We start from the raw sequence: 785,583 nt of genomic DNA, 5'->3' as shown, positions 1-785,583 counted from the left end.
TCATCTGTGCAAATCTGTGCTATCTGCGGGATAAACAAAATAATTACCCATAAGCAGATACTTTTCTATGGTTTATCCTCAATATTGGATATTCAATAGAACCGGGCTTTAGCCCGGTTTAAAAATAAAATGTTTTCCTTTGGCTTAAGCCAAAACTTAAATAACAAGGTAATTTTCAACAATCATCTGTGCAAATCTGTGCTATCTGCGGGATAAACAAAATAATTACCCATAAGCAGATACTTTTCTATGGTTTATCCTCAATATTGGATATTCAATAGAACCGGGCTTTAGGCCGGTTTAAAAATAAAACGTTTTCCTTTGGCTTAAGCCAAAACTTAAATAACAAGGTCATTTTTAACAATTATCCTTGCAAATCTGTGCTATCTGCGGGATAAACAAAATAATTACCATAAGCAGATACTTTCTATGGTTTAACCTCAATATTGGATATTCAATAGAACCGGGCTTTAGGCCGGTTTAAAAATAAAATGTTTTCCTTTGGCTTAAGCCAAAACTTAAATAACAAGGTAATTTTCAACAATCATCTGTGCAAATCTGTGCTATCTGCGGGATAAACAAAATAATTACCCATAAGCAGATACTTTTCTATGGTTTATCCTCAATATTGGATATTCAATAGAACCGGGCTTTAGCCCGGTTTAAAAATAAAACGTTTCCCTTTGGCTTAAGCCAAAACTTAAATAATAAGGTAATTTTTAACAATTATCCGTGCAATTCCGTATAATCTGCGGTAAAAACTCTGCCATTATAATTAAAGACTATTCCCATCAGGAAATTCCAGCTAATAAAACATAAAAAAGCCAGTACAAAAAGTACCGGCTTATATAATGGATGACTTACATTTTATTTTCTTTGTGGCGGATAATTCTTCATAATCTCAGCCATAATCTCAGGAATCTGTCTTTGTTTTGCTTTCGGAGAATCTACAGAAATTCCGCTTCCGATACCCTGCCAAACTAATTTATTGGTTTTTGCATCAATAAGATCAACAATTAATGCTCCTTCATTATAATTTGTTGTCCATGTTCTGTTCATGCCAACACCCCATCCGAATGGTCCGCCCCATCCCCACATTCCGTAAGGAGAAGACGAGTTGATATCAGTAATCTTTTTATGATTCGCTTTTACATTGATAATCAGATCAGGATTTTCTCCGGACTGAAGTCCTTTGCTCTGAAGCTGTCTGGACAGTTCATTCAATACTCTGTCTTTATCAATATCATTCAGTTTTAGATCATCAATTCTTATTTTATAGGTTTTGTAAGAATTGAAATTGGCGGTTTCAGCATAATCGGAACGTACCTGAAAAGGGCTACAAGAAGTTAAGCCTAAAGTAGCAGATGCCAACAAAATAAAAATATATTTTTTCATTTTATTTATTTTTTTTTATCACTTTTAATGAATGTATCAGTCTTTTTATCGTACCCGTAAGGACAGTGTCTGCAGCCGCTTTTACAGCAATAGCCTCTTTTCAGATGGAATTTTTCTGTAAAAACCTTGTACCCCTGTTCATTATAGTAGAAGTCTTCACCTTCTTTGATGTCATAATGGGCCATAAGTTAAATGCTAGTCAAAAAACTTTTTATATTTGTTACTATGATAATTGTATGCCAAAAGCCTTTAAAAAAATTAAAAATTAATGGCATCGCTCTCTTTCCCTTTATCTTCATTAGGAAACCCGAAGATAAGGAAAATAATGTATTGATCAATCACGAAAAAATCCATCTGCGTCAACAATTGGAAATGCTCATCATTTTTTTTTATATCTTCTATGGTATTGAGTACTATTATTGGTTCTTCAGACTTAAGGACGGTTATCTGGCCTACAGAAGAATTTCCTTTGAAAGGGAAGCATATGCCAATGAAAACAACCTGAATTATCTCAGAAAAAGAAAATTCTGGAGCTTCAGAAAATATCTTTAGAATAAGTGCATGATGCGTCGGAGTTCCGGTTACGAGATTCGGGTTCCGGGTTGTGGATTCTGGCTTCAATATTATCTATAATTCAATAGGAACGGGCTTTAGCCCGTTTATCAAAAAATCCGAATTCATCCGGCTTTAGCCGAAACTTAAATTATAATCCTTATCTTATTATACAAAATTCGCACATTCTTAACACAATCATCTGTGAAAATCCATATTATCTGTGGTAAAAAGAATCTATAAAAACAACAAATTGCCACAACACTAAATCTTTTCCTACTTTTGTAAAGAATAAACCTTTAGTTGTAAAACTGAAATGCTATTAAAACCTCCCACAAAACCTGTTCCTATCCAGGAAATTCCCATTCAGAAAAATATTAGGCTTTTCATTAAAAGGGAAGATCAGATTCATCCGCTGATTTCAGGCAACAAATACTGGAAGCTGTTTCACAATGTCAATAACTATCTTGAAAAAAATCAGGGAAACTCTTATATTATTACTTTCGGAGGCGCCTTTTCCAATCATATTGCAGCGGTTTCAGCCGTAGGGAACCTGGCAGGTATTCCAACATTGGGAATTATCAGAGGAGAAGAATTGCAGCATAAATGGCGGGATAATCCAACCTTACTTTTCGCAAAGAGAAACGGAATGAACCTGAAATTTGTCACCCGGGAAGAATACCGCCACAAAGAAAAACTGACAGAATTCCTTCAGCAGGAGTTCCCGGAAGCATTAATCATTCCTGAAGGAGGAACCAATGAAGAGGCCGTAGAAGGGGTGAGAATGATGCTCAATGAACAAACAAAAGATTTTGACTATCTTTGCACCGCAGTTGGAACCGGCGGTACCGTTGCAGGTATTTCAAAATTTTGTGAAGAGAATCAGAAAGTTATAGGATTTAAAGCCGTTGACGATGCTTCACTCGAAAATAAAATTTTTGAATTAACTTTGAAACAGAATTTTAATCTAATAGATTCATGTTTTGGAGGTTATGGTAAAATAAATGACGGAAACGTCCGTTTTATCAATGATTTTAAAGAGAGGTACGGTATTCCTTTGGAACCGGTTTATACAGGAAAGATGCTGGAGAAGATTTTTGATTTGATTGAAGAAGGATATTTTCCTGAAAACAGTAAGATTTTGTGTTTTCACACTGGTGGATTACAGGGAATTGAAGGAGCAAATCTGCTGTTGGAAAAACAGAATAGAAATTTAATTATATAAGTAAAATTGAAAAACATGAAAAGACTTTTCCTATCCATAAGCCTTTTAGTTTTATCAAAATTTTCAGCCCAGACTTGGGCAACCGAAGATCAGTATATTCAGAAGTTTGCTAAATATGCCGTAGAAGAAATGGAAAAATATAAAATTCCGGCTTCTATTACCCTTGCCCAGGGATTACTGGAAACCGGGGGCGGGCAGAGCAGACTGGCACTGGAAGGTAAAAACCACTTCGGTATAAAATGTAAAGAAGACTGGACCGGTAAAACGATGAAACATACCGATGATGCACCTAACGAATGCTTCCGTGTGTATGAAGATCCAAGACAGTCTTATGAAGACCATTCCATATTTTTATCCACCAGAAAATACTACGCAAACCTTTTCAAGCTGGATATGAAAGATTACAGAGCATGGGCTTATGGTTTGAAAAAAGCAGGCTATGCTACCAATCCCCGTTATGCTTCAATTCTTATCACTAAAATTGAAAAGTACAGACTATACGAATATGACAATACAAATTCCAATGAAGTATTGTACGCCGTTCTTAAAATGTATCCGGATCTGAAGGATGACAGAACGTTCATGGCACAACTGGACCCTTCAAAAGCAGTTAAAAAAGCTAAAGAACCGGTTACTGTAGAAGTCCCTTACAAACAGACTTCGTATGCGCAGCAGCAAAAAAGAGTGGAAAGAATCAAAACGAAAGCTGAAATCCTTAATTCCATTCTTATCAAAAGCCATCCGAATGACGGCCTGAAATATATCATTATTCCTGAAGATACCGATGTAAAATTCATTGCCAATAAATTCAAAGTCAGCGAAAGCAGGCTGATGAAGTGGAATGAACTGGAAAGTGAAACTTTAAAGAAAAATGACATCGTTTTCCTTGAATCTAAAAATTCTACAGGAAATACAGCTACCTATAAAGCCGAATACGGAGAAGATATGCATGATATCGCCCAGAAATTCGGAATCAAATTAAATAAATTATATGCTAAAAACAGAATGGATGAAGGACAGCAGCCATCTGCAGGACAGCTGATTTATTTAATAGATAAAAAACCACGAAACTAATTTAATTCTTTGTTGAGAGACTACCGTTGACAGTATATGCCAACCCGCAGCTGTCAACACCAACTAAATATATATGAAGTATCAAAGAAGTTCGGCTTTGTTTGATGAAGCCTACAAATACATTCCGGGAGGGGTAAACTCTCCGGTAAGAGCATTCAAATCCGTAGGAGGAGTGCCCGTTTTCATGAAATCGGCAAAAGGTGCTTACCTTACTGATGCAGATGACAATACTTACATCGATTATATCAACTCATGGGGCCCGGCCATTTTAGGACATACACATCCTGAAGTACTGGAAGAACTGAAGATACAGGCAGAGAAAGGGTTCTCTTTTGGTGCTCCTACCGAACTGGAAACAGAAATTGCAAAATTTATCATCGAAAATGTTCCTAATATTGACCAGATCAGAATGGTTTCTTCGGGAACGGAAGCGTGTATGAGTGCCATCAGGCTGGCAAGAGGATATACAGGAAGAGATAAAATTGTAAAATTTGAAGGCTGTTATCACGGACATTCAGATTCATTCCTGATTAAAGCCGGAAGTGGTGCCGCTACATTCGGAAATCCAAATTCTCCGGGAGTAACAGCCGGAACCGCCAAAGATACATTACTGGCACGTTACAATGATTTTGAACAGGTCGAGGATTTATTCCGTCACAATCAGGGAGAAATTGCAGCGGTAATTATAGAGCCGGTTGCCGGAAATATGGGATGCGTCCTGCCTGAAAATGACTTCTTACAAAACCTTAGAAAAATCTGTGATGAAAACGGAGCCTTATTGATCTTTGATGAGGTAATGACCGGTTTCAGATTAGCATTCGGAGGAGCTCAGGAGCTTTTCAACGTAAAAGCAGATTTAGTGACTTACGGAAAAGTAATCGGAGGAGGACTTCCGGTAGGAGCTTTCGCCGGAAGAAATGAAATTATGGACCACCTTGCACCAAAAGGAGGAGTTTACCAGGCTGGGACGTTAAGTGGAAATCCTTTGGCCATGAGAGCAGGATTAAAAACACTTCAGCTTATTAAAAACGATCCTGAATTTTTCAACAGATTACATACAACAACAGAAACATTGGATTTCGAGATCGGAAAAATTCTGAATGAAAAAGGAATTGCCCATAAAATCAACAGAAAAGGTTCTATGATGTCTGTATTCTTCCATATCAACAGAGTTTCTAATTTTGATGAGGCTCAGGAAGCTAACCATTCATTGTTTAATAATTTCTTCCACCAGATGCTGCAGAATGGGGTGTATTTACCACCAAGTGGATACGAAACGTATTTCATCAGTGATGCCATCAAGGATAAAGAAATTGATATGACCTTAGAAGCAGTAAGAAAATTTGAATATTCAAATAAATAAATATAAACAAAACCGGATTTTAGATCCGGTTTTTTTTGTAAAAAAATTCAGGTGCTTATGGGTAAATAAAAATGAAAATATACACATAGTTCGTCACTCCGTAGGAGTCTCTGCAACGTAAACAGTAACCTGGATTCCTGCGGAATGATAAGGGAGCCGGTAATACTTTCCGTAAATCTTAAGTGATTTTATTACAAAATATGCGCATAGTTCGTCACTCCGTAGGAGTCTCTGCAACGTAAACAGTAACCTGGATTCCTGCGGAATGACAAGGGAGCCGGTAATACTTTCCGTAAATCTTAAGTGATTTTATTACAAAATATGCGCATAGTTTGTCACTCCTAGGAGTCTCTGCAACGTAAACAGTAACCTGGATTCCTGCGGAATGACAAGGTTGCCGGCAATACTTTCCGTAAATCTTAAGTGATTTTATTACAAAATAGGCGCATAGTTCGTCACTCCGTAGGAGTCTCTGCAACGTAAAACAACATCATTTGTATTCCTGCGGAATGGCAAGGGAGCCGGTAATACTTTCCTTAAATCTTAAGTGATTTTATTACAAAATATGTGCATAGTTCGTCACTCCGTAGGAGTCTCTGCAACGTAGACAGTATAACCTGGATTCCTGCGGAATGGCAAGGGAGCCGGTAATACTTTCCGTAAATCTTAAGTGATTTTATTACAAAATATGTGCATAGTTCGTCACTCCGTAGGAGTCTCTGCAACGTAAACAGTAACCTGGATTCCTGCGGAATGACAAGCGTTATGGTAATACTTTCCGTAAATCTTAAGTGATTTTATTACAAAATATGCGGATAGTTTATCACTCCGTAGGAGTCTCTGCAACGTAGACAGTAACCTGGATTCCTGCGGAATGACAAGGGTGCCGGTAATACTTTCCGTAAATCTTAAGTGATTTTATTACAAAGTAGGCGCATAGTTTGTCACTCCGTAGAAGTCTCTGCAACGTAGACAGTATAACCTGGATTCCTGCGGAATGGCAAGCGTTATGGTAATACTTTCCGTAAATCTTAAGTGATTTTATTACAAAATATGCGCATAGTTCGTCACTCCGTAGGAGTCTCTGCAACGTAGACAGTAACCTGGATTCCTGCGGATGAGAATTACCGTAAAATCTTTTGATCGTGATACAGAAAAGATAAACTTAGCATTTAGAAAGTAATTGCCACAAAGCATAAATCATACAGATTTTGTAATAAACCATACACTTTGTTCAGGACGCTTCTTTTTAATTTTGCCATAAACAGATTGGAAATGAAGACCTCAGACCCTACCATCTCCCGTAAAGACTTTATCCGGAATTCAGCATTGGCTGTAGCGGGATTAACTTTAATGCCTACTATCATGACCGCATCCCCTTTTTTTGATGAAAACAGTATTTCAGCAAAAGGAAAAATGAGCCTTAAAAATGTTCGTCTGGAAACAGGTTTTGAATATCAGGATGGGGAAGTGGCTTCTACCAAAACAGATCTGTTCTGTGTAGAAATTGAAAACGGAAAAATCACAAAGATTTCACCGAATCAGCCCAATGCCAAAGCCATAGATGCAAAAGGATTGTTGATGCTTCCTGCTTTCAGGGATATGCATATTCATCTTGACAAAACTTTTTATGGAGACCGGTGGCAGGCTGTTAGAAAAAGGAACGGAGGAGTCAAGGGAATGATCGAACTGGAGCAGAAAATGCTTCCGGAGATGCTTAAGAATTCAACCTTTAAGGCTGAAAAGCTAATTGAATTGTTACAGTCAAAAGGAACTTCCTTCGCAAGAAGCCATGTAAATATTGAGCCTACTTCCAAGCTTCAGTCATTAAAAAATCTGCAGAAGGCTTTAGAAAATAAAAAGAAAGGTTTTGGAGCCGAGTTGGTGGCTTTTCCACAGCACGGTGTGTTTTATACGGATTCAGTGCCTTATCTGAAAGAAGCGGCAAAAATGGACATCGATTTTATCGGTGGAGTAGATCCGTTCAACATCGATGGAGATATTGAAAAAGTACTGGATTTTACCGTCCAGCTTGCTACAGACCATAAAAAAGGGATTGATATCCACCTGCATGAAACCGGAGATTCCGGATTGAGAACAGTAGAATATCTGATTAAAAAAGTAAATGAAAACCCTTCTCTGAAAGGAAAAACCTATTTGAGCCACTGTTTTGTTCTTGGGAAATTAGAAGCCGTAAAACAGGAAGAAATTGCTGAAAAATTATCTGAAGCTCAAATCGGAATTGTTTCTACAATCCCTTTCGGAAGACTGGTCATGCCAATACCAACGCTTTACAAACATAATGTCACAGTTCTTACAGGGAATGACAGCATTGTGGATCACTGGAATACTTTCGGTACAGGAAGTGTACTTCAGAAAGCTAATTTAATGGCTCAATTGTATGGATATTCAACAGAATTCTTACTATCAAGAAGCTTAAAGCTGGCCACAGGAAATATCCTTCCGCTGGATGACAAAGGACACCAACAGTGGCCTAAAGCCGGAGATAAGGCAGATTTTGTACTGATCAATGCCAGCTGTTCAGCAGAAGCGGTATCAAGAATTTCAGAGGTGGAATCATTGGTACATGATGGAAACGTTGTTTTTTAATTCAAATAAGAGTTGATTAAATAAAGATATAAATATAATCTAGTTGTGTTTTTTGACCACAAAGGGTATAGAAGTGAATGCGGACTGAGACTGAAGTAAGAGTGAAGGTAATGCTTTTATCCTTTTGTGGTTATTTTTAGTTTTCTCTCACAATTTTTAGTAATTTTAGGAGAAAATCAGGCAGAGTGGGTTACCATACAGATCATTTTCCGGTTTTAGGAATTCAGGAATTCAGCGAGAATCAGCTGAAGGGCTGTAATCTGCTGTTTAATGAACTTTACGGAGCGCGTTCTATTGATGAACCCCACAAGCATGACTTTTTTATCATTAATCTTTTTGAGCACGGAGTAGGCTCACATACCATAGATTTTACAGAATATCAGGTAAAAGACTATCAGATTCATCTTGTTTTTCCTGATCAGGTGCATCAGTGGGTCATTGAAAAAGAAACCATAGGATACCAGCTGATGATCAGTAGAGATTGGTTTGAAAGTTTTCTGCCGTCGTTAAGGTTCTCAGCTTCTTATTACCAGAATCATCCGGTGATCAACCTTTCCAAAGAAGTGTTTGACATGTTTCTGTATGAATTCAAAGAAATCCGGAAAGAACTGGGCGAGGAGAAAATATTCTGGGAACTTATTCAAAAAAGAAGCGAATTGATTGGCCTTTTGGTGAGCAAATCTGTGGAAGGGGTTTTTAAGGATTTTGAAGTCTACAACTCAAACCCTATTATTTCAAAGTTTCTGCATCTTATTGACGAACATTTTAAAACGGAAAGATCAGTTTCTTTTTACGCTGAAAAACTGAATATCTCTGCCAATTATCTGAATATTGTCTGCAAGAAAAGTCTCAATGTTTCGGCTTCTTCCCTCATTCAGAACCGTATTTTACTGGAAGCAAAAAGACTCTTAAAAGTTTCTGAAATGTCCGTAAAGGATATTGTATATGACCTGGGTTTCTATGATCATGCCAGCTTTTCCAAATTCTTTAAAGCACAAACGGGAATGACACCTTCCCAGTTCAAAGAATAATCTGTACAAAACAAGACATAATTGATACACCGGTTTTATCCTTAAGCCAGGTTAATTTTGTATTGTTAAAATTTAAATCATGCAATTTCCCTATCAATTAACTGCAAAAGGAAAATATACCCTGAAAAATGTCCGCCTTGAAACAGGTTTTGAATACGAAAATGAAGAGGTTATAGGAACAAAGACCGGCCTTTTCAGTATTGAAATTGAGGACGGAAAAATAAAAACAGTGAAAGCCAATGACCACGCTTCTGAAGCTATAGATGCTAAAGGATATCTGATGCTTCCTGCTTTCAGGGATATGCACATCCATCTTGACAAGACATTATATGGGCTTCCGTGGCAGGCCCTTTCTCCGAAAAGAAAGACTGTAAAAGATATGATCGCTTATGAGCAGCAGATCATTCCTGAGCTGTTGAAAACTTCTGTAAGCAGAGCAGAACAGCTGATCAGCCTGTTGCAGCATTACGGAACTCATTTTGTGAGAACTCATTTCAATATTGATCCTACTTCAGGGTTGAAATCCCTGGAACACCTTGAGCAGGCGCTTGAAAATAAAAAAGAATCCTTCAAAGCGGAGCTGGTTGCCTTCCCGCAGCATGGTGTTTACCATACAGAATCTGCACCTTTGATGAAAGAAGCCGCACAACTGAAAAATGTGAAATTTATTGGAGGGCTGGATCCTTTAAGTATTGACGGAAGCATTGAAAAAGTAATGGATTTTACTGTTCAGCTGGCTTTAGACCATCATAAAGGAATTGATATTCACCTGCATGAAACGGGAGAGTCCGGAATGAAAACAATCAATTACCTGATTGATAAAGCGATCGAAAATCCTGAACTTCAGGGAAAAACATTTGTTAGTCATGCATTTGCTTTAGCTTATCTCTCACCAAAAGAAACGGAGCAGGTTGCAGAAAAACTGGCTGCAGCAAAAGTAGGAATTGCTTCTTCCATACCTTTTAAAGGAAAAGTAATGCCAATTCCAACCTTAAAAAAATACGGGGTAAATGTACTGATCGGAAATGATAATGTGCAGGATTACTGGAGTACATTCGGATCCGGAAATATGTTACAGAAAGCGAATCTGATTGCTGAGCTCTATGGGTACGCCACAGAATACGCGTTGTCGAGAACCTTGCAGTTTGCAACTCAAAGTATTCTTCCTCTGGATGACAAAGGAAATCAGCAATGGCCAAAAGCAGGTGATGACGCTGCGATCGTTCTGACGGATGCTTCCTGTTCTGCGGAAGCCGTTTCCAGAATGTCCGGAATAAAAGCCCTGATGAACGGCGGGAATTTATTCTGGAGAAATTAATTGAAGTATATATATTTTTATACACTTGTTTTTTGTGAATGCCATCGGAGTCTTTCCGGTGGCATTTTTTGTAGCCGCAGGTTTCGAGATTACGCATTTCGAGTTTCGAGTTGATTTCGGGTTTTTAGCCCGTTATGTAAAAACAAATTCATTCCTCTGGCTTTAGCCTGAACTTATCTGTAAACGGCTGTGAAAATCTTTGTCATCTGCTGTAAAAACAACTGTTCAAATTGCTGTTTTCAGTTTTTTTCAATATGAACAGATGTTCATATTGAAACCGGCAGACTTTTGTAAAACCAGGGAATAATGAAGAAAAAAGCCTTCGGAAAATGTTCCGAAGGCTTTTTAAATTTAAATGAAATTAATCTAACTACTATATTGTTTTATAAGTTGAAGTTAGTCCAGCCTGCATACCATGTATCTGTAGCATCCTTTACAGCTCCTTTATAAGTTACCTGTGTAAACCAAGTCGCTAACTTAGGGTTAGTAAAGGCTCCTCCTGTTAATAATGGAGAACCCGCAGTAGGAGTAAAGTTTGGTGTAGTTCCTGCTGGAGCCCATGCGCCGGCAAGTTTTACATCAGCTGTAGAAGCAAGGATTGTGTTTCCTTTAGCATTGAACCATGTTGTAAGATCAGCCAACGTATACGTTGTAGGAGTAGATGTAGATGGTCCGAATTTTAAAGGAGTTGTATTTCCTGCCAATACGTTGTTTTCAAAGAATAGTTTATTACCTACAATATTGTTATCTGTTGGAGAACCTTTTGTAGCATCGATGAATAAACCAACAGGGAATCCTGTAAATACAGAGTTAAATACTGAGATAGAAGAGTTTCTTCTGATCTGTAATGCATTCTGGAATAACGCGTTGATAGACCCCGGAGCCGCAGAGTTGATTGGCCCGATAATCGTCATGTTAGAGAATGTAGCAGATGTCTGAGGCGTTAAAGTAGAACCGTTGGCATCATTATCAGATTCAAATGCGTTGGAGCCTGAAACGTCCGCTACCTGAGAATCTCTTACAGCAATACCAAACTGTACCTTTCCTGAATAACCGTTATCTGTATCGAAATCATCATCTAAACCTTTATAAGAAATAAGGTGAGAACAGTTTACCGTTCCTCCGAACCATTCAAAACTGTCATCATTAGCATAAGCAACTTCTACATAATCTACTGTAGTTCCGCTACCTACACCACCGAAAGTAAGCCCGTTGATTTCTTTATCCGGTAAGAATGCATATCCTGCATATTCAATTCTTACATATTTTAATACACCACTGTTGTCAGCAGCATTTGTTCCACCGTAAAGTCCAAGACCTTCAGAGTTGTTGATTCCTCCTTCAATTTCTCCAACTCCGTTTGCTCCACCGAAAGATGAGTTGGTAGGAGCATTTCCTAAAATTACGACACCTGCCCAGTCTCCTCTTTTTGGACTTGGTTTTTCAGAAGTGAAGATAATAGGATTGGCAGCAGTACCTTCTGCCATGATTTTACTTCCTCTTGTAATGATCAAAGCACCGTTTTTATCAGCTTCACCTACAATCTTTGTACCTGGCTCGATCGTTAAAGTTGCTCCGTTGGTTACATATACCAGTCCTCTCAGCTTATAGATTTTATTGGCTTTAAGTGTTGTATTGGAAGTGATTTTTCCTGAAAGAATAAGGTTTTCAGTTTCTCCGTTTCCGCTACCTCCATTTTGAATAATGGTAGGTCCATCTTCTTCTATATTTCTACATGCGGTAGTTGATACTAGAGCGCCAAGCATTAAAGAATATAAAACGAACTTTTTCATGTTATAAAGAATTAAATTATTTTTATTAGATTATTTGTTGAGTGAATTAAAAATTGTATCCCAGTGTTAAACTGATATTGGTTCCTGTAAGTCTTTCAATAGCAAGAGCATCTTTGCTGTCATACTTACCGTTGTCGTTCAGGTCATGGTAGAATTTGGCACGACGGTTCAGGATATCTGAAACATTCAGCTTGATCTCTCCTTTGTTGCTCCATAATTTTTTAGCAAGCTGGAAATCAAGAAGTGGTCTTGGTGCTTCCCAGATTGGTGGCACCTGGTCATTTCCTACATACAGGATTCTTCTTCCGATCATGTTGAATAATACTGTAGAAGACCATCCTGATTTCTCAGTATCATACTGAAGGCTTACGTTTACCGTATATGGAGACTGCCCCTGCATTGGCCTGTCAATCTTGGTAGCTTCGTCTGTTACTCTGTTTTTGATTAATGCTACGTTTCCACCCAGCGTAAAGTTTTTAAGAGCACTTACAAAATCCAGTTTTTTTCTGGCTTCCACTTCCAATCCGTAAGCATCAGCTTTATCTACGTTAAGATAGTTGAAGGTGTTACTGGTTCCTACCCCTGATTGGTTGAAGTATAATTCGATAGGCTTTTTGAAGTTTTTATAGAAAGCTGCCACTGAGAAGATTTCACCGTTTCTCGGGTAATATTCCCAACGAAGGTCAGCACTCGTGATTTTTGTTCTTTCAATAGATTTGTTACCGATTACGGTTGCTCCAAGATCAAAATCATAATAAGCTAAAGGAGAAACCTCTCTGAATTCCGGTCTTACAACAGTTTGTGAACCGGCAAGACGAATGTTCATTTTAGGATTTACCTTGAATGTTAAGTTAACAGCAGGCAGGAAGTCTGTAACACGTGTATTTACAAAACGGTCATCACTCTTTTTCGTGCTTCCGACCAACTGGTCAAAGTTTTCAACTCTTAATCCCCAAACTGCTCTTAACCAAGGTGTAAAGTTATTGTCAAACTGTAAATACCCTGCGTTAAGGATTGTATTGGCAATATATCTGTACTGGTTTCCTGCAATTTCATCGAATGTAAACCCTCCGTTAGTTCCGAAATTCTGAGGATTGAAGATCGTTTCAAAAGGCTGGGAAAGCAGTCCCTGGTTGAAATTTTCAAGTCTTACAGAGAACGGCCTTGAATTGTATATTCTGTCTTTTACCTGGAATAAATACCCTCCCTTGATCGTTTGCTTTTGTCCGAACATCGTAAATGTCTTGGAAACATCACCTCCGGCATTATATAAATAGTCGCTTAGCGTAGAGTAGAATACACTCCCTGATTTTTGGGAAAGACCATTGGAAATTAATGCCAGATAAGGACTTCCCGGCATGTTGGTGTATTGGTTATACTGTAAACGCTGCAGCAAAGGAATATACTGATCAAGAATTCCGAAGCTTCCGTACCAGTTTATGGTCAATCCGCCAAGAGCATCAATTTTATGGTTACCACTAAGGGTTGAGTTGTAGAAAGTAGTTTCTTTAAACCCTATCTCCCTTGCCATGATGTTTGTTCCGTTGATCGGATCAAATTCAAAGTCCTTTCCTGTTCTGAAGGACATGTGGTTTACCGTATTGTTGGTAATGATATTCTTTAAGGAAATTTTATTGTTGTTGTTCAGCTTTAAAGCAAGGTTCAACATTCCTCCTAAAATAATATCATTGCTGTATTTTTCTGTAAAATAATCGAAATTGGTATCAGCAAGCTGGTCGTTAATGGTAAAGAAACGGTTGGTAGATTCAGTTCTTCTTTTGTTGTTACTGTAGTTTAAAACAGCAATTACCCCTAAATCCTTTCCGAAAACTTTTGTATTGAAACCTCCGTCAAGCTGTAAGCTTAAATTTTCCGGATAACCGATACTGTTGTATCCCAAATTCTTTGTATACCCTTTACCGATCTCCGTTTTTTGTGCCTCGGTCAGAATGCTGAACGCATTTTTTGCAGGCATATTCGAAGGAAGTTTTCTGTAGCCGTCATCTATACCTAAGAAGTCCCATTTTCCGCCTTTCTGCATATGGAATTCCTGTCCCATAGTAGCTGTATTTCCTCCTACACCTACCTGAACGTTGAAGAAGTTTTTATTAGGAATATCCTTTGTATTTACCTGAATCAATGCTCCTCCCCATTCACCGGTATATTCAGGAATGAAAGTTTTGTTGATAACAAGTGTTTCGATAACGTTGGCAGGGAAAAGGTCAAAAGAGAAGGTTTTTCTGTCCGGTTCTGTACTGGATAGCTGAATACCGTTCAGCATCGCCTGGTTATAACGGTCAGATAAACCTCTTACTACGATATATTTTCCGTCAAATAAACTCACCCCCGAAACTCTTTTCAGAACTTCACCGGTGTTTCTGTCCGGACTTCTTTTGATAGCTTCAACACCGATAACCTGAGAAACTACACCGGCATTCTTTTGTAAACCGATGGTAGAAGCTATGGTTTCTTTTCTTGCGTTTGATTTTATGACAACTCCCTCAATTTCTTTTTCTTTGGCAGATGGCTTATCCAGAATGATATCAAGATGCGTATTACCTTCATTTTTGATAACTACCTCGCTGATCTCTTTTCTGTTATACCCGTTGGAGCTTACTGTTACAATGTAATTGGTACCAGGGGAAAGGTTGATAGAGTAGTATCCGGAAATGTCAGTGGTAACTTCCTGACCATTTACTTTTACTTTTACTCCTTCTATAGGAGTGTTGTCTTTCTCGTCCAATACCCTACCTTCCAGAATCTGACTTTGTGCAAAAGCATAGCCAGCAGAAAACAAGGCAAGTAGCATAATGCTCTTGTGGAGTTGTTTTTTCATTTTACTTCTTTTACTTCTTTTTCAAGGGCAAAATAAAGGCTAAGTTTTTAAGAAAACTTTAGGAGAATCTTAATTAATTATGAAGTTTGTATTAACGGCTGAATGAAATTTATACTTATCGATGTTTAATTTATATAATTATAATTTTTGTTTTAATTTCAAATATTATTCCTTATATTTGATTTGTGTATATTTATTTGTTGTTTTTTTTATTGATTTTGTAATTTGGATTTAAAATGTAATTTTTTAATAATTAGTTAACATTTGCCGGATAGATGAAACCAATGGAAATAATTAATTTTGTGGGAATTCTTAAACTAGAAGATGAGCAAAAAAATTCTTTTAATAGACGATGAACTGGACATTTTAGAGATTCTGTCTTACAATTTGGAAAAAGAAGGGTATGATATCTATACTGCTACCAATGGTAATGAAGGTATAGAAAAAGCAAAGGAAATTGTTCCGGACCTTATCTTATTGGATGTCATGATGCCTGAGAAAGATGGTATAGAAACATGTCAGGAACTTCGTAAAGTGAAAGAACTACAAAAAACACTTATCGTGTTCCTTTCTGCAAGAAGCGAAGAATTTTCTCAGTTAGCAGGTTTTCAGGCTGGAGCCAATGATTACATCGTGAAACTGATCAAACCGAAAATCCTTATCTCTAAAGTGAACGCATTATTACAGCTGACCTCTCAGGTTTCAGACAATGCCAAACTCATCGAAATCGGAGACCTTGTTATCGATAAAGATAACTTCAGAGTTTCCAAAAGCGGACAGCAATTTCTTCTTCCTAAAAAAGAGTTTGATCTGCTTTACCTCTTGGCTTCCAATACGGAGAAGGTTTTCAAAAGAGAGGAAATTCTTGAAAAAGTCTGGGGTAATGATGTGATTGTAGGGGAAAGAACGATTGATGTTCATATCAGAAGACTGAGAGAAAAGTTAGGAATCAATACGATTCAGACATTAAAAGGGATTGGGTATAAACTGATCGTTTAATTATTTAAAAACCTTAACTTTACGTTCAATCATTAAAACGTTGTAAAATTGAAATTTTACAGACTTACCCTCGTTGCCTCATGTCTGCTGACACTGGTAATGTTCCTTTTGGTAGTCGTATTCGATTCACTGAAAGATATCTATTATGAGACCCCTTTGTTCAAAACGGGTCTTTTCATCTGTATTGTCCTGATCTTCCTCATCAATTGTGTAGTGCTGGAACTGCTTTTCAATTACTACGGCAGGAAGCAGGTAAAAGGTCTCTCAGGATTTCTTCCGCAGGAAATAGTACAGAATCAGGACGAAAATATCACCATCAAAGAATTAGGGGAAAGGTTTTCAGATCTCAACCAGCAGCAGGTATCAGAGATTGATATGATGAAAGAGATGGAAAGCTACCGTAAAGAATACATCGGAAATGTTTCCCATGAGCTTAAGACTCCCTTATTTTCCATCCAGGGGTATGTGGAAACCTTAAGAGACGGCGGAGTAGACAACCTTACCATCAGAGATAAGTATCTGGAAAGAATTGATAAATCGGTAGAAAGACTGATTGCCATTGTGACAGATCTGGATATGATCAACAGGCTGGAGGCCGGCGAAATCAATCTTACCGTTTCGAAATTTGATGTCAATCTTCTGATCAAAGAGATCTTCGACCTTCTTGACCTTGAAGCCGAAAAAAGAAATACAACATTACAGATCCAGACCCTTCATCCACAGATCTTTGTGGAAGCTGATAAACAGAAAATTTCACAGGTTTTCATTAACCTTATTTCCAATGCCATTCATTATGCCAACAGACAGGAAGCAAAAGTAATTGTAAAAACCAGTATCCTTAAAAATAAGGTGCTGATAGAGGTGATAGACAATGGAATGGGAATCAAATCTGAAATTCTCCCAAGAATCTTTGAAAGATTTTACCGTGTGGAAACCAGCAGAAGCAGGAGAGAGGGCGGCTCCGGACTTGGTCTTGCTATCGTAAAGCACATCCTTGAAGCACACAACGAAAACATTACCGTGGAAAGCGTTTACCTGGAAGGGACGAAGTTCAGTTTTATGCTCGAAAAAAGTAAATAATTCCGGCAAAATGTAAGAAAAAAAAATATTTTAAAAAATCCTGAAATATTTTTTTGTCACATGTCATTTATTATATATTTGCAACAGAGATTTATCATAATTATAAAGGCAAAAAAGTAATTTAAGAAACTGATATGGTTTACAAAATCCGCGTAATATTAGATGCGAAAGAGGATATTTTCCGTGATGTTGAAGTTAAGGGAAAACAAACGTTATGGAACTTACATTTAGGAATTAAAAGTGCATTCAGTCTGCAGGGAGATGAGCTTTCTACTTTTAATCTGTTGGAAGATGACGGAACGATCGTAAAAAGTGTCCCATTGGAAGATATGAGTGATGATGGTGATGGCGAGATCATGTCAGATGTTTACATTGATGAGGCTTTTGAAAATGTAGGTGACAAAGCACAGTTCCAATATGGGCTTCTTGATCTTTGGGAATTCTTCTGTGAGCTTGTAGAAGTGATTGAGGAAACAAAAGGTGTAAACTACCCGATCACAGTATACAGATTTGGAAATGTTCCATTGAAGGCTCCTAGCAAAAACGGAAATTCAGGAGGTAAGAAGAAATCAACATTGCCGTTGGTAGATGATGAGTTCGGTTTTGATGATGATTTCGTAGCAGGAGGAAACTTTGTAGATGAAGACGACAGTTTCGATGACGAGGAAGAAGAAGACTACAATGACGATGTCTTTGATGATGAGGATGACAATGATGATGAAAGATAATCAGCACAATATAGGCCCCGGGTTTTGACCCGGGGCTTTTTTTATGGCTGGTAAAGTGAACAGTCCTTCTGCTCTTAATGATTTTGCCTTTTTTACCCTTTTACCCCAAAAACAATCCTTACTTTTGTTAAAAATAGTTTAATGAAAAAATTAATTTTGTTAGCTGTAATTGGTCTGGGAATTGTTTCCTGTACCACTCAAAAAAATACCAGAAGGATGACAGAACTGCCAAAAGATTGGAAACATAACACAAATATCTACGAAGTAAACATAAGACAATATACTCAGGAAGGAACTTTCAAAGCCTTTGCAAAAGAAATGCCCCGCCTGAAATCTATGGGAGTAAAAACACTTTGGTTTATGCCGGTTACTCCAATTGCCCAGCAGAATAAAAAAGGAAGCCTGGGAAGTCCTTACGCAGCAGCAGATTATACCTCTGTCAATCCGGAATTCGGAACGCTGCAGGATTTTAAAGATATGGTGAATGAGGCCCACAGATTAGGATTTAAGGTGATTCTTGACTGGGTAGCGAACCATACGGGATGGGACCATGTATGGACAAAAACACACCCTGAGTTTTACCTGAAAGATCCGGACGGTAAATTTCATATTGCCTCCGGAATGGATGACATTATCGAACTTGATTACAAAAATCAGGAAATGCGGCAGGCAATGATTGATGCCATGAAATTCTGGGTACAGGAAACCAATATTGATGGCTTCCGATGTGACCTTGCCTCATGGGTGGAAGTAGATTTCTGGGAACAGGCACGTCCTGAAGTGGAAAAAGTGAAGCCGCTTTTCTGGCTGGGAGAGTTTGATGAACTGGAAAGTCCGGAGTACGGAAAAGTATTTGATGCCAGCTATTCCTGGAAATGGATGCATAAATCGGCTGACTATTATAAAAACAATGAGCCTCTTCAGGAGTTGAAGGATCTGTTGAGACAATATTCCAATATCGGAGACGCTTCAATGAGAGCATGGTTTACCACCAATCATGATGAAAACTCATGGAACGGTACCGAATATGAAAAATACGGAGTCATCACAAAGCCTATGGCAGTATTCTCTGCAACATGGAATGGCGTTCCGTTATTATATTCAGGCCAGGAACTTCCGAATATGAAGAGACTGGAATTCTTCGAAAAAGATGCCATCAAATGGACAAATACCTATCAGGTTGCCGATTTCTATAAAACATTATTGGATTTAAAAACATCAAATCCTGCATTGAGAGGAGGAGATTCCAATGTGACCACCTATCTTCTCAATACGACCGCCAATGACAAGATTCTGGCTTATGTAAGAAAAAACGGGAAAGATGAAGTACTGGTAGTCCTGAATATGTCAAAAGAACCCGTTAATTTTTCTATTGAAGATGAGCACCTGTCGGGAATATTCAGAAATGTTTTTGATAAGACCAAAAGGGATTTCAGTAATGGAAAAGACTTTACTTTCAAAGTTTCTGATTATGCTGTATTTGAAAAGTAATATTTAAATTTTCGGCTTATATTTTAATACCTTCATGAATAGTCACTAAGTTGTACGCAATTCCCCTCCGCCGGAGGGGTGTCGAAATCTATGATTTTGACGGGGTGGTTTTATCTGCCCTACAATAAAAATCCACCATTACAATGAACAAACAGGAAATCATCAATATTATTAAAGCGAAAGCCGCTGACAAAATCCAGTATTTCGAAAAACTTATTGCAGAAACCCGGGCTTCCAATAATGATACGAAAAGTTCCATGGGAGACAAATATGAAACCGGCAGGGAAATGCTTCAGCAGGAAATTAATAATCTGCAGAGACAGCTTAACGAAGTCCTGAACCAGCAGGCTGTATTGCAGAAAATAACTTCAGACCCCTCAGAAAAAGTACAGAACGGGGCATTGGTGAAAACCAGTAAAGGATTATTTTATGTGGCTGCTTCCATGGGAGAAATTATGTATGAAAAACAGAAGATTATGACGGTTTCTGCAGAATCTCCCTTGGTAAAGGCAATGTTTGGCAAGAAAATGGGAGAGATATTTACCATCAACAATATCAGTCAGGATATTGAGCATATCTGGTAATCAATCTTTAATAATATGAAATTTAAAAATTTACTTTTCCTTGTCTTTTTATGGGCAGGTCTGGCGGTCAATGCACAGGTTCGTGCCACCGTTTCGTCAAAGACATATGATCTGGAAACAGTTAAATTTACTGTAGATGGTTTTGTATTTACACTTAATGCAGACGGATCAATTGCTGATTTCAATGCTCCAGACCTTAATGGTAAGCTGGAATACTATGATGATCAGGTTTTTGATAAAGTAAAATATGGAAAACTTAAAAGCATTGGAAACGTTAAAATAGATTACTGGGAAGATTCTGCTTTCACAAAGGAAAAAGCCGGTAAGCTGAAAAGTTTAGGAAATATTTCCGTAGACTATTGGGAAGATTCGGCCTTTACTGAAGAAAAAGCAGGTAAAGTAAAGAAAATAGGAAATATTGCTATAGATTATTGGCCTAATGATATACTAGATAACAGCAAAATGGGAAAACTGAAAACAATAGGATCTATTGCTATAGATTATGGAGCAAAAGATGTGATTGATCAGAGTAAATATAAAAAGCTTATAAAATTCGGTCCCGTGAGTCTTGATTATTATACTGATAGCTTTATGGACGAAAGCAGAAACGGACAGCTGAAATCCATTAACGGAAACAGCGAAAAAATCAGTGTCTCTGTATTGTAATCCTTCTGTTGTCTTAAAAGACTGATAGTGTAGGTTATACATTCATTTATCGGAAAAAACATATATCTCTTATAAAAAGTATCCATAGGCTGGATGCTTTTTTTTTACTAAATTTGGTCCATAAATTCCTTATCAAAATGCAAAACTACCTGGACCTTTTACAGCATATTTTAGACAACGGAACTGATAAAACCGATAGAACAGGCACCGGAACAAGAAGTGTTTTCGGATATCAGCTGAGATATGATTTGTCAAAAGGATTTCCTTTGGTAACCACAAAAAAAGTGCATTTAAAATCTATTATTTATGAACTGCTTTGGTTTCTGAAAGGAGATACCAATATCAAATACCTAAAAGATAACGGAGTAAGTATCTGGGATGAATGGGCAGATGAAAACGGAGATCTTGGACCTGTTTACGGGGCACAATGGAGAAGCTGGAACGGCGCTGACGGAAAAGTAGTAGACCAGATCACAGAAGTAATCGACCAGATCAAAAAGAACCCGGATTCCAGAAGACTGATTGTATCAGCATGGAATGTTGCGGAAATCCCGAATATGGCTTTGGCACCTTGTCATGCCTTGTTCCAGTTTTACGTAGCAGACGGTAAATTATCCTTACAGCTGTATCAGAGAAGTGCTGATGTTTTCCTTGGGGTACCGTTCAATATTGCAAGCTATGCATTGCTGCTGATGATGGTAGCACAGGTTTGTGATCTGGAAGTTGGAGATTATGTTCACAGCTTTGGAGATGTCCATATCTATAACAATCACTTTGAGCAGGTAAACAGACAACTTGCCAGAGAACCGAGAGTTCTTCCGACAATGAAACTGAATCCTGATGTTAAAAATATTTTTGATTTCGATTTCGAAGATTTTACCTTAGAAAATTATGATCCCCATCCAGGGATTAAAGCTCCTGTAGCCATTTAATATTCTTATCTCACTTTAATTTTTTATTACTTCTGTTATTTTAACATTAATAGAGGCATTATCTGTGCCCATAAGCTGGGAAATCAGAATATAAATACTTCAGCATACCTTCTTTTCGCAATTGTTTCTTAAATTTGAAAGAAACAAACCCGGTTCATTCGATAAATCCATTGACCGATAAGAGAACATCAATTCAAATGCTTAAACATAAATCATGAGGTATTTAAAAATCAATATAGAAGAACATGCAGATATTGAAGCGCTGAAAAATGCTGTACAGCAGTTGAAAGGAGTTGCTTCAGCAGAAATAGTGGATGACGAAAACCCTGAAAGCGAGCTCAAAAAAGCCTTCGCAAAAACAAAGGAACAGCTTAAAAAGGGAGATTATGAAACTTTAGTCAATGATATTTTCGATATAATCATTAAAAAATAATTCTAAAAAAATAAAGTAGACCGATGAGAAAGGCCATTTTATCAATTGCTGTACTTGGAATTTTAATTTCCGCAAATGTATCAGCACAAACTGAAACTTCAGGAAGGGAAAAAGTATACAGAGCTACCCATACCAAAGTAACAGAACTGAAGCATACCAAACTGAAAGTAAATTTCGATTACCAGAAAGAACAGATGAACGGAGAAGAATGGCTTACCGCCTCACCTTACTTCTATGCAACCAACGAACTTACTCTTGACGCAAAAGGAATGCTGATCCATGAAGTGTCTCTCGATAATAACGGCAAAAAATCTCCTTTAAAATACGAATACAAAGACGATATTCTGAAAATTACTCTGGATAAGACATACCAGAGAAATCAGGATTATACAGTTTATATCAAATACACAGCCCGGCCCAATGAAGTAAAACAACAGGGAAGTATGGCGATCAATGATGCAAAAGGACTGTATTTCATTAATGCTCAGGGAACAGACCCGGATATGCCGACACAGATATGGACACAGGGAGAAACAGAATCTTCTTCTGCATGGTTTCCAACTATCGATAAGCCTAATCAAAAGACCACACAGGAAATTTACATGACAGTTCCTGATAAATACGTTACCCTTTCCAATGGTATTCTGAAAGAATCCAAAAAAGAATCCAACGGACTTAGAACCGATCACTGGATGATGGATAAAAGGCATTCTACCTATCTGTTCTTTATGGGAGTAGGAGAATATGCCGTTGTAAAAGACAAATGGAAAAATATTCCGGTTGATTATTATATTGAAAAAGAATATGAGCCGTATGCTAAGCAGATCTACGGAAATACTCCGGAAATGATCGACTTTTTCTCTAAAAAACTGAACTATGATTATCCGTGGGCAAAATATGCTCAGATTTCCGGAAGAGATTATGTAAGCGGAGCGATGGAAAATACGACTGCAACACTTCACGGAAGCGATATTCTTCAAAAGCCGGGACAGCTTATCGATGAGAATACATGGGAAGATACCATTGCTCACGAATTGTTCCACCATTGGTTTGGAGACCTGGTTACGGCAGAAAGCTGGAGTAATCTTACAGTGAACGAGTCCTTTGCCAACTATTCCGAATACCTTTGGAATGAATACAAATACGGAAAAGACCAGGCAGATTATCACCTGATGACTGATGTGAATAATTATCTTCATAACCCAACCGATTTTAATAAGAACCTGGTAAGATTCAATTACGAATCCCGTGAAGATGTTTTTGACCTCGTAACATACCAGAAAGGAGGAGGAATTCTGAATATGCTGAGAAATTATCTTGGCGATGATGCCTTCTTTGCCGGAATGAATGATTATCTGAAAACCAATGAATATCAGAATGCAGAAGCACATCAATTAAGATTATCTTTTGAAAAAGTATCGGGTAAAGACTTAAACTGGTTCTTTAACCAATGGTATTTTGGAAGCGGAAACCCGAAGATTAATTACTCATCTACATTTGAGCCGGTAAAAAAACAGGTTGCCGTAACCATTAATCAAACTCAGGAAAAACCATTTGAATTTCCTCTGGCTATAGATGTATATGACAATGGAAAACCTAAAAGATACAATGTCTGGGTAAATGCAGAAGCGAAAAACACATTCAGTTTTGATGTTTCTAAAACACCGGATCTCGTTAACATCAATGCAGATGGAGTTTTACTGGCTGATATTACCGATACTAAAACTCCGGAACAGAATCTGATGCAGTTTACCAATGCTAAGGAGTTTAAAAGCAGGTACCTTGCTTTAACCGGAATTAAAGATCAGGCTGGAAAAAGCCCTGCTGCGACAAAATTATTGGCTGCTGCACTGAAAGATCCTTTCTTCAGAGTAAGAATAAAAGCTTTAAACTTAATAGACCTTACCAACCCTGAACAGATGAAAGTACTGGGTGCTGAAGTTGAAAAACTGGCTTCCAATGATCCGAAAACTTTAACCCAGGCTGCCGCTATTACAGCTTTAGGAAAGACAAAAGACAAAAAATACCTTCCATTATTTGAAAAAGGAATAAATGCCGTTTCCAATGCAGTGAGAGGAAGTTCAATGAGTGCAATTCTTACCATCGATCCATCAAGGGCAAACAGCCTGGCTGATAAAATTGATATGAAAGGAGCTTCAGAAGAATTGCAGGCACAATTGCTTCCTGTGATTGTGAAGAACAGAATTACTTCCCAGATAGAAAATATTGCGCCCCTTGCTACTTTTTATCCGTTTATTAAATTCCAGAACCCGGAATTGGGAAAAGCAGCGGAAGACGGTTTCAACTGGATCATGACTTCCGATAATCTGAAAGCTACGGAAAGCATTACGAAAATAGCAGGATATGCCAAAAATCAGATGGCAGATAATCCACAGGCTAAAATGATGATGGTTCAGATGCTGAAAGATGGCTTAAGCAAAAAAATGGAACTGCTGAAACAGAATCCGCAGAACGCAGCAAGCATCAACAAGCAGATAGATGTTCTCAATAAAGCTATTGAAAACTATAAATAAATAAAGAAGCCGGTAGATTACCGGCTTTATTTTTATTGCTTGACATTAAATTGGCGGATTATCATTTAAAATATATTGATTTTTAACGATGTTATAAAAATCAGTACTTTTTCCTGCTGTTTTTTGCGTTATCTTTCATAAATTCGTTCAAAATTTAGACAATTATGAGTTTTGGAATTGAGGCAGCGGGCTATTATGTGCCTGGTTTATATTTGGAGATTAAGGATTTAGCAGAGAAAAGAGGAATAGAACCGGCAAAATTGGAGAAAGGCTTAGGTCTTCATAAAATGGGACTTTCTGATGTCCATGAGGATGCTGCAACCTTTGCAGCAGAAGCATTACTGAAGCTTATACAAGATTATCATATCAATCCGAAAGAAATAGCAAGAGTGTATCTGGGAACAGAAAGTGCTTTGGATGCTGCAAAACCTACAGCTTCCTACGCTGTACAGATGGTGGAAAAAGTCCTGGAAGAAGAATTTGGATCCAGATGTTTCAGAAACTGTGATGTTCTTGATATGACTTTTGCCTGTGTAGGAGGAGTAGATGCATTGCATAATGCTCTGGATTTTATAAGAGTAAACCCTGATAAAAAAGCAGTAGTCATTGCCAGTGATTACGCAAAATATGAACTGGCTTCTTCTGGCGAATATACGCAGGGAGGCGGAGCAGTAGCTCTTTTGGTTTCATCAAAACCAGATCTTCTTGAAATTGAAAATAACTGGGGGGTGGCTTCAGAAAGTGTCTTTGACTTTTTCAAACCCAGAAGATTATATAAAAAGGAGGACCTGAACGGAGCTCCGGAAACATATCCCGAAAAAATTGAAATTTTTACAGATGAACCGGTTTTTGACGGACAATATTCCAACCAATGCTATCAGGACAGAATAAGAGAAGCTTATAATCATTATAAGGAGATAACAGGAAAGGAAAAGCCTTATGAAAACTGGGAATATATTATTTTCCATCTTCCCTATGCTTTCCACGGGAAAAGGGTCTTTACTGAAATTTACAGCCTTGAGAACAATCTTTCCTATGAAACAGCAGATGAGCAGAAAGCGGTTGCCAAATCTGAAAACTATCTGAAATTAATTAATGAGAAGATAGAAAAAACTCAGAGAGCTTCTTCCGAAATAGGAAATATGTACACGGCATCTATATTTATGGCACTTCTTTCTGCGTTGGAGACTGCTTTTAATGAAAATGATGACCTTTCAGGGAAAGAAATTGGTTTTGTAGGGTACGGAAGTGGTTCGAAATCAAAGGTTTTTGCAGGGAAAGTTTCGGCGAACTGGAAAAAGGTAGTGGAAAAATGGGATTTATTCGAAAGTTTGAAACAAAGAACAGCTGTTGATTTTGAAACTTATGAAAAACTCCACAGAAAGCAGTTGAACGCGTCTGTAAACAAAGATTACAAAGGCTTCGGGCTTGTCTCTGTAGAAGCGGAAAATCCTGTTTTAACCGGAGCAAGATATTATAGCTATCAGAAATAAAATGATTGACAGCATCATCATTGTAAAGCATCTCATCCGGGATGCTTTTTTTGTATTTTTCTGTTGATTTTGTTGTTGATTTTATCGTTTTTGTAGGACATGATCTCCTGCAGCTGTTCATATTTTTAATCTGAAATAATGTATCAGTAAAATATTGTACTTTGATTTTAAAACTTTTATGTGATGTTACAATATTTTTAATACCTGCGGAAATTCCGACCGGACTATTTTTTCATTAAATAGTTTAATTTTTAATAATATATCACTTACTGAGATGTATCGTTTTTTTATTTTTTAATAAAATCATTAAGTTTTAAAGTGCTGTTTTATAGTGTTTTGGGTGTTTTATTTGTTGGTTTTTATTTACATCTTTATGGTGATATTCATGTGGAGGCCATGATAGTCTGATAATTATCCCCATTGATGTCCTTCTGTTTTTATATATCAGGCCTTCGGGGAAGAGCTGACGCAGATGATTGACAATACTAACATAAAAACAAATCATATGAAAAATAGCAAAACAAAATTACAGTTTTTATTAATGTTTTTTTTCCTGTTATCATTTTCACTTACCATTGCTCAGATACGGCTTGTAAACCAGAATGTTACAGGCAATCTTGTTTTTAATGCTTTAATACCCAAAGGTTTTGGGATTTTTTATAACAGCAATCCTAGAAACAGCTATAGCTGGATACATCTGTTTGGAGCGTATTCAGCACCCAGCCAACCTGGTATACCGGACATTTTGACTCCTCAGCAAGGATTACTGGCAATGGGGGGTGGATCATTTCAAATATTTGTAAATTCTACAACTAACTCTGTCGGGCAGTCCGCATTGCACATCTCAGAAAATGGAACGATTACTCTGGGTCAAAAAGGTGGGACTATTACAGAATCGGATATTGTGAATATCGATGAACTGAAAGGGTATCAGCATCTGCGCTTCGATGCCAACGGTGATTCAAAGCATGAACTAACCCTGACAAACACAGTTTTTAAAACGGATATCCAGAAAGTGGTCCTGGATAATGGTAGAGATACTGATCTTGCACAGATTTCAATGAATACGGATAAACAAGTCGATCATGCGGTACTTACTGTAGCAGGAGCTACCTATATCGGCCCGAAGGCAGATCTTGCTGCTGCAGGTGCGCTCTCTAAATTTAAATCCGAATATCTCGACAGGTACAGCCTGTGGGTAGAAAAAGGGATCGTTTCTGAGGATTTTGCGTTTGCCAATGTTGCTGCCTGGAAGGATGAAGTATTGGATCCGGAATATCCTCTGATGAATCTGGAGGACCTCAGGGAGCATATTAAACATCATAAACACTTACCTGGTGTTCCTTCAGAGAAAGTCATAAAAGAGAAAGGGTATACAGCGCATCAGATGAATATGATCTTTATGGAGAAAATAGAAGAGCTCACTTTACATACTATTTCTTTGCATGAGAAAATAAAAAAGCTCGAAGAGAAGCTGGAGAGGATAGAAAACAAAAAATAAATAAGGCATAATGAAAAAGTGTTTATTTTTAATGCTCATGCTGGTAAGTGCAACGCTTTTTTTTTCACAGCAAAGAGCGCAGTGGCTGGCGGCCAGCGGTCCGAATTATACTGATAATATTAATCTGGCCTATGCCTGTTCCAATCAAGAATATTCAGAGGGAGCTGTAATCCAAATACCTGTTCAGTCTTCATTCATTGACCTTATTGATTTTTACGGGGAAGGACGAATCGTACATGGGTCTGTGACTACAGGCTTCAAAAATGCTTATAACATTAATCATCAATATCGACTGGTAAACAGTGACGGGCCTGATAAAAACCGCAAAATACCCAACAGGATACCTGTTAAGGACTACAATTATTTAAATCTTTCAAAGTATATTGCAGATGATAAAGTAAGTGCTATTACTTTGATGGGCGTGGGTATTCGGCAAAACACCGCAGAGGAAATGGGCAGAATGATCCGGAAAGACGGGCTTGGAAAAATTATTATATATGGATTTAATGCTACTGATCCGGATGTTCAGAGATTAGAAAACGAATTGCAGAAAATTGGGTTTTATTATAGTCCGAAATATATTCTGGAAGCTCCTTTTAATGAGATCCGGGGCTTTGCGGATGCACCCCGGGTATATACCAGTAAAAAGATGAAGGTAACCGGGGAAAAAGTATTCTATTCTGTTAATGCCAAAACCGATTCCGGAACTTCTGAGGATGATATGGTACACCTTAACTACAGCAGCCTGCTAGCTTTAGGTGCGGATTTGTCAGGGGGAATTAAAGGAACCATTGATAAACCCGGCGGAAAAATTACAGTGGAAGTCTATCCTTATGATGGTAATGAGGCAGATGGATTCCAGAAACTGGTGTCTCTGGATCAGGTTTGGAATCGTAAAAAAATAGTATACAGTACATATAGTGATGAAAGCAATGTTAATAAATACATCGAAAAAACGATTAATGTACCGTATGGTTTTGATGCGAATAACGACAGAAGATTCAAGGTACTCAAAAATACGACCTCTAATAATATAAAACTATTGGGAGGAACTTCTCAAAACAGCTGGTGGAGCTCAACTGCCTGTAGCTGGCTGCCTGTAAGGTATTTTTCATGGATGGCATGGAATATAAAGTCTCTGTTCTGGGAGGTGCCGGACGCCTGCAATGAGGTGGTCACAAAGTTCCGAACGGGAAAGCAGCCTGTCATTTTAAAAATTACCATTAAAGATGCTACTTTATATGATTATAAAATCCCTGGAATAGCAAATAATGTTGCATTTAATTTAAAAAGGCTGGAGGAATACAAAATAATCAAAAAGCTTAAGGTTACCATTTTAGAATCACCTAATGACAGTAAATCAGTAGCTTTTTATAAAGAGATGGTGGAAGACCAGCTCAAAGAAACCAACCGGTATTACTCAGCAAAAACAGGAAATGTTAAACATCCTCTGATGAATGCGGAAGTGGGTAATCCAAGAATTCTTTTTAAAAATGTTGATTTGATTATTAAGAAGGCAAGCAGGGAAAACTACAATCGTGAGGTACCGGCAGAAAATAATCTTTTGGAGTCAGATGCCGGGGTAAACAATAATGATGGTGAGACAATGCAGCTTCTGTTTATCCATTCTTTTTCAATATTTTATCCGCCCGGTACTACCAATACCCGGGTGATACGTGGATATTCAACAAATTTGGAAACCCTGATTCAGAATTCAGATTATACTGTTTGTTCCTACAGCAGATGGAGTGATAACAGTCAGGTGTATGGATCCTTTGGGCTTACTGTGGCTCATGAATTCGGACATTATTTCAGTCTGTATCATACGTTCGGAGGTGGCTGCTCCCAAAGGAATGGTGGAGATCAGGTGGCAGATACCCCTCCTGCTGAAGATGGAATGTGGTACATGTTGGATGCTGGCACCCCCAATGAAAGGGGAATTGATAATCCCTGCCAGAACTTTCCCTCATGCAGCGGAACCAGAAGGCAGGTAGAAAATATTATGGACTACGGACCCTGCAGATGGCTTTTTACCAAAGGCCAGGCTGACCGGATCACTGACCGGATCAATACAAAATCCAGCCTGTTCAGCACTCTGAATGTCTATGATACTGATCCCCGTGTGAATCCGGATGTAATCAACTTTTCTATAACAGATCTGAGGCATGGTGAAATGAGAAGAAAAGCAGCCCCGGAAATTCCCGGTCTTTCTGTCAGAATGATATACCCTTCTTCTAAAAACGGAGATTATATTGTAAAAGTGGTTTCTGATAAGGCAGAAAAAGGAAAAATTGTAATCTTCAATGATAATCGGATTAAAGTTTATGAAAAGGAGATCAGGGTCGAAAAAGGTTCAAATGATTTCGTGATAGAATCAAATCTGTTTGATAGGATAGGTTTATATACGCTATTTTATACCAGTACTTCTGCCAGTCAACAGATTCGGATACTCCCGCTACATCCGTAAGATCCTTTATACATTCACTGGCAAAATAAAAGCATCTCAACCCGGGATGCTTTATTTTTGAGATCTGCAGAGGATTTTTTTATTTGTTTTACCCGTTTTTTGGCAGAACAATCCTTTTGTGCTATTCATGTTATTTATATAAAATGCAATATGAATAAATATTGTTCTATGATTATAAGACTTTTATTTGTGTTGCTGATATTTTTCAATGCTTGTTAATATTCCTGTGATGCCACTTATTTGTTGAATATTTTAATTTTTTAAATCATATTGCTTGGAGATGCAGTTGATAATTTGTTCTTTAAGTGAAATAATTGCTGTTTAATTGGTTGTTTTACAGGTTTTTAAAGATTTGTTTTTTTAGTTTTTATTAACAGATTTACTTCTGATAATTAAAAAACTCTTAAAATGGATATGAAACGAAGTGCATTAGGGGTCGGAGCCCTGTTTTTTTTAGGACAGGCAATCTCGGCACAGAAGGTGAATAACGATACATTGGCTAAAGAGACTAAGATTGATGAAGTTGTATTGATAGGATATGGTACCCAAAAGAAAAAAGAAGTTACAGGTTCTTTGTCATCTGTGAAGGCTTCAGAAATATCTAATATTGCAGCACCAAGTTTTGAGCAACAATTAGCAGGAAGGGCTGCGGGTGTTCAGATTACCAGTAATACAGGTATTTTGGGTGAAGCTCCAAGGGTCAGGATCAGAGGAATAGCCTCTATAAATTCAGGAACTGCTCCGCTTTATATTGTGGATGGTATTCCAATTTTTTCAGGAGATATAGGAGGGCAAACCTCTACAAATGGATTGGCTGATATTAATCCGAATGATATTGAATCTTTTGAAGTTTTAAAAGATGGTGCTGCTACAGCAATTTATGGATCAAGGGCTGCAAATGGAGTCATCCTGATTACAACGAAAAAAGGAAAAGGAGGGAGATTAAGTGTTAATTTTAATCATTACGGAGGATACGCATTGCCCGTAGGATTATATAACTTGCTGCAGACTCCGGAATTTATAATGATTTCCAATGAAAAGAGAGCGAATGCCAACCAATCTCCTATAGCATTTGGGACAGAATATAATACCAATTGGCAAAAAGCTGTTCTAAGATCTGCTGCTTTTCAGACCGATAATGTGCTGTCCGCCTCAGGTGCATTTGGAAAATCTAATTATTATACTTCAGTAGGATATACAAGTCAGGAAGGAGTTGCTATTCCCAACGAGATGAAGAGATTGTCTATCAGGGCCAACGTAGATCATCAGGCTTTTGATTGGCTGAAGATTGGAACGAATTTAAGCTTTACAAAAACAGATTACGACGGGTTGAATACCGGAACAAACTCACTTTCCGGGAATATTTTCAATGCAGCCCGGCAATTGCCTAATACCCCCATTTATAATACCAATCATCCCACAGGATACAATATTGATCTGATTGATCCCAGAATTGTAGGAAGATGGCAGAACGCATTACAGGCGGGAGATAATATTACGAATATCAAATATGTACTTGACCATAATAAATTACAATCCAATGTCAATAGGTTTATCGGAGCTGTATTTTCTGATGTCAGGCTGTTTCCTTTTCTTAGTTACAGAGTGCAGTTCAGTATGGATCAGGCCCAGACCAAAGGGTTTTATTATTATAATCCGGTGCATGGTGACGGAGAAAGAGGGAATGGAGAGATAAGAAATGATTTTTCAGATCTTTTACGAAACAATCTTCAAAATATCCTGACATTTAACAGAACATTTGCTGAAAAACACAATGTCACCTTTGTATTGGTTAATGAGTATCAAAAGCAAAAAATACAAAGTTTCTACGGTGGAGGAAGAGATTTATCACATCCTTTTTTTAACAATGGAATCATAGCAGGATCTATAGGGACCATGCAGGCGGGAGGCAGTATATCAGAGCAGGCAATATTATCATACGGTGGTCGATTGAATTATAACTATCAAGGCAAGTACTTTTTACAAGCGTCCTTAAGAAGGGACGGGCTATCTGCACTCCCATTAAAAAATAAATGGGGTAATTTTCCGGGAATATCTGCAGGCTGGACACTAAGTAAAGAAAACTTCATGCATGCATTTCGTGATGTTATACCGGATCTTAAATTAAGAGTCTCTTATGCAAAAGTAGGAAATACGAATATTGGAAATTATCCTTATATGGGACTGTATAGCAATTCAAAATATGCCGATTATAATGGTATTACCTTTTCACAGATAGGGAATGATGAATTAATCTGGGAAACAAGTGCAAAGACTGATTATGGAGCAGATATGGCCCTGTTCAAAAATAAGTTGAAAATTACTTTTGATTATTTTGAAAATAAGATTTCAGATATGATTCTGGACGCCCCTTTAGCCTCTTCACTCGGAGTTCCCGGTAATAGTATTTCCCGGAATATTGGAGATATGAACAATACGGGACTGGAGTTTTCTGTTGACTATGAACTTTTTAATACCAAAAATTTCGGTTTAGAGATAAATGCCAATCTCACGCTGATGAAAAATAAAGTTCTTGCCCTGGCAAATAATAATGCAGATATGCTTTCAACGAATACGATAATACGGGTTGGCGAATCTTTAAGATCAATTTATGGATTCGAATACTGGGGGGTGAATAGAGCCAATGGTAATCCTGTATATTATAAAGCAGACGGCAGCCTGGTCCAGGGGCTTGTAGGAGTCGGAAAGTATGCGGTGTTTAATCCTTCTGATCCCGAAAATGTATCAAAGGCAGCTGTTTTAGACAACCTTAAAGACCGAAAGATATTAGGAAACTCTTTACCAAAGTATTTTGGAGCATTTAATGTAAAATTTAGATTTTATGATTTTGATTTTGGCACCACTATAAGATTCAGCGGGGGTAATAAAATATTTAATGCCACGAGAAGAGATTTAATGACTTTGAACTTTAATAATAATTCAACAGAAATTTTAGGAAGATGGCAAAGTCCTTCTAACCCAGGGGATGGGAATACTCCTAAACTGTTTTTTGCAGATAATACTCTTAGCAATTTAACCAGTAATGCTTCATCCAGATTCCTTGAAGACGCAAGTTTTATTAAGTTCGATATCATAAGTTTAGGGTATAATTTTCCAAAGAATATTCTTAATTCAATTGGAGTGAAAAGTGCAAGAATTTATTGTCAGGCTCAGAATGCTTTTATTATTACCAGATATAGAGGACTGGACCCTGAGATGGAATCTTCCGGAGTAGACTTGAATGGCACACCACGCCAGAGGGTATTCAGTATGGGCATTAACGTTTCATTATAAAATAATATAACAATGAAAAAAAATAAAATAATACAAAGAGGAGTTTCAATTCTCTCCCTGTCATTACTGACAATAGTTTATTCCTGTTCAGAAGCTGAGGTCTTGGATTTACGGCCTTTTAACAGCATAGATGAAAATTTAGCTTTTTCTACTGCTATGAATATTGACCTCTCTATAATGGGGGTTTACAATGCAGCACAAAATGGGTTTTACAATACTTCACCTTCTGCAGGTAATACTCCTAGAGGATATGTGTTTGGAGCAGCTTATGTAGAACAAAATGACTTGAGGGGTGAGGATATGGTGAATACAGCTACTTTTTATCAGCTTACCTATACAGCAACATATGACGGGGGAACAGCAAATAATGTTTATTACTGGATGAATGCATACGGGTTGATTAATAAAGCCAATATTGCTATTGAAGGACTAAACCAGGCAGGAAATAATGGCGTAATTAGTACAGCTGTGCGGGATCAATATTTAGGAGAAATGTTTTTCTTACGTGGATTGGCACATCTGGAGCTGCTAAAGCATTTTTCACAACCCTATAATTTTACGGCCAATGCCAATCATGCGGGACTTCCTTACCGTATAACAGCTATTAATAGTCCAGGCAAGATTGAGGAAGCGCTCAAAGTAGGGAGAGGAACAGTAGCAGAAACATATACTAAAATTCTTTTGGATTTAGATAAGGCGGAGCAATTATGTGAAAGTGTGGCCGTCAGAAGCGGTAATAGCAAAATTACACGAGCATCTAAGGAAGCAGCCGTAGCTTTGAAGGTTAGAGCATATCTGAATATGAGAAACTGGACCAAAGTACTTGACGAAGGCATAAAACTCAAATCAGCTTATTCACTTACTTCATCTCCGGATACACCGTTTGAATTAGCCAGTAATTATAATAATCCTGAATCAATTTTTTCCATTGAAAATTCGAAGAATACAAATCCCGGAACCAATGCAGGATTAGCAGCTATGTACAATAACAGATTATTAGTATGTATTAGTCCTGTTATCTGGAGAAACCCTAAGTGGTTGCCGGATGATAAGAGAAGAAATCCGGCTATGGTGAGAACTTCCAGTTCTGGGGTTAAATATGTCAATAAATATAAAGATGTCACAAACCTGGCCGATGGTACGCCCATTATAAGATATGCAGAAATTCTTTTATCAATGGCAGAAGCTAATGCGAGGCTTGGTCATACTGCAAATTCGATTAATGATTTAAACAAGGTCAGAAACAGATCTTTAAGCAATGTTGCCTCACAACAATATACTGCTGCTTCATTTAATAATGTGGCATCTTTGTTAGATGCTATTATGACAGAAAGACGGATTGAGTTTCTCGGAGAAGGAATGAGATGGGGAGATATTCACCGATTACTGTATGATGATTGGGTACCTACTCCCGGGATTCCTGCAAAAATGGCCAATGCTACCCCTGCAGGATCAGCTTTTACCTTGGGATCCCCCTATACAGGACCATTGGGCGTTCCTTTGATTCCCAAAACAGATTTCAGGATTTTATGGCCGATTCCTAATGAAGAAGTAATCAATAACCCAACGCTTGCAGCCCAACAAAATCCAGGCTGGTAGCAGTCAATATAACTACCCGATAAAGCAGATATATTATTGTATGAATAATAATGAAACAGTAGAAAAAATTTAATAATATTTATGAAAAAATTAAAAGGTATAAACAGATTAGGAGATATAGTACGTTAACGTTTTTTTAATTTTAATATAAGCAGGACCCTCTTTCAAGAGGGTTTTCTGCTTTTTAGATTGTGTTTTTAATATAAAATTTAAGAAAAAAGGCTAATTTTTTCTCTGTTTTCGCTAAAATTAAGAATTGTTTTTATTTATATTTTTCACTAAAATTAGTTTTAGTATTAATTTTTTTAATTATTTATTTCAAATGAATGAAAGTTGATTTTAATTTTAAAATTTATTAAAATTCTGTTAATACATAAATTGACCTATTTTTTGTTAATTTTTTAAATACAATTAAAATGATTCTCCATCATTTTTTAAGTATCAATGTGAATCTCTCCTTTGTGGAAGCCTGTTTTCAGAGTTTAATGAATTGATGTTACAAATATTTATTGACATATTTGTCGCTTGAATATATTAAAATCTGTTAATATGAATGTGAAATTAAGCGTTTTGACAGTCGGAGTTCTGTTTTTTACAGGACAGACTGTACTAGCTCAGGAAAAGGACTCTAAGAACAGTAAGGACAAAGAGACAAAACTTGAGGAAGTTGTTGTTTTAGGGTATAGTAAAACTGCTACTAAAGCTAAAACTACTACATCATCAGTAACTGTTGGTTCTGAAACCTTAGAAAACAGACCTAATATCTCGGTACTAAACTCGATTCAGGGTACCGCTCCCGGGATTGTAGTAAATTCGGCATCAGGATCTCCAGGTTCCGGAAAATTCAATATTTTGATCAGAGGTGCTAGCTCCCTTAATGGTTCTACAGATCCTCTATACGTTGTGGATGGAGTAATTACTTCCGGTTCTCAGTTCAGAAACCTGAACTCTTATGATATTGATACCTTCAGTATTCTGAAAGATGCTCAGGCAACTGCGATCTATGGTAACAGAGCTGCTAATGGAGTTGTTGTAATTACTACTAAAGGAGGAAAATTCAACTCTGGTTTGAAGGTTTCTTACGATGCATTGACTTCGTTCAGTAAATTACCTACTTCTGACTATAACATGTCAGATGGTAGACAACTTTTACAGATTCAAAAGAATTTACAAACTGGTAAAGGTGGTAGTTTATCACAACAAGAGATTGACAACTGGGCTACTAATACAGACTGGAATAAGCAATTTACCCGTATTGGAATTTCCCAGCAGCACAACCTGTCAATCACAGGTGGTGGAGAAAATATCAATAATTTCTTATCTTTAGGATACCTTGATAGCGAAGGTACTGTAAAATCTACAGATTTTAAGAGATTTACAATGAGAAACAATCTTAATGGTAAATCCAAGGACGGGAAATTATCTTTTGGGGCTATCATGGGGTTAGGATATTCCAGAAGAAACCAGCTTGATGATGAAACAAATACAGGTATTGCAAACAATACTCTTCAGAATCCATTATTCGGAGGTGTTCTTTCAAGACCGTATATCGGACCTTCTCCATATGCAAACGGGCAAGAGTTATATAATGCTATCGGAGCAGATGCATCAAATAACAGACAATGGATCCTTCAGGATAATATCAATGGAGGAATCAGAAACAGATTTACAGAACTAAGCATCTCTGCTAATGCTAACGTAAATTATAAAATTACAGATTATTTAAGCGTTGGAAACAGGACTGGGATTGAGTACAAACAGTACGAAAGAAACTTTGCAAGATCACCACTGGGATATCTTTCAATCAGTGTAGCAAAAGGAGATGGTTCAAAATATGGTGGATTCGAAGACTTCTCAACCACAAGAGATCTGACTTTCAATAGTATTACGAATATTACATTCAATAAATCTTTTGGAGATCACACGATTAGTGCCGGCGCCTACTTAGATTATATCAAAGCTCATGTGAGCTCAACCACTCAAAGACAGAATGGTCTGAACCCATTACAATGGGAATTCGGTGCCGGAACCGGTTATATTCCTTTTAACCCGGATACTCCAAACATCTACAGACCTTCTAACAGTGCTACAAAAGTAACTGCAGGTACTTTAGCTTATTTTGCAACAGCTGACTACGATTACAAAGATAAATATGGAGTAAGTGGAGTTGTGAGAAGAGATGGCTCTTACCGTTTCCTTCCTACCAACAGATGGGAGACTTTCTGGTCAGTTGCAGCAAGATGGAATATCGACAAAGAAGAATTCATGGCTGATTCAGGATTCAGATTGCTTAAATTAAGAGCTTCAATCGGTACTACTGGTAACCAGAACTTAGGAATTGCAACTGATAATGCCAATCCGTTGGCTCTTCTTCCGAATAACTTCCTTGATCTTTATAATGGCTTCTCAGGATATCAGAACTTATTAGGATATAACTTTGTTAATTTATCAAACCCTTACCTAGAATGGGAGCAGGTAAAACAAAGTAACATTGGATTAGACTTTAACTTTAAAGGATTGATCGAAGGTAGTGTTGATTACTACCAGAAAAGAACATCGAGAATGTTCAATGACCTTCAAAGATCATCTGTTACCGGTTACTACTCAATCAGAGGTAATGACGGTGTTCTAGATAATAAAGGTATTGAAGGAACGATCAGATATAATGTGATCAGAAACGAAAATACAAAATTATCCGTTTTCGCAAACGCAGCATACAACTCTAACAAGATTGTTTCTATGAATAGCGAAAATCTTGCAGGGGACGTAGTAAACGCTATTGGTGGGCCAGCTGGTCAGTATCAGCTATATTCATATGTAGGAGTAAACCGCGATAACGGAAACTTACAGTTCCTTGATAAAAACGGAAACATCACTGAAGCTCCAACGTCTGCAGACAGAGTATTGACTGGAAAATCAAGATATGCTAAGTTTACAGGAGGTTTTGGATTCAATTTACAACACAAAGGCTGGTTCCTTGATACTTTGTTCTCTTTCCAACAAGGAGGATGGATCTATGATAACCTACAATCATGGATTATGGACCCAAGTGCTGCGGCAACCAGAAACCTTTCAGCTGACTTATTAAACGCCTGGACTCCTGACAATAGAGATACTGATGTACCTGGATTGAAGGCCAGTAACCTAAGCTTAGGTTCTTCAGACAGATTCTTACACCGATCAGACTTTATCAGACTTAAGAATATTTCTGTAGGATATAATTTCAGCAAAAGTCAGTTAGGTAAACTGCCGGTAAAAGGAATCAAAATATTTATTCAGGCAGAAAACTTGTATACTTGGACAGATTGGAAAGGATTTGATCCGGAGCCAATTACTTCGTATTCACTAAATGTTTACCCTAACCCAAAAACCGTATCTGTAGGTTTAAATGTTGATTTTTAATAGAGAAGAATTATGAAAAGAATTATAAATACAATATTAGTTGTAGCAACCTTATCATCTGCTGCATTTACGCTGAACAGCTGTCAGGACGCATTAGATATAAAGCAGCCGGGAGAATTACAGGAACAGGATCTGTATACAAGTGTTGCTAATTTAGGTGAAGTTTTAAATGGATCCGTTTATGCTCAGTTAGATCCGATTGATGAGGTTTACTTCACAGCTGTTTTTACAGATGAGGTAAAACCTGGATCTGGTAGTGGAGGACAGGAATATTCTCTACACAGATTTTTTCTTGATCCATCCAGTGCTGTTGTAACAGGAGGAACTGTAAGTACAGCTTCAAGTGACGGAATCTGGATGAATAATTATAAAGTAATTAACAGAGTTAACAGACTTCTTGAAGGAGCAAAAAATATTACGCCTTCTAATGCAAAGGAACAAGCGCAATACAATGCGATTCTTGCCCAGGCAAGAGCAATCAGAGCGTATTGTTATGTACAGTTAGAAGCTTATTTTTCTTCTGATATGAAGGATCCTAATGCATTAGGAGTGATTCTTCTAAAAGATGTTCCTGCTACAGATGCTCAGTTACCAAGAGCTAAGAATCAGGAGGTGTATGATTTCATCAACGCTGATTTGGATTACGCAAGAAATATTTTATTATATCCAGGTCAAACAGGTTATCCTGCCGAAGGAAGATATTTGACAGATAAAATTTTTGTAAACGCTGTTTCTGCACGTTTCAATTTGTATAGAGGAAATACTACTTTAGCGAAACAATACGCACAGGAAGTAATAACAAATTCAACTCTATCATTAACTCAGGCGACTCCATCTACTGTTAATGATTTTGCTGTTGGATCTGATGATTGGAATGCCGCATTTTATGGTGTTGCAGGTTCTTTCAATCCATATAGAAACCTTTGGAATGACTCTTCAAGAGGAGAAATAATCTTCTCTCTAAACAGACTTCCTCTAGGTGCCGGAGGGGCAATTGGCTCAAGATGGAATACCAACCAGTCAAACATCACAGGTTCTCCAATGTGGTTCTGGGGAAGAAACTTATATAATTTATTCAAGAGTACTCCAGGAGATATCAGAAGGTATGCTTATGTAGATCCTACATCTAAAGAAAATCCTAACTATGCGAGTGCTACGGCAGGAAATACCAGAAATGATGCATTAGTTATTGACAAATACCCTGGCAAAACAAGTACAGCTACAAGAAACGACGTAAAAGTCTTCAGGTTATCGGAAATGTATTTCATCTTGGCAGAAGCCGAGGTAGCAGCAGGAAATCTTACAGTAGCTCATGATTTGATTCAACAGGTAAGAGCAGCAAGAAATTATCTTGGAACAGCAACAACACCTGCTTACACATCTGCACAGTTTGCTTATGCTGATATTTTGAAAGAGCGTAGAATTGAATTGGCGCTTGAAGGTCACCGTTTCATCGACTTGAAGAGACTTGCTGTGTTAGCTAATGTAAGTATGGACAGAAACCCTACGGATGATATTATCGATGTGAAAAACCTTCCAAATGGGGATTACAGATATACATTACCTATTCCAATCAGAGAAATCTCTGCAAACCCAAATATTAAGCAGAATGCCAATTATTAAGATTTAATTTTAATATATTTTTTAAGAAGAGCCCCAAAAATGGGGCTCTTTTTTATATTATTACTGAACGATCTCATCACCATTCTGTCCTGATAACTTTTCGGAGTTACTCCTTCCAGCTGCTTAAATATTCTAGTGAAATAATTTGTATCTGAAACCCCGGTCTGAAAAGCAATTTCTTTGATGCCGGTCTGGCTCATCCTTTTTTTTCGTTTATGCTCTCCTGAAATACAAGTATTTATCCATGATTGGAACTGATATTGTATGATAAAAAGCTTAGGATTTCAATACAATAATGCAATTTTACGGTGTTGTTATTCTTGATTTTTTTAATCAAGAATAATTTTCTTTATTATTATTTTTTTTGTTTTTCTGTAATTACAATGACATGCCGGATGTTTTTTTAGTAAGATAGAATTCTTCTTATTAAGATATTGAGTTTTATTTTTTTAATTTATTTTGAAATGTCATTATTTTTAGATCATTATTAGCCATTATAAACGGAAATTATACTCTAAGTGGTTGTTGATTAGTGGTTTTGATTCTTTTGTTTAAGTGTTTTTTATTGGCATTTTTGTTTGCAGAACATACAATATGAATCTGAAATTAAACGTGCTAAGTATTGGGGCTGTGTTTTTTATCGGCCAGGCTGTATCGGCACAAACACTAAAAAAAGATACAGCTTCCACCAAAGATATTGAAGGAATTGTCGTCGTAGGATACGGTACAAAATCAGTAAAAAAAGTGACCACTTCCGTGTCCCGGATAAAGGCAGAAGAACTAACCAAGGTTTCTGCTGCCGGGGCAGATGCCTTACTACAAGGTGCTGCTACAGGCTTGCAGGTTTCTCCTACCTCAGGAGCTCCCGGTGCAGGTTTCAATGTAAGACTAAGAGGTGTTTCAAGTATCAGCTCAAGCAATGATCCTCTGTATGTAGTAGATGGAATTCCTGTTTCTTCAAATTCCCCCACCGGTACTACAGGCTATGGAGGACAAACAGTGAACCTGTTGTCTCAGCTGAATTTAGCCGATGTAGAAAGTATAGAGGTCCTGAAGGATGCGGCTGCAGCTGCTATATATGGTTCCAGAGCGGCAAACGGAGTAGTCCTTATCACCACTAAAAAAGGGAAAAAAGGAAGAGTAAACTTTAATCTTAATTCGGTAATAGGTTTTCAAAACCCCATTAAGAAATTTGAAAAAATGAAAGCAGGAGAATATTATCGAATGCTTGATATTGCAGAATTTAATACAAATCCTTCTCATGGCAAAAACTACTGGTCTCTTGCCAATGGAGTATGGAAACCCGGTTCCGGACAGCGTATTGAAGATTTTTATACATCAGATTTCGGAGATGACTATCTGAAGAAAATTTATAGAAATAATCAGCCTGTCTATGAATTAAGCGCCAGTGCTTCCGGCGGAAATGAGCGCGGAAATTTTTATCTTGGTTTTTCCAATTTTGATCAGTCCGGAGCAATTATAGGTCAGGAATATAACAGGCAGACGTTTACATTAAATCTCAGCCAAAAATTACACGAGATCTTTAAAGTGGTTTCTTCGGTGAGAATCTCCAATGAAACCAATAGAAGAATAAATGGTGATAATGACAGATATGCCCCTTTAACTGCAGCTGCGGCTGAAGCACCGGGACAGAACCTGTGGAACCCTGATGGAAGTTATAATACCAAAACATGGCTCTTCTCCAATCCTTTACAAAGTGCAACAGATATTAAAAGTTTAACCAAAACTTTTGGAGTAAATACCTCGCTCGGCCTGGAATCAAGATTTTCTTCCAAATTTAGTATGGAGACAAGGTTCAACCTTGAAAGGATAAATTATGACGAATCACGCCTGTTCCCATTGGATACTTATCAGGGAAGAGGAGCAAATGGAAAGGCCGATTACAATGCACGTTTATACAATACTTTTACCGTATTTAATACGCTGACCTATAAAGGAAAGGTAAGTGCTCAGTTCAGATATACCCTTATGGGAGGGCTGGAATACTTTAACAGAAAAACAACTTTTACTGATATCCAGACCCAAAGCCTGCCTTTAGGGGGGACTTCAGCGGATGCCGGTGCTGTCAAGACAATCGCTTCCTATTATCCCTCGTTGGGAAACAGGACATTTTCCTATTTCTCAAGACTGAGTCTGGAATTATTCAACAAATTGTTTATAGATGGTACCTTCAGGGCAGACTCTTCCTCAAAGCTTTCCTACGCTAACAGGACTGAATTTTTTCCTTCAGTTTCTGCAGGATATATTGTTTCCGATAATAAATGGTTTAAAAATAAAATAGTTAATTTTCTTAAGGTAAAGGCTGGCTGGGGAGAATTGGGAAATCAGTCAGGATTGGGAGATTTTGACTTCTCTCCGTCAGCACAAGTGTATGCGTATGGTCTGCTTCCTGCTTACAACGTGAATCCACTCTACGATTCAGGCTTTCTTGCCAATCCTAACCTGGTCTGGGAAAGAACTTCACAAACAGATACTGGTCTTGAAATAGGTTTTTTAAACAATAGAATCAGTATCACCTATGATTTTTATGATAAAAGATCAAAGAAACTCCTTGTAGGTGCTACAACCTCCCTAGACAATGGGGTTGAGTTCTATAACTCAAATGCAGCCGAGATGTACAACAGAGGACATGAAATTGGTATTAATGCAGTGGTACTTAAAACTTCAGATCTTGACTGGAATTCCCAGTTCAATATTACTTTCAATAAAAATGAGGTGACCAGACTTTTGGGAAATCAACCGGTTCCCATTGATTTTGGCTTCTCTACCAGAATTGACGTGGGACAACCGGTAGGTGCTTTTTTCGGGCTTAAAGCTACAGGCATATACAGATTGGATCAGGAGATTCCTCAGTATTTATACGATCAGGGAATCAGAGCCGGGGACGTAGCGTATGAAGACGTAAACGGGGATGGAAAGATTGATTCCAATGACAGGGTGTTTTTAGGAAAAGCACAACCTGACTTCTTTGGTAATTTCCGTAATTCTTTCAGATACAGAAACCTGGACTTTTCCGCCAATGTGATATTCGTATTTGGACAAGATATGTTTAATGCTTCCAAAAGATTTGCCGGGATTTCCGGAAATCCTCTCTATGGAAAATTATCGGACCAGACAGGATATTGGACTCCGGATAATCCTGATGCAGAGCTGCCTCGCCCCGTTAGAGGATTTGTGCAGTCCTGGAATAATCAGCCTTCGTCACGCTTTGTAGAAAGATCCTCTTATATCAGATTACGGGAAATTCAGCTAGGATATACAATACCCAAAAAAACGCTGGATATAGGTGACATGACCCTGAGATTCTTCATTTCAGCAGATAATCTATGGACCTGGACGAATTATAGCGGACCGGAACCCGAAGTGAATGCTTTTGGACAGTCGAATGTAGCAACAGGAACCGACTTTTTTACACAAGGAATGAACAGGACTGTCAAGTTCGGTATTAATTTAAACTTTTAACGTACAAATGAAAAAAAAAATAGTAAAATATATGTGGCTGTCTTCGGTTTTGTTTACAACGGTAAGCTGTGGAAGAGATATGGTGGGTGTTGAAACATTGGATAACGGAAGGCTCGAAGGGGAAACATTCATACATAATGATGCAGTCGCCAGAGCTGCTGCAGTAGGAATCTATAATGCCATGCAAAACCGGTATGTGTATGGAGGCGAAATGCACTTCTTTGAAGGTCTTTTTGCTGATGATTTTATACATACAGGTACCTATCCCGAATTTGCTGAAGCAGGAGCCAGTAATTTTCTGGATATCAATTTGTCTCTGAGACGCATATTTGGCGGTCATTATGCAGTAATAAGAACATGTAATATTATTATTGATCAGGTAGAAACCAGACCTGTTCCGGAAACTGCAATTACAGAACCTGTGAAAAAACAGGTTTTAGGAGAAGCGTATGCAGGAAGAGCATTAATGCATTTTAATTTAACACGCTTGTTTGGAGATGTGGCTTATGTTACAACTCCGGTTTATAAAGCTGATGAAGTGATAACTCCTGCAAGAGATTCCCAGCATCTGGTGTATGAGTCTATTGTGAAAGATCTGAAAAAATCAGCTGAATTTTTCAAACAAAATGATCATAAGTCTAAAACTTTTTTAAATCTGGATGCCGCCCAGGTCTTACTGGCTAAAGTGTATATGGAAATGAAATTATTTGATGAAGCAAAATTATTACTCGAATCCATTAAAGGCTACTCACTCGCTCCCAGCTATCCAACATTATTTTCCGTCTCAGGTTCACCGGAAGAAGATATTTTCAAAATTAATTTTACCAATACGGACGGCGGAAAACAGGCTTCTTTTTTCTATCCCGCTGCTGTGGGAGGAATTGGAGAAGTCTCTTTGAGGGATACTTTCATTACTATTTTCAGCGCAGATGACAAGCGAAGAATGTTTGCAGCTGCCCAGGGAAGAAACTATTTTACAAAATATAGTAATCCCGGAAGCGGAGCTGATAATGTTCCGGTTATAAGATATGCTGATGTATTGCTTTCTTTGGCAGAATGCAGATTGAAAACCTCCGGTGATGCCTTAGCTCCGGTTAATATGGTTAGAGCAAGAGCTGGAATTGCACCATTAACAACGGTAACACTGGAAGATATTTTACTGGAACGCAGAAAAGAGTTGTATGGTGAGGCAGACAGATGGTTCTCTGTGAAAAGATCAGGAAAAGCAAAACAGGTGATTGAAAGCAAGGGACGTCCTTATTTTAGTCAGAGAATGGATTTATGGCCAATTCCGGCCTGGCAGTTAATCAATAACCCAAAGGTAAAACAAAACCCCGGATATTAAAACAAAATCATTATGCACCTTAATTATGATATGTTATTTACAATGCTTGGTGTTTAGATGTCAAGACCTGCGGCAAAAGTTATAAGGCCGGAAATAATCACAGAAAACACGATGCAGTTTAAGAAATTTTCACTTTCAGAATGTTTTTAGCACATTATACGATACAAATTCCCTATTATGAAAAAAAATATTTTAATTATTCCAGTTCTTGTAGTGGCGCTTGGTAGCGTCATGTTATTCAAAACCTATACCTACAATTTCAGGGGCCATGAGATTCAAACTGTAGCACAAGGGTGGAAACCCCTAAAAAATGATTCGGCAGTCATGCGTTTTTCAGGAGGTTTAAAGATCCCAACAATTTCCGGGGGAGGTCAGGAAAATGCATTTGAACAGTTTAAACAGTATTTAAAAGTAAGGTATCCTCTTGTTTATCATAATACCGAATATGTAGAGGTAAATCAGTACGGTTTGGTATTCATACTTAAAGGAACGAATCCGGGATTACAACCCATTTTATTCCTTTCTCATATGGATGTAGTACCTCCCGGAGATGCAGGTATAAAGAATAATGAAAAAAATATATTCAGAGTGGATGATCAACCACTAAATCCCGTTTCCAAGGTTGCTGAAAATTGGGATTATGCTCCTTTTTCAGGAGCCGTTGCCAACGGTAGAATCTATGGGAGGGGAGCAATAGATATGAAAGGGATGCTTTTTTCTTTAATGGAATCAGTGAACAATCTGATTAAAAACAGGCAAATTCCTCAACGGGATATTTATCTGGCTTTCGGGTTTGATGAAGAATTGGGCGGTAAAAATGGAGCCGCACAGATTGCAGAGTACTTCGGGAAACAAAAGCTGAAATTTGATGCTGTTTATGATGAAGGAGGCCTGATAATGAGAAAAGGCAACATTCCAGGGGTCAATACAGATCTTGCTGTTGTAGGATGTGCTGAAAAGGGTTTTCTTTCAGTCAGAATAAAGGTGAAAGGACTTGGAGGACATTCTTCTATGCCTCCCGCGGAAAGTGCAATGGGAAAAGCTGCAGTCATTATGAAGCGTCTGGAAGACCAACAGATGAAGCCGGTGATCACCCCTTTGATACAGGGGTTTCTCAAAAATACCGGAGGTCAGATGCCTTGGGCTGAGAGATTCATTATCGCCAATCAGTGGCTCCTAAAGTCGATGTTGATCTCAAAGCTCTCTCAAAATAATATAACCAATTCATTGGTAAGAACCACCACTGCTTTAACCATGATGAAAGGTAGCAGCCGGTCCAACATTCTTTCACCGGAAGTTGAATTTGTAGTTAATTTCAGACTTCTTCCCGGAAACAATATTCATGATGTCAGAGACCATATTACAAAGGCGGTAAGGGGTTTTGATGTAGAAATAGAGGATATTGATACGGCAAGAGAGGCATCCGCAGTATCTCCTGTTGACACAAAGGCTTTCAGAATAATAGAAGCAGGGGTAAAAGAAATATACCCCGATGTGGTTGTAACACCCTATCTTACCATGGCTGGCACAGATGCCGTGAAATATGAAAGCCTAAGTAAAAATATCTACCGGTTTTTACCCGTGAAAACCAATAGCGCAGAGCAGCAAAGTATCCACAGTACCAACGAATACCTTAGTATTGAAAATTATCTGAAAATGATACACTACTTTGAGTATGTGATGAAAAACTATGACACCTTGTAATGGATGATGTTGGATTGGAGGTCTGCTCATGAAGGTAAGAAAGATTCGTTTTTAAGGATAAGAATCTTCTCGATATATCATAAAATAAGATCAGAGTTTATCTGCCTGAAGAGACAGGCCTCCATTCTTCATTCGATGTTACCTCACAAGTATCCTGTCTTGATAACTTTTCGGAGTTACACCTTCCAGCTGCTTAAATACCCTTGTAAAATAATTTGTATCTGAAAATCCGGTCTGAAATGCGGTCTCCTTGATGCTGGTCTGGCTGGCCAGCAGCTCTTTTGCCCTATTGATTCTTTCCTGTAAAATAAAATCATTCGGAGAAGTTCCCAACTCATCTTTGAACATTTTAAAGAAATTGGATTTGCTTACATAAGCCAGCTTGGCGATACTGTCGATCGACAATTTCTGGTGCAGATTCCTTTTAATATAATCCACTACAAAACCTATTCTGGATTTATTCTTAACAATATTTTTTTCTACCATGCTTCTTGCCTGGGTCTGCATCAGTCTGATCAGGAGCTCCTTCAATGCAAAATCGGCCATGATATCCTTTTGAGAATTATCATCCATTGCAATTCTCATAATATTGTGGGTAGCAGAAGCAAGAGCTTTATTATTAAACAGAAAATATTCATCCAGCTGAATATTCCATTGTGAGGCTTCATCCACTTTGGGGAGATGATAATTCAGATAGTTGAGAGAATCTTCAATAAAATCGGGATTAAGGCTTAAAGAAATACATTGTGTAGGTATCTCATCAGCCTCCGGAAAATCAATGACCATGGTTTCCCCCGGTGCTACCAGAATGCTTTCTCCCGGATAATAATCAAAATAACTGGTCTTATTATCCAGTTTCATATGTTTTTTCCCTCTCAGCATTGCTGTGAATGCAATATTTTCAAAATGCAGTTTTACATCAAAAGCAGCCTTATGGGTCTCATAAATGCTGAATTCACAATTGTTTAGATTGAATTTTGTCTGGTGTTCAACAAGACTCAATAGCTGGCTTTCCTTACGTAATTCAGGAGTATTTAATAAAATCTTACTATTGTTATTCATTTCTAAATTTTTTTCTGAAGGAGGTAACTCAAATATAGAAAATTTGACAGTACGTTGCTGTTAATAAAATACTAAAATTAACCCCTCTGCACTATTTTACACTTTTTTTATACGATTGTGCTATACTCTTTCAGGCTTCTCAGTGTAATTTGGCATTAACGAAAAAATAAAAACAAACTAATATGAGCACTATTACAGAACCAAGATCTACGACACTTTTACAGCGTCCTCAGTTTAAAAACAGATACGATAACTACATCGATGGAAAGTTTACGCCCCCCGTTAAAGGACAGTACTTTGATGTAGTCTCTCCGGTGGACGGGAAAAATTTTACTCAGGTGGCCCATTCTTCCAGAGAAGATTTGGAATTGGCAGTAGATGCGGCTTCAAAAGCATTTCAGACATGGAAGAATACTTCATCTACAGAAAGAAGTATCATCCTGAATAAAATTGCAGACAGGATGGAACAGAACCTGGAATACCTTGCAACAGTAGAAACCATTGATAACGGTAAAGCTGTAAGAGAAACGCTGGCGGCAGATTTACCTCTGGCAATAGACCATTTCAGATATTTCGCTTCTGTGATCCGCGCCGAAGAGGGATCCCATAACGAGCTGGACAAAGATACTGTATCTTTGATTGTTCATGAACCTCTTGGAGTAATCGCACAGATCATCCCATGGAATTTCCCGATACTAATGGCTGTGTGGAAGCTGGCTCCCGCATTGGCAGCAGGAAACTGCGTAGTTTTAAAACCGGCAGAAAGTACCCCTGTTTCCATTATGGTTTTAATGGAACTCATCGGAGATCTTTTACCGTCAGGAGTAGTTAATATTGTCAACGGATTTGGAGCAGAACTTGGAAGGGCCCTGGTGACCAATCCGAAAGTCGCCAAAGCAGCGTTTACCGGATCTACTGCGACAGGACGTCTGGTAATGCAGTACGCAACAGAAAACATCATTCCTGTAACCCTGGAATTGGGAGGAAAATCCCCTAATGTTTTCTTCAATTCAGTAATGGATGCAGATGATGAATTTTTAGATAAAGCTATAGAGGGAGCTGTTCTTTTCGCCCTTAATCAGGGAGAAATCTGTACGTGTCCTTCAAGGTTACTGGTCCAGGAAGGTATTGCAGATGCCTTTATTGAAAGAGTGATTGAAAGGGTAAAAGCAATCAAAGTAGGAAATCCATTGGACAAAACCGTGATGATGGGTGCACAGGCTTCACAGATTCAGAAAGATAAAATCCTTTCCTATATCCAGCTGGGAAAAGAAGAAGGGGCAGAAGTGCTTGTAGGTGGAGATGTTAATCACCTCGGAGAAGATCTGGAAGACGGATACTATATTCAGCCTACCATCTTCAAAGGAAACAACAGAATGAGAATCTTCCAGGAAGAAATTTTCGGTCCGGTACTGGCATTTACCACTTTCAAAGATGAGGAAGAAGCTGTGAAAGTTGCCAATGATACCATCTACGGACTGGGCGCAGGAGTCTGGACAAGAGACGCTCATCAGCTGTATAATATTCCGCGTCAGATTGAAGCAGGAAGAGTATGGGTGAACCAGTATCATTCTTACCCTGCAGGAGCGCCTTTCGGAGGCTATAAACAGTCAGGAATCGGAAGAGAAAATCATAAAATGATGCTCGACCATTACCGCCAAACCAAAAACATGCTGATTTCTTATAACAAGAATAAGTTAGGTTTCTTTTAATATTATTTAGGACGTGCCCGATTGCCCTGGCTTTTCCCGGGGCGAAACGGTCGGGCTATGCAGGGCTGCACTCCGTTTCGGTGCTCCGTTTCATTCCGCACCGGCTCGTTCCTCGCCGCCCTTACTATCCCTCACGCAGGGAACATTAGCCTTTGATATGATATTGACTCTCATAAGAAACCAACTGAAACCGTCAGCTATAGAGATAAAAGCTAATACTAAAAAAAATAAACTCAATCCAAAAAATAAAATATGATCCCAAAAACAATGAAAGCGGCGGTAGTGCAAGGCTACGGTCAACCCCTGAAAATAGAAGAAGTACCCGTAAGAGAACCCGGCAGATATGAAGTTTTGGTTAAAGTGATTGCCTGTGGTGTCTGCCATACAGACTTACATGCTGTAGATGGCGACTGGCCTGCAAAACCGAAGATGCCTCTTATCCCGGGACATGAAGGAGTAGGTATTGTAGTGGCATGCGGACCCGAAGCTTTTGTAAAAGAAGGAGATGCGGTAGGAGTTCCGTGGCTGTACAGTGCATGCGGATGCTGTGATTACTGTATCACCGGATGGGAAACCCTTTGTGAAGCGCAGAAAAACGGAGGATACAGTGTAGATGGCGGGTTTGCAGAATACGTTATTGCAGATTCAAGATATGTGGGACATCTGAAACCGGATGCCAACTTTCTGGAAATTGCTCCTATTTTATGCGCTGGAGTAACAGTTTATAAAGGATTAAAAGAAACAGAAACGAAACCCGGCGAATGGGTAGCCATTTCAGGAATCGGTGGACTGGGGCATGTGGCGGTTCAGTATGCAAAGGCAATGGGAATGCATGTTGCTGCCATTGATGTAGCAGATGATAAGCTGGAACTGGCAAAAAAATTAGGCGCAGACCTCGTAGTTAATGCAAAAAACACAGATCCCGGAGAATATTTGCATAAAGAAGTCGGCGGAATGCACGGCGCATTAATTACAGCGGTTTCACCTATTGCTTTCAAGCAGGGAATAGATGTGCTGAGAAGAAAAGGAACCATTGCTCTGAATGGGCTGCCTCCCGGCTCTTTTGAACTTCCGATTTTCGAAACGGTCTTAAAAAGGATCACAGTGAGAGGTTCTATTGTAGGAACCAGGAAAGATTTACAGGAAGCTTTGGATTTTGCCAATGAAGGATTGGTAAAAGCTACCGTTACTCCTGCAAAACTGGAAGATATCAATGATGTATTCGATAAAATGAAAAAAGGACAGATAGATGGCAGAATCGTTCTGGATATTGCCGGCTCAAATTAAATGATGAGGTGTTGTGGATCCCGGTAAATATTTTACCGGGATTTTTTATACAGTTTCAAGGCTTTTTTGCCTTTATCAAATTAAATAAAAATGAAAACAAAAATATCAAGACTTTCAGCAACCGAGCAGGCGCTTGAAGTAATTCGTACACTTGAAGATCAATACGGACCTCTTATGTTTTATCAGGCAGGAGGATGCTGTGAAGGTACTCAGCCGCAATGTTTTGAAAAAGGAGGATTCTTTCCCAGAATGAACGATGCAATGATTGGAACTGTCAATGGACATGAGTTCTGGATAGACCGTGATCTTTTTGAATACTGGAAATACTCACATTTTACCCTGGATGTGACAGATGGCTTCGGGCCCGGGGGATTCTCTCTGGAAACTCCGTTAGGAAAAACCTTTAAGGTTCATTACAGACTTTTCACTCCGGACGAATATGAAAACCTGGAGCCCGTAAAGCGTAGTGAATAAGATAAAGATTTAAGGCTTTTGAGCAATATAGATAAGCTCTCTTTCAAATTCATATTTGCCTCTTGAAATTCCTCTTTTTAAAATGAAATATTGGGTAATTCCTATTATCAAAGCGACTAATGTAAACATATGGTCCTGCCTGCTTCCTTGTATATTGGAAAAAAGCAGTCCAAAGCAGAAACACAGGATAACGATCCAGTTAAAGATCTGAAATCCTGATGGGAAAAATTCTATAACTACGGATGATTTACCGTTCTTGTCAGAAATAGTTCCGTGAAATACAGGATTACTCCTGTTCATGTCAAATAGTCTTGCTCTTCTTTTGATTGTAAAGCTGTTGCCATCAATCATTCCCCGGTATTCAAACCGTGTGGGAATTGTAGTATCTTTTTCCAGTGATATGAAAGTAGTATCGGTTTTATAAGTGACTTTCATTAATCTCTGTATGAGTTCAGTGCTGTTGATATTGAGATCAACAGTGAGACTGCTATATAAGCCGATGCTTTTGAAAAATGAATTCATGGGTTAATAGAAAATAGTTAAATGCAATCAGACTTTTACAAACCTGCTTACAAACATAGCCGCGACTATATCTCCCACAGCATTCAGTACTGTTGCCAAAGGATCTACGAGAGTTCCAATGATCATCACAGCAGGAATGGCTTCCTGAGGCAGCTTATACACAGATATCATCAGCATTTCCCCGATATATCCACCATTAGGAATTCCGCCCGCTACAATACTCACAAAAACAGTTATTCCCAAAGCTAAAAGCAGGTTGGCAGGGTCAAAGAAATCTCTTCCGATGATCAGGAAAGCCACATAGATCTTAATGATAGATGACATGGAAGAACCGTTTTTATGCAGGGTGGTCCCAATGGGAATTACCAGATTGGCAATAGAATTCGGAATCCCGATTTTTGAAGCGGCCTGTAAATTGGCCGGCATCGTTGCAAAGCTGCTGCAGGTACTGATAGCGGTAAGGGTAGGATAGATCGCATTCGTCCAGAAGCTTTTCACTCCTTTTTGTCCATTTGCCATAAAAGCATAAATAGAGAAGAATACAAGAAAATAAATAACCCCCGCAATATAATATAGTCCCAAAGGTTTACCATAAAATCCAAAAAGCTGCGGCCCCAAAGTGGCTACCTGATAAGCAAAGTAAGCTCCCAAACCTACTGGTGCAAGCTTCATAACGAGAAGAAGAAGCTCTTTCATCACTTCATATCCCGATGCGATAAAAACCCTGAAAGGCTGTCCCTTTTCTCCTGTTTTCCTGGCTGCAAATCCTGTCAGAAAAGCAAATACCAAAAGAGCCAGCATATTTCTTCTTGAAAAAAGCTCTGTGAATTCCCCTACTGTAAAGAAACTTACGATTCTGTTGCCCCATGTATCCTTATTAGCTGCTTCAGAAATAATCTCAGAACTTCCGGAGACCCCTGAAACCGGGAAAAGATAGACCGCACATATTGTGAAAATAGCTGCTGTTAGAATAAAGAATAAGAAAGTAAGCGCCATCACAAGGATGATCTTTCCGAATTTGGATTGCTGCTCCAGGGAAGCAATGGAATTGGATACTGCAAAAAAGACCAAGGGAACTACACTTACAAAAAGAAGATTAAGAAAAATATCACCTAAAGGCTTTATGTATTGCACAAAGCCGGGAGCAACAATTCCAATGATGCTTCCAACAATGATTCCTAAAAGTAAAAATATGATTCCGGAGTAGTTTTTCAATACATCTTTCATGTAGAGCATTTTATCAAAGATAGGTTTATTTTTAACATTCTGTTATACAATTTTCAAACCTAAATTTCATAAATTTGAGTAAACCTCATTTCTATGGCTTATATAGATTATTATAAAATTTTAGGCGTAGATAAAAACGCAACCCAGGATGATATCAAAAAGGCCTACCGGAAACTGGCCAGAAAACATCATCCTGATTTAAATCCCGGCGATAAAGAAGCGGAAAAAAAATTCAAAGAGCTGAACGAAGCCAATGAAGTCCTCAGTAATCCCGAAAACCGTGCTAAATATGATAAATACGGGGAACACTGGAAACATGGCGAGGAATATGAAAAAGCCCAGCAGCAACAGCAAAGACAATATCAGCAGCAAAACTATAACGGAGGATTTTCCGGTGCTGATTTTGGCGAAGGAGAAGATTTCTCAGATTTCTTCCAGAGTATGTTTGGTGGAGCAGGTGGAGGATTTGGCAGAAGTTCAAGAGGAAGGGCCTCCGGAAAATTCAAAGGACAGGATATACAGGCTGAACTGAACTTAAGCTTAAGAGATGCTGCAGTCACCCATCAGCAGACTTTTGATATCAATGGCAAAAAAGTCAGAATCACCATTCCGGCCGGAGTGTATGACGGACAGCAGATCAAACTGAAAGGACATGGAAGCCCCGGCGTAAACGGAGGCCCTGACGGAGATCTGTATATCACCTTCAATATCCCGGCAGATCCGGATTTTGAAAGAATCGGAGATGATCTGAAAACAAAAGTTGTGATTGATTTATACACCGCTGTTTTAGGTGGTGATGTAAAAGTACATACCCTTACAGGAAGTGTAAATCTTAAAGTGAAGCCGGAAACCCAAAACGGAATTACCGTAAGATTGAAAGGAAAAGGTTTTCCTGTCTATAAAAAAGAAGGTGAACACGGAGATCTTTTTGTAACCTATGAAGTGAAACTGCCAACGAACCTTACTGAAAAGCAGAAAGAACTTTTTGAACAATTAAAAAATTCATAAGCTATGAGTGAAAGAATATCACGGGAAGAACTCGTAAAAATATATAATATAGAAGTCACTTTTTTTGATGAACTTGTAGATTATGGACTGTTGAACATTCAGATTGAAAATAATATTCATTATCTGATGTATGAAGACCTTCCTGATCTGGAAAAATTCGCCAACTGGCATTATGATCTTGAAATAAATCTTCCTGGTCTTGAAGTGATTCATCATATGCTGAAAAAACTTGATGCTCTGAACCGCAAAAACAGGGAACTGATGAATAAACTTTCTGCAATAAGTGACCAATATGAAGATATTTAGTGTAGTTTTGTAGCTTTTTAAAGCAAATCCTACCATTATGAATGAAAAGGTCATTACCCTAAAACCGGACAGAAAGATTTTTGAAGCTATTTATTTTAACGGTAATCAGGGAAGCTTGCTTTTTTCACCGACAACGAAAGGGAAAACCATTACCACTATTGCTGCAGCTGTGATCGTATTTATTGTATTTCTTTTAAAAGATCATCTTACTAAAGAAAGTACGGGTATTTTATACTTTTTAAGCTTTATATTATTGCTTTGTGCTGTTTTTCTGTCGGTAAGTGTTAATAAAGTATCAAGATGGAAAAAACAGGTGAATCATTATTTGAATAACCTGGAAAAATGCCAGGTGTATGAAATCCGGTTTGATAAGAACTTTTTTACGGTAAATATCGATGGGGAAAAAGAAACAAGTGAATGGAAAGATTTTGAGTACTTTGACAGCACTCATGAATTTATTTCCCTTGAAGGAAAATACAGTTATATGTTTCCCAGAAAAGCAATGAGCGAAAGAGAGTACAGCCTTCTCAAAAATACATTGAACGAGAAAGTAAATATGAACCCATAAAATAAAAACGGAGCAATAATCTTGCTCCGTTTATTATTTATAAATAGCTTTTAGCCTTTTAGCAATTTTGCTTATTTATTTTCTTCCAGCCATCCCATTTCCTTCATCCACTCATCATTGTAGATTTTTCCTACATATCTTGAACCGTGGTCATGAAGTAAAACTACAATTACATCATCTTTAGTGAACTGATCTTTCATCTGGACCAGTGAAGCAATGGCACTTCCGGCAGAATATCCACAGAAAATACCTTCTTCTTTAGCCAGTTTTCTTGCATAGATAGCGCCGTCTTTGTCTGTTACTTTTTCAAAGTGATCAATAACAGACATATCATAGTTTTCAGGAATAATATCTTCTCCGATTCCTTCTGTAATATAAGTGTAGGCATGATCGTAATGCAGTTCACCCGTTTCATGGAATTCTTTCAGAATAGAACCGTAAGTGTCAACCCCGATTACTTTAATCTCCGGATTTTTTTCTTTGAAGAAAGTTCCGCATCCTGTAATAGTACCTCCTGTTCCGGCTCCCACTACAAAATGTGTAAGTTTCCCTTCAGTCTGTTCCCAGATTTCCGGTGCTGTAGATTCATAATGAGCTGCTCTGTTGGAAAGGTTGTCATATTGGTTGACATACCATCCGTTTTCCGTTTCTTTAGCCAGTCTTTTTGAAACTGAATAATAGGAACGCGGATCAGTAGGTTTTACATCGGTAGGACAAACGATTACTTCAGCACCTACGGCACGAAGAATATCACATTTTTCTTTTGACTGTTTTGAATTGGTTACAAAAATACATTTGTAGCCTTTGATGATTGCTGCCAGAGCCAGTCCCATTCCTGTATTTCCTGAAGTACCTTCAATAATGGTTCCTCCAGGTTTTAATCTGCCGTCTTTTTCGGCATCTTCTATCATTTTAAGAGCCATTCTGTCCTTTACGGAGTTTCCGGGATTGAAGGTCTCTACTTTCGCCAATACTAATGCCGGGAAATCTTCACCTAACACTTTGTTAAGCTTTACCAGCGGCGTATTACCTATCGTTTCAAGGATATTGTTTGCGTATTTCATAATGTTTTATATGCGGTCCAAAGATAAGGCTTTTAAAATTATCTGCGCTGTGGATAACATGTGGATAAGTTGTGGATAATGCTGAAATCACCTGAGAGACAATGAATAACTTTCAATTATCAATTATAATGTTAGTTGTACTTAATCGCCTTCACCGGAGAAATCTTACTGATCAGGTAGCTCGGAATAATCAAAGCCAGTCCTGAGATAATAAGAATTCCGACTGAAATAGAAATAATGGCAATTGGATTAAGGTCTACCGGAACGGTGCTTACATAATAGTTTTCCGGATTAAGCTTAATGATTCCAAAGAATTTCTGGATTAAAATCAGTCCCAATCCGATAGCATTTCCATACAAAAGCCCAGGAATCATAATAATCAGGGTATAATTGATGAAAGTTGCTCTTATCTGTGAATTGCTTGCGCCTAATGTTTTCAGAAGACCAATAGAATTTGTTCTTTCGATAATAAGGATCAGAAGAACCATAATGATATTGATAACCACTACAATCAGCATAATGATGATGATTAAAGCAATATTGGTATCAAAAATACTGATCCAGTCTGTAATCTGCGGGAATTTCTCAGTCGCTTTTTCAGCATAATTTTTGTAACCGATCAGCTTCTCAATGTCGGGAAAATCTTTGTCGATATCATTGACATTCTTCAGGAAGATATCTATACCACCGATTTCATCAGGCTTCATATCCTGAATTTTTCTTGCGTGATTGATACCGCCGATAACAAATTGTTCGTCAATGAGCTTGATATCAGTTCTGTAAATTCCGATCACTCTGAATTTACGGTAAAGCGGTTTTTGATCGGCTTTTAAAAATACGGTAACAATACTGTCATTTACTTTTAGATGAAGATCATTGGCTACTTTCTGTGAAATCGCAACATCATTGTTGAATCCTTTCTCCGTCACTTTTGGAGTAGTACCGGCAATAAGGAATTTTTTGAACCTTAAACTGTCAAAATCTTTTCCGATCCCTTTAAATATGATTCCGGCAAAATTGTGCTCATTACGCATAATTCCGGTTACTGTTACATACTTCTGGATACTTTCTACATCCGGCAGCTCTTTTATTTTTGCAATGTTCAGTCCCTGATTATCGAGAACAGAAGTATTGTAGGAAGAGTTTGACCGGGTAGATCTTACCGTAATGTGTCCGCTGAAATCTGCCAGCCTCTCTTTGATAGCTTTTTTGGACCCAAAACCGGTGGCCACGGTAATTAAGGAAACGATGATTCCTAATGCTACGGAAAGCCTGCCAATGAAGATGATAACCCTTGAAAGGTTATTTTTGTTATCTTTGGAAAATGCTATTTTTCTAGAGAAATATAAAGGAAATTTCAAGCTTATGAATTTAGATTTCAAAATTAAAAATTTACTTCTGATTTGCCTAATTTTTTTAGGAGTATTCAACCAATATTATTCTCAGACTCAAGTTCAACCGGATTTTAAAACCGGTGCGGATCAGCCTGAAATTTATTTGCCATTGCTGAAAAACAAAACAATAGGGATCGTAACCAATCAGACCGGCTTAATGAATGACAGAACTCATCTGGTGGATTTTCTGGTAAAAAAAGGAATTAAAATAAAGTCTATTTTTGCTCCTGAACACGGGTTCAGAGGTGATGCTGATGCGGGGGCAAAAGTGAAAAACGGAGTTGATGTAAAAACAGGCATTCCTATTGTTTCTCTGTATGGCAATAATAAAAAACCAAAGCCGGAGCAGCTTGCCGGAATTGATATCGTCGTTTTTGATATACAGGATGTAGGAGTGAGGTTCTATACTTATATTTCCACCTTGTCATACCTGATGGAAGCCGGTGCAGAAAATAATGTTGAGATTATGGTGCTGGATCGTCCCAATCCCCATGACGGATATACTGACGGGCCGGTATTAAGGAAAAAATGGTCAAGTTTTGTTGGGCTGCATGAAGTTCCTGTAGTATACGGACTTACCATAGGAGAGTATGGGAAAATGGTCAACGGTGAAAAGTGGCTGAAAAATGGTGTTCAGGCTAAATATACGCTTATCCCGATGAAGAATTATCATAAAAAACAGCGCTATCCGATGCTTGATAAGCCTTCTCCTAATTTACCCAATGATAAAGCCATCAATTTATACCCAAGCCTTTGCTTTTTTGAAGGAACACAAGTTTCTGTAGGAAGGGGGACAGATCTTCCGTTTCAGATTTATGGTTCTCCATGGACGGAGAATCTTCCTTATCAGTTTACACCAAAACCAAGCTATGGTGCTAAAGATCCATTCCTGAACGGGAAATTATGCTATGGTGAAAACCTGTCTAATTATCCTAAAGATTTAAGGGAACTTAATCTTGAATGGGTGATCAAAGCATATAAGAATTACAAAAATCCCCAGCAGGATTTCTTTCTGAAAAACCTATGGTTTGATACCTTATCCGGAACTGATGAATTGAGAAAACAGATCATCGCTGGAAAATCAATTCCGGAAATCAGAAATTCATGGAAAAAAGATCTGGAAAATTTCGAAAAGATCAGAACCAGATATGTGGTCTATGAAGATTAATTAATCAAAATTCTGGGGCGGATTTTTATCATTTCTGCCCTTATTTAATATAAACAAGCCAATAGTCAAGCCGATAACACCTGCAAAAGCAGTCATTAATGCCCTTTCTAATTTATCGGGCAGATCATTCCCGATATAATTCATTAAAAAAAGGATCACAAAAGTGATCACTAAAATAATCATATGATTTTTTCCGAATAGCTTCATTGTCTTATTTTAATTTATAAGAGATCATTACGCCTCCTCTGTACGGAATAATTTCACCACTTTTATTAAAGTCTTTTGCAGCATCATAGCGCTTCCCGGTAGTACGGTCATATCCTTTGTAAAATCCCTGTGAAGTTCCAACAGTTCCATAAATATCAAGATTCCATCGTTCGGATAACTGGAACTGATACCCTGCTGTTACCCCCAGCATGATTGATAAACCTCTTTGGTACAGATTAGAATTGATAAGGGTTTCTCCGTTCCAGTTCTCAAAACTTTTATCATTCCAATAACTCCATTTTTGGAGATTATAAGCTGCGGCACCAATATTTACTCCTAAATACCAGTTTTTAAAAGCTTCTTTAAAATAATACCTTCCTTCCACAGAAAGAGAGTAGATCTGTAATTCATGTCCCGCAAAAGATTTCCATGGCGAAATGAAAACATCTCCCTGAAGGGTATATCTGGGACTAATCTGTTTTTCCAGCCCAAGGTTTAAAATACCTATCGGAGCAAATAAAGCATTTCCTTTTATGTATAAACTTTTATCCTGTCCTCCTTGTTCCTGTTCCTGAGCACTGAATGTACTTACTGACAGGAAAGCTAAAATGCCTGCTGCTAATAATTTATATTTCATCCGGTATTATTTTATTTGCTTTAATAATTCGTCTGCCAGCTGAGAATCCTTATTCCCCTGAACGGCCATATTTTTAGACATCTCAGCATAGTTTTTTGCTGTTTCTTTATTTCCGGTAAGGTAATAGAGTTTGGCAAGAATATAAGTGTTTTCGGAAGTTTCTCCCCTCATAACAGATTTTTCTGCCCATTCAGTTGCTTTTTTCAATGAAGATGGTGTTTTCACATGATCTGCAAATATCCAGGCTGCTCTCAGAAGTTCATTCGGATCAAAAGTATCAGAGTTTTTATAATACTCTAAAGCTGCTTTTTCGTATTCAGGGAAATTGCTGTTTTGCTCATAATAGCTCAGCTTGGTCTGATTAAGTTTTTTAACAGCAGCTTCTTTTCCGACCAATGGTTCGGCAGCTTTCATGAAATAGTCATCATTGATTTTTTTATTTTTATCATCAATGGACTGTTCTACTATTTTTCCCAATTTTAGCTGGGCATCAAATTCATTGTAAGTTTCTTCAGGAAGGAATTTAATAATCTCTGCTTTTCTGGATGTAAAAACAGGATAATTGACATCTTCAGATGATTTTACGAAATAAAGAAGAAAACCAATCTCGTCCTTTGTGAGTTCTTCTGTTTTCTTTTTATTCTGGAAATATCTTTCCGAAGCTTTTTTGGCGAATTCATAATCTGAGTTGGCATTAAGCTTCATGATATTGATAAGAAATTCAGGGTCTTTTTCACCACCGGCAAAGCGGTCTTTAAGAGATCCTTTTTTATTTCCTGGCGAATTGATATCCTGAGCCATTGCTACAAACAGGCTCTCTTCCATATACCCTGTATTTCTGGAAACCAGCTCACCTTCACCGTTCAGGAAAAGATAAGTAGGATAGGACCGTACTCCGAATTTAGAAGCAATATCCCTGCCTTCTCCTTTTTCCATGTCAAATCTTGCATTAATGAAGTTGGTATTGTAGTAATCACTCACGGACTTTTGGGTGAAGACATTTTTTTCCATCATTTTGCACGGTCCGCACCAGGAAGCATAGGCATCAATAAAAACCAGTTTTTTTTCTTTCTTGGCTTTTGCAATGATATCTTTGAACGGCAGTTCCTGAAACTGGATAGATTCCTGAGCAGAGACAGCGATGGCACAAAAAATAGATATCCCGGAGATGATCTTCTTCATTTTCAAATAAGATTTGTAGGCGAAGATAATTAATTTTCAAAATATAGCGGGCCGAATCTGCGGGTTAAACCATGATATTAACTAATTTTAAGACTTACAGATATTTTCTGATATTTCATGCCTTCTTATAAAGTAAACGATACTTATGATATATAAATAATTCACTTTACAGTCCTGGAATCTTTGTTATATCTTTGCAAACGAATAATTTATATGTAGAGGAATCCGTAATTTATAGAATTTGATTATTAATTTTAAGCACGCTTTATCCAAAAAATCCATTTATATTACCGCTTTATCTGCCTGCTTCATTGCAGTGGCAGCATTTGCCGTTTTGAGTCTTCTGATTACCGAAGACAGCCGTAAGAATACCGATGATTTTGCCAAGAAAACATTCTTCCGAAAGTATGAATCTATAGAACATGAATTCAGAAATATTGAAGATTATCAGTATCTCCTTCGTGCATTGATCCGGAAAGACGGATTGAAGAATTATAAAGAGTACTCTTCGGTTTTAAATGACCTGAACAAAAAAAGAAATCTGCTCCCTTACAGCTGGTATTATTATGAAAATGCCGCTTCCGGAAAAACAGAGAGTAATAATCCTTTATCCGGTATTTTTAAGGGTACAAAGGATAAGGAACAACCCATTGTTCTTAAAAATAATGGTTCAGGACACTTCAAAGATCTTCTGACGACTCAAAAAGACAGTATGTATTGGGTAAGCTATGATTCTTTGGTGCTGCCCGATAAAAGCAGATTATATTATGGTTCTACCGTAAGTCTTGACGATCTTCATCAATATTTTATCAATGTTGACAAAAGTTCCAATACATATGCCTACGTTTTTACCAAAGAAGGAATCTGTATCACCCATCCTGAGAAGAAATATATCGGGAAGAATATTTTTGATTTTACAGATATTAAGCCTGACGATACACTGGTGAGTAAAACGGAAACAGGGTACACTAAAGGAACAGCTGTCTCTGAATACCTTGGTGTGGAGGTGACAAGATTCATAAAACCGTTGAAGACCGACAATTTTGACGGATACACAGTCGTGAATCATGTGAATTTTATCATTGATGAAAATATCAGTAAGATAAAAACCTATACTGTTTATATTTTCCTGGCAGCGTTATTCCTTATTGTAACTGTTTTCATTTTATTTCAGAGGGCAACCGGTCTGGCTTATCAGGAAAAAGAGAAAATACAGTCAGAGAAGAATTTACTGTTGATAGAGAATGAGAAAATGCACAAAGCCGAAGTGATCAATCAGCTTCAGCAACTTAAAAATAATATCAATCCACATTTTCTTTTCAATTCACTGAATTCCCTTTATATGCTGATTGGGATCAATAAGGAAAATGCACAGAAATTTACCATGAATCTTTCCAGGATTTACCGGTATCTGATAGTGCCTCCTAAAGAAAATATTGTTCCGGTTTCGCAGGAAATCAAATTTATACAGCAGTATATGGAGCTTCTGAAAAGCAGGTTTGATGAAGAGATGAGGTTTGAACTGATTATTAATGCTCCTGAAAGTATGGAAAAAAGAATTCCGTATTTATCCCTTCAGATCGCCACAGAAAATGCAACCAAACATAATATAGCAACGATAGACCAGCCCCTGGAAATTATCATTATTGTCGATGAAGACGGGATTACGGTAAAGAACACCTGGCAGCCTAAAGCAGATCCGGTACAGGGTGAGAAGTTTGGAATTGATTATTTGAATCAGATTTACGGGTATTTTAAGAATAATCTTCTTCATATTTCTGTAGATGGTGAATATTTCATATGTTTTTTGCCTTTATTGAAGTGAAAATAAAAATCCATTCACTCCCGAAAAATCACCATTCACTCCCTAATATTATTTATATGATTCATGATACCTATAGCTTTGCGGCTGAAACTAAGATATTTACTATTTGGAATGAATCGGACTATTTTAATGAAGAATTACAGGCTGGCACTGTATCTCGGTCTTGCTATGGCCTCACCAATGGCTGTAGCGCAGAAGAAAGATAAGGATACGGTAAAGGTCAACAAAGAAAAAACGGATAAGACAGAGACCTCTTCCTCAAAGAAAACCAAGAAAATTGAGGACCTGATCAAAAAAGGAACCTATAAAAAGGGGCTTTTTAATACCATTCAGGTAAAAACGGATATTTATTTTGAAATTCCGGACAGCTTAATGGGGCGCCAGTTTTTGGTGGTCAACAAACTTTCTCAGGTACCCATGCAGGTGAATGAAGCCGGTTTGAACAAAGGGATGAATTATGAAAATAAGGTCATTTCCTTTTACCGCGATCCTGTAGCTAAAAAAGTATGGGTGAAAACTGTTGTGCCTAAGGTGTCATCCCCAAAAAATGATGCCATTACAAAATCTGTAAAAGATAATTTTTCAGAATCTGTTATTGAAGTATTTGACATTGAAGCACAGAATAATGACTCTACTGCTGTAGCGATTAAAGTCAATAAAGTTTTTGATGGAAATCAGAAAAGCTTTAACGACGTTTTGGCCAATGTAGGATTGGGAGGTTCTGTGAAATCAAGCCTTTCTTATATAGAAGGAGTGAAGACATTTCCAAAGAACTTGGTAGTGAAGTCTCAATTGTCTACTTCTGTCAATGAAGGCGGGGTAGATCTTCCGGTAACATTGGGCGTTACTACCAATCTGGTACTGCTTTCTAAAATACCGATGAAGCCAAGAGTAGCCGATTCAAGAGTAGGATTTTTCTCCGAAAAACACTGGTCGTTTAATGATAACCAGCAGAAAATGGATGAAAAGTTTTTCATTACCAAATGGAATCTTGAACCCAAAGATGAAGATAAAGAAAAATATTTAAGAGGTGAGCTGGTAGAGCCTAAGAAACCGATTGTTTATTATATCGATCCGGCGACACCAAAACAATGGCGTGAAAAGATCATTGCCGGAGTACATGACTGGCAGGCGGCGTTTGAGCAGGCAGGATTTAAAAATGCAGTGATTGCGAAAATGCCGGATGAAAAAGATGAAGATTTTGATATTGATGATGTAAGATATTCTGTAATTACTTACGCCGCATCGCCAAAGTCAAATGCCATGGGGCCATCAGTAGTAGACCCGAGAAGTGGTGAAATTATTGAAGCAGATATTATCTGGTGGCATAATGTGATGACTTCCCTTCATGACTGGATGAGAATTCAGACAGGGCCTATTGATCCTAAAGCAAGAGGAAATAAATTCAGTGATGAACATATGGGAGAAGCCATTCGTTTTGTTTCATCGCATGAGGTGGGTCACACTTTCGGATTGAAGCATAATATGGGAGCATCCTTTGCATTTCCTGTAGAATCGCTTCGTTCCAAAGCGTTTACAGACAAAATGGGTGGTACAGCACCTTCCATTATGGATTATGCCCGTTACAATTACGTAGCTCAGCCGGAAGATGGCGTTACAGCCATCACTCCGAAAATTGGGATTTACGATAAATATGCCATTGAGTGGGGCTACCGTTGGTATCCGGATGAATTCACAGAAAAAAAAGCGCTGAAAAACCTGATTGAAAAACATGAAGATGATCCTATGTATTTCTACGGTGAGCAGCAAAGCTACCTTGAAACCATTGATCCTCGCTCACAATCTGAAGATTTGGGAGATGATGCCATGAAAGCCAGCGAATACGGGATGAAAAACCTGAAAGTGGTTATCAATAATCTTTTACAATGGACTTATGAAGATGGTAAGGATTATACAGATGCCGGAAAACTGTATCTGGGAGTAATCGGGCAGTGGGATCTGTACACAGGTCACGTAATGGCCAATGTAGGCGGGATTTACCTGAACAATACAGTTTTTGGAAACAAAAAGAAAGCTTACGAAGCGGTTCCTGCAGAAATTCAGAGAAGAGCGGTTGATTATCTTGTTAAAAATGCCATCAATCTTCCGGAATGGTTATTCTTTAATCCGATTACAGAAAAAACGTATCCGGTAAAAGATTCACCAATGGGACCATTCGAGCAGACACCGTATACCCTTGCAAGAGGAATGCAGTATGCGAATATCTATTCTTTATTTATGGATGACCGGTTGCTTAGGCTGCTTGAAAATGAGTTGAAACATCAGATGTCCGGCTCAAAAGAAGAGATCTATACGGTTGAGAATTTATTTGATCAGGTGAGAACAGCCATTTTCAGTAAAAAAGGAAGCCTTACAATGCTTGAAAAGATGACTCAGAAAAATTATGTGGATGCCTTAATTGTTTCGGTGAACAAATTATTTGAGAAAACGGCAGTGAAAGGATTGAAAACAGAGGATACCCTGAAAATTCCGACCATTTGTAACTTCCATGAAGATGATCACGGTTTGAGGAATATCAATTATTCATCCATGAAAAGAGTATCTGAGGTCACTACGTATAAGCGAGCGGAACTTCAGAAGGTTCTGGAATTACTGAACAGGACAAGATACAGAGGTGATGATGCTTCCAGAGCACATTACACAGATTTAATCATTCGTATACAAGAGGCTTTAAACAAATAAACGGCAATGAAAAAAACTCTAATACTTTTACCTCTTTTGGCTGCTAATATAGCAATGGCCCAGCAAAAGAAAACCATCACCGGAAAAATAGAAGATGGAAATACTTCCCAGACTATCAGCGGTGCATCTATAAAAATCGAGACCCAGTCGGTGTCTACAAAAACAGAACTGGAAGGAATTATCGAAAGTGTGTCAGTGGGTACTGTAACCGATAAGGACGGAAAATTCATACTGGAAATCCCTGCCGATACAAAATCCGTACTGGTAAGTTTTCCAGGCTATGAATCCAGAGTCATTCAGCTTAATGAAGGACAAACGAATTATACTATCAGACTGACTTCTGAGGTTTCAGATAAAAATAAAATCCAGGAAGTAATCATCACCGGTTACCAGAAAATTGAAAAGCGTAAGCAGACTTCAGCGGTTTCTACTGTGAAAATGGACAACATCAGCCAGGCTGGTGTTGCCAGTGTAGACCAGATGCTGGCAGGGCAGATTGCTGGTGTGGCAGTAACTCCCGAAACCGGTGCTCCTGGTAGCCCTGCAAAGATCAGAATCAGGGGAACAGCTTCTCTTTCCGGTCCCCAGGATCCGCTATGGGTAATCGACGGTCTTCCGTTGGAAGGAAATGATGTGCCTAATTTTACGGATAAAGATAATATTGACCAGCTTCAGAATTTCTCTATCGCAGGTTTGAACCCTAATGATATTGAAGATATTACCATCCTTAAAGATGCGGCTGCAACGGCAATTTACGGAGCAAGAGCTGCAAACGGAGTAATTTCCATCACAACAAAAAAAGGAAAAAAAGGAAGTTTAAAACTGAATTTCTCTGCAGATACCTTCGTTACAGCACGTCCTGATTTTGATAAACTGAATCTTTTAAATGCTTCTGAAAAAGTAGATCTGGAACTGATGCTTGCCAAACGTGCAGATCTTACTTACCGTGCAGATAAAGGAGAAGTCATGAGAATTCTGACTCAGAATAACCAGCTTGATGCATTCAGGAACGGAGGTTTTGACGCGTTGAATTCATTCACACGCCAGCAAATTAACGGTTTAAGAAACAACAATACAGATTGGGGTAAACTGTTGTACAGAAATGCCATCAACAAACAATACGGATTAAGTGTTTCCGGAGGAAGTGACCGTGCAGATTATTATTTCTCTCTTGGATATTATGATGAAGAAGGAACAACTATCGGTACAGGTTTTAAACGATATAACCTGACCTTAAAAAACAATTACAGATTAAGTGATAAGTTAAATGCAGGAATCTCTATTTTCGGAACACAAAGTGAACGTACATCTTTTGTAACGGATGCTGATGCTTCAATAAACCCGGTTAACTATTCAAGAAATGCCAATCCTTATCTTAAGCCATTCAACGCAGACGGAAGCTACAATTATGATAAAGATATAGACGGTTTTGAGGACTTGTATGTGCCTTTTAACTTTCTGGAAGAGAGAGAAAATACAAGCTATACGCTTAAAAATAATTCTTTGAAAGCCATTTTAGATTTAGAATATAAAGCTTCAAAAAGTTTAAGATTTACCTCTCAGTTAGGAATCCAGTATGACGCCAACAAAACAGAGAAATTTGCAGCAGAAAATACCTATTCCACAAGGAAAATGAGACAGGGTACCCGTTACTACAAAGACGGTAAGTATAATTATTTTCTACCTGCAGGTGCTGTAAAACAAAACTGGGATAATGATTTCTTCCAGTACAACTGGAAATTGCAGGCTGCGTACAGCACAAAGATCAGTTCAAAACATGAAATTGATTTGATGGCCGGTACAGAAATCCGTAAAACAGAAGATAATACAACGGTCACCAGGGCTTTCGGATATGATCCGAAGACCAGAAGAGGTACACCAATTGTTTTCCCGAATTCAGATTTTGCATCAGATAAAAAATATGAAACTTATCGTGAAAACCCACCAATAGAGAATGCTTATGCTTCCATGTTTGCTACGGCATCTTATACTTATGATCAGAAGTATACATTCTTCGGAAGTGTAAGATATGACGGAACCAATCTTTTTGGTGTGAATAAAAAGTATAAATATCTTCCGATCTGGGCAGTTTCAGGATCATGGCTGGTAACGAAGGAAGATTTCATGAAAAATATCTCTGCCATATCTAACCTTAGGCTGAGAGCATCTTATGGTCTTCAGGGAAATATAGACAGAAACACATCACCGTTTTTTATCGGAGAATATAATGATGCAACAATTCTTCCAGGTGTAAAAGAAGATATTATTACTGTAATAAGCCCACCGAATGATAAACTGAGATGGGAAAAAACAACCAATACCAACGTTGGTTTTGATTTAGGATTGTTCAATAACCGTATTAGTCTTACTGCCGATGTTTACAGCAGAAAAGGGACAGATATGATCAGCATGAAAGAAACCCCTCTGGAAACAGGGTTCGAATATACCATGATGAACTGGGGAAGTTTGACCAACAAAGGTTTTGAACTGGCATTATCAACCAGAAACATCAACCATGATAACTTCAAATGGACTACTACCATCAACTTTGCTCACAATAAAAGCAGGGTGCTAAGCGAGCAGCCTCGTGACAACGCTTTCCTTCCTTCAAGAGAGGGGCTTCCGGTAAATGCTGTTTTTGCTTTGAAAACCGCAGGAATGGATCAGTACGGAAATCCGCTATTCTGGAAAGGAGACCAAAAGATTTCAGCTGCTGAGTTCTTTAAATTATATGATGTGTATGCAGATTTCCTTCCGGGGCAGCTCGTAGATACGAAACTTTCAAATGCTGAGTTGAGAAGCCTGTTTACCTATGTGGGAGACAGAGATCCGAAATTTACCGGAGGGATTATCAACACCTTTAAAGTAAATAACTTTGATCTTACAATTTCTGCGACATTCAACCTGAAGCAGACCGTAATGAGATCACCTTCTTACAGAGGTATGGATTTGGATAGAGGAAGAAACTATACAAGGGATATTTACGAGGCAGGAGGCGCACTTCCGGGAATTACAAGCCCTGATATGGAGGCTAATCCGTACGGATGGATGGCGAATAAATGGTTTGCCGGAAACAGTTCCAATGCATACAGTTTATTGGATGTGTGGGCAAAAGAGATCAGTTATATCAGAATCAGCAGTATCCGTTTAGGATATACACTGCCTAAAGAATTTACAAATCCTATGGGAATTTCCAGCCTGAGACTGAGTGTTGAAGGACGTAACCTGTTTGTATTCAGTAACGGATACAAAGGATATTTTGATCCGGAAACATATGGTAATATTTATGCACAACCTATCACCAAGTCGGTAACCGTAGGATTTAATGTTTCTTTTTAAAACTTGAGAAAAATGAGAAAAATTACAACAATCATAGCATTTGCTGCAATTAGCTTTGTCAATATAGGATGTGACAGGTTTTTAGATATTCAGCCAGAAGGAAAAGTAATTCCTGTTACTGCCGAAGATTATCGACAGGTACTTACATCAGCCTATTCAAAATACCCCGTTCACAAGTCTCTGGTAGCACTTCGTACCGATGAGGTAAATATTGATGACAATGGAGTAGATTTTGTTTCTTATCGTGAAATGGCAATGTGGAAGGATTCGAATAATGATCCTACATCTACGGAATTTCCATGGCTGAGGTTTTATTCTGTAAACTTCTACCTGAACCAGATTATCAATGAAGGAAGCAAAACCATGCAGGACTCTCCGGAGAAGAATCAGATTTTAGCAGAAGCTTATGCCCTTCGTGCTTACCTGTATTTTGATATGGTGAATTTATACGGAAAACCATACAACAGTGCTACGGCTTCTACAGACAAAGGAGTTCCCATCAACCTTGAAATTGACCTTGAGGCGGTATTGAAACCATCGTCAGTACAGGAAGTGTACAATCAGATTCATGCAGATATGAAAAAAGCAGAAGATCTGATGGTAGAGCAGAAACAGGTGCTGGGAGTCAATTACAGGTTCTCAAAAACAGCATTGCTGGCTTTTGAAGCCAGAACAGCTCTTTACGAAGGAGATTGGAACAAAGCATTGAATTACGCCGATCAGGTGCTGGCGGTAAAAGGAGACTTAGTGAACTTAAATACCGTAAATACTCCGCCCAACCATTATGCTTCCCCGGAATCTATTATGGCTTTGGACAATACATGGGACAATTCTATAAAGAATTTGTCTTTTGCATCTCCAGAACTGATTTCTTCATACAATAATGCTGCAGATAAAAGGTTTGGCATATACTTTGAAAAAAATGGGAATAAGTATAAGGTAATTAAAGGAGGGAGCTTAGAATTCAAAGTGTCTTTCAGAACAGCAGAACAGTACTTTATAAAATCTGAAGCATTATTAAAATTGAATAAACTTAATGAGGCAAAAGAAACAGTTCTTAAAGTAGTAAAAAACAGATACACTCCGGAAGGATTTACTTCAGTACAGAATGCGGTGAACTCAATGGATTCTACAGCATTTATGAAGTTTATCCTGGATGAGAGATTCAGAGAATTTGCTCTTGAAGGGCAAAGATGGTTTGATTTAAGAAGAGCCAATCAGAAAAAAATAAGCCACACCATCAGTGGCAAAGAATATATTCTTCAGCAGAATGATCCGCGATATACCATCGAATATCCAATGAGCGCGAAGAAGAATAATCCTAATCTATAGAACTTCATATCAAATTCAATACAGAGGAAACCGCTTGAACTTAATTGTTTCAGCGGTTTTTTGTACTTTTGCACCGTTATGAAAATTGCCATTATAGAAGATGAACTGCTGGCTGTTAATTATCTGAAAAACCTTTTGGATATACAGAGCATAGTCCCTGTTACAGAGACTGTTATTCTTCGTTCCAAAAAGCAGGCAATTGATTTTTTTGAGAAAGATTCAGCAGATCTTATCTTTATGGATATCCATCTTGGTGACGGAATGAGCCTTGAAATTTTCGAACAGGTGGAACTTTTTACCCCAGTTATTTTCATTACCGCATTTGATGAATATGCCATGAGGGTCTTCAGGCATTTTACGATTGACTATCTTCTCAAGCCTTTTGAAGAAGAAGACCTGCATAAAGCTTTACAGAAATTTATATCCATAAGAAACAATTTTGATCCTGAACCGGTCCTTAAATCTATGTCCTCATTACGCCAGACAGAAGGTGGGGTGATGAAACGTTTTATGGTGAGAGAAGGGAACAAGCTTAAATCAATAGACGAACATAACACAGCTTATTTTTTTGCCTCAGGGAAATACCTTTTCCTGACTACAAAAGATCATCAGACTTATATTTATGATGATACCATTAAAGATATTATCCAGAAGCTGAATCCGGAAATTTTCTTTAAAATTAACCGGAAATTTATTGTTAATAAAAATGCAGTTACGGAAATCATCAAGCATTCAAGCCAGAAGGTAGAATTGAAACTTTCTCCCGAACCTGAAGTGAGCACAGACGTTTTTATCAGTAAACCCCAGATTGCTGAATGTCTTGGCTGGCTGAACAGCTGATTGTAGTCATTTATTAACTTTTTGGATTAATTATTACTTTTAATCAATATTCAGTTGAAAAGTATATACACAAAAAAACCTCTAAAATAAATTAGAGGTTTTGAAGTGGTTTCTCCAGGAATCGAACCAGGGACACATGGATTTTCAATCCATTGCTCTACCAACTGAGCTAAGAAACCATTTATGTTTTTGTTTATTACTTCGTTGTTTTAAAGTGATGCAAAAGTATAACATTTTATGATACCGCGCAAATATTTTGTTTATTTTTTTGAAGAAATATCCTGATGCAACTTGTTTTTGATTTCAATGTGCTGTTCATCAGTGTTTTGATAGATTCTTATTTTTTCGTTTTTTCCTACACTTTACTTTTTCAGATGGGAATAATTTCCCGCTGTATTTTAAACAGGGAACAAAATAAGTTGATTTTCAATAGAGAGAACTGGCAAACAACTGATTTATAATACCTAATAATCCTAACAAGTGTTAGTCGTACTATTACTACAGTTTTTGAAATTTAATAATAAATATCACTTGCTTTTTGTAAATACGTCTATATTTGGTGATATATAAAACGAACAATCACAATATATTAACCATTAAAATTTACTATCATGGCAGAAAGAAATTCAAGAGGAATTTTAAAATTCAACAACGGTGAAGGACAAAAGCTGTTAAAACTTAACTATAGCGTATCAAGATCTACAGACGTATCAGGGCGTGTAGCATCAGATCCTTCCAATGCACTTATCAAAATTACGGTAGAAGCTACTGAAAAATCAGACATCCTTGAAAGCTTACTGAACGGTAAATACAAACCTACCGTAGGAGAAATCACTTTCAACAAATCTCATGAAGAGGGAACTTTAACAACATTAAAGTGGAACAACGGTTATGTTATCCAGCACGAAGTAGACTTTGATGCGGTAGATGACAACAGTATGTATATCAGCTTTGTGGTAAGTGCAGAACAGATAGATCTTGGAAATTCTTCTTATTTCGGAGCGTGGCCTTCCTAAAAATATTCAGAATTTAAATATCAGGGCAGAATAGTACACCCGTTTCAGGGGATACTGTTCTGCCTTTTCTAACCTTATAGAACTCTTGGTTATTAGATAAAGTTCTGAAAAACACCTAATCACTATGAATAAAAATATCTCGAATTCCGATAAGATTTCTGAGAATCATATTCCCGGAATCAACCGTGTGGTGAAGCTGGATATTGTGATTGAAGGGAAAATTATCAAACACTTCAAACATTTCCGTCTGCAGCAAAGTGCAAGGCGGCATCACAATTTTGAACTCATCCTGGCTCACGATTCTCTTGGAGAAGCCCAGAACCATACACTGGAACAGGCACGCCAGTTTCTTGGAAAAAGAATTACCATTGTTTTCAAATACAAAGATTATGAAAGTGAAAGCCCGGAAAGAACTTTTGTAGGAGTTATTACTAAAGCCGCTTTCAGCCAGGAAAAAATGAGTCTGGGAAATATTGTACTGAGAGGGCAAAGCCCAACCATTCTCATGGACGCTGCTCCCCATACTCAGAGTTTTGGAGGAGATCAGGCTGTTAATACAGGAATTATTGCCAACAAAATACTTAAAGAAGCACTGGGATCGGAGAAATTCGATTTCAGAGTAGATACCCAGAATAAAAGCTATATCAATTACAGCTCACAATATAATGAAACCCATTACAATTATCTTGCAAGAACAGCAGAAGCATATGGAGAACAATTTTATTACGATGGTGAAGTTCTTCATTTCGGAAAGCTTCCGCCTTCTGAGAAACCGATCAGGCTTGTATATGGGAGCAATGCAACGGATGTTCAGGTAGAACTGAATGCTGTACATACCCATCCTGAGTTTTTTGGATATAACAGCAGTAGCCATACAAAAATGCTGGGTTCTGAAAATAATATCAGACACTTAGGGGAAATTCCGTCCAAGGCTTATGAACTGAGCAGTACGATCTTTAAAACCCGTTCACTTTCTCCGGCACCTATCAATGCCAATATGTTTGTGGATGTAAGTGATTCCCAGAAAAGTGCTGCAGGAAGTGCTGCCGTAGAAGTATTTACGGTTTCAGGAAATACAACTGTTCCATTTTTGTACCCGGGATGTCTTGCCGATATGGAAATGCGTAAGCCCGATACCAGCCAGACGTCTTACTTTACAAAACTTACGGTTACCGAAGTCTTGCATGAAGTTAATGCAAGAGGGTACTACAGCGGAAGCTTTGAAGCTATTGCTGACGGAACAGGTTTTATGCCCAAACCGGATTTTATACAGCCTAAAGCCGAACCACAGGTTGCTACCGTTATTTCCAATACTGATCCCCTTAATCAGGGGAGAATACAGGTAAGATTTGACTGGCAGCAACATCCTGATACCACTCATTTTATCAGAATGATGAGCCCCGATGCAGGAGGAACAGATGTTATTACACAGAACAGAGGTTTTGTGGCGGTTCCTGAAGTGGGGGACCAGGTAATGGTTGGGTTTGAATATCATCATCCTGATTTTCCGTTTGCCATGGGAGGTATGTTCCATGGGCAGGTGGCACTGGGAGGAAGTATCAACAACCATCTTAAATCTATCCAGACAAGAAGTGGAAATAAGGTGATCTTTAACGATCAGGAAGGAAGTATTTTCATTGAAGACCCTAGCGGAAATACTTATCTCATGGACGGAAAAGGAAATATTGTTGTCAATGCTCCCAAAAACATCACCTTCACTGCCGGAGAAAATGTACAGATCAATGCAGGTAAAAATATCATTGCTTCTGCTCAGAGAAATGTCAATATTATGGCCGGAGAAGATATCACAGAAACAGCCAATGATGACTACAGTCTAACGGCAAGTAATATCATCGAAACGGCAGAAGCGGGAAGAAAATCTACAGCCAAAAATATTACGGAAAATATGGAATCCGGCTCTTACATCAGTACAAAAGATGCGATTAATGTAGAAAGTGCCAGGGAAGTGCTTATCAATAGTGGTAAACAGGTAAAAATGCAGTAATATGGCAGGCGAAGGCGGAAATATTGTTAGGAATGTTTTTGGGAAATCCTATAAAGAAGCAGAACATATCATGAAAGATGCTTCCAAAGGAACTCTGGATTTTAAATCCCCTCAGGAAAATACCTTTTATGGAAAAAAAGGAGGGAAGAAATTTGATGAATACCAGGCGAAAGAGCAAACAAAACCGCTACAGGTAAAAGCGGTAAAATGCTATGAAGATTTTGCATGTACAAAAGAGATTAAAATTATAGAAAAAGGGAAAAGCTATTTTTTTAAAGCCATTCAATACAACAGAACGCCAACAAAATCAGAATTGAAAAGCCTTAAATGGGCTATACAGTATGATGATACAAATATAGCCAATGCACCACAGGTAACCGGTGAAGAAAAGATTTCTTATGCAGTACCGAAAGAAAGAAATATAGCCAAACTGAGAGTATATGCCTTTTTTAAAGAATATAGCCCGAATGTAAAAGCAGAAGTATATTTAATAAAAGAAGAGATAGTAATCATTATAGGTACTGAGCAGCACTCAACAAATATTGCAAATAAACTGATGTTTCCAGGAGAAGCAGTCAGAAAAGTCCGTACCCAATATCCTAATTACCCCTTTGTAAAAGTAGCCCTGTTTACCGACGGATATTCTGAAAATCAGTTGTCAACAATAACCAATGATTTAATTAAGCATAATAATGGCTTAACAGTAATAAGAGTTACTACGATAGATGATGTTATTAATATTATTAATTCTGGAAACAGGGATAGTGCAGCTTTTGATAATAAAAGAAGAGTAAAGGAAATTTTTGCATACTCTCATGGTTATGTAAGAAACGCAACCAATGAGGGAGTAATAGCATTTGGGTATGAGGGTAAAAATGCGGATAAACAAGAACTTGATGCCAAAAGCTTTTCAAAAGTTAATCCGGCTGTTTTTTTAGATGGAAATGCATCTGTATTTTATTCTTATGCGTGCAGAACAGGTATCGGAACAAGTTCGGAGACCACTACAAATGCTTTTAAAGATAAAAGCTTGGCTCAAAAAATGGCTAATCATGGTAAATTAACAGTCTATGGATATATGAGGAGATCACTGTATGAAGATGCATGGGGAACACAGAACCATAGGGATACTTATGCATCAGATCATGATGAAGGAGGATCAGCCTGGGAAAACTTTAAAACAGATTTAAAAGACACGTATCAGTCGGATCCAAAAGATATGGATACTTATAATAAATACAGAAAAAAAGAAATAAAATTAGATAAAGCAATCTGGAATCCGGATGGGGCATATTTGGATGTAAAAGCAGGTACCTGGCCCGTTGGTGTACCGGCAACTTATGAAAAATTTTTACCAAAATAATATTATGAAAATAAAAACTCTTCTCACATTAATTTTTACAGCCCTAATCTTAATAAGCTGTAATAAAAGTAAGGATTTGGGCGGATACAGGGAAAATTATAGTTTAGAAAGTGGTTCTGCCATTATTGATACAACCGCATTTAAAAATTTTGTAGGAGAGATTCCCCGATCATTTAATAAAAATGTACATCAGCTGAGCAAAAAAATAACCTTTAAAATAAACCATTCAGACGGTATTGACCTGAAAGGAAACAGGATATTAATTACTTTGGAAAATGAAAATATTTATTTTGGAGATTATCATCAGGATATAGCAGTCAATGTTGGCTATGATCAGCCTTATTACGCAAGTTTAAGGTTTTATATCATAAATGATAAAAATAAGACCATTAACAAGTTTACTTCAGATCTTCACTATCCGATTTTTAAAAAACAATATAATGAAGCAGATGTTAAGCTTTTGTCTGACTCAAAAAGGATATACAATGATTTACAAACATCATATGAAATTACTAATATCCCGGATGAAATAGCTGAAAAGAAATAAAGCTTTGGATCAGTAGTAATACAATTAATACAATTTTTATTCCGGAAATATGAAGAAAAGAATAGTAACTGCAGGAGGATTTATAGGAATATTATTCTCAATATGGGATTCAGTGATTGATAAAGCAGATTCCGCTTTATCAGAGGATCATTTAGCCGGATTTATTTTCCATTCGGTTTTTAGTATGAAAACATTCGTATATCTGTTGATTGGTGGGGTCTCAGGATGGATAATAAGTTTAATGATTCATAAAATAAATGAGCTGTACCGTGAATGGAATGACTTTTAAACAATGGTAATAACAAAACAGTATGGTAGAAACGAGAGTAAAACCTTTCCAGAAATATATATCAGGCATTCACAATTACCAGGTAGAGAATGCCCTTGAAATACATTTTGGAGAAGCAAAAGGTTTTTATTCATCCTATAAAATCATGCTGGAGGAAAAAATAAACGAAGACCATACAAAAAACTGGCTGATACGAAAGATTGATGATCCTTCTTTTCCTTCTGAAAATAAATTCATGGAAATTCTCCATATTCTGGAACAAAGCTCTTATCCTTTAGAAATAAAAGTAGATGAAAGAGGGAATTTTCTTGGGGCCGCAGATCATCAGAAAAATATAGAGAACTGGAAATTGAAAACAGCTGGTCTTCAGGAAAAATATCAGAATGCTGATGTTTTCAGAAATCAGTATCTGGCTGCGTTTGAAGACGAAGCCGCTTTTTATAAAAATAAATTGAAAGAACCATTCTGGAACCTGTTGTTGTTTGCACCCTACTATGTAGATAACGGAGGGAAAAATAATGAATCCATCATATGGAATATCAAAGGAATCGGTAATGTAGAATGTATAGGAATTATTCATGCAGAGCAGAGAGAATATGGTTTTGAAGCTTTTTTTACTTCAGAGTCCCATGTTCAAGATCATGTAAAAGAAGAATTAGCTAAAAAATACCCTTATCTGGTGGGACAATATCAGGCGAAATTATATATAGAAATGGAATACAGTTCCTCAAAAAAACAGTATTCCAAAAAGAAGGCTGACTTTATATTGTCAGATGGAGAAAAAACAGTATACCGGGAAACGATCACAATGACTTAAACTTTATGAACAAATGACATGGCGGATAAAGGATACATCATTATAGAAGGAGCCACTGCATACTGCAGCAGTTCTGTAACCAATAACTCCAGTGGGACAGCCGTTCCGATGGAAGTGAAAAGCCAGAAAAAGAAGCTGGGCAAAAACAAATATTTTGCGCAAAACAAGCCTGTAGCCACTTACCTTGATGATAAAGCAGACAGCTTCGGAGGGGGAAACGGATTTGGAAACTGTAAAGGCTCAGATGGGAAAACTTACCCATGTAAAGGCAAGTGCAATATCAAATATAAAGACTATTACGAAAATGTAGAATTCAACAAGAGTATGAAAATACTGTTGGATGCTTCCACGGGAAATTGTCCAGGATATGGAGTTCCCGGAACCATCGCTTTTGCAACCACCGGGCAGGCCAATAATGTTTCACAAATTGAAGTGAAAGAAGCTGACGAATTTTCTGTAGCTAATGCTTCACCGCAATGGCCAACATCCTCTGCCGCGGAGACAAGTATTGCTGTATCTTCCATTTCGATGGCAAAACCTGTATTGGCAGACAAACCTGCCGGAAATTATTACTATATCAAAGGAATGAATGGTCCTTTGTTTCCTGTTACAAACCCTTTTGATCATAATGATAACCTGGAATTGAAAGCTCAGTTCAAAGGAGATGAAAAGAAGATTATCTGGGCGCTGTTCAAAGGAGAAGGAACAAAAGATAAAATAAAAACGTTTATCGGGCTGGGCAGCAATTTCAGCCAATCTATGAGTAAGATATTTGATGGTCTCACAGAAGGGAAGTACAGACTGGAAGCTTATGGTAAAAAGGCTGGTGACGCCAAATGCTCAATCAATATAGAAATCATACAGGATTTCGTTAAAAAAATTGTTAGTCCGGGAGCTTCAACATTGATTAATATTCCACTACCATTATCAATTGAGCGGAAACTCAACATTACAACAGATCAGACAAAAATACTGAACAAAGGATTCTTTATGCCTGTAAATACCGTTCAATGGACGGTAAAACAAGGAGCAGCAGTCTTGTATAACAGTTCTTCCGGAGCATCTTCTTCGCATCTTGTTTCCGTGACAGGTGTTGGTGACCGTGTTATTCTTACTTTTAAAAATGCGGGTAAATATACTGTAGAAGCATTTACAGATCCTACAGATCCCAAACCGCAGTCTGTAGAAGTTAAAATTGAAAACAGTCTTGGCGTAATGGGAGTAAAAGGAGAGCCCGGACTGGTAAGATTCAATGATACAATCAAAGTGCAGGCTTCGAAGTTTAATGTTGCTTATATGCCTTCGGGAACTTCAGTATATTGGTATCTTAAAAAAGAGGGGATTGGGAGAGTGGCATTATTTGAAGGTTCACCCTCCTTCAACACTGGCATAATCAATAAAAAAGTCGCTGAACTTTTGTATAATGATGCAAAATTAACCAGTGATCAGTATTTTGGAAAATATGTGCTGGAGGCTTATGCCAATCCGGTTGGAGCTGGAAAACAGCCCGGGTTTTCCGGATCAGACTGTTTCAATTTTGAGGTGATCCAAAATGTTATTGATAAATTCACCCTTCCGGCTGCCAATATTCCGAAAGGAACAAAAATAAAATATACCGCAACGGCAAGAATTGCTACGCTTGTAGGTAATGAAGCTATAAAAATAGAAGCTCCGGATAAAGTTATCAATAACGGAGACGGAACCATAACATTTAACGACCTTGGTGAATATACTATTTCAGCATATTTAACCGGAGATTATACAGACAGTAAAAAAATTGAAGCCAAAGTAAAAGTTTCAGAACCGACTGTCAAAAGAGCGCTTTGGGCTTATGGAACCGGTGTGAAACGTACCGAAACCGGATTTGGAGAAGAGACCTATGGATTCCTTGAAATTGACGGACTTCAGAATCAGGCTTTAAAGATTAAAATCTGGGTTAAAGGAGAAGGTGATGATTTCTATAAAGAGAAAGACAAATACATGCTGGAGGAAAAAACCGTCACGCTTAACAGTGAGGGTAAAGCATCTTTCCTTATTACGACTAATGAGGATTACAAGAAAAAAATGGTGGCTGCCATTCCTAAAATAACTGAAAATCCCAATCCGTCTTACCGTCTGGTATTTACGGTAGAGCTTCAGGCAAGCTCGTCTGCGGATATTGTGCTTCCGGGGAATATTACCATTCAGGGAACTAAACCTGTGGTGGTAGACAACACTACAACTTATCTGGAAGTTTTAGATTCCAATGAAGAGCTGGTGATCACCTCCGAACAGAAAATTGTCTCCATTATGTTCTCCACGGAAGACGGAAAAGATATTCAGCGGATGCAGACTTTCTATGGTAAAACCCATAAACTTTGGGTACATACCGTTAATATGACTGAAGAAGTCCTGAAAATTGATGTTCTGAAAGAGATTCCCAAAGAAGGATTAAATGAGAAAGACCATATTACTTATACTCATGAAAGCAAACAAAGCTATAACGAAGAAAAAACAGGAAAAGACGGTTTGCTGGAAGTTTCCTTCACCGTAAAAGAAGAATGGAAAAATCCGCCTAAAAACTTTGATTACTACATAGCACAGGTCTCACGTCAGGTTCAGGATCCTGCTGATCCCAAAAAGAAAGTCTGGAAAATAGAAAAAAGCCAGTTTACAATTAACAGTACACTTCCTGCAGATCTTGTCCGGACAGAGGATATGGAAAAACTGGGGATTCATGCAAAAAAGAAAGATGGAACCCCTTTTACAAAAGAAGAAATGCTGGAACTGAGAAAACAATTTATTTTTTACGAAAGCGGCTGCCTTAAAGTGTCTCAGAAAGAGACTCCTGAAGCTATTGAGAATGATGTGATGCCGGTGGTTGTGGAAATGGCAGAGGTGAGAAAGCAGAAAACATGTTATTGCAACCGCGGTTTTACAGAAAAAGAAATGGAAGACCTCATTAAAACAATGACAGGAGGTACTGAAATCTGGCAGGGAATAAAGGAAAGCTGTGATATTACGGATAAAACCATCAAAAGCTTAACAAGTGAAGTAAATGCAATGTTTGCGAGTAACGGAATCAACCGCTGCATGCAGAAAATGTCATTTCTGGCAAATGTATCCGAAGAAACCGGCTTTTTTGTCCAGAGTAAAGAAGAAAAAAGTAAATATCTTTCCAGCCAGAGTACTTATAAAGGAAGAGGGATACTTCAGATTACAGGAACTGATGACGGAACAGGATATTACAATAATCCCGGACCCTATAAAAACTATGGAAAAGATAAATATGCTGATGAAAACAAATTTTTGGATGATAATGCAGATCTTATTTCTAAAGACCTTCATAATGCTGTAGATGTAGGAGGCTGGATTTTTAATTTTAAAAAAGTTCCTTTATGGGAGCTTAATCCTAAAAAACCATATTCTAAAGAATTAACAGAAACCCTTGCATGGAAGCGTACATACTTTAGTAAGGGACTGGGAAAAAACCTTACAGAACTTGGAATTCTGATGGAAGAGGAGGAAGAGAAATATTTTTTCCTGCAAGGAAAAATTTTAAATGGATACTCTCCTGAACATAGACTGGAAAAACCTCCAATAGGATGGGAAGGCCGTAAAAAAGCTTTAGAGAAGTTAAAAAAATGGTTTAAGTACGATAAAAAAGTATGTGATGGAGATGTGGCCATGCCAAATCTTGAAGGAAGGGCCCCATGGATGGAACTGGTTTGGAAGGAGGAAGCTAAAAATCTTGTAGAAACGGGAACTAATAAAGAAATCCAGAAGTTTTTTGATGGAACCCCTTATGAAAATGCAATGAATAATGGTACAGAAAATGAAACGACTATTGCATGGTGTGCGGCTTTTGTTAACTGGATTATGAAACACTACGGTTACGAAGGAGTTACTACTGAAAAAGGATATGATGCCGTAAGGGCGTTAAAATGGGCAACGTGGGCAGAAGGGAAAGACCTGAAAAAGCCTGTTTACGGGGCAATTGCTGTGAAAACAAGAACCGGAGGCGGGCATGTAGGTTTTGTTGCTGGAAAAAAAGGAAATAAAGTCGTTATTTTAGGAGGTAATCAATCACAGAAATTGTATTGCGTAGCTTATGAAATTTCTGATTATTATGCCTATGTAGTCCCAACAAATTACGAAATTACAGACGCAGATTATAATTTACCGGAATATAAAGGAAATCCTGGTGCAAAAGGATCTGAACTTTAAATAAAAAAAGAAAATGAAACATAGAATTTTAATGAGCCTGCTTTTTATTTCATCTGCTTTAGTATCATGTCAAGATAAAAAGGCTGAAAGCAATAAGAATGTGACAGCTATTACAGAAAGTTCAGCAGGTCTGCAATTTAATCAAGATGTTAATGCTATGCTAAAAAAACAGTTAGAATACGGAAAACCTTCTTTTGATAATCCATACCTGTATTCTGAAAAAGATCTGGAAGTAACTACCCCAATACTTAATCAATTGTTATTGGATAACGGATATAAATCCTTAAGTAATGAAGAATTTAACAACAAAATTAAACAGATTTTTAACCGCATTATTGATAAAAATTCCAGCAATAAGTTTCTGTATGTCAATTTTATTGATAAGTGTGATAAGGAGCTGCATTTCTTTCCAAATAATGCAGAGAATAATGGGATATTCGTAGTCAAAAATCAGAACTTCATCACTGATCTTTATCCGCTTCCCGCAATTATTGATTATCAAAAAACATATTCCGAAACAGCCCGGGAAGAGAATTCAGCTCCCGGAAGCTATAAAGACGCAAGTGGAAATGAAGTAAAGAAATATTTATGGAAAGACGTTTCCAATCTGAAAGAACAGAGAAAAAAGAATTTGCAAACATTAATCGCTCGAAACTTATATCTATTTAATGAAAACAAAGCTCAGTATAAATGGCTTACCCTTAATGATTCATATTTTATGGATGCTTTGGTAAAGACTTTTGGTTATACACAAGATACTGACTTGCTGAGCTGGGTTATTGAAAGAACAAAATTTGATAAAAAAGATCCATCTGACTACGGTAAATTATTCTGGATAAAAGATTGTGATGAAAATATAAGGCTTCATACCAATACGTTTAAGGTACTCCAAAAACTGTATCTTCCCAATGATTCTTCTGAGAACAGATTTATTCTGGATAATATTAAATCCTATTTAGAGTATCTGGGGAATAATGATAATCCTGAATCAAAAGTTTTAAAAGAAGCTGAAAAGATAAAAATAATGGCTAATCTCGCTTATTTTGCAGAACAGTATAAATATAATCCTTCCTATAATGAAGGAACAAAAATGATGGGCAGGTTACGCTTCTTTTTGGGGGATAGTTCCAAAGAAATCTTGCAGAAAAATAATTACTTTAACCTTCCAAAGTTTAAAGAGTGGTGGGACAATGCAGACTATGACGAATATTTTGTTGAAGAATGTGAATACAATGGTACTTGCGGTCCGGATAATCAGCCCATGAATATTACAGAATGGAGAAAACAGCATCCTAAAAAATAAAAAGAAAAGCACAGTCAGAAATGGCTGTGCTTTTTCAACAGAACATTTCAATCTCTTAAAAACAAAAAAACCTCTGACTAATCAGAGGTTTTAAAGTGGTTTCTCCAGGAATCGAACCAGGGACACATGGATTTTCAATCCATTGCTCTACCAACTGAGCTAAGAAACCATTATATTTTTGTTTGACTTACTTCGTTGTTTTAAAGTGATGCAAAAGTAGTAAGTTTTAGTATACAAAGCAAGTATTCATCGTACTTTTTTTGAATAAAGTTAAAAACTTACTGATTATCAGCCGGATTATTTTCCTGCTCCTTTCTGATCTGTTCGCTCATCTCTTCCAATACCGGTTTTATCGTGTTTTCCGGAAGATCACTGATTCGGATATACATCAATCCATCGATCGCATCATTAAAGTTTGGATCCACATTAAAAGCAATTACTTTTGCATTCTGTTTGATGTATTTTTTGATCAGGACAGGAAGTCTCAATTCAGGTTCAAGATCATCAATAATCTTATCCAGCTTGTTGAGGTCAGATTCCATTTCCTCAAAGAAGATGTTTTTATCCCTGTCACGAAGCTTTACCTTGTATTCATTCCTTGGAGTGATATATTGAGCAACTGCAGAATCAAAATAATTGGAGCGCATAAATTCGATCATCAGTGATTTTGAGAATTCTGAGAATTTATTGGAGATACTTACACCCCCCATAAGAAATTTATGGTCAGGATTTCTCAGGCATACATGGACAATTCCCCTCCATAAAAGGAAAAGAGGAAGAGGTTTCTGCTGATATTCCTGGCAGATGTAGGCACGGCCCATTTCAATTACCTTTTTAAAGAAAGGATGGATGTCCTGCTCAAATTCAAATAAAGAACTCGTATAAAAGCCTTTGATGCCATATTTCTTCATGACCTCTCTACCCAGTGCCATTCTATAGGCTCCAACCAGTTTTTTCTCACCATTATCCCAAAGGAAAAGATGATGGTAATGTTTATCATACTCATCAAGGTCAAAAGGAAGATTACTTCCTTCACCCACAGCACGGAATGTAAGCTCTCTCTGACGTCCGATTTCCCTCATAATAGAAGGAATTTCCTCATAAGTCGTAAAGTAAATCTCATAATTTCCGTTACTGAACAGCATTTTATCTGTCCCTCTCAGTTTATCAACATCCTTGATGATATCTTCAAGAGGCGTTTCATCTATAATATTCTGAACAATATTTTCTTCTTTCAGCAAAGGGAATTTTACCGATAAATTCTGAAGATTGATACTCTGAGCAAGAGATTTTCTTTTTTCATAATAAGATTTCATCATATAAACCTTACGTTTCAGAAACTCGCCCAATTCCTCTATTGTTTCCATATCATCCATTGCCTTTACGGTGATAGGCCGCCCAATTCTGATTCTGATAGGTTTTTCCCTGTCATTCATCATTTCTGCGGGAAGCATCAGAGTCTGTAAATTCGGGTGAAGTTTGGCTACCTGATAAAAAAGCCGGCTGTTTTTGGCATGGAAATACATCGGAACTACAGGGACCTTAGCCATTCTGATAAGCTTAAGTGCTGTTTTTTCCCATTCTTTATCTAAAATTTCTCCGTAAGGATTATTCTTGTTGGAAACTTCTCCTGCCGGAAAAATACCTACGCAACCTCCGTTTTGCAGGTGTTTGAGCGTTTCACGCATTCCCGAAGAGCTGCTGTAAGCTTCTTTTCTGTTTTCAAAAGGATTTACAGCGATTACATACGGTTCCATCGGTTTGATCTTTTCCAAAAGGAAATTACCCATTACCTTGAAATCCGGGCGAACCTCTGTCAGGATCTTGCACATCAGGATTCCGTCAATAGCACCCAGCGGGTGATTGGAAACCAGAATAAACGGCCCCGTTTTCGGAATTTTTGCCAGGTCCTCTTCAAAAGCTACATAGCTTAGGTTTCTTTCTCTCACAAATGAGTCGAAAAAGTCTTTGCCTTCCTTATCTTTTAATTTATCGTATAATTTATTTACTTCATTTATTTTAGCAATGCTCATCACAGCAGATGCTACCGGGTTCTTAAGGAACCCGATTTTATTTAAGCCGGAAGCTTTGATCAGATCGTTTTTCGAAATTAAACTCATGTGTGTTTAGTCGCAATTAATATTATTGTGTTACCATTTGAAGAGTATTCTTGGAAATTTGTTCCAATAATACATTTTTTTCATGGTAAAATTGATCAATGTGATCCTTCTTCGCATTTCTTACTGTGAATAAAGATACATTTTTAATTGCTTCGGTTTTAAAAATTTTTTGAAGCTCTTCGTTGAGCTCATCAATATGATTAAACTTATCTTCCAGGCACAATGCCAGGGAGATTGCAGAATTCTGCATTAAGGAAACTTTGATTTTATATTTGGATAAATATCCGAAAATCAAACTCATATGGTCCTCCGCAATGAAGGAAAAGTCTCTTGTGGAGATTTTCAGAAGGTCCTGGTTTTCTTTCAGAATATAAGTTTCCTCTTGTTGGTTTTTTTCAGAAGCACCTACTTTTGTTCCCTCTTTGGCAGGATCTACGAAAGATTTTACATAAAAAGGAATATTTTTCTGCTGCAGCGGCTGCAATGTCTTCGGGTGAATAACACTTGCACCGTAATAAGCCATCTCAATCGCTTCCTCGTAGGAGATATTGGACAGCAGCTTTACATCACTGAACTTTCTTGGATCTCCCGTCATTACTCCCGGGACATCTTTCCAGATGGTCATCGCTTCTGCATTTAAGCAATAGGCAAAAATGGCAGCGGAGTAGTCAGAGCCTTCTCTGCCTAATGTTACCGTAAAATTATTCTCGTCAGACCCAATGAATCCCTGAGTTACATAGCAGATTTCAGGATTAAGATTTGAAATAAATTCTTCAGTTCTTGTCCAGTCTACTGTACCTTCTCTGTATGAATTATCTGTTTTTATATAATCTCTGGCATCTAACCATTGATTGGTAAACTGGATCTCATTCAGGTACTCACTTACGATTTTCGTAGAAATCATTTCTCCGCAGCTTACTACCTGATCGTATACAAAGTTGTAGTTGGGAGACTTGTTTCTTCTTAAAAAAGAATCAATATCATCAAAAAAGAGATTGATTTCAGCAAAAACCGCATGGTTTTCAGAGAAAAGTCCTTCCGCAATCTCAATATGTTTTCGTTTTATCTTTTCAATTTCAGTTTGATAGGTATCTTTTTTGAAATAAAGCTCTACAACTTTTTCCAACTCGTTGGTCGTTTTGCCCATTGCCGAAATCACCAGCAAACATTTGGCAAACCCCTGGCTTTGTAAAACCCTGGACACGTTTTTAACACTGTCAGCATCTTTTACAGATGCTCCACCAAACTTGAAAATTTTCATTAAATTGTTAAAAATAAAATTGTTAGATAAAAAATTACATGAGTTTTTTACGGACGTCAAAATTATAAATTTACAACGAGATATGAAATAGCCCGGAGGAGAGATAGAATTAAGATTTCCTTAAAATCAACGATTCATGAAATAATCCGACTTTTCATGAGTCTGATGTCACAAATTTGGGCCTGGAATTTTGGGCAGAAACCTTCTGTTATGATATTTTAGTTTTGTATTGTGTTGAAATACAGTTAGTAATGACAGCTGTAATTAAATTTTCTTAATGCGATAAATTTTCCGAAATTTGGGCAAAACGTAAAAAGAAAAATATGTCAAATCAACCATTACAGACTTTAGGAGAATTTCTTATAGATAAACAGGACGATTTTCAGTATTCTACAGGTGAATTCTCTCGTCTTCTAAGTGCAATAAGATTGGCTTCGAAAGTGGTAAACAGAGAAGTAAACAAAGCCGGAATTGTAGATATAACAGGAGCTGCAGGAAATCAGAATATTCAGGGAGAAGAACAGCAGAAACTTGATGTAATCGCCAACGAAATTTTTATTACGGCTTTGTCTCAGAGAGAGGTTGTTTGTGGTATTGCTTCCGAGGAAAATGATGACTTTATTGATATTAAATGTGGTGAGAACGGACATTTAAGTAAATATGTAGTACTTATTGATCCTTTGGACGGATCTTCCAATATTGACGTTAATGTATCGGTAGGAACTATTTTTTCTATCTACAGAAGAGTTACAGAACCCGGAACACCTGTACAGCTGGAAGACTTTTTACAGAAAGGAATCAATCAGATTGCAGCGGGATATGTTATTTACGGTTCATCCACAATGATTGTTTATACAACAGGAAATGGGGTAAACGGATTTACATTAGATCCATCATTAGGAACTTACTATCTTTCTCATCCAAACATGACGTTCCCAAAAACAGGTAAAATTTATTCCATCAACGAAGGAAATTACATCAAGTTTCCTCAGGGAGTAAAGAATTATCTTAAATACTGTCAGATGGAAGAAGGTGACCGTCCTTACACTTCAAGGTATATCGGTTCATTGGTGGCAGACTTTCACAGAAATATGCTGAAAGGAGGAATTTATATTTACCCTTCTTATTCACAGGCTCCAAACGGTAAATTGAGACTTTTATACGAATGCAATCCTATGGCGTTTCTTGCAGAGCAGGCAGGAGGAAAAGCAACAGACGGATTCCGAAGAATTCTTGAAATAGAACCTACTGAACTTCACCAGAGAATCCCGTTCTTCTGCGGAAGCGTAGAGATGGTAGAAAAAGCCGAAGAATTTATGCGAATTGACAGCGTAAAATAAATGGAAGCAACATATCTGAAATATTTATTACAATTTAAACGCCCGAGTGGAACATCTCGCGGCGTTTTGCTTGATAAGGAAACTTTTATCCTGACTGTTTCTGAAGAGGGAAGAAAAGGGATAGGTGAATGTGCTGTTTTCAGAGGATTGAGTTTTGATGACAGACCTGATTATGAAAAAAAACTGGAATGGCTTTGTGAAAATATCAACCTGGATGCAGCTTTTCTGAAAGAAGAACTGAAAGAATTTCCATCGATCTGGTTTGGTTATGAACAGGCTGTTCTGAACCTTAGAAATGGCGGAAACCTTTATTTTCCAAGTGATTTTACCGAAGGAAAATCTTCTATTACCATCAATGGCTTGATATGGATGGGAGATGCAGCGTATATGGAAGAACAAATTCATGAGAAACTGGAAAAAGGTTTTCATTGCATCAAATTAAAAATCGGGGTTGATTGGAAATCTGAACACATTATCCTTCAGCAATTAAGAGAGAAATTTTCCAAAGATCAGTTGGAACTGCGTGTTGATGCCAATGGAGGATTCAGTAAAAACGAAGCGGTAGTTGTTTTAGAACAGCTTTCTGATCTTCATATCCATTCTATTGAACAACCTATCAAAGCCGGAAACTGGAATGATATGGCTGAATTGTGTGCAAAAACTCCCACTCCGATTGCATTGGATGAAGAGCTGATCGGAATTATTGATCCTGAAAAAAAGAAACAGCTTTTAGAAAAAATTAAGCCACAATATATAATTTTAAAACCTGCATTGGTAGGAGGTTTTTCCGGTTCGGATGAATGGATCTCCCTTGCTGAGAATCATAATATCGGTTGGTGGATCACATCAGCTTTGGAAAGCAACATTGGGCTGAATGCTATCGCCCAATATACTTTTACCAAAAAAAATCCAATGCCTCAAGGTTTAGGCACTGGAGCTTTATTTGTTAATAATTTTGAATCCGGTTTAGAACTCAGAAATGAGCTGCTGTGGTTCAAAATATAGCTGATAAAAGTTTAATTAACATAATGGTGGAGTGAATCTGGACATGTAGCTTGTTCACAGTAGTCCGGTGCCCATGATCTGCAGCACATAGCAGCGGGATCCCATTTGTAACATTCAAGCGGGTATGTTCTTTGATTTTAGTTCATTTCATTTATTTTTCATGATAATGAATACGAATCTTTTTTAGTGTATTAAATATGGATTTGGTTGGTTTCAGTTTTTAACCTGCAATCCCTTCCTGTTCAGAACATTTGAATTTTTTTTAATCCGGTCTGTAGGAGGACCTGGCAGTAGTGGATCGAATATTTTGTTGATTTAGAGGTTGTTACACAATTAAATCACATCCTTTACGAAAATAGCTTTCTTGATATAGTTTAATATATTAGAAAACCTTTTTTTAATCTGTCCCATAATTAAAAATTGTAATTCCCTAATAAATGAATTAGCAATCATTGTGCCATACTGGTGGTTTTTAGAGAATTTTTAACGTATAATTCATTTTTTAGGGATTATTTTAATTATTTGTTAAGAAATAATTGTGAAAATGTTTTCACTCTCTTTAGATCTGCCGGTAATAAGATTTCTGTCAATTCCGTATAAATTCTGGAAGATATCATTTTGAACCTGAGAGCTGGAAAGATATCCCCAATGGTTTCCTATTTCATACTTTAAGCTGTTCAGAAGGTCATCTTTTACAAACGTACAGTCGATAACAGAAACAATATCTTTATACTGTTCAATGTCGCTCGGGCCATTTTTACCAAGCCGTGGGGTGAGAATATTTTTTGTAAACTGAGAAGCTCCGAGAATAATATCCTGCCTGTTTAAATAAATGGAAATTCTGTTAGCCAGTAAAGGAAGTTTATTAAATGAATCTTCAGCATCTTCAAATACTTTATAGCTCACATCTGCATTTAACAGGAGAACCTGATCGATAACACGAAGGATATTTTCCCTTTTAAGGCTGTATAACATACTTTGAAGCACTCTGTTTCCCATAGAATGGGCCATAAGATGTATCCTCTGATTACAGGGCGCAAGATCCCTGTTGGAAAAAATATCTTTTAAAAATTGGGTGTAGAAATAAAACAATCTCATCAGAGATGTTCCCGAGTTGATGCTGGAAGCTTTATCATCAAAATAGCTTAATGGGATCATACTGCCGGAAGCCGGCCAGCTTACGAATAAAATATGTTCTACTGGAGATGCCGGATTATCAATGAATATTTTCTTAAGATCGAGAATAGCTTTTAATTCATCATCAAAATCATATAAATAACCATGGATAAATATCAGGACGTCGCTTCTGTCTTTAGTGGAAGACATGTTTTTGTACAGTTCATAAAACATCCTTTGGGTTCCCCCTAGATTATTGGCAGTAAGGGATGATTTTTTAATTCCTTTTTCACTCAACAGAACTTCCAGAACCTCTTCATATCCCTGCTTTTCGGGTTCTGAAAAAAGCTTGTAATTTAAAATATTTCTGTTGGTATAGTCTTTTTTCTTTTTAACCTGCGCTGTAGGCTCCGTATAATTTTCAAAATCACACTTGGCAATTCTGAAATTAGGAATCGAGTATTCTTCATTGGAAAAAGAGTCTACTCTTTCACCTTTATGCCGGATAATTTTCCGGTTGCTTAAGATATAAACAGCCATGATGGTTATTGGTTATAACGGTTTTAGTTTTCCTAAATTAGTGAAAAATATTGAATTTCAGCTAATAACGGTTTTAAACTATGACTTTTACAAAAGCTTATTTTTCCGTAACTTTGTAAAACTTTTTTGCTAAAAACAAAAGCTACTTTAATGGAAGAAGAAAAAAAATCCCTCAATTTTATTGAGCAAATTATTGAAGATGATCTGGCAAACGGTCTGAAAAGAGATCAGATCCGTTTCCGTTTTCCGCCTGAACCCAATGGTTATCTGCATGTAGGTCATACAAAAGCGATCTGCATCAACTTTGGTCTGGGCGAAAAATACAACGCTCCCGTTAACCTTCGTTTCGACGATACGAACCCTGAAAAAGAAGAGCAGGAATTCGTAGATTCTATCAAGAAAGACGTTGAATGGCTTGGGTTCAAATGGGATAAAGAATTGTATGCATCCGACTACTTCCAGCAGCTTTACGAATGGGCAGTACAATTGATTAAAGAAGGAAAGGCGTATGTAGATGAGCAGCCTTCTGAAGTGATTACCGAGCAAAGAAAAAATCCTACAGAACCGGGAGTGGAATCGCCTTACAGAAACCGTCCGGTAGAAGAATCTTTGGACCTGTTTGAAAGAATGAAAAACGGGGAGTTTGAAGAAGGAACAATGTCACTTCGTGCCAAAATCGATATGCTTTCTCCCAATATGAATATGCGTGACCCTGTGATGTACAGAATTCTGAAAAGACCGCACCACAGAACAGGTACCGCTTGGAAAATCTATCCGATGTACGACTGGGCACATGGTGAATCAGATTACCTAGAGCAGGTTTCGCACTCATTGTGTTCATTGGAGTTTGAAAATCACAGACCTCTTTATAACTGGTATCTGGATCAGGTATATGATGAATCTAAGGTAGCTCCCAAGCAGAGAGAATTTGCAAGGATGAATGTTTCCTATATGATTACTTCCAAAAGAAAGCTGCAGAGATTAGTGGCTGAAGGGGTTGTAACCGGATGGGATGATCCCAGGATGCCTACTATTTCCGGAATGAGAAGAAAAGGATTTACTCCGGCTTCTATCAGAAACTTCATTGAGAAAGTAGGGGTGGCAAAAAGAGAGAACCTTATTGAAATTCAGTTGCTTGATTTCTGTGTACGTGAAGACCTTAATAAAGTTGCCAAGCGTGTGATGGCTGTTGTAGATCCGGTGAAATTAGTGATCGAAAACTATCCTGAGGGCAAGGAAGAATGGTTGGAAACTGAAAATAATCCGGAACAGGAAGATGCAGGGACGAGAGAAATTCCGTTCTCAAGGGAGTTATATATTGAAAGAGAAGACTTCAAAGAAGAAGCTAATAATAAATTCTTCAGACTTAAATTAGGTGGGGAAGTCCGTTTAAAATCTGCTTATATCATTAAAGCGGAGAGGGTAGAAAAGGATGAAAATGGGGAGATTACAACCATTTACGCTACTTATGATGAGAAGAGTAAATCAGGAAGCGGAACAGAGGAAAGTTTAAGAAAAGTAAAAGGAACTTTACACTGGGTATCTGCAAAACATGCTATTCCTGTAGAAGTAAGAATCTACAACCAACTGTTTACAGTGGAACAGCCTGATGCGGAAAAAGACGTAGATTTCTTAAACTTCATCAACCCGGAATCTGTAACAACGGTAAAAGGATTTGCGGAACCAGGTCTGAAAGATGTTGCGGTGGGAGAGCCATTACAGTTCCAGAGAATCGGATATTTTACGAAAGATCAGGATTCTACAGATGATACATTGGTATTCAACCGAACAGTAACATTGAAAGATTCTTATAAACCTGAATAATCTTCAGGAAAAGATCATAAACCAAAAGCAGGACTTCATTTGGAGTCCTGCTTTTTTGTTGGAAAACGCAAAGGCGCTAAGAATTTTGTGCATGTGATTATTTTTAAGGCGCGAGAAAATCGAAGATTTCCAGCAAGTGTAATGCCTATCATCACTATTCTTATCTTTAGGAATAAAAGCAGTATACAATTTTATCGAGATAAAATCTTCGCGTCTTAAAAGCGGTTGAAAAAATAACCTTGCGTCCTTGCATTTTACAACATACAATTGATAACCTGAATACTTTAAAAATATTTGATAAACAAAATCAGAACTTCATTGAAGTCCTGATTTTATTTTAATAGTTTAAAATCTGAAATAAGATTCTATTTCAGGAAATCCTTGTCCTGATAGGCGGGGTTTGGGTATTTATAAAATCCTTCTCCAGCCAGTACTCCCAGCTTTCCTTTATCAATATACTCTTCTTTTAATTTCTCAACAGCTTTGATCTTTAGCGGTTCCTGAGTTTCTTCAGCTTCCATCTTATTAATATGATAAGCCGTCGTAATTCCTACAATATCCAGAATTCCAAACGGGCCGGCTGGTGCTCCGGTAGCGACCATCCATGTCTTGTCGATCGTTTCTATATCTGAGACTTCATCTACCCAGAGATTGACTGCAGCGCCAAGCAGCGGAACCAATAATGAGTTGACAATATATCCCGGTTGTTCCTTCAGGATAGGCAGTGCTACCATTCCAATCGCTTTTGCAAAGTTGATAAGCGAATCAAATACTTCCTGCGAAGTTCCGGGATGACGCATTACTTCTCCGGTATTGTGCTTCCAGATTTCATTGGCAAAATGAAGGGCTACAAACTTTTCCGGCCTTCCTGTAGCTTCAGCAAACTGGCTTGGAAGAAGAGTGGAAGAATTCGTTGCAAATACGGTTTTTTCAGGGGCTACCTGCGCCAGCTTATGATAGAATTCCGTTTTAATGGCTGGATCTTCAGGAACAGCTTCTATCAGAAGGTCGGCATCTTTCACTGCTTCAGCAAGATCAGATGAATAGCTGATATTTTTAAATGTGGCATCAAGTTGTTCCTGCGTTGCACCCAGGTCTTTTTTATAAGCTTCACTTAGAGCAGTGAATTTACCTTTGGCTTTTTCCAATATTTCATCATTGATATCATATACGGTAACTTTGAAACCGTGATAGGCAGTCTGGAAGGCGATCTGATATCCCAATACGCCGCTTCCCGCTATCGTTATATTTTTGAAATCCATGTGATTTATTTTTAGTCTTTTATTCCTTTTACCCATTCCTGAAATCTGGTTAAGAAAGATTCATGCTCTTCTTTTTCATCAGGACGGTTTACCAGAATGTGTTCAAAATAAGTTCCTTTTAATATTTTTCTTAATATTCCTTCTCCTAAGAAAGGTTTATAGTCATTCAGAGCCTGAGTCGCTTTTAATAAATGTCGGATATCATACTGTAACGGATTGATGTCAGGAACCTGTTTGTTAAGGTTCAGAAGATTGTAAACGGCTATTCTCGCAGTTCTTACAGAACTTTCCATCGTGAAGACCACATCATTATTGGTTTCTACAAACTGTCCTACAAGACCCAGATTGGTACATCCTTCAGGAACCACTCTCGGGCGGTCTCCCATCGCTCTCGGCATAAACATAGACGTGATATAAGGCATGAATGCTGTACGTACAATTGTATTTTCTGTAACATTATCCAGCTGGTCTGCTATTCCAAGGTGATAACATAACTCCGCAAGAATTTCGTTTCCGGTACATTGAGGCATAGTTTTTTTGATATAATTACCTTCTTTATCCATCAGTAAAGCATATACCCAAACTACAAGGATATCATCAGGCTGAGTAGGGAAGTGTGGTTGTCTGTTGCAGGTAAAACTCATTACCCAATTGGAATCTGTAATGGTAATAATACCTCCTGTAGCGGTTCTTCCTGAATAAGGATCGTTCACACAAAGTTCTTTCAGTTTCTCTGTGAAAGCAGAAGGACGGCATGTTAAGGTTGCGGATTCCCAGGAAGATTTTTCAATATGGCTACAGAATTTTTCAGGTTTTCCGAATACTTGAGATTTTGCGGCAAGGTTTTTCCATAGTTTCCATCCGGCACTTTGTCCTGCACTGCTGTTATCTATTGTTACTTCAGGAACAGTATTGTTATCACCGTAGAAGGTACTTTCGGTCATAGATCCGGTAGTTACAATAACGTAATCCTCTTTACCAACCGGTATTCTTACTTCTTCTCCGTTTTGCTCAGTAATAATTCCTTCTACGGTTTTTCCTTCCGTGTTAATATGAATATCGAGATCTTTTACAAGGGTATTAAACTGAATCTGTACCCCTTTTTCTATCAGGAAGTTTTTTAATGGAGTTACATACGTGTCATACTGGTTGTATTTTGGAAATACCAGACATGAGAAGTCTTTCATTCCGTCAATGGCATGAAGGAACCTGTGCATATAAAGTTTCAGTTCCAGTAAGCTGTGCCAGTTTTCGAAGGCAAACATAGAACGCCAGAAGAACCAGAAATTACTGTTCAGGAAAGATTCAGAAAAATAATCTTCAATAGTAAGATCGTCCAGCTCTTCTTTTTTCTTTAACAGGAGCTTTACAATGGCCAGCTGATCTTTTTTCTCAAGTCCGAACTTACTGAAATCCTTGATCTGTCCCTGATTATGAATGAGTCTTGCTTTAGAATAATTCGGGTCATTGTCATTAACAAGACGGTATTCATCCAATACACTGTAAGGTGCAGGAAGCTCCAAAGCAGGAATATCCTGAAACATATCCCATAAATTTTCATAAGTCATGTCCATTTCCCTTCCCCCGCGGATGATGTAACCATCTTTTGCGTTACCGGCTCCATCCAGAGATCCGCCTTCAACATTCAGCTGGTCAAGGAAAATGATATTTTTGCCGGGTACACGGCCATCACGAATGAAATAGTAAGCGGCTGACATCCCGGCAATTCCGCTTCCTACAATATAGATTTTACTGTTTTCGTAAGACTGTAAAGGAATTCCTTTATTACGTTGATAGTTTCCGATCTGATCGGAGAAAGGCATCGTTTTTTCAGGAGTGTTAATCTGTACTTCTTTGCTTGAATCCGGTTCGTGGTTTACATTTCCAAACTGGTCAGAGGCATTTAAAACTTTATCAAATTTTGAATTGATCGTACTCATCTTTTATTGTTTTTAATTAACAATATAAAGGTACCTCTATTCAGAACGCGATATATATCCTCAAGTTCAGAATTATTATCCCCAAATTCTTATGACTGGATATTTTCTTTAATTCTATATTCTGAAGGAGAAAGTGTAGTGTGCTTTTTGAAAAAGCGGCCGAAAGCCGATGCTGAATTAAACTGAAGTTCAAAGGCGATCTCCGATATGGTGACCTCAGGATTTCCAAGCATGACGTAAGCTTCTTTCAGCAGCGCTTCATCAATAACCTCATGAGGTGTTTTTCCGCTTGCTTTCTTAATGATTTCGATGAGGTATTTATTGGAAACATGAAGTTGATCCGCATAAAACTGAACCGTCCGTTCCCTGGTGATATTTTCACGGATCAGTTTACCGAATTTCAGATAAAGGTCTTTTTTTCCTTCTTCCTTTTCCGGATTTGAAGCATTTTCCTGTTCCATAATCTCAGCAGTCTCCAGCAGGAGATTGAAAATAATGGTACGGATAATTTCTTCAGTGAATTTACCCTGTTTCTTGGATTTTTTGTCAAGATAATCCAGAAGGTTCTGCAGCAATAAAGAATTTTTTGCAGTGGTCTTTACAATGCTGTATGAACCTTTGGAAAAAAGATTCATTTTTTCAATGATAAAAGGATTGGAAATATTTTTAATCAAAAAATTTTTGTCAAAGAATAGCAGTTTCATCGTAAAATCGTCACTTACCTTTCCAAATTTCACAATTGTAGAAGGCGCAGCTATTAAAAAGCTGTGAGCATCTACCCGGTATTTCTGGCGGTCTATCTCAATATTGATTTCCCCTGCAGTACAAATGCACAGGGCATAATAATCCATTCTGAAAGGAGACTTCGGAAATTTGAAAATCGGTTTCCCGGAGGAAATATAGTAGGATTGGCAGCAATCAATACTGTAAAAAGATAAGGTATCATGTAAATTTTCGTAGGTAAGCATTCTTACGTATTGATTAAATTTTTATTGTGTTTTTAATAAGTTTTAGTTTAAAACTTCTGTTATTACTGCAATTTACGTTTTTTATAAAAGTATTTGGGTCTTTATGTGCTAAAAATTATTTCAGACGGTCATGTTAAATGGTTTTATGAATATGTTTATTAAAAAAAGGTTTAAATAAGGGCTTTTGAGTTATTTTATCTAATTTTGCATTTTCAAATTACACCCCAAATATTATTGTGAGATTAATTAGCGTATATACGAGTTCTTTCAAAGGACTCTCGCAGGAGAGTTGGATGCTGGCGTTGGTAATGCTCATCAACAGGGCCGGTTCTATGGTACTTCCGTTTCTGGGAGTTTATATGACGAATCATTTGCATTTCAGTATTGAAAATTCAGGAATTGTACTGAGCTTTTTCGGAATAGGTTCGGTTATCGGATCGTGGCTGGGGGGAATGATCACTGATAAAATCGGTGAGTACAGGGTACAGAGCCTGAGTCTGCTGCTCAGCGTTCCTTTATTCTGCCTGATTCCGCTTTTTACAACAGAAGCTGGTCTGGCAGGAATTATTTTGGCTCAGAGTATTGTAAGTGAAACATTCCGCCCGGCCAACTCGGTAGCCATTACAAAATATGCAAAACCTGAAAATATTACGAGGGCTTTTTCACTGAACCGAATGGCTGTCAATCTGGGATTTTCCATCGGACCCGCATTGGGAGGCATTTTATCGGCTATTTCTTATGAGTTTCTGTTTTTCAGTAATGCACTGGCCGCTTTGCTGGCAGGGCTGATGTACATCTGGTTCTTTAAAGACCGGGCAAGATTAGCTAAACAGAAGGCAAAAAAAGTAAAAGAGGCAATTGTGATTAAAAAAGAAAGCTCTCCATACCGGGATGGTAAATTTTTGATTTACTGTGCCTTCTGTATGCTGTTTTCCATATGCTTTTTCCAGCTGTTCAGCACACTGACAATATTTTATAAGGATACTGCTCATCTTAGCCAGCAGAATATCGGATATATCCTGGGATACAGCGGTTTTCTGATCGTACTGCTTGAAATGGGGCTGGTACAGATTGCTGAGAAGTATTTTACATTAGCTTTTACAATGCTGATAGGAACTTTCCTGTGCGGATTTTCTTATGCCATGCTTGCTTTTGATTACAGTATGATTACACTTGTCCTGTCTATGACCTTACTTTGTGTGGGAGAAATATGGACACTTCCTTTTATGTCAACCATTACAGCATTACGTTCAGGGGAGAACAATAAAGGTGCTTATATGGGGCTGAACGGAATGTCTTTTTCCATTGCATTTATCGTCACCCCTTACATAGGAACACTGATAGCGGAAAAACTAGGCTTCAATGCATTGTGGATTGGAACCGGAGTATTGGCCGTGGCTATTGCCATTGGTTTCTATTTTATTATCCCATGGATGCTTAAAGATAAAAATAAGGAAGAAGAGATGATATAGCGCTTTTATTTTTAAACCAAAAGATGCGGGCAATTTCGTAGAAATTGCCCGCATCTTTTTTACTATTTACAAACCATTTACGATAAAGATTTTGAAAGAATCGTATTGATGATCATATTTGCATGAATTCTGGAGTTTTCAATAAACCATAAATGAGTATCTTTCCCTCCGCAAACAACTCCCGCAAGATAGAGATTGGAAATATTGGTTTCCATGGTTTCAGGATTGTAAAAAGGATTCAGGCAGTCTCCGTTGAGTTCAATTCCTGAGTTTTTAAGAAATTCAAAATCGGGAAGATAGCCTGTCATGGCCAGAACAAAATCATTATCAATTTCATGAATTTCTTCCTTTTCATCTTTAAAAACTACCGTATTTTCTTTAATTTCGATCATTTCTGCATTGAAATGGGCTTTAATACTGCCCTCTGCAATTCTGTTTTCAATATCCGGTTTTACCCAGTATTTTACACTTTTTGAAATCTCAGCATGACGGATGATCATGGTAACTTCAGCTCCTTTTCTGTACGTTTCCAACGCTGCATCTACAGCAGAATTACTGGATCCCACCACCACAATTTTCTGTCTTGCATAAGGGTAAGGTTCGGTATAATAATGTTTGACTTTCGGGAGACTTTCTCCCGGAATATTTATAAGGTTTGGAATATCATAAAACCCGGTAGCGATGACCACATTTTTGGCTCGGTAGGTTGCTTTGGAAGTCCTGATTTCAAATATTTCATCTTTTTTCGAGACATTCAGAACTTTTTCATACAGGTTGATATTCAGTTTTTTTTGCCTGGCAATTCCCTGATAGTATTCCAGTGCTTCCTGCCTTCCTGGTTTGGGAGCGGTAGAAATAAAAGGAATCTCATCAATCTCCAGCTTTTCAGCAGTAGAGAAAAAGCGCATGTACAAAGGATAATTGTAAAGAGAATTGACAATAGTTCCTTTTTCTATGATTACATAATTAAGATTGTTTTTTTGAGCTTCAAGGGCGCAGTTCAAACCTATGGGTCCGGCCCCGATAATCAGAATATCCAACATTTCCATCTAACAAATGTACGATGTAATTTTTAAAATGAGAAGCCGAAACAACTCAACTCTCATAGTCTTTATCTCTTTACATCATCTGCTCCTTGGCATCAGATTTGGTGTTTTCTACCAATTGCAAAATCTTAAATATGAAAAAATTACTGATTGCTGTATTCGTTATGAGTATTGTTGTAGCCTGTAAGAAAGAAGCTGGAAAACCTGTTCCGAACGAAATAGATTCCATCGCACAAAATAAAACAGACAGTGCACGTACGGTTCAGAATAGTGCTGATAAAGAAGCCGCTTTAAAGCAGACCAACGATGAAGCTTTGAAGGCACTGAAGAATAAAGATTACACCGCTTTTGCTTCGTTGATTCACCCACAGAAAGGAATCCGTTTTTCAATGTATGCTTTCGTTAATCTGAAAGAAGACAAACATTTTTCCAAAGCAGATTTTGAAAAATATCAGCCTACCAAAACTTTGTTTACCTGGGGAGCGCACGATGGTTCCGGAGATCCTTATAAGGCAACGATCAATGATTATTTGAGTAAATGGGTTTTTTCTAAAGATTTTACAGTATCACAATATTCATTGAATAAATTCATCGGAAGTGGTAATTCCCTGAATAATTTAAAGGAAATATATCCTAAATATGATTTCACAGAAAATTATATCAAAGGAACCGAAAAATCCGGTAATATGGATTGGAAAACACTACGTTTTGTATTTGAAGAATTTCAGGGTAAATATTATCTGGTTGCTGTTATAAATGACCAGTGGACGGTATAGAAGTTAGAAGTCAGAAGTGGCATGTAAACTTCCGGCTTCCAGCTTCTAACTCCCCCTCTTTTTTATTTATTTCAAAACTTCAGTCAGTTGGCGGGTCAGATTTCTTCTTGAGAACTGATCAATATGCTGAGTGTTTTCAAGAAGAGCGCCACTTTTCCAAAGGTTGAATTTTTCCTGAATAAATCTCTTGACTATTTCTGTGTCCTGATAACCGAAATGTTTTCCTGCCTGGGTTTCTTCCAGGATTTTGGCAACATCAGCCTTGTCCGGACCAAATGAAAGGATCTGCTTTCCGGAAGCCAGGTATTCAAATATCTTTCCGGGGATGATACCTTTTGAAGACTCATTCGGAAAGTTGGTAATAAGAAGCATATCAGAATGCTGCATTTCCTCTACGGCTTTTCCATGAGCAAGATATCCAAGGTTCTCAATATGATTTTTAAGGCTTGTATTTTCGATAGAATGTAATATTTTATCATCTATTCTCCCTACGAATTTCAATTTGAAGTCAGCTGCAAATTCAGTATTTTCCCTGATAAGCTCATCCAGTGCTTTCCAAAGGTTCTCCGGATTTCGGAGCTGCTCAAGAACCCCAATATAACTTAGAGTAAATACTTGTCTAATTTGCAAATTTGCCTTTTCGCTATTTTGTCCTTCTGCTTTTTTACCAGAATCACTTTCATCAAATCCATTGGTGATACAAAAAGCATTGGCTCCCGCTTTCCTGAAGTTTTCGGCATCAGTATAACTTGTCGCTAAGGTAATATCCGCATTCTTAAATACCGCACTTTCCAGCTGACGGTGCTTTTTATCCGAACTTTTGGTTAATTTCAAATGCTTATAATAAGAAATCTCTGTCCATGGATCACGAAAATCAGCAATCCATTTAAGATCCGGTAGTTTATTTTTGAGACCTAAACCAATCAGATGAAGAGAGTGGGGAGGACCTGAGGTTACAATCGTATCGATATTATTTTCTTTCAGGTATTTTTCCAGGAATTTAACGGAAGGTTTTACCCAGAAAACCCTGGCATCAGGAATGAAAAAATTACCTCTTACCCAGATTGAAAGTTTGGATTTCCAGCTTTGGTTTTTTCCGACATCAAACTGTCCGGCCTTAAATTTTTTGTTGCTTTTATTCAGCTTTTCAGCTAGCTGATAAGGCTCCCATATTTTGGTTCTTACGATCTCAATATTTTCAGGAACATCTTTCATCAGGGTTTCATCCAGCAATGGATAACTTGGGTTTTCCGGGGTGTAGATGATAGGTTTCCAGCCGAATTCCGGCAGATATTTTGCAAACTTCAGCCATCTTTGAACACCAGGACCTCCCGCAGGAGGCCAGTAATAGGTGATAATCAGTATTTTTTTCTGTTCCATTTTTAATTTAATGGTCTTTGTTATTCTGAACGCAGCGAAGCGCAGTGAAGAATCTCACTCTATCTCTTCATTGAGAAATTTCCAATCCGGATTGAATCCATTAATTAAGTTTCTGTCCTGTATATAATACTGTTTTTATTTTATCAGTCAGTATATAAACGTAGTAATGATGAGTGCCCAACGTTTTCATTTGAGATTCTCCATTACGCTATGCTTCATCAGAAAGACATTGCGTAACATTATTTTTATTGTTTAAGCGTTTTGTTCAGCAGCAATTTCTTTTTTCCTGTTTTTGTTCATCCAGAAAATTCCAAATGCAGCCAACAGGATAAATAATCCGAATGAAAGAAGAGAAAGCCATTTTCCTTTTTCAATCACTTCAGGTTCAAATACCATTCTGATATGATGGTTTCCTGCAGGAACATGCACGGCACGAAGCAAGTAATCTGCCTTGATGTAAGGAACTTCTTTTTCATCTACAAACATTTTCCATCCGTGAGGATAATACACTTCAGAGAATACTGCCAATTGAGGTGTCTTCGACTGAGATTTAAATTCAAGTTCGTTCGGCTGGTATTTAGTAAGATTGATATATGCTGCAGAATCTGCCTGAACCGGTTTGTTATCAAAATATGATTTGTCAGATGAAGCAATGACAGCTGTTTTTTTGTTATCAATTGTTCCAATAGATTTAATTTCCTGGTTAGGACTATCCACAAACTTTAAATCGCTTACAAACCATGCATTTCCGTTGGCTTTTGGATTAGGAACAACCTGTGGCTGGTCAGGACCTCCGAAAACCATGTACTTAGCATTCAGTAAGTTTAATACATTAGGTGTTTTTACACTGTCGATGCTATTGATATATTCGTTCAGTACGTCATCATATCTTCTTAGTTTTACAGCGTGGTAACCTCCGATAGAGGCTTTAAAATAAGATGTATTGGTTTCACTGGTTACACCCAGCGTCTGGTTGTAAATTCTGTAGTGAGTTTTATCTTTTTCAGCGATGGTTTCCAATGTTTTGTTGATGTTGACATTGGATAAAATAGATTCCAGATTAGGATTTCCCTGCACTTTTTCCGCCAGCAGATCTGAGCTCTCTGTCTGGAAAGGATTTTCAGCAAAGATTTTATCTACGTAATTTTCATCATTTAAATAGCGCTTGTTTACGCTCCAAAGATCAAATAAACTTACAACTCCGATGATAACCAAAGCAATATTCTGATTAAGCTTTTTCTTTAAAGTCAGGAATAATGCAGCAGCAGTAATCGCCACATAAATGAATGCTTTTATCGCATCTATTCTGAACAGTTTATATCTTTCATCTACAAGATAATCGAGCAGGAAAGGAGGGAAATATGTTTTTTCGTTTTCTGTAGCAAAGCCCAGTAATGACTTTCCAAAGATTAAAAGAATCAATAAAAAGCCTAAAGTTCCTCCTCCTACGTAAAGAAGGATTTTCTGTTTGTACTCTTCAGTCAGTTTTTCATCCGTAAAGAATCTGTATAATCCCAGAATGGCAATTAATGGGAATAATAACTCTACTACAACTAAGATTGAAGAAGGAGCTCTGAACTTATTATAGAACGGCACATAGTCGATAAAGAAATCAGACAACGGCATAAAGTTACTTCCCCAGGCCAGTAAAATAGTCAGGATAGAAGCTCCTAGAATCCAGTAACGGTATTTTTTCCAGGCAAAAAAGAATCCTAATAAAGCAAGGAAACACACAATCGCTCCCTGGTAAGCAGGCCCTGATGTTCCCGGCTGGTCTCCCCAGTAAGTTACCCCACTGAAACCTTTGGAAATTCTGTCCATTTCAGCCTGTGACCCTACATTTTCCTGAACCAGTTCCTGCACTCTGTTCATGATTTGTTTTCCCTCAGGCTCCTGGCTTCCACCACCCATTAATCTTGGGATGAATAGGTTTAAAGTTTCCAGTCGTCCATAGCTCCACATCAGCATGCTTTCTTTATCCATTCCGGATTTTCCTGAAGTATGGCTGTCATTATCCAGGATCTGCTTTCCACGAACGGTTTCTTTTACATATTCCGAATTGGCCATAATCCTCTGCGAATTCATACCCACTCCTATAACACATGCTGCCGCAATAATTCCTGATGAAATAAGGAAGTGCTTCATCGGAGTTTTTTTCTGAATGGCTCTGATCAGTTCAGAAAGGAATAAGAATCCCAGAGCAAGGAACAGATAATACGTCATCTGCGGATGATTGGCAGCGATTTGAAGTCCCATAAAAAGGGTCGTTACAATGAATCCCCAGATGTATTGTTTTCTGATATAAACCAGTAAAATTCCGGCCAACAGCGGTGCGAAATATTCAATGGTATTTACTTTACCATTATGTCCGGCTGCGATAATAATATAAAAATAAGTCGAAAGTCCGAAGAATGTAGCTCCCAGGAGAGCGTACTTCCAGTTTCTGACCACTACCATTCCCAAAAGGAAAAAACCTGCAAACAGCAGGAAGAGATAATTGACCGGCCTTGGCATGAAATTCAGATTGCTGTCAATTTTTTTGATGATATCACCCTTGAACTGGCTTCCCATCTGATAAGTTGGCATTCCGCCAAACATGGAGTCACTCCAATAGGTTTCATTTCCGGTATTGGCTCTATAATCAAGCAGTTCTTTTGCGCCTCCTCTGTACTGCACGATGTCATGCTGGAAAAGCTGTTTCCCTGAAAATACAGGAGTGGAATATAAAAATGCTAAAACTATAAATACTACTAATGAAACTGCAATATAAATTAAGTTTTTATTTTTTGCCATGCTGGTTATTATCTTTTATTTCTTGGAATTTTACCTTTTGTCATTACTCTCCTTTACCTCTTCGTAGTCTACAGTTTCTGCATCCCAGTTAAGGTTCTGTTTGCTATTCTTATTCGAGTTGTGTATGTCCTGCTGTCTTTTATTCTGGTTTTCATTGTTGAAGCGATAGCTGTAAAATGTCTTAAAGAAAATTCTTTTCAGGATATTCCAAACAAAGAAAATAATAATGGCAGTGAGTACTAACTCAAGAATGTACTTCATAATTTTTTTGTTTAAAGTTCAGTGTTTAAAAGTTATATTTTAAACACTGAATGTTTATTCAAGTTATTTGGCAGATGGGTTGACCATTACTGAAGAATTGGAAACGCTTTTCATAGACTGAGACTGTTTTCCATCTGAAATGGTTTCTATCTGAGTTGTTTTTACGTTGATATTCTGGTTGGTAATCCATCCTGTGCTTTCGTCAAACTTAATGGTTCCGTTCTGAACCAGTTCACTGCTCAGACTGTGTGTAATTGGTCCCTGAGCTTTCTTTTCTGTCTTCTTGGGAATCCCTCCTGTTACCGCAATTTCTGCAGCTCCGTTTCCTAAGCTTTTCAATACATAATTGGAGGTTACCTTTACTGCTCCGCTAGCGTCAGCATTTTCAGAAGTAGACCACTTTTCTCCGATTTTTACTCCTTTTTTAGGAATAATCATCAGGTTTTTGTGAAATTGATCTTTCAGTACTTTTTCGTTGAATGACTGTTTAAGGCTTGCTACTACACTTGCTTTTTCATTGGCGTCTTTGATCAGTGTACCTACCGCGTTGCCTACTTTTGTGTAAACAGCATCAAATCCTGTAATAGAAATTACATTCCCTTTGGTATCCATCTTCATCTGAAGTTTGTTTCCGGTAAGTGCTTTGTTGACATTCCAGATCATTTTAAGTTCATCTTCTTTAGGAAGAGGAAGTTTAGTATCCACTACTACAGTTTTTCCCTGTGCAGACTGAGAACTTCTCTTGGCTACAAGGTTAAGGGTCATTTCATATACATTTCCTTTAATATCATCCACCACGAAGTTCATCTCATCTGTGGATTCGCTGGTTGCAGTGATAGATTTTCCCTGAGGATCTGTCATTGTTTTTACATCTCTCTGATATGTGGTAAGAGGATATGTCTTTCCTTTTTCCAGCTTAAAAGTCTGTGTGATAACACCTGCAGAATCTTTGATAGCAGGATTTTCTGAAACTTTCGCTACTGAATCAGCAGGAACTTCTACAGTTACCGTTTTTCCTGTTTTAGGATCTACTTTCGTTATTTTTGCTGTTTCTTTTTTACAAGATACAAGAGCTATTGATGATATAAGCGCAAGCGCTGCAATGTTTCTCATTAATTTTAACTTTATTTTTTACTACTGTTTCTTAATAAATTATCTGCAATATCATGCAGTTTTCCCTGTGATTCTGCATCCGACTCATTGGAAAGCACTACGACTCCCATGTTTTTTGACGGATAAATCTGAAGCACACTTGAAAAGCCAAATGTACCTCCTGTATGATAAACGGTTTGGGTTCCGTCTTCATAGGTATGTAATCTCCAATATAATCCAATGGCATCTTCTTCATTTTTTACAAAAGGAGTATGGGATGTTTTCACGTACTTATTACTTTCATCCAGATGGTACTGCATGTATTTCACCAGATCCTCCGTAGTAGATATAATTCCTCCGGCCGGAGCGAAAATAGTGGTGAAATTCCTGGGCATTACCTTTCCTTTTTCGTTGTAACCGGTCAATCGTTGTGCAGAATTCGTACCAACAATAGTCTGATTCATTTTCAAAGGCTTCGTAATATACTCTGAAAGGAGATCTGTATAGCTTTTATGGTATACTTTTTCCAGGATATCTCCTGCAATTTGCGTTCCTGTATTGGAATATTTATACTCTAAGCCCGGAACAAAATCCAATTTTGCCAGATGCAGATCTTCATAAAACTTCTCCTTTGAATAGTTTTTATAAAAATCGGACAGCAGTATCGCCACTGAGTCCATCGGCTTTTGGAAGGTCTGTGACTGATCCGGTAAAAACTGTGGCAGCCCCGAAGAGTGATTGGTAAGGTTGCCAATCGTTATCGGATGCTTTCCAAATTCAAGATTAGGATAATTTCCGCCCAGATATTTACGGATATCATCATTCATTTTGATTTTATTATCCACTAAAGCATGAGCCAGAAGAGTTCCGGTAAATGTTTTGGTGATGGATGCAATCTCGTACAGACTTTTGGAAGTTGGAAGTTCCTGTTTTCCTGTTTCCGTTGTTCCATAATTATAAAAATAACTTTTACCATCTTTGAAAACACCTATTGAAAGACCTACACGTGCAGGATCCTGCATATACGCGAGAGCTTCTTTCTGAACCATCTTATCAAGATCAGTTGTAAGAAGGTTATCTGTGGCTATTTCTTTGGTCTGTGCATTAAAAATAAACGGAGCAAAAAATAAGGGTAAAAGTGATTGTATTTTCATGGTTTATGGATTGGGTATCACAGCCATTTTCTGTCTTACCGCTTCATACAAAATCGCTCCACAAGCTACAGAAACATTCAGAGATTGGGTTTTGCCTTCAATTGGAAGTTTTATTTTTTCATCAGCATGATGCAATACTTCTTTGGAAATTCCGGTTTCTTCATTTCCCATCACGATAGCACAAGGCTCAGTCATATTCACATCATAGATTAATTTCTGAGCTTTTTCACTGGCCGCATACACTGAAATACCGCTTTGCTGAAGGAAATCTACTGTGTGTGCCAGATTGTTTTCCTTACATATTTTGATATTATAGATAGCGCCTGCTGAAGTTTTTATGGCGTCAGAATTAATAGGAGCAGCGCCTTTTTCAGGAATGATCACCGCATCAATACCCACACACTCCGCAGTTCTGCAGATCGCCCCGAAGTTTCTTACATCAGTAAGTCTGTCCAGAATTAAAAGAAAAGGTGTTTTTCCCTGTTCAAATAACTGCGGAACAATATCCTCCACTTTATGAAACGGTACATCCGAAATAAAAGCAACCACACCCTGGTGGTTTTTTCTGGTAAAACGGTTCAGTTTTTCAACCGGAACATAATTGGGACGGATTTTATTTTTCGCTAAAATGGCTTTTAATTCAGCATAAATAGGACCCTGAAGTGCATTCTGCACAAAGATCTTGTCAATCGTTTTTCCCGCTTCAATTGCTTCAATCACGGGACGCAGCCCGAAAATAAAATCGTCTTTCATTGAGTTGTCAAAATTTTATGTTTAAGGATCAATGTTTAAAGTTCAAAATTCAAAGTTTAATGTTTAAAGTTTTGAAATTCAATTTTTGTACTTTGTTCCTTTTAAATCTGTTGTATTTAAATATTTTATAAAAGAGCTGATCTTTTTACTTAACGTTTCAGTTTGCTCAATTAATGTTTCAAATTTTTCCTGCGAAATAAGACTTCTGTCAAAAACCCGATACAGTTGTGATCTGGTTTCTCCACAGAAAGCTTTCGCAATAGAAAGAAATTGTATACATTCTTGTTTCCGTTTCTTTCAAATCCTTCAGCAATATTATCCATTACTGGTCCTGAAGATCCATCGATTTGATTACAAAGTTTAAAATTGTTTTTAAGATTGGTAGATTCAATAATTTCATAAATCTCATGATAAAGTTGTCGGGATAATTTCCGTATCTCTAAATCCTCAAATCTATTAATGGTTCCCATAACCTTAAACCTTAAACTTTAAACTAAGAACTAATACTTCTCTCCTAAAATTGCTCTTTTCTGTGCCATCACATATCCGTAGTGAAGGCTTTCATGCATGTTGTTGAAGATAATGGCATCCTGAATGCTTTTCAGATCCATCCCGAAACTTGTGGTGTAAGGGGTATAATCTGAGAAGAAATCACTGTCATAATCCTTCATTAAAATTTTGGAAGTTTCTGTAAGTAAAAATTCCAGATCTTCCACTTCTGATTTCTGAACATTTAAATTGGGTAAAGTTCCTTTCTTATAGGTTTCAATCCAATATTTATCAATACGGAACGGATTTCCGCTCAGGTAATAGTGCAGCAGCTGCTGTGTGGCAACCGTGTGTGCAATATTCCAGTAAATATTGTTGTTGAAGCCATCCGGAATCAGAATCAGATCTTCATGGGATGTGTTCTGGAGGATATCTAAAAGGTTTTTTCTTACCTGCCTGTGTGCTTGAAAATGATAATTCATTTTGCAGAATTTTTAATCACCAAAAATAGTTTAATAAACTGGAAATGACAATTTTTGAACAGGTGATTAAAGCAAAATTTATATATTTTTATGAAAAAAAAGGATAATCTTATTGAGTTTTAAGCCTTCAGCAATTCGTTACCTTGCATCAATACGGGAATTTTTAACAAACTTTAACTCAAAAATGGCATTTATTATGTTGATTAATGCAAGTATTTATCAGAAATTTACCACTTATTTTAAATCAAGCTATGTCAGAGATATATCAAGCTGAAGATATCCGCCAATTGACGGAAAAAGTAAAAGAAAAAAACTACTTATTTTCTCTTCTGAGACAGGAAATCAATAAAGTTATTATTGGACAGGAATACATGGTAGACCGTCTTTTGGTTGGGCTTTTAGGAAACGGGCACGTTCTTCTTGAAGGGGTACCCGGGCTGGCTAAAACCTTAGCGATAAAAACATTGGCAGATGCTGTTCACGGAGAGTTTTCAAGGATTCAGTTTACACCGGATTTACTTCCTGCGGACGTAGTGGGAACCATGATTTATAATATCAAAGACAATGACTTTTCTATAAAAAAAGGTCCTGTATTCGCGAACTTCGTACTGGCAGATGAGATTAACCGTGCGCCGGCCAAAGTACAGTCGGCACTTCTGGAAGTAATGCAGGAAAAACAGGTAACCATTGGTGATGAAACCATGAAGCTGCCAAAGCCATTTCTGGTACTGGCAACCCAAAACCCGATTGATCAGGAAGGAACTTATCTGCTCCCTGAAGCACAGAGCGACCGTTTCATGCTGAAATGTACGATCGATTATCCTGCTTTTGAAGATGAAAGACAGGTGATGAGAATGGTTTCAACTTCACATCAGCCGACTGTGAAACCGGTTATTTCCCTTCAGGATATTGTAGATGCTAAAGAATTGATCAACCAGATCTATCTGGATGAGAAAATTGAAAAATATATCCTGGATATGGTATTTGCTACACGTTATCCGGAAAACTACGGTCTTTCCGAACTTAAAAATTATATCAGTTTCGGAGCTTCACCAAGGGCATCCATTAATCTTGCTATTGCTTCAAGAGCCTATGCATTCTTAAAAGGAAGAGCATTTGTAATTCCTGAAGATGTAAAGGCGTTGGCAAAAGATGTATTGAGACACAGAATGGGGTTAACATTCGAAGCTGAAGCCGAAGAGATTTCAACAGAAGAAATTATCAACAGAATCTTAGCAAAAATCCAGGCGCCGTAATGAGTGAGGTAATTATCAGAAAAGCAGTCATAGCTGACTGTGCTCCTATGCTGGATTTAATCAGAGAACTGGCAGAATATGAAAAAGCGCTGCATGAGGTGACGGTGACGCTGGACGAATTTATTGAAGATGGTTTTGGTGTTTCTCCGGTTTGGGGAGCTTTTGTGGCCGAATATGAAGGAGAAATAGTCGGGATATCATTGTATTATGACAGATACTCAACATGGAAGGGGAGAAGGCTGTATCTTGAAGACCTTGTAGTAACGGAAAGACTGAGAGGAAAGCAGATCGGAAAGAAACTGTTTGATGCTACACTGGAACATGGAAAATCAAATAATTACAGCGGAATGGTGTTCCAGGTACTGAACTGGAATGAGCCCGCTATCAATTTTTATAAAAAATACAGTACGAAGTTTGACAACGAGTGGTCGAACGTATCCATTGAGTTTAAAGATTAACCCAAAACCCGGATCCCGAAACTCGAATATTAAACTTTGAATGTTAAACCTTAAACTTGTCTATGCAGATAAAAGATATTGTAAAAAAAGTAAAGCAGATTGAAATCCGGACCAGAAAAAAGACGGAAGCTGCTTTGATGGGGCAATATCACAGTGCTTTTAAAGGGCAGGGGATGACTTTTTCTGAAGTGCGTCCTTATCAGTTTGGAGATGAGATCAGAAGAATCGACTGGAATAAAACCGCCCGTTTCCGTGAGCCGTTCGTAAAAGTGATGGAAGAAGAAAGAGAGCTGACGATGATGATTCTCGTTGATATTTCCGCTTCCATGGATTACGGAACGAAAGTTCAGCTCAAAAGAGAATATGTGGCAGAAATTGCCGCCAGTTTAGGATTTTCAGCTGCAGGTAATAATGATAAAGTAGGGTTGATCTTATTTGCTGATAAAGTATATAAAGTAATTCCTCCTCAAAAAGGAAGAAAGCATATTCTTTCCATTATCAGTAATATTCTCACTGCAGATTATGTCCCTGCGGAATCTAAAATAGACAAAGCAATGGAATATATGATGGGAATATTTAAAAGGAAATCTCTGGTATTTTTATTTTCAGACTTTGAAGATGCTTATGATTCCAAAATGCTGAGAGTGGCTTCAAAGAAACACCAGCTGCTGGGAATGAGGATTTATGATGAAAAGGATAATGAAATTCCTGACGTAGGATATGCTCTTTTACATGATGCAGAAACAGGAAAGGAAATCTGGGCCAATACTTCCAGTGCAAGATGGCGGTATACCTTCGCGGAAGCTCAGAAACAAAAACTGAGAGCTCTGGAGGAAGACTTTGCCAACAGTTCTGCAGGTTTTATGAATATCATTACCGGTTCAGATTATTCAAAATTATTGTATAATTACTTTCAGAAAAAATAACATCGGGTTTGACCCATAACTAAAAAAAATGAGGCAGCTGCCTTTATTATTTTAACATTGAAAAAAATACTTTTAATATTATCTTTTCTGGTCTGTGCGAATGTTTTTTCACAGATATTATCCTCTAACGTAGAAAAGAAAACGCTTGCTCTGGGAGAAACCAATCATATTACGATAAAGATTGATAACCTTAGCGGGCAGCAGGTTACTTCAGCTCCGAAAAATGAGCTGCTCCCTTTTCATTTTGAGGAAATCAAAGACAGCATCGGGCAATCTGCCAATAGCTATGAAAGAAAAATAGAATTTGCTGTTTTTGACGAAGGAAAATTTACCATTCCGGAACTGGAATTCAAAGTGGGGGATAAAATCCTTAAAACGATTCCTTATGAAATAGATGTCATTAATACTGCTCAGAAAGCTGATCAGATTAATGATATCATGAAGAATAAGGAGGTGAAGCTTGAACCGCAGGACTATTGGGAGCTTTATAAGTTTTATATTCTGGCAGCATTGGCTGGTATTGCAATAATTATTGCCATTATCATGTTTGTAAAATGGGGCAGGAAATCCAAAAGTTCCCCTGTTGTAGCCACCAATCAGACTTTAAAAGAACTTGACTCGCTTAAAAAGAAAAAATATATTGAAGGCGGAAACTTTCGGTCCTTTTATGTGGAACTGATTGATATTTCCCGAAACTTCATTACAAAACAATACCATCTTCCGGCAGATGTCCTTCTTACAGATGATCTTATTGATGTCATGAAAAAGAATAACACAATCTCCCAGGACAACGAAAAAATTGTGGAAGATGTATTCCAGAGGGGAGATCTTGTGAAATTTGCCAAAACTTTTCCTGATCAGGAGACCATGGAGAGAGATTTTGCCAATATCAGGGATTTTGTGAAAAGATCATCCAAAGATCTTGAATTCGAAAACTTAAGAAAGGATGTTTAATTTTGAGTTTTACAGCCCGTGGTTTTTACTGCTTTTTTTGCTGTTTATCCCGCTTTTGATTAAAGATATCGGGAAAAAGAAAAGAAAAGGCATAAAGGTACCTACGATAAAAAACATGGATCACAGCGGTGGTATCCAGGGTGTACTTTTTTTATTGAAAATCTCGAAGTATATTATTCTTTCAGCTTTGATTATTGCAATGGCAAGGCCGAGAACATTTACGATTTCGCAGGACAGGGATGATACAAAAGGAGTAGATATTATGTTATCTATTGATGTTTCTTTAAGTATGCTCGCAAAGGATTTAAGTCCCGATCGTATCACTGCATTGAAAGATATTGCTGTAAAATTTGTTCAGAAACGTCCCAATGACAGGATAGGAGTTGTAGCGTATGCTGCGGAGGCATTTACCAAAGTTCCTGTTACTTCAGATCATCAGGTTGTTATTGATGAGATTAAAAATCTTAATTCTGCCGGTCTTGAACCAGGTACAGCGATTGGAGAAGGTCTTTCTGTTGCCGTAAACCACCTGGTAAAAAGTAAGGCTAAAAGTAAAGTAGTCATTCTGATGACGGATGGAGTAAGTAATATTCAGAATGCAATTCCTCCGCAGGTAGCTGCCGAACTGGCAAAAAATAATAATATAAAGGTATATGCAATCGGAATCGGGACCAATGGTTATGCCCTGATGCCAACATCGCAGGACATTTTCGGAGATCTTATCTTTACTGAAACAGAGGTAACGATTGATGAAAATACATTGAGAGAGATTGCACAGACTACAGGAGGGAAGTATTTCAGAGCTACCTCAAACAGCAGTCTTGAAGAAGTATACGATGAAATTAACCAGCTGGAAAAATCTGATGTGAAAGTTTCCAAGCTTTACAATTATGAAGAATATTTTAAGATATTTCTCTGGATTGCTTTAGGAATGCTGGTATTGGATGCATTGTTAAGATGGGTGTTTTATAAAATTTTAAGCTGATGAGTTGGTCTTTAGGAAATTATTGGTATTTATTTTTACTGTTGCTTCTGCCGCTGTTAGCTTCCTTTTTGATCCGGTTTTTAAAATGGAGAAATAAAAAAAGAGAAATTTTTGCAGCCAGTCAGTTTCATGAAAACTTATTTGAAAAGAAATCAGGATTTACAAAGTATTTTCCTGCATTGTATTTATTGGCAACATTATTTCTGATATTCTCTATCATTGATCTTCTGAATGGTTCAGAAGAAGTGAAAAGTACCCAGAAACTGAACAATGTGATTTTTATGCTGGATGTATCCAATTCTATGAACGCAGAGGATATAGACCCAAGCCGTCTTGCAGAAGCTAAAAATCTGATGATGGCTGCCATGAAGAAAATGAATAATGACAAAATTGGTATTGTCATTTTTGCCGGAAATGCAATGTCGATAATGCCTCTTACCACAGATTATAATTCAGCAGAAACCTATATCAGCGGTATTGAGACAAGCTCCATGCAGATTCAGGGAACTGATTTTCTGAAGGGAATGCAGGCAGCGGTTGAAAAGTTTAAAAATGTAAGCAAAGGGTCCAGAAAAGTTGTTCTGTTAAGTGATGGTGAGGATAATGAAGGAAATGATAATGCCGCTATACGATTAGCAAATAAAGAAGGAGTGAGCATTACTTCCGTCGGGATTGGTACTGATGAAGGTGCGCCGGTTCCGGAATACGTTTTTGGACAGCTGATGGGTTACAAGACTGATGTTAATGGCGGAACAGTAATTTCAAAGAGGCAGACGGAGGCTTTAAAGAAAATGGCTGAATCTACAGACGGGACTTATATTGACGGAAATAATATCAATGAAGCCCCGGACAGAATAGCAGAAGCTGTAAATAAGAAATCGGCAGGTGCTGAAACCATGGTGAAATCACAGAATGCGAATCATTACTATCAATATTTTCTTGCAGTATCTATGCTGTTTTTCTTTTTAATTTATATTTTTAATCCTAAAAAGGACTTTAATGTGTAGATTTCCTCTTTATATAGAAGAAATTCTACAAGTACTTTAACCGAATTTTAACAAATAAAACTCTGTTTCTTAACATATAAAGGAATAATTTTGCAAGTGATGAATACTAAAATCATATTTTTATCGTTTATTGTTGCCTTCTCTTTCTCAGGCTTCCTGTTTGGGCAGGAAAACTACAGAAATTTAATCCATGAAGGGAACCAGAAATTTGACGGTAAAGACTATGACGGAGCTTCTTCCAAATACATGGAAGCGATAAAATCAAACGACAAAGATTTTACCGCTCATTATAACATGGGGAATGCTCTATATAAAAGTAAAAAATACGAAGAAGCAAAAGCAGAGTTTGAAAAAGCAGAAAAACTTTCACAGACACTTCCTGATAAGACTGCTGCCCTTCATAATTTGGGAAATGCTTATATGCAGATGAACCAGCCGGAAAAAGCTGCTGATTATTATAAGAAGGCCCTGAAGCAGGATCCCTACAGCGAGGTAACCAGAAAAAACTATGAGATTGCCAAGCTGAAAGAAAAAGAAAAACAACAACAAAAAAACGAACAGAACAACTCAGGAAAAGGCGGCGGCGGAAATGATCAGAATAAAGGTGACGATCAGAAAGGCGACAAAGACAAAAAACAGGATCAGGGTAACGGCCCTCAGAATGAAGGCAAAAGTGACCAGGGCGACAATCCTAAGCAGAATCAGAATAACGAAGGCAGAATGCCGAAGAATCTTGAAAATGCGATCTTAGATAAAATAAACGAAAAAGAAAAAGAAACCGCCAGAAGAATTTTAAACAAAAATTCTTATTCGATGCCTGAAAGCAACGAGAAAGATTGGTGATGCAGCACAAATTGATTTACATATTGCTTACCCTAGCGTCCGTAATTACTTACGGACAGGTAAATCTTTCTATGGATGCAGATAAATCTGAGTATGGGGGTAAAGATATCATCAATCTTACTATTGTTCTTGAACTTAACGGAAGTGATCTTGTACAGCAGACAGGTTTACAGCTTCCGGATCTTTCAAAATTTAATATCATAGGGAGCGGATCTGTTACCAATACTGTGATCGATCCGGCCACCAATACGCTCATTACCCAAAAAGTATCCCGAATTGCCCTTGAACCTAAGAAAAAAGGGAAAATAAAAATCGGTTCTGTGCTGGTTACGGTAAACAACAGAATTTATAAAACAGAACCTTTTGATGTCAATATCCGTGATATTGTTGACAAAAGATCATTGGCTGCCAATACATCCAATGATGTTTACCTCAATATGGAGATTGATGACAGGGATGTATATCAGGATCAGCCAACTGTTGCGGTACTGAGAGTATATTCAAAAAACATAGATAACCTGAGAAAGGTGAAAAATATCCATCTTCCGCAACAGGATAATATCAATGTGCATCCCATCAATTTTGATAAATCTGAGATAGATCCGTCAGGATATGGAAATATGCCTTCACAGGTTCTGGCGATGTTCATGGTATTCCCAAATGAAGCAGGATATGTGGAGGTTCCGGGAGTAACAGCATCAGTAAGCACCTATTCAAATAAAACTAAAATTGTTTCCAATAAAGTTAAGATTAATGTAAGAAAGCTTCCTGAAGGAGCTCCTGAATGCTTTAAAAATGCTGTGGGTAACTTTAATGTAAACGTATATAACGCTTCCAAAGAAAAGCCGGAAGCAAGAAAACCTCTGAATGTAGTAGTAAAAGTTTCAGGTGAAGGTAATTTACCGGATATGGAACTTCCAAAAATTGCTGCCTCTCCGGATTATGAAGTCTTTGCTCCTAAAATTACTTCTAACGTTGCTCCCGGAACTGCAGGAATGAAAGGAGAGATCTTAGCTAATTATGTTATCATTCCAAAAAAAGCAGGGGCCATATCCATTAAAACAGAACAGTTTGCCTTCTTCAATCCTGCCAATAAAGAATATGTAGATCTGGGACAAAAAACACTGGATCTGAATGCATTTTCTCACGATCAGATTTTGGAAGCCCGTTCTACCGTAGAAAAGGTAAATGAATATACCAATAACCTTCTCGAGACGGTAAACACACCTGTTTTAAAGACCACTTCATTCAAGGTAAAGGAAAAGAACAAGTTTCACTGGAATATTCTTCTGACAAATATTGCTATTCTGATAAGCTTGTTTGTTGCTTATCTGTTATTTAAAAATTGGCAAAAAAAACGTACATTAGTTAGGGAAAATGTACCATCAAAACCCTTAGGCTCAGTGGCGGAAACAGAAAAAGAAATCCGGGAATTGATGAAAACAGATATCAATGATTATTTCGGATATCTGGAAAATCTTAAAGATAACGGAGAGTATGAGAAGTTCTTTGTTACCCTGGAAGAATTGGATGAAGAAGTGAGAAGCCAATATTTCAAAGGCTCTGCTTCGGAGTTCAGGGCTTTTCTTGAAACACATAAAGGGTCTTCCATAGCAGAAGAATATGGTAAGTTGCAGCAAAAAGTTCAGATGGAAAAATACAATCCTGTAAAATCTTCTGAAGCTCTTGAAGAACTTTTGAAAACAATTGTTAATTTATATTCACAAATTAGCAAATAATCAGTTTATTTTCATATTTTTGCGAAATTTTTAATTACAAAGAGATGGAAATTTTTGATGGTTTCTCTTTTAAAGAGATTGTTACCAGCTTTATGGTTCTTTTTGCCGTTATCGATATTATCGGCTCAGTTCCTATTATAGTAAGCCTTCAGCAGAAATTCGGACAGATTGAAGCCGGAAGGGCTGCAATCACTGCCGGGGCTATTATGATCATTTTCCTTTTCGTAGGAAACAAGATTCTGAAACTTATCGGGGTTGATGTAAATTCCTTTGCTATTGCCGGAGCCTTTGTGATTTTTGTCATAGCCCTGGAAATGATTCTGGGAATTGAAATTAATAAAACAACTGAAGCAAAGGCCGCATCTATCGTACCCATCGCATTTCCGCTGGTTGCAGGGGCAGGAACCCTGACTACCGCACTGTCTCTTAGAGCTGAATTTCATGATATAAATATTATCTGCGGAATTATTCTTAATACAATTTTCGTATATTTGGTGCTGAAATCAGCGAAATGGTTGGAAAGAAAAATCGGGGATGCTACTTTGATGATCCTGCAGAAAGTTTTCGGAATCATCCTTTTGGCAATTTCAATTAAATTATTCACCGCAAATTTTGCCCAGCTGGTGCAGAATTATATTAATTTTTAAGAGTCATGAAGAAGTTTTATAAAGTATTTTTAGTACTGTTTATCGTATTCATCGCCATCAATCTTTATGCTATCAACTGGCAGACAACAGATATCTTAGGAGATGAAGATAACCTGAAGTTTGTATTCTCAGCTGCTGCTGCAGGATTAGGACTTATCCTGCTTTTTGTAATGGATACATGGAGCAGAATCGGTGTAAAGAAATAAATTGAATATTTCAATATAGATATAAACCTCTTTCTTTTGAAGGAGGTTTTTGTTTTGTTAGGCAGCAGGGATTAGGTAATAGGTAATAGGTAATAGGTAATAGGTAATAGGTAATAGGTAATAGGTAATAGGTTGCGATTAGATTTCATTTGTATCAAACCATTAATGTGATTAATTCAATAGAAACGGGCTTTAGCCCGTTTAAACAAAACATATGATTTCAATTGGCTTTAGCCAAAACTTATGAATATCATGCAAGTTCACAAAATTCTATGAAATAACCAGATTTTTTACTATTGCCTCAGATTTCAGCTCCGTTTCTCTCCATTCTTTTTCCGGGGTGCTCTGAGCTGTAATTCCTCCTCCCACGAAAATATGCACAGCGTTTTTATAAAGCCTTGCACAGCGCAGGTTCACAAAGTAGAAGATGCTTTCTTCGGTTTCAACCTTAATATAGCCAGCATAGAATTCCCGTGGAAATTTTTCATACTTACGGATATTCTCGTTACAAAAATCTTTTGGAATTCCACAGACAGCGGGAGTAGGGTGAAGGTCACTGATAATGCTGTCTAGATCTTCAGGCTTTATACTGGTTTTAAAATCTGTCCGTAAATGCTTGATATTTCCTGAAATGTGATCATACGTTTCCGATTGCTTTACATCCTTAGAATAGTTTTTAAGAATGTCCTGAATGTAGGTAGTAACCGGTTTCTGTTCTTCAATTTCTTTTTCAGACCACTCTTCTGATACAGGTAAGGTACCTGCAAGAGCCATGGTCTCGAACTCATAGGTTCTTTTATTAAACTTACCTAATACTTCCGAAAAAGCTCCCATCCATGCATTTTGCCCGTCATTAAACAGATATCTGAAAGCATTGGGATAAGAATCACATACATTTTTAAAACTTTCTTTATAATCGATTACTGTAAAGTCTGTAAATATTTTTCTTCTGGAATAAACAAGCTTAGGCAGATTGTTTTCTTTAATCACTTTAATCACTTCCTGCAATGTTGCGCAGTATTCTTCTTCCGTTTCAGCGGTAAAATTTGTTAAATCGTTTATAAGATCTTCATTTGTAACGGAACTGAGAGAAAATTCCGTAGATGCATCCATAATATCTCCATGGAAGATGATCTGGTCTGAGCCGTTGTAGGAAAAAAAGTTGACTGCATTTTGAGTGTTTTTTTTATCAGCAGTCAGGAGTTTTTCGTCGAAAGGAAGTTTGAAATAAATCATTAGTTATGAAGGATTTTGAAAATCATCAGAGGAAAATGGTATAAGAATTTCCAATGTGGTTTTCCTTTCTGCAAAGGTATTACTAGTCTTAAAGATGTCAAAATAAAAAGGACTTAAATTTATTTTAAGTCCTTTATTTTTTTATGCTGTTGCAACTTATCTGTGAATAATATTATTCGTCATAGTTGTATGATTGATAAGTATTCCTTTTTCGTCACGGATTTCAATTTCAGAAACATGCATCGTTTTGCCTTTTCTGATAAAACGCGCTGTAGCCGTTACAATACCATCTTTTTTACTTCTTAAATGATTGGAATTGATATTGGTTCCCACACCGTAATATTTTTCGCCATCGATAAAGATATTAGACAGGCTTGAACCTAAAGTCTCTGCTAAAACACAGCTCGCTCCTCCATGCATGATCCCAAACGGCTGGTGGGTTCTTGGCAGAACAGGCATTGTAGCAGTAAGGGTTTCATTTTCCAGATCAATATCGATGAACTTTATTTCAAGTGTTTTGGCAAGAGTTACATCTCCCCAGTTATTGATGAATGCTAATATTTCTTCTTTTGTCTGACCTTTCATTTTTCAATTGCTAAATGATGATTGATTAATTTTGTTTTACGCTGTCCGTTTCACTCCCGGTTCCCATAATATTAGGATTCCAGTTGGCCGGAACTTTCGGGACAATATCATTTTTTACATAATAATCCTGGATTTCCTGCATGATCTCTGAAAAAGATACTGATGCTATTCTTTCGTAAGGAATAGTATATCCCAGATAAACAATTTTTCTTTTGAAATCGCCTGCTGCCAGTACAATAGGAACTTTTGCTGCCAAAGCCATGTGGTAAAAACCTTTTCTCCATTTCGGCACCCAGCTTCTTGTTCCTTCGGGGGTAATTACGAGACTGAAGTCTTCTTTAGAAAACTGATTGGCTACAAAATTGACAAGATCGTTTTTCTGGCTTCTGTCGATACCAATACCTCCAAGGCCTTTTACAATACTTCCATACCAGGCTTTGGTGTGGGCATCTTTAATGATAATTTTTAAAGGCTTTTCTAAAGACCAGTAGGCGAAATTTCCTAAAATGTATTCCATGTTATGGGTATGTGGAGCCACTACCAGTATACATCTGTTCAGGTTGTTGACATCGCCCTGCAGAACGACCTTCCAGCCTAATATCTTTAACATTGCTTTGCCTATCAGCTTTTTCATAGATTTCTTGGGTTAAAAACAAAAAAGTATAACCAAACTTTGGTTATACTTTACAAATATATTGAAATATTATCGCTCTTAAAACAAACCGCTAATTAAATCTACGATTTTCATTACGAATTCCATTGCAAATTGTATCATGATGAAGCTGTGTTTTTGTTTGTTTGGTTATTAAATTTTTAGCTTTACGAAATTAAAACATTTTTTTCATATAGGAAACTAAATATTGTTTTATTTTCACTTTTCTGAGAGAAGAAGGGTGTGAATTTCAAACGGTTGCCATCCACTCACACCTTCTACCACTCTCTGAAGTTAATTATTTAGTTTGTATGGAAATTTCGTTTTTTCCGTCTTTGATTTTGATGTCCATGTCCTTGTTTGATTTCTTGATAGTAGACACTGCAGAATCAATTACTTTCTTTGCCTGGCTGTTCGGAACTTTTTTACCGTTTACAATGATACTGTCTTTATCATCAGAGTTGTATTCGATACTGGAACCGTTTACCGTGATTTTATTTTTTTCAATTCGTACATTGTTATTGTCGTCGTCATTATCCTGATCGTTGTCATTGATACCATCTCCATCCAGATCCCCATCCATATTGATGCGGTCTTTTTTCATTGAAATAACCACCATTTTTTGTGGAACTACAAGTTCATAATCTAGGCTATAGTCTCTGAATCTGTGTTCATACGGATATTTTATATAGTTCGGAAGTAATACTTTATTATTTACCACTTCTACAGGAACAGTCATCTGAATAGGGAAGTTATATCCGTTCCCTTCTTTTTTGATGATCAGATAAGGCGTTTTGATATCCGGTTTTCTTGTAACATCTACAGAGATATAATCTTCTTCATAAACGGATCTTTTATCTGAATAAATATTATTGTTGTAAGCTTTGAAGTTTTGAGGGATATTAACCTGTTTTACGTCTACATACACTGTATCTGAAGTAGTATTGATGGCAACATTTTCCACATCTTCCTTGCTTCCTCTGTAGATCATGTCCTTCTTAGCCATGCTTATTCCGAAGTAAGTTCCCAGTCCGATCAGAAGAAGAAATAAACCTCCTACAACCCATCCGATATTTCTCAGTTTTGTTTTTGGAGAGAAGATCTTGATGCTTAATAAGCTGAAAAGGATTGCCGGAATTAAGCTTCCGATAACCATCATGGCTGCCAGTACTTTATCCAGCCCCTGATCATCCATATAGAATCTGATTTCATTGGCACCAGGGAAGTCTGTATCCATCCCGAAAAGACCGAATAATACAAATACTCCTATAATGCTTCCTACAGCCATCAGTACGAAGAATCCTCCTACGATGTACTTAAATACATTCCAGATTCCGCTTCCTGCATTGTTGATATAAGGTTTGTTTTCAGTGTAGATTTCTCCGACCCTCTGAGTAGATTCATTGGCAAATTGTACCAGCTTATTAGACTCATTCTTAAGATTGTCGAAGTTCATAGGCTTTCCCTGCATTTTCAGGAAATCTGCTGCTGTTTCAGCTTTTGGAAGTACGATCCAAAGGATTACATATAAAAGTCCTATTAATGAAGAGGAAATGGCTGCTGTGAAAATTCCTAAGATAAAGATCCCAAGCCAGATTGCTCTCATTGTAGTGATGTCCATTCCCACATATTGAGCTAAACCTGCGCAAACTCCTGCTACTTTTTGTTTTTCCGGATCACGGAAAAGCTGTTTTTTATCTGTATAATAAGTTCCTGAATTATTTTTTCTGGCAGATGTTTTTTCGGAAAAATAAGCCTCTTCCTGCTCTTCGATTTTTTCAGGGCTTCCGATCTGTGCAATTACCTTTTCTACATCGGTGTCATTGATCACTTCACGTTTTCCTAAAGAATCTTTGAAAATTTCCACCATTCTTATTTCTATGTCATGCATTACCTCATCCGCTTCTGAAGCCTCCAGTGAGCTTCTCAGTGCATTCAGGTAATCGCTGAGCTTTATATATGCGTGTTCTTCTATGGTAAAAGAAAAACCTGCGAGTCCTATTGAGAGTGTCTTGTTCATAGCTTTGTTTTTTAATTTTGTTGGGTAATTTGATTTACTGAGGCTGTCAGCTCATTCCATGTATTGAGAAGTTCATCCAGGAAAAGTTTTCCTTTTTCTGTGATCTGATAATATTTTCTGGGCGGGCCTCCAGTAGATTCTTCCCATCTGTAAGAGAGAAACTCTCCGTTTTTAAGTCTTGTAAGAAGAGGGTAGAGGGTCCCTTCCACTACATCCAGTTTTCCTTTTTTCAGTTCGTCAATCAGATCGGAAACATACATTTCACGGTGATTGATGAGACTTAGAATACAGAATTCCAGAATTCCTTTTCGCATTTGCGCTTTGGTATTTTCAGTATTCATCTTTGATAAGTTTTGTTAATTAGTTATATTTTTAGAAAAATGCTCCTAGCTAGCTGAGCCTATTCTAATTTTACATTACAAAGATATGTAAATAAAATGGTATTATGCAATACAAAGTAGTGAAATCTTTAAAATAAATAATTTAATTAATTGATAATCAGCTATATAATTTTTGTGTTGATTTTTTGTTAGAATAAATTTTGGCAAAAAAAGACCAAAAAAACTTTAAATTTTAAGAATTATCTATATAGGCCACTTCCATCTTTTATTTTTACTATTGATCATCTATCACTTATCATTATAAAGAGCCTGGGATTTTGAGATCGGCATAATGATTCGTATTTTTGTTAGGAAAAGACACTTAATCCATTTACAATTACCATGAATATTTTGAACAGCTATAAACACTTGCCGGTATTTCTTTTATTGGGCCCTTTATGCTTTGGGCAATATCAGTTTGAAATAAAAAATGTATCCAAGAAATATAACGCAATCATCCATGTGGAAAATTGTAATGATGGCCAATGTGGAGGAAAAGGAACGGTAGAATTGTTTGACAATAATAACAGCAAGGTACAGAGTTTTGTTTCTGATAACCTTGTTTTAAATCCGGAACATGGACAAAAATTGATTCCGGGGAAACTGATTCCTCTGGCAAATGACCAGCGTTCAGTCATTATAGATGATTTTAATTTTGACGGAACCGAAGATGTGGCGATAAGAAACGGGAATATGGGAAATTACAGCTCGGCTTCTTATGATGTGTATGTATTCAACAGCACAAGAATGGCATTTGTGAAAAGTGAAGAACTTACAGACCTGGGCTCGAGTGGTTTTGATTTTTTTGAAACAGACGCCAAACGCAAACGTCTTATTTCCTACGGTAAGTCCGGTTGCTGCAGGCTTTTTACAACAGAATATGCTGTCATTCCGAACAAAGGGCTGGACAGGGTGCTTGAAAAAGAGGAAGATATGACCAATGAGGATCAGGTAAGGGTAATAACGAAAGAAAAGATCAATAATAAATGGATTACCAAAACCAAGGTATATCCGGCAGATCAGTATAACAAAAATAAAAAGTAAGATGAAAATTCAGAAAGAAATCGATTTTATCCTGGCAGTGGATGCTCTGAAAAATGTGCAGCGAAGAAATTACAATGCTGACGATTCCCGGAGAGAGAATACAGCAGAGCATTCATGGCAGATCATTATCCTGGCTCAGATCCTTTATCCTTATGCCAAAAACCGTGCAGATATTGATTTACTAAGAGTAATAAGGATGCTTTCCATTCATGACCTGGTTGAAATAGAAGCCGGAGATACTTTTATTTTTGATGAAAAAGCAATGGTAGGAAAGTTTGAAAGAGAAAAGGCATCTGCCCAGAAGATCTTTGGGATTCTGGATGAACCTTTACGTACAGAGTTCTTTAATCTATGGCTTGAGTTTGAGGAAGAAAAGACTCCGGATGCTATTTTCGCCTGCGGGATTGACAGAATCATGCCGTTTATCTTAAATTCCCATACTGCGGGAAAAAGCTGGACTGAAGCAGGAGTCACAGAAAGACAAATCAGAAATATGCTTGAAAATGCGATCAGCAGGGCATCAGATGAAATGGGCGAGGCCTTTGAACTTTTACTGAACAGAAGTTTGGAAACGGAAAAGGTTTTGAAATAATTTCAATGAAAAAATTTCGGGCGGCCAGAGGCCGCCCGAAATTTTTAGTATTTATAGTATCTGAATTGGTTTCTTGAATTCATCAATCGCTACAAAAGTAAAATCACCTACAATAGCTTTTTCTCTTTCGTAGGAATACATCTGCTCCGTGTAAATTTCAACATTTACTTTCATACTGGTTTTTCCTACGTATGAAACCTTCCCGATCAGTTCCACAATAGTTCCGGCAGGAATAGGTTTTTTGAAATCGATTTTGTCACTGCTTACCGTTACCACTCTTTTTCTGGCAAAACGGGTTGCTGTGATAAAAGCTACTTCGTCCATCAGCTGCATAGCCGTACCACCGAAAAGGGTATCGTAATGATTGGTTGTGTTAGGGAAAACCGCTTTAAAGATTCTGGTTTCGGATGCTTCAATTCTTTCTTCTGTAGTCATATATCATTATTAATTAAAGCGAAATGAGAGATATCAAAACAACAGAACAATGACAGGAACTTTGGAAATTCCTGAAACAATTCATCAGATCAATACAACTTCAGATCGCGAAAGTTACATGTTAAGAAAAAGGCAGGTCTCCTGACTTGTAACATCATTTATCTCCTTCCCATGCCTCGCACAGTGGATCTTTGATAAAGACTTCAGTTACTTACAGTTGCGCGACAGTCCGTGATTTTCACACGGTTCCCTTTTAATCTGCAGTGATGCAGAACCAATTTCTGTGATGAATAAGTATTAAAACTTTTCGGATGCAAAAATAATGAATTTATTCCGGATTATGGAAAATAATCTGGCTGATTACCCTTCCTTTCTTGATGGTCCACAGCGTTGTATATCTGCTTTCTCCTGAACCGTTGATCATATAAAGAAAAATATTATCGTTATCAAGGGAAGTTACTCCGACGTTCTCAAAATCCATGGTAGGCTGGAACATGTTTTTGATGGCTTCCCTTACAAAAACAGAACCTCTTCCGGGTTGTTGTACCCTGATTGATTTGATTTCAGTCATCCCTTCGGGAAGATCATTTCCGATTCCCCAGGGTTTTACTTTGTCAATGGTAAGGAGCTTTCCTTCCGCATCTTTTTCCTTTTTACGGTATCCTGCATTGGAAGGATAGATATCAATCACCACTTTGCTTCTTTGGGCAGTAGGGATTTTAGGATCGGAATTGTCGGTGAAAATAAGTGATCTTCCGTTTTTAGATTTGGAAGGGGTATAGGCGGGAAGCTGATCAATATAAGCAATACGCTCTTTATTCACCATTCCTTCTTTATCAAGAGTTTCATAACGCACAAACGGCTTGTCATCATCCTGTTTCTCGGGATATTTGATCCAGATCCATTCTGTTTCTCCCGGAGCAGGCTTTACATAAACAAATACATCACCTTTGCGCATACGGATCTTATCTACAATTTTTCTGTAATTGTCTTTATGAACCCGCACATTGGCATATCCCTCTTCAGCTTTTACCACTCCGAAAGGAACTTTATTCTGCCCCTTTACAAAGGCTAAAGAAAAAATACTGAAAGCAGATAAATAGAATGCTTTGTTTATGAAAGTCATCATGAAAATTTTTTGATCCTTCAAATATATAAATTAAATGCTTTTCGGAAGATAATTATACCGCTGCAGTTCATTTAAATCTTGTAATTGTTTCAGATGGCCGTCTGAAAGCAGATACATAAGTTCAGAAATATCCAGAACATCTTTAAAATTATGGTCAGAAATAATAAATCCTTTATGGGCTGACTCCAGAAGTATATTTTTCTTTAGTTCTTCAGTAACCTTAGGAGAAAGACTATGAAATGGCTCGTCCAGTAAAATAAAATCCGCTTCAGAATAAATAATCATCAGGGTTTCAATGATTCTCTGCTCACCCTTGGAAAGGTTTTTAGGTTTTTCATGAAGAAAAGGTTGTACAAACTCTGAATTAAAAAGTAATTCAGTATTCTTTTGGTTACAAAAAAGGGGAATCAGGTTTTTGATTTTTATATATTGGGGTAGAAACAGCTCCTGTGGCAAATAGGAGATCCGGTTTTTTCTGTCGGAAATGTTTTTCAGAATAGTGTTGTCATATTTTATAAACTGAGTATCGCCATATTCAGTGCCGAAAATAATGTTCATCAATGTTGATTTTCCGCTTCCATTTCTGCCTAATAACCCTATAACCTGCCCTGTTTCGCATCCTATATAAATATCCTGCAGAATTTTCCTTTCATGGAAAGATTTTGTTACACTATCAATATGAAGCTTACTCATAAGAACAGTGTTATAGTTTTTACAAGAAATCCTGATAATATCGTTCCTGTCCAAAGAAAAGTTCTTGAAAATCCTGAATTAGCGTAAAAATAATATTCGCTTTTAAACCTTACTTCGTACATAAAGTAATGAAGAACCGGTAAAATTAAAAGAAAACTTAATCCAAATGTTTCAGTTCTGTAGGGGAGCAGAAAAGAAATAAGTAACGAAAACAGCAAGGTAGGAATGAGGGTTTTTTTATAAAAAATCCAAAGAATAGTAAAGTTTCTGACCATGTTCAATACTTTAAGAATAGGTATCCGATATTTAATATATGGAGGTTGGTTGTTTAAACTTTTATAATCGTTATTTAAACCACAAAAGGCACAAAAGTTTTAAACACTTCAGTTTTTTCAGAACCAGACCTTATGCATAATAAGTACACCTAAGTTTTGTGAAAATCTTTGATTTTCATCTTATGTGAACTTTTCTGCGATATCATTTTAAACTTACTTCAGTGAACTCAAGCATTTAGAATGAACCCTTTTGTGACTTTTGCGGTTTTGTAAAGTTTAAACAACTTTATGAATTCAAATATATTAAAAACCTTTATACAAGAGAAAAATTAAAAGATTCATTAAGAAATAAATAAAAAGAGAGAGCACTGAAAAGTGCTCTCTGTATTTGCATACATTAATCCTCAGACTAATTAAATTCTCTCAAGCTCATCCGCGTCAATCGTGGTTTTGAAAGTGCCGTAATTGACGATCACTTTATTACGTGAGATTTTCTCAATGGTACCCACACTGGTGCTTCCTGTAATACGAACACGCTGCCCGACTTTCATCCACACAGCACGGTCGGTTTTACGTTTTTCCTCCAGTTTTTCATTGGTTTCAGCAATTTTTTCAATCACTTCCTCTTTTTTCAGCTGTTGGGTAATTTTTCTCTTAACAACCTGAAGACGTTTGGATTCATCCTTATCGGTACCTAATTTTCTGAATTTTTCCTGTTCAAGGAGCTTTACAAAATCTTTTACAACATCCTTTCTGGATTTTCCTTTGGTATAGCTGTCGATGAATGCCTCAATCTTATTTCCGAACTGAAGTTTACGGTGTTCCTCTTCATACAGCTTCTGGAAATTGAAAAGTTTCTGCTGAAGCTGGTCATTCAGTTTCTGAAGGTTATCACGTTTATCTTCTACAGATTCTTTTCTTTCTGCAAGGTCGGATTTCAGTTTCTCAACCTCAAATTTTTCCTGCTGCAGTTTTACAATCGTTTTATCGAGATTAACAATATCATGTTCTACCTTTTTCTTGGCAGAATGGATGATAAACCTTGGAATTTTATTCTTTTCTGCAACTTCAAAGGTAAATGAACTTCCTGCCTGCCCTACTTCCAGCTTATACATTGGTTCCAAAGTTTCTTCATTGAAGAGCATTGCTGCGTTTTGAGCGTTAGGGAGCTGTTCTATCACCAGTTTGATATTGGTGTAATGGGTGGTGATGATAGCAAAACTCTTTTTGTCATAGAAAAACTCCATGAAACTTTCTGCCAGCGCACCTCCCAGCTCAGGATCAGAACCTGTACCGAATTCATCAATCAGCAAAAGCGTATTGGCATCAGCCTCACGGATGATTCCTGACATTTTTTTCAATCTCGATGAATAGGTCGATAAGTGATTTTCAATGGACTGGTTATCTCCAATATCAGTCATGATTTTCTCAAAGAAAAACATTTCAGACTTTGGATGAACCGGAACCAGGATGCCACTCTGAATCATCAATTGTAATAATCCTACCGTTTTCAGGGTAATCGATTTTCCACCGGCATTCGGACCGGAGATACAGATGATCCTGTTGTGCTCCGTTAAAGTCAGTGTCTGTGGATGAATCGTTTTATTCTCTATTTTGTTTCTTAACCATAAAAGAGGATGATAGGCATCTCTTAATCTCAGCGTTTTATGATGGTTGATTTTTGGAAGAACTCCATTGATCAGTTCACCAAATTTCGCTTTAGCTCTCGTAAGGTCAAGGTCAAAAATATATACCTGATATCTCCATAACTGAGGTTGAAATTCTGCCAGTTCTGCGGTAAGTTTACGGAGAACTTTATCGATCTCTTTTTTCTCTTCCTCTTCACTTTCACGAAGCTTGAAGTAGTGCTTTACAACACTGTCCGGCTGAATGTAAGTAATGGAACCGGTTTTGGAAATTCCTAATGTTCTTCCCGGAACCCTTTTTTTGAATCCTGATTTTACAGCCAAGACCCTCTGGTCATCAATAATGGTTTCCCGTATATCGTCCAGAAAGTCACTCTGACCATATGTGGTAAGCGCGCGGTTGAAGTTTTCCTGGATAGCTTTTTTAGCAAGCTGTATTTCAGTTCTTATCCCTTTCAAAGCTGGGGAAGCTTCATTTTTTACCTCACCAAAACGGTTAAAAACCTTATCTACTTTCTCAATGATCTCTTTTCTGAATTCCAGTACAGAAGCTTCTTCCAATAAAGTAGGAAACGTTTCCGGCATGGTAGGGAAGAACTTCTGCAGTTTTCCGATCTGTTCCGTGATGGTTTTTATTTTGATGAAAGCAGCATTTTCCAGACGGTAGTTCTCAATCAGCATCAATTTCAGCTCACTTTCAATATCTTCATATTCATCAAACGGAATCGCATTTGAACTTTCGAAACTCGACAGGTATTCTGACGTTTTCTTTAATGAAAGTTCTGCCTCGTCTATTTCCATCGGACGAAGTTGAAGAATTTTTTCTCTTGTTTTCGGAGAATACGCAAATGGGGAGATTTCCGCGAGCAATTGCGGAAACTCTAATTCGTCTAAATCTTCTTTATCTATATACACAGTGCAAATTTAGTGAGAATTTTGATTATTACGTATATCTGAGAGATTTACAGAATAAATTAATCGGGATTTAAAGTTTTTACGCTAAAAATAAACCGATAATATTCTTTTATTAAATTTGAAATATGAAACTGGAAACCCAAAGATTATTACTGAGAGATATCAACGAAAGTCATGTTGATGATATTTTGCGAATCCGAAGCAATGAGGTGATCAATCGGTTCGTTATAAGGAAATCTCCTAAAAATAACTACGATGCGCTCCAGTTTATTCTGACGATTAAAGAAAGAACTCAAAATAGCCAAACCATCTATTTGGGAATTTCTTTAAAAGATCAGCCGAATCTTATCGGAACCATCTGTCTCTGGAATTTTTCTGAAGACCGCAAAACAGCAGAAGTTGGCTATGAATTGCTGCCGGAATATCACAGGCAGGGAATTATGTCTGAAGTTTTGAAAGTGGTTTTGGATTTTGGTTTTAATGAATTGAATTTAGAAGAAATTCTGGCTATTACCAATAAATGTAATGAAAATTCAAAAGGGATTCTTTTAAAACATGGTTTTATTGTATGGGAAGGAAAGGAAGATAAAGATTTCCCTGATAATATTATTTTTAGTCTGAAAAGGCTCTCTGCTGGCCATCATTAAAAATCCAAAAGGTTTTCTCTATCTTTATCGCTGATTGAAATTACCTATGAAAAATGAAATAAAATCTTTAACGGGACTTAGAGGAGTTGTCGCATTATGGGTTGCTTTTTTTCATTTTAGTTTTTTCAGGAATGAATTTATTCAGGATATAGTAGGGAAGGGCTATGTAGCTGTTGATATCTTTTTTGTGCTGAGTGCCTTTTTACTAACGGTTTCTTATTCTGAAAAGTTTAGAAATCTGAATTATAAAGTAATAGATGTTTTTTACAAAAAAAGAATCAACAGAATTTATCCTGTTTACATCATATCAGTTGTTTTTATTGTACTGTTTTTAGAAAAAAGCTCTATAGCCGGGTTCCTGATCAATGCCACATTAATACAATGCTTTTTTAATCCCAATTATCTGCTGAATATAGTTTATTGGTCGCTAAGCACAGAATGGATCTGCTATTTGATCTTCCCTTTTATGTTATGGATTATCCTGCGTTATAAGATTCGCAGTGAAATCTTAATTGTATCAAGTCTGATTTTGAGGTGGATGCTTCCCCATCTTCCCGGTCATTTATATATAGGTTCTGAAATTCCACTGAAAGAAGGTGAATCAACAGCATATCTTGATCTTCCATATGGCCTTGTTTCCCTTCTGAGAACGGTTTCTTCCTATTTTCTTGGGATTGGGATTGCCCTTTTAAAGCCATTTAAAACGGAAAAAGAAAATCTCATCATTTATATTATTACTATAATATTTGTCTCTTTGTTGTTTATTGGTAAAGGACCATTGTTTATACCTTTATTATCAGCATTGATGATTAAATGCCTGCATGAAGGAAAACAAAACTATCTGAAGGCATTTCTGGAAACCAAAACAATATATTTTTTAGGCAATATCTCTTATTCGTTGTATATTATCCATTATATGGTGAAGAAGCAGAATTTCGTTATTGTACATAATTATCATCTTAATAATCTGTTATTAATATCATTTTCATTATTGCTGTCTTACTTTTCTTATAGGCTGATTGAAAGAAAAGTGAAGATATTTAAGGTATGATTAATGCTCTTGTTTTATTTTAATATTATTATTTTTGCAGTATGACCTGGACAGAAATTTTAGCCCCGATAAAAAGTACGGAATACTTTAAAACCCTTTGGGATAAAGTGAAGAATGAATATGCAACAACCAAAGTTTTTCCGCCAAAAAATCAGATCTTCAGAGCATTGGAGTTGACTGCTTTTGATGATGTTGAGGTTGTGATTATCGGGCAGGATCCTTACCATAATGACTATCAGGCGAATGGATTATGCTTTTCTGTTTCCGAGCAGGTGGCTGCCCCGCCTTCACTTAAGAATATTTTTATTGAGTTAAAAGATGACTTAGGAGTGGTAAGAACTTCCAAAGAGCTTGATGATTGGGCAAGACAAGGTGTTTTGTTGTTGAATGCTACTTTAACGGTTCGGGCCCATTCACCTAATTCTCATAAAGATCTGGGCTGGGAAAAATTCACTGATTTTATTATTAAAGAAATTTCAGATAAAAAAGAAAATGTGGTATTTGTATTGTGGGGCGCTTTTGCACAAAAAAAAGCCGAACTTATAGATCCGGCTAAACATTTTATACTTAAATCAGCACATCCTTCCCCTTTTTCTGTTCACAGAGGTTTTTTTGGAAGCAAACCTTTCTCAAAAATTAATGAGTATCTTGTTTCCAAAGGGAAGAAGCCTATTTCCTGGTAGAACCAGCAGATTGATCTGCTTTTTTGATCGTAATACCGATTTTGTATTTTCCGGCCAATGCTTTTGCTCCATCCTGTTGTTTCGGATATGGGGCAATATCCTGTAATGTAATCGTATATCCGTTGAACTCTGTTGACTGGTGATAATTTCTTGCAGGAAAATCTCCGCTGGCAAGGTTCAGCATCATCGGTCGGGTAGAAGTTCCCATGACTTCCACCTGAGCAAGAGCCACTCCGGCCCAGATACAATTGACGCCTTCGGGACAGCGGCTGTCTTCAGAAACCCCTTTGAATGTTACATTCATCTGGTATTCCCTTAAAAACTTATTTTCCCCTTCACTAAGGTATATAACACCATCTTGCTGATTATTGGCGCTTGTAGATTTTGTACCTGCTGGCATTTCAGTGGCTTTTGTGTTTATCTTTGATTTCTTTTGGGCATCGCATCCTGTTAATGCAAATATTCCAAGGCTGAGTAGAACAATTTTATGGAACATAGTTTCTATATTTAATTAAATGATGTTAAACATATTAAGTAGTACTACCAAAAACATTGCCACTCCCACTACAAAGCTGAATCCGGTTCCGTAGATGAACCCAACCAGTGCTCCTTTGGTAGATCGTAAGGCTTTATTCATATCCTTACTGTCATGAAGCAATTCACCAATAAATACCCCTGCAAACATTCCTATCAGAAAGCCCAACGGGATTGGAATAAATATTCCAACAATGGTCCCAACCACAGAACCGATACTTCCCCAGCGTGTACCCCCATATTTTCTGTTGGTCTTTGCCGGAATCACATAGCTTAGTACTACAGAAGCAGCAGTAAGAATTCCAAATGCCCAGATATAAATCATCGGAAGATCCGCATCTGTCCCGAATTTATAGATCAGGAGTCCGCAAATGCTTAGCAAAAGACCGGGTAATACCGGAAGAAAAGTTCCCAATATCCCGACAAATAAGAGAATAAGGCAGAAAATATTAATAACCGTTGTATCCATTCTTTTAAAAAATATAGATGCAATATAAAAAAAGTGGCCTTATAAAAAGCCACTTTGAGAACTGAGTTATAAAATTTTATTACAAATTTAAGATTACATATTCCAGGATTGGTCCTGCTTTACCGATATTTCCGCTTGCATGGTTATGGAATGTGGTATAATAGATATTTCCGCTGCTGGAGTTTCCTGTACAAGGTCCCATTGTATCTCCATGTGCCTGATGTGCATTCCAGGCATTTTGGTTGATCGTAATGGTGATATTATTTCCATTGGCCGTATGGTGGCAGATCGTGATGTGGTTATTGTTCAGGGAGGTTCCTACAGGAGTCTGTGGCGCAGAAGGATTGGTATAATGTCCTGTTCTTATCATCAGAGGTTCGTTACCTTTTTGTACCAGAACATCCCAGAATGCCGGATCATAGTTCTGAATTTTTTCCCACGAACCCATATCATACTGAATATCCAATGTATTAAATCCTAATGCAGTTGCCAAAGCCGTGTTTGAAACGTTACAGCCCATATAAGTGGTGGCTGCACCAATATCCTGCAGACAAAGAAGGTTGTCATTGATAAAACCTCCCGGGGCATTACAGCTTACCGTATTTGTATTTCCCCCTACCAGATAAGCCGAAGCCCAGTCTGAGCTGTAAAGGCTTCCTCCATTGGTTACAAAGGTGGAAAGATTGTTATAAACACTGGTGTCATTGGATGGCGTGGAGGTTCCGGTTTGGGTGTAAGTACGGGAGCCGCAATTCAGGAAAATAATATCATATTGAGAGATGGTATTCATATTTTTTAAATCCTGATAAGTAATTTCAGTTGCGGTATATCCAAGAGAACTTATAATCGCTTCAATTTCATCATAACTTCCCTTTACATACGCCATTTTTGCGATCTGGTCTAATTTCGAATCGGTTGCAGACACAGTGACCGTTTCATTTTTCTTAATGGTAACAGGAACTTCGGTTCTGAAATTTTTACCGTCACCAGTCTGAATATGAAGCGTTGTATTGCCCTCAGGTGCGGTTAAACTGAAACTGCCATCAGCATCGGAATAGGTATGGTAAACATTGCTCTGGCCGTCAGTAGTGAATACAAGAGCACCTCCAATGGGTTTGGTTCCGTTTTTTGCAAAAACTTTGCCTTCCACTTTTCCTGTGGAAACCACTTTTACAGGATTTTCATCAGGAGTAGCAGTATCATCTCCTTTACAGTTCACTAAGAGCACGAAGCTGCATAGCATGATCAATAAGTAATTTTGTCTCATATATGTTTGATTTTGATTGGTTTAGTTTTAATCAAATTTAATCATTTTTTAATATTAAAACATTAAATGTGGAAATTTTTTTAATATTTTTCACTTATATCTTTAATTTTTAGTTTATTTTTCAATTGTAATGGTAGCTTGTGGCAGATTAATATTTTTTAAGATATCATTCCATAATTTTTATTAAATATTTTTCCGGTGGTCCCCTTTGGGATGAAAATTGATTGTGAATAGTAAAATGATGATTCTTAATTTCATAAATTTGCTGTAATGAATGACCAGTTACAAGAAACCAAAAACTTTATACAGGAGCTGAGTGAACAGCTCTATATCTATATTACCCGGATTTCACCAGCCGGGCTGGACTGGGTTTTTCATATCATTGTAAAACTGAGTTTACTTCTTATTCTGTTTTTGGTTACTGATTTTGCTTTTAAGTTCATCATCAATTCTGTGTTCAGGTTATTTCATAATGAACAGAAATTTCCGGTCTTAAAATCTGTTTATCAGTCGAAAATCACCAATTCTGTGGCCCACTTTGCTGCGTTGATTGTGGTGGGGGCTATCCAGGGCTCCATATTTCCGGAAAACGCACTGCCAAAAACAACCATCTTCATTATAAGATGTGTCAATTTAGGGCTGGTATTAATACTTGCGGGAATGCTGTACAGATCGCTGACTGCTTTCAGAAATTATTTCAGCATCAAACAGGACTTTTATAAGATCATGGCCCTGAATGCCATCTCGGAAACTGTAAAAATACTAGGAATCTTCATATTTACAGTAGTAGGCATCTGTGTGATTTTCGGGATTAAAGGAACAACAATCGTAGGAAGTCTTGGGGCTATTACTGCTGTGCTGGTATTGGTTTTCAGGGATACAATCCTGGGATTCGTGACAGGTCTTCACGTGGCCACTTCCAAAAATTTAAAAGTGGGAGACTGGGTAAGCATTCCCAAATACAGCATTGAGGGAAACATTACAGAGATCAATCTTTTGACCACCAAAATCACCAATTTTGATAAGACCGTTTCTACCATTCCTACTTATGACCTGATGACTACTGAGATCAGGAATATGCAGGTGATGTCTGAGTCCAACACCAGAAGAATAAAAAAATCAATTTACTTTAACATCAATTCTTTTAAATTCCTGACGGATGAAGATATTGAACGCCTGAAGGAGATTAACCTGATTTCAGGTTATCTTGAAGAAAGGACCACCGAAATTAAAAAAGAAAAAGAAAGCCTGGTACATAAAGATAAAATTGTAAACGGAAGACAGCTTACCAATATTGGCGTGTTCAGATATTACGCACAGAAATATATTGAAAACGATCCTGATATTGACAAAAACGGAACCCGGATGGTACGTCAGCTGGACATCACTCCGCAAGGGCTGCCCCTTGAAGTATACTGTTTTGCCAATGATTCCAAATGGGAACGTTTTGAGCAGATTCAGGCAGATATATTTGACCATCTGCTGGTGGCTTCAAAGGAATTTGAACTTCAGGTAATGCAGGTAAGCGTGAAAGTGTAGAAAAGCGGGAAGCGGGAAGTTCGGCGCCTTTTAAAACAAATTTTAAATTAAATTTTTAAATGATCATGAATGCAGAAGACCCAAGGAAGTACAGTGCCTGGATTTACTTCCAGTCCCAGGCTTCCAGCTTCTATCATTTTATATCTAACATCTAACATAAAAAATGACAAAACTAAGCGTAAACATTAATAAAATTGCGACGTTAAGAAATGCAAGAGGAGGTGAAACCCCAAGTGTTACAGAAGCTGCTGTAAAAATTCAGGAATTCGGAGGACAGGGAATTACCATCCATCCAAGGCCTGATGAAAGACATATCACAAGAAAAGATGTTTATGATCTGAAGCCGTTGGTTACAACTGAGTTTAATATTGAAGGAAATCCGCACCAGAGCTTTATCGATATGGTTTTGGACGTGAAACCTGAACAGGTTACCTTAGTTCCGGATGCTGATGATGCTATTACTTCCAATGCCGGATGGGATACAAAAAAACACCTTGATTATCTTACAGAGATTATTGCAGAATTTAAAAAAGCAGGAATCCGTACCTCGATCTTTCTGGATCCTTTACCGGAATTGGTAGAATATGCCGCAAAGACCGGAGCAGACAGAATAGAACTGTATACCGAAGCATACGCAAAAAACTATCTGACCAATAAGGAACAGGCTATAAAGCCTTATTATGAGACAGCTGTTGAAGCTACTAATTTCGGATTAGGAATTAATGCAGGTCATGACCTGAGCCTGGAGAATCTGAAATACTTTGCAGACAACATTCCAAATCTGTTGGAAGTATCTATCGGACATGCTTTGATTTCTGAAGCACTTTATATGGGATTGGAAAATACAGTTCAGGCTTACCTGAAGAGGCTGGCTAAATGGTAATAAATTATGAGAAATCAGAAGCTGGATGCTGGAAGTTAGTAAAACTTCAAGTGTATTAAAATAGCATAAACAGATTATGCTTGATTTATCTAACTTCTGATTTTTCACCTCTAACTTCTAAAAATATGGAAATCTTAAACTCAAAAATATTCGGCGAAAATTTAACGACCACGCCGCTTCTGGTATTTCACGGATTATTCGGAATGCTTGACAACTGGGGAAGCTTTGGAAAAGATCTCGGAGAATATCTTCCGGTACATCTGATTGACCTTAGAAACCATGGCAGAAGCTTTCACTCAGACAGTATGTCTCATGATGACCTGGCTGATGATATTGCCCGTTATATGGATCATTACGGAATTCAGAAAGCGCATGTTCTGGGGCATTCATTAGGAGGGAAAGCAGTGATGCAGTTTGCTATAAAATATCCTGAACGTGTTGAAAAACTGATTGTTGTGGATATCTCACCTAAAGCATATCCTCCGCATCATCAGGGGATTATCAAAGCATTGGAAACCGTAGACTTCAATACGGTAACTTCAAGAAATGAAGTGGAAGCAGTTCTGAACCAATACATTCCGGAAAGATCTACCGTTCAGTTTCTAACGAAAAACCTCTATTGGGATGACAATAAAAAACTCGGCTGGAGATTTAATCTTAAAACATTATCTGAAAAATATAATGAATTTGTATCCAACGCTGTCAAATTCGGAGTTTTTGAAGGAGATACCCTGTTTATAGCAGGGGCAAAATCCAATTATATTCTACCGCAGGATGAATATGGAATCAGGCAGCAATTTCCTAAAGCTAAAATAGTTACGGTAAAGAATGCCGGACACTGGGTACAGGCTGAAAATCCTGTTGATTTTGCAAATGTTGTAAAGGAATTTCTTGGTTTAAGTTAATATTGTACTTTAATTTTAAATATTGTGTTAAAATTTTATTAAAACGCGCTATTATTTCTCCATGATTTGAATTTTTTGTACTTTGGATTTTCAAAACAAAAAAATATTAACTTATGGAAAACAAAAATTCAAAAAAGAAGCCGTTTTTTGCTACATTCCTGGAAAAACAGGTGAAGGATCCTGAAACAGTAAAAGGAGGAGGTATTACTTCTGTGCTTGCAGATCAGATTACAACATCCCTTCAGGATCAGATCACTACTCCTATTAAGGATAATGTTACTACACCTGATAATGATAATGTAACCATGAAATATCCTTCTGACGGTGATGAGGATGTTTTAGAAGTATGATCATGTGTACAAGCATAAGCTAAATTATATTCAAACCAAAACTAAAACATTATGAAAAGCAACAACTCAAAGAAGAAGCCGTTTTTCGCATCATTCCTGGAAAAACAGGTGAAGGATCCTGAAACAGTAAAAGGAGGAAGTGATATAACACTTGCTGAAACAGATCTGATTACAAAGCCGACAGTAGACACGGTGACATCTCCGAAAGATGATATGATGCAAACCATGAAATATCCATCTGACGGTGATGATGATGTTATCAACCTTCCACTGTAAGATCAGACAGAATATTAAATAAAATAGTAGGGAAACTTAAACATTAAGTTTCCCTTTTTAATAAAACCGGCAAATGATTCTCTGCATCACCCACTCACAGGATTTTTATAATATTGATATTTTTTTCGAATATCTGAGCTCCAAAAATATTCCTTATTTCAGATTGAATTCCGACCGCCTTAACCATCTTCAGAAGATCAGCATCTATGAAAACTCATTTGAACTGACAGATGAATCAGGAAATACAATCCATTCTGATGATATCAGAGGAGTATGGCACAGAAAAGCATGGAGGATCAGTGCTCCTGAAGAGCTGGATCAGGATTATGAAAGGATTTTCCTCAACGAATATGGAAGCCTGAGGTATAATCTGATAACGGCTTTGGAAAATATTCCGTGGATCAACCCTTATGAAAACGAAAAGAAAGTGGATGGAAACAAGATATTTCAGCTGAAAATTGCACAAAGAAATAACTTAACCATTCCCAAAACCATTTTCTCCAATGATGAAGAAAAAATAACGACATTTTTCCATCAGTACTGTCGGGGAAAAGCCATCGCAAAACTTCATGGGGTAACCGCGAAAACAATGTCAGGAGAAAACATGATTTCGACTACGGTTATTGAGGAAGAATCCCTTGAACACCTTTCTGATATTGCATACTGCCCAATGATTTTCCAGCCTTATATTGACAAAGAATATGAACTGAGAATTGTCTATGTAGACGGAGATTTCTTCACAGGAAAGATCAATAACAGTGAAAATGCAGACTGGAGAGTAGCCCGTGAAGGGTATTTCTGGTCAGCCTATGAACTTCCTGAGACTGTAAAAGCCAACCTTAGTTCCATGATGAAAGAAATGGGGCTTTATATAGGAGCTATCGATATGATCAAAGGGAGAGACGGAGCTTACTATTTCCTGGAAGTCAATCCGCAGGGAGAATGGGGAATGCTGCAGAAAGAGCTGGGATTTCCCATTGCAGAAAGAATTGCCGACAATCTTATCAAAAGAATCAATTTCCATGAATAAAATTTTAATTATAACACATACCGCAGATAATTTTTCCATTGAAAAAGTAACAGAATATATTGAAAAAAATAACTGTGAAGTCATCCGGTTTGATGTTGATGTTTACCCTTTACAAAATAAACTTTCCACTATTTTTCAGGATGGAGAATGGGTAAGTTTTCTTGAAACTCCTGAAGCAAAGCACCGTTTGGATGACATTTCTGCCATTTGGTACCGGAGAGCTTACAATATCGGAAAAGGATTGAAAGAAGAAATGGACAGTAAATTTTACGGGGCCGCAATGGGAGAGATCAGGAACACCCTTTTTGGCTTCTTCGAATCGGTGGATGCTTATTCTTTAGGAAAGCCAAGTGTATACCGAAGACTGGACAGCAAGGAAGAACAGTTGAAAATAGCAGACAAATTAGGATTGACAATTCCTGCAACCTGCCTTACCAACAACCCTGATGAAGCCAGAAAATTTATTCTGAAGCATCAGAATGTAGTAGCCAAAATGCAGACCGGTTTTGCCATCTATGAAGACGGTGTAGAAAACGTTGTGTTTACCAATGTTGTAAGCGAAGATAAACTGGAAGAGCTGGATTCACTGCTGTATTGCCCTATGCAGTTTCAGCAGATGATTCAAAAGAAAAAGGAACTTCGTATTACCATTGTGGGAAGAGATGTCTATGCATTTGAAATAGATTCCCAGCAGTCTGAAGATGCAAAAATAGACTGGAGAAAAGATGGAATCAATCTCATTGATAAATGGAACAGAACAGAACTTCCGGCAGATGTAGAAGCAAAATTGCTTGAGCTTCTTGATGTTTACAATGTAGACTACGGAGCCATAGATATGATTGTTTCTCCTGAAGACGAATATTACTTCATCGAGATCAATGCTGCCGGAGAATTCTTCTGGCTGGATAATCTTACAGAAGGAAACCTTATTTCCAAAAGCATTGCAGACGTTTTGTGCGACAAGGCTCCAAGAAGAAATAATGAAGTAATGGCTTAAAAAACAAAGCAATTTTTAATCATAGAAGTCCTGAAAGCTGTCAATTCTTTCAGGGCTTTTATTTTTAATGCTCAGCTGTGATCAAATTTTTTCTGTTTATTGATTTCTGAATGATAATATTGGTTAAATTAAATTGAATTATGCTTTAAAAATCGCAAATTTGCAGAAGCAGTTTTTCTGAGGCGTTTTTATAGATCCGGAAGAATTGCCGGATAGAAAATATTGTTATATTTTAGTCAGCAATCAAGTAAATAATTAATGATTTTTGTAACGGGTGCTACCGGAATCCTGGGAAGAGTAATTGTACTGGAACTTCTTAAAAAGGGGGAAAATGTACGGGCTTCCAAAAGGCCGGGAAGCAATTTAAACGAAGTAAGGCATTCATACGGCTTTTATACGGAGAATCCTGATGATTTTTTTAATAAGATCGAATGGGTAAACGTAGATTTTGATGATCTCGACTCTTTGAAAACTGCATTGCAGGGTGTAGATGAGGTATATCATTGTGCCGCAAAAGTGAGCTTTCATCCGAAAGATGAAAAAGAGATGTACCATACCAACATCAAGGGTACAGAAAACCTGCTGTATGCCTGTGAAGGATCTGACGTTAAAAAATTTCTTCACGTAAGTTCCGTTGCTGTTCTTGATAATTTTAATGAAAAAGGAGAATTAGATGAAGATTCTGACTTTAATCCAAAACTGGAACACTCTGCATATGCTATTTCAAAACACTTATCTGAAATGGAAGCATGGAGAGCTTCGGCAGAAGGTATGAATGTCGTTATTATTAATCCGGGAATGATTGTAGGTAGCGGAAACTGGAACCAAAGCAGCGGAGAACTTTTCTCTACCTTTGAAGACAATGGCTTTACCTTTTCTGGAGGCTCTGCTTATGTTGACGTAAGAGATGTAGCCAATACTGCAATCGGGCTCATGGACAATAATCTTTTTGGAGAGCGGTTTATCATTGTTGCAGAGAATAACAGGTATGCCGACCTTGCAAAACAGATCAGATCCCGTCTTGGACTTAAGGAAGCAAAAATTCTTACCCCAACTCAATTAAACATTGGGAGAATAGCCAACATCCTTTTCGGATGGCTGATTCCAAAACTGAGAATGGTGACCAAATCCAATATCGAAGCCATATCTTCATTCAACACCATTTCCAATCATAAAGTCAAAGAAAAGCTGAACTACCAGTTTATTCCCGTAAATGAAAGTATAGACTTTCACCTGAATAATTATATTAACGACAAAAAGCTGAAGAAATGAATCTTGCAGAGGCAATTATCCTTAAAAATGTAGAAAAACATCCTATAAAAGCGGCTATCGGATTTAAAAAGAAAGATGCAGCCTGGAAAGAGCTGAGCTGGAAAAAATTCAGTGAGATTATTTTTAAAACAGCCAATGCTTTAAAAGAAGCCGGTGTTCAGGAAAATGACAGAGTCGCTATTTATTCAGATAATTCGTCCGAATGGATGATTATGGATCTGGCTTCAATGGCTATCGGAGCTATTACGGTACCTGTTTATTCTACCAATAACGCAGAACAGGCGGAACATATCATCAACGACTCAGGTGCTAAAGTTGTTTTAGTAGGAAACCAGATGCAGTATGACGCCTGCCTGGAACTTTTACATAAAGAGGAAAACAATCTGGAAACGATTATTATTTCCAAAAAAGCAGTATGGATCAAAAAAGAATTCAACAGCTTTTATCTTGAGGATTTCATCGCAAAAGCTTCACCAAAGCTGGAGATCTGCAAGAGAGAATATGATGATACAGCCACATTAATCTATACCTCCGGAACCACCGGAATTCCGAAAGGAGTAATGCTTACCCACGGAAATTTTATCAAAGCGTTCGATTCTCATTTTGAATTTTTTAAGTTTAAAAATTTTGAAGAAGAATTATCGCTGGCATTTTTACCGTTAAGCCATGTGTTTGAAAGAAGCTGGAGCTTACTTTGCTTATATGGCGGGGCGCGTGTTTATTTTCTGGAAGATCCTAAAAATGTAGCTAAAGCACTGGAAGAAGTAAAACCTACAGCGATGTGTGCTGTACCGAGATTTTTCCAGAAAGTATATGCCGGAGTTCTGGAAAAGGCGGAAGAAGGTTCATCTTTGAAAAAGAAAATCTTTGACTGGGCCCTTAAAACCGGATGGGAAACAGCCGAGCTGAGAAGAAATGAAAAACCGGTTCCTTTTGGATTAAAACTGAAAGAATCTGTTGCTGATATCCTGGTCTTCAGTAAAATTAAAGAAAAAATGGGCGGAAGACTTTGGTTTTTACCATGCGGTGGCGCATCCCTTTCTCCGGAAGTTACCCGTTTCTTTGAATCAGTGGGAATTCATGTAACTGTGGGCTATGGGTTAACTGAAACTACCGCTACATTAACGCTATTCCCTTTAACTCATTTTGAACATGGTACCAGCGGAAAACCATTGCCGGGCGTAGAAATGCGTATCGGGGAAAATGATGAGATCCAGGCAAGAGGGAACGGAATTATGAAAGGATATTACAAAAAGCCTGAAGAAACCCAGAAAGTGTTTACCGAAGACGGATGGTTCAAAACCGGTGATGCAGGGAAGTTTGATGATAAAGGAAACCTGATCATTACGGACAGGATCAAAGATCTTATGAAAACGTCCAACGGAAAATATATCGCTCCGCAACAGATTGAAAACCTTTTAACAAACAATAATTTTATTCAGCAGATTATGCTGATTGCAGAAGGGAGACAGTTTGTTTCAGCGTTGATTGTTCCTAACTTTGAGTTTTTGCAGGATTATATCAAAAAGAATAATATCCCTTTTACCAGTTGGGAAGAGGCTGTAAAAAATGAAAAGGTAATAGACTTTTACAAGGAGAAAATTAAAGAATTACAAAGCCACCTGGCAGATTATGAAAAGGTGAAGAAATTTACCTTAATGCCGGCAGAATTTGATATCAATACAGGAGAAATAACCCCTACTTTGAAGGTCAAAAGAAATGTGGTAATTAAGAAATATGCAGATATTATAGAGAAGATGTACTAAACAGTACCTTTAAATTGAAATATGACGACACAAGAATTTACAGGAAAAGAAAATTTCACCATTCATACACAAACGGTTTCAGAGAGCTGCCCGTCTAATATTGCCCTGATTAAATACTGGGGGAAATATGCTGATCAGATGCCAGCCAACCCAAGTATCAGTTATACTTTAAATCATTGTAAAACCAATACTTCAATGGAATTTGTGGCTAATGAACCTTTTTCAGTACAAACTTTCCTTGCCGGAAACGAAGAGGTGAGGTTTGCCGAAAAAATTGAAAAATATTTCAGAAATATAGCGCAATACCTTCCATGGATTTTAAAAGGTAAATATATCATCAGAACAGAAAATACATTTCCGCACAGTTCCGGGATTGCAAGCTCTGCTTCAGGATTTGGAGCGATAGCAAAATGTCTTATGGCTTTGGATGCTTCATTTACAGAAAAAACTTCTGAGGAAGAATCTTTGAGAAAAGCTTCCTTTTTGGCAAGATTGGGAAGTGGAAGTGCATGCAGAAGTCTTTACAATGGGCTTGTAGTGTGGGGAGAAACGGATGAGGTAAAAGGGAGTTCCGATCTGTTCGGGGTGCAGTATCCGGATGCTGAAATTCACGAAGTATTCAAAAACTTTAATGATTGGGTACTGTTGATTCATGAAGGGCAGAAAAGTGTTTCTTCAACCGTAGGACACGGTTTGATGAAGCTGAATCCTTATGCGGAACGAAGATTTCAGGAGGCCAGGGAAAACTTTGTTCCAATGAAAGAAATCCTGAAAAGCGGAGATATGGAGCGTTTTATCAAGCTGGTAGAACACGAAGCGCTTACACTGCATGCTATGATGATGATGAGCGATCCTGCTTTTATCCTGATGAAAACAGGTACCTTGGAAGTCATTAATAAGATCTGGGATTTCAGAAGAGAGACCGGATCCCCTTTATTCTTTACGTTGGATGCAGGAGCCAATGTTCATCTTCTGTTTCCAAACAATGGTTCTGAGGAACAGATCAAAGCGTTCATAGAAGCAGAATTATTACAGCACACCCAGAAGAATGGAGTCGTGAAGGATGTGATGAAATTCTAGTATGAAAAAGAAGAGACTTTATATTCTTGTTGCTGTTGCCATTGCTTTATTACTTATGTTTTTTGCTGAATATGAGGAATGTCCGGTAAAAGTAGCTTTTGGCTGAAACAGGACAATCAATTGGGCTGGAATTTTGGATTCTGATAAAAAATATTTAATAGGAGTGGGCTTTAGCCCACTTTTTTATTAATCTTCAGTAACAACAGCTTCGCGTTCTCCATCTTCTTTCTTTCCTTCCTCAATCATGATTTCTGCTTCTGCTTTTTCTTCAGCGGTCGCTGTTTCAATCAGTCCTTCCTGTTCATCATTGTGATGATCTATGAAAAATTCGCAGTATACCGGAAGGTGATCCGAACCGAAATTATCCAGGGTCTTCAGCTGTTTGATAAAAATATCTTCACTGTGAAACATCAGATCAATAGGAAATCTTAAAAGACGATACTTTGCATGGAAGGTAGAAACGAAAGAATGTCCTACTCTCGGATCTATCAGATGACTGGTTTTCCTGAAAAGAACAGATGATCTTGACCACGCGACGTTATTGAAATCACCTGCCACAATAACTGGCTTTCTGATGTCTTTTATACGTTTGGCAGCACTGAGAAGATCGCCATCCCTTTCCTTTGACGTTTCTTCTTCTGTAGGACTCGGCGGTGGAGGATGTACACCGAAAAAAACAAAAGAGAACCCATCAGCTGTTTTCATATGAATTTCAATGCTTGGAATATCATCAGCCACAAAATAATGAGTCTTGGCTTCTTTAATTTCAACCCTTGAATAGAAATGCATACCATAGGTATTTTCAAGAGTCACTTTATGCTGGTAAGGATATTCTTTTTCCAGTGGTCTCATTGCTTTTTCCCAATCGCCGTTACTTTCCATCGTCATGAAAAAATCCGGATGATGCTTTTTAACAAGGCTGGAGAATCTCTCATATTCCTTATTGAACTGATACACATTAGCTGAAATAAAATGCAGCTTGTCAGAAGACTTGCGAAGCTGTCTGTGTTTTTTTACAGGATACAGAGGAGTATATCTTACGAGAGTCCGGCTGTGATAGACAAACAAGGCCAGTAAAAACCCCTGATAATACCATAGATGTTCTTTCATATCGATGATAAGCCCAAAAAGAAAAGTGAAAAATATAAGATATGTAACCTGTATTTTAGCAAATTCAGGAACCCGGAATATCCAGTGGGAATGCTGAATTCTGGGCAGTATAGTCATGACCAGTAAAAGTATGGCCAGGGTCATATAAATAATCCACATGAGAAACTCTGAAATAATTTGGTTACAATTTAAGGAAAATGAATCTTAAAATTTATTGATCAATGTAAATTTTATTTTATCTATTTTTATTGATCTAAATCTGTTCCATGAATAAAATAGTTGTGTTTTTTCTTCTGATCGGTATTTCAGGCTTCGGTCAGCAGAATAAAGATATTGAAAAACCTGTCCGTAACTTATTTCTCGGCATGAAAAATGCAGATCCGGAGCTGGTAAAATCTGCCTTTACGGAAAATGCGGTCCTTCAAACCATAACAAAAGACGGTACTGTAAAAAGTGACAGTGTACAGGATTTCATTGCTTCAGTCTCAAAATTTCCCAAAGGCGATCTGGATGAAAGAATTATCATAGAAGCTGTTCATACAGACGGAAACCTGGCGAGCGTTTTTACGCCTTATTCCTTTTATTTAAAGGGAAAGTTATCACATTGCGGAGCTAATAGTTTTCAGCTGGTAAAGCAGAATAATGAATGGAAAATTCAGTATATTATTGACACAAGAAGGAAAGATAACTGTAAAGAAATACAATAATAAAGTTGAATTCAGAAATAATTTAAAAGTAAAAAATGAAAATCCATCATATTGCCATTATCTGTTCAGATTATGCTGTTTCAAAGAAGTTTTATACAGAAGTTTTAGATTTAAATATCATTCGGGAGGTATACCGTGAAGAAAGACAGTCTTATAAGCTTGACCTGGCCATCGGAGATCATTATGTGATTGAGCTGTTCTCTTTTCCTGATCCGCCACAGCGCCCTTCACGCCCGGAAGCATGCGGATTAAGGCATCTTGCTTTCTCCGTAGAAAATGTTACAGAAAAACGTAACGAGCTCATCAGAAAAGGGCTTGTTTGTGAAGAAATCCGTATAGACGAGTTCACCGGAAAAGAATTTTTCTTTACCCAGGATCCGGACCAGCTGCCTTTAGAGTTTTATGAAATGTAAAATTAGTGTGCGTAACCGGTAAGGAAACTCACCGCCATAATAGCTAAAACAATAGAGGAAATGACTACATAGACGTAGTCTTTTTCTTTTAAATAGCCTATCAGAGCGAAAACAATCCTCATCAGGGGAGTAATGATCAATAAAAGAATACCCAGCTGAATGATGGCCATACCTTCTCCTTTGCACAGAGAATCCCAGAAGTATCCCCATATCTTTTCAGAAGAAGTACCTACCACAAGGCTGGTGTAGTTTTCAGGCATTTTAAAACCTTCGAAGAACAGCTTGATAAAGCCGATCAGTGATGTAGCCACAGATAGAATAACACCCAGTCTCAGAAGATTTCCTACGGAACGGTTCAGATCTACATCTGTAAAATTCTTTTTCATTATCTGAAACTTTTGTTGATACCGTTATACATCATATAAACCGAAAGGATGGTAATCACAATGGCAAAAAATACTTTTAATTTTTTGGTTTTTGATACCATCAGTGTTTTTGAACCGATGAAACTTCCGATGACCACTCCAATCAGTACCGGAGCTACAATTACCGGAATAATTTCTCCCCGCTGGAAATAGATCAGTGCACTGGCTACTGCCGTTACTCCGATCATGAAGTTACTGGTTGTTGTAGATACTTTGAAAGGCAGTTTCATCATATTATCCATGGCCAATACCTTCAATGCTCCGGAGCCTATTCCTAATAGCCCGGACATGGCACCAGCAAACATCATCATTAAAAATCCGGGAACTGTATTTCTTGCAGAATAGCTTTTCAATACGCCTTTATCCGGAAATGTTCCATATAATTTCAGTTTATCTTCCAGGCTTCCTTTGACCAGTGGCTCCTGATGATCCGGTTTTCCTTTAAGATTTAAAATAACCGTTAAAAGAAGAATACTTGCGAAAATAATTCCGATGGTATTCGGATTAAGCATTCCCGAAACAAGGGCACCGATGATAGCTCCTGCTGTAGTGGCTATCTCGAGAAACATCCCGATTCTCATATTGGTAAAGCCCTCTTTCACGAAAGCTACAGCCGCACCGGAAGAAGTTCCGATCACAGAAATGAGCGAAGCACCGATAGCGTAATGCATTGGAACGCCGAAACCCAGCGTTAATAAAGGAATAATGATAACTCCTCCTCCTAAACCCGTAAGTGAACCTAAAAGACCAGCGGAAATTGCGCCAAGGAAGAGTATGATAATTTCTGACATACTACAAATAATGTTACAAATATAAAATTATTGTGCTTGTCTGCCAAACATTTGAAAAAGATAAATTTAACGTATTTTTGTATGCATGAAAAATCAATTGAAATTATTTTATGTCATTCTGGGGGCAACACCTCAGGGAAGGAATATTGAGCAGCACGATGTTTTCTTCGGAATTGCAGAGAACCTGAAAGACCTGGTACCGGATATGAAAGACTTTTGGAAGGAAGCGGATGGGAAAATCCATGTAGACTGTTATCAGGAAGTACAATTTGCTGACGGATATAAAGTGGAGATTGTAAACAAGGGAGAAAAGTCATCTGAAGACCAGCTGTTTTTTCTCAATTTAGGAGGGTACAAGCCTGGTTTCTTTGAAGAATTTCATGAGCAGCACTTAATGGCAGGGCCATCCATGGGAGAAATCGTAAAAAGAGCAAAAGCTACCGAATTTTATCAGACGATGGGTTTTGAAGGAGCTGTAAGCCACATTGATGATAAGCATGGGGTAGATATCGACGATATTTTTAATGTGAGCGATATTCTTCCTGCCCATATGAAAGAAAAATATTCCATCATTCTTAAAAAATCTGATGCAGAAAATCAGAAAAACCCGATGGGACTTGGTTATTTAAAAATTGATAAGATCCAATAAGAATAAATCTAATAAAAATAAAAAATGAAAATAGGAATTCTGGGAGGCGGGCAGCTGGGAAGAATGCTGATACAGAGTGCACTGAAGTATGATGATGAGTTTTATACTCTGGATCCTGCATCTGATGCACCATGTCACAATATCTCGTATTTTACGCAGGGAAATTTCAATGACTATGACACGGTTTTGAACTTCGGAAAAGATAAAGATGTTGTAACCATTGAAATAGAACACGTAAATGCGGATGCATTGGCAGAACTTGAAAAGCAGGGGATAAAAGTGGTTCCCAATGCCAATATTATCAAAACCATCCAGCAAAAGATCCTTCAGAAAGAATTTTATAAAGCTCACAATATTCCAAGCCCGGAATTCCAGGTGGTATGGAACAGTGATGAAAAGATTATCATGCCGTTACCATTCGTTCAGAAAATGAATACTGGCGGATATGACGGGAAAGGAGTTCAGGTTATCAGGACGGAAGAAGATTACCAGCACATCTGGACAGAAGCTTCGGTTATAGAAAGCCTTGTGGATATTGATAAAGAACTTTCTGTTATTGTTGCAAGAAACGAAAAAGGAGAAACCAATATTTTCCCTGTAACGGAAATGGTGGCAGACCCGAAACTGAATCTTTTGGACTTCAATGTATGCCCGGTACTTTTAACAGAGGATGTGCAGAACCAGATTGATTCCATTACGGAGAAATTTTTAAATGCGGTTAATTCTCCGGGATTATTTGCCATCGAATTATTCCTTGATAAGGAAGGAAAAGTATGGGTGAATGAAACAGCACCAAGACTTCATAATTCAGGACACCAGAGCCAGGAAGGTAATACCAATTCGCAGTTTGAGCAGATGTACCGTGTGGTAAAAAATTTACCCTTAGCTGATACCGATGCCATTACATACAGCGGAATGCTGAATCTTGTAGGAGCTGAAGGATATGCTGGAAAAGTAGTCTATGAAGGAATAGAAGATGTCCTTAGACTGCCTGAAACCTACATCCATTTATACGGAAAAACAGAGACCAAACCGGGAAGAAAAATGGGACATATCAATGTCCTTGCAGATTCCAGAGAAGAGCTTATGGAAAAGCTTGTCATGGTGAAGGGAATGGTAAGAGTGATTGCTGAGTAAATCATTTTTCAAATATAAAAGGAGCGGTTTTATCTTTAAAACCGCTCCTTTTTTGTTGTGTAATTATTCATAAACGGGCTTTAGCCCGTTTATGAATAATTATAATTCAATTGGCTTTAGCCGAAATCTAAATTAAGTTTCGGCTAAAACCAAACGCATTCATGTTGTTTATATCGGGCTAAAGCCCGACCCTATTGATGAGTGAAATTTTTTAATGATCTGATAAAAAATGGTTATTCGCAGATCAGTAACTTCCAGCATCCTTCTTCCAGCTTCCAGCCTATCACCTTTTCTTTTATTTAAAAATCTTCTGAATCACATTCCCAATCTCCACAAAATCCCCATGATTTCCTACAGAACGTACCTCGGGACTGTTTTTATCATATTCAGAGAAGGGGAAAATCAGCAGATAGTTGTTATCACTGAGGTTTCTGTTCAGAAGTTCCGGAATGAGTCTCATTCTTGGAATATAGGATTTCATCCCCCGTTTAGCCATCAGGATAATCAAAGCTTCATCATCCTTTAATCCGGCTGCGGTCCTTTCCCCATCCTGCCATGTGTTCATGATGATAAATTCTGCTTCTATATTGGCTTTTTTGATAATTTTCTGAAGAATGTCAATAATATTTTCCGGGGCATAAAAAACAATGGTAGCTCCGGAGTTTCTGGCAATATTCCATACTCTCAACAGTGCATGGAAGAATCCTGCTTCCTGATGGGCATTTTCCGGAATCATTACGGCATATTTCTTAATGGTGGAAAGAGGCTGTGCTGCATGATATACCAGTACATTCACATCATCATTCTGCAGATAACCGTTGTAGAGATTGTAAACGAAAGAGGGAGAGAATCCTTTTTCATCCTCTAACCCGATGATGAGGTCTGTGATTTTCTGTTCTTTAATCACATTATTGACGCCATTGATCACATCATTGTCGTATCTTTTTAAAGCCTGTAGTGTAACATCTGCCGCGGCAGCTGCATCAGCTGCCTGATGAAGAAGTTTTTCAGCATTTTTCACTGAAGATTCATTCTTATCTTCATTGATCACATTCAGGGCAAACAGGTCTTCTGTATTGGAATGGGCCTTGATCAGGATTCCCAGATTCACCATTCTTTCAACCGTTGCTTCATGATTAATAGCTAACAGGATATTTTCTTCCTCATGTGTATTTCCGGAAACGGTATCTTCATTATCGCTTTCAGCAATTTTCTGGGCACTCGCCATCGAAATGAAAGAGGAAATGGTACATGAAACAAGGATTAAGAGGATACTTCCGTTCAGTACATGTTCATTCAACAATCTTACGGGTTCTCCGGTTTCCGTTTCAGAAAGAATAATATTGTATCCAACCATTACTGAAGCCAGGGTGGCAGCTGCAGAAGCGGAACTTAATCCGAAGATCAGTTTTCCTTCCTCTTTGGTGAGTCTGAATGTTTTTTGAGTAGCAACAGCAGAAAGATATTTCCCTCCGATGGAAGCTGCCAGCATAATAGCAGCTACTTCCAGCGTTTCCCAGCTTTTAAAGAACACTTTAAAATCAATCAGCATTCCTACACTGATCAGGAAGAACGGAATAAAGATCGCATTTCCCACAAACTCAACCCTGTTCATTAAAGAAGAGGTGTGAGGAATAAGTCTGTTTAACGCCAAGCCTGCAAAGAATGCCCCGATAATGGCTTCCACACCGGCCAGCTCAGCAAGCATGGCTGCCAGATAAATCATAACCAGTACAAAAATATACTGAGAGATTTTATCATCCACCCGTTTGAAGAACCAGCGTCCTATGATAGGGAATACAATTAATACAATTAATGCAAAAACCACAAAAGACACAGATAATTTGACCCAGAATTCCGTTCCGACGTCTCCCTGAGACATTCCCACAATCACGGCAAGTACCAGTAAAGCAAGAATATCTGTGATCATGGTACCTCCGACAGTAATATTAACTGCTTTGTTTTTTGCAATTCCCAACTTGCTCACCAGCGGGTAGGCAATAAGGGTATGTGACGAAAAAAGGCTGGCAAACAGGATAGAGGTCAGCATTGAAAAATGAAGAATATAGTATCCTCCCAGATATCCTAATACAAAAGGAACTGTAAAGGTATAAATACCAAAAGTGAGACTTTTCCATTTGTTCTTTTTGAAGTCTCCCATATCAATCTCAAGTCCGGCCAGAAACATAATGTAGAGTAGTCCGGTAGTTCCGGTTACTACAATACTGCTGTCCCTGGACAATACATTGAATCCGTTCGGGCCAATGATCGCACCGGCAATAATAAGTCCCAAAAGATGCGGAACTTTAATTTTATTAAGCAGCAGGGGAGCTGCCAGGATGATGACCAGTACCAAAAGGAATTTCAGCACCGGATCTTCTATGGGTAGACTCAGATTGTGTATACTCAGTAAAATCATAAGTGTTTTATTTTGTGGAACGTACTAATTCAACAGAGAACTTGGCGGTACAGCCATCAGAAGTGATGGTTCTTGTTCCTTTGATCTTGTTGTCCGAAATATCATTAAGAAGAACGTTCATTTCTACATTCTTTTTGGCTGTAGAATCTGTTTTGAAAGACAATCTGATTTCATTATTCTCAAATTTACCCGTATACAGCCTTACCAGATTATTGTTATTGATAATTTTGGTGACAGGCTGGGTAGGATCATTATCAAATTCCCAGATATCGGTACGCTGGTCACCCACAGCATATTCACTGCAGTTGGATTCTGTACAGATCACTTTTCCGTTCCATGGGCCGGAGATCTCAGCTGGCCATGCAGCAATTACCACAGAATCTTTTTTAGCAAAAATACTGTCTCTCATTTTCAGGAGCGACTGGTATTCGGATTCTTTCTTGGCAAAGAGCTTTTCTTTCTCTAATAATTGTTTTTCCCTGTCTGTCAGGTTCTTTTCCTTCTCTTTGTAATCACAGCTTACCAATAGAAGAGAAGCTGCCAGAAATAAAAAAAATGTGTTTTTCAGCATATTGTATCGGTTGGAGTATACAATATAGGAAAAATGAAGGAAATATGAAACCTATCCCACGAAGCTCTGATTTTAAATGTATTTAATAAACTCAAAAACAGAAGAATAGAAAGCCTGATATGCCTGAGTTTATTTTTTCTTACGACTCGATTCTTTGTTTTTTAAACATAGCCGGATTGTAATTAATAACAAAAACCCCCACAATGATCAGTATTGCTGCAATGATGAATTTGGCAGAAATTTTTTCATCAAGAATCAGCCAGCTTAGAAAAATAGAGATGACTGTATTGATATAAGCCAGTATGGATACCTGAACGGGAGAAACTTTGGTAAGTGCATAGTGAAAGGCAAAAAACGCTGCTACAGAACCGAGACAGGATAAATACAGCATGGCAGAAATGCTTTTCAGGCTCCAGTTTCCGAAATTATAATTTTCTGTAAAAAGAAATGCAAAAATGATTTGTATAATGCCTGCAAATGCAAACTGGTAAAAAAGGTTCAGAGAAATATTTCCGCTTTGAATATTAAGCTTTTTCGTGAAAATTGTTCCTGAAGCCCACCCGGCAATGGCAATAAATAAAAACAGAATACCAAGGGCATAATCCGGATTCTTAAGATCATTGATGCCGTCCCAGAATATGAACAGGATTCCGCTAAAGCATAAAACAACTCCTGCAAAAGCCCGCCAGCTGAATTTCTGAAGTCCTAAAGCCATGCTACCGAAAAATACCAGAATAGGAGAGCATGCACTTATCAGCGAGGTCAGGCTGCTTGTCACTTCTTCTTCAGCAACGGTTGTCATTCCGTTGGCTACCACAAGCATTAAAGTTGAAAAGATAAGCTGATATTTCAGGTTGTTCCATCCAATCCATTTAAACTCTTTTTTATAGGTGAGAATAAGAAACATGATCACAGCGGCGAGAGACTGACGTATTCCTGCTACAAACCATGCGGGAATAGTTTCTACCGCAACCCTTATCGATAAAAACGTAGTACCCCAGACAATAGCAACGGTACATACAGCCAGTGTAAGTTTATAATCTTTCAATTTAATGTGGTGTTACAGCAAATATATCCATTTTCAAAGGGATCGTAATGGATACAGATGCTGTTATTTATAGGAGTACAGATGAAAAATTTACGCCAAAAAGATCATTATTAATTATTTAAATAGTAAAAATGCACATCTATTGAAAAAATAAATTGTTTAGGAAAATTGTTGCCTTTCACCTTTACATTTTAATTTTTTATCTTTGGACATCTAATAAAATTGAAGATGGTAGGAATTATTATGGGCAGTCAGAGTGATCTGCCGATCATGGAACAGGCTGCAAATTTTCTTAAAAGCCTTGATATCCCTTATGAATTAACTGTAGTTTCAGCACACAGAACACCGGAAAGAATGTTCGATTATGCAAAAACAGCCCAGGAGAGAGGTTTGAAAGTAATCGTAGCGGGAGCAGGAGGCGCAGCTCATCTTCCGGGAATGGTAGCCAGCTGCACTACACTTCCGGTAATCGGGGTTCCGATCCTTTCCAGTAATTCTATAGACGGTTGGGATTCTGTTTTATCTATCCTTCAGATGCCCGGCGGAATACCGGTTGCTACCGTAGCTCTGAACGGCGCTTTGAATGCAGGGATTCTAGCCGCAAAAATTCTGGGAAGCGGTAATGAAGAAGTGGCAGCCAAACTTCAGAAATATCAGGATTCTTTAAAAGATAAAGTATTGGGAACAGTAGATGATATCAAAGCTCAGCATCCCAATCATTTTGATAAATAGTTTATTTTAAACTTAAGATAGAAGCCTCACTTTACAGCGAGGCTTTTGTTTTACTTTTTAATGAATTTCAGATTTCGGATATCTTGTTTTGAAGAAAGCTGTAAAATATAACTTCCGGGAGTTAAAGACCGGATATTAATCTGTTCATTTACCAGATTTCCGCCTGCAATAATTCTCCCGCTCAAATCAATAATTTTGAAATCTTTTGCATCGGAATTTTTTACATAAATAATATCTGTGGCAGGATTCGGATAAATATTGATTTCCCCTTTTATCTTTACATCAGAAGTTCCAAGAAATGAGTGGCATTCCCCATTGTATGCATCTCCGCTGATTGTCCAGCCTTTACTGTTGATCAAATAATTTCTGGCGGTTACCGCTGCATTGTGAGAATAAGTAAGCGGGGAAACCGAAGAAAGGTTGATGTTATCAGCGGTTAATGGATTCAGGCTCCAGCCATAAAGAGTGCTGTCATAGTTCTGGCAGCTTAATGCTGAATTTTTAAACATATTGGAAGCATTTTGCAGTGAACTGAGATTCCAGCTTCCCAGATTTTGATTAAAAACAATTGCATTGCTGAATATGTTATTCATATTTTTTACGGAACTTACATCCCATTTACCGATATCCTGGTTGAATTTTTTAGCCCCATTAAACATATCCGCCATCCATTCTACTTTTTTGGTATCCCAATTGGAAATATCGCGGTTAAAGTTCTCTGCAGCCTGAAACATATTATGCATAAATTTTACGTTATGGGTATCCCAGCCGCCGATGTTCTGGTCAAATGCTTTTGCGTTAAAAAACATACCATTCATTTCTATAACATTTGAGGTATTCCAGTTTCCTATAGGCTGATTGAATTTCAATGCACCCGCAAACATAAGCTCAGTCTCAAAATTACTTGACATATCCCAATTGCCGATAGGCTGATTAAATTCGGCAGCCCCATTAAACATGGCAGTAGTATAAGTTACTTTAGAAGTATCCCAATTTGCGAGAGGCTGATTAAAAAGTTTGGCCACATTGAAGGTAATGGCCATCATGGTAACATTGGAAGTGTTCCAGTTACCAACCGGCTGATTGAACACAAAGCATCCTGCAAAAGTTCCCAACAGAGTAGTTACTTTAGATGTATTCCAGTCGTTGATAGTAGGATTTCCTATTAAACCATAGCATCCAAAAAACATATAGGACATATCGGTTACCAGCTTCAAGTCAGGAATGTCTGTTGCAGTAAAGTCTAAAATTTTACAAGCCTGAAATGCCTGCTCCATAGAGGACCATTGAATGTTTCCCCACTGTTCAATCAATTGTATCTTATGAACATCTCCTACAATTCCGTTATCATCAAAAATGTCCCAGTCGGCAAACCTTATCTGATGAAAGTTTCCATTTCCGTTACTTACTTTTACACGGTAAGTAGCATCAGATGGATTTGGATTGAGCGGGGTTCCGAAATCTATCAGGATCTGATAGGCAGAAGTTACATTTTCTAGAGTAGCGCTGTGAGACGGATATCCTATTTCTTCCCAATATATCTTGTAATTGGTTCCTCTTCCGGGAAACCAGATCTGATTATTATTTGAGTTAACAGGAATTCCTATATAAGGATAGGATGGCGGAGGAAGGCTGGGCTTCCATACGGTAATAAATTCATTTTGTGCCTTTGCCATGAATATCAGCAAAAGAAAAATGAGTGTAGGAATTTTTTTTGGAATCATGTTTATTATTTTATGGTATTAGTTTATGGTTATTGGATGAATGGATTTTATTCTTGTTTAAAACCTGCAGGTAGCATGGATAAAGCGATAAGAGCGTCCATCATTTTCCAATCCGGCTTTGAGTTTTTGTAAGATGAAATAATAAGATGATATGCTGAGTGAAAAGTAAAAGTTTTGTACATGTCATTAGTTTGTGAAATAAGCAAAGCTAAAATACGAAAAAATCAATATATTTTTAATTTAAATGTAAATTTTATAGAATTTTGTATTATTTAGTAAAGTGGTATAATGAAAAAAACTCCCCGGATTGGAGAGTTTGTTTTATTCCTGAATCATATTGTCCCGGGTGTTTTTCTGAACGGCTATGGCTCCGAAAAGAGCGAGCAAAAAGGCAAAGGCATAAAAACCTTTTTCACTTGGAAGGATGGTGGCATTCCAAAGCCCTATGGCCAGTAAGACAATAGATGATAATGTGGCAAACCAGCAGATTCCATAATAAATATCCGTAACCTGAATGTTTTCTAATCTGTCCCTTACGGCTTTCTGCAAAGAAACAACAGCAAATAGACCATAAAGCAGGATGGTGAAATAATATCCTTTCTCATTCAGCTGCATTTCAGCTCTTGCAAGACCGACAATGAAACCGATCATTCCTGCTCCCAATGCTACCCACGACGCAGCAATAAATGCATTCGACACTCTTTGTTTTTTCATAGTTTAATGTTTTATTTTTTATTTTAAGAGGGCTAAGATATTCATTTTTTATAAATAGAACCTTTAGAAAAAGGAAATATGGGTAGTACGGTGCCATTTGCTTATTATAATAAGTTTCGGCTGAAGCCAATGGATTTTATTCATAGTAAACGGGCTAAAGCCCGTTCCTATTGAGTGGATATTATGATGAATCGAATTTCGTAATTCAAATTTTCCTGCTTCAGTAGCAATGTTCATCTCCCAACGTCTGATAGAATAGGGGAGCTGGATATGGAAAGTCTAAAGTGAGGAGTATGAATAAGTAACGTGTCAGCTTATCAAAAACGCTCCAGAATTGGAGAGCTTACTGTTATTGGGTGATGTATTCGTAATTGTACTGAACGGAAAGACTTCCGTCAGCTTCTTTTCCAACAACCTGAACCGGTAATCCGGAGCTGTTGTATTGTATGGTATAAGTTACAGTCTGGCTTTGCTGCCATACTCCGTTATTTTTAAAGCTTATTTTTTCTACGAGATAATTATTCTTGCTTAAAGTATAAGCCCTTCCCATCATAATTTTAATATATTTATTGATATTGGTGTAAGGATTGAGTTTGTCATCATAAGAAAAATCACTTTTGTTGCTGTAAGTTATAGTTCCTCCCCATGTTGACGTTTCAGATGAAATATTATTTCCATTATACACATACGTATCAGTTCCAGGGTTGGAACATTCAGGATTCTGACAGAGTGTGGAAGAGATCACCTGCCCGTTAGTGTTATAATTATAGGTGACTGTTCTGTTATAATTAGAGTTTGTGTAAATCGCTTTTACATTTGTCAGCTGATCACCATTGTAAGTATAGACTGAATAATAATCTATCGTACCATCAGGCTTATAATAGATTGTTTTTGAAGGTTTTCCGGCATTATCATATTCAAAGGTGGAGGTTCTTCCTTCTGAAATTGTTTTGATTAATTGTCTCTGACTGTTATAACTCAAAGTTGAAACAGTTGTTTCAGGATCGGAAGGATTATCGTAATAAACGGTGGTTACCTTACTCAGTAATAGCTGAGGCTGTTCGGAAGGTGTATGAGCTTCCTCATTATCATCATTACTGCTGCAGCTGTTAAAGGATACGGCAGCACCTATCATTCCCAGAAATAATAATTTTCTCATGGTATTTTTTTTGTGGGCAAAAATAAGGAATACTGTATAATGTTTTATAAAAAAAATCCCACTATCTTAAAAATAGCGGGATCATATCATGTTTAGATTCTCTTAGTATCTGTAATACTCAGGTTTGAATGGCCCTTGTACTTCTACTCCAATGTACGCAGCCTGCTCAGGAGAAAGAGTTTCAAGCTCTACGCTTAATTTCTTAAGGTGTAAAGCAGCTACTTTTTCATCTAAATGCTTAGGAAGTGTATATACTTCGTTTTTATAAGCAGCAGAATTATTCCATAGCTCGATCTGAGCCAAAGTCTGGTTAGAGAAAGAATTAGACATTACAAAACTTGGGTGGCCTGTAGCACAACCTAAGTTTACCAATCTGCCTTCTGCAAGAATGATCACTTCTTTGCCTTCAACAGTATAGATGTCAACCTGAGGTTTCACTTCAGATTTGGTATGACCATAGTTTTTGTTTAACCATGCCATATCGATTTCATTATCGAAGTGACCGATGTTACAAACGATCGCTTTATCTTTCATTTTAAGGAAATGCTCTCCTCTTACGATATTGAAGTTACCTGTTGTAGTAATGATGATATCAGCATTGTCTACCACAGTGTCTAATCTTTTTACTTCATAACCGTCCATAGCAGCCTGAAGTGCACAGATCGGATCAATTTCCGTAACGGTAACGATAGAACCTGCCCCTCTGAACGAAGCTGCAGTACCTTTACCTACGTCTCCGTATCCGCAAACTACCACTCTTTTTCCGGCTAGCATTACGTCTGTAGCTCTTCTTACTGCATCTACAGCAGATTCCTTACATCCGTATTTGTTGTCGAATTTAGATTTAGTTACAGAATCATTTACGTTAATGGCTGGCATTACTAAAGTTCCGTTCTTCATTCTTTCATATAGTCTGTGTACTCCTGTAGTGGTTTCTTCAGAAAGCCCTTTGATATCTTTTGTTAATTCAGGATATTTATCAAAAACCATGTTTGTTAAATCTCCACCATCATCCAGAATCATGTTTAATGGCTTTCTGTCTTCCCCAAAGAATAAAGTCTGCTCAATACACCAGTCAAATTCCTCCTCATTTAATCCTTTCCACGCATACACCGGAATTCCTGCAGCAGCAATTGCAGCAGCAGCGTGATCCTGTGTAGAGAAAATATTACAAGATGACCAGGTAACTTCAGCTCCTAAGGCTACCAGAGTCTCGATAAGCACAGCCGTCTGGATCGTCATGTGAAGACATCCTGCGATTCTTGCTCCTTTCAGTGGCTGAGATGGCCCGTATTCTTCACGGATAGCCATCAGACCCGGCATTTCTGCTTCTGCAAGGGTAATTTCTTTTCTACCCCATTCTGCAAGGGAGATATCCTTAACTTTATAAGGAAGGTATTGTGTTGTAGTACTCATATGTAATGAATAGTTTTTAAATTCAATTGATAACGAAAGGCAAAATTACGATTTATAATTAAGATATAAAAACGGTAGACTAAGTTCACTCTAATGATGAGATATAGTATGAATAGTTATTGTTTTTTTTGAAATAAATAACAATAAAATGGTAATTTTGAGTATATATAATGCTGTATAATAGGAATATAGGATTTAATTTATGAAATTAATTTATATTCTATGTGTTTTTTTTAACTATATACTTTGTTATACTATGTATTTTGTTTATGTTTGCCATATGAATAAGGATTTTATTGATAAGTGGCAATCACAGGTAAAAAAGGGAACTTTATCATTTGTTGTTCTCCTTGTGCTGAAAGAAAATGAACTTTATGGGTACGAACTCATTGAAAAAATAAAGACTTTAACGAATATTGAAATTGCGGAAGGAACACTTTATCCACTCATGAACAGATTAAAAACTGATCACCTTTTAGAATCGAAATGGGTTGAGCAGGAAACCGGAATTCCCAGAAAGTATTATTACCTGTCTGAAACCGGAAATAAAACCCTTGAAGAAATGAAAAATCAATGGAGCGATTTACAAAATGTACTGAATAAATTAATATAAAATGAAATTCGAAAAAATACAATTCAAAAATGCTGATGCTCAAGACATCTATGAGAACTATTTAAAGCAAATACAATCAGCGACAAAGAAACTTAGCCGCGAAGATCATACGGATATCCTGATGGAGTTTAATAGCCATATTTATGAAAGTATGTCTAAAAAGAGTGATGAAAGCAATGAATTAAAAAAACTCATTGATACACTTGACGAGATTGGTATTCCAGGTGAAATTTTGAAACCGTTAATTGCAGATAAAAAACTGATTCAGGCCACGAAAACCTTCAATCCTGTTCACATTTTTCAGGCATTGATTTTAAATTTTTCACATGGAATAATCTATTTTATATTTTTCATTCTGTATTTATTTCTTTTTTCATTTGTGGTTCTGATCTTTGGAAAGCTCTTCTTTCCTGACAATGTTGGTTTTTATTATAAAAAAGGCGAAATCTTTCAATATGGAGGATTTATGGAAAATGAGAAATTGCAGAACTTTGAAATACTTGGAAATGGGTTTATTCCAGTTACAATATTGATGGGAGTCCTGTTTTATTTTTTGATAACACTTTTATTGAAATTAAAAAGGTCATTGAGAACAAAAAATACTGTTGAAAACTTTAGATTTGCCTAAAATAAAAAGAATGATACTTCCTGAAAGGGTGTATCATTCTTCAGAAAAGTTATGTACTGATAAAAGCAAAATGCCTGGTTATAGCCATTGAAAATTTATCCGGGCTTCCCATCTTTTTCCAAATCGTTTCTTTTCACTATTTTTGTCCAATAATAAAAGAATGCCCCTCTACAGAGATTTTTCAGATGATAATGCCACGATTCTGGTTTGGAAATATGATGAAAGTGAAGAACTTGACATCAATGAACTTCTGGAACCTGAAAATGCGGAAAAGGTAAAAGATTATCATCCTAAAAAATTACTGGAAGTTCTGATGGTGCGGAAGCTCCTGAAAGGCCTGAAGCCCGGTTCCAAGATTTTATATAAAGAAAGAGAGCCTTTTCTTTCTCCTTACGATGCGGAAATTTCCATTACCCATTCTTTCCCGTTTGCTGCAATAGCGGTTTCTAAAAATAAAATAGGAATTGATATTGAAAAGTTTAATCCCAAGATTTTAAGGGTAATTGACAAATTCACGTATGAAAATGAACGGGGGTTCATTCCTGAAGACAAAGCGGATACTTTTTATACAATCATATGGAGCGTGAAGGAAAGCATGTACAAAATCCATCACTCAAAATACTGGTCTTTAAAGAAAAACTATGAAGTGAAACCCTTCGGGCTGAAGCATCTTCACAAAATAAGCTGCCGTGTTTATGACGATCAGTTTTCAGATGAGTTCAAGGCCAGGGTAGAGTTTTTTGACGATTACTGCTTTACGATTGTGGAGGAGTAGGAGTAGGATCTGTTTCGTTTCTGTATTTTTCGATTACTTTTCTCTGTTCTTTCGCCACATCATAGATCAGCTCCAGAATATCCTGGATGTTTTTAAGCTCGGTCAGATGGGAAACCTTGTCGGTATCTCTTCTGTCCACGATGTCATTTTCTTCTATCTCTGTTTTTCTTTTCAGCAACATGTCTTCAATGGAAGAATCTTCCGGCTCCAGGCGGCTTTCCATTTTTAATGTTTCATTGATGTCATTTCCGTTGAGAAGGGTAGAGGTCTGCCGCATTTCTGCTTCAATTTTTCTGCTCCAGCTTTCGGCATCTATTTCCGGATACTGCTCATTACTTTTTGCATATTGGGACAGAGAAGCTGTGTAGGCTGTAATCAGATGGGAGGTAGCCACAAACTGATGGACAACTTCCAGTTTTTTCTGTTGATTTTTAGGGTCAGAAATCATTCTCTGGAAATTATCAGAAAGGTTAGCCAAAGAGATAATTGCATTTTTTCGTTTTACTTTATAATCTTCAAGGTCAAAATTTCCCTGTAAAAATTTGGAAATTACACTCTGGAAATAGATAAGGTTGTCTGCTGCAGACTTTTTCATCAGATCCAGATTCTGGGTATGTTCCCAAACGGGCAACACAATATAGGATACTGCAAAAGCAATAATTCCGGCAATGGCTGTATCTACGATTCTGTCTTTAAAAATGATATTGACTTTCCCCGGATTTAAAAAATTAAAACTGAGGAAAACGTAGATTGTCATAAATAATACCGCCCAGAAATACCTTCCTTTCAGAAAACTGAAACACATGATCATACTGATAAGCAGAATGGCAAATAAAATCCCGTTAATATGAATGAAATACAAAATAGCATAAGCAATAGTTGCCCCTGCAATAGTTCCGTATAAACGAAGGAGATTTCTTTGTTTAGTAATAGAATAGGCTGGTTTTAAAATGGCTGTAATCGTAATTAATATCCAGTAAGTATGTCCCAGTCCCAGAAAATCAAACATAGAGAAAAGATATCCTAACAGCAATGCAGTCGTAATTCTGATCGCATGGCGGAAATGGGAGGACGATAGGGAAATATTATTTCTTAATACCTTAGCATTAAGCTTCGGCTCATTAGGCATAAATTTCCTTAAGTCTAATCCTGTAGATAAACTTTTTGCCAGCTTTATATCCTGTGAAAATACCTTATAGATCTCGTTGATTTCTTTAGTGATCTCATAAATACGCATCAGGATCTGGCGCAGGATCATGAAATTTTCGAGATTGTCAGGAGAAAGCTGTTTGTTTCTGAGTTCGAAATAATTATAATTTAAATTCTTTAATTCCAGTTCCAGATTGAACATCGCTTTGGCTCTTGTGCCGCTTTGAAGGGCAATTCCGATATTGGTGATCTCTTCCGCCAAAAGATTAAGGTAATCATGAATATTCACCAGAATCATGCTGTCTTCAAAACTCTGCTGCAGCTTTTGATAATCACTTTCAGAGGTCATCAGCTTTTCATGGAGGTCCATGGAGTTCAGGAACATCAGCATCAATAAACGGCTGGTAGTCGTAGATTCATTGACAATTGTTCTTGTTTTAAACACTGTTTCCCTGGTATCTTCCTGCAGATTTTTTATTTCAATCTGCTTGGCGATAACCTGAGTAGTCAGTTTATTAAAGTCCGGATTCTTCTGATAATAATTGGCTTTAATCTTTAAAAATTCGGCCAGCTGAAGATAATTTTCCCCAATCATCTGACTTGCCAGCTTATAGGGACGGATTGTAGTTACGATAAGGAAGATGAGTAAAAACCATGTACATCCTGAAGCAAATATCAGCAGGCTTTTGAAGATATTACTTCCTGTAAGATGTCCGTCAATAAAGATCGCAAGCACCACAAGAGATAATGAACCTACTGCAGCCAGCCTCTGGCCATAAACCCCGATCAGGGAGAAAAACATCCCGAAAACAATGACTTCCAGGAGGACCAGTATTTTGATATTCATTACAAGACTTGCAATGAGTGCAACAAACACAAAACAGCAGATCGCAAAAGTAAGGGCATTTCTTCTCCGGATAAAAGGTCCGGGCTGATCCGTGAGCGCTACAAAGCTGGTTCCCAGGGGGAAAAGGAAATATTCTTTTAAGATTCCGAAGTGGGCGAGGACTAGACAGGGCAGAACAGTAGCTAATGTAATTCTGATTGCAGAATATACATACTGACTGGTTACGAATTTTTTGAGTTCCGCCGAATAGTTCATACTACAAAAATAGCTATTGAATTTAAGAAAATCGCCATAAAAAAGAGACTTTTCTCAACTTAAATATTATATTTTTTTAAAGTGCTGTCTTGTTATTTAAAATAAACCGGTAAATGAAGCAGATTGATAATTCATAGATCAATGCTGGTCATTTTTAACACAACAGCTAACAAATCTTGTTCCATGAATTCTTACCTTAGCTTATCTCAACTCTTACATAATGGTTTCATGAAAAATACGTTTAAAACTATTCTCATCATATTCTTTTCTTTTTTCCTTCTGAGTTGTGGTTCACAGAACAGAGAAAGTTTCAAAGCAAAGGAAGTTTATAAATCCAAAACGCTGATTATTACCCAGGTTTCAGAAAATTCTTTTATCCATATTTCTTTTAAACAGACCAATGACTTTGGGAATGTACCCTGTAATGGATTGATTGTGAAAGATCATCACGAAGCTGTTGTTTTTGATACTCCTACTAATGATAAAAGTTCAGAAGAGCTGATACAATGGATTAATGAAAAATTAGGTGCAAAAATTAAAGCCGTTATTCCTACTCATTTTCATGATGATAGTTTAGGAGGGCTGATGGCGTTTCATAAAAAGAATATTCCGTCTTATTCATATATTAAAACGATAGAATTAGCCAAAGAAAATAATTTTGTTATTCCTGAAAACAGTTTTGATGATGCTGTTGTTTTGAAGGTAGGAGATAAAGATGTGATTGCAAAATTTTTTGGAGAGGGGCATACAAAGGATAATGTTATAGGATATTTTCCGAGTGAAAATATTTTGTTTGGAGGCTGTTTACTGAAAGAGCTGGAAGCAAGTAAAGGATATTTGGGAGATGCCAATGTTTCAGCATGGTCAGATACCGTTGAAAAAGTCAAAAAAGAATATCCGGATGTCAAAATTGTAGTTCCCGGTCATGGCGATTATGGAGATGGAAAACTTCTTGATTATACGGTTACATTATTTAAAGGTCAAAAGTGAATTTTTACAGAGTAAAAAGTAAATTGACAAGCGAAGAGGATTGACGATTCACCATTGCCTATAAAAAAGCCTCATAACTAATATAGTATGAGGCTTTTTTATATAGCTGTTGCTTTTTTAACGGTCTACGTTGGATGTTTCGTCTCCGATGTTCCAGGTAAGCCCGAAACGAAGCGTGTTATCCAATGCACTGTTGATTTTGGACATATTGATCAGGTAAGAAAGGTCAAGTCCGAAAGAACGGTATTTTAACCCGACACCTGCTGTTGCAAACTGTCTTGCCCCCTGCTCTTCGCTTTCATGGAAGTAACCTCCTCTTACAGAAAATGCATTGTCATAAGAATATTCTAAAGCACCACTGTACATGATACTGTTTTTATTTTTGAAAGATTTTCCGATACCGGCCATTGGTCCTACGTTCGGGATCTGATAAATAGGCTGTCTGGTATTCGGGTCTATTCCGGCATATTCAGATCCGGGAACCAAAAGTTTTGAACCTTCCACAGAAATTCCAATTCTGTTCATATCATCCAGATACATGTCATATCCAACCCCTAATCTTGCCATGGTAGGAAGATAAGATCTTGATTCTTCATTTCCTGTATAATCCAGTTTAGGACCTAAGTTCTGAACAGCTAAACCTGCATTTATTTTACCATCATAGCCGCCAATACTGGAGAATCTTGGAGAGTTATAGTATGCTGAAACGTCTACTGCGAAACTGTTAGCCGCTTTAAGGGTCGTATCTGTGTTGAATCCTCCGGCTAAGTCTGAACGGATGAATCTACCGGTAACAGCTCCTGAGAATGAATCAGAAAGTTTCAAAGCGTAGGCAACGTCAATTGAGAATTCATTTGGTTTTGATGTACCCATTGATGCGATTTCTGTACCTACCAGCTGAGTCAGGTCTACCTGTCCCATATTGAAATAATAGATACTCGCGGAAATTGTAGATCTTTCTTCCTGCCCAAGAAACTTATGGAACGAAGCATATAATAAGAATACATCATTGGTAAGTTTTCCCATATAAGGCGTATAGTTAAGACCTACGGAAGAACTTGACCTGCTGAAAGGGTATTTAGCCGCATTCCAGAATTGTGAAAATGCATCCGGAGAGGTTACCACCCCTTGATCTCCCATACCTCCTGATCTTGCATCAGGTGCGATTCTTAGGAAAGGAGCTCCGGTAAGAACTGGGTTTACTTTACCTAAATCTTGCGAATAGCCTAAAAAACCAGCACTCAAACCAAATCCTAAAAGCAGTTTAGTAGTTAAATTCATATGTTGTCTTTTATATATTATCAGTTTTTTATTAATATTATTGTCTATGTTTTATTTTATTATTTCAAAAGTACCATTTTTTCTACAGCTGTAGCACTTCCTTTGCATTTTTCTTGATTTTGACTTTTTGCAAATATCTTAAAAATATACGTACCTTTTGCTACTGTAGAACCAAAATCATCTCTTCCATCCCATTCTATTGCCTGACGAGGGGTTCTAAAGCCCTGCAGGAACGGTTCTGCAACCACCGGCTGTGATAAAGTTCTTACCAGTCTTCCGGTTATTGTATAAATCTGTACGTTCACATCCAGAATGTCATCACAATTGTGCTCAAACTGAATATAGGTTTTGTTTGTAAATGGATTTGGCCAGTTCAGCGGACGGTTGATCGTCAGGTGCTGGTCAGATTCATCTTTAACTTCAAAATTTAACGTAGCAGTTGTGGAATTATTGTTTATATCCCAAACTTTAAATGTTAATTGATGTTGTCCGACTGCCAGATTTCTGAAAGGGTAGGTTACATTTCCTTTCTGGTACTCGGCAAGACTTGGATTTAAACAGCCGTTTCCTTCTCCCGGAGCATAAAAATCATTCAACACAACCGTATTGATAATCTGCCCGTCAAGATATACTGTAATATCGTGTCCTACTCCGGATCCTGTTGAGTTAATCCCCGTGTCATCGGTAAGACAGGCAAGAAGCATAGGATTCTGGTTGGTAATTCCTCCGTCTGCAAAGTTGGTGTTGTTCATATACAGCTTTACTTTCGGAGGTTGGTTGTCATTGATTCCGTTTGGATTGATATCACCCACCTGTACTGCCTGGTTGTTGAAAACATCCGTTGACTTGTTATCTGCATAGGCTAATATTCTTCCCTGACCTACAGCATAGTTGATGTCTTTAGGTACATAGAACTCAGCAGTAAATACACCATTTACAGCAGTTCCGGCAGACTTTACAATCGCACTTCCTTCTTCGGTATACTCTAAAACCGGGGATAAAACGCCACTGTTATTTAAGGTCTTTTTGTTTAACCTTTTGTCAAAAATATTGATGCTTACCTTTCCGTTAAAAGTATTATTCAATGTTCCGTTTGGATTATTGACGTGTCCTTTTATTTTTACGAAATCCAGACCTCTGATGAGTCCGGGAACCGGAGTTTCAATATTGTCAATCACCAGAAGTCTTTGCGGTCTGCTTAATTTCATAGCAGGATCCCCCAGGAAGTTTACTTTTAAATGGTTACTGTTGGGCCCCTTTTGCTTTTTAGCAAGTAAGTGGGCATTTCCCAACGAATTAAAATCGTCATTGGTCAGTTTAAAAATATTCTGGGTAAACGTATTGGTAAAATCACGTCCGTAATCTACTCCGATAGCACGGCTGGAAGTAATCATTGTAGAGGCTCCTCCCTGCTTCATTTTAATAAACTGTTCTCCCACAGAGTTGGTGGCAGGCTCATCCCATAATGTAAATTCACAGGTGATGGTAGAAACAAACGGAAATCTGCTGTATACATTAGAGAAATTATTGGCATTCTGAACCTCAGAACTTGTAAGGACTCTTTCCTGTGCCCATCCGTTGATTCCTCCATGCCCGAAATAGAACAGATACAGACTGTTTCCGATAGCATTGGAGATCGCCTGATTGACCTGTGGATATCTTCGCCCGCCGGAAGTACTCTGAGCGGTAAAAGCATCCATATATAATTTTTTTACATTATATTCTTTAAGTTCCGACTGACCCGGCTGTTCAAATATACTGGATAATGAGCTGTCCATAACATTGTGGAAAGGGCTTCCACCTTCATTGTTGTCATCCACTACAAAATCAAGCCGCATACGCCAGTCCCCGAAAGGAGTTGACTGTCCCTGAAGGGAATTGTAATAAGCCAGTGTTTTATTCATCATATCTCCGGCTTCACTTGCATTGGCTGCCGGAATTCTGCCAACCGGAAGATCCGGCAGGTTGTTTTCAATTAATAATGTATTTTGTGGCTTGGTCATTACGATATAATCATCCGTCACAAATGATGATACATAATCTGAAGACTGTTCACTCTGGTAGCTGGCAACAACATTTGTATTGTTTGGAACTCTGTTTTTATAATCGTATGAAGCATCCCCGAGAATGAATACATACTGAAGTCTGCCCAGAGGAGTGTTAAGTTTGGTAACGAAATCTCTTATTGCAGTAAGATCTCTGCTTCCGCTGCCATATTCCTCATAGATCTTGTTGATGTCAACAATTTCTACCTTATAGTTATGATTGGTCTGATGGTAGCTGGCAAGTCTTTGTGCCTGGCCCATCATTTCCGGAACGGTAAGGATAAGATAATCTACGTTTTGTATAGCAGAAAGATTCTGGTTGGAAATTCTTCCTACGAACTGCGGACTGAAAGCCGCATCAGCACGGAAAGCCACAAATTCATTATTGAAATTCTGATCAGAAGCAGTATAGGCAAAGTTGAAAGAACCTGCTCCGGCCTTATTCACCCTTCTGTTGGCATTGGTAATATCCGTTACATCCCACACCTGCTCTATAGCAGCCGCATTGCTGATGCTGAAACCATAGTTAGTATTACTTCCGCTTACAATGGAATAATCTCTGAAGTTCATCTGTGAACCATTGAAAGCAAGGTTTTCTTTATACTGAACTTCTACATAATCAAAATAAAAGGTTCCGTTGGGATTCTTGGAAATATCAGGGTTATACACCAATGTAAACTGGTTTCCGGTAAGATTCGTTAATGTTCCGGAGTAGGTGACAGGGTAGAAGGTATACTGGTAACTCGAAGTATCCGAAGGAATCGTCTGTATCGGCTGGGGATTTAAATTGTTGATCTTAAAATCAATGGTATTCTGCTGGGAATTATATGCCACTACCTGAGTTCTGTATCGTATCACATCATTAGCCTGTATTGGTGAATTGGTAGTAAGCGTTACTGTTTTTTCATTGGTGAAAGGAGTATCTTCCACCCAGGTTCTTCCTACCTTTAACAGATTTTTCTGATCTTTGTTGATCACCTGGTAACTGTCATACCTTGTGATCAGCTGGGCAGGGAGATTTCCGTCAACAGTCGGAACTCTCTTTCCCGCACCTTTGTCAAAGTTAATATAGTAATACGAGAAATCCTCATATATATTTTTAACGTTGTTGCTTGGATTGATACGGGTTTCGTGTCTTTTAAAACCGTTTCCGTTGGAAGTGTCATAAAGATTATATCCGTCCGGGCCCTGCGCATAGAAAAGAGCATAATCATTGTCATTCCATACACCGTCATCTTCACCTACCACCTGAATGGCATTTTCCTGTAATGCCCCGTATCTAGGATCCTGGTTGTACTCAGGAAGCATTACGCCGCCGTTTCCGTAAATTCTGAAATTCTTTGGGTTTACAGAAGCAGGATTAATTCCGTTGTCTTTCAAAAACTGTGATGTGATTTTGAATATCCCGGACTTGTCTACTTTTATTTTATAAAAATTGCCGCTGGATAGCGGATTGGCTGTAGTCCCTATTTTATTAACGGTGCCCGTGGTATTAACAAATGCAGAAGCTTCTGAAACATTGAACGAAGATAATCTCTGAACACGGCCTTTTACATTTTTAAATAAAGCAATGCTGATACTGGCATAGCTGTCTCCATCTAATGAATAGTAAGAAACGTCTGCCACATCGTGATCAGGAAGCCTGCCTTTATCCAGCTCAAATAAATCCTGGTTAGAAACGTTCTCCCAGACAAGGTCTGAGATTTTTAACTGCTTTTCTCCGATTTTTTGCTTGGTTACTATAAAAACATTATTTTGGCTGAAAGAAAAACCTTCATTTTTAAAATTAGGAAGAATTAATTTTGTGTCACCAAAATCCTGGATTTTAGAGCCATTCCATTCAATGGTATTTCTTTGGGCGTAAAGTGTTGATGCAAAAGCGATTAAAGATAAAAGCGTAATTTTTCGTTTCATGTTTACTATTGAAATTGCTAAATTACAAAATAAATGAAAATTTTAGAATTAAATTGTGATACAATAAAATTAATTTGTTAACGTTTTTCAAAAAAATCAAATGTTTACTTGATTTATTGAATAATTTATTTTTTCTTTGTACTTTGAAAATATTTATATCGACTATGAAAAAACTAAAGTTGTTTTCATTAATAGCATTAAGTTCTACACTTGCATTAACCAGCTGTGGCGGATCAGGAACCAGCAAAGGTGGCGGTACCAAAAAATTTGTCAGCAAAACAGGTTGGAAACCAAACGAAAAACAGGGTTGGTTTTTTGCAGGAAAGCAACAGAAGCAGAAGGGTTGGCCTGGGATGGTATATGTAGAAGGTGGAACTTTTACAATGGGATTAGTGAAAGATGATGTTATGCACGATTGGAATAACACACCTCGCAGAATGCAGGTAAGTTCATTCTTCATCGGAGAAACAGAAATTACTAACTACGAATACCGCGAATACCTTACATGGTTGAAGTATGTATTCCCACCAAGTGACCCGAGTTTTAAGGAGATCTATAACGGTGCTTTGCCGGATACCTTATTATGGGACAACAAATTAGCTAGAAACGATTATAATGAAACGTATCTGCGTTCTCCGGAATTCGATTACTACCCGGTAGTAGGAGTTTCCTGGACTCAGGCAAACAGATACTGTGAATGGCTGTCAGACAGAGCGAACGAAAAAGCTTTGATGCAGGCTGGTATTATTGCTAAAGATTTATATATCAACGAATCTAACAACCAGGGTGGAACCGCATTCAATATGGATAAATTCAAATCGAATGATCCTGAAATGCAGGGGTACATCAATGAGAAAAGAATGCAGCAGAAAACCGGTATGAAAACCACAAACCAAAGGTTGCTTGCTGCTAACAGAGCTCCTAATGCTGCAATGGTACAGAAGTTCAGACTTCCTACCGAAGTAGAATGGGAATATGCTGCCCTTGGTATGGCTAAAAACAGAGAATATAACCAATACCTTGGTAAAAAGCCTGAAATCGAAAGATTAAGAGGTACTAAAGGAAGAGACAGAGGAATGTTCCTTGAAAACTTCAAAATGGGTAAAGGTGACTATTCCGGTATCGCAGGATGGAAAAACGACGGATCAGCTCAGACTTCTGACGTAAGACAATACCCATCTAACGACTTAGGAATTTACGGGATGTACGGTAACGTGTCTGAATGGACAGCTGACGTTTACAGACCTATCATTGACGAAGATTATAACGACTTCAATTACTACAGAGGAAACATGCCTCAGGCCATCGTAAGAAACGGAGACGGAACTTATAAAATGATCGACGAAGGTAGTATCAAATATGATACATTAGCTGACGGAAGATTAGTTTACAGAGGACTTCCGGGACAATTCGAAAGACAAACTATCGCTGACTACAGAAACTACAGAGATGGGGACAGACAATCTTCTTTAGAATATTACAGAGCATCTGATTCTACTGATTCATATGACATGTACAACTCTCCTAAGAAAAGCTTCGTTGTAGATGCAAACGGTAGAGTGAAGCTGCAGAAGGACACTAAAGAAAGAACTTCAGGTATTTCTAACGATGTTAGAGTAGTAAAAGGAGGTTCCTGGCAGGACACAGCTTACTGGCTGGATCCGGGACAAAGAAGATATAAAAATCAAAACAAGGCTTATGGTTGGATAGGTTTCCGTGTTGCACAGGATGCCAGAACTAACGATAAGAGTAGAACTAGAAGATAATATTTATCAAAAAAATACTTTAAAAAAACCTTCCGGATTTCCGGAAGGTTTTTTTATTTTTGAATCATGAAATCGCTTTGGCTAAAAAGTCTGAAACACTTGTATAGATTTGCGATTCTATCTGACTTCAAAAAATATATATATATTTCCACATGAATATAGAACAGTTTTATCCTTTATTTCTGCAGGCAGCAAAAGTAACCATTGACAGCAGAAAAATAGCAGAGAATGATATTTTCTTTGCCTTTTCCGGTGAGAATTTCAATGCAGCGACCCTGGCGGAAAAAGCCATCGATGACGGAGCTTTGGCCGTAATTGTTGAACTTCCGGAATTTGAAAACAGAGATAAAAATATTTTCTATGTTCCATCAACGCTTGAGTTTTTACAGCAGCTGGCAATTTATCACAGAAGAAAGCTTTCCATTCCTTTTATTGGTCTTACGGGAAGCAATGGAAAGACGACCACAAAAGAGCTGATTCATGCTGTTCTTTCAGAAAAACTTAATGTGCAGTATACATCAGGAAATCTGAATAACCATATCGGAGTTCCGCTCACCATTCTTTCTGTAAAGCCTGAGCATGAGATAGCTGTAATTGAAATGGGAGCCAACCACCAGAAAGAAATTGAATTTCTGTGTACCATCTCACAACCTGATTTCGGATACATTACTAATTTTGGAAAAGCGCATCTGGAGGGATTCGGGGGCTTTGAAGGGGTGATAAAAGGTAAGTCTGAACTGTATGATTATCTTAAAAATAACAACAGAACGATTGTTGTGAATGAAAACGATCCAATCCAGCTGGAGAAAACTGAAAATTATCCTTCTAAAATTACTTTTGGAAAAGAAACTTCCAATTACAATTTTGAATCATTCTCAGAGGAACATTTTGTAGGATTGACTTATCAGGGAGTAAAAGCCGTTTCAAAACTGACAGGAGAATATAATTTTACCAATCTTTGTGCAGCGGCAAGCTTAGGGCTTCATTTTGGAATTGGTTTTGAAAAAATAAAACATGCGCTGGAGCTTTATACACCTACCAATATGAGATCTCAGGTTGTGAAAAAAGAGGGGAGAACTCTGGTTCTGGATACATATAATGCCAATCCGAGTTCTATGACCGCCTCTTTAAATAACTTTATCAGTTTTGAAGGCAGTAAAACCATTATTATCGGAGATATGCTGGAATTGGGTGATGAGAGCGAGAAAGAACATCAGAATATCTTAAAACTGGCTCAGGATCTTCATTTCGATGAGATTATTACTGTCGGAAAACATTTCAAGGCTGTCAATTCTTCAGATCTTGCTTTTGAAAACACAACGGAACTAATAGAATATTTGAAACCGAATAAAATTCAAACTGAAAATATACTGTTGAAAGGTTCCAGAGGAATTGCACTGGAGAAGCTGATCGACTTTATTTAGAGTAAAGAAGCTGGAAGCTGGAAGAGGGAAGTTCCTGAAGACAATCGGAGAGTGTTCTCTTTTATTATTCAACTTTATAAATTTCATTGTTCAATAAATATCATCCAGAAAAGTAAGTGGCCGGATCATAACTTTCAGCCTCCTTCTTCCAGCTTCTGGCTTTTAAGATTTCTTCAAGTCCCAGAATTCTTTTACAATCAGTTTAATATTTTTAAAAGTACTTGGAAAAACTTCATTCTCAATTTCTGATGTCGTTTTCCAGGCTACTTCAGTAATACCTTCTTCTATCTGTGGTTTGGAAGTATCTTCTCCGTCGAAGTTCATTTCAAACCAGTGGGTACATTTCAGGATTTTTTCACCGTTTCTTTCCACATAAATGTGATAAGTCGTATTGATGAATTTTACAAGCTCTACATCACTCAGACCTGTTTCTTCTTCTATTTCCCGAACGGCGGATTCTTCCCTGGATTCACCCTTTTCCATCTTCCCTTTGGGAAGATCCCATTTTCCCAGTCTTCTGATGAAAAGAATTTTACCCTCAGGATTATTAACAAGACCTCCTGCAGCCTCTATAATTCTGAAAAGCTTCTGGAATTCCAGCCAGATTTCGTCCAAATTCTCCCCATACACATTCAGTTCCTGCGCAGAAGTATTCTCCAGAAGATCCAATGCGATCTCTAAAGTTGTATAATTTTCATACCTAAGTTTTTTTTCAAGTTCTTCAGGATGCTTAGATATCAATAATTTTTTTTCGTTGACAAAAACTTTATACATTTGTAATAGTTAAGAATTTAATACAAAAATAAAAAATGAATTTAGAAGGACGAAAGATTATTGTCAATAAATCATCTAAAGAACTTACCGAGTTGCTGAAATCTCCTGAAAATTATAAAGATTTTATGCCGGATGGTCTTCAGAAATTTGAAACAAGAGATAACGGATTTAAATTCGGATTACAGGGAATGCCGGAGATTGCGTTAAAAATTGACGAAGTGGATGACCATAAAGCTGTTTTAAGATCCGCAAGCTCCAGCCTTGATTTCTCATTAACAGCAACATTGAACCCGATCAGCGATAACCAGACAGAGGTTCAGATGTTATTCGAAGGGAAATTTAATCCATTCATCAAAATGATGGTAGAAAAGCCGTTACAAAACTTTATCAATACACTTACTGATAAAATCGAAGCTTATAAATAATAAAAAACCTCCAACGTTGGAGGTTTTTTGTTTTATGTATTTCTATGCTATAACTCCTGAACAATGGTCAGCACTGCTTCCCGTTGCGGAAGACAAAACGTTGATTTCATTATTCATTTTTAAAACTCCCATCAAGGCAAATATCAGAGCTTCCTTATAGTCGATAATCTCTTTTTCAGGGATGATTACTTCGGCTTTTGTTTTGGCTCTTATTTTTTCAATCAGAAACGTGTTGTATGCTCCTCCTCCTGTGATCAGAATATCTTTTATATTGTTTGCATTGATGACGTTAGAGATCTGCTGAGCAGTGTGTTCTGTAAAAGTAGCCAGCGCATCTGTGATTTCAATATGTTCAAGAGCCGGAAATATATGCTGCCTGCACCATTCAACTCCTAATGATTTCGGGTGAGAATGCTGGTAGAAATCTAATGCGTTAAGCTGAATAAGCAGATCTTCATTTATTGTGCCTTTTTCCGCCAATGTTCCGTTTTCATCAAAACTCTTATGGAGCTTCTGAGCCAAATGATTTAAAACAATATTCACCGGAGCGATATCAAAAGCAATTCTCCTTCCTTCTGACCGCAGGGAAATATTGGAAAATCCGCCAAGATTCAGACAGGCGCTGTATCCTGAGAAAAGTAATTCATCACCTATAGGAACCAGAGGTGCTCCGTTTCCTTTCATCAGGACATCCTGACTTCTGAAATCATAGATAACGGGTAATCCGGTTTGCAGTTTTATAGCTCTGCCGTCGCCAATCTGAAGGGTAAATCTTTTCTGTGGCTGATGAAAAACAGTGTGCCCATGAGATGCGATAAGATCGATATTTTCAAGCTGATGCTGATGGATAAATTCTTTAACCTTTTGTCCAAGGTAAAAGCCATATGCTGAATGCAGTTCCAGAAGGTCTTCAGCAGCAAGATGAATTGAATTTCTAAGTTTGTTCTCCCAATCTTCAGAATAAGGGAATGTTTCGGCTTTCAGGATTTGAAAGGTCCATTGGTCTTTTTTTTCAAATTCAGCAAGACAGATATCCAAACCGTCCAGACTTGTCCCGGACATCAGCCCAATAGCCAGCGCTTTCATTATTTTCAGGTTTATTTTTTACTTTCAGAAATTCTTTTCGAACTGAAATCTCCTGAATTGTTATAGAACGTGTACTCGGAAAAATCATCTTTGGCAGTCATTCCATTGGCTCCTACCAATGTAGAGCCGTCCTCCATGGTAACATATACTGTGTCTCTGGTATAAATTCTGTTTTTTTTCTGATCCCAGTAAATACTCTGCATGGCAAATCTCTGTCCTTCGTTGGTTCTTATTCTTACATCGCCTTTGGCTTCATAGAATTTTTTGTATTCAAAAATACGGGCGTACTTCGCTGTAATTCTTCCCGGAACTTTAGGTTTCTTTTTATCGAAAAACTCAATATCAATTCCTTTTCTGGCTACTACATACGGGCTGTCGATCAGCTCATACTTTTCAATAATGGGTGCTTTGGCTTTTAAAGTAACAAAACCGGAGTCGCGCTGTATAATATTGGCATTATTGATAATTTGTGAAGGGAAATTCTTGCTTTGGCTGCCATTAGCTTTGGTAAGGTCCTCTTCACAGGATGTCAGTATAAAAAATATAGCACAACTAAAAAGGCATGCTATATTTTTATATGATATTTTTTCTGAAAAATTCATTTTAGTTATAAAGAGTCTTTCTGAACCATTTGTCAGCAAAATTAAAGCCGATTCTCAGGTTGATGAAATTCTGGTTGATCAGGTTGTTTTGAAGAGTTCCTCTCTTACCAACTTCCAGCCCGATTTCAAGACCGCTCATTCTTGTGATACTGCTGTTTTTGAATGGTAGCATCACACCGGCAGAAATACCGAACTTGTTAATGCTGTTTCCTTCCAGCTTAAGGCTTCCTCTTTCGTAGAATGCTCCATATCTGTAGATCACCCTTGAGAAGTAGCTTCTGAAGTTATTATAGTTAGGAAGATACCATCCTCCTGCAGAAATTCTGTAAGTATCCTGGAAATCAAAAGTTTTACCGAAATAATTGATATCTTCTCCCTTTTTATAATCTATCTGACCAGATACAAACCAATGGTTCTCACTTCCATACCCAACTCCAAGGGAAGCCTGTAACGGAAGAAGATTTTTGGATTTTGTTTCTTTTTGTTCGATAATTGTTTCTGAACCGGTCATCTTTGTAGTTTCCTGAGCATCAGAATATCTGTAGGTACTGTTGATGTACTGTGTCGTCATATTACTTGTATTCCCAAAAGTAGCAGTGGCTCCTACGGTAAACTTCTTGTCAGTACGTGTATTTAAAGTCTGGTAGCTTGTACCAAGCGTAAAATTAAAGTTTCTGATTCTGTTTTTAGTCTCATAACCATTAACATACTCCCCTACATATGTACCAAGGTTACTGTTGTAGGCACGGAATTCGTTAAGGTCATTAAGATCTCCGAAATAAAGATTAGCTTTTGCTCCTACGGATAATTCCTGATTGATCTTATAAGAAACAGCAAGCTGTGCAGTATTCAATGTTCCGCTGCCTTTGAAGCTGTTTTTGTAAAGAGGAGTCGTGTTATCACTAGCAAACTGCTCCGTTACGATGTCGTAGCTTTTGGAACTGTATGGCTGGTAAGAAATTCCCATTTTCACTTTTGAAGATAATGGAAAAGCAATCGAAATATTGGAAAGATACGTAGAATGCTTTGTAGATTTCATATCGTTATAGTTCGATTTGAAATAATTGTTTTCGTTGGTAGCTTCCAGTCTGATACTTGTAAGTTCAAAATTGGCGTTATTTGCCGGGTTGGCAAAATTGAAACTACTGGTAAAATCACTTATAAAAGCAGTAGATATACCTCCCATAGAAGTAGTTTCGATCGTATTATCATATTTCACATCTCCAATTCCATAAGCTGCATAAGGAGAGTTGCTTAGACTCTGTGCATTCAGAAAATATCCAACTGATATGAATGATACTACAAAGATTTTTTTCATTCTTTATTTTTAAAACAATGCGCAAATATCTTAAATATTAATGAATTGTAAAAATTATATGTGGTTAAAGTTTGTTAAGGGCCTTTCTTCAGAAGAAAAATGCAAATTTTCACAGATATAAATAACAATTCTTTATATAAAAAGATTACCCGGCAAGAACGGCTTACTTTATCAGGCTTATTCTGTATTTTATATTTTAAGCAGACTTAATTTTATGAATTGAAATAAGATTTTTTATCTTTGAAACATGAATTGGGAGAATATCGCCGGACAGACGAATCTGAAAAAACTTCTTAGAGAAAGCATTGCTGAAAGCAGAGTGAGCCATGCCCAACTTTTTGTAGGAAAGGAGGGATACGGAACACTTCCGATGGTGCTGGCTTATGCAAGGGAAATCTTCAGCCAGGAAAATGAACATGCTGCTGCAAAGGTAGAGCATCTCAATCATCTGGATCTGCACTTCAGCTTTCCGGTTTTTACGGATAATAAAAACTCTTTAAGTAAGAATAAATTTGATGAATTCAGGGAAATGATCCTGGCTTCCCCATATGCAAGTTATGATGACTGGACTGCTTTTTTGGAGTCAGAAAATAAGCAGTTATTTATTTCTGCAGATGAAATAGATGATCAGAACCAGAAATTTTCTCTGAAAAGTTTTGAAGGAGGAACCAAAATTCTTATTGTCTGGAGAGCAGATAAGATGAATGTTGCCGCTTCAAATAAATTTTTAAAATTCTTGGAAGAGCCGCCGGCAAAAACTGTCATCCTTCTTACTGCTGAAAGTACCAATGACATCCTTCCTACCATCCTTTCCAGAACACAGATTGTAGAGATCCCGAGAATTCATGATGAAGATATTGAAATGTATCTCAGACAGAACTTTTCGGTTTCAGAAGAAAAAATAAGAGAGATTGTTCATGAAGCGCAGGGAGATCTCAACGGGGCCATAAAATTGCTGAATTCGGGTGACAAATCCAATGAGTTTGAAAAGCTCTTTGTGCAATGGGTAAGAGATGCATTTATGGTAAAAAAGAAACCCGAATATCTCAGGAGCATTATTTTCTGGGCAAGAGAAATTGCCGGATGGAACAGGGAAAAACAGAAAAACTTCCTGAATTATTGTTCTGAAATATTCAGGCTGGCATTGCTTCAGAATTACCAGTCCGAAGATCTTGTGTATAAAAAGATCAATGCAAATGGTTTTAATTGGGCAGGATTTTCAAAATTTATAAGTGGTGCCAATATTGAAAGCATCCTGGAAGAAATCAATGCAGCCGACCTGCATCTGACAAGGAACGGGAACCCTAAAATTGTCTGGACGGATCTGGGAATAAAATTATCAAGATATATACATAAAAGCTCATAAATAAACTCCGGTGTCAGCCGGAGTTTTTGTTTTCAACTACAACCGGTTATCATATTGCTTGTAGTTTTCTTCTTTTTTTATCTATTATTTAATGTAAAAGTATTCAGAAAATTCAAATACTGTCATGAGAATTTTTCATTAGTATTAAATAAATATGAACTCTTTTTTAAGTTGCTTTCCATCAAAAACAGCCTTTTCTTCGGTTTTAACATCTATTATAGAAACAGTCTTTTCTTTGCAATAAATTAAATCTATATTAAAAAATCAATCAATCGTTTGATTTGAATAAAAACTTATGTAAATTTGCGCCCTGAAAAATGAATACCAACATGATTTCAAAAGAAGAGAATATATTATTTGCCGCCGAGGAGCTCTTTGCTGAAAAAGGGTTCGAAGGAACCTCTACCCGGGAAATTGCTAAGGCTGCTAATGTAAATATCTCTATGATCTCATATTATTTTGGCTCTAAGGAAAAACTTTATGAGAAATTAGTAGAATACAGAATGAATGAAGGTCAGTTTTTTTCGAAAGATCTTTTGGGAAGAACTGATATCAACGAATGGCAGAAAATTGAAAGAGTAATAGATCAGTTTTCCAACAAAATCCGGACTCAAAAATGCTTTTACAGGATTATGCAGAGAGAGCAGCTGCATACCAAAAATCCACAGATTGTAGAATTTTTGAAGCAGACCAAAATGGGATTCCTTTCCATGTATTCACAGATATTGGAAAGCGGTCTTAAAAATGGGATTTTCACCAAAAAACCACCTATTTATCTGCTTCATTCCACCGTAAGCGGGACTTTATTTTATGCATTCAATGCAAAAGAAATGTATAAAGAATTCCTGAATGAAACAGAAGATGAGGAAGGTTTTGACGAAAAATACTATACAGAACTTAATAAACATATTAAATATTTACTAAAAGACCTTTTAGGTTATGAAGAGAATAAATAACTCAGTGATTGCATTATCACTATTCGTAGGAATAGCCCATGCAAATGCTCAGGAGAAAAAAACACTTTCTCTTGACGAAGCCGTGCAGCTGGGAATCCAGAACAGCAAGAATCTTAAGATTGATGCAGCCAAAATTGAAGAGGCTACAGCTGATCTTCTGGAAGCTAAAAACAGACAGCTACCGGAGCTGAAAGTGTCAGGAAGCTATATGTATCTTCCGATAAAACCGAATATTGATATCAAGCTTCCCGGTGTTTCAGGTGCAGGAGGTCCGGAAGTACATCAGGTGCTTTACGGAACTGCCAATCTGAGCGTTCCGATCTACAGTGGCGGAAGAATCAAATATGGTATTCAGTCGGCTAAATATCTGGTGGAAGCTTCCAAGCTGAGCACTGAGAATGATAAGATTGCTATTGCTTATAATGTAGCTCAGGCTTATAACAACTTATTTAAGGCAAACCAGTCTATTAAGGTTTTTGAAGAAAATCTTGCTGCTTCCCAGAAAAGAGATGAAACGTTCCTGAAAATGGAAAATAACGGTTTGATCGCGAGAAATGACAGATTAAAAGCCAACCTTCAGACTTCAAATATTGAGCTTCAGCTATTGGAGGCAAAAAATAATTACAATATTGCCAATATCAATATGGATCTTCTGCTGGGTCTTCCTGAAACAACAATACTTGAAGTGGATGAAAATTATATTGAAGAAGGATCGGATGTGAAGCCTGTTGATTTTTATGTTAATGAAGCCAGAGAAAACCGTAAGGATTTGCAGGCTTTGGCACAACAGAGAAAAGCAGCAGAATTTGGGACCAGGGCTGCAAAAGCAGAAAATCTTCCTTCTATAGCATTCACCGGAGGTTATGTAGCTGCTGATATTCCTAAGTTTCTTACCGTATATAATGCAATCAACGTAGGAATCGGAGTATCCTACAACTTATCCAACCTTTGGAAAGAAAATTCTTCTTTAAGACAGTCACAGGCCAGAGAAAAACAGCTTGCCGCTACCGATGAATTACTGAACGATAACATTAAGCTTGACGTCAACAGAGAATACCAGAACACAGACTATTCCAAAAAGAGAATTGCTGTTTTCGAAAAATCTGCTGAGCAGGCCAATGAAAATTACAGAATTACAAAAAATAAATACGACAACGGTCTTGCAACCATGACTGAATTGCTGGATGCAGACGCCGCTCAGATTGCTGCCAACGTTGGCGTAATCAATGCTAAGGCAGATGCTGCACTGGCATACAGAAAACTATTACAGACAACAGGAACTTTAACAATTAAATAATCAGATCGAAACCAAAATGGAAAATAATAATACACAGGCAGCTGAACCTAAAAAGAAAAAAAGTTTAGTTTTTCCTATCATTTTAGCGGCAGTAGTAATCGGAGGAGGAATCTACGGTTACAGAGCTTATACTTACGGACAGTATCATGAAGAAACTGACGATGCCCAGATTGCTTCCAATATGGCACCGGTAATTTCTAAAATCTCCGGCTATGTAGCGGAAGTAAAAGTAAAAGACAACCAGTTTGTAAAAAAAGGAGATACGTTGGTGATTTTGGATAACAGAGATCAGAAAATGGCTCTTGAACAGGCTCAGGCAGCATTATCTACAGCTAAAAGTAATATTTCCAATGCAGAAGCAGCTACAACAGCAACTTCGAAAAATATTGGTTCTTCAGAAGCAGCAGTAATCACTGCTAACGCTCAGATAGAAGCTGCAAAAGTAAATGTATGGAAAACATCACAGGACCTGAAAAGATATGCCAATCTTGTAAAAGACCATTCTATTACAGAACAGCAGTATGAGCAGGCACTGGCTGCAAAACAATCTGCAGATAAACAGCTACAGGTATTGGTTGACCAGAGAAATCAAATCGCTCAGCAAACTCATATTGCTTCTTCTCAGACGGCGGCAAGCTCTCAACAGATCAGTGTTGCAGGATCAGTAGCTAAACAGAGAGAAGTAGATGTGGAAAATGCAAGACTGAACTTGTCATATACGGTAATCCTGGCACCTGAAGACGGATATGTAGGAAAAGTACCTACACAGGCAGGACAGTATCTGCAGGCAGGGTCACAGTTGTTTGCTTTGGTGAAAAACGACCAGAAATGGGTAGTGGCCAACTTTAAGGAAACACAGGTAGACAAAATGGTAGAAGGTCAGAAAGTAAAAATTGAGATTGATGCTTTTCCTGACCAGGAATTTGAAGGGGTGGTAAGCTCATTCTCTCCGGCTACAGGAGCTACTTTCTCTATTCTTCCTCCGGATAATGCAAGTGGTAACTTCGTAAAAGTAGTTCAGAGACTTCCTGTAAAAATTGATTTTGTGAATCTTGACAAGAATATTGCAAAAAGATTAAGAACAGGAATGAACGTGAAAGCAGAAGTGGCTTTGAAATAGTATTTATGTACTGACGTAAAATGTATTCATGATGAATTGAAAATCATTAATACATCCTACATTTTACATTAATACAATTATTCGAATAAAAATTATGCAAGATTCATTAGTAGAATATGGAGCGCGGAGAGTGATCATTACGATTACTGCCATCCTTTGTGCCCTTCTTGAAATTGTAGACTCCACGATTGTTAATGTTGCCTTGAATGAAATGAAGGGGAATCTTGGAGCTACGCTTTCAGAAGTGGGTTGGGTGATTACGGCTTATGCTATCGGGAACGTTATTATTGTTCCCATGACAAGCTGGCTTTCACAGCAGTTCGGACGTAGAAATTACTTTGCGGCATCCATCATCATATTTACGGTATTTTCATTTTTATGTGGAAATGCCACCAATATCTGGGAACTTGTTTTCTTCAGATTGATGCAGGGTATCGGAGGAGGAGCCTTACTGGTAACCTCACAGACGATCATTACGGAATCTTATCCGATTGAAAAGAGAAGTATGGCTCAGGCTATTTATGGTCTGGGAGTAATTATCGGTCCTACATTAGGTCCGCCGCTTGGAGGATACATCGTTGATAATTACAGCTGGCCGTATATATTTTATATCAATATACCAATCGGGATTGCAGCCACTTTAATGACATTGCAGTTCGTGAGAAGTCCGAAATATGCTGAAAAGCGTAAAGTTTCAGATGTCGACTGGATCGGTATTGGTTTACTGGCCGTAACGGTTGGTTCATTACAGTTCATTCTGGAAAGAGGGCATGAAGAAGATTGGTTTGAAAGCGGAATGATCGTAGCCTTTACAGTAGCTGCAATATTAGGATTTATATTATTCCTCTGGAGGGAACTTACCTTCAAATATCCGATTGTAGAGCTCCGGGTATTGAAAAATGGAAACTTAAGAATCGGAACGGTGATGTCGTTTGTATTAGGATTTGGGCTGTATGGGTCTACATTCATCGTTCCGCTTTATACTCAGAGTATCCTGGGCTGGACGGCGCTTCAGTCAGGAGCCTTAATGATTCCGGCAGCCTTAACGACTGCTTTCATGATGCCTATCATCGGAAGATTACTGACGAAAGGAGCAAAACAGCAGATTTTAGTTTCCCTGGGATTATTCATCTTCTTTATCTACAGTTTCTGGGGATATAAAATCCTGACACCAGACACCAGTAAAGATGCTTTCTTCTGGATGCTGATTGTGAGGGGAGCAGGTCTGGGACTGCTGTTCATTCCTATTACATCACTGTCATTAAGTACACTGAAAGGCCAGGAGATTGGTCAGGGTGCAGCTTTTACCGGGATGATGAGACAGCTGGGAGGATCTTTCGGGATTGCAGCAATTACAACCTTTATTGCCAATGCAGGCCAGAAATACAGGAATAGCTTAATTTCCCATCTGGACGAAAACAGTTTTGATGTTCAGCAAAGGCTGGCTGCCCTGAAAGCAAACTTTATTGCAAAAGGAATGACTCCTGATGCCGCAATGAATGCTGCTTACAAAATGCTGGATCTTTCCGTAACCAAACAGGCAACCGTTCTTTCCTATATGGACGTATTTCTTTATCTCGGGGTCATATTCCTGATATGTATTCCGTTTATCTTGTTCATAAAAGAAAGAAAGAGCAAAGAAAAAATAGATTTGAGTGAAGCCATGCACTAAATTTTTAAATCAAAACCTTCGGAATTTCCGAAGGTTTTTTTATGTTATTTTTTCGCGTAAAATAGTAGGAAACAATAACTTTCTGTTTTTATTTTGTTAAATAAAAAATAATATCACTTATTGGAGAGTTTATTTATTTTTTCTAGCTTTACATCGTTTTACAACTTAAAATGGCATCCCCAGAATACTAATAACTTATTATATGAATCAAATCCAGCTGCCGGAGACTTACCTGGCATTATCAGATTTCAGAAAAAATGATGTCTATCTCCCTGAAATGAATCAGGCTCAGCTTATTGCAGATTTCTTTCCCGGAACTTTTACAGAGCTTACCCAGCGCCTCTCTGATATTACAGGGGCTTTTTACGGAGGAATGCTCAAACAGATTGGAAAACTTTACGGGGCTGAAGCTATTGAACAGCTTTCCAGCACTTTTATGTACGATCTGGGATCAAGAATGACCCTGAAGAATCTTGAAGCAAAACCCAATCTGCAGCCCGGAATTCCAGCTGTTGCAAAAATATTGATGGGAGCAGTTTTTACATCCAGTCCTGAATATAATTTTGAATTTAAAGAATTAAATGATTACAAATGCGAATTGCTCATTAAAGGAGTAGACCGTTACCACAAAATCACCCATAGCCTGCAAATTGCAGGTCTGTTAAAATGGCCAGTCATCAAACCTTTTATACAGGGCATTTGCGACACTATGGGACTGGATGTTTTACTTGAAATAAAAGTACTCAGACTGGATCCGGACAGCAGGTGCAGTTACCATGTCATTGTTTCTGAAAAATAGAATGAGAATGCCGGGAAATTAACAATGCATTCATGAAATATAACAGAAGCGGACTTTAGTCCGCTTTTACTATTATAAATCGAGAATCAGCTTCAGCCAAAACCTAAAACTGTACCCGCATCCCGTGCCCCGAACTCCTAATCGATCCTTCCTGTCCATTCAATCCCGCTGATATCAATCAATTTTAAGGAATGAATTTCATTTTTCTGAAGAACATCATCAATATTCAGAGCCACATCGGCCTTTGCCCCCAATGGAACTACAAGACTGTATTTCGCCGGTTTCACTTTGGCAACATAATGATTTTGAATATTCTCTTCAGGAATTCCGGCGAGTTCTCTGTGATCAAGCTCCTTTAGAATATTTCCGTTTTTGTCCAGAATATGGATGCCTATCAAGAAAGAGCCGTATACATCGGCACCTTCAGTTCTGTATACCTCAAATTTCAGGTGTGATTGATTATGGGAGATATTTGAAATTTCCAGTTTGGGCTTTACTGATTTATTATGGAGGGTTCCCCATACACCACCATGGAAATACTGATTGGTAAAAAGGGTTAGCCCGAATATGATTAACGATCCTGCCAATACGAAAACTTTAGGTTTTGAGAGGGGGAAACTTCCGGATCCCAGCCATTGAAACCATTTCTTTTGAGTGAAATTTTTATTATTCTTCATAAAATAATAATCCAGTGAATAAGCACCGCTTCCCGAGAGAAAAAGAACAAATCCTCCTGCGATTCCCAGAACACCTATCTGCCATTCATCAAGACAGGTCGTTCCCAGCCAGCCGGAACCCAGTAAAATTCCAAAAGCAAGGCTGAAGATACCGATACTCATCAGGCGGGTAAATAATCCGAAGATAATGAATAATCCGGCAATAGCTTCAATGATGGTGAAGATCATCATAGAGCGCTGTAATGCGTCGGGATGGGTAACCAGATATTCAATAACAGGTTTTATTCCAAGTGCATTAGGTAAAAAATGATTGAATTTTTCCCCGATATATCCCTTGTCATCAGGAATAAGTTTGTTTTCCAGGATAAGTCTGCGCCAGAACGCTGAAAAATAAGTCCATCCGATAACCATGCGGAGGGATAAAGTATATAAGCCGGCCAGGTCCGAAGACTGGCTGTTTACGGTATGTTTCATTGAAATTAATATTGTATTATAAAAAACTGATTTTTAAATTGACTTAAAAAGGTTTTAAATCAGATTAAGTTTCAGTCTTTTAAACAGAATATATTTCGGAGGGCTGTTTCCTGTTGAATGCCCGGAATAGTTATTGAGAAAGATCTTCTCTTCAACGGAACTGACTGCAGCAGGAGTAAAGCCAGATAAGAATTTATTATACTGGTTTTGAATTTTGATTTTTGAAACTGATATGCCTGAAGAAGCAGATGCCATATCGCAGCTGAAAGAAAAAGAGGAGGTGGTTTTTACCTTATTCAACCCGCTGATAAATTCAATATCAAAAATATCAAGAACATTCCTTTTAACAGAGCATGGAGACAATGAAAACACCAATATAAGCATCGTAACGACAGCTTTGTAAGTTTTCATATGGAATCCTGAATGGTGCATGATTACAAAACTACACTTTATTTCAATGTAAGCTTAATAAATTCCAGAAAATGATCCTGCTGATCTACAAATAAATAATGGGAGCAGTTATCAATCAGTTTAAAGTTTTTCTTTCCGACAATATTTTTAAGATCATCAAGTTGTTTTTCTGAAAATATACCGTCATTCTTACCATACACTGCAAAAAGAGGAATTCCTTTTTTTTGGATATTTTTTAAAACTGTGGTATTATCAAGATTATTCAAAGGTTCATTCTGATAAAATGTCAGAGGAGAGTTGGGGTTTCTTATATTGTTTTTATAAAATTCTCCTGCCTGGTATTCCTTTCTCAGCATTTCACTTTCGGGAGTAGGGTTGGGCATGTCAAAGAAGCCAAGTTTTCCAGCCATTTCATAGCATCTTTTTCTGTAAGCCGCGGAATTTTTATCCAGATTTTCTATTGCTGAAATCTCTTTTAGCTGCACAGAATCATTTTTGAAATGTTCTTTTGCCTTTTTAAGAATATGGTCATAGGTTTCCTGCTGAGTAAATAAAGCTCCTGCAAGGGTCAGCGACTTTACCTTTTCAGGAAATTGTGCCGTAAACAAGGTTCCGATAATACCGCCGAAACTGTGGGCAATAATATTGGCTTTTGTGATATTGTATGCGGAATAAATACTTTTTAAATCCTCAAAACTTTCTTTAAATGTCATGGTTGCGCTTTTATCTTTTGAACGTCCTTCACCACGCCTGTCATAGACAATGACATAAAATCCTTTGTCGGCAAGTTTTTGCGCTGTAGTACCTTCAAATAAAGTGGCATTTCCACCCGGTCCGCCATGAATAAAAATGACAGGAGGGTTTTTAGGTTCCCCATAAGCCTTAGAATATAAATTCTGTGCTTTAAAGAACATTGAGCCTATCATAAAAAGAAGGGAAAACAGTACTTTCATATTGGATATTTTGACTCTTCTAAACTACTAAATTTCTCCGGACGGAAATTTATAAAACTGTTTTAATAACTGTTAAATTTAAAAAGTAAAACACTACTGACGGACAGTTGTCACAATCCCGCTTTATCTTTACAGTCTGAAAGTTTTACAAAATAGAAAATATATTGAAATGAGTTATTGTTTGGCAATAGAAGGGATGCAGCCCGAAAGCAGAAAAGAGCTGCACAAGAATTATCATGACAACTATTACGGGTTTCCTATTCATAATGATAATGAATTGTTCGGAAGACTGATCCTTGAAATCAATCAGGCTGGATTAAGCTGGGAAACTGTTCTGAAAAAAGAAGAAAGCTTCAGAAAAGCCTATGACAATTTTGATATTCAGAAAATAGCGGCTTATACGGAAGAAGACCGGGAAAGACTGCTGAGCGATCCGGGAATTATCAGGAATAAGCTAAAAGTAAATGCTGCGATTGAAAATGCAAAAACAATCATTGAATTACAAAAGGAATTCGGTTCTTTCGAAAAATGGCTGGAGCATCATCATCCCAGAACATTGCAGGAATGGATGAAACTGTTCAAAAAAACATTTAAGTTTACAGGCGGGGAAATTGTAAATGAATTTCTGATGAGCACCGGATATCTGAAAGGAGCGCATCATGAAAGCTGTCCCGTTCACTCAAAAGTATTGGCGCAAAAACCTTTGTGGAAGAAGACTGAGGGAAAGTAGAATACGGATTATTCTTCAATTAACAGGCCCGGACTCTTACGGAATGACAAATAGAACTGTTTGACATTATGCACAAACGATGTCATTCTGTAGGAATCTCAATTCTTTTATTCTGACAGAAAGACTCAAAATAAAGGAGATTATTTAAAGTGATGAATTTATTTCATCCCTCTTACCGAAACATCCGGTTTTTCACCTTGCGGCACAATGAAAATAGCATTATCGCTGATGGTATCGCCAGGATCAAAATAATAACTTCCCGTTACAGGAATAGTACTTGTAATGAATTTCCCGGATTTATCATAAGCAGAATAGGTAACATTAATCATTTGAGCCTTCATTTTTAATTCTATTTTTTTAGAAGTCAGCCTGGCTCCGGTTGCATTAATGCAGTCCAGTTCTACAAGGCCAAGGTTGCTTACAATTTGGGGGAAAGCAGATAATCTTATGTTATATGCCTTATCCGAAGTATTTTTAACCGATGCTGAAACTTTATAGCGGTCATAGGATTTTCCACCGGATTCTACACTTTCTTTATTGAGAATATTAAAGGTAACAGCCATACCATTGATTTCAATTGTTTGGCCATCAGAAATTTTTTGTGCATTCAGAAGGTTTCCTAAAAAAGTGAATGCTGTAAAAGAGAGAAAAAAAGCAATGTTTTTCATAAATATAATTTTAAAATTTAATGTGAATTAAATTTACGAAAAAATAATACGATGAAAATCCTTTAACCAAAACCTTTTTATTTGTTTTCCATAATCTGTTTATGTTCGTTACCCCATTTCTCAAACTCAAGAATGATGGGCTTCAGTTTATAACCGATTTCTGTAAGCTCATATTCTACCCGTGGCGGAACTTCGGCATACACTGTTCTTGTAATGATTTTATCCTCTTCCAGTCTGCGGAGCTGAAGCGTAAGCATCCGCTCGGTAATGTTCCGGAGCTTTTTTCTAAGTTCCCCGAATCTCATTTTCCCATTGATCAGATAACAGCAGATTGCCAAAGCCCATTGTCCTCCGATAATATTGGAAGCATAAATTTCCGGGCACTCATCAGCAAGCGCTTTTTTATTGGCATAATTGGTTGAGGTTTCCTTTATTTTAGTCATTACTTACATTTTTTATAGTACCATACAATAGGTTGCTAATGTACGAAATGTAAGGAACGTGTTGTAATTTTGCAACAGAAATTTAAACATAATGAAGACCTTAGTAATTGTGACGCATCCTGATATTGAAAAATCAGTGATCAATAAAAAATGGATTGATGAATTGAAGAAATACCCTGAAAAATATACGGTTCATCAGCTGTATGAGGTTTATCCTGACGGGAAAATTGATGTAGCTCAGGAACAGAAGCTGATGGAATCTTATGATAAAATCGTATTTCAGTTCCCTTTTTACTGGTTCAGCAGCCCGCCGCTTTTAAAACAATGGCTGGATGAAGTGGTTTTGTATGGCTGGGCCTATGGAAGCAACAGCGGTTTCAGGCTGGCCGGAAAGAAAATGTCACTGGCTGTTACCGCAGGAATAGATGAAGAAGGGTACAGCGCATCCGGAGAATATAAATATACGATGAAAGAGCTTTTCCGGCCTTATGAACTGACTTTTGATTATATAAAGGCAGATTACAGAGAACCATTCGTTTATTATGGAATTGAAAGAAATTCTTCCGATGAATGGATCAACAGAAGTGTTCCGATGTATCTGGAATTTCTGGATAATTTATAATAATATGGAAAGTAAGCTGAACTTGAATTAAAATGAGTTCAGCTTACTTTTGTATGTATTCAAAAAAATACAGAGAATAATACTTAAACCCCTTATCCTACCGTAGGAGTATCCTCTTCTTTCAGTATTTTTTTATCCTTCATGGTGAGCATCATTCTTTCATATTTGTACTTTTCCCAATCAAAGCTGTTGAGAAAATCGAGGGCAGCCTGAAATCCTCTGTTGAACAGTTCTTCCTTTTCCTCTCTTTTCATAAAGAAATTCAGCCAGCTGCTGGTCCCACAGTTAACGGTCTGTATGCTGTACAGTTTATAAAAGGTGTGTTTGGTAAGAAATGTTTTATCATTAAATCCTTTCAAGGTGCTGATGATATTTCCGGCGTAGCTGAATGGTGTTTTAAGGATTTCTTCACTGGTTTTCCCTTTTTCCGAAAGGATAGCAGAATCACTTGTGAGCTGCACTCCAAAAAGGGGCATTCTCGGATAAAAAACTTCATCCGCATGAAACAGATCAATAGGGAAGTTGGAAATACTGCCGCCATCAATAAAAACTCCTGCAGGGTTGATATCTTCAGGCTTGGTATTCATCCAGTATCTCCAGGCATATTTTACAGAATCATCATTTTTATTGATTGGTTTCTGAAAAGGCTCAAAGAAAAAAGGAACAGCCATAGAAGCCCGTACAAATTCTGCCGGACTGATGTGCTTCAGTTCCTCTTCAGACCAGTAAAGATTAGCCATCGTGGGAAGTTCTACCTTAATTTTTGCATTGATATCGGTGGTGATGACAACATATTCGGATTTGAGAAGGTAAAACGGGTTATTTTTATAATAATCATTATTCACAGAGCTCTCGTAGAAAATCCGGTATCGTGTCTGGTCAATATGTTCCTGATTTTTGGTTTTAATCTTTTCGATGCTTTGTAAAGCCATCTGATAATATTCCTGTCCGTTTCCATACCGGTAATTGAGGTTGAGTTCTCTTTCTTTCTGAATAAATTTTTTATTGAGATGAGCAACCGTTTTGATCCCGAACTGATCCAGCGCATTCTGCATTGTGTTCTGAAAAGTATTTCCGGGATTCAGTCCGCTGTTTTCTTTTCTGAAATTGTTGTAAAGCTTCCTGATACAGAAAAATAAAATGACGGCTGGTATCAGCGGAATCAGGAACATCAGTTTCGCATTCAGAATCGTTGTTGAAGGTGCCAGAAAAGGAATGCTGATCAGAATAATAAAAAGGATAGCGGCAATAACAGCATTGATCTTAAAAAAATCTTTGTTGTTCAGCATCGCATGAAGGGTGGTTTTTACGTACGTCTTCCCATCCATGAAATCTGAAAAATCCCAGCTGAAAAGGATATCCTTGATCAGCTCACTTTTAGATTCCTCTTTGGTCTTACAGGCTGCAATAAGCATCGTATTAATGGCGCCGGCACTTGTTCCTGCTACTTTCAGAAAACGGATGCCGAATATCTCCAGCCCGTAAAGATAACCTACCAATGCACTTCCCCAGACACCACCACCTTCCTGAACAAATTCCACATACTGATTACCTGATTGATCCAGAAGGTCAGAAAATTCTTTGCCGGAGATATTCTGATGTAAAGCCATCAGCTTTTCTTTGGATGCCTGCGAAAGGGACGGATCTTCCAGGATTTTGTTGAGGTTTTCAGCGGTCATGGTATTTTTGTTTTGTTGGTATGATGGTTAGAGACAACAAGTAATCAACGGATCATATTTTATAGGAGTACACCTTTGTGCCCATATAAAACTAATCACCATTGCTTTCGCCTTACATAAATAAATGTACTGATCACAACCGCAGCCATTGCTCCCAAAGTTATAAAATAGCCATACTTATGATGAAGTTCAGGCATATTATCGAAATTCATCCCGTAAACCCCGGCAATAAAGGTGATTGGTAAGAAGTAAACAGAATAAATGGCTAAAACCTTCATCACCTGGTTGGCCTTCTGATCCGAAAGTGCCAGGAACATGGAAATAAGGTTGGTAATCTGGATATTCAGGTGATCAAAATCCGCCACAACATCTTTATGCTTGTCCTTTAAATCAACAAATTCGGAGTCCTGTAAATTCAAGAGTTTAAATTTATCAATAGCATCCGTAGAGATGACCAGTACCCGTGAATTCAATCCTGATTTGCGTTTCAGTTTATAAAGACGGCGGATCTGGCTGGTATGATTGGTGTTTTTAAGGAAAATCTCATTCTCAATATTATCCATCGTTTCAAATAGGCTTAAAGATTCATCATCAAAACTTTTCATAATCAGGATAGCAATCATCAGGGTGATTTGCTGGGGAGTGACATCTTCCTGGATTAAAGAAACCTTTTTCTTGGTCTCGGTGATACTTCTGGTCTTCATCCTGTGGATGGTAATAATGGTATTTTCAACCAGAAAAATTCCAATCTTGGTGCTGATATCGCTGATGGTATTCAGATTTTTTCTTTCCAGCTCCGTACTTTCACGAAGTAGGAAGAATTTTACGTTCCCGTCTTCTTCATATTTCGGAAGGTGGTTAGGATCCATTGTATCTTCAAGAAGAAGATTGTTGATTTCATATCTTTCATGAAGAAATTTCAGGTCTTCTACAGTAGGAGCCTCTACATCTACCCATTCGCACTGGGAGGTTCTGTATATCGTGTCAATTGGCATAAAGTAAAAATACTAATATTTTGAAAAACTATGTGTTAAATAAGTTTTATCTTTGCCAAAATTAAAAAACTATATGATTAAAAGTACAATAAAAGGTGTGGGATTTTATGTTCCAGATAACGTTGTAACAAATGATGATTTAGCAAAACTGATGACTACCAATGATGAATGGATTACGGAAAGGACAGGCATCAAGGAAAGGAGACACAGAAAAAACAGATACGACTCTCAGGAAACCAGCGCTTATCTGGGGTTTAAAGCGGCAGAAAAAGCCATCCAGAATGCGGGTCTTACCTCAAAAGATATCGATTATATTATCTTTGCCACGCTTTCTCCGGATTATTATTTTCCAGGATGTGGTGTATTGCTTCAGGACATGCTGGGATGTGATACGATAGGAGCTTTGGACGTAAGAAATCAATGTTCAGGATTTGTATATTCAATGAGTGTTGCCAATGCATTTATCAAATCAGGGACTTATAAAAATATTCTTGTGGTAGGAGCTGAGGTTCACTCTTTCGGACTGGATTTTTCTGATGAAGGAAGAGGAGTTTCTGTCATTTTCGGAGATGGGGCAGGAGCTATTGTTCTTTCAGCTACAGAAGATGAAAATGCAGGTGATATTTTAGCCATGAATATGCATTCTGAAGGAAAATATGCAGATGATCTTTGTACTCAGTTCCCGGGTTCAAAGTTCGGATGGAGTGACAGGATGAGAAAAGACCCTGAAAATGTAACAAATAAAGAAGTATACCCGATTATGAACGGTAACTTCGTGTTCAAGCATGCCGTAACAAGATTCCCTGAAACAATGATGGAAGCATTGAACAAAGCAGGAAAAACCATTGAAGACCTCGATATGTTTATCCCTCACCAGGCGAACCTGAGAATTGCCCAGTTTGTACAGGAAAAATTCGGATTACCAGACGATAAAGTGTTCAACAATATCCAGAGATACGGAAACACGACAGCGGCTTCTATTCCGATTGCTTTAAGCGAAGCGATTGAGCAGGGAAAAATCAAAAGAGGAGACCTTGTCCTTCTTTCTGCTTTCGGAAGCGGATTTACGTGGGGAAGTGTCCTGTTTGAATACTAATAGAAGCAATTATTGCTTAGTATCTCATAAAAAACAGAAGGGCAACTTTCACTTATACCACAACTGAAGACGTGAAAATTCCCATCCTTTGGAGGGGTGACGGAAATTCAAAGAATTTTTGACGGGGTGGTTTATACATCATAAAAAACGCAGAACGGAGTTCTGCGTTTTTTTATTTTAGACTTTACATAATTAAAGACTTTTCAGTAATTTTTCCGTGTCAGAAGAATCCTGTCCGGTGCTTTTGGCAAGTTCAATAGACTTTTCAGCCCATATTTTTGCATTTTTCTTATCACCCACCTTATTGTAAAGGTTGGCTAAAGTATCTGTATTGGCAAAGTTCTGATCTTTTTTTACAGATTCCTGCGCCCATGCAATTGCTTTTTCAAGGGACTCCTTATTGCTTACATTTTCAAAGAAGTTCCATGCAAGGGAATTCAGCTCTTCGGAACCTGCTGCAGAATAATCTTTGTAAAGGTCAAGGATTAATTTTTCATATTCAGGAATATTTTTATTCTTTAAAGCTCTGTTGGCTTTCATTCTTTTTAAGATTTTGTCAGCCTCTTCTTTGCTCAGGAATTTCTGGGCTTCTGACATAAAATAGCTGTCATTCCATGTTTTGGCATCTGCATTGTACGCTTTTTTAGAAATAGTATTCAGCTTGATATTTTTATCAAACTTTTCATACTTATCTTCCGGGAAGAATTTAACGATATCGGCTTTTTTATCCTGGAAAATTTTGTACAAAGGACTGTCTGTAGTCTGAACTCCGGAAAGAAGCATCTGAATATCCTGCTGATCTAAACTGGTTTTCTGCTGAAAATAACGGTTCATCACTTTACCGGCGAACTCAGCATCATTATACATGGTAAGCCCTGCAAGATTCTTTAAAAATTCAGGATCTTTTTCTCCGTTTTCAAATTGCTGCTTCAGAGAAGTCAGTCTTTTGTTAGGATCTTCAGCATCTTTTGCAAACTGGATAAAGTCTTTTTCTTCTACATATCCCAAAGTTCTGTGTACAGCTTCACCGTTTCCGTCAATAAAAAGGTAAGTCGGGAATGCTTTTACGTTGTATTTTTTGGCAAGTTCGATTCCTTCCCCTTTTTCCATATCAATTTTAGCATTGATAAAATGAGAATTATAATAATCACCCACAGACTGAAGCGGGAAAATATTTTTAACCATCAGTTTACATGGCCCGCACCATGAGGCATATGCATCAATAAAGACCAGTTTTTTTTCATTTTTCGCTTTGGCAAGGATAGAGGCAAAATTGCCTTCTTCAAATTTAATTCCCTGCGCCCATGCCAGGGCTCCTATAAAGATGGAGGAAAGTATTGCTATTTTTTTCATAAAAACTTTTTATTCCCTACAAATGTAATAAATATGATGACACCTGAGCCGTTCATATTGAAAATAATTATACAGGAACTTTAGCTTAAAAACAGAGATCATGTGATATGAAAGATAATCAGTTATTATTTTAGTCTTATTATTAAAATTAATGTAAATGACTGTTTTAAACGATTAAATTTCAAGATAATATTTTAATAAAAAATAAAATATCACTAGTTTTGTAAAAAACAAAAAGACACTCCGTGAAAATAATGATGAATTATTATAAAATCAAAATAATAATTTGTTTTTTTATGCCTAGAAGTCTTCTGAAATTTTTGTTTTTGCTGATAACAGCAGTTCCTATATTCGCTCAGAAAAAAAATAACTTTGATCTTACCTGTGAAAGGACCTCTTCCGTCACAGCTTATAAGGATTTACCCAAAGCAATCAAAACTGCGGATTCTCTTTATATGTCAGCTCAAGCTCCTGCAGAAAAAATCCAATGTCTCATCCTTTCTTCAGAACTTTATCACCATGCGGGCGAACTTAAAAAAGCAATTTGTTACAGTGAAAATGCACATTCGGTAATCAACCAGATTAATGATCCGCAATGGATGGCTGTAGTAACCAGATTACTTGCGAAACAATATAGACAGGTAGGGTTATACGAAAGATCCAAAAAATACATTCTGAAAGGATTGGACGCTGCCTGCCGGATCACTGATTTTCAGAAGAGTAACGAGGCGGCAGGATTGCTGAATCAGGAAATGGCCTTCTATGAAATGGAGATGGGGAATTATCCCAATGCTATACAGTACATCGAAGCTTCTCTGAAATATTTTGAAAAAATAAACAGTGATAAAGAAAATAAGACAACAGCCGCTTCTTATCAGCTGTTGGGAGATATTTATTTCAAACTTAATGATTATCCTGTTTCTGAAAGCTATTATAGAAAAGCAGAAGGTTTACTTAAAGACGGAAGCTGCACCTTGGGTTTGGTGTATAACGGATTAGGAGGTATCCGTCTTAAGCAGAAAAACTGGAAAGATGCTGAATTCTATCTTAAAAAGGCGGAGAAAATTGCAGATACCTCCCGGAGTCTTAAGCTTAAAAAAGTAGTATATTCCAATATTAATGATTATTATGAAGGGACGGGAGATAATTTTAAAGCTTCATTGTATGCGGTGAAATATGTACGTGCCTATGACAGCATTGCAGCCCGTAATCAGAGTTTTGCAATGAAGTCCATTGAAAACCCAAAGGGAAAGCCTAATAAAAAGAGCGGGCAGATGAACAGAGTAAAGAATGCTGCCATTGTGATTCTCTTTATTTCACTGGTCGGTTTGCTTATTTTTATCAGAAGAAAGCAGAAAAAACAACGTTCAAAGTTACGAAACATGATGAGGGCTCAGTTTAATATGATCGGCGGCAGAAACCATTATCCTTTACAACAGCCAGACTCTGAGTTTTCCAATATATCTGTAGAAGAAATTGATGACAAAGAATCTGAAGCAGACCGGAGAAGAAATGATTCTATGATGACTTCCGAAACAGAATCTAAGCTGCTTGAGCTTCTTGAAGATTTTGAAAAAGGTGATCTTTATAACAATAAAGGCATGTCCCTTTCTTTTCTTGCCGGTGAATTGAACACCAATACAAAATATCTTTCTTATGTCATTAATCAGCATAAAAGCGCAGACTTCAAAACATACATCAACCGTTTAAGGATCAATTATATTGTAGATAAACTGATCAATGATGAGAAATACAGGCAGTACAAAATAAGTATCCTTGCTGATGAATGCGGATTCTCTTCTCACAGTAAATTTGCATCGGTCTTTAAAGCGGTAACGGATTATTCTCCATCTGCCTATATCAAATATCTGGATAATGAAAATAAATCCGATAAAGATGTTCATTTTCCGTAAAATGATTAAAAAGACCTGATTTTTTAATTTCTATCTTATCATTTTCACGAAAATGAACAACCTATTGTTTTAAAGAAACGCCTTTCTATCATATATTTGTCCCAGTTTCACAGAACAGGAGACAATCCTGATACATCTTATCGCTTTTTATTCCGCTTTCTGAATTAAGGTCATTATAAGTGAAACAGTAATTCCCATTTTCATTTTTTAAGGAAATATTCTGTATCAGAATATCACCATATTTATAATCGGGGTTGATTGCCCGGTTTTTTTTCAGTCAAGTTTTTTTAAGTGCAAATCCACAGAAAGTCTGTGGATTTGTGATTTTATTTAACTTTTGTACTGTCAGTCTTTGCTTTTGAAGTATCAGCCGGTGCTGGTGAAGGAATAGAATTGGCAACTGCAGAATCACCCATTCTGTTTCTTAAGGAATCTTTATTATGGGCTTCTTTATATTCCTCTCTTTTTTCTTTGTTTTGAGCACAGCTTCCAAGGAAAAGAAATCCGAGAATGGCTCCTATGAATAATTTTCTCATTGTAATATATTTTAATGTTGGTGTTTATCAAATATAAGGATTTAAAGATAAAAGATAAAAGATAAAAGATAAAAGATAAAAGATAAAAGATAAAAGATAAAAGATAAAAGATAAAAGATAAAAGATACTCTTATTAAACATCTATTATACATTTGGATGTCAAATATCAAAGGGAATTTCTTTGTTTTTAATTTTTCATCAGGTTTTATAGAATTAATAATGGTTAAATTCCTACGGAATGTCAAGGACTGATTGTATCATGTATTTGGTGCTGCTTAATTCTTTTGTCATTCTGCAGGGATCTATATAACATTATTTTCAACAACGTTGAAGAATAAAATGGTTTTTTCATTAAGCTATTTGCCAGGCTATCAATAGAAGTAGGCTTTAGCCACTCTCATTATAGTCAAGCTTCATCCGGCTTTAGCCAAAACCTGATTTTTTCATCCGATAATTAAATTAAACCATTTATCCTTTACCTTTTATCATAAAAAAATCTGCAGCGCTTTCATCTGCAGATTTTCCATGTTAAGTTAAACGTATATAAATACTATTTGACAGGAGACGTTGCCATAGAATCCTTTTTTATCTTGATAGTGTCAGGATTCGTCATTTTTGTAGTCATTGTATCAGTGGTGGTAGGGGGTATACTTTTTTGTGTACTTTCTACTGTTGCTGAATCACGATTACTTGTTGACATTGTCGATTCTTTGGTTCCACAGCTCACTGCAAATATTCCTATTCCGATGGCTGTTAGCAATAACTTTTTCATATTATTTTATTTTGGGGTGTATAATAACGGAAAATCAATAATTATTCCTAACAGGGCATTAAAAATCGTAAAATATCCGTAAAGTTTGTTAAAAGATGTTAGTGAGGGGAGGGTTGCGGCTTCGAGGTATGAGGTGTGAAGAGGGAGAGTTAGAGAGTTAGAGAGTTAGAGAGTGTAGGGGAAGTGAAGAGTATTTTTTCTGGTTATCAGTAACTTTTAATTTTAAAACTAAACTTTGAACTCTTAACACCGCCTCATAACTCGGAATACAACCCCCGAATCCCAAACCCGTATTACTCCACAAAAAAGCCCCGAAACCGAAATTCCGAGGCTGTATGTCAAGAACAGACAATTATTGCTTATTGCCCGTTACTTATTACTTATTACTTATTACTTATTATCCAAGGTATGGATATTTGTAGTTTTTCGGAGAAACAAAAGTTTCTTTTACGCTTCTTACAGAAACCCATCTCAGAAGGTTCATTTTAGAGCCTGCTTTGTCATTTGTTCCTGAAGCTCTGCCTCCACCGAAAGGCTGCTGTCCTACTACAGCACCCGTTGGCTTATCGTTGATGTAGAAGTTACCGGAAGCGTTTTCTAAAGCCTTATAAGCTTCGTTGATTGCGTAACGGTCTTGTGAGAATACAGAACCTGTCAATGAATAAGGAGAAGTAGAATCTACCAGCTTAAGTGTTTCTTTCCAGTCTTTATCTTCATATACATAGATGGATAAGATTGGGCCGAAGATCTCTTCTACCATACTTTCATAGTGAGGATTGGTAGTTTCAATTACCGTTGGGTGTACAAACCATCCTTTAGAATCATCATATTTTCCACCGATTGCAACAGTAGCTTCACCGGAAGCATTGGCTCTGTCGATATATCCTTTACATTTTTCGAAAGAATTTTTGTCGATAACAGCGTTTACAAAGTTAGAAGTATCTTCAGGAGAACCGATTTTGATTGTACTCATCTGATCTTCCATTACTTTTTTCACATCGGCCCAAAGAGATTTAGGAATATACGCTCTTGACGCTGCAGAACATTTTTGCCCCTGATATTCAAAAGCACCCCTTACCAATGCCGTAGCTACAGCTTCTACGTTCGCAGACGGGTGGGCAATTACAAAGTCTTTACCTCCTGTTTCTCCAACAATTCTTGGGTATGTTCTGTAGTTGTGGATATTGTCACCGATCATTTTCCACATTCCCTGAAATACTTTTGTAGAACCGGTAAAGTGAAGACCTGCAAAATCCGGGTGAGCCAATACTTTCTCAGCAGTTTCTTTACCATCAGTAAAGATCATATTGATAACCCCTGCAGGAAGACCTGCTTCTGTTAATACATCCATGATTACTTTTGCAGAATATACCTGCTTGTCAGATGGTTTCCAAACCACTACGTTTCCTAGCATGGCCATACAAGTCGGAAGGTTTCCGGAAATCGCTGTAAAGTTGAAAGGAGTTACTGCAAAGCAGAAGCCTTCTAATGGTCTGTACTCAACACGGTTCCAGATTCCGTTGTCAGAAACCGGCTGTTCAGCATACATTTCTGTCATGAACTCTACGTTGAATCTTAAGAAATCGATAAACTCACAAGCAGAATCAATTTCAGCCTGGTGTACGTTTTTAGACTGTCCGATCATTGTTGCAGCATTGATCACATCTCTGTAAGGACCAGCCAAAAGATCGGCTGCCTTTAAGAAAATTGCTGCACGCTGTTCCCAGCCTAGTTCATTCCATTCTTTTTTAGCTGCCAATGCCGCGTTGATAGCGTCATCCACATGCTGCATACTACCCTGGTAATAGAATCCGAAGTCATGCGTATGATCCTGTGGAGACTGAAGCTGTACTTTTGTATCAGTTTTTACTTCTTTTCCATTGATAATCATTGGGATTTCTACCTTTTCAGCCCACATTTTTTTATAAGTGTCGATAAGGCTTTTAACCTCGGGAGATCCCGGTTCATATGAATTTACCGGCTCGTTTACCGCTAATGGTACTTGCGAAATTGCTTTTGACATATTACGTTTTATTATTTTATTAAATTAAATAAGATGTGTATACAAATTTACGATAATTATAAGGAAAGAAAAAATGCCGACTGATTTTGTGAAATAAGCTTAATTTTTGATTAATCCTTAGTGAATACTATTTTTTGAGCCAATATAATTGATAATAAAACATGTGTTGATCCTGTTTTTTTAATAGAAGGAAAAGAAGAGGTGAATAGTCATAGTTATAGGAATAAGGACAAAAAAATATTTGTCATAGTTTATAGAGGGTTCTTAAGCATTGTAAATAAAGGATTTGTAGCTGAATGTTAAAAATACATAAAATTGCATTTGTTGCGATTTTGAACATTTTAAATAAATTTTTTGATAGCCGGGGCTTTCAGATTGTTCTAATTTTACAGCATTATTAACAGATATGAAAAAAAGAGTCTTATTTTTCTCTTTTGTGATATTTTTCTCAGCGCTGTGTGCAGGTCTTTTTGCACATAAAGGGAAAACTCAGCCATACTCTGATATTCTTTCAAAAATTCATCTTCTTCAGCAGAAATCCGATCAGCAGACCCAGCCTGAAATGTACAGTTTTTCAGATGTGCAGGATGTGCAGGATTCCAATGACTGGGAGAAAGTGAAATTTGATTACTCAGTACTTACGCAGCAGTGGTTATATTACTTCTTTGCCGGCTACACTTACAGTACACGGGTTGCGGCCGTTCAAAACCGTATTTATATTACAGCACCAAGGTACATCCTGTATCATTCCCTGCAGATTGCGGGCTGCTAATCCCTTTTTTAAAATCGTAATGACTTTATGGTTTGTATTGATGTGAATACAGATCCGTAATAATCATTTCCCACATTACATTTTTGAACATTTCTATTTGCCTTTACAAAAAGGTGAACAGAATTCTGTTTGTCCAATTTTAAATAAAAATACTATGCACTTAACACCGAGAGAAACGGAAAAGCTTATGCTGTTTCTGGCAGGCGAACTCGCTCTGAAAAGAAAGGCAAGAGGCCTTAAATTAAATTACCCTGAATCCATAGCACTGATCAGCCACTTCTTGCTTGAAGGTGCAAGAGATGGAAAAAAAGTAGCCGAGCTAATGCAGGAAGGCGCTAATCTTCTTACAAAAGAGGATGTGATGCCCGGCGTGGCAGAAATGATCCACGATGTTCAGATTGAAGCGACGTTTCCGGATGGAACGAAGCTGGTAACCGTACACAATCCAATCCGTTAATACCTACTCATCATGATACCAGGAGAAATTTTTGTAAAAGAAGGTACAATTATCTGCAATGAAGGCAGAGAAACTGTAAAAATAAAAGTAACCAATACAGGAGACCGCCCTATTCAGGTAGGTTCACACTTCCACTTTTTTGAAGTTAATAAAGCGATGGGCTTTGACCGCGAAAAGGCTTTCGGAAAGAGATTGAATATTGTAGCAAGCACTGCAGTACGTTTCGAGCCGGGGGAAGAAAAAGAAGTGGAGCTGGTAGAAATAGGAGGAACAAAAAAAGCAATGGGCTTCAATAATCTTGTGGACGGACAGATAGATTCCGAAGACCAGAAAAGAGAAAGTCTTGCAAAAGTAGAAGAGTTAAACTTTAAAAATCACTAAGATGAGCTTACCCGTAGACAGAAAACAATACGCCAATATATTGGGTCCTACAGCAGGAGACAAAATCAGACTCGGAGACACTGAAATTATCATTGAAATTGAAAAGGATTTCACCCATTACGGTGACGAAGCCGTTTTCGGAGGAGGAAAAACCGTTCGTGACGGGATGGGACAGAATGTTACCGCGAAAAGAGATGAAGGTGTTCTGGATCTTTGCATCACCGGAGCTGTAATTATAGACCACTGGGGAATTGTGAAAGGAGATATCGGAATCAAGGATGGGAAAATTGTAGGAATCGGAAAAGCTGGAAACCCTGATACAATGGATGGTGTATCTCCTGATATGATCATCGGGGCTTCAACTGAAGTTCACGGAGGAAAAGGATATATCGTAACGGCCGGAGGTATCGATACTCACATTCACTACATCTGTCCTCAACAGATTGAAACCTCTTTGTACAGCGGAATCACAACGATGATCGGCGGAGGAACAGGTCCGAATGACGGAACGAATGCCACAACGGTTACTCCTGGAAGATTCAATATGCAAAAAATGCTTGAAGCAGCAGAAGAATATCCAATGAACCTTGGTTTCTTCGGAAAAGGAAACTGTTCAGCAGAAGAACCTATCGAAGAACAGGTGGAAGCAGGAGCTTTGGGAGTGAAAATCCACGAAGACTGGGGAGCAACTCCTGCGACGATTGATGCCGCACTGAAAGTAGCTGATAAATATGATGTTCAGGTTGCCATCCACACTGATACCCTGAATGAAGGAGGATTCCTTGAAGATACGATGAGGGCAATCAATGGAAGAGTAATCCACACCTTCCACACGGAGGGAGCAGGGGGAGGCCACGCACCGGACATCATTAAAGCGGCCATGTATCCCAATGTATTGCCGGCTTCTACAAACCCTACACGCCCTTACACCGTAAATACCATTGATGAACACCTGGATATGCTGATGGTTTGCCACCACCTGAGCAAAAACATTCCTGAAGATGTAGCGTTCGCGGATTCACGTATCCGTCCGGAAACTATTGCAGCGGAAGATATTCTTCATGATATGGGGGTCTTCAGCATCATGAGTTCAGACTCCCAGGCGATGGGAAGACCCGGAGAAGTGATCACCAGAACATGGCAGACCGCAAGCAAAATGAAAGAGCAGAGAGGTGCTTTGGAAGAAGATCAGCATACAGATAACGATAACTACCGTGCCAAAAGATATGTGGCCAAATATACCATAAACCCGGCCATTGCCCATGGTATTTCAGAATATGTGGGATCTGTTGAAAAAGGAAAACTGGCAGATCTGGTGATCTGGAAACCTGCGTTATTTGGAGTGAAACCGGAAATGATTGTAAAAGGAGGATTTGTAATTGCTGCAAAAATGGGCGATCCTAACGCATCTATTCCAACACCTCAGCCGATTATTTACAGAAATATGTTTGGAGCACACGGAAAAGCTAAATTCGGAACTTGTGCCAACTTCGTTTCCCAGATCTCTATCGATAACGGAACTATTGCTTCTTACAAGCTGGAGAAAATGATTCTTCCGGTAAAAAACTGCAGAAATATTGGTAAAAAAGACCTTATCCATAATGATAAGACGCCTTTAATTGAAGTGAATCCTGAAAATTATAAAGTAACGGTAGACGGTGAATACATCACATGTGAACCGGCAGAGAAACTTCCTTTAACACAGTTGTATTATTTGTTCTAAGATAAATTTTATGAATCAAACCTAACAGGTTTCAAAAACCTGTTAGGTTTATTCAACAACGAAAAAATGTATCAGATCATATTTTAAAACAATTATAGAACTACGTTTAGAATGAAATATTTAAATAAAACAGTTTTTTCTGTTGCTGTAGCCGGAATGTTGTTACTTTCCGGTAAGGTAAGTGCTCAGTTTTTAGGAGGGCACAGGCTGAAAAGCGATGAAGAAGGACCAAAAGGCCAGTTTATGATCTATGGTTCCCTGGACTATTCTAAAATTACCACACCGTCAAGCAGCAGCAGTACGGTTTCCAGTGCACCGCTTGGAGTGGGATACTTTATTAATAATAATGATCTTATCGGGGTTAATTATGCCTACTCACAAAATTCTGTTGATCATCATGTGGCTTATAAGCAAAATGAAGCAGGTATCTGGTATAGTCCTTCATTAATGCTTGGGAAATACTTTGTATTGATAGGGCAGGTAGATGCTCATTACGTTTGGGGACAGCAATTGTCAACAGCTGCTGATGCGATGCAGAACTTTAACGGATTCCGCCTTCGTGCTTATCCCCTGATCGGAATATTGTTAGGTGGCGGCTGGGCACTGAAATTCAAGTTTGCAGAACTTTCTATGCTTCAGACCAAAACGAAAGAAGAGGGCTGGACAAAAAGCTATATAGCAGGAATCAGTGGTTCAACATTCGGGGTAGGAATCTCCAAAAACTTAGACTTCAGAAAAAAATCCAACAATGATAATTAATCAAATCATAGGCAATCTTGCTGAAAATCCTACAGGGAAAACCATAGACTATCTTGATCTGGAATGGTTTGAAACGACGAAAAGAATCCAGCGCAAAAAAACCAGACAGGGAACTGATGTCGCGATCAGATTTCTCAGAGAGGGACAGCGCCTGCGTGAAGGGGATATTCTTTTTGAGGATTCAGAAAAAATAATCGCAGTCAGTGTTCTGGAAACAGAAGCTATCGTGATGTCACCCGCTTCATTGCTGGAAATGGGTACCGTATGTTATGAGATCGGAAACAAACATATTCCGCTTTTCATTCAGAATGATAAAGTATTGCTTCCTTTTGAAATGCCGATGTTCAGATGGCTGGAGGCAAGCGGCTTTAATCCGGAAAAACAATCTGTGAAGCTGCTGAATCTTCTGAAATCCAATGTAGAACCTCATGGACATGGCAGTCTTGGCTCCACAATTTTTACCAAAATCTTAAAAATGGCAGCTCCGAAAGATGAATAGCATGAACATAAATTTTCTGTCAGGTTTGCTTCATCTGGCGGATCCTACACTTCCCATCGGAGGCTACACCCATTCCAACGGACTTGAAACTTACGTGCAGGAAAGAATAGTACATAACGTAGAAACTGCAAAAGAATTTGTGCAGAATATGCTTCAGTACAATCTTAAATTCAATGACGGAGCTTTTGCAAAGCTGGCTTATGAAGCAGCAGAAAAGGGAGATTTTCAACAGCTTTTAGAACTGGATAATGAATGTAATGCGATCAAATGTCCGAAGGAAATCCGCCAGGCCAGCCAGAAATTAGGATTAAGGCTGATCAAAATATTCAAAAGAAGAGAGCGTTTTCCTCTAATGGAAGCATTTGAAAAAGCGATTCAAAACAAGGAGGTGAATTCTCATTACTGTATTGTATTTGGTGTGTATGCTTATTTAATGAAAATTCCTTTGTACGAGTCACTTTTAGGGTTCTATTACACTTCAGTGGCAGGAATGATTACCAATGCTGTAAAGCTGGTTCCTCTTGGACAGCTGGACGGACAGGATATCCTTTTTTCTCTTTACCCTGTGATGGAAAAAACAGCTTTAGAAACTATAGAACTGGACAGAGATATGATAGGGCTTTGTAATACTGCCTTTGACATCAGATGTATGCAGCATGAGAGATTGTATTCAAGGCTTTATATGTCCTAAAAGGTAAGAGGTAGAAGAGCAGATTGCCGAATTGTCCTCTGAATAAAACATCCTTGCAGTCAAAAAATATTCACAATTAAAAACTTAGCGCCCATAGCGTTAAAAAATAAAACTTAAAGAAAATGGAAAATAGAAAATATATAAAAGTAGGAGTAGCAGGCCCCGTAGGTTCAGGAAAAACTGCATTACTGGAAAGGTTAAGCAGAAAATTATTTGGTACGTATGATCTTGGAGTGATCACCAACGATATTTATACCAAAGAAGATGCTGAGTTTATGGCAAAAAACAGCCTTCTTCCCCACGACAGAATTATCGGAGTGGAAACAGGAGGATGTCCGCATACTGCCATCCGTGAAGATGCAAGTATGAACCTTGAAGCGGTAGATGAGCTGGCAGCACGTTTCCCTGAGATCGAACTGGTTCTTATTGAAAGTGGAGGAGACAACCTTTCAGCGACATTCAGTCCGGACCTTGCAGACGTTACCATTTTCATTATCGATGTAGCAGAAGGAGAAAAAATCCCCAGAAAAGGAGGACCTGGGATTACAAGATCAGATTTACTGATCATCAATAAAATTGACCTTGCCCCTTACGTAGGAGCCAGCCTTGAAGTCATGGAAAATGATGCCAGAAGAATGAGAAAAGGAAATCCTTTCGTATTCACCAACCTGAAAACGGATGAAGGACTGGACAAAGTAATAGGCTGGATCAAAAAATATGCTCTTCTGGAGGAAATTGAAGAACCGAACCTGGTAAGATAAATGGACAGTCGTTTAAAAATTATTGCAGGATTCAAAGGAGGAGAATCCTATATGAAAGACCTGTATGTCTCGCTCCCTTTCAGAGTAGTTTCTGTAGGACAGCGAAAAAATGACAAAAAGCTCTATCAGATGGTGATGAGCTCCTCCCCGGGAATTCTGGATGGAGACCACTACCATCTGGAAGTTGCTCTTGAAAAAGGAGCCGCACTTCAGCTGCAGTCGCAATCCTATCAGAGGCTTTTCAACATGAAAGATAAAGCAGTTCAGGAGCTTAACGTAACTATGGAAGATGAAACCTCTTTTGCTTATGTTCCTCATCCGATAGTTCCCCATGAAGATTCCAATTTTAAAAGCAAGGCGAAGATTCATATCGGTAAAAACAGCCAGATTATCATCAGTGAGATCATTACCTGCGGAAGAAAACATTATGGGGAAGTCTTTAAACTGAAACGTTTTCAGAATGTAATGGAAATCTATCACAACAATAAGTTGGTTGTAAAAGATAATGTTCTGATTCAACCTGATATGATCCCGATCAGCAGCATCGGAAACCTGGAACAATATACCCACCAGGGAACCCTGATCTTCTACAGTACGAAGGAAAATGTAGACAAAAACGGATTGATTGAAAAAATAGTTGAAGCAGCCGCGCAGCACCATGAAGAGATGGAAACAGGGGTTTCAGCAATGGATGACAACGGTTTTGTGGTAAGAGCTTTGGGATACGGTGGGGAAGTAATGTATAACTTCTTCCTGCATATTCAGGAAATTCTCTGGTCGTTGGAATAAAAGACATCCTTGTCAAGGTTCAAAACCTTGACAAGGATCCTGATATCTTCAATAGAAGCGGGCTTTAGCCCGCTTAGCAAAAGAAATTTTCCATTGGCTTTAGCCAAAACTTAATAAAGAATCTGAAATAACAGAATTAATAAAAATGGATAGTACAGTTTGGGCACTTCTTTTGAGTGCCGTTTCAATAAGTTTTATACACACCGCTTCAGGGCCGGATCACTACCTGCCATTCATCGTGATTTCAAAATCCAAAAAGTGGAGCGGTACGAAAACAGCAATATTAACGGTTGTCTGTGGTTTCGGACACGTATTCAGTTCTCTGATTTTGGGCTTTATCGGGGTTTTTCTCGGATGGCAGCTGAATAAGATCTCCTGGTTTCAGGATATCAGGGGAAACTTCTCAGGATGGGCACTGCTGATTTTCGGAGGTGTTTATCTGGTATATGGTCTCATTCAGGCGATCAGAAACAAGCCTCATAAGCATTTCGATGTGATGGGGGACGATGTCTATGTATACGAACACAATCACAGCGAAGTGGTAATGCCTCAGAAAAGAATAAAAGTAACCCCGCTTGTATTATTTATGATTTTCGTGATGGGACCAAGTGAACCATTGATTCCTTTATTGTTTTATTCAGGAGTAAAACACTCAATGTCTGAAATTGCTGTACTGGTAATTTCTTTCACTGCAACTACAGTCTTAACCATGCTTGGAATGGTTCTTCTGGGACGTTATGGTTACTCAACACTATTTAATACCGAAAAACTGGAAAGATATATGGGTGTGGTAAGCGGGGCTGTGGTAACCGTTTGTGGAGTCGGAATGGTCTTTCTTGGATGGTAAACGGGTTTAAGGGTGCGAGTGGTAGAGTTTGAGGTAAGAGAGTTTGAGAGTGTAAGAATTTTAGAGTAAAGTTCTATTTCCTGTTTCTAACCTCTACTGCCTTATCCAGATCATCAGTACATTTTACATCGTACAAAAAAATACATTATACAAAAAACTATGAACGAATTTTTCAAAAAAATACCTTTTTTAGACAATATATTAAAAGGAATCGGGCAGATTATGCTTCAGGAAAACAGATGGACCGGGATTCTGTTTCTTATAGGGATCTTCCTGGGAAGCTGGCAGTGTGGAGTTGCGGTATTGCTTTCAACAGCAGCCGGAACTTTCACAGCAATGAAGCTTAAATATGATCAATCTGAAATTAATGCGGGACTGTACGGTTTCAGTGCAGCGCTGGTGGGAGTAGCCCTGGCCTTTCTTTTCGAAACTACGGTATTGATCTGGATTTTAATACTATTAGGTGGAGCGTTGGCTGCTGTTATCCAGCATTTTTTTATCCGGAAGAAAATTCCGGTGTTTACTTTTCCTTTTATCATCATTACCTGGGTATTGGTTTTTGCGCTCCATCATTTTACCCATATTCCACCTTCCGTGATGTTGAGCAGTGAAGTAGTTCCTACAGAATATGATGATTTTCTTGCCTGTACCAATGGTTTTGGTGAGGTGATATTCCAGGGTGGAGTTCTTTCAGGAATGATTTTTTTTCTTGCTGTTTTCATCAGCTCTCCGATAGCTGCCTTATACGGACTGGCAGCATCTATTCTTGGTGCCGGATTATCACAGTTGAATGGAGAACCCATCAAAGAAATCCACATGGGATTATTCGGATTCAATGCGGTGCTTTCCGCTATCGTTTTTTCCGGAGTCAAAAAGACAGACGGCCTGTGGGTGCTTATTGCTGTCCTTATTACCATTGCCATTGATGATCTCTTAATAGACAATCATTGCCTGGACAGCGTTGGCGGAGTATTTACTTTCCCATTCGTAGCCGGAACGTGGATTACACTTTTAATTCAGAAGGTATTTCTTAAAGCGAGATCTAATGGTTAGAGAATGGGAGAGTTTGAGGATATGAGAGTTTTTGGAGAGTGGAAGACTGTTTAAAGTTCAATATTTAAAGTTAAAAGTTCTCTGATGATTCACCTGCAAAGCAAAAGTCACCATTTCTCTCTGATTTTTAACTTCTAAAATCATTAATACATCATACATTATACATTATACATTGTACAAAAAAATAAAAAAAAATGAAAATAACAAAAATAGCAGCTGTATTTCTAGTCATGGCATTCAGTGGAAAAATGATGGCGCAGGAAACAGAAAAAAAGTTGCTGATAAAAGATGCAGATGACAAATTTCCCATTGCTGATGCTTTGGTAAAATACGACCACGGAAACAGCCATACCCATACAGGAACAGACGGTACATTTGCCATTCCTGTAAAATCTCTTCCTGATACCCTCGTGATCAGCCGTCAGGGATATGATGAGGTAAAATGGGTGGTGACTAATGATGAAGATAAAAATAAAGTTATTTTTTTACAGCATAAGCCTTTTCAGATTTCAGAAGTAGCTATCAATCACAGTTCATTTCTATCAGCCATTACAAAGGTTGATCTGAATAAATTTCCGGTAAACTCGGCGCAGGATCTGTTGAGAAAAGTTCCGGGACTTTTTATTGCTCAGCATGCCGGAGGAGGAAAGGCGGAACAGCTTTTTTTAAGAGGGTTTGATGCCGATCACGGGACCGATGTAAGCGTGAATGTAGACGGAATGCCTGTAAATATCGTTTCTCATGCCCATGGACAGGGATATTCTGACCTGCACTTTGTGATTCCCGAAACGGTAAACAATATAGACTTTGGAAAAGGGGCATATTACATGGATCGCGGAGACTTTAATACCGCGGGATATGTAGATTTTCAGACGTACAACGGATTGAAAAACAGTATGATTAAACTGGAAGGAGGCTCATTTAATTCAAAAAGAATCTTGGGAATGTTCAATATTCTGCATGATAATCTGGGCAGAAAAAATGCTTATGTGGCAGCAGAATACAACTATACCGACGGCCCTTTCGATGTGAAACAGAATTTTAACAGGGTTAATATTTTCGGAAAATACAATCAATGGCTTACGGATAATGATTATTTCAACATTCAGTTTTCAACATTTAATTCTTCCTGGAATGCTTCCGGACAGATCCCGGAACGTGCCGTAGATGAAGGAATTATTGGCAGATGGGGAAGTATAGATCCTACTGAAGGCGGGAAAACTTCAAGAACGAATCTTCAGATGAATTTTAAGCACATTATTTCTCCTTCCGAACAGATTGATGCAATGGCTTTTTATTCAAAGTATAATTTCAATCTGTATTCTGACTTCACCTTTAATTTAAAAGATAAAGAACATGGGGATGAAATCCAGCAGACTGACGGTAGAAATATTTACGGAGCTGAAGTAAAATATACAAAAACGTTTTCCCTTGCAAACAGCGCTTTAAACTGGACTTCAGGAATAGGCTTAAGAAATGATGATATTAATACCTTACAGCTTAATCATGTTTATCACAGGGATTTATTATTGAACAGAATGTCTGATGTTACCGGAACTGAGACGAATCTCCATGCTTACTCAGGTTTGGTTTGGAAAACAGGAAAATGGACAATTAATCCTGCATTAAGAGTAGATCATTTTATTTTCAATCTGCACAACCTTCTGGATCCTGAACAATTACCTTCCGGACAGTCAGAAGAAGCAACAAGACTAAGTCCAAAATTGAACTTCTCCTACGCTCAGAACGATAATGTGATGTGGTTCCTGAAAACAGGAATGGGCTTTCACTCCAATGATCTGAGAGTGGTAGTTCCCAATAAGAACGAAAATACGCTTCCATATTCTATAGGTGCAGATTTTGGGGTAAGATTGCACCCATTCAAATCATTGATTATAACTCCAACATTATGGTATATGGATCTGCAGCAGGAATTTGTCTACGTAGGAGATGATGCTGTAGTAGAGCCTTCCGGGAAATCAAGACGTTTCGGGGCAGATCTTGGAGTTCGTTTCCAGCCGTTGGAAAATTTTTATCTGAATGCGGATGTCAATTATTCCCACGCCAGATTTACCGAAGAAGAAAAGGGACAGGATTATGTTCCGCTGGCTCCGGTAGTTACCAGTACCGGATCTGTAAACTGGGACTTCCTGAATGGCTTTTCATTAGGGATCCAGTACAGGTATCTTGGGGTAAGACCGGCTGTAGAGGATAACAGTATCAGGACCAAAGCCTATTTTGTCAATGATCTTATGCTTTCCTATAACCGTCAGAAATGGGGTGCCAATCTTCAGGTTAATAACCTTTTCAACGTAAAATGGAACGAAGCCCAGTTTGCAACCGAAACCCAGTTGAAAGGAGAAGCTGAACCTGTTACAGATCTTACCTACACACCGGGAAGTCCTTTTGGAGTGAGAGTAGGAGTGTATTATAAGTTCTAGTGTAATGTAATAATGTATAATGTATAATGTATAATGTATAATGTATAATGTAGCGGCGGTAATTATTTTTTTGATAAAATAAAACGATCGTTCAGATAATGTCATTCTTATACATTGTACATTATACATCCGACATTTTACATCTGACATACATCCGACATTATACAAAAACCTCCCAATAATACAATTTCAGCATTAAATTTGTAACAATCAATTCATTATGGAAGTACTATCCAATTTTCAATACAAGAAGCTCTTTCTTCCGAATATTACGGATAAAATATTGGCTAATAATGCTGATATACAGTTATATCGGATAGAAAATTATCTTAAAGGAATTCTGATGCCGGTAATTCCGTATCGTACAACGTTCAATTTTATTATTTTCGTTACCAATGGCCATATCAGGCAATACCTTGAAAATAAAGAATACCATGCTGAAAAAGGCGGAGTGATCTTTATCAAACAAGGGACGATTACTGCAACCGTTGAGTTATCCGATGATATTGAAGGTTTCTTCCTGGCTTATGAAAACAATATTTTGTCCGAGCAGGAACTGCCCAAACATAAAAGCAGCATCTTTTTCATGACACCCTTCCTGAATCTCGACAGCCTGACATACGGAACCATTACCCAGCTTCTTCCCATCATGGAACAGGAATTGTGGCTGAATAACCTCAATGTGAATGACGTAGTGGTAACAATGCTTCACCTCATATTGATCAAAATGCTGAGCACAGATTCTGATACCCATCATAAATCTGCAACACGTCCCATGGAGCTATCCCTTCAGTTCCGGGATTTACTCTTTAAATATCATGTAGGAGAAAAGAGAGTGGCTTTTTATGCCGACAAGCTGTCTGTAACAGAAAGTTATCTGAACAAATGTGTAAAAGGCGTTACCCAAAAATCCCCGAAACAGTGGATCAATGAGATTGATATCAATTACAGTAAAGCATTACTTCACTCCAGCAAGGATATTGCAGAAATTGCTTACGAGCTGAATTTTCATACTGCCTCGCATTTTACCCAGCTTTTCAAAAAGATTGCAGGCATAACCCCGAAGGAATACAGAATCCAGTTTCTGAACAACAGCAGGATTTCAATATAATAGGGCGGGAAGCGGGAAGTCAGATGCTGGAAGTATTGCAGTAGCCTGATCAAAATAAGTTGAGAATTCAGAAAGTTGTTTTAGGAGTTTCATAACTTCCATCTCCCTGCTTTCATTCTTCCATCTTCTACATCCGCTCGTTTTCCAGAATTTTCAGCACCAGCCTTTCTTCCTTTGTAAGATCGGCTTTTCCGTCGTTTTCTTCAATAACTTCCAGTTCGTCAAGATACTTTTTGATGGTATTGTTTTCGTAAAGGTTAATGACTAAAGGATGGACATAATATTTTCTGCAGACGGCCGATGTATTCCCCAGATTCTCTGCAACGATATCCAGGGCTTCTTTTACTTTCTTTTTATACTGAGTATCATTTTCGGCATACCCGATCTCTTTAAAGGCAATTAAAGCACTTACCGTTCCGGACCATGTTCTGAAATCTTTGGCTGTAAAATCTTCGCCACTGATTTCTTTGATATACTCATTCACCATACCCGAATCTACAGAATGGCGGTTTCCTTCATCATCAAAATATTGAAAAAGCTCTTTCCCGGGAATATCCTTACATTTCTGAACAAGTCTCGCCAATCTTTTACTTCGGAGGTCAACATGATGCATAACCCCTTTTTTTCCTTTAAAAGAAAAAGTAATCTTTTGCCCTTTTACCTGTACATGCTTACCTTTCAAAGTCGTTAAGCCAAAAGATCCATACAGTTTTTCATAGATAGAATTACCGATACGGATGTTGGTTCTTTGCATAAGGCTTACAATTAAGGCAAGGATTTTCCGTTTCTCAAAGTTCCTCAATGCGAGATCCTGTTCTATATGCAGCCGCATTTCTGGTAATGCATATCCGAACTGAAGCATCCTGTAAAATTTCGTGTGATTTCTTAAAGCGCTCCAGAGAGGATGGTAGCGGTATTGCTTTCTCTTTTTGACATCAAAACCTGTTGCCTGCAGATGTCCGTTTTCCAATGCGCAGATCCACACATTTTCCCAGGCCGGCGGAATGACCAGCTTATTGATTCTTGTAATTTCTTCCTTGTCCTTTATTTTCTCACCGTCTTTGTAATAGGAATATTTTTTTCCCGTTTTCTTACGGGTAATTCCGGCGGTTTCTGCATCGGTGGTATATACAAGATGTACCGCCTTTGCAGAAGCTTCCGGGTCCTTCATGATTTTAACAATTTTTGAAGGCTTCAGGTGAGAAATGATTTCCAGGTCTGTATTCTTCTCCATAAAGCATGGTTAAGAGTTTTTACCCCTCGAAAAAATCAGTAAAAGAATTCCTGCTATTACACAGACTAAAAGAATTCCCCACCACATTCCTGCCTTGAAAATTGTTTCTACTGCCTCACAGCTTGTCAGGGTCAACAAGCTAAATATCGTAATACTGTATAAGCTTAATTTTTTCATAATCGTATATTTTGTGATGTTAGACTCTTAAATGATCAGCTCTCCAGTTTTTTATAGATCTTTTAATTTCATCTCCTGAGATGTTTTCATGAAGAGCCCTGTATAAAAGCTCTTTGAACTCATCATCATAAGCAAACCTCAAGGCAGCAATCTGGTCAAACTTCAGTTTTTCAACAGTTTCATCTGATCTTATGTTGAAGATTTCAAAATACCGTTGCTGAAATTCCAGGATCACCATCCGGTTTTGAAGTCCCAGCGCATAATGCTGCCGTGTCATCAATGCAAGGTAGAAAAGCAGAAAAATCACAATAGAAAACAAGATCCAGATCAACCGGTTTTCCGGGTCATCCCAGATTTTATAAATTCCCAAAATCTCCAATAAGATCAGTACCGGGAGATAAATAAAATGATGTGGCGGATAAAATTTCCTGTGGTTATTGTAGTTTTGCTGTTTCATAAGGTAGAATGCTGCAATAATCTTTCCAAAATTTATTATTTTGATATTAAATTGCTATTTGTGGTATGTGTGGTTTATATATTTTGGCTTTTTTGCAATCATTTTCTTTACTGTAAATTTATATTGTTTAAGTTTCACTATTTATGTATATTTTCGTTTGTACCACGAAGAGTGTATTGATTTTAAAAAGTTTAAACAAATTCAATATCAGGATATCAATCTTATTAATAAGAATTCCTTTAAAATAACAGATTATTAAGCAAAATAGCCTGTTGATTTCATCTTCCGACTTTAAATTTTTCGTAACTTTCGGTGGTTAAAAAAGAAAAGAATGACTTCAAAGGAAAAAGTTGCTGCGCTTCGTGAAGAAATGCAGAAAAATAATGTTGATGCATTTATTGTATATTCTGCAGACCCGCATATGAGCGAATATCTTCCTGAAGAATGGCAGGAGAGAGCCTGGCTGTCTGGTTTCTTAGGTTCTGCCGGTTTTGTGGTGGTGACCAAAGATAAGGCCGGACTCTGGACAGACGGAAGATACTTTACACAAGCTGCGATTGAGCTGGAGGGTTCCGGAATTGATCTTTTCAAAGACGGTATGGAAGGAACCCCTAATTATATCGACTGGATTATTTCAGAAATTGCTTCGGGCGATAAAGTGGCAGTAAATGCTTTGGCTGCTTCTAATGCCAACTGGGAGCTGCTTTCTCAAAGATTTAATTCAAAGAATATTACCCTTGTAGATCTTCCGCTTTTAAAAGAAGTATGGAAAGACAGAGGAACTCCATCTGCTAACCCGATTTTTGTACATCCGGTAGAAAGAGCAGGTAAATCCGTATCAGATAAACTTGCTGCCATCCGTCAGAAAATGGAAGAGCAGGAGGCTACCGTACACATCATATCAAGTCTGGATGATGTAGCATGGACATTAAACCTCAGAGGAAGTGATGTAGACAGTAACCCTGTTTTCTTAGGATATGTTGTTATCACTAAAAATGATGCTGTCCTGTTCACAGGATTGGAAAAAATGGAAGTAGAGGCAAGAAAACAAATGGATGATTCCTTTGTGAAAATGATGCCTTACGAAGAATTCTACAATTATCTGAAGAACTTCAAAAATGAAAAAGTCCTGGTTTCTCCAAACAGCAACCAGCTGATTTTTGAAACATTAAAAGCTGATAACCAGTTTATCAAAGCTCCTGTTCCCGGTAACCTAATGAAAGCTCAAAAAAATGAAGCTGAGCTGGAAGGTTTCAGAAAAGTGATGGTGAGAGACGGTGTGGCTATGGTGAAATTCCTTTACTGGTTGACGCACAATGCAGGAAAAGAAGCCATGAACGAATATTCTATCGGTGAGAAACTCAGAAGCTTCCGTGCAGAAGGAGAAAACTTTGTAGGAGAAAGTTTCGGTTCCATTGTAGGATATAAAGATAACGGTGCCATCATGCATTATTCTGCCAAAAAAGAAGGAAGCAAAGAAGTAACCAATGAGGACACTATTCTTTTAGATTCGGGAGGTCAGTACCTTGAAGGAACTACAGATATTACAAGAACTTTCGCTTTAGGAACCCCTTCGGAAGAATTTAAAAGAAACTCAACACTGGTATTACAGGGATTGATCCGATTATCAATGGTGAAATTTCCGAAAGGAACAAAAGGGGTACACTTAGATGCCATCGCAAGACTTCCGTTATGGATGGAAGGTAAAGATTTCAACCACGGAACCGGACACGGAGTAGGAAGCTTCATGAACGTACACGAAGGTCCGCAGAACATCAGAAAAGATCTGAACCCTCAGGAACTTCTGCCGGGAATGGTGCTATCCAATGAACCCGGATATTATCTTGAAGGCCATTACGGAATCCGTCATGAAAACCTTATTGCTGTAAAAGAAGCAGAAAAAACAATTCATGGAACATTCTATGAATTTGAAACATTAACATTCTGCCCATTCTTTAAAGATACAGTGGTAAAGGAAATCCTTTCAGAAGGTGAAATAGCATGGCTGAACAGCTATCACAAAACCTGTGAAGAAAAGCTTGCTCCTCACCTGGATGGAGAGATTAAAGAATGGTTCCTGCAATTGGTAAGCCCCCTTTAATATGATGAATGGTGGAAAGTAGATGACAATCATTGCTTTATCCTTATTTTTAAACCTTAAACAAAAGAATTGTTAGATAAACCAGAGTCCTGTAAGGTATTTCCTGCAGGGCTTTTCTTTTGTACACCACCGTATTTTTACGGATATAATTCTAGGGATTCCACTGAGGGATAAAAACTGAGCCTGGCCTATATTTGTACCAACAAAACATCATTCATATCTTCATAAATAACTCAAGTAAATTCAAAGCGGTAAATCATCTCGTCCTGAGATGATTTTTTTTGTTTATTTTCGTTAAAACTAATTTAATATAATGGAACGGGACTATTTTCGAAGCTTTAATCTGTTTTCTGAAACCGAAATTGAAGCATTTCTGAAGCTTTCCGAGTTCCGGCACATCAGTAAAAATGATTATTTCATACAGGAAGGACAGCAATGTAAAGAAGTTGGACTGGTGAAGTCCGGTATTTTCCGTTCTTTTTATACTTCTGATGATGGAAAGGATATGACGTATTGCTTCAGGTTTCCCAACCATATGATTGCAGCCTATTCATCATTTATTTCAGGATGCCCGAGCAAAGAAAGTATGCAGGCCATTACCAGTGCAGAACTTATTATTCTTAAAAAAGATGCGGTAGATGAACTGGTTCAGAACAGCCTTAACTGGACAAAGTTTTTAAAAATTATCGCGGAGCAGGAATACCTTGAACTTGAAACCCGTTTTTTTCAGCTTCAAAGGGACAGTGCAGTGCAACGGTATAAAGCATTATTAAAGAACCATCCTGATTATATTCAGAAAATCCCACTGCAATATCTTGCTTCCTATCTTGGCATTACACAGCGTCACCTGAGCCGTATCAGAAAGGAAATTTCTTTTTAGACATTTGTCCTGTCTGTTAAAACAGATGCACTATACTTTTGTCAAAAAAAGTTATGGAGCAAAATATTTTAATTATTGGAGGAAACGGATTAGTGGGAAAAGCAATATCCCGGATCCTTACATCCAGAAATCCTCATCTTATTGTTTTCATCGGGGGAAGAAAAGGCGGAAAAACAGACAAAGACCTGAAAATCGACGTTACAGATCCTTCTTCTCTTAAGGTTATTTTGGAAAAGAAAATCCGTCTCATTATTCTTTCTGTAAATGATAAAGAAGATCATGTACTTCGTTTCGCAATGAATCACCAAATAGATTATCTGGATATTACGAAGCCTACCCCGGCTTTGGTAAAGGCTTATGATATTGCCGGAAGGTCAGATATCAACAGCAGAATTGTTTTCAGTTCAGGCTGGATGGGCGGAATTGTTCCTGCGTTGGTTAATACCCTTTCAGATTCAGGTGATATTAATGAGGTGAAGCTCTTTGTCTATTATTCTGTGAAAGATCTGGCAGGGGAGAGCTCAGCTCACTTTATGGCAGAAAATGTAGCGGTTCCTTTTGTGCATTATAAAAATGATAAACCGGTTTCCATCAGACATTTTTTAGATACAGAAGTTTTTAATTTTTCCTTTGGAATAGGAAATAGAAGTGCTTATAATTTCGATGTACCTGATTTGTACATTCTCAACAAAATAGAAAGAATTTCTGATGTGAGCGTGAAAATGACCTATAATTCAAAATTCATTACCTGGCTGTTGGGATCATTTCAATATCTCAGAATTTACAATATTTTATCTTTAAAGGAAAGAAAAATGATTTTTGGATCGAGTGGCAACGGAGATCAGGCTGTCTTTGAAATTGTAGTTGATGATCCTTCGGGACAAAAGGAACTGAGTCTGCAGAGTGAAAAAGGACAGGCAGAACTAACCGCTTTGTCTGCTGTTCTGCACGCCGAAGAACTGTTGAGAAATCCACATGAAAACAATGTATATTTCAGTCATCAGCTGCATGATCCTTTATCATTAATGGAACAGCTTAATGCCTATGATTCTATCAATATCAATGTCACACAATGAAAAAAATAGCAATTATCAACGGACATCCCAATAAAGGCTCTTTCAATTTTGGCATTGCAGAAGCTTATAAAGCGGGAGCAGCAGAATCAGGAGCTGAGGTCAGGGAAATTATCATCAGAGATTTAAATTTCAATCCCAATCTGCAGTTTGGCTACCAGAAAAGGATGGAGCTTGAACAGGATTTGTTAAAGGCCTGGGAAATAATACAATGGGCAGATCATATGGTTTGGGTTCATCCGGTTTGGTGGGGTGGGCTTCCTGCCTTGATGAAAGGATTTATAGACCGGCTGTTTTTACCGGGAATGGCCTATCAGTTCAGAAAAAACTCTGTATGGTGGGATAAACTGCTGAAAGGAAAAACGGCTCATATCCTTACCACATTAGACCAGCCGGGTTGGTATTACCGTTTATTCTTTGGAAGGCCCAGCATTAATCAGCTTAGAAAATCTGTCCTGGAATATTGCGGAGTAAAACCGGTTAAGGTTACTTACATCGGAATCATCCGGAATTCTAAAGATGAGCAGAGGGCTCAGTGGCTGAAAAAAGTGAAGGAATTGGGTAGAAGTTTAAAATGAGTTTTGATTTAGTCCGATAAACTATAGAAAAAATGTTATATCCATTAAGGATAACATTTTTTCTATAGTATTTTTATATCTGTTATTTTAAGTTGCTGCTTCTTTCTGCGGAAAAAGAAGAGATATAAGAACTGAGAGAATGAGTATTCCGGCGACAACTACCAAAGATATGGGTGATGGAATATGAACCCAGGGAGATATCAGCATTTTAACACCAATGAAGCTTAAGATAACAGCCAGCCCGTAAGGCAGTTTGCTAAACATATGAATGAAATTTGCGAGTAAGAAATATAACGATCTTAAGCCCAGAATGGCAAAAATATTAGAGGTATAGAGAATAAAAGGATCTTTTGAAATAGCAAAAATAGCAGGAATGGAATCCACTGCGAATAAAACGTCAGTAAATTCAATAACAGCTACTACAATCAGGAGGGGAGTAGCCATTTTAACGCTGTTCTGAATGGTGAAAAATTGATCCCCGTCATAATTGTCAGAAACTTTCCAGCATTTTTTTATGAGTTTTGCACCAGCAGTATTACTGAAATCTTTTTCATCATCATCATCTCCTTTCCACGACTTGACTCCTGCATATATCAGAAATAGGCCAAACAAAGTCATTACAATATTGATTTGTACTGCTTTACCGAATATATGTATCTCAGGAAGATAAGTTAACTGTATGATTCCGATACCGGCAAATATAAATATAGCTCTGAAAATTAAAGCGCCAATAATTCCCCAGAACAATACTTTATGATGCAGATATTTGGGTACTTTAAAAAAGCTGAAAACAAGGATAAAAACAAACAGATTATCTACGGAAAGTGCTTTTTCTATCCAGTAGGCAGCCTGGAACTGTGTGAATTTTTCAAAGGCCAGCACATTGCCTCCTTCATCCTGATCGAATATCCAGTAGATAACCCCTGAAAAAATCATTGATAGTGAAATCCATATGACTGACCATGCTGTTGCTTCTTTAGTGGAAACTTCATGGGCTTTTTTGTTAAAAACACCCAGATCCAGCAACAGCATTATCATGATAAGTAAGGCAAAGCCGATGATAAGGCCTGGATGTAAATCTATAATATTTTGTTGATCCATAATAAGAATTAATTATGAGTTAAAGTAATATACATCAGTCTTCCTCCTTCTTCGTCTGAAAGCATAATCTTCTTTCCGTCCCTGATTTCGACCATCGAATTAACAGGGATAACCTTATTCTCAGACAGATCTTTCATAGAAGACAGCCCCTGATTGACCAGCATCCATTTGTTTTGGTAAAATGTAAAATAACCAACGGGTTTTTTATCTTCCGGGGTGAGACTTTCATTCCGGATTACTTTTCTGGACGCATGCCATTTAAAAAGATATTGATTATGGTATACCATCAGTCTGTGATTCTCAGGTTTCCATACATTATCTTTAAATTTATAATACAGATCAATAACGGGTAAACTTCCTTTGTAAGGGGTGCCACAAAAAGGGCATCTGGGAGCAGAGGTATTGTCAAAGACATACCATTTTTCATCACAATCCGGATTGCTGCAGGGTTGGATCAGATCTACTGTTTTCAGAAGAGCTGTTTCCCATTCATTGGCAATGGGCCTTAGAATAGGATTGTGCAAACCATCGATAAATGCTTTTTTAAAGAGTTCTGTCAGGTAAGGTCCCGTAATGGTAAAAGGTAATTTCTTAGGGTCTCCCCAGAACATATTCCATTTTTTGAGATGATCTGTTTTGACGCGGTTAATAGGATTTTCAGGATGCTCTATAAAAACAGCTTTTTCTCCCATAGCCAATATTTCATCTTTTTCAGCATCGAGATCCCATATTTTCCCTCCCCTGAAAGGATGCCTCCTTAATAAATACATATAGATAAGCACAGGAAGGGCATGAAGATCTGTTTTTTGATTGGGAAGAATCCTGTTTGGATCTCCGATATTCAAATGTTTGGTCTTTAAAACTTCGGGAGCTATAAAATCTGCAGTCCCTATTACTTTGGCAGGAATAAGTCCCGGTACTACCAGACCATCAATATCTATGATGCATGCTGATTTTGTGACAGGATCTACAAGCACATTATTATAGGAAAGATCAGAATGGGCCAATCCCATTTGATGCATTTTTTTTACCCCTCTGGAAATATTAATGGCAATCTGAAAATAACTTAACCAATCTCCCAGTTCAGAACGGTCAAGGGATAAAGGATATTGTTTGTTTCTGAAGGAGGCAGTTGTAAACCATTTTCCAACTTTTTCACCATTTTTGATCGTTTCATTGGCTGTATATCCTTTTTTAAAGAAAAATTTACCACTATAGAAAGGAACAATTACTCCCCATTTTCCATTTTTTTCAACCGCATCATATGGCCATCTGTAGATTTCATCTAAAAAATATCCAGATGAATTCCCGTTTTTGATATTGTTGTGGTATAAGGTGACAATTTTTTTAATACTTTCTTTATGGTTGAAATCTATAAAATCACGAAAGAAAGCGACTGCATATTTTTTGTCTGGTGAAAAATAGACATCTTTTACACCTCCCACTTTAGGATTTCCATCATCTACGTATTCGTAACTTTTTGATGGATTAATGACTGATTTTACCTTTATAATATTCATATCAGTAAATTATAGCGAGTGTTCTGTCATCGTGATTCCCTTTGCTCCAAAAGTCCATCCAATGAAGGAGTTGGGCTTCGATATCAGAATCTTCTTCAAAGTCAACTTTCACCAGCTCTTCATTCTCCCCATCAAGATCTCTTAGAAATTTTTTCCAGTTGTCAATGTTCTCCAATTTGCTTTCTACCAGGAATTTAGGGTCATATATTCCATCTGTCATCAGGAATAATTTTGAGAAATCTTCAAAACAGTTGATGCCAAAACGTGCTCCCATATCCGGGCTTGAAAATATTTCTCCCATGGTAATAAAACGGGTGGCGCCTCCTACATCACCTACATCAAGAAAATTTAAAAGATGTACTTTTTCATGTTGATCAGTCATGATATTGATAGGACAGTCACCCACTCCAAAACTAAGTATCACATAGCCGAAATCAAATTTTTTTATTAGGGCAAAGATGATTGTAGTATTGAGGTCTTTGATATGTATAGATTCCTGGCCAGCAAAATTTTTAAGCTCATGATGAAGATTTCTTATATTTTTGTAAAGAATATTGATAATGGCTGATTTTTTTTGCAGTCTGCAGTCCTCCTCCGGATTTTCATTTTTATCTTTATTCTCTTGCGGAATATCATCAATTGTATTTTGGGGTTCTGTTTTTTCTGGATCGTTTACTGAGTGTTCACTGAAAAAATCAATGATGTGTTCAGAAAGCTGCTGCAGCAGTTCAGTATCATCAAAGCTTTTTGTGATATATTCGGTTGCTATTTTTGAACCCATTCGTGAATATTGGGCAGATCCCGCTCCATCAGCTACGGCAATGACCGCCCAGTTGTCAGGCAATTCAAGCAGATGAAAATCATCATCTCTGAATGCTCCTGAATGGGCATGTGAACGGCCTCTTTTTGAAGCAATCACAATTTTTTTATCCAGAAATTTTGCAGACAGGGTTGCGGTATCTGATTTGGCGAATCTACTGCCTTTATCACTGGGTTTATCTATCCAAAGATCTTTTGGATCTGCATTGACTACAAATGGAATGATTTTAATGTCATCTGTTTCATTTTTATCATTTATGTTATAAAATACAATTTGGATATCAATAGTATTAGCCATTATGGGAGTTCCTGTAATACAAGATTTTTCATGATCAAACTGCAGTCCTACAATATCCAGATTTTTAATTTCACGGATAACTATATTCGGAAATTCACCTGTATTGAATGAATATTGATATTCTTTTTTTGCATTGGCATTGGGAATAGCAATATATTTTTCTTTAAACTCCTCTTTATCTCTGTACATATTGAAGATTTCTAAAACCTGTTTTTTTATTGAATGCATCGACTTTTCAAGGTCGCTTACTTTTGCATTTTGTCTGAGTTTGGAGATCGTGGTTTCTACAATCTTATTTTCTTCAATCTCAAAATCTTTTAGAATGCCTTTTAAAAATGTTTCCATATTATTCTCATGTTCTGTTATCATCAAATTCATCTTTTGAAACTCAATTCCGGATTTTTTCTGTTTTTCAATGATGCTGAAATCAGTCAGACAATCGTTATATTTTATACAATAATATTGAGCTCTGCTGGTGGAGGAGGCAATACCATTGTTTCGTCGGTTCCCTGAGATTTCCCACCCATTTCAATGGAAGTGCTTACCCACTTAAAGAAAGTAGCCAGTGTACTGGAATCCGTAGATTCAAGTTTAACAACATTACTGGTAAGTTCCTGCAAAAAACTTATTTCTGCTTCAGGACCGGCAGCACAACCTACAATAACTCCGAAATCAAGCTTTTTAACATCGGGGAGTATTTCTCTGTACTTTTGAATATCAGATGGTTTCCCATCCGTAAAAACAAAGAGTAAAGGCTTCCAGTCCCCTTTATGGATCAGGGAGCCTTTTACTATTTCTTTACTGACAAGATCACACATTATAGCAAGAGCTTCCCCTGTATGCGTGGGGCCGCTGTCCGGACATGTTATTTCTACAGGCTGATAACTTGCAAGATCAATAAGAGGCACAATATTGTTCACTTCACGATTATAAGTGATAACACTTATGTAAAGAGATTCCATTGCTTGCGGATCTGAACGAAGCATACTGATAAGCCCGTTGAAGCCATTATTAAGTGCCTGTATCGGTTCTCCTCTCATTGAGCCGGAAGTATCCAGCAGAAAATAAGCCAATAATCTTCTGTTCATATCTAAGCCACAATTATCAGTTCAGATGGTGGTGGAGGCAGCTGATCTATTCCTGCCAGTTCTACTCCTGTTGTTTCCACTTTGGTTGAAGTGGTTGAAATAGATGCTGTTACCCACTGAAAGAATTTTGAAATACTTTCAGAATCTGCATTATCTAATCTTACTGTAGCTTCGGTAATCTGTTTTAACACAGCATCCTCTGCTCCCTGTCCGGCAGCACATCCTACAATCAGCCCTTTATTGACGGATTTCAGTTTCTGATATCCGGTTTGCCAGTTATCAGTAGGTACACCATCGGTCATGATAAAAGTTAAAGGTTTCCAGTCTCCTTTTTGTTCCGTTGTCGTCTTGATGATTTCTGACTGCATTTTATCTGCTAACAGACTTAGGGCAGCTCCTAATGAAGTTGTACCAGAAGCTTTTAGGTCAAGCATTTGAAAAGAGGCTAGATCGGTTAAAGGAATAATTTGATTGGCCTGGCTGTCAAAAGTAATGATACTTACATAAGCTGTTTCTATTGCCTGAGGATTCTGACGGAGCGAATGAAGCATCATTTGAACTCCATTTTTAACGGCTTCAATGGGCTCACCAGTCATCGAGCCCGAGGTATCCAGAAGTAAGTATACAGGAAGTCTTCTCATAGTTTTTATTGTTTTTTGATTATTATTTAGATCCCGGAGCCCATTTCATTCCCCAACGGTACGTTTTATCACAGTCTGCGTGAGAATTATGAAAGGTTACCAGTTTTTTTACTTGCATAGAATGAGGGGAAAAAAGGATTTCAGCAATAGCACAAAATTTTCTTGAGTCATTTTGTTTACCCATTTCAACCTCTATATCAGGATTTCCTGAAACTTTTATATTGATGATCCCATTCGTTTCATTCCATCTGGCAGCACCATCATAAATAAAACAGTAGATCACAATTCTTTTAAGACTGTTGATGCCAACGGGGTTTACAAGTATGTTTTCACCTGATCCGGCATGAGCGCCACGGTCATCTCCGGTATGCCAGACAAAAGGTGCATCGCTGTACCTTCCTTGCCTGGTAAGTTTATCTCTTGAACCTCCTTTGCCATTGGCAAACTGTAATCCATCGATACAATCTTTCTGTCCATTGTTCAGTTCATAAAAACATCCTAGATCCAGATCAATGCTGCTGTTTCCTCCTAATAGACTTGAGAAAAATCCTTTTTTTTGTTGAGGTTGGGACCAGTTGAGATTAATGATAATTTCCTTTTTAGAAATTTCAGGTTTGGTAAGGTCAATAGAATGGATATCTCCCTTTTTTTCAATGGTGATTTTTTGTAGATTAATAGACATGGTTTTTATTTTATAATGTTTCCTTTATAGTACTTTGATAGAAAAAAGGCAAGGTCCTCTCTGTATCCGATGCCGGAAGCTTCAAATTTCCACTGCTCATTCTTTTTGTAAAGGCGTCCGAATTCGATAGCAGTCTCAATAGAAAAGTCTTCACCCAGCTCGTATTTGGCTATTTCCTGTCCGGTAGAATTGTCAACAATTCTGATGTATGAGTTGCGTACCTGTCCGTAGTTCTGTTTTCTTATATCAGCTTCATGAATCGTTACAACAAATAATATCTCAGTGATCCGAGGATCAATTTTTGAAAGATTAACTATGATGGACTCATCATCATCCCCATCACTCGATTTTCCATCAGGGTCATCACCTGTATGTACCAATGCTCCGTCCGGGGATTCTGTATTTCCATAAAAAATAAAAAAAGGGTCTGAAGGGATAAGCCTCTCTTCGTTGATCATAAAAGCGGATGCATCCAAATCAAAGTCATAACCGGTTCCTTCATTAGGATCCCAGCCCAGGCCAATGGTCATATTATTTAATCCGATATTAATTTTCTGACCTTTTTGTAAATTAATTGCCATATAATCTGTTTAAGTTTTATAATTCAAAGTTTGTCTTTATTGAAAAGTTTTTAACTTTCTGATGTGGTAAAAGTAAATACATCATATTAACAATCATTACGGAAAACCGTAACGATATCATAGGCAGGTAAATTTAGAGTGTATGCAGATTATTCATTTTTCATGATAAGATATATAAGAAAAGCACAATAGGGTATACTATCGTGCTTTTCTTAGGTCAGAATATTAATCTGCAAGGGAGGCTTTACATTACAGATATAGAGTTTATAAAAATAGGTGTAAATGATTTTACAACCCTTTTTTCCCCTCAATCCAATACGCCTGCGATTTTATGCATTTCGGGGATACCCCTCTGGCTTTAAGGAATTTCCTGATCAATGACATTCGTCCTCCGTTTCCGGTAAGGTAAAAAATAACTTCATCATCGCTAACAGCTTCTTTTTCTTCTGTCAGAAAATCATTCAGTGCCTCGATCATTCTCATGGTATTGTTTTTAGGACTGTGATAGCCGTACAAATTCAGTTTTTCAAGAGCAGAACCTTCCTCCAGCTCATGAAGGCAGATAAAGACTGAACCACATTCCTCAGTAGCTTCTTTGATGGAGATTGAGCTTCCCAATGATGTTTCATCACCTACAGAAAAATGAATTCTTGCATGAGGGATGTAAAACTGTTTTCCTCTTGGCATCAGCACTTTTATAGAATCTCCTTCACTGAGCCGGGTTACAAAACTGCTTCCCACAGCACCGGCATCATGCAAATGAAACAACACATCGAAAGTTCCGGCCTCCCTGTTGAAGTTGAATGGTGAATAATTCCGGAAATCCCTGTCATTGATCCTTATCCCTATTGCATAACCAGGTTCATAAGGGACATCCTGTAAATCTGTCTCAAAACGTACACGGCGTATATCTTTCGTGATTTTTTCTATACGGTTAACGGTACAGTCTTTAAATTTTGAGGACCAGACACTTTCTACGGTGTCGTTGATCCATTTAGGTAAGCTTGGCATAAGTGATTTTTATTGCAAAGGACGTTGCAAAATCAGAAAATACCGATAGCGGTTTCGGGGAATTAATTGGACTATTCGTGGTTGGGGTTAATGGTTTTGATTCCGGAATTCTGAAGGTGACTGGCTTTCCAGTTTTGAAAATAAACGGCTGAAGTAGGTATGGTCACTATACCCAAGCTCATAAGCCACCTCTTTTACGCTCAGATTGGTAAAAACCAGTAATCTTTTGGCTTCAATTAAAATCTCCTGATGAATCCAGTGCTGGGCAGGCTTTCCAGTTACCTCGCGGACTGTTTCTGTTAAATACCCCCTCGTAATATTCAGGAGTTCTGCGTACTCGGATGGACTTTTCAGGGTTTTGAACTTCTTTCTGACCAGAATCCTGAATGCTCTTGATAGTTGTAAAGCACGGCTTTCGTTAGAAACAGGAAAATTATTTTTCTGGGAATACATCATCGTAAACATTCCCAGGAAGGCATTGAGGAAAGACTGAACAATCAGAAAGCCTTCTTTGGCAGACAGCATTTCATGAGTATACGAACCATGAAGCATCCCTGCTGTTGTGCTGATTTTTTCGATAAGTTTCTTATCAACAGACAGAGGTTGTATTTCAACCAGAGATTCATCAAAAAAAGACCGTACGGCATCGGGAACAAGTTCTGCTTTAACAGCGACAAACCATCCGGTTACATCATTCATTAAAAGCCCCTGATGCACCTGCCCGGGCAATACACAGAAAATAGTGGAATCTTTTGCTTCTATGGTTCTGAAATCCACCATCATTCTTACGTGGCCGCTTTCCATACAGGTGAAAATATAATGGCTGTCCCGGTGTATTCCTTTGTCCATGAGAGCTTCTTCAGGCTTCTCATTCCATTTATCCATTCTTTTGATATGGAATCTGTGGTCGGAAATACCACTCAGATCATAAGTGGGAATTGTCTGTTTCATTGCTGAGCCTGTTGTAATGAGGATAATGCGCAACCACAAAATTACGTATTTTCACTGTTTTATGTTCCGGATATTAATCTCAAATTCGCGGTAAATAATGATCATGTTTTCTTTAGATCAGATTTTATATGAATATACACCGGAATCCGGGACAGAAAGAAACCTGTTCCGGATTTTATTTTGCTTTTGAAAAAGCCATTTTTATAGCCAGATAAGTCAATACACTGGCCATAAACCATTTCTGAACCTTTATCCAGACCGGATTACTGGAAAAGAACAGGGCAACTCTTGCAGCAGTTAATACAATGATAAAGTTAATGCTGAAGCTGATCAGAACCTGAATAACTCCAAGCTCAAGACTCTGCGTGAATACGGAACCATACGCAGGTTTGATGAACTGAGGAAAGAAAGACAAGTAAAAGACGGCTACTTTAGGATTTAATACATTCGTTAAAAAACCTATGGTAAAAAGCTTTTTTGGGCTGTCATGGGCAGTATTTTTATCAACATCAAAAATATTCCTGCTCTTTGGTTTTATAGCCTGACAGGCCAGATATAAAAGGTAAACAGTTCCCACAGCTTTAAGAACGGTGTAAGCCAGCGGAACGGCCAGCAAAACCGCAGTAAGACCAAAAGATACCATGATAATGTGGAATAAAAATCCACACACTACTCCGGCCAGGGAAGTAAACCCGGACTTTTTCCCTTGTGTTATAGACTTTGAAATCAGGTAAATCATATTAGGACCGGGACTGATCACTAAGATCAGTGCAGCCAGGATGAAAAATATAAGTTCGTGAATTGGAATCATAGGTAGTAGTTAAACGGAAGTATCCCCGGCACAAAGATACAGACTGTCTGTGAACCTATATTATAAAAAAGAAATATTAATTTTCACCCAATCAATTTTATTTCCCCGGGATCTTAGATTAATAGGGTTAAGCAGAAAGAAGAGTATCTTCAGTATCCCTTTCAGGCAATTCCTTCCTCTTTCTCCAAAAGAAATAAGCAACAACAGCAGTCGCAATGGGAAGAGCAATGCCAAATTCATCAATATAATAATTGGTATTTCCGGTATCTGCAGTAAGTGGTGTAAAAATAGACTGTATAAACAGGTTATGGCTGGCATGTAAAATAGCTCCGGTCCATAAACTTCCGGATTTTAACCGCAGCCACGTGAAAATAAAGCAAGATGCGAATATCATCACTGTAAAACATAAAAGAGCCAGCCATTTGGGACCGCCCGTGTTATAATTGGAAAACAGGAGAAGAGGATAATGATAGAGAGACCATATAAGTCCCATCCATAAGGAGGTAACGGTATAAGAATTAATCTTGGCCAGCTGCGGAGTGAGAAGGCCCCGCCAGCCTATTTCCTCACCCAATGCCGAGCCTACGGAACGCACCATCCCAAAGCTGCTCATCAGAATAATGTACAGGATCAAAGTCTGGCCATCAGAAAGACTCCAGCCCATACCTTTACCCGCTTCTGCTACAAACTGATGATTATAAAACCCGCCCGCTCCACTGATCCAGATGATGAGGTAAGGAACCAGGCTGTAAAGAACAGGAATGCAGTAAGCCATGATCTGGTATTTCGTAAGACCCCATTTCCAGCCCAGGGAAGAAACAGGTATTTTCCGGATACGGCAGGTAAGAAGTGCCGCAATGGCAGGACACCACATTACAATAGTAGCGTAAGATATAATTCCGCCACCGAGTTTCCCGGTACGGATACACATATAATAGACCGGAAGACAGAAAAGCAGGGTAAGACACAGGTAAGTGGCAATATTCTTCCTGATTTCGGATTTAGATATTGTATTTTCCATAAACTGATCTGGTGTTGAAGTTTATAAATAGTTGAAAAATAGCAGGTTATTTTTTTAATAAAAGTACACTTATTTCTTATATGAATAATAATTTTAGCACTGTTCAGTTTATAAAAAAGATCTTCTGTTTTTTAATAATGGAAAACTGTAAATTAGCCAAAACAATTTTTTCCGAATTACCTTAGAACATGTCCAGACTAAAAGCCATAAGAGAACAAAAAAATCTGACCCAGGAGGAGCTGTCAGAAAAATCAAAGATTTCTGTAAGGACCATTCAGCGTATAGAATCCGGAACAGAGCCCAAAGGACATACTCTGAGAGCGCTGGCGCAGGTTTTGGAAATAGAAGAATCTGAATTACTGCATACCCGGGCACAATCTATCAATGAAAATACTGAGCTTGAAAAAACAGATGAAGAAAACAAGGATCCCCGGATCAATTATTCTTATATCAAAATCATCAACCTTTCATCACTCATCTTCACACTTTTGCCTCCACTGAATATTTTTGTTCCGCTGATCCTGATGTTTACCCTGAAGCAGAACAACAGTCTGGCAAGACAGATCATTTCGGTGCAGATGATCTGGACGGTAATAGCGCCCATTACCTTCATGCTCGGAATCTTTCTAAAGTTCGGAAAACAGTTTACCCTTGTCCTTATGATCCTGATTGTTCTTTCCAATGTATTTATTATCCTTCGTAATGCTGCCGAAATAGACAGGAATAAAAAACTCTTTTTCAGATTGAAATTCAGTATGATATAATCCCTGTCAGGACTTTGTCGGGTTTTTGTCGGGTTAGTTTTTAATGAAAAATCTGTTAAAAATCTAACCTTTGTCAAAAAAATAATAATGACAAAGTCTTCACAATTGATCCTTCCTTTTTTTATTCTGTTGATGAATGTATTGCATGCACAGGTAGAAAAAACAGATCCTCTTTATAAAACTATTATGTCGAAAGACAGCTTGCTTTTTTCAGCAGGTTATAATAAATGTAATATCGGGCAGATGGAAAGTCTGCTAAACGACAGGTTTGAATTTTACCATGATAAAGGCGGTTCTGCCGACAAAAATAAATTTATCAACGATTTTAAAACCGGATTGTGCAAATCTCCGGAGACCTACCAGCTGAAAAGAGTCCTGGTTGATAAAACCACAGAAATCTATCCCATGTATAAAGACGGAAAGATCTATGCTGCTATTCAGAACGGAGATCACCTGTTTTATGAAAAAGCAGGGAATCAGGCTGAAAAATTAGTGGGAGAAGCAAAATTTACCCATTTGTGGATATTGGAAAATGCTGAGTGGAAGCTTAAGAATTCATTGAGCTTTAACCACCATCCAAAGCAAACCACTGATAATGAGGCGATGTTTGATAACGATCAGTCGATGCAGAGCTGGCTGAAAGAAAATAATATTCCTGCTCTGGGATTAGGAATTATAGAAGCAGGAAAGTTGCGGGAGGTAAAAGTTTTTGGTGAAGTTAAAAAAGGTGTTTCAGCGCCTCAAGATGCCTTATTTAATGTGGCATCGCTCACCAAACCTGTAACAGCAATGGTAGCCTTACGCCTTGTAAGTCTTGGCAAATGGAAATTGGATGAACCTCTTGATGTCTATTGGACAGATCCGGATATTGCCAATGATGCGAGACATAAAAAACTGACAACCAGAATTGTTCTCACCCATCAGACAGGATTTCCGAACTGGAGATGGATGAGTGCAGATAAAAAGCTGAACTTCCAGTTTGACCCCGGAACAAAATACCAATACTCAGGAGAAGGTTTCGAATACCTGAGAAAAGCACTGGAAAAGAAATCTGGAAGATCACTGGATCAGCTTGCTACAGAACTCATCTTTCAGCCTCTCAGAATGAATGATACCAACTATATCTGGGATCGGAACACTGATGCATCAAGATTTGTAACAGGATATAATGAAAAAGGAGAGGCTTATCCAATAGAAAAAATTACAAAGGCTAATGCTGCCGATGACCTGCATACCACCATCCGGGATTATGGAAATTTTATGGTAAGCGTCATGAAAGGAAAAAATCTGAAGCCGGAAATATTCCGGGAAATGATAAAAAAACAGGTAAAGGTTAAAGAAAATAAATATTTCGGGTTAGGCTTTGAGATTTATGATCTGGGAAATAATCATTACGCATTATCGCATAGCGGAGCAGACCAGGGAACCCGCTGCATTGCTATCATATTGCCCGATTCAGGAAAGGGAATCGTTATTTTCACCAATGTTGATGACGGGTATAAGGTCTATGAAAAGCTGGTTCTTCATTACCTGGGAGAAGATGGGAAAAAGATTGTAGACATAGAAACCAGATAACTGCCTATACTATAGAAATCTTTGTATATTTAGAGTATTGATCTGAAAATAAGCATGATATCATTAATGTTTTCAGAAAGCAACAGGTATGGGCAGTAATAAAAAGAAAACTATGTGGCAATATTATATCATTCCCGGTGCAGGAATAGCGCTGTTTATTTTTGCATTCTTAAGTTTAAGAAATACGCTTAGGTTCTTAAAAAAAGCAGAAAAGGCAACGGCAACCGTTACCTCACTGCGGATAGATGATTCGGACGGAGAGGTGTATATACCGCTCTTTACTTTCCGTACCCGTAATAATGTTGAATATACTTCCGGAAGGCACTAATCCTTCAGCCTGGTCAGTAGGTGAGACGGAGACTGTTATTTATGATCCGGATGATCCTTCTTCTGTAAGTTTATACACCTATTTCAGAATTTTTGCATGGCCTTTAATACTGATCTCAATAGCACTGCCATTACTGGTGATTGGTAGCGGATATTTTATTGCAGAAAAGTTTTTACAGTAATCAGAATTTTTATTTTACCTTTTCAAGAAGATATAATTTAGCACCGGAAAATCCTAATTTGGGCATCAGGTTGCCTTCCAGAACCATTGTTTTACTGTTGACATCAATAACGGAAATATAGTTGTTGGAATTATACTCTATATAGTTTTCTTTTTCCTTCGTTGAAGGATTCTTTCCGAATTCCATAGAATATTTTACCCAATCTTCATCCTGGGTGCTGCAGTGTACCGGCTTGAATTTGGATTTTTTGGCCTTGAAAACAATCTGGTCAAAACCTTCTGTACATTCTGAGGTAAATGATCCGTCAGGATTCTGATCCTTAGAAAAATCCTCAAAAGAACCACGGTAAACACCCACTACTTTCCAGGTGCCGTCCAAACGGTCTTCATCTATTTTTCCTTTGGCCTTACTTACCGCCCAGCTGATTCCGTTAACCGTTCCCTTTACAGCTTTATATCCCAGATTTACAGCTCCGGATACTACTTTTGTTGCCGTTCTTACCACACATGAATTGAGAACCAGTACAGCCGAAGCCAGAAATAGCATTTTTTTCATTTTGTCAAATTTTATCCTGCGAAGATAGTATTTTAAAAAAGACGTTTGTAATTTTTATCAGGAAGAACCAGGAGAATTTGTTTTATTGAATTGGCCTCCTTTATTTCCCGTCAAAATACTTCTTAAGGTCAGAAATATTTCTGATATGGAGCTCTTCAGCCTGTTTTCTGCGCATCATCAGTGCATAAGCATTATTGAATCCCAAAGGCTGCAGCCATTGAATTCCATATTGTTTTTCAAACGCTGCATTCACATAATGGTATGTTTTATCGGGACTTTGGGAAACCGCTCTGATCATCTCTGCTGAAGGTTTTAAAAGAACCAGAAGGCCGGTTCCTGTATATTCAGGGTAAAAATCAATCGCGTCATTCATTAAGGCATCAAAACAGATTTTCGTTCCCCCTAAACCGGTTTTTGTTTCTACTTTATAGCCGGTATATCCTTCAATAAGCATGGTATACATTTCCGCAAGGATATATTGCTCACCAAAGATTTTTGAGCCAATCCGGATGGTTCCCGAATTTCCTTTCCGGGGACTTTTATACAGGTTATTGCTGATGAGGAAATCCTTTGCGATCCTTTCCGGAGTATGGTTGAGGTGATCAGCTCTGTAATTCAGGTCCGTCATGATGGAATCATTGAATTTTCCGGCCAGCAGATTTAAAGTTTTCTCCAGATCCGGAAATTTTTTCAGTGTTTTTGTTTTGATAATAGGAGCCGCATAATACGGAGGGAATATTTTTTTATCATCATCCAGTACATACAGATCATAAGCTTTGATTCTCCCATCTGTAGAATATCCGCTGATCAGGTCCAGCTCCTTCTCATAAGCTGCTTTATACATAATCGCATCACTGACTACGAGAGGATTAACATTGAGTCCATATACAGAACGAAGTCCGATATCACCATCCTGCCTTCCCATAAATTCCGGGGTAAAACCGGCTTTAATGGTCCGGTGTGACACAGAAGTCAGAAGATAGCCTGTTCCCAGAACAATAAGGCTCACAGGAAGAATATATTTCAGCTTCTGAAAAAATCTGTAGCCTGATTTCTGGATCATCGCAATGATCTGATCCAGTACAACGGCCAGTAATGCTGCCGGAATGGCTCCGGCAAGAATCATATTCGTATTGTTGAGCGAAATCCCTCCGAAGATAAATTCTCCCAGACCACCTGCTGCCACAAAAGAAGCCAGGGTAGCTACCCCCACATTAATAACCGCTGCAGTCCTGATACCTGCAATAATCACCGGCATTGCCAGTGGGAGTTTCACCTTAAAAAGAAGCTGTCTTCTGTTCATTCCCATGGCTTTTGCCGACTCAATCACTGCAGGATCCACTCCCGTAATTCCTGTATAGGTATTCCGGATAATCGGAAGAAGCGCATAGATCAGTAAAGCCGCAATGGCCGGTTTCGGACCAATGCCGAAAACAGGAATCATAAATCCCAGCAGGGCAATACTTGGAATGGTCTGTAAAATACCGGCAGCGCCCAATACCGTGCTGGAAAGTTTCTTTTTCCTGGATATCAGTATGCCTAAAGGGACTCCGATCATAATGGCCAGAAGCAGTGACAAAAAGGCAAGCCCAAGATGCTGAATGATCTGGGCGGTCAGTTTTTCATGCTGGTCAGCAATAAATTGCCAGAGACTCTGCTGCTGTGTCATACCATCTGTGATTTTTTATAATGATTAAACGCTTTCACCACTTCTTCATAAACTTCAGTGTTTTGATGATCAGAACTCAGCTGCTGTAAAACATCCCAGACACTTGTATTGTCTGTACTGTCCGGTCTGTAGTATGAATTTTCAGGAGTAAGAAACGGACTGATATGATGCAGAGCCGCAACTTTATATTCTAACAGAAGCCGGTTTTCAGCAAAAAAATCACGGACAAAATGCGTGGCGGGCTGGTAAAGCATTTCCCTGGGAGTGCCGGTCTGTATGATTTTCCCGTGATCCATCAGACATATCCTGTGCCCCAGTTCAAAAGCTTCCTGCACATCATGGGTAACCAGGATAATGGTTTTACTTTTAAGTTCTTCCAGCGATTTGAATTCGGAATGAATATCAGCTTTGGTAATATTATCAAGTGCTCCGAAAGGTTCATCCATCAGCAAAACAGGGCTGTCTGCAATCAGTGCCCTTGCAATGCCCACCCGTTGTTGCTGCCCGCCGCTTAGCTCATAAGGAAAGCGGGACAGAACCTCTTCAGAAAGATGAAGTTTTGCCAGAAGCTCATGCGTTCTTCTTTCCGTTTTCTTTTTGTCCCATTTCAGAAGTTCAGGAACTACGGCAATATTCTGCTGAATCGTATAATGGGGAAATAACCCGGAATGCTGCATCACAAAGCCTATTCCCATCCTCAAATCCTCGGGTTTCTGATCCCTGATGTTTTTACCGTCAATGAAAATGTTCCCTGAATCTGCTTCTATGAGACGGTTAATCATCTTAAGTGTTGTGGTTTTCCCGCACCCGCTCGTGCCCAAAAGGACAAGGATTTCCTGATCAGATGCCTGAAAAGAAATATGATCTACTGCTTTTTTTCCGTTAAAACTCTTTGAGACTGATTCTACTGTGATCATGAATAAAAAATTACCGGGCAAGCCTGATTCCTGTGAACTGCCATTTTAAATTCGGCTGAAAAAAATTACGGTAGGTCTTTCTGCTGTGTCCCGGAGGCGTCGCTTCTGATGCTCCCCTTAAAACCATCTGATTCACCATGAATTTTCCATTGTATTCACCTACAGCTCCTGCTTCTTTCTTAAAATGTGGATAAGGCAGATAAGCAGAATTCGTCCATTCCCAGCGTGTTCCCCAGTCAAAATAATCTGAAGCAACTTCCCATTCTGCTTCAGTAGGAAGACGCATTCCTTTCCAGGAGGCAAAAGCAGAGGCTTCGTAGAAATTGATATGGCACAGCGGGGCATCGGGATCTGTTTCCTGTAGTCCGTTGAGCGTATAATACATCCACTTGCCTTCAATATAATGCCAGTATAGCGGGGATTTTGCAGAATTCTGTTTCACCCAGTCCCACCCTTCAGCATGCCAGTGCCTGAAATCTTCATACCCGCCGGCCTCCATGAATTCTAAATATTCCCTGTTGGTCACCAGCTGACTGGCAATTTCAAAGTCTGTCAGATATACTTTATGCCTTCCCAGCTCATTATCAAAACAGAACCTCTCTCCTTTAAAACCGATTTCATACACTCCTTCAGAAAAGCTGAGCATTCCGGTAGTTTTTGAATTGTTTTGTACGGATTTTTCTTCTGTATAAGCCGGGAAAAGCGGGTTATGCCCTAAAATATATTTAATATCAGTGATTAATAATTCCTGATGCTGCTGTTCATGGTTAAGTCCCAGGTCCAGAAGGGGTTCAACAGCTTCTGTCAGGAATGAACTTTCAAGAAAAGCCTTCATATGTTCATCTACGTACTTTCTGTATTGGTATACATCTGAAACAGAAGGACGGCTGAGGTTTCCGCGGTCCGTCCGGATTACCCTTGCCCCAATAGTCTCGTAATAGCTGTTAAAAACAAAATTATACTGAGGGTCAAACACTTTGTAATCAGGAAAATGAGGGATAAGGATAAAGGTCTCGAAAAACCAGGTAGTATGACCAAGATGCCACTTCGGCGGGCTTACATCAACAATAGGCTGTACTACATAATCTTCAATTTCCAGTGGGGCACAGATTTCTTCAGAACGTGTGCGGACATCCATATACTTTTTCGTAATATCTTTTGTGGTGGTCTCTGGTGTCATGTCTTTTAGTTTTAATGATTGGTTTTAAATGAAAGAAGCATGATTTATTTTCACTTTGCAGATGCTGTGCAGTCTTTTTTATTGTACCTGCCAGATCACATCCACAAACCATTTTTTAGAATCTCTGATCTCTCCGGTTATGGAAAATCCCGATTTTTCCCCCAGCTCCCTGATCTTTTCAGGAGAAAATTTCTGTGAAATTTCCATATCGATAAGCTCATTTTCTTCAAATGAAATCCTCGTATTACCAATCGTTACCTGCTGGCTGATAAGGCTTACCAGAAAACTTCTGCAGGCTCCCGAGACGGGGTCATAAGTCTGGTAATGCTGAAATTGTTTCAGATCAAAATTACCGCCAAGTTCATTGTTGATACGGCTCAGGAGATTAAGATTAAAGGCTGCGGTAATCCCTTCCTCATCATTATAGGCATTCAGAATAATATGCGGATTTTTCTTCAGGTCAAATCCTGCCAGTACACGGTCTTTGGAAGAAAGACTTTTGTTCAGGTGCACGCAGAAATCTTCAGCTTCTTCCAGGGTCATATTCCCGATATTGCTTCCGAGGAATAAAACCACTTTTCTCCGGGTGGACAATGCAGCTGCTTTTTGGAGCATTCCAAAATAATCACCTTCCAGACAGGTAATTTTCATGTCAGGTAAACGGTTGCTCAGTTTTTCATGAAGTATGGAAAGAATATTTCCTGAGATATCAATCGGCATATAGGTGAAATCAACCCCTTTACTGATCAGCCGCTCAAGCAGATAGGCTGATTTCATCGCGTCTCCCGCTCCTAATTCAATCAGGTCAAAAGATTCGTTTCCGGGAATAAGGAGCTCAATAAGCTCATCTGTTTTATTTTGGAAAATATCCAGTTCGCAACGGGTCAGATAATAAGCAGGCATAGCCATGATTTTCTGAAAAAGATGATCACCGGTTTTATCGTAAAAATATTTTGAAGATAATTTTTTAGGAGTACTCTGCAGTCCGCTCAAAACATCTGAACGAAATATATCTGCAGCATTTTTTTCAGTCTCAGCGTGTGAATCTAACTGTACATTCATAAATCTTATTTTGTGTGGTTTTGTAGATCACTGCAATTATCCTGCCTTTTACAGCATGAAAATTCTTTGCCTTTATCTAATTAAATATAAACAATTTTACTTTTAATAGCATGATTTTCATGATGTTTTTATCAGATGTGGTATTTTTAGCTCGTTATTCAATCAAATAAGCCCGAGTTTGGACATAAGTCAAACAGATTTACAAAGGCCTGTTATTCCTATCATTATCATTGATTCCGTGCAGGATTTCACCACCTTCCAGAGACATTTCAATAGCCTGGTTACTATACATGACCATTTGTTTTTCATAGTCTGCAACAGCTTCCGGAATACTGTTTTTACCTGTCAAATAACTGGTCAGAAGGGAAGCATCTGTAAAGGCTGTATTGGCTCCGACTCCTCCTGCGGGGCTCATCGTATGAACGGCGTCCCCCAGTGCGGTAATATTTCCGGATTTCCACGGTTCCTTTGGTAAAGAAGACCGGATAGGAGTTACGGATAAAGAAGACCTGTCTGCATGCTGAAATAATGCTTTAAGCTGGGGATGCCACTGATGGGTCACTTTATGAACAGCATTTAAAATCTCTTCTGCGGAATGGCTGTAGAAATCGGATTTTACCATTCCAAAAGCCTGAGGGTTGCCTATGAATGCCCAATAAAAATAATCGGAGAACGGGCTGAGAAGATCCCAGGCTGGTTCTTTCCCGGAAAAATCAAAAGACATAAAATCTGTAATTAAAGAAAACCGGTCACCGATAATCACTGAAGTACCTTCCTGTAATTCCTCGGCAATAGCATGCCGGGCTTCTTCAGAATAAAAAGTTCTCCCATAGATGGTAATATTCCCGGTATTGATTTTTCTGTCTCTGCAATACTCCTTTCCGATTCCGGAGTGGACTCCGTCAGCAGCTACTACCAAATCTGCAGTGTAGGTGGAGCCGTCTGAAAATGTAAGTTCCACTTCACTGCTTTCTGTTTCCTGCCAGTCTGTGAGTTCTTTTCCAAAACAGATATTGTCCTGTATGCCCTGAAGCAGAATTTCACGCAATGTCAGGCGGTTGGGTTTCAGGTCAGGCATTTCTTTCACTCCGTCACTCCAGGATTTTACAAGGGGGTTTTGAGATCTTTCAAGAGTTGTTGTTAAAACCTTCATTCCGCTGTAGCTTGCTGCACAGGTAGCCAGAAACAGCCTGTACAAATTTCCGGGAAGGCATTCCTCTAAGGCTTTTCTGCCGGGCTCATTCACCCTGATTCTGTATCCTTGTGAACGGGCGTTTATTGCAGCATCTTTTTCAAATACGGTGCATGGGATTCCATTCTTTTTTAATCCCTGAGCAAGGCACAGACCTCCCAGTCCGGCTCCTATAACAGCAATACGTTTGCTTTTTAATTGTTGTACCATCATAATTGTTGGTCAATCTTTTTATTGTTTCTGATGATTGACGGGACAAAATTAAAGTGTGGAGACAGGACATACGAGAGCTATTTAATGGTGATGATGGGACAAATCATGGTTTTCGGCTCTGAACTGTAAAGCGGTCATTCCTGTTCTTTTTTTAAAGAACCGTGAAAAATAAACAGGATCATCATAGCCCAGCTCAAAGGCAATCTGCTTTACATCCATATGGGTGTAAAACAGCAGACGGCGGGCTTCCCACAGAATTTTCTGATGTATCCAGAAGCTGGCAGGATATCCGGTAACATCTTTTACGGCTTCATTCAGATAGAGTGGAGTAATATTCAGGAAATCTGCATACTGCTTTACCTGTTTGACAGTTTTGAAGTGATCTGTGATCAGCTTTTTAAACTGCCTTGTAATCGAATACCTTTGGCCCCGGTGCTGAAAATTTTCGGTTTCTGTTCCTGAAATTCTTGAAATAATGATTCCAGCCGCAGATTCAGCCAAAGGCCTTGTGATGGAAGGAATATACAGCGCCGGATCCTTTTCTGCTTTTTCAAACAGGGGAGGCAGGTCAAAAATAATGTCATTTTCCGTAACGGCCGAAGACTGGCGGAGCCATTGGCAGAGGTCCAGGATTTCACGGTAAGATTCAGGAATAAGTTCAGCTTCTATGAATAAAAACCATCCCTCATTGTCTTTCTGGTGAATGTACTGATGAATTTGCCCCGGACCGGCAAAACATAAGGAAGGACCTTTTAAATCTATCCTGTTAAAATCTATTTCCATCACAAAGTTTCCTTTCTGCTGAAGAATAAACATATAATGATCATCCCTGTGAATTTCAGCCTGTTTCTCATGAAAGATTGATAAAGGCATCACCCGGACAGCTGAATCTTCCAGTTGATTGTGATGGGAAGGAATTACTTTTTTCATATGACTTACGAAGATACGTGATAAATGATAAATGATAAATGATGGTTGATGGTTGATGGTTGGTGATTGATGCTTGATGCTTGATGCTTGATGCTTGATGCTTGATGCTTGATGCTTGATGCTTGATGCTTGATGCTTGATGTGTAGCCAGATATCTTATGTATGCTGCTGTCTGTTTTAACGTCCGAAAATCAGGATTCACCGCTTAATATGACCTGTTCAAAGTTTTTATACTTCGTTCCGGGGCTGCTTTATTATAATTTTACTCTCATAAAACATCAAAATTATGAATACTACATTGAACTTCAGTAAAAAAATAAGATCCGCTTTATCCCTGATCATTTTGATAGGGACAGGATTATGGACACTGAAAGCACAGGCTCCTTCCACTGGTGAAAATGATCAGGAAAGTGCAGCGGTCAGATCAGCTTTTCAGAATACAAAGAAAGTCAGGGCCGGGCTGCTGGATGTTGGATATGCAGAAGCAGGACCCGCAAACGGAAAACCTGTTATCCTTCTTCACGGATGGCCATATGACATCCATAGCTTTGAACAGTCTTCTGCCATACTTGCTGAAAAAGGGTACCGTGTTCTGGTACCTTATTTAAGAGGGTACGGGACAACAACCTTTGTTTCACCCGATACAAAACGCAACGGCCAGCAGAGTGCTGTGGCATTGGATATCATTGCTTTTATGGATGCGCTGAAAATTGACAAGGCCATTATCGGCGGTTTCGACTGGGGTGCCAGAACTGCAGATATTATGGCGGCATTGTGGCCTGAGCGCTGTTCCGGACTGGTGGCAGTAAGCGGATATCTGATAGGAAGTCCAAAGGCAAACGAAAAGCCTCTGCCTCCAAATGCTGAGCTTTTATGGTGGTATCAGTATTATTTTTCAACTGAAAGAGGGTATAAAGGGTATAAAGCCAATACCGCGGCTTTCAATAAGCTGATATGGAAAACAGCTTCACCCAAATGGACTTTTGACGACCAGACCTACGAGCGTTCTGCAGCAGCATTTGATAATCCTGACCATGTTGATATCGTGATCCACAATTACCGCTGGCGCCTGGGATTGGCGAAAGGGGAGAAGCAATACGATGCGCTTGAAGCCAGACTGGCAAAGTCTCCATCTATCACAGTCCCCACAGTTACCCTGGAAGGTGATGCCAACGGTGCTGCGTTTCCTGCTCCGGAAAGTTATGCTTCAAAATATACAGGTAAATATGCACACCATACGTTAACAGGAGGAATTGGGCATAATTTACCGCAGGAAGCTCCAAAAGCATTTGCAGATGCGATCATAGAAGTAGATGCTATGTCACAAGCCAGATAAAACCTGACGGATTTAGAAAAACCACTGCTCAATGCAGTGGTTTCTATTTTATTTATCTTATCAAAAATGTTATCCCTGAAAATCCTTTTCAGTCTTCAGCTTATTAACCAGAGGATTAGCATACATGGCCAGGAAATATTCCCTGGAAACAGGATCCGACGGATCAATACGCATTTCAAGCCTGCGGACAAATAATTGTTTTTCCTGTTCCGTATATTCGGAAGCGTAGGTATTGGTATTGTGAAGGAGGTCGTAAGCGATGTATTTGGTAGGCCAAAGCTTATAATGACTGATAATGGAGCGGTCAATCACCTGGGCAATTGCCTGTAGCTGCTTATTTTTATTGTCAATAGTAGCAGCAATTTCATCCAGTTCCGTATCAAGTACATCACCGGCATGAAGGTGAATACGTTTCTTCTGTCCCAGAATTCCGCTCAGGATATTGGTAAAATCTTCATTTTTCCCCTTGATGTATTCCTCATCCCTGTGCTGGGCCAGCAGCTGGGGCATCTTTAAAGAATCTGTAGGATCATATTCATAGGAGATAGAGACCGGAACAATCTTTAAGGTTTTAAAATAATCCGTCAAAGACTGGTCACCGGCTGCCATAGCCAGCATTTTCAAAACCCCCTGCTGGGTAGAATCGTTACCGTCTTTGGTACGGCCTTCACGCTGGGCAATCCATACGGAACGGTTTTCATTATACAGCTGTTCCCTGATATATTCGGACATCGTCTGTGAACTGGTGAGCTGCTCACGAAGAGGAAGGCCTCTTTGCACCAGGAAGTTCCGGTTCAGCTTAGCGAGTACGTTTAAAAACTTCTTGCGCACTAGATTATCTCCGATCGCCGAAGCGGTCATAATATAACCACCCTCCAGCAAGACCAGATTAAGCAGTGAAGTATCCAGAACAATATCCCTGTGGTTCGAGACGAAAAGGTAAGGGGTGTTTTTATCCAGCTTATCAAAGCCCGAAGTCGTTAAGCCGTCGGAGCTCTTCGCAAGGATCTGCCGAACGGCAAACGCCACAAACTGATGCTGGAAATCGCTGATAGAATGAACATTTTTGAACTGCTCCAGCCAAACCTGCTCATCTGTATCAGGAAAAGTAAAATTCATCAGTGCTTTCATCATGGGATCACGGGCTATGCTCTGTAATCTCTCATTCACTTCCTGATCATAGAAATACCGGATTTCATCAAACTTAGACATGCGGTTGGGTAAAAATTAAACTTTTTGCAAAAGAACGAAAATTTATCCGGGGATTGGGTATAATGGGTGTTAAAGTATTATGAGGGGCGTAGGAGTTGGGTGAAATAAACGTATTTATAACAAAGCGATCTATGTGCGCGTTCACTTTATAAAAGAAACTATGCCTGGAGCAAATAAGAAACTACGCACGCACAAATACACACTCACCTTGTCATTCCGCAGGAATCTAAACTGTTATTTTATCATTATTTATTATCAGAAAGTTTCTGTGTCTGGATTCCTGCGGAATGACAAACGTTGTGGATAGGCTAGGCGAGCAGTTTGTATTATGTCTGGAGCAAATAAGAAACTACGCACGCACAAATACACACTCACCTTGTCATTCCGTAGGAATCTAAACTGTCATTATCACCACGCATTAAGAAAAACTTTCTGTGTCCGGATTCCTGCGGAATGACAAACGTTGTGGGTATGCTTGGCGAACAGTTTGTATTATGCCTGAATCAGATAAGAAACTATGCACGCACAAATACACACTCACCTTATCATTCCGTAGGAATCTAAACTCTTATTTTATCATTATTTATTATCAGAAAGCTTCTGTGTCCGGATTCCTGCGGAATGACAAACGTTGTGGATAGGCTAGGCGAACAGTTTGTATTATGCCTGAATCAGATAAGAACTATGCACGCACAAATACACACTCACCTTGTCATTCCGCAGGAATCTCGACTCTTATTTTATCATTATTTATTATCAGAAAGCTTCTGTGTCCGGATTCCTGCGGAATGACAAACGTTGTGGGTATGCTTGGCGAACAGTTTGTATTATGCCTGAATCAGATAAGAACTATGCACGCACAAATACGCGCCCACCTTGTCATTCCGTAGGAATCTAAACTGTTATTATCATCACGCATTAAGAAAAACTTTCTGTGTCCGGATTCCTGCGGAATGACAAACGTTGTGGATAGGCTAGGCGAATGGTTGATATTATGTCTGGAGTAAATAAGAAACTACACATTCACACATAAGCGCCCACCTTGTCATTCCGCAGGAATCTCGACTCTTATTTTATCATTATTTATTATCAGAAAGCTTCTGTGTCCGGATTCCTGAGGAATGACAAACGTTGTGGATAGGCTAAGTGAGTAGTTAGTATTATGTATGGAGCAAATAAGACTTTCTTAATCTGACGATATACAATTTTGTCATTCATTTGAATTCCGTATCAAAGCCAATTCTCAAACAAGTAATTCAAAAATTCTAAATTAGGATTTGTGCTCCTTATCAATTCAAGTTTCTTAATTCTTGACCAGTTTTTAATTTCCTTTTCTCTTTCAATGGCATGATGAATCCAATCGTATTTTTCGTAATAAATTAGAAATTCAAGATTGTATCTTGCGGTGAAGCTACCTGGATTTAACTTTGTTTTATGTTGATACAATCTCCTGTGGAGGTTCCCTGTAACACCAGTATAAAGTACTTTTCTGCTTTTATTGGTAAGAATATAGATATAGTAGGTATGGCTTCCTTTTGAAAACTTAATCATTTATGTTTGTTTTACAAAAGTTACAAAAATATCCTACTTGTGTTGCAATAATCTAAACACTTATTTTACTATTACTTATGTCTGGAGCAAATAAGCGACTATACATCAACACTTATGCGCCCACCTTGTCATTCCGCAGGAATCTAAACTGTTATTTTATCATTATTTATTATCAGAAAGCTTCTGTGTCCGGATTCCTGCGGAATGACAAACGTTGTGGATAGGCTAGGCGAATGGTTGATATTATGCCTGAATCAGATAAGAAACTATGCACGCACAAATACGCGTCCACCTTGTCATTCCGCAGGAATCTAAACTGTCATTATCATCACGCATTAAGAAAAACTTTCTGTGTCTGGATTCCTACGGAATGACAAACGTTGCGGAATGACAAACGTTGTGGATAGGCTTGGCGAGCAGTTTGTATTATGCCTGAATCAGATAAGAAACTACGCACGCACAAATACACACTCACCTTGTCATTCCGCAGGAATCTCGACTCTTATTTTATCATTATTTATTATCAGAAAGCTTCTGTGTCCGGATTCCTGAGGAATGACAAATGTTGTGGATAGGCTAGGCGAACAGTTTGTATTATGCCTGGAGCAAATAAGAAACTACACATTCACACGTAAGCACCCACCTTGTCATTCCGCAGGAATCTAAACTGTTATTATCACCACGCATTAAGAAAAACTTTCTGTGTCCGGATTCCTGCGGAATGACAAACGTTGCGGAATGACAAACGTTGTGGGTATGCTAGGCGAAAAAATTATCTTTTACAAATGATACAATATTCCGTTTCCATTGGTTAATATCGTTGTGAGCTGAGATAAAAGCTATTCCACAGGTAAGTTTATCCGTTGTCATATCATTTTCTATAGCTGAATAGTCACCCTTAATCAGTTTACTTTCTTCTCCCGGATATATCAGGGCTGTTTTTGTTGCTTTAAAATACCGGTGATAAGCATACATCTGCCTCAGATCCTCGGGTGACGGAAGATACCTTCCGTTTAAATTTTTCCATTTCGTATCCATAACAATTCTGTTACCATTAACTTCAAGAACAATATCCGGTTTCATTTTGCTGGCTGCGGTTTCTGATCTCCAGAATTCCTTTGATTGTTGGGCTCTTATTTTTACATTAGTATGTTTTATATTTTTCTTTAATACTATATATACAAACTGCTCCCAAAGACGGTTCATATCAAATAGTAAAGCCAATACATTATTTTTTCCTCTCGATACATCAGGATGGTAGTTGAGTAAAAGCAACTTTGCGATCTGCAGAGCTTTTTCATAATGTTGATTTTTTCGATCGAAGTTGATCTTTTCAAACGTTGAATATGTGACTTTGAGATCACTCATCTCGGGAAAATTCAACAATAACGTCCCAATTCTGCTTTTTAGATCAGACTTGCTATTAGTCTGTTCAATAAGTTTCAGAGCTTTGTATAGAATACGATGTATTTCATGATTCACATCATAATGAGAATACTTTACATAGAATCTTTCATGATGAACCAGATTCTGCGATATATGCTTTGAAAACTGCAGAGCTCCTTTTAACGCATGTAGGTTTCCCTCCTTCCTGTTATATCTTTTGATAAGTCCCCGGTGAAGCAGGTACTCTAACTCTTTTATGTACAGTTCATAATAAAGATCCAGAATAGAATTTTTTTTCAATTTTAATGTGGTACTGCTGGAGATTTTTACTTCAAATCCCCATACCGTTCGTATCATATCATACAATAATTGTCTCCATTCATCTTTGCTGTTATGATCTGCTTTTGGAAGAATCTCAATGGTTGTTTGGCCGATCTTTATGACGCCAACGTATTGATTAAATTTTACTCCGTTTTTTATAAGGCTAAAAAATGGTGTCCCATCTCCATAATAATTCTCTAAAGCTTGGTCCAGTTTTAGTTTTTTGTGTTCTTCAGTGAAATAGAGCTTTTCATGCTCAAAAACAACAATAGATTCTATTGGTTTCATTAAATAGAGTGATTTATTAACAAAAGAACTGCTTTTGAGAAAGTCATGTCAGTTTCTCCAATTTTATAATTATGATTTGGTTTTCTGTAATCTATAATTTCATAGGATTCACTTTCTGAATACTCACTTTCATAGTCATCAAATGCTGCAAAAACAGATGATTGGGTAATTTTCTTCTTTACAAATCCTTTCCCTAATACCAATCCTATTTTACCATAATCGCCGAAGAAATATTCCTGTAAAAGAGGAATGATATTTTTATAAAAAGAATCTATAATGGTTGTATTGTCTTTTCCCATAAAATAAGCATGCCCAATAGCGTGGTCTTTATCAATTAGTTTTTCTATTCGATTGTTTATGATAGTCAATAATTTTTCAAAATCGGTTCTTTCATAATCAAACCTTTGAAAATATCCGGATTCTTTGACCGTATTATTTTTTTTATCCTCTTTCATCTGTTCCCAGATATCTTCCTTTTCTTTCTTGAAACCTTCAGAAACACCTAAAATAGAAAATAATTTATTTTCTTCAGCCAGATATTCTTCATCAGTCCATTCATGGTTTTTATATTCCCATAAAAGATTTTCTATCATTGTTGACGGATTCAGAAGCTCAGGTTTAGGAGGCATTTCTTCAAAAGAAAATCTTCTTCTCAATGCTGTATCCAAAGCTTCCACACTTCTGTCTGCTGTATTCATGGTTCCGATAATATATAGATTGGAGGGAACTCCGAATTTATTTTTGCTGTATGGGAGAGTGATCTCCAGAGCTTCATTATTGCCCTGGCGTTTATCCTCTTCAATAAGCGTAATGAGCTCTCCAAAGATTTGAGACACATTTCCACGGTTTATTTCATCAATGATAAGCACGTGAGGAAGTGGAGGAAGAGTTTCTTCTTTTACTTCAGTAACAGATTTTTCTTTTATTTTATTATTGATATAGTTTAAAACAGACCAATAAGCCGTAGAATTGGAACCTCCGATTACTGCTCTGAACTCTTTATTTACATCCTTAATCATTGACAGATCAGGAAATGCCTGCTGTAGTTTTTCAGCTCTGGAATAAGATACCGTATAAATCTTCGAATCTTCAGAATAGATGGGTTTCAGATTTAGATTTCCTTTATCAGAAACATCCACTATTTTCAATCCTAAATCAGGAGTCTGGATGGTTAATACAAGTGGGTTTTCATTTTCCAGGTGTGTATTGACATCCAGAACAAGATCACTCCATGCATCGTCGAAAGTATATGGCTTGGTTGAGTTTTCACTTTTTAATCTTGGTTTTCTGGCTTTATCAGCAATTCTTTTGAAAATACCACTTTCTACCTCGTAAATCACCTTTTTATTGCCGTCCTCATCTTCATCAATTCTGGGTTTTATCCCTTCAATAAAATCCTCATAGCTCATGCTCTGATGGAAGGTGGTAAACACAATTCTTCCTTCATCTACCAGCTTTTTATATTCATCCTTGATTTGCTTTCTGGTATGATCAGACAGCACAAAATCAGGGTTAGCGATCTGAATAGCTTTATTAATGGTATTGTAGGTCTTACCGGTACCTGGAGGCCCGTATAAGATCTGATTAAGAGGATGGAGGACTGTATTATTCATAGTAAGTTCTGATTTCATTGTTTTTATGGTGTCAATTAGCTTTTCTGAAGTGGCATCATAAAGCTCATCTAAGCATTCTACCACCTTTTCTACAAGGTCTTCATCGGAGAGTGTAAATTTCTTAATGTGAGAAACAGAGTTTCCGAAGTGCCATTTTTTCCATTCCAGAAAGGAAGGAAGAGTTCCTAATAACGCTCTCATTATTTCGGCATTCTGATGATCGTCTTCAAAATGCAGGTCAACGGAAATACTTCCCTTTTTAATAATCACTTCATAATGAGCTCTTTTATGATTAAAATACTGTTCCTTATCAAAGATCCATATATTATTTCCTTTAAGATCTCCAAAACCGTACTCTAGCTGGTTTTTCTCAGCATATTCTTTTAGATTGGCAATAAAGGTTTTAAAATCCAATTGTTTTTTATCCCATTCTTTTTTCTGATCATAGATATGGGCAGCTATTAATAATGTTTGATTTTCCGGATTGTTGGTTCTGTCAAGATCTGAGAATTTTTCTTTCAGCTCGGAAACAAAAGTGTCTGGGTTATAAGCATGATTCAGGTAATGGCTGGAGATAAGTTCCCTATGGCTTAATGCTATAGAATTGATATTATCTTCTGGCATGGCCAACATATCTAAGGCATTTTTCACGGTGATATTTACATCATTTTTGTGATACTTGTAATTAAAAGTATTGATGACCCATGGTTTCATTCTGACTCCTGCTTTAGCCAATACTCTTTTATCATCATACTGATTGTAAATAGCTTTGCCACGGGCGTGAATATCACAATAAGAAATGATGCTAAAAAGAATTTCCTTTATCGGAAAGAATTGATGTCCCTCTTTAATTTCAGCAAAAGCAGTATAGTCCTCTAAAAGATGTTGCAGTTCTGCCTGTTCTTCATTGGATAAATAAAGATCCATCCATTTTTTTAATGCATCTTTTCCTTTTTGAAAATAAAACTCATCGGATTGGATAAGGCGTTCAAAATAACTTGTTGCTGTTTCTATTACTGACATTTGGTTTTCGTGGGTGTTTAGTTTATGTGTTTTTCTTAGCGAAAGAACAGATTATTCATTAAAAGAAGCAATAATAATAAAAATTTACAGCTTATGCTTACGGGAAAACGTAAATTTTCTTTAAAAATCCCGCAAATACTGCTCAGAAATACCCTTAGGCCCCTTCAGAAGTGCCTCTAACCCCTTGACCAAGCCCCTGAAGGGACTTCATGAACGGTCTCCACCCCCTTCATGAAGGGGCTGTAACCCGTTGGGTAAGGGGGTAAAGGGGGTTGCATAAGGGTGTACCGGGACTTATATAAGGGGTAGAGACCGTTACTAAAGAGGGTAGAGACCGTTGCTGTACTGCCTGGAGGGGGTTGAGGAAGGAGGTAGGGGAGGAAAACATGGTCTCCAACCAAAATATGATCAACAGGTAACCACAAAAAAAGCACGTTTTCACGTGCTCTCAGAAAAAGTATGTATTCTTACTGATTATTGTTTGGAGGGGTCTCCGTTTGTTCTGAAGCTGGCCCTGCTGCAAAAAACTGCTTCATCCCTTCGTAGATCCCGTTGGTACCGGGTACATTTTCTTTAGAGAGGTATCTGATGCTCCGGTAAAAACTGATGGCGTTATGATAATTATCGTGATCCAGTAACACTTTGGTATCGGAAAGTTGCTCTACCAGGGAATCTAACAGCTGCAGCCTTTGTTCTATCTGCTCTCTGGCGATGTAATCTCTGTCGAATTCTGTCTTATCAAGAAAAACCGGAACATACTGAACATTTTGTTCCATATAGGTTTTGGCTTTATTCACGAAGAGCTTGTTCTGTTCTGCAATTCTACCGTATTGCTGTCTCTGGTCCGGGGTAAGGTTGATGGTTTTCCCGGTAAGGACAGTCTGGATATCCTGAATTGCTTTGTCAATGGTTTGTAAATCGCTTTCTGAAAAGCTTACACTGATTAAATTGTCTAGTGCCATACGCTTGTGTTTTTGATTGTTATGATGATCAAATATAGGAATCATAAAACATAGAAAAACACGCTGTTGTAAGATTTTAAGGCCATGTTCATCAGAAAATGAAAACCGGATAATGAGGTTTGTTCTTTATGGGTTTTTGAAGAAAAAAAGAATGTATAAAGAAGGAAATGGTGAAACAGAAGAGAAGGGGCGCTTCCAGAGCTTTTTATGTCGTTTTTTAGACATGTTTTTTCTAAATATTTTTCTATATTTAAAACTTCATAAATGTTGATTTATCATGGAAAACAAAATACATCAGGGGCGCAATGTAAAACGATTCAGGGAAATGCTGGGCATCAAGCAGGAAGCACTGGCTTTTGACCTTGGGGACGACTGGAACCAGAAGAAAGTTTCTCTGCTGGAACAGAAAGAAATTATCGAAGACCCTTTACTGAAAAGAATTTCTGAAGTAATGAAAATTCCGGTGGAAGCGTTTCAGAATTTTGATGAGGAGCAGGCGGTGAATATTATTTCTAATACGTTTGGGGAACATGCTTTCAGTAATTCGTTCAACTATGGTACAATAAATTTTCACCCTATTGAAAAAATAGTTCAGTTGCATGATGAGAAGATTGCTCTTTACGAGCGTATGTTGAAGGAGAAGGATGAGATGATGGTGAGGCTGGAGAGGTTGATTGAGAAGGGATAACTTAATTTAAGATATACTAAAAAGGTTCAGCACATGCTGAACCTTTTTTATAGTATTTACATTTAACATAAAAGGTATACATTATGTGTTAACATTTTACCATCTTATTGTTTTGGGATTAATTTTAGTAAAAAATGCATTTTTAAATTAGACAAGACATTATTTGAATAAATTTGAGATATAATTTTGAATAATATATTGAGTTATATGAATTTTTTTTGATGGATTATATATGATATTTATTAACATACTAGATTGAGAATAGGTATTTATGTGAAATCATTATATTGTAATTTTACTATAAAGGTAATATTCTGAAAAAAAATATCTATTATTGTTTAAAAACAAATAACCAATTATTTATTTAATGATATACATCGACATGGAATCAAAAAAACAAACTTTTTTTAAAGGAGAGCCAACAAAAGATTTTTTCATTGATTTTCTTACAAAGGATATTGCACTAGATAAAGCTATAATTGACTTAGTTGATAATTCTATTGATGCTGCAAAAAGCCAAAAATCACTAACCGAATCACATTATGATTTTTCTGATAATAAAATTGAATTATTTATTAACGAAGATGAGTTTATTATATCTGATAATTGTGGTGGTTTTTCATTGGATGTTGCAAAAGATTATGCATTAAGAATAGGAAGACCTGACGGAATCGATTTTGCTAAAAACTCAATAGGCAGATTTGGAGTTGGGATGAAACGAGCTGTTTTTAAGTTAGGTAAACAAATCTATATAGAATCTAAATGTCATAATGGTGACCATTTCAAAGTAGAAATTGATGTTGACAAATGGAAGAATAAAACTATTGAGGTTAGTACTACTGAGAATGAAAAGTTTGAAATAATTGATTGGAATTTTGATTTTGAATTAATTGAAAAACAGTCTGAAAGTAGATTAGATAAAAATACTTTTGGGACTTTCATAAGTGTAAAACATCTTCGAGAAGAGGTCAAAGAAGAATTTAGATCAAATGTTAGTATTAAAAAATTAATTGTTGATTTAGAAACAACACTTGCTTATAGCTTAGAGAACGGGTTAAAGATATTTTTAAATAAAATATCTCTTCAACCAAGACCAATTCTATTATTATATTCAGATTTGGTTAAACCGTACGCAATAAACAGAAAATTCGGGGATATTTCTGTTGATATTATTGCCGGAGTAGGAGAACCATCACCAGATGATGCAGGATGGTATATATACTGTAATGATAGAATGATGATTTCTGCAAATAAAGAAAACTTAACCGGTTGGCAAGGTGGAAAAAATTATTTTAGTGATACAGGAGTCCAAAAATATCATAATAAAGTTGCAATGTTTAGAGGGTTAGTTTTTTTTAATGCTGAAGACTCTAAATTATTACCAATGACAACAACTAAAATTGGTATTGATTCTGATTCTAAATTATATAAATCAGTAAGAGAGCTTATGATTGAAGCAATGAAAATAGTGTTATCAAAATTGAATGAAATTGATAGTCATGATGATAGAAAAAATATAGTTGATAATACAGAAAAAAAAGATGTAAAAGATATTTTATCAAATCTTACTCAAAATTTTTATTTTCCTAATCCTGAAACCAACTCAACAGATTCTTCAATTTCAATGAAAAGAATCTCATATCAAGTTGATGGGAAATTATTTGAAAATGTTGCTGAATTTTTGAATACTAAAACTGGTAAAACAATAGGTATTGAAACCTTCAACTATTTTGTTAAAATGAATGATTTAGATGAAATAAATTAATTATTAGGAAATATGGCTAGTAGTAACGATAAGATTAATTATAACCTAAGACCTTCTAAATCAATAGAAAGAAAAATGATTTTAGAAGTATTGAAAGAAATTTGTTCTCCTTTAAAAGCTGCAGATTATCAATATATCGGAATGGGATCAGCTTTCTTTGTAGATTTTAAATTGTTTCATAAATCATTGGGAATAAATGAAATGTTTAGTTTTGAGGGTAAAAAAAGTAATGTAAATAGATGCAATTATAATAAACCTTTTGACTGTATTGAAATAATACCTGAAAGAACAGAAAAAGGATTGACAGAAATTGATTGGGAAACAAAAAAAAGTATAGTTTGGCTAGACTATGAAGATGAACTAAGGGGTTGGATGATTAATGATATAGATACTGTTTCTCAAAATGCAAAAAGTGGGAATGTATTAATTATAACACTTAGGAGAACCTATGAAAAAGATATTGATGATTTAAATAAGGAATTTAGCGATTATATTCTAAACAAAATAACCCTAAATGATATGCATATAAAGAATAGTGCAAACTCCTTAAAAACAATACTATCATCTGCAATTAATAATAAGCTTATTAAAGCTTTTTCTGTGTATCCTGCTGATGAAAAAATAGATTTTTATCCATTATTTGAATTTACTTATGAAGATGGGGCAGCTATGTTTACTTTTGGAGGCATCTTTCTTAATGAAAATGATAAAACTGAATTTCAAAACTATAAATTTCATGACCTTGAATTTATACAAGAGTCTAATCGTCCTTATAGTATATCTTGTCCAATAATAACAGATAAAGAATTTCATTTATTAAATGCAAAATTACCAACATCAGATGTTGAAACATTCAGTACTATTGAGGAATTAGAAATTGTACCAAAAATTCATAGAGAAAATTACTTTAGAACTTATAAGTATTATCCCAATTATTTTGAAATTTGGATATAATTTGAAATATACTTTATTTTAATATCAAATTAAGTACTTACTAAATATTTATTAAATAATTTTTTCTTCAAATTCAATACATTTTTCAACAAGTAATTTTGAGTTAAATACATTAAAAAAAACTGTGGTATTTAAGTAATTCAGAATTCTTTTTCTTTCAAAAATGAGTTTATTTGTTATTTCAGTACTACTAAAAAAGCTCTGTTTTTGACTAACTAGACTATACGGAATAAACATTGTATGAACAGGATCTAATCTATGAAAATTCATATAGTGATTATATCTTGAGGTTTCTCCTTGTTTTTTATACCATTCTTTTCCACACGCACACTGAGCTAGTATTGATAAAAAATTTGGAACACCATCATGAAATGGAATCCATCCTATAAGGTCTAATCCTTTTTCCTGGGTTCCTTTTGAGGAAATTTCACTAAAATTCTCTTGACGAATGCTTATTTTCATATCATTTGCGAGAGCTTCTATCTTCTGGACAGCGGTCCCTGTATAATCTGAGTTTTTCCCAAAAGACTTAACAATTGCGTGTGAAGGTAAAAAATTACGAAGCACCTCTGTACATAGAAGCTCAAATTCTGTTGTTAACTCTGGCTGGAAATCAGCAAATATATTAAGAGAAGATGATAATAATAAATATATATAGATTTTATTACGCTCTGTGATATTAGCTTCTTCTTTAAGAATTATCCTATCCACATGATCTATTCTAAAAGGATAGTCGTCACCGAATATTTGTTTTCTTTCTATTAGTAATCTAAAAATGCTATCAACGAATCGTTCGTTTTCATCGTTGGCTTCAGATTGATCCGCATCAGATTTTCGTTGTCTAATAATTTCTTCATCTTTAAAACGATCTAAAATATCTGAAGTTGTAACATAATTTTGATTTGAAAATAGACTTACTAATTCTATATAATCCGCATAAAGATAGATTAAGTTTCTTGTGGGCGCTGTTCCCATTTCTAAAGAAAAACCTTTAAAGAAATTGGCTATTTTTTTATTAAAGCTCATCCTCATCTTCTTTATCTTGTAATGTACGACCAATTTTCGTAGCTAGTGAGCGTATTTCTTTTATTTGATCAGCAACTTCATAGAATTTTACATTTGCTTTAACAACTAATCTATCAGCATTCTCTAAGTTATTAAGTGCAAAATTAATGAAGTTTACTAATTGGGATTCAGTTTCTCCTGTTAACTCCAATGCATTTTCAAGTGAAACTCCTTTTTCTATGAATGCTGCTTTTGCTGCAGTTACACCTAAGACCGAATTTAATGCCGTTAAACTTGCACTATCACCTATCAATCGAGTTTTTCCTTCTGTATTTTTTTCAAATAGCCATCTTGTCCAGTTTTCCAGATGATTTACATCTATATTTACTTCTTCTATATCATCTATATTTTTTACATTTAAGCCTAAGTAGTCTGCTATATTAGGTTTATTAAGGCTATCAGCAATATAATTGAAGTAAAATGTGGTATCATCTAAACCTGGTATTTTGAAGTATGCTTCGTCCTGTATCTGATCAAAAACCTGATAACCCACAAGAATTCTTTTAACATAATCTCTTCTACTACCAATACTTTTAGCTAATTCTTTAGAAGCTTCATTAAGATCTAAATCAGCATATTGACTTTTCCATAGTTCAAAGAGATAACGTGCTTTTTCTAAAAGTTTCCATTCTTTTATTCCTGTAATGTGTCTGTAACCTAGGTAATTATGGATTTCCTCAGGTGTTTCGAATATTAAGCATGGTATTTCAGTAGGAATGTATTCTGCTTCCTCAACTGCTTGTTTAACTTTAGACTTTTGTACTGTAACCAGCGCAGGATTATTAAGTAGTTTAACGGCAGACAATCTTCTATTACCTTCAATTACAGTATAATCATCTGATTGCTGATTTTTAACTACAAGAAGTTGTTCTCCTGGAAAGAAATCATTTTTTCCAATAGCCAACATTAATTCAATTAATGAGGCGTCCAATAGCATATATTCTAAAATTTGCTTTTCGTCAGAACCTTGTAATGATTTTGGTAAACGGGGGTTATTACTGTCTAAAAATAATTTACTTAGAGAGATAATATCAAATTTTGGTTTTCTATGACTCATAGTCAATATTAGTTTATTTAGTTGTAATAATACAAATACTTTATGTAAAGATTATATTAGAAAAAAATTCATTGAGTCGGATATTTTTTCTACTAAATAATCAAATCCATCAATATTAGTATTTTTTTGAAAATCATCATTAATCAATTTTAAACCATCATCAATATGCAGTTTAATATATTTGGGAAGATCTTTATCTGTTTTGTATATATTATAGTGAATACAAACGAGTCCTATATAAATATCATCATAATCTCCAAATAAAACACTCCTAGAATATTCTTTTCCACCAGAATCTGAAATATTATTTAAATCTAGTTTATGACCTAAAGACAGGGAATAAGAAAATGCCATTCTGGCAATAATATTCTCCGTAACTAAATTTAACTTACGTGTTAATTGAGCAACGACCTCTTTATTACTTTTACTTGTTTTAATTTGAGTGAACATAGTTTTTATCTTTCCTAAATTCGTTAAATAATTGATCTTTGCTATATTCTTTTAAAGATGAAGAACTTTCAGTATTTTCTATCATATATACTTTATTAAGATAAGGTTTAAGGTAGCTGTATTCTATTTCCGATAGCTCTTTTTCCAACAAAGGAAAAAGTACTACTTGCTCTGAAATTACAGGATAAAATTCTCTAATAATGTTCTCTGAATGGAATTTATCAAACTTTTGTAAAGGACTATCAATAAAGATAGGAAAAGCAATACCAGATTCATCGACTAAAGCTTTTAATAGTGCTGTTGCATACAGTTGCTGTTCTCCTTTAGATAGAGATTCTTTGTCAATAATTTTATCATTAATATCTAATAAATCAATATCCATAATGTCCTCTTGTACATTTACTTGCACATTTCTAATGAAATTGTTTTTATGCATAAGTTTTTTTAATCCTAATAATATGGATTTCTGTAAAGAGTATTTTTTCTCTTCTTTTATTCTTTGAATTATGGTATTTACTTTACTAATTAAGTTTTCAGTTACTTCAGCTTTAGCCAAATCAGCCTTAATAAAATTAAGATTTTTCTCAAGCTCAGAAATAATCTTATTATTATTTGCCAATTGTTTCTCAAGAGAATTAAGTTCTTCTAAAAGTCCTCCTTTATCCTGAGTTAATTGTAAAATTCTGTTGTCAATTTTTGTTTTATCTTCTCTAAGCTTTTTAGCTACAGCATTATCCTTTCTAACTTCTGCTTGCTTGATTTTGTAAAAAATTCTGGATAATGAAATACGGTTATTTTTTTCTTCTCGAACAATATTTTTAAACTGTACATTAAACCCATTTTTAATATTATCCAAAACAGCCTTAATAGCTCTTGCCTGTTCAGGAGTATAGTCTAAAAGAACTGGAGTACTTTCATTATTTTTAATTGTGTATTCTTCTAGAGAGTTTTGAAAAAGCTGAATAATCTGTTTACTCTTTAATAAATCAATCTCTAAATCTCCTAATTTTTTTAAAACAATATTATTGAGAATGGGGTTATCCAAAATGTTAATGCTTAAATTAGAATTTGCTAAGCTCTCATTTTCTAATTGAGAAACAAGTTCAATGATTCTCTTACCTGACAATACAAGAGGTACTAAATCCAGCATCTTTTTTAAACGTGCTTTGATTTCGTCAGACTCTTTTTTGAGATGATCTTGTTCTTTTTTTAGTTGAATTAATTCCTCAACGGATATACCATTACCTTCTCTTATTAGTTTATCCTGTAATGCTTCACTTTGGCTACTATACAATGATATTTCTTTTTCTAAATCATTCTTTTTTTCTTTATGAAGCTGTATAAGAGATTGTAATTCTTCCGTTTTATTAATTAATTCCTGAAGCTTATCTTGTTGCAAAGGCTGTGCCCCATTTCGGCGTAATTTTATCAAAAGAGTTTCTAAATTCTTTTTTAAATCTTCATATTTTTTTATACCTAAGACTTCTGAATAAGCATGGCTAAGGCTTTTTAATTCTGATTTAGTTTTTGCCTCTGCAAGGGTTACTATTTTTTCAGCATCAAAAAAGAAAAATTTTGCAACTTCTCTGGGGAGAATAAAATCATTTATAAATATTTCTAGACCAACTTCTTTTGTTAGTTCATTTTCAGATCCATCAATAAAAATTGTTAGTTCCTCATGTCTGTGTTGAAAATTATAGGTTCTCTTAATTAAAATTGATTCACAAGACATTGAGGGAATAGAAAGATCTTGTAGTTCTATTTCAACAGAAAATATAGGATTAATTTCTATTCCTCTTTCAAATTCGGCTTGAATATCACGGTTTAAAAGAGTTACTAAAAAGTTATCATAACCTCCTACATTACGAATATCTTTTTTATATTTTTCCTCGACTTCTATCATCATCTTGCCATAAAAACACCAGATGAGTGAAGTTAGAAAAGTAGTTTTCCCAAAGCCGTTTTTCCCAGCTATTATATTTATGTTATTTGTTGGTTTAGGAGAAAATAAATTAATTTCATTTTCTCCTTTGTATATTCTAAAATTATTGAGTTTTATTTTATGAATTTTCATTATTAAATAGCCTTTCCTGTTGCAAACTTTCCAATTCTTCTTTCAATGTCGTTATGTAACCCATATTTTGTAATCAACAATGTCTTAGTTTCCTGAAGCGATATTAAATTATCTATAAGATCATAATAATTCATATCGTCTTTACAAACTTCTTGAATAATTCTTTTTTCAGTATGATCTAGAGTTTTAATATTATTTGTACTAATATCTCTTCCATATATTTGTTTGTAAGCTTCACTAACAGTATGATCAAAATACATATCTCTATTCCAAATTACTTGGATAGCAATCAGTTCTTGATTATTAATTAGGGTAATGTCCGGTCTCTCTTTTTGAATTTCTTTTTGAATATTTAATAGATCTATTAAAACTTTGTACCGATACTCAATTGTGTAAGTTCCTCTATTTTCGCCATCATCATTTATAGCTTGCTGACCATTTCTTCGTGTATCCATTCTATTTTCTGGAATGTTGCGATTTTCTACTAATCTAATTCTAAAGTCTAACAACGGTTGCATCCAGTTTCTACCATTATTGACTAATGAATTCATAGATTTATCATTTTTTACAACAGTACAGGTCCAACAACCGAAACGACTTTGTCCACATGATCCATGCTTTTTATCAGTAACAACGGTTGGACATTCATAATCATCAGCACTTGCATCAGCATAGATTTGAAATAATATTGCATTATCATATCCCCAAGGAGAGGGAACAGCATTGATAATATACCATATTTCTTCTAACAGCAATTCTTTAATTGGTGCATACACATAAGTATTTGGAGTATTGGAATGTTTCGATAATCTTCGACCTTGAACTTCATTTTTTTTAATAGAACGTTCTCTAGTAGCACTTTCATCATAGCGGGTTCCTAATAATACAATTGCCTCACCCATTTCATTGATTTGTTCTAATAAAAAACTAGAAGTGGGACGGATTTTTAATTTATCTGTACACCATCTAAATGAATTATTTGGAACAGGATAACCCTTTCCAATAATATTGATCCAGAATGTTTCTTCTAATTTTGGCGTTGTCCGTTTAACAAAAACTGGTAAATCTTGATTTCTTGCTTCCTCATCTATTTTTTTCAAAACATCCTGTACATAGTCAGCTAGAATTGGATTTTCCACCATAGTATCATTGCAAACTACATATACTTTTCTTTTTAATTGAAATGGAAATGGTAGTTGTTCCCTAATCCTTTGTAATGCAATCCAAACCAATGTTAATAATACGGTTGAATCTTTACCTCCACTAAAGCCAATTATCCAAGGTCTTTCTGACCTATCTGCATATAAATACTGATCAATAATTTGATCAATAATTCCTTCTATTTTTTTGCTTTTTATATGTTGCATTTTTAATCTCGACAATATTTATCCACGTAAAATTCTTGTCAAATTTAGCAAAATAACATTGAATTATAAGTAACCGAAATCTATAATAAACATAATCTATTAAGAGTAAAGTGTTTGTGTTTTAATTAATTGAAAAGATATAGAAATTATGCAATTATTGTAAAGAGAGCTGAAAAGGTTATTTCATAAATACCAACACTAAAAATAAAATAGTGTCTGTAATGGTATAGGGAGGTTTCATCTCTTTGATAGTATCATATAATACTATCAAAGAGAGAAATTTATATTAAAAATATAGAGATTTATTAAATAAACTATGCATTTAGGTCCACAGTCACAGTCTGCGTCCTCCTACACATCCACCTTCTCAACCTCCAAACCGGCAGATACACAAACACCACAGACAGCACACCTGCCAGCGCACCTACCACCACAGCCATTGCCGTAGCATCCAGCTTATAATCTTTTGAGAAATTGTACTGTCCTATAAAGAGCAGGGATAAAACCAAAGCTCCTGTAATCAGGCCGTGTAAGATGCTTAGCTTGGTCATGAGTTTTTTAATATTCAGCTGTTCGTCTACGGTAAACTCTATGGCTTCCTGGCTGGCGGCATCGGTTACCCTTTTGATGATATCAATGGTGAGGACTACCGGAAGGAAGATAGCCATCGGCAGGGTAAGGCGGGCCAGGTTTTGGGTTCCTGAGAAAAAATGGGTGTAGCCTAGCTCTTTGAAGCTGGCATAGGCGATGATGAAATTAAAAAATACATTGGGAAGGACATAGTAAATCGTACGCTTTATGAGAAAGCGTCTGAGGGTGGTTTTTTTGATGGGTTTTGGCTTTGGAGGCTTTATTTTCAGTTTCATACGGAGGTGGTCAGTAGCTCGATGGCTTTATCTTTTATCTTGTGGGCTTCTTCTTTCGGAAGAAAATTCTCATTGGACATGAAGGTGAAGTCCATCTGCTGGTTGTACGTACTGGTGACTAGGGTATTTGAGTTCAGCCATGGGAAAGCCACGGTAGGACTAAAAACGGTTTCCAGACTGAAGTTTTTATAATCATTCGGGATATTCACCTTTCCCATATTGGATAGGGTCACATCATGGCCGCCTTCGCTGGATTTCAGCATGCTGATCATACGGTCTACGATGGGGTGCATATGTTCTCCCATCCACAGGAGCTCACGGGCTTCCAGCTTATTGATTTTCTCCGTAAGGTCTTTTTTGATCTGTTTGGCATTGCCCAGCACATCCTTGCTGTCTTTTTTGATGGAAAGCTCTACCGTTGGGGCGAAAGCAAATAAATGATCTTCCTTGATTTCGGGAATAAAATGACGCACATCTACCGGACTGATCACCTTCCCTTTGGCACGGTCTCCCTGAACATCACGGAAGGCCTGCATTACGGAAGAACACAGCAAAGCATGTACAGAAATTCCGTTGGCTTTGCATTTTTCTGTGATCAGCTTGGTGTCCTCAGGGGACATTTTCCAGTGAATGGCGTAGTTTTTCCCAAGGTTTCTCTTTTTACTTTTCCGCTGGATAGAAAAGAATACCCTGGCAAACAGCAGGTAAAGGCCGGCTTTATATTTTTTAATGCCTGTATTAAAATCCGAAGGCAGAAAATCATCTACCGATTCAAAAGCAACATAAGGAATCAACGGCAGATAAGGATTGTCCAGCAGGCTCAGAAGCTCCCGCATTAAAGTCACTCCGGTAGTTCCGTCTGAAATGCAGTGGGGCATGATCCAGATGATTTCCGAAGTATCCTTTCCTTTCACCCATACGACTTCAGCCAGTGGTTTTTTAGGTTCTCCAAAAAATCTGAACCATCCTTTCTCGGATTCCTTGAACCAGTCGTCATCTGTTTTTCTTTCTACAATCCGGAGCGGAATAGGTTCAATATCCCTTTGTCCTACAAAAAAGGGATAGCGTCCCTGGTTGTGATCAATATGGGCTCTCAGCATAGGATGTTTCTGCTGGATTTTGAGTAGGGCTGTTTTAAATGTTTCCTCAGCAATCTGCCCGTTGATCTTTGCGGTGTAAACACAGTTTAAAGGCGTTTCAGGATCTACATACATGATCCTTTCCACCATCATTAGAGGTCTTTTGATCATGATACTGCCATTTGTTTTAGTTGTGAATGAATAGTCTGCATAACTTCGTCACGTACTGCCATGGCATCGGTATACGGTAAATAGCCTTCGCTTCCCATGAATGAAAAATCCATTTTGCCACGGTAGGTAGAAACCACCAGGGTAGTGGTATTTCCTAAAGGACCAATGACAGACGGACTGAAGATAGTCTCTACCGTAAACGCTTTGTACTCATGAGGAATCTGAATACGTCCCAGGTTGGAAAACATACAGTCGTTGGAGGATTTCCCGTTCTTTAAAAGCTTGGTGAAATTCTTAAGTGCATCATGCCCGGATTCCATCACCATCATGGTGAGGTAAGGGTTCAGCTTTGAGGTCTTCTGTTCCACAGATTTCTGCATGGCACGGAGATTATCCGTAAAGCTTAGCTTTTCATCAGCAGACACCACAATCATCAGCCCGAAAGCGAAGATGTGGTCTTCTCTGATCTGTTGGGCAAAACGCCTGATGTCTACCGGGCAGGAAACCTTATTGAAGGATTTTTCTCCCCTTACTTTTTTAAATGCCTGCAATACTGCTGCACCCAAAAATGTATTCACTGTTACCCCCTGGGATTTACAGTAAGCGATTAATTCTTTGCTTACCGTTTCATCCAGTTTCCAGTTGATCAGGTAATCACTCTGTCTTTCCACAGCTTTTTTGCCTACCGGAATCCATTTGATCGCGGCAGCAGCCAGCCTTCCGATAAATTTTGCTTTCAGTTTCTGTCTTCTGCTGTTTAGAATATGGGCAGGAACCACATCTTCAATGCCTAAGATCGGGTTTTCTGTCCCGATATCGGCAGCCGGGTTGTCCAGAGCCAATAAAAACTCTTTTAAGAAGGCCATTGCAGAACCACCATCGCAAAGACAATGGTGGAACGCAAACATCATGTCAGAAACGTCTTCCCCTTTGATCCAGATAAACCGGATCAGGGGTAATTTTTCGTAATTAAAGGTGGTGTTCCATTCTTTCCTGGATTCTTCCTGCCACTGATCTTCACTTTGTCTGGGGACGATCCTTACAGGAATGGAAACCGTTTTTTCAGGAACGTTAAACCATGGAATATTTTTTTCATCATGGCTGATCAGTGCTCTGAGCCATGGGTGTTTGTTTTGAATCCGGGCTAAAGCCAGCTGGATCTCTTTTAAGCTAAAAGTTCCTCTCAGCCTGAACGGGATGACCGCGTTAAAAGGTTCTGTTCCGTCCCCTAATAACATACGTTCCCCGAATAGCAATCTTCTTTTTACAGGTGGGTTCATAGGCTACACAGAAGCTAATGTTGAATGTTCGTGTACAAAATTTTCTAACAGTTCTACCGCTTTGTCATTTCCTCCGGCGAGGGTGAATGTGTTCTGGACTTCCCTGGCGGCTTCCCGGTATTTCGGATTTCCCAGCAGTTCAAAAACTGTTTCACGGAGCGCATCTACACGCAGTCTCTTGTAGCGGATGCTGATTCCGCAGCCTGCTTGCTCGATCAGTTTGGCAATATGGAAATGATCGTAGGCAATAGGTGTGATCAGCATCGGTAATCCGTTACGGAAAGTATCGTTTACCGTATTGAAGCCGCCGTGGCAGATCACCATGTCCATCTGCTGCATCACTGCAGATTGGGGAACAAAGCTGTTTACGATAAAATTATCCGGCCATTCTTCAAAGATTTCCGGTGGAGTAGCGGCAACTACTGTAACCGGCTGGTCTTTGAATGCGGCAATGATCTTTTCAAAGAAAGCTTTTCTGATGTCTACCAGCAGCGTTCCCAATGATACGAATATCTTCGGAGTTGTGGAAGCGTTCAGTTTATCCCAGTCGAATGGGGCATCGTTCGGGCGTCCTTTTACCGGCCCTACGAATTTCATGTGAGGGGGAACGGTTTCAAATCCGGCAAAAGCCTGTGAAGTAAACACCATATTCAGTTTGTGAGAATGGATATAAATGCCTTCCTCATGAATGCCTACTTCTTTTTGAAGGTCTCTGATCAGTTTTTGCTGCCATTCCCAGATTTTTGGGGCACTTTTTTCCGTATCTCCCATCACATCCGGCGGAACCGGAGTAGTGGTTACACAGGGAATATTGTTTTTATGGGCGAAAAGAGCGCCTCCGAAAGTGATACAGTCATTCACGATCACATCAGGCATCCAGCTTTCTGTGAGTCTCGTTAATCCCGGCATCATCATTTTAGCAAAAGGAACATAGGTTTCTTCCAGTGCCAGCTTCATCACTTCAGGCCCTGAACATGCGGGGCCGTCATCCTGTCTTTTTAAAATACGGGCAATTTCCTCCTGATACGGAATAAGGTCTTCTTCCGGATAGAAATAAGAGCCTCCTTCAGGAATATGTTTGCTGTCTAAAGGCGTAATTCCGAACCATTTTACTTCGTGGCCACGGGCAATCAGACTTGCTCCCACACTTAAAGTAGGGCTCACATGTCCGAAAAACGGAGGAACTACGAATAAAAACTTAGAGGGTTTTTCAGGTTTTGAAGCCTTTGCTATAGCCTGTTCCAGTAAAGTGGCTGCCGTAGCTGTGCCTCCTGCGTCGGCAAAAGATTGTCCCACTTTCTGAGCGGCTTCACGGTAGCCCGGGTTATTTAAGATCTGCTGTACAGCTTCTCTCAGATGATTGGCTTTAAACCTGTTAAAATTAAGACGTTCACCCGCTTCTGTACGTACCACACGTCCTGCAACGTGTGACTGGTCGTATGCAATCGGAATCACCACCAAAGGGATCCCGTTGGATAAGGTTTCAGAAACCGTATTGTGGCCACCGTGGCACACCACACCGTCAAGATGAGGGAGCAGATCCAGCTGGGGAATCTGCTGATATACCATAAAGTTTTCCGGCCACTGCTCAAAAAGTTGTGGATCAGAAACCACTACAACGGTTAAATCTTCGTCTTTAAAGGCGTCAATGACCTTCTGGAAGAATGCTTTTTTATGATCGTGATCGAAAGTAGTTCCGATGCTTACTAAAATCTTTTTGTTGGCAGCATTTTTCAACCTGTCCCAATCGAATTCACAAGAGATGCGTCTTTCGGTAAGAACAGGGCCCGTGAACTGATATTGAGGCGGCAGATCTTCCATTTCACCAAAAAAATGACCGGAGGTTAACACAAGCGTCAGCAGGTCTGAAGTGGCCAGAGAACGTTCCTCATGGAAACCAAGTTCTTTTTGTAATCCGATGATCTGATTGACCTGCCATTCATGTACCTTTGGCAGTTCATTCATGATCTTGATGGCAGCCGGAGCGGTAACGGATGTGGCATAAGGAATTCCAAGCGCTTTTGCGGCCACCGGGGCTGCAAATAGCTGGTGGTCACCGATAATTAAATCGGGTTGATATGTTTTCAGTAAAGCAACAACTCCGTTATAGCAATGTCTGTTCAGCGGGATAAGAACCTCTTCGTACAGGAACTTTACGCTGTCTATACCATACACTACTTTTTTTGAAATGATATCGAGATATTGTTCACTTTCTCTTTTTTCTTCGTCAGTCTGATCGTATTGGATCAGTAATAATTTTCCTCCCCCGGGAAGTTTGGCCTCTAACGTAGGGTCAAGGCTGATCCAGGCTACTTCATGTCCTCTTTCCAGCAAGGCAGCACCGATGCTTAGGGTAGGATTGACATGTCCTGTGAGTGGCGGAACTATAAATGCAAATTTAGCCATGGTTTTGTGTTAGGATTTTAGATAAAAATTGAGCAATCGTTTCAGCGATAAGCTGAGGTTCCTGGATAGGAATGTTGTGATCGCCCGGGATTAATTCAAGTTCAGACTGGCTGATTTGAGACTGAAGCCACTCACCGGTAGGCCTGCAGTTGGAATCAGCGCCATAAAGCAATAAGGTAGGAGCCGTTAATTCATTGAAACGGGCTTCACCAAGGAAATGCTTTTCCTTGATCATATCTGCTTTAATGCTGGTCTGGTTAAACAGAAATTCATACATACGGTGGTTCTTTTCCATTTGCCTTTTGCCCATCTGCACTTTGGTGGTATCGGTAAAGTTGGCTACGTAATGCTCAAGGAATTCTTTGCTGTATTCATCAATGATGTTACGGGCTTTTTCATCCTGAGGATCCGGTGCCTCCATCACTACCAGTTGATGGATACGTTCAGGATAATCCAAAGCTGTTTTTAACGCAATCAGACCTCCGAAGCTGTAGCCGGCAAGGTGTACTTTTTCCAGTTGAAGGTGATCTGCTAAACCTATTAAATCGGACGACATGTTGTCAAGATCGTACCCATCCGGAAAGCGCTCACTCATACCGTGGCTTTTCAGATCGTACATCACCACATGGAAATGTTTGGCCAGAATGGGGGCAATATTAAAATAATAAACGGACAGGTTGCTGAACATACCGTGGATGAGTACCACGGTTTGTCCGGCTCCTTTGTTGAGTTCCTGTATATGAACTTGTCTGTTATTGACAGTGATTATTGGCATTCGTAGATATAATTGATGATCATACTAAGGTCAAGATTGATCAGCTGGTCCAGATCCATGGAAGACAGCCAGCCTGTAAAGTCGATCTGATCGCCAAAATGCGCTTTGATCTTTTCAGAGAAAGAGACAATCTCTATGCTGTCCATTTCAAGATCTTTGGTGAATGAACTTTCAGGAGTAATATCCATCTCCTCTACAAATTCAGCACCTATCACTTCAGTAATAAAACCTTTTAATAAAGTAAAAAGTTCTTCGTGGTTCATTTTTAATGTTGCGTTTACAGTGTCCATCCGATAATATAATTTTTATGTTTAATAGTTTTTATTTCAATATTGTTGATCCACAGGTGATCGTCTTTTATTTCTTCTACTTCGAAGGCTTTTGGATTTCCTTTCAGTCCGGTTCCTGAGAACTTTCCGTAGGCTTCTTTAGCTACCCAGAAACGGGTGGTCCATTCTGCCTGATCTTTTCCTTTTAATAAGGTTAATTCTTTGTCTGTAAATACCAGGTCATAGAATCCTTCGCTGCGTTCTTCCATGATTTCCATATCAATTCCTACAGGTTTTCCGTACCTCGCAATTCCCACAGCATCTTTTCCTTTGTGAGCCAGCGAAATATGGATATTCTCTGTAAAATCACTGATGAGGTAAGGTTTTCCCGCTTCATTAGAACAGATTTCAAACGTGATCGGGAAGCAGGCATGATTTTTTTCTTTGCGGAGAAGATTTCTTACGGCATCTTTCACGGCTACACGGCTTACCATCCAGTTTTTCTTTTTATTTGGTAATAATTGCTGATGGTGCTGCTTTTCCGTCTGGTTGAAATACCTTTTCAGGATAAAGTCCCATGAAGCTACTCTGGTGTAGGCCTGGTGGAAGAAGAATACTTCAGGAGCAATCTCTTCAGAAAGTCGGTTGTGCAGCGGCGACATGGAAACATTCCATAAAGGGGCATCAATTTCCAGTCTTCTGTTCTGCCAGCCCGTGATGGCGCACCATACTTTTCCGTCTCTTTTCAGGATGATATCTGCGATGGCAAATTCATCATTCAGTTCGGTCAGCATACAGGTACATTCAAAGATACCATCCTGATCGTGCATATCTCCAAAGAATTCAATATCTCTGATTTTTACAGGGAATGCAATACGGTCTTTCACCAAAGTAAGCTGCAGCCAGAGCCCGAATAACTGTCCGGCATTGTCCAGTAATGAACCTTTACCGCCGTTTCCTTTAATTTTTCCGATGATTCCTTTGTCTCCAACGGCTGAAACTTCTGTAATTCCCTGGTATTTTTCTCCATGGAACATGTGCATGTCATAGATTTCTTCAGGTGTTCTTTCGATAGGTAAAAGATTTCCGATGGAAAGATTGAATGCCGGTGCCGGAACAGGGCCTGATTTTAAAATAACTTCTGCGTTGGCAAAGTTTTCAATATCGAGATAAGCATGATTCGGTGAACGCCATTCTCCTCTTACGGTTTTCCCGAAAGGTTGGGCAACGTTCATCCACTGGAAGACACTTACGTTCATGATTTTATGAACCTGTGTTCCCGGAATTTCCGCTTCTGCAATTTCTGCAAGCTGCTCAAAAATCATCGTCATCGGGATGACCGGTTCCATATCTGCGACATGAGCCCATCCTTTCGGCTGTCTCAGTAAGCTGTGGTCGATCAGGTAAGGATGGCTTTCCAGCGTTACGTACAGGTCTTTTGTGAAGGTTGTACTTCCCGGTGCTTTTGGAGCAGCCTGTTGTGCTGCAGGAGGCACCGGAGCAGGACGCCGGATTGTGATTTCCGGACGGTTCTGGAATAAAGTCAATACTTCTTCCTGCATACGGATCATATCGGCAACGTTATCCTGGAATGCCTGTACCAGCGGATGACCGCTTTTGGCAGTCATGGCTGAAGCTGAGGTGGTATATTGTTTTGGCTCATCAAAGGATGAAGCCAAAGCTTTTACTTCTTTGAAGTTACGGATAATAGGAGAACCTAATTCCAGCTTAATGCCTTTTCCTGTTGATTTTTTTGACTGATGCCGGATTTCCAGAAAGTCAAGGGCAACGGTTTTTCCTTCCACAAATAATGAAGCTACCACACGCTGTAACTGAGCCAATGCAGAACGGGTAGGAACGCTGGATGCAATCGTGCTGAATGCTTTTCCTTTTAAGGTATCATCAATAAATCCGATCAGTCCTCCGGTACCGACCTGGATGAATACTCTGGCGCCTTCTTCGTATAATTTATCGGTCAGTTCACGAAAACGGACAGGTTCTACCAAATGCTCGGCACTCAGTTTTCTGATGGCTGCCTGATCTGCAGGATAAGGTTCTAATGTGGTAGCAGACCATAATGGAATTTTCGTCTGCTGAAACTGTGCTTTTTCCATTCCGGCAAGGATCACATCCAGTTTATCCGCGATAAAAGGAGAGTGAAATCCTGACTGGAAAGGCAGCACCTGGTGGAAAATCTGCCTGGCTTTTAACAATGGAACCAGTTCGTCCAAAGCAGCATTGCTTCCGCAGAGAATCACCTGATTAGGACAGTTGTCATTGGAAACATACAGATTTGAAATTTCATCAATAAAAGGTTTTATGGCTTCAATACCTGCTCCTATGGCAATGAATTTTGAATCTTTTAATTCAAATGTTTCAGGATTCAGCACGTCAATTAAAGCTTTTACAGAATTGGCTTCTGCCAGCTCAGACGAATATCCTGCCAGCCATTCTCCCAGGCTGTGCCCGGCATTCATATCGGGAATAACCCCCAGTTTTTTCAATGAATTGTCAAGGATACTGCAGTTGTTGAAGATATTCAAAGCATCGGTCAAAAGGCCTTCTCCTTCCGTTTCAATAGGTGCTGTTAACCCAAAATAACGGCTTACCGTTTCTACTTCACCTTTCGCCAGACCGTCTAAGCCCGGAAATACAAAGGCTACTTTACCGCCATCCTTTAATAATGGGGTAGAAGTGTACCAGATGTCCTGCTTATTTTTCCAGATGATATTCTTGGAAACAATTTTAATGGCTTTTTCTATTCTTGCCGGTGTCGGATCGAAGATGGCTACTCTGAAATCTCCTTCTCCAATGGCTGTTTCATGATTTTGTAAGGCTGAAAGCAGTTCTTCATGGGTAGGTCTTGCCAGTATCAGCACCTGATCTTTTTTCGGCATGTCATACCCTTCAAGAACAACGTGTGCATTGATTCCTCCAAATCCGAAGGCATTTACAGCGGCTACTTTTGGAAGTCCTGTTTTTGACCAGTTTTTGGCTTCCTGTACCGGTTCAAACCTTGTGTTCTGCATCTCTGCAGTTGGATTCTCACAATATAATGTTGGCGGCAGAGTGTCATGGTGTAATGCTAAGCAGGTTTTAATTAATCCTGCAATTCCGGCAGCCGGCATCGCATGTCCGATATTGGACTTCACAGATCCGATACCTGCAGCCGGAGCAGCTTCTTCTTTTCCGAAGAACTGAGCTAACGTCTGAAGTTCTGTTTTATCGCCAAGCGGTGTTCCTGTGCCATGGGCTTCAAGGTAACCGACTTTATTTTTATCTAAATCAGCATTGATCCATGCCTGTTCCAACGCCTTCAGCTGACCTTTTACGGATGGGCTCATCACGCTGGTTCCGGTACCGTCACTGCTGACTCCCACACCTTTGATTACGGCATAGATTTTATCCTGATCGCGAACGGCGTCTTCCAATCGTTTTAAAACAACGAAACCACAGCCTTCACCGATCAGTAAGCCGTCAGCATCACTGCTGAAAGGCTTAATCCGCTGCTGGCGTGACATGGCGCCCAGCTGGGCAAAAATACTCCAGAAAGCAGCATTCTGTCCTGTGTGTACTCCTCCTGCAATCATGATATCGGAACGGCCTCTCTGAAGTTCCTGCACCGCATGGTCTACAGCGATAAGTGCAGAAGCACAGGCTGCGTCTACCGTAAATGCAGCACCTCCTAAATTGAAGCGGTTGGCTACAAGAGAGGCAACCAGATTTGGAATTAACCCCATGGCGGTATCTGCTGCAAAACGGCCTTTACGTTCCTGAAACGCATGTTTTACCTTTTCAATATCGGAAGAAGAAACGTGAGGCAGCAGTTCCTGCAGCAATGAAGAAATCTGTTCACCGGTTCTTACAATTTCGATAGCACGGGTAGCTCCCGGCCCGGTGTAGTTTCCTTTCCCGATGATGATTCCTGCTTTTTCAAGGGAAATATTCTTCTGAAATACACCTGCATCTTCCAGTGCTTTCTGTACCAGATCAAGGGTAAGCAAATGGTCGGGTTCCGTTCCTTCAACAGCCAGTGGCAGGATACCGAATGCTGTAGGATCAAAAGTATAATCAGGGATAAACCCTCCACGCTGGCAGTAAAAACGGTCAACGGGGCTGGTGGCATCACTGAAATGAACCGGATCTATCCGGTCAGCCGGGGCCAACCCGGTAGAATCGACTTTATTGACAATATTCTGCCAAAAAGTGTTGGCATCCTGTGCCCCGGGAAAGACACAGGACAGGCCAATTACGGCAACATCTGTTTTTTTCATACGTTGTTTATGCAGAGTTTTACCAATTATTTCCAGACATGATCAGCACCTGGCTTTCAGTACCGTATTTGATCTCATTTAAGAAGATTTCTTTTCCTTCATCCAATGGGATCATGGAAATTCCTCTGCGTTCGTATTCTGATTCAAGGGTGGAAGAAACCATTCCGGCACCTTTCCATGGCCCCCAGTTGATCGAGATTACTTTTCCTTTTAATCTTTTGTCCAAGGCATTGGCATAATCATCCAGTACACTGTTGGCAGCCGCATAATCTGTCTGCCCTTTATTACCGTATACAGAAGCGATACTTGAGAATAATACCACGAACTGGCAGTCTTCACGAAGCTGTTCTGCCAATACACGAAGCGGTTTCACTTTGGTATCAAATACACGTCCGAAAGAGCTTGTTGTCTTTTGTTTAAACAGTTTATCCTCTAAAAGACCAGCTCCATGAATTACTCCATCCAGGCGGTCATATTTTTCATAGATACTGCTGATTAAACTGCTTAAACCTTCTTCATCACAAAGATCCAATGATTGGTAAATGATGGTATTTCCAAGTTCTTCCATATCACGGATGGTGCGGAGAATCTGATTGTTTTTGAAAATTTTGGTCGTTTCTTTTTCAATCTCTGCCGGAGAAGTGAATTGTCCGGATCTGATCAGAAAACCTCTGATTTCTTCTTTGGTTTTCATTCCTTCAAAATCTTTTGCAGAAATTTCATTTCTCGGGTCTGCAGACCTTCCTACCAGAATGTAGGTACACGGATATGCCTGAGACATGTGTTTTACCAACTCGGCGGTGATTCCCTGTGCCCCTCCAAGTACCAGTACCACAGATTTCTGATCCAGCTGAATGTGGGCTTCACTTAAACTTGTTGACAATGGAGAAGGGATAATGTCTACTTTGTGCCTCTGGCCATTTTTGTAAATGATTTCAGCGGGTTTGTCATTGGTAAGGATTTCCTTTAAGGTAATCTCAGCAATCTGATTTACTTCCTGAGGAGTGCTCAGACTGATCAGTCTGCAGGCCGTATTGTCAAATTCTCTTGCCAGGCTCTTGAAAAGTCCCGGATATCCCTGATGATGACGCAATACGCTTACATCAGTAATTTCCTGAAGATGAGCAGGAATATCTGAAATCAGGTATACCCATTTCGCTTTATCAAAATCCAGTTTTTTGATCAGATCTACATGGTCGATGATGCTTGGTTTATCAGCCGCTGAGAAAAGATCCAGCATAATTAATCCGTCAATGTCTGAAAGATCTTTTCCGGCATCTGCCAGTTCTACAATCGCTCCATGTTTTTCCAGAGCTTCCCGGATTGCTGAAGAATGTTTGCTGCTATCCTGGGTGATTGCAAAACGTTTTCCCTGCAATACCTCTGTATTTTGAACTAAAGAGGTATCAGTAGGCGTAATATCAAAACGGAGACGTGAAAGTACATTTTGAGTCGGTTCCACGGCGTTTGTTTCTTTTGTTTCCTGAGTAGTTCCGTTCGATTCACCATTCATTTCGCTGATCCAGCCTGCCAGACCGCGAAGTGTTTTAATGGCAGCCAGTTTTTCCATCACATCATCCGCCTGTTCAAGGTTTTGGCCGAAACCGATCCTGGTTTTAAGATCACCAATGATTTCCATACGTTTAATGGAATCGATACTCAAGTCTGCTTCAAGATCAAGGTCAAGACCTAACATTTCTTTCGGATATCCTGTTTTTTCACTGACGATATTCAGAATAGCATTTTGAAGATCTTCAAGAGAGATAGCCGGCTGGGTCTGTGTTTGTGAAGCTGCTGGCTCAGCTGCTGATCCGTTTTTTTCAGAAGCAGCAGTTGTTTCAGCCCCTGAGAATTCCGTAAGCCATGAAACAAGACCGCTTAGGGTTTTTATTCCTGCAAGCTGCTCCATAACGGTATCTTCACTGGTGTTTCCGTTACCCAGAGTTCCCAGTTCGTTGCGGAGTGTTCCGATGATTTCTACTCTTTTAATAGAATCGATACTTAGATCCGCCTCAAGATCCATTTCCATACCCAGCATTTCCTGAGGATATCCTGTTTTATCGCTTACCACCTGCAGCAGTAAGGATTTAATATCTTTTGAAGGAGCTTGCTTTACAGGAACTGCATCTACTGGTCTTTCCTGGTAAACAGGCTGAACCGGGATAGCAGATATGGGCTGTTGTGCAGCCACTGGTGCCGGTGAATGGTATACAGGAGCGGGGAATGCCTGCGGATTCTGTCCCATAAAGGAAAGCATCACATCACGCTGTGCCTGTATCATTAATTTCATGCTGTTTAAATATTCCTGCAGCATACGTTCGGCGGTAGATTGCGCTTCAGCTGCCGGTGCCTGGTGATTCGTAGTAAAATTGTTCATGGGAATAGGGTTTATAAGCGGTAATGCACCATTGGATGGCAGATTACCATGGGTTGGATGGGCAGTTTGCCCGTTTACACGCCAGATGGCAGGGCTTTTCTTGTAAAGCTCAGGTTGATTAAGATCAATAACCTTAACGTTGCGTCCATCGAAAAGTTTACTGATATTGAAGCTTCGCCCTGTTCCTAAATATTGCGCCAGCATGCAAAGCAGATGGCTGAATTTATTATGGCTGTTGTCTTCAACATATAAGGTAAGCTGGTCTTTTTCCAGACAGGATTTGGTCAGTCCGGTAAGAACTTTTCCTGGCCCTACTTCGATGAATATTCTTGCTCCATCGTTATACATTGCCTGCAGCTGTTCTACAAATCTTACAGGCTGTACCAGATGATCAGTAAGTCTTTCTTTTATTTCAGATGGATTTTTAGGATATACTTCTGCTGTGGTATTGGACCATACCGGAATCTGCATTTCCCCGAAAGGAACATCTTTCAGTACTTCAGCATATAAATCCTTGGATTTTGCTAATAACGGGCTGTGGAATGCACAGGCAACCTCAAGCTTTTTGGCTGAAATACCTTCCTGTTTAAGAACTTCCAGCAATTTATTGATCGCTTCTGTATTTCCTGCAATGACACATTGTGTAGGAGCATTAAAGTTGACAGGATAGCATCCTTCTACTTTGGCAATGACCGGTTGTAAACGTTCCGGAGTGGCGCTTGCTGCAAGCATTGATCCCGGATCTCCGCCCTCTACCGAGTCTAAAATAGACTGAGCTCTCTGGATACTTAAGTCCACCAGTTTATCTTCTCCAAATACTCCTGCAAAACATAATGCCGGAATTTCACCGTAGCTATGGCCTGCCAGCATATCCGGGATAATGCCCAGTGACTCTAAGAATTTAGCCAATGCAAGATCAACAATTCCTAAAAGCGGTTGAGCTAAACGGGTATCTTTAATGGTTTCTTTTTGTCTTTTTAAATCAGCTTCACTGAATGTTTTGGATGGGAAAACCACTTTTTCAAGTTCAGGATACTCATCAATAATCTTGCGCATAGCCGGGAAGACTACGAATAAATCACGAGCCATATTGATTCTCTGGCTGCCCTGTCCCGGAAATGTGAAGGCTACTTTACCTTCTTTTTTATTAACAGTGAAAGTATCTTTGGTTTCAATGCCCAGCAGTACCAGTTCCAGCTTCATCATCAGGTCTTCAACAGTGTCTGCCACAATGCTGAACTGAATCGGCTTTTCTGAGCTGATGCTTAAGCTGTATGCAATATCCTGTAACGGAATACCATCATTAATTTCTAACAAAGCTTTTACCTGGCCGGACTGTCCTTTTGCTTCTTCATAGGTATCTCCACGGAAAACAAACAATTCTGAAGGCCATGACTGCATTACGATTGAATCATCTTGTTTAGGATGGCTGGCAATGACCGTGTGGAAATTTGTTCCTCCAAATCCGAAAGCACTGATTCCTGCATAACGGTTTTTCTCTGACCATAACCCGCTTTCTGCATGGAATGCAAACGGACTGGTCTCAGCATTATAGTAAGCGTTAGGCTGCTGAAGATGAAGGGTAGGTGGTTTTACCCCGTGATATACAGCAAGGGAGGCTTTGATCAATCCTGCTAATCCTGCAGCACACTTGGTATGTCCGATCTGTGTTTTTACCGAACCTAAATGAGTCTGCCCCGGTAAAGCTCCTGAACGGCTGAACAAATTCGTTAACGCACTGAGTTCTGTTTTGTCACCTACTACCGTTCCTGTGCCGTGTGCTTCTACAAGACCTACGGAAGCCGGGCTTATCCCTGCCTGGGAATAGGCACGTTCCAGGGCTCTTACCTGGCCTATTTTTCTTGGAGCAGTAAGCCCAAGTGCTTTACCGTCGCTGGAGCCTCCGACTCCTTTGATCACAGAATAGATACGGTCACCGTCACGTACAGCATCCTCATATCTTTTTAAAACAAGGATGGCAATCCCTTCTCCAAGGGCAATACCGTCTGCATCACCGTCAAATGTAGCACATCTTCCTTTTCTGGATAAGGCATGTGTACTGGAAAACATCAGGTAATCATTGATTCCGTTATGTAAATCTGCTCCACCTGCAAGAACCATATCAGATTTTCCCAATACAAGTTCCTGGCAGGCAAGGTCAATTGCTGCCAAAGAAGAAGCACAGGCTGCATCTACGGTAAAGTTTCTGCCGCCAAGATCCAGACGGTTTGTTATTCTGCCGGCGATTACATTGGCAAGAATACCCGGGAATGAGTCTTCTGTAGTATGGGGAAAAGCTTCTTTTACTTCTTCATGAAGTTCTCCGAAAACCTGCTTATAGTATCCTCTGAAACTATAGCTGTTGGCAAGGTCGTTACCGCCTTCAGCACCTATAATGACAGAAATGTTTTCTCTGTTGATTTGTTTTTCACCATATCCTGCATCTTCCATTGCGCGTTTTGCAACCAACAACGTCAGCAATTGTGTTGGTTCAATGGCTGCCAGAGATTGTGGCGGAATTCCGAATGTCAGCGGATCAAAATCAATTTTAGGAATAAATCCTCCCCATTTGGAGTGCGATACATCCGGTCCGTCAGAATCCGGATGGTAATACAGTTCTTTATTCCATCTTTCATCCGGTACTTCGGTAACACTGTCTTTTCCTAAAATAATATTTCTCCAGTATTCCTCCAGGTTTTTAGCGCCCGGGAAGATACATTCCATTCCTACAATGGCGATGTCCAGAGGTTTTTCTGTAGAAACCGGTTTTTCAGGCAATGCTGCATTCTGAACATGCTCATCATTGTCCACGATACTTTGGTGAAGGGCTGCCAATGAGATCACACGGTTGTGCATCGTAGCTACCTGGCCAATCATGTACATTCCTAAGTCTAGTTGGTCATCTTTAGGAATGCTGACAAGTTGATCGCCCTGGCGTTCTATACCTTTAGCTGCAATACGCAAGCGGCCGACATTTAATTTTTCAAGCTGTTCCCATACCTCTTTTTTATCCATTCCGGCAGCCAGAAGTTTGGATTTTTCTTGGTTGAAATAATTGGCAAATGCTGTATTTAAGCAACGGGTTTCATGTCCCGGGGCCGTTTCCAGTAAGACTGTATCTTTCGCCTGCATGGCCTGCAGCTGGAATTCTTCCTGAATGGCTCCGGTTTGTACAGCTTCATGGGTATACAGATAAGCTGTTCCCATCAATACTCCGATTTTCACTCCTCTTGCCGCTAATGGTGCTGCCATAATGGATACAAACGCTGTTGAAAATGCGTTATGAATTCCTCCGGCAAAAAAGACACTGATATCTTCCGGGTGATCCTCTTTTAAAATACGCTCAATCTGTTTTTCCCAAAGAACCGTACTGGCCAGTGGTCCTACGTGGCCTCCGCACTCACGTCCTTCAAAAATGAAATTTTTAGCACCTTCTTTCAGGAAAATATCCAGAAGGGCAGGAGAGGGAACATGTAAAAATGATTTTATACCTGCTTTTTCAAATACCTTGGCCTGGGCAGGTCTTCCGCCTGCAATTAAAACCACAGGAGGTTTTGCTTCTAATATATAGGAAGTCTGTTCATCTCTTAATTCCTGTGGGGCAAATCCTAAGATTCCTACCCCCCATGTTTTTTCACCAGCCAGTTTTTTGGTGTCCATGACCAGAGATTTTGCTGATTCTCCTTTTAGTAAGGATAGAGCAACGAAAGGTAAGGCTCCGGCCTCTGCAACTGCATTGGCGAATAAAGGAACATCACTCACACGGGTCATCGGGCCTTGAGCTATAGGATATTGCAGACCAAGATCCCGGGCTAAGGCGTTTTCTTTATCAACTACCTTAAGCGCTTTTGCCTGTTTCAGGTGTCCGTACATGGCTTCTTTGAATCCGAAAACCAGTTTTTTCAGTGTTTTAAAGTCTTCATACAGGTCTGTAGCCAGTGAAATGTCTTGTCCCATTGGGATATAGCATGCATTAAGGTCGAGACCGTAAAAGAATTTTTTCAGCTCTTCAGCAGTAGTATTTTCAGGTAAAACGGGTGAGTTGGGTCTTACCAGTACACGATGGTTGGCGATCACCTTAGTTTCCGTCCCATTCAGTTTTGAGCATACATCTTTCAGCTCCCGGGGAACCGAGCTTTCGGGAAACAGGGCCAGCTGACTGTCCAGTACAACTCCTGCAGCTCCCAATGCCTTAGCCGCCGCTGCGGTATGGGGACCTATTCCTCCCTGTACCCACACCGGAATATTCCGGATTTCATTGATCACACGCTGGAACAATACAAACGTGGATTCATATCCTACCAGTCCGCCTGCTTCATTTCCTTTGATAATGATTCCTTCTGCTCCCGATTGTTCAGCCTGTATGGCTTCTTCCAGGCTGGTTACCTGAGAAATAAGAGGCAGATTGGAAGGGGCAGGCATTCCGGCCGGAAGAATGGCAAATCTTACTTTTTCAGAAATCTGTAGGTCGGAGAAAGGGTCGTTAGAAAAATAAATACCATACGATGGTACGTCTATCTGATCAAGTTGATGTAACGCTTCCTGGGCAGTTGCAAGCTCATCTCCTAAACTCAGGACGGGAAATGCACCCGCCTGATGCAGTTTAAGCATAAGGTTAACGTCCGGTTTTTCAAAAGGCGTTAGTCCAATAATGGTTAATTTTTTCATGGCGTGATAATTATTGAATGATAGCAAGAGTTTTATAATAAAAATGCGGAGCCTTTCGGTAATAAGGCCTGTGCTTTTTATTATGATATAATAAAATTGGTTTTTATCAAATAGTTAACAATATGTATTGTTTGGTGTTGATTATTTAATAATCTTCCGGTTATGGATGGGTTGTAAGTTGTGTTGGTGGCGTCCGGCTTTTCAACGGGCATTAGCCTGATTTTGGTCAAGTTTTTCATAGCATCACGGTATAGAAATAGTTAATGATATCCCATAACAAAAAAACGGATACTGCTGGTATTGATGGTGTTTATCTGTTATGAGTGAATAAAAATAATAAAACTGTATATATTTTTTAAACATAAATGAAATTTGATAATTATTTCTTAACAGAAATGTATCAATTGTTCATGTGTTATTAAAATATAATTATTGTTTATTTATTCTTAGAAACATGCCGGTACAATCTTATTTGCTATAACTATAAATATTTATAGTTAAAGAAATGTTAAGCAAATATAGGAATAAAAAATAAAATATTTCAAAAACAAGAGATTTGTTTTTGCTTATATTACAAAAAGATAATATAGGATGAATCAGGTTCCAGAATGTAAAAATGCCCTTTATCAATCTGATAAAACGGTAAAGCGAATTTAAATAAAATTAATCAATATATTGTGATTTAATTTGAATTATTTATGAATTTTTCCTATCTTTTTGATAAATAAACAGATAGAGAATTTTAAGAATAATTAATATATCTTTCCGGAATTCATAAAAAAAACAGTAAGTGCTTGATTCACTTACTGTTTTTTAAGGTGTAACCGTTAAGGTTTTTTATAAATCAACTTGCTGAAAGTTATATGGCATCAATCCCTAATGCCGATCTGTAGCTGATTAGATTTGAGATTTAAAATATACTTAATCCGTATTGTTTTGCCAGATCCAGAATCATATGGTAACCCGCCAGTGAATTACCATGCTGGTCCAAAGCAGGACTGAATACTCCGATTCCTATTTTGCCGGGTACGCTTACCGTAATGCCGCCGCCTACACCGGATTTACTTGGCAGGCCTACTGTTCTGGAATATTCACCGCTGAACTCATACATGCCGGCCGTCAGCATCTGTGATTCTACCAATTTTGCCATATCGGCATTTTTATAGGTGGAGTCTCCATCAAATCTTACACATTGATTGGCAAAGAAGTATCCGATTTTCGCAAGGTCTTCTGCGGTAAGTTCAATAGAACACTGCTTGAAATAGTTATCCAGCTGATCTTCGTTCCCTGAAATAAGTCCGCTGTTTTTCATGATATAAAACATCCCGCGGTTGCGGTGTCCTGTTGATTTTTCGGATTCGTAAACAGATGTATTGTAATCTATTGAAGGGTTTTTGGTGATGTATCTTACCATATCAAGTATTTTCAGAAATGGTTTTTCTCCATCGCCTGAAATGAGGGAAGTGGTAAGAATTGCTCCCGCATTCATCATAGGATTAAGCGGTTTACCTGTGGTTTCCAGGTTTGAAAAGTGGTTGAAGGGTTTGTCAGAACCGAAATACCCCATTTTATCAAAGATATGGGTTTCTCCTTTTTCATTGACAGCCACCATTAATGATATGATTTTGGATATGCTCTGCATGGTAAATTTCTTATGGACATCACCGGTATTGAATACTTTTCCATTTTTGTCTACCACTGAAAAAGCGATTGCTTTAGCATCCATTTTTCCCAGTTCAGGAATATAATCTGCCACTTTTCCCTGGGTGTAATAAGCTCTGTTTTTCTCCAGGATGGTGTTTAGTGTTTTTTCTGAAATGGTTGAAATATCTGCTGTTTTCTGTGCATAAACAATTGTGCTTAAGGAAATAAGAGCTGCTGTACAGATTCCTTTTGCAGAAAATAAAAAGCGGTTGTTTTTCATATAGAAGATCTTCAAATAAATGGTTTATAATAAGCCTTAAAAAACAAAGATAAAGTATTTTAATCTTGTCAGCAATTCTCATTTGCCGTACCTGCCTGTAACTGGTTTGAATAAGGAATCATTACAGAAAAGACCGGTATTTCTGAAGTCAATGAGAAAATATTGCGGCCGTACAGAATGAATGAAAAGCAGTGTTTTTTTTTTTGCAGTTTTAAATGTGATTAATTTTAATCTAAATGTAATTTATGTAGTATAAAATAAATAAATATGAATTTTTATTGTTGATTTTGTTGTTTTTAGTTATTGAAAATTAGAATTTTATTTGGTTTTAATGTGGGAAATTGATAAAAAATGCATTTTTTCTGAATAACTAATATGACGGTGAAATAGCATATAGACAGTAATTCTTCTATATGTTTGAAATTCAAATGTAAAATATTGTTATTTTTTCACGATTAAATGATTTTTGTATTAAATTTTTTATTAATTTGATAAAAAATTAATAACACTTTTTTAATAACTATGAAAAACAACACCTATTTTGGTAGGCAGCACATCTTCAGATGGCTCCTGCTATGTTGGCTTTTGGTACCCTGGGTACTGCAAGCACAAGCTCGAATTACATGGACCGCTCAGGTCGGATGCCAGGAATTCCGTGGCGAAAAAGAAAATCCGGTCCCCGACAACGGTATCGCTTATTCCTACATCAATTCATCGCAATGTCTCCGTGTCTGTGAGGTATCCAATGTGGTATATGAAGTTCAGGGACCTAATGTTTCTGCCGTTCAATGGACGGTTGCAGGCGGAACCGTAACCACTTCAGGACCTGCTAACACCATAGGTACTGTGGCCTGGGGAACGGCAGGTAACGGATCTTTGCAGGCTGTCATTACGTACAGTGACGGAACTGTAGAAACCCAGACGATCTGTATTGAAAAGATCAACCGGCCGATTGCCAAGTTTGAAATGCTAAATCTGGATGAGGTGGTATGCAGAAATACGACGATCTATTTTGATAACCTTTCTGACCAGAACGGAGGATCGGATATTATCAATTATTTCTGGGACTTTGGTGACGGTACAACTTCTACAGCTTTTGAACCGTCTCACTTATATGCTAATCCAGGAAATTATACGATTCAGCTGACCGTAACCAACAAATGCGGCTGCCAGAGTAAATTTAAAAAGCAGATCAAGGTATTGAAAGCTGATCCTGTACAGATCAACTGTGCTTCCGTAGTGTGTGAAGGCAGTAAAGAAACATACAGTGCTCAGGATGGATGTGGCAAAGGACAATGGAAAGTTATCGGAGGCACAATTGTGGGCACTAACGGTAACGAGATTGAAGTGCTTTGGGATCAGGTAGACCCGCTTGAAGGCTTCGGATATGTAATGTATATGTCAGAATGTGCCTGCCCTGAATGGACTACAATCAAAATTCCTGTAGTTTTAAAGAACGCAAAAGTTAAAGGACAGGCGGTAATATGTTCCGGCAGACAGTATACCTATTCAATTCCTCAGTGGCCTACAACCAAAGTTGAATGGAATGTAACGGGGCCTGCGGGAGGCCAGCTGACCAATACCCAGCAAAGAAATGAAATTGTTTTCTCTGCCAATCAGCCGGGTACTTATCATCTTACAGCTAATTATTTCAATACATTACTGACCTGCGAAGGACAGGCTTCTATTGATATCGTTGTAGAAGCACCGGTACTGGTAAGCGGTGGGGTAGATGAAATCTGTGCAGGAACAAGCCAGGGATTCACGGCTTCACCTAACGTGCCTGTTATCTGGAAAGTAACAACCGGGAATTCTACATATACTTCTCCGGTAATGACAGGAATATTCAACTACAACTTTGCAACAGCAGGAACCTATACTGTGACAGCTACCAAACAGAGTGGAGGTTGTGAAAGCAATGCAAGAATTATCAAGGTACTGCCTATTCCTCAGCCACCTTTAGGAACAATATCCGGAGAGACAAAAGTATGCCCGGGAAGACCTTATGTTTATACCATCAGCTCTGTTGACTCAGGAATGGTACCGGTTTGGAGTGTAACCAACGGAACCGTTCAGGGAAGTAATGCCGGATCTTCTGTAACGGTTATATTTAATGCAGGGGCCACATCATATACGGTGTCTGCTCAGAACAAATCTATCAGTAATGCAGGATGTCTTTCAGCTCCGAAATCCTTTAATGTGACGAAACTGGATCTCAGCACCATTGTAATTAATCCTAACTCAGGTCCTTTCTGCCCCAGCAGCACTCAGACCTTCAGTGCCAATCTGAACGGAATTGTTCCGGATTCTATGGAATGGTCATTTGCGAGTTCTAATTTCGGAAGTGTTGTTGGAGGGCAGGGTACAGCTAATATTACTGTAAACTTCAACGAAATTTCCTCAACGAGTACGACCAATCTGATTCTGAAAGTCGTAAAATGCGGCGTAACACAAACGATTACGATGCCGGTATCATTAATAACGCTTCCGGTAGTAAGCTTTACAAATGTTGGCGGAATCTGTTTAGGTTCAAATCTTACTTTCACAGTAAACCAGGGAACCATTACTTCTGCAACGAATGTGATTTTCACTTTTGCTAACGGAAATATGTTTAATACAGCCTTTAACCCGGCAGGAGTTTACAGCTTCCCGAATACCGGGTATATCCAGAACAATTCAGGAAACAATGTTTCCCAAACGGTTACTGTAACGTACGAAGGTACTAACGGATGTAATTATAAACCTACAGCAAGTGCTAACTTTATTATCTACCCTGAAACCATTATTACAATTTCTCCGGTATATAATATTGCAGTTTGTGATCCTACAACGATGGCACCGTATACGCTAACGGCTAACAGTTCTACAGGGCTTACCAATATTGTTTCCTGGCAATGGTATAAAGACAATACAGTTATATCAGGTGCTACGACTAATTCATATGTTATCTTTGGTGCCGGTGCTTTTGGGACGTATAAGGTACGGGCAGTAGATATCAATGGCTGTGTGGTTTATTCTCAAAATATTAATGTAACACAGTCTTGCCCGAGCAGCGGAAGCTGTACAACAGATCCACAAATTAATTTCATTCCGGCATGGTCAGCCTGTAATAACATTACCGTTTCAGGTTTAAGTTACAACGGAATCCCGGATGAAATTCAATGGTTATCCGATAGTGTACTCACTTTAGTTTCCGGCCAGGGAACAGCTTCTCCGGTATATCAGACTAATCTTGCAGGAGCGCATATTGTTTTTGTACGTTTAAGATACGGATCATGCTGGTACAGCAAGGGAGTGGAAGTAAGAAAACACTATGAGCCTAAATTCAGTATCAGTACAGTTTGTAACGGAAGCGGATATACGGTAACACTTTTCAATACCTCTACTATTTTTGACATCAATCCGGCGTCTGTTACCTATACCTTCACTTCATCAGGACAGCCTACTCAGACAGGACAATCGGCTACTTATAATCTGACGCCAGGTACTTACACCTTTACAATGACAGTATCTGCGCCAGGAAAACCAACGTGTACAACTACACAGACAATTGTATTAGCTCCGGTTCCTGATACAACATTCCTGGTTCCTGCGTGGTTATGTGCACGCTCACCTATTACGTTCAGTCCGATAACATATGTTCCCGGAAATACCTACACATGGATTTTTGATGGTACATCGTATATTACGACAGGTCCGGATGCCACGATAACTTACAATACGGCAGGAACAAAAACAATTCAGCTGAAAATAAGAACCCCGATGGGATGTGAATATACTTCTGCTGTAATCGGTGTTAATGTGAAAGAGGCATCTCTTGATGGTACTATAATGCCTCCTTCTCTTGTAGCCTGTATGGGAAGTGCTCCTAATATCGTATTTACCAGTACGGTTGGAACTCCCAGCCAGTATATCTGGATGAATGGCTCTCAGCCTGTATCAGGAGCACCGAATTCTCCTGTATTCACACCAACGCAGTCCGGCAGCTACTGGCCGGTGCTGGTATCATCAGACGGATGCAGAACCAGTGTTATGAGTGAAGCAGCAGTGCCTGTAACCCTTAAAAATCCACCATATGTCAATATATCAGGAACCGCTAATATCTGTGACGGATCTTCAACAGTACTTACCGGTATTGTAACAGACAACACCCTGGAATATCAATGGAAAAAAGGAAATACGATAGTAACGCCATGGGCTTCAGCTCCTTATCCTATTGCTTTGAGTACGGGGCCGTTAACAGCAGGTACCTATGTTTATACACTGGAAGTAAGAACTCCTGGTACATCAGGATGTACAAGCAGTAAAAGCTTTACCGTTACTGTAAGCAGTCCGCCGGCACCGATTTCGGTAAGCTATAATCTGGTTAACTGCCAGCCTTATGAGATTATGCTGACTGCATCAGGGCCATCCGCCGGAGTCTATAACTGGAGCAACGGAATGACAGGCCAGTCCATCACCGTAAATGAAGGTGGGGCCTACCAGGTGATTTACACTGCGCCAAGCGGCTGTAAAGTTATAGGTAATACACAGGTGCCGTTAAGCCTTGAAAGCCTGATGTGGGTATTCCCTACAGGATGTTATGACGAATGTTTTAGAGAGGGTAAATATATCTTAGGACCAAAAGGCGTTTTCGATCATCATGAATGGCAGCTGTTCGGAAACAATATCCAGAGCGGAAACAATGATTATATCTACCCGCTGTATATCAATTCTGCAGGTACCTATCAGCTTCAGATTGACCATCTGGGATGTCAGTTTACTTCAGGAACCATGAATTATTATCCTGGTAAAGATTGCGGATTCGAAACAGATTGTAAACTGGAAGCGGATATCAAAGGTATGAAGTGGGTTGGAGATCACTATAAAGTTTATGGGGTCATCTACAATACCGGAAGCCAGCCGATAAGCCTTACGGTTTCAAGTCTTAGTGGATTTGGAGTTTATATTCCGTCCATTATTACGATTCCTGCAGGAGGAACATATGATATGAATGCAAATCCACTGGCATTCTATCCCAACTCAGGCTTCCAGGGGGCTGATGAGATCTTATTCTCAAACGATACATGTAAGTTTACTACCAAAGCGGTAGATCCGGACTGGATGGGTATGAGAAGTGCAGGAAGAAATGTAGTTGCGGCTTCAGTTTCTTCTCTGAAAATGATCCCGAACCCTGCGAAGGAAAAAGTGAAAATCTCGTATAATACGGGCGATGAAAAATTACTTGCAAAACAGGTTACAGTTTTTGATGCCATGGGCAATGTCAAATTCCGTAAGGAACTGAAAGCGGCCTCCGGAGAGGTAGACGTGGAAGTTACCAGCTGGCTTCAAGGTGTTTATATCGTTATTGTACAAACGGGAGACACATCATTACAAGGAAAACTAATTAAAAATTAGTAGCTTATAAAGCAGTGTTCTCTTCGGAGAGCACTGTTTTTTTATAGTATTTGATAATTAAATGAATTTTTATGATACAATTAAAAAACAAATTGTGGGGATTACTTCTGATTTTGCCGGCGTTATCTTTCAGCCAGACTTACCAATGGCAATGGGGGAAGCAGGCAGGAGGGCTCACGGGTTCTGCTGATCCGGGATTTCATTATATCTTTGATGAATCCATAAGGGATATTGTAGTAGACAACAACAATAATACCTACTATCTTGCAACAATGCGTGAACAGGGACAAAACCTGAATGGAACACCGGTAACCAGCTACGGGCTCAGTGATCTTTTCCTGTTCTCTACAGACTGTACGGGAAATATAAGATGGTCCAGACCCATAGGAGGTACGGGAAACGGAGAAAATGCGTGGCATATTAAAGTGGATAACAACGGAGGTTTGTACATGGTAGCTACAATCTATAACAATTCCTACGCCGGAGATCCGAATGCTACTCCGGTACATTTTGATGATACCCATACACTGCCTCTTTACACGTATTATGATCAGACGATAGATCCTGCCCACAAAGCAGCTTTTCTTTTAAAATATAATACTTCAGACGGAACATTGGCATGGAGCAAGCCTTTACAGGGAGATGTCAGTTTTTTCTCCCGCATGTGCGATGTTCAGACAATGTATATGGATTCATCCAAAAATATCCATGCTGTCATGGGATTCAGAGCGGGAACGCATTTAAACGGGTTAATTACAGTACCTTCAACCTATACTTCAACCTACCAGTATTATGCGGTTAAGTTCAATTATGATGGTGGTAATATGACACCGGCTGCTCCTTTGCTTCTTCCCATTACAGGAGATGCCATAAATGCTGTGGGAAGAGAAGGAAAAGTTAATCTGGTGTATGATGAAAGTCTGAACCGCTATTATCTTGCGGGTAAAAGAATGGATCCGGGATTCAGTAATCTGATTGATCTTTCCTATAATAATGTTCCGTTTACGAAAGCCGCTTATGTGCTTGCTTTTGATGGTACCACCGGAGCCGAGGTATGGAGAAGGGAGATTAACAATGGTACAACAAGTACGGATGATGAAATTCATTCCATTATAAAAGATCCGGCTACATCAGATATTTATATTTCAGGACGTTATTTTAACGGAATAACAGTACCTGCCACTTTCGGGACTTATACTTTTCCACTGAGAAGCTATGTGGAAGCGGTGCCTTTTGTAATGAAGATCAATGCTTCGGGTACCGTGCAGTGGGCAAGGACTCCGGATGGAATGTCTGGTCTTCAGTTCGGTTATCGTTTTACTAAGGGGACCCTTGCCTTTAATGGAAATGAAATAGCATTTGCCAAAGGAAGCTGGTCTGATATCTGGGGCAGCTATGCTATGGTACGTCCCGATGGAGACCGGTCAGATCCATTACTGGTAAGGCTTAATAAAGATACCGGAGAGGTTTTGGGAACGGGAGAGATCCGCAGTAACTTTTATGTTATCGATGAATTTACAGCAGTAGCTGCAGATCAGGATGGAAACTATGTAGCAGGCGGCTTTTTTCATGATCAATTATTTACAGACCCCAATGATAATGTCAGTACAATGACAGTTAATGTAGCAGGTGGGAAATCTCAGTCTTTTTTTACAAAATTTGCAAAATCAGCATGCAGCCAGATGTCAGTAGAAGAAACGGCTGTTCAGGCAGGAATACAGTTATACCCTAACCCGGTTCAGGATGTACTTACCATCAGAAGCGAAGAACCATTGGTTTCTTATGAGATCTTTGGTGCTGCAGGACAGCTGGTGAAACAGGGAACTTTGACTATGGCGCAGGAACAGGTAGTATTATCTTCTCTTAAGACAGGAGTATATTATATTAAACTTAAAACCAAATCTTCAACAGTAACTGAAAAAATACTGAAGAAGTAAAAAACAAAACTGAAAATTAATAACCTTATATATTGAACAGTGCCTTCCAAAGGACACTGTTTTTTTATGGATATTTTTTTGATTAAAAAAGATTGGCTGTTCGCAATTTTACAATTTTCTGCCTTCGGGAATGCTTTGTTTTGTATAAAATTTTTAAAATGAAAAAATTACTTACCCTGAGCGGATTATTACTATTTACCTTCTGGTGTAATGCTCAAAACACCGATCTTATGAAAACAGTAAGAAAGACCATAGAAGCCAGTAATGAAATCTATGCTGATCTGGCGAATAGAAACGACGGATCTATCCTTACACGGTATACCAGTGATGCATGCCTGCTTCCACCCAATGCTGTCCCGCTATGCGGAAAAGATGCAATACTCGGTTTCTTTAAGAACGGGCCCAAGGTTCATGTTAAGTTTACGATTCAAAATCTGTATGGAGATGGTAAAACTTCGGTCACAGAAGAAAGTTATTATGAAATGACAGATTTGGAAGGTAAAAAGCTGGATGACGGCAAAGTGATTGTGATCTGGAAGAACACAAAAGACGGCTGGAAAATGCATCGTGATATGTTCAGCAGCAATCATCCTTCAAAATAATCAAAAGCCAATATTGACAGCCTGCTGAAGATCCGTATCATTTTTAATCAGGGAATGTCTGGATGCAGAGGGAGTGATACCTGTAAATTTTTTAAACTCTTTGGTAAAATGAGCCTGATCATAATATCCACATTCATAAGCGATACCTGTAAGTGATTCCTGGGTGTTGAGAACCATGCGCAGGCCTTTGTTAAATCTGATTACAGCCGCAAAAGAGGAAGGGCTTATCCCGATATGGGCAAGACAAAGCTTCTGAATATATCTTTCCGATAGCCCTGAAATTTTTGCTGCCGCTGGTAAATCCAACGCGTGCCGGCCCATGAAAAACTGCTGGCTGAGTGCCTGAACTACTGCGGTTTTCTTTATCCGGGATTCATTCTTTTTCAGCTGCTGAAGAAAATACATTTCCAGAACATGGATTTTTGAATAAATATCAGCGGCATGCATGATACGGTCATACAGGTCTCTGCTGTCATTTTTTGTTATATCGTACATATCAGTGGCATAGTTCGTAAACACTGACAAGGGATCAGAAAAAAATAAGTGTCCGGCATGCGGATAGATCCTTGCTATGAGAACTGAAGTTCCCTTTGCTGCACTGAGACGGGTGGGAAGGGTGAGGTGCCCCAGAAATTCTATATCCGGAGTATCTTTTTGCTTGCCATTGATCGTGGTAGCTGCAAAACCACCGGAAATATTGATGATCAGGTCTGCATATCCGCTTGGATAAAACACTTCATCCCTGAGGTCCTCGTCAATCGTAACAATGGTATAACTCTTTATGTAAGGTGCTAAGCGGTCAGATGGTAAAATTTGCATAGCTGTTATGGGTGTTAATTCATTGATGCATCGTTTATTCTAAGTTAGGAATAAATATCATATGAATTAAAAATGATAGCATTAAATTGAAAATTCCAATATCAAAAGATGCCGGAATTTTTATGCTGAAGGTTTTGAATTACCTATTCCGTATTTTTGCAGAGAATTAAACCGCAAAAGGTTTATCTAAAAATATGAGCGATACATTTTCTGGAAATCCTCAGATAGAGGTGGTTTCTTCCTTTTCCGAACTTATAAATACCCGTTTTCAGGGAGTCAGAAATGCAATTTGCTGGCAGAGAAACCTGGCTGGTGATTTTAAAGAAATTGTTTCTAAGCTTCAGTTAAAAGAGAGTATTACCGAAGTTTCTTCCGGTGATCTTCTGGAACTGGATCTGTCAGAAGAAGGAAATAAGGCAAGAGAAATTATTTTAAATGACTTACGCTTATTGACAGATTTTGGAGCTTCTCCGGTTCTTAATTTGCTTAAAAATTATGAACGGGATGAGGAACTCGGCTTTATTTCAACAGATGTCTACTCTTACCATGTGGATCGTTCACCTGTCGGAACCGATACTTTTCTGTGTACTTATTACGGAGCTGCAAGTGATATTATTTCTAATGACCAGGTGGAACAGAAAGTTTTAATTCCTGAAATCCGGGAACAGCTCAAAAAATTACATGATGGTCCGGAAGAAGAATTTGAAGACTTTCTGAAAGACTATTTTTTTGACCTTCATTATCAGCCTGAACCCCATGCAGAACCTGTCAATCTCGGAACAGGGCATCTTTGGAGGATTGCTGTAGATCATCCGGACCAGCAGGCATTGCCATGTGTTCACAGGGCACCTGTAGAAAATGATGGTGAATACCGGTTGCTGCTGATCTGCTAATGCCGGCCTTTCAATGAGAAATTACCAGTTTAAAAAAATCCGGCATCAGAAAAATGCCGGACTTTTTGTGATTGATAAATTATTTCCGCCGGATGGTCTTTACCATTTAATTTTTATTTTAGGAACAACTTTTCTGATCTCCTTCGCTACGTTATTCCCTGCTTTTCCCAGTTCATTGCTTATATTTCTGACCAGTTTTACCGCTTCATGATTTTTCCCGGGGCCATATTGTAAATCGTGAACTGTAGTATTCCATGTTTTAACGATATCGTTTGTGGGGCCAAACTGATCTTTTAGCGCCTCTCCGATTTGGTTCAGTCCTTTAACAATTGTATTGTTTTTTCCAAAACATCCTTTATCACCGCCGACTCCGTTGGTCAAGCATTTACTTAATTCCCGGTAGGTCAATTGTCCACCGGCACAACCCGCAAATGCATAAGGCTGGCCTCCTGTACTTATAGCACACTCTACGGCTATCTGTGCTTCTGTGTTCAGATTAAGCCTGCCTGCGCCGTAGCAGACAGCAGTTCCCATAAAAGATATTTCCCCGCTATTGGCCTGGTCTTTAAAACAGGATACCAGTTGCTTTAATTCAGGGTCATTTACCTTATCAGCAAAACATAACGGATACATTTCGTAATGATCGCCATATTCTTTGTAGCATTTCATCATATCCTGAGTAATCTGCTTCTCTTTAGAACCACCTAGTATACTTAGCATACAAAGGCTTTGTTCCTCCGGGGTGGACGAATTTCTGGCACATTTGTAAATTTCAAGTTCTTTCCTGCCAGCCATATTCGTCACCATACAGTCACCGAATTCCAGCTGGTTTAATGTGCCGTCAAAGTTCAGAGAATTCTTATAACAGTCTACGGCAGCTTGTTCGCTCGTCACCATAACATCTCCGAAAGGTTTTTGCTCATCAACAATCTGTTTGGGTATAGGCCTTACACCGTCAGCAGTTTCAATCCCTGTCTGATTATCATAAATTGGTTTTGGCAGGTGCATAACCGGTGGAGGAGGGACAGGAATATTGGAATACCCAACAACCCGATATCCATATCTGTAATCCAGTTCGATAATATTTTTATTAAAATCCAGGAAAAATGCCTTTTGATAAGGAACAGCTGACGGCAGACATAAATAGTTAATTCCCGTCTGGTCATATACTGCCTGACCTGCATTTCCCGGATTGCCATCCTGAACAATCATCCCCGTGTTGTACATGGTAAAGGACTGACCGTACGTTGTCAAAAAAAACTGGCCGATAGGATAAACCTGTGCAGACAGGAAGGAACAGAAACTAATAAGTGAAACCAGTCCGCTTATAATGAATAATTTTTTGATGATAGTATTCATGGTACTTCTTTTTTGATAAAGTTACCGCAGCAGACAAATACTAAGAAATTACCCGTTTTCGCTATTTTTTAATGAGGAGGAGCTGCAAAATTTCTACTATAATTTATATTCTTGACATTGCCTTAAATTCGGTAGGCCTCATATTGGTCAGCTGGTAAAAATTATTACTGAAAGCTGCAATATTGGAATACCCGATTTCATACGTTATTTCAGTCATATTCAGGTCAGTATCTTTGATAAGTTCCATAGCCCGGATGATCCTCAGCATTTTTATATACTGAATAAAAGTGATATGAAGTTTGGTCTGAAATAATCTTGTCAGGCTTCTCACACTCATCCCTGACTCCTTTGCCGTATTCTCTAAAGTAAGCTTTTCATGTAACTGGTTTCTAAGACGGTCTGTAACAGCATTTAGCCGCTGATCATCCGTTGTAGGAAGCTGAATCGAAAACTTTTTAAGATTTTCCCTCGGTAACAGATCTTTTAACGTGGTCAGAAATTGAAATTCCCAGGAACCTTTATAATAATTTCCCTGCCATTTCTCGCTGAAGGCAAGCATTTCAGATAACAGCTTGCTCACCGGATAAATTCCAAGTTCATTATAAAAACCGTCAGAATTTTTTTCAGGAAAATAGATGTTGATAATATACAGATCCTGAGTATTAAACATCAGGTTATGGGGATATTTTCCCGGTATCCAGATATAATGGCTGGACGGAATATAAAAATCCTTTTCGGCTGTCTGCAGATAGGCAATCCCTCCGAAAACCAGTAGAAGCTGGGCTTTGTCATGTTGATGTGAAGGCAGCTGCTGTTCGGTCTGCTGTCTTACCACAAGGATAGAGTCAGGATTTTCATCTACACTGTCTATGAGCTGCTTAAGAATTTTCATTTGGCCAAATATAACAAATATCAGGCTAATTATATAAAAAGATAATTTATCCTCATGAATAATTTTGGTACATAAAAAATAAGCATAATGAAACATAGCATAGCAAGTTCCGGTCAATCTCCTGAAATGAGAGCAGAGGACAAAATTTTTAACAGTAAAACATCTTATCCGGAAGACCATAGTGAAGTATTTGATTTCTGCCCTTTTACCTGCTCATATCCTTTTATACCGCTGATGGATCTGACCTGGGCTTTTGATGAATTAAGAAGAATAATAAAATACAGGCTTTTTAAAAAAGAGAAAATACAAACAGACACAAAAAATAAAATTCATGAAAATATATAAATCCGTTGCGGTATCAGGGGCTGTATTGCTGCTGTCGGCATCTTTTCTCCGTGCCCAGGATACAGCAGCTTCTCAGGCAACAAGTCTGGAAGAAATGTGGAAAGCTGCCGAAATGAATAACCGCCGGCTGAACCTTTCAGGTTTATATCTTCAGCAAAGTAAATTAGAAGTACTGGAAGCCAGAGACCGGCAGCTGCCGGAGCTTTCGTTGGGTGGAGATATAAAACTTAATTCCAGATTTCTTGTGTATAATGACGGCTTATTCTCCTCTCCACAGGCTGTTCCTGTAAAAAGCTATGGTTACGGAGCGGGGTACAGTCTGAATTTTAACCTCTTCAATGGCGGAAAGGAAAGAATACATATTAAAATGAAGCAGGAAGAAGAAACACGCCGCCAATATGAAGATCAACAACAAAGAAATAATCTGAAATACAATATTGCAGTTGAGTATTTTGATCTGTATAAGTTTCTGTACTTCCGTGATTTTCTCAATGCAGAAATTGCTGCAGAAAACAAACAGCTATCGCTTATTCAAAGCTTACACCAAAACGGAGTGGTGCTAAAAAGCGATGTGTTGCGAACCTCGGTCAAATTATCCCAGCTGAAATTAAACCTGTCTGACATAGAAAAGAAAATTGAGATTAAAAAACAACGCTTGAATGTATTGATGGGACGTAGCCAGGAACAGCCCTTGCTGATAGATTATAAAAACAGTCACGAAACTGAATATATTCAGGACAGTGATTATGAAGGCTATCTGCACACTGCCCTCAATCAGTCCCCTGAATTTAAGATGGCAGACAGTGATATTGAGTGGAGTGAGCTAAACATCAGGCAAACCAAAGCAGCTAGGTTACCCAAAATATCGTTGTATTCAACATATAATTATACCTATCCGCAGATCTCATTTTATCCTTACTCAAATGATTTATGGGGATTCGGACAAACAGGAATCAAAGTACAGTTTTCTATCGATAATTTATACAAAAGTAAACATTCCGTTGCCCGTGCCCGGATTATAAACAGCGAAACTAAAGAAAAAGCCGGGATTAAAGAAGATGAAGTTTCCCTTCAGATAAAAGAAGCCTATCTCCAGCAGGAACAGGCTTTGGAAAGTGTGAAAACTGCAGAAGAGAATATCTTAAAAACAACAGAAACACTTCGGGTGATCAGAAACAGTTACCTCCATCAGGAATCACTGCTGACTGATCTCCTGGAGGCAGAAAATGCTTTGCTGGAAGCAAGATTTAATTTAACCACTGCACAAACAAATGTAAAGCTTGGCCGCATCCGGTTACTGGCTATCGCAGGAATTCTTTAATATAAATATTATGAACAAAAATAAAACAGATAAACTTATTGTCAGCTTAACCCAATGGCTGGGAGCCGCATTATTAGCGGGTATCATTATTTGGGGAGTCCTGTATTTCTTAAAGGAATACCGTTATGAACAAACCAATGATGCACAGGTAGATGCCTATCTGTCTCCTGTTAATGCAAAAGTAGGCGGATATATCAGCCGGATTTACTATAAAGATAATCAGCAGGTTCGTAAAGGAGATACACTCGTGGTGATTGAAGTAGATGAATATGGGCTGAAAAGAGATGCCGCATCAGCAGAACTGGCCGGTTCATATGCCAAATTACCTATTTTGGCAGCTAATGAAGAAACACAGATCAAAAGTATTGAGGTTATAAAAGCACAGCTTTCGGGGGCACAGGCGAGATTAAGCCAGCAGAGGAAAGAGTTTGAACGGTATAAAAATCTCCTGGCAGATGAGTCAGCCACACAACAGAAATTCGACAACGTCAGTACCACATTGTCTATCACACAATCAGATTATGAACAGGCCAGAGCTTCTCTTCAGGTTGCTGAATCCAAACTCAAGGACCTTCATGCACAGCGGAATGCGGCAGAAGCAGAAATACAGATTAAAAAAGCCCTGCTCAAACGTCAGGAACTCGATATTAAATATACTGTAATCACTGCACCTTTTGACGGCCAGATCGGTAAAAAAACCATTCAGGAAGGACAATTGGTACAGCCGGGACAGACGCTGGCATTTCTGGTGAATAAAACGGAAGAAAAATGGGTAATTGCCAACTTTAAAGAAACACAGATCGGAAGCTTCAGGCCGGGCCAGGCTGTAAAAGTAGAAGTAGATGCTTTTCCGGATGAGCAGTTCAACGGGGTTATCGAATCACTTTCTCCAACCACAGGTTCCCGTTATTCTTTATTGCCTCCGGATAACGCCACCGGTAATTTTGTTAAGATTACCCAGCGTATTCCTGTCCGCATCAGGCTGGTGGATACTCCTGAAAAACGGGCAAAACTCTCTGCGGGAATGAATGCGAATGTCTATGTTTTAAAAGAGTAAATGATGCAGGCATATACAATTCCGGTTTTTAAACCCTGGGTTTCCGAATGGATGGCAAGATCCGTCATATTCGCCATTCTTATGACCTGCCTGTTTGGTTTTGCTTATTACGGAAGTCCTGTTTCAGTAATGGGTTTTTACGGCATACAGGCTGCTGATGTTCAATATGGTATGGTCATTCTTTATGGCTCTACCGTAGCTTTTCTGGCACTGGATTTCCGCATTGTAAAATATTTTGCCCCGAGAAAATATCTGTTGGCCGCATTGGCTGCCAATGCCTTATGTTCTGTCATCTGTTTTTATTTCAAAGGCTGGACGTTGTTTCTGATCTGTCAGTTTATACAGGGGATTACCTGTGCGTTGATGTCTGGGATCGTCTTACAGCTTATTTTTCCAAGATTACACTCTGCACGTGCAAGGGTAATTGCCTACAGTCTTTTATATGGAAGCATACAAATTGCCGCCCCGTTCTATTCCGTCTATTCTGGTATACTGCTGTATTTTTATGATTTCAACCGATTGTTTTTGGGATTCATTATTATACTCATTTTACTTGCAGCGGCGGTGCTGATAACAATGAACGGCAAAGCAAGATTTACCAGGAAGATTCCTCTTTATCAGGTGGATTGGGCCGGCTATCTGTTGTATGTATCTTTTATTTTGATTCTGGGGTATATCCTTGTATATGGACGGCTGCTGGGTTGGTATGACAATCCGTTAATTGTTTTGCTCAGTGTCGGTAATCTGGCTGTACTTACGTTTTTTGTGATCAGGGAGTTGAAGCTTAAAAGACCATTGATCAATCTGCAGATTTTCAGGGCGAAGAATTTTATTGCAGGTCTGATGCTGCTCTTTCTGTTTTATATTTTCAAAGGAAGTACCGGGCTTGCTTATGGTTATCTTGAGGTTATTTTAGGAAATGATCCTTTGAACACCATTCCTGTTTGGGTGGCGGTAATTTCAGGAACTGTGCTGAGTATGTTTGTTACCTCCCGTTTTGTACTGATGGGGTTTAATCTGATAAGGATTATTATTGCAGGTTTTGGTATGATGGCCTTATATTATGCCTATATGCTGGCATTTGTTTCTGTACAGGGTGAAACCGCTGACTTTCTTCTGCCCATGTTTATATATGGTGTGGCAACAGGCGTTTTGTTTGTTCCTATTGTTTCATTTACGGCATCCGCTGCACCGCCAGGGATTGCGGTCAATGCTTCGCTGGTCGGCATACTGGCCAGATTTATTGGTTTCACAGCCAGTCTGGCCTTCAATAATGAGCTTCAATTGTTTACAAAATCAGCTGTCAGGGAGAAAATAAGGGAAGCAGTGGCCGAAACGAACCTGCAATTGCCGGTCACTTTGCTGGATATTCAAAATCAGTATATGATTGCCGGTAATGATATGTATACAGCAAAAGGTGCTTCCACAAGCCAGTTTAACACTATGGTCCGGGAACAGATTTTAGCCCGGGCAACCCGGGATTATTATGACTGGATGCTTTTGGGATTGGCTTGCGTTATTATAATACTCTTATTATTTCCCTGCATTCAGCGGGTAATGCTTAGAATAAGGAAAGGAAATATACCTTATTAAAGCATTTTAAAATGCAAGAATTGGTAATGATAAGATTAAAACCCGTCAGCCAATCTGGAAATTTTGACAGCGATCCGGAAAAAATATCATACTGTTTTAACTGGTATTTTTTTTGTTATCCCCTGAAAGCCAGCCAGCTTTATCAGTGAGTATACATTACTGGACACTGCCGTTTAAAAGACGGTTTTTCAGCTTGAATTGTAAGATTGGTAATACGTAAATATAAACAGTTACAGAGATATGCTTTGGACAGTATGTGTTTTGTGTATGACAATTTTAGGACTGATGTTTTTACTGAAAAGACTTCATCAGCCCTATCTTATTGCTTATATCATAGCAGGGGTACTATTGGGACCTTACGGAGTAAAGCTCTTTGACCAGCCTGAAGAAATAGAGGCGGTTGGTGAGGCAGGGATTTTATTACTGATGTTTTTTATCGGGATGGAAATCAATGTTCCCAATAAAAAGAGCCTTATTATTAAACCTGTATTGGCTCAGGGCATCAAAATATTGCTGAGCTTTATGTTCGCTTTTTTGCTTGGAGGGATTCTTAAACTTGATTTTAAAAGTATTTTGCTCATCGCAATCCTCTTTACCTTTAACAGTACAGCTGTGGTTGTGGAGTTTTTGAAGAAGCACGGAACTCTGCATACAGCTTTTGGTATTGTTATCCTTAATATTCTGTTGCTGCAGGATCTTCTCCTGGCCCCGGTTCTGACCCTGCTGAAGTTTTGGAATGGTGAAAAGTTCAATATGCTGAACTTTGTCATTCCCCTGGCTATCTGTATCGGGATTTTTTTAATATTTCGAAAAATAAGGCATCTGAGGGAAATCAGATTTTCAAGTACGTTTCTTGAAAATGACCATGATCTGCAGGTATTTTCCGGTCTTTTTATCTGCCTTGGGTTTGGTCTTGTTGCAGAAGTTGTTGGTTTAAGTGCTGCATTGGGAAGTTTTATTGCCGGAGTCGTAGTAGGAAAGATCAGGGCATTTCACTGGCTTGAACATTCCCTGATGCCCTTCAAGGTTTTCTTTGTGGCACTTTTCTTTGTATCCATTGGTTTGAGGCTGGACCTCCATTATCTGTTTTCCAATTATACGCTTATTACCATAGGTACTTTAGTCGTACTGATCAGCAACAGTGTCATGTCATCTATATTCTTCAGGATATTGAACTTCAGATGGAAAGACAGTTTTTATGGAGGTGCATTGCTGTCCCAGACGGGAGAATTTGGTATCCTTGCCCTTTCCATTGCTTATAAAACAGGAATGGTGGGATATGATCTTTATAAAGCCGGCCTGGGAATTACCTGTTTATCACTTCTGCTGTCTACTATCTGGATCAGTTGTTCTGTTAAGTTCCGTAGAAATAAGGCTGCCTGAAAGTAAAGGAATGAAATGCATGAAAGATTCTATATACAGTTATATGTCAGAAAACTGAAATTTTGACAGGAATGCGGAAAAAATATCACACTTTGTCAACTGGTATTTTTTTTGATCAATTTTTCATATACAGCTGGCCGGCTGACGTGTAATTAAATGATTGTTAAACTTATTTAAAAAGAAATTGCTATGAATAATCTAGTGAGAAGAAACGGAAACAGCAACCTGGCTTTTTCAAACATCTTTGATGATTTTTTTGGTCGTGAACTTTTTAACTGGGGAAATAACAATTACTCTTCTACCAGTACAACGGTACCATCAGTAAATATAAAGGAAAACGGTGAAGCATATGAAGTTCAGGTTGCTGCTCCGGGAATGGATAAAAATGATTTTCAGATCAAACTGGATGGTAACCTGCTGACTATTTCATCCATGAAACAGGACAGCAATGAAACAAAAGAAGAGAATTTTACAAGAAGAGAATTCAGTTATCAGTCCTTCCAGAGAAGTTTTGAGCTTCCGAGAGATGTTGTGGACCAGGATAACATTAATGCAAAATATGAAAACGGGTTGCTTATGCTGACCATTCCTAAAAAAGAGGATGCCAAGCAGAAACCACCTCGAATGATTGAAATATCATAAAACAGAAAATGGCTGCTGCAGGCAGTCATTTTTTATTTTTATACTCTTTTAGTATCGCAGTATTATTTGATAGATCTGATGATGTTTTTATGTAACTTATTGATTTATAGGTTTTAAATAATCAGAGTGGTCCAAAATTTGCATCTAAAAGTAATGCCTGTTTTACTAAGATATTGTTTTTGAAACCATAACAAATAACTGAGTAATATGATCATCGATGAAAATCTTTTACTTGAAAATGGAGCAGTGTATGAGGATTATCAGGCAAAGGAGATTATTTATGAGCTGGGAGGTACTCCCCATTATTATTTCCAGATTGTTGAGGGAACAGTTGAGCTGAATAATTACCATGAAGATGGAAAAGAGTTCACCCTGAATATCATTTCGGAAGGGCAAAGCTTTGGAGAGTCTTTACTTTTCGGAGATAAGAATTATCCGATGAATGCCATTGCAAAAACCGATTGCAGAATCCTTAAACTGCCAAAATCCAATTTTTTGAGTATGCTGAGTGAAAATATGGACCTGGTTTTTACCATGTTCCGCTATCTTTCGGACCGGCTGTTCTATAAATATGTAATGCTGTTTAATAATTCAGCCATAGACCCGGTGCTGAAGATAAAATCTTTAATGGATTATTACAAGGAAAGCTCACTAAACCAAAGACCTTATTCTTACCAGGTCCCGCTCACCAGACAGCAGATTGCCAATTTAACGGGATTACGTGTCGAAACAGTCATACGTACCATTAAAAAGATGGCAGACGATGGAATTCTTAAACTGGATGGACGACGCATTTTTTTCTGAAATCAGATGTCAGGGGTACGTGAAATAATCACAGGCAATCAATTTAAAATCAGAATGTAACAGTTCTTCCATAACAACTGTCTTAATGATAAGGTGAAAAACCCTATAGTTAGCCTTATGCTGCATTATTAATTCTTTAAAAATAATCTCATGAAAGCGTATACAGTTATTCTGATCCTAATGAATTTTTTACTGCCACCAACCGTACAGGCCCAGCAGACATTGTGGGGAAGCCGGCAGGAAAAGGAAAGTATATACAGCATTCAGGACAGCGTAATGATCCGTACAAGAGATGGGGCAGCAATTTCTGCAATGGTAGTACGCAAAAAAAATGATAATGCTCCTCTGCCGGTAGTCCTGCAGTTTACAATTTATGTTCGGGATCAGGGACGGGATATGCAATCGCTTAAAGAAGCTGCAGATAAAGGATACGTAGGGGTTATGGCATATACAAGAGGCAAGCGTTTCAGCCCATCCGGGATTTATCCTTATGAAACTGACGGAAAAGATGCCTATGATGTGATAGACTGGATCAGCAGGCAGCCATGGTGTAATGGTAAAATAGGAATGTACGGAGGAAGTTACAACGGTTTTACGCAATGGGCCGCAGCTAAAAAACTGCATCCCGCATTGAAAACGATTGTCCCATATGTTGCCAATCGCCCGGGAATGGGACTACCTATGGAAAATAATATTTTTATCAATCCTAATTATGAATGGTCTTTTTATGTAGGCAATAATAAATATCTGGATAACAAGACAGGTGACGACCGGAAAAGATTCCGGGATATGATGTTCAGATGGTGGGATACCGGAGCTGCCTATCGTAAAATGGATAGTATTGATGGCACCCCGAACCGCCTTTTTCAGCGTTGGATAAGCCATCCTGCCTTTGATTCCTATTGGCAGAATATGGCTCCGTATAAGAAAGACTTTGCCGGAATTAATATTCCCGTACTGGCATTTGACGGCTATTATAATGATTCTCAGAATTCAGGAATATATTATCTGCGTGAGCTTAATAAATACAGTCCTCAAACACCTGCTTATCTGGTAATTGGCCCTTATGGTCATTTCGGAACACAAATGGGAGGGCAGGAGGTCATCAACGGATATACCGTGAGTAAAAATGCTTTATTTCCCATCAGGGAATACACCTATCAATGGCTGGATTATATTCTGAAAGGTGCTGAAAAGCCTTCTTTTCTGAAAGATAAAATAAACTATCAGGTAATGGGAACAGATGAATGGCGGAGTGCTCCTTCAATCGATGCCATGCACAACAGATATCTGAGATTGTATCTAAGCTCTGCCAAGGTGAAGGATGATAAGTATTTGTTAAGCCTGAATAAACCCGAACCCAAAAAATATTTAGTTCAGAAAGTAGATTTTGCAGACCGTACAACCAGCAATAATGATTATTACCCTGATCCCATTATTCGGGAAAGTGTATCCGGTAACGGTTACGTTTTCATAAGTGAGCCTTTGGATGCTTTGCTGGTAAACGGATCATTCCTTGGGAACATCAAAATCAGCATTAATAAAAAAGATGCAGATATTGGGGTAACACTCTACGAGCTTACTCCTGAAGGTAAATATTTTCATCTTTCTTACTATATCGGCAGAGCAAGCTATGCCAGGGACTATACTAAAAGACAATTACTGACCCCCGGTAAAAAAGAAACCATCGCCTTTGAAAATACTCATCTGGTCAGCAAACAGCTGCAGAAGGGAAGCCGGCTGGTTGTTGTGCTGAATATCAATAAAAACCCGTTCTCAGAACTGAATTATGGAAGCGGAAAGACCGTAACTTCCGAAACCATTGCCGATGCCAAAGAGCCATTGATTATTCATTGGTATAACGATAGTTTTGTTGAGATTCCTGTTTTATAATAGCTGATTTAAGTTCCGGTAATTTGAATTCATCCCCATTTGGACGTCAACAGAAACCGCTAAAACGATTTGAAATCATTCTGAAATTCATATATTTGTTAATATTGCCCCAAGGAAAGGCATCAATTCACCTATCGAAAAATAGATACTCTGTAGTTTCTTTTTTGTTTTCGTATGACCAGCGTCATAATACAGATTTTATTATCCTGGTATATTTGTAACAATAAGATCAAGAAAAATAAAAAATAAGAACAACAAGACCCAAACTAACCGTTGTAAGAAACTTATTTTTAATAAATGGCAGAGAAAGGAGCATATTATTACCTATCGAAAGATGTACCCACAGAACCAGAAATATTACCATTAAAACTCATATGATCACGGTTCTATAGCTAATAATATTGTGGTATTGCCAATTAATGTATAATTGCATTATCTACCAATGATTATGTCGAATATTCCCACAGCGTTACAAAGATTTAAAAGGGAGATAATGATTCCCAATCTGGCCATACTATAACGCTTCATGAGAGTAATTATATTTTCTATACCTCAATCTTTACCTTATTAATACCAACCTGACTTTATACCGATGAGTCAGGAAAATAAATTGGCAGCTATTCGGAATTGAAGATTTACGAAACAATGTTCAGCACCCATGATTTTTATCTTTTGAGAGAAAACCCTGGGTTGCTTAAAATTTGCACTTACAATTACTGCCGATTTTACTGAGATATTCATTCGTAAGCGTAACAAAAAAATTAAATAGTATGATTATCGATGAAGATCTCTTGCTCGAAAATGGAGCAGTTTATGAGGACTATCCCGCAAAGGAAAATATTTATGAAATGGGAAGCACTCCCCATTATTATTTCCAGATTGTTACGGGAACAGTAGAATTGAATAATTATCATGAAGATGGAAAAGAGTTCACCCTGAATATCATTTCGGAAGGGCAAAGCTTCGGGGAATCTTTACTTTTTGGAGATAAGAATTATCCGATGAATGCCATTGCCAGAACCGACTGCAGAATTCTTAAATTACCAAAATCCAGCTTTTTAAATATGCTGAGTGAAAATATAGAACTGGTTTTTACCATGTTCCGCTATCTTTCAGACCGCCTTTTCTATAAATATGTAATGCTGTTCAGTAATTCAGCCATAGATCCTGTGTTGAAGATAAAATCTTTACTGGATTATTACAAAGAAAATTCATCCAGCCAAACGCCTTATTCTTACAAAGTCCCGTTTACCAGACACCAGATTGCCAATTTAACAGGGTTACGTGTCGAAACGGTCATTCGTACCATTAAAAAGATGGCAGAGGATAGTATTCTTAAACTGGATGGGCGACAGATTTTGTACTGATTTAGGAATATTTATCACTCTGTTTAAAGATTTAAAACCGGTGTTCATATTGCTTAAAAATAATTTTGAATAATACTACAATTCTTTCGATCTGGACAATTCATAAAAGGGTTTAAGCAGCGATGAATGAAAACCTGGTTAAATTATGATTTGTCTCATAAAACTTTTGCTATTCAATCCATTACATTTATACTTTACTTCATTTATAATGCAGTGAGATTACACCCATTACAACCTTTCATTATTTGTAAGTGAGGTATCGGGATAGTGGCTTTAATCCCTGACAGCTGACGATCAGTACCCGGCTGGAATGCGCTCTGAATATTGGGAATTTTGCTGCCTGTTTATAATTACAGAATTCTTAAACACCAAATAATTTATATTGATATGGAAAGTAAAATAACAAGAAGAGACGCTATCGGAAAAATAGCCGCAACCGTTGCCATCGCCGCGGTTGCCCCAGGTGCTTTGGCACAGACACAGAGTAGCAATACAAGAAAATCGAATGTTAAAGCGCTTACTGATCCCCGAAACAAATATCCCAAACCACCTTTTAATAAACAGTCGCAACCTTTTCCCGGACTGGCAGGTAAAATGACACCTGTGCCCGATCATGGAGAAAAAAGCTATGTAGGTTCAGGAAGATTGGAAGGAAGAAAAGCATTGATTACGGGCGGTGATTCCGGAATCGGCAGGGCAGCAGCCATTGCTTATGCCAGGGAAGGAGCGGATGTAGCCATTAATTATCTGCCGGCGGAAGAGGAGGATGCCAAACAGGTAATAGAGCTCATCAGGAAAGAAGGTCGTAAAGGAATTGCCATTCCTGGTGATATTCGTAGCGAAGATTTCTGTAAACAATTGGTCAGCCAGGCTGTACAGCAACTCGGAGGACTGGATATTCTCATCAATAATGCAGGACATCAGAAAGCCAATGAATCTATACTTGATCTTAGCTCTGAAGACTTTGACTGGACTATGAAAACAAATATCTATGCCCCTTTTTGGATCATAAAGGCTGCTTTACCTCATCTGAAACCGGGTTCTTCTATTATCGGGCTATCGTCCATTCAAGCCTATGATCCTTCCGCTGATCTTTATGATTATGCACAAACCAAGGCAGCAACAACGAATTATGTGAAATCTCTTGCTAAGCAGCTTGGCCCGAAAGGTATAAGGGTTAATGGTGTTGCACCCGGGCCTGTTTGGACCCCTCTTCAGGTAAGTGGCGGGCAGACACAGGAAAATCTGCAAAAATTTGGCGGCGATACCCCTCTTGGAAGGCCTGGACAGCCAGCAGAGCTGGCTTCTATATTCGTTCAGTTAGCAGCGGATGATGCCAGTTTCGCGACAGGGCAGATTTACGGGGCAGCAGGAGGAAAAGGGCAGCCGTAGTATAATCACAAATAAAAGAGAATTTTTCAATTCCTGACAATTGAAGTTATTGAGATGCTGATGACTCTTCTTTACTAACTTTATATAGTCGGATTGTTTGAAAAATACCCCTTTTAGGTTTTGCTGTGGGTAATATTAAAAATAATAATTATGCTTCTGAGAGGGTAGAGTGAACTGACCCAAACAAACCAATTTCCGAAAATTTCTTACAGTTTTATAAAAATGTAAGTTATTGATTTTAAGAAATTGGTTTGTTGTAATTTGTTCCGATTGGATGAACTACTTTCCAATGCAGAAAGTCAATTGCCTTTATAATGAGGCGCTTGTGTAGTATAAGGGGAAAGTAAGTGCAATTGACTTCTCAACTCTAAATCATCCAAACAAAATTTACAATTAATTTAAAAAACAAAACATATCTGCTTGTTAAAAAAGTGGATTTTTTAATTTATGATTCCCATCACCTTCCACACATCCCCTTTAGAATAATTCCTAAAACGCACTAGTTGAATCGAAAAGGAAAAATAAAAAACCGGATATAGGTACATAGCCTGCTGTTGATAACCTGTTACGATCATCATAATTCTACCTTTTTCAAAAATAAGTTTAAACTTCTGCAGACATCTTCAAGATCATCCAATGCTTATGAAATTCAAATATGCGATAAATAGACTAAGCTGGCGGAAGGCTAAATCGTCTGTAATGTTATAGATATTTGCTGACTTTTTTAGGGTTTTTTAAATATAGATTGATGCGGCGTAATATTAGCCAAAATTTAGTGTTTGATGATTAGTAGTTGCATGGCATAACCAGCATATTAAAAATATTAAGAAAATTAATAAACTATTTTATAAAAAAATGCTAATTTGCTAACAAATTATAACTATTTATAGTTAATAGAAAGCAATATAGTCTAAAAATATAAGCTTTTTTAATCTAATAACCGCGTGAACAATAAATTATGTATGAGACATACACAACTTATCAATTTTCTTAAAAAATATAATACGATATCAGAAGGAGAAAAACAAAATATTGAGAATTATTTTATTCCTATACAAACTAAAAGAAAACAAATTTTAATTGATAAATATTCCTCTTGTAATAAATTATTTTTTGTTAATCATGGCTTATTACGAATTTACTATGTTAATGATAAAGGTAAAGAAGTTACAAGAATGATTGTTGGGGAAAATAATTTTCTGACAAATATGAAAAGTTTTGTTGGTAAAGAGGAAAATCAAGAAATTATTGAGTGTATAGAAGATACGGAGCTATTATTAATCTATAAAAATGATTTTGAAAGATTAATAGAAAATAATCATGTATTTAAAGAAATTTACATTCAACTATTAGAATTATGTAATATTACACATGTTAATCATTTATATATGTTAGGATCCAATGATATTCAGCAAAAGATAAAATATTTGAAAAAATATTTTCCTAATTTAAATAAAAGAGTTAATGATCATATATTAGCTTCATTCTTAGGAGTTTCTAGAGAGTATCTTGTAAAAAATAAAAGACTTTTTTAAGAACCAGAGTAAAATTAAGCTCGAAGCTCTAGAGGTTTACTGTAAATATTATTATTGTGGAAAATAAAAATATCATGATGTTTTCAAATAATTCAAACAAAAAGAACGAACAACCTAAAGTTAAAATTAACCTATCTCTTTTTGACAAAATTTTAGAAATTGTAGGACTTGTTTTATTAATATCTTATTGGTTTATCATTATAAACAGTTATTCCAATCTTCCAGATAATGTTCCAACGCACTTTAATGGAGCTGGGCAACCAGATGGTTATGGATCAAAACTATCAATCTTTGGTCTTCCAGTGATAGGTTTATTTGCATTTGTTCTTTTAACAATATTTAATAAATATCCTGAAAAGTTTACTTATTCTGTTCAAATTACCGATGACAATGCTAAAACACAATATATTTTAGCTACAAGAAGAAATAGAATTATAAAAACAATTATTCTTATTTTATTTATAATCATCGATTTTAGAACGATAGAAATAGCAGTTGGAGATTCTATTTCGTTAGGCAGTTGGTTTTTTTTATTTGTTTTCTGCCTATTTTTTATTCCAGTTGTTTTCTATGTAATAAAACAAAATGTTGATTAGTTATATTCCAAAAATGAATTTTTAATTGTAATAAGGGAAAATTGTGAAATAGTTCACTTTTTTTTAAAAACTAATGTTTGAAATTTGCCAATTAACTTAAATTATTAAATAATGAGAAAAACTAAAACCGCTATTTTAACTGCACTTTTATTAACAAGTTTGGTTATAACTTCTTGTGTTAATAGTAATGGTGACAATGAGATTGAAAATAATTCAACAAACAAAAAAAGTCTGAATGTAGGTACCATGTCAAAAACTATACAAGATTATACTGGAGAAGAATTGTACGCTTCAATTTTCTTTGCGTATGGAGATTTTGCAAAAAACTTATCTATTTACAATGACGATGTTCAGAAGTATGAAAACGGGGGAATGGTAAAGGAAGAACTATTTAAAGAGAGATTTAGCAAATTCGTTTCTGTAGTAAAGTCAGAAAATCCAAATTATTTTGAAAATTTTAAAACTGAAATCGAAAGTAAAGATCACTTAAGAATTCAAAATGCTTTAAAGGATGGCTTTCCATTAATATATGACAATTTGGGTATTATGTATCCAGAATTGGCTGATGCTGTTTCTGGTGTTGAAAACGATCCCGAATTACAAGATATAATTAATAAAGATGGGGATTTAAATGAAGAAGAGATGAGTGTATTAACATCAAAAGCTCAGGCTATGATGGAACAATTATCTCCTTGTAGTCCATTAGTATGTGTAGGATATTTTGCGTTTGCTATTCACAATACGATCGGATTAACAATGAATGTAGGAATTTATATGAACTTTAAATGGTGGGGCCCAAAATTAGAACAATATAATAAAGGAAAATCAGTAGCTGTTTCAGGATCCGATCCTTTAATAATTGATGTATTCGTTAATGATATTGCAACTGCTCCTTAATGGGCGCTAATATATAATCTATGGGGGCTTATAAATATAGCATAACAATGCTATTTTTAATTATTATATCAATAACATTATTTCTTTCATTATTATTTTCAAGCACACCTTTTAACCCTGTTCAAAACAAATTAAAATTTACAAAATATATTTTTAATTTAACACCACAAGGTTGGGCTTTTTTTACTCGTGATGCAAGAGAGGAACAAGTATTTATATACAAAATAGAAAATAGTAAACTTTATAAAATAAATCAGAAGCATTCAAACATAGAAAACTTCTTTGGCATTTCCCGTAAAGTATCTAAAGTTGGAATAGAACTTGAAAATGTTACGGGAAAAATACTAATTAACTCAGCTGCATTAAAAACTACTTGGAACTATAATGAAAACTTAATAGGGAAGATTCCAGATAAATTTATTGCGGTTAAAAATCCAATTGAAGACCCAATAATGTGCGGAGATTATCTTATTGTCTATCATCAACCAGTTCCTTGGGCATGGAGCAAAAACAAAGAAAGAATAAAAATGCCTGCGAAAGTTATTAAACTTAAAATATTATGCCAGAAATGAATATCAATAGCATTGAAGATAAAATCAAGAATTTTGCTGTTGCCAATGCTCCGTATTCAAATGTTATAGGTTTGGGTAGAAGTATTATTGCTTTAGGAACATTGTTAACACTTATTACAAATCCTATTGATGATTTGTTAATGAAGAGGACCTCCGGTGAATTTCTTCTCAACGAGTTATTAAAAGGCGATTTTTCAACAAAATTTAATTTTTTCTTCTTATTTGGCTTCAATAATTTATTTATAGTAAAATGGCTAGCGATAGTTATATTATTAATTACCATTAGTGGCTATTTTCAGAAAATTACATGTATACTACACTGGTGGATAACGTTTAGCTTTTTCCATTCATCTGCTATTATAGATGGAGGAGACCAAATTGGTAGTATTCTTACTTTATTGTTGATTCCTATTTGTTTATTTGATAATAGAAAGAATCATTGGGACCGTAGAATAAAAAGAGAGAGTATTTTAAATTTAATTTCAATATTTTTCCTTTTTTTGATACAATTACAAATGTCAATTGTTTATCTACATGCAGCTGTTGGTAAATTTGAACACAATGAATGGGCAAATGGAACGGCTATATATTATTGGCTAAACCATTCGTATTTCGGTATGCCTGATTATATGAGCTTTTTCAATGGATTTCTTTCGAATTCATATATTGTTACATTTTTAACTTATGGAGTCCTAATTTTGGAACTAGCAATATTTCTGGCATTATTTGCAAAAAAGAGTTATAAATTAACTGTACTTTTTATAGCACTATTTTTTCACTTTATTATAATTTTTTCGCTTGGCATATTTTCATTTTTTTTCGCAATGGCTGGAGGATTAATAATATACTTATGCCCAACAAATATTGACTTGAAATTTTTATTAAAAAATAAAAATCATATTTAATAATATTAGCATGTAGTAATTGTCTATTATGATGATTACTGCATGTTATTTTTTAATGAATAATTATATGAGTAAGATTATAACTCTTTGTTTGATTTTAATATCACTATTTTCATTTGCTCAAAATAAAACGGAAATCGGAAGTCATTTCATTAAAACATTATTGATTGACAAAAATGCTGGAAATGCTCACTTGTTTTTTGATAAAACTGTTTCGGCGCAAATCCCTGTAGAAGTTTTAAAGAATTTACCTGAACAGGTTGAAGGACAGTTTGGTAAATTTAAAAATATTCTTCAAATTAACAGTGAAAGAGATATCTACTATTTTTATTCAGAATTTGAAAAAACAAAAATGGATATTCAAATAAGTTTTAATGGAGAAAATAAAATTATCGGATTTTTTTTATCACCACATAAAAGTTTTGAGAAAACAGATGATGAAACTGCTTTGAATATAAAAAGTGATAATATTGAGTTAAAAGGTACTTTATTAAAATCAAAAGAAAATAATCAAAAAAGGTTGGTTATTTTTGTTCATGGTTCTGGACCACAAGACAGAGACGAAACAATTGGAGGAAATAGACCCTTTAAAGATATTGCTGAATATCTATATATTAATGGGATATCTTCCTATAGGTATGATAAAAGAACTTATTCAAATCCTGAAACCTTTAATGAAGAATCAACAGTAAAAGAAGAGACAATTAATGATGCCGTAAATGTTGCAAATTATTTCAAAAATAATCGAGAGTTTAAAGACTACCAAGTTATTCTTTTAGGACATAGCCAGGGAGCATATTTAATGCCTCAAATAGCTAACGAAGTAAAAGTTTCAAAATATATTTTTCTTGCTGGAAACTCAAGACCATTACAAGATTTAATTCTTGAACAGTTCGGATATATTAATAAGCTTGATTCTTCCATTATTTCAGATGAAGCCTTCACTAATATAAAAAAAGAAGTAGCTTTTCTAAATTCAGATCAATTTAATTTAAACACTAAAAGTTCAGCACTTCCAATGGGATTATCCGCTAAGTACTGGAAATATTTGTTGGATTACAAACCTCTTGATACAGTAAAGCTGATTAAAGCTTCTATGTTTTTTGCACAGGGTGGTAAAGATTACCAAGTAACCGAAGTAGATTTTAATCTTTGGAAAAATCAACTTAAAAGTAACAGAGAAGCAACATTTAAAATATATCCCTACTTAAATCATCTATTTATTAAAAATACAAGCGTAATTCCATCCCCAAAAGATTATGAAGCAGAAGGAAAAGTAGATAAAGTATTTTTAGATGATTTAAAAGAGTTTGTACTGAAATAATGAGACTGTAACGTGAATTGTGTCAGAGAAAAGCTTCGGGCAGTAGCAACCGGCGAAATTGACATAATTTCTCCCTTGTTTAAAAAACTAAGATATTTAGAGTATGAGGGGACAATAGGGGAACAAACGAATAAAAAAACCAAAATTCTAAAAAATCTTACAAAAACATAAAATGTGTAATGTATGTATTTTTAGAATGTTGGTGTCTTTTCGATTGTTTCGACTTGTTTTCTTATTTCCCGATACAAAACTTAGAGAAAATATTCCCCAGCACCTCATCATTGGTCACTTCACCGGAGATTTCCCCAAGATGTTCCAGGGCATTTCTAAGCTCATATGCCAATAGTTCTGTAGAGATCTGGAATGAAATGGCTTCTTTCACTTTATGAACGGCATCCAGAGACTTTCTTAAAGCTTCAAAGTGGCGCTGGTTGGTGATTACCACGTTATTTTCTTCAGATTTTAAATGCTCAACATATGATGAAAGTTCATTCTTGAGATCCTGGATGTTTTGGTTTTCAACCGCGGAAATTTTAATGAAATCAAACTCATGAGAAATGGCATTTCTGAAAATATCTTCTACTGTTTCGTATTTGGTAGGAATCACTTCATCAATTTTTGTAGCGCAGATAATCAGTTTCAGATCTTCTCTCAGTAAGGATTGAATCATTTCAATATCCTCAGAAAAATCTTCAGTGGCAGCATCAGCAAGATAAACAAGAATATTGGCATTTTCTACCTTTTCTTTAGCTTTTTTTACCCCGATTGCTTCTATTTCATCCATTGTTTCACGAAGTCCTGCCGTATCAATCAATCTGAAAGCATGTCCTTTAATATGAAGAACTTCCTCAATGGTATCTCTTGTAGTTCCTGCAATATTACTCACAATGGCTCTTTCTTCCTTTAAAAGCGAATTCAGCAGAGTAGACTTTCCGGCATTGGGTTTTCCGATGATGGCAACGGCTGTTCCGTTTTTAATGGCATTTCCGTATTGGAAGCTCTCAATGAGTGAATTTAATTTCAATTCAATTTTATCCAGTAATCCGCTTAAGGCGCTTCTATCCGCAAACTCCACATCTTCTTCAGCAAAATCAAGTTCCAGCTCGATTAAGGAAACGAAATTCAAAAGATCGGTTCTCAATAGAGAGATTTCATTGGTAATTCCTCCCTTCAATTGATTGATGGCGACTTTTCTCGAAGCCTCATTCTCGGATGCAATCACGTCAGCAATCGCTTCCGCCTGCGAAAGGTCAATTCTGCCGTTGATAAAGGCGCGCAGGGTAAATTCACCGGCTTTAGCCATTCTTGCTCCGTTTTTGATCAGGGTTTCAAGAATACGTTTTCCGATATGCGGTGAGCCGTGAAAAGCAATCTCCACAGAATTTTCAGTGGTGAAGCTTTTCGGGGCCAGGAAAATAGAGAGCATTACTTCATCAATAGCTTCCTCCTCATCCATAAAATAACCGTAATGGAGGGTATGGGATTTTTGTTTTGCCAGGTTTTTAGCCGGAAAACTTTTCTGAACTACAGATAAAGCTTCATTTCCTGAAACTCTGATGATGCCTAAGGCACCTATTCCATTGGCTGTAGCCAAAGCGCATATCGTATCGTTATTCATGCTGCAAATTTACGGTTTTTAATATGAATTTTCGTTGAGGTCTGTTATTCAGATTATCTATTGTTTTATTCAGGTTAAAAAAGAGAGATTTGAAAAGTTGCCTGTGATTTTTGCATTAAACTTACATCCTCACGGGCTGGGAAATACAAAATTTTAGAATTAAATAATGTTGTTAAGTATGGGGCTTTTTAATGGTTGTAATCTGTTGCGGTATAGAATATCGGGGTGGTTTGGATAAAGTTGGAAATGTAGACTCAAGCATATGATTTTATGACAAGAAAAAAATTAAACACTTGTTTGGTATGTTAATTGTTTCTTAGTGCAGCAATGATGTTGAAAATTTAAATATTTTTAAGTTTAATGGTAATAATTCGTTAAAATATTGTAAATGTACATGGATAAATTATTTTTTTTAAATATTAATAAAAAATTGATTTTTTTATTAATGCTTGTTTTCAATGCTTTAGCCTATGCTCAGTGTATTCCTTATACAGGGCAGGCAATGACAGGTGGAAATACCTATTGTCTTAACGGAAACCTTACCGTAAGTACAAATATCAGCGTCCCAAACGGAGCAACGCTTATGATACAATCCGGACAGCTGCAGTCTAACAGTATTCAGGTAGATGGAATCCTGGAAATCAGTGACGGAGCCAGTGTGAAGTCTACAGGAACGGTAAAAGTAGGAACTTTCGGGTCTCAGAAAAATTCAAAAATTAAATTAGGAAACAAATCTTTCCTGTCTCTTGTAGGATCGGTGATTCAGGAAGATCCGACCTTTGGAGGCTTTTACCCGGGAACGACGTCAGTGATAGAAATGGGAACAAACAGTGTGGTGGAGATTTGTGGAACATTTACCCAGCAGTCTACTACTTATCCTTCTGTTGAATATGTAGGTATTCCGGCTGGCAAAGCTTATTGTATTGCAAAAGCAGACGTAAGTGGGGGTGGAGGAGCTTCCATTATCAGTGATGACAGCCAGATCATAACCATTGCCATGGGATCTGTGACAGGATTAGGGATGGGGAATTCAAGTTTCTGCGGACCGAATGCAACAAAGGCCATGTGTCCTGCTCTTTGGCCTGAAGGATTATCAGAAGATAAAACAAGCTGCGGAAATGCCCCGGTTATTATTGATGATATTGACGGGTTTTGTACAAAGCCCGGAATTACCGGTACACCGGATGGATATACCAGATTCGGAATTACTGTACAGCAGAAAAACAATTCCTGGCCGGAAAACATCCCTAACGGATTTTTAGCAATGGAATCAAAAAATAAAGGTTTTGTCATCACCAGAGTTCAGCATGTAAGCCAGACACCGCAACCGGCAGATGCCATTGCAGATCCGAAAGAAGGAATGCTTCTGTATGACATTCAGGATAAATGTGTAAAGCTTTACAATGGGACAGAATGGAAATGCATCCAGAAAAGCTGTAATGATTAATCTAAATGATAACAAAATGAAGAATATAAAAAATATAAGTATAGCGGTTGCTCTGGTTGTCTTTAATTCATTTTTTGCCCAGGTTGCCATCGGTAAACAAACCGTAGACGGCAATAGTACCGTATTAGACTTTGATAACGTACCGGGAAATACCAGAGGTTTGATTCTTCCGGCTACATCAGGTTTTCCCACCGGGAATCTGGCTAACGGAACCCTGATCTTTGATCTTACGGATAACAAAGTGAAAGTATATGAAAATGATACCTGGAAATCTTTGTCAGATACCGGAAATTCAAGTCAGATAACTCTTAATAATTCTGCAGAATCAGGGAAAGGAGTGATTATAGGAAAGGCTGAAAGCACTGCTGACGGCGTATTGGTATTGGAATCCGGGAATAAAGCAATGATACTGCCGAAAATAGAAGCTCCGCATCTTAATGTGAAAAATCCTTATCCGGGAATGATGTGCTATGATACAGCCAGTAAAACACTTGCAGTATTCGACGGTTCAGTCTGGAATTACTGGAAATAGCAATAAAATATTTCTGATTTAAGATAATAAAAGCAGCTGTGTGAAAATATACAGCTGCTTTTTCTTTGGACTTAAACAATCTGGGCACTTTCCTTGATGCTGTTCATCACAAAAATACTTTTGGTCTGGCCGATTCCTTCAATCTCAGATAATTTGTTCACAAAAAACTCATGGAACTCATCCATGTTGGGAGCAAGGATTTTAAGCATAAAATCAAAATCTCCGCTGATGTTATAAAATTCTACAACTTCTTTAAGCCTGCCGACTTCTTCAATAAATTTTCCTGCTGTTTTCTTATTGTGAACATTCAGGGCGATCATACAGATCACCATCATTCCCTTGTTGACCTTTTTACGGTCTACTACAGCAGTGTATTCTTTAATGATTCCCTGTTTTTCCATACGCTTGATACGCTCATGCGTAGGGGTTGGACTTAAATTGATTCTTGCCGAAATATCACGGACACTCATCTTGGCGTCTTTCTGAAGCAGGCGGAGAATAGACAGGTCCTTTTCATCTGGGGTATAATTTTCAGTTGCCATTTTGTTCTGTTTTTACAGGTGATTATTAAATGTGTCAGGTGTTTTGTTCTTGTAGTTGTTTTATATATTTTATTTTGTTCCAAATTTAAGGTTAAATTTTTAAATATGTTCTGTTAATTTTAATTTTGCAGGAAATTTGAAACATGGGTACAAAGAAGAATATCATATTAATTTTAGCATCGGTAGGAACATTTGTGGAGGCTTTGGATATTGCCATTATTAATTTAACTATTCCTTCTATTCAGCAGCAGTTTCAAATTGGAGCAGAGACTGTACAGTGGCTTCAAACGCTTTATGTACTTTTCTTTGGAGGATTCCTGATTATTGGCGGAAAACTTTCGGACCAGATCGGAAGAAAAAAAATGTTTTTACTCGGGGCTTTGATTTTCATGCTGACTTCATTAGGTGCCGGATTGTCGCAAAATTTTGAAGTACTGGCTGTATTCCGTGCTTTACAGGGGCTTGGAGCTGCTTTAGTAATGCCGTCAGCATTATCCATCGTAACCAATACCTTTAGGGAAGAGCAGGAAAGAAACCGGGCTATCGGGATCTTCAGTTCATTTGCAGCCATCGGTTCAGGAAGTGGTCTTTCGGTGGGAGGAATTATCAGTACTTACCTGAGCTGGCACTGGGTTTTTCTGATCAATGTTCCTGTTCTGTTAGTCACACTGGTGCTGTCATATTATTATCTGCCAACAGATGAGAAAGAGGAAGCCGGCAGGAAAACAGATGTGGTATCCGGTATATTAATGGTATTGGGACTTTTGGGCCTGACTTACGGAACACATGAACTGGTTCATATTAAAGAACAGCCTTTTCTGGTAACGGGTTCTTTGGTTATAGCCTTAATACTTCTTGTTACGGTATATTACCGATTGAAGTCTGTTGCCGAACCTTTGGTTGATTTAAAATTATTTAAACACAGATCATTGGTTGTTTCCAATGCTGCATTCTTTACCCTGGGAGCATTTTTTATCGGATTTTTATTCCTGATTTCACTGATGCTTCAGAAAGATATGGGATATAGTGCTGCTTCAGCAGGATTAATGCTTGTTCCGTTCAGTATTATTTCCGCTTTAACGGCAAAGTTTATTCTGCCTCAGGTCTCAAAACGTCTGGGCTCGTCCCAAATGGGTGTTTTAGGATGGCTGTTTATGCTGATGGGAGGCCTGTTATTGCTGATCTCTGTTTACACCGGACATCCGCTGGCAGTTGTTTTGTTCGGAGCCGCTTGTATTTCGGGGGTTGGAATGACGTTCTGTTTTACCGCGCTTTCTGTAATGGGGATTCAGGATGTTGAACCTTCTAACTACGGATTGGCATCAAGCCTGAGTTCTACAAGTTACTTTTTGGGAGCCGGAATAGGATTGTCATTCATGACCTTAATGGGGCAGATTTTCCCATCGGAATTTTCAGTGGGAAGTCTTAACCTGATCATATTGATCGGTTATGCTCTTTTGGCGCTGGGGATGCTATTTTATTTTATATTGAAAAGTTTAAAAATAAAGCAGGCAGAAGTAGCTGTTTCATAGTAAGAAACTTAGAAATACACAAACTATATGAAGAAAGAATCGATGCTTAGGAGGTGTCGGTTCTTTTTTACTCTTTTGTTCTTTTGTCGCTTCATTAATTCACTATATTTGCTGCTTACTGCACATCATGAAAATACAGGTTATCAGCGATCTTCACAGGGAATTTGGAAGTACGGAATTATGTTTTGATCATTCGGATATTGTTGTGCTGGCAGGAGATGTCAATCTCGGAACCAAAGGAATTGAATGGATTAAAGATGCAATTCCTGGCAAACCTGTCATTTATGTTTTAGGCAATCACGAATATTATAAAGGTTCATACCCGAAAACACTGAACAGGATCAGGGAAGCAGCTTTGGGTTCCAATGTTCATGTTCTTGAAGATTCATTTGCTGATATTGAAGGAGTGCGTTTCCATGGGGCAACCTTATGGACGGATTTTTCAATCTTTGGGAATCCTGTTGAGTACGGAATGATCTGTCAGCCTAAAATGAATGACTATAAAATGATCAGGAGAGATCCTTCCTATTCGAAAATGAGAACACTGGATACCTTTAAAATTCATCAGTTTTCAAAGCAATGGCTGATAGAAAGTCTTGAAAATTCAAAAGGATTAAAAAATATAGTCGTTACCCATCATGCACCAAGCATACAATCTGTATCGGGGCCATATAAAGATGATCCGCTGACCTCTGCATATGCTTCAGATCTGGAAAATGTAATCAGAGAATATCAGCCTTTGTACTGGATTCATGGACATATTCATACCCCCTGCAGGTATAAGATTGATGGGACTGAAGTAATTTGCAATCCACATGGGTATATTGATGAGAAATACAACGGCTATGATAAGGAATTGATTATTGTTGTTTAAATACAAATGTTTCCGCAGGTTGCTTTCTTTTTTTGCCTTAAAATGATAAAGTAAAATTAAATCTGTTTCGTCTGTACTGGTGAAGCAGGTTTTTAATCCATTATCATTATGAAGACAAATATACAAGAGGGGATCATTCTTATTCCGGATTTCAGCGGATTTACCGAATTTGTGTTCAATACAAAATTGTATACAGGTGAGTATATTGTGCGCCAGTTATTGTCTACGCTGATTGATGTCAATGATCAGTACTTTGAAATTTCCGAGATTGAGGGAGATGCCATTTTATTTTACCGTTATGATAAAAATCCGTCCTATCAGAGTATTTCAAAAATGCTGTGGAAGATGAGAACGGCCTTCAACAGGAAAATTGAGGAGCTGAGTAAGAGTTTAAGCATTACTATTGACCTCGCTCTCAAATTTATTGTTCATTATGGATCTTTTTCACAATACAATATCGGAAGCTTCAGAAAGCTATATGGAAAAACGATTGTTGAAGCCCATCAGCTTTTAAAGAACGGAGTGGCAGAGCAGCCTTCTTATGCGCTTTTCAGTAATTCTTTTCTTGAAAACAGTAAGAATCAGGAATCTGATTTTAATAAGGATCCGTTTCGGCTGCCTGAAGTAGGGGTTATCCATTATTTTGAAAATTTAAACTAGCGTATATTTTTTAATATCATTCCTTGTAAATTTGCTATTGCTAGCGGCCCGGATGAGATCCGGGTTTTTTATGGGCAGGTCTTTCGAAATGTATTGATGAAGAATTATTTTTGTATGATGTAAAATATTCATGTATTGATAAAATTATTTTATTTTTTTTAATTAAAATTGGAATTATATATAAAATACTTTTTTAAGAATATTTATTATGGAAGCAGTTTGTATTGTGCTGCTTTATTGAAAAATATATATTATTTTCAGTTTTATGTTTAATATTTAATCGGGTATCTTGCTGTAAATTAAGTGTTTATTTTAATTTTTTTTCTTTTTTGATGTAACAAATTTATATTCATAGTGGTCTTATAGGAAAAACTATAATTTCACATGAAAATAATCTTATTTCCAATAGCAGTATTAACAGGCTCACTAGCAATGGCCCAGCAGGCTCAGACACCGGCTGCAAGGGATACTGTAAAAGGAAATGCAAAAGAAATAGAAGCTGTTACCCTGGTTGCCAGAAAGCCGACAGTAGAATCTAAAGTAGACAGAACTGTATTTAATGTAGCGAATAGTGCAATTCTGGCAGGAAATACAACCTGGGATGTTCTTAGAATGACGCCCTTGGTAAGCATTGATAATAACGATGAGGTAAAAGCGGAGGGACAACTGGTTACCGTTTACATTAATGACAGGAAATCTGTTTTTACAGGAAAAGAATTAAAGGAATATCTTAAAACAATTCCTGCTGATAATCTTATGAAAATTGAAGTGATTACCAGCCCTTCTTCCCGCTATGAAACTTCCGGATCTGTCATTAATATTGTTCTTAAAAAAAGAGAAGATGAAGGATTAAAAGGAAGTATATCCCTGAACAACAGGCAAAGTACCAAAAATTCACAATACACGAATTTCAACCTGAACTACCATAAGAAAAAGTTTACCCAAACCCTCATAGGAAGTTACAATAGCGGAAATTATGTACAGAAAACCCAAACCTGGGATAACCGGTATGAAGGAAATAAACTTACCCGGTTCAATCTTGAAAATCTTATGCGAAATGAAAGTCCGTCTCTTTCTTCCACTTCAGAGTTTGAAATCAATGAAAAAAATAACTTCGGTCTTGTCCTGGAATATTCACAGAACAGGAATTTAGTTTCAGCAGAATCGGATGGGATGACTTCAAAAGACGGAGATCCCGGAGAGTCTTTTCACCAAAACCAAAACAACTGGGGATTCAGCCGTAATCTGGGAACTAATGCTTTCTATAAATATTATGACAAAGAAAAGAACCGAATTTTAGATATTAATTTAGGAACCAACTATTCCAGTGATAACAGTGATAATTTAATAGATAAGCAAATTGATAAACAGGGCGTGATAAAAGATCAGCAGCTGGGAGTTGTCAGTTCAAATCAGATGCGTAATTATTATCTGAAAGTTGATTATACACAGCCCTTTGGTAAAACAGGAGGAACAATGGAAGTGGGAGGTAAAACCGAACTGAACAACCATGTCATTCCCAATACGCTCTATGGTTTCAGTATCAATGATCCGGCATCAGAATTTTTTAATTTGTCTAAAAACGACAGGTTCCATTATGAAGATCATCTGAGCTCTTTGTATGCTAACTACAGTAAGACATTTTTCAAAAAACTGGAAACCCGGATCGGGATCCGCTACGAATATATTGATTATAAGGTGCGACAGGATGTGGCAGGTACAGAAAGAAAAGATTCTTATGGTACCTTTTTACCTAATCTGCTGCTGAAATATAGCTTTTCAGAGAAATTTGACCTGAGCCTTACCTATAACCGGAGTATCTGGAGACCGTGGTATTCCGAATTTAATCCCTTTCTGGTGCCTGAAATTAACGGAACCTATTCCAGAGGAAATCTTTATCTGAATCCGAATCCTAATGACCGGCTTTATCTGAAGTTCGGAATTTTGAAAAAGTATTTTATTTCCGCAAGGTATATGCATACCAATCAGGATTACTGGACAACATATGTGACAGAAAACGGAAGAACAGTTTCATTACCCGGAAACTTTGACGGAAAGGTTGAGAAATATTATCTTTTTGCCAATACCAACCAGAATTTCCTGAAAAATAAGCTGAACGTAAATGCCGGATTTGGCTGGTACTATATTAATAATAAAGATTTTAACGAAAAAAATAAATTGGGAGCTAAAGATTATATCAGCTATTGGGGGGCATCTGCGAATATTTCCTATACCAATCTGTTTAATAAAAACATTAATGTAAGTGCATGGATGGAGCTTGCCAATCAGAATAACGGAAATTCCTATGCGAATAACACCAATGTTTTCCATAATATTTCAGTTACCAAAATATTTCCGAAAACACAGATGGAACTTAGCATGCAGCTGATGAATATCTTTAAAAGACCTTATGGGGATAACACAACCTACAGTCCTGACGGAACCTTCAGGGAATATTCAAAATGGGACTGGTACGGTGTTTCACTCACTTTTGTAAAACGTTTCGGAAACCAGAAGGTAAAAGAAAATACCAAAACAGATGTTGAGAAAAACGATGGCGGCGGGAAATAATTCAGGATTTTGTTAGATAAAAATAAAAGCAGGTTTCCAACTGGAATCTGCTTTTTATTTTGGGTTGGAAGCAGGAAGCTGGGAGAGAGAAGTAGTGAGAAACGTCCTTGATTATCTCCAAAAATCTGTGAAATCTCTGTGATCTGTGGGAGAAAAATTAACATAGAACGTTAAAAAATTTTCACAGATCTGACAGCTTTCAAAATCTTGAAAAATAAAAAACAGATCCCAATCTGGAATCTGTTTGCATTCTATCAAATAATTATCAAAATAGAGTTTTGTACTCTTAACGCTTTTTTATTTAAGGGTAAATTTTACTTTCGTTTTAATTGCATCTGAAGAACTTCCAATCATGGCTTCAAAGTCTCCCGGCTCAGCGACCCAGTCATGTTTTTGAGCATCAAAATAACTTAAAGCTGTTTTATCAATCGTGAAAGTAACTTCTTTCTGCTCTCCCGGATTCAGGTATACTTTTTCAAAGCCTTTCAGTTCTTTTGCCGGACGTGGTACAGATGATTTTAAATCACTGATGTAAAGCTGGGCAACTTCAGCACCTGCTTTTTTACCCGTATTTTTAACCGTTACTGTAAAGGTGATCTTACCATCCTGTGATATTGTGGTCTGGTCTGCTTTCGCTTTTCCAAATTCAAAAGTGGTATAGCTCAAACCATGCCCGAAGCTGAACAGAGGTTTTATATTTTTAGTGTCATGCCAGCGGTAACCTACAAAAATGCTTTCGTTGTAAGTAATATTAATCGGATTTTTCTGATCTTTACCTTTTCCTGCCGCCAGTTCATCTTTCTGCCCCGGATATTCTCCAAGCTGGTGTGCTGAATTGTCTTCAAGTTTTACAGGAAAAGTAAACGGAAGTTTTCCTGAAGGGTTAGCGTCTCCTGCAAGAATTGCTGCAATAGAATTTCCCGCTTCAGAACCCAGATACCAGGCCTGTACAACGGTAGGAACTTCTTTAATCCATGGCATGGCCACAGCATTTCCTGATACCAAAACTACTGCAAGGTTTTTATTGGCTTTTGCCAGAGCAGAGATGATCTGATCCTGATTATAAGGCAACCCATAGCTCTTCCTGTCATTTCCTTCGCTGTCCTGGAAATCTGCCTTATTCAGGCCGCCTACAAAAATTACATAATCAGATTTTTTGGCCAGTTCTACAGCTTCATTCAGTAATTCAGCTTCAGAACGGGTATCTTTTAAATCCTGACCGGATTTTACCCCATTATATTCTCCTCCGATATCCCCTACATATCCTCTGGCATACTGCACATCAGCCTGCTTTCCAAATCTGGTTTTGATTCCGTCCAAAGGCAGCGTTTCATATTTCACTTTTAATGATGAAGAGCCGCCGCCAACAGTCATTATTTTGATGGCGTTTTCTCCGATAACTGCTATCTTTTTAGCTTTATTAAGATCAATCGGAAGAACATTTCCCTGATTTTTTAATAAAACGATTCCTTCTTCACCAATTTCTTTGGCAACCGCTTTATGCTCTTCAGAAGCAATATTGCCGAAAGGCTTGTTGCGGTTCATTGTAGTTTTATAGGCGAGGCGGAGTAACCTTGTTACTTTATCATCAAGTTCTTGAGTGCCAACTTTTCCAGCTTTAATTAAATCAAGATAAGGCTTTGCCAGATAATAATTGTCATAGGCATTTTTAGTTCCTGCAGAAAGGCCGTTCGTCCATGATCCGAATTCAAGATCAAGACCATTATGAATAGCCTGTTCCGTATTGTTGACAGCACCCCAGTCAGATACCACAACACCCTTGTAATTCCATTCTTTCTTTAAAATATCATTTAAAAGATATTGGTTCTGGCTGGCATACTGGCCTTTGTACATATCATAAGCTCCCATGATCGTCCATGAATCCCCTTCTGTTACTGCTGCTTTGAATGCAGGAAGGTAAATCTCATAGAGCGCTCTGTCATCTACATTCACATTACTGGTATGACGGAACATTTCCTGGTTGTTCAGGGCAAAATGTTTCACAGAAGTTGCTACACCATTAGACTGTACACCTTTGATATAGGGAACCACCATCTTTGAGGTCAGATAAGGATCTTCTCCCATATATTCGAAATTTCTTCCGTTTAGCGGAGTTCTGTAAATATTAACTCCGGGGCCCAGAAGAATATCTTTCTTTCTGTATCGGGCTTCTTCACCCAGCGCTTTCCCATAGTTCCATGCCATTTTTTTATTCCATGTTGCGGATAAAGCAGTCAGGGCAGGGTAGGCGATGATAGAGTCGTTGGTCCAGCCGGCCTGATCCCATTCGTCCCACATCACTTCAGGACGAACTCCGTGCGGGCCATCCGTAGTCCAGAATTCAGGAATTCCCAACCTTGGAACGCCCGGTGAGCTGAATTTCGACTGTGCATGAAGCATAGCCACTTTTTCTTCCAGTGTCATTCTTGATAATGCATCCTGAATACGCTGTTCTACAGGTTTGGATTCATCTAAATAAACGGGAGTTTGGATATTGGTCTGAGCCATATAAGATGCAGAAATAAAAGTGAGTAAACTTATAATGACGGTTTTCTTTAACATAATGCCTTTCAGTTTGATTAAAAACAAAAGTAAAGAAAATTTTTATTATCTCAAATTGAGAAAATAAAAATTAATGAATAAAAAAACTGCCTGCTTGTTTGCAGACAGCTCATTATAAAGTATTTTTAATTATTAAAAAATGAAGAAAGTTGCTGAATTGACATACAAGTGAAAGAACTAAAAATCGAAATTGCAAATGGTAAAAGACAAATGAAGCTACTCCTATACTTTCACTCAATACCTTGAACCCTACAATACTCCTAACACAGTGCCTGGATTCCTACGGAATGGACAAATTAAGTACTTTATCTATACGTCTACCTTGTCCATTCCGTAGGAATCTACACTCTTATCCTCAAACCCTCTTACTCTCCAGCTTATCAGTCCCATCCTTTCACAGCACCTCCTTTGAAAATTTCCTTAGCTTTCTTTTCCACTTCAGGAGACTCATAGGCTTTTACAAAGTTTTTTACTTTCTGGCTGTTTTTATTGTCTGGTCTTGCTACAACTACATTCACATAAGGAGAATCTTTATCTTCAACAAGAACTCCCTGTTTTTCCTGATCTAAGCCTGCCTGAGCGGCAAAATTGTTATTGATTATCCCTACCACAACATCCCTGTCGTCCAGAACTCTTGGAATCTGTGCGCCTTCAATCTCCATAATTTTCAGCTGTTTAGGATTTTCTGTAATATCAGTTACTTTTGGAAGAAGTCCGACTCCTGCTTTTAATTTCAATAATCCGTTTTTCTGCAGCAGAAGCAATGAACGCCCTCCGTTGGTCGGGTCATTTGGTATAACAATCGTACTGCCATCCTGCAGTTCACCAATATTTTTAATCTTTTTTGAATAAGCTACAATAGGATACACAAATGTATTGCCTACAGACACAAGATTGTAGCCTCTCTGCTTGGACTGTTCCGTTAAGTAAGGAATGTGCTGAAAGGCATTGGCGTCAATATCTCCATTGGTTAACGCTTCATTGGGAACTACATAATCATTGAAAGGAATCAGTTCTACTTCCAGATTGTATCTCTCCTTGGCTACTTTTTTCGCTACCTCAGCAATTTCCTGCTCAGGGCCATAAGTGATCCCGACACGGATAAAATTCGGATCGTCCTTTCTTCCCGAACAAGCACTGAACAGTAATATCCCCGCAGCCAATAAACCAAAAATCTTTATTCTTTTCATTCTATTTTTTATTTAAAATTAAGATGAGAGTAGCTAAATTATGAATGGTAAATTTGAAAATTGGCCAACCCATACTCTCATACCCTCCGATTCTCAAACCCTCAAACCCATATCCGGAACCAACTACCTGTGATCAAATCTTTTTGACAATCTGTCACCCATGAACTGGATAATGAAAACCAAAAGAACCAGTAGAATCAAAACCGTATTCATAATGACAATATCATATCCGATATATCCATACTGGTAGCCCACCTGTCCAAGTCCTCCGGCACCTACAGCACCTCCCATTGCAGAGTAACCTACAAGGGTAATCAGAGTGATGGTTGCGTTGTTGATTAATGAAGGAAGTGCTTCAGGAAGCAAAACTTTTCTGATAATCTGTAACGGAGAAGCTCCCAGCGCTCTCGCTGTCTCTATAAGTCCATGAGGTACTTCAATAAGGCTGTTCTCTACAAGTCTCGCAATAAAAGGTGCTGCTCCCACGCTCAGCGGAACCAAAGCGGCATTCACTCCGATAGATGTCCCCGCCAGAACTCTGGTAAAAGGAATCATCCAGACGATCAGGATAATAAAAGGAATTGCACGGAAAATATTAACGATGATGGAAAGTCCTCTATGATAGAAAGCATTTTCCAGCAGTTGGCCTTTTCTGGTTAAAAACAACAGGATTCCTACCGGAAGCCCCAACACAAAACCGAAAAAGCCGGATAAAAATGTCATGTAAACCGTTTCCCAGGTTCCTTTTGCCAAAAGGGCAATTACCGCGTCACTAAGCATATCCTTTTACTGTATTTTGAATTTTATTTTGATTGAAATAATAGATCGCCTGTTGGTTTTCCTCCGTTTCACCCTGAAGCTGTAGCAGAAGTTTACCAAAATTGGAATCTCCGAAGTATTCCACGTCAGCTTTTAAAAGTTTATAAGGAATTTTATATTGGTTGTATAGTGTTGAAAGAATTTGTTCAACACTGACGTTTTCGTTAAGTTCTATTTCTATCAGCGGAAATAAACCTTCTTTGGGGTCTTTCTGCAGTCTGCTGATGAGTTCCTGTGGCAGGGTCATGATGTCTGAATTTATAAATTGGCGGATGATCGGGTTTTCTCTGTCCGAAATAATCTCGCTTAATGTACCTTTTGTTAATAATTTTCCTTTGTCGATCACAGCAACATGGTTACACACCGATTTGATCACTTCCATTTCGTGGGTAATTAAAAGGATGGTAATTCCCAGTCTTTGGTTGATATCTCTTAAAAGCTGAAGAATAGATTGCGTTGTTGCCGGATCCAGTGCGCTGGTGGCTTCGTCACAAAGCAGAAGGTGAGGATCATTGGCCAGAGCTCTTGCAATAGCTACCCTTTGTTTTTGCCCCCCGGAAAGGCTCTTGGGATAATCGTTGGCTTTATCTTCAAGTCCTACAATCTTCAGTAATTCATTGACCTTTTTGTTAATCTGATCCTTATTGTTGTGATCTAACTCTAAAGGAAGCGCTACATTATCAAAAACCGTTCTTGAAGAAAGAAGGTTGAAATGCTGGAAGATCATTCCGATTTTTTTACGTTCCTCAGCAAGTTGTTTGGAGCTGAGTGCAGTAAAATCTTTTCCGTTAATAATAATCTGTCCCTCATCCGGCCTTTCCAATAGATTCACTGTACGGATCAGGGTACTTTTTCCTGCCCCTGAAAATCCTATAATTCCTACGATATCTCCTTTCTCTATGGTAAGACTCACCTTATCCAGCGCTTTAAAAGACTGTTTTTTCTGGTGAAATGTTTTTGATATGTTTCTGATTTCTATCATTCTGATTTTATATACTGTTTAAATAGGCTGATAGGGTCTGCCTGTTCTGTTTAAAAATCTCCTTACTCTTCTGATTTTGACCTTCGACCGTTTTGAAAGTTTGAAATACTTGGTCACATTCGTTAGAAGTACTCCCAGCAATATGATGAACAAACCATACAGCTGACCTCCATTGATGCTTTGATGGGCAACAATCCAGCCTGCAATCACTGTTACAATAGGATTGATATAGGTGTGAGTGCTTACCAAAGCAGCGGGTTTTACGGACAAGAGCCAAATGTACGACAAATAAGCGACTATCGATCCAAAGAAGATCAAAAATAGCACCCCGGACCATGCAGATAATGGAACTGCAGAAACTGAAAAACCAGTCCATTCTTTTCTGAAAAAAGCGATCAAAAAAGATGCTAATCCTGCTACTATAAGCTGTTGTGCAATATTCATAAAGGTAGATTGGGATGCCGGATTTTTCTTGGAATATAAAGAACCAAGAACCCATGCTATAGAGCTTAATCCCAAAACCACAAATGCCGTTATACGTAGGCTTCCGTCGGCAATTGCATGAGCATTTGAATTTACACTGCCCTTTAAAAATAGAACCAGTCCTACGAAACCAATAATCAATCCTATCGGAATAAATTTATCTGAAAAATAATACTTCCAGTTTTTTCTGTCGATCGCAATAAACCAGAATGGTCCGGTTGCAATAGAAATTGCGGCCTCGGAAGCTGTTACATATTGTTCTCCCCAGGCAACAAGCCCGGTTCCTCCGGTAAGGATAAGAATTCCGGTAATTGCATTTTTTTTCCAGTTGATGAGGGAATTTGCTTTTTCTCCTTTAGAAAGAAGATATCCGATCATCAGAATTCCGGCCACCAGAAATCTTAATCCCGAAAGAATAAATGGCGGAAAACCTTTCAAGCCAAATGAAATAGCTAAAAACGTAATTCCCCATATCACATAGATGTTTGTAAACGCCAATGGAATCAACCATTTGTTTTTAGAATTGCTCATTTTTATGTTTTTAATGTTGTTGTGTTCAATAAAAAAGGCCCTACAACGTGGTAGGGCCTTTACAAAATATGTCTAAATAAAAGTAAGGTCAACCACAGTATTCCCGATATACAGGCATACAGATATGCTTCATCATGTTTTTGATGGTATGTTTCTTCATTGAATTATTTTTTAATTCTGCCTTCATTTTATTTTATTTCCTGAATACGGTTGCAAATATATAATATAATTTTTATTAGTCCACTAAAAAAGTAGACAATTTAAATATTAATTTATTGTTAATAATTTAATTTGTTTAAAATCAATGTTTTGTGGTTTTTATTTTTTAATGTTAAAAAATAATTTACTGATGTTTTTTGACTTTTAATTGAATTTATGCTGAAATCATATCATAGATGAAGTTGTGAAAAACATAAAATAAATTAAATTTTTTGAGAATTGTGTAAAGTTTACTTCCGGGTGGTGAAATTTGATAAAAGTGGAGGAACTGCATTTATTAAACTAGTTAAATGCACAGCATTTCTGTTCACTGTAATTTAGCATCAAAATTAAAAGACATGGACAATAGAATATTAGGTCTGCACCATATTACAGCAATAGCAGACAACGCGAAAAGAAATTTAGATTTTTATACAAAAGTTTTAGGGGTAAGACTGGTAAAGAAAACCGTAAACTTTGACGATCCCGGAACATACCATTTCTATTTCGGAAATGAAAACGGAACACCGGGAACCATTCTTACGTTCTTCCCGTGGGAAGGAATTGGTAAGGGAACCAACGGAAGCGGAATGGCTACCCATATCGGCTATTCAGTACCGAAAGGAAGCCTTGAATTCTGGAAAAGCCGTTTGCAGGATTTTAATGTCAATGTGGAAGAAGGGGAAGTATTTGGTGAAAAGATGATCTCTTTTACGGATCCGGACGGACTTCAGTTACAGTTTATAGAACCTTCGGGTGATGACAACAGAAAAGTGTGGACAACTGATGATATCAAAGACGAATATGCCCTGAAAGGATTTCATAATGTTACTTTAACCCTAAAAAAAGCAGATCCTACGATCAAAGTTCTGACTGGTATTTTAGGATATGATCTGAAAAAACAGGAGGGGGAAAGATACAGATTGGCTACTGATGCCATTGATACCGCTAATCTGGTAGATATTATTGAAAACGATACCATTCCTGCCGGTAGAAATGCTGCCGGAACCAATCACCACATTGCATTCAGGGTAAAAGATGATAATGTTCTGATGGAATACCGCGAAAAAGCATTATCTGCAGGATTGAGCATCACTCCGAAAATCAACAGAGATTATTTCTATTCACTGTATTTCCGTGAGCCGGGCGGTGTTTTATTTGAAATCGCTACTGATAATCCGGGATTCACAGTGGATGAACCTCTGAATGAACTGGGAACCAACCTGAAGCTCCCTGTACAATATGAAGGAATGCGTGAGAAAATAGAAGGAGTGCTTCCGAAATTATCATAGATCATCGGCAGGCTCTGATAAAGATGTTAATTTTGAATTAAGAATTAAAAAACAAACAAAATGGAAAGAACAGAAATAGTGTTGGAAGGGAGAAAAGGAGAAATCCAGCTTTTCTCAGATGATCATAAAGCAGGTAAAATGGATATTTCAGTCATTGGAAAAAAACTGACTGTTTACCATACGGAAGTGAATCCGGAATATGAAGGAAAAGGCTTTGCTAAAATTTTACTGGAGAGGCTGGTATCTTACGCAAGAGAAAATGATTTAAAGATTCTGCCGTTGTGTCCGTATGTTCATGCTCAGTTCAAACGCCATCCGGAAGAATATAATGATGTCTGGCTGAAGGAAGAACTCTAATGAGTTTGAGAGTCGGGTTTCGGGATACGAGTTTTAGAGATTCGGCTGAATATGTTTGAGAGTAAGGGGGGAGTGGGAGTGTAGATTCCTGCGGAATGGACAAACTATGCGTCTTATCTATCCGCCCACTTTGTCATTCCGAATGAATCTAAATATTCTATGTAGCCTTTTAAGATGCGGGATTTTGAAGCTCAGGATACGAGTTTCTAGATTCAAGTATGAGAGTGGAAGGGTAAGAGGGTTTGAGAGTCTCGATCTTATTAACCCAAACCCCCGAATCTCGAACCCATCATAATAACCAATTAATAATTTTATCACTATGAACCTTATCACAGGACTGCATCACGTTACGGCAATTACCGGCAATGCACAGGAAAATATAGACTTTTATACCGGAGTATTAGGACTTCGTTTGGTCAAAAAAACAGTCAATTTCGATTATTCGGATGTTTATCATTTTTATTTCGGTGACGAATACGGAACACCGGGAACAATTATGACTACTTTTCCGTATGGCAAAGATCTGATCAATGGAAGACATGGTAAAGGAATGCTCAATACCACAGCTTTTTCAGTTTCCATAGATGCTCTGGATTATTGGATAAGCCGTCTGGAACAGTTTAATATTCCTTTTAAACAGCCTCAGCAAAGGTTTTCAGATGAAGTTTTTATTTACCTTGAAGATTTTGACGGGCTGGGACTGGAACTGGTTTTTAATGATAAGGATGAAAGAAAAGGCTATTATAATGGTTATATTCCTAAAGATTATGCGGTCAGGGGAATCCATCATGTTGAAATCTGGCAGGATGCCTATGAAAGAACAGCAGCTCTCCTTACCACTCAGATGGATCATAAAGTAATCAAAGAAAGTCCTGACAGACTGAGACTGGGAACAGAAAATCTGCCGGGAAAATATGTAGATCTGCTTTCTACGCCTAATGCCTTAAAAGGATTGGCCGGAAGGGGAACCGTTCACCATGTGGCTTTTGCTACTCCGGATGCGGTATCTCAGCTTGAAATGGTAAAAAGGTTAAATGCATACGGACTGGAACATACCGAAGTAAAAGACAGAAAATATTTTACCTCTGTCTACTTTAAAGAGCCGGGAGGTGTATTGTTTGAAATTGCCACTTCAGGCCCGGGTTTCGATGTAGACGAAGAAGCAGAGTTTTTAGGACAGGATCTGATGTTACCGCAGCAGTTTGAAAAAAGAAGAGAGCGTCTTACAGAAGTCCTTCCTGTAATCCAGTATCCAACAGAAAAATTCAGATAGAAATAATGAGTCATATTTTAAATATAAAAACAGCAGGAATACCATTGAATCAGGCGGAAAAAGCTTTGATTATGGTTCACGGACGTGGGGGAAGTGCTCAGGATGTCTTAAGTTTATCCCAGCATTTGAATGTGAAAGATTATGCGCTGTTAGCACCACAAGCCCTTAATCATACCTGGTATCCTTATTCATTTATGGCACCGGCAGATCAGAACGAACCCTGGCTTTCATCAGCTCTGGAAATGGTGGGAGAAACAGTGAAAGCAGCGGTGGATGCAGGGATTAAGCCAGAAAATATTTACTTTTTCGGATTTTCCCAGGGAGCCTGTCTTACCCTTGAATTTTTAGCCCGTAATGCTCAGAAATACGGTGGGGCAGCAGCCATTATCGGAGGAGTGATAGGAGATAAGATCAACCGTGGAAATTATAAGGGCGATTTTGCCGGAACTCCGGTTTTCCTGGGAACCAGCAACCCTGATTTTCATGTACCTGTGGAAAGAGTATACGCAACAGCCAATATTTTAAGAGACATGAATGCCGAGGTAACAGAAAAGGTATATGACAATTTCGGACACTCTATTAACGGGGAAGAGATTGAATTGTCCAACTCGATTATCTTTAATTAAGTACATTAACTTTGAATTATTTGTAATTTTTAATGATCCTTTAAGTGGTTAGTGAAGATTCCTACGGAATGACAATGTGAGCGGATAGATAATGCGCATACTTTGTCATTCCGTAGGAATCAAACCAAATGTATAAATTAGCATTCAATAGCGGCGGGCTTTAGCGCCAAACAAAAAAATATAAATCACTGGCTTTAGCCAAAACCTAAATAATCCGAACCTGAAAACTAACTTCTGATCTCTAATTTCTAACTTCTGAAAAACATGCATGAACAACTACTTTTAATACTGGGGCTTTTATTGCTGGTGATGATGCTGGTGATGCTGGCACAGCGGATTAAAATTGCTTATCCGATTTTTCTGGTGCTGGCCGGATTAGGGATCAGTATGATTCCTGGCGTACCCATTTTAAAACTGGATCCGGATATTATATTTTTAATTTTCCTGCCGCCTCTTTTATATGAAGCGGCCTGGTATACCTCATGGAATGATTTCTGGAAATGGAAACGCACTATTAGTCTGCTGGCTTTTGGTCTCGTATTTCTCACTTCTCTGGTGGTGGCCTGTACTTCACAGATGCTGATTCCGGGGTTTACACTGGCATTGGGCTTTTTGTTGGGAGGAATTGTTTCGCCGCCGGATGCAATTGCAGCCACTACTGTTTTAAAAGGACTGAAGGTTCCCAGGCGTACCATCGCTATACTCGAAGGGGAAAGCCTGATTAATGATGCTTCATCATTGATTGTTTTCAGGTTTGCGCTGGCTGCCGTTATGACAGGTGCTTTCTCAATGCATGAAGCAACAGGGCAGTTTTTTCTGGTGGCAGGAATGGGAGTCGTGGTAGGAATCGCAGGGGCTCATATCTTCTACGCCATACACCGTTTTTTACCTACAACACCGGCGATTGACGCTGCTATAACAGTGATTACTCCCTATATCCTGTTCCTTTCTGCGGAGCATTTTCATTTTTCCGGGGTGATGGCTGTGGTGAGCGGAGGACTGTTCATGTCTTTCCGTGCGCATGAAATTTTCAAAACAGGAACCACAAGAATCAACATGACAGGAGTCTGGAATACCCTGATTTTTGTAATGAACGCCCTGGTTTTTGTATTGATAGGCCTTGAACTTCCGGATATTATCAATGGATTGGGAGAAACCTCATTAATGGAAGGAATAAAGTATGGATTAATCATAAGCCTGATCGTTATTGCAGTACGTCTGCTGTGGATCTATCCTGTAGCTCATCTTCCAAGATGGCTCAGTGAAAAAGTCCGTCAGGATCCAAGTCCGGGATGGAAAAACCCTTTGATTATAGGATGGGCAGGCATGAGAGGAGTAGTTTCCCTGGCAACAGCACTCTCAATTCCGGTGATGATGAACAGCCAGGAAGAATTCCCTATGAGAAACCTTATTATTTTTATCACATTTGTTGTGATTTTTGTGACCCTGGTATTTCAGGGGTTGACATTACCTTTAATCATTAAACTGACAAAAATCGGGGAAATAGACCCTATTCTTCCTTCCCATGAACAACAGGCAGGAATTCAGATCAGGTTGGATAAGCTGGCAGTAGACCAGCTTGATAAGAAGTATACTGAAATCCTGAACAGCAATAGTCTTCTGATCAACTTAAAAAAAACGCTGGAAAATGATATTAAAATTCACCAGAATCATTTAAGTTCCCTTGAGATGTGTACCAACAGGCAGAATGATATGGCAGAATACCACAAAGTGATGCTGGATATATTTGCATTGCAGAGAAACGAATTGTTTAAAATGAAACGTGAAAAACTCTTCAGCGATGATGAAATCCGAAAAGCAGAATCACAGCTGGACCTGAATGAGCTGAAAATTACAGGGAACAGGCATTTGTAGAATGACGAGGGATGCGGTTTTTGAGTTGGAGAGTCGGAGGGTTTGAGAGCTAGTAGGGGTGGAGGCAGGTTTCGAGGTTCGGTTACTGAGTGGGAGCATTTGGGAGTAAAAGTGTTTAGATCTCTACTGAATGGACAAACTAAGCACTTTATTTATCCACACACTATGTCATTCCGCAGGAATCTGAATCGTCATTTTACCTTTTACGTAAACAATATAAACATTAAACCCTGAACCTTGAACTTGAATTTTAAACCTTAAACAAAATGAAAACATTACATTTTTTAGTGATTGGAAAGAATCAGGAAATTCTTGATACTTTAAAAAGAGTTATAGAGAATAATGAAGGCTGGACGGCAGAAATACACAGTGATGAAAATTTCTGCTATGACTATATAAAAAATAATACCGTAGATATTGTCCTTTTAAGCTCCGGCTTAGAAGATGATTTTGAGAAAGATATAAAAGTTTTTTGTGACGGTTTAGACAAAGATGTGAAAGTAATTGACCATTATGGAGGAGGAAGTGGACTTTTAAAGAACGAAGTTTACAGTCTTTTTCCTAATTTGCAGGGGTAAATCCTGCGCTATGTTTGAAAATATCATCAAAAATATTACCCGGTTCATCACAATCACTCCGGAAGAAGAGAAAGTTTTTACAGATCTGCTGGTATGTCAGTCTTTCCCCAAGAAAACAGTTTTGTTGAGGGAAGGAGAAGTCTGCCAGTTTGAAGGGTATATTCAGAAAGGATGTTTGAGAATGTATTGTCTGGATGATGATGGCACGGAAGTTACACTTCTGTTTGCCATTGAAGACTGGTGGATCAGTGATATTGCCTCATTTCAGGAACAGAAACCTTCTAAGGTTTTTATCGAAACACTGGAAGACTCGGAAATCTATATGCTGAATCCGGCGACAAAAGAAAAACTGCTGCAGGAAGTTCCCAAATTCGAAAGAGTTTTCAGAATGCTGGTGCAGCGAAATCTTGCCACCCTTCAGGGCAGGTTGGTAGACACTATTTCCAAAACCGCATCTGACAGATACCTTGAATTTATCAAACTATATCCTTCGGTCCCGCAAAGAGTTGCACAGTATTATATCGCTTCTTACCTTGGGGTTTCAAAAGAATTTGTAAGCACCATCAGAAAACGTCTTGCTTCAAAAGAGAAATAAAACTTTGAAAATGTTTTATCCGCAGATTTACCGGATAACTAAACAAATTTTTGCTCTTGATGACTTTACGTTTGAAACCACCCCGTCAAAAATTCTCTGAATTTTCGCCACCCCTCTGGAGAAGAGGAATTTTTACATCTTCATTTGTGGAATTTGTGAATAGGGTAAAGATCGTGATTGAATAGGAAATTGCAAGACTGGATTCCTACGGACTGACAAATAAGACGTTTTAGTTTATCCGTATAGCTTGTCATTCCATAGCAATCTAAATAAAGTTATTCTTTAAAATATCTATAAAATTAAACAGGTTTAAGAGTAAAACATACTTGTGTTTTTCCAAAAACAACAATCCAATATAACCACACTCCCGGATACAAAAAGTTTCCTGAATTTTTTTTGCTGCAAAGTCATTTATTAAACTAGTTAAATGTGCAGGACTTCCAACATCTCTAAATTTGTCCTATCAAACAAGAACAAATAACAATCTGATATGGACAGAAAAGATTTTTTAAAGAAAGGATTATTGGGAACAGGAATGTTTGTAGCGTCAGCCTCTCTGGCAAGTGCTATGAAAAATGACATCGATGAGATCGAACCATTAGAACCGATCGGATACAATCATCTTCCCAATACAGAATCAAAAATAAAAGAAAACTCTGTGATCCACAGAGCTGACACAAGAGGAAAAGCAGATCACGGCTGGCTGCTAAGCAATCATACTTTCAGTTTTGCCAATTACTATAATCCTGAAAGAATGCACTTCGGAGTACTGAGAGTCCTGAATGACGATAAAGTGGAAGCAGGAAGAGGTTTCGGAACGCATCCTCACGATAATATGGAGATCATCAGCATTCCTTTGGAGGGCGATCTTGAGCACAAAGACAGTATGGGAAATACAGCTGTGATCAGAAGCGGAGATATCCAGGTAATGAGTGCTGGTACCGGAATTATGCACAGCGAGTTCAATAAAAACAGTGATAAGCTTGTAAAATTCCTTCAGATCTGGATTTACCCTAAAAAAAGGAATGTGACACCGAGATATGACCAGATCACTTTAGACAAAACAAAAGGTCACAATCAGTTTCAGCAGATCCTTTCTCCCAATGCAGATGATGAAGGGGTATGGATCCATCAGGATGCATGGTTTCATTTGGGAACCTTTGATCAGAATACAGAAACCGGCTATCAGATCAGAAAAAAAGGAAACGGAGTCTATGCTTTCATCTTGAAAGGAAGCGCAGAAATAGGCGGTGAGACTTTGGAAGAACGTGACGGCTTCGGGGTATGGGATATCCAGGGTCTCAATATCAAAGCCCTTAAAGAAGGTACGGAAATCCTTCTGATGGAAGTGCCCATGACGCTTTAAGATTAGTGAATGTCTTTTTAATGGCCAATGCCATTTTAAAATAAAAGAAATAATGAACCTGGTTTCATTACATTGTTGATACGGCCTCCTTTTTTTAAGGGGGCTTTTTTATAAAAAATATGGTAACGATTACATATCTGACAAGCAATTTATTTAAATAAATTTTGTGAAACTTTATATCTTTTGAACAAACCCAATCTAATTTCCTCTCCTTCAACTCTAAGACCTCAATCCTCAACGAAATTTGAAAAGTCAAAAAAAATCCCGATTTTTGCACTCCTTCAATAAACCCGAGTTCATGAAATTATGTATTGCCGAGAAACCCAGTGTTGCCAGAGATATCGCCAAAGTATTGGGCGCTACCACGCCTAAACAAGGCTATATGGAAGGCAACGGCTATTGCGTAACATGGACGTTCGGACACCTTTGCACCCTGAAGGAACCTCATGACTACGGTCCGCAGTACAAATCCTGGAATCTTTTTTCACTGCCGATTATTCCCAACAGTTTTGGAATTAAGCTGATCCCGAATAAAGGAGTGGAAACCCAGTTTAAAGTCATTGAGAAATTGGTAGAAGAATGTGATGAGGTCATTAACTGCGGGGATGCCGGGCAGGAGGGAGAACTCATTCAGCGCTGGGTATTGCAGAAGGCAAAATGCAACAAACCGGTTCAGCGTTTATGGATTTCTTCCCTGACGGAAGATGCTATTAAAGAAGGATTTGCAAGTTTAAAACCTGCAGAAGATTATAAAAATCTGTATTTGGCCGGAAACGCCAGAGCGATAGGAGATTGGCTATTGGGAATCAATGCTACAAGGCTTTTTACGAAGAAATTCGGAGGTAATAAAGCAGTTTTATCCATTGGAAGGGTACAGACTCCCACACTGGCGATGCTGGTTCAGCGTCAGAAAGAAATTGATGCCTTTACCACAGAAGAATATTGGGAGCTGAAAACCAGATACCGTGATGTCCTTTTCAGTGCAGCGATTGACCGTTTAAAAACGTTGGAACGTGCAGAAAAAGGATTGGAATACCTTAAAGTAAATCCATTTGAGATTGTCTCTTTCGAAATTAAAGAAGGAAAAGAAAAAAATCCACGACTTTTCGACCTGACCGGACTTCAGGTGGAAGCCAATAAAAAATACGGGTATTCTGCAGAAAATACCTTGAATTATGTGCAGAGCCTTTATGAAAAGAAACACGTAACCTATCCACGTGTTGATACCACTTACTTATCAGACAGTTTATATCCGAAAATAGCAGGCATTCTTCAGAAAATGTATCCTTATCAGGATCTGATTGCCCCGCTGCTGGAAGCTCCGATTCCAAAATCAAAAGCTGTTTTCGACGATACGAAAGTAACCGATCACCATGCCATCATTCCTACGGAAATTCCGCCTTCCCAGAATCTGAGCAGGGAAGAAAAACTGATTTATGATCTGATTGCAAAACGTTTTATCGCTGTATTTTACCCGGAATGTAAAATTTCAAACACATTGGTGGAAGGAAAAGTAGGAACCATTCCTTTCAAAACAAGCGGAAGACAGGTTCTTGAAGCAGGATGGAGAGCCGTTTATGCCAAAGAACCTAAAGAAGAAACCACCGATAAGGAAAAAGAAAAAGAGGAAGAACAAACCATCCCTGAATTTACTGTAGGAGAAACCGGACCCCACGATCCGATGATCCACCAGGGAAAAACGACTCCTCCCAAACCTTACACTGAAGCAACCTTGCTGAGAGCCATGGAAACAGCCGGAAAACAGGTTGAAGATGAAGAGCTGCGTGAAATGTTGAAAAACAATGGTATTGGAAGACCTTCCACCCGTGCCAACATCATTGAAACCCTTTTCAAAAGAAAATATATTGAAAAGAAAAGAAAAAATCTGATCGCTACCCAAACCGGAATCCAGCTGATTGACACCATCGAAGATGAACTTTTAAAAAGCCCGGAACTGACTGGTGAATGGGAATCCAAACTCCGTAAAATTGAAAAAGGCGAGTACGAAGCCAATCTTTTCAAAGAAGAACTGATCCAGATGGTTACAGAACTTACGGAAAAAGTAGTGTATGGAAAAGGAAAAGTAATTACCCTGCAGGAAGAGGAAAAAGAAGAAGTGAAGGAAAAGAAAAAAAGAGAACCTGCACAGAAAAAAGAATTACAGTCCTGGGAAGAAACAAAATGCCCGAAATGTAAAGAACATACTCTGATCAAAGGAAAAACCGCAGTCGGATGTTCCGATTTCAAAAACTGCGGCTTTAAAATTACGTTTGAGATTTTTGGCAAGAAATTATCCGATAAACAGCTTTTAGACCTGGTATTAAAAGGAAAAACCTCAAAATTAAAAGGTTTCTCTACCCACCCGGAAGCGATTACAGAAGGTGTTCTGACTTTAGGTGATGATTTTCAGGTACAGCTTGGTTAAGCTATATCGAGATTCCTACGGAATGGCAAACTGTACGGATAAACTAAGCATCCTATTTGTCATTCCGCAGGAATCCAGCCTCATACTTTTCTAGTTATCATTAAACAATAACCATTTATCGGAGATAAAATCATTGCGCCTTTGCATTTTCCAGCCAAGCTATACCGAGATTCCTACGGAATGGCAAACTGTACGGATAGACTAAGCATCGTATTTGTCATTCCGCAGGAATCCAGCCTCACATTTTTCTATTCAATCACAATCTTTATTCTATTTACAAATTTTTCAGCTGAAGACGTAAAAATTCCCCTCTTCCGGAGGGGTGGCAAAAATTCAAAGAATTTTTGACGGGGTGGTTTTACGTTTTCTGAACACATAATCATCAAGAAATCTCAACATTAGCTTTTTTCTGCTTAATAAACTGAAAAACTGATCCAATGATAAAAAGCAGTAAAAATACAAGAAGAGTCTGTCCGATTACCGGATCTTTGATGTCTTTAGCCAAAGGATGGCCTATCGGAACCCTTGTGAAAGTCTCATTGATAGTAGGAACTAATGACAGGAAAAAGCTGAATGACAATAAAAAATTTTCAAAATATCTGGCCTTCTTGCTTTTCTTTTTTTTGGCAAAAAGAAAGTAGGCAGCAGAGATCAAAACGATGATAAACAGCGAAAATACATGCCCGGCATTAAAACCGCCATGTTTTGAGATTCCTAATGCTGTAAGTGATGTAATGGCAGTAGTATAAAAATATACTTTTCCCGACCGCTGGGCCAGGTCAATTTTACCATATTTGATAAATCCTGTAATAGCTCCTATAAGAGCAGCAATACCGATAGCGGTATGAAAAATTCCTAAAACTGATAGATTCATATTGAGATGATTTTAAATTGATACACATTCAGTTTCTCATGAAACTGATGGTACAAATTTGCGGCAGAAATATCGGAATGGTTTTGTGATTTGGTTCAAGTATTTGAGAGTTTGGTTCAACAGAAAAAGCATTTCTTATTGTAAAGGAAATGCTCTTAATCGCATAAAATATTGTCAGCTATTTTTTATGTTCCAGACGATATGCAGACGGGGAAATATGATATTTATCGCTGAAGTTTTTTGTAAAAGTGGCCAGATCATTAAAACCGCAGTCAAAAGCGATATCGGTGATACGTTTATCTGATATTAACAATAGTTCGGCAGCCTTTTCCAGTTTTTTATTTCTGATATAGTTGGCGGGTGTATCATGATATAGCTTTGCAAATTCTCTTTTGAAGGATGATACACTCAGGTTGCTTTGGTCTGCAAGCTGTTCGATTGTGAGCTGTGAAAATAAATTGGCTTCAATAATTTGCTTAAAAGAATAAGTGGCGGGAGAGAAAAGCTGTGAAAGAATCAATTGAACTGAATCCGCATTCTGTGACTGGGCCAGCAGCAGCATAATCTCTTTTACCTTAAGAATTAATATATCCTCATTAATGAGCGAAGGATTTTCAAAGTAAAAAAGCAGTCCTTCTATATATTTTTGAATCAGGAAATCATTATTTATTTTCCCGCTTGATTTGTTAGAAACCGTATTGACAGGCTTTTGCAGTAGTAAAGGCAGCTCCCTGTCATAGATCTTTTTCAGGATATCCGGATAGAAAGTAACGATGACGATCTTGCAGTCCTCTGATTTTGAATGCTGAATATGCTTTCCTGCGCTGATACAGTTCAGAAGCAGAGAATAATCCGGAGTAATGTCGAATTTCTGCTCATCTGTGCTATATTGAAACTCACCTTTGATTACATACAGAAAACAGGCCTGCTCTGAAACCGGAAAATCATATCTGAACGGAGCTTTCAAATCAATTTTCTGGATCAGGGTTTTTCCAAACAATTCGTATTTTTTGTAATCATTCAGCATAATTGATGAGTTCTGTTTTGAAGAGAAACAAGTTAATTAATTTCCTGAAATAATAACCATTTTACCGGAGATAAAATCTTTGCGCCTTAAAAGCATATGGCTTTAGAAATAACCTGCGCCTTTGCGTTTTCCAACCAAACTATACCGGGATTCCTACGGAAGATAAGCTGTACGGATAAACTAAGCATTGTATTTGTCATTCCGCAGAAATCCAGCCTTATATTTACCTTTAATATTTAACATTTTCACGATCTAGAATACCTGGACTGAAAATGTGACATTTCAACATTGTTTTTTTTCTGCTTTTTAAAAATTACACTTTTCATTCCTTACTGTTTAAATGAATGTTTAAATTTACATATAAATTCAAATCTATGACACCAGAGAAAAGAAAACTCATTACAGACAGCTTCAGCCGCTCGGAAACCTTGAAATTCTATAAAGCAGAACTGCTGGAAGTAGAAACTGATTTTATATCCATGAAGATTCCCAAAATGGAAATGATGACCAGAAAAGCAGGAATGTTCAATGGGGCAATGATTGCTTCCTTAGTGGATGTTTCTTCAGGATACGCAGCCGTGAGCCATTATCCTGAGGACTGTTATGTAGTGACCGTTGAGCTGAAAGTGAATTATCTTCGTCCTGCAATGGGAGATGCTCTGGTTTCAAAATCTTATGTCATTAAAGGCGGAGGAAAAATCATTGTGGTGAGAACGGAAATCTATGTACAGACTGAAGGTTCTGAATCGGAAAGTCATGTAGCGACTTCCTTAGTGACCATGATGAAAATAAAATAAGGCATCAAGGGAAATAAAAAGACAGAATATTCCCTACATAAAGGGTTTCAAAGAATTCTTTTTTCCGGAATGGAATGGCTTTTGCTCCACAAACCCCATAAACATTAAAAAATATCACAATGAACTTAATTATCCGACTATTTATTACTGCGATTGTCGCTTACCTTTTAACCAAAATCTTACCTGGAGTACAGTTTGAAGGATTCTCTTCAGCCATTATCTTTGCTATTGTGCTTGGGGTTCTTAACATATTTGTAAAGCCAATTTTAAGTCTTTTTGGTCTTCCATTGACCATTCTTACCTTAGGATTCTTTGCTTTGGTAATTAATGCCGCAATTGTCCTGATAGCGGACTATTTTATAGACAGTATGGTAGTAGATGGCTTCTGGTGGGCATTTATCTTCAGTATATTACTGTCAATTGTAACTTCTCTGGCAAACTCAATGTTCTCAGATGGAGATTAATTAAAAACATTGCATATCTAAATAAAAATCCGCTCAATAAGCGGATTTTTTTATTTTTTCATAACGAAATAAGTAGAAACTTTCATAGAAGAGGGTTATGAGTTTGTTTTTTATAAAATTAATGAAATTTACCTGTTAATAAATCACTTACTTTAAATTTTAATGTTAATTCTTTCGTCCGTTTTTATTTTAAATATTAACTTTGGCAATCTTTGAATTTAATAAAAGGATGCTAAAAAATCAGTTGATTTTTACATCCGTTAAAAAATGAATATCAACATATGAAACTTAAGTACAGTCTGCTGGCTTTGGCAGCTCCGCTTTTAATGAATGCACAACAAGTAATGACGCCTGAAATCCTTTGGACTTTGAAAAAAGTTGGAGTACAGGCCGTTTCACCGGATCAGGGTTCCCTTATCTATAAAGTAGGACAGGTAGATCTGAAAACAGAAAAAACAAAAAGCGAGAACTATTTTCTGAATGTTCTTAATCATCAGTCTTCTAAAATTGATTTCGGTAAAAAAGCACTTATTCAGTGGGACAAAAACGGAATCTATGCTCAGGAAGGTGATAAAATCTACCTTTCTAAAGATGCCGGAAAAACATGGGCAGAATTCTATACCATTGGGGAAGCAGATAATATTGTCATTTCTCCGGACGGAAAGAAAATAGCTTTCAGCAAGCAGGTGCTGGTGGAAAAAGTAATGGGTAAAGACAAATTCAGTGATACTCCTAAAACCACAGCACAGGTATACACAGACCTGAACCACAGACACTGGGACTACTTCAATGAAGGAAAATATAACCATGTATTTGTAGTGAATACTTCGGATAAAGTAGAAGGAGCTAAAGATCTTCTGGAAGGGAAAACATGGGATTCCCCGCAAAGACCTTTCGGAGGAGCTGAAGACTTTATCTGGAGCCCGGATTCTGCACAGCTTTTATATGTTACGAAACCTAAAAGCGGTAAGGAATATGCTACCAGTACCAATACCGATATCTTTGCTTACGATTTGGCATCAGGGACTACCAAAAACCTTACTGAATCCAACAAAGGATATGATGTAAATCCAAAATTCAGCCCGGACGGAAAATCTCTGATCTGGCAGAGCATGGCCAGAGACGGATATGAAGCAGATAAAAATGATGTGAAAATCCTGGACTGGAAGTCAGGGAAGATCACAAATCTTACTTCAGGCTGGGATGAAAGTGTTTCAGGAGATGTACTTTGGGGAGCAGATTCAAAAACAATCTACTTTACAGCAGCATTCAGAGGAACAAAACAGCTTTTCTCACTGGATTCAAAAACAGCAAAAGTACAGCAGATTACCAAAGGAGATTTTGACGTTAACGAAATCTTTACAGACAACAAAACTTCACTTTTAGTAGGAAGAACAGATATCAACCATGCCACAGAATTATTCTCTGTAAACGTTAAAAACGGAGAAATGAAGCAGGTTACTGAAGCTAATAAAGAAACATACGCTAAATTGGCTCAGGGGAAATCTGAACTTAAAATGGTGAAAACTTCAGACGGTAAGGAAATGGGAGTTTGGTTCCATTATCCTCCAAACTTTGACCCGAATAAAAAATACCCAACTTTGGTATACTGCCAGGGTGGTCCACAGTCTGCTCTTACTCAGTTTTTCAGTGTAAGATGGAACTTTGCCCTAATGACAGCCAACGATTATATCGTGGTAGCTCCAAACAGAAGAGGTATGCCTGGCTGGGGAACAAAATGGAATGAAGAAATCTCAAAGGACTGGGGCGGACAGCCAATGAGAGATTATCTGGCAGCTACAGACTTTGCGAAAACTTTACCGTACGTAGATGGTGACAGAGTAGCAGCAGTAGGAGCCAGCTACGGAGGATACAGTGTGTTTATGCTGGCTGGAATCCATGAGAACAGGTTCAAAACGTTTATCGCTCATGACGGATTATTTGATATGAAATCATGGTACCTGACGACAGAGGAACTTTGGTTTGCGAACTGGGATCTTGGTTCACCTTGGGAAAAGCCGCTTCCAAAAGCGTACACAGAATTTAATCCAAGCAACTTCGTAGAGAAATGGAACAAACCGATCATGATCGTTCAGGGGGGAATTGATTTCCGTGTTCCTTACGAACAGGGGCAGGAAGCTTTCCAGGCTGCAAAATTAAGAGGATTAAAATCTAAACTGGTATACTTCCCGAACGAAAACCACTGGGTGCTTCATCCACAAAACGGACTGGTATGGCAGAGAGAATTCTTCGACTGGCTGAAGGAAACTTTATAAGACAAACAATATAAAATATCAATTAGAAACGGGCTTTAGCCCGTTTTTTTATGGTTGGAAATTCCGATGGCTTTCGCCAAAACCTTAATAGCTTCCTTCTTCAAGCTCCCAGCTTCCAGCCTCATTAAAAATAAATAAAATCTCTATATTTGAATATGCAAAAGCGTATTTCTTCATTTCCACCCATTATTGACGCCCAGTCTGAAATTCTGATTTTAGGATCAATTCCCGGAGTGAAATCATTGGAAAAGCAGCAGTATTATGCCCATCCTCAAAACAAATTCTGGAAAATCATTTTTGAATTGCTGAATGAAGACTTTACGGATGATTACATCCAAAGAATCGAGACCATAAAGAAACATCATATTGCCCTTTGGGATGTGATTGATTCCTGCGAGAGAAAAGGAAGCCTGGATTCTGAAATCAGGAACGAAGAAGCCAATCAGATTGCGGAACTGCTGGAAGAACATCCGAACATCAAAGCCATTTTCTGCAATGGCGGGAAGTCTTACAAAAACTTACAAAAGCTGCTGGGAAAAAATTATAAATTGCCCGTCTTTCAATTGCCCTCCACAAGTCCGCTTCACACCGTTTCCTTTGAAAGGAAACTGGAAGAATGGAAGAGAATATTGGAGTTTTTAGTTTGAGCGTTTGAGCGTTTGAGAGTGGAGGGGTTATGAGTTAGAGTGCTGAAATTGTAAACGAATAGATTCCTAGGGAATGACAAACAGAGCGCTTTATTTATGCATACACTTTGTCCTTTGGGATGTGATTGATTCCTGCGAGAGAAAAGGAAGCCTGGATTCTGAAATCAGGAACGAAGAAGCCAATCAGATTGCGGAACTGCTGGAAGAACATCCGAACATCAAAGCCATTTTCTGCAATGGCGGGAAGTCTTACAAAAACTTACAAAAGCTGCTGGGGAAAAATTATAAATTACCCGTTTTTTTATTGCCCTCCACAAGTCCGCTTCACACCGTTTCCTTTGAAAAGAAACTGGAAGAATGGAAGAGAATATTGGAGTTTTTAGTTTGAGCGTTTGAGCGTTTGAGAGTGGAGGGGGTTATGAGTTAGAGTGCTGAAATTGTAAACGAATAGATTCCTAGGGAATGACAAACAGAGCGCTTTATTTATGCATACACTTTGTCATTCCGCAGGAATCTAAATATAGAATGCAATCTAAATAAAAATCATTCACTCTCTAAATATTCCCTTAATCCTTTCAACAGTTCCAGCTGATTTTTCGTCCGGTCTAAATTATGTTCAGGATATTTTGTAGCATAATAAATACTGCCATTCAGATAATCGGTCAAAAAACGAAGTTCCTGGATGTAAATAGCGACCTGTGCGGCATAGTCAAGGCTCTCAGTTTCTGTCGTGGTCAGGTTATCTTTTAAATGGAACAGAAAACCTTCTTTTACCGCTTTATACATTTCAGGATTGAAGTTGTTTCTGGCACTTCCGTCATCTTCATGGGTTATATTGGTATAGGATTGGATCATCGTTCCGAAATCATACAAAATAGTAGAAATCATCGTGGTATCCAGATCAATTACTGCTAGCGGACGATACTCCCGATCGAAAAGAAGATTGCTGATTTTCACATCTGCATGGATAATCCGTTTAGGAATATGACCGTTTTTCTCCATCTCTATCCATCGATCAGGCAAAGACAGAAACCGGTTGGTGATTTCTATTTCAGCCTTTGCGTTTTCTTGTAAATGAGGTGCTGCATTTTTTAGCGAGCTCTTATAATCTGTAATTCTTTTTTCAAAATTGAGAAAGCCGGGAATCGGATCTTCAACGGCAGGCAGCTTTTCAGTATTATTTACGGTGTTAAGGAAATAACTGAAAGTTTTAGCTGCTTCAAAAGCCGTTTGTAACGATGGAGCGGTAAGAAAGGTAACACTGTTTTCTATAAAATTGAGCATGCGCCATGGATGTCCATCCGCGTCTTTTATCAGAATTTTATTGGTCTGTGAGGGAATAGGTTCAATAATTTCAAACTGATAGTTATTGGCCCTGAGAATGTCATTGATCATTAAATGATTATTGACGATTACCTCCGGCTGTCTGAATACATGATGGTTAATTTTCTGGAGGATAAACTTTTTCCCGTGATCTTTGTCTTCCAGAAGGTAAGTGGTATTGATCAGCCCGTCAGTAACAGGAGTAAGATTATAATGATCTGTACCGATAAATTCAAAAACAATATCGTTTAGCTCCATAAATTTTCCGGGTATCTGTTGTTGCTGATCTCTGAAATCAGAAAATCTTTAATATCCTTTTTATCATCGGCATACGTTACGCCCATCCATTGGGAAGGAGAAGCTTTTACCTTCACTTTTACCCTTTCTTCATCCATCATTCTCTGTACAGCGGAAGGAATATAAAATTCCTGTTTGGGCAGAGGGTCAGATTCAATAAAATCATAGAAATAGGCTTCCAGATAACAGAAGATATGAGGATGGAAAATAAAAAAGTTCATGGACACCAGTGCTTCCGGGTCCAGTTTTATATTTTCGCCGTTTTTAATGTAAACAATAGAGTTATTTATTCTTTGAATAGAAGTTTGTTCCTCTATTCTGATCAGGTAATTTTCTGAATCCAGCGTACATATTCCTCTTGCTACGGCTCCGTTACCACTCAATGTTGTGCCCACAGGATAAGCAATCATTCCCAGCTGTGTATCTGAAATATGGTGATGGTTGATTTCATGGGCGGCCAGCTGATAGGCTTCTTTTCCGTAAAAGTCATCCGCATTGATCATTACAAAAGGCTCCTGTATTGAATATTTGGCGCAGAGTACAGCATGAGCAGTTCCCCATGGTTTTTCACGGTCAGGATAATCAAAACCTTCCAGTGAAATAGGAATGCTGTCTATTTCCTGATATACCCAATGCAGCTCAAAATTTTTAGCTTTTGAAATTGTGTTGAGCCTTTCAATATAACTTTCAGGAATCAGTTTGTTGACAATAATAACCACTTTCTGGAAGCCGGCTTCCAGGGCATCAAAGATAGAATATTCCAGAATCGGGGAACCGTTGCCGAGTATTCCATCCACCTGTTTAAGCCCTTTGTACCTGCTTCCTAATCCGCCTGCCAGTATAAGTAATGTCTTCTTAGAACTCATCCGTCATTCCAAATACAGGTTTACGGGTTTTCCATTTTCCGTTGGTGAAATCAGGGATATCAACCACCTGACCGCCTTTGGCAATAGACTCTTCACTCAATGGGGTAATTGAATACCACAGAGCCAGATCATACACATCCATAGGGAATTCTATATTTCGTTTGATACATTCTATAAAAGTATTCATCACAAAGAAATCCATTCCGCCATGTCCTGCTCCTGCAGCAGTGCTTTCAAACTTCTTCCATATTGGATGGTCATATTCTTTCATCCATTTTTCAGTATTGTCCCAGCGGTGGGTATGATTCATTGTTTTTTCAAAATAAATATGTCCCTGGTTAAAATCTCCCCATCCGAAATCCTGCCACAGGCCTTCAGTTCCCTGAACCCTGAAACCAAGATCATAAGGTCTCTGTAAACTTGTATCATGAGTAAGAAGGATGGTTTCGCCGTTGGCACAGGCAATCTGAGTGGTTACAATATCTCCCTGGTTGAATTTGACTTTGGCGTTAGGATGATTTTCCCCTCCTTTTGGATGTTCAACAATATATTTATGAAGTCCTACAGATTTTGATGAGAATGAAGACAGTTTTGTTAAGCGGTTTCCTCTGTTGATATCCATCATCATGGCAACCGGACCTAATCCATGGGTAGGATAAAGCTCTCCGTTACGTTTTACATAATGTTCAGTTCTCCATTTTGCTTCACTAAATCCTTTTTCTCCGAATTCAGCACCGGAATTGTATGGATTAACACCGTCATTGAAAAGAACGCCTCTCAGATCATGCTGATATCCGCCTCTTCCGTGAATCAATTCCCCGAACATTCCTTTACGCACCATATTCAGAATAGCCATGATATCTCTTCGGTAGCAAACATTTTCCATCATGAAGATAGGAACTTTCGTTTCTTCGTAAACCTTTACAAATTCCCAGCAGTCCTGAAGCTTTATGGCTCCTGAAACCTCCATGCCCACAATTTTTTTAGCACGCATAGCTTCCACACCTTGTGTAAGATGCCATTCCCATGGTGTTGCGATAACAACGGCGTCTATTGTTTTTAATTTTAAAAGATTCCGATAGTCATATTCTCCATTGGAAAACTCCCGGGCAGCCGGTTTATTATTGTCTTTTAGTATTTTTTGAGACGCGGCAAGCATTCTTTTCTCCGGATCTGCAAACGCTATAATCTCTACATCATTACGTTTTGCCAGTAATTTTACATGTTCCTGCCCACGTAGACCTACACCGATAAAACCGACGCGGACCTTTTTATCTGTTTTAAAATCATTGGAATAAGCAAATAAAGAATTGGGTAAAACCAGTGCTCCAAAGCCTGCTAAAGCTGCTGTCTTAAGAAAGTTCCTGCGGGAATTGCTGTTGTCCATCTATTTTTTTTTCTAAATATATTAAAACTTTTGTAAATCCCGGTGAGGTGACGGATATTAAGTAGGAGGGGTTGAGAGTCAGGGAGTTTTAAGATGCGGGATTTGGTCTCGGGAGGAAGTTTTTTATTTCCGGTTTCGAGATTGGTGGAGGGGAGAGCTTGAATGAGATGAGGGATCGGGTTTCGGGTTTGAGGTGAGAGTGTAGATTCCTACGGAATGGACAAACTAAGCGTTATCCGCCCACATTGTCATTCCGTAGGAATCCAGCTATTATATTTAGTTTTTGAGATACAGGATCATGAGAAATAGCTTTATAAGAGTATTCATTGGCTTCAATGATATTGATTACGATTTTTAAATCACTTCTAAGTTGGATATCTTATTTTTCCATATAATATACTTCTTCATAAGGCTGAATCAGTACCCAGCCATGTCCTGAGAATTTCATCTGAAACTCTTCGCCGCTTCCCCTTCCGATAAGGCTTTTGAAAGAAACATTGGTTTTCAGTTCCGGGTTTAGGGTTCCGGACCATGCAACAGTAGCATTAGGATCTGTGAATACCGGTGTATCTGGAGTTACCAGCAGTGTAAGAGGATCTCCGTGAGTGGTAATGGCAATATGTCCCGTTCCTGAAAGTTTCACCTGGAAAAGACCTCCGGACATCATTCCGGCAATACTTTTCAGCATGGTGATATCACTTTTTACACTTTGTTCGTGGGCAAGAACATCATTTCCGTTCACGCAGACAGATTCATTATTCAGATATAAAATACGGACTTTCTTCCCGGAATCGGCTACATACAGTTTTCCTGTACCTTCCGCTTTCATCAGCCTGGCTCCTTCACCGCTGATGGCTTTCTTTAAAAGATTTCCAATTCCCCCGGACAGCATTCCCTGTCTTTCAAAATTGATATTTCCCACATAGCTTACCATACTTCCTCTTTTTGTCCATACCGCCTGATTATTAAGGTTGATTTCAAGGAGATGTTTTGTTTCCAGTTCAAAGTAATCTCTTTGCTGCGGATTTTCTTTCGTTTCATTGATAAATGCTTCAATCGAATATTTGCTCATAATGATATTTTTAATTTTATAGTGTTATTGTTTCAGTTTGTCGGGTTTATAAGCTCTTTTGTTACTTTTGGGATTCAGATTTGTGCCTTTTTTAGTTTTTAAATAATTCGTCTGGTTCAATTGAATATTTCAAATGTATAACCATCAGGATACGGATTATCAGTGAAGTATATTTTGCTTACAGATTCCATGTTGAATTTTAATTTTCCCAAAAATACTCTTTTTATCCCTTGAAACTCCCCGTAAAATCACGGTTTTATATCGGATTGTAAATAATACTTGACAAAGGGGTGTTCAATGTCGTATATTTGCACTCCGAAAATTACACCTTGTAATTTCAGTAATTTTTAAACCGTAATTTAAAAAATGAAAACATCAGATTTTAATTTTGATCTTCCTGCGGAATTATTGGCAGAACACCCATCAGAGCACAGAGACGAAGCGAGATTAATGGTACTTGATAGAAAAACACAGACTATCGAGCACAAATTATTCAAAGATGTAGTGGATTATTTTGATGAAGAGGATTTGTTCATCTTCAACAATACAAAGGTTTTCCCTGCACGTCTTTACGGAAACAAAGAAAAAACCGGAGCTAAAATTGAAGTTTTCTTATTGAGAGAACTTGATAAGGAAACCAGAGTTTGGGATGTTTTGGTAGATCCTGCAAGAAAAATCAGAATTGGTAACAAATTATTCTTCACTGAAGATGAATCTTTGGTAGCTGAAGTTATTGATAATACAACTTCAAGAGGAAGAACATTAAGATTCTTATTCGACGGTTCTTACGAAGAATTCAGATCTAAATTAAAGGAACTGGGGGAAACTCCGCTTCCAAAATATATCAAAAGAGCTGTAGAGCCTGAAGATGCAGAAAGATACCAGACGATCTACGCAAAAGTAGAGGGAGCAGTAGCTGCACCTACAGCAGGTCTTCACTTCTCTAAGCATTTGATGAAAAGATTGGAGATCAAGGGAATCAATTTTGCTGAAGTTACGCTTCACGTAGGATTGGGAACTTTCAACCCGATTGAGGTAGAAGATCTTTCCAAGCATAAAATGGAATCTGAAGAGATCATCATCGATGAGAAAAACGCTGCTATTATCAACAAAGCGGTAGAAGCTCACAGAAGAGTTTGCGCAGTAGGTACTACTACGATGAGAGCATTGGAAACTTCTGTTTCTTCAAACAAAAAAATCTCTGCTTTCAACGGATGGACGAATAAATTCATTTATCCTCCTCACGAATTCGGAGTTGCCAATTCAATGATCACCAACTTCCACACACCGAAGTCTACTTTGATCATGATGATCGCTGCATTTGCCGGAAGAGATTTCGTAATGCATGCTTATGAAGAAGCCGTAAAAGAAAAGTATAAATTCTATTCTTACGGTGACGCAATGTTAATTCTATAATAAAAGATAATAGGTAACAGGTTGCAGGTAATAGTATCTGCAACCTGACATCTAAAATCTGCAACCTATTTCTGAAATGAAAGATATCCGTACATTATCATTAGACCAGCTTAAAGACTACTTTGTGTCTTTAGGAGAAAAGCCGTTTCGTGCGAAGCAGGTCTATGACTGGCTATGGAGCAAAAACCTCCATTCAATTGACGAAATGACGAATCTTTCAAAATCACTTCGTGAGAAAATTTCGGAAGAATACACCATTAATCCTGTTTCCGTAGACCTTCTTCAAAAAAGTTCTGACGGAACCATCAAAAACGGAGTGAAACTTCATGACGGACTGATGGTGGAATCTGTTCTTATTCCTACAGAAACAAGAACTACAGCCTGTGTATCTTCACAGGTAGGATGCTCCTTAAACTGCGAATTCTGCGCTACAGCAAGACTGAAAAGGATGAGAAACCTTGAAGTCGCTGAAATTGTAGACCAGGTTGCCCTGATCGATAGTCAGAGCAGAATGTATTTCGACAGACCGCTTTCCAATATCGTATTTATGGGAATGGGAGAGCCGATGATGAACTACAAAAACGTAGTGGAAGCGATCAAAAAAATTACCCAGCCGGAAGGATTGGGAATGTCTCCGAGGAGAATTACCGTTTCTACATCCGGTATCCCTAAAATGATTAAAATGCTTGCGGATGATGAGCTGCGTGTGAAGCTGGCCTTATCCCTTCACTCTGCTATCGAATCCAAGCGTAATGAAATCATGCCTTTCTCCGATAAATTTCCGTTGACGGATATTATGGAGGCTCTTCAGTACTGGTACCAAAAAACCGGTTCTGTTATCACCTTTGAATACTGTGTATGGAAAGGGATCAATGACGGAGATGAAGATATCAAAGCCTTAATCAAATACTGCAGACAGGTTCCTTCAAAAGTTAACCTGATTCAATACAACCCGATCGGGGACGGAAAATATGACCAGTGCAACAAACAGGCAGAAGAAAACTATATCCGCCAGCTTGAAAATGCAGGGATTACCGTAATGGTCAGAAGAAGCCGTGGAGGTGATATTGATGCAGCCTGCGGACAACTGGCCAATAAAACTACAGATTAAAATTTCCTTAAAAAAAGCCTAAAACTTTCTTAAAAAATAGGTTAAAACCCTACCTTTGCACAAATTATTTTGTGATGATGGATTTTCTTATGAGCGAGGACGGGCTGGAAAATGTGTATGCATGGGCTATCCCATTGCATGCTACAGTTATTTTAGCTGAAATGATTTACAGCCACGTTTCAGAAGCTAAGTTGTACAGCGGGAAAGATCTTGCGACCAATATTTATCTTGCATTGATGAATTTTGGCCTTGACCTTATCATGAAGGCGTTTGCCATGGGAGTGATGTTTTTCTTTTACCATCACAGGATTTTCTCATGGGATCTTAGTATCTGGTATCTGCTGGCTTGTTTTATCATCACAGATTTTGCCTATTATGTGCTGCATTATGTGGATCACCGTTCCAGAGCATTCTGGGCAGTTCATATTACGCACCACAGCTCAGAATATTTTAACCTGACAACAGGATTTAGAAGCCCTGTATTACAGCCGCTTTACAGATATTTATATTTTTCACCGCTTGCCTTTTTAGGATTCAATCCGTGGCATATTATGGTTGCTTATGCAATCGGGCAGGTATATGGAACATGGGTACACACTCAGACAGTGAAGAGCATGGGATTTTTAGAGCATATTCTGGTAACACCTTCCCACCATCGTGTACATCATGCATGTAATGTAAAATACCTCGATAAAAACATGGGAATGTGCCTGATTATCTGGGATAAAATATTCGGAACCTTTCAGAAAGAAGACCCCAATGTACCTGTAAAATATGGAATTTATCCAAAAATGCCGGATAACAGACCGGATACGGTGCTGTTTTACGAATGGAGAAAAATCTGGAAAGACCTTAAGCAGCCCGGATTAAAATTCACAGACAGAATCAATTATATTTTCAATTCACCCGGATGGAGACATGACGGAACCGGAAAAACAGTAAGGCAATACCAGAAAGAATATTTTGCAAGACAGGCTAAAAGAAAAGAACAACAGCAAAATCAGAAAGAGCAGAAAACGGCTTAACTTCTGATTTAAATCAATAGAAATCTAAGGGGAAAACGGACTATTTGGTCCGTTTTTCTATTTTTAGAATTGACATGTTTTCAAAGGCTATTACAATAGGTAGATTCTTCGGAATGGCAAAGTGTATGGATAGATGATGTACTTAGTTTGTCCATTCCGTAGGAATCTACACTTTCACCTCCAACCGAATCCCGAAATCCCGTATCTCATTCAGGCTCTCAAACACTCTTACCCAACTCACCAGCTCAGAATAAAATCCTATTTTTGTCTTATGAAAAAATTTCTGCTGATTATTTTCCTTGTTACTGCTCACATTGCATTTTCACAGCAAACCGATTTTCTGAAAATTAAAAAATACAGAATCAGCCATCTTGATGATAAGATCCGCGAAACTTCCGGACTGAATCTGTTTAATGGAAAGCTGTATACATTCAACGACAGTGGAAATGATCCCGAATTATTTGAAATCAATAAAACTTCCGGGGAAATTGTAAAAGTTTTAAAAGTCAATGCAGGCAATAAGGACTGGGAGGCACTTGCAAATGACGGTACACATTTTTATATCGGAGATTTCGGGAACAATGATGGGAAGAGGAAAGATCTTGAAATTTACAAGGTACCCTTCCAGAATGACAGCCTTCAGAACAGCCGGATTAAAAAAATACAGTTCCGGTATCCGGAGCAGGATGATTATATATCAGGATACTTAAAAACAGATTTTGACGCAGAAGCTATGATGTATCTGAATGGGAAAATTCATCTTTTCACCAAAGAATGGTCCTCAAAAGCTACCACACATTACTTAATAGATCCTGAAAAAGAAGAGAAGCAGGATGCTGTAAAAATAGAATCCTATAAAACCAATTTTGTAGTTACAGATGCTTCCTACTTTGATAAAAAGCTTTATCTCGTTGGGTATACCAGAAAAACGGAAATCTTTTTAGATATCTTTACAGAAAGTGAACCTGGAATATTTTTTAAAGAAAGGCCCAAACATTATTACCTGGGAACAGCACTTGCACTGGGGCAGATTGAGGGGGTAAGTGCAGATGAATCGGGAATTTATATTTCAGGGGAAAAATTCAGATCTCCGTTGGGAAGTACAAAACCTTCATTTTATTTTATCCCGAAAGACCAACTCAAAGATTAATTTTATCTTAAAATTGAGCGAAAAAAATTATCTTTGTGAGAATTAATAATTATTCACCCAGCATCGCAGATTGTGGCAAACATTGTAGAAGAGATTAAACGACCGATCAATGATGAAATGAAACTTTTTGAACAGAAGTTTTATGAATCAATGCAGAGTAAAGTAGCTTTATTGGATAAAGTAACCCGTTTTATTGTTACCACGAAAGGAAAGCAGATGCGTCCCATGTTCGTATTTCTTTGCGCCAAACTGGTGGGTGAAGTAACGGAGAAGACGTACCGCGGAGCTTCTATGATTGAGCTGATCCACACTGCCACTCTGGTACATGATGATGTAGTGGATGAAAGCTTTAAGCGTCGCAATTTCTTTTCAATCAATGCATTGTGGAAAAATAAAATAGCGGTTTTGGTTGGAGACTATCTTCTGTCTAAATCTGTTTTATTATCTACGGACCATAAAGACTATGATCTGCTTGGAGTCATTTCCAGAACCATCCGTGAAATGTCTGAAGGTGAACTGCTCCAGCTTGAAAAAGCCAGAAAACTGGATATTACGGAAGATGTTTACTATGAAATTATCCGTCAGAAAACCGCCACGCTGATTGCAGCCTGTTGTGAAATAGGGGTTCTTTCTAACAATGCAGATGAAGCTTTAGCCAAAAAAATGATGGACTTCGGGACCTTTACAGGAATGGCGTTCCAGATCAAAGATGACCTTTTTGATTATTTAAGTTCAAATGTAATCGGAAAACCGGTTGGAATTGACATTAAAGAACAGAAAATGACACTTCCTCTAATCCATACCCTTAAGACAGCTAACGAAAAGGACAGAAAATATTATTTTGATACCATAAAGCGTTATAATAACAATCCAAAACGGGTAAAAGAGCTTATAGAATTTGTAAAGACTTCCGGCGGATTGGAATATGCTATTACCATTATGAAGGATTTTCAGCAGAAGGCAAAAGATATTCTCAATGAATTTCCCGATTCTGAAGCAAGAAAATCGCTGCATATTATGCTGGATTATGTTATTGAAAGAAAATTCTGACAGTAACACTTTTTATCAATCCTGACATTTTTGTTCTCCTGTTTCCTTTAATCCTGCATGGTGTAAAGGATCTTTATTGTCGAAAGGGAAATTGTCCTATCTCTCAATAATTCAATGAGTTGTGATTAGTTTGTTTTTTTATCCTAGTAAATTACTGTAAATTAATATTTTGCATAATTCAACGGAAATAATTGTTAATAATTCATTGATTTTCAATATAAATGTTGTTTATTTGTTATTACAAAAAAACAACAAATAATGAAAAAAATCAAAACAATGATGATAGCATGTGCTATCAGTTCAAGCTTTCTTACGTGCGCACAAGTAGGAATAGGTACTCAAAATCCCCAGGCAACTTTTCATATTGACGGATCTAAAGACAATCCTGTAACGGGAGCTCCTTCCGCAGCTCAGCAGGATAATGACTTTAGTGTCACTTCAGGTGCTAAGGTAGGGATAGGAACTATTTCTCCAACTGAAAGATTGGATGTGGCGTCTGGAAATGCCCGTATCCGTAACATTAATTCGAATGTAGGTATTGGAGGAACTGACAGGGTTGTCGTAGCTGATGCTACCGGAGTACTGAAGACTATAGATTTTACTGCTTATTCGCTCTTTCATGCACGATTAGCGGCTAACCAGAACATCAGTTCTTCTACAATTACGACTTTATTATTCGCTACACCGTTAGCAACTTCTCCGTTCTATTCTTATAATACAGGAACCGGAGTACTGACCTTTAATCAGGCCGGGAATTATCTGGTCACGTTACAGGCAAGCTTTACCAATATGCCGGCAGGTACTCAGCTGCTTATCGGCATCAGACCTGTACCGGATGCTAATTACCTGGGAAGGGGAAGTCATTATAATGCAGTTGCTTCTTCAGGAACAGTGGGTGAACTGATGAATTATACAACCGTAATTGTAGCTCCTACAGCGGGCTATCAGATCCGTTTTACAGCAGCTCCTAATCAAAATTCAACGATTATTGCAACAGAAACAGGATCTACAGGAAGTGGAAATGTTACCAATGTAACTGTTCAGAAAATATAAGTCTATCTCTACATTACAATTAAACAGATAAAGTGTTTTGTATATGTTTTCGGGAAACTGAAATTGTATACGGAACACTTTCTGTTTATATTCAAATTCTGATACTGATTCAGAAGCGAGAGCTAAAAATTTTATTAATAAATTCCCGGATCTGATGTCTGGATATCCTTATTTATTTCCAGAATTATGCAATTGAGCGAAAATTTTAAATTAAATTATTTTCAGGGTTACAATAATAACGGCCAGGACTATACAAAATAAAGCGATTAAAAATAAATAATCCGCAATGTTCTCAAACGTATATTCCCGCTTTTCGTTTTTTGTTCTGATAGCTAGAAACGAAAAGAAGCAGCTGCAGGCAAAAAGGATACAGGCAAATCCTGCAAATTCGTCCAAATAGGTACTCTGACTGATCTTAGAGATTTTTAATGAGGTAATAATAATCAATGAAAACCCTAAAAGATTGCTGGATGCATTCAAGATGTGAGGTGATTTTTTTTCCATCTTTTACATTTTTTTTCAAAATAAAGCACAATTTTTTTTATTATCAAATTTTTAAAAAAGATTATTAAAAATTAAAATTAATTTAAAAAGTGTATATTAGCAAAATACTTGAAGATTAAAAACTTTTTTACTTAGCTATGCAAACAACCTATATTGAAACACAGCAAATATCCTTTCAAGATTTTAAAAATCAGATACTTGGAGATTACAGGTTAGGAAGGATTTCCCGTGAAATGTCTTATCTCGGAAGAAGAGAAGTACTCACAGGAAAAGCTAAATTCGGAATTTTTGGGGATGGAAAAGAACTTCCTCAGCTTGCAATGGCGAAAGTTTTCAGAAATGGAGACTTCCGTTCAGGATATTACAGGGACCAGACTTTTGCATTGGCAATAAATGCTCTGACAGTAGAAAGTTTCTTTGCACAGATGTATGCAGATACAAGTGTGGAAAGAGAACCTGCTTCAGCCGGAAGACAGATGAACGGGCATTTCGCAACAAGAAGTTTACATGAAGACGGGAGCTGGAAAGATTTGACAGCTCAGAAAAATATTTCTTCTGATATTTCTCCTACAGCCGGCCAGATGCCAAGATTATTGGGATTGGCACAGGCTTCAACAATTTATAAAAGTGTAAAATTTAACGGGTCAGAAAAATTCTCAAGAGAAGGTAATGAAATTGCTTTCGGAACCATTGGAGATGCTTCTACCGCAGAAGGACATTTCTGGGAAACACTGAATGCTGCATGTGCTCTTCAGGTTCCTATGATTGTTTCCATCTGGGATGACGGGTACGGAATTTCAGTTCCTACCAAAAATCAGAGAGCCAAAGCTGATATCAGTGAAATGTTAAGCGGTTTCCAGAGAAAAGAAGGGGAGAACCAGGGATGTGAGATTATCCAGGTAAAAGCGTGGGATTATCCTGCATTATTGGATGCATATGCAAGGGCAGAACATTTTGCAAGAACAGAAAGTGTACCGGTGGTAGTGCACGTAGTTGATGTTACCCAGCCTCAGGGACACTCTACTTCCGGATCTCACGAAAGATATAAAAATGAAGCACGTCTTGCCTGGGAAGCTGAGTTCGACGGATTAGTGAAATTCAAAGAATGGATCCTGAATTATTCTATCGAAATTGATGGGAAGGAAGAAGTAATTGCCACTGCTGAAGAGCTGGACGTCATTGATGAAGAAGCTAAAAAAGCAGCAAAAGCAGGTCAGAAAACAGCCTGGGAAAATTATCAGAAGGCCATTTCAGAACTTACACAGTCTATTTTACCTTTAGTAGAAAATCTTAAAGGACAGAATGCTGAAGTGGAAGCTTATATTGCTCAGTTCAACAAACTGGTTTCAAAAGCTAAAAAAGATATCTTCCACCTGGTAAGAAAAACATTACTGGCGACAAGAGGAACAAACTCTGCAGAAAGAGCTCAACTGATGCAGAAATACAATGAAGTAGCTGCCGTTGAAAAAGACAACTATTCTTCTCACTTATATTCTCAGTCTCAATGGAAGGCTGAAAATGTTCAGGAAATCAAACCTGTATATTCCGACAGTTCTGAAGAAGTGGACGGAAGAGTGGTCATCAGAAATAACTTTGATAAAATTTTTGAAAAATATCCTGAAACACTGATCTTTGGTGAAGATACCGGAAACATCGGTGACGTCAACCAGGGCTTGGAAGGAATGCAGGAGAAATATGGCGCTTTACGTATCGCCGATACCGGAATCCGTGAAGCAACGATTCTTGGACAGGGAATTGGTATGGCGATGAGAGGTTTAAGACCCATCGCAGAAATCCAGTATTTAGATTATGTTCTTTACTGTCTGCAGGGAATGAGCGATGATCTGGCAACAGTACACTACAGAACCAAAGGAGGTCAGAAAGCTCCATTGATCATCAGAACCAGAGGGCACAGATTAGAAGGAATCTGGCATTCAGGTTCTCCAATGGCAGGAATCCTGAACCTTTCAAAAGGCATTCTGGTATTGGTGCCTAGGAACCTTACAAAAGCAGCAGGATTCTACAACACAATGCTTCAGGCTGACGAACCTGCAATCATTGTAGAATGTCTGAACGGATACAGACTGAAAGAAAAGCAGCCGGATAACTTAGGTGAATTCACTGTTCCGGTAGGTAAAATTGAGGTTACTAAAGAAGGGAAAGACGTTACTCTGGTAACCTACGGTTCTACATGGAGAATTGTAACTGAAGCTGCCAATGAATTGGAAAAACTGGGAATTTCTGCAGAAGTAATTGATATCCAGTCATTGATTCCTTTCGATTTATCTCATGAAATTGCTGAAAGCGTTAAGAAAACCAACAGATTAGTAGTGATTGACGAAGATGTGGAAGGAGGAACTACCGGATACATCCTGCAACAGATCCTTGAAAAACAGAAAGCATTCAGATATCTGGATTCAGATCCGTTGACGATCTCTGCCAATGATCACAGACCTGCTTATGCAAGTGATGGTGACTATTTCAGTAAGCCGTCTGCAGACGATATGGTAGAAAAGATCTACGCTATGTTTAATGAATCAAATCCTCAGAAATATCCTGCGATATTTTAAGTGAGATTTCAGATAAATTATGAAACCGCTTCCTTTTTGGGAGCGGTTTTTTGTTTGCTAGTCCTTCTCAGCCAAAGTAATCCTCAATGTATTCAAAGTATTCATCAGTGTTATACTTGCCGTAAGTTCTACAATTTCCCCTTCCGTGAATTGCCCTATCAATTTTGCTTTGATATCTTCCCAATCATCTTTGTTGTGAATAATAGCTTCTGCCCATTCTAAAGCAAGCTTTTGCTGATCATTAAATGCATTGGTATGTTTCCAGCCCGGAAGTCTGTTGATAATATCCTGTTCAAAGCCGAAATCAGAAAGTTCTTTAGCGTGATAACTGCAGCAATAGGCACATCCATTGATCTGAGATACCCGAAGCTCCACCAAAGCAATCAGTTTTTCATCAATCCCGGATCTTCTAATGCTGTGGTGGGATTTGTATAGATTTCCAATGGTTTCCTTTGCAATGTCTTTGTAATTCATAATGAAATTTTTTTGCAAATTTGCATCAGAAAGACTTCAGAAACTATATACTTACACTTTGGTGATATACTTACCTTTTTGAAAGTGCTATCCAAGATAAAAGGCCATCAAACATTGACAGCCTTTTTATTTTTTACCTCCTCATTCAGAAAAGCACAATCTTTATCTTCATGCTGTCCTTTCACCTGATATTTTGCTTCCCACTCTTCCAGCAAATATAAAATCGGCAGCAAAGCCAGTCCTTTTTCAGTAAGGGAATATTCCACACGTGGAGGGAGTTCCTTAAACTCTTCACGGATCACCAATCCGTCGGTTTCCATTTCTCTAAGCTGATCCGTCAGTACCTTTCTGGAAATAACATTAATGCGTACTGCCAGTTCTCCAAAACGTAACTTCCTGTCTTTAATCACCAGAACAATAATAGGTTTCCATTTGCTTCCCAAAGCGGCCATTGCCTTGCCCAAAGGACAGCTGTATTGCATTAATTCATTCTTTTTCATAAGGAGATTTGATTTAAAAGTACCATACAGAACCCTTGTTTTATATGTTACTTTGATGTTACTAATGTAAGTTACTGCGAAGTTACCACTATTTTTTTAATAAAAGATACAAAAGTGAACTATTATTAGTTACTTTGTGTAACAATTATAAAATATAAATTTAAATATGAACACATCATCATTATTTAAACCGTTTCAATATAAAAATCTACAGCTTAAAAATAGAATCGTAATGGCTCCTATGACCAGAGCACAGTCTGACAATGGAGTTCCTACGCAGAATATTGCAGATTATTACGGAAGAAGGGCCGCTTCAGAAGTTGGATTGATTCTTTCTGAAGGAACTGTGATCAACAGGCCGGGATCAAAGAATATGCAGAACATTCCGGATTTCTATGGAACAGAAGCTTTGAACGGCTGGAAAAATGTAATCGATACTGTACATCATAACGGAGGGAAAATGGGACCTCAGATCTGGCACGTAGGAGATACAAGAATGTCTGAAGACTATCCGTTGGTTCCTATGGAAAAAGCTTCTACAATGACCATCGAGGATATTCAGGATACCATTGCACAGTTTGCAGCATCTGCAAAATCAGCGAAAGATCTTGGCTTCGATTGTGTTGAAATTCATGGGGCTCACGGGTATTTAATCGACCAGTTCTTCTGGGAAGTAACTAATACAAGAACAGATGAGTATGGTGGTAAAACATTAAAAGAAAGAAGCAGATTTGCTGTTGATGTCGTTAAGGCGGTCAGAGCAGCAGTGGGAGAAGACTTTACCATTATTATCCGTCTTTCACAATGGAAGCAGCAGGATTATAAAACCAGGCTGGCATTCACTCCTAATGAAATGGAAGAGTGGTTATTACCATTGAAAGAAGCTGGAGTAGATATTTTCCACTGTTCACAACGTCGTTTCTGGGAGCCTGAGTTTGAAGGTTCTGACTTAAACTTTGCCGGCTGGGCTAAAAAAATTACCGGGCAGCCAACCATTACAGTAGGTTCTGTAGGGTTGAACGGAGATTTCCTTAATGCTTTTGCAGGCCAGGGAACAGAAAAATCAGATCTGACGGAGCTGATCAGAAGACTGGATAATGAGGAATTTGATCTTGTTGCGGTAGGAAGAGCTATTCTTCAGGATTATCAGTGGGTACAGAAGATCAAAGAAGGAAATACAGAAGCGCTTCTTGATTTTTCAGCAGAAAGTATGGGCGTTTTATTTTAATATCAATAAAGAGGGGTGATCCGTTTTGCTATCAATTTTTAACAGCATAATTTTTTGGCTTGCGAAGCAGAATTAACTATTCAATTTGATATTAAATCAGCATAATTCACTTTATTTTATATTTAATTTTCACCTATTTATTAAATAACGGATTTCAGATTTCTGGAAGTCCGTTATTTTTTTGCGTACTACGGAATTGGCTATTTGATCAAAATTCAATAAAAATTTCACCCGATTTCTATTTTATGGTTAGTTTATAAGGCATATTGAGAAATTCATTAAAATTCATTTTCTATACTTTTATCAGCGTATAAATGATTAAACACATGTGGTGTTTATTAATTGAGAAAATAATAAATACCGGTCAAACAATCTCTATTGAACTGTTTTGGAAAAAAGAATTTTTGGTTTTGATATCATCCGTTCCCTTGCTGTTATACTGGTCATGACAGGTCATGTTCTTGGCTATATTTATGCCGGTGAATATTCATTTTTTATTGCTTTCTTCAGCGGTTTGTTTGGAGTAGAGCTGTTTTTTATTTTAAGCGGCGTCCTTATAGGTGAATTATTGATAGAGGTTTTTGATAATGATAATGTCTGGAAGAATTTGAAAGTTTTCATAATAAGAAGATGGCTTCGTACTCTGCCATTGTATTTTATAATGCTCATGATATATTGGGCAGGTAATAAATACGTTGATTCAGTTCAGAATGCAGATGTGGCATTATGGAAATATTTTTTGTTAATTCAGAACTTCTTTCAAATACAGCCAACTTTCTTTGGAATTTCCTGGAGTTTAAGTATTGAGGAGTATTTTTATGTTTTGTTTCCGCTGACGTTATTGTTAGTGAAGCAGATAAAGCGGGATTTTTCTACAGAAAAAATAGTAAGTACCGGAGTTTTGATATTTCTGTTTTACTTTCTTTTAATGCGCATAACAGCTTTCTCTCATTATGATTTTACCTTTTATGAAGGAGTGAGGAAAATTGCTTTTTTCCGCCTGGATGCCATCGCTTTTGGAATTATAACAGCCATTGCTTTTCATTTTCATCAAAAGAGAATTTCTATCAACAGATATAGTCTGCTTTGGATGGGAATAGCAATACTGATCTTCAATCAGTACCTTATTTTTAGAAATAATTATTCAGACCTGTATTATTTTAATACAATATATTATTCTGTTTCAGGATTGGCACTGGCTTCTGTTTTTCCATTTTTTAAGGAAATTAAATGTTCCGGGACCTTGTTTTTGAGAATCATTCAGTATCTCAGCAAAGTCTCATATTCTTTATATCTGCAGCACTGGCTGGTTTATAAATTTCTGGAGTTATCTTATTTCAGTTTTCTTCCGGGCATAATAAAATTTATACTTTTCTTTCTGATTTCATTTATAACGGCAGGAGTCTCCTATACCTATATTGAAAAACCTATTATGAGGTACAGAAACAAAGTATATCCAAAGCTTAATATCCGGATTTAAATTAAAAGCCTGCTTCATTGAAAACAGACTTGCTTTTTTAGAATCTACGTGCGTACTCTACAGGATCACAGGTCCAGTAGGCACGGAAACTATTTTCAGGAAATTAAGGACATTCTGTAGTTTCAGAAATACATCTCCATCTTTGAGGTCCGTCTTTACCAGGGGAATAGCATGCTTGAGTTACTGCTGGACAATCGGGAGCATTTCCGGCATTGATTTTTTTTAGCGCTGATTTTGCTGATTTTTTAGGTTTTTCATGTTGTTGTGATTTGTTGATGATGCAAATTCTTTAGCAGAGTATTAAGGTAGCCAGATGCATAATACAAACGCGCTCCCGATTGTAAAGGAGCGCGTTTCATAACAGATTTAAATATCTAAAACTGCCTGTAAAATGGCAGAAATGATTTTCTTATAAACCAATATTCTTAGTTGGCTTCAGCTGCTTCAGAATGCTTTTCGGGATGGCATTTTTGTGAACAAGGATTGCTGTTGATTTGTATTCAACATAAGGTCTTGTCACATAAATATATCCTGCGAAATCATTGGTTACTCCCCATGAGTTCTTCACCATATAATACTCTTTACCAGTCTGGTCTTTTGCCAGTCCTACGATATGCATACCGTGATCATCCGTTGTAGAAAGGTTGTTAAGTGCTTTCTGACGCATGTCTTCAGTGATTGTTTTATCTTTTTTAGGCTCTGTAAACAAAGTCTGCTTATTCTCTGCAGTAATTTGGTCAAGATCCATATCCGGAACGTAAGCTACACCGTTTTTATAAGAGAAATAAGGCTCGGAAACGTCAGTTGCCCAACCAACAGAATATCCTTTATTTACGGCATTGTCAATAATCGCTGTAAGATCTTTCATCGGTACATTCCAGTCAGAGTCATGACTCCAGTTATCGGGAATCGGAACTACAAATTTCTGAAAATATGGATAATCTTTGTAAGAAGATAATTCCACATAATCTTCAGGATTGATTCCTACTACTTCTTTAGCAAATGTTTTCGGAGTATAGTTTTTCCCTTCATACGTAAAGTTGGCAGGTACTTTTCCTAAATACTCATCAAGAATTGCATCTACAGAATCCATCCAGTTATCAGTAAGTTTTCCTTTTGAAGATGCCTGAACAAGGCTGTCAAGAACCGGCTTCAGTTTCCCCTGCATTTCCTTGAAGTTGTTGGTAGTCTGTCCGGCCTTTAATCCTGTGTATACATCCTGAGGAACTGCTCCGTATTTCTTGTACATATTGATTACATCGTGAAGTTCTCCTCCGTCACCCCAGCTGATCGCGCCATTATTCAGAACATATAATTTTGCTTTATCGTGGTAAGAATTTCTTGCAGTAAAGATTTCAGCAAGATCCACAGGTTTTTTGCCCATCCTCTGCATTTCAGATTCAAGGAAAGAATTTCCTGAGTAGCTCCAGCAGGTTCCGGATGAACCCTGGTTCTTTACTGAAGTTGCACCCACGTCTTTTAACGTTGTGAACTGAAAATTAGCATTTTGTGATTGGTTGTTTTTTAACTTGTTGATTAAGTCATCTTGGGCAAACATCATACTTCCTGCAGACAAAACAAAAAGTAATGATGCAATTTTGGCTTTTTTCATTACTATAAAAAGATTATTTATATTAAGAGTCGTTGATAATAGAGATTTGTTACAGGGGGAAAAGTTAAATTTGGAATGCAAAAAAATATGATAAGGTAAATCGTAAAAAGAGAAATACTCATTTGTAAATTGTCTTTTTTACCTTTTTGCCTAAAAAAATGATGATGGTTCCAACCCTTACTAAAGTTTCTGCATCTATACTCATATAACTCCTGACTATGGAACGAGAATTATTAATGGAATGTCAGCGTAGCGACCGCAACGCACAGCGGAAAGTTTACGAGAAAATGGCAGGCAGACTTTACGCAGTCTGCAGACGCTATCTGAAAAACGATGAAGATATAGAAGAAGTATTGGCAGATACGTTCTACAAAATCTTCACGAAAATTACCCAGCTTCAGAATCCCGATACTTTTGAAGCCTGGGCGAGAAAAATTGCGGTGAATGAATGTCTGCAGAAATTAAGATCCAATAAGGAACTTTTGATTTCCCTGGAAGAAAATTTTATGGACCATTCTGTAGGTACTGCAGAAAACCTTTCTCTGGAAAAAGATATTTTAAGTTTACTCAACTTTCTCCCCGAAGGCTGCAGAGCAATTTTTAATCTTTTTGCTATTGAGGGATATCCTCATAAGGAAATAGCAGCTATGCTTTCCATTAGTGAGGGAACCTCAAAATCCCAGCTCAATTTTGCACGGAAAAAACTGCAGGAACTTTTAGGAAATCAAAACATTTAAACTTTTACGACAATGGAAAATAATCATATAGATCAACAATTCAATGAAGCTTCCAGGCTTTCAGAGGAACCAACAGTTTTTCCTGGTTTTGAAAAAGTATGGGAAGAAATTGAAGAGAAGCTGGATAAAAAGCAAGAGAAAAAGAGAGTAATGCCTCTTTGGCTGCCTTATGGTATTGCGGCAAGTTTAGTGATGGGTATGGGAGCTTTTTATTTTATGAATAAAAAACAAGCTGTAGAACCTTTAAAACCAGTAATCGTAGAAAATACAGCTTCCAGAGGTCCGGTTAACAGAGCAGATATTATAAAAATAGACCGCACAATAAAGAATAATATCAAAAAAGAAGACCTTACTTCATCTGTACCTGTTCCCATAGCATATCAATCTTCATCAGTTGTGGGATCAGATCCATATAAAATTCATCCGAATTGTAATATACCGACAGTAGATGCTCCTGACAGAATAGCATCTTTACCACCAATATACAATGATACTTTAAAGACAAAAAGTATTGATGAAGTTGTTGTGATGGGATATTCAAAAACAGTTAAGAGTGAAATCATGTCATCTTCAACGGCTATGATTGCTTCTACAGATAAAATTCCTGTACATGCTCCAATGGCTGTCTCTTCATTGGCTGGAAGGGTTGCCGGAATAGAAATAGCAGGGGGAATTAAAAGACGTGATGAAGTAGTAATCAGAGGAGTAAAAAGTATAGATGGACGCTCAGCAAATCCTTTATATATTGTTGACGGAATCGTATTAGGTAGAGAATCTGAGCTGTTAAATATCCTGGACTCCAAAAAAATAAAAGAATTAAAAGTACTGAAAGGACATGAAGCTACTGTTTTGTATGGAAGCAAAGCTAATAACGGAGTTGTTGTGATCACTACAACAGGGCTATCTGAAGCAGAAATGGAAAAACTCAAAAAAGCTTCCTCAGACAGTGCAGAGAAAATAGTAAAAGAACCTGAAGAACCCGAAAAAATACTTCCGAAAGCAGGCCAGCTGACAGCAGGAGAGGTCAATGATTTCTCTAAGTGGGACTATTGGAAAGATATTGCCGTTCCGACTCTGGATCAGTATAAAAATACCTGGAAATTCTTTCCGGATAAAAGAATCTCTGTTCAGTTGGTCAATAGAAACAGAAGACCTGTAACAGGTGAAAAAGTAAAACTGCTGGATGATAAGAAAAATATTATTTGGGAAGCGGTTTCAGACAATCTGGGTAATGTAGAATTATGGATATCACCGATGGCTGATGAAAGCCTGGAGTCAGGCAGATATTATTTATCTGATGGTTCGGGGCAGATCATCAGCAGTAATCTCAGATTTTTTAAAAATGGACAAAACTTAATTATTCTGGATAAGCCCTGTCAGAAAAAACGGATATTGGATCTTGCTTTCGTAGTGGATGCTACCGGTTCTATGGGGGATGAGATTTCTTATCTTCAGTCTGAACTTCTGGATGTGCTGAAAAAAGTTGAAGGACAGCTTAAAAATACAACGGTAAGATACGGATCGGTTTTTTACAGAGATCTGGGGGATGAATATGTGACCCGGAAATTCGATTTTTCAGAAAAAGCGGAAGACCTTGTTGGATTTATTAAAAAACAGAAGGCCGGAGGTGGCGGAGATACACCGGAAGCTGTTGTAGAAGCACTGAAAGTTTCTGTTGACGAGCTGGAATGGAGTCATGAAAACTCAGCGAAAATAATGTTTTTAATTCTGGATGCACCACCACACCATTCGGAACAGAATATAAAGGATTTGTATAGTACCATAAAGACTGCAGCAAAAAAAGGGATCACAATTATTCCACTGGCGGCCAGTGGTACTGATAAGCAGACGGAATACCTGATGAGGACATTTGCTTTACTCACCAATGGTACCTATACATTTCTTACGGATGACAGTGGGATTGGAAACAGTCATATCAAGCCGACCATAGATTCTTACGAGGTTGAAAAGCTGAATGATTTATTATTAAGATTAATTCTTCAAAGAGCCGTTTTCCCGGAATGCCGGACAGGAATTTCAAATGATCATATCAATAAAAAAATGGAAAAAGAAATTGACAGTAATTTTGATAGTAAGACTGTGGTATTCCCGAACCCGACAAAAGGTCTGCTGCAGATAAAAACAAAGAAATCAATTGAAGAACTTTTTGTGTATGATCTTGCCGGAAAAATTATTATGAGAAAAGAAAAATTATGGGAAGGTAAAAATACAATTGATTTAACTTCTTATCCTCAAGGGATTTATCTTGTACGTGTTCATACTAACGATATGTGGGAAACATTTAAGGTCATTAAAAATTAACCATCTTAAAAAAAGAAATTTCCACGGAAATTTCTTTTTTCATATTTTTAAGCATACTAATAACTGATGAAAAAGAATTATTTGCTGTTATTGCCGTTTACAATCACCCTATTACAGGCACAAAATTCACAACTCTATTACTCTGGAAAATTTTTGACAGCTAAAAATAAAGCGCAGAATTTTTTAAAGGTTTATAATAAAAACAGTGGTATTTATGAACTGACTGATGAAAAAGGACTGGCCATTATTGCAGCCAAACCTTATGATACGCTTGTCTGGAATCAGGGTAAGAGTACCCATGTTATTTCTACCTATGAACTCAGGGAATTGAAAGCTATTTTAGAAAATCAGACAGAAAAGAAAAGAGTAGAAAATGTTTACAGTAAAGATTATGACAGCCTCATTTCAAAGGAAACTAAAGATGATTTCAGTATTGAAAAAAATAAGAATCATTTAAGTAAAAGCTCACATTCTTATTTTGACCGGATAAGAAAATTAGAGCAAAAAAATGACAGCATTTACATCCTGAAAAAACTTAACCAGAGAACATTAATGTTGAATGGAAGTTTTACGACCTCTTTTGATATAAAAAACAGGAATGCTGTTCCGGCAGCTCAAACCGGATATGTGCAGGGAAGATCAGAAAACGGAAGCCTTGTTTGGAAAGGCCCTGAAACTAATGAGATGTTCAGTTTTGGACCTGATATTTCAACCCTGGGATTTAACGGATTACCTTATGAATACGATCAGAACGGAAAACTGATCCCATGGGTTGATGGGCTGCAGCGTGCAAAAAGATATGATAACAACCTTTTTAAAACAACGGTAGGATACAACAATCAGCTGAATGTAAATACTTTTATAAAAGAGGGATACAACGAAAAGATCCGGCTTTCAGTGAATCTGGGACAGCAGAAAAACCAGATGTATTTTATAGATCAGTTTGATATCGCCAACACTTTTAAAGCAAAGCTGAATACAGAACTGGGCGGATACTACATCAATCTTGCATTTAACTATGAAGAAGATAAAGCAACCAACACCAATAGAATAGGACTTTTCAACAGGGCATACCAGAATTCATTGCTGACTCCTGTCTCTTTTTCCAATGAACAAAATACTTTTCTGAATAACGGCTCACAAAGAAGTTACAGCAAATATGCAGACAATCCATCTTTCCTTTTTCAGCAGGACAGTAAGTACCATTATCAGAACCGTGAAAGGCAGTTCAGTCTTAATGCAGCAAAAAACTGGAATAATTTTAAACTGAATATCAGTCAGTCCTATGAAAGTAACAATATCAGAAATCTGGATCAGTATAAGCCTTCTGCTTACGGTTTCAGCAATGGCATACTGAATGAAAGGATTCAAAACAACAGTTCATATTATTCTAATTTACTGGGCTCTTATACTTTGGGCGGCTATGATTTTAAAAATACCTTCAGCCTGAATTTTATCTTAAATGATAAAAAATCTGATGTTTATAACAGCCAGGTCAATCGCAAATACTTCTACCAGAGAACTTCACAGGATCATATTTTTAATTATAATATGGAAGTCCATGATTATGATTTTGAAGCAGGTCTTAATCTTGGAAATTCATTTTATATATCCAATACTTCTCTTAAAAATAATTTTTGGCTTCCAAAAGCTAACTTTTATCTGAAGTTTAATGACATCTTCGATTGGAATAATCACAATTTCAAATTATTGGGAAGTTATACACGGTTAAGCTCCGAACCGGAAATGACCAGATCATACGCCACTTATGCAACTACATTACTGAATGCAGAAAATTATAATCAGTACTTTCCTGTGCAGGAAGTAGAAAGCTTCAAAGGTTTATCCAGTATCAATACCAAAGAATGGAAAGTGGGTGCCAGGCTGAACCTCGGATATTATATAAGTCTGGACGGCGAATATTTCAACAGGAAAAGCACTGGCGATATATTTCCTGTTTTCGAAAATAATCAGTTGAGGTTGAAAAATATAGCAGACCATACCTACAGCGGACACGAATTCAATTTTGCCTATGAACGGTTACGCATTGGATATGATATATATACCACTCATAAAGTTTCATTTTTTAAATATAAGGACATCGTAGATCGTATCTCACCCGGATATCAGAACATGGCCGTTTCCGGTTTTAAAGATATTTATAAAACATTGGTGGAAGGACAGGCTTTGGGAGTTGTCATGGGAAGTTATTTTGAGAGAAATGCAGCCGGACAGCTGATTATTGATGAGTCCGGATACCCGAAAAAAGCAGGAGGAATGAAAATTATTGCAGATCCAACACCGGATTTTGTGATAAAGTTCAATCATAGTCTGGCTTATAAAAACCTGTCTCTGGATATCAATTGGGAATGGAAAAAAGGGGGACAGGTCTGGAACGGAACACAGGCTGTTCTTGATTATTACGGGCGTTCTTATGAATCGGGAGAAGAAAGAAATATTAAGAATTATGTTTTTCAGGGGGTGCATTCCAATGGAAGTGTTAATCAGATACCTGTAGATTTTTATGACCCGGACCGGAATGTTCAGGAAAACAGATGGTCAAGGTATGGTTATCTTGGGGTAGCGGAAAATTATATTCAAAAAGCAGATTATATAAGAATCAGCAATATTTCGCTGTCATCTACTTTTCCTGTTAATTACGGGAAGCAAAATCTTAAACTGACCTTTTACGTAAATAATATAATGCTTTGGCAGGTCGGTAAAGGAGCAGATCCCAATCAGAATTTTTATGATATGGATAACGGAAGAGGGCTGGATTTTTTCAACCTTCCTTCCTTTAAAACCTTCGGATGTATTGTTTCATTTAAATTTTAACTCATGAATCTCAAGTTTATATCTACCTATATCATTCTGTTGGGCCTGTTATTATCAACCTTTCCTCTGAAAGCTCAGCAGTCTTTCCAGGATTTTGAAAAAGAAAAAACGTACATTCAGACCAACCATGTTTTTTATAAACCCGGTGAGGAAATGTATTTTAAAATATACGTGGTAAAAGGAACCAGCAATCTTCCGGTGGAAGAAAGCAGAGTGGTTAATTTTGAAATCATTGATCCGGCAGGAAGTGTTCTGAAAAAATTAAAATATGAAATTACCAATGGCTATGCACAGGGCTATTTCTACTTTTCTGAAGATATGAAAGGCGGAATCTACAAGATCAGGGCTTTTACCAACTGGATGCAGAATGAAGAAGGGAAAAACGCCTTTGAGAAAGAAATTACCCTTCAGAAAATCGTATCTCCAAGAATTCTGATGAAACTGGATTTTCCTAAAAAAGGATATGGACCTGGAGACGAGGTGACCGCCGATTTTTCAATGAGAAGTCTGAGTAACCTTCCTATCCCTTTTTATGAAGCCGGTTACACAGTAATGCACAACGGGGAAACTGTTTCCGAGGGAAAATTTATTACCGATAAAGAGGGGAAAAAACAATTGATCTTTAAACTTCCTGAGGTGTTGAAATCTTCTGACGCTCTTTTGAATGTTAAAGTCAGCTTTGATGGATTTACAGAATCTATTTCCAGAAATATTCCGGTTGTTTTGAACAATCTGGATGTGAAATTTCTACCTGAAGGCGGTACTTTTATCAATGGAATAGAACAAAACATTGCCTTTAAAATCCTTGATGAATTTGAAAAACCTGTGGATGCTGTGCTGGCTGTTTACAATCAGAATCATGAAAAAATAAAGGAAATATCAGCCTATCATTTCGGAATGGGAAGTTTCCGTTTTACTCCTGAAAAGGGGGGGAATTATTACGCAAAAGTAGTAAAGCCTGAAAATATTGCCCAAACTTTTAATTTTCCGTTGGCAAAGGATGAAGGATTGATTTTAAATATTAAAAATGAAAACAAAAAACTGATCTTTTCTCTCATTTCAACACAGGAAAAAACGATTACCCTGAAAGGAAGTTTCCGTGGAAAAGAAGTGTATTTCAAAGTTATTCCGTTGAAAAATGGAAACAACCCGCTGGAAATTCCTGAGAAAGACTTTCCGGCAGGAATCTGCAGATTTACCGTTCTTGAAAATAATATTCCTCTTGCAGAACGTATTGTTTTTACCAATAAAGAAAATCAGCTGAATATAAAGGTAAAGCCTGTAAAACAGCATTATCTGCCAAGAGAAAAAGTAGTTCTGGACATTGAAACCACGGATGACAATAATAAACCTGTTCCGGCTAATCTTGGGATAAGCGTAGTAGATGATAAGCTATGGACTTATGCTGATGACAAACAGAATCATATTGTTTCCTGGCTACTGATGGACTCTGAGCTGAAAGGAAAAATTGAAAAGCCACAGTTTTATTTCGATAAAAAAGAAGAAAAAGCGGATAAAAGTTTAGACCTTGTGATGCTGACAAACGGCTACCGTTATTTTGAACTCATCCCGGAAGTCCTAAAAACCAATAAATACAAATACCTTCCGGAGAAAAAAAATACAATCTATGGCGTAGTGGAAGACCAAAATAAAAACCCGGTGAAAGCTGATGTTTTTCTTTTGAATACCGACAACAAAAAAATTCTCAGACAAACTGTTGCAGAAAATGGGAAGTTCTATTTTTCAGATTTAAATGCAGATGATTCATATAAAATCATTGCTAAATCTTTTCAGCCTAAGCATCAGGTTAAAATCAGGATTTTGTCTTATAATCTGGACATTAATCCTTTAGTAAAACAAAAAATGTCTCATATAGATGTGGAAGAAATTGTAAAGGAAGCTGAAAAAAAAGAGGAAATAAAAACTGAGGGTAGAAATAATACCCAAACATTGAATAAATCCGGCCATTCAAGATCTGATACCATTCAGAATCAAAGAATTGAAGAGGTTGTTGTAGTAGGCTACAATATGAATAAAGAGAAAGCAGCGGTTGCTTCCACAACTATAGCCTCTTCTATGGAAATTCAGAATCCCAATGTAACTTCTTTATTGAATGGAAAAGTTGCAGGAATCGTTATAACACCTTCTACACAGCAGGGTGCAGGTGAACAGATCAATATCAGAGGGACAGCCTCTATTGCCAATAAGAATCCTTTATTCGTTGTAGATGGTGTTCCTGTAGAAAATTTCAATACCACCATCAATCCGAATGATATCAACAGTATAACCGTTCTCAAAGATGCTGCTGCCACTGCTATTTATGGAAGCAGGGCTGCAAATGGAGTCATCATTGTAAACTCCGGTAAAAACAGCAGTTCAAAGATCAGTTTTGATATCACTCCGGAATCTTATTTTGCCATACAGGCTGTCCCGTACGGAAAACTTATCTCATACGCTCCATCGAGGGCGTTTGCCTATCCTGAATATAAAACTACCAATACCCCGTACCGTTATGATTACAGGGAAACGCTTTACTGGAACCCGGTAGTGGAAACCGATAAAAACGGAAAGGCAAAAGTGGAATTTTATAACTCAGATGCTAATTCCACGTTTAGAATTATGACAGAAGGTATTGCTGCATCAGGGCTTGCAGGAAGGGATGAAACAGCCTATGCGGCGCAGAGCCTTATTTCAATAGATGCCAAAATTCCTCAGTATCTGACAAGAACCGATCAGATGATAATTCCTGTTGTCCTTAAAAATAATTCTTCAGAAACCAGAAAAATGACCATGGACGTTATTGTTCCCAACTATGTCAAATTAATGCATTCTGACAGCTTGATTACCTTAAAGCCATTAGAGTCCGGTAGATTATTTGTTAAAATACAGACTGATGAAATTGTGGATTCCCATATCCAGTTTAGCATAAGATCAGGAGATTTCAGGGAAACGATGATTCTGCCGTTTAAAGTAGAAGAAAAGGGATTTCCACATCAATTTTCCATTATCAATAATAGAACGGAAGATATAAAAATCAATATTCCGGAGTATATCAACGGAAGCCTGTTTTCCTCATATTATGTATTTGAAAATGCTGCTTTACAGATGTTTGATAATCTGGAGCAACTGAAGAAGGAGCCTTACGGATGCTTTGAACAGCTTTCCTCAACGGTGTATCCTAATATTTTTATCCTGGACTATTTAAAATCAGGCAATAAAATAAATCAGGCTACAGAGAATCTGGTGATTAAAAATATGAAAAAAGGATTTCAGAAAATGCTGAGCTATAAAAATAAAGACGGTGGTTTCGGATATTTCAGCAGTGAAGAATCAGATGTGGCAGTTTCAGCATTTGCCTTATTGGAATTTACAGATTTAAAGAAATATGTCAATCCGGATGCTAAGCTTATTCAGGGGCTGTCCTCATTTATTTTATCTAAAAAAACTGGAAACGGATTATTTGAAGTGAGAAAAGGCTATGAGCAAAAAAAGGAATATTCTGAGTATTTCTGGGCCAGAAATATGTATGTTGTATATGCTTTATCCAGACTGGGCTTTAAAAATGAGATTGAAGACTCTTTTAAAGTGATGATGAAAAAAGCCCTGGCTACAAAAGATTCCTATCAGCTGGCTTTGCTGGCCAATGCTGCTGCTCATCTCGGAAAACAGAAAGAATATGATGATCTGATGAAAATTCTGGACCAGCAGTATGAAACAAAGAATGTAAAATGCGGAATCACCTTTACAGGCTCATGGTGGGGAAGGTCTGCCGAAGCGGAAACGCTTTCCTTATACATCATGGCACTTCAGAAAGAGGGAAACCTTAATCAGTTGAAAATTGCAGAGGCTGCAGATCAGCTTATTAATTTCAATGGATATTACGGGTTTGGCTCTACTCAGGCAACGACATTAGCCGTGCAGGCGCTGTCAGATTTTTTGTCTGAAAATGAGAAATTATACGGAACAGAAAAGCCGGTAATAAAGATTAATCAGGCACAAGCTTCAACGGTGATGAGTCTTTCTTCAGCATTTAAATCCGGAGAAAATACAATTAGTGTTCATTATCCAACGCAAAAAGGACTTCCTTATAAACTGGAATATCAGTATCATACCCTTCAGGCTCCGGAAAGCAAAGATATTCCTGTTATTATGGAGACAAAACTAAAATCAGGACTATCAAAAGTTGGAGAGACCAACAGACTGACTGTCACCGTTAAGAATAAAATAAACGGCCAGCTGCCAATGACCATAGCGAAGATCGGTATCCCTGCAGGACTGACATTACAAAATGCCTTGCTGAAAGACCTGATTGATAAAAAACAGATTTCCTATTATGAGATCTTTGATAATTACCTGGTGCTGTACTGGGAACATTTTAAAGCAGAGGAAACAAAAACCATCAATCTTGATCTGAAAGTAGAATTTGCAGGAACATATACAGGAAAATCAAGCAATGTGTATCTGTATTATATGCCGGAAGCAAAATACTGGAACCAGGGAATTACTGCCAGCATTGAACCTTAATTTGTAACAAGCTAAAACAGGCGTCCGCAGGAATGTCTGTTTTATTTTAAAATTAATTTTCAAAAATTATTGAAAATTCAAAAAATATAATTACATTTGTTACAGGAATTTAAAAAACAGAACAAATGCAGCTTTCAGAAGCCAAAGAAAAATACATTCAAACCTGGGGGACCTTTGCTACCAATTGGGGAATTAACCGTACAATGGCACAGGTGCATGCCTTGCTTCTGGCCAGTGGAAAACCACTTTCTACCGATGAGGTAATGGAACAGCTGGAGATTTCAAGGGGAAATGCCAATATGAACCTTCGCGGCCTGATCGATTGGGGAATTGTGAAAAAGGAGCTGATAAAAGGAGACAGAAAAGAATATTTCGTGGCAGAAAAAGATGTCTGGTACCTGTTCAAACAGATTACCAAAGAGCGCAGAAAAAGGGAAATAGAACCTGTCATTTCTTTTCTTGAAGAATTAAAGAATATTGAAGATAAAGATTCGGAAGAAGCTCAGGAATTTATCAAGCTGATGAATGACTTCAGTTCGGTAACCGGAAAAATCAACAATATTATGGATCTGGCCATCAAAAGTGATGATCACTGGCTGGTAGGAAAGATTACCAATCTGTTGAAATAGAGAATAGAAAGAGGATGAAAATCCTTTTTTATTTCAAATTTGTTTTCAAAAATTACTGAAAATACAAAACTTATAATATCATGAAGAATTTTTTTAAACGTTATCTCTATTTAAGTCTCTTTCTGACTGTTGTTTTAATTGTTGCAGTCTGGTTTTTTCTCATTGCCAAAGGTGAATATGGAGTGACAATGTTCCTCACTATTCCGGTTTCCATTGGATTTATTATCGGATATGTAAAGTATTTTAAAAATATCGGATTAATGAACGTTCTGAAGGCCATTTTGAAAATAGTCTTAGGATTAGTTATTTTCTCTCTGATTTTGATAGGAGCTGGCGTAGAAGGAGCTATTTGTATTATTATGGCTATTCCATTTATTGGCTTTGCTATGTTAGCAGGCTTTATTATTGGTTTTAGCATTGGGGTTCTTGATGAAAAACGGCATACTGCAAGTGTCATAGTATTTATTCTTTTTATCAATCCCGCATCTTATATTTTTGATACCTATACAAAACCTATTGAGGAAACTATTACGACAGAAATGATTGTGAATTCTTCCAATGAAAAAGTATGGAAACGTTTAAACACACAAATTAATTTCAATAAGCCTGATTTTATACTGTTTGAAAAAGGAGTCAGTTACCCAAAGAATATAAAGCTCGTTAAAGAAAACGGAAAATTGGGCTACAGCTGTCAGACCAATAATGATGAAATACAACTTAATATCAATGAATTCATAGAAAATAAAAAAGTAAAATTCTCTCTGGAAAGTCAGACTGTTCCGATGAAAGAAATAACACCTTATGAAGATATTGATGCCAAACATTTGCATGATTATTTTATCGTGAAGTATGGCGAGATTAGTTTAGATAAACTGTCAGAAAATAAAACAAAGATAGTTGCAAAAACAAAATACAGTTACAAAATTGCACCTATCTGGTATTGGAAAAAATGGTCCGGCTATATCATTGATAAAATGCAAAGCCATGTATTGCAATCTATAAAAACACAATCTGAAAATGAATGATCTGCAACAATACTTTGACCGCATACAGCCCAGATACTATATTAATGAAATAGCATCCCTGGGTTTTACCAGACTGTTCAGGAAAATGGCCGTTCAAAAGGTTAAAAGCTATAAAAACAAAAGAGTTCTTGACCTGATGAGTGGCCAGGGTGAAAACCTGAAATTTCTTCGGGAACCTAATGAGAATACAGAGATTATAACCCTGGATTTTTCTACAGCAATGAATCTTAAGCTATTCTCAACATTTAAGGAGAAATTATTCATAAGACAGATTGGGGATGACTTTTTTGAAACTGAAATTCCAGACAATTCGATAGACATTATTCTTTGCTCTTACGGAACAAAAACAATAGGAGAAGATCAAAAACTTGTTTTTGCAGACAGGCTATCAAGAATTGTTGATGAGAAAGGTGAAATCATTATCGTAGAATTTGTAAAGCCTAAAACAGCCTGGAGATTCACTTGTGTTAAATGGTATATCGAAATTATTGTTGCAAAGTTTTTCGGAAGTGAGTTTGGAAAATTATTTCATTATATCCATAAAAATGAAAGTCTGCAAGACTTAAAAAATCAATTTGTTATCAACCAGCTTTCAGTAGTTTCTCACAAGAGATATTTAGATCTGGTGGAAATACTGCATGTCAAAAGAAACTAGTTGTATTAATACTGATTTCAAAAATTACTGAAAATTTTAAATTAAAAAATGAATATGAAAAATCTAATCATTCACCTGTTCCTGGTTATTTATTTCACAAGAAAAGGATCATTATAAAGGATAGTAAAAATCTAACAATCGTAAAACCATTTGAAATGTCAACCATCTATTTAAACACTGTAATCAACGCAGATATTCATTATGTTTTTGATCTGGCTAGAAATATAGACCTGCATCAGCAGTCAACCTCAAAATCCCATGAAAAAGCAATTGCAGGCCGTACCTCAGGATTGATTGAAGAAAATGAAACCGTTACCTGGAGGGCAAAACATCTGGGCGTTTATCAAAATCTCACTACAAAAATTGTCAGTATGGAAAAACCGTTTCAGTTCATTGATGTCATGCAGAAAGGTGCTTTCAGGTCTATGCGGCACCGGCATATTTTTAAAGCTGTAAACGGGAAAACGCTGATGACAGATATTTTTGAATTTGAATCTCCATTAGGTATCATTGGGAAATTATTCAATATCATTTTTCTCAGAGGTTATCTCAAAAAATTCCTGATTCAGAGAAATGAAATGATCAAAACTATCGCAGAATCTTCTATCCGCGACGGAATTGCAGTTTTTTAATTCCAATCTGTATAAAATAAGACTGCAAAAGTTTTTAAACACTTAAGTAAGCTTAAGAAGATATTCTTGCGTTAAATAAAGTTCACGTAAGTTTTGAAAAATCTTTGATTTTTATAATTGTACAACACTAGCCGTACACATCTGTGAAATCTGCGAAAATGTGTGAAAAACTAACCACAAAAGTCACAAAAGCTTTAAACTCTTAAGTAAATAACATCTCCGAATTTTATAAGTGTGTGACATTAACCGTAAAATCTGTGAAATTCACGATGAAACCTTAAACCTTATCCCAAACCTTAAATTTTAAAACAATGAAAATAATCATAGCCGGCGGCAGCGGATTTCTCGGTGAAAATTTAGAAAAATACTTTGCAGAAAAAGGTTATCAGGTATATATTCTGACCCGTAATCCAAAACGTAACAATGAAATCTATTGGGATGCCCGAACCATAGGAGAATGGAAAAACAGCCTTGAAAAAGCAGATGTTCTGGTCAATCTTACAGGAAAGTCTGTGGATTGCCGGTATCACGAAAAAAATAAACATGAAATCTACTCCTCAAGAATTGACAGTACAAGAATATTACAGAAAGCAGTAGATCAATGTTCTGAAAAGCCAAAAATATGGTTGAATGCAAGTTCTGCAACCATTTATGTTCATTCCGAAAAGCATCTGAACACGGAAGAAAACGGCGTTATCGGGGATGATTTTTCAATGAATATCTGTAAAAGCTGGGAAAAGGAATTTTTCAGTGTCAAAAATAGCGAAATACGAAAAGTAGCCCTGAGAACTTCTATTGTTCTTGGAAACAACGGAGGAGCTTTTCCCAAACTGAAAATGATTACAAAGCTCGGATTAGGGGGAAAACAGGGCAGAGGAAATCAAATGGTAAGCTGGATTCATATTGAAGATTTCTGTAAAGCCGTAAACTGGATTATTCAACATGAAAATATTTCAGGAGCTGTCAATATCACTGCTCCGGCTCCATTATCGAATGAAGTCATGATGAAAAAACTGAGGAAAGAACTGAAAATACCTTTTGGATTCAACGCTCCCGTCTGGCAGCTGGAAATTGCGTCCATATTCCTGAAAACAGAAACCGAACTGCTGTTGAAAAGCAGAAATGTTTACCCGGAAAGACTCATACAAAGCGGATTTCAGTTTTCCTATCCCGGATTTGAAGAAGCTATTATTAATCTTCTGTAATCCTAATGTTTGCGGGTGTCCCAAAGGATAATTAAATTAGCGGAAAACTATTCCATATGCTGGTTATTCCCAAAATAAAACCTTTTTTTCTTTCATCCTTTTTAATAAGCTCAATAGTATTTTCACAAGCCCATAATGTATCCGAAGGATATCAGAAACCCACAGATCCGTTGGTTATCCAGAACCTGGACCAATGGCAGGATATGAAATTCGGGCTGTTTATGCATTGGGGAACCTACAGCCAGTGGGGAATTGTTGAAAGCTGGAGTCTATGTCCGGAAGACGAATCATGGACGCAGCGAAAATCTGAACACGGGAAATCTTACTACGAATATGTAAAAAATTATGAAAATCTTCAAACGACTTTCAATCCTGTTCAGTTTAATCCTCAAAAATGGGCTGATGCTGTAAAAAAAGCAGGAATGAAATACGTAGTTTTTACGACCAAACATCACGACGGTTTTGCCATGTTTGATACCCGGCAGTCGGATTATAAAATTACCTCTCCTAAAACCCCATTTTCAAAAAATCCAAAATCGGATGTGACGAAAGAAATCTTCAACACATTCCGGAAAGAAGGATTTAAAATAGGGGCCTATTTCTCAAAGCCTGACTGGCATTCTGATGATTACTGGTGGTCTTATTTTCCGCCAAAAGACAGAAATGTCAATTATGACCCGAAGAAATACCCGGAAAGATGGGAAAGCTTTAAAAAATTTACTTTCAATCAGTTAAATGAAATTACTTCCCATTATGGAAAAGTTGATATTCTTTGGCTTGATGGAGGCTGGGTGCGCCCTTTTAACACCATAGATCCTAAAGTAGAATGGCAGCGTACCATCAAAGTAGAACAGGATATTGATATGGACAAAATAGGAGCCATGGCGAGAAAAAATCAACCCGGAATTATCATTGTTGATCGTACCGTTCCCGGCAAATGGGAAAACTATGTGACTCCCGAGCAGGCAGTTCCGGAACACGTACTTTCCATTCCATGGGAAAGCTGTATCACTATGGGAGATTCCTTTTCCTACGTTCCCAATGATAATTATAAAACCTCTCAGAAGATCATTGAAACCCTGGTGAAGATCATTTCAAGAGGAGGGAATTACCTGATGAACATTGCTCCCGGGCCTAACGGAGATTATGATGCTATTGTTTATGAAAGATTACAGCAGATATCCGGCTGGATGGATAAGAATGGATCAGCTGTTTTTGCGACCAGAAGCATTGCACCTTATCACGAAGGAAATTACTATTATACCCAAAGCAAAGACCATCACACGGTAAATGTCTTTCATCTTGATGAAAAATCCGAATATCAGGCTCCGGCAATACTTACTTTTACTATTCCGGAAAACTTTAAGCCCCAATCTTTAAAGGTCCTGGGAATTTCATCAAAAATTCAGTGGAAAAAAGCAGGAGCAGACACCATTGAAATCAAATTACCTGAAGAAAGGAAGAATCTGAAATATGCAACCGTAATTCAAATTGCACAATAATGAAAGTCCTTAGCGTTAAACTTACGGGAATTGCTTTATTGCTGAATGTTGTCATTGTTTCTGCTCAGAAACCTTTATATAAAGATTCCAGACAACCCATTGAAGCCAGGGTGCAGGATTTGCTGAAGAGAATGACACCTGAAGAAAAGTTCTGGCAGTGTTTCATGATTCCCGGGGATTTGGATAATGTTCCTAAAGAACAATATGCTCACGGGATTTTTGGATTACAGGTGAGTGCCGGAAACCAGGGAGGCGGGGCAGCCGGTCAGCTGCTGACATACAATGCCAATGAAGATGCCGAGAGACTGGCAAAGAAAATCAATGCGATTCAGAAATACTTCGTGGAAGAATCAAGACTGGGAATCCCGGTTATTCCTTTTGATGAAGCATTACATGGGTTGGTAAGGGAAGGTGCCACAGCTTTTCCACAGGCAATTGGTCTGGCCGCCACTTTCAACCCGGAATTGATGAGTAAAGTTTCAGCAGCTATTGCAAAAGAATCAAAATTAAGGGGAATCCGCCAGATTCTGACACCGGTAATCAACCTTGCTAACGATGTACGATGGGGCAGGACAGAGGAAACCTATGGTGAAGATCCTTTTTTAACATCGGTGATGGGAGTAAACTTCGTCAGCTCTTTTGAAAATATGGGAATTATTACCACGCCCAAGCACTTTTTGGCCAATGTAGGAGAAGGAGGAAGAGATTCATATCCTGTCCATTGGAGCAAAAGATACCTGGAGGAAACCCATTTGATCCCTTTTCATAATGTTTTTACAAAAGGGAAAAGCCGCTCTGTCATGACTTCCTATAATCTGCTTGACGGAAGGCCTTCAACGGCCAATCACTGGCTTCTGACAGAAAAACTGAAAAAAGACTGGAATTTCAAAGGCTTTGTGATCAGTGATGCAAGTGCCGTGGGAGGAGCAAACGTCCTGCATTTTACAGCTAAAGATTATGACGATGCCTCTGCACAGGCAATTAATGCCGGACTTGACGTGATCTTTCAGACAGAATATAAACATTACAAGCTTTTTATTCCTCCGTTTCTGGATGGCAGAATCTCAAAAGAAAGAATAGACGATACCGTTTCAAGAGTGCTGAGAGCCAAGTTTGAGCTTGGCTTGTTTGAAAACCCTTATGTTTCATCTGAAGAAATTGAAGAATTAAAGAAGCTTAATCACAAACCTTTGGCTGAAAAAGCAGCCACTGAGTCTTTTGTATTGCTTCAGAACAATAACCATACACTTCCTGTTCCTGAAAATATTAAAAAGATTCTGGTAGTGGGAACTGATGCTGTGGAGGGTAGACTAGGCGGATATTCAGGGCCGGGAAATAAAAAAGTAAATATTCTTGACGGTCTTAAAAATTATACAAAAGATAAAGATATTGAAATCATATACTCCAGAGGAATTGACTGGGATGTAAAAGATTTTGCCCTAGTTTCTGATCAATATTTATCATCTGAAAACAAAAAAGGATTAAAAGGAATATATTTTTCCAATACGGATTTAAAAGGTGAGCCTGCTTTTGAAAAACAGGACGAACACTTCAGTTTCAAATGGACCTTATATTCTCCCGATCCTGAAAAACTTCAACCTGATCATTACAGCATCCGCTGGACCGGAAAACTAGAGGCTCCGGATTCCGGGAAATATCAGCTCGGCTTGCGTGGAAATGACGGTTTCAGGCTATATCTGGATGGAAAACTGGTTATTGATCAGTGGGAAAAACTGAGCTATTCCACAAAAACGGTCGGGGTAGATTTTGTAAAAGGGAAAAAATACGATATTACAATTGAGTTCCATGAAAACCGTGGTGAAGCCAATCTTGAACTGATCTGGAATTATGGGCAGCATGATGATCAGAAAGAATTTAAAGATGCATTACATCTTGCTCAGAAAGCAGATTACATTATTGTTACAGCCGGAATTCATGAAGGTGAATTTCAGGACCGTTCATCACTGAGTCTGCCCGGAAATCAGGAAGCATTTATTCATGAACTTTCAAAATTAAATAAGCCAGCCACAGTACTTCTGGTAGGAGGATCAGCCATAAAAACAACAGCATGGAAAGATAAGGTTGGAGCCATCCTGGATATCTGGTATCCGGGAGAAGAAGGTGGAAATGCTGTTGCAAAAACACTCTTCGGAGCTGAAAATCCTTCCGGGAAATTACCGTTTACCTTCCCGGTGGAAGAAGGGCAGCTGCCTTTGTCATACAATCACCACCCAACGGGAAGAGGAAACGATTATTATGATCTGAGTGGTGAGCCGTTATATCCTTTTGGGTTCGGGCTAAGCTATACCACTTTTGAAATCTCTGATTTGCAGTTGAACAAAAGCCAGTATTTGGAAAATGAAACAATAATTGCTAAAGTAAATGTGAGAAACATAGGACCAAAAGCCGGAAGTGAAGTTGTTCAGCTTTATGTCAAAGACCTGTTGGCAAGTGTTTCAAGGCCGGTTATTGAGCTAAAAGGATTTCAGAAAATAGAATTACAGCCGGGAGAATCAAAATCCGTCACCATTGAAGTTCCTGTGAAGCAGCTACAGTTTCTGAATGAAAAGATGGAATGGATAGTAGAAAAAGGCACCTACAGAATTATGGTGGGAAATTCATCAAAGAACCTTCCTTTAAAAGAAAATATTGAAGTTTTATAACAATAAAAAAGAGCAGGAATTTCTGCTCTTTTTGTATATATTCCGAATTTGTCTAGTATTTTCTGGCCAGTAAAACGTTCAGTAAGAATGTTCCTGCCCAGTTACTGTTATTGGTAGTGGCCCCATTCGTACCGATAAAGTCTACACGGGCAACAGATACGGTAAGCCTGGTTTTACCACCTGTACCATTATTGGCCAGACTTACAAAAGATGCTGTAAATACATCCGGGAAACTTGAGTTATTTCCTGCAGTAAGAATAGGATACATATTGGTAACATTGAAAGGAGTACCCTGATATTCATAAACAAGGGTCATTCTGCTGGCATTGGAGTAGGAAGCAGTTTGAGCTCTGTCTACAGATGTTTTACTCACGATCCACCATCTGTCTGTTGCAGCACCTGAATCATAGGCTGCATTAGCATGATTGGTCCAGTCTGCAAGAGCTGCTGTTCCGAGTGCATGAGGAGGAATAAAGAGCTGTGTGCCGTAAATTTCCACGTTGCTTGGCTTGGGAAGAACCGTAAAAGATAAATCCCATGTTCCCCCTGAAGTATTACTGTTGTTCACCACTTCAGCATAAGCTCCGGTAGGGATTACAAAAGAAGCGACAGGAGTGTTGTCAATCCTTAATGTATTACCGTTTGATGCCTGAAGCGTAATATTATTAGGCGAAATGTTTTTGATCTTATAAATCCTTCCTGTAAAACTCGTTGTACCAGTTCCGATGACGGGGAGTGTAAAAGTGGCATCAGCTGTTCCGTTATAAGTAATGTAATGATCAGTAGCCAGAATAGAATAGGTTGTGGCAGTGATCTGAGTATAGCCGGCCCTTAATGAACCATTTACGGCCAGTGTACTGTTGGGAGTAGTGGTATTAATACCTACTTGTGCAGTTAAGGGAATTGCTGCAAATAAAAGAATCGAGATATATTTTTTCATGTCTTGGATATTTGGTTTATAGCAAAAATATAAAAAAAAATAGCTGAAAAATCAACTGAGACAGAATAAATTACATATTTCTCGTTAAATCCCTTCCTGGTGATAGGAGTTGTTTGTGGAATTCATTAAATCAGCCTGCAGGGTACCTCCAGATCTTCCGTAAGATAATAGCTGCAGCACAGGCGGTGATAACCATCTGCAATGATCAGTTCATTTTGTCCTCTGACCAGTAATATTGGTGAAAGTTTTTTATTTTTTTCTACTTTTTTAAGATTTTCTTTCACGTGAATATTAGTTTCAGGAAGGAGAGACAATTTGCTGGCTCTTAAAATATCTTTCGATTTTTTGATAATGGTAGGAGCTGTTTTTAATTTTTCAACCATCTTTTGTGCATCATCCGGCTTGAACAGAAGTTCAAGATAATCCTGTGCCGCCGGAAAATCATGTTCCTCCGGTTCCTTCAGCCATATAGTATCTTTGGACATATTGCTTTTTTTCACAGTTTTCATAAGTGCTTAATTAAGATGAATAAATGTATGGAAAATAGATGGTTATCATCATATTTAATTTCAAATGGATGATCCGTTTGATACAGATTTTTGATTTCTTTTAAAAAATATTGGTATGATATATGCAAGATTTATGATAAACCGGAATGAATTTAATTAATACTTTGAATTAATTGAAATCATTCAAAAATATGAACATTATGAAAAAGTTATTAATTTCAACAGTATTGTTATTAGGTTTATCAATGAATGTTTCAGCGCAAAAACATCCGCCAGTTCCTCCACATCCTTCAAAAAGTGAGCTGGTAAATATTAAAATGCAGGAACTTACCAAAAAATACAACACAGAGAAAAAACTGATCCTGAACCATCCGCTGGCTACCAAACGGATGAAGAGAGATCAGCTGAAAGCTTTAAATGAAAGATATGCGGCTGAAAAACGATTACTTAGACAGGCGAAATAATATAGAATTTTTGCAGTTATTTAAATCGGGAAAGACGTTTTTTATATTTTAAACTTTGATAAGTTTTTAATGTAAGATGAAATTTATTGAAAGAGAATGCGGTAGGTGTTCTCTTTCTTTGTTTAAAACCGAATGAAAACAGCTTTGTTGATGCATTTTAAGATCAACCTGCAGAAACATGAAACATCCAATATTTTTCCTTAAATTCGCATAAAAATTTTTAAAGTAATGAATTACGATATTATTGTCATTGGAAGTGGTCCTGGTGGATATGTTACTGCGATCAGAGCAGCGCAATTAGGTTTCAAAACCGCAATTATCGAGAAAGAAAACCTAGGAGGAATCTGCCTTAACTGGGGATGTATTCCAACTAAAGCTTTATTGAAATCTGCTCAGGTTTTTCATTATATCAACCATGCTGAAGATTATGGTTTGAATAAAGTGGAGGCAAGCTTTGAATTCCCGAACGTAATTCAGAGAAGCCGTGGTGTTGCCAGCAAAATGAGCAAAGGGATCGAATTCTTAATGAAAAAGAATAAGATTGACGTAATTCTTGGTACTGCAAAAGTACAGAAAGGTAAAAAAGTTTCTGTTACAGATAAAGAAGGTAAAGTAACTGAATATACCGGAACTCATATCATTATCGCTACAGGAGCCCGTTCAAGAGAATTGCCAAACTTACCGCAGGATGGTAAAAAAGTAATCGGATACAGACAGGCATTATCTCTTCCTGAGCAGCCAAAATCTATGATCGTTGTTGGTTCAGGAGCTATCGGGGTAGAATTTGCTGATTTCTATAATACAATGGGAACTAAAGTTACTATTGTTGAGTTTATGCCAAACATTGTACCTGTAGAGGATGAAGAAATTTCTAAGCACTTAGAGAAATCTCTGAAAAAATCAGGTATTGAAATCATGACAAACGCTTCAGTAGAAAGTGTTGATACAACTGGTGAAGGTGTAAAAGCTAATGTAAAAACAGCTAACGGAAATATCACTCTTGAAGCTGATATCCTGTTATCTGCTGTAGGAATTGCGGCGAACATCGAGAACATCGGATTGGAAGAAGTAGGAATCCAGACAGATAAAGGAAGAGTATTGGTAAACGAATGGTATGAAACTTCAGTACCGGGTTACTATGCGATCGGAGACCTTATCCCGACGCAGGCATTGGCTCACGTTGCTTCTGCAGAAGGTATTACTTGTGTAGAGAAAATCAAAGGACTGCATGTAGAAAAAATAGACTATGGCAATATCCCCGGATGTACATACTGCCACCCTGAAGTAGCTTCTGTAGGTCTTACTGAAAAGCAGGCTAAAGAAAAAGGATACGAAATCAAAGTAGGTAAATTCCCTCTTTCTGCCAGCGGTAAAGCTACTGCAAACGGAAATACGGACGGATTTGTTAAAGTGATTTTCGACGCTAAATACGGTGAGTGGTTAGGATGCCACATGATCGGAGATGGAGTAACAGACATGGTTGCTGAAGCTGTTGTAGCGAGAAAATTAGAAACTACAGGGCACGAGATTATCAAATCTATCCACCCGCACCCAACAGTTTCTGAAGCTATCATGGAAGCTGCTGCTGCTGCTTACGGTGAGGTGATTCACATTTAATATATTATTGGCTGTCATCAATCAGATTGACATCAATTAAAATAATAAGAGAACCGGAGAAACAATAGTTTTTCCGGTTTTTTAGTAATTAAAATTATCCGCATGTATTGAGGCCAAGTAAATAATCTTATATTAAGCTGTTCAGAAAAAAAATGCGGTTATCTAAACCAAGGTCACTGAAAAAGTCTTTTTAAAAGAAAAAAGCGGAAAAGCTCAAATTTTCTGATTTTTTATTTATCTGAAATTCAATTTTTTTAAAAAATATTGAATTTTAAATCACTAACCAAAAAAGTACTGAATTTCTAAAAATGAGTCACTTTTTCAGTGCGCTCATTTAAACCTAACAGGTTTTTAAAACCTGTTAGGTTTAATGCTCATCTGATTGATAAGGAAGCAGTTAGTTCCCGGATTAATCATACAACCACAGATTTTTATCTGTGGTTTTTTATGGAAAAGTATCCTTATTTAGTATTTTTCAGGATAAAAAGCTTAGTAAAAAGCCTAGTAACGCTCCTCCGATAACAACAAAAGCACTGTTTAGTTTTTTTAATCCGAATACAACAGCTGTACTTATACAGGTGATAAGAGTTGTTTTCCAGTCGGTAATGCTGTCAATTCCCATCGTTATACATACAGACATAATGATAGCTATAGAGGCTACATTTACACCGTTAAGAAAAGAAGAAAATGTTGCAGAATTTCTCATTTTATTTACGAAAGGACCAGATACGGCAACCAATATAAAAGAAGGAAGGAATATGGCTAAAGTAGACACCAAAGCCCCCGAAAGCCCATTGATCTGATATCCGACAAATGTAACCGAAGAAAATACAGGTCCCGGTGTAAACTGGCCAACAGCGATAGCATCTATAAGTTCCTGACGTGTAATAATTCCCCTGGAAACAAGCTCCGTATCCAGAAAAGCAAATAAGACATACCCACTGCCATACAATATGGCCCCGATCTTCAGAAAAATCCAGAATAATTTTAAGTTGAGCAAAGAATAAGTATCGGATAGTAAAAACTGAAGCGGGCCGATGAAAATTATATTGTTCAGTTTCTTAAAATTATTTTTTTGCAGATAATCAATTGTCAATGTTAAAAGTCCGGCTCCAAACATCAGTCCTATTTCATTGATTTTTAAAAGAGAACATGTGAGCACCATTCCACCAATAACCGCTAATCGGAATGTTTTTACTGATTTTTTTGCCAATGGGAAGACGGCACCTAATATAATGGCAATAATTGCAGGCTTTATTCCATAGATAAACGGCTGTACTTCGGGAAGCAGGCCATATTCTTTGTATAGCCATGCAAAAGCGGCCGTAATAATGACGGCAGGAAGTATAAAACAAAGCCCGGCAACAATAAGCCCTTTCCAGCCGGCTTTTTCCCGTCCTATATGAATTGCCATTTCAGTACTGTTAGGACCAGGAATAAGATTGGTAGCCCCTATAAGATCCAGAAATTCCTGATCTGTCAGCCATTTTTTTTCAGTTACCACTTCTTTCTGCATCATAGCAATATGGGCTGCCGGCCCTCCAAATCCAATGATTCCCAGTTTCAGAAATAATTTAGCAAGGTCTTTTAAATCATTATTATTGTTCACTTTAAACTATTTATTTTACAAGGATCACTTATTATAAATGATCTGGTAAAAGTAAAAAACTATAATATATGTTTTAATAACAGCAGTATCTTTTCACATTAATTTTAGAAAAGTATTTAACTTCACGAGCAGATTATAAAAATATCGTTCGGGAACTGTTATGTTTTTTACGGCTGAATTTTTAATGGAATAATGATGAATTTTATTAAAATAATTTTAAAATCAGCATATTTATAAAAATTAACCTGATTATTTCAGGTCGTTTTCTTACATTTATTCTATGAATTTTGAAAGAGTAGGACTTGTTTTATCAGGCGGCGGTACTAAAGGAATCGCTCATGCAGGTGTATTAAAATTCTTACAGGAAAAAGGTATAGAAGTTGACATCCTTTCCTGCTGCAGTGCAGGCTCTATTGTGGGATGCCTTCATGCAATAGGCAAATCTCCGGAGGAAATCCTGGAATTTTTCAATTCCGTTTATTTTTTCAACTGGAAACACTTTACATTCAACCAGCCGGGACTGGTTTCTTCAGTGATCTTCAGAAATTACCTGAAACCTATTTTCCATGATATGAAATTGAGGGATCTGGATATAGAAGTGAAAATTGTAGCAACAGAGCTCGTTGCCGGAACCCAGAAAATTTTTGATCAGGATTTTGAAATTGTTGACGCTATTATTGCTTCCTGTTCCATCCCCGGTATCACCACACCTTATATCATTGGTGATGAAATGTACTGTGACGGAGGTGTCCTGAACAATTTTCCTGCAGATATCATCAGGGACGATTGTGATAAGCTGATTGGCGTATTCGTATCTCCACCCAATGAAGCAAAGATTAAAGACCTGAACTCCATTAAGGCCATCGTTTCCCGTTCCTATGATCTTCTTTCCTATAGAATAGAGAAAATAAAGTTTGATTATTGTGACTGGTTTATTTCTTCTCAGAAACTAGCGGCTTACGGAACTTTTGAACGCAGGAAAGACAGGCTTGAGGAGATTTTTAATATCGGTTACAAATCCGCAAAAGAAAGTTACGAAGAAAGCAACTTTTTTACAGAATTAAAACAATCCGGAACATAAAAAATCCTGTATCAATACAGGATTTTTATTTTATAAAAAGGTAAATTTGAGTAAACAGGCTATAATAACTTCCAGCTTCTGTCCTCCAGCTTCCGGCCTTTAGTCTCCTAATTTTTAACCACATATCCGTCCTGACGTACAATTTCACGGTCATTAGCGTCATTTACAACCAATGTGTAAGGGGCTTTTTTCGGAGAATCTGTGAGGTAATTTCTCCAGACCTGGTAACTGTGTCCTTCATTGCTGAAGTTGATGTAATAATTTCCTCCCGTACCGTCAGGAATCAGTTCTCCATCACTGATGATCATGCTTGGCTTGGCAGTGATCTTGGCATTGGCATTCCATGATTGATAAAGGTACTTGCCGTTCGGCTGCTTGTCGATTCTGATTTTGAACTTTTTGGTTTTGATAATAACAGTCTTCGGCACCTGCTGAAGGGCAGAAGAAGTTATAAAACCATCTGTTTTCGGATTGGGAACCTCTTTGGCATTAACGAAAGAAAACTGAGCTAAGCAGAAAGTTCCTAATAAAATATGCTTTATCATATTAATGGTTATTGGTTAACACTCAGATTCTATCAAATATGACGCCATATCAATAATGGTTTGTCAGATTAAAAATAATTAAGGAAATTTATTTAAATATAATAAGATATAAAAAAGGAATTAACAATAAAGGTGGCAAAAATGTTTTAAAAGTAAATTTTATCCTTCATCATTACAAAATAAACTTTCAATTTAACCTTCAGCCTTAATCTTAAAATTCTGTGTATAACTTGCAAAAGCATCTTCCAGGCTTTCAAATTTACCTTTGAATTCATCAATAGGGCAATCCTGAAGGATATTTCCTTTGTGAATAAGAATCACTCTGGAGCAAAGCGCCTCCACTTCCTGCATAATGTGGGTAGATAGTAAAACAGTCTTTTGCTGCCCGATTTCTTTTACCACATTGCGGATTTCAATAATCTGATTAGGATCCAGACCATTGGTAGGTTCATCCAGAATCAGTAAGTCCGGCTGGTGAATAATAGCCTGGGCAAGCCCTACACGCTGTTTGTATCCTTTAGACAGCTGTCCGATCTTCTTCGATTTTTCCGGGGTAATTCCTACCAGTTCAATCACCTCATTTACTCTGGATTCAGGGATTTTGTGAATGTTGGCCACAAACTGAAGATATTCCTTTACATACATTTCCAGATAAAGCGGGTTGTTCTCAGGAAGAAAGCCTATTTTCTTTTTGCTTTCAATCTCATTTTCTGAGATGTTCAGACCATTGAAAATAATTTCACCCTGGTCAATTTTCAGCGCACCGACAATAGATTTCATCAGGGTAGATTTTCCGGCGCCATTCGGACCAAGAAGACCAATAATTTCATTTTTATCAATAGAAATGTTGATGTTGTCAAGAGCAGTCTGTTCACCAAATTTTTTGGTTAAATTGATTATCTGAAGCGGCATAATTTTTAATGTCTTTCTGCAAAAATAAAATAAAAAAACTCATCCGATGGAATGAGTTTCGCAATATTTATAAAATATACTTATTTTCTTGATTTTTTCTTGGCACCGCCTGATCCGGGAGCTGCTGTAGAGGCTGTATTTGTGGTGCCTTTGGCTGCAGCAGGATTTATACTGGCTGGTTTATCATACATAGTGTATTTTCCATTGGTTCTTCCGAAGATTTTATCCACCTGTTTCTGGGTTAAAAACTGTGATTTTCCAATGTATTTACGGTTTTTGTTGATCACCTGGATAAACTGCATGGTTTGCTGCCCGTAATTTTTTTCATAATGAAGTTCAATGATATCATTAGGCAGCTCCAATACTACATTTTCATCCGGAGTGGAGGCAAAGCCAGCCATAATAAGCTTGTATAGTCCGGCAACATCATTATCTAGGTTCTGGAATGAAAAAGACCGGATTGTATTCAGGTTACTGGTGTTCAGATCCTGGTAATTAACTGTAAATTTATCTTCCTTTTTATATAGACCAACGGAATTATCTTTACCAATTTCCACCAAACTTTCATTTTTCAACACTTTGATCTGTGAGAAAACTGAAATACCGAACATACATGTAAGAAGTAGAATTATTTTTCTCATGGAATGAATTTTAATGTTTTATAAATTGGTGCACATAAACTTACTCATAAAAAAGCTGAAAAGCAATTTTATTCGTTAAAGCAAAAGTAACATTTTTTTTTAATATCTGTCAGAGATCATCTGTCGGTGCTATGGATTGCATTGTTTATGCAAGTAACTGTGAATCATTAATTTGAAAGTTTTTTATAAAAAACAGCGATTTCATATTAAGAAAAGTTTGTTGTTGTGAATATAATACAATGTATTGAAAAACAGATAGAAAATTATTCCATATTGGTTTTGCTGAAAATAATTTAAAATAAATGTTAAAAATGTGGTTTAGTGAATTAAAATAAAACCAAAAGTGAATTCAATCCTTTATAAAAGCTTATTTTGGGAAACTGCTGCTATGAAAGTATCAAAGTCTTGTTTATAGCTCCTTCCGACAGGAATCTGATGTTGGCCCGCCTTCACTTCATTATTATTAAACGCAGTAACAAAAGCCGCGTTGATCATAAAAGATCTGTGAATCCTTACAAAACCTTTACCGGACAAAGTTTTCTCCAGATCTGTGATTTTAGTTTTTGAGATAAAACTTTCCTGAGTGTTTAGTACAACCTTGATATCATTTCCCTGGCTCTCAAAAAATACAATTTCTGAAAGAAAAATTTTACGATGCATTCCACCTGTTTTGATAAGGATAAAATCTTCTTTACTGCCGGCTGTATTTCTCAATATCCGTTCTGCCGCTTTGAAAAAACGTTCGAAAGTAATCGGTTTCAGGAGATAATCTACTGCTTCAAGTTCAAATCCTTCAATGGCAAAATCCCGATAGGCTGTAGTGAAAATAGTTTTAGGCCTTTGTGGCAGTGACTTTAAAAACTCAATGCCGTTCAGGTGGGGCATCTGAATGTCCAGAAACATCAGATCAACAGGTTGATGTTGCAGTATTTTATAAGCCTGTAAGGCATTCTCTGCTTTTCCTGTAAGCTTCAGGTCATCAATTTTTGTGATGTGGTTTTCCAGTAAGGAAGCCGCTAAAGGCTCGTCATCTACAATAATGCAGTTAATCATAATGCGGAGGCGTTGTTATTTCAACTCTAAAAATATTGTTTTCCTGTGAGATCCGGAAGGTAAAATGTTCCTGATAATGATATTGCAGCTGCCTTTTTATATTTTGCAGCCCGATTCCTTTTTTATTTTCTTCCTGATAAGCTGTAAATGTATTTTCAATGGTGAAAACTGAGTGTTGGTTATTCGTTTCTGCTTTAATATGAATCTCGGTAGGTTCTGAATTTTTTCCGGCTCCATGTTTAAAAGCATTTTCTACCAAAGTAAGATACAGAAGCGGGGGAATAGTATTCGCGGTGTTTACGGTAATATGCTTTCGTATTTTCAATCTTTCATTATGATACCGAAGGCTTTCCAGCGCAATATACTCATCAATAATAGCCAGTTCGTCAGAAACCTGTACCCATTTTTTCTGTCCTTTGTATAAAATATAATCCAGGATATCTGAAAGCTGGCTTATGGTTTGGGACGTTTTATCAGAATGGCTGACGGACAGAGAATAAATATTGTTCAGGGTATTAAAGAGAAAATGTGGATTAAGCTGGGATTTGAGCGATTGCAGTTCCAGTTCCATTTTTTCTTTCTGAAGTTTGATAGTTTGCTCTTTTTCATCTTTATACCGCATGATAAACATGACCGAAATAAAAATAAAAGCGCCGCTTATAATCGGGAAGGTATAATGAAGCAAAAGATAGGGAATATCTGTGAAAATACTTGAAACACTGTCCTTTACTTCATAGGTGAATAAAGGTTCTGCAATATAAACAAGAAATAACCTGTTGATAACGGAAATTATATAGAGACTCAGAAGAAGATACATCAAAAATTCAATATACTTTTTCCGGTCAAAAAAATGACGGATCAGAACAAAATAAATAAAATTGGCTCCGATAATCTGAAACATCCAATGGCAAAAATTATAGATCACCAGGACTTTAAAAGCCCCGCCATCATATTCTCCGTAGCTTTTTGCGGTTCCAAATAAAAATAGAGCAGTCCAGAAGAACCACTGGAAGTATACGGTATGCCTGATCTGAGTTTCAAACGTGATTTTCATGACCTTCAAAAATATAAAATCTTGGGACAGATTGAAAAAAACGTTGTTAAAGACTTCAGAAAGGTGGCAGATGACACCGTTTTTTAGGTGGATGGAATATTCTGCTATTGGTATTGAAAAATCTGCTGTCTGGATGATATGTCAGAAACTGCACCGGAATTAATCAATATTTGCATAAAAAAATATGACAGAACGTTCCGAAAGGCTTTATGGATTGGATCATCTGAGGGCAATTGCCATTTTGCTTGTATTAATGTATCATTACCGTGCATTCAAACATCCCGGCTGGATTGACAGTATCGGAAAGTTTGGCTGGACAGGTGTGGACCTGTTTTTTGTTTTAAGCGGTTACCTGATCTCCGGACAGTTGTTTAAAGAAATAAGAAATAAAGGAGCAATCAGCCTGAAGACTTTTTATATAAAACGGTTTTTCAGGATTTTTCCGGCTTATTTTTTTACACTTTTCCTGTATTTTACATTGCCTTTTTTCAGGGAACGGGAAGCTTTATCACCTTTATGGAAGTTCCTTACTTTTACCCAAAATTATGGACTGGATGTTATCAGCCGGGGAACATTTTCACATGCATGGTCATTATGTATTGAAGAACAGTTTTATCTCATCCTTCCTTTGCTTCTCTTAATTCTGATACCGTCAAAACTATTCAAATATCTGGTGGTTCTGATGATGGCTGTTATCGGACTTTCTGTTGTATTCAGATTTATAGCATGGAATGGTTTCATCGCAGAAATTAATCCTAATTCACCGGACTTCTGGAAGTTATGGTATATGAAAGTCTATTACCCTACCCATACCAGGCTGGACGGGCTTGGAACAGGTGTTTTGATCGGATATTTGATGCAATATTCATCCGTTTTTAAAAAAAGGGTTGAAGCTAATGGAAATGCATTATTCTTTCTGGGCATACTTTTATTGGGAATTTCATTCTGGATATGCCGTGAGCAGACTTCTCGAACAGCTTCTGCCTTTGGTTTCACATGGGTCGCCGTAAGTTATGGAGTTATTCTTTTGGCCTCGGTTTCAAAATCCTCTTTTCTATATCGTTCAAAATCTTATCTTACTGCTCAGCTGGCATCTTTATCATACGCTGTTTATCTTTCGCATAAAGGCATTATTCATATGGTGCAGACAGCTCTTGATGATTTTAATCTTAAAAGTTCAGGCAATGTGAGCCTTCTTCTGTGCCTGTCAGCCTGTATTCTTGGTGGCTTGATCTATAGATTTGCTATTGAGAAGCCGTTCTCCATCATTAAATTCAAAGTTTTGAAAAAAATGTGATCCCATGAACTTTGCTTATACAGGTAGTAATGCATTGTTCTTCGCATATGCGCAGAAGCATAAACCGCCGGAATAAATATCCTTATTTTTATTGATCATTTTTGAACTTTACTGTTCAGAAATGCTGTACTATAGTCAGAAGCGAGAATAATCAATTAAACTCCTTTGTTATGGAAAATACACAGCATACACCCGGGATATCTTCTTCCAGAGAAGCTGAAAAGCATTCAACACCTTCTTCTTCAATGTACAGGCGTTTTGTGCTGATGGCTTTGGTAATGTTCTTTGCCATGTATATTATGATGTATGTAATGATAGACAGCCTGCAGAATCTTATTTCGAATATTAATAATTTATATATGGCACTGCTGATGACCTCAGTGATGCTTCTTATTGAATTATGGATCATGCGGAAAATGTATACCGGTAAAACAATGAATCGGGCCATCGTGATTATTGCTGTGGTAACAGGTGTTTTTTCATGGTTGGGAATCAGGGAACAAATAAATGTGGATGACAGGCAATTTGTAAAAAGTATGATTCCTCATCACGCTGCTGCTGTTTTAATGTCCGAAAAAGCACATCTCACCGATCCGCAACTCATTACACTGCAGAAAAATATTCTTAAAACACAATCCGAAGAAATCAGGCTGATGAAGCATAAACTCAGGGAATTTGAAAGAAAGTAAAGGAAAATCGGACTATTAATATGGTAAATTTCTTTTTGTAACGTAAAGTTTTTTGTTCTTTCTCTGATTTTAAGGCAGCAAAGAGGAAATCAATTGCATTGATTCTTTCCAAGCGCATGTATTTTGTTAGCTTCATCTGCGACTTTGTCACTTTCTTCGCCTGCCTTACTATAAAAAAGGCACCATTTACAGGTAAATGATGCCTCGTCACTGAATATATTTGAATGTAAAATTGTTTTTTCTTTATCTATTCATTCTGCTTGATTTGTGGGTTATTATTAATTTCTTTATTAGGGATCTGGAACCTGAATTTATCCGGTGTCAGATTGAATCTTCCAAAAGTATGGTTGGTTCCTGTGTATACTCGTTCTAACGGTATATTTAATCTTTTCATATCGAACCAGGCATAACCTTCACCCCAAAGTTCTATTCTTTTCTGGAGAATAATTTCATTGATCAGCTCAGTGCCCGATTGGGCAGATAGGGTATAAGCCTGATCCCTTTTTGAAGTAATGTCAAATAATACCTGTTTTGCCTCTGCTTCTCTTCCCTGTCTGGCCAGGGCTTCTGCCTGTATATAATAAAGAGAAGAAGCTCTGATATAAATATAATCTCCTTCAAAAAGGGTAGGGTCTTTAAACTTCCAGCTTACATAAGGCGGATAATTTTTTGTTTTTCCGTTAAAAGTATATGCTGCATTCTGGCTGCCATTGAACACTTTTTTACGGTAATCTGTTGCCGGAATTGCTTCATAAAGACGTTTGTCGATCAGCTTACGGATCTGTGCAGCCCCGGCATAGCCTTCGTTGGTATTATCAAACATTGAAAAGAAAGAGGCATAGTAATTTCCGATACTCATCGTGGAAATCGTATTATGAAAACCCCATATTACCTCAGGATTATTGATGTTGGAAAATCCGGTAGTGGTATAATCATCTTCTGTCATCAGAGTAATTCCCTGCTTACTTTCCCCGGCATATTGGGCGGCTTGTATATAATCTCCTGTTTCCAGAAATATTTCGGCTGCAATAGCTTTGGCAGTTCTTTGATCTATCTGAGCCCTGGACGGGCGTGAATAACTATCCAAAAGTGAAACGGATTCCACAATATCTTTCTTGATCTGCGCATACACCTCCGCAACCGTTGATCTTGGAAGTCCCTGATTCGGATTGCCTGCCGTAAGAACCAATGGAAGCCCCGGTTCAGATTGATGCCCGTTATAATCATGGGCATAGAAGCGAACCAGATAAAAGTAGGAGTAGGCTCTCAAAGCAAGTAACTGCCCTGCAATTGCCCTGTTTTTTGCATTTGTATTTTTATCCAGACCATCAAGAAGTTTGTTGATCACAAATATTCTGGCATAAAAAGTTGTCCATACAATTTCAGAAGCAATATTGCTGGCATTGGTCGCTTCGTAATTATAAAACATTCCCAAATGCTGGTTGGTAGACTGGATGACGTCGTTGGACATCAGATCGGCACCTGCTTTGATTCCCATAATTCCGAAATCTGAGTGCACGGTAGTACCTCCCGCACCGTTGCTGCGAAGATCAAGATAGATTCCACCCAGTATTTTTTCAGGGCTGTTAGCATCATTATTGAGTTGTTCACCGGAAATATCTCCGTCCGGTAAAGTATTGAGATCATTGGCACAGCTGACTGTCATAAAACCAATAGTGACAGCCGCTAGAAAGTATTTTATTTTTTTCATTCCTGTTCTTTTTAAAAATTAAGTTTAAAGCCTAATGAGACACTGGACAGCAGGGAATAACGGTACGGATCAGAAACTCCGGTCAGTGAAGCTCTCGGATCATATCCTTTTCTCTTGGACCACAGATAAAGATTGTTCCCTGTCACATAAATTTTCAGTCCTGATAAGCCTGCCTGCTGTGCAAAACCATCAGGAAGCTGATAGGACAGCGTAACATCCTGAAGGCTGATATAATCTGACTTGATCAGATAAAGTGTTGAATTTCTGTTCTGGTTTGTTGCAGTAAGGTCTACTCTTGGCAATGCTGCATTTGGATTTTCAGGAGTCCATGTTTTATCCAGATCCGTTGAATAGTTGGACCCATAACTGTCAGAATGGAATAAACTTCTGTAAATATCGTCATAGCCATATCCCCCGAACTGGTAAGCGAAATTCACTGCCAGATTGAATCTCTTATATGAAAAATCAGTTCCGAATCCTCCATATACTTTCGGAATAGCAGATTTTCCCGTATTATAATCAGTAGCCTCCTTATAATTGTTGGTAACTGTTCTTTCTTCCTTTTGAGTAACTGGATTTATCGCAGTACGGTACCACAGGGCATCACCATTTTCAGGATTTACTCCTGCAAATTCTTTCAGGAAATAGGTGTAGCGGTCTCCACCTTCCGTAAGGATAAACAAGCCGCTTACCAGACCCGTATTTCTCTGCTCAGCGGGCAACCGGGTAATCTTATTTTTATAATGAGTGGCATTGGCATAAACACTCCACTGGAAATCGTCACCGCGAAGGATGTCCACACTTAGATTCGCCTGAACACCTCTGTTGGTCATATCCCCGATGTTTCCATATTTCACATAAGAGCCTGCATTGGATGGAGGAAGGGGAAGAGTATAGATCATATCAGAAACTTTCCTTTCAAAATAATCGGCATTTAAGGTTATTCTGTTCTTCAGAAGTGAAAGTTCAAAACCGGCATTCAGATTTTTGGAAGTTTCCCATTTTAAATCCTTATTTCCTTGTTTTTTAAGAGAAAGAACAGGTTTATCATCCCCGAAATTATTGATTCCGTAGATATCCTGGTAAGCATAATAATCTCTGCCGGAACCGCCTAAAAGGATATTGTCATTTCCCTGCTGGCCGTAGGAAGCCTTTAGTTTTAAAGAATTAATGACGCTGTTATCCTTAAGGAAATTTTCCTTTGCAATATTCCATGCCAGACCCAGTCCATAGAAATTTCCCCATCTGCTTTCCGGAGCAAATACTGAAGAACCGTCTCTGCGTATATTGGCATTAAAGAAGTATTTACCGTCATAATTATACAACAACCTTGTGAAATATCCTTCTACAGCATATTCATAACCGCTTCCTGATAAATCTGTGATTTTTACAGCATTGTCAAATGACTGGGAATCGGGTAGTAAAAGCTGCTGCTTTGAACCTGAAAATCCATCATCTTTGATCTTATTCAGCTCATGCCCTGCAAGGAGATTGAAGCTGTGATTTCCCAGTTTTTTCTGATAGGTAAGCAATTGCTGGTGATTCAAAGTATATTTGAAATTAGAACCTTGCGAAATGGTACCCCCTACAGAAGATGAAGTTCCCCCTTCCGTATTCCCGAATTGCAGGTTCCTGGTATTTTCAAGATAGGCTCCGAAATTATAAGTGAAATCCAACCCTTTGATGATTTCATAATTCAAACCAAGGTTAAGGTTGGTAATGTTGCTGACAATCTGTGATTTATCTTTCTGAAGGTTACCTACCGGATTTTCAAATACGGCATAAGATCTTGTGGCACCGTTTGGTCCCTGGCCGTCTCCATAATCGTATAACGCATTTCCATAGCTGTCATAAAGCCTTTGGTAGTTGTTGTCCCTCAGGAAAACAGGATAGAAAGGAGCAATATTTCTGGCAAACTGGAAAGGATTGGAGAAACCGCCGGTTTCACCAAAATCCTGCTTGCTGTAGGTATAGGATAAGGCACTGGTTAATTTCAGTTTTGAAGTGATAGAGTAGTCTACATTAGACCTGATCCCGAATCTTTCAAAGCCCGAAGAGATTAAATATCCCTTATCATCAAGATAATTTAGGGAAGTAAATGATTTTACCTGGTCACTATTGGCATTGATTCCTACTGTTGCTTCCCTTCTCAAAGAAGGCCTGAAAAGCAGTTTCTTCCAGTCGTCCTGATATAATAATTTTGCATCAGGATTAAAAGAACCATTCTTTGAAATAAGTTGGTTAAAAGGAACATTATAAGCATCATATCCCAGTTTGGTCAATGCTGCAAGCCCTACATCATGAGGAGAAGCACCGGAAGGAACAGAACCCGGTTGTTTCAGTCTTGCAATTTCACCGATTCTGGCTCTGTTGTAATAAGCCGTATAATAATCCTGCGGAGAAGTATAAACTGAATAATCCCTGATAGATCTGAAGTTAACCCCGGTCCGGACATCAGCTTCAATGCTCAGTCCTTTGCTTTTACCTCTTTTTGTATTTACAATAATTACCCCATTGGCCCCTCTGGAACCATATAAAGCATTTGAAGAAGCGTCTTCAAGAAAGGAAATGCTTTCAATATCCGATGCGGCAATACTGTTGAGATTTCCGCTGTACGGAATGCCATCCAGTACAATTAACGGGTCGCTGGAGGCATTGATAGAGCCAATTCCTCTCATTCTGATGGTAGGCTGGGAACCTGGCTGTCCTGAAGAGATTACCTGTACCCCTGCTACTTTTCCACCAATTCCCTGGAGAATATTTCCGTTTTGAAGAGTAGAAAGATCCTTAGCCTTCAGCGACTGCACGGATCCGGTAATTTCTTCCTTTTTCTGCTTTCCAAAAGCTACCACCACAACCTCTTTTATGGAGGTTTCCCCGGAAAGGCTGTCTTTACTTTGTGCAAAACCATATTCCGCGAATAGCAGTAAGGCCAACACACCAAGCTTGCATTGTTTCTTTTTCATTATATTAATCTAAGTTTAAAATTAACTGTGTATTACTGCTGGCCCTCGGTAAAAATGTAACTTCCTGCCTCCTTTTTCAGGGAGGTTGTAAAAACGGAAGATTAAAATTACAGGAGATATACCCGGATAAAAAAAGCCTAGATCAATTTGACTTTAATTCCTACAGTAATGAATGTATTGCCGGAGAGTTAGTACATCATCATGCACATCATATCAAAGCACATGTCTTGAGAAATACGGTTGTGCTGTGAAGGAACTGGCATTCCGCAACAGGTAAGCTGTGCAGAAGCTGTCACCATAATGGCGCATAGGTAAGAATTAAAGCTATTCTTATTCATGAGAATAAAGTTTATTTTTTTTAACTGGTTCAAAATTATTTAATAATTGACGAAACCTGACAAAAGGGGATATGAGATAAATCATATTAGTCTACTAAATTAGTGGATTAATGATGAGGATCCAGAATGTGTCGGTTTACTTAATTGATAATCAGTATTTTGACTTGTTGCATAAAATGTTAAAAAATGATAAAAAAATCAGATTTTGATAGTTGAATTAAAATTAACATTAATAAGTCTACTTGTTTTATAGACTTTTGTTTATTTTATAGCATTATCTCATTAGAATAAACATCAGAAGCTTTATCCTGCTATCCGCTCATACTCCTCACACCTGGCTGAATCCACTTCCTGCTGTGGGGTAACCGCTGCTATCAGGGCTAGGACGGTTTGAATTATAAGTGATAAATGATGAATGATGGATTATCAATCATGATATAAAATTATCCCAAACCTCTGTGTCAATCCGTGAGATGCGGTTAAATAGCCTCTAGATTGTTATATTCAATAGAAACGGGCTTTAGCCCGTTTATTAAAAAATAAAATTTCATCTGGCTTCAGCCAAAACCATAAAAAAGAAGCCTGCCTTCTGGCAGACTCCTATAAAAACAAGATTGAAAAAGAATTTTATTGTTTGCCGATATCCGGAACAGCCAAAGGATTCTGGTCCCAGCCGCCACCCAGTGCTCTATAGACAGCAACACTCGCTTTAAGCTGACTGACCTTCTTTTCTACCAGCTCAAACTTAGATTCCAGCGCATCACGTTGAGTCAGTAAAACCTCCATATAATCTGCACGGGCATATTTGAACAGATCGTTGGAAATATCGATGGACTTGGTTAAAGCATTCACTTCCTTCGATTTGATATTCACACTGCTTTCCAGATTATGGATTTTAGACAACTGATTCGCTACCTCAATATAAGCTCCCAAAACAGTCTGCTCATAATGATATACTGCCTGGATCTGTCTTGCATTGGCATTATAATAAGCCGCCTTAATTGCCCTTCTGTTAATCAGAGGAGCCGTAAGCTCTCCTGCAAGAGAAAACAGAAATGACTGTGGCTTGATAATATACAGCGGATTAAAAGCCTGCAACCCGATTCCGGCAGAAAGATCAAGAGAAGGGTAGAACCTTGCCTTGGCTGCTTTGATGTCAAGTTTGGCTGCTGCAAGCTCATATTCTGCCTGTTTGATGTCAGGACGGTTTTCCAGAAGTTCAGACGGAATTCCGCTATACACCGCCTGGGGAACAACAGAATCAAAGGAATTCTGACTCCTTTCTACAGGCTGGGGAAATCTTCCTACCAGATAATTGATCTTATTTTCAGTCTCTACAATCTTTTGCCGGATGTCGTACTGCATGCCCTGGGTTTTCAGAACCTGAGCTTCAAATCGCTGTACGGCAAGCTCATTGGACCGGGCATTCTTCTTTAGATCCCTGATAATCTCCAGTGCGTCATTCTGAATTTTGATATTCTGATTCAGAATAACCAGTTCATTATCCAGTGCCAGCAGCTCGTAATAAGAATCTGCAATCTCCGAAATAAGATTGGTGGTCATGAAATTTTTGCCCTCAATGCTGGCAAGGTATCGCTGTACCTGGGCTTTTGTAGCATTATGAAGCTTTCCCCAGATATCCGTTTCCCACTGTGCCTGGGCACCTACTCCAAAATCGAACAAAGGTTCGGGCATTTCCCGGCCGGGTTCTATTTCAGTGTTGGCTTCCATAGCCCCGATATTGGTGTACCGGCTTACTTTATCTACTCCTGCACCGGCTTTCAGACCTACAGAGGGAAGATATTCACCTTTTCTGGCTTTGATTTCATTTTTGGACATTTCAATTTCCTGAAGAACAATATTCAGCTCCTGGTTATTCTGAAGAGCCTGCGTAATCAGCTCCTGAAGATGCGGGTCACTGAAATATTCATTCCACTTCATCTTTCCCGTATTGATGGTGTCATTTTGTGCTGAACCGTATTTTTCCGGGACGGTTTTATTTTCAGCACGCTGTTCTATTTCGACAGGCTTACAGGCAGTAAGGCTTAATAAGAAGACTGCCAGCCCTGCATATTGATATATTTTTCTTTTATTCATAATGGATCATGTCTTCGCTTAATGGAGATTCATCTTCGTCTTTGATCATTTTTTTACCGTCAGACCATTTGGCAAATATGTAGTAGAGCCCCGGAATCACAATAACTCCGAATAGTGTTCCTATCAGCATTCCTCCCAATGAAGATGCCCCAATGGTATGATTCCCGATAGCCCCGGCGCCTCTGGCAAAAACAAGCGGAACCAACCCTGCAATAAAGGCAAATGAGGTCATCAGGATAGGTCTGAAACGGGCTTTGGATCCTTCTACAGCAGCTTCAAGGATGGAATCTCCTGCCTGTCGCCTTTTCACGGCAAATTCAACAATAAGAACCGCATTTTTACCCAATAATCCAATGATCATAATCAATCCTACCTGTGCATAAATATCGTTTTCCAGTCCCATAGCTTTTAATAATAAGAAAGATCCGAAAACTCCCACAGGCAACGAACAAAGTACAGCAAACGGAATAAGGAAACTTTCATACTGAGCTGCCAGAACCAGATATACAAATACCAGAACAACAAGGAAGACGTAAATGGCTTCATTACCACGTTGCGCTTCATCGTAAGATAGTCCTTCCCAAGCCACTTTATATCCGTGAGGAAGTGTTTTGGCAGCCGTTTCATTGATAGCCTGAATCGCATCTGCCGTGGTATATCCTGCCGCCGGAAGTCCGCGGATAGCTGCAGAATTATACATGTTGTAACGGGTAATTTCGTTAGGTCCCTGTGTCTTTTTCATGGTCATGAATGCCGAATAGGGAACCATTTCATCACGGTCGTTTTTCACATACAGATTCATAATATCCGTAGGAAGCCTTCTGAACTCAGGAGACGACTGTACATACACCTTAAAGAATTGCCCGAAACGGATAAAACCCTGTTCATATGTACTACCGATCAGAATGTTGAGGTTATCCATCGCTTTTCCGATAGAAACCCCTTTCTGCATGGCGGCGTTATTGTCAAATACCAGTTCATACTGAGGGTAATTGGCTGCAAAAAAGGTGAATACTCCTGAAAGTTCCTTGCGTTTTTTAAGCTGTGCGATGAAATCCTTATTAGCTTTGTCAAATTCCTGATAGTCTGTCGTTCTGTTCAAATCCAGAAGCCTCATGGAGAAACCTCCCGAAGACCCAAATCCCGGGACAGCCGGTGGTTCAAAGAATTCAATAGTCGCTCCCAGGTCTTTTGACTTTTCTTCAAGCTCCTTCATGATATCTTTTACAGAGTGCTCACGGTCGTTCCAGCTTTTAAGGTTAATCAGACAGGTTCCTGCATTGGAGCCGCGTCCTTCCGTCATGATTTCATATCCTGCCAGGGATGATACAGATTCCACACCGTCTACACCCATACATATTTTCTGTAAGGTTCTCGAAACTTTATTGGTCTGTTCCAGGGTAGAACCCGGAGGGGTCTGGATAATCGCATAAATAGTTCCCTGGTCTTCATTAGGGATAAATCCGCCGGGAAGTACTTTGTTGATCACAAAAATTCCGGCACAGAAAGCAATCAGAATTCCCCATGTCACAACTTTCCTGCTGACAATTTTTCTAAGGAATGAAGCATATTTTCCGGTTACTTTATCAAAACCGCTGTTAAAGGAGTCTAAAGCTTTGGTGAAAATATTTACCTTTTTAGGTTTTCCATGATGGTTTTTCAGTAACATTGCCGCCAAAACCGGAGTCAGCGTAAGGGCTACTACCGCTGAAATCACGATAGAGCTTGCCATGGTAATGGAAAACTGACGGTAGAAAGTTCCTACAGGACCCGTCATGAACGAGATCGGAATGAATACGGCTACCATCACGGCTGTAATGGCAATAATAGCTCCGGCAATTTCTCCCATTACTTCTTTTACGGCTTTATAAGGCGAAATATTACTGTCTTCCATCTTGGCGTGAACAGCCTCTATCACCACAATGGCGTTGTCAACCACAATACCGATGGCCAGTACCAATGCGAAAAGGGTAACAAGGTTGATGGTTAATCCGAAAAACTGAATCACAAAGAAAGTTCCGATCAGAGAAACAGGCACGGCAATAATAGGGATCAGGGTAGAGCGCCAGTCACCAAGGAAAATGAAAACTACAATAGCAACGAGGATAAATGCATCTCTCAAAGTGTGTATTACCTGCTCAATAGAAGCATCCAGGAATTGCGAAACGTCATAACTGATTTTATAATCAACACCCGGGGGGAAATTCCCTTTCATTTCTGCAAGTTTTGCTTTTACGTCCCGGATCACATCATTCGCATTACTTCCGTAGTTTTGTTTTAACACAATAGAAGCGGAAGGATGCCCGTCAAGATTAGAGTAAATATCAAAGAATTCACTTCCCAGTTCTACTTTGGCAATATCTTTCAGCTTTACATTCTCTCCTTCGGCATTGGAACGTACGATGATATTTTCATATTCTTCCGGTTTGTTATACTGTCCTTTATACGTCAGTACATACTCCAGTGACTGGGCAGCAATACCGGAACTTTGCCCGATTCTTCCCGGACGCCCGATAATACTTTGTTCACCAATAGCTTTCATCACCTCATCTACCGAGATATCATAAGCCCGCATACGGTCAGGATTCAGCCAGATACGCATGGCATATCTCCGGCTTCCCAGGATCTGAGATTTTGCAATTCCGTGGATACGGTTGATTTCCGGGATGATATTTACCATAGAGTAGTTGTACAGGAATTTTTCATCCATACTTTTATTCGTACTGTAAAGATTCACGTACATCAGCATACTCGGCTGGATAGGGTTTACCACAACACCCTCTTTCTGTACCAGCTCCGGCAGTAACGGCATTACCTGATCCACTCTGGTTTTTACAAGAACTACGGCCTCGTTGGGATCAGTTCCGGGATCAAAGACTACATTTACAGTGGCTTCTCCCGCGCTAGTAGCATCAGTAGTGATGTAACGCATTCCCTGAACTCCGTTGATGGCATTTTCAATCGTAATCAGGGATGATTTTACTAATACATCTGCACTTGCTCCGGGATAGGCAATGGAAACCGCTACTGTGGTAGGAGCAATTTTTGGAAACTGTTCTGTGGGAAGCTGCTTCATAGCAATCCCTCCCATAAACAGGATCACAACCGATATCACAATGGCGAAGACCGGTCGGTGTATTACTTTTTTAAACATAATGCTGCTTGGGATTATTCGGCGTACAGATCCAGGTTAGACATTACTTTTTCAGGCTTTTGATATTTTGAGCTGATCTTTTGGTTTTCCTGAACCATTCTAAGACCCTCCAGAAGGATTCTGTCATCCTTTCCAAGCCCGGAAGCAACTACATAAATATGCGGTAATTCGGCAGCAACTTTTATTTCTCTGGCATGTACTTTACCGTCTTTACCGATCACATAGACATATTTCTTTTCCAGCTCTTCGAAAGTGGCTTTTTGTGGAATCATCATCGCATGGGCGTAAGGTGACGTGATCACAATATTTCCGGTTTCCCCGTATCTCAGCAGTCCGTTTGGATTCGGGAAAGTGGCCCTGTAGGCGATATTTCCGGTTTCATTGTCAAAATCAGACTCTATGGTCTGTACGATACCATCTTGTGTAAACTCTTTCCCATTGGCCATTCTCAGGCGTACATGCATCGGGTTGTTATCCTTTTTAGCATCCATCTGGTTAAGATATTCAGCTTCCGGAACATTGAAATAGACCCACATTTTGCTGTTGTCGGAAAGTTCCGTTACCAGTTCCCCTTCAACCACCAGACTTCCTTTTCTGACATGTAATTTTCCTACGATTCCACTGAAAGGCGCACGGATTTCTGTGAATTTCAAATGGGTATTCATTGAAGCCAGTTCAGCCTGGGCTTTTTCATATTTTGCTTTAGCCATCGCCATTTCCTGCGGGGCTACAATGTTTTTATCGGAAAGGTTTTTGGTATTCTGATATTCGATTTGCGCATATTTCGACTCTGCTTTTGCACGGTTTACATCAGATTCATAAAGATTGGGCATGATTTTGAACAGCAGCTGTCCTTTCTGTACGAATTGCCCTTCATCTACATAAATAGACTGAATATATCCCTTTTCCTGAGCACGGAGTTCGATATGATTGATAGAACGGATTTGTGCCACATAATCTTTGTTGACCAAAGTATCTTTTACAAGCGGGCTTGTAACATTGAATGATGCCGCTTCTGTTTTTTCTTCTTTTTCAGATTGACAGCCTGCCAACAGGAAAATAAGGCACAGGTTAATATACATGAGACTTTTCTTGACCATGATCATATTTTTATAATAATTTATAATTGAAAAATAGAGTTACCTGCTCTCAAACGGATATGAAAGCATATAAGAATTATCGGAAAAAAATATTATAAAATCACAGTCTGATGACCCTGTACTGGATGTACAGATCATCACGTAAAGGCTTTAAATGTCCTGACTGAGCGAGTGAAACAGCGATTTGTCTGTCATGAAATGTAGTGACGAAGCCGGAGATCAGATGCCAGAAACCTTCTTTGAAAAGGGCAAGAAGTTCTGTAGAGTCAGATGTTTCTACATTATCATCATTTTCGTTGTCATTTTCAGAAAGATTTGCTCTGATTTTGTTGTAGCGGGGATGGCTGATATTGTAAGCCTCATTGGTCTCGTGATTTTTAAGAAATGCAAACGATTTTTTGATGCTTTTTTTCTGGTGAACCAGAAGATCAGTTGTAAAATGAAGATCAGAAGGAGTATCTGTTGAGATATACTGCTGGATTTGCCCATAGTACCAACCTAAAACGGTAAGCAATGCAAATAACAAACTGTACAAATATTGATAAAACCTTTTCCGCATCCCAGAGACAAAGGTAGTTAAACTTCAAAATAAGTACAACCGTTATAGATTAAAAAAGTGTTAAAAAGTGCCCTGTTTATTGAAAAAAATAAAAGAGAAGAATATTATCTGGCATTTTACGGAGGGGACATCGGAATAGATTAAAAAAGAATCTGCATTTAAAGATTGTCTGAGAAATGGTTATGGATGCATAATTGAGTGTTTTTAACAGAAAAATTAATCTTATTTTTGAAACGGCATTATTCTGCATAATTTTTGCTGTAACAAGCTACTTTTAACGGTTAACATAACCGGCAATACAAAAATCTTCCAATATTATGATGAAAAAATACCTTATTTATATATCACTTTTAGGAGCACCCTTATTTTGGGGACAGGGTAGAATAACTGAAACATCTGTATACCAGCATAACCTGGCTTTATCTGAGCAGGAAAACAAAGCGGTGGCATTTGATGCTGATATCAGATTATCTGAGGCGGAACAGGCTTTGAATAAAAAAATATCCGGGATCCGTAAACAACTCATCAGCGATACGGAATCGAAGAAAATATCTTTATATAACAGTTCTTTTAATGAATTAAAACCATTAATAGAAAACAGTAATCTGTTTCAGCTTCTCCAGACAATGCCGAAAGGAGGTTTGCTGCATACCCACAGCGGAGGGATAACAGATGTGAAATGGATTATTTCGAGGGTGAGAAAATATCAGGAAAGCTATGTTTACGATCAGAAAGATAATGATCAGTTTATTTTCGGGCAGCTGGCTTTTTTTGAAAAGGGAAAGGTTCCCGCAGGATTTGTGAACCTTGATAAAAAACTGGCTTCAAACCCTGGTTTTGAAAAAGAGCTGCAGGATCTTCTTACGTTGAAACGTGATAATCTCTGTTCTTATACGGATTATTGGATTGAATTTGAAAAGCGCTTTAAACGCATCAGCCTGCTGCTTCCGTACCGTCCTTTCTTCAAGGAATATTATCTGAAAGGATTTCAGGATCTGATAAAAGATAAAGTACAGCATGTAGAAATCAGGTATATTTTTGATGAGCTTTACGATTTTCAGCATGGAAAATATCCTTTGAAAACCTCCATCACAGACCTGCAGGATATTCTTAAGCAGATACACCAATCGGATCCGCAGTTCACGCTGAAGCTGATCTATTCAAGCTTTAAATTCTTAGATAATGAAAGTATCGAAAAACAACTGGAAACGGCTTTCGTAATGAAGAAGGAATTTCCGGATATGATCTCAGGCTTTGATCTTGTAGCGGATGAAGCAGCAGGACATGATATACGTTTCTTTGAAAGAAGCTGGACAAAAATGGATGATCTCAGCAAAAAGTACGGTGTGGAACTGCCTCTTTTCCTTCATGCAGGAGAAAGCAATTCTGCCCTGAATGAAAATGTCCTCGACGTAGCCCTGTTGAACAACAACAGAATAGGTCATGGACTGAATCTTATTTACTTCCCAAAAACCATGGAGAAGATCAGAAAACAAAACAAGTTGGTTGAGGTGAGCCCGATCAGCAATCAGATTTTAGGATATGTAAGTGATCTGAGAAACCATCCTGCACGGGTTTTATTAAGCAACGGAATACAGTGTTCAATCAACAGTGATGATCCTTCAGTGTATGGATATACCGGACTGAGTTATGATTTCTGGACAACATTGGTGTATTGGGAGCTGGATTTAAAAGCATTGAAAAAACTGGTTTTTAATTCCCTTCAGTATTCTTCTTTGAATGATAATGAGAAAAAGAAAGCCACAGCTTATCTTAACCAGCAATGGAATGATTTTGTACAGAAAGCCAGCCGGCAATTCAACTAATCAGAAAAGATTTTCCTGATAAAATAAATCGCATTATTGAAGCCAATGATGCGATTTGTCTTTTCAGCAGATCAGTAAAGCTTACTTTTTAGCTTTAATCCGGACAGTTCTTTTTTGATAACAGTACCCAGTTTTGAAGGGCTTACTTTTGTCAGGACCAAAGATTCACAGCCATTGAAAACAGCAAAACGTTTTAAGGTTTCTGCAAAAGGAGTAAGCCAGAGTTCAGGGGCAGCCGTATTGTTTTCAATATGTAAGTGAATAAGCTCAAGTTTTTTTTCCTTTCTGTGGGCTTTACAGTCGACTCTTCCGATAAACTGATCTCCGAACAGGATAGGAAGGCAGAAATAGCCATATTGTCTTTTTTCTTTCGGAGTATAGCATTCCAGCCGGAAGTCGAAATCAAAGATCTGTTTTACACGGTCCCGGTGAATGATAGAATTATCAAACGGAGACAGCAGCCATACTCTGGAATCTGTCAGGTCAAATGTTTTGTTCAGTGTATCATTCTGTATAAAAACAGAAGTTCCTCCGTCTGCCTTGATTTTTGATATTCTGCCTTCTTCCAGCATACGCTGCAGCACTTCACTGACATTTTTCTTCAGTTCATTTCCCTTTCGGAGATGAGTGATCTGCTTTACTGTCGTAAATCCATAGGCGCGGAGATTGGTTTTGACCAGATATTCTGCAAATTCAAGTGGGGTAGGTTCTGTGGTGTTTACAGAAGAAGGTAGCACTCTTTCAGCCAGGTCATAAGTTTTCTGCATTCCGGAACGGCCGCTGATCATCAGGTCTCCCTGCATGAAAAGCCGTTCAAGGGCTAGTTTGGCAGGTTTCCAGTTCCACCAGCTTCCGGCTTTATGGCTCTCATTTTCAAAATCTCTTGCTCTTTTAGGTCCTTCATTACGGATGGTATCGGTGACATACTTCATCACTTCAGGATCCGCATTATGATAGCGGGATTCCCCACGTTTGATGGTCAGCATCTGAGGTAAAGCATACCGGAAATCCTGCATGGGAAGATAAGATGCTGCATGGAACCAGTATTCAAATACTTTACGTTCCTCTACCAGCTCGTCCAGATAACCTGCCTGAAAATCAGGGATTCTTGTCCAAAGGGTATGATGATGGGCACGTTCCACCATGGATAAAGTATCAATCTGTATATATCCGAGATGCTCCAATGCGTTAAGAACAGCATCTTTTCCGGTTCCGAACGGTGTATTTCGGGTTAATCCCTGACTATCCAGCGTTGCAAGTTTCAATTGTCCTAATGCCAGCTTCTTTTCCATATCCGAAGAAAACAGGTTTGTGATGTTTTTTCAAATATAATGATTTGACACAAAAGCATTCAATGAAACCTTCACAGAAATTGATCTCGAAGATATTCATCTGAAATCAAAATAATTGAGTGGAGGTCTTATTGCTCTTCTTTGATTTCCGAAAAATTAATTTCTTTGTTATAAATTACATCAACTATATTTTTTATGAAATTTTCTTTTTGGATGCGCTCTCCATTGGTATTATAAGAAATTGAGAGATCAGCCTCCTTATTATAGATGAGAACACTGTGTGATCCTAAGGTATCGCCGCCATGCCCGTAAAATGTAATCCCGTCAAAATCCCAGATCGCCATTCCTCTTCCCCAGCTTTCTTTTCCCAATACAGGTTCCATCAGTTTCAGCGTTTCTTTTTTCAGAATCATATGATGGAATAAGCTGTTGATGAAAATATTCAGATCGTAAGGTGTTGCAGAAATATCGCCTACGCCGATAACATTGAGAAAGTCTAACTCCTTTTTCAGTATACTCCAGGAATTGTTTTGATAATGATAGGGCAGGAATATATTTTTTTGCCCGGGTTGAAAAGGGGCCAGATTTTTTAACCGGAGAGGTCTTACAATTTCTGACCGGACTATTTTATAAAACGGTTTCTTATATTTTTGTTCAAGGATTCCCGTTAAAAGATAATAGCCGGAGTTGGAGTAATCCACCTTTTCACCCGGCTCAAAACTTTTGCCCTGCGTGATGATAAGATCCATAATCTCTTTATCACTTGTTTTTTCGGTTGCCCATACTTCTCCATTTCTCACCAGATAGTTTCCCAGCCCGCTGCTATGCTCCAATAAATTTTTAATCGTTATTTTATCAGCATTAACAATTTCAGGATAAAACTCAGAAAGCTTACTATTTAAATACAGTTTATTTTCTTCAATTAACCTGAAAATTAAAACTGCAGTAATCATTTTGGTAACAGAGCCTACCTGATATCTGGTATTCTTATCGTAAGTTAATCCGGGAATATTTTTTTGCCCGAAATTTTTAGAATAAATTTCTTTACCGTTTTTAAAAATTGACACACTCCCCACTCCCAGATTATTTTTTTCAATATAATTAAAGTAATCATCTAATTTCTCAGGATTAATGGTTTGTGAAAAAATGTAATTTGAAATAAGTAACAGAAGTAATGCAACCGTATTTTTCATTATTAGTTTTGTTGATTAATCATTGATATAACAATTGGCATCCGCTGTATTACAGGTATTGACATTCCAGCTAAAGTCAGAAAAACTTTGTCCTTACCAATAACAGTTCTACCATCACCTGATGATGAGTCAGGTGACCTAAAAAAGCAGATGTTTTATCCCTTTATCAGTGGTCAAGCCTGTAAATAAATTCCTCAATCTCGGTTTGTCTGGCATTGGCAAAGCCTTTATCTGTACCGATTCTGACAAAACCACAGTTTTCCAGGACTTTTTGCGAACCCAGATTATCAAAAGCAACACGCCCAAAAACAGGTCTTGTTGTTTCAATGGCCAGGAAATCCTTCAATGCTGCTGTGGCAACGCCTTTTCCCCAGAAAGGTTTATCGATCCAATAGGTGATTTCAGCATCACCTTCCAGGATAAACTTGGCAATACTTCCGACGATCACTGTACCGGCCATAATGGTTTGGTTGTTGACGGTGGGGTCTGCCAGCAGCCTGGTGAATTTATTGATATATGCTTCTTTATTTGCAGAATCTTTTGAAGTGAATGCTGCAAGATGATTGGCTTCAGGGTCAAGCTGGAACTCAAAAAGAGTCTCGAGATCATCCGCTACCGTTGGTCTGAGCTTTATTTCATATTGAATGTCTTTCATATTGAGTGTGGATTTGTTGATTTTCAAATATAGAACTTATTTATACTTTTTATATAACAGCCGATCTTTAAAAACAGATTTATTTTGCCCACAGATGTCACAGATTTTCTCAGATGTTTATATCTGATACTGTCATTTTATTTTTAACACTTAAGGCACTTAAGAAAAAAATCAAAGATTTTTAAAAACTTATGTGAACTTATTCTACGGAAGGATATCATCTTCATCTTACTTAAGTGTTTTAAAAGCTTTGTGACTTTTGTGGTTCGTTTTTGGTCACAGATGTCACAGATGTTTACTTACAAAGCAGGACAATAATTTTATACGTAAAAATGCTTAGGTGTTACAGTACAAATACTTAGCGTTAAAATCACAGGTTTGTACTCTACCATTCATTCTTTTTTCGCCGTTACTTTGGGATGTTCAAAAGAAGCTTCAAACCCTGAACAACGGCAGCCTCCGAAAAGCCATCAAAAAGAGTAGGAACAATACCAATATTATTAATCATGAAAAATCCTGAAAGTGTTGCTCCTTTTGTAGAAGCATCACAAATTATCACAGAACTGAAAGACAGAGCCAACGAAATCCTGTCAAGTGTTTTAAGTACAGACCTGTCTGCCATCACCATTAACGGAAAAGGAAATTTCCCTTATTACTGGCAGGATCCCTCCAATCTGAAATTTAATAAGAAAACCTATGACTGGATAGCATGCAACCTGAAAGCTGATACAGAGCCGGTGCAGCTGGACCAGGTATTTACCAATTACTTCATTGATGTTTTCTCAAAAGTCAATTATTCCTTATCTGAAGAAGATACAGCGGTACTGAATGACGCCCATTCAAGGGCTACAGATCAGCAGATGGCTTTACTCACTGCCTGGGTGGGTGCCTATGGGTCACTTCCTCCTGCTACGGACACTATGCAGCCAATCGATATCATTATGGATAAAATTGCTACCGAATGGGCCAACCCTGCTACTACTTTATACCAGATCCAGAAAAGTGAGAACCTTGATGCTTTACTGAACAAAACACCGGCAAGCGGAAAACCTATTCTTCCTGTTTTAGCCAGCTATCTGGATGCTTTGGGTGCTACGATATCTTTACAGAACAATGTGACTATGAATAACGGCTATCTGTCCAGAGTTTTAAAGAATGTACAGAATCCTAAAAAAGAAAACGGAGGACTGCAGCTGAATGACGACAGTTTTTTACCAGCTTTTGAGGTGACAACTCCGCTCAACCAGATTTTAAACGGTCTTAAAAATACTTCACAGGCAGCCCAGATCGATATGGAGGTCAGCCGTGAATCCGAAAGCCGGTTCCGGGTTTCCGTACAGGGGAAAACGGGTTTTTCTATTCCTATCTTTGATTTCTTTACGCTGGGAATAGGCGGTAATGCCAATTATTTCAGTGAAAATATTGCCATCAGCAAAAATTCTATCAAAATATCGATGTCTTTTACCGGGGTTACCCTGGTGAACTTTGGTCCGAAGGATTTTAATATTGCCAGCAATTTGTACTGGGCATGGTTTGATCCTATCCGAAAAGCGCAGATCAACAGCAGAGACAAACAGGAAGAAAAACATATTTCAGGATACAAATTCTCTCCGGATCCGGCTACGAAATTCGGGCCTGACGGACCCTTCGGTTTGCTGAACGGAGTAGCAATTTCCAATTATCCAAGTGTAGAGATCACGGTAACCGGTGAAGATTATAAAAGCATTCAGAAAACCTTTGAGCAGTCTACTTCTGCAACGCTTTCTTTCTTAGGAATTCCTCTGGCAAGCGTTAAGGAATCTACTTATTCCTCTTCTTATTCTGTAGACCATTCAAAATCTACTATCAAGATTACACTGACACCTCCTCCAAGCCTGGTAGCCGGTAATAATAAAGATTCCATAGCCTGGGTACTTGGCGCTATTGTGGATTATCCTGCCCAGATAGGTGAAGGTGTGGAACTTCTTGATGATGAGGAATTAGTAGCGAAAGGTGCTTATCCTAATTACCAGCTGTATGAAGATAGTACCGGAACTACTTATTGTTCGGTAAAAAAAGTAAAATCCCACGCAGTGGGCAGCGAATGGATAAGGGAGTGTCTGGCAGCCCATCCGGGAACAAGACCATCCGGAAAACCATGGACCAGTCCCCGACAATCAGGGGTGATCTGGCCTTAAACAAATAACAAATAAGCCATAAGAAAACAGACTGTCTCAAGGAGGCAGTCTGTTTTTATATCAAGATTTTCTAATATCGGTATGTTTAGTCTTTTTTGCTGGTCTCAAACAGGAATCTCCAACGTAGCAGACTTTAAAAAATCTGAAGGTTTAAAATACTATTTGACAAGAAGATAGATTCCAACCCCAATGGCAGCATAGGCCGTCACCGTAAGAATATCAGCAATAGGCTGTGAAAAACGTCTTTCCGCAATCTTCTCACTGTTGATCTGGTTCTTATGGAATTTCAGATTCTTTTTGGCATTACGAACCGGATGTACTACAAGACTGTCGCCTTCCCATCGGTCAACAATGACTTTGTAGCTCTTGTTATCCACTTCAATTTTAACATTTTTACCGGCAGCCAGTTTCTCCTGAACATTAACAGGAGCAGGCGGCTGCTGAACATTCAGGTTCTGGGAAACAGGATTGTTTTTATTATTAGCCGGTTTATTGTTAGCTGCCGGATCCGCAGGTTTTTTTACCTGATACGTATAGCAGCTGGTAAGGGAACATAATATAATGATGAAATAAAGATTCTTTCGCATGAGCCAAATTTAAGAATTAAACGGAATATTTGGGAGTTTGTTTTGAAAGATCATGTTTTTTTAGAAAATTCTGTTGTGGAAGTCTCTTGACTTTGAGTCTATCAGTAAAGAACTTTCGAAATCGGAGAATATATATCAAGGTTCGGAAAGTCTTTGAAGGTAACTCTGAGGTGAGATTCCTCCTTCGTCAGAATGACGGTTATACAGGTGAAAGGCTGGCAGTCTGTAGTAGATTAGCATAAAATGAGAATGGTAGCGGTGTCTTTATGATTACTATGACTTCCGGACTCCTTCTTCAAAACTAAAAGAGAGACTTTCTCAGTCTCTCTTTTATTATTTTAAAACCTGCTGGTCATAAAGAATATTGTCATCTTCATCAAAGCTTATGATCAGTACTTTAAATTGCTTTGCACTGTCATTATTGAAGAATTTGATTCTTGGCGGAACATAATCGCTGTCGAACAGATTAGGGTTCCAGTACAGGGTTTCGCGGGTGTCGTTTTCAATTTTTTCCGGGGCGTTATCATCAATCATTTCAATAGGAAATTCTGACGGTTTATCATATCCTTTGATGATGGCTGAATTGTTCTTTTTCGCTTCTTTTTCGTTGCTTTTAGGTTTCATATTGCCTCTCATCGTATAGACGGCCACGGCATCGCCTACTAACCCTGCTCCTTTAATAATTTTTACCATCGCAATGTTGTCAACAGGAAGATTGGCAATCATGGAAGCATCGGTAGGTATTTCATCTAAATAAAGCTTAGCCTGCTGGCCGCGGATGTAAGGTACATTAACGCCCGTATTATTTCTCTGAAATGTAAGGCCGGCAGCTCTTCCCTGCAGCCAGTCCAGGATGTTGACTGATCCTGAAGTATGCTGGTCTTCATTCACAAAGTCAAATACAGTAGAATTGGCAGAAGTGAACATACCGCTGGACAGCTGTTTGTCAAGCTCTGCCTTCGGGTCTTTCTTTTTTCCTACCAAAGCAACTTCCTGAATCTGTATGTCATTACTTTCTTTCTTTTTAATGTTTTTTTGAGTATTGATGGCTCTTGAAATTGTTGGAGGAAGCGTTTTATTTTTATCGGCTTTTACCAGTGTATATTTTGTGGGCGGGAAATTGCCTTTGAATGTTGTAGGCGTCACTAATGGTTCTGCGGTCACAAACAGATCGTCATTGCCTGATTCTTTATTTTCTGCATTGACGAATGCTGAAATTTCCAGAGGCTCACTAATGTTGAGGTTATTTAAATAAATATACCCGTTCTGATCTGTTTTAAACTGGCTGAATGCAGGCTGGCCCTGACCTGACTTTGATAATAAGTTGACTGTTGTATTGATCATCAGGGCATTATTTTTAACAGGTTTCAGCCGGTAAGAAAGATATTGCTGAGACTGGGTTTTAATGGTGGGTGCAGCTCCGCTCAGTACGGAATTCCAGTCGAATCTTTTCCAGTTTTCAGAAATAAGCAGGGCATCCAGCGCTTCAGTGTTGGCATTTTTAGAGAAATACTGTGCCGGGCTGTCTATTCTTGTTGTAAAATCTCCCGTCAGCCAAAGTCCGCTTAAAAGATTTTCTTCTTCAGGAGTTGGGGTACCATTGTCTTCACTTACGACAACCGTATAATTTTTAAAATAAGATTCAGGAGAAAGATCAATGCTGTTGAAAGCCCTTGGTGCTGTTTTTAGGCTTTGGCCTACAATTTCAGCCTTCTCAATTTTTAAATTACCGGGTTTTATAAAGCAAAGCCTCTGGGCAGCAATATGGTCCTGTTCATCAAAGATCACCAATTGTAAAATACCATTAGCCCCGTTACTGATTTTGGTAGGGATAAGGCTTGACACATCATTGGTCAGATGGTTGATATTGGCTCTGTAAGCAAGGTGATTATTGATAAGCCCGACAATTTTATACCCCTGAAGCTGTTGTTTCAGGTTAGCACCTTTTAAGGTATATTTAATCCCCTCTCTGGAGCTTGAAACCTGTATATTCAAACCGCTGTCAGCTACCGGCGGCAGGTCTATTGTCTGGCTTTTCCCCGTATTATCCCGGATGATGGCCTGGTATTTCTTTCCTGCAGCCGGAGTTATTGTAAAAGAGGCTACATTTTTATCAAAAGATGTAAAAGTGGTAACCGGAGTGTTTGGGTTCTGGCTGTCAATTACTTTTCCGGTCCAGCTTTCCGGCAGGGAAGAAGGGGATGATAATCTTACTGCAAATTTTACCGGCATACCGCTAATGAAAGTTCCTCCTTCCGGAAAGGCTTTGGCAGACCAGTCCGAACTTTTGGCAACCACCAATGATTCCGCAGAGTTCGGGTTATAAACCGGAATGGTTTTAACAATCTGAAAATCTTCATTAAAGTTGGTCATATAAGGCGTATAGGCCCTTACAAAATAAACCTGCTCCGGAAGGTCTTCTTTCAGCTGAAAATCTCCGCTGCCTTCACCATTGGTAAGGAGCACGGTTTTCCAGTCAATTAATTTTTTATCAGAATTATAAAGCTCGACAAACAGGGTAGTGGATAATGGTGAACGGTTATATCCGTCGAATACAAAACTTTTGAACCATATTTTGTCACCCGCTGCATATTGGGGTTTGTCGGTGAGTACATATACTTTTTCCTGTTCGTAATTATTCTCAAGATTGGTGATGGCTTTTTCCAGTTTGGTTTGTGCCAGTACAGGCTGTACCATTGAAAGAAGCACTACACAGAATATATTTTTCATAGAAATCTCGGCGCATTTTAATTCTGTGCTAATGTAGTTAATTAAACGTTTCGGAAATTGATATTTACAGGTTATTTCACAGCAAATCATAAAGAGGAAAATGACAGGCATATAAAAAAAGACAACTATTGAATAGCTGTCTCTTAAAGTCGTTATTTTTTAAAGTAAACCTTATCGTTTTTATTCAAAAAGGTTTTTAATTCTTACGGTTCAAGCCCTGGGCCGCCACATGAGCTATACGGAACGCATGTTAACTTATCATTGACAAAACACAGTCTTACACACTCTGATCCTCCGGCAATTGCTTTTAATTCTGCTTTGCTAAGCTTTTTTAAATTTTTCATATGAATATATTTTATGTTCCTGACAAATCTCTACATAATTATAATATGATAGGTGATATTAACAAATTTTAACGTGGTCTCAATTAATTTACAATAGGTCTTCTGACCATTCATCAGCCATTTTTTCAACGTAATCAACAAAGTTTTCAACGCCTTGTATCGTGTAAAAGGTGTATTCAGGCTGATTTTCAAAAACATCAACATCCTCAAACCAATGATCATGGGCAAATAATATGACCTTCCCTGAATTCTTTTCATACATTGTCATATTGCCATTGGCTTCCAGGGCAAAGCAAATAAAGTCATTATAATCTATCGGCTCTTTAGATTCTTCTTCACAGAGATTTTCATAGTATTCTTCCCATTCGCCTATTCCCGTCATACAGGCAGACTTTAAGAATAAATAGTCCTGATTATTAGTAAGGGCCGGTTCGGGCTGATGATAAGATTCTACAATACCACCAATTTCTTTCAGTAATAATTCATGTTCTTGTACCAGTTGAAAGTTATCCGTATCATCTGATTCAATCCGGGTTAGCCACCCACAACTTATATTGTATTTATTGGTCCATGACAATAATCTGTAGGGCTTGCTGTTTATGCTAAAATCAAGTGTTCTGGCTTTTTGAATAAGTCGGGATAATGCAGGAAATGTTGATTTAAAGTCGTCAGAAAGATCCGGGTGCGGTTTTGTATCAGAAAATTCAACAAGGTCATTTGGTCTGATAAACCAATTGATATCTTTCTTAAAAGTCTCAAAGTCTGGATTCATTTGATTGTATTTGAAATTGAATAGATTGTAAATTTAAGTAAAATACCCCGGAGATGCCTGTAATTAATATAGTAATGCCATAATTTTTTCTATATTCAGAAAGATATGAGTATGCTCATATCTGGAAATGACTTGCTTTTTGTATTTTGTACTTTAATATTCCTGTCCATATAATTTAAAAGAAAACAATGCCGGTAAACCCAATACCTCCGGACGGAGGCCTTTTATATAAGGAAACAGATATGGCTCAGTTTTTCCCTGAGCCCTTAAATGCAATCACTGCTGTATTATTTTTAGCCATAGCCATTTTCTGGACCGTTAAACTGAAAGGTAACTTCAAAGAATATCCTTTTTTAACCTACTGCCTGGTTTTATTATATATCGGAGCCATAGGAGGAACGGTTTACCATTCATTCAGACAGTGGCCGGTATTTATCATGATGGACTGGCTGCCTATTATGGTACTCTGCCTGTCTGCCGGATTTTATTTTATAGCGCAAAGCACCAGATGGTACTATGCTGCTGTAATGGTTCTGGGGTATGCAGTACTGATGTTCGCTTTAAGGAACTGGATCCTGGCAGATCACGCTTCTCTTTTTATCAACGTCAATTATGCCATCATGGCCTCGTTTGTCCTTTTCTCGGTACTAAGGTATCTGATGTTTACCCAATGGAAAGCCGGCAAATGGGTAGGTTTTGCTTTACTGTCCTTTGTTTTTGCACTGACCTTCCGTATCGCCGATAAATGGGAATGGTTCAGCTTCGGAACCCATTTTTTATGGCATACGTTTGGAGCGGCAGCAACGTTTTGTATGTTTAATTATATTAGTCTTACGGGGAATACAGTTAGAAAAATATAAGTGGGTTTTATTTCTGTGTACGAAATTTTCTGACTTTGAGCTGTTAATTAAGATGTCTGAAAAAGAAGTAATTAGAGTTATTCTGAACATTTAATAATTGGCTATTATCACAAATTTATGAATAAAATGATTCAAGACATTTTTTAATTCTACAAAGGCACGAATAACAACCTAACTGAAAACCAGAATTCTATCAAAATGTAGTAGCTCTCTAATGTTGATGTATTCTATTACTTTTCTTTCTTTTACGAATGCTCTCCCAACATAAAATCATATCCACTAAACTTATTCCAAATTTCAAAAATTTCGGAGAGCCAATAGGCGATATCAGATATTGATCTTAATTAAATGCTAATTATAGAGTTCGCAATTCTCTTTTCACCTCCTATTGGGGTTGTATAAAATCTTTGTTCAATTCCCCATAAAACAAATTTAAGATCTTCATCTGTTTCAATTTTAAACTTTCCATTTTGAAATTCCACTTGGCTATATTGACTAGTATATGAATATACAGTCTGTTTTTCTGTATCAGATAAATTATTTAATGTTTCCATTACTAATGCAATCCTTTTTCTGTTTGGTACTGAAACATTTCTATTACTGAAATTAGTATCAACCTCCAGAAAATCGTTTTGTAAAAAAGAATCAGTTTCTAAAGCTGTTGCTTCTTTATATAGTTGATCCATTCCTTTAAAGATTTTTTGAGCCGCAGGTAATTTTTTGAAGTATAGTATGTCAGAGTTTTTGTCATATATTGCATCAGCAAATGGATTTACTGTAATAATTGGTTTTTCAGTTTCGATTCTTAACTCATCAATAGAAAACCATTTTTTGCTAATAAAAAAACTTGAGTTAATAATTTGAAAAAAATATAAATTGTTTTGTACAGTGCAAATAAATGATAGTTTTGTGAGATCATTTCTAGTTATTTGATCATGATTGACGGAGTTCAAATCATTATTTATAAAATCAAATGAAAATCCAGATTGAGAAAACTGCGAAACTTTATATAGTTCTTCATTTTCAATGAGCGTATTTGGATTATAGTCAACACCGACTAAATTTAATTGTGAAGTACTGTAAACTTCTTCTTCTGTCTCAATTACTCGGAAAATATTATGTTTTCTTTTCACTTTTCCATAAATAAAGGTTGCCATATGCTACAAGTTTTAAAGTTCTATAAATGTATAATCATTGATTCTCCTCAAATTATTAAAATTATCATTGCCAGGAGTTTTTAGTTTTCTTTTAGTTATTAAAAATATCTTAATATTTGCTGACGTTTTTACAAAATAAAAATGATAACCAAAAAGTAAAAAAATAGGATTAAAATAAAGTGTTTGTGATAAAAATGTAAAAATGTAAATGATTAAAAAAATTACAACTAGAGTAGAGATGTCGTTTACACCTAAAGACACAAAAAAATACCCTAAATAAGTTGGTAAAAAATTGTTATTTGCTAGTTCAATTTCTATAACTGAATTTCTTTGCAGATTATCTTTTGGTAATGTTTTTGCAACTAGAAAACTCAAAATGGTTAAGATGATTGGAATCAAAATAAATATACCCCAAGAGTAATACATAGAAAATTTTTCAATAAAATTAAATACATACTTTTCTTTTACTAGAAATACTACGGCAATTAACCAAGTCGAGTTAAAAGCCAAAAATAATTGATATAAATATTTCATTCTCTTAATTTGTTCTTTCTTAAGTTTTTTGAAAAATTATAGTAATACAAAAATATTATGAGACATAATTTTAAAAAAACGGTTTTCCGTAAAAAGCAAAAATAAAGACCTTCTTAAAGTTTTCATTCAGTATTTTCACGGAATTTCTTAAAGATTTCGAGAATTTCGTCACAAAAAAATCCCAACTTTCGTCAGGATTTTCTCTTATTTTGATTTTTAAATTCTTTTTGTAGCTGATCAATTTCACTTTCAATCTTCTTTAGCTCTTTTTCATTGAGTTTTGTAAATAAATGTAATAGATCAATCTCAAGAAAATTACAGAATGTAACGAGACTTTCAATGGTTGGGTTGGTTTCAGCTCTTTCAATTCTACCAACATGGTTGCTTGAGATATTGAGCTCATTTCCAAGTTGTAATTGTGAAAGTCCTCTTTTTAGCCTATAAAGTTGAATAAGCTTTCCAATTTGAAATTTTAATTCTTCTATTTCCCATTTATACATTTAGTAAATGTTGGACTTTCTATAATTTTTCATCAACACATATATGTGTTTTAATCGTTTTTTTCTTACATTTATAAAAAAATACAAACAATGAAAAAAAGCAAAACAAACTTTGATAACCGGTTTCGGGCAGATAAGAAGCACTCCGGTTTGCGGCTTATGGAAAACTTCTTTCAGTTCAACGAGCTGGATGTTTCCAAAGAAAGGCTCAGCAACATTATGAATTATGCGGTAAAGCGAAACAGCTGGATCAACGAAGATCCTGCGGTGATCTTTGAGTTTTACCAGTCGATGAGGTCATTGATCCGGGCAGGATATCTCATGATGCTGAAGGACAGAAAATGGACGGTTGATACCCGGCCGGAGAAGATTTCCCCGTGGGTTCTTGGCCTGCTTTCGGAGAAGGAATACCGGAATCCTCTGCTGGTTTTTAAAACAGCGTTCCGCGCATACACCGTTAAAGAATTTGATTACTTTATGTCCGGAATCGTCTATTTTTCAATGGGCGTCTATGAAAATCTGCCGGAAAGAAATATCGTGATGCCTTACATCCACACGGTGAAAATGCTGGATGCGGCACACCTTATTCTTCAGAGAAAAAGAGAAAAAAAGATGGCTGAAATCAATTAGAAAATAAGAAAAGAGACTGTCTCAATAGTGTCATTCTGAACACAGACGAAAGTCTGCGAACACAATTCAGGAATGTAGTGAAGAATCTCATGTATTTGGGTATTAATGAGATTCTGCCTTCGTCAGAAATCAAAGATTCGATGTAGACAATGACAAAACGGAAATGATTTCACTGTTGAGACAGTCTGTTATATTATTGAGCTTTTACCTGCTCTATCTTTATATATACTTTGGAAAGGTTGGGCTGGGCACTGCCTGAAGTAGGCGCTCCTACCATAATGGTTGCGGTATAAGCCGTTTTTGAAGAAGGGTTGCTGTCTATCCATGTGTATCTTCTATGCTCAGGTCCGCCTCCGGCTCCGTCTATAATCCCTACATTCCCCCAGTAAGCACTTCCTATTGCTCCTGTGCCCTGAGGAACCCAGGACGTTGATGAATCTGCCATACCGCCCCATACTCCTGAAGTAATATTGTTTGTGGTTACCGCTGAACCAATATAACCGCCATATTCGGTGTTATAATTCCAGTACAGATTAACGGTGGATCCTGTATTATTGTACAGCTGTACATTAGGAATTGCAGCGGTTGTACCACTGGTGGTATCAAATATTACCCTGATGGAATACTTACCGTCCGGGGTTGCAAGAGGTAGGGTATAGGCTTGTTTCCCGTTGGCATCGGTAGTAAGGGTAGGATATCCCATTACAGCGACTGGTGTAATGTCTGCACGGCTGCTGTTTCCCACGGTAGCGGTACAGTTTTGCGCTGCTGTTAAGAAAGAAACCGTACTGTTGGTCATGGGAATAATCATGTCATTGGCAGTAGTGGGAGTGCCGCTTACTGAGAATACCAGTTCGCCGTCACCAAACTCTAAGGTTCCGGGTCTTAGCTGGAAGGTCAGTCCGTTGATGGTAAAAGGAGTTCCTGAATTATAGGCCCCGCCGTTTCCTCCGTTATAAGTAACCCTCAGGTTTCCGGTGAAAGGAGTACCGGGAGTATAAGTAGAAGGACTTAAGTAAGCTGTACTACATTGTAATGCAGAGATTGCCGGAGCTACAGCATTGGTTGCCTGTGTAAGCCTTTGCCATACGGTTCCGTCAAAATAATAATAGCCCATCGCAGTAACATTGACACGCTGTCCTGCGGTATCTCCGCCCGTGACGTCCGTAATATAAATCAAAGCTCCGGTCTGATTGCTGCCATAGGTAGCAGTATTGGCTGTAAGCTCAGCTCTGGTAAGCCTTGGGGCCTGTAATCCGAATGTTTGGGTGTTATTCGTAATCACTCCTGAAGTATCTCTTGTAGCAGATACATCCAAAGTTGTTTTAGGCGAGGTTGTATTAATACCTACCTGGGCAAATGAAAGCCCTGAAATGAGAATAGCAGTCAGCTGTGTAAATTTTGTTTTCATATAAAGGTGTTATTGGGTTAATTCAAATATAACTTTTTTTTATGAAAAATAAAAAAAAACGCCTTTGTAATTGATAAAAATTAACTAATTGTTCATGTTATGTTTGATTGTTGTGTGTATTTCCTTCCTAAAGATTTTATCTTTTTAATCTTCTTATTGTAAGGGAGCTAAAGAGTAATTTAACCTGATTGTTTAGCTGAAGTTCCAGGTATTTAAGTTATTGACTTGATATGCTTTGTATATGAGAACTATCCTTAAGTTTCGTTGAAAATAAAAGATATTCATCTTAAGTGAACTTTCGTGGGGCAGTTACTCCTACTTTCTAAAGTGTATTAAAGTATTTTAAAAATAAAATTTTGTGACCTTTGTAATTTAATGAAAAATTTAAATCATTTTTTGTGAAATTCACAGTCTGGTTCTTTTAATTTTGAAAGAAAGATGATTTACTTATATTTGTTCCGCAAAGTAAAATTAAATGTTTAAAAAAGTAAGCACTGTATTTATCCTTGGATTTTATACGGTTTTTTGTTCTGCCCAGCAGGTCCGGCCTTTAAAATCATCTGAAATTTACCGCGACCTCAAAACCCTTAAACATCTTCCTAAAGTCTTATACCTTGCGGCACATCCTGATGATGAAAATACAGGACTGCTCTCCTGGTTAATCAACGATCAGAATGTAGAAACAGGCTATCTGTCTTTAACCAGAGGGGATGGTGGTCAGAATTTACTGGGTACAGAGCAGGGGGCTGCATTGGGGTTAATCAGAACACATGAGCTTTTGGAGGCAAGAAAATTAGATGGTGCCCGGCAGTTTTTTACCCGTGCCATTGATTTCGGATTTTCCAAAAATACGACAGATACTTTTAAACAGTGGAATGCAGACAGCATTACGGCGGATGTGGTTAGGGTAATCCGTCAATTCCGTCCGGATGTTATCATCTGCCGTTTTCCTCCTACTGCGGCAGCAGGCCACGGACAGCATGCGGCTTCAGCGGTGGTGGCAGAAAAAGCTTTTAAACTGGCAGGAGATAAAAACGCTTTCCCGGATCAGCTGAAATATGTGAATGTATGGCAGCCAAAACGCGTATTGTGGAATACTTTCCGCTTTGGCGGAGTTAATACAACCGCTGAAAATCAATTGAAAGTTACCGTTGGGCAATATGATGCACAACTGGGAATGGGGTATGGTGAACTGGCAGGGCTAAGCAGAAGCTTACATAAAAGCCAGGGTGCAGGAACACAGTCTGTAGCCGGTATCAGAACTGAATATTTTTCACATGTTATTGGCGAGCCTGCAAAAACAACCCTTTTTGACGGAGTGACTAAAACCTGGACTTCACAGGGAAATGCTGATATTGACCAGGCACTGGATCAAATTATTACTGCTTTCAATTTCAATGAGCCGGCCCGGAGCTTACCTGCGTTGCTTGCTTTGCGGAAAAAGATCATGATGTTAAATGACTCAGATCTGAAAAAGGATAAAATTAAATCTCTTGACCATATTATTTTAAGCTGTGCCGGGTTTATGGGTGAGGTGGTTACCCAGCAGGCTGAAGCTGTTGCCGGGGACCATTACAATTTCAGGTTAAACCTGATTTCCAGAGCTGCAAATCCTGTCGTTTTAGAAGATGTTAAATGGTTAAATCAATCAGAAAGTTTCAACAGAGCGTTATCAAAAGATTCTTTAATTACCATTCAGCATGACATTCAGATTCCCCCGGATGCAGCACTTACAGAACCTTACTGGCTGGCAAATCCACCTGCAGATGCGGCAACTTTCTCTGTTCCCGATGAAACTTTAGTCGGTTTGCCTGAGGCAGAACCACCACTGAATGTTTGGGTTGGTTTAAAAATCGGCCCGGAAAAGTTTCAGGTTAAGCTTCCTTTATCTTTCAAGAAATTAGATCCGGTGCGCGGTGATGTGGTGGAAGCCTTGCGTATTGTTCCTGCTGTGGAACTGAAATTCACACAACCGCTTTATCTGGTTAAAGAAAATGAAGATTTACATCTGAGCTTAAATCTTAAGGTGAATTCTGATAAACAGTTCAGTAAAGGTAACCTAAACCTTATGTATAACGGAGAAAGGTTAGGGGGCACCGATGTAAATCCGTTCAACGGAAAAGATTTTACTATTGATTACGTTATTCCGAAAACTAAGCTTGCTTCAATAAACTCATCCCGTTTGCAATTGGATGCCGGTTTTGTTGCAGATGGAGTAACTTATAATAAAAAACAGGTATTAATCCAGTATCCGCATTTACCTTCCTTACAATATTTCGCCCCAGCAACGGTAACCGTAATGAAGGGGGATATTCAGGCAAAGGTTAAGAAAGTGGGGTACATAGAAGGTGCAGGAGATTTTATTCCTGAATTCCTGCGCATTGCAGGCGTTCAGGTAGATGTATTGAAAGACGGGGACTTTTATGGCAATACAGATGCATCCGGTGGAAACAGCAGTCAGAACAAACTGTCGCAATATGATGCCATCGTGCTTGGTGTTCGTGCCAATAACACAGAGAAGAAGCTGGGCCGCTGGATGCCTTTTTTATGGTCTTATGTGAAAGCAGGAGGTAACCTGGTGATGCAGTACAATACCAATCAGGATACAACCGTTGACCAATTGGGAATGTATAATTTCAGTATTGCCAATAAGCGTGTTACCGAAGAAAATGCTGCGGTTACGTTTTTAAATCCCAATCATAAATTACTGAACTTCCCGAACAAAATTACGGCCGATGATTTTAAAGGCTGGGTACAGGAGCGTGGTGCCTATTTCCCTGCCCAATGGGATGCCGCATATGAACCGCTTTTTGAAATGCACGATACGGATGAAGAGCCGCTGAAGGGATCCACTTTATATGCCCGATACGGGAAAGGTAATTTTATCTATACACCGCTGGCATTTTTCAGGCAGCTGCCTGCAGGAAATGCCGGTGCGGCACGTTTATTTTTTAACTTTTTATCTGCACAGAAAAACTGATGAACAGGAAACTTAAAAATTGGAATACCTGGTATCTGTTATTGGCAGCTGCATTGGTATTGCAGATCGCATTTTATTATTGGTTTACTAAATTCTGGGCATGAGTACTATAGATTGGACCGTTCTTATTTTTACACTTGTTGCAGTGGTGGTTTACGGCGTATTCATCGGCCGTGGCCAGAAAAGCAACGAATCTTATCTGAAAGCAGACAACAAAATGCCGTGGTATATTGTACTGATCGGGATTATGGCTACGCAGGCAAGTGCCATTACATTTCTTTCGGCACCGGGTCAGGCCTATACAGACGGCATGCGTTTCGTGCAGTATTATTTTGGTCTGCCTTTGGCGATGATTGTGATCTGTATTACTTTCATCCCTATTTTTCAGCGCCTGAATGTCTACACAGCTTATGAGTATCTGGAAAACCGTTTTGATAAGAAAACCAGGGTACTCACTTCACTGCTATTTCTTTTTTCGAGAGGCTTGTCAACAGGAATCAGCATTTACGCTCCGAGTATCATCTTATCAAGTGTTTTAAACTGGAATATTTATATAACCAATATTTTAACCGGAGGCATCCTGTTGATTTATACCTATGTGGGCGGAGCAAAAGCGATTGCGCACACCCAGAAATTACAGTTCCTCATTATCCTGGGAACCATGGCTTTTGCAGGGTATCTGCTTATTCAGAATATGCCGGGTGGAATTGGTTTTAATGATGCGCTTTATCTGGCGGGGAAATCCGGAAAGCTCAATGTTATCACCACAGAATTCGACTGGAAAGATAAATACAATATCTGGAGCGGATTGATTGGCGGTTTTTTTCTGGCACTTTCTTACTTCGGTACGGACCAGAGCCAGGTGGGAAGATATATCACGGCGAAAGATAATACCAACGCAAAAATGGGCCTGCTGCTGAACGGACTGGTTAAAATTCCTATGCAGTTTGCTATTCTTCTGATCGGTGCTTTGCTTTTCGCTTTCTTTTCTCTGAAACCGGCTCCTATTTATTTTAATGAACGCTCTTATCAGTATTTAAAGGAAAAACAACCTGAACAGGCTGTTGTTTTTGAAAAAGAACATCGTGATTTACAAATAAAATTTAATGCAGAATCGAAAGAAATTCTAAAGCTGAAAGAAAATAATTCTCCTCAACTCAAAAAAGCAATTCAGGATTTTAAAGATACGCAAACGCAGGTAAAAGCATTGCACGCCAGGGTGGAGGAAGCGATCAATAATTCAGACTATAATGCGGAGAAAACGGATACCAATTACATTTTCCTGTATTTCGTGAAAAATACCCTGCCTGCAGGGATGATCGGTTTACTGTTTGCCGTCATTTTCCTGGCCAGCTGGGGTTCTATTTCGGCAGCGCTGAATTCCCTTGCCGCCTGCTCATTAAAAGATGTACATTTAATATTCAGCAATGAAATTCCTGATGAAAAAACCGAATTAAAATATAGCCGCCTGCACACTTTAGCCTGGGGCATTTTCTCAATCGGCGTGGCCATGTTTGCTACTCAGATGGGTTCCCTTATTGAAGCGGTTAATGTATTGGGTTCTCTTTTCTACGGTCCGATACTGGGGATTTTTCTGGTCGCATTCTATTACAAAAGGGTCAACGGCGCGAATGTATTTATTGCTGCCATTTTATCAGAAATTACGGTTATTGCCGTGTATCAGTTCGATATCGTTTCTTTTCTTTGGCTTAACGTAATCGGGGCAGCAGCGGTCATTATATTTTCTGCAATTGGTTTGCTGTTTTATAAGCAGAAAACAGTAAATTCGTAAACAAACAATGACAAAAACAAACAAATAAAATATTATGAAAACGATTCTTAAATCTGCAACTGTACTTTTTGCTACCATGACACTTTCAGTAAATGCCTTTGCACAGGACACTAAAAAGCCTGCCAGCCCGCCGGCTACAGCTACGGGAAAAATTAATGATGCAACTATTACAATCGCCTATAGCAGCCCTTCTGTAAAAGGACGTACCATCTGGGGAGGTCTGGAAGCTTATGATAAAGTTTGGCGTGCGGGAGCCAATGAAGCAACTACTTTCGAAACAGATAAAGATATTACCGTTCAGGGTAAAAAACTGCCTGCCGGTAAATACAGTTTTTTCTTAATCCCTAAACAAAGCGGAACCTGGACAGCAATTTTTAACAAAGAACCAAAACAATGGGGAGCTTATAAATACGAACAGGCTAAAGACGCTTTACGTGTTGATGTAAAAACGAAAGCTTTACCGGCAACCCAGGAAACTTTAGTCTATAAAATAAACAGTAATGGATTTACAATGGACTGGGATAAAATCTCAGTTCCTGTAGAGATAAAATAAAATTTGAATATAAGGAATAAAAATCCCGGTTAATCCGGGATTTTTTATTTGAAACTTCGATCATCGGCACCAAAAAAATATGGAAACAATCAAACGAAAATTTAAGACCAATTTCGCAATTTTGCTTCTATGAAAACTTTCAGCGATTTAGCCGGCTATAATAAATATCTCAATCTCACAGCTCCTCTGCATCCATTGATGGACAGCAGAGTCTGCAGACAGGCAATCCCCAATTTCCCAAAAACGAGCAAAGAAATTCAGGTTAATCTTTTCAAGATATCATTAAAGAAGAATTTCACCGGAGATATTAATTACGGAAACAATAAATATTATACAGAAAACGGTCTCATGCTTTTTAGCGAACCGGGACAGGTCGTTTCCTGGGATAGCCTGACTTTCTGGGACGGTTATGCATTTGTTTTCCATCCTGATCTCATCAAACAAAATCCGGTTGCTGCCAAAATCCATCAGTATAAATATTTCAGTTACGAGATCAATGATGCGTTGTTTATGACTGCGGAGGAAGAAGAGACTGTTACAACGAGAAAGCTTTGATTGAACTGACTGCTTTGGTAGCGTTAAGAAGCTTTACCAATTATGTGTTTGCCGATACTCAGATTCCTATTGATTTTCCTTTGGCACAGGCTGTTTAAGAAGTGTTTTAATATAAATATTTAGTTTTAAAGGAAGCCTCCGGATGTATTTTCGGAGGCTTCCTTTAAGCAACAATGTTCTTGCTAAAGTTTAATTTTGATAGTATTACAAAATCCTAAAGTTAGAAAACTGACCTTTTGAACAAATAAAAATTGACCTTTTAAACAAAATAATCACTGCGATTAATTCTCAACTTTGCTTAATAAATTTTAATAATGGAAAATATACAGGCAAACAAAACCGTTTTGGTAACAGGAGGAACTGGATTTTTAGGAATTCATATCATTTTACAGTTATTATATCAGGATTTTAATGTGAAAACTACGCTTCGATCATTATCTAAAAAGGATGTAATCATTAAGGCATTACAACAAGGCGGAATCGAAGATTTTTCTAATCTTTCTTTCTACGAAGCAGATCTTACCGAAGATAAAAATTGGGATGAAGCGGTTAAAAACTGTGATTATGTGCTTCACGTAGCATCGCCTTTTCCTGCTCAGGATCCGAAAGATGAAAACGAACTTATTATACCGGCAAGAGACGGCGCACTTCGTGTACTGAAAGCGTCTCGTGATGCAGGAGTGAAAAGGGTGGTACTCACATCATCTTTTGCAGCTGTTGGTTACAGTATCAATAATGAAAACCATATTTTTACGGAAGAAGACTGGACAGATCCGAATGCAGAACTTCCTGCCTACATCAAATCCAAAACGATTGCCGAACAATCGGCCTGGGAATTTATCGAAAAACAAGGAAATGGTTTGGAACTATCGGTTATCAATCCTGTTGGAATTTTTGGTCCTGTCATTGGAGGCATTACTTCTGCTTCACTAGATGTTGCTGTTTCTGGAATTCTTAAAGGAAATTTAGAGTACACACCAACTTTTACAATGGGTGTTGTAGATGTAAGAGATGTTGCTGATATTCATATAAAAGCAATGCTTCATCCTCAGGCTGATGGAGAACGTTTTATTGCCACTTCGGAAGGTGTAATGAGCTTTTATGATGTTGCCGAGTTATTCAAAAAAGAGAGACCTCAATATACATCAACAATCAAAAACCTTGAACCCATTGGCAGAGAATTCTACAAGGAGATATCTAATAATAAAGCGAGAACTATTCTCCATTGGAATCCAAGAAGCCGTGAAGAAGCACTTTTGGCAAGCGCAGATAGTCTGAATGAAAATTTTTAATTTTGTTTGGGATGATACTCATTTCCTAAACTTGTTATGGGATTTATCTAAGTATTGCTTTGTCTTTTCTGAAAAAAAAGGTGAATCACTTTTGACTGATTTAAGTTTTTTTAGATAAAACCGATGTAAAGGAAAGGAATAAATCAGCGCTGAGTAATTCCAATAAAATAAATAAGATGAAATTTAATAATATACAATCTTGTCATTTGGGTCCGGAAATTTCTCCAGAGCAATTTATTCCGGAGCATTTCTTTTTGTTTTTACTGAAAGGTTCTATGGTAGCTTACGACGGTTACAAATATTACTCGATGAAACAAGGCGATTATTGTATTGCCAGAAAAAATCATTTCGTACGATATACAAAACATAAAGAAGACGGGCAGTTTGAAAAGGTCATTATTGCTTTTGATGAGGCTTTTTTAAAGAAATTTTTGGAGCGACATTCTTATCAGGTCGAAGTTACCGACAATAATGATTCTTTTTTGTTTGTAAAAGAAGATAAGTTTATTAAAAGTTATATCGATTCATTAGAACCCTATTATAATGGAAAAGAACAAATTGAAGAGACTTTTGTAGATGTTAAACGTGAAGAATTGCTGATGATTTTGCTAAAAAATCATTCAAGCTTAAAAGATATTTTTTTCAATTTTAATAGTCCGCATAAAGCTGATTTGGAATTGTTTATGAATAGTAATTATAAATTTAATATCAGTCTCGAGCGCTTTGCATATCTTTCAGGACGAAGTTTATCTACCTTTAAAAGAGAATTCAAGACTATTTTTGGTACTCCGCCTGGGAAATGGCTCACTCATCGCAGACTTCAGGAAGCTCGTTATCTTTTGGAGCACGAGCATAAAAAACCCAATGAGATTTATTTTGAACTTGGTTTTGAAGACCTTTCGCATTTTTCGTTTGCTTTTAAAAAGCAATTTGGAGACAGCCCGAAAAATATAGGCAAGAAAACAATTGTTCATTAATTAAAATCGATAGTTCTTATTTCAATATTTTAAAAAGCTTTCAGAAAAATATTCTGAAAGCTTTTTTGATAATTAATTAAAGATAAACAGTCTGATTTTAAAGCCAAACTGCCATTTTAATTAATCAGAAAATATTTTAACGTATTTCTGTGCTATTTTTCAGCTAAAATGGACTATCTGTTCCTTTGGTTTGATGATAACTTTGCTTCATTACACAACACTAAAAAATTAAAACAATGAATAAAATAGTTTTTATCACGGGAGCGTCAAAAGGATTCGGAAAATTATGGGCAGAAGCCCTTTTGGAAAGAGGAGATAAAGTGGCGGCAACAGCAAGAAATACTTCTGCACTGCAGGATTTTATGTAAACAATAAGAGGGTATAAGCAATTGATGATATTAAGTTGGACTTCCTAACACAATAAACTTGGACTTTCCAACAAAACATGCTATTGCTTTTTCAGGCGATCTTTGCAGTATAAATCCAAAGAAATGACAGATTTAAATAGTAAAACAGCAGTCCTTGTAACGGGCGGCTCCGGTTTCATCGCTGTTCATTGTATCATAAAATTACTTGAGCAAGGGTACAAGGTCAGAACAACGCTGCGTTCTCTTAACAGGCAGGATGAGGTGAAGGATATGCTGAGAAAAGGAGGCATAAGTTCATTTGAGGACCTCTCCTTTATTGAGGCAGACCTTTCAAAAGATAACAATTGGGATAAGGCTGCGCAGGGGTGCACCTATGTTCTTCATATAGCATCTCCAACCCCTATTGTTAACTATAAACATGAAGATGAAATGATCGTCCCTGCAAAAGAAGGCGTGTTAAGGGTTTTGAGAGCTGCGAGGGCAGCCCGTGTAAAGAGGGTGGTGCTGACATCAGCTTACGGAGCAGTAGGAATGGGAAATATAAATCGTAGAACACCTTATACTGAAAAAGACTGGTCGAATCTTAAGGCCAATCTTCATCCTTATCAGAAATCAAAAACAATTGCAGAAAAAACGGCGTGGGAGTTTATCAGTAATGAAGGAGGTGGTCTTGAACTTTCAACAGTTAATCCTGTGGCAGTAATGGGGCCGGTTCTGGGTACAGATTATTCCCATTCCAATCAGATAGTGAAGAAAATGCTGGAAGGAGAGATCAGAGCATGTCCAAAAGTATATTGCTGCCACGTGGATGTACGTGACGTTGCTGATCTGCATCTCCTCGCTATGATCCATCCGGATGCCGGTGGTGAGAGGTTTCTGGCTACCACGGGTAAAGCGCTGTCAATGCTGGATATTGCTAACATATTGAAGAGAAATCTAGGCGATGTGGCAGCGAAAGTTCCTACTAGGGAGATGCCTGACTGGATCGTCAGAACAGCAGCGATATTCAATCCATCATTACGGATGCTGGCTACACTGCTGGGTAAATATGCAGAGACGAGTGGGGATAAAGCGAAGCAGTTACTAAAGTGGTCGCCCCGCTCTAGTGAAGAAGCGGTAATGGCTACAGCAAATTCTATGTTAGAGCTGGGTCTGATAAAAAAATAAAAAATATAAATGCCAGCTGGCATGCATGTCAAAAATCTTATTTTAATGCAGCAACTGGCAAAGCAATAATTATTACATTTATAATATGAAAGAATCAAGTATTGCTTCCTGTTATATGAGTCCTTCACCCGGTACGGAGCAGTTTATCCCTGACCATTGCTTTATGTATCTGGTCTCGGGCACAATGCTTGTTTATGATGGACATAAGGAATATAAAATCCATTCCGGAGATTACGGTATAGGCAGAAGAAATCACCTGGCTAAATATATCAAACAGCCGGAAGATCAGCCTTTCAAAAAGATATTCATTTTATTCGGGCAGGATTTTCTAAAGAATTTTAAGGATTTGTACAAGTTTACTGCTGAAGATACCAAAGCAGCAGGTGCCATCATCCCGTTGGTTAAAGATAAGCTGGTTAAAAATTTTATGGATTCGATAATTCCTTATTTTAATGAAGATGGAATTATGGAAGAACAGTTTTTAGATGTCAAGCGGACCGAACTGCTGCTGGTACTCCTTAAGGTAAATCCTGAACTTGCCAACGTTTTTTTTGATTTTGCCAGTCCCGAAAAAATAGATCTTGAGGAGTTTATGAACCGCAATTACACGTTCAATGTGAGCATAGAGCGGTTTGCCTATCTGACGGGAAGGAGCCTCTCTGCCTTCAAACGTGACTTTGAAAAAATATTTCATGCCACTCCAAGGCAATGGCTTGTACAGAAACGATTGGAAGAAGCGTATTATCTTATCGACAAAAAAGGCAAAAAGCCTTCTGAGATCTATCTCGATCTTGGTTTTGAGAATTTTTCCCATTTCTCTTTTGCATTTAAAAAATTGTTCGGACATCCGCCAACTCATTTAAACGAAAAGAATAAGAGCAACCGCTGACCTTTTTAAAACATTTATCCGGACTTTTTACCACAATGTGATTAAGGATTTTTCAGAAATTTGAAAAAGAAAGGGGATCAAAATTTGAAAAATCTTCATCCCCGTCTTGTGGCCTTAACGAGCGTATCTTCAGGCGCTTTTATCGATGATTTTGATTTGGTTCTGTTGAGCCAGATTAAACAAGAATTGGAAAGCTCATTTTTATCAAATAAAGAAATGGAAGAAGTGCATCGTAAAAATGTCTTAATTTATTATCTGATTTTAATAAAATAGAAACTTGTTTATTCTTTAATCATTTTTTGAGAGATCATTAATTCTTTATTTTCTTTTACATTAATCACATACATTCCTGCAGGAAGATTCCTGATATTAACCGTTAATGTTAAAGGGTCTTTTTGCATAAACTGAGCATTCATCAGTTTACCGGATGTATCATAAACCTCAACTTTTACGTCTTTTTTGAAATTTTGCCTGCCTTTAATGTAGAATATTCCTTCCGTAGGATTGGGATAGAGCTCGTATCTTTTTTCTTCTGCGGTGATTTCCATACTATGCAGGGTAGACGTATTCAGGGACCATATAATATTGGTAACGTGCAGCGTATTATGACCGTCAACATTCACAAGAGAAGTACCATCCGTTACCGAAAATATCAGGGTATTATTTGCAGCGTTAAGTTGTGAAGGATTCAGCGTAAGGGTATTTCCGGTGGAAGGCAGTGTAATATTGTTAAGTTTCCAGGAATTCACCAGGGTATTGGGAACAGGAAGAATTTCGTTAACGGTAAAGGTAACCGGTGATGTTGCGTCCAGAGATGAGGTGTTGGACGGGGTATAGGAATCTACAGGGGATAGCAGCGTATGAATTTTTTCAATAATTCCTTCCTTACAGACAGAGCAGAACGGATAGTAAAGAGACCTCATATGGCAATTCTCATGAGGTCTGAACCAGGTGGGGTCTTCCGTAAAAGGGTAGATGCCTATCCCCTGTATTCCTATCCAGTTTTTCCATTTTATGGTGGCGGGGTCAGAGTTCTGTGTTTTGTTGATGCTTTCCCCCGTTATCGTCCAGTACTCATCCTCCAGCTTTCCAAAAGTATGGCCCAGTTCATGGGTAGCAATTTTTCCCGAAGAAGGGCTTCTGGAGGCTGTGGCAAACCATCCTCCACATCCTCCGTAAACGGTTGAATTACCAATGATAAGCGGAATGTCATAGTCCGGGATATTGGCCAGCAAAACCTGTTCAATTTTGTTCGAATTATAGCTGTACATACAGCGGTGAATGTCATACGTGTCAAAAGTAGATCCCAGGTAATTATCAGGATTTGTAATAGGTTCCCATGGGGTTGTTACGGTTTCTCCACTGGCTGTGCCGGGATGCTTGACTCCGGATTCTGCAGAGATGACCTTGATACCATAGGCGCTGAAATAATTTTTATATTCGGAAAAAGGACTTCTGCTAAAAAGCGTATCAAGCAAAGACCGGGCAGAGGTCATAAAATCGTCTTGCTCTGCAGCGGTAAATCCGTCTCCTAAAATGGCAATTTTAATCCGCTTATCCGATCCTGCCCCTGAGAGGGGCACTACCTCAAAGGTCTGCGAAAAGCAATGTATGCTTATGAATAGAAATGCTATTATTGTTTTCATAATTATAATTTTTGGGTAAACAGTAATTTTTTATCCTGGCCTTTCTTTTTTTCGATCTTTACATACCGGACATTTTCAGAATAAGGAAACCGTAAGCTGAATTCTGCACGCTGAAGGGAAGCCTTAAACCTTTTTATTTCTTTGATGTCATATACTTCCATCACAGGGTGTAAAGGATCTTGTACAGCCTGTTTTACAATTTCTTTTCCATCTGCTCCGGTTAATGTAACTACAAAATCGCCCTCCTGAACCCTTGCTTCATCGAACCCCAAAAACGTCCTGATACGGCCTTCTGCTATTTTACTTTGCTTAAGAGTGATTTTTTCTGATACCTTCTTTTCTATCGTAAAGAACAGGTAAAGGATCTGCTCTTTTTTCTGTGCAGCAATAACGGTTTTGTCATTGCTCCATGAAGGTAGTGTCTTTTCTTTTTCAACGCTGTAAAATGGTAAGAGTACAGCTGCCAGCATAATAATTGTGTTTTTCATGATACTTTTTTAATACTTCCTGCATATTGTATAAATTTCATCTTTAGATTTTCAGCATGAACATTCTGATGATAAAAAATGGACTTTCATGCTGAGAATGATTAATACCCTCTGATTCTGACTGAGAAGATTTTTCGACTGCTTACCGGTTTATTCTTTCATCCATTTCAGAGTCTGATCCATACTCTCAGACCGGATACTCAGCATGTATATTCCCTGGGCCAGATGAGCCAGGTTAAAGACAGATGCTTTATGATGATCCGGTCTGTTATTCTTTTTACTGAAGATCAGCCTTCCGCTGGCGTCATATACGGTGATATCAAATGCTTCATGAGGGTTGCTGAGGCTGATATTCAGAACTTGTTTCCCCGGATTAGGGTATATTTTTACTTTATTTTCAGGCAGGGATGTTTCGGCTACAGACAGGAGAGGGGTAATGGTAAAATTAACCGGGTTGATGTTATAAAAAACGTTTCCCTCTCCCGCAACCATAATCCTGGCCTTTGTCGTGTAGAGGTCCGGAATGGTAACGGTTTCTGAACCGTCATTGGGAGTAGATGTGGAAAGGGAGATAGGATAGGTAAGTCCGCCGTCTGTGGAAAGAAAAATATCTACTTTGGCACAGTTTACGGGAGCAGCTGTCGTATTGGCTACATCCCAGGTGATCGTCTGGGTGGAATGGCCCGTCCACATTACAGGGCCGGAAGGTGCTGTTACTGTAAATGGACCTGAATTTTCATCTACCGTAATCATAACATCATCGTTGGCAACTCCTCCGCAGCCCGCATTATGATCCCTTACCGTCAGCCTGAATTCCATTGTTCTTCCGTAGGACGGCAGGATTTCTCCTTTAGAGACGGTGTTGCCGATAACATCGGTAATTTGGGGAAAATACCTGTAGGGTACAGTAGACGGAATAAATGACCTGAACAAAGGAGCATTTCCTGAAGGAGTGTTCCAGTCTCCGGCGGGCCCGGTATCGTTCTGTTCCCAACAGTAGGTAAGGACGCTCTGGTCTGCATCTGAAGCGGATCCCGTTAATTTGAACGGGGTGCTTTTAGGAATGGTATAATCTCCTCCGGCATTCACTACAGGAACTGAATTGGCTGTAGGAATGGTTACCTGACATGTTGTGGACTGAACCGTTCCGGTGATCGTCTGAAAAGAGCGGGTATGAAACACCGGAATGCTGTTGGCAGCCAGATCATTGGTGTTTCCGCAGAGCCCTGCATATCCCAGAATGGTAACTCCGCTTCCGGGTTCTACAGCATGGTCCGCTTCACGATTTCCATAACAGCCTTCTGTTAATACATTAAAAGTATGAGGTGCATTAAACTGGTGGCCAATTTCATGAGCAACATAATCAATGTCATAAGGATCCCCTACAGGATTGTCTGAGCCTGTGATCCCCATGGCTTTGTAGCCGTCTTCACATACTCCTGCGGCAGCCAGCCCGCTGCCTCCGGTACTGAAAGTATGACCTATATCATAATGGGCTGTGCCTATAATGGCATCAATCGTGGTCTGGCTTTCGTCAATTAAGATATTCCCATCATCATTACCGGTAAAAGGATCAGTATCAGGATCCGTAAAGATAATGCTGGTTTCATTGGGGACCAGCACCAGTCTTACGGCGGATTCCTGTTCGTAGATTCCATTGACTCTGTTTACTGTTGTTACAATTGTTGAAAAGGTTTGTGCCACTGAGGGAGAAGCAGAGCCTGTGGCTGCCTCGGCATATTCCCCGGTGCAGGCTACAGCTATCCTGAAAACCCTGATTTGCGTGCCCACACCCGGAGAAACTGTTTTTTGCTGATTTTGACGTACCACATTAAAATGCTTGTCTTCAGACCCGCAGATTCCTCTGGCTGTACTCGTTAAGTCATTTTTCCTGTAAATAATATAATTTTGGACGTCATTTTTGGTATAGGGATCGATATAGAGGCTGCCGGTGACCACCGATTGTACCTGTGCATGAAACCCCATTTCTGTAAAATCTATTTTCAAAGTGGCGTAGCGGTCATCAACTCCCTGTCCGGTTAAAGTGATGATGTGGGGAAACCGGCCGGCAAGCTCCGGTGCCATGACCGATGATTTCCAGATGCTGAATCGGGCCTTTGTCCCGTCGGGCAGAGGCAGTATGATAATAGGAGCATGATCTTTCCGGTCATGATCTTTCAGCTCGGGCACTGAGCTGAGATAGTCTTTCATACTGGATACATTCAGGGTATACGTGAGAAATTTCTCCGACCGTACGGTTCTTTTTTCAGCGCTTGCCTTTATTGTGCTTTCATGAACCGGTGTAAAGAAATCCTGTGCTTTTACCATGGAAACGGAGAAAAGAAAGATTACAGCATAAAGTAATTGTTTATAATTCATCATTTATTCTTTTAAGTTTAAATATTGCGTTTACGCTCTTTTAATTGATTTTTTCCTTGTTTAGGCAGATAAAAAATGAAAGGGTTAATCTTTTTTCAGATCCTTGTAGTCCAGTTAATCTCTGTGGGCAGAAATTGTTGTAAGAAAATTTTCATCAGACCCTTGGCGGGCAGCCGGGATCATCTGAACCGCCAGCCGTTCCTTCAGTCCTGTGCATCAAGCTGTAAACCGGAAAAAACAGGAGGGCTGCAATTTTAAATTTTTTAATCATAGATGCAGATTATTTTAGGTGAACCTTTTAAGGGGAACAGAGTTTCCTTTTCAGGCATAAAATTCCCTTTTATCTTCATTCATAAAAATGAATGAAGCAGGATTTTCTTTTCAGTCTGTCGGCTTATGACCACTGTTTTTTGTTACAGGAGCAGGCAATAGTTATCTGTACAAATTTCCTGTAATCCATAGTTTTACGAAAAAAAATATTGTAAAAAGAAATGGTGCATGATGTAATAAAAAAACGCTCAAAGCTTAGTGTAACAATGAGAAAACAGGCATTGACAATCCATTTCCCCCGGGAAAGATCAATATACATCCCGATATACTTGTGTGGCAGGAGCCTGAGATCCGAAATTGTCTTCGCTGTAGTTTTATATTTCAGAATCAGGATTAAATAAGACAGAAGCTTCCTGGCAGATCAGTCCTGTTGACAGTCATTATGGTCTGATCATAAAAAACAGGCCGAAAGCCTGTTTTTGAATTACATCTGCATTCTTTCCGGAACAAGGATGCCATTATGATCCTGCCAGGGGAATGAATAATAGCCGGTACCCAGCTCCAGCTGTCCTTGCAGGGTAAGACAGCAGGCTGCAATATAGGCGTTGAGGTTTGCAAGGCTAAGATTACCTGTAAGGTTCTGCAGGCGTAAAAGCCATTCTGGGTTGACTCCCTGTGCCGCCTGATGATGACCAAGGTAATTGATCACCTGCCGGTCGATCGCTTCATGAGGATAGCCGCTTCTGGGTTCATCCGCAGGGGTCCGGCAGATATTAACGGGATTCCATGTTACAATCGAAAAAAAATTTCCCAACCTGTCGCCGGGATCCTCTTCCTCAAAGTCAAACATGGGCGCACCGATCGCTTTTCCGTAATGAAAAACCTGTTTTAGCCATGGGAAAGTCACCTGTTTGTTGATAAAAGTATTGACATCGTCAGGATTATAGCAGTCCTGTGCCATCTCAGCCAGCAGCGGCTTTAATATCAGGTCAAGCATAATCTGTGGGACAATATGTCCCTGGTGATCAAGAGCAGGCATCTGGCTTCCAGTAATAGGTACTTTTCTTTTAATAAATGCTGTCGGGCAATTGCCCACCCAATCAAAAGAATGCAGGTGCGCGGGACCTGTGCTGCTGCGGTACTGTATATTAAAGCCATGTATCCTGTCATTATTTCCTGTCATAATAAATATTTAGTAAAGTTTTGTTTTGTCTTTTTTATAAGAAAGTATTTTTATGCTTTTGTTTTTCCGGTCATTTTTCAATAAAAATGCTCTGTCAGAACCTGTTTAACGGTGTAATGCGGGGAAAGCTTCTCTTTTCATTGAAATCAGTCTCTATTATATCATCTTTTCCAGCACCGGAAACAGGATCCTTTCTCTCAGTTTCTTATGAAATAAGATCAGAAGAAGAATGGTACAAAAATTAGGATTCCAATTTTTCATAAGTTGCGGGTTTATATTTTTTTAGAACGGCCAGGTCATATCGTGACCTCATGCAAAGATGTTGTAATTCATTGGTTTATGGTGAACTGAAAATGTAAAAATAGATGGTTGTGATTATAGTTTGAAAACGATACCAACGCTGTTATTGCTTTGGAGTAATACCAAAATTACTTTATACGGATGTCCTGAAAAGCGGGATGATCTCTGTCTGTGAAGCGGTTTTACATCAGCTGTTATACAAAGCCCGGAAGCGGTAAGGCTTCCGGGTGAAAGGTTCAGTTGTATGATAGATTTACAATTTTCATAACAGGTCTGCTGCGGTCATAAGCATCTTATTTTTTTATTACTTTTTTGATGATCATTTCTTGGTTATGATCCGTATATATTTTCAGTATATAGACCGCTTCCGGAAGTCCTTTTAAAGAGATGCTGCTTTGTGGTTGATTAAAAGAGGTTATCCAATTTCCGGCTGCAGTGTAGATTTCTATTTTTTCAATAGTTTTTACGGTACTGAAATAGAGCAGATCCGTTACAGGATTAGGATAGAGTATAACACCGTCATTTTTATGGGCAGTGTCACCGACATTTAAAAATGTAGAACCTTCGGCGAACTGAAAGTCGCCAAAAGAACTGACATTCAATACCTGTATGCTGCTGGATGTTTTTTCTCCTACAGTGGGATAGTTCCATACCGGCGTATTGAACTGTCCGGCGGCCAGGGTATTCCATTGTGTGGAAGGATCTAAGTCTCCCGGTAAAAAGTTAAAAGTGGCATTATAGCCGGTAAATGAGATTCCGGAATTACGCAGCATCCAGTACCTGTTGACGGATTGAGCAGGATTCAAAACAGAGGCTGAAATAGAGGGATGGTCTGTATTTATGGTATTTGCAGTCAATGAACCGGATGCGGTCACTGAACTGAATTCCAGAAATACCGGTGTGTAATTTGCTGCTTCAGCGTCTCCTGTTTCAAAATTGACACGTATATTGGCCCCCGCGGGGATGGTTTTTTGCAGCTCGCCAAAGACATGCCCTGATGTACGGGACACACTGCCATCCGTTCCTATGATCACCCTATTGCTGCCCGTAGTGATCACTCCCGAAGTCAGGGTGAGCTCTTTATGGATCACTGCATTCACAGAGCCATTCAGATGAATCCCGTTGCTGTTGCTGAGTTCCAGATTATAGAAGGTGGTAGGTATATTGCCAGCAAGGTTTTGAGAGATTTTTCCATTCAATGTCACTTTTCCCGCATTGGCGGTAAAACTGCCGTTATTGCTCCAGTGTCCGCCCACATTGATATTGAATCCGTTGGCATCAAGATTTCCTCCGTTAATATTCACATTATTCCTGACTGTAAAATGATCATTGAGAATTTTTGCTGTGGGGGTATTATGGGAATGGATGACCAGATTATGCAATGGAACCGCACTCCTGATTCTGATCACCTGATTGGCCGGAGTGGTATCATCACCGATCTGTATGGTTCCACCCGTTATATCCCGTTTATTAGACATGATCCTCATATCGTGTTCAGGGTGACCCGATCTGTTGGTAATTCTGATCGTACCGCCACTCATGCTGAATGAAGAATTGGGATTGAAGTCAATAGAAGGATACGAGATTGTAGATTTCAGATTCACTGTGCCTCCGGATTGTGAATAGATACTGGAAGCGGTTGCGTTATAAGGTGCAAGACTTCCGTTCATATTCAGTGTTCCGCCTTCAATGATGAAGGTACCGTTATTATAGTAGCTGATACTGACGTTTGAATTCGTACCCATATTCACCGTTCCTCCGGAAATTTTGAACTCTCCTGCGTTATACCACCAGCTGATATTATCATAATTGACGGTTCCCCCATTAATCCAGAGTTTTGCCACACTGTTCAAAAAAGCTCCTCCGGCAGTGGTAAAAGGCCTGATCGTAGAGGCACTTGATAATTTAAATGTTCCGCTGGATATAACAAGCGGATTATTGGCTGCAGTGAGTCCGATCAGGGATGTTGCTTCTAAAATATTATCTGTACTTCCTTTGGCCACTTTCAGGGTATAAAAATCTGTTTTTGAATTTCCTGAAATTTCCTGATAGGTATTTGTGTTGGTAAAAACAACAGTTCCAATTCCGCTGTTAAACGTCCCGTTGTTGATCCAGTCACCCCCTACAGACAAAGTAAAGGAGGAGGCAGTATCCATACTGAGGCTCGCTCCCTGGTCAATGGTAAGGTTAGCACAAACGGCCCCTGTATTGGCAATCATAGGCTGGTAGGGAGCGGATGCAGGAATTATGATATCTGTATTTGCCGTTGGTAAAGAGCCTGACGCCCAATTCCCAATGTTAAACCAGTCGGTTGAAACAGTGCCCGTCCATTGAACTCCCTGGCAATGAAAATCACCGGCTTCTTTGGTAATGGTTAAGACCTTTCGCCCCTCTAAGGTTCCGGTCAGAGGGCTGATGGTATAGTATTCCTTGCCTGTAATATTCTGCCCGGTGAGTACTGCCGTGTTTCCGGTAAAGGTAATATCGGAAGTAACTTCTTCCATGTACCGGGCTCCTAAACGATAGATCTTATAAGAGGTTGCCCCATTCACCACGCTCCATCTGAGGGTTACCTGATCATTACATACTTTTTGAACCCTGAAATTTTCAACCAGGGGTCCTATATAATTGATCCCGCTTTCAGAAATCAGGTTTCCTCTTTTGACCCGGAATTTAATGGGCTGTACACCATTTACCATGGGTGCTTTCCAGCTGAAATTACGTTCGGAGGCATCATATCCTGCGATAATGACCATCCAGGGCCCATTGTTTAGTTGGTACTCAAGGGTAAAGGTTCCCGGGGCCCCAAAACTGTCCCATTTCAACTGGTATTCTTCTGTACTGCTTATATGGTCTCCCTGCAGCGGATACATGAATTTTACCTCATCTTTCAGAAACTCATACGCAATATAATAAGGCTGGGGACCGGAGGGAATGTTAAACCCCGAAACTTCTATAGTCCAGCTGCCCGGTGCGGGATTGTCTACCGTCACCTGTTCTATCGTATTGATATGGTCTGTTCCGCGCACGGCGGGGGCATTAAGCTTCACCTCACTGGAAGGGAGGCTGGTATCCAGTACCCAGGGGTTGTACGTATTATTAAGCGGATCCTTTAAAACAAGGTCTAGGTCGTTGACAATAGCAGGGTTGGCATTTACAGCCGCTGCCACATCCGGCCATACGATCATGACTCTTACCTGTCTGGTGTTGGGGGGCACAGGAATGGTATGCTGTTTTGTCTGCTGGTTTGAAATATCGGACGTCAGAAACTGGTTTTGGGACATCAGATCATATGCCCTGCGGGTATTGATACGCCCGTAACCCGTTTTAAAGTCGGGTCCTGGGTTTTCTATATCATCAGCCGTATTAAAAACAATGGCCCTCAGCAAAGAAGAAGCCGGCACTTCATCTGCGTGCTGCGCTTTATAAGCCTGTGCCAGCATTCCCAGCATTCCTACAAATTTGGGTGAGGCATATGAAGTACCTTCAGCGCCTTCCACCACGATTTGAGGGGCAATACGCCCGTCATACATAGGGCCGTTGCTGCTGGACGGATTTTTCATGTCAAGCTCCGACAGTCCGCCTACTGTCACCATGTTCTTACTCATCTTAGGGGCTCCGGTAATATTACCCCAATTGGGCAGTTCATAGGGAGCATAGCCTGTTGAGGTTCCTTTATTACCTGAAGAATAAGCTACCAGATGTTTAGGATAGGTACCCAGTAATAGATCATGGGTACGGGAGAGTGCATTATAACCGCCGTCTACACCATAGCCGAAAGAATGATTGGTGTACAATAGCTGGTGGGAATCAAATAAGCCCGCATAATCCGTATTGCTGTGGGTGCTCACAATATGGGAACCCCAGGCCTGGTTGCGGTTGGAAGGAGCCAGGTTCCCTGCACCGGCCATTGAGCTCATCACCACTGTTTTATGACCGGAAGGCCCTCCGCTTACCTGTTCAAGGATCACTCTTCCTTTAGCATCTGGCTCATTGATCAGTGCGCCTGATTCTCCTACCGCCAATGTGATGCCGGAGCCGTTATAATTCAGTCCGTTATATCCTGAGTTTAAATAATTGGATCTGTTGTTGGCATTCCGGTAATCATAAGCGTAGGCTTCCGGAATCGGCTCTGCGGGTACAGCACTGATAAACTGAACAAACGGCATCGCCGCAAGCTCATTCAGCCGTTGGGGCTCTATCTGAATATCGATCTGATGGACCGCCTGATGCAAAGCCGTTATTTTTATTTTCTTTTCTCCTAAGGCTGAGGAAATCTTGTCAACGTCCAGTCCCTTATAATACGTAACGGTCAGGCGGGCATGACTTCCTTCCATAGCATGGGGCGGAATCCCTTTATAATAAACAGATTCCTCCAGTTTAAACCTGTTGTCAACCGGAAGTACCGCTCTGATCAGCGATTGTATTTGATTCAAGTCAAAATGAATGCTAATTATGGCAAAATAAGCATTACCCGGCAGATAATCGGTCAGTGTAAGGCCTTTCTTTTCCCATTCCTTCCTGACCGTTTCATCCGGGATACTGTAAAACTGCAGTATTCTGAAATAGGTATGATCAAAAATTTCGGTATTCTTTTTTTTAAATTTTTCACCGGAAGAAATTTCGGGTGTAAACACTCCTGTGGTTATGCCTATCTGATAGTACGTGTTTTTTTCCTGAGCATGTAAAGCAGGAAAAAAAAACAGGCAAAACAGGCAGAGTAAATGAGTCGTATTTTTCATAACGGTTTGTTTTTCGTTAAAGGAACTTGTACAGAACGAAGCCTGAACCTATAGAAAAATATAAAATTGTTCAGGTATTCAATACAAATTTCCTGCAATCCAGTTGTTTATGAAAAAAAAGAATGTAAAAACAAGTTGTAGATGTTGTCGTTTTAAAACTAATGATACGTAGTTAAAAATAGTATGAAGGAAATTCAGACAGACCTTCTTTCTAGCACAGGGACCACAAAACAAAAAACACTCAGATCATAAAAACCTGAGCGTTGTAAAACTGTATTTACAAGACTGAAATCACTAATTAATGGGGTGGCATAGAAATAATTTTCTAAAGCCCAGGTCTTGTATGACCAATAATTGGAGGGCTGTTTTTCACTAATAAATAGATTCTTACTGTGGCTGCTGTTATATTGATGACAGAACTTCCGTTCATGAAATTGAGTGTTTCAATCTCTGGTGTTGTTCCGGGACTCCTTGAGATTATTCCTGCATATGATGTTGAAGCCGTTGAATAGATGTTGATGAAGATGACAGATAAGAATGTAACCAAAATCTTGAAAGATTTGTGACATTAATTGCCGCCGGCTACCTCTAACTTGTCCGTGGAGGTGATGGTACCGATGCCGGTTTTGCCGTCCGCTATCTCTTATAAAGACAGAACCATCTGAAAGACCGCTGTCTCAAATCTTTGTAATGTCAGACCGTATTGCTGTGACAAAGATGCGGGAACGCCTGAAGATCCCGAAAAAATATAGGTAAAAAGAGGTTGTTGTAATTTGTTAAAAACTAAATATAAGTAGCCGAAAAGTGACAAATAAGAAAGTTCTGGCTGGAAGTTTTTTTCGATGGATCAGTAGAAGTAAATAGTTCAGATTTTTAGTTCTGAGCTTTTTGAGTGGCGCCAGATCTTTTCTTTTAAGAAAAACATCCGATACCGCTTTGTTGATCCCTTCATCTGTTAACTGATCGGAACCGCAAAAAGATAATTTTCCGAATTGTTTCCTATACTCACTGAAGAGGGTTTACCCGCAGTTCCGGTATCACATAATGTAAACCATGTATATAGTGTCGTATTAGCCGCTGTTATATGCACGGGGATGACCCCCTGTAAAAAAGAATACACTCCGGACATTGTTGTATAGCCGGATACCAGGCTGCTTCCCAAAAATGAGAATCCTGAAGAAGTGTAGCTTGTATTGCTGCTGCTCAGCGATATACGCATCCAGAAATTTTTGTCGGCAGTTGCCACTTCTTGGGCCTTTACCAGCTGACCGATATAGACCAGCCATTTTCCTGTGGGAAGGGTTAAAGTAGAATTGATCAGCGTATTGGCTGCTACCTGTTTTTCAACGGTATTGGCGGTTCCCAGGACCGTTTGTGTAATAGCGGGGAACACATTCCAGCTTGCTTTTCCCTGGGCATCGCTTGTTAATATTTTACCTGCTCCCTGGCTTCCGTCCTGGAGCTGAAATCCCTCTTTTACAGTGGACGTACTGATGTGTAACCTGGCCTGAGGGTCGGTGGTGCCTATTCCCACATTTCCACCGGTAGTAATCCTTACCCGAAAAGCATTATTCGTCATAAAGTCCAGAGGATGATTGGTAGAGGTACCCAGCCACCCGGCATCAGTATTCCCGTTGGTTGTTCCTCTTCCCAGAAAAGTCTGGAGCCTGATGGTTCCGTCCGTATGCTGCAGCCCGACAGAATTGGCTGATGTCGCAATGTCTAGTTTCGTTTGAGGGGTTGTGGTTCCGATGCCGACCTTGCCGTCCGCTTTCACCACAAAATCATTTGCCTGCTGGGCTGTTGTTAGGCTTCCTGTCGCAGGATTGTCTTTCGCCCCGTCTACATGAAAAGTGCCCTGTGGATTAATGTTGTTAATTGCTACCTGAGCGTTTGACAACCCACATACACTAAGGGTCATAAGGAGTGATTTTACCTTATTTTTTGATGATACCATACTATTTATATTTTTTGTACTCAATAATCTCTTATACAGACAGAACCATCTGAAAGACCGCTGTCGGAATTCTTTGTAATGTCAGAGCGTATTGCTGTGACAAAGATGCGGGAACACCTGAAGATCCCGAAAAAATATAAGTAAAAAGAGATTGTCAAGATTGTAATTTTAAAACTTAAATCTTGTAGTTTAAAAACGACAGGTAAGCTGTTTTTTAATTTTCTTAGTTTTATAATAGTAACATTCCGCTTATAATTTCTTCCCAACATGATGATGTACAAATGCCTATATTCATGCTGCTGTTCTGCATACAGTTCTTCGATGGCCAGAATGTTGTTTACAGTTTTCAGCCCCTCACCTGATTACCGGCATACAAGAATATGATCACTCGCACTGGCTTATAGGGTCAGAGATGCTGTGTATCTGCTGGAACGTTTTACCGGCAAAGACTGAAAAAATATCCTCAGAATCCCTGAATGTCAGGGAGATCGTGAGAACTTCCAATGGAACTCTCCGGGGTCCTTACCCGCGGAAAGGGCTTTTTCCTGTACAGAATGAATCCTGAACATCAGGGAAAGCATACTATGGTTCAGGTATTCTTTACAAACATTACATAATCAGGATGTTATGAGAAAAAAGATGTAAAGAAAATTTGCCTCTGTTGTAATTTACAACAGACGAAAGTAAGTTAAAAACTAGTAAAAGCTAGCGTTGATGAAAGACCTTTGTTGTTCAGGTGAAACAGCCTGCCCGTTTGAACTACTGGGTTTCAAACGGGACGGCATACAGCTGAACATAGGGTCCGTAGTATCCTGAGTCAAACCTGAACAGAATGGTTGAGTTCGTAATATTGCTCCAGTTAGCACTATCCATGTACACCCACAGATACAGCGTGGTATCCGATGTAATATTAACGGCTATATTGCCTGATCCGTAATAATCTGGACTTATTGACCCTGTATTGTAAAGCCTGGGAATAATGACGGATTTCAGGGGTGTAAGGTATGTAGGTGCTGTATTTGTGGTGGAGGAGGTAGAGAAAAAGACGGCTGCAAATCCAGAATTAGTGTTCCCTGGAATCGCATTGGGACCACTGGGTGCACACCACATGGTAAAATTTATCTGATATTTTCCTTTGGTTAGTTTAATATAACCTCCTGAATAAGCAATTCTCTGATCATTGGCAATAGTAGGGTCATCTATTGTCGGGACGTAAAGAAAGGTATTAGGTAAGTTACCCAACTTGGCAAAGCTGGTTGAAGGAGACGCCCATCTGGCATATCCTTCAGTATCAGATGTCAGCACTTTACCCAATCCCTGGGTACCGTCCGTAATTTTAACGGCTCCGGGAGACGTACCATTGTTGATATCCAGCTTTGTGCTGGGAGAGGTGGTTCCGATTCCAACCTTGCCGTCAGCCTTCACCACGAAGTCATTGGCCTGCTGGCCTGCTGTAGGTGCTCCCGTTGCGGGATTGTCTTTGGCCCCGTCCACATGAAAAATACCCTGGGGATTGGTGTTGTTAATCGCTACCTGAGCATTGAAAAGCCCATACCAACCCAAAGTTAAGAGGAGCAGGGTTCGCTTTGTTTTTAATTCTGACATCTTGAGTTGCTTTACATTATACGTTGTTTGAACATTCTTAAAAAAACTTCTTTTTTTATCCGCTATGAAGCCTGAACACCCGCTGAATATACTCTTTGTAATCTGTTTCAGGAGAAAGAGCAGGAGCGGAGAAAATCCCGGTACCCAGGACTCGTTGTAGTCGTTTTTCAAAGGCAAATGTCTTATAAAGATTGTGAAAATTGAAAAAATAAAAGTAAAAATAGATTGGAGTGGTTGTAATTTTAAAACTTAAATCTTGTAGTCTAAAAACGACAGGTAAGATGGTTTTTAATCGGATAAATTTTCTTAGTTTTATAATAGTAACATTCCGCTTATAATTTCTCCCCGACATGATGATGTACAAAAAGCTTATATTCATGCTGCTGTTCTGCATACAGTTCTTCGATGGCCAGAATGTTGTCTCCCGCTGGTACGATACAGACAGCGGGCTTCCCCAGAACAGTGTAAAGGATATCATCAGAGACCGGTATGGCTTTATATGGCTGAGTACTGAAAACGGCCTCGTACGTTATGACGGAAGTCATTTTGTGACTTTCAACCGTCTTCAGGTCAAAAATAACAGGTTCACCGTTTTTCTGGGGGATATCGCCAAAGACAGTATTTACAATCTCACAGCATTTGACGAAAATACCGTACTGATCTCAAAAAGGAATGCCAGGGTACTCAGTAAGCCATTGGGAAAAGTGAGGGAAATCCTGAACGAACGCACAAAGAATGCCGTGATTGTAAAAAATGATCAGAATCCGTTTCCGGGCGTTTCCCGTTTTTGTATTCCTTTTGATCAGCAACATGCCTATTACCTGTGGAAGGACGGTACCATCCTGTACAATAACCAGAGGATCGCAAAACTGAAAGGATTACGCGACCATTTGATGTCCGATGTTTTCTGCCTCGGGAAGACCCTTTTTGTGCTGTCCCGGTCTTTAAAAAAAATATACCAGATCAAGGGTGCGGAAATCACCCTGCCGGAAGTTCCGGAAGTTCTGCTGGAGAAAGACAGTAAAATTTACTGGAGCATGATCAACGATCAGGCATTTGTGATCAACAAAGGAATGATATACAAAATTGAAACCGGAAATAAACGGCTTATCCTTAGGAAAATTACAGAGTATGACGTGTCCCGGTCACCGCTGACCTCCATCTATCTGGACGAGCCCGGTAACAGCCTGTATGTGGGAACCCTGACAAATGGACTGAATATCATCCAGCTCAACAGGTTTTATACGGTTACTAAATCTGACAGAGACATTGATAATATTTTTTATGCCCAGCTTCCCTTCGGGCCAGATCGTGTCATCACGCCCTCCGGAGAGGTATATAATGAAAACGGATTGCTTAAACAGTATCATTTCAGGAATGCCAACCGTTTTTTTTCATTATACGATGAAGACAAAAATATCATCGTGCAGACGGATGACCATATCGTCCGCTATCTCCGAAGCACAGATTATTCCAGAAAGGAAAAACTGTATTTTAAAAAACCGGTATCTTTTATCTGGAGGCTTCAAAATGAATATGCAGTGGTGTTCTACAACCCGCAGCAGGGCTCCCAGGTTGTTTTTTATAAAGATGGCCGTTTTACAAAACCTTTTTTACAGTTTTCAGCCCCGCATCCGATTACCAGCGCACAAGAATATGACCGTTCGCACTGGCTTATAGGAACCAGAGATGGCGTGTACCTGGTGGGGCGTTCATCGGCAAAGACTGAAAAAATATCCTCAGAATCCCTGAATGTGAGGGAGATCGTCAGAACTTCCGATGGGAGTATCTGGGTCCTTACCCGCGGAAAGGGCTTTTTCCTGTACAGAGACAACCGGTTGGTCAGGATGCCGCAGGGAGAAGAGGAAGGACTGCTGTATCCCAATTCGATCCTTGAAGACCGGAACGGTTTTTTCTGGATCAGTACCGATAACGGATTGTTTAAAATTCTGAGAAAAAATCTCCTCCGGTACGCTAAAGATAAAAACGAGCCGGTTCACTATTATAAATACAGTAAGGAAGATGGTTTCAATACCAATGAATTCAATGGAGGCTGCTCTCCGGGCGCCACTGTGCTGCAGAACGGAAAGTTTGTTTTTCCTTCCATTAAAGGAATGGTGTTTTTTGATCCCCGTGAAGTAAAGAGTATATATCCACACAACTTTTTTCTGGAACGGATGGTTTTCAGTGATCCTAAAAGCTATCGAAGCGGAAACACCGTATATCTGGAGAATAATTTTTATAAAGCTGAGCTCAGTATTGATGTCCCTTATTACGACAACCGTTCTAATCTTATCATTGAAACCCGGCTGAAAAACTCCAATACAGACCGGTGGGAAAAACTGAACAGTGAGGGTATATACACGATTACCAATCTCGGACCGGGTAGTTATGATCTGATTGTGAGGGTGCTGGTATCACCGGACCGGTATCTGTACAAGACCCTCCATATTCATGTAAAATATTTGTTCTATCAGACACTGGCTTTTAAGCTGGGGGTATTGCTGGTTATGATGATTTTAACCATCATCATGATACAGTGGAGGATCAGGAAGCAGGAGCTTAAAAAAAAGGAACTGGAAAATATCATTCAGGAAAGAACCCGCAAGCTCAAGGATACCGTTTCCAAACTGGAGGAGACGCGGGAACTGCTGCGGAAAGAAAGCATCCAGCAGAAAAAACTCCTGGAAACCATAAGCCACGATATCGTAACGCCGATCAAGTTCTTATCTATCTCTGCAAAAAAAATCTATGAAATGGAGGAGTGCGGCCGCGATGAGCAAAAAATGTATTTTGAGAATTTTTACAAGTCGACGGTAGAATTTTATAATTTTGTAAAAACATTAAAGCAATACGCCGAAATCTACAATATCCCTGATGAAGCCGGCAGTTATGATCTGTATGAGATGGTAGAGCTGAAAAAAGGATTGTTTGAGACAGCGGCAAGAGAGCAGGGGACGGTGATCGTCAACAAGATAAACAGACCTGCTTTTTCCAGAGTCAATCAAAATGTAATGGCAGTGATTATTCATAATCTGATTGACAATGCTGTGAAAAATACGGTAGATGGTGTGGTGGAAATACAGGTTGCCGAAGATGACGTTAGGCTGCAGCTGGAAATAATAGATACAGGAAAAGGAATGACGGCAGAACAGATTAAGTATTATCAGAAGGTGCAGGACAATATTGAAAATGAAAAACTGATGCTGCAGAAATACAGTCTGGGGCTGCACCTTATCCTTCAGCTGCTGCAGATGGTCAACGGCAGGATAACATTTAAAAACAATAGCCCCCGGGGAACCATCGTATCTGTTACTATAAAAAAAACAAAATATGAATAAAAAAATTATCATCGCTGATGATCACTTTGTGGTAAGATTAGGTACCACCCTAATTCTGGAATCTCATTATAATGGGATCCGGATTGCTCATGCAGAATCCTATTCAGAGCTGGTCAGCAAGCTGCATGCAGAAGAATTCAATCTGCTGATTTTAGACATCAATATGCCGGAAAGCCAGTATTTAAAGATGATCGGTGAAATAAAAGCCATACAGCCTTCGCTTAAAATTCTTGTGTTTTCCGTATATGATGATGATATTGCCGCACAATATATTATAGAAGGAGCAGATGGCTATATCAACAAATTATCCGATGAAAGTAATATTGTAGAAGCGGTAGAACAAGTTTTTCAGACCGGTAAATATTATTCACCGGATATTATGACCCGGATTGTTGCCTATGCCAAGAAGGATGTTCCGGCACATCCTCTTGATTCTTTATCGGAAAGGGAGAAGGAAATATTTGACCTTTTGCTGAAAGGCTATGGAAATATTGAAATATCCAATGAATTAAACCTCCATTTGTCTACAATAAGTACTTATAAAACAAGAGTTTTTAAAAAGCTCAATATAAAAAATACCATAGACCTAGTGAGGTTAGGAGAACAGAACCGGTCTCATAAATTTAAATAAAGACCACCGGCCGGAGATACAGTATACGAAGGTACTGTAGAGACTACCGCGGTAAGCGGTATGATTTCCGGACTTCCGGAGGAGGCTCCGGAACTTTATATAAAACCTCTTTTGTAAAATTTCAGGTTACAATACCCTGTTATAAGTAGTTTGGTTAACGGTTTCAGCGTATTGCATTCTTCTGTCAGACGAATCTCTTTCCGGATATTGTTCAGGGAAAGTTTTATCGTTAAAAGACGTGTGCTTTTCTCCATCATTATCCATCAATATCATATTTTATCCCACAGCTCTGGTTCTGTTTTGTTTTGAGCGGGATGCTTATGAATGGAATGGTATTTTCGTATACAGAATTATCAATACGCGAGACCTGAGCGCGCTGTGATCTGCCGGCTGAAAAAAGTTCCGTATGATACAGGCCGGAAATTCTATGGCTATACTGTTTTTTATGACATTTTTAAATTACAATGATGCTCATCTATCTTTACATTATTTTTTTCTGTACGTTCCAGGATTGTGGCATATTTGTACGGAAGACAGCTGCATGATTCTGCAGCATTTCTTTTAAGAGATTCCAGATAGTGCTGTATTATTTAAAAGCACAAAAAAGAAGTAAATGATGAAAGTCAGTGAGTGCTCATAAGGTAAAAGATAGAGATTTTACGATAATTTCATACAAATTTTATATATTTTTTTTATTCAATTTCTATCTCTGTGAGCACTCCTGATCATTCATTCAATAGCAGCAGACTTTAATTATCTGAATCTTTAATTAAAAAATATACATATACAGCAGAGCATTGTGAAGTTGTATCAGCACAATCTCCTGATTTTTTACATTTTCCATACTATGATAACAAGAATTGAATACGGCTTAGCCTTGGACTTGCATATCCGGTATATATAAATATATAATGAAATATGAAGAGTTTTTTTTGCAGTACTGTTTTTTTAGCCACTCATATGGTATTCGCCCAGGTATCCGTTAATACGACTAATCCTCAGGGCGCGTTTCATGTAGACGGATCCAAAGATAATCCGGCTACCGGGACTCCTACAGCTGTTCAGCAGGCAAATGATTTTGTGGTGAAACCCAGCGGCAGCGTGGGAGTGGGAACCGTTGTGCCCGATACCAATGCGGTTCTGGACCTCAAATCCGATCTCAAAGGATTTTTACCTCCCAGACTGGCCCTTACTTCTTCTGCTTTACCGGCACCGCTTTCCGCTCATGTAGCCGGAATGGTGGTGTATAATACATCAACTGCTAATGGGTTGTCTCCTGGATTATATCTCAATGACGGAACAAAGTGGGGGCTGCTGAATGTAGTTTCAGATACTCAGGGTACAACACTTACCAAAGTAAAATACAGGGGAAGGAATCTTGAAACCAATGGTTATAATAAACCCACGCTTAAAGTGCCCGCAATGAACATGGAATTCAGGTTCGCCGTTAAGGGAGGATATAATTATCTGGAGGTTAGGCTGCTATCTGCCCCTTCCGCTGATGTAACGTACAATGCGAGTATGTTATGGTTTGGGCAATCAATACCGAATAATTGGAATAATGGTAATACCAATACGTCCGTTACGTTTACCCCCTCCAACTGGAATGTATGGTCCCAGGGCTTATCTTATGGTAGATGGAATGGTACATGGAGCTACCAGTGCCAGATCTCAACTACTACCGGGGTGGTTCCGGGGAGCAACGATCTCCTGGTGGGAGATTTCTACGGAATCAATACCTTTGGCAGCGGAGCAGGTGAAAATAATGAAATATATGTACTGGCATTTGACCTGTATTGATAGCATTCCGTAAAAAGTACGGCCCTGCCTCATCAGCCTGTACGGGCCTTTCAGCGGCAGGATGCACCGGAACGATAGGAGGAAGGATAATCCGGTACAGGCTATCTTCCCTGCCTGTCAATAAGGACCTGTAAAATGGTTAAAGGTAAACAGAACATATAATCTGTAATCAGCGAGTGTTCATCCTTTTTTAAGGAAAGTCATAACTTCATAGTTAACATTTTTGAGAATATTATTTTATTTGGTTTCATCAGTTCTTTTTAATACTCCTTGAAAAAAATATGAGCACTCCTGTTTATGTAATCATTAAAGATTTCCTGGTATAAAATATTATCAGAGGCAGCCATCCAGTTTATAATAAGCTAAAGTATCCATACTCATCACAATTATTAAAATGTATTTCATTTTGGTAGTAATATATTGTTTTTTCTTTTTTTTAATTCTTATAGAAATTATAAAAATGATGGCGCTCTGATGATATCAGTATGAATGGACCCGCACCGGACAGATCACGAAATAGATTAAGTAAACCCGTAGCAGAAAGGTCCGTTACGTTGACCTCCTCCAACTGGAATGTATGGTCCCGGGGCTTATTTTATGGTACATGGAGCTATCAGTGCCAGATCTCAACTACTATCGGGGTGGTTCCGAGGAAAGATCTCCTGGTAGGAGATTCCTGCGGAATCAAATACCTTTGGCAGCGGAGCAGGTGAAAATAATGAAATATATGTACGGCATTGGGCCAGTATTGATCCCGTTTTGGTAAAAATGAGCCCTGTCTTAAGAATCTGCTGACCGTTCAGCAGCAGGATGCACAAGAACTTTAGGGTCTGAAATAGCTTTACGCTTTGTAAACATGCAAAATTGTAGTTTTTATACTACTCATTGATGGTTTTAATTTACAATCCATACAATTTATCTTTACAATATTTTTTTCTGTAACCCGGCGGATTATAGCAACTTTGTATCAAAATATAATCCGGTAACGGGCTGTCAGTACGGTATGTGAAAACATTGTGTAAAACGGTAAAAGTAAACAAAAAAATAAGATACAAATAACCTGTAATCAGTGAGTGTTCATCCCTTTTATCAGGAATACCATTTTTTATAATAAAAACACAAGTGATATCATTTTGATTCATCAATTTTTTAAATCCTCCTTATAAAAATATGAGCACTCCTGTTTATGTAATCATTAAAAGATTTCCACTGCCCGCATCTATCCGGGAAAACAATGTTAGCAGACAGGTAATATCTGTCCAGGATTCTTAGAAAATAACGCATGATACCGGCGGATTGTATGGACTGTTATTGAGGAAGCCGCAGCCGGCTTCTCCATAAGGCTGCTTTAATGAATATGTAAGTTTTATTTTAATAGTATGTATATGTTATGAAAAAAATTTTTTACCCTGTTGCTTTTTTTACGGCTCAGCTTGTATGCTCTCAGGTATCGGTAAATACCGCTAATCCCCAGGGTGCCTTTCATGTAGACGGAGCGAAAGACAATTCCGCAACGGGAACACCCACAGCTGCCCAGCAGGTCAATGACTTTGTCGTTAAATCTGATGGCAGTGTAGGAATAGGCACCATTACACCGGCGGATAAATTTGAAATTGTGGGAGGGGATCTCAATATCTCAAATTATACTTCAAAAACTCCGGCAGCAGGTGACCACCAGAGGGCCGGGGGATTGAATTTCAGGCTGGGGAATATCGCACAGCGAGGATTGCCGGTGGCAGGTATTGTAGGATATGACCGGTGGGATGGCGACGTCACAAGTACCGGCACTACCGCCGGAGTTATTATTGATGAAATCAAGTATAAAGGCGATCTGGCGATAGAGACACTCAGGAACTCAGTATTGACAGAAGCTATGCGCATTGCGTCGTACGGCAGTGTAGGAATCGGAACCAGTGCACCCAGTACAAAATCAGTATTAGACCTTAGTGCTACCGATAAGGGATTTCTGTTACCCCGGCTTACGACTGCACAGCGTATCGCGATAGCCCCCAACGCCACTACTGAGAAAGGCATGCAGGTGTATGATACGGATACCGGCTCGGTATGGTACTGGAACGGAACGCTATGGCTGCAGCAAAGAAATATTTTTGACAGCAACGGGGATGTTTCTCCGGCATCGGCCGTCAACCGGACCATAAGCTTTAGCAATGGAGGCAGCCTGAATATTGACAGCAATACGCTTTTTGCAGATGCCACGAATAACAGAGTGGGAATCGGAACCAATACCCCGGCAGATAAGGTTGAAATTGTCGGCGGGGATCTGAATATGAGCAGCTATGCTTATAAAACGCCAGCTGATGATGATCAGAAAGCTGGGGAAATCAATTTCAGGCTGGGAGGGAATGCCGGAGAACGTTCTATTCCGGCTGCAAGTATCGTGGCGTATGATAAGTGGAATGGCGGTACTTCTTATATGGGAGATCTGGCTTTAAAAACACAATATGGACCTTATCTATATGAGAGAGTACGCATTAATTTCCAAGGTAATGTCGGAATCGGTACGGCCAGTCCTACGCAAAAGCTGCATGTAATGGGAAATATACTGGCTTCCGGTACCATTACTCCCTCAGATATAAGGATCAAGAAAGATATTACTGATAATGCCTATGGTCTGAAAGAGCTGCTGGAGCTTCGTACCATCCGTTACCGTTATAAAGACGAAGCATTAGGAAAAGATCAGAAACTAGGATTTGTAGCACAGCAGATCAAAACAGCAATGCCTGAGCTGGTAACCACAGCCCATGATGAAATAAAGACCCTTGGGGTCAACTATGCTGAAATGACGGTGGTGCTTACCAAAGCGGTTCAGCAGCAGCAAGAAATGCTTAAAAGCCAGCAGGAGCAGATCGATAAGCTGAAAAGTCAGGTTAAAAAACTTTTGGGTGATGCATCTTTTCGATAAACAAAAATAATGCAGAAGAAAATCTTCTGCAGATTATGATAATACCAACACCGAAACACTTACAGGAGTAAGTGTTTTTTTCTTTTGATGTCTGTCCATACTGTATAGAAACTACAGAAGAAAGGAAACTTTTAACTTTCGTTGGAAATGCCGAAACCATCATTATACCCCTGAGGCCGGATCATATATCAGGATTCGGGCCGTATACCTGGCATTGGCTCTGTTCAATAGAGAAGTCAGAAAATGCTTGATATGTAGTTTTTAAACTACGTATTAAAAATTTAAAATGACAGTTAGTACAATCAATGTTTACACTACTTTTTTTTTTGTCTTTATAGATTATGAGATATTTGCTTATGAAATTATAAGGCGATCTGGATTATATATTAAAAATATCAGACTATCCGACAACAGCATAACAGGTAATCGTTAAAAGTATAATGAAACAGTACAGAAGTACATGTTTTGATTAATTTTTCAGTCTTTGCGGATCTCTCTTCTGATGATCATGTTTAAATAATAGGTATAATGAAAAAGGTTTTTTACAGTACTGCTTTTTTTGCTTGCAGTTGGGTATTCTCACAGGTAGGGGTTAATACCGTTAGCCCTCAGGGTACATTTCATATAGATGGAGCTAAAGACAACCCGGCTGAAGGAAGTCCCACGGCGGAACAACAGGCCAATGATTTTGTGGTCAAACCCAACGGTAATGTAGGAATTGGAACTACAACGCCTCAGACCAGACTGGATATCACTACTGCGCCCAACTCGCACGGGCTTCAGCATACAGACGGGACGATCAGGTTACAGACTTTCCTAGGAAAAGGAAATACCAATGGCAATACCGATGCCGGATGGATAGGTACGTATGGTGCTCATCCTCTTGATTTTATGACGGATAATGCATTTCGGGTGAGAATCACCACGGAGGGAAATATGGGAGTAGGAACATTTAACCCCGCAGAGAAACTTCATGTGGCAGGTAAGGTAAAGATAGACAACCTGCCGCCTGCTGCCGGTAATGACAGATCGGTATATGTAGGAGTAGACGGAGTACTGAAGGTACTGCCCAATTCCACAGCCAGAAGGTCTTTATGGGGAGTGATAAAAATTGCCAATGAGGCAGGAGAGAAGATCGTGACCGTAGAAAATGCCGGCTCAGGAGGATGGACTGCCCGGTATGTGGCAGAAGGAACCGTAATCATTACCGCTACAACCCCGTTTGCCTCCGTTCCTTCAGTAGAAATTACACAATACTTAACCAGTAGTAATTCAATAACACATAGTACCACGCCATTTGACCAGGCTAATACCAGAGATAATTCCGGCGTAGATGCTGCGACGCGCAACCAGTTTCAGGTATGGGTTTGTGACTCAGGTGGATACAGAGTAGACGACGGCCGGTCTGTAGGATTTGTCATTGTTGGATATTAATGTAATCCGGCTTCTGAACATACCAGTCTTTTTGTTTGTATGGCACCATTGTGTTTAAATGATCAGTGTCCAGGTGTGTTTCGGCTTGTTTTTGCTGTAATATAAATGAATTACATTACGACGCATTCGTATGGAGCGTATTTTTATGATAGCGTGTGGTAAAACTGCCAGAACAGGTACAGATACCGTAACTATCAGACCGGGGACCCGCTCCGGACCGAAAGTATTTTCATGGATGTTGCTGAAAATGTAGTGGTCGGAAAATTTGTAGTTATTGAACTAATTATAATAGGTTTAAAATGATAGCTAACACAATCAATATTTACAATATTTTTTTTTCTGTTATTATGGATTATGAGATATTTGCTTAAGAAAAGATAAGATAATTAAGGTTAAGTATTAAAAAAAAATTAGAGATCCTGAAAGTATCATAAAAAAAATATAAACCGAATGGAAAATATTCAAATACAAACACCGGATCATCCGGCATAATATATCTCAGAGGACGGCCACCCGTTTTATAATGAGCTTTTATGCATTCATACTCATTTCAATCATTAAAAATCTATTTTATATTGTTTTCTCATTTTTGTCAAATTTTAATAAGACATTATAAAATGGTGGCGCTCTGATGATAGCAGCATAGATAAACCCGCAGCACACAGAATCAGGAAATGCATTCCGGAGATCTGCAGCAGGAGGGGTACTGCAACAATCGACCTGAGATCCTGTTTTCATAAAACATCCTGTAGAATGTTCCCTTCTGCCGATTTCAGAATACGGATTCTAAATAACACAAAAGCAAAAACACTTACCTTTGTAAGTGTTTTTTTCCGTTCATCAGGAACTTAAGGAATGAATCTCAAAAGCTGGGGAATTAGGGAAGACCCGGGTTGCTCTGAAGAGAAAAACCGTCTTTTTTGCTTCTGCAAGCTGCATTTCAGTTTTATAAATAAAATGCAAAGAACCGGATTCAATACATGACGTGTGAGAAAGAATCAACGAAGCTGATTCAGGTTTTGCATTCTTAGAAATATAACATCATGTATTAAAGTCTTTGGATGAAATTTCATGATACACTGGTTTCTTTTCCTTTTAAGCCTTATTCTCCGTTCCGGAAAAGATCATTAAACGGCACAAATCTTCTGATGAAAACTGAATACTCTTCTTTTAATTACTTGTGTGTAGTTTAAAAATTACAACTATCACCATGTATGTTTACTATACTTTTTTTTTCATTCCCATGGATTTTGGGATATTTGTATAGCAAATGACCATCTGGTCTTTTTACAATGAGCAGGAATCAGATCATCAGCAAGTATCATAACTTTTATATGGAGTGAAGGTATCTTTATGTGTTCCAGGTAGATTTTTTTCATGTTAGTTTAATTTGGTAGATTATACTTCCCAGTCTGTGATACTTATAACAAGTATAAAAGTATGATGCTCCTGCTGTTTAGAGGATAACAATATTTTCATTTTGTGTTTTACCGGCTTTTACCGGTGGCCTTAACACTTACTCCGGTAAGTGTTTTTTTTATTTGTGCTCCTGCCGGAGTGGCGTGCCACCGCAGGTCCCGGGTGTCAGCATCCGGCAGACGTACGAAAACCACCGGTTCAGAATACGCCTTTACTGCTACGGATATGATACCCTCACATGAATAAACAGTAGTTTTTATAGTTTTTGAACTCTATTTCACAAGATTAAAAAATGACAACCATACTCATCTATCTTTACAATGCTTTTTTTTCTATCCTTACAGATAAAGGTATATTTGTACAGAATAATAACCCCGACATGTAGAATATCTTTTCTTTTTTGTTGGACCGGAATATCTTCAGTATTATACTTGAGTTACAAATAGAACATTTGAAAATATTGAACACAACCTCCGAAAGTTTGCAGACGGTGCTGCTATTGACAATCGCGTTAAAAAATAGGACTTGCAAGGAAAATCCCAGATTCACTATAATGAAACACGCTAATTTCTTTCGATAATATAACATAGCACATAAATTAGAATTGGATGAAAATTTTTTTGACAACTATGAATTTATTCCCTTAGAATTGGCTCCAATCGTTGAATTTTGGTCTGAAAGGATTGAAAATGGAGAAGATGATGGATACACTTATTGTGATAAATTTCTTAAAGAATGTGAAGAACATGGATATGCTTTTGAATATGATCCTGATGGCCAGCCTTATTTTTTGAGACCATAAGTAGTAAGGAACAAGAAAGCCTTAACGTAAAAATTCATGTTGATGGTTTGGAAAAGGATGGGGAAATAGAGCCTTTAGAATCTGTACAAATGACACTGTTTTAGAAATAAGAAATATTTTTAAAGAATCTTATAATCAATGTGTTATAAAATTTAATTTTTATCGGACAACAGTGATGATTAATGAAAGTTTTTTATTAATCTCACAACTTAAACAGCAAATCATTATGAGAAAAACATTATTCGCCTTGTCAGATGTACTTATGATTACAGCCTGCAACAATGATGAAAATCTTACCCCGGCCCAAGATCAAGGGGCAAACAAGTCTGAAAACAATTCCAATGTGCGGAGCAAACTATGCGCTTCCGAAGAGATTCGTAAAGAAGCTTTAAAGAATAATCCCAGGCTTCTGGCCAGGTACAACGAGATAGAGCAGCAAGCTGCAAAATACATAAGTAATCTTCAACAAGGAAAGATTCTAACTGATGGATCTCTGGAAATTCCTGTCGTTGTGAACTTAATCTATTCCATTCCTGCGGAAAACCTGTCGGATGCCCAGATTCAGGATCAAATAGATGTCCTCAATGAAGATTTATCGGCCACCAATTCAGATATCTCCAAAATCCCAGCTGAATTCCAACCCTTTTCAGCAGGAGATACTAAGATAAAATTCCGATTAAGTAAAATCAATAGAAAATTTAACCCCCGACTCAACTGGAATCACGATAGTATGAAACGATCTTCTACAGGAGGAATCGATGCTACAGATCCTGCCAAAAATCTTAATTTTTGGATCGTTAACAAAATAAACTTTTTTATACTCAATGTTAAGGGCTATGCCACGTTCCCCGAATCAGCAGGGCAATGGGATGATGGAATTGTAGTGATTGCGGTATGCGTTGGAAGAACACAGGAAAAAGGTTTTGGTAGAATGGCCACTCATGAAGTAGGACATTACCTCAATCTTAGACACCTCTGGGGAGGTGTCAATTGTGATGATGATTTCTGTGACGATACCCCTGCTCAGCCTTCCCCTAATAGTGGAAAACCTAACTACCCGCTCTACGGTACTTGTGGAGGCGTACAACGTTCTTTGATGTTCATGAATTACATGGATTATGTAGAAGGTGATGCCATGTATATGTTTTCCGGCAATCAAAATCAAAGGATACAAGCTACCGTTGCATCTAACGGCCCCAGAGCGGGCTTAAGATAAAAAAATGCTCTTTCATTCTGTGAAAGACTCATCAGTTTCAACATTCTTTTTTTACTAAAATATCTATTCCACAATATATTTAAACTAACTAAGTTAACTTTCTTACGACTGTAATAATCCTTCATTAATTTCAGATTTGTTTATAGAACTCAGTAGTTGTTGAACTACATTTTACAAGATTAAAAAATGACAACTATGCTCATCTATCTTTACAATTTTTTTTTTTCTATCCCTACAGATAAAAGTATGTTTGTACCGGATAATAAACCCGCCATGCAGAATATTTAAAATTCTTAGAAAATGGATAGAGATCGAAAAGGGCCGTTTATTACGTCAGCAAGAAAAAGACAAATGTGGGCAGCTATCAAAGCTCCAGCTTAAGAAAAGATATCAGCTTTACGGGCTTTCTCATGTTTTATATAATTAATCTGGTCTTCAGGAACTGGTATTCTTGTAGCTTGGTACAATTTCAGAGAGTGTGCGTTACTTTATAAGGATGAAAGTATTTGAAATAGCTTTTTCATATTAATACGTAGGTTGTGGATCGTATGAATACTTATCATACATTATAAAAACACGCGCACTCCTGTTTAAAAGCAGAACAGTATGTCTTATCGGTTAACCAGTTGCTTTTTAGGATTTACATTTAACACTTACTCCGGTAAGTGTTTTTACTGGTGTTCGGGAAGGAGTGGTTTCCGGTTCCTGATTACAGCTGCCGTAAGAATGTGAAAACGGATTGGCTCCTGTACCGGATCAGAAACAGGGCTGCGGGATCAACATCGTCCTCTTTCAATGTCACGGAGATGCCCCCCTGTCCCGCAGGTAAATAGTGATTTTTGTAGTTTCTTAACTACATGTTCGAATGTTTTAAATGACAACTATGCTAATCTATATTTACGATATTTTTTTTTCTATCCCTATATATAATGGCATATTTGTACATCAATACTACTAAACCGACTATCAGGTTCTTCCCGTCGGACTAAAAATGATACAGATGGAAAACTTTAAGAATATCCATATAGGGGAAATGATCAGAAAAAGAGTGATTGAATGTGAAGTTGAATCCTCCAGAATCTGCAACTTTTTGAATTGCAGCGAAAAATTAATTGAAGAAGTATATCAGTCTCCGAGTATTGACTCGGAAATGCTGGTCCGTCTGAGCAAACTGCTGGAATATGATTTTTTCAGAATCTATACGCAGCATCTTCTGCTTTATTCCCCGTGCAGTTCGAACATAAGCAAAAGAATCAAAAAGCCATCAAAAACAAGTCTGCCTGTCTTCAGGAAAAAAATTTATACCCCCACCATCATCAATTTTGTCACGGAAGAAATAACATCCGGAAGGATGACCCTGGCAAGAGTGATTGAAATATACAGAATCCCTAAAACAACATTGTATAAATGGATGAAAAAATATGCTAAAAATGAGAAATAATAAAAGATTCAGAGAGTGTTCATCCCTTTTATGATTCATACAAGTATACCTATAACACCTAAATTATTTTCTCTAATCTTCTATTATAAACACATACTTAAAACATTATAAGATATGAGCACTCCTGATTATATTAAAATTTATACGGATCTGATCAACCGGAAATATCCCGAAAGAATGCATTCATGCGCTGACTTACTATCCAAAAAAGATCTGAGCGTCATAGATGTGATTACTCTGGAAAAAATGATCCTTCAGAACAAAGATGCTGAAGATGTAGGGAAGTTCCGTTCTTACAGGGAAAATGATATTGTCCAGCTGTTGCTCTATCAGAAAAAACACCAACTGAACAATACCCAGATGGCCAGCGTTTTCAGACTGAGCAGAAATACCATTGCAAAGTGGAAAAAGATGTTTTCTATCAAGACGTATGGATAGCAGATTCCGGTATCCTGACAATGATGTATATCTTAAATGAAAAGTTCTTTTACAGGGCTGCAACCCGGACCTTTCAGGGGCAGCGGGCAGGTCTGATGCTAAATGCATCCGCATAAATCGTCTGAATATGGATCTTAAAATCATTTTATTTATCCCATACAAAAGAAATGAAAACACGAAAACGTAAAATTGCAGTGGTAGGCGCAGGTGCCATAGGTTCTTATTATGGCATCCTCCTGTCTGAAATGGGCTTCGAGGTTCATTTTCTCTTTCACAGTACCTATGAAAAAATGAAAAAACACGGGCTGTTACTGAAATCAGCATACCACGGTGATATCACTCTTTCCAACCCCTGGGTATATTACTCGGCAGAAGATATGCCGGTCTGTGAAATTATTTTGGTCGGATTGAAGACCACGCATAATCAACATGTCCTGCCGAAGGTGCTGCCTTATATAGCAGACAGAGATACCGCTGTTATTATGATTCAGAACGGGCTGGATATGGAAAAAGGAGCCGCTGCCCTGCTGCCGGATCTTCAGTTTGCAGGTGCCGTAACACCGGTACGCTGTTATAAAGACAGTAAAGGAAATATTGTGCATGAAGGGAATGCTGCTATAGACCTGGGGAATTTTAATCTCAGGAATCCGGAGCGCCTCAGGAAATTCGCAAAAGCATTTACCGCTTTTGGTATTCCGTCTTCTTATCAGGACCTTACAACGATAAGATGGAAAAAGCTGGTCTGGAATATGGCATTCAACGGACTCTCTGTGGTTCTGGATGCTACGACAGACCAAATACTGAATAAAGCTGAGAAAAGATGCAGAACCATTATGAATGAAGTCGCTGATGCCGCCAGATCACAGGGGGTTGCTATCAGTACGTCGTTCATTGATGAATTAATTCTGTTAACCAAAACCATCAGCCCGTATGCTCCGAGTATGAAACGGGATTTTGAAAATTTCCGGCCTATGGAACTCGAATATATCTATGAAAAACCCATAGCCACCGCCCGGAAAGCCGGAATAGAAATGCCGGAAACCACCCGGCTTTTTCATGAACTGCAATCTCTTGAAGAAACTGGCAGCCCTGCTAAATAATCCGGCGTGAAACATGCCTGCCTGATGCCCCTCTGAAACACTCCGCCGGAGTCTCTTTTTTAGACACACAGCACTCCGGTTACCCTATGTAAACAGGGTAATTCTGAGTGTCCCCCTGTACGTAACAGCTGCCTGTCATCAATACAAAACTATACGATATGTTTACGATAAAAAATAAGGTATGTCTGCTCATGGTACTGTTATTATCCTTTGCAGGATACGGGCAGGTGGGCATCAATAATCCCTCTCCTTCGGCTACCCTGGAAATTACCGCAAAGAAAACAGACGGCAGCCGCCCGGAAGGGATTATTCCTACCCGTTTACCGGGAGATTCCCTTCGTAAGGCCGACCAGAAGGGGGTGTACGGCCGCAGCCAGGATGGGGTGATAACCTTTGTCACCGCTGCAGCTTCTCCGGTAAACCGGGTGGGACAGACTATTGATATCGATGCGCGGGGCTATTATTACTATGACTTTCCTGCCAATAAATGGATTAAGCTGTATGGTTCCGCCAGTGCCTCGGCTACCGTGAATACCCTTACCTGTACAGGAGCCGCAGTGAAAGGCAGCCTGTACAGCGGAACCCCTGCATCAGGAGTCAGCGTTCAGATTCCTTACACAGGAGGAAACGGAGGCGATTATCCGGCCCAGACGATTACCTCTGCCGGCGTAACAGGTCTTACCGCTGCTTTACCTGCCGGTACCCTTGGTTCCTCCGGCAAACTTGATTTTACCGTTAGCGGAACCCCTTCCGGTACGGGTACCGCCAGCTTTGCTCTGATTTTTGGCGGGAAGACCTGTACTTTTACCCTCACAGTGAATGCGGCGGCGGTTGTGACCGCCCTTAATTGCACCGGAGCCACAGTGACGGGCGGCCTGTATAGCGGAACGCCTGCATCAGAAGTCAGCGTTCAGATTTCTTATACAGGAGGGAATTCTGCGTCCTATCCCGCCCAGACCATTTCTTCTACGGGAGTGACAGGCCTTACGGCGAGTTTACTTTCCGGAAGCATTGGTGATGCCGGAAACCTTACCTACACCATCACCGGAACCCCTTCCGATTCCGGAACGGCCAGCTTTGCCATTAGTTTTGGCGGGAAGAGTTGTACTTTTACCATAAAAGTGAATGCTGTGGCGGCTGTCTCCACCCTTAATTGCACCGGAGCCACAGTGACAGGCAGCCTGTACAACGGATTCCGTGCATCAGAAGTCAGTGTTCAGATTCCTTATGCAGGAGGGAATTCCGTGTCCTATCCCGCCCAGACCATTTCTTCTGCGGGAGTAACGGGCCTTACGGCTGCTTTACCTGCCGGCAGTATGGGTGCTGCCGGAAACCTTACCTACACCATCACCGGAACGCCTTCCGGAACCGGAACGGCCAGCTTTACCATTAGTTTTGGCGGGAAGACCTGTACTTTTACCATGACGGTCAACACCGGGGCTGCAGTTACCCAGCTTAGCTGTACAGAAGGTACCCGAACGGGCTCCCTGATGCATGGGGTGGCAGCTTCAGCCGTGAGTTTCAAAATTCCTTACACCGGGGGTAATTCCGCCTCCTATCCCGTACAGACTATTGCTTCTACCGGCATAACAGGCCTTACGGCTACCCTGAATGCGGGTACCATTGGTGCTTCCGGAAAGCTTGAGTATACCGTCAGCGGTACCCCCGAGGGTACAGGAAGCGCAAAATTTATGGTGGGCTTCGGAGGGAAGAACTGCGAATTTACGATGCCGGTCGCTGACAATCCGGATCCGGTAGTAAACTGGCTCAGCTGCGGGAGTGGAACGCTGACAGGAACTATTATCCCTGGAGAGGTGCCGGCGGGAGTGAGTTTCACCATTCCTTACGGAGGAGGAAATGGTAAAGCGTATCCTGCCCAGTCGATCTTTGGTAGTAATGGAGGTCCGATTGGTCTTACCGCTTTTTTAGCAGCTGGGACGCTGGCCAACGGAGCAGGTTCCGTTACCTATACCATAAGCCCGAGAACTAATATCGCGGGTAATTTTAAATTCGTTGCTGATCTGGGGGGGAAAACCTGTGAATTTAGACTTAATGTACCTATGAAACCTCCAGATCTTAAAATAACCAGGCTCGATTGTGCAACTGCAACAAAAACAGGAACCCTGACCAGCGGAACCGCTGCTTCAGGGGTGAGTTTCACCATTACTTACAGTGTCAACGGTCCAGCGGGACAGTCTGGAGCTTACCCTGCCCAGAGTATTTCTTCTACCGGGGTCACCGGCCTTACGGCCTCTCTGCCTGCGGGTTGGGGTAAGGCTCCCCATGACCAAACAATCACCTTTACGGTAAGCGGCACTCCCTCAGGTACCGGAACCGCCAGCTTTGCGTTCAATTTCGGAGGCATAGACTGTACCGTTGGCCTTACTGTCAATTAGGAAGCGCAGCCGGTCCGGAAGTAAGGCCGGCTGCCTGTCATCAATACAAATTATTAAATCTATATGATATGTTTACGATAAAAAATAAGGTATGTGTGATCGTGGTGCTGTTATTATCCTTTGCGGGATACGGACAGGTGGGGATCAATAATCCCTCTCCTTCGGCTACCCTGGAAATTACCGCAAAGAAAACAGGCGGCAGCCGCCCGGAAGGGGTTATTTATACCCGTTTACCGGGAGATTCCCTTCGTAAGGCCGACCAGAAGGGGGTGTATGGCCGCAATCAGGATGGGGTGATGACCTTTGTCACCGCTGCGGCTTCTCCGGTAAACCGGGTAGGACAGACCATTGATATCGATGCGCGGGGCTATTATTACTATGATTTTCCTGCCAATAAATGGATTAAGGTGTATGGTTCCGCCAGTACCTCGGCTACAGTGAATATACTCAATTGTACCGGAGGCACAAAAACGGGTGCCCTTACCAATGGGGTTGCCGCTTCAGATGTAAGTTTCCGGATTCCTTACACAGGAGGAAACGGAGGCAATTATCCGGCTCAGACGATTACCTCTGCCGGCGTAACAGGGCTTACCGCCGCTTTACCTGCCGGTACCCTTGGTTCCTCCGGCAATCTTGATTTTACCGTCAGCGGAACCCCTTCCGGTACGGGTACCGCCAGCTTTGATCTCATTTTTGGCGGGAAGACCTGTACTTTTACCATGGATGTCGGGGCCCCGGCTACCGTTACCCGGCTCAACTGTTCCGGGATTACCCAAACGGCGCAGGTGTATCATAATGAAACACCTACCGCGCAAATAGTGGTTCCCTATAGCGGTGGAAATGTAGGGGAAACTTATCCCCGACAAGACTTATTTGCCTTTCAGGAGCCTAGGGGAGGATCTTATAGTATCGCACTTTCCGCAATGAGACACGCTGGTACAATCACTTCTTCCAGTGGCAATATAATATATCATTTAAATAATGGTGGTGTGGGAGCGGGAAATTATAAGTTTACTATCAGTTATGGAGGGCAGAGCTGTGAATACACACTGAAGGTAATCAGGCGCTAGCCCCCCCGGTCCATGTGAAAAAGGATGCTGCAGTGTAAGAGACCCAAACAGGAGTCTTCTGAAAAAAAACTTATCCGGCAAAACACCCCTGTGCACGAAGACTTCATTAGAAATTCTGAAATAGTACCGATGGCCGGAGACATAGCACCTGATCATAACCGGAAATACTGCCGGAAGCGCAGATATTGAATCTGATGTTCTTCATGATGGTATTTTTACAAATATTTTGGACAACGTTTTGTCGGACATCAGAATTTTATAAAGACATCAGCCAATTTTAAAGGGGAAACTGCGACAGACCATTATGCAGCAGGATGTTGTTGTGTCGGATTAATAAAGTTATAAATGTAGTTCTTATACTACATGCTTACGTTTTAAAATGATAGCGAAGCAAACTATTTTTACATCTTTTTTTTTGTATCTCTGATAGATTAGAGGATATTTGCTGTCAGGAGCTATGCCGGTAAACAGACGATAGAAAGCTCCTGATGTTCTTCCACGACAGAGGGCTTGCAAGCGAAATACAGATTTACGTACTCTTCTTTCTTTTAAATCCAAAACCCATAATGAAAAATAAAAAAGAAAAATATTTTACTCCTTTCCAATAATGTCCGGACCGTAATTTGGGACAATCGCCACCGCGAAGCAGATTGCAGATCAATGGATTTTTTTGTGCGGACTTGAATCCCTGCAGTCTGCCGGTCGGTCTCCTGAAGAGATGACGGCCTTTTCCGGATACTCATCTCTCTTTTTCTCTGACCTTCGGTTTTATACCATCACAGAAGAGGGTTATTTGCATAAATACAGTTAATTACACAGAAAAGGACTTCAGTCAAAACTTATTATCAATAAAAATTATCTAACATATTTTTAATTTATGAACAAAAAAAAAATCAGAATTTTATGTGTTCTCTTGTTCTCAACAGGTTATACGGCCCTGTCCGCACAGAAAAAGTTTAAAATAGGTCTGGAGCAGGCGGTTACCTACACCTCCATGGAGGCCAATCTGGCCAGTTCCAACCTGAGTTATTCAAAATACAGCCCGCGGATGGGAGTCGGAGTCAATTTCTCTGCTGAATATTTGTTCTGGAGATCTTTTTTTATAGCTTCCGGGGTTTCCCATGTTCAGAAGAATTACAGATTCGAAAGAACGGGAAAACAAAAGGGCTGGTATACCAATTTCAACAATTCCTTTATAACAGTTCCTGTATTACTGGGAGCCTATATTATAAGAAATCCTTATAAGCAAGAGGGAGTATGGACGAGACTGGCTGCAGGAATGTACCGGGAATACTGGTCGTCCATGAGAAGAGAAGGAAGGTATCCTAATATAGGGATGTTGTTGCCTGACAACTCTTACACCTATATCCGGGTTCAGGAAGAGTACGATTTCCGGAAGAATGAGAATCAGCTCAGAAGATTTGGTTTCGGGCTTCAGGCGCAGGCGCAGGCAGGATATGCTTTTAAGAATATTGATATCTATGGTTCCTGTAATTATCAACACGGAATATCTGATATGAATAGTATTGAGGAGACGCCTCAAAAAATGAGCACCCGGTCTTATATCTTTTCTGTAGGGGCTGCCTATAAATTTTAATAATAATTTACTTTAACAATTTTTGTCAATAAATCATGAAAAAAATAATAACGGTTATGCTTTCAGCTTTTTTGTTTTGTACCAGTACTCATTCATGTATTAAAGAGGATGAAGTGAGGGAAGGAGCGCCCAACCGGAATATCAATGAAAATATTAAGTCGTATGCTGATCTTTTTACGGTGTTCTGGACCGTGATGGATGAGCGCTATAATTTTTTTTATGAACAGAAAAAAAGAGACGGCATGGATTGGACAGCGGTTTATAATGAATATTACCCCAAATTTCTTGCTTTGAAATCCTATCAGCAACAAGGCTTTTCTGAGCACGTTATTCAGGCAGACGCCCGGAAAGCTAAGGAGTATTTTACGAAAATTATTGACCCGATAATGGACAGGCATTATGCTGTATATATAGATCTGCCATCGCTGGGAAGGCAGGCATTCGGGGGAAATGATGAAAGACTGAAACAGACCAGAACATATGGCTTTGACAAAAGGGCTGCGTATATGAAAGAGCATCTTAGAGAGGATGCTTTTGAATCAGAAACCCTGTTGGCTGGCTATTTAAAAGCAAATCCTGATATTTTTTATGTGGCATTTTCAATGTTTGATCTCAGCCAAAACGTAGGCATTTTTAGCGATGATTATTCCTTGAAACCCGTTGCAAATCCCTTAACCATAGCTGAAATTGAAAATGCGGCTGCGCTGCAGCAGATTACCGATGCCAATACAAAATCTGCAATAAGGCAATTGAGCGTAAGTCTATTCAATGAATGGAGCAAAGCCGCTTCTCAAAGTTCAGCAGAGATTACCAACTTTAATGTTCAGATGAAAACTTTCAAAGATACGGAACTGATTTCTCCCGCTCTTTCAGCGGCAGGCCAAAAATTATATGCTAAATTTTCGAATCTGAAAGATTATGAGAGTAAGGAAATTTACGGCTCTTTATTATCTGATGAAACTAAGGCTTATATCCGGTGGTTTATCGGTAGGATGAATGAGCACATCAACACGTCCGGCCTTTCAAAAATAGTAATGGCTTCCTGGGATTTCGACCTAAAAACTGAATTTTATAGAAAATTTTTAAATCCTTTAACGAATGGAAAAATAAAGAAAGTTATTATCGATCTTAGAGATAACGGCGGTGGCCAGATTATTGATTCCAGGTTTTTTGTTGATCGTTTCGTTACAAAAGAAGTGGTGTACGGGTATCAGAGAACCAAAGAAGGAGCAGGAAGATTTAATTATACACCATGGATTGAAGAGCGTGCCATCAGACATCAGTTTGCCATACCTGCACCAATTCCTATGGCCATCCTGACCAATGGCTTTACGGCAAGCATGGGAGAGGCAGCCACCCTTACATGGAAAAGCCAGGGACCGCAGGTGGTATCAATAGGTAATTATACAACAGGTGCAACAGCAGGATTAGGTCCGTTTACTGATTTTAACGGCGGAACTTACCGGGAGAAGTTTGGAGGAAAAATTGAATTTATAATGCCGATGATGGCCTTTAAGGATGCCGGAGGACAGGTTATTGAAGGAATCGGGATAAAACCTGACATTGCTGTGCCTGATCCTACGGATACTGAAATAGCTGCAATGGAGCATTCGCCCAAAACTTTTATAGACAGGGTCATGACAGAAGCGGTAAAATACCTTTCTTCTCAGTAGACGGAATGAATATCTGATAACAATTTCTGATGTAAAAGCGGCCCCGAATTTACTGCCCGGATGGGTTAAAGGACGTTTTGTTTTTCTGGTATTCACTCACTCAAGCAGATCGAAAGATCGACCGAAATTAATAAAGTAACCCGGAAATGTCATGCTCCGGAAAAACTTTAATAAGATAAAGGCATTATCCTCTGTGATAAGTGGCTAAACAGCTGCTTGTAACCTTATGGAAACTATATCACCCGGTCCGGTGAAGCTGTTGGATCACCGTAATGCTGATGCCTGTAACCTAAAATGAAAAACAAAAAAAACAATCAAAGAAATGAAAAATTCACACAAAAATTATGGGCTCCTGACAGGAGCAGCCTTTCTGTTTCTGGTGTCCTGTGAAACAGAAACCAATGCACTCCTGACTTCCCGGGACATGGAACAACAGGAGATGTTGAAAAAAGATCTTATTTTGGAAGGCAGTCCTGAGTACGAAGACATCCTGAAGTATTCGAAAGTATTACCGATGGCCGGTGATAAAAATCCTGTTCGTAAAAACAGAAATTCCGGCACGCTTTCAGAACGTGAATTTGAAATTCCCCAGGATATTCTTTACGGATGGGGACTCAGAAAGTCAAATTTTGATAAAATGCTTGTTAGCAGTAATATCAATGATGCATTTGTAAAGTATTATGTTTCTGCTTATACTACTCTAGGTGCGACCCCTAAAAATTTTATTCCTGATTCTACCATGACCATAGACAGCCGGATTAACGGAGTTGTATCCAATGCAGCCGGTCCGAACAGTGTGAGTACCTATAGAACTACGCCGGATAACTATAACCAACATAGTGTTTTTAATGGTGAGTATAACGGGGCTAATTACTATGTGATGGGAAAACATATGAGAAGAGTATATGGGATGACAATGGATGAAGCAAATAGTATTCTCTTTTGTACGCAGCATAGAGAGCATTCGGGCTATCCTAGGGCCACTGCGTATTTCTTTCAGAACGGAATAGAAAATAATATGCCTGAGCGTTATAAAAATCCAAGCGGGTGGACTGGTATTATTTATAATTTTGGAGTATGGGCAGATTATCCGTTATTATATAATGTATATCAGACAGGTACTCCTGCCGACCCCTGGGCCTTTATGGAGTATGACCGTCAGGATATTTTAACGGGAAATAATATCTCTGTGTTTGCGGCCAGAGCTAATGACAAGTACAAAGACTGGTCATTGAAGGATAAATCAGTGATCTATGGAAAATATAAAAATGAGAAGGAAAATTATACCTACAGTGATCAGGAAGGAAATCTAAAGTTGGTGGGATCAAGTGATATTGTAAATAGGGGGACAACAGAGGCTACTTATAGACGGACAATCACTGTTACTGATGTGAAGTCAGCGAGTGTAACGCATTCCGGGACCAATACCTACAGTATGAACGTAAGTGCGAGTATTTCTAAAACTGCCGGTGTTAATGTAGGGCTCGCATCCAGCAGTATTACTGCTACGCTGGGGTTTGATTTCGGATATGTCAACAGCAGGACTACGGACAATACCGAGACCAATGAAACTTCTACGGCCGATTCTGAGGAGATCACCGTTGCTGTTCCGGCAGGGAGAACCTATAGGGTATTGGTATATTCTTATACGAAAGAAATAAAGGTGCATAAAGGAGCATATTTAAAAACCTATCAGAAGCTTTTCCAAAACAAAGAAAATATGGCGGTTCCCCCGTTTGTCTCAGTCTCTCTTTGCGATGACACTCCTTTTGTTAATATTCCCATCCGTAAATTTGCCGCCTATTCAGGAGTATTTCCTGCTAACGGATACGGGACACGCTACCTTTATACAGGAATCGATTTTACAGGAGGAAACGGTGATTCTAATAAAAATGCGTATGATTTGTTGTGGATGGGGGATGTAGAGGTTAAGGTACAATCAACAAACGAAATGCAAAAACGTATAGAGATAATGGATGTTACCAATCCTAATAATCCGGTAAGGGTTCCTTAACTGTTTTTATTGATTTTACAAAACTATTGATGTAAACTTCTTTGAATGATTACGAATGATTTGTGAAATCAGGGTGTAGCAACCAATCTGTACCGAGTGATTAAAACATGGTGCAGATGATTGCTAAAATGTATCCCTGTGCTTTTGTTAATACTACTGTTTAAATGCTTTCATGATGTCACACAAACAACAACAACGATTACTGTATCACATGCGTTTCCGGGGAATGACCAGACATGAGGTAACCGAACTGCTTGGAGACGGATCTTATGATGCTGATACTGATGTCTGGCATTATACGGTACATATCACATTCTGGGGAAGAAAAACGATTTTTATAATTGGGTACCGGAGTGATAACACGGTGGAATTTAAATTGACAAAATATACATACTAAGGAAACAAATAAATACGTTTTCCCGATGTAATGAATGTTGAAGAATTATGAGTGTTATTTTTACTCATCACATTATATGAAAACTATATATCTGAAAAAATAACATTTTCTTTTACAGTGCATTCTATCGGTAAGAACTTAATTGGATATTGGTAACTGATTGTAAACTAAAAAGCAATTATTCCAAGTAAATAAAAATTGCGCCAACTGTCTTCAGTTGGCGCAATTTGGCTTTCAGTGACCTTAACGAGCGTATCTTCAAACACTTTTATCAATGATTTGGTTGGTTTGGGTCAAATTAAAAAGGAGTTTGCAATTCCAAATTTTTAACATTTGATCACTTGTGGTTGTAAAGTTATTTGCAAATTACTTTTTAGGTAAATGTAATTATCTAATATGTATTGTTAGACCATGGTTGGCTTCCACCTTTTTCTATCGGTTGAGTAAAGATTTAATCAATGATTCATAGAATATTAGTGAATAATATTGAAAATATAATGTGTGCATTCAAATATATATTTTGCTTAATATAATCCGATAATCTTACTAAATTTGCAAAGATATTTTACAATGATGTTATTCGATCAGAGTTTAATGGTATCAAGAAAAGATAATATTACTCCTTTTCGAGATAACGTTTGATATCTCTAACATAGAGAGGGTATTCTTTCTTTGCTTGCGCTGTTTTTTTTAAATCTATGGAATGAGTAACAAATTTTCTTTCCGGGGTGGTTGATTCTAACAAATTGCCAGTCATCGGTTCTATAATCCAGCCTGTGCCACCCCAATCGAATTCAGCACTTTGTCCTGACCTGTTTGAACTCAAACAGTAGGCTCCCGATATAATTGCTGACGCTCTGCCAATTGTTAACCATTGTTCAACAGAAGATTTCCCCGTTGCTCTGGGACATAACAATAGATCTGCATTTTGTTTTCCATATTGACGGGCCCTTTCTGTGAACCACAGTTCAGTACACATAAGCACACCAATTCTCAAGTCATCAAGCTGAACTGTCTCAAAGGAAATATTGTCTTCTCTGTCGAACCAGCTTTCTTCCCAAAAATGATCTTCTTCCGGAAAAAGGGCTTTGGTATGAATTTTCCGATGGCCTTTTCCCTTTTGAAAAACAAATGCCGTATTGTAAAATTTTGTACCAAGAGTCTCGGGAGCAGAATAAATAATATACTTGGCCTCAAGCTTTTCTACTTCCTTAAGCCAAAACTGATGTTGTTCTACACTTTTTTGCTGTACATCTTCTGAGACCTCTTTGCTATTAACAAACCATGAATAAAAAGGCATTTCAGGTAAGAGTAATAAATCTGTCTTATTTTGGTTGAGATAAATTTGGAGTTCTCGCCAGTCTTCTAAAAATTTCTTTCTGTCATTACTGAGTTCACATACCGTAACATTCATACTTAACTATTTTTAATAATATACAATGAACTATTTAAACAACAGGACAAAGTTTGAAAACCTTGTCCTGTTTTATATTGTTCAAAATCAATTATGCGGAAATACCGCCATCAATTTTAAAGCTGCTGCCTGTGATGTATCCTGCTTCATCACCTGCTAGGAAATTAACCAAAGATGCTACTTCCTCTGGAAGAGCAAAGCGCTTTAATGGAATGGATTCCATAAGATACTGGCGTATATTTTCATCAGCATTAATCAGCATATCAGTTTCCGTAGCTCCCGGCTCTACACTGTTCACTGTAATTTTTCTGGGCGCGAGATCCCATGCAAGACCTCGGGTATAAGCAGAAACAGCGGCTTTTGTGGCTATGTAATCAGACATACCCGGACTGCCAATCCTGATTCCACCAACCGAGGCAATGTTGATGATTCTTCCTCCGTCAGGCATATATTTCTGTGCTGTTCTAACGGCTTCGGCAACAGAACGAATATTTACATCGATCTGGTTATTGTATGCTTCTGCTCTTTCGCTTGCAGTTTCAATTGGACCGTTTACGGCTACAGCAGCATTATTGACCAGTATATCGATCCTGCCAAATGCTGCTACAGCTTCTTCGATGGCACTTTCTACAGCTCCTTGAATTGCTCCATTAGCTTTTATGGCTACTGCTTTTCCTCCGGCCTCAACAATATCAGATACGATTTGCTGAGCGTTGCTTTCTGAGTTTAAATAAGTGAAGGCAACCATTGCGCCTTCTTTTGCAAGGCGTTCTACAATTGCTTTTCCCATTCCGCGAGTTCCTCCGGTAACGAAGGCTGCTTTTTCTTTTAATTTTGACATTTTATTTAAATTTTATTGTAAGTTCGTTAATATCAGTTTATAGATAATCTAATGCTTGTAACATTGAATATGTACAATTTCTAAGACTTTCATTAAAGCTTTATTGTTACGGATTGACGATAATTTTACCTGCAGTGTGATTTTTTTCAAGTTCTGTATGAGCCTGCGCTATTTCTTCAAGTTTAAACTTCTTGGAAACATGTGATTTTACTAAACCTTCTTTCATTAATCCTGCAATGGCGGTCATATCTTTCCCGTTTGAAACAACGGCATTGTAATAGGCATGCACATCTAATTCTTTAGCACGCTTTTCCCATTCGCTTCCCTCAATGTGAGACCATAGGCTTAATAATGTACCTCCTTTTTTCACTATACTAAGGGTTTTTTGGATATGCTCATCCCGCAATCCTTCAATAACATAGTCTACCGGTTCGGTTACCTCTAACAAGTCAGTCTTTTGATAATCGACAAATTCATCTGCTCCAAGACTCATCACCAAATCCTTTTTTGATCCGGAAGCTACAGCAATAACATAAGCACCAAAATATTTGGCAAACTGCACTGCAAAATGCCCCACACCGCCACCTGCTGCGGTTATAAGTACACGATCGCCCATTTTTATAGGATTTTTAATGAGTGGTTGCCAGGTAGTTAATGCTGCCATGCCTGCAGCAGCAGCTTCATCATGGGAGATATTATCTGGTTTTATTGTAATATCAGCTATGTTGGCAACTACATATTCTGCATAAGCTTTAGCGTGTCCGGGTGTTGTAAAAGTTGGGAAATTGAGTAGACCAAACACCTCATCACCAACAGTAAATGTGCTGACATTGTTTCCTATAGTTTCAATGACACCCGAAATATCCCAACCCAATATTTTGGGGGTTTCATTGTTAAATATGTAGTCTAATGCAGGGTTTTGTCGTGCATAGATATCTGTGGGATTAATGCTTATTGCATGTACTCTGATGAGCACCTCATCATCATTGGGTGTTGGAATAGGGAGTTCTACCATTGATAATTGGTCAACATCTCCTTGTTTTTTTAGTATGACTGCTTTCATTTGAATGATTATATAATATTGTTGAGAATGTGAATAAATTTTTAAAAATTTTGATCTTTATCTCAATTTCTTATGCAAAGTTATAAGCAATTAGGTATAACTTTGTAACCAGTATCATGGCTGATACTCGGGAGCAAAAAATGGAAGTCTTGAATTAAGGCAAAATTTGCGCTGATAACCGAATAGTAAAGAATAAGGATATGAAAGAATGTGTAAAAACTACAATCGATGCTCAGGATATTAAAGCATTGCAGGATACAATTTATGTCATCGGAGGTAAGTGGAAACTGCCTATAATTTACTCAATATGTAATGGGAATAAGCGTTTCAGTGATATCGAAAAGAGTATTCCCACAATTACCAAACGAATGTTATCACTAAATTTAAAGGAGCTGGAAGCCAATAAACTGATCACACGTAAAGTTGACATAGATTTCCCATCAATTATAGAATATGAGTTTACAGAGTATGCAAAGGAATATGGAGCTTTAATTACCGATATGATCGAGTGGGGAAAGAAGCATAAAAGACTGATAACCGATAAAAGTTAGATTTAAATAATGATTTTAAAAGTGTAAATCTGAAAGAAGTAGCCTTTCAGATTACTTCTTTCATATTTACAGTCGGTTGATCATTCTAATCAACCCCGTACAGTATTCAACAGATCGTGCGGATACCCCAAACTAATGGAGCTTAAGGCATCTAAATGTGCTAATTCTTCAGCTGTCAAATTGATTTCAGCAGCTTTAATGCTTTGCTCAAATTGATCGATATTTCGTGCTCCAAGCAAAGGAAATGCATTCTTGGATAAAGTCCATGCAAATGCAATCTGGCCAGGCGTAGCTTCATATTTTTCTGCAATTCCTACCAGTCCATCAATGATCAGTTTGGTTTTTTCATCTTCCGAATATTCAGCGTCAGTAGAATGACTGTCGCGCGAATATCCAGCTTCTTTGGAAAGAACTAAGAATTTTGAAGCATTGATCATTGACAATCAAATTTCTTCCTGAGTCCTTCACATCTATTAAGCAAAAGGCCAGACTTAAAAGCAGCCGAACTAAATGTTGTAAGTCTAAATGCGAAAACTGATTTGGCAAAAGCTGCAATGTATCCGAGCATAAGTTTGTCACCATCAATAGGTGTTAATTCAAATAAGAACAATACTTGGTTTGATCGTCCCGGTTCTATTAAAAAACGTTGGCTGCCAATTTGGCAATGTCACTTTTGAATAAAAGACAACTTAGAACAGGCTACGAGTCTGCGGTTATTGAGCAGAAAAAAGCAGTCATCAATTATAAGCTGACGTTATTGACTACAGTCGGTGGAGTTTCTGATGTGATGGAAAGCTCTGAGATACCGTAGGTGTTGTTTTTGCGTATTATTACTGCAGGAGGATAATAATGATCTTGGTTGATTAAAATCAGGAATCTTGAAAACAGTTTGTAAATTAAAACAAAAGAGGTATTGCTTTGACAAGATCCATCGATATTTTCAATGATCTGTTTAAATATGCCCATACTTGTTACTATTGAAACAATGTGATGCGTTGTAATCTAAATTTTATTTAGGTGTTATTTCTACAAATATTTTATAACTATTTTAAATAAAGAAATGAGTTATCGAAAGATAGCACCTTTTTTATTAAGTAGTAAAATAAATACGTGACGATGCACTTAAATGTATCAGATCATATTTGTATAAATGTCAGTTCTGCTATCTAAAAAAATATTAGATCAATTATCAAACAAAGAAGATTTTATTCTTGTGATTTGTCATATCTAAATATTGTAAGTTGATTTAAATCAATTTGTTGAGTTTGGGATTCTTGAAAATTCTTTGTAAGTATACACATTGTAAGGATAGATTTTCTTTGCAAGGACTTTAGCAATAACACTACTGATGAACAAAGGAAACAGCAATAGATATCCAGACGGTACTATACTGGAAATAATAAACATGGCAGTAAGAGGGGCGTGAATAGCTGCGGAAAGCATGGCAGCGGCTCCAAATAACGCAAAGTTAATAACCACAAGATGAGTACCTAAATAATGGTTGCAGAATTGGGCAAAAAATACCCCTAAAAACGCACCTGTAACAATACTCGGGGCAAATACACCGCCGTCACCGCCTGCACCGAGAGTGAGGGAAGCTGCCAATGGCTTTATAAAGATGAGCAAAACCAAAGGAATTAAATATGCGAGATTAACAATATCGGACGAACTTGATTCAAGGATTTTACCAAGCCCGTGATAACTATCACCATATAATGCCGGAAGAAAAAAGATAAATACCCCAACAGTTATGGCACCTAAATTTACACGTATGAAATTGTTGTTAATCCCACCAAAAAATGTTTTTGCGTAGATGACAATTTTTGTAAAATAAAGGGCAAATATACCTCCGATTAAACTTAGTATCACAGCAAAAGGTATGGATTGCCACCGCCAGTCCTGTACCTTAAATGTAAATAATGGGTTTGAGTCATAAAAATGCACAAATAGATGAGCTATAATCATCGAACTTATTCCACTGATCAGTAAGGTTTTATTGTATTTACGTGCAATAACTTCGAATGCAAATAGAAAACCGCCCAGCGCACTTCCAAAGAGTACGGTTACACCCGCTATAATACCTGCACATATCAGTTCCGTCTTGTAGGCCCAAGCACTATGCAAATGTTTGTATGCCTGATTACCAACTGTTGCGGTGGCAACTACTGTTGATACTTCGACTCCTGTAGATCCTCCGAAAATTACCGTTAAAAAGCCATTAATGCAGTGCGAAGGTATTTTAAAAAAAGGAAGATGATCCTTTCTTGTTTCCAGGGTTGTATATATTTCCTTAATTCCTTTATTTTTTCTGTTCTGAAAGATATATTTACGTAGGAAATAGATTGCTGTAATGCCTACACTTGGTAGAAAGATTAGCAATTTGTTTTCCGTGGCTATAATTTCTTCAAAGAGGTATTCCTGTACCTGTCCTGTCAAATGTTTTAAAGTATAAGATATAAGACAACACATAATACTAACGATAATAGATATCCCGATTAATTTGACATAGCTGGATCTTATTATTTTCTTTCGGTACGCTGTATTGCCTTGCATAACTATTTTAGTTTTAAAGAAGATGTAAAGGTAACAGTTATTTTTTGAAATAGTAAAAGTTGCTTGTTACTACATACTACCTGTTTTTATTTAAACAATTCAAATGAAATTTAAATAATTCATTGATTCATAAACTGAAGGTCCACCGATAAAGACAAGGATATACTTAATTTCTTTTTTATTTATCAATACTGTTGTTTGCAACGTTGGAATTTTAGATAACTGTTAAAAATGGATGTTTTTGAAAAAATTGCACATTTAGTTAGCTTCTTTACTTTTAGTCTTGAATAATACACACTATTAAATAAAGAAAAACTAAATTAGTTGTGCAAAGAAATTGTTATGCCTAAAAACGATTCAATTATAGTAAATAGAATGGATTACAGCAGTGGGATTGCTGTTGGTATTTGGAACGTATCTACACCAGGTATTATAAAAGCACTTTCACCTCATAGGCACGACCATTATACTTGCATGCTAATTGAGGCTGATAAGCTTGAAGTTGTATTTGATTTTAAGCATTTAACAATGCCGGTGGGGACACTTTTTATCTCTCCTCCTGGACAAGTTCATCAGATTCTAGAGACTCTTAGTGCAACAGGTTATTATTTGTCTTTTGAAAGCCGTCATATCGGTAGAATGGCACAAACCAGTTTAGATAATTTATTAGAGGAAACCTTGATTATCGCTCTCTCTAATAATGAGCGGGATTGGTTTAGAACAATCTTTGAGTCAATCATGAAATTACAAGATCTGAACGATACCACTTATAGGCAAGTTGAAAAACCATTGCTTTCAGCTTTTATTGAACAGGCAGTTTTATGCTACAAACGCCAATCATTCATTAATTCCGAAAGTGTTAGCCTACGTTGTATAAGTCTCACGAAGGAATTCAGGAATCTTGTAAAATTACATTTCCGGAGTATAAAGCGTCCATCTGAATTTGCAGCAATGCTTAATATAACTGTTGGACATCTAAGCGATACAGTAAAAAAAGTAACTGGTTTATCTGCTTCCGAACATATACAGAAGGAAGTGATGAGTGAAGCGCAAAGATTGCTCTACTATACGGAAATAAGCATCAAGGAAATTTCCTATCAGCTGGGATATCAAGACACAAAATATTTCATTAGACTGTTCAGTAAAAAAGCAGGTTGTTCGCCAAGTGAATATCGGAAGCAATACGCTAAAAACTCAGACCAAACCTTAGATCATTAAGATTGTTCCTTATTTTGTCCACCTTTTACCTTAATTTGTGAGTGGCGTTGCATATGCCAATTGCTCAATTTTGTAAGACAAAAAAATTACTTCTAAAGAAAATTTAGATTTTATGATTGGACAGAATTTTGTTGAAAGCTCAGTATTCTCATTGTCAAGAACTCCCGAGGGAATAATCGACTCTTTTCTTGCTCATATGAATTCTTTCAATACGGAGACTATGCTTCGTTTCTATGAGGAGGATGCAATCTTTATTAGTTATAACGGTGAGCCCCGGAGAGGAAGATTGGAGATTGTGCGAGAATTGGGCTGCTTTTTTAAATTTTGTTTGCCAATCAAAATTATAACAGGGAATGTTTATGTAGATGGTAATCTAGCATCACTAATCTTGGAATGGAGTATAGCAGGTATTGCGAATAATGGTGAAAAAATATGTATGCGAGGAACATCTAATGATTATGCTAAAAGAGGAACCGATGGATATTGGAGATATTGGTTTGAAAATCCCTTTGGTGTTCAAGTGCGCAGCTTATTTTAAAAAACTTTACAATATTAAATAAATCAGATATGAAAATTTTAGTAGTAGGAGGTACAGGTCTAACAGGGAGGCTTGTAACTAACAAATTGGAAAAACTTGGTCATAAAGTAGTAATAGGTTCGCCATCACAAGGTGTCGATGTCATTACTGGTGAAGGGCTTCAGGAAGCATTGACCGGAACTGAAATAGTAATCGATCTATCAAATTCATCTTCTCCCGAAGGAGAAAATGCACTTCGATTTTTTGAGACTGCGGGAAAGAATCTTGTCAAAGCAGAATTGAATGCTAGTATTAAGCATCATATCGTTCTATCAATTGTAGGAACAGATGATGCATTGGAAATCGGTTATCTCAGAGCAAAAAAACTTCAAGAGGATACTATTAAAAACTCGGGTATACCTTACACTATAATTAGGTCAACACAATTTCACGAACATGTGGAAGCCATCATCCAAGTTCAGGGAGAAGGGGATAAAGTTTTTGTTTCGAACTTAGACTATCAACCAATTGCACTTGATGATGTTGCCGAATTCATAGTACAATTCTCTTTGGAAGAACCTAAAAATAACACCATTGAAATTGCAGGACCAAGACGTGGCAAAATGGGGACTTTTGTCTCTGAGTATATTCAAATTACAGGTCAGGACAAAAAAGTGATTATAGACAATGAAAATAAGTATATGCATTTTGTTGTTACTAATTCACTTCTAGTTCCCGCTGGTCATTACTCCGCTGGTCAGAAACTTTTTGAGGATTGGGCACTGGAAACATTTAAAAGCTAAACTTTCAATTATAAATTTTTCTTTTGATAATTTTAAAATTTTAGTGCAGATCTTTTTGTTCTGCATTTTTAATTATAATGGTACGTCTGACTTTTAATAAATACATTTTCTAGGAAAATTTGATTAAGATAGAAGAATTGCTTTAAGCTTTTAAGTTAAAACTAAGGCAACAATATACTTGAGTGTACCATCGAAAAAATATTATTTATCTGTACAAAAGTGTATTTTTACACATAATGACATTATCAGATATATTTAAATATATAATAACTTAAAAAAATTATTCTAAGTAATTAAAATGGCGCCAACTGTCTTCAGTGGGCGCCATTTGGCTGTTCGTGAACATCACAGGACTATATTCAAACCAATTAATATTAGATATTGATAATATTTTGAATGTATTAAATGTTGTTTAATTTACATTAATTAAAAATTGAAGCTAAAAAATATCTATTTTTTAGCTGGGCAAATTCGGTTGGACTTTATCTATAAAGCAGTAAAAAACATTGCAATCGACTGTGAGGGATTAAAGTTTTAACACAACGATTATACTTTTCGTTGATGATTTGACCAATGAAAATGCTAAATGGAGAATCGCAATATATTTATTTCATAGCCTTTGAGCGTAATCTTTTTAAACAAATTTGATAGTTTCGTAAAGCTTTAACACAATCAGGATTGAAATAGTAGTAAATTTCAGTTATTTCAAAGTCCATTTCAGTAGCCAATTATTCCGTTTCGGTAAAGATAAAAGGCAGTTGTCGGCTTCTCGTTCATTTCTTTGTATTAATAAATATAAATAATTGAACCAGAATATTATGAAAAAATATTTTTTTCCAGCTGATTCCAAAAAACGGAAAACGGGAATCAGATTAGCAGGTATTGCCCTTACTGCATTACTGCTAGTTTCTGCCTTTGCTTGGTCTGCAGGTCTTATCGGGCAACGTAATACGACCAGAACATTTTTAGAGAACACACCGGATTCATTTCCGGCAGGATACCGTCGGGCTCACGGAAAAGGTATCTGCTTTGAGGGCACTTTTCACGCTTCTGGAAATGCTGTGCCATTATCTATAGCGCAGGTATTTGAACAGAAAGATGTTCCAGCAGTGGGTCGGTTTTCTTTGGGAACAGGAAATCCGCATGCGCCGGATAATTCCAGCCGTACAGTAAGCATGGCTTTGATGCTGACATCTGCTGATGGTGAACAATGGCGCATGAAATTAAATAATAAACCTTTTTTTGCAACTCGTGATGCCGTAGGATTTTTAAAACAGATTGAAGCTTTTAAGCCCGATCCTGCAACAGGAAAGCCTAATTCTGAAAAGATTGCAGCTTTTCTTAAAGAATACCCCGAAGCAAAAAAGTCTATGGAATATGATGCCAAGGCACCCTGGACTAAAAGTTTTGCAGGCTCGGAATATTATGTTATCAATGCATTTCTATTAATAGATTCCAACGGAAAAGAACATCCTGTTCGTTGGTCAATGCGTCCGCACGCTCCCTTCGTTTCGATGAGCGCGGAAGAGCGAGAAAAAGCTGGTCCAAACTATTTATTTGATGAATTGAAAAAGCGATTGGAAAAAGGTCCTCTTTATTGGGATCTGGTATTGACTATCGCTGAACCCGGAGACCCTGTCAACGACCCCTCCCAACAATGGCCTGCAAACCGTAAACAAATCATTGCAGGGACTTTGGAAGTTAACCGTGTTTTTGACCAGGCAGAAGGTGGGTGCAGGGATATCAACTTTGATCCAACGCTTGTGCCGAAGGGGATTGCGTTGTCTGATGATCCTGTTTTGGCAGCAAGGGCAGGTATATATTCCCATTCGTATAATGACAGGGTAAGAGAAATCGGTTATGGCAAAGCGACTGATGCTGTAGGAAAACCTAAAAAAGACAAATCTCAAAACAAATAACGATGAATAATAAAAAGCTGACTCAAGTGCCTCCTTCATCTTTTAATAGTACGGCGCAAATCCTACACTGGCTGATGGCCGCAATGATATTAACGATGTTATTCGTGGGAGTAGGAATGATGACATCATTAACATTAAGGCCGTGGCTGCTGGATTTGCATATACCGTTGGGAGTAGCGGTACTGCTCCTGGTAAGTGTCCGTTTGATCAACCGCCTGACCAGACCCGTTCCAAAGCTTCCCGATGAAATGCCGGGCTGGCAGAAATATATGGCTACGATACTGCATTGGGTATTTTATGCGCTGATGTTTGCACTGCCTCTTTCCGGTTGGGCACAGCTGTCAGCCGGTGGCTTTCCTGTAAGACTTTACCCGGGTTTTCATCTTCCCGCAATATTAGAGCAAAACCCAACTTCCTATGCCTGGCTGCACGATTCACACCGGATAATGGCTTGGGCGTTTTTCTTTATGATAGTTGGGCATCTTTCTGCGGCCTTGATTCACGGATTTATTTACAGAGACAACATTCTGCAATCAATGATAGGGCAAAAAAAGCCAACTGATAAATCTGAGGAAATCTGTTCTGACCAATAAACTTAAGAAGGGCAAAATGCTATCGGTGTAAAAGTCTTTGTATATTTAAATTCTCATTTTTTAATTTATAATGAATTTTAATAATATAATTTGACTTAACAATTGAGAGCTATTTTATGAAGAAAGAACAAAATGCATTTTTGAATAACCGCTGGAAACGAATACTGATTGTTTGTTTTGCATTTTTAATGATGTATCTCATTTCATTCATCATCGATCCGTTCTCTCCTTACTGGGGTAATTTTTTTAAAAGGGACTGGACGAAAGTAAGCCGGGATCTTGCAACGTCTTTTATTTTTTGCTTTATTGTATCAGAAGTGAGCATTCTCATCAGCAACAGGTTTAACCAAAGTGTTCCCTGGACCAATTATCCGGGAAAGCGTTTTACGATTGAAATATTTCTGAACCTTTTTGTAATCCTGGCAGTACAGCTGATTATTAACTTTTTTAAATCGAGGATGAATGGAAAACCTCTGACTTTTGGATTTGGTCCGGGAGGATCTGTAGAAGAGGCAAGAGGGATGATCCAGTGGCTTGTCGTCAGTACTATCATTGCACTATTTATCGTAGGGATTCATATTGGCAATTACCTGATATCAAATTGGAAAAATGAGGCATTAAAGGCTTCAGAGCTTAAGCAAGTGGCATTGGATGCTGAGCTACAGTCATTAAAACTTCAGATAGATTCGCATTTTGTATTCAATAATCTAAGCGTATTGTCTGAGGCGATCCTCAAAGATCAGATGCTGGGATATGCATATGCTGAAAACTTTTCCCGTATATACCGCTATCTTCTTGTCAACGCTAAAAAAGATATTATTACGCTGGAACAGGAGCTTAAATTTTTAGAATCTTACCGATTTCTTATTGAACACCGGTTTTCTAATGGGGTACAGTTTCATATCTCTGCAGATGAGTCATCAAAAAGTCTTTATATGCCGCCTCTTACCTTGCAGCTGCTTGTTGAAAATGCGTTAAAGCACAATAAAACGAACCGAAAAGAACCACTGATCGTACGCATCAGTACTGATAATGCACAAACATTGACAGTTGAAAATAATATGCTGCCAATTGCAAAGGTTCAAGATTCTTTTGGTATAGGATTAACCAATATAAAACGTAGGTATCAATTGCTGTCGGACCGGCGGGTTGAAATCAGTAAAGCCAATAATTGTTTCAAAGTAACCATACCACTTCTTAAACTATGATGACAAGCAGGATTTTAATTATTGAAGACGAGATTCCCAATGCAGAAAGACTTGTTCGTCTGCTTGGTAAAGTAAGGCCAAATGCAGAGATAGTAGCTGTTATTGAAAGCGTTGCAGAAAGTGTTGAGTGGTTTAATGAAAATGAGCAGCCCGATGTTGTGATGATGGATATCAGGCTATCTGATGGATTAAGTTTTGAAATTTTTGAAAAAGCAGAAGTCCTTTGCCCCGTTATCTTTACCACTGCATATGACGAATATGCTGTCAGGGCTTTCAGGTATAACAGTGTTTTTTATCTTTTGAAGCCTATTGAGCAGGATGAACTGAATATGGCTATAGAAAAACTCGAAGCAAAAACGATTGTAAACATTGATCGTGCATTAATGGAAACGCTTTTAACTTCTCTGAAGCCACAAGGTTACAGGAATCGTTTTCTGATATCTTTTAGAGATAGTTATAAGACTGTGCTGGTGGATGATATAATGTACTTTTATTCAGAATTTAAAATGACGAAAGCCAGGCTGGATAATGGTGAGGAAGAAATAATTCCGGAAACGTTGGAAGAACTGGAACAGCAACTTGATCCCAAATTTTTTTTCAGAGCAAACAGGCAGTATATTATACACATTGATTCTATCTTACAGGTCAATAATTATTTCAAGGGTAAGCTTAAAGTAAAACTAAAAAAAAGCGATGAAGCAATTATCATAAGTCGAGAAAAATCCGCACAATTTAAAGGTTGGATCGGCTATTGATCAGGAGGTTGTCATTACGGAAATAATATTATAGCAATTGAGATTTTAACTTAATAATATATTCTAATTTATTATTAATTAAATGTTGAAATAAAGTATGGTTCCTCGGAAGAATTTTTGTATCAAGTAATATTTGTTGACGTGATTAGCTTTACATGAATTAAGAAATTGCTAAAATAATTTTTGAATTGTTATATTTTGTATCAAAAAGTTGTAAAGTATATAAAATATTTCCTCGTCACATAGTCATTTAGAATTAAAATACATTGAAATTATATTTTAAACTCCTGGTATCCACATATTTCAATGTAGAAAAATCGAGATATAAAAAACTTTCATACAACTGACTTTGCGTAAGTGCACAATAACAAAATCGGTTCTTTAAATATTCAAGCAAGTACAGTTAATTGAGTAAATTTTAAATAGACTGTTTTTTAATGATTGTCAACAGTTTCATCGCAGCTGTTTTTCCCATTTCATAGCCGTCGTTAATGATACATTCATAGGAATCGTCCAGATATTTTGGAAGAATTCCCTCCGTTATGGCAACAACTTTAGCTTTTGGGGAAGCCGTTTTTTTGTTGACCAGCGAACTGTGCAGTCCGGCAAGAGTTTCGTCACTCATCGCAAAGTAACCGTCAAAGTATTCATAATCAAAGATAATGCTCATTTTCTCCTTTACCATGTCGGCAGAATCGCAGTAGATCATCTTGCACTTTACATCTTTGTGCTTATCGATAACCTCTAAAAAATGATTTTTCCGGGTTTGTGATATTTCCAGGTTTTCATCACCGAAAATAGCAATAATATTTTTACAGCCAGCTTCTATGAGCTTTTGGGCAGCAGTCTGTGCATAAAGCCTGTTATCAAATATCACCTCTTCAAATATATTTTGTGGAATGGTCTTATCAAAAATAACCAAAGGAAGTTCCATCTCTTTAATTTTGTTGAAATGACTGAGGTCCTTCGTCTGTCTGCTGAGAGAAATCAGGATACCATCCACCCTGGAGTTGATGCAGGTAAGCAGATTTTCCTCTTCCATTCCCAAAGATTCTTCGGAAGAAAGCACAAAAAAATTATAACCTTCTGAGTGCAGCACAAAGGAAATTCCTTTGATAATGGAAGGAATGAAAAACATCGAAATTTCCGGGATGATAAGTCCGATAACCTTGGATGATTTTTTCCGGAAATTGATGGCGAAATCATTCGGGACATAGTTGAAAGTATCTGCAGCCTCCTTCACACGCTGCTTTACAGATGTGCTGATATCAGGATGGTTTTTAAGCGCTCGGGACACCGTAGAGGTACTTATATTGAGCATTTTTGCAATATCTTTTATAGTGATTCTTTTCATTTTGAGTTAATGGAGTATATTTTTGGGGTAATTTAGTAATGATTTATACTGTTTTAATCGTTAAAATATGTTAAATTTAAAATATTAAAAGTTAATAAAAAGTTAAAATAAAATTTTGTTACTAACCGCAACCGATTGCGCAACCGATTGATATTAACGCAATGTTAATACAATATTCAAACTGCATTTTTGATGTCTTAAAAAAAATACTTTTAACCCATAACAAAAAAACTTCATAAAGACATGGAATCAAAGATGTTTACTAAATTACTGGTTTTCGGTGCGATGAACACTGCGGCCTTTATGTTTTCGCAGAGTACTGTATATGACACAATATCAAGAGATAAAACAATTGATGAAGTGGTGATTACTGGGAACTCTAATCCTAAAGCATCCATCAAGACCAGTACGTCTATCTCTACATTAAAAATGAAAGATATAGAAAATGCAGCTCCAAGAACTACCGCAGAGATTTTCCGTACCATTCCGGGAATCCGTTCAGAATCTTCAGGTGGGGAAGGTAATTCTAACATTACCGTGAGAGGGGTTCCTGTTTCAGCCGGTGGCTCAAGATATTTGCTGATTCAGGAAGATGGTCTTCCGGTCATGCAGTTTGGAGACATTGCTTTCGGAACCCAGGACCAGTTTACAAGATTTGACTCGTTTGTATCCAGAGTAGAAGCGCTTAGAGGTGGTTCGGCTTCTGTATTTGCCAGCAATTCTCCGGCGGGGATTATCAACTTTATTACCAAGACCGGCGAGAAAGAAGGCGGAAGCATTACTCAGCAGATGGGACTCAATTACAAAAATTACAGAACCGATTTCGATTACGGTACTAAAATAGGCAATGATACTTATATGGCAGTAGGAGGTTTCTACAGGATAGGGGACGGACCAAGAAAAACAGGATTCAATTCCAACAACGGCGGACAGTTCAGACTTTCTTTCCTTAAAAAATTTGAAAAAGGAAGCTTCCGTATCTATGCAAAAGTTCTGGATGACAGAACTGCAGCTTATATGCCGATGCCTGTTGGCGTTACGGGAACGGATGCTGACCCGAAATGGTCTTCACTGCCTAACTACAATATTCTTACAGGAGCCCTGCAAACCATCAACCTGCAGCACGACAGAACTTTGGGTAATGACGGTAATATTTTTAATACTGATGTTTCAGACGGGATGCATTCTCTGTCAAAAGTTATCGGTGCTGAATTCAATTATAATCTTGGCGAAGGCTGGAAATTGGAAGAAAAAATCAGATATGCAGCCAATGAAGGGCAGTTTGTAGCACCTTTTCCGGCAAGCGTGAGCAAAGGTAGCGACTTCTTCAATACGGCTAATTTTGCCAATTTCGGAAGCGCAGTCTATGCAGGAACCAATACGCAGGTTGATATGAATGCGAACTATATGAAAATCGCTCTTTTCAACGTTAAGCTGAACAACTTCAATAATTTTGTGAATGACTTTAACATCAGCAAAAAATGGGATGTTGTGAAATTCAATGCTGGGTTGTACAAATCTTCCCAGAATATCAATATGTCCTGGATGTGGAATAACTATCTGCAGGAAGTCAGCGATAAAAATGCAAGATTAATTGATGTGAAAAATACCGCTGGACAGTACATTACCGACAACGGTTTACTTAACTACGGAATGAAAGACTGGGGCAACCTGAAAAGAGACTACAATACCAAATACGATATTACCGCTCCGCACGCTCAGGTGGAAATCAACGCAACAGACAAATTAACCATCGATGCAGGTGCAAGATATGATATTGGAAAAGTAACTGGCTATTTTTCAGGAGCTACAGTCACTTACACCAGTCGGGATATGAACGGAAACGGTGTGATTGACATTCCTGAACAGATGGTTGGCTCCAATGATAATATTAATGTTCCAGTAAATTACAGATACGGAATTTTCGGATATTCAGTGGGTGCGAACTATGCGCTGAACAACAAAAATGCTGTTTTTGCAAGAGTGAGCCAGGGTGGAAGCGCATCTGCGGACAGAATCCTGTTCTCAGGTTATAATTATACCAATAATGATGACCCGGCTTTGGATGCCGTGAAAGTGAACAAAGTGAATCAGGTAGAAGCAGGTTATAAATTAAGAGGCTCAGGCTATTTCCTTAACACCACGTTATTCTATGCCGGAACAAAAGAAGCGAATTACGAAGCGACCACTCAGAGAAAAACGGATAACAAATACCAGTCTTTCGGGGTAGAATTAGATGGTTATTACAAAATTACGAAGGGATTAGATGTAAAGGCCGGTCTTACCTACACCCATGCAGAAATTAGAAATGCTATAGACCCTACTATCATCGGAAATATGCCGAGAAGAACACCGAAATTGATGTATTCAGTGAATCCTAACTTCAATGCGAACAAGTTCAATATAGGATTCTACCTGATTGGCGCTACCAAAGCGTTTACCCAAGATAACAACAAATTGTTGATGCCGGGTTATGCTATCGTAAATCCATATGTTTCTTATCAGGTGCTCAAAAACCTTTCCGTAAGTTTGAATGCTAATAATGTATTCAATACCATTGCAGTGACAGAGGCAGAAGAAGGTTCCATTGCCGGCGGAAACGGAATCGCAAGGGCAAGAACCCTTCCGGGAGCAAGCTACAGCGTGAGTGTGAAATTTGATTTGTAGATAATTGATGACAGGGCAGAATATGATATTTTCAAAAATATTTTATTCTGCTTCTACTCAACTTAGTGTTATTAATATGAATTTATTTTGAATCGACAAGGTAATACAGCAAACATTTAAGCCAAATTATGATAGATTTTGGCTTCATATAAAATTAAAAATTAGATATGTTTAAACAAGAAGCGATAGATATCATCAGGAAGGCAATTACAGAAGAAGGGATTTTGGCATCAGCGCAGCAAAGGGACAACTATGCGAGAGTCTGGGCAAGAGATTCTATGATGACAGGTTATGTCGGCATTTTGATCAATGACGAAGATATTCTTGCAGGCTTGGAAAAATCCATTCTTACACTTGCCAAACATCAGGCAGATAACGGGCAGATTCCGTCTAATGTCGCGAACGGAAAAGCGAGCTATGGAACACACGTCGGCAGGACTGACGCAACAACCTGGTGGATTGCTGTTACCTGTGAATATTTAAAAATTTACCAAAAAGAAGAGCTAAAACAACAGTTGGAAGGCAAAATTTTCAAAGCGCTTTCCTGTCTCAAAACCTGGGAATACAATCAGCGAGGTTTATTATACAGCCCACTAGGAGGAAACTGGGCTGACGAGTATGTGACTTCCGGATACACTTTGTACGACAATGTTTTACGATATTGGGCGGTAAAAAATGCTGCAGAATTATATCAAAATAAGGAACTGGAAAATCAGGCAACGACTATTAAGACCTTAATCCAGGACAACTTTTATAAAACCGAATCCAATGCTGCAAAATACCACGAAACAGCCTATTCCAAAACCGAATCCAAGCCTTATCTATGGGCATCATTGAACGCTAATGGTTATGACACCCGTTTTGATATGGCAGGAAATGCTTTGGCAATTCTCCTGGATTTTGATTTGGATTTTGAAGCTTTTACAGGATTTTTGGAAGAGCTTTATACAGAATTCGGACACTGGATGCTTCCCGTTTTCTATCCCATTATTTATCCCGGCGATTACGATTGGAAACTTCTGGAAAACAATTATAGCTACAGCTTCAAAAACGAGCCGCACCATTTCCACAATGGTGGTTCCTGGCCTATATTTTTGGGCTGGCTTTGCCTGGGACTCAAAAGAAAAGGAATGAACGAGATTCCTGAAAAAATACTTTCACAGTACGAACAGTTGTTGCAGGAAAAAGCCTTTCATTTCAGGGAATATTATTCCACCGATAAACTCCTGCCTCTGGGAACCGAGCAATTGTGCTTTTCGGCTTCAGGATATCTGATGATGACCCTGGAAAAATAGATTAATAAATTAAGAAAGAATAAAATGATTGGAGATATAATAGAACTTAAAGAAAATCATCTGGCAATAGGTAAAGAAATTTTTGAAGTATTGAATGCGAAATTGCCATTGAAAAGTAAACACAAACTCATCATAGGAATTGCAGGAGAAAGCGGAAGCGGTAAATCTGTGACCGCTTTTGCACTTCAAAAGATCTTGAACGAAAATAACATCAAAAGTATGGTGTGGCAGATGGATGATTATTTTAAACTTCCACCAAAGAGTAATCACGAAAATCGCCTGAAATCCATACAAAATGTAGGAATACAAGAAGTCGATTTGGCAAAGCTTTCCCAAAATATTTCCGAGTTTAAAAATGGGAAAACGGAAATAGAAAAACCTTTGGTACATTACAATCAGAATAGGATAGCCAGGGAAGAGACAGATGTAGCAGATTACAAGGTTGTTATCGTGGAAGGCACCTACATTCTGGAGATCGATGATTTTGATTTTAAAATTTTCATCGACAGAAATTACAAAGATACCTATGAAAACAGGATGAGCAGAAACCGCGATGAAAAGAGTGATTTTGTAGAACAGGTGCTGGAAATAGAACATCAGATTATTAAACAATTCAAAGCAAAAGCAGACCTCGTTCTTGGAAAGAATTACGAGCTCTTGCCGAAATAAATGATGTATTTAATAGTGCTTCACCTTGTTGATTCTCACAAAGAAAAATAAATTATGACAACAAAGAAAATAATTCCGCATCTCAGTTTTTGGCAAATCTGGAATATGAATGTCGGCTTTTTCGGAATACAATACAGTTTTGGATTGCAGCAGACCGCGGTGAACCCGATATATACTTTTCTCGGAGCACACGCAGAGCAGCTTCCAATTCTAAATCTTGCCGGTCCTATTACAGGATTGCTGATTCAGCCATTAATTGGTGCCATCAGCGATAAAACCTGGAGTCCTAAATGGGGGCGCAGAAAACCGTTTTTTCTTTTGGGAGCAATTTTTTGCAGTATCGCTTTATTTTTGTTTCCTTTCAGTTCCGCTATTTGGATGGCAGTAGGATTACTTTGGATTCTGGATGCCGCCAATAATACGGCGATGGAACCTTACCGTGCTTTCATTGCAGACAAACTTCCGCACGAACAGCAGACTTTCGGATTTCAGATGCAGAGCTTATTTGTTGGAGCCGGGATTACACTTGCTAACCTGTCATTGTTCATTTTCCAGAAATATCTCGGCGGCAATGCTTCTGGTGGTGGTATTCCTGTTTGGGTATATTATTCTTTTTTTCTGGGATCTTTCTGTTCTATTGCATCAGTGGTATGGTCGGTTTACAGAACACCTGAGATTCCTCCATCTGATGAAGAGTTGGAAGAACTCAGAAAATCAAAGGAGGAAAGCCACTTTTTTACACCATTTACCGAAATCTTTTCTGCAATACGAGATATGCCGAAATTACTTTGGCAGCTGGCTTTGGTATATATGTTCCAGTGGTATGCATTGTTCTGTTACTGGCAGTTCATCACCCCTATGCTCAAGTGGTCGCTTTATGGAATTTCTGAAAACGATGAGCAAAAGGCAAGCACAATCATTACGTTGGCGAAGAGCGGAGTTTCCGTGGCAGAAAAAGATATGTCCTGGGCTAAAAACGTGCTTCACATAGTGGAAGTAGCTGTGGGACAGACCGGGCTGATGAACGGCTCCTACAATATCATAACAATGATATCGGCTTTGTTACTGGTACCTTTTGCCAAAAGATTCACTTCCAAAAACACCTATATTTTCTGTCTTTGTATCACGGGATTTGGTATAATGACATTGCCATTCATCAAGAATGAGTATCTCATTCTGCTTCCGATGGTCGCTTTGGGAATAGGCTGGGCATCCATGATGGGACTTCCTTATTCCATGGTTTCTTCATCGATTCCTCCGAAAAAGAGAGGAGTTTATATGGGCGTTATCAATATGATGATCGTAATACCGATGCTGTTACAGACTGTTTCTTTCGGATTCATTTACAAAAACTTTTTGGATGAAAATCCATCTTACGTCATTGTTTTGACAGGCGCTTTGTTTATATGTGCAGGCATGTGCGTACTGCGTATGAAGCCTAATAATAGTCCTGATTCTTACGATTAAACTTTATATCTAAAGGAAAGTATTGAAATTAAAATAAAAGAGTCCAAATTTTTGCACTCTTTTATTTAACCAGTGCATATTTTAAATATCTGTTTGATCACTTTTTAGTAGCTGTATTATTCATCAGAATTAATTAGAGCAATATTCTTTTCATTCAGTCTTTTTTGCAGCCAGTTTTTAAGTTGTATCCGGTCAATATCCCCACCTGAATAAATCAGAGCAAATTGAAGTCTTGTACTGTCTGTATCTGGATATTGCTCGATTTTTCCGTAGGATATATTCTGCATTTTGGGATAGAGTATCTGAATTTCTTTTAATAGACTCGAATCTGAAACTTTATAGCTATCAAGTTCCTGTCTCAGTTTAGAAATAGCAATATCTTTTTCCGAAATATTGTTGTCAAATTTATTAATCTCGCTGAGGATCTCAGATTTGATATCAGTATCATTCTGCCTAATATTCAACTTTGTATTGGTGAGACCATTATCGGAGAGCATATTATTAAATGAGGCAATCTCTTCATTACTGAACTTTTTATTTAAAAAAGCAATATCTATGGTTTTCGGGTTTGAATTGTAATTTATTTTTTTATAAATAACGGTATAACCATTATTTTCAAATTCTTTCTGTACAAACTGTTCTGCCGTTTTGGTGAATTTTTTTTCATTAAATAAGTTGTAAGCCAGATAGAAACTAGGGACAATCATTATTAAAATCAATATGGAAATTCCGTAGCGGATTCGTTTTTCATATTTGTTATCAATGATTGATGAGGGATACTTTAAGAATTTAACAACAAAGAATGTGGCAATGCAGATAAAAAAACAATTAATGGTATATAAGTAAAATGCACCAAAGAAGTAAGAAAAATTTAATGTGGCCAAACCAAATCCGGCGGTACATAAAGGAGGCATTAACGCTGTTGCGATAGCAACACCCGGAATCGGATTTCCTTTCTCGACTCTTGTAATGGCAATAACGCCGACCAGCCCACCAAAAAAAGCAATGATAACATCATAAATATTGGGAGCTGTCCTTGCCAGTAATTCTGACTGCACATCCTTAAAAGGACTGATATAAAAATAAATCGCCGAAACCGTCAGACTTACAAACGTGGCGATAAGAAGATTCTTAATCGATTTTTTGAGCAGCGAAAAATTATAGGTTCCCAGTGCAAATCCTGCACCTACTATAGGTCCCATTAAAGGTGAGATCAACATAGCTCCGATAATGACAGCCGTAGAGTTGACATTCAGACCCACGGAAGCAATAATGATAGCACAAGCAAGGATCCATAGATTAGAGCCTCTGAAAGAGATATTGGAAATAACGTTGTCCAGAACTTTGTCCTTCCTTTCCTCTCCGTTGTGAAGATTGATAAAATTAAAAATATTGTTAATCATCAGTTTTATGCTTTGAATTTGTATTAAGAATGAGATAGCTAATAATTCCGCCAATGCGGGATGCTGCAAAAATAACTATTTTGGTTTTTTGTCGCTATTAATTGTTAGTATTATGAACTGTACCACAGTACTCATTGGCTAAGTACTTTTCAATCTATGTATTGAACTAAAGAATTTATGGGGTGATTAAATTCCAACGGTTTTAAAAGATTGTATTGAGATGGATTTTGCCTAATAATTATTTGCTCTAATATACACTTTTAAATTTTAGGCAATCGGAATATTAGGAGCTATTATTTTTAGTATTTGCCTCACTAATTATACTTAAATTGATGATATTTCACAAATAGTTTTTATAGATCATATTCCTAACTAAAATTGGTAAACATCCATCTTAAATAGAGCAACGAACGAAAGCAGTTAATTCTCAACAATGATTAGGGATGGGATCAGTGAAAACTAAGTTCTAAGATAAAGAAAAGCATTGATTCATCAATGGGTAACCGTAAGTCTATTTTGTATAATTTTCTCTTGCTTGGTTCAGCTCATTGCTGTGACGGGCAATCCATAGCCAAAGAGGTGTAACCTGAATTAACAGCCCTTTGCCCAAAGATGTTAATTCATATTCGACTTTTGGAGGGACTTCCGGATAAACCGTTCGTAGGACCAGGCCATCGCGCTCCAGTTCGCGCAGGCATTTGGTCAACATTCTTTGGCTGATTCCGTTAATGTGGTTCTCCAGATTTGAAAAACGCATCTTACCGTCTATTCCCAGAGCGTGTATTACAAACAATGACCATTTGTTTCCAATGTGATTAAGAATGTCACGTTTCAGGTCCTCCTGATCTTTGTTGAGCACTTTACAAATATCGTCCCAGGCATTGACGATTTCTTCGTCTGTCATCAGTCTTTCCATATAGAGCGTATAGATTATATTGCAGGTATTAAAGATATATTTTTCCGACGAAAATAACTTTAAAGGAACAGATTTTTTCAATTTTAAAATCAGTCGCAACAAAATTTTAAATGTTTTCTAAAATTAATAAGACTGCAATTCAAAAAACTAACATTGGTGTAAGTGGCTAACAGTCAGGTGACTTATTGTTTACGGTGTTTAAATGAATTAATTTTGCATAAGAAAATATAAATTATCATCAGAAAAGGTGATGGTTTCAAAATATTAATTTTATTAAAATGGAAAATACATCAATTTTAATCTTAGGAGCAGGTGAATTAGGGATGCCTGTTATCCGTAATATGGCGAAGAAAGCTAAAAAATATAATAATGTAACAGTTACAGTTCTGCTGAGAGAAGCAACAATTAACTCTGAAGATCCGGATAAAAAAAGTAATGTTAAAGAGATCAGGGAATTAGGTGTGGAACTGCTGGCAGGGGATCTGTCGGCTCCATCTTCTGAACTTATTGCTATTTTCAAGAACTATGACGCTGTTATTTCCTGTACAGGCTATGGAACCGGTGCGGGAGGTTTTCAGATGAAGCTGGCCAATGCCGTGCTTGATGCCGGTGTTAAAAGATATTTTCCCTGGCAGTTCGGTGTTGATTTTGAAGTGATAGGACGAGGCAGTGCTCAGGATCTGTTTGATGAACAGCTTGATGTACGAGAGCTGCTAAGATCGCAAAGCGCTACAAAATGGGTTATAGTTTCTACGGGGATGTTTACCAGCTATCTCTTTGAACCATTCTTCGGTATTTTAGATCTTGAGAAAAAATCGATCAATGCAATCGGTGGATGGGATACAGCGGTAACTTTAACGACACCGGATGATATCGGCAGACTTACTGCTGAGATCTTCTTCACAGAACCGGAAATAGAAAACGAGATCGTCTATATTGCAGGTGACACGATCACCTACGGCGATCTGGCTGATATTGCGGAGTCACTATCGGGGCAGAAATATGAACGTACACTTTCGGATATAACAGAAATTACCGATGATCTTAAAAGCGATCCTACCAATTTTGTTAAAAAGTACCGTTCAATATTCGGAGCAGGAAGAGGTGTTTCGTGGCCGATTGAAAATACTTTCAATGGTAAGAACGGAATTACTACAACCTCTGCCAAGCAATGGGCTAAAGAAAATATTGACTGGGAATCTTATAACCAATAGTTATCAGGATATCTGCGATTGAATAAAACAATGTAGAAATGAAAATGACCGGGAAGAGACGAACAATTCTTTTTCCGGTCATTTAATTTTAAGCTAGCCTTTGGTTAGAAATTCGTTCCAGTTTGCAAATAAAGATGGAACAAGTGCTGCCAAGCTTTTCAAGTAAGATAGTTGGGCTGAAAGCTTGCTTCAATCAAACCACAAATAATTTCCTCCATTTTGTGACTGTATTTCTGCTAAGTCTGAAATGATGTGCCAGCTGGATATTATTTAGTCCGTGTTTTTTCTGGTAATCCAATATCCGTAAAATATCAGATTTGCTGTAAGAACGATGTTTTTGATTAACTTTTTGTTTTGCTTTTTTAGTTTGAAATATTTTCTCATTCAGATTGATAATATCTAAAAAAGACAGTTTGTCTTTTGAAAGTATGGATTGGAATTCTCCTATACGTTCAGGACACTTTTTTGTAATAAGATCAGAATATATAAGTTTATAATTGGGGGTCATTGTTTACAGATAATTATTTAAAAGAATTTTTATCATATCTATTTTTGTAGGAAAACCAAGTTAAGGCTTAGGATGTAAATAGCAAGGCTTTCTTGATCTCGGCAAACGGAGCAAAAGTACCATTCTCCGGCATTGATACTATAATGTCAACTATTGATTGTATAGTGTGGTAATCCTTTGAATTTAATGCAATAAGAGATTGAAGTTCTTGCATTTTCATGTTATGTTCTTTAACCAAATTTAAAGTGTTAGAAATTGAATCAAGAAAATCGTCTATATTTTTTACTTGTAGTGATTGTACTTGCTTATCCATTTGTAAAGTGTTGTTTTAGGGATTTTGTAACGTTCTATCACTTGATCTCTGCTCATTTCTCCCTTGTTAATTTGTTCTAAGATAAAATCTATAATTTCCTTAGTATAAATATTTTTACGAAATTGAGGTAGAACAGATTTTTTATTCTGTGATGATGTGCTATGTCTTTCTCGTACCACTGGCGAAAACAAAATCAAATGTTGGGTATAAATTCTGAAAAAATCATAACTTAAAAGTTTACTCCAACGTAGAAGAATATCTGTATTTAAACTTTGTGCCTCGTACATTTTTTCGATATCATTTACAGTGCAATTCAAAAAATTACAGATGCGGGATATTTCTATCCCGCGCTCTGCAACTAATTGATTGATAAGTTTTCCGATATGGATATTTTTAAAATCCATTGATCAATTATAATTATTTGGTATTAATACCATTAGACTCTGCCTGCTTTATTGCCCAAGCCAGGATATTTGCAAAAACGATTGAGTTTTGAACCTGCATACTTCCTGCTGCACGTCCATTGCCTGCAAATCCGTAAGCTGTCTTTTCAACCGGGAAATAGCCACCTGAACTTGGAGCTACAAATGGCTCAATTGTATTGCTAGGGTACTGATTGCCGTTGGCATTCTCGTTGCTTAAAAAACCACCATCTCCAAACCATACCAGGTTTAAATCGCTGTGCCTAAATGCTGTTATGCCCGAATAGGTTGTAGTGCTATTGATAGGTTGAGCATAGCTCAGCGGGATAATTCCTGAAATACTGGAGGTTATGGCTACAGTTGTTGAAGCATCTTCTCCCCAGTTCTTACCTCTTGCATCGCCAAATGGACCATTAAGAACAGGGTCATTTGCATTTGCGAGCGGATATACTGCTCCAGCACCACCGCCTACATATCCAACGGTCAAGGCGGGATTAGAAAATACAGCTCTGAGAAAATTGCGGGAAACCTCGTCATCGGTTCTGTCCTGAAAGGCAATCACTACACCTTTTTTGTTTAAATAATCTACTAGATATCCTGATTGTGTCGTGTTTAAAGATGCATTATTATATCCTATGATCACGATGTCCGGCTTATTATTAAGAGCCGTCAGTAAAGCAGCGTCACTAGCCGGATTTGTACCTAGCGATATATGTGTGTACCCCTCTGCCTTAACAATGCTGGATGCTGAAGTTCCGAAGTTGGTAGGTGAATCCATCAAACTTCTTGAAGGACCTGTAAAGGCGCTGTATCCATAAGCACTTTCATTACCGATGTGTAAAATCTTCTTAGAAGGAATAACAACAATCACATTGACATTACAACTGGTTGAAACACCTCCCTGACTATCCGAAGTTATTGTTAATGTTTTCGTTGCTGTAGAGTTAGGTGTTCCTGTTCCGCTTAGAGTAATATTCTGATTACCGGTTGCTGTAAAGGTTCCTGAACCACTAAATGAAATTCCATCTACTGTATTGGTCGTAACGGTATAGCTTCCTAATGATGTGACATTTACCGGTAGGGTGATAGTATTACTTCCTGTAAGCGCCGTGCCGACTTTATAAACTCCGTTCACTATTGCAGTGCCACAACTCATCGTATAGGTGCCTGCCGCTGACAAAACAGTTACTGTTCTCACCGGTGTACATGTAACATCTATACCATTCGCATTAATTGCGAGATTATCCGTTTGTACTGCCACAGGGGTACCCTGACCGGCAGCCTGTATAGTGTAAGAGCCGGTATTAAAAAAAGTACCTGATGCAAAGAAACTGTATCCATTGGCTGTTGTTGCCAGAAACGTATATTCTCCTGCCTTGGTTACTGTAACGGGAATCGAAAGGTAATTGGATATCGTAAGTTCTCTTCCCTGAACATAAGTTCCTTTTACCTGTATTGCAGCGCAGTCAAAAGTAAATTGTGATTTTCCTAACTTTCCGCAAAGGCTTTTCCATTCCTGATCGGCATTATTCCAGTAATTATAGCAGTCTTCTGTCGTGTTGTAAATAAGCAGACTGTTTTGTAACGCGCCCATATTGGGAGTTAACTGTGTGTCACGCTGTGCTTCGGTATACCGTTGGATTAGAATACCGCTGTATTTGTCAGGATTAGCACTTGCAGGATCCTTTCTTTCAGAAACATGAAGCCCTGCATAGGCGTTAGGTTTATCTGTGTTGATGCCCACTTGTCCATATGTATTGATGTGAATCAGAAACATCAATATGAACGTTTTATATATGTTTTTCATTTGTATCTTTTAATTTATGTAATTGTAATCTAAACTGAATTGTACTTTAAATTCAAAGTACGGTTGTATAAAGAATAAAAGCAGGTGGCGGCCTGACACTGTAGAAACCTGAAATTTCCAAATATGATTTTGGCTCAATAACGTTTTTTAAAAGCAGTTTTTTCTTAGAATTGCCTGAGAAATGGAGGGTACTCTTTCTTAATAAACCTGATATTTTTTGATAATTGGTATCGTCAAGAGTAACAGCCGCAAAAAAACTCTTTGAAACCATCAAAAACATTCTGCCCTTAGTGCAATTCTTAAAAGAGATCTTGGAATTGACTTCTTTATTTTTAGCAACAGGAGGGGGGCTGCTTTTTTTTAATTTAATAGATTTTAGATGCTTTTTTGGAAATTTATTTTTTAAATAGTTAATGCTTATCTTAGATTTAGTGAACTCCTGAAGTCCTGTAACTGTAGTACCTTCCGCAATATAAATATTGACAGCAGAGCTGGAATCAGCAATATTTTTTTTTGATATAAATATTGTACCTTTTGTAACGTGTAAGCTGCCATTTTCCTTTTGAAAAATCTGGGAATTAGCATAAAATGATGCAAAATAGAATATAAAAAGATATAAATAATGGCTTCTCCCAATTCTAAATATAGTAAATGAAAGAAGTGTTTTTTTATAATCTTTGAAATAGTAATGATGAATCAATTCTTGCTGATTTAAAAAGGGGGGCGGTCACAATTAGACTAGCTAACATTAATTGTTAGTACTGTACAATTACTTTTTTTGAAAATTTTCTGTCTTATACCATTGCTTTAGTTTCTGCTTCTGCTGTGTCTTTAACAAGACAAGGAAGGATGAAAGACCATGTAATTAACAGATATTACAATTTTTTCATTCGTATTTTACCTTTAAAATTTATTGTATTAATTGATGTAGCTCGCATTGAAAGATAAAGAAATAGGTATGCAGGTGATATTGGCACTGTTTTGCACACCATTATCAAACGTACGTTTCATGCGAATATCCAACTTATGTGAGCCGGCATTTAAAAATTTAACTGAACTCAAGGAATACTGGGCTTGCAGGCCTCCAGGCCCTGGCTCCTGTGTTGTCTGGTACACGTTGGTCTGGACGTCATCTATATACAATGCCGCAGTGTAGTAGGAATATCCTGATCCCGAAGGTGCTGCTGAATAATCAATTCCTAACATGAAGTTGATAAAAACGGCCTTTCCTCCCAAAGGGATATTGATGTTTTGCACCGTTCCTGGAATTGTAGTCCAGGCAGCACCGTTAACATTAAAATTAGAACCATTGACCCCGGGTCCCCCTGATGTCTGTTCAAATGTACTGATGGTACTTGCAGAAGCGTTGGGCATGGTAATGACGTTCCCTGCAGAATCTACTCCGATCGTTTGACCTGAGCTAACAGGTGTTAATGCGTTGAAGTTTGAGAATTTCAAACCTGAGATTCCATTGTTGCCTGACGCTATCTCTAATTTGGAAGTAGGGGAGATTGTTCCCACACCAACATTACCTTCTGCTGTTATCCGCATTTTTTCAGTTCCAACACCATTGTTTCCCGGGCTTGTCGTAAATATGATAGGTGCAGGGCTTGTAGTTGTGGTTGTACCCAATGATAGTGCCGTAGCGTCATTAGAGGCTGTGATACGTCCAGGCTGTTCCGGCATAATTTCAAGCTTCAAAGTGGATGAGACTGAATTGCCATCATTATCCGGTGATGAAAAAGTTCCTGATGCCATTTTACTGCTTGATGTTGCAACACCAGACTGCTGAAATCCACCGGACGCGCTGAAAGCCGTGGATTGGTTTGTTCCCAAAATCGTAAGGTCATTTCCGGCCAGATTCAATAGTCGCACATCAGATAGTGAACCATTTGAGTTATATACATTTGAGTTTGTTCCTTCAGTTTTGATCCATTGATTGCCGTTGAAATAATAGTAACCAGCGGATTTCACAAGGACGGTCTGCCCCGTTGTTGCATTGTCAGGGGCGGTCACATATACCAAAGCTCCGGTCTGCGAAGTAGTATATGTTTTTTGTCTCAATTGATTTCCGGTAAGGCGCGGTGCGATAATGCCGTCAAGAGATGTTTGTTCTGCAGGGTTTCCCATGACGTCAAGAGTGGCAGATGGAGCAGACGTATTGATTCCTACCTGAGAAAAAGCTGCTGTGTTGCTTAGCACTGCAATAATTAAGATTAGATTTCTTTTCATTTTAAGGGGATTTTGCATAAATGAATTTAATTGAGTAAGCTTATTAGTTTGTTTTTTTATAGAAGAAATGGGTTTACTTACCTTTTTATAAATATTGATCTATTAGTTATTTGTAAATTGTACTCCCAGGCAGAGATCATTATCAACTTAATCAGTAATCCCGGAATTAATCGGAGGCTACAATGTGACATTGATAAACAAGGCGTGGGACCTACATAAGAGCCTCCTATTGTCATTAGCTGTTGACAGGAACTAGAAGGTTTTGTAAGCAAAATGACTTCAAATAAATTGACCGATTTTGATTTTCTGTGTCTCTAGGGATAAAAAGGATCGATCTTTAAGCAGATGGAAGATCGTTGAAAAAAAATTCTAATATATTACTGTTCCTGCCATGCCTTTCTATACCTTGCTTCAATATCGTGCTCGAAACCGATTTCTTTGTCAAATACTATTGCAAATCTACCCGTTGAGTCATATTTTTCCCAGTGAAATCCTTCACCGGAGTTAGGATTTCCGGTCCGTGCAAAGTTGAGCCAGCAATCCTGAATAATTGTCGAAAGTTTTTCCACTTCGTTCTTATCCGCAGCTTCCAACATTGGCTTGGAATCCGTGGCGTCCAGTGTTCCAAAGACAAAAGGTATTTCCAAAGAATGAAAACTTCCAAGTCCTGCAGCTTTTAAATAGTCACTACTCCATTTAAAGCGATAGAGATAAGTGGGGCATTTCGACTGCATTGCATCTGCAATGGTTGTAACTGAGTGCCAAATGATAGCATCGCCGCCCATTTTAACCGATCTTAACGATGCAGGAATAGTACTATATGCTTCTTTAATAGACGCTGAAGTGTCAGGATATGCATTTTCCAGAAAAAGTTCCATTTGCTTGTCTTGCACAGGCATAACAGGTGCAGGCATACCTGCAAATACAGTACCCTCATCCTGATTTGAACCGATGATTAAAGGAACGTGGCTTCCACTTCCATTTTTAATGGCTGTGTGTGCAGACTCTGGAAGCAGATCGTCACCAATCAATGGCTGAAAGGCAATTGTACCCGGATGTGACAAGGCAATTTCGTCCACAAGTTTTATAGCTGCTTTAACAATATCCTCAGTAGATACATCTAAAAGTTGCTTCGCACTATAGTCCTGAATACCCAAGAGTTCTAAAAATCTTCTTGTTATCAGAGTTGCTTTGGCTTTATCACTATACACAATATGATAACTGCAGGGACTTTCAACAATAGCTTTATGAAATAGTCCTTTAGCTAATGGCGATCCCAAAAGATTAACTACGCTGGCACCTCCCGCAGATTCTCCAAATATGGTAATGTTTTCGGGATCACCCCCAAAGGACGCAATGTTTTCACGTACCCAGTTAAGTGCCATAAGCTGATCTCTGTGACCGACGTTGGTATCAATTAAATCTCCGTCGGGCAGATCTTTTGTATAAAGAAAGCCGAATGGTCCGAGCCTGTAATTGATTGTTACGACTACCACTTCACCATTTTTGGCCAATACAGAGCCATCGTAAGCAGTTATGGATCCCGATCCACTAATGTAGGCACCGCCATGTATCCAAAACAATACCGGTCGTTTGCTGCCGTCTGTACCGGGGGACCATATGTTCAGGTAAAGACAATCTTCACTTATATCGCCAATCGGATTATCGAGTTTTAATTGTGGTGACGAAGGAGCATAATTCGTTGCGTCTTTTGTATCTTGCCAGATATCCATAGGCTCGGGAGACTTAAATCTTAAACTACCGATCGGCGCTTTTGCATAGGGTACGCCCTTCCATACCCCTAATCGATTCTCTATATACCCTTTAATCTTGCCGTGCGTTGTAGAAACTAATGTGTCTATATTCATAAGTTTGAGCAGGTAATAATTTATACAATCATTTTAATTGCTCAAATTTATAAGATCAAAAAGTCTGATCATAAAATTACATCTATCAACTTCTACTGTATACCTCCGTTTTTATCCATTCATTGATAATCAGTTGGTTAATTTTGGTTAGTTCATGATTTTAGTATCAGATGCTATCAATCCATACATAGAGATTGGTATCTGATGGGAGATTCAATTTTTTTCTGAGTCTGTATTTTCGATTATCAACTGATGAGATCGTATTTTTTCTGTACAGTGCTATTTCTTTGGTCTGAAGGTTCAACTTTAGATAAGCACATAATTCCAGATCTGAAACTGAGAGTTCATTGTTAATGTTAAGTAATTTATTCTGAAAATCAGGGAATACTTGTTTAAATACAACATAAAAAGATCTGTCGCTATCTTTAATCATTTGTAAAAGTTGTTCGATATCCCTCTTTTCAGGTTTTACATCAGTAGTTTCATAAACTTGATTATACGTAATATTATTTTTAACACGTCTTTTGAAAATATAAAAGTAGTAGATTGTAAATCCGGAAAGTACGATCAGTAATAAAATTGCTAAATAAAGAATAGTAACTGACTCAGACTTATTCTGAGTGGGCACATTTATCCCTTGTGCAATAGGCATAGCCTTTCGTTCTGATTCTTCTATCTCATACTTTAATTTTTTACTGGTATCAGAAAAAAGTCTTGCATCAACGATCATTTTCATTTCTGAAGATAAGCTCGCGAGTGCATCAGTAATATAGTATGATTCAGCTGGAATATCATAAATCTCCGCCAGGCAAAGTGATTCATTATAAAAATGCAGTGCTTTTCGATTGCTATCCGTAAGGCCAGAATTATAAGCTAAGATCCCTTTAAATCTGTAAAGACTGATCATAAATCTTTTATCATTTAAATTTGTTAATAAATTTTCTGCTTCCTTAAGATATTTTCCTCCTTCATCATAGTATAACGCTGAAATTAAAACTGATCCTAAAATTTTTGCTCTCGTACCAAGCCACCGTGCTCTTCCAGGATGATCGGGATTTATCATCTTCGCTTCTGCGTATGCCTTCTGAAGATAGTTTATCATAGAATCTTTATACGGTGCTCTTGGCTCACCGATAGGTGGATTTGAGTGTTCAAATATCATCGCTATACCACTGTAATGCTGTAATTTCAATATGTGAAGGCTATCTTTTGTTCTAACGTTTGATGATAGCTCTAGACCAATATTAAAGGATCTTCTCGCTTTGTTGTGGAATCCCAGATTTAAAAAAGAACGTCCCAAATAGGTATAAAGGGCACTTAATCGATAATAGTCTTTCTGCTCCTGGGCAAGATTTATCGCCTTTTCGATTCTTCTAAGTACATTATAGTGATCACCAAGTTCACTGTAAATCTGTATGGTGGTTGTGATGGAACGTAGGGCCTCTTTGTCATCATGCTTATCGTCTGCTTCTATGTATAGGTCATCGCACATTTTTATCAGGTTCTGCTCATTTGTTTTTAGAAATTTTTCCGCTGAATAAACGACATTGTAGAGGCTGTCGGTATTTTTTTTGTAACCTTGGCCATAAGCAGAATTGAAGAGTGAAAAAAATATTGATAAAAGGATCAATCGCATCTGTTTTAAATAAAATATAGAATTTTCATGCTTAATATAGCGATTCAAATTGATATTATAAAGAAAAATGTATAACAGGTTTAATAATAATTTTGCAGCATTTAGGATGAATGATCGTTATATTTGCTTTAAAGATATACTGTGTGTTTTAAATTGAGAGCTCGATTATAGAGCAACATGGGTTGGAAATATAAGTTAAAAAAAATGATATTCAATGAGTTTACACCGTAAAAGACTAGTTTCCACATCGTAGCCTGATGAAAAGGCTCATATGCTGAATGACTTAACTTACTCCTAAGGAATTTACAGAGTAGAGATCCTACGGCCCTATAATCCCAACCGCTTTTTTGTTTAGTTGCAATGTGAATGTTTTTTACAGTTCACTATAAAAAATGTGTTTTTAGAATCTTTTTGACTTTAACATCAATACCTTGTTATTCAAGCTCCTCAATAAATATTTTAACAACTGATAAGGTAGAAGGTGTTGATTTATCACTACTCAAGATTGTATTTACCCGATATAATTTTTGCGAAGAAATAGCTGAAATAATGTATGAGGTCATATCATCATTGCTGGGGTTTAATCCGTCACCGTCGAGATTAAGCCACGTATTGGCGGCAATATTTCCCCTTCCGTATCCACCAGCACCTGTGTTAGCACTTGTTCCGGCGCCGAACAACCAACGGGAAAAAGAATAATTGGTCTGTGTGTTGAATTTCACCTGAAATCGTCCGCTGCTCTGATATGTATTAGAAGAAGTTCCTGCAAAACGAATGCAAAGGACGCCTATGCAGGTTTCTGACCCGGTCGGCGTGGACGCATTAATGGGAGATGTAGTTTTTGTCGCATATTTTAGAACCTTTTGATCAGCAGGCAGGCCGCTCAATGCCAGAGACGTTAAAATCCAGGTTTTTCCGGTGGCATTACCTGTGTTTTTTAAAGTGGCTACATATCCTTTAGGGACAGATATATTGGAATATTCCGATCCTGCAACATCTATCTTTTCATTTCCACCAGAATTGATCGTCAGTACTTTATCGGTTGGATTGCGAACGACATATTCTCTGCCTTTAAAAGGATGTGTCGGATTGGCGGAGGGTAGATATATTGTGTAATCGACAGCGCCTGTATAGTTAACATAGTAGTCTGTATCTGTCAAAGTAGATACGCTTTCTGACGCCGCGGGCAGTGTTCTATAAGGTGTGGCAAAAGAACCATTAATATCCAATGTACTTCCTGGACTGGTTGTATTGATACCCACTTGGGCAAAAGAATTTAACCCCATACTTAAAAACAAAAGCTGAATAATCTGATTTTTCATGTTCTAAATTTTCTGCAAATGTAAATGCCGGTGTGGAACACATGAAATTTTGAATCTGGTATATTCTACTATTTATCTCCGCTTTTATCCATTCACTGAAAATCAGGTTATTATACTTGGTTTTGATTTTTTATCATATATTATCAATCCATACGTAGAGGTTGATATCTGATGGGAGGTTTAATTTTTTTCTGAGCCTGGACTTTCGGTTATCTACAGATGAGATTGTATTTTTTCTGTATTGCGCTATTTCTTTGGTCTGAAGATTCAACTTCAGATAAGCACATAGTTCCAGATCTGCAACTGAGAGTTCATTGTTGATACTAAGTAATTTATTCTGAAAATCTGGAAATATCTGTTTGAATACGATGTAGAATGATTTCTCATCTTCTTTTGCCAATTGTAACAGCTGCTTAATATGATCAGTATGAGGCTGCACATCCATAGGTGCGATATCTTCTTCCTCAGTGCCAGCTGACGCGTAGCGGGTTTTCTTCCTAGTGATAAAATAATAGATAATTGCTGCTGAGATCAAACATGTAATCGCTCCAATCAAAATAACAAAATAGTAAGGGCGCTTAGATGGTATTAGTTCAATTTTTGCCGCGAGCGGTACGGATTCGTGGTCAGCTTTATCCATCTCATATTTTATTCTCTTGGTTTCATCAGCAAAAATTCTTGTTTGAACGGGCATTCTCATTTCTGAATACAGGCTGGCAAGCGCATCTTTAATAAAATATGATTCTTGTGGAATATCATATATTTCTGAAAGATGAAAAGATTCATTATAAAGGTCTAATGTTCTTTTAAGGCGGTTATCAACAGGTGAGTTGTAGATTAACAGACCCTTGAATCGGTATAGTCCGATCAAAAACCTTTTATCGTTAAGGCCGGAGAGCAAATTTTCAGCCTCGCTGAGATATTTCTGGCCCTGGCCAAAATCCAGGGTTGCAACCAGAACGGATCCGACAATACGAGCTCTTTCACCTAACCAACGAGGTCTTTCTGCATTTTTTACGCTTATCATCTTTGCTTCGGCATACGCTTTCTTGGCAAAGTATACCATAGAATCTTTGAAAGAAGTATTTTCCCGATCTCCAATAGTGGGATTGCTATTTTCAAAGAAGGCGGCCATGCCCCCGTAATGCTGAGCCTTTAATATGTGTTCGCTGTCCTTTGAGTCTACTTGAGAGGAAATTTTCAAACCTGCATCGAAAGCATTCCTTGCTTTATTAAAAAAACCGGCCTTCATGAAAGCTCTTCCCAGATAGCAGTAAAGAAGGCTCAACCTGAAATTGTCATCCTGTTCACGGGCAAGTGTCATAGCTTTTTCAATTCTTGTAAGTACATTTGAATTCTCGCCACGTTCTGTATAAATCCTTATGGCTGTCGTCAACGCTCTTAGTGCCGTTTTATCGTCACCCTTGTCGACCGATTCTCTATAAAGATCATTACAAGTCTGTACAAGTTCCATTTCATTTTTTTTTGAAAATTCTTTGCTGGAATATACAGCATTATAGAGGCTATCCGTGTTTTTTACATAGCTTTGACCGTACCCAATTAAATGGAAGGATAGAAAAAACAGACATAAAATCAATCTCATGTTTTACAAAAAAAAGTTTAATTTATAAAAATAGGTTTTATCTTAAAGTAAAAAAAGATATTTTTATTGAATCTGCTCCAAATAATTAATGAGGTATGGTGTTGAGGCTAAAAGGCGATATCAAAGGATTTACGAAAAGCTGATCACTTTTGTTAGGACGATATACTTGTGGTGCTATACTAGGTTTTTAGCAGGCATTATTACACTGTTTTTCTAAACGGGATCGATTTCTATATCACATATTATAATTTTGAACAGAATATTTTTCAGTTATAAATGGTCTTGCCATTTTATTTTAAAGTGAAATAAATTATTGCAATGTTATGAAAATAGGTTTTCAGTTGTCTACTAAATATAAATAATTGCATGACAAGAATCTTTTACTTTGTAATATTTTTAGCTTATTCCCATTTGCCTGCACAGGCCAGTAGTTTCAAGCATATTTCCAAGGAATACACTGATATCTCGAGAGGGAATCGCTTACTCCTTACAGAGATTTGGTATCCACAGGATCTGGCTATTGAAACAGATAAAGAATCTTCTGCCATTTCTAAAATAAATATACAGAAACACCCGCTGGTTTTACTTTCACACGGTACCGGAGGCAGCAGATTCAGTTTAATCTGGTTGGCAAAGAGGCTTGCGCAAGAAGGTTACATAGTGGCAGCGGTTGATCATTTTGGAAATACCACAGACAATAGAATTCCTGAGTATTTTGTGAGGTATTGGGAAAGGCCATTGGATATTTCATTTTTAATAGATGAGATATTGAATGATTCGGAACTCTCAAACTTAATAAATAATGATAAAGTGGCAGTTGTGGGCTTTTCCCTTGGAGGATACACATCATTAGCGTTGGCAGGAGCTAAATTAGACTGTGCTTTGCTCAAGAAAAAGTCGAAAACTAAGCCTGGAAAACAAGAGCTCACTATTCCGGAAATGGGTGACCTTACGCCACTTGTCGATCAGATAGACTGTAGTCAAATACCGTTGAGTTTGAAGGATAATAGGATAAGGGCTTTTGTTGCACTTGCACCTGCCTTAGGATTAGGCTTTTCAACCAAAGATCAGTTTACGGTAGAAGCACCGGTTCTTATTCTTGGGGCTGAGAATGATATGATTGCCCCGGTAAAACGCAATGCTGCAAAATATCATCGTTTTATTCCTACATCGCAGCTCCAAGTACTTAAAAGGAATCTTGGACATTATATTTTTTTGCCGAAAGTAAAAAAATATGGACAGGATGAGGCCATATTCTTTGAGGATCCGCACGGTATCGACAGAACAGAGGTTCATCAGGAAATAGAATCTATTATATTAAACTTTCTGAATGGTAACCTGTAAATCAAGCATCTTGCTATTGCATTAAGGAAATAATATATTGGGTTGCACACTATCAAAAAAATACTGCTTATTCGATGATCAATTTATTCTATAAGAAGTAGAGTTGATTAATAAAATTTGGTACGATTAAGTATATAATTCCCTGCTTCAAATATCATAATCCATTCTTTTAGCCGTATTAATAGATATTTCATTTCCAAATAATTTTTTGATGATATACAAAGACATATTGATCCCGGCCGAAATCCCGCCCGAAGTCATAATTTTACCTGACTCTACAAATTTCTGATCGACAACCTTTATTAAAGGATAATCTTTCCTTAATCGATCAAGATCCATCCAATGTGTCGTAGCTTCTTTGTGATTAAGTAGCTTGGCCTCAGCCAAAATAATCGCACCAGTACAGACTGAAGAGGTGATAATCGTTTTTTTATCTTTTTCAACGATCCAGTTCAACAACTTTTCATTCTTAAATTCAATAGTTTCAGCACCATATCCTCCGGGAATAACCAATATATCAATAACAACATCGTCGTTAAATGTAAATGTGGGAACAACCTGCAGGCCATTTCTTGCCGTAATATTATTCCTGATCTCAGCAATTGTAAATACGTTAAATAATTTCTCTGAATCTGTACCCTCAGCTATTGAAAAAACTTCAAATGGCCCAGCGAAATCTAAAACCTCAACTTCGTTAAATATTAGAATTCCAACGTTTATTTTTTTCACTTTTGTTAGTTTCTTACTGTTAAATTAAAAAAAGGAATAGGCATCATTTTGGACTTGTCATCACAAACAAACCCCTAACGAGTTTTTACATTCTTATTTTTCTCTAATGCTAGTGCTGTTATTTTTTCCCCGCTATCAAAATTAATGATCTATTTGATATTTCTGATCTTTTGCTTCAGTCTTTTTATAATATCCGTCCTCTTTTTATTTGATAATTCGTTATCCTTCTTTACGTTATACAAAGATTCTTTGTAAGTAGTGTTAGCTTCTGATGATCGTCCCAGATGAAATAAGGCATCTGCTTTTATTTCCATAAATCCCCAAAAATCAGGCTCAGCTTTTAATCTTCTATCTTGCCACTAATTTTCGACAAATAAACGGTTATGTTTTAGAGCTTAAAAAAATACTACATCCTTCATTTAAAAAACTAAAAAACAAAGCTTTAAAATTACAAATTGTATTTTTTGCTAATGAAAGTAAAAATATATAACTGATAGATACGGAAATGATAGGCTTCTTTGTAATCATTTTATTCAGGTTTGAATTTAACCTGTATCTATAGTACGCAGGTTATTGATTTACCTTTATGTATTCTTTACAGATTTTAAATTTAGCTGATTTATATTTTTACATACCACATCTAACATGAAAAGCATGGTTTATATTGATATAATATGATTAACTATCGACAATAAAAAAATATCTGTAATAAAATCATTATCATTTTAAGCAATATATCTAATAGAAAGATATTTAAAGGTTAAATTTATATTCATTATATTTATTGTCAATTAATAAATCATGAAGAATATTCTAATCAATTTTGCAATCCTACGACCATTTTACTTCAATAGGAATTCATATAAAATGAAAATATTTTGGCTAAGTATTTTGACTTTTGTTTGTAGTATAAAAATCTTCGGGCAGAACCTTTATGATGGCCCTCACGTATCCTATGAAAATGGAAAGGTGTGGAATAGAGTTGTAGTTAATGGCGTAGCAAATAAATATGAGGTAAATGATGGAAAGGTCAGCGTTCAATTTGCAGATCCAAGCTTGAATTTTACAGTTTCCCTGAAGAACTCTTTGAAAAATGAGCGTTCAATTTTTCGCCAGCCAAAAAAAATGTTTGTGGTTTCTGATATTGAGGGGCAGTTTGAAGGATTCAGGAATCTGCTATTAGTCAATAAGATTATTGATGAAAAATACAATTGGACTTACGGTAAAGGGCACTTGGTGATCTGCGGTGATCTATTCGACCGCGGGCTAGCGGTAACCGAAACCATGTGGCTGATCTACAGACTTGAATACCTGGCTGAGAAAGCAGGTGGCTATGTGCATACTATTTTGGGAAATCATGATATTATGAACCTATCAGGAGATCTTCGTTATATACAGCCCAAATATACGGAAAGTGCAAAGCTCATGAGGTTAGATTATATGTCGTTGTTTGATAAAAGTTCTGAGCTCGGAAGGTGGCTTAGGACAAAGAATACGATCGAAAAAATCGGAGACAATCTGTGTATGCATGCTGGAGTTTCACCTATCATCAATGAGCTTGGGCACTCTATAAAGCAAATCAATACAATATGTCGTCCGTTTTATGATCAGGTAAAGATGCTTCAGGGGGTAGGCGACCCGAAAATAGACCCCTTTTTTATGGGCAACAGTTCACTTTTCTGGTATAGGGGGTATTTCTTTGAGCCCAAGGCAACAGAGGCAGAAGTCTCAAGTACTTTGGAAATATTCAAGGTAAAAAGGATAATTGTCGGTCACACCATTGTTGAAGGTAATATAGCATTTTACTATGGTGAAAAGGTATTAGGCATTGATGTAAACAGGCACGGTGGTGATCATCAGGCGGCAATATATGAAAATGGTGTGTGGTTTGCAGTCAATGATAAAGCAGAAAAACGAACCATTTTAAAACACTAGAAGTACGATCAATCATAAACTTCATTTATTTTTACGCATTTTCGTTTTAGCCTTTTTATGGTGTCCGTTCTCTTCTCCTTCGATAACTCATTATCTTCCCTAACATTATATAAAGCTCGGGAATGGAAAATTTGTGCTTCTGATACTCGGGCTAAATGAAATAAAGCATCGCCCCTTATTTCAAGAAATCCCCAAAAATCTGGAAAATCTTTTAATCTTCTGTCCTGTTCCATCAATATATTTCCCCATTCTCATTCATCAAAAATATAGCTAAAACCAAGTTCAAAACCAACAGTTGGTGTTGCATTATGACTGAATCCTGACAAATCAGCAAAATTGAATCTTAAACTTTTTATATCACTTAATAATTTACCGGCAATACTTGCATTATCCCTCAAAGAAATCTTATCGCATCTTATACCTCCAATAGCCATAAAGAAATTTCCAGATACAGAATTCTTTTTTTCCTCTATTAAACTGAGTACATCCTTATTGTTGTGCCATTACGCAGGACTTATGGCAATACAGGAATTAAACAAATTATTATTTTTAAAAAATGCATATGTCGCAAAGTACGCTCCGAATGAATGACCAGCAATTGTTACTTTATTTTCAATAGTATACTCTTTTTCAAGAAAAGGAAATACTTCTTCATTGATGAATCGGTGCAATTTTTCTTTTTCTACGAGTTCGGTATTTCTGTCCTGATGCATTATTCCAACCAAATAACTTTGAGGCATTTCTTTGGAAGCAATTAAGTTATTGGCTGATTGTAGTATAATTCCATTTATATCCCTATCATCGGCATCCGTATATAGAATACAGCTATTTTTATTTTCTTTTTTTATTTTAAGAGATCTTGTTATTATTATTTTTCGCTCGGTCTCAAAGACTTTTGATTTAATTGAGATTGTATCTGATATATTTAATTGTGAATAGGTCTGAGCTGGACACAGGTTTGAAACAATAGTTACGGCGATCAATATAAATTTTATTTTTATAATTTCGGTATAGTTAATTTTAAGTCTCATAAATGGGTTTTATGTTTGTAGGGGTAAATCAAGTATTATAATAAGACAGTTGGCATTGCCAAAATATTACATCATACTTAATATCAAGCATTAAACTTAACGCAATTGAGTAGAATTGCATCATTAGTTATTTCAATCATACAATTTTGTCTGCAAATAAATATTACATATTATGCAGACAACAAATCCATTCCAAACCATTCTCGACGAATTAGGAGAAGTAAAAGATTTACTCTATTCTCTCAAAAAAGAACCTGAAATTGAGTTAAAAAAGAAGCTATGCTCTATCAAAGAGTGTTCAGAAATTCTTAAACTCATTTATCAAACCGTGCGCTCAAACATTTTAAAAGGTAATATTAAAGCAGAACAAATAGGAAGATTCTACAGGGTCAACCATTTGATCTGATGGATGCTTTAAACGAAGTCAAATCGCTTAAGTACAGGAGATAGATAAAGATTTTATTTATCAATCATTTTTATTCAACCGTCCGTCATTTTATCCTGCAAACCTTGGTAATCCTTATAAGATCCACCTTATTTCTGGGCTTTAAGTTACATCATCAAGATATCCTGATTATACGAATAATATTTTCCCTATGACGTTGTATCGGTCGGGGTCTATTGTTATTCCGTTATTTATTATACAGAATTGAACATTGCTGGTTTAAATTCATACATTTCCGGGTTTTACTGTATTTTTTTTGAATAATTTAAAAGAAAAGTCCATGTTAATTCTATTTGCTTTGCTTTGATTTTTTCCAGAAAACTAAATTGGAGTAAAGTGCAGTGCCGACTAAAATAAATAGTGCTACGTAGTAAATGGTTTTAGATATCAAATCGGTCTTCGGACCAACAAAGCAAAGGATGAGTAGGGTGCTTATATAAATGATGCCCGCATTGACCCAAATGCTTGATACCCTTGGAGCATACATTTTTTTTGGTGAATCATACTCCGAATTCAATTCTGCGATTCTATTTTTATCCCAATAAAGCAGAATTATACCCGCAAACATCATCAAACTCGTGATGATCCAGGTACCTGTAAAATGCAGTGAAATTGTAATCATCCAGATATTGGCTGTTACTGCCAGAAAAAGAAATGTTCCAATTAATGCAAATCGCTGTGTCATAAGAAGGATTGCGGTAATGATCTGCATAGCACCTATAAAGTTATAATAGATCCCGGAAAGATAAAGTACTTCAAAAAACTGTCCTATGGAACCGGTTGTAGGTAATTGAGTAAATCTCTCACCAATTATTTTTGTAAACCCGGAAGGGACGAATGCCAATGCAACAAGATATCTGATATGAATAATCATCCATTGAATAAATTTAATTTGTTGTAATTTATAGAACATATTTTAAAAGGTATTAGGTTATGCAAAGTAATCGGGTAAAAAAATATGAGACAAATCTAAATATCTGGGATTTTAAGTTTTTGCCTCTATCTTCATAATGTATTTATCAAGTCCGTCACAAAATCCGTTAGCTAAGATATCTACAGTGGTGAAACCATTCTTTTTATAAAATGATGCAGTATGTTGGGAAGTTTCGATTGTAATCATTTTACCAGCATTCAGTTTTTGTAAAAGATCTAAACGGAAACGGGTGAGGAATTTACCAATTCCCTTCCCGTGGGAGTTAGCATCTACCATACCCCAGCATAGTGCTGCCTCATTACTCCTTTCATCAAAATAAATTCCTCCGCAGCCTACCGGGAAGCCATTAATTTCAACCATATAATAGTGATCTGGAGACTGATCCAAAAATTCTTTAAATTGTTGTAATTCTTCCTTGGCAAAAAACTTTGGGAGGTTGGTTTTGAAGATCTGTATACATCTTTCCTTGTACTTCTGCCTATATTTGATGATTTGCAAGGTGATTTTATTTTAGAGCAAATTTATTTTAATTTAGCAGATACTGTCAATGGTTATATTTAACCAAAAAACATCCAAATTAAATAATTTTGACTGTCGAGAATTTTAGCTATATCATATTTATCTTATACACCAGAACTCTCAATCTGCCGTATCCATTTTTGAGATCTGCTTGTTATTGTGATCAATTTTATTCTTTTTAATTTCCGGACTTTATTAATTTCTTTCTCTTTCAAATATTACTGTTTTTTATTACTCAAAATGAAGAGATCATTTGTTTCACTAAAAAAACAGTTATGATACTTCCTTTGCTATGCATTAATGTTTTAAAAAAATATGCAGATGGTCTCAATGAGTTTTCAGCAAATGAAAAGAAAACTGATGAATTGGTTGGTCTTAATCTATTTTAAGAATAAATTTTAGTTTTATATTTATTATGATAATCGTTTATCTCCCTTCTGATAATAATCGTTCCAGTCTTTTATTCTTCCGACAAACATTTTAAGGTAGTTTTCGGTGAAAAAAATATTGGACCAATCAAATCTTTTAGCCTGTACGCCGAGATAGAATATAAAAATAGAGGCTCCGGCATCAGGAATCAATTCAATCTCACGATCCGAAAGAGCTCTTATTTTCCGGTAACCGTTTAAAAAGCTTTGCACCTTTAATTCGTACTCCTGTTTATTAGTCTCGATAAAAAACAATTGCTTAAAGAAGTAACCGACATCCAAGATAAAAGGGCCGTTTCCACAATTATCAAAGTCAAAAACAGTGATTTCGTTTTCATCGTTAACACTTAAATTGTCGTACCAGATGTCAAGATGGACAATTCCACATTGATTTTCCGATAAATGGCTGCTTTCAAATCTTTTGGCTATTAAAGGACTGATTTCTTTGATGTATTTCATTTCATACAGGTCTTCGTCAAAGAACGATTTAATAAGGTCATAAGACTGGTATAAAAGTATCTCAGAGTTATAGCTTACCCTGTCGACCTTTTTATGCTCTGTTATGTTGTGGATTTTTGCCATAAGTGAACCAATAGAATAGCAAGTCTGATTAGACATATATCGCATCTTTTGACCTTCAGCGAATGAAAAGAGCACGGCATATCGAATACCCTCCGGAGCGTTGATAGCTTGTATCAAATTTCCATCTTTATCAGGGATTGGATAGGAAACAGAAAGAGAATTTTCCTTAAGTATGTTGAGAAGTTTAAGTTCCTCCTCAATTTCTGGTTTGGTTCTCCAGTTATGGCAGTAAACTCTTATCGCAAATTTACCTTTCTCACCTGAGATGAAATAGGTATGATTGACACCTGTCCGGAACAGTTTACAATGATACTCACCGCTTAAAGCATATTTTTCTCTGATAAAATTGCATAGTTCGGTTTCTGAAAGTATACTTGCCGTTATAGGGAAAATGTTCATCTTCTCGATTTTTTATAATTTTAATAACTGTTGTTAAATGTATAATAAGTTGTCGATGGATGACAGTTTTATTTTTTTAACATTCTCAAAGCTTGTATGATTTTCTTGTCCTTGAGTAGATCTTCAAGATTATCACCTTGTACAACTTCAGTATCAGGATGGACATTGTTGGTGTAGACCTTTGAATTTCTATCCACAACATAGTCGGTAGACAAATTCAACCCGGCATCCTTATTTATTTTGAAACCCTGGACAGCGGTCGTGTAGTCGGCGGTGGGCTCACCCACAACAAAAGTATTCTTTCTTCCAATCAGAGATATAGCCGTCATTTCACCGGCGCTGGCCGTGTAGCAGCTGGTCAAAATAACAATCGGAATATCTTGCTTGATCGGAATTTTTAGTTGCGTTTTTCTAACCAGTTCAATACCGTCGATCAACATTTTACCTTCTCTTATCTCCCATTTTCCTGAAGATTCTCCTTTTGAATTCCTGAAACCGCCGAAAACAATATCATCACTGCCGATAAATTCTTTCAATCCCAGTAGGATAGGGTACATATTGCCACCGCTGTTGACTCTGAGGTCAATGATCCAAGCTTTGATTTTAGCTGAATTAACTTTATTGATATGTTCTGTGATATCATTGGCAATACTGTCGACTTTTTTAAAGGCGAAGTCATCGTTGCCCGGTATTCTAATGTAGGCTGTTGTTTTACCGATGACCTGGCTCACTACGGACTTCTCAGTTTTTAATTTTTCTTTCAGATAGACATTTGCAGAGCTTCCAGGCTTGTTCCATCCGTAGGTTTTACCCTTATATTTCAGGCCGCCATGATGATCTTTGAGCAGTTTGAAAACCTCAGCATATATCGGAGCGAGTTCAGAAACTGAATTAAGGTCTTTAGCTTTAGTATATAAAATATTTTCAATCATTTTTATGTTGGAAGTATCAACTGCGTTTGATTTGATTAGGGCAACGGTGGTATCCACAAATGATTTGACGCTGTCATTTTTTAAAGCTTGTGAAAACGAAGAAGTAGAGATGAGTAAAAAGATAGCGAAGAGAAAAGATTTGATCATATTCAAAATAGGATATAGTAACATTGCAGCAAGCTACATAAAAAAAATTACTTTAAGCGAAGGCTAAGGCTTGACTTTCAAATTGGGCCTGCAATTATTTATATATTCGAAATTGAATGTTATTGCTTTTTTGGTGATGAACTTCAAGAGATCTACCGTACCAGATGGTTGCTTCTTTGCGATTTTCCTCCACTTCCAGTGTTTAGATAGCTTTCAGAGTCCTTTGAGCTTTTAGGAAACAGTAAAGTGCATCATTGAAAAGCCTAATGTTTCATGGTTCTTATTTTTTTCAATGAAATACCCTGCAATTGATGTCATCTTCAGACAATCGCAAAGTTTTGCTATACTAAAAACATTGAAAAAACTATCTAAAGAATCGTCTGATTTTTTTGATGATTTGTTAAATCAATCTACAATGGGATGCTTCTGTTCCTTATCTTTGTGTCGTTCGAATGAGTATGTGAAAAGTAACAAATAATTCCATTAGAAAATGCAGTTGAAATTTTACCAGCCTAGAAGTGAATTCCTGAAAAAATACGTTGAGGGCTATTATTTCATTCAGAGAGGTAAGGGTTCTGAGCCTTTGCATTATCTGACTTTTCCTAATAACTATACTATTGTTACGGTAATGCAAAATGTGTCGCTAAGTCAAAGTACCAATAGGATGAAAATCAAGCGATCAGAAAAAGATGAAATTTTTGCTAATATGGTTTACCGTTACACTTCTCCCATTGAAATATCCTACGAAGAACCTGTCAATGAACTTACAATTTACTTCAAGCCTCTAGGAATCAATTTTTTTGTAGAAAATCCTCAACTGTTTTTTGTTCAGGATCATACCCAAGTGATCGAGTTCAATCCTTTTGAAGATTTTAAAGATGAAATGCAAAAAATCCTGAATCTGAACGATCAGGAAATGCAGATAGAACAGCTTGAGAATTACTGGCTTTCAAAATATATTGACAAAGAATATTCATTACTGGAAGAAATTATAAAGGGGATAGAAACTGACGGTAAAATTGATGAGGTCGCAAAAAAGAATAACATTTCCAGGCAATATCTGAATAAATTATTTCAGAAAAATATAGGAAAATCTGCTGCCGAATATCGCAGAATTCATCGTTTCAGGAAATCAATAGCTGAGAAAAATGAAATAAAAAACCTCACGGAGCTGTCGCACGAAAGCCTTTTTTATGACCAGTCCCATTTTATCAAAGATTTTAAGGAACTAACCCATAAAACACCTAAATCTTTTTTCAAAAATGTAGAAATTGATAAGGAAGTTGTCTGGCTGTTCATCTGAATGTTTCCATTTTTACAATTTTGCTTCTGTAAAATGTGATTTCTTTGTACTATTAATATTGAGATGCTGTAAGTTTTAGTAGCTATAAGTCTCAAAAAAATAATTCTAATGATTACCAGATTTTTGATCGTGATGCTGTCATCTTTTTTAAGTATTGTGTATGGGCAAAAAATAGATGAGGCTAAACTGCAGATGTTATTAAAAAAAGCTGAAGATAAGCATTCGGAGGCTGTTATAATTTATCAGGATAATCAATTGGTTGCCGAAAAATACTTTGGCGTCGGTAACCCGGATGTGAAGATCGAAGCTATGTCCTGTACCAAGAGTATTGTCGGGCTTTCCGTAGCCTGCCTTATGACCGATGGCTTGATTAAAAGCCTTGATACTCCAATTGCGGATTTTTACCCTGAATGGAAACAGGGTCAGAAAAAGCTGATCACCATTCGGCATCTTGTTAATATGACTTCCGGTATGCAGAATAATCCTAATGCTTCAGTGGAAATCTATCCCAGTGATAATTTTGTTCAATTGGCGCTTGCAGCGGAACTTTCCAAAAAACCGGGAGAAGCTTTTGAATACAATAACAAGTCGCTGAATCTTATGGCAGGTGTCATAATGAAGATCACGGGTAAAAGAATGGATGAGTATATTGGGGAAAGGCTTTTTAAGCCACTGGAAATTACAGATTATTCCTGGACATTAGACAATGCCGGTAATCCGCATGTAATGTCTGGATGCCAGATTAAGCCAAAAGATTTAATCAAGCTTGGTTTATTGTTGCTAAACGAGGGATATTACAAGAATAATAAGGTGATCGCAAAAGAACACATTGCCGAAGTGGTTGCGCCGTCTGCTCAATATAAAGGATATGGAATGCTTTGGTGGCTCGATTATGAGAAAACCGTGTCAACTGTAGACAATGAGATTATCAAAGAACTTAAAAAAGCAAATGTATCTAAAGAATTTATACGTAAAGTCAGCAGAATGAAAGGAATCTACCGGTCAAATGAGGATTTTTCAGCTAAATTACAGACTGTCTTTGGTAACAATCCGTATGAATATATCAATCAACATCTTAAACCTGGTTTGCGTCTTCGAAAAAGAGATTTCAGCGGAAGTGTAACTTACCGGGCGGATGGTTATCTGGGAAACTATATTATTGTCGATCCAAAACATAATATTGTTGCGATAAGGATGATCAGTCATCAGAGTTTTACGGGTGACAAGGATAGCTTTTCAGATTTTGGCAGGGATTTAGTGAACCTTACATTATAGTAACTTCTAATCAATTGTTACTGAATTATAAGCAACGTTAAACTACAGATTTAATAGCAGGGTGGATATGATCTATGGATGTGCAATTTTAAGTGACAAGTATAGAAGGAATTCATACAATAAACGGAAAAGGCGGATTCAAATGCCTGGATCTTACAGGCGACATCGGTATCTATGAAAAATAGTGCATCAGGTATATCGGGCAAGGATACCATATGTGGGGAGGATGTAGGGGACTTATCGGATAGAAATATAGGCTTTCGTTAGCCAATAAAATATGGTAACACGATTTGCTTTAATGTTTCGTAACGTAAATAAAATGAAATCGTTGATATTGTAAGGCTATAAAGTAAATATTTTGCGTTCTTTTGCTGTATGGTATTCAAAATACAATTTTTAATGCATGAACACCACCAAAAATCAATTAGAGTATTTATCGATTAAACCCGACAATTCCCTTTCAGATATAGTAGAAAGTGTCTGGATGGTAAAAAATCATGCTGATGAAAAAAGAGAAGGGATCATCGTTCCTGACGGGAAAATAGATCTATTCCTTTTTTCAGGAGAAGATGAGCATTTTGAGATCTTTATATCGGGGATTTGCACCGGGCCTGTCATCAAACCACCTTTCCCCAGATCGACGATGTTTGCCATAAGCTTTCATCCGATAGCCGCTGAATATATCTTTAAAAAATCCATTGCAGATTTAAAAGATACTAAACAAACTCTCCCTTGCGATTATTTGGGATTTTGTAAAAACGATCTGGAAAATTTTGAGCAATTTTATAGAAAAGCCTGTTACATTATTAAGATGCAGGTAGAAAAGAAAATCGATGACCGTAAGAAGAATTTGTTTGAGCTGATTTATTTATCAAAAGGAGAAACAACTGTTGAGGAATTATCAAAAAAAGTTTCTTGGAGCAGTAGGCAGATAAATCGTTATTTTACTACTTGGTTCGGAGTTACATTAAAAGCTTATATTAATATTATCCGTTTTTCAAATTCATTGAAACAGTTGAAAAAAGGCGATTTCTACCCGGAACTTAATTATGGTGACCAATCCCATTTTATCAGGGAAGTAAAGAAATTCTCAGGGGTAAAACCTACGATCTTAAACAAAAACGAAAACGACCGATTTATCCAATTGAGCCTGATGTAAGAAACCTAATTTTGTTTGATCAATAGAACAAATAAAATTAAACCAAATGAGTTTGAATCATATCAATCTGGTGGTAAAGGATGTAGACAAGGCTTTGCATTTATTTACAAACTATTTCGGCTTCAGCACAATCGTTAACCGAAACAGTAAAATGGCAGTCCTGGAAAACAGAGACCAATTTGCCCTTGTGATCTGGGGACAGGTATTGAATAAAAAGGAAGATATACCTGAGTATCCCGAGAATTTCCATATCGGATTTTATCAGCAAGATCAGGAAGCTGTCTGGAATATGTACAGAAAGCTACGGAAGGAAGAAAACTTACGGTTTGAAGGAGAACCGAAATCGATCAGAAATACGTTTGGGTTCTATTTCTATTTTGAATATCTCTTGATAGAAATCAGTGTGAACCCCTTCAATGAAAACGTTGAGTGATTTGTACAAGCTTATCGATCGAATCAGTTTAGTGCATGGCAATAATATATTATCAACGCAACAAAATTTTATTGTGTAATGGCATACTTTGATGTGTAAAATTATTTTGCCAATGATATACTTTAGTGTGCAGAATTACTTTGCTTTTTATTAAAAATTAAGAATTAAAGATGGTTTAACTTTTATTGCTGTTTCGTAAATTATGGTGAAGAACTAAGGTATTAACCATATCCAGGTTGTTATAAAGCCCATCAATCAAAAGACGTACGGAATTCCAAAGGCGAGAGCCCGGTCCTCACCCTAAACATCTTGCTGAATGACTGCGGATGCTCAAACCCTAGTTCATAGGCAATTTCAGCAACCGTCAGGTCAGTGTTGGTTAGCCTCTCCTTTGCTTTTTCAATGACCTTGCCCCGAATGTACTGCTGTGCATTCTGTCCGATCAACGAGCGTAATAGGTCACTCAGATAGCCGGGTGAGATCTTTAGCTGATCCGAGAGGAATTGTACTGTTGGGAGTCCCTGATGTATTGATGTCTGAGTATTAAGGTAGTCATCGAGAATAGTTTCCGTTCTCTGGAGAATGTCGTTATTGACTGCTTTCCGGGTGATAAACTGACGCTTGTAGAACCTGTTGACATAGCTTAGCAGCAGCTCTAGCTGCGAAATTACGACTTCCTGGCTGAATTCATCCACGCGGCTGTTCAGCTCTTGCTCCATGATCCTGTAAACGGAAAGAATAACCTCTCTTTCACTATCGGAAAGATGGAGTGCCTCATTGGAGGTATAGGAAAAGTAACTGTACTGCTTTATTTTACGGGCGATGGGATGGCCCAGCAAAAAATCGGGGTGGATCAGTAAAATATAACAATAGGTCTCGCTGTTGTAATCCGTACTTCCTACTAACTGATTAGGCGCCATGAACAGCATGCTGCCCTCATCGTAATCATAATAGTTTCTGCCATACTTCAGCCTTCCTCTGTTTCTTGTAATAAAGGTGATCTTATAGAAACTCAGGACATCGTAGATCGGTGCCATTGACGTATTAAAAGGGTTGTCCTGGTTGAAATGGACAAGGCTGATCAGCGGATGCTGAGGTGCCGGCAGTCCAAAAGCCTGATGACTTTCCGATATCGATATAAAGCGTACCAGTTTATCTTCTTTAGATTTCATACTATAAATGTATAAAAAACCTATGACCGGCGATCATAGGTTTTGTGTTAAAACTACCAAGGAAGGATGTTATCTTTCCCGCTGAAATCAGCAGGACCTGTAAAACTTCCCGTCAGAAGATCCTCTGCCAAAGCTACCCGGATCGGTTCCTTCGAACCTTCCTCTACAGAATCCGTTCCCTGAAAATTATTGAGCGCCGTAGCCGTAAATCCCGGACTTACCAGATGCACCTTGATGCCGGTGTTCTCCAGTTCAATAGCAAGGGAAAGAAAAATTCCGTTAAGTGCCGTTTTCGAAGCGCCATATACCGCATCAAAATTCGAACGGTAAGGGTTTTCAGGGTTGGAATTGATCGTCAGCGACCCTAGAGCACTGGAAACTGTGACGATCCTTGCACTTGGAGCTTTGTGCACTAGCGGCAAGAAAGACTGGGTCAAAGCTAGGGTTCCAAATACGTTGGTATCCCATACCTTTTTTAATTCGCTGATCGGTGCTATGCTCGCACGCTGTGCACCCATGATCTCTTCCAATGTACGTCCTGGAGTACCGGCATGAGAGACTGCGGCATTGTTGACCAGTAAGGTCAGGTATCCGTGTTCTTTTTCGACGATCTCCACCGCGGCACGGATAGACCCTGAATCCGTAATATCAAGCTGGATTGCTTTTGTTAATCCGCCCAGCTGTTCCACGGCTGCCTCACCCTTTTGCAGGTCACGTGAACCCACATACACAATATAGCCGTTTTCTACAAGGGCTTTAGCGATCTGGAATCCCACACCGGTGTTCGCGCCCGATACCAGTGCCACTTTATTTTCATTGTTTTGCATAATCTTATTGTTTTAATTTAATGAAGCAAAGATGGATATTAAAACTAAAATTAATGTAACCCAATCGAGACTACTTGAAGCCCAATCGAGGATAGGGTAATTTAATCTCATAAAAAAGGTGAAACTTCTGTAAAACGATCGTATTTTATTTCGTGACAAATAACAATATCTTTGTTAGGAATTTTTTTTGAATGATTTTCATCTATGTCAGAACAAGAAATCACTTATCCGGTTTATTCACCGGCCTCCGTCATTGGAATCTTTAGCAATGCTTTGAAGCTGAATGCTACGGTCAATATCATCTATCTGAAAGGTAGATATTCCTTCGGTGGGGGTAAAGCCTACGGTAATTATTTTTATGACCTCCTATTCTCGGAAGGTGACCACGTTTCAATAGGGGTTCGCATCTCTTCTCTGCTGAGAAGTAAGATGACCAATAATGAAATCTATACGCTCAGAGGGTTTATTGAAAAGAGCATCAAAAATTCATCTATCGAATTACGGTTTGTAGTGGACGAGATCATCCAGCAGGAAGAAAAATCTATATCGGAAGAGGAATTGCAAAGATATGAGCTGATCCAGAAAAAGCTTGAAACAGGATCAAAGGATCTTGAAACCCTTATTAGAGAGAAGATGCTGAAAGATGAAAAGGTAAAGATTGCCAATATTTATGGGAATAATGCTATTGTCCAGAAAGACTTTTCTGAAGGACTGGATGTTTCCGTGCAATATTTTGAGATCGATGACCATAGCTGTAATATTACCTCCTCAACGGCAATCATTTCCAAATTGAATGAAATCTCATCGATGGAGTATGATATAGTTGCTTTGGTAAGGGGAGGCGGTGACCGTCAGAGCATGGAGACGTTTAACAATATTCAGCTTTCTGAGCTGTTCATTGGACTTAATTCAGTAACTATTACAGCAATCGGACATACGGTCGATGAAACCCTGCTTGACAAACTTGCGGATAAACGTTTCCATTTACCCCATGATTATGGAGCAGGATTGCATGCCATAGCAGAAAAACTGTCTTTGGAAAGATCCAACTCAAGAGCTCTATTAATCGATGAGGTTAAAAAAGATGTTTCAAAACAGTTTTCTGAGCAGGTTAAAACCTTAACTGAACAACTGTCCAAAAGAAACGAAGAATTTCAGAAGCTTCAGGAATCGTCTGTCAAACAGCTTCAGGATACGCAGAAGAACTTCTCCGAGCAGGAGAAGCAACGAAAGGAGGAATTGGAAAGTTACAAAAAGGAGATCTCCGCCTTGCATGAAAAGAATTTGCAGTCTGCCATCAATGAAAAGACAGCCTCAATTAAGGCGCAACTGGAAACACTGAATAAGGATAATATTAGGCTTAATCAGGAATTACAAAATAGCAAAACTGATTATGCAAAGATCATCTTTGCATTTATACTTGCTTTGGCCATCGGATTTGTTTTGGCAAAGGTATTTTGATGTCTTGGTATTATATTCCTTAATACAGAGACTATTGATATCGATAGCCGCCCGATTAATTTCTACAATTTTAAAATTTATTACTTACTCTCACAAAGTGTGAGACCCTGGGTAATAAAATCTCCATAGGAAATCTTTAGCCCGGCCCATTTCGGATCATCGAGCCAGATCTCTTCGATCTTGCTGATGGAAGTGTCATTGTGTGAGGCTCCTTTCGCAGATCCATTCATGGCATAGACCTTTCCGTTACTCGTTCTGCCATAGATCTCTTTGTAACCAGAACAGTAGACCTCGATCTCATTGACGGAAAATGGCCATTCACCGATGTAATCCTGTTTGGTGAATTTAAGCGTGTTTTTTGTAGCAGGTGCACTACATGATAAAATTAATGATAAGATAGAAAGCAGGACTAGATTTTTCATAGTTGAAATGTGGAGCTTTAAAAGTAAAAAAACTATTAATTCTTCTTTTACGGGTTTCCGTATCAAGACAAATCCCGATTTTTATAGGGATTTGAATTATTTAATGATTTCAATTAAAAGTTATAGTGTCATTTAATTTTATTAAAATATTATTAAACTAGCTTAAAGCTTTCCTTTTGGAATTCTAAAGAGCTTCTCAACACGATAATTATAAAGTATTTAAAGGTCTTCTTCTTCTTTTTTCAATGCGGATAGGATTTCTGTTACCTTTTGGGGCAGTTCTCCTTCAAAGTATTCATTAACTAAAGGATTCTGGGACATGAATTGGCTGGTTAAACTGATCCAGTCATCAATTGAAACCGAACCGTTTATCTTAAATAATTTTTGTGATTGTGTCTTTAATTTGAAATTATTTTTGTTATTGAAGTTGAGATCGCTATCTCTCCTCTGAATATATTCTTCCTCGGTGTAGAAATGTATGGCACCGTCAAAGCGTCTGAAATGATTCTCTTGAACGTCAAATTCGGCATGAACATAGCGGACTGGATAATATTTTTCCTTATCAATCCATAGGAAGTGATTGTCTGTTTTAAATTCTTCTGATTGAAATACCTTGATCTTCTTTTGTATATCATTAATATTTTCAGTAGTTGAATACCATAAAATATCAAGCGAATAGCTTCCCGCAAAAAGGAAGTCAAGATAAAAATCAGTAAGCTCGGCTGGAGGCCGTAGTTTTACAACGCCATCGGATATTTCATGAATTGACTTCTTGAATTTTGCACCATACCATGTATCGTACTCCATGTACATTCTGCTGTCTACATTGATTCTGACTCTGTCTGGGTCAATGGCAATGTAAGTGTCATTGCTAGGTTGTTCCAATTTCCAAAAGAAATCTAAAAATTCTGGTGCAAAATTCGCATTTTTTGAATAACCTCTTCTGAAAAGATGGTTTGCCATAACCATAAAGTTACTTCCATAATAGTAACCTTCAAATTGTTTTTTAGAGAATTGTGCCTCCAAAGTTTTTGTGTTGATCAGTCCTTCTTTGTCCGGAACCATGTCGTGATTCAGCAATCGTACCAAGTCAGGAAACTCTGCAATGATTCCGATGGATTGGATATAGTCAATATTTGACAAGGAAATATTTATTCCCAATGTTTTACAGTGCGCAATGAATTGATCGATCAAAACTGAATTTTGCGCTAATTCAGTCTTTTTATCATCTTTCATCTTCTGTAATAATTTTTTATTTATCTCTTCAGGACTCATAAGCTTTAAGTTTTTAATAAACTAATTCATAACCTCTTTAGCTGTTAGCCAATAACCATTTTTGTCGGATCTGTTTAACCACTCAACTAATACAATTTCTGCTATGAATTCTTGCAAAAATCCACCATAGATTCAATGTAGTAGCTATGTTGTCAAACTTTTGTCAGGTACTTTTATTATTTTTCAAATAATTTTTCAATTTCACCCTCAGAAAAATCAACATACATAAGTCCCCAAAAAGAAGGAAGAACAATAGAAAATTTTTCTCTTAACAATTTAACTATGATGTCAAAAATTAAATTCATTGATTCTTTTAAATGCATTGGTGATTTGGGTGGTTCATGATTAGTCCGTCCATGTCGTGCAAAAAAACCTAATACTTCGTAGTTATTTGCTGTATGAGTGAAACGATTTAAAGGGGTCGAAAATTCTTTTAAAAATTCATTGTCATCAATTGATTTTAGATAAAATCGTATATCGTCGTAAATAATATAAAGCATTCTAAAATCTACTTTATTTGATAGTAGGAAAAATAAATTAGTTAAGAAGTCATCTTTTACAATTTCTGCAAACAAAGAATATATTGGATTGACAGGACCTTTGGGCGATTCGCTTTTGATCCCTTTGAGATTAATGTCAATTTTATAAAGCTCTGAATGACCTGACCGTGAAATGATCCTTCTTTCATCCAGATTGACTATTTCTAAAAGAGTAAAATATTGTTGATTATGTCTTGTCCTATCAAGTAATTTGTAAATTCCTTCATAGATAGAAATAATTTGATTTGCAGTATCATATATTTCTTGTACGTCTGTAAGTTCATTAAGTAGAATTGATGAAAAGCATAAAGTGTCGTTAAATTCGCTTTCTTCCACCCAAAAATAAGAATCATTAATTCTGCTGTTATTACTTAAATAGTTTTGAATGTGAAAATTTGTTTGTACAGTTATGCTATACTTTATTTCTCTTGTGATAATAGTTTCGGAGTGATCGGTCATAGTTTTTGTTTTGGTTTTTTGCTCTAACTCAAAAATCTATCTATTTTATAACAAAATGATATGCTATCAAGTTACTACAAAATTAAAATATAAATTCTTAAGATATTTGATATTTTTCATTCCTGATTTTTTAACGAAAAAGTTTCATACATCTATTCTTACGTTTAAAGTTTTTATATACACAAATTTATTAAAGTATGACTCACTGAAAAAGATCTTAAATTTCACTTAAAAATTCTTTCTGGATGATTAAATAATTTTTCATCAATATTTTATTCTTCTGAAGATAAATATTTTAATTATTTATCACCTTAATTCTTCTTAAGCCATAATAAACTGATCATAATTTCTACTGCCATAATTCTATCTGAGGCTATCCGATTTTCTATAGCAAATATATTCCGTGGTCACTGCTGAAAAAAATCTTTTTGGGTATCCGGGATCTCCGATCCCGGAGCCTCCGCAAAAAGATTTCAGGCTTACATCAATACACTTTCTTACTGTTTTTTTGGAATTGATTCCAGTTTTCCTTGTGCCTGCCTGAATGGTGAATCTGCATAGAAAAGTCAGAAACCTCACAAGATGCAAATGCAGTTCATTGAAATTTTGATCCTTATGATTAACCCTGGTATTATTTCATATATCTGAATGATTATAAAACATTCTCATCATATATCGTAAAAAGATCATTTGATCAGATGATACCATCTCTAAAACATTTGATAACCATTCGTAAAATGAATGACACGATCAGGTAAATAGAAAGGTCAAGATTTCCTTCAAGCTGCAATCTACAGGTTTTTTAACAGCAGGTGCGGGAAAAACATGTCTCCGCCGCACACGGAGCAATTCAGATGAAATTCAATATTGTCAACGAAATTAAGCTGAGCTATTCAAGAAAGGGAAATTGTGAAAGATCCATATCGTCATCAAGGGATGCGGTGGAGATTTTCAGGGCGCATTTTGATGCGGAGGAAATGGATTATCGGGAATCTTTCTTTGCCTTGTATCTGAACCAGTCGAATAAGGTGCTGGGGATTAAGAAGATCTCCGAATGCGGGATTTCTTCCACACTGGTGGATGTACGGATCGTGATGCAGGCAGCCTTGCTTTGCAATGCCTCGGCAATGATTGTTGCCCATAATCATCCTTCAGGAAATCTGAAACCATCCTCCTGTGATATCAAAATGACTTCCCAGATCAAAGAGGCAGCAAAGATTCTGAGCCTGACTCTGCTGGATCATGTGATCCTGACGTCGGATTCTCATTTTTCCTTTGCGGATGAGGGGTTGATATAGATTCTTAAAAGCTGTCTTGGAATGTCAAGCAAAGCTCTAAGGCTTTTACAAAGCAATAAAATTATAAAAGTTGGGAGTTTATGAGAACGGATTCTTCTAAGACAGCTTTTTCCTTCAGATTCATTTTACAATGTTGTTGAAATACGGCAAATCCTATCCTTTGCAGAATCTATCACACCATTGCAGGTATTTCAAACAAGTTTGTACATTAATTTTAATTAAAGACTAAAGACAATAATAACAACTCATAAAATCAACGTTATGAATAATACAATCAATAGCACATCAATTTCAGAAGCCAATACCTTATTGGTTCTTCATCACAGTACTAATTCCGTTGGAATGGTTCAGAATGTCAATCAAAATGGACATCTTATCGATGTTGCTCCAGATTCTGCTGGTGTCGATTCAATGATACGGATCGATTCTTCAGCAGAGTCTTTTACTGAATTCTATGCGGATTTTTATAATCAGCTTAAAAATCCCGAAGCCTATTCATTTTTTAAGGTGACAGAATTTGAAGCGGTGGATACTGCGCTGGAATTACAGGATTATATTGATAGTTCATCATCTGTTAATAGAGAAGACCTGAAGCAGTATGAGGTTTCGATCGATACTGTTGAGGTTTTGAGGAATAAAAAGAATTTGGAGAGTGATAGCTCAAATGGAATCAGTTATTTTTCAAAGATACGATCTGCTGAAGTCATTAACCCGAGATACCGTTATCAGATTGAAGATGTCGATTGGAATGCGGTCGCTAAGATTGGAGTTGATCGGGAGATGTTGGAAAAGATTAATGTTTTGGATGAGTTATTGAAGGGATTTAAAACTTCAGTGTTGCTTCCTCTACGAAGTGATGACGGGGAAGAGGGAGGTACTGTTAATGCCAGGTTACAGTTAAAGTTAAATGACAATGGGGAAGTGGTGCTTCACGTTTACAGATCACAAAAAATGCCTGATTTCAGGAAAAAATTTTTGGGTCATAAGTTTTCAAAAGAGGATCGATTAAATCTTCTGAATATCGGAAATATAGGCAGGGTGGTGCATCTTGTTAATCCTGTCACAGGAGAATTGGTTCCGTCATTGATTAGCAGGGATAAGCTGACCAATGAACTGTTTTATTTACCAATGGATTTTGTCAGAATTCCTGCCGTGGTCTGTGGCGTGGTTTTGAGTTCGGAACAGCAGGGGGTTCTTCGTTCGGGAAAACCTTTGTTTATTGAAAATATGTTATCTAAGAGTAAAAGGCTTTTTAATTCGACGTTGCAGTTTAATGCAGAAAAGCAGTGGTTGGAGTTTTTCTTCAATAAGAAGTTGAAAGTACGGAATGATGAACATAGCTTTGAGTTTGTAGTTCCTTCGACTTTTAGGGGGATGAAGCTTCGTCGTTGGCAGATTGAGAAATTAAAGGCAGGGGAGATGGCTTATATCAGTGGGTTGGTGAGTGAAAAAGGGAGAGGATATCAGGGGTATATTCGTTTTGATAAGGAGGTTGGGAGGATTGTTTTTTCTTTTAATAAAGCGATTGAATAATATTTCTTTTTTTGGTTTTAATAGTCGCTCGAGTGCGCCATTTAGAATATTAAATTAAAAACCTGCAAAGATTAAAGCTTTGTAGGTTTTTTAGTTTTTTCTGGAAAATGTTGCGGCAAAAATGCAATTCCTCTCTATGGTCGGAATCGCATTTTTGCGGAATTTGGAGCAACCCCATTTCAAAAACATTGCAGGGTATAGCTTTTCTATATTTTTTGAAAAAAGGTTGCGAAGGTTTAGAATAATTATATCATTTTTAGATCCCTGTTGTTTATCTTGATGAATGATGTTTTGCCCATATTCTCTTTGACTGGTTACGGGAATGAGACCTGTAGGTAGCCAAATAATCTAATAGTATTGGCTTTTTTAATATTAAAAATATCCTATCTCAGTCGTTATACTTTTCTTTCATTATTTTAACTTTTTCCATAAGCTCATAATCGTCTTTTGTATGAGCCACAGAGTACATTAAGTTAAATATAGGATGTGGATAACCTAATACTTTCACATTTAGCTCCGTAAAAATAGTAAAGGCAATCTCGGAAGCCCGGTATGCATTTTCTAACTCTCCATTGAAATAAAAGGATTCTCCAAGTTTGGTAAAGTAGTGCATTAGAAAAGCGTCATTTCTATTTTCTTCCGGAAGTTCGTTATGCAGATTAATAGCAAGTTTAAAAAGTTTTATGGCTTCTGGGAAATTTAACACTTCATAGTTGGCTAATGCCAAAACCTGACATTGAATAGAAATGGAAAAATCATCATAAATATTGTGTTTCTGTCTTAAATTCTCAAGATTCTCAAAACACTCCTGGAAACGGTCCATCTTTCTTTGTTGTATAAACAAGTGACAGAGGTTACAAATGGACACGAACAATTTAGGGAGGTGCTCTTTATGAAGACTTAAGATTGAGACTGACTTTTCAAAATATTCAAAAGCCTGATCCATATTACCGTCAGCTGCAAGTGCGATTCCGTAATTATTGGCTATTAATCCAAGAAGAGGGTCGGTTGGTTCCAGGTGGTTTTCCGCACGTTCAAATAAGCTCGTCCACTTAGCAGTTATATGATCTTTCCCGAGCCAGTTATAAATATGTAAAACCTCATTTTCCAATTGTAGCAAAGGTTGATAAATCGTCCCACGATGTGGTTCATTGATCACATTAAGGATTGCTTCTCCAAATTTTAAAAACCGTAAAGCAAGTTTAAGATCCTGATCTGAACCTTTTTTAAGCATCTTTAAAAGACACCATATGTTGTGAAGTTGGCTTAAAAACGGCAGTTCCTCTGCGCGTTCCTGATAGATGATAGAATCTCTCAATACTTTATGCATTGTAATTTTGGAGCCTTCGCGTTCAATTAATCCTTTAGCATGCAATCTATTAATCGCATTCGTTAAATTTGTTCTGCTTTCAGACTTGTATTCTTCTCCAAACCAATCAACAAGATCATTAAACTGCACATCTTCCAAAGGCAGCATTGCAAAGAAACTTAGATGATACGCATCAAACGGTTCTATCTTGCTTAGGCTGAATGTCTGATTTAAAATCTTTAAAAGATTGAGTGATTGTTCACCATCATTGGGAATGTCTATTTTGAGATTATCATCATCCAGACTTTGCTGTTCAAAATGATCCAGCATAATATCCAAACTAAGATCAAAACTATATTTAATTGTTTTAGCAACTAAGCCAATAACCAACGGATTATATTCTACATATTTAAATAAAGATTTAAATTGCTCGTCTGCAATATCAGCAGCATTGTCGAAATTACGGTAAACTGCCTTAGATTCCTCAAAACTTAATTTTTTTATGGTTAAAGTTTTTACGTTCTCCAGTCGTAATCTCGTACCAATGATCATTTTCCAATTCGCTAAACACTGTAATTCTGCCATTTCGGCTTCGGTACTATCGTAGCTATCGACTACAAGCAAATTATTACCTGTAATCTGATTCAGTTTGTTTATGATTAAACCAAACCTGCATGAGAATTCATCGGGATTTAAAGCAGGTAAATCGAGATTTATGGCTAACTGCTCGTGAAAGTTCAAAGTGTTTACCAGGCCCGTTTCAACATTGATCCAAATGATGTGATCATAATCCTGAACATATTTTGAGACATAAAGTTTTAACAATGAAGATTTTCCCATTCCTCCATTGCCATTTACGATAACATGTTTGTTATCTTTAAGAAGATCGTAAAGATCAGCAATCACGATTTCCCGTCCAATCATCATTGATGAATTGATGAAGGGGATAGGGGTTATCATTTGTGGAATCAGCTTCTTGCCACTTAGCCCTTCAAGTTTTTCTCCATGTAGTTTCTGTATATCTATCAGACCATCGACCGTTTTCTTTATGACAGCGACATCTTTTTCAAGAACATCAACTCGTGAATGAAATAATTTTGTAAAGCGCAGATCTATATAATGTACTATTTCATAATCATTTGATTTCAGTAGGCCATCTAAAATGCTTTTGTTAACTTTTCTTTTATCTGGATCTGTTAGCTGAGATATACGATAGATCTCACTTAAAAGAACATCGAAAAGTAGTTTTTTTGGTCTTTTTTCAAAAGTAGGATGATCTAAATAATTATTGATGTCAATAATTATTTTATCGATAGCTTCTTCGGTAGGTACTTCTTGGAAATCCCACTTTACTTTACTCACAAAATCATGGATCAAATTCTCATCATCGAGTAATTTCTGAAATAAAGATAAATGGCACTCCAAGGCTTTTTTCTCATCATCCGAAATTGTTTTTTTTGCTAGAGAGTTCTGAATCTTTGAACTGATCTGTAAAAATAAAATGTCAGCCACGATCTGTGCACATTGTTGAAGGGTTTCTTCTTCAATATTGTCTTGCTCTGCAACCCATCTTTGTAGCAATTGCTCATTTTCTGAAATTTTAGTATTTGTAATAAAGTGAAAAAGTACTGGTGTTGAACTGTTATAGTGCTCGAGATATAAGCTGAAGAAATTAAATAATGACTTCTTTATCTCGATTGATTTAAAACTGAAAACTGAGGAATAGCATTTAATCTGCGTAAACACAAGTTGCTCACCTATCTCTTGGATATCCTCCTCAACTTCGGTTTTAATGTCATCTTCAATACCATTGACATAGTTACCCAGCCATTTCAAGACAACATGTAAATACTGATAGTAAAAACCACGATTGGTTGCAATTGCATCGCGATTGATTTTAATGAAACTTAGTAAATCGGCTGTGATTATTGGGGCTGACAATGCTTTCAGAAACTAGAGATTTATAAACTACAGTAAGAACAATTCTTAGTATGCGTAGATATCATCAAGGTCATCAATAAAATAATTATCGTTGTGGATTTCTTTTATTGGATTATCATAAAGTAGAAAAGCTTTGATTTGTGGCTCAAGAATTACAGTGTCTTTAGTAATGATATTGGATTTGATTTTTTCTCTTAATTCCATTAACAGTCTTCCCAATGCATTTTGTCCTTTTAATAAAGTAGGGGTTAAAGGTGAAGCTCCCCATATAGTATCTTTTTTAGAAAATTCTACTATTGTTTTTTCACCCGTACTTAATAACAATTCCGAAAAATTATCGAAGTTTTGAATCAATTTAACTTCAAGACACCATTTCATCACCTTAAACTTTACGCTATCCCAATCTTGTCTGCTAAACTGCTGATACTTCCTGCTTACAGATTTTGCATCCATTGGATTTTTAGTTTCAATAATTTCCTTCTGAATCATTGGAAACAATGGAAATTTGCAGGCCTGATAAAGAATTTCTGTACTTTGAATATTAACTTCGTTAATAAACAAAGAATAACCTGGAGCCATATTGGATAGGCCTCCAAATTTATTTTCAGTCTTTGCAAAAGTTATAATTTCTTTTGTATTATATTCTCTAATGCTAGGATTCATAGTGCTAATTTAAACATTTTTTCTTTATCCCCTGTTAGCAACAGGAAATAAAGGTATCCAATCATGACCAGGAACCTGCCACCAATATACTAACGGACAGTTGTTGGGAATATTTCGCCATGTAAAAAAATGAGTTCCTAACCCAAATATCTTATATGCCGGATTTATAAGACCTAATGGTCTGAGATTAGGCTTGACTTCGCCGGCAATCATGTCAATAATATCAATCCCTTTTTCAGTAATTATATTTTCATATTTTATTCTGTTTTCAGAGTTGGTGAAAAATGTCTCGTTGACAGGAGTGTTCATTCTTCTATAGGCATAATCTTCGTGCTTATCAGCGCTAAGATTCTCCAGGTAACTGTTGATTTTGGTATTGTTTCCTTTAACAGGCTTTGCGACGTTAAGCTTTTGATCAGAGTATTTTGCATGATTCTCAATTTCATAATTCAAATACCAATTGATTTTTCTGCTTACTTTATCGCTAAATGTCTTTGTGATTCTATATTCTTGAAATGCTCGGCCCCATGAATGTAAACAAAAAACACTTACGCTAAGCGTGATTTCATTGGCAGCCAATTTTTCGTGATTTTTTTTCTGTTGGTCATCTTCTTCATTTAAGAAGTTTATCACATCTCTACCAATAGTACTTCCAGAAGCTAAAATATCATCAAAATATATATAATGTGTTTTAGGAAAAGTGCTGTAATCCATGTAAGAAAGAGAATATTTTTCTTCTAAAACTTCCTCTAATAGTTTTAAAATTGCGGGCTGGCTTTTGTAGGAGTGTTGTACATTTAAGAATTCCGTATCCATTAAGAACTTAGAAACACTATCAAATCCAAATAATTTTAAATACACTTTGATATGGCTAAGAATATATTCTTTAGCAGTATCTCTTGAAATATAGACAAACGGTAAAATATTATTGAGCTCAGTTAAAATAAGTTCAGCATCGTCACCAAACTGTTCGCTCCATTTTAAAATTTTCTCTGGTGTTATCTCTATTCCGTCGTGAACACGATAATCTTTTATGATCTCATAAATACTTTCAACAAGAGTCTTCATTAGTGGTTTTTAGTCATATTTTCAAAAATAATAATAAAACAGTATTTATGCGTTGTTTTTTTTAGAATTATAAAATTTTTCATACTCTGTAAATACATCAAATATTTTTACAATTGCCGCTAAATTTATGTAATTCTTCCACTTCAAATTATATTCCTTGAAATTTCCATGAATTATTTGATTTCTGTCATCCTTATATTTTCTAACGAGAAAATTCAACATCACAGATAAATTAATCTTGATTTCCTTATCTTCGTCTGTCATCAATTCGTTAGAGTCATTTTTTAAATGTTCGACTAAATCATAAAGCTCAGATTCGGTAATTGTGTGCTTACTAAATTTTGATAATCTTTTTTCAATTCTTTTTTGTGCAGATACATGCATCTTATGTTTTTTACGAAGTTGATTAAGCGAATTATCGTTGACGTCTTTATAATGTACTAATGCTTCTGAAAACATAATAGGAAAATCATTAAGCCATTTGCCTTTCGTTATTAAACTTTCTAATGAAGTAAACTTATTGTAGATGTATTCATTTATTTCATCATCATTTAAACTTGGATTTTGATTTTGGTAAATTCTCCTTGAAAAAAGTCTGACTAGGCTTTCACACGCTGTAATCAATAGAATACTACTTGCGACGAAACTACTGTTATTTGATAACTCGACAGCAACCTCAAGAACCGAAACGATCTCTTGAAATTCCTTGTCACACTTCATAGCAGGCAATATCCTATCAGCTATCTCGGTAATTTTAGAGGGAAGAAACTTTTCAAGAATACTAATGTCTTTTCTTTTAAGATAGATATCAATGTAATCTTTAACATACCCATCCGTCAACCACGAAATATCAAGCAATAAATTTGATTCTGGGGATAATCTCGCAATATCAAATATTATAGATTCAGTTTGGATTTGCATCATTGTGACATTGAAAAGCTGAGACAATTCCTGTGTACTAATCTTGCCATCTTCAAATTTTGACTTTAGATTACAATATAATTCGACTTGATCAGGATGTCGGTCATGATTTATTTTTTGGATAATCTCTTTTAGCTGTTCGATGGAAATTTCACTTTTTTTTTCTATCCATTTTTTATTATTGTCAAATCTTAAATTCTTGTACTTGTCGAGAGTCTCATTCGCAATTTTTTTTAATTCCTTTAATTCCTTAATTCTTTCTTCATATTTCATAAGATGAAAATTATTTATTCTTATTAATATAATAAATCTCAGATCTAAATTTTCAATACTAGTTATTTTAACTTAAAATGATCTTCAGTTTTTTCTAAGTACTTTTTAAAACCTTTAGTGTCTCACTAATGAGTCTATAATGTTAATATATTTCATTTAAGATATTCTCTCCATCGGCTCTCATTTTGCTGGCAAGTGGTATTACTTAGGCTTATTTTGTTTTTCAATGTATAAATTCCAGAAAAGATCCATTTCTTCTTTAATATCTTTAAGCTTTTCTATGGAATATTCAATTGATCTTGTAACAGAAATTTTATCACCCCTCCAATCTATTGGAGTTACTCTTTTTGTAATCATTTGGGAAAGATCAAAACGATAATCTTTCAGATTTTCAACAACCTTACTGATCTCATTTGTTATTGTATTAGCATAATCCTGAGTGAAGTTTTAAAGTGAGTGGATTTTCAACAGACATTTCAAAATCAGGTAAGATTGTATTTAGAAACAGTTCAATTTTATCAATTATTTCGTAGCCTGCTTTCACTTTTTTCCCTTCAAGAATCTCACGAATATAACTATCTGAGATACCTATTTTTTTGCTATACACAACAGATTCTCTATATCCGACAATTTTAGATAAAGCTTCTTTAACTCTAGCAGTTTTATTTATTCTGTCTTGTTGGATAGCATCATATATTCTATTAATTTCATTTTCAGATGGAGTGGAATGCATATATTCATCCCATTTTTCTAGTGGAATAGATACTCTATAAGCTAACAACTGTCTTCCATTAATTTGCTTTTTAATATCTATCCACCTGGTTTTAATTTGTTTAGGAGTAAGAGGTTCTGGGTTCATAGCCTATTATAAGTTTTTGATAGTGTTGTAATTGAAGTATTAATTTGTTGGAACTTCATATTTTAAAAAATTGGCAAGCACTCCGGAAGGCGTTTTAGCATTTTTATTAAGAATCTTGGTATTGGCGAAAACAATGAAATTATCTTTTGCTCTGGAGACAGCTACATTTAGCATATTGGGCTTATTATCCCTATCGAAGAATAGTGTCCCTTTGTCTTCATCACCGTACACCATCGAAAATAAAACAATGTCTCGCTCTGCACCCTGAAGTGCATGAACCGTTCCTATTTTAAAATCATCAACGTTAAAGCCAGCATTTTTTAATGTGTTTTGCAGAAGATATTTCTGTCCGGTAAAGGGAGTAATAATTCCTACAGCCTTTTCAATCGGTCCATATTTTTTCTCAATCGAAACTTTATTTTTTATCAGCCATTCAACAATTTCTTTTGCCTCATTTGAATTAAATCTACTTCCATTATTACTTTTTGTCGATTGCCCTTCTACATGTATACAATACATTGGAGCAAAAAGAAGATCTGATGAAGCTTTTCCTCTTAATGGAACCAACTGACCGCCATAAGCTAAAACATTGCAGTAATTAATAATTTCATCATAACATCTTCTGTGCTCAGTAAGTAAAACTCCTTTTTCATGTAGTTCTGCCTCTTTAAATCCAGAAGCATTCTGAGCTATTTTCATGATGCTTCCGGTGGAGGAAAGGAAGCCTTTCGGATCATATTCTTTTTCATAAATAGTATCATCGTAATCTGTAATAATCTGACATTTCTTAAGATTGCCAATATCGATTTTGTTGATAATATTCCAAACGGGTTCGATTTGTTTAACGTCTCCTACAACAACAGCTTGTTTTGCCAAGGCGAAAGTTGCAACTCCTACTTCAGGTGAGACCTGTCCGGCTTCGTCAACAATAAGCAGATCTATGAAATCAAAAAGTGGGGGAGTATCGTATATATTTTTTCCGTCTTCCGCTTTTTTAAAGAATTTATAAAAACTAAAAAATTTCGGAGCCATAAAGAAAGTGCTTACAAAACATGGAGTAAGCATAGCATGTCTTTGCCATCTCATCATCGCAGGTTCTTTGCCTTTTTTATCGAAGTTAGATTCATAGAGGTTGCTTTCTAATTCCATCAGATATCTGGCTTCCCAGTAATGTAAGGCCAACTGAAATGCTTTATGTCGTAATGTTGTGTCCAGCTCATCATAGAAACAGTTTGCCGGAATTTTCTCACTAATTTTAATTAACTCAAAGTCCCAGTACTCTTTTTCCGAAGATGGAGGGTTACCTTTTATTTTATTATCTTTTTTCCAAATTTTCCACTTTTCGATTGTATCAACTATTTTCTTAGCAAGGCTTATTTTGGAATCAATTTTATGAAGAATTTCTGTTTTTTTTAAAATAAAATCGTTCGTGATTACAATCAAAGAATCTCTGAGAATGATTTTGATCTCACTGGATCTGTTTTTTAAAGCTGACTTCAAACCTAAAAAACAAAAGATTTTTCTGAAAAAAGGTTCTTCTTTGAAGTAGGAAATTATTTGCTGCTCAATTAGCATTAAATGCTGAATGTCAGTTATTAATAGAGACTCATTTAAGATACCTTCTTTATAGTAAAGATCGGAGGATGATGAAGGTAAATATTCCGATTTAAATTCATTTTCAGATCTTAAATAATCTTTCCAGAGCAAACCTGCTTTTTTAAAACTTTCTTCAATAGCAATAATCTCATGTTGAAGACCTTGTGCCGAGTTGGCAAGCGTTAAAACGGCTTTGTTAAGATAGCCTTTACTTTTTTCCAAGAAGTATTCTTTGGCGAGGCTAAAATATTCTTGATTTTCAATTTTTCTAAAAATGCCTTGCCCATCCAGTTTTTTATAGTTTATTCCTTTTAGCTCTGCTTCAGTTTTACGAGTAGATGGTAAAAAAGTAGCATAGCCATCAACCTCAGGAAGCCACCTTCCCTGTAGTTTCCCTTCCCTTGTATTAGTACGAGCAAAACTATCGATTATATTTGTTACTGCCTGATTATTGGTAGAGCAGGCAAGGATTATGGGAGCATTTTTCCCCTTTATGGCAGCTGCCACAACCTTGGTAGCCACAATACTTTGAAGTAACGTTGTCTTTCCGGTCCCAGGTGGACCATTTACCGCAAAAACTTTATCATTCGTGCTTAAAAGAGTATTTAAACTTTTTCTCTGAGATATTGATAATGGGAAACCAAATCCCATCTGTCCTAAATGAAGTTCGTTAAATTCAATACAGTCAGGAACTGAAACAGGAAGTTTCTCGTTATTGTTTTTTAGGGTAATCAATGCCTCTAAAAGTAAAGGAGTATTTTTATTTTTAAGAATTTTATCGTACAACTTGATGATACCATCAGCAGCATTAATGTCTTCTTTAGGAATTAGAACCAGTCCATTATATATTGTTTCATATCCCTCTGATCGATACTCGTGAAATTTTTGACTAGTAGCTTTTTCAAATACATTGACTACATTGTAAACATATTCAGAATAGCTATTATAATCCTCTCTTCCTAAAGTTGTCGCGTGGTCAACATCTTCTACGTTGCCAAAAATAAATTCATTTTTCTCATCTGCTAATGGCTCAAGGTATTTTCTTTGAAATAAAGGAAAAGTCTCTTCTGGAATGGATAATTTACCATCCCTATCGAGAATTGCATAAAACCAAAACGGGAATTTTGGTTTTTTATCTTTAAGATGAACTAAATGTTCGGGAAGAGGCATAAGCTTAAATGGAGCTATTACTACGACAGCATAATCAACATGAATCCACTCTTCGTTTTCTTTGCTTTTTATGCCTTTCTTCTCATTGATTCTTTTTTCTTCAAGATCGATTAGTGTATTAACTTTATCGATTTCAATAATTAACTGATTATCAATATTGAAATTATCAATTTCAAAAAAAAATGATTTTTCTATGTCAATATCCGTATATAAGGAATCGGATAAGCTTTTTTTCCAATAGGTCAGCCATTTTTTATGTTCAGTGAGCATTTGTGATTTTACTTTTTAATTTAATAAGTGTTCAGATTTTATCTAAGGAGCTATAAGAAGTACTTTTTATAAAAATTTTGTAGTCGACGAAAAGCCTCATTACCATTAAACCCTAAGCCACCAATGTTGGGTTTAAACTCTATGATATCTTCTTTTTCAATAATGTTTACCAAATTATTTTCTAATTGCTCTATTTTTTCTAGGATTTCTGTATTTGATGTTGCGGTATTTTTTAAGAAATTAATTATAACATTGTAGTTTGGATTTATTCCGAGATGTGAAAGCAAACTAATTACTTCATTTTGAATATTAATATCCCAATGTTCCTTAAATTTAGAAGATAAAGCTAGGGTCCAAAGCTCATCCTTCAATTTTAGTGAAAAATCAGATGGATAATGAACGTCTGGAGGAAATAGCAAATATTCAATGAAATATGCCTTTTTAAATGGTTTTACTATGTGTGTAAGAGACTTTAAAAATTTTTGTAGTGCAAGTTGTATATTAAATTCTTGATTAGCATCTATATAAACATGAAGGATCTCAATAATTTGGTCAATACTATTTATGTCTTTGATCATAAACGAATTAACTAACTCTTGACAAAGTTGAAAGCCTTCATTATCAATTGTAGAATGAGATGTCAAAATTTTCAATTCGCCATCTTTGCAATAATAAATTCTCATTCCTTTAGATCTGTAAATATATTTCATTTCACCGAATGCAGAAGCGTATATTCCATCATAAATCATTATTCCTTCATCTTCATAAAATGAAATTTCGGATTGCGAGTGATTATCTCTTTTATCTATCTGTTGTTTGCTATTGTGTTCAAAATATTCTCTAGAAGCATAAATTATATAAGGAACTTTTTCAAATGAATCTTGTTTAACGTCGAGTAATTTAAATGCAGATTTGAATGTTTCTATAAGAAATTCATCCGATGAATCTTTCGAAAATAAGCAGCCGATTAATAGGTATTCTAAATCAATAATTTGAAACATAGTAATTTTTATTTATTTATTAATAAAAACATTATTTACTTCTTACAGCCTTTTTTTAAATTCAACAGATACTTTTTCATTGAAATTAAATTAATAATAAATCTGGAATTTGAAAGCACTATTAAAAAGATCTAAGTGTTATTTTTGTATTTTTGACCACGTATTTGAAAAGTAAAGTCGACCTCAGTTTTATGGGTTTTCTTGTTCAGTATCTTCAAATGGATCAATTATATTATATTGTGGTTTATTAAAATATGGATAATTTATATTTAATATACCTGTTTTATCTGCTTCGTCAACAAAGATTGTGAATGTAGGATCTTCGTGCGTTCCCAAAACTACATTTTCTATTTGAGTTATAGAATAGATTCTAAAAGTTGAATTATACATGTACAGAGTAGGAGTGTTAATAATAAAAATACCTTCGATCTCAAAATCTAAGATATCAATGAATACACTTTGATATTTTTTATCAAAATGATTTTGGATTAGTTGTTTATTTTTTTTAAACCAAGTTACCTTTCTTTCTAAAGTTTTGTTGTACGGCTTTTTACCAGAAACAAAGACATTATAATCATTTCTTTGATTTGGAGTATCATATCTTCCAAGAAGATGCTTACAATCTGCTATAAAAATTTTTTTTAATTTTTCTGAAATTATAATGAAATCTATTTCACCTACTTCTTCATTATTAATGTCAACGTTATCTATAGATTTCAAATTTCTTTCATAATATATTTTATTATGAATCAGTTTTTCTTCAACTGCATCATCAAGCCATTTATCGTGTGCATCCTCCTTTTCATTCACATATTTTCTAAAACAATTATTTTTTAGCCATTCTTCTGGTGCCTTCCCCCATGGAATTGCGTTAGAAGCGAGCTGTATAAAAGTTTCACTCCAAGAATGTTTGCCAACTAGCGCATAGTCTTCACCTTCTATATTCCATATAATTATTGGTTTATATAAATATCTATTTAATTTATAGGGTTTACAAGCTAAATCTAAAAGAGGCATTTTGTTTGATTTGTCTAATGTCAAACCTTTAAAAAAAAGTTTAGCATTTTCTGAGTCGACTCCAAACATTGCTGAAAGATTAAGCGGAAAAGCGTCCCAATTTACACCTACTACGTCACCTCCTTTACTTTTATTTTGTTCATGAATGGAAGCAATTATATGTCCAACATTATCATAGCTAATATCAAAACAATTCTTTAGAGCTTGTTTCAAATCAGCAAGCCCAGCATACTCTGTATTGTCAACTACTGCTTTTGTTAATTGTCCACCGAATTCTTGCTTTATATGTTGAAAAATAAAATCATAATGATGTTTTCTCGAAAAAACATAAAGATCATCTTCAAACCTAATCTCATTAATATCTTCTATCATTGTTTGTTCTGCATATAAACTTACACAGGTCAATATCATTTCACCAAGAAAAAGCAAATCATTTAGTTTATTTTCAATGCGAGTCTTGAGTGCTATAGTAGAAGCCTCTTGATTATGCATTTTAACTTCACAGCCCATTTCCAAAATATATTTTAATACTCTTCTATATTTTGCAATGTAATTAAAGTCTATTTCACTATCTTGATTATTCCTCTCATCTGAAAAATTATAGACTATTTCAACGCTATGTTCATGAAATTTGAAAATATGTTGATAAAATCTAACTGAAGTTTCATTTAAGCAAATTTCCCTAAATTTTTCAACAAAATAATCGAGACTAAAACTTATTATTTTTGTTGTTTCATCAATTGTGTAATCTTTCTTTCCGAAGGTATCAATAATTAATTTAGATAATTCTTTCCTGAACTTGACTTCGGAAGTTTTATCAGATTTAAAGATTAAATATTTTCCTTTTATTATTTGTACACTCATTTGCTGTTTACTTATTTGATATATTATGAAAGATGAAACTATTTTTTATAATTTATAATCTAATCCCTACTTTTAGACGATTATCCAATATTTGCAATTAATTACAGTTTATTAAAATCTAGTTGATATATAGGGGTATATAAGAAATAGTGAAAGATAAAAAATTTACTTCCTATTTATCAAAGCTTCGTAAATCACATATCTCAAATATTCTGAGGCTTCTATATCTTCATTCGCTAAGACTTGAATATTATTGAAAACATTTAAAAGATCGATAATGTTTTTAGTTGTTGTTTTTGTCAATTCATTCAAAATAGATGCTTTGAATCTCTTGATATCATCATTTTTGGCATTATCTATCTTTCGACGCACAAGAAATTTTATTTGCTCTGTATTCTTAATATTTTTTATCGCTTTTATATCTTCGTAAAGCTCATTATGGACTTTATCTACATTTTCAAAATCAGTTAAACTCTTTAATCCATTGTTAGGTTTTTGATTATGCTTAATAGTTAATATTTTTGATTTAACATCTTTTGGCTTGATATAAATTTCATTTTTTTGCTTGTTGTTATCATAGCTAATCGTGCAGACTCCTGAAAAACGTAATGCTTCTCTTTTAATTTCATCATTTGAAATTTCAACGATATTTTTCACATAACCAATTCCTTCAAGTTCTTTTTCGCCTGTTGAATCAAAAAACATTCTGATATTTGATTCATTATACTCACATAATTTAAGAGAATAAGCAACGCCGGAGGATTTAATTTCTTTATATAGAGTTAGTAGTGCTATTACAACTGCAATTGAATTATTGTAATCAAAATAATTATCTGTAGAAACTATTGCACGCAAATAATAATTGTTATCAGGTTTGTAATGTATTAGCCTATATTTTTTGTCTTTTATTTTTTCTTCTTTTAAGAGTTCTAGATTTGCTTCTACAATTTTCTTAAATCCACTATCTATTAGCTTTTTTGCATACTTGTCCATGCTGAACAAATTACCGAAAAAATCACGTTGAGCGGAATATTTTGGATAGGTGTTTAGAGTCGTCTTATCTCCAAAGTTCTCTGGATCATTAATCTTATTAAAATTAATAGTAAAAGTATTATCTGAATAGAAAGTTATATTCTCAAGAGTTGAAATTAAATCTTTTTTGATATAATTTTTGTTTTGGATAATTTGAGAATTTACAAGTGTTTGAGCTCCTGAAATGGGAATAAATTCATCTTGTTCGAATTGTTTGTTCAATATATCTTTAATTTGATTTGCTGTTTGGTCTGTTGAAATTAATAATTTAAATAGATCTGAAACTAAAATTCCAGTATCAGATTTTGGAATGTCTAGTTTTAAAATAGAGCGTTTTTTTGTTTCCATGATTAATATTACTTAAATGTGCTATTGGTTAATTCATAATTAAAATAAAATCATTTAATAATCAAATGTATATTATGATATCAAAATTCTACTACGGTTTTCCGTAATTAACAAAAATAAAAACTGGTCGTAAATTATTGTTCAGTATTTTCACTGAATTTCGCTAAGGAATATCGATAAAATAAATTTTATAAAACAAAAAATCCCAACAATGTCGGGATTTTCCAGTCTGTCTAATATTTCGGATTTTCAGCTTTAGTTTTTATTCGTATTATAGAAAGTTTTGTTAGTTATAATACAGGGATAAATCATAGAATTAAAAGTTATCGCAACTTCTTATCGACTAAGGCGAGATACTTCATGCCAGTTTGGTCAAAAACATTTTCTGCTTTTTCAATTTTCAATGCTGAGTATATCGCATTGGCAAATCCCGGTAGCCCCCAAAGCATAGATTTTAAATTACCTGAAGCTGCAAAAGACTGAGCGCCATTGATAAAACCACAGATAGAACCAAATATAATATTTCCTATTTGGCTTTCGTTCATTTTTGCGGTCAACTCACCTTTTCTAATCACCAATTCTCTAATCTTTTCGTTAAACAAATCAGTTCCTTCTTTAACGTTGGGATCAAGCACAAGGAGTTCAACTCTATTTGTAAAGGCCTCTAACAAGTCGCCATGCTTCTCTTTAAATCGCAGCATTTTATCAAGTTTTATATCTTGTGGAAATGGGATTAACTTTTCTAAAATAGTTTCCCTTTTTTGTTGATTTTTAAGATTCTTAATACTGTAAAACCTTGGTCTTAACTCATCAGTTGTAGGAATTCTATTTGTTTTAGCACCAATCATAGTGGCCACAAATTTCATTAATTGGTCTGCTGTCTTAGTCTCTACCTCATACCAGTTACCTTCTGAACGACTTGCAAGACCTAAATTAGTAAGACTATAAAATACTTCATCATCAAATTTATCTCCGTGTATGCGGGCTGAAGAAAACTTTTGTGAATGCAACAAATTCCTTTGTAATTTACTGAAACGTTTCTGCGCTTTTTCAAGTGAACTTTTATGCTTCTCGATTTGTGTCACAAAAGGCCTGGTCACTTCCCAAGGATTATCAAACACCTCGACAGGATTTACAGGTACAACTAATGACATCCTTACCAATTCCATCATAAAAGGATCATAATGTCGCTCAGGATTCCATAGGTATTCTTGCGGTACAATCGCTGCAATATCATTGTAATAAAGAAGAGTTCTTACCGTCCAGTCATTATCAGGTACATTTATGTAAGGATAATATAAAATATCACTCATAAGTTTTTGGTTTTTAGTTTTTAAAATAATTAGGTTACTCCTTATCTAATTCGTCTCTATTTTTAGTGAAAACATCATGATGTTCATTTATTATGGTGAATAAATCCTTCATATCCCATAGGTTATTAAACATAAAGGTAGAATTATTAAATCCTGAATTGAAACGGTTATAGATGCCTTCTGCAATATCAGAAAGCTGCTTTATCTCTAAAAGACTTTCAACTTCAATTACTCCAATTTTATCTGGATCAAAGTGGGCATAATAAGAGTCACGTCTTGCTTTGATTTTTTCAACCAGCAGTTCACCTTCTTCAATTTCTTCTCTAGAAATTTTAATAGCATTTTTTATATCTGTTTTATTTTTAAAAAGATAATCATATTCACCCTTACTTCCATTTTCAAAAAGCTGTCGATTACTACTTAATATTTTTTTTAGATCTTAGTCAAAATCACTACTTTCTAACTTATTCATTAATTTTTTCAGACTTCGTTTTTCATCAGTGATAAACAGTTTAGAGAGCGTAAGTCCTGCATATGAGTAAGCTAGAGCTACATAATGACCTAAAAAATAATTAACTGGAGCAATCTTCTCTCTATTTTCATTATTTTGTTCGATAATTTCATCAATATTGGAAGTACATACAATCAAATAACGAATCATAATTCTGAAGTACTGCATGAAACTGTCCAATTCAAGCTTAGTAAAAATATTTTTCATTAAACTAAATTACAAAACTTAATTCATTCTATTTTCTGCGAGATATCTTTACGTTCTTGGAAAGAATAGGTTGTATTTTATTAAGTGGTGAAGCATTGTTAATATAACTCCTAAAGGATCTCCTAACCGCGGAAGGATTCAGGGAGTTTGTGCTGAGCTAGAGACTAATCACGGTAATTATTTACCAGTAGTCCATAAAAGCTTGTCAATTATTCTGTTTTTTGCAATCAGTTCTTTGTTACCAAGCAAAGGGAAGTCCTTCTCAATTACTGAAATCATCGGCTGGACGTAATCAAGCATTTCAGTAACTATATTTTCATTTCGATTAATAAAATTGGTAAGATTTTGATTGTAAATATCATATTTGTTTGCCTTTTGTCCAAGAGCTCTTCTTGCCCGCGAATCCATTGGGATAATTAAGCAAGGGTTATTTAAAAAAAGTATTTTAGAAGCCAAGGAAGCAACAATCTTGTTTCCTGTAAAGTCTGTTTGTGATAATTTAAGTGCGAATGCGTCAACATCACTGTTGTCACAAAGTTTGATAAAATTTGTAGTCTCCTCCAAAAGCCGGTGAATCTGACCTCCCTTTAAGTTTCTGACGATTTTATACTCAATGAGGAAAGAATAGAAGCTGCCTTTTGACCTGTTTACGTAATCAACTGATGAAAGATTTCCTCCTTTATAATTTTGAAATTGATTGATGTAATGTAGGTCACTCTTATAATATGCCAGAAAATGGCCAATTGCTTCAATTTGCTGTGTTGTCATCAATCAAATTTCTTTAATATTAAAATACTAAGTATAATACTGAACATTAATTTTAGAAATGATTTTTGGTAACTATTTCAGGTTCTTCTGGATAAGATATTGAGAATCATACAACAGCAATTAATTTAGCTGTAAATTCTTTATTTTATTAGTTCCAGACATCTTGATAATATTTCTTCATTTCTGAAAATTATTAAGTGAAGTTTTAATCTTGTTCTGGAGATGATTTGATATAGCATCTTTGTTGGATGATAATATGGTTTTTTTAAATATCCTTTTGTGGATAAAATACTGTTTTTATAATAAAAATGCTCGTCTATGACGGCTACAACATTATCAAATTCTTGTCCAATTACTCTATGCGAATTAGTCGTTTCCTGAACTAATCTAAATCTTTCATATGGTGGCGTTTTATATCCGTCAGGAGTGTAATTTATTATTTTCCAACCATTTTTTTGAAGATGAGTAAGAAGATCCAATGTTTCGTCCAAATTTTGTAGATAAGTTATTTCAATATTCGGATGTTCTCGCTTTGTAAACTCTTTATCCTTATTGAAAAGACAGTCTGTAAAATTAGAAACTTCTTTATTTGTTCTTATTTTATTTGTCAATTCAAAGGTAGGAACTGTTATTACATCTTCAATTTTTTCGACTATTTTATAATTAATTTCATTTTTACTCAGTGTTTGTTCTTCATCGTGAGATAAAATGCAATTTGATTTGTTTGCTTTAACTTCATCTATAACCTTATCAAAATAATTCGGATAAACTCTTTGCGCTTCATCAACAATCACAAGTTTATACTTTGAAAAATCTTGTGCGAAAATATATTTTGCCGAAACAATGTCCCATTTATAGTGTTCTAAAAGCTGAATATGTCCTTCGTTTAATTGTCCACAATGTATTACCAGTACATTATCGTTGGAGAAAATTTCTTTTGCGATATCATATACAAGCAATGTTTTACCTGTTCCTGCTTTACCTTTAACAGACATAATGGAAACTCTTGGTTCATTAATTTCCTTCAAAATTTCTTTTTTAATATTTTCTTGATGTGTTGTCAGAAAATATCTGCCTTTAATAAATTGATTTGTAGAATTAAAAGGAGAAACTAAGTAATTTGAAGGATTAAAAAGTGTATCAATGTTTGAAATTTTTTCTGGATTTTGAGAAGCAATAACTGTTAATAATTGTTTGATATTACTTTCAAATATCTGATTGTTAGCATCAATTGAGTAAACTTTGTTTTCTGAAGATACATAACTAAAACAATGAATTTCTCTATTCAGAAAACTAAGATAATATTTATTCTGTTCTAATTGTTTTTTTAATTTTTCAGTTGTACTTTCCCTTTTTATTTCAATATTTAGAATTATGTCTTTGTCAAATCTTAATAAATCAAATTCCTTACTTATTTGCGGAATAATATATCCCACAAAGAACATATCAAAATTTGTTATTTTTTGACTGATGGTTTTAATCGCAACAACTAATTTTGAGAGATCCTGAATTTCACTATCCTTTAACTTTGTGGAATAGTACTTTAGATAATTTTGGAAAAGGTCTGAATTTAGATTTTTATAAGAATCAATTATTGAAATCAAATTAATTTCTCTCATATTTAATATGCTTTTTTTTTGAACAGCAGCTTATCTCAGATCTATTCCTTTTTCACCTTAGTTTGTAATGAGTCAGTCATTACCCTTCTAGACAACTGCGACCTTACTCAACACCTTTTCTTATTGTCTAAAGAAAGATATGCATCTTTATTGATATTGTCAAATTATAAATTATCAATTTTAATAACATTATCATCTCCAAACAATTTTGTCACATTATTTAATGCCAGTTCACCCATTGGAGAAAGTGCCAAAACAACAAGATTCTCCTTGGCTCTTGAACACTCAACATAAAATAGATTTCTAGTTCTGAGTTTTCTTTCTACATTGGGATCGGTATCATCAAAAAAGCCTTCAAAGTTGTATCCTTCAGCTTCATTAACCCAATCTTTGTCATCAATAACTGTTAATACATTTCTATACTCTTCCCCCTTTGTTCCATGTTTTGTTGAGAACACAGTATGATTTTGAGTAAATTGAAAAAAACTAATTATTTCATTGTACGGAAGTTCCATCAATGAATCATAAAACGTTTTATTATTTGCTAGTCTAATCTTCTCTGGTCCATCCTCTAATTTATCAAAATCAGAATTAACTTGATCAATGAATTTTTGTACTGCATCGGACTTTTGTATTAATTTTCTACTTTCGACAAATTCCATAACTTCTTTCACAGATTTAGTTTCTCGGATTGTGACTAAATTATTTAAAATATCAGTGATGATTTTTTTATGTTTATGTTCCAAATGACCATCAGTGAATAGCATGCTATTTCTTTTAAAAAAACGTAATACTTCATTATAATTGGAATCTTTCCAGAATTTTATTAAATGCTCTACTCCTGTTTCTCTTTCCTGTGATGTTTTTTTATCTGTATAACCTACAAAATATTGAATTAGCGCATTTTTCCTTTTATTTAATTCATCACCAACACGTCTGGTATATCTTCTACTATAAATTCTGTATAAACTAGAGAATCCGTTTCTTTTTGCAACAGCACTGTTGACTAAAACTAATATTTTGTCATTTTTTTTATTATCCAATTGATCAAAAACCCAATTTTTTTCAGTTTTTAAAATATTAACCACTTTATCAAAATTTACATTTTTTTGTAAATCAATTTCTCTGTTATAAGCAGTTCTACTTTCGTCTTCTACTTCTCGATTATTTCTGTTAATTCTTGTTTTGATTGGTCTGTATTCGCAATAGACAAATTTGACACTTCCTTGTAATTTGGTTTGTGCCTGTTGTTCTATATTTGTTCTGAAATTATTTAAAAGATTTACTACTGCTTTCGAAGATCGGTAATTTTCTTCCTTTTTTATAATGTGCAGCTTTTGAGTATCAGAATTAATATAGTACTTTGTTAAATCGCCTACGCCGTTATTGTAAATTTTTTGATGAGAATCACCATAAAATCCTAAAGTAATTTTATCCTTATTGTTATCAAGCAATGAATCGACGAGTGCATTTATTGTTTCTGGTGCGGTATCCTGATATTCATCAATTAGTAAATAAGGAAACTTTTGTGATAAGATATTTGTTAGTAAAGGATAAGTTTGAAACATCATTTTTGATAAGACAATTACATCATCATGATGAAGCTGCCCACTTTCAAAGTCTCTAAATGCTGTATCGTTATAAACAACGGAATCAATTCCATCTAACCTTCCTAATAAATTTTCGATATATCTTGATTCTATGCCTAAGTCTATATCTATTTTATACCTGATCTCATTTAATTTACATAATTCAATTTTTAATTGCTTTTCGTACGGTTTTATACATTCCCATAAAAATTCGTGAATAGTTGAGACTAAGACTAATGGATGATTTTCCAATCGTTCGATGATCTCATTTTTCGCAACATTGGTATAAGTAATACAAATAATCTTTTGATGATTGTATTTTAAATCCTCACCCTTGTTTTCAATTAAATAATTCAGTGTTTGGATTAGAGTATAAGTTTTTCCTGAACCAGCACCAGCTTCCAATACAAAGCTTTTTCCACTATCAATATTCTGTATAATTTGTTCGATTGCTGTCATATTATTCGTCTTTTGATAACCATTCTAAACCTTCTTCAATATATTTTGGAACATTCCAGCTTAAATCTTCACTTCCAGCTTTAAAGGTCATTAAATCAAAGGCGAATTGTGATTTTTCCTCTTTTTTTGGAGATAAATCATATAAATCTAAACTGCCTTCAAAATCTATTTTTTTTAATAATTCGAATTTCGATTTCACTTCAACTTCAACCTCAAGATTTTCCGCATTCAAATCTTTAAATTTACCTTTAAAAAAAACTAAATTTCTATTAATTATAGCTTCTTCTAAACTTCTTGCTACATATAAGTTTTCGGTATTTTCAGAAATCTGATAACATACCCGAATGAATTTTCCTTCAAACTTGTCCTTCAATTCTGTTGAAATTAAATCTGCAATTGTAGTTTTTTTAGGCAACCAATTTTTCAAGGTAGCATTGGATGTCACAGAATCTGGGGTAGCCACTCTACATGCCTTTCTGTTATTTTCTAATTGAACAGAATCAATATCTGTTATCACTAATGTTTTTACCTTTATAAAATTCAGTAATTCTTTGAACTTGTGAGTATATGCTCCGCCAACCTCCAAAATAGAAATGTAGTTTTTATTTAAGTCAGGCGCAACTTTGTTAATCATCATTGGTAAAAGCATTTTCTCAGTAATACCTTCCACCATGATAACTTTATCCGCAAAGAAAATATCACATTTGTGCAGGTTAAGATATTGTTTCAAAAAGCGAAATGTTTCAGTATCACTCTTTTTATGTTTGAAGTTGTTAAAGTCATTGACCTCAAGATTCCCATCAATTTTATTAAAGTATCTGATTCTGTCAAAACCTTTTTTGAGATCAATCCCAGCTTCCGCTATAATATGGGATGAATGTGTTGTAATTATAAGCTGGATATTGATACCATTTAATTTAGCATCATTAATTTTTTTTGTGATTTGCTTAATAAAAACCTGTTGCATTTGCGGATGCATGTGTGCTTCTGGTTCTTCAATTAAAATAGCTAGAAACTCAGATTTTTTTTCTTCGCTTGAATTTTTGAATCTTTCAATAAAACTGGTTAGTTCCAGAACCATGAAAATAAGATTACTATAACCTAATCCATTATAACTTTCAGGTAAGTTAATATCATCATGCCTGTAATAATATTTAATATTATTTTTGATTACGGCTTCTGAATTAAACTCTGAATCAATTTCAATCCGAGGTATTGTTATTGGTGTAGAAGCTCCAAAATTATTCAAATCGGCAATAACATCATTAAGAACTTTCTCATATTCATTTTTTAAGTCAACAGATACTTGTTTTAAAGTTTCTTCCAGCTTTTTAACATCCTCTTTTGTTTTATCCCTCTCCCGATAATAATGGGAAAATCCGTTAGCTAATGTTTTATTTTTATCTGACTTTGTATCGTCTAGAGTTCTTGAAGCTTTTACATCTTCAAAGGAAACAATTTTTTCGATCTTCGATTTAAAATTTATCTCTATCTCTTTTTTAAAATCAGAATCTCTGTCAATAGCATAACATTTAAGTTGATAATATTTTTTAATATTTTCTTTTAACCATGAAATCAAGTCAACTTCTTTTTTCTCTCTATTTAAAAATGATGAGTATATTCCCAGTGAATTTAGAGATTCAAAACTTAATAAAATAGTTACATCGTTTCTCTTTTCATCTAAATCTGTGATAAATTCACTAAGATTAATTAAGGAATCATTTTCTATATCATATTCAAATTCTATATATAATTGAACTTTTGGAGTCTGGTTTTGAATTATTTTTTCAAAAAGGTCTTTTCTTTTCTCAGAAATCTGTTTAAAATCAATCCGATTTATGAAATCTATGATCCTTTTGAATTTCAGAATCGTGCTTAATGAAAAGTCCTCAAAAGATATTTCTTGCGAACTTTTTGTGAAAATATTTATAACTTCAAACAAAGAAGTTTTTCCTGTGTTATTTTTACCAACTATAAGAGTTATATCATCTTCGATGTTAACTGACAGATTCTCTAAAAGTCTGAAATTTTTAACTTGTAATTGTTTAATTCTCATTTTTTCAGGATGTATTAGTTTCTTTTAATAATGAATTGCACAGAAGATAACTCACTAGCTATTAGTTTATCACACTTTTAATTCTATTTTTTATACTTGTATAAATAATTTTACAGTAATTACGATTTTTCGAAAACAACAAAAATAAATAACAGGAAAAAAATCCCAATCAGTATTTTTACGTAAAACTTCTTCAAATTTTAATTTGTAGGTATTTCTAATTTTAGATAAAAACTCTGTTGTATTGAATTCATTCGATGCATTAAATTTACCTTTATCTCGTCGTCTTTGGATTCACTCATATTGTTAATACTATTTTTAAACGCTAAAATATTAAATACTTCAATAGTCTATTTACGGTAAACCGTAAAACACAAAAATCCCAACTATCGTCAGGATTTTTTCATATTTAGATTTTTGTACGTAAAATTCGAAATATCATCAGAACTTCTCATATTTGGAGGTTGATTTAAGATTCTTTATATGCTTTTTTGACTAAAACGCCTTTCCGATCTTTTCTAAATTTTAATAACTTATTTTTATCTTCAACTCTTTTGAAAAATTCTGACATAGAAATTTCGAAATAATCACAGATTGCAAATAATTTGCTGCAAGTAATATTATGGTCTGTAGAAGTGTAGCGTTCTAAAGCAAGATTTTTCCCAAATTCACTAAAGTATTCATTATTCACGTCCAATAATGCCTTACCACTTTCTTTATAGAGGTCTTTAATCACATCTGAAATTGCATCAGTTAATTCTGGAATTTTTGTTTGCTTTCTCATATTAACAAATGGAGTGATAAAAAACAATCTTAACAATTACACATGTGTAAATTTTTTTTAGTATATTCGCATTACGAAACATCAAATTTTTGATGTAATTTTGCGAAACTTCAAAGAATATTAGAAGCTATCGCTTAGAATCTCGGATAGAAAACTGGCACTTTTTAGCAACGAGACGATAAGCAGAAGGCTCACGACCATGGCGTGAGCTCTCTTATCTGTTGCAAGGTATGCCAGTACCCCTATCCAGTAAGTAGAGTTTCACGCCGTTTTTTATATCCAATGCTGTCCGCCTGCTCTACATTTCTCTAGGCCGCTTTTACTATAAAGTATAGATTAGACAAGATACAATGGGGGGTGTACAACCTATTGCGGCTTTAGAGCTTACACGTGACCTTAATTTTATTCATATTGATGGCCTTTGGGTAGGGAGGTTTTATGTATTGGTAGAACTTCCTGCCTTCTGCTATTAAAAAATTATGTAAACTGAACCATTGAAAAACAACAGAATTGACTTTGAGGCCAGGTTTTGGTCCGGGAGTGATACGTATTCCGGGTTGGGGCTTATTGAAACCTTTTTCCAGTTCAATGAGCTGGCGACCGCTAAGGAAATGCTCCATAATATTATGATCTGTGCGGCAAAAAAGAAATGCGTGATCAAAGAAGATCATTCGGCAGTCTTTCACTTTCATCAGGCCCTGCGCTCATTTGTGCGTGCTTGTTATGTGCTGGGTTTAAAGCAAGAGAAATCTTATGTGAAGGTATATGCTGAAAATAATGCTCCTCCGATAACAGGGGCGCTTTCTGATCAGGAGTACCGTAATCCGTTCCTTGTATTCCAAAAAGCTTTTGCAGAATACAGCCTCAAAGATTTTGAGTATTATATCTCGGTCTCGGTGTATTTCTCACTGGGCGTTTATGCGCACTCGGCCGAGAGTAAGATCCTAGGTCCCTGTATCCATCTAACCAAAATGCTGGATGCCGCATTCCTGATTCTGGAAAGGGGAAGGAAAAAAAGAGATAATTCTTATAAAAAAAAGCAGAGAATGAAAAAAAGGATGACCGTATGATGAAAGTATTTAGAATACCATAAAAATCAAATAAAAAGCCCTTTCCGCAAAGTTGACGCCGCGCAGGAAAGAGCAAAGTCTAATAAATTAAACTATAACAAAAGTATGAAAAAAAACTTTTGCAGCCTGGGTCATATCCAAATGGCTCTTGGCTTAACATTGCTCGTCTCAGGCGTGGCAATAGGGCAGATGCGTGTGGTCACAGGCACTGTCACGGAACAGAGCAGACCTATTACCGGTGTTTCGGTATTTCAGCAGGGCAGCAGTGCTGTTACGCTCACTGGCAGTTCCGGAACATACAGCGTGCAGGTGACGGGAGAAAACCCTGTCCTGATCTTTCGGCATCCGGATTATCCTGAACGAAAGGTAATGCCTGGGAACAGGGATACTCTGAACGTTTCGCTAGGTAAGGAGAAGGAGATCGAGGAGGTGGTGCTGAATGCAGGGTACTATAAGGTCCGTGACAAAGAGCGGACTGGAAGCATTGTGCGGGTTTCCGCAAAAGAGATCGAAAACCAGCCTGTTGCAAATGTGCTTTCTACGGTGCAGGGAAGGATGAGCGGGGTGTCGATCACGCAGAACTCGGGAACGCCGGGAGGAGGTTTTGATATCCAGATTAGGGGGAAGAACAGTATCCGTAGGGAAGGGAATGAGCCCCTGTACATTATTGACGGTGTGCCGATCCTATCTGAATCGCCGTCTGTGTACAGTGCAACGGTTTTACCTTATGGTTCCGTGAGCCCTCTTAATGCGATCAATCCTAATGATATTGAGAGCTTTGAGGTGTTGAAGGATGCTGATGCTACGGCGATCTACGGGAGCCGTGGCGCGAACGGGGTGATCATTGTAACCACTAAAAGAGGCAGGAAGGGCAGGACGGAACTGAAGCTTAATACCTCTTATTCGCTTAGTACGGTGGCCAATCGTCTGAAAATGATGAATACTTCTGAGTATCTCGGCATGAGGAGGCAGGCCTTCCAGAATGACGGGATCACTGCAATTCCTGCTAATGCCTATGATCTCAATACGTGGAGGCAGGAGAGGAATACAGACTGGCAGAAAGTATTGATAGGAAATACGGCTGATGCCTCGGTGGTACAGCTTTCCTTGAGCGGCGGTTCTGAAAACACATCTTATCTTATCAGCTATGGTCATCTTGAACAGGGAACGGTATTACCTGCCGGATTTCGGTACAGGACCAATAATCTTACAGGGAATTTCAGCTACAGGAGTCCTGACCGTAAGCTGGAGGTCAATCTAAACAACACGGTCTCATTTCAGGATAATAATGTCGTGAATGATGATCTGACCAAGCGCAGCCTTACCCTGAGTCCCAATGCGCCTGCTTTGTATAATGCTGATGGGTCTCTGAACTGGGAGAACAATTCATTTACCAATCCTGTGGCGTCATTCGTGAGCGAATACCTCAATACCTCAAGCTTTATCAATACAGGGACCCAATTGTCTTATCGGTTGTTCCCGTTCCTGTCTGTGAAGTTTAACGGCGGGCTGACCTTTAATAATTTTGAGGAATATTCTCTCAAGCCTCATACGATGTACAATCCTTCATTCGGTTTGAACAGCTCGACTTCCAATTCCTCGAAAAACAACAGCTCTGCTTTTTCCTATATCCTGGAACCGCAGATCGTGGGAGAGTATCATGCAGGTCGGCACAGTTTTGAAATGCTGATCGGCGCGACATTGCAGCAGTCGGAGACCAAATCGGGAACCATACAGGGGTACGGCTTTGAGAGCAATGCCCTCATCCGAAATATTGCAGCGGCTAAGACCAAGGTGATCGGTGACCAGGTGAATAACCAGTATAACTATACGGCTGTTTTTGCGAGGCTCAATTATAAATACCTGAAAAGGTACATCGTGAATGTGACCGGAAGAAGGGATGGCTCAAGCCGTTTCGGACCGAACAACCGTTTCGGGAATTTCGGGGCGTTGGGTGCTGCCTGGCTGATGTCTGAAGAGCCGTGGATGAAAAATATCTCATGGCTGAGCCTGGCCAAGATCAGGGGGAGCATCGGGACCTCCGGAAATGACAGGATCGGGGATTACCAGTATCTTGACACCTACACGGTCTCTACCAATATTTACAATAACACGACGGGGCTTAATCCCTCCAGGCTGTATAATCCTGACTTCAGCTGGGAGAAGACCTTGAAAAAGGAGGTAGCGGCTGAGTTTTCATTGTTCAGGAACCGATGGAATCTTTCGGCAGCCTATTATGAAAATACGTCATCCAACCAGCTGGTTGGTATTCCTCTGCCTGCAACAACAGGGTTTCCAAGTATACAGTCCAATCTTCCGGCAAAGGTCAGAAATACAGGCTGGGAGCTGGAAACTTCTGTTCAGGTGCTGAGGAACTCGAAGCTGAGGTACGACACTTCATTCAATATATCAATCCCCGATAACAGGCTGACGGAGTTTCCGAATCTTGAAGGTTCTACCTATGCGAACCAGTATATGATCGGCTATCCGACATCACTGGTAAAGGTCTATCAGTACGAGGGCATCAATCCGCAGACGGGGCTTTACCAATTTACTGATTATAACGGTGACGGAAAGATATCTTCCCCTGATGACAATAAGGTGATCGAGAGGATCGGAATGCGCTTTTTCGGAGGCTGGTCAAATACCTTAAGTTATGGCCCGTGGTCAGCATCGTTCCTGTGGTATTTCGTGAAGCAGCGAAGCTGGAACTACAATAAGCAGATGGTCATTCCGGGTTCGATGAACAATCAGCCTGTTGAGGTTTTGGATGTTTGGTCTTCTTCCAATCCTTCGGGAACTTATATGCCGTACAGTTCAGGGAATGTGGCGGCAAAAACCTCTGCACATTCATTATTTCAGAATTCTACGGCAGCGATCGGGGATGCTTCGTTTATCCGGCTGAAAAATGTACAGCTTAGCTACAGGATCCCTGTGAGGGAGTTCGGGATCAGGGAGGCGATGATCTATGTGCAGGGACAGAACCTGCTGACGATTACCAAATACTTTGGTCTGGACCCTGAATTTGTGCTGAATGGATTTTTACCGCCATTGAAAACATATTCTGTAGGCTTTCAGATTACCTTTTGATAGACCCCTCGAAATGGTCAACTATAATTTAAAATTAAAATCATGGCAAAAAATATAAAATACTTTATAACAGGGTGTCTGTTCACGGCTGTTTTACTTTCTGCGGTCTCGTGCGAAAAATTTATTGAAACGGATTTTCCTTCCAACCAGATCCCCACCAAGCTGGTATTTGAGGATGAGCAGACTGCGGATGCTGCTCTGGCAGGTCTCTATGCCGGCCTTTGGACGAACTCGATGTTTTCGGGAGGCATTGATGGGATGGGTGCGCTGCTGGGTACTTACACAGATGATCTTAGCTGTGTCTATACCAGTACGTCCAATGGCGTGCTTGATCTCTACAATAACCAGCAGATTCCTACCAATACGGCAATTACGACATTCTGGACGAACGCTTACCAGCAGATCTATGCAGCGAACAGCATTATGGAAGGTGCCGGGAGTTCACAAGCACTTTCTGTCTCCGTTAGGGAGCGGATCAGGGGAGAGGCATTGTTTGTACGGTCGATATTGTATTTGCAGCTCTATCAGATCTTCGGTGAGATTCCTTACACGGATACCACCGACTATATGGTCAACAGTAAACTAAGCAGAATGCCTAAGGATCAGCTGTTGCAAAGGGTAGAGACGGATCTTTCAGAGGCAGTTAATCTTCTTCCCTCAGCCTATAAGAATGCGGAAAGGATCTATCCGAATAAATATGCGGGCTATATGGCACTGGCCAAAATGAAGATGCTGCTGAAAAAGTGGAATGAGGCAGAGGTCTTATGCTCTGAAATTATGCAGAATCCTGCCTACAGTTATCAGAGCGATATCTCAAAAGTATTTCAGAAGAACGGGTCCCACATCATCTGGCAGCTTAAGCCGAAGAATAATAATGATGCCACCAAAGAAGCCTCCTTATACACTTTCACGGGAGCTCCGACATCATTTGTACTTAGACCTGATCTGGTCAGCTTATTTTCGACGGCAGACCTGCGCCGTCAGAACTATATGGCAGCAGTCCCTTTCGGACAGCAGACCAATTACCGTTCTGCAAAATATAAGAATCTCTCGGTCAATAATCCTACTGAATATTCGGTGATCTACCGGCTGGATGAGGTCTGTTTGATGCAGGCAGAAGTTCTTACTGAACTTAATAGGGCTTCGGAAGCCATCCCGCTGATCAACAGATCAAGACAGCGGGCAGGTCTTCCTGCGTTGAGCAGCACATTATCTGGAAATGACGTCAGGATCCAGATGCGGGAAGAAAAAAGGAGAGAATTCTTTACGGAGCACGGCATCCGTTTTTTTGATCTCAAACGATGGGGACTGCTGGACCAGCTTACGTTGCTAAAGCCGAATTGGAAAAGCTTTCACGCGCAATGGCCACTTCCGCAGAAAGAATTGCTTCTGAATCCAAAGCTTAATCCTCAGAATACCGGTTACTAAACATTGCTTTTATGAATAGTTTTTTATGTAAGTTGATCTACATCCTTATGATGTTGTTGGGAATGTTCATCATCAGGTATCAATTGGTCATCTACGCACAGACACCGAGACCGGAGCTTGAAAAATTAGCGAAGGATACAGTGGAACCTTTGGTCATGCAAATGTCTCCGGATGGAAAATATGTGCTGATGTTTGAGATCAATGAAGACTCTAAAGTAAGTCTTATCATTTCTGAAACACAGAAACCTTTCAGAAAGATCCGCAAGACCGATGTGTCAAAGAATTTCTTTTTGCGCAATGATATATTGGTTCTTCAGGTAGGGAGTGTCTTTCAGAAGATCGATCTAAAGTCTCAGAAGGAATCTGTAATACAAAACATCAAAAGCATTGATTTTTTAGAGGGTGAAAGACAGCTATTGATTCATTATGACAGCAGTAAAAACAATATGCTGGAGATTTATGATGATCGCTTTATTTTGAGACAGCGAATTGAATCAGTCTTACGATGGCAGAAAACAGGAGGAGATCTGATAATTTTTGAGAATAAGGGCGAAATGAAAAATTTATTGAAGGTCAGTTCAGATGGCCGTTCATATAGAACAATTTGGTCATCGGAAGATGAAGTTTATCAGTTATCAAAATCTGACACCGAAAAAGAGGGTTATGTGGTTTCTGTTTCAGCGGCAAAAGGATTGAAAACTTATTTTGTGGGTTCTGATCTGAGTATAGTGGAACTGGATGATCCCTCGATCAGTAAATATACCCAGATCACCGTTAAGAAGTCGTCTGATTCAAACGCTGTTTTCCTGACGCTCAGCGATAGGCTTCCTATAGATGATAAGACGGTAAGTATCTGGTATGGTAAGGAACAAGATCTTAGCAATTATTTTTATGGAGAACGACCAAGCGTTGATCTATTATGGTATCCTAAGGAGCGGAAGGTAGTCAAATTGGATTCCGGTTACAGTGGGTATACAGGTATTGGCAGGACAAATCTATTTTTAAGAAAAAAGGTGGACAAAGAAAAAATAGATGTTATAGAAGGCGCTGATAAGGTCGATCATTATGAGATGCATTTATGGAATTCGTTATCAGGAGAAGATCAAATACTTGAGAAAGATGGGGATGTGATGTATTTTGATAAAGAAGGGAATTTTATTCTTAGGTATGTCAAGGCTAACTGGAAACTTTTGGACACCAGAACAATGACGGATAAAGTTATAGGCATGCCATCCAAAGCAGTTCCTTACTTTAGTTCGTCAGGAACAATTTTATGGTCTTCAAAAGGTGAATTATGGGAGCTGAATATAAATGACCTTCAAAAGAAAAAAATAATGTCCGTCGATGCGGATAGCATTGAGGTTATCAACGTAGTGAAAAAATCGACCGAAGCAGGTTTTCACAGAAAGTATTACTATTTGGATGATCCTTATCTACTAATTGCTGCACATCACTATAGCGATCTCAGATCGACCTACTATATGTTGGATCAGGGCAAGAAGTCTGTCATTATTCAAGAGAGCACAGATCGAATCAAACATCTTCAGTCAAGTAATGATGGTAAAAATTTTATATGGACTGAAGAGAATTACAATAAAGCGCCAGTGGTAATGACGAAAATAGAATCTTCAGCTTCCAGAACAGTTTATCAATATAATGCTCAGGATAAAGGAGCTAAAAAAATTACTAAAAAACAGTTGTACTATAAAGGTGTCAACAATAAAGATCTTCAGGCAAGTCTGTTTCTACCTGCAAATTTTGACTCGGAAAAAAAATATCCTGTCGTATTATGGATCTACGAAAAGCAGCAGGAGTTTACCGATAAATATTTAGTGCCAACGTTCAAAAACAGACGTGGTTTTAATGCCAGGTTATTGTTGGAATCTGGATATATGGTGCTGATTCCGGATATCAACTATGGTAATAAAGGAGCAGGACTGTCAGCCTTACAGTGTATAAACAATGCTTTGGATGAGCTTGCGAAATTGGAGCAGGTCGATACGAAAAAGATTGCACTAATGGGGCAGTCGTTTGGTGGCTATGAGACCAATTTCATTGCTACACACAGCAATCGTTTTGCGGCATATATTTCGGGGGCATCTCCGTCTGACATTGTTCATATGGCCTATTCATTCAACTACAATTTCAAATCACCAGACTATTATCGTATTGAAGGTGGCCAATTTAGAATGGGTGAAAGTTTTGAGAGTAATAATCAGAAATATTTTGATAACAATCCTTTATATCACGCATCAAAAGTGACTGCGCCGATGCTTTTATGGACAGGTACCGAGGATAAGAATGTTGATCGGGAGGAGACTAGAACATTTTTCAGTGCACTAAGGAAATACAGGAAAACAGTTATTGCATTGTTTTATGCAGGCGAAGGGCACACCATAACGCAATATCCTGCACAAAAGGACTACACATTAAGAATGCTGGATTGGTTCGAATATTTTTTAAAGAATAAAGGAAATATCCCTTGGATAGATAAACAAATGAAGGATGCTTATTAGCATCCTTCACCTTTTAAAAATTATTCGATCTCAAACAGCTGATCTCCGCAAGAAGTCCCGTCAATGTTCTTGGATAGATTGTGTGTTCCGGAAGCATCGCTGTAGGTACAGACTTCTCCTTGAATATCGGTACACATTTTTTCCGTCAGAACACATCTTTGTCCGACAGGTGCTGAAGGATCAAAACGATAGCCTTGGAAATCTGTTTTTACTGACTTGAATGCTGTTGTAGCATACGCACTTCCGGCACCCATCAATAGGACTGCTACGGGCAATGCGATTTTTCTTAAATTTTTCATAATGCTTGAAATTTGTTATTGGTGCCTACTCTTGGTCAGGGTTTTCGGCTTTCCCCTTTCATGAAATGCCTGGTAAGGTTCTGCGCAAAACGATACCTGATAATCTCATTTCCGACCAATACAAAAAGATGATCTCCTGAGATCTCTAATTGTATCTTCTTGATTTTTTTAGGTTTTGGAAGATAAAAGCTGCCTATATAATTCTGCTCAGTAATTGAATAAATGTCAATGACTGCGTTGTTTTCCCAGTTCTTGCTGTTTTCGTATCTGCCCATCAGATTGGATTGGTTAAACAACAAGCCGTATTTGACGGTTGATGTGATATTGACCTTAAGTGGAGGCTTATTCATCTTTCTTCTTCCATCGCTTAGTTCAGCAACATCAATTTGAGGGCGGCTGATGGTATCAATGGTTTTAAAATCACCTTTTATATTAAGGCCCTTATCCAGAATCAAAAACTGATTTTTATAATAATGAACATAGACCAGACTTTGGTTGTCACGATCAGAATGCATCAGTCCGTCTGTATCAAAAACCCCGTCTTTATATGTCTTTAAAAGATCTGTTTTTAATTGAAGAGGATTTTCTTTTTCAGGAGATAAAATCCCTAACGACTGTTTTTTCAAAGGTGCATAGTAGGTGCTGAAAGCAAAAGAGTGCTGATCCCAATTGACGAGTTGACTAAAATAGGCTTGAGATCTGCTGTAAGTACTCACTTTTTCATTTCCCAGCAAACCTTTGTAAATGACAGGAACGGTTCCGTCATAAAGATAATAATAGGGTGCATTGATCTGTATCAAAGCCCGTTTAAAGCTGAAATCAAAACGATCCGGAACGATTTTCTTTTCATTCATCTCTTTTAGTTCTGCATCTAAAGAAATCAGCGAGAAAGGAGTGGTGTAGTTACCGAGATACACGGAGTCTTTCGTTGAGCCTGCGAAATAAAAAGAATTGACCTGGAGATCATACCTCTTTTCCTCTATTACAGGATGTTCCAGAAATTTTCTGATGAAAGGATTCTCTTTCTTGATCAAATAGTCGGAGCGATGGTATAATGCAATGATCATTGCGGTACTTGCAAAAGATAGGAGAAGTTGGAGCAAAGCTGTCGTAATTATTTTTTTTCCTCTCTGAACGGCATGTGCCAAAATTGCAAAAGAAGAAATTAGAACCGTCGCGAAGTTGAAAATGAGATGGGTTCTCCATCCCATTTTTTCCAATATCCCACCGCAGGAGCAAGGTACATTTTCGCTATAGTTTAAAATGACATAAATGTAGACCGTAAATGAGACCATCAGAAAAAAAGAAGAGTACAATCCGATGATCCTTGTTCTTTCAATAATAAGCAGAATACAAACAAGCAGTTCTACAATCAGCACACCGTAAGAAATCAATCCTGCAACTGAACTGAAAATAGGAGACTGTGCGATCTGTACCTGAAAATTCTCAAAATCCATGATCTTGCTGACACTGGCGTAACAGAACAGCAGTATGAAAAAATAGCTCGTGAATTCAACGAATCTTGTTTTTATAGTCTTCATAGTACTGATTTTTATCCTTTCCTAACTAAGGTCCATTTTACTTTTCTGCCACAATACAATGGCATTAATTCCCCTTTGGAAACGTAAGCTGTTGTGCTGATACGATCCTTGATTTCAAACTCACCGCTGATAGTACAAATCCTTCCTGATTGAATGATGATCTCCTTTATTTTTTGATCTTCATTTTTAGGTGATTCGTTCATCATCTCACGGTATCAATATGAACCCGCCAATGTGATTTATCCTTTCGTTTTTTCTTTCGTTCATAGGAAGATGAGTTTTCTTTAATACCAGTTTCTGCAGACCTGGCAACTGAAATATTATCGACATGCTTCTGAGATGGGATTTCGTAGTCGGTGCTATAATTGGCATCTGATCGATCGCATGACTGCAGAATCCCTATTGCACCAAAAATTAATATTGAGATATACTTTTTCATAGAATTATAGAATTAATGATTTTAAAAGTTATCCCGGCCGGTTATTTTATCGAATTCGTGCAGCTAAATTACCACTGGCACGGCGATTAAAAAATGAGTGATGGTAATGATTGATTTTTGTTTACGTAATAAAAGATCTTTTATTACCAGTGTTTTATTATACAACTGGCTGAAAAATAAATTGTTATTTGGTAGTTCAGTAAATACTATTATGATAAGCGGGATGATGGGAACATTTTCTTTAAATTTGATGTAATATCACCATGAAAGTCTTCAATAAATTTCTTTTTTTATTCCTGTTTATCATAATCTGCAGCGTCCAAGGTCAGCAGATTAGACCGTATACTTACGCTCAGCTTACGGCACTTTTTGACGCTTATCCGGAGAATGATGCAAGGGCGATGGTTTTTGTTAATCTGTATATTAAGAAGGCTAAGGCAGAAAAAAACCTATCGGAGCTGATTGCCGGATACGACGAAGCAGTATACTATGAATATTCCGCAGAACGGAAAATAAAGTATGCTGACAGTGCGGTTGCTGTGGCAATCAAAGCAAATGATCCCGATGAGATTTCGATGTCTTATTTGAAAAGAGGAATTGTTTACTATTATAACAAAAGAAACTACAATAGAGCGTTGCAGGACTATTTGAGGGCGTTCAGCTACTCGAAAAATACGAAAGATCTTTATCTGTACCACAAAATTTTATATCACCTGGGAATGGTAAAATCTTATTTAGGTTTTTACGAAGAGGCCGCAATACATTTCAAGGAAACTTTATTATACTACGAGCAGGAGCTTTCCTGTGAGACTGACCCGAACCTGAGACTAAATGATCAGCATGGGTATCTGAACAGCCTGTACAGGCTTAGTACTTGTTATAGAAATCTGAAACTGTACAGGCAGGAAGATTCACTGATTGATATCGGCGTTAAAAAAGTTAGGAACTCAGATGAATTTGTACAGGAGTTTGCCTATTTTCAAAAAGCAAAAGGAATTAATAGCATACGTAACGGAAATTTGCCACTTGCTGAAAAGTACCTGAAGAATGCAGGAAGGCTTTTAAGCAAAAAAGAGGATTTTGCTGCAGTGGCAACGGTGTATTTTTATCTGGGTAAGCTTCATATGGCCGACGGGCGTCAAAGGAAAGCTGTCCTCTATTTTCATAAGGTCGATTCTATACTTAATCGATTTAATTTTGTTACCCCTGAAGTGGTCGGTAATTATAAATACCTTATTCAATTTGCAAAAGACAAGGGCGATGACCGTCTTCAGCTTTACTATACCAATAAGCTATTAAGAGCAGATTCAATTATTACTTCGGATTTTTCTAAACTTTCAATAAAGCTATACCGGGAATATCAGGTCGACAAATTAAATGAAAGCCGTGATCAGCTGGTCAGAAAGCATAAATATGGAAATATATTTCTTATTTTATTGATAGTTTGTGTTGCCTTATTTTTCTGCTACTCACTTTATCACTATAGACAACGAGAAAAGCTTATCACGACCAAGTACAACGATCTTTTGGAAAAACTGAAAATGCCTGATGAAGCTAGAGATATTCTGCCGGAAAATTCCAATACCGTTAAAGGGCTATACAGTGAGGAGGCCATTGCAGAGATCAGGAAAAATCTGAAGGTTTTTGAGGAAAAAAAGCAATTCCTTGATAAGGATCTTCAGCTGCCGGATGTAGCCAGGTTAATTAATACCCACAGATCAGCTCTGTCATTTGTACTCAACGAACATATGAATACTACCTTCACACAGTATATTAAAATGTTGCGGATCAAATATATTACGAAACAGCTGATGGAAAACAATATCTATTTGCAATACAGTATGGATACACTGGCTGCTGAATGTGGGATGAAGAATAGGATTGTTTTTTCTAATCACTTTTTGGAAATCAACGGAATTCGGCCAACTGATTTTGTTAAGAAGAGGCTTCAGGAACTTGAAAAAAGGTGATTTCTGTTTTTTAGCCCGATTTTTACGCCAACAAAAAATTTGACGTATGAACGGAAAGCTTTTCAGAAAAAAAGTTGATCGGCTGTGGAGTGATCTTATGAGCAGCATTGACCAGATCAATAGGAGTGAGAACGAGATAATCCACCGGGCTGAAGAAATCCTTATGGAAACCGATGTTGCAATAAGGCAGCTTAAAACCATTTTAAAACAGTATCAATTTGCAGATTGGAATGAGGAAATTTACTTCTTTAAAAATACAAAGCCACAATTTGTGGCGTTGTACATTTATTATTCAAAGATCCTTTCGATAGAAGCTTCTAAGCCTTTTGCCGACCCCGCAGCACTCAAATCATATTTTGAGCAGGAAAGAAGCAATCTGTTATACTTTTACAGCGAACAGAAAGATTTTATCAATTACTATCGCAGGAAATCCACCTTTTTGGATAAAAAATACTTTACCCGATTTCGATTTGATTTCAAGCTAAAGCTTAGTCCTGAACTTTATAGCTATGATGAGGAGTTCTCGACTTCTCACGATCATCTGATATCTCAGATTATCGCCAATGATCTGTTGGATCAGTATCTTACCAATAAGATCAACTCCGGTGACTGCACGGATACCGACGTTACTCAGGTCAGAAATTTAGAATGGACAGCGCCGAAAGTGGCATTGACAGAACTTCTGTATGCGCTATACCAAAGCAATTGCTTTAATGGTGGCCATGCTGACCTTGCTGAAATTTTCAGATGGGCTGAAAACTCGCTGAAGATTAATTTGGGCAATTATCATAAGACGCTTTCTGAAATACGGCTCAGAAAAGCAGACCGATCAAAATTTATAAGTCTGATCCGGCAAAATTTCAACCAGTATTTGGATGATCTGGACGTCTGATCTTTGAATTTTTAGTAAAAAGCATTCTTTATGGGAATATTATAACTGTTGAACCCTTATTTTGAAATAATTATCTCCCTGCAGTAAAGATTGCTGACGGGAGATCTTTCTTGCTTATACCATTACTAGGTCCGGAGATTTCTGTTTATCTGTGACTAAGATATTCCATTAAGTAGGTAAAAAGTTTTCGGTAGTACCGAAGAACTACCGAAAGATATTCCCATTGATTTTGAAATTTTGTCGTGTTAATTTTTATCAGTAAAACGTAAATCTCAAAACTATGGCATTAAATGATATCGACCCCAGCACTCCGATATGGAAGCTCACTGTTGCTGAATTTCTGGAATTGTCTAAAAACTTTAGCACCGATAAGAAATATGAATATGGTCTGAAAGGTCTTGCTAAGATACTGGGCTGCTCGGTATCAAAGGCATCCGAGGTCAAATCCTCAGGTATACTGGATAAGGCAATTATCCAGAACAGGAATATTATCATTATTGATAAAGAGAAAGCATTGCAGCTTTTCGCAAAAAAATAACGGATGTATTATGTGGAGCTGATTGACAGGTTCTGGAAATTCAATGAAAGGGAAGGGGCTGGTCGTACTGTTATTGCCTTCTATCTTTATCTGCTGAAGATGGCGAAAGATCATAATGATTACCAGTTCAGGATCTCAGATGTGGAGCTGGGAAAAAGGCTTTCATTAAGCCGTTCAACTGTAAAAGTAACCAAGGAAAAACTCAGGGATCTGGGACTGATAGAATTCAGGACAAAGAATGGGGCTGCGGGACATTACAGGCTGATTCTGGATTATCCTCTTGAGGGTCTAGAGGTCAAGATTAAACAACGGGATATTGTAGAGGAAACATTGTCTGAAAGTAGTCAGACTTATGAAAAGGGCTCAGGTATAGATAAAGCTGAAATGAACAATATGGCGCAGGACATCGAAGTGTCTACCAGTTCTGTTTCTATAAACAGGAATATTCCTGATCTCAGGGAATTTTTAGATTTTGCAAGGACATTAGAAGCCTACATTCCTGATTGCGATAAGCTTATTGAGGAAAAGTACGAAAGCTGGTTAAAGAATAATTGGAAAAGCAGTAATGGACGACCAATCACCAATTGGCGTTCCACTCTGAAAAACATCATGCCTTTTCTTTTGTCCGATAATAAGCGTGTTCATTTGTCAGTAAAGGATATTCCTTATATCAGACATCCTGAGCAAAAATAATGAAGGCCTATTGCTTCAAATCCATAAAAATTAAGAGAATGACATTTTATCCAACAGACCGCAGGCTTGTGCGTAAAGTTTTTCAAAGTCAGATTGAAAAGACTCCGGAAAGAATCAGGCTGGGGAATGGCTTTGTTGATGATTTTATCTTTGATGGCCATTTAGCAGCCGATATTCCGATCAACGCATTGCGGGTCATATTCAATATCATTGCGATCATCAGCAGTGAGCAGTTCAGACCGGAGGACCGTCCTCAACAGCTTTCTCTTTTTGATGAAGAATTTGAGACGGAGAATAATGTGTTTGCCTCGATGAAGATCAAAAACAGTAAGATCTCTCCAAGCGGTTCAAGCAGACAGGTTATAGATGCCTATGAATATCTTGCCAAGTTTAAGATGGGCTGGTACGTGTCTCTTAATTCAAAAGGGAAGGAGATCAAAACGTTTGGAGGTCTCATTTCAACTCCCAGCTATGATCAAAGAGGTTACACCAGCTTTTTGATAAGCAGTTACTGGCTTAAAAAGCTGATGGTCATTCCAGAGTATAATTATGTGCTTTACCATCTGGTGTACAATATCAGAAATAACAAGCATATAATATTTGCCATATGGCTGGCCAAACTTCCTCAGACCGGAACTTCGCTTAAGCTTTCCACACTTAATAAAAAATTTGGACTCAGCTACAGGACGGCCAATGATCTTTGCTTTAAATTCCTGAAGGCCGTCAGATCGAATCTTGATCAGTATAATAGTTTATCATTCCATTTCAAGTATAAGGGTGATATGATCTTTATTATTCCTTATCCCACGAAAGAGTATGTTTCGGAAAAAAAGATGGACGGAAATCCCATGTACACTGATATTACCAGAAGGTTAAGGTATTTCAGGAAAAGATATGGTTTGCAACAGGATGACATGCTTCAGTTTTCATACCAGTACAGAAATATTTTGCAGACCCGCGAGCTCATCGAAAGAGCTTTCTCGGAATTTATAAGGACTAACAGATTGAAAGGAAAGAGGTCTGCCCACTTCCAAGGTCGGATATTTTTGATGGAAATCCAGGATAATATTATAAGACTGTATAGGGAAACTAAAATAGGAAAATTGATGCCGAATGGCTATCCGGTAATTCTTTGAATTCGGATTGCTACTCATTCGTAATTCGGAATAACACTCTTGTGTATTTCGGAGTTTCACTCACTGAAGTTAATCCCTTGTTAAAAGAGTAGAGTTTCTTAGTAACATATCGGAATTGCACTCGTTCCCTGTGTTTAGAAAAACTGTTCTTATGTTGATATCTTGGCAATATTGTGGATAAGTCATTGGTTTGAAGAATAAAGGAGAATTTAAAACGGATTTGCACTCATTTGAAAAACGCTTCTTTTTCGGATTTGGACTTATTCTTATTTCGGAATTAGACTGATCTTTATATCTGAATTGCACTCATTTCAGAAATCATTGAAAGGATTTATGCTAGTTCAGTTTATCGTATCGCTAAAAGTAGATTGAAAAGGTTGAAAAAGTTATTTTTTTACTTAAAAGGAATCTGTTAGAGAAATTTTGCTTTAAAAAAGAAAAAAAATGAATTGCGAAAAAATCAAACAAAATATCAGCATCCGTTCGGTGTTGGAATCATTCAGTCTTTTTCCGGTCAAAGAAAATCGTAGAACTGCTTTTTATTTTGCGCTGGACAGGAAAGAAAAAATTCCAAGTCTTTGTGTGGATTATAGTAAGAATAGTGCTTTTGATTTTGGGACAGGGAAGAGTTACGATGTAATTTCTGTTGTGCAGCAAATAAAAAAATATTCGGTTTCGGAAGCGTTGAAATACCTTTCATCATTTAATTTTCCAGCTAAAGCAGAGTATGTAACTGAAGAAACACAGTCGGAAATCTCTTACCGAATTTTAAAAATCACCGAAATCAGACACCCTGCACTGATTCAGTATCTGGAATCACGGAAAGTTTATGAGCAAAAGGAATGTGTGTGTGAAGTGCATTATGAAGTGGATGGAAGAAAATATTTCGGGATCGGATTTAAGAATGGTTCTGGTGGTTTTGAAATAAGGAATAAGTATGCTAAAGTCTGCTTGGGTCCAAAAGATATAACTTTGACCAACAATTCAAATAATGTGACAAACGAGGTGGCTGTCTTTGAAGGCTTTTTTGATTATCTGACCTTTCGTAATGTTCAAAGTCAATTAAATTTGGCTTGCGATTGTTTAGTATTAAATTCTACGGCAATGCTTTTCAAAGCTGAGAAAATATTAAAGGCGTACCGTAAGATTTTACTTTTTCTTGACAATGATGAAAATGGGAAATCAGTTGCAGTTGAAATTCAGCGTGAATATGATAATGTAGAGGATTACTCTTTAACGTATCATTTTTTCAAAGATTTGAATGAATGGTATGTTGCGGGAGGGTGTTATAATAAATGTTTTTAGATTTATTTGCGGTTTTCCGTAATTAGAAAAAGAATGTTTGCGCTAATTTAACTAACTTATTTACCTCACTATTGAAAGGAGGTTGTCGAAGCAATATTAACAATTATCTAAAAAATAAAAAAAATTACGACGAGAATTTATTTATAACGAAAAAGGATATGATATACACCGTAGCAACAAAAAAGGGATTAGGAATTGAAATATGGGGAACACGTGATGATCTAGAATACTTTTATGGAATAGTATCAAAATTTTGGAATGATCCTTTACTCTATGATATAAAAGGATACGAAGATAAAAAGAACTTGATCAGCAGTTTTTCCTACGAAATAAGAAAAGCATCTTATGGAAGCAGACTGACCAGAAATCATAGTCATTATTCCTTCGAGGAGATTCCATATTGTGGCTTTCAGGTTTCTTGGGTTCATATCATATTCTCTATTGCCGCATTGAAATATAATATGAAAATGACGGAGAGCAATAAGGCCGATATTGCAATGTTTTTGCACCTGGAATATTGGATAGAAAGAACAATGAAAGATTATGATAAAGTTGGAGCAGTCAATCTATTGCCATATCTGGATGATGTCATTAACGCTGGTAATGAACATCTTTATCTTTATATGCGCCATATTAATTCAACATTCTTTGGCTTAGGTGGCGGTAAGTTGTCTTTTAGAAAATTGGCCCAATTGATGCGGACTGCCGTCTTTTCAACAGATGAATACAATGATTTACGAAACTTCCTGCAGTCGGAAGCTAAAAAGCACAACTGTAAAGTAGAGGATTTGGAATTGAATGATGATGACAAGATATACGAAATGGAATGGTAAAAGAACATCAATTTAATTGCTATTGACAATGACTGACAAATCATTACAATCACTTATTGATAATTTAAATTCAGGTAATACTAGGTCTAACATTATCTTCCGCAGATCCCTAAGTCAATATGTCGATTTTGCTAAAATCTGGTTAGAAAAACCCACTGCTAATGATAATGTAACATCTTCTGACGGCCCGGATCATTTTTACCTGATCAAAAATAATGAGGGTGTCTTTGTCGCAACTGTATATGATATGCTCCGGGATTTACATTGGTTTGTATTACCTGAATACCGTGGAAAAGGCTATTTGACACAATCACTGAAAAGTACCATTATTCCGCATTTGTTTTTGAGCAGAGATCAACAAAGAATTACCATTGACGAAATGCAGATCGGGCCCATGAATTTTATAGCTTCCCAAAAAGTTGCACTGAATTTAGGGTTCATAAAGAAAGAAGAGGATGACTACATCCTATTGAATGACCATTCTACTAATGAAAATCTAAATGTAGGAGAAAATTCAGAACTTACTGCTGAAAGAATGAGTGAACTCAGAAAACAAATCAATTTCTTAGCCCGTTCACTTTGGACTATTCAATCCGAAATAGAAATGGGATACGGAAAAACAGAATATTCCGAAGACCTTGAAAAATTAGTTCGACAGATTAAAAATCACACCTGGAAAATTGAAGATTTCTGGTGGAATAATAAAAGAGAGATTGAGTGATATATTGATTAGCCTTATTCTACGTTGAGTTTCTCAAAGAGTATTCTATTTCTTTTCCTAGCATCATCTAATACTTTTTCAAAAGGTAACACCTCAAAATACGCAGAGTAATATTTACTTTTAACTTTAAAATAGCCTTTACCATCAGGAGTTTTTTCAAACTCTCTGTTTTTTAATACTTTTTCCAACGAAGGTGTGATGTCACAAACGATATAAATGTAGAAGGGAGTTTTGTCAGTGACCTCAATCGTTCTTCCATTTCGTCCTTTTACTTTCTTATCCAAAAGACTATCAATATACTTTTCAGTCTGTTCAATTGGATTTTTTTCTTCATTATAATCCTGATAATTGTCTCGCATAGGCTTTTTAAACTCTACAATTGTGAAGGAGTTATGAGGAGCCATCTTTGAATCAGAAAATGCAAAGGCTTCATTATAGATTAAGAGATCTGTCCTGTCTTTGCTATCTTGAGAAACTTCGTTAATACTGTTGAAAGTTTTGTCTGATGCCAGAAATGAATGATATGTCAACCGTTCATCAATAAGCCAAAGATTTTGTTTGTCCGGTGTGATTTCATCAGATGTTGTTCTTATTGGAAAGAAAATATTATGCAATAAATCTTCATTTTCAAACTTACTTTCAGAGTTTACTCCAATTAGATTTTCAAGTAATTCGATTATGGTTCGTCTATGCAATACATATCTGGCTAAATCGGATTTTCCAATCTCATTAAATTCTGCCAAAAACTCTTCATATTTTTTAACATATTCCTCGTGATTTGTAATATCTTTTCTTTCATCAAGAAGCTTTATTTTTTCTTCCTTTACTTCTAACCTCCATTTTGCCTCAATTTTATACAATTCAATATCCAGTTTTTCTTTTGGCAGATCAGGAGCGAGTTTCATCACTTCTGATTTACGATAGTTTAAGGTGCTTCTATACTGAGGAAGCTCTTCGGTGATAGTAGGCCTATAATTTTCGACTTTTTGCGTTCTAACTGATTCCAAGAAATCTGATAGGATATCTTCGATGCAATTAACGGAAGCTCTTCTCAGCCTTGATAAATTAATATATAATGATTCTTCTTCAGTCTCATCATCTACTCCTGGAAAATTAAAGCCAATTCGCTCTGTATCTACATATTCATCTAAAAGATCGCCTACCACATAGGCTTGGTAATAAAATTTTTCACCATGCTCATCCTTTATAAAAGATCTGCCCAAATCTATTATTCTTGTGTATAATCCTTCATTAATAACACTTCTGTTATGAGCGCAGAAATGTATTTTATGGCTTTGGAATTCAAGTGATTTGGTCAGGAACAATGTGAAATTTTCGCCATCTAAATCAAAATCTCTTTGTTGAACATCACTTTTGAACTCTGCGTTATAAAGGTTAAGTAGGTTAAATTCAATATTATTTTGATTTCTGATAATTATCTTCGGTACCTGATCTCGAATAAAGTATAATTGAAAATGAGCTACTATCTCTTTTGCAACAGAATGTAAATCAAAATCAAGATTTTTCTGATAATCTTCTTTATAAGTTTTAAGCAATACTTTAGTTCCCGTAGAATTATCGGTAGGACTAGGTTCTTCAATATTATGAAAGCCTTCTTTAGTATTTCTAAAATCAAAAGAAATAGCTTTTAAATCACCTTTATCATCCTTGAATTGGCTATAAATATTAAGTTCAGTAAAAGCTTTCAGGCACACAAACCTTCCAACGCCTTTACCTCCTATTTCTATTTTATGGTCAGTGTCAGCCTCGACAAATGATTTTAAATTGTCGGCATTTAGACCTATTCCATTATCTGTGATTTCAAAAGAATGAATTGGATATCTGTCAATTTCTGGAAGACTGCTTAAAACATCGTCACCACCGTTTCTTATACATTTTATTAAGATTTCTCCATTTCCTTTCTTCAAAAGATCAGCTTTTTCTGCTTCATCGATCGAATGAATAGAGTTACTTATCACTTCGAATAATGGCATTAAAGGTTTTGTACGTGGGAGACGAGTATTTCTTACTTTATTAGCAATATTTGATGTTGCATATAGTGTTTCCATTTTCGTATAGTATAGTTAAAGCAAATTACGTAATTTTTATATATTTAATAATGATTTTTTAGATAGGTTACTCTTTATTATATTCTAAAATTCTCATTTTATTTAATTCATTTTCCTTCTCGGCAATCCGATCTCGTGCTCCTGAGGATAAGGCTTTCGGGAGGTCATACTTACATCTTCACGGATATTGTTATAGGCTTCGTAAGCTTTGTCTTTATCCGAGGTGTATCGGGGATCTGGAATAAAGGGCATCTTTGCCATTTTTAGTATGGTAATGGTAGGAAAGTGAAAGTCTACTTCAACCGTTCCTAATAGGAGATAGCATCCACCACCCTGAAAAGGATATTGAGTTAGGTTGTCAGGGAAATGAGCCGTATCAAAATATTCACCCTCCGCATCGATCCACGTTCCGAAAAACATCGTTCCTCTTTTGGTGGGTACATGCTTTCGGGAGATCAGATAGGCCATCATCTTGACCTGTCTCTTATGGTATTTTGTAAGATCTTTAGCCATCACGCTACCTCTGTATTTGGTTTGTAATAAGTCAAACGGACTTACTGAAACCGGGAACCCCAAGATCTCGATTTCGTCAAAAGCATCTTCCAAAGGATGTCTTTGTACTTTTGGAAGCGTGTATTCTTTTTGTGGTTCTTCCAGTAATGTCAAATGTTTAAAAGTCGGCCTGTTTCCTGCTAAGAGAAACCTGGCCTCAATTAACAACTCATGCTTTTGCTTTCCTGTAAACCGGAATGCTCCTATGAATATCAAAGTTTGTAAAGTCTCGATACCAATGGGGATTCTTTTGACAAAGTTTTCCAGGGAGATATAATCACCATTATTTTTTCGTTCTTCAGGAATTAAAACGGCGATTTTGCTTTCCAGCTTTTCGATGTGCATCAGCCCTAAATAGACGTCTTTTTCGTAAACCGTAGTCTGGTATTCGCTTAGATTAATACAGGGGTTTAATATTGTAGCACCTGACATTTTCGCTTCGTGAACGTAAACCTCTGTTCTGTAGAAGCCGCCGCCATTATTGATTGCTGAAACCATAAATTCAATAGGGTAGTACACCTTCAGATAAAGGCTTTGGTAGCTTTCTACGGCATAAGATGCCGAGTGAGCCTTGCAGAATGAATAACCTGCAAAGGATTCTATCTGGCGATAAACCTCTTTTGAAAGTTGTTCAGGATGTCCCAAGGCTTTACAGGATTCAAAGAAATGGTCTTTGACTTTCTGAAGGGCAGATAGCGAACGTCCTTTTCCGCTCATTGCCCGTCTTAAAACATCACCGTCATCAGGGGATAAGCCTCCGAAATGAAGGGCGATCTTGATAACGTCTTCCTGGTATACCATAATACCATAGGTCTCTCCCAGTTCTTTTTCAAAAACAGGGTGAAAATATTCAAATTGATCAGGATTGTTGTGACGGAAGATATATTCTTTCATCATTCCGCTTTGTGCTACGCCCGGACGTATGATGGATGATGCCGCTACCAATACTTTATAATTATTGCATTTTAATCTTCTTAATAGTCCTCGCATGGCTGGACTTTCAATATAAAAGCAGCCGATCGTTTTTCCCCTGCTCAGAAATTTGTTGCATCTCTGTTCATCTTTTGACAAACTCACATCCCGGATATTGACTTTGATACCTCGTTTTTCTTCGATGAGTTTTACCGTATCTTTGATTGTTCCTAAGCCTCGCTGGGAAAGGATATCAAATTTTTCCAGACCGATTTCCTCGGCCACGTGCATATCGAACTGGACGATCGGAAATCCTTTCGGCGGCATTTCCAATGCTGAATAATTGGTGATAGGCTCTTCAGAGATTAGAATTCCACAGGAGTGCATGCTTCTCTGGTTGGGAAATTTCTCTAAAAGCTTTCCATATTTGTGGACCATTGCTGACACCGAATTAATATCGTGCTGTTCAATAGATTTGGTCGCCAACTCATCAAGTTCCTCTTTTGGCAAACCGAATGCTTTTCCTACCTCCCGGAAAATCGATCTGTATTTAAACTCGACATTGGTGCCGCAAAATGCTACGTGGTCTTTTCCGTATTTATCGAAGATATATTGCAAAATCGTATCCCTGTTCTGCCAGCTCCAGTCGATATCGAAATCCGGCGGTGTTTTCCGGTTCAGGTTAAGGAAGCGCTCGAAATACAAGTCTAGCTCTAGCGGGCAGATGTCTGTAATGCCAAGACAATAGGCAACGATACTATTGGCACCACTTCCACGACCAACGTGCATAAAACCCATCCGGTTGCTGTACTGGATGATGTCCCAGGTGATCAAAAAGTAAGCGCAGAAGTTCAGTTGGTCAATGACTCCCAATTCCTTGTTCATCCGTTCTTTAGCCTTTCCGTTATCATCAGGATATCTCTTTTTAAAACCTTTATTGGCAAGATCCGTTAAAAGTTTTATGTCAGTGTCTTTACTATCTGTAAAGTTCTTTTTGTTTTTAGGGATCTTATAGTCAAAATGGAAATGGCATTGTTCCAGCAATTGTTTTGTGTTTTCAATGATTTGCGGATAATGCCGGTAATTTTTTAAAAGCTCATCCTTTGAGATCAGCTTTTCGTTTTGGCCGCATATGTCAGTTTCATCAAGTTTTGTGACCAGCGTATTCCGGTCGATGGCACGCAAGATCTTGTGCAGTTTATATTCTCTCTTTGTTGTAAAAGTCACTGGTTGTAAAATGACCATTCTTGGCAGATACTTTCTCAGGGTAGGATTCATCAACAAATTGATTTCTTCGGGACGTATGCCAATGTATTCGTTTCGGTTCAATTTATCCGGATAACTGCTTAGAGGATATACGATAAATACCTCTGACAGACAGGGATGATGTAATGGCAGATCCTTTCCTTCACAATTATGCCGTGTCAAAAGCCTGTTGATCTCGCCAATCCCTGATTGATTTTTTGCCAGACAGATGTAATGCTGTCTATTATCGTCCCTTATATCCACACCAACTACCGGTTTGATGTTGTTTTTCTCACATAACCTGTGAAAGTCATATATGCCGGAAATACAATTGATGTCGGTCAGGGCAGCCACACCGATTCCCAGTTCAACCAACTGCTGAACCAATTCTTTAACGGAAATGGTACCATATCGAAGACTGTGAAAAGAATGACAATTGAGAAACATAAATAAATTATTAAGTGAGAAGTCCTGAAGCCCGTCCGACACTTGTCGATCCGAACCTCATTTTAATTTTATCCAATGTTTGATAAAGACTTATCAGCTCTTCAGTATCTTCAAAAAGGTTCATCTGATGGCAGCCGTGAACTAATCCCGTAAATTTTATCCCTATCAGCCTGATTCGCATCCTGCGGTTGTAGACCTTATCAAATAATTCTAATGCATACCTGAGCAGCGTATGGTCGGACGAAGTATAAGGAATCCTGTATTGTTTGGTTTCAGTATCGAAATTGGAGTAACGGATTTTCACGACAACGGTAGAAGTCAGCCACTTCTCCTGACGGAGTTGGAAGCATAATTGTTCCACCATTCCTGACAGTATGCTCTTTATGCCGGTGATATCGATGGTATCCTGTGAAAATGTATTTTCCTTTGAGATGGACTTTCTTTCGGAATAAGGGACAACAGGTGTCTCATCAATACCGTTGGCTTTTTTCCAGAGTTCCTGTCCGTTTTTTCCAACAAGTTGATGCAGCACTTCAACAGGCATCTCTGATAGGGTTTGGATATTTCTTACACCTAACCTGGATAGCAATTGAAAGGTCACATTGCCAACCATTGGAATCTTCTTTATGGAAAGTGGATTCAGAAAGGGCTTGATGTTCTGCTCAGGAATTTCAAGTTTACCAATAGGCTTCGATTCGCCGGTCCCGATCTTTGAAACAGTTTTATTGGTGGATAAGGCAAAGCTGATGGGCAGACCGGTATTTTTTCTGACTGCCTCTGCAATTTCAGTGGTCCATTGATAGCAACCGAAAAATTTATCCATCCCGGAAAGATCAAGGTAGAATTCATCAATGCTTGCCTTTTCAAGAACAGGCACTTTTTCCTGTATGATTTCAGTTACAGTATGCGACATATTGGAGTACATTTCCATATCGCCCCGGATTACCTTTGCCTCGGGGCAAAGCCGTAGAGCCATCTTGATCGGCATGGCACTTCTTACCCCAAAATACCGTGTCTCATAAGAACAGGATGCTACCACGCCTCTGTCTCCGCCACCAATGATAAGCGGTTTTCCAACAAGGTCAGAATTTTTCAATCTCTCGCAGGAGACGAAAAATGTGTCAAGATCCATATGGGCTATCGCTCGATTCATATCGACAAAATTAGATACTATTTGTATCATTTTTATTATATTTGCTGATACAATTTGTATCAATGTCAATTTTTTCAGATAATATCAGGTTTCTAAGACATAAAAAAAGCTTGTCCCAACAAAGCATCGCAGACAATTTGGGAATAAGCAGAGTCCGTTATGCTAAATATGAGGACGGTCGCTCCGAACCTCCGTTTGATGTTCTTCTCAACATCTCCAAATATTTCAGCATCAGCATCGATTTAATGCTGACATTGGATGTGAGAAAATATCCTATTGAAGATATTGTCAAGTTGCCGGATAATAGGATCGTCCTGCCCATTTTGATCGATAAATTCGGTGAAAATAAAATTGAAATTATACCTCACAAAGCTTCAATGGGTTATCTTGAAGGTTATAACGACCCGGGGTATATTGAAAGCCTGCAGTATATGTCGTTACCTTTTCTGAGAAACGGGAAATACAGGGCTTTTCCAGCAGAAGGTGATTCGATGCCGCCATTTAAAGATGGTACCTATATCATTGGTGAATTTGTTGAGAAATTATCTGAACTCAAGGTAGATAAAACCTATCTGATTATTACGCAAAGTGGGCTGGTTTATAAAACTATCGAAAAGATTAATCATAATTCAATTATTGTTAGTTCGAAGAACACTTTTTATGAAAATTATAAGATTCCTTTTAGTGAGATTCTTGAAGTCTGGAAGTTCGTAAAAGCCCTTACAGATGAATACGAACTAATTGATCTGACGGATAGTGTAATCAAAGATATGTTTTTGTCTTTGAAAAATGATATGAAGAAAATGCGGGAGGAGTTAAAGAAAAAATACTAGTTTTCTTCGCTTAATCATTATCAATTATTTCAATGTATGGGTTTAAACTTTCCATATACCACAAATTATCATTTTCATCATATTTAAAAACCACTCCAGATTTATTCAATGCAGGCATGAAATCAACATTACCCCATCCTTTATGTACAAATTCAAAGTCAGGGCTAATAAGATATTTTTTACCGTCGATAATTTGAGCAATTAAAGTTTGGGTTTTTTCATGAGTATCTCCAAACTCAAAAGATGAAACTCGATCTATTTTTAATCGATCTTGCATTGATGTCTTTCTAAGCATTTCTAGCCACTCTTCAGTAGTCTCGCTAACAAATAATGAGTAACTATCAATATTGGCAATTAAGGTTCTTTTTATTGTTGAAACCGGTTCATCACCAGAAAAATCCACACAAAAATCCCCCAATTCATTTGCAGCTGATCTAGACCTTATACCCGCTTGGTAAATTTTGACTTTTATGATCGAGGGTAAGCCAACTTCCACAAATAAAGATAATTCCTCTAATACTGTAGCCTGTATATCCAAATCTCTGCTTTTAAACTTTCTTGCTATTCCATTTAGAATCCATGGCAATGAGAATGAGTAAACATCAGTTACAATTTCAGCTCCTTTCTCTATATGGAAAATTTTATAAGCATCATCCCCGCCTAACCATAATCTTCTTATTTGAGCAACGTTAGGATATTTTAAATACTGTCCTCTTTCATTTAATACAGGTAAATCTTCAATAGTTGTTTCAATAGACTCCAGCAATTCTAATAAATTTTCAAATGTGCCTTCAGTTAATAAATATTCGTCAACGTTCGAAATTAACTGATCCATATTATCCTCAATGATTAGATCACTGTTAAGAGGAATACCAGATCCAACAATCGACCTCCATTTGTTTCTACTGTTACTCACTTTTGCTACAATACCAATTGTTCTTGCCTCAATAAAATCCAGAAATTCTTTATGTGATATATTTTTGTTGGAGGATATTTGAATATATGCCAACGATTTTGAGAAGAAATCTTCAACCCAGGAAATACTAATATCACCTTCAGGATTGTGAATTAAAAGTAATGAAAGTAGAGTGTCATCTACCCAATCTAGAATTTCATCAATTGCGTCTGCCTCTTCGCCAATAGCTGAAATATTATTTTCTGTTATCAGTTCTATAAGAAGACTAAAATCTACACCAATATTGTCTGCATAAGTTTTCAAAGTACTTATTAAAGAGAGTATTCCGCTTTCAGCGTAGTCAATTTTTTCTTTATTAAAATAGTTTTTTCGAACACTATTAAATAAATTTAATCTTGATTTTTGATTTTTGTTGTTCGTATCAATTGCTACTAAAATCTTACCTTCATGATCCACAAAAGCGCGTCCAGCTCTTCCCGCAATATTCCAAAAATCTCTAGCCCTGACTGGAGATCCAGCTTGATAAAGAGTTGAAAAAATGACTGTAGAGACTCCTAGATTTACACCTTGACCTAAGGTCGAAGTTGAAATAATTACCAATGGTTTCTCCTCTCTCATAATCCGCTCTAATGGAAGGCGAACATCACTATGTAATGCTGCATTATGACATAAGATACCCATTTTTGCATACTGCAGCCACTTATTATCAGGACCATATGTTTCAGCACATGCTAACTGAAATATTCTCCATAGCGATTTATTTTTCCATTGATAATCATTCCCGCCATCATCCATAGCCTTTAAGTAGGCCTCAGCCATCACAAAAACAGAATCTTTCAAACCAACGAAAATAAGTAGCGGACCAAATGATCTTAATTTGTACGCAGTTGTTGCCACTGCTTCATTTTTATCACTCGGAAAATATCTTATTCGTTCTTCACCACGATATTTATATCTTGAAACTTCTTCTGAAGTAATAAAATACGGATTAAACGAACTTCTCTCATGATCCTGACTTTCCCAGTTTAAACTTACATTATTGTTTCGCCATTCTAGTATTCCTAAGCGCTCATCTGAAGGCCTCCAACCATTTTTAAATATGGCTTCATTGTTATCAGTCAGCCATTGTGCAAGATCTTCAGCGTTTGGTAAAACGGCAGATAGTAAAAGAAATCTACCTTTATTTTGCTTCATGTGAAATCGAAGTTCTTCATAGAAAATCTCATTCATTACTAATCTTTTATCTTCTCCCAGAAGATGGCCTTCATCTAAAATAGTCAATGTGACATTATTTATGATATCGTTATTTGCCCTGAACAAAGCTTTCGCTTTTTCAGGAGTAGCAATGATTACCTGAGCTTCCATGATACTTAACTCATCAAGTTTGCTAAATAAGCTTCCTCCATAAAGGTGTGATACCACTATGCCAGAGCTTTGAAAAACTTTTTCTAAACTATTCTCTATTTCAAATGCTAAAGATCTAAATGGAGCAACGTATAAAATTTTTCCATCCGGATTAGATTGTATAGAATGTAAAATTGCTATTTCTGCAATCCTAGTTTTTCCACTGCTAGTTGGTATACTAACAACACACCCACACTCACTATTTATAACGTGATCTAACGCCGCACGCTGGGTAATAAATAGTTCATAATGTCCTCTCGGTTGCAAATAAACAAGCGATCGCAAATAATTTTTAACTTGAATATTTTCGATATTAAAGTATTTAGCAAGCACATTCCATATTGCAGCTTCATTAAAGCCGTTTGAAATTAAGAGTAATAATCTTATTATCCACCATATGCCAGCGTCTTCCTCTAGTTCTGCAATTTTCTTTAGATTCCTAAGTAAAAATCTGGAATTTTCTAAAGCTTGTTGATTTCCAGAAGTATAGAATTGAATAAAGCCATTTAAAGATTTTGCGATAGTAATCTCATAAATTTTTTGATTACCTTCCTCTTCACTATTCTCGGCAACCTTATCATCACTGTATTTGCTATCCATTAGCATAGAATACAACAGATCATTAAGTTGTACAAAGTTACGTTGTAAAAAAAGCCCTAACATTGAAGCTATAATTGTATTCGCTTCAAATTTCTTAATCAGTATAAATGCTTTGGAATATTCAAATGCTACATAATATGCTAATGATGCTACCAGACCATAGTAATCACTAACAGTTTTTCTATTTGTCTTTGCACCATGAATAACTTCCAGTAATGAAGCACCCTTTTCTAGAGGAACACTAGCGTTAGACAAAGCTTCATTTTCAGCATAGCTACACCCTAAATGCAAATATTGTAGGGCTAATAAATTGAGTTGTTCATCATTAATTGTATATGGTGGGTAATTTTCCTTATTTTCCTCTGTATTAAGCAAAATATATCTTGCATTGGCCTGTGCAAAATAATTTTGTATAGTAGCATCAGCATCCAATCTTTCTAATTTACTAGCGATTAGTTCATTATTCATATAGTAGTTGGATTATTGATTATTGCATTGGCTTCATAAAAAGCATTATAAATTAATGACTTTGGATCATCAATACCTACTGAAATTATAACTGCATCAGGATTATCATTTGTATAATTTTTTTCTATAAAATCAGATGTTTTGTCATTGCTAAGTAGTAGCCCGGCATATTTCATATTACCTTTTGACTTTATTTCGTCTAAAATGAATTTCTCCAAAAACTCTGCTAAATCAACTGTATGATCATTATCGTAAAGGCGGTCCAATAAAAAAGTGTAAGATAGTGGTAACTTGTCTTTACTTATTGAATTACTTAGTTCGGAAACCACCGCCTTATCCGGTTTGCTCCTAAATTTGGCTTCTCCAAGGAAAACCTTTATTTCCTCTTTTCCAACTTCACTATTAATTACATCAATTATCAGTGCATCATCACCTTTCATTGATTGGTTGACGTTTGGATTATAATGAAATTTAAAACATTTTATAAGATTTCGATCTGAATTACAACCTAAAATGTATTCAATCAAAATTATTTCTGTAGCGTTTCCTTTCATGGTTCGGTCTGCATTCGGAATCTGTCTATGCTGCTTAGCATAAGCTGGAAAACCTATGTTTTTATACATTCTCCTTAATCGTCTCAATTTAGAAGTACTGTAGTGATGTTCAATTATTTTATCAGCAAGCCAGGAGATAAGCTCGGAATCATCCGATGCAAGTTTACTTGAAAGTGCTCTATGACAACGATTTTTAGTACGCTTTATGTTGTCGCTATGAAACCATTTTTCAAAAAAGCTTGGTGCTATAGGATGAGATCCTAAAATTTCGTCTTGAGAAAGCATGAATAAATTGATTGGTCATTAGGTTATATTTATAAAGTTAATAATTTTAAATGATACACCAAACAAAAAAAATTTAAACAAACGCACTAATATTTAGCTTTTTAGCATAAAACAGTACACTTATTTATAAAAATATGACGCATAAAGGGCATCGAACTATTAAGAAATATGAAAAAAACTATTTTTATTTTAACATACTAAGTTGGTATCAATCTAAAAGCATATTTTTTAATAAACTACCATAATATTTTCTTAAATAATAATAGACAATTGAATATTACTGTAGTATTCCACTCTAAAGAAACTTCTACATGCAATGCTTCCCCCGAATCGAATTGCATATCATATTTTTAGGTCTGCTTAAATTTGAATGGCAATATTTACCCTGCGCAAAAATTAAGCAGGTTTTCTTATATCGTGCTTAAAAATTGCGCCATTTTTAAACAGGTCATTCCTAATACTGCGTAAAAATTGAGCAGGTATAATCATTGCTGCTCAAAAATTGAGCAGCACTAATATCATTTTATTTCCTTTTTCTTTTTTTTAAAAATAAAATGATACAACTGGTTAATAATCAACTGAATGTAATTTAATTTCAGAGTTCAAAAAAATTAGTGGTACGATTAAGCAAGATGTGTCTTTGTATATACACTTTTCAAGTTGGACATCCAAGACGATCTTGCCTTTTTGCAAAAGGGGGAAAGATTTCGGAACTCGTCTTTTGTTATTCTAAAATCTGGTATAATATTCCAAATTATTCTTTTTTAATCTTTACAGATTTCAGATTAATCCGGACTGACTTTAAATAGCCCAAGTCCCTTCAAAGCTATTGTTTTGAGAGATTTGATGTTCCAACTTTGCAACAGAAATCTTAATCAAAAAAAGATGAAAACACTTGTCTACTTTTTCTTTAGCCTTATGTCGATATCGGTCTCAGGACAGGTCGGCATTAATACTCAGTTTCCGAAAGCAACACTTGAAGTGGTTGGAAAACCAGGTGAAATGAATCATTTTGACGGAATCATTCCGCCACGTATTACCGGCGATGAATTGTCTGCAAAGACATATTCCACCGCACAAAAAGGGGCCATTGTGTACGTCACCTCGCCTGCAAACAGCCCAACAGGACAGGCAGCTCAACTAACGAAATCGGGATTGTATTGTTTTGACGGTCAGCAATGGAATGCATTGACTAAGGATGACTCTTTGGAAATGGTTACACTTAGAGGCAATACTTCTACGGTTGAAATTATCGTAAAGGACTTTCTTAAGCTCGATTTTGACCAGAAAGAAAATTATATCCTGGGAAAATCAAGAAGTCCGATCACAGGTGAATACAATACCATCGTGGCGACAGATTCCAACATCACTTCCGGTAAAGGAAATTCAGCATTTGCCTACGCAATGTCACAGGGAAAGGTGACCGGTAAGTTAAATTACGGAATGGGTGTTTCGGCATTAAACGGTATTGCTAACGGAACTATATCCGGTAACAGGAATATCGGTATAGGCCCAGGCGCCATGTCATATATCACGTCAGGCAATGACAATATATCAATCGGTTACCTTTCGGGAACCGGAAACCGGACAGGCTCTAATAATATTTTTATTGGCGTTGGTGCTGGAAGTCCTGCCGTCGGAGACAGAAGTGTCAGTAATAAGCTGGCCATTCATTCGACACCGGTTAACACAAATGCAAACGCTTTTTGGGATAGTATCACAACCAATTATACCGACTACAAGTTTGCCCTTATCTCGGGGGATTTTTCCGAAAGGTGGTTAAATATTAATGGTAAATTAAGCGTTACACCTTCCCAGATGCCAAACGCAGACGGCGACGCATCATATACAAAAAAAGTTGTGGCAAAAGCTGATGGTTCATTTGGTTTCGCATCAGAAATAATTCCGGCACCTCCTTCGACAGGAACATATATTTTAAAAAGCGTCAATGGAATTGCCAGTTGGAGTGTGCCATGAATAAAGATGATAGTACAGAATCTTCTGTGGTTGTTTTCAGAATCAAAAAGGAGCGAAAGGAAAACTGGAAGGAATTGTGCAAAGAAAAAAATATTTCTCTGACCAGTCTGATTATCGATTGTGTTGAACGCCGGATAATGGATGATGAAAGAAGAAAAGTTCTTGAGTTCATTGAAAAGCAGGATAATATCTTTGTAAAAATCGAAACCAATGTCAATCAGTTGGCAAGAGTGGTTAACGGACAGAAGTTCATCTCGGAAAGTCAATTAGAAGTATTTTCCGCACAGCTCACAGAAATAGCAAAACTGAAAATTAGGCAAAATATAATATTTGAAAACATCTGTCGACTGCTTTCAAAATGATCGTCAAGTTAATGAAACCTGCGGGATCAAACTTTCCCGGAGTTGAGTACAACGATAAGAAGATCGAGAAGGGAAAGGGAGAGCTGATGCTGATGAAGAATTTTCCGCCATTCATTAATGAAAATAGCAATAAGCAGCAAGTCAAGAATTATCTGAAAGCGATATCCAAAAGCAATAAGATACAAAAGCCACAATTCCACGCAGTGATCTCTACCAAATTCCAGGAGCACAGCAAGGAAGAACTTACAATAATCAGCGCAGACTTTATGGGGCAAATGGGATACGGACAACAGCCCTACATTGTAATTTTTCACAAGGATACTGAGAATAATCATATCCATATAGTTTCCACAAGGGTCAATAAACAAACCGGAAAAAAGATCTATGACAGCTACGAAAAGCTAAAAGCCCAAAAAGCTATGGCCCAGGTGATGGAAAAACGTTACGGAATAAATGAAGAGGAAAAGTTAAATCAACTTTTAAATTACAAAATTGGCTCTTTTCAGCAGCTGAAAACTTTGCTTAACAGAAATGGTTACCAACTTACCGAAAACACAAATGATGGAAAATCCATTACCATTTTAAAAAACGGCATTGTCCGGCGAAGGCTATTAGCGAATCAGATTGTTTTTAGCAATAAAGACAGTGAGAAACGAATTAAGCAGATCAGAGCCATTTTTTCAAAATACAGGCAGATTTATGCCAACAAAGTTTTCAGAGTGGATGATTACAGAAAACAGGAGGCGATGCTCCCTGAAGAAAAGCATAAAGACCATTGGAAACCAGAGATTGAATTTGAAAGCGAACTTCAGAAAAAATTGAGAGATTCTTTCGGTATCGATATCGTGTTTCATCATAAGGATGATAAAATGCCTTTCGGCTACACGTTGATCGATCACAAGACCGCAACAGTTCATAAAGGCAGTGAGATCATGAAGATGGGAGAATTGTTTGAATTCACATCAACCATGATGGATAAAAGGTTTTTTGAGCAGTTGAAAGACTATGGCATTCACAATGCGGAAACCAGGATGGTGATGCTACAATATCTTAAAGAACGATATCCGGAAAATGAGCTGAAGGATTTTATGTTGTTTGAGAATAAAAAGATGAAGAACAGGGAAGTATTCAATGCCATCAGAAATGATGTAAAGGAATATCTCAAAAGTCAAGGTGGAGATGATGTAAGCCTTGTAAAATCCGAGGAAGGAAAATATTACGCGATCCATTCCAGGCTTCACTTCGTTGGAGAGCTGCAACCATTGATCGGAGAAAAGCAATATCAGCAGTTTCTAAATCCGGAAATGAAAAATGAAAAGCTATTGGAAAACAATACCGGAAACGATTTGAAGCAAGCAGTTAACGAAATGCTGTTTAAATGGATGAGGTCTTCCGGTACAGCAAAAGACCCATCTGAGAACGAATTGAAAAAGCGACGAAAAAAAAGATAAAACCGGTAACAAAAATGATTATCACCTTTGGAACACAAAAAGGAGGAACGGGCAAAACCACGCTTGCCATTGCTTTTGCCAATTATATTTCGGGAATATCTGAAAGGAAGGTCAATGTGTTCGATTTTGATTTTCAGAAATCCTTTTATCAAAAATGGATCGAAGATGAAGAATCAGAACTGCCGAAACTATATGAGGTCAAGATCATTGATGAGGACAATGAGCAGCCTTTCTCTGATTTTGAACATCTGATCGAAATGAAAGAAAGTGAAGAGGTCAATGTTTTTGACCTTGCCGGAACGCTGGATGCCAGGTATAGTGATCTGCTGATTTACAGTGATTTTATCGTGATCCCTTTTGAGTATTCTAATGTTTCCGCAAAATCAACGCTGGTTTTCATCAATTTTCTGGGATTGCTGGAAAGCCAGGCAGAGCGAATATTCATTAGGTCTAAATACGATAAGGGGTATAAATATCAAAACCAGGAAGGAATGGATGCTGAGATCAGTAAATACGGAATTCTGCTGAAAAGTCCTGTATTCAAAAGAAACTGTCTTCAAACCATTGATACAAGGAAACTGACCTACGAGCAGAAATATGCGGTCAAAAATCCTTTCAATGAACTGATCGGTCACATTAATCAAATGCTTGAAATTAATATATAACGATTTTAAAAACACTTACAATGATCAAAATATTTCTAACCATTCTGGCTGTTTATCTGCTGTACTATGCAGGAAATATTGTCTATGACCTTTTTCTGAAAAAGGATGCTGCATTAAAAGAAAATGAAGCGGAAGAATATGCCCTGACTGAATTTACAGAGCAGAACAAAAACGAAATAAAATCAGTCAGTATCGATGATGTTGAACATCTTAATACACCCAATTCATTTAATACGAAGGAGCTCTTTTCTTCAAATGGCGAAGAACCGGATGATCCGCACGATTTAGAAAACTGGCGTAAGAAATTTGAATCCGAGCAGGACATCGATGCGTTTGAAACGGTCCCGGAAATTGGTGGATATTCAACAGCGAACGAAACCTCGAAACACCAGTCTTCTGAGCCGGAAGCTGTTCAAAGCGATGAAATAAAAGAGTCCTTAACTCCAAATTCTGACGACAAAAGTGTTCAATCCGAGCACAAGAAAGAAGATATTGCTTTAAAGCTCAAACAGCAATTCAACCACTTCCTCAGCCTTGCCGAAACCCAGGTCCAGGTCCTTTCAGACCGTGACGGCTTTAAGGTTTACCATTCAATGATCTAAAAGAAAACCTAAACTTTTAAATCTTCAGATGATCCGCTCAGTAGAGCCGGATAGCACACCTTCTATGACTTTTTCTGAACAAAAAAACACAGTTCAAATATAAATCTTACCTATTATGAAACACAAATGTAAACGTTACCCAACGACGAAAAAATTATTTACAGCGGCACTGCTTCTTATGGCGGTCACGCCTATGCTGGCACAGGGTGGTGCTACTGCCATCTCCAATGCAGCCAATGACATTAAAGACTATTGGGATCCGATTAAGTTGATCTTAAAAGCTGTCGGAGGACTAGTTGGATTCATCGGCGGACTTCGAGTATATAACAAATGGACCAACGGTGATCAGGATGTCAACAAGGAAATCCTGGGGTATGGCGGAGCGATGATCTTTTTAATCGTTGTTCCGGAATTTGTAACCTCATTCTTTGCCTAAGTTATGGGTTTCTATTTATACAAAGGATTGAAAAAGCCTCTTGTATTCTTCGGGCTCAAAGGAAAGTACATCATCTATGCAGTAGGCGTGATCGGCGCAGGTGTTGTGGCCGCATTGATATTATCCAAATTCGGATTGCTCGGTTCGTTGGTGGGATTGGCAGCAACGGCAGGAGGCGTTTACCTGATATTCAGAAGACAGGACAAATATGGACTCTACGACAAGACCAAAAACTTCAATCAGATCTTCATTTTTCCAAAAAGGTTGAACAACAACAAAATTTTAAAAAATGGCAACAGCAAAAAAACACGCATTTGATATTCCGTTTATCGGTTACGATTACGGAAAGGATTTCAGTTGGGATTTTGATGTGCTGTTTGGACAGTACGGCAATCCCATTATCGGAATCAGGATCAAAAACATCGTTGAGCAGTATTCTGCTGATCCGGATAACTACCTAAACTTCCATACGGTACTTAATCAGGTCGTGTCGATAATAGGAGAGGGAAGGATCATTCAAAAACTGGATATATTCACGAAGAAGAAATACACCGCCGAGCCATCGCCTCAATTCCTGCAGCAAAAATATTCAGAGCATTTTGACGGAAGATTGTTTAAAACTATTGAGACTGTTTTGCTCTTTACAGACATCGTGGATGACAAGCTGAAAAAGAAAAGCAAGCATTACAGCTTTTCCGAAAAGAGTTTTAAGGAGCTTCGTGATAAGTCCCAGAAGGTGTTTATGTTGTTGAATCAGAGTGGTTGTGAACCGGAATTTCTCTTTGAAAAAGATTTTGAATTTTACATCTCAGGCGTTTTGTCAATGCAGTTTTCAGAAGTGCCGTTATTTGACAATATCAAAAGTACCAGTGAATATCTAAAAGTTGGCAATCGGTATGTCAAGAGTATCGCTTATGTCGATGTCGAAAATATCGATCTGCCCTCAGAAATAGAACCCTATTCAATACTTGGCGGAAATGGAGCCGCTTCGGAAACAGCGGTTGATAATTTTACCTTCATCAATGAACTGGAAGACTACGAAACTATTGTTTATAACCAGGTCATTACCATTCCGTTGCAGGCGCAGCAGCAACGGGAACTCGATAAAAAGAAGAAAAAACACGAGGGTGCTGCCAACAATTCACCATCCAATGCCATCATCGCAGATGAGATCCAAACCTTGCTTCATAATATCGCTATTGATGGCCAGCTGGTGGTCAATGCCCATTTTTCGCTGCTGTTTTCAGCAAACACGCTGGAAGAAATGGAAGGGATACAGTCCCAGATTGAGAATAAGCTGTTTACCAAAGGGATCATCGTTTCCAAGAATGCCTACAATCAGCTGGAGCTATTCCGGGCAGCCATTCCTGGCAATGCAACAGAACTCAGGGAGTATGATCTTTTTATGACGACAAGCGAAGCGGCCTTGTGTTTTTTTTTTAAAGAAAGCTATCCCGTGAATGAAGAATCCAATTTCTACCTAAGATTCACGGACCGGCAGGGAGTACCCTTAAAGGTTGACCCTGCTGACCTTCCGATGAAAACCGGACGGATCAACAACCGGAACAAATTTGTACTTGGACCCTCAGGTTCAGGAAAGTCATTCCTGATGAACAACATTATCGAGCAGTATCTGACCTACAATTATGATGTGGTGATAGTGGATACCGGTGATTCCTATTCGGGAACCTGCAAATATAAAGGCGGAAGATACATCCAGTACACCGAAGAAAAACCAATTACGATGAATCCTTTTCTGATGGATAAAAAAGAGTTTAATATCGAGAAAATAGAGTTTCTGACCAATCTGATCTTCCTGATCTGGCAGGGACCGGATGCAACGGTGTCTTCTGCACAAAAATCAATCCTCGATAATGTGCTGATGTCCTATTACCATCAATATTTCAATTCAGGAACCGATTGGTTTGACAATAAAACGTCAGAAGAACTGATCCTTTACCTTGCAAAATATAATATTCATGAAGAAGATATTGTTACTGATAGATCAGCAACCGGAGGCGGTTTCGAAAATAGCTATTACGATATTTTGGGACTTCCCTTCGATGCATCTGCAGATCAGATCAAAGAGACAGGACGAAAACTGTTGAAATCGTACCATCCTGATAAAAATCTGAATAATCCCGATTACGACAGCGAAAGGTTCTATAAAGTGTATGAAGCCTATGAAACCCTGAGCGATGAGCAGCGGAGAAAGATCTATAATGAAACGCAGCTGATTCTTATTAAGTCAAAAGACATCATAGAACGTCCGGGATCCACAGAAGACTGGAATCAAAGTTTCCGAAAGGCCATTATCAAAAAGATCAAGGAACTGGAAGAAAAGTTGGAAGCCAAAGAGCTTTCATTCAACGGATTTTATGATTACTGCGACAAATTCCTGCCGCTTTATCTGAACAACAAAAAGCACAGCATTACGGAAAGAGAGTTCAATCTCCGGACATTTTTATTTGTACTGAGGGATTTTTACAAAGGCGGAAGATATGCAACCACGCTGAATGAATCTGCTGATAATACGCTGTTCGATGAATCCTTCATTGTCTTCGAGATCGACAATGTAAAGGACAATCCGAAACTCTTTCCGATTGTAACGCTGATCATTATGGACACATTCATTCAGAAGATGAGGCTCAGAAAAGACCGACGAAAAGCCCTTATCATTGAAGAAGCCTGGAAAGCGATTGCGAGTAAGCTGATGGGAGGTTACATTTTGTACCTCTACAAAACCGTTCGAAAATTCTGGGGTGAAGCGGTGGTTGTAACACAGGAGCTCGATGATATCATTGGCAATGCTGTGGTCAAGGATTCTATCATCAACAATTCCGACACCTTTATCCTGCTGGACCAGACGAAATTCAAGGACAACTTTGACCGGATAGCCGCGCTGTTATCGCTGAATAAAGTAGAACAAAACAAGATCTTCACGATCAATAATCTCAGCAATAAATCCGGCCGAAGCAGGTTCAAAGAATTTTATCTGAAGAGAGGTTCCAAGGGTGAGGTATATGGTAATGAAGTCTCTCTTGAACAATACCTGACTTACACCACAGAAAAGCCTGAGAAATCGGCCGTTGAATACTATGTTAAGAAGTACGGCAATTATGACGAGGCTTTGGTAAAGATCGTCTCGGACTTAAAGGCTTTTGGTGACAGTCTTGAGAATCTGGTGTCCTTGGTAAATCTCTACCAGCTTCCTCTGGATCAGAAGGTGGTTTCTTACTACCAAAAGATGAGGAGCAATTATCCCGTGAAAAATATATTCAAGGTTATCACCCAGGAAATGGAAGAGCGAAACATCAATTTCCCTGAATTAATCAATAATAACGAATATCAGTATGAAAAAGCTTAGCCTATTATTTGTAGGATTCTGCGGACTGCTGTCTGCTCAGAACACCTACATCGACCCGACAGTAACCGCTGCGATGATCCTCTATTCGGAAAATCTGAAAGCTAAACAGAACGAGGTTATTGATGAAACGTCCAAACTGAAGGATGCGCAGACTTGGGTGGGAACCCAGATGGTCGCTGCCAATGATATTCAAAATAAGATATTGAAAGGATTGAAGGAGGTTTCGGGAACCTTACAGAATGGAATCCAGGTACAGGAGATCTATTCCGAACTGAATAAGTGCTACATGTATTCCTCACAGGTGGTGCAGCTGGCATCACAGCATCCGCATTATGCGATTTTCGGTACTAGGGCTTCGCAGAAAATGTATGAGCAAAGCCTGAAGATCGTGACGGATGTTACGGATATCCTGACATCTGGAGAATTAAACCTGGCAACAGCAGGAGATCGTTACAAGATCCTGCATAACATTTCGGGAAATGTGAAAAGCCTCAAGCTCTGGCTTCTGGCCATCAAGCTGAGACTGGAGAAAGCCAACAGGCTGGGATTCTGGAATTCCATCAATCCTTTTGCAGGGTACATTAATACCGATAAGGCCATTGTGAATGACATTATGAACCGCTATAAAAGAAATTTTTAAATCAAAAGTGATGAAAAAGAAACTGATCACTTTTCTCTTCGTTGTGGCAGCCTATTTCCTGCTGACTTCATCCGGCGGTAGTTCTACACCGGCCTGGCAACAGGAAAATGTTTCTTTCCCAATGATGGATATTGAGATCAATGCTACCTTGAAAGAACACGACCGGCAAAAAGAGATGCGGCAAAAGCAAACGCTCAATGCCTCTGTGGAAACGGCCAATGAGTCCCAATGGAAGAATTTCAAAGACAAGGTGACCAAGATCCAGGACAGGCTGCGTGTTGTCTCATTTGCAATCCAGGCAATACCTGCAGGCATAGCAATGAGCAGGGAAATAACCAAAATAACGGATAATCAAACTGCCATTATCAATGAAATTAATACAGCGCCTTATTCCATCATTACTGTTCTTCCGGCACAAGTACAGTTTGTGGATGACCTGCAAATGACCTTACGGCTACTCACCGGAATTATTTTGTCTTACGGTGCAATCAACCAGATGGAACAATCGGAACGCAAGGTATTACTGGATTATGCATTGCGCGAGGTTAAGTCGCTCAGTAGAAATTCAACCCATATGCTTCTAAAAATACGGGATATCAAAGCCAAGGTACTGCGGAACAAACGAGCCTTCCAGTATTATGTCAACAGGGACCGCCAGGTGGTGGAAAACATTATGAATCAGATTAAATCCTTTTAGCGATGAAGAAAATAATAATCTTTGGAACATTCCTATTTGGTGTAACTCCTGCTACAAGCCAGCAGATCGTAATCAACGATAAACTGCTCTCACAGATCACGGTTAATCACGGGGTACGTCTGGCCAGCGAGCAGGCATTCCTGGATTCTTACAAAAAGCAGAAAGAACTTTACGACGAGATCAACAATAAAACAATGCAGGTGATCGCCATTCAGGAGTATATCTACCAGCAGCTGAAGAATGTCAATTCCGCACTTAGCCAAAGCAAAAAGCTGATCTATCTGTATCAATATCTGGGAAAGATCGTCAGCAATTCTAACAAGATGCTGGATCTTTCTGTGCAGCATCCTGAATACGCCTCCCTGGTCTCCAAATATTATGTTGAAATCGGAAAACAGGTCATAAAGCTCCAGCAGGAGGTTACGCAGGATATTCTGAACGAGGATAAGGATTTTCTGATGGATGCGATGGATCGCGAGATGCTGATTGAAAAGGTTTTTACCCGGGTGAGGAACATCCAGGGGAACATCCTCTACATAATTATGAGACTTGAAAACGCGAGGAAAATACCGTATGTGTACCAGGTACCGGTTCTGAGGAATTACGTCAATATTGACAGAGCTATCGTTGGCGATATTATGATTAAATACAAATACATCTTCAATTAATAGTTATGGAAATAGTATTGAAAAAAGGGCCATTCTTGGTTTTTCTATGTGTTGCCGTAGCGGCATCAGCACAAATAAGTGTCAAAAGACTGAATGATCCAGCAATTGTTGCCCAACATAAACGTATGACCTTTGAGAGCTGGGGAGACTGGCGGCCATACCCCAAATATTTCCTGGGTATCCAGACCAATTTTGCCTATGCAACGGTTTGGGGAATGTGGGCACCCAAGATCAACAGGGACTATAAGGACGGTGACGATATCCGTCCATTAAAATCTACAGGAGAACAAAATCTGCGGTTCGCACAGCTGAAATTCCAGGAAGAGGAAGTTAAGAAGATCAAGGCTGCATCCGATACGATCTATAAAAGAAGCGTGCAGGACCTTGCACACTGGACTTCTGCTACAGTCGATGCGGACCCGCTATGGTTACTGTACTACAAACGAATGCTCAAACCGATAACGGAATTTCCGGACAACCCACAGAATTTTATGGAATGGCGACTGAAAGACCAGCAGACCTTCGAAACGCTTAATAGTACGGGAACATTAAAACGGCTTCAGGAAGAACTTGATCTTATAAAAGAGAAATACACTTTGTCCCGGACAATGGATATGCCGAGAGGGAAACGCTTCATTATGTACCACGAAACGCTGATTCGGTGGCGGATATTTGTGCAGGAACTCAGAAAGTACAATAACAGGACAACGCTGCTTCTGGATTATAAAAACATTCTGAACAATCATTTAACAACTGCATTGCCTACACAATGGACACCTAACTCAGACAAAGGAATTGTTCAAAACGTGATGCAGCAATATAAACACAAATATTAGAGATGAATAAAAAACTAACGCTTTGCCTTTTGGCAATATTACTACCGGTCATCACCTTTGCACAGACCGATGGCGATTACAGCAATCTGCTTCAGTTTCTAAAGGGTGACGGCGCTTTCGAAAAGTGGTTTATGGAGGTGTTTACCAAGCTGGACACCAGTATTCAGGACAGCGCTCAAGGTTCCGCACTAGTAGGACGAGCGATTGGAGGTTTGGGTGCATTGACGTATCTCGGTTATATGGGCTGGCAGATGGCCGCCGGAGACCGGGAATGGGAAATCACCCCGATGCTTAAGCCGATTTTGATTGGCTTTACTTTGGTGTATTGGACGGGGTTTGTCAATCTTATACAGGCACCCTTTGAAGCTATTGCGGAACCCGGCATTGCGATTTTCAGCGATATAGAATCTGAGGTCAATGATCTGCGGGTTCAGCGATTCAAAAAACAACAGCAATTGTTGGATGCCGTCATTAAGCTTAATGCTGAGGAAGATGCGAAGCAGGAAGTGATTAACAATACTTCAAAAGATGCAGATGATTCGTGGTTTGATATCAGCGACGGGATCGATAAGCTGCTGCAGCCCATCAAGGAATGGCAGATCAGGATGCAGTTCCAAATGCAGAAACTCGTTGCTGAAGTGATCGAGTTTGTCTGTCTTTCCATTCTGAGGATCTGTGTTTACCTGATATTTTTTATCCAGAAAATATGGGCATACATTCTAATCATTTTAGGTCCGATCGCTATTGGAATGGCCCTTGTACCGGGATTTGAAAACTCGCTTTACAGCTGGGTATCCAAGTTCATCAATATTAATCTGTACACATTTGTCGCTTATACTGTCATCAACATTGGACAACAGCTTATCGCCTCAGGCTACACGATGGAAATCGAACGGTATGATACCTTACTGACCAACGGAACTGTTACCAACCTTGATGCCTTAATGGTCTATGTTAGTAATTCAGGAATGATCTATAATGGACTTTTTACCTGTGTTGCATATATAGTAACCGGTATTGGTGTTCTGATGACTCCAACAATAGCAGACAGTATTGTTTCAGCAGGCGGGGCCGGTGCTATGACGAAAATGAAACAAGCCGCCGGAAAAGTGGCAAGCAGTGCGAAAACAGCCGTACTGACTGTGAAAACAGGCGGAGCTGCTGCAGCGGCGTCAGCTGCCAAATCAGCCGCAGCAGGTTCCGCTTCAGGTAGGGTTAACAGTGCAATGAATAACAAAAAGACATAAAATATGCTGATAAAAAATATAGAACAGCGAATTAGAATCAATAAGATCGTTTCTCTATCTGCCATTGGTTTTGCCGTATTCATCGTTATTGCCGGATTTTTCTTTTCCTATCAGATAATCCAGGATTCTCGAAGATCCATTTACATTCTCGATAATGGCGTTCCGGTGTTGACTAAGCAGACTGATGTCCTTTTGAACCGCCCGGTAGAATACAAAGCCCAGATTGAACTGTTTCACCGCCTTTTTTTCACACTGGCTCCGGACGATGCTTATATCAAGGAGAATATTCAGAAGTCACTCTATCTGATTGACGACAGCGGGAAAAAGGAATACACCAATCTCCGGGAAAAAGGATTTTATAACCAGATCGTTGCTTCCAGCTCAATGGTCAGCATCCATGCTGATTCAATCACGCTCAATATGGATCGAAATAAATTTCAATTCTTCGGAAAGCAGATGATCACGAGGAAATCATCGGTCATCACCCGAAAGCTGATTACTGAAGGATTCTTCGAGGACATTATCCGAAGCACCAATAATCCACATGGTGTGCTGTTGAAGAACTGGCGCATCATCGATAACGATGAACTTTCCAATCAAACCAAAAACTCGTATTAACAATGAATGCTTTTATAAAACTGAACGGACAGAAATGGCTGAGCCGTGTGGCTAAAAATCCGAAAAGGTTCTTTATCTGTTCGATGATCTTTCTTTCGGTATCATTTATAGTATCGTTGGTACAGGGAATCTTTTTTCCTTCTGAAAAGACCTTTACCATTAAACCGCCTGTTCTTCATTCCAATAGTGGGATCGGCCATAATATAGCTTCTGTTCAGGATAAGGAGATGGAAAAGATCGTTAATGAGCTGAAATTGCTGAAAGACAAAAGAGATCGGAATGCTTTACAAAAAGAAGACAGCCTGAGAATAGAGTTTCTCTTTAACCGGTACCAGCAATTCAAAAATAACCGGTAATACCGGGGATGTTATAAAAATCAAACGCAATGAAGAAAATTAATTTCAAACAGAAAAAATATGTGCTGCCGCTCCTGGCTCTGCCGTTCCTGCTTCTTTTCGGGTACGTCGGTGCGGAGTTCTCGAAAGAGGATAAGCCCAAAGACAAGCCGAAAGAGCTGTCCCTTTCACTAGGCGAAACCAAGGATTCTATTATGAATAAGAACGATGCCTACGACGCATTTTTCAAAAAAGATGACAACCGGACGATGCTGGAAGGACTGGATAAGGAACGGGACAGCCTGCTAAGTTATGACGATCAATTATCACTGGCTCAAAAGAGAAAAATTGATTCCTTAAAAGCAGTTTCCTCAAGACAGAATCAATATCAGGCTAAAGGAAATTCTTCATCCTATTATAATCCAAAGCAGCAAAATGAAGACAAATACTACAAAAGGTCTTCTGAGATTATCCGGATGCTGAATGAGAAATCATACGGGGATCAGGGAAACAATTTCGCCGGGACACCGAAGGAAAAGACACAAAATGTCCAACCTGACCCGGTCAAATATCTGAAGCAACAGATGCTAGTGATGGATTCCCTGGAAAAGGCAAGAGATCCGGAATACCAAAGCAAACTGGCGGCAGAACAACGGCTCAAAGCCAATAAGGAAAAGATGGACGAGTTTCTGAACTCAACATTCAATGTCAGCAAATCAGGAATCAACAATGTTTTCAATGCCTTTTATAAAGAACAGGAAAACAGCTTTATCAAAGCGGTCATTGATGAGAATAATAAAGGGTTCCTCGGCAGCAGGATCAGGTTCCGTTTATTAGAAGATATATTCGTCGGAAACAGAAAGATCAGCAAAGGTTCCATTCTCTATGGGCAGATTTCCGGATTCTCTATGCAAAGGGTTGATCTGAAGATCGTCTCGGTATTCACCAAGGGAGAGATCTTTCCTGTTAACCTCTCCATCTATGATGTGGACGGGATGAAAGGGCTATATGTTCCCCAGAGCGTGTTCCGGGATATGATCCGGGAAATGGGAAGCAATTCGGTTCAGGGTACGCAAATGGATATGGGCGGACAGGGCTTCTTCACCAGCATCGGTTCCAAATTGTTCACTTCCACTTCAAAATCTATAGCCAATCTGATAAAAACCAATAAAGCCAAACTGAAGTACAATTCCTATGTATTCCTGATCGACGAAAAACAACTTAAAGAATCACAAAACCAGCAAAATAAATAAAATGATGAGAAATTTATTATACAGTCTGCTGCTGTTTACAGTAAACTTGTTAACCGCACAAACCGCTACTCCTGAACAAATCATTTCTGATCTGCCGGAACTTGAGATCACGGAAGGAATAAACCTGCATATGATATCACCGGAACCGATTCAGTATGTAGACCTTTCCACTGATAAACTGACCGGGGATCTCCCAGCCAACAATATCGCAAGGATTAAAATTACCGATAACCCAAGCTCTGAGAAAGATAAAAAGAAACAGTCCGCGCCTTTTTTCAGCGGAGATACTGTGGGTATCATCACGGTTGTCGGGCAATCTTTCATCGCACAGTATAAAGCGGTTTATAGAAACGCAGATAATCTCAATACGGTTACCAATATTCACATTCAGCCCGAAGCGATGCAGCCTATCGAGTTCGATAGAATGGTCTTCTCAAACCGTGAGCTTAGGAAATTTGCCTTGGGCATCATTCAAAAGAAGGCCGATAAAAAACCGGTCAGAACTGAAAACAATCTGAATCTCAGTATGCAGCTTAACAATGTGTATGTGATGGGTGATTACATCTTTCTGGATATGACCTTTAAAAATACTTCCAACCTGAGTTACGACTTGGAAGCGCTCAAGTTCTCAATAGAGGATAAAAAGATCCACAAGGCAACCAACAATCAAAGTATTGAAATGACACCGGTATTTCAGCTAAATGCTCAAAAGCATTTCAGGAAAAACCTAAGGAATATTTACATCTTTAAAAAATTTACCTATCCGAACTCCAAAGTGATGATGATCCGGATGATTGAGCAACAGCTATCCGGAAGGACCATCGAAATGAAAGTGAACTATTCGGATATCCTTAAAGCAGATACCTTCTAGCGGAAGTTCCGCTTCCATTTTTCTAAACTTTAAATAAAAAGAAATGCAAGAACAACAACATCAGATAAAGATCTATGGATTCCTGCAAAAGGCAGTCTATGGTGTGGTTGCATTGGATTGTGCTGCTCTTTTTTACCTGAATGCTGAAGTTCCGGTAATCTCCAATCTATTAAAGAACTTCTCGAAGATGAGCTTTATTTATCCACCCATTAATGCCAAGTTTGCCACACTCCTTTTGATCGGGTTGGTTGCTATCGGCACGAAGGCTAAGAAAAAGAAAGACCTTAATGTAGCAAAGGAGATCATTGTTCCAATGGTTCTGGGACTGGTAATGATGTTCTGTTCCCTATTATGGCAGAAGGAAGCAGTAGACACCAAGCTTCCAAAAGTCTTCCCCGGGATGAACCTGTACCAGGTCATTTATGCGGTTCTCTCTTTTCTGGGTGCTGTTATCCTTCAAATAGGCGCAGACAGCATCTCCAAGCTGATGCAGCAGAAAATGGGGAAAGACCGATGGAATGTGGAAGAAGAATCCTTTGACCAGAGCAAAGAGCTTGTCAATACCGACACCAGTATTAATATTCCCTACCTGTTTCGTTATAAGGGCAAGATCAACAAAGGATGGATCAACATCAATCCCTTCCGAGGAACAACGGTGATCGGAACACCGGGAAGCGGGAAGTCGTTCGGGGTGATCAATCCGGCTATCCGCCAGATGATCGCAAAAGGCTTCTGTTTATGCATTTATGATTTTAAGTTTCCGGATTTAGCGCAGATCGCCTATTATCATTATCTACTGAAAAAAAGTAAAACGTCTGAATATAATTATAGCTTCTATGTGATCAACCTCAATGAGGTCGAAAGATCAAAGCGGGTCAATCCTTTTCATAAAAAGTATGTCCAAACACTAGCAGAAGCACAGGAAATGGCGGAATCGATGGTATCCTCACTACAGAAAGGCGGAAGCAGTTCAGGGGGAGGATCGGATGCGTTCTTTACCCAATCCGCAATCAACTTCCTCTCATCCTGTATCTACTTCTTTGCTACCCTGGAAAACGGAAAATACTCAGACCTGCCGCATATCCTTTCCTTTATGAACCGTAGCTACCAGGAGATCTTTGATACGTTGTTTACTAATGAGGAGATAGGCTCCCTTCTATCACCATTCAAAACGGCCTATGACAACAGAGCTTTTGACCAATTGGAAGGGCAGATCGGAACATTAAAGATATTTTTGTCCAGGTTAGCAACCAAAGAAAGTTTCTGGGTGTTTTCCGGCAATGAAGTTGAACTAAAGATTACCGACAGGGAAAATCCGTCCATCCTGATCTTAGCCTCAGATCCGGGAACACAGGATATTAATTCTGCTTTGTATTCGTCCGTGTTAAACCGAACCCTACGACTGATCAATTCCAAGCACAATCTGCCGGGTGGCATTATTGCGGATGAGTTTCCAACTATTTATATCCATAAGATTGACAATGTAGTCGCCACAGCAAGGAGCAACAAGGTTGCCGTGTTGCTTGGCCTTCAGGAGATTCCTCAGCTTCGCCAGTTTTATAAAAAGGAGGTGGCAGATACCATCTCTGCCATTGTCGGAAATATTCTTTCCGGATCGGCAAGGGACAAAAATACACTAGAATGGCTGGAAAAACTGTTTGGAAAGATCAAGCAGAAATCCTATTCCCAATCCATATCACAGCAAGGAACGACAACGAGCATCAATGAAAAAATGGATAATATGATCCCGGCTGGAAAAATAGCAGCATTGAGGACAGGTGAAATGGTTGGAATGATTGCACAAGGAGAAGAAAACGACGCAGATGAATATAAAACATCTGCAATTCATGGAAAGATCAATTTGGATATGAAAGTCCTTAAGGAAGAAGAGAAACAATACCCTCAGATGCCGGTCTATTATTCATTTATTGACAAACGGGGAATTAACCGCAAAGAAGAAATACTGATGAGCAATTTCCGGAAGATCAACAAGGAAGTCGAACTCATTGTGAATGAATTTATAAAATCAGCATCATGAATTTACTTAAAACATACTTTCTGATCGGATTGCTCTTTTCTTTTCATTCGTCGCTTTATGGACAATTTAATACGCTTACACCTACAATGCCAAAGAAAACAGAAAACGTTCGAATCTTGGAAAAAACGGAAGAGACCAAGGATCTTAAAAAGAAAACGGATAAAAAATTCTGGAAAGACATTTTTAACGCGACATCCAAAGCTGAGCTGAAAAAAGAATTGGACTCACTGAAAAGATGGATTATGGAGAATTCAGATAAAAAAGACAAAAAATGGGATGTGAAAGAAGTTAAGGATTCACTGATTTTAGACTTACAGAGCCGACGACTTATCCATCAACAAAAGAGAGACTTTGAGAATATGAATGATCAAGTAAAGTTCTCAAAGATCGCAATGCCCTTGAGCAATGCTTTTAAAATATCTTCTTCCTACGGAAAAAGAATACATCCCATCACCGGAACAGTGAGAATGCATAATGGCATTGACCTTAAAGCCTACTTTGAGAATGTGTATGCTGTAATGGACGGGATAGTTACAGCCAGTGGCTGGGATCCCAAAGGTGGCGGAAATTATATCAAAGTAAAACATTTCAACCGTTTTGAAACAGCATACCTACATCTTTCAGAAAGCTATTACAAAGTGGGAGAGTTGGTAAGAACGGGATACATCATTGCAAAAAGTGGCAATACCGGGAACTCTACCGGACCTCACCTGCACTTTGCGGTGAAGAAGAATGAAAAATTTATCGATCCTATGCATTTTCTTAATGACCTGATCAGAGCGAATCATTTGCTAATAGCATCTTATGGTAACGAACCAAATTCTTATTTCCAAAAATAAAAAATACAATTATGAAACATCAAAATTTACCTACAGAAGATTTGAAAAACTATGGAATTATTAATGATGATCTAACTTTTTCCAAAAAATTAAGTTCTGACGATATTAAGAAATTTCTTCAGGGTTATACAATTGTTGCAGATAATGAGAGAAACAGGGCAACCTTCCAACTTACTGATAATAACACCCAGCTGAAAGTCATATTTCTTGAGAGGGACAAGAACCTTACAGAAATTCTTGAACAAAGCAAAGAAAAATTCCAGTATACGGACATTAAAGATCTTTTAAAATCTCAACAAGATTGGGGTATCGAAAAGAAAGCCTTCATTTTTGATAAGCAAAATGGAAAAGTAGTTGAATTTGACTTTATTAAAAATGCTACTGAGCTTACCGCTATTATAGCCGATCAAAAGAATCTGCAGGAACTAAACCGCTACAAAGCTGAACTACAAAAGCTGAAAAATTATATCTATGACAAAATCGACCAATATCCGGAAATTGCTAAAGAAATCTCAAATGATATCACAATAGTTTCCAGGGAACTTGATGCCGTTGCGAGAATCTCCATCGAAGATGAAAGGATTCGCAATGGTGATTCTAATATTTTGTTTGATGTGATCGATTCAGATCTATACGACCAGGCTAGCAGAATGAGCGAGGAATATGAAGGACAGGAAGAAGAGTTACAAAAGGCAAAGTTTAGAGCAAGATAATTTTTTATATATCAATGATTATGAGAAGTAATGAAATTTTATATTCCGCTGGCAATAATGACGAATGTCACACTCCTAAATACGCAGTAATACCAATACTTGGATATATACCGGAAAATGCTATTGTCTGGTGCCCCTTTGATACACAAAAAAGCGAATTTGTAGGAGAAATCAGCAAAACAAATAAAGTTGTGTTTTCGCATATCGACGATGGTAAGGATTTTTACAGGTACGAACCTGAAAGCTGGGATATCATCATATCAAATCCTCCTTTTACCAATAAAAGAAAAATTTTTGAAAGATGTCTGAATTTCAATAAGCCTTTTGCATTGTTAATGTCCAATACCTGGTTAAATGATGCCGCACCGAAACAACTTTTTATGCAAAAAGAGTTACAATTACTGATGTTTGATCAAAGAATCAAATTTAAATGTAATGGACTCGTCAATAATAAGATTACTTACAGCAGCAGTTATTATTGCTGGAATTTCCTGCCAAAGCAAATCGTTATGGAAAAAATTAATCGAACGATAAATAACTGTCACAAGAAATAATGAAACGCAATGGAAAGGAATTATCCTGGTTCGAAAGAGTGATTAATTCCAGAACCACAGCCTATAAAGATTTCATAAATGAACTGAAAAGCGTACCATCTGAATTGTTTTTTCGATATGGCGAAAAAGAGAATTTGGTTGCTGCGTCCGGCCTTCCGGAGGGGTGGATCTGGTATGATTATGACGATGGAAGCGGTTCTTTGAGAAGCCCGGAGGGTCATTCCTATTACAGCTATGATCTGCAAACCCAGGAATACCGATCACCTTATGGAAACAATGAATGGAAAAATATGGGGGATTTTAAAAGTTTGGATGAATTTAAAAGCGATTCTGAAGAAGCCTTAAAAGAATCAGCGGCACAAAATGATCTTTCTCCAAAACTATCCGAAGAAGAGATAAAGGGGCTACTAGATTACAGAATCTTGAAAAAAGAAAATGAATATAAGCTGAAAGATTTAATGATTACAGCGAGCCAAAGAAAGGCTTTTGCGGAAGAAATGGAATTTGGAACAACTAACGGCGATTATTCACTGACAGCAAAGCAAATGGACACCATCCCTGATATCCTCGACGGTCATTCTTTAACACCAAGTGATAAATATGCATTGGCGTTTGGTTATTTGGAAAAACGGGAATATGGTGAGTTTTACACCGTCTTAAATAATGGTGAAATATTAAAAACTTATTTGGATGAAAATAATTTGCCCTCATATAAAACACTAACAAACAATGATATAAAGTTTAACAATCAAAATCCACAAATTATGGAAACAGAAAAAGAATTCGACAGGGTACAATACCTGAAAGACCAGATGAAATATCTTGGCTTCGGCGAAAGTGAACAACTTCACAGAGATTTAGAAAAGGGCCTTCAATCTACAGAGCAACATTTTGAAATTCAGACGGGTTCCGATAAAGCTTTACCCGGAAACAAAGCTGATTTTACGCTAAAATTCAACAAAACCGATAGCGGCGGCGTTTTTCTCAATTCATTCAATGCAAAACTGACTAATGAAAAAAATGAGGAACGTTCCCATAATTTTCCTGTCAGCAGGGATAACAGTTTTACCGCAAAAGAGGCCATCAATCTTCTGGAAGGACGCAGTGTAAAGATTGAATTCGATAATCCGAAAAGCGGGCAGCGGGAAAATGCCTTTGCGCAATTTGATTTCAATGAGCCTAAAACAGAAAAAGGAAACTATATGTTTCAAAACTTCTACAAAAATTACGGTGTTGACACGGATAAGATCGTTGAGAAAGCAAATTTGGTCTTCGATAAACCAGAATGGAAGGATAATGCTATAAAATCTTTGGAAAAAGGAAATATCGTTAAAGTAAAATTTAAACAGGACGATTCCATTATCGAAGGAAGAGCAGTTCTGGACCCACAGAACAGAAACCTTAAACTCTATGACAACGAGATGAACAGGCTGAACAGCAATAAACCATTGGAAGGGCTGGAACAGGATAACAAGCACGAAAAAAATAACGTGAAAGAACAGAGTATCAAACGATAAATTTTACCTGACTATTATCCCAAGGCGGTAGGTCTAACGATTTACCGCTTTTCTTAAAAACCAACATGATGAAATTAAAATTCACATTATTATCCTTTGCAATGACTTTCGGTTTAAGTTCCTGCAATAAGGAAATCAAATCCGAAAAAGGGGGGATCGATCTCGTTTCAAATGTATATTTCAACGCTTCTAAAGGATTGGAGCAGATGCAGAGTTTCCATATTTCTAAAATAAGCTATTCCGGAGATGAGTTGATCGAGATCATTCCCGACCGAAGCTTCCCGGAAATGAACAAGCAGCTTTACTATATGACCGATTCTCTTTGCTATCCATTGGGTTTCCAAGGGAAAACCTTCCTGCTTTCTGATATTGTTCTAAAACAAAAGCCACTATTGGTGTGGGCGAAGCGTGAAGGTGCCGTCTTTTCAAAGGAATTGATTCCCAATTACAGGAACAGAAAAAATCTTTCCGACACCGTTCTGTTTGGAAAACAATACAAACGCTTCGAAATCAATTCGCCCTGGAACTATAACCGGTTTTATATCTTCCCCACAGATACTATTCTTCCTTATTCTCTATACAAACACGCTGAAAATGATTATCAAGGCAGACTTGAACGTATTGACTCCTACAATAAGAAAGACGACATTTTCGTTACCCTTCAATTGATTCCCAGAAAAAACTGGGATCAACCGGCCAAGGAATTATTTGAGTTTAATCATTTCGTAAAAAGCAGAAAAAGTGAGTGACCCGTTATACAACGCAGATGACATCTCAATTATAGATGGGAATAAAATGGAATTGATTGTTTTTTCTAAAAAGGAGGATCATGATGGATTCTAAAGAAAATGAAATTAGTATGAAGATCTAAATTAAAAGAAAAAATATAGTATATTTTAGCGATCTATACAGTCTGTATTTAGTATATTTGTAATACAATAATGATAATTATTGCTTATTAATAAGATTAAATAATACAGTTATGTTACTTATATCATTATCTAAAGCGCAAAAAATGATTGCTACTCATGTTCGTGACCGTAGGCTTCTGATGGAGCTTACTCAGGAAGGTCTTGCTGAACGTTCAGGTGTAGCACTTTCCACCCTTAGGAAGTTTGAGCAAAAAGGATTGATTTCTCTGGACTCTTTTCTAAAGATCTTGATGGTGGTTGGAGGATTGGAAGAATTGCTAGATGCTCTTAAGCCAGATAAGCCAGCTTTCAATTCAATAGATGATGTTTTAAAACAAGATGATAGTATAATTAAAAAAAGAGGTAGAAGAAAATGATTAAGCCTGTTGCAGAAATAAAAGTGGGGTTAGATTTTGGCTTGGCAGTCCAGCCTGTTGGACGTCTTGCAATACGTGATGGTGTCATCTACTTCCAATACGATGACAATTTTTTTGACGCAGGAATCGAAATATCTCCTTTCAGGCTGCCTCTGAAAAGGGGCGTTAGTGAATTGCCTCTGCATCCATTTGACGGATTGGCAGGAGTATTCAGCGACAGCTTGCCGGATGGCTGGGGAAGATTGCTGTTTGACAGAATGATCAGAACCTTTGGATTGATGCCTTCAGATGTTTCGTCACTGGACCGCCTTGCTCACGTAGGTATGCACGGAATGGGAGCATTAGTCTACGAGCCGGATAATAGTCCTGAAGTGCCGCAAGATAAAGTTGACCTGGACGTGCTGGCTGTACAAACTGAAAAAGTCCTGGAAGGAAGTTCGGAAGAGGTAATTACTGAGCTGTTAGCTTTAAATGGTTCATCAGCAGGTGCCAGGCCTAAAGCACTTATTGGCGTAGATAGCGAACGTAAAAATATTTTATATGGAGCCCAAAACTTAGACGAAACTTTTGAACATTGGTTGGTTAAGTTTTCCAATTCACAGGACGGTCCGGATTCCGGAGCTATTGAATATGTCTATGCACTGATGGCTGCAGAAGCGGGTATCGCAATGCCGGATGTGCATTTATTTCCTTCTCAAAATGGTGGGAGCGGTTATTTCGCAGTGAAGAGATTCGACAGGGACGGTAATAGGAGATTACATATGCATACCGTAAGTGGATTGTTGCATAGCAATTTCAGGTTACCTTCGCTTGATTACGAAGATCTACTGAATTTGACTGCAACCCTGACAAAAGATATTCGTGAAGTCGAAAAAATGTATCGACTGGCGGTTTTCAATGTTATGGCTCACAATAGGGATGACCATGCAAAGAACTTCAGTTTTTTAATGGACGAAACAGGCAACTGGAAACTTTCGCCTGCCTACGATTTAACATTTTCGACAGGTCCTGGTGGAGAGCAGAGTACAATGGTCCTAGGAGAGGGCAGAAATGTAAGCATAAAACATTTGGCAAAGTTAGGTCAGGAAGCTAAACTCCCACAGAGTCTAATCGATAATGTTATTGAACAGACTAAATATGCATTAAACCAATGGAAAGATTTGTCAAAAGAGTTCGATGTAGACAAGCGTAATGCAGAAGTAATCAATCGTATGATTACAAAGCTCTAGCTATTATCCGGTGAATAAAGATTGATTGGGTATTTTTTGGACTGGAGATGTTTAGCAGAAAGCTTTCCAAATATCTGCTTTCGTTTTATATAATGTTTTACTGGCTAGACAATTTAAATGATAAGAACTATAAGATTTGCTCTTGTAGTTTATTCTATTTTAATCCTTTATTACAAATCAAAATTCGTAAGTAACCCATTGAGTGGTTAAATAGACTTTGATCAATTTATGATGCCATATTCTACCATATTTATTGCGATTTTAGCTGATAATATTTGATTATTAAAATAACAGTTATTGTAAAAAATATACTGAGTCAAAATGATCAATTAATCTATAAGTTAATGCGATAAGTATTCAGGGGCGATGCGTAGCAAAAGAAAACAAAAAGATTCTCAACTTAGAGATTTGAAGGAATTCGAGCTCGAACCGCTTATGAAGTTTAACGAAATGTCGGTAAGTGAGGCCGATAAAATATTGAAAAGATCAAACATCAATATGTCTGAAAAAGAAATTTCAGATGTGCTGGCTTTACTCCATACTCTAGTAAAGATGACCCTCAAAGAGTTCATCTCTGCTAAAAATTAATTTCGTATTTTAGTGAATATAATATTGATAATCAAATTGATCTCAATATTAGTCACCTTCTAACATACTAATGGAAAACTTTATGCAAATCGCCGATTTATATATCCGAGTTTCAACGGATGAACAAGCTGATAAAGGTTATTCACAGCGCGATCAGGAAGAGCGCCTTCGCAAACATTGCAATAGTCAAAATATTCAAATCGATCGGGTAATTTTTGAGGATCATTCTGCAAAAACTTTCGACAGACCAGAGTGGCAGAAATATATGTTTAGCTTCAGAAGAGGCAAGCCTGCTAAAGAAGTTAGACTTCTTTTGTTTACGAAATGGGATAGGTTTAGCCGTAATACAAGCGAAGCTTACCAGATGATCTCTAAACTTACTAAGTTAAATATTTCTCCTCAGGCTATTGAGCAGCCTTTAGACTTGAGAGTTCCTGAAAATAAACTTTTATTGGCTATATATCTTTCAACTCCTGAAGTAGAAAATGATCGTCGTGCATTGAATGTTATTTATGGAATGCGCAGAGCCATTAAAGAAGGCAGAATGATGGGAACTGCGCCTTACGGATATATCAATAAGTGCACGGAAGATGGCAGAAAATATGTGGCAGTAAAAGAACCTGAGGCCTCTAACATCATCTGGGCCTTTAAGGAAGTAGCGAAAGGACATCTGCCAAGTGCAAAAGTTAGAGAGCTAATGAATAAAAGGGAGGGTAGGAAACTCACACGTAATTCTTTTCTTGAGGCTCTTCGCAATGTGGTTTATTGTGGTAATATTGTGCTAAAAGCCCATGGTGATGAAGAAGAGAGAGTTATTAAAGGCAAACATGAGCCTTTAATCTCAGAAGAGCTTTTTATGAAAGTTCAACATATACTCAGAAGGAAAAGCAATAAAGATATTTTTTTACCGGGAGGTAGGGTGATCAATGAAGATAGGTATCCTCTGCGCGGATTACTGCTATGCCCAAAATGTGGAAAAAATTTAACAGCAAGTAGTGCTAAAGGAAGGTCAAAGCATTATTACTATTACCATTGTACTTTAGCGTGTGGCTTCCGTCACAACTCTGAAATAGTTAATGAACTATTTGAGGCAGAACTTTCAAAATTTGAGTTTATTCCAGCATTTGCAAGTTTGTTAAAAACTATAATGATGAAAAATTTTTCAAGTGTTTCGGACGGTCTTGATGATGAGCGAAAAATACTGACTGAGCAAGTCACCAGAATTGAACAAAAGATAGCAAAAGCAAGAGATTTATATCTGGAAGATAAATTAGATGAAGAGGATTTTAGAGCTGTGAAGACAAAAAATAAGGATGAACTTGACCGACTCTTATTCAAACTCAATTCGATAAAGCAAACCAAGAAGGATAATAACGTAGAACTTAAGCTGGATGCGGCTTTGAAGGCTGTTACGAAAATTTCTGAGAGATATAAAAAAGCAGATTCAGTAGACAAAAGAGCTATAATTGGTTTGATATATCCTGAAAAGTTAATCTTTGACGGCGAGAATTTTCAAACCGCAAAAATCAATACTTTTGTACATACTATCTTTCTGATAAAGAAGGAATTAGGAAATAAAAAAAACCGACAAAGAAGTGAAAAATCTTCAAATGTCGGTTTTGTGACCTCGACAGGATTCAAACCTGTAACCTTCTGAGCCGTAATCAGATGCGCTATTCAGTTGCGCCACGAGGCCTTGTGTTACCTTGTTGTTTAAAGGTTTGCAAATATAACACTTTTTTCCGTTCTTTGAAAGATGAAACAAAGAATTTTACTTTTATTTACGGTTTTAGCGCTAACAGCTTGTAAAAGAGAATCAAAAATTTCGTCCGCAGACTGGATAAATATCTCCGCTCGTACCCAATTTAAGGAACATGACGGTATACTGGAGCTGAAATCCGGTAATTTTACTTATAATTTTCAACAAAATCAAACACCTTTCAGGAAAATAATCCTGCTGAATGCAAGTATGGCTGGCTATATTTCAGAGCTTGGAGCAGAAAATTTAATCATAGGTGTTTCCAGCCCGGAGTATATTTATTCAGAAAAAATTCAGAATCTGATTAAAGAAGGAAAAATCCAGAATGTAGGAAGTGAACAGAAATATGATGTGGAAAAAATCATCTCTATGAAACCGGATGCTATTTTCACCAATCACATTGCCAGTTTTGACAATACCTATGAACTTTTAAAAAATAACGGTATTCAGGTGATATTTCTGGATGAATACATGGAACAGAAACCTTTGGAAAAAACAGCCTATATTAAACTTTTCGGAGAATTTTTAGGGAAAGAGAAAGAAGCGGAAGCTAAATATCAGGAAGTAGAGAAAAACTACAACGATCTGAAACAGCTTGCGTCAAAAACAAAAGAAAAACCTGTTGTACTTGCCAATGAGATGTATGGGGATGTTTGGTATCTTCCGGGGGGAAATACTTCCGTAGCCCATTATATTTCAGATGCCAATGCCAGTTATATCCTGAAAGATAATAAAGACGAAAAAGCATTGACAATGAGTTTTGAAGAAGTATATGCAAAAGCCGGAAGCGTTCAGTATTGGGTAAATGCAGGAAGCCACACTTCGAAAAAGGAGATGCTGGGCATGAATCCTTTCTATGGGAAACTGGATGTATTCAATAAAGGGAAAATTTATACCATTGCCGGAAAAGAAAAATTGAAGGCAAATGATTTCTTTGAAAGCGGTGTCGTAAGAGCAGATTTGATCCTCAAAGACTATATTAAGATCTTTCATCCTGAACTTTTACCGGATTATCAGCTTACTTATATGAAAGAATTGCAGTAACTCGCAGTATTTGCTTATTTTTGCCTTTCCTTTTTATCAAATTATGTGGAAAAAAATTAAACAGCTTATCTTCATCATTCTTGTACTGAATGTAGTTTTTATCATCTGGGGCAGATTCTTCAATCCACCGGTTACCCTTACCCAGATAGGAGGACTTTTTGAATACGGAAAACTGCACAGGGACTATATTTCCTATGACGAAATGGGAAACAATGTGAAAAAAGCGGTCATTGCTTCAGAAGACCAGAAGTTTTTTGATCATGACGGTTTCGATTATACAGCGATCGAAAAAGCCATGAAATATAATGAGAAAGGCAAAAAAATAAGAGGAGGAAGCACTATTTCCCAGCAAACGGCAAAAAATGTATTTCTCTGGCAGGGCAGAAGCTGGGTAAGAAAAGGACTGGAAGCTGTTTACACTTTCATCATTGAAAAAGTATGGACTAAAGACATCATCCTTGAAAGATACCTGAATTCCATTGAAATGGGGCAGGGCGTATTTGGAGTGGAAGCAGCAGCTCAATATTATTTCGGAAAATCTTCCAAAGATTTAAGTGTCTCTGATGCAGCATGGATCGCCGCTGTATTGCCTAATCCAAAGAAGTATGACCCTAAAAATCCATCGCCGTATTTAAGAAAGAAACACAATTGGATCATGAGACAGATGAGGAATGTGAGTTTGAAATAGTATCTTTGTACTAATGAAATTCTTTAATTCCAGCACAAATTTTGAGTCAGTTCTTAAAAAATATTTTTCTTTTAAGAACGAAACTCTCTCTTTAGAGCCTTTTGCAGAGTTTTTAGAGGCCATAAAAGAGACGGATTTTACTGATGTGCTCAATTTTTTCAGAAGCAATCCCAACTTTGCTGAGAACTTTAAATATTATATTCACAATATTTTTAAAGGGCGTCCTTTCAATCTTTCTCTGACAGAAGCTAATATTCTTTCAGAAAATGCCTTTTTTCCGGAACTTAAAAAAAGAATTCTGAATAAGGTTTTACCACCTGTTGAAAACGAGAAAACGGTGTGGTACATGATTGATAACGTCAGTCTGCGACCGAAAAAAGATCTGAAATACCTGCATAATCTTCCTGAAAATGAGATGAATGAATTTTTAACCATTTTAGGAGCTTCGGATTTTATTATTCGTCCTAATGTTAAAAAAGAACTCATTTTCTCAATGAATATTCTTTCCTGGAGGGTTACAGGAATGGCCATGGAAGTAGAGGTGGTGAGAATGGCTCCGCAGTACAGAAATCTCGATAATCCGTTTCTGGCCCTGCAGAATGAACTGGAGACATTAGCTGAGGATCTGGCAAAAGATCCCTATGTACAGCTGCACTCCAAAGACAGCAGATATAAGCAGATCAAAATTTATACAGAACAGTGCCTTGAGTTTGTTAATATTGCTTTTAAGAATTCTGCCAAATACGGAATTTCAGGTAAGATTAACCAATCTCTTCTGAAAATCCGCCAGCAGACCGAAAGAATTTATGAGATCGTACAATTACTGGTAATTGATACTGATGAGGATATTCTGATAAAATCTAAACAGCTGGTTTTTAATATTCTGAACTATAAATCTCATAAAAATAATATTTCAGATCTGATCAATGACAGCACGAGGCTGATCTCCCATCTTATTACCAATCATACCGCAGAAACCGGAACACACTATATCACTTCTACCCGTAAAGAATATATGACAATGTTCTATAAGGCTAGCGGTGGAGGAATTATTGTAGGAGCACTGTGCGTTCTGAAAATGCTGTATGGATATATCCCGGGAAGTGATTTCTCCCATGCTTTCCTGTACTCGATGAATTATGCGATGGGATTCGTGATGATTTATCTGATGGGCTTTACGCTCGCAACAAAACAGCCTGCGATGACGGCTGCTACCATGACAAAAGTACTGTCTGAAGAAGGGAATGCCCAAAGAAACAATACCGAATTTGCCCATCTGGTTTCCAAATTATTCCGAAGCCAGTTTATTGCCTTTGTAGGAAATGTATTGCTGGCCTTTCCCATAGCACTTGCCATCATTTACGGGCTGGATGTATTTTTCTCCCAGAATCTTGCAGTAGAAAGATCTGATAAATTGTTAAAAGATCTTGATCCATTTAAATCCAAAGCGATTTTACACGCGAGTATTGCCGGATTTTATCTTTTTATTTCCGGGATTATTTCAGGAAATATCGGAAACAATTCCGTGTTTTACCAGATTCCGGAAAGGATTGCTAAAAATCTGTCTATCAGAAGCTTTTTCGGGAAGAAATTTGCAAAAGGATTGTCAAAATATTATGCTAAAAACTGGCCGGGAATCATTTCCAATTTCTGGTTCGGGGTTTTCCTTGGGGCGACAGCACCGGTAGGGATGTTTTTCGGGCTGGATCTTGATATCAGACATATTACCTTTGCTGCCGGTAACTTTGCATTAGGGTTGTATGGAAAAGATTTTTCAGTAGATTCCTACACCTTTTGGATATCTTTCTTAACGGTATTTTTAATTGGATTCTTCAACTTCCTGGTAAGCTTCAGTTTATCCATGTTCCTGGCATTCCGATCCAGAAAGATGAATTTCGGGCAGGTCAGTGAGATCTATAAAGAAATCTTCAGATATTTTATCAAGCACCCGTTAAAATTCTTCCTGCCATTGCGTTCCGGGCTGGATAAAAAGGCTGATGATCTGATGAGCAGTACGATTTCCAATAAATCAGAAGAACATTAATAAAAACAGAGTGCTGTCAGTGGATAGCACTTTTTATTTAAATATAGTAAGTAAGCTTAAAGTATTTGAAGATCTTTAAATTTATCCGCCCCAAACTTATCCTGAAACTTTTTGAGATAAAAGCTTTTGCGCATTTTAAAATCATGTTTCAATAAAGGAGAGTCGATCTTAATCACAATACATTCATTTTCTATATTGACGCTTTTTATTTCTTTGAAAAGACTTTCGTCAAGATACTCCTCAAGGAAGTCTTTAATGTCAAAAGCTACAAGTTTATGTTCAAAACCATAAATCCTGGCAAAAGATTTTACCAGTTCGGAGGATTGATATTCACGTTTTTTCTTCTTCATAGTTGGGATTCGAGTTTTCGGGATGCGTGATTCGGGGTTTTGGCTTGGGGATTTATTTTTTACTGTAGATTATTTTTATTCCCATTTTCTATGACGCATAAATATCCAGATTTCTATACCTCATATTATTTGTGTTTTAGGATCTTAAGTTAAGACAAAAAATGATTCGATGATAAAGAATATTAGTCTTTTACTTCATATCTGCATCCACACTTATTTACCTGCATTTAATACCTCGTAGCTCGCATCCCGAAACTCTTACTAAACTTCAAAAATTATACTTTCTTCATTGATCTTTTTTACTACACTTTCCGTACGTTCTCTGTGAGTATCTGTGATGAAAATCTGACCAAAACTTTCACGATTAACCAGTTCAATCAATTGGGAAACTCTGATGTCGTCAAGTTTATCAAAGATATCATCAAGTAAAAGGATAGGAGTCTTTTTCGTGAGCTCTTTTACAAGGCTCATCTGAGCAAGTTTTAAAGAAATAAGAAAAGATTTCTGCTGCCCCTGGGAACCTGTTTTCTTGATTAATACATGATCCATTTCAAAAAGAAGATCATCTTTATGAATTCCTTTTGAAGTATAAGTAAGCATACGGTCTCTCTCTAGGCTTTCTTTTAAAAGGTTTTCAAAAGGATTTTCCAGCAAATGAGATTCATAAATAACAGATACCGTTTCTTTTCCACCGGAAATGATCTTATAGAAATTCTGAACAATAGGATTAAGCTGCTCTACAAACTCTTTTCTTTTATTAAATATTTTCGTTCCGAATCTGATAATCGGATCATCATAGATTTCCAGCGAATCTTTGTCCCAGGTTCTGTTCTTGGCAAAATACTTGAGCAAGGCATTTCGCTGCTGAATGGTCTTCTGATACTGAATGAGGTCAAAAAGATACCCCGAATCTGTCTGGGAAATCATAGAATCCAGAAATTTACGTCTGCTTTCCCCGGAATCCGAAATAAGATTGGAGTCATAAGGAGAAATCATCACGCTCGGAAGATAGCCGATATGATCTGCAAGCCTGTCATAGCTTTTGTCGTTTTTTTTAATCACCTTTTTGGCTTCCTTAGGCTGGGTAATTCTGATGAGGTCTTCACTGTCCTCATTCTGAATTTCAGCATCAATGGTGAAAAAATCTTCCTCCTTTTTAATATTGTTGAGATCCGTATTGCCTAAAAAGCTTTTTCCTACGGATAAATAATGCAAAGCATCTAAAATATTGGTCTTTCCCACACCGTTATTACCCACAAAACAATTGATCTGCGGGGAGAATTCAAATTTTTTCTCAGTATGGTTTTTGAAATTGTAGAGGGAAAGCTTCTTGATAATCATTCGTCAAAAATACTTCATTATTAGTAAAAATAAAAAAGGAAGTGCAGAACAAGTTTCCACCCCGAATGAAAAATAAGCGTCATCCCTTTTATTTTCAGAGAAATAAATAAGAATATAAGTTGCAATGCTCGCCATAAAAAAAGCAATCGCATATTCTGATTCCAGATAAAAAGTTGAAATGATACTGCTGATGAAGACAAGTGCATACGCAATATATTTGGTATTTTGTACCCCAATCAGCATAGGAAAGGTTTTTACTGTATCACTATTCATATCCCGGATGTCAAAGGGAAGGACAAGTGCCGTAATAAAGAAAAAACTGATCAGGAAAATAGGAATGCTGAATTCCGGAAGCGTAAGCCAGCAGTTGACCAGAGCCCATACCAAGCCTACATAAAAAACCTTCAGTAAAGGAATTTTACGGATATAAACATCAAGAAAAAAGCTGTTATAAAGCAATCCCAGCACAACAATAATGAACCATTTCAAAAGCCTTATCTCATTATGATTATGGATGATTAAAAAGGCACAAACAATTCCGGCTACAGCATTCAGAACCAGTATTTTGAGGAAATGTCTGGTGTATTGATATTTGGTGTAAAGGTAACCGCTGAAATAAGTGATGAAAATAAGTGCAAAGGTAGGGAAACGGAATGTGTTTTGCTCTTTCATGAAAAATACTGCAAAAAGAGTTCCCATAAGGGAGACATAAATCTGGCTGTCTATGACAGTTTTTTTCAGTACTTTTAAGATGTTCATTTATCAAAATTAATATATATGAAAAGATTTTCCAAGATTTTTCTGCTTTTGCTTGTAATGCAGAGCTTTTCAATGGTATCTGCACAGAAGTATTACGATATCCAATGGAAAAAAATTGCTGAAAACAGTACAAAAGGAGCGTATAAATCTAATCTTCCCATTATTTTAGACATACAAAAACAAGCCATGAAAGAAAATAATGCCTTTGAGCTGATCCGTTCTCTGAAAGCGGAATTCAGTATTGTAAATCAAACGGTGGATGATGATCAGAATGATGCTGCTTCCCAATTTTTCAAAAAACTTAAGGATACCGAAGGAAAACTGGGTGGTGAGGGTAAATTGGTATACAAAGTCCTGCTGAACGGTTTCTTCATGGACTATTACAATCAAAACGTATGGAAAATAAACGGAAGAACCAACATCAATTCTCAGGATGTTTCGCAGATAGAAACCTGGAGTAAGCTTGATTACAAAAACTATCTTACCAAAAGTTTTCAGGAACTTGACCAGGAAAAACCTGAAATGAAAAAGATTTCACTGGAAAAATATAAGGATATCTTTTCCGGAACAAGTGACATTGCTTATTTCCCGACCCTGTCCGATTGGTATGCGCTTAAAAAAATAGAATTTTTATCTGAAAACAATATTTTCACAAAAAATGAACTGACAGCCAACCGTACAGCGATCAATGCCATCTATGACGAGCTGATTGCACAGAACACCGGGAATCCAAAGTTATACTTTATGAAAGAAAAGATTACAGAGAACTGTAATTTCAGTCATTGCAAAGACAGGCTTGAGCAGCTTCAGAATCTCTTAAAAACTAATGTGGAAGGAGATTATAAAGTGATGATTATGGATAATATCATGGATGAACTTGTTAACAAGAAGAAACCTAAAGAAGCCCTTGCAATAGCTGCCCAGGCAAAAAGTGAATATCCGAAATCTCCTTTTATCGAAAATATCAAAAGTAAGGAAGCACAGATTGTGAATCCGTACCTGACGATTAAATATGAATCCCAGACCCAGAATAACCTGCCGATTCATATGGTGGCGCAATATCAGAATGTATCAGAATTTACCCTGAATATTTATGAAGTAAAAGATGATTTCACCTCACTGCTTCAGTATGTTCAGAATTCTTACTCCGATACTTTCGGAAAGCTGAAAAAACATCTCGTAAGGAAAGAAACATTCCAGCTTCCGGACCCTAAGGATTATCAGAACCATACAACTTCACTGGAAGTTAAGCCGCTTCCGTCAGGGGTGTATGTTGCAGAATTTACGGTTGCGGGTGCTGATATGAAAGATACAGACTCAAGACAGAACTTTTATTTCCTGGTTTCCGGAAACAGGATTATTTATCAGAATAAAACGGACAGAAATCCTCTTTCTGATGAGCTGAAGCTGGTAAACAGTGAAAATGGAAAGCCGGTGGCCAATGAAGGACTTAAGTTTTATGAATTTGTTTCCAATAAAACATTAAATAAAATAGATGGAACAACCAATGCAAACGGAGTGTTTAAGTTTCCTTCCACAGAAAGCAAAGACTATTACAGGACTTTTCTGATTCAGCAGCCTAAGACCAATGATTTCCAGATCATGCAGGTGTACGGAAAAAGGGGCTACGATGATGATTATAACCCTAATAAACAAACCCGATCAACGGCTCAGATCTTCATCGACAGAGGGATTTACCGTCCCGGACAGACCGTTTATTTCAAGGTCATCAATACCAGGCAGAATAAAGAAGTGGAAGCTGTTCTTTCCGGATTAAAACAGAAAATAACGTTACTGAATACCAATAATGAGGAAATTTCTTCCCAGGAATTTACGACCGGTGAGTTTGGTTCTTATCATGGAAGTTTCATTCTTCCGAAAGGAAAACTGAACGGTAATTTTTACCTGAGAATTGAAGGAGAAAGCCAGGGGTATAAAAATTTCAGGGTAGAAGAATACAAGAGACCAAAGTTTGAAGTAACCTTTGAACCTGTAAAGGACGAGTATCAATATGGCCAGACCATAGAACTGAAAGGAAAAGCAGTGATGTTCTCCGGTGTTCCGCTGAACAATACCACGGTGAACTACGAGATCAAAAAACAGAATATCAGATGGAGATATTTCAGCTGGTATCCGCAGAATGATGATAATGAAAACTCAATTCTGGGAGAAACAAAAACCAATGAAAAGGGGGAATTTGTCATTCGTCTGGAACTTAAAAAAGATGAAAAACTGGAAGGAATACAGATTGATAACTATGCTGTCAATGCATCTGTAACAGATATCAATGGTGAAACGCAGACCGCGGATACCCAACTGAAAGTAGCATCGGTTTCGCATTATATTCAGGCAGAAAATATCAGCAATACTTTTGCGGATGAAAATGTAAAAGTAAAGGTTGAAACTAAAAATTATAATGAACAGAACCTTAAGAAATCCTATCAGGTTAAGCTATCAAAACTGACCGCTCCGGACAGGATTTTCAGGGATAATTTTAAATCTGAGGTACAAAATCTTCCGAAATATTCAAAAGAAGAGTTCATCAGTAAATTCCCGCACGATCTTTTCGATAAAAATGATGAGATCAAAAACTGGAAAACGGAAAAAGTATTACTTGAAAAACAACAGCAGCCATCTGCAGATAATGCTCAGCTTGATTTAGGGAAGCTGGAAGCAGGAGACTACCTGCTGGAACTTTTCAATATTGAAGGAAAAGATACCATCAAAAGTGCTCAGAACTTTAGTGTTTGGGATAAAACAGCTTTAAAGCCAAGCCAGAGAACATTCCTTACGGTTATTGCTCCGAAAGAAGAATTGTCAAGAGGAGAAAAAGCAAAAGTGTATGTATTCTCAGCAGTTCCTGATGCGCTGGTGAATGTTTTTGTGCAGGATGGATCCGGAAAAACCGTTTCCGAAGTTCATCAGCTGAAAAAAGGAATATTGGAATATACTGCTGAAATTCCTAAAGATAAAAGTGTCTCTTCATTGAACCTTCAGTTCCAGCTGGTAGCATTTAATGATGTGAATACAGAATCTGTTTCCCTAAAGATCAAAGACACTGACAAACCTTTAAAGATTGAAACGGTAACCTTCAGAGATAAACTGGAGCCTAATGTTAAAGAAAAATGGACCGTAAAAGTAACCGGAAATGATAAAGAAAAGATCAACGCAGAGGTATTGGCCAATATGTATGATATGTCTCTGGATCAGTTTGCTGCAAACAGTTTTAGTTGGACGAAATTATATACCCCATTTGTGATTATCACTTCTTATGGCATTAACAATTACCTGCAGCAGCAAAACTATCAGAAAAGGCTGAGATATTTCGAGGATAAATATGTAACTGTTCCTCAGTTTAACTGGTTTGATGGAAGGTTTGGTATTGGATGGGATTATGATGGTGATGGTGTTAATGATAAAGATGATGCTTGTCCTACTGTTCCGGGATCCTCTCAATATAATGGTTGTCCTAAACCTAAGAGCGTAACTGCTTCAGAAGTTACAAGCTACAGATCTATGAGGGGTGCGAAAGTTGCTATGCCGGCTGCTCCCTTAGCAAAAGAATCCTTAGTAATGAAATCTGATGGAAGTGGTGCTTTAGACCATGATGAGACAGAAAAAGCGCTGGATAAAGTAGCTGTTCGCCAGAATCTGAACGAAACCGCATTTTTCTATCCGGATCTGAAAACCGATGCCGAAGGAAATGTCAACTTCGAGTTCACCTCCCCGGAAGCACTGACAAAATGGAAACTCATGTTTCTTGCCCATACAAAAGATGCAAGAGCAGCTACCCTGGAAAAAGAAGTGGTAACACAGAAAGAATTTTCAGTGACTCCCAACTATCCTAGATTCCTGAGAGAAAATGATGAACTGAACCTTCAGTCGAAACTTTCAAACCTTACGGATAAAAAGTTAAATGGTTCGGCTGAATTACAGATCCTTGATGCCTTTACCAATGAAAATATTTCTTCGAAATTCGGAATCACTTCAGGAGTGCAAAACTTCAGCTTAAATGAAAACGGAAGCAGCGCTTTAACATGGAAATTAAAAGTTCCGGACAATGTTTCCTCCGTTATTTTCAAAGTGGTTGCCAAAGCAGGGCAATATTCTGACGGCGAGCAGCAGGCTATTGCTGTACTGCCGAACAGAATGCTGGTGACAGACGCCGTTCCGGTTTTTGTGAAAGAAGGAGAAACCAAAACATTTGTACTGGACAATCTTAAAAATAATACCTCCACAACAGCGTCTAATGTTTCCAATACATTGGAGCTGACAACCAATCCGATCTGGGAGATGATGTTTGCTCTTCCGAGTCTGAAAAATGATCAGAATAATTCTGCGGATGTGATCTTTAATAAATGGTTTGCTGATGTTTTAGCTTCAGAAATATTCAAAGCTAATCCGAAAATGAAAACGGTTTTTGAAGAGTATCAGAACAAAGGAGTATTACAATCAAATCTTGAGAAGAATCAGGAACTGAAGCAGCTGTTGCTGGAAGAAACCCCTTGGGTACTGGAGAGCAAAAATGAAGGAGAGCAGATGCAGAAAGTGGCTTTATTATTCAATGTTAATACGATGAAAAATTCGATCAATCAGGATTGGGAGGACTTCAAAAAACTGCAAAATCCGGATGGCGGATTCTCATGGTACCCTGGTTATCCAAGTTCTTACGGAACGTCGTTATACATCCTTAAAAACTTAGGGAAAATCAATTCCTGGCTTAAAGATAATGTGAAAGATTATCAAAGTGCTGATCAAAAAGCTCTTGTTGCTAAACTGATTCAGTATGTAGATAATGAAGTTAACAGGTATTTTGATGTGAAAAAAGGAAATGTCTGGAACAACTGGGCAATAGACTATCTTGATACCAGAAACTATTGGGAAAAACAATATCCTTTAAAAGGAAAAGGTGCTGCCCTGAAAACGCTGGTAAAACAAAAAGCCAAAACAGCTAAGATCACAGATTTTACCTTCTTCGGGCTTCACCGGGCTGCATTATTAATGAATGACTATGGTCTGAAAGAGGTATCCGATAAGTTAATGACCTATCTTAAAGAAACTTCCACAGATACCAAAACGCAAGGTGTTTACTGGAAACAAAACCTTAATGATTGGGGATGGTTCGGTTCTAAAGTGGTTAACCATGCTGGCGCCCTTGAAGCTTTCAATACGTTAAAGTCTAATGATCAAAACTTTATTGAAGATATGAAGATCTGGCTCGTAACCCAGAAAGAAGTCAACTCATGGGGAAGTTCAAGAGGAACAGCAGAGGTGATCTTTACTATTTTGAATTCAGGAAAATCATGGACCGGAGCAGAAAGCGATAAAGCGACTATCGTTTGGGGAGGAAAAGAGTTGGTTCCTCAGACTCAGGCAACAGGCTATGTAAAATCAACAGTGAAAACTGAAGCGATAGATAAAAATTTAGCAGCTGTAACGGTTACAAAACCTGGTCCCGGAATTGTTCAGGGAGGATTGTTCTGGCAGTATTACGAAGATCTTGATAAAATCAGATCTTCTGAAAATTATATCTCTTTAACGAAAGAACTCTATAAAAAAGTAAAAACGGTAAACGGCGAAGAACTTCAGAAGATCTCTTCCGAAACCCCATTGAAAGTGGGAGATAAAGTGACGTTAAGAATGATTCTGAATACAGACAGAGCAATGGAGTTTATTCACATCAAAGATATGCGCGCAGCAGGATTTGAACCGACAGATGTATTATCCGGTTATCAGTGGAAGAATAACCTTGGATATTATCAGTCAACCAAAGATGCTTCTACCAATTTTTATATCCAATACATGCCGAAAGGAAAATATGTTTTTGAATACGATGTGGTGGCCAATGCATCCGGAAAATTTTCCAACGGAATAACAACGATGCAGAATTATTATGCACCGCAGATGAATGCACACACCAAAGGAAGCAACGTAACAATTTCAGAGTAACTGATAAGCATAAAACTGTAGTAATTTTTACTGCAGTTTTTTGTTTAACGATTTTTAGGTAGGATAGAATTAAATCGAAAAATCAAACAAATGTTTAATTTTGGAATGGTTTTTGAAATCAGATGAATACAAATTAAAAAATTATAAAGATGAAATTTTCTAAAACTTTAATTACAGGATTGGTATTGATGGCTGGGGTAAATGCTTTTGCACAAAAGAAAGCAGAAAAGTTTGAAAAACTACAGATCGAAATGTTCCCAAAGGCAAAAGAAGGATATAAGCAGGTATATATTCAGCTTCCCGTAGCAAAAAACGAAAAGGATTTAAAAGTTGAACTTTTTGTTGGGGCTGAAAAAATGTTAGACTGTAACAATTACTTCCTGATGGGAGAAATGAAAACCCAGGATCTTCAGGGGTGGGGATACAACTATTATGAAGTAGAATCTAATGGCGAAACAGGAGGTACCCTGATGGCCTGCCTGGATAAAAAACTGACTAAAAAGTTTGTGACTTTAAAGCCTGAAATTGTAAGATACAACAGTAAACTGCCGTTGGTATTCTATGTACCGAAAGATATCGAAGTTCGTTACAGAATTTTACGTCCAGATGCTGCGATGAAAAAAGCAGTTCAAAAATAAACCAGCGTATTATAATGATACAGAAAACTCCCCACATGCTGTGAGGAGTTTTTCGTTTTCTTTGAAGGATGTATTCGTGTCAATTCAACGTTGTTTCTGTCATTCCGCAGGAATCCGGCTTCCGTCAACATAAATGATAGTGTTTTCTGTTGCCAATGGTTTTAGGTTTGGCTGAAGCCAACTGAAATTTTGTTTTTTATTAAACGGGCTAAAGCCCGTTCCTATTGAGTGTTGTTTTTCACAGATTTTATAGATGAAGTAATTTATTATATAAACCTATCCATCCCACTTGTCATTCCGCAGGAATCCGGCTTCCGTCAACATAAATGATAGTGTTTCTGTTACCAATGATTTTAGGTTTTGGCTGAAGCCAACTGGAATTTGTTTTTATTAAGCGGGCTAAAGCCCGTTCCTATTGAGTGTTGTTTTTCACAGATTTTATAGATGAAGTAATTTATTATATAAACCTATCCATTCACTTGTCATTCCGCAGGAATCCGGCTTCCGTCAACATAAATGATAGTGTTTCTGTTACCAATGGTTTTAGGTTTTGGCTGAAGCCAACTGGAATTTGCTTTTATTAAACGGGCTAAAGCCCGTTCCTATTGAGTGTTATTTTTCACAGATTTTATAGATGAAGTAATTTATTATATAAACCTATCCATCCCACTTGTCATTCCGCAGGAATCCGGCTCCCAATATTCAGGGCCAACATAAATGATAGTGTTTTCTGCTGCCAATGATTTTAGGTTTTGGCTGAAGCCAACTGGAATTTGCTTTTATTAAACGGGCTAAAGCCCGTTCCTATTGAATATTATTTTTCATAGATTTTATAGATGAAGTAATTTATTATATAAACCTATCCATCCCACTTGTCATTCCGCAGGAATCCAGCTTCCAATATTCAACATAAATGATAGTGTTTCTGTTACCAATGGTTTTAGGTTTTGGCTGAAGCCAACTGGAATTTGCTTTTATTAAACGGGCTAAAGCCCGTTCCTATTGAATATTATTTTTCACAGATTTTATAGATGAAGTAATTTATTATATAAACCTATCCATCCCACTTGTCATTCCGCAGGAATCCGGCTCCCAATATTCAGAGTCAACATAAATGATAGTGTTTTCTGTTGCCAATAATTTTAGGTTTTGACTGAAGCCAACTAAAATTTTGTTTTTTATTAAGCGGGCTAAAGCCCGTTCCTATTGAGTGTTGTTTTTCACAGATTTTATAGATGAAGTAATTTATTATATAAACCTATCCATCCCACTTGTCATTCCGCAGGAATCCGGCTCCCAATATTCAGAGTCAACATAAATGATAGTGTTTTCTGTTGCCAATGGTTTTAGGTTTGGCTGAAGCCAACTGGAATTTGTTTTTATTAAACGGGCTAAGCCCGTTCCTATTGAGTGTTGTTTTTCATAGATTTTATAGATGAAGTAATTTATTATATAAACCTATCCATTCACTTGTCATTCCGCAGGAATCCAGCTTCCAATATTCAGGGCCAACATAAATGATAGTGTTTCTGTTGCCAATGGTTTTAGGTTTTGGCTGAAGCCAACTGGAATTTGTTTTTATTAAACGGGCTAAAGCCCGTTCCTATTGAGTGTTATTTTTCACAGATTTTATAGATGAAGTAATTTATTATATAAACCTATCCATCCCACTTGTCATTCCGCAGGAATCCGGCTCCCAATATTCAGGGCCAACATAAATGATAGTGTTTTCTGCTGCCAATGATTTTAGGTTTTGGCTGAAGCCAACTGGAATTTGCTTTTATTAAACGGGCTAAAGCCCGTTCCTATTGAATATTATTTTTCATAGATTTTATAGATGAAGTAATTTATTATATAAACCTATCCATCCCACTTGTCATTCCGCAGGAATCCAGCTTCCAATATTCAACATAAATGATAGTGTTTCTGTTACCAATGGTTTTAGGTTTTGGCTGAAGCCAACTGGAATTTGCTTTTATTAAACGGGCTAAAGCCCGTTCCTATTGAATATTATTTTTCACAGATTTTATAGATGAAGTAATTTATTATATAAACCTATCCATCCCACTTGTCATTCCGCAGGAATCCGGATCCCAATATTCAGCGTAATTAATTTTCCGGAGAACGTTCTTTTCTTCCTTTGTTTCCTGCAAAAGTGCCGTAAAAAAAATACAAAAAAAGTAGAGTTAAAATTTTTTTTCAGTTTTTTTAGTATTTAATTAACATTTAAACGCTTCTGTCAAAACTTTATTTTGTAGGGCTTTGAACCTAAACATATTTTAAACTTACTTTAAATTCACTACATTGTAGAATTATCTTTAAGCATTTAACCTTTTTTTGCATTATATTTGTTGTAAACATAAACCATGAAAAACAATTTATTGATTTTTACGTTTAGTTTTTTTGCTTTCCCCGCTTTTGGCTGGGCACAGTCTGCGCCGGATTTTAAAGAACTTCTGGATAGTGCTATGGTTCGGGATTCGAACCTTAAAATGCAGATTACCCAAAACAAACTTACCGATCTGGATGAACATAAATTGAAAGATATCTTTCTTCCAACACTGGAATTAAGTGGTCAGGCCGGTTATCTCAACGGAACAGCAAGACTTACGTCACCGGAATTCAATCTCGCTCCCTTTATTAATATTCCGGAAGGGACTTTCAACAATAATTTCAATGTATCAGGATTTTCAGGAATTGCCAAAGCAGATGCCAAAATGCTTCTGTATTCGGGAGGAAAAGTAAAATACATGAAAAAAGCTGTTGAAGAAAAGAAAAAGTCTGAAGATATACTTCTGGAGAAAACAAAAGATGAAGTTATTGCCACTATTTCCAGAGCGTATGATCAGCTGGCTCTGATTCATCAGTCTAAAAAAGTGCTGGACGAAAGTAAAAAAAGACTGGATATCAACAGGAAAACTGCAGACAAAGCTCTTGGTTACGGTCTGATTACTCCTTATGATCATAAGAAGATTGAGCTGGCACAAGCTACTTTAAATGCTAAAATGGTAGAATATGAAGGTAAAAAAGAATTACTTCTTACCCAGCTTTATGTTTTAACCGGAATCAATAAGGAAAGGCTTAGAATGATCGATCCGGTATTATCTCCGGTAGAACTGCTGGCTGCAGAAAAAGGAATAGAGCAGAGAGCAGAAATCCGTGCTTTGGAACATGGCATCAGTGCTGCAGATTATAAGATAAAAGCCGAAAGGACTTGGATGATTCCTAAAGTACAGCTGATGGCTTCTGCTTATTATATCGGATTGTATGGGAACAGAATAAAATCCTCAGAAAATATAATCCCGGCAGTTCCATTGCTTGGATATGAAGGGAAAAAACTGGACTGGAGGCCCAATAATATTAATGTATTTCCATTGATTACAGCAGGAGTAGGCTTTAAATGGGAAATTTTTGACGGTAAGGAAGGAAAACATGCTGAAGAAACAGCCAAAGTCGGAAAAGAGGTATTACAAAACCAGAAAGAAGATGCTCTGAAAAAACTGACACTGAATCTGGCCAATAACCAAACCAATTATGATATTGCTTCCGCACAGATTACCCTGAAAGCCAAAGAAAAAGAGCTTGCAAAAAATGCACTCGTACAGGCAGAAAAAGAATTCAGATACGGAATGAGCAAATCTTCACAGCTCATTGATGCAGAAAATGATCTTGAAGCCGCCGAACTGGAATACCAGAATGCTGTTTTTAACCAGAGAAGAGCGGGAATAGAACTGATGAGGTCTACTCAGGAGCTGGATATCACTAAATTTTATTTAATTCCTTAACCATTTAAATCATGCATAAAAATATATCTCTACTCTTCGCCGCTCTGATTTTATTGGGGAGCTGTGACAAAAAGAACGAAAAGATCAAAGAACCGGAAGGGAAAACCAAGAAAGATGTGATCTCTTTTGCCCCTAAAGTCACCGGAAGGATTTTAAAAATATATGTTTCCGAAGGGCAGACTGTGAAAAAAGGTGATACCCTGGCACAGCTTGATGTCCCTGAAGTTTCTGCAAAAATAGCGCAGGCACAAGGAGCAGTAAGTGCTGCTACCGCGCAGGAACAAATGGCTAAAAACGGTGCAACAGCCGATCAGCTGAAACAGCTTCAGGCCAAATATAAAGGATTGAAAGAGCAATATGAATTTGCCCAGAAATCTTATAAAAGAGCCAATAATATGTTCCGTGACAGCTTAATGTCTCCGCAAGCCCATGACGAAATCTATGCCAAATTACAGGGGGCGAAAGCTCAGTATGATGCTGTAGTGGCTGAATTGGATGACGTAAAAAGAGGAACCCGCTTCGAAAAAGTGGAGATGGCGGCAGGACAGGCTTCACAGGCAAAAGGAGCTTTACAGGAAGCCAATGTCGCATATTCAGAGAGATATATCATTGCGACCAACGATATGGAAATAGAAACCATCAGCTTAAACACCGGTGAGCTTGCAACGGCAGGGTTTGCATTATTCAACGGATATATTCCGGAAAGTACATATTTCAGATTTACCATTCCGGAAAGTGCCATTTCAAAATATAAAAAAGGGCAGGACGTAACAATGCAGGTGGTGTACAATAAAGAAAACCTGACAGGAACCATCGTGTATATCAAACAGCTGACAAAGTATGCGGATATTACTACTGCCTATCCGGATTATCAGCTGCAGGATGCGATCTACGAGATCAAAGTAAAACCTAAGGATATGAATAAAGCTAAAAATATTCTGGTTAATGCCAATGTAATCCTTAAATAAATGAAACAGAACGGATAGAATTTCAGCGAATTCCATTACGTTTCCAACCTATAAAAATATACAGATGAAAGAATTTTTCCGTCTTTTAAAACGCGAGTTTAAACTTTTTATCGGCAATTCTACCTTAAGGACGGTGTTTTTTCTGGCACCGGTGTTCTATGCAACCTTGCTGGGGTTTGTCTACAAAAGCGGAAAAGTTGAAAATACACCTGTATTGGTTGTCGACAGAGATAATACCCCTTTGTCAAACCAATTGACGGAAATGCTCGAAGACAATAAAAGCATTAAGGTTTTCAGATACCTGCAGGAGCCTCTCAGTATCAAAGACGAAGTGATCAGACATGAGGCGGCAGCAGTGGTAATTATTCCTTCCAGATTTGAAGGAGATATGCTGCAGAAAAAGTATCCTGAACTTAATGTTTATATCAATACCGGGAATGTTTTAACAGCCAATTTTGCATCCAAAGCACTTCAGCTGACCATTGGAACATTCTCAGCCGGAGCTTCCATCAAAGCCCTCCAAAAGGCGGGAATGCCCGCTGCAAAGGCTGCTACACAATATGAACCTTTCAAAGCCAATTACATTACGCTATTCAATACTACCGGAAACTACCTTATTTTCATGTGGCCGGCTATGCTTGCAGTGGTTTTACAGCAGGTAATTCTGTTGGCTATGGCCGTAAGTTTTGCCGCAGAATTTGAAAGAGGCTCTTTTGTAAAGGAATACCTGAAAATGAAAAGATGGGCTTTCCCGACCATGCTGATTAAGGTAATACCAATCTGGGTGTTCTCTGTTCTTATTGTAGGTATTTATTACTTTATGCATATGATCTTCAGGGTTCCGATGCCGGAAGGGATACTCAATTTTATTCTTCTTACAGCTGTTTTTGTGGGATCCGTTTCATTTCTGGGTGTCTTTATCAGTATTCTGATTCCGGATGCATTGAAAGCAACACAGATCCTGATGGTTATCGCTTCACCGGCGTTCATTATCAGTGGCTTTACCTGGCCTCTGAATGCGATGCCTGCCTTTGTTCAGTTTATCGCGAATATTATTCCGCTGACTCCCTTTTTACAGGCCTTTAAAATCTTATTGATTCAAAAGGGATCGGTAGAACTTACTTTTCCTTACCTGAAACATTTAAGTATTCTTTTAGTAATATATGCTGTTATTGGCTGGATTGCTTTAAAGATCAAGCTTTGGCTTATATTTAAAAAAGCTGCTCCACAGGAAATTGCGGTAGAGAATAGTTCTCCGGGGGATAGTGAGTAGTTTTTTAGTTGCTGGTTGCTGGTTAGTGGTTGCTGGTTACTTGGTTACTGGTTGCTGGTTGCTGGTTAGTGGTTAAGAATACTAAGATTAAATTATTCAAAACAATAACACAAAAAATAAATTCAAAGAATAGCCTGCATCATCCAGACTCCTCCTTCTCAAACCTCAAAATTCCGTAACATCGAAACCCGGAACACGTACCTTATAGCTTAACCGTATAACACCTCACCCTTTATCCCTAACCTGCAACCAACAACTCGCAACCCATCAACTAGAGCCAGCAACCCGTAACCCTATACCTCGAATCCTATACGCCAATTTCTCCTTTTTTCAACCGGCTATAAAATCAAACAAAAAAACTGATATATTTGTCTGTTGTAAAATAGAAATTATATGGAAAATGTATTTGATGCAAAAGATGCTCAAAACTATATAGATAGAATCAACAGGTTGGTGGAAGATACCCATGGTTTGTGGGGGAAAATGACGGTGGATCAGATGCTGGCACACTGCTGTATAACCTACGAAATGGTATACGAACCGGAAAAACACAAAAAACCTGGGGCTATTGCAAAATTTATATTGAAGGCTTTTGTAAAACCTAAAGTGGTAGGGGAAAAAGCCTATCCAAGAGATTCTCCTACAGCACCCCAGTTTTTGATTACCACCAGAAAAAATTTTCATGAAGAAAAAACAAGACTGATAGGTTTTATTCAGAAGACACAGCAATTGGGAGCAGAGGCTTTCGATGGGAAAGAGTCTTTCTCTTTTGGAAAATTAAATGCTCAGGAATGGAACAATATGTTTGCCAAGCATCTGAACCATCACCTGGCACAGTTTGGAGTATAAACACAACATTACATGAAAAAACTTTTATTACTTTTTGTTCTGGCTGCCAATTTTGTAATGGGCCAGATGCCGGATATTTCCAATGCATGGCTGAATAATAGTAAACCTTATCTAGGCACTATCGGAAACAAGGGGCAGGAACTGAAACTAAAGATCAATATCTCTGAACAGAATAAAAAAAATGATCAGGAATATTTCGTTTCAGGGTATTCTCTTGTAGATACCAATTATACAAAATTTGAAGGTAAAATTACCATTTCAAAATATAAAGATTCCAGGAAGCAGGGAACAGTATATGGCGAATATGAGCTGGCAGAAGAGAATAAAGGAAAGCATTCCGGCCTTTTCAAAGGGAAATTTACCTATAATTTTAAATGGAACAAGAAAACAGAGAAAATTGAAGGGCAGTACATTGAGCTTACAGGAGACTGGAAAAGTTATGACGGAACCCTTGAATTTAAAACCCATCTGAAAAATCAGTAACAGCCCCTCATCATCTTATACCGGACTTAAAAATACCTCAGACCTCAGGTCTTATCTTAAAAACTCACTAACACTATGAAACTAGGCGCATTTTCAATCAGCTTAAGCGTAAAGGATCTTCAGAAATCCAAAGACTTCTATGAGAAGCTGGGTTTTACAACAATGGCAGGAACGGAAGAACAGAACTACCTGATCATGAAAAACGGTTCCACACTGATAGGGCTTTTCCAGGCCATGTTCGACGGGAATATGCTTACTTTCAATCCGGGATGGGATGAAAATGCACAAAATCTTGATTCTTTTGATGATGTACGCGAAATTCAGAAAAGATTAAAAGAAAGTGGAGTGGAAATCGGCAGAGAAGCAGACGAAACAACCTCAGGACCTGAACATATCTACCTGAAAGATCCGGATGGCAATATGATTTTAATAGATCAGCACAGGTAGATCAGGATCATTATACAAAGATGACTTAAAACAAACTTAACTTATAAAAAACAATCATGGCAACAGTAAACGTTTATTTAACATTCAACGGCAATTGCAGAGAAGCATTTGATTTCTACAAATCTGTGTTCGAAGGAGAATATCCTTACATCGGAACTTTTGGAGAAATGCCTCCAATGGAGGGAAAAGAAACCCCGGAAGAAGATAAAAACAAGATCATGCACGTTTCGCTTCCGATCTCTAAGGAAACGATTTTGATGGGAAGTGATACCGGCGGAGAATGGTCTTCCAGTTTCAAGGCAGGAAATAACTTTTCTATTTCTGTAAATGCAGAGTCTAAAGAAGAGGCAGACAAATTATTCGGTGGCCTTTCTGCAGGAGGACAGGTAACAATGCCTATGGCAGATACGTTCTGGGGAGCTTATTTCGGAATGTTTACTGATAAATTCGGGATTAACTGGATGGTAAACTATGACGATCCTGCGAAAATGCAGCAGCATCCTTAATCATTTGAATTCAAAATAATAAAAACCGGCAGCTAACTGTCGGTTTTTTTATTGACTGGCAAAGGCTTAAACTTCTTAGTCCTTTTTGATGATTTTATAGCTGGCCGTTTCTGTTTTGATGAGATAGATTCCCTGAGGCAGTTCGGTAATATCAAACATATTTTCATCGTTTGTCGCTTCTGCAGACTTTATGAGTTTTCCGGACTGGTCATACAAAGAAATTTTATCATTTTTATTCACATGATCAATATGGAAGATACCCGAAGTTGGATTAGGATAAATATTCCCTTTGTCTTGGATCGTGTTTTCTGAGGTTCCCAAAGTGGAAATTTTTGACCATGTAAATGCATCCAGGCACATATAAACATATCCTCCGGTGGATTGCAGCTGGATCTCATCAATTACAGTATTGCTGTTATTCTGATTATTCAGAGTGGCAAGGTCAATCAGAGTAAACCCATTGCTGATGCCTGTCGTTCCCGTAGTGGCATTGAATGTTGTATTAAAACCGGATGTTTTGGTGGTGGTAAACTTTGGAATCCCTCCTAATTTTCCTGTGATGATAAGGGTTCCTGATGAGGTAGACTGGTTTAAAGCAATATTGCTTAAAAATACCCAAAATTTTGATACTGTGAATGAAGAACTGCTCTTAAGACTGAATGAAGGAGAGCTGATATTCGTTGTTCCGGTATTGTCAATGTAGACATTGTCATTGGCTGTTCCGTTCCAGCCGGTGTTTGGATAATTGCCCTGAATTCTGAAAGTTCCGGCCTGTGAAATAATATTGAAAGTATATCCATTGCTGATAAAACTGGTACTGCCGCCAGATGAATTTTCAAAAGTTACCGTTGTTGTCTGTGCATTGATCAGTGCAATCGTGCTTAAGAAAACAAAAATGGCAAAAGAGATAATTTTTTTCATGGTATAGATTTTTAAGGGATGAAGAAAGTGAAAGACCTCCTGTCCTGTTGGATTCTGTTTGAATTTTCCTGTAAAGGATACCACAAAGTAACGATGAAAGATACAGCCGTTACAGCGTAGTAAATACCGGATTTAAAAACGCGTAGAAATACGCAGTTTTGTTCATTGCTATTGTTATAATTTTGAAAAATAGAGATTATGTTATGGAAAATAAATTTATTTCACGGTATGGTTGGTTTTTTCATAACTTGTAGTGTGCAATTACAGGAACTTTTTTAAAAACCTATTATATAATTTAAAACGAGAAAACTATGGAATTACCTAAGCATGCAGTATCATTGGATGATGCTAAAACATGGATCAGCAACTGGCAGAGTAGAAATGATATTGACGGAATGTCAATAAAAGCGCATATTATTCCTGTACAAGATGTAAATGATATTTTCAACAAGGATAAAGGCTTTGAACAATATCGCGGATATAACGCGATCACTGATCAGGGAGAGTTTAAATTTTTAATGGTAGGAGTGGATGCTTATGGGAACGATATTGTCAATTATGAGGACGGATTTTATGTATATGACATGACCACACCCTGCCCGAGTGTATGTTCTGCTGAGAAATGGTGGAATCTGTAACCTGAAAACCGAAGATCTTGGATCATTGGATTGAAATATTGTCATTAATTGGAAAAGGCATTCTGCTGATTAATCTGGCAGTATACGGTATAGGTTTTTCCGGTTCCGGAAAAGCCTATACATTTTTCATCAGTTATCTGGCCTGGATATTAATTTGTGAAATCGTATTCTATGTACTGAATTCCCAGAAGATCAATAATCTGTTTTTCTCACATTATTATCTGATAGGTCAGTTTTTGCTGCTGGGATTGTTCTTTCATGAGATTTTAACGGAAAAGTATCAGAAAAAAGCAACACGTATTCTTTTAATTACCATTCCTGTTATTCTCATCATACAGTATATGATAGATCCGGAAAAATATTATGTTTTTAATCTGTTTGAAATTTTTGTCACTTCTTATTCTATTATAATTCTGGCATTATTTCATTTGTATAATATATTGGATACTCCGAAGAAATATAATTATATAAGCCTGGGACTTTTGCTGTATCTCATAAGCAGTACGGTTATATTTTTGTCCGGAAACCTGTATACGGTGATGAACAGGAAGCTGCATAAAGAGATATGGGTTTTCAATGTTGTTATGTTTATTGTGTACCAGATTTTTATTCTGGCAGAATATCTTTCTTCCCGTAGAAAAAATGTGTAATTACTGTTATGATTTTACAAAATGAATGAAAATACAATTATTTCCACTATCGTTTATACCTTTCTGGCATTTACTTTACTGGCCGTTACGCTGATCATATTTTATTATTTTTCAAACAAGAAAATAACAAGAAATCTTATTCAGAAAAAAGAACTGGAACTCAGGTATGAGAAAGACCTTACCCATGCTATTATCAGTGCTCAGGAAAAGGAGAGACTGAGGATAGCTCAGGATCTGCATGATGACATCAGTTCAAAACTGAGTGTGGTTTCTTTAAATATCCATCTTTTGGATTTTGATAATCTTCCCAGGGAAGAGTATAATGACCTGAAAAATAAAATTATACATCTGGTCAATAAAACTGCCGAAAGTGCCAGACAGATTTCTCACGATCTGCTGCCTCCCATTTTAGAAAAATTTGGACTGCATGCTGCCATAGATGCATTGTGTTCAGAAATTAACCTGTCCAAAAAACTGCAGGTTACCTATTCCAGCAGTTTGTATTTTGCAAAAGCGGAAGATGAAAAAAATTTACATATCTTTAGAATACTTCAGGAGCTTATCAATAATTCTATAAAACATGGTGAAAGTACCCATATTGATATAGAATTTTTGGGAAAAAACGGAAAAAATACATGTATTTATAAAGATGACGGCAAAGGATTTAATCCTGATGAAAATACCCTGAAAGGGGGACTGGGCCTGCGAAATATCAGAAGCCGTGTAGAGCTGATCAATGGAACACTGAAAATTGAAAGTGAAAACAATAAAGGAACCACTGTAGAATTTACATTTTAAATATTGATGAGATGGAAAAAGATATCATTCGTGTAACAATTGTAGACGATGAAGCACTGTTTCGTCAGGGGATTTCATTGCTGATACAAAGGGAAAAAGACATAGAACTGGTGGGCGAATTCAGTAACGGGAAAGAGCTGCTTGATGCGCTTATAACCCTTCAGGAACTGCCGGATATTATTCTGATGGATCTTAATATGCCGGAAATAAACGGGGTAGAGGCTACCAAACAAATTCATATCAAATATCCTCAGATCAAAATCATTGCATTAACCAGCTATAATACAAAAGCATTTATCGTCAATATGATACAGTCGGGAGCTTGTTCCTTTCTTAAAAAAAACTCAAGCCCCGCCGAATTACTTACTGCAATCCGGGAAGTATATAGTAAAGGTTTTTTTTATAATAATGAAGTAATGGAAGCATTACATCAGAATCTTACAGAACCTAAAAAGAAAGTTTCCAGTATTTTTGATGCCAATCATATTTCCAAAAGAGAAAAAGAAGTATTGGAACTGATCTGTAAACAATACAACACTGCCGAAATTGCAGACCTGCTTTTTATAAGCTCCAGAACCGTTGAGGGGCACCGCAACAGTCTTTTGTTGAAAACCGGAGCCAAAAATACTGCAGGATTGGTGGTATATGCCATAGAAAGTAAAATTGCAGATATGAACTACTTAAAAGACCGCTTCGAATAAGCATTTATAGAATGAGTCCACTAAAAATCCAGCATCCTTTTATATTTTTTTGATTCATTGAGTTTTTACGTTTCTAAAATTTTAAAAACTTGCATTGTAAAAGTCAGAAAAATGCAAAAGGATGAAATCTGCTGTTGAAAAAGTTGTATCGTAAGTGATATTCTGGCAAAAATCCCACCTGCTTCTTATATAAATCAGATACAAAAGAAAGCCTCTTTCTGTCCTGGCATTAAATATTGTTTGCTATTATTGATTTAAAATATTAATTTTGTTAAAAACGATAGATAATAGTAATTGATAAATATGAGAAAGGTTTTTACGAGGCTGGCATTCACAGTATTAGGTTTCGGATCCGTATTGACATTTGCCCAAAAGAGTGATCTGGGGGCATGGTACATGTATTTCGGAAATAATAAGATCAGTGAGAAGCTGAACTGGCATAATGAAATTCAGTACCGTAATTTTGATGCTGTTGGAGACCTTGAGCAATTACTTATCCGTACAGGAATCGGGTATGATCTTACAGAAAATAATAACAATGTTTTATTGGGATATGGCTTCATTCTTAGCCGGCCCTATGTAAACGGCGGGAAAAAGGAGAATATTGAGCACAGGATTTTCCAGCAGTATATTACCAAACAGAAATTTGGGCGTTTCTATCTTCAGCACCGTTACCGTTTGGAAGAACGTTTTCTGGAAGATGATTTCAGGATGAGATTCCGTTATATGCTGGGAGTCAATATTCCGATTACTCAAAAGGAAATGCTGCCAAAAACGCTGTATGCTTCAGTATATAACGAAATATTCCTGCATTTCAACAATCCCGTTTTCGACAGGAACAGAGTTTATGGAGCGTTAGGATATGTCATCAACAAAAATATGAGGATTGAAGCAGGGTATATGAATCAGATCCAGGAGAACCGAAACCGGGGACAGATTCAGATTGGTTTTTACAATAATATTCCGTTTACTAAAAACTAATGAAGCTGCTGCTGAATGCCCTGATGAAAACTATTATTTGAAATAAAAAATTAAACACAAAAAATAAACACTTATGCATTCAGGAAAAAGATTCGGAGCCCGGGAGTTCATTATCTGGACCAGAAGGAGTATTTACGCTCTGATTGTGTTGTCAGCAATCCCTACAGTCCTGTACTTTCTGGGCTGGAAGTTTCTTTCCGTTCCATGGCAGCCGATTGCCATTATGGGAACAGCGGTTGCCTTTATCGTTGGATTTAAAAACAATGCCAGCTACAGCAGGCTCTGGGAAGCAAGACAGATCTATGGAGCCATTATTAATGACAGCCGTAGCTTTGGGTATATGCTGAGAGATGCGCTGCTTTCCAAAGATCCGGATAAGGTAAAAGAAATGTTTTTTCGTCATTATGCATGGCTTACTGCATTGAGATTTCAGCTTCGTGAGCCCAGAGCATGGGAAAACATGGGCACAGATCAGTTTGATGAATATGCTAAGAAATATGATATTCCGGAAAGACTCTCCAAACTGGATGAGGAACTGAAAAAATACCTTTCTGGGCCCGAGCTTCAGTATATTTTGAGCAAAAAGAACAGGGCTACACAATTAATGGCCAGCCAGAGCAAGGCTTTGTCAGAAGCTTATGAAAAAGGGGCAGTCAATGATTTTCAATGGACGCAGATCAACCAGCAACTGGTAAAATTCACCGATAATCAGGGGAAAGCTGAAAGAATTAAAAACTTTCCATATCCCAGAAATTTCTCTTCCATCACCACTTATCTTTTGCTTTTATTCATTGTTTTTGTGCCTTTCGGTTTATTGAAGGAATTTGATAAACTGGGTGACGGAACCATGGTGGAAGGATGGACTTTATGGTTTAATATTCCGTTTTCTTTATTGGTGACATGGTGTTTTCATACCCTGGACAGTGTGGGGGAAGCTTCGGTTAATCCCTTTGAAGGAAGTCCCAATGACGTTCCCATCACCCAGATCAGCCGTACCATTGAAATCGATATGAGAGATATGCTGGATGAATCTGATCTTCCGCCTGCTATTACTCCGAAGAATAATATCGTGCTTTAGATTGGCCTTTTTATGATCTTAGATATTGATTAATGACAGACTTCGGATATATCTAAACCTATCAGGTTTGGTAATAATAAATATTGATACCAAAAATAAAAATAATACTTAAAAAAACTAACTCAAAATGATTCACAGCTATGTTATAATATCCATTGCAGTCCTGCTGTCTGTGATGATATTGGTAATGATCGGCCAGAAATTAAAAGTAGCTTACCCTATTTTTCTTGTGATTGCAGGATTATTGATAAGCTTTGTGCCGGGAATGCCACGCATTGAAATAGAGCCTGACCTTGTTTTTCTTATTTTCCTGCCGCCTATTTTGTTTGAGGCAGCCTGGTTTACCTCATGGCAGGATTTTCATAAGTGGAGAAAACAGATTTTTTCCATGGCTTTCGGATTGGTATTTTTAACCTCAATAGTGGTCGCTTACCTTTCGTCTTCCATTATTCCCGGACTTACCGTGGCAATGGGCTTCTTGCTGGGAGGAGTGAATTCTCCGCCGGATGCTGTTGCTGCCACTTCGGTTCTTAAGCATATGAAAATTCCAAAGAAAATCACTAATATTCTGGAAGGGGAGAGTCTTATCAATGATGCATCCAGTTTAATTGTATTTAAGTTTGCTCTGGCAGCCGTTATTTCCGGACAGTTTATCTGGAGGGATGCCGTTCAGGATTTCTTTACGATGGCAATCGGTGGAATTGCAGTAGGAGTGGCGGTAGGTTTCCTGTTTGGTGCTTTGTTAAAAGTTATCCCGACCAATTCCAATATAGATACCATTATTACCCTGATTGTACCTTACATTATGTATGTGGGTGCAGAGCATTTCCATTTTTCAGGGGTGCTTTCTGTTGTTGCAGGAGGATTATTGATGTCTTATAACTCACACTGTTATTTAAGCCATACTTCAAGGATTCAGTCCGGGAATGTATGGAGTGTACTCATATTCCTGATGAATACCATCATCTTTATTTTGATTGGTCTTGAACTTCCTATTGTAGTAGAGGGAATGAAAGAATATACCATTTCTGAAGGTATTTTCTACAGTGTAGTCATTGGAGGTGCTATTATCGGAACAAGAATCCTGTACAGCTATGCACTGATGTATTTTCCAAGAATCTGCTCCAAAGAATTAAGGTTAAAAGTTCCTAAGCCGGATTGGCGGGAACCGTTCATTATCAGTTTTGCTGCAATGAGAGGTGTGGTTTCACTGGCTGCGGCTTTGTCAATTCCAGCTTTCCTGCCAAACGGAGAAGCATTCCCGCACAGAAATATTATTCTATTTGTAACTTTTGTTATTATATTGATTACTCTGGTAGGACAGGGATTATTGCTTAGCCCGATCTTGAAGCTGTTGAACATTCAGGATGCCGGAAGTGAATTGCCGGAAGAAAAACAGGAAGTTATTCTTATGCGTAAACTGAAAGAAACAGCATTACACAAACTGGATAATGACTTTTCTGAGCTAACGGTTACCAACAGCCTGGTTCGCCACCAGAAGCATAAGCTGGAAAATGAAATGATGCTGATGGCAGATAAAGCCCAATGTATGGCTTCCACAGGAGATTATGTGTCGGCAATCAATGAAAATAAAGATGTCTTACGGCAGATCATCCAGGCGCAGAGAAACGAATTGCACCGGATGAAAAGAGAAAAAATATTTGATGATCATGTGATGAGAAGTATTGAAATGCAGCTGGATTTTGATGAAGCCAAGATCACCGGTTTTTCCCATGGGTAATTAAAGATAAACCACAAAAGTCATAAAAGAATATAGACTGGAATAAGCCCGAATGGTGGAGAGATCACAAAATGAAAATCTATTGATTTTCAAGACTTAAGGATGCTTCTCAAGAGTAGAATCTTAAACTTTAAAACAGCTTGATTATTTTAAAAACTTTTGTGACTTTTGTGGTTGGATATTACAAAATGTGTACATTTAAACATATTAAATTTATAATATGAGCACACCCATCACAGTTCAGTATAAAATAAATGCTCCGGTTGAAAAAGTCTGGAAAGCATTGACCGATAAAAATGAAATGAAATCCTGGTATTTTGATATCCGGGATTTTGTTTTGGAAACAGGTAAGAAATTCAATTTCTTTGAGCCTGGAGGAGCCAATAAATATCACCATCAGGGTGAGATTTTAGAAGTCATTCCCAATCATAAATTAAAACATTCCTGGGCTTATCCTGATTTTTCAGATCAGAAAACAGTGGTAACCTGGGAGCTGCAGCCTGAAGACGGGCAAACCCTTGTAAAGCTGACTCACGAAAATATTGACAATTTCAGGGATTTAGGAGAAAATTTTTCAAGGCAAAACTTTACAGAAGGCTGGAATACGATTTTGGGACAGAGTTTAAAAGAATATTTAGAAAAATAAAAAATGGTCACATTACACCCTTTTACGATAGAGGATGCTCCACTACTGATTTCAAAGATAAAAGACGAAAGAATGCTTCTTCAGTTTGCCGGACCTGTATACCGTTTTCCTCTTACAGTACAACAGCTGGAAAAGGATTTGTCTGATGAAAACAGAACTTTATTTAACATTACAGACCAGGCCGGAAATACAATCGGACATGCCCAGATATTTTTAAAAGAGAAGACTTTTCTGCTGGGAAGGATTTTGATCTGGGACGAGAACAACAGAGGAAAAGGGTATGGCAAAAAAGTAATGTATGAACTTCTGAGATATGGCTTCAGCCATTTTGATAGGGAGACAGCAGAACTCAACGTCTACGACTGGAATACCGGAGCTATTGAATGTTACCGGAAAGTAGGCTTTGTTTTTGACCCGGGTGTTAAAAGTGAAGCAACGATTGATAAGGAAACATGGGTCTCTTTGAATATGAAAATCCACAGAAATACTTTTGAACCGCAGAAATCATGACACAGTTTACCGCACTAAGGCCTGTTTTATGGACGGAAAATATTGATGAAACCATAGGATTCTATATGCGTGTCCTCGGTTTTACGCTTATGGGAAGGGATGATGCCTGGCAGTGGGCTTCCCTTCAAAAAGATGAAATATACCTGATGCTTTCTCAGCCCAATCAGCATGAAGCTGCTGCTGCAATCGGTTTTTCAGGCTCATTCTATTTCAATGTGAATAATGTAAATGATCTTTGGGAAGACCTTAAAACAAAAGCCAAAATCTGCTATGAGATTGAAACGTTTGAATGGGGAATGAGAGAATTTGCGATCTATGATAACAACGGTTACATATTACAATTTGGTGAAGCAGCAGATAATATTGGCAATACGGAATAAAATTTGCTATTTTTGGAGAAATATTTAGAAATTCAATGAAAAAAAATATAATAGCGGGTTTCGCAGCGATTTTATTATTGGCGTCTTGTAATAAGGATAAAGAGATTCTTAATACATTAAACACTTATAATACTTCAATGGAAGCGAAGGGATACCATTTCGGAGATAAGCTTGAGCTTCCGAAAGAGGTAACAGAAAATGCAGAAAGCGTAACCATCAGCTTTGGAGATAAAGAAACAACAAACCTTACCATTGATCCTAAATTCTTTACATTAGGTGATAATGCTGTAACGTTCAATATTAAAACAAAAGGAGGCGAAGTCCTGAATCAGGATGCAACCATTAATGTATTTGCAAAAAATCCTGAAAAAAATATTTCTTATCAGATTGTGGCGGAATATCCTCATGATCCTAAAAACTTTGTACAGGGATTCCAGATTGAAGGAAATACCATCTATGAAAGTGACGGGCAGAACGGATCTTCCCAGATTTTAAAGTACACGTTAGGAACAACAACTCCGCTTGCTTCCACAAAACAGGCTCAGGAAGACTTTTCTGAAGGAAGCACCATTGTGGGGGATAAAGTATATCAGCTGACATGGCAGAGTAAAAAAGGCTATATCTATGATAAAAGCTCTTTAAAGCTGCTTTCGGAATTTGCCTATCCAAATGTGCTGGGTGAAGGCTGGGGGTTGACATACGATGGGAAAAACCTTATTGCTTCTGATGGCAGTAAACTTTTATATTTCCTTGATGTTAATGATCCGTCCAAGCTAATCAAGTATATTGCTGTGGCCGGAAGCTCGCAGGCATATGATCAATTAAACGAACTGGAATATCACAACGGCTTTATCTATGCGAATGTCTGGCAGAAGCCCATTATTTTAAAAATCAACCCGGCAAACGGAGAAGTGGTGGGAACTTTTGATTTCACAGAAATTGCAAAACAGAACACCAAAGGAAGTGATGATGTCCTGAACGGAATCGCTTTCAAAGGGGATAATATGCTGGTGACCGGTAAGAATTGGACAAAGATTTACGAAGTTGTTATTAAATAAGAAAGTTTAGTAATAATTTTCATTTGAATAAAATAAAGTATGTAAATTGGTAGCGTTCCTAAGGGAACGCTATCTTTAGTAAAAAAGAATTTTGAGATTACTATATCTGATATTGATTTTCCTTTTCTGTACGGCTTCGGCGCAGAATATTCTTCCTTTGGATACTTTGAAATTAAAGGAAGCAAAGGATCTGCTTGCCGACGACTACGGAAATCTGTATATCTATAAAAACAAAGATTTCAGTTTTACCAAATATGATTCTTTAGGAAAGCAGATTGGAAAAATGATGCTTACCGTTCCATACAAAGTGCAGACTGTACAAAACCCGCTGAATGTGCCACTGTTTTCTGAAAATGCCCAGGAAATGAAATTTGTGGATCAGAATATGAATGAGATTCAACGACTGGATTTTAAACAGAAATTCGGGTTCATCAGAATGGCTTATGCCGAAGATCTTCAGCAGCTGTGGCTTCTGGATGACAGTACAAAGCGTTTAATACAGTACAATTTCAGGAATGATACAACCATTAATTCTTATCCTTTTGACATCAGCTTTGAAGATCTGATGGATATGCTGGTCTATGAAAATAAGGTCTATATTTTAACGAGAAAACATATCCGGATTTACAGCCTTAAGTTTGAAAAACTTTTCGAAGCTCCTTTGGAAAACGGAAAACGATTTCGGAGAGAGAACGATCTCATCATGGTTGTCGCCGGTAATTTCATCTCACAATACGTTCCTGAAAAAGGAATGATGACTATTTTCGAAGATCCGGATGCGCAAATTGTGGATAAAAACATACTCTCTTATTTTGCAATCAAAGGGAACAAACTCTATCTTTACAGCCTTGAAAAAGTAAAGAAAGCCAAACAGCAAAAACAGCTGGAAGCTCAGCCGGAATCTCAGCAGCAGCCTACGGAAAAACCCGTAGAAAAGCCAGATGAAAATACGGCAGAGAAGCCTTCAGACAATACCTTACAGAAATTGATTGAAGACACTTCCGAAGTTCAGACTGAGGTTATCGAAAAACTTATCAATTAATCAGTAAATACAAGGAAAAAGAATATTATGCATATTGCAGTTACAGGAAACATCGGAGCAGGAAAAACAACTTTGACAACGATGCTTTCGAAGCATTACGGATGGGATGCACAATTTGAAGATGTAGATCACAATCCTTATCTGGAAGATTTTTATTCAGACATGAGCAAGTGGAGTTTTGCACTACAGGTGTATTTCCTGGGAAGCAGATTCCGTCAGGTAAAAGAGATCAGAGAAAGCGGGAAAAATATTATTCAGGACCGTACGATCTATGAAGATGCCCATATTTTTGCTGAAAACCTGAATGATATGAATCTTCTTTCAGACAGGGACTTCAATAACTATTCATCGGTTTTTGATCTGATGAAGTCTTTTGTGTCAGCTCCGGACCTTTTGATCTATTTAAAGTCAGATGTTCCCAACCTGGTTAAAAAAATCTACAAAAGAGGCCGTGAATATGAAGCATCTATCAGTATTGAATACCTTTCAAAACTGAATCAGAAATATGAAAAATGGATTTCCAATTACACAGAAGGGAAGCTTCTTATCGTTGAGGTGGATGATCTTGATTTCGTTGAAAAGCCGGAAGATTTCGGATTCATTCTGGAGAAAATTGAGGCAGAACTGCACGGGTTGTTTTAACATATTTTTATCAGTACATTAAGAGAGACTCAGCGTAATTCTTTTTAAATTTGTTTAGGTCAAATTTATTTTTTGAATAATTATATCATGGTAGTTAAAGTTTTACATAACGGAAACTGTTCAAAGTCAAATGCTGTATTAGAGTATCTTGATGAAAACGGCGTGCCTTTCGAGATCATCAATATTCTTGAAGATCCTTTAAGTGTGCTTGAAATTAAAACAGTACTGAAAAAGCTTAATCAAAGTGTTTTTCATATCATCCGTAAAACAGATAAGCTCTATATTGAAAACTATGCCGATAAAAATTATTCGGAAGAAGAATGGATAAAGATTCTTTCTGAAAATCCATCTCTTATACAGAGGCCTATTCTGGTAAAAGGTTCAGTAGCAATGCTGGGAAGACCTATTGAAAATGTAAAGTTCTTTATTGAAAAATAATCAATTTAATAAATAGAAAAATCCGCTCTTTTAAAGAGCGGATTTTATTTATTGGGATCCATCTTATTGGGCCCGTTTACCGCATTATATAAAGCTTCTAATTCTTTTGGAGGGCGTCCGGAATCAAAGTCCGAAGAAGTATATTCTTTTCCATCTGAAGTAATGATCATGGATGCTATCATCGCCTGATCAGAATGTCTGCCTGTAGTAGGAGATTTCAGTTCTGATATCCTGGATAAGTCAATAATTCCAGCCAATTGGGAAACCGTTTTCCATTCCGCAGGAGCTATTTTGGTATTAGAGATCTCTTCGTTGATATTGACCTCTTTTGATAAAGGAGTAACGGTAATGCTTCTGCTGAACCCTCTTGTTCTTTCTACTAATTGAATCTTCTCAATCTTTTGCTGTTGCACAGTGTTGGTAATATTTGTTGTGTTGTTTTCGCTGTTATTTTTGTGGATGCAGCTTGTTGCAGATGTCCCTAAAATAACAGTAAACAGGATCAGTTGGATATTCATCATATTTTGTTTGTATGCTTTGGGTAATAAAAAACCGCTTCATTACTATGAAACGGCTTGTTTTTACAATAGAATAACGCCTTCTATTTTTGCTACTTCTTTATAAATATTCACAACCTGATTGGCATCTAAAACAAATGCATTAATGTTGCAGGCTGTGTATTTTCCATTTTTGCTTTCGCGGTTTCCCAGTGTAAATTTAATTCCATCAAAAACTCTGTAAATTTCAGTAAGTTTTGCCTGGTCTGTAGGAATAATAAATTTAAATAAATAATCCTCCGGAAAATCATGATGATCTTCCAGCTTTTCCCTCAAAGACTTGTAAAAATCTTCAGGGCTTGCGTGTTGATTTCCTTGTAATATATCCATCTGCAATTGTTAATATAATATAAATATAACGAAAATTTACCTATTTTCCAAATGGCCCAAGCAGCGATTTGGAGTTTTGGTGCTCATAATCTTCGATGATATTGAATAGTCCGTTTACCAGTTGTTCAGAAGCGAGCTTACTTAATCCTCCTGAATTGACTGTGTTGTTATTTCCACCCAAAAGACTGCCCAGAAAATTGCTTCCTGACAATGCTGTATTAATAGTTTTTACAACCCCATATTCATTCAGTTTTTCATCTACTTTAGGAGCAATGGCTGCAATAAGCTGTTGAGATGTTTTTTCCTTCAGAATCTGAGTAGCCGTAGTTCCCTGCATAATTCTCGTTACATCCTGAGCGTTCAGACTGTTTACAGCATCCTGCAAAATAGGTTTTGAAGTAGTAACGGTATAAGCCGCTGCCTGAGCAATATAATCTCTTTCTTTTGCCACCAGGGAAGGGGCAATCTTCTCCAGGGTAGTATTGATGTCTCTCAATTCTTTAGGAAGGGCTTTGTCTACCATATTATTCTGCAGAAATGCTTCTTTATTACTGTAGATTCCCATTCCTTTATCAATACCATTAAGCAGGATTCTTTTAATTATAGACAGCCCCATATCGGATGTGGCCAATGTTGTGCATGATTGAACACTGGTGGTAATAACAGCACCGGTCCCGATAATAAGAGCGGCTGCAATGATATATTTTTTCATTATCTTTTTTATTATCTATTTCTAAATGCTTTTGTCAAAAAGCGCACCAAAGGTAATTACTATTCTCTATTTAACAAAATATTAAATTGAGTACCTATTTTGGTGAATATTGTGTCAAAAAAAGATGAGTTATCCTTTAGAGATATGATGAATAAAAGATAGTAATTTTAAATATAAAATTATAAAATTTAACTATTTGTCATTTTTTGTTTAATAAAACAGATCAATTTTTAAATGTTTAAGATAATTTAACATTGTTGGATATTTTTTATATTTTTGGCTAATGTCTTTTTTTGAGATTTTAAATAACTCCACTTAGACAGGTACGAAATTGAATTTATTTGAATAAAATTGAAACTATATGAAACAAAGTAATTTAAAGTATTCATGTCTCATTGCTGTTCTGTACTTCGGGATGAACGTCAATGCTCAGACTACTCCAAAAGACACTGCAGCCAAAGAGCAGAAGATTGAGGAAGTAGTTTTGATAGGATATGGATCTCAGAAAAAAGAAAACGTTACCGGAAGCATCGGAATGGTTTCTGCAAAAGATCTTGCTGATAAGCCGAATGCTAACCCAATAAGCTCAATTCAAGGTAAGTTGTCTGGTGTGCAGGTTTTGAATTCCGGTACCCCGGGAAGCTCTCCAAGAATAGATATCAGAGGTGTAGGCTCCCTTACTGGTAAGACCGTATTCATTGTTGATGGAATGATCACAGATGATATTTCTTTCCTTGGCCCTCAGGATATTGAATCTATGAGTGTACTGAAAGATCCTTCTAGTTTAGCGATCTTTGGTGCAAGAGCAGCCAATGGAGCAGTTATTATTAAAACAAAAACAGGAAGAGGGAAGCCGATATTCAATTTTAATTCTTATTTAGGGATTAAGAAAGTTACCAATGTTCCTAAAATGACCAACTCTGACCAATATATCGAGCTTTATAATGAAAAGCTCATGAATGACAACGGAAATCTCAATGGTGCGCTTTCCAGGGCTAATTTCCCTGCAGATACAGATTGGTTTAATGAAATTTTCAGAACAAGTATTATTAACTCTAATGATTTCTCCGCTTCCGGTAGTTTAGGAAAACTTAATTATTATGCAAGCATAGGAAATCTACAAGATGAGGGTAATATTGCTGCAGGACAAGGTATTAATTCAGGATCCGGATTTAATAGACTTAATACGAAGTTAAATCTTAGTTATAAAATTACTGATAATCTTACGATTGGAAACAATTTTACATTTTCTAAAATGCGTACCGATCAAGCCAAAAATCCTTTATTGAATGCCTATAATGCACCTCCGATTTTCTCTGTAATGAATCCTAGTACAGGAGATTATCAATTCTTTAATGGTTATTCTATTCCTAATCCACGTGCCGTATTAGATTTATATCGTTCTCAGAACAGACAGGAAAGATTATTAAACAATGTCTGGGCAGAATATAAATTTTTACAAGACTTTACCTTAAGAGTAAGTTATACAACAGATAATTATAATACGAATTTGTACGAGTATACTCCTACATTTAATTATGTCCCTGTTTCTGATCAGAAGCCTAATAAGTTGATTACAAGAGATTCAAGAAATAGAAATTATATTTGGGATAATACATTAAGCTGGAAAAAATCATTAGGAGATCACAATCTTGAAATTCTTGCTGGTTTTTCCAGAACAAGAAACTCCTATGCTCAGACATATTTAGAGGCGCTTAACGTTAATTATGACGGAACTAATGCATCTATGAATATTTTCAACGGGACCAATATTATAATGATCGATAAGGATGTTGAGGGATATGATGTTGTTCCTTATCAGGATAGAATTGAATCTATGTTTGCCAGGGTGAACTATGATTATAAGGGGAAATATCTGGTAAATGGATCTGTCCGTAGAGATGGTACTTCAAAATACTCATCAGGTGATAGACACAGAGTATTCCCTGCAGTAAGTGCTGGATGGGTGATTTCCAAAGAAAACTTTATGAGCAATCAGAACGTGTTCAGCCTTTTAAAGCTAAGAGCAAGCTGGGGAAAACTGGGTAATCCGGACGTAACAAGGGCTTATACTTTAAGAACTACAATTCTTAAAGAAGGTGCATACTACGGAAACTCAGGAGCTCCTGCACAAACTATTGATAGAGTGATTGATCCAAATATTGGCTGGGAAACTACAACAGGTAGAGATATCGGTTTGGAAATGGGATTATTCAACAATAAATTGAAAATTGATGCAACCTATTTTGATAAAGATACTAAGGACGTAGTATATGGTGTAGTACAAGGTACTGTCTCAGGTGCTAGCAACTGGAAGAACTTTATTACAAATGCATATTCATTTAATAACAGAGGTTTTGAAGTTGCAGTAAATTATGATACGAAAATCTCAGATAAAGTAAGACTGGGAGTGTATGGTAACCTTACCACTCTTAAAAATAAAATTACATCGGTGTATGAAGGTTCATATCTTGAAACAGGAGCAAGTTTATTTGGAAACTCTATAGTAAGACTACAAAACGGGCAACCAGTAGGATCATATTATGGATATGAGGTAACAGGTGTATTTCAAACAGATGCGGAAGCAGCTGCATCCGGTCAGACAGGAGCAAAAGCCGGATGGCTTAAATTTGCAGATAGAGATGGAAATGGAGTTATTGATACCAGAGATAAGACATTCTTAGGAAGCCCAATCCCGAAAGGAACTTATGGTTTCGGAGTTAATTTAAATGTATATGATTTTGATATTGCAGTAGACTTCCAGGGAGTATTTGGTAATAAAATCTATAACTATAACCGTGAACAACGTTATGGAAATGAAAACTGGGATCTTGATTTCTACAATAACAGATGGCATGGCGCTGGAACTTCTAATGCATATCCAATGACTACCAATAATCAGTCTGTTATTCTTCCAAGCAGTTTCTTTGTGGAAGATGGAAGTTATTTCAGAATCAGAAATATTACGGTAGGATATAACTTACCGAAAGATTTTGCAAAATCTTTATTGCTTACCAAATTTAGATTGTATTTAAGTGCTCAGAACCCTTGGACAAGCTTTAAATATAATGGTTTCTCTCCGGAGATTGTGAATACAGACAGAGTACAAATGGGAGTTGATAATAATATTTATCCAATTTCAGCTATTTACACAATCGGTATGAACTTAACATTTTAATTAGAAGAACATGAAAAAAATATTTTTATCAATCGCTTTATTCTCACTTGTGATAAGTTGTAAAGACGATTATCTGGATATAAAACAGGAAGGAGTAACAGAAGCAGGTTCCTTTTTCAAAACTCAGGATGATGCAATGCAGGCAACGAATGCTATTTATGTATTTTTAAGAAGCTGGGAAAACTCTGCCTTCCCTTATCAGTTTGTATTTGGGGTTCCTGCTGATGATGTTGTAAAAGGCTCTAACCCAGGGGATGCTTCATTTATTAATGCCTATGATCAATTTACTTATACCGTTAGCGATGATGGGGTGAGAGGATATTGGATCGGGCAATGGCAGGCGGTAAACAGATGTAATCAGGTGATTACAAATGTTCCGAAAATTGAAATGGATGCTACTTTAAAAACCAGATTGGTGGCTGAAGCAAAAATGTTAAGAGCTTATTTCTATTTTAATTTATTAAGAATCTACGGTGGGGTACCAATCTTTGATGGGATTCCTTCTACTTATAAAATTCCTAGAAACTCTGCAGAAGAAGTTTATAACTTTATTATTTCAGATCTTACAAGTGCAACACAAATTCTCCCACAGACATATCCTGCTGCTGACCTTGGAAGAGTGACAAAAGGAGCCGCTTTAGGATTACTTTCGAAAGTATATCTGTATAAAAAAGATTGGCAGAAAGCATATGAGACCTCTAATCAGGTAATGTCTATGGGATATGATTTAGATCCAGATTTTAATCATGTATTCAGAATTGGAGGTGAATTTGGAAAAGAATCGGTATTTGAAGTAAACTGTGAATGTTCTACTCAATTCGGAGGAAGTCAATATGCAGAAGTTCAGGGAGTGAGAAACCAGTTCGGATGGGGATTCTTTACACCTTCTCAGGCATTGGAAAACGCCTTCGAGCCGGGAGATATCAGAAAAGAGCTTACTATTCTTAGAAACGGTGAAACAACTCCGGAGGGAGATCTTATTGCAATGGGAGACCCGAACTCTGTAACTACATTTAACCAAAAAGTATATGTTCCTAAAGCCTTAAACAATAGTGCTTGTGCTTATGGATCAAGACAGAATATAAGAATTTTAAGGTTTGCAGAAATTCTTTTAATCAATGCAGAGGCAGCTAATGAATTGGGTAATACTGCTACAGCAACTACTAATCTTAATAGGGTAAGAACAAGAGCTCAATTGGCAGGAACTACAGCTATAACGCAGGCTGCATTAAGGACTGCAATCTGGCATGAGCGCAGAGTAGAGCTTGCTATGGAAGGAGACCGTTTTGTAGATCTTGTAAGGACAGGTCAGGCAGCTACTGTACTTGCTCCTTATGGATTCAAAGCAGGGAAGAATGAATTATTCCCGATTCCATTGGATGCGATGAATGAAAGTACGGGATTATTTACACAAAACCCAGGCTATTAAATTTAATCAATAAAACTTTAGAGGAGAATGGAAGTTCTCCTCTTCTTTTAGTTAGAAACCCTATAAAAAGAGATCTCATGAAAAGGAACGTATTATCAATGGCTATTACCTCTTTATTCTTTGTGTATTCCTGTAAAAACACTCCTGTCGCTAAGCAGGAAGCTGGAAAACCTGAAGTCGTAAAAAGCAATATCACGGATGAACAACTGATGGATAGAGTACAGAAAGATGCTTTAAAGTATTTCTGGGACTACGCAGAACCTAACTCCATGCTGGGAAGAGAGCGTTACCATGAAGACAATATTTATCCGGATAACGATAAGCACGTAATCACTACAGGAGGCTCAGGATTTGGTTTGGCAACTATTCTGGTAGGAGTGGAAAGGGGATTTGTTCCAAGAAAAGAGGCTGTGAAAAGGCTTACTCATATCATGGATTTCCTGGCCAAGGCAGACCGTCATAAAGGAGCCTGGTCACATTGGATCAACGGGGAAACCGGGAAAACAGTTCCTTTCGGTAAAAAAGATAATGGCGGTGATCTTGTGGAAACGGCATTCCTGACTTCAGGAATACTGATGGTCCGTGAATATTTTAAAAACGGAAATGCAGAAGAAAAAGCCCTTGCAGCAAAATGTGACGAGCTGTGGAAAGGAATCCAGTGGAACTGGTATACCAAAGGAGGAGAGAAAGTCCTTTACTGGCACTGGTCACCGGAATACCAATGGGAAATGAACTTTCCTCTTGAAGGATATAATGAATGTCTGATCACCTATATCTTAGCAGCATCTTCACCTACCTATTCCATTGATGCCGAAACCTATTATAAAGGCTGGACCAGAAACGGAACTTATCTTACAGACAAAACAAAATACGGATTACCTCTGTATGTAAAACATAACTACGCTGAAGAATATGGAGGACCTCTGTTCTGGGCACAATATTCATATATCGGGCTTGATCCGACAGGATTATCTGATAAACTTGTGAAAAATTACTTTGAGGTCAATAAAAATCAAACCCTTATCGACTATAAATACTGTGTTGAGAATCCGAAACAGTGGAAAGGCTACGGGCCTAACTATTGGGGACTGACCGCCGGTTACACAAGAAATGAGGATGGAAGCACAGGATACACGGCACACATGCCTACCAATGATAACGGAGTGATAACCCCTACAGCTGCATTGAGCAGTTTTCCATATACACCAAAAGAATCGATGGCTTTCCTGAGGTTTATATATACCCAAAAACCTGAATTCATAGGATCTGCAGGACCTTATGATGCCACTTCTATCCATAACAACAACTGGTTTACCCCAAGATATCTGGCTATTGATCAGGGAACCATTGCCCCAATGATTGAAAATTACAGATCAGGATTCCTTTGGAAGCTGTTTATGAATGCCCCTGAAATTCAGCAGGGATTGAAAAAACTAAGCTTTCAGTCAGCCAAATATGGACTTAAGTAAATTCAATAGAAACGGCTTTTAGCCTGTTTAAAATAAAAAGATTCAAATCCATGGCTTTATCCAAAACCTAATAATATGAAATTAAAACTGAAACATCTCCCGCTTTTACTGCTGCCGTTTTCATTACAGGTGAATGCGCAGGAAATAAAAGCGGAATTCAATAAAGAAATTAAAAGACAGGAAAAAATGTCTTACGTTCTGGATTACCCGCAGAATGTAAAAGGGAACGTACCATTAATAGTTTTCCTTCACGGTTCAGGAGAGCGTGGAACTAATCTTGATCTGGTAAAGGCACACAGTCCGTTTACCTATAAAAACCTGATCAAGGAACCGGTAGCTATTCTCGCACCCCAGTGTCCGGAAGGAATATGGTGGGATACGGTTACGGTTTATAATCTGATTAAAGAAATCCAGAAAAAATATAAAATAGATGCTTCCCGTATCTACCTTACCGGGCTTTCTATGGGAGGATGGGGAACCTTGAAGCTGGCCATGGAACATCCTGAAATGTTTGCGGCAGTAGCTTCTGTATGTGCTCCTACAGATCAGGTGATGACCGCCAATATTCATCGGTTTAAAGATCTGAATATGAAAATATTTCATGGAGGAATGGATGATATTGTACTTCCTGCCAATGCTTTTAATTTTTATCAGAAGCTGCACCCTGTCAATCCAACGGCAGAATTGGTTATCTTCCCGAATGATAATCATAATTCATGGGATTCAACCTATTCAGATCCTGTATTATATGAATGGATGCTGTCGAAAAAGAAAAATAAGTAATCTGACACACAATGATGGAAAAATAGACCCATCAAATTAAAGCAAAAAATATAAAACAATAATTTAAGAAGATAGATTTATGAAAAAGTTAATTGTAATCGCCACTTTAGCATTGGCTCCCGTAATTTCCGCGCAGGAAATGGTAACGAAGCCCGTTCAGTCCTATCAGACGGCTCAGTATCAGGCCAAAAAGAAAGCTTTTGTAGACAATCTTTTATCTAAAATGACATTGGATGAAAAGATCGGTCAGATGAATCTGCCGACTTCCGGAGATTTCACTACAGGCCAGGCGCAGAGCTCTGATATCGGAAAGAAAGTAGAGCAGGGATTAGTAGGAGGATTATTCAATATAAAAGGAGCAGATAAGATCAAAGCTGTTCAGAAAGTAGCTGTGGAAAAGAGCCGTCTGAAAATCCCTATGATCTTTGGAATGGATGTTATTCACGGTTATGAAACCACTTTTCCCATTCCTTTAGGTTTAGCGGCTTCATGGGATATGAATCTTATCCAGCAGTCTGCAAGAGTAGCTGCCAGAGAAGCTGCTTCTGACGGAATCAACTGGACATTCTCTCCAATGGTGGATATTTCCCGGGAACCAAGATGGGGAAGAGTATCGGAAGGTTCAGGAGAAGATCCTTATCTGGGAAGTGAAATTTCCAAAAATATGGTATATGGATACCAGGGGAAAGATCTGGCGAACGGGAGTAATATCTTAGCTTGTGTAAAGCACTTTGCACTATACGGCGCCGGAGAAGCAGGAAGGGATTACAATACTGTTGATATGAGCCATGTGAGAATGTTCAACGAATATTTCCCACCATACAAAGCGGCTGTTGATGCAGGTGTTGCCTCTGTAATGGCTTCTTTTAATGAAGTGGATGGTGTGCCTGCCACAGGAAACAGATGGCTTCAGACTGAAGTATTGAGAAACCAGTGGAAATTTAAAGGATTTGTAGTAACAGATTATACCGGTATCAATGAAATGGTAGACCATGGTATGGGAGACCTTCAGCAGGTTTCTGCTTTAGCCTTAAAAGCTGGAGTTGATATGGATATGGTGGGAGAAGGTTTTTTAACAACATTAAAAAAATCCCTGGCAGAAGGAAAAGTTACACAGGCTGAAATTGATATGGCGGCAAGAAGAATTCTTGAAGCAAAATATGATCTTGGCTTATTTGATAACCCATACAAACATGGTGACGCAAAACTGGCGGCAAAAGAAGTCTATAATATGGAAAACCGTAATATAGCAAGAAGCACCGCTGCCCAATCCATGGTTTTGCTGAAAAACGACAATCAGGTATTGCCTTTGAAAAAATCAGGAACAGTTGCCGTTATCGGACCATTGGTCAATAACTCCATGAATATGGCCGGAACATGGAGTGTCGCTACAAAACATGCTTCATCAGTTTCTTTAATGCAGGGATTACAGTCAAACTACGGAAAAGAAGTTAAGTTTTTATCTGCAAAAGGAGCCAATATAGATTATGATGCTAAATTAGAAGAAATCTATGCGGCACACGGTAAAAAAACAGACAGAGACAACCGTTCCAAAGAAGAGTTGTTAAAGGAAGCTGTAGAGGTGGCGAACAAAGCTGATGTTATTGTTCTGGCAATCGGAGAATCTGCTGAAATGAGCGGAGAATCTTCTTCAAGAACAGAAATCACCATTCCTCAGTCTCAGGTGGACTTACTCAACGAATTAAAGAAGACGGGAAAACCAATCGCAATGGTTCTTTTCACAGGACGCCCATTAGCCTTAACGAATGTAAAAGATACTCCGGATGCTATCCTGAATGCATGGTTTGCAGGATCTGAAGCAGGAAATGCAATTGCAGATGTTCTGTTCGGAAAAGTAAATCCTTCCGGAAAGCTTCCGATGACTTTCCCAAGAAGCCTTGGGCAGGTTCCTATTTATTATAATGCTAAGAATACAGGCCGTCCGCTAAGTCAGGATAAAGTGGACAAATGTACGTATGAAAGGTTCCGTTCAAACTATATGGATGAATGTAATACACCATTATATGCCTTCGGATACGGTTTGAGCTATACGAAATTCAACTATTCCGATATGACAGTTTCCAATACCAACCCGAAAGGAAATCAGACTGTACAGGCATCTGTTACAGTAACCAATGCAGGAAACTATGATGGTGCTGAAGTCGTTCAGCTGTACATCAGAGATATGGTGGGAAGCATTACCAGACCGGTAAAAGAATTAAAAGGCTTCCAGAAAGTATTTCTTAAAAAAGGAGAATCTAAAAAAGTAACTTTCGATATTACTCCTGAAAATCTTAAGTTCTATAACGGAGAGTTGAAATATGACTGGGAACCAGGCGAATTTGATATCATGATCGGAACAAGTTCTGATCAGGTACAACACTCAAAAATTAACTGGACCAAATAATATAGGAAAGTTACTCACAGAATTGTGTATTATGTCTTTTTTGGCATGATTTTTAATAATACCTCGGTAATTACTATTATATGCAAATCGACATGAAAAAAACAATTTTATTGAGCACAATGTTCCTTGGTTCTTTGGTATTCGCACAACAAACTCACAAAGTAGGTGGTGACAGGGATGCACATGGCTGTATCGGTTCTGCAGGGTATACTTACTCTCAGATTAAAAAAGACTGTGTAAGAACTTTTGAACAGAAAATCAAGTTGACAGAAGTAGCTCCAAAAGAAAGCTATACTTCCATAGCTGCAGTTATTTTCAGCAAAGACATGAAAAAGGCTGAAGTTTTTGTTAAAGATGCAGAGACTGGAAGTATTATTTTAACCAGAGCGGGTAAAGCTAAAGCATGGAAAAAGGATGGCTATACATTGGTTCCTTACAAGAAAAACGGATACCAGCTTAAGAAAGATAATATCGTGATCTATCAGTAGATCAGATTTAAGATGAAAAAACCACTCCCAGGAGTGGTTTTTTTTGTACCTTAGAGAGAAATTAATTAATATCACTTTTTTGTGATATTTTAACCAATCAGAAAACAAAAATTTTACCTATGAAAAAAATAATTTTACTCAGTGCCTTGTCCCTTGGTTCCTTAATTTTTGCACAGAAAAGTGCTCCTGTCCTAGGAGGTGACAGAGATGTTCACGGCTGTATCGGTTCTGCAGGATACACCTACTCACAGTTAAAAAATGACTGTATAAAAACTTTCAGTCAGAAAATAAAGCTCAAAGAAGTTAACCCGGATAAAAGCTATACTTCAATGACAGCCGTAATTTTCAGTAAAAACATGAAAAAAGCTGAAATTTTTATTCCGGATGGAATGGCTAAGAGCATTATTCTGGATAAAGAAGGCAAAGAAAAAGTCTGGAAAAGCGGTTCTCACATTAAAGACAGCTATATTCTGACACCCTACAAAAAAAGTTACCAGATCAAAAAAAATGATGTTGTTATCTATCAATAGATTAGATTTAAAAATGGAAGCCACTCGGAAGAGTGGTTTTTTTGTGCATTAAAATGAATTGATAAATTTTTATACGACAAGTTTTGTCGTTGTTGATGGATATTTTTACATCATAATAGAATGAAAATAGATATAAATAGATTGAATTTGATTATTAATAGTATGATTTACAGAATACCACATTAAAATAATTTTCATGTCTTAAAAAGTGTTAAATTCGCCAAGTTTTTTATAACTAATTACTAACTCAAAAAAACAACACGGGAATGAAAAAAATCTATCTCGGAGCGCTAACCCTATGCGCTTTTTTGGGCACATCCGCCCAGGAAGTGGTATGGCAGAAAGATATCCAATCCTCTACCCAGGATTTTCTAAACCAGGTTACCACTACCATTGATCAGCAGTATCTTATCACAGGAAGTTCCATACAGTCAGGAAGCGGAAAGCCGGAGGCTGGAAGTAAGCAGAACAACGGTTACGATTTTCACCTTATCAAACTGAACCAGCAGGGTGAAGAGGTCTGGGACAAATACTTCTCAGGACAAAACCATGATTATCTCTCTGCAACGGTTACCACGCAGGATGGCGGATTTCTTCTGGCTGGTACCAGCTATTCAGGAAAAGGGTTGGATAAAAAAGAGGATTCCAAAGGAGGATCAGATATCTGGCTGGTCAGAATCAATGAATTCGGGGACGAATTATGGCAGAAAACATTGGGAAGTACTTCCGATGAAGAAGCCAGGGCAGTTATCCAGACTACCGATTTAGGATTCTTTGTTGCGAGTAACGTACAGGGCTCTTCAAAAGGTTACGGTTCCAAAGATGTTCTGATCACAAAACTGGACAAAGACGGAAAAGAACTCTCACAGGTAATTTTAGGGGGAAAAGGTTTGGATGAAGTCGAGAAGATGATTCCAACGAAAGATGGTGGAGCGTTACTGGGTATTTATTCGAGAAGTTCTGAAGTAAAGGCGGGAAGCGGGAAGCTGGAAGCTGGAAGTGGCGTGAAGATCGACTCTTATTCCAAAGCCAGCAGCAACTTTGGTGAAGGCGACTACTGGATCGTAAAGCTTGACAAAAACGGAAATGTAGAATGGGAAAAGAATTTCGGAGGAAAAGGTGATGATCATTTGAGAACCCTTGCTTTAACTTCAGCCGGCTTTATCATTGGCGGGGAATCCAGATCAGAAAGATCAGGAAACAAAACTGTCGGCCTGGAAGAAGGAACAGACCTTTGGCTGATTTCGTTAAATGAAAGAGGTGATGAACAGTGGCAGAAATCTTATAATTTCAAAAACAGAGACATCCTGATGGGCATGAGTGTAATACATTCTGCAGACGATAAATCTTCTAAAGGTATTCTATTGGGAGGTTATACCCAGGCGGAAGGAAGAATAGAAACGGATGATGAAACCTTCTGGATGCTGTATCTGGATCAGAATGGCAATGAGCAGTGGAGAAAACACGTAAAAGGAGAATCCAGAAAGAAGGAAGAAAGGCTTTCCGACTTAAAGCTGAACAGGGACGGTTCTATTGTTTTAGCAGGAACCAGCGCAGAAGAGCTGGGTAAAGAAAACTGGAAGATTGTAAAGCTTGGGGACAAGCAGGTTGATCAGCTCATTGAAAAATACGATATCAAAATCTATCCGAATCCTGTATCCGATTATGCTTACGTAGAAATTGGCTTTGATTTTAAAGAGGCTGATATTCTTTTGTATGATATGAGTGGAAGACAGCTTCAGAGTATTAAAACGAAGAATAAAGTAACCAAGATCAATACCCAGGCTTTGGTTCAGGGAGCATATCTGGTGACGATAAAAACGGATAACAATAAAATGGCGAATGCTAAACTGATTAAGAAGTAAATATGAATATGAATGTGAATATGAAAAAGTTTTTTGTAACAATAATTTTAACATTGATATATAGTACTGGATTTTCACAAATATTTAGAGATCCAAAGAATATATTCCCTTATGCCCCTGAAACAAGTGGTCTTCTAAAATATCAGGAAACGCCTGTTTCTAATTACACTGGAATTCCGAATATTTCAATACCTATTTATAAAGTAAAATCAGGAAGTGTTGAAGTTCCTATTAGTTTATCCTATCACGCTGGTGGTATTTTGGTATCAGAGATTGCTAGTTCAGTAGGACTAGGATGGTCTATTAGTACGGTAGCACCTATTACAAGAAAGATTAATGGATATACTGATGAGAACGGAGTAATGAGACATGATAATAATATTGATAGTTTTCTAAACGATAGTTTTGAAAATCAACGACTCAAATTAGTCTATAGTGCAAATGGTTTGTTTAATCAATCAACATCTGACCTAATGCCTGATGAATTTAGTATGTCACTTGATGAGTTTTCAGGTAGTTTTTTTTATAATCCTAAAAGCAAGAAGATTGTCACCTTTCCACTGTCTGATTTGAAGATTGATTATTATACAAAGGCTATTGATCCTGTTTATTTCAATAGAATAGATACTATTAATGTTATAGGTACAAACGGTATTAAATATATTTTTGGAGGAGATGGTGTAGAAACTTATAATCTAACAGGTTCAATGAGTGCTAGTAATTATTTCGGTGTTAATACTTGGAAAATAAAGAAAATTAAAGGAGCTGATAATGGTGAAATAATTTTTTCTTATTTAAATAATGGATATTTTAAAAGAGACTTAGCTCCCAAAACAAAAATAATTCCCTACACTAATTATAGTTTTAGTACAGGATGTACAAGTGGTTTTCCTACAGATCCTATAAATCCTGTTGAAACAGAGATCCAGTACGAAACAAAAGAAGCACTAATACAGAAAATAGAAACAAATGAAGCTGTAATCAATTTTATTTATTCTAATCGATTGGATTTTAATGATTTAAAAAAGCTTGATAAGATTATTATTAAAAATAAAGCAGGACAGATCATTTCTGAAAAACGATTTAATTATGGGTACTTTGAGACTATTCCAGAGGCTGCTGGAGTTTCAGACCCTACTGAAGATGTTACTAAAAGGTTAAAACTTCTTTCCTACCAAGAGTGTGATAGGGATGGGAAATGCATAACAACCTCTTTTGAATACTATGAGCAGAATAAAATGACACAAAGAAATTCTTATTCTTCAGATCATTGGGGATATTATAATGGTAAGCTTAATAATAATGGCTACCCTAATGTGCCTATAAAATACTATACGTTTGAAGGTAATTCTATGTATACCATAGATGGGTTTACTAAGGACCTTGAATCTCCTGTTCTTAGAATTGCAGATAAAGAAGTAAATCCTGAGTTTACAAAAACATTTTCATTGAAATCTATTACTTATCCTGGTGGAGGAAAGAATGAATATATATATGAACCTAATACTGCGAGTTCATTGTTATATCAACCAAATGATGAACATTACTTTTTAAGTAAGAAAAAAGTGATTGAAAAAGGTGAGCTATTCGTTATAAGTGGAACGGTACAAGGATATGATATTAATTATTCCCAAGTGCCAACCACTAGTGGTGGTTCAGTGAAAACATTTGTAAAAGAAATAGATTTGTCAAATTATGATAAAGAACTAAAGCTGAGTATAAGATATAAATCGACCTTTAATGCACATATTCTTTCAAATAGTTTAGATAGCAATTATTTACATGCAGATTATGGTATTTATTATTATGAAAATGGAGTGAAAAAATACTGGTTTACAGATAGTCCTATGAATAGCAACGAAATTGTAGTTAATTTTCATAAACTCAACAATGCTCAGGTTCCTATTCAGAAGATATATATAGAGATTAAGCATACATATTGGGGAGGGTTAAATCCTACTGGAAATGTTTCAGACTATATGTATTTTTATTCTCAGGTAGGTTTTAGCTGGGAAGAGCCTGACCCCAATGCAGTTGAGACTCCCATTATTTTTGGTGGAGGAATACGCATAAAAGAAATCAAGCAATATGATAATGATCAATACAAGTATTCTATGAAATATTCCTATGTAAAGGATGGAAATCCTCAGCTTTCGAGTGGAGTTTTATTTAATATTCCAATGTATACTAAGAATAATAGGTTGGGAAGAATTGCGAGCAGCCCTTGTCCTGGTAGCGGGAGCTTTGGTGTAATTAAAAATGTTCAAGATGCCATAGAACTATCAGTAAGACCTGCTATTACAGGAATGCGTACGCAAGGAAAAACAATTGGTTATACAAATGTTGAGGTTATAAGAACGGATGCTCAAAACAATAATAAAGGGAAGGAGATATATCAATATTATGTAGAGCCTCCGCTACAAACAGGAGATAATTTTTTAGCGACTACAGAAGGAACTTCTGCCAGATATGAATTTATGGAGAGTAGAGATTGGAGAAATGGACAGTTATTGAAACAAATTGTTTTAAACAATACTAATGATACTATAAAAACTATTAATAGAGATTTTTATCTTTCTGCTCCTCCAAGTGCTTCTATAAATTATCTATTAGAAAGAAATGTTAAAATGATTTTAAGTAATTTAATTTCACCAATAGATTATATGCCTGGTGGGTTACCGTTGAGAACCACTAACCAAGGGGCTTCAATGTTAGAGTCAGATGCTAATATCAATGGCGTTTTTCCTTCTTACATAGGAATGAATACTACTATCAGTCCATATCCTTTCCCCATTTTTGTAAGACACAACGATGCATTTTTATTGAAAAAAGAGACAACAACTGATTATTTCACTAGCGGCCGTAAGAAAACGAAAACATCAGAATATTTTTATGACGATGCATTATATCCAACAAAATTAACTTCCAAAAAAGATAGTTTTTCAGGAGAGGATGTTACCATTAATACCAACTATAAATATTCTCCTGAAAAAGGCAACCAAAAGCTGATCAATGCTAATATGATTGGTATTCCTTTAGAAACTGAAACAACTAGAACTATTGGAACTGCCACCAAAACAATTTCGAAGGTTGAAACCAAATATGAAAACCCATTGAACTTACTTCCAAGTTCTGTTGTTTCTACTGATTTGCAAAACGTTGTTTCTACCGAAGTGACTTACGATAAATATGATAGTAGAGGAAACCTCCAGCAATACACCACCAAGGATGGCCTTTCCACTGTAATCATCTGGGGCTACAACCTAACCCAGCCGATTGCAAAAATAGAAGGAGCGAAATTATCAGATATTCAGCAGTCCTTAATAGATTCCATTGTGACAGCTTCCAATACAGATGCATCTGCTTCAGCTAATAATGATGAGACTTCATTTTTATCTGTACTGAATACATTCAGAAATAGTCTGCCAAACTATCAGATCACAACATACACATATGATCCATTAATTGGCGTTCGAAGCATCACGCCTCCATCAGGGATCAGGGAAATATATATTTACGATTCAGCTAACACGCTTAAAGAAATCAGAGAAAACAGCCAGACCGGAAACTTATTAAAAGAATTCAAATATAATTACAAACAATAAAAAACATAAATTATGAAAAAAATAATAGTCATTGCAGGAATTTTAGCCGCTCAATTGTCTTTTGCACAGTTATATACACCTTCAGGTGCTGTCAATCAGACCACTACAGCTGCATCAACTAACGTAGGAGTTGGGGTTAATGATCCCCATTCTAATTTTGAAGTGGGTAACCAAAACGGAGGTAAGATAACAATTTCAACAGCAGGATGGAGCGGTACCTCTGCCAGTCCTAAATATCCCACATTAGAATCTGCCGGATATTTAAATTCTCCTAAGGTGAGAATGACAGCTACTGAAGAAACAGGGAATATATACGGGTCGAAATTTTCTATTTTACTTAATGATAATACCAATGCAGCCAATATGGCTGAAAGATTTTCAATCCTTTACAATGGAAATGTTGGATTGGGAAGTCCTCAGCCCAGAGAAAAACTGGATGTTTTAGGTAATATTGTAGCAGGAGCTACAGATTCCGCATTAGGGATCAATGCATTTGCAATACGATATGTAAAAGGATCATTGAATAATTGGGGTGCATTACGAAGTTCATCATCTTCCTATATGAGTTTTGGAGTAAAAGCGAACGGAGCAAATGTAGGTTGGTTGTCCAGCAGCGGGGAAGCAAGTCTTGCAAAAACAGCTATTACTGTAGGAAATGAAGGATTTAGTTTCCTGACTGCATCTTCACAGCAGGTAGCGATTGACTCTCCAGTAACACTGAATGAGATCATGAGAATTAATATCAACGGAAATACTTCACTACAGGGTAAATTTGAAGCCAAAGAAGTCAAAGTAACCTTAACCCCAACAGCTGATTTTGTATTTGAAGAAAACTATGATCTTCCTAATCTGGAAGCGGTAGCCAAACATATTAAAGAGAAAAAACACCTTCCTGAAATTGCTTCTGCCAGGGTAATGGAAAAAGAAGGCGTAAACGTTGGTGAATTTCAGATCAAATTATTACAGAAAATTGAAGAGCTTACCCTCTATGCTATTAAACAGGAAAGACAGTTAAAGGACCAGCAGGAAAAAATACAGAAATTAGAAGGAGAGAATTCAGAACTTAAAAACGCTGTTTCCGAAATTAAGCAGTTGAAAGAGCAATTCCTTATGATGAAGTCCAATACAACCCGTTAATATAGAGAAATGTATAAGAAAATATATCTAAGCATTGGGTTGCTGTGGAGTCTTCATCACTTTGGACAGGTGGTTTTAACCGCTCCCCCCGCTCCGAATACTGAAGTGGCAGATCCCCAAAGTATCCGTATGCTTCCGGGGTTCAAGTTCAGTTCTGCCAATGGAACCTTCCGGGCTTATATTGGAGGATCGTCTGCAGGTGGTGGCGGTACTTACACGCCCATCACTGTAAATTATTCGTCCAGTATTCCAGGGACAGAAAACTATATTTATACCAGAGAGTACCTGGTACCCACTGCTGTTTCAGACGGATCCCTTCAGCAGATACAGAGTGTCCGGTTTTTTGATGGGCTGGGAAGGCCGAAACAGACTGTGAGTATTAAGTCAACTCCTACAGGAAAGGATTTGGTAACCCATATTCCTTATGACAATTTTGGAAGACAGGCGGACAGCTGGCTTCCGGTGCCTATGGCTTCATTAAGCGGGAATATCCAGACCGGGGTAGAAGGAAGTGCCAACAGCTACTATCAGTCTAACGGCATTAATGATTCTTATCCTTTTACCCATAAAACTTTGGAGAATTCTCCGCTTGACCGTGTTTTAAACCAGAAAAATCCAGGAACTGACTGGCAGAACAAACCTGTTGTTTTCGGGTATGAAGCCAATGCGGCGGGCGAAGTTAAAAAATTCACCACTGTTACCGCATGGGTGGATGGTGCTACATCTTCTCAGCTTGTATTATCCGGCACATATGGGGATGCGCAGTTGTATAAAAATACGGTAACCGACGAAGACAATAATAAAACCATAGAATTTAAAAACGGCAGAGGGCAGACTTTACTGGTAAGAAAAGTCATCAGTGCTTCAGAAAATGCAGATACGTATTATGTTTATAATGAATATGACCAGCTGGCATTTGTTATACCACCTTTAGCTTCGGCTTCGGCAACCGTTTCCGCTTCCGCACTGGAACATCTTTGCTACCAGTATAAATACGATGGTAAAAACAGGCTTGTGGAAAAGAAACTTCCGGGGAAAGGCTGGGAGCAGATGATTTATAATAAGAAAGATCAGGTGATTTATTACCGTGATACAAACCTTAAGAACGGGATTAGTAATTTTGTAGCTGACCAGGCCTGGGTATTTACAAAATATGATCAATTCGGGAGGGTTGCTTACACAGGAATTTGCCGGGACGGAACCCCAAGGCAGAATATTCAGCAGTCAGTGGATAACCAGTCTGTAGACTACGAAACCCGTGGCGGAAGCCTTACCATGAATGGAATGACGATTGAATACGGGAATGTATCTTACCCTACTTACCTTGATAAAATCCTTTCCGTAAATTATTATGATACCTATCCTCAGGGAGCTCCGGCAGTAACTACGGTCTTAGGACAGGAAGTATTGCCTCAGACCACACAGAACTCAGAAGTGAGTACGAAAAGCCTTCCAACGGCTTCTTATACCAAGAATGTTGAAAATGACAGCTGGACAAAAGTTTATACCTATTATGATAAGAAAGGAAGGTCAATCGCAACGCATTCTTTGAACCATCTCGGAGGATACACGAAGACCGAAAGCTTCCTTAAATTTTCAGGCGTACCGGAGTATAGCCTTGTTGAACATAAAAGATCTGCAAATGATACCAAAGTAAATATCAAAGAAACCTTTGAATATGATCACCAGGAAAGATTAGTAAGACATTGGAACCAGGTAAATGGAGGGACTCAGGAGCTTCTGGCTGAAAATCTTTACAATGATCTGGGGCAGCTGCAGACGAAAAACGTAGGAAATACCACAGGCAGCCCACTGCAAAGTATAAAGTATGCCTACAATATCAGAGGCTGGATGACAAAAGTGAATGACCCTTCCAATCTGCAGAATAAACTTTTTGCATACGAACTGCGTTATAATAATCCTAACAGCCAGTTTTCAGGTTCTGCGAGGTATAATGGAAATATTTCCCAGATGTCATGGATTACCCAAAATGATGCGGTATTGAGAAATTATTCCTACGAATATGATGCTCTTAACCGACTTAAGGAAGGACGTTTCTGGGATGCCATGAATTTGGAAAGAGGAGAATATCATGAACAGTTGACTTATGATCTTAACGGAAACATAAAAACGCTTTTAAGAAGAGGAAGACAGCTTCCGGGATATACAGCCCCTGAAGTAATGGACAATCTGGAATACCATTATGAAAATGGGGAACAAAGTAATAAGTTATCTTATCTAAAAGAAACCGGAACCGGAAATGCCATCAGCGGATATCCGTTAGCATCAGGAAGTACAGGAAGCACCATTACTTATGATGTCAATGGAAATATGACTACTCAATTGGACAAAGGAATTTCCTCCATCCAATATAATTATCTAAATTTACCGGGTAAGATTACCCAAAACTCCAAAGTAACTGATTATACTTATAGAGCCGATGGGGTAAAGATTAGAAAGGTTTTCGGGACAGAAACCACCGATTATCTGGATGGCTTCCAGTATATGAATTCAGTATTGAAGTTCTTCCCGACAGCAGAAGGATATTTTAATGTTGAAACCGGAAAGTATGTGTATAATTATACGGACCACCTTGGAAATACCAGATTAAGTTATGCTAAAAGTGGAGCAGGAACAGAGATCATTGAAGAAAGTAATTATTACCCGTTTGGATTGAAGCATGAAGGGTATAATGTGTTGACAGGAAATCCTGCATATAAGTACAAATACCAAGGGCAGGAATTGCAGGAAAGTGGTTGGTATAGTTTTAAGTGGAGAAATTATATGCCTGATTTAGGACGATTTTTCAATTTTGATCCGCTTTCAGAGAAATTTCAATACAATTCTATTTATGCGTTTCAGGAAAATAAAATGGGTTTAGGTAAAGAATTAGAAGGAGCTGAGCTATTGCAGGAAAGAGGTTTAATAACATCAATAGGTATGACAGAATATGATGTATATACAAAAGAGCAATTACCAGATTATATGTCTTATTTAAATTATAAACCTTCTACTCCTGATCCAGAATTAATGACAGCTGAAGAGTATCCAACAAATTCGGCGGCAAAAGGAGCAGAGAATTCATCTTCATTTAAAGGAGTTATAGGTATTCTAGAATTATATAACGTTGTAAATAAAGGAATCGAAGGAGTGAAAGGGATGGTTGCTACCGATAAAAATGTAAAAGCAGTTAATTATATGGATAAATTAACAGGAGAGTTTAAGGATATGAAAACCGCATTAAGTGTGGTCAATAAAGCTGATTTAAAACTAGATAATAAAACTAAAACAGAAATTACTAATTATATATTTGATGGTTCTTTACCAAAAGATATCAATAAAAGAAATAATTCCGTAGTTAGTTTACAATCAAAAACTAATATTGTCAATACTGCAAACACTATTATGAGAAAAAATGGTATTATAGTTCGCAATGGTCCGGAAGTTAAAAAAAGGACTGAGTTAAATGAAGCTGCAAGACAACAAAAAGAAAAATTAAAAAAGGTGGGACAATGAGAATGTGGTTATTAATAATATTGTTTAGTGTTATATCAACATCTTGCAATAATAATACTTTGGCTGAAAGGAAAATAAAAAAAACAGTAATCACTTTTTTAGATGCTGTTGAAAAAAAGGATGGAAATAAATATAAATCATTAATTTATGAAAGTGAGGTTTATCCTGGAGTTATATCAATGGAAAAGAAATTTTTCTATAAAAATTACAAAAAAATCAATTCTGATGTAAATTTAAAGGAAAATATAAAAATAAAAGATACTATTTTCAATGGAGCCAAAAGGAAATATGTTCAATATCGTATTAAGAACAATAATGCAGATTATTTTCAAAAACCATTAATTATTACTTTTATATTTTATGATCAGATAGGATATGATAAGATTTATAACCATAGTATTTTTGATAATATGTTGGATTGGGAGTAAAATCCCCCGCTGGCACGAGCGTCTCACTCATGTCCACAAATAAAACAAAGCCTCTGCAATAGCGGAGGTTTTTTATGTTATAAACTGCTTCAGTCGATTATACTTTCAACCAAAATAATTATCTAAATTTACCAGGAAAGATTACCCAAAACTCCAAAGTAACAGATTATATTTACAGAGCAGACGGAGTGAAGGTAAGAAAGGTTTTCGGAACAGAAACAACCGATTATCTGGATGGCTTCCAGTATGTAAATTCTATATTGAAATTCTTCCCAACGACAGAAGGATATTTTAATGTTGAAACCGGAAAGTATGTGTATAATTATACGGACCACCTTGGAAATACCAGATTAAGTTATGCTAAAAGTGGAGCAGGAACAGAGATCATTGAAGAAAGCAATTATTACCCGTTTGGATTGAAGCATGAGGGATATAATGCATTAGCAGGAAATCCAAGTTATAAGTACAAATATAATGGCAAAGAGTTGCAAGAGACTGGAATGTATGATTATGGAGCGAGATTCTATATGCCTGACTTAGGACGATGGGGTGTTGTTGACCCGTTGGCAGACCATTCACATAATAAAACACCATATAATTATTGTTCTGGAAACCCAATTAACAGGTTAGATTCTGATGGAATGTGTGATGACCCGAATTGTCCTCATGGAGGATTGCGTCGTGCCTGGGATAGTGTTGGGAGATTTTTTGGAGCTTGGGGATATGCTAACAAAAAAGAAAGTAATGTAAAGAAGAGTAACCAAGTTGAAGTAGGTCTTTTAGAATCTATTGAGCAATGGTTAGATGAGCCTGTTGAGGCAGGAACGGCTCAAGCAGCAGAAGATTTAGCACATAGTAGTATCCCTGGAAACTTTACAATACCTGATACGAATGAAGGAGTCTTATTATCTATTGCTGTAGCTTTTGGTTCCGCAATGCAGGATGCTAATGGATTTAGATATTCTAGATATGTTCCTAAAAGTACACCAAAGTTTTCAGCAAAAATAAATGGTCGTCACAATTTAAATTCTACTTCAATAGCGGGAGGGAAAACACGTGCAGGAACTTTTGCTCCAAAAGAAATATTAGATTTGGATATAACCACATACAATGCTGGCAATTTCTCGAATGCAAATAATGGAAATGGAGATGTAATTATTAATGGTAGAATTTATGGTATAAAAAATGAGGGTCAAACATTATTTCCTAGAAGTGGAGGAGCTCCCGAATTTCAAGATTTATCTCAAGGGCAAATTAAAGCAATACAATTGATGAAAACGGTACCTACTAATAAAGTAGATCAAGCCTTAAAAGGAGTCGGTGTATCTAATATAGATATTAACTTTGCAAAAGAGTTTATAAATAAATATTAATATGATTCATTTTATTTGTTATTTAAGGAGAAAAAGAAGCGATAATTATATTATTAAGTTATTAAAAGAGATTTTTAACTATGATATAAAAGAAATTAGTAATCTCATGGATGATAAAAAAAGTTTAATTAAATTCGAGAACCGCATATTAGATGATATTTCGGAGTTTCAAGTTGAGTTGAATATTTATTGTATAGATGAAGGAAGAGCTAGAGAACTTAAACTTAATAACAACGTTTCTGTAGGTATAGCTATCTCAAATAAGATTCATGAAGATGTTGTTGTTAATGATAATATTATATGTGATGAACCTTATCAATGGATTCTAATAAAGCAAAATAGTTTATTTTTAGTTGAAGAAGATGACATAGAGGATAGTAATGGAATCACATTAAATCAAAATAATAGAGTCGAAATTACCTAAATGATGAAAATTAATGAGTTTTAAAGCTGTGAGCTCCCCCACTGGCGCGAGCGTCCGCTCATGTCCACAAATAAAACAAAACCTCTGCAACAGCGGAGGTTTTTTTTATTCCTTGTTTTAAGAAACTATATTAACATACAAAATTGATCATCCAAAGTTAATAAACAAATTTTATTGTAAATATTATAAAATGAACATGTTATGTTTTTGTATTCCAAAAATATGTATATTGTATTACCAAATTAAAGCGTAATCCGAAAAGCATATAGAGTAGGAGAAAATCAAAAAATGTTACTATGAAAAATCTAAGAAAACTTTCGAAAAGAGAATTAAAAACTGTTCAAGGCGGTATCCCGATGTGTCTTGCTGGGTACTTCTGGTGTTCATTGGAAAGAAAATGCATTCCGGTAGGGTCACCATGCGGACTTATTATTGATTAACTAATTAAAAATAGTAAAAACAGGCTGTCCCAGAAATGGGATAGCTTTTTTTATGTGCTTTCCCATCAATCGACTTAGGAATCAGGAGCGTTAAGAAAATTTGAATGGAATCCGTTAAGAAATTTCCACTGTCTGAGCATGGACTTGTTCAGAACCGAAGCAGAACCGGATGATCCATGCGGGTTTGGAAATTTTAAGAGTCCATTCCAATTTTTAGCGGATGATTCCGTCTTGAACTTTTGCATGCTTTTGTTTCAAGACAAAGTATAAGTAAAATCATGAATGAAAATCATCAAAGCTGGATTTTCATCTCTCACTGAAAAACCGTATTTTTGTACATCTAAAAAGTAAAAGAACGAATGAATTCCTACAAAAATCCATTGGAAGAGCGCTACTCCAGTGAAGAAATGTTATTTAACTTCTCACACAATAACAAATTCCAGAATTGGAGAAAGCTTTGGATAGCTCTTGCTGAAATCGAAAAAGACCTTGGACTTGAAATTACAGACGAGCAGATCGCTGAGTTAAAAGCTAATGCTGAAAACATCGATTATGAGAAAGCAGCAGAGTATGAGAAAAAATTCCGTCATGATGTAATGGCTCACGTTCACGCTTACGGGGATGTGGCGCCTTCGGCAAAAGGAATTATCCACCTTGGAGCAACTTCAGCTTTTGTAGGAGACAATACGGACTTAATTCAGATCCGTGACGGACTTTTAATCTTAAAGAAAAAGTTGGTTAACGTCATGAAGAACTTAGCAGATTTTGCTATTCAGTATAAAGACCTTCCGACTTTAGGATTCACACACTTCCAGCCGGCTCAGTTGACAACAGTTGGAAAAAGAGCTACCCTTTGGTTACAGAGTTTGGTTCTTGACATCGAAGAACTGGATTTCTTCCTTGAAACACTTCGTTTCAGAGGAGTAAAAGGAACTACAGGAACTGCTGCAAGTTTCCTTGAATTGTTCAACGGAGATTATTCCAAAGTAAAGCACTTAGATAAAGAACTTTCAAAAAGATTTGGCTTTGATAAGGTTTTCGGGGTTTCCGGACAGACTTACGATAGGAAAATTGATGCGAAAGTAGTTGCTTTATTAGGGAATATTGCACAATCTGCCCATAAATTCACAAACGATTTACGTTTACTTCAGAACCTTAAGGAAATTGAAGAACCATTCGAGAAAAACCAGATCGGTTCATCGGCAATGGCTTACAAACGTAACCCAATGAGAAGCGAAAGAATCGGAGCATTGGCAAAATATGTAATGTCTCTGACAACAAGTTCTGCAATGGTAGCTTCTACACAATGGTTTGAAAGAACATTGGATGACTCTGCCAACAAGAGATTAACCATTCCTCAGGCGTTCTTAGCGGTGGATGCTATTCTGTTAATCTGGAATAACATCCTGAACGGAATCGTTGTATATCCGAACAGGATCAACAAGCATATTATGGAAGAACTTCCTTTCATGGCGACAGAATATATCATCATGGAAGAAGTAAAAGCAGGTGGTGACCGTCAGGAAATCCACGAGGTAATCAGAGTTCATTCTATGGAGGCTTCCAAGAAAGTGAAAGAAGAAGGAAAAGAAAATGACCTTATCGAAAGAATCCTGAATGATGATTCCTTAAAACTAGACAAATCAAAACTGAAAGAAGTTTTAGATCCTAAAAACTTTATTGGTTTCGCGCCGATTCAGACGGAGGAATTCGTCAAGAACGAGGTACAGCCGATTATAGACCAAAACAAAGACTTAATAGGATTGGAAGCTGATCTTAAAGTATAAAACAATATGCAGTCTTTTCGGCTGCATATTTTATTTCCAGCCTCAACTATGAAAAAACTGTTTTTAACCATTTTATTGATGCCAGTCATGTCTTTTTCTCAGGAAAAAGAGGTGTTAAAATATTTTATTTCCAAGGACAGTTTGGTGGGGGTGAAAAATCAAAAAGGGGAGATTATTATTCCGGCGCAGTTTATTAATCTTACAGGAATGAAAGACAACGAAATTGTTGAGAGTACAAATAATACTATTTTTTTTGATTCTTCTCTGGCTGATAAAAGTAAAATTGAGAAAAATTCCTGGGGAGTTGTCTTTGACAGAAAAGGAAATCTTCTTTACCAGCCCTATTCTTACGACAATGGAGCAGATTATTTCTCTGAAGGGCTGAGAAGATTTGTTAAAAACGGAAAGGTAGGATTTGTAGACAGAAATGCAAAAACAGTTATTGAGGCTGAGCATGATTTTGCATCTCCCTTCAATTACGGATATGCTGCATTCTGTGATGGCTGTGACTGGGAAAAAACAAATGATGAACACAGATCTATTGTAGGTGGAAAATGGGGAGTAATGAATGTCAAAGGAGAAACTGTTCAGCCATTAACAAAACCAACAGCTCAGGATGTTGAAATAGAGGGTAAATACTATCCTAATCCGTTTCAGTACAATGACAAGGAGAAGAATATCCTTCAGTTCTTTGAAAAGCAGAAGAAAAAGCTTTCAGACCTCTATTATGTGAACTTTTACAATAAACTGTCTGAAAAAGAAAAGAACCTGTTTTTTGAAATCGTAGAAAGACCAAAAGAAAATTTCCCCTATTATCAGGTGAATACCTATGATTACAGGAAAAAGGATCTGGATATGCTTTATCGTTTCAAATTCCTGGTCTCAGAAGATGGTAAAACATTTTATGCCATAGAAGATTATAATGATAAAAAAGTTCCTTTCGAAAACTGGCTGAAAGAAGAAATAAAAAATGCAGAGGACTTTCAGAAAGCGCATAAGGATAATCCGAATAAATTTATCAATAAATAATATAAAATTGGAAATTCGGAAGTTCAAATTTGAAGAACATACGACTTATTCCTTTAAATTTGTACGGAATAATGGCTGGAGAGAAAATCTCTTTCAAAAGTTTCCAATATAGATGGGTTTAAAGAAAGAAGCTTTAACTCAGAAAAAGTAAAAAGAAAAATAAATCTAATATTAAAAATCTGACATCTAATGTCTAATAACAAAAGAATTTTCGTAGAAAAAAGAGGAATTTTCGATGTTGAAAGTCCAAAAATTTTTGATGAAGTAAAAGCGGTGGTTCCGGCAGTTCAAAGCGTGAAAGTATACAATGTGTACGATATTTTCAATCTGAACGACGGAGAATTTGAAAAAGTGGTGAACAACACTTTCGTAGACCCTGTTACTGATATTTTGCATACAGAAAACCCTGCAAAGGCTATTCATTTCGGAATGGAATTTTTACCGGGACAGTATGATCAGAGAGCAGATTCTGCACAGCAGTGTATCGCTTTACTGACTGAAAATGAAAAATCAAAAGTAAGAAGTGGAAAACTGATCGAATTTGAAGGGGTTTCCGAAGCTGATTTGGTTAAAATCAAAGACCTTCTGATCAATAAAGTAGAATCTCAGGAAAAAGACTTTTCTGTTCTGGATATTCCTGCAGAAGAAACACCGTCAAAAGTGATCATTCACGAAAATTTCATTAGTTTCAATGATTCGGAACTTGAAACCTTCTATAACAACCATGGTTTTGCATTAGGATTGGATGACCTGAAATTCATCCAGGAATATTTCAAAACTGAAGAAAGAAATCCTACGGAAACAGAATTAAAAGTATTAGACACGTATTGGAGCGATCACTGTCGTCATACGACATTCGAAACAGAATTGTCAGACATTCAGTTTGAAGGCCAGTTCAAACACACATTGGAAACTATTTTCAATGATTATATCGAAAAAAGAAAATTCTTAGGCCGTGAGCTGAAGCCGATTTCCTTAATGGATCTGGCAACAGTATGCGGTAAATATTTCCATAAAACCGGAAACCTTGAAAACCTTGTAATTTCTGATGAGATCAATGCTTGTACCATTCAGATCGAAGCAGAATATGACGGTAAAAAAGAACCCTGGTATTTATTATTCAAAAATGAAACACACAATCACCCTACGGAAATTGAACCTTTCGGAGGAGCTTCCACCTGTTTGGGAGGAGCAATCAGAGATCCTTTATCGGGAAGATCTTTCGTATTCCAGGCCATGAGATTAACAGGTGCTGCAGATGTTTTGGAGCCGGTAGATAAAACATTACCAGGAAAATTACCTCAGAAAACCATTACGAAACAGGCAGCCAACGGATATTCATCTTATGGTAACCAGATTGGTCTTGCTACGACAATGGTTTCCGAAATCTATGACGAAGGCTACAAAGCCAAGAGAATGGAAGTAGGTTTCGTTACCGGAGCTGTTCCAGTAGATTGGGTAAGACGTGAGAAACCTGCCAATGGCGATTCAATCATTATTTTAGGAGGAGCCACAGGCCGTGACGGAGTAGGAGGAGCAAGCGGAAGTTCAAAAGAGCAGGACGAGACTTCTATCCACACCATGAGTTCAGAAGTTCAGAAAGGAAATGCTGTGGAAGAGCGTAAAATTCAGAGACTATTCAGAAATCCTGAAGTAACGAAGCTGATCAAAAAATCAAATGACTTCGGAGCAGGAGGTGTTTCTGTGGCAATCGGTGAAATTGCAGACTCTTTAGAAGTAAATCTTGACGTATTGCCATTAAAATACGAAGGATTAAACGGAACCGAACTGGCTATTTCCGAATCTCAGGAAAGAATGGCTGTGGTGGTAGATCCTCAGGATAAAGAAAAATTCATCAAATTCTGTGAAGCTGAAAACATTGTTGCGGTAGAAGTAGCAAAAGTAACAGATTCAGGAAGAATGCAGATGTTCTGGAAAGGAGACAAAATTGTAGACCTTTCAAGAGCTTTCTTAGATACCAACGGATGTTCAAAATCCCAGGAAGTGAAAATCACTCATCTTGAAGAAGTAAAAGAAGAAACAAAAGCTTTCACAGCAGAAAACTTCCTGAACACCCTAAAAGATAAAAATGTAGCTTCCCAGAAAGGATTGCTTGAAATGTTCGATTCTTCAATCGGGGCCACAACAGTAGCAATGCCTTTAGGAGGGAAATACCAGCAGACCCTGATGGAGGGAAGTGTGCAGACACTACCGGTTTTAGGAGCAAAAGATATTAAAACCGTTTCTTTGGCAAGCTGGGGATTCGATGCTGAAATTTCAAAACAAAACTCTCTGTTAGGAGCATCTTATGCCGTAGTGGAAAGTGTTGCGAAGATCGTGGCAATGGGAGGTGATTATAAAAACATCAGACTGAGCTTCCAGGAATACTTCGAAAAGTTAGGACAAAACCCTGAGAAATGGGGGAAACCTTTAGCTTCACTTTTAGGAGCTTATGATGCGCAGATCAATTTAGGTCTTGCAGCTATCGGAGGAAAGGATTCCATGAGTGGAACGTACCAGGATCTGAATGTTCCGCCGACTTTGATTTCTTTTGCATGTGCCAACGGAGACAAAGAAAATATCATTTCTCCTGAACTGAAAAATGCAGGAAACAAACTGTATTTCTTCAATCACACTGCCCGGGAAAACGGACTTCCAAACTATGATGCTTTAAAAGAAGTTTCTGAATTGATCTTCGAAAATATCAAAGCAGGAAAAATTGTTTCTGTGAAAACAGTAAAAGAAGGAGGTCTTGCCGTAGCATTAGCAAAAATGAGCTTCGGAAACAGGTTAGGAGCTGAAATCAATGCTGATGAAACTGTTTTATTGGCTAAAAATATCGGAAGCTTAATCATTGAAGCAAAAGAAGAATTAAGCTCAGCAGCTCTTCAGTTTATCGGAGAAGTAAAAGATTCAGGGACTTTAAAAATCAATGGTCTTGAATCTAACATTACAGACCTTGTAGCAGCCGATACCAATACATTCGAAAATCTTTTCCCAACAGTTGAAAAGGAAAAGATCACGGTTGAAATTGATGAAAAATCAAACTCAATTCATCCAAGAAATATCATCATTAAAAAGCACGGTATTGCTCAACCAAAAGTATTTGCTCCGGTATTCCCGGGAACCAACTGTGAATATGATACACTGAATGCATTCCAAAAAGAAGGTGCTGTAGTAAGCAGCCTTCCTTTGATCAATATCAATCACCAGTTACTGGATGAAAGTATTGATGCCTGGGTAGAAGAGATCAGAACTTCTCAGATTCTGGCTTTCTCCGGAGGTTTCTCCGCAGGGGATGAACCGGATGGTTCTGCAAAATTCATTGTAAACGTTCTGAAAAACGAGAAAATGAAAAATGCAGTTCATGAATTATTAGACAGGGATGGTATGATCATCGGGATCTGTAACGGGTTCCAGGCACTTGTAAAATCAGGATTGCTGCCTTATGGAAGAATAAAAGATCTGGATGAAAATTCTCCAACGTTAGCTCACAACGCGATCAGAAGGCATATTTCCCAAATGGTAACGGTAAAAGTAGTAAATGACGAAAGCCCTTGGTTAAAAGGAATGAAAGATCAGACTTTCACTATTCCTATTTCTCACGGGGAAGGACGTTTCATGGCTTCAGAAGAAGAAATCAGAAAACTGTATGAAAGCGGGCAGATTGCAACCCAGTACATTGATCTTGATGGAAACATTGCCCATGGGATGCCTTTCAACCCGAATAACTCATTATTCGGAATCGAAGGAATCACCAGTCCATGTGGAAAGATATACGGAAGAATGGGACACCCTGAACGATTTGCTGAAGGTCTCATGAAAAATATACCAACCGCGAATTATCACAACATATTCAAAAACGGTGTTGAATACTTCAAATAACAATACAAGAAAAATGATCGTCATCCATGGCGGTCATTTTTCGTCTTTGGCAGGTTTCTATGAGGAAATTTCCAGCGTCATGATGAAAAATGCGGATTGGAAGGTAGGAACATTGGATGGATTTGATGATATTCTCTACGGTGGTTTCGGAGTATTCGAAAATAAAGAAGAAATTGAAATCATCTGGAAAGAATCACAAAAGTCAAAAGAAAATTTAGGCTTTAATGCTACCCGTGAATTCTATGAAAATAAAATCAGGCAGGGAAAACCCTTCAACATAGAATTAATTCAACAAAAATTAAATGATTTATTGGAAGGAAAAGGGCAGACACTCTTTGATATTCTGATGGAAATTATAGAATCACATACCAATATTACGCTGACATTAGAATGATGAATAATGAGTAATGAGTGGAAACTTTTTCCAGCCACCTTCATCAAATCAACAAGTTGATTCTTCCTTTGTTTCCTTGAACTAAGAGAATAATAAGATCCTGCGTTAAAATCCCATAAATTCAGAAGTTTTAATAATCCCGGAATAGTTTTTCTTCCTATTTTTACTTTAACAAAACAGGAAACAATAAAGTTGAATGAAAAAGATTACTTACGGGCTGTTCTTCGGTGACAGCATTACTTACGGGGAATATGACGGTATTTTTGGAGGATGGGTAGATATTCTGAAAAGATATGCCTTACAGAAATTTCATGAAGGAAACGGAGATGAACTGATTCTTTTCAATCTCGGAATAGGTGGAGAAACTACAGAAGGCTTACTCAAAAGAATTCCTCATGAACTGGAGGCCAGAAATTCTGCTGACGGGAACATTATTTTTTTAAGCTATGGCGCCAACGATCTTGCTGTAAAAGGTGGGATTCAGGTTGTAGCACGTGAAAAATTTAAAAAAAATATTACGACGGCTGTCAATCATGCCAGACAGTTTTCCAATGAAATTTATCTTGTGAGTATTCTTCCCTTTTCTGAAAAGGTAAACGGAGTCGTGGTAAGTTCAGGGAAATTGAGAACCAATGAAGAAGTGATTGTCTACAATCAGATTCTTAAAGATATTGCTGCAGAGCATTCGCTGGGGTATATTGATTTCTATTCGGCTTTCCTTGCTGATAAAGAGGTTCTGCTTTCTGCAGACGGTGTGCATCCGAATGAAAAAGGCTATGGAATGATGGCTGAAGTAGCTATACCAATTATTGAAAAATATTTATAATGGTTTATTTGTTTTCTTATGGAACCCTGCAGAAAGAACAGGTGCAGCTTGAAACTTTCGGAAGACTTTTAGAGGGAGAAAAAGATATTTTATCCGGATATCAACTTCATATGCTTGAGATTACAGATCCCGAAGTACTAAGAAAAAGTGGGCAGAAATACCATCCGGTGCTAAAGTTTTCAGGTAATGATAATGATCATATAGAAGGTGTGCTTTTTGAGGTAACCGAAGCGGAGATCCTTCAGGCAGACGAATATGAAGTGGATGACTACAAAAGAATTGAAGCCATTTTTAAATCCGGAAAGAAAGGATTTATTTATGTCGGGAAATAGTTCCCCATCTTAAAACATCCCCATGCTGTCATTGCAAGCAAAGCGAAGCAATTTCAATAAGAATTAAAGCACTAAACTCATGTAATTTTATCTTTGGTCAACACTCTCTTTGTCATTCCGAGCAAAGCAAGGAACCTATACTTTCATATACTCACAGATTAATAGCTTATGAAGTTTAGATACCTTGCGGAATGGACAAAGGCTATGGATAGATTGTTTATATACAAAACTTCCATTTTAAACACTAATGACACTAATATTACCACAAATACCACGAATAAAATATCCAATAGGAGTGGGCTTTAGCCCACTCATTTATAAATGCAAAATTCACCGGCTTCAGCCCAAACGTAAAAAACTGCTGACATACACCTGTCACAACCTGTTCCTATCTTTGTCCTACAACAAAAATCAAAAAATGAATAAAGTAAAAGTCGATCCTTTTAATGTGATCGGAATCTCAGTAAGAACAACTAACGAAAATGGACAGGCAGGAAAAGACATCCCTTTATTATGGGAAAAAATGATCAGGGAAGACATCCTCAATTCAATCCCGAACAGGGTAGACAATACCATCTATTCCATTTACACAGATTACGAAAAAGACCATACCAGACCTTATACTACAGTTCTTGGATGTAAAGTGGGAAGTCTTGAGAACATCCCGGAAGGAATGGCTGGTTATTCTTTTGATGGTGGAGATTATATAAAATTTACCACAAAAGGGGATCTTTCAAAAGATTTAGTGATCAACGAGTGGACGAAAATATGGGAAATGGATCTGGAAAGGCTATTTACTGCCGATTTTGAAGCCTATGGAAAAAAAGCACAAAATCCTTCAGACGCAGAAGTAGATATCTTCATCGCTGTCAAATAAAAAGTTAAAGAATAAAAGATCGCTAAACTTCGCAAACTTTCCAACTTAAGACGTGAAATTCCCCTCCACTGGAGGGGTGGCGAAAATTCAAAGAATTTTTGACGGGGTGGTCTGAAACTTCAGCTTCTTTCTTCCGGCTCAGCTGAAAATATATTTCCAGTACACCAGAATTCCGACAATCACTGCTGCAATGGCGGTCAGAACTACAGCTCCGGCAGCAATATCCTTAATAAAGCCTATTCTTTTATCGAAGTCAGGTTGAATGATATCACAGATCTTTTCAATAGCCGTATTAAAAATTTCAGCACTCAAAACAGCAAAAGAGACAATGAAAACCAATGCTGCGTCTGTGTTGTTCAGTCTGAAATAGAAAATACAGAAGAGGTTGATGAAGAATATAAAAAGCTCAATCCGGAAATTTCTCTCTGTTTTAATCATCATGAAAACACCTCTGAAAGCATTGAGAAAACTTTTATGGATGGGAGGTTTTTGCATGATTTCCTAAGTTTTTTCACAAATATAGGTTTTGTATTTGATAAAAAAATGTATATCCACAGAAATCTAAGTATAATATCAAGGCTCAAAACAAATTAAGGATCTTTGTTAAAAACTCCTCCATAATATTCTTTTCTTTATTGTATCTATTTATTATATTTGTAGAAACTTATTTTATAAATCTATGAAATTTATTATTTCAAGTGGTGAACTGCAGAAGGCTTTGCAAACTGTAAGTGGCGTAATATCAAGCTCTCAATCGAGACCGATTTTAGAAAACTATCTTTTTGAATTAGACGGAAATAATGTTACCATTACAGCATCTGACGGCGAGACAACTCTTGTTACTTCCCTGGAAGTAAAGTCTGATGATACAGGTAAATTTGCTGTTCCTGCTAAAATTTTTCAGGATTTTATCAAGACTTATGGTGAACAGCCTCTGACATTTGTTGTAAAAGACAATGCCGAAGGTACCGGAAGCCAGCTTGAGATTTTAGATGAAAAAGATAATTTCGCAGTAGCATTAGACAATGCTGATGACTATCCTGAATTACCGGAATTCGACGCTTCACAGAGTGTAACGATGCCGGCAGGAGTTTTGTCTGAAGCTTTGACAAACACACTCTTTGCTACAAGTAACGATTCTCTTCGTCCGGTAATGACAGGTGTACTGTTCCAGTTTGGAGAAAATGAAACCAATTTCGTTTCTACAGACTCCCACAGATTAGTGGTGTATAAAAGAGCAGACCTAATGAATGCTGAGCCGATGGAGTTTATCATGCCTAAAAAGCCTCTTAACATTTTCAAAAATATCCTGGCAAGTTCCAATGAAGACGTTACCATCGACTTCAATGAGAATATGGCTAAATTTACTTTTGGTAAGCATATCTGGATCTGCAGACTGATCGATGGTAAATATCCGAACTATACAGCGGTAATTCCAAAGGAAAATCCAAATGTATTGACAATCAACAGAAACCTGTTGTTAGGAGCGATCAAAAGAGCATCTATCATGTCCAACAAATCTACCAACCAGGTAAGATTTAAGCTTTCCGGAAATATTCTTCACCTTCATGCAGAAGATACTGAATATGCAAACAAAGCAGACATGCAGATTCCTTGTGATTACAACGGTGAAGATATCAATATCGGATTCAGTTCCAAATTCTTAACTGAAATGCTGACCATTTTAGGATCTGACGATATCACAATGAAAATGTCTCAGCCTAACAGACCGGGGATCATTGAACCTCTTGATGGTCTTGAAGAAAATGAAAATATCTTAATGTTATCAATGCCGGTAATCGGATTGTAATAGTAAGATGACAAATAATAGAAAGCCGGAATTTTCCGGCTTTTTTTGTAATCCTGCCTTCCGATTTATAGTTGAAAGAGGTGGAATCTACTTAGAAATCAGGAGCATCAGGAAAATTTAAATGTAATCCGAAGGAAAACCTGACAATCCATGCGAGTTTGGAAATTTTAGGAAGACATTCAAATTTTTAGCGGATGATTCCCGACTTGAAATTTTGTATATTTTTGCTTCAGGGTAAAAGTATAGTAAAAACATTTTAATAAACATGAAAAAAATAACAATTCTCGGATCACTTATTTGCTCTCTATGGGCTTTTTCGCAAAAGAGTGCGAAAATGTACTATGAGCACACAAAAGATATTATCACTTACTATGCTGATAATATTGAAATCTATCCAATTTCAATAACGTTCTCCGAACAGCCGGAAACAGAAAATCTGAAGAGTCCCGAAGCATTTAAAATGATCAGAGTACTGCCTCCCAAATCAACGAAAAACAGAATTGCTTATTTTGTTGTCAATGATAAAAGAAAAGGGTGGAAAATCAAGAAAATGCCTGCTTACTACACTTTGGCTGGAGATGCTACAATAAAGACCTATGATGCTGACTATACCTATGATCTGCCTTTTCAAAAAGGGAAATCCTTTAATGTTTATCAGGGGTACAATGGAATGTTTTCTCATCAGAATGAAAACTCTTTAGATTTTGTAATGCCTGAAGGAACCGAAATTACAGCGGCAAGAGAAGGTAAAGTCATTGATGCTGTTCAGAGTAATAATACGGGATGTCCTACATCAAGTTGTGCTAATCAGGCTAATTATATTTCAATTTTACATTCGGATGGAACGATTGCGCAGTATTTTCACCTGAAACAAAATGGAGTTAAAGTTAAAATAGGAGATGAAGTTAAAAAAGGTGATTTAATAGGACTGAGTGGCAATACAGGCTGGACAAACGGCCCACATTTACATTTCCAATGCTTTCTTCCCGATCCTTCAAAACCTAAACAGAAGAATACGCTCAAAACTCTTTTCAGAACCGGTAACGGAAGCAAAACAGAATATCTTACAGAGAAAAGAACATATTCAAAAGAGTACTGAAAAGATAGTGTTTATTTGTGAGTCTATTAGTGTCATTAGTGTTTAAAAAGATTCAATCATGCAAATAAAAATCCACTCTTACCACACTTCGGATTTTCCCTCGGAATTCACTACTGAAAACTATAGCGTTTTTCTGTGGAAGGGTTCCGGTATTTTCTCAGTAGATGGCATCAACTATTCTTACAGCGGATACAATATTCTGTTTCTTTCTCCTTACCAGAAGTTGAAGCTGGCTTCTGAATCCGAGGAAGATATTCATGTACTTTTCTTTCATGGCGATTATTACTGTATAGAATATCACAAAGAGGAAGTAGCTTGTAACGGACTTCTTTTCAATAATATTTACCTGAATCCGGGAGTTGAATTGACAGAGGAAAGCTATCATTATATTCTCGAACTTTTCAGTCACATTAAAAAAGAAGAATCGGAAAAACATCAGTTTTCAGAATCCATTATCAAAACTTATATACAGCTTATCCTTGCCATTGGAAGCAAACAGAAAAGCAGTATTGAAAAAAGCGTGATTACAGGTGATAAAATTCCCAATAAAAATGCTGCAGAATTTCAGAAACTGCTGGAATCCCATTTTAAAGATGAAAAGGAACTGTCATTTTACAGTGACAAACTGAATATTACCAATAATACATTAAGCAAAGCGGTAAAGAAAGAATTTGCCAAAACACCTACTCAGCTTATCAATGAAAGAATTATCCTGGAATCTAAAAAACTGTTGCATTTAACCTACAGATCTGTCAAGGAAATTGCTTCAGAGCTGGGATTTGCAGATGAATTTTATTTCAGCAGGTATTTCAAAAAATCGGTGGGCTGCTCACCTAAAAATTACAGAGAAAAAGTTGGGATCTCGGTGGTGGCGAAAATGTCCATGTAATGTCCTGAAATGTCTATGTTGGCGCTGTATGCATGTGGATACCTTTGTTAAAAAAATAATCACATGAAAAATAACAGACTTTACGACCAACTACTACAATGGGATACATATTTTTTCAATTTTCTCAGAATTTCAATTTTCATTGTTATGGCCTGGATTGGAGGCCTGAAGGCATTTCATTACGAAGCCGACGGAATTGTACCTTTCGTAGCCAACAGCCCGCTGATGAGTTTCTTCTACAAAAATGCAGGCAATAAAGTCCTTAATAAAGATCAAAAGCTGGTCGCAGAATATACTCTGTACAAAAATCCGGAAGGGAAGATCATTCAGAAAAATATTGACTGGCAAAAGGAAAACAGAACGTATGCCTTTTCCTATGGCTTGGGAACCACGATAGTAGTGATAGGATTTCTTGTACTGCTTGGAATTTGGTTTCCTAAAATAGGAGCCGTTGGGGGAGCCTTAACATTTTTAATGTCATTGGTTACCCTGTCATTTCTGATCACGACCCCTGAAGTTTACGTCCCCAATCTGGGTGGAGATTACGCTACACCTCAATATGGTTTTCCCTATCTGTCCGGAGCAGGACGTCTTGTATTGAAGGATATTATCATGATGGCCGGAGGGTTGGTATTATTTTCTGATAGCCTGAAGAAGCTGGTAAGACCGTCGGACCAATAGTTTCCATAATTAGTAACAGAAAGATTAACGAAAATTTATTATCTTAAAATCGCTTCTAAATTTCTCTATTTCTCAAAAAAACACGACATTTGTAGCTCGAAAAATTGCACTTGAATAAGGTGTGGGATTTCAAATAAAGTTTCAAATTGAGCAGATGAACCCTTAATTTCATCTGACGAATTAAATAAGTAGATAGATTAACAAATGAAAATATCAAACAACTGGCTGAAGGACTTTGTAAAAACGGAATTAAAAACTGAAAGAATCGGTGAGTTCCTTACAGATATAGGTCTTGAAGTTGAAGGGATAGATAAATTTGAAAGTGTAAAAGGAAGCCTGGAAAGAATTGTTGTAGGTAAAGTATTAACCTGCGAAAAACATCCCAATGCTGACAAACTGAAGAAGACAACAGTAGATGTAGGAAACGGAAAAGTACTGAACATTGTTTGCGGAGCTCCTAACGTAGAAGCAGGGCAGACTGTTCCTGTGGCAGTTGTCGGAACTAAAATCTATGACAAAACAGGAAACTTTTTTGAAATCAAAGAAGCAAAAATCAGAGGAGAAGTTTCTCAGGGTATGATCTGTGCTGAAGATGAATTAGGTCTTAGCGATGATCACGGAGGAATTATGGTGCTGGACGAAACAAAATATGAGGTAGGGAAAAACTTTGCAGATTATTTTGAGTTAACTAATGATGAGGTTTTTGAAATCGGATTAACACCCAACAGAACAGACGCAATGTCTCACTATGGTGTTGCAAGAGATTTACATGCTTATCTTTCTACAAACCAGCTAAAGTCTCAGTTTAATAAAGTAGCTTCCGAAGCTTTGAATGGCGAGGGAACTCATGACTTCAAGCTTGAAATTGAAGATGCTGAACTGTGCCCAAGATATATCGGAGCTGTTATTGAAGATGTAAAAATAGCTGAATCACCATCATGGCTGAAGGACAGGCTGAAAGCGATTGGGTTAAGCCCGATCAATAATGTTGTAGATATTACGAACTATATTCTTCACGGTTACGGACAACCGCTTCACGCATTTGATGCAGATAAAATTGCAGACAAAAAAGTGAAAGTAGGCGTTGTAAAGCCGGGAACGAAGTTTACTACCTTAGATGGTGTAGAAAGAACATTGAACGGTTCTGAAATCATGATCAAAGACGGTAAAGATAACCCAATGTGTATTGCCGGAGTATTCGGTGGTGAAAAGTCAGGAGTATCTGAAACTACCAGAACAATATTCCTGGAAAGTGCTTATTTTAACCCGATTGCGGTAAGAAAAGGGGCAAAAGCGCACAGCCTGAATACAGATGCTTCTTTCAGGTTTGAAAGAGGAGTAGACCCGAATATTACAAGAACAGCAATTACCCATGCGATCAAAATGATTCAGGAAATTGCTGAAGGGAAGTTAGTAGGAGAGTTACTGGAAGAATATCCTAAGAAAATAGAAGATAACTATGTGATCCTGAGATTCTCTAAAATTGAACAGATCTTAGGAACAAAAATCCATAGAGAAAAAGTAAAGGAAATTCTAAAAGCATTGGAAATTCAGGTTCTGAATGAAATTCCTAATGGTTTTGAAATCTCCGTTCCTGCTTACAGAGCAGATGTAACAAGAGAAATTGATGTGATTGAAGAGATCTTAAGAATTTACGGATACAATAAAATTGATGCTCCACAGAAGATTTCGTTTACTCCTGTTAAGTTAAGTGCAAACGATCAGGACGAACTGGAGAACAGCTGGGCAAGAACTTTACAGGGGCTTGGTTTCAACGAAGTGATGAACAACTCATTAACCTCTGTAAAAGATGAAACTGATGCCGTAAAACTATTGAATCCTTTAAGCGGAGATCTGGCGTTCATGAGAAAGTCTTTGCTGGAAGGGCTTCTTCAGAATACAGTATATAACATCAACCGAAAAAATCAGGATATCAAGTTCTTCGAATTAGGAAAAATTTATCACAAAAAAGATAAATACGAAGAAAGAAAACAGTTGGCATTATTGGTTTCAGGAAGAGATGTTGCAGAAAACTGGCTCCAGCCAAAATCTGCAGTAAGTTTCTATAACCTTAAAGCTTATGTTAAAGTTTTATTGGAAAGACTTGCTGTAAATTATAAGGAAGTGGCATTAACGGATGACAGATTCTCTGATGCATTGGTATATGAGGCAGAAGGTAAAGCATTGGTACGAATCGGAAAAGTAGCACCTGCTTTATTGAAAGATTTTGATATCGATCAGGATTGTTTCTATGCGGAAATTGAACTGGAATATGCTCAGGAACTTCGTTCTAAAAATGAACTGAAATTCAAAGATATTCCGAAATTCAACAAGATCAGAAGAGACCTGGCTTTATTGATTGATAAAACGGTAAACTATCAGGATCTATATCAGACTGCCAAAAAGAATAAATCTCCATTCATTAAGAGCATTAACCTGTTTGATGTGTATGAAGGGAAAAATCTTCCTGAAGGCAAGAAGTCTTACGCCATGAGCTTCGAGCTGCTAAACGAAGAGAAAACACTGGAAGAAAAAGAAATTACAGAAGTAATGGATTCTTTAATCAAATCTTTCCAGAAAGAATTCAATGCTGAGTTGAGATCTTAATATTTGAAAATAGATATTTCAACATAAATAGAAACGGACTTTAAAGTCCGTTTTTTTGTTTTGAATCTTTTTTTACATATCCCGGATTAATATGTTTTGGCTAAAGCCATTGGATTGTTGGCTATTTTAAGTAAACGGGCTAAAGCCCGTTCCTGTTGAATTAACTGTATTCTGTGAATGCTTTTCTGGTCAGTCTACCCTCAATCTTTGTCACTCCGTAGGAGTCTCAGCGCTCTATATGCTAATTGTAATAGAGATTCTTTGGAAGGACAGAGCACTGGAAATTTCATATTTAAGCCTTTGAAAATAACCGGAAAATATTCAAACTAACAAGTGTTAAAGAATAATAAAATTCACGGCAGCCCGTTTAAATAATATAATTTCCGTAAATTTGGGTTAATTCAAAAAGAAAAAAATGAAAAATCTTTTTTTAAGTATATGTACAGCTGCAGTACTGGCTTCATGCGGATCAATGACAAGCCCTTCTGCATCTAAAGTAGGAAAAGCTCAGCCTGCTCTTGCCAATACAAAATGGACACTGGCTGAAACGGTAAAAGGTAAAGTTCCGACATTGAATATTGAAGGAGAGAAAATCACAGGAAATGCAGGGTGTAACAACTATTTCGGAACTGCCAGCATAGATCCGTCTACAGGTAGTTTTACAGCAGGGCAGATGGGATCCACCAAAATGATGTGCAATAACATCGGGGTAGAGCAGAACTTTATGGATATGATGGGAAAAGCAAACAAATATGTAATTTCCGGGAATACTTTAGAATTGTATAAAGACAATCTTCTGTTACTGAAATTTACCAAATCAGAATAAAAAACAAAAGGAACTCAATATTGAGTTCCTTTTTTATGTTTGGAGTGTTATTAATCTTCCTCTTCTTCGTCGTACTTAGCCAACTCTTCGTCGCACCATTTGAACGCTGCTTCTACTACTTTAGTCGCTTCGTCTGCCATAGTTTCTTCATCATCACCTTCAAGATCATCTAACCACTCAACTTCTTCTTCCTCAACGTTTAAGATAAATCTTGGATATTCTGTGTGAACTACGAATAGATCCTCTGGAAATTCCGAATTATCTGCTAATAAAAACTTTGGTAATTTCATTTTTTTAATGTTTTAACTTTCTCAAAGATAAATAAAATTATTGACTTAAAATTACTTCAAAAACATTTTTGAAACTTTTTCAGCTTTTTTGCTTTCAGAATAATCGTAGAAACCTTCTCCTGATTTTACACCAAGTTTCCCTGCTGTTACCATATTTACCAATAACGGATTGGGTGCATACTTTGGATTTTTGAATCCGTCATACATAACATTCAGGATAGCAAGACATACATCAAGACCAATAAAATCTGCAAGCTGAAGAGGACCCATCGGATGAGCCATTCCCAGTTTCATTACGGTATCAATTTCTTCTACGCCAGCCACACCGTTATAAAGTGTTTCGATAGACTCATTGATCATAGGCATTAAAATTCTGTTCGCTACAAAACCAGGGTAATCATTCACCTCTACAGGAACTTTCCCTAAAGTCTTACTCATTTCATAGATTGCATCGAAAGTCTCCTTGGAAGTGGAATATCCTTTGATGATCTCTACCAGCTTCATGATAGGAACCGGGTTCATAAAGTGCATACCGATTACCTTATCAGCTCTTTTGGTAGCTGCCGCAATTTTTGTAATAGAAATAGAAGAAGTATTGGTGGCAAGAATACAATTGGCAGGAGCCAGTTCATCCATCTGACCGAAGATCTTCAGTTTAAGATCAAGATTTTCAGTGGCAGCTTCTACGATAAGGTCTGCAGTGCCTACAGCATCATTCAGTGCTGTAAAGGTAGTAATGTTCCCTAATGTTTCTGCTTTTTGCTCTTCTGTAAGATTTCCTTTTGCAATGATTCTGTCAAGATTCGTAGTAATGGTTTTTAAACCTCTGTCCAGAGCTTCCTGAGATACATCTACAAGATTTACTTTAAAACCGCTTTGCGCGAAAGTATGTGCAATACCATTTCCCATGGTTCCAGCTCCGATAACTACAATGTTTTTAATCATTTTTCCTTTATTTTTTATAGATAGTTAAATTTTTTGCTTGTGCAAGATCCGATTGTGAAACCGTAACTGACGGATCAAAACTAACATTTCCTTTGCTGCTTTGTTCTTTGTTGTTGTTCTGATTCGAAACTGTAGCCGTAAGTCCTCTTACAAGCCTGCTTCTCTGATTTTTTGTCAGAAAGTCTGTACCAACATACAATGTGTATTCACCTTCCCTGCCCATTCCTTTTTGTATCAGGATTTCCAGACTTTTGATCTGGTATTTTCTCTTAAATTCTTTCAGAAAACTGATGACAGGCTTATCAGACGAAGGACCGCAGCAGACACTTCCATAGCTGACTTCTAAATAATTCTGATTCTTCTGTGAGTAAAAGAAAGTGAATGCAAACAGAGCAGCTGTTACTATTATTTTTTTCATGTTAAATCGCTTTAAAAATAAGCTTAAAATTTTATTTATTAAAATATTCCCAAACCTCCTTCGAAATATCAGAAATCATCCTGCAGTTTACGACATCCGTTTCCATTGAATTACTGACAAATACAGCTAATGCATAATGTTTCCCGTTGGGTAAAGTAACGATTCCGATTTCATTTTCTGCGCCTGTTAAGCCTGCTTTATTTTTCCCTGAAGCTCCCGTTTTTCTTGCGACAGGTGTGTTTTTGGGAAGTTGTTCAACTATTTTATTTAATCCGGTTGAAGTAGAAAGCATTACTTTCATCAGATACTCTGTAGATTTTTTGGATAATAACTTTCCGTCATAAAACTTTTTCAGGACATCAGCAGCGGATTTTGTTGTGCTGTAATTTTCATACTGAACATTCCAGTCCTTATGCATATCCTCTTCATTGTATTTGATCTGAAAACCTTTTACTCCTTTAGAATCCATGAATTTTTGAACAACCTGGGTTCCTCCCAACAGCTTCAGAAGAATATCACAGCCATTATTGTCACTTTTGGCAACCGTATATTCAATCACTTCGCTTAACGGAATTTCAACATTTCCGGCCGGATATTTATCACGAAGCGGCGACCATGTATTTTCCAGTAAATTCGATTTGTCCAGCATAATTTTCTGATCCAGAGAAAGTTTTCCCTGATCTGCAGCATTCAGAACTGCTGCTGCAATGTGAAATTTAAACACACTTTGCATCGGGAGTTTTTTATCTCCGTTTTTATCGTACTTAAAGCCATTTTCAAAACCAAGAACAGAAATACCAACCGTAGCTTTTTTGTTCTTAATGACCGAATTAATTTTTTGTTCCAATAAAGAGGTCTGAGCCCATGAAAATGCTGAAATCAGAAGAAAAAGAAGTGCTGTTTTTTTCATAATACGGAAATTAAAAAGCTCTCTTCTGAAGATGAGAAGAGAGCTGCAATTTAAGACAATTATTACTATTTTAATTCAAAATAATTCAGATTGGCACCATCACTTTCAAAGAAAATTCTGATTTTGTTTTCTCCCTTCTGAAGCGGAACGTTTTTTACAGAAACTGTTTTCCAGTTTTCATTTCCCCCGCTGGATGGTAGTGATACATTGGCCAGGACTTTTCCGGAAGCGGTCTCAATTCTTACATTAGAATCTTTTGCACCCGAATATCTGATATCAAATGTATAATTTTTATCCCCTTTTGACTGCACCGTATACTGCAGCCATTCTCCGGATTCTGTTTTCCCTACATAATATTGATTCGTAATCTTATCATTACACTTATAGAGGTCTACACCATCATTTCTCATTTGCTGTCCAAAATTCCATTCTGATCTTTTGGCCGGATCACTTACCCAAAGATTAATGAAATCCTTATCCAGATAAGCTGAGCCCATTCTTCCAAAGTCATATTCTGAAGCAAATATTCTTCCCGGAGCCTGATGATCTTTAAATGGCATTGTTGAAGCATCTGTTGTCTGCCTGAACATTGCGTCAATAACATCTTTTTTAACTTCCGTATTGCTCAGTTTGTAATGATCGGCAATCTGCATTAATGCTTTCTGGGCATATTCTTTTGTTGGCTTTTCTCCGCCGTTTTTCCAGTAATCCAATAGCTTTTCATATTCAGGGGTGATTTTTACATTCGCAATTCCGGCAATATTATCAATCTTTTTCATAGGCCAGAAAGCATATCCGATATTATGCTTATCCAGAAGCTGTATCAGTTCGGTAAACCAGACGTTGGAATTCTCACCGGTCTCACCCAGCCAGATCGGAATATTATGTTTTTCCCTGAGATCTAGTGCAAATTTTAACGTTTGATCATCATTATAATTCCAGTATTTGTGGAAACTGAAAGCCATATTGTTATCCCAAAGCGCAGGAAGCCCGTTGTAATTATTTCCCCATCCGTTGCCTTCAATGAAGATCATATGTTTTTTATCAACTGCTCTGATTGCAGCAGTGATATCTTTCTGCAGTTTCCAAAGCGGGGCATTCGACATTTCATCTGTACCATTTGGATTTTTGCCTGTAAAATTAATATTAGGCTCGTTAATCAGGTCATATCCTCCGATCCAGGGATGATCCTTATATCTTTCTGCCAGTTTTTTCCATAACGCTATTGTTTTTCTTTGATTTTCTTCACTTTCCCAAAGAGATGGTTTAGACTTATCATTATCCGAAATGTTGACATCATTTCCCTGACCCCCCGGCGCAGCATGAAGATCCAGGATCAGATATATTTTATTGTCTGCACACCATTTTAATAATTCATCTGTCATTTTAAAACCTTCTTCCAGCCAGGTATCTTTCCCTTTTACCGGCTCCTTTTCAATCGGAAGGGTATAAAGGTTGTAATGCATCGGAAGCCTTATCGAATTAAATCCGGATTTGGCCAGCAGATCAATATCCTGTTTGGTAATACCGTTTTTCAGGTAGGCTTTGTAAAACGCATTCATGCCGTCTTCACCAATTAACTCCGCAATTTTTTCCTTAATCTTATACTGCGGACCCGCAAAATCAGCAGTTTTCAGCATATAACCTTCCTGAAGCATCCAGCCGCCAAGGCCAAGACCTCTCAGCTGAACATTTTCACCTTTATCATTAACAATTTTTTGTCCGGAAGTCTTCAATAATTGCGATGTCCCAAATTGAGACAATAAAAACGCGGATAGTAGAATAGCTCTTTTCATAGTGGTTTCAATGGTTTAAAATAATAGGGAAATATTAGAAATTATCATGAATGATGCAAGCACACAATGAATCTGTATTCAGTTCATTTATTGTATCAGATATCCATATATGTAAAATAAAATCTTTCAATATTGTATTGAATTATTCTCCAAATATATTGTTTTTTTATTTTGAAAAAGATTTTTTATTGGTAAATCTGTAATTATTAATAAACCGTTTTTCTATAAGTTTCTTAAAAGACAAATTATACATTAATTAATAAACCCGCAACTTCATCAAATCGATTGAAAATCGATTCTTCCTTTGTTTCCTTAAAATAATGCGTTACTGAAAATAAAGCCTTTGCGTGTAAGTTTGCAATAAATAACATCAAAAATTAAAAATGCTATCTTATAACTGATTACTCAGGATTATAAGATAGCATTTAATTATTGCTTAGAAAAGTAATGTATTTTTAACTGATCAGTTTCATGATCTCTAAAGCCACTTTTAACGCTTCAGTTCCGTCCTCCAGAGAAACCTCAACATTTTTATCCCCTGTGATGGCATCTGCAAAAGAGTTTAATTCATCCAAAATTGCATTGTTAGGCTGAATATTCGGATATTCGAATAAGATCTGATTCTTTTCCCCATCTGCATTTTCAATGATCATATCAAATGGAGTAGGATTTTCAGGAGCATCTTTCATTCTGATCACTTCTGCCTTTTTTTCAAGGAAATCAACAGAAATATAAGCATCTTTCTGGAAAAATCTGCTTTTTCTCATGGCTTTCATAGAAATTCTTGAAGTCGTAAGATTAGCTACGCATCCGTTTTCAAATTCTATTCTTGCATTGGCAATATCCGGAGTCTTGCTTACTACACAGACACCACTTGCGTGGATGTTTTTAACCTTGGATTTTGCCATACTCAACAGAATATCCAGATCGTGGATCATCAGGTCCAGTACAACAGAAACATCCGTACCGCGTGGATTGAATTCTGCCAGCCTGTGGATTTCAATGAACATCGGATTGCTGATGTATTCCTTAGTCGCTATAAAAGCGGGATTATATCTCTCAACATGTCCTACCTGTGCCTTGATTCCTTTTTCCTGGCATAAACGTAAAATTTCTTCTGCCTGCTCAAGAGTCTGGGTTACCGGTTTTTCAATAAAGAAGTGAAGTCCTTTTTCAATGGCTTTTAATGCATAATCATAATGATAAATCGTCGGGGTGACAATATCCAGCATATCGATCTGCTGCAGTAAATCATCAAAATTTTCAAAATATTTATACCCGAATTCGGCTTCTAATTTCTTTCCGTTTTCAACATCTTTATCATGGAAACCTACAAACGCATATCTATCTGACTGATTAAGAAGTTTTAAATGTATTTTTCCCAAGTGTCCGGCACCTACCAAACCTGCTTTTAACATAGCTGTATTAAATTTTTGTAAAGATAGTGAATGTACATTTATTAAAATACATGACTTTTTACTTGGAGATTTTTTAAGATTAAACACATCTGTTCATTAAAGAAATTGCAGTAAATTCAAGGCCTGAAAAATAACTATGAAAAGAATAATTTCGATTGTACTCATCTTTGGATTATGCACTGCCGGATGTATAGGAGATAGTCCATATGACCCGCAGGCTAAATGTGGAACTCCTGCAAACCTGATATTTGAAAAAGCAAATAACCTGCTTTCCTGGAACATGATCAGTCAGGGCGAAGGATATTATGAAGTACAGTATGGAGAGCAGGGTTTCATTGTAGGAAAGGGAACAACCGTTGTAACCAGTAAGAATTCCTGCCATCTCCCTCTATATAAAAATAATAAATATGATCTTTATGTAAGAAAAAACTGCGGAGCAGACAATGGCCGGAGCAACTGGGCAGGACCTGTTACCGTATTGGCGGCTAATACAACCACCTGTATAAAACCTGCGTATGCAACCTATTCAAAAACAACCTTTTCTGTTAATTCTTCTGTTTTTGATGCTACAGTAACCTGGGAAAGTGATGGCGTTTCCATATATGAAACTGTTTTGACAACCAGTCCTGTGCCACCGGCAAGCGGAGAACAGGTGATTTCAGGTCAAAAAGCTGTTTATATAGGATTAAGTAAAACAGTGAATTATAACTTTTTTGTGAGAAAAAGATGTGCAGATAACACCTTCAGTGATTTTTCCGGGCCTTATCCGATAAAATGGAATTAAAAAATAAAAAGAAAAGCAGTTAACAAATGACGGCTGTGTTTTTGTGGATAATTCTTTCTGACGATTTCGGAATTCTAACTTCTAATTTCTTATTTTTGTCAAATGCAGGATTCGTTTGTACATAAAGGAAAAAGAAAGATTTTAGTAGATTACCTTCGCAACAGAATTGGAATTTCAGACGAAAATGTACTTTCGGCTATGAGTGAAGTTCCGAGACACCTTTTTATCGAAAGTATTTTTGAAGATTTTGCCTATGAGGACAGGGCATTTCCCATTCTGGCACACCAGACTATATCCCATCCTTCCACGGTAGCGGAGCAGTCTGAGCTGCTGAAGGTAAAACCTGGTGAAAAAGTGTTGGAGATTGGTACCGGATGCGGTTACCAGACCGCTGTTTTAATGGCAATGAAAGCCCATGTTTACACAGTAGAAAGGCAGAAAGATCTTTTTGATTTTTCTAAAAAGAAACTCAGGGAACTACATCTGTTCCCGAAATTCCAGAGTTTTGGAGATGGCTTTGCCGGGCTTCCTACCTTTGCTCCTTTTGATAAGATTATCGTTACCTGTGGAGCTTCTACTTTACCGACAGAATTATTAAAACAACTGAATGTCGGAGGAATAATGGTGATTCCGTTAGGGCCTACGGATGAACAGGTTTTATACAGATTTACCAAGGTAGGTCCCACAGAATTTGAAAAAGAAGAATTCGGTGCCTATAAATTTGTTCCTATGCTTGGAAGTACCAACCAATAATTGTATCACAGATACGGAATCGGCAGACCTACTGGTCTCAGACACCAATGCCATTGTAAAAACAATATAACAATAAGAACGGACTATTGGGTCCGTTTTTTTATGAATGAAATTTAAAAGGTTTAAACTAAAATTAAAATATTTTAACTGATTTCGGAATGAAAATTGGATTCACATCAGAACCCAATCACTAAAATCTTACTATTATGGATACGAACAGATTCAAAGCGTCACATGATTTTAGTAATCTTCAGAAAAACCTGCACAATAACCCGGGATATAGTGTAGAAAGCTATTCACAGCAGGTAAAAGATTACATCAGCGACATGAAAAAGAGGAATCAGGAAGCTACCAAGCAGGGATTTATGGCGCAGGCTCAGAAATCTGCAAAAGAAGTTTGGGCTGAGATTCAGGAAATTGCTTCGGAAGCCTGGGAGAAGAATAAAAACCATTCAGATGAAAAGAAATAATTTTTAATATTAAAGTTCAGAAACCTTACTTTTTGCGAGTGAGGTTTTTTATTGAAAACCATTAAACCATCACAATGAAAGTCTTTATCAATAAAAGAATTCCGGAAGCAGGAATTAAAATGCTGGAAGAATCTGGTCTTGAAATAATTTTCCCGGAAAAAGAAAATCTGTCTTATGAAGAATGGCTGAATTACTGTAAAAATACCGATACTGTTTTAAGTATTGGAACAGAATTTAAATATGACAAAAATTTCTTTGAAGCCTGCCCGGACGTTAAAGCCATTGCATTATATTCTGTAGGTTTTGACCATGTAGATATTAAAGAAGCCACCCTCAGAAATATTCCGGTAGGGAATACCCCGGATGTACTGAGCCGGGCGACTTCGGATGTTGCTTTCTTACTCATGCAGGCAGCAGCAAGAAGAGCAAGCTACAATTTCGGGAAAGTAAAAGAGGGAAGCTGGGGTGCATTTGATCCTTTACACGCTTTGGGACAGGAATTGTATGGAAAAACGCTGGGGATTTTTGGACTGGGACGTATCGGATATGAAATGGCAGAAAAATCAAAGAAAGCCTTCGGCATGAATATCATTTATCATAACCGTCATCATAATGAAGAAGCAGAGCAGGAGCTGGGAGCCACTTATGTTTCTTTTGAAGACCTGATCAGAAACTCAGATGTATTGAGTGTTCATGCCAACTTTACTCCGGAACATAAAGAGTTGTTTAATGAGTCTGTTTTTAAACAGATGAAACCAAATGCTATTTTCATCAATACCGCCAGAGGGGGCTTTCACAATCAAAAAGATTTATACCAGGCATTGGTTGATCAGAAAATCTGGGGTGCAGGTCTGGATGTTACCAATCCTGAACCTATGGCTGCGGATGATCCCATTCTGCAGCTTTCCAGCGTTTGCATTCTTCCGCACATCGGTTCGGCTACCGTTGAAGCCCGAAACGGAATGGCCAGACTGGCTGCAGGAAATATCATTGCTTTTGCAGAAAACAAAAAAATGCCAAATTGTGCCAACCCTGAAGTTTATTCTAATCATTCAGCCTAACTTGGAATTATTTTTGTTCTGATTACAGAAACCTTTAAATCGTAATATTATGGCACCAGAAAACAATATTAATGAACAAAACAGAAAGCTGGAACAGATGGATTATAATCCTAACGAAGATATATTCAAAAAAGAAAAACATATTCCGCTTGACGGAGACGGAAATCCTGTTTTAGATGAGGATTTTGATGAAGATAAAATTGATAAGGGACTGGATATTCCCGGTGCGGAAGATGATGATGAGATGGAAGAAATAGGGGAGGAAGATGAAGAAAATAACTATTGGAGTCTCAGCGATAATGAGGATGACCATGAAGAGGAAAATGATGATGTTTTAACTTAAATTTTTACGATAATAAACCAACCTTGCTGAATTTAGTAAGGTTTTTTTATGTTGGATAACGGCTAATAGGGTAATGGCAATTCCCCTCCTTTGGAGGGGTGGATTCAAAAATTAAAGAATTTTTGAAGACGGGGTGGTTCCAAAGTGCAATACAATAAAATTCTCCAGTTCTTTCATTACAGCACTTAGATTATTCCTCACATCAAAATCACTTATTCTGAAAACAAACAGGCCTAAAGATTCCAGATACTCCTCCCTTATGCCGTCATAAACCTGTTTCTCATCATGGCTGGACCCATCAATCTCAATGATTAGCCCCAGTGTTTTTACATAAAAATCAACAATATAATTTCCTATTATTCTTTGTCGGTCAAAATCAATTTTGTGAAAAGTTTTTGCACGGACTTTCTTCCAGAATATCACTTCACCTAAAATATGGGCTTTACGTTTTTCTTTTAATAATGCTTTTAAATAGGGATTATAGGGAAGATTTTCAACGAAATTCCTACGGATCGGAATTCCATTGATAACGGTAAGGATTTCTTTCATGATTGTGTTTATTTTTTACCACCCCGTCTTCCAAAGTTATCAACTTTGGAATCCACCCTTCCAATGGAGGGGAATGAGATGTATTTATCAAATATAGTATTTAATATCAAATGGTGACTGGTTTACAACTTAAACCATTCTTCCCTTCACCCCTTGCCTATATTTCCTAATTTGAATATCTTTAAAACTTCAAACATTGTTTAAAAACATAGACCTTTAAATAGTAATATGACATTTCAAGAACAGATACAGCAGGGGATTCCTGATCAGCTGCCACAACCGAAACCATACGAAACCAATATCAACCATGCTCCGAAGCGTAAAGAAATTTTAGGGGAAGAAGAGAAAAAACTGGCATTGAAGAATGCTTTACGTTATTTCGACCCTAAATTTCACGCAGAACTCATCCCTGAATTCAAGCAGGAACTGGAAGATTATGGAAGAATCTATATGTACCGTTTCCGTCCGGATTATGAAATGAAAGCAAGACCGATCACAGATTATCCCGGAAAATCTGAACAGGCAAAAGCGATTATGCTGATGATTCAGAATAACCTGGATTACGCGGTAGCGCAGCATCCTCACGAATTGATTACCTATGGAGGAAACGGAGCCGTATTTTCAAACTGGGCGCAGTATCTGCTGACAATGAAATATCTGTCTGAAATGAGCGATGAGCAGACATTGGTGATGTATTCCGGCCATCCGATGGGATTATTTCCTTCTCATAAAGATGCACCGAGAGTGGTGGTTACAAACGGAATGATGATCCCGAACTATTCAAAACCTGATGATTGGGAGAAGTTCAATGCATTAGGCGTTACCCAATACGGACAAATGACAGCAGGAAGTTATATGTATATTGGCCCACAGGGAATTGTTCACGGTACAACGATTACGGCTTTAAATGCTTTCAGAAAAATCAAAAAAGAACCGAAAGGAGGTCTTTTCGTAACCTCAGGATTAGGGGGAATGAGTGGTGCCCAGCCAAAAGCAGGCAATATTGCCGGCTGTGTGACGGTATGTGCCGAAGTGAACCCGAAAATTACCAAAATCCGTCATGATCAGAAATGGGTGAATGAGATCCATGAAGATCTTGATGCACTGGTAAAAAGAGTAAGAGAAGCACAGGCTAACAAAGAAACGGTTTCTCTGGCTTATCTTGGAAATGTGGTTGATGTATGGGAGAAATTCGATCAGGAAGATTTGAGAATCGATATCGGTTCAGACCAGACTTCGCTTCACAATCCTTGGGCGGGTGGTTACTATCCGGTAGGACAAAGTTTTGAAGAATCAAATATAATGATGGCTGAAAACCCTGAATTATTCAAAGAAAAAGTTCAGGAAACGTTAAGAAGACATGCGGCAGCTATCAATAAACATACAGCAAAAGGAACTTATTTCTTCGATTACGGTAATGCCTTCTTACTGGAAGCTTCCAGAGCAGGGGCTGATGTAATGGCAGAAAATCCGACATTAGGAAGAGAATTCAGATATCCGAGCTATGTTCAGGATATTATGGGACCCATGTGTTTTGATTATGGCTTCGGGCCGTTCCGTTGGGTATGTACAAGCGGAAACCCTGAAGATCTGAAAAAGACGGATGACATTGCGTGTGCCGTATTGGAAGAAATGATTAAGAACTCTCCTGAGGAAATCCAGCAGCAGATGAAAGACAACATCCAGTGGATCAAAGGAGCACAGGAAAATAAACTGGTGGTAGGTTCCCAGGCAAGAATCCTGTATGCAGATGCAGAAGGAAGAATGAAGATTGCGGAAGTCTTCAACAAAGCTATTAAAAACGGAGAGATAGGACCTGTGGTATTAGGTAGAGACCACCATGATGTCTCAGGAACAGATTCTCCTTACAGGGAGACCTCCAATATCTATGACGGCTCAAGGTTTACTGCAGATATGGCCATTCACAATGTGATTGGTGACAGTTTCCGCGGGGCTACCTGGGTTTCCATTCACAATGGTGGCGGAGTAGGCTGGGGAGAAGTGATCAACGGTGGTTTCGGAATGCTTCTTGACGGAAGCGATGATGCCGACAGAAGACTGAAGTCTATGCTTTTCTGGGACGTAAACAACGGAATCTCAAGAAGAAGCTGGGCAAGAAACGAAGGTGCTATTTTCGCTATCAAAAGAGCTATGGAAGCAGAACCGAACCTGAAGGTAACCCTGCCAAACCTTGTAGACGAAGACTTACTGTAATATATAAATTCAGCATTGGCAACGATCAACAAAAAACTGTTTTCACATCTGAACGTAGAGGATAACGATCCTGTATGGGAAAAATTTGCTGAGGTTGAATTTTCAAAAAAAAAGATATTTCCGGACCGCAAAGCTTATCTGCTGGAAGATGGGCATGTCCGGAAATATTACATCAGCAGCACATCGGATATGGATACCGAAATCTGTGCAGAGTTTTACTTTCCGGGAGATATTTTTACTGTTGAAGAAAAAACTTCGGATGCGGTTTACGAATCCATCAGCAGCGGTCTGGCATGGGAAATTACCCTGGCTGAGGTGAAAGATATGTTTGCTTTAAATCCACACTGCCGTTTTGTACAGAATTATTATCTCAGCAGAAAACTGAATGCGGCCATGAAGAGGGAAATGCTTTTACTGAAAAATACTCCGCAGGACCTCTATGAATACCTGCTGAAAAACAAACCCCATTACATTCAGAATATTCCTTTAAAATATCTGGCCTCTTATATCGGGATTACGCCTATCTCTTTAAGCAGAATAAGAAAAAGAATTTTGTAAGCTGGAAGCTGGAGGTTACTCTCAGTCTTCAGATTTTTTTAGGTTTAATGATTAAATTGATCCATCATTTCAAATAAAGGAGAGGTATAGTTATTCTATCACCTCAATAACTTCCATCCTTCAGCTCCCATCCTCAAAACGCCCTCATTAATTATCTTTTGTTTATTGACTGGCCTTCCGGAAGTCTTTTCCTTTGCTGGAAAAAAGAATATGGAAATACAAAAATTAAACTGGGCAGGTATCCAACTGACATCAGATCACAAAACCATCTTAATAGACGCTGTAGAAGATTACTCTTACTATAAACCCGTTTTAGGGGATGCAGTAGAGAATCTTATAGAGTTTTCAGACCATGTACAGGCAGATTATATCCTGTTTACCCATATGCATCTCGATCATTTTGATAAAGGAGTCATCCGGAAATGTTTAAAGAATGACGGAAAACTGATTGTATATAAAGGACTTGAAGATGTAGTAAGAAAAATATTGGTTGGCGTAGAGATGATTGTTCTTGATCTTGATGAAACCTTCACAGAAAACAATATCACCTTCAAACCCGTATTTGCGATGGATGGCGTGGGAGAAATACAGTCTTCATGGATTGTGGATGATGGAGAAACCAAGATCTTTCATGGCGGAGATACCATCTGGCATAACCAGTTCTGGAAGCTCGGAAAAGAAAATCCAAATATAGATTATGCCTTTTTACCCGTAAACGGTGTTGTTGTCAATTTTGAAGTTATCGGTTTGGAGTATAGCCCGGTTCCTGCATCGCTTAATCTGAAAGAAGCCTTTGCAGCAGCGCATTTGCTCCATGCAAAAAAACTGGTCCCTATACACTATGGTTTGTTTACGCATGAGAAATTTTATATTCCTCAGGTATTTGATGATCAGGATTTGAAAAACATTTCAGAGGAAGTAGGACAGGAGTATATGGTTTTGAAAGATGGAGTGATGCTGATAGAATCTCAACATCAATAGAACGGGCTCTAGCCCGTTTTCTGGACAGATAGCTTTGCCTCTTTATTGTCATTCCGGAGGAATCCAGGCTTTTACTTTAAAATGTAGATTCCATGCTCCACTTCGTTCCGCTCTGAATGACAAATGGTGCGCACATAATTTGCACAATCAACGTAGAGCTCTTCACCTCTTTTGTCATTCCGGAGGAATCCAGGCTTTTACTTTAAATGTAGGTTCCATGCTCCACTTCGTTCCGCTCTGAATGACAAATGGTGCGCATATAATTTGCACTTCTGAACTATCTTCCCAACCTTCGGCCTTTGCTCTGAATGCTATATATTGTGTATATTTAAATATAATTAAAATAACAGTCTCGGGCGATCGAAGATCGCCCGAGACTGTCTTTATTATAAAATAAAAATTATTATTTCACTGCTGCAATAGCCGCTTCATAATTCGGTTCCTGGGAAATATCCGGTACCTGCTCTTCATAAATGATTTTTCCTGATGGGTCTATTACCACAACTGCCCTGCTCAGAAGCCCTTTCATTGGAGAATCTACCAGCTCCACACCATAGTTCCACCCGAAGTCGGAACGGAAATCTGAAAGCATTACCACATTTTTGATTCCTTCCGCACCACAGAACCTTTTCTGGGCAAACGGCAGGTCTTTGGAAATACAAAGTACTACGGTATTGGGAAGATTTCCCGCCTCTTCATTGAAATGGTGCACGGAGGCAGAGCATACTCCTGTATCTACACTCGGAAAGATATTCAGAATAACATATTTCCCTTTGTAGGAATCCAGGGTCTGATCATTCATATTGACATCTGTTAGGGTAAATTTAGGAGCTGGCTTATTGAGAGCCGGTAATTTGGCATAGGTATGGACTTCCTTTCCTCCCATTAAAACTGTATTGATGGCTTTGGATTTTTGAGCAAAGCCCACTGCAGAACAGAATAAGAGTGTACTGAAAACTAATTTTGAAAACATGAAATTTAATTTTTTATGCTAAATTATTCTTTTTTTAGGACCTGAGATTAATTTTAATTCAAATAGATCAAATCTATTGTCAGAATATTTTTTTCAAAACAATTTACCTCTACCTTTATATTATAAATCTCCGGAAGAAGGAGAAGCTTATCACATAAAAAAATAGAAAGATTTATGAGTTCAGAAAATACAGCATCATTTCATCACATTTTTAAGAGTGAAAACGAAATCCCTGAAGAATATAAAGTTCCGGTGATTCACCAAAGGACTTATCTTTTGAATGGCGAACTGGTAGAGTGGAACGGTGATGTCACCGAAATCTATTCACCTGTATGCATTCCTACAGAAAACGGATTGGAAAGGAAACTGCTGGGAAGCATTCCGAATATTGGACCAAATGAAGCCATGGAAGTCCTTGAAGCCTGTGTAAAAGCCTATGATAACGGTCTTGGTGAATGGCCGACTATGTCTGTGGAAGGGCGTATAAAATGTATGCAGAAATTCGTGTACCTGATGATCCAGCAGAGAGATCTGATCATTAAGTTACTGATGTGGGAAATCGGGAAAACGCTGGCCGATTCTACAAAAGAATTTGACCGTACCGTAGATTATATCAATCAAACCATTGATGCACTGAAAGATCTTGACAGGGAATCTTCCCGTTTTCAGCAGGCGGAGGGAACCATTGCGCAGATCAGAAGAGCACCGCTTGGAGTCGTTTTAAGTATGGGGCCGTTCAATTATCCTCTGAATGAAATTTTTACCACATTGATTCCTGCCCTGATCATGGGAAATACCATTCTTTTCAAGCTTCCCAAACATGGTGTATTGGCTCACTATCCATTATTAGAAGCCTTCAAAGAAGCATTTCCAAAGGGAACAGTGAATACTTTATATGGAAAAGGCTCAGAAATCATTACCCCGATCATGGAAAGCGGAAAAGTGAATGTCCTTGCTTTCATCGGGTCTAGTAAAGTAGCGAACGGGCTGAAAAAACTGCATCCTAAGGTAAACCGTTTAAGAGCCATTTTAAGTCTGGATGCGAAAAATGCAGCCATTGTTACCAAGAATGCAAACCTGGATGTAGCGGTAAGCGAATGTATTCTAGGTTCTCTTTCCTTCAACGGACAGCGTTGCACAGCGCTCAAGCTTATATTTGTTCAGAAAGAAGTGGCACTGGAATTTACTGAAAAGCTGAGTGCTGCTGTTTCTGCTTTGAAACCGGGGCTTCCGTGGGAGAAAGATGTGAAAGTAACACCACTTCCGGAAGTCAATAAACCTCCTTACTTGAAGGAATGCATTGATGATGCCCTGCAGAAAGGGGCCGCAGTGCTGAATAAAGATGGCGGCTATACGGATGAATCGTTTGTTTTCCCGGCGGTAGTATATCCTGTAAACAGTGATATGAAACTGTATCATGAAGAGCAGTTTGGTCCCGTAATTCCTGTTGTTCCGTTTGAAGATATAGAAGAACCTATAGAATATCAGGTGAATGCTTCACACGGGATGCAGGTAAGTATTTTCAGTGAAGATCCTCAGGAGGTAGCGAGACTGATCGATCCGTTCGTGAATCTTGTAAGCCGTGTCAATATCAACTGTCAGGCACAGAGAGGCCCGGATGTTTTCCCTTTTACCGGAAGAAAAGACAGTGCGGAAGGAACGCTTTCAGTTTTTGATGCCCTGCGTTCATTCTCTATTAGGTCTTTAGTAGCAGCAAAACTTACGGAATCCAACAAAGAGTTACTTAATACTATTGTAAGAGAGCATGATTCCAACTTTTTAAGTACAGATTATATTTTCTGATCGTACCGATATTGTATTTAACATAAAATAAAAATCCTCAATAAACTTATTTGTTTGTTGAGGATTTTTTTAACTTAATACCGGAAATTAAAGTTTTGTGTTATAATAAGGTGGTGTTTTTTAGAAATATCATCTATGATCAGTTTTTAAATCATGTGTTCACCGGAAAAAGAATTTTTAGAGAAAATTGAAAAGCACAAAGGAGTAGTTTTCAAGATCTCTAAAATGTATATGGATAATAAGGACGATCAGAATGATCTCTACCAGGAGATTATTTACCAGGCCTGGAAATCATACGGTGATTTTCAAAAGAGGAGTGATTTCTCCACATGGCTGTACAGAACTGCACTTAACACAGCAATTGTTTTTTTGCGAAGTGAAAAAAAACGTAGTTTTATACAGAATCAGAATATAGATGGGCTAAGTGCCCGGCAGGAGCCTTATAATGATACAGATGATATAAACATGAAGAGGATGTATGATGCAATCCATCAGTTGAGCCCCATTGATAAAGCGCTGATATTTTTCTTTTTAGAAGGTTTTTCCGGAAAAGAAATTGCAGTGCAGCTGGGAATTACCGAAGTGAATACAAGGGTAAAGCTGAAAAGGGCTAAAGAAAAACTGAAAGAGATCATTACCCGCCAGAATACGGGCTCCTATTAAACGATAACACTATGGAGTTAGAAAACTTTAAAGAACTTTGGAATAAAGATACAGGACAGGAATCTCCTGAAATTTCTCTGGAAAAGAAAAGAGAAATCCATTCTCCGCTGCAGATGCTGAAAGTGAATATGGAAACTGAATTCTGGCTGATGATTGTAACACTGCCAATGCTTTTAACCGGTTTCCCTTTTGCTTCTACAGATTATAACATCAGGACCATATCAGCATTTGTCACCATCCTCACCGTTGCGATTATCATTTATTTTTATTCCCGGTTCCTGAAACTGTATAAGCTGCTCAGGAAAAACAGCATCAATACCAATTATGACCTGTTCAATCTTAAAACCCAGCTTCTTATCTCGAAAGAAATTTATATTTCCTATTATATTTCTTATATCCCTCTCGGGTTTCTTTTGTCTCTGGTTAAAATCAACTTCCATTTTGACATGGAATATAATCTGGCGATCTTCGGAATCAGCCTTCTGATTACATTATTGCTGATCGCTTTTATCATCAGATACTGGATCTATTATATGTATGGAAGGTATATTGATGATGTAGTGCGGCTGGTAGATGAGCTTAACGGAATTGAAGTAAGCCCCAAACAGGAAAAGAAAAAGTCCTGGTTTGAACGCTCACAGATTTTTTTCATGAATAAAATGGGAATTAAAGGGAATATTCTGAATACCGTCATATGGTTTATATCCATGTATATTTTTATCATTTTATTCCTGACACTTGTTCTTCTGATCATCATCATACTGGGGGCAAAACTGGATTTCCTCGATATCGGGTCATTACAGAGGGCTTTAAATAAACTTAATTAGAAATGGTCTGTCTTCTGTAAATTTTCTATCTTTAACAAGTTGAGCTGTTAAAAAATATCAGATGGATGAGATTAAAAATCAGATGTATTCTATAGAAGAATTTCTGGAACTTGTGAAGTATAAGAAAGACAGGAAAGAATCCTATGACCCCGAATACAATTATGCAGTGTATTCTTCGAAAGAAGAATTTGAGCCTGAAATGAAAATTTTCATCGGAGATCCTCTCGATATTGGTGAAAATGATAATGAAATCTTACCTGATTTTGTATACCATAATAAATTAAACTATATGTGCTCTGATGAGAATATTCAGGATGTGGTAGACCTTGCTTTCCGGCAGTATGGAGATGTTACTGCTTCCCAGCTTATCACTGCCCTGAACCATTATCTTCAAAAAGATGACTTTCCTGATTTTAAACAAGATTGATGTTTCAGCTGAAATCATAAAAGTCTTCAGGAGAATTGAAGAGATAAAAAGGTTTCGGCGGGCTGAAAGCCCGCCGAAACCTTTTTATCATTATTGCTTTTTATTTTTCTTTTCCTTGGCAATTTCGTTTTTTATCCAATCCAGCTGAGGATCTTTTTTATCAATAATATCCTGCATGCTTTCAATAACTTTTACATCAGGAATAACCCCTTTCCGCGAATCTGAAAAATTGATATTAGGCTGTACCAGAAGCAATCCGATAGGAAATCTTATTTCAGAATTGGGTAGCTTCTGATACGAATAAAAACCTGCAACAGTCCCGTCATTGGCACCACCGGTCTCTTCTCCCACCAGCGTTGCTCTTTTATCATTCTTAAGCTTGGCCGTAATAATAGAAGAGGCTGAAAAGCTTCCACTGTTGATCAGTACAAAAACTTTTCCATGAAAGGCCTCTTTTTTAGGTTTTGTAGGTTTGTCAGCTTTCATTTTATAGAAAACCTTTCCGTCTTTTTTATACGTACTGAAAGCCTGTGCGAAAAAATAACTTGGGTAGGCAATACTTTTCAGTGCATATTCCAACGGATTACTTTTCCTAAAGTAATTGGTACGCAGAGGAGTATTTCTTGCGGTCACCTGCGAAGGTTTGATAAGAGTGAACGGTGCATCTGCCAGATAGGAATACAGGTTGTTGATTTCATAAAGAGAGCCTCCATAGTTGTTCCGGACATCGATAATGAGATAAGAAGACCTGGCATTACTGATCCTGGCAAAAGTTTCCTTATAGAACCTATCCGAAAAGTCCCTGGAAAAGCTTTTCACTTTTATATAAGCAATAGTACTGTCTTTATCGAGAAATTTGAAGCTTCTGTTATAAGAATCACTGGAAGCTACATAATCATTCAGTTTCTTTTCCCGGGTCTTTTTCTGCATTTCCTTGTCCTTTTCAAGATCAGAGTCGGATTTTGTTTCCCGGGTTATGGTATACGCTTTCTTTTTCCCCCGGTAGAGGGTTTCAAGGGTGGCTTTGCTGCCAAAACCATTTTCTGCAGTATAAAAATTAAAGAAAAGGTCCTTTAAAAAATAGGGATAGAAAGTGGTATTATCGCCGTCACTGCTGATGAGGCTTCTGTATTTTTTTATATAATCGGATACAGGAACATGATTGATGGATAAAATTTCGGTTCCGGGTTGTATATGCTCAATAGAATCTTTGTTTTCAATAATATACATTCTATCTCCTGAAATATAATATTCAAAACGGCTGAACATCCCTTTCTGATGTTCCAGTCTTTTAATTTCGTTTTTGGTAAATTTCTGTCTGGGAATTCTCAGTGAAAGATGTCCTTCCCGGATGCCGGCAATAACAGGCTGAAGCTTAAAATAAAACTGAAGAGGAGTAAGAGGTTCAGTAATTGTCTGCTTGAGACTGTCAAATTTATGTTCCAATTCCTTCTTGGGGATATACCAGTATAATTGAGGATGCATTTGCTGTAATTTTGAATAGGCAAAATCCACATCCTCCTTAAGTTGTTCCGGTGGAATACATGCAGCACGCTGTTCGTTGTGTTTTTTTATAGAGCCACAGGACGAAAATATAGCGAGAAGAAATATTACCGAATAATTTTTCAATGTATCTGAGTTTTTTTAACGTGCTAAAATAGAAAGTTTAAAATTAATCATGATTTAAATGAGTAATAAATTTTCCAAAATACATGATAAATTTAGTTAAAAAATGTAGTAAAATGGAATATATTTTCATTTAAAACTAAAAGTCGATACATTTGATATTTATTTTATACGGATGATTTACTGGGTTATTACGAGTGTGGCTGTTCTGACAGTTACTTTTTTTATTGTGATCAATATGAAGGCATTTGGCGGGGTGCCAAAAGGAAAGAGGCTGAAGCGGATAAGACAGTCGAAGCTCTATAAAAACAAGCAGTTCCGGAATATCAGCCATACTCCTTCTATCACAGAAGGATATAAAATGTCGAAGGTGGCGTATGATTTCTTTTTAGGTAAGAAAGATCCGCTGTTGAAGCCTCTGAAGGCTATCCCATCTTTTCATACGGATTTGAATAGAGATAAAAATCAGGATGTACTGATATGGCTGGGGCACTCATCTTATTATTTGCAGACAGATGGGGTTTCTTTTTTAATTGATCCTGTTTTGAGTCTGTATGGTTCACCTTTTAAATATTTTAATAAAGCATTTAAAGGATCGGATATTTTCAGGCCGGAAGATATTCCCGATATTGATTACCTTGTCATAACCCATGATCATTTTGATCATTTGGATTATCCCACTGTACAGTCTATAAGAGATAGAACAGGAATGGTAATTTTACCTCTGGGAGTGGGAGCACATCTGGAAAGGTGGGGGTATACTGAAGACAGGCTTATTGAAGAAGAGTGGGGAGCAGAAGTTGATTTGAAAAATGACCTGAAAATTATTTTTACCCCTGCCAGACATTTTTCCGGCAGAAGGGTAAGGAAGAATGATACCCTTTGGAGTTCTTATGTCCTGATTACGCCAACAAAGAAAATTTTCTTAGGAGGAGACAGTGGTTATGATAGCCATTTTAAAACAATCGGAGAGCAATATGGTCCGTTTGACTATGCAATTCTTGAGAACGGACAATATGGGGAAGCCTGGAAGTACATCCATACGTTACCGGAAGATGTTATCCAGGCTGCTATTGATCTCAAAGCAGAACGTATTATTCCTGTTCATGCTGCAAAATTTGCACTGGCACTTCATCCATGGAATGAACCTTTACAAAAGATAACGGCTCTCGGAAAAGAAAAAAAACTGAATATCCTCACTCCGATGATCGGTGAGGTAGTAGATCTGAATCAGTCAGAACAGCAATTTACCACCTGGTGGGAAAGCTGATCAGGCATGCCAGATTTCTTTATATCTTGCGGGGTGGTTCTCAAACTGTTGTCTTACAAAATCACATTCCGGGTCTACAAGCAAATCTTTTTCTTCTGCATAACGTACCAGCTCATCCAGCAATAGTTTGGCGTATCCTTTTCCCTCACGTTCTTCATCAAGCTTCGTATAATATACGATAAGCAGTCTTCCGTCAACCTCTATGGACATATAACCTGCTTTTTTATCATCAATAAACAGCTGCAATTCATCCTGATATGGAGATACCTGAAACTTTATATTTTCCATAATTATTAAGATTTGGTTGATTAAATAATTGAAGAATATTTTCAAAAAAACATTCTCTTCATTAAAATTACAAAATTAAATGATATCAAATAATACTTTTCAATAATCTTAACGAATTTTATAACGTAAATGGGAAAAAGATAAAAGATAAAAGATGTTGTTATTACAATTCAATAGGGGTTGGCTAGCCCACCTACTCAAAAATATCATCCGTTGGCTTTAGCCGAAACTTAAACAACTTTCTTTTAAAAGTTACGGTCACTTAATAAGTGATTAAATATCACTAAGTAAGTGTTGTTTAGTAAAATTAATTTTTTCTCGATAATAAAATTAAAACGGTTAAAATTTATCAAAAAATATAGAATGTATTTTGAATATAATCAGATGTTTATGGTTTTTCTTAACAAATATTAGCATTTGCAGTTAACAATTGGCACTTTAATTGACTGTCTCTTCATGTTTAATCTTAAAGTGGAGTGAAATGAAAAAATTAATATTAACAGCATTATTGGTTGGGACATTTAGTCTAAGTTATGCCCAGTCCGATTATTATAACGATTACAGAAGGAGTATTTCAGATATCAACTGGCAAAGGGTGATCACTGATCTTGTACTTTCAACCACACAGGCGAATCAGATCTATGTATTGAATGACAGGTATCGTGATTATGATTCATGGAACAGGGTTTATGTAGTAGAGCCGGGAAGATGGAGAAATGACCGTTATTCTGAACTGGAAAGAATCCTGGGTAGAGAAAAGTATATTATCTTTAAAAAGAAATATTACAGAGGGCAAAATCCTGTCATAGTTTACGGAAGAAACAAAAATGATTACAAAAAGTTCCGTAAAGAACAGGAAAAATACTATAAAAATCAGGAGAAGTACTATAAGAAACAGAACAAACATCGTGGTCATGGACATGACGACGATTGGGATTAACAATTATCAACTATACTCACTTACATGGCTGGCATCTTTGTCAGCCATTTTTATATTCGGCAGGAATATTTTTATTATTAATTTGTTTGAATTTTATAATTTTGATATATGGAAACACACGAATCACTTAAGGACTTTTACGAAAGAAATGCTCCCAGTCTGGAATCACCATGCATCGGAATCAGTAAAATGGGGCACTTCAATGTATTTTCCCGGGAACACTGCTCATTACTAACTCCTTATAGCAGGAGATATTATTACAAAATTTCACTGATCATAGGAAAGGGAAAACTTCATTATGCAGATAAATGGATTAAAGTGGATCGCCCTGCATTATTGTTTTCAAATCCTAATATTCCTTATTCATGGGAGGCTGATGATGCCAATCAGAAAGGCTGGTTCTGTCTGTTTACAGATCAGTTTCTGCATAATGGGAGCCGTATGGGTAATCTTCAGGATTCTCCGCTTTTTAAGATTGGAGGAACTCCGGTTTTCTTTGTTGATGAAGAACAGCAGAAAGTACTTTCGGATATGTATTCAAAAATGATGACTGAAATTCAGTCGGATTATATTCATAAATACGATATGCTGAGAGCGTATCTTCATCTGATGATCCATGAAACCATCAGAATGCAGCCGGCAGAAAGTTTTGAGCCTTATCAGAATGCCTCGCAAAGAGTAGCTTCTTTGTTTATGGAATTGCTGGAAAGACAATTTCCGATTGACAGTCCCGCGGCCTGTTTAAAATTAAAGACTCCCAATGATTATGCACAGAGCCTTTCAATACATGTGAATTCATTAAACCGTTCTGTAAAAGAGATTACAGGGAAAACAACCAGCCAGCAGATCACGGCAAAGATTATTCAGGAAGCACATGCTTTGCTTACCCATACAGACTGGAATATCTCTGAAATTGCTTACGGCCTGGGCTTTGAAGAACCTGCTTATTTTACCAACTATTTTAAAAAGCAGACGGGAATTACCCCAAATGCTCTACGGATGAACCTTGTTTGAATTTTATAATTCTTGGTTTGAATTCTATATAACAGTTGATCTTTCCATATTCTAATTTTGTCTTGTAAAATTAAATCATACCTATCATGAAATTTAAAAAATTAGGAAACACAGAAGAACAGTTATCAGCAATCGGTTTAGGATGCATGGGGATGAGTTTTGCTTATGGTCCTACCGATGAGCAGGAAAGTATCAATACCTTACACAGAGCGTTGGATTTGGGCGTTAACTTTTGGGATACAGCAGATATGTATGCCAATGGAGAAAACGAAAAACTGATCTCTAAGGTTTTGGTTCCGAACAGAGATAAAATTTTTATTGCTACCAAATTCGGATTCAGGTTTAAAGATGGTAAAGCAAGCCACAGCGGAGCTCCGGGAACTTATTTTGATGGTTCTCCGGAATGGATCAGACAGGCCGTAGATTTAAGCCTTCAAAGGTTAAAAATCGATACTATTGACTTATATTACGCCCACAGGGTAGATCCCAATGTTCCTGTAGAAGAAACGGTAGGAGCAATGGCAGAATTGGTAAAAGCAGGAAAAGTAAAATATCTCGGATTGTCTGAAGCTTCAGCAGAATCTATCAGAAAAGCCAATAAAATTCACCCGATTGCAGCTTTACAATCTGAATATTCTATTTTAACCAAAGATGTTGAAAAAGAAATTTTACCGGCCATCAGAGAACTGGGAATTTCTCTGGTTCCTTATTCACCGCTGGCAAGAGGGCTCTTCACCAATATCTATGATGCACAAAATCTGGGTGATGACGATTTCAGAAAATCATTACCGCGTTATCAGCAGGAATATCTTGAAAATAACACAAAGCTGGCTAACGAAATCAACGAATTTGCAGCTTCCAAAGGAGTGAAGGGAACCCAGCTTGCCCTAGCTTGGGTGCTGAACCAGGGAGATGATATCATTCCGATTCCGGGTACAAAGCGAATCAAATACCTGGAAGAAAATATTGCTGCGGTCAATATAGAGCTTTCCCGGTCGGATCTGGATACCATTGATGCCATCCTGAAAAAATATCCTAATGTAGGAGAAAGATACAATGAAGGTTCAATGAAATTGGTAAACAACTAAAAACTATTTTAGATAAAAACTGAGTTTCTTCTTATGAAAGGAGCTCAGTTTTTTACATTTATTTTTAAATGAAAAGAACCCGACTATGAACAGAAGAGAATTATTAAAGAACGGTTTATTGGCAGGAACATTAAGTATGATTCCTTTTTCCGGTTTAATGGCAGAACAGAGAACCACTCCGGAAAAAACAGGGGATGATCTTTCCGGCTTTAAAAAACTGAAGCTTGGTGAGCTTGAACTATTTGTTCTTACAGACGGATATATCCATGAAGAAAACCTGAATTCATTTGCACCAAGAGGCACCGTTTCAGAATTGAAATCAATCCTTAAAGATCATTTCAGGCCGGAGAATTATATTGATATGGCAATGAATATTCTATTGGTTAAAACAAAAAATAAACTCATTCTATTGGATACCGGAATGGGGATTTTTGCTGATGAAAGAACAGGATTTCTGTTAAAAAGCCTGCAAAAAGCTGGTTTTACTCCCAAAGATATTACTGACGTTTTTATTTCCCATGCCCATCCTGACCATATTGGGGGAGTTGTAGATAAAAAGAATCAGCTTATTTTTCCTAACGCAGCTATTTTCATCGCAAAAACAGAACATGACTTCTGGATGCAGGCTTCTATCAAAGACTTCAGCAATAGCGCTCTGAAAACACAGCCTGAATTCCTTGATCAGTTTATTCCTGCTGTCCGCAATATTCTGAAAACGATTCATCCCAAACTGAAGTTTTATGATTTTAATAATCCGTTATATGACCATTTCATGTTCCAACTGGCACCTGGTCACACACCAGGCTTAACGGTTACAACAATTTCCTCAGGAAATGAAAAGCTGATCTATATTGCAGATCTGATTCATTCCGATGTGATCCTTTTTCCACATCCTGAATGGGGATATTTCGGAGATACAGATCTGGATATTGCGACTGCTTCAAGAAAAAAATTACTGAAGCAGCTGGCAGATACCAGAATCAGAGCGTTTGCTTACCACTTGCCATGGCCGGGGCTGGGCTTTACAAAAGGAAAGGCTGCCGGATTTGAATGGTTTCCGGAGAGTTTTATGAGTTAGGTGGCAGGTAATAGTTTGCAGGGATTACGGACAACAATAGAAATTGGAAACAAGGAGAATGTTATCTTACCCAATAGTAATAAAGTGCTTGGCATTCCCCTCCTTTGGAGGGTTGGCAAAATTCAAAGAATTTTTGACGGGGTGGTAAAATCATACACACAATACTATCAATAGCAGCGGACTTTAGTCCGTTTTTTCAATAAAAATTTACCATTCGGCTTTAGCCAAAATTTAATAATCATCAATTTATACAACAGATCCTCCCGGGCTACGGGAGGATCTGTTTTTATACATAAGAAAAAATTAGAGTTTTATTATCAGGCTTCACCAAATACCACTTCAGGAGAATACAGCTTTCTGAACATGATGTAAGTTACTGTCAGCACAGAAAAGGCAACTAACGCATCCACCGTAGATGACAAACCAAGTACTGCAATTTTTGAAAAGAAAGCAAAAAGAATATCAAAGAACATTCCTGCAAATACCCATTCTTTTAACCTTAATAATGTGTTGGGAAGCAGAAGGACAAGAACTCCAGAAATTTTAAAAACACCGAGTATATAGATAAAATGAGATGGATAGCCAAGTTTTTGCGTGATGTCCCAGACTACCGGATTTTTTGTAAGTTCAAAGAACCCGCTGGCTCCAAACCATAGCGACATAAAAATAGCTCCGGACCAATAGATGATTTTTGTAGTTTTTGTTTTCATTGCTGTATATTTTAGATGTTATTAAGTAGAAATTATTTAAGAGATGTTTTTGCAGATCCTGAGATTTCTCCGGTTTTGACATTTTGAATAAAGGCTATGACTTCCCAGTTTTCAGGAGAAAAACCTTCAGGAAGTTTGAATGTTGTTGTTCCTTCCTGTTTATTAAGTGAAATCTGGTTTTGTTTGTGAACGATTTGCCAGTGATGCAGATGACGCCCTTCGTTTTCACCTTTTCCAACCTGGGTAGAAGAATGTTTTTCAACAAGATTAACGAGAAGAGCACTATTAGAATCTGAGGCTGAAGTTTTATATTGAACCTCAATCGTATTCCGGGAAATATTTGCCGATAGCAGTATATCTGTTTTTTTAGAAACAAGCAGGGCTTTCTGAATGCTATTTTTAATATGATTCTCATCAGAGCCTACAAATTCCGTTTTTCCATTGATTACCAGCTGCGGAGTGTAAACCTGTGAATTCAAAATACGGCTGTATTGCTGTTGACGCTGCGAATTTTCTGCAGTACTGAACCGGTCTTTCCATCCAAGACGGTTCCAGTAATCAACATGGTAGGAGAGAACATAAACGGGTTCTCCTTTATATTCTTTTTCAATCTTTCCCATCAGCTCATCTGCCGGAGGGCAGCTTGAACAGCCTTCTGAAGTGAAAAGTTCCAGAACAGCGAACCCCCTATTTTCAGAGGTTGTATGTTGTGCTGTCTTTTGATCTTTATTTTGATGAATAAATGCTGAAGTAGCAAATAATACTGCGGTAAAAGCGCTTACTGTAATTAAGTTTTTTAGTATCATGTCTTTTAATTTGATTCAAAAGTAGATACCTGATAAAGGCAAAAGAATATGAAACAGGTTCAACCGGACAAATCAAAAGGTGAACCCGGAATTTGTGAGGGGAAATATTTTAAGGCTGGAAGCTGGAAGTGAGAAGCCGGAAGTTTTTGGGGTGTGAAAAGAGATAGCGTTTTATTTTTTTATACAGGCAACAAAGCTTAAAGAACCAAGAAAGATGAAATAAAGAAAAATAAAACCCCGATCATATCAATCAGGGTGGTAATGTATTTCAAAAGAGTTCTATATCTTGGAATGACTGCAAGTACTTCCAGCTCCCAGCTTCAAACTTCCTTACTCCTAAAATATTTTAAGGCTGGAAGCTGGAAGTGAGAAGCCGGAAGTTTTTGGGGTGTGAAAAGAGATAGCGTTTTATTTTTTTATACAGGCAACAAAGCTTAAAGAACCAAGAAAGATGAAATAAAGAAAAATAAAACCCCGATCATATCAATCAGGGTGGTAATGTATTTCAAAAGAGCTCTATATCTTGGAATGACTGCAAGTACTTCCAGCTCCCAGCTTCAAACTTCCTCACTCCTAAATATTTTAAGGCTGGAAGCTGGAAGTGAGAAGCCGGAAGTTTTTGGGGTGTTAAAAGAAATAGCGTTTTTATTTTTTATATAGACAACAAAGCTTAAAGAACCAACAAAGCTTAAAGAACCAAGAAAGATGAAATAAAGAAAAATAAAACCCCGATCATATCAATCAGGGTTCTAATGTATTTCAAAAGAGCTCTATATCTTGGAATGACTGCAAGTACTTCCAGCTCCCAGCTTCAAACTTCCTTACTCCTAAAATATTTTAAGGCTGGAAGCTGGAAGTGAGAAGCCGGAAGTTTTTGGGGTGTTAAAAGAAATAGCGTTTTTATTTTTTTATACAGGCAACAAAGCTTAAGAACTAAGACAGACCAAATAAAACCCCGATCATATCAATCAGGGTTCTAATGTATTTCAAAAGAGTTCTATATCTTGGAATGACTGTAAGTACTTCCAACTCCCAGCTTCAAACTTCCTTACTCCTAAAATATTTTAAGGCTGGAAGCTGGAAGTGAGAAGCCGGAAGTTTTGGGGTGTTAAAAGAAATAGCGTTTTTATTTTTTTATACAGGCAACAAAGCTTAAGAACTAAGACAGATCAAATAAAAGCAAAATAAAACGCCGATCATATCAATCAGGGTTGTAATGTATTTCAAAAGAGTTCTATATCTTGGAATGACTGCAAGTACTTCCAGCTCCCAGCTTCAAACTTCCTTACTCCTTTACCTGTCTTCAAGCCAAGTAAAGAAACTATGTGTTTTTTCTTTATTAATCAAAAGCTTTTCAGGCGTTTCAACAGTGAGTTTTACAAGAATTTTACGTTGGAAATAATGTTCCATTTCTTTAATGGCTTTGAAATTAACAAGATACTGCCTGTTTACCCTGAAAAATTGCCTGTCAGAAACCTGTTCCGCTACCTGTCCGAGAGGCTGGGAAAGAGGAAACTGCTCCCTGGCAAAAGTTACCAGATGTGTAATTTCATTATGGATATAAAAATAAGCAATATCTTCAGTAGGAATGGTGGTGTATTTTTGATTTTTAAAAACCAGGAAACTACTCTTACCTGCAGCAGCAGGCTGGTTGATTTTCTGTATCAGTGACTCCAGATCCGGTAGATCATTTTGCCGGAAGAATTTTTTCAGTTCATCTACTTTTCTCAGGGCTTCAGCAATGTCTTCCTTTGAAAACGGTTTTAAAACATAGTCAACTCCCTTACTTTTAAAGGCATCCAGCATATACTGGTCAAAGGCCGTACAGAAAACCACAGGACAGGTGATCTCCACGGATTTGAAAATCTCAAAGGAAAGTCCGTCAGAAAGATGGATATCCATAAAGATAAGATCAGGTTTGATTTCTTTTAAACCTTCAATACTTGTTTCAATACTGTCGTAAACGCCCAGGATTTTCGAATCTGGTTTTAAATCTGAGATTAAATTCTGCAGGGATTTGGCAGCCCTGAATTCATCTTCAATAATGATTATATTCATGGATTAATGGTAGTTTTATCTGGAAAGTTTTTTCGTCCGAATGAATAACGATGTCCTTTTCCAGTAAGTGTTTGTAACGCATTTTAATATTATCAAGCCCCACTCCCAGAGAATCTTCCGTATTCATTTTCCGCTGTATGGGATTTTCAATCACAATTTGGTTGTCAGTAGGATAGATTTTAATGTGCAAAGGCTTACTTTGCGAAACGATATTGTGCTTGATGCAGTTCTCCACCAGAAGCTGAAGCGTGAATGGCGGAATAAGGGTTGCATGAATTTCTTTTCCCAGTTCGTTGGTGAACTTAATTCCTTCCCCGAAACGTGCTTTCTGAAGAAAAAGATAAGCGTCTACTATTTTCATTTCTTCCTGAACACTGATCAGATCCAGTTTCCTGCTTTCCAGTGTAAACCGGTAAAAATCTGAAAGTTTTACAATAAAATCAACCGTTTCCTCATCATGGGTTTCTGCCATTAATTTTAAGGTATTCAAACTGTTGAAAAGGAAATGCGGGTTGATCTGCTGCTTTAATAATTCATATTGAGCTCCAAGATTATCACTCTTTACCTTTTCCAGTTCAAGCTGGATCTGCTGTCCCGTGTAATTGTTCTGAAGCAGTGTGAGGAACATATAACATACCAGATTGATCAGAATTCCTCTTACCTCCACCATCAGCATCACCGGACCAAAATTGATATGAGATAGAATCAGCTGCTGAATCCATGCCAGCCCAAACATAATCACCATCCCGAAAGCCAGTACAACCATCAATCTGGAATAGGAAATATGCTGTCTGCGTTTTCCTGTACGGTTCAGCATATAGATATTGATGTACCACATGATAATTGAAAAAGCTGCTGTAATTGCTGAGTTTACGGCTGCCTCTTTCCAGTTGAATTCATGGGAAGCCAGTTGAGGTACAGAAGATAAAACACCCAGGAAAATAGAGCTTATCCAGATAATGGCTGGTGAGATTTTTATTTTTTGCTGTTGCATGAAATCTGCTGATTTGAAAAGGTTAAATTAATGCTTTTTATTCAAAATAGTATGATAATAGTGAAACAGAAATTTTTATTAAGGCCTTATTACGGGACGATAGCTCATGAAATATTGTATTCTTTTTTCTGGGTCGGGATTAGTGCTTTGGGGCAGACTATTTTTTATATCATAAGAAACATTTCCCAGATGATCAGCCAGAACCGTTTCCACACTTACCAGTTCCCCGGTGATGGTTCCGCCGGTATACTGGGGGTTTTCATGATATCGCCAGGTAACCAGCTTCATAACAGCCCCCGCTTCCGGTGTCTGACTTTCCTTTGATAAAGATTCCAATGCTTCTTTATTTCCATATAAAGCAGACATAGTTTCTTTCTTAGGATGTAAGGAATTGGAGATGAATTTGAGAGAACCCGGGTCAAAAATAACCCTTGAAAGGCCATTATTTGTATCACTATTTTCTTTGCTGCAGGCGGTAAGGGAAATAAGGCTTACCAGTAAGATCAGGATTGAATTTTTCATTTTTTCTGTAAGTTTTGAATTAGTCTTTGGGTATTTACTTTCATCGGAACATCAAACAGATAACCTGTTTTTTCTGCTAATTGTCTGTGGCATGCAATGCAGGACTCTTTGGCGAAAGATGCTGTGTTTCCCGTTGGGTGAAGGTCATCTCCAGAGAATTTTGCAAATCCCCAGCCTTCGGTGTCTTTATATTGTCTGGAATCCTTTACCATAAACTGTGCATTGATAAATTTTCCGGGTCTGATCTCTCCATCTGGAAGCTCTTCCTGTTTCCATACAGATTTTACGACAATACTTCCGTCCGGCCATGGGTGGAAATTTTCTGTTTCCACAGCTTTTACCGCAATATCATTTCCATAGATGACACGAATAGAATTATCGAACAGCGTACTCATACTGATTACTTTCCAGTTTTTAAAATCAGGTGTATATTGAACTCCATTGGGAGAAACCGGAAGTTTTGTTGATGCCGGGATGGATGTACTGCTGGAAGTTGCTGCAGGCATTTCACTCTTTTTAGGTGCTGACGGGCTTACTGAAGATAAAGAAAGGGTATATTTTTTAATGGTTTCAATATCTTTCTCTGTAATCTTGGCTGAAGGATGCAGAAGAGTGTATTCATGGAGAGGCATTTTACCACTTTGCATCATATTGAGAATAGCATACATTTTGCCCTGATGTTCTGCAGGAGATAATTTTTCCCATTCTGAAAAGTTCAGGACTTCTCTGGCTCTTTTAATATCTTTGTTCACGGCCCAGGAAACAGGGGCAAGTTTATCATACCAGCTTAGATTCTGCTGATTGGAATGACAGTTGAAACATGAGTTTTCAAGAATACTGATCACCTCTTTTGGTGCTTCGATTTTTCCTGTAACCGGCTTTCCTTCCAAAGGTTTGCTGAATAGCTGAAGTCCTCCGAAGATTCCTAATATAGCCAGAAATACTATAGCAATGGGATTTCTTTTTTTCTTTACGGTTTCCATAATGAGTATTGTTTTTATTTTCTGATTCAAAAATAGACGTGTAGCCCATACTATAAAATGGAAAACAGGCCGAGCCGGACAAATCAAAAGGTGAATCCTGAATTTTTAACCCCGAAAATACACAAGAAAAATCCCGGTACCACCATTACCGGGATTTGCTTAAATCGGCTCATTATAAAGTTATACCGCCATCGATCACAATTTCAGTGCCGGTGACATAACTTGAAATCTGATCATCTGATAAATAGGTCACAAGTTTCGCGACTTCTTCAGCGGTTCCCATTTTTTTCAACGGAATCTGTTCTATAAGATGGCTTTGAATATTTTTCAAAGTCTCTTCATCCAGCCCTGCCTTACTCATGATTTCAGTTCTTATAGGGCCGGGGCTGATCATATTCACCCTTATTTTTCTTGGAGCCAATTCTGCAGCTGCTGTTTTTGCAATAGAATTCAGTGCTGCCTTGCTTGCCTGATAGGCGGAACTGTTAGGTTTATAGGTAGAAGCGACAATAGAAGATAAAAAGATGACCGAAGCACCATCATTTAATAATGGAATGAATCTGCTTAATGTAAAGTAAGCTCCTCTGAAGTTGATATTCATGACCTGATCAAAATTTTCGACATCCATATTTTCAATCGGAGTCAATGTACCTGTAATTCCTGCATTGATAAACAGGATATCTATTTTCCCGAATTGTTTCTCAATGTCTTCTTTTAAAAGATCAATATCACTAAGATTTGCCTGATCTGCGATAAATGGAGTGGCACCAACTTCCTGAGCCGCTTTTTCCACTGCTTCTTTTCGTCTTCCGGTAATAATGACAGTTGCTCCTTCTGAAATAAGTTCTTTTGCTGCAGCGAATCCGATCCCGCTGTTTCCTCCTGTTACGACAGCCAGTTTGTTACTGAATTTTTTCATTGTAAATTTTTTGACAAAGTTATTTCAAAATGGTATACTTTTGTAATCAGTATCACAGAGTATATCAGTATCATTCATGATATCACTTAACTTTGCAATTATGGAAAGAGATCAGAACGAAGAGCTAAGAGCTTTACAAGATACCCTTTATTTTATCGGCGGAAAATGGAGAATTCCTGTGATTAATTCAATCTGTAACGGAAACAGACGTTTCAGGGAAATTGAACGGAGTATTCCCGGAATTACTACCAGAATGCTTTCCAAAGAACTGAAAGATATGGAACTGAACAAATTGGTAAAACGTACCGTTTACCCCGAAACTCCTGTTTTAATAGAATATGAGCCTACAGAATATTGCCGGACTTTTGGAAAAATCATTATGGAAATGATTAACTGGGGCAGGGAGCACAGGAGAGTGATTGTGGAGGGTAGATAGGTGGCAGGCTGCAGATGTTAGGGCGCAGGGATTATGGATGTTCCGTCCTCGATGGGTAAATATGTGCCCAATATTTCCCTCCTCTGGAGGGGGTGTCAAAAATTATTTTAATTTTTGACGGGGCGGTTCCAACAAAATAGTATCTCACAAAAAAAGCTCCTTAAAAAAGGAGCTTCTTATTTATATCAGAACGAAAATTAAATTCCGTCAATGATTTCATTTAAAACAGTGCTTGGTCTCATGGCTGCATACGTTTTATATGTATCAGTTTTGTAGTAACCTTCAATGTTTTGAGGTTTACCCTGAGCACCAATTAATTCAGCATTGATTACTTCTTCGTTTTCCTGCATTGCCTGTGCAACCGGAGCAAACTGAGCCGCCAGTTCAGCATCAGCAGTCTGGTTAGCTAAGGCTTCAGCCCAATACATTGCCAAATAGAAGTGAGAACCTCTGTTGTCGATCTGACCTACTTTTCTTGCAGGGGATTTATCTGTAGCTAAAAATTTAGCGTTTGCTTCATCCAATGCATCAGCTAAAACCTGAGATTTTGTATTTCCCTGAGTTTGTGCCAAATGCTCCAAAGAAGCCTGAAGCGCCAAGAATTCACCCAGAGAATCCCATCTCAGGTATCCTTCTTCTAAGAACTGCTCAACATGTTTCGGAGCAGAACCTCCGGCACCTGTTTCGAATAAACCACCACCATTCATCAATGGAACAATAGAAAGCATTTTAGCAGAAGTACCAAGCTCAAGGATTGGGAAAAGGTCTGTTAAATAATCTCTCAATACGTTTCCTGAAACAGAGATGGTATCTTTACCTTCTCTTGCTCTCTTAAGCGTTTCAGTCATGGCATCTTTTACATCAAGAATTCTGATGTCAAGACCTGTTGTATCGTAATCAGCAAGGTATTTTTCTACTTTTTTGATGATTTCTCTGTCGTGAGCTCTTCCTTTGTCTAACCAGAAGATGGCAGGAGTATCAGATAATCTTGATCTGTTAACCGCTAATTTTACCCAGTCCTGGATAGGAGCATCTTTAGTCTGGCACATTCTGAAGATATCATCTTTTTCTACTTTCTGAGAAAGAAGAACGTTTCCGGCTTCATCCTGAACCTCTACAGTTCCGTCAGCAGATAATTGGAAAGTCTTATCGTGAGAACCATATTCTTCAGCTTTCTGAGCCATCAAACCTACGTTTGGAACAGATCCCATTGTGGTAGGGTCCAATTTTCCGTGCGCTTTCATGTCATCAATTACAGACTGATAGAAACCCGCATAAGAACGGTCAGGAATGATACAAACTGTATCCTCCTCATTTCCGTCTTTGTTCCACATTTTACCTCCTCCTCTTACAAGAGCAGCCATAGAGGCGTCAACGATAATATCAGAAGGTACGTGGAAGTTGGTAATTCCTTTGTCAGAGTTTACCATGGCCACTCTTGGTCCTTCAGCCAGCGCTTTTTCGATATCAGCTTTAATGTCAGCTTCCTGAGCATTCCCTTTGATTTTTTCGAAAAGATCGGCAAGACCGTTATTTGGATTGATGTCTAAAGACTTGAAAGTCTCAGCATATTTAGTAAATACATCTTTGAAGAAAGTCTCAACTATAGCCCCGAAAATAATCGGGTCAGAGATTTTCATCATGGTAGCTTTAAGGTGAGCGGAAAGAAGAACATTTCTTTTCTTTGCTTCCTCGATAGCCTCCTGAACGAATGCTTTTAAAGCTTTTAAGTTCATTACAGAAGAATCAATTACCTCACCAGCCTGAAGACCTGCGAAGTCTTTTAGTACAGATTCAGAACCGTCGTTTCCTTTGAATACGATTCTGTATTTTGTAGCATTTTCTACTGTTGTAGAAGTTTCTGTCCCGTAGAAATCACCATTGTTCATGTGAGCTACGTCAGTTTTGCTGTCAGATGCCCAGTTACCCATTCTGTGAGGGTTTGCTTTAGCATAGTTTTTAACAGCTTTTGGAGCACGTCTGTCAGAGTTTCCTTCTCTTAATACAGGGTTTACAGCACTTCCCAATACTTTGGCATATTTAGCTTTAATCGCTTTTTCTTCGTCATTTTTAGGCTCTGCAGGATAGTTGGGAACTGCGAAACCTTTACCTTGCAATTCAGCGATTGCTGCATCCAATTGAGGCACAGAAGCAGAAATGTTAGGTAACTTAATGATGTTAGCTTCAGGTTTTGTTGCCAATTCTCCAAGCTCTGCCAAAGCATCACTGATTTTCTGGTCGTCTTTTAAAAACTCAGGGAAGTTGGCTAAGATTCTTCCCGCTAAGGAAATATCCGGTACAGCGATTTCGATATCTGCTGATTTGGTAAAAGCTTTTACGATAGGTAAAAACGAGTGAGTAGCCAGCATTGGAGCTTCATCAGTAAGTGTGTAATAGATTTTTGATTTTTCTGACATTATACTGTTATTTTTTATTTGAAATTTTAAGTCCCACAAATTTAGTAAATATCATTGTTTTATTTGGGATATTTCCATAAAAAAAGAGGCTATACCTCTTTAATTTTACATTGGTGTAATTGTATGGCTTATAAACCAATTTCTGTTTGTAAAATGATCATTGGATAAAAGAAAAAAGGTATTTTGACTTTAAGATTAATTTAACCTTAATAAAACAGGAAAAATTTTCTTTTTTGATTACATTTGAAGAACTAAAAATAAATATTATGTCAACGACAATTACTTTAAAAGGAAACGAAGTACATACCATAGGAACATTACCGGCTGTAGGAACCACCGTAAAAGATTTTGCACTGGTAGACTCAGGATTAAATGTAAAGACCCTTGAAACTTTTGCAGGAAAGAAAAAAGTATTCAATATTTTCCCGAGCATTGATACCCCTACCTGTGCAGCTTCTTCCAGAAAATTCAATGAAGAAGCTTCAAAGCTTGATAATACAGTGATCATCAATGTTTCAAAAGATCTTCCGTTCGCATTGGGAAGATTCTGTGCAGCAGAAGGATTGAATAATGTAGAAACACTTTCAGATTTCAGAAGCAGCTTTGGTGATGATTATGAAGTAACCATTACAGATTCTCCTATGAAGGGACTATTGAGCCGTGCCGTTATTGTTACAGACGAAAACAACAAAGTAGTATATACGGAGCAGGTTCCGGAAATTGCCAACGAACCTAATTATGATGCGGCTCTTGCAGCATTGAAATAATAAAAATAATTTTTGTAGAAAAGCCTTGTGAATCAATTTTTACAAGGCTTTTTTGAATACATAAAACAGCGCAAAAATGGTAAAAAGAATCGTAGCCAATATTAAAACAGATGATCTCTCTAAAGCAGAACAATTTTATCAGGATATTCTTGAGCTGGATATTTTAATGGATCACGGGTGGATTAAAACATTAGGCAATGATGAAGAGGCAAAGGTTCAGATCAGCTTTGCAGAACAGGGCGGAAACGATACTGAAGTTCCGGACCTTTCCATTGAAGTAGATAATGTAGATGAAATTTATAATAAAATGAAAAATGCCGGCTTTGAAATCATTTACGGACTTACTGACGAAGAATGGGGGGTCCGCAGGTTTTTTGTTAAAGATCCTTTTCAAAAGCTGGTCAATATTCTGTCTCACCAATAAAAAGATATAATGAAAGCAGAACGTATTATTCCGATATTAAGAATCTTTGATGATCAGAAAGCAAAAGAATTTTATGTAGACTGGCTGGGCTTCGAGATTGTCTGGGAGCATTATTTTGATGAAAATACTCCCGTTTATATGGAAGTGAAAAGAGAAAATATCATTTTTCATCTGAGCGAACACCATGGAGACGGAACACCCGGAACAAGGGTTGCTATCTGGGGCGAAGGTGTTCCTCAATATCATAAAGAACTGATTGACAAAAAGTATAAATATAACCGTCCCGGACTGGAAAAAACATTCTATGGCGCCGTATCTTTCACCGTAATTGATCCTTTCGGGAACAAAATTACTTTTGAAGAAGAATATGATGAAGCAAAACATAAAGACCTTGATTTTTTCTCCATTCATTAATTTAAAGCATTGGAAATATTGCGGATGTTGATTACAGTCAATAAGAATCCGGAATATTAAAGCTAATTTTGCAGGATGAAACGTTCAGGAACCGCAGATTTACCTCTTCACTATGGCAAAGTACCGCCATGGCTGTATGAGCGTATGTCTGTGCTGGGACTTTCCATTATCGAAGTAATTCTCATGGATTATGGTAAAGATGAGGTATTGCGCAGGCTGGCAGATCCGTTCTGGTTTCAGAGTTTTGGAGCTGTAATGGGAATGGACTGGCATTCTTCAGGAATTACCACTTCCGTAATGGGAGCACTGAAACGTTCTATAAATCCCAATTCACAATCTTTGGGGCTTTATATCTGTGGCGGAAAAGGAAAATTTTCCAGGGAAACACCATCGGAACTGATTAAAATTGCGGATAAAACCGGACTAAACGGAACAGACCTTGTAAGAGCCAGCAAACTTTCTGCAAAAGTAGATAATACAGCCATTCAGGATGGTTACCAATTGTATCTGCACAATTTCATTCTCTCAGACAATGGAAACTGGAGCGTTATCCAGCAGGGAATGCATGAGTCGGACGGAACGGCAAGACGGTACCACTGGCATTCTGAAAACCTCACCTCATTTGTGGAGAATCCTCATACAGGAATCAACGGAGTTTCAAGAGGAAGAATACTGAATCTTACCGATGCAGAAGCTTCAGAAAACAGAAAAGGGATCCTGGATATTTCCCATACCGATTCAACAGAAGTAATGAAAGATTTTGCAAGATTGATTCTTCCTGCCCACCATGATGTTCAGGCTTCTGATGTAGACCTGAAGCGTTTGGGAGCCCTTCTGTATGTAACCCGTGAGCAGCAGCCTCAGAATTTCGAGGACTTACTGATGCTGGAAGGTGTAGGTCCCAGAACCATGCAGTCATTGGCTCTGGTAAGTGAAGTGATTCACGGGGCACCGTCAAGATTTGCAGATCCGGCAAGGTTTTCCTTTGCTCATGGAGGTAAAGACGGACATCCTTTCCCAGTTCCCATCAATACTTATGACGAAAGTATCAGCATTATCAGGAAAGGGATTGAAAAATCCAGACTGGGAAATTCTGATAAACTGAATTCCTTAAATAAGCTGCATCAGATCGTAGCTAAGGCAGAAAAAGATTTCACACCGGATTTTGACATTCAGCAGGTGATTGAAGAAGAAAGACAGAATTCCTGGCGTTTTGGCGGGAAAACGGTATTCGGTGATGCGCAGAAACCAAACCCTCCCAAACCCATACAGCTATCCTTATTTTAGTTCTGTTTCTTTCAAAAGTTAACGATTACTATCATCAACAAACAGTCATTCCCCCCTCCGGAGGGATGGCAAAAATTCAAAGAATTTTTGACGGGGTGGCCAGAAAAGGCATGTCTTACATACGTGTTTAAAAAGTATCAGCTTTAAAATATCTTTTATTCCAGTATAATATCTGCTTTTTTGTAAAAGGTTTATATTCTTTGTTTAATATTTTTTCTTTTTAATTCAATTAAAAATTTTATTTTTAAAGACTTAAAAAATTGACACCAAATGACCAATAAAGCCTTAGAAATCTGCTATGATTTTCCATTCTTTTTTCGTGAAGAACTTGACGAAATATTTAAGGCTCATGAAAAAACATCTTTTCAGAAAGGAGATTTTATCCTTGAAGAAGGAAAAACAGCCAATGAATACTATATCCTTGAGAGCGGACTTGCCCGTTCATATGTCAATGACTTCAACGGAAACGAAGTGACCACTCATTTTTTTACAGAAAATGAAGTGATTATTGAGGTTTTATCGATGTTTCAAAGAATACCTTCTCAGGAAAATATCGTTTGTATTACAGACTGTGAATGCTGGAAGCTGGATTATGATACCTTTCAGGAACTTTTCCATAAAATTCCAAACCTCAGAGAATGGGGAAGATCATGGATGTCGCAGGAACTTTTTGCCTACAAACAAAGGTCTGTGGAAATGTTTACCCTTTCGGCAACCAAAAGATACCTTAATCTCCTGGAACAGAAATCCAAAGTCATCCAATTTGCTCCTTTAAAACAGATTGCCTCCTATCTTGGAGTTACAGACACCTCTCTGAGCCGTATCCGTAAAGAAATCGTTTCCCATCCCAAGAAAATTTAAATCTTGCCCTATGACAAGTTGATTTTCATTGCACCTTGGTAATTTTGGATAACAGTTTAACACTAAAATTACAGAAAATGAAAGTCAATCAGATTTATGTGAACCTTCCGGTAAAAGATGTGCAGAAAACAAAAGAATTCTGGACCAGGGTAGGTTTTTCAATTAATGAACAGTTCTCAGACGAGAAAGCAGCCTGTGTTGCTTTGAATGATACCATCTATGTTATGTTTCTGCAGGAAGATTATTTCAGGTCTTTCACTAATAAGCCCGTTGCCAAAGAAAACACCAGTCAGGTCCTTGTGGCAGTAGGATTAAACAGCCGTGAAGAAGTGGATAAGGTAGTGAATACGGCCGTAGAAAACGGAGCATGGCAGCATGAAGAACCTCAGGATTACGGATGGATGTATCAGAATTCCTTCTGGGATCCGGACGGGCACGGCTGGAATATCACTTTTGCCGATCTGTCTAAAATGCCTACAACATAACTCCATCCGGATACAAAGTAAATCTTGTCCTATGGCAAGCACTTTCTTAGTATATCCTGATAATTTTGAATCATAATCACCACTAAAATTACAGAAAATGAAAATCAATGAAATTTACGTCAACTTACCGGTAAAAGACGTTCAAAAAACCAGAGAGTTCTGGACGAAGCTGGGCTTTTCTATCAACGAGCAATTCTCAGATGAGAAGGCAATCTGCGTAATAATGAAAGAAAATCACATCTATGCGATGTTTCTAAAAGAAGAGTTCTTCCAGACCTTTACCAACAGGCCTTTTGCGAAAGGAGATACAACACAGGTACTTCTTGCCATAGGAGTCAACAGCCGTGATGAAGTGGATAACATGGTAAAAACTGCTATAGAAAACGGAGGTTCAAAATACAGTGAGCCTATGGACCACGGATGGATGTACCAAAGCAGTTTTGCTGACCTTAACGGTCATCAGTGGGAAGTAATGCATGCAGATGTTTCTCAGTTGCCTTCCGAATAATTGTTGCTTCTAACTATCAAATAACTGTCATATGGAAACACAATCAAACGATATAGAAATCATAAAAAATCAGGTAGTCAGTAACTATTATGTGATGACTATGAACACTGACGGCATTACCCATGATGAATCGATGGTTTTTCCCAATGGTGAGGCCAATTGTATGAACTGGATTCTTGGGCATCTGATCTATATCAGAAACCCATTACTGAATATTTTAGGTGAAGATTCTGTGTGGGACAATGAAAATTTTTTTTTCTACAACAGAGGCGAAATTGCTTTGGATCACAAAGATAAACTGGTCAGTTTCGAAGAATTAAAGTCCTATTTAAAACAATCTCAGGACAAACTGGAAGCAAAACTCAACACCCTTGAAAGTTTTAAATCTGAAACGGTTAAAGATATCTCAACCCTTAGCCTTCATGAAATTTACCACAGCGGCCAGCTGGGCTATCTCAGGAGAATTTTAGGAAAGCCGGGCGCAATAAAATAAATTCCTTGCTCTGCTCGGAATGACGAATGAACTGTCGAAGTTTCCAGACTATTTCAGAAAAGTACAATTTACCGAAGATAAAATCCTCGCGCCTTAAAAACGCACAGTTTGTAAAATACTTAGCGCCTTTGTATTTATCTCAACTTCCAGCTTTTAACTTCTAATCTCTAATATCAAATTAAAATGGACACCCCAAAATCAAAAAAAATAGAAGTCATTATTCCGGCTTACAGAATGCATTCCCAAAGCTTTATGAATGTTTTGGACGGCATTTCGGAAGAAGACGCCTTGAAAAGAATTGAAAATAAAACCAACCATATTGTATGGATGGCAGGAAACTTTATCAATATGCGCTACGGTTTGGGCGCTGTATTGGGAATTAAGGAACAGGATCCTTATAATGACCTGTTTTTCCAGGGAAAAGCGCTCGATGAAAGCTTTAAATATCCGGCTTTGGCTGAATTAAAGGAGAATTTCCACGCCATTTCTGCTAAAGTATACCAGAAACTGCATGAGGTAACCGATGAAGAACTTGACGAAATATTTGAAATAGGAATGAATATCCCTTTCATCAAAGAAACAAAGCTCAATTTTGCAGGTATGTGTATCGGCCGTGAAGATTACTTATGCGGACAGATAGGATTAATGCGCAGGATATTAAATTATCCGGGAATGAAATATGATGTTGACGAAAACCTTAAATATTAACGATGAATCCGGTAGAAAAAGGTTATAAGAAGGTTAATGGAATCCAGTTATATTACGAAATTTATGGATCGGGAAAACCTCTGGTTCTGATTCATGGCGGAGGATCTTCCATTTTGTATGATTTTAGAGAAGTTATTGCAAGACTGGAAGGCAAATTCCGGCTGATAGGAATCGATTTACAGAATCATGGGAGAAGCGAGCACCGCTATATTCCTGAAACCTTTGAGCAGGATGCTGACGATGTTGCAGGACTTCTGGCAGAACTGAACATTGGTAAGGCGTCATTCTGGGGATTCAGCAACGGAGGAAGTACCGTAATGCAGATTGCTCACCGCCATCCGGGAATCGTTGAAAAACTGGTTGTTGCCTCAGCTTTCTACAAAAGAAGCGGAATGATAGACGGTTTTTTTGAAGGAATGCAGGAAGCCACCTTTGACTCGATGCCGGAACCTTTTAAAATTAATTTTTTAAGCCTCAATCCTGATTTTTCCAAGCTTGAAAACCTTTTTGAGAAAGACTGTACAAGAATGCAGACTTTTCAGGACTGGAATGATGAGGTATTGTCTTCCATACAATCACCCGCATTATTCATCAGTGGTGATCAGGATGTCATGAAGCCGGAACACGCTGCCGAAATGTGGCGGCTGGTTAAAGGTTCCCGTTTGATGATACTTCCTGCAACGCACGGTGTTTATATGATGCCGGATTTTGACGGAAGTATTGATACCCGCTTAATAGACTTCACCGTCAGAGAAGTAGAAAAATTTTTAAACCATTAAGCATTTTATATTCATATTAACTTAATTAATTCTTAATGGATCAACAGTAGAATCTATTTTTATAATAATAACTTTAAAATTAAAAGTCATGGCTAAATTAAATCCGTATCTGAATTTTGATGGAACAGCTGAAGAAGCGTTCAATTTTTACAAAACTGTTTTCGGTGGCGAATTCATAGGAGGAATTCATAAAATGGGAAATGCTCCCGGTACCGAAAATCTTTCAGAAGAAGAAAAAAACAGAGTGATGCATGTTGCCCTGCCTGTAGGAAACGATCTTTTAATGGCATCTGATATTGTACCTGGGTTTGGGCAGACCCTTACTGTGGGAAATAACAATTACGTATCTATTTTCCCTGATTCCAAAAGTGAAGCAGACAGAATTTTTAAAGAACTTTCTGAAGGCGGAAATGTGGAAATGCCTATTGAAGATCAGTTTTGGGGAGACTATTTCGGATGCTTCCAGGATAAATATGGTGTTCATTGGATGGTGAACTATAATGAAGAATACGCAAAATAGTACTATATTTAACTCATTATAAAAGAGGTGCCCGCTTTATGGGCAGCTCTTTGTTTAAACTTAAAAAAATCAGAACTATGGATCCAATTAAAATCGATATTACAATTTTAGCACCGGTGGAAAAGGTTTGGACTTACTTTAATGAACCCAAACATATCACGAAATGGAATTTCGCCCATGAAAGCTGGCACTGTCCTAGTTCTGAAAATAATCTTGAGGTAGGAGGTAAATTCAAAAACAGAATGGAAGCCAGAGATAAAAGCTTCGGGTTTGATTTTGAAGGAGTGTATGATGCAGTTATACCTCACCAGCTGATCAAATATCATATGGAAGACGGCCGGAAAGTAGAAGTTATTTTTGATAAAATAGATGACAATACAACGAAAGTGATTGAAATTTTCGATCCGGAAAAACAAAATTCTGTGGAAATGCAGAGAGATGGCTGGTATGCTATCCTTAATAACTTCCACAAGTATGTTGAGAATCATTAACAATATTTTTTGTAGCCATGATCAATTTAGTTATCATGTCAAAGAGTTTAAATTCAATGTATGCTTTTAATTATGACTCTAAAGAAGAATTTCTTCATGGGGTTATAGCAATACCGGCAAGAAGGGCTCTGGAAAAAGAAAAAATAAATTCTTTGGAAAAACTGTCAGATTATTCCGAAAAAGAAATCATGCAGCTTCATGGTTTCGGAAAAAATACGATGGTTAAACTGAAGAATTATATGAAAGAGCATCAGGTATGTTTTAAAGAGGCATAATAAGTTTTCAACCTGGCATTTCTACGGTGTCATTGCAGATAAGAAGCCACTTTCAGATGCAGAGGCATCATATTTCTTTGCTGTTATTTATGGTACAACTTTTCACGGTATCTTATTCGTTATGAAACGGAATGATCCATAAGGCAAATATAAAAATACATCTATCAACCCATTTAAATATAAAGTTATGAACAACGATATTTTTCCATGTCTCTGGTATGACGGAGATGCCAAACAATCTGCAGAATTTTACTGTAATGTTTTTGGAGGAGAGATCACAGCAGACACACCTGTCGTAATGAACATTGACCTGTTCGGACAAAGACTGATGCTGTTGAATGGTGGTCCGCAATTTAAAAAAAATCCTTCCATTTCTTTTATGGTAATCTGTGAGACGGAAGACGAAGTTCAAAAATACTGGGACCGGTTATTGGATGGCGGAATAGCCCTCATGGAACTGGGATCTTACTCATGGAGCCCGAAATACGGTTGGGTTCAGGATAAATACGGAGTAACATGGCAGTTATTCCTGGGAGAAAAAGCAAACGATCAGAAAATAATTCCTACTTTGATGTTTATCCATGGAAACAATGGAAAAGCTAAAGAAGCAATGCAGCTTTATACGCAGACTTTTCCCAATTCAAACATAGGAAACATATTAACGTATGGAGCAGGAAGTGAAGGACATGACATTCCGGAACCGGCAGAAAATGTTCAGCATGCTCATTTTGTAATTGATAACTACAGCTTATTCTGCATGGATAATTCCTATGATCATCCGTTTGATTTCAATGAAGGAATATCATTGGTGGTCATGACAGATGACCAGCCGCAGACAGATCATTACTGGAATACACTGACGGCAGACGGAGGAAGAGAAAGTATGTGCGGCTGGCTGAAAGATAAATATGGCTTGAGCTGGCAGATTGTCCCTAAAAAACTCATTCAGCTGATGAACGATTCCGATCAGGAAAAAGCCTACAAAGTAGTTCAGGCAATGATGAAAATGCAGAAAATCATCATTCAGGATCTGGAAGATGCCTATAACTCTTAATGTATTTCGGCGTATTGTTTGATGTGATTTAGAGAAAAAAGATTTGCATATGAAAACACAGAACAAATCAGACTCTAAGTCAAAGGTCCCTAAAGAAGGGCTGTTTCCGGAAATTATCCGGAATGATTATCAGGGAAGCCGGAAGCTGCAAGGAAAAAAAGCAGTGATTTCCGGGGGAGACAGTGGTATAGGACAGGCTGTAGCCGTTCATTTTGCCAGAGAAGGAGCAGATGTTGCCATTATCTATAAAGAAAGTGACGATGATGCCAGAGAAACCCGGAAACTGGTGGAAAAAGAAGGACAGAAGTGTATTCTGATCAAAGGAGATCTTACCAGGAAAGCATTCAGGACCAAGTGTGCAGACAAGATTAAAGCAGAGTGGAAGAGCCTTGATATTCTGGTCAACAACGCCGGAATACATACCTCGAAAACCAGTCTGGAAAAGATTTCTGATGAGCAGATTCAGGAAACATTTGAAACCAATATCATTTCCATGATTTCATTCACCAGAAACTTTCTTCCGCTGATAGGAAAAGGAGGACGTATTATCTGTACCACCTCTGTTACAGCCTACCGTGGAAGCGATCATCTGATAGATTATGCGGCAACAAAAGGAGCTGTTTTATCTTTTATCCGGTCTCTGGCAGACAACCTCGCAGAAAAAGAAATTCTGGTAAACGGAATTGCTCCCGGACCTATCTGGACCCCGCTGGTAAAAGAAGCTTTTGATGATCTTTCCACCTTTGGAAAAGATACCCCGCTGAAACGTGCGGGACAACCTTCTGAAGTAGCCCCGGCCTATGTTTTTCTTGCTTCAAAAGATGCAAGTTATATCACCGGAGAAATCATTCATATCAACGGCGGTGATTTTGTCGGAGGATAGATGAGAGGCCAGAGGCTGGAAGCTGGAAGCTGGAAGTTAGAAGTGATTGATCAGTAATTTCACTCACCCTCACCCTCAAACCCTTAAACCCATTACCCACCACTTAATACTTAAAAAATGGAAAAACTATCATACGAAATAGAAATCAATGCCGAACCTGAAAAAGTATGGAGCGTCCTGTGGGGGGATATTACCTACAGGCAATGGACATCGGCTTTTACGGACGGCTCTTTTTATGAAGGGACGCTGGATGAGAATAATATTGTTAAATTTCTTGATCCCAAAAACAACGGAATGTACAGCAGGGTAGAAAAAGTGATTCCTAACGAGGAAATAATATTTCTGCATCTGGGTGAGATTTACGATGGTATTGAAGTTCCTCAGGATTGGGGTGAGGCTACAGAAGCTTACTTCCTGAAGGAAAACGAAGAAGGGACTTTGCTGAGGACTGAGATTCAGACTCCTGCAGAATTTAAAGAATTTTTTGAGGAGAAATTTCCAAAAGCCATGTCACTTGTGAAGCACCTTTCGGAAAATCAGCTGTAGGAGTGGCAAAAAAAATAATACAAATCATAAAAATTAAAATATGGAAACTTTATCATACGAAACAGTAATTGATGCTCCCATGCAGAAAGTCTGGGATATTCTCTGGAGCCCTGAAACATATAGCGAATGGACCCGTTACTTTGGAGAAGGATCCGTCATGAAATCCGATTGGAAGGTAGGCGGAAAAACCTACTTTGTTAATGCGAGTGGAGAAGGTATGGTTTCTACCATAGACAGTCTTGATGAGCCGAGACAGGTTGTATTCAAACACCTGGGAATGGTAGATAAGGAAGGTCATGAAGATACACAGAGCAAAGAAGTAATGGAGTGGAGCGGCAGTTTTGAGAAATATTTCCTGATCGATTTTGATGGGAAAACAAAACTTCATACAGAGGTTCAGGTTGAAAAAGAATGGCAGGATCATCTCAATACAGGATTTACAAAAGGGCTGATGGTTGTAAAAAGCCTTGCAGAAGGAGTTAGCCTTGATTCAGTATAATATAATTCAATGTTTAAAGTTCAAGGTTTCAGGTTTACAACTGATACTTGAGTCTAATTCCTGCAACCTGCAACCTATCATTTATGAAACTACTTGTCATACTTTTCGCAACATGTATTCTGGCTTTGCTGGCAACTTTTCTTTTTCAGGGGAAACCGGATTTTATATTTTCGGGAAACCTGGGGATGGCTGTTTTTATCATCTTTACAGGCTTTTCACATTTTAAATTCCAAAAAGGAATGGCAATGATGATCCCTGATTTTATTCCTGGGCAACTGTTTTGGGTCTATTTTACAGGGGTATTGGAAATTGCGGCAGGGATTGGACTTATGATTCCGGCCATCCGCGAAACTACAGCTGTTTTACTGATCATTTTTTATGTACTGGTTTTTATTGCCAATATCAATTCCTCCAGGAAAAACATCAATATTTTTAAAGCAGATTACACCGGTCCCGGGATGAAATACCTTTATTATCAAAGAATTCCGATGCAGGTTATTTTAATAGCATGGACCTGGTATTTCGGAATTTATTTACACTAAAAAAGACAGTCGGGAAAGGCTGTCTTTTTTCATATTTATAATGTTTTTTTAATTAAGTGATAAAAAATTGTAACATTTTATAGGGATAATGTGTCTTATTGTATAAATGCACTTGATTTTATTATTTAAAAAAGTGCTTTCAATAACTTTTAACCTTAAAATATAAGTTATGAATTTACTGAATCCCAAAATTTTCGGTACAGCCTATATTGTACTGTCCACTATTATGATCAACGCACAAAGTTCTACTGCCAAACTGCCGGGAGATCCTACTTTGCCATCTTCCAAAGCCAATCTGGAAAAGCTTATTTCTTACGATAAAGGAAACTTTAAATACAAAGTTGAAGATTATTTTGCAAGGCCAAAAGCTTCAGCATTTAAAATCTCTCCTGACGGAAAGTATCTTTCCTACAAAGAAAAAGATCAGGATAAAAAAAATCACGTTTATGTTAAAGATCTTGGTACCGGAAAAATTACCAAAGCTATAGTTGAAAAAGATGACCTGATAAGAGGTTACGGATGGCTGAACAAAAAACGTCTTTTCTATACGCAGGATAGAGGGGGAAATGAAAATATTCACCTTTACGCTACAGATATAGATGGAGGCAATCAGAAAGATTTAACACCATTTGACGGTGTAAAAGTACAGGCCATTATTCCGGTTAAGGATACGGATTTCGTTGTGGTTACCATGAATAAGAATAACAAGCAGATCTTTGAACCCTTTAAAATCAATTTCGTTACCGGGGAAATGACCCAGCTGTATGAAAATAAAGATGTCAACAGCCCTATTGATGATTACCTTTTTGATAAAGACGGAAATCTGAGAGGATACAGCGTTCTTGAAAACGGATTAACTACTAAAACCTATTATAAGGATCTGCAGACCGGAAAATTCAATCTGATCAAATCTGCAGACTGGTCTGATACCTTCAGTATTATTGAATTTAATGAAAATTCTAAAAACAAAGACGAAGCGTATGTAGTAACCAATCTGGATAGCGATAAAGCGAGGATTGTACTGTATGATCTGAAGAAAAATGCTGTGATTAAAGAAATTTATTCCAATCCGGTATATGATGTGAGCTCAATAAGCACTGCGGGTAAAAACAGAAACTATGAGCTTGATTATATCAGCTATGAAGGAACCAAAGGAGAAACGGTTCCGGTAAGTAAATTTTATAAGGAAATACACGATAAATTAAAAGCTCAGTTCGGAGACAAAGAATTTGGAATTGCCTCTTCTGATGATAATAATGATAAACTTCTGATCGTCGTGGGAAGTGATAAGCTGTATGGAACCTATTATGAATACGATACCAAAACCAAACAGACCAAACTTCTCTACAATCTGATGCCTCAGCTGAAAGAAGAAGATATGGCTGAAATGAGACCTATCGAATTTAAAAGCAGAGACGGATTAACAATCCATGGATATATCACCCTGCCTAAGGCAGCATTGGAAGGAAAAAAAGTTCCTCTTATTGTAAATCCTCATGGTGGCCCTCAGGGAATCAGAGATAGCTGGGGATTCAACCCGGAAACTCAGCTGTTTGCAAGCCGTGGATATGCTACCCTTCAGGTTAATTTCAGAATTTCCGGGGGATACGGAAAATCATTCCAGAAAGCAGGTTATAAGCAGATCGGAAGAAAAGCTATGGATGATGTGGAAGATGGAGTAAAATACGCTATTGAACAGGGATGGGTAGATAAAGATAAAGTTGCCATTTACGGAGGAAGCCATGGAGGATATGCAACACTGATGGGACTGATTAAAACTCCGGATTTGTATGCGTGTGGAGTAGATTACGTAGGAGTTTCCAACATCTTTACTTTCTTTGATTCCTTCCCGGAATACTGGAAACCTTATAAAGAAATGGTAAAACAGATCTGGTATGACCTTGACAATCCTGAAGAAGCAAAAATAGCTAAGGAAGTTTCCCCGGTTTACCAGATTGATAAGATCAAAAAGCCTTTATTTGTTGTCCAGGGAGCCAACGATCCAAGGGTTAATATCAATGAATCTGATCAGATTGTAAAAGCGATGCGTGCCAAAGGATTTGAAGTTCCTTATCTGGTTAAATATGATGAAGGACATGGATTTGGAAAAGAGCCTAACAGGATTGAGCTTTATAAGTCAATGTTAGGATTCTTTGCTGAAAATTTTAATAAGTAACCTATAATTTTATAATGTGTGGATCGGAAGGCTCAGGTCTTCCGTTTCTTTTGTTATTGATTAGGTGGTGTTTGAATTCTTACGGAATGACAAGCTGTATGGATAAACTATCATTACAATTGTGTCATTCCGTAGGAATCTCAAATAACGTTAGAAATTGAGAATGGATAAAAGATCTTCATCAATCATCAATCATCAATCATCAATTACCAATTATCACTTACCAACTTAGCCCCGATAGCAGCGGTTACCCCGGAACATGAGTGGGAGAGTCGAAGGGTAAGAGTGTGGGATGGCCTGGCATGAGGAGTATGAGCGGATAGCGGGAAATAGCTCCCTTAAACATAAGTAATGAGTAATGAGTAATGAGTAATCCGGGAATAATTGAGAAGATAAAAAACCGATGGATAAAAGAAAAACTGAATTGTAAGAAAAATATTTTAAATTTATTAAAGTAAAACCAAAAGACTAACCGTCATATCAGTATGGAGGTTGTCGAAAAAATAACAATGCCACAGAAGGAGAAAGAAAGCATCATCTCACAGACCGTTTCCAACTACGGAGGGAAGCTGATGTCTTATATTCGTCCGAAAGTGAAAAACGCGGAGGATGCGGAAGATATCCTGCAGGAAGTGTGGTATCAGTTCAGTAGCCTTACGAATCTTTCTGAGATCGTAAACGTTGGAGGCTGGCTGTACAGGGTGACGGCAAATAAAATTACTGACCGTTACCGTAAAAAGAAAACAGAAAATCTTGAAGATTTCGTATATGAAGACGAAGACGGCGAATTCTCTATCAAAGATATCCTTTTGATGGACGAAAGCGCAGGCCCTGAAGTAAAGATGTTTCAGGATGAAATCTGGAAAAAACTGTTTGAAGCGCTTGATGAACTTCCCGAAAAACAAAGGCTGGTCTACGTAGAAAACGAACTGAACGACAAAACCCTCCAGGAGATCGCCGATGAACAGGGAGAAAACATCAAAACCATCATCAGCAGAAAAAACTATGCTGTGAAGCACTTAAGAAACAGATTGAGAAAATTATACGAAGATTTAAAAAGTTAGAAAAAGAAATTATGAATCATAAACACAAAAAGGGTTGGATTTTTTTATTGTTATGCCCGCCATTAATTTTAACTGCCGTTACATGGATTGTAATGATGCTTTGGAACGCTCTCCTTCCTGAGATTTTAGGAGCGAAAACGATTACTTTCTGGCAGGCAATGGGAATACTGATCTTAAGCAAAATTCTTTTCGGAGGTTTTCATTTCGGAAAAGGAGTGAGAGATTTCAAAGAAAGAAAAATGAGGGAGAAAATGGCAGGTTTGTCTCCTGAGGAAAGAGAGAAATTCAAGGAAATCTGGAGAAACAAATGTTCCGGAGGATTCTTCAACAGAAATAACGAATAATTTAAAAATTTGAAAGAAGTAGTAAAGTAAAATTAAAATTCATTCGTCTCTATAAAAAACAAGAAGTAGTAAAATTTAAAATTTTGAAAAAATGAAAAATTCAGCATTAAAAGGAGCTCTTGGAGCACTAGCCGTTGTGGGTGTAGCCTTAATTGCTAAAAAAGCCGCACAAAGAAAAAGATTTATCAAAGGTATTTTTGACGAATACGGAATCAAAGAAAAGTCCCCTTTCGGACTGGCAGATAAGATCAGGGAAATGAATGACGAAGACTATCAGGAACTGAAAGGAAAGTTCAAAAAAGAATTCGGTTCAAGATGCTGCAGAAAAGATAATACCTGCGAAGCATAATACATAAGAACTAAATTGAAATTGTTTAATTCCGGCGCGGGAAGCTCTGCTTCCCGCGCCGGAATTTTTTTATTTAAACAGTTGTATAAGCTTTTTTAACGCTACATTTGTATGAAAAAATAGTTCGGTTATCATGAAGTTCAGGTATATTTATATTGCATTGCTGTCTGTTTTCTCCATCATCATCTATGGACAGAATTCTCAGCAAAAACATTATATTTTCTTTCTGCATAATAAATTTCTGGAAGGCCATTCTCTGGAGGAAAAGCATCCAAAATACGGAGTGGCAGAATATGAAGCAATACTTCATCAACTAAAGGATAACAATACGGTTGTGATTTCTGAAAAAAGAAAAGCAGATACGGATCCTTCAGTGTATGCTCAGAAAGTGGCAAAGCAGATTGACAGTCTTATGAAAAAAGGAATTCCTGCTGGAAATATCACGGTAGTAGGCACTTCCCAGGGAGGATATATTGCGCAATATGTGTCTTATTATAAGAAAAATCCGCAATTAAAATTTGTAATTATCGGTGCCAGTTTTAAAGATGATTCTTTGGAAAAAGATAAAAATTTCAGGCTTTATGGAAAAATACTTTCCATTACGGAAAAATCTGATGACGGACATATTCCGATATCGCATGAACAGCGGTTCATCAGATCTCATATTAAAGATTTTAAGGAAATAGAACTTAATACGGGGCTGAATCATGGTTTTCTTTTCAAGGCGCTCAATGACTGGATTGCTCCGGCTAAGGATTGGGTTTACCGCAAATAGATAGTGGTGGTCTATTATCATTTAGTGGTTGTCATTGAAGTTGCTGCGAAATGATCTGCGTAATTTGTAAAATCTGTGGAATACAGAGTTGAGATTCCTTGCTATTACTCGGAATGACAGGGAAACTGTTGAAAATAACCGTTTCATTTTTAGAGAAATATAATTTTATCGGAGATAAAATCTTTGCGCCTTAAAAATATACAGATTGTTGTGAAAATCCTTAGCGTCTTTGCGATTTTCCAACCAATAGATACGAGCTATATTGAGATTGCTTCACCTTCGGTTCGTAATGACTTTAAGATCTGTTTTTTTCTGACAAAATTTACCGTAAACATCAAACACAAAGAAAAATAAATCCTTATTTTTGTATTGCTCAATGAAAGATTATTATTATTTTCTCGGTATATCACAGGATGCTTCAGAAGAAGACGTCAAAAAAGCTTATCGGAAGTTATCTTTAAAATACCACCCGGATAAAAATGATAATGATGATTTTTTCGCAGATCGCTTCCGTGAGATTCAGGAGGCTTATGAAACATTGAGTGATCCGGCGAGAAGACGTACCTATGACCAGAATTTAGAAAGTCACCAGCGAAGTTTCAGATATAATATTCCACCTGCTATCAAAACTTTTACAGCGAATAAGATTCATGCGAAAAAAGGACAGGAGATCATCATCAACTGGCAGACGAGTAATGCCGATGTGGTGAAGGTATTGCCTTTCGGGTTAGAGAAACCATATGGAGAAAGGATCTTTAAGATCACAGAATTTAAAGATGGAAAATTCCAGCTTTTGCTTCATGCAACAAATTCTCTTTTGCACAAAACGGTTGTTCAGGGAATCACCATCACAGAAGTTTTTGAGAACGATTCTGAAAAATTCAAAAATTCGGTGGAAGAAATGTTTAAGCCACAGCCCGCAACCCGGATTAACAAATTCGGCCAACCTAAAATAATGATGCTGATCTGGGGCATTATTATCCTGGCGATTGCAATCTATATACTGATAAAAAGCTTCGACTAGCTATGCCATTTTCTTTCTCCCTGGGCATTTTTTACATCTTTTTCCTTTCTTGAATTTTTTACAGCAAGATTTCTTTTCACAGAACATCTCTTCGTTATTGAAAGAGTAAGGTGCCAAAGGCGGAACTTTAAATGGGACTATCATATTCATGGTGCAAATATATTAATTTAGAATAAATATAATTAATAAAATTTCATAAAATTCTTAGAACCTGATGAATAGCAGTCAGAGCTTGTTTTAAAGATTTTAAAAGGCTTAACGTTGAATGGCAGATAAATCCCAGTATTGATATAAAACACATGCTGAATAAAATTTATTTTACAGATTCTTTTTTAATATAAGTTCAATCAATAAGGTTGAGTTTATTGATTAAATACATTGATTTGATAATGTATAAAATACTGGATTATATACGAATTGATAATTTGTTTTATGTATTATGTACTGAATAATGGTTATTGTTGATAAGATTGATGTAAACCTTATCATAAATTATGAAATGCAAATTGTGAGAAAAGTCACAAATAGATGTGTGAATTATCACCTTGGCAGTACTCTTGTGAAATCGTCCAAAAAATTGTAATTTTACCCATCTTTTTACAAACAAAATCTAATAAATAAAAATGAATACAGAACAGTTTGTGAGCCGCCACATTTCTCTTAATGAAGCCGATAAACAGGCGATGTTGGAAAAACTTGGCGTTTCAAGTATTGAAGAGTTAATTTCTCAGACTATCCCTTCTTCTATCCGTTTAGAGAAAGATCTTGAGATCTCGAAACCACTTTCTGAATACGAAATGTTGAACCATTCAAAAGAATTGGCATCTAAAAATACAGATTATACAAGTTATATCGGATTTGGATACCACAATACACTTTTGCCTTCAGCAATCCAGAGAAATATTTTTGAAAACCCTAGCTGGTATACGGCATATACTCCGTATCAGGCAGAAATTGCACAGGGAAGGCTTGAAGCTCTTCTTAATTTCCAGACTGTAGTATGTGACCTTACAGGTTTTGCATTGGCGAACGCATCGTTATTGGATGAATCTACTGCTGCCGCAGAAGCCATGCACATGTTCTTCAATAACAGGTCTAAAGACCAGAAAAAAGCAGGGGCTAATAAGTTCTTCGTTTCTGATCTTGTTCTTCCTCAGACCGTTTCTGTATTAAAAACAAAAGCTGAAGGATTAGAAATTGAAATCGTAGTTGGAGATCATAAAACACACCAGTTTGATGCTTCTTACTATGGAGTTTTATTACAATATCCTGGTAAAAACGGAATCGTTTTAGATTATACTGAAGATATCGTAGAATATAAAAAACTTGACCTTCAGGTAGCAGTGGCTTGTGATCCTCTTGCTTTGGTTAAGCTAAAGTCTCCTGCAGAGATGGGAGCTGACTGTGCTGTAGGAACTACACAGAGATTTGGTATTCCATTAGGATACGGAGGCCCTCACGCAGCGTTCTTCGCTTGTAGAGAAGATTATAAAAGAGATATCCCGGGAAGAATCATTGGAGTTTCTCAGGATATGTACGGAAGACGTGCATTAAGAATGGCATTGCAGACAAGAGAGCAGCACATCAAAAGAGAAAAAGCTACTTCAAATATCTGTACAGCTCAGGTTCTTTTGGCAGTAATGGCAGGGATGTATGCTGTGTATCACGGTCCGAAAGGATTAAATTATATCGCTGATCAGATCCACTTTAAAGCAAACGCCTTGAAAGGAGGTCTTAAAGCATTAGGGTATCAGGTAGTAGAAGAGCCAATCTTCGATACTGTAAAAATCACGATGCCTGAAGAAGAGAAAGCTAAATTAGTAAGACTGATGCTGGATCACAGACTTAACCTAAACTATTTCACAGAAGGGGTAGTAAGTATTGCGATCAACGAAAGTACAACATTAGAGAAATTAAACTATCTGATGGCTTCTTTCGCTCAGTTTAAAGACAAGCAGACTTTCAAATTAGAAATTAAAGAAGGATACAGCATTCCTGAAGAAAATCTGAGAAAAGACGAGATTCTTACGGAAGAAGTATTCAACAAATACCATACGGAAACAGAACTGATGCGTTATATCAAGCGTCTTGAGAGAAAAGATTTATCATTGACACACTCTATGATTTCTTTAGGATCTTGTACAATGAAACTGAATGCCGCAACACAAATGTTACCGCTTTCATGGGAAAACTGGGGAGCTATTCACCCATTCGTACCTGTAAACCAGGCTGAAGGATATCAGGAAATGATCCGTGAACTGGAGAAAGACCTGGCAGAAATTACAGGTTTTGCGGGAACTTCTCTTCAGCCAAATTCCGGAGCTCAGGGAGAATATGCAGGATTAATGGTCATCAGACAATATCATATCTCAAGAGGAGACCACCACAGAAATGTAGTATTGATTCCTCAGTCTGCACACGGAACAAACCCGGCTTCTGCTGCTATGGCAGGAATGAAAATCGTAGTCGTGAAAAACCTTGAAAACGGGGAAATCGACTTCGAAGATCTTAAAGCTAAAACAGAACTTCATTCAGAGAATTTATCGGCTGTAATGATCACTTATCCTTCTACTTACGGATTCTTTGATGCCAATATTAAAGAAATTACCAACCTTATCCACGAGCACGGAGGACAAGTATATATGGATGGTGCAAACATGAACGCTCAGGTAGGATTTACAAGTCCTGGAAACATCGGAGCAGACGTTTGCCACCTTAACCTCCACAAAACTTTCGCAATTCCTCACGGAGGTGGAGGTCCTGGAGTAGGCCCTATCTGTGTTGCTAAACACTTAGTGCCATTCCTTCCTTCCAATGCGAATATCAGAATCGGTTCCAAAGAAGCAATCGACGGTATTTCTGCTGCACCTTACGGTTCAGGACTGATCCTTAACATTTCTTATGCTTACATCAAAATGTTAGGAACTGAAGGCCTTAAAAAGGCTACAGGACATGCTATCCTTAACGCTAACTATCTGAAAGAAGTGCTGGCAGAGCATTTCCCGATTTTATATTCAAATGAAAACGGAAGAGTAGCTCACGAATGTATCGTAGACTTCCGTCAATTCAAATCTTTAGGAATTGAAGTGGCTGATGTGGCGAAGAGATTAATGGATTATGGGTTCCATGCTCCTACCGTTTCTTTCCCGGTTGCAGGTACATTGATGATTGAGCCTACAGAATCTGAAAGCAAGGCTGAAATAGACCGTTTTGCAGAAGCATTGATCTCTATCAAAAAAGAAATCGATGAAATTGCCAACGGAGAAGCAGATGCAACAAACAATGTATTGAAAAATGCTCCCCATACAGAACAACTGGTGATCTCAGATTCATGGGATAAACCATACAGCAGAGAAAAGGCAGCTTATCCGTTAGAGTGGGTAAGAGACCACAAATTCTTCGCTTCTGTATCAAGAGTAGATGAAGCGTACGGAGACAGAAACTTGGTTTGTACTTGTGAGCCGATTGAAGCTTATATGTAATCTCAGTTTTTAACTATAAAAAATCCCTCTCAGTAATGAGAGGGATTTTTGTTTTTATTGAGTATTTTCTGTGCAGTAATCGTCATTGCGGGCGTAGCGAAGCAATCTCTTTAACGCAAATGTCGCGAGAATTTCCGACAACTAATTGTTTCAATGTTCGCAGAGGCATTCCACTCAGCAAGCTTAAACGATGTGTTTTTCCGACAAATTACGAGCCTTGAACGTCAATTGTCATTGCGAGCAAAGCGAAGCAATCTCAAAACAGAAATGATTTTTTATTTCCTTTTAATTAATTCTTCAAGCCTGGTCATCATATCATCCTTTTCTTTCAGCATTCTTTCGTAAAGTGCGATTTTTTCTTCATGAAGCTGGATGATTTTATCAATAGGATTATAATTGTTGACAATCACACCTGTTGCATTGTCATGAAAATTACTTGAAATAATATTTATAGCCTGTTCCTCATCAAAATTCTGGAATGCTTCCACAGGAATTTTTAAAACCTCAGAAATCTTTTGAAGGAGCGGATCTTCAATGGTTTCTTTCTGTTCCAATAAAGAAATTTTCTTCTGGTTCCAGTCATCACCTAAATCCAGCGCTAAAGCTTCCTGTTTGATGCCCAGCATTTCTCTGAATCTTTTAACGTTTCTTCCCTGATGTATCTTTTGTTCCATTTGTGGTTTTAAGCTTATTTGAAGGTTTATGATGAGTAAAGATAGAAAATTGTGGTGATATTAAGAGGTGATACTGAAGATTTGTACTGAATTCTTTTTAATTAAAACAAAATCACCTCCCGGTTTTCGGGAGGTGCCTAGTATTTAAATTCCGGTTTGTTATCTTCGTTTAAAGCTATACGCCAGCAAAATAGCAAAGCCCATAGTAACGCAGGTTATAATTGAAATGGTTTCAATGGAAATTCCACTTTTCATCTGTGTGTTTTCTTTTTCACATGAAAAAAAGAATAATAATGTCAAGAACAGACATACCGATAGTAATTTTTTATTCATAAATGTATTTATTTGGTTACGAAATATTTAAAGCAAAAACTATACCGGATTTGTAGACTTTTAAAATGTGTTATTGAGTTTTTTCGTTATGACAAAAAGTTAATTTTATGGACAATATTTTTTATTAATCCACGGTTTCCAAAATAGCAAAGGGAATGATTGATCAAAAATGCTGAAAAGGGGAGTAGATTACCGAAGAACTCTTTAAAATAAACCATGGTAATAATGAAAAAAATGACAGAAAAAAGATTTAGTTTCCATAGGTAGACTTTATAGGTCAGTATTTTGTTGTTTTCATCATAGGTGAATTTTCCGGTATCAATTAAAGATAAATAATCCCAATTGGATCTTTCTTTGAAAAAACCTTCATTAAAAGAAACAAATCCAGGTCCGTAAAGAATATTTTGAACCTTTTTCTTACTTAAAAGATCACGTACTGTGCAGGTAACCTGATCCGAGGTTTTATCTTTTGTGATTTCTCTCTCAAAAGTATAAGTAAACGGGAACATATAATTTTAGTCTTTGTTATTTGCTTTTCCTTCATTCCAATAATAGCTGTCCGGATAGCTTCTGGCTCCGAAAACAGCAGTTCCTACCCGTACAATGGTGGCGCCTTCTTCAACAGCTGTTTCCATATCTCCGCTCATTCCCATGGAAAGCTCTTTCATTTCTACATTGGGGATATTTTCACGGATGATCTCCTGCTGAAGATTTTTCAGGATTTTAAAGCATGCTCTTACTTTATCGGTCTCAGCACTGAACAGGCCAATGGTCATCAATCCCTTTATTTTTAAGGTAGAGTAGCCGGCTATTTTCCGGATAAGCTCAATAGCCTCATCAGGATCAGCTCCAAACTTACTTTCTTCATCAGAAGTATTTATCTGAATTAAAACATCCATCGTTCTGTTTTCAGCCAAAAGTCTTTGATGAAGCTTTTCTGCCAGCTCAAGACGATCCAGAGACTGGACGCAGGTGACATCGTATTTCAGGATATCTTTAATCTTATTGGTCTGGAGATGGCCTATAAAGTGATTTTCATGAGGAATGTTTTTCAGATCTTCATATTTCTCCTTCAGTTCCTGTACTTTATTTTCTGCAATTAACGTCTGTCCGTTTTCCAGAGCAATTTTAATACGGTCTGGTGAAACAGTTTTGGTAGCAAGTAATAACTTTACATCATCAATATTCCTTCCGGATTGTTCACAGGCCTTTTTTATTCTTTCATTGATAACGGCGAGGTTGTGGAGAATATCTTCTTTCATGATGGGATGGTTTCTTTGGCCTCCAGTTTTTTAATTAAAGCAGCTTTAACGGCAGTTAAGGCATTATCTTTCGCTTCAGCAAAAGAAACAGAATACTTTCTTTCAACGCTTCTCATATCTTCAGGAAACTGACCCAGTAATTGATCGTAGAAAGTGTCAAGAGTCTCAGCAGAAGGCATTTCATAGTTGATCTTCAGCTGGAAACGCCTTAAAAGGGCAGTATCAATGATTTCAGGGTGGTTGGTAGCGCAGATGAGAAGTGCATTTTCAGGGTAATAGTCTATCAGCTGAATCAGGGTATTAACCAGTCTTCTCATTTCCCCTACATCTTTATCATCACTTCCTCTTGCTTTCCCGATCTGATCCAGTTCGTCCAGAAAAAGTACAGACCTTTCCCTGGCAGCTTTATCAAAAATCATTTTAATATTCTGTGACGTTTCCCCAATGCGCGACGAAACAATATTGCTCAGGTTCAAAATAATAATATTTTTTCCCAGAGCATTGGCAACGGCCTTTGCTGTCATTGTTTTTCCGCATCCGGAACTTCCCTCCAGTAAAATCTTATGGTTAACCGGAAGATTATATTCCTGCAGTTCTTTAACATATGTATGCTCTTTGATGAGCTGTACAAGCTGGTCTCTGTTTTTTGTATCGAGAAATACCTCGTTAAGGTTTACCTGTTCTTTATCCTGAATAATAAGGTTGTACAGATTCATGATGATAAATAAATTATTGAATAGACAAAGATAAAGCTTTGTTGAATGTCAAAAGGAATCCTGAATCATAATAAACATCTGGTCCAACGCATAGAATGATAAATGATGAATGGAATCAGTGGTTAACGAACAAACCAGCATATTCTGTACAATCTTTCTAAAGATCTGTGAAAATCTGCGAAATCTGTGGGAAATACACCTCTACGTTGTTACAGGACGGAACATAAAAAAATAAAGCCAGACTTGCGGCCGGCTTTATTCATTTGGATATTAAAATTTGTTATGAAACTAAGATCTTTCTGCTTATGTTTTTGGACCCTTTTACCCGATGGGTAAAAGAGCAATCCGATTTCTCAGACTAAAAACATAAAACAATATAATTAGTATAGATATTCTATAGGCTTGCTTTATTTAATATTAGTTTCTTTCTCTTCTTACTGTCATGAAATATGAAGTAATTACTACTAAACCTGTTGCGATACCGATATAAGTTATCATTTTGTATTATTTTTAATTATTTGACTTTTTTTTATTAATTTTTCAATTGCAATATTACTATTTTCAAATCATGTGCCAAAGTAAAATATTATGATGTTTATCAGTGTATTACGGTGGTTTATGTTTATTATTTAGTTAGGTTTTGTTTACATTAAATTAATGTGTTATTGAGAATTTATTAATACTTTTATTGTTCTTTCTGTAAAATTATGTGAAAACGTTAACCGTTTCCTGGCTTCTATATCGGACTTGATAAAACAAATAATAAATAATGCTTCGCATAATATTGTTTTTAAATGTCATTTTTGACTGTAGATTTTTCACCTGAAATAGATTTTTGTGTTAAGAAAATTTATTGTTGGTTATAATTTTTGTGCTGGAATTTTTGTCAGTTGTGACATTTTATGACATAGAGTGATATTAATTTTATGACACAGTTGAATCATAATAAGACCTGATGGCATATTTTTTTACGTCAGATAAGCGTATGGAAAAAATGAGAATAACTAAAAAATAAAGCACTAACAATTACTTAAGTGCCTTTAGAAAGTATTTTTGCTTATTAATGTTTTGAAAAGGCCGGAACCTCATCAGATACAGAAATGCCAATTGCCATCAGGGTACGAACTATAATAACTTTTCTCATTTGGGAATTCTCCGGAAGCTTTCACTATTTTTGTACAAAGAATGAATTTATGGGACGCAGTTATATTTTCCTTGCTCTGGCAATTATATTTGAGATCATCGCTACTACTTTCCTGAAAAAGTCTGAGGAATTTTCCAAACTATGGCCGTCTGTAGTAACAGTCATCGGATATGCCTGCGCTTTTTATTTTCTGAGTCTCACCCTTCGTCAGATTCCTGTAGGAATTACTTATGCTATCTGGTCCGGAGTAGGAATTGTCTTTATTACGGTGATCGGTGTTATTGCATTCAAACAGGTTCCGGACCTGCCGGCTATAGTTGGTATTGTCCTGATCGTACTGGGGGTGATTATTATTAATGTATTTTCAAAAATGGGAGCTCATTAAAAAATGATCTCCTGATGCTTTTGCATCTGTTTCCAATGTTTAGATCGTGTTTTGTACAGGAAGAATTTTCCCAGTTTATATTTGAACTTTAAGTATCCGCGGAACTCGATACCGTCAAATAATGTAAAGGGAATGGCCGGATTTTCCTCTAATGACTGTCTGATCCCATTACTGAATACAGTAGGTCCTGTAGTAGAATGTATATCATGTGGATAGCGGTGGCTGTTTATATTATCCATCATCAATTCCAGTGTTTTCTTTAGGAAAGGATGATTTTTATTGAAAATAAGTGCCCATTGAACATACAGGTTTTCATGTCTTTCTACACTGATTACGGCTTCATCATTATCCTTAATCAATTTTCTGAATGGTTTGATAATACTGCTGTCTACATCCAGATATATCCCTCCTTTCTTATATAAAACCGCATATCTGAAAAAATCAGCTTTTGAAGCACCAATCCTCAGTTTGCGATAAGTTTCAATATAGTGGGGAGGAAATTCTTCTTCAAGGAATTTTTCTATATCCTGATCATCATAAAAGTAATACTCATATTCAGGATTCTTTCTTTTCATATTCCAGATATGATAACGCGTAATCAAAGGAAGTTTTTTAGTGATAAAAGTCTGAAATATCTGTTTGGGTACAGCCATATCCTATTTTTAGTAAGTTCTTATATTAAAATCCTGAAATCATTTTCATCAACCATTTGCATGAGAGGTAATAAGATTTTTTCATGAAAGAGAATCCCCTGAATTTGTATTTATGAAGTTTTGATTATATTTTACCGGAATGGTTAAATACTGAAAAGGGGAAATTTTAATTTTTTTTTAATCTCTCTGATAGTGAGACTTTAATAATAAGTTCAGACATTAAGAAATTTGATTTAATCTTTTAAAGGTTGAATGATAGACTGAAAAAAGTTGAAAGTAAAAATCCTGTCATAGAAAATGTCCAGACAGTTCTCAATAATAGCATCAGTATAGCCGGCTGTGTCCAGAGTACATGTTTCCTCTACAAAGACAAACCAGAGCTCTGAGAGTCCGTATCTCCTTCTGAACGCTTCTGAATGATTACTGTCCGGTACTGTAGCGTGTTTAAGATCACAAAACAGAATTCCTTTTTTATTACCATTATGTTCTACGATATTAATAGGATGATGAAGATAACTGATGATTTTCATTTCTGGGTCGAAGCATTCTGTGAAATGGTGCAGATCAATAAGTTGTATTACTTTTTCTTCCTGTTGAGATTCTGTCATAAAAAAGCATTCTGATGATATTTCCTGAGTCAGTTCATGAAAAGCTTTTAATTCCATATGTGTGCATTTTATAGTACAAAGAAATAGAGAAAAGTATCTGGCAGATTTGTTTTTATACGAAATGGCAGGTATTTTATACCAAAACCGGAAGTATAATCATTGGTATAATAAAATACAGGTTTTGTATAATAAAATAGTTGTAGTTTCCGTTATTCTCTATTTTTGTTAATGATAAAATGAGCCTATCCTATGAAATACAGTCCGTGGAAATTTGAAGAAACCTTTGTAATGGATTTTCTGGTGGAAGCGAGATATGGGTTCCGTAGACATCTGCTGTTTCTCATTTTCTTTTTCTTTCTGATATACAGCGCAAGATTCTGGCACTGGTATTCCGGGATATATCAGTATTATGTTTTATTTTTTGTGTATACCATACTGATTACAATGGTTTACATTAATATCTATGTATTGGTTCCCAGGTTCTTCTTTAAAACGAAATACATCACTTATCTTGTTTTGCTTGTCCTGATGGGAGTGGCGGGAATCAACCTTATCGGATATAGCTTTAAATGGCTGTTCGATGATTTTAGGATTAAAAATATTCTCAGAGAAAATGAAAAAGGAGGGATTTATGAAGGCATGCTGATGTGTATCCCGATTATTCTTACAACCACTACCATAAAACTCCTGCAGAAATGGATCAGTGATAATAAAAGAATTAATGAACTGAGCAGTCTCACCCTGAATATGGAACTCAATGAGCTCAGAAACCAGATCAATCCACATTTTCTGTTTAATATGCTGAATAATGTAAAGGCCCTGATCAGGACGGACCCGGCCAAAGCTTCAGTGGTGATTGTAAAACTTTCCGAGTTTCTCAGATATCAGCTGTATGAAAACAGTGAAGAAAAAACATTACTGATCTCAGAAATAGATTTTCTGTCCAACTTTTTAAATCTTGAAAAAATAAGACGTGATCACTTTTCTTTTGGTATTCAGACTGATATTGATAAAAGAATTGTCAACAGTACCTTTATTCCGCCGAACCTGTTTACCACTTTTGTAGAAAATGCTGTTAAACATAGTGTAGACATCAGTGGAGGAGAATCTTACGTGAATATCAAAATAAATATTGAGAATAAGCAGCTTCATTTTATGTGTGTAAATTCAAGAAGCGATGGTTATATTGTTCAGGATAAAAAGAACAGCGGGCTCGGGCTTGCCAATATTACCAGAAGGCTTGAACTTCTTTATGGTGATACTTTTGATCTGCAGATAGAATCAGGAGATAAAGAATATATTGTAAATTTAAAAATTCCCGTATGATGAATTGTATTATAGTTGATGATGAACCTTTGGCAAGATCAGAAATGAGATCGCTGATCACTGAAATTTCCGGCATTGATGTCCTTGGGGAGTTTTCCAGTGCTCCATCTGCCCTTGAATTTCTTAAGAATAATGATGTAGACCTTATTTTCCTGGATATAGAGATGCCTATGGTGACCGGTCTTGAGTTTGCTGAAATGCTTCCAAAAAAATCACTGATCATCTTTACGACGGCCTACTCCCAATATGCCTTAAAAAGTTATGAGCTGGAAGCTGTAGATTATCTTTTGAAGCCTATTGATCCCCAAAGGCTGGAAAAAGCAATTGACAAGGCCATCCTTTACACAGAACTGTTATCTAAAGATACAGTAAAGAATACGGTAGAATCTAATACTGCAGACTTTTTGTTTATCAAAGCCGAACGCAGGTTTTACAAAATTAATTTTTCCGATATTAAATTTATAGAAGGACTTAAAGATTATGTTGTGATCCATACCCAGCAGCAGAAGCTGATCACTGCTATGAACCTGAAAACCATTCATCAGAAAATTTCAGGTGAAACCTTCATCAGGGTAAGTAAATCTTACGTTGTCAATATGAACTATATTGATTCATTTGATAATCATAATATCTACATTGAAGACTCTGAAATCCCGCTTGGGGAAGTATACAGATCAGAATTCTTTACAAGATTTGCCGGCGGGCTTCTCAACTCAGACTGATGGATGAGTAATAAGCAATAAGCAATCAGTAGTTTAATGATCTATGTATGAAAAAGATATGCATATTCATCAGTATAAACCCGTGTAATCTGCGGTTAAAAATTATTCAATAGAACCGGGATTTAGCCCGTTAAATAAATCAAACTCTTCAGCGGCTTTAGCCAAAACTTAAAATAGTTGCTTATCAATAAAGCTTCTGATCCTTTTCACAAAAGAAGCTCCTTCTTTTTCCGGCACCTGTCTGTTTTTTGATCAGCTTCTGTCCGCAAACCGGGCATACAGATTTGGTATGTACCAGCCAGTGTTTTTTCAAAACAAACTCCCTTTTCCATTTCAGAAAATCAAAACTGTAATTTCTGGCTTCAGTAATAAGCTCTTTCCTTTTTTTAGCCGGGAGATTGCCCAACAGACTTTCAGGCTGCACTCCAATTCTGAAAAGGACTTCATTTTTAATAATGTTGCCTACACCTGAAAAAATATCCTGATTCATTAAGGCATCGCACACCATCATTTTCGGATTCGATTTTAGTTTTTCTTCAGCTTTTTTCGGATTCCACTGATCACTCATAACGTCAGCTTCCCAATCAATGGCGGAGAGAAATTCCAGATCTACAGACTTTACCGAGCAGGTGTAAAAATAGATGCTTCCGGTTGGGAAAAACAATGCCAAACGCAGGCTTTTATCCGGTTTGGTCTGCTCATCAATACCGTAAGAGCCAAACATTAATAAATGGATCCGGATGGCAGCTTTCTCAAAAACAAGGTAAGTCTGCTTTCCAAAAGTACGGATTTCGAGAAGGGTCTGCCCGATAAAAGAATCTTTTTCAAATTTGGCATTCCCTGAAACTTCTGTCACTTGCTGGCCCGCAAATGGCTGCAGGCTTTCTTTCATTAATATGATGGATGGACCTTCAGGCATAAGTTTGTTTTGAGATAAAGATTCAAATAGTATTCCATTATCTGAATCTTCACCCTAAAACAAACTTATGTAAGCATCACTGGTATCAGTTATGCTTTTGCCCTACAAAACGGATAACAGAACCTGTTCCGTTATGAAACAAGCCTTCCCTGAGTTCGATTTCTGTTTCTTTTAATTCTATAATATCGTAATCCGGGAAGTCCGCTTTGATCTCATCAATAGAAAATAAGGATTCAACATCTTTGGGTCCGCCTACTTTCTCATTCCTGGCGATATATTCAAGATGGTTTTTACTGAAAGCTTCGAAAATAATAAATCCGCCTTTACGGAGATATTGATTCAACATCTGATGGATAGAAGATTTAACACCAGCCGGAAAATGAGCGTAGATAAGTGCAATGACATCAAACTGCTCTTTTTGGTAATTCAAATCAGAAAGTTCCCCAACCTGATAATCAATTGCGGTTCCCAGTTGCTGAGCAAGCTGCAGCGCTTTATTTCTGCCATTGGCACTGATGTCAAAAGCTGAAACCTGCCAACCTTGTGTCGCTGCAAAAACAGCATTTCGTCCTTCGCCTTCTGCAGGGAAAAGTATAGTACCGGGTTTTAATTGACTGAGTTGCTCCCTCAGGTAATTATTCGGTTCGGTTCCATACGCAAACTCTTCGCTGCTGTACCTTTCATCCCATCTGTTGAGCCATGTGTTGTCTTTCATTGTAAAAGAATTTAAAATTTGCATGAAGAAGAATCAAAAGTATTCTTCAGTTATATTAGTTGCATCAAATGTAAAATATTTCTTCAAGCTTCCGGTCTCTAAAAAACGTTTATCATAATAGATTTTTTGAATGAGAGATCTGTCCAATAAAAATCTAAATACTATTCCGTACAATTAAAATTTGAAGTAATTTTGAAAAATGATGAATTTAAACCACATTTTCACCAATCAACGTACAGGAAATAATCCGCAGACCAAAGCTTCAAGAACTGATTTTCAAAGGGATTTCGATAGGATTATCTTCTCTTCTGCCTTCAGGAGACTGCAGAATAAAACCCAGGTTTTTCCTCTTCCCGGCAGTGTTTTTGTACACAACAGACTTACACACTCGCTGGAAGTTTCGTCTGTAGGAAGAAGTTTAGGAAGTATTGTAGGTGAATTTATTGCTGAAGATTTTAAAAATGAACTGACTGAGGATTCAAAGAACTTTTATCTCCATAATTTAGGAAATGTAATAGCTGCAGCATGTTTATGCCATGATGTGGGAAATCCTGCTTTCGGACATTCCGGGGAAGATGCCATTGCGAGCTATTTTGAAAGAAATGAAAAAGATCTGAAATCTAAATTCAATGAGAAAGAGTGGGCAGATCTGGTTAATTTTGAAGGTAATGCCAATGCGATCAGAGTGCTGGCACAGCAGCAGCAAGGGAAAGATGCCGGAGGTATTCAGCTTACTTTCTCAACGCTGGCAAGCATTGCAAAATATCCGTGTGAGGCTGTAGCCAAGAAAAAAGGAATTATCCACAGAAAGAAGTTTGGGTTTTTCCAGAATGAAAAGGATATATTTCTGGAGATTGCCAAAGGAACCCGGCTTATTGCTGAAAGTGAAGAACCTCATATTTTCAAAAGACATCCTTTCGTATGGCTGGTAGAAGCAGCAGATGATATCTGCTACAATATCATTGATATGGAAGATGCTCACCGACTGGGAATTGTATCAACAGCAGACTGTAAAAACTTATTTTTCGAGCTGGTAAAATCTGAAACCGATGATGTTCAGAGAATTGAGACAAAATTAAGCTCTATCTCCAATGAAAATGAACAGATTTCGTATTTAAGGGCAAAAGTGATTAATGCTTTAATCAATAAATCAATTGAGATGTATAAGCATAACTTTGAAACCATTCTTGAAGGAAATCTTGGCAACGGTTTACTGGACATCTATAAAAAAGAAAATAAGGCACTTCAGGATATTGAGAGTTTTTCGGTAGAAAAAATTTATAATCATAAAGCGGTTGTTGAAATTGAAAATGCAGGATATAATGTGATGTATGAATTGCTGGATCACTTTATTCCTTCCATTCTGAAGTCTGGCGACAAAAGAAAATCTTATGACGAAAAAGCTTTGAAATTAATTCCAAAGCAATTTATTTACAATGACGGAACGGACTATCAGAAAGTGCTCGGGGTTATTGATTTCGTCTCGGGCATGACTGATAATTATGCTACCGATCTGTATAGAAAAATTAAAGGAATAGACATCGGAATGACCGTGTAAATTCTATTTATTGTAATAATTCAGAAGCCTCTTCGATTAATGATTTCATTAAAGTGGAGGCTTTTTTGTGCTTTAAAACCGGAGCAATCTGGCCGGACCAGAAGAATACCAGATCATTTTTCTGTTGTTCCAAAGCTGCTTTTCTCAAGGCTCCCATGAAGTGAGCCTGCAAAGGAAACGGCAGTGTTTTATCAGTTGCAGTCAAAACATCCTGTGTAATTTTTGTCGTAATTCCGCGCCCTAATCTTCCTGTGTACGCCCTGGTAAGAGTGGTAGATTTTGCAGCTGCGGAAAATAACAATTCTTTGTGAACGGGTAGCGCCCCGGATTCTTCCGTTGCAAGAAAAGCTGTTCCAATCTGTACTGCTTCTGCTCCCAACTGGAAAGCACCTGCAATACCAGTGCCGTCAGCTATCCCCCCGGCGGCAACTACAGGAATCTTTACGCGATCCCGGATTAATTGAATTAAAGCAAAAGTTCCCGTTGTAGAAAGTTCAGACCTGTCAAGAAATGAAGGTCTGTGACCGCCGCTTTCAAATCCGGAGGCAACAATGATATCCACTCCGGTTTTTTCCAAAGCAACAGCTTCATCCAGTGTCGTCGCATTTCCCAACACAACAGTTCCCTGATGATGAAGATCTTCGATGATGTTTTCATTCAGCAACCCAAACATAAAGCTGAAAACTTTAGGTTTGATGTCAAAGATCACTTCCAGCTGATTTTGGAATCTCGATTCAAAAAAGGGTGGAGGTGCCGGAATATTTATATCTAAAAGGTCAAAATAAGGTTTGAAAGTTTCAACAGCCTTCTGATATTGCTCTTTTGTGTGTCTTTCGTCAATGATATCGTGATCGCTTACCCACAAATTGAGATTGTATGGTTTATCAGTTTTCGACTGTATTTTATGGTGAATGTCATAGATTTCCCGGGGTGACAAAGTATAGGCTCCGAAACCTCCCAGTCCGCCAAGATTACTCACTGTAGTTGTTAGCTCAACAGTAGAAAAATCTCCGCCAAAAGGACCCTGGAAGATAGGGTATTCAATCCCGATTAATTCTGTAATTCTATTTTTGTTCCACATGCTTTTCGGTTTAGATTAAAAGATTGAATTAAGGTTGTAAATGAGTCAATGTCTTGTTAATAATGAGCCATTTCCCTTCTATGTTATTGAAAGTTATGAAATTATAATAATTGAAGTCATACATTTTTACATGCAATTTCGCGACAGCAATTGAATTGATGATATCAACTGAAATAATTTCAGCTATAAAATCCTTTCCTGATTTTTCCGGACTTACGCGGTTTCTCACTCCTTCAATATACTGTTCCGCAGTTTTGAAATAAGGAATTCCATTGATATCTCCGAAAAGCAGCGCATCTTTATAAAAAGCCTTTTTCAAAAGTTCTGTGTCGCCTTTATAAATTCCTTTGAAATAATAATGTTCTATCACATTTCTTATTTCGGTTTCTGGTGCCTGAATGGTTTTCATATTCTTAAGGTTTTGTGCATGACCGCTCAACGGAAAGCTGAACAGCCATGCTATAATTAATGATAGTTTCATGATAAGTGATGTCCGGCACTCATCCCTCCATCAACATTGATGATGGCTCCGGAGATTAATTTATTTTTAGCAATAGCAAAAATCATCTGAGCCACTTCTTCAGGCTCCCCGATACGGTTGATGAGGTGTATTCCTGCATTATTATCAAGGTCAGCACCATGCATTGGTGTCCTGATCAATCCTGGCGCAACTGTATTAACCCTGATATTGTCTTTTCCAAACTCTGCCGCAAGCTGCAATGTCAGTGCATGAATAGCTCCTTTACTCGAAATAGGTGCTGTAGAAGGAGATTGGGCAATGGCGTGATACACTAATGGCGTTCCTATATTGATCACCACACCATCATTTTGCTTGATCATTTGAGGAATGACTGCCTGCGTGGTAAAGAATGATCCTTTTAAATTGGTGCTTAAAAAACGGTCCAGATAGTCTTCAGTAACTTCCAGAAATGGCTTGTTTTCGTAAATTCCGGCGTTGTTGATGAGCACATCAGCAGATCCGAATCTTTCTAAAGCTGTTTTCACCAGTTCTTCTCCTGTTGTTTTATCTGAAACATTTCCGGCAACCATTGCGAGATTTTCTGTGGCTCCCAGTTCATGATATACTTTCTCTAATTTGACTGCCGTTTGTGAATTAATGACCACGTTATCCCCTTGATTTAAAAAATAGCGGGCAGTTTCCAACCCTATTCCTGAAGAGGCTCCTGTTATGATTATGGTTTGTTTTTTCACTGATGATTACTTTTTTACTGTTGAAAATCCCTGTTGTTTTAATACTGACACCTGTTCCCCTGCATACCCCCAGTTATCGTCTTCAATCTCATTAATAACAATATGTGTTAAATGAGGATCCTTATTCAAAACTGAGGTTACAGCTTCACTGATTTTTCTGATTAACTGTTGTTTTGTTTCGCGGTTAAGGTCTTCGCGAAGCACATCTACTTTGATGAATGGCATGATGATAAATTTTTAGAGTTATTGAATTAATAAGCTTCCGCAATAAGATGAATGTTTAAATCAAAGTTGTTGTAGATCAACGTATCACCCAGGTTGGTAAAGAAGTTAGAGGACCTGAATCTGATATTGAATTTTGTTCTGTCTACTACAAGTTTGGTTTTTAGGACACCTGCATTATCTGTTGTTACAATATGAAGACTGGTGTCGATACGTTGAGTAATACCTTTGATGGTAAGATGTCCTTGTGCGTAATAAAGATTCTCATCACCAGGTTCTGCATGAGTAATTTCAAATGAAGCTTCAGGAAATTGTTCTGTATTGAAGAAATCATCAGAAGCCAGGTGGTTGGCAAACTGAGTATTGGTTTCATTATCCTCAATGTCAAGGATTTTGATGGAGCGGGTATCAATGACGAACTTTCCGGACTGAAGTTTTTGGTTTTCAAATATGAAGTTGCCTTCTTTTATGCGAATTGTACCGTTATGAGCTCCGGTAACTTTTCTTCCGATCCAGTGGATAGTACTGTTCTCGGTATTGACTTTAAAAATTTTTGTATCCATTTTTATTGGGTTTAAATATGGATACAAAGTTCAGCTGACCAAAAGAAATATTGATGTGATGTACCTCACAAAATGCAGATGAGAATAAACAGTTTAAAAAGCTGCAGATTATTGATGAAGCCTGCTCAAAGTTTCTCTGGTTACTCCAAGATATGAAGCGATCAGATGTTTCGGAACAAGATTGTATAGTTGGGGATACATAGATAAAAGCTCCTGGTATCTGAATTTGGCATCATTATTCATAAGAGAAAGAAGGCGTTTCTGTGCAGCTACATACCCTTTGTTGGTCCGCCATCTGAAAAAATGTTCAACTTCACGAATTTCATTACAGATTTTTTCCCTGTCCTCATTGGAAATGGACAAAATTGCTGCATTTGTAATGCAGTCTACATTAATGGTAGCCCTTGTTTTATTGTAAAGAGCATCAAAATCCGTTACCCACCACGTCGGCATGGCAAACTGAAGAATAAACATTTTCATATTGTCATTAAGATAAAATGCTTTCAAGCAGCCTTCCAGAACAAAATATTCATGATTCACGAAATCACCTTCCGAAATAAGACTTTGCCCTTTCTTTAAAGTAATCAGATCGAAATGTCCGAAAACATAGTCAAGTTGTTCATCAGTAAGAGAAGTGAATTTAGAGAGGTGATCTTTTAATATTTCTTTAGAATTGACCATGATGTATAATGAATAATCAAAAGTAAGTTTTTTCAGGATCATTTTAATTTAAATGTTGTGAATAATTCTACATGATTTACAGTGAACTATGCTTTAAGGCTAATTTATTTTTCCTATATTTAAACAGCACAGGTAAAAATTGTTTTAACAAAACAGGATTTATAACGACATATTAAAAAATTAAAAACTATGGGTATATACTTAGCGCCCGTTATTTTCTTCGGGCTTATCATTTTGTTCGCTTCGTTTTTTGTGGTTAAGCAGGAAACAGCAGCAATTATTGAACGTTTCGGGAAATTTCAGGCTGTAAAACATTCCGGTCTTCATCTTAAACTGCCAATTATAGATCAGATTGCGAAAAGACTGAACCTGAGAATCCAGCAGCTGGATGTAATGATTGATACCAAAACACTGGATAATGTTTTTATCAAAATGAAAATTTCGGTTCAGTATCAGGTGATCAGGAATCAGGTGGGGGATGCTTATTACCGTTTGGAAAATCCTGAAAACCAGATTACTTCATTCGTATTCGACGTAGTACGTGCAGAGGTTCCGAAACTGAAACTGGATGATGTTTTTGTAAGAAAAGATGATATTGCAGTAGCAGTAAAGAGCGAGCTTCAGGAAGCTATGAACAGTTATGGTTATGATATTATCAAGGCTTTGGTAACAGATATTGACCCGGATGAGCAGGTAAAACATGCGATGAACAGAATTAACGCTGCAGAAAGAGAAAAAACCGCTGCAGAATATGAATCTGAAGCCCAAAGAATCCGTATTGTAGCCGTTGCAAAAGCAGAGGCAGAATCTAAAAAGCTTCAGGGGCAGGGGATTGCCGACCAAAGAAGAGAAATTGCAAAAGGGCTTGAAGAATCTGTTAGAATGCTGAATAATGTGGATATCAACTCTCATGAAGCATCAGCACTTATTGTGGTAACACAGCATTATGATACGCTGCATTCGGTAGGTGCAAGCAACAGAAGTAATCTTGTACTTCTTCCCAATTCGCCCACTGCAGCAAGCGGGATGCTGAATGATCTTGTGGTAGCTATGACAACAGCAAACACAGTAGGAGAAGCTACAAAAGGGAAGTACCCTGAGCCTCCTCAAAAAGAATCAGGCTTTTAAGATAAAAAGAACAAAGAGAAACGTAAATGAAACTGGAAAAATGAATTAATGGAGAATTTTCCGTGATTGTCAAAAATAACTTCAGGCTTCATTCTTCAGGCTTCCCGCAATAAAAAACGCTTCTGAATTTTTCAGACGCGTTTTTTATTTATTATTATTTCTTCGTTTTTGAAACCTGTTCTATCAGTGTGTATCTGATTGAAGAAGCATCTGCCGCCGGATTTTCAATTTTTTCAGTCTTTACTTTTAAAACATATTCGTAACCCGGCTCATAGGTGAAACCTTCAATATTACTATAGAAGTTCGTCCAGTTTTCAGACGCCTTCTCTTTTACCTGCAGACATTTCATACGGCCTGCTCCAGCCGAACAATCTACGGTTTGAGGCCCTACAATGATTGTTTTTTCATTGGCTGCCATTTCTGCCTTCTTCGTTTTTGAGACTTGTTTTACCAATGTATATTTTATGGATGAACCATCAGCTGGCGGGTTTTCAATTTTTTCTGTTTTTACTTTTAAGACATATTCATAACCCGGCTCATAAGTAAATCCTTCAATATTGCTGTAAAGATTAGTCCAGTTTCCGGAAGCGTTCTCTTTTACCTGCAGACATTTCATAGGAGCTACGCCTGTACAGTCTGCTGTCTGTGGTCCTACAATGAATGTTTTTTCATCACCTGCGGATGCATTGGCTGTGGTTGTACATTGAGTCATTGCGAATAATGCTAATGCGGGTGCTGCCCCTTTTAGAATTGTTGCTATACTTTTCATAAACATTGATTTTTCCCTTACGTCGCAATTACCATGCCGAAAAAAAATCCTCAATTTGTAGTACTTCTGCTATTGTTTTTTATTTTTTTAATTGTTTAATTTGAATTTCTTAAACACTAACCAAAATATAATTCTTATAATGAATATGGATAATCAAATGCAAGTTGAAAATTACAGGATTCAAAAACCTGAAATGTGGGCAGGAAATATCGGAGATGAAGAAATCATAAGCCGGATCAAAGATTCAGAATTTGCCAGAAAACAAATCGATGAGGGCAGAGACTACTGCTACTTTTTAGATAAAAAATACTATACAAGCAATACGGAGAACAGTGAATATGTCTGCATGGCGTATACCCTGAATGAACCAGGGAATCTGGAAAGGGCCTCTGTTTCTGATGTTATTGTGGAAGAAAACGAAGTGTACCAGATCCACAGGATCAGTGTTCTGAGAGATGGCGTGCTGATCGATAAGATTCCGGATACGAAAATCAAAGTTCTTGACAGTGAAAACCAGAGCAGTGGAGGTGTTCTGAGCAGTAATAAAAAGATCAATATTACCATTAAAGATCTGAGGCTGTATGATATACTTATTTTAGAAGATTCAAGGATTAAAGAATTTACCGATCGTGATTTCCTGAGAAAAGAATTCTCCAAATACGTTTGGGTAAGTCCTGATAATTACTGGGCTTACGGAAGTTTTAAATTTACATTCATCAATGAACGTGAACAGACGATTGCTTACAAGAAAACGTTTTTCAGGGATGAGCAGGGTAATGTTCTTGAGCCGCAGGTAAACCATCTGAAAAAAGGAGAACGATTCGTTATCGAAGAACAGAATTATATCAATCCTGTAGATTCAGGACGTGAGATTTTCCCTTATGTGGACTTTGCTACAGAAAGCAACTGGAAAGACCTGTCTAATTATATTGTTCCTTTTTATGAGGAAATTTTCAATAAAGCTTCCTTAAAGGATTTTGCTCCGAATCTTGTTGAAAAGCTGGATGCCATTGCCGATCAGGATGAAAAGCTTCAGTTTGCCATAGAATATGTTCAGAATCATATTTATTATATCTTCAATGCTGATGAGATGAACGGACATAAGCCACAGGAACCGTCGGTAACCTATGAAAACAAGCAAGGGGATTGTAAGGCAAAATCGGTTTTACTGAAAGTGATTCTTGATTATATCGGAGTAGAGGCTTCTGTTGTACTGGTGAATTTTAACACGGATTATTATATCAAGTATTATCTTCCATCGTTATTAAGCTTTAATCACGTGGTGGTAAAAGTGAATTATAAAGGACAGGAATATTTTATTGATGCCACCATCCGTGATGAATTCGGATTGATAGAAAACCGCGGATTCATATATTTTATGCATTATCTGGAAGTGAAAAAAGATCAGGAACTGCAGGTAAGAAAACCTTATAAATTCCCCTATTTCTGTATTGACGAAAAAGTAGACTTCAGCGCACAGGGTAATATTGGAAAGCTTACTTTGTCAACGACCTACAAAGGAAACAGAGCCAATGCTATGAGAAGGTATTTTAAGAGTACGAATAAAAGAGAAATTATTGACAGCTGGAACAGCTTCCTTTTCTATGCGCTTAACTATTCAGGAGACAGGAACGGGACAGATGTACGGGATGTGTTTAAAGATGCGGCTATTGACGTGGTAAGTGATGACAAGAGACTGAATGAAGTCAGAATTCAATATTCCGCTGTTATTGAGAATCCTTACTTTGTAGATCCGCAGAAGAACCGTTTCCTGATGTATTTTGACAGGAATGTAGTGAAGGCAAGTGCCAGGGATTTTATGCATAAAGATCTGCCGTTCTGGCATAATTTTGACAGCGAGAAATACGAGATCAACCTTCACACAGATCATAAAATTGATACTGAAGAAAAATATACAATTCAGGAAAGTACGATTACCAATCCGTATTTTGATTATAAAAGCCGTAAAAAAGTGCATAAGAACGGGGCCAGCGTGTATATAGAATATAGTCCTCTGATCAATATTGAAATTCCTCAGAATGAGTTTGAACAGTTCAGAACAGATCATCATACCATTGCCGATAGTAATTACGGTTTGGGAATTGATATTATCGAACCGGGACTCATGAACAGGCTTAAATTCAGCTTTAAGAAAAAATTCAAATAAGATCCTTTAAGTTCAGCGTTAAGGGATCAATGTTTAAGGTTTAGAGTTTCCGCGGGCGGCGAAGCCGCCCGCGGAAATCTTTTATATTATTTTATTCAAATCATTAAAAAAACACAGATTTATTTATGTTTAAGATATTTTGTCTTGCTTCTTTTCTTGCAGTCTCATCTATGGTGAATGCACAAAAAATAACCAAAGAAAATGTTACAGGATTCTGGAGGCTGAAAGAAGCCGGGTTTTATGAAGGGAAAGAGAAAGTGATAAAAGAATTTGATAACTGCCGTCTTATGAGAAACTATGCCATCAGGGAAGATGGTTTTGCTGTTTATAATTATATAGAAGGAAGTGTAGGAAACTGCAGCCCGTCTGAACCCAGACTGTCTTTCTGGAGAATCGTAGACAACAGGATCCAGTTTTATGTAGATGACCGGAATATCCTTGAAGAAGTAGTGGTAACAATGAATAAAGATAAAACAATGACTTTTTCAAGTTATATTCCTGAACGGGCAAAAGTAGATGGCGACGCTCTTGCTGAAAAAATAGTGAATACCGTTCACTACGAGATACTTGAAAAACAATATTGATAATAAAAAATTAAACCTCTGATTTATGAATTATGTAACAGTAATTTATGTCCTGAACCTGGTATTGTATGCTATGTATTTCTTTGGAAGAACCGGAAGCGAGGTGGCCATATCCGGCCTTGATTTTACCGTTTCCGGAATATTATCTCTTTTGCTCATCTTTGCAGGATATCTGAACGCAAAAAAAGGAATGATCTACAGAACTGTTTTATGGGTGTTTTTTGTGAATGTTTTCTTATTCACTTGTTCCGGGGTATTTGATCAGTTTGGAAGTAATTTTAATATCCTTTCTACGGGTAACAGTGACAGTTTCCTTTTTTCCCTGGCTCTTCTTGTTTATAATGGATATCTTTTTCCTTTGACTGTTGTTCTTGATGGTTCCGGTCTGGCATTAATAATTCCTGTTGTATTGTCATTTATTCTGCCTTCATTGGGATATCTGATAGGGAAGAAGCTTTATCCAAATACCCACTAAATTATAGAGTCATTGCGAACCGAATATGAAGCAATCTCAACATTATTCATAAGCAGAAAGTTGGAAAACGCAAAGTCGCTAAGATTTTTACAAGCCATATGTACGTAAGACGCAAGGATTTTTATCTTCGATAAAATTTCAACGGTACTTTTGTCATTCCGGGCAAAGCAAGAAATCTCAATTATTCAAATAAGGGTTTTAATTTTAAACCCTTATGGATTCTGGGGTTTATTATTAGGCATTATGAATTTCTGCTTCCCAATCAAAAGTTCAAAAAACAGTCTGAAGTCTGAGATTAAAGACCATAAAGGATATTTAAAAGTAGCCGGCTTGTTTCTTTCAATCACGGCATGGCTGAACCAGGCAAATCCATAGCCTACAATAGGAATGTACCATAAAAATCTTTCTTTTCCTGAACTGATAACATATCCTATAACGAAAAATACAAGAAACGTCCCGATAAAATGAAAAATCCGGGTTCCCGTTTTACTGTGTTCTGTAAGGTAAAACTGATAAAATTCTCTGTATGTTTTGATTCTTTCAGCCATGGCGGTTAGTTGATGGGTTCTTATGAAGCTAAAGCAATAATTCTGCCGATTTTTATCAGAGGTTAAAAAATAAAAAAGACAAAATCGCAAATCAGTTTCTCCATTGGGTTTAACCTTTCTGCCATTTTGCCTTTTCGCAATTTTTGCTAATTATGATTTAGCTATTTTTTAATTCTTTCCCCAGCTTACTGTTTTTGTATCCGTAGCAGAAATAAATAACCATCCCGATCAGGAACCACATCCCGAACCAGAACCAGTTCTCATGGCTCATTCCTGTAAGAAGATACAGACATGAGCTTAGTCCAACCAATGGAATCAATGATAAATTCTTGATAAAAGCCACAACACACAGGATAAGGTTGATGATAATAAAGAAGAAAATAGAAGCTCTGAATTCTCCTTCATTGGGATCTGACCAGTTCATCAGGTTGTCAAAAAAATCCGGCTGCCATTGATAGAAAGCAATTAATCCACCAATAAAAACAACAGGGAAAATGATTTTACCATTTACATAAGGAAGATGAAATCTGCCTTTTATTTTTTCTTTGGCAGGAAGAAGAAGTACTCCGGCACATACCAGTACAAAAGCAAAAATAGTCCCGATACTCGTAAAGTCAAGGATAAAGGTTTTGTCTGTAAACAGGATAGGAATCCCCACTACGATCCCGGTAACGATGGTTGCATATGATGGTGTCTTATATTTAGGGTGTATCTTTTGAAATCTTGCAGGCATCAGTCCGTCACGGCTCATGGCATACCAGATTCTCGGCTGTCCCATCTGGAATACTAATAATACTGTAGTAATGGCTACGATGGCTACGAAAGAAACCACCAGTTCCATCCACGCTACATTGGCGTTTGTTTTTTCGAAGATGAATGAAAGCGGATCTCCCACACCATCAAATTTCTTGTAATCCACCATTCCCGTCAATACCAGTGTTAAAGCAATATAAATTACCGTACACAGTACAAGGGAAATGATCATTCCTTTTGGTAAGGTTTTCTGCGGATCTTTGGTCTCTTCAGAGAGTACACTTAAAGCATCAAATCCGATATACGCGAAGAACACTCCGGATACCGCACTCATTACCCCTGCAAAGCCATTCGGCATGAAGGAAGGTGTTCCTGTTGCTGGGCTTACAGGAGTCCAGTTTTCAGTGTTGATGTAAGCAAAACCAACCAAAATAACCAATAGAATTACTCCCAGTTTTAAAATCACCAGAGAGTTGTTGAAATTTTTACTTTCTTTAACTCCTACATAACAAAGCCATGTAATCAATCCATTAATAACCAATGCAGGAATATCTACAATAAACTTCAGACTTCCGATTAACGGTGCTGTTTTCCATGCATTTAATAATTCTTTATTTTCTGAACCATACTGAAAAGCCTTTCTGGCTTCGGTATAGCTGCAGGTCAGGTAATCAGGGATATGCATTCCGAGACGGCCTAAAAAACTGGTGAAATAATCCGACCAGGAAAAGGCTACATAAATATTTCCGAAAGAATATTCCATGATCAAAGCCCAGCCGATGATCCAGGCAATTAGTTCCCCAAAACTGGCATAAGCATACGTGTAGGCAGACCCGGCGGTAGGAATTCTGCTGGCAAATTCAGCATAGCATAAAGCAGTAAAGCCACAGGCAAAACCACAAATCAAATATAGAAGGATAACACCGGGACCCCCTCTGAAAACGGCTTCTCCCAAACTGCTGAAACTCCCAGCTCCAATAATGGCCGCAATACCAAAAAATACAATGTCCCACACACCTAAGACCCTTAAAAGCCCCGTCGAAGTATCTGTATCTGAATAGATTTTTCTTCTAAAAAGTTGACTCATTCAATAACTATATTTGATTTGAAAAAAAGCAAATGTAATGATTTTTTATTTTGATGTTAACAGTCGTTAACAACATTTAAGCAAAAATGCTCAAACAAAAAGCTTTAGTCTTTATAGACAGGGATTTCCACATAACTGTCATTGTACCATTTTATTTCCAAAGGTTCGCCGGCATCTTTCAGGGTTTCATCACTTACATCCTTGCCTGAGCCGTAATTAATCTGCCAGTTAGGGTTATTGTTAACGCCAACCAACAGCAAGAGTTTGCTTCCTTTCTCGATCTTTCTGCTCATCACATACGAATTATTAATTGGGATCTGTTCCGTTGTATTAGGCTCAAGAAGCTGTCGTTTTTCATGATCTTTAGCGTAGCTGGCTCTCACGATATGAGTTGATAGTAAATAGGATTTTCCATCCGGAGAAATCTGGTACAGATAAGTATCAGTGTCAAAATCTTTTTTATTGACCGAAACATTGAAAACTCCTGACAGATTTCCGCTCATGATGATATCTTTGTCAAGTACTTCACTTTCAAAAGCAACAGAATTCGTCGTTTTTATACTGTCTTTTTTGCTGACTTTATAATAGGTGTCTTTCTGATTCCTGTTTTTTAAATCAACGGTTTGCCTGGTGAAGCTCTGCTTTACCGGTTTGCTGAATACTGAAGAAGTATTTTTTTTGTCCTGAAGGTAAAATTTCAAGGAAGAATTGTGCATTTTGTCAAGATCAGCAACATGCTTCCAAGTATTTGTATTCATGACCTGAAAATTGATCCTGTCTTTTAGGATTTCCGGTTTTTTACCTCCCTTAAGAATATAATCAAACCAGGAAAAAGCAAGATCATCAATACTTATTCTGGCCACCGGATCAATAGGATTTCCATTCACATACGTAAACCCGAAATTTTGTGCCCCTCCATGATTATAAGGACCAATTACCAGATAATGCTCTGCATTTTTATTGTACAGATGATGTTGCTTAAAATAATACAACGCACCAATCTGATCGTCATCATAATACCCTGTAGTGGTCAGGATCGGAATATTGATTTTAGAAAAATCTTCTTTGTAAGGAACCATCTTCTGCCAGTACTCATCATATCCCGGATGATCCAGCCATCGCTGGAATATTTTGCTGGGTTTCCCGCTTATTTTATCTAACGACCTGAATGATTTCCCACTTTTGTACCATTTTGTAAAAATAGAGTCCCATTTTATAGCATTAGTAAAATTTGCTTCATCGGTAAATTTATTGTTGGTTACATACTGAATCCACTGCAGCATATAGCTCATGAAGACATTATTCTGAGCAGGATAATCTATTCCGATGCCTACTGCTACCTGAGGAACTATCGTTTTCAATGCAGGATGAAGCTTTTTTACCGCAGCCCACTGACTAAAGCCTAAATAACTTCCTCCTACCATTCCCACTGTTCCATTGGACCACGGCTGTTTGCTTACCCAGTCTATCACTTCATAAATATCTTCCGATTCATGCTCAAAAGGATTGTTTATATCATTGCTGTTTCTCTTACCCCTGGTATTGACTATAGCTCCCACATAATTATAAGTAGCAGCTCTCTTTCCAAGGAAACCATCAATGGGACCTGCATAGATATTATTGGTTAAAATAACAGGAAGCGGGGAAGTATTCTCCCTTTTACGGACAATAGTGATCGTTAAGGTATTCCCGTTGATCTTAAGGTCTTTCGTTTCGGTAATAAATTTTTCCTTGTCTTTTGAAGCCAGCTGCTGCATGACCTGAGGTTTGATGCTGGAGTAGGTTTTATAATTCAGGTAACTTTTACATAAAGCCAGCGCTGTTCTGTAATCGATGCTGTCCTTGCCTTTTTGCTTGTTCAGCAGGTTCTTCAACAATTTTCTGGATTCTTTCACATCTCCGTTAAGAGCGAGCTCCAGTCTTGGAATCAAATTTTCCGGAAGACTTTCATATTTTTGGTTGAATACTTTCTGGAGCGCATTGGAAAAAGGAATATTGTTTTCTTTTTGTTCCGTCTTTGCAAGGCTGTACAGCTCAAATCCGATATATCTGTATCCACCCATATTGTTGTCGGCAAACAGATTACGGTTTTCAGAAAGAGAAGCCAACGAGTTTTTGTAATCCTGGGCAACCATCTGCAGACGGAAAAGATTATCCATAAGATCAACAGTATTTTCCGGTTTATATTTTGCAGACTGAAGGTGAGGAATCACTTGCTGTGCAAGTCCCGGCATCTGTTTTTCCAATATAACAGAGTCAGTTACAGCTGTTTTTGGAAAGTAAAATTTTTGTGCCTGCATGAGGTTCACAAAAATTAATGCTAAAAGTATCTTAAATTTCATGTATTGGTGTATTTATGGTATGTTTTTAGCTGCTGTTGAAAAAGTATCAAATTAAAATAAGTTTTTGATAACTGTTTATTAAAATTGTTTATATTTTATCAGACGAAAGTAGTAAATTTTATCATTAGGCAGTGAGAAAATTTTCAGTGTTATAAAATTGTTATTTACAACCATTAAATCTGTTAAAACTTGCTTAAACAATAAGTTTTTAATATTTTCGTTAACTTATTTAGACTAATTTTCTTATATCAAGAAGAATGAAATCAAAAAAAATACTTTTAGCGGCTGCGGTCATTTATTTCGGAATCTCCGATGCTCAACAGTCCCAATATTTTACCCAGAAAGAAAATTACAGGTTCAATCTAGCCGAAAATCTTTATCAGACCAAAATATACAACGCCTCCCAATATGAATATGCAAGACAATATTTCTACAATCAGAATTTGTCCCGTTCTAAGAAAGAAGGTGCCCAGTTTTTTGATAATGTGATCGGCGTTATTCTTCAGAAAAATCATGCTGAAGAGGGATTAACCGCTTTCATGAAAGAATATCCTAATTCTGCTTATTTTGCACAGGCTAATCTTCCGCTTGCGGATTATTATTTGGCAAAAAAAGACTTTGACAAAGCGCTGGAAACACTTAAAAAAGTAAATCAGTATCAGCTTTCGAAAGAGGAAAATACTCAGTATATTCTTAAGCTTGGGTATGCAAAATTTATGACAGGTGATTCTAAAGGAGCTATTGATGCACTGGAAGAAGCCTATAAAACAGCAGATCAGTCTCAGAAAGGAGATATTGCTTATATGCTTGGGCACTTATATTACAGCAACAGGCAAAATGATAAAGCTTTTCAGTATTTTGATTCCGTTAAAGATCAGGATAAATTCTCAAAGCTTGTACGTCCTTATTATGTACAGATGTATTATAATGATAAGAACTACGATCAGGCCATTACAGAAGGAGATGCCCTGTTGAACGAAAATATTTCGGATTCTTATAAGGCAGAAGTTCATAAGATCATCGGAGAGAGTTATTTCATGAAGAATGATTATAACGCTGCTTATCCCCATCTAAAAGACTACCTGAGTGTACAGCAGAATCCATCTGAAAACGATTTGTATGAGATGGGATTTGTGGCAGCACAGCTGAAAAAGTATGATGAAGCGGTTTCTTATTATAACCAGCTTCTGAACAGCAATTCTGCTTTGGCGCAGAATGCTTACTATCAGTTGGGAAATGCTTATCTGGCAGTAGATAAAAAGCAGGAGGCACTTTCTGCATTCCGTTCTTCTTACCAGATGGATTATGATGCAAAAGTGAAAAAACTGGCCCACGAGCAGTACGCCAAATTAAGCTATGATATCGGTAACCCGTTTGAAAGTCCTTCCGCGGTTATCCAAAGCTATATCAACGAGAATCAGGATGGTGCCAATGCTTCTGAAATGAGATCATTATTGGTGAAATCATACCTGTATTCCGGAAACTATAAAGAAACCCTGAACGCGATCGACAGGTTACAGAGTTCAACTCCTGAGATCAACAAAGTAGATCAGGAAGTTTCCTATTTATTGGGAACGGAAGAATTCAACAAAGGAAATTATGATGAAGCTGAGAAGTATTTCTTAAGAAGTCTTGGTTTCAATATCAATAAAGAATTTAACAGCAGAGCTTTATACTGGCTGGCACAGGTGTATTATCAGAAAGGAAATTATCCATCTGCCATTGTTCGTTATGAAAAACTTCTTAACGAAAATTTCCCTGAGAAACAGCAGCTTCCTTATGATTTGGGATATGCCTATTTCAAATCCAAAAAATTTGATCAGGCTGCAACTTACTTCAAGCAGTATCTTGCCAATCCTAAACCGGAATTTAAAAATGATGCAGAACTTCGTCTTGCAGATATTCATTATGCCAATAATGATCTGAATGAAGCGATTGCCATTTATGATAAAAATGAAGATGCCACGGATTATACTTTGTACCAGAAAGCAATGGCTTTAGGATTTAAAGGTGATACTCAGGCAAAAATTAACAACCTTAAAAACCTTTTATCGAAATACCCTGATTCTGAATATTACGATGATGCCCAATATGAAATAGGAACTGCATATGCGGCTCAGGATGACTTTGCCAATTCCAATGATTATTTCGGAAAAGTAATTAAAGGGTCTTCTGACAAAGATCTTATTGCCAATGCTTCTATCTACAGAGCACAGAATTATATAGACCAGAATCAGAATGACAAAGCACTTTCTGAGTTGAAGACTTTGGGTGAGCAGTATAAAAATACAGCTTATGCCCAAAAAGTTGTTCAGGCTGCTAAACCTATCTTTACGAAAAACGGAGATGTTTCAGGATATGAAACCTTCGCAAGAAATGTTGGGGTGAACGTAGATGCTGCAGAAATTGATGAGATCAACTTATCTACAGGTAAACAGCTGTTCGCGAAGAAAGATTATAAAAACGCTATTTCTTATTACGAAAAGTATCTGACACAGAACCCAACAGGGGAAGGATTGTACCAGGCGAAGTATGAATTGGGAGAAAGTTATTACCAGACCAATAATTCAACTAAAGCTTTACTTGTTCTTCAGGAAGTGGCTGGAATTCAGAATGATTACCAGGATGATGCACAAACTCGTTTAGCTCAGATCTACCTTGCACAAGGGAATACAGCGGAAGCTAAAAAGTACCTTGAAGGCATTAAAAATTCTTCTAATATCAGCATTAAAAATTATGCAAACGTTGAATTGATGAAACTGTATGCAGAAGAAAATAATTTCTCAGAAGCTGAAAAATTAGCCAATGCAGTAATTGCCAATTCTAAAAACTCAGCAGCTGTTATTGAGACTGCGAAAGTGATCAAAGCAAGAAGCCTGATGAACTCAGGAAAAGATAAAGATGCACAGACTTCTTATTCTTCTCTTGAAAAATCATCCAATACTTCAGTAGCCGCAGAAGCTTTATATGCCAAAGCCTATTATCAGAACAAAGGAAAAGCGTTTAAATCTTCCAATGAAACAATCTTTAAGCTTGCCAATAACTATGCGTCAGAGGAATTCTGGGGAGCGAAAGCGTTAGTACTGATGGCGAAAAACTATATCGGCCTGAAGGATAACTACCAGGCAAGTTATACCTGTGATCAGATCATTGCCAACTATAAGGATTTCCCTGAAATTGTTGCAGAAGCAAAAGAAGTTAAAAAACAGATTAAGAAATAGGAGATGAAGGTTTTTAAAATTGCTGTTTATTCTTTCTTGGTTCCGGCTTCACTCTGGAGCTGCATTCCATCGTACAGTGCATATCCCAAAGAGTATAACCGTGCAAAAGCTGACTTTCCCAAGCAAAAGGCTTTTGTAGTGAATAAAGAACTTAAGAAGGAATTTGAGATTTTAAAACATTCCGATATTTATGAAATTGTGGAAGACAGTATCCATGCAGCTAAAATTACCCTGCATCCGATGATGACGCATACACCCCCTTGCGGAAACCCAATGATCGGGAGTATGATTACAGTCGGATTGCTGCCTTCAGGATTTCCATATAATATTTCTTACAGTTATGATGTAGCTGAGAACAATACAACAAAAAATTATCAATACAAATTACAGGTTTATCAAAGCCTTTGGCTGTTTAATATATTCAGACTGGGGAGAACTTTTTCAAAACAGTCAGGAAAAGCTTTATTAGGCAGTTATATTGCTTCCAATAAATAAAAGCCCGTTATATATTTTTTTCAAATAAAGAAAATATGAACAAGAAAATTCAAATATTATCCATATTATTTTTAGGGGTTTCGTCGGTGGCGTTTTCCCAGATCAAGGAGGAAAAACTGGTTCTTAACAAAAAGAGGGAACCGGAAGTGAAGAAGATCGAGAAGAAGAAAACTTCAGTGGAAACCATTAAAAATTATCCGCCGGAAGAGAAGTCGCAGAACCCTGTGAAGTATACTATCACAGATGTTCCTGCTGTTTCAGATTTCAAAACTTCAACCATTCAGGGGGAGGACGTAGCCCCGAAATTTGACGGGACCGCTCAGAATAACTATTTCCAGTTCGGAATGGGTAACTACGGGAAAGTCTTAGTAGACGGAAATGTTTCCAAAACCCTGGAGAATAAGCTGGAAGTAGGAGCAGATGTTCATGTTCTTTCTACGAATGGTCTTAAAAAAGATTATGACTGGAAATCCGGGCAGACATCAGCCAATATCGGTGCTTTCTTAAATTCTTACGGTGAAAAGGGTAAATTCAACCTTAATGCAGAATATGGTCTGGACAGCTATAATTATTATGGAATTTATGCCATGCAGCCTACCGGAGAACTTGACCTGAAGCAAAAAGTCAATCAGTTTAAGGTAAACGGTTACTATGATTTTTATTCCAATGAAATCCTGAATGATGTAAGAGTAAAATCATCCTTCCTGAAAGATCATTTTGATGCACAGGAAAACCAGGTGTCTATTCTTGCCAATTTCTCAAAACATGCGGTTGAATTAGGAAAATCAGGAATTAACCTGAATGCCGATCTGGGAGTGGGATTAGATGCTGTGAAGACAGATTTTGCCATCAGGGATAAAAACTCAGCTAATTTCTTCAATACCAGCCTGGCTCCTAAAGTGACCTTCAGAAAAGGAGACTCTTATTTGATGTTAGGATCTTCATTCTCTTTCCTGAATGCTAAAAATTCCAATGACCAGCTGGACCAGCAAAAAAATAATAAGACTTACTGGTTCCCGCAGGCAGAGTTCCAGTTTGCCGCGGCTAATGAATTTAAATTCTACGGAGGGGTAGACGGTGGTCTGAAACTGAATACTTACGGAGATATGCTGCAGACGAATCCATTCATCCTTTCTGACCAGTTTTTAAAGCCTACAGAGACGAAATATCATTTTTATGTAGGATTGAGAGGAGATATTGATGAAACGCTGAAATACGACTTCTCTGCAGGTTACGGAAAGATGAGAGATATTATGTTCTTTAAGGCCAATGATCTTTTTGATAACAGCTCTGTTAACCGTTCTGCATACAATTTTGCCAATACGTTCTCTGCAATATATGATGACGGAAATGTAAGTGATATCAAAGGAAGTGTACAGTATTTCCCGTTGGCAAATCTTATTTTAGACGGAGAATTAAGATTTACAAAGTACAATCTTAAGAATTACGATAATATTTATAACGTTCCTTTGTTCAATGCAAGTGTCGGGGCAAAATATACCATGCTTGACAAAAAGTTACTACTGGGATTTAAAGGAATCTTTGCAAGTGACAGAACTACAAACTCTTATGCGATTGAAGCAGTAGGTGCTCCGAATGTAATTTATCAGTCTACGGAGAATACAAATGATAAAGTTGGCGGTTATGCTGATTTAAATCTTTCCGCAGAGTATAAAATTCACAAAAATTTCAGTATTTTCGCACTCGGAAATAATCTTCTGAGCTCAAAATACCAGACGTACAAAGGATATAAGGTCCTGGGTGCACAGATTCTGGGAGGCGTGAAGATCACTTTCTAAAAATATAAGTAATCAGTAATCATTATGAGTTACTCATTACTTATGAATACGGCTGCATAGTTTAATGGATAGAACTTCGGATTTCGGCTCCGACAGTGAGGGTTCGAATCCTTCTGCGGTCACTTATCGCCCCTTATTTAGGGGCTTTTTTATTGGGATATACACATAAAAAACTCTTTTCCTGTATCGACACGATAACGCTAAATAATAAAAAATAGAGATGTCAAATGGTATTGAGTAACAGCTGTAATATTTAATTTTGTACCAAAGAAATATTTTGGAAAAAGCAACTTTTCACAGCCATAAGGAAATTCTTGAAATTCTGGGTGAACAAGATCCGCACAGTGATTTTCATGTTCATTATATAGACCGGTATTTTGAAGAGAATCCTATTTCATATCCTTACAAAACGGATAATTCTGCTCTTTTGCTTTTACTGGAAGGTGAAATGAAAATTAATATTAATCTGGAAATGAACCACATTAGTAACAATAGTATTATTTTCCTTCCTTCACAGTCCTATACTCACATTATCAATATTACGAAGAATATAAAATGTGTAGCCATAGCTTTTTCAGACGACTTCGCTTTTTCAAACTTAAAAAACTATAACGATATCAATATTGTACGTCTGCTTTCAGACAACAGTACGCTTGTTATTTCTTTATCTTCCGATGAAAGCAGAAATATTGTGAACCTTACGGATAATCTGCATAAACTGAATTCTGACCGGGAACAGCTTCATGCCATGGAAAGGATTTATCATTATTTCAACGCACTTGCTCTGGAGCTCAGGGTTCTGCACAGTCTGGCGGAGGAGAAATATCACCCCAGAACGAGCAGACAGAAATCCTTGATTCAAAATTTTATGACCCTGCTTTCCTCTCATTGTAAAAAAGAACGTTCCGTACAGTTTTATGCAGACAGATTAGCTGTGACTCCGGGATACCTTTCTAAAGTTTTAAAAGAAGCTTCGGGGCAAACGGCAAGCGATATTATTGAAGAAGCTGTAGTAATAGAGGCACGGGATCTGCTTCAGAATTCAGAATGGACAGTTGCTCAGATTGCTGATCAGCTTCACTTCAGTGATCAGTCTTTTTTCGGAAAATTCTTCAAAAAGAAAATGAAGGTCTCACCCAAAGAATTTCGGAAACAACAGAATTCTGCTTTGTAAATGTGAGTACTTTCGGATCATTATATATTTACACTAGTATCGAAATAGACCAGTTTTGGCAGAAAAGTAACCTTTTTTTTGATTTTTTACTGATGGATATTTGCAGAATCAGCCAATAGAGTTGTGCTGACCGGTAAATATAAATTTCAAAAAATTATGGTGATTAATTTAAGAAGTATTTCATTAAGTATGTTTTCTGTATTGATGTTATACTCCTGCGAAAGCAATGACAAAACAAATACAGAGAAAAAAGTATCTTCACAACAGGTTTCCATACAGACTGTCCAGCTAACCCATCAACTTCAAAATTTAACATACAGTGGGAATATAGAAGCGGATAATTCTGTTTCTATAGGCTTTAATGTTCCCGGAAGAGTGGTAAGCATCAATGTACAGGAAGGACAACGCATCAGCAAAGGGCAGCTTTTGGCTGTTATTGAGCAGAATACTTATTCAAATGCTTTTGCTGTTGCCAATGCAAGTCTGGAGCAGGCCCAGGACAATTTTAAACGGCTGGATCAGCTTTATAAGAAGCAAAGCCTTCCAGAGAGAGACTATATCTCTGCTAAAACTGCACTTGCACAGGCAAAAGCAAACAGAGAATCTGCAATTAAAAATTTACAGGATACAAAGCTGTATGCGTCATTTTCCGGAATAATCTCTCAAAAATTAACTGAGGCCGGAGGATATGCTGCCCCGGGAGTTCCCGTTTTTAATATTGTAAAAACAGACAACGTATATGCAACAGCGTCTGTGACAGAAAATGAAATAGGAACCCTGAAGATAGGAACGCCGGCAGAAATTACAGTTCCGGCATTAAATAAAAAACTGAACGGAACAATTACCATTATTAATCCTCAGGCAGATAATCTTTCCAAGACATATAAGGTGAAAATAAGGCTTTCAAATCCGGGTGGTCAGCTGATGCCCGGAATGATTGCCGATCTGAATCTCAATACCGGTGAAAATATTCCTTCTATTATTATTCCGGCCCAGGCTGTTGTGCGGGATCCGGACAATGTGAGCTACGTATACCTGGCTAAAGAAAACCATACAGCATTTAAGAAAAGAGTAGAGATAACGGGAACAGCCGGTTCTAATGAGGTCGTCATTGCAAAGGGCTTGCAGCAAGGTGATAAGCTTATTGTTGAGGGACAAACCAAATTAACTGACGGCAGCAGAATAGCATTCTAATCAATCGAAAAATAGAAGAAATGACCAAAAGAAAAATGCATTTTCTGGAAGCTGCTATGAAACATAAGCAGGTAGTGATCGTATTGGTTGTACTGCTGATGATAATGGGAATATTTTCACTAAAGAATATGCCAAGAAGTGAGAACCCCAGAATAGAAATGCCGACTGCCATGGTATATGCTTTTTATCCCGGTGCTGATGAGCATCAGGTTGAAGAGGAAGTGGCTAAAAAAATAGAACAATATCTTTTTTCCTTTGAGGAAATCAAAAAGAAAAAGGTAAAAACGGAAGTTAAAGAAGGTCAGGTTTTTCTGACGGTAGAAATTTTTGCAGAAGTCAAAGACCGTAAGAAATTCTGGCATACCCTGCAGCTTGATATGGACGCAAACCTTCGCTCCAAACTGCCGGCAGGAGTTATCGGCCCTTTTATAAACAGCAATTTTGCAGATGTTACAGCGATGATTGTTTCGGTATCATCCAAAGAAAGATCGTATGCTGAAATTGAAAAATATATTGATAAACTGGAAGATGGATTAAAAGTTATTCCAACTGTTTCCAAAATCAACAGGTCCGGGGGGCAGAGACAGCAGATTTATATTAAGATCAATGATCAGAAACTTCAGCAGTATGGTTTTGATGTTTCAACTGTAATGAGAGCGTTACAGCAGCAGAATGTTACAGGATATTCCGGTGAGCTGTCAATGGGATCCAATAATATTATTCCTGTCTATACCAACAGCCGGTATAAAAATGAAGCCGAAATAGGTAATCAGATTGTTTATACCACTCCTGCGGGAGCTGTTGTACGCCTTAAAGATGTTGCTGAATTAGAAAGACGTTTTGAGGAAAAATCATCATTTGTAAAAGTTGGAGATGAAAATGCAATGGTTCTGACCATTGATATGAAGCCAGGAAATAATATTGTTGCTTTCGGTAAAGAGGTTGATGAAAGAATTGCTGAGATACAGAAAACTTTCCCTCCTGATATCAAGATGAATACCATTGTTAATCAGCCGGAAGTTGTGCGTGAAAGTATCAGCCATTTTATGGTGGAGTTTGGGATGGCGATTGGTTCTGTAGTTCTTGTAGTGATGCTTCTGTTACCATTCCGGGTGGCTGCGGTAGCTTCTGCTGCTGCCCCAATTTCAGTGATCATTACATTTGGAATCATGCAGATTGTAGGCCTGGAACTTCATCAGGTAACACTGGCTGCACTCATTATCGTATTGGGAATGGTTGTAGACAATGCCATAGTGGTGGTAGATAATTATATAGAAAAACTTGACGAAGGAGTTACTCCGTGGACTGCTGCCTGGCAGGCTGCACAACAGCTTTCTATTCCTATCTTCTCAGCGACAATGGCTATTATCTTTGCCTTTGCTCCATTGGCCTTCTTTATGGAAGGGATTGCCAAAGACTTTATGGTTTCGTTGCCTGTGACCGTCGCGATAGCATTATTAACTTCAATGTTTATCGCCCTTCTTTTTACTCCCTACACATGCTATATATTTATCAAAAAGGGACTGAAGCACAAAATGAGTGACAGGCCTTTGAAGAAGAGCCTTTTAGATCATCTTCAAACCATCTTTGACAAAGGTGTGGAGAAGGCATTTAAATGGCCTAAAGTAACAATGGCCATTGGCGTCTTATCTGTTTTTGCAGCGTTCTTTTTAGCAGGAAATAAGGTAGACAGTGAGTTTTTCCCGATCAGTGAAAGAAACCAGTTTAATATGGAGGTCTGGATGCCTAACGGCTCTTCACTGGATAAAACAGAAGCACAGGTAAAGAAACTGGAAGAGCTCCTGAAGAAAGATAAGAGGGTCGTTAATATGACAAGCTTTGTAGGAATGAGTTCTCCAAGATTTCATACATCATATGCTCCGGAGACTCCCAAAAAATATTTTGCACAGGTTTTCATCACAACTTCCGGAAGTAAAGAAACCGATGAAATGGTAAAAGAATATTTGATCAAGTTAAAAAACTTTGTACCGGATGGAGCTGTTAAATTAAAACAATTGAGTTTCCAGGAAGGATCTCCTATTGACATACGAATTATAAGCGACAATGAAGCTGATCAGAAAAGAACGGCCCTTCAGGTAAAGAAGATTCTGGAAGAGGCGGAAGGGACGAACTATGTGAGGCTGAGTAATGAGTCTGACTATATGGGCGTAAAACTGAATGTAGATGATGTAAAGGCTAACAGGCTGGGGATAACAAGCCAGATGATTACCCAGACATTGGGAGCAGGATTGAAAGGATATTCCGTATCAACCATGTGGGAAGGAGACAAGCCTGTTGATATTTTCGTACGGTATGACTCTGTCAGCAGAAGAGATCTGGAGGCTGTTCAGAATTTACACATCACTTCTGTGTATGGAACTAAAATTCCTCTGAAAGAAGTAGCTTCTCTGGAACCGGAATGGCACACAGGTCTTTTGACCAGGAGAAATGGGCTTAAATTATTAAGCGTCTACTCAGAGGCACAGATGGGAATAAAACCTTCACGAATCTTAAAAAATATACAGCCTAAGATTGATGCATTACAGCTTCCTGCGGGAACTACACTTCAATACGGAGGAGACGCAGAATCCAGTGAGGAAAATGCTCCGGGAATGGGACTGTCCTTGAGTGTCAGCCTGATACTGATCTTTTTGACTCTTTTATTCCAGTTCAGAAGCCTTGGGAAATCATTGATTATCTTATGTACTTTCCTTTTAAGTCTGTTCGGTGCCTTCTTCGGATTGTATATTACAGGCAACCCTTTAGGAATGACCGGCTTTATGGGGATTATCAGTCTCATAGGGATTGTGGTACGTAACGGAATTATTCTGGTTGATTATGCTGATGAACTGATCAGGGAACATGGTTATAAGCACAAAGCAGCAGCTATTGCCGCCGCAAAAAGAAGAATGCGTCCTATTTTCCTTACTTCAGCAGCTGCAGCAGTGGGAGTTGTACCTATGATTATCAGCAAATCTCCGATGTGGGCACCTTTAGGAAGTGTCTTGGCTTTCGGGTTGATATTCTCAATGATCCTGACCCTTTTTGTAGTACCGGTCATGTATTATAAACTGCTTAAAGATCCTTTGGTGAAAGAGGAAGCACCGGAAGATCAGTCCGGTGAAGATGAAATTTTATACAAACCAAAGCCGGCTCATTAAATGCTTTAGAGATTCCTTTTATTTTCAGTTCTGCCTCATTTCCTGTTGGAATTGCCGGATACAACAGGTGTGGGGTAGATTTTTCAAAATTAAATTTAAACCAATGAATATAAAAAAAGTCTTGCTCGTCTTTCTGATAGTTTCTGGACAAGCTGTCACCGTAAAGGCACAAGAAAGAAAACTAGGATTAGAAGAAATCAAATCTTTAGTTATTCAAAACAATAAAAAGCTTAAAAAAGCACAAAATAATATAGAATCGGCGTTGGCCGCAAAAGCAGCAGCAGAAGCTTCCAATAAGCCTACACTGGAAGGAAGTGTTACGGGAACCTATTTCACAGAGCCATTAACCGCTTTTTTTCCTGAAGTGATGGGAAATACATCCTTATCGGTTACCCAGGTATTATATGCAGGTGGAAAAATTAAAAATGCCACTGCCCTGAAATCTGTATTGGTAGATATCCAGAAAGATCAGAAAAATCTTACAGAAGATGAGGTGCTGTTAAAGGCTGAAAAGACTTACTGGCAGATTATTAACGTAAAAAATAAAGTAGCACTGGCAAAAGAATACATCCGTCTGCTGAGCTCCTTAAGAAAAGATTTGAAAAATGTTTATGATGCAGGCCTTACTTATAAAAATGACCTTCTGAAAGTGGAGGTCCAGCTTAATGAAGCAGAACTAAACCTTACCAAGGCCAATGATGGATTAACGCTGGCTAAATTAAGCCTTGCTCAGCTTATCGGAAGTACAGACACGGATTTTGATATAGACAATACCCTTGATGGGAATTTCGGTTTGGTGGGGCAGACCGATATTAAAAACTCCATTACAAAAAGACCCGAGATTTCGATTTTATCAAAATCAGTAACAGTGAATGAGATACAGGAAAAGCTACTGGAAGGAGACCGGAAACCGACAGTTGCCCTCTCCGGGTATGGCTTTGCCGGATTGGGTAAACATGTGGATCCCGTTAATGGAAAAGATCTTGTAAAAGGCTTTGTGGGAATGCTTTCTGTAAATATTCCTATCTATGACTGGGGAGCCAGAAAACAGAAAGCAAAAGAACAATATTATAAAACCCAGGCGCAGAAAGAGGAACTGGAAGAAACAAAAGAAATGCTTGAGCTGGAGGCACAAAGTGCATGGCTGTCCCTTAACCAATCTGTCAAAAAAATTGAATTGGCAGAGAAATCAAAAAAACAGGCAGAAGAAAATCTAAGACTGAATCAGGACCGTTTTGATGCAGGAACAGTTATAGGGGAAGAGGTATTAAAAGCCCAGGTTCTGTGGCAGCAGGCAAATACCGATATTATTGATGCCCAGACAGAATATAAGATAAATGAAGCTGCCTATAAAAAAGCAATCGGGGAATATTAATTTAAAAAAGAAATCAGATGACGGAAAACAGTAAACATATTGCAGCATATTTTACAAATGATCAGTCTCTGAGGCTTATTATCCCATCAGGAACAGTAAACCCACGCCCGACAGAAATTATATTTTAACTAAAAACAATACCAATGGATGATAACGTGTATTCATCGTTTTCCAATAAAATTACCTTTGATCAGATGTGGCAGCTTATCATAGAAATAGGGAAGTGGGATCAATGGGATTTTAATATTGAATATTCTTCAAAAAACGGGAGTTTCTCCTCCGGAAATGGCATTCACTTAAAGAACAGAATACTTCCACAGTCAGGTATGGTTATTTTTAACAGAGATGACTTAGGGAAAAGAATAGTTTATCTACTGGTATTTCCATTAAATAATCTATTCATTTCATACTATCATGTACAGTTGGAAGATGGTGTGGATATTATTGTAACCCTGTCTATGCATGGTATTTTATCTCCTTTTTGGTATCTGATTTATGGCAGGGCTATCGCAAAAAATTTTCCTGAAGATATTAAAATGATGATTGATGAGACAATGGTCAGGAAATTTAAGAATAATTTGATTGATAGCCCTGCTGTATTTTAGTTCATCATTAAAAATAACTTATAGAAATGACTACCAGACAAAAAATAATGCAGTCTGCAAAAACCTTAATTTTCGGAGAAGGAAAATTTAATTTACTGCTCTCAGAAATTTCTGATAATGCAGGCATCAGCCAAAGTACTTTACATTATTATTTCAGAACACGTGAAAAACTATTTATAGTTGTAGAGAATGAAATGATTGCAGAATTTATGGAAGAAGGGAAAAGCTGGATCACATCTGGCTTATCTATACGGGAAAAAGTGGAACTGTATATCTCTACTTCGTACAAAAGACTTTCTTTATATCCATTCGCAGACCTTTACCTTTTAAGCCGTATAAATAGGAAGTCTGATACTTACACTGATGAGTTCCATAATGATATCATGCAGTTTTCATCCGAAATACAGAGGGCGATCAATACAAAAATTATCACACGATATGATAATCCTGTTCATTTTATCATCAATATGATTTCTCTTACGGCACATCCTTTCATATTATTGGAATTGCTGCAAAAGACACACGTTATTGAACAGTCTGAAAAGCATAATATTCTGGAACACCAGAAAAGAATAATTATTGAAAATTTATTTTTTTGATCACAGCAGAGATTGCTTTTGTTTTATATTGTTTAGAAATAGTACATAATCATTAAAATTAAATCTTTTTTCTTTTTTCCTTATAAAGAACATAATAGAAATATATACTCCATTCAATAAAAGCTACCGCATCATTCCTTAGTGGATAGTTTTTGTGTGTAAGAAAATACCACAAATAGGTAATTTCGAATTAATTATTTGAATATCCGTAAGAAAGGTATATTTTTGCAGAATACAATGTGAAATCATACTTAATTTCATTTGTTAACTAAAAACTAATTACACCATGAAAAAAACTATCCTGGATTTTATTTTATTATTCCATCCACATTGATTGTTTCCAACAATTAAGAACATCATCGGACCCTGAAAATTTCTTTGGAAATATAAGCTGTATCTATCGGTATGGCTTACTGATTATTTCTGAAGCAGAACTTTCTGGGAGTTCAGAAACCATGTAAACAAAGCGGAACCGAAAAGCTAAACGAGTAGGAAGAACATTAGCAAACTTAAACATGAAGAGAATTATTTTACTAAAAACCATGAAAAAACTTTATTTTTTACTATTAATTTGTATTTCATTTTCTGCATTGGCGCAGACGTATACGTACACGACGTACAATACCTCAAATTCAGCAATAGGAAGTAATTATATTGCTGACATTAAAACAGATACCAATGGATTATTGTGGCTGGCTACTTACAACGGTGTTTCTTCTTTTAACGGAACCGCTTTTACCAACTATAATACTGCGAATTCCGGTATTGCATCTAATGCAACTCTAAAAATTGAAATTGACGGCCAGAACAGAAAATGGATCGCGTCTCAATTTAATGGGATCATCTTATACAATGGTACAGGTTGGACCAATTATACCACGTCTAATTCGGGACTTCCCAGCAATGAGATCATCGATATAGCGGTTGACGGGCAAAATAATCTTTGGGTTGTAACACCTGCAGGTCTTACAAAATTCAATGGTACTACCTGGACGACTTATAATTCAGTATCAAATTTAAATTCAGTAGCAACTGACAGTAATAACGGAGTCTGGGTTACAAATGGGGGAGTATTATACAAATTTAATGGTGTTGATTTTAATTTTGTAGCCCAGGGAACTCAAAAAATATTGAGGATTGCAAACAATACCATTTATGTAAAAGGATCTGATAGTTTAATTACTTTAACGACAAGTGGAACTAACGTTACATTTATTTATCAGAATAATTCCTGTCTGGCAGGATACAATCCCAATGCATTAGATGTTGACAGTAGCAGCAAAGTATGGATCGGATTTAATGGTGCAGGCCTGCAAAACTTTACAAATTGTACGACTTATACCAAAACCAATACAAATTCAGGTTTGCCTGACGACTATTTTAGTGCTGTCAGAACACAATCTTCAGGAACTATCTGGCTGGGAACACTGCAGCTTGGTCTGGTAAAAATGACACCAGCCGCAACCGTTTGCAATCCACCTACCCAGCTGTATACTTCTAATATCACATCTAATTCTGCTACCCTTAACTGGCTGCCTTCAACATCGGCACCTAACGGAGGGTATTATTATGTTTACAGCACCAGTCCTACAATGACAGGTTCAGCTACTGCCAGCTCTTCTACAACTGCGAATATTGCCAATTTACTTCCTAACACGACTTACTATTGGTGGGTCACTGCAAATTGCGTTACCAGTCAGAGTACATGGGTTCCGGGAGGAGCTTTTACTACACTTCCTGCCCAGACGGGATGCTGGAAAACAGTAAGTGCAGGATATCTTCATTCATTGGGAATAAAAGCGGACGGAACGCTTTGGGCCTGGGGTAATAACAGCAATAATCAATTGGGAGACGGAACCAATATTAACCGAAATAATCCAGTCCAGATAGGAACAGAAACCAATTGGAAAAAAGTTTTTGCAAGTGAGAAATATAGTGTTGCTATCAAAACAGACGGAAGCCTTTGGGCATGGGGAAATAACCAGTTCGGGTATTTAGGAGACGGAACAACTGCCAACAGAACAACTCCTACAAAAATAGGGACAGCTACAGACTGGGAAGATATTGCAGTTGGAGGCAGTCATAATTTAGGTCTGAAATCAAACGGAACGCTTTGGGCCTGGGGAATGAATATAAACGGGGGTCTCGGAGACGGAACAACTACTGATAAACTTGTACCTGTTCAAATAGGGACAGCCAATTGGAAAAGCATTGCTGCCGGTAGTTTTTATTCAGTGGCAGTAAAGACGGACGGTACATTATGGGCCTGGGGATACAATGGGCATGGACAATTGGGCGATGGTACTTTAACTAACCGTATGGTGCCGAAACAGATTGGAACCAGTACCGATTGGGCGGATGTGGTTACAGGGAATTCACACACTGTAGCAAGAAAAACAAACGGGCTTATTTATACCTGGGGCTTCAACGAATCTGGTCAGCTGGCTGATGGAACTACCGCTAGCAGATCTACCCCTTATTTAGCCGCTGATGGAATTCAAAAAGTTATTGCAGGAAGCTTCAATACCATGGCCATTACAATATCAGGCACCGTGATTGCCTGTGGAAATAATACCACCGGATCTTTTGGCAATAATACTTCTGTAAGCTCTTCAAACTGGGTGAGCCTGGGTGCCAATACGAATATAATCCTTTCTACGGGAGGATGGCATACCTTATCGGTAAATAATGACGGTATCTTAAAAGTATCCGGAGCTAATAACTATGGCCAGATCGGCGATGGTACGAACGTTCAAAAACTTGCATTTACCCAGCTTGCATGTCCGGTAAGTAATTTAGCCGTTGAAGAAATTTCGATAGCCTCTGAAAATATGAAAGTTTTCCCGAATCCGGTACTTGATCGTCTCAACGTTTCATCCGATAAAAATATCCTGTCTGTAGTGGTTTACAATGCAGCTGGACAACAGGTTCTTGTTGAAACTATCAATAATGCTCAAGGAACAGTTGACTTTTCTGCTTTAACGTCAGGAGTGTATATGGTAAAAGTAAATGCTGCCAACAATACTGTAAAAACGGTAAAAGTAATCAAACGTTAAAGAGTAGTTTAAGGCAGTAATTTCAAAGAACTTTTATTTTCTGAGAACAAAACTGAAACTACAATACCCTGCTGTAACAGCAGGGTATTGTTTTTATCAAATATCACTTTTTTACACGTTGTACTTTGCCTTCTACATTGTGTGCACTGTCAGATACGGCAGCATTGATATTGCCTGTAGCATTACCTGTATTATTATTGCTGGTTTTTCTTCCTCCAATGTGAGTTTTTGTATTAATGCTGTCCTGACTTGTTTTGCCGCTTTTCTGGGTATCCGAAGCTGCTGAAACCGCTGTGTCAGAATAATTGCGGTGGGTATTGACAGAATCGGTAACAGAGATATTATTTTCTGTATTGTTCTTTTTGCAGGCTAAAATAATACAGCTGGTGGCTGCCATTGATAAGATTAGATTTTTCATAACATATTTCATAATGGGTTATTGGGTTCCTGAGCTTAATCAAATTTCGATATTTAACTTCTGCAATTATATGAGTATGATCATAACACAGCAATCACAAGCAGACATTCGGCGGAAAAGGATATTGGTATATCGGATGCTAATTGTAAATTAAAAAAGAATTTATTCTTTCACATATCCCTGAAAAAATCTCCCACATTTGATTTGTAAATGCAGGAGAAACCTTATTAAAGAAAAATAAATTTTTAAGTACGCTTGAATATCGTTTAAATGGGTACAATTATTTTAACAAAGTCAGGGTGAAACTGTTTTCAGCAAACGTATTTCTGGATGTATTCGTAATACAGCCTGCAGCACATCACCTGCATATAGTAAGTTCCGGCCGTTAGGTAAGCTATATTGGAAGTATAAATAAAATCAAAACCTCCCGTGCCGGTAGCCAAATGAATATCCTGGGAAGGAAAGGCAGGGTTTACATATGCTGTTGCACTTTTGCTCAGATTGTAAGCAATAAAGGCTCCGCAGCCTGCCGGGCTTTTGTTGGTAATAAGGCGGGGCGAAACAATATAGTATCCGGGGGCAGTAACGACAGCGCTTGCCCTCACATAGGTCATTGAGCCTACAATATTAACACTATTACCTGTTGTTGAATTAACTATAAGGGCGGAACCGGTAGTATCACGCCAGGTACCGATACCGTTTGAATCAGAAACCAGCACTTTTCTTTCACCCTGGGTTCCGTCTGTAATTTTAATCGCTCCCGGAATTGCTCCGTTGTTGATATCCAATCTTGCCGCTGGAACTGCTGTACCTAAACCTACTCTGTTATTGACGGCATCTACATTCAAGGTTGTATTATCTGCTTGAAAATGACTGGTTCCGGTAGTGGCAGAAGAAGTGAAAGAAAGAGTTTTATCAGCCATTGTTACCACCCGGTCAGATAGAAGCACTCTGTTATCTTTGTATATATTGATATCTGCAGTGTTTATTTTCTGCCATGCTGCTCCATCAAAAAAAATAATATCCTTCAGCTATAATGTTTATTGTTTTTGGAGATACGGAAGTTACTGCAGAAGTGGCGCAGACAATACTTCCCTTTTGATCCGTTGTATACTGGATATCTGCTGCTTTAATCTGGTCTCCGGTAAGTCTGGGTGCAATAAGCCCTTCCGGTCTGCTTCCATCAGTAGTTTTTGCCATTCCCGGAAATATTTCAGCTATGTTTTTCAGTTTTATTTTACCTGTTTAAACTTAAAGCTTACAGCGGAAACCTCTAAGACAGATATTACCGTTTAGTGGAATAAACTTAGTATTTACGCATAAAGCATGCCATGATTTTAAGGGTTCGCAGACTATGAATTTTCCTGTTCACAGTATCTCATCATATTAGTGTTTAAGTTAATTGTTTCGTAATTATTTGCAGTTAGGGCATGGAAAATGGTAAATAAAAATCCATTTTTGGTGGCGTTTTATTAATAAAAAGTGTGTTTTTTACATTTTTTTTTCAAGCAAAATGAAAAAAAAATTAATTCTTCTTATCATAATATTTATTCTGAAAATTCGGATTTTTTTTGAAGCTGATTATGATTGCAATTAATTGTGAATTCATATCTTATGAAAATGGTAAGTGTAAAATTAATGATAACCTTATCATAATTTTTATACAATTGATATCATAAAAAATCGATATGTAATGTGTTGATAAGCAGTAGATAATGGCGGATTTATTTTTTTTATTCAGATGAATTTTTATATTTGTAATGTTACCAAAATGTTAACAAACTAATGAATCAGAACTTTATTCATACCTATGTCTCTGTAGATTGTGTTGTATTTGGATTTGACCATGAAAACCGGTTGAATATCTTATTAGTACAACGCCATGTTGATGATATCCCGCTGGAAAAACAGAGAAAACTGCCGGGAAGCTTGATCTTTAGCGATGAAGATGTAGATGATGCCGCACAAAGGGTACTTCATGAGCTTACGGGAATAAAGAAAATGGTTCTTAAACAGTTCCGGTGCTTTGCGGATCCTATGAGGGCAAGCAACGTACATGATATAAAATGGATGGATAAGGAATACAAGCATCATATAGACAGGATCATCACAGTGGCTTATCTTTCCCTTTGTAAAATAGACCATAAGATCAACAGTACAAAATATGATACTGTAGACTGGTATCCTGTTGATGAGGTGCCGGTACTGCCGTTTGACCATAACAAGATTATCAGTGAATCCCTGATTGAGATCAGAAAATGGATTGAATCCGATTTTTCCATTATTTTCGAGCTGCTGCCGAAAAGATTCACCATAAGACAGCTTTATCAGCTGTACAGCGCTTTAAGCGAAAAAAATATTGATATCAAGAATTTCCATAAAAAAATATCTTCATTCCCCTATATTGTTCCTTTGGATGAAATCCAAAAAGATGTATCACACCGTGCCGCAAGATATTACAGGTTTGATGCTAAGATTTACAAGAAAAACAATACAAAACTTATAAAATAATCTTTTTTTAAATATTATGTACTTACTAGGCTATGACATTGGCAGTTCTTCTGTGAAAGTTTGTCTCATCGAGGCATCCAGTGGAAAAGTGATTGCTTCTGAATTTTCTCCCAAAAAAGAAATGAAAATCACTGCTATAAATCCGGGATGGGCAGAACAAAATCCAGTTGACTGGTGGACCAATCTGAAATTGGCGCACGAAGCTGTCATGCATGAATCTGGGGTACATGCTGAAGATATCAAAGGAATCGGAATTACGTGGCAGATGCATGGGTTGATTCTGGTAGATAAAGATCAGAACCTTTTAAGACCTTCAATTATCTGGTGTGACAGCCGTGCTGTACCTTATGGTGAGCAGGCTTTTAAAACCATAGGCGAAGAAAAATGTCTTTCCCATCTTTTAAATTCACCGGGGAACTTTACAGCATCAAAGCTTGCGTGGGTAAAAGAAAATGAACCCGAAATTTTTGAAAAGATAGACAAAATAATGCTTCCCGGAGACTATATTGCCATGAGACTCTCCGGACAGATAGGAATGACCATTGAAGGGTTATCAGAAGGAATTTTCTGGGATTTTAAGAACAACTGTATCTCGGAAGATATCATTAACTATTATGGAATTCCTAAAAGTTTTTTCCCGGAAATTGTTCCCACGTTTGGTATTCAGGCAACAGTTTCAAGAGCAGCAGCGGAAGAACTAGGCTTGAAAGAAGGTACGCCTATCTCTTACAGAGCGGGAGACCAGCCCAACAATGCGCTTTCCCTGAATGTTTTTAATCCGGGAGAAATTGCCTCTACAGCAGGAACTTCAGGAGTGGTATACGGAGTTCTGGATCAGCTGGAATATGATAAATTATCAAGGGTAAATACATTTGCCCATGTCAATTATACACCGGAACAGATCAGACTCGGGGTTTTGCTGTGTATCAACGGAACCGGTATTTTAAATTCATGGTTAAAGCACAATTTTGCAACCTCACTTTCTTCTTACGGGGATATGAACGATATGGCTTCACTTTCACCTATCGGTTCAAAAGGGTTAAGTATTATTCCTTTTGGAAACGGAGCAGAAAGAGTGCTGGAAAATAAAGATACAAGCTGTTCTATTCACGGAATTAATTTCAATATACATACTAAAGGAGATATACTGCGTGCGGCGCAGGAAGGTATTGTATTCTCTTATGAATACGGAATGGATATCATGAGAAATATCGGAATGGATATCCAGGTC

General features: G+C 37.7%; 664 protein-coding genes, 4 tRNA genes, 1 pseudogene and 1 riboswitch (1 of these 670 cut by a window edge). Of the genes and pseudogenes, 402 read left to right on the top strand and 267 right to left on the bottom strand.

What is annotated here, in order from left to right:
• Positions 1 to 867 precede the first annotated feature (867 nt).
• Positions 868 to 1,395 (bottom strand): DUF4136 domain-containing protein, encoded by a 528-nt coding sequence (locus tag ACR1PO_RS05130; protein WP_002977479.1) that lies wholly within the window; start codon positions 1,393 to 1,395, stop codon positions 868 to 870.
• Positions 1,396 to 1,400: 5 nt separating this feature from the next.
• Positions 1,401 to 1,580 (bottom strand): C1orf53 family protein, encoded by a 180-nt coding sequence (locus tag ACR1PO_RS05125; protein WP_034695095.1) that lies wholly within the window; start codon positions 1,578 to 1,580, stop codon positions 1,401 to 1,403.
• Positions 1,581 to 1,620: 40 nt separating this feature from the next.
• Here ACR1PO_RS05125 and ACR1PO_RS05120 point away from each other — a divergent pair, with 40 nt between their 5' ends.
• The 7 genes from ACR1PO_RS05120 to ACR1PO_RS05090 all read left to right on the top strand — a co-directional run bounded on the left by ACR1PO_RS05120 (position 1,621) and on the right by ACR1PO_RS05090 (position 10,568).
• The gene (locus ACR1PO_RS05120; protein ID WP_433986066.1) at positions 1,621 to 1,947 is read left to right on the top strand and encodes a hypothetical protein; all 327 of its coding nucleotides are present in this window, start codon (positions 1,621 to 1,623) and stop codon (positions 1,945 to 1,947) included.
• A 316-nt stretch (positions 1,948 to 2,263) separates the two neighbouring features.
• On the top strand, positions 2,264 to 3,172 hold the full coding sequence (locus ACR1PO_RS05115; RefSeq protein WP_433986065.1) for a 1-aminocyclopropane-1-carboxylate deaminase/D-cysteine desulfhydrase: 909 nt from the start codon (positions 2,264 to 2,266) through the stop codon (positions 3,170 to 3,172).
• A 15-nt stretch (positions 3,173 to 3,187) separates the two neighbouring features.
• Positions 3,188 to 4,246: a glucosaminidase domain-containing protein gene (locus ACR1PO_RS05110; RefSeq protein WP_374464887.1), complete on the top strand. Its 1,059-nt coding sequence runs from the start codon at positions 3,188 to 3,190 to the stop codon at positions 4,244 to 4,246.
• Positions 4,247 to 4,319: 73 nt separating this feature from the next.
• Complete coding sequence (gene hemL, locus ACR1PO_RS05105; RefSeq protein WP_433986064.1) at positions 4,320 to 5,609, top strand: glutamate-1-semialdehyde 2,1-aminomutase; 1,290 nt, start codon at positions 4,320 to 4,322, stop codon at positions 5,607 to 5,609.
• A gap of 1,275 nt (positions 5,610 to 6,884) precedes the next feature.
• On the top strand, positions 6,885 to 8,219 hold the full coding sequence (locus ACR1PO_RS05100; RefSeq protein ID WP_433986063.1) for an amidohydrolase: 1,335 nt from the start codon (positions 6,885 to 6,887) through the stop codon (positions 8,217 to 8,219).
• Between the two features lie 185 nt (positions 8,220 to 8,404).
• Complete coding sequence (locus ACR1PO_RS05095) at positions 8,405 to 9,250, top strand: helix-turn-helix domain-containing protein (RefSeq protein WP_332385221.1); 846 nt, start codon at positions 8,405 to 8,407, stop codon at positions 9,248 to 9,250.
• Between the two features lie 79 nt (positions 9,251 to 9,329).
• On the top strand, positions 9,330 to 10,568 hold the full coding sequence (locus ACR1PO_RS05090; RefSeq protein ID WP_433986062.1) for an amidohydrolase: 1,239 nt from the start codon (positions 9,330 to 9,332) through the stop codon (positions 10,566 to 10,568).
• A 383-nt stretch (positions 10,569 to 10,951) separates the two neighbouring features.
• Here the strand turns inward: ACR1PO_RS05090 and ACR1PO_RS05085 are convergent, their stop codons facing one another.
• Positions 10,952 to 12,361 (bottom strand): beta-helix domain-containing protein, encoded by a 1,410-nt coding sequence (locus ACR1PO_RS05085; protein WP_433986061.1) that lies wholly within the window; start codon positions 12,359 to 12,361, stop codon positions 10,952 to 10,954.
• Positions 12,362 to 12,407: 46 nt separating this feature from the next.
• Positions 12,408 to 15,197: a TonB-dependent receptor gene (locus ACR1PO_RS05080; RefSeq protein WP_433986060.1), complete on the bottom strand. Its 2,790-nt coding sequence runs from the start codon at positions 15,195 to 15,197 to the stop codon at positions 12,408 to 12,410.
• Positions 15,198 to 15,521: 324 nt separating this feature from the next.
• Between ACR1PO_RS05080 and ACR1PO_RS05075 the strand changes: the two genes are divergently transcribed.
• From ACR1PO_RS05075 to ACR1PO_RS05000, 16 genes are all read left to right on the top strand, one after another.
• Positions 15,522 to 16,196 carry a response regulator gene (locus ACR1PO_RS05075; RefSeq protein ID WP_002977493.1) on the top strand — a complete coding sequence of 225 codons (675 nt, stop codon included), beginning with the start codon at positions 15,522 to 15,524 and terminating at the stop codon, positions 16,194 to 16,196.
• A gap of 48 nt (positions 16,197 to 16,244) precedes the next feature.
• Positions 16,245 to 17,276, top strand: coding sequence for a sensor histidine kinase (locus ACR1PO_RS05070; protein ID WP_002977494.1), 1,032 nt, complete (start codon positions 16,245 to 16,247; stop codon positions 17,274 to 17,276).
• Positions 17,277 to 17,410: 134 nt separating this feature from the next.
• Entirely contained in the window at positions 17,411 to 18,004 is a 594-nt protein-coding gene (locus ACR1PO_RS05065) for an IS1096 element passenger TnpR family protein (RefSeq protein WP_433986059.1), read from the top strand.
• A gap of 141 nt (positions 18,005 to 18,145) precedes the next feature.
• Positions 18,146 to 19,495, top strand: coding sequence for an alpha-amylase family glycosyl hydrolase (locus tag ACR1PO_RS05060; protein WP_433986058.1), 1,350 nt, complete (start codon positions 18,146 to 18,148; stop codon positions 19,493 to 19,495).
• Positions 19,496 to 19,638: 143 nt separating this feature from the next.
• Positions 19,639 to 20,079, top strand: a complete 441-nt coding sequence (locus tag ACR1PO_RS05055; protein ID WP_433986057.1) for a hypothetical protein — start codon at positions 19,639 to 19,641, stop codon at positions 20,077 to 20,079.
• A 15-nt stretch (positions 20,080 to 20,094) separates the two neighbouring features.
• Positions 20,095 to 20,745 carry a hypothetical protein gene (locus ACR1PO_RS05050; RefSeq protein WP_433986056.1) on the top strand — a complete coding sequence of 217 codons (651 nt, stop codon included), beginning with the start codon at positions 20,095 to 20,097 and terminating at the stop codon, positions 20,743 to 20,745.
• A gap of 137 nt (positions 20,746 to 20,882) precedes the next feature.
• Positions 20,883 to 21,677, top strand: a complete 795-nt coding sequence (locus ACR1PO_RS05045; protein WP_433986055.1) for a thymidylate synthase — start codon at positions 20,883 to 20,885, stop codon at positions 21,675 to 21,677.
• Positions 21,678 to 21,891: 214 nt separating this feature from the next.
• Positions 21,892 to 22,110, top strand: coding sequence for a hypothetical protein (locus tag ACR1PO_RS05040; protein ID WP_433986054.1), 219 nt, complete (start codon positions 21,892 to 21,894; stop codon positions 22,108 to 22,110).
• 23 nt (positions 22,111 to 22,133) lie between these two features.
• Positions 22,134 to 24,644 (top strand): M1 family metallopeptidase, encoded by a 2,511-nt coding sequence (locus ACR1PO_RS05035; RefSeq protein ID WP_433986053.1) that lies wholly within the window; start codon positions 22,134 to 22,136, stop codon positions 24,642 to 24,644.
• Between the two features lie 164 nt (positions 24,645 to 24,808).
• Positions 24,809 to 26,137 (top strand): hydroxymethylglutaryl-CoA synthase family protein, encoded by a 1,329-nt coding sequence (locus ACR1PO_RS05030; RefSeq protein WP_433986052.1) that lies wholly within the window; start codon positions 24,809 to 24,811, stop codon positions 26,135 to 26,137.
• Between the two features lie 505 nt (positions 26,138 to 26,642).
• A complete protein-coding gene (locus ACR1PO_RS05025; protein ID WP_433986051.1) occupies positions 26,643 to 27,638 on the top strand; it encodes a hypothetical protein in 996 nt (331 codons plus the stop codon).
• Between the two features lie 10 nt (positions 27,639 to 27,648).
• On the top strand, positions 27,649 to 30,105 hold the full coding sequence (locus tag ACR1PO_RS05020) for a M43 family zinc metalloprotease (protein ID WP_433986050.1): 2,457 nt from the start codon (positions 27,649 to 27,651) through the stop codon (positions 30,103 to 30,105).
• Positions 30,106 to 30,513: 408 nt separating this feature from the next.
• On the top strand, positions 30,514 to 33,399 hold the full coding sequence (locus ACR1PO_RS05015) for a SusC/RagA family TonB-linked outer membrane protein (protein ID WP_433986049.1): 2,886 nt from the start codon (positions 30,514 to 30,516) through the stop codon (positions 33,397 to 33,399).
• Between the two features lie 12 nt (positions 33,400 to 33,411).
• Positions 33,412 to 34,998 carry a RagB/SusD family nutrient uptake outer membrane protein gene (locus tag ACR1PO_RS05010; RefSeq protein ID WP_433986048.1) on the top strand — a complete coding sequence of 529 codons (1,587 nt, stop codon included), beginning with the start codon at positions 33,412 to 33,414 and terminating at the stop codon, positions 34,996 to 34,998.
• A 549-nt stretch (positions 34,999 to 35,547) separates the two neighbouring features.
• Complete coding sequence (locus tag ACR1PO_RS05005) at positions 35,548 to 38,400, top strand: SusC/RagA family TonB-linked outer membrane protein (protein WP_433986047.1); 2,853 nt, start codon at positions 35,548 to 35,550, stop codon at positions 38,398 to 38,400.
• A gap of 12 nt (positions 38,401 to 38,412) precedes the next feature.
• The gene (locus tag ACR1PO_RS05000; protein WP_433986046.1) at positions 38,413 to 40,023 is read left to right on the top strand and encodes a RagB/SusD family nutrient uptake outer membrane protein; all 1,611 of its coding nucleotides are present in this window, start codon (positions 38,413 to 38,415) and stop codon (positions 40,021 to 40,023) included.
• On the opposite strand, the gene ACR1PO_RS04995 is transcribed toward ACR1PO_RS05000, so the two are convergent.
• On the bottom strand, positions 40,020 to 40,289 hold the full coding sequence (locus ACR1PO_RS04995) for an AraC family transcriptional regulator (protein WP_491701018.1): 270 nt from the start codon (positions 40,287 to 40,289) through the stop codon (positions 40,020 to 40,022). The genes ACR1PO_RS05000 and ACR1PO_RS04995 overlap by 4 nt on opposite strands.
• A gap of 328 nt (positions 40,290 to 40,617) precedes the next feature.
• On the opposite strand from ACR1PO_RS04995, the gene ACR1PO_RS04990 reads away from it, so the two are divergent.
• The 3 genes from ACR1PO_RS04990 (at position 40,618) to ACR1PO_RS04980 (ending at position 46,555) form a co-directional block, all read left to right on the top strand.
• Positions 40,618 to 43,506 (top strand): SusC/RagA family TonB-linked outer membrane protein, encoded by a 2,889-nt coding sequence (locus tag ACR1PO_RS04990; RefSeq protein ID WP_433986044.1) that lies wholly within the window; start codon positions 40,618 to 40,620, stop codon positions 43,504 to 43,506.
• 7 nt (positions 43,507 to 43,513) lie between these two features.
• Positions 43,514 to 44,851: a RagB/SusD family nutrient uptake outer membrane protein gene (locus ACR1PO_RS04985; protein ID WP_433986043.1), complete on the top strand. Its 1,338-nt coding sequence runs from the start codon at positions 43,514 to 43,516 to the stop codon at positions 44,849 to 44,851.
• Positions 44,852 to 45,028: 177 nt separating this feature from the next.
• Complete coding sequence (locus tag ACR1PO_RS04980) at positions 45,029 to 46,555, top strand: M20/M25/M40 family metallo-hydrolase (protein ID WP_433986042.1); 1,527 nt, start codon at positions 45,029 to 45,031, stop codon at positions 46,553 to 46,555.
• Positions 46,556 to 46,693: 138 nt separating this feature from the next.
• Here the strand turns inward: ACR1PO_RS04980 and ACR1PO_RS04975 are convergent, their stop codons facing one another.
• Positions 46,694 to 47,617: an AraC family transcriptional regulator gene (locus ACR1PO_RS04975; protein WP_433986041.1), complete on the bottom strand. Its 924-nt coding sequence runs from the start codon at positions 47,615 to 47,617 to the stop codon at positions 46,694 to 46,696.
• A 182-nt stretch (positions 47,618 to 47,799) separates the two neighbouring features.
• Here ACR1PO_RS04975 and ACR1PO_RS04970 point away from each other — a divergent pair, with 182 nt between their 5' ends.
• The 3 genes from ACR1PO_RS04970 (at position 47,800) to ACR1PO_RS04960 (ending at position 51,090) form a co-directional block, all read left to right on the top strand.
• The gene (locus ACR1PO_RS04970; RefSeq protein ID WP_433986040.1) at positions 47,800 to 49,329 is read left to right on the top strand and encodes an aldehyde dehydrogenase family protein; all 1,530 of its coding nucleotides are present in this window, start codon (positions 47,800 to 47,802) and stop codon (positions 49,327 to 49,329) included.
• A gap of 252 nt (positions 49,330 to 49,581) precedes the next feature.
• Positions 49,582 to 50,616, top strand: coding sequence for an alcohol dehydrogenase AdhP (gene adhP, locus ACR1PO_RS04965; protein WP_332388022.1), 1,035 nt, complete (start codon positions 49,582 to 49,584; stop codon positions 50,614 to 50,616).
• A 90-nt stretch (positions 50,617 to 50,706) separates the two neighbouring features.
• The gene (locus ACR1PO_RS04960) at positions 50,707 to 51,090 is read left to right on the top strand and encodes a DUF779 domain-containing protein (protein WP_332388021.1); all 384 of its coding nucleotides are present in this window, start codon (positions 50,707 to 50,709) and stop codon (positions 51,088 to 51,090) included.
• Between the two features lie 9 nt (positions 51,091 to 51,099).
• Here the strand turns inward: ACR1PO_RS04960 and ACR1PO_RS04955 are convergent, their stop codons facing one another.
• The gene (locus ACR1PO_RS04955) at positions 51,100 to 51,612 is read right to left on the bottom strand and encodes a hypothetical protein (RefSeq protein ID WP_433986039.1); all 513 of its coding nucleotides are present in this window, start codon (positions 51,610 to 51,612) and stop codon (positions 51,100 to 51,102) included.
• Positions 51,613 to 51,639: 27 nt separating this feature from the next.
• Complete coding sequence (locus ACR1PO_RS04950; RefSeq protein WP_433986038.1) at positions 51,640 to 52,839, bottom strand: dicarboxylate/amino acid:cation symporter; 1,200 nt, start codon at positions 52,837 to 52,839, stop codon at positions 51,640 to 51,642.
• A 93-nt stretch (positions 52,840 to 52,932) separates the two neighbouring features.
• Between ACR1PO_RS04950 and ACR1PO_RS04945 the strand changes: the two genes are divergently transcribed.
• The 3 genes from ACR1PO_RS04945 to ACR1PO_RS04935 are packed head-to-tail and all read left to right on the top strand — an operon-like array spanning position 52,933 to position 54,721.
• Positions 52,933 to 53,847, top strand: coding sequence for a DnaJ C-terminal domain-containing protein (locus tag ACR1PO_RS04945; protein ID WP_433986037.1), 915 nt, complete (start codon positions 52,933 to 52,935; stop codon positions 53,845 to 53,847).
• 3 nt (positions 53,848 to 53,850) lie between these two features.
• The gene (locus ACR1PO_RS04940) at positions 53,851 to 54,153 is read left to right on the top strand and encodes a chaperone modulator CbpM (protein ID WP_332388019.1); all 303 of its coding nucleotides are present in this window, start codon (positions 53,851 to 53,853) and stop codon (positions 54,151 to 54,153) included.
• Positions 54,154 to 54,190: 37 nt separating this feature from the next.
• Positions 54,191 to 54,721 carry a hypothetical protein gene (locus tag ACR1PO_RS04935; protein WP_332388018.1) on the top strand — a complete coding sequence of 177 codons (531 nt, stop codon included), beginning with the start codon at positions 54,191 to 54,193 and terminating at the stop codon, positions 54,719 to 54,721.
• A 71-nt stretch (positions 54,722 to 54,792) separates the two neighbouring features.
• On the opposite strand, the gene ACR1PO_RS04930 is transcribed toward ACR1PO_RS04935, so the two are convergent.
• Positions 54,793 to 55,785: a PLP-dependent cysteine synthase family protein gene (locus tag ACR1PO_RS04930; protein ID WP_332388017.1), complete on the bottom strand. Its 993-nt coding sequence runs from the start codon at positions 55,783 to 55,785 to the stop codon at positions 54,793 to 54,795.
• 131 nt (positions 55,786 to 55,916) lie between these two features.
• A complete protein-coding gene (locus tag ACR1PO_RS04925) occupies positions 55,917 to 57,146 on the bottom strand; it encodes an ABC transporter permease (protein WP_002977515.1) in 1,230 nt (409 codons plus the stop codon).
• A 4-nt stretch (positions 57,147 to 57,150) separates the two neighbouring features.
• On the opposite strand from ACR1PO_RS04925, the gene ACR1PO_RS04920 reads away from it, so the two are divergent.
• Entirely contained in the window at positions 57,151 to 58,347 is a 1,197-nt protein-coding gene (locus ACR1PO_RS04920) for an exo-beta-N-acetylmuramidase NamZ family protein (protein ID WP_433986036.1), read from the top strand.
• On the opposite strand, the gene ACR1PO_RS04915 is transcribed toward ACR1PO_RS04920, so the two are convergent.
• Genes ACR1PO_RS04915 through ACR1PO_RS04905 form a run of 3 tightly spaced genes read right to left on the bottom strand, consistent with a single transcriptional unit; the run spans position 58,348 to position 60,373 of the window.
• The gene (locus ACR1PO_RS04915; protein ID WP_332388016.1) at positions 58,348 to 58,554 is read right to left on the bottom strand and encodes a hypothetical protein; all 207 of its coding nucleotides are present in this window, start codon (positions 58,552 to 58,554) and stop codon (positions 58,348 to 58,350) included.
• Positions 58,555 to 58,558: 4 nt separating this feature from the next.
• Positions 58,559 to 59,191 (bottom strand): DUF3575 domain-containing protein, encoded by a 633-nt coding sequence (locus tag ACR1PO_RS04910; protein WP_332388015.1) that lies wholly within the window; start codon positions 59,189 to 59,191, stop codon positions 58,559 to 58,561.
• 6 nt (positions 59,192 to 59,197) lie between these two features.
• The gene (locus ACR1PO_RS04905; RefSeq protein ID WP_433986035.1) at positions 59,198 to 60,373 is read right to left on the bottom strand and encodes a thioredoxin family protein; all 1,176 of its coding nucleotides are present in this window, start codon (positions 60,371 to 60,373) and stop codon (positions 59,198 to 59,200) included.
• Between the two features lie 241 nt (positions 60,374 to 60,614).
• Between ACR1PO_RS04905 and ACR1PO_RS04900 the strand changes: the two genes are divergently transcribed.
• The 5 genes from ACR1PO_RS04900 (at position 60,615) to ACR1PO_RS04880 (ending at position 70,412) form a co-directional block, all read left to right on the top strand.
• Positions 60,615 to 62,198, top strand: coding sequence for a histidine kinase (locus tag ACR1PO_RS04900; RefSeq protein ID WP_433986034.1), 1,584 nt, complete (start codon positions 60,615 to 60,617; stop codon positions 62,196 to 62,198).
• A gap of 111 nt (positions 62,199 to 62,309) precedes the next feature.
• Positions 62,310 to 64,901 carry a zinc-dependent metalloprotease gene (locus ACR1PO_RS04895; RefSeq protein WP_433986033.1) on the top strand — a complete coding sequence of 864 codons (2,592 nt, stop codon included), beginning with the start codon at positions 62,310 to 62,312 and terminating at the stop codon, positions 64,899 to 64,901.
• Between the two features lie 6 nt (positions 64,902 to 64,907).
• Positions 64,908 to 68,240: a SusC/RagA family TonB-linked outer membrane protein gene (locus ACR1PO_RS04890; RefSeq protein ID WP_433986032.1), complete on the top strand. Its 3,333-nt coding sequence runs from the start codon at positions 64,908 to 64,910 to the stop codon at positions 68,238 to 68,240.
• A gap of 12 nt (positions 68,241 to 68,252) precedes the next feature.
• Positions 68,253 to 69,572: a RagB/SusD family nutrient uptake outer membrane protein gene (locus ACR1PO_RS04885; RefSeq protein ID WP_433986031.1), complete on the top strand. Its 1,320-nt coding sequence runs from the start codon at positions 68,253 to 68,255 to the stop codon at positions 69,570 to 69,572.
• A gap of 78 nt (positions 69,573 to 69,650) precedes the next feature.
• The gene (locus ACR1PO_RS04880) at positions 69,651 to 70,412 is read left to right on the top strand and encodes a LytR/AlgR family response regulator transcription factor (RefSeq protein WP_433986030.1); all 762 of its coding nucleotides are present in this window, start codon (positions 69,651 to 69,653) and stop codon (positions 70,410 to 70,412) included.
• Positions 70,413 to 70,518: 106 nt separating this feature from the next.
• On the opposite strand, the gene ACR1PO_RS04875 is transcribed toward ACR1PO_RS04880, so the two are convergent.
• Positions 70,519 to 70,591: transfer RNA gene (locus ACR1PO_RS04875), tRNA-Phe, on the bottom strand.
• 432 nt (positions 70,592 to 71,023) lie between these two features.
• On the opposite strand from ACR1PO_RS04875, the gene tssD reads away from it, so the two are divergent.
• From tssD to ACR1PO_RS04835, 8 genes are all read left to right on the top strand, one after another.
• Entirely contained in the window at positions 71,024 to 71,428 is a 405-nt protein-coding gene (gene tssD, locus ACR1PO_RS04870) for a type VI secretion system tube protein TssD (protein ID WP_047421063.1), read from the top strand.
• 124 nt (positions 71,429 to 71,552) lie between these two features.
• Positions 71,553 to 73,433 carry a type VI secretion system Vgr family protein gene (locus ACR1PO_RS04865; protein ID WP_433986029.1) on the top strand — a complete coding sequence of 627 codons (1,881 nt, stop codon included), beginning with the start codon at positions 71,553 to 71,555 and terminating at the stop codon, positions 73,431 to 73,433.
• A 1-nt stretch (position 73,434) separates the two neighbouring features.
• Positions 73,435 to 74,796, top strand: a complete 1,362-nt coding sequence (locus tag ACR1PO_RS04860) for a hypothetical protein (protein WP_433986028.1) — start codon at positions 73,435 to 73,437, stop codon at positions 74,794 to 74,796.
• A 4-nt stretch (positions 74,797 to 74,800) separates the two neighbouring features.
• Positions 74,801 to 75,343 (top strand): hypothetical protein, encoded by a 543-nt coding sequence (locus ACR1PO_RS04855; protein WP_332388002.1) that lies wholly within the window; start codon positions 74,801 to 74,803, stop codon positions 75,341 to 75,343.
• A 49-nt stretch (positions 75,344 to 75,392) separates the two neighbouring features.
• Positions 75,393 to 75,632, top strand: a complete 240-nt coding sequence (locus tag ACR1PO_RS04850; protein WP_332388001.1) for a hypothetical protein — start codon at positions 75,393 to 75,395, stop codon at positions 75,630 to 75,632.
• A gap of 22 nt (positions 75,633 to 75,654) precedes the next feature.
• Entirely contained in the window at positions 75,655 to 76,449 is a 795-nt protein-coding gene (locus ACR1PO_RS04845; protein ID WP_433986027.1) for a hypothetical protein, read from the top strand.
• Positions 76,450 to 76,467: 18 nt separating this feature from the next.
• Complete coding sequence (locus ACR1PO_RS04840) at positions 76,468 to 80,655, top strand: TIGR02594 family protein (protein ID WP_433986026.1); 4,188 nt, start codon at positions 76,468 to 76,470, stop codon at positions 80,653 to 80,655.
• Positions 80,656 to 80,668: 13 nt separating this feature from the next.
• Positions 80,669 to 81,958 (top strand): hypothetical protein, encoded by a 1,290-nt coding sequence (locus ACR1PO_RS04835; protein WP_433986025.1) that lies wholly within the window; start codon positions 80,669 to 80,671, stop codon positions 81,956 to 81,958.
• Between the two features lie 96 nt (positions 81,959 to 82,054).
• Here ACR1PO_RS04835 and ACR1PO_RS04830 read toward each other — a convergent pair.
• The 3 genes from ACR1PO_RS04830 to ACR1PO_RS04820 form a co-directional block, all read right to left on the bottom strand.
• A tRNA-Phe gene (locus ACR1PO_RS04830) sits at positions 82,055 to 82,127 on the bottom strand.
• 109 nt (positions 82,128 to 82,236) lie between these two features.
• Positions 82,237 to 84,078 carry a bifunctional lysophospholipid acyltransferase family protein/GNAT family N-acetyltransferase gene (locus tag ACR1PO_RS04825; RefSeq protein WP_433986024.1) on the bottom strand — a complete coding sequence of 614 codons (1,842 nt, stop codon included), beginning with the start codon at positions 84,076 to 84,078 and terminating at the stop codon, positions 82,237 to 82,239.
• Positions 84,079 to 84,100: 22 nt separating this feature from the next.
• Entirely contained in the window at positions 84,101 to 85,339 is a 1,239-nt protein-coding gene (locus ACR1PO_RS04820) for an aspartate kinase (protein WP_433986023.1), read from the bottom strand.
• 323 nt (positions 85,340 to 85,662) lie between these two features.
• On the opposite strand from ACR1PO_RS04820, the gene fbp reads away from it, so the two are divergent.
• Both fbp and ACR1PO_RS04810 read left to right on the top strand, forming a co-directional pair.
• Positions 85,663 to 86,679, top strand: coding sequence for a class 1 fructose-bisphosphatase (gene fbp, locus ACR1PO_RS04815; protein ID WP_433986022.1), 1,017 nt, complete (start codon positions 85,663 to 85,665; stop codon positions 86,677 to 86,679).
• Positions 86,680 to 87,684 carry an o-succinylbenzoate synthase gene (locus tag ACR1PO_RS04810; RefSeq protein WP_433986021.1) on the top strand — a complete coding sequence of 335 codons (1,005 nt, stop codon included), beginning with the start codon at positions 86,680 to 86,682 and terminating at the stop codon, positions 87,682 to 87,684.
• A gap of 525 nt (positions 87,685 to 88,209) precedes the next feature.
• Here the strand turns inward: ACR1PO_RS04810 and ACR1PO_RS04805 are convergent.
• Complete coding sequence (locus ACR1PO_RS04805) at positions 88,210 to 89,340, bottom strand: alpha/beta hydrolase (protein ID WP_433986020.1); 1,131 nt, start codon at positions 89,338 to 89,340, stop codon at positions 88,210 to 88,212.
• Positions 89,341 to 89,490: 150 nt separating this feature from the next.
• On the opposite strand from ACR1PO_RS04805, the gene ACR1PO_RS04800 reads away from it, so the two are divergent.
• Positions 89,491 to 91,164 carry a glutamine--tRNA ligase/YqeY domain fusion protein gene (locus tag ACR1PO_RS04800; RefSeq protein ID WP_433986019.1) on the top strand — a complete coding sequence of 558 codons (1,674 nt, stop codon included), beginning with the start codon at positions 89,491 to 89,493 and terminating at the stop codon, positions 91,162 to 91,164.
• Between the two features lie 365 nt (positions 91,165 to 91,529).
• Here ACR1PO_RS04800 and ACR1PO_RS04795 read toward each other — a convergent pair whose 3' ends face one another.
• The 3 genes from ACR1PO_RS04795 to ACR1PO_RS04785 all read right to left on the bottom strand — a co-directional run bounded on the left by ACR1PO_RS04795 (position 91,530) and on the right by ACR1PO_RS04785 (position 95,334).
• Entirely contained in the window at positions 91,530 to 92,426 is an 897-nt protein-coding gene (locus tag ACR1PO_RS04795) for a 3-hydroxyacyl-CoA dehydrogenase (RefSeq protein WP_332387991.1), read from the bottom strand.
• 11 nt (positions 92,427 to 92,437) lie between these two features.
• Positions 92,438 to 94,366, bottom strand: coding sequence for an oleate hydratase (locus tag ACR1PO_RS04790; RefSeq protein WP_433986018.1), 1,929 nt, complete (start codon positions 94,364 to 94,366; stop codon positions 92,438 to 92,440).
• A gap of 89 nt (positions 94,367 to 94,455) precedes the next feature.
• Positions 94,456 to 95,334 (bottom strand): helix-turn-helix domain-containing protein, encoded by an 879-nt coding sequence (locus ACR1PO_RS04785; protein WP_433986017.1) that lies wholly within the window; start codon positions 95,332 to 95,334, stop codon positions 94,456 to 94,458.
• Between the two features lie 293 nt (positions 95,335 to 95,627).
• Between ACR1PO_RS04785 and ACR1PO_RS04780 the strand changes: the two genes are divergently transcribed.
• Entirely contained in the window at positions 95,628 to 96,806 is a 1,179-nt protein-coding gene (locus ACR1PO_RS04780; protein WP_433986072.1) for an MFS transporter, read from the top strand.
• A gap of 77 nt (positions 96,807 to 96,883) precedes the next feature.
• On the opposite strand, the gene ACR1PO_RS04775 is transcribed toward ACR1PO_RS04780, so the two are convergent.
• On the bottom strand, positions 96,884 to 97,855 hold the full coding sequence (locus ACR1PO_RS04775) for a YpdA family putative bacillithiol disulfide reductase (RefSeq protein ID WP_433986016.1): 972 nt from the start codon (positions 97,853 to 97,855) through the stop codon (positions 96,884 to 96,886).
• A 131-nt stretch (positions 97,856 to 97,986) separates the two neighbouring features.
• Here ACR1PO_RS04775 and ACR1PO_RS04770 point away from each other — a divergent pair, with 131 nt between their 5' ends.
• A complete protein-coding gene (locus ACR1PO_RS04770) occupies positions 97,987 to 98,628 on the top strand; it encodes a hypothetical protein (protein ID WP_332387985.1) in 642 nt (213 codons plus the stop codon).
• Between the two features lie 66 nt (positions 98,629 to 98,694).
• Here the strand turns inward: ACR1PO_RS04770 and ACR1PO_RS04765 are convergent, their stop codons facing one another.
• From ACR1PO_RS04765 to ACR1PO_RS04730, 8 genes and pseudogenes are all read right to left on the bottom strand, one after another.
• Positions 98,695 to 100,008, bottom strand: coding sequence for a glycosyltransferase family protein (locus ACR1PO_RS04765; protein ID WP_433986015.1), 1,314 nt, complete (start codon positions 100,006 to 100,008; stop codon positions 98,695 to 98,697).
• Positions 100,009 to 100,260: 252 nt separating this feature from the next.
• Positions 100,261 to 102,801 (bottom strand): YfhO family protein, encoded by a 2,541-nt coding sequence (locus tag ACR1PO_RS04760; RefSeq protein WP_433986014.1) that lies wholly within the window; start codon positions 102,799 to 102,801, stop codon positions 100,261 to 100,263.
• A 30-nt stretch (positions 102,802 to 102,831) separates the two neighbouring features.
• On the bottom strand, positions 102,832 to 103,062 hold the full coding sequence (locus ACR1PO_RS04755; protein WP_332387981.1) for a hypothetical protein: 231 nt from the start codon (positions 103,060 to 103,062) through the stop codon (positions 102,832 to 102,834).
• Positions 103,063 to 103,125: 63 nt separating this feature from the next.
• Positions 103,126 to 104,175, bottom strand: a complete 1,050-nt coding sequence (locus ACR1PO_RS04750; RefSeq protein WP_332387980.1) for a DUF6263 family protein — start codon at positions 104,173 to 104,175, stop codon at positions 103,126 to 103,128.
• Positions 104,176 to 104,186: 11 nt separating this feature from the next.
• Entirely contained in the window at positions 104,187 to 105,308 is a 1,122-nt protein-coding gene (locus tag ACR1PO_RS04745; RefSeq protein WP_433986013.1) for a serine hydrolase domain-containing protein, read from the bottom strand.
• A gap of 3 nt (positions 105,309 to 105,311) precedes the next feature.
• Positions 105,312 to 106,061: a 23S rRNA (guanosine(2251)-2'-O)-methyltransferase RlmB gene (gene rlmB / locus ACR1PO_RS04740; protein WP_131435288.1), complete on the bottom strand. Its 750-nt coding sequence runs from the start codon at positions 106,059 to 106,061 to the stop codon at positions 105,312 to 105,314.
• 78 nt (positions 106,062 to 106,139) lie between these two features.
• Positions 106,140 to 106,531, bottom strand: a pseudogene (locus tag ACR1PO_RS04735) (four helix bundle protein).
• 30 nt (positions 106,532 to 106,561) lie between these two features.
• Complete coding sequence (locus tag ACR1PO_RS04730) at positions 106,562 to 107,032, bottom strand: DinB family protein (RefSeq protein ID WP_002977558.1); 471 nt, start codon at positions 107,030 to 107,032, stop codon at positions 106,562 to 106,564.
• Positions 107,033 to 107,283: 251 nt separating this feature from the next.
• On the opposite strand from ACR1PO_RS04730, the gene ACR1PO_RS04725 reads away from it, so the two are divergent.
• The 10 genes from ACR1PO_RS04725 (at position 107,284) to ACR1PO_RS04680 (ending at position 116,053) form a co-directional block, all read left to right on the top strand.
• Positions 107,284 to 108,288, top strand: coding sequence for an AAA family ATPase (locus tag ACR1PO_RS04725; RefSeq protein WP_041461642.1), 1,005 nt, complete (start codon positions 107,284 to 107,286; stop codon positions 108,286 to 108,288).
• The gene (locus tag ACR1PO_RS04720; RefSeq protein WP_433986012.1) at positions 108,288 to 108,746 is read left to right on the top strand and encodes a GNAT family N-acetyltransferase; all 459 of its coding nucleotides are present in this window, start codon (positions 108,288 to 108,290) and stop codon (positions 108,744 to 108,746) included. Before ACR1PO_RS04725 ends, ACR1PO_RS04720 begins: the two co-directional genes overlap by 1 nt.
• Before the next feature lie 62 nt (positions 108,747 to 108,808).
• A complete protein-coding gene (locus ACR1PO_RS04715) occupies positions 108,809 to 109,672 on the top strand; it encodes a DUF58 domain-containing protein (protein ID WP_433986011.1) in 864 nt (287 codons plus the stop codon).
• A 57-nt stretch (positions 109,673 to 109,729) separates the two neighbouring features.
• Positions 109,730 to 110,626 carry a BatD family protein gene (locus ACR1PO_RS04710; RefSeq protein ID WP_332387974.1) on the top strand — a complete coding sequence of 299 codons (897 nt, stop codon included), beginning with the start codon at positions 109,730 to 109,732 and terminating at the stop codon, positions 110,624 to 110,626.
• Positions 110,619 to 111,611, top strand: coding sequence for a VWA domain-containing protein (locus ACR1PO_RS04705; RefSeq protein WP_433986010.1), 993 nt, complete (start codon positions 110,619 to 110,621; stop codon positions 111,609 to 111,611). Before ACR1PO_RS04710 ends, ACR1PO_RS04705 begins: the two co-directional genes overlap by 8 nt.
• On the top strand, positions 111,611 to 112,618 hold the full coding sequence (locus tag ACR1PO_RS04700) for a vWA domain-containing protein (RefSeq protein ID WP_433986009.1): 1,008 nt from the start codon (positions 111,611 to 111,613) through the stop codon (positions 112,616 to 112,618). The genes ACR1PO_RS04705 and ACR1PO_RS04700 overlap by 1 nt, the downstream gene beginning before the upstream one ends.
• A 99-nt stretch (positions 112,619 to 112,717) precedes the next feature.
• Positions 112,718 to 113,461 carry a tetratricopeptide repeat protein gene (locus ACR1PO_RS04695; protein WP_332388066.1) on the top strand — a complete coding sequence of 248 codons (744 nt, stop codon included), beginning with the start codon at positions 112,718 to 112,720 and terminating at the stop codon, positions 113,459 to 113,461.
• Positions 113,462 to 113,484: 23 nt separating this feature from the next.
• The gene (locus tag ACR1PO_RS04690; RefSeq protein WP_433986008.1) at positions 113,485 to 115,200 is read left to right on the top strand and encodes a BatD family protein; all 1,716 of its coding nucleotides are present in this window, start codon (positions 113,485 to 113,487) and stop codon (positions 115,198 to 115,200) included.
• 44 nt (positions 115,201 to 115,244) lie between these two features.
• The gene (locus tag ACR1PO_RS04685) at positions 115,245 to 115,847 is read left to right on the top strand and encodes a MarC family protein (RefSeq protein WP_374464044.1); all 603 of its coding nucleotides are present in this window, start codon (positions 115,245 to 115,247) and stop codon (positions 115,845 to 115,847) included.
• 5 nt (positions 115,848 to 115,852) lie between these two features.
• Positions 115,853 to 116,053 (top strand): hypothetical protein, encoded by a 201-nt coding sequence (locus ACR1PO_RS04680; protein ID WP_002977568.1) that lies wholly within the window; start codon positions 115,853 to 115,855, stop codon positions 116,051 to 116,053.
• 270 nt (positions 116,054 to 116,323) lie between these two features.
• Here the strand turns inward: ACR1PO_RS04680 and ACR1PO_RS04675 are convergent, their stop codons facing one another.
• The 5 genes from ACR1PO_RS04675 to ACR1PO_RS04655 all read right to left on the bottom strand — a co-directional run bounded on the left by ACR1PO_RS04675 (position 116,324) and on the right by ACR1PO_RS04655 (position 120,887).
• Entirely contained in the window at positions 116,324 to 117,289 is a 966-nt protein-coding gene (locus ACR1PO_RS04675) for a chorismate-binding protein (protein ID WP_433986007.1), read from the bottom strand.
• Positions 117,290 to 117,445: 156 nt separating this feature from the next.
• Entirely contained in the window at positions 117,446 to 117,874 is a 429-nt protein-coding gene (locus ACR1PO_RS04670; protein WP_332387969.1) for a PaaI family thioesterase, read from the bottom strand.
• Between the two features lie 25 nt (positions 117,875 to 117,899).
• On the bottom strand, positions 117,900 to 118,508 hold the full coding sequence (locus ACR1PO_RS04665; RefSeq protein ID WP_433986006.1) for a 1-acyl-sn-glycerol-3-phosphate acyltransferase: 609 nt from the start codon (positions 118,506 to 118,508) through the stop codon (positions 117,900 to 117,902).
• Positions 118,509 to 118,824: 316 nt separating this feature from the next.
• Positions 118,825 to 120,546 carry a PspC domain-containing protein gene (locus tag ACR1PO_RS04660; RefSeq protein WP_433986005.1) on the bottom strand — a complete coding sequence of 574 codons (1,722 nt, stop codon included), beginning with the start codon at positions 120,544 to 120,546 and terminating at the stop codon, positions 118,825 to 118,827.
• Positions 120,547 to 120,557: 11 nt separating this feature from the next.
• Complete coding sequence (locus tag ACR1PO_RS04655; protein ID WP_050020108.1) at positions 120,558 to 120,887, bottom strand: PadR family transcriptional regulator; 330 nt, start codon at positions 120,885 to 120,887, stop codon at positions 120,558 to 120,560.
• Between the two features lie 381 nt (positions 120,888 to 121,268).
• Here ACR1PO_RS04655 and ACR1PO_RS04650 point away from each other — a divergent pair, with 381 nt between their 5' ends.
• Both ACR1PO_RS04650 and ACR1PO_RS04645 read left to right on the top strand, forming a co-directional pair.
• On the top strand, positions 121,269 to 121,970 hold the full coding sequence (locus tag ACR1PO_RS04650) for an XAC2610-related protein (protein WP_433986004.1): 702 nt from the start codon (positions 121,269 to 121,271) through the stop codon (positions 121,968 to 121,970).
• A gap of 1 nt (position 121,971) precedes the next feature.
• A complete protein-coding gene (locus ACR1PO_RS04645) occupies positions 121,972 to 122,562 on the top strand; it encodes an HD domain-containing protein (RefSeq protein WP_047434061.1) in 591 nt (196 codons plus the stop codon).
• A gap of 51 nt (positions 122,563 to 122,613) precedes the next feature.
• Here ACR1PO_RS04645 and ACR1PO_RS04640 read toward each other — a convergent pair whose 3' ends face one another.
• The 4 genes from ACR1PO_RS04640 to ACR1PO_RS04625 all read right to left on the bottom strand — a co-directional run bounded on the left by ACR1PO_RS04640 (position 122,614) and on the right by ACR1PO_RS04625 (position 127,655).
• On the bottom strand, positions 122,614 to 122,997 hold the full coding sequence (locus ACR1PO_RS04640; protein ID WP_002977578.1) for an acyl-CoA thioesterase: 384 nt from the start codon (positions 122,995 to 122,997) through the stop codon (positions 122,614 to 122,616).
• Positions 122,998 to 123,111: 114 nt separating this feature from the next.
• A riboswitch (cobalamin riboswitch) is annotated at positions 123,112 to 123,291 on the bottom strand.
• 34 nt (positions 123,292 to 123,325) lie between these two features.
• The gene (locus ACR1PO_RS04635; protein WP_433986003.1) at positions 123,326 to 124,126 is read right to left on the bottom strand and encodes a hypothetical protein; all 801 of its coding nucleotides are present in this window, start codon (positions 124,124 to 124,126) and stop codon (positions 123,326 to 123,328) included.
• Positions 124,127 to 124,156: 30 nt separating this feature from the next.
• Positions 124,157 to 124,819 (bottom strand): ATP-binding cassette domain-containing protein, encoded by a 663-nt coding sequence (locus tag ACR1PO_RS04630; protein WP_433986002.1) that lies wholly within the window; start codon positions 124,817 to 124,819, stop codon positions 124,157 to 124,159.
• Between the two features lie 688 nt (positions 124,820 to 125,507).
• Complete coding sequence (locus tag ACR1PO_RS04625; RefSeq protein ID WP_433986001.1) at positions 125,508 to 127,655, bottom strand: endonuclease MutS2; 2,148 nt, start codon at positions 127,653 to 127,655, stop codon at positions 125,508 to 125,510.
• 125 nt (positions 127,656 to 127,780) lie between these two features.
• On the opposite strand from ACR1PO_RS04625, the gene ACR1PO_RS04620 reads away from it, so the two are divergent.
• From ACR1PO_RS04620 to ACR1PO_RS04610, 3 genes are read left to right on the top strand one after another with little or no spacing between them, the layout of a single operon-like run.
• A complete protein-coding gene (locus ACR1PO_RS04620) occupies positions 127,781 to 128,302 on the top strand; it encodes a GNAT family N-acetyltransferase (protein WP_433986000.1) in 522 nt (173 codons plus the stop codon).
• 46 nt (positions 128,303 to 128,348) lie between these two features.
• A complete protein-coding gene (locus ACR1PO_RS04615) occupies positions 128,349 to 129,353 on the top strand; it encodes an acyltransferase family protein (protein ID WP_433985999.1) in 1,005 nt (334 codons plus the stop codon).
• Positions 129,354 to 129,394: 41 nt separating this feature from the next.
• Complete coding sequence (locus tag ACR1PO_RS04610; protein WP_433985998.1) at positions 129,395 to 130,036, top strand: uracil-DNA glycosylase; 642 nt, start codon at positions 129,395 to 129,397, stop codon at positions 130,034 to 130,036.
• Here the strand turns inward: ACR1PO_RS04610 and ACR1PO_RS04605 are convergent.
• From ACR1PO_RS04605 to ACR1PO_RS04595, 3 genes are all read right to left on the bottom strand, one after another.
• Positions 130,023 to 130,532 (bottom strand): hypothetical protein, encoded by a 510-nt coding sequence (locus ACR1PO_RS04605; protein ID WP_433985997.1) that lies wholly within the window; start codon positions 130,530 to 130,532, stop codon positions 130,023 to 130,025. The genes ACR1PO_RS04610 and ACR1PO_RS04605 overlap by 14 nt on opposite strands.
• Positions 130,533 to 130,547: 15 nt before the next feature.
• A complete protein-coding gene (locus tag ACR1PO_RS04600) occupies positions 130,548 to 131,039 on the bottom strand; it encodes a DUF456 domain-containing protein (protein WP_332387957.1) in 492 nt (163 codons plus the stop codon).
• 79 nt (positions 131,040 to 131,118) lie between these two features.
• The gene (locus ACR1PO_RS04595) at positions 131,119 to 132,306 is read right to left on the bottom strand and encodes a peptidase associated/transthyretin-like domain-containing protein (protein WP_332387956.1); all 1,188 of its coding nucleotides are present in this window, start codon (positions 132,304 to 132,306) and stop codon (positions 131,119 to 131,121) included.
• 270 nt (positions 132,307 to 132,576) lie between these two features.
• Here ACR1PO_RS04595 and ACR1PO_RS04590 point away from each other — a divergent pair, with 270 nt between their 5' ends.
• The 10 genes from ACR1PO_RS04590 to ACR1PO_RS04545 all read left to right on the top strand — a co-directional run bounded on the left by ACR1PO_RS04590 (position 132,577) and on the right by ACR1PO_RS04545 (position 142,404).
• Positions 132,577 to 133,845, top strand: coding sequence for a mechanosensitive ion channel family protein (locus ACR1PO_RS04590; protein ID WP_332387955.1), 1,269 nt, complete (start codon positions 132,577 to 132,579; stop codon positions 133,843 to 133,845).
• Positions 133,846 to 134,008: 163 nt separating this feature from the next.
• Positions 134,009 to 134,728, top strand: coding sequence for a pyridoxine 5'-phosphate synthase (locus tag ACR1PO_RS04585; protein ID WP_433985996.1), 720 nt, complete (start codon positions 134,009 to 134,011; stop codon positions 134,726 to 134,728).
• A 125-nt stretch (positions 134,729 to 134,853) separates the two neighbouring features.
• Positions 134,854 to 135,633 (top strand): alpha/beta fold hydrolase, encoded by a 780-nt coding sequence (locus tag ACR1PO_RS04580; protein ID WP_332387954.1) that lies wholly within the window; start codon positions 134,854 to 134,856, stop codon positions 135,631 to 135,633.
• 113 nt (positions 135,634 to 135,746) lie between these two features.
• Entirely contained in the window at positions 135,747 to 135,983 is a 237-nt protein-coding gene (locus tag ACR1PO_RS04575; RefSeq protein WP_374464059.1) for a microviridin/marinostatin family tricyclic proteinase inhibitor, read from the top strand.
• A 51-nt stretch (positions 135,984 to 136,034) separates the two neighbouring features.
• Positions 136,035 to 136,259: a microviridin/marinostatin family tricyclic proteinase inhibitor gene (locus ACR1PO_RS04570; protein WP_332387952.1), complete on the top strand. Its 225-nt coding sequence runs from the start codon at positions 136,035 to 136,037 to the stop codon at positions 136,257 to 136,259.
• A gap of 73 nt (positions 136,260 to 136,332) precedes the next feature.
• On the top strand, positions 136,333 to 137,289 hold the full coding sequence (locus ACR1PO_RS04565; protein WP_332387951.1) for an MvdC family ATP-grasp ribosomal peptide maturase: 957 nt from the start codon (positions 136,333 to 136,335) through the stop codon (positions 137,287 to 137,289).
• Positions 137,282 to 138,286 (top strand): MvdD family ATP-grasp ribosomal peptide maturase, encoded by a 1,005-nt coding sequence (locus tag ACR1PO_RS04560; RefSeq protein ID WP_332387950.1) that lies wholly within the window; start codon positions 137,282 to 137,284, stop codon positions 138,284 to 138,286. Before ACR1PO_RS04565 ends, ACR1PO_RS04560 begins: the two co-directional genes overlap by 8 nt.
• Positions 138,287 to 138,544: 258 nt before the next feature.
• The gene (locus ACR1PO_RS04555; protein ID WP_433985995.1) at positions 138,545 to 139,558 is read left to right on the top strand and encodes an NAD-dependent epimerase/dehydratase family protein; all 1,014 of its coding nucleotides are present in this window, start codon (positions 138,545 to 138,547) and stop codon (positions 139,556 to 139,558) included.
• Positions 139,555 to 141,324 carry an AMP-dependent synthetase/ligase gene (locus ACR1PO_RS04550; protein ID WP_433985994.1) on the top strand — a complete coding sequence of 590 codons (1,770 nt, stop codon included), beginning with the start codon at positions 139,555 to 139,557 and terminating at the stop codon, positions 141,322 to 141,324. Before ACR1PO_RS04555 ends, ACR1PO_RS04550 begins: the two co-directional genes overlap by 4 nt.
• A gap of 21 nt (positions 141,325 to 141,345) precedes the next feature.
• Complete coding sequence (locus ACR1PO_RS04545) at positions 141,346 to 142,404, top strand: diphosphomevalonate decarboxylase (RefSeq protein ID WP_332387949.1); 1,059 nt, start codon at positions 141,346 to 141,348, stop codon at positions 142,402 to 142,404.
• Between the two features lie 186 nt (positions 142,405 to 142,590).
• Here the strand turns inward: ACR1PO_RS04545 and ACR1PO_RS04540 are convergent, their stop codons facing one another.
• Positions 142,591 to 143,673, bottom strand: a complete 1,083-nt coding sequence (locus ACR1PO_RS04540; RefSeq protein ID WP_433985993.1) for an endonuclease/exonuclease/phosphatase family protein — start codon at positions 143,671 to 143,673, stop codon at positions 142,591 to 142,593.
• Positions 143,674 to 143,780: 107 nt separating this feature from the next.
• On the opposite strand from ACR1PO_RS04540, the gene ACR1PO_RS04535 reads away from it, so the two are divergent.
• Positions 143,781 to 144,221, top strand: coding sequence for a nuclear transport factor 2 family protein (locus tag ACR1PO_RS04535; protein WP_433985992.1), 441 nt, complete (start codon positions 143,781 to 143,783; stop codon positions 144,219 to 144,221).
• A gap of 35 nt (positions 144,222 to 144,256) precedes the next feature.
• A complete protein-coding gene (gloA2, locus tag ACR1PO_RS04530) occupies positions 144,257 to 144,634 on the top strand; it encodes an SMU1112c/YaeR family gloxylase I-like metalloprotein (RefSeq protein WP_332387942.1) in 378 nt (125 codons plus the stop codon).
• 2 nt (positions 144,635 to 144,636) lie between these two features.
• On the opposite strand, the gene ACR1PO_RS04525 is transcribed toward gloA2, so the two are convergent.
• Both ACR1PO_RS04525 and ACR1PO_RS04520 read right to left on the bottom strand, forming a co-directional pair.
• Positions 144,637 to 145,020 carry a DUF1634 domain-containing protein gene (locus tag ACR1PO_RS04525; protein WP_002977601.1) on the bottom strand — a complete coding sequence of 128 codons (384 nt, stop codon included), beginning with the start codon at positions 145,018 to 145,020 and terminating at the stop codon, positions 144,637 to 144,639.
• Entirely contained in the window at positions 145,020 to 145,850 is an 831-nt protein-coding gene (locus ACR1PO_RS04520) for a sulfite exporter TauE/SafE family protein (RefSeq protein WP_131435226.1), read from the bottom strand. Before ACR1PO_RS04520 ends, ACR1PO_RS04525 begins: the two co-directional genes overlap by 1 nt.
• An 85-nt stretch (positions 145,851 to 145,935) precedes the next feature.
• On the opposite strand from ACR1PO_RS04520, the gene ACR1PO_RS04515 reads away from it, so the two are divergent.
• Both ACR1PO_RS04515 and ACR1PO_RS04510 read left to right on the top strand, forming a co-directional pair.
• A complete protein-coding gene (locus tag ACR1PO_RS04515) occupies positions 145,936 to 146,499 on the top strand; it encodes a DUF1543 domain-containing protein (RefSeq protein WP_433985991.1) in 564 nt (187 codons plus the stop codon).
• Between the two features lie 24 nt (positions 146,500 to 146,523).
• On the top strand, positions 146,524 to 147,636 hold the full coding sequence (locus ACR1PO_RS04510) for a 5-(carboxyamino)imidazole ribonucleotide synthase (RefSeq protein WP_332387938.1): 1,113 nt from the start codon (positions 146,524 to 146,526) through the stop codon (positions 147,634 to 147,636).
• Between the two features lie 295 nt (positions 147,637 to 147,931).
• Here the strand turns inward: ACR1PO_RS04510 and ACR1PO_RS04505 are convergent, their stop codons facing one another.
• From ACR1PO_RS04505 to ACR1PO_RS04495, 3 genes are all read right to left on the bottom strand, one after another.
• On the bottom strand, positions 147,932 to 150,055 hold the full coding sequence (locus ACR1PO_RS04505; protein WP_332387937.1) for a cation:proton antiporter: 2,124 nt from the start codon (positions 150,053 to 150,055) through the stop codon (positions 147,932 to 147,934).
• Between the two features lie 7 nt (positions 150,056 to 150,062).
• Complete coding sequence (locus tag ACR1PO_RS04500; protein ID WP_433985990.1) at positions 150,063 to 150,626, bottom strand: hypothetical protein; 564 nt, start codon at positions 150,624 to 150,626, stop codon at positions 150,063 to 150,065.
• 139 nt (positions 150,627 to 150,765) lie between these two features.
• Complete coding sequence (locus tag ACR1PO_RS04495) at positions 150,766 to 151,674, bottom strand: DMT family transporter (RefSeq protein ID WP_332387935.1); 909 nt, start codon at positions 151,672 to 151,674, stop codon at positions 150,766 to 150,768.
• A gap of 228 nt (positions 151,675 to 151,902) precedes the next feature.
• Between ACR1PO_RS04495 and purE the strand changes: the two genes are divergently transcribed.
• Positions 151,903 to 152,406 (top strand): 5-(carboxyamino)imidazole ribonucleotide mutase, encoded by a 504-nt coding sequence (gene purE, locus ACR1PO_RS04490; protein ID WP_034699885.1) that lies wholly within the window; start codon positions 151,903 to 151,905, stop codon positions 152,404 to 152,406.
• Positions 152,407 to 152,456: 50 nt separating this feature from the next.
• Here purE and ACR1PO_RS04485 read toward each other — a convergent pair whose 3' ends face one another.
• The 4 genes from ACR1PO_RS04485 to ahcY form a co-directional block, all read right to left on the bottom strand.
• Positions 152,457 to 154,130 carry a BspA family leucine-rich repeat surface protein gene (locus tag ACR1PO_RS04485; RefSeq protein ID WP_433985989.1) on the bottom strand — a complete coding sequence of 558 codons (1,674 nt, stop codon included), beginning with the start codon at positions 154,128 to 154,130 and terminating at the stop codon, positions 152,457 to 152,459.
• A gap of 321 nt (positions 154,131 to 154,451) precedes the next feature.
• Positions 154,452 to 154,844: an inner membrane protein YiaA gene (yiaA, locus tag ACR1PO_RS04480; protein WP_332387932.1), complete on the bottom strand. Its 393-nt coding sequence runs from the start codon at positions 154,842 to 154,844 to the stop codon at positions 154,452 to 154,454.
• Positions 154,845 to 155,193: 349 nt separating this feature from the next.
• The gene (locus ACR1PO_RS04475; protein WP_433985988.1) at positions 155,194 to 156,003 is read right to left on the bottom strand and encodes a hypothetical protein; all 810 of its coding nucleotides are present in this window, start codon (positions 156,001 to 156,003) and stop codon (positions 155,194 to 155,196) included.
• Positions 156,004 to 156,105: 102 nt separating this feature from the next.
• The gene (gene ahcY / locus ACR1PO_RS04470; RefSeq protein ID WP_332387930.1) at positions 156,106 to 157,419 is read right to left on the bottom strand and encodes an adenosylhomocysteinase; all 1,314 of its coding nucleotides are present in this window, start codon (positions 157,417 to 157,419) and stop codon (positions 156,106 to 156,108) included.
• Between the two features lie 280 nt (positions 157,420 to 157,699).
• Between ahcY and ACR1PO_RS04465 the strand changes: the two genes are divergently transcribed.
• The 3 genes from ACR1PO_RS04465 (at position 157,700) to ACR1PO_RS04455 (ending at position 159,435) form a co-directional block, all read left to right on the top strand.
• On the top strand, positions 157,700 to 158,032 hold the full coding sequence (locus ACR1PO_RS04465; protein ID WP_433985987.1) for a PadR family transcriptional regulator: 333 nt from the start codon (positions 157,700 to 157,702) through the stop codon (positions 158,030 to 158,032).
• A 151-nt stretch (positions 158,033 to 158,183) separates the two neighbouring features.
• Entirely contained in the window at positions 158,184 to 158,660 is a 477-nt protein-coding gene (locus ACR1PO_RS04460) for a hypothetical protein (protein WP_433985986.1), read from the top strand.
• Between the two features lie 160 nt (positions 158,661 to 158,820).
• Positions 158,821 to 159,435, top strand: coding sequence for a 4'-phosphopantetheinyl transferase superfamily protein (locus tag ACR1PO_RS04455; protein WP_332387927.1), 615 nt, complete (start codon positions 158,821 to 158,823; stop codon positions 159,433 to 159,435).
• Here ACR1PO_RS04455 and ACR1PO_RS04450 read toward each other — a convergent pair.
• On the bottom strand, positions 159,416 to 161,686 hold the full coding sequence (locus tag ACR1PO_RS04450) for an FUSC family protein (protein WP_433985985.1): 2,271 nt from the start codon (positions 161,684 to 161,686) through the stop codon (positions 159,416 to 159,418). The two genes, ACR1PO_RS04455 and ACR1PO_RS04450, sit on opposite strands and share 20 nt — an antisense overlap.
• 228 nt (positions 161,687 to 161,914) lie before the next feature.
• Between ACR1PO_RS04450 and blaCHM the strand changes: the two genes are divergently transcribed.
• The gene (gene blaCHM / locus ACR1PO_RS04445; RefSeq protein ID WP_433985984.1) at positions 161,915 to 162,676 is read left to right on the top strand and encodes a CHM family subclass B1 metallo-beta-lactamase; all 762 of its coding nucleotides are present in this window, start codon (positions 161,915 to 161,917) and stop codon (positions 162,674 to 162,676) included.
• A gap of 117 nt (positions 162,677 to 162,793) precedes the next feature.
• Here the strand turns inward: blaCHM and porV are convergent, their stop codons facing one another.
• The gene (porV, locus tag ACR1PO_RS04440; RefSeq protein ID WP_002977617.1) at positions 162,794 to 163,957 is read right to left on the bottom strand and encodes a type IX secretion system outer membrane channel protein PorV; all 1,164 of its coding nucleotides are present in this window, start codon (positions 163,955 to 163,957) and stop codon (positions 162,794 to 162,796) included.
• 59 nt (positions 163,958 to 164,016) lie between these two features.
• Positions 164,017 to 167,916, bottom strand: coding sequence for a type IX secretion system sortase PorU (porU, locus tag ACR1PO_RS04435; RefSeq protein ID WP_433985983.1), 3,900 nt, complete (start codon positions 167,914 to 167,916; stop codon positions 164,017 to 164,019).
• A gap of 164 nt (positions 167,917 to 168,080) precedes the next feature.
• Here porU and gldJ point away from each other — a divergent pair, with 164 nt between their 5' ends.
• A complete protein-coding gene (gene gldJ / locus ACR1PO_RS04430) occupies positions 168,081 to 169,682 on the top strand; it encodes a gliding motility lipoprotein GldJ (protein WP_332387919.1) in 1,602 nt (533 codons plus the stop codon).
• 152 nt (positions 169,683 to 169,834) lie between these two features.
• Positions 169,835 to 171,106 carry a UDP-N-acetylmuramoyl-tripeptide--D-alanyl-D-alanine ligase gene (locus ACR1PO_RS04425; RefSeq protein ID WP_433985982.1) on the top strand — a complete coding sequence of 424 codons (1,272 nt, stop codon included), beginning with the start codon at positions 169,835 to 169,837 and terminating at the stop codon, positions 171,104 to 171,106.
• 162 nt (positions 171,107 to 171,268) lie between these two features.
• On the opposite strand, the gene ACR1PO_RS04420 is transcribed toward ACR1PO_RS04425, so the two are convergent.
• A complete protein-coding gene (locus tag ACR1PO_RS04420) occupies positions 171,269 to 171,880 on the bottom strand; it encodes an NUDIX hydrolase (protein WP_433985981.1) in 612 nt (203 codons plus the stop codon).
• A 35-nt stretch (positions 171,881 to 171,915) separates the two neighbouring features.
• On the opposite strand from ACR1PO_RS04420, the gene ACR1PO_RS04415 reads away from it, so the two are divergent.
• Positions 171,916 to 172,305 (top strand): hypothetical protein, encoded by a 390-nt coding sequence (locus ACR1PO_RS04415; RefSeq protein ID WP_002977623.1) that lies wholly within the window; start codon positions 171,916 to 171,918, stop codon positions 172,303 to 172,305.
• A gap of 42 nt (positions 172,306 to 172,347) precedes the next feature.
• Here ACR1PO_RS04415 and ACR1PO_RS04410 read toward each other — a convergent pair whose 3' ends face one another.
• The 3 genes from ACR1PO_RS04410 to bamG are packed head-to-tail and all read right to left on the bottom strand — an operon-like array spanning position 172,348 to position 175,311.
• Positions 172,348 to 173,391: an anhydro-N-acetylmuramic acid kinase gene (locus ACR1PO_RS04410; protein ID WP_433985980.1), complete on the bottom strand. Its 1,044-nt coding sequence runs from the start codon at positions 173,389 to 173,391 to the stop codon at positions 172,348 to 172,350.
• 11 nt (positions 173,392 to 173,402) lie between these two features.
• Positions 173,403 to 173,993 carry an LPS export ABC transporter periplasmic protein LptC gene (gene lptC / locus ACR1PO_RS04405; RefSeq protein ID WP_433985979.1) on the bottom strand — a complete coding sequence of 197 codons (591 nt, stop codon included), beginning with the start codon at positions 173,991 to 173,993 and terminating at the stop codon, positions 173,403 to 173,405.
• Between the two features lies 1 nt (position 173,994).
• Entirely contained in the window at positions 173,995 to 175,311 is a 1,317-nt protein-coding gene (gene bamG / locus ACR1PO_RS04400; protein WP_332387913.1) for a BamG family beta-barrel-assembly machinery protein, read from the bottom strand.
• A gap of 247 nt (positions 175,312 to 175,558) precedes the next feature.
• On the opposite strand from bamG, the gene ACR1PO_RS04395 reads away from it, so the two are divergent.
• The 6 genes from ACR1PO_RS04395 to ACR1PO_RS04370 all read left to right on the top strand — a co-directional run bounded on the left by ACR1PO_RS04395 (position 175,559) and on the right by ACR1PO_RS04370 (position 182,521).
• Positions 175,559 to 176,677, top strand: coding sequence for a DNA polymerase III subunit (locus tag ACR1PO_RS04395; protein ID WP_433985978.1), 1,119 nt, complete (start codon positions 175,559 to 175,561; stop codon positions 176,675 to 176,677).
• 329 nt (positions 176,678 to 177,006) lie between these two features.
• On the top strand, positions 177,007 to 177,633 hold the full coding sequence (locus tag ACR1PO_RS04390; RefSeq protein ID WP_433985977.1) for a TetR/AcrR family transcriptional regulator: 627 nt from the start codon (positions 177,007 to 177,009) through the stop codon (positions 177,631 to 177,633).
• Positions 177,617 to 178,930, top strand: coding sequence for a TolC family protein (locus tag ACR1PO_RS04385; protein ID WP_433985976.1), 1,314 nt, complete (start codon positions 177,617 to 177,619; stop codon positions 178,928 to 178,930). Before ACR1PO_RS04390 ends, ACR1PO_RS04385 begins: the two co-directional genes overlap by 17 nt.
• A gap of 16 nt (positions 178,931 to 178,946) precedes the next feature.
• The gene (locus tag ACR1PO_RS04380; RefSeq protein ID WP_002977630.1) at positions 178,947 to 180,050 is read left to right on the top strand and encodes an HlyD family secretion protein; all 1,104 of its coding nucleotides are present in this window, start codon (positions 178,947 to 178,949) and stop codon (positions 180,048 to 180,050) included.
• 94 nt (positions 180,051 to 180,144) lie between these two features.
• Positions 180,145 to 181,722 (top strand): DHA2 family efflux MFS transporter permease subunit, encoded by a 1,578-nt coding sequence (locus ACR1PO_RS04375; RefSeq protein WP_433985975.1) that lies wholly within the window; start codon positions 180,145 to 180,147, stop codon positions 181,720 to 181,722.
• A 202-nt stretch (positions 181,723 to 181,924) separates the two neighbouring features.
• A complete protein-coding gene (locus ACR1PO_RS04370; protein WP_433985974.1) occupies positions 181,925 to 182,521 on the top strand; it encodes a hypothetical protein in 597 nt (198 codons plus the stop codon).
• Between the two features lie 137 nt (positions 182,522 to 182,658).
• Here ACR1PO_RS04370 and ACR1PO_RS04365 read toward each other — a convergent pair whose 3' ends face one another.
• From ACR1PO_RS04365 to ACR1PO_RS04355, 3 genes are read right to left on the bottom strand one after another with little or no spacing between them, the layout of a single operon-like run.
• Entirely contained in the window at positions 182,659 to 183,672 is a 1,014-nt protein-coding gene (locus tag ACR1PO_RS04365; protein WP_433985973.1) for a TQO small subunit DoxD, read from the bottom strand.
• Positions 183,673 to 183,726: 54 nt separating this feature from the next.
• Positions 183,727 to 184,104, bottom strand: a complete 378-nt coding sequence (locus ACR1PO_RS04360) for a hypothetical protein (protein WP_433985972.1) — start codon at positions 184,102 to 184,104, stop codon at positions 183,727 to 183,729.
• A gap of 17 nt (positions 184,105 to 184,121) precedes the next feature.
• On the bottom strand, positions 184,122 to 185,036 hold the full coding sequence (locus ACR1PO_RS04355) for an alpha/beta hydrolase (protein ID WP_433985971.1): 915 nt from the start codon (positions 185,034 to 185,036) through the stop codon (positions 184,122 to 184,124).
• 169 nt (positions 185,037 to 185,205) lie between these two features.
• Between ACR1PO_RS04355 and ACR1PO_RS04350 the strand changes: the two genes are divergently transcribed.
• Complete coding sequence (locus ACR1PO_RS04350) at positions 185,206 to 185,766, top strand: DNA-3-methyladenine glycosylase I (RefSeq protein WP_433985970.1); 561 nt, start codon at positions 185,206 to 185,208, stop codon at positions 185,764 to 185,766.
• Positions 185,767 to 185,924: 158 nt separating this feature from the next.
• On the opposite strand, the gene ACR1PO_RS04345 is transcribed toward ACR1PO_RS04350, so the two are convergent.
• Both ACR1PO_RS04345 and ACR1PO_RS04340 read right to left on the bottom strand, forming a co-directional pair.
• A complete protein-coding gene (locus ACR1PO_RS04345) occupies positions 185,925 to 186,434 on the bottom strand; it encodes a hypothetical protein (protein ID WP_433985969.1) in 510 nt (169 codons plus the stop codon).
• A 77-nt stretch (positions 186,435 to 186,511) separates the two neighbouring features.
• Complete coding sequence (locus ACR1PO_RS04340) at positions 186,512 to 186,877, bottom strand: winged helix-turn-helix transcriptional regulator (protein WP_433985968.1); 366 nt, start codon at positions 186,875 to 186,877, stop codon at positions 186,512 to 186,514.
• Positions 186,878 to 186,968: 91 nt separating this feature from the next.
• Between ACR1PO_RS04340 and ACR1PO_RS04335 the strand changes: the two genes are divergently transcribed.
• The gene (locus tag ACR1PO_RS04335; RefSeq protein WP_332387901.1) at positions 186,969 to 187,499 is read left to right on the top strand and encodes an NAD(P)H-dependent oxidoreductase; all 531 of its coding nucleotides are present in this window, start codon (positions 186,969 to 186,971) and stop codon (positions 187,497 to 187,499) included.
• 92 nt (positions 187,500 to 187,591) lie between these two features.
• Here ACR1PO_RS04335 and ACR1PO_RS04330 read toward each other — a convergent pair whose 3' ends face one another.
• Together ACR1PO_RS04330 and ACR1PO_RS04325 are read right to left on the bottom strand one after the other, a co-directional pair.
• The gene (locus ACR1PO_RS04330) at positions 187,592 to 189,178 is read right to left on the bottom strand and encodes a patatin-like phospholipase family protein (RefSeq protein WP_433985967.1); all 1,587 of its coding nucleotides are present in this window, start codon (positions 189,176 to 189,178) and stop codon (positions 187,592 to 187,594) included.
• 95 nt (positions 189,179 to 189,273) lie between these two features.
• Complete coding sequence (locus ACR1PO_RS04325; protein ID WP_332387896.1) at positions 189,274 to 190,173, bottom strand: magnesium transporter CorA family protein; 900 nt, start codon at positions 190,171 to 190,173, stop codon at positions 189,274 to 189,276.
• Positions 190,174 to 190,246: 73 nt separating this feature from the next.
• Between ACR1PO_RS04325 and ACR1PO_RS04320 the strand changes: the two genes are divergently transcribed.
• A complete protein-coding gene (locus ACR1PO_RS04320) occupies positions 190,247 to 191,269 on the top strand; it encodes a 3-oxoacyl-ACP synthase III family protein (protein ID WP_433985966.1) in 1,023 nt (340 codons plus the stop codon).
• A 192-nt stretch (positions 191,270 to 191,461) separates the two neighbouring features.
• Here ACR1PO_RS04320 and ACR1PO_RS04315 read toward each other — a convergent pair whose 3' ends face one another.
• On the bottom strand, positions 191,462 to 192,622 hold the full coding sequence (locus tag ACR1PO_RS04315; protein ID WP_433985965.1) for a thioredoxin family protein: 1,161 nt from the start codon (positions 192,620 to 192,622) through the stop codon (positions 191,462 to 191,464).
• Positions 192,623 to 192,918: 296 nt separating this feature from the next.
• Between ACR1PO_RS04315 and ACR1PO_RS04310 the strand changes: the two genes are divergently transcribed.
• Entirely contained in the window at positions 192,919 to 194,535 is a 1,617-nt protein-coding gene (locus ACR1PO_RS04310; RefSeq protein WP_433985964.1) for a tetratricopeptide repeat protein, read from the top strand.
• A 326-nt stretch (positions 194,536 to 194,861) separates the two neighbouring features.
• Here ACR1PO_RS04310 and ACR1PO_RS04305 read toward each other — a convergent pair whose 3' ends face one another.
• The 3 genes from ACR1PO_RS04305 to pruA form a co-directional block, all read right to left on the bottom strand.
• The gene (locus tag ACR1PO_RS04305) at positions 194,862 to 195,071 is read right to left on the bottom strand and encodes a hypothetical protein (RefSeq protein ID WP_433985963.1); all 210 of its coding nucleotides are present in this window, start codon (positions 195,069 to 195,071) and stop codon (positions 194,862 to 194,864) included.
• Between the two features lie 550 nt (positions 195,072 to 195,621).
• The gene (locus tag ACR1PO_RS04300) at positions 195,622 to 195,771 is read right to left on the bottom strand and encodes a hypothetical protein (RefSeq protein WP_332387889.1); all 150 of its coding nucleotides are present in this window, start codon (positions 195,769 to 195,771) and stop codon (positions 195,622 to 195,624) included.
• Between the two features lie 469 nt (positions 195,772 to 196,240).
• Positions 196,241 to 197,866: an L-glutamate gamma-semialdehyde dehydrogenase gene (gene pruA, locus ACR1PO_RS04295; protein ID WP_433985962.1), complete on the bottom strand. Its 1,626-nt coding sequence runs from the start codon at positions 197,864 to 197,866 to the stop codon at positions 196,241 to 196,243.
• Positions 197,867 to 198,272: 406 nt separating this feature from the next.
• Here pruA and ACR1PO_RS04290 point away from each other — a divergent pair, with 406 nt between their 5' ends.
• The 13 genes from ACR1PO_RS04290 to ACR1PO_RS04230 all read left to right on the top strand — a co-directional run bounded on the left by ACR1PO_RS04290 (position 198,273) and on the right by ACR1PO_RS04230 (position 210,150).
• Positions 198,273 to 198,638 carry a hypothetical protein gene (locus tag ACR1PO_RS04290; RefSeq protein WP_433985961.1) on the top strand — a complete coding sequence of 122 codons (366 nt, stop codon included), beginning with the start codon at positions 198,273 to 198,275 and terminating at the stop codon, positions 198,636 to 198,638.
• A 154-nt stretch (positions 198,639 to 198,792) separates the two neighbouring features.
• Complete coding sequence (gene ureA, locus ACR1PO_RS04285; protein ID WP_002977652.1) at positions 198,793 to 199,095, top strand: urease subunit gamma; 303 nt, start codon at positions 198,793 to 198,795, stop codon at positions 199,093 to 199,095.
• Between the two features lie 12 nt (positions 199,096 to 199,107).
• Complete coding sequence (ureB, locus tag ACR1PO_RS04280) at positions 199,108 to 199,476, top strand: urease subunit beta (RefSeq protein WP_433985960.1); 369 nt, start codon at positions 199,108 to 199,110, stop codon at positions 199,474 to 199,476.
• A gap of 1 nt (position 199,477) precedes the next feature.
• A complete protein-coding gene (gene ureC / locus ACR1PO_RS04275) occupies positions 199,478 to 201,199 on the top strand; it encodes an urease subunit alpha (protein WP_332387885.1) in 1,722 nt (573 codons plus the stop codon).
• 111 nt (positions 201,200 to 201,310) lie between these two features.
• Positions 201,311 to 201,958 (top strand): hypothetical protein, encoded by a 648-nt coding sequence (locus tag ACR1PO_RS04270; protein WP_433985959.1) that lies wholly within the window; start codon positions 201,311 to 201,313, stop codon positions 201,956 to 201,958.
• Positions 201,948 to 202,457: an urease accessory protein UreE gene (ureE, locus tag ACR1PO_RS04265; RefSeq protein WP_433985958.1), complete on the top strand. Its 510-nt coding sequence runs from the start codon at positions 201,948 to 201,950 to the stop codon at positions 202,455 to 202,457. Before ACR1PO_RS04270 ends, ureE begins: the two co-directional genes overlap by 11 nt.
• Position 202,458: 1 nt before the next feature.
• The gene (locus ACR1PO_RS04260) at positions 202,459 to 203,148 is read left to right on the top strand and encodes an urease accessory protein UreF (protein ID WP_433985957.1); all 690 of its coding nucleotides are present in this window, start codon (positions 202,459 to 202,461) and stop codon (positions 203,146 to 203,148) included.
• Positions 203,149 to 203,270: 122 nt separating this feature from the next.
• Entirely contained in the window at positions 203,271 to 203,909 is a 639-nt protein-coding gene (gene ureG, locus ACR1PO_RS04255; protein WP_047094673.1) for an urease accessory protein UreG, read from the top strand.
• Positions 203,910 to 204,698 (top strand): urease accessory protein UreD, encoded by a 789-nt coding sequence (locus ACR1PO_RS04250; RefSeq protein WP_433985956.1) that lies wholly within the window; start codon positions 203,910 to 203,912, stop codon positions 204,696 to 204,698.
• A gap of 145 nt (positions 204,699 to 204,843) precedes the next feature.
• Complete coding sequence (locus ACR1PO_RS04245) at positions 204,844 to 205,545, top strand: hypothetical protein (protein WP_332387878.1); 702 nt, start codon at positions 204,844 to 204,846, stop codon at positions 205,543 to 205,545.
• A 159-nt stretch (positions 205,546 to 205,704) separates the two neighbouring features.
• Positions 205,705 to 206,598: an urea transporter gene (locus ACR1PO_RS04240; RefSeq protein WP_433985955.1), complete on the top strand. Its 894-nt coding sequence runs from the start codon at positions 205,705 to 205,707 to the stop codon at positions 206,596 to 206,598.
• 194 nt (positions 206,599 to 206,792) lie between these two features.
• A complete protein-coding gene (locus ACR1PO_RS04235; protein ID WP_433985954.1) occupies positions 206,793 to 209,039 on the top strand; it encodes a TonB-dependent receptor in 2,247 nt (748 codons plus the stop codon).
• A gap of 220 nt (positions 209,040 to 209,259) precedes the next feature.
• Positions 209,260 to 210,150, top strand: a complete 891-nt coding sequence (locus tag ACR1PO_RS04230) for an AraC family transcriptional regulator (protein ID WP_332387874.1) — start codon at positions 209,260 to 209,262, stop codon at positions 210,148 to 210,150.
• A 127-nt stretch (positions 210,151 to 210,277) separates the two neighbouring features.
• On the opposite strand, the gene ACR1PO_RS04225 is transcribed toward ACR1PO_RS04230, so the two are convergent.
• From ACR1PO_RS04225 to ACR1PO_RS04215, 3 genes are read right to left on the bottom strand one after another with little or no spacing between them, the layout of a single operon-like run.
• Positions 210,278 to 211,384 carry a DNA topoisomerase IB gene (locus ACR1PO_RS04225; protein WP_433985953.1) on the bottom strand — a complete coding sequence of 369 codons (1,107 nt, stop codon included), beginning with the start codon at positions 211,382 to 211,384 and terminating at the stop codon, positions 210,278 to 210,280.
• Positions 211,385 to 211,393: 9 nt separating this feature from the next.
• A complete protein-coding gene (locus ACR1PO_RS04220; RefSeq protein WP_332387872.1) occupies positions 211,394 to 211,561 on the bottom strand; it encodes a phosphatidate cytidylyltransferase in 168 nt (55 codons plus the stop codon).
• 19 nt (positions 211,562 to 211,580) lie between these two features.
• Positions 211,581 to 212,018, bottom strand: coding sequence for a DUF6526 family protein (locus tag ACR1PO_RS04215; RefSeq protein ID WP_332387871.1), 438 nt, complete (start codon positions 212,016 to 212,018; stop codon positions 211,581 to 211,583).
• Positions 212,019 to 212,349: 331 nt separating this feature from the next.
• Between ACR1PO_RS04215 and ACR1PO_RS04210 the strand changes: the two genes are divergently transcribed.
• The 4 genes from ACR1PO_RS04210 to ACR1PO_RS04195 all read left to right on the top strand — a co-directional run bounded on the left by ACR1PO_RS04210 (position 212,350) and on the right by ACR1PO_RS04195 (position 216,650).
• Positions 212,350 to 214,119 carry an aminopeptidase P family protein gene (locus ACR1PO_RS04210; RefSeq protein ID WP_433985952.1) on the top strand — a complete coding sequence of 590 codons (1,770 nt, stop codon included), beginning with the start codon at positions 212,350 to 212,352 and terminating at the stop codon, positions 214,117 to 214,119.
• Positions 214,120 to 214,432: 313 nt separating this feature from the next.
• Complete coding sequence (locus ACR1PO_RS04205; protein ID WP_433985951.1) at positions 214,433 to 214,999, top strand: Crp/Fnr family transcriptional regulator; 567 nt, start codon at positions 214,433 to 214,435, stop codon at positions 214,997 to 214,999.
• A gap of 53 nt (positions 215,000 to 215,052) precedes the next feature.
• On the top strand, positions 215,053 to 216,075 hold the full coding sequence (locus ACR1PO_RS04200) for a saccharopine dehydrogenase family protein (RefSeq protein ID WP_433985950.1): 1,023 nt from the start codon (positions 215,053 to 215,055) through the stop codon (positions 216,073 to 216,075).
• Positions 216,072 to 216,650, top strand: a complete 579-nt coding sequence (locus tag ACR1PO_RS04195; RefSeq protein WP_433985949.1) for an NAD(P)H-dependent oxidoreductase — start codon at positions 216,072 to 216,074, stop codon at positions 216,648 to 216,650. Before ACR1PO_RS04200 ends, ACR1PO_RS04195 begins: the two co-directional genes overlap by 4 nt.
• 87 nt (positions 216,651 to 216,737) lie before the next feature.
• Here the strand turns inward: ACR1PO_RS04195 and ACR1PO_RS04190 are convergent, their stop codons facing one another.
• From ACR1PO_RS04190 to ACR1PO_RS04140, 11 genes are all read right to left on the bottom strand, one after another.
• A complete protein-coding gene (locus tag ACR1PO_RS04190) occupies positions 216,738 to 217,751 on the bottom strand; it encodes a TerC/Alx family metal homeostasis membrane protein (protein WP_332387867.1) in 1,014 nt (337 codons plus the stop codon).
• A gap of 8 nt (positions 217,752 to 217,759) precedes the next feature.
• Entirely contained in the window at positions 217,760 to 219,271 is a 1,512-nt protein-coding gene (locus tag ACR1PO_RS04185; RefSeq protein ID WP_433985948.1) for a helix-hairpin-helix domain-containing protein, read from the bottom strand.
• Between the two features lies 1 nt (position 219,272).
• A complete protein-coding gene (locus ACR1PO_RS04180; protein ID WP_433985947.1) occupies positions 219,273 to 220,757 on the bottom strand; it encodes a protein phosphatase 2C domain-containing protein in 1,485 nt (494 codons plus the stop codon).
• An 80-nt stretch (positions 220,758 to 220,837) separates the two neighbouring features.
• The gene (locus ACR1PO_RS04175) at positions 220,838 to 221,476 is read right to left on the bottom strand and encodes a vWA domain-containing protein (RefSeq protein WP_332387864.1); all 639 of its coding nucleotides are present in this window, start codon (positions 221,474 to 221,476) and stop codon (positions 220,838 to 220,840) included.
• Positions 221,477 to 221,478: 2 nt separating this feature from the next.
• On the bottom strand, positions 221,479 to 222,117 hold the full coding sequence (locus ACR1PO_RS04170; RefSeq protein WP_332387863.1) for a vWA domain-containing protein: 639 nt from the start codon (positions 222,115 to 222,117) through the stop codon (positions 221,479 to 221,481).
• A gap of 22 nt (positions 222,118 to 222,139) precedes the next feature.
• Positions 222,140 to 222,799 carry a hypothetical protein gene (locus ACR1PO_RS04165; protein WP_433985946.1) on the bottom strand — a complete coding sequence of 220 codons (660 nt, stop codon included), beginning with the start codon at positions 222,797 to 222,799 and terminating at the stop codon, positions 222,140 to 222,142.
• Between the two features lie 5 nt (positions 222,800 to 222,804).
• Positions 222,805 to 223,380: a TerD family protein gene (locus ACR1PO_RS04160; RefSeq protein ID WP_332387860.1), complete on the bottom strand. Its 576-nt coding sequence runs from the start codon at positions 223,378 to 223,380 to the stop codon at positions 222,805 to 222,807.
• 288 nt (positions 223,381 to 223,668) lie between these two features.
• Complete coding sequence (locus ACR1PO_RS04155) at positions 223,669 to 224,391, bottom strand: siderophore-interacting protein (protein WP_433985945.1); 723 nt, start codon at positions 224,389 to 224,391, stop codon at positions 223,669 to 223,671.
• Positions 224,392 to 224,478: 87 nt separating this feature from the next.
• Positions 224,479 to 225,342 carry a helix-turn-helix domain-containing protein gene (locus ACR1PO_RS04150; RefSeq protein ID WP_332387858.1) on the bottom strand — a complete coding sequence of 288 codons (864 nt, stop codon included), beginning with the start codon at positions 225,340 to 225,342 and terminating at the stop codon, positions 224,479 to 224,481.
• 175 nt (positions 225,343 to 225,517) lie between these two features.
• Positions 225,518 to 226,153 (bottom strand): LysE family translocator, encoded by a 636-nt coding sequence (locus ACR1PO_RS04145; RefSeq protein ID WP_433985944.1) that lies wholly within the window; start codon positions 226,151 to 226,153, stop codon positions 225,518 to 225,520.
• 127 nt (positions 226,154 to 226,280) lie between these two features.
• Entirely contained in the window at positions 226,281 to 227,174 is an 894-nt protein-coding gene (locus ACR1PO_RS04140; RefSeq protein ID WP_433985943.1) for a CPBP family intramembrane glutamic endopeptidase, read from the bottom strand.
• 188 nt (positions 227,175 to 227,362) lie between these two features.
• Between ACR1PO_RS04140 and ACR1PO_RS04135 the strand changes: the two genes are divergently transcribed.
• The 4 genes from ACR1PO_RS04135 to ACR1PO_RS04120 all read left to right on the top strand — a co-directional run bounded on the left by ACR1PO_RS04135 (position 227,363) and on the right by ACR1PO_RS04120 (position 230,022).
• Positions 227,363 to 227,938 carry a helix-turn-helix domain-containing protein gene (locus ACR1PO_RS04135; protein WP_433985942.1) on the top strand — a complete coding sequence of 192 codons (576 nt, stop codon included), beginning with the start codon at positions 227,363 to 227,365 and terminating at the stop codon, positions 227,936 to 227,938.
• Positions 227,939 to 228,025: 87 nt separating this feature from the next.
• Positions 228,026 to 229,513: a serine hydrolase domain-containing protein gene (locus ACR1PO_RS04130; RefSeq protein WP_332387854.1), complete on the top strand. Its 1,488-nt coding sequence runs from the start codon at positions 228,026 to 228,028 to the stop codon at positions 229,511 to 229,513.
• 88 nt (positions 229,514 to 229,601) lie between these two features.
• Positions 229,602 to 229,841 carry a hypothetical protein gene (locus tag ACR1PO_RS04125; protein WP_433985941.1) on the top strand — a complete coding sequence of 80 codons (240 nt, stop codon included), beginning with the start codon at positions 229,602 to 229,604 and terminating at the stop codon, positions 229,839 to 229,841.
• Positions 229,813 to 230,022, top strand: coding sequence for a DUF3592 domain-containing protein (locus ACR1PO_RS04120; RefSeq protein ID WP_433985940.1), 210 nt, complete (start codon positions 229,813 to 229,815; stop codon positions 230,020 to 230,022). Before ACR1PO_RS04125 ends, ACR1PO_RS04120 begins: the two co-directional genes overlap by 29 nt.
• A 9-nt stretch (positions 230,023 to 230,031) precedes the next feature.
• Here ACR1PO_RS04120 and ACR1PO_RS04115 read toward each other — a convergent pair whose 3' ends face one another.
• From ACR1PO_RS04115 to ACR1PO_RS04085, 7 genes are all read right to left on the bottom strand, one after another.
• Positions 230,032 to 230,577, bottom strand: a complete 546-nt coding sequence (locus ACR1PO_RS04115; protein ID WP_131435131.1) for a hypothetical protein — start codon at positions 230,575 to 230,577, stop codon at positions 230,032 to 230,034.
• A 100-nt stretch (positions 230,578 to 230,677) separates the two neighbouring features.
• Positions 230,678 to 232,246 (bottom strand): ABC transporter permease/substrate-binding protein, encoded by a 1,569-nt coding sequence (locus tag ACR1PO_RS04110; protein WP_433985939.1) that lies wholly within the window; start codon positions 232,244 to 232,246, stop codon positions 230,678 to 230,680.
• On the bottom strand, positions 232,243 to 233,163 hold the full coding sequence (locus ACR1PO_RS04105; protein WP_332387848.1) for an ABC transporter ATP-binding protein: 921 nt from the start codon (positions 233,161 to 233,163) through the stop codon (positions 232,243 to 232,245). Before ACR1PO_RS04105 ends, ACR1PO_RS04110 begins: the two co-directional genes overlap by 4 nt.
• Positions 233,164 to 233,173: 10 nt before the next feature.
• Positions 233,174 to 234,343, bottom strand: coding sequence for an ergothioneine biosynthesis protein EgtB (egtB, locus tag ACR1PO_RS04100; RefSeq protein WP_433985938.1), 1,170 nt, complete (start codon positions 234,341 to 234,343; stop codon positions 233,174 to 233,176).
• Between the two features lie 78 nt (positions 234,344 to 234,421).
• Positions 234,422 to 235,405: an L-histidine N(alpha)-methyltransferase gene (locus ACR1PO_RS04095; protein WP_332387846.1), complete on the bottom strand. Its 984-nt coding sequence runs from the start codon at positions 235,403 to 235,405 to the stop codon at positions 234,422 to 234,424.
• Between the two features lie 199 nt (positions 235,406 to 235,604).
• Positions 235,605 to 236,810, bottom strand: a complete 1,206-nt coding sequence (locus tag ACR1PO_RS04090; protein WP_433985937.1) for an FAD-dependent oxidoreductase — start codon at positions 236,808 to 236,810, stop codon at positions 235,605 to 235,607.
• A gap of 81 nt (positions 236,811 to 236,891) precedes the next feature.
• Complete coding sequence (locus ACR1PO_RS04085; RefSeq protein ID WP_433985936.1) at positions 236,892 to 237,740, bottom strand: helix-turn-helix domain-containing protein; 849 nt, start codon at positions 237,738 to 237,740, stop codon at positions 236,892 to 236,894.
• 286 nt (positions 237,741 to 238,026) lie between these two features.
• On the opposite strand from ACR1PO_RS04085, the gene ACR1PO_RS04080 reads away from it, so the two are divergent.
• On the top strand, positions 238,027 to 239,076 hold the full coding sequence (locus ACR1PO_RS04080; RefSeq protein WP_433985935.1) for an alpha/beta fold hydrolase: 1,050 nt from the start codon (positions 238,027 to 238,029) through the stop codon (positions 239,074 to 239,076).
• Positions 239,077 to 239,145: 69 nt separating this feature from the next.
• On the opposite strand, the gene ACR1PO_RS04075 is transcribed toward ACR1PO_RS04080, so the two are convergent.
• The 5 genes from ACR1PO_RS04075 to ACR1PO_RS04055 all read right to left on the bottom strand — a co-directional run bounded on the left by ACR1PO_RS04075 (position 239,146) and on the right by ACR1PO_RS04055 (position 247,432).
• On the bottom strand, positions 239,146 to 240,288 hold the full coding sequence (locus ACR1PO_RS04075; protein WP_433985934.1) for a 1-acyl-sn-glycerol-3-phosphate acyltransferase: 1,143 nt from the start codon (positions 240,286 to 240,288) through the stop codon (positions 239,146 to 239,148).
• A gap of 1,230 nt (positions 240,289 to 241,518) precedes the next feature.
• Complete coding sequence (locus tag ACR1PO_RS04070; RefSeq protein WP_332387841.1) at positions 241,519 to 241,839, bottom strand: GIY-YIG nuclease family protein; 321 nt, start codon at positions 241,837 to 241,839, stop codon at positions 241,519 to 241,521.
• A 759-nt stretch (positions 241,840 to 242,598) separates the two neighbouring features.
• Positions 242,599 to 243,834, bottom strand: a complete 1,236-nt coding sequence (locus ACR1PO_RS04065; RefSeq protein ID WP_433985933.1) for an McrC family protein — start codon at positions 243,832 to 243,834, stop codon at positions 242,599 to 242,601.
• Positions 243,834 to 246,470 carry an McrB family protein gene (locus tag ACR1PO_RS04060; protein WP_433985932.1) on the bottom strand — a complete coding sequence of 879 codons (2,637 nt, stop codon included), beginning with the start codon at positions 246,468 to 246,470 and terminating at the stop codon, positions 243,834 to 243,836. The genes ACR1PO_RS04065 and ACR1PO_RS04060 overlap by 1 nt, the downstream gene beginning before the upstream one ends.
• A 467-nt stretch (positions 246,471 to 246,937) precedes the next feature.
• Positions 246,938 to 247,432 carry a hypothetical protein gene (locus ACR1PO_RS04055; RefSeq protein ID WP_433985931.1) on the bottom strand — a complete coding sequence of 165 codons (495 nt, stop codon included), beginning with the start codon at positions 247,430 to 247,432 and terminating at the stop codon, positions 246,938 to 246,940.
• Positions 247,433 to 247,709: 277 nt separating this feature from the next.
• On the opposite strand from ACR1PO_RS04055, the gene ACR1PO_RS04050 reads away from it, so the two are divergent.
• From ACR1PO_RS04050 to ACR1PO_RS04040, 3 genes are all read left to right on the top strand, one after another.
• On the top strand, positions 247,710 to 248,120 hold the full coding sequence (locus ACR1PO_RS04050; RefSeq protein WP_433985930.1) for a helix-turn-helix domain-containing protein: 411 nt from the start codon (positions 247,710 to 247,712) through the stop codon (positions 248,118 to 248,120).
• Positions 248,121 to 248,502: 382 nt separating this feature from the next.
• Complete coding sequence (locus ACR1PO_RS04045; protein ID WP_433985929.1) at positions 248,503 to 249,885, top strand: ATP-binding protein; 1,383 nt, start codon at positions 248,503 to 248,505, stop codon at positions 249,883 to 249,885.
• Between the two features lie 12 nt (positions 249,886 to 249,897).
• On the top strand, positions 249,898 to 250,839 hold the full coding sequence (locus ACR1PO_RS04040) for an O-methyltransferase (protein ID WP_433985928.1): 942 nt from the start codon (positions 249,898 to 249,900) through the stop codon (positions 250,837 to 250,839).
• A gap of 51 nt (positions 250,840 to 250,890) precedes the next feature.
• Here the strand turns inward: ACR1PO_RS04040 and ACR1PO_RS04035 are convergent, their stop codons facing one another.
• The 14 genes from ACR1PO_RS04035 to glsA all read right to left on the bottom strand — a co-directional run bounded on the left by ACR1PO_RS04035 (position 250,891) and on the right by glsA (position 276,941).
• Positions 250,891 to 251,865 carry a hypothetical protein gene (locus ACR1PO_RS04035; protein ID WP_433985927.1) on the bottom strand — a complete coding sequence of 325 codons (975 nt, stop codon included), beginning with the start codon at positions 251,863 to 251,865 and terminating at the stop codon, positions 250,891 to 250,893.
• Positions 251,855 to 252,961, bottom strand: coding sequence for a hypothetical protein (locus ACR1PO_RS04030; protein ID WP_433985926.1), 1,107 nt, complete (start codon positions 252,959 to 252,961; stop codon positions 251,855 to 251,857). Before ACR1PO_RS04030 ends, ACR1PO_RS04035 begins: the two co-directional genes overlap by 11 nt.
• Before the next feature lie 51 nt (positions 252,962 to 253,012).
• The gene (locus ACR1PO_RS04025; RefSeq protein WP_433985925.1) at positions 253,013 to 253,411 is read right to left on the bottom strand and encodes a DndE family protein; all 399 of its coding nucleotides are present in this window, start codon (positions 253,409 to 253,411) and stop codon (positions 253,013 to 253,015) included.
• Positions 253,395 to 255,485 carry an AAA family ATPase gene (locus ACR1PO_RS04020; protein ID WP_433985924.1) on the bottom strand — a complete coding sequence of 697 codons (2,091 nt, stop codon included), beginning with the start codon at positions 255,483 to 255,485 and terminating at the stop codon, positions 253,395 to 253,397. The genes ACR1PO_RS04025 and ACR1PO_RS04020 overlap by 17 nt, the downstream gene beginning before the upstream one ends.
• A 2-nt stretch (positions 255,486 to 255,487) precedes the next feature.
• Complete coding sequence (dndC, locus tag ACR1PO_RS04015) at positions 255,488 to 256,852, bottom strand: DNA phosphorothioation system sulfurtransferase DndC (RefSeq protein WP_433985923.1); 1,365 nt, start codon at positions 256,850 to 256,852, stop codon at positions 255,488 to 255,490.
• 314 nt (positions 256,853 to 257,166) lie between these two features.
• Positions 257,167 to 257,718: a hypothetical protein gene (locus tag ACR1PO_RS04010; protein ID WP_433985922.1), complete on the bottom strand. Its 552-nt coding sequence runs from the start codon at positions 257,716 to 257,718 to the stop codon at positions 257,167 to 257,169.
• Entirely contained in the window at positions 257,715 to 258,968 is a 1,254-nt protein-coding gene (locus ACR1PO_RS04005) for a phthiocerol/phthiodiolone dimycocerosyl transferase family protein (RefSeq protein WP_433985921.1), read from the bottom strand. Before ACR1PO_RS04005 ends, ACR1PO_RS04010 begins: the two co-directional genes overlap by 4 nt.
• Positions 258,965 to 260,248 carry a condensation domain-containing protein gene (locus tag ACR1PO_RS04000; RefSeq protein ID WP_433985920.1) on the bottom strand — a complete coding sequence of 428 codons (1,284 nt, stop codon included), beginning with the start codon at positions 260,246 to 260,248 and terminating at the stop codon, positions 258,965 to 258,967. The genes ACR1PO_RS04005 and ACR1PO_RS04000 overlap by 4 nt, the downstream gene beginning before the upstream one ends.
• Before the next feature lie 3 nt (positions 260,249 to 260,251).
• Positions 260,252 to 262,654 carry a glycosyltransferase gene (locus ACR1PO_RS03995; RefSeq protein WP_433985919.1) on the bottom strand — a complete coding sequence of 801 codons (2,403 nt, stop codon included), beginning with the start codon at positions 262,652 to 262,654 and terminating at the stop codon, positions 260,252 to 260,254.
• Complete coding sequence (locus tag ACR1PO_RS03990) at positions 262,647 to 263,429, bottom strand: alpha/beta fold hydrolase (RefSeq protein ID WP_332387827.1); 783 nt, start codon at positions 263,427 to 263,429, stop codon at positions 262,647 to 262,649. The genes ACR1PO_RS03995 and ACR1PO_RS03990 overlap by 8 nt, the downstream gene beginning before the upstream one ends.
• A complete protein-coding gene (locus ACR1PO_RS03985; RefSeq protein WP_002977699.1) occupies positions 263,420 to 263,719 on the bottom strand; it encodes an acyl carrier protein in 300 nt (99 codons plus the stop codon). Before ACR1PO_RS03985 ends, ACR1PO_RS03990 begins: the two co-directional genes overlap by 10 nt.
• Positions 263,707 to 267,972: a beta-ketoacyl synthase N-terminal-like domain-containing protein gene (locus ACR1PO_RS03980; protein WP_433985918.1), complete on the bottom strand. Its 4,266-nt coding sequence runs from the start codon at positions 267,970 to 267,972 to the stop codon at positions 263,707 to 263,709. Before ACR1PO_RS03980 ends, ACR1PO_RS03985 begins: the two co-directional genes overlap by 13 nt.
• 19 nt (positions 267,973 to 267,991) lie before the next feature.
• On the bottom strand, positions 267,992 to 275,017 hold the full coding sequence (locus ACR1PO_RS03975; RefSeq protein WP_433985917.1) for an SDR family NAD(P)-dependent oxidoreductase: 7,026 nt from the start codon (positions 275,015 to 275,017) through the stop codon (positions 267,992 to 267,994).
• A 910-nt stretch (positions 275,018 to 275,927) separates the two neighbouring features.
• Positions 275,928 to 276,941: a glutaminase A gene (glsA, locus tag ACR1PO_RS03970; protein ID WP_433985916.1), complete on the bottom strand. Its 1,014-nt coding sequence runs from the start codon at positions 276,939 to 276,941 to the stop codon at positions 275,928 to 275,930.
• A gap of 522 nt (positions 276,942 to 277,463) precedes the next feature.
• On the opposite strand from glsA, the gene ACR1PO_RS03965 reads away from it, so the two are divergent.
• The 3 genes from ACR1PO_RS03965 to ACR1PO_RS03955 all read left to right on the top strand — a co-directional run bounded on the left by ACR1PO_RS03965 (position 277,464) and on the right by ACR1PO_RS03955 (position 284,877).
• Positions 277,464 to 282,338 (top strand): PKD domain-containing protein, encoded by a 4,875-nt coding sequence (locus tag ACR1PO_RS03965; protein ID WP_433985915.1) that lies wholly within the window; start codon positions 277,464 to 277,466, stop codon positions 282,336 to 282,338.
• Positions 282,339 to 282,409: 71 nt separating this feature from the next.
• Positions 282,410 to 284,275, top strand: coding sequence for a T9SS type A sorting domain-containing protein (locus ACR1PO_RS03960; RefSeq protein WP_433985914.1), 1,866 nt, complete (start codon positions 282,410 to 282,412; stop codon positions 284,273 to 284,275).
• Positions 284,276 to 284,433: 158 nt separating this feature from the next.
• Positions 284,434 to 284,877, top strand: a complete 444-nt coding sequence (locus tag ACR1PO_RS03955; RefSeq protein ID WP_332387812.1) for a YybH family protein — start codon at positions 284,434 to 284,436, stop codon at positions 284,875 to 284,877.
• On the opposite strand, the gene ACR1PO_RS03950 is transcribed toward ACR1PO_RS03955, so the two are convergent.
• Positions 284,878 to 285,696: a helix-turn-helix transcriptional regulator gene (locus ACR1PO_RS03950; protein WP_332387810.1), complete on the bottom strand. Its 819-nt coding sequence runs from the start codon at positions 285,694 to 285,696 to the stop codon at positions 284,878 to 284,880.
• Between the two features lie 194 nt (positions 285,697 to 285,890).
• Between ACR1PO_RS03950 and ACR1PO_RS03945 the strand changes: the two genes are divergently transcribed.
• Positions 285,891 to 286,589, top strand: coding sequence for a DUF1826 domain-containing protein (locus ACR1PO_RS03945; protein WP_433985913.1), 699 nt, complete (start codon positions 285,891 to 285,893; stop codon positions 286,587 to 286,589).
• Between the two features lie 99 nt (positions 286,590 to 286,688).
• Here the strand turns inward: ACR1PO_RS03945 and ACR1PO_RS03940 are convergent, their stop codons facing one another.
• Positions 286,689 to 287,948, bottom strand: a complete 1,260-nt coding sequence (locus ACR1PO_RS03940) for a hypothetical protein (RefSeq protein ID WP_433985912.1) — start codon at positions 287,946 to 287,948, stop codon at positions 286,689 to 286,691.
• 103 nt (positions 287,949 to 288,051) lie between these two features.
• On the bottom strand, positions 288,052 to 288,840 hold the full coding sequence (locus ACR1PO_RS03935; protein ID WP_332387808.1) for an AraC family transcriptional regulator: 789 nt from the start codon (positions 288,838 to 288,840) through the stop codon (positions 288,052 to 288,054).
• An 87-nt stretch (positions 288,841 to 288,927) separates the two neighbouring features.
• Between ACR1PO_RS03935 and ACR1PO_RS03930 the strand changes: the two genes are divergently transcribed.
• The 16 genes from ACR1PO_RS03930 to ACR1PO_RS03855 all read left to right on the top strand — a co-directional run bounded on the left by ACR1PO_RS03930 (position 288,928) and on the right by ACR1PO_RS03855 (position 306,466).
• On the top strand, positions 288,928 to 289,185 hold the full coding sequence (locus ACR1PO_RS03930) for a hypothetical protein (RefSeq protein ID WP_332387807.1): 258 nt from the start codon (positions 288,928 to 288,930) through the stop codon (positions 289,183 to 289,185).
• Positions 289,172 to 290,506 carry a TolC family protein gene (locus ACR1PO_RS03925; RefSeq protein WP_332387806.1) on the top strand — a complete coding sequence of 445 codons (1,335 nt, stop codon included), beginning with the start codon at positions 289,172 to 289,174 and terminating at the stop codon, positions 290,504 to 290,506. Before ACR1PO_RS03930 ends, ACR1PO_RS03925 begins: the two co-directional genes overlap by 14 nt.
• Before the next feature lie 10 nt (positions 290,507 to 290,516).
• Positions 290,517 to 291,563: an HlyD family secretion protein gene (locus ACR1PO_RS03920; RefSeq protein WP_433985911.1), complete on the top strand. Its 1,047-nt coding sequence runs from the start codon at positions 290,517 to 290,519 to the stop codon at positions 291,561 to 291,563.
• On the top strand, positions 291,564 to 293,156 hold the full coding sequence (locus tag ACR1PO_RS03915; protein ID WP_433985910.1) for an MFS transporter: 1,593 nt from the start codon (positions 291,564 to 291,566) through the stop codon (positions 293,154 to 293,156).
• Between the two features lie 267 nt (positions 293,157 to 293,423).
• Positions 293,424 to 294,539 (top strand): cation:proton antiporter domain-containing protein, encoded by a 1,116-nt coding sequence (locus tag ACR1PO_RS03910; RefSeq protein ID WP_433985909.1) that lies wholly within the window; start codon positions 293,424 to 293,426, stop codon positions 294,537 to 294,539.
• 189 nt (positions 294,540 to 294,728) lie between these two features.
• Positions 294,729 to 295,181 (top strand): Hsp20/alpha crystallin family protein, encoded by a 453-nt coding sequence (locus ACR1PO_RS03905; RefSeq protein WP_433985908.1) that lies wholly within the window; start codon positions 294,729 to 294,731, stop codon positions 295,179 to 295,181.
• A 207-nt stretch (positions 295,182 to 295,388) separates the two neighbouring features.
• Positions 295,389 to 295,985 carry a Crp/Fnr family transcriptional regulator gene (locus ACR1PO_RS03900; protein WP_433985907.1) on the top strand — a complete coding sequence of 199 codons (597 nt, stop codon included), beginning with the start codon at positions 295,389 to 295,391 and terminating at the stop codon, positions 295,983 to 295,985.
• A 150-nt stretch (positions 295,986 to 296,135) separates the two neighbouring features.
• Positions 296,136 to 297,878: a CocE/NonD family hydrolase gene (locus tag ACR1PO_RS03895; protein ID WP_433985906.1), complete on the top strand. Its 1,743-nt coding sequence runs from the start codon at positions 296,136 to 296,138 to the stop codon at positions 297,876 to 297,878.
• Between the two features lie 770 nt (positions 297,879 to 298,648).
• Positions 298,649 to 299,245: a Crp/Fnr family transcriptional regulator gene (locus tag ACR1PO_RS03890; protein WP_433985905.1), complete on the top strand. Its 597-nt coding sequence runs from the start codon at positions 298,649 to 298,651 to the stop codon at positions 299,243 to 299,245.
• A gap of 387 nt (positions 299,246 to 299,632) precedes the next feature.
• Complete coding sequence (locus ACR1PO_RS03885; RefSeq protein WP_433985904.1) at positions 299,633 to 300,637, top strand: SDR family oxidoreductase; 1,005 nt, start codon at positions 299,633 to 299,635, stop codon at positions 300,635 to 300,637.
• 962 nt (positions 300,638 to 301,599) lie between these two features.
• The gene (locus tag ACR1PO_RS03880; protein ID WP_332387794.1) at positions 301,600 to 302,172 is read left to right on the top strand and encodes a Crp/Fnr family transcriptional regulator; all 573 of its coding nucleotides are present in this window, start codon (positions 301,600 to 301,602) and stop codon (positions 302,170 to 302,172) included.
• A gap of 56 nt (positions 302,173 to 302,228) precedes the next feature.
• A complete protein-coding gene (locus ACR1PO_RS03875; protein ID WP_433985903.1) occupies positions 302,229 to 302,768 on the top strand; it encodes a DUF1648 domain-containing protein in 540 nt (179 codons plus the stop codon).
• Positions 302,769 to 302,879: 111 nt separating this feature from the next.
• On the top strand, positions 302,880 to 303,665 hold the full coding sequence (locus tag ACR1PO_RS03870; protein ID WP_332387792.1) for a sporulation delaying protein family toxin: 786 nt from the start codon (positions 302,880 to 302,882) through the stop codon (positions 303,663 to 303,665).
• A gap of 20 nt (positions 303,666 to 303,685) precedes the next feature.
• Positions 303,686 to 304,237, top strand: a complete 552-nt coding sequence (locus ACR1PO_RS03865; protein WP_332387791.1) for an SdpA family antimicrobial peptide system protein — start codon at positions 303,686 to 303,688, stop codon at positions 304,235 to 304,237.
• Positions 304,225 to 305,142: a sporulation-delaying protein SdpB family protein gene (locus ACR1PO_RS03860; RefSeq protein ID WP_433985902.1), complete on the top strand. Its 918-nt coding sequence runs from the start codon at positions 304,225 to 304,227 to the stop codon at positions 305,140 to 305,142. The genes ACR1PO_RS03865 and ACR1PO_RS03860 overlap by 13 nt, the downstream gene beginning before the upstream one ends.
• A 67-nt stretch (positions 305,143 to 305,209) precedes the next feature.
• The gene (locus ACR1PO_RS03855) at positions 305,210 to 306,466 is read left to right on the top strand and encodes a DUF3887 domain-containing protein (RefSeq protein WP_433985901.1); all 1,257 of its coding nucleotides are present in this window, start codon (positions 305,210 to 305,212) and stop codon (positions 306,464 to 306,466) included.
• A gap of 232 nt (positions 306,467 to 306,698) precedes the next feature.
• On the opposite strand, the gene mnmE is transcribed toward ACR1PO_RS03855, so the two are convergent.
• On the bottom strand, positions 306,699 to 308,084 hold the full coding sequence (gene mnmE / locus ACR1PO_RS03850) for a tRNA uridine-5-carboxymethylaminomethyl(34) synthesis GTPase MnmE (protein ID WP_433985900.1): 1,386 nt from the start codon (positions 308,082 to 308,084) through the stop codon (positions 306,699 to 306,701).
• A 445-nt stretch (positions 308,085 to 308,529) separates the two neighbouring features.
• Between mnmE and ACR1PO_RS03845 the strand changes: the two genes are divergently transcribed.
• Both ACR1PO_RS03845 and ACR1PO_RS03840 read left to right on the top strand, forming a co-directional pair.
• Positions 308,530 to 309,531: a phage tail-like protein gene (locus tag ACR1PO_RS03845; protein ID WP_433985899.1), complete on the top strand. Its 1,002-nt coding sequence runs from the start codon at positions 308,530 to 308,532 to the stop codon at positions 309,529 to 309,531.
• Between the two features lie 16 nt (positions 309,532 to 309,547).
• Positions 309,548 to 310,063, top strand: a complete 516-nt coding sequence (locus ACR1PO_RS03840) for a phage tail-like protein (RefSeq protein WP_332387765.1) — start codon at positions 309,548 to 309,550, stop codon at positions 310,061 to 310,063.
• 71 nt (positions 310,064 to 310,134) lie between these two features.
• Here the strand turns inward: ACR1PO_RS03840 and ACR1PO_RS03835 are convergent, their stop codons facing one another.
• Positions 310,135 to 310,605, bottom strand: coding sequence for an Lrp/AsnC family transcriptional regulator (locus ACR1PO_RS03835; protein WP_276162803.1), 471 nt, complete (start codon positions 310,603 to 310,605; stop codon positions 310,135 to 310,137).
• A gap of 143 nt (positions 310,606 to 310,748) precedes the next feature.
• On the opposite strand from ACR1PO_RS03835, the gene ACR1PO_RS03830 reads away from it, so the two are divergent.
• From ACR1PO_RS03830 to ACR1PO_RS03815, 4 genes are all read left to right on the top strand, one after another.
• Positions 310,749 to 312,137, top strand: a complete 1,389-nt coding sequence (locus ACR1PO_RS03830) for an MFS transporter (protein ID WP_433985898.1) — start codon at positions 310,749 to 310,751, stop codon at positions 312,135 to 312,137.
• A gap of 127 nt (positions 312,138 to 312,264) precedes the next feature.
• Positions 312,265 to 313,011: a metallophosphoesterase gene (locus ACR1PO_RS03825; RefSeq protein WP_332387761.1), complete on the top strand. Its 747-nt coding sequence runs from the start codon at positions 312,265 to 312,267 to the stop codon at positions 313,009 to 313,011.
• A gap of 108 nt (positions 313,012 to 313,119) precedes the next feature.
• Positions 313,120 to 313,671 (top strand): DUF2652 domain-containing protein, encoded by a 552-nt coding sequence (locus ACR1PO_RS03820; protein WP_332387759.1) that lies wholly within the window; start codon positions 313,120 to 313,122, stop codon positions 313,669 to 313,671.
• A 384-nt stretch (positions 313,672 to 314,055) separates the two neighbouring features.
• The gene (locus ACR1PO_RS03815; protein ID WP_433985897.1) at positions 314,056 to 316,242 is read left to right on the top strand and encodes an outer membrane beta-barrel protein; all 2,187 of its coding nucleotides are present in this window, start codon (positions 314,056 to 314,058) and stop codon (positions 316,240 to 316,242) included.
• A gap of 297 nt (positions 316,243 to 316,539) precedes the next feature.
• Here ACR1PO_RS03815 and ACR1PO_RS03810 read toward each other — a convergent pair whose 3' ends face one another.
• The 5 genes from ACR1PO_RS03810 to ACR1PO_RS03790 form a co-directional block, all read right to left on the bottom strand.
• Positions 316,540 to 318,804 carry a glycoside hydrolase family 3 C-terminal domain-containing protein gene (locus ACR1PO_RS03810; RefSeq protein WP_332387754.1) on the bottom strand — a complete coding sequence of 755 codons (2,265 nt, stop codon included), beginning with the start codon at positions 318,802 to 318,804 and terminating at the stop codon, positions 316,540 to 316,542.
• A 380-nt stretch (positions 318,805 to 319,184) separates the two neighbouring features.
• Entirely contained in the window at positions 319,185 to 319,994 is an 810-nt protein-coding gene (gene metQ, locus ACR1PO_RS03805; protein WP_433985896.1) for a methionine ABC transporter substrate-binding lipoprotein MetQ, read from the bottom strand.
• Positions 319,995 to 320,117: 123 nt separating this feature from the next.
• A complete protein-coding gene (gene metI, locus ACR1PO_RS03800; RefSeq protein ID WP_332387753.1) occupies positions 320,118 to 320,774 on the bottom strand; it encodes a methionine ABC transporter permease MetI in 657 nt (218 codons plus the stop codon).
• Entirely contained in the window at positions 320,767 to 321,795 is a 1,029-nt protein-coding gene (locus tag ACR1PO_RS03795; RefSeq protein WP_433985895.1) for a methionine ABC transporter ATP-binding protein, read from the bottom strand. The genes metI and ACR1PO_RS03795 overlap by 8 nt, the downstream gene beginning before the upstream one ends.
• Positions 321,796 to 321,813: 18 nt before the next feature.
• On the bottom strand, positions 321,814 to 322,809 hold the full coding sequence (locus tag ACR1PO_RS03790) for an EamA family transporter (protein ID WP_433985894.1): 996 nt from the start codon (positions 322,807 to 322,809) through the stop codon (positions 321,814 to 321,816).
• 557 nt (positions 322,810 to 323,366) lie between these two features.
• Here ACR1PO_RS03790 and ACR1PO_RS03785 point away from each other — a divergent pair.
• From ACR1PO_RS03785 to ACR1PO_RS03745, 9 genes are all read left to right on the top strand, one after another.
• Positions 323,367 to 324,299, top strand: coding sequence for a ring-cleaving dioxygenase (locus tag ACR1PO_RS03785; RefSeq protein ID WP_433985893.1), 933 nt, complete (start codon positions 323,367 to 323,369; stop codon positions 324,297 to 324,299).
• Positions 324,300 to 324,359: 60 nt separating this feature from the next.
• Positions 324,360 to 324,656, top strand: coding sequence for a GNAT family N-acetyltransferase (locus ACR1PO_RS03780; RefSeq protein WP_047433770.1), 297 nt, complete (start codon positions 324,360 to 324,362; stop codon positions 324,654 to 324,656).
• A gap of 319 nt (positions 324,657 to 324,975) precedes the next feature.
• Positions 324,976 to 325,929, top strand: coding sequence for a VOC family protein (locus ACR1PO_RS03775; RefSeq protein ID WP_332387748.1), 954 nt, complete (start codon positions 324,976 to 324,978; stop codon positions 325,927 to 325,929).
• A 5-nt stretch (positions 325,930 to 325,934) separates the two neighbouring features.
• A complete protein-coding gene (locus ACR1PO_RS03770; protein ID WP_433985892.1) occupies positions 325,935 to 326,555 on the top strand; it encodes an alpha/beta hydrolase in 621 nt (206 codons plus the stop codon).
• Positions 326,556 to 326,819: 264 nt separating this feature from the next.
• Complete coding sequence (locus ACR1PO_RS03765; RefSeq protein WP_433985891.1) at positions 326,820 to 328,430, top strand: Na+/H+ antiporter; 1,611 nt, start codon at positions 326,820 to 326,822, stop codon at positions 328,428 to 328,430.
• Between the two features lie 266 nt (positions 328,431 to 328,696).
• The gene (locus ACR1PO_RS03760; protein WP_433985890.1) at positions 328,697 to 329,008 is read left to right on the top strand and encodes a hypothetical protein; all 312 of its coding nucleotides are present in this window, start codon (positions 328,697 to 328,699) and stop codon (positions 329,006 to 329,008) included.
• Positions 329,009 to 329,018: 10 nt separating this feature from the next.
• A complete protein-coding gene (locus ACR1PO_RS03755) occupies positions 329,019 to 329,603 on the top strand; it encodes a Crp/Fnr family transcriptional regulator (RefSeq protein WP_332387741.1) in 585 nt (194 codons plus the stop codon).
• Between the two features lie 490 nt (positions 329,604 to 330,093).
• Positions 330,094 to 330,969, top strand: coding sequence for a pirin family protein (locus tag ACR1PO_RS03750; RefSeq protein WP_433985889.1), 876 nt, complete (start codon positions 330,094 to 330,096; stop codon positions 330,967 to 330,969).
• A gap of 298 nt (positions 330,970 to 331,267) precedes the next feature.
• Positions 331,268 to 333,394 (top strand): type IA DNA topoisomerase, encoded by a 2,127-nt coding sequence (locus tag ACR1PO_RS03745; RefSeq protein ID WP_433985888.1) that lies wholly within the window; start codon positions 331,268 to 331,270, stop codon positions 333,392 to 333,394.
• 382 nt (positions 333,395 to 333,776) lie between these two features.
• On the opposite strand, the gene ACR1PO_RS03740 is transcribed toward ACR1PO_RS03745, so the two are convergent.
• On the bottom strand, positions 333,777 to 334,268 hold the full coding sequence (locus ACR1PO_RS03740) for a hypothetical protein (RefSeq protein ID WP_433985887.1): 492 nt from the start codon (positions 334,266 to 334,268) through the stop codon (positions 333,777 to 333,779).
• A 178-nt stretch (positions 334,269 to 334,446) separates the two neighbouring features.
• Positions 334,447 to 335,295 (bottom strand): helix-turn-helix transcriptional regulator, encoded by an 849-nt coding sequence (locus ACR1PO_RS03735; protein ID WP_433985886.1) that lies wholly within the window; start codon positions 335,293 to 335,295, stop codon positions 334,447 to 334,449.
• A 374-nt stretch (positions 335,296 to 335,669) separates the two neighbouring features.
• Here ACR1PO_RS03735 and ACR1PO_RS03730 point away from each other — a divergent pair, with 374 nt between their 5' ends.
• From ACR1PO_RS03730 to ACR1PO_RS03710, 5 genes are all read left to right on the top strand, one after another.
• Positions 335,670 to 336,092, top strand: coding sequence for a PaaI family thioesterase (locus ACR1PO_RS03730; RefSeq protein WP_332387737.1), 423 nt, complete (start codon positions 335,670 to 335,672; stop codon positions 336,090 to 336,092).
• Positions 336,093 to 336,211: 119 nt separating this feature from the next.
• Positions 336,212 to 336,556, top strand: a complete 345-nt coding sequence (locus tag ACR1PO_RS03725) for a phage holin family protein (protein WP_114821738.1) — start codon at positions 336,212 to 336,214, stop codon at positions 336,554 to 336,556.
• A gap of 281 nt (positions 336,557 to 336,837) precedes the next feature.
• Positions 336,838 to 338,832: a S9 family peptidase gene (locus ACR1PO_RS03720; protein WP_433985885.1), complete on the top strand. Its 1,995-nt coding sequence runs from the start codon at positions 336,838 to 336,840 to the stop codon at positions 338,830 to 338,832.
• 155 nt (positions 338,833 to 338,987) lie between these two features.
• The gene (locus ACR1PO_RS03715) at positions 338,988 to 339,479 is read left to right on the top strand and encodes a DNA-deoxyinosine glycosylase (RefSeq protein ID WP_433985884.1); all 492 of its coding nucleotides are present in this window, start codon (positions 338,988 to 338,990) and stop codon (positions 339,477 to 339,479) included.
• A 73-nt stretch (positions 339,480 to 339,552) separates the two neighbouring features.
• Positions 339,553 to 339,867 carry a hypothetical protein gene (locus ACR1PO_RS03710; RefSeq protein ID WP_433985883.1) on the top strand — a complete coding sequence of 105 codons (315 nt, stop codon included), beginning with the start codon at positions 339,553 to 339,555 and terminating at the stop codon, positions 339,865 to 339,867.
• 155 nt (positions 339,868 to 340,022) lie between these two features.
• Here the strand turns inward: ACR1PO_RS03710 and ACR1PO_RS03705 are convergent, their stop codons facing one another.
• The 4 genes from ACR1PO_RS03705 to ACR1PO_RS03690 form a co-directional block, all read right to left on the bottom strand.
• On the bottom strand, positions 340,023 to 341,060 hold the full coding sequence (locus ACR1PO_RS03705; protein WP_433985882.1) for a phosphotransferase enzyme family protein: 1,038 nt from the start codon (positions 341,058 to 341,060) through the stop codon (positions 340,023 to 340,025).
• Positions 341,051 to 341,965, bottom strand: coding sequence for a sugar phosphate nucleotidyltransferase (locus ACR1PO_RS03700; RefSeq protein WP_433985881.1), 915 nt, complete (start codon positions 341,963 to 341,965; stop codon positions 341,051 to 341,053). Before ACR1PO_RS03700 ends, ACR1PO_RS03705 begins: the two co-directional genes overlap by 10 nt.
• On the bottom strand, positions 341,955 to 343,352 hold the full coding sequence (locus ACR1PO_RS03695) for a Gfo/Idh/MocA family protein (protein ID WP_332387727.1): 1,398 nt from the start codon (positions 343,350 to 343,352) through the stop codon (positions 341,955 to 341,957). The genes ACR1PO_RS03700 and ACR1PO_RS03695 overlap by 11 nt, the downstream gene beginning before the upstream one ends.
• A 379-nt stretch (positions 343,353 to 343,731) precedes the next feature.
• Complete coding sequence (locus ACR1PO_RS03690) at positions 343,732 to 344,424, bottom strand: AIM24 family protein (protein ID WP_332387726.1); 693 nt, start codon at positions 344,422 to 344,424, stop codon at positions 343,732 to 343,734.
• A gap of 366 nt (positions 344,425 to 344,790) precedes the next feature.
• Here ACR1PO_RS03690 and queA point away from each other — a divergent pair, with 366 nt between their 5' ends.
• From queA to ACR1PO_RS03660, 6 genes are all read left to right on the top strand, one after another.
• Complete coding sequence (queA, locus tag ACR1PO_RS03685; protein WP_002977785.1) at positions 344,791 to 345,840, top strand: tRNA preQ1(34) S-adenosylmethionine ribosyltransferase-isomerase QueA; 1,050 nt, start codon at positions 344,791 to 344,793, stop codon at positions 345,838 to 345,840.
• Between the two features lie 76 nt (positions 345,841 to 345,916).
• Positions 345,917 to 346,951, top strand: coding sequence for a dual-specificity RNA methyltransferase RlmN (rlmN, locus tag ACR1PO_RS03680; protein ID WP_343686481.1), 1,035 nt, complete (start codon positions 345,917 to 345,919; stop codon positions 346,949 to 346,951).
• 74 nt (positions 346,952 to 347,025) lie between these two features.
• Positions 347,026 to 347,976, top strand: coding sequence for a sterol desaturase family protein (locus tag ACR1PO_RS03675; RefSeq protein WP_433985880.1), 951 nt, complete (start codon positions 347,026 to 347,028; stop codon positions 347,974 to 347,976).
• A 271-nt stretch (positions 347,977 to 348,247) separates the two neighbouring features.
• Positions 348,248 to 349,126 (top strand): hypothetical protein, encoded by an 879-nt coding sequence (locus ACR1PO_RS03670; RefSeq protein WP_433985879.1) that lies wholly within the window; start codon positions 348,248 to 348,250, stop codon positions 349,124 to 349,126.
• A gap of 72 nt (positions 349,127 to 349,198) precedes the next feature.
• Positions 349,199 to 350,176, top strand: a complete 978-nt coding sequence (locus tag ACR1PO_RS03665; RefSeq protein WP_233334663.1) for a polyprenyl synthetase family protein — start codon at positions 349,199 to 349,201, stop codon at positions 350,174 to 350,176.
• Between the two features lie 258 nt (positions 350,177 to 350,434).
• The gene (locus ACR1PO_RS03660) at positions 350,435 to 351,229 is read left to right on the top strand and encodes a hypothetical protein (RefSeq protein ID WP_433985878.1); all 795 of its coding nucleotides are present in this window, start codon (positions 350,435 to 350,437) and stop codon (positions 351,227 to 351,229) included.
• 210 nt (positions 351,230 to 351,439) lie between these two features.
• Here ACR1PO_RS03660 and ACR1PO_RS03655 read toward each other — a convergent pair whose 3' ends face one another.
• On the bottom strand, positions 351,440 to 351,733 hold the full coding sequence (locus ACR1PO_RS03655; RefSeq protein WP_374462407.1) for a hypothetical protein: 294 nt from the start codon (positions 351,731 to 351,733) through the stop codon (positions 351,440 to 351,442).
• A 137-nt stretch (positions 351,734 to 351,870) separates the two neighbouring features.
• Between ACR1PO_RS03655 and ACR1PO_RS03650 the strand changes: the two genes are divergently transcribed.
• Positions 351,871 to 354,303, top strand: a complete 2,433-nt coding sequence (locus ACR1PO_RS03650; RefSeq protein WP_433985877.1) for an alpha-ketoacid dehydrogenase subunit alpha/beta — start codon at positions 351,871 to 351,873, stop codon at positions 354,301 to 354,303.
• A gap of 57 nt (positions 354,304 to 354,360) precedes the next feature.
• Here ACR1PO_RS03650 and ACR1PO_RS03645 read toward each other — a convergent pair whose 3' ends face one another.
• Together ACR1PO_RS03645 and ACR1PO_RS03640 are read right to left on the bottom strand one after the other, a co-directional pair.
• Positions 354,361 to 354,777, bottom strand: coding sequence for a carboxymuconolactone decarboxylase family protein (locus ACR1PO_RS03645; protein WP_332387720.1), 417 nt, complete (start codon positions 354,775 to 354,777; stop codon positions 354,361 to 354,363).
• A 107-nt stretch (positions 354,778 to 354,884) separates the two neighbouring features.
• Complete coding sequence (locus ACR1PO_RS03640) at positions 354,885 to 355,277, bottom strand: winged helix-turn-helix transcriptional regulator (RefSeq protein ID WP_330747086.1); 393 nt, start codon at positions 355,275 to 355,277, stop codon at positions 354,885 to 354,887.
• 166 nt (positions 355,278 to 355,443) lie between these two features.
• Between ACR1PO_RS03640 and ACR1PO_RS03635 the strand changes: the two genes are divergently transcribed.
• Both ACR1PO_RS03635 and ACR1PO_RS03630 read left to right on the top strand, forming a co-directional pair.
• Positions 355,444 to 356,505 (top strand): NADH:flavin oxidoreductase, encoded by a 1,062-nt coding sequence (locus tag ACR1PO_RS03635; protein ID WP_433985876.1) that lies wholly within the window; start codon positions 355,444 to 355,446, stop codon positions 356,503 to 356,505.
• Positions 356,506 to 356,893: 388 nt separating this feature from the next.
• Positions 356,894 to 357,985 carry an acyltransferase family protein gene (locus ACR1PO_RS03630; protein WP_433985875.1) on the top strand — a complete coding sequence of 364 codons (1,092 nt, stop codon included), beginning with the start codon at positions 356,894 to 356,896 and terminating at the stop codon, positions 357,983 to 357,985.
• A gap of 409 nt (positions 357,986 to 358,394) precedes the next feature.
• On the opposite strand, the gene ACR1PO_RS03625 is transcribed toward ACR1PO_RS03630, so the two are convergent.
• Complete coding sequence (locus tag ACR1PO_RS03625) at positions 358,395 to 359,597, bottom strand: C1 family peptidase (RefSeq protein ID WP_433985874.1); 1,203 nt, start codon at positions 359,595 to 359,597, stop codon at positions 358,395 to 358,397.
• 218 nt (positions 359,598 to 359,815) lie between these two features.
• Between ACR1PO_RS03625 and ACR1PO_RS03620 the strand changes: the two genes are divergently transcribed.
• The 11 genes from ACR1PO_RS03620 (at position 359,816) to ACR1PO_RS03570 (ending at position 378,326) form a co-directional block, all read left to right on the top strand.
• Positions 359,816 to 360,334, top strand: a complete 519-nt coding sequence (locus tag ACR1PO_RS03620) for an RNA polymerase sigma factor (protein WP_332387718.1) — start codon at positions 359,816 to 359,818, stop codon at positions 360,332 to 360,334.
• A 12-nt stretch (positions 360,335 to 360,346) separates the two neighbouring features.
• Positions 360,347 to 362,656 (top strand): T9SS type A sorting domain-containing protein, encoded by a 2,310-nt coding sequence (locus ACR1PO_RS03615; protein ID WP_433985873.1) that lies wholly within the window; start codon positions 360,347 to 360,349, stop codon positions 362,654 to 362,656.
• A 66-nt stretch (positions 362,657 to 362,722) separates the two neighbouring features.
• Entirely contained in the window at positions 362,723 to 365,491 is a 2,769-nt protein-coding gene (locus ACR1PO_RS03610) for a SusC/RagA family TonB-linked outer membrane protein (protein ID WP_433985872.1), read from the top strand.
• A gap of 3 nt (positions 365,492 to 365,494) precedes the next feature.
• Positions 365,495 to 370,015 carry a TonB-dependent receptor plug domain-containing protein gene (locus ACR1PO_RS03605; RefSeq protein WP_433985871.1) on the top strand — a complete coding sequence of 1,507 codons (4,521 nt, stop codon included), beginning with the start codon at positions 365,495 to 365,497 and terminating at the stop codon, positions 370,013 to 370,015.
• A gap of 125 nt (positions 370,016 to 370,140) precedes the next feature.
• Positions 370,141 to 370,644 (top strand): GbsR/MarR family transcriptional regulator, encoded by a 504-nt coding sequence (locus ACR1PO_RS03600; RefSeq protein ID WP_332387703.1) that lies wholly within the window; start codon positions 370,141 to 370,143, stop codon positions 370,642 to 370,644.
• Between the two features lie 80 nt (positions 370,645 to 370,724).
• On the top strand, positions 370,725 to 371,669 hold the full coding sequence (locus ACR1PO_RS03595; protein WP_332387702.1) for a hypothetical protein: 945 nt from the start codon (positions 370,725 to 370,727) through the stop codon (positions 371,667 to 371,669).
• Positions 371,662 to 372,324, top strand: coding sequence for a class I SAM-dependent methyltransferase (locus tag ACR1PO_RS03590; RefSeq protein WP_332387701.1), 663 nt, complete (start codon positions 371,662 to 371,664; stop codon positions 372,322 to 372,324). The genes ACR1PO_RS03595 and ACR1PO_RS03590 overlap by 8 nt, the downstream gene beginning before the upstream one ends.
• 155 nt (positions 372,325 to 372,479) lie before the next feature.
• On the top strand, positions 372,480 to 372,956 hold the full coding sequence (locus ACR1PO_RS03585) for an SRPBCC family protein (RefSeq protein ID WP_332387700.1): 477 nt from the start codon (positions 372,480 to 372,482) through the stop codon (positions 372,954 to 372,956).
• Between the two features lie 311 nt (positions 372,957 to 373,267).
• Positions 373,268 to 374,161, top strand: coding sequence for a TIGR01777 family oxidoreductase (locus ACR1PO_RS03580; protein WP_433985870.1), 894 nt, complete (start codon positions 373,268 to 373,270; stop codon positions 374,159 to 374,161).
• 56 nt (positions 374,162 to 374,217) lie between these two features.
• Positions 374,218 to 375,663, top strand: a complete 1,446-nt coding sequence (locus ACR1PO_RS03575) for an alpha-L-fucosidase (protein WP_433985869.1) — start codon at positions 374,218 to 374,220, stop codon at positions 375,661 to 375,663.
• Entirely contained in the window at positions 375,663 to 378,326 is a 2,664-nt protein-coding gene (locus tag ACR1PO_RS03570; RefSeq protein WP_433985868.1) for a glycoside hydrolase family 3 N-terminal domain-containing protein, read from the top strand. The genes ACR1PO_RS03575 and ACR1PO_RS03570 overlap by 1 nt, the downstream gene beginning before the upstream one ends.
• Positions 378,327 to 378,378: 52 nt before the next feature.
• Here ACR1PO_RS03570 and ACR1PO_RS03565 read toward each other — a convergent pair whose 3' ends face one another.
• A complete protein-coding gene (locus ACR1PO_RS03565) occupies positions 378,379 to 379,266 on the bottom strand; it encodes a hypothetical protein (RefSeq protein ID WP_332387693.1) in 888 nt (295 codons plus the stop codon).
• 125 nt (positions 379,267 to 379,391) lie between these two features.
• Positions 379,392 to 379,775 (bottom strand): hypothetical protein, encoded by a 384-nt coding sequence (locus ACR1PO_RS03560; RefSeq protein WP_433985867.1) that lies wholly within the window; start codon positions 379,773 to 379,775, stop codon positions 379,392 to 379,394.
• 200 nt (positions 379,776 to 379,975) lie between these two features.
• Between ACR1PO_RS03560 and ACR1PO_RS03555 the strand changes: the two genes are divergently transcribed.
• Together ACR1PO_RS03555 and lpdA are read left to right on the top strand one after the other, a co-directional pair.
• A complete protein-coding gene (locus ACR1PO_RS03555) occupies positions 379,976 to 380,239 on the top strand; it encodes a hypothetical protein (protein WP_332387691.1) in 264 nt (87 codons plus the stop codon).
• A gap of 228 nt (positions 380,240 to 380,467) precedes the next feature.
• Positions 380,468 to 381,856, top strand: coding sequence for a dihydrolipoyl dehydrogenase (gene lpdA, locus ACR1PO_RS03550; protein ID WP_002977818.1), 1,389 nt, complete (start codon positions 380,468 to 380,470; stop codon positions 381,854 to 381,856).
• A gap of 475 nt (positions 381,857 to 382,331) precedes the next feature.
• Here lpdA and chrA read toward each other — a convergent pair whose 3' ends face one another.
• Entirely contained in the window at positions 382,332 to 383,465 is a 1,134-nt protein-coding gene (gene chrA / locus ACR1PO_RS03545) for a chromate efflux transporter (RefSeq protein WP_433985866.1), read from the bottom strand.
• A gap of 280 nt (positions 383,466 to 383,745) precedes the next feature.
• Between chrA and ACR1PO_RS03540 the strand changes: the two genes are divergently transcribed.
• Positions 383,746 to 384,546, top strand: a complete 801-nt coding sequence (locus ACR1PO_RS03540) for a patatin-like phospholipase family protein (protein ID WP_332387689.1) — start codon at positions 383,746 to 383,748, stop codon at positions 384,544 to 384,546.
• A 107-nt stretch (positions 384,547 to 384,653) separates the two neighbouring features.
• On the opposite strand, the gene ACR1PO_RS03535 is transcribed toward ACR1PO_RS03540, so the two are convergent.
• The 5 genes from ACR1PO_RS03535 to ACR1PO_RS03515 form a co-directional block, all read right to left on the bottom strand.
• Positions 384,654 to 385,091 (bottom strand): hypothetical protein, encoded by a 438-nt coding sequence (locus ACR1PO_RS03535; RefSeq protein WP_433985865.1) that lies wholly within the window; start codon positions 385,089 to 385,091, stop codon positions 384,654 to 384,656.
• 192 nt (positions 385,092 to 385,283) lie between these two features.
• Entirely contained in the window at positions 385,284 to 386,003 is a 720-nt protein-coding gene (locus tag ACR1PO_RS03530; protein ID WP_332387687.1) for an ABC transporter ATP-binding protein, read from the bottom strand.
• Positions 386,004 to 386,083: 80 nt separating this feature from the next.
• Complete coding sequence (locus ACR1PO_RS03525; RefSeq protein WP_433985864.1) at positions 386,084 to 386,644, bottom strand: hypothetical protein; 561 nt, start codon at positions 386,642 to 386,644, stop codon at positions 386,084 to 386,086.
• A 357-nt stretch (positions 386,645 to 387,001) separates the two neighbouring features.
• Entirely contained in the window at positions 387,002 to 387,697 is a 696-nt protein-coding gene (locus ACR1PO_RS03520) for a LytR/AlgR family response regulator transcription factor (protein WP_433985863.1), read from the bottom strand.
• The gene (locus ACR1PO_RS03515) at positions 387,690 to 388,751 is read right to left on the bottom strand and encodes a sensor histidine kinase (RefSeq protein WP_433985862.1); all 1,062 of its coding nucleotides are present in this window, start codon (positions 388,749 to 388,751) and stop codon (positions 387,690 to 387,692) included. The genes ACR1PO_RS03520 and ACR1PO_RS03515 overlap by 8 nt, the downstream gene beginning before the upstream one ends.
• Before the next feature lie 184 nt (positions 388,752 to 388,935).
• Between ACR1PO_RS03515 and ACR1PO_RS03510 the strand changes: the two genes are divergently transcribed.
• Together ACR1PO_RS03510 and ACR1PO_RS03505 are read left to right on the top strand one after the other, a co-directional pair.
• Positions 388,936 to 390,048, top strand: a complete 1,113-nt coding sequence (locus ACR1PO_RS03510) for an acyltransferase family protein (protein ID WP_433985861.1) — start codon at positions 388,936 to 388,938, stop codon at positions 390,046 to 390,048.
• A gap of 170 nt (positions 390,049 to 390,218) precedes the next feature.
• The gene (locus ACR1PO_RS03505; protein ID WP_433985860.1) at positions 390,219 to 390,737 is read left to right on the top strand and encodes a DUF305 domain-containing protein; all 519 of its coding nucleotides are present in this window, start codon (positions 390,219 to 390,221) and stop codon (positions 390,735 to 390,737) included.
• Positions 390,738 to 390,984: 247 nt separating this feature from the next.
• Here ACR1PO_RS03505 and ACR1PO_RS03500 read toward each other — a convergent pair whose 3' ends face one another.
• The 7 genes from ACR1PO_RS03500 to ACR1PO_RS03470 form a co-directional block, all read right to left on the bottom strand.
• Complete coding sequence (locus tag ACR1PO_RS03500) at positions 390,985 to 392,448, bottom strand: RagB/SusD family nutrient uptake outer membrane protein (protein ID WP_433985859.1); 1,464 nt, start codon at positions 392,446 to 392,448, stop codon at positions 390,985 to 390,987.
• A gap of 11 nt (positions 392,449 to 392,459) precedes the next feature.
• Positions 392,460 to 395,414: a SusC/RagA family TonB-linked outer membrane protein gene (locus tag ACR1PO_RS03495; protein WP_433985858.1), complete on the bottom strand. Its 2,955-nt coding sequence runs from the start codon at positions 395,412 to 395,414 to the stop codon at positions 392,460 to 392,462.
• A gap of 188 nt (positions 395,415 to 395,602) precedes the next feature.
• Positions 395,603 to 395,752 (bottom strand): hypothetical protein, encoded by a 150-nt coding sequence (locus tag ACR1PO_RS03490; RefSeq protein WP_332387677.1) that lies wholly within the window; start codon positions 395,750 to 395,752, stop codon positions 395,603 to 395,605.
• 627 nt (positions 395,753 to 396,379) lie between these two features.
• On the bottom strand, positions 396,380 to 397,849 hold the full coding sequence (locus tag ACR1PO_RS03485; protein WP_433985857.1) for a TolC family protein: 1,470 nt from the start codon (positions 397,847 to 397,849) through the stop codon (positions 396,380 to 396,382).
• Positions 397,842 to 401,003 (bottom strand): efflux RND transporter permease subunit, encoded by a 3,162-nt coding sequence (locus ACR1PO_RS03480; RefSeq protein WP_433985856.1) that lies wholly within the window; start codon positions 401,001 to 401,003, stop codon positions 397,842 to 397,844. The genes ACR1PO_RS03485 and ACR1PO_RS03480 overlap by 8 nt, the downstream gene beginning before the upstream one ends.
• A 14-nt stretch (positions 401,004 to 401,017) precedes the next feature.
• The gene (locus ACR1PO_RS03475) at positions 401,018 to 402,103 is read right to left on the bottom strand and encodes an efflux RND transporter periplasmic adaptor subunit (RefSeq protein ID WP_433985855.1); all 1,086 of its coding nucleotides are present in this window, start codon (positions 402,101 to 402,103) and stop codon (positions 401,018 to 401,020) included.
• A 100-nt stretch (positions 402,104 to 402,203) separates the two neighbouring features.
• Positions 402,204 to 402,638, bottom strand: a complete 435-nt coding sequence (locus ACR1PO_RS03470; RefSeq protein ID WP_433985854.1) for a hypothetical protein — start codon at positions 402,636 to 402,638, stop codon at positions 402,204 to 402,206.
• Between the two features lie 341 nt (positions 402,639 to 402,979).
• Here ACR1PO_RS03470 and ACR1PO_RS03465 point away from each other — a divergent pair, with 341 nt between their 5' ends.
• Positions 402,980 to 404,488, top strand: a complete 1,509-nt coding sequence (locus ACR1PO_RS03465; protein WP_433985853.1) for an amidohydrolase family protein — start codon at positions 402,980 to 402,982, stop codon at positions 404,486 to 404,488.
• A gap of 71 nt (positions 404,489 to 404,559) precedes the next feature.
• Here ACR1PO_RS03465 and ACR1PO_RS03460 read toward each other — a convergent pair whose 3' ends face one another.
• The 3 genes from ACR1PO_RS03460 to ACR1PO_RS03450 form a co-directional block, all read right to left on the bottom strand.
• Positions 404,560 to 405,780, bottom strand: a complete 1,221-nt coding sequence (locus tag ACR1PO_RS03460) for a winged helix-turn-helix domain-containing protein (protein WP_433985852.1) — start codon at positions 405,778 to 405,780, stop codon at positions 404,560 to 404,562.
• Between the two features lie 128 nt (positions 405,781 to 405,908).
• Positions 405,909 to 406,973 (bottom strand): serine hydrolase domain-containing protein, encoded by a 1,065-nt coding sequence (locus ACR1PO_RS03455; RefSeq protein ID WP_433985851.1) that lies wholly within the window; start codon positions 406,971 to 406,973, stop codon positions 405,909 to 405,911.
• A 166-nt stretch (positions 406,974 to 407,139) separates the two neighbouring features.
• A complete protein-coding gene (locus tag ACR1PO_RS03450) occupies positions 407,140 to 407,628 on the bottom strand; it encodes a GNAT family N-acetyltransferase (RefSeq protein ID WP_332387670.1) in 489 nt (162 codons plus the stop codon).
• Between the two features lie 506 nt (positions 407,629 to 408,134).
• On the opposite strand from ACR1PO_RS03450, the gene ACR1PO_RS03445 reads away from it, so the two are divergent.
• The gene (locus tag ACR1PO_RS03445; protein WP_433985850.1) at positions 408,135 to 409,805 is read left to right on the top strand and encodes a lamin tail domain-containing protein; all 1,671 of its coding nucleotides are present in this window, start codon (positions 408,135 to 408,137) and stop codon (positions 409,803 to 409,805) included.
• A 158-nt stretch (positions 409,806 to 409,963) separates the two neighbouring features.
• Here ACR1PO_RS03445 and ACR1PO_RS03440 read toward each other — a convergent pair whose 3' ends face one another.
• From ACR1PO_RS03440 to ACR1PO_RS03425, 4 genes are all read right to left on the bottom strand, one after another.
• The gene (locus ACR1PO_RS03440) at positions 409,964 to 410,392 is read right to left on the bottom strand and encodes a hypothetical protein (RefSeq protein WP_332387667.1); all 429 of its coding nucleotides are present in this window, start codon (positions 410,390 to 410,392) and stop codon (positions 409,964 to 409,966) included.
• A 333-nt stretch (positions 410,393 to 410,725) separates the two neighbouring features.
• Positions 410,726 to 413,122 (bottom strand): hypothetical protein, encoded by a 2,397-nt coding sequence (locus ACR1PO_RS03435; protein WP_433985849.1) that lies wholly within the window; start codon positions 413,120 to 413,122, stop codon positions 410,726 to 410,728.
• A 203-nt stretch (positions 413,123 to 413,325) separates the two neighbouring features.
• Positions 413,326 to 413,466: a bacteriocin-like protein gene (locus ACR1PO_RS03430; RefSeq protein ID WP_433985848.1), complete on the bottom strand. Its 141-nt coding sequence runs from the start codon at positions 413,464 to 413,466 to the stop codon at positions 413,326 to 413,328.
• An 88-nt stretch (positions 413,467 to 413,554) separates the two neighbouring features.
• On the bottom strand, positions 413,555 to 414,238 hold the full coding sequence (locus ACR1PO_RS03425; protein WP_433985847.1) for a hypothetical protein: 684 nt from the start codon (positions 414,236 to 414,238) through the stop codon (positions 413,555 to 413,557).
• A 188-nt stretch (positions 414,239 to 414,426) separates the two neighbouring features.
• On the opposite strand from ACR1PO_RS03425, the gene ACR1PO_RS03420 reads away from it, so the two are divergent.
• Complete coding sequence (locus tag ACR1PO_RS03420; protein ID WP_433985846.1) at positions 414,427 to 415,098, top strand: hypothetical protein; 672 nt, start codon at positions 414,427 to 414,429, stop codon at positions 415,096 to 415,098.
• 344 nt (positions 415,099 to 415,442) lie between these two features.
• Here the strand turns inward: ACR1PO_RS03420 and ACR1PO_RS03415 are convergent, their stop codons facing one another.
• The 3 genes from ACR1PO_RS03415 to ACR1PO_RS03405 all read right to left on the bottom strand — a co-directional run bounded on the left by ACR1PO_RS03415 (position 415,443) and on the right by ACR1PO_RS03405 (position 417,289).
• Positions 415,443 to 416,255, bottom strand: coding sequence for a hypothetical protein (locus ACR1PO_RS03415; protein WP_433985845.1), 813 nt, complete (start codon positions 416,253 to 416,255; stop codon positions 415,443 to 415,445).
• Positions 416,256 to 416,267: 12 nt separating this feature from the next.
• Entirely contained in the window at positions 416,268 to 416,789 is a 522-nt protein-coding gene (locus ACR1PO_RS03410) for a KwaA family protein (protein WP_433985844.1), read from the bottom strand.
• A gap of 191 nt (positions 416,790 to 416,980) precedes the next feature.
• A complete protein-coding gene (locus ACR1PO_RS03405; protein ID WP_433985843.1) occupies positions 416,981 to 417,289 on the bottom strand; it encodes a helix-turn-helix domain-containing protein in 309 nt (102 codons plus the stop codon).
• Between the two features lie 90 nt (positions 417,290 to 417,379).
• On the opposite strand from ACR1PO_RS03405, the gene ACR1PO_RS03400 reads away from it, so the two are divergent.
• Positions 417,380 to 417,919, top strand: coding sequence for a hypothetical protein (locus ACR1PO_RS03400; protein WP_433985842.1), 540 nt, complete (start codon positions 417,380 to 417,382; stop codon positions 417,917 to 417,919).
• Between the two features lie 193 nt (positions 417,920 to 418,112).
• Here ACR1PO_RS03400 and ACR1PO_RS03395 read toward each other — a convergent pair whose 3' ends face one another.
• On the bottom strand, positions 418,113 to 419,330 hold the full coding sequence (locus tag ACR1PO_RS03395; RefSeq protein ID WP_332387655.1) for a phage tail-like protein: 1,218 nt from the start codon (positions 419,328 to 419,330) through the stop codon (positions 418,113 to 418,115).
• 475 nt (positions 419,331 to 419,805) lie between these two features.
• Here ACR1PO_RS03395 and ACR1PO_RS03390 point away from each other — a divergent pair, with 475 nt between their 5' ends.
• The 10 genes from ACR1PO_RS03390 to ACR1PO_RS03345 all read left to right on the top strand — a co-directional run bounded on the left by ACR1PO_RS03390 (position 419,806) and on the right by ACR1PO_RS03345 (position 430,176).
• Positions 419,806 to 422,310 (top strand): PIG-L family deacetylase, encoded by a 2,505-nt coding sequence (locus ACR1PO_RS03390; RefSeq protein WP_433985841.1) that lies wholly within the window; start codon positions 419,806 to 419,808, stop codon positions 422,308 to 422,310.
• 100 nt (positions 422,311 to 422,410) lie between these two features.
• Positions 422,411 to 424,102, top strand: coding sequence for a sodium:solute symporter family protein (locus ACR1PO_RS03385; RefSeq protein WP_433985840.1), 1,692 nt, complete (start codon positions 422,411 to 422,413; stop codon positions 424,100 to 424,102).
• Between the two features lie 34 nt (positions 424,103 to 424,136).
• Complete coding sequence (locus ACR1PO_RS03380) at positions 424,137 to 424,655, top strand: DUF2911 domain-containing protein (RefSeq protein WP_433985839.1); 519 nt, start codon at positions 424,137 to 424,139, stop codon at positions 424,653 to 424,655.
• 129 nt (positions 424,656 to 424,784) lie between these two features.
• Positions 424,785 to 425,210, top strand: coding sequence for a hypothetical protein (locus tag ACR1PO_RS03375; protein ID WP_433985838.1), 426 nt, complete (start codon positions 424,785 to 424,787; stop codon positions 425,208 to 425,210).
• A gap of 314 nt (positions 425,211 to 425,524) precedes the next feature.
• A complete protein-coding gene (locus tag ACR1PO_RS03370) occupies positions 425,525 to 426,502 on the top strand; it encodes an SDR family oxidoreductase (protein ID WP_433985837.1) in 978 nt (325 codons plus the stop codon).
• A gap of 176 nt (positions 426,503 to 426,678) precedes the next feature.
• On the top strand, positions 426,679 to 427,479 hold the full coding sequence (locus ACR1PO_RS03365) for a helix-turn-helix domain-containing protein (protein ID WP_332387648.1): 801 nt from the start codon (positions 426,679 to 426,681) through the stop codon (positions 427,477 to 427,479).
• 236 nt (positions 427,480 to 427,715) lie between these two features.
• Positions 427,716 to 427,847, top strand: a complete 132-nt coding sequence (locus ACR1PO_RS03360; RefSeq protein WP_433985836.1) for an SDR family NAD(P)-dependent oxidoreductase — start codon at positions 427,716 to 427,718, stop codon at positions 427,845 to 427,847.
• A gap of 123 nt (positions 427,848 to 427,970) precedes the next feature.
• On the top strand, positions 427,971 to 429,014 hold the full coding sequence (locus ACR1PO_RS03355) for an SDR family oxidoreductase (RefSeq protein ID WP_433985835.1): 1,044 nt from the start codon (positions 427,971 to 427,973) through the stop codon (positions 429,012 to 429,014).
• Positions 429,015 to 429,099: 85 nt separating this feature from the next.
• Positions 429,100 to 429,903 (top strand): helix-turn-helix domain-containing protein, encoded by an 804-nt coding sequence (locus ACR1PO_RS03350; RefSeq protein ID WP_433985834.1) that lies wholly within the window; start codon positions 429,100 to 429,102, stop codon positions 429,901 to 429,903.
• Positions 429,904 to 429,963: 60 nt separating this feature from the next.
• Positions 429,964 to 430,176, top strand: coding sequence for a hypothetical protein (locus ACR1PO_RS03345; protein ID WP_433985833.1), 213 nt, complete (start codon positions 429,964 to 429,966; stop codon positions 430,174 to 430,176).
• An 8-nt stretch (positions 430,177 to 430,184) separates the two neighbouring features.
• On the opposite strand, the gene ACR1PO_RS03340 is transcribed toward ACR1PO_RS03345, so the two are convergent.
• The 8 genes from ACR1PO_RS03340 to ACR1PO_RS03305 form a co-directional block, all read right to left on the bottom strand.
• The gene (locus ACR1PO_RS03340) at positions 430,185 to 431,549 is read right to left on the bottom strand and encodes a T9SS type A sorting domain-containing protein (protein ID WP_433985832.1); all 1,365 of its coding nucleotides are present in this window, start codon (positions 431,547 to 431,549) and stop codon (positions 430,185 to 430,187) included.
• Positions 431,550 to 431,551: 2 nt separating this feature from the next.
• Positions 431,552 to 432,037, bottom strand: a complete 486-nt coding sequence (locus tag ACR1PO_RS03335; protein ID WP_433985831.1) for a hypothetical protein — start codon at positions 432,035 to 432,037, stop codon at positions 431,552 to 431,554.
• Between the two features lie 150 nt (positions 432,038 to 432,187).
• Positions 432,188 to 434,419 carry a reprolysin-like metallopeptidase gene (locus ACR1PO_RS03330; RefSeq protein WP_433985830.1) on the bottom strand — a complete coding sequence of 744 codons (2,232 nt, stop codon included), beginning with the start codon at positions 434,417 to 434,419 and terminating at the stop codon, positions 432,188 to 432,190.
• Positions 434,420 to 435,170: 751 nt separating this feature from the next.
• Positions 435,171 to 435,869, bottom strand: coding sequence for a hypothetical protein (locus tag ACR1PO_RS03325; protein ID WP_433985829.1), 699 nt, complete (start codon positions 435,867 to 435,869; stop codon positions 435,171 to 435,173).
• A 593-nt stretch (positions 435,870 to 436,462) separates the two neighbouring features.
• Positions 436,463 to 440,911: a DUF8729 domain-containing protein gene (locus ACR1PO_RS03320; RefSeq protein WP_433985828.1), complete on the bottom strand. Its 4,449-nt coding sequence runs from the start codon at positions 440,909 to 440,911 to the stop codon at positions 436,463 to 436,465.
• 325 nt (positions 440,912 to 441,236) lie between these two features.
• Positions 441,237 to 441,458, bottom strand: a complete 222-nt coding sequence (locus ACR1PO_RS03315) for a hypothetical protein (RefSeq protein WP_433985827.1) — start codon at positions 441,456 to 441,458, stop codon at positions 441,237 to 441,239.
• Between the two features lie 408 nt (positions 441,459 to 441,866).
• The gene (locus ACR1PO_RS03310) at positions 441,867 to 442,832 is read right to left on the bottom strand and encodes a hypothetical protein (protein WP_433985826.1); all 966 of its coding nucleotides are present in this window, start codon (positions 442,830 to 442,832) and stop codon (positions 441,867 to 441,869) included.
• A gap of 795 nt (positions 442,833 to 443,627) precedes the next feature.
• Positions 443,628 to 444,473 carry a hypothetical protein gene (locus ACR1PO_RS03305; protein WP_433985825.1) on the bottom strand — a complete coding sequence of 282 codons (846 nt, stop codon included), beginning with the start codon at positions 444,471 to 444,473 and terminating at the stop codon, positions 443,628 to 443,630.
• Positions 444,474 to 444,850: 377 nt separating this feature from the next.
• On the opposite strand from ACR1PO_RS03305, the gene ACR1PO_RS03300 reads away from it, so the two are divergent.
• Together ACR1PO_RS03300 and ACR1PO_RS03295 are read left to right on the top strand one after the other, a co-directional pair.
• Positions 444,851 to 447,814: an ATP-binding protein gene (locus tag ACR1PO_RS03300; RefSeq protein ID WP_433985824.1), complete on the top strand. Its 2,964-nt coding sequence runs from the start codon at positions 444,851 to 444,853 to the stop codon at positions 447,812 to 447,814.
• Positions 447,807 to 448,445, top strand: coding sequence for a response regulator transcription factor (locus tag ACR1PO_RS03295; RefSeq protein ID WP_433985823.1), 639 nt, complete (start codon positions 447,807 to 447,809; stop codon positions 448,443 to 448,445). The genes ACR1PO_RS03300 and ACR1PO_RS03295 overlap by 8 nt, the downstream gene beginning before the upstream one ends.
• A gap of 126 nt (positions 448,446 to 448,571) precedes the next feature.
• Here the strand turns inward: ACR1PO_RS03295 and ACR1PO_RS03290 are convergent, their stop codons facing one another.
• On the bottom strand, positions 448,572 to 448,709 hold the full coding sequence (locus tag ACR1PO_RS03290; protein WP_433985822.1) for a hypothetical protein: 138 nt from the start codon (positions 448,707 to 448,709) through the stop codon (positions 448,572 to 448,574).
• Between the two features lie 654 nt (positions 448,710 to 449,363).
• Here ACR1PO_RS03290 and ACR1PO_RS03285 point away from each other — a divergent pair.
• The 4 genes from ACR1PO_RS03285 to ACR1PO_RS03270 all read left to right on the top strand — a co-directional run bounded on the left by ACR1PO_RS03285 (position 449,364) and on the right by ACR1PO_RS03270 (position 454,602).
• On the top strand, positions 449,364 to 450,245 hold the full coding sequence (locus ACR1PO_RS03285; protein WP_433985821.1) for a phage tail-like protein: 882 nt from the start codon (positions 449,364 to 449,366) through the stop codon (positions 450,243 to 450,245).
• A 485-nt stretch (positions 450,246 to 450,730) separates the two neighbouring features.
• Entirely contained in the window at positions 450,731 to 450,958 is a 228-nt protein-coding gene (locus ACR1PO_RS03280; RefSeq protein ID WP_433985820.1) for a hypothetical protein, read from the top strand.
• Between the two features lie 677 nt (positions 450,959 to 451,635).
• Positions 451,636 to 453,168, top strand: coding sequence for a tail fiber domain-containing protein (locus ACR1PO_RS03275; RefSeq protein ID WP_433985819.1), 1,533 nt, complete (start codon positions 451,636 to 451,638; stop codon positions 453,166 to 453,168).
• Positions 453,169 to 453,696: 528 nt separating this feature from the next.
• Positions 453,697 to 454,602, top strand: a complete 906-nt coding sequence (locus ACR1PO_RS03270; RefSeq protein WP_433985818.1) for a hypothetical protein — start codon at positions 453,697 to 453,699, stop codon at positions 454,600 to 454,602.
• A gap of 570 nt (positions 454,603 to 455,172) precedes the next feature.
• On the opposite strand, the gene ACR1PO_RS03265 is transcribed toward ACR1PO_RS03270, so the two are convergent.
• Positions 455,173 to 455,340: a hypothetical protein gene (locus ACR1PO_RS03265; RefSeq protein ID WP_433985817.1), complete on the bottom strand. Its 168-nt coding sequence runs from the start codon at positions 455,338 to 455,340 to the stop codon at positions 455,173 to 455,175.
• Between the two features lie 1,285 nt (positions 455,341 to 456,625).
• On the opposite strand from ACR1PO_RS03265, the gene ACR1PO_RS03260 reads away from it, so the two are divergent.
• From ACR1PO_RS03260 to ACR1PO_RS03210, 11 genes are all read left to right on the top strand, one after another.
• Positions 456,626 to 456,823, top strand: a complete 198-nt coding sequence (locus ACR1PO_RS03260) for a hypothetical protein (protein ID WP_433985816.1) — start codon at positions 456,626 to 456,628, stop codon at positions 456,821 to 456,823.
• A 247-nt stretch (positions 456,824 to 457,070) separates the two neighbouring features.
• Entirely contained in the window at positions 457,071 to 458,039 is a 969-nt protein-coding gene (locus ACR1PO_RS03255; protein WP_433985815.1) for a M43 family zinc metalloprotease, read from the top strand.
• A 1,000-nt stretch (positions 458,040 to 459,039) separates the two neighbouring features.
• Complete coding sequence (locus ACR1PO_RS03250; protein ID WP_433985814.1) at positions 459,040 to 459,480, top strand: transposase; 441 nt, start codon at positions 459,040 to 459,042, stop codon at positions 459,478 to 459,480.
• Between the two features lie 114 nt (positions 459,481 to 459,594).
• Complete coding sequence (locus tag ACR1PO_RS03245; RefSeq protein WP_433985813.1) at positions 459,595 to 459,918, top strand: helix-turn-helix domain-containing protein; 324 nt, start codon at positions 459,595 to 459,597, stop codon at positions 459,916 to 459,918.
• Between the two features lie 167 nt (positions 459,919 to 460,085).
• Entirely contained in the window at positions 460,086 to 461,018 is a 933-nt protein-coding gene (locus tag ACR1PO_RS03240) for a 2-dehydropantoate 2-reductase (protein WP_433985812.1), read from the top strand.
• Between the two features lie 158 nt (positions 461,019 to 461,176).
• Positions 461,177 to 463,414: a hypothetical protein gene (locus ACR1PO_RS03235; RefSeq protein WP_433985811.1), complete on the top strand. Its 2,238-nt coding sequence runs from the start codon at positions 461,177 to 461,179 to the stop codon at positions 463,412 to 463,414.
• A gap of 68 nt (positions 463,415 to 463,482) precedes the next feature.
• Positions 463,483 to 464,484, top strand: coding sequence for a hypothetical protein (locus ACR1PO_RS03230; RefSeq protein ID WP_433985810.1), 1,002 nt, complete (start codon positions 463,483 to 463,485; stop codon positions 464,482 to 464,484).
• 877 nt (positions 464,485 to 465,361) lie between these two features.
• Positions 465,362 to 466,081, top strand: coding sequence for an outer membrane beta-barrel protein (locus ACR1PO_RS03225; protein WP_433985809.1), 720 nt, complete (start codon positions 465,362 to 465,364; stop codon positions 466,079 to 466,081).
• A 35-nt stretch (positions 466,082 to 466,116) separates the two neighbouring features.
• A complete protein-coding gene (locus tag ACR1PO_RS03220) occupies positions 466,117 to 467,754 on the top strand; it encodes a S41 family peptidase (protein ID WP_433985808.1) in 1,638 nt (545 codons plus the stop codon).
• A gap of 322 nt (positions 467,755 to 468,076) precedes the next feature.
• The gene (locus tag ACR1PO_RS03215) at positions 468,077 to 469,768 is read left to right on the top strand and encodes a hypothetical protein (RefSeq protein ID WP_433985807.1); all 1,692 of its coding nucleotides are present in this window, start codon (positions 468,077 to 468,079) and stop codon (positions 469,766 to 469,768) included.
• A gap of 172 nt (positions 469,769 to 469,940) precedes the next feature.
• A complete protein-coding gene (locus ACR1PO_RS03210) occupies positions 469,941 to 470,165 on the top strand; it encodes a hypothetical protein (RefSeq protein WP_433985806.1) in 225 nt (74 codons plus the stop codon).
• 616 nt (positions 470,166 to 470,781) lie between these two features.
• On the opposite strand, the gene ACR1PO_RS03205 is transcribed toward ACR1PO_RS03210, so the two are convergent.
• The 3 genes from ACR1PO_RS03205 to ACR1PO_RS03195 all read right to left on the bottom strand — a co-directional run bounded on the left by ACR1PO_RS03205 (position 470,782) and on the right by ACR1PO_RS03195 (position 473,483).
• Complete coding sequence (locus tag ACR1PO_RS03205) at positions 470,782 to 471,579, bottom strand: carbon-nitrogen hydrolase family protein (protein WP_309997073.1); 798 nt, start codon at positions 471,577 to 471,579, stop codon at positions 470,782 to 470,784.
• A gap of 91 nt (positions 471,580 to 471,670) precedes the next feature.
• Complete coding sequence (locus ACR1PO_RS03200) at positions 471,671 to 472,420, bottom strand: SDR family NAD(P)-dependent oxidoreductase (protein ID WP_072953203.1); 750 nt, start codon at positions 472,418 to 472,420, stop codon at positions 471,671 to 471,673.
• 106 nt (positions 472,421 to 472,526) lie between these two features.
• Complete coding sequence (locus tag ACR1PO_RS03195) at positions 472,527 to 473,483, bottom strand: NADP-dependent oxidoreductase (RefSeq protein WP_433985805.1); 957 nt, start codon at positions 473,481 to 473,483, stop codon at positions 472,527 to 472,529.
• Positions 473,484 to 473,683: 200 nt separating this feature from the next.
• Between ACR1PO_RS03195 and ACR1PO_RS03190 the strand changes: the two genes are divergently transcribed.
• On the top strand, positions 473,684 to 474,034 hold the full coding sequence (locus tag ACR1PO_RS03190; protein ID WP_072953293.1) for a winged helix-turn-helix transcriptional regulator: 351 nt from the start codon (positions 473,684 to 473,686) through the stop codon (positions 474,032 to 474,034).
• An 89-nt stretch (positions 474,035 to 474,123) separates the two neighbouring features.
• On the opposite strand, the gene ACR1PO_RS03185 is transcribed toward ACR1PO_RS03190, so the two are convergent.
• On the bottom strand, positions 474,124 to 474,471 hold the full coding sequence (locus tag ACR1PO_RS03185) for an aldo/keto reductase (RefSeq protein ID WP_433985804.1): 348 nt from the start codon (positions 474,469 to 474,471) through the stop codon (positions 474,124 to 474,126).
• An 18-nt stretch (positions 474,472 to 474,489) separates the two neighbouring features.
• Here ACR1PO_RS03185 and ACR1PO_RS03180 point away from each other — a divergent pair, with 18 nt between their 5' ends.
• Both ACR1PO_RS03180 and ACR1PO_RS03175 read left to right on the top strand, forming a co-directional pair.
• The gene (locus tag ACR1PO_RS03180) at positions 474,490 to 474,711 is read left to right on the top strand and encodes a TolC family protein (protein WP_232706325.1); all 222 of its coding nucleotides are present in this window, start codon (positions 474,490 to 474,492) and stop codon (positions 474,709 to 474,711) included.
• Positions 474,708 to 474,845: a hypothetical protein gene (locus ACR1PO_RS03175; RefSeq protein ID WP_433985803.1), complete on the top strand. Its 138-nt coding sequence runs from the start codon at positions 474,708 to 474,710 to the stop codon at positions 474,843 to 474,845. Before ACR1PO_RS03180 ends, ACR1PO_RS03175 begins: the two co-directional genes overlap by 4 nt.
• A 440-nt stretch (positions 474,846 to 475,285) precedes the next feature.
• Here the strand turns inward: ACR1PO_RS03175 and ACR1PO_RS03170 are convergent, their stop codons facing one another.
• Positions 475,286 to 476,587 (bottom strand): chloride channel protein, encoded by a 1,302-nt coding sequence (locus ACR1PO_RS03170; protein WP_433985802.1) that lies wholly within the window; start codon positions 476,585 to 476,587, stop codon positions 475,286 to 475,288.
• A gap of 342 nt (positions 476,588 to 476,929) precedes the next feature.
• Between ACR1PO_RS03170 and ACR1PO_RS03165 the strand changes: the two genes are divergently transcribed.
• The 7 genes from ACR1PO_RS03165 to ACR1PO_RS03135 all read left to right on the top strand — a co-directional run bounded on the left by ACR1PO_RS03165 (position 476,930) and on the right by ACR1PO_RS03135 (position 483,600).
• Entirely contained in the window at positions 476,930 to 477,805 is an 876-nt protein-coding gene (locus ACR1PO_RS03165; protein ID WP_433985801.1) for an AraC family transcriptional regulator, read from the top strand.
• 112 nt (positions 477,806 to 477,917) lie between these two features.
• On the top strand, positions 477,918 to 478,343 hold the full coding sequence (locus ACR1PO_RS03160; protein WP_332387642.1) for a YybH family protein: 426 nt from the start codon (positions 477,918 to 477,920) through the stop codon (positions 478,341 to 478,343).
• 29 nt (positions 478,344 to 478,372) lie between these two features.
• Complete coding sequence (locus ACR1PO_RS03155) at positions 478,373 to 479,125, top strand: SDR family oxidoreductase (protein WP_332387641.1); 753 nt, start codon at positions 478,373 to 478,375, stop codon at positions 479,123 to 479,125.
• 818 nt (positions 479,126 to 479,943) lie between these two features.
• Entirely contained in the window at positions 479,944 to 481,044 is a 1,101-nt protein-coding gene (locus tag ACR1PO_RS03150; RefSeq protein WP_193544688.1) for a catalase family peroxidase, read from the top strand.
• A gap of 2 nt (positions 481,045 to 481,046) precedes the next feature.
• Positions 481,047 to 481,637 (top strand): cytochrome b, encoded by a 591-nt coding sequence (locus ACR1PO_RS03145; RefSeq protein ID WP_193544689.1) that lies wholly within the window; start codon positions 481,047 to 481,049, stop codon positions 481,635 to 481,637.
• A gap of 116 nt (positions 481,638 to 481,753) precedes the next feature.
• Complete coding sequence (locus ACR1PO_RS03140) at positions 481,754 to 482,845, top strand: sensor histidine kinase (RefSeq protein ID WP_433985800.1); 1,092 nt, start codon at positions 481,754 to 481,756, stop codon at positions 482,843 to 482,845.
• A complete protein-coding gene (locus ACR1PO_RS03135) occupies positions 482,842 to 483,600 on the top strand; it encodes a LytR/AlgR family response regulator transcription factor (RefSeq protein ID WP_227413181.1) in 759 nt (252 codons plus the stop codon). Before ACR1PO_RS03140 ends, ACR1PO_RS03135 begins: the two co-directional genes overlap by 4 nt.
• A gap of 418 nt (positions 483,601 to 484,018) precedes the next feature.
• Here ACR1PO_RS03135 and ACR1PO_RS03130 read toward each other — a convergent pair whose 3' ends face one another.
• Complete coding sequence (locus ACR1PO_RS03130) at positions 484,019 to 484,954, bottom strand: LacI family DNA-binding transcriptional regulator (RefSeq protein ID WP_433985799.1); 936 nt, start codon at positions 484,952 to 484,954, stop codon at positions 484,019 to 484,021.
• 243 nt (positions 484,955 to 485,197) lie between these two features.
• Here ACR1PO_RS03130 and ACR1PO_RS03125 point away from each other — a divergent pair, with 243 nt between their 5' ends.
• From ACR1PO_RS03125 to ACR1PO_RS03110, 4 genes are all read left to right on the top strand, one after another.
• The gene (locus tag ACR1PO_RS03125) at positions 485,198 to 487,621 is read left to right on the top strand and encodes a TonB-dependent receptor (RefSeq protein ID WP_433985798.1); all 2,424 of its coding nucleotides are present in this window, start codon (positions 485,198 to 485,200) and stop codon (positions 487,619 to 487,621) included.
• Between the two features lie 167 nt (positions 487,622 to 487,788).
• Entirely contained in the window at positions 487,789 to 488,916 is a 1,128-nt protein-coding gene (locus ACR1PO_RS03120) for a glycoside hydrolase 100 family protein (RefSeq protein WP_193544693.1), read from the top strand.
• A gap of 24 nt (positions 488,917 to 488,940) precedes the next feature.
• Positions 488,941 to 489,585: a uridine kinase family protein gene (locus ACR1PO_RS03115; RefSeq protein ID WP_433985797.1), complete on the top strand. Its 645-nt coding sequence runs from the start codon at positions 488,941 to 488,943 to the stop codon at positions 489,583 to 489,585.
• Between the two features lie 54 nt (positions 489,586 to 489,639).
• Positions 489,640 to 491,052: an MFS transporter gene (locus ACR1PO_RS03110; protein ID WP_193544695.1), complete on the top strand. Its 1,413-nt coding sequence runs from the start codon at positions 489,640 to 489,642 to the stop codon at positions 491,050 to 491,052.
• Between the two features lie 116 nt (positions 491,053 to 491,168).
• Here the strand turns inward: ACR1PO_RS03110 and ACR1PO_RS03105 are convergent, their stop codons facing one another.
• Together ACR1PO_RS03105 and ACR1PO_RS03100 are read right to left on the bottom strand one after the other, a co-directional pair.
• Positions 491,169 to 492,455 (bottom strand): DUF389 domain-containing protein, encoded by a 1,287-nt coding sequence (locus ACR1PO_RS03105; RefSeq protein ID WP_433985796.1) that lies wholly within the window; start codon positions 492,453 to 492,455, stop codon positions 491,169 to 491,171.
• Positions 492,456 to 492,966: 511 nt separating this feature from the next.
• Positions 492,967 to 493,359, bottom strand: coding sequence for a winged helix-turn-helix transcriptional regulator (locus ACR1PO_RS03100; RefSeq protein ID WP_227413182.1), 393 nt, complete (start codon positions 493,357 to 493,359; stop codon positions 492,967 to 492,969).
• A gap of 290 nt (positions 493,360 to 493,649) precedes the next feature.
• On the opposite strand from ACR1PO_RS03100, the gene ACR1PO_RS03095 reads away from it, so the two are divergent.
• Positions 493,650 to 494,585, top strand: coding sequence for an aromatic alcohol reductase (locus tag ACR1PO_RS03095; RefSeq protein ID WP_433985795.1), 936 nt, complete (start codon positions 493,650 to 493,652; stop codon positions 494,583 to 494,585).
• A 790-nt stretch (positions 494,586 to 495,375) separates the two neighbouring features.
• On the opposite strand, the gene ACR1PO_RS03090 is transcribed toward ACR1PO_RS03095, so the two are convergent.
• From ACR1PO_RS03090 to ACR1PO_RS03055, 8 genes are all read right to left on the bottom strand, one after another.
• Positions 495,376 to 495,810, bottom strand: coding sequence for a transposase (locus ACR1PO_RS03090; protein WP_433985794.1), 435 nt, complete (start codon positions 495,808 to 495,810; stop codon positions 495,376 to 495,378).
• Positions 495,811 to 495,823: 13 nt separating this feature from the next.
• Positions 495,824 to 497,635, bottom strand: a complete 1,812-nt coding sequence (locus ACR1PO_RS03085; protein ID WP_433985793.1) for a phage tail-like protein — start codon at positions 497,633 to 497,635, stop codon at positions 495,824 to 495,826.
• A gap of 52 nt (positions 497,636 to 497,687) precedes the next feature.
• Entirely contained in the window at positions 497,688 to 498,335 is a 648-nt protein-coding gene (locus ACR1PO_RS03080) for a hypothetical protein (RefSeq protein WP_193544700.1), read from the bottom strand.
• A gap of 218 nt (positions 498,336 to 498,553) precedes the next feature.
• The gene (locus ACR1PO_RS03075) at positions 498,554 to 499,867 is read right to left on the bottom strand and encodes a phage tail-like protein (RefSeq protein WP_193544701.1); all 1,314 of its coding nucleotides are present in this window, start codon (positions 499,865 to 499,867) and stop codon (positions 498,554 to 498,556) included.
• Positions 499,868 to 500,244: 377 nt separating this feature from the next.
• Positions 500,245 to 501,735 carry a carboxylesterase/lipase family protein gene (locus ACR1PO_RS03070; RefSeq protein WP_433985792.1) on the bottom strand — a complete coding sequence of 497 codons (1,491 nt, stop codon included), beginning with the start codon at positions 501,733 to 501,735 and terminating at the stop codon, positions 500,245 to 500,247.
• 166 nt (positions 501,736 to 501,901) lie between these two features.
• Positions 501,902 to 503,365 (bottom strand): hypothetical protein, encoded by a 1,464-nt coding sequence (locus tag ACR1PO_RS03065; RefSeq protein WP_433985791.1) that lies wholly within the window; start codon positions 503,363 to 503,365, stop codon positions 501,902 to 501,904.
• Between the two features lie 440 nt (positions 503,366 to 503,805).
• A complete protein-coding gene (locus ACR1PO_RS03060) occupies positions 503,806 to 504,693 on the bottom strand; it encodes a hypothetical protein (RefSeq protein WP_433985790.1) in 888 nt (295 codons plus the stop codon).
• A gap of 133 nt (positions 504,694 to 504,826) precedes the next feature.
• A complete protein-coding gene (locus ACR1PO_RS03055; RefSeq protein WP_433985789.1) occupies positions 504,827 to 506,167 on the bottom strand; it encodes a helix-turn-helix transcriptional regulator in 1,341 nt (446 codons plus the stop codon).
• Positions 506,168 to 506,662: 495 nt separating this feature from the next.
• On the opposite strand from ACR1PO_RS03055, the gene ACR1PO_RS03050 reads away from it, so the two are divergent.
• Entirely contained in the window at positions 506,663 to 507,640 is a 978-nt protein-coding gene (locus tag ACR1PO_RS03050) for an alpha/beta hydrolase family protein (RefSeq protein WP_433985788.1), read from the top strand.
• Positions 507,641 to 507,787: 147 nt separating this feature from the next.
• On the opposite strand, the gene ACR1PO_RS03045 is transcribed toward ACR1PO_RS03050, so the two are convergent.
• Together ACR1PO_RS03045 and ACR1PO_RS03040 are read right to left on the bottom strand one after the other, a co-directional pair.
• A complete protein-coding gene (locus tag ACR1PO_RS03045; protein WP_433985787.1) occupies positions 507,788 to 508,369 on the bottom strand; it encodes a DJ-1/PfpI family protein in 582 nt (193 codons plus the stop codon).
• 149 nt (positions 508,370 to 508,518) lie between these two features.
• Positions 508,519 to 508,683, bottom strand: a complete 165-nt coding sequence (locus ACR1PO_RS03040; protein ID WP_433985786.1) for a hypothetical protein — start codon at positions 508,681 to 508,683, stop codon at positions 508,519 to 508,521.
• 655 nt (positions 508,684 to 509,338) lie between these two features.
• On the opposite strand from ACR1PO_RS03040, the gene ACR1PO_RS03035 reads away from it, so the two are divergent.
• Positions 509,339 to 510,304: a metallophosphoesterase gene (locus tag ACR1PO_RS03035; protein WP_433985785.1), complete on the top strand. Its 966-nt coding sequence runs from the start codon at positions 509,339 to 509,341 to the stop codon at positions 510,302 to 510,304.
• Positions 510,305 to 510,555: 251 nt separating this feature from the next.
• Here ACR1PO_RS03035 and ACR1PO_RS03030 read toward each other — a convergent pair whose 3' ends face one another.
• Both ACR1PO_RS03030 and ACR1PO_RS03025 read right to left on the bottom strand, forming a co-directional pair.
• Positions 510,556 to 510,738: a hypothetical protein gene (locus ACR1PO_RS03030; RefSeq protein ID WP_433985784.1), complete on the bottom strand. Its 183-nt coding sequence runs from the start codon at positions 510,736 to 510,738 to the stop codon at positions 510,556 to 510,558.
• 69 nt (positions 510,739 to 510,807) lie between these two features.
• Positions 510,808 to 511,335: an alpha/beta hydrolase-fold protein gene (locus ACR1PO_RS03025; RefSeq protein WP_433985783.1), complete on the bottom strand. Its 528-nt coding sequence runs from the start codon at positions 511,333 to 511,335 to the stop codon at positions 510,808 to 510,810.
• Positions 511,336 to 511,507: 172 nt separating this feature from the next.
• On the opposite strand from ACR1PO_RS03025, the gene ACR1PO_RS03020 reads away from it, so the two are divergent.
• Entirely contained in the window at positions 511,508 to 511,741 is a 234-nt protein-coding gene (locus ACR1PO_RS03020) for a helix-turn-helix domain-containing protein (protein ID WP_433985782.1), read from the top strand.
• A 328-nt stretch (positions 511,742 to 512,069) separates the two neighbouring features.
• Here the strand turns inward: ACR1PO_RS03020 and ACR1PO_RS03015 are convergent, their stop codons facing one another.
• The 4 genes from ACR1PO_RS03015 to ACR1PO_RS03000 form a co-directional block, all read right to left on the bottom strand.
• Positions 512,070 to 512,654, bottom strand: a complete 585-nt coding sequence (locus ACR1PO_RS03015; RefSeq protein ID WP_433985781.1) for a DoxX family protein — start codon at positions 512,652 to 512,654, stop codon at positions 512,070 to 512,072.
• Positions 512,655 to 512,765: 111 nt separating this feature from the next.
• Positions 512,766 to 513,212: a GNAT family N-acetyltransferase gene (locus ACR1PO_RS03010; RefSeq protein WP_433985780.1), complete on the bottom strand. Its 447-nt coding sequence runs from the start codon at positions 513,210 to 513,212 to the stop codon at positions 512,766 to 512,768.
• 434 nt (positions 513,213 to 513,646) lie between these two features.
• Entirely contained in the window at positions 513,647 to 514,642 is a 996-nt protein-coding gene (locus ACR1PO_RS03005; protein ID WP_433985779.1) for a phosphotransferase, read from the bottom strand.
• 68 nt (positions 514,643 to 514,710) lie between these two features.
• Positions 514,711 to 515,721 carry a S41 family peptidase gene (locus ACR1PO_RS03000; RefSeq protein WP_433985778.1) on the bottom strand — a complete coding sequence of 337 codons (1,011 nt, stop codon included), beginning with the start codon at positions 515,719 to 515,721 and terminating at the stop codon, positions 514,711 to 514,713.
• 490 nt (positions 515,722 to 516,211) lie between these two features.
• Between ACR1PO_RS03000 and ACR1PO_RS02995 the strand changes: the two genes are divergently transcribed.
• The 4 genes from ACR1PO_RS02995 to ACR1PO_RS02980 all read left to right on the top strand — a co-directional run bounded on the left by ACR1PO_RS02995 (position 516,212) and on the right by ACR1PO_RS02980 (position 519,891).
• Positions 516,212 to 517,024: a helix-turn-helix domain-containing protein gene (locus ACR1PO_RS02995; RefSeq protein ID WP_433985777.1), complete on the top strand. Its 813-nt coding sequence runs from the start codon at positions 516,212 to 516,214 to the stop codon at positions 517,022 to 517,024.
• A 108-nt stretch (positions 517,025 to 517,132) separates the two neighbouring features.
• Positions 517,133 to 518,299 (top strand): serine hydrolase domain-containing protein, encoded by a 1,167-nt coding sequence (locus tag ACR1PO_RS02990; RefSeq protein WP_433985776.1) that lies wholly within the window; start codon positions 517,133 to 517,135, stop codon positions 518,297 to 518,299.
• Positions 518,300 to 518,702: 403 nt separating this feature from the next.
• Complete coding sequence (locus ACR1PO_RS02985; RefSeq protein WP_433985775.1) at positions 518,703 to 519,458, top strand: helix-turn-helix domain-containing protein; 756 nt, start codon at positions 518,703 to 518,705, stop codon at positions 519,456 to 519,458.
• Between the two features lie 46 nt (positions 519,459 to 519,504).
• The gene (locus ACR1PO_RS02980; protein WP_142725973.1) at positions 519,505 to 519,891 is read left to right on the top strand and encodes a VOC family protein; all 387 of its coding nucleotides are present in this window, start codon (positions 519,505 to 519,507) and stop codon (positions 519,889 to 519,891) included.
• A gap of 251 nt (positions 519,892 to 520,142) precedes the next feature.
• Here the strand turns inward: ACR1PO_RS02980 and ACR1PO_RS02975 are convergent, their stop codons facing one another.
• Complete coding sequence (locus tag ACR1PO_RS02975) at positions 520,143 to 520,928, bottom strand: helix-turn-helix domain-containing protein (protein WP_433985774.1); 786 nt, start codon at positions 520,926 to 520,928, stop codon at positions 520,143 to 520,145.
• Between the two features lie 188 nt (positions 520,929 to 521,116).
• Entirely contained in the window at positions 521,117 to 521,890 is a 774-nt protein-coding gene (locus ACR1PO_RS02970; RefSeq protein WP_433985773.1) for an SDR family NAD(P)-dependent oxidoreductase, read from the bottom strand.
• A 204-nt stretch (positions 521,891 to 522,094) separates the two neighbouring features.
• On the opposite strand from ACR1PO_RS02970, the gene ACR1PO_RS02965 reads away from it, so the two are divergent.
• Positions 522,095 to 523,351: an exodeoxyribonuclease VII large subunit gene (locus ACR1PO_RS02965; RefSeq protein ID WP_433985772.1), complete on the top strand. Its 1,257-nt coding sequence runs from the start codon at positions 522,095 to 522,097 to the stop codon at positions 523,349 to 523,351.
• Between the two features lie 80 nt (positions 523,352 to 523,431).
• Here the strand turns inward: ACR1PO_RS02965 and ACR1PO_RS02960 are convergent, their stop codons facing one another.
• From ACR1PO_RS02960 to ACR1PO_RS02950, 3 genes are all read right to left on the bottom strand, one after another.
• Positions 523,432 to 523,773, bottom strand: coding sequence for a DUF2511 domain-containing protein (locus ACR1PO_RS02960; RefSeq protein WP_142725977.1), 342 nt, complete (start codon positions 523,771 to 523,773; stop codon positions 523,432 to 523,434).
• A 219-nt stretch (positions 523,774 to 523,992) separates the two neighbouring features.
• Complete coding sequence (locus ACR1PO_RS02955; protein ID WP_433985771.1) at positions 523,993 to 525,009, bottom strand: hypothetical protein; 1,017 nt, start codon at positions 525,007 to 525,009, stop codon at positions 523,993 to 523,995.
• A 215-nt stretch (positions 525,010 to 525,224) separates the two neighbouring features.
• Complete coding sequence (locus ACR1PO_RS02950; RefSeq protein WP_142725979.1) at positions 525,225 to 526,046, bottom strand: hypothetical protein; 822 nt, start codon at positions 526,044 to 526,046, stop codon at positions 525,225 to 525,227.
• Positions 526,047 to 526,900: 854 nt separating this feature from the next.
• Between ACR1PO_RS02950 and ACR1PO_RS02945 the strand changes: the two genes are divergently transcribed.
• Both ACR1PO_RS02945 and ACR1PO_RS02940 read left to right on the top strand, forming a co-directional pair.
• A complete protein-coding gene (locus tag ACR1PO_RS02945; RefSeq protein ID WP_433985770.1) occupies positions 526,901 to 527,344 on the top strand; it encodes a JAB domain-containing protein in 444 nt (147 codons plus the stop codon).
• Positions 527,345 to 527,605: 261 nt separating this feature from the next.
• Positions 527,606 to 528,877, top strand: a complete 1,272-nt coding sequence (locus tag ACR1PO_RS02940) for a DUF3945 domain-containing protein (protein ID WP_433985769.1) — start codon at positions 527,606 to 527,608, stop codon at positions 528,875 to 528,877.
• 388 nt (positions 528,878 to 529,265) lie between these two features.
• On the opposite strand, the gene ACR1PO_RS02935 is transcribed toward ACR1PO_RS02940, so the two are convergent.
• The 17 genes from ACR1PO_RS02935 to ACR1PO_RS02855 all read right to left on the bottom strand — a co-directional run bounded on the left by ACR1PO_RS02935 (position 529,266) and on the right by ACR1PO_RS02855 (position 552,515).
• Positions 529,266 to 532,127: an NACHT domain-containing protein gene (locus ACR1PO_RS02935; protein ID WP_433985768.1), complete on the bottom strand. Its 2,862-nt coding sequence runs from the start codon at positions 532,125 to 532,127 to the stop codon at positions 529,266 to 529,268.
• Positions 532,128 to 532,172: 45 nt separating this feature from the next.
• Entirely contained in the window at positions 532,173 to 532,790 is a 618-nt protein-coding gene (locus ACR1PO_RS02930) for an NADAR family anti-phage protein (protein WP_343658836.1), read from the bottom strand.
• Positions 532,791 to 532,814: 24 nt separating this feature from the next.
• Positions 532,815 to 533,858: a phosphoribosyltransferase-like anti-phage protein gene (locus tag ACR1PO_RS02925; protein WP_286486948.1), complete on the bottom strand. Its 1,044-nt coding sequence runs from the start codon at positions 533,856 to 533,858 to the stop codon at positions 532,815 to 532,817.
• A 45-nt stretch (positions 533,859 to 533,903) separates the two neighbouring features.
• Positions 533,904 to 535,052, bottom strand: a complete 1,149-nt coding sequence (locus ACR1PO_RS02920) for a hypothetical protein (RefSeq protein WP_433985767.1) — start codon at positions 535,050 to 535,052, stop codon at positions 533,904 to 533,906.
• 201 nt (positions 535,053 to 535,253) lie between these two features.
• On the bottom strand, positions 535,254 to 535,409 hold the full coding sequence (locus ACR1PO_RS02915; RefSeq protein WP_433985766.1) for a hypothetical protein: 156 nt from the start codon (positions 535,407 to 535,409) through the stop codon (positions 535,254 to 535,256).
• A gap of 67 nt (positions 535,410 to 535,476) precedes the next feature.
• Positions 535,477 to 535,911 carry a hypothetical protein gene (locus ACR1PO_RS02910; protein ID WP_433985765.1) on the bottom strand — a complete coding sequence of 145 codons (435 nt, stop codon included), beginning with the start codon at positions 535,909 to 535,911 and terminating at the stop codon, positions 535,477 to 535,479.
• Between the two features lie 39 nt (positions 535,912 to 535,950).
• Positions 535,951 to 538,947, bottom strand: coding sequence for an AAA domain-containing protein (locus ACR1PO_RS02905; RefSeq protein WP_433985764.1), 2,997 nt, complete (start codon positions 538,945 to 538,947; stop codon positions 535,951 to 535,953).
• Between the two features lie 50 nt (positions 538,948 to 538,997).
• Positions 538,998 to 539,948, bottom strand: a complete 951-nt coding sequence (locus ACR1PO_RS02900) for a hypothetical protein (protein WP_433985763.1) — start codon at positions 539,946 to 539,948, stop codon at positions 538,998 to 539,000.
• Positions 539,949 to 540,137: 189 nt separating this feature from the next.
• Positions 540,138 to 541,829, bottom strand: a complete 1,692-nt coding sequence (locus tag ACR1PO_RS02895; RefSeq protein WP_433985762.1) for a hypothetical protein — start codon at positions 541,827 to 541,829, stop codon at positions 540,138 to 540,140.
• A gap of 165 nt (positions 541,830 to 541,994) precedes the next feature.
• Entirely contained in the window at positions 541,995 to 543,209 is a 1,215-nt protein-coding gene (locus tag ACR1PO_RS02890) for a hypothetical protein (protein WP_433985761.1), read from the bottom strand.
• A gap of 323 nt (positions 543,210 to 543,532) precedes the next feature.
• Complete coding sequence (locus tag ACR1PO_RS02885; protein WP_433985760.1) at positions 543,533 to 544,522, bottom strand: kinase; 990 nt, start codon at positions 544,520 to 544,522, stop codon at positions 543,533 to 543,535.
• Positions 544,523 to 544,961: 439 nt separating this feature from the next.
• Positions 544,962 to 545,240, bottom strand: coding sequence for a hypothetical protein (locus ACR1PO_RS02880; RefSeq protein ID WP_433985759.1), 279 nt, complete (start codon positions 545,238 to 545,240; stop codon positions 544,962 to 544,964).
• 177 nt (positions 545,241 to 545,417) lie between these two features.
• Positions 545,418 to 546,011 carry a hypothetical protein gene (locus ACR1PO_RS02875; RefSeq protein WP_433985758.1) on the bottom strand — a complete coding sequence of 198 codons (594 nt, stop codon included), beginning with the start codon at positions 546,009 to 546,011 and terminating at the stop codon, positions 545,418 to 545,420.
• A gap of 137 nt (positions 546,012 to 546,148) precedes the next feature.
• A complete protein-coding gene (locus tag ACR1PO_RS02870; protein WP_433985757.1) occupies positions 546,149 to 547,627 on the bottom strand; it encodes a DNA/RNA helicase domain-containing protein in 1,479 nt (492 codons plus the stop codon).
• A gap of 164 nt (positions 547,628 to 547,791) precedes the next feature.
• Positions 547,792 to 549,675 carry a UvrD-helicase domain-containing protein gene (locus tag ACR1PO_RS02865; RefSeq protein WP_433985756.1) on the bottom strand — a complete coding sequence of 628 codons (1,884 nt, stop codon included), beginning with the start codon at positions 549,673 to 549,675 and terminating at the stop codon, positions 547,792 to 547,794.
• Position 549,676: 1 nt separating this feature from the next.
• Positions 549,677 to 551,731 (bottom strand): AAA family ATPase, encoded by a 2,055-nt coding sequence (locus tag ACR1PO_RS02860; protein ID WP_433985755.1) that lies wholly within the window; start codon positions 551,729 to 551,731, stop codon positions 549,677 to 549,679.
• Between the two features lie 469 nt (positions 551,732 to 552,200).
• Positions 552,201 to 552,515 (bottom strand): hypothetical protein, encoded by a 315-nt coding sequence (locus tag ACR1PO_RS02855; RefSeq protein ID WP_433985754.1) that lies wholly within the window; start codon positions 552,513 to 552,515, stop codon positions 552,201 to 552,203.
• Positions 552,516 to 552,865: 350 nt separating this feature from the next.
• Here ACR1PO_RS02855 and ACR1PO_RS02850 point away from each other — a divergent pair, with 350 nt between their 5' ends.
• The 5 genes from ACR1PO_RS02850 (at position 552,866) to ACR1PO_RS02830 (ending at position 560,619) form a co-directional block, all read left to right on the top strand.
• Positions 552,866 to 552,988 carry a hypothetical protein gene (locus ACR1PO_RS02850; RefSeq protein ID WP_433985753.1) on the top strand — a complete coding sequence of 41 codons (123 nt, stop codon included), beginning with the start codon at positions 552,866 to 552,868 and terminating at the stop codon, positions 552,986 to 552,988.
• A 21-nt stretch (positions 552,989 to 553,009) separates the two neighbouring features.
• Positions 553,010 to 553,585, top strand: a complete 576-nt coding sequence (locus tag ACR1PO_RS02845) for a hypothetical protein (protein WP_433985752.1) — start codon at positions 553,010 to 553,012, stop codon at positions 553,583 to 553,585.
• A gap of 105 nt (positions 553,586 to 553,690) precedes the next feature.
• A complete protein-coding gene (locus ACR1PO_RS02840; protein WP_433985751.1) occupies positions 553,691 to 556,675 on the top strand; it encodes a SusC/RagA family TonB-linked outer membrane protein in 2,985 nt (994 codons plus the stop codon).
• A 42-nt stretch (positions 556,676 to 556,717) separates the two neighbouring features.
• A complete protein-coding gene (locus tag ACR1PO_RS02835) occupies positions 556,718 to 558,103 on the top strand; it encodes a RagB/SusD family nutrient uptake outer membrane protein (protein ID WP_433985750.1) in 1,386 nt (461 codons plus the stop codon).
• Positions 558,104 to 558,114: 11 nt separating this feature from the next.
• Entirely contained in the window at positions 558,115 to 560,619 is a 2,505-nt protein-coding gene (locus tag ACR1PO_RS02830; RefSeq protein ID WP_433985749.1) for an alpha/beta hydrolase family protein, read from the top strand.
• Positions 560,620 to 560,639: 20 nt separating this feature from the next.
• Here ACR1PO_RS02830 and ACR1PO_RS02825 read toward each other — a convergent pair whose 3' ends face one another.
• Genes ACR1PO_RS02825 through ACR1PO_RS02815 form a run of 3 tightly spaced genes read right to left on the bottom strand, consistent with a single transcriptional unit; the run spans position 560,640 to position 562,665 of the window.
• Entirely contained in the window at positions 560,640 to 560,918 is a 279-nt protein-coding gene (locus tag ACR1PO_RS02825) for a DUF6520 family protein (protein WP_433985748.1), read from the bottom strand.
• A 35-nt stretch (positions 560,919 to 560,953) separates the two neighbouring features.
• Positions 560,954 to 562,459, bottom strand: a complete 1,506-nt coding sequence (locus ACR1PO_RS02820) for a MauE/DoxX family redox-associated membrane protein (RefSeq protein WP_433985747.1) — start codon at positions 562,457 to 562,459, stop codon at positions 560,954 to 560,956.
• A gap of 11 nt (positions 562,460 to 562,470) precedes the next feature.
• On the bottom strand, positions 562,471 to 562,665 hold the full coding sequence (locus tag ACR1PO_RS02815) for a hypothetical protein (RefSeq protein WP_433985746.1): 195 nt from the start codon (positions 562,663 to 562,665) through the stop codon (positions 562,471 to 562,473).
• 496 nt (positions 562,666 to 563,161) lie between these two features.
• Here ACR1PO_RS02815 and ACR1PO_RS02810 point away from each other — a divergent pair, with 496 nt between their 5' ends.
• The 8 genes from ACR1PO_RS02810 to ACR1PO_RS02775 all read left to right on the top strand — a co-directional run bounded on the left by ACR1PO_RS02810 (position 563,162) and on the right by ACR1PO_RS02775 (position 570,986).
• The gene (locus ACR1PO_RS02810; RefSeq protein ID WP_433985745.1) at positions 563,162 to 564,868 is read left to right on the top strand and encodes a helix-turn-helix domain-containing protein; all 1,707 of its coding nucleotides are present in this window, start codon (positions 563,162 to 563,164) and stop codon (positions 564,866 to 564,868) included.
• A gap of 46 nt (positions 564,869 to 564,914) precedes the next feature.
• Entirely contained in the window at positions 564,915 to 565,760 is an 846-nt protein-coding gene (locus ACR1PO_RS02805) for an RteC domain-containing protein (RefSeq protein WP_433985744.1), read from the top strand.
• Between the two features lie 280 nt (positions 565,761 to 566,040).
• Positions 566,041 to 566,298, top strand: a complete 258-nt coding sequence (locus ACR1PO_RS02800; RefSeq protein ID WP_433985743.1) for a DUF3853 family protein — start codon at positions 566,041 to 566,043, stop codon at positions 566,296 to 566,298.
• A gap of 3 nt (positions 566,299 to 566,301) precedes the next feature.
• Positions 566,302 to 566,991: a hypothetical protein gene (locus ACR1PO_RS02795; protein WP_433985742.1), complete on the top strand. Its 690-nt coding sequence runs from the start codon at positions 566,302 to 566,304 to the stop codon at positions 566,989 to 566,991.
• 38 nt (positions 566,992 to 567,029) lie between these two features.
• Positions 567,030 to 568,127: a hypothetical protein gene (locus tag ACR1PO_RS02790; RefSeq protein WP_433985741.1), complete on the top strand. Its 1,098-nt coding sequence runs from the start codon at positions 567,030 to 567,032 to the stop codon at positions 568,125 to 568,127.
• Between the two features lie 444 nt (positions 568,128 to 568,571).
• Complete coding sequence (locus ACR1PO_RS02785; RefSeq protein ID WP_433985740.1) at positions 568,572 to 569,432, top strand: DUF8464 domain-containing protein; 861 nt, start codon at positions 568,572 to 568,574, stop codon at positions 569,430 to 569,432.
• 158 nt (positions 569,433 to 569,590) lie between these two features.
• Positions 569,591 to 570,265, top strand: a complete 675-nt coding sequence (locus tag ACR1PO_RS02780) for a DUF6904 family protein (protein WP_433985739.1) — start codon at positions 569,591 to 569,593, stop codon at positions 570,263 to 570,265.
• Positions 570,266 to 570,293: 28 nt separating this feature from the next.
• Positions 570,294 to 570,986 carry a GNAT family N-acetyltransferase gene (locus tag ACR1PO_RS02775; RefSeq protein ID WP_433985738.1) on the top strand — a complete coding sequence of 231 codons (693 nt, stop codon included), beginning with the start codon at positions 570,294 to 570,296 and terminating at the stop codon, positions 570,984 to 570,986.
• Positions 570,987 to 571,000: 14 nt separating this feature from the next.
• On the opposite strand, the gene ACR1PO_RS02770 is transcribed toward ACR1PO_RS02775, so the two are convergent.
• The 3 genes from ACR1PO_RS02770 to dinB all read right to left on the bottom strand — a co-directional run bounded on the left by ACR1PO_RS02770 (position 571,001) and on the right by dinB (position 577,364).
• Positions 571,001 to 573,055, bottom strand: a complete 2,055-nt coding sequence (locus ACR1PO_RS02770) for an ATP-binding protein (protein WP_433985737.1) — start codon at positions 573,053 to 573,055, stop codon at positions 571,001 to 571,003.
• Between the two features lie 102 nt (positions 573,056 to 573,157).
• The gene (locus ACR1PO_RS02765) at positions 573,158 to 576,211 is read right to left on the bottom strand and encodes a DNA polymerase III subunit alpha (protein ID WP_433985736.1); all 3,054 of its coding nucleotides are present in this window, start codon (positions 576,209 to 576,211) and stop codon (positions 573,158 to 573,160) included.
• Positions 576,212 to 576,221: 10 nt separating this feature from the next.
• Positions 576,222 to 577,364 (bottom strand): DNA polymerase IV, encoded by a 1,143-nt coding sequence (dinB, locus tag ACR1PO_RS02760; RefSeq protein ID WP_433986071.1) that lies wholly within the window; start codon positions 577,362 to 577,364, stop codon positions 576,222 to 576,224.
• A 62-nt stretch (positions 577,365 to 577,426) separates the two neighbouring features.
• Between dinB and ACR1PO_RS02755 the strand changes: the two genes are divergently transcribed.
• Complete coding sequence (locus ACR1PO_RS02755) at positions 577,427 to 578,197, top strand: XRE family transcriptional regulator (RefSeq protein WP_433985735.1); 771 nt, start codon at positions 577,427 to 577,429, stop codon at positions 578,195 to 578,197.
• Between the two features lie 10 nt (positions 578,198 to 578,207).
• On the opposite strand, the gene ACR1PO_RS02750 is transcribed toward ACR1PO_RS02755, so the two are convergent.
• Both ACR1PO_RS02750 and ACR1PO_RS02745 read right to left on the bottom strand, forming a co-directional pair.
• Positions 578,208 to 581,585: a DEAD/DEAH box helicase gene (locus ACR1PO_RS02750; RefSeq protein ID WP_433985734.1), complete on the bottom strand. Its 3,378-nt coding sequence runs from the start codon at positions 581,583 to 581,585 to the stop codon at positions 578,208 to 578,210.
• Positions 581,582 to 582,424 carry a Hachiman antiphage defense system protein HamA gene (locus ACR1PO_RS02745; RefSeq protein ID WP_433985733.1) on the bottom strand — a complete coding sequence of 281 codons (843 nt, stop codon included), beginning with the start codon at positions 582,422 to 582,424 and terminating at the stop codon, positions 581,582 to 581,584. The genes ACR1PO_RS02750 and ACR1PO_RS02745 overlap by 4 nt, the downstream gene beginning before the upstream one ends.
• A gap of 885 nt (positions 582,425 to 583,309) precedes the next feature.
• On the opposite strand from ACR1PO_RS02745, the gene ACR1PO_RS02740 reads away from it, so the two are divergent.
• From ACR1PO_RS02740 to ACR1PO_RS02615, 26 genes are all read left to right on the top strand, one after another.
• Positions 583,310 to 584,401 carry a phage tail-like protein gene (locus ACR1PO_RS02740; protein ID WP_433985732.1) on the top strand — a complete coding sequence of 364 codons (1,092 nt, stop codon included), beginning with the start codon at positions 583,310 to 583,312 and terminating at the stop codon, positions 584,399 to 584,401.
• Positions 584,398 to 584,763, top strand: a complete 366-nt coding sequence (locus tag ACR1PO_RS02735; RefSeq protein WP_433985731.1) for a hypothetical protein — start codon at positions 584,398 to 584,400, stop codon at positions 584,761 to 584,763. The genes ACR1PO_RS02740 and ACR1PO_RS02735 overlap by 4 nt, the downstream gene beginning before the upstream one ends.
• A gap of 11 nt (positions 584,764 to 584,774) precedes the next feature.
• The gene (locus tag ACR1PO_RS02730) at positions 584,775 to 586,214 is read left to right on the top strand and encodes a relaxase/mobilization nuclease domain-containing protein (RefSeq protein ID WP_433985730.1); all 1,440 of its coding nucleotides are present in this window, start codon (positions 584,775 to 584,777) and stop codon (positions 586,212 to 586,214) included.
• 14 nt (positions 586,215 to 586,228) lie between these two features.
• Complete coding sequence (locus ACR1PO_RS02725) at positions 586,229 to 586,879, top strand: ParA family protein (RefSeq protein ID WP_433985729.1); 651 nt, start codon at positions 586,229 to 586,231, stop codon at positions 586,877 to 586,879.
• 20 nt (positions 586,880 to 586,899) lie between these two features.
• A complete protein-coding gene (locus tag ACR1PO_RS02720; protein WP_343658799.1) occupies positions 586,900 to 587,481 on the top strand; it encodes a hypothetical protein in 582 nt (193 codons plus the stop codon).
• A gap of 115 nt (positions 587,482 to 587,596) precedes the next feature.
• Positions 587,597 to 587,917, top strand: coding sequence for a DUF4134 domain-containing protein (locus ACR1PO_RS02715; protein WP_343658798.1), 321 nt, complete (start codon positions 587,597 to 587,599; stop codon positions 587,915 to 587,917).
• Positions 587,918 to 587,920: 3 nt separating this feature from the next.
• A complete protein-coding gene (locus ACR1PO_RS02710; RefSeq protein ID WP_433985728.1) occupies positions 587,921 to 588,235 on the top strand; it encodes a DUF4133 domain-containing protein in 315 nt (104 codons plus the stop codon).
• Positions 588,207 to 591,284: a TraG family conjugative transposon ATPase gene (locus tag ACR1PO_RS02705; RefSeq protein ID WP_433985727.1), complete on the top strand. Its 3,078-nt coding sequence runs from the start codon at positions 588,207 to 588,209 to the stop codon at positions 591,282 to 591,284. Before ACR1PO_RS02710 ends, ACR1PO_RS02705 begins: the two co-directional genes overlap by 29 nt.
• A complete protein-coding gene (locus ACR1PO_RS02700; RefSeq protein ID WP_433985726.1) occupies positions 591,271 to 591,924 on the top strand; it encodes a hypothetical protein in 654 nt (217 codons plus the stop codon). The genes ACR1PO_RS02705 and ACR1PO_RS02700 overlap by 14 nt, the downstream gene beginning before the upstream one ends.
• Before the next feature lie 10 nt (positions 591,925 to 591,934).
• Positions 591,935 to 592,621 carry a hypothetical protein gene (locus ACR1PO_RS02695; RefSeq protein ID WP_433985725.1) on the top strand — a complete coding sequence of 229 codons (687 nt, stop codon included), beginning with the start codon at positions 591,935 to 591,937 and terminating at the stop codon, positions 592,619 to 592,621.
• 2 nt (positions 592,622 to 592,623) lie between these two features.
• Positions 592,624 to 593,289 carry a hypothetical protein gene (locus tag ACR1PO_RS02690; RefSeq protein WP_433985724.1) on the top strand — a complete coding sequence of 222 codons (666 nt, stop codon included), beginning with the start codon at positions 592,624 to 592,626 and terminating at the stop codon, positions 593,287 to 593,289.
• Positions 593,290 to 593,294: 5 nt separating this feature from the next.
• Entirely contained in the window at positions 593,295 to 594,125 is an 831-nt protein-coding gene (locus ACR1PO_RS02685) for a hypothetical protein (protein ID WP_433985723.1), read from the top strand.
• Positions 594,126 to 594,127: 2 nt separating this feature from the next.
• Positions 594,128 to 595,372, top strand: a complete 1,245-nt coding sequence (locus ACR1PO_RS02680; protein WP_433985722.1) for a TraJ family protein — start codon at positions 594,128 to 594,130, stop codon at positions 595,370 to 595,372.
• Between the two features lie 3 nt (positions 595,373 to 595,375).
• On the top strand, positions 595,376 to 595,990 hold the full coding sequence (gene traK / locus ACR1PO_RS02675) for a conjugative transposon protein TraK (protein ID WP_433985721.1): 615 nt from the start codon (positions 595,376 to 595,378) through the stop codon (positions 595,988 to 595,990).
• 2 nt (positions 595,991 to 595,992) lie between these two features.
• Positions 595,993 to 596,346 (top strand): hypothetical protein, encoded by a 354-nt coding sequence (locus ACR1PO_RS02670; protein WP_433985720.1) that lies wholly within the window; start codon positions 595,993 to 595,995, stop codon positions 596,344 to 596,346.
• Positions 596,347 to 596,375: 29 nt separating this feature from the next.
• Positions 596,376 to 597,578 carry a conjugative transposon protein TraM gene (gene traM, locus ACR1PO_RS02665; RefSeq protein ID WP_433985719.1) on the top strand — a complete coding sequence of 401 codons (1,203 nt, stop codon included), beginning with the start codon at positions 596,376 to 596,378 and terminating at the stop codon, positions 597,576 to 597,578.
• A 4-nt stretch (positions 597,579 to 597,582) separates the two neighbouring features.
• The gene (gene traN, locus ACR1PO_RS02660) at positions 597,583 to 598,449 is read left to right on the top strand and encodes a conjugative transposon protein TraN (protein WP_433986070.1); all 867 of its coding nucleotides are present in this window, start codon (positions 597,583 to 597,585) and stop codon (positions 598,447 to 598,449) included.
• Between the two features lie 43 nt (positions 598,450 to 598,492).
• Positions 598,493 to 600,487: a type IV secretion system DNA-binding domain-containing protein gene (locus ACR1PO_RS02655; RefSeq protein ID WP_433985718.1), complete on the top strand. Its 1,995-nt coding sequence runs from the start codon at positions 598,493 to 598,495 to the stop codon at positions 600,485 to 600,487.
• Positions 600,484 to 601,326 (top strand): M23 family metallopeptidase, encoded by an 843-nt coding sequence (locus ACR1PO_RS02650; protein WP_433985717.1) that lies wholly within the window; start codon positions 600,484 to 600,486, stop codon positions 601,324 to 601,326. Before ACR1PO_RS02655 ends, ACR1PO_RS02650 begins: the two co-directional genes overlap by 4 nt.
• An 11-nt stretch (positions 601,327 to 601,337) precedes the next feature.
• A complete protein-coding gene (locus ACR1PO_RS02645; RefSeq protein WP_433985716.1) occupies positions 601,338 to 602,039 on the top strand; it encodes a hypothetical protein in 702 nt (233 codons plus the stop codon).
• Positions 602,040 to 602,059: 20 nt separating this feature from the next.
• Positions 602,060 to 602,593: a tRNA (adenine-N(6)-)-methyltransferase gene (locus ACR1PO_RS02640; protein ID WP_433985715.1), complete on the top strand. Its 534-nt coding sequence runs from the start codon at positions 602,060 to 602,062 to the stop codon at positions 602,591 to 602,593.
• A complete protein-coding gene (locus ACR1PO_RS02635) occupies positions 602,593 to 604,110 on the top strand; it encodes a hypothetical protein (protein WP_433985714.1) in 1,518 nt (505 codons plus the stop codon). Before ACR1PO_RS02640 ends, ACR1PO_RS02635 begins: the two co-directional genes overlap by 1 nt.
• Before the next feature lie 65 nt (positions 604,111 to 604,175).
• On the top strand, positions 604,176 to 604,859 hold the full coding sequence (locus tag ACR1PO_RS02630) for a hypothetical protein (RefSeq protein WP_433985713.1): 684 nt from the start codon (positions 604,176 to 604,178) through the stop codon (positions 604,857 to 604,859).
• A 233-nt stretch (positions 604,860 to 605,092) separates the two neighbouring features.
• Positions 605,093 to 605,398: a helix-turn-helix domain-containing protein gene (locus tag ACR1PO_RS02625; protein WP_142726042.1), complete on the top strand. Its 306-nt coding sequence runs from the start codon at positions 605,093 to 605,095 to the stop codon at positions 605,396 to 605,398.
• Complete coding sequence (locus ACR1PO_RS02620; protein ID WP_142726043.1) at positions 605,395 to 606,627, top strand: type II toxin-antitoxin system HipA family toxin; 1,233 nt, start codon at positions 605,395 to 605,397, stop codon at positions 606,625 to 606,627. The genes ACR1PO_RS02625 and ACR1PO_RS02620 overlap by 4 nt, the downstream gene beginning before the upstream one ends.
• A 658-nt stretch (positions 606,628 to 607,285) precedes the next feature.
• Positions 607,286 to 608,872, top strand: coding sequence for a recombinase family protein (locus ACR1PO_RS02615; RefSeq protein WP_433985712.1), 1,587 nt, complete (start codon positions 607,286 to 607,288; stop codon positions 608,870 to 608,872).
• Here the strand turns inward: ACR1PO_RS02615 and ACR1PO_RS02610 are convergent.
• Positions 608,838 to 608,911, bottom strand: a tRNA-Arg gene (locus ACR1PO_RS02610). The two genes, ACR1PO_RS02615 and ACR1PO_RS02610, sit on opposite strands and share 35 nt — an antisense overlap.
• Positions 608,912 to 608,971: 60 nt before the next feature.
• On the opposite strand from ACR1PO_RS02610, the gene ACR1PO_RS02605 reads away from it, so the two are divergent.
• Genes ACR1PO_RS02605 through ACR1PO_RS02595 form a run of 3 tightly spaced genes read left to right on the top strand, consistent with a single transcriptional unit; the run spans position 608,972 to position 612,750 of the window.
• Entirely contained in the window at positions 608,972 to 610,018 is a 1,047-nt protein-coding gene (locus ACR1PO_RS02605; protein WP_433985711.1) for an ABC transporter substrate-binding protein, read from the top strand.
• Positions 610,019 to 610,061: 43 nt separating this feature from the next.
• Positions 610,062 to 610,706, top strand: a complete 645-nt coding sequence (mtgA, locus tag ACR1PO_RS02600; RefSeq protein ID WP_332387638.1) for a monofunctional biosynthetic peptidoglycan transglycosylase — start codon at positions 610,062 to 610,064, stop codon at positions 610,704 to 610,706.
• A 13-nt stretch (positions 610,707 to 610,719) separates the two neighbouring features.
• Positions 610,720 to 612,750, top strand: a complete 2,031-nt coding sequence (locus tag ACR1PO_RS02595; protein ID WP_433985710.1) for a recombinase — start codon at positions 610,720 to 610,722, stop codon at positions 612,748 to 612,750.
• A 56-nt stretch (positions 612,751 to 612,806) separates the two neighbouring features.
• On the opposite strand, the gene ACR1PO_RS02590 is transcribed toward ACR1PO_RS02595, so the two are convergent.
• The 3 genes from ACR1PO_RS02590 to ACR1PO_RS02580 all read right to left on the bottom strand — a co-directional run bounded on the left by ACR1PO_RS02590 (position 612,807) and on the right by ACR1PO_RS02580 (position 615,200).
• Positions 612,807 to 613,100, bottom strand: coding sequence for a hypothetical protein (locus tag ACR1PO_RS02590; RefSeq protein WP_332387637.1), 294 nt, complete (start codon positions 613,098 to 613,100; stop codon positions 612,807 to 612,809).
• 261 nt (positions 613,101 to 613,361) lie between these two features.
• A complete protein-coding gene (gene recF, locus ACR1PO_RS02585; RefSeq protein WP_433985709.1) occupies positions 613,362 to 614,441 on the bottom strand; it encodes a DNA replication/repair protein RecF in 1,080 nt (359 codons plus the stop codon).
• A 3-nt stretch (positions 614,442 to 614,444) separates the two neighbouring features.
• Positions 614,445 to 615,200, bottom strand: a complete 756-nt coding sequence (locus ACR1PO_RS02580; protein ID WP_433985708.1) for a UbiA prenyltransferase family protein — start codon at positions 615,198 to 615,200, stop codon at positions 614,445 to 614,447.
• 18 nt (positions 615,201 to 615,218) lie between these two features.
• Between ACR1PO_RS02580 and ACR1PO_RS02575 the strand changes: the two genes are divergently transcribed.
• The 9 genes from ACR1PO_RS02575 (at position 615,219) to ACR1PO_RS02535 (ending at position 630,098) form a co-directional block, all read left to right on the top strand.
• Entirely contained in the window at positions 615,219 to 621,149 is a 5,931-nt protein-coding gene (locus tag ACR1PO_RS02575) for an alpha-2-macroglobulin family protein (RefSeq protein ID WP_433985707.1), read from the top strand.
• A gap of 149 nt (positions 621,150 to 621,298) precedes the next feature.
• Positions 621,299 to 621,787: a serine protease inhibitor ecotin gene (gene eco, locus ACR1PO_RS02570; protein WP_433985706.1), complete on the top strand. Its 489-nt coding sequence runs from the start codon at positions 621,299 to 621,301 to the stop codon at positions 621,785 to 621,787.
• A gap of 2,366 nt (positions 621,788 to 624,153) precedes the next feature.
• Complete coding sequence (locus ACR1PO_RS02565) at positions 624,154 to 625,572, top strand: TolC family protein (protein WP_433985705.1); 1,419 nt, start codon at positions 624,154 to 624,156, stop codon at positions 625,570 to 625,572.
• Positions 625,573 to 625,583: 11 nt separating this feature from the next.
• Entirely contained in the window at positions 625,584 to 626,540 is a 957-nt protein-coding gene (locus ACR1PO_RS02560; protein WP_433985704.1) for an HlyD family secretion protein, read from the top strand.
• 64 nt (positions 626,541 to 626,604) lie between these two features.
• Positions 626,605 to 627,813 carry an ABC transporter permease gene (locus ACR1PO_RS02555; protein WP_433985703.1) on the top strand — a complete coding sequence of 403 codons (1,209 nt, stop codon included), beginning with the start codon at positions 626,605 to 626,607 and terminating at the stop codon, positions 627,811 to 627,813.
• Between the two features lie 393 nt (positions 627,814 to 628,206).
• Positions 628,207 to 628,662, top strand: coding sequence for a DUF1569 domain-containing protein (locus tag ACR1PO_RS02550; protein ID WP_433985702.1), 456 nt, complete (start codon positions 628,207 to 628,209; stop codon positions 628,660 to 628,662).
• Positions 628,663 to 628,674: 12 nt separating this feature from the next.
• Complete coding sequence (locus ACR1PO_RS02545) at positions 628,675 to 629,145, top strand: hypothetical protein (RefSeq protein ID WP_433985701.1); 471 nt, start codon at positions 628,675 to 628,677, stop codon at positions 629,143 to 629,145.
• A 75-nt stretch (positions 629,146 to 629,220) separates the two neighbouring features.
• Positions 629,221 to 629,592 carry a VOC family protein gene (locus ACR1PO_RS02540; protein ID WP_332387624.1) on the top strand — a complete coding sequence of 124 codons (372 nt, stop codon included), beginning with the start codon at positions 629,221 to 629,223 and terminating at the stop codon, positions 629,590 to 629,592.
• 56 nt (positions 629,593 to 629,648) lie between these two features.
• Positions 629,649 to 630,098 (top strand): VOC family protein, encoded by a 450-nt coding sequence (locus ACR1PO_RS02535; RefSeq protein ID WP_433985700.1) that lies wholly within the window; start codon positions 629,649 to 629,651, stop codon positions 630,096 to 630,098.
• A gap of 75 nt (positions 630,099 to 630,173) precedes the next feature.
• On the opposite strand, the gene ACR1PO_RS02530 is transcribed toward ACR1PO_RS02535, so the two are convergent.
• Positions 630,174 to 631,019, bottom strand: coding sequence for a T9SS type A sorting domain-containing protein (locus ACR1PO_RS02530; RefSeq protein WP_433985699.1), 846 nt, complete (start codon positions 631,017 to 631,019; stop codon positions 630,174 to 630,176).
• Positions 631,020 to 631,330: 311 nt separating this feature from the next.
• On the opposite strand from ACR1PO_RS02530, the gene ACR1PO_RS02525 reads away from it, so the two are divergent.
• The 14 genes from ACR1PO_RS02525 to ACR1PO_RS02460 all read left to right on the top strand — a co-directional run bounded on the left by ACR1PO_RS02525 (position 631,331) and on the right by ACR1PO_RS02460 (position 642,322).
• The gene (locus ACR1PO_RS02525) at positions 631,331 to 631,657 is read left to right on the top strand and encodes a hypothetical protein (protein WP_332387620.1); all 327 of its coding nucleotides are present in this window, start codon (positions 631,331 to 631,333) and stop codon (positions 631,655 to 631,657) included.
• 17 nt (positions 631,658 to 631,674) lie between these two features.
• Positions 631,675 to 632,307 (top strand): hypothetical protein, encoded by a 633-nt coding sequence (locus ACR1PO_RS02520; protein WP_332387619.1) that lies wholly within the window; start codon positions 631,675 to 631,677, stop codon positions 632,305 to 632,307.
• 21 nt (positions 632,308 to 632,328) lie between these two features.
• Positions 632,329 to 633,105: a sensor histidine kinase gene (locus ACR1PO_RS02515; protein ID WP_433985698.1), complete on the top strand. Its 777-nt coding sequence runs from the start codon at positions 632,329 to 632,331 to the stop codon at positions 633,103 to 633,105.
• Positions 633,106 to 633,116: 11 nt separating this feature from the next.
• Positions 633,117 to 633,806, top strand: coding sequence for a response regulator (locus ACR1PO_RS02510; RefSeq protein WP_433985697.1), 690 nt, complete (start codon positions 633,117 to 633,119; stop codon positions 633,804 to 633,806).
• A 303-nt stretch (positions 633,807 to 634,109) separates the two neighbouring features.
• On the top strand, positions 634,110 to 634,787 hold the full coding sequence (locus ACR1PO_RS02505; RefSeq protein ID WP_433985696.1) for a DUF2490 domain-containing protein: 678 nt from the start codon (positions 634,110 to 634,112) through the stop codon (positions 634,785 to 634,787).
• 73 nt (positions 634,788 to 634,860) lie between these two features.
• Positions 634,861 to 635,865 (top strand): bestrophin family protein, encoded by a 1,005-nt coding sequence (locus tag ACR1PO_RS02500; protein ID WP_433985695.1) that lies wholly within the window; start codon positions 634,861 to 634,863, stop codon positions 635,863 to 635,865.
• A gap of 127 nt (positions 635,866 to 635,992) precedes the next feature.
• Complete coding sequence (locus ACR1PO_RS02495; protein WP_002977946.1) at positions 635,993 to 637,606, top strand: Na+/H+ antiporter; 1,614 nt, start codon at positions 635,993 to 635,995, stop codon at positions 637,604 to 637,606.
• 220 nt (positions 637,607 to 637,826) lie between these two features.
• The gene (locus ACR1PO_RS02490) at positions 637,827 to 638,252 is read left to right on the top strand and encodes an SRPBCC family protein (RefSeq protein ID WP_332387614.1); all 426 of its coding nucleotides are present in this window, start codon (positions 637,827 to 637,829) and stop codon (positions 638,250 to 638,252) included.
• A gap of 3 nt (positions 638,253 to 638,255) precedes the next feature.
• The gene (locus tag ACR1PO_RS02485; RefSeq protein WP_332387613.1) at positions 638,256 to 638,762 is read left to right on the top strand and encodes a GNAT family N-acetyltransferase; all 507 of its coding nucleotides are present in this window, start codon (positions 638,256 to 638,258) and stop codon (positions 638,760 to 638,762) included.
• Positions 638,759 to 639,142: a VOC family protein gene (locus ACR1PO_RS02480; RefSeq protein ID WP_332387612.1), complete on the top strand. Its 384-nt coding sequence runs from the start codon at positions 638,759 to 638,761 to the stop codon at positions 639,140 to 639,142. Before ACR1PO_RS02485 ends, ACR1PO_RS02480 begins: the two co-directional genes overlap by 4 nt.
• 35 nt (positions 639,143 to 639,177) lie before the next feature.
• Positions 639,178 to 640,200 carry a glutaminyl-peptide cyclotransferase gene (locus ACR1PO_RS02475; protein WP_433985694.1) on the top strand — a complete coding sequence of 341 codons (1,023 nt, stop codon included), beginning with the start codon at positions 639,178 to 639,180 and terminating at the stop codon, positions 640,198 to 640,200.
• Positions 640,201 to 640,291: 91 nt separating this feature from the next.
• Positions 640,292 to 641,242 (top strand): hypothetical protein, encoded by a 951-nt coding sequence (locus ACR1PO_RS02470; protein ID WP_332387610.1) that lies wholly within the window; start codon positions 640,292 to 640,294, stop codon positions 641,240 to 641,242.
• 27 nt (positions 641,243 to 641,269) lie between these two features.
• Positions 641,270 to 641,884: a deoxynucleoside kinase gene (locus ACR1PO_RS02465; protein ID WP_002977952.1), complete on the top strand. Its 615-nt coding sequence runs from the start codon at positions 641,270 to 641,272 to the stop codon at positions 641,882 to 641,884.
• A gap of 72 nt (positions 641,885 to 641,956) precedes the next feature.
• Positions 641,957 to 642,322 carry an ArsC/Spx/MgsR family protein gene (locus ACR1PO_RS02460; RefSeq protein ID WP_433985693.1) on the top strand — a complete coding sequence of 122 codons (366 nt, stop codon included), beginning with the start codon at positions 641,957 to 641,959 and terminating at the stop codon, positions 642,320 to 642,322.
• 44 nt (positions 642,323 to 642,366) lie between these two features.
• On the opposite strand, the gene ACR1PO_RS02455 is transcribed toward ACR1PO_RS02460, so the two are convergent.
• Genes ACR1PO_RS02455 through ACR1PO_RS02445 form a run of 3 tightly spaced genes read right to left on the bottom strand, consistent with a single transcriptional unit; the run spans position 642,367 to position 643,921 of the window.
• Positions 642,367 to 642,843 (bottom strand): hypothetical protein, encoded by a 477-nt coding sequence (locus tag ACR1PO_RS02455; protein ID WP_433985692.1) that lies wholly within the window; start codon positions 642,841 to 642,843, stop codon positions 642,367 to 642,369.
• Between the two features lie 60 nt (positions 642,844 to 642,903).
• On the bottom strand, positions 642,904 to 643,209 hold the full coding sequence (locus ACR1PO_RS02450; RefSeq protein WP_002977955.1) for a DUF493 family protein: 306 nt from the start codon (positions 643,207 to 643,209) through the stop codon (positions 642,904 to 642,906).
• 40 nt (positions 643,210 to 643,249) lie between these two features.
• Entirely contained in the window at positions 643,250 to 643,921 is a 672-nt protein-coding gene (locus tag ACR1PO_RS02445; RefSeq protein ID WP_433985691.1) for a DUF4197 family protein, read from the bottom strand.
• Between the two features lie 361 nt (positions 643,922 to 644,282).
• Here ACR1PO_RS02445 and ACR1PO_RS02440 point away from each other — a divergent pair, with 361 nt between their 5' ends.
• The 22 genes from ACR1PO_RS02440 (at position 644,283) to ACR1PO_RS02335 (ending at position 676,123) form a co-directional block, all read left to right on the top strand.
• Positions 644,283 to 647,099 (top strand): SusC/RagA family TonB-linked outer membrane protein, encoded by a 2,817-nt coding sequence (locus tag ACR1PO_RS02440; protein WP_433985690.1) that lies wholly within the window; start codon positions 644,283 to 644,285, stop codon positions 647,097 to 647,099.
• A gap of 10 nt (positions 647,100 to 647,109) precedes the next feature.
• Positions 647,110 to 648,528, top strand: a complete 1,419-nt coding sequence (locus ACR1PO_RS02435) for a RagB/SusD family nutrient uptake outer membrane protein (RefSeq protein WP_433985689.1) — start codon at positions 647,110 to 647,112, stop codon at positions 648,526 to 648,528.
• A 77-nt stretch (positions 648,529 to 648,605) separates the two neighbouring features.
• A complete protein-coding gene (locus tag ACR1PO_RS02430; RefSeq protein ID WP_332387604.1) occupies positions 648,606 to 649,997 on the top strand; it encodes a glucoamylase family protein in 1,392 nt (463 codons plus the stop codon).
• 75 nt (positions 649,998 to 650,072) lie between these two features.
• The gene (locus ACR1PO_RS02425; RefSeq protein WP_433985688.1) at positions 650,073 to 650,780 is read left to right on the top strand and encodes a carboxylesterase family protein; all 708 of its coding nucleotides are present in this window, start codon (positions 650,073 to 650,075) and stop codon (positions 650,778 to 650,780) included.
• A gap of 79 nt (positions 650,781 to 650,859) precedes the next feature.
• Positions 650,860 to 653,187, top strand: a complete 2,328-nt coding sequence (gene bglX / locus ACR1PO_RS02420; protein ID WP_433985687.1) for a beta-glucosidase BglX — start codon at positions 650,860 to 650,862, stop codon at positions 653,185 to 653,187.
• A 92-nt stretch (positions 653,188 to 653,279) separates the two neighbouring features.
• A complete protein-coding gene (locus tag ACR1PO_RS02415) occupies positions 653,280 to 653,675 on the top strand; it encodes a hypothetical protein (protein ID WP_332387602.1) in 396 nt (131 codons plus the stop codon).
• A 119-nt stretch (positions 653,676 to 653,794) separates the two neighbouring features.
• Positions 653,795 to 654,205, top strand: a complete 411-nt coding sequence (locus ACR1PO_RS02410) for a hypothetical protein (protein WP_433985686.1) — start codon at positions 653,795 to 653,797, stop codon at positions 654,203 to 654,205.
• Positions 654,206 to 654,471: 266 nt separating this feature from the next.
• Entirely contained in the window at positions 654,472 to 656,070 is a 1,599-nt protein-coding gene (locus tag ACR1PO_RS02405) for a T9SS type A sorting domain-containing protein (RefSeq protein ID WP_433985685.1), read from the top strand.
• Positions 656,071 to 656,090: 20 nt separating this feature from the next.
• The gene (locus tag ACR1PO_RS02400; protein WP_433985684.1) at positions 656,091 to 659,675 is read left to right on the top strand and encodes a hypothetical protein; all 3,585 of its coding nucleotides are present in this window, start codon (positions 656,091 to 656,093) and stop codon (positions 659,673 to 659,675) included.
• A 12-nt stretch (positions 659,676 to 659,687) separates the two neighbouring features.
• Positions 659,688 to 660,812, top strand: coding sequence for a hypothetical protein (locus ACR1PO_RS02395; protein ID WP_433985683.1), 1,125 nt, complete (start codon positions 659,688 to 659,690; stop codon positions 660,810 to 660,812).
• A gap of 9 nt (positions 660,813 to 660,821) precedes the next feature.
• Complete coding sequence (locus ACR1PO_RS02390) at positions 660,822 to 664,328, top strand: DUF6443 domain-containing protein (protein ID WP_433985682.1); 3,507 nt, start codon at positions 660,822 to 660,824, stop codon at positions 664,326 to 664,328.
• Positions 664,325 to 664,756 carry a hypothetical protein gene (locus ACR1PO_RS02385; protein ID WP_433985681.1) on the top strand — a complete coding sequence of 144 codons (432 nt, stop codon included), beginning with the start codon at positions 664,325 to 664,327 and terminating at the stop codon, positions 664,754 to 664,756. The genes ACR1PO_RS02390 and ACR1PO_RS02385 overlap by 4 nt, the downstream gene beginning before the upstream one ends.
• Positions 664,757 to 664,944: 188 nt before the next feature.
• Positions 664,945 to 666,129 (top strand): RHS repeat domain-containing protein, encoded by a 1,185-nt coding sequence (locus ACR1PO_RS02380; protein WP_433985680.1) that lies wholly within the window; start codon positions 664,945 to 664,947, stop codon positions 666,127 to 666,129.
• Position 666,130: 1 nt separating this feature from the next.
• Positions 666,131 to 666,553 (top strand): hypothetical protein, encoded by a 423-nt coding sequence (locus tag ACR1PO_RS02375; RefSeq protein WP_433985679.1) that lies wholly within the window; start codon positions 666,131 to 666,133, stop codon positions 666,551 to 666,553.
• A 296-nt stretch (positions 666,554 to 666,849) separates the two neighbouring features.
• On the top strand, positions 666,850 to 666,993 hold the full coding sequence (locus tag ACR1PO_RS02370) for a bacteriocin-like protein (RefSeq protein WP_156121528.1): 144 nt from the start codon (positions 666,850 to 666,852) through the stop codon (positions 666,991 to 666,993).
• Between the two features lie 359 nt (positions 666,994 to 667,352).
• Positions 667,353 to 668,780, top strand: coding sequence for an adenylosuccinate lyase (gene purB, locus ACR1PO_RS02365; RefSeq protein WP_202839428.1), 1,428 nt, complete (start codon positions 667,353 to 667,355; stop codon positions 668,778 to 668,780).
• 48 nt (positions 668,781 to 668,828) lie between these two features.
• The gene (locus ACR1PO_RS02360; RefSeq protein WP_433985678.1) at positions 668,829 to 669,809 is read left to right on the top strand and encodes a WG repeat-containing protein; all 981 of its coding nucleotides are present in this window, start codon (positions 668,829 to 668,831) and stop codon (positions 669,807 to 669,809) included.
• Positions 669,810 to 669,998: 189 nt separating this feature from the next.
• The gene (locus ACR1PO_RS02355; RefSeq protein WP_433985677.1) at positions 669,999 to 673,694 is read left to right on the top strand and encodes a phosphoribosylformylglycinamidine synthase; all 3,696 of its coding nucleotides are present in this window, start codon (positions 669,999 to 670,001) and stop codon (positions 673,692 to 673,694) included.
• Positions 673,675 to 674,088, top strand: coding sequence for a barstar family protein (locus tag ACR1PO_RS02350; RefSeq protein ID WP_332387593.1), 414 nt, complete (start codon positions 673,675 to 673,677; stop codon positions 674,086 to 674,088). The genes ACR1PO_RS02355 and ACR1PO_RS02350 overlap by 20 nt, the downstream gene beginning before the upstream one ends.
• A 196-nt stretch (positions 674,089 to 674,284) precedes the next feature.
• The gene (locus ACR1PO_RS02345) at positions 674,285 to 674,914 is read left to right on the top strand and encodes an SGNH/GDSL hydrolase family protein (RefSeq protein ID WP_433985676.1); all 630 of its coding nucleotides are present in this window, start codon (positions 674,285 to 674,287) and stop codon (positions 674,912 to 674,914) included.
• Positions 674,914 to 675,246: a gamma-glutamylcyclotransferase family protein gene (locus ACR1PO_RS02340; RefSeq protein ID WP_332387590.1), complete on the top strand. Its 333-nt coding sequence runs from the start codon at positions 674,914 to 674,916 to the stop codon at positions 675,244 to 675,246. The genes ACR1PO_RS02345 and ACR1PO_RS02340 overlap by 1 nt, the downstream gene beginning before the upstream one ends.
• Positions 675,247 to 675,664: 418 nt before the next feature.
• Positions 675,665 to 676,123, top strand: coding sequence for a GyrI-like domain-containing protein (locus tag ACR1PO_RS02335; RefSeq protein WP_433985675.1), 459 nt, complete (start codon positions 675,665 to 675,667; stop codon positions 676,121 to 676,123).
• Positions 676,124 to 676,261: 138 nt separating this feature from the next.
• Here ACR1PO_RS02335 and ACR1PO_RS02330 read toward each other — a convergent pair whose 3' ends face one another.
• Complete coding sequence (locus ACR1PO_RS02330; protein ID WP_433985674.1) at positions 676,262 to 676,618, bottom strand: diacylglycerol kinase family protein; 357 nt, start codon at positions 676,616 to 676,618, stop codon at positions 676,262 to 676,264.
• A gap of 184 nt (positions 676,619 to 676,802) precedes the next feature.
• Here ACR1PO_RS02330 and dnaN point away from each other — a divergent pair, with 184 nt between their 5' ends.
• The 6 genes from dnaN to ACR1PO_RS02300 all read left to right on the top strand — a co-directional run bounded on the left by dnaN (position 676,803) and on the right by ACR1PO_RS02300 (position 684,035).
• On the top strand, positions 676,803 to 677,933 hold the full coding sequence (gene dnaN / locus ACR1PO_RS02325) for a DNA polymerase III subunit beta (RefSeq protein WP_034699704.1): 1,131 nt from the start codon (positions 676,803 to 676,805) through the stop codon (positions 677,931 to 677,933).
• 265 nt (positions 677,934 to 678,198) lie between these two features.
• On the top strand, positions 678,199 to 679,032 hold the full coding sequence (locus tag ACR1PO_RS02320; protein WP_433985673.1) for a M23 family metallopeptidase: 834 nt from the start codon (positions 678,199 to 678,201) through the stop codon (positions 679,030 to 679,032).
• 58 nt (positions 679,033 to 679,090) lie between these two features.
• Positions 679,091 to 679,921 (top strand): AraC family transcriptional regulator, encoded by an 831-nt coding sequence (locus ACR1PO_RS02315; RefSeq protein WP_433985672.1) that lies wholly within the window; start codon positions 679,091 to 679,093, stop codon positions 679,919 to 679,921.
• Positions 679,922 to 679,984: 63 nt separating this feature from the next.
• Positions 679,985 to 680,602, top strand: a complete 618-nt coding sequence (locus ACR1PO_RS02310) for a DUF417 family protein (RefSeq protein ID WP_332387585.1) — start codon at positions 679,985 to 679,987, stop codon at positions 680,600 to 680,602.
• A gap of 204 nt (positions 680,603 to 680,806) precedes the next feature.
• Entirely contained in the window at positions 680,807 to 683,209 is a 2,403-nt protein-coding gene (gene pheT, locus ACR1PO_RS02305) for a phenylalanine--tRNA ligase subunit beta (protein WP_433985671.1), read from the top strand.
• A gap of 415 nt (positions 683,210 to 683,624) precedes the next feature.
• A complete protein-coding gene (locus ACR1PO_RS02300; RefSeq protein WP_002977985.1) occupies positions 683,625 to 684,035 on the top strand; it encodes an META domain-containing protein in 411 nt (136 codons plus the stop codon).
• 50 nt (positions 684,036 to 684,085) lie between these two features.
• Here ACR1PO_RS02300 and ACR1PO_RS02295 read toward each other — a convergent pair whose 3' ends face one another.
• From ACR1PO_RS02295 to ACR1PO_RS02270, 6 genes are all read right to left on the bottom strand, one after another.
• Positions 684,086 to 684,325, bottom strand: a complete 240-nt coding sequence (locus tag ACR1PO_RS02295) for a DUF8828 family protein (RefSeq protein WP_002977986.1) — start codon at positions 684,323 to 684,325, stop codon at positions 684,086 to 684,088.
• Positions 684,326 to 684,376: 51 nt separating this feature from the next.
• On the bottom strand, positions 684,377 to 685,267 hold the full coding sequence (locus tag ACR1PO_RS02290) for a 3-hydroxybutyryl-CoA dehydrogenase (RefSeq protein WP_332388050.1): 891 nt from the start codon (positions 685,265 to 685,267) through the stop codon (positions 684,377 to 684,379).
• Between the two features lie 10 nt (positions 685,268 to 685,277).
• A complete protein-coding gene (locus tag ACR1PO_RS02285) occupies positions 685,278 to 685,688 on the bottom strand; it encodes a hypothetical protein (RefSeq protein WP_433985670.1) in 411 nt (136 codons plus the stop codon).
• Between the two features lie 31 nt (positions 685,689 to 685,719).
• Positions 685,720 to 686,598, bottom strand: a complete 879-nt coding sequence (gene bla-A, locus ACR1PO_RS02280) for a CGA/CIA family class A beta-lactamase (RefSeq protein WP_332387581.1) — start codon at positions 686,596 to 686,598, stop codon at positions 685,720 to 685,722.
• Positions 686,599 to 686,663: 65 nt separating this feature from the next.
• The gene (locus ACR1PO_RS02275; protein ID WP_332387580.1) at positions 686,664 to 688,394 is read right to left on the bottom strand and encodes a cellulase family glycosylhydrolase; all 1,731 of its coding nucleotides are present in this window, start codon (positions 688,392 to 688,394) and stop codon (positions 686,664 to 686,666) included.
• A 455-nt stretch (positions 688,395 to 688,849) separates the two neighbouring features.
• The gene (locus tag ACR1PO_RS02270) at positions 688,850 to 689,812 is read right to left on the bottom strand and encodes a Gfo/Idh/MocA family protein (protein WP_433985669.1); all 963 of its coding nucleotides are present in this window, start codon (positions 689,810 to 689,812) and stop codon (positions 688,850 to 688,852) included.
• A 136-nt stretch (positions 689,813 to 689,948) separates the two neighbouring features.
• Here ACR1PO_RS02270 and ACR1PO_RS02265 point away from each other — a divergent pair, with 136 nt between their 5' ends.
• From ACR1PO_RS02265 to ACR1PO_RS02245, 5 genes are all read left to right on the top strand, one after another.
• Entirely contained in the window at positions 689,949 to 690,596 is a 648-nt protein-coding gene (locus tag ACR1PO_RS02265) for a hypothetical protein (RefSeq protein ID WP_433985668.1), read from the top strand.
• A gap of 102 nt (positions 690,597 to 690,698) precedes the next feature.
• Positions 690,699 to 691,349: a protein-L-isoaspartate(D-aspartate) O-methyltransferase gene (locus ACR1PO_RS02260; protein ID WP_002977994.1), complete on the top strand. Its 651-nt coding sequence runs from the start codon at positions 690,699 to 690,701 to the stop codon at positions 691,347 to 691,349.
• A 206-nt stretch (positions 691,350 to 691,555) separates the two neighbouring features.
• Positions 691,556 to 691,819, top strand: a complete 264-nt coding sequence (locus tag ACR1PO_RS02255) for a hypothetical protein (RefSeq protein ID WP_002977995.1) — start codon at positions 691,556 to 691,558, stop codon at positions 691,817 to 691,819.
• A gap of 74 nt (positions 691,820 to 691,893) precedes the next feature.
• Complete coding sequence (locus ACR1PO_RS02250) at positions 691,894 to 692,880, top strand: 2-hydroxyacid dehydrogenase (RefSeq protein WP_433985667.1); 987 nt, start codon at positions 691,894 to 691,896, stop codon at positions 692,878 to 692,880.
• Positions 692,881 to 692,929: 49 nt separating this feature from the next.
• Entirely contained in the window at positions 692,930 to 693,223 is a 294-nt protein-coding gene (locus ACR1PO_RS02245; protein ID WP_332387577.1) for a hypothetical protein, read from the top strand.
• A 111-nt stretch (positions 693,224 to 693,334) separates the two neighbouring features.
• Here the strand turns inward: ACR1PO_RS02245 and ACR1PO_RS02240 are convergent, their stop codons facing one another.
• On the bottom strand, positions 693,335 to 693,772 hold the full coding sequence (locus tag ACR1PO_RS02240) for an endonuclease domain-containing protein (protein ID WP_433985666.1): 438 nt from the start codon (positions 693,770 to 693,772) through the stop codon (positions 693,335 to 693,337).
• Positions 693,773 to 694,000: 228 nt separating this feature from the next.
• Here ACR1PO_RS02240 and hutU point away from each other — a divergent pair, with 228 nt between their 5' ends.
• The 3 genes from hutU to ACR1PO_RS02225 all read left to right on the top strand — a co-directional run bounded on the left by hutU (position 694,001) and on the right by ACR1PO_RS02225 (position 697,525).
• Positions 694,001 to 695,986 (top strand): urocanate hydratase, encoded by a 1,986-nt coding sequence (gene hutU / locus ACR1PO_RS02235; protein ID WP_433985665.1) that lies wholly within the window; start codon positions 694,001 to 694,003, stop codon positions 695,984 to 695,986.
• A 15-nt stretch (positions 695,987 to 696,001) separates the two neighbouring features.
• Positions 696,002 to 696,544, top strand: a complete 543-nt coding sequence (locus tag ACR1PO_RS02230; RefSeq protein ID WP_433985664.1) for a Crp/Fnr family transcriptional regulator — start codon at positions 696,002 to 696,004, stop codon at positions 696,542 to 696,544.
• Between the two features lie 210 nt (positions 696,545 to 696,754).
• Positions 696,755 to 697,525 (top strand): MBL fold metallo-hydrolase, encoded by a 771-nt coding sequence (locus ACR1PO_RS02225; protein ID WP_332387574.1) that lies wholly within the window; start codon positions 696,755 to 696,757, stop codon positions 697,523 to 697,525.
• A 403-nt stretch (positions 697,526 to 697,928) separates the two neighbouring features.
• On the opposite strand, the gene tpx (ACR1PO_RS02220) is transcribed toward ACR1PO_RS02225, so the two are convergent.
• Complete coding sequence (gene tpx, locus ACR1PO_RS02220; protein ID WP_332387573.1) at positions 697,929 to 698,498, bottom strand: thiol peroxidase; 570 nt, start codon at positions 698,496 to 698,498, stop codon at positions 697,929 to 697,931.
• Between the two features lie 174 nt (positions 698,499 to 698,672).
• Here tpx (ACR1PO_RS02220) and ACR1PO_RS02215 point away from each other — a divergent pair, with 174 nt between their 5' ends.
• From ACR1PO_RS02215 to ACR1PO_RS02200, 4 genes are all read left to right on the top strand, one after another.
• On the top strand, positions 698,673 to 700,301 hold the full coding sequence (locus tag ACR1PO_RS02215) for an NADP-dependent glyceraldehyde-3-phosphate dehydrogenase (protein WP_332387572.1): 1,629 nt from the start codon (positions 698,673 to 698,675) through the stop codon (positions 700,299 to 700,301).
• Positions 700,302 to 700,454: 153 nt separating this feature from the next.
• Complete coding sequence (locus tag ACR1PO_RS02210; protein WP_332387571.1) at positions 700,455 to 700,964, top strand: RNA polymerase sigma factor; 510 nt, start codon at positions 700,455 to 700,457, stop codon at positions 700,962 to 700,964.
• A gap of 11 nt (positions 700,965 to 700,975) precedes the next feature.
• Positions 700,976 to 701,791 carry a hypothetical protein gene (locus ACR1PO_RS02205; protein ID WP_433985663.1) on the top strand — a complete coding sequence of 272 codons (816 nt, stop codon included), beginning with the start codon at positions 700,976 to 700,978 and terminating at the stop codon, positions 701,789 to 701,791.
• Positions 701,792 to 701,852: 61 nt separating this feature from the next.
• Entirely contained in the window at positions 701,853 to 702,218 is a 366-nt protein-coding gene (locus tag ACR1PO_RS02200) for a DUF7716 domain-containing protein (RefSeq protein ID WP_332387569.1), read from the top strand.
• 90 nt (positions 702,219 to 702,308) lie between these two features.
• Here ACR1PO_RS02200 and ACR1PO_RS02195 read toward each other — a convergent pair whose 3' ends face one another.
• Entirely contained in the window at positions 702,309 to 703,847 is a 1,539-nt protein-coding gene (locus tag ACR1PO_RS02195) for a S41 family peptidase (RefSeq protein WP_433985662.1), read from the bottom strand.
• 172 nt (positions 703,848 to 704,019) lie between these two features.
• Here ACR1PO_RS02195 and ACR1PO_RS02190 point away from each other — a divergent pair, with 172 nt between their 5' ends.
• Positions 704,020 to 705,114, top strand: coding sequence for an MBL fold metallo-hydrolase (locus ACR1PO_RS02190; protein ID WP_433985661.1), 1,095 nt, complete (start codon positions 704,020 to 704,022; stop codon positions 705,112 to 705,114).
• Here the strand turns inward: ACR1PO_RS02190 and ACR1PO_RS02185 are convergent, their stop codons facing one another.
• A complete protein-coding gene (locus tag ACR1PO_RS02185; RefSeq protein WP_002978009.1) occupies positions 705,115 to 705,402 on the bottom strand; it encodes a GNAT family N-acetyltransferase in 288 nt (95 codons plus the stop codon).
• 481 nt (positions 705,403 to 705,883) lie between these two features.
• Between ACR1PO_RS02185 and ACR1PO_RS02180 the strand changes: the two genes are divergently transcribed.
• The 4 genes from ACR1PO_RS02180 (at position 705,884) to ACR1PO_RS02165 (ending at position 709,522) form a co-directional block, all read left to right on the top strand.
• Positions 705,884 to 706,342: a hypothetical protein gene (locus ACR1PO_RS02180; RefSeq protein WP_002978010.1), complete on the top strand. Its 459-nt coding sequence runs from the start codon at positions 705,884 to 705,886 to the stop codon at positions 706,340 to 706,342.
• 108 nt (positions 706,343 to 706,450) lie between these two features.
• Entirely contained in the window at positions 706,451 to 707,356 is a 906-nt protein-coding gene (locus ACR1PO_RS02175; RefSeq protein ID WP_332387563.1) for a helix-turn-helix domain-containing protein, read from the top strand.
• Positions 707,357 to 707,442: 86 nt separating this feature from the next.
• Positions 707,443 to 708,444, top strand: a complete 1,002-nt coding sequence (locus ACR1PO_RS02170) for an aldo/keto reductase (protein WP_332387562.1) — start codon at positions 707,443 to 707,445, stop codon at positions 708,442 to 708,444.
• An 85-nt stretch (positions 708,445 to 708,529) separates the two neighbouring features.
• Complete coding sequence (locus ACR1PO_RS02165) at positions 708,530 to 709,522, top strand: MBL fold metallo-hydrolase (protein WP_433985660.1); 993 nt, start codon at positions 708,530 to 708,532, stop codon at positions 709,520 to 709,522.
• A gap of 317 nt (positions 709,523 to 709,839) precedes the next feature.
• Here ACR1PO_RS02165 and ACR1PO_RS02160 read toward each other — a convergent pair whose 3' ends face one another.
• From ACR1PO_RS02160 to ACR1PO_RS02130, 7 genes are all read right to left on the bottom strand, one after another.
• A complete protein-coding gene (locus ACR1PO_RS02160) occupies positions 709,840 to 710,232 on the bottom strand; it encodes a DoxX family protein (RefSeq protein WP_433985659.1) in 393 nt (130 codons plus the stop codon).
• Positions 710,233 to 710,264: 32 nt separating this feature from the next.
• Complete coding sequence (locus ACR1PO_RS02155; RefSeq protein ID WP_433985658.1) at positions 710,265 to 711,038, bottom strand: DUF1223 domain-containing protein; 774 nt, start codon at positions 711,036 to 711,038, stop codon at positions 710,265 to 710,267.
• A gap of 1,293 nt (positions 711,039 to 712,331) precedes the next feature.
• On the bottom strand, positions 712,332 to 713,096 hold the full coding sequence (locus ACR1PO_RS02150; protein ID WP_433985657.1) for a LytR/AlgR family response regulator transcription factor: 765 nt from the start codon (positions 713,094 to 713,096) through the stop codon (positions 712,332 to 712,334).
• On the bottom strand, positions 713,077 to 714,090 hold the full coding sequence (locus ACR1PO_RS02145) for a sensor histidine kinase (RefSeq protein ID WP_332387556.1): 1,014 nt from the start codon (positions 714,088 to 714,090) through the stop codon (positions 713,077 to 713,079). Before ACR1PO_RS02145 ends, ACR1PO_RS02150 begins: the two co-directional genes overlap by 20 nt.
• A gap of 78 nt (positions 714,091 to 714,168) precedes the next feature.
• Positions 714,169 to 714,612: a hypothetical protein gene (locus ACR1PO_RS02140; RefSeq protein ID WP_433985656.1), complete on the bottom strand. Its 444-nt coding sequence runs from the start codon at positions 714,610 to 714,612 to the stop codon at positions 714,169 to 714,171.
• Positions 714,609 to 715,595 carry a heme-binding domain-containing protein gene (locus ACR1PO_RS02135; protein WP_433985655.1) on the bottom strand — a complete coding sequence of 329 codons (987 nt, stop codon included), beginning with the start codon at positions 715,593 to 715,595 and terminating at the stop codon, positions 714,609 to 714,611. Before ACR1PO_RS02135 ends, ACR1PO_RS02140 begins: the two co-directional genes overlap by 4 nt.
• A 172-nt stretch (positions 715,596 to 715,767) precedes the next feature.
• Positions 715,768 to 716,514, bottom strand: a complete 747-nt coding sequence (locus tag ACR1PO_RS02130; RefSeq protein WP_433985654.1) for an SDR family oxidoreductase — start codon at positions 716,512 to 716,514, stop codon at positions 715,768 to 715,770.
• 100 nt (positions 716,515 to 716,614) lie between these two features.
• Here ACR1PO_RS02130 and ACR1PO_RS02125 point away from each other — a divergent pair, with 100 nt between their 5' ends.
• Positions 716,615 to 716,950, top strand: a complete 336-nt coding sequence (locus tag ACR1PO_RS02125; RefSeq protein ID WP_332387552.1) for a winged helix-turn-helix transcriptional regulator — start codon at positions 716,615 to 716,617, stop codon at positions 716,948 to 716,950.
• A 197-nt stretch (positions 716,951 to 717,147) separates the two neighbouring features.
• Here the strand turns inward: ACR1PO_RS02125 and ACR1PO_RS02120 are convergent, their stop codons facing one another.
• Entirely contained in the window at positions 717,148 to 719,367 is a 2,220-nt protein-coding gene (locus tag ACR1PO_RS02120; RefSeq protein WP_433985653.1) for an NADP-dependent isocitrate dehydrogenase, read from the bottom strand.
• A gap of 266 nt (positions 719,368 to 719,633) precedes the next feature.
• On the opposite strand from ACR1PO_RS02120, the gene tpx (ACR1PO_RS02115) reads away from it, so the two are divergent.
• From tpx (ACR1PO_RS02115) to gcvP, 25 genes are all read left to right on the top strand, one after another.
• Positions 719,634 to 720,134, top strand: coding sequence for a thiol peroxidase (gene tpx / locus ACR1PO_RS02115; protein WP_332387551.1), 501 nt, complete (start codon positions 719,634 to 719,636; stop codon positions 720,132 to 720,134).
• Between the two features lie 76 nt (positions 720,135 to 720,210).
• A complete protein-coding gene (locus tag ACR1PO_RS02110; RefSeq protein WP_332387550.1) occupies positions 720,211 to 720,558 on the top strand; it encodes a VOC family protein in 348 nt (115 codons plus the stop codon).
• Between the two features lie 9 nt (positions 720,559 to 720,567).
• A complete protein-coding gene (locus ACR1PO_RS02105; RefSeq protein ID WP_332387549.1) occupies positions 720,568 to 720,972 on the top strand; it encodes a glyoxalase superfamily protein in 405 nt (134 codons plus the stop codon).
• Positions 720,973 to 721,047: 75 nt separating this feature from the next.
• A complete protein-coding gene (locus ACR1PO_RS02100; RefSeq protein WP_332387548.1) occupies positions 721,048 to 722,259 on the top strand; it encodes a DUF763 domain-containing protein in 1,212 nt (403 codons plus the stop codon).
• Positions 722,260 to 722,529: 270 nt separating this feature from the next.
• Positions 722,530 to 723,120 (top strand): Crp/Fnr family transcriptional regulator, encoded by a 591-nt coding sequence (locus tag ACR1PO_RS02095; protein WP_002978030.1) that lies wholly within the window; start codon positions 722,530 to 722,532, stop codon positions 723,118 to 723,120.
• A gap of 77 nt (positions 723,121 to 723,197) precedes the next feature.
• On the top strand, positions 723,198 to 723,605 hold the full coding sequence (locus ACR1PO_RS02090; protein WP_433985652.1) for a VOC family protein: 408 nt from the start codon (positions 723,198 to 723,200) through the stop codon (positions 723,603 to 723,605).
• 97 nt (positions 723,606 to 723,702) lie between these two features.
• Complete coding sequence (locus ACR1PO_RS02085; protein ID WP_332387546.1) at positions 723,703 to 724,113, top strand: VOC family protein; 411 nt, start codon at positions 723,703 to 723,705, stop codon at positions 724,111 to 724,113.
• 31 nt (positions 724,114 to 724,144) lie between these two features.
• Positions 724,145 to 724,606: a hypothetical protein gene (locus tag ACR1PO_RS02080; RefSeq protein ID WP_433985651.1), complete on the top strand. Its 462-nt coding sequence runs from the start codon at positions 724,145 to 724,147 to the stop codon at positions 724,604 to 724,606.
• Positions 724,607 to 724,789: 183 nt separating this feature from the next.
• Positions 724,790 to 725,314 carry a DinB family protein gene (locus ACR1PO_RS02075; protein ID WP_332387543.1) on the top strand — a complete coding sequence of 175 codons (525 nt, stop codon included), beginning with the start codon at positions 724,790 to 724,792 and terminating at the stop codon, positions 725,312 to 725,314.
• A 2-nt stretch (positions 725,315 to 725,316) separates the two neighbouring features.
• The gene (locus ACR1PO_RS02070; RefSeq protein WP_332387542.1) at positions 725,317 to 726,093 is read left to right on the top strand and encodes an alpha/beta fold hydrolase; all 777 of its coding nucleotides are present in this window, start codon (positions 725,317 to 725,319) and stop codon (positions 726,091 to 726,093) included.
• 88 nt (positions 726,094 to 726,181) lie between these two features.
• Positions 726,182 to 726,613 carry a VOC family protein gene (locus ACR1PO_RS02065; RefSeq protein WP_433985650.1) on the top strand — a complete coding sequence of 144 codons (432 nt, stop codon included), beginning with the start codon at positions 726,182 to 726,184 and terminating at the stop codon, positions 726,611 to 726,613.
• 77 nt (positions 726,614 to 726,690) lie between these two features.
• Positions 726,691 to 727,104, top strand: coding sequence for an SRPBCC family protein (locus tag ACR1PO_RS02060; protein ID WP_332387541.1), 414 nt, complete (start codon positions 726,691 to 726,693; stop codon positions 727,102 to 727,104).
• 35 nt (positions 727,105 to 727,139) lie between these two features.
• Entirely contained in the window at positions 727,140 to 727,379 is a 240-nt protein-coding gene (locus ACR1PO_RS02055) for a helix-hairpin-helix domain-containing protein (protein ID WP_433985649.1), read from the top strand.
• 187 nt (positions 727,380 to 727,566) lie between these two features.
• Positions 727,567 to 728,433, top strand: a complete 867-nt coding sequence (locus ACR1PO_RS02050) for a VOC family protein (protein ID WP_433985648.1) — start codon at positions 727,567 to 727,569, stop codon at positions 728,431 to 728,433.
• A gap of 49 nt (positions 728,434 to 728,482) precedes the next feature.
• The gene (locus ACR1PO_RS02045; protein WP_332387536.1) at positions 728,483 to 729,316 is read left to right on the top strand and encodes an SDR family oxidoreductase; all 834 of its coding nucleotides are present in this window, start codon (positions 728,483 to 728,485) and stop codon (positions 729,314 to 729,316) included.
• 117 nt (positions 729,317 to 729,433) lie between these two features.
• Positions 729,434 to 729,862 (top strand): SRPBCC domain-containing protein, encoded by a 429-nt coding sequence (locus ACR1PO_RS02040; RefSeq protein ID WP_332387535.1) that lies wholly within the window; start codon positions 729,434 to 729,436, stop codon positions 729,860 to 729,862.
• Between the two features lie 40 nt (positions 729,863 to 729,902).
• Positions 729,903 to 730,361 carry an SRPBCC family protein gene (locus ACR1PO_RS02035; RefSeq protein WP_332387534.1) on the top strand — a complete coding sequence of 153 codons (459 nt, stop codon included), beginning with the start codon at positions 729,903 to 729,905 and terminating at the stop codon, positions 730,359 to 730,361.
• A gap of 83 nt (positions 730,362 to 730,444) precedes the next feature.
• Positions 730,445 to 730,903, top strand: a complete 459-nt coding sequence (locus tag ACR1PO_RS02030) for a DoxX family protein (protein ID WP_433985647.1) — start codon at positions 730,445 to 730,447, stop codon at positions 730,901 to 730,903.
• Positions 730,904 to 731,072: 169 nt separating this feature from the next.
• A complete protein-coding gene (locus tag ACR1PO_RS02025) occupies positions 731,073 to 733,079 on the top strand; it encodes a S9 family peptidase (RefSeq protein WP_433985646.1) in 2,007 nt (668 codons plus the stop codon).
• Between the two features lie 509 nt (positions 733,080 to 733,588).
• On the top strand, positions 733,589 to 734,143 hold the full coding sequence (locus ACR1PO_RS02020) for an RNA polymerase sigma factor (protein WP_332387532.1): 555 nt from the start codon (positions 733,589 to 733,591) through the stop codon (positions 734,141 to 734,143).
• A gap of 11 nt (positions 734,144 to 734,154) precedes the next feature.
• Positions 734,155 to 734,487: a hypothetical protein gene (locus ACR1PO_RS02015; protein WP_433985645.1), complete on the top strand. Its 333-nt coding sequence runs from the start codon at positions 734,155 to 734,157 to the stop codon at positions 734,485 to 734,487.
• A 91-nt stretch (positions 734,488 to 734,578) separates the two neighbouring features.
• Positions 734,579 to 734,836, top strand: coding sequence for a hypothetical protein (locus ACR1PO_RS02010; protein WP_232719747.1), 258 nt, complete (start codon positions 734,579 to 734,581; stop codon positions 734,834 to 734,836).
• Between the two features lie 133 nt (positions 734,837 to 734,969).
• Positions 734,970 to 735,611: an alpha/beta hydrolase family protein gene (locus ACR1PO_RS02005; protein ID WP_433985644.1), complete on the top strand. Its 642-nt coding sequence runs from the start codon at positions 734,970 to 734,972 to the stop codon at positions 735,609 to 735,611.
• A 376-nt stretch (positions 735,612 to 735,987) separates the two neighbouring features.
• Complete coding sequence (locus tag ACR1PO_RS02000) at positions 735,988 to 736,635, top strand: J domain-containing protein (RefSeq protein WP_433985643.1); 648 nt, start codon at positions 735,988 to 735,990, stop codon at positions 736,633 to 736,635.
• Positions 736,636 to 737,258: 623 nt separating this feature from the next.
• Positions 737,259 to 740,117 carry an aminomethyl-transferring glycine dehydrogenase gene (gene gcvP / locus ACR1PO_RS01995; protein WP_433985642.1) on the top strand — a complete coding sequence of 953 codons (2,859 nt, stop codon included), beginning with the start codon at positions 737,259 to 737,261 and terminating at the stop codon, positions 740,115 to 740,117.
• Positions 740,118 to 740,392: 275 nt separating this feature from the next.
• Here gcvP and ACR1PO_RS01990 read toward each other — a convergent pair whose 3' ends face one another.
• The 3 genes from ACR1PO_RS01990 to ACR1PO_RS01980 form a co-directional block, all read right to left on the bottom strand.
• Positions 740,393 to 740,791 carry a helix-turn-helix domain-containing protein gene (locus ACR1PO_RS01990; protein ID WP_332387525.1) on the bottom strand — a complete coding sequence of 133 codons (399 nt, stop codon included), beginning with the start codon at positions 740,789 to 740,791 and terminating at the stop codon, positions 740,393 to 740,395.
• An 848-nt stretch (positions 740,792 to 741,639) separates the two neighbouring features.
• Entirely contained in the window at positions 741,640 to 742,386 is a 747-nt protein-coding gene (locus ACR1PO_RS01985) for a YggS family pyridoxal phosphate-dependent enzyme (RefSeq protein ID WP_332387524.1), read from the bottom strand.
• A complete protein-coding gene (locus ACR1PO_RS01980; RefSeq protein ID WP_433985641.1) occupies positions 742,383 to 743,102 on the bottom strand; it encodes an AAA family ATPase in 720 nt (239 codons plus the stop codon). Before ACR1PO_RS01980 ends, ACR1PO_RS01985 begins: the two co-directional genes overlap by 4 nt.
• A 1,193-nt stretch (positions 743,103 to 744,295) precedes the next feature.
• Here ACR1PO_RS01980 and ACR1PO_RS01975 point away from each other — a divergent pair.
• Positions 744,296 to 744,631, top strand: a complete 336-nt coding sequence (locus tag ACR1PO_RS01975) for a DMT family transporter (protein ID WP_332387522.1) — start codon at positions 744,296 to 744,298, stop codon at positions 744,629 to 744,631.
• Here the strand turns inward: ACR1PO_RS01975 and ACR1PO_RS01970 are convergent.
• A complete protein-coding gene (locus ACR1PO_RS01970) occupies positions 744,628 to 745,284 on the bottom strand; it encodes a glycosyltransferase family 32 protein (RefSeq protein WP_433985640.1) in 657 nt (218 codons plus the stop codon). The genes ACR1PO_RS01975 and ACR1PO_RS01970 overlap by 4 nt on opposite strands.
• A gap of 233 nt (positions 745,285 to 745,517) precedes the next feature.
• On the bottom strand, positions 745,518 to 745,949 hold the full coding sequence (locus ACR1PO_RS01965; RefSeq protein WP_433985639.1) for a hypothetical protein: 432 nt from the start codon (positions 745,947 to 745,949) through the stop codon (positions 745,518 to 745,520).
• A gap of 192 nt (positions 745,950 to 746,141) precedes the next feature.
• Between ACR1PO_RS01965 and ACR1PO_RS01960 the strand changes: the two genes are divergently transcribed.
• The gene (locus ACR1PO_RS01960) at positions 746,142 to 747,218 is read left to right on the top strand and encodes a sensor histidine kinase (RefSeq protein WP_433985638.1); all 1,077 of its coding nucleotides are present in this window, start codon (positions 746,142 to 746,144) and stop codon (positions 747,216 to 747,218) included.
• Positions 747,218 to 747,940, top strand: a complete 723-nt coding sequence (locus tag ACR1PO_RS01955) for a LytR/AlgR family response regulator transcription factor (RefSeq protein WP_332388048.1) — start codon at positions 747,218 to 747,220, stop codon at positions 747,938 to 747,940. Before ACR1PO_RS01960 ends, ACR1PO_RS01955 begins: the two co-directional genes overlap by 1 nt.
• 184 nt (positions 747,941 to 748,124) lie before the next feature.
• On the opposite strand, the gene ACR1PO_RS01950 is transcribed toward ACR1PO_RS01955, so the two are convergent.
• On the bottom strand, positions 748,125 to 748,859 hold the full coding sequence (locus ACR1PO_RS01950; protein ID WP_433985637.1) for a DNA-formamidopyrimidine glycosylase family protein: 735 nt from the start codon (positions 748,857 to 748,859) through the stop codon (positions 748,125 to 748,127).
• Positions 748,860 to 748,944: 85 nt separating this feature from the next.
• On the bottom strand, positions 748,945 to 749,574 hold the full coding sequence (locus ACR1PO_RS01945) for a class I SAM-dependent methyltransferase (protein WP_433985636.1): 630 nt from the start codon (positions 749,572 to 749,574) through the stop codon (positions 748,945 to 748,947).
• A gap of 202 nt (positions 749,575 to 749,776) precedes the next feature.
• Between ACR1PO_RS01945 and ACR1PO_RS01940 the strand changes: the two genes are divergently transcribed.
• Positions 749,777 to 751,132, top strand: a complete 1,356-nt coding sequence (locus tag ACR1PO_RS01940) for a deoxyguanosinetriphosphate triphosphohydrolase (protein WP_433986069.1) — start codon at positions 749,777 to 749,779, stop codon at positions 751,130 to 751,132.
• A gap of 7 nt (positions 751,133 to 751,139) precedes the next feature.
• On the opposite strand, the gene ACR1PO_RS01935 is transcribed toward ACR1PO_RS01940, so the two are convergent.
• The 6 genes from ACR1PO_RS01935 to ACR1PO_RS01910 all read right to left on the bottom strand — a co-directional run bounded on the left by ACR1PO_RS01935 (position 751,140) and on the right by ACR1PO_RS01910 (position 754,933).
• Positions 751,140 to 752,213, bottom strand: coding sequence for an NAD(P)H-dependent flavin oxidoreductase (locus ACR1PO_RS01935; protein ID WP_433985635.1), 1,074 nt, complete (start codon positions 752,211 to 752,213; stop codon positions 751,140 to 751,142).
• 28 nt (positions 752,214 to 752,241) lie between these two features.
• A complete protein-coding gene (locus tag ACR1PO_RS01930) occupies positions 752,242 to 752,694 on the bottom strand; it encodes a nuclear transport factor 2 family protein (RefSeq protein WP_332387514.1) in 453 nt (150 codons plus the stop codon).
• Entirely contained in the window at positions 752,691 to 753,425 is a 735-nt protein-coding gene (locus ACR1PO_RS01925) for an SDR family NAD(P)-dependent oxidoreductase (protein WP_433985634.1), read from the bottom strand. Before ACR1PO_RS01925 ends, ACR1PO_RS01930 begins: the two co-directional genes overlap by 4 nt.
• 6 nt (positions 753,426 to 753,431) lie before the next feature.
• Positions 753,432 to 753,650, bottom strand: coding sequence for a tautomerase family protein (locus ACR1PO_RS01920; RefSeq protein ID WP_332387512.1), 219 nt, complete (start codon positions 753,648 to 753,650; stop codon positions 753,432 to 753,434).
• Positions 753,651 to 753,676: 26 nt separating this feature from the next.
• Positions 753,677 to 754,210: a YceI family protein gene (locus ACR1PO_RS01915; protein WP_433985633.1), complete on the bottom strand. Its 534-nt coding sequence runs from the start codon at positions 754,208 to 754,210 to the stop codon at positions 753,677 to 753,679.
• Positions 754,211 to 754,318: 108 nt separating this feature from the next.
• On the bottom strand, positions 754,319 to 754,933 hold the full coding sequence (locus ACR1PO_RS01910; RefSeq protein ID WP_332387510.1) for a Crp/Fnr family transcriptional regulator: 615 nt from the start codon (positions 754,931 to 754,933) through the stop codon (positions 754,319 to 754,321).
• 147 nt (positions 754,934 to 755,080) lie between these two features.
• Here ACR1PO_RS01910 and ACR1PO_RS01905 point away from each other — a divergent pair, with 147 nt between their 5' ends.
• Entirely contained in the window at positions 755,081 to 756,019 is a 939-nt protein-coding gene (locus ACR1PO_RS01905) for an SPFH domain-containing protein (protein ID WP_002978074.1), read from the top strand.
• A gap of 154 nt (positions 756,020 to 756,173) precedes the next feature.
• Here the strand turns inward: ACR1PO_RS01905 and ACR1PO_RS01900 are convergent, their stop codons facing one another.
• Positions 756,174 to 756,788, bottom strand: a complete 615-nt coding sequence (locus tag ACR1PO_RS01900) for a DUF4377 domain-containing protein (protein WP_332387509.1) — start codon at positions 756,786 to 756,788, stop codon at positions 756,174 to 756,176.
• A gap of 157 nt (positions 756,789 to 756,945) precedes the next feature.
• On the opposite strand from ACR1PO_RS01900, the gene ACR1PO_RS01895 reads away from it, so the two are divergent.
• The 3 genes from ACR1PO_RS01895 (at position 756,946) to ACR1PO_RS01885 (ending at position 760,014) form a co-directional block, all read left to right on the top strand.
• Positions 756,946 to 758,955 carry a DUF3857 domain-containing protein gene (locus ACR1PO_RS01895; protein WP_433985632.1) on the top strand — a complete coding sequence of 670 codons (2,010 nt, stop codon included), beginning with the start codon at positions 756,946 to 756,948 and terminating at the stop codon, positions 758,953 to 758,955.
• 125 nt (positions 758,956 to 759,080) lie between these two features.
• The gene (locus tag ACR1PO_RS01890) at positions 759,081 to 759,539 is read left to right on the top strand and encodes a lipocalin-like domain-containing protein (protein ID WP_433985631.1); all 459 of its coding nucleotides are present in this window, start codon (positions 759,081 to 759,083) and stop codon (positions 759,537 to 759,539) included.
• Positions 759,540 to 759,564: 25 nt separating this feature from the next.
• Positions 759,565 to 760,014 (top strand): hypothetical protein, encoded by a 450-nt coding sequence (locus tag ACR1PO_RS01885; RefSeq protein WP_332387506.1) that lies wholly within the window; start codon positions 759,565 to 759,567, stop codon positions 760,012 to 760,014.
• Positions 760,015 to 760,226: 212 nt separating this feature from the next.
• Here ACR1PO_RS01885 and ACR1PO_RS01880 read toward each other — a convergent pair whose 3' ends face one another.
• The 3 genes from ACR1PO_RS01880 to ACR1PO_RS01870 all read right to left on the bottom strand — a co-directional run bounded on the left by ACR1PO_RS01880 (position 760,227) and on the right by ACR1PO_RS01870 (position 764,744).
• On the bottom strand, positions 760,227 to 760,562 hold the full coding sequence (locus ACR1PO_RS01880; RefSeq protein WP_332387505.1) for an Mpo1-like protein: 336 nt from the start codon (positions 760,560 to 760,562) through the stop codon (positions 760,227 to 760,229).
• 157 nt (positions 760,563 to 760,719) lie between these two features.
• Entirely contained in the window at positions 760,720 to 762,402 is a 1,683-nt protein-coding gene (locus ACR1PO_RS01875; protein WP_433985630.1) for an APC family permease, read from the bottom strand.
• Between the two features lie 104 nt (positions 762,403 to 762,506).
• A complete protein-coding gene (locus ACR1PO_RS01870; RefSeq protein WP_433985629.1) occupies positions 762,507 to 764,744 on the bottom strand; it encodes a CocE/NonD family hydrolase in 2,238 nt (745 codons plus the stop codon).
• Positions 764,745 to 765,001: 257 nt separating this feature from the next.
• On the opposite strand from ACR1PO_RS01870, the gene ACR1PO_RS01865 reads away from it, so the two are divergent.
• The 11 genes from ACR1PO_RS01865 to ACR1PO_RS01815 all read left to right on the top strand — a co-directional run bounded on the left by ACR1PO_RS01865 (position 765,002) and on the right by ACR1PO_RS01815 (position 781,423).
• Positions 765,002 to 767,965: a tetratricopeptide repeat protein gene (locus tag ACR1PO_RS01865; RefSeq protein ID WP_433985628.1), complete on the top strand. Its 2,964-nt coding sequence runs from the start codon at positions 765,002 to 765,004 to the stop codon at positions 767,963 to 767,965.
• Positions 767,966 to 767,968: 3 nt separating this feature from the next.
• Positions 767,969 to 768,460, top strand: coding sequence for a hypothetical protein (locus ACR1PO_RS01860; RefSeq protein WP_433985627.1), 492 nt, complete (start codon positions 767,969 to 767,971; stop codon positions 768,458 to 768,460).
• Between the two features lie 35 nt (positions 768,461 to 768,495).
• Positions 768,496 to 770,259, top strand: coding sequence for a TonB-dependent receptor (locus tag ACR1PO_RS01855; RefSeq protein WP_433985626.1), 1,764 nt, complete (start codon positions 768,496 to 768,498; stop codon positions 770,257 to 770,259).
• A gap of 50 nt (positions 770,260 to 770,309) precedes the next feature.
• A tRNA-Arg gene (locus ACR1PO_RS01850) sits at positions 770,310 to 770,381 on the top strand.
• Between the two features lie 155 nt (positions 770,382 to 770,536).
• Positions 770,537 to 771,433 (top strand): helix-turn-helix domain-containing protein, encoded by an 897-nt coding sequence (locus tag ACR1PO_RS01845; RefSeq protein WP_433985625.1) that lies wholly within the window; start codon positions 770,537 to 770,539, stop codon positions 771,431 to 771,433.
• A 156-nt stretch (positions 771,434 to 771,589) separates the two neighbouring features.
• A complete protein-coding gene (locus tag ACR1PO_RS01840) occupies positions 771,590 to 772,627 on the top strand; it encodes an efflux RND transporter periplasmic adaptor subunit (protein WP_332386371.1) in 1,038 nt (345 codons plus the stop codon).
• Between the two features lie 20 nt (positions 772,628 to 772,647).
• Positions 772,648 to 775,788 carry an efflux RND transporter permease subunit gene (locus ACR1PO_RS01835; protein ID WP_433985624.1) on the top strand — a complete coding sequence of 1,047 codons (3,141 nt, stop codon included), beginning with the start codon at positions 772,648 to 772,650 and terminating at the stop codon, positions 775,786 to 775,788.
• A 103-nt stretch (positions 775,789 to 775,891) separates the two neighbouring features.
• Complete coding sequence (locus ACR1PO_RS01830; protein WP_433985623.1) at positions 775,892 to 777,163, top strand: TolC family protein; 1,272 nt, start codon at positions 775,892 to 775,894, stop codon at positions 777,161 to 777,163.
• Between the two features lie 143 nt (positions 777,164 to 777,306).
• Complete coding sequence (locus tag ACR1PO_RS01825) at positions 777,307 to 777,768, top strand: hypothetical protein (protein ID WP_433985622.1); 462 nt, start codon at positions 777,307 to 777,309, stop codon at positions 777,766 to 777,768.
• A gap of 26 nt (positions 777,769 to 777,794) precedes the next feature.
• Positions 777,795 to 778,367, top strand: a complete 573-nt coding sequence (locus ACR1PO_RS01820; protein WP_433985621.1) for a TetR/AcrR family transcriptional regulator — start codon at positions 777,795 to 777,797, stop codon at positions 778,365 to 778,367.
• A gap of 542 nt (positions 778,368 to 778,909) precedes the next feature.
• Entirely contained in the window at positions 778,910 to 781,423 is a 2,514-nt protein-coding gene (locus ACR1PO_RS01815; RefSeq protein WP_433985620.1) for a T9SS type A sorting domain-containing protein, read from the top strand.
• Between the two features lie 103 nt (positions 781,424 to 781,526).
• On the opposite strand, the gene ACR1PO_RS01810 is transcribed toward ACR1PO_RS01815, so the two are convergent.
• The 3 genes from ACR1PO_RS01810 to ACR1PO_RS01800 all read right to left on the bottom strand — a co-directional run bounded on the left by ACR1PO_RS01810 (position 781,527) and on the right by ACR1PO_RS01800 (position 783,041).
• Positions 781,527 to 781,841: a hypothetical protein gene (locus ACR1PO_RS01810; protein WP_332386378.1), complete on the bottom strand. Its 315-nt coding sequence runs from the start codon at positions 781,839 to 781,841 to the stop codon at positions 781,527 to 781,529.
• Between the two features lie 311 nt (positions 781,842 to 782,152).
• Positions 782,153 to 782,764 carry a hypothetical protein gene (locus ACR1PO_RS01805; RefSeq protein ID WP_433985619.1) on the bottom strand — a complete coding sequence of 204 codons (612 nt, stop codon included), beginning with the start codon at positions 782,762 to 782,764 and terminating at the stop codon, positions 782,153 to 782,155.
• Positions 782,765 to 782,849: 85 nt separating this feature from the next.
• The gene (locus tag ACR1PO_RS01800) at positions 782,850 to 783,041 is read right to left on the bottom strand and encodes a hypothetical protein (RefSeq protein WP_433985618.1); all 192 of its coding nucleotides are present in this window, start codon (positions 783,039 to 783,041) and stop codon (positions 782,850 to 782,852) included.
• Between the two features lie 585 nt (positions 783,042 to 783,626).
• Between ACR1PO_RS01800 and ACR1PO_RS01795 the strand changes: the two genes are divergently transcribed.
• Together ACR1PO_RS01795 and ACR1PO_RS01790 are read left to right on the top strand one after the other, a co-directional pair.
• On the top strand, positions 783,627 to 784,352 hold the full coding sequence (locus tag ACR1PO_RS01795) for an NUDIX hydrolase (protein WP_433985617.1): 726 nt from the start codon (positions 783,627 to 783,629) through the stop codon (positions 784,350 to 784,352).
• Positions 784,353 to 784,368: 16 nt separating this feature from the next.
• Positions 784,369 to 785,583: the 5' portion of a xylulokinase gene (locus tag ACR1PO_RS01790; RefSeq protein ID WP_332386382.1), read on the top strand. 270 nt of this gene lie beyond the right edge of the window; only the first 1,215 of its 1,485 coding nucleotides appear in the window; the start codon lies at positions 784,369 to 784,371; the stop codon falls past the right edge of the window.

Origin of the sequence: Chryseobacterium amylolyticum (genome assembly GCF_051011775.1) — a bacterium.
In the GTDB taxonomy this organism is placed as follows: domain Bacteria; phylum Bacteroidota; class Bacteroidia; order Flavobacteriales; family Weeksellaceae; genus Chryseobacterium.
The sequence above is the reverse complement of the archived record's forward strand: the minus strand, read 5'-3'. Positions and strand labels throughout refer to the sequence as shown.

Excerpts from the sequence above, each read along its gene's own strand:
- ACR1PO_RS05130 (WP_002977479.1), bottom strand. The coding sequence starts at position 1,395 with ATGAAAAAATATATTTTTATTTTGTTGGCATCTGCTACTTTAGGCTTA.
- ACR1PO_RS05125 (WP_034695095.1), bottom strand. The coding sequence starts at position 1,580 with ATGGCCCATTATGACATCAAAGAAGGTGAAGACTTCTACTATAATGAA.
- ACR1PO_RS05120 (WP_433986066.1), top strand. The coding sequence starts at position 1,621 with ATGATAATTGTATGCCAAAAGCCTTTAAAAAAATTAAAAATTAATGGC.
- ACR1PO_RS05115 (WP_433986065.1), top strand. The coding sequence starts at position 2,264 with ATGCTATTAAAACCTCCCACAAAACCTGTTCCTATCCAGGAAATTCCC.
- ACR1PO_RS05110 (WP_374464887.1), top strand. The coding sequence starts at position 3,188 with ATGAAAAGACTTTTCCTATCCATAAGCCTTTTAGTTTTATCAAAATTT.
- hemL (WP_433986064.1), top strand. The coding sequence starts at position 4,320 with ATGAAGTATCAAAGAAGTTCGGCTTTGTTTGATGAAGCCTACAAATAC.
- ACR1PO_RS05100 (WP_433986063.1), top strand. The coding sequence starts at position 6,885 with ATGAAGACCTCAGACCCTACCATCTCCCGTAAAGACTTTATCCGGAAT.
- ACR1PO_RS05090 (WP_433986062.1), top strand. The coding sequence starts at position 9,330 with ATGCAATTTCCCTATCAATTAACTGCAAAAGGAAAATATACCCTGAAA.
- ACR1PO_RS05085 (WP_433986061.1), bottom strand. The coding sequence starts at position 12,361 with ATGAAAAAGTTCGTTTTATATTCTTTAATGCTTGGCGCTCTAGTATCA.
- ACR1PO_RS05080 (WP_433986060.1), bottom strand. The coding sequence starts at position 15,197 with ATGAAAAAACAACTCCACAAGAGCATTATGCTACTTGCCTTGTTTTCT.
- ACR1PO_RS05075 (WP_002977493.1), top strand. The coding sequence starts at position 15,522 with ATGAGCAAAAAAATTCTTTTAATAGACGATGAACTGGACATTTTAGAG.
- ACR1PO_RS05065 (WP_433986059.1), top strand. The coding sequence starts at position 17,411 with ATGGTTTACAAAATCCGCGTAATATTAGATGCGAAAGAGGATATTTTC.
- ACR1PO_RS05060 (WP_433986058.1), top strand. The coding sequence starts at position 18,146 with ATGAAAAAATTAATTTTGTTAGCTGTAATTGGTCTGGGAATTGTTTCC.
- ACR1PO_RS05055 (WP_433986057.1), top strand. The coding sequence starts at position 19,639 with ATGAACAAACAGGAAATCATCAATATTATTAAAGCGAAAGCCGCTGAC.
- ACR1PO_RS05050 (WP_433986056.1), top strand. The coding sequence starts at position 20,095 with ATGAAATTTAAAAATTTACTTTTCCTTGTCTTTTTATGGGCAGGTCTG.
- ACR1PO_RS05045 (WP_433986055.1), top strand. The coding sequence starts at position 20,883 with ATGCAAAACTACCTGGACCTTTTACAGCATATTTTAGACAACGGAACT.
- ACR1PO_RS05040 (WP_433986054.1), top strand. The coding sequence starts at position 21,892 with ATGAGGTATTTAAAAATCAATATAGAAGAACATGCAGATATTGAAGCG.
- ACR1PO_RS05035 (WP_433986053.1), top strand. The coding sequence starts at position 22,134 with ATGAGAAAGGCCATTTTATCAATTGCTGTACTTGGAATTTTAATTTCC.
- ACR1PO_RS05030 (WP_433986052.1), top strand. The coding sequence starts at position 24,809 with ATGAGTTTTGGAATTGAGGCAGCGGGCTATTATGTGCCTGGTTTATAT.
- ACR1PO_RS05025 (WP_433986051.1), top strand. The coding sequence starts at position 26,643 with ATGAAAAATAGCAAAACAAAATTACAGTTTTTATTAATGTTTTTTTTC.
- ACR1PO_RS05020 (WP_433986050.1), top strand. The coding sequence starts at position 27,649 with ATGAAAAAGTGTTTATTTTTAATGCTCATGCTGGTAAGTGCAACGCTT.
- ACR1PO_RS05015 (WP_433986049.1), top strand. The coding sequence starts at position 30,514 with ATGGATATGAAACGAAGTGCATTAGGGGTCGGAGCCCTGTTTTTTTTA.
- ACR1PO_RS05010 (WP_433986048.1), top strand. The coding sequence starts at position 33,412 with ATGAAAAAAAATAAAATAATACAAAGAGGAGTTTCAATTCTCTCCCTG.
- ACR1PO_RS05005 (WP_433986047.1), top strand. The coding sequence starts at position 35,548 with ATGAATGTGAAATTAAGCGTTTTGACAGTCGGAGTTCTGTTTTTTACA.
- ACR1PO_RS05000 (WP_433986046.1), top strand. The coding sequence starts at position 38,413 with ATGAAAAGAATTATAAATACAATATTAGTTGTAGCAACCTTATCATCT.
- ACR1PO_RS04990 (WP_433986044.1), top strand. The coding sequence starts at position 40,618 with ATGAATCTGAAATTAAACGTGCTAAGTATTGGGGCTGTGTTTTTTATC.
- ACR1PO_RS04985 (WP_433986043.1), top strand. The coding sequence starts at position 43,514 with ATGAAAAAAAAAATAGTAAAATATATGTGGCTGTCTTCGGTTTTGTTT.
- ACR1PO_RS04980 (WP_433986042.1), top strand. The coding sequence starts at position 45,029 with ATGAAAAAAAATATTTTAATTATTCCAGTTCTTGTAGTGGCGCTTGGT.
- ACR1PO_RS04975 (WP_433986041.1), bottom strand. The coding sequence starts at position 47,617 with ATGAATAACAATAGTAAGATTTTATTAAATACTCCTGAATTACGTAAG.
- ACR1PO_RS04970 (WP_433986040.1), top strand. The coding sequence starts at position 47,800 with ATGAGCACTATTACAGAACCAAGATCTACGACACTTTTACAGCGTCCT.
- adhP (WP_332388022.1), top strand. The coding sequence starts at position 49,582 with ATGATCCCAAAAACAATGAAAGCGGCGGTAGTGCAAGGCTACGGTCAA.
- ACR1PO_RS04960 (WP_332388021.1), top strand. The coding sequence starts at position 50,707 with ATGAAAACAAAAATATCAAGACTTTCAGCAACCGAGCAGGCGCTTGAA.
- ACR1PO_RS04955 (WP_433986039.1), bottom strand. The coding sequence starts at position 51,612 with ATGAATTCATTTTTCAAAAGCATCGGCTTATATAGCAGTCTCACTGTT.
- ACR1PO_RS04950 (WP_433986038.1), bottom strand. The coding sequence starts at position 52,839 with ATGAAAGATGTATTGAAAAACTACTCCGGAATCATATTTTTACTTTTA.
- ACR1PO_RS04945 (WP_433986037.1), top strand. The coding sequence starts at position 52,933 with ATGGCTTATATAGATTATTATAAAATTTTAGGCGTAGATAAAAACGCA.
- ACR1PO_RS04940 (WP_332388019.1), top strand. The coding sequence starts at position 53,851 with ATGAGTGAAAGAATATCACGGGAAGAACTCGTAAAAATATATAATATA.
- ACR1PO_RS04935 (WP_332388018.1), top strand. The coding sequence starts at position 54,191 with ATGAATGAAAAGGTCATTACCCTAAAACCGGACAGAAAGATTTTTGAA.
- ACR1PO_RS04930 (WP_332388017.1), bottom strand. The coding sequence starts at position 55,785 with ATGAAATACGCAAACAATATCCTTGAAACGATAGGTAATACGCCGCTG.
- ACR1PO_RS04920 (WP_433986036.1), top strand. The coding sequence starts at position 57,151 with ATGAATTTAGATTTCAAAATTAAAAATTTACTTCTGATTTGCCTAATT.
- ACR1PO_RS04915 (WP_332388016.1), bottom strand. The coding sequence starts at position 58,554 with ATGAAGCTATTCGGAAAAAATCATATGATTATTTTAGTGATCACTTTT.
- ACR1PO_RS04910 (WP_332388015.1), bottom strand. The coding sequence starts at position 59,191 with ATGAAATATAAATTATTAGCAGCAGGCATTTTAGCTTTCCTGTCAGTA.
- ACR1PO_RS04905 (WP_433986035.1), bottom strand. The coding sequence starts at position 60,373 with ATGAAGAAGATCATCTCCGGGATATCTATTTTTTGTGCCATCGCTGTC.
- ACR1PO_RS04895 (WP_433986033.1), top strand. The coding sequence starts at position 62,310 with ATGAATCGGACTATTTTAATGAAGAATTACAGGCTGGCACTGTATCTC.
- ACR1PO_RS04890 (WP_433986032.1), top strand. The coding sequence starts at position 64,908 with ATGAAAAAAACTCTAATACTTTTACCTCTTTTGGCTGCTAATATAGCA.
- ACR1PO_RS04885 (WP_433986031.1), top strand. The coding sequence starts at position 68,253 with ATGAGAAAAATTACAACAATCATAGCATTTGCTGCAATTAGCTTTGTC.
- ACR1PO_RS04880 (WP_433986030.1), top strand. The coding sequence starts at position 69,651 with ATGAAAATTGCCATTATAGAAGATGAACTGCTGGCTGTTAATTATCTG.
- tssD (WP_047421063.1), top strand. The coding sequence starts at position 71,024 with ATGGCAGAAAGAAATTCAAGAGGAATTTTAAAATTCAACAACGGTGAA.
- ACR1PO_RS04865 (WP_433986029.1), top strand. The coding sequence starts at position 71,553 with ATGAATAAAAATATCTCGAATTCCGATAAGATTTCTGAGAATCATATT.
- ACR1PO_RS04860 (WP_433986028.1), top strand. The coding sequence starts at position 73,435 with ATGGCAGGCGAAGGCGGAAATATTGTTAGGAATGTTTTTGGGAAATCC.
- ACR1PO_RS04855 (WP_332388002.1), top strand. The coding sequence starts at position 74,801 with ATGAAAATAAAAACTCTTCTCACATTAATTTTTACAGCCCTAATCTTA.
- ACR1PO_RS04850 (WP_332388001.1), top strand. The coding sequence starts at position 75,393 with ATGAAGAAAAGAATAGTAACTGCAGGAGGATTTATAGGAATATTATTC.
- ACR1PO_RS04845 (WP_433986027.1), top strand. The coding sequence starts at position 75,655 with ATGGTAGAAACGAGAGTAAAACCTTTCCAGAAATATATATCAGGCATT.
- ACR1PO_RS04840 (WP_433986026.1), top strand. The coding sequence starts at position 76,468 with ATGGCGGATAAAGGATACATCATTATAGAAGGAGCCACTGCATACTGC.
- ACR1PO_RS04835 (WP_433986025.1), top strand. The coding sequence starts at position 80,669 with ATGAAACATAGAATTTTAATGAGCCTGCTTTTTATTTCATCTGCTTTA.
- ACR1PO_RS04825 (WP_433986024.1), bottom strand. The coding sequence starts at position 84,078 with ATGAGTTTAATTTCGAAAAACGATCTGATCAAAGCTTCCGGCTTAAAT.
- ACR1PO_RS04820 (WP_433986023.1), bottom strand. The coding sequence starts at position 85,339 with ATGAAAATTTTCAAGTTTGGTGGAGCATCTGTAAAAGATGCTGACAGT.
- fbp (WP_433986022.1), top strand. The coding sequence starts at position 85,663 with ATGTCAAATCAACCATTACAGACTTTAGGAGAATTTCTTATAGATAAA.
- ACR1PO_RS04810 (WP_433986021.1), top strand. The coding sequence starts at position 86,680 with ATGGAAGCAACATATCTGAAATATTTATTACAATTTAAACGCCCGAGT.
- ACR1PO_RS04805 (WP_433986020.1), bottom strand. The coding sequence starts at position 89,340 with ATGGCTGTTTATATCTTAAGCAACCGGAAAATTATCCGGCATAAAGGT.
- ACR1PO_RS04800 (WP_433986019.1), top strand. The coding sequence starts at position 89,491 with ATGGAAGAAGAAAAAAAATCCCTCAATTTTATTGAGCAAATTATTGAA.
- ACR1PO_RS04795 (WP_332387991.1), bottom strand. The coding sequence starts at position 92,426 with ATGGATTTCAAAAATATAACGATAGCGGGAAGCGGCGTATTGGGATAT.
- ACR1PO_RS04790 (WP_433986018.1), bottom strand. The coding sequence starts at position 94,366 with ATGAGTACGATCAATTCAAAATTTGATAAAGTTTTAAATGCCTCTGAC.
- ACR1PO_RS04785 (WP_433986017.1), bottom strand. The coding sequence starts at position 95,334 with ATGCTTACCTACGAAAATTTACATGATACCTTATCTTTTTACAGTATT.
- ACR1PO_RS04780 (WP_433986072.1), top strand. The coding sequence starts at position 95,628 with ATGCTGGCGTTGGTAATGCTCATCAACAGGGCCGGTTCTATGGTACTT.
- ACR1PO_RS04775 (WP_433986016.1), bottom strand. The coding sequence starts at position 97,855 with ATGGAAATGTTGGATATTCTGATTATCGGGGCCGGACCCATAGGTTTG.
- ACR1PO_RS04770 (WP_332387985.1), top strand. The coding sequence starts at position 97,987 with ATGAAAAAATTACTGATTGCTGTATTCGTTATGAGTATTGTTGTAGCC.
- ACR1PO_RS04765 (WP_433986015.1), bottom strand. The coding sequence starts at position 100,008 with ATGGAACAGAAAAAAATACTGATTATCACCTATTACTGGCCTCCTGCG.
- ACR1PO_RS04760 (WP_433986014.1), bottom strand. The coding sequence starts at position 102,801 with ATGGCAAAAAATAAAAACTTAATTTATATTGCAGTTTCATTAGTAGTA.
- ACR1PO_RS04755 (WP_332387981.1), bottom strand. The coding sequence starts at position 103,062 with ATGAAGTACATTCTTGAGTTAGTACTCACTGCCATTATTATTTTCTTT.
- ACR1PO_RS04750 (WP_332387980.1), bottom strand. The coding sequence starts at position 104,175 with ATGAGAAACATTGCAGCGCTTGCGCTTATATCATCAATAGCTCTTGTA.
- ACR1PO_RS04745 (WP_433986013.1), bottom strand. The coding sequence starts at position 105,308 with ATGAAAATACAATCACTTTTACCCTTATTTTTTGCTCCGTTTATTTTT.
- rlmB (WP_131435288.1), bottom strand. The coding sequence starts at position 106,061 with ATGAAAGACGATTTTATTTTCGGGCTGCGTCCCGTGATTGAAGCAATT.
- ACR1PO_RS04730 (WP_002977558.1), bottom strand. The coding sequence starts at position 107,032 with ATGAATTATCATTTTCAAGCACACAGGCAGGTAAGAAAAAACCTTTTA.
- ACR1PO_RS04725 (WP_041461642.1), top strand. The coding sequence starts at position 107,284 with ATGTCAGAGATATATCAAGCTGAAGATATCCGCCAATTGACGGAAAAA.
- ACR1PO_RS04720 (WP_433986012.1), top strand. The coding sequence starts at position 108,288 with ATGAGTGAGGTAATTATCAGAAAAGCAGTCATAGCTGACTGTGCTCCT.
- ACR1PO_RS04715 (WP_433986011.1), top strand. The coding sequence starts at position 108,809 with ATGCAGATAAAAGATATTGTAAAAAAAGTAAAGCAGATTGAAATCCGG.
- ACR1PO_RS04705 (WP_433986010.1), top strand. The coding sequence starts at position 110,619 with ATGTTTAATTTTGAGTTTTACAGCCCGTGGTTTTTACTGCTTTTTTTG.
- ACR1PO_RS04700 (WP_433986009.1), top strand. The coding sequence starts at position 111,611 with ATGAGTTGGTCTTTAGGAAATTATTGGTATTTATTTTTACTGTTGCTT.
- ACR1PO_RS04695 (WP_332388066.1), top strand. The coding sequence starts at position 112,718 with ATGAATACTAAAATCATATTTTTATCGTTTATTGTTGCCTTCTCTTTC.
- ACR1PO_RS04685 (WP_374464044.1), top strand. The coding sequence starts at position 115,245 with ATGGAAATTTTTGATGGTTTCTCTTTTAAAGAGATTGTTACCAGCTTT.
- ACR1PO_RS04680 (WP_002977568.1), top strand. The coding sequence starts at position 115,853 with ATGAAGAAGTTTTATAAAGTATTTTTAGTACTGTTTATCGTATTCATC.
- ACR1PO_RS04675 (WP_433986007.1), bottom strand. The coding sequence starts at position 117,289 with ATGATTTATTTCAAACTTCCTTTCGACGAAAAACTCCTGACTGCTGAT.
- ACR1PO_RS04670 (WP_332387969.1), bottom strand. The coding sequence starts at position 117,874 with ATGAAAGGTCAGACAAAAGAAGAAATATTAGCATTCATCAATAACTGG.
- ACR1PO_RS04665 (WP_433986006.1), bottom strand. The coding sequence starts at position 118,508 with ATGAAAAAGCTGATAGGCAAAGCAATGTTAAAGATATTAGGCTGGAAG.
- ACR1PO_RS04660 (WP_433986005.1), bottom strand. The coding sequence starts at position 120,546 with ATGAACAAGACACTCTCAATAGGACTCGCAGGTTTTTCTTTTACCATA.
- ACR1PO_RS04655 (WP_050020108.1), bottom strand. The coding sequence starts at position 120,887 with ATGAATACTGAAAATACCAAAGCGCAAATGCGAAAAGGAATTCTGGAA.
- ACR1PO_RS04650 (WP_433986004.1), top strand. The coding sequence starts at position 121,269 with ATGAATATTTTGAACAGCTATAAACACTTGCCGGTATTTCTTTTATTG.
- ACR1PO_RS04645 (WP_047434061.1), top strand. The coding sequence starts at position 121,972 with ATGAAAATTCAGAAAGAAATCGATTTTATCCTGGCAGTGGATGCTCTG.
- ACR1PO_RS04640 (WP_002977578.1), bottom strand. The coding sequence starts at position 122,997 with ATGACTACAGAAGAAAGAATTGAAGCATCCGAAACCAGAATCTTTAAA.
- ACR1PO_RS04635 (WP_433986003.1), bottom strand. The coding sequence starts at position 124,126 with ATGATGACTTTCATAAACAAAGCATTCTATTTATCTGCTTTCAGTATT.
- ACR1PO_RS04630 (WP_433986002.1), bottom strand. The coding sequence starts at position 124,819 with ATGAGTAAGCTTCATATTGATAGTGTAACAAAATCTTTCCATGAAAGG.
- ACR1PO_RS04620 (WP_433986000.1), top strand. The coding sequence starts at position 127,781 with ATGAAACTGGAAACCCAAAGATTATTACTGAGAGATATCAACGAAAGT.
- ACR1PO_RS04615 (WP_433985999.1), top strand. The coding sequence starts at position 128,349 with ATGAAAAATGAAATAAAATCTTTAACGGGACTTAGAGGAGTTGTCGCA.
- ACR1PO_RS04610 (WP_433985998.1), top strand. The coding sequence starts at position 129,395 with ATGACCTGGACAGAAATTTTAGCCCCGATAAAAAGTACGGAATACTTT.
- ACR1PO_RS04605 (WP_433985997.1), bottom strand. The coding sequence starts at position 130,532 with ATGTTCCATAAAATTGTTCTACTCAGCCTTGGAATATTTGCATTAACA.
- ACR1PO_RS04600 (WP_332387957.1), bottom strand. The coding sequence starts at position 131,039 with ATGGATACAACGGTTATTAATATTTTCTGCCTTATTCTCTTATTTGTC.
- ACR1PO_RS04595 (WP_332387956.1), bottom strand. The coding sequence starts at position 132,306 with ATGAGACAAAATTACTTATTGATCATGCTATGCAGCTTCGTGCTCTTA.
- ACR1PO_RS04590 (WP_332387955.1), top strand. The coding sequence starts at position 132,577 with ATGAATGACCAGTTACAAGAAACCAAAAACTTTATACAGGAGCTGAGT.
- ACR1PO_RS04585 (WP_433985996.1), top strand. The coding sequence starts at position 134,009 with ATGACAAAACTAAGCGTAAACATTAATAAAATTGCGACGTTAAGAAAT.
- ACR1PO_RS04580 (WP_332387954.1), top strand. The coding sequence starts at position 134,854 with ATGGAAATCTTAAACTCAAAAATATTCGGCGAAAATTTAACGACCACG.
- ACR1PO_RS04575 (WP_374464059.1), top strand. The coding sequence starts at position 135,747 with ATGGAAAACAAAAATTCAAAAAAGAAGCCGTTTTTTGCTACATTCCTG.
- ACR1PO_RS04570 (WP_332387952.1), top strand. The coding sequence starts at position 136,035 with ATGAAAAGCAACAACTCAAAGAAGAAGCCGTTTTTCGCATCATTCCTG.
- ACR1PO_RS04565 (WP_332387951.1), top strand. The coding sequence starts at position 136,333 with ATGATTCTCTGCATCACCCACTCACAGGATTTTTATAATATTGATATT.
- ACR1PO_RS04560 (WP_332387950.1), top strand. The coding sequence starts at position 137,282 with ATGAATAAAATTTTAATTATAACACATACCGCAGATAATTTTTCCATT.
- ACR1PO_RS04555 (WP_433985995.1), top strand. The coding sequence starts at position 138,545 with ATGATTTTTGTAACGGGTGCTACCGGAATCCTGGGAAGAGTAATTGTA.
- ACR1PO_RS04550 (WP_433985994.1), top strand. The coding sequence starts at position 139,555 with ATGAATCTTGCAGAGGCAATTATCCTTAAAAATGTAGAAAAACATCCT.
- ACR1PO_RS04545 (WP_332387949.1), top strand. The coding sequence starts at position 141,346 with ATGACGACACAAGAATTTACAGGAAAAGAAAATTTCACCATTCATACA.
- ACR1PO_RS04540 (WP_433985993.1), bottom strand. The coding sequence starts at position 143,673 with ATGTGGATTATTTATATGACCCTGGCCATACTTTTACTGGTCATGACT.
- ACR1PO_RS04535 (WP_433985992.1), top strand. The coding sequence starts at position 143,781 with ATGAATAAAATAGTTGTGTTTTTTCTTCTGATCGGTATTTCAGGCTTC.
- gloA2 (WP_332387942.1), top strand. The coding sequence starts at position 144,257 with ATGAAAATCCATCATATTGCCATTATCTGTTCAGATTATGCTGTTTCA.
- ACR1PO_RS04525 (WP_002977601.1), bottom strand. The coding sequence starts at position 145,020 with ATGAAAAAGAATTTTACAGATGTAGATCTGAACCGTTCCGTAGGAAAT.
- ACR1PO_RS04520 (WP_131435226.1), bottom strand. The coding sequence starts at position 145,850 with ATGTCAGAAATTATCATACTCTTCCTTGGCGCAATTTCCGCTGGTCTT.
- ACR1PO_RS04515 (WP_433985991.1), top strand. The coding sequence starts at position 145,936 with ATGAAAAATCAATTGAAATTATTTTATGTCATTCTGGGGGCAACACCT.
- ACR1PO_RS04510 (WP_332387938.1), top strand. The coding sequence starts at position 146,524 with ATGAAAATAGGAATTCTGGGAGGCGGGCAGCTGGGAAGAATGCTGATA.
- ACR1PO_RS04505 (WP_332387937.1), bottom strand. The coding sequence starts at position 150,055 with ATGATTTTACTGAGTATACACAATCTGAGTCTACCCATAGAAGATCCG.
- ACR1PO_RS04500 (WP_433985990.1), bottom strand. The coding sequence starts at position 150,626 with ATGCTGAAAAACACATTTTTTTTATTTCTGGCAGCTTCTCTTCTATTG.
- purE (WP_034699885.1), top strand. The coding sequence starts at position 151,903 with ATGGTAGGAATTATTATGGGCAGTCAGAGTGATCTGCCGATCATGGAA.
- ACR1PO_RS04485 (WP_433985989.1), bottom strand. The coding sequence starts at position 154,130 with ATGATTCCAAAAAAAATTCCTACACTCATTTTTCTTTTGCTGATATTC.
- yiaA (WP_332387932.1), bottom strand. The coding sequence starts at position 154,844 with ATGAAAAAACAAAGAGTGTCGAATGCATTTATTGCTGCGTCGTGGGTA.
- ACR1PO_RS04475 (WP_433985988.1), bottom strand. The coding sequence starts at position 156,003 with ATGAGAAAATTATTATTTCTGGGAATGATAGGTGCTGCCGTATCCTTT.
- ahcY (WP_332387930.1), bottom strand. The coding sequence starts at position 157,419 with ATGAGTACTACAACACAATACCTTCCTTATAAAGTTAAGGATATCTCC.
- ACR1PO_RS04465 (WP_433985987.1), top strand. The coding sequence starts at position 157,700 with ATGAATAAGGATTTTATTGATAAGTGGCAATCACAGGTAAAAAAGGGA.
- ACR1PO_RS04460 (WP_433985986.1), top strand. The coding sequence starts at position 158,184 with ATGTCTAAAAAGAGTGATGAAAGCAATGAATTAAAAAAACTCATTGAT.
- ACR1PO_RS04455 (WP_332387927.1), top strand. The coding sequence starts at position 158,821 with ATGCCCCTCTACAGAGATTTTTCAGATGATAATGCCACGATTCTGGTT.
- ACR1PO_RS04450 (WP_433985985.1), bottom strand. The coding sequence starts at position 161,686 with ATGAACTATTCGGCGGAACTCAAAAAATTCGTAACCAGTCAGTATGTA.
- blaCHM (WP_433985984.1), top strand. The coding sequence starts at position 161,915 with ATGAAAAATACGTTTAAAACTATTCTCATCATATTCTTTTCTTTTTTC.
- porV (WP_002977617.1), bottom strand. The coding sequence starts at position 163,957 with ATGAATTTAACTACTAAACTGCTTTTAGGATTTGGTTTGAGTGCTGGT.
- porU (WP_433985983.1), bottom strand. The coding sequence starts at position 167,916 with ATGAAACGAAAAATTACGCTTTTATCTTTAATCGCTTTTGCATCAACA.
- gldJ (WP_332387919.1), top strand. The coding sequence starts at position 168,081 with ATGAAAAAACTAAAGTTGTTTTCATTAATAGCATTAAGTTCTACACTT.
- ACR1PO_RS04425 (WP_433985982.1), top strand. The coding sequence starts at position 169,835 with ATGAATATAGAACAGTTTTATCCTTTATTTCTGCAGGCAGCAAAAGTA.
- ACR1PO_RS04420 (WP_433985981.1), bottom strand. The coding sequence starts at position 171,880 with ATGTATAAAGTTTTTGTCAACGAAAAAAAATTATTGATATCTAAGCAT.
- ACR1PO_RS04415 (WP_002977623.1), top strand. The coding sequence starts at position 171,916 with ATGAATTTAGAAGGACGAAAGATTATTGTCAATAAATCATCTAAAGAA.
- ACR1PO_RS04410 (WP_433985980.1), bottom strand. The coding sequence starts at position 173,391 with ATGAAAGCGCTGGCTATTGGGCTGATGTCCGGGACAAGTCTGGACGGT.
- lptC (WP_433985979.1), bottom strand. The coding sequence starts at position 173,993 with ATGAATTTTTCAGAAAAAATATCATATAAAAATATAGCATGCCTTTTT.
- bamG (WP_332387913.1), bottom strand. The coding sequence starts at position 175,311 with ATGAAAAAAATCTTTGTAGTATCATTCATATCAGTTGGATATTTTCTG.
- ACR1PO_RS04395 (WP_433985978.1), top strand. The coding sequence starts at position 175,559 with ATGAATTGGGAGAATATCGCCGGACAGACGAATCTGAAAAAACTTCTT.
- ACR1PO_RS04390 (WP_433985977.1), top strand. The coding sequence starts at position 177,007 with ATGATTTCAAAAGAAGAGAATATATTATTTGCCGCCGAGGAGCTCTTT.
- ACR1PO_RS04385 (WP_433985976.1), top strand. The coding sequence starts at position 177,617 with ATGAAGAGAATAAATAACTCAGTGATTGCATTATCACTATTCGTAGGA.
- ACR1PO_RS04380 (WP_002977630.1), top strand. The coding sequence starts at position 178,947 with ATGGAAAATAATAATACACAGGCAGCTGAACCTAAAAAGAAAAAAAGT.
- ACR1PO_RS04375 (WP_433985975.1), top strand. The coding sequence starts at position 180,145 with ATGCAAGATTCATTAGTAGAATATGGAGCGCGGAGAGTGATCATTACG.
- ACR1PO_RS04370 (WP_433985974.1), top strand. The coding sequence starts at position 181,925 with ATGAATCAAATCCAGCTGCCGGAGACTTACCTGGCATTATCAGATTTC.
- ACR1PO_RS04365 (WP_433985973.1), bottom strand. The coding sequence starts at position 183,672 with ATGAAACATACCGTAAACAGCCAGTCTTCGGACCTGGCCGGCTTATAT.
- ACR1PO_RS04360 (WP_433985972.1), bottom strand. The coding sequence starts at position 184,104 with ATGCACCATTCAGGATTCCATATGAAAACTTACAAAGCTGTCGTTACG.
- ACR1PO_RS04355 (WP_433985971.1), bottom strand. The coding sequence starts at position 185,036 with ATGAAAGTACTGTTTTCCCTTCTTTTTATGATAGGCTCAATGTTCTTT.
- ACR1PO_RS04350 (WP_433985970.1), top strand. The coding sequence starts at position 185,206 with ATGAGTTATTGTTTGGCAATAGAAGGGATGCAGCCCGAAAGCAGAAAA.
- ACR1PO_RS04345 (WP_433985969.1), bottom strand. The coding sequence starts at position 186,434 with ATGAAAAACATTGCTTTTTTTCTCTCTTTTACAGCATTCACTTTTTTA.
- ACR1PO_RS04340 (WP_433985968.1), bottom strand. The coding sequence starts at position 186,877 with ATGACTAAAATAAAGGAAACCTCAACCAATTATGCCAATAAAAAAGCG.
- ACR1PO_RS04335 (WP_332387901.1), top strand. The coding sequence starts at position 186,969 with ATGAAGACCTTAGTAATTGTGACGCATCCTGATATTGAAAAATCAGTG.
- ACR1PO_RS04330 (WP_433985967.1), bottom strand. The coding sequence starts at position 189,178 with ATGACCGCTGAAAACCTCAACAAAATCCTGGAAGATCCGTCCCTTTCG.
- ACR1PO_RS04325 (WP_332387896.1), bottom strand. The coding sequence starts at position 190,173 with ATGCCAATTGACACGATATACAGAACCTCCCAGTGCGAATGGGTAGAT.
- ACR1PO_RS04320 (WP_433985966.1), top strand. The coding sequence starts at position 190,247 with ATGATTAAAAGTACAATAAAAGGTGTGGGATTTTATGTTCCAGATAAC.
- ACR1PO_RS04315 (WP_433985965.1), bottom strand. The coding sequence starts at position 192,622 with ATGAAAAAAATAGCAATACTTTCCTCCATCTTTATAGGAGCCCTGGCA.
- ACR1PO_RS04310 (WP_433985964.1), top strand. The coding sequence starts at position 192,919 with ATGCCTAGAAGTCTTCTGAAATTTTTGTTTTTGCTGATAACAGCAGTT.
- ACR1PO_RS04305 (WP_433985963.1), bottom strand. The coding sequence starts at position 195,071 with ATGAGAAAATTATTCATAGGAGCCATTCTCGGATTTCTTTTCCTTGGA.
- ACR1PO_RS04300 (WP_332387889.1), bottom strand. The coding sequence starts at position 195,771 with ATGTCAACAAGTAATCGTGATTCAGCAACAGTAGAAAGTACACAAAAA.
- pruA (WP_433985962.1), bottom strand. The coding sequence starts at position 197,866 with ATGTCAAAAGCAATTTCGCAAGTACCATTAGCGGTAAACGAGCCGGTA.
- ACR1PO_RS04290 (WP_433985961.1), top strand. The coding sequence starts at position 198,273 with ATGAAAAAAAGAGTCTTATTTTTCTCTTTTGTGATATTTTTCTCAGCG.
- ureA (WP_002977652.1), top strand. The coding sequence starts at position 198,793 with ATGCACTTAACACCGAGAGAAACGGAAAAGCTTATGCTGTTTCTGGCA.
- ureB (WP_433985960.1), top strand. The coding sequence starts at position 199,108 with ATGATACCAGGAGAAATTTTTGTAAAAGAAGGTACAATTATCTGCAAT.
- ureC (WP_332387885.1), top strand. The coding sequence starts at position 199,478 with ATGAGCTTACCCGTAGACAGAAAACAATACGCCAATATATTGGGTCCT.
- ACR1PO_RS04270 (WP_433985959.1), top strand. The coding sequence starts at position 201,311 with ATGAAATATTTAAATAAAACAGTTTTTTCTGTTGCTGTAGCCGGAATG.
- ureE (WP_433985958.1), top strand. The coding sequence starts at position 201,948 with ATGATAATTAATCAAATCATAGGCAATCTTGCTGAAAATCCTACAGGG.
- ACR1PO_RS04260 (WP_433985957.1), top strand. The coding sequence starts at position 202,459 with ATGAACATAAATTTTCTGTCAGGTTTGCTTCATCTGGCGGATCCTACA.
- ureG (WP_047094673.1), top strand. The coding sequence starts at position 203,271 with ATGGAAAATAGAAAATATATAAAAGTAGGAGTAGCAGGCCCCGTAGGT.
- ACR1PO_RS04250 (WP_433985956.1), top strand. The coding sequence starts at position 203,910 with ATGGACAGTCGTTTAAAAATTATTGCAGGATTCAAAGGAGGAGAATCC.
- ACR1PO_RS04245 (WP_332387878.1), top strand. The coding sequence starts at position 204,844 with ATGGATAGTACAGTTTGGGCACTTCTTTTGAGTGCCGTTTCAATAAGT.
- ACR1PO_RS04240 (WP_433985955.1), top strand. The coding sequence starts at position 205,705 with ATGAACGAATTTTTCAAAAAAATACCTTTTTTAGACAATATATTAAAA.
- ACR1PO_RS04235 (WP_433985954.1), top strand. The coding sequence starts at position 206,793 with ATGAAAATAACAAAAATAGCAGCTGTATTTCTAGTCATGGCATTCAGT.
- ACR1PO_RS04230 (WP_332387874.1), top strand. The coding sequence starts at position 209,260 with ATGGAAGTACTATCCAATTTTCAATACAAGAAGCTCTTTCTTCCGAAT.
- ACR1PO_RS04225 (WP_433985953.1), bottom strand. The coding sequence starts at position 211,384 with ATGGAGAAGAATACAGACCTGGAAATCATTTCTCACCTGAAGCCTTCA.
- ACR1PO_RS04220 (WP_332387872.1), bottom strand. The coding sequence starts at position 211,561 with ATGAAAAAATTAAGCTTATACAGTATTACGATATTTAGCTTGTTGACC.
- ACR1PO_RS04215 (WP_332387871.1), bottom strand. The coding sequence starts at position 212,018 with ATGAAACAGCAAAACTACAATAACCACAGGAAATTTTATCCGCCACAT.
- ACR1PO_RS04210 (WP_433985952.1), top strand. The coding sequence starts at position 212,350 with ATGACTTCAAAGGAAAAAGTTGCTGCGCTTCGTGAAGAAATGCAGAAA.
- ACR1PO_RS04205 (WP_433985951.1), top strand. The coding sequence starts at position 214,433 with ATGGAACGGGACTATTTTCGAAGCTTTAATCTGTTTTCTGAAACCGAA.
- ACR1PO_RS04200 (WP_433985950.1), top strand. The coding sequence starts at position 215,053 with ATGGAGCAAAATATTTTAATTATTGGAGGAAACGGATTAGTGGGAAAA.
- ACR1PO_RS04195 (WP_433985949.1), top strand. The coding sequence starts at position 216,072 with ATGAAAAAAATAGCAATTATCAACGGACATCCCAATAAAGGCTCTTTC.
- ACR1PO_RS04190 (WP_332387867.1), bottom strand. The coding sequence starts at position 217,751 with ATGGATCAACAAAATATTATAGATTTACATCCAGGCCTTATCATCGGC.
- ACR1PO_RS04185 (WP_433985948.1), bottom strand. The coding sequence starts at position 219,271 with ATGAATATTATAAAGGTAAAATCAGTCATTAATCCATCAAAAAGTTAC.
- ACR1PO_RS04180 (WP_433985947.1), bottom strand. The coding sequence starts at position 220,757 with ATGATAACAGAACATGAGAATAATATGGAAACATTTTTAAAAGGCATT.
- ACR1PO_RS04175 (WP_332387864.1), bottom strand. The coding sequence starts at position 221,476 with ATGAACAGAAGATTATTGGCTTATTTTCTGCTGGATACTTCCGGCTCA.
- ACR1PO_RS04170 (WP_332387863.1), bottom strand. The coding sequence starts at position 222,117 with ATGAGAAGACTTCCTGTATACTTACTTCTGGATACCTCGGGCTCGATG.
- ACR1PO_RS04165 (WP_433985946.1), bottom strand. The coding sequence starts at position 222,799 with ATGTCTATTAATCTACAAAAAATCACCATTGAAAAAAAGGGAGATATC.
- ACR1PO_RS04160 (WP_332387860.1), bottom strand. The coding sequence starts at position 223,380 with ATGGCAATTAATTTACAAAAAGGTCAGAAAATTAATATCGGATTAAAT.
- ACR1PO_RS04155 (WP_433985945.1), bottom strand. The coding sequence starts at position 224,391 with ATGCCAAGCTTACCTAAATGGATCAACGACACCGTAGAAAGTGTCTGG.
- ACR1PO_RS04150 (WP_332387858.1), bottom strand. The coding sequence starts at position 225,342 with ATGAAACAGACAATTCCCACTTATGATCTGAGTGGTATTTCCGACCAC.
- ACR1PO_RS04145 (WP_433985944.1), bottom strand. The coding sequence starts at position 226,153 with ATGATTCCAATTCACGAACTTATATTTTTCATCCTGGCTGCACTGATC.
- ACR1PO_RS04140 (WP_433985943.1), bottom strand. The coding sequence starts at position 227,174 with ATGGAAAATACAATATCTAAATCCGAAATCAGGAAGAATATTGCCACT.
- ACR1PO_RS04135 (WP_433985942.1), top strand. The coding sequence starts at position 227,363 with ATGTCCAGACTAAAAGCCATAAGAGAACAAAAAAATCTGACCCAGGAG.
- ACR1PO_RS04130 (WP_332387854.1), top strand. The coding sequence starts at position 228,026 with ATGACAAAGTCTTCACAATTGATCCTTCCTTTTTTTATTCTGTTGATG.
- ACR1PO_RS04125 (WP_433985941.1), top strand. The coding sequence starts at position 229,602 with ATGGGCAGTAATAAAAAGAAAACTATGTGGCAATATTATATCATTCCC.
- ACR1PO_RS04120 (WP_433985940.1), top strand. The coding sequence starts at position 229,813 with ATGTTGAATATACTTCCGGAAGGCACTAATCCTTCAGCCTGGTCAGTA.
- ACR1PO_RS04115 (WP_131435131.1), bottom strand. The coding sequence starts at position 230,577 with ATGAAAAAAATGCTATTTCTGGCTTCGGCTGTACTGGTTCTCAATTCA.
- ACR1PO_RS04110 (WP_433985939.1), bottom strand. The coding sequence starts at position 232,246 with ATGACACAGCAGCAGAGTCTCTGGCAATTTATTGCTGACCAGCATGAA.
- ACR1PO_RS04105 (WP_332387848.1), bottom strand. The coding sequence starts at position 233,163 with ATGATCACAGTAGAATCAGTCTCAAAGAGTTTTAACGGAAAAAAAGCA.
- egtB (WP_433985938.1), bottom strand. The coding sequence starts at position 234,343 with ATGACACCAGAGACCACCACAAAAGATATTACGAAAAAGTATATGGAT.
- ACR1PO_RS04095 (WP_332387846.1), bottom strand. The coding sequence starts at position 235,405 with ATGAATGTACAGTTAGATTCACACGCTGAGACTGAAAAAAATGCTGCA.
- ACR1PO_RS04090 (WP_433985937.1), bottom strand. The coding sequence starts at position 236,810 with ATGATGGTACAACAATTAAAAAGCAAACGTATTGCTGTTATAGGAGCC.
- ACR1PO_RS04085 (WP_433985936.1), bottom strand. The coding sequence starts at position 237,740 with ATGAAAAAAGTAATTCCTTCCCATCACAATCAACTGGAAGATTCAGCT.
- ACR1PO_RS04080 (WP_433985935.1), top strand. The coding sequence starts at position 238,027 with ATGAATACTACATTGAACTTCAGTAAAAAAATAAGATCCGCTTTATCC.
- ACR1PO_RS04075 (WP_433985934.1), bottom strand. The coding sequence starts at position 240,288 with ATGTCTAAGTTTGATGAAATCCGGTATTTCTATGATCAGGAAGTGAAT.
- ACR1PO_RS04070 (WP_332387841.1), bottom strand. The coding sequence starts at position 241,839 with ATGATTAAGTTTTCAAAAGGAAGCCATACCTACTATATCTATATTCTT.
- ACR1PO_RS04065 (WP_433985933.1), bottom strand. The coding sequence starts at position 243,834 with ATGAAACCAATAGAATCTATTGTTGTTTTTGAGCATGAAAAGCTCTAT.
- ACR1PO_RS04060 (WP_433985932.1), bottom strand. The coding sequence starts at position 246,470 with ATGTCAGTAATAGAAACAGCAACAAGTTATTTTGAACGCCTTATCCAA.
- ACR1PO_RS04055 (WP_433985931.1), bottom strand. The coding sequence starts at position 247,432 with ATGGCACTAGACAATTTAATCAGTGTAAGCTTTTCAGAAAGCGATTTA.
- ACR1PO_RS04050 (WP_433985930.1), top strand. The coding sequence starts at position 247,710 with ATGGAAAACAAAATACATCAGGGGCGCAATGTAAAACGATTCAGGGAA.
- ACR1PO_RS04045 (WP_433985929.1), top strand. The coding sequence starts at position 248,503 with ATGGAATCAAAAAAACAAACTTTTTTTAAAGGAGAGCCAACAAAAGAT.
- ACR1PO_RS04040 (WP_433985928.1), top strand. The coding sequence starts at position 249,898 with ATGGCTAGTAGTAACGATAAGATTAATTATAACCTAAGACCTTCTAAA.
- ACR1PO_RS04035 (WP_433985927.1), bottom strand. The coding sequence starts at position 251,865 with ATGAGCTTTAATAAAAAAATAGCCAATTTCTTTAAAGGTTTTTCTTTA.
- ACR1PO_RS04030 (WP_433985926.1), bottom strand. The coding sequence starts at position 252,961 with ATGAGTCATAGAAAACCAAAATTTGATATTATCTCTCTAAGTAAATTA.
- ACR1PO_RS04025 (WP_433985925.1), bottom strand. The coding sequence starts at position 253,411 with ATGTTCACTCAAATTAAAACAAGTAAAAGTAATAAAGAGGTCGTTGCT.
- ACR1PO_RS04020 (WP_433985924.1), bottom strand. The coding sequence starts at position 255,485 with ATGAAAATTCATAAAATAAAACTCAATAATTTTAGAATATACAAAGGA.
- dndC (WP_433985923.1), bottom strand. The coding sequence starts at position 256,852 with ATGCAACATATAAAAAGCAAAAAAATAGAAGGAATTATTGATCAAATT.
- ACR1PO_RS04010 (WP_433985922.1), bottom strand. The coding sequence starts at position 257,718 with ATGAAACTGAAAATAAAGCCTCCAAAGCCAAAACCCATCAAAAAAACC.
- ACR1PO_RS04005 (WP_433985921.1), bottom strand. The coding sequence starts at position 258,968 with ATGATCAAAAGACCTCTAATGATGGTGGAAAGGATCATGTATGTAGAT.
- ACR1PO_RS04000 (WP_433985920.1), bottom strand. The coding sequence starts at position 260,248 with ATGAACCCACCTGTAAAAAGAAGATTGCTATTCGGGGAACGTATGTTA.
- ACR1PO_RS03995 (WP_433985919.1), bottom strand. The coding sequence starts at position 262,654 with ATGGCTAAATTTGCATTTATAGTTCCGCCACTCACAGGACATGTCAAT.
- ACR1PO_RS03990 (WP_332387827.1), bottom strand. The coding sequence starts at position 263,429 with ATGCCAATAATCACTGTCAATAACAGACAAGTTCATATACAGGAACTC.
- ACR1PO_RS03985 (WP_002977699.1), bottom strand. The coding sequence starts at position 263,719 with ATGGACACTGTAAACGCAACATTAAAAATGAACCACGAAGAACTTTTT.
- ACR1PO_RS03980 (WP_433985918.1), bottom strand. The coding sequence starts at position 267,972 with ATGAAAAAAACAGATGTTGCCGTAATTGGCCTGTCCTGTGTCTTTCCC.
- ACR1PO_RS03975 (WP_433985917.1), bottom strand. The coding sequence starts at position 275,017 with ATGAAAAAATTAACCATTATTGGACTAACGCCTTTTGAAAAACCGGAC.
- glsA (WP_433985916.1), bottom strand. The coding sequence starts at position 276,941 with ATGAAAAACAACCGCTTTTTATTTTCTGCAAAAGGAATCTGTACAGCA.
- ACR1PO_RS03965 (WP_433985915.1), top strand. The coding sequence starts at position 277,464 with ATGAAAAACAACACCTATTTTGGTAGGCAGCACATCTTCAGATGGCTC.
- ACR1PO_RS03960 (WP_433985914.1), top strand. The coding sequence starts at position 282,410 with ATGATACAATTAAAAAACAAATTGTGGGGATTACTTCTGATTTTGCCG.
- ACR1PO_RS03955 (WP_332387812.1), top strand. The coding sequence starts at position 284,434 with ATGAAAAAATTACTTACCCTGAGCGGATTATTACTATTTACCTTCTGG.
- ACR1PO_RS03950 (WP_332387810.1), bottom strand. The coding sequence starts at position 285,696 with ATGCAAATTTTACCATCTGACCGCTTAGCACCTTACATAAAGAGTTAT.
- ACR1PO_RS03945 (WP_433985913.1), top strand. The coding sequence starts at position 285,891 with ATGAGCGATACATTTTCTGGAAATCCTCAGATAGAGGTGGTTTCTTCC.
- ACR1PO_RS03940 (WP_433985912.1), bottom strand. The coding sequence starts at position 287,948 with ATGAATACTATCATCAAAAAATTATTCATTATAAGCGGACTGGTTTCA.
- ACR1PO_RS03935 (WP_332387808.1), bottom strand. The coding sequence starts at position 288,840 with ATGAAAATTCTTAAGCAGCTCATAGACAGTGTAGATGAAAATCCTGAC.
- ACR1PO_RS03930 (WP_332387807.1), top strand. The coding sequence starts at position 288,928 with ATGAAACATAGCATAGCAAGTTCCGGTCAATCTCCTGAAATGAGAGCA.
- ACR1PO_RS03925 (WP_332387806.1), top strand. The coding sequence starts at position 289,172 with ATGAAAATATATAAATCCGTTGCGGTATCAGGGGCTGTATTGCTGCTG.
- ACR1PO_RS03920 (WP_433985911.1), top strand. The coding sequence starts at position 290,517 with ATGAACAAAAATAAAACAGATAAACTTATTGTCAGCTTAACCCAATGG.
- ACR1PO_RS03915 (WP_433985910.1), top strand. The coding sequence starts at position 291,564 with ATGATGCAGGCATATACAATTCCGGTTTTTAAACCCTGGGTTTCCGAA.
- ACR1PO_RS03910 (WP_433985909.1), top strand. The coding sequence starts at position 293,424 with ATGACAATTTTAGGACTGATGTTTTTACTGAAAAGACTTCATCAGCCC.
- ACR1PO_RS03905 (WP_433985908.1), top strand. The coding sequence starts at position 294,729 with ATGAATAATCTAGTGAGAAGAAACGGAAACAGCAACCTGGCTTTTTCA.
- ACR1PO_RS03900 (WP_433985907.1), top strand. The coding sequence starts at position 295,389 with ATGATCATCGATGAAAATCTTTTACTTGAAAATGGAGCAGTGTATGAG.
- ACR1PO_RS03895 (WP_433985906.1), top strand. The coding sequence starts at position 296,136 with ATGAAAGCGTATACAGTTATTCTGATCCTAATGAATTTTTTACTGCCA.
- ACR1PO_RS03890 (WP_433985905.1), top strand. The coding sequence starts at position 298,649 with ATGATTATCGATGAAGATCTCTTGCTCGAAAATGGAGCAGTTTATGAG.
- ACR1PO_RS03885 (WP_433985904.1), top strand. The coding sequence starts at position 299,633 with ATGGAAAGTAAAATAACAAGAAGAGACGCTATCGGAAAAATAGCCGCA.
- ACR1PO_RS03880 (WP_332387794.1), top strand. The coding sequence starts at position 301,600 with ATGAGACATACACAACTTATCAATTTTCTTAAAAAATATAATACGATA.
- ACR1PO_RS03870 (WP_332387792.1), top strand. The coding sequence starts at position 302,880 with ATGAGAAAAACTAAAACCGCTATTTTAACTGCACTTTTATTAACAAGT.
- ACR1PO_RS03865 (WP_332387791.1), top strand. The coding sequence starts at position 303,686 with ATGGGGGCTTATAAATATAGCATAACAATGCTATTTTTAATTATTATA.
- ACR1PO_RS03860 (WP_433985902.1), top strand. The coding sequence starts at position 304,225 with ATGCCAGAAATGAATATCAATAGCATTGAAGATAAAATCAAGAATTTT.
- ACR1PO_RS03855 (WP_433985901.1), top strand. The coding sequence starts at position 305,210 with ATGAGTAAGATTATAACTCTTTGTTTGATTTTAATATCACTATTTTCA.
- mnmE (WP_433985900.1), bottom strand. The coding sequence starts at position 308,084 with ATGAATAACGATACGATATGCGCTTTGGCTACAGCCAATGGAATAGGT.
- ACR1PO_RS03845 (WP_433985899.1), top strand. The coding sequence starts at position 308,530 with ATGCTTGTTTTCAATGCTTTAGCCTATGCTCAGTGTATTCCTTATACA.
- ACR1PO_RS03840 (WP_332387765.1), top strand. The coding sequence starts at position 309,548 with ATGAAGAATATAAAAAATATAAGTATAGCGGTTGCTCTGGTTGTCTTT.
- ACR1PO_RS03835 (WP_276162803.1), bottom strand. The coding sequence starts at position 310,605 with ATGGCAACTGAAAATTATACCCCAGATGAAAAGGACCTGTCTATTCTC.
- ACR1PO_RS03830 (WP_433985898.1), top strand. The coding sequence starts at position 310,749 with ATGGGTACAAAGAAGAATATCATATTAATTTTAGCATCGGTAGGAACA.
- ACR1PO_RS03825 (WP_332387761.1), top strand. The coding sequence starts at position 312,265 with ATGAAAATACAGGTTATCAGCGATCTTCACAGGGAATTTGGAAGTACG.
- ACR1PO_RS03820 (WP_332387759.1), top strand. The coding sequence starts at position 313,120 with ATGAAGACAAATATACAAGAGGGGATCATTCTTATTCCGGATTTCAGC.
- ACR1PO_RS03815 (WP_433985897.1), top strand. The coding sequence starts at position 314,056 with ATGAAAATAATCTTATTTCCAATAGCAGTATTAACAGGCTCACTAGCA.
- ACR1PO_RS03810 (WP_332387754.1), bottom strand. The coding sequence starts at position 318,804 with ATGTTAAAGAAAACCGTCATTATAAGTTTACTCACTTTTATTTCTGCA.
- metQ (WP_433985896.1), bottom strand. The coding sequence starts at position 319,994 with ATGAAAAGAATAAAGATTTTTGGTTTATTGGCTGCGGGGATATTACTG.
- metI (WP_332387753.1), bottom strand. The coding sequence starts at position 320,774 with ATGCTTAGTGACGCGGTAATTGCCCTTTTGGCAAAAGGAACCTGGGAA.
- ACR1PO_RS03795 (WP_433985895.1), bottom strand. The coding sequence starts at position 321,795 with ATGATAGAAATCAGAAACATATCAAAAACATTTCACCAGAAAAAACAG.
- ACR1PO_RS03790 (WP_433985894.1), bottom strand. The coding sequence starts at position 322,809 with ATGAGCAATTCTAAAAACAAATGGTTGATTCCATTGGCGTTTACAAAC.
- ACR1PO_RS03785 (WP_433985893.1), top strand. The coding sequence starts at position 323,367 with ATGGACAATAGAATATTAGGTCTGCACCATATTACAGCAATAGCAGAC.
- ACR1PO_RS03780 (WP_047433770.1), top strand. The coding sequence starts at position 324,360 with ATGGAAAGAACAGAAATAGTGTTGGAAGGGAGAAAAGGAGAAATCCAG.
- ACR1PO_RS03775 (WP_332387748.1), top strand. The coding sequence starts at position 324,976 with ATGAACCTTATCACAGGACTGCATCACGTTACGGCAATTACCGGCAAT.
- ACR1PO_RS03770 (WP_433985892.1), top strand. The coding sequence starts at position 325,935 with ATGAGTCATATTTTAAATATAAAAACAGCAGGAATACCATTGAATCAG.
- ACR1PO_RS03765 (WP_433985891.1), top strand. The coding sequence starts at position 326,820 with ATGCATGAACAACTACTTTTAATACTGGGGCTTTTATTGCTGGTGATG.
- ACR1PO_RS03760 (WP_433985890.1), top strand. The coding sequence starts at position 328,697 with ATGAAAACATTACATTTTTTAGTGATTGGAAAGAATCAGGAAATTCTT.
- ACR1PO_RS03755 (WP_332387741.1), top strand. The coding sequence starts at position 329,019 with ATGTTTGAAAATATCATCAAAAATATTACCCGGTTCATCACAATCACT.
- ACR1PO_RS03750 (WP_433985889.1), top strand. The coding sequence starts at position 330,094 with ATGGACAGAAAAGATTTTTTAAAGAAAGGATTATTGGGAACAGGAATG.
- ACR1PO_RS03745 (WP_433985888.1), top strand. The coding sequence starts at position 331,268 with ATGAAATTATGTATTGCCGAGAAACCCAGTGTTGCCAGAGATATCGCC.
- ACR1PO_RS03740 (WP_433985887.1), bottom strand. The coding sequence starts at position 334,268 with ATGAATCTATCAGTTTTAGGAATTTTTCATACCGCTATCGGTATTGCT.
- ACR1PO_RS03735 (WP_433985886.1), bottom strand. The coding sequence starts at position 335,295 with ATGCTGAATGATTACAAAAAATACGAATTGTTTGGAAAAACCCTGATC.
- ACR1PO_RS03730 (WP_332387737.1), top strand. The coding sequence starts at position 335,670 with ATGACACCAGAGAAAAGAAAACTCATTACAGACAGCTTCAGCCGCTCG.
- ACR1PO_RS03725 (WP_114821738.1), top strand. The coding sequence starts at position 336,212 with ATGAACTTAATTATCCGACTATTTATTACTGCGATTGTCGCTTACCTT.
- ACR1PO_RS03720 (WP_433985885.1), top strand. The coding sequence starts at position 336,838 with ATGAAACTTAAGTACAGTCTGCTGGCTTTGGCAGCTCCGCTTTTAATG.
- ACR1PO_RS03715 (WP_433985884.1), top strand. The coding sequence starts at position 338,988 with ATGCAAAAGCGTATTTCTTCATTTCCACCCATTATTGACGCCCAGTCT.
- ACR1PO_RS03710 (WP_433985883.1), top strand. The coding sequence starts at position 339,553 with ATGACAAACAGAGCGCTTTATTTATGCATACACTTTGTCCTTTGGGAT.
- ACR1PO_RS03705 (WP_433985882.1), bottom strand. The coding sequence starts at position 341,060 with ATGGAGCTAAACGATATTGTTTTTGAATTTATCGGTACAGATCATTAT.
- ACR1PO_RS03700 (WP_433985881.1), bottom strand. The coding sequence starts at position 341,965 with ATGAGTTCTAAGAAGACATTACTTATACTGGCAGGCGGATTAGGAAGC.
- ACR1PO_RS03695 (WP_332387727.1), bottom strand. The coding sequence starts at position 343,352 with ATGGACAACAGCAATTCCCGCAGGAACTTTCTTAAGACAGCAGCTTTA.
- ACR1PO_RS03690 (WP_332387726.1), bottom strand. The coding sequence starts at position 344,424 with ATGAGCAAATATTCGATTGAAGCATTTATCAATGAAACGAAAGAAAAT.
- queA (WP_002977785.1), top strand. The coding sequence starts at position 344,791 with ATGAAAACATCAGATTTTAATTTTGATCTTCCTGCGGAATTATTGGCA.
- rlmN (WP_343686481.1), top strand. The coding sequence starts at position 345,917 with ATGAAAGATATCCGTACATTATCATTAGACCAGCTTAAAGACTACTTT.
- ACR1PO_RS03675 (WP_433985880.1), top strand. The coding sequence starts at position 347,026 with ATGATGGATTTTCTTATGAGCGAGGACGGGCTGGAAAATGTGTATGCA.
- ACR1PO_RS03670 (WP_433985879.1), top strand. The coding sequence starts at position 348,248 with ATGAAAAAATTTCTGCTGATTATTTTCCTTGTTACTGCTCACATTGCA.
- ACR1PO_RS03660 (WP_433985878.1), top strand. The coding sequence starts at position 350,435 with ATGAAAAAAATCAAAACAATGATGATAGCATGTGCTATCAGTTCAAGC.
- ACR1PO_RS03655 (WP_374462407.1), bottom strand. The coding sequence starts at position 351,733 with ATGGAAAAAAAATCACCTCACATCTTGAATGCATCCAGCAATCTTTTA.
- ACR1PO_RS03650 (WP_433985877.1), top strand. The coding sequence starts at position 351,871 with ATGCAAACAACCTATATTGAAACACAGCAAATATCCTTTCAAGATTTT.
- ACR1PO_RS03645 (WP_332387720.1), bottom strand. The coding sequence starts at position 354,777 with ATGAATTACAAAGACATTGCAAAGGAAACCATTGGAAATCTATACAAA.
- ACR1PO_RS03640 (WP_330747086.1), bottom strand. The coding sequence starts at position 355,277 with ATGAAAAAGAATGAATTAATGCAATACAGCTGTCCTTTGGGCAAGGCA.
- ACR1PO_RS03635 (WP_433985876.1), top strand. The coding sequence starts at position 355,444 with ATGAACACATCATCATTATTTAAACCGTTTCAATATAAAAATCTACAG.
- ACR1PO_RS03625 (WP_433985874.1), bottom strand. The coding sequence starts at position 359,597 with ATGAAAAAAGCCAAAATTGCATCATTACTTTTTGTTTTGTCTGCAGGA.
- ACR1PO_RS03620 (WP_332387718.1), top strand. The coding sequence starts at position 359,816 with ATGGAACGAGAATTATTAATGGAATGTCAGCGTAGCGACCGCAACGCA.
- ACR1PO_RS03615 (WP_433985873.1), top strand. The coding sequence starts at position 360,347 with ATGGAAAATAATCATATAGATCAACAATTCAATGAAGCTTCCAGGCTT.
- ACR1PO_RS03610 (WP_433985872.1), top strand. The coding sequence starts at position 362,723 with ATGAAAAAGAATTATTTGCTGTTATTGCCGTTTACAATCACCCTATTA.
- ACR1PO_RS03605 (WP_433985871.1), top strand. The coding sequence starts at position 365,495 with ATGAATCTCAAGTTTATATCTACCTATATCATTCTGTTGGGCCTGTTA.
- ACR1PO_RS03600 (WP_332387703.1), top strand. The coding sequence starts at position 370,141 with ATGCAGCTTTCAGAAGCCAAAGAAAAATACATTCAAACCTGGGGGACC.
- ACR1PO_RS03595 (WP_332387702.1), top strand. The coding sequence starts at position 370,725 with ATGAAGAATTTTTTTAAACGTTATCTCTATTTAAGTCTCTTTCTGACT.
- ACR1PO_RS03590 (WP_332387701.1), top strand. The coding sequence starts at position 371,662 with ATGAATGATCTGCAACAATACTTTGACCGCATACAGCCCAGATACTAT.
- ACR1PO_RS03585 (WP_332387700.1), top strand. The coding sequence starts at position 372,480 with ATGTCAACCATCTATTTAAACACTGTAATCAACGCAGATATTCATTAT.
- ACR1PO_RS03580 (WP_433985870.1), top strand. The coding sequence starts at position 373,268 with ATGAAAATAATCATAGCCGGCGGCAGCGGATTTCTCGGTGAAAATTTA.
- ACR1PO_RS03575 (WP_433985869.1), top strand. The coding sequence starts at position 374,218 with ATGCTGGTTATTCCCAAAATAAAACCTTTTTTTCTTTCATCCTTTTTA.
- ACR1PO_RS03570 (WP_433985868.1), top strand. The coding sequence starts at position 375,663 with ATGAAAGTCCTTAGCGTTAAACTTACGGGAATTGCTTTATTGCTGAAT.
- ACR1PO_RS03565 (WP_332387693.1), bottom strand. The coding sequence starts at position 379,266 with ATGAAAAAATATATCTCGATTCTTTTATTTGCAGCAATTCCCTTAACT.
- ACR1PO_RS03560 (WP_433985867.1), bottom strand. The coding sequence starts at position 379,775 with ATGAAAACTGTGAAAAAAAGCAATATGTCCAAAGATACTATATGGCTG.
- ACR1PO_RS03555 (WP_332387691.1), top strand. The coding sequence starts at position 379,976 with ATGAAAAAGTTATTAATTTCAACAGTATTGTTATTAGGTTTATCAATG.
- lpdA (WP_002977818.1), top strand. The coding sequence starts at position 380,468 with ATGAATTACGATATTATTGTCATTGGAAGTGGTCCTGGTGGATATGTT.
- ACR1PO_RS03540 (WP_332387689.1), top strand. The coding sequence starts at position 383,746 with ATGAATTTTGAAAGAGTAGGACTTGTTTTATCAGGCGGCGGTACTAAA.
- ACR1PO_RS03535 (WP_433985865.1), bottom strand. The coding sequence starts at position 385,091 with ATGATAAAGCATATTTTATTAGGAACTTTCTGCTTAGCTCAGTTTTCT.
- ACR1PO_RS03530 (WP_332387687.1), bottom strand. The coding sequence starts at position 386,003 with ATGCCGCTTCAGATAATCAATTTAACCAAAAAATTTGGTGAACAGACT.
- ACR1PO_RS03525 (WP_433985864.1), bottom strand. The coding sequence starts at position 386,644 with ATGAGAAAAATAATTCTACTTCTTACATGTATGTTCGGTATTTCAGTT.
- ACR1PO_RS03520 (WP_433985863.1), bottom strand. The coding sequence starts at position 387,697 with ATGATTAACTGCATTATTGTAGATGACGAGCCTTTAGCGGCTTCCTTA.
- ACR1PO_RS03515 (WP_433985862.1), bottom strand. The coding sequence starts at position 388,751 with ATGAAAATCACGTTTGAAACTCAGATCAGGCATACCGTATACTTCCAG.
- ACR1PO_RS03510 (WP_433985861.1), top strand. The coding sequence starts at position 388,936 with ATGACAGAACGTTCCGAAAGGCTTTATGGATTGGATCATCTGAGGGCA.
- ACR1PO_RS03505 (WP_433985860.1), top strand. The coding sequence starts at position 390,219 with ATGGAAAATACACAGCATACACCCGGGATATCTTCTTCCAGAGAAGCT.
- ACR1PO_RS03500 (WP_433985859.1), bottom strand. The coding sequence starts at position 392,448 with ATGAAAAAAATAAAATACTTTCTAGCGGCTGTCACTATTGGTTTTATG.
- ACR1PO_RS03495 (WP_433985858.1), bottom strand. The coding sequence starts at position 395,414 with ATGAAAAAGAAACAATGCAAGCTTGGTGTGTTGGCCTTACTGCTATTC.
- ACR1PO_RS03490 (WP_332387677.1), bottom strand. The coding sequence starts at position 395,752 with ATGAATAAGAATAGCTTTAATTCTTACCTATGCGCCATTATGGTGACA.
- ACR1PO_RS03485 (WP_433985857.1), bottom strand. The coding sequence starts at position 397,849 with ATGAATAAAAGAAAAATATATCAATATGCAGGGCTGGCAGTCTTCTTA.
- ACR1PO_RS03480 (WP_433985856.1), bottom strand. The coding sequence starts at position 401,003 with ATGTTTAAAAAAGTAATACACCGACCGGTCTTCGCCATTGTGATATCG.
- ACR1PO_RS03475 (WP_433985855.1), bottom strand. The coding sequence starts at position 402,103 with ATGGTCAAGAAAAGTCTCATGTATATTAACCTGTGCCTTATTTTCCTG.
- ACR1PO_RS03465 (WP_433985853.1), top strand. The coding sequence starts at position 402,980 with ATGATGAAAAAATACCTTATTTATATATCACTTTTAGGAGCACCCTTA.
- ACR1PO_RS03460 (WP_433985852.1), bottom strand. The coding sequence starts at position 405,780 with ATGGAAAAGAAGCTGGCATTAGGACAATTGAAACTTGCAACGCTGGAT.
- ACR1PO_RS03455 (WP_433985851.1), bottom strand. The coding sequence starts at position 406,973 with ATGAAAAATACGGTTGCATTACTTCTGTTACTTATTTCAAATTACATT.
- ACR1PO_RS03450 (WP_332387670.1), bottom strand. The coding sequence starts at position 407,628 with ATGAAAGACATTCAATATGAAATAAAGCTCAGACCAACGGTAGCGGAT.
- ACR1PO_RS03445 (WP_433985850.1), top strand. The coding sequence starts at position 408,135 with ATGAAAAATCCTGAAAGTGTTGCTCCTTTTGTAGAAGCATCACAAATT.
- ACR1PO_RS03440 (WP_332387667.1), bottom strand. The coding sequence starts at position 410,392 with ATGCGAAAGAATCTTTATTTCATCATTATATTATGTTCCCTTACCAGC.
- ACR1PO_RS03435 (WP_433985849.1), bottom strand. The coding sequence starts at position 413,122 with ATGAAAAATATATTCTGTGTAGTGCTTCTTTCAATGGTACAGCCTGTA.
- ACR1PO_RS03430 (WP_433985848.1), bottom strand. The coding sequence starts at position 413,466 with ATGAAAAATTTAAAAAAGCTTAGCAAAGCAGAATTAAAAGCAATTGCC.
- ACR1PO_RS03425 (WP_433985847.1), bottom strand. The coding sequence starts at position 414,238 with ATGAATCCAGACTTTGAGACTTTTAAGAAAGATATCAATTGGTTTATC.
- ACR1PO_RS03420 (WP_433985846.1), top strand. The coding sequence starts at position 414,427 with ATGCCGGTAAACCCAATACCTCCGGACGGAGGCCTTTTATATAAGGAA.
- ACR1PO_RS03415 (WP_433985845.1), bottom strand. The coding sequence starts at position 416,255 with ATGGCAACCTTTATTTATGGAAAAGTGAAAAGAAAACATAATATTTTC.
- ACR1PO_RS03410 (WP_433985844.1), bottom strand. The coding sequence starts at position 416,789 with ATGAAATATTTATATCAATTATTTTTGGCTTTTAACTCGACTTGGTTA.
- ACR1PO_RS03405 (WP_433985843.1), bottom strand. The coding sequence starts at position 417,289 with ATGTATAAATGGGAAATAGAAGAATTAAAATTTCAAATTGGAAAGCTT.
- ACR1PO_RS03400 (WP_433985842.1), top strand. The coding sequence starts at position 417,380 with ATGAAAAAAAGCAAAACAAACTTTGATAACCGGTTTCGGGCAGATAAG.
- ACR1PO_RS03395 (WP_332387655.1), bottom strand. The coding sequence starts at position 419,330 with ATGAAAACAAAATTTACACAGCTGACTGCTATTCTCATTTCAGGGCTT.
- ACR1PO_RS03390 (WP_433985841.1), top strand. The coding sequence starts at position 419,806 with ATGTTTAAAAAAGTAAGCACTGTATTTATCCTTGGATTTTATACGGTT.
- ACR1PO_RS03385 (WP_433985840.1), top strand. The coding sequence starts at position 422,411 with ATGAGTACTATAGATTGGACCGTTCTTATTTTTACACTTGTTGCAGTG.
- ACR1PO_RS03380 (WP_433985839.1), top strand. The coding sequence starts at position 424,137 with ATGAAAACGATTCTTAAATCTGCAACTGTACTTTTTGCTACCATGACA.
- ACR1PO_RS03375 (WP_433985838.1), top strand. The coding sequence starts at position 424,785 with ATGAAAACTTTCAGCGATTTAGCCGGCTATAATAAATATCTCAATCTC.
- ACR1PO_RS03370 (WP_433985837.1), top strand. The coding sequence starts at position 425,525 with ATGGAAAATATACAGGCAAACAAAACCGTTTTGGTAACAGGAGGAACT.
- ACR1PO_RS03365 (WP_332387648.1), top strand. The coding sequence starts at position 426,679 with ATGAAATTTAATAATATACAATCTTGTCATTTGGGTCCGGAAATTTCT.
- ACR1PO_RS03360 (WP_433985836.1), top strand. The coding sequence starts at position 427,716 with ATGAATAAAATAGTTTTTATCACGGGAGCGTCAAAAGGATTCGGAAAA.
- ACR1PO_RS03355 (WP_433985835.1), top strand. The coding sequence starts at position 427,971 with ATGACAGATTTAAATAGTAAAACAGCAGTCCTTGTAACGGGCGGCTCC.
- ACR1PO_RS03350 (WP_433985834.1), top strand. The coding sequence starts at position 429,100 with ATGAAAGAATCAAGTATTGCTTCCTGTTATATGAGTCCTTCACCCGGT.
- ACR1PO_RS03340 (WP_433985832.1), bottom strand. The coding sequence starts at position 431,549 with ATGAAAACAATAATAGCATTTCTATTCATAAGCATACATTGCTTTTCG.
- ACR1PO_RS03335 (WP_433985831.1), bottom strand. The coding sequence starts at position 432,037 with ATGAAAAACACAATTATTATGCTGGCAGCTGTACTCTTACCATTTTAC.
- ACR1PO_RS03330 (WP_433985830.1), bottom strand. The coding sequence starts at position 434,419 with ATGATGAATTATAAACAATTACTTTATGCTGTAATCTTTCTTTTCTCC.
- ACR1PO_RS03325 (WP_433985829.1), bottom strand. The coding sequence starts at position 435,869 with ATGACAGGAAATAATGACAGGATACATGGCTTTAATATACAGTACCGC.
- ACR1PO_RS03320 (WP_433985828.1), bottom strand. The coding sequence starts at position 440,911 with ATGAAAAATACGACTCATTTACTCTGCCTGTTTTGCCTGTTTTTTTTT.
- ACR1PO_RS03310 (WP_433985826.1), bottom strand. The coding sequence starts at position 442,832 with ATGACCCTTAGTGTATGTGGGTTGTCAAACGCTCAGGTAGCAATTAAC.
- ACR1PO_RS03305 (WP_433985825.1), bottom strand. The coding sequence starts at position 444,473 with ATGTCAGAATTAAAAACAAAGCGAACCCTGCTCCTCTTAACTTTGGGT.
- ACR1PO_RS03300 (WP_433985824.1), top strand. The coding sequence starts at position 444,851 with ATGCTGCTGTTCTGCATACAGTTCTTCGATGGCCAGAATGTTGTCTCC.
- ACR1PO_RS03295 (WP_433985823.1), top strand. The coding sequence starts at position 447,807 with ATGAATAAAAAAATTATCATCGCTGATGATCACTTTGTGGTAAGATTA.
- ACR1PO_RS03290 (WP_433985822.1), bottom strand. The coding sequence starts at position 448,709 with ATGGATAATGATGGAGAAAAGCACACGTCTTTTAACGATAAAACTTTC.
- ACR1PO_RS03285 (WP_433985821.1), top strand. The coding sequence starts at position 449,364 with ATGAAGAGTTTTTTTTGCAGTACTGTTTTTTTAGCCACTCATATGGTA.
- ACR1PO_RS03280 (WP_433985820.1), top strand. The coding sequence starts at position 450,731 with ATGAATGGACCCGCACCGGACAGATCACGAAATAGATTAAGTAAACCC.
- ACR1PO_RS03275 (WP_433985819.1), top strand. The coding sequence starts at position 451,636 with ATGAAAAAAATTTTTTACCCTGTTGCTTTTTTTACGGCTCAGCTTGTA.
- ACR1PO_RS03270 (WP_433985818.1), top strand. The coding sequence starts at position 453,697 with ATGAAAAAGGTTTTTTACAGTACTGCTTTTTTTGCTTGCAGTTGGGTA.
- ACR1PO_RS03265 (WP_433985817.1), bottom strand. The coding sequence starts at position 455,340 with ATGAAAACAGGATCTCAGGTCGATTGTTGCAGTACCCCTCCTGCTGCA.
- ACR1PO_RS03250 (WP_433985814.1), top strand. The coding sequence starts at position 459,040 with ATGGAAAACTTTAAGAATATCCATATAGGGGAAATGATCAGAAAAAGA.
- ACR1PO_RS03245 (WP_433985813.1), top strand. The coding sequence starts at position 459,595 with ATGAGCACTCCTGATTATATTAAAATTTATACGGATCTGATCAACCGG.
- ACR1PO_RS03240 (WP_433985812.1), top strand. The coding sequence starts at position 460,086 with ATGAAAACACGAAAACGTAAAATTGCAGTGGTAGGCGCAGGTGCCATA.
- ACR1PO_RS03235 (WP_433985811.1), top strand. The coding sequence starts at position 461,177 with ATGTTTACGATAAAAAATAAGGTATGTCTGCTCATGGTACTGTTATTA.
- ACR1PO_RS03230 (WP_433985810.1), top strand. The coding sequence starts at position 463,483 with ATGTTTACGATAAAAAATAAGGTATGTGTGATCGTGGTGCTGTTATTA.
- ACR1PO_RS03225 (WP_433985809.1), top strand. The coding sequence starts at position 465,362 with ATGAACAAAAAAAAAATCAGAATTTTATGTGTTCTCTTGTTCTCAACA.
- ACR1PO_RS03220 (WP_433985808.1), top strand. The coding sequence starts at position 466,117 with ATGAAAAAAATAATAACGGTTATGCTTTCAGCTTTTTTGTTTTGTACC.
- ACR1PO_RS03215 (WP_433985807.1), top strand. The coding sequence starts at position 468,077 with ATGAAAAATTCACACAAAAATTATGGGCTCCTGACAGGAGCAGCCTTT.
- ACR1PO_RS03210 (WP_433985806.1), top strand. The coding sequence starts at position 469,941 with ATGATGTCACACAAACAACAACAACGATTACTGTATCACATGCGTTTC.
- ACR1PO_RS03205 (WP_309997073.1), bottom strand. The coding sequence starts at position 471,579 with ATGAATGTTACGGTATGTGAACTCAGTAATGACAGAAAGAAATTTTTA.
- ACR1PO_RS03200 (WP_072953203.1), bottom strand. The coding sequence starts at position 472,420 with ATGTCAAAATTAAAAGAAAAAGCAGCCTTCGTTACCGGAGGAACTCGC.
- ACR1PO_RS03195 (WP_433985805.1), bottom strand. The coding sequence starts at position 473,483 with ATGAAAGCAGTCATACTAAAAAAACAAGGAGATGTTGACCAATTATCA.
- ACR1PO_RS03190 (WP_072953293.1), top strand. The coding sequence starts at position 473,684 with ATGAAAGAATGTGTAAAAACTACAATCGATGCTCAGGATATTAAAGCA.
- ACR1PO_RS03185 (WP_433985804.1), bottom strand. The coding sequence starts at position 474,471 with ATGATCAATGCTTCAAAATTCTTAGTTCTTTCCAAAGAAGCTGGATAT.
- ACR1PO_RS03170 (WP_433985802.1), bottom strand. The coding sequence starts at position 476,587 with ATGCAAGGCAATACAGCGTACCGAAAGAAAATAATAAGATCCAGCTAT.
- ACR1PO_RS03165 (WP_433985801.1), top strand. The coding sequence starts at position 476,930 with ATGCCTAAAAACGATTCAATTATAGTAAATAGAATGGATTACAGCAGT.
- ACR1PO_RS03160 (WP_332387642.1), top strand. The coding sequence starts at position 477,918 with ATGATTGGACAGAATTTTGTTGAAAGCTCAGTATTCTCATTGTCAAGA.
- ACR1PO_RS03155 (WP_332387641.1), top strand. The coding sequence starts at position 478,373 with ATGAAAATTTTAGTAGTAGGAGGTACAGGTCTAACAGGGAGGCTTGTA.
- ACR1PO_RS03150 (WP_193544688.1), top strand. The coding sequence starts at position 479,944 with ATGAAAAAATATTTTTTTCCAGCTGATTCCAAAAAACGGAAAACGGGA.
- ACR1PO_RS03145 (WP_193544689.1), top strand. The coding sequence starts at position 481,047 with ATGAATAATAAAAAGCTGACTCAAGTGCCTCCTTCATCTTTTAATAGT.
- ACR1PO_RS03140 (WP_433985800.1), top strand. The coding sequence starts at position 481,754 with ATGAAGAAAGAACAAAATGCATTTTTGAATAACCGCTGGAAACGAATA.
- ACR1PO_RS03135 (WP_227413181.1), top strand. The coding sequence starts at position 482,842 with ATGATGACAAGCAGGATTTTAATTATTGAAGACGAGATTCCCAATGCA.
- ACR1PO_RS03130 (WP_433985799.1), bottom strand. The coding sequence starts at position 484,954 with ATGAAAAGAATCACTATAAAAGATATTGCAAAAATGCTCAATATAAGT.
- ACR1PO_RS03125 (WP_433985798.1), top strand. The coding sequence starts at position 485,198 with ATGGAATCAAAGATGTTTACTAAATTACTGGTTTTCGGTGCGATGAAC.
- ACR1PO_RS03120 (WP_193544693.1), top strand. The coding sequence starts at position 487,789 with ATGTTTAAACAAGAAGCGATAGATATCATCAGGAAGGCAATTACAGAA.
- ACR1PO_RS03115 (WP_433985797.1), top strand. The coding sequence starts at position 488,941 with ATGATTGGAGATATAATAGAACTTAAAGAAAATCATCTGGCAATAGGT.
- ACR1PO_RS03110 (WP_193544695.1), top strand. The coding sequence starts at position 489,640 with ATGACAACAAAGAAAATAATTCCGCATCTCAGTTTTTGGCAAATCTGG.
- ACR1PO_RS03105 (WP_433985796.1), bottom strand. The coding sequence starts at position 492,455 with ATGATTAACAATATTTTTAATTTTATCAATCTTCACAACGGAGAGGAA.
- ACR1PO_RS03100 (WP_227413182.1), bottom strand. The coding sequence starts at position 493,359 with ATGACAGACGAAGAAATCGTCAATGCCTGGGACGATATTTGTAAAGTG.
- ACR1PO_RS03095 (WP_433985795.1), top strand. The coding sequence starts at position 493,650 with ATGGAAAATACATCAATTTTAATCTTAGGAGCAGGTGAATTAGGGATG.
- ACR1PO_RS03090 (WP_433985794.1), bottom strand. The coding sequence starts at position 495,810 with ATGGATTTTAAAAATATCCATATCGGAAAACTTATCAATCAATTAGTT.
- ACR1PO_RS03085 (WP_433985793.1), bottom strand. The coding sequence starts at position 497,635 with ATGAAAAACATATATAAAACGTTCATATTGATGTTTCTGATTCACATC.
- ACR1PO_RS03075 (WP_193544701.1), bottom strand. The coding sequence starts at position 499,867 with ATGAAAAGAAATCTAATCTTAATTATTGCAGTGCTAAGCAACACAGCA.
- ACR1PO_RS03070 (WP_433985792.1), bottom strand. The coding sequence starts at position 501,735 with ATGAATATAGACACATTAGTTTCTACAACGCACGGCAAGATTAAAGGG.
- ACR1PO_RS03060 (WP_433985790.1), bottom strand. The coding sequence starts at position 504,693 with ATGAAAAATCAGATTATTCAGCTTTTGTTTTTAAGTATGGGGTTAAAT.
- ACR1PO_RS03055 (WP_433985789.1), bottom strand. The coding sequence starts at position 506,167 with ATGGAACTTGTACAGACTTGTAATGATCTTTATAGAGAATCGGTCGAC.
- ACR1PO_RS03050 (WP_433985788.1), top strand. The coding sequence starts at position 506,663 with ATGACAAGAATCTTTTACTTTGTAATATTTTTAGCTTATTCCCATTTG.
- ACR1PO_RS03040 (WP_433985786.1), bottom strand. The coding sequence starts at position 508,683 with ATGGAAATAAAAGCAGATGCCTTATTTCATCTGGGACGATCATCAGAA.
- ACR1PO_RS03030 (WP_433985784.1), bottom strand. The coding sequence starts at position 510,738 with ATGGCTATTGGAGGTATAAGATGCGATAAGATTTCTTTGAGGGATAAT.
- ACR1PO_RS03025 (WP_433985783.1), bottom strand. The coding sequence starts at position 511,335 with ATGAGACTTAAAATTAACTATACCGAAATTATAAAAATAAAATTTATA.
- ACR1PO_RS03020 (WP_433985782.1), top strand. The coding sequence starts at position 511,508 with ATGCAGACAACAAATCCATTCCAAACCATTCTCGACGAATTAGGAGAA.
- ACR1PO_RS03015 (WP_433985781.1), bottom strand. The coding sequence starts at position 512,654 with ATGATTATTCATATCAGATATCTTGTTGCATTGGCATTCGTCCCTTCC.
- ACR1PO_RS03005 (WP_433985779.1), bottom strand. The coding sequence starts at position 514,642 with ATGAACATTTTCCCTATAACGGCAAGTATACTTTCAGAAACCGAACTA.
- ACR1PO_RS03000 (WP_433985778.1), bottom strand. The coding sequence starts at position 515,721 with ATGATCAAATCTTTTCTCTTCGCTATCTTTTTACTCATCTCTACTTCT.
- ACR1PO_RS02995 (WP_433985777.1), top strand. The coding sequence starts at position 516,212 with ATGCAGTTGAAATTTTACCAGCCTAGAAGTGAATTCCTGAAAAAATAC.
- ACR1PO_RS02990 (WP_433985776.1), top strand. The coding sequence starts at position 517,133 with ATGATTACCAGATTTTTGATCGTGATGCTGTCATCTTTTTTAAGTATT.
- ACR1PO_RS02985 (WP_433985775.1), top strand. The coding sequence starts at position 518,703 with ATGAACACCACCAAAAATCAATTAGAGTATTTATCGATTAAACCCGAC.
- ACR1PO_RS02980 (WP_142725973.1), top strand. The coding sequence starts at position 519,505 with ATGAGTTTGAATCATATCAATCTGGTGGTAAAGGATGTAGACAAGGCT.
- ACR1PO_RS02975 (WP_433985774.1), bottom strand. The coding sequence starts at position 520,928 with ATGGCACCGATCTACGATGTCCTGAGTTTCTATAAGATCACCTTTATT.
- ACR1PO_RS02970 (WP_433985773.1), bottom strand. The coding sequence starts at position 521,890 with ATGCAAAACAATGAAAATAAAGTGGCACTGGTATCGGGCGCGAACACC.
- ACR1PO_RS02965 (WP_433985772.1), top strand. The coding sequence starts at position 522,095 with ATGTCAGAACAAGAAATCACTTATCCGGTTTATTCACCGGCCTCCGTC.
- ACR1PO_RS02960 (WP_142725977.1), bottom strand. The coding sequence starts at position 523,773 with ATGAAAAATCTAGTCCTGCTTTCTATCTTATCATTAATTTTATCATGT.
- ACR1PO_RS02955 (WP_433985771.1), bottom strand. The coding sequence starts at position 525,009 with ATGAAAGATGATAAAAAGACTGAATTAGCGCAAAATTCAGTTTTGATC.
- ACR1PO_RS02950 (WP_142725979.1), bottom strand. The coding sequence starts at position 526,046 with ATGACCGATCACTCCGAAACTATTATCACAAGAGAAATAAAGTATAGC.
- ACR1PO_RS02945 (WP_433985770.1), top strand. The coding sequence starts at position 526,901 with ATGAAATTCAATATTGTCAACGAAATTAAGCTGAGCTATTCAAGAAAG.
- ACR1PO_RS02940 (WP_433985769.1), top strand. The coding sequence starts at position 527,606 with ATGAATAATACAATCAATAGCACATCAATTTCAGAAGCCAATACCTTA.
- ACR1PO_RS02930 (WP_343658836.1), bottom strand. The coding sequence starts at position 532,790 with ATGAATCCTAGCATTAGAGAATATAATACAAAAGAAATTATAACTTTT.
- ACR1PO_RS02925 (WP_286486948.1), bottom strand. The coding sequence starts at position 533,858 with ATGAAGACTCTTGTTGAAAGTATTTATGAGATCATAAAAGATTATCGT.
- ACR1PO_RS02920 (WP_433985767.1), bottom strand. The coding sequence starts at position 535,052 with ATGAAATATGAAGAAAGAATTAAGGAATTAAAGGAATTAAAAAAAATT.
- ACR1PO_RS02915 (WP_433985766.1), bottom strand. The coding sequence starts at position 535,409 with ATGATTACAAAAAGAGTAACTCCAATAGATTGGAGGGGTGATAAAATT.
- ACR1PO_RS02910 (WP_433985765.1), bottom strand. The coding sequence starts at position 535,911 with ATGAACCCAGAACCTCTTACTCCTAAACAAATTAAAACCAGGTGGATA.
- ACR1PO_RS02905 (WP_433985764.1), bottom strand. The coding sequence starts at position 538,947 with ATGCTCACTGAACATAAAAAATGGCTGACCTATTGGAAAAAAAGCTTA.
- ACR1PO_RS02900 (WP_433985763.1), bottom strand. The coding sequence starts at position 539,948 with ATGTTTCAAATTATTGATTTAGAATACCTATTAATCGGCTGCTTATTT.
- ACR1PO_RS02895 (WP_433985762.1), bottom strand. The coding sequence starts at position 541,829 with ATGAGTGTACAAATAATAAAAGGAAAATATTTAATCTTTAAATCTGAT.
- ACR1PO_RS02890 (WP_433985761.1), bottom strand. The coding sequence starts at position 543,209 with ATGGAAACAAAAAAACGCTCTATTTTAAAACTAGACATTCCAAAATCT.
- ACR1PO_RS02885 (WP_433985760.1), bottom strand. The coding sequence starts at position 544,522 with ATGAGTGATATTTTATATTATCCTTACATAAATGTACCTGATAATGAC.
- ACR1PO_RS02880 (WP_433985759.1), bottom strand. The coding sequence starts at position 545,240 with ATGAAAAATATTTTTACTAAGCTTGAATTGGACAGTTTCATGCAGTAC.
- ACR1PO_RS02870 (WP_433985757.1), bottom strand. The coding sequence starts at position 547,627 with ATGAGAGAAATTAATTTGATTTCAATAATTGATTCTTATAAAAATCTA.
- ACR1PO_RS02865 (WP_433985756.1), bottom strand. The coding sequence starts at position 549,675 with ATGACAGCAATCGAACAAATTATACAGAATATTGATAGTGGAAAAAGC.
- ACR1PO_RS02860 (WP_433985755.1), bottom strand. The coding sequence starts at position 551,731 with ATGAGAATTAAACAATTACAAGTTAAAAATTTCAGACTTTTAGAGAAT.
- ACR1PO_RS02855 (WP_433985754.1), bottom strand. The coding sequence starts at position 552,515 with ATGAGAAAGCAAACAAAAATTCCAGAATTAACTGATGCAATTTCAGAT.
- ACR1PO_RS02850 (WP_433985753.1), top strand. The coding sequence starts at position 552,866 with ATGGGGGGTGTACAACCTATTGCGGCTTTAGAGCTTACACGTGACCTT.
- ACR1PO_RS02840 (WP_433985751.1), top strand. The coding sequence starts at position 553,691 with ATGAAAAAAAACTTTTGCAGCCTGGGTCATATCCAAATGGCTCTTGGC.
- ACR1PO_RS02835 (WP_433985750.1), top strand. The coding sequence starts at position 556,718 with ATGGCAAAAAATATAAAATACTTTATAACAGGGTGTCTGTTCACGGCT.
- ACR1PO_RS02830 (WP_433985749.1), top strand. The coding sequence starts at position 558,115 with ATGAATAGTTTTTTATGTAAGTTGATCTACATCCTTATGATGTTGTTG.
- ACR1PO_RS02825 (WP_433985748.1), bottom strand. The coding sequence starts at position 560,918 with ATGAAAAATTTAAGAAAAATCGCATTGCCCGTAGCAGTCCTATTGATG.
- ACR1PO_RS02820 (WP_433985747.1), bottom strand. The coding sequence starts at position 562,459 with ATGAAGACTATAAAAACAAGATTCGTTGAATTCACGAGCTATTTTTTC.
- ACR1PO_RS02815 (WP_433985746.1), bottom strand. The coding sequence starts at position 562,665 with ATGATGAACGAATCACCTAAAAATGAAGATCAAAAAATAAAGGAGATC.
- ACR1PO_RS02810 (WP_433985745.1), top strand. The coding sequence starts at position 563,162 with ATGAAAGTCTTCAATAAATTTCTTTTTTTATTCCTGTTTATCATAATC.
- ACR1PO_RS02805 (WP_433985744.1), top strand. The coding sequence starts at position 564,915 with ATGAACGGAAAGCTTTTCAGAAAAAAAGTTGATCGGCTGTGGAGTGAT.
- ACR1PO_RS02800 (WP_433985743.1), top strand. The coding sequence starts at position 566,041 with ATGGCATTAAATGATATCGACCCCAGCACTCCGATATGGAAGCTCACT.
- ACR1PO_RS02795 (WP_433985742.1), top strand. The coding sequence starts at position 566,302 with ATGTATTATGTGGAGCTGATTGACAGGTTCTGGAAATTCAATGAAAGG.
- ACR1PO_RS02790 (WP_433985741.1), top strand. The coding sequence starts at position 567,030 with ATGACATTTTATCCAACAGACCGCAGGCTTGTGCGTAAAGTTTTTCAA.
- ACR1PO_RS02785 (WP_433985740.1), top strand. The coding sequence starts at position 568,572 with ATGAATTGCGAAAAAATCAAACAAAATATCAGCATCCGTTCGGTGTTG.
- ACR1PO_RS02780 (WP_433985739.1), top strand. The coding sequence starts at position 569,591 with ATGATATACACCGTAGCAACAAAAAAGGGATTAGGAATTGAAATATGG.
- ACR1PO_RS02775 (WP_433985738.1), top strand. The coding sequence starts at position 570,294 with ATGACTGACAAATCATTACAATCACTTATTGATAATTTAAATTCAGGT.
- ACR1PO_RS02770 (WP_433985737.1), bottom strand. The coding sequence starts at position 573,055 with ATGGAAACACTATATGCAACATCAAATATTGCTAATAAAGTAAGAAAT.
- ACR1PO_RS02765 (WP_433985736.1), bottom strand. The coding sequence starts at position 576,211 with ATGTTTCTCAATTGTCATTCTTTTCACAGTCTTCGATATGGTACCATT.
- dinB (WP_433986071.1), bottom strand. The coding sequence starts at position 577,364 with ATGAATCGAGCGATAGCCCATATGGATCTTGACACATTTTTCGTCTCC.
- ACR1PO_RS02755 (WP_433985735.1), top strand. The coding sequence starts at position 577,427 with ATGTCAATTTTTTCAGATAATATCAGGTTTCTAAGACATAAAAAAAGC.
- ACR1PO_RS02750 (WP_433985734.1), bottom strand. The coding sequence starts at position 581,585 with ATGAATAATGAACTAATCGCTAGTAAATTAGAAAGATTGGATGCTGAT.
- ACR1PO_RS02745 (WP_433985733.1), bottom strand. The coding sequence starts at position 582,424 with ATGCTTTCTCAAGACGAAATTTTAGGATCTCATCCTATAGCACCAAGC.
- ACR1PO_RS02740 (WP_433985732.1), top strand. The coding sequence starts at position 583,310 with ATGAAAACACTTGTCTACTTTTTCTTTAGCCTTATGTCGATATCGGTC.
- ACR1PO_RS02735 (WP_433985731.1), top strand. The coding sequence starts at position 584,398 with ATGAATAAAGATGATAGTACAGAATCTTCTGTGGTTGTTTTCAGAATC.
- ACR1PO_RS02730 (WP_433985730.1), top strand. The coding sequence starts at position 584,775 with ATGAAACCTGCGGGATCAAACTTTCCCGGAGTTGAGTACAACGATAAG.
- ACR1PO_RS02725 (WP_433985729.1), top strand. The coding sequence starts at position 586,229 with ATGATTATCACCTTTGGAACACAAAAAGGAGGAACGGGCAAAACCACG.
- ACR1PO_RS02720 (WP_343658799.1), top strand. The coding sequence starts at position 586,900 with ATGATCAAAATATTTCTAACCATTCTGGCTGTTTATCTGCTGTACTAT.
- ACR1PO_RS02715 (WP_343658798.1), top strand. The coding sequence starts at position 587,597 with ATGAAACACAAATGTAAACGTTACCCAACGACGAAAAAATTATTTACA.
- ACR1PO_RS02710 (WP_433985728.1), top strand. The coding sequence starts at position 587,921 with ATGGGTTTCTATTTATACAAAGGATTGAAAAAGCCTCTTGTATTCTTC.
- ACR1PO_RS02705 (WP_433985727.1), top strand. The coding sequence starts at position 588,207 with ATGGCAACAGCAAAAAAACACGCATTTGATATTCCGTTTATCGGTTAC.
- ACR1PO_RS02700 (WP_433985726.1), top strand. The coding sequence starts at position 591,271 with ATGAAAAAGCTTAGCCTATTATTTGTAGGATTCTGCGGACTGCTGTCT.
- ACR1PO_RS02695 (WP_433985725.1), top strand. The coding sequence starts at position 591,935 with ATGAAAAAGAAACTGATCACTTTTCTCTTCGTTGTGGCAGCCTATTTC.
- ACR1PO_RS02690 (WP_433985724.1), top strand. The coding sequence starts at position 592,624 with ATGAAGAAAATAATAATCTTTGGAACATTCCTATTTGGTGTAACTCCT.
- ACR1PO_RS02685 (WP_433985723.1), top strand. The coding sequence starts at position 593,295 with ATGGAAATAGTATTGAAAAAAGGGCCATTCTTGGTTTTTCTATGTGTT.
- ACR1PO_RS02680 (WP_433985722.1), top strand. The coding sequence starts at position 594,128 with ATGAATAAAAAACTAACGCTTTGCCTTTTGGCAATATTACTACCGGTC.
- traK (WP_433985721.1), top strand. The coding sequence starts at position 595,376 with ATGCTGATAAAAAATATAGAACAGCGAATTAGAATCAATAAGATCGTT.
- ACR1PO_RS02670 (WP_433985720.1), top strand. The coding sequence starts at position 595,993 with ATGAATGCTTTTATAAAACTGAACGGACAGAAATGGCTGAGCCGTGTG.
- traM (WP_433985719.1), top strand. The coding sequence starts at position 596,376 with ATGAAGAAAATTAATTTCAAACAGAAAAAATATGTGCTGCCGCTCCTG.
- traN (WP_433986070.1), top strand. The coding sequence starts at position 597,583 with ATGAGAAATTTATTATACAGTCTGCTGCTGTTTACAGTAAACTTGTTA.
- ACR1PO_RS02655 (WP_433985718.1), top strand. The coding sequence starts at position 598,493 with ATGCAAGAACAACAACATCAGATAAAGATCTATGGATTCCTGCAAAAG.
- ACR1PO_RS02650 (WP_433985717.1), top strand. The coding sequence starts at position 600,484 with ATGAATTTACTTAAAACATACTTTCTGATCGGATTGCTCTTTTCTTTT.
- ACR1PO_RS02645 (WP_433985716.1), top strand. The coding sequence starts at position 601,338 with ATGAAACATCAAAATTTACCTACAGAAGATTTGAAAAACTATGGAATT.
- ACR1PO_RS02640 (WP_433985715.1), top strand. The coding sequence starts at position 602,060 with ATGAGAAGTAATGAAATTTTATATTCCGCTGGCAATAATGACGAATGT.
- ACR1PO_RS02635 (WP_433985714.1), top strand. The coding sequence starts at position 602,593 with ATGAAACGCAATGGAAAGGAATTATCCTGGTTCGAAAGAGTGATTAAT.
- ACR1PO_RS02630 (WP_433985713.1), top strand. The coding sequence starts at position 604,176 with ATGATGAAATTAAAATTCACATTATTATCCTTTGCAATGACTTTCGGT.
- ACR1PO_RS02625 (WP_142726042.1), top strand. The coding sequence starts at position 605,093 with ATGTTACTTATATCATTATCTAAAGCGCAAAAAATGATTGCTACTCAT.
- ACR1PO_RS02620 (WP_142726043.1), top strand. The coding sequence starts at position 605,395 with ATGATTAAGCCTGTTGCAGAAATAAAAGTGGGGTTAGATTTTGGCTTG.
- ACR1PO_RS02615 (WP_433985712.1), top strand. The coding sequence starts at position 607,286 with ATGGAAAACTTTATGCAAATCGCCGATTTATATATCCGAGTTTCAACG.
- ACR1PO_RS02605 (WP_433985711.1), top strand. The coding sequence starts at position 608,972 with ATGAAACAAAGAATTTTACTTTTATTTACGGTTTTAGCGCTAACAGCT.
- mtgA (WP_332387638.1), top strand. The coding sequence starts at position 610,062 with ATGTGGAAAAAAATTAAACAGCTTATCTTCATCATTCTTGTACTGAAT.
- ACR1PO_RS02595 (WP_433985710.1), top strand. The coding sequence starts at position 610,720 with ATGAAATTCTTTAATTCCAGCACAAATTTTGAGTCAGTTCTTAAAAAA.
- ACR1PO_RS02590 (WP_332387637.1), bottom strand. The coding sequence starts at position 613,100 with ATGAAGAAGAAAAAACGTGAATATCAATCCTCCGAACTGGTAAAATCT.
- recF (WP_433985709.1), bottom strand. The coding sequence starts at position 614,441 with ATGATTATCAAGAAGCTTTCCCTCTACAATTTCAAAAACCATACTGAG.
- ACR1PO_RS02580 (WP_433985708.1), bottom strand. The coding sequence starts at position 615,200 with ATGAACATCTTAAAAGTACTGAAAAAAACTGTCATAGACAGCCAGATT.
- ACR1PO_RS02575 (WP_433985707.1), top strand. The coding sequence starts at position 615,219 with ATGAAAAGATTTTCCAAGATTTTTCTGCTTTTGCTTGTAATGCAGAGC.
- eco (WP_433985706.1), top strand. The coding sequence starts at position 621,299 with ATGAAATTTTCTAAAACTTTAATTACAGGATTGGTATTGATGGCTGGG.
- ACR1PO_RS02565 (WP_433985705.1), top strand. The coding sequence starts at position 624,154 with ATGAAAAACAATTTATTGATTTTTACGTTTAGTTTTTTTGCTTTCCCC.
- ACR1PO_RS02560 (WP_433985704.1), top strand. The coding sequence starts at position 625,584 with ATGCATAAAAATATATCTCTACTCTTCGCCGCTCTGATTTTATTGGGG.
- ACR1PO_RS02555 (WP_433985703.1), top strand. The coding sequence starts at position 626,605 with ATGAAAGAATTTTTCCGTCTTTTAAAACGCGAGTTTAAACTTTTTATC.
- ACR1PO_RS02550 (WP_433985702.1), top strand. The coding sequence starts at position 628,207 with ATGGAAAATGTATTTGATGCAAAAGATGCTCAAAACTATATAGATAGA.
- ACR1PO_RS02545 (WP_433985701.1), top strand. The coding sequence starts at position 628,675 with ATGAAAAAACTTTTATTACTTTTTGTTCTGGCTGCCAATTTTGTAATG.
- ACR1PO_RS02540 (WP_332387624.1), top strand. The coding sequence starts at position 629,221 with ATGAAACTAGGCGCATTTTCAATCAGCTTAAGCGTAAAGGATCTTCAG.
- ACR1PO_RS02535 (WP_433985700.1), top strand. The coding sequence starts at position 629,649 with ATGGCAACAGTAAACGTTTATTTAACATTCAACGGCAATTGCAGAGAA.
- ACR1PO_RS02530 (WP_433985699.1), bottom strand. The coding sequence starts at position 631,019 with ATGAAAAAAATTATCTCTTTTGCCATTTTTGTTTTCTTAAGCACGATT.
- ACR1PO_RS02525 (WP_332387620.1), top strand. The coding sequence starts at position 631,331 with ATGGAATTACCTAAGCATGCAGTATCATTGGATGATGCTAAAACATGG.
- ACR1PO_RS02515 (WP_433985698.1), top strand. The coding sequence starts at position 632,329 with ATGAATGAAAATACAATTATTTCCACTATCGTTTATACCTTTCTGGCA.
- ACR1PO_RS02510 (WP_433985697.1), top strand. The coding sequence starts at position 633,117 with ATGGAAAAAGATATCATTCGTGTAACAATTGTAGACGATGAAGCACTG.
- ACR1PO_RS02505 (WP_433985696.1), top strand. The coding sequence starts at position 634,110 with ATGAGAAAGGTTTTTACGAGGCTGGCATTCACAGTATTAGGTTTCGGA.
- ACR1PO_RS02500 (WP_433985695.1), top strand. The coding sequence starts at position 634,861 with ATGCATTCAGGAAAAAGATTCGGAGCCCGGGAGTTCATTATCTGGACC.
- ACR1PO_RS02495 (WP_002977946.1), top strand. The coding sequence starts at position 635,993 with ATGATTCACAGCTATGTTATAATATCCATTGCAGTCCTGCTGTCTGTG.
- ACR1PO_RS02490 (WP_332387614.1), top strand. The coding sequence starts at position 637,827 with ATGAGCACACCCATCACAGTTCAGTATAAAATAAATGCTCCGGTTGAA.
- ACR1PO_RS02485 (WP_332387613.1), top strand. The coding sequence starts at position 638,256 with ATGGTCACATTACACCCTTTTACGATAGAGGATGCTCCACTACTGATT.
- ACR1PO_RS02480 (WP_332387612.1), top strand. The coding sequence starts at position 638,759 with ATGACACAGTTTACCGCACTAAGGCCTGTTTTATGGACGGAAAATATT.
- ACR1PO_RS02475 (WP_433985694.1), top strand. The coding sequence starts at position 639,178 with ATGAAAAAAAATATAATAGCGGGTTTCGCAGCGATTTTATTATTGGCG.
- ACR1PO_RS02465 (WP_002977952.1), top strand. The coding sequence starts at position 641,270 with ATGCATATTGCAGTTACAGGAAACATCGGAGCAGGAAAAACAACTTTG.
- ACR1PO_RS02455 (WP_433985692.1), bottom strand. The coding sequence starts at position 642,843 with ATGATGAATATCCAACTGATCCTGTTTACTGTTATTTTAGGGACATCT.
- ACR1PO_RS02450 (WP_002977955.1), bottom strand. The coding sequence starts at position 643,209 with ATGGATATATTACAAGGAAATCAACACGCAAGCCCTGAAGATTTTTAC.
- ACR1PO_RS02445 (WP_433985691.1), bottom strand. The coding sequence starts at position 643,921 with ATGAAAAAATATATCATTGCAGCCGCTCTTATTATCGGGACCGGTGCT.
- ACR1PO_RS02440 (WP_433985690.1), top strand. The coding sequence starts at position 644,283 with ATGAAACAAAGTAATTTAAAGTATTCATGTCTCATTGCTGTTCTGTAC.
- ACR1PO_RS02435 (WP_433985689.1), top strand. The coding sequence starts at position 647,110 with ATGAAAAAAATATTTTTATCAATCGCTTTATTCTCACTTGTGATAAGT.
- ACR1PO_RS02430 (WP_332387604.1), top strand. The coding sequence starts at position 648,606 with ATGAAAAGGAACGTATTATCAATGGCTATTACCTCTTTATTCTTTGTG.
- ACR1PO_RS02425 (WP_433985688.1), top strand. The coding sequence starts at position 650,073 with ATGAAATTAAAACTGAAACATCTCCCGCTTTTACTGCTGCCGTTTTCA.
- bglX (WP_433985687.1), top strand. The coding sequence starts at position 650,860 with ATGAAAAAGTTAATTGTAATCGCCACTTTAGCATTGGCTCCCGTAATT.
- ACR1PO_RS02415 (WP_332387602.1), top strand. The coding sequence starts at position 653,280 with ATGAAAAAAACAATTTTATTGAGCACAATGTTCCTTGGTTCTTTGGTA.
- ACR1PO_RS02410 (WP_433985686.1), top strand. The coding sequence starts at position 653,795 with ATGAAAAAAATAATTTTACTCAGTGCCTTGTCCCTTGGTTCCTTAATT.
- ACR1PO_RS02405 (WP_433985685.1), top strand. The coding sequence starts at position 654,472 with ATGAAAAAAATCTATCTCGGAGCGCTAACCCTATGCGCTTTTTTGGGC.
- ACR1PO_RS02400 (WP_433985684.1), top strand. The coding sequence starts at position 656,091 with ATGAAAAAGTTTTTTGTAACAATAATTTTAACATTGATATATAGTACT.
- ACR1PO_RS02395 (WP_433985683.1), top strand. The coding sequence starts at position 659,688 with ATGAAAAAAATAATAGTCATTGCAGGAATTTTAGCCGCTCAATTGTCT.
- ACR1PO_RS02390 (WP_433985682.1), top strand. The coding sequence starts at position 660,822 with ATGTATAAGAAAATATATCTAAGCATTGGGTTGCTGTGGAGTCTTCAT.
- ACR1PO_RS02385 (WP_433985681.1), top strand. The coding sequence starts at position 664,325 with ATGAGAATGTGGTTATTAATAATATTGTTTAGTGTTATATCAACATCT.
- ACR1PO_RS02375 (WP_433985679.1), top strand. The coding sequence starts at position 666,131 with ATGATTCATTTTATTTGTTATTTAAGGAGAAAAAGAAGCGATAATTAT.
- ACR1PO_RS02370 (WP_156121528.1), top strand. The coding sequence starts at position 666,850 with ATGAAAAATCTAAGAAAACTTTCGAAAAGAGAATTAAAAACTGTTCAA.
- purB (WP_202839428.1), top strand. The coding sequence starts at position 667,353 with ATGAATTCCTACAAAAATCCATTGGAAGAGCGCTACTCCAGTGAAGAA.
- ACR1PO_RS02360 (WP_433985678.1), top strand. The coding sequence starts at position 668,829 with ATGAAAAAACTGTTTTTAACCATTTTATTGATGCCAGTCATGTCTTTT.
- ACR1PO_RS02355 (WP_433985677.1), top strand. The coding sequence starts at position 669,999 with ATGTCTAATAACAAAAGAATTTTCGTAGAAAAAAGAGGAATTTTCGAT.
- ACR1PO_RS02345 (WP_433985676.1), top strand. The coding sequence starts at position 674,285 with ATGAAAAAGATTACTTACGGGCTGTTCTTCGGTGACAGCATTACTTAC.
- ACR1PO_RS02340 (WP_332387590.1), top strand. The coding sequence starts at position 674,914 with ATGGTTTATTTGTTTTCTTATGGAACCCTGCAGAAAGAACAGGTGCAG.
- ACR1PO_RS02335 (WP_433985675.1), top strand. The coding sequence starts at position 675,665 with ATGAATAAAGTAAAAGTCGATCCTTTTAATGTGATCGGAATCTCAGTA.
- ACR1PO_RS02330 (WP_433985674.1), bottom strand. The coding sequence starts at position 676,618 with ATGCAAAAACCTCCCATCCATAAAAGTTTTCTCAATGCTTTCAGAGGT.
- dnaN (WP_034699704.1), top strand. The coding sequence starts at position 676,803 with ATGAAATTTATTATTTCAAGTGGTGAACTGCAGAAGGCTTTGCAAACT.
- ACR1PO_RS02320 (WP_433985673.1), top strand. The coding sequence starts at position 678,199 with ATGAAAAAAATAACAATTCTCGGATCACTTATTTGCTCTCTATGGGCT.
- ACR1PO_RS02315 (WP_433985672.1), top strand. The coding sequence starts at position 679,091 with ATGCAAATAAAAATCCACTCTTACCACACTTCGGATTTTCCCTCGGAA.
- ACR1PO_RS02310 (WP_332387585.1), top strand. The coding sequence starts at position 679,985 with ATGAAAAATAACAGACTTTACGACCAACTACTACAATGGGATACATAT.
- pheT (WP_433985671.1), top strand. The coding sequence starts at position 680,807 with ATGAAAATATCAAACAACTGGCTGAAGGACTTTGTAAAAACGGAATTA.
- ACR1PO_RS02300 (WP_002977985.1), top strand. The coding sequence starts at position 683,625 with ATGAAAAATCTTTTTTTAAGTATATGTACAGCTGCAGTACTGGCTTCA.
- ACR1PO_RS02295 (WP_002977986.1), bottom strand. The coding sequence starts at position 684,325 with ATGAAATTACCAAAGTTTTTATTAGCAGATAATTCGGAATTTCCAGAG.
- ACR1PO_RS02285 (WP_433985670.1), bottom strand. The coding sequence starts at position 685,688 with ATGAAAAAAATAATAGTAACAGCTGCTCTGTTTGCATTCACTTTCTTT.
- bla-A (WP_332387581.1), bottom strand. The coding sequence starts at position 686,598 with ATGAAAAAAACAGCACTTCTTTTTCTTCTGATTTCAGCATTTTCATGG.
- ACR1PO_RS02275 (WP_332387580.1), bottom strand. The coding sequence starts at position 688,394 with ATGAAAAGAGCTATTCTACTATCCGCGTTTTTATTGTCTCAATTTGGG.
- ACR1PO_RS02270 (WP_433985669.1), bottom strand. The coding sequence starts at position 689,812 with ATGTTAAAAGCAGGTTTGGTAGGTGCCGGACACTTGGGAAAAATACAT.
- ACR1PO_RS02265 (WP_433985668.1), top strand. The coding sequence starts at position 689,949 with ATGAAAAGAATAATTTCGATTGTACTCATCTTTGGATTATGCACTGCC.
- ACR1PO_RS02260 (WP_002977994.1), top strand. The coding sequence starts at position 690,699 with ATGCAGGATTCGTTTGTACATAAAGGAAAAAGAAAGATTTTAGTAGAT.
- ACR1PO_RS02255 (WP_002977995.1), top strand. The coding sequence starts at position 691,556 with ATGGATACGAACAGATTCAAAGCGTCACATGATTTTAGTAATCTTCAG.
- ACR1PO_RS02250 (WP_433985667.1), top strand. The coding sequence starts at position 691,894 with ATGAAAGTCTTTATCAATAAAAGAATTCCGGAAGCAGGAATTAAAATG.
- ACR1PO_RS02245 (WP_332387577.1), top strand. The coding sequence starts at position 692,930 with ATGGCACCAGAAAACAATATTAATGAACAAAACAGAAAGCTGGAACAG.
- ACR1PO_RS02240 (WP_433985666.1), bottom strand. The coding sequence starts at position 693,772 with ATGAAAGAAATCCTTACCGTTATCAATGGAATTCCGATCCGTAGGAAT.
- hutU (WP_433985665.1), top strand. The coding sequence starts at position 694,001 with ATGACATTTCAAGAACAGATACAGCAGGGGATTCCTGATCAGCTGCCA.
- ACR1PO_RS02225 (WP_332387574.1), top strand. The coding sequence starts at position 696,755 with ATGGAAATACAAAAATTAAACTGGGCAGGTATCCAACTGACATCAGAT.
- tpx (WP_332387573.1), bottom strand. The coding sequence starts at position 698,498 with ATGTTTTCAAAATTAGTTTTCAGTACACTCTTATTCTGTTCTGCAGTG.
- ACR1PO_RS02215 (WP_332387572.1), top strand. The coding sequence starts at position 698,673 with ATGAGTTCAGAAAATACAGCATCATTTCATCACATTTTTAAGAGTGAA.
- ACR1PO_RS02210 (WP_332387571.1), top strand. The coding sequence starts at position 700,455 with ATGTGTTCACCGGAAAAAGAATTTTTAGAGAAAATTGAAAAGCACAAA.
- ACR1PO_RS02205 (WP_433985663.1), top strand. The coding sequence starts at position 700,976 with ATGGAGTTAGAAAACTTTAAAGAACTTTGGAATAAAGATACAGGACAG.
- ACR1PO_RS02200 (WP_332387569.1), top strand. The coding sequence starts at position 701,853 with ATGGATGAGATTAAAAATCAGATGTATTCTATAGAAGAATTTCTGGAA.
- ACR1PO_RS02190 (WP_433985661.1), top strand. The coding sequence starts at position 704,020 with ATGATTTACTGGGTTATTACGAGTGTGGCTGTTCTGACAGTTACTTTT.
- ACR1PO_RS02185 (WP_002978009.1), bottom strand. The coding sequence starts at position 705,402 with ATGGAAAATATAAAGTTTCAGGTATCTCCATATCAGGATGAATTGCAG.
- ACR1PO_RS02180 (WP_002978010.1), top strand. The coding sequence starts at position 705,884 with ATGAAAAAATTAATATTAACAGCATTATTGGTTGGGACATTTAGTCTA.
- ACR1PO_RS02175 (WP_332387563.1), top strand. The coding sequence starts at position 706,451 with ATGGAAACACACGAATCACTTAAGGACTTTTACGAAAGAAATGCTCCC.
- ACR1PO_RS02170 (WP_332387562.1), top strand. The coding sequence starts at position 707,443 with ATGAAATTTAAAAAATTAGGAAACACAGAAGAACAGTTATCAGCAATC.
- ACR1PO_RS02165 (WP_433985660.1), top strand. The coding sequence starts at position 708,530 with ATGAACAGAAGAGAATTATTAAAGAACGGTTTATTGGCAGGAACATTA.
- ACR1PO_RS02160 (WP_433985659.1), bottom strand. The coding sequence starts at position 710,232 with ATGAAAACAAAAACTACAAAAATCATCTATTGGTCCGGAGCTATTTTT.
- ACR1PO_RS02155 (WP_433985658.1), bottom strand. The coding sequence starts at position 711,038 with ATGATACTAAAAAACTTAATTACAGTAAGCGCTTTTACCGCAGTATTA.
- ACR1PO_RS02150 (WP_433985657.1), bottom strand. The coding sequence starts at position 713,096 with ATGAATATAATCATTATTGAAGATGAATTCAGGGCTGCCAAATCCCTG.
- ACR1PO_RS02145 (WP_332387556.1), bottom strand. The coding sequence starts at position 714,090 with ATGCAACAGCAAAAAATAAAAATCTCACCAGCCATTATCTGGATAAGC.
- ACR1PO_RS02140 (WP_433985656.1), bottom strand. The coding sequence starts at position 714,612 with ATGAAAAATTCAATCCTGATCTTACTGGTAAGCCTTATTTCCCTTACC.
- ACR1PO_RS02135 (WP_433985655.1), bottom strand. The coding sequence starts at position 715,595 with ATGGAAACCGTAAAGAAAAAAAGAAATCCCATTGCTATAGTATTTCTG.
- ACR1PO_RS02130 (WP_433985654.1), bottom strand. The coding sequence starts at position 716,514 with ATGAAAAAATTCAGTAACAAACTGGCTGTCGTAACAGGAGGAAACAGC.
- ACR1PO_RS02125 (WP_332387552.1), top strand. The coding sequence starts at position 716,615 with ATGGAAAGAGATCAGAACGAAGAGCTAAGAGCTTTACAAGATACCCTT.
- ACR1PO_RS02120 (WP_433985653.1), bottom strand. The coding sequence starts at position 719,367 with ATGTCAGAAAAATCAAAAATCTATTACACACTTACTGATGAAGCTCCA.
- tpx (WP_332387551.1), top strand. The coding sequence starts at position 719,634 with ATGTCAACGACAATTACTTTAAAAGGAAACGAAGTACATACCATAGGA.
- ACR1PO_RS02110 (WP_332387550.1), top strand. The coding sequence starts at position 720,211 with ATGGTAAAAAGAATCGTAGCCAATATTAAAACAGATGATCTCTCTAAA.
- ACR1PO_RS02105 (WP_332387549.1), top strand. The coding sequence starts at position 720,568 with ATGAAAGCAGAACGTATTATTCCGATATTAAGAATCTTTGATGATCAG.
- ACR1PO_RS02100 (WP_332387548.1), top strand. The coding sequence starts at position 721,048 with ATGAAACGTTCAGGAACCGCAGATTTACCTCTTCACTATGGCAAAGTA.
- ACR1PO_RS02095 (WP_002978030.1), top strand. The coding sequence starts at position 722,530 with ATGACCAATAAAGCCTTAGAAATCTGCTATGATTTTCCATTCTTTTTT.
- ACR1PO_RS02090 (WP_433985652.1), top strand. The coding sequence starts at position 723,198 with ATGAAAGTCAATCAGATTTATGTGAACCTTCCGGTAAAAGATGTGCAG.
- ACR1PO_RS02085 (WP_332387546.1), top strand. The coding sequence starts at position 723,703 with ATGAAAATCAATGAAATTTACGTCAACTTACCGGTAAAAGACGTTCAA.
- ACR1PO_RS02080 (WP_433985651.1), top strand. The coding sequence starts at position 724,145 with ATGGAAACACAATCAAACGATATAGAAATCATAAAAAATCAGGTAGTC.
- ACR1PO_RS02075 (WP_332387543.1), top strand. The coding sequence starts at position 724,790 with ATGGACACCCCAAAATCAAAAAAAATAGAAGTCATTATTCCGGCTTAC.
- ACR1PO_RS02070 (WP_332387542.1), top strand. The coding sequence starts at position 725,317 with ATGAATCCGGTAGAAAAAGGTTATAAGAAGGTTAATGGAATCCAGTTA.
- ACR1PO_RS02065 (WP_433985650.1), top strand. The coding sequence starts at position 726,182 with ATGGCTAAATTAAATCCGTATCTGAATTTTGATGGAACAGCTGAAGAA.
- ACR1PO_RS02060 (WP_332387541.1), top strand. The coding sequence starts at position 726,691 with ATGGATCCAATTAAAATCGATATTACAATTTTAGCACCGGTGGAAAAG.
- ACR1PO_RS02055 (WP_433985649.1), top strand. The coding sequence starts at position 727,140 with ATGTCAAAGAGTTTAAATTCAATGTATGCTTTTAATTATGACTCTAAA.
- ACR1PO_RS02050 (WP_433985648.1), top strand. The coding sequence starts at position 727,567 with ATGAACAACGATATTTTTCCATGTCTCTGGTATGACGGAGATGCCAAA.
- ACR1PO_RS02045 (WP_332387536.1), top strand. The coding sequence starts at position 728,483 with ATGAAAACACAGAACAAATCAGACTCTAAGTCAAAGGTCCCTAAAGAA.
- ACR1PO_RS02040 (WP_332387535.1), top strand. The coding sequence starts at position 729,434 with ATGGAAAAACTATCATACGAAATAGAAATCAATGCCGAACCTGAAAAA.
- ACR1PO_RS02035 (WP_332387534.1), top strand. The coding sequence starts at position 729,903 with ATGGAAACTTTATCATACGAAACAGTAATTGATGCTCCCATGCAGAAA.
- ACR1PO_RS02030 (WP_433985647.1), top strand. The coding sequence starts at position 730,445 with ATGAAACTACTTGTCATACTTTTCGCAACATGTATTCTGGCTTTGCTG.
- ACR1PO_RS02025 (WP_433985646.1), top strand. The coding sequence starts at position 731,073 with ATGAATTTACTGAATCCCAAAATTTTCGGTACAGCCTATATTGTACTG.
- ACR1PO_RS02020 (WP_332387532.1), top strand. The coding sequence starts at position 733,589 with ATGCCACAGAAGGAGAAAGAAAGCATCATCTCACAGACCGTTTCCAAC.
- ACR1PO_RS02015 (WP_433985645.1), top strand. The coding sequence starts at position 734,155 with ATGAATCATAAACACAAAAAGGGTTGGATTTTTTTATTGTTATGCCCG.
- ACR1PO_RS02010 (WP_232719747.1), top strand. The coding sequence starts at position 734,579 with ATGAAAAATTCAGCATTAAAAGGAGCTCTTGGAGCACTAGCCGTTGTG.
- ACR1PO_RS02005 (WP_433985644.1), top strand. The coding sequence starts at position 734,970 with ATGAAGTTCAGGTATATTTATATTGCATTGCTGTCTGTTTTCTCCATC.
- ACR1PO_RS02000 (WP_433985643.1), top strand. The coding sequence starts at position 735,988 with ATGAAAGATTATTATTATTTTCTCGGTATATCACAGGATGCTTCAGAA.
- gcvP (WP_433985642.1), top strand. The coding sequence starts at position 737,259 with ATGAATACAGAACAGTTTGTGAGCCGCCACATTTCTCTTAATGAAGCC.
- ACR1PO_RS01990 (WP_332387525.1), bottom strand. The coding sequence starts at position 740,791 with ATGGAACAAAAGATACATCAGGGAAGAAACGTTAAAAGATTCAGAGAA.
- ACR1PO_RS01985 (WP_332387524.1), bottom strand. The coding sequence starts at position 742,386 with ATGAAAGAAGATATTCTCCACAACCTCGCCGTTATCAATGAAAGAATA.
- ACR1PO_RS01980 (WP_433985641.1), bottom strand. The coding sequence starts at position 743,102 with ATGAATCTGTACAACCTTATTATTCAGGATAAAGAACAGGTAAACCTT.
- ACR1PO_RS01975 (WP_332387522.1), top strand. The coding sequence starts at position 744,296 with ATGGGACGCAGTTATATTTTCCTTGCTCTGGCAATTATATTTGAGATC.
- ACR1PO_RS01970 (WP_433985640.1), bottom strand. The coding sequence starts at position 745,284 with ATGGCTGTACCCAAACAGATATTTCAGACTTTTATCACTAAAAAACTT.
- ACR1PO_RS01965 (WP_433985639.1), bottom strand. The coding sequence starts at position 745,949 with ATGGAATTAAAAGCTTTTCATGAACTGACTCAGGAAATATCATCAGAA.
- ACR1PO_RS01960 (WP_433985638.1), top strand. The coding sequence starts at position 746,142 with ATGAAATACAGTCCGTGGAAATTTGAAGAAACCTTTGTAATGGATTTT.
- ACR1PO_RS01955 (WP_332388048.1), top strand. The coding sequence starts at position 747,218 with ATGAATTGTATTATAGTTGATGATGAACCTTTGGCAAGATCAGAAATG.
- ACR1PO_RS01950 (WP_433985637.1), bottom strand. The coding sequence starts at position 748,859 with ATGCCTGAAGGTCCATCCATCATATTAATGAAAGAAAGCCTGCAGCCA.
- ACR1PO_RS01945 (WP_433985636.1), bottom strand. The coding sequence starts at position 749,574 with ATGAAAGACAACACATGGCTCAACAGATGGGATGAAAGGTACAGCAGC.
- ACR1PO_RS01940 (WP_433986069.1), top strand. The coding sequence starts at position 749,777 with ATGAATTTAAACCACATTTTCACCAATCAACGTACAGGAAATAATCCG.
- ACR1PO_RS01935 (WP_433985635.1), bottom strand. The coding sequence starts at position 752,213 with ATGTGGAACAAAAATAGAATTACAGAATTAATCGGGATTGAATACCCT.
- ACR1PO_RS01930 (WP_332387514.1), bottom strand. The coding sequence starts at position 752,694 with ATGAAACTATCATTAATTATAGCATGGCTGTTCAGCTTTCCGTTGAGC.
- ACR1PO_RS01920 (WP_332387512.1), bottom strand. The coding sequence starts at position 753,650 with ATGCCATTCATCAAAGTAGATGTGCTTCGCGAAGACCTTAACCGCGAA.
- ACR1PO_RS01915 (WP_433985633.1), bottom strand. The coding sequence starts at position 754,210 with ATGGATACAAAAATTTTTAAAGTCAATACCGAGAACAGTACTATCCAC.
- ACR1PO_RS01910 (WP_332387510.1), bottom strand. The coding sequence starts at position 754,933 with ATGATCCTGAAAAAACTTACTTTTGATTATTCATTATACATCATGGTC.
- ACR1PO_RS01905 (WP_002978074.1), top strand. The coding sequence starts at position 755,081 with ATGGGTATATACTTAGCGCCCGTTATTTTCTTCGGGCTTATCATTTTG.
- ACR1PO_RS01900 (WP_332387509.1), bottom strand. The coding sequence starts at position 756,788 with ATGAAAAGTATAGCAACAATTCTAAAAGGGGCAGCACCCGCATTAGCA.
- ACR1PO_RS01895 (WP_433985632.1), top strand. The coding sequence starts at position 756,946 with ATGCAAGTTGAAAATTACAGGATTCAAAAACCTGAAATGTGGGCAGGA.
- ACR1PO_RS01890 (WP_433985631.1), top strand. The coding sequence starts at position 759,081 with ATGTTTAAGATATTTTGTCTTGCTTCTTTTCTTGCAGTCTCATCTATG.
- ACR1PO_RS01885 (WP_332387506.1), top strand. The coding sequence starts at position 759,565 with ATGAATTATGTAACAGTAATTTATGTCCTGAACCTGGTATTGTATGCT.
- ACR1PO_RS01880 (WP_332387505.1), bottom strand. The coding sequence starts at position 760,562 with ATGGCTGAAAGAATCAAAACATACAGAGAATTTTATCAGTTTTACCTT.
- ACR1PO_RS01875 (WP_433985630.1), bottom strand. The coding sequence starts at position 762,402 with ATGAGTCAACTTTTTAGAAGAAAAATCTATTCAGATACAGATACTTCG.
- ACR1PO_RS01870 (WP_433985629.1), bottom strand. The coding sequence starts at position 764,744 with ATGAAATTTAAGATACTTTTAGCATTAATTTTTGTGAACCTCATGCAG.
- ACR1PO_RS01865 (WP_433985628.1), top strand. The coding sequence starts at position 765,002 with ATGAAATCAAAAAAAATACTTTTAGCGGCTGCGGTCATTTATTTCGGA.
- ACR1PO_RS01860 (WP_433985627.1), top strand. The coding sequence starts at position 767,969 with ATGAAGGTTTTTAAAATTGCTGTTTATTCTTTCTTGGTTCCGGCTTCA.
- ACR1PO_RS01855 (WP_433985626.1), top strand. The coding sequence starts at position 768,496 with ATGAACAAGAAAATTCAAATATTATCCATATTATTTTTAGGGGTTTCG.
- ACR1PO_RS01840 (WP_332386371.1), top strand. The coding sequence starts at position 771,590 with ATGGTGATTAATTTAAGAAGTATTTCATTAAGTATGTTTTCTGTATTG.
- ACR1PO_RS01835 (WP_433985624.1), top strand. The coding sequence starts at position 772,648 with ATGACCAAAAGAAAAATGCATTTTCTGGAAGCTGCTATGAAACATAAG.
- ACR1PO_RS01830 (WP_433985623.1), top strand. The coding sequence starts at position 775,892 with ATGAATATAAAAAAAGTCTTGCTCGTCTTTCTGATAGTTTCTGGACAA.
- ACR1PO_RS01825 (WP_433985622.1), top strand. The coding sequence starts at position 777,307 with ATGGATGATAACGTGTATTCATCGTTTTCCAATAAAATTACCTTTGAT.
- ACR1PO_RS01820 (WP_433985621.1), top strand. The coding sequence starts at position 777,795 with ATGACTACCAGACAAAAAATAATGCAGTCTGCAAAAACCTTAATTTTC.
- ACR1PO_RS01815 (WP_433985620.1), top strand. The coding sequence starts at position 778,910 with ATGAAAAAACTTTATTTTTTACTATTAATTTGTATTTCATTTTCTGCA.
- ACR1PO_RS01810 (WP_332386378.1), bottom strand. The coding sequence starts at position 781,841 with ATGAAAAATCTAATCTTATCAATGGCAGCCACCAGCTGTATTATTTTA.
- ACR1PO_RS01805 (WP_433985619.1), bottom strand. The coding sequence starts at position 782,764 with ATGGCTGATAAAACTCTTTCTTTCACTTCTTCTGCCACTACCGGAACC.
- ACR1PO_RS01800 (WP_433985618.1), bottom strand. The coding sequence starts at position 783,041 with ATGGCAAAAACTACTGATGGAAGCAGACCGGAAGGGCTTATTGCACCC.
- ACR1PO_RS01795 (WP_433985617.1), top strand. The coding sequence starts at position 783,627 with ATGAATCAGAACTTTATTCATACCTATGTCTCTGTAGATTGTGTTGTA.